Consider the following 922,746-nt stretch of genomic DNA (forward strand, 5'->3'; position numbering starts at 1 on the left):
TCTAGAGCCTCGGTATAGGCTTCGGTTTTAATCAAACGTAGAAACTTCTTCGAGCCGGTAACGTTGGTACGTTCACCAACGTTGACGAATAAGCTATCAGGCGTGATAGTAAATGGCTCAAGCCCAGACAGACGACAAGCAGGTGCGATTTCAGGAATCACGCGCGGTGGGTATTTTGCCACCATATTAGCGATTTGGCGGATATGCTCAGGCGTCGTACCACAGCAACCACCGACGATGTTTAAAATGCCCGCTTTAGCAAAGCCTTCAAGCAGGGCAGTGGTTTCCTTTGCCGTTTCGTCATATTCACCAAACTCATTCGGCAAGCCGGCGTTCGGATGCGCTGAAACATAAGTATTGGCAATATTAGATAACGTTTGGATATGTGGACGCAGTGCATCTGCCCCGAGTGCACAGTTGAAACCAACCGATAGCGGCTTGGCATGGCGAATCGAGTTATAAAACGCCTCAGCCGTTTGACCTGATAGCGTCCGACCAGAGGCATCAGTGATCGTACCCGAAATCATAATCGGTAATTCAAAACCAATATCGTCAAACACCCCAGTAATCGCAAATATCGCCGCTTTAGCGTTTAGCGTATCAAAAATGGTTTCAATCAATATAAGATCCACACCGCCTTCTATTAAAGCTAGTGTCGCTTCACGGTAATTTAGCACCAACTCATCAAAGGTAATGTTACGAAAGGCTGGGTCATTGACATCAGGTGATAGCGAGCAAGTTCGTGACGTTGGCCCAATGACTCCAGCGACGAAGCGCGGCTTCTCAGGGGTCTTGGCAGTAAATTCGTCAGCAGCTTCGCGCGCTAATTTAGCCGCAGTCTTGTTTAGCTCTGGCACCAGATATTCCATATCATAGTCAGACATCGATAGCCGCGTACCATTAAACGTATTGGTCTCGATGATATCTGCACCAGCAGCAAGATGGTCGCTATGAATCTCCTTAATCATCTGCGGTTGGGTGAGCACGAGCAGATCGTTATTACCACGTACGTCTTGGCTAATATCAGCAAAACGTTCTCCGCGATAATCAGCTTCCTCCAGCTTATAATTCTGAATATGCGTGCCCATCGCCCCATCTAACACCAAGATACGTGAGGCCATCTGTTCAGTTATGCGCGTACGTGCAGTCAGTTGCTGCTCCTTAAAAGGAAATACAGCAGGCGGCGTCAAGATAAAGTCATCGGCAGCATTTGAGTGAGTGGGCATAGTATTATCTTCAGAAGAAGTCATCGAGGTCATTTTTTGAGTCATAGGAACACTGCTTATATCGTTAATATCATAAAAAGGAGAAAAAAGAGAAAATTTACAAAACTATAAGAAATAAGAAAGCACAAATCTGCAATATTCTAGCATGAAAAATATAGCGTTTATCGGTATGTTTTTATTCATATTTAGCATCAAAGACAAGACCTTGAGCTTTTGAATATGTAAATTTACATAGCATTAAAGTCATACTCAAAGGCATATTATATGCTTTTATACGAATATATGGTCATTGCATTAGTTGCTCAGGATATGAAGGTTTTTCTTAAGCGATTAAAAAATAGACCATGTTACAAAGCAGACAAAACTTACAAGGATGTGACAAAAAATAGCGCAAACGCAAATAGTTAAAGTTGTAAGCCATGCTAATTTGGCTGCGTAAGGTTTGGTTGCTCGTAAGTATAGCTTATAAGCTCTTAGATAATAATAGTGAACTATTATCCCTAGGCAGTACGTATATCATCTGTGATAAGTCACTGTATATACTTATTAACTGCGACTGCCTAGATAGATAGTAAGTCACCATGTATAAGTTAATTTATTAAAACTTTACCTTCAAAAAGAACGACTCAATCATTAAATTCGCACTCAGGATAGACCTCAAAATCAAGGATATGAATATGAAATTTACTAAACTCGCTACTATCGGTACATTGGCTGTCTCAATTGTTGGCCTAAGTGCTTGTAACAACATCATGCCAGCTAAAAAAGCACCGATGCCAGCAAAACAAGCATCTGCACAAGCTCAGCAAGCACCTGCACAAAATGCAGCTATGGCTAAGATGAATGTGGTACAAGTGGCTCAAAGCAATCCTGAATTCTCAACGTTAGTTGAAGCAGTACAAGCTGCTGGTATAGCTGGTCCGTTAGCTAACCCTGATGCGAACTTCACTATCCTTGCACCAACCAATGCAGCTTTTGCCCAAGCCTTACAAGAAACTGGTATGAGTAAAGAGCAGCTATTTGCTAACAAACCCGTATTAACCAAGATTTTAGGGTATCACGTGATTAATGGTGCAGCTCCAGTTTATGCCAAAGATGTAAAACCAGGCAATATTATGATGCTTAGCAAAGATACCTTGATGGTAACACCTGAAGGCAAACTAATGGATGAAAGTGGCCGTACTGCCAGTATCTTGCAAACAGACATCGCAGCTACCAATGGTGTAGTACATGTTATCGATAAAGTATTGTTACCGCAATAAATGAACGGAACGCTGCTTTTTGACTTTATATAATGTAATGAATGCAAAACTACTTAATTAATATTCATAAGGATAGACCCATGTTAAAAAAGACTTTATTATCTTTAGCAATCGCCACAACGGCAATGACATTGGTAGCTTGTAACGATGCAGAAACGGTTGCTGAGCCGGCAGTTGAGCCTGAAGTAACGACTGAACCGATGGTTGAGCCGGAGCCAATGGCAGAGCCTGAAGTTATGGAAGAACCTGCTGCTATGTCTGAAGAGGCTACTGCTACACAAAATATCGCTGAAATCGCCGCTGAAAATAATGATTTAACGATCTTGACCGCAGCATTAAAAGCGGCTGGACTTGATCAAACATTAATGGCAACGGATACCAACTACACGGTATTTGCTCCAACAGATGCAGCATTCGCTGATGTGCTAACCAAGCTGGATGTTACTAAAGAAGAGCTGTTGGCTGACAAAGATATGTTAACCAAGGTGCTGTCGTATCATGTTATTCCAAGCATGATAGTAAAATCTGCTGATATCCCTTATGGTACTGACATCGAAACAGTGAACGGTCAAGCGTTCTCTATTAGTGATGCTAACGTGATCACAGATGCTAGTGGTGGTACTGCCAATATCACTCAGCCAGACATCATGGCGACTAATGGTGTCGTTCATGTAATTGACACAGTGTTAATGCCTAAATAACGTTGTTCTAAAAGTAACATAGCTAAATTAGTCAATATTTTTAAAAGAAAAACCCAGCACTTATTGCTGGGTTTTTTGTTTTGCTAAAAAGTTATCTATCTCTTGATCTGAGCGATGGCGACTATTATCAATTAAACATAATGTGTACTACACGAAAAAGCCCAAGACCATTGCCTCAGGCTTTTTTGATTTAATCGTTAGCTGCTACTTTTACATTCTTTAAAAAACGTTATTTATGCTCTTTATGTATTGGATTTTTTGCCAATCTTTCTTGCTCTTCTAGATGACGTGCTTCCCAATAAGGCGCATTTTTGATACCGAATTTTGCAGGATCAAAGGTATAGCGCTTCACACCAGCTTTACGCTGTGCTTCATAATCTTTAAGCATAGTGAGTGTTGGACGTGCAACAACAAAGATAACAAGAATACCAACGATATTGAGCCAAGCCATAAGACCAACACCGATATCACCAATAGCCCAGATATAGCCGGCTGAGTTAAGACCACCGTAAGCAACCATCACCATAATTAAGACTTTGACGAAAAAGAGACCTTTTTTATTGGCACCGCGACTAATAAAGCGAGTCAAATAAGCAACGTTTACTTCAGCGATATAGTAGTAAGCCAAGATAGTCGTAAAGGCAAAGAAGAATACGGCGACAGCGATAAAGGTATTACCGTAAGTACCATAAACAGATTCCATCGCCATTTGCGTAAAGGCAGGCGAGTTAATTTCCACACCAGTAGCTACGTTTTGGACGATGAACTGACCATCTGGAAGCTTACCTTGAATGTTATACATACCTGTAGATAAAATCATGAAGGCGGTAGCAGAACAGACTAGCAACGTATCTACATATACTGAGAATGCCTGTACTAAACCTTGCTGTGAGGGATGCTGAACCTCTGCAGCAGCAGCAGCGTGAGGGCCAGTACCCTGTCCGGCTTCGTTAGAGTAGATCCCACGTTTTACACCCCAACCAATAGCAGCACCAAAACCTGCTTGTGCCGTAAAGGCATCGCCAACGATCATACCGAAGACTTGTGGAACCATGTCAATGTTACTAAACATGATAATCAAAGCAAGGACAATATAGCCTAGTGCCATAAAAGGGACTGCAAACTCAGTAAAGGTCGCAATACGCTTAATACCACCAAAGATAATAATACCTAGGACCACTAGAATAATGCCTAGCGCTACTAAACGCATAGAGCCAACTTCTAAGCTGCCAATATTTACTATTGTTCCTTCACCCATCACCTGTGCAAAAGCACTGATAACACCGTTCGCCTGTACACCAGGTAAGAACATACCACAGGCTAAGATAGAGGCGATCGCAAAGAGGATACCATACCATTTTTGACCAAGTGCGCGTTCAAAATAGTAAGCTGGACCACCACGATATTCGCCAGTAATCACATCTTTTTCTTTATAAATCTGTGCGAGTGTAGACTCAACATAGGCTGTAGATGCGCCTAAGAAGGCTACAATCCACATCCAAAACACAGCACCTGGACCACCGAAGCCGATAGCAGCAGCTACCCCAGCGATGTTACCCATACCCACACGTCCCGCGAGTGAGACGGCAAGTGCCTGAAATGATGAAATACCATCTGTACTGGATTTACCAGTAAATAGTAATTTGATCATTTCACCGAATAGACGCACTTGTACAAAGCGCGTCATAATAGAATAAAACAGACCCGCGCCCAAACACAGGTAGATCAGTGCAGGGCTCCAGATAATTCCGTTTACTAAATTGACTAAACCTTCCATATTATGTCTTCCTCAAACGTCCTCAAAGTGGTAATGCTCGGTGTTAATTATCCCATTAAGATAAAAATTAACACCCTTTTAACCACTCAGGATGGATTGTAATTGTCTGTATTTATCCGCTTGGCTTATCATTAACACAACTAGTGTTAATACAATCTTAGCTGCGGTCGCAATTCCTTTTGCCTTTCTGGTTGTCGCAGTATTATGATGACATAACGCAGTAAGAATAGGTAGATAAAGAATAGACCAGCGGATAAAACAAGTAGTTATTGTCATTAAATACCAGTCAATATACTGACAGCATTCAACCTTTATTCAGCTGTTTTTGTTATCTCTACTTACTGATAGCTTTCAAATCCACAGTACATCAACTCTAACCACATGTTACTATTGAATAAATTAATAAATGTCGAAAAAGAATCAATGAGCAGTTCGCTCAACAGCTGTGGCATTTGCATTTAGCACAAGCAGGATATTCATCTTTTTGCGCTTAGCTAATACTAAATGAGTAACAACTCCACTACCGAATGTATGCAAACCATACGGTTAAGTAACTGCAATTTGCCACAATTTCTTTATAATTACTAGATTTTTTTTTGAATCTACTGTGTTTATATTTTGCAATTAACACTTAATAACCTAATACAAGTCTACTAAAGTTATTAATAGAATGCGCTAATTGCTGGCAAGCTTAGTACTTTATAACTTTTTAATATGTGATTATTAGCAACTATTAATAAAATCTGAATCAGCTAGTCATAGCAAGATGATAGATAGTAGGGCGATAGGTAGAATAGAGAGTTATTTGGTGATAAAAAAGTCAATTGTCTTGTTTTGCGGTTGTGTTTTGGTAACGATGAATTGTAAAAGAATAGCTATATCGCCATTATTAGCAGCATAATTAAAGGTAACCGTTTATTGACGATCACGATATTGTTTTCCAGCATAAATGGATAAACGGTAAGTTATCACTAAACGGTCAGCTATCACTATTAGGAGAATCAGATATGACGCGTAAATCTATTGTAAAACCCATGTTACTATCAGCGGTATTAGCTACTTCAACAGTTGGTTTAACAGGTTGTGGTTATAACAATCTACAATCACAAGATGAACAAGTGACAGCCGCTTGGTCAGAAGTAGTCAACCAGTATCAACGCCGTTCGGATTTGGTTCCAAACTTAGTAAAAGTCGTGCAGCAATATGCGGATCAGGAGCAAGAGGTCTTTACGCAAGTGGCAGAAGCGCGCTCGCGTGCAGGTAGCATTAATATAACCCCTGAAGTGCTCAATGACCCACAAGCGATGGAGCGTTATGCTGAAGCACAAGCACAGATGGGTGGCGCATTGTCACGTCTGATGGCAGTATCTGAGCGTTACCCTGAATTGAAATCAGATGCTTTATTTCAAGATTTACAGGCACAGTTAGAAGGTACTGAAAACCGTATTACCGTAGCGCGTAACCGCTATATCCAAGAAGTACAGGGTTACAACACGACAGTACGCCAGTTCCCCACTAATATCACCGCCAAAGTATTCGGTATGGATACCAAACCGAACTTTACGGTAGCTAACGAAGAAGAGATTTCTACTGCGCCAACCGTGGATTTCGGTGATGATGATGCCGCTACTGCTCAGTAAAGATTAGTAGATGAAAGTAAAAATAAAGCCATGCCAGAGTGTTTACGATTCTACTGCGTTAAGCCTATCTAATATAGGCGGCTTTACTTTTTATTTATCGTTGATAAGTATTAATAGAAGCATACATTTCATGGAAACGTACGGTAATACCGAACGCTTCGATATAGTACGTCACAATCCAGCTCAGCACGGATGTCATTCAAGGTGGTATAGATTAGATGAATAACTCAAAAGCGATCGTCTCTGCATTACTATTAACGCTTAGTGCTGGCAGTGCCACGCTGCTATATGCTGCACCGGATGATGCTAGTGCTACTAATAGTAGTGCCACCGATGCACAGTTGCAGAATCGTAGTGTTGAGGACTTGGTTGCTATTGCTAAAGCTGGTGAGGCTAATGAAGCTATCAATGATGCGGTACTCGGTAATGAAGCTATTAGTGGCACTATACTCGGTAATGATGCTATCAATCCCAACGCTGCTAATGACGAAGCTGTAGCACAGTCGCAGGCGACGACTAAGCCACCTATCCAATCAAGTGCTGCTAGTGTCGATGCTGATAAATTGATATTGAACGAACCAGTCGTTGATCAAGCCAACATCTTAAATCCTCAAGAAAAACAGCGCTTAGAGGCACAGCTGCGTAATATCTATCAGCAAGGTCTAGCACAAGCAGCGGTTGTCATTGTGCCAACCACTAATGGCTTGCCAATATTTGACTATGCTTTGCAAGTTGCCACTAAATGGGAGTTAGGGGATAAAGACATCGATGACGGTTTGCTAATTGTGGTAGCTGTCAATGATCGCGATATGTACATTTTGACTGGCTATGGGTTGGAAGGTGTCCTACCGGATGCTGCGGTCAATCGTATTATTCGTGAGGATATTACCCCATTGTTTAAACAAAATGACTATGGGGCAGGGATATTGGCAGGCGTTAGTGCCCTTGAAAATCGACTCAATGCTGACCCTGAAGTACTGGCCCGCGCTGATGCTCAAGCAGCGGAACGTACTGCTCAGCAAGGCTCGGATGAGCTACCAACTCCTATCTTCCTATTTATAATGGCAATGATTTTTGGTAAGTTTATTACTAGTATTTTTGGACGCGTATTTGGTTCTATCTTAACCGCAGGTGGTTTCTTCGCAGGTTCTCTAGCATTGGGTGGCGGATTTTTCATGACTGTCATTATGGCCATATTTATCTGGATGTTCTTGATTGCTCGAGGCTCAGGTGGCGGTGGTCGAGGAGGACGCGGCGGTGGCCGTAAAGGCGGTATGATATTCTTGCCTGGTCTTGGTGGTGGCAGCGGTGGCGGTTTTGGAGGTGGTGGCTTTGGCGGTGGCGGCGGTGGCTTTGGCGGTGGCGGTGCTGGAGGCTCGTGGTAGACTTTGTTGAATTTATTCACTTATCACCAATTTTATAATCGATTTCTAGTTTAAAGTCAGTTTCTAGCGTCGAAAATTGAAGAAGCTGCTTGTATAATCAGTCCTAAATAAAAGAAGTACAAAAATAATAACGCGCTACTGAGATAGTTTTTCCTTGCTTGCTGTGCCTACGCAGACAGAGGCTGCGCAAAATTTATCTCAGTAGCGCTATATTTATTTTATAGTGGATTGACTATATAGCATGTTTGAATACCTACTAGATAACAGTTAGCAATCGCCTACTTGAGGAAAAAATAATGGTACAAAATAACTTACCTTTATCAGAGGCAAGTTTTGCCCGTTGGTGGCGTCAAGTCTTGTTTGTCCCTATGCTGCATAGCAAATGGCTGACGGCAGAGGCCAAGGCACGACTGACAGCAAAAGTGACAGAAGCAGAGCAAGGTCATCGTGGCGAGGTGTTTTTGATTGTAGAAAATCATCTGCCTATTCAAGATGCTTATAGCACCAACTGCCGTGAGCGCGCTATTGATCTGTTTAGCGAATATCGAGTATGGGATACTGAAGAAAACACTGGTGTCTTAGTTTATGTCAATATCTGTGAGCACAAACTGGAAATCATCGCTGATCGTGGTATCAGTGCCCATGTTAGCCCAACAGTATGGCGAGCGATGTGTGATAAAGCAGTAACAGGCATTGCTAATAAGAAAATGGAAGAGAGCTTAAGCGATTTATTAGACGAGGTAGGACAGCTACTACGTCAATATTACCATTTGGAGCATGATCCAGCGGGCAATGAGCTATCTGATACAGTCGTATTTCTAAAATAGTGCTCTAAAAGGGTATATTTAGATAACAAAGACAATGGGATTACTATGATTGAATTAATAAGAAAACTACCGAAAGCTGAGCTGCACTTACATATTGAAGGCTCATTAGAGCCTGAGCTTATGTTCAGGTTGTCCAAAAAAAACAACATAGATATTCCTTATAAAGACATAGAAGATGTGCGCGATGCCTATAATTTCACCAATTTACAGACTTTTTTAGACATATATTATGCCGGTGCCAAAGTACTCATCACAAAAGACGATTTTTATGATCTGACTTGGGAGTACATTTTAAAGTGCGTTGAAGACAATGTTATTCATACTGAGATATTCTTTGATCCCCAGACGCATACCGCAAGGGGCATTGCTTTTGAAACGGTCATAACTGGAATAAAAGAAGCTTTGATGGATGCTAAGGAAAAATACGGCATTACCTCCTGTATTATCATGTGTTTTTTACGGCATTTATCACAACAAGATGCTTTTGATACTTTAGAAGAAGCTTTGGCATTTAAGGCTGACATTATTGGTGTCGGTCTTGATTCTTCAGAACTCGGAAATCCTCCATCGAAATTTACAGAGGTATTTAAGAAGGCCAAAGAAGAGGGGTTTAAATTAGTCGCGCATGCAGGTGAAGAAGGCGATTTCTCTTATATTTACGAAGCGCTAGATTTGCTAGGTATTAATAGAATAGATCATGGCGTGCAATCTATAAAAAGCGCTGAGCTTATGCAAAGACTAAAAGATGAGCAAATACCGCTTACTGTCTGCCCAAACTCAAACATTGAGCTAAAAGTATTTGAAACTTATAAAGAGCACAATATAAAAGAGCTTTTGGATTACGGCCTAAACGTAAGTGTTAATTCAGATGATCCAGCCTATTTTAAAGGATATATCAATCAGAACTTTATCAATTTATGCGAAAACCTACCATTATCAGAGGATGATATTATCACTTTGATAAAGAACTCTTTTAGATCCTCATTTATAGATGAAGAGTTAAAAGAAGTATATTTAGCTAAAGTTGATCGTGCACTACAATAATTTTGGTCAGGGTACGCCTAGTAGCTAAAGACCTAACCTTGTTTTTCGTATAGCCATTATGATAGCGCAATGACTTGCTGTAACAGTAAAGGCATTACTACTCCTGCTTTCACCGCTAATGTGATATCAACGATAGTGTTGGGTGTTGGATCAGGGTTTATCTCAATAAGTTTTGCACCATTCTGCTTTGCTAAATGTGCCAGCCCCGCAGCAGGGTAAACCAAACTTGACGTACCAACACTGATGAATACTTCACAATTGGCAGCCGCATCCTCGGCGGTTTGCCACGCCTGTCCAGGTAGCGCCTCACCAAACCAAACAATATCAGGTCTGATATAACCATCGCAATGCTGGCAAGTTACTAGTTCATCGTCAAAGTTAATAGCCTCTTTGCTACTATCCCAAGCTGCGACTTCATTTTGGAAAGGCGTACCACAGTCATGACAACGATTACGCCACAGGTGACCATGTAAGTGCGTCACGGTGCTACCAGCCTGTTCATGCAAGTCATCGACGTTTTGCGTAATTAAGGTGAAGCTCTGTTTATTTTTTTTGGCATCTTGTTGCCATTCGGCAAGAGCAAGATGGGCAGGGTTAGGGGTTTTATCATGGACCAATTGCCTGCGCCATTGATACCACGACCAGACTAGCTTTGGATCACGTTCGAAGGCGGTAGGAGTGGCCAAATCCTCGGCACGGTAGTGTTGCCAAAGGCCAGTCTGCTTATCTCGAAAAGTGGGAATGCCACTTTCGGCTGACACGCCTGCACCAGTTAAAACACAAATGCGTGATTTAGTAGCTAGTAATTTAGCAGCACGCTGCACTTCTGCTATTAATTTTGGCGACAATTCTGCTAACATGGCTAAACCCTTGCTAATAATGGATATATCTTCCTATGATAGACGGAATTTGGTGGCTTGTCATATTGCTAGCAGTCATTGCAGTGCTATGGTTTATAGCGCACCTACGCGGTACTAAAAGTAATTATAAAGATAAAAACCACAAGCTATCGGCTACAAAGTCACAAGCTAATGATAGTTTGCAGAAAACCGCCGTTTTAATTAAGCAGCACTTTCCTGACTACCGAACCAGTCGAAGAGCCAAGCATTTGCTTATCGTTAAAGAAGGTAAGAAGATTGCGATGATTACTATAGATAATAGTATAGCGGTAGGTCAGCGACGATTAGGAGATGTGCCTATTATTAATTATCATCGAGTACCGAGTCGGACGCAGCTGAGTACTGATTTGCAAGATGTCTATTGAGCTAAACATAGAAATACAAGCGCTGAGCTAGCAAAATAGCATTTGGCGTATAAGACTGTCTAAATGATTTTAACTCTGTGAGAAAAGCAGGAGACATACGGAGGTTAAAGCAAGTTGATCGTAACTTTTTCGTATTGAGAAAATAGCCTAGAAGTTAGGAAAAGTAATAAGGCTTAGGCGCCTAGCAAGTTAACAGCTAGTAGTCAGCGAATTACGATTAAACTTTCATTTTGAGTCGTATATTTTTATTGAACATCCACTCATAATGATTATATGAAGCTTTGTAACGGCTCTCGCGACATTGTTTAAATGGTTATGTTGCTGCATAGGTAAAAATGCTAGGTACCTATATTATTCTGACCATATCAAGATTTTGATATGGTTAAGCTCGATGTTACTCATCGTGTTGCCATTAACCAAACGACTACCATACCCCAAAATACAGATCCTACTGACAATGCAGCCATATAAAAAACACTCATTACGTCTCCTAGACTCAACTCATATAATATTAAAATTTACAAACTGCTAGCTTGTTTCAAGCATTTCTTAAATATGCAATTAACGAGCCAAACAAATATTTTTGTATTTAAGACTATATTTAGTTTCTAGAATATTGCGCTAATATTCGTTTATATACATATAGTTACATAAATACCTTAAGACGCAATAATACTCATATTGCTTTTGAAATGTAAGCAATATTTTTAATAAAGAAGTTTTTTTTGTAAAGATAGCTTGAGAGCTAGTTAAATAGTTGATTATATGCTGAAATTTACTTATTAAAGGCGTGATGAACAGAGTAGTATTTACGATTGTAGTGTTAGAAGAATAATTCAGTTAATAAAATGATGTTTACAAAAACTATATACATAGTATTACTGCTAAACGAAAGCAGATAAAAAGGCAAAATCAAACAAAAGGAGGGTTTAGAAAGTGGTTAATACAATGATTGGTGCGCTCGGCGGGAATCGAACCCACGACCCTCGGCTTCGGAGACCGATACTCTATCCAACTGAGCTACGAGCGCATAAAATGAATTGACTGCTATATTGAGTAACACGATTTCTAGACAAGCGTCTTTAGCAGTGCAACATGTCGAAAAATAAAGACCGCTTAGTCTAACAAATAAAAGGTGGAAAGCCAATGAATGAAGCCAGCTATTAAGATTTTTTGAGAAAAAATAAGATAGTCAGCAAACAGGCATGGCAATCTACCTGCCTTTTCCCTTATAATGTTAGGGAGAATTCATATTTATAATCACCGATTACAAGTACGCTTGCATACGGGATGGCTGTTTGCCATCGATAACTAGATGTTATCGAAGGAAGATAGACAGAATGTCCAAGTCGTGCCAACACTTGTATACGTAATAAGAGAACGTGACGAATGAGAAAAGTAGTTATGTTATCGGCAGCTGCCATTCTAGGAATCGCTAGTATCGCAGTGAGCCAAGCTGAAGATGTTGCAGACACTCCTGTAACCGTATCTGATGTAGCAGAAGCACAAGAGGTTGTAGAAAGTGCTCCTCAAAAGCTAGGTGACAAAACACAGGCTGCCGCTGATACTACCGATGGCACGGCTCCTGTTGCTGAAGCTGGGGATGCAGACGCTGCCACTGTTGCAGATGGAGATGCTACAGCAGAAGAAACCGTACAAGCTGCTCCTGCCGCTAATGAAGAGCCAATCCCTGAAGATACGCCACAAGTACAAAAGCTAATTGCGTTGTATCCTAACCTGATTGCTCGTATTCAGCCTGTTGCTAAAGTATGCTTTGAAGACGACGAAGTTTGTGATGTGACTGCTCGTTCATCTGGTCCATCAGCAGATGGTGAGCCACGTGATGGTAAAACAGTATATAACGCAGTATGTCAAACGTGTCATGCATCAGGCTTGCTTGGCTCACCTATGCTAGGTGATGCAGGCGCTTGGGGACCACGTATAGCAAAAGGTTCAGATACTTTATATACGCATGCTATCAATGGATTTAATGCTATGCCTGCAAAAGGTGGCGCTGATATTCCTGATGAAGAAGTTCAGAATGCTGTGGATTACATGGTTGGTGAGGCAAGCTAATTTATACTAGCGTTGTTACGCTATAGGTGCTTAATCTGTAACTAATGGCTTTATCTACATCATATGTAATTGTAAAACGTCTATTTCACTTAATGATATAGACGTTTTTTTATGGTTGATGATTGATGCAATCAATTATGTACTTATAGTATGCTGCAGTTGAAATCTATCTAAAGTAACCTCACATTAAGGCATTACATCACTCATTTCACAAATCTATAAAGAGGTATTCATGTCTGAGGTACCAGCGCTTTCTATCCAAAATCTATCCAAGACCTATGACAATGGGTTTTCGGCACTAAAAGATGTCAGCTTAACGGTGCCACAAGGCGGATTCTTTGCTTTGCTTGGCCCAAACGGTGCTGGTAAGTCAACGATGATTGGCATTATTAGCTCACTGTTTAAGCCGACAACTGGTAGCGTCAATATTTTCGGTGTCGACCTTTTGGCCAATCCTTCGATTGCCAAGCAATATCTTGGGGTAGTACCGCAAGAGTTTAACTTCAACATGTTTGAAAAAGTACAGGATATCCTAATTACTCAAGCCGGTTATTTTGGCATTCCGCCTAAAGAATCAAAACCGCGTGCTGAGCGCTTGCTTAAAGCGCTAGGACTATGGGACAAACGCGATACTATGTCACGTGAGCTATCAGGTGGTATGAAGCGACGTTTGATGATTGCACGAGCGTTGATTCATAAACCTAAGCTATTGATCCTAGATGAGCCAACCGCTGGGGTAGATATTGAGTTGCGCCGCTCTATGTGGGAGTTTATGCAACAAATTAATATTGAAGAGAACACCACTATTATCCTCACCACGCATTATCTAGAAGAAGCTGAGCAACTGTGTAAGCGCATTGCTATTTTAGACCATGGTGAAATACGTATTAATACGGATATGAAGGATTTGCTCGCTCAGCTATCGGTTGAGACTTTTGTATTTGATGTAACTACTCCGCTGACACATCAGATTGTATTGAACAATGTGACAGCAGTAGTGCAGCCCGATGATCTTACAATTGAAGTGACGTTGACTGAAGGTGAGTCGTTGAATGGCGTTTTCACTCAGCTGTCTAACCAAGGTATCACTATTGCCAGTATGCGTAACAAGTCCAATCGATTGGAAGAGTTGTTTATGCGCTTAGTTGACAAAAATATCCAGAGTGCAGACAGTATGAAGGAGGCAGGATTATGAACCAGAAGATAGTGGTAGACCCTAATGAAACGATGTCATGGGCTAAAAAATGGATTTCTTTTCGTACTATATTACTAAAAGAAGTTCGTCGAATTCTGCGTATTTGGCCACAGACGCTATTACCTCCGGTCATTACGATGAGTCTTTATTTTGTCATATTTGGTAAAATGATCGGGTCGCGTGTCGGGGAGATGGGCGGTGTTCCGTACATGCAGTTTATCGTCCCCGGCTTAATTATGATGGCGATTATCACCAATAGTTATTCAAACGTTGTATCGAGCTTTTTTAGTGCGAAGTTCACCTCCAGTATTGAAGAGCTGTTGGTATCGCCAGTCTCCAAGCACGCTATCTTGATGGGTTATGTCAGTGGTGGTGTCTTCCGTGGATTGACTGTCGGTTTTATCGTCTCTATCGTAGCGCTATTCTTTACTGATCTTGGTATTGAGCATTTATTCGTGACTTTGTTTACCGTGCTTGGAACATCTATTTTGTTCTCACTGGGTGGCTTTATTAACGCTGTGTTTGCGCGCTCATTTGATGATATTTCCATTATTCCAAGCTTTGTGCTTACTCCGCTTACCTATCTTGGCGGTGTGTTTTATTCGATGGAGAACTTGTCACCGTTTTGGCAAAATATCTCGCTACTGAATCCAATCGTCTATATGGTCAACTCGTTCCGCTACGGTATTCTGGGTTACTCTGATGTAAATGTTTGGTATTCAATGGCAGCGATTTTTACATTTTGTGTGGTGTTTTATGCTATTTCTTATCGCCTATTAAGTAATGGATCGCGTGTTCGATTGTAACAAGTATTTTGTAGATTACTAAAAACAGCGATAGGTATGGTTAGAAATAATCAAGTTCATAAGAATATATAGGATTAGGAAAAGTAAATGAGTATCCACGGTATTTTAGGTGAGCAAACCACCGACTATCCAACCGAGTATAGTCCAGAGACGCTATATCCCATTGCGCGTAGTATGGGACGTGATGCGATTGGCTGGCATGATGACAAGTTGGCAGTCGGTGTGGATTGGTGGCAAGCATTCGAGATATCATGGCTTAATCATCAAGGTATCTCGCAAGTCGCTATAGCACGTTTTAGTGTACCTGCCAGCTCGCCATTTATCGTAGAATCAAAGTCGCTTAAGTTGTACCTAAACAGTATTAACTTTACTGAATTTGTCAGCTGGGAAGAAGTGCAAACGCTGATTGCTAAAGATTTATCAGCATGTGTACAAGCAGAGGTGCAGGTTGAGTTATTTGGCCTAGATGATGACATGTCAGGGCTGTTAATTAATAAGCCTGATGGCGTCTGTATCGATAATGCATTGGCAGATAGCACAGATAAAATCGCTTTATGTGAGCATCCTGATGCGTCTTTGCTCAGTAGTGATAATAATTTAGACAGTGATAAGTTTTTGGAAAGTAACGTTACTCAGCCTTATACTTTTTATTCTAACTTGCTGCGTAGTAATTGTCCGGTGACCAATCAGCCCGATTGGGGTACATTGGCTGTTTCGATAACTAGTAATAAGACAATTAATGAAGCCAACATGTTGCGTTATATCTTAAGCTTTCGTCAGCACAATGGTTTTCATGAGCAATGCGTCGAGCAAATATTCGCTGATTTGAGCGAACACTATCAGCCAAGCGCCTTGATGGTTAGAGCTTGGTATACGCGTCGTGGTGGTATCGATATCAATCCATGCCGTGTGAGTGATATGAGCTTAATGCCAAAGCCAAGCCGTTTGATTCGTCAGTAGGTAAAAGAATTGGCTTTTCATCATTTAGCTCATACAGTCGATCTACTATAAAATAAATACAGCGATACTGAGATAAATTTTGCGCAGCCTCTGTCTGCGTAGGCACAGTAAGCAAGGAAAAATTATTTCAGTAGCGCGCTAAAATTTTTGTACTTTTTTTATTTGGGACTGACTATAAATAAAAAAGCGCCTATCTCATTAAATGAGATAGGCGCTTTTTATTGCACAATTTTTATTAAAAAACTATTTACCGCTTACTTTTGCCATTACTTCTTCACGGCTTAGCATTTGTTTTTCCGTCTCGCGACGATTAACGTACTCGTATTTATCTTCAGCAAGATTGCGATCTGAAACCACGATACGATGTGGAATACCAATCAATTCAAGATCGGCAAACTTGACACCTGGACGCTCGTTACGGTCATCAAGTATTACATTAACACCTTGTGCCTTTAACTCTTCATACAGAGCTGTTGCAGTCTGCATGACGGTCTCTTCTTTTGACTTCATCGGTATGATGGCTACTTCAAAAGGCGCAATTGAGTCATTAACCGTCGGCGTTTTTGGCCACATGATACCGTTTTCGTCGTTATTCTGCTCAATAGCAGCCGCGATAATACGGCTAACGCCAATACCGTAGCAACCCATCATCAGGGTAACTGGCTTACCGTCTTCACCAGATACAGTAGCATTCATCGCTTGCGAATACTTGTCACCCAATTGGAAGATATGGCCGACTTCGATACCGCGTTTGATTTTTAGCGTGCCTTTACCATCAGGAGAAGGGTCGCCTTCTTGTACGTTACGCACATCTACAATACGAGTAATACTCGCATCACGCGCCCAGTTCAGTCCAGTGGTATGCTTGTTGACTTTATTGGCACCGCTTACAAAGTCTGACAAATTGGCTGCCGAGCGATCGACAAATACAGGCATATCTAAGTCAACACCGATATAACCTTTGTGCAGACCAGCTGCTTTAAGCTCTTCATCAGATGCCATCGTCAACGGCACGTTGGCTTCTTCAATTTTCTCTGCTTTGATAGTGTTAAGCTGATGATCACCACGTAGCACGATAGCGATCAGCTGTGGTTCATCATTTTCGGTATGTCCATGTACAATCAAGGTTTTAACCGTGGTTGCTAATGGAATATCCAAGTGTTCAGCCACCATTTTACAAGTGGTCATCCCTTCCGTTAATACGTCTTCGCGCTCCATTTTGGGTGGCTGACGCTCAGCGGTACTCACAGATTCAGCAAGCTCTACGTTGGCCGCATAATCAGATGAATCTGAGAAAGCAATGTCATCTTCGCCACTATCTGCCAATACGTGGAACTCATGCGAGGCAAAACCACCGATAGATCCGGTATCTGCTTGTACCGCGCGGAAGTCTAAACCTAAGCGGGTAAAGATACGCGTATAAGCATCAAACATATCATCATAGGTTTTAGCCAAAGACGCTTGATCAACGTGGAACGAATAAGCATCTTTCATGGTAAATTCACGTGCGCGCATCACCCCAAAACGTGGGCGAATCTCATCACGGAACTTACCTTGAATTTGGAAGAAGGTAATAGGCAGCTGCTTGTAACTACGTAGCTCACCTTGGGCAAGATTGGTGATGACCTCTTCATGAGTAGGACCTAATACAAAGTCACGATCATGACGATCTTTAAAACGTAACAGCTCAGGACCATAATCGTCAAAGCGACCGGTCGTTTGCCATAATTCGGCTGGCTGGGTCATCGGCATAAGCACTTCTTGAGCGCCGATGTTTTGCATCTCTTCGCGAACGATACGCTCGACTTTTTGTAAGATGCGTAGGCCCATAGGCAGCCAAATATATAATCCAGAAGCGATTTTACGGATGAGACCGGCACGCACCATCAATTGGCTTGAGGCGATATCGGCATCACTTGGGGTCTCTTTTAGAGTAGCGAACAAAAATTGACTGGCTTTCATAAATAAAGCGGAACCTTATCAACGATAAAATAAATAATAAATAAGGCGCTGAGCACTTAGTAGTCGCTACAAGCCTGCCTTTATATATAACCTAGTGTAACTAATGATCTGATCGATGCGACAGTGTATAAATTGGCTGTTTATAGTCAAGCTTTCTGTTCACAAACTAGCTAATAGCAAACTAGTGTGAGATAGCCAATATACGTTGACATTTTATCGATGCAATCAGACTATGTTAGGTAAAGTTCGCCTAAGACGCAATGACTTTTTGTCTTTTGCAGCAGAACGATGCATAAACTTAAAAATACTATGAAAAATATAGTAATAATTTGATAATTCTAGCGCTTATTAGTCATAAAAGTCAGAGTAGCTTTAAGAGTCTAGTAGCTCTTAAAAATATGGAGTAAGCAATTGTGTAGCGGATTAGTAGTTAATACTTGAAGTCATTTTTAAAAGTGTCATTTATACTATATAGAAGTACTTATTTAGCACTCATAAATAGAGGTTTTTGAGTGCCGTTGACAATATAAAAGGTAGCGCATATGACAACTCCTGATAATCGTACACCTACTAATGCTAGCGACAATAATATTAGTAAGCGCCCTAAACCAAAACAGCCCATTGGAATGGCGACGTGGATATTGTTAATTATCAGTTTTACGGCCTTAGCTTTTGCTGTTTATACTATCCAAAACCGGATTGTAGAAGAACCGATTGAGACTATTACTCGTGAAGGGGTGGTGACGCAAATTCAGCAGTTAAATCGACTACAAACGGTGGCTTTTAGCGTGGATACGGTGATTACCAGTCAACGTCAGGGAAGCTGGATGAAACTTTGGCAAGATGAGCAAAAAGGATTGTTTATCGCTCGTGGTCGGGTAGATGCCGGTATAGATTTAAGCGCATTGACGCCTGAGATGGTACAAGTTGTACAGCCTGAACAGTCTAATGCTAATGTAGACGAAGCACAGATAGCTGATGCTAATACACTAGCCTCAATAATGCCACAGATTAATATTACCTTGCCGCCTTCAGAAGTTTTTTCAGTGTATCTCGATAATCTAGAGATTTATGATTGGCAAACAGGCGCTTTTGGTTTGATGCAGGTTGATCCTAAAATACTAGAACAAGCACAGACGATGGCGAAGAAAGAAGTCCTTGAACGCGCTTGCCGAGGTGATGTAATGAATATGGCGCTACAAAATGCACAAACTCAATTGCAGCAGTTGTTTGCAATGACTGGTGCCGTAGTTACGGTTACTACGCAAGGCGCAGGCGCGTGTCAATTGCCAGTTAAAGCGGCTTAATATTGCCTATCTAAACGCCATTCTCAACTTAACATAAACTGTTGTAGGCTGGTGCTTTTAGCCCAGCTAAACTCAGAAACCACATAATGCTGGGCTAAAGCCGCAGCCTACGCCTAGAAGTTGAGAGTAGCGTTATTTAATATAATAGATAGCGCTAGTCTTTTTTAAATTCAGCAATGGCTAATTGGCGAGCTGCTTTATGTTCGACCATCGGTACAGGGTAATCAATGTCAGCAAACTTACCACTCTTTGCCAGCTCTTTACGCATTTTGTCCTCGCTGTGCAAGATGCTACTAGGAATGTCTTTTAGCTCAGGTAGCCACGTCTTAATAAATTCGCCATTAGTATCATGCGTTTTGGCTTGGCTAAAGGGATTCATAATACGGAAGTAGGGGGCAGAGTCTGTACCTGTCGATGCGCTCCATTGCCAGCCGCCATTATTGGAAGCAAAGTCACCATCTATCAGCTGCTGCATAAAGTAGCGCTCGCCCATGCGCCAATCAATCAATAAATCCTTAGTTAAAAACATCGCGGTGACCATCCGTAAGCGATTGTGCATAAAGCCCGTCGCATTCAGACAGCGCATAGCGGCATCGACTAATGGCACGCCAGTCATACCGGTACACCATGCGTAAAAGTCATCATTGTCATATGACCAATTAATCTTGGTATCTGTCTCTTCTTTATAAGCCTTGTGACGAATAAGTGCTGGCTTATCTACTAAGACATGACGATAAAAATCTCGCCACGCCAACTCGCTTATCCAGCGATTAATGTCGTTGTTATCAGAGTTATCAGAGTTATCAGAGTCATTAAAGGTATCGCTATCATTACCATGCAATTTCTCTTGTGCTTTGCTCGCTTGTAGGTAGCAAAGTCTGGGACTAATTGAGCCAATGGTAAGGTAGGCTGAGAGCTGACTGGTTGCATGTAGACTGGGCACATCGCGACTGACATCATAATTATCAATATCATCAGCGATGAATGCCTCTAAACGCTGGCAAGCTGCATTTTCGCCAGCAGGATAAGCTGTTCGAGCATGGTCAAGCTGTGCGTCCATATCAATATGCTTTAATGAATCAATGCCTTGTGAACTGCCGTCTTGTAATATCTTTTGATAGTCATCAACGGTTCCTTTACTTAACTTTTCGATATCTTTGATAGTAGTTGCGCTAGCTTTCGAGGTTTTCAGCTTGGTCTTATTATTGCTATTTACGGCTGGTGCTTCATGCATTTGCATGGTGCTGACATCTAAGGTATGTCGCCATTTTTTATAAAACGGCGTAAATACTTTATACATGCTATCGCTATCGTTGGTGGTAATGCTTTGCGGCGGTAAGATACATTGGTCATGCCAGCGGATAAATTCGATATCGTTTTTTGCCAATTGCTTGGTTAATTGCTCATCGCGGTCAATCTCATTGCCTTCGTACTCATGATTGGCCATGACAAGGCTGATAGTATTCGCCTCGCATAAAGTGTTTAGCGCATCCACGCAATCAGCAAAACTGAGGCAGACTTGTACTGTTAAGGTGATATTCAATTGCGTTTGCAAATCTTGCGCAAGTATCGGTAAAGTGCGCGCAATATGATCAACTTGGGCAAGCGAGGTATCGTGCGCTTGCCACTGTTCAGGGGTGAGGAAGAATATAGCACTGACTGATGCATTGTCTGCGTTGGCTTGTTCACAAAGCGCAGCCAGTGCCGTATTGTCATGCAGCCGCAAATCACGACGAAACCACATCAAGTAATGCGGCATACTGACATTCTTATTATCATGATTTTCGTCATTTGCTGACGCTGTCTTAGACATTCAATTATTCCTATTTTAATCAATCGCAATCATAAACAAAACTATGAATAAAAGTATGCTAGGATAAGTTTTTGGATGCAATTGATTTGCCAATTGATTAACAAATCAGCATCATATTTAGGGATTAGAGTTTAGCGCGAACTTGTCAAATGACATCATACTCAATACTACATTTAACGTTTTAAGGTCATATAATGCACGTTAAGTTTTGCGGCTTTACCCAGCTTAATGATGTCAATGCCGCTGTCCAGCTAGGTGTTGATGCGGTCGGTTTGGTATTTTATCCGCCCAGTCCGCGTGCTGTCACGCTAGTACAAGCACAGACATTAAGCGCGGCCTTACCTGCATTTGTCAGTGTCGTGGCTTTGGTAGTCAATATGTCTCATGATGAGCTGATTGAGCTGGCAAACAACGTCTCTTTTGATATCATTCAATTCCATGGTGATGAAACACCTGAACAGTGTCAGCAGCTGGCAAGTGCCGTCAATAAACGCTGGATTAAAGCGTTGCGTATCAATGCTGAGCAGGACACGCTAGAAAGCGTAAGCGCACGTATTGATAGTTTTGCCGCAGTAGGCGCGAGCAGTATTTTGCTTGATGCTTATCATCAGCATAAATATGGCGGTACGGGCGCGCGCTTTGACTGGAATCTGATACCACAAGACAGTTCGCTACCGATTATCTTAGCGGGCGGACTGGATGCTGACAACGTCGCTGCCACTCTTGATTTGCCTATTTATGGCGTCGATGTCAGCGGTGGAATTGAAGTTGATAAAGGCAAAAAACACGCTGATAAGATGCGTGACTTTATGAAAGCAGTCAAGCGTGACCGATGGCAAAACGAGACGGTCACTGACGCTATCTAAGATAATTGCTGTATTTATGCTATTTATACTTATTTGATCGTTATTCCGATTTTTTGATTGAGCCTTATTTTTCGCTGTCTCAATAGTTGTCCCAATATTTATATTATTAATAATTACACTACCAATCCTTATATTAAAAGATACCACTTATCGTAGGAATTATCATGAGTCATGCCACGAACAAAGCACCACATGCTACTGCACAATCTATCAATACTTTTACCAATCCAACAGACGTTCAAGACTTTAACCAGTACCCTGACGCACGCGGACATTTTGGCGTTCACGGCGGTCGTTTTGTCTCTGAAACGCTGATGGCCGCCTTAGAAGAGCTAGAGGCGCTATATACCAAAGTAAAAGCTGACCCTGCATTTTGGGAAGAGTATCACAATGATTTGGTCAATTATGTCGGTCGTCCAACACCGCTTTATCATGCTAAACGTTTAAGTGATGAGATTGGCGGCGCACAGATTTACTTTAAGCGTGAAGACTTAAATCATACTGGTGCACATAAAGTGAATAACACCATCGGACAGGCACTGCTTGCCAAGATGTGTGGTAAAAAACGTATTATCGCTGAAACGGGCGCAGGTCAACATGGCGTCGCGACGGCAACGATTGCTGCGCGCCTAGGGCTAGAGTGTATCGTCTATATGGGTGCGGATGATGTCGAGCGCCAAAAGATGAACGTCTATCGTATGCGTTTGCTGGGTGCGACAGTCGTACCGGTAACGTCTGGCTCACGTACTCTCAAAGACGCGATGAATGAAGCCATGCGCGACTGGGTCACTAATGTAGATACTACTTATTACATTATTGGTACGGTTGCAGGGCCGCATCCATATCCGCTACTCGTGCGTGACTTTCAAGCGATTATCGGCAAAGAAGCGCGTATTCAGCATTTAGAAAGAACAGGCAAATTACCAGATGCCTTGGTCGCTTGTGTTGGCGGTGGCTCGAACGCGATTGGTTTATTCTTTGATTTCTTAAACGATACTGAAGTTAAAATGTATGGCGTTGAAGCGACAGGTGATGGTATTGAAACTGGTCGTCATTCAGCGCCATTGGCCGCTGGTCGTATCGGTGTGTTACATGGCAACCGTACCTACCTGATGGCTGACGATGAAGGCCAAATTCAAGAGACGCACTCTATCTCAGCGGGCCTTGATTATCCTGGTGTCGGTCCTGAGCACAGCTTCTTAAAAGATATGAAGCGCGTCGAATATGTTGGCTGTACCGATAAAGAATCGTTAGAAGGCTTTCATGAATCCACGCGTAAAGAAGGTATTATTCCTGCGCTCGAATCTGCCCATGCGGTTGCCTATGCGCTTAAGCTGGCTAAGACCATGACCCCTGATCAAACCATTATCGTCAATATGTCAGGTCGCGGTGATAAAGATTTGCATTCGGTAATGAAGGCGGAAGGGATTGAGTTGTAGTCGTTTATCTTATTTTGCGCTATGAATCCGCTTTTATAAAATAAATTAATGGGCTCTTTTATTAAATCGTAGAGAGCCAATATAGCCAGTTTAAATTAATTTTAGAGAACACTATGACCCGTATTGAAAGTACATTTGAAACCCTAAAAGCACAAAACAAAAAAGCCCTGATTCCTTATGTAATGGCAGGCGATCCTAATCCTGGTAACTTCGTCGGATTACTACATGACTTAGTCAAGCATGGCGCGGATATGATTGAAGTCGGCTTACCGTTCTCTGACCCCATGGCAGATGGTCCAACCGTTGCGCTAGCTGGTGAGCGTGCGTTAGCAGCGGGTACCAGTACGCGTGATGCATTAAACATGGTCGCAGAGTTCCGCAAACAAGACACGCAGACGCCAATTATCCTAATGGGTTACCTCAATCCCGTTGAAATCATCGGTTACGATAACTTTGTCGCTTTATGCGAGCAGTCAGGTGTTGATGGTATCTTGATGGTTGATTTACCGCCAGCAGAAGCGGGTAGCTTTACTCAGCATTTAACTGACCATTCGATGAATGAGATTTTCTTGTTATCGCCAACCACTTTACCTGAACGCCGTGAGCAAGTCCTAACACATTGTGGTGGTTATATTTATTATGTGTCGCTTAAAGGCGTGACGGGCTCGGCAACGCTAGATACTGATGATGTCGCCACCCAAGTGCAAGCGATTAAAGCTGAGACCGATTTGCCAATATGCGTGGGCTTTGGTATTCGTGATGCAGTGTCAGCCAAAGCGATTGGTGCTCATGCGGACGGTATCATTGTGGGTAGTGCGCTGGTGCAGAACTTTGCCGATATAGATGCTAAAGATCCAACTGCTGTTGCTAATGCTCAGCAAAAAATTATGGCTAAGATGGACGAGCTACGCGGCGCACTCGATAGTTTAAGCGCCTAATAGTCGGTCATTGTGGTTTGCGTCAAATAAGCTGTTATTAAGATAGCGACGTTGTTTTCAGAGTTAGTGTTTTTTCTAAATATTTCTGATAACAGTTTTTTAAATAGTAGCGTTTTCAGTGGCGATATTTTAGCGATAGTTTTTTATGTACAAGGCTAAATGACTTTGCTAAATTTAGTTTACGAGTGTAAACTAACATGACGTATAATTTGTTACAATTACGCGATTCGGTTTGCCTGCTATTTATCTTATGTATAGATAGTATTAGTGTGATGGACTGTCGCGTCAGTTATAACTGCTCATGTTATGGCTGTATTTGATTCTTAGACTAGACAACAATTAAATTCTTAAGGACAAGTGAATGAGCAAGCTTGCCGATAAGCCTTCAATAATGGCGAATATTATGACTGATACTATAAAAAAACCTGATACTCAAGACAATAGCAGTGCTGCTGATCCAACACGTCATTCTTGGTTTGATCGTCCAGTTCCAGGTATCAAGCAGCAATTGACACAGACGTTGACGGCAGTCGAGACCGAGCCGTCAACAGAATGTACCAGCTGTCATTCAATGATTACCAATACAGCGCTGATTTTTAACTGCTATGTCTGTCCGCATTGTGACCACCATTTACCGATGACGGCGCGTGAGCGTTTGAATTGGTTCTTAGGTCAAGTTGATGGTGAACTTGGCCAGCAGTTTACTGCGAAGGATCCTCTTGGATTTGTAGATAGTAAACCGTATCCACAGCGCATGACTGAAGCACAGACCAAGACTGGCGAGAGCGAAGCCTTAATTGTTTTGTATGGTAAATTGCGTAACCTTGAGGTGGTTGCTTGTGCTTTTGACTTCCGCTTTATGGGTGGATCAATGGGGTCGGTCGTTGGTGATCGGTTTGTAGAGGCCGCTGAAAAAGCGCTAAATGAGAAAAAGCCTTTGGTATGTTTTGCTGCCTCTGGTGGTGCACGTATGCAAGAAGGTCTGCTATCATTGATGCAGATGGCACGTACTGCGGCGGCGGTTGAGCGCTTAAGAATTGCTGGCGTACCTTATATCGTAGTACTGACCAATCCAGTTTATGGTGGCGTAACTGCCTCTCTTGCTATGCTTGGTGACATTCACTTAGCAGAGCCAAAAGCAATGATTGGATTTGCTGGTAAGCGCGTGATTGAGCAGACGGTACGTGAGACATTAGAAGAGCCGTTCCAACGTGCTGAGTTCTTGTTAGAGCATGGCGTGGTTGATGAAGTGGTGCATCGTCATCAGATGATTGATACGATTTATCGCTTGTTGGCTAAGTTGTGTCATCAGCCAAACGTCAATGCTTAGTCAATCATTGTCTGACTAAAGTATTTGGTTAAGTTATATAACTAAATATTGTCATCCGTTTTGGCATTGACCGGCATCTAGCATAACTAGACTTAGTCCAAAATACTTAGTCCAAAAGCTTTCTAATAGCATTTGTCGTTATTTAACGATAAGTGCTATTTTTGGTTTTTAGGTTTGGTTTTTGAGAGTGTTGTTATACACTGCTTTGAATTTCGATTTTAAATTCTTTTCAATTTGAGTTTTTTAATAGGTTTTTTATGTCTGCATCCTTATCTGATACGATTAATACCAATAGCCCAAATAGCCAGTCGAGTCTAACCGAATGGCTGGATTATATGCAACAGATACATGTGTCAGCGATAGATATGGGGCTATCACGTGTGCTGCCCGTCGCTGAGGCGCTAGGAGTGGTAAAGTCAGCGAAAGACGATGCTTATGTATTCACCGTGGCAGGTACTAATGGCAAAGGCTCGACGACGGCAGTTATTGCACAGATGTGTCAAGCTGGAGGCTACAAGACCGCCCTGTATCAATCTCCGCATTTAAGCGCTTTTAATGAGCGCGTGCGTATCAACGGTGAAATGGTTAGCGATCAGACTTTGATTGATGCTTTTAGCAAAGTAGAAGCAGCGCGACTCCAATGCAATTTAACATTGTCGTTTTTTGAGATGACAACACTTGCTGCATTGCTGATATTTGCCGAAGCCGATTGCGATGTTTGGGTGTTGGAAGTGGGGCTAGGTGGACGTTTAGATGTAGTTAATATTATTGACCCGGATTTGGCCGTCATCACCAATATCGGTATCGATCATGTGGATTGGTTGGGTGATAATGTCGAAGACATTGGTAGCGAGAAAGCCGGTATCCTGCGTGATGATATTACTTTGATATACGGTGCCACTGATATGCCAAACAGCGTGCAGCAACTTATTAATACGCATAATGCCAGCTGTTATCAAGTAGAGCATGATTTTAGCTACCGTGTAGTTGATGCGCAGACTTGGCAGTATAGTAATGCGGCTGTCACCCTAGAGCTGCCACGTCCCGCGTTGTCACTGACGAATACTGCTAACGCGCTGTCCGCGGTGCTAGCAAGCTCATTGACCGTAGATGCTAAGGCTATTGAACAGGCATTACGTACTGTCAAGCTAGCAGGACGTTTTGATTACCGTGAGGTAGCTGCGCGTCATTGGCTGTTTGATGTGGCACATAATGAGCAAGGAGTTGAGTTTTTGTTAGCGCAACTATTACCATTATGGCAGGAGCATGTTAGCCGTCAATCAAACTCACCATCTGCGACTATTAAGATGTTATTCTCTATGTTAGGCGATAAAGATATCGCTATGGTTGCACAGCGTTTAACTGATGCTGATTTGCCGATTACGGATTGGTACATTGCAGAGATTGATCATCCTCGTGCAGCAAGTATTGACGAGCTGCAAACGGCATTAGCTGCCCACGTGGGGGATACTGCTATACATGTTTATGCTGACTTACAACAGGCTACACAAGCCGTAATCAAAAACAGTGATCCACAAGATTTAATTGTAGTATGTGGCTCTTTTCATACGATTGGTGAAGCGCTTGCCACTCTTGATGTGAAGTAATATTTACTACCCTTTAAAATTGATTGGCGCGTAAATATTTTCTAAACATCATTTTAAGAGATGTGTGATAGCAGACAGCGCGAAAAATATGTTTTATAATCAAAGCGTTTTACAAAAACGATATAACTTTTGCAATGAGATGGCGACAAAGATTAGTCATGCCTAGCAATCAACCTTATTACCAACTAAGAGACGTAAACGGATGAATTTTTCGAGACAAGCCTTATTGGGCATTGGGATGATTATAGGCGGTAGCGTAATGCTATATGCTATGGTGCAACAGATTGGTACTAGTGATAAACCAGCAACGCCTGCTGCTATCGTCGAAAAATCATCAACTGAGCAAACCTCAACGGCGCCGTTGACCACAGATATCGATACTGAAAAACGTATTTTGGCTCAAAAGCAAAAAGAACGTGCTGCTCGTGTCGCTGAGCAAGAGAAACGTGCACAGCAGTTTTTGGCAGAGCAAGAGAGTGCAGAAGCACAAGCACTGGCTAAATCTCGTGCAGAAAACCAGCAGTATGTTGCCAACTCTCTTCCAGCAGAAAGTGATAGTACAGAGGTAGCAGAGGGTACTACAGTTGCGACACCGACTGTGCAACCGAGCAATGATACGACTACAAGTACGGCTAATGATAAGGCACAAAAAGCTCAAGCGGCTGAACAAGCTGCCAAGCAAGCTGAAGCGAAAAAGTTAGCAGATAATCAAAAGCAGGCTGAGGCGAAAAAGCAAGCTGAGGCAGAGGCGAAAAAAGAAGCTCAAGCTGCCGATAAGAAAAAAGCTGATGCCAAGAAAAAGGCTGAAGAACAGGCTGCAGCTAAGAAAGAAAGGCAAGCTGAAGAAAAAGCTGAGGCTGAAGCTGCTAAAACAGCACCACCAAAATCTCCAGCAGACTACACTGTAAAAAGAGGCGATGGCTTAATCAAACTAGCGCGTCAATATAATATGCCAGTTGAAGCTTTGGCTCAAGCTAATGACATCTCTTCATCGACTTCATTGCGAGTTGGACAAGAGTTAACGATTCCATCGCGTAAGCAAATTGAGCGTCTAGAACGTGAGGCTGCAGCAGCTAAGAAGTCTGCTGATGCCAAACGTGAAGCTCAACAAAAGCTGCGCGAAGCTCGTCAAGAAGTTAAAGAAACTGATGCCAAAGGTAGCTTTGGTGTGCAGGTAGCCTTGGCTAGTAATCAAGCTTCAGCTGACGATGTGGCCAAGAAATTTAAGTCCGCTGGTTATCAAGTTAAAACCAGTACTACTAGTCGCGGTGTGCGAGTTGTAGTCGGTCCAGAACGTGGAAAGGTTGCAGCATTGGCGCTCAAAGATAAGATCAATACTGACCCTCAGGTTGATACATCAGGTGCATGGGTGTTGTATTGGCGTTAGGTCATTAGTTTGTTAGACGTTATCTTTAAGACCCACTAATATCTTAAACTTTATTCTTATATCCAATTATGTATTATTCAAAACACGACATCTATTGTCGTGTTTTGTGGTTTATAAATTGTAGATACTTACTAGCTCGGATAGTATAAAAACAATTTGTTATTTACTTATTTTTCTCTGTATTACGTGTTAGCCAATAATGGTTGCCGCGTTGTGATTGATTGTTTAGAGAGTTCTAACATCAGTCATCCCAAAATTTTATAAGGTAGAATTATGTCATTTGGCGTTGTATTTTTGGTGTTAGCCGTAGGTTTTTTGGGGCTGATTACATTACCAAAGTTGTTGTCAAAACGTCAATCTAGTAAAAACATTGAGTCCGATCCACAACCTGTACGCGGTGATGATTTGGCTATTTGGCCATTTGCACCGATGCCTATCATGACTGATACTGAAGTCATATTTTTTCATAAGCTCAAAAACGCCTTGCCCGAATATCATATATTTGTGCAAGTTCAACTCTCTCGCATTATTGAAGCTAATAGTGACGAAACCTCCGAACGTAGCTTTTGGTTTAACCGTATCTGCCGTCAAAGTGTTGATTATGTCATTACCGATATAGACGCGCAGACGACATTAGTCGCTATTGAGCTTGATGACTGGACACATAGTAGTAAATCAAGACAAAAGGCGGATGACAAAAAAGACAAAGCGCTTGCTAGTGCAGGTATTCCGATTGTACGGTTTCATGCTGAACGTTTGCCAAGTGCAGATATGCTCAGATATGAGCTAATGCAGGTCATCGAGACTTATTGATTATTGAAACTTTCAATACCAATGCGTAATTTTACGTTCTATAAAACCATTGCAGCGTCAACTTTGATGACTACAGTAAGGTATAGTCACAGCCTGTAATTAGCTTCCTTATGTCGATATTATCGTGAATTGACTATCAATTACTTTTAGACTTTAGCTTACTTTTGAAACTTCAAATAAAGCCCAAAAACCTCTTAAAATTATAGAACTAAATAAAATCGTATTTATCTAAATAGCGTTCCTATCACTATATATATTAGCGAGAGTCTTCAGGTTCATCCTACTTATTATTTATTTATAAATTAGCAAGTTACAGTCATTATGATTGGTATTTTTTAATTATAAAATCCGTAAATCCTTTTTATTTTAATATTTGTGTAATATCTAAAATATAAATCATTACTGTATAGACTAAATCAATAAATGAATATATTATTCGCTTGTTGATTAGTGAACTTAAGTTTTGACTAAAAGTTTGATGGTGTTAGATCAGACAGATAATCATCATTTAATTATTTATTTAAGTATATCTACTACCGTAACTCGAAAGAGACCTCACAAATAAAGGATGATTTTATGAAGTTCTTCAAACTGACTGCATTAGCATTGGCCAGCACCTTAGCACTAGCAGGTTGCGGTAGTGATAGCGGTAAAACAACGGTTTCCAATAATAACGGTTCAGCCATTCCACCTAAGCCACCTGTAGACAACAGCCTGTCTGAGCTTGAGCAAGCTAAAAGTATTATTAATACTGCCAAGCAGTTCATTTTGGATAATAAAGCCATTGAAGATGCCTATGAAGGTGCTAGTGAAATTCTTACAGAAAGACAAGAGCAAAGAATTAGCGCTACGTTCGATGTGCCAACAGGTATTTTTTATTATATGGAAGAAAATAACCTAGCAAGATTAACATCAGCTGATATTATTGCCTTAGCTAATAATGCAAGTTTTAAATCAGCTTTGGGTGATACAACAATAAACCCAAGTAGTGATTTTATAGCGACACTTAGTACTGATGGTCAGTTCAAACTTTCAGGTACGACGTTACTTACGACTACAGAGTATGATTATAAATACAATTCCCAGACCATGAATTATGAAAAAACTGTTGTGAGTAAAGATGCATTTACTAATATCTATAAAGGTTATATAAATGCTTTAAGCTCGAACACTAGTACTAACAACTTCAAAGGTAGTTTTGGTTTCAATAGTGTAAATATTGGTTCAGGTGCAGAAGCTGTCGTTTTTAGTTCAACGTCACAAGGTGCAATGGTCAACGCCCAGTTCAGCGATAAAGTATTGGTAAATGATGAGTTTGATCTAAATGACATCAATAGAGAAGGTATTACCCTAGAAAAAGCAGTGATAAAACTGGGTAATGTAAAGCTTAAAGCTAACGATAGTACTATCGAAGCCCGTGATCTTGAGATGGCGTTCTTGGATATGAGTCGTAAGCTTGCCGATGGCACCTTAGTGGTCAGAACTTTACCATCGACTATTAAACTAACGGGTCAACTGCTTAAAGAGAAGCCTGCAACTGATGTAACTATTTCGCTAAATGCAGTGGCTAATGAAGCCGATATCAAAAATGTCATCAAAGTAACTCAGGATGGTAATATTGAAGAGGCTACTGGTAAGTTTGTTGGTATAGAGATAGTGATGTCTCTCAAGGGTAAGGTGGCAAGAAAGAATGCCAACTCCACTTCTACCTCTACTATACCGCTGGATATTCAGGCAAACTTGAAGCGTATGTCACGTGATGTTGTAGAGCTGCAAGGTTTGAATGCAAGTGTTGATGGCAAGAAGTTGTATGTGACTGGTAAAACTATTTTAGACACTGAATATAATGTCAGCTGTAAATGTACACAGCTTAATATTACCCAAAATAATGCAGCTGTTAATTTAAAATTCGATGTTGATAATAAGTTCATTATCCAAAATGCCAAGACTGGTAAGTTTGCTGATATTACGGTCAATGGTGAAGTCTTTGGTGAATTATTACAGAACAACGGTACAGTAAGTGCTAAGTTTAAAGACAATAGCTTTATTCCTTTAGGTTAATTATGAGTGCTTATCTCATCAGCCCAAAGTACGATATTTCAAACGTGATGATACGTATTTGAGATATCGATAATGTGTAAAAAAGAGACAGCTAGCCCTGTCTCTTTTTTATGCCTTTTAATTCATGGAAGAATTTTATGCTTTCCTCGCGCTCATCCACCTATATGCCATTTATAAAAACTTTACTCTCACCTCAATCTATTGAGTCTTCTCAGGTACGCTATCAAATGGTCTCTATCACACGCAATATATTGGTTATCATAAGTACAGGTATTTCAATCTCTGCTATGGCGCAAGAGTCACCGATGACTTATCAAGTTACTAATGATGCGTTAACTTCAGAGAGGAGTTTGACGACTTCTTTAGTATCTATGCCATCTATCGCATCTAAAAAACCAGCCACACAGATTGATTGGACGATGATGGCAACTGCTCATAGTCCAGCGCAGCCAATTGCTGCTTTTATTAAGGATTGGGATACGCCTTTAGATTCTGGCAAGCACGCCTACGCACAGGGGCGCGCGTCAATCAATGTGCGCCAAGCTGATAGTCCGCTTAGCTATGGTCTAGCGTGGCGTTATGATTATATGATGACATTTAATCAAGAAACCGCAGATTTGTATTGGCAGTATCAAAACAAGCAAATACCTAATCAGAACCAAACCTATGCGTTAGAGTTAGAAGCACAGCATAATGAACGTATCGGTGCGAATGTGGGTTTTACCCAGCAGATAGCTCCTAATTGGCAGCTAACAACTTATGCCAATATTTGGAAAGGACTACATGTACTTGAAGGTAATGCTATGGGAAATGTCACGTCACAAGCGTTTCCTGATGGTGAGATAGTTGGAAATATAGACCGTTTAAATAAAACGGAGACTTATGTAGATTACTACTATGATGAGCCAGCGCTTGGGGAAGAAGACCTGAATTGGTATCCTGAAAAACCCGCAGGTTATGGTTATTCGTTAGATGTAAGTCTGACAGGGAAGTTATCGGACAGTACTCAGTTGTCGATCCGTGGTTACGATCTCCTTGGACGTATGCACTGGAAAGACACGCCCAGTACTAAATATGTACTAGATTACGATGTAAATAGACGACCTATAGATATGACCGGAGGTCAGCTGGATACTGATGACGTCACGCAGACATTGCCATGGCGAGTTGAGGGTAGCCTTATGCATCAGCTAGACAACCAATGGCAGCTCGGTATGCATGGTCAAGTCAATGATATCCAAGACTTGTATCAGCTATCAGCAGGCTATCAAACCAGAAATGATACTTATCCTGTTACTATTACTGGTTTAATAGAGCCGCAGACGCAAGCATTGGGTTTGGCCGTAGACAGTCAATATGGCGGTATTAAACTGCTCACTGATAGTCTTGATTCAGAGAAAGCCCAGCGCAGCGAGATTAGCTTATACGGACGTTATTCTTGGTAATTTGATTGATTTATAAGTTAAAGAGAGAAAGTAACATTTTAGCGCGATAGTAGTTACTCTAAGTCATCAGTAGATTTATCGCGCTGCTTAGGATAAATGACGATCGGTCTGTCGCCTTCAAAGTATAGCCCTGTTGCAGGCAAAGTATTGTCTGGCCAAGATATTTGTGATTGACGCGATTGACGTAAGTCATAAAATCCGCGCCTAGTAAACCATTCGATATAATGTGCGTGCCTAAGGCTATTCATATCAATCGTAGCGAGATTATCTCTATCATTTTTATCGCACCATTTATGCATCGGAAAGCTGGGTGCTAGCCAAGTAGGCATATCTGAGTGGCTAAAATTAGCCATGTTCATTGGCAAAAAGAATCGCCCTTTTATGACGCCATAACGCTTATCAATTTTTACTTGTCCATGGTTTTCGGTATCGACCCACACCGTGCGAAACTGCTTAGTTTGCATATGCGTCATTTTGCGTTGTAGATTGTCATTAGAATTTATCCCTACCCAATTTACAGGTGCAAAAGGGGCTGATCCCATAAAAAACTTAATCGCTAATTCCCAATGTTCGGTGAGACTTTCCTCATGATTATGCAAAATCAAATCTAGTTCGCCAGTCGTCTGCTTGCCTTTATACAACTGTACGTTATTTGCGAGCGTTTCGTATGGATGCAACTTGCGCGCAAACCCATCCTCTAACCAAAATGACAACAGTCCCTCGAAATGAAAACCTAAGCGGTTAGGACTCGGGCGCGTCAGTAAATAGCGGGTCAGATCCTGATAAGCATTGGTAGTATCTAGCTCTTCTAAACGCTGCTCATACGCCTCAAACTGCCGCTGCCAAAAGCTTGCACTATGTACCGATACGATATGTGTATTCTGATGCGGTGCAAAGTCCAACCATTCTGTTAAGACGTTAGGGCACGCCAGCACATAAGCCAAATCGCGCACATACGGCCGCTGGTAAGCTTCCCAAGGCGCATAATTGGTATGAGTTGCGAGAGTGGCGGGGCGTAGCGTGCTAAGCTCAAACATAGGTTAAACCAGAGTAAACGTAAAGTATTTACCCTAGCTGCTCGTTTGCTAAAAGTCTATAGTCAATCGTACTATGTTAAGATTGAGACCATTTGGCAGCGCATGCTCTGTCGATTATGAAACATAAATCAAATAACAATGAGGATTAAACTATGAAATACCTTTTGCAAATCGACTTTCCTTATAGTGGCCCTTTTGGCAATGAGTTCTTTGAATCGATGAAAGAGCTCGCTGAAGACATCGCCACTGAAAATGGTCTGGTCTATAAGCTATGGACAGAAAATAAAGAGACGCAAGAAGCTGGCGGTATTTATGTGTTTGATAATTTAGAGGATGCTAACAGATACCTTGCCAAGCATACCGAGCGTTTAGAATCTTTTGGATTTACAGACATCAAATCGAAAACCTTTAAAATTAATGAAGAGTTAAGTGCAATTACTAAAGCGTCTGTGTAGTAATGGGTAAAGAGTAAAGAGTAAAGAGTAAAGAGTAATGAGTAATGAGCATAATAAAATCCAGTCATTGGTTTCAATGGCTGGATTTTTTATTGCGTATTCTATACTTAAAGAATGATATTAATCATATAAAAGTTAAGCTGAATATCTGGTGCATTTGATAATAAAGGTACTAGGATAATGATCAGAAATTTTAATATAGCGAATGACCGTTTGGGTGGTTTGTTGAATAGTTTTTGAATTGATAGTTTTGTGCTGGTTAAGATTTTAGCTTTTTCTAAGTGTGCCATTTTTATAGTTCCATATTTACCGCAACTTGATTGATGCGAGTTATGGTTGCTAGTTTACTGAGTAGATCGGTTCGATAGTTCTATATAGAAAGTGGCAGAGTTCTATAGAACGTTATCAGCCTTCTTTAACCATTTTGCAATAAAGTCTTTTTTAACTGATAGTCCTAACACTTCAGCTTTTGCTTGAATAAGTTTATTGAGTTCTCCAAATGGGTCAGCTAAGTCTTCTTTGTCATATTCTGCCATTTTAATTAATGTGGTTACTAAAGCTTGCATAGAACCTACGCTCTTATGGTGTGTTGGCTCGTCATCGGCATGTTGGTTTGGCTTAATCGCCTCGTCATCTGAATAATATCCATTTTTTTCAATCATGTTTATTAGATCCAAAACATAAAATTTAATATCGCTTTCACTAAAATACGGGTCTATAATCTCATCTTTTGGATTTTCATTAGACAATACAATAAGGTCAGTCACATACAAGGGCGTTCTCCTAAATATATCTCCTTTTGAGTTTGATCCTCGATTTGGTAAAGAGGAGTCAGGTATTATTTGATAACCTACTAGATTTTGGATAATGAAACGTCTGTGTGCTATTGGAATTTTAGAATTTATGATAGCTTCACCATGTAAGATATAAAAATACCCTTTGACATGATTTGATTGTGCTAAGTGTTCTATACCTTCTGACCATTCGTTCATATCTTCAAAATCTTCGGGGTATGGTGAATATAATTTGTTTCTCCATGTTGAGCCATAACCATCAAAATAAATTATAGGCTGTAGCTCTTTTTTTACTACAAGGTCAAATAAGTTACCTTTATTAAAAAAAGATACTTTCGTCACCTCTTTGATAAATTTAACAGTGTCTTCAGTATTTAAATAATCACTAAGACTTTTCATATTTCACACCTCTATACACTTAAAGAAAAATAAATAAAAGTCAGCTTAAAGGTGTGTGATCAGCTGATTTTATGTAATTGGACTTAGCCTTGCAAAATATTTGTTATTATTTGCTTAATGAATCATCACACAATTATCAGCCAAATTTAACACAAAAAAAGCCAACCATTGATAACAATGATTGGCTTTTCTCTTTAACTACTATGTTTGGTCGGAACGGCAGGATTTGAACCTGCGACCCCTACACCCCCAGTGTAGTGCGCTACCAGACTGCGCTACGCCCCGAATGACTGACTATTTTACGCAAAATCGCACGTATTGCAAGAGCTATTTATTTTGCTAATAGTTTACAACACAATTCTAAGTATCATAGTCAGCATAACTACTTTGCCGTTTACCTTAACCCAATAGTTCTTTTAGGATTTGGTTCACTTGCTGCGGGTTGGCACTACCGCGACTGGCTTTCATGACTTGACCCACCAGACCGTTAAAAGCTTTTTCCTTACCGCCGCGATACTCTTCCACCATCGGTTGGTTTTTCGCGATGACTTCTTCAACGATAGCTTTGATAGCGCCCGTATCCGTTTCTTGCTTAAGACCTTTTTCTTCGATGATTTTATCTGCTGCATCATCATCGTTGCCGCCTTCGCGCTCATACAGGGCGCTAAAGACCTTCTTAGCCAATTTGCCAGATAGCGTATCATCTTTGATACGTTCCAGCATGCCAGCCAATTGCTTGGCGCTGATAGGGGAGTCGATGATGTCTTTATCATCTTTATTCAGTGCACCCAGCAGATCGCCCATGACCCAGTTAGCCGCCATCTTCGCATCTTGTTGCCCCACTTCGGCAACGACATCTTCAAAGTAATCAGCAAGCTGACGGCTACCCGTTAAGATACGAGCGTCGTATTCTGACAGCCCAAGCGCTTCTTCAAAACGCGCACGTCGGGCAACAGGTAGTTCAGGCATGGCTGCTTTAATCGCATCAACGGTATGCTGCTCAATACGTACAGGGAGCAGGTCAGGATCAGGGAAATAGCGATAGTCGTTGGCGTCTTCCTTGGTACGCATGGTGCGAGTTTCATCGCGCTCTGGATCATAAAGCATCGTTGCTTGGATAACTTTACCGCCGTCTTCAATGATATCTATTTGACGCTCGATTTCACGATTGATGGCGCGTTCGATAAAGCGGAACGAGTTTAGGTTTTTGAGTTCAGTACGCGTACCCAATTCTGCGCCAGGCTTACGCACAGAGACGTTACAGTCGCAGCGGAATGACCCTTCTGCCATGACCGCATCTGAGATACCCAACCACGTGACCAGCTGATGAATGGCTTTGATATAGGCCAGTGCTTCGTGAGCAGAACGCATATCAGGCTCAGAGACGATTTCGATTAATGGCGTACCAGCACGGTTCAAATCCACACCAGTCATACCATCGACGGCATCATGAACTGACTTGCCAGCGTCTTCTTCTAAATGCGCGCGGGTGATGCCCATACGTTTAGGGTATTCGTTTTTCTCGCCTTCATTGACTATGACATCGATATAACCTTCGCCAACGATAGGGTTGGCCATTTGGGTAATTTGATAGCCTTTAGGCAAGTCAGGGTAGAAGTAGTTTTTACGGTCAAAGGTATTAAATAGACCCAGCTCAGCATTGACACCAATCCCGAATTTTAGCGCACGATCGACCACGCCAGCATTTAGAACTGGTAGTACACCGGGCAAGCCTAAATCTACGATACTGGCTTGGCTGTTTGGCTCATGACCGAAGTCAGTCGGTGCGCTGGAGAATATCTTACTCTCTGTATTCAGCTGGCAGTGGATTTCGATACCGATGACTACTTCATAACCATCGACGAATAGCTCTTTACGAACAGCGTGTTTGCGGACGGCATTGTTATCAGTAGTAGTTGCTGTGTTCATTATACCGTCTCCTTCGCGATGGTAGAGTGTTGCAAATGGTGATCTGTATGCTGCTGGAACAGATGCGCGGTGGCTAGCAGCTTACTTTCTTGCCAATATTGACCAATTAGTTGCAAGCCAACAGGTAAGCCTTCTGAGGTCAGACCAACTGGCTGGCTGAGCGCAGGTAGACCGGCTAAGTTAACCGCGATTGTATAAACATCGCCCAAATACATGGTTGCAGGGTCAAGATCTTCAGCAAGCTTGTAAGCAGCCGTTGGTGCAGTTGGACTGGCAATGACATCACAGTTGGCAAAAGCGTCTTCGAAGTCTTTAACGATTAAGCGGCGTATTTTTTGTGCTTTAGTATAATAAGCGTCAAAATAACCAGCAGACAGCGCATACGTACCTGTCAAGATACGGCGCTGTACTTCAGGACCAAAGCCTTCAGAGCGTGAGCGCGTGTATAAATCAATAAGATCGGTTGGGTTTTCACAGCGATAACCAAAACGCACGCCATCGAAGCGCGACAGGTTCGAAGACGCTTCTGCAGGCGCTAACATATAGTAAGTCGCAAGCGTGATATCAGGGTCAGTGATGTTCACTTCTACGATTGTCGCGCCTAGTTCTTCATACTTCTTCAGAGCAGCACGTACTGATTGTTCTACTTCAGCATCAAGCCCTTTACTAAAATATTCTTTAGCGACACCAATACGTAAACCATCAAACGGCTTATCGCCAGCAGCAGCTTCTGCATCATTAAGGTCTTGCACGTAGTCCGGCATATCATGTTTGATAGAGGTTGCATCGCGTGGATCGTGACCAATCATTGGTTGTAATAGATAGGCACAATCTTTAGCGCTACGACCCATGCTACCAGCTTGATCAAGACTTGAAGCGTAGGCAATCATACCAAAACGTGATACGCGGCCATAAGTAGGTTTGATGCCTGTTAAGCCGCAAAATGAAGCAGGCTGACGAATAGAGCCACCCGTATCACTACCGGTTGCGACTGGGATAAAACCTGCGGCGACCGCTGCGGCACTACCACCAGAAGAGCCACCTGGAACGCGTTCTAGATCCCAAGGGTTTTGTACGGTACCGTAATAAGAGCTGCTGTTGTCTGAGCCCATCGCAAACTCATCCATATTGAGCTTACCAAGGCTAATCATGCCCGCTTTATCAATGTTAGAGACAATAGTGGCGTTATAAGGTGAGACGAAGTTATGTAGCATTTTTGAGCCACAAGTCGTTAATACGCCTTGGGTACAAAAGATATCTTTATGCGCCATAGGCACGCCCAATAAGCGTCTTTTATCACCTTGTGCACGCATCTCGTCTGCTGCTTGCGCTTGCGCTCGGGCAGTCTCCGAGGTATGAGTAATAAAGCTGTTAATCTTGCTATCTAGCGCGTCTATGCGCTTGATGTAATGTTCGGTCAGCTCAAGGCTGCTGAATTGTTTGTCTTGCAAGCCCGTAATGAGTTGCTGGGTACTTAATAGATGAAGTTCAGACATAGGGTGTCGTCCGTCAAGATGTTAATAGCGTAAAATAGGATAAAATAAGCGCAAAAATAAGTAGAACAAATTACTCAATAACTTGTGGCACTAGATACAGGCCATCTTCTACAGCAGGCGCGACCGATTGATTACGTTCGCGGTTAATGTCGTGTTTGGCAACGTCAGCACGCAATTCTTGGCAAGCTTCATGGATATTCGATAATGGTTTGATATCAGTCGTATCAACGTTGCTAAGAGTATGCATCAGCTTTAATACTTTACTAATATCATCGGCATAGCTGCTCGCCGTATTTTCATCAACACCTAAACGTGCAAGGTTGGCAACTTCTAAGATTTCTTCACGGCTGACGTTGCTGTCAGACGTTGCTGGTTGCTGTGACATAATTTCTCCAGTGAAGGACAGTTTTTGTTAGAGTAAGTATTTATTAAGAGTAAGTATTTATTAATTGAACGATTAGCAATTAAGCGACTATTAGTCCATTAGAGGTTCACTTGTTCAGATTAAGAACACGCCCTAATATAAGTAAATAATAAAACTAAAATAGATAAGTGCTAAAGAATCTCATATAGAGTTGGCTTATTATAAAGCATCTGACCCAAGTTTACAGAGCAGGGCGCCTGATTGATGCATAATATCAACCAAGATAGAATGGTTTGTCAAACTGACCGTATAGTTAATGTTTCATTCCTAATTGCTCACCCATTGTGTTCTGAAATACGTTACAGTATGCACTTGCTATTGAGCAAAATTGTCAACTGTTGATAGAGCCTTGTTAGTTATTGAATTAAATGATGTTTCATTAAGTTGAATAGTATTTACTACTATTTCAAACTTTGTAACAACTTTTAGCGTTTCAAACTAAAATCCTGACTTTCTGATGCAAATATCTGTGTTTTTTTTGAGCTAAATCGGTATAATTTAGCTCACTTTTGGCTTTTAGTCATTATTGCTCGGATTCAACTTGTCGCAAAGATACGCTTTTGCTAATCTGAGCACCTGACTACAATCTACTCAATACCGACGAGCACCGCCTCAGTCATCTCATTCGCCTCATTTGTAAGCCGCTGGATATATTAATGAACCCGTTTGGATTTTTATCAAATAATATCGCTATCGACCTTGGTACTGCGAACACCTTAATCTTTATTCCTAATAAAGGTGTGGTGCTCGACGAGCCTACAGTGGTCGCTTTACGTAGCAACCGTACCCAAAACCCTACCGTCGCTGCTGTCGGTCTTGATGCCAAGCAAATGCTAGGGCGAACACCTGCCAATATTACGGCTATTCGTCCATTAAAAGACGGTGTCATTGCTGACTTTGAAGTGACGCAAAAGATGCTGAAGCATTTTATTGCCAAAGTAAAAGCCAAGCGTTTTATGGCACAGCCCAATGTAGTAGTTTGCGTACCTTGCAAATCTACTTTGGTTGAGCGCAAGGCTATTCGTGAAGCGGTATCATCAGCAGGCGCTAACAAGGTATTGTTATTAGAAGAGCCGATGGCAGCGGCTATTGGTGCGGGCATGCCGGTACACGAAGCCAGTGGCTCAATGGTTGTTGACATCGGCGGCGGTACTACTGAGATTGCTGTTATTGCGCTATCTGGTTGTGTGTATGCAGAGTCAATCCGGATTGGCGGTGATATGTTCGATGATGCCATCATTACCCACGTACGCCGTACACATGGTTGCGTGATTGGTGAAACCACAGCTGAGCGTATTAAACAAGAAGTAGGTTCAGCGCTTAACGAAGATAGCAATTTAGAAGTAGAGGTTCGCGGTCGTAGTATGGCAGAAGGCGTACCTAAGACGTTTACGATCAATTCAGAAGAGATTCAAAAAGCACTAAGCGATCCATTAAGTGGTATCGTGAGCGCAGTAAAAGCAGCACTTGAGCAGACTCCGCCTGAGTTATCATCAGATATTGCAGAACGTGGAATTGTCTTGACTGGTGGTGGCGCATTGCTACGTGATTTGGACAAGCTTATCTCAAAAGAGACTGGTCTACCAGTTACTGTCGCAGAAGATCCACTGACCTGTGTTAGCCGTGGCGGTGGCATCGCGCTTGATTTCATTAATAACAAAAGCTTGAATATGATTTTTGTATAAGCCTTTTTGATTATTAAAGCGCCTTTAGATACATTCTAGGTGATAAATCTAAGCCAAAGAAAATATCTACACAGAGGCGGTCAACGAGACTGCCTTTGTCACATTAATAACTAGCATATGTCGTCATCTCTTATGTGTGATGGCTTTATACCCCGCGCTGGGTACCGATCAAATTAGATGCCCTATGATCCCAAGTATTTTTGCCCGTCAACCACTCGCACTTCGTAGGACTGTTATTGTATTAATAGTGGCGCTAATAGTCATGTGGTTTGATAGCAAAAATCCAGAGTGGTTCAAGCCTGTTCGCAGTATCAGCCATGCAGCCATGCAGCCTATCTATGAGTTTTCTTTATTGCCAAGCTATGCTGAGCATTGGGTACGTGGTAGCGTGCAATCAAAAGAAGCGTTGCGCCGCGAAAACGTACAACTAAAGTCGCAACTTATTCATGCACAAGCAAAGCTCCAGCAGCAAGATTATGTCTTGGCACAAAACGCACGCTTGCAAGGCATTTTGTCAACTACCAAGCCTGACTTGTTTGATCTAAATTTAGCACAAGTAATCGGTACAGATACCAATTTGCTTAAGCAAATCGTTGTACTTAATAAGGGCGCTCAAGATGGTGTCCAAGTTGGGCAAACAGTTATTGATGAAAACGGTATTTTGGGACAAATTATTAATGTATATCCCAATACCAGTCGCTTGTTATTGATCACTGATGAACAGCAGTCAGTCGCAGTAACCATCAAGCGTACTGGTCAACGCGCAATCGTCACAGGTGCGGGTATCCCAACCTCACTAAGACTTAACTACGTATTCAAAACCTCAGACGTACGTATTGGCGATGAGTTAGTGTCTTCTGGTCTTGGCGGACGTATTCCAGCAGGTTATCGAGTAGGCCGTATTGCTCGTATTAAAGATACCCAAGCTGATAACTTTAGAAGCATCGAGGTATCACCTGCCGCCAATTTTGTTGATAATGCTTATGTACTAATCCTGCAAGATAAAATAGTGCACGTTGACACCCAATCATCAATACCTGCCAGTCGCTAAATAAACGTTAAGGCAAGCACTCATGGCGCTTTCGAACTCTGAGCATTCACCTAGTAAGATGCTGCTCGCAATCATACTAAGCTTTGTGGTTGCTTCGTCACCTAATGTCTATCCATTAAGCCCGACCATAGCAACCTTACGTCCCATGATCATGATTATGGTGCTGATATTTTGGTTATTATTTCAACCACGCTACGTTGGTATTTTTACAGCATTTACTGTTGGTATTGCTGCTGACTTACTAATGGATACTCACCTTGGTCAACAAGCATTCGCAGCGGTAGTGATGGTATTAGCACTTAGGGTATGTAGCATTCAGATAAAGCAATTAAATACGCTTAGTGCTTGGTTCTTAGCAGCGGTAGGGTTAATCGTTTTTCAACTAAGCTTATGGGTATTGCAGCTAATGACTCAAAACCTGTTTGTCGCACAATCGGGGTTATCTTTATTAATGAGTATCTTAAGCTGGCCAATCATACTATTAATATTACGTGGATTTACTCGCTAAAATTTGCACGTTACCTATGTCGAATACAATAAGTGCTTAGTGAGTTTCAGTGCCTCACTGATAGTTCTAAAATTGTAAAACATTATGACAATAAGAGAGTAGTGATGGATATCCTATTGGCTTCTGGTTCGCCGCGTCGTCAAGAGCTTCTTTCCAGTGCCCAGCTTGATTTGACTATTATGAGCGTTGATATTGATGAGACGCCATATGATAACGAATCTCCAAAAGACTATATTCTACGGATGATTGCTGCTAAAGCCGATGCCGCTATTGCCCAGTTAAACCTAGACTATCAATGTAATAGCTCTCAGCTATCTAAACCAATTACGCCATTTATAATTTTAACAGCCGACACTATTGGTGTGCTGCCTGATGGTAAGACCGTGCTAGTCAAGCCAGCAGATCGCGCTCATGCCTATAGTATGTGGCGGCAGATGTCTGATAACACTCATCAAGTATGGACTGCTGTACAAGCGACCTTAGTAGCATTGCTTCCTGCTAAGCCAACGACAGATGCTGATAAACAATTAAGTAATGAGCCGTTAAAAGTGGTATGGCAAAAGCAAATCATTGAGTCTACTGATGTCACTTTTATCCCGTTAACGCAAGATATGATGAGTGATTACTGGGATAGCGATGAGCCTGCTGATAAAGCTGGTGGTTACGCTATTCAGGGTCTAGCCGCTGCTTGGGTAACGAGTATTAATGGTAGCTACACTAACGTTGTAGGATTACCATTAGCACAAACGCTAGCATTAATTGATGAAGCAACTAAAAGCCATAATATCTACGGTTTATAAGCGTAGATGGTATTGAAGAGGCACATGCAAAAGTAATTAGTCACATAATGACACGGCAGGATGGTGGGCAGTACCCTAAGACGTTTGTTACACTACAAGTTCAGGAAGCTATATTTTTATTAAAGAGCTATTCATCACTATTTATAAGAACTGTTTATAAGAACTATAAGCAATAAGAGAAAAACAATATGTCTGAAGAGCTGCTGATTAATGTCAGTCCCATGGAATGCCGCGTGGCTGTCTTGGATAATGGTGTGCTCGGCGAGATTTACATAGAGCGCCATCATAAGTTAGGATTAGTAGGCAATATTTATCTGGGTACGGTGGTACGTGTATTACCAGGAATGCAGGCTGCCTTTGTAGATATTGGTCAGTCACGTACGGCTTTTTTACATGTCAATGATATGCAGCGTGAACCACGACCCACTTCAAAGAATAAAAACCAATCTGTACCAGAGGCCGTGGATTCGACGGACACTGGAGCAACATTAGCCGACAGTCTGGAGATAACGCCACCTGTTGTCAGCGCAAAGACCACTGAGATCGTAGCTGCACCTAGTAAGACACTTATCCAACATCGCCTGCATGAAAGTCAGCGTATTTTAGTACAAGTGACTAAAGATCAATTAGGTAGTAAAGGCGCACGTCTGACTACCAACGTCTCATTACCATCACGTTATCTAGTATATTTGCCATCAAGCGATCATGTTGGTATCTCCCAGCGTATTGATAGTGATGATGAACGCACGCGTCTCAAAACTGAGCTGACCAGTCTGATGCAGACAGTCAATTTAAAAGGTGGTTTGATTGCGCGTACGGCGGCTGAGCGCGTCCCTGTCGATAAGCTTGAAGAAGACATTTACTATCTTGTGCAGCTCTGGCGAACTATTTGTGCACGTCGACAAGAGATGAACCACCATCAAAGCTCAGAGCTTATTTATCAAGAGCTGTCTTTACCGCTACGCTCTATTCGTGATTTGGTACATGCAGACACCGAAAAAGTCATCGTTGACAATACGCAAATCTACGAGCAAGTACGGCATTTTGCTAAAGAGTTTGTGCCCTTTGTCTATGATCGCATTGTTCACTACACTGCTGAGCAATCACTGTTTGATGTGCATCGAGTTGAAGAAGACTTGCGCGATGCTTTAAAACGTCGTGTTGATTTAAAATCTGGTGGTTATCTGATTATTGATCAAACCGAAGCGATGACGACTATTGATGTCAATACGGGCTCATTCGTCGGCGGACGTTCATTAGAAGATACTGTCTATAAAACCAATCTTGAAGCCACACATGCAATCGCCCGTCAAATACGTCTGCGTAATTTGGGTGGCATCATTATTTTAGATTTCATCGATATGCTAGAGCAAGAACATAAAGATGATGTACTGACAAGCTTACAAGAACAGCTTACTCAAGATTATGCCAAGACCAATATCACCCAAGTCAGTGAGCTTGGTCTGGTAGAGATGACACGTAAACGGACACGTGAGTCGTTAGGGCAGCAACTATGCGAGCCTTGCTCGACATGCCAGGGTCGCGGCTTTGTCAAAACAGCCGAAACAGTCTGCTTTGAGATATTTCGTGAAATGATGCGCTGCGCTCGTACTTATAACTCTCCAAAGAAGTTTACAGTCGTGGCTCATGCTGCCGTTATTGACTTATTACTAACCTCAGAAGCGGATACAGTTGCAGATCTTGAATACTTATTAGGACGAGTTATTACTTTTGAAGTAGAAAACCTATATACCCAAGAGCAGTATGATATTGTATTAGACTAGACGGTAACTAGTCTTCGACCTTAGCGTTTTGAATGAAGCAATTAAAACGTTAAGTAGTCAATAGAGTTGTAATGACTCATTTTAGAAATTAGTCAAATATATATAACTAATAATAGATAGCGATTAACTTTGAAGTGAACTAATTTTAATAATGCTGTTGAGTGTTCTAGATATTGGTCTTGCAATCAGATAAATACTATGTATAATATACACCACTGAATTATATATGCGCGGCCAATAAAAAAGCTGGCGCTATGACAGCTAGAGCATCGTTTCTAGCACTATTTCATTATGCCTTTGCTGACATCCTATAATGGAAGGGTCGGCGGGGCTTTAAACTATTTTGCTTTTAGTACGCTATAAGTTCCGTTAACGAACTCATTCTGGTTAAGAACAGAAGGCCGCTTTAAGTGAATATTTAACCAAACGGCTTTTACTCATTTACTTGCAAAGCAAGAATGATAAAAGCACATATTAGGAGCTTGCTGGCATGGCTAACCAGAGAATCCGTATCCGTCTTAAGTCTTTTGATCATCGTCTGATTGATCAATCTGCACAAGAGATTGTTGATACTGCAAAGCGCACCGGTGCGCAAGTTTGTGGTCCTGTACCGTTGCCGACTCGCATTGAGCGCTTCAACGTTCTAACCTCGCCACACGTCAATAAAGACGCTCGTGATCAGTACGAAATCCGTACTCATAAGCGTATGGTTGATATCGTTCAACCTACTGACAAAACTGTGGACGCGTTAATGAAGTTAGATTTAGCGGCGGGCGTTGACGTTCAAATTGCTTTGGGTTAATGCACATTAAATGCCCAACCCATTAATATAAGATATAAAGAGGTCTAAAATGGCGATCGGTTTAGTCGGTAAAAAATGCGGCATGACCCGTGTCTTCACTGAGACAGGTGCCTCTATCCCTGTAACAGTGATTGAGGTCGATGCAAACCGCATTACTCAAGTAAAAAATACTGATGTAGATGGCTATCAAGCCATTCAAATCACCACAGGTACTCGTCGTGACAGCCGCGTAACAGCCGCACAGAAAGGTCACTTCGCAAAAGCTGGCGTTAAAGCTGGTCGTGGTGTTTGGGAATTTCGTGCCAATGAAAGCGATCTTGAAGGTCGTGAGATTGGTGGTGAAATTCTAGCTGACTTGTTCGAACAAGGTCAGATGGTTGATGTTACAGGAAATAGTAAAGGTAAAGGTTTCCAAGGTCCTGTAAAACGTCACAACTTTAGTATGCAAGATGCTACGCACGGTAACTCAGTATCTCATCGTGCACATGGTTCAACTGGTCAGAACCAGTCGCCAGGTAAAGTATTCAAAGGCAAAAAGATGGCGGGCCAAATGGGTAACAAACGTGTTACCGTTCAAGGCCTAGAAGTGGTCTCGGTTGATGCCGAAAAAGGGTTACTTGTCATCAAGGGTGCTATCCCAGGTGCCACCGGTGGCGACGTTATCGTACGTCCGTCAATCAAAGCCTAAGCAAGGGGATTAACGTGGATTTAAAAACAGTTACAGGTGCGGCGGTTGAGCTTTCTGATACGGCTTTCGGTCGTGAATTCAACGAAGCATTAGTGCATCAAGTCGTCACTGCATATCTTGCAGGTGCTCGTCAAGGTACACGTGCACAAAAAACCCGTGCCGAAGTTTCTGGCGGTGGCATTAAGCCATGGCGCCAAAAAGGTACTGGTCGCGCTCGTGCAGGCTCTATTCGTAGCCCAATCTGGCGTGGGGGCGGACGTGCATTCGCGGCCAAACCACAAGACTGGTCACAAAAAGTTAACCGCAAAATGTATCGCGGCGCTATGCAGTGCATCTTAGCCGAGTTAATACGTCAAGAACGTCTAATCTTGGTTGAAGAATTAACAATCTCTGCACCTAAGACCAAAGAGTTGATTGCAAAGTTAAGTGAATTAAATGCACCTCGTGCACTTATCGTCACAAAAGATGTTGACGAAAACTTATACTTAGCCGCCCGCAATATTCCACACGTCAATGTACTTGGTACAAACGAAGTGGATCCAGTGAGCTTGATCGCCTTTGATAAAGTGATCATGTCAGTTGAAGCTGCGAAACAATTTGAGGAAGCACTAGCATGAATAACGCAAGACTTTATCAGGTCTTAAGAGGACCTGTCTTCTCAGAGAAATCTCAAATGCTTGGTGACTCACTTGGCGTGCAAGTATTTAAAATTGATGCTAACGCTACTAAGTTAGAAGTCAAAAAAGCAGTTGAGCTAATGTTTGAAGGTGTTGAAGTTACTAAAGTGAACACTTTGAATGTTAAAGGTAAGACAAAGCGTTTTGGTAAGAGCATCGGCCGTCGTAATGACTATAAAAAAGCCTATGTTACCCTAAAAGCTGGTCACGATGTACAAATGGCTGATGCTGGTGAGGACGTAGTTGATACTACTACCTCTACTAGTGAAACAGCGAACAACGAATAAGGATAACACTCATGCCTATCGTAAAAGCAAAGCCAACATCACCAGGCCGTCGTTTTGTTGAAAAAGTGGTGCATCCACACCTTTACAAAGGTCGTCCTTATGCAGCGCTTCTCGAATCAAAAAGTAAGTCAGGTGGTCGTAATAATAATGGCCGTATAACTACTCGTCATATTGGCGGTGGTCATAAGCAACATTACCGTATTATTGATTTTAAACGCACCAAAGACAATATTCCAGCAACGGTAGAGCGTATTGAATACGATCCTAACCGTACTGCACATATTGCTTTACTTAAGTATGCTGATGGCGAACGTCGCTATATCATTGCTGCTAAAAAACAAGCAGTTGGCGATACAGTAATGTCAGGCGAAGCATCTCCAATTCGTCCAGGTAACTGTTTACCGCTTAAAAACATCCCATTGGGTACTGTGATCCATAATATCGAACTTAAAATCGGTAAAGGCGCACAGATGGCTCGTGCAGCGGGTGCAAGCGTTCAGTTATTAGGTCGTGACGGTATTTATGCGATTCTTCGTATGCGTTCAGGTGAAACTCGCCGTGTACATATCAACTGCCGTGCAGTTATTGGTGAAGTTTCTAATACTGAAAACAACTTGAAATCACTTGGTAAAGCCGGTGCTTCACGTTGGCGTGGTATTCGTCCTACCGTTCGCGGTGTAGCGATGAACCCAGTTGATCACCCACATGGTGGTGGTGAAGGTCGTAACAAAGGTCGCCATCCAACTAGCCCTTGGGGTCAGAAGTCTAAAGGACTTAAAACGCGTCATAATAAGCGTACTGACAATATGATCATCCGTCGCGCCAAGAAGAAGAAATAAGGAAGAATTTCATGCCTCGTTCATTGAAAAAAGGTCCATTCATAGACGCGCACTTGTTTGCTAAAGTTGAGAATGCATTAGAAACCAACTCACGCAAACCGATTAAAACTTGGTCGCGCCGCTCGATGATTTTGCCACAAATGGTTGGCCTAACTTTATCTGTTCACAACGGCCGTACTCATGTACCGGTTATCGTGAGCGAGCAGATGGTTGGTCATAAACTAGGTGAATTTGCCCCGACTCGTACGTATCGTGGTCATGGCATTGACAGAAAAGCTAAGAAATAAGGTGCTTACCATGGAAGTAACTGCAAAATTACGCGGTGCCGCCATCTCGGCACAAAAAGTTAGACTCGTTGCTGATGAAGTTCGTGGCAAATCTATCGAACGTGCTTTGGATATCCTAACGTATAGCAATAAAAAAGGCGCTGTGTTTGTTAAGAAATGTCTTAACTCAGCCATCGCCAATGCCGAACATAATCATGGATTAGATATCGACGACCTAAAAGTCGCTACTATCTATGTCGATGAAGGCATCACGCTAAAGCGTATCCTACCACGTGCTAAGGGTCGTGCTGATCGTATCAGTAAACGTACCTGTCACATCACTATAAAGGTAGGAGAATAAGTTATGGGTCAAAAAGTACATCCAATCGGAATTCGTCTTGGTGTTGTAAAAAAGCATAACGCAAACTGGTATGCTAACCCTAAACAATACTCAGAATACCTAATCAACGATATTCAAGTTCGTGAATATTTACGCAAAAAACTAGATAACGCTATGATCAGCAACATAATGATCGAGCGTCCTACTGGTGCTGCTAAGATTACCATCGCCACTGCGCGTCCTGGTATTGTTATCGGTAAAAAAGGCGAAGATATCGAAAGACTTCAAAAAGAATTGACCAAAATTATGGGCGTACCTGCTCAGGTCAACATTGAAGAAATCACGTCACCTGATCTTGACGCTCGTTTGGTAGCAGACGGTATTGCTAGTCAGCTTGAGCGTCGCGTTATGTTCCGTCGTGCGATGAAACGCGCTGTACAGAACAGTATGCGTTCTGGTGCTAAAGGTATTAAAGTTGAGTTGTCTGGCCGTCTTGGCGGTGCTGAGATTGCTCGTTCTGAATGGTACCGTGAAGGTCGTGTGCCATTGCATACACTACGCGCTGATATTGACTATGCGTCAGTACGTGCGGAAACAACTTACGGCACCATTGGTGTAAAAGTTTGGATTTTCCGTGGCGAAATCCTTGACGGCATGAATAGCGTATACAATCCCGTCAAAGAAGAGCAGACTCGTGCGCCAAAACGCCGTGGTCGTGGTGGAAACCGTCGAAACTCAGACAGAGGTTAAACTATGTTACAGCCAAAACGTACCAAGTTTCGTAAAATGCATAAAGGTCGTAACACTGGGCTAGCTCATCGTGGAAGCACCGTTGCATTCGGACAAATTGGTCTAAAATCTTTGACGCGTGGTCGTATGACAGCCCGTCAAATTGAAGCGGCACGTCGTACCATTACTCGTAAAATTAAGCGTGGTGGTAAGATTTGGATTCGTGTATTCCCAGACAAGCCAATTACCAACAAGCCATTAGAAGTACGTATGGGTAAAGGTAAAGGTCCAGTCGAATATTGGGTATGCGAAATCAAACCTGGTAAGGTGCTATATGAACTCGAAGGGGTTTCAGAAGAGCTTGCTCGCGAAGCTTTAACGCTTGCTGCAGCAAAACTGCCCTTTAAAACTACCATTGTTAAGCGGACGATAATGTAATGAAGATCAGTGAATTACGTGATAAATCATTAGAAGAACTGACTCAGTTACTTGATGAAAAGCAACTTGATGCTTTCCGTATTCGTATGGCTAAAGCAACTGGTCAGTTGGGTAATACCCATGAAGTCAGAGGCAATCGTCGCACGATTGCTCAGATTCAGACTTTGATTAACGAGAAACAACGAGGCGACTCATGAGCGATAACAATCAAACAGCTACCAATGCTAGCGTATTGACAGGACGAGTTGTCAGCGACAAGATGGACAAGTCCATCACGGTTTTGATTGAGCGTCTGGTTCGTCATCCTTTGTATGGCAAACAGCTTCGTCGTTCTACAAAAATTAAGGCCCATGATGAGAATAACGTTTGCCAACAAGGCGACCTTGTCCGCATCAAAGAAACGCGTCCAATCTCAAAAACTAAGTCTTGGACTTTAGTTGATGTGGTTGAAAAAGTAGAAAAAATCTAAGTAAATTGCATTAAAAGCCAGAAGCTGTTAAAATAGCCGCCTTTTTAAGGATGCTGATTGCGCCGAGCGTATATCACTCACATTAAGAGTAAGGTGCGGTTATTTACATTAAAATGCCGTCTACTCATACTGTGCTAGCGGCAGCAACTGGTTTTTTTGCTCATACGTGTGGAGTAACGCTATGATTCAGGTTGAGTCAATGCTGGAAGTTGCAGATAATAGCGGTGCAAGGCGAGTTCAGTGCATTAAAGTACTGGGTGGTTCTCATCGTCGTTATGCATCAGTTGGCGACATTATTAAAGTAACGGTTAAAGAAGCCATTCCTCGCGGTCGTGTTAAAAAAGGCGATGTGATGAATGCGGTAGTTGTACGTACCAAAAAAGGCGTTCGTCGTCCTGATGGTTCTGTTCTGCGTTTTGACGACAATGCTGCGGTATTGTTGAACCAAAATAAAGCACCGATTGCAACTCGTATTTTTGGACCGGTAACTCGTGAACTACGTGGTGATCAGTTTATGAAAATTGTATCACTAGCACCAGAAGTATTGTGAGGTAATCCATGTCAAAATTACGTAAAGGCGATACAGTTATCGTGATTGCTGGTAAAGATAAAGGCAAACAAGGTACTGTACAAGCTGTAAAAAATGATCGTATTAAAGTAGAAGGCATTAATATTGTTACTAAACATCAGAAGCCAAATCAGGCAACTGGCGTTGAAGGTGGCATTCTTAAGCAAGAAGCTTTTCTGCATATCTCAAATGTCGCAATCTTAAATGCGCAAACCCAAAAAGCAGACCGTATTACTTATCAATTCGGCGAAGACGGCAAGAAACAACGCGTCTATCGTTCGAACGGTGAAGTAGTGGCGACTGCGTAAGACACTAAGGGTGTAATGGTAATGGCAAGATTAAAATCTTTATATAACGATAAACTAAAGCAGCAAATCAAAGAAGAGCTTGGTTTAGACAATGTGATGCAAGTGCCTAAAATCACTAAAGTCACAATTAACATGGGTGTAGGCGGTGCGTCTCAAGACAAGAAATTGCTTGAAGGTGCAGTAGCTGACATGACAGCGATTGCTGGTCAAAAGCCTGTCGTCACCAAAGCGCGTAAATCAGTTGCTGGCTTTAAAATTCGTGAAGAATGGCCAATTGGCTGTAAAGTAACGCTACGCGGTGAGCAAATGTACGAATTTTTAGATCGTCTGATTGCCATTGCAATTCCTCGTATTCGCGATTTCCGTGGTTTTTCACCTAAAGCCTTTGACGGACGTGGTAACTATTCACTGGGTATCAAAGAACAAATCGTATTCCCAGAAGTAGATTTTGACAAGATTGATCGTATCCGTGGTATGGATGTGACAATCACCACGTCAGCTCAATCTGATGAAGAAGGTCGTGCGTTACTTAAAGCATTCGGCTTCCCATTTAAATAAGGTAAAGACGTTATGGCAAAAAAGAGCATGATTAACCGCGAATTAAAGCGCGAAAAAATGGTTGCTAAATATGCTGAAAAGCGTATTAAGCTAAAAGAAACCATCAGTGATATGACTGCAAGTGACGAAGAGCGTATGGACGCGATGTTAGAGCTACAAGCTCTACCACGTAATTCATCGCCAGTACGTCTGCGCAATCGTTGTGCTATCACCGGTCGTCCTCATGGCTACTTCCGTAAGTTTGGCTTATCACGCAATATGCTGCGTGAGCGAGTCATGCAAGGCGATGTGCCTGGTGTTCGTAAAGCAAGCTGGTAAGGGGTAACTATATGAGTATGCAAGATACCGTTGGGGATATGCTAACCCGTATTCGTAACGCACAAATGGCTAACAAAGTATCGGTAGCAATGCCGAGCTCTAAACTACGTAAATCAATCGCTGATCTATTAGTTAGCGAAGGTTATGTAGCTAATGCCGTTGTTACTGAAGAAGACAACAACAAAGCAACACTTACTATTGAACTAAAATACTTCGAAGGCAAAGCTGTCATCGAAACTATCCAACGTTTTAGCCGTCCTGGTTTACGCCAGCATCGCGGTAAAGACGCTATCCCTACTGTTAAGCAAGGTATGGGTGTTGCTATCGTATCAACTAGCCAAGGCATTATGAGTGATCGTGCTGCTCGCGCTGCTGGTATCGGTGGTGAAATCGTTGCATTTGTTGCTTAAGGCAGCACAACGATAAAGTCTATTTGAATCCTTTTAAGTTAGCTTCAATCTGATAAAGATTGTTCTAAACTTAAAGTAAATTAGACGTCTAGCGATTTCATAAAAATTCGTTAGTGTTTAATAGGATCAATTATGATAAACTAGCAGGCTTTTTAGCCTGTTAGTTTTTTCGCTAATATAAGTTTTAATTTTTCAAGGAATATTCCTATGTCTCGTGTGGCTAAAGCCCCAGTGACGCTACCCAATGGCGTGAGCGTTACTTTGAACGATCGGCAGGTCGAAGTTAAAGGCAAGAACGGCAATATGTCTTTACGCCTGCATGAATTGGTCGAGCTGAAACAGGAAGATGATGCAATCATTTTCTCACCTACAGTCGATTCAAAAGAAGCTATGATGCATACTGGCACCATGCGCGCCCTGCTTAACAATTATGTTACAGGCGTCAATGAAGGCTTTGAAAAACGTCTTCAACTAATTGGTGTTGGTTACCGTGCGCAAGCTACTGGCAATAAAGTAATCCTTAACGTTGGTTACTCGCATCCAGTAGAATATACGCTACCTGAAGGTGTGTCAGCTGAAACTCCAACGCAAACTGAAATTGTTTTAAAATCAAACAATAAACAGCAGCTTGGTCAAGCAGCGGCTAATATCCGTGGTTTCCGCCCACCAGAGCCTTATAAAGGCAAAGGTATTCGTTATAGCGACGAACATGTGGTTCGCAAAGAAGCTAAGAAAAAATAAGGTGAGTTGAAATGTTTGATAAAAAAGCAGCTCGTCTGCGTCGAGCTAAGAAAACCCGCGCGCATATCCGTTTTTTAGGCGTTCATCGTCTGACGGTTAACCGCACGCCGAAGCACATTTATGCCCAGATTATCTCTCCGAACGGTGGTGAAGTGATTGCTCAGGCATCTACCTTAGACGGCAGCTTGCGCTCAGGCGCGACTGGCAACGCTGATGCAGCGACGTCTGTAGGCCAAATGATCGCAGAACGCGCAAAAGCAGCTGGCATTACTAAAGTTGCCTTTGACCGTAGTGGTTTTAAATATCATGGTCGAGTTAAAGCTTTAGCTGAAGCAGCTCGCGAAAACGGATTGGAGTTTTAATCATGGCTAGAAATGATAAAAATGATAAAAATGAACAAACAGACGGTCTAGTAGAACGCCTTGTTACCGTTGATCGCGTTGCAAAAGTGGTCAAGGGCGGTCGTATCTTCTCTTTTACTGCGTTAACCGTAGTAGGTGATGGTAATGGTCGTGTCGGTTTTGGTCGTGGTAAAGCACGTGAAGTGCCAGCTGCTATTCAAAAAGCACTAGAAGCTGCAAAACGTAATATGATTACTGTTGAGCTTAATGATGCAACTTTGTATCATCCGATCAAAGCACGTCATGGTGCTAGTAAAGTCTATATGCAACCTGCATCTGAAGGTACTGGCGTAATCGCTGGTGGCGCAATGCGTGCTGTATTAGAAGTTGCTGGTGTCAAAGATGTTTTGACTAAATGTTATGGTTCTACCAATACTGCTAACGTTGTTCGTGCAACGTTTAACGGTTTACGTGATATGTCAACTCCAGAGAAGATGGCAGCGAAACGTGGTAAATCTGTAGACGAAATCTTGGGTTAACTTAGACTAGGTGAGTTACGATGAAAAAAATGAAAGTCACTCAATTTAAATCGGGTGCCCATCGCCTAAAGAGCCACAAAGCGAGCTTGAAAGGATTGGGTTTACGCCGTATTAATCATACTGTTGAAGTAGAAGATACTCCTTCAACACGTGGTATGGTTAATCGCGTCAACTACATGGTAAAAGTGGAGGAAGCGTAATGGGTCTTAGATTAAATGAATTATCACCAGGTGTTGGCGCAAAGAAAACTGCCCAACGTCGTGGTCGTGGTATCGGTTCAGGTCTTGGTAAGACTGGTGGTCGTGGTGTAAAAGGTCAGAAATCTCGTTCAGGTTCTAGCATTCGCTCAGGATTTGAAGGTGGTCAAATGCCTTTATATCGTCGTCTACCAAAATTTGGTTTTACCAGTAAAATGGCAATGACAACTGCTGAAGTTCGTCTGTCTGAACTGAATAAAATTGAAGGCGATGTGGTTAGCATTGAAACACTTAAAGCTGCTAACCTTATCCGTCATGACATGAAGCGTGCCCGTATTATGCTGTCAGGCGAAGTCACCAAAGCTTATACTTTTAAAGGTATTAAAGTGACTAAAGGTGCCAAGCAAGCAATCGAAGCTGCTGGTGGTAGCATCGAGGAGTAGTAACGTGTCCAAGCAATCAATGTCATCGGCTGGTATACCGCTAAATCCATTTGCATTCATACGTAAGTATGATGAACTATGGACGCGTTTATTATTCTTAATTGGCGCATTGATTGTTTATCGTTTAGGGTCACATATTCCAGTTCCGGGTATTAACCCGGTCAATTTGGCTGATCTGTTTTCGCGCAACGAAAACACCATTCTGAGTATGTTTAATATGTTCTCAGGTGGTGCACTAGAACGTATGTCCATTATGGCACTTGGTATTATGCCATATATTTCAGCATCTATTATTGTACAAATGATGTCTGCAGTATTACCATCGCTTGAAGCTCTCAAAAAAGAGGGTGAAGCGGGACGACGTAAGCTAAACAAGTATACCCGTCAGGGAACACTTGCTTTAGCACTAGTACAGTCATTAGGAATGTGTGCTGGCTTAATCAGTCAAAACTTGACATTGTCTACTGGTCTTACCTTTTACATTCCTGCTGTCACTTCATTGGTAGCAGGCGCTATGTTCTTAATGTGGCTCGGTGAGCAGATTACAGAGCGTGGCGTAGGTAATGGTATTTCAATGCTTATTTTTGCCAGTATTGTTGCTGGTACGCCTGGAATGATTTCGCAGTCTATTGAACAGGTCAATCAAGGTCAGATGAACTTGATTGTGCTATTTATTTTTGTATTATTAGGTGTCGCGGTTACTGCTGGTATCGTTTATATTGAGCGTGCCCAGCGCCGTGTTCCTGTGAACTATGCACAGAAACAACAGCAAGGCCGCAAAATTTATGCTCAACAGCAGTCACATTTGCCGTTGAAAATAAACATGGCAGGAGTTATCCCTGCCATTTTTGCTAGCTCGTTACTTTTGTTCCCAGCAAGTTTAGGGCAGTGGGTTGGTCATTCAACTGATCCTACTTTTACCCAAAAAATATTACAAAATATGGCATTAGTGTTGTCTCCAGGACAGCCATTATATTTAGTCCTGTTTGGTGCGATGATTATCTTCTTTTGCTATTTCTATACAGCATTGGTTTTTAGTCCACGTGAAGTTGCCGAAAACCTTAAACGTAGCGGTGCTTATATTCCAGGTATTCGCCCCGGACAACAAACTCAGCGTTACCTCGATCATGTATTAAACCGATTAACCTTTATTGGCGCGATATACATGACGGTTATTTGTTTAATGCCGATGGTCATCCAGTCATCATTTGGTGTGCCGTTCAATCTTGGTGGTACATCGTTACTGATTATGGTGGTTGTGGTAATGGACTTCATATCGCAAATTCAGGCGCATTTGATGACCCATCAATACCATGATCAGACGTTAATTCAGTCACCTACTCAACCCTAACGAGTAGTGTGATATCTCAAGGAGCATGCTATGAAAGTTCAAGCATCAGTTAAGAAGATTTGTGGTAGCTGTAAGGTTGTGCGCCGTAAAGGTCGTGTACATATCATTTGCACAGCAGAACCACGCCACAAGCAACGTCAAGGTTAATTGGTAGATAGAAGTTGGCCTTAAGCCAAATCTATATATTTAAATAATACTTGAATAATAACGGCGGATGCGATATCATCCGCCACTTGCCGTAGTTTATGCAAAAACTTTTATAATACTGTCAATGAATAGGCTTGTAACCAAGTTAAAGCAGCGATAATAATTATAAAAGCTTTAGTATTGACAGCAACAAATCTGAAAAATAAAGCCTTATTTATAAATAACGCTTATTTTTCTTTAATGGAGAGAAATCAATGGCTCGTATTGCCGGCGTAAACATTCCGGATAATAAGCATGCTGTTATTTCACTAACTTACATCTTTGGTGTAGGTCGTACCACTGCTCAGAAAATCTTAGAAGCAGTTGGCATTGCCCCTACTACTAAAGTCAGTCAGTTAGATGATACACAGTTAGATGCTATCCGTGCACAAATTGCAAATTACATGACTGAAGGTGACCTTCGTCGTGAAGTTTCAATGAATATTAAGCGTTTAGTTGATCTTGGTTGTTACCGTGGCATTCGCCATCGTCGTAACCTACCAGTTAGAGGTCAGAACACCAAGAACAACGCTCGTACTCGTAAGGGTCCGACACGTCCTCTCAAAAGATAATTAACTTAGGAAGCTAAAAGATGGCAAAAGACACTCGCAGTCGCAAAAAGGTGACTCGTCGTTCAGTATCGGAGGGCGTAGCCCATATCCATGCGTCTTTTAATAACACCATTGTTACGATTACCGATCGTCAAGGTAATGCATTGGCTTGGGCCACTTCAGGTGGACAAGGCTTCCGTGGTTCACGTAAATCTACACCATTTGCAGCTCAGGTTGCAGCTGAAGTCGCTGGTAAAGCGGCCCAAGAATATGGTGTTAAGAATATCGATGTTTTGGTCAAAGGACCAGGACCGGGTCGTGAGTCTGCGGTAAGAGCACTAGGTGCATTGGGTTATAAAGTTAACAGCATCTCTGATGTAACCCCAATCCCACACAATGGTTGCCGTGCGCCGAAAAAGCGCCGCGTCTAATATTAAAGACGAAGCTTTTTATCCCAAAAGCTTATAGGAGACATAAAGATGGCCCGCTATATTGGACCAAAACTTAAATTATCACGTCGTGAAGGTACAGACTTAGGCCTTAAGTCTGGTGTTAAACCATATGACGTAAAAACGAAAAAAGCTGGGCGTCCGCCTGGTCAACATGGCGTAAGCCGTAACAAGACTTCAGAGTATGCATTACAGCTGCGTGAAAAGCAGAAAGTTAAGCGTATTTATGGTGTTCTTGAGCGTCAGTTTGCTAATTACTATAAAGAAGCTGCTCGCAAGCGTGGTGCTACTGGTGAGAACTTGTTAGCTATGCTAGAGAGCCGTCTAGACAACGTGGTATATCGCATGGGCTTTGGCTCAACTCGCGCTGAAGCACGTCAACTAGTTAGCCATCGTACTGTTATGGTAAAAAAAGCTGGCCGTGATGAGTTTGTTCGTGTGAACATTCCTTCAATCCAGTTGCAAGATGGTGATGTCATCGCTATCCAAGAGAAGTCTCGCGAACAGCTACGTATTAAAAATGCTATCGAATTAGCAACACAACGTGGTATTCCAGAATGGCTTGATGTTGATCACAGCAAACTACAAGGCACGTTTAAACAAGCGCCTGATCGTATTGATCTACCTGCTGAAATCAACGAAAGCTTGATCGTTGAGCTATACTCTAAATAACTGACGTACTGCTCAATGTTATAAGAATAACATTGAGCAATTAACGTTAATTAAACCAGTTAAATAAATCGAGGTGACATCATGATGCTAAATGCAACTGAGTTTCTAACGCCGAACGCCATTAATGTGGATACGGTTAACGAAACGATTGCGAAAGTCACGCTCGAACCGTTAGAACGCGGCTTTGGGCATACCTTAGGGAATGCCTTACGTCGTATCTTGTTATCTTCGTTACCTGGTGCTGCAGTCATTGAAGCTGAGATTGATGGTGTTGACCATGAATACTCGACGCTTGAAGGACTACAGGAAGATGTGCTTGACTTGCTTTTGAACTTAAAAGGCTTGGCCATCACACTTCATGACCAAAATGAAGTATTTTTGACCTTGGATAAACAAGGTCCAGGCACTATTACTGCTGCAGACATCGCACTACCGCATAATGTCGACATTATCAATCCAGAGTTGGTTTTAGGTACATTAAGCGAGCGTGGTCATCTTAAGATGCGTTTGCGTGTAGTAATGGGTCGTGGATATGAGCCAGCAAATCAGCGCCGTGAAGATGGTGACACGAAAGCAATTGGACGCTTAAAGCTTGATGCAAGTTTTAGTCCAGTACTTCGTGTTGCTTATCAAGTTGAGAACGCACGTGTAGAACAGCGTACTGATCTTGATCGTCTTATCGTTGAGCTTGAAACTAATGGCACTATAGATCCAGAAGAAGCAATTCGTAAAGCAGCAACTATTTTGCAACAACAGATTTCTATCTTTGTTGACCTAGAAGCTGAAGAAGCGCCTGAGCCTGTGAAAGAAAAAGAAGAGGTCGATCCGGTGCTTTTACGCCCTGTGGATGATCTTGAACTAACGGTTCGCTCAGCCAACTGCTTGAAAGCTGAAAACATTTACTATATCGGTGATTTGGTACAACGTTCAGAGACTGAACTATTAAAAACCCCAAATCTTGGTAAGAAATCATTAACAGAAATCAAGGACGTACTAGCGTCTAAAGATTTAGAGCTTGGTATGCGCTTAGATAACTGGCCACCAGCTGATTTACGTGTTGATGATCGCTTTTCTTATCGTAGCCGTTAAACTTTAAGGATATTTGACTATGCGCCATCGTAAGAGTGGAGTCAAGCTGGGTCGTACCGGCAGTCATCGTAAGGCAATGTTTCAGAACATGACTAACTCATTATTTGAGCATGAACTGATCAAAACAACATTACCAAAAGCTAAAGAACTACGTCGCGTTGCCGAGCCGTTGATTACAATGGCTAAAGAAGACAGCGTTGCTAATCGTCGTTTAGCGTTTAGCCGTATGCGTAGCAAAGCTATGGTAGGCAAATTATTTGGCACGTTAGGTCCTCGTTACCAAACGCGTCCAGGTGGTTATTTGCGTATCGTAAAATGCGGTCATCGTGACGGTGATAATGCGCCAATGGCATATGTAGAACTAGTTGATCGTGACTAATTTTATATTGACGATATAATTCATAAAAAAAGGCTCCAATTCACTTGGAGCCTTTTTTTGCGTGTCGAATTCTCTATTAATTACAACAACAATGAATCGACATCGGCAGCACCTTGTCTGATAATTTCAGGCTGACCACTAGTCATATCTACAATGGTAGTCAGTTTGGTGGTTTTAATACCGGCATTGATTAGGCCATCAATTTGATTGCCCAGTAAGTCTTCGATCTCAAAAGGATCATCTAATATGTCATCTCGGTTTGGTAATATTAACGAGCTAGTCAGAATAGGCTCGTCCATCGCTTCCAAAAGTGCTTGAGCAATAGGATTGCTTGGCACGCGAATACCAATAGTTTTTTTCTTAGCGTGCGCCAGTTTTTTAGGCACATCTTTAGTAGCATTTAAAATAAAAGTGATAGGTGCAGGGGTATGTGCTTTTAGCTGTTTAAACTGCACATTGTCTACTGTGGCATAATTAGCAATTTCACTTAAATCACGGCATAACAGGGTAAATTGATGCTTATCATCAAGTTCACGAATTTGCTTAAGTTTTTCAAGTGCATCTTTTGCACCGAGACGACAACCAAAAGCATAACTGGTATCAGTAGGATAGATAAGTAGTTTATCAGCGCGTAGCAAGTCAGCAGCTTGTTCTATAAGGCGAGGTTGTGGATTGTCTGGATGAATGTAAAAAGTTTGCATAAAATTTCCTTATTTATATGGTTATAGGTAGTTTTACTGATTTTATAATATTTGAAGTATCACACTACAGATTCAGTATAGCGGCAAAGAAGTTAAGAGATATAGAGAGATGCCGTTAATAATCGTAGGAAAACGTTAAACATAGTTGATTAAACATTATACAGATATGCAAAGTAGCTATATAATTTTAAAGTACCTATATAATTTTAGTGGTATTGATTATTAATAACGTACGCAATAACGTCTTAGCATCATGCGGTAGACTTTGTGGTACAGCAATATACTGAACGACTTGTTGATAAACATCTCGAGAAAATGTACTAGCGCTGGTATCAAAGCTGGCGAATAAATTATCTTGCGAGACTTGAAACGGACGTCCGCAAGCAAGTGTGAATAAACACTCTAATGCCTGTGGCTTAACCTCTGCGCTTTCAAAAGCCTGCTGCTGCGCTGCTGTTCGTCCATCTGGTGCATACCAGTATCCAAAGTCGTTTAAGAGTCTACGTTCGCTACCAGCGATGCACCAATGGCTAATTTCGTGCAGAGCGCTGGCAAAAAAACCATGAGCGAATACAATACGTGCAGGTTTATCACCTTGAGCTGGGAAATACTCTGGTTCTTGCTCGCCGCGTATCAATTCTACTTGTTGTCCTAAGAATAGGACATTGAACAGTGATATCAGCCAATCCGTAAGAGCGTATTCGGAGTTTTTTTGTAAGCTCAAGGTATTGATAATTGTATTTTTAATTTTGTTATCTGTATTAACATCATTTAACCACTGCCACTGCTGTTGTGAAATTTTTAAGTAGCTGTCGAGCTTAGTTTTGGCTACAGCGTCTAATTTTTTATTACCGATGGTTAAGTTGGTATAATTCGAGCCCACATTAAAAGTATCTTCTAATTCTATTAGTCGATTTAATAAAGTGGTAGCATTAGTTGTAGTCAATACTGTAGAAAAATCAGGATGATCAGGTTGAGAATTCATAAATAGACAAGTCAAATAGGTAAATAATAAAAAAGTTATGAGGCTATTTTTATAGCAAGTTTTATCGTACGCGTTTTTAATAGATAGTAAGCAGCAAAAATCGTAACATACTAGCGCTGGCGTCATATCAGGCTTTCCGTTAGTATGGCAGGCAATATTATACACCGTTTTTGATGAATGAGGCCGCGCATGTCAAGCACCCCAATAAACAAGCCGTCAGCGCTTCAAGCTGATAAAGCATCAGCTCCTACGTCAGCTAACCTGCCAGAACATATCTCCTTAAGTAAATGGGAAGACAGTGGTTTTGAGTGGGTAGGGCAAGTAGCACCACGCTCTTTTGAGCGTCTTAATCCCCTATTAACGACTGAGCATCTGCAGTCAGATCTTCAGATGAAAGCCAATCTATATCGCCATAATAATGTGTTGCATCTATCTTTTACCTTAATTGGTGAAGTATGGTTAACCTGCCAGCGTTGTTTGCAACCCATTGCTATCGATTTGACCGATGATTATGATATCGCTCTACTCGATAATGAAAGCCAAGTGCGCTTGGTCGGTGAAGAACAGGACTATCTATTGCTTGATGAAATTATCACTGAGCCTGCACCAGAGCGTTTATTACCGCTTAAAAAATTGGTCGAAGATGAGATTTTACTGAAAACGCCAATGGCTCCAAAGCATGATGCTTGCGAGATGAGTGTTGAGCAGTTTGGTGAGATACCAGAAGAAGAAGAAACTGAAAATCCTTTTGCTGCTTTGGCGTCTTTGAAAGGTAATTTATAATGCTATAAACGGCATCTGTAAAAGATATTTTGGCAGATATTCTACTGTCTTTTTGGCGGCTTTATGCAGAAGAGTGAAAAGCAGGGCTTTATTAATCCGTTAAACATGCGTATAATGTCCCGTTTATTGCATTCTAGCAATCTGCTACTGGCAGAGAGAAGCTGAGCTTGCAAACTAATTATAGATTTTAGACGTAATCAACACTTTAATACGTGGCAATCTATTTAACTAATGATGCGTAAGACTTAGGTTGTTGTGATTATATAGCCTCTGTCAGTGTCGATTAAAGCTGAATTTCAAGCTTATCCCCTTTTAAGTATAGGAGCTATATCATGGCCGTTCAAAAAAGTCGTAAAAGTCGTTCTCGTCGTGACATGCGCCGTTCACACCATCGTATGGAAATCGCTGAGCTAAGCGTTGATGCTACTACTGGTGAAAAACATCGTCGTCATCACATGACTAAAGATGGTTTTTATCGTGGTCGTCAATTGTTTAAAGTTAGTCAAGAAGCTTAAGTTATTGTTCATTTGATAGTTTGCATCTGGCGATAGTAATGTTTTCACTCATCTACTATTGCCGCCTGCCACTATTCTTAGACAGTATATATTGAGCCAATAAAAGCCAAGTTATTTCGCTATCATATATTATGTAGCTGGATAACTTGGCTTTTTATTATTTATTATTTACTAGTATGTTTTATTTACGGCTCTCATTATCTGTATGATTCAATAGCTAAAATGCTTTATTTATAGCATCTGCTATGACTCGGTAAATACGTTGTATTACTATCAGCTTACTACTGGCTGTAATAATCGCACGCAGCAGTGTATAGTTTGTGAATAATTAGTAAATTAATTAAAGTCATATTTTATGACAATACCCAATTTATTTTAGGGACATCTCCAATCACTTAAGGAATATTGGCTATGGCATCTGCACCTGATACAGTAATAACCCAGCCACCTCGTGTTGCAGTAATCTTTCCTGGACAAGGCTCACAGGCAGTCGGAATGACTTCCGAGCTTGCAGAATTATACCCACAAATACATGATACTTTTGCTGAGGCAAGTACAGCTTTAGGTGAAGATCTGTGGGCAATCTGCCAAAACGAAGAACAGCTGAACCAGACCCAATACACTCAGCCTGCGTTATTGACTGCTAGCATCGCAATTTGGCGTATTATCCAAGATAAACTTGATAAAAAGCCTCTTTATCTAGCAGGTCATTCTTTAGGTGAATACAGTGCGCTTTGTGCCGCTGGTGTTATATCATTGACTGATGCAGTGAAATTAGTACATAAGCGTGGGCAATTGATGCAAGAGGCAGTGGTCGGTATTGATACTGCTATGGCTGCAGTATTAGGACTTGAAGACAGTCGTGTTGAGACTTTATGTGAGCAAGCGACTGAACATGTTGATAATGCTATTGTTGGAGCGGCTAATTTTAACAGCCCAGGGCAAGTCGTCATATCTGGAAATGCTGCTGGTGTTACCGCTGTTATTGATAAAGTACAAAATACAGGTAAAAAAGCAATTCCTCTAAAAGTTAGCGTACCTTCACATTGTGCATTAATGGAGCCGGCCAGTCAGGCATTAGCTGAAGAGTTAGCAACTATCAAATTTGACCAAGCCACTATTCCCGTCATTCAAAACCGTCATGCTCGTATTGAGACTAATGTGCAAAGTATTAAACAAGCATTGACAGAACAGCTTAGCGAACCTGTATTGTGGTCAAAAACTATGCAAGAGTTAGCAGACAAACAAATTAACATATTAATTGAGTGTGGCAGTGGTAATGTACTGAGTAACTTGGCTAAGCGTCAAGCACAGCCTATTGCAAGTTATCCAGTAGATAAGCCTGCTCGAATGGACAAACTGATGGAGGTGTTATCATGAGCCGAACGATTGTTTTAGTAAGTGGTGCAAGCCGCGGTATCGGTAAGGCAGTTGCCAAGCGCTTTGCTAAAGAAGGACATTTTGTCATTGGTACAGCAACTACAGAAAAGGGTGCTGCGCTTATAGATGATTATTTGCATGATTCTGGTGGTATCGGGCGTGTTTTAGATGTCCGTGATGGTGCACAAATTGATAAGTTGTTTGAAGAGATTGAAAGTGTATATGGCGCAGTGCAAGTATTGGTAAATAACGCAGGTATTACCCAAGATGGTCTGCTGATGCGCATGAAAGATGAAGATTGGGATAGTGTGGTTGATACCAACCTTACATCTGTTTACCGAATGAGTAAACGGGCAGTGCGTGGAATGATGAAAGCACGCCGAGGCCGTATTATTAACATTAGCTCAGTAGTTGCAAAAATGGGAAATGCGGGACAGTCCAATTATGCTGCTACAAAAGCGGGCGTGGAAGGCTTTAGTCGTACTTTGGCACGTGAGATTGGTTCACGCCAAGTAACTATTAACTGTGTGGCACCTGGCCTTATTGAGACAGATATGACAGATGAGCTTGATGAGCGCTTACTCAACTCTATGTTAGATGCTGTACCTATTGGACGTTTGGGACAGCCAGAAGATATCGCAGCAGCAGTATTGTTTTTAGCTGGCGATGAAGCGAGCTATATTACTGGTGCAGTTATACCTGTCAATGGCGGCATGTACATGTAATACCATGTATACGATAGAAAAATAGTTTACACTCGTATAATAAAAATCTGCGTGAACGAGTGTAAACTGTAATTAATGGTGTTATAATAACGGATACTTTTATGTCTAAGACCTGTATTATAATGAGGTCTCATAAGACATTGAATAAACCGAAACATTGGTAGTAGTGTGTTAGAGTCTTATAACTGACATAATTTACCGTATTCGATATAACATCATCAGCTTAAAAAAAGCTAGATGATAGTTTTTAAAAATTGATATATAAAAAGGAGCAGTTTATATGAGTAATGATACTGAGTTAAGAGTAAAATCTGCAGTAGCAGAGCAGTTGGGCATGAACGTCGAAGACATCAACAATGATGCTTCTTTCATGGAAGATTTAGGCGCAGACTCACTAGATTTAGTTGAGCTTGTTATGTCATTTGAAAGTGACTTTGGCATTACTATTCCTGATGAAGATTCAGCAGAGTTGACTACAGTACAAAAAGCAATCGATTACGTCCAAGCTCAACTATAAGTCATTATTGCTCTAAAGTTCTCTTATGATATGGCTATGTACCTTTTGGTTTAGCTAAATTATGGGTTAGCTACAGCAAGTTTTTTTAAGCCGTCTATCTTTACTGATAGGCGGTTTTTTTAGGCCTTAAAAAAGTGATTCTTGTCACTGGGCTTTCTAAAGTACTGGCGAGTTATATCATATTATTCAAATGAACTTCACTTAAATCATATAGAAAAAATCGTTAACACAAGTTATGTGGAAGTAACATTATCCAACATACTTTTACTATCTATGGCTATTCTAGATCTACAACTTTGTTATACTCGTTGCAATGACAAAGACAAATTTCCCCGTCATTATACATAGAGCTAAAAACTAAAAGAGACATGAAAAGTAACTAATAATAAATCATTAAGGAGCGTTTATATGGGTATGTTCAGTTTTGCAAAAGATATTGGTGATAAGATTTTTAACCGTGATGATGATAAACATGATGCAAAATCAGAAACTAAAGCAGATGCTAATACACCAGTAAAAACTACTGAGCCTTCTGCTCAATCAGTGGCTAATATCTTGTTGCGCCGTATTCAGCAGCAAAACCTTAGCATCGATAACTTGAAAGTTAAGTATAACGGTTCAACAGATACTGCTGAAATTAGCGGTAATGCTAAAACTCAAGCCGATCGTGAGAAAGCTATTATCGCTATTGGTAACGTACAGAATGTTGCGAAGGTAATTGATAATATTGACATCGAAGAAGATGCGCCTGAGTCAACTATGTACACCGTGAAGTCTGGTGACAGCTTATCTAAGATTGCAAAAGACGTATATGGTTCAACTGGTGATTATATGAAGATATTTGAAGCCAATAAGCCGATGCTATCTGACCCAGATAAGATTTATCCTGGTCAAGTACTACGCATACCTAAGCCATAACTAAAAGTAGTTAACAATGGTTTTACTAGTTAAAATAAAACGCCTTTTACATTAAAAGGCGTTTTTTATTGTCTGTCTTTTTGGTATGTTTTTTAATTTGCTACTGACACGTAATTATCTTATTCATCATTAGGATTTAGCTTTACACGCTGCTCTCTAATTGCCCAATTAATATGTTCGTCAAGCATGTCGTTATGTTGGCCTAATTTAGACTGGAGTTGTTCGATAATAACTAAGCTAGTGTTAGCGTTACCTAATCCGATTGCAATATTGCGCAAAAAATTAATATAACCTGTGCGCCTAATGGGGCTACCTTGTGTATATTGTAAAAACTCAGCCTCTTGCCACTGCCAAATCTCGAGGAGACTGATGTCATCAAGCCCATGTCTAGGAGCAAAGTCATCTACTGATGTCAGATTGGCATAACGGTTCCAAGGGCATATAAGCTGACAATCATCACAGCCAAAGACTCGATTGCCTATGGCACGGCGATATTTGATATCTATCGGCCCGTCATGCTCGATAGTTAAATAAGAGATGCAAGCAGCTGCATTAAGCTCATGAGGTGCGATAATTGCCTTTGTAGGGCAGATGTCTATACAAGCGCTACAACTGCCACAGTGTGCAGTAACAGGCTTATCATCGGGCAATTCAAGACTGATAAATAACTCACCTAGTACAAAAAATGAGCCAGCTTGTTTATTCAGTAATAAAGTATGTTTCCCAGTCCAGCCAAGACCTGCTGCATCAGCTATTGGTCGCTCAAATATAGGGGCAGAGTCACTAAATGGTCGAAAGACAAAATCGGTCTCGGCACTAATATTCAAATGCTGCCATTCAGGAAGCATGGTTTCAATCTTTAATGCTAATTGCTTCAAACGGCTACGCATGGTCTTGTGATAGTCACGGCCTCGCGCATAACGAGCAATAATGCCATTGTTTGGCTGATCATTATCGGCAACAGCGCGTGGCGTTGGCGTTTGGGTCAGATAATCCATGCGTACACTAATGATGGTTTTTGCACCTGCAACGAGTTTATCAGGATTCGCACGTAGTTCATGGTTATTGTGCATGAACTGCAATTGGCCTTCATAGCCTTTGTCTAACCATAGTTGCAACTGCTCAATCTGCTGAGCAAATAAAGGATGATGAACAGACAAAAAACCACAGTCAGCGAATCCTAAAGCTTGGGCTTCGATTTTAATCCAATGCTTCACATCTACTGCGGTAGCAAATACCGACGCATTGACGACAGAAATATTCTCTCTTGCTTGCATGCTAGAAGAGTGTGTTGATTGCTGTTTGGTCGGTGATTTTTGATTCATATTAGAGGATGCTAATTTGTTAAGTTATACGGTGATAGACATAAATAGTGATGTTATAGCGGCTATGATAGGCTAGATTATTAACGATGCAACTATAAAACTAAAATATATGGTTATTAGCATCAATACATAATTCCAGATGTGCTTTTGTTATATTTACATCCTAGCCGTTTATAAGCTCATAAAATAAGAATAAGGGAAATTATGCGATTACAAATGCAAATATCAGCGCAATGTTCTCAATCGTCAATGCCTATTGCTTTGTATATTAGCGAGCAAGTTTATGCTATGGAGCAAGCATGGTTTGCACAAGGATATGATAGTTTTGGTTTGATGCAACAAGCCGCTTGGCAGATGACGCAGCATATTATACAGCTTAATGAACGAGCTAAAGCGCAAGCGAAAAACAATGTTAAATATTTCAATCGTACAAGTCGTCAGCCCAGCGTTTGTGTTTGGGTAGGACAGGGTAATAATGGCGGCGACGGTTGGTTAATTTCTCATTATCTACAGCAATTGGGCTGGCAAGTACAAGTAATGACTGTTGGTCTACAAGCGCTTGAAAAGTTTGACGATGAAAAGGCCGAAAATCATAAAACATCGATGTCTGATGCAATAAAAGCCCAGCATATGGCTGTAGATGTATGTCACCAGCGCTTTGAAGACAGTCAGTATTATCAAAATGAAAACACTCAATTGGACATGACATTACAGGCCGATGTTTACATTGATGCACTATTCGGTATTGGTTTAGATCGCGCGCCTGAAGGCTTTTATAAGCAGGCAATTAGCACTTTTAATAGTTTGGCTCAACAGCATAATACCTTGGTAATTGCAGTCGATATCCCAAGTGGTCTAGTCGCCTCTACAGGACAGGTTTTTGAGCATTTAGCGATACAGGCAGATGTCACATTATGCTTGATTGCGCGCAAGTTTGGACTACATACCAAAGATGGGATGGATTATAGCGGAAAGCTCATTGACATACCGCTGATACCTTATGCATCGGTAGAACCCGTTGCTACATTGCTTACAAGCGCTCAAGGTCTAGCACCACGTCGACAGAATAGTTACAAGGGCAGCTACGGTCATGTATTGGCCATTGGAGGCAATCGTATTGATGGTTCTCAAGGTATGGGCGGCGCAGCAATACTGACCTCTGCTAGTGCAATGGCAACTGGAGCTGGCAAGATAACGGTTGCCTGTCATCAAGCCTTTCATGGAGCGCTATTGACCTCGTTACCTGATGCTATGACGATTAATTTACATCATCAAGATGGCGTTGAAAAGCTAATTGGGGATGCAAGTGTAGTTGCCATTGGTATGGGAATGGGGCGTGATAAGAAAGCAGAAAATTTATTTGTTCGTTATATTCAAGCAATAATGGCAAAAGGCATTTCTGTGGTCATTGATGCAGATGGCCTATACCATTTAGCAGCGCTGCAAGCTGATAAGCATGAAGTCGTTACCCAGCTAAGAGAATATAGTAAGACGCATAAGGTTTGCTTAACCCCGCATAGTGGTGAGGCGGCGAAGTTGTTAAATAAAGAAATTAACGAGGTGGAGAGTGATCGATTATCAGCTATACAGCACTGCGCTGATATCTATGGCGGTGATTGGGTATTAAAAGGCGCAGGATCGCTGGTGTTGGAGCATGGGGAAATATACGTTTGCGGTGCTGGTAATGCTGGAATGGCGACAGCTGGCATGGGAGATGTATTATCTGGAGTAACTGCCGGACTATTGGCTCAGCAAGATTTGGATAGTACGCAGAGTAGCTTACGTCAGGCGGTACTTATTCATGCATCAGCAGGAGATATATTGACAAGAGATGTCTTAGTTAATCAGCAGCTAGGTAGTTCTAGAACACGTGATTATGCAAATAATAATCAGCTATTGATTGGACAGCGCGGCTTGCAGGCACAGGATATGCCTGCAGCCATTCGTCATATTATGCAAAATCTAACTGACTAAATAAATATTGATATGGTTAAAAGTGCTTCAAATATTAGTGTTTGTTTGGAAACCAGTAGGTTTTTAAGTTTCAGTACCTTTACAATATTGTCCAATCGCTTGCTGTACACGCTCACGCTTAAGTTCAATTTCGCGGCCGTCTAGATATTGGCGTTTACCATTTGCATCCATCTCATAAATACGGCCGCCAACATTCAAATTGGTTAAATTATTACGTAATGACTGACAACGTTGTGCGTTTGCCTGAGCTTCTTGATCTTTGATACGAGCCTCTAATTGCGCCACTCTTTGCTCTTCTGCATTCTGAGCGCCACTGTTCTGATTAACATCTGTTTTGCCTGCCATCTGACCTGCGTTAGCTTGTCTACCGTCACTACGGAACTCAATCACCTCAATATTCCGAGCATTTTGCGGAGCATGCTGACTATATTTAACTTCGCCATGTGCACCAATGGACTTATAAACTTGAATGGCATGACTAGAGTTCATTGACAGAGCAAGCAGACAAGTGGTGGCAACCCCGATGAGCAGTTTATTAGCAGTGTTGATCATGAGTGAATATGCCATGCTAGCAATCCTTTTAACAAATAAAAAACAAGTATTCATATTTGAGCGCGATGGCACTGTTGTATAAATTACAATGACAATACAATAGAGATTGATTCTAGCAAAAAATAATAGTAAATGTATATTATTTAATAACTAATAGTTAAGGTTGGGTTTCACAAGTTTTTCTTGACAATAGCGGTCAAACCATCGAATATAATAGCAGTTGATTGGTCAGTGAGCGGCTTTTATGATATTGCCGTAGCACTTGGGAATAATTACTACTTGCTGCTTATCAGTAGCATTTGCAGATTTATTCTCTTTGTGACAGTAACGCAGTGTAATATGAGTAATGGTTGCCAAAACCTTTATTCTAAGCTGAACTTACTGTCTCCGGACTCATCGGTCTACAATGACTAAGATAAACTTATTATTTTTAGATGTTAAAAGTTAAGTACAGTATCTGCAACCTTCAATAATGCATTATGTAAGGTAAAGTGCGACCGTTCTGTCGGTATGTTGCTCATACTATTGCAATTTGTGTTGTCACTAGGTTTGGCATTTATCTGACTATATCTAATTACTTTAATGTTTTTACATTTTTTACTAATAATAAGCTTCTTTTATAAATGCTTTAATCAGCATCTTGTCACTGTATATCGGTAAACTCCTATCAAAAACTGACCAGATAAATTGCTATGTTTGGGTAACCTGCTGTCTTGTAATACAGCTGTGCTCTGACATGGTGATCACATATTATTGATAAGGTGATGACAGTGACGCAAACTACGCAAAGTCCGAACATGACCGGACATACCCAAACGGGTAATGCTGCCAAGAATTTCGATGAAAAACAACAGTTAATCGCTGAAGGTAGCGCTCAGCCTGTGATGTTATCCGGTGCTGAAATGCTGGTGCAATCACTAACCGATGAAGGTGTCGAATATATTTTTGGCTATCCAGGCGGTGCTGTTCTGCACATTTATGATGCTCTGTTCCAGCAAGACAATATCGAACATATTCTAGTTCGCCATGAGCAAGCGGCAGGCCATATGGCAGATGCTTATTCGCGAGTAACTGGCAATACTGGGGTGGTACTAGCGACATCAGGACCTGGTGCTACCAATACGGTTACTGCTATTGCTACAGCTTTTATGGACTCAATACCGATGGTTGTTATTGCAGGGCAAGTACCGAGTAGCTTGATCGGTGAAGATGCCTTCCAAGAAACAGATATGGTTGGTGTTTCGCGTCCTATCGTTAAGCATAGCTTTCAAGTACGCCATGCCAGTGAGATTCCAACGATTGTAAAAAAGGCATTCCATATCGCAAGGTCAGGCCGTCCAGGTCCTGTCGTCATTGACGTACCTAAAGATATGACTGCACCTAACGAAAAGTACGCTTATGAATATCCAAGTGAAGTATTCATGCGTTCTTACCAGCCATCTGTGAAAGGGCATAGTGGTCAGATCAAAAAAGCTATTGAAACTCTATTAGCTGCTAAGCGTCCAATCATATATTCGGGTGGTGGTGTGGTTCTGGGTGATGCCCATAAAGAACTAACAAGCTTGGCTCATAAGCTAAACTTGCCAGTGACTAATACTCTTATGGGTCTTGGTGGTTTTCCAGGCTCTGATCGTCAATTTTTAGGCATGTTAGGGATGCATGGTACGTACGAAGCAAACATGACTATGCACCATTCAGATGTTATCTTGGCAGTTGGTGCACGTTTCGATGACCGTGTGACCAATAACGTTAAAAAATTCTGTCCAAACGCTACTATTATTCATATTGATATTGATCCAACGTCAATCTCTAAAACGATTATGGCGCATATTCCGATTGTTGGTGACGTCAAGTCAGTACTTACTGAAATGTTAGCAATGGTTGGCGACGATAAAGAGCTGGATCAACATGCGTTATTAGATTGGTGGGCACAAATTAATGAATGGCGTACGCGTCATGGTTTACGTTATGACACCAGTACAGAGCATGGCATCAAGCCACAAAGTGTCGTACAGGCCTTGTGTAAAATCACTGATGGTAATGCGATCATTACAAGTGATGTTGGGCAACATCAAATGTTCGCTGCACTCTACTATACTTATAAAGAACCTCGTCAGTGGCTTAACTCAGGTGGACTTGGTACTATGGGTGTTGGCTTGCCTTATGCGATGGCAGCTAAGCTTGTTAACCCTGAGCGCGATGTGGTCTGCATCACAGGTGAAGGCTCTATTCAGATGAATATTCAAGAGTTATCAACTTGCTTACAGTATAATCTGCCAGTAAAAATACTGAACTTGAATAATGCACAGTTGGGTATGGTTAAACAGTGGCAGGATATGCTTTATGAAGGTCGTCATGCGCAGTCTTATATGAACTCGCTACCAGATTTTGTAAAATTGGCCGAAAGCTATGGTCACGTGGGTATCAAAATCACTGATCCTGACAAAATGGAAGAGCAGTTGGCTGAAGCGATGGCCATCAAAGATAAGCTAGTATTTATTGACGTTTACGTTGATCGTAATGAGCATGTATATCCAATGCAAATCGCTGGTCAGACGATGCGCGACATGTGGTTATCAAAAGGGGAGCGTACCTAATGCAACAACATCTGATTTCGGTATTAATGGAAAACGAAGCGGGGTCGTTGTCGCGGTTAGTCGGCTTATTCTCCCAGCGTGGTTATAATATTGAGACTCTAAACGTCGCACCGACAGAAGACCCCTCTATCTCACGCTTGACGCTGACAACTATCACGTCACCCGAAAAAATTGAACAAATTACCAAGCAGTTGCATAAGCTGATTGAAGTCATTAAAGTATTGAACTTATCTGATAATGTGCACGTTGAACGTGAACTGATGCTGATTAAGGTTCGTGCTACTGGCAGTATACGTGAAGAAATCAAACGCAGTGCTGACATCTTCCGTGCACAGATTGTTGATGTGAATTCGAACTTATATACTATCCAAATCGTTGGTGATACCGCTAAGCTGGACGGTTTCATTGATACTATCGGTCGTGAGCGTGTATTAGAAGTAGTACGCTCAGGCGTGATTGGTATTGCTCGCGGTGAAAAAACACTAAGCATATAATATTACCTTGTTTAAAATTAATCTATTAACATTTACTACTAAGCTTATATCGCTGACTATTCCAAGAAAGTATTTGTGAAAGGTAACTGCGATATAAGTAACTACTACCCATGGCTTTCCATGATTGAGGAAAAGGACTCTACCTATGAACGTTTTTTACGATAAAGATTGTGATCTATCTATCATCCAAGGCAAAAAAGTTGCCATTATTGGTTATGGTTCACAAGGGCACGCCCATGCATTGAACTTGCAAGAATCTGGTGTGGATGTGACTGTTGGTCTACGCGCCAACTCTGGTTCATGGAAAAAAGCTGAAAATGCTGGCTTAAAAGTTTCTGAAGTAGAAGATGCGGTTAAAGCCGCTGACGTAGTCATGATTCTGACGCCTGATGAGTTCCAAAGACAACTGTATAGCGACGTGATTGAGCCTAATATTAAAGAAGGCGCTACGCTAGCTTTTGCTCATGGTTTCGCTATTCATTACAACCAAGTTGTACCACGTAAAGATCTTGACGTTATTATGGTTGCACCTAAAGCACCAGGTCATACGGTACGCTCTGAGTTTGTGAAAGGCGGCGGTATCCCTGACCTTATCGCTATCTATCAAGATGCTTCAGGTCAAGCCAAGCAGTTAGCACTATCTTACGCTGCTGGTGTTGGTGGTGGTCGTTCAGGTATTATCGAAACGACTTTCAAAGATGAGACTGAAACTGACTTATTTGGTGAGCAAGCAGTATTGTGTGGCGGCGCTGTTGAGCTAGTTAAAATGGGCTTTGAGACCCTAACCGAAGCTGGTTATGCACCAGAAATGGCTTACTTTGAGTGTTTACATGAGCTCAAGCTTATCGTCGACTTAATGTACGAAGGCGGCATAGCTGATATGAACTATTCAATCAGTAATAACGCTGAATATGGCGAGTATGTGACTGGTACGGAAGTAATTAATGAACAGTCACGCGAAGCTATGCGCAATGCCCTAAAACGCATCCAATCTGGTGAGTACGCGAAGATGTTCATCAATGAAGGCGCAACCAACTATCCATCTATGACTGCCCGTCGTCGTAATAACGCTGAGCATGAAATTGAGAAAACTGGTGCCAAACTTCGTGGCATGATGCCTTGGATCGGTGGTAACAAAATCATTGATAAAGACAAAAACTAAAAAGCTATATTTTAACTATTAGATCAGTTATTAAATAACAAAATTCTGAAGTTAATATTGATAGTAATTAAAACCCATGTTATCACTAGATAGCATGGGTTTTTTAATAATGGGTAATTGAGATGCGTGCTTTTAACAAGCTTGGATAATAACAGTAGTGCTCTTCACCATATGCATTCGAAAGCAACAAAAAATCCCGCTTGAAAATCTACGATAGCTGCCCAATATAGACAGCTGGCAGGCCATTTATCTAAAAATTGTTTGCTGTGGCTTAACAAGCTTAAACATAGTGGCGTCCAAGTTATCTTTTTTCTTTTCATTTATATTATAGGTTGTGTGCTGTGCAAATATCTTTTCCAGACTGGCTGACACCGCAATTAGCATATATCTTTTTCAGTGCCGTAGTTGCCGTTCTGATTTGGGTAGAGGGTGAAATGCTTAAGCGCACCAATGGCAAACTACCCAAATCTCTATTTTTCCAATTTAGCTCACTATTAGATACGTCTTGGTTCTTTGTCTCTGTAGTGATGATGTATGTCATTGATTTGACACCATTAGCAACTACGTTGCCTGCAGCTTATGGACTTTATACAATATTTGGTTGGATTTATGGTACGCGTTTACTTAAGCTTCGTGGTATCCCAGATTCTCCAGAAGACTTAGTGATACCTTCTAAATATATTGCTTACAGTCAATCATTTTCATTGATATTCTTTGGATTGTGTTTGTTAGTCTTGGTCTCTCCTTGGTTACCTGTTTTAAATCAATAATTAAATCAGAATAGTTTTCATGTTTAATTACATAAGTTCATCAAATTACCAACTTTACATTTACAAAACCTGCTAATTTAACACACCATTGACAATAAAAACTGCTATACTACAACTGTACTCAGGGAACTTTAGACAGAAATGGTTGGATATCATTAAGATATAATGCTATTTAGTCTGAGCTTTAGCTCATGATTCGACTGAGTATTTGTCAATTAATCGGTGATGACACAAGTCTCGCCAACAGTTAAAGAGTTAGGAAAATTTATGTCAGATAAAGTTGAAGGCACTGTAAAGTGGTTTAATGAAGCTAAAGGTTTTGGTTTTATCGCTCAAGACAATGGCGGACAAGACGTATTCGCTCACTACAGCGCTATCCAAGGTAACGGTTTTAAAACTCTAGCCGAAGGTCAAAAAGTGTCTTTCATCTTAGGTGATGGCAAGAAAGGCCCACAAGCTGAGCAAATCGAAGCTATCTAATCTTACTTATTGTTAATTTTGACCGATTTATCAGTCATTGTTAATACTAAAAGATTCTATATAAGCCAAGATTAATTTGTTGTATAACAACAAACATATTGTTTAGACTGTATATTAAAAGCAACCTCTTATCAGGTTGCTTTTTTTTGTCAAAAAAACGAGTCCATAGCTTTGTTTAAAGTGCTTAATAATCTATTTAATAATAAATATTAAATCATTAACTATCAGTAAAATAGTGCAATAAGGTGATATTATGAAATGGGAAGCGTGGTTTTCAATTGATTGGCAACAAGTATTCGGCATCTCTTTATCTGCCATAGGTTTTTATGTTGGCCTAATGATATTTACGCGCTTTATGGGACTACGTAGTTTCTCTAAGTTGTCAAGCCATGACTTTGCAATGACGGTAGGTATTGGTAGTATTTTGGCATCAACAGTATTGTCTGATTCGCCATCATTACTACAAGGGTTGTTTGCAGTTGGCGTACTGTTTATCATTCAAGGGCTTGTCTCAATTATAAGGCGCAAAATTAAACCGTTAAAAGCATTGATTGATAATCAACCGATTATCCTAATGGCGCATGGTGAGTACTTTTGGGATAATCTGAAAGAAGCCAATTTGAGTACTAGCGATGTACAACAGGTATTGCGCAAAAATAGTGTCAAGTCAAAATCACAGGTCTTTGTGGTGATTATGGAAACGACTGGCGATATGAGCGTGATTAAAAACGATGATGTAAGACCTGATTGGTCATTATTTGACGACGTGCGTGATAGTGAGATGCTAATTAATCCTGCTAAAACTGCACCAATAAAAGATGCTTTGAACAATGTTTAGCTAAACTATGTAATAATAAAATTTCAATAGAATAAAAGCCTAGGAATGCTACAAAGGTAAGAACTATTGAATTTTGAACAATAAAATCATGATATTTCACTAAAAACGCTATGTTTTAAATGAATAGTGACAAATTTATGACGCATTATTCACGGCGTTGTCTTGACCTTATCGAGATGCTCACGCAAGATAGTTAGGTCTAATAATCTAAGCCTGATGAGTAGTGGCTAGCAAACTCAGTCATGACTTTTAAGTAAGATTTTGAACCAAAATAAATCAATGGTTGTTGATTTATATTTTTTAATTCATAACATTAATAAACGAGGAACGTATGAAAGCATTAGTCGCGGTCAAGCGTGTCATTGATTACAACGTAAAAGTTCGTGTAAAAGCTGATAACTCTGGTGTAGATCTATCGAACACCAAAATGTCTATCAACCCATTTGATGAGATTGCAGTAGAAGAAGCAGTTCGTCTAAAAGAAGCTGGCGTGATCGATGAGATTATTGTAGCTTCAATTGGTCCAAAAGAATCACAAGAGCAGATTCGTGCGGCTCTAGCATTGGGTGCTGACCGTGGTGTTTTGGTACAAACTGATGCCAAGCCATATCCACTACAAGTCGCTAAGATTTTGAAGAGTATTGCTGAGCAAGAGAGTACTGATATTATCTTGTTGGGTAAACAGGCTATTGATGACGACAATAACCAAACAGGTCAGATGCTTGCTGCACTAATGGGTATCGGTCAAGGTACGTTTGCTTCAGAAGTGAAAGTTGAAGGCGACAAAGTAAACGTTACTCGTGAAGTCGATGGCGGCTTGCAAACAGTTGCGCTTTCACTACCTGCAGTTATCACTACTGACTTACGTCTGAACGAACCACGCTATGCAAAACTGCCTAACATTATGAAAGCGAAGAAAAAGCCGCTTGATGAAAAAACTCCAGCAGATTTTGGCGTAGACATGACCTCTAAGCAAGAAATCACTAAAGTTATGCCACCTGCTGAGCGTAAAGCTGGTATTACAGTGGCCTCAGTTGATGAATTGGTCGATAAGCTAAAAAATGAAGCAAAAGTAATTTAATATTTGCGATGGTGTTTATAGGGTTTCGATGTCCTAAACGCCGTATTTAAACAGCTATCTGACGACATGAACCAATAAATAAAGGACAAAAAAATGGCAATTTTGGTATATGCAGAACATGACAATGCCAGTCTAAAAAAGGCAACTTTGAATACAATTGCAGCTGCTAAGCAAATGGGTGACGACATTCATGTGTTGGTCGCTGGTAGCGGTAATCAAGCAGTCGCTGACGAAGCGGCAAAAGTTGAAGGCGTAAGCAAAGTACTACTAGCAGACAATGCAGCTTATGAGCATCAAATGGCAGAAAATATCTCGCTATTGGTTGCAGATATCGCTGGAGATTACAGCCATATCATCGCTCCTGCTACGACAACAGGCAAGAACTTCATGCCACGTACAGCGGCTTTACTAGATGTAAGCATGCTGTCGGAAATCTCTGCTGTCATAGATGCACAAACTTTTGAGCGTCCTATTTATGCTGGCAACGCGACTGCTACTGTTAAGACAACGGAAGACAAAGTGGTATTGACAGTACGTACGACTGCTTTTGATCCAGTCGCTGCTGAAGGCGGTTCTGCAACTGTTGAGACAATCGACAATGTACAGGAATCTGGCAAATCAAGCTTCGTCAACGAAGAGATGGCTAAATCTGACCGTCCTGAATTAACGTCAGCTTCAATCGTCGTATCTGGTGGTCGCGCCTTAGCAAATGGTGAAAACTTCACTAAATATATTGAGCCATTAGCAGATAAATTAGGCGCTGCTGTTGGTGCATCACGTGCCGCTGTTGATGCTGGCTACGTACCTAACGATATGCAGGTTGGTCAAACGGGTAAAATCGTCGCACCAGATCTATATATCGCTGCTGGTATCTCCGGTGCTATTCAGCATTTGGCAGGTATGAAAGACTCTAAGGTTATCGTTGCAATCAATAATGACCCAGAATCTCCAATCGCCAGTGTTGCTGATTATTTCTTAGAAGCTGATTTATTTGAAGCATTACCTGAGCTAACTAGCAAAATCTAAGTTAGACAGATAATCTATAAAAAATCCCGCTATCATCGCATCGATAGCGGGATTTTTTATGTTTAAACGCTAAGCTAATATAGCTATTTCACTTTAACTATATGTGAACTTAGTTGTAACGGCGCTGACGTAGCGTCTCATAAAGACATAGCGCCCCTGCAATCGCAACATTGAGGCTCTCTTGTCCATTGGGCTGTGGTAATGCAATAGGGGTGGCACATTGCATAAGCTCCTCGCAAACGCCTTGACCTTCATGTCCCATAATCCAAGCAGTAGGAGCTGTCAGATCATGCTCATAAATCAAAGTGTCAGTATGTGAGCTGGTCGCAAGCAATGGAGTTTGCACATAGTCTAAAATATCTTGACTACTCAAACCCTCATAAATAGTTAGCGCAAACTGCGCACCCATTCCTGCTCGTAGCGTCTTGGGTGACCATGCTTGTGCAGTTGCGCTAGTGCATAACACTGTATCAATACCAACCGCCGCTGCAGTGCGTAATAGCGTACCAACATTACCACTATCTTGTACATCGTTCAGGATCAGGCAGTCATAATCTATCATCGTTAAGCTTGGTGCTGGTATATTGATAATCGCCATGATATCAATGCCTGTACCTAGACTTCTAATGCTTTCATAAAGTGCATCTGACAAAGTTAAGATACTAGTGTAAGTCGGTAGGCGCGTTAAGATTTGCTGAACCTCAGGATGCTTGTGCGCTGATTCGGCTAGTAGTATTTGGACGAACGGATAGTCGCTACGTAGGGCCGCGTCAATAAGATGCACACCTTCAAGTACCGTCTGACCTTGTTTTTTACGCTGACGTGCCTGAGACAAAAGTGCTTTTACGAGCTTAACGGAAGTGTTTTTGTCTGAAGTGATTAGCTCGGTAGGTTCTAATGTCATAGTTGACTGCTTAAGAATAAAGGTAAAATTAACAACACCAAAAATGAGCCAGTCTAAGTTGTTTTTTTAACATTGGTCTGGCTACTTTTGATGTATAGGGCAAAGTCATGAAAAGTAATAAAAAAGTATTACTTATTTATCGCCATGCTTTAGATGTAAGTCTTTAATGTAGTCGACTTCGTTTTTACTACCAAGTACTACAGGGACACGTTGGTGAATATCAGTTGGGGCTATATCTAAAATACGATTTGTCGCATCAGTTGCACTACCGCCAGCACGTTCAATGAGTAGGCTCATTGGATTGGCTTCATACATCAAACGTAATTTGCCAGCTTTATTGGCATATTTGGTGTCAAAAGGATAAGTGAATAGCCCACCGCGGCATAAGATACGGTGTACATCACCAACCATGGCTGCCACCCAGCGCATGTTGAAATCACGACCACGTACTCCGGTATCGCCAGCGATTAGCTCATCAATATACTGCTGCATGGGTGCACGCCAATAACGATAGTTTGAACTATTGATAGCATATTCGCTGGTATCGGCATCGATCTGTACATTGTCTTCGACTAGCACGTAATCATTGTTATCTGGATCTAAGCTGAACATAACCACGTTATCAGCTACCGTCAATGCCAGCATGGTAGACGTACCATATAATAAATAACCTGCTGCAAGCTGTGCATTACCAGCCTGTAGGAAATCACTGTTCTCACTAGTTTGCCCTTGGCGCTGGTAGGGTAGAATAGAAAAAATCGTCCCTACTGCCATATTGATATCGATGTTCGATGAGCCATCAAGGGGGTCAAATAATACGAGCAAGCTACCATCGGCATTGGCAGGAGTAGCATCATCTAGCTCTTCTGAAGCGACGCCAGCACAATGCTTGTTTTGTGCTAAAGCATCTAGAAGTAAGTCATTAGCCAATACATCAAGCTTCTTTTGCTCTTCACCTTGGACGTTTTGATTACCTGCTTCCCCTAAAATATCTGCCAGTGCTCCTTTTCTGAGCAGCTGTGAGATGGTTTTGCCGACTTCAGTAATAGTCGTAATTACATCGCCAACAGCGGAGTCGGTTTTTCGTTCTTTTAGATAGTGTGCTAAGGTCGTCATAATACTTCCTAATAAATGAGATGAGTGGTAAAAGGTAGAGAAATAATAAGTTTTAAAATACAGTAGATTAAGCTTGTCACTTGGGTCATTCTAAATAAGCTAAGTATTCATTTAAATGAGTAAATATGCAAATAGCAGACACGTTATCTTTGTCCTGACTGCAAAATCAGCTACACTATATCTATTATTATTGATAATTTAGTTAGACTTGCCGCTTACTACTTGCCGTTTATTATAAGAAACATTAGTCTTTTTATAAAAGCGAATAAGGCCATGTATGCCAATGCGGTAAAGTGTAGCAAATAAGTGCCAATATGTCCTTGTGTCTGTACACATGGTGATGATTATAAATGAATAAACCGATATGATTGACTCGATATAAACCCATAATAAAGACTTACCATTATGCCAACTTCCAAGAAAAATATGCCTATCAATACTATATCACCATCCAAATATGCCAAATTCGATCACGATACTATTCACCAAAGACTCAACACTTCGCTTAGCCGCCCACAGCTAAATGAAGACGGTAGTCTGCGTCATTTCCTAGGGGTTGAAGGATTAAATAAAGCACAGCTACAAGCAATTATTGCTAAAGCAGAGACTTTTTTTGATGAAAATGGTCTGTTGGTTAATCGGCCTGAGCTTGATGGTTGTACAGTAATGAACCTGTTCTTTGAGCCGTCAACTCGTACTCGTACTACCTTTGAAGTAGCAGAAAAGCGTCTTGGGGCCAATGTATTAAACATCGATATTGCCCGCTCTAGTACAAAAAAAGGCGAGAGTTTACGCGATACGCTATGGAATTTGGAGGCAATGACAGCTGATATTTTTGTTGTACGTCATTCAGCATCAGGGGCTGCACATTTTATGGCGACTGAAGTGACACCGGATATCGCTATTATTAATGGCGGTGATGGCTGGCACGCACATCCGACTCAAGGTATGCTCGATATGTTGACTATCCATCGTGAAGCGCCGCGTCCATTTGAAGAGCTATCGGTGGCTATTATCGGTGATATTAAGCATTCTAGAGTAGCGCGCTCAGATATTAGCGCCTTAAAAACCCTTGGGGTTAAAGATATTCGTGTGATTGCCCCACGTACTTTATTGCCTAAAGGGATTGAGCGTTTTGGTGTTCAAGTCTACGAAGATATGAATAGCTGTGTGACTGACTGTGATGTCATTATGGGACTTAGAATTCAAAATGAACGTATTGGCTCACCGCTACTGGCATCATCAAGTGAATATTACAAACACTATGGTATTACACCTGAACGGGTGGCATTGGCTAAGCCTGACGCCCTAGTTATGCATCCAGGGCCGATGAATCGTGGTATTGAGATTGCATCAAATGTGGCCGATGGCGCGCAGTCTGTTATTTTAAAGCAAGTAAGCAATGGCGTTGCGATTCGAATGGCGGTGCTCTCACTAGCCATGGAAGGCCAACGTGCCCACCAAGCGGCCAGAAATTCACAAAAAAACGAATAATCAGTAAAGGTAAAATTAACACTTTATGGTTTACGTTCGCCTGTTAAGCCTTTCTATTTTATTCATTTAATTATTATTTATATGGTAAAAAAGCTCATGACTAATCCCGTCGCTACTGATGCGCAGATGACAGATTTACTTCCTAATGCTTTCAAAAAATCGTTACCGAGTGAGGCGATTGCTAAACTAGCAAATCTTGAGGCTGGTCGAGAGACTTGGCTGCTACCACCACTGGTGGATTTGTGTGCGCGTCTGCGAGAGCCTGGTCAGCAGCAGCATGGCACCCTAATTTCAGAAGGCCGTGCTGCCCGCGCTAATGGATTTTTGCATGTTATTACGCCACCCGATACAAGTCCTATCCTAGAAAATGGCTCGCTACTTAAAGGTCTTCGCGAACGTGCATTGCTCGATGGTGGTATCCATTTACATATTTTAGGCGCTTTGACTGAAGGCTTGCGAGGAGAGAATCCCTCGAATATCGCAGGCCTAAAAAAAGGTGGCTGTATCGCAGTCTCTAACGCGCGTAGGCCTTTTAGCAATGATTTGGTACTGCTACGCACCTTGGAGTATGCAGCAACCTTTGGCATGAAGGTATTCTTCTATCCTGATGAGGCAAGTCTGTCTGGTGATGGGGTAGCGCATGAAGGTTATATCGCCTCTTATCACGGACTACAAGGTATTCCTTGGATTGCTGAGACGGTAGCATTGTCCACCCAGTTACTGATGGTAGAAGAGACAGGCATTGCTGCGCATTTTAGTCAATTATCATGTAAGTCTTCAGTTGAGCTAATGCGCTGGGCGAAAGATAAAGGCCTGCCCGTGACTTGTGATGTGGCTATGCATCAGCTATATCTAACGGATGACAATCTAGAAGGCTTCAACGCCCAAGCTTATGTGCTACCGCCGTTGCGTAGTAACACGGATCAGCAAGCACTGCTTCGCGGGCTTAAAGATGGGACTATTGATGCAATTTGTAGTCATCACGAGCCTTTAAATTCTACAGCAAAAAAAGCCCCCTTTGCTGAGAGTACGCCTGGTATTTCAAACTTTGATACGTTTATGGCGCTAGCCTGTCAGTTAGTGAAAGATGAGGTGTTAACGCTAGAGCAGCTGGTAGACAAGATTTGCATTAACCCGGCACAAATTGCTGGTATAAGTAACAAATATGAAAGCATGGGCGGTGCAATATTGGTTGACCCTAACCTTGAATGGCAAGTGACGACAGATACTATGTTATCGAATGGCAAAAATACGCCATTCTTTAATCAGTACTTGCAAGGTCGAGTCGTGGAGACCTTCTTTGGCTAATTCGCCTCAGCAGAATGGTAACTTGCCACCATCTTCAGCCAGCAAAAACCATAAGTCTCTAGGAGATGATGACAATCTGCCGAGTAAAATGGATAGTGAGTCTAGTGAATCAATTAAGGCGGTGGCAATCTACGAGATTGTCAAAGGTACTGGTGCGCTGTCAGGTGCTTTTGCATTATGGTTTTGGCATACTGATCTAGGGCATTGGTTAGCCACGGCAACGGACTCATGGCAATATTATTTTGGAAACCTGCTGACCCCGCAGATTGACAGTGTTGTGCAACTGGCTCAGCAAGCAAGCAAAAATTGGCCACTTTTCATGCTATTGATTTTCGCTTACGTTAGTCTGCGTTTCATTGAAGCTTATGGATTATGGCAAGATAAGACCTGGGCATATTGGTTTAGTGTCATCGGTTATGGAATATTTATCCCTATCGAGTTGTACTACTTGATCGTTAGCCCGTTTGATTGGTTCAAATTGGGTATTTTGGTGTTAAATATTATTATTGTGGTTGTGGTCTATCGCAATATGAAGCGAAAGGGGTTGATATAAAATGACACACGAACTTTATAATCGTCCTTTTGTAATCACCATAAATTATAGCTATCATAGAAATTCTAGTGTGAAAACCAAAGAGCCAGCATTAAAGATAATATCTAGTGCTGGCCCTTTGTTTACATAGCTTAGCCATAAGTTGATTAAGCTTATAATCGATTTTGTTGCACAGGCTGGATCATTTTGGCAACTTTACCGATGCTTAGTCCTTGCACTAAGATTGAGAATACTACCACAGCATAAGTCAGTGCCAATAGAATGTCGCGCTCTGTTCCGGACGGCAGCTGTAATACTAAGGCAACTGAAATACCGCCACGCAGCCCGCCCCATGTCAGTACTTTCCAAGCACCTTCTGGTAGCTTCAATTGGCGGCTAAAGGTTTTAGTAGTCATGCCTACGACAATAAGGCGAGCAAGTAGGGCAATAATAATGGTCAAGCCACCAGCGATAAATAAATTACCTGAGTAGGCAATAACGACTACTTCAAGACCGATCAAGACGAATAAAATCGCGTTTAAAATTTCATCAATTAATTCCCAAAATAAATCAATATAATGGCGAGTCTTGTCGCTCATCGCCAGCTCACGACCACGATTTCCGACCATTAAGCCCATCATCACCATCGCTAGTGGTCCTGACAAATGCCAATGGCTGGCTAGCGCGTAACCACCTATCACGCCTGCAAGCGTCAATAGCACTTCTTCTTGATAGCTATCAATACTTTTAATCATGTAGTACAAAATGGCCCCGAGTATCAAACCAAAGATGATACCGCCACCCGCTTCAACAGCTAGAGTATGTGCCACATAATTAGCCGTTGGAATATCACCACTGGATAAAATACCGAGCAATAAGACGAATATAACGACACCAATGCCATCGTTAAATAATGATTCGCCAGCGATGACAGTTTCAATGCTTTTTGGGGCACCTGCAGACGCTAAAATACCCATAACCGCAATAGGATCTGTAGGCGATATCAACGCGCCAAACAATAAGCACCAAATAAAAGGTAGCCCGAAGCCAAGTAACGGCAGCACAAAGTAAAGAGCAGTGGCGATAAGTACTGCTGACACTACGGTACCAATACAGGCAAGGATGCCAATCGGTAGTCTATAACGCTTCAAATCGCCAATATTTACGTGTAGAGCACCGGCAAATAAGAGCATGGAGAGCATGCCATCAAGCAATACTTCAGTGAAATCTAGCTGATCTAATAAACTAACCTCATAATCAATAAGCTGATCAAAGCCTAAAAAACCTAAAAATATCGCTACCATAGATAATACGATAGAGATGACCATCACACCGATAGTGGTTGGTAAACCAATAAAGCGGTGATTGATATAGGTCAATAAAGCGGTAATCGATAAAAAGATGGCGCTGATTTCGAGTATGGTTAGGCTGGTCGCAGATGCCATAAAAGAGGTCTCAAGTGAGTATAAAAATTGTCGTAAGGCTAAAGGTTATTAAGCCCAGATACCGTGCTGGTTTAGTTGCTTTAACCTTCACTTATATTCGTAACTAATATATAACTAAACCTGTGCTTATATATTCGACTACACCATAACTATCTACCTTGATTGTGTCTGCAAGGCTTTATAAATATGCGCATCGAACTCGCTAATATATTCAAAATGTTGATGTTGAGCATTATCATTATGAATAAACTGCCGTGCTTGTTGACACATAGCCAGCAAATCCTCTACTAGCTCCCTATAACTTAGGTTGGCTTGACCCGCGTGTTCAATCAAAGTCAGCTCACGTAATAATGTTTGCCGCTGTGCGCTATTTACTCGAGCATAATTTAGATCAGTTACTGCCTGACAAAGTGCCTTTAACACCATTAAATCAGTAGTAGCATAACGACGTATTTCACCCAGCGAGGTTTCGATAAAATCAGATATTTTTGGCGTTCGGGTAACGAGAGCCAGTATTGCTATTCGTGGCTGATTAACCGTAATATCAGATTCATCCTTATCTTTTGGTGGCGTATAAAAATGATAAGGGCTAGGTGGCTGCCGACGCATCATTAAGCTCAAGCAAATAGTTAAGGATTGCACACAGTTTACCGCTGTCTTGGGATCATTAATGCCGGGAGATAAGGCTCGTACAGCGATTTCAGTTATCTGTCCTAAGCTTGAGCCAATATCATTAGAATATGCCGACTGGCGTTCAAAATGAAGACAAGTAGCAAAGCGTTGCCAAAATATTCCATCAGGTGCATGTGGGGAGATTGCTAGCTGAGAGGTTGTAGTCTTTTCTAGATTGCTTATATGACCTGCTGGGCGCTGATAAAAATGCCCTATGACATTTTTATCAGTGACAAAATCACCGAGATTGGTATGTAATTGCACCATGCCACCATAGTCTTTTGCTAGGGTAATGAGTGACTCAAAATACATCTGTTGTAGATAGCCTGAGCTTGGTGCATAGATAGGAGTAGCGCGCCAAGAATGATAATGTTCAATGTCACTATCCGCTACATCTTGCTGATGCTGAATATCGCAGTTATCGCTATACCAGTAATGAATGTTTTTGATAGTGTCATTACTGGCTCCTTGAATGACACGTGACGCTTGAATAGCATGCACCATATGTTGTACAAAATAAACCAACAACAATGCGCAAACAATTGCCATAAAGATAGCAAAGGTTACTGATAGGTGCGGCACACCAAAATCCACATCATACTTATGAATAGATTTTAAAACCAACAAGCTATAGCTAAACGTACCGATGAAGGCACCAAGCACGAACTGATTTGATTTATCAGTCAGAAAGTTACGTAAGAGTCGTGGCCCAAACTGTGACGAGGCCATAGAAAGGACGGCAATGGTAATCGAAAAAGTGGTACCAGCTACGCCTAATACCGCTCCTGCAATCGTGGTCATAATAGATCTTGCAGAGGAATCATCACCTGTAAAAGCAAAACTAATATCCCTAACGGTTGCACGATCAAATTGTTGATCGATAGCGATGAACAAAGGTGCTAACAGTAATCCTGTCAGCACACAAGCAGTTGGAATGAACCAATAAGAGCCAATCAGCTGCTGCCATAGATTTCTTAAGCGATCAGGTAAGTCCGTTAGTGTCTGTAGCGACCATAACTGCGCAAACTGCTTTAGCCAATAGAGACTTGCCGTTAGTACACGTTTGAGCAGATTATCTTTTGTGTCGTCAGTCACTGCCATAGGCTCCAAAGGGTTTGTAATAGATTTTTTAATGTTTTCTAATGAACGTTATTTAACAGCGTTACCTAATAAGGTTATAGCGCTTATCTATTTGCTTGTGGATTATCCGCTTCAGTAATGATATTGCCGCTAGTGTTGGCACTATTATTAGTTGTACCTTTATCGTCTTCCATACTGTCATTCGGAATTAAAATCTCGTTATTATTGTTATCGCATATTACATCACTGTCTTTATCATAAGCGGCTGCTTCAAAACGTAGTGCATCTCTATTGTCATCAACATGATGATTGGAAGTTTGTTCAGATGATTCTTTTTTATAATCTACTGGTGTTTTTTTGCGTGGCTGACTGTGAGAGAAAATCGCGGACAATGGTAAGTTAAGTTGTTCTTGAGCACAGGCTTCGGTATTCACAAATCGACGTACCAATAAGCTCAACCATGGTTGTTGATTTTCACTCTTCATCTCATCAAGCTCATCCTTGATTGGTAATGGATAAGGTAGGGTACGATAGAAGTCCCATAGCGTCATTCTGCTAAGGTCTTTTTTAAGTACGTAATCATCATCTTCAGTCATCGTAATGAGTTTGCTGTCCTTTAAGTAATTGATATAGGTATACCATTTGGGTAATTCTTTACGACCCAATACGTTACGTAGGTCTTGCTCGCTAACGGCATCGCCTTTTAGATGACTGGTGTACACCAAATTCAGCATATCAAGCAAGCTTAATAGTGGATGGCGTGGATAAACTTCCTCAGTCTCAAAAATGGTTAAGGTATAGCTAATCTCAACGCCTAATAGGATTAAATTCCACGATAAATATATCCATAGCAAGAAAATTGGCAAAGCAGCAAACGCACCATATATAGCTTCATAGCTGGTAAAGTTGCTCATCACTGTGCCGAAGATATGCTTTAGTAGCTCAAATACTACTGCAACAAATATACCAGCAATGGCCGCATTTTTTACGGGTACGCGTGCTTTAGGAATGAACCAATACATACCAATAAATCCTGCAATCGTGACGCCGATAGAGACCATTTGTACCCAAAATGACCAGTCAATACCATAGCCGCCAATTTGTTGATTCAAAAAGCTAAGGCTCTGTACTGTACTAGAGGCAATGAATGCAGTACCCAGTACTAAAGGTCCCAAAGTGACGATAGTCCAATAGCGCAGCATACTCTTAATGCCGCCCGAACGGTCTTCCACTCGCCAGATCTGATTAAACGCACGTTCAATAGTCGTCAAGGTTACGATGGTCGTGACAAATAAAATCATTGCCCCGATAGCCGTCAAGTTGGACGATTTTTCAGCGAAGCTATTGATATATTCACTGACTTGCATGCTTGATTGCGGTAGCAAGTTACTATAAATCACTTCATATATCTGCGCTCTGACTGAAGCAAGTGCGGGAACTGAAGATAAAATCATCAATAGTACGGTCAACATGGGTACAATTGATAGCATAGTGGTATAGGTAAGAGAGGCCGCTTTCTGTTGGCAATTATCTTCAAAAAAATGCCGTATTAAAAATCGTAAGAATTGAAACCAGCGTTGATGTGTAAACGGGATTTTTTTTAATAAGTTTTCCATGACGACCATTTAGCGAGGATAAGAGTGACAATAGTGTAACAAAAATATGGCATCAGCATCTGCCACTTAATTGTGTCAAAATGCACACTAGCAACCGTTACAGGGTTTTATCTATACAATGTAGGGTATGCTTTGTTTGCATGTCAGTGAATGACTCGGGCATAATGTGCACGTCTATCAACAATGTTAAACACCCAATGCATGCGTAGCTTTTAATCTGGTAAATTCACAACAGGATAAAAAGCCCGCATGGTACGTAAGCTATTGCATATCATAATGTTAACGATTTTATAAGGAAGCTCTGCTAATGAGTCAAGCCAACCCATATATTTTGGTGCTCTATTACTCTAACCATGGTACGACTAAGACATTAGCATATGCTATCGCTCAAGGTATTGAAGAGGCTGGCATGACGGCACGTATTCGTACTGTGCCGACAGTTGCACCTGAGACGACAGCAAGTAAACCTGCTATTCCTGATGAAGGCGATCTTTATTGCACGATGGATGACTTAAAAGAATGTATGGGTCTTGCGCTCGGTAGCCCAACGCACTTTGGTAATATGGCCGCGCCCATGAAGTATTTTTGGGATAATACCGTCACTGTTTGGTTGGCTGGCAATCTACAAAACAAACCAGCTTCGGTATTTACGGCGACGGGCTCAATGCACGGCGGTCAAGAAACGACCTTACTTACCATGATGTTGCCATTAATTCATCACGGTATGATGATTATGGGTGTGCCATATGCAGAGCCAGCGTTGAACCGTACTCATCGTGGCGGCACACCTTATGGTGCAAGTCACGTCAGCGGTGCGTTACATGATCAACCTGTCTCTGATGATGAGCGCGAATTGGGTATCGCTCAAGGCCGTCGTCTGGCTATTAGTGCAACCGCATTAGCACAAGCCAACTGGAATCGCTAAGCTGCTCTGGTCTATTGCAGCACAATGCTCTAACTAGGAAATAAACGTATCTGATGGCTACTAACCGCTCCGATGGTAACAATCAGGCTAAAGTACCAGTAAAAAATTCTGGCAAGCCTGCTAAACCTAACAAACCTATTGCGCCTATCCGTCAACGCTTAATGCTTACTTGGCTAGTCTGGTTAATTTATAGATTGTTTGGGCTGCCTATTTTTATCAGTGCTCTTAATCCAAGCAGTCCTGATATTATTGGTGGTATTGCATGGCAAGCATTGTGGCTGGTGCCAGCGTTCATCTTAACGCCATGGGTAATGCGTGGTCGTTCACCCTATGCACTATTGGTAGGTAGTATGTTTACTTTGGTTTATTTAGGTGCGAGTGGCGTAGTGCTATTTACTCGTGCTTACGGAAGCAGCTCAGCTGAGATAGCCGTTTATTTAATCGATTTTATATTACTGCTAACCATCAACGTCTGGTTATTTATTTTGTTGAAACGTCTGCCCTCGATGAACAATGTAGTCAAGCAACCTCGCTAGCTACGCAGCCAGCTTCATATTTCCATATAAATTCAAAGCCATAAAAAAGCGGCACTCTGAATCAGAGTGCCGCTTTTTTTACGAGATGATTTCGACGTCAGTTAAGCTAGACCTCAGTTAAACTATAAGGTAGCTAATATAGCGCTTAATTAACCTTAGTCAATTCTAAGTCCATTTTCTTACCATCGTTAATTTGGCTCACTTTTACTGGTAAGTAATCTAAGCTTGGCGCTAACCAAAAACTGGTAGAGCGACTATTGTCGTCATGGACACGGTCGACACGGACAGTATCAAAAGTGCCTGCTGGTACGGTGATTTTGGTATTGCCAGATTTCTTAAATGGTGTCTTTTCAACCTTGTCTTTTTTTGCCATGTAATAGTTGCCAGAGAATTTACCATTCAATAAATCTTGGCGAATTTGCACCTCTAAGCTCAGATCATCAAAGGCTTGCTGCGCCATATTCATGGTTGTTGTCTTACCTTTATAATTACTAGTGACCTTTTTGCTACTTGGATTAAAATCTAGCTTATGTGTACGGCCGATACCTAGGAGCTTGTAAGTCGTACTGGCCTGAGTTGGGCTAACGTTATTACCATTAATTGTGAACGCGCTATTTTGTGAGGCGCTAGCAACACCGGCCACGCGAGCTTTTACATTGTACTTCCAAGTATCGCCAGATTTGCTCAATATACGATTTGCTGTACCTTTATACTTATCTTCAACCGTAAAGCTATAATCAGCATTTGATGGCTGAACGGTTTTTGCGCTGGCAAGGGTAGGTGCAGTCATACTTAAAGCTCCAATAGCAGCAATACTAGCACCTGTGGTTAAGGCTGCTAAAAACTTAGATTTATTGCGTTTGATGTTAGTAGAATCAGTAGTTGCTAATTTTTTATGTGTTGATAAAAAACTCATGAATATTCCTTAATTAGTATATGCTTAATATGTTGGCTTTTACTTATTGCTATTATTATTTTCTCAAGTCTTATAATGGTTATATATTGTTACATTTTCAAGGGTAGCAATAGTATTTGATGTTTGGCTCTTGTAGCTGATGTTGCCATCAATCTTCAAACTCTCATTACAAGTAACGCTTTGTGAGTAAGGTTACTGGTCAACGCGTGCTAATAACCCATTTACTCTAGGGCGTGTTGAACATTCATAATTTTAGCCAGATATAAGCACAAGCAAGAGCGACCGTATTCTCATAACTCTGTCTTAGCTTATCAAATCTGGTGGCAACCGCTCTATACTGTTTTAGCTTAGCGAAAGCATTTTCTACTAAATGTCGTGCTTTGTACAACTCCCAATCCATATGGTCGTTAGAGGACTTGGTGTTTCGTTTCCGAGGGATATTATTACAAGTTGCTGTTTGTTCAATATACTCTCGTAGTGTGTCAGAGTCATAGCCTTTATCTGCACATACAACGTCTGTCTTGCTCAAATCAACCTTATCTACTAAGTCAGATGCGACTTTAACATCGTGGGTTGTGCCATCTGACAGAATAAAGGTAATCGGATTGCCATGAGCATCGACCGCTAGATGAATTTTAGTGGCACGTCCTGCGACACTCTTACTAATGGCTTGAGCAGCTTCATGACGACCACTACTGTGCTGATGTGCCTTGATATGAGTACCATCTATAAATACCCACTCAAGGTCAGGCTCTCTGATAACTAAAGCAAATAGTCCAATGAGCTTATTACTGCGAAACCAGCGTTGATAAGCCTTGTAGACAGTATTGGGCTTTCCAAAGTAAGCCGGTAAATCGCGCCAAGGACAGCCGGTTCGCATACGATAAAGGATGCCCTCAATGGTCAGTCTCAGATTTCCTTTGTCATAGATATTAAGTTCTAGTAATATAGGTCTTAGTCTTGTCCAGTGTTCATTTTTGAGCATAGTACGAGGCATAGCGAACGAGATCTTTTTTGTGTGAGAACTTAAAGATTACCCGTTCGCTATTTTTTTTGCCAGAAATTTATACTCAATGTTCAACACGCCCTAGTATTATTGTAAATTTTTTTGGTTTACACTTGAAGCTATCTTCCATTGCCCCCACTTTTTGATACAAGCTCAAAGCTTATCTTAGGAATGCCATTTTTATACAGCGCTTCTGATAGATATTGGTATTGAGACTATTAATTCAAATAAACCCTTAAATTCAAATAACCAACTTTTGGAGTCATATCGATGAACATTCGTCCTTTACATGACCGTATCGTCGTCCGCCGCATAGAAGAAGAAACAAAAACTGCTGGCGGTATTTTATTGCCTGGTTCAGCACAAGAAAAGCCATCACAAGGTGAAGTGCTAGCAACTGGTAACGGTCAGATTCGTGACAACGGTGAAACTCGCGCGTTAGATGTAAAAGCTGGCGACAAAGTCTTGTTCGGTCAATATGCTGGTCAAACTGTAAAAGTTGACGGCGAAGAACTACTTATTATGAAAGAATCTGATGTATTAGGTGTGTTAGAAGGCTAGTCCTTTTTGAGTATTTTTGTACTCAGCACATTTTTGACAATTGGTTTTGTCAATACTAGATCGAATCATTCAATTGTATTCTCATACTTATAATAGTGGAGTAATTTAACATGGCAAAAGACGTAAAATTCGGCATAGATGCCCGTAAACAAATGATGGACGGTGTAAACGTTCTAGCAAACGCAGTACGAGTGACATTAGGTCCTAAAGGTCGTAACGTGGTAATCGATAAATCATTCGGCGCGCCTACCATCACCAAAGATGGTGTTTCGGTTGCTAAAGAAATCGAGCTTGAAAACAAGTTTGAAAATATGGGCGCACAATTGGTACGTGAAGTAGCTAGCCGCACAAACGATGTTGCTGGCGATGGTACGACTACTGCAACGGTATTGGCTCAGTCAATCTTGCAAGAAGGCATGAAATCAGTTGCTGCTGGCATGAACCCAATGGATCTGAAACGCGGTATCGATAAAGCCGTTCGTGCTGCTGTTGAGCAAATTCATTTACTATCAACGCCAGCTGACGATTCAAAAGCAATCGCTCAAGTCGGTTCTATCTCTGCCAACTCAGACACCAAAATTGGTGAATTGATTGCCCAAGCGATGGAAAAAGTTGGTAAGCAAGGCGTGATTACCGTTGAAGAAGGTTCAAGCTTTGAAGATACCTTAGAAGTTGTCGAAGGTATGCAGTTTGACCGTGGTTATATCAGCCCATACTTTGCTAATAAGCAAGACAGCTTAACCGCTGAGTTTGAAAACCCATACATCTTGCTTGTTGACAAAAAAATCAGCAACATCCGTGAGATCGTGCCATTACTTGAGCAAGTTATGCAGCAAAGCAAACCGTTGCTAATCATTGCTGAAGACGTAGAAAACGAAGCATTAGCAACTCTAGTTGTGAACAACATGCGTGGCGGCTTAAAAACTTGTGCCGTTAAAGCACCAGGTTTTGGCGATCGTCGTAAAGCAATGCTAGAAGATATCGCAACGCTAACTGGCGGTACGGTTATCTCTGAAGAGATTGGTCTGAGCCTTGAGACTGCTACTCTAGAGCAACTTGGTACTGCTAAGAAAGTTACTGTCGGTAAAGAGAACACTGTCATCGTTGATGGCGCTGGTAACAAAGCAGATATCGAAAATCGTGTTGAGTCTATCAACCGTCAAATCGAAGAGTCTACTTCTGACTACGATAAAGAAAAGCTACAAGAGCGTGTTGCAAAACTGGCAGGCGGCGTAGCAGTTATTAAAGTAGGCGCTGCGACTGAAACTGAAATGAAAGAGAAGAAAGATCGCGTTGATGATGCGCTACATGCCACTCGTGCCGCAGTTGAAGAAGGTGTTGTCCCTGGTGGCGGTGTTGCGCTAGTTCGTGCGCTTAATGCATTGTCTGAGCTACGTGGCGATAACGACGACCAAGACGCGGGTATTAATATCTTACGTCGCGCGATGGAAGCACCACTACGTCAAATCGTTACCAACTCTGGTGAAGAAGCCTCAGTTGTGGTTAACGAAGTGAAGAGCGGTAGCGGCAACTATGGTTACAACGCGGCGACTGGCGAGTATGGCGATATGCTTGATATGGGTATTCTTGACCCAGCTAAAGTTGCTCGTTCAGCACTAGAAAATGCAGCATCTGTTGCAGGCCTCATGCTAACGACCGAAGTCATGATTACTGATTTACCGCAAGGTGATGATGGTATGGCTGGCATGGGTGCTGGCGGTGGAATGGGCGGTATGGGTGGAATGGGCGGCATGATGTAACTTATGCCTCGACTAAATTTGTACGACGTTGTTAACCTCGTTCGATGTACTATAAGTACAATCTTCACTTGGTTGCCTAGTCGTACTGCTTTAGTCAAACCATAAAATGCTTTTCATTAGAGTTGAATATATTTTTTCAAAGCGTTTGAACTACCGAAAGCTCTGCTATCGTTAAGATAGCAGGGCTTTTTTAATGAAGGTCTTTAGTCCAGATTTTTCCAAATAAAACCCCGATAGGCTGAGCTTATCGGGGTTTTTCTATGCAAGTTTAGTATATCTTAGCTAATAATTACGAGTCCGCTTCATTTCTTCTAAACACCCACGTCTTATCATCAGACAGCTCATCGACATAATAATATCCCGCTAAGTCAAACTTCTTTAACTCCTCAGCCTTGGTCAATTTATTGTTAGCAGCATATTTCACCATCAATCCACGGGCTTTTTTGGCGTAAAAGCTAATTACCTTATATTGACCGTTTTTTTCATCTTCAAATCGTGGCGTGATGATTTCAGCATTCAACGCTTTCTTTTTTACAGATTTAAAATATTCATTAGAAGCCAAATTAATTAATACCTTGTCATCGCTATCAGCCATACGGGCATTGATAACGTCAGTCACTTCCTCACCCCAAAACTCATATAAGTTATCACCGCGCTCATTTTTCAGCTTAGTGCCCATCTCTAAGCGATACGGCTGAATCAAATCAAGTGGTTTCAGCACACCATAAAGACCTGACAAAATGCCTAGATGTTCATTAACGTAAATGGCCGTTTCCTTATCCATGTTATACATATCAAGCCCAGTATAGACGTCACCATCGAATAAATAACCAGCAGGTTTGGCTGCGTTACCAGAAGCAGCATCAGTAAATGGCTGATCTTTGCTCCAACACCATTGTTGATTGCGTTCAGTATTCAGTTGGGCCAAATCGTCAGAAATGCTCATCATCTCTTGCAAATCAATCGGTTCTTTCGACTTCAATATTTTCATTAATGCTTGTGAGTGTTCGATAAGCTCAGGCTGACTGTAATAATTGCCTAGGTTTACGGGAACATCATCTTTTTCATTCAAAGACTTGGCAGGGGAGAGTACAAAATACATAGTCATTCCTTGTGATTTATGAGGTCGAAAAAAATAAAAATTTCAAATATAGCAATAAAGATTATATAAATGGTATAAATACATAACTTTTTATTTACTTATGGGTCATCATTAGACAATGAAAGTTAGCAAACGATGTCTCTATAATAAAAACACATGATGGAAAACAGTTAGTCATTTATTATATTGATAATATTGGTTCAGCTCTCTAATGTAAGCGTTGACCAAAATTTTCGCCCTATGCATCTCATCATTTAAATAATCTGTGCATAGGTCAGTAATGTATTCAGAGTAAGGAGACGGTATGAAAATCGGTGTTATCAGTGCAGATATCGCACAAGAAAGCCGCGTAGCGCTAACCCCAGATGCAGTCAAAAAGCTGCGTAAGCTTGGGTTTGAAGTCGTTATCCAGTCAGGTGCAGGTCAAGCAGCTTATTATGCTGATGAGTTGTATCAGGCTGCTGGTGCCGATATTGCAAATAGTAGCGCTGAGGTAGTCAACCAGTCTCAGATTATTACCACGGTCAATGACTTACCTGCTACAACTACTGACAGCTTAAAATCTGGTCAGATTGTCATTGGTATGCTCGATCCTTATCGCAATACGCAGCTGGATACTTATGCTGCCAAAGGGGCAACGGCATTTGCCATGGAGCTGTTACCACGTACCTTATCACGTGCACAGAATATGGATGTCTTGTCATCACAAGCCAACCTTGCCGGTTATAAAGCCGTACTACTGGCGGCCAATGAGTATTCCCGTCCTTTCCCAATGTTTATGACCTCAGCTGGGACAGTCAAGCCCGCCAAAGTTGTCGTCTTAGGCGTAGGGGTCGCAGGTTTGCAAGCCATTGCTACTGCCAAGCGCTTAGGTGCAGTCGTTGAAGCCAGTGACTTACGTCCTGCAGCTAAAGAGCAAGTCGAATCCTTAGGCGGTAAATGGCTTGATGTACCGATGAGTGCAGACGAAGCGCAAAAAGCTAAAGCAACTGGTGGCTATGCGTGGACACCCTCAGAGCAGTATATCAAAGACCAAGCAGCTGTGGTGGACAAAGCCTTAAGCAATGCCGATATCGTCATTACCACTGCGCAAATTCCGGGTCGTCAAGCACCGCGCTTGGTACATCAAGCGACCCTTGCGAAGATGAAGGCAGGCTCAGTGCTGATTGATATGGCTGCTGGAACGGGCGGTAACGTAGAAGGTAGTGTGCCAGATGAAACCATTACCACTGCCAATGGCGTGCGTATCGTCGGTGCGGCCAACATTCCATCGATGCTAGCGGCGCAGTCTTCAGATTTATATGCCAATAACCTTGTCAATTTTATCACGACCTTAATTGCTCCTGAAGAAACCGCGGAAGCGACAGACAATGCTACATCAAACAAGCTGGCACTGAACTTAGATATGGAAGATGAGATTCAGGGCGCACTGGCAGTGACGCATGAGAGTCAGGTACGTCTTGCTAAACGCTAGTTTTGACTGCCTATCACTACACACTTTGTCATCATACATTTGCCAGTAATGAATAAAATTTTAGGAGGATAAGATGATTGCCACTGTTTTAGCTGCGGCGCCAGCCGGTGCGGCCATGAGTAGCACACCATTTGTAGCGATTTTCACTGTATTTGTACTCGCTATTTTTGTTGGATATTACGTCGTTTGGGGCGTTACGCCTGCATTACACACACCATTAATGGCCGTAACCAACGCCTTATCAAGTATTGTCATCGTCGGTGCGATGCTACAGACGGTCACGATTGATGGCTCGATATTTACACCAACCAGTTTGCTTGGTGCATTTGCGGTATTTTTAGCCAGTATTAATATTTTCGGTGGTTTTGCCGTGACTGAGCGTATGCTCGCGATGTTTAAACCAAAACCGAAAAAAGCGCCAGTGGTAACGACTGAAAATGGAGGCGATGCATGAGCGATTTAACAAATATGATTTCTGCGAATGCTGACTGGTTCTATCTAATCGGTGCCATTCTTTTCGTTTTAACCCTTCGAGGTTTATCTAGCCCAAAGACCGCTATTCGCGGTAACCGCTTTGGTATGGTTGCGATGGCAATTGCAGTAGCAACGACATTCTTCTTAGCAGAAGGCCCGGTGCTGTGGTTGATTATTGGTGCGATGATATTGGGTGCACTTGTCGGCATGTGGAAGGCAAAAACGGTTGCGATGACCCAAATGCCAGAAACGGTCGCTTTAATGCACTCATTCGTTGGTTTGGCAGCGGTAGCGATTGCGTTGGCAACGGTACTGCATACTGAACAACAGCATGGTACGGTTGCTCGTGTCGAATTATTCATCGGTTGTTTCATCGGTGCGATTACTTTTTCTGCCTCGGTCTTTGCTTTTGGTAAATTGGCGGCAAAGAGTTGGGCGAAGACCTTGGTTGGCGGCTGGGTTAAACCTGTCCAAGCGCTATTGTTCATTGCGATGATTGGTTTCGGTGGGGTGTATTTCGTTACTGATTCATTACCCGCTTTTTATGCGATGGCAGTGATTGCAGTCATCTTTGGTTGGATGTGGATTGCCCCAATCGGTGGCGGTGATATGCCAGTAGTTGTATCACTATTGAACTCATTCTCAGGTTGGGCAGCAGCAGGCATTGGTTTTACGCTTGGCAACTCGATGCTCATTATCGCAGGTTCGCTAGTTGGTTCATCAGGTGCGATCTTGTCTTACATCATGTGTAAAGCCATGAACCGCTCACTGCTTAATGTGCTATTTGGTGGTATGGGTACGGCAGCAGTGGCGGCAGGTGGTGATGATGGCGCGCCAAAGAACTACAAAGCGGGTTCAGCAGAAGATGCTGGCTTCTTGATGGCCAACGCAAGTAGTGTCGTTATTGTACCGGGTTATGGTATGGCGCAAGGCCGTGCACAGAATGCGGTCAAAGAGTTATATGAGCTATTAAAAGAAGAGGGCGTGAATGTTCGCTTTGCTATTCATCCAGTGGCAGGTCGTATGCCAGGACACATGAACGTGCTATTGGCTGAAGCTGATGTGCCTTATGATGATATCCTTGAAATGGATGAGATTAACTCAGACTTTGCTAGTACGGACGTGGTCTTAGTCATCGGTGCCAACGACGTTGTAAACCCATCTGCGAAAGATGATCCATCGTCGCCAATTTTCGGTATGCCTATCCTAGAAGTCACCAAAGCCCAAACGATTATGGTTATCAAGCGTTCGATGAGTACCGGTTACGCTGGCCTCGACAACAGCTTGTTCTATATGGATAAAACCATGATGATCTTTGGTGATGCGAAGAAGATGGTAGAAGAGATGGTACGTAGTATTAACGGCGCAGGTCATTAATCTCTAAAATCGGTTTTTAAATATAATTTTTAAATATAAGTTTGCAAATAAAAAAGTCACTGAGGTGACTTTTTTTGCGTTAGAGTAAGCTGCCTTTATCTTCCCATTATAATAATTGACTTCAAATAAAAGAGATAGGCGTATCACAAGATGCTACTGGTATAAATTTTTCTGGCTTGCTGTGCCTATGCCGACAGAGGCTGCAAAAAATTCATTCCAGTAGCATTGTATCTTTTTTGAATGGTATTAACGGTATATCCTATTGCATAACCGCTAATGATAAATAATATTAAATAAGAGAATGCTTTATGAACATGTTGATACGTTTTTTTATTATGGCCAGTTTGCTAAAACAGCAACTCAAAAAGCAGTCAGTCAGCGAGCGTCTTAGTGTGGAGACATTGACCGCCCCAACTGTCCGTCATTATCGAATATTACCGCATGACATGGGCTTTCGGGATCATCTGCCTAATTATCGCTATTTATCTTTTATTGAGCTCAATGTTACCCGCTGGCTAATGGCATGCTGTCATCAAAAAGGTATCCAGCCTTTAAACTGGGTTATCGCCATGCAAGAGATGATTTACCTCAAAGAGATTAAGTTTTTAGATAAGATGACGGTAAATAGTGTGTTGGCAGGTTGGGATAAAAAATACGTTTATTTTGAAACGCGATTTTTTGTAAAAAGCCAACTAATGGGGGTTGGTATGACCAAATTTGTCTTGATGGATAAAAAGGTTAAGTGCACGCCAGATATATTGGATATGACAGGCGAGGAGCTGACCGATGTCATTGACTCGTGGAATAAGCATCAAGTCGCTGTTAAGTCTGCTAAGTCGACTAAAACAATAGAGACAGCATAACGAACTTGGCTATAATCATCTGGCGAAGTTTGGTAGGATAGGGGCTATTAAATCGACAATCAAGTTGATAAGATTTTTTCCTAAAATTATAAAAGTTAAGGAGCCATCATGACCCCGCAAAAATTAAAATGGACAGACAGCTTAGATATCGCTATTGAGCTTTATGAAAAATTCCCAGAAACTGATCCGCAGTACATACGCTTTACTGATTTGCATCGATGGGTGACCGAGCTTGAAGGCTTTGATGATGACCCGCAGCGTTCAAATGAAGGCATCTTGGAAGCCATTCAGATGAACTGGATTGATGAAGCCGACTAGTTCGACTCTCCTAACTTAAGTAAAATCTCAAATATAAAATTGAATAAATAAACAGGATAGGAAGCACATGACTTCACAAATCAAAGAGCTATCCGAAGTGATAGTTTGTAAAGGTATCAGTGTTCATACCACTAATAACGCAGAAATCAGCCATGACACGGCTAAATTGGGTCGATTATGGCAAAAATTTTATCAGAACCATGTGGAGCATCTCTCTGAAGGTGAGGATATTTATGGTGTTTATCATAACTATGAGAGCGATGATTTAGTAGGCGCTTTTGATGTAGTAGCGAGCTGGAAGGTAAAAAGCGAGCCAGTAGAAGGGCAGGATAGTGACGAAGACAGTAATGAAGACAGCAACGTTCTTAGTGCTGCAAACATCCTTAGCGCTGCTCATTCTAGCGATGTCGTAACAGCCACTATTCCTGCTGGTAAATATATGGTGTTTACCGAAGAAGGTAGAATGCCTAATACGGTGATGAATGCTTGGGAGAAGGCTTGGACATATTTCAATGACCCAAGCTCTGAGCATACACGCACTTATAATGTCGATTTTGAGCATTATATTGGTGGTAATTTAGAGTATGGACAAGTAGATCTATATATTGGTATTGAGTAGAGCTATTAGTTCGATAAGCCAGCAAAGTATAGCTATCACTCAAAAATTAGTGTCGAAAAACATGATGATACATGGGTTAACACTGTAGGTTAGTGAGCAAATTAAGTTGCTTTCGACCAAGAATTAATAATAAAAAAGCGCCAAATCTAAATGAGATGGCGCTTTTTTGCTTTTATCACTTATGACTAATCTAGCAATAAATTCTCCAAAATCCCTTCATATATCTGTGCCAATTTACCTAAATCATCCACTTCTACTTTTTCATCAACCTGATGAATCGTGGCATTACGCACACCCAGCTCAACGACTTGCGCACCTGTTGGCGCGATAAAGCGTCCATCTGATGTACCGCCAGAGGTTGATAAGATAGTGTCGATATCAGTAACTGATTTAATCGCTCGCTGGCATGCCGAGACCAATTTGCCTTCTGGCGTTAAAAACGGCTGACCAGATAATTTCCAATGAATGTCATAACTGGCTTTGCTACTAGCGAAATGCTTGTCAAAGATATCATGGGTTTTTGCTTTTAGTTCTTCTTCATTCGTTTCCGTTGAAAAGCGGAAGTTAAAGATAACTTCAAGCGTCTCAGGAATGACGTTAGTGGCGCCTGTGCCACTATTAATATTTGAAATTTGTAGAGAAGTCGCAGGGAAGTAATCGTTACCAGCATCCCATGTCGCAGCCGTTAATTCAGCCAATGCTGATGTTGCCGCATGAATAGGATTAGACGCGAGGTGCGGATAGGCGACGTGACCTTGCTTGCCAGTGACGGTGAGTACCGCACCCAACGAGCCACGGCGACCATTTTTGATAATATCGCCAAGGGTATCGGTACTTGATGGCTCGCCGACTAAGCAATACGTAATTTTTTCGTTACGTGCTTCTAAGGCTTCAATAACTTTAACCGTGCCATTAATAGACGGACCTTCTTCATCTGAGGTGATTAAGAAGGCGATAGAACCATTATGCTCAGGATGGTTAGCGACGAAACGCTCGGCTGCGATAGTAAAGGCGGCAATCCCCGTTTTCATGTCAGCAGCACCGCGAGCCCATAGATAGCCATCAGCGATGGTTGGGGTAAATGGCGGATAGGTCCAATTATTGACATCACCTGTTGGCACGACATCGGTATGACCAGCAAAACAAATAACTGGATCAGCTGTGCCACGGCGCGCCCAGAGGTTTTTGACTTCCGCGTGCTCGCCAGTCTTATCTCTATCGCCAAAATACATAAACTCGCAATCAAAGCCAGCTTGTGATAATCGTTTTGACAATATATCTTGGCAGCCGTCATCATCTGGCGTGACCGAAGGGCGCTCAAGAAGTGCAATGCTTAAGTTCAATGTTGCTTGTTGATGGCTTTCTTGTTGATGCGTCATGTTTTGATTATGAGAGTCAGACATTGATAAACCTTTTATTCTCTAGTTGAATTATTAATCTACTTCAAACCATATGGCTTTATTGGCGTAGGCTGGGTTTTTAACCCAGCTTTAGAACTAAACAAGATATTGTATTTATAAACAGTGAGTAATGATTGTAGTAAGTGGCATTAATTAGATAGCAATTTAACTGCCTTCTTCAACAAAAGGTATTAAACCATCTCGGCGCATCCACGTCGCAATCGAATAGCGCTGACGATGGGCGATTTGCACTTGATGTTGTAAGTCACTGTCAAATATTACCAGTCGATTGGCAACAGGCATCACATTATGATGGACACCGTGTTTATCAACAACTTCTAATGCGCCGCCGTCACTGGTTGCCCATTCATCATTCAAGTAAAACACCGCTGAAATAACGCGTTCATCACGACCAGCGGGATTGTCACTGTGCCATTGATAGCCGAAGCCCACCGGATAGCAGGCGTAATGTGCTTCACTATGGCGAATACCGGCAAACAAACTGCGATTAAACAGCATGCCAAGCGCATTGATACTTTGTATATAAAAATAGCCTGCAAAGAAGTTCTCAGTGATCCAGCGGATGCGATCACCACGTATATCACTGATACGCACACCCGCCGTTAGCTCTGCATCACGATAGTCAATAAAACCGCTTTCCGCTTGTAAGGCTAATAATGCTGTATGCTCAAATATGTCATCGATAACTATCCAACCATCATCCACGAACTTATCAAGTTGCGTATCCGTCAGCTTATCTTCCCAGCTCACATCAAAGTCGGACATTTGCAAGACATGTTGGGTTGCCAACTTATTGCTCGTTTTATCGCTTCCCATATCAGCGCATGGCGCAAGTAATGGCGGATTATCAGGACCTATCGGATGATCAACCACCAGCTCTGTCACATTTAGGTTGCTAATAATCTTCGTCATTTCACCTCGTTCTTTTGTTAATAATGAATCAATCATCAAATAACTATCAATTAGTCATTAATCATTTGGTGTTTATAGCCTTTTTGTTGAAGCTACTTACCAAAACCACATTATCTTTTACTCTGCCTATGCTACCATAGATGCAATTTTTCTTATTTAAACTTTTGAGATTATGAACTATAAACACGCCTACCACGCTGGTAACTTTGCTGATGTGGTTAAACACATTTTATTAGTACAACTACTTAATCAACTGGGTCAAAAAGACAAGCCTTTTTATGTGCTTGACGCTTATGGCGGTCGAGGACTGTATTCGCTTAGCAGTGAAGAGGCGCGCAAGACAGGGGAAGCCAAAGGCGGTATTCAGGCTTTGTTAAAAGCGGATACCGAAAAAGCACCAGCTGCTGTCAAAGATTATATGGAAGGCATCAAGCAAGCCAAATTCACTTACGACAGTAAAGTCTATCCTGGTTCGCCTTGGTGGATTGCTCATCATATCGAAAAGAACTCAGATGCTGGCGTTCGTGGTGAAGCATTTGAGGCGAAAGCCAGTGAATATGATGCGCTTAACTATCAATTGCATAAACTGCCAATCGGTATCCAGCATCGTGATGCCTTTGAAGGTATTACGGCGGTTATTCCGCCAAAAGAAAAGCGTGGTCTTATTTTTCTTGATCCTCCTTATGAGCAAGAGCATAAAGACTTCACGCGCCTTATCAATCTGCTAGTCGCTGCTTATAACAAGTGGCCACAAGGCACTTACGCATTATGGTTCCCAATCAAGAATGTCGAAGCGGTAGAGCTGTTTTATAAGAAGCTGAAGCGTACTGAGATGAGACGTCAGCTGGTCTGTGAGCTTAATATCTATCCTAATGATGTTGCGGTTGGTCTTAATGGTACAGGTATGCTCATTATCAATCCGCCATGGCAGTTTGATAACCAAGCGCGTGAGATATTGCGTTTCCTACAGCCTGCTCTAAAAGTAGCTGATGCTCCAGACTTAACTCCTGATAGTGCGACCAGTGTACGCTGGCTAGTTGGCGAATAAGGATAGCGTTATGACGACTGAGCAACCACCCCATAAGAGCCTAAATGATAGCGCAGCTACTCAGCCGCCTTTTGTTGACGAGCATGAATTCAACATTCGCTTAGCGGATAATGACAATTATGATGGTTTGACTTTTGAGGTGATTGAAACAGAAGTTGCAGAAGGTAAACCTGTGGTCAGTCGCGGTGTCTATTTGGCACCCAATTTGATTACAACCTTATCGCTATTGTCTGGTTTTTACTCGATTCTAGCCAGTACCCAAGGCGAATTTTATAAGGCATCTTTAGCGATTTTCTTATCGGCTATCCTCGATGGCGCTGATGGTAGAGTCGCGCGTATGCTGAATGCGCAAAGCCCTTTTGGTGAGCAGTATGATTCTCTCGCTGATATGTTAGCCTTTGGCGTTGCACCGGCTATCTTGATTTATAGCTTCGCTTTAGAGCCTTTGGGTCGTATTGGACTTGGTTGCGCTTTTGTCTTTACCGCTTGTGCCGCTTTCCGCCTCGCACGTTTTAATGTTCAGGTTGGAATTGTCGATAAAAAGTACTTTGTAGGTTTGGCAAGCCCACTTGCTGCGATTTTGGTAACAGCTGCTGTGATGGTTGCCGTCGATCACAACGAGTGGGTCGGGCAGTATGATACGCAGGTCATGTTATTATTTGCTGCTTGGGTAGTCATTTGCGGCTTGTTAATGGTTAGTAATATAAAGTACTACAGCTTTAAAGAGTTCGATAAAAGAAAAGTCCCGTTTGTGGTTCTTATTGTAGGTGTATTAGTCATGAGCATCGTGCTGTATGACATACCCGTAGGTATTTTAGCGATTGGTATCATTTATGCTTTGTCGGGTGTATTTACCACTCTAAAGGCCAAAGCCGGACATTAATATGATTGGAAGATTCTGCTGTATCTCTTATAAGAGTTAAGAATGTAAGACATAGACTCAAAAAAACCGCTTATTTTTAATAGGCGGTTTTTTTGTGCGTTTTATTTGGTAAGAGGGGTTTTTATACATGGCTATAAGTTTTGGTCTTTTCGGCTCTCAATAAATCTGCTTTAAGCCATGTTTCAATTCATCATATCCCGCCTACCGTTTATCTGCAAAATGGTGTTTTATCTTTACATATAAATAGTATTTTTGATACATTGGAAATATAAGTTTACAAATGTATACATACCTATTTTTTTATCTATCTCATAGCCTTTCTCTTTTTTTTAAAATTAATATTGTTAGTTAGCATCTTGAAAACGGTTTTACTTAATTTTAACAGCACAATCCATCCGTTATTTATTTGGTACAACAAAACATAGCTCTCCTTTATACGAAAATCTAATCAACCATCTTACCAATAATGCTACATACACATAGGATACATCGATGTTAAACCATGTCTACCGCGTTGTCTTTAATCGTTCTACAGGTTGCTATACAGCCGTTAGTGAAATCAGCAAGTCAGGTGGAAAATCCAGCAATGGTTCAGGTCACATTGGTACAATAGGTGCGTTGCCATCCGCGACCTTAGGTACGTTACTACGTCGAAGTGCTATAGGTATTGCCATTGCTGGAGTGCTGGGACTGACGGCGATGAGTAGTCAGGCAGAAGTGTGTTGGACAGATGGTCCTGTAGCAGAGAGTAGTTCAGCTCCATTACCTGATTCTATAGCTTGTGGTTTTTTGAACAAAGCATCAGGCGACCGCAGTACTGCGATAGGCTTTAATAATACATCTTCAGGTTTTTCTAGCTCAGCAATGGGCCATAAAAACGAAGCATCAAATCTATATAGCTCAGCGGTAGGCAACACTAATACTGCTTCTGGTGAAAGCAGCTCAGCCATGGGTGCTGGCAATAGCGCCTTAGGTAATGCTAGTTCGGCTATAGGGTCGCAAAACACTGTTGATAAGTTAGGAAGTTCAGCATTGGGCATACTAAACCATGTGAACAATACTTATAGTACGGCAGTAGGTTCTAGTAATACAGTAAATGGGCAAATGGCTTTGGGAGCGGGGCATAATAACATAGCTTCTGGCCGATTCAGTTCAGCAATAGGTTACTTCAATACCTCTGCAGGTGATTATAGTTTAGCAATAGGTAGTGACAACTCAACTGCTCAGGAGCGTAGTACAGCAGTAGGTAGTCTAAACGTAGCCTCTAAGCTGCATAGCTCGGCAGTAGGTAGCGAAAATACAGCCTCTGGAGATCGTAGCTCAGCCATGGGTAATCAGAACACAGCATCAAACTCCTTTAGCAACGCATTAGGTATTGGCAGTCAAGCCACAGGCGCTGGTGCAACGGCGATAGGTAGCGGTAAAGCAAATGGTATGGTTGCCAGAGTTGGCACTACCATCCAACAAGCCTTTACAGAAGCAACCACGCAGATTGAAACAGACACTTATGGTCGTCGATTTAAAAAAGACGGTTCTGGTGTTGCAATCTATGAATTTGTACTTACAGACTATGAATCTCTAGGATTAGGGGCTACAGCAAGTGGTATCCGAGCTGTTGCTATTGGTGGAAGCAGTACAGCTTCAGGTAATTCAAGCTTAGCATTGGGTACTGGAAACAGAGCTTTAGGTAATGACAGCTCAGCAATGGGTCGTGCCAACTTCGCTTCAGGTGTTAACAGCTCAGCGTCAGGCTACCTTAACCAAGCTTCTGGTAACAACAGCTCAGCTGTAGGTTATAGCAATATAGCATCAGGCTATACCAGCTCAGCACTAGGTGGTTATAGTAGAGCCACTGCTAGTGGGGCTACTGCAATAGGTAGTGGCAGTACATTTGCAGTAGCTGCTGTTGAAAATGCCACTGTGCAAGCAGAATTTACGGCTGCAGCTGCACCGATTGAGACAGATGCTCGAGGCCATAGATTTAAAGCAGATGGCTCTGGTGGGGCAATCTATGAATTTGCACCCACAGACTATGAAGCATTAGGTATTGGTGCTACGGCAAGTGGCATTCGAGCAGTTGCGCTTGGTACTAATGCAGTGGCTGATAAGCGTGATAGCATCGCTTTGGGTAGTAAAAGTGTCACTACCGTTGGTGCTGGCGTGGCAGGTTATTCAGCTAATGGCGATACCAATCCCATTTGGCAATCTACTCTTGGTGCCGTTAGTGTTGGTGATACGAGCAATGCTAACTCTAGCCAATGGCAGACCCGTCAAATTACAGGCGTTGCTGCAGGTACATCCGATACTGACGCTGTCAACATTGCTCAGCTAAAGAAGGTCGAAACAACAGGTTTGTCTCATTTCAGTAGTGTAGCAACTGCTCTAGGTGGGGGTGCGCAGCTTAACGGTATGGGTGTATTTCAAGCACCTAAATATCGAATAAATAATGCAGACTACAGCAATGTGGGTGCAGCGTTTAATGCGGTTGACGGTAAGCTGACTGACTTGCAAACACAGATAGATACTATTGAATTAACACCCGGATCTAAAGGTGATCAGGGTGAGAAGGGAGAGACTGGTTCACAAGGCCCAGCAGGCCAAAACGGTACTGATGGTTTAAATGGTATCAACGGTACAGACGGAGCTGATGGTGCTCAAGGTCCAGTTGGTCTACAAGGTCAAGTTGGTCCGCAAGGCTCGGCAGGTCAGGACGGTACAGACGGTTTAAACGGTTTAAACGGTTTAAACGGTTTAAACGGTTTAAACGGTACTGATGGTTTAAATGGTACTGATGGTGCTAAGGGAGACAAAGGTGATTCAGGTATCAGCGAAGAAGCTAGAGTTGAATTAGAAAACAAAATTGAAGAAAGCAAAGAGCGCTTTGTCAGTATCAACACTTCTGGTACTAAGATAGAAGTTGACTACAATAATGAAGGAGCTACAGGCAACGGTTCAATAGCAGTTGGTGTCAATGCCAAATCTGCTGGTCAGGATAGTATTGCAGTTGGTACAGATTCTAAGGTAACAGGCAATCAGTCTCTTAGTGTTGGCGTAGGTAATATCGTTTCAGGCGACAAGTCAGGTGCAATTGGTGATCCAAGTATTATCGGTGGCGATAGCAGTTATTCATTGGGCAACGACAATATTATTGGCGATACTTCTAACAACGTTTCTGTAATAGGTAGCAACATAAAAGTAGGTGCAACATCTGCTAGTATCGTAGATGGCAATCCAGTCTTCACTGGAGTAACTGATGCTTCAAACTCTGTCGCTATCGGTGAGTCAGTGAACGTTCAAGCCACAGACGCAGTAGCTATCGGTGCTAATAGCAGTGTAACTCATAGCAATGCCGTTGCATTAGGAGCAAACTCACAATCAACAGCAGACAATACGGTATCGGTAGGCAATGCAAACACTCAACGCCGAATCACCAATGTCGCCGCTGGTATCAACCCAAATGATGCGGTGAATGTATCTCAGCTCAACCAAAATCGTGCTGAAGCAATGGGCTATACAGACAGAAGAATAAATGATCTCGAAGGAGAGACTCATTCAGCAGTTGCAGGTGCACTCGCATTCGGTGCTCTACGTTATCCTAATGTTCCTGGCAAAGTTAGCGTAGGTCTTGGTGGAGGCACGTGGGAAGGCGAAACAGGATATGCTCTAGGCGTAGGCTACACCACATCAAACGGACTTTTCTCTATCAGTAGTGCTTTCGGTGGTAGCGGCAGTCAACAAGGTGGAAATGTCGGAGTAAGCTATACCTTTGATTAAAGCCAGTTTTTAATTGAGTATGCATATATTTGAGCCTACCTTCTTTATGATGGTAGGCTTTATCAATTGGTGTCATTGGCTAATGGTATTTGAAGAATAAAAAATAATTTTTAATATTAAGCTATTGATAAATATAGAGGTATTTCTTTAATGTTAATTGTGTAAAAATAAACTCATCAACCCCCTTGACCCCCATCTTAAACCGCGTATAATGCGTCCCAGTCGGAAGGGAAGGCAGTTTAATAAGTGGTTCACCACTTATTGAGAACGCTTCTAGGTAAATTACTTTTAATTCAGTTTAAAATAAAATAATTTACTGCTTGACACTTCGTTAAAAGGGTCTATAATACGCCCCTCAATGAGACAAACGGCAATGATTGCAGTGTATTATTACACAACAATAACCCAATTAACTTATTGAAACGAAACGAAATAAAAGCTTGACAAATCAAATCATTATGATATGATAGTCAGCTCGCTTCAAGGCATAACCCATATGGTTTAAGTTGATGAAGTGGAAAGCAATACCCTATATATCAACTACTGGACGACAGTAGATTGACACTATTTAAAAGCATAACTAAAGAACAACTTGTGTGGATTTTTGCTGATTCAGAATGCTAAAAAATAAAGTTGACTATCTTTTCTTTTCGGGAAGATTATTAACTATAAAAATTATCATTTAAGACAGCAGAAAAACTCAAAGTTAATTCATTACGAACATAATTTTTAGCGATTTGCCAGATTAAATGAGCCAAGTTTAGAAGTCTCTTTAAAGGACTTCATAGCAAGATTAAACTGAAGAGTTTGATCATGGCTCAGATTGAACGCTGGCGGCAGGCTTAACACATGCAAGTCGAGCGGTAACATTTCTAGCTTGCTAGAAGATGACGAGCGGCGGACGGGTGAGTAATACTTAGGAATCTACCTAGTAGTGGGGGATAGCTCGGGGAAACTCGAATTAATACCGCATACGACCTACGGGAGAAAGGGGGCAGTTTACTGCTCTCGCTATTAGATGAGCCTAAGTCGGATTAGCTAGATGGTGGGGTAAAGGCCTACCATGGCGACGATCTGTAGCTGGTCTGAGAGGATGATCAGCCACACCGGAACTGAGACACGGTCCGGACTCCTACGGGAGGCAGCAGTGGGGAATATTGGACAATGGGGGCAACCCTGATCCAGCCATGCCGCGTGTGTGAAGAAGGCCTTTTGGTTGTAAAGCACTTTAAGCAGTGAAGAAGACTCCGTGGTTAATACCCACGGACGATGACATTAGCTGCAGAATAAGCACCGGCTAACTCTGTGCCAGCAGCCGCGGTAATACAGAGGGTGCAAGCGTTAATCGGAATTACTGGGCGTAAAGCGAGCGTAGGTGGCTTGATAAGTCAGATGTGAAATCCCCGGGCTTAACCTGGGAACTGCATCTGATACTGTTAGGCTAGAGTAGGTGAGAGGAAGGTAGAATTCCAGGTGTAGCGGTGAAATGCGTAGAGATCTGGAGGAATACCGATGGCGAAGGCAGCCTTCTGGCATCATACTGACACTGAGGCTCGAAAGCGTGGGTAGCAAACAGGATTAGATACCCTGGTAGTCCACGCCGTAAACGATGTCTACTAGTCGTTGGGTCCCTTGAGGACTTAGTGACGCAGCTAACGCAATAAGTAGACCGCCTGGGGAGTACGGCCGCAAGGTTAAAACTCAAATGAATTGACGGGGGCCCGCACAAGCGGTGGAGCATGTGGTTTAATTCGATGCAACGCGAAGAACCTTACCTGGTCTTGACATATCTAGAATCCTGCAGAGATGCGGGAGTGCCTTCGGGAATTAGAATACAGGTGCTGCATGGCTGTCGTCAGCTCGTGTCGTGAGATGTTGGGTTAAGTCCCGCAACGAGCGCAACCCTTTTCCTTAGTTACCAGCGGGTTATGCCGGGAACTCTAAGGATACTGCCAGTGACAAACTGGAGGAAGGCGGGGACGACGTCAAGTCATCATGGCCCTTACGACCAGGGCTACACACGTGCTACAATGGTAGGTACAGAGGGCAGCTACACAGCGATGTGATGCGAATCTCAAAAAGCCTATCGTAGTCCAGATTGGAGTCTGCAACTCGACTCCATGAAGTAGGAATCGCTAGTAATCGCGGATCAGAATGCCGCGGTGAATACGTTCCCGGGCCTTGTACACACCGCCCGTCACACCATGGGAGTTGATTGCACCAGAAGTGGATAGCTTAACCTTCGGGGAGGCGTTCACCACGGTGTGGTTGATGACTGGGGTGAAGTCGTAACAAGGTAGCCGTAGGGGAACCTGCGGCTGGATCACCTCCTTATAGATGGCATTCGGTCAGCAAGAATTCACAACAAGTTGTTCTTTAGTTTAAGCTAGTTTATTAAAGCCTAGGCGTGATATATATGCGCTCTATAGGCCTGTAGCTCAGCTGGTTAGAGCACCGTGTTGATAACGCGGGGGTCGGCAGTTCAAGTCTGCCCAGGCCTACCATTATTTCAGGGGCCATAGCTCAGTTGGTAGAGCGCCTGCCTTGCACGCAGGAGGTCAACGGTTCGACTCCGTTTGGCTCCACCATATAATAAACTATTCTTTAGTATGCAAATAAATAAGTAGATGTATAAATAGAAACAAGTGATTCAGCCAATAGGCATTGATTACTTCTTTCTGTTTTATACAGAATCTGTGACTCGACGAGAGCACAGAGACTATTTAAAAACATAGATATGAGTCTGGGTTAGGAACACGTGTTCACGCGTTGTTTCTAACCTTAATAATCGACCTCTTAACGACATCAGTTGTTATCCCAGGGGTTGATTATTAAAAAAGTAAAGAGAACTGAATCAAGCGTATAAACATAGGTGATATCGTTATCATAATTAGATTGTAGAACACTTAGGAATCTAACTCTATTTATAGAGAAAGACTACTTGGGGTTGTATGGTCAAGTAATGAAGCGCACATGGTGGATGCCTTGGCAGTCAGAGGCGATGAAAGACGTGACAGCCTGCGATAAGCTTCGGGGAGGCGGCAATATCCTGTGATCCGGAGATTTCTGAATGGGGAAACCCACTTACCATAAGGTAGGTATCTTGTACTTGTACAAGAAGCGAACGAGGGGAAGTGAAACATCTCAGTACCCTTAGGAATAGACATCAAATGAGATTCCCCAAGTAGCGGCGAGCGAACGGGGAGAAGCCGATTAGTGCTAATGTAGAAGAACAGCGTGGGAAAGCTGACCGTAGTAGGTGATAGTCCTGTATTCGAAACATTAGCGTTAACATATTAAGTAGAGCGGGACACGAGAAATCCTGTTTGAAGATGGGGGGACCATCCTCCAAGGCTAAATACTCCTGACTGACCGATAGTGAACCAGTACCGTGAGGGAAAGGCGAAAAGAACCCCTGTGAGGGGAGTGAAATAGAACCTGAAACCGTGTGCGTACAAGCAGTGGGAGCCTTAATTTATTAGGGTGACCGCGTACCTTTTGTATAATGGGTCAGCGACTTATGTTCTGTAGCAAGGTTAACCGTTTAGGGGAGCCGTAGGGAAACCGAGTCTTAATAGGGCGTTTAGTTGCAGGGCATAGACCCGAAACCGAGTGATCTATCCATGAGCAGGTTGAAAGTGCCGTAACAGGCACCGGAGGACCGAACCCACTGTCGTTGAAAAGCCAGGGGATGACTTGTGGATAGGGGTGAAAGGCTAATCAAACTCGGTGATAGCTGGTTCTCCCCGAAAGCTATTTAGGTAGCGCCTCGGACGAACACCATTGGGGGTAGAGCACTGTTTCGGCTAGGGGGTCATACCGACTTACCAAACCGATGCAAACTCCGAATACCGATGAGTGATATCCGGGAGACACACAGTGGGTGCTAACGTCCATTGTGGAGAGGGAAACAACCCAGACCGCCAGCTAAGGCCCCAAATTCCTAGTTAAGTGGGAAACGAGGTGGGAAGGCATAGACAGCTAGGAGGTTGGCTTAGAAGCAGCCATCCTTTAAAGAAAGCGTAATAGCTCACTAGTCGAGTCGGCCCGCGCGGAAGATGTAACGGGGCTCAAACTAGGAGCCGAAGCTGCGGATTTGAATTTGTTTTCAAGTGGTAGGGGAGCGTTGTGTAAGCCTGTGAAGGTGTATCGTAAGGTATGCTGGAGGTATCACAAGAGCGAATGCTGACGTGAGTAACGATAATGCGAGTGAAAAGCTCGCACGCCGGAAGATCAAGGGTTCCAGTCCAACGTTAATCGGGGCTGGGTGAGTCGACCCCTAAGGCGAGGCCGAAAGGCGTAGTCGATGGGAAATCGGTTAATATTCCGATACTTGTTTATAATGCGATGGAGGGACGGAGAAGGTTATGTCAGCCTGGCGTTGGTTGTCCAGGTGAAAGGATGTAGGTTTATAGCTTAGGTAAATCCGGGCTATTTTATACCGAGATCTGATAGCAAGCTGTACTTGTACAGCGAAGTGGCAAATACCATGCTTCCAGGAAAAGCTTCTAAGCAATAGTTATAAACGAATCGTACCCTAAACCGACACAGGTGATCAGGTAGAGAATACCAAGGCGCTTGAGAGAACTCTGCTGAAGGAACTAGGCAAAATGGTACCGTAACTTCGGGAGAAGGTACGCTGTTGATGGTGATAGGACTTGCTCCTTGAGCTGTTGGCAGTCGCAGATACCAGGCTGCTGCAACTGTTTATTAAAAACACAGCACTCTGCAAACACGAAAGTGGACGTATAGGGTGTGATGCCTGCCCGGTGCTGGAAGGTTAATTGATGGGGTTAGCGTAAGCGAAGCTCTTGATCGAAGCCCCAGTAAACGGCGGCCGTAACTATAACGGTCCTAAGGTAGCGAAATTCCTTGTCGGGTAAGTTCCGACCTGCACGAATGGCATAATGATGGCAGCGCTGTCTCCAGCAGAGACTCAGTGAAATCGAAATCGCAGTGAAGATGCTGTGTACCCGCGGCTAGACGGAAAGACCCCGTGAACCTTTACTACAGCTTTACATTGAACTTTGACCTGACTTGTGCAGGATAGGTGGGAGGCTTTGAAGCCGAGACGCTAGTCTCGGTGGAGCCAATCTTGAAATACCACCCTGGTCATGTTGGGGTTCTAACTCAGGTATAACAATACCGAGGACAATGTATGGTGGGTAGTTTGACTGGGGCGGTCTCCTCCTAAAGAGTAACGGAGGAGTACGAAGGTGCGCTCAGACCGGTCGGAAATCGGTCGTAGAGTATAAAGGCAAAAGCGCGCTTAACTGCGAGACCCACAAGTCGAGCAGGTACGAAAGTAGGTCTTAGTGATCCGGTGGTTCTGTATGGAAGGGCCATCGCTCAACGGATAAAAGGTACTCTGGGGATAACAGGCTGATACCGCCCAAGAGTTCATATCGACGGCGGTGTTTGGCACCTCGATGTCGGCTCATCTCATCCTAGGGCTGAAGCAGGTCCTAAGGGTATGGCTGTTCGCCATTTAAAGAGGTACGCGAGCTGGGTTTAGAACGTCGTGAGACAGTTCGGTCCCTATCTACCGTGGGCGTTGGAAATTTGAGAGGATCTGCTCCTAGTACGAGAGGACCAGAGTGGACGAACCTCTGGTGTTCGGGTTGTCACGCCAGTGGCATTGCCCGGTAGCTACGTTCGGATGGGATAACCGCTGAAAGCATCTAAGCGGGAAGCCCACCTCAAGATTAGATTTCCCTAAAGAGCCGTTCAAGACTAGGACGTTGATAGGCAGGGTGTGGAAGCACAGCGATGTGTGTAGCTAACCTGTACTAATTGCTCGTTTGGCTTGACCATACAACACCCAAGTGGTTTGTATACAAGTCTAATTAATCTATCTTGTATGAGCTGTAGTGGCTTATAAAGTAAGAATATTTCGATATCACCTTAAACCTTGATTCAGTTAGGTTTATGTTGACAGGCCTCAAGTAATATTGAAGTCATAAGAACAACAACAGACTCATATCTAACCCCCTTTGCTGACGACAATAGCACGATGGCCCCACCTGATCCCTTCCCGAACTCAGAAGTGAAACATCGTTGCGCCAATGGTAGTGTGGGTCCGCCCATGTGAGAGTAGGTCATCGTCAGCTCTCTATTCCTGAAACCCCCCCAACGTTAATTCGTTGGGGGGTTTTCTTTGTGGGTGATTATCTGAGTTTTTAGCTACATCTATATGTTTAATACTTTACCTTTAACTCTATTCCGCTATTTCATCATCTACAGGTTCGAAAGAGTGCATGGTGCGACTTTTATTGTTATATTATTGTTCTGAGATAATGGTATAAATTTTAAGATAAAAAATTATTATATTTTCGGGAGAAATCATGGACAAAATGAAGCGATACGAACTAATTAACCAATTACTTATTCTAGAAAAGCTTTATCCAGAAGATACTGATTATTACGTTAAAAATAGAAAGGCGCTTGAAAATGGATATGAGCTTCATTATTCTTGGTTAACTGAGAACATCAGTGATGGTCTTTCTAAAGAACAGTGTAAGGAAGTTCTTGATATTCTCGACATGTACAGATCTTTCACTTTCTCTTGGCAAAGATTGCATGAGAATGAGAAGATACCTGATAAGTTGAAATTCATAGGGTTTGATGGTAACTACGAGACGGAGCTAATGGGGTACGTCCAATACTTTATAATCGAACTAGAAAGGTTTAATGAACTAACATATGGAAAAGAACATCCTTATTTTAATAGTCATACGCCAATGCTTGAAAAATATAGAAGAATGCTTGCTCTTTGGAAGCAATATGACTTCGATCTAACTGAAGATCAGATCGGCTTAATTTTGGAGGCGTAAATGGAAGTGGCAATGGCAATATTATCAATTGTTGGAACACTTGCTTCCTTTTACGGTGCGTGGATAGCATGGAAGCAAGCTGGAATATCAAAGTCAGCAGCTGAATTGGCTAGTAAGATAAAGAAGCAATTAATAAATCATAGAAGAACTTCAGAGCTTTCTGAATTGCAGGTTCATATAGAGTCAACAAAAAGAACGTTTTTAAAATATGGTTCAGCTGAGCCATCAAGCCTTACTGGTATAAAGCATAGTGCTGATGCTGAAGTCGCTTTGGAGTTCATTCATAATCTTAAATCATTACGAGAATATTTTTCTGCTTCAGAAGGAAATGCTGCAGATGATGCGTTCGATGAAATAAATGCAGAGCTAGGTAAATTTAAGTCGGCTAGAACTTCAAAAGACATATCAGATATTGGTGAATCTATTTTAAATAAAGTAGTTATGTTTTCGCCAATACTCAGAAAAGAGCTCACAGAGCAAAAGGAAAGCTCTGTTGAATAAATACAAGCAGGTAACACTGCTGTGTAGTCTTCACTGGGCTCTGAACTTAACTTATATATATATTTATTTATCTGAAATATTGAGTACATAAATGAGTGAGATTACAAAGTTAATTCGAATGGATTTCATGCAAAATGTAAAAGATAAAGTTGACAGGCAACATGAGAAAATTAAACCATCATTTACTGATTTGGAACTTTCAAAATTAATTTATAGAGAGCAACTAAACCCAAATAATGAGAAACTAATTGCTGCTCATATACAATCAATTAAAAGGCAGTTAGATAGACTTTATACCGAAGATTACTTCAAAACAGATGAAATATTTCTTGAGTTTGCAAAAAGTATTACCCTATTTAATCAATTTACTAAAACGCTTCAAATCGATGGCGGTACATATGGCGATAACTTTATTACCAGCCAAGATTTTTATCTAGATGCTGTTAGATCTTGCAAAAAACATGTGCCTAATTTTTATCAAGGAAGTATTGATTTTGCTTGTATCCCTTTGAAAATAAGGCTTTCAATAGAAATTTATTTTAAAAATATGATTGGCTATTTATCCTCTTCACAGAAGCTTCTAACTGGTAAGAGAAAGGGAGAAGTAACCTTATACCCTCTTTCAATTTCTAGTTTATTACTTTTTTTTTCGGACGAAAAATATAAGAAATACTGCAAGCTACCAATTGATATAGAAATTTTAAAAGATATAAATTTTTGGTCAAATAGCCTTGTTCATACTGGGGTCATTAGCTTTGCTTGGCAAAACTTAGAAGCCGTAGAAATTTTAAATTCATTATTCTATACTAAGCATGAAAATGGTAATATTAATCTTGAAGGTTTCAATTATCTATCACCAAATTATAGTCAAAATAGCTTAGAAAAAGATCTAAATAATTTTTTATCTGATAGAAAAAAAGAAGTTAGTGTTAAGCTATATCCATTTTCTGAAAAACCAATTGAAGGTGCTTTTTATTATCCTAGAAAAATAAAAATTTTATCTAAATGATGCTTATTGCTTATCCAATTAAGGCATCTAGCATGAAATCTTTTTTAAAAACTTCTAAGAATAAAGTCTAAATTTTGAGTAACTAGTCTGAATTATATATTATCTATCATTGAGATATTTAAAATATTTTGATAATTCTAATCCAATAACAATAACTAATAGAGAGAAAACAATGACAACTTCAAAAGTAACTTACCAAGGTGACCTGCGTACTACAGCTATTCATTTGCAGTCAAACAATGAAATTATCACTGATGCGCAAACAGTGATGCCTTTTTATCAACGGATCTATTAGCGACTATTTCAGTAAGTTGCATGCTGATGATTATTGGTATCAAAGCTCGTGATATCGATATTGCAGGCACTACTGCCTAGGTTACCAAAGTCGTGGCAGCTGAACCAAGAAGTGTCAGTGAGGTGCATGCAGTTAGTATTGAGGCAGCTTGTGATGTTTAAAACAAGCTTTGCCGTCAGCCTGTTTTAATTAGTTATATCTCACTTTTTTAAAGAGCTTTATGTTTGGTTTAATAGGCGGGATAGAGCTAGCTGAAAACAATAAAGCTTGCCAAAACTGAATTCTGGTAAGCTTTATTGCTGTTAAAATGACCTTCACATATGAGATGCTTCTATATATAAGATACTTTAAAAATCAATTAGCTAGACATAAAGCCTAAATCCCAATTATTGAACTTGTGTAGGTTAGGCGCTACCATTGTCAGATTGTTATCTGAGACGCCAAACCATTTAGCCAAAGTCGCTGAATACTGATCAATAGATGTCGTAGGTAACCATGCGCCTTCACCGACATCAATGGCTGTATCTAGACCTATCTCTGGTGCTTCACCATAAAAATCTCTGCCTTTCACTGCGCCACCCATAATGAAATGGTGGCCTCCCCAGCCATGCTCTGATCCGTCACCATGGCTATTAAAAGTTCGACCGAACTCTGACATAGTGAAAGTAGTGACATTCTGAGAAACTCCCAATTCCTCAGTGGCTTCATAAAAACTTCCTAATGCATCGTCAAGTAGACGCATCAACGTACTATGTCGTCCAAGTAGATCATTATGGGTATCGAATCCTTTAAGCTTTACAAAGAATATCTGACGTTTGACACCCAGCGTATCTCGTGCTTTGATAAGTGATGCTACTGTTTTTAGCTGTTGCGCTAATGCATTTTCAGTGGCAAATTCAGTTGAAATAGTTTTTGCGTCTTCTATAGCTGATAACATCATTGATTCGTTAGTAGAATCGGTAACTGCATTGTCGTCAGATGAAGTGAATAAATTACTCAGTGCTTCTGAAAAGCTCATTGCATCAGATCCCTGGGATCCTTCTTTATTACTCCCAGTACCTTTGATACCATAAGGAGTAACTTTCAATGGATTGGTATTTTCGCCTGTCAGAAATAAAGTATCATTATCGGTACCAACACAAGAAAATGCTCCATGCGAATTTTGTTTTAGTATTGCATCACCAATTTTTCCACCCCAGCCTTCTCTAAAAGAGTCCGAAGCTGTGCTTTGCCAATTTTGCTTTTGAGTAAAGTGAGAAAACAAACCTCTGGGTAACGCTACTGACCGATTTTTATACTGATCTAATGAAGTAGGCTGTACTAAAGACCCTACATTCTGTAAGACTGCCAATTTTCTTAGGTGAAATAAGCTGTTTAAACGCTTGAGATTGGGATTAAAACCCCATTTCAGACCGCCAGCTAGATTAGTTGCAGGTATTAAAGGTAATAAAGTGGATTGATCCAAAGCGATATCTTGACGTATCTTACGGTAAGTTGCATAGTTGGATGTGTCGATGGGAATCAAAGTGTTGGCTTGATCGTTACCTCCGTCTAATAGAACACAGACCAAGGCTTTATAATCTGAGTCTGTCGTTGCCGCTGTTGCTTTGTTCATAGCTGATAAGTTGATAGCCATAGGAGTAACAACACCAGCACCCGCTAAATAGCCTAAACGCTGTAAAAAGGCTCTTCTTGATAATTCATTCATGATAACTTTCCTATAATCTTTATTACTTTATGACTTGTTAAAACATTGACCTGCGATACTACTAAAGAAAGATATCATCAACTAACATTACTATTGCCTAATACATTTTCGACATTGATATTAGTTGAAGAGTTAATATTGAAATTTGTAATTTCATCGCCAACTTTAGTATCAATATTTCTGACAACACAATCTTTGCCAAGGGTAATTAGCCAGCTAAAAGCCTTTATAGTATCTAGTGTAATATTCTCAAACGTACAGTCTTCAAGTATCTTCTCATACTCTGATGTCATAATGACGCGGTTATTATATGTACCACCTTCAACATTAATACCTCTAAATACTTTCTGATCAGACTTTGATTTCAGACTGATGTACGGGGCATCTCCATTATGATTACCTTCCTTGATCATAAGACAGTTACGAACAGTAATATCAAAGTAATTGCGATTGTCACGATTGTTATCTTGTACTATGACCCGTCGGCCTCCAGATGAGTCGCTAGCATTGATAAACTCAATGTCTTCATATAGTACATTGCCCCATTGATGAGAAGAGGTAGGTGGTTCAATATCAGCAAGGTATAAACCGCCATAGGTCGGTTCAGAATCACTTCCTCTAGGGTTTGTAGAATAGACATACGCATCTTTTTCGAATCGAACGATGCCGTTCTTAAGTGTTATACCAAGGCCTGATGCGATAGTTAAACAGTTTCTGTTAGATGGACCTATTCTGAAATCACTAGCTTCGAAGTTCATTTCACCGTCGCCACGTATGTATAAGCTATCGTATATCGCTCCTTCAGACGTAAAGTTACTAAACTTACAATTTTTGCCCCATATCCACATGCAATAGATAGAGGTGGCCAGTGGGCTGTTAGTGTCAGAATGCTTTATGGTTTGGCCTCTAAAATGAACGCCAGTAGCTTGAAAGCCATTACCTTCTTCACGGACTTCAAGCACTGCTGATCTAGATTTAGCATAAAAGTAGGTTTCACCCGTACCGAACAGCCGAATATTGGGCACTCTAGGTTCTAGCGCTACCTCATATTTACCATCTGGGAATATAATATTGGCACCTCCGCGCTTAGCTGCATCCTCAAGCGCTTCTTCAGGCGTATTATAATTATTCTTATAATAGATGGTATCTTGATTAGGGTCAGGGTATACGCCCTCAAGATCTTGATAAGGCAGTACTTCGCCACCCTTTACAAACGTACGATTATGCTCGTAGGCATGGCCACCATTCATATTGAGGCGCGCATAGTAAGCATCTCTAGGGGTAATAATAGTTATACTTTCTGAATATCTGTCTATTGCGGATACCCGTTTGATAAACCTCTTGTTTCCATCGTAATAGGCAATACTATTAAACGTATCAAGACCTCTGCGTTGTTCGCTAAAGATGGTATATGCAGCATTTGGCTCTACTTTAATAAAGTCGGATACATCATAACTAGAAGTACTAATAATGCTACCATCGCTTTTGATAACCTTACCTTCTGTGACCGTATCTAAATTTAACAAATTCTGGCTAACACTCATAAACATTCCATTCATTAAGATAATTTCGTTTTGCATAAATTCGTTTTACATATGTTGAGGAATTAATGCTTAATTTTGACTGTAGTATCGGGATTGTGAGTATAGACTAGCTTTCTTTCTATAAAACCCATAACAACTAGGAAATTGTAGCAATCAAGTTTTGATAACCATACTTATTTGCATAAGTCTTATACCACTGTAAGATAGTGTAATGAGATCATTCTATATAAGCACTGCCACTAGCAGGTATAACAATTAAGACAAACAACTAGCAAAGAGAACCCTATGACAACCTCAAAAGTAACTTACCAAGGCGATCTACGAACCCAAGCTATTCACTTGCAATCAAATGATGAAATCATAACCGACGCGCCAACTGACAATCAGGGTAAAGGTGAAGCGTTTTCGCCAACGGATCTGCTAGCGACCAGTTTGGCCAGTTGTATGTTGACGATTATTGGTATCAAAGCTCGTGATATGGAGATTGATATTGCAGGCACTATCGCCGAAGTTACTAAGGTTATGGCAGCTGACCCAAGACGAGTCAGTGAAGTACATATTGCTATTAATTTTAACCAAGAGTTAGATGATAAAACGCGAAAAATATTCTATAACACCGCGCTAACTTGTCCGGTTGCTAAAAGCATCCATTCTGATATTATTCAGAAAGTGACTATTAATTCCAAAAACTAGTAACCTCTATAATGGTGATTAATATGGCTACCAAAACTTTACTTATCATTGCGCATGCACCGTCGCCCAATACCAAAAAATTGGCGCAAGCTGCCTACGACGGTGCTAATCATCCTGATATAGATATTAATGTCATCCTAAAATCGCCACAGGACACCCAGCCTGAAGATGTGTTGGCAGCAGATGCATTATTATTAGGAACGACTGAGAATCTAGCTTATATGGCAGGGCTGACCAAAGACTTCTTTGATCGATGTTATTACCCTGTACTAGAAGAAAAGCAAGGCATGCCATTTGCGTTATATATTCGAGCTGGACAGGATGGTACGGGTACCAAGCTTGCTATGAAGACGATTACCACTGGACTGCGTTGGGAATGGATTCAAGAGGCGCTAATCTTAAAAGGTGATTGGCAAGACGGCTTCACTGAGCAAGTAGAAGAGCTGGCGATGACGCTTGCAGCTGGAGTAGAAGCGGGTATTTATTAGTTTTAAAGCGTTTAGCTACTATTTGTGAATGTTCAACACGCTCTAATATCGCGATATCAATAGTATAAAAATTAGGATGTTAATAATGGATAATAATATTAATACTGATTCTATGTCTGCTGCTGCACTGCCATACTCTCAAGCTTGTGAGAATAACAAGCATCCAATTTTATCTGTTTTGCAAAAAGAGTTAAAAGACTCTTTGAATGTGCTGGAGATTGGCTCAGGTACTGGTCAACATAGTGTTTATTTTGCACCAAGATTAGCGCATCTAACATGGCAAACCAGTGATGTTGTCAATAATCATGTAAGTATCAAAGCTTGGCATGCTGAATATCCTGCGGCTAACTTATATGCACCTCTTGCTTTTAATTTAGCTCATGACTTAGTGCCAGTTAATAATGCTATTGATACGCCTTACGATGCAGTATTTACTGCTAACACCCTGCATATCATTGCTTGGTCTTTAGTTGAGCAGTTATTTACTTTGGTCGGAAATATACTACCTGCACACGGAAAGCTGATTGTATATGGACCATTCAACGAAAATGGACACTACACCAGTGCCAGTAATCAGCAGTTTGATATCAGCTTACGGCAGCGTGACGCACAGAGTGGCATTCGCAATTTAGAAGATATAACAGATTTAGCAGAACAAAATCATTTAACATTAAATGAGAAGTATGCGATGCCTGCGAATAACCAGCTATTGGTCTTTCAGAAAACAAGCTAAGACAAGGGTTGTATAGGAAGTTATGTTGCACCCGAAAAGTTGAAAAGGCATCAAGATAAAATCATTTAATTCTATCTTGATACTCTACATATGATAGATATCTTGTTGTTTGGACTGACACAATTTATTCTAATTATTTATATTCTTCTGCTAAAAAATCTAAATAACGCTTCCAAGAGCGTTCATCGGCACGTTTATCATATCTATCACTCCCGAATACACTAAAGGCATGTGGCGCACCACTATAAGTTACCATCTCATGTGGTACCTTAGCAGTCTCTAACGTCTTACCCAAAGTGGCAAAGCTCTCAAGGGATACAGATTCATCAGCAGAGCCGTGGAAAACTAAGATTTCTCCAGTGGTATTATCATAACTTTGTCCCGTTGGAATATCAAAAGCACCATGGAATGGTACAAACGCTTTTTGCGGGAAGCCTGAGCGTGCTAGCTCTAAAGCAACCGTACCGCCAAAACAATACCCCATTGTAGTGCCTTTACGCACATCGTTACCTTGTAGTCGTCCGGCATTCAGTGCACCTTGTAGCAAGCGGCGCATCTTGCTACGATCGTCATATAATGCTCCGGTTAAGCGTTTGTTTTCTTCAATAGAAGTAGGGTGAATGCCTTGCCCAAACATGTCTGCTGCCAACACGTTATAGCCTTCAGTTGCTAACATATCAGCGCGTTTACGCTCATAGTCTGTCAACCCATCCCAATCATGAATGAGTAAAATAAAAGGCGCATTAGGTTTATCGGCTTTAGCGTAATAACCTTCATATACTTGGTCATCAACCTTATAGGTAACGTTTTTGGTAGTAATGGCTGCAGCTGTTTGGCTAAAAGTGAGCGCCATCAAACCTAATGAAGTTCCCAGCATTAATGAGCGATAGAGGTTCTTAGAAGAAGAGTCAGATGTGGTTGATGATGTTGGTAACGGTGACATAATAGGTAGCCTCATAATTTGATAAGAGAGAGATAAATATGTGGCTAAGAATAATGTCCATTTATTTATCATCGGTGTGTAATCCTTCATAAAATCATACCTTAAAGAAGATCTACATTACAAGAATCGATTTCTAAGACGTAGGCTAAAGAAATAAGGTCTTTCTATTTAAAATGCATAAACTTTAACTAAATATCAACAAGGTTCACTATATACACCACTTAGTTTTTGGGTAATATAACTCGTAAGCTTATTATTTCTTTATCTTTTTAATAATCGGCAGTGCTAAAACACAGACAACTAATAGACATATGAAGTCAAAATTATCTCCAAGGATACTAAACCTGTGTAAGCACTTTATTAATGATTTCAAAAGAGGTCATTTTACTCATTAGCTAGGATATATTATGAATAAGAATCTAGATCATACCGACCCCGCTAAGAATATGAATACTGAACGTGGTACCGGGGGTGAGACTCATCAGCGCGCAGGTGATGACACTAAAGTTTTAACGACCCAGCAGGGCGTCGCTATTTCTGATAACCAAAATTCTCTAAAAGCAGGCGCTCGCGGGCCGACTCTATTAGAAGATTTTGTACTGCGTGAAAAGATTCATCATTTTGACCATGAGCGTATTCCTGAGCGTATTGTCCATGCGCGCGGTAGTGCAGCGCACGGTTATTTTGAACTAACAGAGTCATTAGAAGAATATACTACGGCGAAAATTTTAACTGAAACTGGTAAACAGACGCCATTGTTTACGCGCTTTTCTACGGTTGCTGGTAATAAGGGTTCAAAAGATACACCACGTGATGTACGTGGTTTTGCAGTGAAGATCTATACCGAAGAAGGTAACTGGGATATCGTTGGTAACAACATGCCAATCTTCTTTATTCAAGATGCGATGAAATTCCCAGACCTAATCCATGCGGTAAAACCAGAGCCTGATCGCGGTTTCCCGCAAGCGGCATCTGCCCATGATACGTTTTGGGACTTTGTGTCGTTAAGTCCTGAGACTATGCATAATCTAATTTGGCTGATGAGTGATCGTGCTTTACCGCGTAGCTTACGCATGATGGAAGGCTTTGGTATTCATAGCTATCGTTTGATTAACAAAGATGGTAAGAGTACCTTTGTGCGTTTTCATTGGAAGCCAGTACTTGGTGTACAGTCGACCACGTGGGATGAAGCAGTGAAAATTTCAGGTGCTGATCCTGATTATCATCGTCGTGATCTGTTTGAATCAATTAATAACAGCGACTATCCTGAGTGGGAGTTTGGTGTACAGCTATTTACCGAAGAAGAAGCCAATGAATTCCCATTTGACCATTTAGATGCTACCAAGCTGATTCCAGAAGAAATGGTGCCAGTTAAGGTAGTGGGTAAAATGGTACTTAATCGTTATCCGGATAATTTCTTTGCGGAAACGGAGCAAGTCGCATTCTGTCCATCACACTTGCCACCTGGTATCGATTTTAGTAATGACCCATTATTACAAGGTCGTCTATTTAGTTATTTAGATACCCAGCTCTCACGGTTAGGCTCACCAAACTTTGCACAAATTCCTATCAATGCGCCAAAATGTCCGTTTGCTAATAATCAACAAGACGGTCATATGCAAATGCAAGTACCTAAAACTCGCGTCCTTTATGAACCTCAGAGTTTAGATCCAACCAGACCGCGTGAAAGCGTTAAGCGTGGTTTTGAATCATTCCATGAGCAGTTGGATGATGGGGTGAAAGGTCGTGTACGTGCAGAGAGCTTCGCGGATCATTATAGTCAACCGCGTATGTTCTATCGCAGTCAAACGCCAGCTGAGCAAGCACATATTGCTTCTGCTTACGCGTTTGAGCTTGGTAAGGTAGATACGGCGCATGTACGTACTCGTACGCTTAGTCATCTCATTCATATCGATGAAGACTTGGCAAATCGTGTGGCAAAAGCGCTTGGTATGGAATTGCCAGAACCAGCCGACGCAGCAGCACCAGTACAAGATATGGCGACTTCCGACGCAGTACAAACGATTGGTCTTACTCCTAAGAGTTTAAAAGGACGTTTGATCGGTATCTTGGTCGCTGATGGCTCCAAACATAGTGAAATCCAAAAGTTTGAAGATGCGGCAAAAGAGCAGGGCGCTAGCGTAAAAATCGTTGCGCCCAACAAAGAAGTTGTGTTGGATGACGATACACGCATCCAAGCTGACGAGCGTCTCGCTGGCGGTCCTTCAGTGATGTTTGATGCAGTGGTTAGTATCATTATGCCTGATCAAGCTAAAAAGCTTGCCAAAGACAGCTCAGCATTAGATTGGTTCAACGATGCTTATGGGCATTGCAAAGCGATTGCTTATTGTGGTGCGACCGATGAATTTATCTTAAGTAAGCTACCTATCGAAAAAGATAGCTTTGTCACGCCATTGGCTGAGTTAGATACCTTTATCGAAAATGCCAAATCACGTCTGTGGGAACGTGAGCCCAAGGTTCGTGATCTTGCCTAGTTAAATCAGTAAAGGCTAGCTTAGCAAAGATCAATTTTGTTTAAACAACGCTAACTGCAATTTCAATTATTAAATGCTTTATCTTAAACTCAGCCTATGTGCTGAGTTTTTGCTTTTCTGATGACAAATTTATAAGTTTTTTGTTCAAGCGTTATTCAATATTAACTATTTATAGTCACAAGCGTTCACTCAAAGTCATTTATTTAAAAATGACGAACGCTATACTAAAGATTATTGCTTACACTGAAAGGAAGCCTCATAACAAGAATGACTAATGAGGCAGGGAATATAAATGAGTTTATGTGAAATTGTACGCTTAGATGGATATATTCAAAGTACGTATCTTGCGATATATCCATCTAAAATTATGCTATTAGATGGTGGCTGCCGCCCTGATATAGCGATGGTGTTAGACTATATTAGAGCGACTTTGCAGCGCCCGATAACGGATTTGAAAGTAGTGATAGTCACTCACATGCATCCAGATCATGCCGGCGGGGCACACAAATTCAGAGAAGCGACAGGCTGTGTTATTGTATCTGCGGATAAGAATAGCCAGTGGTATAGCGGTATCGGTGGGCGAACCATGCATTTTGTAGATATGGGTCTGGCTAATTATGTGGCGAGACGTCAAGGGCGCTCACCTAAAAACTTGTATTATCCAGCGCACCTTAAGCCTGATATTGTCGTTAAAGATGGAGATTGTGTGCCGGGGTTTGATGAATGGCAAGTCCTAGAGACGCCAGGCCATACAGATCGTGATTTATCTTTGTTCCATGTGCCAAGTAGGCAGGTATATACAGCTGATTTGATTATTAAGCTACGTCATAAATTCGTTGCACCTTTTCCCATTTATGATCCTAAAGTTTATATCCAGTCATTACAAAGAATAAAAGATTTAAAGCCATCAATAGTCATGATGGCGCATGGACGTGAGTTAGCTATAGATGAAGCGACTTTTGATATGTTAATAAAGCAAGCGCCTAAGCACCCACGTACGATTAAAGATACTATCAAGCATAAACTGCTGTGGCGAAAAGATGCTGACTTCAGTATTTTTAAAGGTAACCGTAAGAAATAAAGAAAAGCTTCAGACGAAAAAAAGCCCAGTCACTATATCGTATAGTGACTGGGCTTTTAGGAATATGGTGGGCCGTCCGCGATTCGAACGCGGGACCAATTGATTAAAAGTCAACTGCTCTACCAACTGAGCTAACGGCCCTGAGAAGCGTATAAAAAAAGCACTGCTTTTTTAGCTTCGCAAGAGAAAATCCTTTAAATAGGATTATCTAATACTTATGCATATAATCAATATATCTGATTGTATGCAAGAATAATTTCCTTAAAGGGAAATTATATAAAACTTGAAACCTAAATAAGGTCTTTCAAACTAATTTATTAAACAACTACCGGATAGGGCAGAACGCTTAATAAGGATTAAACTAAAAATGGTGGGCCGTCCGCGATTCGAACGCGGGACCAATTGATTAAAAGTCAACTGCTCTACCAACTGAGCTAACGGCCCTGAGAAGCGTATAAAAAGAGCACTGCTTTTTTAGCTTCGCAAGAGAAAATCCTTTAAATAGGATTTTCTAATACTTATGCATATAATCAATGTATCTGATTGTATGCAAGAATAATTTCCTTAAAAGGAGATTATTTCAAACTTAATTTCTTTATATATCGACTTATCAATATCAACAGAGACATCAAGTTTGTTCTCTCGTTTAAAGAATTTGTATCCCTAAACGTGAGAGCACATTATATATATTATTATGACAATTACAACCCCGCATTTTAAAAAAAGTGCAAATCTCACATAAAAATTTAGATTTCTTTCTTTTTTTACTGTTTTATCTATTCTTAACCCTTTATATCTTATATGTTGCTTCATAAATCATTAGCTAATCTCTAGAAAGTGCTTCAACGGGATCAAGTTTGGCGGCATTTCGTGCTGGCAAAAATCCGAAAACAACCCCAATCAGCGTTGAGCAAACAAAAGCAGCAATAATAGAAGTTGGCGAGTAAATAACTTTGAAGCTATCGCCGCCAACACGGTTGATTAATTCACCAATGGCGAATGCCAACCCAATACCCAGTAGACCACCTAAAATACAGACCAACACAGCCTCAATCAAAAACTGTTGCATAATGTCATTTTGACGCGCACCAACTGCCATACGCACCCCAATCTCGTTGGTACGCTCGGTAACTGATACCAACATAATATTCATCACGCCAATACCGCCAACTATCAGTGAGATAACGGCAACTGATGAGATTAGTAGCGTCAAAGCGCCTGTTGTTGACTCGATAGTTTGACGTATAGAGTCTGAGTTGCGAATTTGGAAATCCTCTTCACCATGACGGCTCTCTATTAAGTCAGAGATTGCAGACTCAGCCACACTGGAGGAGACATCATCACTTACCAAGGCCACAAATCGATCGATATTGGTACTGCCTCTAATACGTGACATTACGGTGGTATAAGGCATGTATATGGTAGGCGTAGTAAGATCTGCGCCAAAACCGCCATCATTTTCTTCAAGCACACCAATGATTCGCCCTGGAACGCTGCCAATTAATATTACCTCGCCAATAGGATTGTCATTATCTGCAAAAAAGGTTTGCTTGGCATTGTCATCTATAATGATATCTTGGCTACGCAAGTTAATACTTTGCTCGTCGAAACCTTGGCCGAGTGCTAAGGTCTCACCAGTGACTTGTAGGTAGTCTTTACCGACACCATTGACGGTAGATTCCTCTTGTATGTTGCGATAGCGAACACTGGAGTTGGCATTAACCTGCGGACTAACACTGGTAATATAGGGCTGATTACCAACCGCTTGTGCATCCTCTGGGGTCAGGTTGTCATCATTGTAACGACGTCTTGGATCGCCCCTAGGGTAACCATCACTAACGGTAATGGTGTTAGTACCCAGTGAGCTGATATTGGCAAGAATCTGCTGCTGGGAGCCTTGACCAAGACCTACAATAGAGACGACAGCAGCAATACCGATAATAATACCCAGCATGGTTAGCAAGGTGCGCATCTTATGGGCTCGCATAGCAAGCAAAGACATCTTAAATGCTTCGAACAGACGATCAATAAAACTAGCAAACGCGCTTTTGCGGTGATTGTCTAAAATGGGTTCGGGTTTAGCATCAGTTTGTTGATAATTGTCATTTTTATAATCAGCAATGACATAGCCGTCTTTGAGCTCAATTACTCGTTCAGCTTGTGCAGCAAGGTTTGGGTCATGAGTAACCATGATGATGGTATGACCTTTTGCATTTAGGTCGTGTAATATTGCCATCACATCTTCGCCAGACTTACTATCAAGCGCACCAGTTGGCTCATCGGCTAAGATGACATCACCACCATTCATCAAGGCCCTAGCGACAGAGACACGTTGTTGTTGTCCGCCTGAAAGCTGATTGGGGCGATTACCGACTTTATCCCCAAGCCCTAAGTCGGTAAGTAACTTTTCGGCACGGTTAATCCGAGCTTCCGTATCCATGCCAGCATATACGGCAGGGACAGCAACATTGTCTCTTGCACTGATATCACCAAGCAAATGATAGCGCTGAAAGATAAAGCCAAAGTGCTCACGGCGTAGCTTGGCAAGCTCATCAGCGTCTAACTTACGTGCTGACTTACCATAGATTTTATATTCACCAGCTGTTGCTTGATCGAGGCAGCCTAAGATATTCATCAAGGTGGACTTGCCAGAGCCGGATTGCCCGATGATAGCGACCATTTCGCCTTGATTAATAGTTAAATTAATATCGTGCAAGACGCGAATGGTTTGCTCACCTGCAGGAAACTCTCGAATAATACCAGACAGTTGCATGATAGGCTTGTCAGCTGCCGATTGAGTATGATTCTGTGAGTCAGGTTTTCTAGTGGCGTTAGCACTGTTGGCAGACGCTTGTTGCTCTAAGCCTTGGCTGGCTTCACTGTTAGACGATGGTTTAGAAGATTGAGATATAGTCATAGCAATGTCTTTAATCAAGGATGATGAACGTCGCTGCAGTAGGGCTATCGTGCTTAAGCCCCATTGCAACCAACATATACAAAGAGCAAGTTACATTCCTGGTGGGCCGCCACGCATACGACCGCTACCAGAACCTTTGGCACTACCTTCACTGATAATGACTTGTTCACCTTCTTTTAGACCACTTAGAACTTGTGCATTTACTCGGTTATCAATCCCTACAGTTACTGCGCGTTCTTCTACTGTTTCATCGTCATTTAATACACGTATGAATTTACTGGTTTTAGCTTTTTTATCGGCTTTATTTTTAGATGGTTTTTCTTGCACTGCAGCTGATGGTACGAGCAACGCGTCTTTGGCTTGGTCGATAACAATATAAATTTGCGCAGTCATATCAATGCGAAACAATCTGTCAAGGTTTGGCACTTCCACATAGCCCACATAGTAGATAGCAGAGTCCGTTGAACTGGTCTCACTAATTTTCTCAGGTGCTGGTTCAATAGCAGTCAACACTGCATCATATTGCTGGTCGGGATTACCAATGATATTGAAATAGGCGGGCATACCAGCTTCGACATTGATAACATCGGCCTCAGAGATTTGTGCATTGATACGAACCGTTGATAAATCCGCTAAAGTGACCAGTGTCGGTGCGGTTTGATTGGCATTAACGGTCGTCCCTTGCTCGGTAGTAATAGAAACGACGGTACCTGATATAGGTGCGCGGATGGTGGTATAACTGAGATCTTCCTCTGCCGTACTCACATTAGTTTGCGCTTTACGTAATGCTGCCTGTTGGCCATTAATATTAGCCTGCGTAGTGGCAATAGCAGCCTTAGCAGTATCTATAGCAGCGCGCGCATTAGCAACCGCGGCTTTTGCTGTTTCAACGCTAGTCGCTTGAGTGTCATACTCTTGCTGCGAAATCGCATCGATAGCGACTAAGTCTTGCAAACGTGCGAAGTCTGACTTTGCTTGCTTAAGCTCAGACTGGCGGCTGGCAAGATCAGCATAGGCACTTTTTAGACCAGCTTGACGGCTTAATGCTTCTGCGCGTGCACTTTGTAATGCGGCCTCACTTTGCTCAAGGCTAGCTTGCTCATTGCTTAAGTTATTATTTTGAGTTACTTGATCGATTTGAGCAATAAGATCGCCTTCTTGTACTTCATCACCAACCTCAACGTAGAGACGTTTTACTTCACCAGATACCTGTGCACCGACATCAACGGTATTGAGGGCTTTGACTTTCCCTGAGGCCATGACATTGTTTTCGATATCACCAATCTCAGCAGTCGCTGTCAGATAGTTGGGTTTTTCTTCTTCTGGTTTTAGAGTAGTGTAAGCTAACGCCGCCAATGCTACGACAATCAGGACAATGACACCCCATTTAATAGCAGACTTTTTGCTCATTTTACGCATAACAACAATCCAATCACAGTGAACTCAAGTGTATGTATAGTAGAGACTTCATAGGTAAAAGGGAATGGCAATTAGTTTAAGAAAGGTTAAGGGAGTTTTGAAAAAACAAGAGTGTGGAAGGTAAGTTTAGCCTGAGTATAGATTATCTAGAGTGGGCTATATAAGGATCAGTCGAAAATAAGAAGGCTAATGGTAGTGATTGTTGATTTAATTGGTTTTACAATAATGATTATAGAGAGCGGGTAAAACATATTTCTAATACTTATTGCATAGCGAACAACCTTCGCCCTGATAGCTCTAACGCTGCTTGCAACAGTAATTCCCAAGCTGGCTGACGAACCAGTCCTTTGATCGCTTGGTCACAGCGATAAAGCAGGGCAGGCCATTCGGCAGTATAGGCTTTTGACTGACGGCGGCAAGCTTGTTGATATAAGCCTTGTTTGCTGCGCCATATGCCAAGAGCTTGTGGGTCTTGCCCATCCATCAATTGCATAATCTGACGCATGTCCTTGCTAATCGCCCAGAGCACTAAGGTCGTTGGCTCATCAGTGGCTTTAAGCTGAAAGATGATTTTTGCCACTTGTGGACTATTACCAGCAAGCATTGCATCCGATAAATCAAACACGCTAAATTGGGCATCACTGACTAAGGCGGCTTGTAAATCTTTTATATCCAAGGCGACATTGGTAGCAGGCTTTGCAGAATTTGTAGCAAGCTTTGCAGAATTTGTAGCAAGCTTTGCAGATGTACCATGCTCTTGACTGGCATCATCACCATTCGCCATTAGTTGTGGCGCAAACAGATAAGAGAGTCGCCACAGTGTTTGATAGGCACTTAACAGATGGTGCTCAGTATGTGACATAAGCAGTTGCCAAGCCTCTTGAGACAGCTTTAAGCCAAACTGTTGAGCTTGTATTTGCAATAGCTGTTGACGTTGTTGTTCGTTGTATAAGTTGCAATCAATAACGTGACCATATTGAGCAAACGGTGTAAACCATTTACTGCTTTGGGCACGCTTGTCTTGTTTGGATGTTAACCATAATAAACTATGACTATGTGCACCTGTTTGCGCGTCCTGAGCGAAGCGTTCTAGCTCAGCGATAACTCCCTTATCTGGCTTATGGTTGCCAGTCACGATGAGCGCACTTGCATCGTCAAATAAAGACTGGCTACCCAGCTCCGACAATACTTCTTGCCAGCTTTTCACCGATATCAGCTCGATACGCTTGATGGCATAGTTTTGCGCGCGCCAATGTGGGCGCATGGCATCGATAAGCCATTGACTCAGTAACGGCTCATCACCATGTGCCAGCCACAAGCCTGCCACTGCAACTGAAGGTTGTAGTAATTTTGGGTAAGCCTGTATAAAGGTATCTTGCATAACTATTGAGCTATAACCTTTTAGAATTAAAATAACACCAAAAGATGCTAATAATAAGCGTTAAGAGCTTGGCACAATTACAGCGGTCTTCTCTGGACTTTTAAGCGTTTGAGAAGACTTATTGGCACTAGCAGGCGCAACTTTAGGCAGAGAAATAGCGACGTATTGATCAGTAATACGGCGCGCTAAAGTATCATAAAGCCAGTCACGAATCTGATTGCCTTGCTGATCATCGGTACTGACAGATGCCTCATTATATTGATAGCTGCGCTCAACTTGAATAGGATTGCTTAGCGTCACAGGTTTGCCATTCTCTATGGTTTGGTAGCTAACATCTGCTGATAATACTAAACGAATCTCTGTTAATACACCGACTAATTCATAACGTTTAAAGCGTATGTTATTTACCGTAATAGCAGCAATGGGGTCAGCGCCCACATTGTTGCTGTTGTTAGCGATGTCAGACAAGGTCATGTTATCGATTACGTCGAGACCTAGAGCTTCTAAGCGTCGTGTTAATGGCAACTTGAGTGGAAATGCAGTGCGATTGTCTTCAATAATTACCGCTGTTTTGGCAATATCAAAAAGCATTGGTGTATCATAACCACGTAGCTGAAACCCGCAACCACTAAGACCTGCTGTCGCACTAAGCACCGTAAGCATTGGCAAAGTAGCGAGTAGTACTTTCGCTAGTTTTTGTCTGCTTGATTTCTTTTGATGTGACTGCACAGCTTGATGCTTATCTAACATAATCGCTATCCTTATTTTGATAAAAAGGCTTAAGGCACTAAGTGTTAAAAGGTTTAGCCTGCAACCACAATATTAACCAGTTTATTAGGCACGACGATCTCTTTTTTAATCTCACCGGTAAGGAATTTTGCCACACTTTCCATTGTCCGTGCTTGTACTTTTAGCTGCTCTGGATCGCTGTTAGGGGCTACATCCATCTTACCGCGCATTTTACCATTGACCTGCACCACCATCGTGATCATATCCTGCACAAGGGCACTTTCGTCAACCACTGGATAGTTTAGTGTTACTGTATCAAGCCCTAGCTGCTCAAGTAAGTGCTCACCGACGTGCGGTGCATATACTGATAACATGATAAGCAAATCAATCAGTGCTTCATGCTGTACTTGCAGATCTTGCTCACTATTGGCACTGAAGCTAGCAAGTTCGTTGGCAAGCTCCATAAGGCTTGATACTGGTGTATTTAATGCTAAACGATCACCCAAGTCACTATCAATCTTGGCTATCGTTGCATGAGTCTTACGGCGCAAACCTTTGGCAGCTTTACTTAAGTCGTTAGTGTTCAGGGCTTCTTTGTTTAGCGTATCAAGGTCTAAGTTCGCTGCAGTGAGTGCTTGCATGTGCTCGGTCGCAATACGCCACACTTTTTTAACGAAATTATAAGGACCTTTTAGCGCATCATCTGACCATTCTAGTGTTTGATCAGCAGGAGCGGTAAATAGCGTGTATAGACGAACCGTATCAGCACCGTATTTATCAATGGTTATCTGCGGGTCAACACCGTTATTTTTTGACTTAGACATTTTTTCAATTTTGCCAATTGTTACAGGCTGTCCATCTGATTTTAGGATAGCTTTAATCGGTTGTCCGCGCTCGTTATAATCAATGTCAATGTCTTCAGTGAAGTAATAAGTTGTACTACCATCCGCATTAACGCGATAGAAAGTGCCAGCAAGTACCATACCTTGAGTCATAAGGTTAGCAAATGGCTCATCGCCTGATACCAGTGACTCATCGCGCATTAGCTTGTGGAAGAAGCGTGCATAAAGCAGATGCATAACGGCGTGCTCTACACCGCCAACGTATTGATCGACAGGCAACCATTTGTTAGCAGCAGACTTATTGACCATGTTTTGCGAGTCGTTCGGGCTAGCAAAGCGCGCATAGTACCAGCTTGATTCAACGAAAGTATCAAAGGTATCGGTTTCACGCTCAGCAGGATTGCCACACTTAGGGCAAGTAGTATTAACAAATTCTGGAATGTTTTTAAGGGGATTACCACGTCCATCAGGTACGACATCAGTCGGTAAGACGACTGGTAAATCTTGCTCTTCAACAGGTACCGTGCCGCAATGCTCGCAGTTGACCATTGGAATAGGGCAGCCCCAATAGCGCTGGCGAGATACACCCCAATCACGCAGGCGATACTGAATCTTTTTATTAGCGAGACCTTGCGGTTCAAGCTTAGTTAGCATTGCTTCAAACGCTTGCTCAAAATCCATACCGTCAAATTCATCTGAATTGACTAGGGTATTGCGCTCAGTATAAGCAAGGTTTGGCTCAGAACCATCTGTTTTGGCTTCGGCGATAACGGACTCAGCATAACCATCAGGGGACTTGATAACTTGCTTGATAGGTAAGTTGTATTTAATAGCAAACTCGTAGTCGCGCTCATCATGCGCTGGCACTGCCATGACCGCACCTGAGCCATAGCTCATTAATACGTAGTTAGCAACCCAAACAGATACTTTTTCGCCTGTTAATGGATGGGTAACGGTTAGCCCAGTATCCATACCGATTTTTTCAGCTTTAGCTAGATCGGCTTCAGCAACTGAGCCTTTTTTACAAAGTGCACAAAATTCAGCAATCGCTTCACTATGTTCAGCAGCGTATTGCGCTAGCGGATGTTCAGCGGCGACCGCTACATAAGTGACGCCCATTAAGGTATCAGGGCGAGTAGTGAACACGTCTAAAGTGTTGTCTTCACCAGCAAGTTCATAAGGAAAATGCACTTCCATACCTGCACTACGACCAATCCAATTGCGCTGCATGGTTAGTACTTCAGATGGCCAATGACCCTCTAACTGATCTAAATCATCAAGCAACTCATCGGCATAATCGGTGATGTTAAAGTAATACATTGGGATGTCGCGTTTTTCGACCGCAGCGCCACTACGCCAACCTTTACCATCGATAACTTGCTCATTGGCTAAGACGGTATTATCAATCGGATCCCAGTTGACGGTAGCAAGCTTCTTATAAACCAAACCTTTTTTGTATAACTGTAAAAATAACCACTGCTCCCATTGATAATACTCAGGGCTACAGGTAGCAAATTCACGTGACCAATCAATGGATAAACCAAGCAGTTTAAGCTGCGCGCGCATGTTATCGATATTGGCAAACGTCCATTCGGCAGGTGGTGTTTGGTTAGCAATCGCTGCGTTTTCAGCTGGCAAGCCAAAACCATCCCAGCCCATTGGCTGCATGACTTCATAGCCTTTTAGGCGATAATAGCGGCTTAATACATCAGAGATCGTATAGTTACGCACGTGACCCATATGTAGCTTACCACTTGGGTAAGGGAACATAGACAGCATATAACGACTTGGCTTATCACTTGGCTCATTACTTACTTCAAAGCGCTTGTCGCTCGCCCACTTGGCCTGCTGCGCTGCTTCAATCAGCTGCGGCTGATATTGGGTGCTGTCAGTAGCAATATTATTAACGTTATTAGCGTTGGCATTAGCATTGTTAGTATTAGATTGGTCTGCTGTCACGGCGTTGCTCATAGTCGGCTCGGAATTGGTTAATACAGATAAAAATAGGTGAAATTTTACAATGCCATAGCATAGCGTAATTTGGTGAAAATTGCGATGATATGATGGTTTGCTTGCGTGATATGTTTGGCGTTTAAAAACTGATTATAGCTAAGGTTGCGGTCTACAACTAGCCAGTCTTGGGTATAATAAAGAGAATAACGATAATTAACTTGGAGTTCCAATGACCATCACTATTTACGGTATCAAATCTTGTAGCACGATGAAAAAAGCATTTACTAAGCTTGATGAGCTGAATGTAAGCTATGATTTTCACGATTATAAAAAGCAAGGTGCTGATAAAAAAGGTATTGATAAACAAAGCGTCCAGCGTTGGGTAGATGCGCTTGGTATTGATAAAGTATTGAATAAGCGCGGGACGACATGGCGCAAATTAGATGATGAGCAAAAGCAAGCAGCTGATGCCAATGTAGACAAGGCTATTGAATTGCTAGTAGAAAATACCAGCATGATTAAACGTCCAATCTTAGAAGGTAAGCTGGCAGATAAAAATAAAGGTCGACCGATATTGCTTTGCGGCTTTGATGAAGAAACGTTTGACATGACTTTTTCATAAAAAGGCTATTCTAAAGGTGATGATCGCATTAATGTTGCTTATGTCTCAGGGCCAAATGGTCGTTTAGATGGTGACCGTTATGACAATGAGACCTCATACTTTACTGAGCGTAAAGGTAATCACCGCATGAAAGTGTATGGTAATAGCAGTCATAGCTCCGTAGAGTTTTGCGCTTATTAAGAAATTAGCATTTTTAGGTAAAAAGAGGTAGCAAAACCTGAGCTTAGAATAATCTAAGTTCAGGTTTTATAACACCCAAGATAAACCAGATTAGGCTAGCTACCCAAATAATTAGCACGTACATCCGAATCTGTTCAGCATTCCAGTCAAGTGCAAACCATTCAATAAGAAAAAACGATTTCCAACCTTCTATCCATTTTGCGCCGCCGTAACCAATTATCCACCAGCAATATAGACTCTCTAAAATAAAAAGCAGACACCATAGCCACAATGCCATTACTTGCTCCTAGTCTCAGCTCATCGATGAACCCAAATCACGACTAATTAACGTGCCGACACCTTCGTTGGTGAAAATCTCTAATAGCGTGGCATGCGGGACGCGACCATCAACGATAACTGCACTTTTCACGCCGCTACGTACTGCATCAAGCGCACATTGAATCTTAGGAATCATACCGCCTGAAATCGTACCATCTTCAATTAAGCTATCGACTTTCTGTGGCGTTAAGCCAGTGACTACTTCACCGTCACGACCTAGTACCCCTTTAATATTGGTCAGCAGCATCAGTTTTTCCGCTTGTAAAAACTCTGCAACCTTACCCGCAACCAAATCTGCATTGATGTTATAAGTATTACCTTCTTCATCGACCCCAAGCGGTGCAATGACGGGGATGAAGTTAGAAGCAATAAGCATATTAATCACATCTTTATTGACGCTGACCACATCGCCGACATAGCCTAAGTCTACAGGTACCGCAATACCGTCTTCACCGATTTTTTCTACTAGTAGTTTTTTGGCTTGAATAAGATTGGCATCTTTACCAGTCAGTCCAATAGCGCTGCCACCATGCTTATTAATAAGGCTAACGATAGATTTGTTAACACTGCCACCAAGTACCATTTCAACGATATCCATGGTGCGCTTATCTGTCACGCGCATACCGTCAATACGATCAGACTGGCGACCAAGCTCTTTTAACAAATTATCGACTTGTGGACCGCCGCCATGGACGACTACTGGATGTAGGCCGACAGTCTTTAGAAGTACGATATCACGTGCAAATGAGCTTTCAAGTGCAGGATCGGTCATCGCGTTACCACCGTATTTGACGACAATCAATTTACCGACGAAGCGTTGAATATAAGGCAGCGCCGTGGTCAACACTTCAGCGGTGTTTTTTGCATCATCTAAATTAAGCGACATCATACTCTCCTAAAATACAATTATAAAACGGTCGTTACCCACGCATTTTTATACTAATTTTTATGCCAGTAATGGCAAAGAATTTATGTTTAAAGCTATTGTTAAATAAATATTGTTTTGAATGATTATTCGTTGCTGTTGCTGCTTTTACTCAGCAGAAATAGCGGCAATTTGCTCAGCTATTTGTGTATCAAAGGCCTCACACAATGTCACAAAGCGCGCTTGCACGTCTTTCATGTCGACCAAGTTGTCTCCTGCGAAACGTACTGTAAGGCTATGACTGGTATTTGATTGACGCAGTACACCAAAGCCATGAGAAAAGTCTAAACGTACACCATCGATGAAAGATAACAGCGTGCCTTTTGGTAAGAGCTGTTTAGCCTGTGTAGATGTTATCTGCTGTACATTATCGAAGCAACGACATGATGGCAAGGTCACTAAACCCTTTGTTTTTATACTGTCTGCTTGGAAGGTCGCTGCATCCATAACAGAAGACTCAACGTTAGTTTCTTCAACCAAGTGCTGTAGATAATGACAAAACGTAGTCAGATGCTTTACGATTGAACAATGATTAGAAGCATCATCCGACAGTGGTAAATAGTTGTCAGCAGTACTCACAAGTTTTGGCAAATATTGCGTAATATCAGTCAGCCGATACGGTAGGGTTGCTCTTCTAGGCGCGCCCCATTCATCATAATTTGGAGGCAGATTGCGGGTAGAGGTCTTAGTATCGATACCTCGCAGTGCGGTAATGTCAGATTTGACAACGGTCGATGCTAGCCAGTGTAGCAAGCGCAGTCCAGCATACATAGCATCATCATAAACAATAAAATAGTCGTCGTTAAAGATAAAGTGCCCTGATAATTCACCGGCAAATATAGCTTGGCTATTATGAGACTGGAGCTGTTGGCGCAGTAAGCTACTACCCGTTTTACTCATCACTGGTATCGCATCGAGCTGATCAAGTAAGCGTGGCAAATGATGAGAGCACTTTACATCAAACAGAACCTGCGGGGCGTTTGGTTTTTTGTTGAGCGTAGGACGTTCTATGATTGCCACTCGTGCTAATAAATACAGTAAATGATCAGGGGTGACGACCTTACCGCTATTATCAACGATCATCAATCTATCACCGTCACCATCAAAGGCCAGACCTATATCTGCCTCATTGATGATAACAGTTTGCTGGAGCTCAGCCAGACGGTTTGGTTCAGTAGGGTCAGGATTGCCTGTTGGAAAATTACCGTCAGGAATATCATTAAGCACAATAACTTGCTTACAAAAGCGTTCAAATAAAGGTTGAGCAATCCTACTGGTTGCACCATTTAGGCAATCAAGAACGATCTTTAAGTCCAGTTTGGTTGCAGTACCACGATTATGAGAGGGGGATTGATTAGTTTGTTTTTCGATACGAGCAAATACTTGCTCGATAGCACTTATATAAGTGGAGGCGACAGTATTAGTAGGCAAGCTAATAAGGTTGCTGGCAAGAATATTTGCATTACAGGCACTAGATGTATTTACTTGAAATTTGTTGTCTTGCTGGTTATTTTTGTTATGTTGAAAGCTAGAGTCATTTAAGGAATTATCACTCGTTAGGCTTTGGTGAATTACTTGAATGTCAGCGTCACTAGGGGAGGCATTATTTACCAGCCACTTTATCCCTAGGATGTTCTTTTCAGAATGGCTGGCGGTGACTATAATGCCATGCCCATCATATTGCTGCGCCCAAAATGCCATCATTGGAGTCGTGATAAGCCCCAACTGGATAACCGTTAATCCATGCTGACTTAAACTGCTGGTAAGCATGTGAGCTATGGTATCGCTATCACAGCGCACATCATAACCTATGACCACAGTATTAGTTTGAAAGTTGGCTTGAGGATTCGCTTTATTGATTTGATGATGTTTGCGCGCTGAATGCTTTTCCGCTGCGTGAATGTTTTTTGTATTGCAGTTTTCTAAATGGTTGTTTTTTGAGTGATTGCATTCTAGATCACTACTTTTTGAACGAAAAACTTGCGCTTTATATAGCTGCGCGAAAACCTCACCCAATGCCGCTATAAATTCAGTAGTAAAATACTGGCGCGCCCCGCGAATATCGTAAGCACGAAATAGGGGGAGCTGTGCGGCAAAAGTCGTCATGACTACAAACTCCTTATATCCCTATTAATAGTAAGATGGTGAACCTAGTTAAAAGTACACCGCCGCTGTATATATTTAAACGTTATATAGTCAGTTCAAAATAAAAAAGGTACAAAATTTTGGCATGCTACTGGTATAAATTTTCCTTGCGTGCTGTTTACACAGAGGCTGCGCAAAGTTCATCCCAGTAGCACTGTATTCTTTTCAAATTTAATCGACTATATCTATTTTAATTTAAACGTTTTATTTTAAGTACTGTAAGTTTAATGACGACCCGAATGCCCAAAGCCACCTGCGCCGCGAAGACTTTCATCACTAAAATCTGACACCACTTCGAATTCTGGGCGGGCAACTGGTACTACAATATATTGTGCCATACGCTCAGCAGGATTAAGTACGAAGTCTTCAGTGCTACGATTCCAAACACTGACCATCAGCTCACCTTGATAGTCTGCATCGATAAGACCCACCAAGTTGCCCAATACAATGCCATGCTTATGACCGAGTCCTGAACGCGGCAAAATCATTCCGGCATAATTAGGGTCTTGAATATAGACCGCTAAGCCAGTACCTACCAAATGCGTCGCATCGGCTTTGATGGTCAAAGGCTCATCAAGGCAAGCGCGTAAATCGATACCTGCTGATCCATCTGTTGCACGCGTTGGCATTGGAAAGTCAGGATGCGTACCAATTTTTGGATTTATGATTTTGACTTGTACAGCTTGCATAACACACTCACTTAAGTTTTTTGTAATTTTCATCATACTATTGTATTTGTAAGGCTAATATTAATAGCCATTTATAAACAGATAGCGATTATAGAGAACAACTACTCTCTGTCACGTTGTAATTTTGGACTGAAATTTTTGCTCGCACCTTGCAAAGAGTAACAACTACAGCAGCAACACACTTGCCAGCCCTAAAAATGACATAAAGCCGACAATATCAGTCACTGTCGTCAGAATAACTGAGGCTGATAGCGCAGGATCGATATTCATGCGCTTAAGCATCAGCGGAATACTAATGCCGGATACATTGGCAGCAGTCATATTAATGGCGATAGCAAAGCCAATCACTGCACTAATCTTAACATCATGAAACCACATTTGTGCAATAATCGCCATGATAATTGCCCAAATAAGTCCATTTATTGCTCCAACCCATAACTCTTTATTAAAAAGCCATAAACGGTTGGAACCACCGATTTGACCCATGGCCATACCGCGAATGACAATGGTTAGCGTCTGCGAGCCAGCTATACCGCCCATACTTGCCACTACTGGCATGAGTATCGCCAGCGCTACTACTTTTGCAAGTACCGCTTCAAACTGTCCAATAACTGCAGCGGCGAGTAGTGCAGTACATAAGTTAATTCCTAGCCAGATGCTACGACTTTTGGCACTGGTCAAGATAGGCGCAAATAGTTCCTCATCTTGACTAACACCAGCAAGGTTTTTCATGGTGCTATCGACATCATCTTGGATAATTTCCATGATATCTTCGCCATTTAACTGCCCAACCAACTCGCCATGGCTATTGATAACAGGTGCAAAGCGAATATCTTCCGAACGAAAAATCGCCGCGGCATCTTGAATATCTAAACGGTCGTTGATGGTAATGGCGTTGTCTGTAAAGCTTGAAACCAGTGATTTTTGATTATGTTTAATCAGATCAACCAGACTTAACAGCCCTAATAACTGCTGACTTTGATCGACCACTAATAACTCTTGGCTTTGATCATCAAGCAGATCCTCGTTTTCTCGTAGCCACTCTTGCACTTGTCCCAAACTAATATCATCTTGAACCTGAATAGTATCAGGATCCATATAGCTGCCAACTTCCCAATCTGCATAGGTATCGAGTTTGTTCACCTGAATGCGAACGTCTTCGTCCAAAGTTGCCATTACTGAGGTACGCACGGTTTCAGTAACCGTCTCTAAAATCTCTGAGATGTCTTGCGCATCAAGATCTTGGGTAAATAATGAGATCTCTTTTGAGGAGATGTTTTCCATCAATGGTTGACGCGTATCAACCTCTAGCTCAGCAAGAACCTCACCTTTGAGATGGTCAGGAACTTGTGCCCAGATAATCTGTCGATCTTGATTGGGGAACGATTCCAGTAGGTTAGCAATTTCATACTCAGACTGCTGCGCTAAGAATTCAGTAATCGCTGCATACGCATTATCAGCCACCAAACCTTGCAAATATAATAGTTTATATTCAGCGTTATATTCTAACGGATTATATTCTGCCTGCGGTTTGGCTGGTTGTTCTGAATTGGGCGTAGGGGCGGGCATAGGCGTTCCAAAAGATCAAAAATAAATGATAAAAGTAATAAAAATGCCAGCCAATGCTTATTAATAAACAAACATTAAACGCTATTGGCAGATCTTTAACTATAAGCATAGTTAATATTAAAAATAAACGTTAAAGCCAGTGTTAGCGATTACCAAGCAATGCACGAATATTAGCCAAGTATTCATCGGCCACTGCTTCTGGATCTTTAGTGGCTTTTTTCTTTTTCGCTTTGGCTGGCCAGTCAATATGATCCTCAGGCAACTCATCTAAGAATCTTGATTCTGAAGTGACACGCATCTGTCCACCGGCGCGGCGCTGGGTAGCCAAAGTCAGTGTCAGCTCGCGACGAGCCCGGGTTATACCCACATACATCAAACGCCGTTCTTCTTCGACTGTTTCACTCATGATAGAGTTGCGATGCGGTAGCATTTCTTCCTCAAGTCCCATGATATACACAAAATCAAATTCCAAGCCTTTTGCCGCATGCAAGGTCATCAAGTTTACTTTGTTAGTATTTTCTTCTTCTTGCTGCTGCTCAAGCATATCGAGCAAAACGAGCTTACGAATGATGGTATCAATTGTCCGATCTTCATCTTCTTCGGCACGATTAATTAAAGACTGAATGCTGGTGTAAAGCATGTCGATATTATCGATACGATTCTTTTCTTGTTGCGGCGTTTTGGCATCACTGCGTACAAAGTCAATATAACCAGTTTCATCGATCATTTGGCGTACGATTGGCACAGGGTCAGGATGTTGATCCAGCTCACGAGTATAATGCTCGATGAATTCACCAAACTCTTTTATCGTCCCATAAGCCTTAGACGGCAAGACATGAGCAAGACCGGCGTGAGTACAAGAGGCTAATAACGATATGCTATGCTCTTGCGAAAACAGACCAAGTTTTTCGAGGGTCGCAGGTCCCATGCCGCGTTTGGGCGTATTGATAATACGCAAAAATGCGCTGTCATCTTCAGGGTTTAGGATAAGACGCAGATAACCCATGATGTCTTTAATTTCACTACGGGCGAAGAACGACTGACCGCCGGATAATTTATAAGGAACTTGCAGCTGACGTAACTGTGCTTCTAACATCCGCGCCTGAAAGTTACTGCGATAAAGAACAGCGTACTGCTCCCACTCATTACCAAAGCGTAATTTATGAGTGACAATCTCTTTTGCCACGCGCTCGGACTCATCATCGTCATTACGGCAGTTGATAATACGGATTTTTTCGCCTTGACCTTTATCTGACCACAGCTTTTTTTCAAATAAATGCTCATTGTTGGTAATGACTGCGTTGGCAGAAGTCAAAATACGCGTGGTCGAACGATAGTTTTGTTCAAGCATAACGATTTTAAGCTTAGGGAAATCTTCTTTGAGCAGCGCCATGTTTTCAGGCTTGGCACCGCGCCATGCATAGATAGATTGGTCATCATCACCAACGACAGTAAAGCGCCCTTGCGGTCCTACCAGATATTTAATCATCTCATACTGTGCAGTATTGGTATCTTGATATTCATCGACCAATAGATAGCGAATACGGTTTTGCCATTTATCACGCAGCTCCCTATTTTCACGTAATATTTTAGTCGGCAGTACAATTAGATCATCAAAATCAACCGCATTATAAGCGCGCAAATTACGCTCATATAATGCATATAGGGTGGCAAAAATCATATCTTCTGGATCGTCTAAGGTTTCCATCGCCTTGTCAGGATCAATTAGATCGTTCTTCCAGTCAGAGATAAATTTGATGGCTTTACCAACCAGCTCGCGACTTTCAGCCCCGCTTAAATTGTCGCGCATCATAAGCTCCATGAGCAGGCGCTTACTGTCATCGCTGTCCATGATAGAGAAGTTGCCCTTTAGAGGCGTATGAATCAGCTCATAACGTAAAAACTGTAAGCCAAATTGGTGAAAGGTCGATACTGTCAGTCCACGCGTCTTTTCACTAGGCAGCAGTTTACTTACCCGAGCTTTCATCTCACGGGCGGCTTTATTGGTAAAGGTCACCGCTGTGATGCGTTCGGCTGGCATGTTGCATTCTTCAATAAGGTATGCAATTTTGCGCGTAATAACCGAAGTCTTACCGGAGCCGGCACCTGCTAGCACAAGCAATGGGCCGGATACGTAGAGCATAGCTTCTTGTTGTTTGGGATTAAGTTGACTCATAACGTGACCTGTAAGACAAAAGCAAAAAAGGGTAGGCGCTGATGTGCCCTAGCAAAAAAACGAGGCAGCGGGCGCAATAACGGCAATAAAATGTAGAGGTTAGCGTTGAGACGCCATGAAAATCAGGTGGGTTATTATAAAGCAAAAGCGTGGCTTTTTGGGAGGAGATGGATAAAGCGTTAAAGCGTATTATCCTTAAAACCTAACTACCTTATAGTTGTAGCGAAGAAGATACTAATCGCAGCAATAAAATCGCGCCAACAGGCATAGAGCTGTAGGCGCGAATAGAAGGTTTTAAAAAATCGAGATAAAATTATGCGTTATTCAACTGACGTGCTGCTTCCAATGCAAAATAAGTCAAGATACCGTCGGCACCGGCTCGGCGGAAACCAATTAGCGACTCTAGAATAACCGCGTCACTGAGCCAGCCGTTTTGAATGGCCGCCATATGCATAGCGTATTCACCAGAGACTTGATAGGCAAACGTCGGTATGCCAAAGGTGTTTTTGACTTCACGAATCAGATCAAGGTAGGGCTGACCCGGTTTAATCATAACCATATCTGCGCCTTCATTGATGTCCATGGCAACTTCGTGCAAAGCTTCCGCGCGGTTACCAAAATCCATCTGATATTGCTTTTTATGGCCACCTTTTAAGTTGCCTGCACTACCGACTGCATCGCGGAATGGCCCATAATAAGCAGAGGCATATTTTGCAGAGTAGGCCATGATAGCCGTATTCACAAAACCTTCTGCTTCAAAGGCGTCACGCATGGCTTTGATGCGACCATCCATCATGTCGCTAGGAGAGATGATATCGGCCCCAGCGCGAGCATGAACTAGCGCTTGTTTGACTAACACTTCGATGGTTGCATCATTGATAACATAACCGCTGTCATCGAGCAAACCGTCTTGACCATGTGAGGTATAAGGGTCCAAAGCCACATCTGTCATGACGACCATTTCTGGTACAGCATCTTTTACCGCAGCTACCGCACGCGCCGCAAGACCATTTGCGTCATAGGCCGCTTTGCCATCTGGCGTTTTTAATGAATTATCAATGACAGGAAAGATATCGATAGTCGTAACACCCTCCGCTAATAATTCTTTCGCATAATTAATGAGCAAATCAATTGATAAGCGTTCGACACCCGGCATACTAGCAATAGCCTCACGTTGATTTTCACCTTCTAGTACGAATACTGGCGCAATAAAATGCTTAGGATGTAGCTCAACTTCACGAATCATTGCCCGTACATTATCGTTGTAGCGTAAGCGGCGCAAACGAGTTTCAGGGTATTGGCGGTTAAAGGTATAAGACATAATCGTTCCTTATTATATTTTCAATAATTATCGTTTCAACAGCTTTTCTTTCATTAAAATCAGTTTTATTAAAGCGTGTCATTCTTTATAAAGTTGGTTTGTATAAAACGGTGTTAAATATGGTGAGACTACTATAACCAAAAGCAGCCTATGAAAGCAAAAAGCCCCACCAAGGCGGCAGGGCTAATTGTAAGGTAATCTGTCTACCTCTCACATTACAGCTATTTAAGGCTCAATAATCTGCGTTACCGGTACTTGCTCAACAGGTGTCTCTTGGGTCACGACACCGACGGCAGCATCATTTCTACCATCGTTATTAACATCGACGACAGCAGTAGGCTTAAAGGTAGATGTCGCTGGCGTTTTAGATTGTTTGATTGCCAGTGCTTCTTGTGGAGATGCGACGCGAGCTGAGCTTGCAGCATCTATGGCATAAGCAGCTTTAGCTTTGGCACTGTTCGCAGGCAGACTAGCGATTTGAGCTACGTTAGTATACTGCGGCACAGGAATAGCCGTTGGTATATCTAGATTAGCACCGCCGCCAAGCGCTTGGTATAGCTCGATTTGGCTAACGATTTTTTGTAGCTCTAAATCTAAAATACCTTGCTGGGTTGAGAACAATGAACGCTGAGCATCAAGGACATCTAGATAGTTTGAGATACCTGCTTTGAAGCGTGCATCTGCTATCTGATAGGTTTGTTCAAAGTTATCTTGCAGACGATATTGCGCTGCAAGTTGCTCACCTAGTGTGGCGCGTGTTGCCAGCACATCAGAGACTTCACGGAAGGCTGTCTGAATAGATTTCTCATAACTTGCAAGCGTCTGTTCACGTTCGATTTTAGCCACGTCATAATTAGCATCCAAGCGTCCTGCATCAAAGATAGGCACGCTAACGCTTGGACCAAATGACCATCCAACTGAACCACTCTTGAACAGATCGTCTAAGCTACCGCTACTTACACCGATGCTACTAGCAAGGCTGATAGAAGGGAAATAAGAGGCACGCGCTACTTCGATATTAGCACCAGCTGCTTTTAGATTATATTCCGCTTGCAGAACATCTGGACGGTAACGCAATAGCTCACTTGGTAAACCAGCACTAAAGATTTCATGCGTAGTGATGTTGCTGACCGCAGGCGTTGGAATAAGCTGGCTCGGAATAGGCGTACCAACTAAAAACTGCAAGGCATTACGTGATTTTAAAATACTGCTTTGCGCACGTAATACAGCAAGTTTGGCATTTTCAAGTGCCGCCGAAGACTGTAATGAAGGTAACTTAGGATCGATACCTGCCTCAAAACGTTTGCTAGCAATAAACAGTGAACGCTCACGACTTTCTACCGTTGCTTCTGCTAGTTTAAGTTGCGCTAGGCTATAGCTTAAATTGGCATAGCTTTGAGCAATATTACTAACAAGGCTAATCTGAGTAGAGTCTTTTGCCGCCGTTGTCGCTAAGAAATTCTGCAACGCTTGATCTTTTAGACTAGAAATCTTACCCCAAAAGTCTAGCTCATAATTAGCCAGACCCAGATTTACGTTATAGCTATCGCTTGTTGTACTTCTTTGGCGTTGGCGAGAATAGCCTGCACTACCATCAATCGTTGGTAGGTCACGAATATCAGTAATTTGATATTGCGCCCGTGCTTTTTCAATCGCTAAACGTGCACTTTCAAAGTCTTTGTTGTTTTCAAGACCTAACGCAATCAGCCCTTTTAGGCGCTCATCACTATAGAAGTTCTGCCAGCGTTGACTAGCGAGACTAGGCTGCTCAGCATTGCTAACCGTCTCACGATCGAAAGCACCATAGCTTTGTCCAACAGGTATATTGGGCTCAGCGAGCACAGGGCGCATATCAGCTTTTGGGATCGTGTTGCAGGCAGCCATGCTCATCGCTAGTACGGTTAAACCTATTAAACGACCGCTTTTTCTGCGCACCTGTGAAATAACCGGTCTCACAAATTTAGCAACTGACGCTGCTTGTTTGTTTGTCATTGGGCGCACATTAGCAGCAGTATTGACTACTGCTGTTGAGTTGGTTATTAAAGGTTGTGAACTCATTGTGTATTATCTCCAAAGCTTGCAGGCTGATAACTCTCTGAGGGAGTTGGGTTCTGCGGAGTAGGCGTACCATTGCCGCCATCGCCTTTATCATTTGGCTGATTGTTGTCATATTTGTATGGGAACACACTGCGTACCCAAATATAGAACATCGGGATAAAGAATATGCCTAAGAGAGTCGCCGTGACTACACCGCCTACAACACTAGTACCAATGGCATTTTGACTGCCTGAACCCGGACCAGTCGCCAAGAATAATGGCACAACACCTAGACCAAAGGCAAGTGAGGTCATGATAATTGGACGCAAACGTTGACGAGCTGCGGTCATGACAGCCTCTTTCAGACTATAACCTTCCTCTTGATGGTCTTTTGCAAACTCAATAATCAAGATGGCATTTTTGGCCGATAGACCAACCACCGTGAGTAGACCTACTTGCAAGTAAATATCGTTGGCAAAACCTCGTAGCCAAGTAAATATGACTGCCCCTAGAACCCCAAGTGGAATGACCAATAGTACGGAGAAAGGAATAGACCAGCTTTCATATAGGGCTGCTAAGCATAAGAAGACGACTAAGATTGAAAGCGCATAAAGCATTGGCGCTTGTGCACCTGATTTTTGCTCTTCCAATGACATACCTGTCCACTCATAACCAATACCTTCAGGTAGCTGTTCTATCATCGCTTCCATCGAGCTCATTGCTTCACCAGTACTCAAACCGGGTGCTGCACTACCTTGGATGTTCATCGAGGGCAAGCTGTTGTAACGGGTCAGACGCGGTGAGCCAGACTGCCACTCGCTGGATGAAAATGCATCGAATGAAATCATATCATTCATATCATTTCGCACATACCATTTGCCAATATCATCAGGATTGGTACGGCTACTTGCTTCACCTTGAACAAAGACACGTTTGATACGACCACGATCAATGAAGTCATTAACATAGCTTGAACCCCAAGCCGTTGAGATGACACTATTGATATTACTTAATGACAAGCCATAAGCGGCAGCTTGCTCTTGGTTGATGTTCACCTTAAGCTGCGGTGAATCTTCTTGACCGTTGGGACGTACACCAGCGACTTGGTCATTTTGTGCTGCCATACCTAAGAGCATATTACGTGCTTCAAGTAGCCCATCGTGTCCAAGGTTACCATTATCTTGAATCATTAAATCAAAACCACTGGCATTACCAAGTTCAGTAATCGCTGGAGGTACAATCGCAAAAACCTGCGCTTCATTTAATTGAGTGAAGAAGTAACCCATCGCACGACCAGCAACAGCCTGTGCAGTATTTTCATCGCCGGAACGCGACTCCCAATCAGACAAGCGAACGAATGCCAGTCCCATGTTTTGCCCTTGACCAGCAAAACTAAAGCCTGCAATGGTAAAGACAGAGGCAATGTTATCCGTCTCTTGAGTATCGTAATAGTTTCTTACTTTATCGAGGACATCTTGTGTCTCATCAAGCGTAGAGCCAGCAGGAAGCTGAACCAAGGTAAACATAATACCTTGATCTTCTTCTGGTAAAAATGAGCCAGGAATACGTAAGAAGACCACTGCCATGATGCCGATAATAGCCGCGTAGCCAATCAAATATAACCATTTAAAACGAATACTCTTACCCACAAAATTTTCGTAAGAGCGGCTAAGCTTGAAGAAACCACGGTTGAACCAGCCAAAAAAGCCTTTTTGCTTTTCGGTGCTACCTTTTTCATGGCTCTTACCACGTTTGAGTAAAGTGACACATAGAGCAGGGGTGAAGATAAGCGCAACCAGTGCTGAGAGTACCATAGCGGTAATCAGAGTAATGGAAAACTGACGATAAATTACGCCTGTTGAACCACCGAAGAAGGCCATCGGTACGAATACTGCTGATAGAATCAAAGCAATACCGATAACAATCTTACTAATTTCACCCATCGATTGAACGGTCGCGTCTTTAATAGAAATGTGAGGATCTTCTTCTAAGATACGTTCAACGTTCTCTACCACAACGATAGCATCATCGACCAGTAGACCGATGGAAAGTACCATCGCAAACATGGTCAGCACGTTGATACTAAAGCCCGCTACATAAAGCACTGCAAACGTGCCCAGTAATACAACAGGTACGGCAAGCGTCGGGATAATAGTTGCACGCCAGTTCTGTAAGAAAATGAACATGACAATAAATACCAACACAATCGCCTCAATGAGGGTCATGACGACTTGTTCAATAGATAAGCGTACAAAAGGCGTGGTGTCGTATGGTACGACCGAGATTAAACCAGCTGGGAAGTTTCTTTCCAGTTCAGCCATACGCGCGCCAACGGCTTCACGAGTCTCAAGCGCGTTAGCACCACCAGCGAGTGAAATACCCAACCCAGCAGCTTCTTGACCATTATATAAAGAAACAACGCTATAGTTCTCACTGCCAATTTCGACATCTGCAACATCACCTAAGCGGACTTGAGCGCCAGAGGTATCAGTTTTCAGCAGAATGTTTTGGAATTCTTCAGGCGTTTGTAAATAGCTTTGTACAGTGACCGTCGCGTTAATAACCTGTTGGTCTGTATCAGCAGGTGCTTGACCTAATTGTCCGGCAGATACCTGAGTGTTCTGTGCTCGTATGGCATTGACGACATCAGACGGTACCATGTTATAGCTACGGAGACGTGAAGGATCAAGCCAAACACGCATCGCATAGGTGGACCCGAAAACTTGAACTTCACCCACACCTTCAACACGGCTAAGCGAATCGACGACATTGGAGTTAATATAATCGGCAATATCAGCTCGATCCATAGAGTCATCTTCGGAAATAAAAGCTTGCACCATCAAAAAGCTGCTAGACGATTTATTAACGTTGACGCCTTGACGCTGAACAGACTCAGGTAGCGAGCTCATCGCCGCTTGAAGTTTGTTCTGCACCTGTACCTGAGCGGTATCAGAATCAGTACCATTTTCAAAGGTGAGTGTTACTGACGCGCTACCGTTTGAAGAGCTTGATGATGACATATACATCAAACCATCAAGGCCTTTCATACGTTGCTCAATGATCTGCACAACTGAGTTTTCGACGGTTTGTGCGTTAGCACCAGGATAGCTTGCACTGACCGAAATGGTCGGTGGCGCAATACGTGGATACTGTTCGATCGGTAAATTAATGACCGATATCACCCCGATGAGCATGACTAAAATAGCCATAACCCATGCAAAAATAGGGCGATTAATAAAAAAACGTGACATAGTATATCCCTAAGTCTTCCTATCTTTGAATGGAATTAGTTAGCAGCGGCTTCTGTAGGTTTTTTAGCGGAAGCAGGTTTATCCGCTTCTTTAGCAGCCTGCTGCGGTGTTTTAGCAGTAGGCGCACCTTGAGCGGATGGAGCAGGGTTTGGATTTTCTAACGGCTTGACGATGACCTCTTGTTCAGGCTTAACTTTCGCGCCACCGATGATAACGACCTGATCTCCTGCTTGTAGACCTTTAGTGACTACCCACTGTCCATCATAAGTACCATTAATAGTGACAGGACGTGCTTGAATCTTATTATTTTGATCAACGATATATACCTGCGTCTCACTCTTAGGTGTACGCATAACCGCACTCTGCGGTACTAAAGCCGCATTGGTAATAACGCTTTGAGTCAGACGTGCAGTTACGTACATGCCAGGCAATAAGATATTATTGCTATTAGGGAATATAGCCCGCAGGGTAACCGCGCCTGTTGATTCATCAACCTTTGCTTCAGATAAAGCAAGCTTACCGCGTACAGGATAGACTGAGCCGTCCTCTAACACCAATTCAACAGAATTCATCCCTGCCTGTGCTTTGCCTTCAGCTATTTGCTGACGCAACTTTAGCAGCTCAGAGGATGATTGACTGATATCGACATAGATAGGGTCTAAGCGCGAAATAGTAACTAATGGATCGGGCTGACCAGCGCTGACTAGCGTACCAGCGGTAACGCTAGAGCGATCAGTACGACCAGTCAACGGTGCGCGCACGATAGTACGGTTAAGATCTAAAGTACTAGCATTTAAGCCCGCTTTTGAGGTTTGAATGCCAGCTTTTGCGCTTTCAATACCTGCTTGTGTTTGCCCAACGGCGGCAGCGGCACTCTGAACAGCAGCTTGTGCCGTACGAACTTGTGTTTGAGCCTGCTCATATTGTTGCTTAGAGATAGCATCTATATCAACAAGTCCACGTAGACGTTGCAAGTCGTTTTGCGCTTGCGCAAGTGATGCTTGACGACTAGCGAGCTCAGCTTTGGCATTGGCATTATTTGCTAAAGCCGTTTGATAGTTGGCCTGTGCTTGCTGTACCGCAGCTTCACCGCTGGCAACAGAGGAGGTATAGTTATCAGTGTTAATGCGATAGAGAGGCTGACCTTGTTTGACGTTACCACCTTCACGGAATAGGATTTCTTCAATAACCCCATTCACCTGTGGACGGACGTCTGCAGTCTGATAAGCTGCAGTGCGTCCAGAAAAAGTCTGTACTTGGGGTACGCTATCAAAGGTCACGGTCTGGACGTTGACGACGGCTGGCGGCATCTGCTGCTGTGCGGCGGCATCAGCGGAGTCCTCGTTTTTGTCACAGCCAACCAGTACAGCTCCAGATAGTACAGATGCTATTACAAGCGCAAGATAAGAATGCTTCATCAATGTCCTCGTCAATAATGTAGATACGATATAAATAAAATTTTAGTAATAAACTTCAACGTTATATAGGTTCTAACGTCACAGATATGACTATCAACTGGTTCTTTAAGCCATCATAATGATTGATATATAGTAAATCTATAATCTAAATCCTGCCGCACAAAAAGCCGAACCAACTCATATTCTAAGTGGTTAGACCTAATCAGTATCTTATCAATTAAATAGTGAAATCATTCAGCGAGGTTTTAGTATTAAAAACAACCAAATGGTAAAGGTTGGTAAGTAAATTTAGTAGAGTATTATAAACTATAGGGTATACCCTACAGTCAAGCACAGAAAAACAGCTTTTACTTGTTGTAGAAGTTCTATTCTTTCTACAAGTTGGTAAAAACGTTGGAAATAAAAGCGTTACACTAAAAACCTGTAGAAGACTCTGTCTCAACTTGATAAGTAAAAAATTGTTAATTTTTGTTTTTTATACAAGATTAAGACGGATAAAGTAGACAATATCATGAATAAGAACAAGAAAATGAGGCTGTGATGAAAACGGCAACATTAGCAATGAGTAATTGCGATTGAACTGTAAAAGGTTGTTGTTAAACGATGGACAGTGGTAAAAAATACGATGACATAGGCTAGAAATTAAACATAAACTTTAGTAATTTATCAAAATTTGGTGTTGACGCTTATTAAGGTAGCTGGTGAGTTAGAGCTCCAGCATACCTTATGTGCCTATTGTTCTTATGTTTTTACAGTAGTTATTTTTCTATTATTTGCCAAATACAGTATGATGAACGAAGCTTTTTCAATACGATATAACGTTTATAGCAAACGTGCACTGGCAAGCTCAGTCAATTGATATAACCCTTGACGATAGCGATTGTCAGGTAGGGTGCTTAGTGCTTGTTGTGCTAGTTTAGTTTCTTCTAGGGCGCGCTTAGTACAGTAGGCGAGAGACCCAGAGTTTCTTACCAATTCAATAAGTTGCTCAGCATTCGGCGTTTTACCCGTCTGTACCGCAATACGTAGCTTCTCATAGCTGTCTTTATCGTTATCCTTAAGCAATTCAAGTGCTTTGATAGTGGGTAAAGTCGGTTTGCCTTCTGCGAGATCATCACCAAGATTCTTACCCATCAGCTCACTATCACCGCTGTAATCAAGTACATCATCAATAATCTGAAACGCATTACCAAAGTGTTGACCAAAGTCTGCCAATGCTGACAAATACTGGGTTTGCTCTTGCAAGATAGCTGCCCCTTGAGTCGCCATCATAAATAACCGTGACGTCTTACCGTCAATAATGCTTAGATAGTCTTCTTCAGTTGCCGCAGGGTTATGTTGATGCTGGAGCTGTAATACTTCCCCTTCAGCAATATCGCAAGTACCGTCTGAGAAAACTTGTAATAATGGCAAGCTTTGGAATCCGACCAATAAGTTAAAGGCGCGGGCAATCAAATAATCACCGACCAATACCGCCGTGGCATTGTCCCAAGTGGCATTCGCCGTTGGCTTACCTCGGCGCTGTCCTGACTCATCAATTACATCATCATGGACTAGAGTTGCTGTATGCAACATTTCGGTAATGGCCGCCAAATGCATAGCCTGTTGTGATGGCTCGTCATTGAGCATACGCGCACACAACAAAGTAATTAATGGACGCATACGTTTGCCACCCGCATTAATCACATGCTGAGAGACACTCATAACGAGTTGTACTTTCGAGTTAAGACTGCCAAAAACTTGCTTATCCATAATGTCAAAGTCATCAGCAACGATACTTTGAATATCGGCATAACTTGGCGTAGATACAGACGGGGTAGAAGCGTTCGATAAAGTGGTCGTCATAGTAAATAGTCGTATTAATAAAAGGTAGAAAGAATCGTCTAATAGTGGTCTCTTACGAGACTATTAGTGTGCTTATAGTAGCATAGCTACACTATCAAATCGGTGATTAAAGTAAAGTAGGTATTGATATCGCATTGTAAGCTACTGATTGCATGAGTTATAATAACTGCACTTAAGCTTAAATTAACAGCTATTATTATCGTCAAGCTCGCTCCATGGTTTACTTCGCAGAAAGTTTGCTTATATACTTGGTCAGTTAGATGTTAGAGTAAATAGTATTAATATATTAGGTAAGTATCACCAACTTTCAAAAACAAGAGGCGCGGCTTGCTTTTATGAGCAAAAAGCCGTAAAATCTTGCCTTTAATTTTTCCCTGTCGTGTTCGTCGTAAAAGCGTTGGTATGATATCAGCCACGGCACACGGGTTAAACGGAGTCATACAATGTACGCAGTAATCAAAACTGGTGGTAAACAGCACCGTGTAGTCGTCGATGAGCTTTTAAAAGTTGAATTACTAAAAGCAGAAACAGGCGAAACAATCAAATTTGAAGACGTGTTGATGGTTGTTGACGGCGATAACGTCAAAATCGGTCAGCCTGTCGTTGATGGCGCTAGCGTAGAAGTTGAAGTGGTTAAGCACGGTCGTGGTGACAAAATCCGTATCATCAAGCACAACCGTCGTAAGCATTATCACAAAGAACAAGGTCACCGCCAATGGTACACCTTGTTAAAAATCAAAGCCATTAATGCCTAATTGCCCATTTAGCAATTATTGCTAAAATAGCGCACTAAATGCTTAAGAGTTATCGCATCAGCGATAAGTCACATTAACAAGGAGATTTTCTCATGGCACATAAAAAAGCTGCCGGTTCGAGCCGTAACGGTCGTGATTCAAACCCAAAAATGCTAGGCGTTAAAATCTTTGGTGGCCAAGCTATCACAGCTGGTAACATCATCGTTCGTCAACGTGGTACAGAATTCCACGCAGGCGAAGGCGTTGGCATGGGTCGTGACCATACTTTATTTGCACTAAATGACGGTGTGGTAAAGTTTGCGACCAAAGGTAAATTTAACCGTCGTTATGTTATGGTTGAAGGCGAGTAGTTATCGCTTTTAAGCACAAGCTGCTTTATGTTATGTAATTAAAGCAGCTTGCTACATACTAAAGTCCCTATTACCGATTGGTGATAGGGACTTTTTTTATGACTAATACTATAATTAACTCTCTAATTATTGTTGATGATACAAAAATTTCAGAATGAAATATTGTAACTACTGTCGTTACAAGTGTGTATGGCAGGCGTAGTATTGATTGCAATTGAAGACTAGGCGCGTAATAAAAAAACTGGCACACTGTGGTCATTGGTTAATAGCACTATATTTGTTGAGAGTTAATTGAAATACTTTTAATAGATAAGCAGCTAACGACTAATGGTTAGATCAAAATAAGGAGTTTATATCTTTATCGCGATAACTCACAATGCACGTGATTTTATTTAGTGCAATAGATGAACACAACAAAAACGCAGTGATCTAACTTTTATAACCATTGATTGAAATTTTATTTTTATTACGAGAGGAAGAATTATGACTTTATCTACTACAGTAAAACAAAAAATGATGAGTGGCGCCTTGGCTGGTGTATTGATGACTACCCTTGGTGTTGCAGCGCCAATGATAGCGTTGACCCAATCGGCGACTGCTGCACCTGCTGATAATTTGGTAGCAGCCAAACGCTTGAACAAACTATTAACCAACACTAAAAGTATGACCGCCAACTTTACTCAAACTACTAAAGGCGCAACCAATGGTACTTTTAAGGGTTCGATGAGCGTTCAGCGTCCGAATAACTTTCGCTGGGAAACTAAGTCGCCATCAGAACAATTGATTGTGGCAAATGGTGACTCAATGTGGATTTACGATAAGGATTTGGAGCAAGCGACCAAACAAGGTGTGGATAGCCAAGTAGGCAACACGCCAGCACTATTACTATCAGGTGATCCAAGTAAAATCGACAAAAACTTTAAGATCACTCAGCCATATGAAAATAAAAACTACTATGTGCTGTATCCTAAATCAGGTGACGCCAGCTTTAAGAATCTATCGGTAAGTTTTAGTGGTGGTAAGCCAGTAATGATGGTACTTAATGATACATTGGGACAAACTACTTCAATTAAGTTCAACGGCATCAAACTTAATCCAAGTATCAGTAGTAATCAGTTCAAATTCACGCCACCAAAAGGTGTGGATGTGATTAATCAGTAATTAGTTGATAAATAACGAGTCAGTAAAATACAGTATAGTTTACTGATTAGCAGTCTCATGATTGACAAAAGGGCAGACCAATATTTGGATCTGCCCTTTTTTATGAGCTAAAATAAGTGACTAAAAGCTGCTGTACCTAGTAATATTTACTTAAAGTAGAATTAGGGATAGGTTGCAATTAGACATATTTGGTTTACAATATCCGCAGTCTTGCTATGCATGTTAAATGCTCCATCATATAATGCTAATATCTTGAAATAAGCCTACTAAAAATTTGATGTTTGACTCAATTGCTTGATATTTTTTAGTATAAATATCGAGCCGTTAATCAAATTGTCTATTTTATTGTGGTTTTGCCAATGTGTAGCACATTTTTCTTGATGAGATACATATTTTGTAGCATATAAAGTGACCACTCAATGCAGTTAAAAACTGGCTTTTGATTGGTGATATGCGTATAGTGAGCAAACAGTTTATGCCAGTTGTCACGCCATTGTTGATCACGCGTAATGAGTTATTAAATCAATTAAATGTCTAAATATGATATTGATTTAATAAATTTATCTTGCGTCTTTATTAGATGGATTTGATGACCAGCCTTTATCTAGGTATGCCACAGTTTTTACTGATAGGATAGCTGGAGATTGCCAGTCTTTCTGCTCTAGACTTTGTCGTCAGAGTTTAGTGGATTGTCTTAGTCATTCTCAGCACTTAGATAAATTTACGGTTGGTATCATCTTATACCGTCGTCAATAATCTTGATAATTGGTCGTTACCAGCACAGCCTTTGTGTTTTCGTCTGCGTCAAGTACTGTCATTCCATTTTGCTCTATATAGTAATGGTCTGCAGTACTTATGACACTAGATTGGGTGAGGAGCACGTATTATCATGTCTGCCTATAATTGGTCAGCAGTTGCCTTTATTCTAGCCGCTATTGGGCTAGTTATTTTTATGCTGGCTGTTCCGCGCTTACTGGGCGGTCGCTCTCAGGGCTTACAAAAAGAAGAGATATTTGAAGCGGGTGTTGTCGGATCTGGCAACGCCCGTATTCGTTTGTCTGCTAAATTCTATTTAGTGGCTATCTTTTTCGTTATTTTTGATTTAGAAGCGCTGTATTTGTATGCTTACGCGGTTTCAGTTCGTGAGGCTGGCTGGCTTGGATTTGCAGCGGCTACGGTCTTTATTACTGTCTTAATCATTGGCTTGATATATGAGCTAAGTTTAGGCGCTATGAACTGGGCACCTGCTGATAAGCTGCGTAAAAGACCACGTCTCTATGCTGCACCAGCTGGCTTTAATTTAGCTGATATCACCAAGTTCGATGGCGTTGATGAGCTAATGGTGGACCCTACTGGCAAAATACCGGCGCAGTCTTCAGGTCAGATTAATGTCTCAAATAATATTGAGGCCAATCGTCGTCATTTACAAAGCATTGATCATATTAATACTACAGGTAATATTACCTCTGTGGATTTTGCGACGTCTGCACAACCGCCTAACATTGAACGTTAACCGTTTTTGCTCATAGCTATCTTTGCTTAGAAAGATCTGTAAATTGTTGATAGCAACGATATATATAATGACAATGTCAGTATGTTTATATTAATGGTCAATTATTAATCATAAAAGTTATGGCGATAGTGATAACAAGACAATTGCCACGCTTTGCTTAATAGAAAGGTTGTATGTTATGAAATACACATTAACAAAAGCCAATCCTGATGCAGATGTCTATCCTGCACAGTCTCGCCAAACGGTCAATGATCCTATTGAAGATGAAGTCAATAAAAACGTCTTTATGGGCCGTCTCGAAGACCTCGTTCATTCGACAGCAAACTGGGGGCGTAAGCACTCACTATGGCCATTCAACTTTGGTACTTCTTGCTGTTATGTTGAATATGCCACCACTTTAACTGCGGTTCATGATTTATCACGTTTTGGTGCAGAAGTTATTCGTGCTTCGCCTCGTCAGGCGGACGTGATGATTGTCGCCGGTACTTGCTTTGTCAAAATGGCCCCCGTTATTCAGCGCTTATATGAGCAAATGCTTGAGCCAAAATGGGTCATCTCAATGGGTGCTTGTGCCAACTCGGGCGGCATGTATGATATCTATTCGGTCGTGCAAGGCGTGGATAAAATTATTCCTGTCGATGTCTATGTACCAGGTTGTCCCCCGCGTCCAGAAGCGTTGATCCAAGGGCTTATGTTATTGCAAGAATCTATCACTAAAGAGCGTCGTCCGTTAGGTATTCATATGAATGATCAAGGTATTTATCAGCCACAAATGACGCCTGAGCGTGACCGTAAACAAGCAGATCGTATCGCTGTGAAAAACTTGCGTAGCCCAGATAGTATTTAGTCTGGATAGTGTTTAGTTTGGTAGCTTGGCTCAATAATTAGTAGTCTGTAAAAGTATGCATACGCTCATCATAGTTCAGTTATGATTAATATAGTTCGGTTATGATTAACATAGTTTAGTTATGATTAATGAAGGAATACATCATTCATGGTCACGGTAGTCGAAAACATAGATCCTAAGATTAAGCCTGTCCCAGCAGTTATTAAAGAGCTGGAACATAATTATGCCGGTAAGTTCGTCGTGCAGCAGACCGTTGATGATATTCCAACCGTTTGGGTGGCACGTGCTGATTTGCTCGATGTACTGTTATTTCTGCGTAAGCTACCAAAGCCTTATGTCATGTTATTTGACTTATCAGCGATAGATGAGCGCTTACGCCAACATCGCGAAGGCTTACCAGCCAGCGACTTTACGGTGTTTTATCATTTGATGTCACTCGAGCGTAATAGCGATGTGCGTATTAAAGTGGCACTGAGTGAAGATGATTTAAATGTACCTAGTGCTACCAATATTTGGCCAAATGCCAACTGGTATGAGCGCGAAGTGTGGGATATGTTCGGCATTGTCTTCAGCGGCCATCCGCACCTAACCCGTATCTTACTACCTAAATATTGGGAAGGTCATCCATTACGTAAAGAGTATCATGCGCGTGCGACTGAATTTACCCCTTATTTCTTGAATACTGCTAAACAGCAGTATGAGCAAGAAAATCTGCGCTTTGTCCCCGAAGAATGGGGCATGAAACGTTCAGGGCGCGATGAAGACTTTATGTTTTTGAACATCGGTCCCAACCATCCATCTGCTCACGGTGCTTTCCGTTTGGTGCTACAGCTTGATGGCGAAGAGGTGATTGACTGTATTCCAGATATTGGTTATCACCATCGTGGCGCAGAAAAAATGGCTGAGCGTCAGACATGGCACTCATTCATTCCTTATACCGACCGTATTGATTATCTCGGCGGGGTAATGAATGAGCTACCATACATCATGTCGGTCGAAAAGCTTGCCGGTATCACCATACCAGATCGCGCGCAAACCATTCGCGTGATGATGAGCGAGTTTTTCCGTATTACTAATAACTTACTATTTGTTGGTACCTTTATTCAGGATGCGGGCGGTATGACCCCTGTATTTTATATGTTTACCGATCGCCAAAAAGCGTATGACGTCATCGAAGCCGTGACTGGCTATCGTATGCATCCAGCTTGGTTCCGTATTGGCGGTACTGCTGCTGACCTGCCACGTGGCTGGCAGCGTTTGGTTCGTGAATTTTTAGACTGGATGCCTAAACGCTTGGATGAATATGTCAAAGCAGCGCTACAAAACAGCGTGCTTAAGGGCCGTACCCAAGGCGTTGCGCAATATAATGCCAAGCAAGCACTTGCTTGGGGTGTGACTGGTGCAGGTTTGCGTGCGACAGGCGTGGATTTTGATCTACGTAAAGCACGTCCATACATGGGCTATGAGAACTACGACTTTGAAGTTCCTGTCGGCTATAACGGTGACGCTTACGACCGTTGTATGATTAAAGTCGAAGAGATGCGTCAGTCATTACGAATTATTCGTCAGTGTATGGATCATATGCCGCAAGGCCCTTATAAAGCTGATCATCCGCTAGCTGTACCACCACCAAAAGACCGTACCTTAAACGATATTGAGACTTTGATTAATCACTTTATCTCAGTATCTTGGGGTCCTGTGATGCCAGCGGGGGAATGCACCACAATCGTCGAGGCGACCAAAGGTCTGAACAGCTATTACATAACCTCAGATAAAGCGACGATGAGCTATCGCACGCGTATTCGTACCCCGACATTTGCACATTTACAGCAGATGCCTTCGGTGATTAATGGCTCACTGGTGTCTGATGCCATTATGTATTTGGCATCGATTGATATTGTGATGGCAGATTGTGATCGCTAATGCTTTAATCTAAGAATTGTAGTTTTAGAAAAAGATACGTTAATCAATATATTATTGCCAAGTGGCACACCAAAATGCTGTCATATTTCTATATAACGATAGTCGCAATAAGGCTATCAGTAATGTGATAAAGCGTGATGAGTGAGGAAAGATAGAAGATGATGAAAATTGTTTCCGATAAAATGCCAAAAGTAGATGTGGCAAGTATCCTCACCGCTGAGGAAATTGCTGCCATTCATGAGTTTATGCATCATTACCCACAGGCACGTGCCGCCTCACTAGATGCGTTAAAAATTGTGCAAAAGCGTAATGGTTGGGTTGATGATGCGCAAGTGAATGCCATTGCCAATATTTTAGATATTCCGATGACAGATATGGATGGGGTTGCCACTTTCTTTAACCGTATTTATCGTCAACCTGTTGGCCGTCATGTGATTCTTATTTGTGATTCAGTCGCCTGTTATCTGACGGGCTATGAGGCGTTATCTGCTGAGCTACGCTCACAGTTAGGTATTGAATACGGTCAGACGACAACCGATGGTCGCTTTACGCTATTACCAATTTGCTGCTTAGGTAATTGTGATAAAGGTCCTGCCGTGTTGATTGACGAAGACACCTACGGTCCTGTCCAGCCTGAAGAAGTTGCCCAACTATTGGAGCTATACGCATGAGATTAACACTTTCAGAGCAGATCGCTCGTCGCGGTCAAGGCAAAGCACCAAGCCAGTTGAATGATCAGCGCGTTCCAATTTATGGTGACAAGGCAACAGCGACTAGCGAAACCAAACCTTTAACTTGGCGTTTGGCTCATCATGATGCAGTGCTTGACTTGGCAACTTATGAATCTCTAAAAGGCTTTACTGGTTTAAAAGAAGCGTTATCAAAGTCGCCTAAAGATGTCGGCAATATGATTAAAGCGGCCAACGTTAGAGGTCGCGGCGGTGCAGGCTTTAATGCCGGCCTTAAATGGTCCTTTATGTCACCTCCTGATGGCTTGCCACGTTACCTAATCTGTAATGCTGATGAGATGGAGCCGGGTACTTTCAAAGACCGTTTATTAATGGAGCGTCTACCGTTTCAGCTCATTGAAGGTATGCTCATCACTGCCCATGCTATCGGTGCGACTGATGGATATATCTTTATTCGCGGGGAGTATATTTTAGCCGCAGAGCGTTTGGTCACTGCTATTGAAGAATGTCTAGCCAATAACTTAATGGGCGACAACATCCTCGGCTCAGATTTTAGCTTCAATCTACATGTGCACACGGGCGCTGGGCGTTATATTTGTGGTGAAGAGACGGCATTGATTAACTGCTTGGAAGGTCGTCGAGCTAATCCACGTACCAAACCACCTTTTCCACAAATCTCTGGTGCATGGGGCAGACCTACCGTGGTCAATAACGTCGAGACCTTGTGTAATATGCCAGCCATCTTAAATCATGGCGTAGAATGGTATCAGTCACTGTCTGAGATTAAAGGCAAAAGTAAAACCCCAGGCACGAAACTGTTTGGTTGTTCAGGCTTAGTCAATGATCCCGGTCTGTGGGAGCTACCATTTGGCTATACCGCTCGTGAAATCATCGAAGATTTGGCGGGTGGTATGAAAGACGGCAAAAAGCTTAAAGCATGGTTGCCGGGCGGTGCATCGACCGACTTTTTGACGGCTGATCATTTAGATGTGGTCGTTGATTTTGACACGATTCAAGAAGCCGGTAGCCGTATGGGTACTGGGCTGATTATGGTTGTGGACGAAGAACAAGATATGGTGCCACTGCTTCGTAATCTTGAGATTTTCTTTCAGCGTGAATCATGCGGTTGGTGTACGCCATGCCGTGATGGTCTACCGTGGGGTGTTAAATTGCTCACCGCCATTAACGATGGTGAAGGGCAAGTCGGCGATGTGGAAAAACTAGAGGGCCTCACGCGTGACTTATGGATTGGTAAAACATTCTGTGCGCATGCGCCGGGTGCGATGGAACCACTGATGAGTGCGATTAAATATTTCCGTCCAGAGTTTGATCAAAAAATCGCGCAGGCGGTTGGTGTAGATGTTATTGATGCTGCAGCCAATCAACAGCCAGAAGTGAAATAAGGAGAGCGGCATGGCAGTCATACATATTGATGGGACCACCGTCGAGGTAGATAGCGCAGATAACTTGCTACAAGCCTGCTTATCACTCGGCATTGATGTGCCGTATTTTTGTTATCATCCAGCCCTTGGCTCAGTAGGCTCGTGCCGTCAGTGCGCGGTCAAGCAATTCCAAAACAAAGAAGATATGGAAGCGGGTCGCGGTCGTCTCGTGATGTCATGTATGGTTGCCCCTGGCGACGATATGTACATCTCGGTCACTGACGATGAAGCCAAAGCATTTCGTAAGTCGATGGTTGAGCTACTGATGACCAACCATCCGCATGACTGCCCAACCTGTGAAGAGGGCGGACATTGTCACTTGCAAGACATGACATATATGTCAGGCCACAGCCGTCGTCGCTATCGCTTTACCAAACGCACCCATCATAACCAAGAGCTTGGTCCATTTATCGCCCATGAGATGAACCGTTGTATCGCTTGCTATCGCTGTGTACGCTTCTATAAAGACTATGCGGGTGGCGAAGATTTGGGTGTTTATGGCTCAAATAACCGCGTTTATTTTGGCCGTGATAAAGATGGCCAGTTTGAAAGTGAGTTTTCAGGAAACTTAACCGAAGTTTGCCCAACCGGTGTATTTACCGATAAGACGCATTCTGAACGTTATAACCGTAAATGGGATATGCAGTATGCGCCAAGCATCTGTCATGGCTGCTCCGCAGGTTGTAACATCTCACCAGGTGAGCGTTATGGCGAATTGCGCCGTATTGAAAACCGCTATAATGGTGAAGTAAACCGTTACTTCCTATGTGACCGTGGTCGCTTTGGTTATGGCTATGTCAACCGTGCTGATCGTCCAACGCAAGCGCTTGAGCGTATCAATGACAAGCACGTCAAAATTAATATTGACTATGCATTAGATGAAACCATCAAACGTATTAAAGATAAAAAAGTCATTGGTATCGGCTCACCACGGGCCAGTTTAGAGACCAATTTTGCCCTAAAAAACCTCGTTGGCTTTGATAATTTCTCAACCGGTCTCAATCATCAGCAGCAAGCACTGGTCAATAAATGTATTGAAGTACTCAGCACCGAGGGTATTTATAACCCAGGCATGACGGATATTGAAAGCCACGATGCAGTATTAGTCTTGGGTGAAGATATTACCCAAACTTCGTCACGCGTCGCATTGTCAGTACGCCAAGCAGCAAAAAACGAAGGCCTAAAAATGGCGGCGGCATTACAGACGCAGCCTTGGCTTGCCGAACCTGTTAAACGTATCGCTCAAGATGCGTTAAGCCCAGTCTACGTCATTGATGTCATCCAAACTAAGCTAGAAGACATCAGTAAAGTGAGCGTGGTCGCAACGCCTGAAGATATTACTAAGCTTGGTTTTAAAGTGGCTGATGAGATTGCTAATTTTGCGGATGATTTATCAGAAATAACAGATCCACAAACAGTAGAACAAAATGATGATGTGGACGCTATGCAAGCGCTTGCTCAGCAAATCGCTTATGACTTAATACAAGCCGATAAGCCGCTAGTCATCTCAGGCAGCAGCTTATCATCTACTGCCTTGATAGAAGCGGCTGCACAAATTACCCAAGCACTAAGCCAAAAGCGTGCGGCGATTAAAGCCACTGAACAGCATCAGGTTGAAACGCATAATGCTATGGTTCGTGATAAACAGCTTCGCGCCGCTGAAAAACAAGCAGCAACCGCTCAGCAAAGTGAAGATAAAGATCTGTCTGCCAAACCGAATAAACCTGAAACAGGCGTTGATACAGAAGCACAAGACGATGTAGAGCGCGAGCCTGCAACTAAACTTGAGCTAAAAGAAGTGAATGACAGCTATCATGTGCAAGCTGGTATTTATTTAGCAGTTCCTGATGCTAACAGCATTGGCGTCTGTATGCTTGGCGGTCAATCAGTCGAAGAATTACTGGCGACTGATTTTGATGTGGTGATAGTTGCTGAAAATCAGCTCACTGATGCTATTGATGCCAATAAGTTAACCCAGCTGTTAGCAGATAAAACCGTCATTGCACTAGATCATCAGCTACTTGATTGGCATAAAGACGTCGACATTGTATTGCCAGCAGCAAGCTTTGCTGAAGCGGATGGTACTTTGGTATCTGCTGAAGGCCGTGCTCAGCGCTTCTTCCAAGTTTATGATAATAACTACTATCATCCGATGAGCAGTATCAAAGAAGGCTGGCGCTGGTTGCACGCGGTACATAGCAGCATTGAAGGTAGAGATGTCGATTGGACACAGCTAGATGACGTGATTAATGCCTTAATAGCGACACATCCTAAACTTGCTGGTATTAAAGGCGCTGCACCTGATGCCGATTACCGTATTACAGGTCTAAAAATTGCTCGTCAGCCGCGCCGTTATTCAGGTCGTACCGCTATGCGTGCCCCGATATCCGTACATGAGCCAATGCAGCCCAAAGATTGGGATACGGGCTTAACTTTTTCAATGGAAGGCTATAGTGGTAAACAAACACCAAGCTCGATGATTCCTTTTGCCAATGCGGCAGGCTGGAACTCACCGCAAGCATGGAACAAGTATCAAGATAAAGTGGGTGGTAGTCTCAAAAACGGTGATCCGGGTGTACGCTTATTCGATCAGTTAGAACGTCTAGCCACACGTCAGTATGTTGCACCAGAAGCCATGTCTGCGACCACGACTGACATGCAGCAAGGACAAGCGAAACTAGTGCCTATTTACAATATATATGCCAGCTCAATGATGGCTTCACGTAGCCCAATCGTTGCTGAGCAATTGCCTGTCGCGGCATGGCGTATTGGTATTGACGATGCCAAAGACTGGAATATTACTGCTGGCGATTACTTAGCCATTGAGATTGATAAACAACAAATTACCTTGCCCGTTCAGCTCGTCGGCTATTTAGCGGAAGGCTGTATTGGTTATCCCGTTGGGCAAGTGAGTATTATTCATCCGTCAATGCCAGCTTCGGTACGCAAAGTAGATGCACCAGTTACGATGATGGGTAGTATGGCTGATGATAGCTCTTTAACACGTAACAATGCTGGTGACGGTATTGATGACCATGGTGCAACTGTAGCTACTACAGCGCCGACCACCACACAGGAGATGTAATATGCAAGTTACCCGTATTATTCCTGATGTGCCAAGCTTTTTGGCCGGTAGCATGACCTTTGATACTTGGTCCATTCTATTTATGGTCGCACAGTCGCTGGTTATTTTTTTAGTAGTGGTTATGGTTGCCGCTATGATGATTGTCTATGAGCGCCGCATGTTGGCCTTATGGCAAGATCGTTACGGTCCAAACCGTGTCGGACCTTTTGGCTCTTTGCAGCTGGTGGCCGACATGCTCAAAATCTTCTTTAAAGAAGATTGGACACCAAACTTTACCGATAAGTTTATGTTCACTTTGGCGCCTGCGGTAGCGATGTTTACTGCATTGGCCTCATTTGCCATCATTCCTATCTCACCAACGCTTGGCGTAGCTGATTGGGATATCGGTATCTTGTTCTTCTTTGCAATGGCAGGTATTGCTGTCTATGCAGTGATGTTCGGTGGTTGGGCATCTGCAAACAAGTTCTCCCTATTAGGTGGCTTACGTTCAGCGGCACAAACGATCAGTTATGAAGTGTTCTTAGGTTTATCGTTGATGGGTGTTGTTGCGCTGACAGGTTCTTTTAATTTACGTGAGATTGTTGAGTCACAAATTGATGGCTGGTATATAATTCCGCAGTTTTTCGGATTTTTAACTTTTGTAGTGGCCGGTGTGGCGGTAACCCATAGACATCCTTTTGACCAGCCAGAAGCGGAGCAAGAGCTTGCCGAAGGTTACCATGTTGAATATTCGGGTATGAAGTTCGGTATGTTCTTCATTGGAGAGTATGTCAACGTTGTATTAATCTCTGCGCTAATGACCTGTCTATTCTTTGGTGGTTGGCTTGCGCCCTTTAATTTAGATATTCCATTTATTCCACCAGCTTTTTGGTTCATGATTAAGACGCTGTTCTTTATGACCATGTTTATTTTGGCTCGAGGCTCCCTCATGCGTCCGCGTTATGATCAGGTGATGAATTTCGGTTGGAAAGTCTGTCTGCCGGTTACTTTGATCAATTTGCTGATTACTGCTGCGGTTATTTTGATTTTTTCTCCAACGCTGTAATTTCGGTAATGATCTGAAGTAATGCTGATAAGGATAATAATCCCATGTTTACTACGATAAAAAAGACTGTCATTGGTATATTTACCATTGTCCGCAGCATGTGGATGGTTAATAGCCATGCGATCAGGCCACGCGATACAATATTATATCCTGAAGTGCCAGTGCCAGTACCGCCACGCTTTCGTGGGCGTATCATATTATCCCGCGACCCTGATGGTGATGAACGCTGCGTCGCTTGTAACTTGTGCGCTGTGGCATGTCCAGTCGGTTGCATCTCTCTACAAAAAGCTGAGCGTGAAGATGGACGCTGGTATCCAGAGTTTTTTCGGATTAACTTCTCACGCTGTATTTTTTGTGGTCTATGTGAAGAAGCTTGTCCAACGACAGCGATTCAAATGACCCCTGATTTTGAGATGGGTGAGTATGTGCGTCAAGACTTGGTCTACGAAAAAGAGCATTTGCTTATCTCAGGACCAGGTAAATACCCTGATTATAACTATTATCGCGTATCTGGTATGGCGGTGGCAGATAAACCAAAAGGGGCGGCGCAAAATGAAGCTGCACCTATTGATCTTAGGAGCTTGCTGCCATGATGAATATCTTAAATAACCCTGAATTGGCAGGATTCTATTCGCTCGCAGCGGTGGCTATCTTTGCTAGTCTACGAGTAATTACGAATGCCAATCCAGTACATGCTATTTTATCAATGATTGTATCGTTGCTAGCAATAGCAGGTATCTTTTTCGTACTAGGTGCTCCCTTTGCAGGGGCACTTGAGATTGTCGTATACGCTGGCGCAATTATGGTTCTTTTCGTCTTTGTGATTATGATGCTCAATCTTGGTATGGCTAATGATGCACGTGAAGAGCGCTGGCTTGATGCAAAGACATGGGCGGTACCTACTGGATTGACTGTCATTGTCGCGGTTGTGCTTTATGCGATGATTGGGCTTAATCATGACGAGGCCGCGGTAATTGGTGGCACCACTATTTCAGCCAAAGCAGTGGGTACGGCATTATTTACTAAATATATCATGCTGGTTGAAGTGGCGGCGTTGCTATTATTAGCTGCCTTGGTTGCTGCTTATCATTTAGGCAAAGAGTCTATAGATGATGAGATTATCGGCAACGATAGCCAAGACTTTCGCCCAAGCGTTGGTAGCATCATAGAATATGAGAATGATGGCAGCGATACAGTTGGCGATGCCGTTAAAATGGCTAAACCATACGAATATAAAGAAGTAGATCCACATGATTATGTGGGTATGCAGGTTGGTACGCAAAAAGCTACGCGCAAGGAGTCAGACTGATGGTACTAGCAGCGAGCGTGGCACAAGACGTGTCAAACGTGCCGTTCGCCCATGAGGTAGCAGGCTTTGTACAGCCTGTTGCTGAGGCACAGGGTGTATTGGGTATGATACCCATGAGCCACGGATTAATCCTAGCGGGTATTTTGTTCGCTATTGGTCTATGCGGTGTGATGGTTCGGCGCAATTTTTTGTTTATGCTAATGAGCCTTGAGATCATGATGAATGCAGCAGCACTAGCGTTTGTAGTGGCGGGTAGCCGTTGGGTTGATCCAGATGGACAAATTATGTTTATCTTTATTTTGACATTAGCAGCAGCTGAGGCAGCCATCGGTTTGGCAATATTACTACAGTTTTATCATAAGCGTGGGCATCTCGATGTCGATAGCGCCAATGAGATGAAAGGATGATGTCATGAGTTTATTACCATTAACCTTTATATTCCCGCTCATTGGCTTTTTAATTTTAGCCTTTATGCGTGACAAATTAAGCGAACAGGCAGCAGCGTTCGTCGGTGTCGGTAGTATGTTGCTATCAGCACTATGTACACTGGTTGCCAGTTATACTTTTTTGACGGCTAATCCAGCAGGTACGGTAGTCCAGATACCGCTGTGGACATGGTTTCAAGTTGGCGATTTTGCGCCAAGCTTTGGTCTTAGTTTTGATGGTTTGGCACTGACGATGACTGGAGTTATTACAGGCATCGGCTTTTTGATTCATCTGTTTGCCGCTTGGTATATGAAAGGTGATAAAGGCTTTGCACGTTTCTTTAGTTATATGAACTTGTTCGTGGCTAGTATGTTATTGCTGGTATTAGCAGACGACTTATTGTTGCTATATCTTGGTTGGGAAGGTGTGGGTATCTGCTCATACTTGCTTATTGGTTTTTACTTTGAAGATCGTGCCAATGGCCGCGCTGCAATGAAAGCCTTTACGGTGACACGTGTCGGTGATGTGTTTTTGGCATTTGGGCTGTTTTTACTATTTCGTGAATTTGGTACGCTTAATATTCAAGAGATTATCACTCGCGCTCCTGAAGTATTCGATGTTAATAATCCAACGATGATTTTGACAACGATGATGTTGGTTGGCGGTGCAATGGGTAAATCAGCACAGTTGCCGTTACATACATGGCTTGCTGATGCAATGGCAGGTCCGACACCGGTATCTGCATTGATTCACGCAGCAACGATGGTAACCGCGGGTGTCTATTTAATTGCCCGTATGCATCCGCTATTTATTTTGACCCCTGGCGTTTTATTGTATTGGGTTGGAGCAGTAGGTGCGTTGACACTGGTGGTCGCTGGACTTTGTGCACTGGTACAAACAGATATTAAGCGTATCTTAGCGTATTCGACCATGAGCCAAATCGGTTATATGTTTTTAGCGCTTGGCGTTGGTGCATGGCAAGGTGCAATTTTCCATTTGATGACGCATGCTTTCTTCAAAGCTCTGTTGTTCCTATCTTCAGGTGCGGTCATTTTAGCGGTTCATCATGAGCAAAATATCTTTAAGATGGGCGGCTTACGTAAAAAAATACCATTAGTATTTTGGTGCTATATTGTTGGTGGTGGTGCGCTCGCAGCCATACCTTGGGTAACGGTTGGTTTCTATTCAAAAGAAGCAATTCTGTGGGAAGCTTTTGCAACCGGTCATCAAGTCTTATTCTATATGGGTGTATTCGGTGCTTTCTTAACCGCGATTTATACTTTCCGTATGATTTGGATAATCTTTTTTGGCGAAGAAAAAACGCCAGCGCATAAACTATCTGGTGTGTCGTATTGGTTGCCACTCAGCGTGTTGTTAGTGCTATCAACTGCAGTTGGTGCATGGATAACGCCACCGTTACAAGGTGTGTTACCAGAGAGTGTTGGGCATTTATTAGAGGTCGCTAATCAAGCCGAAGGTAAACATACAGCAGAATATATTGCCATGGGTGCGATGCTTGCAGGACTGATATTAGCAGCACTATTATATGTGGTTGATAAAGGTCGCCTGCTTACGCGCTTTAAGCAATCAAGTATTGGTGGCGCGCTGTATTATTGGTGCTATAACGGTATGGGCTTTGATGCGCTATACGATTTAGTGTTTGTAAAACCCTTTTTATTCATTGGCCGCTTATTTAAAGCCGATCCTATTGATAAATCGTGGACGATATTACCTATGCTGGCATCAGCAGGTAACAAAGCTATGTCTGCAACGCAAACAGGGTCACTTCGAGGCTATGCTGCAAGCTTCGGCTTGGGCATGGCTGTGCTGTTGGTGCTGGTAATGATGACGGTGGTATAAAATGATAGAGTTACAACAAACGTGGATGCTACCAGCATTGATCGCAATTCCATTTATTGCAGGATTATTATGTTGGTTGGTTGAGCGGGTAAATAAGCGTCTGCCGCGCTGGATTGCCTTAATCGGGATGATGCTAACCTTTGGTTTGTCACTCGTATTATGGCAGTATGGCGACTTTTCGGGCATGAGTAAGCAAGTAATTGCGCCGCAGTCTGCAGTACCATGGGTTGCCGAATATAGTGTGCCATGGATACCAAGCTTTGGTATTAGCTTTCACTTGGCGATAGATGGTATGTCGCTGTTGATGATTGCATTGACAGGATTACTCGGTGTTGCGGCTGTTGCCTGTTCGTGGAATGAGATTCAACGCCGTGTCGGCTTCTTCCATCTAAACTTGTTATGGAGTTTAGGCGGTGTCATTGGTGTGTTCTTAGCGATTGATATGTTCCTGTTTTTCTTCTTTTGGGAGATGATGCTGGTTCCTATCTATTTCTTGATTGCCATTTGGGGTCATGACGTCGCTGGTGGTAAGACCAAAGAATATGCAGCAACCAAGTTCTTTATCTATACCCAAGCTTCTGGGCTTATCATGCTCATTGGTATTTTATTATTAGTACTATTTAGCTACGCCAATAGCGGTGTGGTTAGCTTTAACTATAATGACTTGCTCGGTACGCCACTTGGCGGCTGGGAATATCCGATCATGCTTTGCTTCTTTATCGGCTTTGCAGTCAAGCTACCTATTATTCCATTCCATGGCTGGTTACCTGATGCCCATGCGCAAGCGCCAACAGCAGGTTCGGTGGATTTGGCAGGGGTACTGATTAAGACCGCGGCTTATGGTCTGATCCGTTTTGTATTACCGTTATTTCCAGCAGCCTCGCAAGAGTTTGCGCCGATTGCCATTACATTAGGTACGATTGGTATCTTTTACGGGGCATGGCTTGCCTTTATGCAAACTGATATGAAGCGTTTGCTCGCTTATACCAGTATCTCGCATATGGGCTTTGTGGTCTTGGCGATTTATGCAGGTACGTTGCTCAGCTTACAAGGCTTAATGATTCAAATGCTTGCGCACGGTCTTAGCTCGGCAGCTCTATTCATCATGGCAGGCCAGCTCTATGAGCGCTTGCATACTCGTGATTTGACCTTGATGGGTGGTATGTGGGGACAATTCCGTTACTATGCACCGATATTGATGTTCTTTAGTGCTGCACTTCTCGGTATTCCTGGTACCGGTAACTTTATCGGTGAATTCATGATTCTGTTTGGCGCATTTGCGCAGTATCCAGTGTTTGTGGTACTAGCAACCTTTAGCTTAGTATTAGCAGGTCTATACTCATTAATCTTGATTTACCGCGCGCTATTTGGTGTCAATAATATCGAAGAGTTGGCGTTACATGAAACCAAATCACATGGTTTACCTGCTCGCAAGTTAAAAGATTTGGGCAAGCGTGAGCTGTCGTTATTACTTATGTTAGCAGCTGGATTGGTATGGCTCGGACTGTATCCGCAGCCAATACTTGATACATCAAGTCACGCTATGCAGTGGATTAACAATGCATATATCTATAGTGAGATTACTCAAGTAGATATGTCACAGTTACTTGATGCAATGGAGGCACGTTAAGTCATGAATGAATTTACGATGAATGATTTGATGGGGCTAATGCCTTATGCACCAATCATTGCAGTAGCAGTTACATCACTGTTAGTCATGATTGCGATTACTGTCAAGCGCTCGCATGTGGTCACCGGTACTATTACTGTAATCGGTCTAAACGTTGGCCTATTTACCTTACTTGCGCAAATAGGCGGCGTGATAAGTAGAAGGGGTGCACTACCAAACGCTGAGCAGCTGTTTGTAATTGATAACTTTGCTCAGTTTAATATGGTCATTATCTTTATTTGTGCATTGGCTTGCTGTACGTTAGCGTATGCGTATCTTGCCAATCTGAAAGACAATAAGGATGAGCTGTATTTGCTGATGCTAGTATCGACCACCGGTGCGCTATTGATGGTATCTGCGCAGCATATGGCCGCTTTCTTTATGAGCTTAGAGCTGCTTTCAATACCGCTATATGGTCTATTGTCTTATACTTTTTTACGTAACCGCTCGCTTGAGTCAGGGCTTAAGTATTTGGTGTTATCAGCGACAGCGTCTGCAACCTTACTGATGGGTATGGCCTTTATTTATGCGCAAGTTGGCTCGTTAGCCTTTAAGCCAATCAGTTTGGTACTAGGTGATATGTTTGAGTCACCGCTGCTGATATTAGGCGCAGCGCTAATGATGTTTGGTATTGCTTTTAAACTATCAGCAGCACCTTTTCATATATGGACACCCGATGTCTATGAAGGTGCACCAGCTCCTATTGCCACTTATCTGGCATCCGTATCTAAAGTTGCTATGATGGCACTTGCTGTTCGCTTTTTAATTGATACGGCTTTATTGGCATTGCCTTCAGTACAGATGTTATTAATGGTAATGGCCACACTATCTATCTTAGTTGGTAACCTATTGGCAGTACGTCAAACCAATCTGAAACGTCTGCTGGGTTATTCTTCTATTGCTCATATGGGTTATGTGCTGATTGTGATTGTTAGTATTGGTAGTGCGGCTGATAGCATATCTAGTATGTATATGGCCGCCTATGCCTTCACCTCTATTGGGGCCTTTGGTGTGGTGACATTAATGTCTAGCCCTTATCGGTTATCTGGTGAAGCTGACGAGTTGGTACATTATCAAGGACTGTTCTGGCGTCGTCCAGTGCTTACTGCGGTCATGACTATTATGATGTTATCGTTGGCCGGTATTCCACTGACCGCGGGCTTTATTACCAAGCTATTTGCGATACTGGCAGCTGTTCAAGGTGCTAATTGGTTCTTGGCTGCAATGATTATCTTAGGTAGTGCTATTGGTCTGTTCTATTACTTACGCGTCATGCTGACACTATTTAAACGTCCAAAACAGTTTATTGAGTTTGATGTAGCAGGGCAATGGGGTATCCGTATGGGCGGACTGATGGTTATTGGTGTTACCGTGGTAGTTATTTTCTTCGGTATATTACCAAACAGTATGATTGTGTGGTCAGGTATGGCGAGTATTTGGTAATCTAAGTTTAACGTGTGGCCTGTCAAATACAGGCTAAGTCGTTGCAATCCTTTACTGTTAGTCTGCCGTTACTGTTAGAAAACCAAGATGCGCCAAGTCTATGATAAGCTTGGCGCATCTTTTTTATTTGTTCGTTTTAATAAGCTTTATAAAAATAAATATTAATAAATTGTGAGTGACTAATTATTATGAGTGAAAATAATATTCAAACCGTTAAAGTGCTTAGCAAAACTACATGGACACCAAGTTTATTTAGTTTTACAGTCACCCGTCCAGATAGCTTTAAATTTACTGCAGGACAGTTTGTACGTTTGGGAGTTAACCCCAGCAAACTACAATACTACAAGCAGCAAAACGAAGAGTCTGATGCAGCATTGAATGAAGATATCTTTCGTGCCTATTCTATAGTATCTTCACCGTTTGATGAGGTACTGGAGTTTTTCTCCATTGTGATTCCTGATGGGGCATTTACCTCGCAGCTGCAGCACTTGCAAGTAGGAGATGAGCTCCTACTCAATACCATGCCATTTGGATTTTTGACCTTGGCACGTTATCAAAAACCGTTACCAAAAGACTTATGGCTGCTGGCAACAGGTACTGGTCTGGCACCCTTTTTATCTATGCTACAAGACCTGCAAACATGGCAAGACTACGATCATATCGTATTGGCTTATAGTGCGCGCTCGCAAGAGGAATTGGCTTACGTTGAGCAAATAAGACAGCTACAGGCAGACTTTGGCTCGTTGGTTGATAATCCTGCTGATTTAATATTTGTGCCGATCGTGACTCGTGAGCCAATGGAAGGAGCATTATCTGAGCGTCTGCCGAAACTATTGCTCAATGGAGAACTAGAGGAGCGCGCAGGTATAAAGCTGGACATCGATAATGCACATGTGATGCTATGTGGTAATCCAGAGATGGTAGAGGATACTAAGGAGACCTTGAAAGATATGGGTCTGGTCATGAATCGACGTGGTGAGGGTAATATTGCGGTAGAGAATTATTGGTAAGCCCATTAAGTCGTTAATTGCTTTAAGTTATTGACAAAAAAACGCCGCAATCTAATGATACGTGGCGTTTTTTATTAGTTAGCCAAAGCAGTAACGGTCTGTAAGAATTACTCTGTGATGCAAAAGCTACTCTGTGCTTGGTTCAGTGGCATCATCTATGGGATTAATAGGACCTTGCATTAACTCGGGTTCATCATCATCACTGATGATATCCTCACCACTACTACCGCCTAATAGGTCGCGATAGTTAATCTGTGCCTTTAGAATTAGCTGATCTTCTTCGACTTCACCGTAGTTCACCTGTACCTTATGTAAGGTACTCATGATTTTTTGGTTCTTTTTTAGCCAGCGATTAATATCGAGATAAATAATATCTTCTTTCGCGCGGGCGATATTGATATAAGTCAGGATAACGCCTAACGGGTCTTTCTTGAGCACACTATGATAGAACCAGATGGCAAGTTTGATACCTTGAAGCTTCAAAAATGACTCACAGCGTAAGTTGAGGACGTCTGTATAAGTCAGCTGGCCAAATACAAAGCGCTGTACATTGCGGTCAAGCTGGGCATGTACAAGGCTAAAGTTACTAGCTACTTCAGCGTAAACACCAGCGGCATTAACCGTACAATATAAACGAAACCAGTCATCATGCAGCTCAACTCGTAACTCTAAGATAGCTTTGACATTGTCTGTGACAAACTTTTGCAGGGCATCATTGACGTATTTTTGCGCAACGGGCAAAGCCAATTCATCATCAAGCTTATCAGCAGTTTTGTTGTACATATTTTTGATATTTTGGGTTAAGCTCTCCCAACCATCACTAAATGACTCGTTAAAACGATAGCCAAGATTATCAGAGAAGTCATCAAAGTTATCGAAGTTACTCAAACTTGTTATCCTTATGATTATAGTAGGATTATTTTAACCGTATAATTGGTTGTCAGCTGCTAATTGATATAATAAGTAATTGATAGACATGACCAGTAGCAATATGACAAGTGAAAATAGTATATAGCAAAATAGCATGGTACAAAACTTAAGGCCTTGTATTGTAGCAAATAACTTAAGAAATATAACGAAGATAGGCAGGCGTGCCTAAATAGCTTCTTCCTCAGCTCTTAAGCTTTATGGCTATTTTGAATAGCGATAAAATGACAGAATAGCGATATAATTGCTGCTCATGTTATGATAGCGCGGATATTATTATTGGTAGGCATAGTTATTGCTTGTATGATGGCTGCAAAAACATTACTGATGCAAAATAATCGTATCAATACGGTTATTACTGTTTTTATTCTTATAATTTGAGACTTACTGTGGCACATATTAAAGATTCTCAAAGCTATCATTTTTCTACTCAAGCTCCAACACGCAACTTTAGCTTACCGATAGCTATTACTATTGCGTTGTTGGTACATGGTGTTATTATCTTTGGTGTCAGCTTTTCTATGGGGCAAGATCCTGCGGCGCTGATGCAAGATGTGGCAAAGGCTTTGACAGACAATATGCAGCCGAATGAGGATGCTCACTATATCGCTAATGCTTCACAAGAAGGTGGAGGCTCGGTACGCCAGCAAGTACGGCAAGAAAGCGCGCAAACTAGCCCACTGAGCTCAGAGCAGATAAGCGAGACTCAAGATGTCATCAATCTGCAACGCCAAGTGCGTCAACAGCATTATCAAGAGAGCTATCTGCGCACGACTTTGAGTTGGCGTAAGGCTGATGTAGAAGCTGACAACGACAGTAAGCAAGCGCAAGATGATATGATGGCACAAGAGGAGCGTTTACGTAAACAGATTGCGACTTTAGAGGCACAGCTGTCTCAGCGTCAACAAGTCTATGCAACCAAGTCCAAAGTCGTAACCGTCGATAGCAACTCTACTACTCGCGGCGCTGCGGCAGATTATATCGAAACCTTCCGTGAGCATGTTGAGCGTGTTGGTAACTTGTATTATCCGGTGCAAGCGCGTGCGCAAGGTATCACTGGTGAAGTACGTCTCATGGTGATTATCAGTAATGATGGCAATATTAAAGCTATTCGTTTACTTGAAAGCTCAGGCTCGACGATATTGGATGAAGCGGCCAAGCAATCAGTACGGCAAGCGGCACCCTTTGGTAAGTTTACCGCAGATATGAGCGATATTGTAGAGCTACGTTTGATTCGTACTTATCGTTATAGTGATAAAGTAGAAGTAACTTATTAAAACGGAAAAATCTAAAACGTAAACTTTCAAAAAGTAATCTGTTAAAAAATACGGTATTCAAAAACCATTGGTTAAAATTACAAACAAACTGTAATTATGAATGGGTTAAAATAAATAATGAATTAGAATGAGTGCCAGTATCTGATTCTATTTTAATATGTCCTAATAAACAAACGAAGCTATAGAGTAAAGAGTCAGTATGGAATTTTTAGGTTTTACTATCGATGTTGCCACGTTAACGAGTAACGCACTAAGCTTAGCGCTTAAAGTCGTCTTAGCGATATTAATATTTGTAGTAGGGCGTTGGCTCGCCAAAAAAGCGGTTACCTTTGCTCATAGTATTATGCTGCGTAGCCGTTTAGATGATACCGTGGCTAGTTTTTTAGGTCGTCTAATATATGGCGTGTTGCTGGTTGTGGTTGCTCTAGCAGCCCTTAGCAAAGTTGGCGTACAGACTACATCAGTCGTTGCCATATTGGGTGGTGCCGCAGTAGCCATTGGTTTGTCATTAAAAGATCAGCTGTCAAACTTTGCGGCTGGTATTATGATTGTGACTTTTCGCCCGTTTGTACGTGGTGATTATGTGCAGATTAGTAGTTACACCGGTACAGTGACTGAAATTACTTTGGTCAATACCCATCTAACGACGATTAATAATCACGATATCATTATACCTAATAGCGATATTACCACTTCAGCGGTTATCAACTATACCGCGCTGCCCAACCGCCGTGTCGATATCACAGTAGGGATTGGCTATGATGCCGATATCAAAACTGCCAAAAATGTGATGCTGAGCTTAGCGAAAAACAATGCGATGGCCTTTACTGATCCTGAGCCTATTGTGCGTGTGACCAATCTTGGCGACAATTCAGTTGACCTCACTTTAAACGTTTGGACAACCAATGCTGATTGGTGGACAATGCAATGCGATTTGCTTGAACAGTTTAAACATGCGTTAGATGATGAGAAAATCGAGATTCCATTCCCGCAGCGCAGTGTCCATGTCAAAGGCTTAGATCAGATGATTAACCAAATGGGTCAATCACAAAAACTACCGATGACAAAAGACTAGCCGAGTTAAATTTATGAGTTTGGAGTTTATGAGTTTGGAGTTTATGAGTTTGAGAGGTTTGACGATTAAGGATTTGAAACATAAGGGTTTGGTAGGTTCAAACCTGCTAAAATCTCAATCTCAAAACGTTCCATCTCATCCTGCTCAGCTTGACCGAGCTCATGATCGAAGCCTAATAGATGCAACACGCCATGTACCAATAAGTGGCTAATGTGCTGTACTAGCGTTTTGTCTTGCTCTGTGGCTTCACGTATCATTACTTCATGACAGATAATTAGCTCACCAAGTGGCAATGTTGGCATCAGCTCAATAATATTAGCTGGCATCTCGCTTGGGTAAGACAGTATGTTGGTCGCATAATCCTTGTCACGCGCTTCTAGATTCAATTCACGACCTTCAGTCTCGTCAGTAATATATATATCTAATGCTTTAGGTTTCTGCTGCCACATCTCAATACTGATATCTGTAAAGTAGGGTAGCATCAGCCCATTCTGCTTACGCTTATCTATATAATCTAAAGTTGCCATCATGACTGGCAACAGGCTATCTTCACTATAGAAGCTATCAATCAAATTATCATCAATACTATCAATAGCGCTGACATTTAGCTCAGCACTGGTTAGACTATTTGACTCTATTTCATTCACATTATTATCATTAAATTGGTTCATTGTTCTATCCTATTAACAAATAGCACGCTTATTAATTATTACTATTTCAAACATTTTAACTGTTCCATAATGCTGCTATATAGACGGTTCCTTTGAAGCCGCTACGGCGTTGACCTCATTTACTGTACTAATATAGATGGTACTCAGTTTCGTAATATCGATATGCTTATCGACCTCAACTATGGACTGACTATAGCAGGTGAGGCAATATTAAGGTTAAACCTATTAAGTAATCAATTCATTAGGTACCTAATAAAAAACCGGAATACTATCTTTAGTAATCCGGTTTTTTATTTTAAGGCTAGGCGTGTCCTCATTTTGATAATGATAATAAAAATGAGGACACGCCCTAGATATTTAACAAGCTGAGTTATAATTTAGATGCCGCGTTGGCTATTACCTGTCTGCGCTCTTGCTCAGCAATACGCTCTTGTTTACGTTTTTCTTCCAATATTAACTGCTCACTGTCAAAGACATCATAAGCTTCAACGATTTGCTGTACCAATTGATGACGTACCACATCTTTTGAGTCAAACTTAGTGATATGAATCTCTTCAATACCGCTTAGGATTTCTAGCGCTTGCGTTAGTCCTGATTTAGTACCACGCGGCAAGTCGACCTGCGTAATATCACCAGTGATGACCGCACGTGAGCCAAAGCCTAAGCGTGTCAAAAACATTTTCATTTGCTCAGGTGTGGTGTTTTGTGCCTCATCCAAGATGACAAACGAGTTATTCAAGGTCCGGCCACGCATATAGGCAAGTGGAGCAACTTCAATAATCTGGCGCTCAATCATTTTGCCGACTTTTTCAAAGCCAAGCATTTCATATAAAGCGTCATATAACGGGCGTAAATACGGGTCAATTTTTTGCGCCAAGTCACCAGGTAAAAAGCCTAACTTTTCGCCTGCTTCTACGGCTGGACGTACGAGCAAAATGCGCTCAATCTCATTACGCTCTATCATATCGACTGCGCAAGCGACCGCCAGATAAGTCTTACCCGTACCGGCAGGGCCAATACCAAACGACACATCAGAGCTAAGCACGTTTTTTACATAACGCTGCTGGTTGCCACCGCGTGGAATGATTTTACCTTTACGTGTGCGCAGACTAATGGGTGTAAAGTCATTTGGCGAATCCAAATCGTTTTTATCTTCTTCGCTATCAGTGACTTGCTCATCATCTTCCGTATCTTGATCGCGTGAGATACTAGATTGGATGATGAGATGTAACTCTTCTGCACTGATATCTTTTGTGTTTTGAGCTTCATCGACTAGCTTATATATAATACGTTCGCCGCGCTCGACACCTGTGACATCGCCGCTCAGACAGAAGTCGCCTTGGCGTTGGCTGATTTTGATGTCGAGGCGGTCTTGAAGATATTTCATATGGTTGTTGTATTCGCCAAGCACGGTTTTAAGCTGTGCTGGGGTCAATGACTCAAACTTTATACGGCGGCTCATGGAATCAGTCAAGCGATTATCCTTATATTAGTTACCCGATACTATTGTTAATTCTCAATAGATTGATGGGCTTAATAGATAAAACAGTAGTAGGGTTTTATTACTTGTAGATAGTAGAAAAAATGACGGTAAAGTTATTATTGTTTATATGTATGGTAAGTGAAAGTCCTGTCTTCATTATGGTTGATAGTTTTTAAATTTCAAGCATTGTGTAGCAATGGACTGGGCTGTTTTTGTATGGTGATTGCAACCACTGCATATATCGACAAATTTTTGCTATGCTCATAAGCTTAGAAGTAGCTACTCAGCGTTAAGCATACCGGGAAGGACACAGAGATTTGGGCAATTTGTGGTAATCTATGAGTTGTCTAAAAATCGTTTGGTCATGACGCTTAAAACCATAAAATGCTGATAAATAACTCTTTATAATTAAGTATAAAAAGTCTTCCTAATCGTATATAACCGCTTTATCCAACAGATTCCAATAGGGATAACAATGATACAAAATACTCATTCAGATATGCCAACGATATCAAATTCTGCGCCATCGAACACTGTTAATAAGACATCTAATATGAAAAATAATAAAACGGCAATGACCGAGCAACAGGTGCTCATCGCTGGCGGCGGTCATGTGGGTTTATCCTTTGCATTGCTATTAGCACATCATGGTATTGCTAGTACTTTGCTAGAAAAAAACAGCTACCCAACTATTAGCCCAAAGGATGACAGTACGCGCAGTCATTATTTAGACAGCCGCAATACGGCATTATCTCGGCGCACCGTACAGATTTACCAAGAGATAGAGTTGTGGGACGAGCTACAAAGTCATGCTTGCCGCATTGATGCCGTGCAAATCAGTGAGCAGGGTAGCTTTGGACGTGCGCAATTAAATAAAGCTGAAGAGCAGGTAGAATCGTTCGGACAAGTCATGGAAAACGCTTGGCTTGGACGTAAGTTATTACTGGCTGCTCAGCAAGAACCGCTAATTACTTTGATTGATAATGCTAATGTCATCGCTGTGGAACAACAGAGCGACGCTGTGACGCTAAGCTTTAGCTATTATGGTGAAGAGGAGCATGAGCAGCAATTGCAAGCCAGCGTCTTAGTCGCTTGTGATGGTCGCGACTCTACGGTACGTCAGCTTTTAGATATTGGTACAACGACTTATGATTATCAGCAAACTGCTATCGTCGGTGTGGTAGAGACAGATAAGCCACATGCGCACGTTGCGATTGAACGTTTTAGTCCGGCAGGCCCACTCGCTGTGTTGCCATTGACCGATCCAGCAGGTGACGGCAATGATGAATATCAAAAGGGCTATAGACGCTCAGTAGTCTGGGTATGTCCAAACGGTGAAGAGCATAAATACCTAGAAGATGATGCGCATTTTCTGGCGACTTTACAGCAGGCATTTGGTCAGCGTGCTGGCAAGTTCATCGCTGCTGGTCGCCGCGGTGCCTATCCGTTGACACGCGTGCTAGCGGACAAACAAGCAGAGGGCCGCTGCGTCATCATGGGTAATGCTGCGCATACCTTGCATCCTGTGGCGGGTCAGGGCTTTAACCTTTGTATGCGTGATGCGCATGTACTGGCGCAAATGATGAGTGCGCAAGTCCTCAAAGGCGCAGATATCGGTGACCCAACACTACTCAAACGCTATGAAAAAGCCCGCCAGACCGACCAAAAACGAGTTATTCGTTTCTGTGATGCCGTTGTACATGGCTTTACTCATCCTAACCCAGCAGTGAAGCTGGCGCGTAATGTGGCCTTGGTTGCCTTTGACAAGCTGCCGAATATTAAACCACTAATTGCTAATTATGCGATGGGCTTAAAATCATAGTCTTATAATAAGCGTTCTAACATTGAGAGATAACTTATGAAAAATAACCATACGCTGATTATAGGCAGCGGTATCGTCGGTGCGACATTGGCGCTAAAGCTTGCGCAAGCCAAAATGCCAGTGACCTTGATTGATGCACGTCCTGCGCGTGATGAGTCAGATTGGCAAGAAGTATTGAGCGCGCGCGATGCACGTGTCTATGCGCTTAGCTTAGCTAGTATTAACTTACTCAAAGATGTTGGCGCTTGGCAAAAGACTGCCCTATCTGGGCGTAAGGCGGATTACTCGCAGATGCAGGTATGGCAACTGAACGGTATGGGCGAGTTATTATTTGGTGATAGCGAAAGCAGTGCGCCAAAACTACTGGGAAGTATGGTTGAGCCTGCCGTTATTGAGCACGCATTATGGCAGCGTTTATCTGAGGATGATGTCAGTGACTATCTGACCGTCATCGCTGGACATAAAGTCGTGGCAATGGATTGGTTAGGCGCACAGCAAGGCTACCGTGTGACTTTGGATAACGATACAGCTATCGATGCTCAACTGTTGATTGGTGCTGATGGTCGCGGCTCGTTTGTGCGTAAGCAAGCAGGAATTGAGCTGGATATGCTTGATTATAATCAAACCGCGATTTGCTGTGCGATTCAAACGACCAAGCCTCATCAAGCGACTGCTCGCCAAGCTATGCTACCCACTGGAACGCTGGCATTATTGCCGTTAGCGGATATCACTGATGCTGATAAGGCCAATCCGCAACACTGGCAGTCGATAGTTTGGACACTGCCACGCAATCAGGCATTGGCATTGATAGAGGAAGACGCGCGCGTGATTGCCGATAAGCTGGCTGCTGCAAGTAATTATGAGCTTGGTGCTATTAGTCAGATTGAATCAATCGCTAGCTTTCCACTGACCGCGCAACAAGCAAAGAGTTATGTCGCTGATAATTTAGTCTTGATAGGAGACGCTGCGCATGGCGTGCATCCACTTGCTGGACAAGGGCTTAATTTAGGCATGCTCGATGTACAGGCGTTAAGTGAACAGCTAATGCATGATTTTGCACGTAGTGGTGGCACGCTTTGGGGCAGCAATCAAACCCTGCGTACTTACGAGCGTCTGCGTCGTCCACATAATATTCTGATGATGCATAGCTTCTCGGCACTAAACTGGCTATTTGCAGGGTCACTTGCACAGATGCGTCCTATTCAACAAATCCGTAGCGAAGGTATGTACCGCGTGGGTAAGATGAAACCGCTTATGCGATTGTTTGCGAAGCAGGCGAGTGGGGTTTAGTGTTTTAACTTAAGGAAGAGTAGAGTATGAACGTTAAATTATGGACAATAGCGCCGATGATGATAGGTGTATTAGCACTGACAGGTTGTCAAACAGCTGACTTGTCTAATCGAACAAGTCAAACTATCAACATGCCAACGGTTGTGGTTAATGTAGATAGTGACGGTGATGGAGTGCCTGATAAGTTAGATCAATGTCCAGGCACTCCCTATAACGTGGTGATAGATGAAAGGGGCTGTCCGCATTCTTTACTTTTTGGTGAAAACGAATTTAGGATGGAAGCTAGAGCCTATTATGATGAAAATAGCAGTGAGATAAAAAGTGAGTATTATGAACAGCTAGATAACGCAGGCAAAAAAATGCAAGATCATTTGGACGCTGTCATGCTTGTTGAAGGGCATATATCAAAGAATGAAGACAATAGCGTCAATCAAACATTATCAAGGTATCGCGTGGAAGGAATTAAAAATTATATGACCATGACATATAATATTGATCCTGATCGTATTAAGACTTTTTACTATGGGTCAGAACGTCCAATTGCGCCAAATAATACCGAAAGCAGTTGGCTCAACCAGCGTATTTATGCGCTTATTAGCAATGTTGAATAATATATTGAACGTTTCAAAAAAAATGAAGATGATGACAAATAAAGCTGTAAGTAACTCTAGATGAAGAGAATGATAATGACAATTAGAAACCATAGCACTTTATTGCTATTAACAGCATCTATAACTCTAGCTGGTTGTCAAACCACTACAATTGCGCCGTCTAAAGATGTAGCTCAACATGAAATCATCAGGACGATGCAAGCAGAGATTGATTCAGATAGTGACGGTGTGCTTGATGCCATAGATGAATGCCCTGAAACGCCATCTAACGTAGTGGTCGATGCTAAAGGCTGTCCAGTAGTGGTTTATACAGGTTCGCTAGAAATGCAGTTGCAAGGATTTTTTGAACCGATGAGCAGTCAATTATCTGACGATTATGATCAAGCATTTGCAATCATTGAAGAAAACCTTCATGAGCAACCAGATGCCAAGGTTTTTATTTTTGGTCATGTAGCATCAAACGAGCTTGCGATAACGCTTAATAAAAATAATTTATCACGTAACCGTGCCATTAATATCAGGAATAGGTTAGTAGAAAAGCATCACATTACCTCTGATCTTATCTCCACTTATGATTGCTCAGATAGATACCCGTTTATAGCTACAGACTTTAGCGAAATTGATCTTGCAGGTATAGAGTCAAAAGATAGAAGGGTAACTGTCAAAGCAAGTACGCAAGTCAAAGACCTAGCGAATATAGAAAACGCAAGTGATTGGAAAAACTATGAACCATACCTAAAGCGCTGCGAGATGTTTAAATCTGAATAATGACATCAAAAAAACGATTGGTTTTTAAAAAGCCGAAAACAACACCATCAGCACTGGCGAGACAATATTAATAATAAAGCCAAAGCTAATCGCTAGTGGCACAACTTTTAGACCACCTGACTGTTGAATAATCGGTAAAGTAAAATCTAAACTGGTCGCGCCGCCAAGCCCAACTGCCGCTGATGGATATTTACGCATAAAGACAGGAATAAATAATAACGCAAAAAACTCACGTATTAAGTCATTAAACAGCGCCACACTGCCCCAAATCGCCCCATAAGCATCGGTCATGATAATCGCTGACAGTGAATACCAACCAAACCCTGATGCCAGTGCCAAACCTTTCGTCCATGACACATCGCTAAACATCAGCGCAAAAACAAGCCCGCCAACCAATATCGATAGCGTAAAGATAATACTCATCTCAACGCCGCGTTTATTTAGTAGCACTTCTTTAAGGGTAATTCCTGAGCCTTTTAACCCAATGCCGACCAGTAAAATTAATATCATTAGCATGACGGTCATGGAGTTTTCAGGCGGCATATAATCTACTGGCAAGAAATAGCCAATCACCATGCCAATCACTACACAAATCACTTGCGCCAAGCTGCCACGAATACTGACGCGATGTTCTTTGGATTTGACGCTTGGCTTTTTGGCATGCCATGGACGCACACGATCGAATAGCATGAGCGCAAACAAACCACTGCCAATCGTCAAGATCGATAGGATAGTGACATATAGGGCGATTTCGCCTATTTGGCTACCCAGCCCTTCTACTTGTGACAGCTCAATACCGATAAGGGTTAAGATGACATAAACCAAGTACGACAAGCCTTTATCAGCAAGCTTAGTCATTTTGGGATTAGAGGGAATGGCAAAGCCAATAAACATTGGCATTAATACCAAAACAAGGGTAACTAGGCTTTGCATGATGATGTGCTCGCAGCTTTTTGAAGGCGTTTTTAGGAAGCTGGAGATTGTATCATATTAGGCTATAAATGCTGGAACGAGCGGACAAAAATTACCATATTCTTGCCAGTTTACAGGGTGCTAACGGCTGATCGCGAATGCTTATCTTGTTGGCTATATTTTTCACTGACTATAGCAAATTTATCAGATGCATAAATTTGGCTAGGCAGACTGTCCAATAAAGGTGCAATTACACTCACTTTAGATTTGCTCGCTAAGTTTGGATAATCTTTTCGGTAATGCCCGCCGCGACTCTCATGCCGCTGATAAGCCGACTGTATAATCAATGCCGCTAATTGCAACTGTCTTGCTAATTGAAAGTAGGGTAACTCATTCAGAACAGTGGCGTTATCTTTGTTACCGATATCCGTTTGATTGGAGTTATAACAGTTAAGTTGCTGTTGCCACTGCTGAATTTGTACCAGCGCTTGTGTTAATTGTTTAGCTTCACGGGTAATACCCATATGAGACGTCATTAAAGCTTTTAATTCTGCGGTTATTGCAGTGATGTCAGCATTCGTATTAATGTTGACGTTGTGATTGTCGTTAGAGTTGCTTTCACACTCAATAAACAATGGTACAGTAATGCACTGACAATCTCGAAGCGTTGGCAATGTCCAAATATCATGGATTGATTGATCTGAATTAGCATAAATCGACGTTGTATCTAGCTTTTCTATTGCTTTCAAATAGCGCGGCAAGTCAGCGGCGATATTCCGTCCAACCACCACACATTCCAATAGTGAATTACTTGCCAAGCGGTTTGCCCCATGCAGACCTGTATAAGCAACTTCACCTGCGGCATAAAGCCCTAGCACGTCAGTCAGGCCATTGGCAGACGTCACTACGCCACCGCAGCTATAATGAGCGGTAGGCGCGACTGGAATAGGGTCGGTAGTAATATCGATACCGAGGTCTAACAGCGTTTGATAAATCTGTGGGAAATGCTCGCGTAAAAATTCCGTTGGCAAGTGACTGACATCAAGATTGACGTAGCCAAATTCATTCATGCTAATTTGCTCCGCGATGGCACGGGCGACGATGTCTCTTGGTGCTAACTCTGCACGAGTATCGACGTCTAACATAAAGCGTTTACCAGTTTGCGGACAATATAACCGTCCACCTTCGCCGCGTAATGCCTCAGATATCAAAAAACTACTATCGCTAAATGCTAATCCGGTTGGATGAAATTGGATAAATTCTAGATTTGCTAAGCGACAGCCCGATTGCCATGCCATCATAACTCCATCACCGACACAGACATTGGGTGCGCTGGCACGTTTAAACAGCTGCCCTAGACCGCCACTCGCCATTACGACTGCGCGACTATGAAAAGTGAGTTTACGTTGACTGACGTGATCAAAAACAAGCGCACCTTGGCATTGATTATCATTATTTTTTAAAAGGCTGAGTGCTTCATGGTAAGGCAGAATAGTGATATTGGACGCAGCTTGCGCTTTTAAGGTCAAGGCTTCCATGATATGTCGACCAGTTGCATCATCAGCATGGGCAACTCGTCTACAGCCATGCCCACCTTCTTTGGTTAGGTGTAGTTGAGAGAGGTCGAAACCCGCTTTTATGTGACTTTTTGATTTTTGCTGGGGAATTTGAGTAAAGGGGACGCCTTGTTCGCATAGCCATTGTACGGCTTGTTGACCAGCATTTAGGATGTTAGTCGTATTATTAGCTTCACATAATCCTGCGCCAGCGATGAGCGTATCGGCGATATGATCAGCGACACAGTCATTTTTACCCAAACTAGCCGCGATACCGCCTTGGGCGTAATGGCTTGAGCAAACATCCATTGCTGCTTTGCTTAATACTGTAACAGTTAACGATTTTGGCAAAGCGAGAGCAGTACTTAGTCCCGCTAAGCCAGCACCAATGATAAGTACGTCTGTTTGCCTAACATCATTAACATCAGCAATAGCGTTATTGTTTGCTCTATCCAATACGCGCGCCTCACTCATATTAGGCAGCTCCAACGTTAGCAAATAGTGCACGGTCTTTGACAATATCACCGCTCGCTGCCACACGTTGATTTTGCGCTTCGGCAAAATCAAGCATACGTTGTAAAGGTTTTTTTGCAGATGCTGCCAGCTCAGGCGTCATCAATACTTCGCCGCTGCGCTGGGTTAAGCACTGTTCAATACCTTGCAAGCCATTCATCGCCATCCACGGGCAAAAAGCACAGCTTTTACAACTGGCGCTCTCACCAGCGGTAGGGGCAGCTAAGAAACGCTTATTTGGTGAGCGCTTTTGCATCTCGTGCAAGATGCCTAAATCGGTAGCAACGATAAAGGTATCGGCATCCATCTCATAAGTTGATTGTAATAGCTTGCTGGTTGAGCCAACCACATCGGCAAGCGCAACTACACTATCAGGTGATTCAGGATGCACCAATACTTTGGCGTCTGGGTGTTCTTCTTTTAATTGCATCAGTTCAGTCGCTTTAAACTCATTATGTACCAAGCACGACCCTTGCCAGAGCAGCATATCTGCGCCAGTCTCTTGTGCAATATATTTACCCAAATGACGGTCAGGCCCCCAAATGATTTTCTCACCTTGCTCATGCAAATGACGGATAATCTCGATACCAACGGACGAAGTCACGACCCAATCAGCTCGCGCTTTAACCGCAGCGCTGGTATTGGCATAGACCACCACCGTACGCTCAGGATGGGCATCACAAAATGCAGAAAACTCATCAGCAGGACAGCCCAAGTCAAGCGAACACTCAGCCTCCAAGTCTGGCATAAGTACCGTTTTTTCCATGCTTAGTATTTTTGCCGATTCGCCCATAAAGCGCACGCCAGCGACCACCAAAGTTTGTGCGCTATGGGCCTGTCCAAAGCGTGCCATCTCAAGCGAATCACCAACACACCCACCAGTTGCTAATGCCAAATCTTGAATAAAAGGATCAACATAATAGTGTGCGACCAATACCGCATTATGCTCTTTTAGCAACTGTTTAATATTATCTTCAACCGCGAGACGTTCTGCACGCGGTAAGTCTGTTGGAATTTTAGCTTTAGCATATTCAATGTTCATTTGAGTAGCAATACGATTATCAGTACTCATGATGGGTGCGTCATAAGGATAAGTTTTCATAAGTGCAAGCCTTTGGTGCGTTAACGACAAGCAATATGCCGTTAAAATAGGATCATTAAAAACAGCTAATAAATAGAACTATATTAATTATGCTCATTTTGAGCATAAAAACAAGATGTTTTTGTATGTTCTATAATTAAAATAATAAGTTTGGACTATATTACTGTTCTCATTAATCTTGAATTAAGCGGTATTCTCAGTTAATAATTACAACCGTTTTCTACGATAAATTGTGATTCACGCTATACTGAGTCCTATCTAAAGAAAATTGCACATCATCACTCATCAAGGATAATAATAAAGAACTATGACGTTGTCTTATTCACATGCGCATCAACAGGGTAGTGGCACTACAGAAGTAGTGGCTGTATTGATTGCTATTACCGACCATACAGCGCGGGTTTTGACGGTTGATCAAGGTAAGTTGTTGCCCAATGGTCCGCTCATGCCATTGCATCGTTCATTGCAAGCTGGTGTGCGCCAATGGGTTGAAGAACAGACACAGCAGCCACTCGGTTATCTAGAACAGCTATATACTTTTGTAGATACCAATAGGCGCAACATCGACGGTCATGCGTTGGTTTATGTTAGCTATTTAGGGTTGGTACAAGAGACGCAAACGCAAGAGTTACAGAGCCAAGCTTTGTGGCGAGATTGGTATGATTATTTCCCTTGGGAAAATCATTTGGATGGTGTACCAAGCATCATTATGGATTTTATTGTGCCAGCGCTATTGGAATGGGCCAATACTGCGGAAGATGGAGTCACCCAGCAGCGTCGACGTCAGCGTATTCGCTTATGTTGGGGGCTGAGTGAGAGGTTTTTAGCGCGTGAAGTGCTTACTAATGAAAACACTGACAATAAGGTAACTGCAGATATAGAGGATGAGAGTAGTGAGTGGGTAGCAGAGCATGCGCTCTTGCGTTATGAGATGCTCTATGAGACCGGGCTTATTCCTGAAGCACCCAATTATTTACCTAGCTATGAGCCTAGTAATTCAGCAACTAATAGATCACCTACTAATTGGACGAAAATGATGGGTGTCCCTATGTATTACGATCATCGTCGTGTGATTGCTACCGCCATCTCCAGACTGCGAGCCAAAATAGAATATCGCCCGTTGATTTTTGGTTTGATGCCTGAAGTATTCACATTGCTACAGTTGCAACAAAGTGTTGAGGCTTTATCAGGAGTACGGCTACATAAGCAAAACTTTCGCCGCTTGCTCGATTCACAGAACCTTGTAATGGAGACTGGGCAGAGTAGTAGTGCCCAGCGTGGTCGCCCTGCCAAGCTCTATCGCTTCCGTCATGATATTGAACTCCAAAGCTTACTGATGGATAGTAAGCTGCCTAAACGTAAATAGCTTGCAGATTTGATTTTTCATTTTGCATTAATGTTGAGCACTTACAGCGTTTCATTGAACTAACGAAAGTTACTACCTTGTCTTGCGAGCCTATTAATTTTAAGTTATATTTATGCTCATTTTGAGTTTAATTAAATTGATGTTATATCAACCACTGCGTATAAAAAGGACTAAAGATGACAGTCATAAAAGAACCAGCATTGGATGAGGTATTGCTTAAACCCTTAGTGGAAGCTGCTTTGACTGAAGATTTGGGTAGACGTGGCGATGTCACATCTCAAGCAACTATTCCAGCCGATATGCAAGCGCAATTACAGATTAAAGCGCGGCAAGCAGGTGTGATATGCGGGATGGATTTGGCACGACTGTCTTTTTTTCTAATTGACGCACAGATTGAGTTTACTGCTCAGGTCATTGATGGTGAGATGGTTGATGCTAATACGGTATTGGCAACTGTTCGCGGTAATGCGCGTCATCTACTGACTGCAGAGCGCACCGCATTGAATTTTATGACTCATCTAAGTGGTATTGCAACAGCAACACGGCAGATCGTTGATAGTGTGGCAGATTATCCAGCGCAAATTACTTGTACGCGTAAAACCATTCCAGGCTTACGTACTGTGCAGAAATATGCGGTACGCTGCGGTGGCGGGCGTAATCATCGCTTAGGATTAGATGATGCAATTTTAATCAAAGACAATCATATTGCCATTGCAGGTGATATAAAAACAGCGATTCAACAAGCACAAGATTTCGCTGGCCATCTGATTCCAATTGAAGTTGAAGTCGATACGTTAGACCAGTTAAAGCAAGCTTTGGACGCTGGTGTAACTTTAGTACTTTTAGATAATATGTCGCCTGAAATACTGTCACAGGCGGTAGCAATGTGTAACGGTCGTGCAAAAACGGAGGCGTCAGGCGGTATTACACCTGAAACCGTGCAAGCAGTAGCAGAAACAGGCGTTGATTTTATTGCGATGGGTTATTTGACTCACAGTACGACTGCGCTCGATATCGGGCTTGATTTTAGCGCTTAATTACCGCTCAATTAGTGATAATTTGCTCATTACTGGGGCGTGCAAGTATTAACCAAAGTTAATGATTTAATTAGGTTATCTGCCTATGCTACAATGCCGCTGCTAACCGACTATTGGGATATCGTTGCACTCGCACGATAGCCTTATCTTTTTGCCCGAGTTTTATCGATAGACAAGCGAGCGCTCAGTGAATACTGAAATTATCAAGATTATCTTAGCCTTTGTGGTATTGATTAATCCATTTAGTGCGTTGACACTGTTCTTAGATTTGACCCGTGGCTACTCGATGATCAATCGACGTAAAGTTGCACGAATTGCTTGTCTGACTATTTTTATCACCATAAGCTTTTTTACCGTAGCAGGTGAGACGTTACTTAAGTTGCTTGGAATTTCTATTGGCTCGTTTCAGCTGGCAGGTGGCATACTGGTATTTTTGATTGCCCTCAATATGATGAATGGTGATGGCAATCCAGTGAAGCCTGATCAAGAAAACTTCGATGTCGATCATGTACAGAGTTCACCACCCAGCACTGCCTCAGCTGTCGTACCACTTGCTATACCAATGATGATTGGGCCGGGTGGTATCTCAACAGTTATCATTTATTCTTCACAAATCTCAGGTATATTACGAGTCTCAGCGGTTCTAATCGCAGGCTTATTAATCAGTCTATTTTGTTACTTAGCATTAATGGCAGCCGGTCGTATTAGCCGTTTATTAGGTGATACTGGACTGAATATTATGAGCCGAATCATGGGAATGTTGCTTGCAGCGGTTTCTATTGAAATTATCGTTAGTGGCTTGCGCACCCTGTTCCCTGATTTGATATAGTCTTTTTATCCCTGTTATTTCTCTTATTTGTTGTTTTTCCTATCAATTATTGCTCCATAATATTAGCTGTTTAAACCCCAATTAGACCTTTAAACAGTTAAGTCCTGCAAGTCCCTACCTTTACTAAAAATCTTACCAAAAACTTTCTGTAGAACAGGTACAGTCATGAGTTCTTTTTGTCTCTTTCAAAAGTACTTTAAGGCTCTGATTAGTCTATTGATAACCAATGAACCCCTCTGATAAACGCCATTCATAAAAATATGTTATAGTAATTGCCCACTATTTCTAGCAGGAGTTAATCTTGAGTAAGACAAAAATTGCTATTTTAGGTGCAGGTCCAAGCGGTTTAGCGCAATTACGTGCTTTTGAAGCAGCTCGTTTAGCTGGTGCCACAGACTTACCTGAAATAGTTTGTTATGAGAAGCAAAATGCTATTGGCGGTATGTGGAACTACAGTTGGCGCACAGGTCTAGATAGAAACGGTGAACCCGTTCACGGTAGTATGTATCGCTATTTATGGTCAAATGGTCCCAAAGAATGCTTAGAGTTTGCAGATTATTCGTTTGACGAGCACTTTGGTGAAGCTATCCCATCATATCCACCACGTGAAGTCTTAAAAGACTACATCATGGGCCGTATTGATAAGCAAGATATTCAAAAATACATCCGCTTCGAGTGCCCAGTACGTTGGGTGTCATTTGATGATGAAACGCGAAAATTCACCGTGACGGTGATGAATCATAAAACCAATGAGCAAGAAGTTGAAGAGTTTGATTATGTCGTGGTTGCAACGGGTCATTTCTCCACACCAAACATGCCATACTTTGAAGGCTTAGAAGCATTCCCTGGTCGTATCCTACACGCCCATGACTTTCGCGATGCGTTAGAATTTAAAGATGAAGATATCTTACTCATTGGCAGTAGTTATTCTGCTGAAGACATTGGTACGCAGTGCTATAAGTATGGTACCAAATCAGTCACTATCAGCTATCGCACACAAGCGCTTGGTTATGACTGGCCGGATGGTATTAAAGAAGTGCCATTAGTGACTCACTTCGAAGATGATGTGGCACATTTTGCAGACGGTACTAGCCAAAGCTTTGATGCCATCATTATGTGTACAGGTTATTTATTCCACTTCCCATTCATGCCTGATGAGCTGCGTTTGCAAACGCATAACTGCTTATATCCAGCCAATCTGTACAAAGGTATCTTTTGGCAGCCCAATCCAAAGCTGATATACCTAGGTATGCAGGATCAATATTTTACCTTCAACATGTTTGATGCGCAAGCGTGGTATGCTCGCGACGTAATGATGGGTGATATCGAAGTGCCTGACTTGGTGACACGTGAAGCAGATGAGCAAAAGTGGCTGACAACTTACGATAAATGTACTACGGTCAGTGATTCAATCGACTTTCAAGCCGCTTATATCCGTGATTTGACCAATGCGACCGATTACCCAGAGTTCGCTGTAGAAAAGCAGGGTGAGATTTTAAAGCAATGGCAAGAAGATAAAGCTGAAAATATCATGACCTTTAGAGAAAAGGCCTATCGTTCTACGTTGACAGGTACGTTATCGCCTGAGTTGCCAGAGCCTTGGTTAGATGTTCTTGATGATTCGTTAGAGCACTTTTTGAATTTAACCTTTGTTAAGCCCAAGAAGCGCAAAAAAGCATCATAGATAGTAAATAATCGCCAATTATTCTGACCAAACATGCTTCACAAGCGTGTTTGGTTTTTTCGTTTTTGCCGCCTTCTTTTATAGTTGGATTTGCCCACTGTTGTAGCTGTGCTTTTTTAATTTTGATAGCATTTTTAACTTTGATATAGATGCAAAGCTAAGTACAGCATAAGTATGCCTACTAGAGCATCGAGTATATTCCATGCTTTTGGTTTGGCAAATAGTGGTCTGAGTAGCCGTGCGCCATATCCAAGTGCAAAGAAGAAAAAGAACGAGGCGCTTACTGCACCAGCTGCAAATACCAATTTGCTATTCGCACCGGTTGAAACCATACCAACTAGCACCAATGTATCTAGATAGACATGCGGATTGAGCCAAGTAAAACCAAAACATAGTAATAATGCTTTTTTTAAACTGGTGACGACTTGTCCGTCGACATTGAGAGCATGCGATAGACGCACACTGGCATATAAGCTTTGTAAACCATAGCCAAGTAAGAATACGACGCCAGCGAATTTTGCAATGTCTACGACTTGTGGATAGCGTGCTGTTACTGCCCCAAACCCTGCCACACCGGCAGATATTAAAATTGCATCGCTGACTGCACAAAATAAACAGACAAAAAATATGTGCTCGCGTTTAAGTCCTTGTTTTAGCACAAAGGCATTTTGTGAGCCAATGGCTATAATTAGTGATAATCCAAGCAAGAAGCCAGAAATATAATCGGGAGCATTCATAATGATTGACTTATTTTTAATGACCAAAATGTTGACGTTTGCTTACTGGCAGACTGACAAAAAGCTGTTAAGATAAGTCATTGAATGCAGCACAGTCAACCATAATAATAGTCATTTAAGCAAACCGAGTGCAAATGTATAAATCGTATTTTAATTAGGTTGGTGCTGCGGTTATTATTTTGTGGATAAGGTTTAATAATGAATGGGTGAGGGGCAAACTAGGTCATGGTCGTAAGTTTGACAAGAATGCTACAGTCATTTGGGCAAGCTCAAGATGATCTGCCGACATTAGCTGCTCAAAATGCTCAGCAAATGGTTGTCAGTCAGAGTACAAAGGTCAATGATAATAACGATCAAGGAAATAGTAGGCCCTCTGTTCTTACACCTCCTGAGCGTGCAGACCGTATCTGTGCTGCGTTAGCACAGGTTAATGATATTCGCTCGTCAACGCCATTGACTGATCGCTATTTGTCCAATCGCTCTCAGATGCGCCCGATTAATAGACCACCTTTTGATCCAGATAGTTTATGGTATCTCAAACATGGAAGCTGTCCGATTATGACTGAGCTTGTTGATGTGGTTGATGAAGCCACCCTAAACGCGATGCCTATTGAGGCTGTTGCGATACTAGACCGAATTAATGGTAAGCTTAAGCGCTATCGTGAATGGAGTAGTGAGCTCAACGAGCAACAACAGCAGCAACATAATGAGCGTCAGTTTGTCATCGATAAGCTCGTGTCAGAGAGTATTCCAGAAGCGCTACATCATTATGAGCAATTACAACGCTTTAGCCCGCATCGCACTAAGAATAATATGGTGCAAGGAAAAATGACTGCAGGTGACATGCTGACTGATCTATTCTTAGAGATTGATTACGAGCTTGATGAGCTACTAGATGAGTTGCATCAAATGGTTATGAATCGTCTTGCTTCAACGCACCGTTATGTTAAAAGCCGTACGCAAAGTTAATATCTATTTAGATGAGTTAGCATCATTAAACATAATCAGCTCAATACATAACAATATAAGGCTTCAATACAGCCTTATTTTTTTGTTTAATGTTTATTTATAATAATAAGAAGTTTCTAAATCATTCTGCTAAACAATGAGGACAATCCAATGACCCAAGTAACTGCGATGTTAGTCATGTTTATTTTATACGGTGTGCTACCAGCAGCTGGGTTATATCTAGGGTATCGTGGCATCAAAAAAGTCACTGCGCCTAAAATGCTGGAATATGAAGCGATGCCGCAGCTCGGTTATATTCCCGAAAAAAGCTTACCGCAAGACGTAAAAACAGCGCTTGCTCAAATTAATCAAAAAGGTGAAAAGCTGCGTGCTATCTATGGTGATACTAATAATGATGGCAAAATAGATGACAAAGATACCGTCAACGAAACATACATCATGATTCAAAATTTGATGGATAGACATGTTCCGCTAGCAGTAGCTGACTATCGCCGCTTGCATGACTTGGACGGTGCACTTGCTGAAAATACTAAGATTAAGCACTCTGATGTCACTGGTAAAGAGGCATTGCTTGAGGTACTTGAAACGATTAATACACAGTTTGATGATTTGCTCAATGCTTCATATCATCAGGACGGTCAAAAGCTGCTAGCGACCAATCGATATTTACAGAAGCGTTTTGATAATCCAAAGGTTGAATCAGCAAACGCTCAACAGCTTGATAAACTTGATAGTCTTGAAAACAAAGAAACTACGGTCAAAGTCATTGAAAACCCTAGTAGCGAAAGCCCTAAAGCTGAAGATATTAAACTGTAAATGATAGGTTATATATACTAAAAGGAAATTGCCTGACTGATATATAAAGAGTGAATGGATATGAGTATAGTATTGGGAGTTAGTATAGCAGTTACCACGATTACGACCATCTACTTAGGTAAAAAAGGTTGGCAAGCGCTGCATAACGCAGTTGGTATCACGCCAGGTGTACTTATTTATCAGGACTCTAACGCGCCATTGTCATTGTCTACTATAAGTTGGCAACAACTTAATTTAGACAACAATCATCTAAAATGTTTGTCCGATCACCAGTTACGCCAACTGCAACGTATTGATGAAAAGGTATTTGACTATCAAACCTACCAAAAAGAGTTACAAGCGCAGAAAATGACTTCTGTAGTCAATGAACAGCAGTTTGTGTTAAATAAGATGCTTCAAGTTAGGTTGCCTGAAATGCTAGCCAGTCATCACTTAGCGAATATTAGTACAAGCTCTAAAAATATAAATAGTGAAAAGAAAGCAGAGGCTAGTGAGTTATTGCAACAGGTGTTAAATAATATTGAGCAGCGTTTAGATGTATTGTTAGATGAAATGGAAGCGCAGCATTTGCAAGATTTACGAGTAATGAAGAACTATATCGATAGCCACGACAGCTAAATACCTAGACATCTGAACATCCAAGTTGGTAATCACGTTTTGACCAATCTGTATACAAACTGCATAAAAAAGCTGCCAATGATTATTCATCATTGGCAGCTTTTTTATGGTTTACTCCGAATCTATAGAAGATTCAAAGTGGCGTTACATTAACGCTTATCGTTGCGGTCACGAGTATTGCGTGAACCACGACTAGCAGGGCTAGCACTACTCTTAGGTTTTGCGCTGGTAGTGCGATTATCAGTACGACGCGCTTTAAGCGGTTTATTTTTGATACGTTCTTGCTTTTCTTTAGCAGCACCATGCAGACCAGTACCATAACGCGGGCGTAAGCTCACCAAATCGGTCAAAGTATTGATGTCTTTTTTATCTAGCTCTAAAAAGCGACCAGTACGCAGCTCTTTTGGTAGTGCAATCGTACCATAGCGAGTACGTAGTAGACGGCTAACCTTAAGACCTTGCGATTCAAACAAACGTCTTACTTCACGATTACGGCCTTCTGTTAGCCTGACGTGATACCACTTGTTAACGCCTTCACCGCCCCCTTCTTTGATATCTTCAAACTGTGCCATACCATCTTCTAGCATAACGCCAGCAGTAAGGTTGCGGGCAATGTCAGGGGTGACTTCACCCAGTACACGTACTGCATATTCGCGAGTAACTTCATTCGATGGATGCATCAAGCGATGTGCCATCTCGCCATCATTGGTAAATAATAATAGCCCAGTTGAATTGATATCTAGGCGTCCCACCATTACCCAGCGGTCATGAGTTAGCTTTGGTAAGCGTTCAAAGACCGTTGGACGACCTTCTGGATCTTTGGCAGAGCAAACTTCACCTTCAGGCTTATAATAAGCCAATACACGGCGACGCTTCTCATTTTCGGCAGTATATTTAATTTGACGACCATCAACGCGAATCTCATCACCTTGCTCAACGCGATCACCAATAGTTGCAGGTCCATTATTAACAGATACTCGACCTGCTTTAATAACTTCTTCCATTTGTCTACGTGAACCAAGACCCATACGGGCGAGGGCTTTTTGTAGTTTTTCATCTTTCATAATCGTGTCCTTGAGTCGGTTAGGTTACATTTCGCAATGTATCAACATCATTGAGTGAGTTTCACCGTGTATTCTACGCTATTTTAAAGTGTTTAGCGCGTAAATTGCTTTATTAACAATTCTTTAATTTCATAAAGACTATTTATAAATGCATTATTTATTGGCAATCATTCATACCTATAATGTTGCGTTCATACTTTGCTAATCAAGTTTGGCAAAAAATTTACCACCGTTTAGGCCGTTAAAAGTAATATAAATACCGTTCGTACTATTAAATGATATTTCTATTTCTCTTATGTTATGTCGGTTGTTACTATCTAAGTTGTAAGAGAAGAAAGTTGTAGAGTGGTAATACTCAACAATACTGCACGGCAATTGATTATTCTTCCATTACAAAAGTTTATAGAATATTGCGTTGTATTTAATTTGAGTGTATATTCAGCGATAATTAATCCGCTTTTTCGAATATATGTATTTTTTTAATCCGTTTTTGCGAATATATGTAACAAATATACTCGTTTTGAAGGATATAAGGTTGAGTAGACATCATGGTCAATAAGCATTCCACCCCTATGCATAACTCCTCAAAGTTGCTAAACGCATTCTATTTATCAGCTGCTGTGTTTCTAACTGGTTGTACAACCATTAATGCAGGGCTGCAATCTGGAGATTTGCCTCCTAACGGTACTTTTGTAGCAGAAAACGGTATTCGGTTTAATGTTCAGCCATTAAATTTGGCTACTCTACCGCCTAAACAAGTTGCTGTTCGTAATAATGATGTGTCTCGTCTGATTCAATCTTCTAGACCAGTAGATTATCGTATCGCTGATGGAGATATCTTAAGCATTGTATTGGTGGGTTATCCAGATATCGCCCCTTCCTCATCAGCTGGAAGCTCTAATCCTTACGCTGCAGGTTATCCTGTTGATCAACAAGGCTTTATTCAATTTCCTATGATAGGTCGTATTAAGGCGAGTGGTTTAAGTGTGCCTCAGTTTACGAACAACCTACGCGGAAGATTGCAAAAATATCTTAAATACTCGGATCCACAAGTCAAAGTGGTTAATTACCGTGGCAATAAGTTCTTTATCGATGGTGAAGTTAGACAGCCTGGTGAGTTTAATATTGAGGATGCGCCAGTATCGCTATATGGAGCTATTTCTATGGCAGGCGGAGCAACCACAATTGGTGATTCAAACAATATTATATTGAATCGTAAAGGTCAAAGCTATTCATTAGGTTTGCAGTCATTGCGCGAAATGGGTTCTTCAGCCAATCAGATATATTTGCAAGACGGTGATTCTGTACACGTCAACAGTCAGAGTCGTAACAGAGTCTTTGTTTTAGGTGAATTTGGAAGAATTGAGCCTATACCTATTTTGGAGCAAGGACTTAGCCTATCTAGCGTATTAGGAGAGTCAAGAGGCCTGAATGCTAGTACCGCTGATGCTGCCAAGATATACATCGTGCGTGATAATAAAGAAGCTCAATTTACCAATATCTATTATGTCGATATGCAGACCATTACTAGTTTTGCATTGGCCAATCGTTTTGAGATGCAGCCCAATGATATCGTCTATGTCGACCCAACTGGTCTAACTCGTTGGAACCGTGTTATCAGCGCATTGCTACCATCTACCTCTGCGGCCAGATTAATTTCAGGTATATAGAAAGAAGTATAGGTTATGGCGTTTGATAACATCTTAGTTGTTTGCGTAGGCAATATATGCCGTAGTCCGATGGCAGCTGCAATATTAGCTAAGCGTTATCCGCAAAAACATATTGACTCTGCTGGCCTATCAGCACTGATAGACCATCCTGCTGATACAAAAGCAATTGAAGTAATGGCAGTTGACGATATAGATATCAGCACACATGTCGCTAAGCAAATTAGTGAAGAGTTAGTAGGAAAAGCAGATTTAATTTTGACCATGTCAACAAGCCAGACCAAATGGATTGAAGAAAAATGGCCACATTGCCGAGGTAAAACGTTTCGGATTGGCCATTGGATTGATAAAGATATTACAGACCCTTATCGGTCTCCTAAATCGGTGTTTGAGGCTGCTAAAAGCAATATTGTTAAAAGTCTTGAACAATGGAATGAAAAAATCACTTAAGTAGCGGATATAAATATGAATACAGACTCAAAAAATCTATCAACATCCGTCAGTGATCGGGACAATGACGACATCACTCTGTCAAGCCTACTTGGCTCATTGTTACGTGGCTGGAAAACTTTGCTTTTTTTCACTCTATTAGGCTTGATAGCAGGCATATTGTATAGCCGCTACGTAATGCCTACTTATGAGTCAGATGCAGTGGTGCAAATTGATGCCAGTCCTCAAGGTGTCTCTGCGCTTGGTGAAAATATCTCTAATTTGGTTGGGTCAGAAGCTAGTATGGCTCAAGCGGAAGCAGAGCTAATAAAGTCGCGCATGATACTGGGGCCAGTCGCAGATTCATTACACTTACAAATTCGCTTGAGCAACCCTGAAATTGGGGTTATTGAGAGAATAACAAAAGATCGAATCAATACACCAATTCATTCCGAAGAGGGAGTGTCATTACAGACTGACAGCGGACAAGTCACAGTCAGTCAGTTCGACGTATCAAAAGATTATTTAGATCGCGGCTTCACTTTAGCGAGATCTGATACAGGTTTTGTACTCAGTAATGGTACTGATAGTTTTAAAGGTCAGTTAAACCAGCCGCATCAGTTTAAAGGGGTAGATGGTGATATCCAGATTACAGTAGAAGAGCTGCCTAACAATAATCAGCCTATCAATATCACTAAACAATCATTACAAATTACGACAGATACTATAAATGGCAATCTAACAGTAATGGAAGTGGGTGTATTGACCGGTATTATTCAGCTGTCTTTGACTGGACCTAACCAACAACAAACCACTTTAATCTTAAACGAAATTGTTCTGTCATATATAAATCAAAATAAATCTCGTAGTTCTGAAGAGACAACTAAAACTTTGGATTTCATGGAAACACAGATTCCTGTGTTGAAGCAAAAGCTTGAAGGCTCTGAGTCACTGTTTAATGATTTCCGTAAAAAATACGGCACTATTGATGTGGCCCAAGAAGCACAGCTACTGTTGGCAGAGGACTCTAGAATTGACGGTCAACTCAATGATCTAAAGCTTCAACAAGCTGAGTTGTCTACTTACTATACAAATGAGCATCCATTAGTTATTCAAATCAATGATCAGTTAAGAGTATTGAACAGCAGAAAGCAAGAGATTAGTAATACTATCGCAGGCTTACCTGAGATTCAAAGAGAGTTTTTGAAACTATCAGAAGATGTTGACATCAATAGAGAGATTTATCTCACTATGCTCACCAACTATGAGCAATTAAAAATCGTTAAAGCAGGTCAAATTGGTTATGCACGTATCGTTGACTTACCTGTTAGTACTTACAACGCTATTGAACCAAAAGAAAAGCTAATCATTCTGTTAGCAACCATTCTAGGAACAATAATAGGTACAGTATTAGTACTACTTAGAAGCTCAATGAGAAACGTCGTTCGAGACCCTGAAAACCTTGAATCTAAAATAGGCGTCCCTGTTATAGCGACGGTTCCTCGCTCAAAAGCATTGCAACGTCTGAGCAAGAACAGCCGTGCCACTAATCGACTGCTATCTTACGCTGATCACAATAGTCCAAGTTATGAGGCGATAAAGAGCTTAAGAACGTATCTAATGTTTGGTATGCCGAGCATTGCTAAGACCAATCAACGCGGTCGTGTAATAGTCGTCACTGGCGAAAGTCCAAATGTTGGCAAGTCTTTCATCGTCGCAAATTTGGCAGAAGTATTTGCCCAGCTAGATAAGAAAGTTCTAGTTATCGATGCAGATATGCGTTTAGGTAGTCTTCACAGCATATTTAACATGGAACAAGATGACGGTCTTGCAGACTTCTTTACGCAAGATCAAAGTACTGCTGTCAGTATTACTCATCCTACTAATATAGGTAACCTTGACTTTATTCCACGTGGTAATAATTCGCGTAACCCTTCTTCAATGCTAGCTGGTGAGAAGTTTGGTGGTTTGATGAATGAGCTAGCGGCTCATTATGATTACATCATTATTGATACACCACCTGTGCTAGCAGCGACAGATGCCGTAATACTTTCTAAATATGCTGACCAAGTAGTGATGGTGACTCGCCATAATGATTCATTAGAGGGTCAGTTAGCTTATGCTGTCAAGCAGATGAACAAAGCGAACATTCAGGTAGACGGCATTGTTATCAACGATATGCAGCAAGGAATTATGAGTAAGAATAGCTATCATCACACTTACACTTATGGCAACACCCAATAATAGCGGTAACACAACCAGTTGAGTCTTATGTCTATGAAGCCAGAGCCTAATAAAACGTATTCTGCAAATAACAACGCTGGTAACGGGTTATATGGTACTGCCCAGCGATTGTTAGAGATGCCACGCGTAGCAAAGCGCGGGTTCTTTCTGACCACAGATATGCTGATGTCAATGGTTTGTTTATTCCTTGCTTTGGCATTGCGATATGGTGATATCGATAACCATATTAGTCCTTTGTTACTGTTTCTTTATGCGCTGCCTCCTGTCATTGGTCTTTATTACATTGGCTTTTATAGAGGTGTTGCTCGTATATTTTCTGATAGGGTTATGCGCAACGTACTACAGCTATTTATCGTACTCATTATTGCCTACGAAGTCATGAATTTTTTCGAAATATTAACTGATATACCGCGTTCAGTTCCTATTTTGTACCTATTCTTATTCTTTGTTTGGTTGTGGAGCAGTCGTTTAAGTATACGAGAAATATTAGAGCGTAGCAGCGGTATCCAAAAGAATCATGTTAAAAATGAAGATACTCAGGAAAATGTCATCATTTATGGGGCAGGTGCAGCAGGTAGAGAGTTGTTTGATGCATTAGAACGATCTCATAAATATAGTACAGTTGCTTTTGTGGATGACAATCTGCAATTGGCAGGCGGGTACTTACTAGGTGTAAAAATACATGATGCTGCTGAAACGGTAGAACTTGTAGACAAGTTAGATGTCTCCCAAGTGTTCTTAGCAATGCCTTCGATTAGTCGCGCTCGTCGTAGACAGATTATTGAAGAGTTTGCAGAAGTATCAGTCAAAATTAAACAGCTACCAAGCTTGCATGAGATTGCTGATGGGCAAGTTACAGTCAGCACTATGCGTCCTGTTGATATTTTAGATGTATTAGATCGGCAGACGGTTGAGCCTGACGCCATGTTATTGAGCAAAAATATCGCAGGTAAAAACATTCTAGTCACTGGTGCTGGTGGATCTATCGGTAGTGAGCTGTGCCGACAGATAATCAAAAACAAACCTCAGTGCTTGATACTGTATGAGTTGTCCGAATATGCTTTATATAGCATTCATCAAGAGCTAAAAAACCAGCAAGTTCTTAATCCTGATTATAGTGATATTCAAATCATTGCCATGATTGGTAATGTGACCAATGAAGATAAGCTCATTAGAGTATTCAAAAAATATAGTATCCATACGGTATATCACGCAGCTGCATATAAGCATGTACCTATTGTTGAACATAATCCCTTTGAAGGCGTTATCAATAATTCTAAAGGTACTTACCATTGCGCTTACGCAGCCCTGCAGGCCAAAGTTGAAACTTTTGTACTTATCTCTACTGATAAAGCGGTAAGACCGACCAATATTATGGGCGCTTCTAAACGTTTGGCTGAGCTGGTATGTCAAGGGTTGAGCCAAGTAAATAGTAAAACTTGCTTTAGCATGGTGCGCTTTGGGAATGTACTTGGTTCATCAGGTTCGGTCATTCCTTTATTCACCAAACAAATCGAGCAGGGTGGTCCTATTACTGTAACGCACGAAGATGTTACACGCTATTTTATGACCATTCCAGAAGCAGCAAGCTTAGTCATACAAGCAGGTGCAATGGCAACAGGTGGTGAAGTATTTGTCTTAGATATGGGAGAGCCGGTCAAAATCGTAGATCTGGCCAAACGTATGATTTATCTAACAGGCTGTAAGCTTAAAGACAAGAATAATCCTGATGGCGACATGGAGATTGTCGTTAGTGGATTAAGACCAGGTGAGAAGCTCTACGAAGAGCTTATTATCGGCGACGATAATGTAGAGCCTACGCAACATCCACTAATTAGGCAGGCAATGGAACAAAGCTTCCCACTAATGGATATCGAAAACATGCTGTCTCAGCTAACACGTAGAGCCCAGCCACATGATGTTGAATGGCTAAAAGAAGAATTTAAATACTTTGTAGAGGGCTACCATGAAGGTTCAGCACCTTCGTAGACCTCTTTCACTATAGTGCTCATTAATTTGGGTTATCGAAAATACTTTATTTAGAAAGGAATGTTATGAGAGATATCAATAATATAAAGATAGCAGTTATCGGCCTTGGTTATGTGGGTCTACCTCTAGCTGTTGAGTTTGGTAAAAAAGTCTCTGTAATGGGCTTTGATATCAATGCTACTCGTATTGCCGACTTGCAAGCAGGTACGGATCATACATTAGAAGTTAGTGATGAGGAGTTATCTCAAGCGACGCATCTGAGCTATACCTCAGATATTCAAGCGCTTAAAGATTGTAACTTCTTTATCGTTACTGTACCGACACCAATTGATGATTTCAAACAGCCAGATCTAACTCCTTTAATCAAGGCGTCACAATCTATAGGCGGTATTCTCAAAAAAGATGATATCGTTGTTTATGAGTCTACCGTTTATCCAGGCGCTACAGAAGAAGTATGTATTCCTGTGCTTGAAGAAGTGTCTGGTCTAACTTTTAACCAAGACTTTTATGCAGGATATAGTCCTGAGCGTATTAACCCAGGTGATAAAGAGCACAGAGTAGTTAATATCTTGAAAGTCACTGCAGGCTCTACACCTGAAATAGCAGACTTTATTGATGATGTTTACAATCTAATCATTATCGCTGGCACGCATAAAGCGCCAAGTATCAAGGTCGCAGAAGCAGCTAAAGTTATTGAGAATACACAAAGAGATGTGAATATTGCTCTAATTAATGAATTGGCCGTTATTTTCAACAAAATGGATATCGATACCGAAGCGGTGCTAACAGCCGCAGGTACTAAATGGAACTTTTTACCATTCCGTCCAGGCCTAGTAGGTGGACATTGTATCGGTGTCGATCCTTACTATTTAACGCATAAGGCACAAGCCATTGGTTATAACCCTGAGATTATTCTTGCTGGTCGTCGTTTAAACGATGGTATGGGAGAGTATGTCACTACTCAGCTTATTAAGAACATGATCAAAAAACGTATTCAAGTAGAAGGCGCAAAAGTGCTCATACTTGGGCTGAGTTTTAAAGAAAACTGTCCTGATGTGCGTAATACTAAAGTTATCGATATCGTTCACGAATTGCAAGAATATAACATCGAAGTCGATATCTATGATCCTTGGGTAGATGCTAAAGAAGCTCATCGTGAGTATGGCATCACACCGATCAGTAAACCTCAAGCAGAGCAATACGACGGTATTATTTTAGCAGTTGCACACTCAGAATTTACAGATATGGGTGTCAGTAATATCAGAGAATTAGGTAAAGAGAAACACGTGCTTTATGACCTAAAATATGTATTTGCAAAAGAAGAAACTGATATTCGCCTGTAAATATAAGATATATAGCTAATAAGGACATACCATGACGCAATATGAACAGACAACGCAGACACTAGCAAACAATCCAAAGCAATGGCTGATTACTGGAGTAGCAGGCTTTATCGGCTCAAACTTACTTGAGACTTTGTTGAAGCTCGATCAAACCGTCGTAGGTTTAGATAACTTTGCGACAGGTCATCAAAAGAACTTAGATGAAGTACAGTCGTTAGTATCTGCAGATCAGTGGCAACGTTTCAGATTTATCGAAGGCGATATAAGAAAAGTAGATGATTGCCATCAAGCATGCAAAGGTGCAGATTATGTCTTGCATCAAGCTGCACTAGGCTCTGTACCTCGTTCTTTAGCAGATCCTATTGCTACCAATGAAACCAATATTTCAGGGTTTCTGAATATGTTAGTGGCTGCGCGTGATGCGGAAGTATCAAGCTTTACTTATGCAGCGAGTAGTTCAACATATGGTGACCATCCTGCATTACCTAAAGTCGAAGACGCTATCGGCAAGCCACTATCTCCATACGCCGTGACTAAATATGTCAACGAGTTGTATGCAGAAGTATTTGCACGCAGCTATGGTTTTGAATCTATCGGTCTTCGTTATTTCAATGTGTTTGGCAGACGTCAAGATCCAGACGGTGCTTATGCAGCAGTTATTCCAAAATGGACAGCTGCCATGATTGAGAACGATGATGTGTATATCAATGGTGATGGCGAAACCAGCCGTGATTTTTGTTATATCGACAATACGGTACAGGCAAATATATTGGCAGCGACAACTACCAATAACGATGCCAGAAATCAAGTCTATAACGTGGCAGTAGGTGACAGGACGACACTAAATGAGCTGTTTAATTCAATTAAATCAGCACTAGCAGACAATGAGGTTGTTTATAACAAGCAGCCTGTGTATCGCGAATTTAGAGAAGGCGATGTGAGACATTCTCAAGCAGACGTAAGCAAAGCAAACAACTTATTAGGATATGCGCCTCAGTTTGACATTGGTCAAGGTATCGATAAAGCAATGCCTTGGTATGTCACGTCATTAAACAGTAAATAGTAGAGTTTTATGATTAATAAAGTTCGCACCATGCTAAGTAACAAAGACACTAGCCAACTTTTAAAAAACTTTTTTTCATTAGCTCTCTTAAAATTAGTTAACTCTATTTTGCCTTTTGTTACGCTACCTTATTTAATCAAGGTATTGGGAATAGAGCAGTATGGTGCGATTGTATTAGGGCTAGCTTTGATCGCCTACTTTCAGGCAATAACAGACTATGGTTTCAATCTATCAGCCACGCGAGAAATTGCAAAACATCGGACAAACGCAAAGCAGTTGAGCTTTATTTATAGTAAGACAATAATTACCAAGGTCTGCTTACTGCTGTTCTGTTTAGCTATTTTGATACCGATAATTTTGTTTGTACCACAGTTTAAAGAAGATTTAGTTGTTTACTTATTGATGTGTTTGACATTTATAGGCCAAACCTTATTCCCTGAGTGGTTCTTTCGAGGAGTCGAAAAAATGGGGTATATAGCAGGTCTAAATTTTGTGGTCAAAATGTCATTCACTATCGGTGTCTTTACCCTAATTAAAGCGCCAGAAGACTATTGGCTTTACCCGTTTTTGTTAGGTGTAAGCTACATTATCGTATCGATTGTTTCACACTACATTATTGTGAAAAATTTTAAAGTGCATTTATTTTTCATTAATCCAGCTAGAATTAAAAAGACGTTAAAGATAGGCTACCCATTGTTTGTTAATCAATTTGTCCCGAATCTTTTTAATAATACAACCAACTTTCTTATAGGGATAATCTTAGGTAAGTCTTCTGCAGGTTATTTTAGTGCAACAAGAAAAGTGGTGCAAATATTATCAGTTTTTGATTCTGTGGTATCGAACGTGGCTTTTCCATATTTGATTAGGTACAAAGAGAAGTTTAGTATTTTTAGTAAATACTATTTGTTGTTCATTGGTGGCGTTTCAGTTTTTGTGGCTCTGTTACATCCGTACGTTTTTGATATCATTGGAATAGATTATCAGTATGACTCAGAAGTTTTTTATATTCTCTTACTGGGGTTTCTATCTATAGTTTTCTATAGTGTGTATTCTACTAACTACCTCATTTCTAGAGGACATGATAAGGTGGTGATGAGGCTTACTATAGTGACATCTGTACTAGGTTTTATATTGTCTTTCCCACTCATTTACCAATTTGGTCTACTTGGTGGTGCTTTAAATATATTTATAGCTCAGTTTATTTTAGGTTTTGGTTCTTACTTCTATTCTAAGAAAGTTAGTAAACAGGTGAATTATGCAAATTAAAAAATTAATAAGAAACAAGACCTCCGAAACTTGGAAGTTTTTATCAGTGTATTCTGCATTTTATAAGAGTCATAAAAAAATATACAATTCTCCTGACTTTAAAAAAATAAGTCTGACTAAAGAGGAGAAAAGAGAATATCGAGATTATTGGAAAACGATCTCACCGATCATGAGCTTTAAGACAGTAGAGATATCAAAGTCATTGTCAGGAATATTTAATAAGCACGTTATTCCTGAGGAGTTTTTTCCTCTATATGTAGAATACTCATTAAATACTGATAGGAGTACTAACTTTTTAACTAATAAAAGTATTTATAACAAATGGTTTGGTAAAGGGGTTTTTCCAAAGGATTTCTTTCACAAGTTTGATGATAGCTACTATACGTATGAATTCGGTATCATAGAAAATATTGAAGAGTTCGTTGATAAGACAATTAGTGAAGCTGATTTTCCTATCGTAATTAAACCCAATAAAGGTAGTTATGGTGGCAAAGATATATACTTCGTGAATAATAAAGAAGAGATTAAAAGTATTATTAAACAACATCCTAATTTAGTTGTTCAAGAAAAGATAGAGCAGTCTGAGTCGATTAATTTGTTCAATAAGGATAGTGTGAACACGGTTCGTGCCTGCTTATATAAAGACGATAATGGTGTCATGCATATGTTGAATGCCAGCCTACGTATGGGAAAAGATGGTAGTTTAGATAACATGACGGCTGGCGGAATTGTTTGTAGTATAAACTCAAAAGGAATGCTAAATAAGTACGCAAACGATATACGAGCAAAAAAATATTTAGAGCATCCTAATTCAGGTTTTGTCTTTGAAAATCACGAGTTTCCACTTTATCAGGATTTAGTCGAAGTGAGCAAAAGCGTCGCTAATGCTGTAATAGGAGCGCGCTTAATTAGTCTCGATATGGCTTTAGATTCTAATGAGAAATGGCGCTGTATAGAGTTAAACGTAAATGGTCAAACTATAGAATTTCCACAGAACGCAGGTGAAGCATTCTTGGGTGAGTACACTGACGAAGTTATGAATAAAATATCTAATCGAAATCATAAAATAGCCATTCGCTGACAGGTATGAGTCAACTCATGTAATTCAATTCAATATTAATCAATGTGTCAATAGAGCTATATTTTAGTATTTTGATTCCTCAACAAGCAAGTGATTAAGTTTATGATTAATAAATTTCGCACCATGCTACGTAATAAAGATACAAGTCAACTGTTTAAAAACTTTTTTTCTTTATCTCTATTAAAGCTTATTAATTCAATTTTACCTTTTGTTACTTTACCTTATTTAATTAAAGTATTGGGAATAGAACAGTATGGTGCGATCGTATTAGGAACAGCTTTAATTGCTTATTTTCAAGCAGTAACGGATTATGGTTTTAATTTATCAGCCACTAGGGAGATTGCAAAGAGTAGAAGCAGCCAGAAAAGTTTAAGTTACATATACAGTAAAACTATGGTAACCAAATTCTATTTATTGGTTCTTTCTTTAAGTATATTAATACCAGTAATTTTTATCGTACCACAGTTCAAAGAAGATTTAGTAATATATTTATTAATGTGTTTAATACTAATAGGTCATACACTATTTCCAGAATGGTTTTTCCGAGGTGTAGAAAAAATGGGCTATATAGCCATTTTAAATTTAATAGTTAAGATGTCGTTTACCATAGGTGTGTTCGCATTCATTAGAAAACCAGAAGATTACTGGCTATATCCATTTTTACTAGGTATTAGCTATATTATCGTAACCTGTATTTCGCATTATATATTAATAAGGGATTTCAAATTAAGAGTAGTGCCAATAAAATTTAAAAGAGTTAAGAAAACTTTAAAACTTGGTTTTCCTTTATTTGTCAACCAATTCCTTCCAAATCTTTATAATAATACTACCAACTTTTTAGTAGGCTTAATGCTGGGTAAGTCATTTGCAGGATATTTTGGAGCTACAAGACAAGTAGTCACGATATTGGGAGTTTTCAACTCTGTAGTGTCAGGTGTGGCTTTCCCATATCTAATTAGACACAAAGAAAAATTTAAAATGTATAGAAAGTATTACTTGATGTTGATTATTTCTATCATAGCTTTCCTTCTATTAATACATCAATTTATCTTTGATATTATCGGTATAGAGTATGCTAATGATTCGGAAGTTTATTATATTCTTATGTTAGGAATGTTATCTATCGTTATCTACAATATACATTCTACAAATTATCTAATTTCAAGAGGGTATGACAAAGTAGTAATGAAAATTACCATAATTACATCAATAATAGGGTTCGCATTATCTTTCCCTCTTATTCATAATTTTGGATTAATAGGTGGTGCTACAAATATATTTATCTCTCAGCTTATATTAGCAATTGGCGCTTACTACTTTTACAGGAAAATAGATAAACAAGTGCAAAATGCAAATTAAAAAAACTATAAGAAATACAAATTTCGAAAATTGAAAGTTTTTATCAATATAATTCGTTTTTTATAAGCACTGTAATTTAGTATGCAGATAATGTATTTTTAGGCAATCGTATAGACGAAATCATGAGATGTTCAATAATTATCAATAACTAGATATGTCAGTAAGTATTTCATTAAATTGAAGAATGCATTTATTAGAGCTATATTTAATATATTCTATTAGGCTATTTAAAAAAATGATGATGTTGACAAGATTTAAACCTTTAGCGACATGATTGGCTTTGAATTTTCTTTAAGAAAAACAAACTAGTGAGTAAGATATGGACACTAAAAAATTGATCAGAAACAAAGCCGCGGGAACTTGGAAGTTTTCTTCAGTGTACTCAGCGTTCTTTAAACGTAATAAAATTATATACAGTTCTCCACATTTCAAAAGATCGAAGTTAACAAGCGACGAGAAGAAGGAGTATCGTGACTATTGGAAGGTGTTATCACCAATCGTTAACCTTAAGACAGTTGAGATAACCAAGTCGGTATCAGGAGTCTTTGAAAAAAGAATCGTTCCTGAAGAGTTTTTATCTTTATATATTGAGTCTAGATTGAACTATGATAAAAAAATTCATTTTTTAGAAAATAAAAGTATCTATAACAAATGGTTTGGTATGGGAACTTTCCCTAAAGATTTTTTTCATAAGATGGATAATAGCTACTATACATATGATTTCAAAATTATTGAAGATATAGAGAAATTTATTGAAGATAATATAACTGAAACTGATTTCCCTATGGTTATTAAACCCAATAAAGATTCTTATGGTGGTAAAGACATATATTTTGTTAATAACAAAAATGAAATTAAGGATGTTATTAATCAATATGTAAATCTAGTAGTGCAAGAAAAGCTAGATCAATCTGATTTAATTAATATTTTTAATGAAGACAGTATCAATACTGTACGTGTATGTATATATAAAGATGATACAGGTGAATATCACATCATTAATACCAATATACGTATGGGAGTAGACGGAAGCTTGGACAACTTATCAGATGGTGGAATCGTTTGTAATATTAAATCGGATGGAATGCTAAACGATTATGCAAATGATAGATATGCCAAAAAATTCTTTAGTCATCCTAATTCAAATTTCGTCTTTAAAGGTAAAAAATTCCCACTGTACAATGACATGGTTGATACGAGTCTCAAAGTGGCAAAAGATATTGTAGGTGCTCGCCTAATCAGCCTTGATATGGCTTTAGACTCTACTGATAAATGGCGTTGTATAGAAGTAAACTTAAATGGACAAACTATGTTGTTTGCACAGTATGCAGGTGAGCCATTTTTAGGCGAATACACAGATGAAATCATAAACAACTTAAAAGCTTAAATATAAAAACTCCATTGTTTTGTAACAGATAATTAATGTATATATTCATATTTATTCATATATTTTACTAAAACAACCATTCGTACGAGTATTAATACCTTATATCTTGAATTAAGATAATAAAAAATTAATCGGTTATTATAATAGGTACCTATCGATATTAACGATTATATGAACAAACAATAGTTAATGAACGTTTGTGATTAACATGATATTCTTAATATTTATATAATGGAAATATGAATTACAGAAGGTTCAAGATATGAAGATATATATAGCAACTTTACCTAATGGTTTTTTTGGTAGTACAGGCCAAAGCTGGCGAAGCCTAGATGTCAATAAATTGGCTGCTCTGTTAAATTATGACACCGAAATAGTAACAATAAATGACCTAATGAGTATTAAGTTTCAAGAAACAGATACAGTGGTTTATACCTCAAGTGATGAAAAGCATATAAGATTTTATTTACAGGATATTATGTATTTTGTTAATAAAAAATGCAGAATTTTACCTAATTACGATATCCTTATGAGCCATGAGAACAAGGGTTTTCAAGAATTAATGAGAACTGAACTAGGCTTCGGTAATCTAAAGGGTAATTATTTTTTTGATATTGATGATTCGGCGCTTTCAATTCCAAAAGTTCTGAAGACGGTCAATGGTGCAGGCAGTAGTGGAGTATTCTTAGTAAAAGAAGAAAATGATTTACTAGACATAAGACAGAAACATTTCAGTAACTGTAATAGAAGAAAAGTAATAAAACTACAAAGAAGAATTAGATCAAAAGGTAACAAATTTTCAATCTATAACTATAGGCATAAGGGATTTAATAGATTTGTTGAACAGGATTTTATACCTAATTTGACCTACGATTTTAAAGTTTTGGTATTTGGTGATAGATATTACAGTCTGAAAAGAAATATAAGAAAGGGTGATTTTAGAGCTAGTGGAAGCAATCTTTTTGAACATGTTAAACCTTCAGTAGAGGTCTTAGATTATGCAAAAAGTATATTTAGTCAAATAAATAACCCTTATGCCTCATTGGATATTGCACAATCACCTAATGGTTGTCACTTAATAGAGTTTCAAGGGACCAATTTTTCACCAGGTACTTTACTGAAGGCTCCTAGCAGATATTTATGTATAGATGGAGAGTGGGTCAGAGAGGATAACGATAAAGACCTTGAAGCAAATTATGCTCATGCTTTGAATCTATTTATGAAAAGTAGTGAAATACCTTGTACATCAGTTCCATCTTGTACATCAGTTCCATTGAGTATAATGACTCAAAACGATTGCTCTAAAGTTATGTAACTAATTAATAAAATTGGATGAAGATGATATTTACTATTGCTTATGCTTTACTAAACAATCTTTAGAATAAGTGTCAAATATCATTTTAGGAATTTAATATGAAGATATATATCGCTACATTGCCAAATGGTTTTTTTGGCAGCGCTGGTTGTAGTTGGCAAAGTTTAGATGTTGATAAGCTATCCGCTCTTTTGGATTACGATGTTGAAATAATAACAATAAATGACTTAATGAATATTGAGTTTGATCCAGATGATACTGTTATTTACACCTCTAGTGATGAAGAAAATATTAGACTTTATCTAAGAGATGTTATGCATTTTATAAACAAGAAATGTAGGATACTCCCTAACTATAATATGCTTTTAGCTCATGAGAACAAGGGTTTTCAGGAATTGTTTAGAACCGAGTTAGGTTTTGGTAATTTGCGTGGTAACTATTTTTTCGACATTGATGACTCTAAACTCACAATGCCGAAGGTTTTAAAGACTATATCTGGTGCAGGAGGTAGTGGTGAATATCTAGCAAAAAATAAAAGCGATATTTCTACTATAAAAAATAAGTATTTTGAAGTTTCGAGTAAAAGAAAAATAATAAAATTACAAAGAAGGATTAAGTTAAAAAGCAGTGAGTTTTCAATCTATAGTTATAGGCACAAAGGATTTAGTCTTTTCGTTGAGCAAGAGTTTGTACCCAATTTATCGAATGATTTTAAAGTTCTGGTATTTGGTGATAGGTATTATGGATTGAAAAGGACGGTTGGGAAAAATGAATTTAGAGCTAGTGGTAGCGGTTTATTTGAATGTGTTAAGCCACCTAAAGAAGTTTTGGATTTTGCAAGAAGTGTAGTTGATAAAATAGATAATCCTTATGTTTCTTTGGATATTGCTCAATCAGATGATGGCTGCTATTTGATAGAGTTTCAGGGTACCAATTTTAGTCCACTTGCTTTATTGAAATGTTCTAGTAGATATGTTTATTTCAACAATAAATGGGTGGAAGAAGAAAATAATAAAGATCTTGAAGAAAACTTTGCTTACGCTTTGAATACATTCTTAAGCTATAATTGATTTACTATCTACCGATAAGCTTCGGTAGATATGACTTCTATACTTAACAGTTCCTGTTTTAATAAGAACGTAGATGGAAGAATAGACACAAGTTTATTTAAAAATTATTGGGGTTTTTAAGAGATATCTCAAATTCAATAATTCTAACTACTTCTTAAAGGGGAAATTATGAAAAGGAAAGTCTATTTAGCTTCACTACCAAACGGTTATTTTGGAAGTGCAAAGAATAGCTGGGGTACATTAAGCGTCGAGCGTTTGACAAGCTCATTTCCTACAGATGTCTACGATATCAACTTTATAAGTATCACTGATATACCTGAAATTGAGTTCAATTCAGATGATACTTTAATTTATACCTCTTTATATAATAATGAGGTAAGGTCATATTTAAAAGATATACTCTACTACGTAAAAGATCAATGTTTAATAATCCCTAGTTATGAGATATTGTTAGCTCATGAAAATAAAGGATTTCAGGAGGTAATGAGAAGTCAATTTAATAATGTGGATTTCTCTGGTCAATATGTTTTTGACTTAGATCAAATAAAAATACCTGTTCCTTTTGTATTAAAGACGGTAGATGGCTCAGGCAGTTCTGGCGTGCAATTAATTAAGACTGCAAAAGATTTGGCAACTGTCAAGAAAAACGCTAATCAATTGCCTCTTAAACGAGCCATGAAGAAAATCATACGTTCAAAACAATTATCAACTGAAAGTTATTCATTATATTCTTACTTTTATAAACCTTTCAAAAGATTTGTTGCACAACCTTTCCTTGAAAAGTTAAATTGCGATTATCGCGTGTTAGTCATAGAACAGCGTTTTTATGCCATGCGTAGAGATGTGAGAAAAGGTGATTTTAGAGCTAGCGGTAGCAAGAAATTCCATCACAATAAAGTACCTAGTGAATTACTAGACTATGCAAAAGAGATTTTCGAAGAGTTAGATAATCCTTTTATTTCGATGGACTTAGCTCTTAAAGATGGTAAGCCATATCTGATTGAGTTTCAGGGGACAAATTTTGGTTCTTCTGTTATAAGACGGTCTGTTGGCTATTACTGTAAAACCAATGAGGGTTGGGAGTTTCTAGAAAAAGAGTCATTGCATGAAGAAACTTTGTCTTATGGTCTGTTGAGTTATGTGGAACGTAAAAATGCCTAAGAGAGTAGTGCACGTTATTATTGGATTGAATGTAGGTGGTGCTGAGCTAATGCTTAAGCGTCTAGTACTTCATAGTCAAAAGACTGGTCAATTTGAACATTCTGTTATATCTCTAACTGATTTAGGGGTTATTGGTTCAGATTTACAGGATCAAGGAATAGAGGTATATAGTCTGGGTATGAAGTCTATAGCATCAGTACCTAAGGTTTTTTTACGACTCAAGAAACTACTTAAAGAGCTTAAACCTGATGTAGTGCAGACTTGGATGTATCATGCTGATTTTTTAGGTGGTTTAGCTGCAAGGAGTGTGGGTATTGATAATATTATTTGGGGTATCCGTACTACAGACGTATCGCAAGGTGCTTCTAAACAAACGGTTCATCTTAGTAAGTTATGTGCAAAATTGTCTTATTACATTCCCGATTCTATCGTTTGCGCGGCTCATGTATCTAAAGACTATCATGTAGGTATCGGCTACGATGAGTCCAAGATGATGGTTATCCCTAATGGTTTCGATTTGGAGGCGCTTTCTTCCACAGAAGAAGATGGACTCGATATTCGTAGGCAGTTTGACTTGTCACCCGATGATATTTTAATTGGATCGGTAGGAAGGTTTAATCCAGTCAAGAACCAAAAGCTTTTTGTGGAAGTTGCCTCTACGTTAATAAAAGATTTCCCAGATTTGAAGTTTATGCTAGTAGGTAGAGACAATGACTCAGAAAACAAAGAGCTAATGTCTTGGGTCAAACAGCACAACCTTGTAGATAATTTTAGATTGTTGGGTCAGAGGAATGATGTGCCTAAATGTCTAAAAGCTATGGATATTTTTTGTCTACACTCCAGAACGGAAGGGTTTCCGAATGTAGTTGGAGAAGCCGTGTTATCAGACACTACATGTGTAGCAGTAAATGTCGGTGATGTCGGTGTTTTATTAGATAAAGAGTCAATTTCATTAAGTAATGATGCGCTTGGAATCAGTAATGCTATAAAAAACTACCTTGCCTATCCAAAAGACAAGTTACTCAAGAAAGCTAATGAGAACAAAGACAATATTATTACTAAATACTCTATGGAAGTGATCATAGATAAGTTCCACAGTTTATATTAAAAAATAAAAATTAATAGACGATACTGTAGCGAATAATATGAATATAAAATCTCCTAATTTCATTAGTTTAAATTCCTTTGTATTGACCTCAATACTTGTAATTTTTATTGTAAGTTTTTCAGCTCTAGCTCCATTGAGAGCGCCTTTGATAGTTATACATTTTGCTTTATTTTATTTTCTTGTAATGTATAAGCATCAAATAGTAATAATGAATAAAAGTTTGATTGCTATATTCTCTCTTGTATTCTTTGTCGTTATACAAAGTATTATCTTCCAAGGTAGTATGTTGATCATAGTTCAGTCTATAGCTTTGGTCCTATTTTTATTTTTTACATCTCAGATAGCTTTAGCTGAAGGTAAGTCTTTCTATCATAAGGAACAATATAAAACACTATCTAAAATCTTACTTATATTGCTCCCTTTTTTCCTTGTAAGCTTTACGCGTTGGTCTGACTTTCGCCAACCTGGGTTATTTATGAACCCAAACATTACCAGCCATCTGGCAGTGATGTTATTACCTTTTATCTTATTGGGTTTGGATCGTAAGAAATACAAATTTCTAGCAGTAATGTTAGTAGCTGTAATCACCGTTATTACTGCGTCTAGAAGTGCAACGTTAGCATTCATATTGAGTTTGTTGTCTTATATCTTTGTCACAAAATTCCCGAGAAGTAATTTTTTCACGTTGTTTTTATTACTAGCAACAGTACTAGGTATATCTATTTATTCGGTCGAAATTGCAGATTGGGTAGCTGGTCATGTTTCTGGTTTAGCAAGTTCGTCTGATTCACGTCTATTGGACACTGGTTATAACGGGCGTGATGTATTAATGCAGTTAGCGCTCGAAAGGTTTCAAAGTCAACCTATAATAGGATTGGGTTTTGATGGTGTTAAATTTGATAGAGGTGGTGGACGTGAGCTTGGCACACACAACGGACTGATAGAAACTTTGATAAAGTTTGGAATTATTGGCACTGTTATTTTCGCTCTGTTTTGCTTGTCTTTAATATGGATGACATCCAAACATAATCCTAGATTCAAAGCTGTTACGGTAATGTCACTTGCAGCAATATTTTCTTTATCTACCAATAGTTCAACTTTCTTTGTACTTAATTACCTGTTTATTTATTCAGTTATCTTGGTTTATTTAGGTTATAGAGCACAAGATGAAAATGAGAAAGAGATTTCTGTCGAACACTAATATATTTTAATAGAGTTATTTATGAAATTTTTACTTGTAGCTAGTTTTGCCAGTTCTTTAATTGGTTTTCGCAAACCCCTTATAGTTGCGCTATTAGAGAGAGGGTTAGAAGTTCATGTGGCTGCTCCAGAACTATTAGATAATCAAGTGGTAATGACAGAGCTAACACGATTGGGCGTCATACCTCATAGTATTTCGATGCAACGAACAGGCATCAACCCTGTAGCAGATACACAAGCTTTGATTTCTCTCTATGCTTTGATGAGAAAAATCAAGCCAGACTATATGATGGGATACACTATCAAGCCTGTCATTTACGGAACGCTTGCAGCTTGGCTGGCTCGTGTGCCTAAGCGTTTTGCTCTAATTACAGGTTTAGGCTTTGCTTTTACCGGAGAGGATGATAATAAGCGCAAACGTGTACGTGCTGTCGCTCAAGGTTTATACCGTTCAGCGTTGCGTCATTGCCAAGTGGTATTCTTCCAAAATCACGATGACGAGGCTTTGTTTCGTCAGTTGAATATTGTGTCTTCAAAAACACGTACATGTGTAGTCAGTGGCTCAGGTGTAGATGTAGAGGAATTTGATGTTGTACCTTTTGATACGCAAAAGCCATTACGCTTTTTATTGATTGCTCGATTATTAGGCGATAAAGGGGTGCGAGAATACAATCAGGCCGCTCAACAAGTTAAAAAGCTATACCCTAAAGTGCAGTTTGATTTAGTCGGAGGCCTTGATGCTAATCCAACCAGCATTACCCAAGCTGAATTAGATGAATGGATTAAAGCGAATACGGTTAACTTCTTAGGTCGCTTAAACGATGTACGCCCAGCGATTCAAGCATCTTCAGTCTATGTGTTGCCGTCTTATCGTGAAGGCACACCACGTACAGTACTAGAAGCGATGGCAATGGGACGTGCAATTATCACTACTGATGCACCAGGCTGTCGTGAAACGGTTGTAGATGGTGACAACGGTTTCTTAGTTCCTGTAAAAGACGTAGATGCTTTAGCACAAGCGATGCTACGCTTTATTGAGCAGCCAGCATTGATTGCACAGATGGGCCGACGTGCACGCATAATAGCCGAAGAAAAGTACGATGTGCATAAAGTAAATGCCCATATGATTTCGGAAATGGAACTGGAGTAACAACACATGATAAAGCGAATCTTTGATATTACAGCCGCTACTACGGCGCTAGTGGTTTTATCTCCGGTATACGCGGTTATAGCATATAAAGTTAAGAAGAATCTCGGCTCGCCAGTATTGTTTCGACAGATACGTCCCGGTATTAATGGTGAGCCTTTTGAGATGGTTAAGTTCCGTTCTATGAAGGATGCTAAAGACGCTGACGGTAACCTTTTACCTAGCAACGAGAGACTGACACCATTCGGTAAAAAATTACGCGCTAGTAGTTTGGATGAATTGCCTGAACTCTGGAACGTAGTAAAAGGTGATATGAGCCTTGTTGGCCCTCGTCCTCTACTAATGGAATACTTGCCACTTTATAGTGAAGAGCAAGCCCGTCGCCACTTAGTTCGCCCTGGCGTTACTGGTTTTGCCCAAGTCAATGGCCGCAATTCAATTGCTTGGGATGAAAAATTCAATCTTGATACATGGTACGTCGATAATCAATCCCTATGGCTAGATATCAAGATTCTATTCAAAACAGTAAAAAAAGTACTGATAAAAGATGGGATTAATGCTGATGGTGAGAAAATCATGGGCAAATTTAAGGGCAATACTGGAGAGTAATGATGAACATTTTGATAACTTCTGCTGGACAGAGAGTTTCCCTCGTTAAATCCTTCCAAAAGGAGTTGACTGACATCGATGAGAAAGCAAAGGTCTTTACTGCTGATTTTAATCCAATGTTAGCACCAGCTTGCCATATTTCAGATGGGTTTTTTTCTGTACCGAAAGTGACTGATGAAGAATACATTAGTCAATTGCTAAAGAATTGCTTAGACAATGACATAAAGTTAATCATTCCGACCATCGATACTGAATTAAATATTCTTAGTACCAATATCTCAGAGTTTGAAAAAAATGATATTCAAGTAGTGGTTAGTGATGCTTCCTTTATAAAGAAATGCCGTGATAAAAGAAAAACCAATGAGCTGTTTGAAAAGTATGGAATAGATACGCCCACACAGTTTGATCAAGATAACCTTGAGTTTCCTGTATTCGTAAAACCATACGATGGAAGTCGAAGTGAAGGCATATTTACAGCTTTTGAACCGAGCGATATAAAAGATGAGCATATCGATAATAAAAAACTAATGTATATGGAATACATCTCGGATGAGGACTACGACGAATTTACCATAGATTGTTACTATGATAAAAATTCTACTTTGAAATGTGTGGTTCCACGTAAGCGTATCTTAGTGAGGGCAGGCGAGGTAAACAAAGGCGTTACTAAGAAAAATATTATCGTAGATGAGTTTACAAAGAAGCTTGCCAAATTAGAAGGCGCTAAAGGATGCTTAACCATTCAAGTATTTCTACATAAAACTAAAGATATTATGAAAGGTATTGAAATCAATCCAAGATTTGGTGGTGGTTATCCTTTGACTTATTTGTCAGGTGCGAACTATACGAAATGGGTGATTGAAGAATATCTACTGAATAAAGAAGTCACAGACTTTAGTGATTGGGAAGGTGATTTACTCATGCTACGTTATGACGCAGAAGTTTTGGTCAGTAATTACGATAAGTAGAGTAATAGTTTTGGTTTGTATAATCTCTAGTTGTATATGATTCAGCTAGAATGTTAATCGATTAAGTAAAAGATTTTTGACTTTTCGTTTAACACAAATAATAGAGTAGATTACAAATGGCTTTTACACCAGCTCATATGGCAGCAGCATTGCCGTTTTATCCTATTAGACGTTGGTTGCAATTTGAGGCATTACTCATTGGCACCATGATGCCAGATTTACATTATTATTTGAATATTCCTGACTCGTTTTCTCGTCAATCCCATGAGTGGGCAGGTTTACTTACGTATTGTTTACCATGGGGCTTATTGGTATTTGCACTATGGTATTGGTTATTGAAACCTGCTGCTTTTGCACTTATTCAACCGTTTATAAAAGGGTTTAGAGAAGACCCTTATGAGCAAAGATATGAAGAGCTAGGGACGAATTTATCTAGTAGGGAACGACAAATTACTGGTTATACTCCTAGATATTGGTCTTTTGCAGGACTAAAGAAGCGTACTAACCATTTGTTAAGCTCATTTTGGCCAACCGTAGTATTTGGGTTGATCTTAGGTGCAGCTACCCATCTAGTTTGGGATGGTATTACTCATGCCGATGGATTTATTGCACAGCGTATAGATTGGTTACAGTATCCTTTATATTTTTATCCCTTTAAAGGAACAACTATTTCTCGGCTGCTGCAGTACTTAAGTTCGATGGCAGGGTTGTTGGCACTGTTTTGGTTTGCCGTAGTACATTTTAAGTCTTGGCAGCGTAGTAATCATGGATTGAAGAGTAGTAATCAAGTCTTAGATAGACAAGCAGAAGATAGTGTAACAAAGCCAGTATTAGCAAGAAAGCATAGCCTATTAATAGTTAGTTCCATTGCCATTTTGTCAATACTATGGAATATGGATACTTTTTTAAGATGGTATCCGTCATTAACTAGTAGTCCATATACTTTCGCTGCAAAAGTATTGGTAAGTTTGCTTCAAGATGTCGCAATACTATGTATTGGTTACGCTGTGATTTATCATTTAATTTATTTATCTAGATACGCATTTCGGAAGAAATAAAAATTTGCTATAAAAAATGTTACTTCAGGTTTTTGCTATATTAAAAATTGGATAGAACTTTGTAAACAGCACTTTAACAAAAATGGCTGACTTATCTAGTTTTTGTGTGAATAGACTGAGTATTGAAAATTTTCTCAATACTTTATAATTCAATAGTCATTGTTAGAGCATTTAATATGTATTTGCTCTGATTTTAGTTGGCTTAGTTAATTTAATGTTTGATATGGCTAGAAGTTTGTATTATATTCGGATTAAAGAATATATAGAAAAATCCCACTAAATTATTTATATATCAACACTTGGAAATATCATGATTCTTATACACAATGCGCTTATTAATAATATCAAACGCTCTGAAGCGGCTTATAAGGTCTACCAACAGGGCTTGACCTATCATCAGGCTTTGCATATTTTTCATGCGAATGAAAAAATTTATGAAGAACTTAATTTTTTGTTGAACAATAACAATATAGATATGGCTATGAGTAAAAAAATATTTAATTATATTTTTTATCTCGAAGATTGGTTTTTACAGTTTTCAAAGCTTGAGAGTGAGATTGATGATATTGAAGATCGCTTTTCTTTTGTGTCATTAAAACATAGTATAGTTTATCCATCGAGCTTCTTAGATGATGTTATACAATAGGGTGTGTTATTAACTGGTCGTTATTGTTGTTTCGATATTAGCAATACTCTTGAAGGGTTTTTAACAATTACTATTTCTCGCACACTGCATATAAAATAACAAAGATAGAATAAAATCAAAAATTATTAATAATTAATTTCCAATACTACAATGAGGAAGTCACATGCTAAATTCACCTTTTTCACCTTGGCCAAGTTTTACCCAAGAAGAGGCTGATGCTGTCAGTAAAGTGCTACTGTCTAATAAAGTAAATTACTGGACAGGCCAAGAGTGTCGTCAATTTGAGCAAGAATTCGCTGATTGGTCAGATAGTAAGTATGCTATAGCGTTGGGCAATGGTACTTTAGCATTGGATGTGGCTTTACAAGCGCTAGAAATCGGCGTAGGTGATGAAGTTATTGTTACTCCGCGTACTTTTATTGCTAGTATTTCTAGTGTAGTAAATGCGGGCGCTACGCCTGTGTTTGCGGATGTTGATGAGTCTACTGGTAACATTACTCCAGAAACGATTGCTGCCGTTATAACAGGCAAAACCAAAGGTATCGTGTGCGTGCATCTAGCCGGCTGGCCATGCGATATGGATGGCATGATGGCGCTTGCAGACAAGCATAATCTATACGTCATTGAAGACTGTGCACAAGCGCATGGCGCTCACTATAAAGGCCGTAGTGTTGGTAGTATTGGTCATATTGGCGCATGGAGCTTTTGCCAAGATAAGATTATGACGACTGGTGGCGAAGGCGGGATGGTTACTACTAATGACGAAAATCTATGGCGTAAGATGTGGGCGTATAAAGATCATGGTAAGAGCTACGCTGCTGTATATGAAAAAGAGCACCCACCTGGCTATCGTTGGTTACATGAGAGCTTCGGTACTAACTGGCGAATGACTGAGATGCAAGCAGTAATAGGACGTATTCAGCTTGAGAGAATGTCGGATTGGACCGCTAAGCGTACTGCAAATGCGCAAGCAATTTTGCAAGCGTGTACCCAATGGGAAGATAAAGGTTATTTGCATGCGCCAAAGTTAGAAGAAACCCCAGCATTTGCAGATTCTAAGCATGCATACTATAAGCTATATGTTTATGTAAATGCTGATAACCTGCCTGAGGGTTGGTCACGGGACCGTATTATCGAGGAAATCAGTCAGCTAGAAGTGCCTTGTTTTTCTGGATCGGCATCTGAGGTTTATTTAGAAAAAGCATTCGATGGCACAGGGCTGCGTCCTGAGACTAGATTGCCTGTTGCAAAGGAGCTTGGAGAGACTAGCTTAATGTTCTTAGTACACCCAACACTTACCGAAGCCGAAATCGAAAAAACGGTTCAGGCAATAAATACGGTATTTGCTAAAATAGACAGCTCAATTCAAGCATAATATTTGCCATTGTATTAATTAGAACTTAAGATTCGCCACCAATAGCTGATATATCCGGCATTGGTGGCAACTCGTCTAAATTAGTCAGTCCAAATGCATCTAAGAATTGCGCTGTAGTATGTAACAATGCTGGACGACCCAACGTTTCTTTATAGCCATCTTCCTTTATCCAGCCTTTATCAAATAGCTGACGCAATATATTGCTAGATAGGGTCACACCGCGTACATATTCGATGTCGCTGCGTGTCACTGGTTGTTTGTAAGCAATGACGCTCAGAGTCTCAAGCAACGCTTGGCTCAGGCGTTCTTGACGTTGCGGAAAAACGCGTTGTATCAACGCACTATAACTATCTGCTATTTGTAGGCGATAACCGCTGGCAGTCTCATGCAATCTCATAACACCAGCGTCTAAGCGTAGCTGTAATAACTCTAAAGCTTGCTTTAACTCTTTATTAGATAAAGATAAATGCTTCTTGATGGCGTTCGTAGTGAGTGGTGCTTCTGACGCATGCAACAGTACTTCAATATGTTTGCTCAAATCTTCAAGATAATGATGATGCTCTTCAACAGAAGAAGGTAACATTGCCGATACCGGTTTTTGTCCTTTAGCACTGTGCTTTGTATCGTCAATATCTGTCATTAGAAAACGGCTCTTTTTGAAATTATAGTTCGTACAAATAAATAAGTAAAAAACGATTAAGCCAGCCACTGTAACGTTAACTGCCCGATTTGATTGTCTGTTGCAGAATGATTAACAACAGCCGTACTTGCTACGGTAGTATCTATGTCTGAATCTGCATTTACTACACCAACTAACTGACGCTTCATCAACTCTAACACCGCGACAAAGCTAACCACAATACCTATCTTACCCTGTGCTTTATCTAATAGCTCATAAAAGGAACGCATGCCATCAGTGCTTAATTGCCTACTAATACTGGCAATACGGTCAGCAAGTGGTACCGCATCGATCTTGATGGTATGCATTTGATAGTCTGGCTGTAGCTGCATTTTAAACAAGCTATCGATTAATAAGGTAGGTGAGTAGTTCGGTAATTCAGCATTCATAATGTCTTGGCTAGGCATACTCACCATCGCTAAAAACACATCGCGTTCAAGACGGACTAGATTGTCCAAGCGCTGGCTGGCTGCTTTTATTTGCGCATACTCTTCCAAACGCTCAATCAGCTCTGCTTTTGGATCACGCTCATCGCTAGGTGTTTCAGACGAAGGTAGCAGAAGCTCCGTTTTGATCGCAATCAATGTCGAGGCCATCAGTAGATAGTCACCCGCTAACTCAAAATGCTCTGTATCCAACTCACTAATATAAGCCAAGTACTGCTCTGTAATAGGCAATATCGGCATTTGCGTCAAGTCGACGTTGTTTTTTTTGACCAAATATAATAAAAAATCTAATGGCCCAGCAAACTGTTCTAGCCAAATAGCAAACGCTTGCGGTGGCACATAGAGATCTTCAGGCAGCTGCTGCACTGGTGTCTGATAAATGCGCAGAGACATGTCGTGGATAACTGAGCCATCATGTTCGTTGTCATCAGATAGTGACTCAGAGGCTCGATTCACGGCTGCAGACAAGACAGCTTTTGGCAAAGCCGATTGTTTGTTTTCTAGCTCAGTCTGCACGTTTAATATCCGCCTTGATTACGACAAGTTATGATAATCAAATGGTTGTTTGAGCCATATGACTATTCATACAAAATAATTGTTTATATTAAGCCACTATTTAAGTTTGGCAAGCGGACGGATACCAATGGCACGGCGAGTTTTGTCTAGTTGTTTACGGCTATGGCGACGAGCTTTGTCTGCGCCCATTTGTAAGATTTCTTCCAACTCTTTTGGATTGGCCATTAGTTCTTCATAACGAGCACGGAATGGCGCAATCTCGTTATTAATTTTGTCAAACAACACTTGCTTGGCATCACCCCAGCCGATACCTGCGGCATACTGCGCACGCATATCAGCAATCTCTTCAGAAGTAGCAAAGGCTTTGTAAATCTCAAAGATAGCAGAGTCATCAGGATCTTTTGGCTCGGAAGGAAGCTGTGAGTTGGTCACAATTTTCATAATAGCTTTATGCATCTGCTTTTCAGGACTGACTTGCGGATTAGGTTCACCAAATAGAGGAATAGTATTGCTATAGCTCTTACTCATTTTGCGACCATCAAGCCCTGTTAGTAGCGGGATGTCTTCATCAACGACCGCTGAGGGTAGCGTAAAGAGGGTTTTATAACGATGGTTAAAGGTACCGGCAATATCACGTGCCATCTCAATATGCTGTACTTGGTCGCGACCTACTGGCACATGGGTAGCATTAAACATCAAGATATCTGCTGCCATAAGGACGGGATAACCAAACAGGCCCATCGTAACCCCTTGATCTGGATCGACGTCTGCCTTTTCTGTATTGATATCGACTGCAGCCTTATAAGCATGCGCCCGGTTCATTAACCCTTTGGCACATGAGCAATTTAAAATCCAAGCTAACTCAGAAATCTCAGGTACATCTGACTGACGATAGAAAGTTACGCGCTCAGGATCAAGGCCACATGCAATCCAAGTCGCAGCAATCGCTTTGGTTGACTCATGAATGATAGCAGGGTCATAACAGCCGATAATACCATGATAATCTGCCAAAAAGAAAAATGCTTCATGATCACTATTTTGAATGGATTCAATTGCTGGACGAATCGCACCAACGTAATTACCCAAGTGTGGAATGCCCGTTGGTTTAATGCCCGTTAGAATACGTTTGGTTTCTTTTTTAGGTATATCTATAGGTGCGTCAGTTTGATTGCTCATGAAAAATCCGTTGTTGGTTTAATTTTTGGTTTATTCGATTATCGTTAATATGATATCAATCACTTGAGTAAACGACTCGATTTAATGGGGCAAAGTATAGCAAATTTTCCCAGTCATTTTCTTAGGAATAAAAGCCTACTTATAGATATCGGTACGACCTTCAGGGCTATTTTTAAAGCGACGGTGAAACCACATCCACTGAGTTGGATCAATACGAACTAATCCTTCTAGCACTTCATTGACGCGTGTAGCATCAGCGACCTCATCATTACTGGGATAGTTATCCAGTTCTGGTGTAATCGTGAGATGATAATGTGGCCTTTTACCGCTTGGTAGATTATCTGGCGTTTGCCGATAGGTATGCAGTGCCATTAGCGCTGGTGGATGCTGCTTGTCGCCTAACTTGGCCATACGCCGCGAAGCCGTGATAGTGGCTGCTGGCACGCCAAAAAATGGTGCCATCACGCCTTGCTTAAGACCGTAGTCTTGATCGGGAGAGTACCAAATCACATGTCCAGCTTTGATAGAACTGACTAAACTGCGCATATCACGACTGGAGATTTGCTTACCAAAAATATTGGTACGACCATTATAAATAAACCAATCGAGTAGAGGATTATTTTGTGTACGATACATACAGTCTAAGGGAAAAAATTGGGCACAAAACAAGCCACCTAAGTCGAGCATCGTATAATGTGCGCCCAATAAAATAACAGGACGATTTTCATTTTGAGCATTAACTAAATGCTGTAAGCCCGAAATAGAGACAGTGCGGGTAAAGACATTAGGGCGAAACCAAGCGCATAAGGTTTCAAATACACCAATACCTTGATTGACGAAGACTTGCTTGGCCATCAATTCACGCTCGGCTTCCGGCTTCTCTGGAAAAGCCAGCCTTAAGTTAATCAGCGTATCACGTCGCCGCGAGCCTGCAACTTTATAAATCAAAATACCGAGCTTACGACCTAACCAAAACTGCCAACGTAGCGGTAGATATATCATCGGTAAAAAAATAACCAATAATAACCAAATCCCCCAGTATTTAGGCAATAAAAATTGCCACTGAAACGGCTTTTTTTCTGCTTGCGCAGTACGTTTATGAGTTTGCGTAATTGTTGGCGTACCAATAGGTATTGCTGGCGATTTAGCAGACTGCTGCATGCTCTGCGGCGGCGTGCTACTCTTTAAGGATGGTTTACTCGGATCGTATTGTTCGGGCGCTTTCATAGTGTCCTTTTGCAGCACAGGTTTATAGCATCGGGGCTAATGATGAAAAGTTATTATTATGATGGGGTAGCGGTAGCCTGTTTGCAAGTTAGTTTTATCAAAGCGCATTTATAGAAAGGTAAATATTTAACAGCTTTTTCCAACACGCATAAAAAAACCTTATAAGCTGTGACCAGCTTATAAGGTTTTGCAAATCTATTCTTTTACTTGCTGCTGTTACTGTAACTCTGAGATAAAGACAATAATAGCAAGAAAATAAGAGATAGCTTTGATTAACGTTTTGAGAATTGTGGACGTTTACGTGCTTTACGTAGGCCCAATTTCTTACGTTCAACTTGACGTGAATCACGAGTAACAAAGCCAGCTGCTTTTAGCGCAGGCTTGTTAGTATCGTCAAGCTCGATTAGTGCACGAGTGATACCGTGGCGAATAGCGCCCGCTTGACCACTAATACCACCACCTTTAACAGTAATAAAAAAATCATATGCGTTAGAAGAATCAAGTAGCTCTAATGGCTGACGAACAACCATACGTGAAGTTTCACGGCTAAAATATTCATCAAGTGGCTTGCCGTTAACGACAATGCTACCAGTACCTTTCGCTAAAAAGACACGAGCAGTAGACGTCTTGCGGCGACCAGTTCCGTAATTGCGTTCCATAAGTGACTCCTTAGATGTCTAGTTCTTTAGGTTGCTGTGCAGTATGTGGATGTTCAGTACCTGCATATAGCTTTAGCTTCTTAATCATCGCATAGCCAAGAGGACCTTTTGGAAGCATACCCTTAACTGCTTTGTGTAGAACATCTTCAGGCTTATGTGCAATCAGCTTTGTGAAGTTGGTTTCTTTAATACCGCCTGGGTAGCCACTGTGACGATAATACTTTTTATCTTGTGCTTTTTTACCCGTTACCGCGATTTTTTCTGCGTTGATGACAACAATAAAGTCACCAGTATCTACGTGCGGAGTATAAGAAGTCTTATGCTTGCCACGTAAGCGAGTAGCAATTTGAGTGGCTAAGCGACCAAGGGTTTTGCCGTCAGCATCTACGACATACCAGTCATGGGTCACTTCAGCTGGTTTTGCACTAAGTGTTTTCATGATAAAACCTTAAAATTAGAATTCGTTGAGAGTTTAGCTGGGAACGGGGCTCTCAAAAAACAGACTGCACATTATAAGCAGTAGCGCCTACGCTTGCAAGCTGCATTGGGGTTTATTTTCGCCTTATATACATTAAACTGCAGCGTTGGCCAGTTTTTTAGCGGTTTTAAACATTTGTAAAATTTGTTAATCGTTTTTATTAACCAGACAATTATGACGATGATAGACGATAAAGTCCAGCGACAACTTGTCCGACTTTGGTCTGCTTGAGACATTCAAACCTTTTCAAGCCTTGCATTGCAGGTAATAAGCTAAGAGACTCGATCAATTCAGCTAATTGTTTATTTAAATCTTTATCAGCTTCTAAATAAATCAGCGTTTCTGTCGTAATTAATAACTGTTCAATTAAGGCAGTTAAAATGGGTTGCCATAAATCCTTTGCATAGGGTGGGTCAATAAAAACGATATCGAACGGATGCTTGAAATTACTATTCTGAGATAAGACCTGCTCAGCGTTACCGTGAAAAACTTGATAGCTATCAGTATCGATGTTCAACTGCTGCGCGCTTTGCAGTAGCATTTGGTATTGGGCTTGATTGGTTTCAATGAAGGTGCAATGCGCCGCGCCGCGAGATAACGCCTCAAAGCCCAACACCCCGCTACCTGCACAGCTATCTAGTACACGTGCGCCATGCATGTCGGCAAGTAGCCAGTTAAACAGCGTCTCCCGCAAGCGATCTGGGGTCGGTCGCAAGCCATCAGCATCGATAAAATTTATGCTACGACGTTTAAACTGCCCGCCGATAATACGCACATTACCAGCAGAAACTGGTTTTTTATGAGTCGCATTACGCTTGGTGCTACGCGATGCTGATGCTTTTGTCGTTGTTTTTTTCATAATTGTTATTCTTTATTCGGTCGCTGTAGTGGTTGCTGCTTCCGCTTCTGTCTGTTCTTTTAATTTTTCTGCCCGTGCTTGTTCTTGGTCGCGGATGGCATCACGAGCGGCTTTGTCCAATGCCTTTTGGCGTTTAATAGCTTTTAACTCATCAGGAGTTGGTGGCAAGATGGGGTCGCTTTTGCGCTGTAATACCCAATAATCGAATAGAGCACGTCCGATGGGAGCCGCTACTGCGCTACCGCCGCCACCATTCTCAACCAATACAGCGAGAGCGATTTGTGGGTCTTCAACAGGGGCAAAACCATTAAACCAAGCATGATCCCAATGGCGCTTGTCTATCGCAGATTTATCGTAGCGTTTACCTTGAGCGATAGATTTAACCTGTGCCGTACCAGTCTTGCCAGCGATACGGTAGCGCGGCGTGTAAATACCGCGAGCAGTACCAGCTTTGACCGTCTCTTCCATCGCATCATGCATACGCGTCCAGTCAGAGGGCTTGCCATTATAATCAATTTTACCATCGGGCTTGGTAATGACGTTGACCTCTGCTGCACCATCACTGTCTTTTAACAAATGCGGCGTTATGTGATTGCCCTTGTTAGCCGTCATAGCAGTCGCATTAGCAATCTGTAGCGGTGTGACTAGAAAGTAACCTTGTCCAATACTGACAGAGATAGTCTCGCCTGGTAGCCAGCCTTTATCGTAGGTGTCTTTTTTCCACTTCGGTGAGGGCATAATGCCAGACTTCTCATTGGGCAAATCAATTCCCGTCTCTTCACCAAAACCAAAGCGCACCATCCAATCATGTAAACGCTGGATACCCATCTCATAAGCGAGTTTATAATAATAAGTATCGACTGACATGACGATAGATTTCTTTAAATCTACCGAGCCATGACCGCCACGTTTCCAATCACGAAAACGATGCGAGTCACCAGGTAAGCTAAAATAACCGGGATCATAGATAGTCGTATTCCAATCTCGCAATCCATAGTGTAGCGCACCTAAACCTTCAAATGGTTTAATGGTAGAGGCAGGTGGGTACATACCTTGTAGAGCGCGATTATAGAGGGGCTGATCAAGATCATCTTGTAGCGCCCCATAATCTTTAAAGGAAATGCCAGAAATAAAAGGGTTGGGGTCGTAACTTGGATTACTCACGAATGCGAGTACGTCACCGTTTTTTGGATCTATCGCTACAATGGCACCGCGGCGACCGTCAAGCTGCTGCTGGGCGATCGTTTGCAAGCCATAATCTAAGCTCAAGGTAATATCGTTACCAGAAACTGGCGGCTTGGTATCTAATTGACGCAGAATATTACCATGGACATCGGTTTCTACCGATTGGTAGCCCGGTTGGCCAAGCAAGATATCTTCATAAAAGTCTTCAATACCAATTTTGCCGATAAGGTCAGTACCAGCATAACGATCTTTATCGATACGCTTAGTTTCTTTGTCGTTGATACGCCCAACATAGCCGATAACGTGTGCGAATAGCTCATCGTAGGGGTAGGAGCGGGTCAGTTTACTCTGAATGGTAACGCCACGGAAAAACGGTTTACGCTCACTAAACTGTGCCAGTTGCTTATCTGTTAAATCAATCTTGACGGTCACCGGATCATTTTTGCTTTTACTCAACCGCGCCAAAATATCAGTAATATCAGTATCCGTTAAGTCAAAAATAGGGGCAAGCAAGTTTAAAGTACGCTCTGGGTCTTCTACTTCATCGGGGCTGAGCATGGCAGTGAATACAGGCTGATTGTCAGCGAGCAAAATACCATTACGATCATAGATATAGCCACGGCTTGGCGGTGCAGATATGAGCTTGATACGATTATTGTCTGCCTGAGTCTTGTATTTGTCATGCGCATACACTTGCAGGTATCCATAACGCAGTAATAACACACACATACCCAAAAAAATTAACAAACCAAAAATGAGAATACGGCGCGTAAAAATGCGGTTAACATTTTCGGCATCTGGGATAAGCGATTTATTCATGTAAAGTTAGTACCAATGAGCGCAGTGGATAAAGAAGGAATTACCCTAATAGAGAGAATAATGTTACCAGTCATTAGGTCAAGTGCTAGTCATATAAAAATGATAAAATCAACAATTTCAATTACATAGCATAGGTAGTCTGACAATAATTAAGCATAAGTTTGAGTATATATTGACGTTGTCACTATAGGACAAATTATAACAGAATGAAATAAGTTACGCTGAATTTGCCAACTTATTTCTTATGTGCTTCTTACATGCTAGTGACAGCATTGCTCATAGGCCATTGTATGCACTCGATAATTGGTATCAGACACAAATTGGACAGATGATATTGTCATCTCTAGTCACAACTTGACTAGGGTGGATATGTGCTAATAAATGGCAAGTATGCTAAAATCAGGCGATTTATTTTATAGTGTTTAATTGTCATTAAAGCGCTATTTTTATCAGGATCTGTTGCACATTCAAATGTGGTACTGGCAGTCCTAATACTTGAATGTGTAACAGACCCTAAGCGTTTCTTAATAACTCTAACAAAAGACAACAGATTAACGATAATCGTTACGTCAGAGGTAAAAAGAGTCATGGTCGCAACCTCAATATGGCAGACGCTCGCTGAGCATCCAGAATTTTTTGCCATGCTGACCATTCCACCAGTGACCGCATTTGTCACATGGTTGCATGTATGGATGGCATTGAAAATGCTGTTTTACCCCATTAAGTTTTGGGGTATTCGTATACCTAATTTCCCTTTTTTTGGGTTACCTGGAATTGGCTGGCAAGGTATTGTCCCGCGTAAAGCTGGCAAGATATCTGGGGTTATCGTTGATCAGACGCTCTCAAAGCTTGGCTCACTAGACGAGTTTGTTCAAGCGATGGAACCTGAGCAAATGGCTGTTTTTATTACTGATACAGTAGATAAAAATATTGAGCCGCTCATCGACGAGATTATGCTCGAGCATTCAGGGGCGCTATGGGGCAACCTGCCTTATGCTCTAAAGCGCCGTATTTATGCCCAAGCGCATCAAGAGCTGCCAGAGATTATGCAGTCGTTGGTGACTGATTTGACTTACCATGTCGAAGATTTGGTCGATATGCGTCAGATGATCGTCAATAAGATGGAAAGCGATCGACGTTTAATGGTCAATATGTTTTTAAAGGTTGGCCAACGTGAGATCAACTTTATTTGGCATATCAGTGCTTTGATCGGGTTGATTTTTGGCATTATTCAGATGTTTATTTTCTTAGTTGTACCGCAGCATTGGACGGTACCGTTTTTCGCGGCTGTTTGGGGCTTGTTGACTAACTGGATTGCAATTTGGATGGTATTTAATCCAGTAGAGCCGCATTTTATCCCTTATATAAAGGTTTTTGAACGTTGTGCTGGTTTTCCGTTTATTAAGCCAAGGCTGCCACATATCGCTCAGTTCCGTTTCCAAGGCGGCTTTATGAAGCGTCAAGAAGAAGTGTCTGAGGTTTTCGCTGAGATTGTTGTTACTGATTTAGTGACTCTAGAGAACATTATGAATGAGATGATGTATGGTGATCGTGCTGCGCAAACGCGTGAGCTGATGAAGTCGCATCTTTATCAAGTGTTAGAGTCGCCAGTGGTCAGAACGACCTTGCGTATGGGGCTGGGTCGCCGTGAATATGGTCAATTAAAGAATACGATCATTGATAAGTCGATTACTGCTACCATGGTGCCGCTACGAGATCCTGAACTTAATGAGAGTCGTGCCAGTAAAATATTCGGTCTGTTTCGCGATCGTATCAGAGCCTTGTCACCTTATGAGTTTCAAAACTTATTACGTCCAGCGTTTCGTGAAGATGAGATGACACTAATTGTATTAGGCGGCTTGACTGGATTTTTGGCAGGTTGGTTACACCTTGTTTTGGTGTTCTTTCCGGCTGTGCAATAGCAGATAACTTGATAATAATAAAAGAGAAAGAGAAAAATAATAAAAAAGATATCAAGAGAAAATATGCTTTACAATTATAGACTTAGAATAATATAAGACTTGAACTAACATGAAAAAAAACAGCATTAAGTTATAAAACAATATTAAGTTATATAGTCAATCCAAGATAATGTCGTTACAAGGAAGCTGAGCGCAAGCCATACATTGTTGTGGTTAGCGAGGTTACCGTTGTAGCGATTTTTAATGGGCAGGCTATAGGTGCTTTTAAACCAATAAAAAGCCCAATCCGCCACAGTAAACTATGACCGTATTAGGGTAAACAGGGTTAGATTGTATGTTAATCACAGAATTGGGTTATTTTGCCTTACTGGCCGCCTTTGTGTTGGCTATTTTACAGGTAGTATTACCAACTATTGGCGTTATGCGCAACCAAGTCGCTTGGCAGCGTCTGGCCCCAAGTTTGGCTTGGGCGCAGTTTGCCGCGATGATAGTATCGTTTTCAGCGTTGATGGCAGGCTTTTATTATAATGATTTTAGCCTTGTCTATGTCGCGCAGCACTCCAACACTTTGTTGCCTTGGTATTACAAATTATCGGCAACTTGGGGCGGGCATGAAGGGTCTCTACTGCTGTGGATGACCATCATGGCGACATGGTGCGCGCTAGTATCTTACTTTAGCCGCGGTTTGCCGTTATCGATGCGAGCACGAGTATTAGTCATCTTGGCAGCGGTACAGATGATGATGCTAGCGATGTTGATTTTTACCTCATCACCATTTAATCGTACCTTACCGAACATACCTGTTGATGGTGCAGATCTAAACCCTGTGCTGCAAGATTTTGGTCTGATTATTCATCCGCCTATGCTGTATATGGGCTATGTGGGCATGGTCGTGCCGTTTGCCTTTTGTATGGCAGCATTGTGGGAAGGGCGCTTGGATGCGGTGTGGACACGTTGGTCACGTCCGTGGGCACTAGCTGCTTGGGGGTTTTTAACCATCGGTATCGCCTTAGGCTCATGGTGGGCTTATTATGAGCTTGGCTGGGGCGGTTGGTGGTTTTGGGATCCAGTAGAGAACGCATCATTGATGCCGTGGCTCGCTGGTACTGCGCTGCTACATTCGTTAGCGGTTACTGAAAAGCGCGGTGTATTCAAAGCATGGACGATCATGCTAGCGATTTTCGCTTTTGCGCTGAGTTTACTAGGAACGTTTTTGGTACGTTCAGGGGTCATTACTTCGGTGCATTCGTTCGCCGCCGATCCGACACGTGGTTTAGTCATTCTAGTCATCCTTGGCATTATCGTGGGTGGTGGTCTATTAATGTTTGCAATACGTGGTTGGCGCTTGACGGTTGAGAGTCAATATCAGCTGATTTCACGTGAGTCATTTTTGGTTATCAATAACGCCATTATTTTAATTGCCACATTAGTCGTGCTGCTTGGTACTCTCTATCCGATCATTGCAGACGCTTTCAATTTAGGTCAGGTATCAGTCGGCCCTCCTTACTTTAATGCATTATTTGTACCTCTGACTTGGTTGCTACTAGTCGCAATGGGTATGGGCTCTAATATTCGCTGGAAAAAAGACAAGCGTCCATTGTTGGGCGTCGGTATGGTTATCGCAGTCAGCAGTCTGGTATTAGCAGCGATTATTGCTTATTTTGTCCATCCATCATCTATGCTTAATATCGGCGTAACCTTAGCTGTAAGCTTTTGGGTACTACTATGGATGATTATCGATTTTAGAGATAAGACTAAGAATGCGCCAAATGTAATGAATGGTCTACGTCAATTACGTCTTAGCTATTGGGGCCAGCAAACTGCTCATATTGGGGTTTTAATCGCAGTAATTGGGGTTGCCTTTACCAGTAGCTTAAGTATCGAGCGTGATGTGGCATTAGGGCCAAATGATACCGTCAACGTCCAAGGTTATGATTTTACCGTGAGAGACTTCCGTGAGGTCAAAGGTAGCAACTTTGATGCTATTCAAGCCGAGGTTGAGATAACTAAAGACGGACGTGCTGTCACGACTTTATATCCTGAAAAACGTACCTATATCATTAGTATGATGCCGATGACTGAAGCGGCCATTGATGCCAGTCTCATGCGCGATTTATATGTAGCGCTTGGTGAGCCGATCGCTGAAGATAGTAATCAATGGGCTGTACGTATCTACGTGAAACCTTTGATTCGCTGGATATGGCTAGGTTCGATTATCATGGCTTTAGGTGCACTGATCAGCATGTTTGATAAACGCTATCGCATTAAAAAAGCCAAATCACCGCATCAAGTTGCTGATGATACTGTAGTTAGTACGGCGACACCTGTTGCAACGCTTGGGGAGAAGTAAGATGAATGAATCAGACAACACCACTAATCCCAATAAGCAGAATGACAATGAACGCCGTCATAAAACTATCAAAAAAAAGCAATTAAAAGTATGGTTTCTGATTCCACTTATCGTGTTTTTAGGACTGATGGTAATGCTTTATATGCGTTTAGGTAAGCCTACCGATATTGTAGCGAATATGGCTCTTGAGCGTCCTGTTCCTACTTTTGAGCTGCCATTATTAGCAGATACTAGCCGTATCATGACTAATGATAATTTACCTGATGAGCCGTTTTTGATGAACATTTGGGGCTCTTGGTGTCCAACTTGTATCATTGAGCATCCGTTTCTTATGCAGCTAGAGGAGCGTGGTGTTAATTTGGTAGGTATTAATTATAAAGATGATATTGGTGATGCATTCAGCTATTTGAACCGAGGTGGCGATCCTTTTTCAATGTCTATTCAAGATCTGTCAGGTCAGTTTGCTTTAGACTTAGGTCTGACAGGCGCACCTGAAACTTTTACAGTCGATGGGGACGGCATCATCCGTCAGCATATCATTGGTGAAGTTAATGAAGCCAATTGGCAAGAACGCATTAAGCCTTGTTTGACAGTACTCAATGAGGCTAACAAAAATGGTAATCGTCCAGATCCAAGTCAGGTTGGGGAGGCATGCAAATGAAGGCTGCTCAGATAAGAACCGCTACAGTGTTAAGGCTAGTAAGCTTTGTACTGGCATGTCTACTCAGCATGACCGCTTATGCGGCAATCGATGTTTATGACTTTGACTCAGTGCAGCAAGAAGCTCAGTATCGTGGTCTCATCGAGGAGCTGCGTTGCCCTAAATGTCAAAACCAGAACCTTGCAGGGTCTGATGCACCTATTGCGCAGGACTTAAAGCAAAAAGTTTACGATTCTGTTAAAGATGGGCGCAGTGATGCTGAAATACGCAGCTATATGCAAGAGCGTTACGGTGATTTTATTACCTATAAGCCACCTGTACGTCCGTCAACATGGATATTATGGTTTTTTCCGCCACTATTATTGATCGTTTTGATTACTGGCTGGTTTTGGCAGAGCAAACGTCGACAGCTGGTTGCAAGTGGTGATAGCGGTACGATAGTAGATAGTACTGTCGCTGCTTTAACCCCTGCAGAAAAGGCTGAACTGGATCGTCTATTATCACGTACTAATAGCACTGATTATGACATCACAAGCACAGAGGACAAAAAATGACCGTATTTTCTACTGCTGGCTTATTTATTGCCCTAAGCTTACTCATCGCATTGATACTTGCTGTCATCGTTATTACACCATGGCTACGCGCTACGCGCATAAAAAATAAGCCCGTAGATAACCAACTATTAGATATTAACGTGGCAGTATTCCGTGAACGTTTAGCGGAGCTTAAAACCGACAAAGACAGCGGCACCATTGATGATAACCATTACCAAAACCAAAAGCTTGAGCTTGAGCGCCAGCTATTAGATGCCCAGCGTGAAGCAGCTCCGATGGTGAACCCTGGTATCAAAAGCCGTTTAATAATTACTATCTGGGTACCCGTATTGGCAGCGATGGCGTATTTATTGATTAGCGATCGCACACCAGTATTTGAGCTATGGCAAGCAGAAGATAAAGTTGGCCAAGTAGCTGACGACTTATTGACTGGTAAGATTGATCAGCCACCAGAGTGGGCTATTGAAGATGGCCGTCAGCTGATTACAGCTATGCAGACCAACGTCCATCGTCATGCTGATGACCCTAATCGCTGGATGCGCTTGTCAGAGCTGTTTTTATCGCTTGAAGTGACTGACTCTGCATTAGAAGCTTTATCTAGGGCATATCGTCTATCTCCTGATAATGAAGAGATTGCGACCACTTATGCGCAGATTAGCTTTTTTGCGAACGAAGGCCAGCTAGATGCTACTAGTCGTCGCGTACTACAAGATGTATTAGCCAACAACCCACAGCATGAGGGCGCACAGATGCTGATGGCAATGGGTGAAGCACGTGCTAGTAACTTTGAGCAGGCAGAAGGCTGGATTCAGAGATTACGTGCTAGTATTGCTGCCAAGCCGGGTGATCATACAAAAGCGTTGACCAGCCTAGATGAGCTAAGTGCCAATGTGAAAGCACAGCAGCAACAAGCGGCTGAGGGTGTTAATGTAACGGTGAAGGTCAATTCTAGCTTATTACCATTAGTCAAAGGCGATGACGTACTATTTGTTGCCATTCGTGATGTTAATGGCGGCCCACCATTTGCAGCCAAGCGTTTGCCTATTAGTGTGATTCAGCAAGGTGAGGCCAGTATTAGCTTAAGTGATCTTGATGCTATGATGCCTGAGCGGACGATACAATCGGCACGTGCGGCAAAAACTCAACTGGCTGTTATTGCTCGTATTAGCCATAGTGGTAATGCAAGTGCAGAGTCAGGGGACTTATCTGGCAACCCAGTCGTGATTAGTGCCGATCAAAAACAAGTTAACGTTGAAATAAATCAGCAGATACCGTAACTTTTGAAAAGCCTCATGACATAAGCGCTGTAGCGTATTACTGCGGCGCGCAATTGCGTTACATGAACAGATAAGTCATATCTACAGGCGACACTAGTACTAAAAATACTTGAGCTTTATAAAGCCACAAGGTAAGGTATATCCGGCATTCACGCAATTAACCAATCCCCAAATCCCATCCATCAAGGAGAGACGTATTATGATGCGTATTATTTTGCTAGGTCCACCTGGCGCCGGTAAAGGCACCCAAGCACAGTTTATCTCTAAAGAATTTGATATCCCGCAAATCTCGACTGGCGATATGCTACGTGCAGCGATTAAAGAAGGTAGCGAGCTTGGTAAACAAGCTGAAGGCATTATGAATGCAGGTGGACTGGTCTCTGATGATCTTATCATCAACCTAGTAAAAGAGCGTATCTCTAAGCCTGATTGTGCTAATGGCTGCATTCTTGATGGTTTCCCGCGTACCATTCCCCAAGCTCAAGCGCTTGCAGACGCTGATGTTGCCATCGATCATGTAGTTGAGATCAGTGTACCTGATGATGAGATCGTAAAGCGCCTATCTGGTCGTCGCCAGCATCCAGGTTCAGGCCGTGTATATCATGTCGATCATAATCCACCGAAGCAAAATGGTATCGACGATGTGACCGGTGAAGTACTTATCCAACGTGAAGATGACAAAGAATCTACTATTCGTGAGCGCCTTGCAACTTATCATCAGCAGACGTCAACCTTGGTTGGTTTTTATCAAGATAAAGCCAAAGAGGGCGAGAATGCGCCTAAATATGACAAGTTCGATGGCACGCAAGCTATTGATGATGTTAAGCAGCAGATATTGTCAGCGTTAAAAGGTTAATTCGTTTTAGGGATATTCTGTATACTGAATTATACTAACGAAGACCCTGCTTATTGGCAGGGTTTTTTAATGTCTTGTAGTAGATATAAATAGTAGCTATAAAAATCCAACTACAATAAATAATGTCATTAGAAAAATGATAGGAATTTATTAAAAGCAATACATAAAAAAGCCATCTACCTAAGTTAGGAGATGGCTTTTTTAAAATATAAACTTTATTTTAAAGTTTAAGCATTACCTTCAGCATCAATTTGCGCTTGCTGTTGGCTCTGTGCATATGCTTGGTCAAAGTTGACTGGAGCAAGCAGTAATTGCGGGAAGCTACCACGAGTCACGATGTCGCTGATGACTTCACGAGCGTAAGGGAACAAAACGTTAGGGCAATAAGCACCTAAAATTTGCCCGATTTGATCTTCAGGAATATTTTTTAGTAAGAAAATACCAGCTTGATGAACTTCAGCAATAAAAGCAGGTTCTTCAGCATTTTTAGCGGTAACGCTCACAGTCAAGATTACTTGATAATGATCGTCATCTAGCTTTTCGGCATTGCTTGATAGGTTAATATCAAGCTCAGGGTTCCACTCTTTGGTGAATACGCCAGCGCCCGGCACTTCAAGTGACATGTCTTTTACGTAGATACGTTCTAGTGCTAATTGTGGTTGTGCTTGTTCTTCAGCCATGATAATTCCTCAAATAAGTAATGCAATGTGTCGTTGATGTCCTGGTAGCAAGGTTAAGTTGCAAGCTACATTATTACAAGCTAGTGCAGGAATGACAATAGCCAGCTATCGATTGGTCAATATCATATTTATATTAACTAGGGCCAGCTAATGTCACTATTATATAAGCTGCTTAATGTAGCAGATTAACCAGCTAATAGCTCGTCAAGCTTGCCTTGCTGGTTCATTTGATTGAGCTCGTCAAAACCACCAACGAAAGTATCACCGACGAAAATTTGTGGCACAGTGCGATAGTTATTGGTTTTTTGCATCAATGCGCGGCGCTCATCGCTACTCATATCATGCATACCAATTTCTTCATACTCAATGCCTTTATTTTTTAGTAATTGTTTAGCGTTTGAGCAGTAAGGGCAGATAGGCGTAGTATAAACTTTAACTGAGGCAGTCATAAGATATCCTTAATTGATTTTATGTCGTGTAGTTTGTCTATTATCCTGATTTAGATAGGTTAATGACTAGTGTGTATTTGATTATGCTCATTATAAAGTGGGGATGAGGGTGATAAATTCAAGCTAGTTCGCTGCAAAAGGTTATATAAGTTCTTAAGTGACTTATTATCAATTAAGAGTTTTCCATAAAAAAAGACACAACTGAGAGTCATGTCTTTTTATTAATAATGCATTTTATTAAGGCGTGTTGATGTAGAACTATTTGTGCAAGCTAGGTTTTGCTTTGCCCTTGTTCTTAGGCTTAGCATCTTTTAATCCTACTAATGGCATGCCAGCACCTTGCCAGCCACCAACACCGCCTTCTAGACGATAAACACTGTCTTTACCAATCATCTGAATAGCCGCGCCTGCTTGTACACCCATATCACAAATGATAATCACAGGCTGTTCAATTGCACGAATTTCATCTAAATGATCTTTGAGCTCTGTAAAAGGGATGTTACGACTGCCTTGGATATAGCCGGTGGTAAACTTCTTTTTGGCGCGAATATCGATAAGCTGCGCGTTTTGAGAGTTGACCATCATGCCGAGGGTATTGGGCGACACTTTTTTGCCGCTACGTTTATTTTCAATGGCAAAGAACAGTACGGCAAGTACTGCTAAGATACCAAATAAAAACGGGTGGTTGCCCACAAATTCAAGCGCACGATCCAAACCAAACCTCCAAAAAATTAGTGTTCCACTAAACTGCGAATACAGCCCAGCATTACCGAACAAGGCGCTATTATACCGATTAGGACATCCATAGTAAACGTGCGATGGCTAACCTAAGTTTTAATAGTAAGCAATACCTAGTAAGGCTTGGTATCAGCCTCTATTCGTAACGTGATGAGGTTTTCAACACGGCGCTGCAGTACTTCACCGTCAGCAACGGCTCTCCATAACGCACAGCCTTTACTGTTATGAGTATGACGACAATCACGGAATTGGCAATCACCAGCCAGTGGCGCAAGTTCAACGAAGCCTGAAATCACATCATCAGGGGTCAAATGCCAAATACCATATTCACGAATACCAGGGGTATCGACAATACCGCCTTGGGTAAGATCATCTGGATTAAATGGCAATAGGCGGCTGGTCGTCGTGGTATGCTGACCAAGTTTTGAGTTTTCAGAAATAATATTTACGCTCTGTGCCGATTCTGGTAGCAGGGCGTTAATTAAGCTACTTTTACCGACACCAGACTGACCCGCAAAGATAACCAGTTTTTTATCTATGTAACGCTTTAACTCGCCAAGCCCTTGCTGCTCAGTACTATCAGCGATATTCTCAGGACAGTCGACCGAAGTAAGTACGCTTTCATAACCAAGAGCAGCATACTGTACGAGCAAGTCATTGGTGTCTGCATAACTCTCTTGTACCAACAAATCCGCCTTATTCAATACTAATAAGGGCTTCACGCCAGCATGATGGCAAACGACCAAATAGCGATCGATGAGTGTCGGCGCAGCAGCAGGTAGCGGCGCAAATACAATGGCCAAAATATCGACATTGGCTGCAACAGGCTTAAGCTTATGGTAACGATCTGGACGCGAGACAAGAGAAGTGCGTGGTTGTACGGACTCAATACGACCAAAGCCAGTATTGGGATCGGCACTCCAGCGCACGTGATCACCAGTTGATAGCATTGGCAAGTTAGTGCGCACATGACAACGCCATATATCCCCTAAAGCAAGCGTTTGCCAAAATGGCTCAGGGTCATCGGGTGCGACTTCAGGCTGCACTGGTATGTCGGCTGGCAAGCTGGTCACCTGTACCTCTAATTGCTTGCCATAATGCGCCATGACCACGCCATCCATCAAGCTATCATCTATGCTGTCTTGACTTGCCAGCTGTTGTTTGTCAATGCGACGAATCTGTTGTTTAGTCAGCTTGCGTTGCCGGATTAATGCCATGGGTTTTGAACCTATTAAAAAAATATCTCTAAGTGTAGCGTGAAAATTTGCTAACATACAGCCTAAAGCGCCTGTACCAGACAGTGGTTTTGTAATGTTTTGGTTTTTTTAGACATTATGAATGACTAAGCGCAAAAAAATTATTTAAGCATGACCATTTATATGTCATTTATTTAGTTAACATTGCTCCAAAGTTGTTTCAAACTTTATTGACCATAGGACAAAATATGAGTACCGATGACCATCCCAATAAGATTAGAATCAGAAACCAAGGCAAAAAAGGGCTGGTATGGATTGACCTAGAAATGACCGGACTTGATACTTTAAACGATGAGATTATCGAGATTGCTACTGTCGTTACTGATGAAGATTTAAATGTCCTTGCCGAAGGGCCAGTGTTTGCTATCAAAGTATCGGATCAAACCTTAAATAAAATGGATGACTGGAATACCAAGCAACATGGCCAGTCAGGATTGGTTGATCGTGTACGCCGTAGCACAGTGACATTGGCAGAGGCCGAAGCTGAAACTATTAAGTTTTTGAACAAGTGGGTCGATAGTGGCAAATCACCAATGTGTGGCAACTCAATTTGCCAAGATCGCCGTTTTATGGCGCGTCAAATGCCCGAACTGGAAAAGTTCTTTCATTATCGCAACCTTGATGTGTCATCAATCAAAGAGCTATGCTTCCGCTGGCGCCCTGATATCTTAAAGAACTTTGAAAAAGGTGGCAGTCACTTAGCGTTAGACGATATTCGCGACTCTATTCGTGAGCTAAAGCATTATCGTCAGCATTTCTTTAAATTAATCCCTTAGAATCAAGTGATTTTAGATAGTCAAAAAAAGGGTCTGTTATTTTAACAGACCCTTTTTTTATCGTAAATAAGAGACGTTCACATAGATATCATGAAATTAGAAATTTAAATTCAATCAAGTTAAATTTATCATTATCTGAGTTTTCATCTGTGGTTACTGCGCCAATCACCGCGCTGACTTTTGGCTGGCGTGTATCGCCATCTAGCAGTCGCCAGTCACCCAGCACGTAGCGTTTTTTATTACTGGTCGCTTGATGAATATCTGGACGGTGAGTATGACCATGTAGTAAAGCATCGCTATCAGCCACTGCATGTATCACTGCATCTTTATTGACATCCATGATGTAAGCAGCTTTATTGGCATTATTCTGCTGGCTTTTTTTGCGCATTTTATCTGCGATAGCCAAGCGTTTTTCTAATGATTTATTCAGCAAGTACCACTGGGTTAACCGATTGCGCATGATTTTGCGAAAAAACTGATATTTCTTATCATCAATGCATAACGCATCGCCGTGTTCTAAGCGATAATTCTGCTGTCCAACGGTTAAAGTGTATGGCTCATAAATAAGCTCACCACCGAATAAATTGCAAAATGGCTGACCTAACAAAAAATCACGATTCCCATGCATGACCAAAATCTCACAGCCAGCTACCCGTAGCTTTTTTAATTTAACGATAAGCGGAGTTAGCCAATGGGTTTGGCGCTCATCTTCTGATAACGATAAGTAAACATCGTCACCTAGCCATACTTCAAACCAATCACCTAGGATAAATAAGCGCTTTAGCGCAGGCAAGGCAAGGCAATCATCAAGCAGCGCCAAAAAAGCCTGCACTAAGGCAGGCTCTTCAGGCGATAAATGCAAATCGCTAATCAATACTTGCCGCACCTCATGAGGGCGGGTGGTAATTAGATGGTCAAAACTTTGCATTTATCCTTATCCTCGTAATTTTAAACAGTAACGACTCATAAGTTTTTACTGACTCATCGCTACTGAGTAATAACTATTGAATAATGATTACTGAGAAACAGTTATTGAGTAATAATTACTTAGTGATAATAGTCGCTGAGTTGATAACGACTGGCTCTTTAGGCACATCAGCATGCATGCCGAAACGACCTGTTGGTACACCGCGCATTTTTTCGATGACGTCCATACCGCTGGTTACTTTACCAAATACCGTGTAACCCCAACCCTGCATGTTTTTGCCAGAATGGTTTAGAAAGTCGTTATCTTTTACGTTAACGAAAAACTGGCTGGTTGCTGAATGCGGGTCTTGCGTACGTGCCATCGCAATCGTACCTTTGTCATTCTTTAGACCGTTATCAGCTTCGTTCTCAACTGGAGCATTGGTCGCTTTTTCATTCATTTCAGCGTCCATTCCGCCGCCTTGAATCATAAAGCCGTCAATGATGCGATGGAAAATCGTACCGTCATAATGACCAGATTTTACATAGTTTAAAAAGTTTTCTACCGTTTTTGGCGCTTTTTCTTCATTGAGTTCGATAACGATCGCACCCATACTGGTGTCAAGTTCTACTACTGGTGGCATGTCTACCATGTGATATTCCTTTTTGATTGCAGCGCCTTAATTAGCACTGTCGTGAGTGATTGATAAAAAGTCATGGCTAGTCTAACGGCTTTTTTATCTCGTGTCATGTATCAGGCTGTTAATGCGTTTATGAAACCTGATAGAATAACGCAACTTTAACTTTTTATTATAATTTTTGATAACCTATTTTTTTTTAATGGTTTGGTTTGAATTTTCCATGATGCGTGATGGCACGTAGCATGAAATGACAATTTGCGTTAGGAGCAATGCCCGATGAGTGAGCACTCAAGCAACAATGCACAAAAAGACGAACAAAAAAACGATTTTATTCGTAATATCATTCGTGATGATGTCAATGCGCAAAAATACCCACAAATTGTGACACGCTTTCCGCCTGAGCCAAATGGTTACTTGCATCTTGGTCATGTCAAATCCATTTGCCTAAACTTTGGCGTGGCCAAAGAGTTTGGCGGTGTGTGTAACTTGCGTTTTGATGACACCAACCCAACCGCAGAAAAGCAAGATTTCATTGATAACATCGAGAACGATGTCAGATGGCTTGGATTTGAGTGGGCAGGGGACGCGCACCATGCGTCAGGTTACTTCGACCAATTACATGCGTGGGCCGTGCAGTTGATTGAGCAGGGTGATGCCTATGTAGACTTGCAGTCGCCTGAGCAGATTAAAGAAAACCGTGGCTCATTTAATGAGGCTGGCACGCCATCACCACATCGTGATGCCAGTGTTGAAGAAAACTTAACGCTCTTTAATGATATGAAAGAGGGCAAGTTTGCTGAGGGTAAAGCGGTTTTGCGTGCCAAGATTGATATGGCAAGCCCAAATATGAATATGCGCGACCCTGTTATTTACCGCGTCATGCATCAAGCGCATCATCAAACGGGTGATAAATGGTGTATCTATCCCATGTATGATTTTGCCCATCCGCTTTCTGATGCACTCGAAGGTATTACTCATTCATTATGTACGCTAGAGTTTGAAGATCACCGTCCATTTTATGATTGGGCGGTTGAAAAAGTCGGTTTTGATGTACCGCCACATCAGTACGAGTTCAGCCGCTTGAATGTTGACCATACTATGACCAGTAAGCGTAAACTCAAGCAATTGGTTGATGAAGGTATTGTCAGTGGTTGGGATGATCCGCGTATGCCGACTATCGCTGGCATGCGTCGTCGTGGTTATACGCCAGAGGGCTTACGTGACTTCTGTGAACGTGTTGGCGTGACTAAAGTGGACAGTGTTGTTGATTTTCGTTTATTAGAATTTAGCATTCGTCAATCATTGGAAACCACCACTGCACGTGGTATGGCAGTGCTAAAGCCATTAAAAGTGACCATTACTAACTTTGCGGAAGCAGTTAGTAGTTGGGAAGCGCAAAAAGCTGATAGTGTCAATGCGCGCTTTGACGATGCCACGCAAACTTTATGGCTAACTCAACCGAACCATCCTAACGTCGATATGGGTGAGCGTGAAATTCCGTTTACTGAAACTTTGTATATCGATCAAGGCGATTACGAGATTGAGCCGCCAGCAGGCTATAAGCGCTTATCACCAGAAAAGCCAGAAATTCGTCTGCGCAATACCTATGTATTGGCAGTGACTGAGCATATTACTGATGATAGTGGCAACGTCGTTGAGCTAAAAGCAACGATTGATCCGGCAACGCTAGGCAACAACCCTGAAGGTCGTAAGGTTAAAGGCGTCATTCATTGGGTATCGGCCAGCCAAGGCGTTCCAGCAACGGTACGCATGTATGAGCAGTTATTTAGTGTCGAAGACCCAAGTAGCGTCGCTGATGTACATCAAGTATTGAATCCGGACTCGTTGACTGAACTTAATGCGGTAGTTGAGCCATCATTGGCTAATGCTGAAGCTGGTACGCGTTTCCAGTTTGAGCGTGAAGGTTACTTTATCGCGGATAGCGAAGAACATACTAGTGATAAGCCTATATTTAATCAAATCGTCAGCTTACGTGATAGTTATAAACCGGCTTAGTTACTGTCTGCCAAACTCTTGAAGATGCAATGCTCAGATTAGAGTTACCAGCTAATATTGAGCAATTGCATCGCGCTGATACTTTATCAGTATCGAATTTAGGCGGGCTGCTATTGGCTGCTGAACGCGCAACAAATAATTATTAGTTGGCTTTATCTATCAGAAAACCAGACAGGCAAGCTCAACGATACATCTAAGGGAGTGTAAAGAGATTATGGTTAAAAAATCGATCAATCTAGCACTGCAAGGTGGCGGTTCTCATGGCGCCTTTACCTGGGGCGTACTGGACTACTTCATGGAAGATGGTCGGGTCAGTGTAGAAGGTATTACTGGGACGAGTGCTGGTGCTATGAATGCAGCAGTATTAGCACAAGGCTATATGGATGGTGGCGCAGATGGTGCACGTGAGGCGCTTGAGCAGTTTTGGCGCCAAGTGGCATACATGGGCAGGATGAGCCCTATTAAGCGCAGCCCTTTGAGTATTCTGACAGGTAGATGGGATGTGGATGACTCACCGGCTTACCTAATGCTTGATCTATTTAGTCGAGTTGCTTCGCCTTATGACACCAACCCGCTGAATATTAACCCATTACGTGATTTGGTTGAGTCTACTATTGACTTTGAAAAGGTCAGAGCATGTAATGAGTTAAAACTGTTTGTTGCGGCAACCAACGTGCATACGGGCAAAATAAAAGTATTCAACCGTGAAGAGCTAACCGCAGACATGATCTTAGCTTCGGCATGTTTACCGTCTTATTTCCAAGCCGTTGAAATTGATGGCGTACCCTATTGGGACGGTGGTTATGTTGGCAACCCACCTCTGTATCCCTTGTTTCGCACCACTAAGTCCAAGGATATTGCCATCGTTCAAATTAACCCAGTTGAACGCAATGAAACCCCGAAAAGTGCCATAGAAATACAGAATCGCATTAATGAGATTTCGTTCAATTCATCTTTGCTAAGAGAGTTGCGAGCTATCGAGTTTGTGACCCGTCAGTTACGTGAGAACAATCTGGATAGAGAACATTATTCTGAAGTATTCGTGCACCGTATTGAAGCTACTGAGCAAATCAATCCATTGTCAGCGTCTAGTAAAATAAATTCCGAATGGGCATTTTTAACCCACCTGCGCGATATTGGTCGTGAGTCTGCTAAGGCATTCCTTGATAAGCACTATGCAACTCTAGGTGAAGAATCTACTCTAGATTTGCGTAATGAATTTTTATAAACGAATGATGTATAAGCTAGAGCTCTAATATTATAGATTAAACTCAACAATAGTAGTTTGCAATTGTGCCCGTTTCTAGTACGCTAGAGATGGGCTTTTTTATGAATAAATATGAATTTTAATAGTAGATGTTGAGGGCATTAGAATGGCAAAGTTTTTAAACAGTAGTGGTACAACCTATCATTTAGAAGAATTGATTAAAAATGCTTCTGATAGATTGATTATTATTAGCCCGTATTTAAAGCTTAATGAGCGTATTAAAGAGCTACTAGAGGACCGTAACCGTCTCAAAATCGATATTAGAATTGTTTATGGCAAAAATGACTTACACCCTGAAGAGATAAATTGGCTCAAAAATCTAACCTTTATTCGTACCAGCTTTTGTAAAAACTTACATGCTAAGTGCTATCTCAATGAAAACGAATGCATTATTACCAGTTTGAACCTTTATGAGTTTAGCCAAGTAAATAATAATGAAATGGGGGTACTGATTTACCGTAACGAAGACACTAAGCTCTATGCCGATACTTACGAGGAAGCCCAACGCATCATTCGTATCAGTGATGAAGTGCGGATGTCACTTGAAAAGGTGACCGAATCGGATGGTGGGGTTGATAGTACAGCCACTACTAATAATACAACGGTTGGCACTAATGCAACTGCAAAATCCATTACGGAATCAGCGCAGCCTACTTACTCTAAGCTGACGACTGCGAAACTTGCTAAAGAGCTAGGTTTTAAGACTCAAGAATTAAATGATAAGTTGCTGGCAGTTGGGTATTTACAAGAACAAGAAGGTGAATTGGTATTAACAGACACTGGGCGTGCCGCTGGCGGTACAAGCAAACGCGGTAAGTTTGGCGAGTTTTGCTTGTGGGATTCAGGAATGGTTGTTTAACCATTGCATAAATTGATACTAAATTATCATTAGGACAATAATAATGCTCAATCTAATTATGGGTCAAAAAGCCAAGTTCACTGAGGTTGGTGTTATGCAGCAATTTACATTGATTGCAGAGCTATCAGCAGGCGCTACCGTTATTGATGTGGCTTGCTTTGGTTTGAGTGGGCAGCAGAAGTTAATAAATGATGATTATATGACCTTTTATAACCAGCCAAGAACGCCTTGTGGCGCTATCAGTTGGCAGTCAACAGCGACTCAACAGCGCTTCGATATTGATCTCAGTAAACTACCAGATTCCGTAGATTATTTGGTATTGACGGCAACAATCGATGGTCAAGCGACCATGCGTGAGCTTGGTGCTAGTAGCGTGACGTTAGAGCAAGCAGGGCAGATATTAGCAACTTATCAATTTGACGGTAGTGCATTTGATAGTGAGCGCGCCATGATGTTGTTTCAAGTCTATCGTAAAAATAATATTTGGCGTATTAACGCCATTGGACAAGGTTTTAACGGTGGTTTAGATGCATTGGTGACCCATTTCGGTGGGGATGTCGCAGATGAGCCTACTGATCAATTATCTACTATAAATACTACCTCTGCCGCACCGTTGGTTAATGCGACAAAAACAGAGCAGCCAACGGCTGTTAGTCTGAAAAAGGTCATCTTAGACAAACCTGGTAGTGAACATCGAATTAACCTCACGAAAGGCAGTCATGACTATCTAACAGTAGAAGCCATATGGATAGACAATGGTGATGCTAGTGCCGATAACGATGATTTAGATTTGCGTGTTGGAATATTGGCTCAGAGCAGTAAAGACATGAGCTATGTCCATGCTCCCAAGCAAATAGGCAACTTAAATAGCATGCCTTATGTGCATCATCAAGGTGATGTACAAGTCGCTAGTGCTAATGAGCCTGGAAAAGAGACGGTGTTGGTCAATCCTGCTATTGCTGAATATTATGGTGGTAAAGTTGCCTTGGTCTTTTCAGTATATTCTGCAGTTTCGAATGGTGTGGTGTCCATTGCTTCTTTACAGCCAAAAATGCGTATGCAGTATCAGGACCAAATTGTAGAATGTACCTTTAATATAAAGGCCTCACCCAAAGCCAAAAGTCGTTTTGTTTATACTTATGTGATTGGTATTGCCATTATTGATGAACAAGGTATTACCTTGCGGCACTCAGGCGAGACGAGCAAGCGCATGAGTGAGGCGACCCCTAAACTCACATGGAAAGCCGATACCGTTCAATTGAAAATGGATGGTGCCGCTATGTTTAAATCTTAACAACCATTAAGCTCTCTACTTAGTGATAAATGGAATAATCGAATTACAATCCGTCACAAGACATTCGTAACCAGTTTGTTAATATAAAATAGGATTCTTACTGACGTTAGCCGAGTTATTAGTTAATAGCTGAGCGCGTCAATGATAATAACAGAGCGCAAGGATACTTTTTAGTGTTAGCGCTCATCAATATAAACAAGGAATTAGGTATGGCACATTTACGTCTAGGTGATACTGCACCAAACTTTGACGCGAGCACCACAGAAGGCGATATAAATTTCCACGAGTGGGCAGGGGATGGCTGGGTTGTTTTCTTCTCACATCCTGCAGACTATACTCCAGTATGTACGACTGAGCTTGGACGCACCGCAGCATTAGGTGGTGAGTTCCAAAAACGTAATGTCAAACCTATCGCATTGTCGGTTGATGGCTTAGAAGATCATAAAGGTTGGGTGAGTGATATCGAAGAAACCCAAGGCACTGCTGTCAACTTCCCTATCATTGCTGATCCTGATCGCAAAGTCGCGAATCTTTACGACATGATTCATCCAAATGCTGATAATACGGCAACGGTCAGAAGTGTGTTTATTATCGATCCTAACAAAAAAGTACGCTTAACGCTTACTTATCCTGCCAGCTGTGGACGTAACTTTGATGAGATTGTTCGTGTTATTGATGCGATGCAATTGTCTGATGAGTATAACGTTGCAACACCTGTTGACTGGCAAGAAGGCGACGACGTTATCATTCCGCCAAGCGTGAAAAACGAAGATATCGCTGCTAATTATCCTAAAGGTCATACCGAAATTAAGCCTTATTTGCGTACGACACCTGCGCCTAATAAATAAATAGCATGTTTATAGATAAGTAAGATTAATTAAAGCCTCATAACTTAAAGTTATGGGGCTTTTTATTATTCTTTTGACAAGCACTAATAAGGCTTTGCTATGATGACTGGAGTAGGCTATAACTATTGTACAGATTATCGATAAAAATGATCTGTATACATGAATGTAACAACCACAATAAAGCGTATCAGCGCTGAGCCGCTGCTTGATTATCCTTACAGGGAGTTTGCCATGAAAAAATTATATGTAACCCGTACTGCCCCTAACCCGCGTAAAGCCCTTATTTTGTTAGCATCAAAAGGTATTGATGTTGATGATATGGACGATATCGATGTAATAGATATCGACTTTGCCGCTAATGAACAGATGTCAGATGCTTTTACCCAAATGAACCCGATGCAAACAGTCCCGGTATTAACGTTGGATGATGGTACGGTACTCAATGACTCACAAGCAGTGTGTGAGTATCTAGATCGAGTATATGGTGAGCGCTCAGTAATGGGTAACGATGTGGTACAACGTGCGCAAGTCTGTTCTATGCGCCGTATTGCTGAATTTGAAGTATTGTACAACTTAATGTTGGCATTTCAGCACAGTCATCCCTTAAAGGCTCAGCGTGTTGAGCAAGTACCAGAATTTGTAGCGCCTTCTATCGCGCGTGCGGTTAAAGCGTTACCTTATTTTGAAAAAGCGTTGGAAGGCCATGACTATTTAGTAGGCGATCAACTTAGCTTTGCTGATATCGTATTATACTTGGGGTTAGATTTTGGCAAAATACTCAAGGTTAATCCTAATGAGCAAGGAGAAAACCTAGCGCGTTTTTATCAGATGATGAATGAGCGTTTTAGTATCAAAAAAATTGCTAAGGCGAAATCTACACAAGCTAGCGATTAGATAAAGGTTTTTTACAGGTATTGAACTCATCCGATATTTAGTGAGGGACAGTTGAGAAATCAGCTGTCCATCATTTTTTTGAAAATATGAAGTATTAACAAACTACTGTCTAGCGGACTTCAAAGGTTTCATGCAATAAAACTAAACATTTTATTACATAAGACAATATGGTCAAGTCTATAGTAGTTATACTAATTTTATATTCGCCATACCGACTTGAATACTAGAAATACTCACCATCTAAGACAGAAAAACTTAATTAAAGGAATGTTTATTGCAAGACTACTTCGATAAAGCAGAGCTAGTATTTTGAATGGTCGTAAACAAGCTGTCTATAAATTAGATTGAGCAATCGAAACGCTATATTAATATGGCAATCTCGTTAAAAAAATACATTGAAGAAAGAAATTTTAGGTGAGTGCCCTAAGAGAGATGTAACATGGTAAGTGCAAATTTAAAACCAATTCTAAAAACATTATTATTGCCAAGCCTACTAATAGCTAGTTCGGCTTTAGTGGCATGTAATAATGCTTCAACTAGTAATGAGCCTAATGCAGAGGGTACGACTATCAATACTACTGTCCAATCGTCATCTGCCCCTGAAATTTTGAGCACCGAAGACAAGTTAATTGCTAATCTTGCCCGCTATCGTTGGACATTGGTAACTGCAACCGATGAAAGTAACCAACCAGTAACGTCGTTAATGGACATAAATGAGCAAGTTGTTCTGAGCTTCAGCAAGTATCAAGGTCAGAACAGTATTAGCTATAGTGTTGGTTGTAATACAATAAATGCTGCTTATCAACTGCAAGATAACATGTTGATGACCGAAGATGGTATGAGTACCAAAATGCTATGTGATGATTTAAATATAGCTGAAAATGAACTAAATGAGCTTATGCAGGGAGAGAGTCAGATAAGCTTGGCAGATGGCACACCGCCGACCCTTACTCAGGTTGCTAGCAATAATACAACTTTGGTTTGGAGAGGTAAAATGACGGCGCAGGCAAAATATAATAGCAAAGGTGAAACTATATTTTGGGCAGTGAGTGCAAAAACTACACCTTGTGCTGATGATAGTACACAAGCTTGTTTACAAATAAAACCCATCACTTACGATGATCAAGGTATAAAGACTGACGAGGGTGAATGGACGGATTTCATGGGTAGTATTGATGGTTATGAACATGATGGTAAGCATAATGAAATACTACGTTTACAGCGTCATAAGCTCAAGGCTGACGACGCTTCAAATGCAGAATACGCTTATGTACTAGATATGGTTATCGAAAGTTCAGTTGTTAACTAAATAGCAGTGTGCTAAAAGAGAAACACTTCAATAAAAAAACACGCGCCATTTGGACACGTGTTTTTTATGGTCATGTATTTTAACGTAAATTGCCTAAATCTTCTTCCGTTAGGCGCCAACGGCCTTTTTTCTTAGAACCGCCGCGTCCACGCATCGAGCTGTTGAGTAGTAGTTTATTCATAGAGTGACTTGAATGCGCATGACAGATAGCGCAGGCAAGCCCATCAGCAGCATCTTGTTGTGGTACCACATCTAAAGACAATATGCGGCAGACCATCTCTTGCACTTGCTCTTTGGCAGCAGCACCATAACCACATACGGCTTGTTTGATCTGACGTGCCGTATATTCTGACACCTCTAAGTCTAATGCCACCATTGCTGCAATGGCTGCACCTCGTGCTTGCCCAAGTTTAAGCGCAGAATCAGGGTTTTCTGCCATAAATACTTGCTCAATAGCAGTATAAATAGGCTCATCAGCATACTTTAGGTGATGCTGAGTAATACGAGTCAAGCCGTTGAAAATACGTTTAAGGCGTTCAGGCATCTCTTTGGTGTCAGTACGAATGGTGCCTGCATCAATATAGGTTAACTTATCGCCTGTTTGTTGAACGATGCCATAACCCGTCATACGTGAGCCAGGATCAATTCCTATAATAATTGCCATAGTATTCCGTCTTACTTTCATTTTATTTTATGGCTTAAAAATCAGCCTTAAGTTTGATAGTATAGCAATCAATCCCCATATACATCATATGTTAGCCATTTTAATTTCATGGCGCTCAATTTTTTAGTTTTTATTTGATAGGACGACGCCTTATGGGTCAGATAGTTGGTATTGCCATCGTTTGGTTTATTATCGAGATGCTCTTGTGGTATTTGCTTGCTCAATTTATGAGTGGCTGGGTAGTATTTATGTGGTTCATTATTGCCGCTGTCATTGGTATCTCTCTGATTCGTAAGGGTATGGTTGCCCTTAATCCAATGGCGCAGCAAATGAAAGCTGGGGGCATGATGAATCCCGCGATGCGTCCGCAAGAATCTACTATGCTAAAGAGTGTCGCTATGGCAGCGGCCGGTATTTTGCTATTGATTCCAGGAGTTATTAGCGATCTATTGGCATTGCTTGTGGTGTTGCCACCAGTACAAAAGAAGCTTAAAGATATGGCTAATAACTATGTCATGAATAATCAGCAAAAAATGATGGAGATGATGGCCAAACAAATGGGTGGGCAAATGGGCGGAGGTCAAAATCCGTTTGGTAGTATGGGTGGTCAAAACCCGTTTGGCGGTGCAGGAGGCATGAATGGGCAAAACCCATTCGGGCAACAACAGCAAAATCCGTTCGGTGACACCTTTAAACAACATACCACGGTTGATGGTACTGCAAAAACCATTCCGAAAGATGTGAAGAAAATTACTAAATCTGCCAACGATGAATAATAGATGGTTTGATAGTCGAACATAAAAAAGCCCCTTTCGTCGATGACAAAAGGGGCTTTTAATGGTCGTAACCGAATATAACAACCAGAGTGCCGCCGTAAAATGGTGACCCATGAACCGTGAAGTTCAGGGCGGATGCGTCATTACCTCGGCAGGTTTCCTGATACACCGCAAGCGGTGCAGGCATACACAATGAAGCAATAGATAGCACATCCAGGTAAAGCATTATCGGCTCAGGGAATAAACATCTACTAGCCAACACTCTAGAATAATTTTATCTTAACCAATGGAATAACTGATTGCAAGTCTGATTTACAGATTAATACTTTGCATCAATAATTGTTTTACTTATTAAGGATGCCATATTGGAAAAAATGGCTTAGAAATTGTGTAAATTAGTTAAAAAATGTCGAGTTTTCAGCTATTTTGAGATATGTGTTAATATAGAGTGCTTTCAACACCCTAATACAAAATTATAGGCGTTCATTCACTTGAGGAGCGGTAATATATGACCAGTAACCAGCAGCCATTAGAATCTATTGATGACAATCAGGCGCAGCTTAATAGTAAGCAAGGCAGCGTGCAAAATAAAAAAACACCGCACGTTTTGATGATATTGGATGGCTTTGGGCATCGTGAAGATGAGAAAGATAATGCTATTGCTGCCGCAAACATGCCGAACCTTGATAAGATTTATCAGCAGTATCCGCATGGGTTGATATCGGCTTCGGGAGAAGATGTTGGGTTACCAGACGGTCAATTTGGTAATTCAGAAGTAGGGCATATGAACCTAGGTGCTGGTCGTGTCCTTTACCAAGATTCAACTCGGATCTCAAATGAGCTTGCCAACCGCGAATTTTATAAAAATGAAGCGTTAGTTGACGCTGTAAAAGCTGCAAACGAGCTTGGCGGTAATGTACACATTATGGGATTGTTATCTGATGGTGGCGTGCATTCGAATCAAGATCATATCGAAGCGATGTGCCACTCTGCACTGGTTCATGGGGCCAAAAATGTCTTTGTCCATTGTTTTTTAGATGGTCGTGACACACCTCCTAAATCTGCTGACAAATATATCAATCGTCTACGCGATCATATTAATAAACTGAATGCTCACTATGAGGGTGGCCGAGTACAAATTGCTAGTATCATCGGGCGCTATTATGCGATGGATCGTGATAATCGTTGGGATCGTGTCCAAAAAGCCTATGAGCTAATCACTGAGGGTAAGGCTGATCGTCTAGCAACGCGTGCAGATGGTGCAGTGCAGGCAGCTTATAAAGCACGTGAGACCGATGAGTTTATCAGCCCGACGACTGTGATTGGACGTGATGAGGTGCCATATACGGTCGAAGATAATGATGCGCTAATCTTTATGAATTTCCGTGCTGACCGCGCTCGCGAACTTGCGCAAGCATTTGTACTACCAGATCATGAGTTCTCGGGTTTTGCTCGTCATAAGCAACCAAGACTTGCTGCTTTTGTGATGTTGACTAAATATTCAGATATCTTGGCAGATAATGCAAAAACCAGTATTGCTTATTATCCGACGTCATTGACCAATACATTAGGCGAGTATTTACAGGATCAAGGCAAAACTCAGCTACGTATCGCCGAGACTGAAAAATATGCACATGTTACTTTCTTTTTTAGTGGTGGCCGTGAAGCAGAATACGAAGGTGAAGAACGTATTTTAGTGCCATCGCCAGATGTAGCCACTTATGACTTGCAGCCTGAAATGAGCGCTCCTGAGGTGACTGATAAGCTGGTAGCTGCTATTGAGTCAGGTAAATATGATGTGCTCGTAGTAAATTATGCTAATGGTGACATGGTCGGCCATACTGGTATTTTTGATGCTGCCGTACAAGCCGTAGAAGCACTCGATGTATGCGTTGGTCGTATTGAATCAGCGGTACGTGCAGCTGGTGGTGATATGCTAATCACTGCAGATCATGGTAACTGCGAGCAGATGCAAGACTACGAAAGCGGACAGGTACATACTCAACATACTACAGAACATGTGCCTCTAATTTATGTTGGTGAGCAAAACGTACGAGTACGTAATGGCGGTAAACTTAGTGATGTAGCACCTACCATCTTGGCATTAATGGATATTGAGCTACCAGCTGAGATGACAGGTAAAAGTTTGTTGATTCCTACATTATAGTTTTAAACAGTCACTATAGGTTCAATGATTAGGTTCGATAATTTTTATTAGCTGGCAAAAGGGGAGAGATAGCGCTTATCTTTCCCTTTTTATTTGCAATAATATCCTATTTTTCAGTAGGGTCTTAATGCTATCTTATAGTCCTCTAGCTCGTTTATATCAGTTAACTATTTTGTAATCAAACGACAATAATAAAGTTGTATGTACTTTTTATTTTATGTGAGTCCTCTTATGCTTTTATCAGCCTCAAAACTATCGGTCGAACCAGTTAAATTAGGATGGACACAACGTGCTATCTTCAAGCCTGTGCTTAAGATTGGCTTGCTTGGGCTACTAGGGATAGGCAGTATCAATCTACACGCACAAGCAGCTAATGTGGAGCCTACTGGTAAAAGTGCGACCAATGGTAATAGCCTTACAGCAGGCTTGCAACTTATTAGCTTAAATGTTGATGATGACCTAATAGATAATGAAGCATCAGAATCAGGAATGCTGAGGGTCGCAGATGAAACAGATAGCCGGACAGATGATGATATAGATGCGTTAGGAGACAATGCCGTAGCGGATTTAACGGATGATAACTTGACTGATATACCAGCCGAAGTCGCGCAAGTATCGTTAAATGCAATCTCTCCTGAAACCTTAAAAACTTTTGTCGCAGTAGTAGACTTAGTGCGCCGTCAATATGTTGATCCTGTCAATGATGAAGAGTTATTTGACAATGCGATGAGTGGTATGTTGACCAAGCTTGATAGTCATGCTGAGTTTTTGGATGCTGAAGCGTACGAGAATCTACGCGCATTTACCGAAGGCGATGTGGGAAATGTCGGTTTAAAGGCGGAGTATCAACCGGCCGAAGGGTATTGGGTTGTAACTGATATTGTAGATGAGTCGCCTGCCGATAAAAAAGGAATTACCGTTGGTGATTATATCCATCAAATCGGCCAGTTTAAAATTGATGGTGATAGACAGTCTAATGATGTTGAACAGCTGCTTAATGGCATTGCAGGTACGCAAGTCGATGTCACAGTGTCTAAAGCTGGCCGGCGCAAGCGTGTCATCACATTACAACGTAATAATACTCATCTGCAAACCATCGAGACGCGGCTTGTTGATGGAATTGCTGTTATTAAATTACCGGCTTTTCAAAACAATACACGTGAACGAATCCTGCAAAGCTTAACCAATCTTGATGCGCCTGTTACTGGAATACTGCTTGATTTACGTGATAATCCAGGTGGTGTATTAATCTCAGCGGTCAAAGTAGCCAGTTTGTTTATGAGTGATACTGATGTAGTACAGGTAAAGAGTAGACAAAGTAAGTTGCGTACCTTGTCCACGCAAGAGGCTGCACTACTTAAGCCTTTACCAGTAGTCATCTTGCAAAACCGCTATTCTGCTTCGGCAGCAGAAGTGTTGGCAAGCAGTCTACAGACACAGCAACGCGCAACCATCGTCGGCGAAGTAAGCTATGGCAAAGGTTCAGTACAATCGGTTATACCACTCAATAATGAGCAAGCAGTCAAGTTAACGGTAGCTCACTACTTGACAGCAACAGGAAAGAAGATTGATAAGATAGGCGTGCAGCCTGATGTGTCTTTATCTGGTAATGAGCGTACGTGGGAGCAGCAAGCACTTGATGTGTTGCGACAGCAAGTACGCTCTTCAGGGCTTCGCTTTGTAAAAAAAGATAATGTTGATAGTGTTGCTGATAACGATAAAGAAAGTATCTAAAAAATATGAGGTACAAGCTTAGGGCATGTCCTCAATCTGAACGAGTGGACCTCTAATGGGCTAAAAATGGCTATATTTCCGTCACTCTTTGAAAATTTCTAGACAATATGTCCATATTCTCTGCAAAATTTCCTTTGACCGACAAAAATCTATCTCATTTTTATTACCATTATCAAAATGAGGACAGGCCCTAGTTAGTTCTAATCAGTAACTTTTAAGAGAACTAATCACTATCAGCTTTATTCACCCTAGTAGTATCGAGCTATTCTAAGTTATCGTCCTGATCTTCATCGATTTCAAGCTTTTTCATGCGATAGCGTAGAGAGCGGAAGGTAGTACCCAATAATTCAGCTGCCTGAGTCTTGTTCCAATCTGTCTGCTTAAGCGCTTTAATAATCAAGCGCTTTTCTTGATCTTGAAGATAGGCCTCTAGCCCTTTTTGGGGTAATTCAGCCTCAGAAACACTAACTATTGAGGGCTGAGTATTTATATCATCAACAAATTGCTCTGGTTTACGTCGGTCTTGATTATATACAGATGAAGTGCCGATATTATTAGATTTAGGAGTAGACATGCGGATAGCAGAGGAATAATTTTGGCTGTGAGTGCGATACGGATGTAAGTTATTAATTACCATTCTGCTATTAACATTCCTGCCACTCTGTTTAGGAGAGTCTTTTGTCTGTAGAGGCATAGGTTTATCATTTACAGCGGATACAGCAGTCATATCTTCGTTACTGGTCATATCTTTAGGATTGGCTTCATCATAATAATTATCAGTGAGCTTAGGTAATCCCAAATGATCATCGTCTATGATTGTGGTATCTGCTAACGTGACTGCGCGCTCCAGTATATTGCGAAGCTCACGAACATTACCAGCAAATTCATGATGTTGGAGTCGATCACAGGCATTCTCAGTCAGCTGTGCTGGAGTATCTAGTTGCCACTCTTCAGATATCAATGCTAAAAAATGCTTAGCGAGTAAAGGTATGTCATCGCGTCGCGTTTTAAGCGTGGGTAATTTAAGTTCGATAACGTTAATTCGATAATACAAATCTTGCCGAAAATCGCTATCTTTTACCAATTGATTCAAGTCTTTATGAGTGGCTGATAAAATACGAATGTCAACGGGAATCTCTTTGGTATCACCAATAGCACGTACTGTTTTTTCTTGAATAGCGCGTAATAGCTTAACTTGCATAGCGAGCGGTAAATCCGCAACTTCATCCAAAAATAGCGTACCACCGCTGGCTTGTTGAAACAAACCCTGCTTGTCTGCAACTGCACCGGTAAAACTGCCTTTCTTATGCCCAAAAAACTCTGATTCCATCAGCTCAGATGGAATTGCGCCACAGTTGACTGGTACAAAGCTACCATCACGGCGCGGACTTAAGTCATGAATGAGTCTGGCAACGACTTCTTTACCTGTACCAGAGTCACCGGATAAGAACACTGGCGCCTGTGAACGCGCTAGTTTGACAATGGTGGTTTTCAAGGTTTGCATCACGGCAGAATTACCTATTAGACGACTATCTAATAGCTGCTGCTCCGGCGTAATCTCATTGGTTGCTTGTGTGCTTTCGTCTTGATGGATGACTTTAAGTGCATTTTCGACCAGCTGTCGTAAACGAGGTAACTCAAGCGGCTTATTTACAAAGTCAAAAGCACCCATTTTAAGCGCTTCAATAGCCAGATCCATGCTGCCGTGTGCCGTAATCACAGCAACCGGCGTATTGGAGCTGCTACTAATCTGCTTCACCAGTTCTAGTCCTGAGCCATCGGGTAGCTGTAGATCAGTTAGACAAAAATCATAGTGGTTATTTTCCAGATAAGATTTTGCTTGTGACAGGCTATAGGCGACATCACTTCTGATGCCCATTTTTGTTAGCGTGATTTGCATAAGTCGGCATAAATCTACTTCATCATCGACGACTAGCGCGATTGCTGTCATACATAACCTCATGTTTGTTCAATTGGTACAAGTTACTAAATAAACGCTCATATAAAGGGTTATCATCAATAAATAGAGAACCTTTAACCTTTTTTATCTTTATTAACTGTACAGGTTAACTATCTTGATCGATTATGGAAATCAATATTTTATCAGTGTGGGCGTTATTGAAAACTATTAATAATAGTCTTAAACATCCCAAGCATCTTCTGGGCAGGAGCCCAATGGTATAATCAATCGAAAACAGGTTTTTTCATGTTCAGCTACATACAGTAGCCGTGCATGATTGGCTTCGCTAAATGCTTGTGATAAATATAATCCCAGTCCGGTACCTGCTTTATCAGTAGTAAAAAATGGATCAAATAGGTGCTCTACATCAGTTTCAGCAACCTTATCACCTTCGTTTAAAACATCGATTATAACATCGTTCTGCACACAATATATCTCGACCTCAGCATAAGCGTGTGGATGCACAAGACCACAATAGCGCAAACCGTTGTTGATTAAATTAATGAGTATTTGCTCTAATTGATGGTTATCAAACTGTACCACGGGATGTGAATCATCACGTAAAAAAATATCATTACCGCGAAAATAGTTTTCTAAAAATTGTGGCATCCATGTCGCAAGTTCTATTGTCTGCTTATTGGAACGTTGCTGACGTGATAACTTTAATACGTCTTCAATAATACGATTAACACGCTTAGTCTGTGCAAATATCATCTTGTACAGCTCATTATTGCCATGTGTGTCGATGGCAGCTTGGTTCTTTATCAGTGAGGATGTGTTTTCGCCTACGTCACGGTTATCGTCTATATCTTCTAGCAATAGCTGACTGGCCTGTGAGATAGCAGCAAGTGGATTACGAATCTCGTGAGCGATACTGGCCGTTAGCTGTCCTAAAGAAGCCAGTTTTAGCTGTTGAGCGTTGGCTTGTTCGCGACGCAAATCTTCAAACAATACCAGCTGGCTACTATCCTCTAAGGGAATGATTTGTACGCGCAGCTTGTTTGTAACAGAAGCGCTAGCTGCCTCAGGTAACTCATAAATAAAGTTTCTTGATTGATTGGCGGGAACAGAGAGGCAGCTATTGAGTAGGGCTCTATGTTGATGAGCCAAAGCCTGCTGAAAAGCATACAATGGATTATGATGATTCTTAAAATTACGCTGTTGTTGTCTGAGAGTAGACTTTGTATTATCGTTATTAGGGGGTGCTTTTCTAAATGGCGATGCTGGTATCTCAGAAATACCTAGAAGCTGGTAAGTTGCATGATTGGCTAAAACAATATGCTGCTGATCGATAACCATCACGCCATTAAGCATTTGGCTAATAACTTCTTGATTGATTGTATTAAGACGTTCTACTTCTTCTGCTTGCCGTGCTATAAATCGTTCGACATGTACTAAGCGCTGCGAGATCGACCAGCTCAAAAAACCAACGGCTAAAAAACTGGCTGACATTAATAAGGCGTCACCTAGGTTGGCTAGACTCATACTATTGACAATCGCATGGAAAAATTGCTGATAAATGACGAATAAAATTGCTAGTAAAGTGATAATCAGGGCTTGTGAGCTGCGTAACAACATAAAGCTCGCTGCTACGACGACCATATATAGCATAGTCAATTGTAAGTCTGGCGCACCATTGGTATACAACAGCAAACTTAAAACGATTATATCAATACCCAAACCAAATACTAACTGGCGTTGCAGCTGCTTAGTTGCCACCAAAAATAAACTCAGTAAAATCAGACTAAGAATGACATAAAACCCAAGGGCAGTTTGCTGCAATAAGCTTGGTAATAGCAGATTGGTATCTGCTTTGATATTGGCGTACACCATTAACAATAGAAACGCACTGACTACTAAACGATAACTATTATAAATTAGCCCAAGCTTGCGTAACTGTGATGCAGGTAGGGTATTGTCCTGCTTTAGAGATCGGACAACAGCGTTAATAGTTCTAGAAGCAGGTTTCATAAATGGACCGAAGCGAAGGAATAGATATAAATATATTAGTTAAAGAAGCAGACTAACCCTGAAATTAAGGTTGAATCAACCCATGACGAATGGCTAGATGAGTCAATTTAACATCACTATCAACACCGACTTTTTCATAGATACGGTAGCGATAGGTATTAATGGTTTTTACGCTTACGAATAATTGATCGGCAATTTGCTGTGGGCTTTGACAGTTGACTACCATCATGGCGACTTGTTTTTCACGATCGCTAAGCAAATCGAAAGGTGAGGAGGCATTATCTGATAATAATACTTCGGCCAACTGCTCTGCAACGTCATGGCTAAAATAACGCCCACCTTGGTATATTTTTTTGATACCACGTATCATCTCATCGAGTGGCGTACCCTTAGTAATGTAACCATTAACTCCAGCTTTGAGGAGCATTGATGGATACGGCTGCGCTGACATACTACTCACTGCCAATATTTTGATACCCATGTCCAATTGTACCAAACGCTTAGTCGCTTCAAGACCACCGATATTTGGCATGTTTACATCTAGTAGAACCACATCTGGACTGAGCTGCTTAGCCATTTTTAATGCCATATCACCGCTATCAGCTTCACCTACTACTTCAATATCTGCACTGTCAGACAGCATACGACTGATGCCCATTCGTACTAAATCGTGATCATCTACTACTAATACTCGAATCATAGTTATACTCTTTACTATTTAATAGATTGAGGCGAATTAGGGATAGCCTAACATTGGTTAAGATTGGCTATGCTATAAATATATTACTTAACAGTGACTTATCCAATACAATACAAGTACTTTATTTTATATCGATGTTGCTATTTATAATAATCTTGCTTTATAGTTACTTATCTATAGAATTACTTTGCAGTAATAATAAAACAAATATTTCTCTAATGTTAATCAATATTACATGAACCCAAAGCAACTGTAGTAATCTTCGTACATGTACAAAAAAATCTCATGAAGTCAGGCCGATACATTAAACTTAAATGCAAACCATGATACACTAAAAGTACAAAAACTCTATACGAGTGTCTACAAACACAATCAGAAACGCTACGTTTATCAATTGCATATGATAATCTGCAATTGACGCGATACCAACAGCAGGGGGAATAATGAAACATTTACCATTAACCAAACAGCAATTAGTCGCTGCCATGATTTCGTTAAGCTTAGGCAGTGCTGCACAAGCTGCGCTTAGTATTAATGGTAGCCCTGAGTCTAGCGCACGCGTCAGTTGGGGTGGGGCGGATAGCTTATCAGAAGCCCGCAACATTATGTATAGCTCTAAAAGCTCTACTACTCCTATCAAAAAAGTGGATAACGGCTACGGCACTACTAATATTACTAATGCTAACAGTTATGGCAGTAGCAGTAATAGCTATAACAATACTTATAACACTACCTACCGTGGCGGTTTTGGTAGCAGCGATATGCTACCAATCAGCACAGACTCGCGTAGTGTCGCAGTCATAGATGTCGAGACTGGAAAGTCTATATACGAAAAAGATGCAGATATCGCGCGTCCTATGGCAAGTATTACTAAAGTAATGACAGCCATGGTTGTCTTAGATGCTGGTCTTGATATGCGTGAAGAAATTACACTTGATCCAGAAGACTTTGTAGGTCCTAAGCGTGCAAGCTCACGTTTGAAATCAGGCGATCGCATGAATCGCGCTGAGATGCTACTCATGGCTTTGATGAAATCTGAAAATCCTGCTGCTAAAAGCCTAGCACGTAACTATCCAGGTGGCTATGATGCCTTTATGCGGGCGATGAACCGTAAAGCTCAAGAGTTGGGTATGACCACAGCATACTTTGGAGATCCAACAGGTCTTGATAAGCGTAATGTTGCCTCATCAAATGACTTAGTAAAAATGGTACGTGCTGCGGGTAACTATGATGTTATTCGTCGTTTTTCTACTACCAAAAGCTACGACTTTTACGTTGCCAACTATTCAAGTGGTAACCGCACCTATAAAGCCAGCAATACGAGCAGCCTTGTGCGCTCAGGAGATTATCCAATTGGTATCTCTAAAACAGGTTTTATTAACGAAGCTGGTCGTTGTGTAGTTATGGAGACTCGTGTCAACAACCGCCCTGCTATTATCGTGATTTTAGGTGCTAACAGCTCCGCAACTCGTTGGGGTGATGCTAAAAATATTCTAACCAGTTTAGCCACGCGCCGTACAGTATAAAATACTTATTTAAACTGCTGTAAACCATAGTTTGTAGACAAAAAAGGCTGTTATTTAATATAACAGTCTTTTTTTTGGCTTAATTAAGCTTAAGGATGATTTATGACTGAACAATCAACTGTAACTTCAGAGCGAGCAGCGCCTATGCTGTATCTGCTTACTAATGATGATGAATTTGATTTGCTTTATGCTAAGTTAGAGGTAGCTCTAGCGACAGGCGTAATAGGGTTGCTACAAATCAGACGCAAGCAAGTATTGGCTCAGACTCATGGTCAAAAAAAGTTATATGACGAGGCGCTAAAGATAGTAGCACTAGCAAATCTATACGAAGTACCAGTAGTTATAAATGATGATATCGCTTTAGCAGTCAAGCTTGGAGTAGGGGTGCATCTTGGACAACAAGATGGTGCTATTAGTGAGGCTAAACAGCAATTGGAGTCTAATCAGATTATTGGCCGCACTTGTCATGGAGATGTAGCGTTAGTAGAAGAAGCAAGGTCTGCAGGCGCAACTTATGCGGCAATGGGTGCTATATTTGCATCATCTACTAAACCTAATGCCGACACTATCTCTCGTCAACAGCTTATAGATGGCTGCCAACAGACTATTCATAACGACATTGAACTTTGTGTCATTGGTGGTTTGACAGTCGAAAATATTGTTCAACTAAAAGGGTTGCCCATCGCTTATATTGCGGTAGTTGGTGACATTTTAGACTTGCCAGTAGATTCAATTGCGCAGCGCTGTCAAGAGTGGCAACAGGCGCTTACCGATTGGTAAATACCTGCCCATAAGATTGATGATTTATGATGTATGGAGAAAAGTTTTACACAGCATGATCCATACACAAGGTAGCGTAAGGCAAGGCTTCTAAGCGCTTTTCTTCTATTGGTTTACCGCAAACTTCACATTCACCATAAGTGCCGTTCTCGATACGACTCAGGGCATTCTCGACATAAACAAGACTTTGCCGTGCTTCAGCCATCAAATTTTTACGCATATCATTTTGACGATATGATATTGCCTGATCATCCCAATGTTCGTTCAAATCATCTTGTGGATGCTGGATATGATCTTCTATTTTATCAATGCGAGTTTCATACTCTTCTTTTAATTTTAGTAAATTTTGTTTGGCAACATCAAAGTCAATGCTCATTATAATCTCCTAATAGGTTATTGTTATTTTCTACCGAGTTATCATTTATCAAGTGATCGAAAGTCAGATAGTGCTTTATAGTAAAATGAACCGTTACTAAGTGCCACCACGAAATGTTAATGGGCTTCTAAAAAATGTCTCTAAATTATGATGGTATCCTGAATAGCAGGCGCCAAATATTATGCATCTGAGATTTTTATTAAAAATTTACTGTAATACTTGTTTCTTGCCTAGAATGAGCAAGCTCTATTGTATAAACTACGGCTCATATGATATTGGCGGTTAATTTAACTTCATAAAACGATAGACAAAATAATCCATATAGCCTAGGAGCGGTAATGAATTTTTTACGTATGAGTGAGCTGACGTTAACGGACAAAGTAGTATTGATTCGTGAAGACCTAAATGTTCCTATCAAAGATGGTAAAGTGACAAGCGATGCACGTCTGCAGGCCAGCATGCCAACTATCAAAATGGCGTTAGATAAAGGGGCGGCAGTAATTGTATGCTCACATCTAGGACGTCCAACAGAAGGTGAACCTGAGTCCAAGTATTCTCTCGCTCCAGTTGCTGATTACTTGACAGACAAGCTGGCTGGGCAGATAAAAAAGCCTGTAATGCTTAATAATAATTATCTTGGTAAAGGCGTCACTATTAAAGCTGGTGAAGTGGTTTTATTGGAAAATGTCCGTTTCAATAAAGGTGAAAAAAAGAATGATGCTGGGCTGGCAGAAGCTTATGCAAGCTTGTGTGACGTGTTTGTGATGGACGCATTTGGTACTGCTCACCGTGCACAAGCCTCCACTGAAGGGGTGACTAAAGCAATGCGCCAAGCAGGTAAGACTGTGTGCGCTGGACCATTGCTCGCAGCTGAACTCGATGCATTGAGTCTAGCCCTTGAGACTCCAGCACAACCGATGTTAGCGATTGTTGGTGGCTCAAAAGTATCTACTAAACTTGAAGTTCTTCATAGCTTAGCAGAAGTTTGTACCCAAATCATCGTTGGTGGAGGTATTGCCAATACTTTCTTGGCCGCACAAGGTCATAGTGTAGGTGCATCGCTACATGAAGCTGACTTGGTCGATACTGCTCGTCAAATTATGACCAAGACTGATATTCTGCTGCCTGAATTTGTAGTCGTCGCTGATAAAAACGATATTGATTTTGATGACTTTGTAGGCTCATTGCAACAAGCGAAAGCTACTGTTAAAGCGGTAGATAATATTGGTGCCGATGATATGATATTGGACATTGCGCCGCAAAGTGCTAAACAATTAGCCAAGGCTATTATTGATGCTAAAACTATCCTTTGGAACGGTCCAGTTGGAGTGTTTGAAGTGGATGCTTTTGGTGCTGGTACTGAAATTTTGGCAACAGCAGTACAAGTTAGTAACGGGTTTTCGATAGCTGGCGGTGGTGATACTCTAGCTGCAATTGATAAATACCAAGTTGCTGATGGCGTAAGCTACATGTCTACAGGCGGCGGTGCATTTTTAGAATTTGTCGAAGGTAAAGTTTTGCCTGCGGTAGCTGCATTACAGGTTGAAGAAAAAAAATAGTTATTCGAACAAAACAACAGTTCTGAAAAGTAACAGGATTATTACAGGTTAATAACTAATTATTAATATAAGTAACAACAATAGTAACATTACGCGTACAAATGAAATTCAACATTTAGGGTAGGCTGTAGGGATATTGTCAGCTTAGGGTATACCAATGAGTATGCAGCACTGACGATTGAGGATTTTTATTAAGCAGTTATTATTTGTTAATATACTGAAAATTGTTATTGCATGTCTTATTTGCTATCTATAAAATAGCGCAATCATGTATTCTGACATGCACCATTTACAAGAGGTTTATTATGTTAAAACGTCATTTGTTACTTGCTAGCGTACTTGCTGGTACTTTTGCAGTCACTGCATGTAGCCAACAAACTGAAGACCAAACCGAAGCTGCTGTTGAGTCTGCTGGCGACGATGCCGCTGCTAATACTGAAGCTGCTGCTCAAGAAGCTGAAGTTGCTGCTCAAGAAGCTGGTACTGAAGTTGCTGAGAGTGCTGAAACTGCTGGTGCTGCCGCTACAAATGCGCTAGAAAATACCGGTGATGCTATCGCTGAAGGTACTAACAAAGCTGTTGAAGGTACTGCTTCAGCTGTTGCTGATGGTGCTAACGCTGTTGCTGATGGCGCGAACGACATTGCTGTTGATGCAGAGCAACAATACTAAGCAAATTAGCAGCTAGTTTATTGATGGATTATTCATTGATAAGTAAGCCATTAAACTAGTAATTGCTTTATAAGCCTCCAGAATATTAAAAAGCCTTGATAATAATCAGGGCTTTTTTGCGTTTGCTATTTTAATTGTATCTTGCACAGTAGCTTAGCGTGGACGTTAACTGCTTATAGAACCTGCCAGACAGATAAATACTAATGCAACCGCTACGAGATGTAGGTAAATTTTGCTATAATCACCCCGCTATGATTTTGATTGCTATACATAGTTGTCATGATCTATACGCAAAGTCTATGTTTAATGCTAAATAACCATTAAGTCGACATTCACTTTTCGAAGCTAAATCTATTTTGTGACCTGCACATGCTTTTAGTAGCATGATGTTTTTGACAGTATTCAATAATAGTATCATTTTTTAAAAACCAACCAGAGAGCGTTTTATGGCCTTAATTTCGTTACGTCAACTTTTAGATCATGCTGCTGAGCACAACTATGGTGTTCCCGCATTTAACGTAAATAACTTAGAGCAGATGCGAGCGATTATGATGGCGGCGGATGCTTGTGATTCACCTGTCATTGTACAAGCCAGTGCCGGTGCACGCAGTTATGCAGGGTCAGCTTTTCTACGTCATTTAATTATTGCTGCTATTGAAGAGTGGCCACATATCCCAGTTGTCATGCACCAAGATCATGGTATGTCACCAGCTATTTGCCAACGCTCAATCCAGCTTGGATTTTCATCAGTAATGATGGACGGCTCTTTAGGTGAAGATGGTAAAACGCCAATGGACTATGACTATAATGCTAGCGTTACGCGCGAAGTAGTCAAACTTGCACATGCTTGTGGTGTGTCTGTAGAAGGGGAAATTGGTTGCCTGGGCAGTCTCGAGACAGGTATGGCTGGTGAAGAAGACGGTTCTGGTGCAGAGGGAATTCTCGATCATGAGCAGCTGCTGACCAGTGCTGACGAAGCTGAGCATTTCGTAAAAGACACCAATGTCGATGCTTTGGCGATTGCGATTGGTACCAGTCATGGTGCTTATAAATTCACGCGTCCACCAACAGGCGATATCTTATCTATTGAGCGGGTGAAAGAGATTCACGCGCGTATTCCTAATACGCATCTTGTCATGCATGGTTCTTCATCAGTACCCCAAGAGTGGCTAAAAGTCATTAATGAGCATGGTGGTGATATTGGCGAAACTTATGGTGTACCAGTTGAGCAAATCGTTGAAGCGATTAAGCATGGTGTACGCAAAGTAAACATCGATACTGATCTGCGTTTGGCATCAACAGGAGCTATCCGTCAATTTTTAGCAGAGAATCCTAGCGAGTTTGATCCACGTAAATATTTCAAAGCTTCTATGGTGGCGATGTCAGATATCTGTACCAATCGCTTTGAAGCCTTCGGTTCTGCTGGACAAGCGCATAAGATTCGTCCGATTAGCCTTGAAGGCATGGTTGATTTTTATCAGTAAGCGAACCTAATAAATAGTTTGGCTTAGGCTTCGTTTAAAGGGCATTAGGAATACTGTTTAGAATAATGCCTTTTGAGCGAAAGTCGCTTATTCGATTGTTAATGACAGGTGATGGATTATGATTGGACTGATTACTGGACAGGTACAATATTTAATGGCACCAACAGCTTGTATCATGACCACCTCCGGTGTAGGTTATGATATTGAGCTACCATTGCCATCATTTTGTCAGCTGCAGGTAGAGCAGCAAGCAAGTATTTGGACGCATTTTCATGTGCGTGAAGATGCTCAGCTGCTGTACGGGTTTATAGATCGTAAAGAGCGTGATGTCTTTCGGCAACTCATTAAAATTAATGGTGTTGGTGCTAAAATGGCGCTAGCGATGCTATCTGCTATGTCAGCGGCTGAGTTAAAAATGCATGTCGAGCAGGACTCGGAGGCAGCACTTACTCGTATACCGGGTATCGGCAAAAAAACAGCACAACGCTTATTAATTGAGCTTAAAGATAAGCTGAAAAATATCGAAGTCGATAATAGTAATTTAGAGTTTGCTATTCAGCCAGTTGCTGTATCTCACGAAGGCAGTATCATTGCCGAAGTGGAAGGCGCATTGATAAGCTTGGGTTATAAAGAAAAAGAAGCTCAGCAAGCGATTAAAGCTGCTAAAAGTAATGGTGATGTTTTTGCTGACACGCAAGGCTTATTAAAGGCGACCCTGCAGCAATTATCTGGTTTCTAAGCTAATTTGTTCAGATTTAATATTATTATAGTTAATCTATAAACACTTTTAAGTAAGCGACACTAGTTGTCGCTTACTTTTGTTTTAATGCTTAGTTTAAGACGTTTTGCATGACTTATCCGCTAGGTTTGGTTATGCTGTTTATTGGGGCGTGTTGAACATTCGACCGTGGCACTGACAGAGACTATTTTTTAGTCGATTCTAGATTAAAAATATCTAGTTTAGTCATTCTAAGCGGATCTTTTTAATGACGAATTGGCAAAAAAGAGTCCTGTCCTTACAGGCTGATGCCAAAATTGCTCCATACTGTGTTGCAAATCTAGCTAAGGCACCTGCATTATCTTCGATTTGCGCCTTGTCTGAAACAATTTTAGCTATCAGCAGTGCCGACTTGCGAATGTTCAACACGCCCTGATTTTACATTGTTTATTTCCTTAATATAATGATAAAACCTATGATGCAAGACCGCTTAATTAATCCGCTACAAGGAGCCGATGATGCTCCGGATAGCAATATTCGCCCTGCATTGCTGTCTGAATATATTGGTCAGCCAGTGGTGCGTGAGCAGATGGAAGTTTTTATTGGTGCAGCGCGAGGTCGTGATGAGGCGCTGGATCACACTTTAATTTTTGGTCCACCCGGCTTGGGTAAGACTACGCTTGCCAATATTATTGCTCGCGAAATGGGCGGTAATCTACGTTCAACATCAGGGCCTGTGCTTGAGCGTCCAGGTGATTTGGCGGCCATGCTGACTAATTTAGAAGCGGGTGATGTGTTATTTATCGATGAAATTCACCGCTTGAGTTCGGTCATCGAAGAGATACTTTATCCAGCAATGGAAGATTTTCAGCTCGATATTATGATTGGCGAAGGGCCCGCAGCGCGTTCCATTAAGCTTGATTTGCCACCGTTCACTTTGGTTGCGGCAACCACGCGAGCAGGATTATTGACCTCGCCACTGCGGGATCGTTTTGGTATCGTCCAGCGTCTTGAGTTCTATAATATTGCTGATTTGACGACCATTGTTACGAGAGCAGCGCGTCTAATGCGAGTGCCAATGAGTGGAGATGGCGCTATCGAGATTGCTCGCCGGGCTCGAGGTACACCAAGGATTGCTAACCGTTTGCTACGCCGAGTCCGTGACTATGCTGAAGTTAGAGGGGATGGAAGTATAGATGGGATGATTGCTGCCAGTGCACTTGATATGCTGGCAGTCGATAGACGCGGCCTAGATCATCTTGATAGACGTTATATTGAAATCTTGCATGAACGTTTTGATGGTGGTCCAGCTGGCGTTGAAGCGATAGCGGCAGCGATGGCCGAAGATCGTGGCACACTTGAAGATGTGATTGAGCCATATTTGATTCAGCAAGGCTATGTATTACGCACAGCGCGTGGTCGCGTATTAACGCAAATGGCGATTGATCAGATGTAATGTTTAATTAGATGTAATATAGTTAATTTGGCTTGCTCAGTTAAAAATGCGCCTACTTTATCAATTTAAAGTAGGCGCATTTTTTTGTCCTAGTTTATTTATGCTTCTACTACTTCTTGTGTTTCTACTATTAAAGGCTGAGGCCATATTTTACCGGGATTTAGGATGTTATTGGGATCAAGAGCGGATTTTATGGCTTGCATTAGCGGTATGGCGTTGCCGTGTTCTTGATCCATATATTTCTGCTTACCTTGCCCGATTCCATGCTCACCAGTGCAGGTGCCATCCATCTCGATAGCACGCGTGGCTAGACGTCCGATAATATCTTCAGCCTTTGCAACTTCTACTGGATCATCGGCATTAACCAATAATAAGACATGGAAATTGCCATCACCGACATGACCGACCATAGGGCCAATCATCCCAGCGTCTTCAATATCTTTTGCGGTGGCGCTGACGCATTCAGCTAAGCGTGAAATAGGGACACAGGCATCAGTAGACAGAGCTTTGGCTTCTGGGCGTAAAGCTGAGCTGGCATGATAGGCGTTATGACGCGCTTGCCACAGACGTTTGCGCTCAGCTTCATTGGTATCCCAAACAAAGTCCGTACCACCGAACTCTTCGATAATATCGTTAAAGGTTTGTGCTTGTTCGCGTACGCCCGCTTCAGTACCATGGAACTCTACAAATAGCGTTGGCGTCTCAAGCAGATCAAGATTTGCATATTGATTACAGGCTTTTATCTGCAAGGCATCAAGTAATTCAATCCGAGCGATAGGCAAGCACATCTGGATGGTGAGCATCACGGCCTGACAGGCGTCTTCAATCGTGGGAAAATGACAGAGTCCGCTACCGATACTTTCACTAAGCCCAAACAATTTGAGCGTGACTTCAGTGACGATACCAAGTGTACCTTCAGAGCCTATCATCAAGCGTGTCAAGTCATAACCTGCGGCAGATTTTTTAGCACGCGTGCCTGTTCGAACAATCTCTCCAGTCGCCGTAACGACTTCAAGCGCGAGCACTACATCTTTCATCGTGCCATAGCGTACTGCGTTAGTACCTGAGGCGCGGGTCGCCACCATACCACCAATACTAGCATTGGCACCTGGATCTATAGGAAAAAACAAACCTGTATCACGCAAATAATGATTCAGCTGCTCACGCGTGACCCCAGGCTGTACAGTAACGGTCAAATCTTCATTATTGACTTGCAAGATAGCATCCAGCGCATGCATATCGATGGAGAGTCCGCCATAAGGAGCGTTTAATTGACCCTCAAGTGAAGATCCAATACCAAAAGCGATTACTGGCATTTTATGTTGATTGCAAATCGCTACTGCTTTGGCAACGTCGTGCTTATCTTGTGCTGTTAGCACGGCATCTGGTGGCTGATTAGCAAGCCATGTCATCGTATGACCATGTTGTTCACGCACAGTCAGATTGACGCTAAGCTGCTCACCAAACTGAGCTTGTAGCTCAGCAATAGCCGCGCTGTGATCCGGTTTAGTCGGTATGGTATTAACTTGAGAGTGGGGCATAGATAATCCCTATCAATAGAGCAGATTGAATTAAATAAGGTTTTGAATAAAAGATGTGAAAATCAGCTAAGCAAGCCATCTAAGCAAATAAGCTAAGACGAATGCTCAATAGCTGAGTAACTGCATACTCATGCTATAAGCATACGTCTAATTAACTGTGGTTGTATAGGGTAATATTTTTTTAATAGCTTTAGCTAAGATGCATAGCTTTAAGCTAGGATGCGCCAAACGACTGCTAGCATTGCTAAAATATAAAAGACAGGTGACAACCAGCCGACTACTTGCGTTGCAATAGCGATAAATAGGCCAAATCCTGCTAATGCTAGCCAGTCACGGCGGCGATCATTGAGCATATCTGCACGTATCTGCTGAATCTCACGCAATTGACTGTCTTGACGTGAGCCTTGTGAAGCCAGACTTTGCAAGCCTTGATCTAGTAGTTTTGGAATATCAGTACTGGATAATAAAATCTCTGGTAGCTGGGCGCGGAGCTGTTGGAAGTTGCGCATGGGATCAAGCTGTTCTTTAATCCAGCTGCTCAGGATAGGCTTAGCCAGTGACCAAATATCCAAATCTGGATACAAATCACGACCAAGGCCTTCAACGTGAACTAACGTTTTTAGAAGGAGCATGAGCTGAGGCGGGATGCTCATATGATGGCGGCGGGCGATATCTAAAATTTGCATCAAGACGCCAGCAAAATCGATCTCATTGATAGACTTTTGCAGCATTGGGCCAACGGTGCGCTTCATGTCACGCATCAAGGCGTGTTTATCAGTATTTGGAGGGATCCATCCAGCACGGCTGACGATGTCCACCATAGCAGTGAAGTTGTTATTCATCACTGCTAACAGCATGCGCGCTACAATTAGTTGATCATCTTTTGATAAAGTGCCCATAATGGCGCAATCAAGACCAATATAGCGGGGCTCATGGCCGAGATTGACCGCTTGCGTATGACTGCCTAGCGTCTTAACAGGCGGGGTCTCTACGAATACATTACCCGGATGCATATCGGCATGAAAGAAGTTATCACGAAAGACTTGGGTGAAAAATATCGTGAGGCCTTTTTCTGCTAATGCTGCTCGATCATAGCCTAGCTGATCAAATATATGAATTTGTGAGATCGGTACGCCTTGAATGCGCTCCATGACCATGACGTTTTTGGCCGCGTCATAGACCTCAGGCACATACATCAATGCAGAACCCAAAAAGTTGTTACGCATTTGGGTGGTATTATCTGCCTCTAAAGTTAAATCCAGCTCGTTGAGCATGACTTGCCGATAGTCTTCAACGATATCGATGATATGTATCGCACGTGCCGCTTCAATTCGTGCCGATGCCCAATTAGCAAGTTCACGCAGCAGCTCAAAGTCTGAAATGATAGTAGTGCGGATATCAGGGCGGACGACCTTTACCACGACTTCACGGCCATCTGTCAGTGCAGCGGTATGCACTTGAGCAATGGAGGCAGCAGCTAAGGGCTTGACATCAAAGCGCGCAAATAGCGCCTCAATAGACTGACCAAGACCATGTTTTGTATCTTGAATTTGAGCGATGGCAGTATCAGCGTCAAAGGGTTTTACTTTATCTTGCAATTGAACAAGTTGTTCGATAATTTCAGGTGGCACTAAATCGCGACGAGTAGAGAGGAGCTGACCGAGTTTTAAAAATAGCGTACCCATATCCTCTAGCGCATATTTCACCGCATTTGGCTGGTGCTTTTTGCCCCAAGCAGCTGGATGCATACGAATTAAGCGCACAAGAGGCTGTAATTGCGGAGACTCTTCAACGGTAAAATGAGTATCTATGCGGTAGCTTGCAGCGATACGCCAAAGCTCAAGTAAACGGGCGCGATGAGATAATAGCATGGGTGATAATTACTCTAAATAGTTACTCTAAATAATCAGGCTAGATAAGGATACTGATGGATAAATGAGGCAAGATAAATCATGCTCATCTATTGGTTAAGCGTGCTTGTTCAGCTTTAATCGCTGCTAGCCGTGCCTCTTCGCGCTCGACATCAGCACGCAGCTTAAGGATTTGCTGCTTAAGACTATCTGCTTCTGCTTTTTCAGCAAGGTCAGGGGCGCTATTGCCCGCCACATCATTTGCCCAATCACTTACATCATCAAAGGCACGCTTGGCAGTATGGCGAAAGCTGCCTTTAAGATGAGATATAAGTAGCTGTAACTGGCTGGCCATTGGTTTGCCAATGAAAGGCTCGAGCTGACCGGCGATATCAGGATCAAATCCAGCAACCAGTTGTTTGAGCTGCATCAAAACCTTGTAGTCGCCATCAATGGGCAGATTGCCTTCAGCGCCGCGCATCAAGTTGAGTAGTTGTGCAGGATTTTCAACGTTGATAGTGCAGTCTGGGCTACTATGACCAATACGCCTCATATGTATATCTGCTTGCTGACGCTCGTCAGAATTTCTGCCAACGCTTTGTCCACGTGGTTCAAACACACTATTAGCAGTAATAGGTTCAAAACGCAGATGCTCATGGTTGAATAGAATATCTAATTGTATCTTAGGCATCACCATATTTAACCGCAGCACTTTACCATCAAGCGGTACAAGACCAGCTTGAGTAATCTCATCGCTAGCAATAGCCATATTAATGAGCTTTTCGGCACTTGCCAAAAGTAATACCGTTAGCATAATACTCTCACATATTTAAAATGATTATAGTCATGTTGCAGCATTGTCAGCACTGGTTTTAGTGTTGAGTTCTATTGAATAGCATTTGCTATGCCTTGAAACCTCTATGCACAGCAACGATACCGGCCGTTAAATTGTGGTAATCACAATTTTCAAAGCCAGCTTGTTCCATCATCTGCTTTAAGGTTTGCTGGTCAGGATGCATACGAATTGACTCTGCTAAGTACTGATAGCTTTCAGCATCGTTAGCCACAAGCTTGCCCATAAGAGGTAAGGCAGTAAAAGAGTACAAATCATAAGCTTTAGATAATGGCTCAAAGATAGGCTTTGAGAACTCTAAAATTAATAAACGACCGCCTGGCTTTAGGACACGGTACATTGAACGTAATGCCGCATCTTTATCGGTGACATTGCGTAGACCGAAGCTGATCGTCAATAAATCAAAGCTCTCATCTTCGAATGGAGCAAGCGTCTCGGCATTGGCAAGGACGAAGTCAACGTTGTTGCAACCAGCGTTAATTAAGCGCTCACGACCAACTTCAAGCATGGCTGCGTTGATATCTGATAAGACCACATGACCATTACGACCGACTTCGCGGCTAAAGACTTTGGCCAAATCACCAGTACCACCAGCAATATCGAGTACATGCTGACCAGCACGTACGCCAGACAAGCTAATGGCAAAGCGCTTCCAAAGACGATGAATACCAAAAGACATCAAATCGTTCATGATGTCGTATTTTTTGGCAACCGAAGTGAACACGTCAGCCACGCGCGCTTGTTTTTCAGCTTTATTAACAGTTTTATAACCGAAGTGAGTCTCTTCTGCACCATCGGTATCAGGCGTGTGTGGGTTATTAATATCATCACGTTGGTTAAAGGCAGCTTGCTTTGCCGCTTGTGTATTTGAGGACTGCGCTGAAGTTTTACTCATTTCATTATTGTTTGGCATAGTAGTTTGCTGACCTTGCGGCGTTCCTGTCGGTAAATCTTGTACTTGCGTGAAGTCGCTATTATTGGTATTTGCTGTGACTGTACTATTTGATACTGAATTAATAATCGATGTATTGTGAGTAGGGTTCTGGCGAGCTTGAGCCTTCGAGCTAATGTTTTTAGTATGAGCAATACTATCTTTAACTAATTTATCTTGGATATGGCCGTTTGTAGTGAACTTGTGATTGGTCTTTTTTAAGGTGTCGGTCATAGAATTATCCTGTGGCTTATTTTTATGTCTATTTGGTAGTGACAATTATTTAATAATAATTATTATCTTTCCAAATGTAAAAGCATTTTGCTAGCACTTAAATGATCAATAGTTATTGACCAATATTGTGCGCGCAAAATGCCCAATTCAGTGCCTATTTTAGCCTATGATACAGCAAATACGTCAACGTTGCCGTCACTATCAGCATTGTGAACTTGATCGATAATTTTCAGTTCGCGCTCGCAGAATGGTTCAATAAAACTAGCCACACTTTTGAGAGGTTTCATCGCTGTAAAACCTGCATCGATAAAGTCGTATAACGGCTGATAGCCACGACTATATGCCGTGCCTTTAGCAAAAGAAAAAGCCTTACGTAACATAAATGAGTTGAGATATTTGTCGGTACGGTAACAGACTTCTTTAAGATTGTTAATCTGAACACGGCGTTCATCTGCTTCATTAACAGCGCGGTAAGCTTTAAGCATATTCTCTTCATTGACTGGTAGATCTTGCTCTAGCAACCATTGCGCCAAGTGCATATCCAGCTCAATCGCCAAAATAGCTGCCTGTACCGCCATAGTACCAGTCTCTAAGACGGACTCTTTGGCAAGTCGCTCAAGCTTTTTCGCTTTTGGAAGAATACGCTCTAGTTGTTTGGCCAATAGCTTAAACTCCTCACCCCCATATAGTTTAGTGAGAAAATAGCTTGCCATTGGCTTGTTGTTTGGCTGCTCAAATAGCTCTGAATGGGTGCGTTGAATACGCGCGCGTTGCCATGCTTGTACGTCATTAAGCTTAGCATGTAATGCTTCATCATCGTGATAAGGTAATGCCCAATAGCGCGTTAAATGCTGTTGTAATTCAGATAAAGCAGACATAGCAATCCGTCCTGTATAGGTAAATGTGTATTTTTTAAATGGAAATGGCTTTTATTTTAAAGTTATAAATAGTCGTAAATAGCATCGCTAACGTAATATATTACCTTAAAAGAAATTAACACAGAATACAAATGTCAAACTGTTACATAGCACTGTTATTTCCTGCTCAAACGGATGCTATTATTATTAAACAGTAATAATTAATAAAAGCGCTTATAAAGATAAAATGGAATTAAGATATGTCTAATAATAAACAAGATCCTGTTCAGCATAAAGAGCAATCTAAAGATCAGAAGCTAAAAACGGTAAACAATCAAATGAGCAAGCAAGTGATAGATCAGCGTTTGACTCTCAATCCCCTGAGTCAGTTTTCGATGGATAAGGATGCGCTTAGGTTGGCATTGGTGACTGCACAATATGCCTTGCGAGCGACCCGACAACAAACGCCGCCAACCGTCAATAAACCAACCGGGCTTCTGGTGCTGGTCAATGGGATGGAGCAGGCAGGCAAGGGCACTGCTGTCAAGCAATTGCGCCAGTGGGTCGATCCGCGATTATTGAAAGTAGAAGCAACGATTGGTCACCCGCCTCTCAAATACCAACCTATTTGGCAAGCTCATACAAAGGCCATGCCGCGTCATGGTGATGTCATGGTTTATTTTGGCAACTGGTATGCTGACCTGCTATATAACGTGATGCATATGGCAACCGTAGCCATTCAGGATGAGGATTGTAAAAAATCAAAGCGTAATAAAAGTAAACATTCCAAAGATAAGTGCTCTAAGCATAAAGCTATTAACTACAATGATTCAGATAAACATCAAATGCTACCTATTGCTAAATGGCAAGATTATTTGCAGCAGCAGCTGATTAAGTTGCAGATATTTGAGCGTGATTTAGCGGCGAACCAAACCAAGATACTGAAGTGCTGGTTTCATGTTGATGTGGATACCTTGCAGGCACGTCTAAAGGATAAAGAGGCCGACCCACAATTTTTATATCAAATTGATTGGAGTGATACCGAGATATTAGCGCAGTTTAATCATGTTGCAGCGGCGTTATTAAGGCAACAAGATGACTGGGTAATTATTGATGGTAGTGATAAGTCGCAGGCCGCGACTGAATTTTGTCATGAAGTATTGCAAGCTATGCAGATGGCGCTTGCGAGTAACGTGCCTGCAGATGATGACAAGGCTACTGACGAAATTACCGATGGAATGGCTGATAAAGCCACTAATGCTAGCGAAAACAACACTAATAACATTAATAACAATAGCGATAACAGCAATCAGAACTTTGCATCTAAAAACCCTGAATCTAGGAATTTTGTACCTGTAAAGATACCTGAGAAGCTTATAGAGATTGATGCTCCAGATGTAGATAAGTCAGATTATAATAAGCAACTTGCGAAGAAGCAGGCCAAGCTTGCAGAGTTACTACGTGCACGCAAGGGTCGTCATGTGGTATTTGCCTTTGAAGGAATGGATGCTGCTGGCAAGGGCGGTGCTATTAAACGGCTTGTCGCACCACTCGATCCACGTGAGTACCAAGTTTATAATATTGGCGCACCGATGTTATATGAGTTGCAGCACCCATATTTGTGGCGATTTTGGACGAGTCTGCCAAATGAGCAGACTGATCGTATAAGCCGTATCGCTATCTTTGATCGTACTTGGTATGGACGAGTATTGGTGGAGCGTGTCGAGGCGTTAACAGACAAGGCAGTTTGGCAGCGCGCCTATGATGAAATCAATCGTTTTGAAGCAGATCTAACAGCAGCAGGAACGATTGTTATAAAGTACTGGCTTGCTATCGATAAAAAAGAGCAGTTAAAACGTTTTGAAGATCGCCGCGAGACCCCGCATAAGCAATTTAAACTAACTGATGATGATTGGCGCAACCGTGATAAATGGCCAGACTATGTGCAAGCAGCGGCTGATATGCTGGCACGTACTGATACAATCGATACACCGTGGTGCGTAATTGCAACTAACGAAAAGCGTCGTGCACGTTTAGAGGTACTAGACCATGCTATTGCACAACTAAAATTCCGCTCATAGATATTACATTAAGTACGATAGCATTATTACAAAGCAACTGAAAAGAGATTGGGTTTAAAACGTCTTGATATTAATACCTTATATGTTTTCTTTGACAATTCGCCGTGAATATTGATAATAGGGCCAACAATAACTAAAGGTTCTATATATATACTTATTTAGCCTAAGCAAAAGTAAGCAGTATAAAGACAGCTGATGCAGATATCTTCAGTTACAAATCTTATAGTATCATTATGCATTATGTTCAATTATTTAATATAATAGGCACGTGCTCGCAATGGCTGAATAAGCAATCTGCTAATTTCAGCGCAAAGTTATATTACAAATGGGTTATTAGCCTTATTTAATAGCAATAATTGAGTTGTTAAAATTGACAGTATCATGAACATAGCTATCATGAGTGAATATTTAAGCCGCAAGATGCTTTAATCAAATGATTTAGCGTTATACCTTGCGGCTTAGTAGTATGTTAGACGCTCTAATTTCTATCGCACGTTTATAACGTGAAAAAGTCAATATAATGACAAAAAATCGATAAAAATCTACAAGCCAATAAATTTCTAAAAAAGTACTTAAAGCAGTGCTTTAAAACAGTATTCAAAAGAACCATGTCGCGCATATGATGTCATGATTTTAATCCTCCTCTGACATAGATAGTGTTATGCGTTGCAATGTTATCAATCGCAAGTATTTTCAATCAGCTTACGCAAGGCGTATTAATTTATGGGTATTAGCAGCAGTTCTACAGAGCCGACCAAACCAGTTGGCAATATGAGAATCAATCTATTTTTTGCTATTTTACTGATTGCGATGACCAGCTATTTTTTATGGTGGGGATTCGATTACACCCTGCGTCAACAGACAACGCTATTCATTGTTGCGACGGCTTTTGGTGTCTTCATGGCATTCAATATCGGTGGTAATGATGTCGCCAACTCTTTTGGTACCTCAGTAGGTTCTGGCACCTTGACTATCCCGCAAGCGTTATGTGTGGCAGCGATATTTGAAGTGTCGGGGGCAGTACTGGCTGGCGGTGAAGTGACCGATACTATTCGAAGCGGGATTGTCGATTTAGATGGTCTGAGTGTCACGCCCAATCAGTTCATCTATGTCATGCTTTCAGCTTTGATTGCTGCTGCATTTTGGCTGTTGTTTGCTACGCGTAAAGGCTTACCAGTTTCAACGACGCACTCCATTATCGGTGGGGTTGTTGGTAGTTCCATTGTCCTTGGCATCACTCTGGGCGGTACTGAGATGGCGCTATCAACGGTAGATTGGGGAACCGTTGGAACTATTGCTATCTCTTGGGTATTGTCGCCGCTACTAGGTGGTGTTCTGTCCTACCTCCTATATGGACGGATTAAGAAAAACATCATTGAATATAATGATAAAACAGAGGCGCACATTGCGACACTCAAAGGCAACAAAAAAACCTTAAAGCAAAATCATAAAGAGTTTTTAGACGCTCTAACAGAGTCAGAGCAACTCGCTTATACTTCAGCGATGTTACGTGACCAAGAAATCTACAAAGATGATGATTGTATCGTTGAAGAATTAGAAACCGATTATTATAAACGGCTTTATGAAATTGAAAACGAGCGCAGTAACCTTGACACGCTAAAAGCACTCAAACAATGGGTACCTATTATTGCCGCTGCAGGTGGCGCAGTAATGACTTCTCTAGTCGTCTTTAAAGGCTTGAAAAACGTCAATAACGGCTTGACGACCCTGCAGGGTTTTTTAATCATGGGGATGATAGCGGCGTTGGTGTGGCTCGCGACCTTTATCTATACCAAGAGTATCCGTGGTAAACATAAAGAAGACTTGACCAAAGCGACGTTTATTATGTTTAGCTGGATGCAGGTCTTTACCGCATCAGCCTTTGCATTTAGTCATGGTTCAAATGATATCGCTAACGCTGTCGGTCCATTTGCAGCGATCATGGATGTGATTCGTACTAATAGCATTTCCACAGAAGCTGCGGTACCACCTGCTGTGATGCTGACCTTTGGTGTTGCACTTATTGTTGGTCTTTGGTTCATTGGTAAAGAAGTTATCCAAACAGTGGGTACAAATTTGGCAAAAATGCATCCTGCTTCTGGTTTCTCAGCTGAATTGGCTGCCGCTGCTGTGGTTATGGGTGCATCGACGATGGGTCTGCCAGTATCGAGCACCCATACCTTAGTAGGTGCGGTACTGGGTATTGGTATTGTTAATAGAGATACCAACTGGAAACTCATGAAGCCAATTGGTCTGGCTTGGATCGTTACTCTTCCTGCAGCGGCTTCAATGTCTGCAATCAGTTATATCGTATTGGTCAACATCTTTTAATGCTAAGGTTGTAAAGTTGGTAAATCAGACTTTATGAGTTAGGTAAACACAATAAAAAACGCTTATCCGTATTTTGCAGATAAGCGTTTTTTTGTATTCAAGTTAAAGCTGAGTATTTAGAGCGTGACATCAATTAGCCATTTTAAGCCTCACGATCTAGATGATGACATACCCTAGATTTAAGCAGTACCGAATTGCTGGCGTTTTTTGGCAAAGAAGCGATCTAAGCGATCCATAGCGTCTTCTAAATCATGCAGGTTGGGCAAGAACACCACGCGGAAATGATCAGGTGCATCCCAGTTAAAGCCAGTACCTTGCACCATTAATACTTTTTCCTCTAGTAGCAGCTCCATCATAAACTGCATGTCATCCTCTATAGGATAAACGGCAGGATCCATCTTTGGAAAGCAGTAAAATGCGCCTTGAGGCATGGTGCAAGAAATGCCTTTGATAGCATTAAGACGTGAAACAGCCATTTCGCGTTGCTTATGTAAACGTCCTTTTTCTGAAGTTAATTCTTTCATACTTTGATAGCCACCCATCGCGGTCTGAATTGCATACTGTCCTGTGACGTTTGAGCATAGGCGCATGGACGCAAGCATGTCCAAGCCTTCAATAAAATCGCTGGCATGTTGTTTTTTACCAGAAACCATCATCCAGCCAGCGCGAAAGCCTGCAATCCGATGCGATTTAGATAGTCCGTTATACGATAAAATAAGAACCTCATCAGACAAGGTGCTCATTGGCGTATGCACCATGTCGTCATAAAGCACGCGATCATAAATCTCATCTGCCATAATGACCAAGTCATGCTCAATGGCAACTTCAATGATTTGTTTGAGGACTTCATCTGAATAAAGCGCACCCGTAGGGTTATTAGGATTGATGACGACAATGCCTTTGGTCTTGCTAGTAATCTTTGATTTGATATCTTCAATATCAGGATGCCAGTTGTCTTCTTCATTACAGCGATAATGCACTGCTGTACCGCCAGCGAGATTGGTTGCTGCTGTCCATAATGGATAATCTGGCATCGGAATCAAAACCTCATCACCATCATTCATCAACGCCTGCATAGTCATGACGATCAGCTCAGAAACGCCATTACCTAAATAGACATCACGCACGTCTACGGCAGATAGCAGGCCTTTTGATTGGTAATATTGCAGTACAGCTTTACGTGCCGAAAAAATACCTTGCGAGTCTGAATATCCAGTGGCTTCAGGCAAGTTCATTGCTACATCACGCAGGATTTCATGTGGTGCGCTAAGTCCGAATGGAGCAGGGTTACCAATGTTTAGTTTTAAAATACGCTGACCTTCTGCTTCCATCTTAGTCGCTGTTTGTAGCAATGGCCCACGGATGTCGTAGCAAACGTTTTGTAATTTAGTAGATTTTTTTAGTGATGTCATAGTATTACTACCTGTAGTTATTTTATTTTTTGAGTCTGCTTGCTGGTCTGTTGATTGTATTGCGCTGTTAGCTTGCTTACTGACAGTTTTTTCTTGGGAATTATAAGATGGCTGATGAATGGCTTGAGTATCTGATGGGCTAGCTAGTCTATCGTTGTTAATAGCGTCTTGATTCTTGTCGTCACTCTTTAGGTCGCCACGAAGTAAGTAACCTTCGCTACATCCCAAGATACGTGCGAGAGTTGGCAGTTTGGATGAGACGATACCGTTAGTACCACGCTCCCAATTGGAGATCGCGCCGCGACTAACTTTTGCACCAGCTTCAGTCATCGCTTGAGCCAATTGCTCAGCAGTAAGACCCTTATCTCGACGCAACTGTACTAAACGTTCGGCTTGTGTCAGCTTGTCCTTAGTATCACTCATAATCGTCCCAGCCTTCTATTTCGTTAGAGCTGTTTTAATGACTCTAATTAGGTGTTTTTAATAAATTAAGATTTTAATTGGTATGGAATTATATTTTCACTGTGTCTATTGCAAGATATTATTGCATTATTTACATGGATGCAAGTTTTTTAACAATTGATAATGCAAGTTATTCTTGCATTAAGTTAAGTGATAATGTAATGGTAGTTTCAATAAGATTATAAATATCATCATAGCTGACATAAGAATTAGTAATCTGCATTAAATAAACTGGAAATGACACAGGTTCTAATCGTCACATAGTGTTGTTATATTCTTTATAATCATGATGTTATTAAAGTCTTAACTAGCTTATTAGTGTTTACCTCACAGCTCGCATTTTTACGTGTAGATTTGGTAAATGTAGAGAAGGATTTATTGTGTAATCATGGTGAATTGCTATATCTTATTTATCTACTATGCTGAGTACTACATACATTCATTAACAAATACGGGCAGCGGGTTTTAGATACTGGCCTTGAATAACTGGCTTATAACCAAAAGATAAAGAACGTTAGATTAGTCTCTTAAAGTGTTCGCAATAGTACTTTATTAACAGGCTAGGTAATAATTGGCAGACTAGATAATAAATACTCAAATTAAGGATAGACCATGCAAGACAATCAACTTAGCAAAGAAGAGATCAGCCAGTTAACTGAAGCTGACTGGAAAGAACGCCTGAGCGCCGATGAATATCACGTAATGCGCGAGAAGGGCACAGAACGTCCATTTACTGGTATTTACAATGATACTGAGGATAAGGGTATCTATCGTTGTAAAGGCTGCGGTGCCAATTTGTTTGACTCTGCGAGCAAGTTTGATGCTAGCTGCGGTTGGCCAAGTTTCGATCAAGGGATCGATAACAGTGCTATTGAAGAGCATGTTGATAATTCATTGGGCATGACTCGTACAGAAGTCACATGTAGCAACTGCGGTGCACATTTAGGTCACGTATTCCCAGATGGGCCAAGTGAAACGACAGGCATGCGCTATTGCATCAACTCAGTTGCTATCGATTTGGACGAAGCAGACAAGTAGAATAAGTACTGTTAAGACGACTACATTTTGCACTATTCAAGTAAGTGATTAAAACAAGGATAGCTGATGAGCACTATTTATGATTTTACGGCTGAGCGTGTAGATGGTACGCAGCAAGCGTTTTCTGACTACCAAGGTAAAGTGCTGCTGCTGGTTAATACTGCTAGCAAGTGTGGCTTTACGCCTCAATTTGAGGGTTTAGAAGCACTTTACCAGCAGTATAAAGATCAGGGGTTAATGATCATCGGTTTTCCTTGTAATCAATTTGGTAGTCAAGATCCAGGCACTAATGACGAAATTGGTGCGTTCTGTCAAAAGAACTATGGCGTGACCTTCCCTATGATGGCCAAAATCGTTGTCAATGGTGACAATGCTCATCCTATTTTTGAATGGCTAAAAGAGCAAAAGGGCGGGGTACTCACAGATGGTATCAAATGGAACTTTACTAAGTTTTTAATCGGTCATAACGGACAAGTAATTGATCGCTATGCACCAACGACCAAGCCTGAAGCAATGAAAACCGATATTGAGCGTGCATTAGTAGCCGCTAAATAGTTTGAATAACTAAAATAGCTTTATATTGCTAAAAATATAAAGCTAATTAAAACAATTGCTTGTCGAATTATTAAGTAATAATGCAAAAAATATGGAATAAAAGGTCAAATAGTATTTGACAGGCAGTTGTAAATCTATATAATACACACCCACAGCAAGGGGCTTTAATTAATAAGTTCTGAGTTGTTAGAAATTATCGTTAAGGTATTTCGATATTAACTAGAGCGTGACTACTTTAGTTAATAAAAGCTTTAGAAAATTCTATTTAAAGAATTTTCTCTTGTAGTAAGATATAGGAAACGAGTTTTATAGAATTTTCAGATACGAAAATTCTCTTGCGCTCGGATGAAGCAGTGCTTCATTTATTCCTCGCTCAGGGTGATTAGCTCAGTTGGTAGAGCGTCTGCCTTACACGCAGAATGTCGGCGGTTCGAATCCGTCATCACCCACCACTTATTAGCAAGTGGACCTGTAGAAAGGTTAAATGCTAAAACGACCTAAGCAGCGGTAGTTCAGTTGGTTAGAATACCGGCCTGTCACGCCGGGGGTCGCGGGTTCGAGTCCCGTCCGCTGCGCCATATTTAAAACGAATTTAGACTCTCGAGTTTATCCAAGTTTTGCCCCAAGTATTCATTTACTTGGGGTTTTTTTGTGCTTGATTACTTTGTATAAAATATTGATTTATAAGATTATTTTTTTTATAACTTAATACTTGTCAAAAACTTCTCTCTTGTTATATTCAGTATGTTTTCTCGAAAATTATTTTGTTGTTTTTTATCTTATTAGAGGATTATATTGGCAGATTATGTAATAAAAGATGGTGAAATATTGATATGTATTTATTAACTAAATGTTTTTAGTTATAGCTTATATCGAAAAATTCAGCTTGCGTCGTCTTTGCAAGAAGGTTACTGTTATAGATAATTTATGTATGCCGTTGCTAATTTTCATCTAAATATATCCATATATGCGGATATATTTATCAGATTGTAATAATTGTTCCTCATGCGTCTGACAAAAGTATTTTAGTCAACTGAGCTTATAATAATAATTTTAAATCCAGTGTCGGATTTATTCGGCAGTGAACCAATGATCCATGCTTTTGCAATGTGTAAAAAAACAATTGTACTAAACATCTAAATGGAGAAATTGAAATGATTGAGAATAACAAACCTACCTCAGACAAGAAGTATCCCAAATCCACAGAATATAAAGGACGGAAAATTAAGTTTTCTGATCTGCCAAGCTCTGACTTACCAAGCTCTGACCTAAAGGACAAGGCGGCACTTGAAGTCGAGAAACGCATCGATAAAAGCCAAAAGCACTTACGAAAATTAAAGGTTGAAATCGATGACAAAGCATTTGAAGTCGTAGAGTTAAATGAAGGGATATTTGAGTCCGGTTTACTGCCGTATTCTTCGTACTCATCGCCGGTTGAGTTGGCACAAGACGTGATTGACTACATAACAGAATTTAAAAAATAAACTCTCTTAAAAATACAGTTTATCCAAATTCACACTGCCTGGACCTTTGCTTCAAGCATCTAATTCCAAGCATCTAATTCCAAGCATCTTATAAAGGAATTTTCACTCATGACTTGTAGAAAAAATGTGAATGCTCTGACGACAGAGGAAAAGGCAGCTTTCATCACCGCTATTAAACTTATGAAGGCCGAGGAGTACGTGTACGTCGACAACCCAAACGATGAACCACACGTACGTGCCAGATATCCTAATATAACCAACACCTATGACAAGTATGTACTCGACCATCATATCGCTATGTATACAGGGACCCCAGGAGGGTGGGGGAATGGTTTTTTGACTCGCAATGCAGTGTACCGTGGTCCAGCGTTTTTGCCATGGCAACGTGAGTTTATACGCCGTTTCGAGCTGGACTTGGACAGATTGGTGCCCGGGGTGACTTTGCCATATTGGGACTGGGCGTCAGATGCGGCGGACCCTATGAATGCGGTGGTCTGGACGAATGACCTTATGGGCGGTAACGGATCTGGCGCGAGTAGAGTGGTTCGAAGTGGTCCATTTGCTTATGATGATGCAGATCCGGATAACAGTTGGGTTATTATTAATTATCTTGGACTACCGGACGGCGGATTGGTTCGGAATTTTGGCTCGCGCCGTAACACTCCGAACTTGCCCACTCAAGCGGACATTGACGAAATACAGCAGATTTCCACATATGATAGCGGTAATTTTGATACTAGTAGCGTGGGTTATCGCGGCGCGAACGAAGGACGCATACCTGTCAATGGAAAAACACCTCCGCCTAGTAATACCCATGCTCTCGTACATGAATGGATAGCTGGCTCTATGATGCTTGGCACGTCGCCCAATGACCCGGTGTTTTTTCTGCATCATTGCTTTGTGGATAAATTGTGGGCTGATTGGCAAGCGCTGCATCCAACAGTACCTTATGTACCGGGCAACACGGCAAGCAATAATCTTAACGGTCACCGCTTGAATGACGAGCTTGTTGGTTTGGGTACGCTGATATCTGCAACGTTGGATCACCATGCTATGGGGTACTCATATGATACGGATACGCCGCCTATAGTGACCCCGGTCAACACGACGTTAGTATTTAACGACACCCCTGTGGGTAGCACCGCTGTGCAGGCTGTAACTTTTAACATTAGCACTCCAACTCCTGATAACAGTTTTTGTAGAGATTTGATATTCACTATCACAGCCGGCCCGACAGGCACGGGGTTCGGAACTCCTAACGGCGATAGGGTCGTCGTTAATAGAGACAATACGAATACGGCGCAGGTTTGGTTTTCTTACACGGCTACCAGTGACACTGATCCAGTTACGGGAGAAGCAGAAATTACCAGTGTGCAAACAGGGCAGACGTGGCACATTAGTTTGTCTGCCACTACTATCACCAAACCAACGGTCGCCACCGTTTTGGTGCTGGATAAATCTGGTAGCATGGCCTGGGACGCAGGCGATGGTCGGTCGCGTATTGAAGTGCTCAAGGATAGCGCGCCTATATTCGTCGATCTATTGGGCGACGATGACGGTATTGGTGTGGTGTATTTCGACAGTAATGCAACGCCGGGGACTCCGATCGCGGTTGCGGGCGCTGCTGGGACTGGCTCTGGGCGTATAGCTGCAAATGAAGCAATCACGAACCAACCATCACCTCCTGGCGGTTCAACGTCTATTGGTAGTGGGATTGAGTTGGCCAGTAGCGAGTTAGATGATTTGACATCTGGCAGCTATAATCATACTGCCATGGTGGTACTCACGGATGGTCGTGAAAACCGAACGCCTTACATTAGCCAACTTATAGATGATGGCATCATCAATGACAGCGTCTTTGCTATTGGCTTGGGAACGACACAGCAGATCCGCCCTGCTGCTTTGGAAGCATTGACTGGTAGTACAAATGGTTACGTCTTAATGACCGGCACATTGGACTCCAATGATTACTTTACGCTTCAAAAGTACTTCTTGCAGATATTGTCAGGAGTTAAAAATACGGAGGTAGTGATGGATCCTGAGGGTTGGATTCAACCTGACCGTGAGATACGTATTCCGTTTGATCTTAACGAAGCAGATATCACAGCGGATGCAATCTTGTTGACGGGAGACGTTCTACCAGATGTTTTTGACTATGTGCTTGAAACTCCGAGTGGCAAAATTATCGACCCAAGCATTGCCAACGCTTCTGTTGAGTTAGTGTTTTCAGCAAACGAACATATGCAGTTTTATCGCATGACTTTGCCGACCGCTGTTGCAGGTTTCGAAGAACGTGAAGGTCAATGGCATGCAGTCCTTAATCTGAATGAAAAAGTATTCGCTAAATACTTAGCCAGCCTTGAAAATGACCGTAAAAAATACGATGAGGTCAAAACACATGGGCTACGCTATTCTTTTAATGTGCATTCTAGTTCTGATCTACGCCTTAGAGCGCAGCTTGAGCAGGCTACCCGAGAACCAGGTGGCATGATAACGTTATCAGCACAATTAACCCAATACGAGCGCCCCTTGGACAATGGTGCGTCTGTCCGAGTGGAGTTGGAAAGACCTAACGGCACTAAAGCAAACCTAACCCTATCGGAGGTGGAACCTGGTGTTTTCAATGTCACATTCAATGCTGGGTCAGCCGGTGTCTATAAGGTGCGGGTTTTGGCTAAAGGTCAGTCAATACAAAACAACCCTTTCACAAGGGAGCAGCTCTTAAGTGCTTCTGTCTGGATAGGCGGTGATGATCCGTTGCCAAGCAGCAGCACGGATGGAGGTGAACAGCAACTCTGCCACCTGCTCATGTGTTTGCTAGAGAAAGATAGTATTCGCAGCTTTCTCAAACGACAAAAAATCGAGCCTGAAGAAGTGAGCGAATGCCTTAAAAAAGTTTGTGAAGATGACGATAAACCAGAGTTTTGATCTGACATCGCCAGAAATAAACAATTGGTCAACATCTTACTCGCGTTTGCTAAGACCCCAAGCCTCATAGCAAAGTTGCTTAAAGCTGCGAAAAATATGTCGTAGTTTTATGGACATATGAAAAGCCAAAGGGATGAAATAATTTTTCCCTTTGGTTTTTAATTTAACGTATAAATGATCTTTAGAAACTTCTATTCATAGAAACCTCTATAACATTATTTAGATAATTAGCTGATACAACTAATTCGGTCTCAAGTATTCGTTTATTCGGGTTTTTTTGTGTGCCCTTAATTTGTAACATTGAAATGTTAGATTAAAGACACGTTTACATAATAGTTATTAGCTTATAGAACCTGATTTCTGATAGAGTAAGATCTGCAGGTTTTTACTCTTCATTAGTTTATTAATGATAATCGGTCCTCATTTGGTATTAAACCCTTACAAATAACAATGATTTATTACCAACATAGGATAACTATCACGAGATAACTATGTTATATTCTGAAAAAAGAATACAGCTGTACACTAATTATTCATTAACGAACAAGGAAGTTTTTTATGCCAAAATCAAATATGTCAGATAAAAAAGTTGCTTTAGTAACCGGCGCGCTTGGTGGCATCGGTACGGCTATTTGTGAAAAGTTAGTGGCTAGTGGCTACCATGTTATTGCAACTTTAAGTAAAGACGATCCAGAACGTACGAAGAAGTGGTGCGATGACAATGGATTTGACTCGAGTAACTTTGAGTTTCTGGCTGTTGATGTGAGTAATCACGAAACCGCGATGGCAGCGATTCAACAGACAATTGATAAGTATGACAGTATTTACGCCTTGATAAATGGGGCAGGTATTACTCGTGATAGTAGCTTCAAAAAAATGAGCTTTGCGCAGTGGAAGGAGGTAATTGATACCAACTTGACGTCTCTTTATACCATTGTTCATCCAGTTTTTGTAAAAATGCTAGAACAAAAAACAGGCCGCATTGTCAATATCAGCTCGATAAATGGTTTACGTGGTCAGTATGGACAGACGAACTATTCGGCCGCTAAAGCAGGTATTATTGGATTTACTAAGGCTCTAGCATATGAAGGTGCTACTTCTTCAGTTACCGCCAATGTCGTCGCTCCCGGTTATACATATACGCCCATGGTAGAAAGTGTACCTGAACATATCATGGATAAAATCAAAGAAACTATACCAATGAATCGTTTAGCTAGTGCAAATGAAATCGCTGCTGCTTGTATGTATCTTATTAGTGATGACGCAATATTCGTCACAGGTGAAACCATATCAGTTAATGGTGGTCAATATATGTCTTAACTCTAATGTTAAATAAATTATATTTGTTACATTACTAAATAATGTCACAAACTTAATAACATTATAATGTTTTCTTAACAACCAACACGCATAATTCTTTTAGCCATCAATCCCCGGAGTAGTAATATGTCACAGCAAACCCCTCAAGATTATATGAATCAGTTTAACGAGAGCGCAAAAAAAATGTTCGAGCCTTGGACAAAGCTAAATCAATCATTCGATACACGGAGTAATAATATGTCACAACAGACCCCGCAAGATTACGTGAACCAGTTCAATGAGAGTACACAGAAAATGTTCGAGCCTTGGACAAAGCTAAACCAAGCTTTTTTGAAAAATGCTGAAATGATGACCGAGTTTTCACTTAATACTATTAAGACCTACGCAGAAATGGGTCTAGAGAATATGCGTCAAGTTTCAGAAATAGACTCTCCAGAAGCTGCCAAAGACTTTAGCAGCAAGCAAGCAGAAATGCTTAATACAATTAGTCAAAAAATGCTATCAGATGCTCAGCGCATGACAGAGCTTGGCAGTAATATGCATGATGACGTTATGAAAGTTTTGGGTGAAGTTCAGGGTCAAACCAGTGAAAAAATGCAGGAAAATATGCAAAAAACTGCTGACCAAGCAACCAAGACAGGTCAAGAATACGCAGCAAATATGAATAAGATGGCTGAGCAGTTTAGTGAGCAAGCCACAAAGGCTGCAAAAACTGCTACCGGCACAAATACACAAGCAGATACCAAAGCCGATACTAAAGCTGATGCTAAAGCTGATGCTAAAGCTGATGCTAATACAAATTCCAATGCTAAGACAAATGCAAAGACTGGTACTAGTAATACTAGCAGCACTGGAAAATCAACAAATAAGTAATTGTAATTACTAATGAATTTAATTATCTTATTAGTAGTTAATAATGAGATATCATGTAATTATCACACCTAAAAGGTGGGTTAGATAGCTCTATCCCATCTTTTTTCTATTGTGTTAGCAGTGTAAAGTTATTGTGCTTGCACTTTCGTACAAATTAGATGTAGTTTATAGCTAGATATCGTTTATAAACAGGAACATGGGTAAAGATATGGATAATCAGCAGTCCGATAGGGATAACCAGCAGTCCGATGAACAATCAAACAAGTCATCGCACGAGTCAAATACACAAGATAATCAAAATAACCAAGACAACACTAATGATGCCTTTAATTTTAGTGGCTTTGGTCAACAATATTTAGATCAGTTAAACCAAGTTAGTCAATTCAACCAATCTTTATTTAATCAATCTGGTCAAACTTCAAATCCATTTGAAGCCAATATGAAGCTATGGCAAGATTCAATGAAGAGTTTTGGCAACTTTATGATGCCGAATGCCACTGGAAACGCGGGTTCTCAGAAATCAGACTCATGGCAAAATGATCAAAATACTGACAACGATGCGGGTGACTTTAACGAATCGACCCAAAAGTTATTTAGCGAAATGTTAAAACGAGTCGGTCAGGACGATAATATAAGCCAGTCCCTAATGCTTAATTTGATAGACGGATGGCAGCAGTTCAATACTGGCGTCACAGACAAAAGCCCCACTGCGTTAATTGAACAGCAAACAAATCTGTGGAAACAGCAGTTCCAACTGTATCAAAACACCCTAATGAAGGGATCAGAAAATCAACCACAACCTCTCGTTACCCCAGAAAAAGGCGATAGACGCTTTGAAGATGATGAATGGACCAACAATCCTGTTTTTGACTTGCTAAAACAAAGTTATCTGCTAACGGTTAACGGCATGATGGACACCATTGATAATACTGAAGGTGTTGATGAAAAAACTCGCCAGCGTTTATCCTTTTTTACTCGTCAATGGCTAAATGCAATGGCACCAAGTAACTTCTTATGGAGTAATCCTGAAATACTGCGATTGACCATGGAGTCAAAGGGACAGAATCTAGTAAGGGGACTCAAGCAGCTAACAGAAGACATGGAAAAAAGCTCTAAAATGCTGAGCATTCGCATGACTGATAATGATGCTTTTAAGCTGGGTGAAAACATCGCTACAACGACGGGCAAAGTGGTGTTCCGCAATCGGTTGTTTGAGTTGATACAATATAATCCAACTACAGCCAAAGTTAATAAACGCCCTTTATTGATTGTACCGCCATGGATTAATAAGTTTTATATCATGGATTTAAAGGAGAAAAACTCATATATCCGTTGGGCACTTAATGAAGGTCATAGTGTATTTGTTATGTCGTGGGCCAATCCAACGCGGGCTTATAAAGACGTCGATATGAAAGACTATATGCACGAAGGGTTGCTGACTGCTTTAGATGTCATTAAAGAGATTACTGATGAGCCGGATGCCAACGTCATCGGTTATTGCATCGGTGGTATGTTACTGGCGTTGACCCTGTCTTGGTTAACTGAAAATGAGCAGGCAGATCGCATCGCCAGTGCGACTTTCTGGGCCACGATATTTGACTTTAGCGATCCTGGGGATTTAGGCGTATTTATTGATGAACGTACGGTGAGTGCTCTTGAACAAGAAGGAGATCAACAAGGTGTATTCGACGGACGATTAATGGGCGCCGCCTTTAGTCTGTTACGTGAAAACAGCCTTTATTGGAATTATTATGTGCAAAATTACCTAAAAGGTGAGCGTCCTATTCCTTTTGATCTCTTATATTGGAACTCTGATGCCACCAACGTGACGGCCGCATTGCACAGTTTTGTACTACGTGAGCTGTACCTAGCTAATAAGATGATTAAAAAAGGCGAACTAGAATATGACGGTGTGAAGATTGATTTGTCAAAAGTGACTATCCCAACCTATGTCGTGGCAACATTGCAAGATCATATCGCCAAATGGAAAGGGAGCTACGCGTCTACACAAGTGCTCGGTGGAGATGTTACTTTTGTACTCGGTGAGTCAGGACATATCGCTGGCATTATTAACCCGCCAACGGGAAAATACGGCTTTTATATACATGAAGATTATGTCGCCGATCCTGATGAATGGTATGCCAAAGCAGAAAAACAGGATAAGAGCTGGTGGCTGCATTGGGGAGAGTGGATCAAGAAGCACAGCGCAGGCGAAGTAGATAGCAGACAACCGGGTGTGAAGCACACAGGTAAAGAGTGGCAGGTAATATGTGATGCTCCGGGAGAATATGTACACGTTAGAGCGGATGAAGCTTTACGCCCGATTAACACCTAATTGACAGTTCTTATATTTTGGTTAATAGCTAACTTTACCGGATAGTAAATAGGGGCGGTATACAGCTCCTATTGAACTTAAGACTTAGTATCAAGATTTCAGTATCGAGATTCAGTATTAAAATCAATATATACAATGTATGAAAAAACATGATCGTTAACTCAAAATTGGAACCAGCTATGTCAGACATTATTGAAGAAAATATTGAAAATCCAGACAAAGCCGAAGTATGGTTAAGTCGTAGCAACCCACATCATAGAGCTACAGGTTTGATACCAAACTTTCAAGATATGGTAAACCATCAATTTTACAAAAATGAAAGTACCTTAGACGAACTCAACCTACAAAATCACTATAGGACAGATAGTGCTGGTTTGCTAATAGAAGTTACTTGTAAACATCTACAACAAAATCATCAACAAATTCAAGAAAACATACGGACACTGAGTCAAGACAAGAATGCCATCATGAACAGTTGGCAAAAGACGTATACCCCAAAAAGGCTATGGCAAGAATGGTTAAGCTACAGCACTGACAGTAGTAAACGATTTTTACAAACGGTCGATGTACTCAAGGAGCGTGGCGATATTTTTCTTGAGCATGAGCTGGCTGGCTGTCCACCGGTTTTAGATTATGATTATCAAGTAATCATGGATGCAAGCAAGTTTGAACGCCCGTGCAACTATGTCTTACTGAGAATAGAGCCGCCTGAAGGGATTGTCACCAATGACAATGAACGCCCTTATATTATTATCGATCCTAGAGCTGGGCATGGTGCTGGTATCGGCGGCTTTAAACATGAGAGTCAAGTCGGTGTCGCACTTAATCAGGGGCATCCTGTATATTTTGTGGCGTTTAAGCGTCTTCCAGAGCCGACACAAACCATTGCCGATATTACTTATGCAGAAGGAAAGTTTGTCCGTGAGGTAGAAAAGAGACATCCAAATGCAGAGTCACCAGTAATCATTGGTAACTGTCAGGGTGGATGGGCAGCGCTCATTTTAGCTGCAACCAATTCAGATATTAAAGGCCCTATCGTCTTAAATGGTGCGCCTATCTCAGCTTGGAGCGGAGAGGTTGGGATCAATCCAATGCGTTACAAAGCAGGTGTCAACGGTGGCACTTGGCTATCCATGCTTAGTGCTGATATGAATAACGGGGTGTTCGATGGGGCAGCACTGGTCGATAATTTTGAAAAAATGACCCCCTATCGCAACTATGTGGGAAAATATTACGACTTATACAAAAACCCACAGGCTAATCGTCAGCGCTTTCTTGATTTTGAACGCTGGTGGGGTGGATTTTTCTTGATGAATGATAAAGAAATTCAGTGGATTGTAGAAAATATCTTTATTGGTAATCGTCTTGCTCGCAATACCGCACAGCTAGAAAAAGGGACAAATATTGACCTGCGTAATGTCAAAGCACCGATTATAGCTTTTGCCTCACGTGGTGATGATATTACTCCTCCACAACAGGCATTAACGTGGATTTTGGATGCTTATAGTGATGAGAGAGATGTTGAAGTATGCGGTCAACGTATCATCTATATGATTCATGAACAAGTAGGTCATTTGGGTATCTTTGTGAGCTCAAAAATAGCCAACCATGAACATACAGGTATTGCCTCGATAATGGATATGATCGAAGTTTTACCTCCTGGACTCTATGAGTTGGATATTGACCGTATTGAAGGATCTGGGCAAGAAAAAACGTTTACCGTTGATTTGAAGCGTCGTACTTTTGAAGATTTAAGTCAGGCGATAGGGGATAATCGAACGGATGAAGAGTTATTTAAGGCAGTACATCGCTATTCGATGACTCAAACCCAAGCTTATGAGCATAATTTGCGCCCACTAGTGAAGGCTATGAGCAATGAGACTTCTGCTCAATTTATGCGTACTATGCACCCACTGAGACTGCAAAGAAGCATATGGAGTAGTAAAAATCCGCTAGCAGTAGCTGCCTGTAATTTGAGTAAAGCAATTACTACTACAACCGATCATCAACAAAGTGAAGACTTCGTTCCTACACAAAAAACGCAAAAAACGCATCAGCCTTCTGATGTTTATGCCAGAGTAAAACTGCCAGCTATTGAATCTATGCAGCAGGATAACCTTTTCTTGCAAGTAGAAAAAATGTTTATGGATAGTGTTAGAGTGACGCTAGACTTTTGGAGAGATTGGCAAGGTAGGTATACAGAGAGTATGTTCTTTGGCATTTGGTCAATGCCTTGGTTTCGTGAGTATGGAGAATCAGTAGGCTCACGCCGTCTTTTGAATAAAGACGAATTGCATGAATTGCCAAAGGTAGAGGAGGCACTGACCAAAATCGCTGAAGGTGGTTTTAATGAGGCGGTTGTGCGTATGATGATCTTATGCAATATTGTTGCTGATAATAACATAGACCGTGACCAGCTGATGCGTTTGACCGAAGTGCTTACTGAGCAAGAACCTTTTACTCACTTGTCGCACACTGATTTGGCGGCTATGATACATACTCAGACGCTTATCGTTCGTTTTGCTGAAGATGCCTCTATCAAGTCATTAAGCACACTAATAAGAACCAAGCCAGAACGCATCGACGCCTTCAAATTGGTTTATTATGTGGTTGGCGATAAATCAGAAGACAAGAACCCTGATACCTTGTCAATGATGAATGATATTAAAACAGTATTAGATTTGACGGATGCTGATATCAAGTAGTAGTTTTCACAAGCACAAAAACCTCAAGTATTCGTTTACTTGGGGTTTTTTTGTCTGTTAATTTATTTAATAACACCAAGAGTTTTATGAATAAGTCGTTAATATGCCAAATATCTAGGCAAGATTTAAAAATAGCTTCTTTTACTACTTTTGGTAGTGTGCTATTAATATAAGTTAAATAACAACCTATGAATAACTATTATCAATGGATAAGGTTTAACATCATCCATAATTTTCTTATTATAAAATGGACAAAACATGGAATATAACAATATAGCTAGACAGTCGCTAGGGTTTTTCCCAACACCATTAATTGAACTCACCAGATTAAGCAAAGAGCTTGCTGGCCCTAAGATTTTCATGAAAAGAGATGACAATACAGGACTAGCACTAGGCGGTAACAAAACCCGCAAGCTTGAGTTTATCATCGGTGATGCGCTTGCCAAAGGCGCAGATACGATTATTACCGCAGGTGCTGCACAATCAAACCATTGTCGCCAAACGGCAGCCGCTGCAGCGAGCTTGGGTCTTGAATGTCACTTAGTGTTAGGAGGAGAAGAGCCTGAGCAAGTAAGTGGCAATCTGTTGCTGGATAAAATATTCGGTTGTCATATTCATTGGGCAGGAGCCAACCGTAAAGGTGAAGACATTCCTAAAATCGTTGAGCAATTAACCAAAGCAGGCAGGAATGTCTATGTGGTGCCTTATGGTGGCTCAAGCGAGCTAGGTACTTTAGCATTTGTAGAAGCCTTTAAAGAGCTAGAGTCGCAACGTGAAAGCATCAACGAAACATTTACTCATATCGTCTTTGCCTCCAGCTCTGGTGGCACACAAGCAGGCTTAATGCTTGGTAATAGAATATTCAACTCGCCTTATAAGATAGTAGGTATCAACATTGATAAAGGCGAAACCGATAAAGTGCCATTTGATCAATATACTATCTCTCTTGCTAACAGTACGGCAAAACTCATCAATGCAGATTACGAGTTTTCAGAGTCTGATTTAATTCTTAATTCTGATTATGTTGGCGAGGGTTATGGAGTGGTTGGCACACTCGAAAATGAAGCCATTGAGTTGACGGCGCAAACAGAGGGAATATTATTAGATCCTGTTTATACGGGTCGTGCGATGGGCGGGCTCATAGATATGATTCGTACGGGAAAAATTAAGAAAACCGACCGTGTTTTATTTTGGCATACTGGCGGTGCGCCTGCCTTATTTGCCTATTCAAGTGATTTGGATGTCACTCAAAGACACTAATAAAACTACGTTTAAACTTTAAAAAAAGAGGCTGTCCATGATTATGAGAATAATCTTAGGCAGCCTTTTTAGTATGCGAATGCTCATCTATTTACTATAGTCGATACTAAATAAAATGGATACGTTATTTGATAACACGAAACTGGTATAAATTTTTCTGGCTTGCTGTGCCTACGCAGATAGATGCTGCTAAAAATTCATACCAGTAGTCCTGTATCTTGTTATCATCGCTTGTCTATTTATGATAACTGCTCGCGACCATGTGGCGTATTAAAGTCAATATAAGGACCGACAGGTACGATGCCAGTTGGATTAATATTGGCATGACTGGTGTAATAATGGCCCTTGATATGATCCATATTTACGGTCTCGGCTATACCCAGTACTTGGTATAAGTCTCGCAGGTAGCCCCAAAGGCTAGGGTAGTCGACGATACGGCGCAGGTTACATTTAAAATGACCTACATAAACGGCATCGAAACGCACAAGCGTGGTAAAAAAACGCCAATCAGCTTCAGTAATGGTATTACCGACCAAATAACGCTGGTCTTTCAAACGCTTCTCTAGTACATCTAGCGCATCAAATAGCTCATTAACGGCTTCTTCGTAAGCTTCTTGCGTGGTTGCAAAGCCAGATTTGTAAACCCCATTATTGACAGCAGAATATACAAATTCATTAATCTCGTCGATCTGCGCTAATAGCTCTGACGGTATAAAGTTACCTGATAGCGCACCAACCTCATCGAAGGCTGAATTGAACATACGAATGATTTCGGATGACTCATTACTGACGATAGTGTTGGTTTTTTTGTCCCATAGGATAGGAACGGTGACGCGTCCTGTATAATCTGATTTTGCCCTAGTGTATATCTCATAAGCGTAGTTAGCGTGCGAGATAGGGTCAGCAATTACTCCAGCGCCATCTGCAAACGTCCAGCCGTGATCACCCATATAAGGATGAACGACAGATAGTGAAATCATATCTTCCAAACCTTTGAGCTTACGATAAATGGTCGTACGATGTGCCCAAGGGCAGGCCAAAGACACATATAAATGATAGCGATTAGGCTCGGCTTTGAAGCCGCCTACACCTGTTGGTCCTGCGCTACCATCTTTAGTAATCCAATTTCTAAAGCCTGACTCTTCACGTTTAAAATGACCACCACTAGCGTCGGTATCGTACCATTTGTCCTGCCATTTGCCATCGACTAATAAGCCCATACCGATCTCCCATTTATTTTGATTTAAGTATTAATTTTTAATTTAAGTTCGAATTAAAAACGACTATAACGAGGATTGATAAAGATAGGTGATAGTTCAGCTTGAGTATCTATTAAAAAAGGTATGCAAAGAGGGACTGTATTCTTATGATTTTGTAGTTATGGCAAAGCGTTCGTCTCTATCTTAATTAATCTTACCGTTATCAATCTTACCGTTATACTGTCATTACAGTTTATTAGTTATTTAGAAGTAGATAAATAGCCATAATCACAAATCAAAGTTCTTATTTGAAGAACAATGATGAAACGGATAAATTGTTTTCATTTTTACGCTATGTAAGCCATTTAGTGAGGCTTACAGTGAGTCGAAGGCGTATCTTTGGGCGGGAAGCCGAAGTGTTTTTTGTAGATACGCGAGAAATAACTTTGATCGGTAAAGCCAACCTGATAGCCAACTTCTGCAACAGAGCTACAATTAGCTTTAGTCAATAGCTTGTTGGCGGCTAGCAGTCTGGTTAGTTTGACCCATTCCGAAAACGAGTAAGGCAGGTCTTGAAATAAAAGATGTATATAGCGCTCAGAGATATGACAGGATTGTGAAACTAGCTTGGGAGAAATCTGGGGGTTGGCCAAGTTAAAATGTATAAAATTTTCGATACGTTGCAAGTGAGCTGCTTTTATCGTTGAGACTTGGCTGTCTGCTAGAGATAGGGTAGGACGGTGCAAAGTATGTATGATTAAATCTAGTAGTTGTTGCTCTAATAATTGCGACTCTACAGATGATAATTCAAAATTAGTGGCTAAGTGCAGGGCATGATTGATTTGATGATTAAGTAGTCTGCCAGAGCCTTTTTCAGTAGTGATAGGCTGGGCAAAATATTGCTCTATTAAACGCTGGTGGTTTTCTAACTTGGCGATAGGCACTTTGAGGACTTGTAGCTTTACAGTTTCAGAATGGTAAAATTGATAAGGTTCGTGAGACAGCTCGATAAAGAATTGACCTGGGTGACAAGTTAACTGCCGTTTTTGTTGTTGGAAACATACTGAGCCATTGAGTGGAAACGTCAGCAAAATACTATCGCTGGCCTTGGATAAATCCTGACCACTACGCTGATAATGGACAGAATCAGCAACATAGTCTGAGATACCCATTTGATCCAAAACTGCTTGTTGAATTTGTCCAGTGAACTGATTGGGTCTTTTGACTTGTACTTTTAAGTCAAAATAGGTTTCATTAACAACACGTTGCCAACCGTTTGCATTGAGCAGCGGTTTACTTTCTGATTGAAGCCCCTGAGTGCTACTAATTTTCTCAAAACCAGTGTGCTCATCGTGTTCTTTGTTTATTACTTGACTAGGTTCCATTTGCATTCATCCTTAAATGCTTGGCAATGAATTTACAGCTCTTTATTCTTTCTCCACTTGTTTTTCAAATTTATCTTGTTTTTCATGTTTGTCTTAATAAAAACGATAAATACCCTTCTCCCATAAAGAGAGAAAGGCGAAGGTTTAACTAATACCTATAAAGAGTATTATATTCACATTATTAAATTTTACTCAACTTATATGTTCCAGATTGATGCAAATCAGCTTGCCAATTAGGTTTAATCACAATAGTTGTGGTTGGCTCTTCAATCAAAGCTGGACCAGTAACGACTGCTCCTGCGCCCAATTTGTTGCCATCATAAATAGGCGTTTGAATCCACTGGTAAGTATGATCATGTATCATCTGGCGCTCATCCACTTTAGCACTTTCTACAGATCCAACTTGAGCATCTAGCGTCGGTAGCTCAGGTTTAACCACTTTACCAATGATTGAAACTTCTACATTGACAAGCTCTACAGCACTGTCTCGTTCATCATAAGTATATAATTCTTTATGACGCTTATGAAAGGCTTGTAGGATATCTGCGGCAGCATTACTATCTATGTTGCCGTTTGGCACGATGACATTGCATTCATGGACTTGTCCAACATAGCGCATCTCCATAGCGCGTTCAACTTCTATATCGTCGTCACTAAATCCGTCCTCTTTAAGCTTTTCAATACCATCTTTCTCTAGCCTTGTAAGAGTGGCATTCAAAGATTCAAGGTTAGCATCTGCAGACATAATCATAATCTGAGTGGCTAGATATGAGTATTTGACATCAGAGATAATCTGGCCAAAAGCACATAGGCAAGAGGCTGACTTGGGCACAAGTATGGTATTGATGCCCATCTCTTCTGCTAAAGGAATAATGTGCATACCAGCAGCACCGCCTGCACAGACTAAGGCAAAGTCGCGAGGGTCATAGCCTTTTTCGATAGTGATGCGGCGAATACCATTGGCCATATTTTGATTGACAATAGTGCTGATGCCATAAGCCGCATGCGGCAAATCAATATCTAATGGGCGAGCGATATGCTCTTCGATAGCAGCCCTTGCTTTGTCTTCATCTAAGGTGACAATACCGCCTAATACCGCGCCAGGACGCAGATAACCCAGAATCAAGTTGGCATCGGTGACCGTCGGTAGCGTGCCACCTTTACCATAACACGCAGGACCTGGGGTCGCGCCTGCACTTTGTGGTCCTACCTCTAGCATGCCAAAGGTATTGATATGGCCGATAGAGCCACCACCTGCACCTAAGGTTTCGACATGAATCATAGGTACGCCAATACGATTTCGTAAAAAATCAATATCACGATTCAGACTGGTTTTGCCGTCTTTTGCTAACGTAATATCAAACGAGGTACCACCCATATCGACAGTAATCACATTATTGATACCGAAAGGTTCAGCGATATACAATCCAGCTTGCGGGGCAGAAGCAGGTCCTGAGTTAATGGCGTTAACCGCACGCTCCTTCATCACTTCGCCCAATGCAAGACCGCCATTAGATTGGAAGTAACGTACCGGTTGATCAGCGCCCAGCTGTTTGAAGTAGTCATCAATCTTATAGACATAAGATGACATGATCGGACTCAAATAAGCATTAACTAGGGTCGTCGAGGTACGCGTATATTCTTTAATCTGCGGATAGACCTCACTGCCGCAGCATACAAATGCATCAGGCATGTGCTGCTGTACCAGCTCTTTTGCGCGCTGTTCGTGCTTAGTATCGCGTATTGACCACACAAAAGAGATGGCCACACTTTTGATATTTTGGCGTTTAAGCTCTTCTATGGCTGCTAGAATATCGTCTTCATTAAGCTCTTCACGCTCTGTCCCATCGGCAAGTATCCGTCCGCGAATAGGGAAGCGCAAATCTCGCGGTGCTATCTGCGGCGCTGGGGGATAGCTGGCATCATAACGGTGGCCTTCTTCTTTATGACCCAAACGAATTTCGATACTGTCTTCATGTCCCTTAGTACAGAGTAATCCTACCTTCACGCCTTTCATTTGAATCAGAGCATTTAGGGCGACAGTGGTACCGTTAATACATAAGTCACAAGCTTGGATAATATCTGTGATTGAGCGATTAAACTTCTCTGAAATTTGTTGCAGTCCGTTAGCAATCGCTTTAGTACCATCTTCTGGGGTAGAAGGGGCTTTAAACAGATGTATGTCTCCGCCTTTTTCAGCCAACACGAAATCGGTAAAAGTACCACCAGCATCTACGCCTAAACGAAATTCATAACTCATAAGTCATCCTTAAACTTCTTTATATTATATGTAGAGTCAATACATCCCTGTACTAACTAAGCCGCTTCTGCACGTAAGGCTTTAGTGGCTTTTTCATCTAGTTGCAAGGTCTCGCTATCGATAACGACACCGTACTCCTTGGCAGCAGCATTTATAGAGACAATGCCTTCTATAACGTCACGTAGCACCGCTTCAGGCTCACGCTCAAAGGAGCTGCCAAAACCACCGCCACCAGGATTGGTATTACGCGCGCGTTCTCCAGCCTTTATCTCAATCACAGTATTATGAAGATGTAAATCAGTCTGGCCGCCTTCACGGAACACTTCTAGCTTACCTAATTTGAGCTCTGGTGAGATTTGCTCAGCACCGCCTGCACCCATGGTTGGGATATGACGTCCTTCACCGAAGGCAACAACCGTCATGGTATGATCGAGTGGTTCAACTTCCCAGACCGTACCGCAGCCGCCCCGCAATCGCCCCGCACCGCCACTGTCTTCTGCCAATCCATACTTATGAATGACGATAGGGTATTGGTATTCTAATAACTCGATATCGCCTGAACTTAATGCGCCAAAGCAACATAAAGGCCCGCAAGCATGCCAGCCATCCATTTGTTGAGTCGCTCCTGCACCTGAAATAATTGACGCGAGTACCATGGTGACATATTGCTCACCCGTTTTTGGATCAATACCGGCGATGTTGACTCCTGATGAATGTCCCCACGATGCCGTTACGCGCTCAGGTGCGGCGTCCTCTAACGCTTTACGAACTGCATCTGTCAGTGTCTCCATTGGTGTGGTGGTACAATTCACATGAGGCGCGGGTTCCTTTGCATTACATAGCGTGCCATGCTCGCCTAAATCTACCGTGACGCAGCGATACAGACCTTCGTTATAAGGAGGGTCTACTTGTGCGAACATCATGAGGCCGAGTAGGACGCCTGACATTGAGTTGCCGGCATAAGAGTTGATAAAATAAGGCACTTGTGGCGGGCTATCTATCTTGATATGTACATCGCTACCCTTGATAGTAATGTCTGCACTGATAGTCAAATCGCCAAGACCATGCCCTGAATCTTCCAGAACGGCCTCGCCATGATACTCACCATCATTCAGCGATTCGATGAGCGAGCGCATATGCTTATCAGCCATGTTTTTCAGCTCTTCGATCGCTGCACGAACCGTCTCTACGCCATATTTGTCTAGCAACGCAATCATGTTGCGCTCACCAACCGCGCAAGCACCGTACTGGGCATTCAAATCGCCTTCTTGATTTCGACGTGAACGCATATTGCTATGAATCAGGTTAATAACGTCATCACGTCTAACGCCTTTTTCCCATATTTTGATGGGTGGAATGCGTAAGCCTTCGGCATAAATCTCTTTAGCGTCTGGATTATAACCAGCAGGGACAGGGCCACCAATATCGGTGACATGACCTTTACATACCGTCCAAAATACTAGCTCACCTTCATAAAATACGGGCTTATACATACAGCAATCTAAAATATGACTGCCCATGACGACAGGATCATTATGATAAATAATATCGCCTTCGTGAATGTCGTCACCATAAAATCCTGCCACCGCTTTCATGGCTGGCATCAATGAGCCTAAATGAATAGGGATATCTTGACCTTGCAGTATCATCTCAGGTAGATGATCAAACAGCGCGTTACTATAATCATGCGCTAGGTTAAACACACTAGAGCGTGCTGTTTTTTCTAAGGTAAGTGTCATCTCGCGCTGCGCGGTTTCTAATGCGCCGCGGACAACAGATAAGGTGATAGGATCGAGGGTCGTAGTTGAAGCGGTGGTCGAGGTGTTTGTAGCTTGATTCATGATTCACTCCTTGTAATCTTATTATCGCACTGACTTTACTATAGCAACGCGCACTGTAAATAAATGGATTGTGCAGGTACAGTATTTGACTGTGAGCGCACTTTTTATCTCATTTATTTAGCCAGTCGTTGTTTTTGGTGAGAGTTGCAAAACGTGTTGCTGAGTTTTGGGCATCAATATCGCGTACAGGACAGTCGCTGTAATAAAGGTCAAGGTCGCATACCAATTGACCCAGCTACCACCTAAATTCATAAGCACGATTCCGACGATTGAGGCTGCTATCCAAGCGACTAATCCTGACTTATCAAATGCTGGCAAGCGCTGCGGGTCGATGACGGGAACAGCACCAAAGATATCTTCACGTTTAGGATAGAGAATGTGGGTAAGGGCAATAGCCACCCAAGCCACCACAAACACGCCTTGATAAGCAAGCGCTTGTAACAGATAGGCAAATACATCGAGTAGCATGAGAACGAAAATAAAAGTACCAATCAACAATGCACCAACAAATTTTGGAATTTGAATATTGATGGTATCTTTAAGGAAGGCTTGTAAATTGGTCGTTGCTAATAAGTAGTTAGCGGTATTAATACGAGTTTGAGTAATGACCACAAAGATGAGGCCGAACACACCCATTAATTTTACCAGTCCTAAAGTGATGGACACTTCCGATAACGCGCCTTCTAATGGAATAGTGCTCACTAAATAAATCCCTGCTAATCCGCTTAAGAAAAAAGCGACGAGATAGAAGGGGATACCGAAATTGAACCAAGATAAGAATTTACTGTCTTCTTGCTTGCCATAACGCGCATAATCAAAGGTATACATCATCAATACCCATATGCCCATGTAATATACGGCAACGTTCCACCAGCCAAAAGGCAGTGCTTCTTTAGGTCCTAAAGACAGCCAAGCACTACTATAACCATACTCATTGGTCGCCATAACGACTGCTGCGATGAGTCCGATAATGTAAAACGGCAAGAGCACACCATTTAGTTTGTCTAGCCAGTTTTGTACACTGCCCATAATCATAGGCACACTATAAGCCACCACGATTAAAGCGGCGATCCAGTAAGGGATAGAGGGGTAAGTTTGGCTAAAGGTGACGGCAATGACAGAGCCTTCAAATACCGCATAATACATAGCCGTGGCAAAAAATATGAGTGTCGCTAAAGCTGCGCCTTTATGACCGAATAATACGCGAGAAAACAAAGCCACTGACATGCCTGTACGAATGGCATAACGAGTGATGATTCCATTGATGATTCCGTAAGCGACGCAGCTTATCAATAAGCCAATAATCGCGTTTTTGGTCCCATAATTCTCTGCCATCGCAATACCAATGACCAGATAGAACATGGCGCTACAAACGCCCCACCACGCCATAGTTAAAGAGCCTTTGGTAGCTCGATCTTCGTTTGACACCAACTCTTGGTTAGGATCAGAAGGGGTGGCAGAAATGTCATGCCCTTTATTCTTTGGTTGTATTACACCCGCCATATCACACTCCTTATGATAGTCTATTGGTTGTACCGTCGTCATAATCGCCTATCGGCTAAACATAGTTAGCGGCAAAGACTTTTGCTTCGTTGACAGTACTCACACCATGCCTTTTATGTCCTGTAAAAAGCCGTTATTCCTACAATATCTCTATAGCTAAAAAGATAAATATAGTCATTTAACTATAGACAATACTTTAAGAAATAAAATGACTGGAGATGCAGTATTTTTGATTGAGGGTGCAGGTTTGTTAGAATTTGTCGGTTGGTGGTTTTTGAGACTTACTAATTCTGAGACTGGCTAATAATGCTTGTTTGGCCTGCAGAAAATGGCATCATCGTTTCATAGCTAAATATACGGTAGCCATTCCTGCTTTTCGCTGCTATCTTGACTGTCCACAGGAGCAGGCACTAAAGCCTGAGCCGTTCCTGCTCGGCGATAATGCCTCAGTCTAAGTGCCTGCAATCCTGTGATGAGCCAAGGATATCCGCTACACTCAGGGCTAGCGGTAAGATCAGATAGTTGCAGAGGGTGGTCGTAGTCAAGGCTGTTACATTAGGCAATAATTAAAGGTTTATCTTGAACTCAACTCTCTAAGTTTTAGTTACTTATTATCCTACTAAGAACAGAAAAACCAACCGGAGGTGGTTAAATCAAATAGCAAACTTATATAGCGTTGAATAAAAGTGACATAGCTGCTGTCCGACGGACTACCGAGCAGAGTGTATGGCTTGGTTTGAGGGGTCTTGTTTTCTTGTTCTGAGACGATATTTTCTAGCTGCGTCTTAATCGCTTTATGGTCTTTTGTATTACGACCAAGTCCCGTTGCCAGTTGGGTTTCTTCAGCATAGCTAATATTGTTTTATGAACGATAAAAACCACCCGAAGGTGGCGCGAATAAAAGAGTAGACTAAATCATCCTTTGTTACCATCAAACTGCCAGATTACCTCGCCCCATTGGTTGTTAGGGTAATCAGGCATAATATCACCTTGTTTAAAGTAAGCTCGGCTATTCTCTTTAGCTAAGGTAAACCAGTAGCCTGATTTAGGGCAGGGCTGATTTGCTGGACAACGTCCTCGAGCTTGACTGGTCATTTCAGGTTTAGCTGTAGGCTGGTTCTCGTAGTAAGGCGCCATGTCTTCGCCAGCTTCCTGACGCTTTATAAACTCTTCGTAAGTTATTTTGTAGGGGTCGATGGATACAAACTTACCAGTGTCGATACCTGTCTTCTCTAACACAAGGGGTAGGGTGTAGTCGGGCTGATCTTGTTGTATATCTAATCCTATTTCTAAAGCTTCAGTTTCTGATTGTAACCTGCCTAGCGGTAAATCTGGATAAGCCTTTGTAAAGAGTGATTCCATAGTATCGTTTGGATTATCATAACTGATATAACTATTAATATAATTTTCTTCAGAGCTAAAATCTAAGCTGACCATATATGCGTAATTGTTAATCTCTTCTTCAAAGTTGTATTGCATAGTAATATCTAAGAACACATCAGTACCATGTCGCAGATCCCAAAATTGCAAGCTAGGTAGTTTTTTGAACTGATCAAAACTTAATGGGTATTGATAGTTAAGAAAGCTAGATAAGACATTCTCACTAGTGCCATAAGCATAACTATCTTGGACAGATATACGAGCATTAGTGACACGGCGATCGTTTTGCCAACCTTGCTCTTCTAACTGTTTAAATAATTTTTGCATGGCGAGATACGCATCATTCTGAGTGACACCATAACTGCCTTGCGTATTTTCAATGAAAAAGCGGATAGCAGTAGATTGTATTCCTCTTTCTGCTTTATCGTGATCGAAGTAGCCTGAGGTGCTACTAACATTCTCAATGGTAAGCGACGGAATATTAGGGTAAGTAAAAGTGACAGTAGCATAGTTGTCACTAGGGAATCTTAGTTTATAAAAAGTAACCCCTAGGCTGCCAATATTGAGTGGATTATCGTCAAAACTCCAATACTGTTTGATATCCTCATTATTCTTTTTAAAAGATTCAGGACTTTCTTCTACTGAAACATAAGCATGAGGCGGCATAGTATTTCCTTTATTATTTTCACTACAGGTTACTGTAGAGAGTGATAATGAAATTGCTAATAATACTGTTTTGATAAGTTGACGTCTAAACATAGCTATTCCTAAGTTTTATTAATCCATCCTGCTATTTTCACTATTTCTCCTTCAACTTTACCTCTTTTCTCACCGTTCATAAGTTCAATAAATTGTTCAGCAACATCTTCAATCCAATCCATCCTCTTTGTAATATCAGCTAGTTTAATGTCATCAGGAGCGATATTTTTTAAATCTGGATCATCAGTATCTACTTCAGAGGTATATATCATTTGAAGTTCGGGAATAGACATTTTTCCTCTTCCAATTTCAGCCAACGCTAATCCTGCTTTAAAATTACTTTTTTGATAAATTATCTTTTGTAGTACTTCACGTTGCTCATGGTTAGCAAGTTGCATAAGATTTATTTTTTGCTGTACTTTTCTTTCATTTTTCTTAGTAGAACCAAGCTTCTCAAATTTTTTAGTCGCGTTAAAAGCAGGTCTAATATACTGACTTGCACCAAGATTGCGTATTTTGGGCAACACATCGTATGCGCCATGTGAATCATAGACCATAGACTTTACTTCTTTGATATAATTATTTGAATTACGTTGTGTAATACATTCAAAGAAGTTTGGACTACATTGATTGTATTCAAAATGCCACCCACCGATGTCTTGATATAACCAAAAGTTGCCGAGTTTAAAGTTATACTCAACACCAAATACCCCACCATCTGCTGAAGTAGACCAATGACTTAGAGCATCAGCCACGGTTTTACTGGCAAAAGCACCAAGTCCCATCCAAAAATGACGTCCCTTGTAATCTTTATTAGTACTACCATTTACATCGCTATGTTCCAAATAAAATTTGGCATATACCGCTGCGATCCGTCTGGCTCTTGCTTCACCGTCTTGTACTACTCGTAAATGGATTGTAGAGGAGGTTTTGTCTGAGCTTGTCGTTAGCTTTTCAAAACATTGGTACTGAGCAATAGACCATGTAAAACTGCAATCCATCGTTTGGTTAGCACAGCTGTTTTTTACAGTATTCGTATCAAAATTGAGTTTTGCCATCTCATACTCGCTATATTTCTTTTAAACCTTCAATAGGCTTAAATATTATTTTAGTTTCTAGCTTTTCTGATTCTGTGTCAGTATCTGCTCTTACTGTTTTACCTTCATCATCTACTCTTCCTTTGATACGTAACTTTCTACCCAACAATTCATAATCAATATTCTTTATAGGTATTCCTGCTGCATTCAAAAACTGAACCTGCTCATCAAAGAACTCTTTTTCAATAAACTTATCGAAAGGTAAACGCGATAAATAACTACTATCAACCCCACCCCCAGCCTTACCATGCTTACCGCCTTTCTCGACCACCTCTTTTGCCGCAATCGTAATATCAGCACCATCAAGGGTGATACTCGCACCTCCTGCGGTTATCGTCACTTTATTGGTTGCGACAACTTCAACCTCTTTGGTTGAGGAAGCGATGTTCACATCTTGCTTGGCCGTCGCTTCCAGCTTCCCCGTATGGGCGGAGAGGGTAATGTTATCTTTAGCGTTGGTCATACTAAATTGACCATCGGCGACTATATTGAGTGACTCGCTGCTGATCTGGTTATGAGTCTTGCCACTACTGATCATCATATCTTCTTGCGTAGTGCTGATCATCTCGCCCATAGAGCGTTGGATAAGGGTATCGCTACTCACATAGCTGCTATCTGCTGCGCTATCGATCAGGGTGAATGGCGTCTGTTGGTGAGTCTTAGTTTGTTGTTCTTTAGCGATCGTCTCAAGCTGAGTCTTAATCACTTTATGATCATTTACATTACGTCCCAGTCCCAGTCCCGTTGCTAATTGCGTGAGGCGTTCTGCTAAGTGCTGACCACCTAGTGCGGTTTGGGTCAAAGTAGGGGTATGATGTTGGTAATTGTGCTTTTGGACTTGCGCATTGGTTTGTGGCTGGGTTGAGAGCACCAGCGCTTCGCCTGATTTAATGCTTATTTGGGCATTGGTTGTCGCATTGATACCTTGACGTTTGGCTGTGTCTGATGGATTGATAATGCCCATTTTTAGACTGGCGGAAATGTCTCCTGCATCGACGTTAAGTTGTGAATAGGCTTGCTCACTTCTATGATCGCTGATCCATTCGGATAAACCGTTATCCGTGTTGCGATAGCCGCTCTCGACCGCTTGCTCATTATTTGTGGCAAACAGGCTAGGGCGACTTGATGATAATAAGCTACCGGTATTAATCAGATGCTCACCATCACCGATAGCTTGCATCAGAGTTTGATCACCTTCTCTATGGGTAAAGTGGCTGCCATAGTTAGCGCCTGCTTGGGCTTCTAATCGATTGATAGATTGAGTAGGGCTATCTAATAAATAGTTGCGTGTCGGCGTCATATGATTGCGACTGTCCGCATCGCTTTGAGCGTCTGTGATCCCTGTCATCGGAGGGAGTACTTGTCTGCTATACAAAGGACCGACCCAAGGGGTGTCGGTGGTGATTAGTCTGAGCTGGGTTAAATGAATACCTGCTTCTAGACTGGAGGCATGACGCTCGTGATGACGACGACTATTGGTCAACCCTGTTACATGAGTGAGGCTATTGCGTGCTAAATGCACGATATGAGTGGCACGGTAATGCTGATTAAGATGGCTATGACCCACTAGGGTAAAGGTGTCCGCAACGTTTAAATCAGTGCAGTGAGCAAGCGCATGGTAAACGCTGTAGCGGCTGTGATGACTGTTTGCCATGATAATAGCGTCATCGATAGACTCAGTATTTGTCACAGGAGCAAATGCGGCTGGAGTGTCTAAGGTTAGGGCGTTTTGTCCTGCTTCACTACTATCACCGCCAATAGCAATCTCTGCTGACTGAGTTGGGTGCGCCACGCTAGCGCTATTAAAACGCTGCATTGTAATCGTGTTTGGTTGGCTATTGATCTGCTCACTGAGGGCTAGGATAGGGGCGTCGACACGGTCATGTAGGACTTGACCGAAGCATAGGGCACCAATATTAGAGCTAATACCGTCCTCAATGCTTGGATAGGCTGAGGTGATGATAAGCTTGGGCGGGGCATGCTCCTCAGTTTGAGCATGACGCAGGTAAGCGGTGAGTCCTTGTCTTGAAAGGCGCTCACAGATATGACTCCAGTCACTGCTTTGCCACTGGGTCATGCGTGCTGGGGTCCAACTGGCGTTTTCCTCACTACTGCCATCAGTGCCACTGTCATCGACCACGTCTATCTCTTGCATGGCGACGCGTTCTGATACCATGGCTTGTACCGACAGGTCAGTATCTATCTGGCTGCGTAGATGCTGATGCAAGCGATAAGTGACGGGCTGTGCGATGAGTCGATAGTAGCCATAGCTACCATCATGATCTAATTGTCGCGTTGCAGTGATATATAGATGACGATAGGTAAGCCCACTTGGGGTATCAAAGCTTAGGGTTAAGGGGCGACCAATCAAGGGGGTCAGTGGCGTAAAAGAAGGGTGATTGAGCTCATGGATATAGACGTGTAGCACGTAGGTGTCGATGCCGTGCTGGTGCTGCTCTGACGATGACGGACTACTTGGGTTGAGCTGGGCGATGATATCAGCTTCACAGGATCCATGGATCAGCTTATGTAGCCATACTTGATGCGCACTAATATCTTGATGGCTACTGGCATAGGATGCTTGAGTGCTGCACACGCTAGCATAGAGCCTATCAGGATGCATGGGGAGCACGGTATTGGTCAAGCGTAGCATAATAAATATCCCTATTGTTAAGCAATGGCATCATAAACATGGTCATTTATCTGCTGTCATCGTCATGGACAGCAACGTTATTCGCCGAGGGTGAACTCGATACGGCGATTACGGGTGCGACCCTCGGAAGTGTCATTGCTGGCGATAGGATCAGCGTCACCTTTGCCGGCAGTACTTAGACGAGCAGCATCTATGTTACGACCGATTAGATATTGCTTGACCGCTTCTGCACGCTCATTTGATAAAGCCAAGTTGGAAGCAGGGTTACCCACATTATCGGTATGACCGATGATAATTACTGGCTTATCACCTACACTTTGAATGACACCTGCCATGTCGTCTAAGATACCAAGACCTAATGAGGTAAGGTTGGCACTGCCTGATTCAAACTCAACGATACGATCCCCTAAGGTATCATCTATTAGACGTTGTTCGCCTTCTATTACGACTAGCTGGTTCTCCAATTGATAGAGGTCGGTCAAACGCGTATGAATACGGTTTTGAATCGCTTGCTTTTGTTCAAGGCTGCTGACCTTGCCGTGTAAGCTAATGGTAGTACCATGAATATCAATACGACCTTGGCGAATATTGGAGATATCGCTATCGATAATGGCCGTTGCTATCTGCTGCCAATTGGTCGGTATACTGATATTTGAGCGGACTTCAATCTCGTCTCTTACCTGCTTATCAGGGTATTGTGCTTTCAGTTTTTCGAGGAGTTGCTGCTTATCTGAGCTGGTAGCGACGACACCTTTGATAACGACAGGCACATTTTGCGAGCCATTTGTAACATGGGTGTCATTGTGCTCTGCAAAGACAACTGCACTCATAGAAAGTGTCATAGCAGCAGCCAATATTAGACCTTTTTTGCGATGTGTTAGCTTAGGTATTGTCATTATTGAGAGGACTTTCATTAAAGTACCTTTTTTAATATTAAACATAGTCATTAATGCTATTGAGCTAAGAAAGTTTTTTTGAACAGCTGTCTAGTGTCGTACAGATAAATATTGTCTTGTAATAACACTTTATTAAAGCGAGTCAGACCGATATCTTCTTCGATGTAACCTTCCGTCCAGTCACTATTAGCGATCCAGACCCAGTCATCAGGTTTTGTATCTCCGCTACTTGTTAGTTGGCTAAGTACGCGTCCGTCAGGTTTGGTAAAGCTCAACAACAAACGATAATGATTAGATGTACGGTATAGATAAGTGTTAAGACAGATTTGATGTGGCTGGTAAAAGCCACTTATCAAGTCATGCCAAAAAGTCGCCATATGTATAGCGCTGGCTTTATCGGAAGTTAGTGTCCAGCATATGGATTTATTGAGACCGTTGAAGCCTTTAGTGAAAGTAGGTAAAAATAACAAGCCTATTGCAATAATCTGCTGTACCAGTTGCTGCTTATTGATACCCATTAATACCGAAATGTCTTGTAGAGTCATGGTATTAATAAAATCATAATAGTGTGTGCTGGCGTTGTTATCGATAGTCAGCAGGCAGTCGTTTAAATTATCAGTCACTTGTGTATTATCGCTCTGAGCCTTCGCCGCACTCAACGTTGCATAAATATCATCCCAAAGTGTAAGCGATTTGATAGGAAGGTAGTTCGTCCAGCTTTTGGGTTTATCCAAATGGATGACACCAAAGCCGATAAGAGGATACTTTCTATCACTACTATCATGACTGGGTATAAGCACTCCAGTAATGATTTGATTCGTAGCAGTATCGACATGACTAAAATTTAAAAAGTCTGGCTCTTGAAAGGATTCATCACTTACTGCCGACTCGTTCAATATAGAGCTTGAGGTAGTCAGCGCTTGACTTACCCATTGGTCAATGATGTTGGTTTCGTTGATATGAGTGCGCGCACGCACGAAGTCTCCGCGAGCAGGCAGCTTGCCAAAATAAACTAAAGGTAGTGTTTCAGGTATCATGGCGTTTGCTCCTGCTGCTCAGATGCTGCAGAAGTATTGGTAGTAGTAAGCGTGTTATCTTGCGTACTATTATTAGTATCATCATTGGTACTGGGGGTTAAATTTGAAGCGTTTACCGGTTGTGAGCTGGTTGTACTACCTTGTTCACTATTCTGATTGGTTGAATTAGCTGCCGAATCGTTAGCAGCAGTAGAAGGACTATTATGGTTAGCGTTGACATCAGTAACTGGCTTTGCAGTACGCGTAACCCCAAGTGCGATAATATCGTCAGGTAACTTCATACCAGTGAATGGATTGTTGGAGCGACCTTGAGTGGCATTATTACTATTGCCACTGATGACTCTAAAGCGCACAGAGATAGTTGTGCCATCACCTGACCATGCCATCTCAAAAATATCGTCGCCAAGCTCGGTTCGGCGCGCACTATTGATGAGGCGTTCTACCCCGAAGCTTCCGGCTTCCTCAAAGACAGTAAAGTCTCTGCCATCATAGTCCTTGGCTCTAATACTAGCGCCAGGCTGACTGCTCGGGTTTGGCCATACAAAAGTCGTCCATGCTTGAGTGCCCATACGATAACGCAGCTGCTGGCCGTCGACTACGATTGTATACTCTGTCAAGCCGCTCACTGGTAATGGCATAATCTGGAACGTTGTTTGATTGGAAGCGCCACTAGCACCAGCTGCACCGGAAGGGCTCGTACTATTGCTACCAGTATAGTTGACAAAGTAACGACCAAAGTCAGCGACAAACTGTGGGTTCAAACCCAAACCTGCACCATTCCAAATCTTACTTGAGATTTGATCACCGCGACGAATGATAAAGGGTGACAAGGTCTCGTTCACGAATCTTGCCACGTAGCCATCTTCCCCAAAGAATTGACCAATCTCTGCTGGTGTCGCCTCTAAATTAGCATTAGAAGTAAATGGGTATTTTTTCTCTAAATTATCGATGAAAGGTTTGCGTACTTGCGCTTTCCAGACTTTATTAATCTCCGCCTTAGTAGGCGTCAGCAACATATTGAAGGAGCGAGTCAGCGGCTCACTTAATAATGGGCGAACAAGCTGTTTTATCTCCGAATTGGCTTGACTCAATATCTGCTCATCGAGAATCTGTAGAGACTTGGTTAGCTCTGAGCCATCAGGACTGAGGGTCTGCGAAGCAAACAATAAAGCATCAGGACCGATATCGTCACTACGCGCAATATTATTAAAACGCGTTCTAATGTTTCCTAAGCTTGCTAGGTAATTGTCTAATAGCGATAGGTCTTGATTGTCCTCTCTTGGTGTAACTAAGACATGTATAGAGGAGAACTCTTGGGCGATCACACCTGAATTGGCTTGTGGAGCGGGGGTTGTATCACTAGAGCTACTACCATTGTTCATTGCGGCTTCTGCTTGACGAAGCTCAGCTGGACTTTGACGTAATATAGTTTGCTTAAACCAATTTACAAATGAGCGTCGAGACTGGCTACCATTGCCAGAGGCTTGATTAGCCGCTTGGTTGTCCCACTGGGTCTGGCGATCAACCGTCTCAAATAAAGTTTTTAACGGTGACTCTGTCGCATTAGACAGCTGATTTAATAAGACAGCATGGTCATCGAAGCCTTCACTATCACGAACGTAAATTTGTGATAAAAAGCGTTTCCATTCAGCGATGTACTCTTGCTTATAGCGATTGACCAGATATTGTCGTATTTGTTCAGGACTACCAGTCAAAGTGAGATCATCTTGGCTATTGGTTGCTAGCACCCAGTCATCTGCTACTACTCTAGTAGTGGCGGCTTTATCAATCTCATCACTGACAAAAGAGTCCCATGCTTGCTTGGTAAAAGTGCCTGAGATCACATAGCTGCCAAGTAGCGCCTCATTAGTATTGTTTTGGATAATCTGTGCGACTGTAATAGAAGGAAAGCGGGCAGATGAGCGCATTTTAATTTCAGAGTAGACGCGTTCACGAGCAGGCTGACCTTTGCTAACTTTAGATAGATTGCTGCGAGTTTCATCTATCAACCCTAAGTCGTTTTGGATAAGCGGGAAAGCAGGGTCATCGACATGAGCCAGCGTAAAGCTCAAAATACGCTCAGCTTGGCGAATCATTTTATCACGCGGCATATCTGCACGATTGGCTTCAAGCCAGTTACGCCAAAATCGCGTCATTTGATCACTTAAATGGCTGGTTTCTAGATTGTCACGATTGCCAAGCATGAGATAAGCTTTTAACGCATTATAAGCATCTTCAACGTCGGTAGGATCAGACTGAATATAGGCATCATTAGTTGCGGTCTCAGCCGTATCTTCAGTTAGAGCTTCCTCTGTGCGTACTTCTAACTGTGCCGCGTTAGTATTTACTTCTGTCAGGAACTTTTCTATATTTTGTTTTGTAGGCGCCAAGACAATGATGCCGATACCGTTATAGTATTCTGTCAGCAGTTTTTGTTTGAGCTTGTCACCTTGATAGAGACCAAAGCTTAAAGACAGTGGTTTATCTTCTTCGTAGCCCTCAAGCTGCTTTATCCGGCTTTGCAAGATGCTAAGCGATTCAAGCTGAGACTGCAGATCACCATTAGAATTTTTTTGTAGCTCGGTGACTTGTTGTAAATCGGCTACTACGCGTTCAATTAATTGTTTATTATTGGTATATGACCATGTCCAAAGACCGACAGCCGCGCACAAAGCTATGACAGCAGCCAATGTCGCCAGAGCGCGATGACTGCGTTTGTTACGGTTTTTGTGTTGTTTGACCAAATGCTTGTCTTTTAGGATAACTTTAGAGAATAAATCTTGTAAGAAATATGGCTTGTCTGCGGCTTCTTGCTGGGCATTTAGTGGTACAGCTGGCGGATGCAAGTCGTAGTTTTGCACCATTTGCAAAGTCATCTGACTGCTAACCTGTCCGTCTTGTAAAGCACTAGTGAAGTAAAATCCGCGCAATATGGGCTTAAATTGAAAAGGGTTGTCCTCAAATAAAGCGTGCATGAGCGTCCTTATCATCGGACGTAGCGACTGGAATTCCATAGGAAAAGTCATCAGACTGGGAGATACAGTACGCTGATGACGCAAAGACAATTTAGTCGTACTCAAATCCTTTAGACCGTTGACCAATACGCCAAAATGATCTTCGAATACGTCGGTAATATTGATATTTTCAGGATCTTCAGGGTAGGGAATGGTTGCGCCCCATACTTGACTGCGCTCTTCTTGTTCATAATCATTAAAGAAATCACGAAAGCCTGAGACCAAATCCATCTTAGTAAAGACCACGTAGACAGGTGCATAGACTTCTAACTGTTCGGTCAAATCTTGGACGCGGCTGCGTAAGTTTTTGGCTAAGTCTAATGCATAGTTTGGATCGTTTTTGGTAAGTTCTGCAATACTGACAGCGATGATAATGCCGTTAATTGGTGCTTTAGGTCGGTTCTTTTTGAGCAGGTTTAAAAAGGATAGCCATTCTGAGCGATCTTCTTCATAGACAGAGTAACGTCCCGCAGTATCGAGTAAAATACCTTCGGTTGAAAAGAACCAATCACAGTTACGCGTACCGCCAATCCCTTTTACCGATAGCTTATTGGTTTTTTCCATAAATGGAAACTTTAACCCAGAGTGCAGTACTGCTGAGCTTTTACCTGCTGCTGGATTACCAATAACCATATACCAAGGTAGCTCGTATAACGCTGCCTTACCGGTTTGATCGCCAATCTTTGATTTGCGTATGGTTTTAATAGCATCTTGCATTTGTTGACGTAGGGCTTGGACTTCTTGGGCATTTTCATCTTTTGCTACGTGAGCGTCATCATCTAAGCTTTCATTATTATCTTCAACCAAGTCGGCTAGTTCATTTGAAGCCTTCTTGCGCTTTTTCCACAGATAATAGCCAAACACTCCCAACACCGTGCTTATTATTAAAATGCCAATAATGATGGTAAAGGTTTTGATTGTCACATAGTCGTATAACAAGACTAGAGCGACTATGATACCCAAAACTAATAATACTCTTGGGTTGTAGATAAGATGAAAAAACCTTGAAAACATGCGTGCTACCTAATGTGATCTTAAGATAATAAAATGAGTATTTACAACAATGAAGCATTATCGTGTGATCAAAAGATTTGATCAAGGCGTTTGGTCGTAGTCTGCCAACCAAAGCATAGAGCATTGCTTATGTTGGGTAATTAAAAATATACTATCTGACTCTTGTTGGCCTTCAGAAGCTAAGTTAATCAATAGAGATAGGCTGATAAATGGCTTTAACCAAGTACTTAATGGCATATAATGCCCTAAATGGCGTTCATTTACTAGAGCGCCATGCGCTATAAATGCATCAATGAAGTTCATGAGTAACGACATATCATAGGGCTGATTTAATGGATTAATGTCTGAAAGTACAGTAATACTGATATCAGATGGCAAAACTTTAGTTGTGAAATATTTACTAGCTGTATCTGTTATAACGGCAGTCGTTTTTTTTGTGGCTTGTAACTCTGTTTTGTTTGTCGGTGCTAGTGAAAGCGAGTTATCAATTAATAGGTTTTTGATCACTGTTAAATTATTAAGATAACTACGTTTATTAGTGAGACTATTATTGAAATTGCTATTGGCATTGACATCGTTGTTTTCTGCCATACTTTTTTTGGAAATACTGTCTTTAGGGTCACTGTTTTTGACATCCTCGTCTTTGACATTAGGCGTGCAAATTTCAGTTAACAAAAAGCTAGCGTTGGTATCGATATCGAGTACGTCTTGAGCAGCTTGATTGCAGAATACTAGTAGCACACCTGCTTCAGTAGGGATGACGTTGGAAGTATTACTTGAGTGCAGCTGCGATTCTAGCCACGCATCATTAATCTGTGAGTCTACGATAATCAATAAACAAAGCTCAGGGGACGCCGATTGAGACAATGGCATCACATGTTCATTGATAAAATTAATAGGGTCATAAATTTCGTGATTATTAGCATTATCGTCTGCTGCATCAGTATCATTAGTAATAATAGGTGTTATAGAGATCAATGATTCAGAGATACCATAGGTCGCCAACTGCTCTTTTATAGCAACAATAAGTAAGGATGAGTCTGCGCCATCAGGTATGCATAAATAGATGGGCAACTTAGAGAGTGAAGCATCAGGGAAGGTAGTGGTGGGTTCGTCATTATTTTCGTTGTCTGCACTAATGAGGTAATGCTGTTGCCACTCAGGATGAATATTAATAGCTGAGTTAGGCCCTTGACTGTCTGGCTGATAGTGACTGTTGAAGTGTTCAGCAATGCTAGACAAGATCTCATCGCTTAAAGATAGCTGTTCATGAATTAATGAGCACAAACGCAAAGTGATGCTGTTTAGATCTGTTACACGTCTCGTATGAGACTCCTCATCAAATGTTTCATTGTCAAAGGCTTGATTTAAACTATCATCGTCAAAATCTGAGTCTTCTAGGAAATCTGAGTTTTCTAGTGAATTTTCTAGATAGACATCATGCATATATTCATATGGTAAAGATGCAGCATCAGCTAACTTTGTAATAGGCTTTATCAGTATCGGCAACCCATCAAAATCTGTCAGATCTTCACTTAATAAGGTAAGGTCTGCATCATTATCAATCACCTCAGACCAGCTATCCCCTTCAGGCAAACAAACACTGCTATACATAAACAATCTATAAGAATTAGGCAGTTTAGTATTCTCTTGTTCAACAGCAATGTCTGGTATGTTGCCAGTTTTATTTTCCATTTTTTTCTGCATCCATCGAATCGCCATAATAGAGCCAAGTAGCATCAATGGGACAACGACAAACCAGAGTAATAAGTTGGACGAGGTAAGCTGTAGCGCATTGTCTTTAAAGTACATCCAGACCAGTATGAGATAAACCACTAAGAGCATCACTAAAATATAGCGACTGTATGACATTATTTTTGTTGCACTCACTTACCTAAACTCCCTCTTTGTTGACCAGTAATTATTTTTTTAGCATATTATTATGTTTTATAAGCGATATTTTATGGTATTAACATCATTCTTGCTAATTATTTCATTACTTTATTTCACTAATATATTTTTAGTTTAAAAATAAAAACTGTATCTTAAGGGTTGCGTTTTTTCAAGCAGTTAAAGAAAATACCAGATATAAAGAGGTTAAGATGGATTATTTTGATAAAAATATTATTTTATATAAGAGGTTAGCTATAAAGGTTTTAATAAATTAGCTTAATTAAGTCAGCTTTATTTTAAAGATAGGAGGTTTGCCTATATAATACCTAGAAAATAATAATCATCAACGCCTGTTTGCTATTTTCTTGTGATAACTTATTGCTTATGATTTATGTGACTGTCTCTATATTTACGCTCATCTCCGTCATCATGATCATTATGCTTTTTGATCGTCAGCTATGTGGGCGACTGTTAGATAAGCTAAAAAACAGTGTCCAGCAATTATTTAGCTTTAAACTTAATCTTCTGTTAATCAGAGCACAAGTAAAGCCAATTCGTTTAAAGCCAATTCGTTCTCATGTTAGGGATTTTGGTAGCTTTACTTCGCGTATAGATATTGCTCGAATTCCTGTTATATCTGCCCTGTCAGTATTGATTATTACGGCTACCGCTGGGTTGTGTTATGCCCTTATTACAAATAACTCTCTTGAGGTTTATCATGCTCAAGATGCTATGCCCAGCAAGGCTAATTCACAAATCAATCAATTACTTGTAGGTGAGCGTCTGCGACCGCCACCGCCGCCGCCAGAGGAGTTGTTCGCTGAGCTTGAAGCTGAGATTGCAAGTTATCAAGCCACACAGACTGAAAAGGGTTATTGGCCCGACACAGAGATAGTAACGCCTCAAGCTGAAAGACCACTGATGCTACCTGAGCCTGACTTATCAGATCTAGATGCTCAAGATCTTACTACTGGCTATTCAGGAGATATATTGGCTTCGCATCTACACAATGGCCATATAAATATCAAAAACGCTGACCGTAATTGGAAAAAAATGAATTCAGAGTTTGTTCAACGTCTGTTGACTGTGTATAAGGTAATGAGTGACCAGTATGGCTATGATATGGTGCTTCTAGAAGGCTATCGTAGCCCTGCAAGACAAGCGAGACTGCTCAAAAAAGGCACTCACGTGACTAAGGCAGGATCATACAAGAGCTATCATCAGTTTGGTTTGGCAGGAGATAGTGCTTTTATTAGAAATGGTAAGATTGTTATAACTGAAAAGGATCCTTGGGCAATGCGAGGCTATAAAATATATGGTAAAGTAGCCAAATCAGCCGGACTTGTGTGGGGTGGTGACTGGCGAATGATGGATCTTGGACATGTTGAGCTGCGTAAAAAAGGGGTGCTTGGTCGCCCAGAAATGGCAGAGATTTTGACCAGTCAATAATGACAATAATATTTCAGGGTAAGTTGAAAATATGAACAGATGTATGACGTTACCGATAGCATTGATAGCGACTGGTTGTTTGCTCAGTAGCGTGCTAGCAGGATGTAGCACTGATAAATTAAGCAAACCAAATAACAGAGTCTCTGCGCTGGCAGGTGAGTCTACTATTACTGATAATATAAAAAGTATTATTGATGATGGTAAAAGTAGTGTAAATAACAATGACGATTTACAAAATCTAAAAGCTCAGCTGGAAAAGCAGCAACAGCAGCTTGAAAGTATGAACACCGAGCAGCAGGCCTTGCAAGAGCAACTAAAACGGCAACAGGTTACGCTAAATATTAAACCTATGGTCAACGCTAATGCTGGACGTGCCAAGCAAGGTACTGCGAGTATCGCTTATATTGCGTTTTTGGAAGAAGAAAGTCAGTTCACTGAAGTTGAGGAGCTGGCTGCTAAAGAAGTCAGTGTTATCCCTAATCGTGAGACTAATCTGACTCTAAGTATTCCGCAAAATGCACGCTTTATGGCGGTCAAGGTGGGACTAAGGTATACCAAAAAACGCTCACAGCTTCTTATTCCGCTTGATAGTCTCAATTTTGATAAGCCATTTGCTCTTAATATAGGCGCATGTGATGTGAATATTGCAGAGGGTATCAATCCAGAGCTGACGCCTACATTTACTACCAAACTTAAATATTATCAGCAGCCATTAGTGAGCTGTTCGTAGGAGATTGTCTTGAGTAAAAACAGAGTACTATGGGGAGAGGGGTTGTTTTTAAGACCTCAGCATTTTCAGATTCAAGACACCTATCATAACTCGCAGCGAGCATTGAGTATGATGCTAATGCATCCTTATGCCTATGGGATATCTGATGTTCAGATAGATAAACAGCTTTTGGAAAGTAATTTATTAAGTTTTCAAAGTATTCATGGTGTATTGCCAGATAGTACGATATATCAGGCACCTCGTACAGATGTATTGCCTAAGGCCATCGCGCTAGATACTCAAGATAATGGCGATGAGGTTTTTGTATTTTTAAGCTTAGAGATTGTCCATAATGGCGGCAGTAATATACAGACAGACCATAGTGATAATCCAGCACGTTATGTAAGGGGCGCTATTGAAGCCCACGATTTATATAGTCAGGCAGCTGAAGCAGTCATTGATGTTATCAAACTGTCACCGAGCTTGCAGCTGAGCCATTCTGCGCAAGCGCCTAGTCAAGATACGGTGTCTCTGTTGGTTGCCAAACTGGTGCGTACAACCCAAGGCGTCTACCAAGTGGATGAAGATTACATCGTACCTAGTGTGCATATTACGAGTAACTCTGCGCTCGTTGGTCAAGTCTATCGTTTGATGACCATGATTAATACCAAGTCGACTTCACTGTATGATCATCATCGTCAGTCTAATAATGACCTACTAGAGTTTCGCTCATCAGACATCGCTTCTTTTTGGCTGTTGCATACTCTCAATACCGCATACTCTCAGTTAAGTCACTTATATAACAACGCTAAACTACATCCAGAGCGCCTTTATGAGGCACTATTAAATGTAGCCAGTCAGTTGGCCACTTTTAGCTCATTATACAAGGTGGGTGATTTGCCTTCTTATCATCATGATAATGCTAATGAGTCGTTTGTTAATATTATTCTGATTATTCGTGAGCTACTCAATACCGTCATTGCGAGTAACTTTATCTCGATTCCATTACGTCAGAATAAATCATCTTACTATACAGGCGAGCTGAGTAGTGACAAGATTACGCGGAGCTCACAGCTATATCTATCTATTAGCTCCTCATTGCCAATGCATGAATTAATCGATATTGTCCCACGCCGCTTTAAAGTTGCTACCCCTGACTCCGTAGAGAAGCGTGTATTGTCAGCGCTACCAGGATCACCTGTCTCACATGTTACTCAAGTACCCAGTGCGATACCTGTGCGACCAGGATTTAGTTATTTCACCATTGAGCCTGTAGGTGAGTTGTACGATGAGATGATAAAGTCAGAATCTATTTGCATCTACGTGCCAAATGGCTTTGACGACTTAAAAATAGAGCTGATGGCTATCGTACAGTAGCTGTTTTCAGAAGCTGATCTCAGTAGTTATTGTAAAGTTGACGTTATAAAGCTCACCGTTGAATGAAGCTTATATCAAGCAGTTTTACCAATCGCTGCTTATGCATAAATTTTAATTGAACACTGTCATTAATCAGTATTTCAAAAATCAGTATTTCCAAAAATCAAGCATTAGGAACAGTCATGTCAGGGAATAATTCAATTGGTTCTGCGCCCTCATTATTAGATTCAGGTGAGGTAGCCTCAAAGGTCTCAGCAATCGGTCTTGATAAACGCATCAGCAGCCAATCGCTGGTTGATATCATGTATGACGGCTTTTATTTAGTGTTCTTACTACGCAACCACTACTTTAGTACCGAACCAAGTAAGTTTCGTCAAAAGATATATGACTTCCTAGACAAGTTCGAAGTTAATGCGCGCAAAAAAGGCTTTTTGTCAGAAGATATTCATGAAGCTAAGTACGCTTACTGTGCGCTGATTGATGAGACTATCATGACCTCGCAGGAGCCAGAGTTTCAAACGCTAAAAGACGCGTGGGAAATGAACCCTTTGCAACTGGATTTATTTGGTTCGCAAATCGCTGGTAATGAATTTTTTGAACGCTTAGATGGCTTACGTGAGCAAGGGGAGAAGCGTTTAGCTGCTCTAGAAGTCTATCACTATGCAATGTTGCTTGGCTTTCAAGGGAAGTATCGCCTTGAAGCACCGGAAAAGATTCGCTATCTAATCTCGCGCTTAGGCGATGAGATTGAACACCTTCGCGGTAATAAAAACGAATTTTCACCGTTTTGGGCGATTCCTGATCAGATTAAGCATACTCTCACTAGCGAAACACCGCTGTGGGTTATTCTCGCGGTAATGGCGGTATTATTGACTGCAATATTTGCAACCATGTGGCAGTTTACGAATAGCTTCTCTGACAATCAGCTCTCAGCGTATGACAATGTAATTCAAGAAAACAAAGAGCAAGCACATATTTCAATTTTCTTACCGTAAATGCTATCTAAATATATAGTATTGAGCCTATAGAGTTCATGCTTCATTCAGTCTAATGAGAAAACAAGCTGTTTCATTTGTACAATGGAATGGCTTTTTTATTGCACGGATTTATTGCCTGAAAATTGACATATTATATAGCTATTAAGAACACTCAGCTCTGTCGTTCATAGCTCGTCAATGTTACGTTTTTAACTTCACCAAGCCATATCTGTTATAGTTATTTATAGTAATATCAGTGAATATATTTAACTCAATTTTCATAACCAACACCATCATAATAATTATTAAAAATAGGGCTTAAAAAGATGGATACCTTAAATATCCTATACTTAGTAGGGGCATTGTTAATTTTCGCCAGTATCATGGCAAGTACGCTATCAGCACGCTTGGGTGTTCCATTATTGTTGTTGTTTTTAGCAGTAGGCATGTTGGCGGGCGAGCAGGGTATCTTGGGGATTGAGTTTTCACAATATAACATTGCCAACTTCGTCGGGCAGGCAGCCTTAGCCTGTATCCTGCTAGACGGCGGATTACGTACCTCTTTTAAGTCATTTCGAGTCGGTCTAAAGCCTGCGGTCACTTTAGCAACTTGGGGCGTACTTGCTACCGTCATGGTGCTAGGGGTCTTTGTTACTTGGTTGCTCGATGTTGATTGGCGCTTTGGTTTGCTAATGGCAGCGATCGTTGGTTCGACCGATGCGGCAGCGGTATTTTCTCTATTACGTAATGGCGGCGTCAAGCTCAATGATCGCGTTCAAGCCACGCTTGAGTTGGAATCTGGTGCTAACGATCCTTTGGCTATTCTGTTGGTTACTGGTTTAATCGCTCTAAATGTTGATCCTACTGGGCAGACGGTATTCGGATTTTTAGGTTTACTATTACAGCAGTTAAGCTTTGGCCTAGGAATGGGCTTACTCTTTGGTTATCTACTATCTAGGCTACTACCCAAAGTTCTTTTGGCAGAGGGCATGTATGCAATTTTGATACTATCTGCTGGCTTGTCAGTCTTTGCGGCAACTAATTTAATTGGCGGTAGTGGCTTTTTGGCCGTCTACCTCACTGGTGTGCTAATCGGCAACCATAAGGTACGCTCAACTGAGCATGTCATGCGAGTGATGGATAGCTTTGCATGGTTATCCCAAGCGGTGCTTTTCGTCGTTTTAGGACTATTAGTCACCCCATCTAACGTCATCAATGTCTGGCATTATTCAGTGGCAATTGCAGCCTTTATGATTTTGGTTGCCCGTCCTATTGCCGTCTATACCAGTGTTAAGCCTTTTAAGTTTAAAGACAGAGAAATCGGTTTTATCTCTTGGGTTGGTTTGCGCGGTGCTGTCCCTATTACCCTTGCTATTTTGCCAGTCATGGCGGGGATAGATGGTGCCTTTATGCTGTTCGATATTGCATTTGGGGTGGTGGTCTTATCGTTGATTTTACAAGGAACGACCATTCCTATTATGGCGAATTTATTTAAGGTGCGTATTCCGACTAATAAAGACCCAAAAGAGGAGCATGAAGTTTGGGTGTCAGACAAAGCAAGCATCACTTTGTACGAGTTCGAAGTTCAATCAGGGGCGTTTGCTATCGGTCGTCATCCTAAAGGTATCTCTAACCGGGTGAGTCCTGATGAAATTAGTATTTTTGCGCTAGTGCGCGGACAACAAATCGTCATTGTCGATGAAAATACCAAGCTAAAATTTGGTGATAGTGTCTGGTACGCCATGAGGGGCAACCATGCCAGTAAAATTGCTAAGATTTTTAATGACACAACGTTAGACCGTAAAGCAATTGATGACTTCTACGGAGATTGGTTATTATCACCCAGTGTAAAGCTTGGAGATTTACCGTTTTTTACCGGTGTTATGGCGTCCGAAACGCTCGCAGATAAGCTCAAGTCTAAAGCTGACGACCCATCAGTAAACATGTGGCAGCAGACCGTGGCTGAGTATGTAAAAGAAAGTTTGGACATGGCTCCAGTGTCGGGTGATACTGTTGCGATAAACGACGAATGGTCGTTGGTTATTAAAGAGGTCGATGACAAAGGAGCGTTGAGAACCATTGGCTTAAAACATAAAGAGTTGCCAACGGTGGTCTAATACGATAGTGAAGCTTTGATACTGTTAAAAAACCAAGCTATGAAAAATCAGGCCATATCTGATAAAGAGTAATGCTCCTGAACGTACTTGATACACAACTCATAAAAGGCTTGCGCTGATGGTGAGATAGTTTTATTCGCCAGCTTAAAAATACCAATTTGTCTATCCAAAGATGGCTCAAGTAAGTCAATCCAAACCAGCTCTGGCTCATTAGAGGGGAAGGCGAGCTTGGGCAAAGTCGTGATACCCAAATCATTGCGCAGTAGTGAAAATAAGGACGTGATGTTTTCGACCGTGTAGCGTGCATTGCGATTGAGCACCTCAGCTGGCGTGTTTTCAAGCAAGCGGCAAGTCCCGTTATAAATGAAAGGCTGCGTGATTAGCTGTTGCCATTTAAGCCCTTTTTTCCGTTGATTTTTTAGCTGGCTATTTAATTGGTTTAACGAATTGCTCTTTAAGCAAACGACGCCTATTGGGTCCGAGATGAGCGGGGTAAAATCTATATCCGCCTGATCCATACTGGTACAGTTACCCAATGCTAAATCTACTTCACCTGCCAATAGTCGATTGGCTACACCAACAGAATTATCATCTATTAATACAATTTCGATATCAGGATATTTTTTCGAGTACTCAACCAACACGCTAGGCAACAGCTTGGTCACTAGCGATGGCACGCTGGCAATTCTTATTTTACCTTTGTCGCCAGACGCAGATGCTTTGAGATCATCTTCTAGTGCCTTATAAATTGTGAGGAACTGCTCAATCTTCGGCAAACAGGTTTCGCCAAAAGAAGTGAGCGTGGCCTTGTTACCACTTTCAAACAAACGCTGACCGAGCGTCTTTTCTAATTCTTTGATGGATGCTGACAACGCGGCTTGCGACCGATTGGCTCGATCAGCTGCGGCACGAAAGCCACCTTCTTCTACCACAAATAAAAAATGCCGTAATTGCTGTAATTTCATATTTTCTCCTGCCTGAGTTTATTGATAGATGAAATAAACTCTACGATAGATTAAATCTATCGTTATTAATATTTAATTAGTTAGATTTGTCACTATTAACAAGGTAGCATGGATGCAACATAGCAATACAGGCTATCAAGTAAATAATTGATGCCACCATCTATTTAAGGGATATCACTACATGACGACTCACACCGCCAAGCAACCCGTTAAAACCTCACTTTACGCTTCTAAGTCACCGTTAGAGTGGGCAATCACTAATAATGGCACGCTGTATACCGCGCAGATTCCTATCGATGAGAACGGTGAAGTGGTTGCAGGTGGTATTGAGGCGCAAACTCGGCAAACGCTAGATAATCTAAAACATACTTTGGAATGTGCCAATGTTGGCATGGATTCGGTATTGCAGGTACTTATCTATGTGACCGATCGCGAGTACTTAAAAACCGTTAACCAAGTCTACGCTGAATATTTCGCAGCACCTTATCCAAATCGTGCAGCGCTGGTGATATCAGGACTTGCTCGTGAAGAGATGCTGGTTGAGCTGGTTGTTTATGCCGCTGTGCCTTAAGCTTCTCATAGATTCTCTAATAAATAATCATTGTACGTTTTCAGTATTTTAATTATTCAAATAAATTTTCTAAGCATTTGATTTTAATCGTTTTACTAAGGATGTTCTTATGTCAGCCCAAACCACACAAAAAGTATTGCAACAAGACCCAACCAAATCACTTTATATCAATGGTGAATGGCAAGCGGGCGCTGATACCATTGCCAATATCAACCCATCTGATACCAGCGAAACCATTGGTGAGTTCGCACAAGCAAGTAAAGACCAAGTAAAAGATGCCATTGCCGCTGCTCGTCAGGCGCAGCCAAAGTGGGAAGCAACGCCACTTGAAAAGAAGCAGTCTATCCTGCAAGCGATTGGTGATGAGATGATTGCCCGCTGTGATGAACTAGGTACTTTGTTGTCACGTGAAGAAGGCAAACCTTTTGCTGAAGGTCGCGGTGAGATTTATCGTGCTGGTCAGTTCTTTCATTATTATGCCGCTGAAGTCTTACGTCAAATGGGCGACCTTGCTGACTCTGTACGCCCTGGGGTCAAAGTCGAAGTCACCCGTGAAGCTGTCGGTGTGGTCGCGATTATTTCGCCTTGGAACTTCCCAACGGCCACTGCCGTATGGAAAATCGCGCCAGCTTTAGCATTTGGTAACAGTGTCATTTGGAAGCCTGCGAATTTAACGCCTGCCAGTGCGGTCGCGTTAGCGGAAATTATTCACCGTCAAGGTATGCCTGAAGGTACGTTTAACCTGCTATTAGGTGGCGGCTCTAGCGTAGGTGATGCGCTTATCAATTCTAAAGACATCGATGCAGTCAGCTTTACAGGTTCTGTACCAACAGGGCGCAAAGTTGCTGCTGCTACGGCACCGAATTTCATCCGCTGCCAGCTTGAGATGGGTAGTAAAAACGCCTTGGTCATCGCTGATGATGCCGATTTACAAGTCGCTATTGATGCGGCGGTTGCTGGTGCGTTTGGTGGTTCAGGACAAAAATGTACCGCGTCTTCACGCTTAATCGTTATGGACAGTATCCATGATGCTTTCGTCGAAGGTGTGGTCGCAAAAATGAAAACTTTAAAAGTCGGTCATGCGCTTGATGACGGTATCTTTATGGGTCCTGTGGTCGATGATAAGCAACTGGCGTCAAACATGGATTGGATCGAAAAAGCCAAGCAAGCGGGCGCCAATTTAGCCTACGGTGGTGAGCGTTTAGAAATGCCACATGATGGCTACTATATGTCGCCGACCTTGTTTACTGAAACCGATAACAGCTGGGACATCAATCAAGAAGAGGTATTTGCTCCGCTCGCTTGTGTCATGCGCGTCAAGGACTTGGAAGAGGCGATTGCCATGACCAATGACACCCGCTTTGGTTTGACTGGCGGCATCATCACCCAAAGTCTGCGTAGTAGTGCGATGTTTAAAGAGCAAGTACAAGCGGGCTGCGTGATGGTGAACTTAGCGACAGCGGGTACCGATTATCATGTGCCGTTCGGTGGTCGTAAAGAGTCGAGCTTTGGCCCACGCGAGCAAGGTCAGTATGCCAAAGAGTTCTATACCATCGTCAAGACTGCTTATCAAAAAGCGTATTAACTTGTATTAAAAATCGTATTTGTAAAAGCATAAAAAGGGAATGGATATGTATCAAGATCATATCGTCATTGACGGATTACAGTATAGCCATTGGGATCGTGACTACTTCAAGATGCTAAAAGATAGTGGTATCAATGCGGTACATGCCACCTTGGTCTATCACGAAGATGCGCGTCAGACCATGACCCGCTTCGCTGAATGGCACACGCGCTTTGAACAAAACAGCGATTTGATTATGCCCGTGTATTCGACCAGTGATATCAAAACCGCAAAAGAGCAGGGTAAAGTCAGTATCTTTTTTGGCGCGCAAAACTGCTCACCAATTGATGACGAAATCGGCCTGATTAGCGTCATGCGCCGCTTGGGTCTACTGATTATGCAGCTGACTTATAACAACCAAAGCTTGCTTGCGACTGGCTGTTATGAGCAGAACGATAGCGGTGTTACGCGCTTTGGTCAGCAGGCGATAGCTGAGATGAATCGCGTCGGGATGATTATCGACATGTCACACAGCGCTGAGCAGTCTACGCTTGAGGCGATAGAAGTCTCCTCACGTCCGATATGTATCAGTCACGCCAACCCGACCACGGCTCATGATGCTCTGCGTAATAAGTCAGATACGGTCATCAGCGCCTTAACCAAAGCGGGTGGGCTATTAGGCTTTAGTTTATATCCGTTCCATTTGCCCAATGGTAGCGCATGTACGCTTGATGACTTCTGCACCATGATCGCCAATTGTGCTGATAAATATGGCGTCGAGCATTTAGCGATTGGTAGTGACTTATGTCTCAACCAGCCGCAATCGGTGCTTGAGTGGATGCGTAATGGGCGTTGGTCAAAAGCGATGGATTATGGTGAAGGCAATGCCAATAATTCAGGTTGGCCAGATACTTTGCCGTGGTTCGCTGGCAAGGACGGTATGGAAAATATCTATAACGGTCTGCTAAAGCATGGCTTTAATGAGACTGATGCTGGAAAGATCATCGGTCAAAACTGGTTTGATTTTCTTGAGATTGGCTTGAAGCCTTTGGCTTAGTGATTAATGCTTTAAAGCTCAGTTTCAAAATCTTATTTTAGAAGTTTAGGTTTGCAAGCTCTCACTCGAAAGCGCTATAAGACAAACGATGTTTTATAGCGTTAAACCCCTTCAATTTTTTATAGTGGATTGACTATATACCCTTGATTTAAATAACGCAACGTTAGCATATGGAGCCACATCATGGCCGATTTAAAGGGATTTAACAACGATGAGCAAGGACGCTCAAACGCCAATAAAACCGTGGGTAACTTGACTCATGTAGAGGGGCCTTCCGATACTTTAGGACTTAAAAACCCAGCGTTTTGGTACAGTGGCGGTTTTCTAGTTGCCTTTGTTTTGATGGCTATCTTTGCAGAAGAGCGCTTGGCAAAAATAGTTGAAGTGGGCTTTGCTTGGTCGGTCAACATCTTTGGTCCTTTTTGGCAAATACTGCTATTGGCGACCTTTGTGATTGCTTTAGCTGTTGGTGCTGGTCGCACGGGACGTGTCATTTTAGGTAATTTACCAGTGCCTGAGATGGATAGTTTTAAATGGATGGCCATTCTTTTCTGTACGCTACTTGCTGGCGGTGGGGTATTTTGGGCAGCCGCTGAACCTATTGCACATTTCGTTTCAGCCCCGCCTTTATATGGTGAGTCACCAGACTTGCAACAACGCGCGTTTAACGCTTTGTCACAATCCTTTATGCATTGGGGCTTTTTGGCATGGGCTATTGTGGGCAGCTTGACGGCTATCGTTGTGATGCATTTGCACTATGACAAAGGTTTACCACTTAAACCACGTACGCTACTTTACCCTATGTTTGGCGAGCGTGTGCTCACTGGTCAAACAGGCGCAATCATTGATGCTTGTTGTATCGTCGCGGTTGCTGCTGGCACGATCGGCCCTATCGGCTTTTTGGGTTTACAAACCAGCTATGCTCTTAATGTCTTGTTCGGCATTCCTGATACTTTTACCACCCAGCTGATTATTATCCTATTTGCAATTGCACTTTATACCATTTCAGCGATTAGTGGACTGACCCGCGGTATGCAACTGCTTAGCCGCTTTAACGTCATGCTGGCTTTTGCGCTGATGGTCTTTATTTTAATTTTTGGACCGACCAATTTTATTATCAATGGCTATATTCAAGGTGTCGGTAGTTTGGTTGATAACTTCATTCCGATGGCAACTTATCGCGGTGATGAAGGCTGGCTGAGCTGGTGGACGGTGTTCTTTTGGGGTTGGTTCTTAGGTTACGGCCCGATGATGGCTATCTTTATTGCCCGTATTTCACGTGGCCGTACGATTCGCCAATTAATCACCACCGTTTGTATTATTGCGCCATTGGTTACCTGTTTTTGGTTCACCGTCGTTGGTGGTTCAGGGCTGGCGTTTGAGATTGCCAATCCCGGTAGTGTTAGTAGCGCTTTTGAAGGTTTTAACTTACCTGGCGCGCTATTGGCGGTCACGCAGCAATTGCCGTTTCCATTGATTACCTCGATACTGTTTTTGATTTTGACCACGGTCTTTATCGTGACGACAGGGGATTCGATGACTTATACCATCAGTGTCGTTATCAGTGGCGAGCATGAGCCAAATGCTATGATTCGTACATTTTGGGGCGTTATGATGGGGGTTACCGCTATCGTATTAATCTCGCTTGGTTCAGGCGGGGTAACGGCGTTGCAATCATTCATCGTGATTACCGCTGTTCCGGTTTCGTTTGTTTTATTGCCGTCACTATGGAACGGACCACAAATCGCACAGCAAATGGCACGCGATCAAGATTTGTATCGTCCGAATCGAGTTGAAGTCAACCATCGAATGGCGGAAGAAAAACTCGCTAAAGAAAGGTTTATTAAAGAAAATAAATAGTTGGTGAATTATCGTCATTGGTAAATCATTAGTGAGTAGCTTATTAAGCCTAGTCTAGTAGTCTAATTGAATGGTTCGTTAAAGTTGTTCGTTGAAATTGTTAGCCAGTTAATTGGTCTGACACATTATGTAAGGTAGTGGAATTATGAATTTGGTTCACGCAAGCAATGAGAGCATTGACGTAGCGACACTGTCTTTACGCAGCCCCGATGTGGTTATGAATGCTGAAAGATTGGGCGCCATGCACCAGACGCGTATCAGCTTTGTGCGCACATTATTGCGTAAAATTGATAGAGAAAAATGGACGCTAAGCAGGCATCTTTGGGATTTAGATGACAATGGTTATGGACAAGTCATTTATCGCCTGCAAACACCAGAGCACAAGTATCATCTGGTTGTATTCTGTAATGAGCTGGCGGATGACGAGCGTAATGATCGGGTGATAGCACAAAAGTGGGATGTCACCTTTGGTCTCGTTTTTGGGGAGATTGGTCAGGAGCTGCTCGATAATCTCAAAGCCAATGTGCCATTACAAGAGGCAGGTCGCAACTCCAATATGGTGATGGTGCTGGCACGTGCTAATAAAAGCGTGCGGGTCTTTGATCATATCGTCAGTGCGCTAGCTGATGGCAAGCAGCCAGACCTTGATGTACTAGCACAAGTAGGTTATATCCTGCGTACCACGGCAGTCTATGGCAATGGCAAATTTGGTATTTATGACTTTAAGCCATTAGATCATAGTGAAGACTTTAATCAGTCGTTTCGTGCGCAGATGTGTGCAGTTTATTTGCTACGCGAATTTAGCCTTGATTGGGTTGATTTTTTAGCTAAGAAAAAGGGCGGTAGCAAAGCGGTCGCGCTCCATCCAGAGATTAAGCATTATCTCGGTATCGGTAATGCGACTGGTCTGGGTATGGCGCCATATCTCATCAATCATCCTTGCATTGTTGATCAGTGGCTCACCACTCGTGAAGAAGCCGTACAAGCGACTTTGGTCTGCGATATTGAAGCTGAAAAGACTGAGTACTTTGAAAGCTTACTTAAGCGTGCCATTCAGCACTTTACCGAAATCGTTACCATCAATGAGCAGCAAGCTACATTAAATGCGACCGTGGTTGCAGAGTTGACAACATTACAAAGTAATTTGATGACAATTATTCAAGATTACACGACATGGGCAGAGTTCCTGCAAGCTCATGATCATTTAAGTTTTGAGAGCCAAGAAGTTATCATTTCTTGCTTGATGGAGCTATATCCTGAACGTGTGGATTCGTTTCAAGAAAAGGTCAACGCCGATGAAAACTTAATATTACCTAAAGGCAAAGTGATTCAAGATTTGCTTAACGTATTAGAATCATGTTATCAATGGGCGATTACTATTGATTTTAATGAGCCTGAAAATAGCTATTGGTTTTGGTATCGCTCAGTGGATAAAGAAGAACCACGCATGGGCGTACGCGGACAAGAGCCTGGCGACGATCGAGAGCTGACATTAGACATCGCACGGCAAGCGAAAAATCTGTACTTGGCATTACAGCAAGCCGATCCACAGCAGCTCATATCCGAGTTTATGTTAAGCAAACCTAAGTACCGCTCTATCGCGCGCCGTGTATGGACCATGGGCCATAAAAAAATGGGCGATATCCAGATGAATGTCTTACATAAGAACGCACCGCCGATGCATCTGCTACGGTGTAAGCTATCGATGTTTGGCGCGACTAAGTTTGATCCCAGATCTGATCGCTGGGTGCGAATCACTTTGTTCCAAGGTGCGCCTTTATTTAGCGAGGTGCATAGTGATGAATGGCTGTTTCCTTTATTGCCCAATTTGTCAAAAGAAGAGTCGTCAATAAAAGAGTCATCCACACAGTAGGGAGGTTTAGACATGATTGTATCGCATAATGAAATCGTAGCAATGGTGTATAAAGCCTTTACTGGTATGCACCGTGAAGTAGGCGAAGCTGATATGATCGCCTCTATGGTGGCTGAGCTAGAGATGGCGGGATTGGACGGTGTTCGTCACTTCAATAATGCCAGTCCATATATCTTAACTGAGCAAGATACGCCCATTGATATCGTTCATCAAGAAACGGGCGCAATACGTTTAGATTTGCATGGCAGCAGTTTGATTTGTCACTTGCCTGCTATCATGGACTATGCACTAGAAAAGATGGGCGATTTGGATCATTTTCAGATTTACTTAATGAACTGTCATAATCGCTGGTTGGCTTATAGTGAGCTGGTCAAACTTGCTGATAATGGCATTGCTTGTCTGGCAAAATGGGATAATGGCACGGTGCCCAAGCATACCTTGTTAACCTTAAACCAAGGCTTTGTCTATCCTGATTTATACTTTTTTAATGAACCACAAGACAATTACAATACCAACGATATGATCATTGAGCTGGCTACTGCTAACTTCGACATTGAGCAAGAAATCGAGCATTTCGATCATAAAATATCGACGGATGAGCTATTTGCAATGCATCAGCGCTCATGGAAGGAAGGTATCCATGTCGATGATGAACAGTGGGCAATACTCAAAAAAACAGCGGGCGCTATACTGGTAGAAAATAGCGAGGCGTCAAGCAAAAAAGGCGCGGGCGGGGTGTAGATTTTATAGCCTTTAACACTTTTAAAACTTAGGTTCTAAAGTTTGAGCCTCTTGTACACACCCTATCTAAAAACTAAGATTGCGTTAATCAGTTTTACCCTAAGTATTTGTTTACTTAGGGTTTTTTTATGTTTAATGCTTTTATGAATGTTAGGTAGGTTTGTTAGTATAAATACTTTTTTGGGACACAGTACAAAGGCTATTAATTGTACTAAAACTGTAATAAGCTAATTTTTCCCTTATAAATATAAATATTTGTAAATATATTAATGCTTAGACTGACTAATATTATAATTTCAAAATTGAGTTTAAATCTCTAATAGATTTTAGTAAAGTCAATAGAGACATGCCTATCGACGGTCTCAACTGGTTCTTTGATCACGCCGAGACAATCTCACAACGCAATATTGATCGTATTGCGGAGCTTGGCGGTGGTATTGCGGTACAGCATCGTATGGCCTATCAAGGTGAGTATTTCGCTGAGCGTTATGGTACAGCTGCTGCTGCAAACACGCCACCGGTTAAGCAAATGCTCGATAGCGGCGTCAACGTATCTGCCGGTACCGATGCGACGCGTGTTGCGTCTTACAATCCATGGGTGTCTTTAGCATGGCTTATCACTGGCAAAACTGTTGGCGGTATGAAGCTGTATGATCAAGACAATCTGGTCGATCGCGAAACCGCGCTACGGATGTGGACTGAAAAAGTCGCTTGGTTCTCTAACCAAGTAGGCGAACGTGGTCGCATTGAAGTGGGACATTTGGCTGACTTTATTGTGCCAAGTAAAGACTTCTTTAGCGTCGCAGAAAATGAAATTCCATATTTGACGTCGAATATGACGGTGGTTGGCGGAAAAGTCGTCTATGCTGATGGTGAGTTCTCTGATTATGATACGCCGCTACCGCCTGCTATGCCAGATTGGTCACCAGTCAATCAATATGGGGGCTACGGCGCATGGGGCGAGCCTGAGGGTGCGGGTAAAAATTCACTAGAGCCATTGATGAATCAAGCAGCGATGGCTTGTGGTTGTGCCAGCGCTTGTACGCTGCACGGTCATAACCATGCCAAAGCTTGGACTTCGAAAGCGCCGGTGTCTAACTTTAAAGACTTCTTCGGTGCCTTTGGTTGCTCTTGTTGGGCAGTGTAAGCTAACTTATTTTGTAGCCTGTTAGTTGATAACCTGACTTGTTTATTGACATTAGAAACCCGCTAAATTATTTTTAGCGGGTTTTTTGCTGTGTGTTGTATTACCAATTACAAATAAAAAAATGCGTTAAAAATAATGTTCTGCTGGTATAAATTTTCCTCACTTACTGTACGCTTTGCACTTTTCGATGCTTCGATAAATTTACCCAAATGACATTATGTTCTTTTTAAATTAAATCGCCTTTATATTGCTAGAAATTAGATTATCAAAAGCTCTAAGTCATCACTTATCAAAACTTCTGTTTTATTATCTATTGAATTATTTCAATATGTCTGTATTATTGGACATATGGAAATAACAAATGCTATCGCAAGCTTTGCTGCGCTCTCTCAAGATACTCGTCTTAAAGCTTTTAGGTTACTTGTCAGTCAAGAGCCCGAGGGTTTACCTGCGGGTGAAATAGCCCGTCAGCTGTCTGTGCCGCATAACACTATGTCGGCGCATTTATCAGTGCTGGCACGAGCAGGGTGGGTGGTGTCAAAACGCCAAAGTCGGCAGATAATCTATCGCGCTTCGTTGTTGCATATGGAGGCCGTTGTTCAGTTTTTATTGCAAGATTGCTGTGCGGGCCATCCAGAATTGTGTGCCTCGCTCATGGACAGTTTGAGCGGATGTGAGAGTGCTAAACCTAATAAACAAGACAGTCTTTAAAGCAAGCGCTAAGCCGATAGCTGATTCAATAACTATTTCTTAATAAACGTCTTCTTAACAAATATATTCTTAATAAATATACTTATAAAATAGGTGAGATTGCTATGAAACCATTAATTTTTCATAATCCTAACTGCGGTACTTCTCGTAATACGTTAGCCATCATGAAGGCATCAGGTGAGCAGCCAGAAGTAGTGGAGTATCTAAAAAATCCTCCAACCCGTGATTACTTGGTTGAGCTATTGGCAAAAATGAACCTCTCGCCAAGAGAGTTGCTACGCAGTAAAGAAGCCATTAATGATGAGTTGGGCTTAGATAATCCTGAGCTATCTGATGATGAGATTATCGATGCCATGATTGCCCATCCTATCTTAATCAACCGTCCTATTGTGGTCACAAATAAAGGCGCAGCCTTGTGCCGACCTTCAGAGCGAGTGTTTGAATTGTTAGAAAATCCAGTGAGCAGCTTTACTAAAGAAGATGGAGAGGTTCTATATCATGGTCAAGGTTAATACATGTCAACCTGATGTAGATGACTTAGCCAATCTAGATGACTTGCCTAATATTGATGCCAGTAAATTACAACCGATTGATATTGAGTCATTGATTGCGCCAAATGACCCACGTCATCCGCCTAAGATACTAGTGCTATATGGGTCGTTACGTGAGCGCTCATTTTCACGGCTGGCAAGTGAGGAGGCAAGTCGGCTATTGCGTTGGTATGGCTGCGAGGTACGGATTTTTAATCCATCGGGGTTGCCACTGCCTGATGATGCTGATGTCGATCACCCTAAAGTGCAAGAGTTACGCGAGCTGGCGCAGTGGTCAGAGGGCATGCTGTGGGTGAGTCCAGAGCGTCATGGCAGCATCACCAGTATTATGAAAGCACAAATCGATTGGATTCCATTATCACTGGGCGGCGTACGTCCAACCCAAGGCAAAACCTTAGCGGTGATGCAAGTGAGCGGTGGCAGCCAAAGCTTTAATACCGTCAATCAGCTGCGTATTCTTGGACGTTGGATGCGCATGATTACTATCCCGAATCAATCGTCTATCCCTAAAGCCTTTTTAGAGTTTAACGACGATAACCGCATGGACAAGTCGCCCCTATATCTGCGCCTCGTTGATGTCTGTGAGGAATTAGTAAAGTTCACTTGGCTTACTCGTGGACGCTCAGCCTATCTGACTAATCGCTATTCAGAACGTGTTGAAAACGCTGAAGCAGTATCGCAACGTGTCAATCAAAAATCGCTCTAATCTTTTATATATTAAGTCGGCTAAACCAAACCAGCTAAATAAAATCGATTAAACTAATTCGGTTAAAACAAGCCGGTTAAAACAAGCCGGTTAAAACAAGCCAGCTCAAATAAGGTTGCTCCATGCTCGCATTAATTATCTTTATCGTGACTTTAGTTTTGGTGATATGGCAGCCTAAAGGATTGGGCATTGGTTGGAGCGCGATGGGCGGTGCATTGGTCGCCTTAGCTTTTGGTGTGGTGCATTTATCTGATGTTGGTATCGTCTGGGACATTGTTTGGGATGCAACCTTTACTTTTGTGGCGCTTATCATCATCTCAATTATATTAGATAAAGCGGGATTCTTTGGTTGGGCGGCCCTACATGTGGCTAGACTTGGCAATGGGCAAGGACGGTTGTTGTTTCCTATGATTGTGATATTGGGCGCGTTTATCTCCGCGTTTTTTGCCAATGATGGCGCTGCATTACTTCTGACACCGATTGTCATCGCTATCTTGCTACGGCTTAATTTCTCACCGCCATCGGCATTGGCTTTTATCATCGCCACGGGCTTTATCGCTGATACTGCCAGTCTGCCGTTAGTGACTTCTAATCTGGTCAATATCGTCAGCGCCAATTATTTTGATATTGGCTTTGGACGTTATGCGGCAGTCATGGTGCCGGTAAATATCGTTTCTGTCATCGCGACATTAGCAGTGCTATGGGTGGTCTATGCGCGCCAAATTCCAAAACACTATTCCATCGCCAATCTTAGCGCACCTGTATCCGCTATTGAAGATTCGCTGGTTTTTAAGGCAGCTTTTCCGCTATTAGCATTATTACTTGTTGCTTATTTTGCGACTGAATCACTAGGTATTCCTATTTCCCTCGTCACTGGCGCTGCTGCGCTGGTGCTGATGGCTATTGCAGGGCGCTGGTGGCAGGGTGGTCGGGGAGCTGTTGTTTCTGTATCTGATGTTGTACGTAAAGCACCTTGGCAAATTGTATTGTTTTCAATCGGTATGTACTTGGTCGTTTATGGGTTGGGTAATGCAGGGTTAACGGCTTATGGTGCTCAAATACTGAATTGGTTAGGACAGCAGGGCAATATCATCGCTACAGTAGGGACTGGATTCCTTTCGGCGATAGTGGCTTCTATCATGAACAACATGCCATCCACCTTAGTAGGTGCACTGGCTATTGATAGCGCGCAAGTACCCGCAGCGACTCGCGAGCTGATGATATATGCTAATGTGATTGGCAATGATTTGGGGCCAAAGTTTACGCCCATCGGTAGCCTTGCAACCTTGTTATGGCTACATGTATTGGCAGAAAAGGATTATAAAATCAGTTGGGGGCAGTATATGAAAATCGGGCTGCTCATCACGCCGCCAGTATTATTAGCCACGCTGTTGGCCTTGGTGTTTTGGTTGCCGATGCTACCGAGTTATTGAAATTAGTTTTAATTATCCGTTGACTCTTATCTATATATCGGGATATTATGATTTATGAATATTGAAAATGTAATCTCCGCCCTTAACAACCCTATGCGGCGTAAAATTCTTGAATGGTTGAAAGATAGGTCGAACTTTCCGCCTTCGCTACCAGAGCATGCTGATTTGGACGGTGTTTGTGTTGCGTACATTCAAGAAAAAGCAGGGTTGTCACAATCGACAATCTCAACCTATATGAGTCTTTTAAAGCAGGCTGGTTTGGTCATTGCTGAGCGTCATGGACAATGGACCTTTTATCGACGCAATGAGGTCAATATCCAAGCGTTCATTGATGAGGTTGAGAAAGAGTTGTTAAAGCCTTAATCATTAACATAAGTAATTAGCATATAGGTAAATCACTTTAAAACCGATACAGCGCTACTGGGATGAATTTTTCGCAGCCTCTGTGTTAGCAGCAAGCAATGAAAGTTTATACCAGTAACACGTGGTTATTAACGTCTCGATTCTATTTCGTACTGATAAAACTAAAGACAATGCATTTAACAGAACCACAGCATTTAACAAAAACTCAATATCTAAATATTTCGATATAACGATGGAGAAAGTCGATGACACAATTACAGACTAAGCATGAACTTTCAAGTTCAGCCAATGTATTAGCCGCTTCACTTGAACTGCCATGTGGTGTGGCGCTCAAAAACCGATTAGCAAAGGCCGCAATGTCAGACTCACTTGGTGATGGAAAAGGCAACGCCACTACAGCACAGTCACGTCTCTATGAGCGCTGGGCGGAAGGCGGTACAGCCTTGTCCCTGATTGGCGAAGTACAGGGCGATCCTCGACATCCTGAAAAACCTGGCAATCTAGTATTAGGACCAACTACTGATCAAAACGCATTGCAATCTTTGGCACGTCGAGGATCTAACGATGGAGCGCATATTTGGCCGCAACTCGGACATGCTGGAGCGTTATCCTATTTGCCTGTCAGTCGGCCTAAGGGTCCATCTGCGTTAGACCTTGAAGGATTGAAGTGTGAGAGCATGTCAGTCGAAGATATTAAGGAGTTACCAAGTATCTACGCAAAGGCTGCGTTAATTGCCAAGGATGCAGGATTTGGTGGTGTGCAGATTCATGCTGGACATGGCTTCCTTTTGAGCCAGTTTTTATCTCCGTTATTCAATCGACGTACGGATGAATATGGCGGATCAATCAAGTCGAGATTTCGCATTGTTCAAGAGATTATAGATACGGTTCGGCAAGCTGTTGGAGACGCGTTTCCGATTGGTATTAAAATCAATTCAACCGATAAGTTGGAAGGTGGATTGACGGAAGACGACGCTATGGAGATGGTTCGATTGCTTGATCAGACGTCTATTGATCTAATCGATATCAGTGGCGGAACTTATTTTCCAGGGGCAGTTGCAAGCTCAGACAGTAATTCAGGTGTTGGGCCTTATTTCCTTGATTTTGCAAGCCGTGCGAAAAAAATAACTGTGATTCCAATCATGGCGACTGGTGGCTTTAAGACACGTCAGCAAGCAATTGATGCTGTCGAAAGCGGTGCTGTAGACATGGTAAGTATAGGACGTGCTATGGCGCTTAATCCACATCTTGCACATGATTGGCTAAGTATTGATGGGGGCGATCCAGAGTTTCCAAGATTCGATACCAATCCTCCAGGCGGTGTGACTGCTTGGTATTCGATGCGACTGACAGCACTTGCAGAAGATAAGGAGGATGAATTCAATTTGAATCTCGAATCTGCTATGAGCATATATGACAAGCGTGATGCAGAACGCTGTGAGGGCTGGTGTAAAACCTTTGATTACTTAAGAGAATAAACTTGGAACCTCTAACTTTGAGTGCTACAAAACCACCTCAACTTGGAAGTAATTATCATCTTTGATAGTAATGCTGACTTTGCCGTTATGGGCGTTGACGATAGCTTGCACAATGGATAATCCCAGACCTGATCCTGCATGCATAGTTGTCGTTCTATGATGACGATGGAAGCGCTCAAATAATTTGTTCGCCTCAGTTTGAGTCAAGGGTTCGTCCAAGCGATTGGTGATGGTTATTTTTAAAGGTGATGGTTTAGAGGTTTGTTTTATTGTTTGCCCTAGATTTTGGATGTCATTATTTTTTACATTGCTTGCTACATTGCTTGCTACATTGCTTGCTACATTGACTTTTGCGCTATTTACCACGTGATGAGAGGCAATAGAAGTAGTGGCAATCGCAGATGCTGCAATAGTAATGACGCTATCACTAGCCGCATAATAGATGGCATTTGACATTAGATTGGCAAACAATCTTTGCAACAAGCCTTCATCGCCTAATACTGCGCCAAAGTTGCCCGTTTTTTCAAAAGCTATCTCACGATCTTCCGCTATCATTTCATAGTAGGAGATAAGCTTTGTGATTAGTGACTCGGTATCGACAACGTTGAGTTGAGAGTCATAAAGCCCTTTTTGAGTTTTAGCTAGCAGGAGCATGTTATTAATCAGCGCAGATAACTGCTCAAGCGTGTCATGCTGATGATGCAATTGCTCGATATATTCATTCGTATTCCTAGTCTTGCTAAGCATGACCTGAGTCTGAGTGCCAAGAGTTGCCAGCGGGGTACGCAGCTCATGCGCGATGTTATCCGAGAAGCGCGATAGTGATTCAAAGTTACCCTCAAGCTTACTCATCATTAAGTTATAAGACTCAGCAAGCGGTCGTAGCTCGCGCGGCATATCACTAACGATGACTCGTTCATCCAGCTTTTCAGGGTTAATTCCTTTCATCTTTTGTACAATAGTAGATAAAGGCGCAAAACCCCAATAGACACTCAATGCAGCGACTGACACCAATAGCAGGGTAATCGCTATCAATATCATACTGAGCTGCCGATTAAACTGTAATAAATACTGATGATGGACATCAATAGGCAACGCGATAAGTGCGAGCATTTGATTGTCTTGAATGATAACGGCTCGATAACTTCTATTATTTATCTCGACGATAAACTGCTGTTCATGATTGACTTGCCATAAAGACAATAGATTAAAATCTGCGGGCAACTCAGCGGAAAAACTACTAGGAGCACTAGACAATAAGCGTCCGTTTTTATCAGCTACGAGCGTCTTTAAATCGTAATCAAGCCAAGAGGAATGCAGATGGTCAGCTCCAATTGGTGCTGGCGCTTGTGCTGGTAAAGTGGACGAGTTCAGCGAAGTTGGTGAAGATATTGAAGAAGGTGAAGTCGATGAAGCCGTTTCTTCATCGAGATGAGTTACTCGCTTGCGCAAATTAAAGGCGGCATGAGTAATAATCTCTGAGTCCATTTGCTCAAAGTGACCGTTCACAGAGCGCTGAACCCAGATATAAATAACGACTTGAGAGATAACAACGAATATCGTCAGTAAAAAAACCGTCCGCCATAGTAGGGGCAAGCGTCGATTTTCAAAGTTATATTTCATTTTATTTGGCTTCAGCACTATTGATTACACTATCAATTACATTGCTATTGATTGTCGCGCTATCAGCACTCGTGTCCGAAGTATTTAAAGCATCTAATCGATAACCCATTCCACGCACAGTATGAATCAGTTTTACATCAAATTCATCATCAATTTTTAGTCGCAGACGCCTTATAGCGACGTCAATGACATTGGTATCACTATCAAAATTCATATCCCATACTTGCGATGCGATGACTGAGCGCGGTAGTACCTCACCTTGGCGCTCTAACAAAAACTGCAATAAAGAGAACTCTTTTGCAGTCAGTTTAATAGCGTTATCACCTCTATATACGGTGCGTTTGGCCATGTCCATTTTTAAATCCGCTATCTGCATGATGGTACTTTTATAATCTGTTTGATTGGCACGGCGCAACAGGCTTTTTATTCTGACTATCAGCTCAGCAAAGGCAAAAGGCTTAGTCAGATAATCATCTCCACCAATTTCAATGCCTTTGATTTTATCACTCAAATCATCTTTTGCAGTCAGAAATAAGACGGGCGTATGCTTCCCAGCAGCGCGGTAATTGCGTACCAACTCAAAGCCACTGACATCAGGTAGCATCACATCCATTAATACCACGCTGAACTCATCTGTCATCAAAGCATGATAGCCATCTAGACCAGTCGTATGGTGATCAACGATGAAGCCAGCTTCGGTTAGCCCCTTTTTTATATACTCTCCAAGCTTTATCTCATCTTCTACTAGTAATACTTTCATAGCCTATCCTTTTTAATAGCACTTCTTATATTAAGAGCATTTTTTACCGAACTTTAATGATTGATAGCTTAACAGAAGATACTTGATATAACTGCGCGGGCAAAAGAGCCTAGATGCCGCCATTGGTTTTAGCATTTGGTCTTATTGGAGAGTATGACAAGATTGATTTATTTCTAACAAACATGTCATGTCTTCGTCATTAAGCTGTCAGTGTCAATTTAGTATTCTAAATCAACGCTACATAGAAGACCTCTTTTAATAAAGATGACCTCTATAAACGGCTTTACCAATCATCATTCTATTTGAATGTCCAATTATTTATTTTTGAGAGTATTATATGAAAAATTACGGTCTAAAAAATGCAGCTCTATTATCACTGTCGATGCTTATTGGCATGTCAGCAGCAAATGCTCATACTACCAACCTAAGTACTTCGATTATCGAAAACTGCGATGCGGTTACTGAATTTGCAAAAAACGCTGATCATAATGATGCAAAGATATCTGATGCTCAAATGAAAAACTATATCGATGCTAGAGTGGCTTGCGAAGTTCAGCATCAAGATCAACATCTACAATCTGAAAAGCATTTTGTGAACAAATATGGTAGTGGTAAGTGATATTAGCTTTGATGCAATACTAAAGGATTACGCTCAGCATTAAAATCTATAGATACGAAGATGACAGAATTGTCATCTTGGTGTCATCTATCAGTCAGAATGAGTAAGTTATCATTTATACTGATTTAATAGCCTTAGTCTTTGACAACTTTGAGTGGCAATATATTCTTTAAGTTTCAATACATTAAAGCTGAATTCAACCCAAACCTACGCTCTATTAGCTGTTAATCAAATAAGGAATTATTATGTCATTATTCAAATCAATGCCTAAATCAATCATTATTACTGCTGTTGCTCTAGTCGTTTCAACGTCGGCTATGGCTCATGATCCTAAAATGCATGCTGAAAAAGACCAAATGAACTGTGAAAAAATGGAAAAGCATGTGCAAATGATGGGAAAAATGGACCATAGCAAAATGGATATGAACGACCCTGCCATGAAAGCAATGATGGCTAATATGGGAAAAATGAAGCAGATGTATCAAAAACACTGTGTGAGCAGTGACAGTAAGTCTTAAGAGTTTCAAATCTAGTCCTGTTAAATATACATCACTATTATGCAGTTTTACTGAATAAGCAGCTATATTAAACAAGCAGTTTAGTTAAATGATAGTGATGTATTAACAAAAATGGATTTTTAGGATAAGTATATGAAATTCTTACTGGGGATACTTTTTACCGTTGTTGTAGCAATTGCAGGTATCTTCGCTGTTGTTATGAGTGGCATCTCAAATGTTGGGGCTGATCAAGAGCATAGTCCAATGATGTATAGTTTCTTAGAAACCGCTCGCAATCGTTCAATAGAAAATGCCAGTCAAGATATCGTTGTTCCAGATTTAGAACAAGTAGATATGATTAGCACTGGTGGTGCAGACTACAAAGATATGTGTGCAGGCTGTCATTTGTCTCCTGGGGTAGAAAAGACTGATTTCAGTGAAAGTTTATATCCTAAACCGCCTAACTTTACCAAGACTGATGTTGTTGAACGTTATAAAACGAAAGCAGGTGCACAGCAAAGTTTTTGGGCGATTAAACATGGCATCATGGCATCTGGAATGCCAGCATGGGGCGCTTCTCATGATGATGAGAGGATGTGGGCAATGGTTGCTTTTATCAGATCATTACCTGAATTAAATGAAAATCAATACACCATGCTAACGACTAGGTTAGACGACGATATGTTGGATATGTCATTTGATGGTGATATGGATATGGATATGTCGGGTGACGAATCTGGAATGCAGCATTAATTATTTTTAATATCATGGTTTTTAACACATAATTTTCAAGGTCAAGAACGCAGTACTGAATAGTGCTGCGCTTAACATTTTATATTAAACGTATGGTAGTTTAGATGTAAGATAAAGTTTTAGAATATCGAATACGTAAATAAACGCTTAGGAGTGGCTTTATGAGACGCTATACCAATATATTTTCTAGTGAACACAACCGGTTATCTGGTCGTGTTCTTTTAGTGATGGTGACATCTTCACTATTATTAGCGGCTTGTAGCCAATCAAATACGAGCGCTTCTGATTCAAAGCCTGTACAACCTGAGCCAACGGTTGCTACACAAACGGCTCAGGTAGTAGAACCACAAGCTGAGCTTACAGCGGTGACGGCTCCTTTGATAAACCAATCAGAGGTTCTTAAAAACGTTTCTGCCACTGTTTATAAAGATGCCAATTGTGGCTGTTGTAAAGAATGGGTAGGTTATGCAGAAGATAATGGTCTAAACGCAACGGCGAACGATGTTGCAGACTTGTCTTTATTCAAAGAGCGTTATGGCGTACCGCCGCAAATGCAGTCTTGCCATACCGCAGTCACCACCGATGGTTATGTCTTTGAAGGCCATGTCCCCGCCAAGCACATGGCCCAATTCTTAAAAAATCCGCCTAGCGATGCTATCGGTCTTGCCGTACCCGGTATGCCAGTAGGTAGCCCTGGTATGGAGTATCAAAACCAATTTATGCCGTATCAAATTATGCAAATCAATAAAGACGGTACGACAAGCGTTTATGCTGACGTTGAGTCGCCGCAGCAGCAATTGTAGTTTTGGTTTGAATAGAGTTAACCACCATCTCGCAGATTAAGTTAGGTCATCATTATGAATAATAAAAACATGCTTAACCGTCGACGTTTTTTGACAGGGTCATCTACGCTACTTGGCGCGTCTATGTTATCGACGTTACCAACCATTGCCAATAGTGCGTTGGGTGCAAATCAAAAAAACGCCGTCATTAACAGTGATAAACCCGAGCATAAAGTACCCATACTGACAGGCAAAGAGTTTGATCTTTATGTCAGCAAAAAACCCATTATTGTTAATGGAAAATCGAGCACGGCGACACTCATTAATGACTCATTACCAGCGCCGACGCTAAAAATGCGCGAGGGTGATACGGTAGTGATACGCGTCCATAACCAGATGAATGAGTCAACCTCCATTCATTGGCATGGTCTGCTAGTGCCATTCGAGATGGATGGCGTGCCAGGTATTAGTTTTGATGGTATCCCAGCGAATAGCACCTTTACGTATAAATTTACGCTAAAACAATCTGGCACTTATTGGTATCACTCGCACACTGGATTCCAAGAACAAACTGGTATGCGCGGGGCCATTGTCATTGAGCCAAAAGGACGCGAACGTCATCCTATCGAGGAAGACCATGTCATTTTACTCAGTGATTGGACGCACCGCGATCCGCATAACTTACTGAAACTATTAAAGCAACGCGCCGACTTTGATAATTATCATTTACCAGATTTCAAAAAGCTACTGTCCGATATTGCCGCAACAGATCTAGAAGCAGCTTTTGATAAGCGCAAAATGTGGAATCAGATGCGGATGATGCCGACAGATTTTACTGATCTGTCCGGTGAAAAGACCTTTACCTATTTGATGAATGGTAAAACGACAGCGGCTAACTGGACGCAACTTGTCAAGGCTGGACAGCCGGTCAAACTACGTTTTATTAATGGTTCAGCGCAGACAATATTTGATGTACGCATCCCCGGTCTCAAAATGAAAGTCGTCGCGACGGATGGGATTGATGTCAGTCCTGTCGATATCGATGATTTCCGTATTGGGGTGGCCGAGACTTATGATGTCATCGTGACGCCGATTAAAGATGCGCATACCATATTTGCCCAAAACATTGACCGGTCAGGCTATGTTGCGACAACGCTTGCGACTAAAAAAGGCGCTCGTCCTGCGATACCTGCTATGGACAAAATCGAATGGCTGACGATGGCCGACATGATGGGTGCTATGGGCGCTGATGGCTATAAAGCCAAGCATGCTAAGACAGAATATGACTTTAAGTCCGATATGCGCGTTGATAGTCCGCGTATGAACCTTGATGACCCTGGTATTAATCTACGTAACATTGATAGAAAGGTTTTGAATTATAGTCAGTTGCGCTCTGTCGGTGATGAGATAATGGCAGAGCAGCGCAAACCTACCAGAGAGATTGAAATACATCTGACGGGAAACATGGAGCGCTATATTTGGGCTCTAGACGGGGTTATGTTCAAAGATGCCGCACCGGTCAATATTAAGCCCAACGAGCGCGTACGTATTACCTTAGTCAATGACACCATGATGAATCATCCCATGCATTTGCATGGTATGTGGAGCGATCTGCGGATGCCTTCAGGTGAGTTTCAAGTACGTAAGCATACGATAATGGTACAGCCTGCACAAAAGATAAGCTTTGATGTCACCGGAGAAGCTGGCAGATGGGCATGGCATTGCCACTTGCTCTATCACATGGAAGCAGGGATGTTTAGAGAAGTTGCCGTTGTTTAATAAACCTTCGAATATGAGCCTTATTATGAAAATATATAAAGTAGGTCTACCGTTTATTGGCATGTCATCTTTGATGTTATTAATGTCACCTTTAGCAAATGCTGCTGAGATGTCGCACATGGATCATGGCAGTATGGACATGTCTGGTATGGATATGTCTGGTATGGATCACAGCAGCATGGATATGTCGGGCAATATGTCAGATATGGACCATAGTAGTATGGATATGTCAGGCGATATGTCAGATATGGATCATAGCGGCACGGATATGTCGGGCGATATGTCAGATATGGATCACAGTGGCATGGATATGTCAGGCGATATGTCTGATATGGATCACAGTGGCATGGATATGTCGGGCGATATGTCAGGTATGGATCATAGTGGCATGGATATGTCGGGCATGGATCATGGCAGTATGGACATGTCAGGGATGCAAGGTGGGGAAGCACCAGCCGATGCTCGAAGCCCTGACTACTCGAACGGTGTTCCCTATGGTCGCTTTGGTAAGCCTGTGATGATGGGTAGCTTACCGTTATGGGGCGTATCAGTAGACGATCTGGGCTATCAATTTGACGATGATCAAATCAATTATGAGTTTGATACGTGGTACGGTACAGACAGCAACCGCGTAACGCTACGTAGCGAAGGTAGTATCCAAACTAAAGACGATAAAGAAATTGATAGTTTAACCTCACTCGCTTACTGGAAGCCGCTTAGCATTTTTTGGAATGGGGAAGCCGGTGTTGCTTATGATACCGAAAATGATAAATCTGCCGTGATGGCTGGTATCACAGGCACTGCGCCATACTTCATCGAGACCGATGCTAGAGCTTATTTATATACTGATGGGCAAGTTCGTCTAGATCTAGGTGCGGAGTACGAGTGGCGCTTAGATCAGCATTGGGTAGTGATTCCAGAAGTAGAGCTGACGGCATTTAGCAAAGATGATACGGATAACCATATTACTAAAGGCTTTAATGAGTTTGGGGCTGACGTTAGGCTTACTTACGAGATGTTAAGTCGTCAGCTCGCGCCTTATGTGGGTATCAGCTATGAGACCGCTTTAGGCAACGCAAGAGATTTGCGACGTCAAGAAGACGAAGCTGTTGATTCTAGTAGCGTTACAGCTGGTGTGAAATTTTGGTTCTAGTGTTAACCATGTAAGCAAAAAACAGTTTATAACACTAGCTCCAAAAAAAGGCACCTCTTCATTTAGGTGCCTTTTTTACTAAATTAAGGACAAGAATATGAATAACCATATGGATAATAAACAGAAGCAAATGAACCCTTATGTAAAGTTCACAATCATGATTTTAACATCGACAGTGGTGATGTTTATCATGATGTATTTTAATACTTATCAATGGGATCACGTTTATTTTAGCGAAACTAGAGCTTATATGGCGTTATATATGGGCGCTATGATGGCTATTATCATGCTCGCCTTTATGACCAATATGTATAAAAAGACCAAGGTCAACCTAATGGTTTATGGGATTAGTGTCGTGCTATTTGCCTTTGGTTTATGGGGCGTTAGATCACAACAAACGGTCGATCAAGTGGATTGGATGCAAGCGATGATACCGCATCACTCGATTGCTATTTTGACCAGTTCGCGTGCTGATATCGAAGATCCGCGTGTACGCCAGCTTGCTGATGACATTATCGAAGCACAAAAGCGTGAAATCGGTGAGATGCAAGCGCTTATTGATGAGTTGGAATAGACAGTCACAAATTTTGAGCACTTTGTATTAGGTGTCATTAAGTAAGCAGCCTATTGAAAGGTATACGTTCACACGCCAGTACTATATCATTACTTATACTAAGGAAATAACAAATAAGGAGTACTTATAATGGTTATTATGATGCACGGTATGATGAATGGGCCTATGGGTGGCATGATGAATGGATCGATGATGCATGGTATGAGCTGGGGAATGATGGTTGTCTGTTTAGTATTTGCCCTACTGTTTTTTGCCATATTAGTATTAATAATTATGTCGCTGCTCAAATATCTGCGTAAACGAGATTGAGTCTTACGCTTAACTAAGTTGTTAAGCGTGTAAAGCAAGAGTAGAAACAACGGCTATCAGCGGTTGATATAACTGATTCAAGATCTCTACTCATGGTCTTCAAGGAGTGGTTTTATGAAACATATTGACGATACAAAGTCTATAGAAGGTGGACAGTACGATAAAGTACCTGCTGGCTATAGTGGCACAATCTATACCTGCCCAATGCATCCCGAAGTCCGAGATATTGAGGATAGTGGCTGTCCAATATGCAACATGGCACTCAAACCTGAAGACCAAGTTGTTAAAGAGGTCGCTGATTCCAAAGACAATGAAGACAGTCATGCGCATTGTCATGGTACGGATACTACTGATAATAGTGCTGAGGTAAAGTCTATCAAAGGCAGCAAGTACGACAAAGTACCCGAAAATTATAACGGTACGGTCTATATTTGTCCTATGCATCCAGAAGTTAGAGATGTTGAAAAGAGCGACTGTCCGATATGCGGTATGTTCCTTAAACCTGAAGACCAAATTGTTAAAGAGGTCGCTGATTCCAAAGACAATGAAGACAGTCATGCGCATTGTCATGGCACAAAAACTACTACTAACAGCACCGATGTAAAATCTATCAAAGGCGGGAAATACGACAAAGTACCAGACGATTATAAGGGTACAGTCTATATCTGCCCGATGCATCCCGAAGTCCGAGACGTTGAAAATAGTGGCTGTCCAATATGCGGCATGGCACTTGAACCAGAAACGGTTACTATTGGCGAAGAAGATACGTCTGAGCTTGACGATATGACCCGTCGATTTTGGGTTTGTACCGTACTCACCATACCGCTATTTTTATACGCGATGAGCGATATGTTCGGGATAAACTTAGATAATATTGGTCAATATGATATCTCAGGCCCCGTCTCGCAGTGGTTGCAATTAGTGCTTGCTACTCCCGTTGTACTGTGGGGCGCCGCGCCGTTCTTCGTTCGAGGCTGGCAGTCTATAAAAAGCCGCAATCTAAATATGTTTACTTTGATTGCGATAGGCGTAGGCGCTGCTTATATTTTTAGTATTATCGCGACCTTTTTCCCGCATATTTTTCCAGACAGTTTCAGAGATAGCGCTGGTCAAGTCGGTGTGTATTATGAAGCGGCAGCTGTCATCGTAACCTTGGTGCTACTTGGTCAAGTGCTGGAGCTAAAAGCCAGAAGTCAGACCTCGGGCGCAATCCGTGCTTTACTTGAGCTCGCACCGCCGACTGCAAGACGTGTCGATGAAAACGGCAACGAAGTCGAAGTCTCACTTGATGAAGTCATCAGTGGTGACCAGCTAAGAGTTAGACCTGGAGAGAAGCTGCCAGTAGACGGTACTGTGCTCGATGGTAATAGCAATGTTGACGAATCAATGGTTACGGGCGAACCCATTCCTGTCTCAAAAGTGCAAGGTGATACGGTCACCGGCGGTACGGTGAACGGCACTGGCACGCTATTGGTCGAAGCGGTCAATGTCGGAGCAGATTCGGTATTATCCAAAATTGTGCAAATGGTCGCCGAAGCCCAGCGCAGCCGTGCCCCTATCCAGCGCCTAGTAGACCAAGTAGCGGGTTGGTTTGTGCCCATTGTCATTGTCAGCTCTATCATAACCTTTATTGTATGGGCGACATTCGGACCTGAGCCGGCTATGGCCTATGCACTGGTCAACGCTATCGCGGTACTCATTATCGCTTGTCCTTGTGCGCTCGGACTTGCAACGCCGATGTCAATCATGGTCGGTACGGGAAAAGGCGCACAAAATGGCGTACTGATCAAAAACGCCGAAGCACTAGAGACGATGGAAAAGGTTGACACTATTGTCATTGATAAGACTGGAACGCTCACCGCTGGTAAGCCCGAGCTTACCGCAATTGATGCGCTCGCAGGTCAAGATGAAGACGAGTTCCTCGCACTGGTAGCGGCAGTAGAAAGCGCGAGCGAGCATCCTTTAGCAGAAGCTATCGTGAGAGCCGCGCAAGATAGATCACTCATTATTCCTAAAGCTACTGACTTTAATTCGACCACCGGTGAGGGCGTACAAGCCGTAGTCAATGGTAAAAAAGTCGCTATTGGTAACTCAAAGCTTATGGAGAGTTTAAACAGCTTCGATCAGGATTTATCTACTAAAGCCGACGTCCGTAGAAAGGACGGTGAAACAGTAATGTTCGTGGCGATAGATAGTAAAGCTGCTGGTATTATTTCAGTTGCTGATCCTATTAAACTAAGCACCAAAGAAGCTATTTCACTGCTTCATGACGCGGGACTAAAAGTCGTTATGCTAACGGGCGATAACGAAAAAACCGCGCAGGCAGTCGCCAATAAATTAGGTATCGATGAAGTCCATGCCGACGTCTCGCCAGAGGACAAAAACCGCATCGTTAAAGAGATGCAAGACAGCGGTAAATTGGTGGCGATGGCAGGTGACGGTATTAACGACGCGCCCGCACTAGCGCAAGCGAATGTTGGTATCGCTATGGGTACCGGCACTGATGTAGCAATGGAGAGTGCAGGGATTACCCTACTAAAAGGTGATTTGATGGGTATTGCAAAAGCCTATAAGCTTAGCCACGCAACTATGCGCAATATCAGACAGAACCTGTTCTTCGCCTTCATTTACAATGCGCTTGGTGTTCCAATTGCCGCAGGTGTGCTCTATCCCGTATTTGGGCTTCTTCTTAGTCCTATGATAGCAGCGGCAGCTATGAGCTTATCGTCAGTTTCGGTGATTGGTAACGCGCTGAGATTGCGTCGTTTGGAGCTGTGATAGGCGCTCATACTAAAGCTTGGTCATAGACCTGTTTAAGCTCACTAAATTTAGCGGCTTGTTCTAGGTGGTTTAAGGTAGTGAGCTTTATTGATTCTGTAAAAGAAACGCCCGAAACATCATGGATGATATCTTTTAGAGTTAATGGCTTACCCAGCTCAAATAAGTAATAAAGGTCAACTGAATCCGATGATTTGCCTGACTGTTCTTCATTAATGGCACGTCTCGATTTAAGAGTCACGTTTTTGATAGGCCAAAGCATGGTAATTTGCTTGCTATTGGTATTTTGCTCAGATGTGATTGCCAATGCCAAATAGCGTATTTCATTCACAATGTGTTGTTTGTATTTACCTAAAAATGTACTTTGAGGCAGATGATACCAAGTAGCCAATCCATTTTTAAAATTATCAAAATAGGCCGAATGGCGTCCTTTTCCCCCTCCCAAAGCAATAGTCATAATCAGATCAGGATATAGCACTTGCTCCATACCTGAATAGGGAATACGTGCAGCATCTTGTAGATAAAGACTCTCTTCAAGATTATGGGTATGTTGTATTAGTTTATCTGCGTGAGAGTCGTAGTCGTTTACTCGGTAAGCTACAGCGGTACTATTTACAGCACTGCTATTTTTGATTTCGCTGCTATTTTTGCCACTATTATACGTTGGGTTAGTAGCAAGGTTATTCCCCAATTGCTGACGCAAAAAACTCAATAGCCACTGATGCCCATTATTACTATTTGAATCTGTTTTAAAGGGGTTTGGCAGTAATGCGAATGCACCAATCCCGACCTCGTTGATCTCATCAAGATAAGGATTCGTAGTAACTGCTTGATTAAAGTAACCGGGATATAAAGCAAAAGCACCGAATACTGGACGGCTTTTTTGGAATTCAGTCGTATCTTTGCTTTCTTTATCCTTTGTCAGACGAATTAAAGCATCACGGTAACGGTGCATCTGATTTATCGCATCATCTGGCACGTAGTCGGTAGTATCGATATTTATATCAGTATCATCGTAGCGATTTTTAATGGTCTTAATACGGTACTTAGCGTCAAATAGCCAAATAAAGCGCTTGTTGCTAGGTTTAGGTAGCGTTATCTCTAATACAATATCAGGCTTCTGGCTGATGAGATATGAGCGAATATCTGCCCCTGCTTTAGTGAAAATTGGCTCGTGAGCGAGCCTTGCTGTAACCCCATCGCTACGCTTAAATTCAAATGCACCAGCGAAGCCATCCTTTAACTGATATTCAAAAAAGTCATTCAACTTTAGTGACTGTTTTTCAGTAGTTATTTCTTCAAAGCCAAGCTCATCTAGCAAGATGTTTCTGAGGGTTAAAAAACACCACACCTCATAAATTTCAGCGACCGACTTCATAGAGATATTAGATTGATTGTCAAAGACATCTAGGTAAAATTTTAACTCTTGCCAAATTCGATATACCGAGCTGTAGCCGACCTTTTGCTGCAATACCAATGACTCGTGGTTACGTCCATTATAAGCACCGACATCAGTCATAAAGCCTTGTTTCAGGGTTTTCTGTAGAGGCTGTTGCCAGTGGTGTAGCTCATCTAAAAACGTGTTAGACAGCCGTTGTTTATCCGGTGCTGCGTTGTTTCGTCTAAGCTTATGTTCAAAGTCAGCCAGTCGCTTCTTGGAGGTAGAGACCACCATCTTAACAAAGCGGTTCTCTGGAGTATCTACGCTCAGCTGTTTTTTGGTGACTTGATAGCGCTTTTCATACAGACCATTAGCAAAATCTTCTTTTATTTTTGCACCCAGTCGCGCTGGTAGCTTACCTTTTAGCCGTGATGCTTTATTATAAGAGGTATGTGCTTGTAGGCGGCTATGCGGTGCTTGGTTTATGACTTTAAGACCTTGCTCAAGTTGGCTACGCAGATGGCTAAAATTAGCTAACCATAACAATGGAAAGTAGTTACGCTGTTGGCTGTTCGCGGCATCCTGCTCGGTTTTTTCTACTAAGCTAAAGCGCCATAGCGGAAAGACGCTATCAATCGACCGATACATCGCTGGCAAGTCATCGTGCAAGCTCATCTTGGTGGGCAGCACTTCAAAGGCAATATGGCTTTGATGGGTTTGACCGTTTGTGACATATTCGAGAGGAAGGCGCATCCAGCCGACATGGTTAGAGGTATTAATAGATCCTGTCAAACGTGCTGGTATTGAGCGATGTGCTTCAACGAATCGAAAGCTTTCATTCACTAAATGACTGCGATGGGTTAAATAAGCGTTTTCAGTTTTCGCTTGTTCATCAAAGCCCTTTTTATCAAAAAATACCCATTCAAATTGATATTGGATATTTTCAAAGAAGATAGGCTCATTAATCTCAATTTGGTTAAGCAGAGTAGACTGGTTAATTGCATCATCTATGTCGATTCGCTGACCCATAAAGGTAGCATCAATGATAGATAATGGCGGAGAAAAGCGGATAACGGGTATCTGGTAATGAGTAAGGTCATTAGGCGCATGGCGTTTTTCTACAGTTGCCTGATAAGCAGCTTGCCGTTTGCTAATATCGCTACACCAAATGGACAGCTCAAAATCAGGAGTTTGTATCCGTAACAGTTCTGGCATTATTGCTCCATTAATTTTGCTGTATCAGTGCTAAATGCCAAAGGCTAAGAGCAGCTACTCAGTTTAGATGTGCTTACGCATTTTAGCGATTAAGGCCAGAAACTGGTGAATCCTGAACGCTCTAAACGTCCTTTCATCCATGCCAGTTTAGCTCTACTGCGACAAGTGATACGCAATACTTTATCATCCTCTTTTGCTACTAACTTCTCGCGATATAAGTCAGGACGAGCATTAGAAGAATTCTTTGATTCATGCCAAATATCAGTAAGCTCTCGTGCTAATACGAGCGATAGCTCATCAAACAATGAATCGTTGTTAGTAGTACTATTATGAATAGTCAGTTTATCGTGATCACCTTCGATACGTGGTAATACCTTACACATCAAGAAGTCATCCCATACCGCTTTTAGCTGCTGCTCATCTGTAGGTTGGGTACTAATCACTGCTAGCAATAGCTCGTTGAGTGCTCTAAAAGCCAGTTGGAATGGAGTATTGTCCAATACCTGATTAATTGCCTTTAAAAACTCGATACTTTTGCGACCGTCACTATCTATCACTGGTAGATCGTCAACAGTGGCGTGAGAATAAATAGGATAGCTAAGGATGTTATGAGTGACCTCTGACTTAAAGAAATGATCAAAGTCATTGGGGAAAAACTCACCAAAATCAAAACTTAAGGCACGATCGATAACTTTGCGTGAGAAGCCATGGGTAGTCTCATCCATATTTACCGTACCAGCGACGATTAGATTAAAGGGTAGGCTTAAACCATGCTCACAAAACAATTCCCACTCTCTATCGTATTTACTATCTATAAAACCCAAATCGCTACGCAGTTTGTTTGTGTCCGCTAATTGTTTAATAGTTGCTGATTTCAAAAGAGGATCACAGCAATAATCAAATTGCTCAGCATCCCATTGCCATACGCGTGTCTCTAACACTGATAAATAATCAGCAAAATACTGCTCAACAGGCGCTAAGTTCATCTCATCTAAGCATAGCCAATAGGGCAGTACTCTATCTAATTGAGCTTTATCGCCAGTCACAGTGAGCCTTGTATCAAGGCCGTTAGAGTCACTGACGCTTAGCTTAAGCCCAGCATCGATAATCGCCCGCCACGACTTAGCAATGAATTGCAGCACATCAGTGGTGATATATTCAGCGTTACCATCTCCACCCAAGCGTGATATATAACCCAATATGTCACTAGGCTCATGCCAATCAGGGCGTACGGAAGTTAGGCAGTAAGTATCGCTAAGGCTGCCTGTGGCTTTGGCTTGCTCACGGACAAAGCGAGTTTTACCAGTGCCAGAGATACCAGCTAGGAGTAGGAAGGGTTTGGATAGGGGAGTTACATCATCAGGGAGAGATTTTTGCTTTTTTTGGAGAGGTTTAGTTCTTTCTTCTGGCTTATTCATAGTAAATTTCTGCAACTCTACTTCAATATCTAAGGTTTCTATCTTCCGATAATAAAACAATAGCTTTCGTAGATCTTGCTTTAAAGATTCACTGTCTAGCTCTATATCTAGGCTATAGTACTTAGCAACGATATTTGCAGTCTCATAAGACTTACCTAATGGTGTATTCGCATTTAAATCTATTCTTTGCTCGCCCCAGTCTTTTAATTCAGGAAACTTTTCAAGTATATACTTCTTAATAAGCTCTGCCCTGATATCAGCTTTAACTTTACCTAGCTCTTCCTTAGGTGTTGTTGTACCTTGGTTTAAAGATAAGTAAAAACCTAAGCCATCGGTACTGAATAAGTACACAGGGTATATACCATCTTGGATTGCTGTCGTTATTTTGGGATTAAGTATTGCAAGCCATGGAATATTAGCCCAATTTCCAGCTCCCACGCTAGCTTTTATTAAATAGTTATTATCAAAATCTTTAACGATAGCTGCTATTTCTTCTTTTAAGTCGTTTCTCAAAAAGTTGGCGGTTGGATGGTTTGTAAAAGACTCATTAGTTGCTTGAACCCAACTAGAAGTAAATTTCTTTAATTTTTCTGCAAGGTTCATGTCAGCCATTTATTCATCCAAAAGGTCAGCTTAAGTTTGTTGATTAGTGTACACAATACTAATAAGTTAGGCCAGACAAGGTAATAGATTCTGTATCGTGAGAATATAAAAACTATTGATCTCAGTTATTTTTCTAATCTATATAGTCTAAGCAATTAACCAAACATTAATATTTCTCAGAGTTTGTGCTGGGCTAAAGCCTCAGCCTACGGACGAATCGCTTATAAAATAGCCTTCTGCTAAAGTAGGCTGTATATCTAAAAGTTACTGAATAAGGGATAATACCCGTCATGGATTCTGCGACACTATAATAGCTAAAATGAGCCGAAACTTATAGCCGTAGACATTCAATACCGCAAACTCATATAACAAGGCAGTTCTGAATGACCAACAATAACCCATATAATCTTGTGCCCCTGCAACCTACCGGCAGAAACGAAGAAGACAACGTAAACACCTATTCTCCTGATGACATGATAACCATATACGAGCAACAGTTTCTCACGCAAGTACCCGAAGACAAACTAACCGAGTTTTTACCAGCTCTAAAAGCCTTTTATGATATCGATGATAATACTTTAGATATCAGCGCGGTTATTTTTGACGCCATCGCTGATTTTTGTATTATCTATAATCACAAGGTAAAAGTAGGTGATTATCAGATATTAGGAAGCTTAGTAGAAGAGCAGATTGAAGTAGATGCAGACAATGCAAACGATGAAAGTAGTGATAGCCAAGCCTACACGATAGACTGTATGCGTACTTTCTTCATTAATGATGTAGAGTTGCCTTATCACTTTAATCTATTCATCCAAGGCGAGGGTTATTCTACTTTAACTGAAAAAGATACGTTATTAGAAAAAATATATTGGTTCGTCCATGCTGGATTTGACGAGCACCTATTAGGTAATCCTGAGGATGCCGTCAGCTTAGAGTCTATCAACGAAGAGCTAGCTAGTTTGGGTATCAGAGAGCTGGATCTGACCACCATCTATGAATTAGTCGATTATGTTGAAGACAGTATCATAGATGATGACATGGTAGATACGCTAAATAAGCTAATAGATGACGCTGAGTAGGGTCTGGTTTTAGTCGTAGGGTACATTACACATACTCTACGAGCTAGGGCCAATATATTAGAACGAATATATTGTAGGTTTTTAAAAGCATTTTATAAACTAACACGCAAAAAAATACCGCTAACAATAAATCGTTAGCGGTATTTTAGTATTGGTACCGGTGGTCGGACTTGAACCGACACGCTTTTAAAGGCAACGGATTTTGAATCCGTCATGTCTACCAATTCCATCACACCGGCGTGTTAGGTGATAAAGTCTGTTTAAAAACTAAACATTATCGAATTGGGCTACAGGGTTAACTGTATAGGCTGCGTATTATAACAGCCTATTTTTAGCCGTCAAGAATTATTTATGATAATTGCGTATTAATTAACTCAGTACTAATTAACTTACCCGACAAAGGCACGTTCAACCGCATAATCTGCCTGTACGCCCATGCGTGGTGAGACAGTAAGACCGAAGTCATCTAAAATCGCTGAAACTTCCGCATTGAATGGCATGCTACCGCAAATCATCACACGGTCATCTTCTTTATTCATCGGTGGTAAACCAATATCTTCAAACAGTTTGCCTGATTTCATCAAATCAGTGACACGCCCAGTATTTCTAAACTCTTCACGCGTGACAGTCGGATAGTAGATGAACTTTTCGCGGTACCATTCGCCAAAGATTTCATCATTTGGCAGCTCATTTTCGAACATATCTTGATAAGCCAAATCATCGATGTAACGTACGCCATGTACCAAAATGATTTTATCAAAGCGCTCATAAACTTCAGGGTCACGCGCTAATGCTAAGAACGGCGCAAGTCCAGTACCAGTTGATAGCATATAAAGGTGTTTACCTGGCAATAAATCGTCAAGCACTAATGTACCTGTCGGTTTTTTACTGACCAATAGCTCGTCACCAACTTTGATATGCTGCAAGCGTGAAGTTAATGGGCCGTCTTGAACCTTGATAGAAAAGAATTCTAGATGCTCTTCATAGTTAGGGCTAGCAATCGAGTAAGCGCGTAGTAATGGTCTGCCATCGATAGCGAGACCAATCATCGCAAACTCACCATTACGAAAACGTAAACCGTCATCGCGTGTGGTTTTGATGCTGAATAGAGCGTCATTCCAGTGATGAACCTCTGTGACCGTTTCGGTGCGAAGTTTTGACATAAAGTCCTCGTTAATAGATTACTGACTACATTATTAGGTTTAAATGAGTGTTAAATTAAAATTTTCAACGGTGAATCCAATATTCTAAAAGTACCTGCTGTTTTCAATCATTATCAAAATTATGATAAAGACAGTTATAAAAACAGCTATCGCAACTGCTCATGATCCAAAATATTAAACTTATTAAGCTTTGAGGATATGAGTTCAATATAAACTGTTGTTTTAACATTATTATAAGCGTTATAAGGGGCTGGGAATGCCTGCAAAGTCTATGTATAGAGACGCTAGCATATGAATGCAAGCGATTCTCAACAAATTCACCGCTCATAATACCAAACTTTAAAATAAAAATCCGCTAAGTGGCTCTGAGCGGGCATGATAAAATAGAATATCGTTAGTAAATAATTTTGTATGATTGGATGAGACCGTTTTATAGTCAGTCTGTTTTATTGTATAAATCTGTTTTGAATAGATAGATTGTCACTAGTGGAAAGTTTTTTGGAGAGTTTTTATGTCAGGTGACAATGCGTTAGAGGGCGATAAGTCAAAGGGCAATGCGTTAGAGGACAATGTGTCAGAAAGCTATGCGTCAGAGGGCTTTCACCATGCGCCAATTATTGGCTATCATCGTGCGCCACTATCACAGAAGTTTGGGGCGCCAAGACAGCCAAATTTGGTGGCACTGACTAGCGTGATTGAAATGCTAGCGCCTTACGATACACCAGCGGCATTTGTCGGATTAGAAGCGTTTAGTCATATTTGGCTTAGCTGGCAGTTTCATCATAACTATATAAATAAAAACGGCCATGTAAATAAAGCGGATAGCAATTTTCGTGCGCAAGTACGACCACCACGGCTAGGCGGTAATGAGAAGATAGGCGTGTTTGCCAGTCGTAGTATGTATCGACCTTCAGGTTTAGGGCTGTCTGTGGTTAAACTTGAACGGGTTGAGGTAGTAGAAGGTCGCGTATTACTTATCATTAGCGGTGCTGATATGATTGATGGTACGCCAATTATCGATATCAAACCCTATGTGGCTTATAGCGATGCTGTTGATGATGCAGAGAGTGGCTTTGCGCCAACTGCACCAACACTGCTGGATGTGACAATGACTGAATCTGCTTACAAGCAGTTTATGACTCTGATTAATGTAGAGCAGGTTAATGTAGAGCAATCTGATAAAGCTAATAATAAAAATAATAACACAAATAGTGGTACGGAAAATGCTGCATTACTTTTTATAAATTCAATGAATTTAACAAACTTAACAAATTCGCTAAACTCAAGAGATGGGCTTGTCCACAAGGTGCAAAAGCAATTGCTGGAATCTGATATCGACTCTATAAAAGCCTTAATCGCGCAAGATCCACGTCCAGCCTATCGCCGTACGGAGATAAATACACCTTTTATCATGCGCTATAAGTCTGTGGATGTGAGTTTTCAGCTGATAGAATCAGGGCAGCTACAAATAATGGCAGTTGTAGAAGTGAATGAGACCTTGTAGGGTGCTTTTTAAGCACCACTTACCGATAATAAAAGAAGAAAAATATGTCCGCTCAGCAGTATTCGATAGTGATTGATTTACGTTGGTGTCTTGATGAACTATTGGCAGATAGGGTGATTGACCAGCGTGGCTATAATTTGGTGATTACCAGTCGCCGTGATAAGGCGCAGCATCCGCTACTGACGATTAGTGAGTTCGGCTTGCCTAATGGTCATGCGCTTGATAATAAGCCTGAGAATAAATTAACGCTAGCATGGCTCAACCAATGGCTGGCAGCCAAAGCAGATATGCCAATCGTGCGTATTGATCCGTTAAAGGTTGATGTGCCGGCAGTGACGCAGCTGATGTCTTTTGAGTATGCGCGCTCGCAGCATATTTTGCCAATTGAAGTGACGCTTGATGAGGTGGTCATCGGTACCGATCAGCCGTTTTATACGGATTGGCACTCAAATATCGAAAAAATCATCAAATCTAAAAGCTATCGTACGGTCTATATTAATCCTGAGCAGATTAATCGTTATCGGCAAGAGTTCTATCAAGTCACGCAAGCGATTGCCGGGGCGAATAGTATCCATAAGCGTGCGGCAGCTGATGTTACCAATGTTGAAGCCTTATTACAACTGGGCGACAATACCAATCCAGATGCCAACGATCAACATATCGTCAAAGTCGTCGATTGGTTGCTGCAGTATGCCTTTGAGCAGCGCGCGAGTGATATTCATTTAGAGCCGCGCCGTGAGACGGGCAAAGTACGCTTTCGAATTGATGGCGTATTGCATACTGTTTATGAGATGCCACTCGCGATTATAGTAGCGGTGACCGCACGTATTAAAATTTTAGGACGTCTTAATGTTGCAGAAAAGCGCAAACCGCAAGATGGTCGCCTAAAAACGCGTACGCATAATGGGATGGAAACCGAGCTGCGTCTTTCTACCATGCCGACTGCCTTTGGCGAAAAGCTGGTCATGCGGGTATTCGACCCTGAAGTGCTGGTACGCTCGTTTGCTCAGCTTGGCTTGTCGGGTAAACAGCTTGAGACTTGGCATGAGCTGACGGCGCATCCAAATGGCATTATTTTGGTCACCGGTCCGACGGGTTCTGGTAAAACTACCACCTTATATAGTACGCTCAAGCAGCTAGCAACTGAGCAAGTCAATGTCTGTACTATTGAAGATCCTATCGAGATGATTGAGCCAGCCTTTAACCAAATGCAGGTCAATGCGGGCGTGGATTTGCACTTCGCTGATGGTATCCGCTCCTTGATGCGTCAAGACCCAGACATCATTATGGTTGGTGAGATTCGTGATGCTGAAACCGCCAATATGGCAGTGCAGGCATCCTTAACTGGACACTTGGTGCTCTCGACGTTGCATACCAATGATGCGCCCAGCTCAATCACTCGCTTGCACGATTTAGGAATTCAGCCGTTTTTGACTTCGGCAACTATCTTGGGCGTGATGGCGCAGCGCTTGTTACGTACATTATGTCCGCATTGCAAGCAGGCAGCTGATGTTACGCCAGATAGCGAGATAGCTATCCAGTGGCAGGAGTTGGTACAGCCTTGGCGCGCTACTGTGCCAGCACAAATTTATACGGCGCAGGGCTGTGAGCACTGTCGCCATACAGGTTATCAAGGCCGTGTCGGTCTGTACGAGATCATGCCATTGTCGAATGAACTAAAAAAGCTGGTAGCCGCCGATGCCAATTTGGATACGCTCAAACAGCAAGCATACCGCGAAGGCGTGCAACCACTGCGTCTATCTGGGGCAAAGCGTATCAGTGAAGGGGTGACAACTATAGAAGAGGTGATGCGCGTGGTGCCGTTGCATTGATTACATTAAAAATCAGCTTTGATCAGTACGTGTCTAAAGCACACTTGAAAAATACTCTTTTCACTGCAATTAACACTAGTACAACTTGAATGCTTTATCCGAATATTTTTTGTCTGCAAAATTACTATAACTTATCTAAAAAATTACTATAACGAGATTGTTTATGTTTACTGATAGTCACTGCCATCTAAACCGTCTGGATTTAACAAAGTATGATGGTCAATTATCCGGCGCGATAGCTGCTATGAAAGAGGCCAATGTCACCCGTGCGATGGCAATTATGTGTGATTTTGCTGAATATGATGAGATTGCCAATATCGTCAGTACCTACAGTGATGAGACCTTAAATTTAGGCATGAGCGTCGGTATCCATCCTTGCGAAGATATTGGCGTATTGCAATCAGCGACGGTCGAGCGTTTGATAGAGACCGCTGACGCTGAGCACGTATGGGCAATAGGCGAGACGGGGCTGGACTATTACTGGTCAACAGAAAATAAAAAAGAGCAACAAGCCAGCCTTGCGCGTCATATTCATGCCAGTCAAAGTTTGAAGAAACCGCTGGTCGTACATATGCGTGATGCCAAAGAGGACACTATCGATATCTTAAAAGCGGAAGGTGCAGAACATGGCATTATTCACTGCTTTACCGAAGATTGGGACACGGCAAAACGTGCGCTGGATTTAGGGTTTTATATCTCATTCTCAGGTATTGTTAGCTTTAAGAGCGCGCAAAATATTAAAGAGGCTGCGCAAAATATGCCTAGGGATAGAATACTTATCGAAACTGATAGTCCGTATCTAGCTCCTGTGCCAAAACGTGGCCGACCTAATGAGCCAGCATATGTTCCTTATGTCGCTAGCTGTATTGCCGATATGTATGGCTGTAGTAGCGATGAAGTCGGTGCACTGACTGCAAAAAACTTTGAAAATTTACTGGCACAGTATCATTAAAATCGTTATGCTATGACCAGTCAGTCATTAATTGTATAGTCCTATTACTGCGTAAAGAGCTATTAAGCTCTAAAACGTAAGCGTATGATTATCAATGACTATTAAGCAAACGTAAGCAATGTAAGCATAGCCACTATTTATATCATAGTCCCTTATAGCCCTTTATAGTCTTCGTGCAGTTCTCATACCGTCATTGCCGACTCACTATCTATCGCACTGTCATAGCAATAGGGTCATATGCTTAGTCTTGTCAGGTTTTAGGAGAGGTTATGAGTCGTCAACATCAGTTTAAAGCTCGCGAAGAGAATATCTTAGCGATGGCTGAACAATTATTACTTGAGTCAGGCGACGGTGATATCACTTTAGACAGTTTGGCCGATCAATTGGATTTGGCAAAAGGTACGCTATATAAGCATTTTTCGAGTAAAGATGAGCTTTATTTACGTATTATCATTCGTTATGAAGAGCAACTTTTTGAGATAAATCGTATTGATGATTGCCCGTCAGCAGGGATTGCGCGAATGATATTTCAGCAACTGTTCAATCCCCAAAAAGCCATGCTGCTCAATCAAATAGAGGAACGTTTGGCTGCTTCGGTGACCGGTCTCAACCGTCTATTCGGTGAGCTATACGATATTCGCCGCCAGCGTATGAAGCGTTTGCTCGATATAATCAGTATTTATCTAAAAGATGAGCGTAGCAGCTTAAGCACCCGTGATTATCTGTCCTCCATTTGGGCGATGGGTCAAGGTGGAGCAGGACTGTTGAATTCCAGTTTCTATCAGCGTTATTTAGGTCATCGTGATACTTTACGTTATGTTTTTGTGCAGCAAATGCTTGAATTGCCCAGTCATTACCCAGCTGATGAGATAGATCAACATGCATTGGATGAGGACATGCAAGAGTTGGTTGAGCAAATTGAAACTGAATCAGAAGAACATCGTAATGCGACTTACTGATAGGGTGTACTTTTACTGATAGCATAGATTAAGATTGGTAGGTTGTAAGAATTGCTTTTATAATTTTTAAAAGTAACTTGCCAATTTTTAATCATGTTGATTTGATCTTTTTATGATTATGCTGAAAAATGACCTAGGTTTATAATAATTACTTCTTACTCCCATTCTACGTATTATATTGTTGATAGTAGGTACACCATGCCGATCACTGCCAAGACTCAGTCCAGCTCAGTGGTCGAGCACGCTTTTTGCCCCACAAAAAGTAAGCTAACTAATCTAAATAATGACACAGCTATAAAATTCAGTCATCGCTGTTGTCAGACTCCTAAGCATTTTCAAGAAAGCTGTTCGCAAAAAAAACAGCTCCAAGAAAACCATCACCGAGCACTTTCTAATCGAGTAATACCTAGTCGAATACTTCCCACAAAGTTCGCATTATCAAACTTACCACGTTCGCAGACAGGCTTTACCTTGGTTGAAATCATGGTGGTCATGGTTATTTTGTCTATATTCGCTGGCATGATTGCTGTGTCAGTCGGTAGTAGCGAGTCCAGAAAAAACCGCGCCTTTTACGAGCATCTTACTGACTCATTAAGCTATGTCAGACTACTGGCAGCTGAGCGTATGCAGCCGATGGGATTAAGCTTGCAAGCAGACAAGCAAGGTCAAGTAACGCCCGTCATTATGAGTTTATCAAACCCTTATATTAGCTATCAGACCCAATCAGTAACGCCAAGTAACGGTGATAGTACGCCCAAAAACTCAATGGAGTTGTCTGCAGACTTGTCCGGTATGTCAGGGGCTAATGGAGAAAGTCAACCAACTCCTAGCTGGGAGCTGGAATCGGAAGTCACGTTGCCAGAAATGCCAGCTGGGGTCAGCTTAAGCATTCAAAGTCTGCAGGCGAATAATGCGTCAGGGCTAGAGTCTACCCAAACTTTACAACCTTGGTTTAATGGGCAAGCAGTGCCGCAAGTATTGTGGTTTGGTACTGGGCAGGCAACTCCTGTCACAATTGAGGTGCGCCATCAGTCGCGATTAGTCGGAGAAGTCATCACTATTATGCCGGATGGCAGTATGACGATAGGGCAGGGGCTGTAGCAGATGACGAAGAAATATAAGCCAACAACGCATATTACAAATCGTAGCGCATGCCAAACCACACTATCAAAGCGTGAGGGTGGGTTTACACTGATTGAAGTGATGGTGGCACTCGCCATATTAGCAGTGGTCGCCGTTGCCGCTAGTCGTGCCAGCAGTGCATATCTGAACTCGGTTGAGGTATTACGTACGCGTACACTTGCACACTTTGTGGCACAAAACGCCGCGGCTGATTTGCGGATTCAAGAGTCGTGGTTGACGGCCAATAGCACGCAAACGATGGATGCCCAAGGTCGCGCGTGGCAAGTAGCCATGACCGTCAATAGTACTTTGACGCCAGCGTTAAAAGAGGTAAATATCAGTGTTGCCCCTATTATTGATGGGCAAGTGCGCTCAGCGGTGACGGATATCAATGTGATCCTAGGCAATGCAGAGCAAGACGTCGGTAGTTTAGATTTGAGTAGCTTAAATCCAAGTGGAGGCAACCCGTGAGGCAGCAGCACGGCTTTACCTTACTTGAGCTCATGGTGGCGATGGCGATATTTGCGATGCTTGCGGTCGCAGGGTGGCAAGTGTTTGATGGAGTCAACCGTGCTCGCGAACGGGCGCAGTTCCATGCCGATCAGCTGGCGGTCTTACAGTATGCGTATTTGCAATTGCAACAAGATATGGGTCAAGTCCTTGCTTATCAAGCACCTTCTACGCAAAATAGTAGCGCGAACGGCTCCAACCTGAACGCCAATACCAATGGCAACACTAATGGCAATGATACTAATAGCGCTCAAGACTCTATAGCTGCTGAACCCTTTATGAGCTTAGATGGTGAGCAGCTTAGCTTTGTGCGTTTTGCTGATCCTGATCCACGCTACCAAACCAGTCCAAGCTTGCAGCGTGTTGACTATATCTTTGCAGATGAGCGTCTTATCCGTCGACAATACAACAGTATCCAAGGTGGGGCTGATAGCGTCAGCTTAGATACGGTGCTTCTTAACGGTGTTACAGCAGGGCGCTGGCAGGCCTACCTACCTGAGGTGAGTAATAATTTCCCTAGCGCAGATAACCAATTTGGTAATAATGAGAACAATAATAACGATAACTCTGCTATTGACGAGACGGAGACTATCTTACTTCCTAAAGGAGTAGGGATGAGTTTTACTTATCAAGATATGCCGATTACATGGCAATGGGCGCTTGCGCCGCAACCTCTACCAAATAATAGCAATAGCGCTGCTGGTAATGAGAATAACAACGGCAATAATGAAAATAACTCTGATAACATGACAAATGGTCAATAATAGGAGGCGCTTATGACAATGACAGCAGACTCCCAGCGCGGTGTGGCACTATTGACCATTTTACTTTTGGTTGTCAGTATTACAGTAGTAGCAGGTGCAATGCTTGCTAGTCAGAAAATCGCCATTCGCCGCAGTGGCTTATTGTTTAATCAAGATCAACTACTACAAGACATCGAGGCCGGTCAGCAGTTAGCAATTACCATTATTCGCGCTGATGATAAGCTGAATGATACCGATAGCGCACAAGATATTTGGGCACAGCCGATGCCGCCTTATACTTTAGGGGTGCATAGCATCACTATGGAGCTACGTGATGAGGCTAGCCGCTTTAACATCAATAATCTTTATCATGATGGCACAGCCGATACCAATGCATTAGCGGTGTTTCAGCGTTTATTGACACAGTTAAATCTAGAGCCTGAAATTGCTATTGCGGTGCTTGATTGGCAAGATGCAGACAACGAAGTCTATAACGATGGCGGTGATGAGAGTGTCTTATATAGCCAGTCAGCAAGTAGCAGTGCCAATAAAACTCTGCCCAATCAGCCATTGGTTAGTATAGACCAGCTCCAAGAAGTACGCGGGGTCAGCGCTGAGACCTTGGCAATCTTACGACCGTATATTACCGCAGTGCCTTACTTTTTACCTATCAATGTCAATACGGCAAGCCCTGTATTGCTCGCTGCGCTGATGGATGAGGTGACCCCAAAACAAATGCAAACGCTGACAGATCTGCGTGCACAACAAGTATTAGCATCTGTTGATGATCTATGGCAATTGCCACCGTTTATTAGTATGGGCACTGAAGAGCGTAAAGGAATGGAATCATTATTAGCGGTGGATACTCGAGCATTCAGAGCTCTTATCACCGCCACTGATAGCACCGGTGTAGGTGCAGCACGGCAACGTTTTGCGACAGTATTAATTAGCAAAACGAGCGCTAGCAGCGACGATGATAGGGATGATAATAACAATGGCAACAATAACAATGCTAGTGAAAGCAATAATAATGAGGCTAAGACAGTAGAAGTAATATCACAGCGCTTATGGACATTCCGTCCTAGCTTTTAATGACTAATACCATTAATGAGAAGCAGCTAATGCATTATCAATCATTTAATGCACTATCAATCATTAAGCTGAGTTTCTTCGCTCGATTTCCAGTTATAAGCACCATAAAATAGCATTTGTGCTTGACGGGTACAATTGTGTAGCATCAGCTGTTTTTTATCTTCAATTTCTGCTGAATCAACTTCATCGTCATGCTCTTCAGAATAAGTCAGCTCTAACCAATCGATAATCCAAGAGAAAAACATATTAACCCCCGCCTCAGCGAGCAACCGGCGGTCATAAGCATTGATATGAGTAAAAGCAGGCTGTAAAGCTAGATCTTCTCCTAGTATTTTCCCATGCATCTTTATCAGATCGCTAATAGCTTTACGGACAGCTTCTGAGCCACCAAAGCGTTCACTGACCAAAAACTGCCAATAACGTGGCTGCGCGCTCACGGTTTGTAAAAATAGCTGAATACTCTTTGCAATTTGACGATCAAAACTGCGTTTGCGGCCAATCTGTAGGCCATCACGCAACGTAGCAAGCGTACCACCTAATTCTTCAACAACTAATGCCTCGCCCAATGATTCCATACCATCAAAATGGCGATAAAATGCGGTCGGCACCACGCCAACCTCACGAGTTACTTGTCTAAGACTGATAGAGCTAAAAGATTGCCCAGTAATACATAAGTCTAGCACTGCATTAAAAAATGCGCGCCGAGTTTGAAGCTTTTTTTGTTCGCGACTGCTCATAATATTTCAAAATTACCTAATAGATGTTTATCATACTCATTTCAACGCAAAAATACGAATGAAATCCCTAGTTATGATGGATAAGATGGGTATTGGATGGTGAATTTACTAGACCATCGTACCCCAATGACCTTGCAACTCCTGCGCCAACCTATAAGCTTCATGATCGTTCATGCCAGTAATAAAATCTAAAATATTTAGAATGTTATGATAAATATTATCGGATAGTACCCGCCGATGCTCATCAAGATGCGGCTGTAGCAAGCTTAAGAGGCGCTGCTGCTCAAACGGTTTTGGTGCGTCCGCAAGGGCTGTCCAAGCCAGTGGCATAAATGCATCAAGGAGACGATGCAAGCATTGATTGGCCATCAGCTCCATACGTACTTTACTGGGATGATTAAATATTTGTTCGCGGGCCAACTGCTTGGCTTGGGTAATGCCATTTTGTACAGTGGGCTCGCAATGATTAAATAAGCTACCTGTGAGTGTGCCAGCAAGCATAGCACTAGAGTTGGCAACAAAGGCATCGGTTACCGTATTAACCAAGCGCATCATGGCCCGAGCACGTAGAGCTGCTAGCTGTTGTCTGACGGAAACTTGCGGTGGCAAAGCGATAGGCAATGCAATGGTATCAGAGCGTTCACCGATCAGCTCATAAAGGATGGCTGCTACATCGCTATAACTCAGCATGTTTAGATGAATACCATCCTCTAAGTCTATCAATGCATAGCAAATATCGTCTGCCGCTTCGAGTAGATAAGCGAGTGGATGACGCGCAAAGCCATCATGCTGCTGCGAGCGCGGCAAATGCAAACAGTCCGCCAATTGCTCCAACTGCGCAGCTTCACTATAAAAGCAGCCAAATTTTTGCACTTTGGTCGTCGATAAGTTTTTATTAACGTCCTCGTTCTTCTGGTCGCTGTTTATTGAATTGCTATGCGTTGCTAGCCACGGATACTTCATAAACGCGCCCAAAGTCGCGCAGGTCAGACGCATACCGCCCTTATCTGGATGATGCTCATTACGCGCTAGCAGTCGAAACCCTTGTGCATTACCTTCGTAAGCCAGCAAGTCTAATTGCTCATTGCTGCTCAAACGCTGCAAGATTGGTTGACGATTAGGATAAGTAAACCAATCACGGATAGCATACTCACCAGCGTGACCGAAAGGCGGGTTGCCGATATCATGCGCGAGGCATGCTGCTTGTACAATTACCCCGACATCAGCTGGTGACACGCCTGCTGGTAGTCCGTTATCCAGTTTGTCATGAAGCTTTTCTGCTGCCATTATTCCCAGAGAGCGCCCAATACAAGAAACCTCCAGTGAATGAGTCAAGCGTGTATGGATACCCAATTGATTGGTTAGTGGATGAACTTGGGTTTTTTGATTCAGCTGACGAAAAGAATGTGAGAACACCAAGCGATCATAGTCCTTATGAAAGGAGGAGCGAGCACTATCTTGGATAGGTGCTTTTTTTACACTGCCTAAACGCTGTGCGGTAAATAATTGCGCCCAATGATCGGCTGGAGTCTGTGGCTTCTTAAAATGAGCGACCATAATCTATAATCCATTATTTATTATCGTTTTTGAAATATGCATTGTAAAAATGTGTGATATTTTTCAGCGCTGGTTAAATCAGTATAATAAAAAAAGCCAGCACAAAGGCTGACTTTTGGTTGTTCTATGCTAAGACTATGTAAGCAAGGTATCAAGTAAGCGAAATACTTAAACCATCAGAAGGCTTATACGTTAAAGCGGAAATGCATCACATCGCCATCTTGTACAATATAAGTCTTACCTTCTAGACGTGATTTGCCTGCAGCAGCTGCGCCTTTTTCACCGTTATATTCGATAAAGTCATCATAAGCGATTACTTCAGCGCGAATAAAACCACGCTCAAAGTCTGTATGAATCACGCCAGCTGCTTGAGGAGCTGTAGCGCCCACTTCAACGGTCCAAGCGCGTACTTCTTTAACGCCAGCGGTGAAGTAAGTCTGCATATCAAGCAAGTCATAACCACCGCGAATCACTTGATCTAAACCAGCCTCTTCCATATTCATCTCGGCCAGAAAGTCTTTTTTATCATCTTCATCAAGCTGTGCGATTTCAGATTCAATTTGGTTGCATAGAGCGATAACGATAGAATCTTCGCCAGTGGCATAGTTGCGCACGGCATCTAGATAAGGATTGTTCTCAAAACCATCTTCGCTGACATTAGCGATATACATAGTTGGTTTCAAGGTAATTAAACCATAACTTCTAATAAGCTTTTGCTCATCTCTGTCAAGATTGGCGGCGCGCGCGGCTTTACCTTCTGCTAATAATGGTTCGATTTTTTTGAACACATCAAGCATGGCCCCAGCATCTTTATCACCACCTTTGGCTTTTTTGGTTAAGTTAAATACCGCGCGCTCAACGGCTTCGAGATCAGCAAGTGCCAATTCAGTATTGATGGTTTCGATATCATCAATAGGGCTGACGCGACCATCGACGTGTACGACGTTGTCATCATCGAAACAACGTACCACGTGAGCAATCGCATCGGTCTCACGGATATTGGCTAGGAACTGGTTGCCCATGCCTTCGCCTTTTGAAGCACCAGCGACCAGACCAGCGATATCGACAAACTCCATCGTCGTTGGCAATACACGTTCAGGATTGACGATGTCAGCCAATTTCTTTAGGCGTGGATCTGGTACTGGCACGATACCAGTGTTGGGATCTTTGGTACAAAATGGAAAGTTTTCAGCGGCGATTCCCGCTTTAGTTAAGGCATTAAATAAAGTGGACTTACCCACGTTTGGTAGGCCGACGATGCCGCAGTTAAAACCCATAGTAGTTTCTCAATATAGTAATAAGACTGAATCCAACTCTTAAGCTAGTTTAGGCTATGGTTTTAGCCCAGCATTTTGCTTTCGCAAAGATTTAAGCTGAGCTAAAACGGTAGCCTATGATAATGATAGCTAGAAAGCTAAGAGTCAGATAGTTAATTGGTTTAATATGAAATAAAAATTGGCGCTATTGTAGCAAAAATTACCTGCCAACGGGCGTATAGATGTGCTAATTTTACTTCAACTCAACCACTCCAATCATGACACCCATCTCTTTTTTATCGTGTTTATCGATACTGGGTGCATATAATGCCGAAGCAATCCCGCCATCTAAAAATAGTGCATTCGGACAGCTTAAGTCATTTTTAAACAGCGATGCAAACTGATAAAACGTCACAGGCTCATTACTATTAACGAGACGTATACTGCCATCACTGCAAACACCTGCACCATTACGAAACTTGATTGAGTTGCTATCAAGGTTAAACTGCGGGTGTATCTCATCGTTGATGACTAGCATCGGCCCTGATTGCGTGGCATACCAAGGCTTAGCTTCGTCATTCTTAATCTGTTCATCTAAAGCATTGCTTTCGGTAATTTGTACATTTCCAGATTTATCCCACCACATGACTCCATTAGGCAGTAAATGGAAATTGCCACCACCTTCGTTTAGGTTTAAGGCGCGAATCTCTTTACCTTTAATGACTGTATAACCAATCGGCGCGTAACTTTCGTTATACATGCCTGCATTCATAGCAAAATTAAGCGTTTGGTTAGTTGGTAATGTCGCTAATAAGTTATCAAAAGTAAGCAATGGCTGCGTATCGCCGGGCTGTTGCCAAAAAAGCTGTAGTGAATAACGTTCGCTATTTAACGCGTCAGCGTTAACGCTACAAATACTATAAGTAAATGGCGTATCTTGCGACTGACATGACCAGTTTTCTGTGTCGCTGTCAGACGCATCAGCGCCTATTGGTTGGCAAGCACTGACGCTTAACGCTAGCAGTGCTAATGATAAGGGTAAGGCAAAAACGAAACTTGGCATCAATTACTTATCTTTTGTAATATGGATATAATTTATAGACTTTTATTGCTGAGCACTTTTTAGCTACTGTTCAATCGCTAGTAGATGGAAATTCGCGAAAAGTATTGTTGACGTTGCCGATTAACTGTCCACCGCCAGTGATGCTAGCAAAGTTCCCAAGGCTCTGTTCCGTTGATGTGGTGGTTTCTCTACCTTTATCTCGTGAATCTTTATTATAAGCAATTAGGGCATCGTTATTTGCTAAAAAGCTATCAGGATTTGCCATGACCCACATCTGATTAAACACGTCCGCGCGGGCGCTACTATTAAGTAGGGCGCCTCTATCAGTGAAATAAAAGAATTTCGATAAAAGTTTTATCTGCCCGTCATCTAGACGACGCGCAATATGATAAGGCTGCAACTGACTCGGATGTTGTAGACCAACGGCACCGACGATATTAGAAAGTGATTTGAGCGTATTCTTATGAAAGCTTGCGACGCGCTCAGCTTTACTAGGCACATCGAGCGCCTTTTGACGATAGGGGTCTTGGGTCGCAACGCCTGTCGGGCAGGTGTTGGTATGACAAGAGCGCGACTGAATACAGCCAACGGCAAACATAAAGCCACGTGCTGAGTTACACCAATCTGCACCCAGTGCGATTAGGCGAGCAATGTCGAAGCCGGATACGATCTTACCACTGACGCCAAGCTTGATTTTGTCACGGATGCCAGCGCCAACTAAGGTGTTGTGTACCAATAAAAACCCTTCAACCATTGGCATGCCAACGTTATCCATAAATTCAACTGGTGCTGCGCCTGTGCCGCCTTCTGCGCCATCAATGACAATAAAGTCAGGATAGTTATCAGCTTCTATCATGGCTTTGACAATCGCCATAAACTGCCAAGGCTGTCCAATACATAGCTTAAAGCCGACTGGTTTGCCGCCCGACAACTCACGTAGCTGCTGCCAAAAAGTAACTAGCTCGCGCGGAGTGCTAAATGCCGTATGGGAAGAGGGCGAGACGCAATCTTGACCAGTAGGCACTTGACGCGTATCAGCAATCTCTTGGGTGATTTTCTCCGCTGGAAGCACGCCACCTTTACCAGGCTTCGCCCCTTGAGATAGCTTAATCTCAATCATTTTTACTTGAGGGTCGACGGCTTTTTCGGCAAAAGACTGTGGATCAAAATTGCCATCATCATCACGGCAACCAAAATAACCGGTACCCAACTCCCAAATCAAATCACCACCGAATTTACGGTGATAGGGGCTAATCGCACCTTCACCGGTATCATGGGTGAATCCGCCCATCTTAGCGCCTTGATTAAGCGCCATAATGGCGTTGGCAGATAAGCTCCCAAAGCTCATCGCTGAGATATTGAATACTGACATATCATGCGGCTGCTGACAACGTTCGCCACCGACCATGATGCGAAAATCTTGGTTTTCTAGAGGCTGGCTGACCGCCGACTGCAAAAACCATTCTTTACCGGGCGTATATAAATTATCCAACGTACCAAAGGCATTGGTATCACTGACGTTCTTGGCGCGTTGATAAACAAGGGCGCGCTGCTGGCGTGAAAACGGCACTTGCTCTTTATCGTTTTCTAACAAATACTGACGAATCTCAGGACGAAAGTCTTCAAGTACGTAGCGAATATGCCCCGCCACTGGATAGTTTCTCAAGATGGCATGCTTTGACTGTATGACGTCATAAATCCCCAAACATACCCCAAACCCGCCAAGAATAATCAGCCACCAGTTCATCAATAATAGCCCTGCTAAAAACAGCAAGACAGCAGCGGCAAAAGTGCTGTAACGTAACAGCACACCGACTAAATAAGGCGAATTGGTTTTGGGTTCTGGGTTTAGATTGGTACGAGATTGGGGCATAACGACGCTCAACAGTAATATGTAAAGATTAAAAAGGCGAAGATGATTGAAAGAGAAAGTAGGTCAAAAATCCACTCTTTCATCATAATTATCAAACGCAGATAACGCGCTCAGATTTATCGCCTACATCATACACATATGATATCACTGCATAGCGGTATTTGAGTAACAATGTGCTAATGTTGGTATTCTGACATTGATGCTACTAGGTAGTTTCAACAGACGACCTGCACCAGTATTTTATCGTCATCAATAGCATTAAACTTAATTTCAACGGGCAAAAATTGTTCAATCAACCACGCTTGCGTCTTAGTATGCCCGCTAATCACGCGCGCTGTAAATTCGCCGCCACCTGACAAGGCTAAAGGTAATAGTAGCTGATCGGTTAAGTATTCATCGACCAGCGCATCCGTTTGAAATAGATAACGTTTCACCAGTCCTGCTAAGCGGCTACCCACATTTTCCGCTGAGCTGCGTTTCTCTCCTAACAACGTAAAAGCTTCTTGGTGCAACTGCTCATAATTATCTGGAGAATCAGCTTTGTGAGTGGTTTTATGAGTGACGAGTGCATAGCAAGTATTGCCTTCACCGATTCCATGTAGCTTATTGCCTTGACTCTTGATAAGCGCTTCATCAATGCATGACTCAATGAGCGCGGTTCTTGCGCTGGCAAGCTCGCGTTTGCAGATATCGTATTCTAGATTTAGCGTACTGGCGACCAGCTCTATGCCGATAAGGTCTCCACGCTTTGTTAGCTGTAATGGTTTTGAATCAGCACGGCGCATAAATGGTGTGATAGTTGCTTGAATCACGCCGCCACCAATAGGTGCAAAGCCTGCTTGTTGCAGTTCAATATCAACTTGCATGTCCAGCTTCGCCAGTGCAGGTATAAAGGCCTGCTGTAAGAAGTCCGTGGTCGGTGCCATCGGATTATGTGTACCGCCTTTAAAAGTGACAGTAGATTTTGAACTGACATCAGTATTAGCAAATAGTAGGGCAGGGAGCAGGGTTTGTAGCACTAGACTGGTACTGCCTGCCGAGCCAATATCAAAGCTATAGTCACCAGACTTAATAGCATGGGGCGAAAAGCTAAAAGCCGTACTGCCTAAATAAGCGCCTGATACGGTGGCATCTGATATCTGTTGCGAGGCTTGCAAGCAGACTAAATGTTGGCGCATGAGTCCGGGTTTCGCACGCCCCGCGCGAATGTTGATGATCTCAACAGGGATGCCTGTTAGCATCGATAAGGACAAAGCGGTACGGATGATTTGTCCGCCGCCTTCGCCTGTGCTACCGTCTATTTTTAGGGGTTTGGTTTTTGGCATAGGGTTTTCTTTTTAGCGGATGAGTAGGGCTTCGGCAAGTTTAATTTTGGTTCTCTCTTATTTGCTAATTTTATTTTTTAAGTATATTTCTTTCGCTCGATAAACTTGTCCTGAATTAAAATATTAGGAATATTTTCAAGAGCTTCTTTCTCAGCTTTGATCCTAGCTGCAAAGACGAAAGAGAAAATAGCTGAACGCGTCAATTGCAAAACATGCTCTGCGCTTTCAACAAATTCGGACTCAGAAATAAAAACTGGTTCTTCATAATAGGTTAACGAGGCTTCAATGCTTTCAGGTTTTTCATTCTCGTAAACAAATACGAAGCTATGTTCCAAGGCGTTTCGCCACTGCTTGTAAAAACTAAGCTCGCCTTCTAACTTATGGTTTAAATCACAAGCTATACTATATAAACCAATCAAACCTTCATTATCATAAGCTTCGAACTTTTGAAGTCTTTCTTCATTTTCAAGTTCCCAGAAAGTATGAAAATATGAAGGTCTGACTTTACCTTTACTGTTTTTGAGTTGTAAATCAAACAACAAGGCTACAGCATTACCTATCTTATCTAATATACCAAAGCAAATTCTAAAAGCAGTACGGAGCTTTTCGATATTTGTTCCTAGCAACTCGTTGTCATATAGCTCTGCATAGCAAGCATCGTCGTCGATATCGTTATCGCTCTTAGCAACTTTGTATTCATACAGCATCAATCTAGCAAGTCCGAATTCCGATTTAAGCCTATTTAGTACCTTTTCCATTGGCAATATGAAATCCCTAGATATAGCTCTAGTAGTTAAAGGAATAGTTAAATTATCACGGGCACTTCCATAGCATTTACAATATAAGCCATGTTCACTAAGGCTTAAGAAGCTATCTAAGCACCACTTCCGATACTCTGAAAAAGATTGATATTCCTGCTCATCTAAATGGCTGTCATCTTCTATAGCTATTCCCATATCCAAGCATTTTTTTTCGATATCACTATCTATTCTCTCAGCTCTTAGGAGATAGTGTTTTGCCCAGTCAGGAGGTATGCACTTTGATGCACTTGCTTTTCTGTAACCTAAAGCTATTTCTTTACCCTGCTGAACAGTATGCATTTTAGTAATGCTATTCAGTAAAATTAAACATTCACTACGGTTTACCCAAGCTTGAGCGATATCCAAATTCATTGCGATAACTTGATCGTATAGAGCTAATGCCTCGGAAAATCTGTATTGTTGTTTAAGGTTATTTCCTAGATTCACTAAGTATTGTGGTTGAGCTTCTATTTCTTGTTCTCTACAATTTAAAATAGCTTTAAGGAAAAGTGAATTAACTTTTGACAACTCTGGAATAGATTTGATATCTGAAGCTAAAGAATTGCCATATTTATGCTGAATTATATTTCGGTTAGCATTTGCTAAACAGTAATAATAACTATCACGAGTTAAACAGTTTTCAAAGCTATCAGATTCCATTATTTCTAAGCCTATATAGGTGGCTTCTGCCTTAGAAGCCATATGACCTATATCGACAAATATACCAGCGAGTCTAAAAAGTGCTAAAGATAAACTTGGTTCATTAATATCATTAACCTCTTCTAGAAGCTCCTTCAAATATAAGCATAACTTATAGCTTTCCTCAAACTGTCCTTCATCAATCATTTCAGATGCATTGTCTAGCTGCAAGTTTGTATATAGAACCCTAGATTGAATAGAATCTTCCATAAAATTTTTCCTGTTTGTTATAAAATTGCAGTTCCTATTTAGCCTTTAACACAAACCACTTGCCGCAAAGTATGTACCACTTCCACCAAGTCGCTCTGCGCTTTCATTACATCATCAATATCCTTGTACGCTGCTGGAATCTCATCGATAACCGCGGCATCTTTGCGGCATTCCACGCCCTCAGTCTGCGCGATTTGATCATCTACCGTAAAGGTCTTTTTGGCTTCAGTACGTGACATGATGCGACCTGCGCCATGCGAGCAAGAGTGAAACGACTCTGCGTTACCTTTTCCGCGCACGATAAAGGATTTTGCGCCCATTGACCCTGGAATAATACCGTATTCACCGACACGCGCACGTACCGCGCCTTTGCGAGTGACGAATACTTCCTCGCCGTAGTGCTCTTCTTTATCCACGTAGTTATGGTGACAGTTCACCGCTTTCATTTTGGCATCAAAGGGCTTGGTGATAATATTACGTAGTGCCTTAATTGCGTTCTCCATCATGATTTCACGGTTTTTAAAAGCAAAACGCTGTGCCCAACCGACCGCAAACCAATAGTCGTCAAAATGCTCAGTCCCTTCAGCAAAGTACGCCAAATCTTTATCCGGCAAATTAATAAACCACTTACGCATATCCTCACGTGCAAGCTCGATAAAGTAGCGACCGATGGCATTACCCACGCCGCGAGATCCTGAATGCAGCATAATCCACACCTGATTGGTCTCATCCAAGCACACTTCTACAAAGTGGTTGCCGGTACCAAGCGTTCCCAAGTGCTTAAGGTTATTGGTGTTTTTAAGCTTAGGGTGCTTTTGGGTTATATAATTAAAATCATCAACCAGCGTTGTCCAGCCGTCTTTAACCGTGTCATCAGGATTTGACCATGCGCCGACATCACGGTTTGAGCCGCGGCCACGAGACTTACTGCGACCATGAGGAATCACTTTTTCTAGCTCGCTGCGCAGACCGCGCAAGTTGTCGGGCAAATCATCAGCCGTCAGGGTAGTTTGTACCGCCATCATGCCGCAGCCGATATCGACGCCAACGGCGGCAGGGATGATCGCTTCTTTGGTCGGCAGTACCGTGCCGATAGTCGCGCCAATCCCAACATGCACGTCAGGCATTACCGCGAGCCACTTATATATAAACGGCATCTGCGAGGCTTTGATTAGCTGATCGTGCGCTTTTGGATCGACAGGGACGCCCTTTGTCCAAAGTCTGATCGGGGTTCCACCGTCTTGAATGATATTATGGGTCATCGGTTGCATAGTTATTTTCCTTAATTGCTGTAAAGCATAATTTGTTATTCAATGATTTGTCGTTTTTCTTATTAACTACGATGCCAAGAGTGTGCCAATTTTTTATACTCTATCAGATATATGGGTTAAGTTATTGATAATTATAAATAAAGTAATAAATTAAAAATGATTAGGGATATCAGCTATAATCTAACAATGATTGTTGAGTATAATATTTTCTAAAAATATAGAAAATAAACTATGAATAAATATTGTAAGGTCAATAGGATGGATAAAAGATATCAAGTTTTTGTAAGTTCTACATTCGCAGATTTAAAGAATGAGCGCAGCAATGTCATCCAGACACTTATGGAAATGGACTGTATACCAGCTGGGATGGAATTATTTCCTGCTTTAGATGAAGAACAGTTTGAGTTCATAAAGAAAGTCATTGACGATAGTGATTACTACCTACTTATTATTGGTGGTCGATATGGAAGTTTGTCTGATGAAGGTATCAGCTATACGGAGATGGAGTACGACTATGCAATTGGTAAAGGTATTAAAGTCATTGCGTTAGTTCACGGTAGCCCTGAAAAGTTAGCGGTCGAAAAAGTAGAGTTAGATTCTGAAGCACAGCGAAAACTACAATCATTCAGACAAAAAGTAACAACAAATCGCTTAGTGAAATTTTGGGATGATGCAAAAGAGTTATCTGGTTTAGTCGCACTTAGCTTACCCAAAACAATCAAAACTTATCCAGCTGTAGGCTGGATAAGAGGAAATGAAGCAACTGAAAATACTGAATTATTAAAGCAGCTAAATGAACTTAGACAAGAAAACAATAAGCTTGAAAAACAGATTCAAGAGTTTCAGAAAAATCAAAACAATATGTCGGATTTGGCTCAAGGTGATGACGAGGTTTCAATACTAGTGAACTGTAAGGTTACAGAAGGTGGGCAAGAAAAACTTAAATCTTGGGAACAAGAGGTAACTTGGAATAATCTATTCAAATGTATTGGTCCAAAAATACTTAAGAAACAGGGAGAAAATATAGTTTTTAACACTTTGAGCAACTATGTAGTTTCGAGAAAATATGAAAGCTTTAAATCATCACAAATAGATTTTACTGATTTTGAGAAAATAAAAATTCAATTTTTAACTTTAGGTTATATTGAATTCACTGGAGTAGGTCTTACTAACTATTGGGAAATAACACCCGAAGGACAAAAGTATCTACTGGAAATAATGTCAATTAGACGTGAGATTGATGAAACAGACGATTAACAAAACAGCAGTCATCGGCTTACTTGGTACTACCTTAGATAACGGCTTAAACGATAAACGTTGGCAGCGCTGGCGACCCACGGTGAGTCTATGTCTACATGATGAATTAATAGTCGATGAGCTGCATATCTTATATAGCAAACGCGATAAAAGGCTGTTTAAAATAATCGTCGATGACGTGGCGCAGGTCAGCCCGGAGACGCAAGTGATTGGCCATCATGTAACATTATCTAGTCCTTGGGACTTCGCTGACGTTTATGCCGAGCTGTATGACTTTGCCGCAGGGTTTGATTTTCAAGATAATATCGACTACTTGCTGCATTTGACCACGGGTACGCACGTGGCGCAAATTTGCTGGTTTTTATTGGTAGAGGCGGGCTTTATTCCTGCTGATTTGATTCAAACCTCGCCTTGCCCGAGACCTGGTCAAACCGATCCGCAAGGTCGCTATCAAGTGATTGATTTAGATGTTTCGCGTTATGATGGTTTACGTGAGCGTTTTGAGGCCGAAAAACAGCAACATTGGCAAACCTTGCAAGCCAATCTAGTCACCCAAAACGCCGCTTATCAAAAACTCATTTCAGATATCGAAAAGGTCGCCACTCGCTCAACTGCACCCATACTACTGATGGGTGCAACAGGAGCGGGCAAGTCGCAACTGGCCAGCCAAATCTATGCGCTGAAAAGAGCCAAAGCCAGTAGCAGCGTTCAAAGCAAATATACTCTCGATAAATTCGTTGAAGTTAACTGTGCCACCTTACGCGGTGATACCGCTATGAGTGTATTGTTTGGTCATGTCAAAGGCGCATTTACGGGCGCAGCTTCCAATCGTGATGGACTGCTAAAATCAGTCGATGGTGGTTTGCTATTCTTAGATGAGATAGGCGAGCTGGGACTTGATGAGCAAGCGATGTTATTGACCGCACTTGAGGAACAGCGCTTTTATCCGCTCGGTAGTGATACGCCAATTAACGTTTCGTTTCAGCTGATGGCAGGAACCAATAAGGACCTGCGTAAGGCGGTTGTGGATGGTGAGTTTCGCGCTGATTTATTTGCACGGCTCAATACGTGGACGTTTTTTTTGCCGTCACTCAAAGATAGGTTGGAGGATTTGCCTGCCAATATTGACTATGAGCTGGCACGTTTGGGTAGCGAGCAACAGCAGCACTATCGCTTTGAGCCAAGCGCAAGGCAGACTTATGAAGACTTTGCCACTAGCGCTGATGCGACATGGCAGGGTAACTTTCGCGATTTGACCGCCAGTATGACACGCCTAACGACTTTGGCTGAAAGTAAAGTCATTCGGACAGCCGATGTGCAAGCGGAGATTGAGCGTTTGATGCATCTTTGGGGATTGGTAGATGGTTTGCATGGCTCAAATAATTTAAAACATAACATGCCTAAAAATAGCCTAAGTAATGATAATATTCAAGCAAGTTTTAACAGTGAGTTAGTCGAGCAAGGTAGCCATGACCTTTTAGCTAACTATATTGACAAAGAAACCTTTGCGACTATTGATCCGTTTGATGCGGTGCAATTGGCATATGTGATTAAGATTTGTATGAGGCATAAAAACCAGGCGTCGGCGGGGCGTTATCTTTATGCGAACTCTAGGGATAAGCTTAAAAGCCCCAATGATAGCGATAGATTGCGTAAGTATTTGCTGAAGTTTAATTTGAAGTTTGATGAGTTGGGTATTTGAGCTGAGAAATTTTTGTGTTCTTTATATCTCGTATATTCCGATTTAGGAGCAGCCTTCCCCTAACCTTAATGCAGACTCGAGGCCGATACTGATGCTAGTTACGATGCCATTATCAACTTGATATTTAGTGCCAACTCTTTGCTCACTGCTTTGATCATTATCTTCATACCAATAGTAGAGAATAATATTCTCGTTTGGATTGCCGTAAGGGCTGTCTTCGACTTCAGGTTGTTGAGCTTGATGCTTATCGTATAGTTGCTCTAAACTGTTGCCTACCATAACGCCATAGGCAGATAAAATGTCTGTACTTGATGTACCTATTTCAACCACAGTGTTGTCTATGATCATATAACCAGCAGCAGGATGAGCGGTGCTTTGCGCGCCAAAGCAGCCGTCTAAGTCTTCGGTATTTTGAGTTAGTAATTTCGAGTCAAATTCAGAACCGAGCTTTATATTGTCGAAGCTGTTTTTAGTAAACGAACCAGAAGGTGTGATATCAGTAGTCGTGCGGTCATCGACTTTAACTTTGGTATCTATATCAGTGGTAGTATCTGGCTGTGGCGCACAGCTGGTTAAACCTAGGAGTAGAGCGGTCATCACTACTATCATTCGGTGCGAGCTAGCATATAGAGTCATCGTTATATCCTTATTCACTAACATCAGTCACTAATATCAGTTACCAACGTCATATTCTGTAATCATAGTCAGATCTGTAGTGACATCAATTTGATAATTATAAGTATGTTTTTCACATTAATAATACCATTAGTAACGCTATCTGACTGAGCAGTAAAGTAGTAGCGTAATAGTTAAAAAGTGTTGAACACAGGCTCATATTTTTTATCAGTGATTTCTTATATTCTAAGCACCATTTCCAATCCGCTCAGCCAATTCCTGCAACTTAGGCACAATTACCGCTGCATAGTCGTCGCTTTGCCAATTAGCACTCGGAACGCTGGCATTGAGTGAATAGGCATACTGTCCAGTGGCAACATCAAATACCCCAACGGCTACTGCTAATATATCACTAGAAAACTCGCCGTCAGACAACGTATAACTGTACTTCTTATAATATTCTGCTGACTGATTTAACGCTGTTTGCGCATGGCTGTAATCTGTGTCAGATAAATTATTTTGCAAGTGAGAGCTAATGACCGCTTGTCTGGTTGGTAAGCTTGCCGCATAGAACGCACGTCCAATAGCGGTTCGTGCGACGGGGACCGCTGAGCCTACTTGTAGATTCACGGATAGGCGAGCAGGGCTACGGCAGCAAGCTAAGTAGCGCATTTCACCTTCGATTTCTGTCGCCAAGTTTACTGAGACTTCATTTTGGGCAGCAAACTGACGGAGTAATGGCTCGGCAAATGCGACCACATCATGACGACTCCATGCCGTCGCACTTAGTCGTACCGCGCTACTACCCAATTCATACTGACCGTGTATCGTCGTACGCAAAAACCCAAGCGTAGTTAAGGTATAAATTAAGCGTGTAACGGTCGCCTTTGGTAATGCTGTCATTTGACATAATTGCTGGTGACTTAGCTGATCTTGATGTTCAAATGCAGCAAGTAGGGTTAAGCCACGGCCAAGGGCAGTGACGAATTGCCGATCATCATCTTCTTTGCTTTGAATAAGGGTCGCACCCATTCGATCTAGTAAAGGCATAGTTGCTAGTGATTTTCTTATCATTTTTTGACCATATATATTTAAAAGGGTTTACAAGAAGAATAAATTTTGCTTAAATGGTTTATATTATGAAACTAAGTTTCGCATAGCGGAACATGTAAGTCAATTACTAGTTGCATTAACCAAATCAATCATTATCGTCGGTCAGGATGACTGACACCAAGGAGATCCACATGGCAACATCTACTCGCCCAAGTTTTGATTGGGAAGATCCTTTTTTATTACGTGGTCAGTTAACCGATGAAGAGCGTATGGTCAATGACAGCTCACGTCAGTTTTTTCAAAAAGAGCTAATGCCTGGCATTATTGAAGCCAATCGCCATGAGAACTTTGATCGCAACATTATGCGCCAAATGGGCGAGATGGGCTTGCTTGGTGTGACGATCGAGGGTTACGGCTGTGCTGGCTTGTCAAGCGTGGCTTATGGTTTGATTGCCAAAGAAGTTGAAGCAGTAGATTCTGGTTATCGTTCAGCGATGAGTGTGCAGTCAAGTTTGGTTATGCATCCTATCCATGCCTACGGTACTGAAGAGCAAAGAGAGAAGTACCTACCTAAGCTTGCAACTGGCGAGTATGTCGGTTGCTTTGGTCTGACCGAGCCAGACTCAGGTTCAGATCCTGCGTCAATGTCGACTCGTGCGCGCGCTGTCGATGGCGGTTATGAGCTGACTGGTAATAAAATGTGGATTACTAACAGTCCTATCGCTGATGTGTTTGTCGTTTGGGCAAAAGATGATGCAGGCGACATTCGTGGCTTTATCTTAGATAAAGGTATGAAAGGCTTATCAGCACCGAAGATCGAAGGTAAGTTCTCACTTCGTGCTTCAGTCACTGGTGAAATCGTCATGGATAAAGTATTTGTCCCTGAAGCCAATGCTTTCCCAGATATCCGTGGTCTTAAAGGTCCGTTTGGCTGTTTAAACAAAGCCCGTTATGGTATCGCATGGGGTGCAATGGGCGCAGCTGAGTTTTGCTGGAAAGGCGCACGTCAGTACACGCTAGATCGTAAGCAGTTTGGACGTCCACTAGCAGCAACGCAGTTGGTACAGTTAAAGCTTGCTAATATGCAAACTGAGATTGCTCTTGGTTTACAAGCGGCACTACGTGTGGGTCGTTTGATGGACGAAGACAATGCAGCGCCTGAGATGATTTCACTAATTAAGCGTAATAACTGCGGCAAGGCATTAGATATCGCTCGTGTTTCTCGTGATATGCACGGTGGTAATGGTATCTCTGATGAGTTTCATATCATTCGCCATGTTATGAACTTAGAAGCGGTCAATACTTATGAGGGTACGCATGATATCCATGCCCTTATACTAGGTCGTTCGCAGACTGGCATTCAAGCGTTTTATTAATCTAAAGCATTCAATAGTTTTTGATTAAAGTACAACTCAGTATAGATTTTCAACGACTAACGTACGTTACTGTTTAGCCTTTAATATAGCGCTTAACATTAGCGTGCGTTTTTTTATAAGTTGAAATAATGGTATATGAGCAAGCTTAAAATAATAGATATCTCAATGTTTCTAAAAGGTAAGGGAATATCATGAGTACAACATTACAACCTTCTAATGCACAAGTCGATATCGATAATGCACCTCAGGCAGCATTACAGGGTATCAAGGTATTAGATTTATCGAGAGTATTGGCAGGTCCATCTTGTACGCAAGTTTTAGCAGATCTTGGGGCGGAAGTTATCAAGGTTGAACGTCCTGGCATCGGCGATGAAACTCGCCACTGGGCCCCGCCAAAATTCAGCGATGACACTTCTGCCTATTATGCGACTATTAACCGCAATAAAAAATCGCTCACCGTTGATATTACTAAACCTGCAGGACAAGTCATTATCAAGCAGTTAATCGCTGATAGCGATATCGTGGTGGAAAACTTTAAGGTTGGCGGTCTTAAGAAATATGGCTTGGACTACGATAGCTTGAAACAAGACAATCCGCGCCTGATTTATGCGTCATTGACAGGTTTTGGACAAACGGGACCAGATGCTAAGCGTCCAGGTTACGATTATATTATTCAGGGCTTATCAGGACTGATGAGTATCACTGGTCCTAGTGATGGTGAACCGCATAAGGTTGGCGTTGCTGTTGTCGATTTATTTGCAGGCTTGCAGCTCACGATTGGTATCCAAGCGGCACTATTAGCGCGTCAACATAACGGACTTGGGCAGCACGTTGATGTGGCGCTACTCGATAGTGCGCTGGCCATGTTAGCCAATGTCGGTATGAATCATTTAGCGTCAGGAACTGTACCGCCAAGACTGGGTAACCAGCATCCTAATATCGTGCCTTATCAAGTGTTTGCAGGTCAGAGTGAAGAGCATTTCATTTTAGCATGTGGTAATGACAGTCAATTTGCCAAACTTTGTGAAGTGCTAGGAGTCGATTGGCATACCGATATTCGTTTTATGACCAATCCTGCACGAGTTGCAGAGCGTAAATTGCTATGTGATGAGTTAGCTAAAAAGTTTGCCGAGCATCCGCGTGCGTATTGGTTGGAGGTTTTAGATCAGGTAGGTATTCCGTGCGGTGCTATTCATAATATCGCCGAAGCACTAGCGATGCCGCAAGCGCAAGCACGTGAGATGATTGTTGATTTCGCTGTGCAAGGCAGCCCTGTAAAAGCACTTGGTAGTCCTATTAAGCTTTCAGGGTCTCCCGTCACTTATCGTACACCACCACCAAAATTAAGCGAGCATACTGACAGCACGCTTGCAGATCTTGGTTATGATAGTGAGATGATAGCGAAGCTTAAAGCTGATGGAATTGTTTAGTCAAAATAGTAAACAGGAAGTTGCTGGATACTATTTTAAGGGTTCTGTTTTTGGGGCATTTTTAGTTTAAAAGCTTATAAACCAAGGCCTTTAGGTAAAAGCTGTTGGAAAAACTAGGCTGAATGCGAAGGTATAAAGCCTAAGCGCTGTTCAATTTGTTTAGCTAATTCAATAAGGACGGCACTAACTTCGGCACGCTTAGATTCATACTCTACCTGCAAAAAGCTGACCGCCATGCCAGCGACTGCAGTGCCAGATGCGTTGCGAATATAAGTACCCAAGCAATACATACCCTCGCGTAGTTGCCCATCATCCAATGAGATACGACTGCTATGAATAGCGGTCAGCTCGTCAGATAGACTAGCAAAATTATCTACACCATTTGGGGTTATTGGTTTAGGAAAGTCGCCTTCGTATAGTGTCTCGATGGTGTCCATAGATAAGGTTGAGAGCATAGCCTTGCCGGTCGCTGAAAATACCGCTGGTACGCGCACCCCAGCACGGAAGGTAAAACCGAGTGGGGCAGGCGCTTCATGACAGGCCAAGAATACGACTTCGCCTAAGTCTAGCTTGGATAGGGTGACAGTATGTTGTAGGAGCGCCGGATATTGTACGATTAGATCTTTAAATAACTGTATGACTCCCTGCTGCTGCTCATATTTGCCCGCCCAATACATTAAGTATGATCCTAGATGAAAGCGATTCTCAGTATCTTTATAAATGACATGCTTGGTCAGTAGACTTTGTAGAATATTATGAGTTGAGCTACGAGGAAGCTCTAGTTCTTTAGCGATATGTGCTGCTGTTAAAGGCTGAGAGCTGGCCGTAATCAAGTCTAAAATCTGGAAGGTTTTATCTAATGCAGGAACGGCGGTCGAGCTCATAAGTAACCTATAAAAGTAAGTAGAAGTAAAAGGATATAAAAATAAAGCTTTAAATAGTCAGGAAAATGATAATAGGGGTTGCAAAGTGTATCCTATCATTCTTATAATGATGTCTCATATATAGAATTTATGTTCAGTATATTGAACAACGTAACAGTTATCAATAATTATTTATAGATAGAAAGTCGTATCCAAACGATGCCTTTATTTATTATTACAAACACGCAATCAGCCTAATCGACAAGGAGTGTCAACATGTCACAACTGCCGCAGTCTACGCTAAAGCTATCAAACCCAGACCTACTCAAACAGCAGTGCTTCATTAAAGATGGCTGGCATATCGCTAGTGACGAAGCGACTCTTGATGTGAGCAATCCTTTTAGCGGAGACATTATTGGTACCGTGCCAAGCCTGACGACCGATGATGTCAACGATGCGGTTGCTGCTTCTCATGAAGCGCAAATCACTTGGGCGGCCAAAACCCCAAAAGAGCGTGCTGAGCTACTACAAAAGTGGGCCGACCTCATCGATGCCAATAAAGAAGATTTGGCTATCATTATGACCGCCGAGCAAGGCAAGCCTTTAAACGAATCACGCGGTGAAGTTGGCTATGCCAATAGCTTTATCCGCTGGTTTGCCGAAGAAGGCAAGCGTGTTTACGGCGATGTTATCCCTGCCAATCAATCACAACTGCGCCATGTCATCTTAAAACAGCCCGTTGGTGTCTGCGCGGCTATCACGCCTTGGAACTTTCCAGCGGCGATGATTACTCGTAAAGCAGCGCCTGCATTAGCGGCAGGCTGTACGATGATTATTAAACCTGCGACCGAAACCCCATTTTCTGCGTTAGCGCTTGGCGCTTTGGCGGAGCAAGCTGGTATTCCGGTAGGCGTTATCCAAGTGGTCACTGGTAAATCATCTGTCATCGGCGACATCCTAACCGGTGATGCTCGCATTCATAAGCTATCGTTCACAGGCTCTACCGAAGTCGGTCGTACTTTGATGGCTCAATGTGCGCCAACTATCAAAAAACTGTCATTAGAGCTAGGTGGTAATGCGCCCTTCATCGTCTTTGATGATGCCGATCTTGAAAAAGCCGCTGAAGGCTTGATTGCTTCTAAATATCGTAACGCTGGTCAAACCTGTGTTTGCGCCAACCGTGTCTATGTTCAAGACAGTATCAAAGATGCATTTTTAGATGTATTCGTCAAAAAAGTGGCTGAGTTGAAAGTGGGTAACGGCTTGGAAGAGGGCGTTGATATTGGCCCTCTGATTAACAAAAAAGCGTTAGAAAAAGTGCAAGCACTACTCAAAGATGCATTAGATAAAGGCGCGACGCTCATTGCTGGAGGCAGCACTAACAGCGCATCGGAGCTGACCTACAATCCAACGGTCATCACTGATCTTAGTAGTGATATGGATATTGCTCACGAAGAAATCTTTGGTCCTATCGCAACTATCTTTACCTTTAAAGATGAAGAAGACGTCATTCGTAAGGCCAACGACACTATCTACGGCTTGGCCGCTTACTTCTATAGTGGCGACTATGCACGCTCATGGCGTGTGACTGAAGGCCTTGAGTACGGCATCATCGGCCATAATACGGGTTTAATTTCTACCGAAGTCGCACCATTTGGTGGCGTCAAGCAATCTGGATTTGGTCGTGAAGGATCAAAATATGGCATCGAAGAATATGTTGTAACCAAATACTGGTGCTCTGATATTAGCTAATAGCCTAGCTAATTGGTTCAATATTTAGTTTTAAGCCTTCAGTTGATCAAATAAGTTGTTCGACTGAAGGTTAATTAGATAAATCACTACTCAATAACCGCCACTTAATAACTGGCACTTATGTTAAAAATAAAGAAAAGGACATTTCTATGACTACTACCAATCAATCATTGTTTGAGCGCCGTAAAACTGTTTTACCAACAGGGCTTGGGGTTGCGTTTCCTATTTTTGCAGAAAAAGCAAAGAACTCAGAAGTTTGGGACGTTGAAGGCAATCGTTATATCGACTTCGTTGGTGGTATTTCAGTATTGAATACTGGTCACAGCCATCCAAAAATCACTCAGCGTGTGCATGAGCAACTAGATAAGTTCACCCATACTGCGGCGCAAATGATCAACTACGAATGCTACGTGGATCTTGCTGAAAAACTTTGTGAAAAAGCCCCTATCAGCGGTGAGAAAAAAGCTTTCTTCTTAACCACTGGTGCTGAAGCGGTTGAAAACTGTATCAAGATTGCACGTGCTAAGACGCGTCGTCCAGGTGTGATTTCTTTCGTTGGCGGTTGGCATGGTCGCACCTTAATGTGCATGAGCCTAACGGGTAAAGTATTGCCATACAAAAAGAACTTTGGTCCTATGCCAGGTCCTGTGTTTCATGCGCTATTCCCTGCTGAAGAGCTAAATGTTACAGAAGCTCAAGCATTGCATAGCCTTGAGATGATCTTCCAAGCGGATATTGATCCTAGTGAAGTGGCTGCGATGATTATCGAGCCAGTACAAGGCGAGGGTGGCTTCCATCAAGTGACGCCTTCATTTGCTAAATCTTTACGCGACATCTGTGATGAGCACGGCATCGTCCTAATTTTTGATGAAGTACAGTGTGGTTTTGCTAGAACAGGTACTTTATTTGCAAGTGAGCAGTTAGGCGTTGAGCCTGATTTGATGACCAGTGCCAAGAGCTTGGCTGGTGGTTATCCTATCTCTGCGGTCATTGGTCGTGCTGATATTATGGATGCCCCGCAAGTAGGCGGCTTGGGTGGTACTTATGCTGGTAACCCACTTGCTTGTGTAGCAGCGTTAGCGGTTATGGAAGTGATTGAAGAAGAAAACTTACTTGAGCGTAGTGTGGAGATTGGCGACAAAATTGAAGCATTCTTAAAGGGCTTAAACCTTAGCAGTATTGGTCATATCCGCCATAAAGGCGCGATGCTAGCTTTTGAGCTAATCGACAGCGAAGGCAAGCCTGATACTGATGCAACGGCTAACCTAAAAACCAAATCTTTCGAGCAAGGATTATTATTAGCATCTTGTGGAATGCACGGCAACGCCATTCGTGTGATGGTACCGCTAACAGTTGAAGATGAAGTCCTACAAGAAGGTCTTGATATTATTAAGGGTATTCTAACTGCTTAATTTTTATTAAGTCTTAGCTATTTTACATTAGACAATATATTATGCGTTGTAGCACTATTAATTAGACTTATTAGTTTGATTAAAATTTAAGATGTCAATGTAGTAGTCAAGGTCTACCTCGACTTCGGAGCACTAGCTCTGAGTATAAGCTCTGCAACGGCGTCTTGTAAATCAAGACGCCGTTGCTGTTTTTGAGGTTTGAGAAACTTCAATAATCAAAAATGTTTGTTGGAGACGGTACTCAATAAGTACGTTGTTTGAATAGAATAATAGGTAGGTTTAACCTATAAATCAAAGTCAGCTTAACCCTAAAAAGGTTAACACGGATGACACACGGACAAGGAGTAAATTATGTCTGGATTAAAGAAATCGTTGGGGACGTTCGATATTATTGCCCTAGCATTTGGTGCTATGGTAGGTTGGGGCTGGGTCGTCTTAGCTGGTGGCTGGATTTTATCTGCGGGCACATGGGGCGCTATGCTAGCGTTCTTAATTGGCGGTATAGCAGTGATACTGATTGGCGTTACTTACGCTGAGCTGGCATCATCAATGCCGATTACAGGCGGTGAGCATACTTATACCCACCGAGCATTGGGGGTCAATGTCTCTTTTATTTGCTCGTGGAGTATTTTGTTTGGTTACTTCTCAGTAGTCGCATTTGAGGCAGTAGCCCTACCAACAGTCGTTGAATACTTTATACCCAATTATAACCAAGGTTACCTATGGACCATTGCCGGTTGGGAAGTTTATGCCACGTGGGTAGGCGTCGGTATGCTAGGGTCGGTCGTTGTAACTTGGCTTAATATTCGTGGTATGGAAGTCAGTGCTTGGTTCCAGAAGACAGCAGTATTAGGTATCTTGTTTGTTGGTACGCTGCTAATTATCGGTGCAATACTATACAATCCTGAGACTTCAAATGCAGTGCAATCGCCAGCCTTTATCGGTGGAGTCGGTGGCATGATGGCGGTTATCGTGATGGTACCGTTTATGTTTGTAGGCTTTGACGTTATTCCGCAAGCGGCAGAAGAGATTGATCTGACACGTCCTAATATTGGTAAGTTTTTGATTGTCTCTATCGTCGTTGCTGTGATGTGGTATGTGGGCATCGCATGGAGCGTTGGTACGACATTGCCACTTTTGCAAGCGGAAAACTCAACGCTTGCTACTGCTGATGCAATGACTAACGCATGGCAAGGCAAATGGGCAGGTATCTTACTAGTTATTGGCGGTGTACTCGGTATTCTATCTAGCTGGAATGCGTTCCTAATCGGTGGCAGTCGTCTACTATATGCCATGTCAAAAGCGCATATGTTGCCAGCATTCTTAGGTAAATTACATCCAAAATACAACACACCTGTTAATGCGATTTTACTGATTGGTGGTCTTGCAACGCTAGCGCCATTGTTCGGTCGCAAGATGCTGGTGTGGATCGTTGATGCAGGTGGTTTTGGTATTGTTATCGCTTATACCTGTGTTGCTATCTCGTTCTTAGTGCTACGCTACCGCGAGCCTGATATGGTACGCCCGTTTAGAGTACCAGCTGGAAAGCTGGTAGGCATAATCACAATTGTTTTATGTTTTGGCCTACTTATTCTATATATGCCAGGTATGCCTTCGGCGCTTATAGGTGTTGAGTGGTGGATCTTCCTTGGTTGGACAGTGTTAGGTATTGCATTGTATGGCTATGCATCAGTTAAATATCCAGGTCAAAGTGAAGCAATCATGTCAGAAGAATTACGTCAATTGAAGATTGTGAATCAGTTGTGGTTAAAAGACAATCCGCCCAAAAGATAATATTTTAGATAAAATATTATCTTCCAATAAAAAAGCCTAACATTGAATGTTAGGCTTTTTTTCTAAAAAATTAATTAATTAATTACGATTTATCACGAATTAACTTATAGTTTAAAAATTCAGTGATACCAAGGGTACCAAGCTCGCGACCAAAACCTGAGCGTTTGACGCCGCCGAATGGGGTATTGGCTTCAGAACCAGAAGGTGAGTTGATCGTAACCATACCGACTTCCAATTGCTCAGCGATCTCTGCTGCTAATGCTGAGTCTTGAGTCTGAATAGAAGCACCAAGACCAAATGGGACATCGTTGGCAATCTTGATAGCATGTGCAACATCACGCGCCTTGTAGATGACTGCGACAGGACCAAATAGCTCTTGGCTATAGACATCCATTGAATCATCAACGTCTGCAAGTACGGCAGGAGCAAACCAAGCACCGGGCTTGTCTTTGACAATGCCGCCTTCAACCAATACAGTTGCGCCCGCTTTAATAGCACCGTCTAATTGCTCTTGCAAATTCTCCGCTGCACTCTGTGATGACATCGGTCCAATAAACGTTTTCTGATCTAACGGATCAGACAAAGTCATTCCACGTACGGCATCGGTGAAGCCTTTTACAAACTGGTCGTACACGCTTTCGACGATGATTAAGCGTTTAGCAGCATTACAAGCTTGTCCCGTGTTACCAAAGCGACCTTCGATTGCACCTTTAACGGCTTGTTCAATATCAGCATCTGCTGCAACGATAAAGGCATCTGAGCCACCAAGCTCTAAAACGACCTTTTTAAGAGCGCCGCCCGCTATTTTGGCAACCGCTTGTCCTGCACGCTCAGAACCCGTCAACGATACACCTTGCACTCTGCTGTCTTCAATAATAGTCGCTGCTTGATCGTTGGTAGCAAAGATATTGTTATAAACGCCATCGGGTAAACCGGCGTCTTTTAGGATCTCAACGACGACTTCTGCGGTATTAGGACACTGCGGTGCATGTTTTAGGATAATGGTATTACCCGCTACCACGTTTGGTGCCACAAAGCGTGCTACCTGATAATGCGGGTAGTTCCATGGCATAATGCCAAATAATACGCCAACTGGTAGCTTTTCTACCGAGGCTGAGCCTTGATCTACATCAATGGTATTTGGTGCTAATAGCTGCTCAGCATTGTCCGCATAATAGCGATAAATTTCAGCAACTAGGCCAATTTCACCCTTTGCTTGGGCAACTGGCTTGCCCATTTCTGTAGCAACCCTATCTGCCAGCTCATCCTGACGATCAATATAGATGTCAGCGACTTTATTTAATATTGCACTACGTTCGCTAAGAGACGTTTTTTGCCAGTCTTGATAAGCCGTATCAGCTTGCTCAATAGCATTCTGAATATCTTGTTCGTTTGCAGTAGGGTAAGTGGCTTCAACTTCGCCAGTAGCTGGGTTGGTTACTTGATATTCGCTCATAAATATTCCTTAGGTTCAAAATCCATTTCTGGTTGTTATTTAAAAAGGTGCTTACTCTGTTAAATTAATTTAAATCTTAGAATAAAGTCTTAAACTAAACAGCCCTTAACAGGTTTGTTGTTAATTAATCACAATTTGGCTGCTGGTTGCTGCTGGGTAATACAATGTATATTACCGCCGCCAAAGACAATCTCTTTCGTCCGTACTCCCACTACCTGATGGCTAGGAAAGACTTTTTCAAGCTGCGCAATTGCTAAACTGTCATTAATATCATCATATTGCGGTACGATAATGGCATCATTACAGATTAAAAAATTGGCATACGAGGCGATGCATACATCACCTGTACGACGTGCTTTAGCATCATCAGACTGCTCAACGTCGTAATGTTCAGGCAAAGTTACGGGGTCTTTAGTACAACAAAGCTTATGAACTTTCAAACGTCTACCTTTAGCATCTGTCATAGCAGATAACTGCTGATATGCTTTTTGCGTAGCGTCAAAAAACGGATGACTAGGATCATCAGTGAATAAGCAAACCACTTCACCGGGGCGCGCAAAACAAGCGATATCATCAATATGCCCCGTTGTCTCATCAGGATCAATACCATCATCGATCCATAATACTTTTTGGACATTAAGATAAGCTTTAAGCTGGTCTTCAATTTGGCGCTCGGTAAGATGCGGATTACGCCCAGGACTGAGCAGACACATACGCGTAGTCAATACTGTGCCTTCACCATCGACATGAAACGCGCCACCTTCCATCACAAAACTTTCAGTACGGTAGCGTTTAATGTCTAAATAATCGCACAGGCGTGCAGCCAACTTATCATCGTCATCCCAAGGCGCATAGAGACCGTCATAGTCTCCGCCCCACGCATTGAAAGTCCAATCACAGCCGCGTAGCTCACCTGCATCATTGATTAAAAAGGTTGGAACGATGTCACGCGCCCATGCATCATTGCTCGGCATAGAGATGACTTCGATCTCATCAGGTAGGCTATCACGACATTGTTGATAGTCGTTAGGGTTGACTAAGACTGCGACCTCACAAAAGCGTCTGATAGCCATAGCTACCGCCGCGTAAGCTGCTTTGGCAGGTATCGCTTGCTGACGCCAGTTATCCGCTCGATAGGGCCATACCATCCATACTTTCTGTAATGGCTCAAATTCCGCTGGCATATAAAAGCCGTCATCGGACGGAGTTGAGTCTTGAATGAGTTCAGACATATGAGTCACCTTGTTAGCAGTATTATTTTAAGAAACGATTTTGTATGGCCTATATCAGTCACAGTTTGACATTATTTGCAGTTTAGCCATGGGTAAGCAAAGTGCCATACATAGATGGACGACGATCGCGGAAAACACCCCACTGATGACGCTCACTGGCAAGCTTATCCAAATCAAAGGTTGCGCTAATCACTTCAGTTTTATCTGCTGAGGCTTCTTCGATAATCTCACCTCTTCCATCAGTGATAAATGAGCTACCGTAGAACGCCATAACGCTATCAACGCCGTTCTGCGTTATCGTCTCGGAGCCGATACGATTAGACGCCACCACTGGCATTAGGTTGGCTGCTGCATGACCTTGCATACAACGCTGCCAATGGCCTTTTGAATTGATACCCAATGTTGGCTCATCACCAATCGCTGTCGGGTAAAATAATATCTCAGCACCCATAAGTGCCATACTACGCGCGCATTCAGGGAACCACTGATCCCAGCAGATACCTACACCAATCTTGGCATATTTGGTTTCCCAAACCTTGAATCCAGTATCGCCTGGGGTAAAATAAAACTTTTCGGCGTAAGGAATACCATCTGGTATGTGGGTTTTACGATAAGTGCCCAGTATTTCGCCATCGGCATCAATCACGGTGACACTATTAAAAAAAGTATTACCTGATTTTTCATAAAAGCTAATCGGTAGTACCACTGCTAGCTCTTTGGCCAAGTTTCTAAAGTGTTTGATAGCAGCGTTGTCTGCTACTGAGGTAGCAAGCTTAAAATAATCGAAGTCATGAACTTGGCAAAAGTAGGGGGTCTCAAACAACTCTTGTAGCAAGATAATATTGGCGCCAGCCTTGGCAGCTTTAGTGACTAAATCAGTAGCGATATCAATATTTTGTTGTTTATCCCAGCTACAAGCCATCTGAGTGGTAGCAACGGTTACAGTGCGCATAATCTAATTCCTTTTATAGGCGGATAAGTAATGTCGGACAAAAAGATGATGTTGGACAGTTAATAATGGGCAACTACCAATCAGTAATTGCCCATGGTTTAACGGTTAATAATAACGCTAATCAATACTTAAGCCATCATATAACCTAAGCCTAAGAAGGTTACGACGGACAATACTGCACCAAGCATCGCATAGGGGAACTGCGTAAAGGCATGCTGCATCGGTGAACAGCCAGCTCCTTGTGCTGCTAGTAATGATGAATCACTAAAGAAACAAGCATGGCTACCAAATGAAGAGGCAGATAATAATGCGCCGATCATCAATGGTGTACTAACACCTAATGCTAATGAGATTGGAAATACAATTGGCATTGCTAGAACGTATAGACCCCAGCTTGATGAAGTCGCGAATGTTAAGAAAGCCATGACAGCAAAAATAACTGCTGGGAAAATGATAATAGTCATATAAGGCGTGATGGATTCGATCACATACATGGTCATACCAAGCTCATCATTGATTGCTTTTAGGAAAAAGCCACCAATTACGGTTGAGAGTGGGTATAACATCACTTTAAAGCCTTTAAAGATAGCTTCAACTTGAGTCTCAAAGCTTAAGATACCCTGTACCCAGTATACAAGAACGGTTACAAAACAAGTGAGTAACGCGCCTCTTAATAGATCGATTTCAAAGTAAATAGTTGAAACGATCAATAGGATCATAGGGAAAGCAAAGTTAAGGATATTGGCTTTAAATGATAACTTACGTTTAGCTTTAACGTTTGAAACCAACTGTTCTTCTACAAATGCTTCAGGGACTGGGTTACCTGCCTTTGCACGTGCTTCTGCTCTTTTCATAGGGCCCCAGTCACCGAATATTCCCATTGCGACCAAGAATACAATAATAAGGGCAAACCAAGCATAGGCCATATAAGGGATAGCACTAATATAAAGTCCTAGACCAGCGCCATCTCCTGCGACGTTATTCTCTTCTAGCAAACCTGCAAAATAGACGGCCCAAGTAGAAATAGGAACAATCACACACATAGGTGCTGCGGTTGAGTCAACGATATAAGCAAGCTTTTCACGTGACACGCCATAAGTGTCAGTTAGTTTTTTGACAGACGTTGAGACTGCTAAACAGTTTAGATAGTCATCAATGAAAACCACAACGCCCAAAGCAAATGTAGCCAATAGTGACTGTCTACGCGACTTGATTATTTTTTGTAGCCATTCGCTAAAGCCGTCTAGACAACCGCTAATCTCGAGCAATTGAATAAGACCACCCATTAGGCCACAAACTAAAACAATCCAGATAATAGTCTCATTACCTAGAACCATAGAAATATTGTCAGCAAAAGGTGAGACCAAATTAAAGGGGTTGAGCATCACTAGACCAGCGACACAGCCCGCTATCATCGACTCAAATGGACGTCTAGAGATAATAGCAGTGACTAATACTAGTAGCGTTGGTAATAATGATAAAGCGCCCCATGATTCAGATGCATCACGAGTGGTTGAGAGCCAAACAAAAGCAAGATAAATGGCTATACCCACTACCAGTGTTAGAAAAACTCGCTTGTTATGATACTGTCCTTCAACAGCATCATTGAGCTTCATATTCATATTTACACTCCTTGTAAAACCTCATTGTTTTTGTAGAACAAAATTCGTTCTTTAATTAGTTCTTAATAGGAGTGGCGAATCGACTTCCTATCAAGCCCATCACAACACTCCATTGTTATGATGGTGTAATGTAACAACGATCCTCAAAATAAAGCTTTTAAAACTGGACTATTATCTATTAATAAACCTAGCCAGTCTACATTCCAGTACTATCTTTTAGGGCGTACCACCATGATCCCATCATAGAATAAGGAACCCTTAATGCACGGCCACCTGGGAAAGGTATCCACGGAATCTTGGTAAAAGTATCGAACTCTGTGGTCTTCCCATTAATAGCATCAGCTAGTATCTGTCCAAATAAATGTGATCCTGTTATACCATGACCACTATAGCCATGAGCAAAAAATACTCGATCATGTAGCTTACCTAGTTGTGGCACACGAGAAAAAGACAAGGCAAAATTACCACTCCATGCATAGTCTATTTTGACATCACGCAACTCTGGAAAGATTTTATTCATATTAGGTCTGATCTTGGCAGTGATGTCGGCTGGGTCTTGACCACCGTAAACAGTACCACCACCGAATAACATACGTTTGTCGGCAGAAAGACGGTAGTAATCAAGAATATAGCGTACATCTTCAACACAGACATCAGTTGGAAGTAGTTGGTCTGCTAGATCCCCTAGAGGTTCGGTGGCGATGATCTGAGTGGATACTGGCATCACACGGTCAGTCAGTTTTGGAATGACTTTATTTAAATAAGCATTGCCACAAATAACCGCTTGCTTACAAGTAACCGTGCCAAACTCGGTAATGATTTTGATAGAGTCATCAGCATACTCAATATCAACCATGAGCGTATTTTCATAAATGATACCGCCGCCTTGTTCAACAGCAACAGCTTCACCAAGCGCAAGATTTAACGGGTGAAAATGCCCACCCGAGTGATCAATGACTCCGCCTACATAAGCATCTGTTTTTATATGCTCTTGAATACCATGCTTGTCTAACATCTCTCGATCATGCATACCATGGCTTTCCCACAGTGCATGCGTTTCTTGTAAATCTTTTAATTGACCGTTATTTAAAGCGGCAAAGATATTTTTTTCTTTTAGGTCACAGTCAATATTGTAGTCGCTGATGAAACGGCGAATGATTTTGCCACCGCGAGTCACTAGCTGACCGACAAAGTCTGCATTCTGTTGACCATAAGACTTTTTAATCTTTTGTAGACTAGCGTTGAGTCCGTTGACAATCTGACCGCCATTACGTCCTGATGCGCCCCAGCCAATCTGTGCCCCTTCAAGAACGACGACCTCGTGATCAGTCTCAACAAGATGTAATGCTGTTGATAAGCCACTATAGCCGCCACCAACCACACAAATCTCAGTTTGAATGTCGTTTTTCAAAGCAGGTCTGTCGGGCTTAGGATTACGACTGGCAGCATAATAACTATCAGGGTATTGACCTTTGTCTGAATAATGCGGGATATTGCGCTTGTTATTAGACTGAAGGTTTTGATCCATAGGCGGAGTAGCATTGCTATTTGACATATTAGACATCCTGTAAATAGGTGAGGTATTCAAGGTTAGTGACTTGCTGAGCAAAGCGCTTGGCTTCTTGCTTTTTGACTGCGATTAACAGCTCAATCATCTCGCTTGGGAATAAAGAGTCAATTAAATCGCTGCTTTCAAACTTACGGATGGCTGAGAGCCAATCTAAAGGCAAGGTTTTAAGCTCAGCTTCGTTATAAGTAATGCTGTTAATTGGTTCTGGAGCTTCAAGCTTGTTTTCGATGCCATATAACATGCCTGCTAAAACTGCGCTACAGACTAGATATGGGTTAGCATCTGCACCAGATACACGGTGCTCAATGCGGCGTGCTCTAGAATCGCCACCAGGGATACGAACTGCCGCTGTACGATTCTCATAACCCCATGAAATGTTGTTTGGTGCCAGTGTACCAGGGGTAAAACGGCGATAAGAGTTAACATGTGGGGCAAATAATAAGGTGCAATCTGACATAGTCTTTAGCAGACCTGCGACCGCATGACGTAACATGTCTGAGCCTTCATCTGACCCATCATCAAACACATTATTGCCGTCTTTATCAAGCAAGCTACAGTGGACATGAAAGCCATTGCCCGACTGTAGACCAAAAGGTTTTGCCATAAAGGTGGCAGTTAACTTGCGACGTGCAGCGACAGCTTTAACAACTTGTTTGAACAAAATAGCATCATCAGCTGCTTTTAACGGATCGTCAACGTGTAATAAATTAATCTCAAACTGACCGCAACCGTTCTCAGCTAAAGCTGCATCAACGGGAATATCAAGTTTTTCGCATTGAGCATAGACTTCATCTAAAAATTCATCGAATTGTAGCAAGTCATTGATACTTAAAATTGAAGTTTTATTTAATCTCAAACCGCTTTTTGGACGGATAGGTGGTTTTGGAGTTTCACCTTCAATGTAGTCAACCAGATAAAACTCAAGTTCAGTTGCCATCACTGGCGTGAGTCCAAGCGCTTTGAATTTTTTACTGATGTAATCTAAAACGTGTCTAGCATCACCGTAATAAGGCTCATTGTCTTCGGTATATAGCCAAACGGGTAGCAAGGATGATGGTGCACTAGTGTTAAGAAGTGGATATGCTGCGCGGCCTGTAGGACGGGCAATGGCATCTATATCACCATTACATTGAGATGACTCGATGACATCAGCGCCCCAAATATCGACTCCTAAGATTGACAAAGGTAATCGTATCGCACCGTTTTCTGCTTTTTCCATCTGATTAAAAGGGATGCGCTTACCACGAAGTAAGCCATTAATATCACCTGCTGCAACATATACATATTCGGTGTTGTTTGCAGATTCGACCATTCCATTGGTTGTCGTCATGTCTATAATTCCTATTAATTTTGATGATTTCTTGGGTTGTTGTTACTACGTTTTTAATAGCTGTCATTTATAACCTTTTAGTAGAGGTTATAAATGGTTTTAAATAAAACAGTGGCTATAAGTGATGCAAAAGATAAGAGCTGATTTACTTGCTACGAGTCATTATCAACGTTAATTAATTTATTTTTTACAATAATATTAACTACTTAACGTTATTTCATAACCACATTTATCAATTTGTTTAATGTATAAAATGTGTCTTTTGTCTTACTGATGTCCTCCAATATATGACTGAAATTTATATATGTCAATTTTTATTTAAAACTATTGAAAAGTAATTTATTACATTCATATTTATTAATGGATATTAATAATGAAGTTTATAGTTTACATTTTAGGAGTGAATATGTTAAATTTTAGTCCATGAGAAGCTCATACTAGGCTTTTAGGTTTAGATGTCACATTCAGGGAAGACTAACATGCATACTTTCAGACCAATTATCGCTATTGTCTCTTGTCACAAAATGGTTGATGGTCAGCCAGCACAAGCGGTTTATCAAAAATATATCGATGCAGTAAACTTCTATGGCGGTAATCCCATATTGCTGCCAAACACTGCTGCTGATAGTGAAAATTTTGATGCACTGCTAGAAATTGCTGATGGCATATTATTAACTGGCAGCTATAGTAACGTCGCACCGACACGCTATGGAGCAACGCATATTGAAGAAAAGCAAGATTTGGGTCGTGACGATCTCAGTTTTAAGTTATTGGCATATGCTGATAAAACTGGCACGCCCTTATTAGCGGTTTGCCGAGGTTTACAAGAGATGAATGTCCATTTTGATGGAACGTTGCATCCGGATTGGCGTGACATAGATGGATTTTATGAGCCGCATTTAGAAGACAATACACAACCACTTGAAGTGCAGTATCAGCCAGTACATGACGTTATCATTCAGCCGAAGGGAAGGTTAGCGGCGTTTGGCAAAGAGTGGCATGTTAACTCGCTACACAAGCAAGCTATCAGTGAAGTAGGCGAGCGCTTATTTGTTGAAGCAATGGCCCCTGATGGGCTAGTAGAAGCTATAAGCTTAGTACAACATCCATTTATGATTGGTGTACAATGGCATCCTGAGTTAAATTATGCGCAAGATAACTTGTCCAAATTTCTATTCACGGAATTCATTCAATATGCCAGCAAAAAACTCTCTAGATAATATTACTGATACTGATACTGATACTGATACTGATACTGATACTGATACTGATACTGATACTGATACTGATACTGATATCGACGATGAATTGATACTTGACAAAGTGTCGGCAGTGCTCGAAACAGATGAACAACCAGAAGAAGATATTGGCAAAAAGATTAATCAGCTGCGCCTTGCTAAAAGTTACTCACAACGTAAACTAGCAAGGATGGCAGGACTGACCAATACTTCAATTAGTGCTATTGAACGCAATAAAGTTAGTCCAGCAGTCAATACATTAAAAGCAATATTAGAGGTGTTAGGTTCTGATCTCACCACCTTTTTTAGTGATGAATGGAAAGAGCCTAAGGCGAGAGTAGTGGTTACCCCTAAGGATTTGATTGAGCTCAGTGAATCTAATAGTAGAGTTTCACTCAAGCAGGTATATAACTGCAGCACAACAAAGAATCTAGGATTCCTGATTGAGACTTATCAACCGAATAGCTCTACTGAAGAGAAGATCGCTCATGAAGGAGAAGAGATTGGCACGGTCATCGAAGGCAAAATTCTTATCCGCATCGAAGAGACCACGTATTTGCTAAATCAGGGTGATAGCTATGTGATTGATACTATGAAGCCGCATACTTTTATCAATCCTAGCGATACTGTCACTCGTATCGTTAGTGCGCATACACCAACGACTTATTAAATTAGAATCTTAGTAAATCTTGTTTAGTAGTATGTTATAGAGTGATATGTCGATAAATTTCGCTGTCTATTTTTATCGATTATTATCAACTTCCTTCTTATTCGTGTTGTCTGTCTTTTTGATAACTACCTTAGAGTCGCCCATCGCTTTTGGCGACTTTTTTAATAGCTCAACCTTAGTACCTTCTGGCCTTTTGTGAATGGATTCGATAACAGGTTTGTTAATAGCTTTCAGATGCTTTTTAGATCTCTTTAATGAGTGAGCCTTCAATAGTGCTTGTTCTTCCGCTTGTAGCTCGTCATATAGACTTTGATAGACCTCAATCGTCTCTTTAATCATCTCACGCATGGTGAATTTATCTGTCATCTCAGGACGAGTGACGCTCTCTAGTTGACTTTTAACGACTTTGCACAGTGCTTGAGCACTGTATTTTTTGACCAATCCTTGCGGGTATAGAGGTTGCAAAATTTCACTAAATGCGGCTTGATCCCAACCTACTACTGGTGTGCCCAAATGAATCGCTTGTAGTGCATTAATACCAATAGATTCAGGCTCATTAGCAAGTGCCATCACGATATTTGCTGCTGATAACCACTCACGCATATCATTACGCTTACTGCCAACATAGGTGATGCGGTCCGCAAGCTCAAGAGCGTGAGTACGTTGCCGAAAATCCTCGTGTGCTACATCGCCATCTCTATGATCTTCGTCCATTATAATCGCGTGGATATTGGGAAATTGTTCCTGCAAATTTCCCAAAATATCAATCAGCCATTCTTGACCATACTCATTACCGATTACCGTTGGGAATACCAGCCACTTTTTATGTTCAAGCTCAGGGTATTCTGCAAAAGTCCGTCGTAACCAGTATACGGATGGGTTATGGCGATAGGGATAACGACGCGTATCAACACCGCGGTAAATGCGTTTGATTGCTTTAGAGTCGATATCTTCGCGTTGTAGTCCTTTTCTTAAATAATTCGTCACACTGTCTGATACCGTAATAATGGTATCGACATCGAGTAACGCTTGTGAGTATTTATTAATAGAATAAAAGCCATACATGGTTGAGACTAATTTTGGCCGACGTTTTACGCGTGCGCGACGTAAGGCTAAATGTAATATCCAAGCAGGCGTGCGTGAATGCACATGGATAATATCAGGATTGTATTGTTCAATAAGATGACGTAACGGTGCGACTTGTAATAAGGATAACCACGACTTTTTATACATATGTAGCTGATGGTATATATTGCCATCACGCTCTAAACGTTTGACCAAATCGTTATCATCATTAGCGCTAGAGATAATAATGGAGGTATGTCCATTTTTGACCAAGGCACGCCCAAGATGAAAAATACCGCGTTCGGATTCATCATGCTTTAAAGACGACAGTAAGCGCATAACTTTCATAATAGCGTTGGTCACCAGTTAAAATATCAAGCTGCTATTGTCAGTTAAAAGCGCTAAAAACTCAACCATGAAGGCTAATTAGAGGTTACAAATAATTTTGGCAGTTATCTTTTTATAATAAATGCAATTATAGAATGTTTGATCCAAAGTCAGCGCCGTTTTTGCAGGTGCTCAGCATTAGGCAATATTTGTTTTTCACTTAAATATTTCCAGTAGCGCTGCGGTAAATATTGCTTATGCAGACGCGGGTTTTTACGCTCTTTGATATTGACGTTGGTAAAGTAACCTTGCCAAAATTTCTGATAGCGCTGTTCATCCTCACTATGAATACTGGCAGGATTACGTAGTACGGCATCATCAAGGTCAGTAATAGTCTGCAAGGCTGCAGGGCGCGAAGGTGTACTTTGGCTCTTGTCATAATAAATACCATAACCACGGGCCAAATCATAAATCGCCCAGTGTTGGTCTTGATAGCGCTGACGAAAATGCTCACCAATCAATGGCAAAACATTAAAATCAGGCTCAACGCGGGCAAAGTAGATGTCATCATTTGTATGCTCAAAGCGCACAAAGGCTTCCATACGATGCTTCTCACGACCGACAGACTTTACCGTCTGTACCAGCTCCAGCACATCTAAATTACCCAAATCTTCCATAATATGGCGGCTAGGGTAGTCAATGGCGTACTTCACCACTTGAAATAAAGTAGTGCCTATGTTGTCTTTCTCAGACAAAAATCCCCATAAGATATTGCGCATACCTGAACGACCTAATAGCTTATTTAGTTTTATCAGTACGCGTTCGGCTTTATCTTCATCAATACTAACACTCGTCGCCTCAGCTATTAGTGAGGGTACGTAACAGTCCTGAGCGGTCAGTTGTAGCGAGTCGTCGTCTTGTAATCGGTTGGCATATACGTAAAATACGGCGCTTAGCCAACCCTCAAAACTTGGCTCATAAAGCACAATACTGGGCGTTAATTGACCGATAGCGTACGTTGTGTGTTGCGCAAGTTGCGACATCGTCTATCCTAAGATAACTCTAAAATGTTATAGATAATTTAAAGATGGTTTTTCTAAACATCTCATCTAAAACGTTGGTGTAAAAAGGTTTTAAAATAATGCCAACTGCCCACTGCGCTGATCTTTAAACTTGGTCTGCGTCTGTGCAAGTACATATTGACGGAAGTTGTCACGAGTTAGATGCGCCAGGTGCTCATTCTTGCCTGTCGTAGCGATAAAATATTTGGCACGGTTGACCGCAGCGCCCATTTTTTTTAAATGATATAAGGTTAATTGATTAAATTTACGCGCTTTCACTATCTTTTTAGCCGTCTTAGTACCGATACCGGGAATACGTACAATCATCTCGTAGCTCGCCGTTTGAATATTGACCGGAAAATGCTCACGATGACGAATGGCCCAAGCTAATTTTGGGTCACAGTCCAAATCCAAAAAGGGTGATTCAGGTTCAACAATTTCATGTGCGCCAAAACCATAAAAACGCATCAGCCAATCGGCTTGATATAGGCGGTTTTCACGTACCATCGGTACTGGTGTGCCAATCGCTGGCAGGCGACTATCGGATAGCATTGGTACGTAACCAGAATAGTAAACGCGCTTAAGGTCATACTGTTTATAAAAATGACTCGATAACTGGATCACCTGTAAGTCGGTTTCGTTACTAGCACCGACTATCATCTGGCTGGTTTGACCAGCAGGTACAAACTTAGGGGCTTTTTTATGAGTTTTACGGCTTTCACGAATAGTGATGATTTCTTCTTTTACCGTTTCCATCGGTGCTTTTAATTGCTCGTGCGACTTCTCTGGTGCGAGCAAAGCTAGACCAGACTTGGTGGGAATCTCGATATTAACGCTGAGACGGTCTGCATATAATCCAGCTTCTAACAGTAATTCTTTTGAAGCACCCGGAATGGTTTTTAAGTGAATATAACCGTTAAAGCGCTCACGGGTACGTAATATCTTAGCGACTTCTACCAAGCGCTCCATCGTATGGTCGCCACTTTTAAAGATACCTGAGCTAAGAAACAGCCCTTCGATATAATTACGACGATAAAACTGCATGGTTAGATCAACGACTTCCTCGACACTAAAAGCCGCGCGCGGGGTGTCATTGCTTTTGCGGGAGGTGCAGTACGCGCAATCATAGATACAGTGATTGGTCAGCAGAATTTTAAGCAAGCTGACACAGCGACCATCTTCGGTATAGCTGTGACAGATACCTGTTGCTGAGGCGTCACCGAGACCACCGCCTTGGTTTTTGCGAGTGCCAGCGGATGAGGAGCAAGAGACATCATACTTAGCGGCATCCGCTAAAATGTTGAGCTTACCTTGCAGTCGTTCATAATTGATGGTTGCCATAAGTGGTAGTTACCAATGAATTAATGAAAGACTATTTTATCAAATTTGTAATTAAGTCATTGTATTTATAGGATTATTTATAAAACAACACGACAGGTAGTGTCGTACTGCAAATAAATGATATTACTGGTAAAAACTGCTCAAATGATTGTATGAAAAATTAATTAAAAAATTTCACCAACTAAAAAAGGCCTTGCCAACTAGAAAACTAGCCCACAAGACCTTTTATCAATTTTAATATCTATTAAATAACAATACTCTAGAATCTAACTTTTATTGTACCTTGGCGCGTATAACCACGGTTTGTGGAGTATTAGCATCAAGATTGACCAAATTCCATTTTAGACCAGAATAGTTCTCTTTAATAACAACAGTGTTGCCAACTTGTTGAATGGTTTGATAGCTGTCACCGCCAGTAGTAGCGAGCGTCGGTAGTGGGCTATTTAGCGATACTAATTTGACGCCAGTTGGTAATGAAACCATGGCATTAATATCATTCACCGGTTGTGCAGTAGTATTAGTATAAGTGGTGTGATATTCAATGACATCACCGGGTGCAACATGATTAGCAGGCACCGCAAGCTCACGACCATCACTGTTTTTTAGAATTTTCATAATTTTGGTTTGCGCGCCAACGATATCAGGCGTACTAAAAGTCGGTTGTAATTGCAAGGTATCCAAAGATGTCGTTGCAGAGACTATTTGGCTGGTCATCGGTTGGCTGCTAATCACTTGGTTCGTTGCTGTTTGATTGATAACAGGCAGCGATACATTGGTAGCGACAGGCAGCACTTGGGCCACTGTATTTACAGGAGTGGTCAACACACCTGCTCGGGTAACTTGGTTGGTCACCGGTATGGTATTGAGGGGTATGGTATTAACTGGGACTGTAGTGATAGTTGTACTGCCCTGAGTAGTGCCTTGATGAATAGTATAACGTGGCACATTAGAGATTTGAGTGACTGCAAACGGTAGGCCGTCTTGCATCGTAATACTATTAGGCGTGGCAGTGATGGTAGCGGTTTTGCCATCAGAGTACTGCTCAACGACGGTAGTACTACCAGTCGTAGGCTGGCTAATCACAATTTCAGGAGCAGCATTTGCTGTAGAAGTAGCAAGAATACAACCAGTAAGAACACCAATAATAGCAGTGCTAATGCACACCGGTTGAGTTTTGTTAAGTATTTTTGGCATATTAAGATTGATGGTCATAACAGAGTCCTTTCAGATAATGATAAATGAAGCTAAGATAATTAAACACATAGATATAAAAAACCCTCGTGGGTTGACAATCTAAATCATGTCAACCCACGAGGGTAGGAACCTTAATGGAAACCAGCAATTCGACCGACACCATTTACAAGATACGTATTAATTTAAACCCAAACAATTATGCACTAAAAAAATTATATTAGAAAAGCACAATTGTGTAATTTATAAAATATTAAGTAGCTGTAAGAAGGTTCTATAGTCAGTAGCTATAAATATCTATACTAACCGTAGATGATTTTCATCACTTCATACTCAACCACACCTTTTGGTGTTTCAATACGGGCTTCATCACCTTCAAACTTACCGATGAGACCACGAGCGATAGGCGAGTTGACAGAGATTTTGCCTGCTTTAAAGTCAGCCTCGTCATCACCAACGATCTGGTAATGTTTTTCTTCTTCAGTTTCCATGTTTTCAATAACGACAGTAACGCCAAATACTACACGACCTTCTTGTTTTAAAGTCGCAGTATCAATCACTTGTGCTCCGCCAAGTTTTGCTTCGATATCACGAATACGTGCTTCACAAAACCCTTGCTGCTCACGGGCGGCATGGTATTCAGCGTTCTCTTTTAGGTCACCGTGTTCGCGAGCTTCAGCAATAGAAGCAGTGATGCGCGGACGGTCGATACTTTTTAACTGTTTTAATTCGGCTTCTAAAGCCGCATGTCCTTGCGGAGTCATGGGATAACGTTGCATGTTTTTTTCCTTAAACCAATAACATCACACCACCTCATAAGAGATGGTGTCAGCGTTATTGCAATGAATGTGAATATAAAAAAGGCGGTGTTTGCGTTATGTGATCTTTAGATCGTCAATAATTTATTGGTTTGTTCAGTAGCTCACGATAAGCTTACGTAATAAAAAGCATAGTCGCAGGTAGGCCACTATGCTTTTCAAAATGATTACGACATTAAGGTTACGACTATAATTCTAAACACTGTAATTTTGAACTAAGAACTATGTGTTAAGTCGTCATTACTATTATGCTTAATCTACTGAAGTTATTCAACCAAGTCAATAGACTTTGCTTGCTCATGCAAATCTTGTAGCTTATACACATCAAACGGTAAGTCGATAGCATAAGATTTACAGACTGCATCTGCTGCACCTAAGGTAGTAACGTAGAATACTTTACCTTGTAGCGCACTACGGCGAATAGAGAATGAATCCTCTTGCGCCTGTTTGCCTTCGGTCGTATTGATAATAAGGTCGATTTTGCCGTTTTTCAAGGCATCAACGATATGCGGGCGACCTTCAGTGACTTTGTTGATTTTCTTACATTCAATACCGTTATCGCTCAGTACTTTTTGCGTACCAGTGGTAGCGACAATGTTAAAGCCAAAATCGACCAATTGACGAGCGATGGGAGTAACTTGTTCTTTATCGCTATCACGTACTGAGATAAAGACCGTTTTGGTTTCGCCTTCAGTTGGTAAGCCAGGCAAGCGCTCATTGCTACCGATAACCGCTTTATAGAAGGCTTCGCCAAAGGTTTTGCCAACGCCCATGACTTCACCAGTTGATTTCATCTCAGGGCTCAAGATTGGATCGACGCCAGGGAATTTAGCAAATGGGAATACCGCTTCTTTTACGGCATAAAATGCAGGAACAATCTCTTTAGTAAAGCCTTGATCTTTTAGCGAGGTTCCAGCCATACAGCGCGCCGCAATTTGTGCTAATGACGTACCGATACATTTGGAGACAAAAGGCACGGTACGGGCAGCACGAGGGTTGACCTCAAGAATATAAACCGTTTTACCTTTTACCGCGAACTGTACGTTCATCAGACCGATAACGCCAAGCTCTTTTGCCATGGCAACGGTTTGAGCGCGCATCACATCACATAATTCTTTAGATAGTGAGTAAGGTGGTAATGAACACGCTGAGTCACCAGAGTGGACGCCTGCCTGTTCAATATGCTGCATGATACCGCCAATCACAACGTCAGTACCATCGCAGACACAGTCAACATCGACTTCGATGGCATCATCCAAAAAGCGATCAAGGAGTACTGGCGCTTCGTTTGAAGCTTGTACCGCTGTGCGCAAGTAATGTCTGAGCTCGTCTTCGTTATAGACGATTTCCATCGCACGGCCACCTAAGACGTATGATGGGCGCACTACCAATGGATAACCAACGTCTTTTGCTTTAACCAAGCCGTCTTCCAAACTAGTTGCTAGAGCGTTTGAAGGTTGAATTAGGTCTAATTGATGAATCATATGCTGGAAGCGTTCGCGGTCTTCAGCACGGTCAATCGCATCTGGGCTAGTACCGATGATTTTAACGCCGGCAGCTTCAAGCGCGCGCGCCAGTTTCAATGGCGTTTGACCACCGAACTGTACAATCACACCATCAGGATTTTCGATACGGACAATCTCTAATACGTCTTCTAAGGTGATTGGCTCAAAGTAGAGACGGTCAGAAGTATCATAATCGGTAGAAACCGTTTCAGGGTTACAGTTAACCATGATGGTCTCGTAGCCATCTTCGCGCATGGCAAGAGCTGCGTGTACGCAGCAATAGTCAAACTCAATACCTTGACCGATACGGTTAGGACCACCGCCGATAACCATGATTTTCTTATTATCGGTAGGATTGGCTTCACATTCGCTGTCGTACGTTGAGTACATATAAGCGGTGCTGGTGGCAAACTCTGCGGCACAGGTATCGACGCGTTTATAGACTGGATAAACGTTTAAATCCCAACGCTTGGTGCGTAGCTGCTTCTGTGAGACACCAAGCAGTTTCGCCAAACGTAAATCTGACAAACCTTTACGCTTAAAGCTGCGTAAATTATGCTCAGTTAAGCCGCCAAAGCCTAACGCTTTAACTTGTGCTTCGGTTTTGACGATATCTTCGATTTGTACCAAGAACCATGGGTCGATTTTGGTTAAGTTAAACACTTCATCGACGCTCATACCGATACGGAAAGCATCGGCAATATAATAAATGCGTTCAGGGGTTGGAATGGTTAAGCGATTGTTAATCTCGCTACGGGCTTTTTCAATACTTACTTTTGATAAGTCGATTTGCTCATCAAAACCATCATTGCCAGTTTCCATACCGCGTAATGCTTTTTGCATCGACTCTTGGAAGTTACGACCGATTGCCATCACTTCGCCAACCGATTTCATCTGCGTTGATAAAACATTATCGGCTTGCGGGAATTTTTCAAAGTTAAAACGAGGGATTTTCGTCACAACATAATCAAGCGCAGGCTCAAAGCTCGCTGGGGTTTTGCCACCAGTGATATCATTTTGCAATTCATCTAGCGTATAACCAATCGCTAATTTTGCTGCGATTTTAGCAATCGGAAAGCCAGTGGCTTTTGATGCCAATGCTGATGAGCGTGATACGCGTGGGTTCATCTCGATGACGACCATACGACCAGTCTCAGGGTTGATACCGAACTGCACGTTTGAGCCGCCCGTTTCAACGCCGATTTCACGCAGTACTGCTAATGAAGCATTACGCATGATTTGGTATTCTTTATCGGTCAGCGTTTGCGCTGGGGCGACTGTGATTGAGTCGCCAGTATGCACACCCATTGGGTCAAAGTTCTCAATCGCACAGATGATGATACAGTTGTCGTTTTTGTCACGGACCACTTCCATCTCATATTCTTTCCAACCGATTAATGATTCATCGATAAGTAATTGATGGTTTGGTGATAAGTCAAAACCGCGCTCACAGATTTCGATAAACTCATCACGGTTATAAGCGATACCGCCGCCTGAACCACCCATGGTAAATGATGGGCGAATGATACAGGGATAGCCCATTTTCTCTTGGGTCGCAAATGCTTCTTCCATGGTCTCAGCAGTTTCAGCGCGTGGACATTCAAGGCCGATGCGCTTCATGGCTTTATCAAACAAGTTGCGATCTTCTGCCATCTCGATTGAGTCTTTGGTCGCGCCAATCAATTCGCAGTTGTACTTGGTCAAGACGCCGTGTTTGTCTAGGTCTAAAGCACAGTTTAGCGCCGTCTGTCCGCCCATCGTTGGCAAAATGGCATCAGGACGTTCTTTGGCAATGATTTGCTCAACCGTCTGCCACGTAATCGGCTCGATATAGGTCGCATCAGCCATGACAGGGTCAGTCATGATGGTTGCAGGGTTTGAGTTGACCAAGATGACGCGGTAGCCTTCTTCTTTTAGCGCTTTACACGCCTGCGCGCCTGAGTAGTCAAACTCACATGCTTGGCCGATGACGATAGGGCCTGCGCCAATGATAAGAATGCTTTTTATGTCGGTACGTTTTGGCATAGTTAGGGCTACCTTCGTTTGGGTGATATTTTGAGTAATCTGTATTTTAACGATATGTTCAATAACGCTTATAATATTTGGTATGCTGCAGCTTGAACCACCGCTAGTGATTCAAGCTTTATATTGATTATTTGCTTGCGGTTAATCATGGATAACTTAAGCTTTCACTGCTGCCATCATTTCTGCAAACTTATCAAATAATGGCGCAGCATCATGCGGGCCAGGGCTGGCTTCTGGGTGACCTTGGAAGCTAAAGACGGGCTTATTGGTCAGCTCAATCCCTTGGTTAGTACCATCGAACAATGAACGATGGGTAGATTTAACGTTGTCAGGCAGTGTGTCTTCGTCAACTGCAAAACCATGGTTTTGACTGGTAATCATGACCGTACCAGTGGCTAAATCTTGTACTGGATGGTTAGCACCATGATGTCCAGTTTTCATTTTAATGGTGTTTGCACCGCTGGCAAGACCAATCAGCTGATGACCTAGGCAAATACCAAAAGTTGGAATCTCTGTTTGTTCAATGATATGACGTACCGCGTCGATAGCGTAATCACAGGCAGCAGGGTCACCAGGGCCATTTGATAAGAAAATACCGTCTGGGTTCATCGCGAGCACGTCTGCGATAGGCGTTTGCGCTGGGACAACGGTCACATGACAGCCACGGTCTACTAGCATACGCAAGATATTGGTCTTGCTACCAAAGTCGTAGGCAACAACGTTAAATTTTGCTTCGACATGCGTACCTAAGTGCTTAAAGAAGCCGCCCGTGCCGCTATCATGGCTTCCTGGTATATCACGGTTAAGTAGGGTGTCTGATAAATCCCAGCTGCCCACTGTCCATTCAAACGTCGTCGGCGTACAGCATTCTTTTGCCAAGTCCATGCCTTCAATACCAGCAAATTCTTGCGCCAATTTAATCGCTTGCTGCTCGTCGTCGCTGCTAATCGTTGCGCCGTTAGAGGCCGTCATGATACAACCGTTTTGAGCGCCTTTATCACGTAATAGGCGGGTCAACTGGCGCGTATCAATCTCAGCGATGGCAACGGTATCGTGGTTCTGTAGGTAATCGCTTAATGATTCAGAGTTGCGGAAGTTTGAAGTAACCAGCGTTGCATCACGAATGATAAGGCCTTCTGCCCATACTTGATGTCCATTACCAGACTCAGTATCTTCAGCGTTGGTACCGGTATTGCCAATGTGCGGATAGGTTAGAGTCACTAGCTGGCGGGCGTAGCTTGGGTCGGTCAGGATTTCTTGATACCCTGTCATGGCTGTATTAAAGACCACCTCACCGACACGATGACCTTCACTACCGATACTAACACCGCGAAAAATCGTACCGTCTGCTAGTGCCAAAATTGCTTGTATTTCTGCCGATGAATTCAAGGGTTGCCTCCGCTATTATTTGTGAGTGCCACGATAATGTGATGGTTCAAATATTGACCTATAATCGCCATCTATACTGTTATAACTGCCGTCAAAACCAGAATAAAAAAGGCTAAAGCCAAAATTTTTCCACAAAAAAGCGAGAAGACATTATTGATGGAAACTACAAAACTCACTAGGTAGTGAATAGGTAACTTGCATCATGTCCGCTCGCTTAGGCACAGATTTTGCGCATTATATACAATATACGCCGATATAGCCAGCCGATTTTCTAGGTTAATGACTACACTATAAATTAACTACTAAAACGGCTGGATTTTAATATATAGCTTTGCAACAATGGATGGCACTCAATTATATCTACTAAATAATAAAGTTAACACGTACAACTAAAACAAGGATTCGTTATGATTTATCAATATTTAGACAAAGTGCCTGAGTTTGCTAGTCCTTTTAACGGGTGGGTCGCAGATTCAGCGCGCGTCATCGGTGATGTTTATTTGGGTCATCAAGCCAGCGTTTGGTTTGGTGCTGTGCTGCGCGGTGACAATGAGCGCATTCATATTGGTGATTACAGCAACGTGCAAGAAAACAGCGTCATTCATACCGATGAAGGCATTGATGTCAAAATCGGTAATCATGTCACTATTGGTCATTTAGCCATGTTACATGGCTGCGAAGTGGGTGATAATAGTCTCATTGGCATTGGCGCCGTTATTTTAAATAATGCCAAAATTGGTAAAAATTGCATCATTGGTGCTAAAGCCTTAGTCACTGAAGGCAAAGAGATTCCAGATAATTCGCTCGTGATGGGCGCACCGGCAAAAGTGGTCAAAACTCTGACTGATGAGCAAGCGGCTATGATAAAAGAGTCTGCTATGCATTATGCGGCGCGTTGCCAGAAGTTTAAAACTGGTCTAAAAGAGATTAAGCAGCCAGAATAAGATAACTTTAACAACACTGAGTTAATAGCGATAAAAAGCATAGTGAGTTCAATATAAAAAAGATACAGCGGGACTGGGATGCTTAGTTTTTAATGTTGGTTTTTGCATCCTCTGTCGGCGTCGGCACAGTAAGCCAGAAAAACTTATACCAGTCCCGCGTCATAACCTAACGTATCCATTTTATTTAGTATCGGCTATATCAACCAATTCAACGATATAAAAATATCTTAACCAACACTTATTTTCAATGAGTAATTTAATATGAGCACCATAAACATCGACACTGCTTCCGTAGCACGTACCCTAGCGTTATTTGACTTAGACCATACTTTACTCGATGTCGATAGCGATTACCTATGGGGCGAATATATCGTCAAGCATGACCTCGTCGATGAAGCCGAATATCGTACTGCCAACCAAAAGTTTTATCAAGACTATATCGAAGGCACACTTGATGCGACGGAGTATAATGAATTTGTCGCGCAGTTTTTGAGCAGCTTACCGATGGATAGACTGCATGAATTGCGAGAAGATTATATTAAAAGTGAAATCGAGCCTCATATCCGCCCCAAAGCGATGGAAGTACTGTGTCAGCATATTGAACAGGGTCATGATGTCGTAATTATTTCTGCGACCAATGACTTTGTAGTGTCTGCTATTGCTAAGCGGTTTGGCATTACAGAGGCCAATGTGCTTGCTACACCGCTTGAAATTAAAGATGAACGTTATACTGGCAAGTTGACTGATAAGCCAAACTTCCAAGCGGGTAAGATTTATCATCTTGATAAGTGGCTCGATAAGCAGCAAGTAGCAGGGGTTAAGTTTGAGAAAACTTACGCGTATTCAGACTCAAAAAATGATATACCACTATTAAATTGGGCAGATGTGGCTATCTGTGTGTCGCCTGATGATGCACTGCATGCGCATGCGCTTGCCCATCGCTGGGCAGTAGAGGATTGGTCGATTTAATAGCATCTCTAATCTATTCAGACATGCGTCATATATAGACGATTGGCTCTAAAATGAATACAGTATGGCTAGGATGAATTTTTCAAAGCATCTGTCTGGCTTGCGCACAGCAAGCTAGAAACATTTATTCCAGTTATGCATGAATAATATTAAGCGTAAACATTATCGTTTATTAACTTAGCTTTTATTAACTTAGGAAAACCTATGGAAATCAATCCGTATCAAGAACAAATCAAAGATCTATCTGAGCGTGGGCATGACTTGCGGAGGTATCTTTGACTTCGATGGTAAGCAAGAACGCTTAGAAGAAGTCAATTTAGAATTAGAAAACCCCGAGCTATGGAATGATCCAGAGCGTGCAACAAAGATTAATAAAGAAAAAAGCCAACTTGATGGGGTCATCGATGTAGTCGTCTCACTTGAGACCACTTTAGAAGATGCGTCTGCCATGCTGGAGCTGGCGGTAGAGGCAGAAGACGAATCGTTGCTTGCTGATGTACAAGCCGAGCTCGACGATGCGGAAAAGCGCGTTGCGGACTTAGAGTTTCGTCGCATGTTTAGCGGTGAGATGGATCCAAATAACTGCTACTTGGATATTCAATCGGGCAGCGGCGGCACAGAAGCGCAAGATTGGGCAGAAATGCTGCTGCGTATGTATACGCGCTGGGCAGAAGCGCATGGTTTCAAAGTTGAAGTGATTGAAGTATCATCAGGTAGCGTCGCTGGTATCAAATCGGCCACGATTGAGATTAAGGGTGACTATGCTTTTGGCTGGTTACGTACCGAAATTGGTGTGCATCGCCTAGTCCGTAAATCGCCATTTGATAGTAATAATGGCCGTCATACCTCATTTGCGGCCGTTTTTGTCTCGCCTGAAATTGATGATAATATTGAGATTGATATCAATCCAGCGGATTTGCGTATCGATACTTATCGCTCATCGGGCGCAGGTGGTCAGCACGTTAACACCACCGATTCTGCCGTACGTATCACCCACGAACCAAGTGGCGTGGTAGTGACTTGTCAGAACGAGCGTAGCCAACATGGTAACAAAGCGACCGCGATGAAAATGCTACGTGCCAAGCTCTACGAGCTTGAGATGCAAAAACGTATGGAATCCCAGCAAGCGGTTGAAGATGGTAAATCTGATGTCGGTTGGGGCAGTCAAATCCGCTCTTATGTACTCGATGATTCACGTATCAAAGACTTACGTACCGGCGTTGAGACCTTTAACACGGGTGCGGTGCTAGATGGTGATCTCGATCAATTTATCGAGGCAAGCCTAAAAGCGGGACTGTAGGGGTGCTTTTAAGAATAAATCCCTACTCTTAATTCTTCAATCTTTTTGAAGTAGGCTGTGGTTTTAGCCCAGCTTAAACCTTTGCCGAAGCAAAATGCTGGGCTAAAGCCACAGCCTACAGTAGTCCATAAGGTTGATAGTTGGGTAACAAAGCAAAAATTACTTAAGGAAAAATTATGCTAAGCGTGAATAATTATTTTGATGATAAAGTGACCTCAATTGCCTTTCAAACGGCGACTAAGCCAGCTACTGTCGGTGTCATGAGCATTGGTGAATATGAGTTTGGTACCAGCGAATTTGAAACCATGACAGTCGTTAGTGGGGCATTAACTGTCAAGCTACCAGAAAGTGATGAATGGCAAACCTTTAATGCTGGCGAGCAATTTACTATTGAAGCCAATAAGAAGTTTAATGTCAAAGTTGAAGTAGAAACCGCTTATTTATGTACTTATGGTAAATAGTGGCTTTTAGATTAGTATTAGAACGATTAACGCCAAGTGTTTAACGCTTGGCGTTTTTTTATGGGTGTTCAATAAGCTAGATTTTACACAGCATTACACTTTATCTGTGGCAAGTAAACAGCAAAAATAATCACAGTTAATTATGCTAAAACAATAACTTTCAATAGGCGTACTGTTTTATGGCAAAGGCAAACCAGCAAGCAATTACGGAAGATACGCGTCATGATTACGAGCATTTAGCGCGCTGTGCTAATCTGCGTTATGTAAACGACGATGAACCTGGATTTACACGTAGACGTTGGGGGCGCGGGTTTACTTACCGTGATGCAACTGGCAATACTGTGAAAGATAAAGCTTTGCGCAAGCGTTTTGATGCTTTGGTTATTCCACCGATGTGGTCAGAGGTTTGGATATGCCAAGATGACAAAGGCCACTTGCAGTCGACGGGTCGCGATGACAAAGCACGTAAGCAGTATTTGTATCATCCATCATGGAACAATATCCGTGATCAGGCTAAGTTTGATGCCATGATAGGTTTTGCAGAAGCGCTACCAAACCTACGCGCACAAGTCGAAAAAGATTTAGAAGCTGAGCCATTGTCACGCGCCAATGTATTGGCTGCAGTTGTTAAACTGCTTGAGACGACCTTGATTCGTATTGGTAACAGCCGCTATGCTAAACTCAATAAAAGCTACGGCCTTAGCACTTTAAGAAGCAAACATGTCAGCGAAACAGACAACGGTTTGGCTTTTGATTTTGTCGGTAAAAGTGCGAAAGCGCATCATATAGAATTGCAAGACGAGCGTTTAATTGACATTGTGCAGGCATGTAGTGAGCTGCCCGGTTATCAGATTTTCAAATATTTGGATGAAAATGGCGATAAGCAAGTTATTGATAGTGCAAATATTAATGACTATTTGCGGACGCATACTTGCGGCAACGATTGCGAGAGCAAGATGTATAGTGCAAAGGATTTTCGTACATGGATGGCGAGTGTGCTGGCGGCCAGCTACCTTTATGATGAATTGCAAACGTCAGCAGGGCAGCAAGTGCTGGCGAGTGCACCTGACAGCGATGAGCGCCAGCAATTGGTCGCGGATATGGTCAAAGAAGTGGCAAATGATCTGGGCAATACACCTGCCGTGTGCCGAGCCTCCTATATTCACCCCGTTATTATTGAGAAGTTCTTAGTAGGTGAGTTTTTTGAGCCTTACAAACAAGCACGTCGTGGACGTACTAAAGAATATCAACGCTGTGAAGAGAAAGCGTTACTTGGGTTTTTAAGCACATTAGAATGAGTTTATAGCTATTAGAAGATTTGCATTTAACTATAAAAATGATACGTTATGTATTGAAATAAATATGGAAATGCGTTACTAATAGATTATCTTAAATATAAGAATCTTAAACGGTCTATAGGATATGACTGTTTTGCTATTAAAACTAACACATATCCGACTTGAGCCGTTGCTCTCTATTTATAAATTGCTAAAGGATTAGCTCATGACTATCTCATCTTCAAATACCAACTTATCTCAAAACACCACGCAAACTGCTTCCGATAATTCAAATACTCTAACAAGCTATGCCGATTACTATAATAATTTCGATATGGATGCATTGTTAACAGAGATCTTTGGTGCGCATTTAGATGATCGCCTTAACGCTTATATGGCTTGCTGTGGCCGTCATGTGCGTGATGGTCGTGCTGATAATATCGCACTGGTACACGAAGATACTGCGGGCAATGTAACGCGTATGAGTTTTGGTGAATTAGATAAAGCCAGCGCACAGGTAGCCAGGTTATTACAGTCTTATGGTGTAAAAGTCGGTGACCAAGTAGCGACCATGCTACCGCGTACACCTGAGTTATTAATAGTTGTGTTAGCAACGTGGCGATTAGGGGCAGTTTATCAACCGTTATTTACCGCTTTTGGCTATGATTCAATCAAGTACCGAATGGATAAAGCCAATACCAAAGTCGTTTTTACCAATAAAGAGAATCGTAGCAAGTTTGAAGATTTGGCCGAGCAAACCAAAATGGTCTTAATTGGTAGTGCAGTTGATAGTAGGGCTTGGGGTGACGACAATTATGACGATATGATAGCAACACAGCCGCAGACTATAGAGCCCGTCTTGTTAGATACGGATGCGTCATTTTTGCAAATGTTTACCTCAGGAACGGTTGGCAAGTCAAAAGGCGTCAGTGTTCCATTAGCTGCGTTGCCAGCTTTTTATCTATATATGCGCTATGCAATTGATCTACGCCAGAGTGATAATTATTGGAATATGGCAGATCCAGGCTGGGCGTACGGTTTGTATTATGCGATTACCGGACCTCTATTATTAGGTGTCACGACTTATTTTAATGAAGCGGGGTTTGATGCTCCCAATACGCGCGACTTTATGGTGCGTCATAAGATTACCAATTTGGCTTCTTCGCCAACGGCATTTCGCATGATGAAATCCAGCGGTGTCTTTGAAGAAATCTCCGAAAATAACTCTTCAAAATTATCATTGCGCTGTGCTAATTCAGCAGGTGAAACTTTGAATACTGAAGTAGTAAGCTGGATTGAAAGTCACTTAGGTTGCAAAGTCTGTGATCAGTATGGACAGACAGAGACCGGAATGACCTGCTGTGAGCATCATGCGTTAGAACATGAATGTCCCGTCGGCTCGATGGGCATGGCGTTACCAGGGCACACCCTCGTCGTATTGGGTGATGATATGCAAGTATTGCCTGATGGCGAGCAAGGCCAGCTGGCAGTTGTAGTCAATCAATCGCCAGCGTTTTATTTCCGTGGTTATAGCTGGAACGAAAAACAGGCTTTCTTTGAAGATTATTATCTGACAGGAGATGTGGTTGAGCGCCATAGTGACGGCAGTTATTGGTTCTCAGGTCGTGATGATGACATCATTACTACGGCAGGTTACCGTGTCGGTCCAACTGATGTTGAAAACACTGTATTAGAACATGAGGCTGTTGCTGAATCGGCTGCCGTCGGTGTCCCTGACGAGGTGCGCGGACATAATATCAAATCTTATGTGGTGCTAAAAGATGGCATCGAAGGCAGTGACGAGATTGCCCAGCAAATTAAAGACTTGGTACGTAAGCGTTTATCGACCCATGCTTATCCACGCGAGATTGAGTTTGTTGCAGCATTACCAAAGACGCCAAGTGGCAAGATTCAACGCTTTTTATTACGAAGTCTGACTGCTGAATAAATAAGCTTGATTGTCAAAATTTTTAATGCTTTCAACTAAAAATTTTCCAACATTTTAACTAAAAATACTAAATCTTAAATGGTTAAGGAATAATCATGCAAATTCAACAACACAGCTTTTTGGTTACCGGTGGTGCATCAGGATTGGGTGAGTCAGTCGTTCGTGCCATCGTTAGTGAAGGCGGCAAAGTCGTCATCGCTGATTTGAATGAGTCAACTGGACAAGCATTGGTCGATGAACTGGGTGACAATGCTCGCTTTGTACGCTGTGATGTTACCAGTGGCGAAGAGGTACAAGCGGCTGTTGATAAGGCCGAAAAAGAGTTTGGCGGTTTGCAAGGTTCAATTAACTGCGCAGGCATCGCTGTCGTACAAAAGCTACTCGATCGCGAAAACAATCCAGCGGACCTTGATGCCTTTAGTCGCGGGGTTAATATCAATCTCGTTGGTTCTTTTAACGTAGCGCGTTTGGTCGCAGCTTCCATAGCTAAACGAGTTGCTAATGACAGTAATACAGAGAGCGCCGCAGAGAAGAACGCTGATAATGGTGTCATTATTAACACTGCTTCTATCGCTGCTTTTGATGGGCAAGTAGGACAGGGAAGCTATGCATCGTCCAAAGCTGGCGTGGTCGGTCTCACTTTGCCACTAGCGCGTGAGCTGGCACGTCATGGTATACGCGTCATGACTATCGCACCTGGGGTGTTTGCTACTCCAATGATGGAGACTATCCCTGAAAAAGCTCGTGAGCAGTTAGAGGCTAGCGTTCCTTATCCTAAGCGTTTGGGCAATCCTGATGAATTTGCCAAATTGGTGACTCAGATTATTGATAATGCCTACTTAAATGGAGAAGTCATTCGCCTAGATGGTGCCATTCGTATGGTCTAACTTATACCAGCTAGTTGGAAAATATCTTTAACAATTGAGTCTTATTCATAAAATTCTCACAAAATTTGGCATAGCGCTTTGATACATTAGGCAGATTCATTATCAGATTGGTACATTGTGGTTCAGTTCTCCAATAGCCAATCATAAGGATCAAGGCCTATGTCGTTTTCTCCCATGAATATCAGCAAACATTGGCTAATTATTTCTATTGGACTTGCGATTGCTGTCGTTAGTACAAGTGCGATAGCTCATATAAAAAAAGTATCGGTCGATACGCAAGCTCTCTTTCATAACCCCAAAGCCATTCCTAATACGGTAATTATTGATAAAGTCTTTGTCGATAAATCTGCGCGCACCCTACAATTACTCAGCAATAACGAAGTGATTAAATCCTATCGTATTGCGCTAGGAGATAGTCCAGTAGGTCATAAGCAGCAAGAAGGCGATCAGCGTACGCCAGTAGGCATCTATAATCTAGATTGTAGGAATGAAAATTCTATCGCCCATCGTTCTATCCATATTAGTTATCCTAATGCCGCTAATAAGGCTCAAGCTGAAGCGCTCGGCGTGAATCCTGGTGGGGATATTATGATTCATGGGCAAATGAATGGCTTTGGTCATCTAGCGTGGATTAATCAAAAAAGCGACTGGACCGATGGTTGTATCGCTGTCGCCAACGATGAGATGGATGAAATTATGGATACCGTTGCGCTTGGTATTCCGATTGAAATAGTAGAGTAATGAGCACTTTTCTTTTCTGTTGCATTAATAATGAACGTTAATTATAATTTTTCACTCTCAAGCACTAGGGCGTGTCCTCAATTTGAAGGAACCTCTTTACCTATAAAAAGTGAATTGAATATTATTACTAGGTTATAACAACACCGTATATCGTGGTTATAAGACCGTATATCAATTATGTTTTATGTTGCTAGTTTTCTTTTAATATTTCTATGCTATTGTCTATAATCGCTTATACGAATGTAAGGGGAAAATTGTGTTTGATAAATATACTCACCATGAGTATAGAAATGACATCCAAGGATTAAGAGCGGTAGGCGCCATTATTATTATGGTTTTCCATATATGGTTCAATAAGGTATCAGGCGGGGTTGATGTCTTTTTCGTCGTTTCTGGGTTTTTGATGGCTTCAATTGTATTGAAGGGTTATTTTTTAAACGGTACATTTAGCCCATTTCCTTTCTGGGGAGGGGTGATAAAGAGAGTGGCACCATCAGCATATATCGTGCTTGCAGCCACATTAATTGCTAGCTACTTTATTTCATCTCCAGTCCTTATATATACTGTGCTACATGAGATAATTGCCAGCGCCTTACATCTTGAAAATATACAACTGATCAGACTTTCTGTCGATTATTTATCTTCTGGTAGTCCGCCTAGTCCTGTACAACAGTTTTGGGCGCTATCTATCCAGATGCAGTTTTATGTGGTTTTCCCGCTAATTCTAATTCCTCTAGCTTATATTGCTAAGAAAAAACAAACCTCAGCGCCTTTATTTTTAGGAGTAATTTTCGTCATATTGGCGTCTTTTGCATATGCTACGGTGTTGGTTAAAGACGATCCAGCGATGAGTTACTTTAATCCGCTATCAAGGATTTGGGAGTTTTTCTTTGGATCACTCGCATTTCTTTTAATCTCAAATGCTAAAAAAATAAAATATAGACAAGCATTGGGGATTGTAGGTATTGCTCTGATTGTTGGTGGAGCTATATTGATTCCTAGAGGGGCAAGTTTTTCAGGTCCTGTATCATTGATTCCGGTACTTGGTGCAGTTTTTATTATCATGTCTGGCGTTGGTGGTAAGGGCGTAGTAAACAACCTATTATCAAATAAATTCTTAGTGTTTTTAGGCGGTATATCTTTTACTATTTACCTTTGGCACTGGCCTATCTTAGTATTTTATAAAGAATATTTTGGTTATGAATCTGTTAGTCTGTTGCAAGGACTAATGATTATGATTGCCTCTACAGTTTTGGCATACTTCACCAGTAAAAAAATAGAATCTCCTTTTAGAAAAATACCAAGAGAAAAAGTACTTGTTAACTTCTCAATCGGAGTCCTGTTTTTCTTACCGGTGATGGTAGCGGCTTTCGCATTTAGACATGAAGTAGTATCTACCACCGAAAGTGCAAAGACAGCGTTGGAAAGTAAGTCTGTTGAACCCTTTAAGGGCGACAGTATCTACGTAGAAGATCAAGCCTTCAAGCCAGATCGCGATCGGCTGCTTACGATAAAACAAAGAGTTCCTGCTGCCTATGCTCCTGGCTGTAATCAATCTATGGATGGAGAGGAGGTCACTACTTGCGAATTTGGAGACCTGAGTTCTGATAAAGAAATTGTACTAGCAGGAGGATCTCATGCCGTACAATGGATTACAGCGCTAGATACCATTGGACAAGATAATAATTTTAAAGTTATCAATATGACTAAGGCCGGATGCCCTTTAGGAGCACTTGAAGAGTCGAATGAATCTTGTCATAAATGGAACGAAGCTGCTATTGAAAAAATTATAGATATAAACCCTTATGCAGTCATTACAAACTCTACTAGAGTGAACTTAGAGAAAGGCGAATTTATTCCTACATCATACGTTGATAGCTGGAAAGTGCTTGCTGATAACAAAATCGATGTTATCGGTATAAGAGATAATCCACGTTTCGACTTTGATGTACCGGACTGTCTACATAGGAATAGAAACGGGTCAGACGCAGATGCTTGTACCATAGATCGTGCAGATGCTTTACTACCGACTGATCCTACTTTAGAGTATCAAGACATTATTACGGGCATTGATATGTCAGATATGTTCTGTACCGCCGAAAAATGTCTGACTACTTTTTCTGAAAAAATAATGTACCGTGATGCTGAACATATCAGCATAGAGTATGCTCATTTTATAAAAGATAAATTTGAGGATAAGCTAAAAGGCGCATTATCCACTCTCAGTTAAATAGAGTTTATAGTCGTATATAAGCAAATCAAGATAGCACCAAAATTAGGAAGTAGGGTAATGGATATACGACAAGTATAACTGTTAGCCTACTTCCTTTTTTGCTTAAAAATATTGTCTTTTGTCTTGAGATTTTGCACTTGAAATATATTCTAAAAATACCAATTAATAGTCAATATTAATATCAATACTAGTGGTAAGGTTTAATCTTTGCAGAGGTTGTAATCAGTCTGTCTTATGTATATACCAGAAAGTCATTATCTATTATTGACACGGTATACTTTTTAGTTGAAATACAATTCAACATACCGCATATATATAACAGTTGAACAAAAGGGTTACACTATAAATCCACTACAAAGACTATTGATAAATACTAATTATAAAAGGTGAGAATATGAGGTTTGAAAAATTTACGCAGAAGCTACAGGCCGCCATTCAAGAGGCGCAAAGTCTAGCGCTAGGTCGTGATAATACTGGGATTGATCCGGTGCATTTACTGGCAGTTTTATTACAGGATGAGTCTAACTTGTCTATCTGTCAGCAAGCAGGTGCATCTATTCCAGCATTAAAGAATGGCGTGGCGAAGGCATTGGACAATCAAGCTAAGATTGCTGAACCTACCGGTGATGTAAATCTAAATCCAAACGCAGTTAAAATTCTAAATTTGGCCGATCGCCAAGCGCAAAAAGCTGGTGATGATTTTATTGCAACAGAATGGGTCATATTGGCACTGGCTGAACAAGGCGAGACCAAAAAAATATTTGAAAGTGCAGGAGTGACTGCTGCTAAGTTAAAAGTAGTAATCGAGCAGCTACGTGGTAATGAGAAGGTAGACAATCAAAACGCTGAAGATCAGCGTGATGCACTGAATAAGTATACGATTAACTTAACTGAGCAAGCAGAACTCGGTAAGCTTGATCCAGTCATTGGCCGTGATGAAGAGATTCGCCGTACCATTCAGGTACTGTCACGTCGTACTAAGAATAACCCAGTACTAATTGGTGAGCCGGGTGTTGGTAAGACTGCTATTGTCGAAGGCTTGGCGCAAAAAATTATCAACGGTGATGTACCAGAAGGTCTACGCCGCAAAGAAGTTCTATCGCTAGATTTAGGTGCATTGATTGCCGGTGCAAAATTCCGTGGCGAGTTTGAAGAGCGTCTCAAAAGTGTGCTTAGTGATTTAGCCAAGCAAGAAGGTAATGTCATCTTATTCATTGATGAGCTGCATACCATGGTTGGGGCGGGTAAATCGGAAGGTGCGATGGATGCAGGTAACATGTTAAAACCTGCGCTGGCACGTGGTGAGCTACATTGCGTCGGTGCCACTACTTTGGATGAGTATCGTCAGTATATCGAAAAGGATGCGGCGCTTGAGCGTCGTTTCCAAAAAGTCTTGGTCGATGAGCCGACAGTTGAAGATACTATTGCTATTCTGCGTGGTCTCAAAGACCGTTATGAGCTGCATCATGGGGTCGTTATTCAAGATAGCGCTATCATTGCGGCTGCGCGTATGAGTCATCGCTATATTACTGATCGTAAACTGCCGGATAAGGCGATTGATCTCATTGACGAAGCAGCCAGTCGTCTGCGGATGGAGATGGACAGTAAGCCTGAGGCATTAGGTAAGCTCGATAGCCGTCTGATTCAGTTAAAAATGCAGCGCGAAGTGTTGAAAAACGAAGAAGATGCGGGTGCGAAAGCAGAGCTCAAAATACTAGATACACAGATTGAAGAAGTTGAAAAAGAGTCTGCTGACCTCAATGAGATTTGGCAGGCTGAAAAGGCTTTAGTTGAAGGTAGTAAACAACATAAAGAAAACTTGGATAAAGCACGTATTCAGCTAGAAAAAGCCTCGCGTGATGGCGATTATGCAGAAATGTCTCGATTACAATATGGTGTGATACCCGAACTTGAAAAACAAATTGCCGAGATTGATTTGGCTGAGCAAAAGGAGCAAGCAGGCGAGCCAATATCCGTCAAATTATTGCGGAATAAAGTAACTGATAATGAGGTTGCTGAAGTAGTCGCAGCGGCAACCGGTATTCCTGTCAGTAAAATGATGCAAGGTGAGCGCGATAAGATGCTGGCAATGGAAGACAAGCTCCACGAACGCGTCATTGGTCAAGATGAAGCAGTTGAGTCGGTTGCCAATGCGGTGCGCCGTAGTCGTGCAGGCTTATCTGACCCGAATCGTCCTTCTGGCTCGTTCTTATTTCTAGGGCCAACAGGTGTAGGTAAGACTGAGCTGACCAAATCTTTGGCAAACTTCTTGTTTGATAGTGAAGATGCGATGGTGCGTATCGACATGAGTGAGTTCATGGAAAAGCACAGTGTCAGTCGCTTGGTAGGTGCGCCTCCTGGTTATGTCGGCTACGAAGAGGGTGGTACATTGACAGAAGCGGTACGTCGCAAACCTTATAGTGTCGTGCTGTTCGATGAGGTAGAAAAAGCACACCCTGATGTGTTCAATATCTTGTTGCAAGTATTGGACGATGGGCGCTTGACTGACTCGCAAGGTCGCGTAGTAGACTTTAAGAATACCGTTATCATCATGACCAGTAACTTGGGTTCACATAAAATCCAAGAAATGGTTGGCGAAGATTACAAAGACATCAAAGCGGCAGTGATGGATTCAGTTGGCGAGCATTTCCGTCCTGAGTTTGTGAACCGTATTGATGAGATTGTGGTGTTCCATGCGTTGGGTCAAGAACAAATGGCTGGTATTGCTGATATTCAGCTGGAGCGTCTGCGCCATCGCTTGCAAGAGCGTGAGCTAGACATTACGCTCTCTGATGAAGCAATGAGTCAGCTGGTCGCAGTTGGTTATGATCCTGTATACGGTGCGCGTCCGCTCAAACGTGCTATCCAACAAGAGATTGAAAACCCACTATCAATGAAATTGCTGGCAGGTGACTTTGTCGCGGGTGACATCATTAAAGTCGATGTTGGTCTAGATGATAAGCTGACTTTCGATAAACTTAGAATGAGCTAATAAAGTCAATTCAATGATCCTACATTAGGATATTAGTTTGACAATAAACCAACCCCTTATTTGCAATAGCAGGTAAGGGGTTTTTCTATACAAAAACATAATCTGTACCAGAGCGTGCGTTATGCTTGTTATATTAGAGGAAAGCGGACTTAAAGGAATAATATTATGATAACGAATACTAAGTGTATAAAAGTACCTTTGACCATAATAGCGTTATTATTTAGCGCCTCTGCTTGCTCCAATCCATCTACAGTGAATAATGACACAGCCACTGTGCAATCAGAAGCGTCCGACAGCTCTGCTACCGAAATAAAAGCCGATGGCGACAAACCTGAATTCACGACTAAGACTCTAACCAGCTTTGATGAGCCATGGGCGATGACAGCGCTACCTAAAAGCGATAATGAGTCACGTAAACTACTAGTGACTCAAAAAGCAGGTGAGCTGTTCATTGTCGATACCGCAACAGGGAACAAGACAAAAGTAAGCGGTGTACCCAAGGTCGCTTATGGCGGGCAGGGCGGACTCGGTGATTTAATTCTTGCGCCAGACTTTGCTACTACCAACATGGTATATCTTAGCTACGTTGAAGCAGGAAGTGGCGCAGATAGCAATCAATTTGGGGCTAAGGTTATCAAAGCCAAACTTTCAGGATTAGATACTGATGCGCCAAGCTTGCAAGAGATTACGCCAATTTGGCAGCAAACGCCAAAAGTTAAAGGTCAAGGCCATTATAGCCATCGTTTACTATTCTCTCCTGATGGACAGTACTTATATATCAGCTCAGGTGAACGTCAGAAAAAAGACCCTGCACAAGATATGACGGTCAATTTGGGCAAGATAATACGGCTAAACGCTGATGGCTCTGTACCAAAAGACAATCCATTTGTAGGCAATGCTAACGATATCGCCTCGCAGTTTTGGACGATAGGTCATCGTAACGTACTCGGTATGACGTTTGATGATAGTGGTAGACTCTGGGCGCACGAGATGGGTCCAAAAGGCGGTGATGAATTTAACCTGATTAAAAGAGGCAATAATTATGGTTGGCCTATCGTCTCTAATGGGCGTAACTATTCAGGCACTGATATTCCTGATCATAATACTCGTCATGAATTTGAAGCGCCTAAAATCACTTGGACACCAGTGATATCACCGTCGTCTATGAGTATATATTCTTCTGGTACTCAAAACGATTTTCCAGCATGGCAAAGCAGTGCACTTATCAGTGGTCTATCATCCAAAGCATTAATAGTGGTAAGTTTGGATGAAAATGACGCAGCTCATGAACGTTACCGTTATGATATGGGTGAGCGTATTCGTAGCGTGCTGGCAGTAGATGGAGAAGTATGGCTACTAGAAGATGGTGATAATGGTAAGTTGCTAAAATTGCTACCTTAATAGGGTGATTACATTAGACAGCATTGATAGATGACTTGATTAATTATTCTATATCTCAACCTCACATTTGTACGAAATGTGAGGTTTTTTAACATTTGACTATTAAGAATATTGAGTAAAAATATTGGTTTTTTTAGATCAATTTGGATTAGAGCGAGTGGTTTATCTAACGATACATTGGCATTAAGACAAACTTAGTAGTAGTTAAACACAGAGATAACAGCAGTATTTTTATTGAGTTTTATTTTGTAATTAATTGATAATTAAGGATTAGTTTGTTAAGGTGACATTCCTTAGATTACGAGATTTTAACCCATGAACGAAGTAAAAGTAGAAAGATTGGGTCCATTCCCAAGGGTTAATAAGCCTGTTTTTATTACCTCAGGTGTTTTAATTGTTGGTTTCATTATTTTTGGTGCTTTTTTCACTGAAACTGCATCCGCACTTTTTAGTTTTTTACAAAGTTTTATTGCTGATAAGTTTGGCTGGCTGTTCATTATATTAATGAACGTGGCATTAGTCTTTTGTATCTATCTAGCAGCGAGTCGCTACGGTGACATTCGTTTAGGTAAACAGACAGAGCGACCACAATATAGCCTTGTCTCTTGGATAGGTATGCTGTTCTCAGCAGGTATTGGTATTGGGCTGGTATACTGGGGCACAGCGGAGCCTTTGTACCATTTCATGGCACCACCAATGGGTGAACCAGAAACAGTAGAAGCCGCCAAACAAGCGATGAATATCTCATTTGTACATTGGGGATTGCATGCTTGGGCAATTTATACCATCGTAGCACTCTCCTTAGCTTATTTTCATTTTCGCCGTGGTCTGCCTCTATCCATTCGCTCAACACTGTATCCATTATTGGGTCAAAGAATTTATGGCGGCTGGGGACATACTGTCGATATTTTGGCGGTATTTGGTACGATGTTTGGCGTCGTAACTTCGCTAGGTTTGGGGGTTATGCAGATCAACTCAGGCCTTGAGGGTTTGTTTGGCATACCAAACAGCTTACCTGTACAGTTTCTCATTATTGCCTTTGTGACTGCCTTAGCCTGCGTATCTCTTATGTTGGGTCTTGATAAAGGTATCAAGCGCTTAAGTGATATCAATATGGGCCTTACTGGTGTGCTGTTAGCCTTTATAGTGATTTTAGGTCCAACATTATTTATTTTTGATAGTTTCATTGAAAATATTGGTAACTATCTAATGTCTGTTATTCCATTAGGTTTTTGGGGTGAGGCTTACAGTAATACCGATTGGCAGTCGTCATGGACAATTTTCTATTGGGCATGGTGGGTAAGTTGGGCGCCATTTGTAGGTGTATTTATTGCCCGTATTAGCCGTGGTCGTACCATCCGTGAGTTTGTATTGGGTGTACTATTAATTCCAATGACCATTTTATTCTTCTGGTTTACTGCCTTCGGTGGCGTTGCTATTCATATGGAGCTGTTGGCAGCTCTTGATCCAGCCTTGGTTAGTCCAGGATTGGTCGAAGCCGTACAAGCAGATACTGGTAGCGCAATCTTTAAATTGGTCGAGTACTATCCACTTACCAAACCTATTACTTTGTTAATCGTCATTATGATTGTACTTTGGTTTGTGACCTCATCAGACTCCGCAAGCTTTGTTATCGATATGTTGACGGCTGGTGGTGATACCAATCCACCAAAGATTCAGCGTTTATTTTGGGCAACGATGGAGGGTCTGATTGCGGCTATATTATTAGCAGCAGGTGGCTTAGGTGCACTGCAAGCAGCAGCTATTGTGGCAGGGCTACCGTTTGCCTTAGTGATATTTGTAATGATGTATGCACTTTTACGTGGTCTGGGTCGAGATCGTTTGATACTTTATCGCGCTCAACAACAATTTATTACTGATGAATCTGCGGATCATAACTCAGCCAATGAATTTATTGATGAAAAACTGCTAAAGGGACCACCTAAAATTGTAAAAGGTGACTAATTTTTAGTGTTTAAGTTCTAGTGTTTAAGTTCTATAAGAAAGCCCAACTCTGTATGAGTTGGGCTTTTTTTGAGAGCGAGTTTGTAATGATAAAGGCTTAACGATATATGTACGCTGAAGGTAGCTGTTTAATCATTCATATTTAAAATCAATACGTTACTTAAGCAAAAAATAAACTATAACTTAAATCAATAACTCCTTTTTTATTGCAAACTTTTTTTACAATAAAATCCCATTAAATTGATAATTGGGTAACATCTTGTTATGGTAGCAACCCCTTAGATTTTGGAAAGCATAATGAGCGAACTCAAAATTGGCCGTTTAGGGCCTTTTCCACGAGTAAACAAACCTGTATTTATTGCTTCAGCAGTACTGATCTTAGGTTTTATTATATTTGGTGCTTTGTTTCAAGAGCTGGCAAGCACTCTATTTAGTACCATGCAGACTTTTATTACCCAACGTTTTGGCTGGCTATTTGTCATACTGATGAACGTTGCCGTATTTTTATGTTTGTATTTAATATTTAGTAAATACGGCGATATCCGTTTAGGTCATCAAACCGAAACGCCGCAATACAGTTTGCCCTCTTGGATTGGCATGTTGTTTTCAGCCGGTATTGGTATTGGCATTATGTATTGGGGTACAGCTGAGCCTGTTTATCACTTTATGTCACCGCCATTGGGCGAAGCGGAAACAGTAGAAGCTGCCAAACAAGCGATGAATATCTCCTTTTTACATTATGGGATTCACGCTTGGGCAATTTATGCTGTGGTTGCATTGTCATTAGCCTATTTTCATTTTCGCCGTGGCTTACCTCTCGCTATTCGTTCTAGCCTATATCCGATATTAGGTCAGAAGATTTATGGCAAATGGGGACATACTGTTGATACGTTGGCAGTATTTGGTACGATGTTTGGTGTGGTGACCACGTTAGGTTTTGGCGTGTTGCAGATTAACTCTGGATTAGAAGGGTTGTTTGGACTGCCTAATACAGTAACGATGCAAGTTATCTTAATCGCTTTGATTACTATGCTTGCGTGTGGCTCATTAATGATGGGTTTAGATAAAGGTATCAAGCGCTTAAGTGATACTAATATTATTTTGACATTTGTGTTGTTGGGCTTTGCCTTTATCATGGGTCCTACTCAATACATCATGGATAGTTTGGTAGAAAATACTGGTAACTATCTACAAAACCTTGTCCAGCTTGGTTTTTGGAGTGAGGCTTATAGCAAAGGTGATTGGCAGTCATCATGGACGATATTTTACTGGGCATGGTGGGTCAGTTGGTCACCATTTGTAGGCGTATTCATCGCCCGCATTAGCCGTGGTCGTACTATCCGTGAATTTTTGCTAGGTGTTTTATTTGTACCTATGATTATTCTGTTTTTCTGGTTCACGACCTTTGGTGGTGTGGCAGTAAATATGGAATTAATTGGTAATCCTGGATTTATCGAAGTAGTACAGAATGATTATGGTAGTGCTATCTTTAAGTTGATGGAATTCTATCCATTTACCAAAGCGACTACGATGTTGATTGTCATTATGATTGTACTATGGTTTGTGACTTCATCAGATTCAGCCAGTTTTGTTATCGATATGTTGACGTCTGGCGGTGAAACCAACCCACCTAAAATTCAGCGTTTATTTTGGGCTATTCTGCAGGGTCTTGTTGCAGCTATCTTGTTGGCGGCTGGTGGCTTAGGTGCTCTACAGGCGGCAGCTATCGTCGCTGGATTTCCATTCGCTATCGTTGTCTTCGTCATGCTATACGCTATGTTGCGAGGGTTTAGTCGTGATGAGCTGATACTGTATCGAGCAGAACAACGATTTATCACTGATGAGTCAGTTCAGCATAATACGGCTAATGAATTCACTGATGAAGAGTTTTTAGAAGGCCCACCTGAAGTTGCCAAAGGTGACTAAAAAACAGCGTTAAATCTATGGTTGATAAAAGAAACCCCAGTCTCTTCGTAGACTGGGGTTTTACTTATTAAGCTAATTAATAAAGTAACGAATGTAAAAAAGCTATTCCAAAGAAGTACTTATAAACAAAAAATAATCCCAAAATTTTTAGGTTCGTTTCTTATATTAGAGTTAAGCATAACGACTTTATATTTGATAATTGATTGATATCTTGATATTGTGACGCTATTTTGTCTCTAGGAAGCTCTATGGATCATGTCAAAGTTGGCAGAGTGGGCCCTTTTCCACGGGTAAGTAAACCGGTTTTTTTAACCTCGGTAATTTTGATTACCTTATTTATTATCTTTGGCGCTTTTTTTAATGAACAAGCAGAAATAGTATTTGGCCAAGCAAAAGAATTTGTTTCTTTGCGCTTTGGCTGGTTCTTTATTGTGGTTATTAATGCCACCGTGATGATGAGTATCTATATGATATTTAGTCGTTACGGCGATATCAGGCTTGGTCATCAGACAGAAAAACCTGAATACAAATTGCTTTCTTGGATTGGTATGCTGTTCTCCGCTGGTATCGGTATCGGACTACTGTACTGGGGAACGGCTGAGCCGCTTTATCACTATATGGCACCGCCACTTGGTGAGGGAGAGACTGTCGCATCTGCTAAGCTTGCGATGAACATCTCATTCTTGCATTATGGTTTTCATGTGTGGGCATTGTATGGCATGGTGGCTTTGGCTTTGGCCTACTTTCACTATCGCCGTGGTTTACCACTAGCTATTCGCTCAACGCTATATCCCATATTAGGTAAAAAGATATACGGTGGTTGGGGTCATACGGTCGATACGCTAGCGGTATTTGGTACGATGTTTGGGGTGGTGACCACCTTAGGTCTTGGGGTGTTACAGATTAACTCTGGTCTTGAGAGTGTATTTGGTATCCCTAACAATATTACCGTGCAGATTATCTTGATTGCATTTATCACTGTGCTGGCAGGATTATCGTTGTTTATGGGACTAGATAAAGGTATCAAGCGCTTAAGCGATATCAATATCTTTCTGACTATTGTGCTATTGAGCTTTGTGATTATTTTGGGCCCTACGCAGTTTATTTTTAATAGCTTTGTAGAAAACATTGGTAATTATCTACATCAAGTGATTCCTTTAGGTACGTGGACAGAGTCTTATGAAGGTCAAGAAAACTGGCAGTCATCGTGGACTATTTTCTATTGGGCATGGTGGATTAGCTGGTCACCATTCGTTGGGGTATTCGTGGCCCGTATCTCTCGTGGTCGTACCATTCGTGAGTTCACGTTAGGGGTGTTATTAATCCCTATTACGATTTTGTTCTTATGGTTTACTGCTTTTGGTGGCTCAGCGGTACATATGGAGCTAATGGCTGCGGCTGATCCTAATATGGCAAGTCCTGGGCTGGTTGAGGCCGTTAGGGCAGATACTGGTAGTGCTATCTTTAAGCTGATGGAGTCTTATCCATTAACGACCGTATTCAACTTGCTGATTGTGCTGATGATTGTGCTTTGGTTCGTCACCTCATCAGATTCTGCAAGCTTTGTTATTGATATGCTGACCTCAGGTGGCGATACTGATCCACCAAAGATTCAGCGTCTATTCTGGGCAGGAACTGAAGGCGTCATTGCTGCAGTACTATTAGCAGCAGGCGGGTTAGGGGCATTGCAGGCAGCTTCTATTGTGTCGGGCTTTCCCTTCGCTGTTGTGATACTAGTGATGATGTATTCACTATTACGAGGTTTGAGTCGAGATCACTTGATTCTTTACCGTCAGCAGCAGTGGTTTACGACTGAAGAGTCAGCAGAGCATAACTCAGCAAACGAGTTCCGCGATGAGGATCTGTTAGAGGGTCCGCCTGATATCGTTGTAAAACCTAACAAGTAAAAACCTAGTAAGTAAATAGACAGAATATCTTTAAAAAGCAATATTGATAAAAACCCCAACTGATATCAAGTTGGGGTTTTTTATTATTAGGATATTAAATGTTTTTGGTTCGAGCTATTGAAAGATTAGATACATTTGCCTGGTACATAACCTATTGCTGCAGTGGTGCCACAGGCTGAGCAGGCATTACCCGCCGTACGATAACTCACTACCGAACCAACTTTAGTAGTAACGCAAACAGGGTCATATTGCATAGTACACATGTTTTGCTCTGGGTTGTGAGGTGGGCACTTAGTAAACAAATTATCACTGGGTGCTGGTTGATTAGTGGCTGGTGTGTGAATCGGAGTGGTATCAGGCTCGGTACCACTCGGTATATTACTACAGCCTGCTAACGTCATTGCTACGGATATTCCTAGTAACGACAAGCATGAACGCCAAGATGTCCAAAAATTATTGTTAAACATAAGATGTCCTTATCTATTAGAGTCACGATTTATGAAGGTCGCAATTTATGAAAACTATAACGTCCTATTGTAGGGGATGAGCTAATAATCGGTTGCGTAGCAGACTCTTCTGCTATATCTGCTTTTATAAGTTAATGATAGCCTAAGCTCGAAGAGCTTGAATTTCTTTTAATATCAATCTAATTGTAGTCAGTCATCTGCTAAAAAGATAGCCAATAAAAAACCCCAGTCTATGAATAGGCTGAGGTTTTGTTTTAAGACTGAATAATAAAGCACTTATTTAGCCGGTTTATCATCTTGATTAAGCTGAACATATTTATCGAAGTTCTGTGCATAATCGGTTAAATTGTCACTCAGCATCTGACGGTACTGCTTAACGTAAAACTCTACGATATCGTCTTTTTCTTTTGCAAAGTCATCACCCTTTATGAAGCCAATAGAGGCAACCGAAGCGCTATAACGAGCTGCAGCATAAAGTAGTGAAGCACCGACTTGCCCTGAATGAGCATCAGGACCTAGTTGGCTGTTAGCGACACCAATGATAGCATCGGCACGCTGATAAAACGCCTGCATTTCAGGGGTGATTTCAGCCATTGCTTCAGTATTGTCGTTGTCATTTACATTGGCGTTAACATTGTTATCGATATTGTCTTGAGACATAAGCTACTCCTATTGAGTGTATTTGAATATAGATTTATAGACCTGCATCTGCTTTTAAAATCTCAGCTTTGTCTGTTTTTTCCCAAGTAAAGGCAGTTTCAGAACCTTCGCGACCAAAGTGTCCAAAGGTCGCCGTTCGTTGATACATAGGCTGGAGTAAGTTTAGCATTTGCGTAATGCCATAAGGACGCAAATCGAAATGAGTGCGAATCAGGCGAATGATTTCTTCAGAGCTGATTTTACTCGTACCAAAAGTATTGACCGAAATAGAGGTTGGTTCAGCGACCCCAATTGCGTAGCTAACTTGCACTTCACAGCGCTCAGCCAATCCAGCTGCGACGATATTTTTGGCGACATAACGTACCGCGTAAGCAGCGCTACGGTCAACTTTTGAGGGATCTTTACCACTGAATGCGCCGCCACCATGACGAGCCATACCGCCGTAAGTGTCAACGATGATTTTACGTCCGGTTAAGCCTGCATCACCAACGGGACCACCAATGACGAACTTGCCAGTTGGGTTGATGTGGTAGCGAGTACCAGCATGTAACAGATCGGCCGGCAGTACTTCTTTAATGATAGATTCCATAATCGCTTCTTGCAGATCTTTCTGCGAGATACTTGGATCATGCTGAGTAGAGAGCACCACTGCATCAATCGCAGTTGGACGATTGCCATCATATCTTAGTGTCACTTGCGCTTTGGCATCTGGACGTAACCAAGGTAGATCGCCTGCACGGCGCAGCTCAGATTGGCGCTCCATAAGACGATGTGCAAACTCGATAGGGGCAGGCATTAAGACTTCTGTCTCATTACTAGCATAGCCAAACATCAATCCTTGGTCACCAGCGCCTTGTTCTTCTGGGCTACTGCGATCAACGCCTTGAGCAATCTCAGGTGATTGTTTGCCAAGCATATTAATAACCGCGCAAGTCTCGCCATCAAAGCCAAGATCTGAATGATGATAGCCGATACCGTTGACTGTATCACGTACGATGCGTTCTACGTCGATGTTAGCAGTAGTTGTCACTTCGCCTGCTAGTATGACTGCACCAGTTTTAACCAGCGTTTCACACGCTACACGTGCTTGTAGGTCTTCACGTAAGATGGCATCAAGGATAGCGTCTGAGATTTGGTCAGCCATTTTATCAGGATGGCCTTCGCTCACGGATTCAGATGTAAATAAGTTGTATTCACGCATAGTTGGATCGCTTAATTGCAAGGACTGTTATTAATAAAATCAGTCATAATTGAATGTTAACGGAAAATAAGAGGCAAAAGTGAATCAAAAAATTAGCACATTTTACCGTGAATCGAGTTAAAACTCTAGTGTCAGCTATTGTTGCTAACAATCGTAGAAATCATCAAGCTGGCTATCTTCTTGCCAGCGATACTCTGTATAGTTAGCGATTTGTCGCACAGTAGCAATATCATGTCTATCAGCAATAAAACCAAGCGTCATATCTATTCCAGCACTGACGCCTGAGGAAGTATAGAACTTGCCGTCTACTACCCAGCGTGCTTGCTGTACCCAATTAACTTTGTCTGATTGCTCAATAACCCATTGCCAAGAAAGCTTATTAGAAGTGGCGCGCTTACCATCCAAGATATTAGCCTTGGCTAATAACGCACTGCCAGTACAGACGCTGAGCACCCAGTCGGCGTTATCAGAGAGTTTGGTAAGAGTCTGCAAAAACTGGCTGTCCTCGATTACTTGACGCGTACCTTTACCGCCGACAATTAATAAAATATTAGTTTGATGCTCTAACTCTGCTACTGCAACAGTTTGCAACGCGACACCATGATGATTATGAATAATACCACCTGCTATAGAAGCAAATTGGATACTATAATGCTCAGGTAGGCAGCCGAACATCTCTATTGGTCCAAACAGGTCTAGCGTCTCAAAATTATCAAATACTAGGGCAGTGAGCGTTTGCATTATTTTTCCTTGAGTTGAGACAGCTATAATCAGATAGCTATTAAGGTAGCTATAAAAGGTCGTGCTAACTGTATAGAATTTTTAAATCTCTACAAACGCTGCTTTATCTTTAAACATGCATTCTTCATAGACTGGACAGGCACCGCATTTGGGGGTGCGCGCTTGACAAGTATAGCGCCCATGCAAAATTAGATAGTGATGAGCGTCAACTAAGAGATCTTCTGGAATACGCTCGACCAAATTTTTTTCTACTATTAATACGTTCTTACCAGTGGCCAGCCCCGTGCGATTGCCTACACGGAAGATATGCGTATCAACAGCCATTGTTGGTTGTCCAAAGGCAGTGTTCAAGACCACATTAGCGGTTTTGCGTCCGACCCCAGCGAGCGACTCTAAGTCTTTACGGTTATCGGGTACGATGCTATCAAACTTTTCTATTAAGTCGCGACAGGTTTTGATTACATTTTTGGCTTTGGCATTATATAAGCCAATATTTTTGATATAGGATTTCAGCCCTTCTTCACCCAATGCCAATATAGCCTCAGGGGTGTTCGCGACTGGATACAGCTGCTGAGTGGCAATGTTGACGCTCACATCAGTCGCTTGTGCCGAGAGTATTACTGCAATAAGCAGCTCAAAGTTACTACTATAGTTTAATTCAGTGACAGGCTCGTCAATAGTAGCAGCCAGCTTTTCAAAGAACGGTCGCACGTCACGATTGGGCATGCGTCTTGATGGTGGCGTATTGGCAGTTTTATGTTTAACAGTTTTACTCATGGTATTCAGGTAATCATTATTATCTGTTGATGTTAATAAGAGTGGATATTGAGTTAGATTGAATCAAACAGTGAAGCATTCTCTAAAACTATATCTGAGACAGTTGTGCTTGTAATGCGGCTAACTCAGCGCTTTTTTCTGGATTAGGACGGACGCTTAGCTGTTTTTCTAGCTTTTTAATTTTACTACGTAGTTTGGCGGCAGCAATAGTATCTTTTGCTTGTTGCTCATTGATGTCAATAGTTTGGGTGCTGGCATTATTCAGCTTGGCTTCTACCATACTCACGACAGGTCTGCTATTGCTGCTATCTGCTAGCTGTTCAGTGACCCGTCTAAGGTGAGTATGATAACGCTGGCGTAGCTCGTTTTGCTCTTGAACGCGCTCAGCGGCTGACAGTTCACGCTCAATAGGAACAAGATCAATGCAATCAACAGGGCAAGGCGCAATGCATAGCTCACAACCTGTACATAGGTCGGTAAAAATCGTATGCATATGCTTGCCCGTACCGACGATGGCATCGACTGGGCAGGCTGGGATACATTTTGTGCAACCAATACAATCATCTTCCCGAATAATAGCACGTACTTCATGCGGACGTTCGGTCACAGGGTCTATCGACCACTTTGATGGTACGGCAATCAACCCTCCATGATCATTACTGGATGCTATACTTTCTGAGAAAACATTATCTAAAGTGACATTATCTGCGCTCAAAATAAGGGCAATCGCATCACTGACAGGTTGACCACCAGGCACACACTTATTATACGGCTCACCGTCTACAACGATAGCAGTGGCGTAGGGTAAACAACCATCTGGATGCTCGCAGAGACCACATTGAGTCTGAGGCAGGCACGAATCGACATATGCAATCCGCTGTTGTATATCAGCAGATTGCGTCTCTAAGGTTAACGTATCAAATAGTATAGGCAGATTCGTTAAACGGGCATGGGTAAGGGAATGGACATTACTGGGCATTTAATTCATGGCCTTAAAACTGGCTTAAAAATTGGAGATAAATAATAGTCGGTGTAAAAAGTTATATATAGCGGAAAACTATACTTTAAACGTTAACATATCATATAAAGCTAAAGTATTATGCCTTGCTCATGAGCAATCTGTGCGATTAAATCGTAAGCAATACTGCCTTTAAAAGGTATCTTCGGTAAGTTTGAGATATCAAAAAAGTCAGCGTGTGATAACTCATCTTCTTGTATGACTATCTCGCCGCTTGCATAAGAGGCTCGAAATCCTAACATCAAATTAGAGGGAAATGGCCATGGCTGACTACTAACATAGCGAATATCAGTCAAACGAATACCGACTTCCTCTTCTACTTCACGCACTACCGCATGCTCCAAGCTTTCACCTACTTCTACAAAGCCTGCAATCAGTCCATATAGTAGCTGCGTGCTTGGCTGACCATAGCGATGGTGATGCGCTAATAGTATTTGCATCTCACCTGTTTGCGGGTTTGGGCGGGTGATCGCTGTGATGACACAAGGTTGCACACGTGGATATTGACGCAAACGGCAGACCGGACAGACCATCGCTCGCTCACCGAATTTAGCAGTGGTCACTGATGCACTGCAACGACTACAAAACTGAGTATCTGCCTGCCAGCGCAGCAATTGAATAGCTTGGCTCAGCTGCGTGGAGAGGGCAGCAGGAAGTTGTGTTATAAGCTGTCGATAAGTGATGAAATCAACGTTTTCAGTATGTTCGGATGATGAAAGTAACGTGGCTAACTCATGAGAGTTTTTAGTCAACTCAGGGGTAGCAATGCCATGAGTTTGTGCATAATGATAAGTGATAGCATTGTTAACTGGTACATCATCATTGTTTGTAGGCTCCTGATTGGTAGCAAATGCTTGCGACTCATCAGGCTTCCAATGGCTTGCTGCTAAGCTTGCCAGCAACTTAACACGTCCGACTTGATACATATCATCTGATAAGTCTTCTTCCGCTACGCCTTGCTCAACTATATTATTTTCAATAGCTGGAAGGGAGACTTGTAAGGGCCACCAGCCCTTTGCTGTATAGCGGCAGAGTATCGTTTCATTATCAAGTACAAACGCGGTGGTCATAAATGGCTATCCAAAGCAGCAATAAGCTTGCTTAAAAGTTGTTTATATTAATCTTATTTAAGCGGCAATTAATTGACTTAGACTATGTTGACCGGCATCAAGTGACTGTTTGCTTACAGGGTGATTATTCTCAAAACCCTCTAAGCGATAGTCTACTGCCATTAACACATCAGCAATATGAGCAAGCGTACGATCATCTATATTTCGACCACTTGCAAGGCGCTCTTGCATATTAGTAGTCAATTGGCTAAGCATATTGGCAGCGGTAGGTAATTGTAAAAAACGGACTGCCCCAGCGACTTGGTGCATCATATCAGGTATGTTCTGAATATTGAGTAGGTCGCGCTTGTCATCTGCTAAATAGTCGTTAATCGCTTGCTCTGCACTCGATATCGCCATACGGCTTTCTTGTACTAAAGTGTTGTAGGCAGTATCAATTTGGTGTAGCGAGATATGTTGACTATGCGCAGATAGATGAATGGCACCTGGGGTATGCATTTTTGCCATCGCAATTGAAGCGTTCTCTGCATGCATAAGTGCTAATAATAGACTATCGAATTCTTCAGGTGTTGGGGTCTGCCAAGTCAATACGGCATTTGCTGCAGTTTTTAATGACGCTGCAGCATCCGTTAAGCATAATAACCGTAATACTGAGCTAAGTTCTGTGAGGTCAGCGGCTATTGAGCTCACTTGCAGAGCAGTAGAGCTAAGCGTATCACCACGTGCATAACTATCGACTTTTTCTTTAATTGTGCTAATTTGATTTTGAATAATATCGTTTAGAGTATCAGTAATGGCGCGGTTTGGACCAAATAAGAAGCGTTGCATTTGTTCGCGTTGTGGCGAATCTATCTGATTGCTCGCATATTGGATGCGTAGCTTTTGCGCTTGTTCGTTATCACGCTGGCAGGCAAAACTCACTAAGTCAGCAAAACGTGCATCCATCACTGGAAGGTAGCTATGGAACTGCTGTTCTAAGTAAATAAGGGTATGCTTTTGACTAAGGCTCAATGGCAAAATAGTTTGGATATCTGTAACAGCGGCGGTTGCTGCTTGCCAAAATAGGCTACTAGTATGCGCGGCAATCATCGCACAGGCAGCACTCATAGCATCAAGCTTCTGCTGATCATCTGCTGTTAGTGGGGCATTTTGTTGGGTAAGTACCACACTCAGACCACTACGGTAAGCATTGGTCAGTAACTTACTATCCAGATTTAACTCACTTAATGGCTGAAAGTTTTGTTCAGGATTAGCGATAATCACGCTGCTGCTACCAAAATCGGAGAAGTAACTGGCATCGATTGCATCTTGCTGACTATAAGCATGCAGTTTATTAATGATTGGCAGTAGCAGTGTAGGCTCTACCGTCTCAGTTAATAGTACGAATTCAATATAGCGATCAAGGGTCATGATTGCTTCTGATAAATCCATAATCAGCGCTGTATCATTATTATTGCTATCATCATGAAGCTGTTGTAAGCCTTGTGCGATAGCGGCGCTCAATAATTGGCCACCAGCCAATGCAATTAGCTCAAAAATACGAGACAGTTGGGTCAAGACGCTGATGGAATCTAATAATAAAGGTGCTTGCTCTTTATCGTCGTTGAATTCACTCAGATGGTTTTCAGTATCTTTGAGAATAACAGTGATTTCATTATGAAGCAGATGCAAAGAAGGTAGTTTAAAGTTAGTAATACTAAGGGTAGGGGTGGTTAACGTTGTTTGCTCAGATTGGCTCATAGTTATTTTTCCATAAATAAAGTATTGATAGAGTCGACTCTAACAGCAGATATTGATTTATAAAAGTTGGTATTTTAATATATTGTTAGACTTTTCAATGTATTACACTAAGTTAAGTCAACTTAGTTATACACTTTAATGTGTTTTACCACTGCGATAGTCTGGTTTTCAAATCAGGATAATCTTCTGCTAAACCTGCGAACCAATTTTGATTGGCTTGGTTATCTACGGTTGACTCTAGCAATAAAGATGCCAAATTAGCAAAATTAGCATGAGCGGTATGCCCGCCATCTGCTTGGCTGTCCTCTTCGATCGCTAGCGTTACCTGTCCACCGGTCATTGCCAGATAAACTTCCGCTAAGATCTCCGAATCTAGTAATGCTCCGTGAAAAGTACGATCTTGTTTACCGACATCTAATCGGCGAACCAAAGCATCCAAGGTATTCTTTTGCCCAGGATATTGCTGCTTTGCCATTACTAATGAGTCGGTGACTTGAACACGTTCCGCAAAGTCTGTCATACCAACTTTGCTAAATTCCATATTTAAAAAGTTCATATCAAACGTGGCGTTGTGAGCGATGATTTCTGCACCATCCATGAACTCATATAGCGACTGAGCAACCTGATCAAAGGTAGGTTTGTCTGTCAAAAAAGCTTCAGAGATACCGTGAATACGGATGACTTCTTCATCCATGCCGCGCTGCGGGTTGATATAAACGTGCAGCTTTTCACCGGTGAATTTACGACCGATCATCTCAACGATACCGACTTCAATGATTCGATCGCCTTTTAGTGGATCAAGTCCTGTAGTCTCCGTATCCATAATCAGCTGGCGATTAGGTTCATGCCGATGGATAGGCTTGGGTAGCAGAGGACGAAAGTGCGGGTTCGCACGACTGGTATCGCCATCGAATTTTGGTAATTCCGTAGATGCGTCTAGTGTATTGCTGTCTGCCGTCGTCTCGTTTACTGTCATGTCATCTGATATCATGGCATTGGTACTCATAGGGTGTGTAGCATTATTCGGTTTGCTGCTGACTTGAATAGGAATTGAATCATCATTATTTGGCGTTTCATCTAAATCGCTTTCATCTAATAACTCTTCATCCAATGACTCTTCATCGAAATCTTCATCCATCATGTTAAAGCCTAATGGATCGTCATTTAGCCAGTCATTAGCGGCTATTTTATCTTTTTTTTTAGCAATATCAGTGTTAATAGTGGCAGGACTATCTACAGAGTTAGATGCAGATAGATGCTCGCTACTAGAGGTCACGCCTAGATTGGCCAGCTCATCAGCTTTTTCGTTGCCTGCGTGCCCAGCATGACCTTTAACCCAATGCCAATCAACGTCGCGTGCTTGACGAAGCTCATCCAACTGTTGCCATAAGTCTTGATTGGCAACAGGCTTTTTACTGGCAGTTTTCCAGCCACGTTTTTTCCAATTGGCAATCCATTCGGTAATGCCGTTTTTAACGTAGCTGGAGTCAGTCCAAATCTCAAGCTTCAAGTCGCGTGGACTGTACTCTAGGGCTTTTATTGCGCCCATTAGCTCCATACGATTATTGGTGGTTTCTTTATCACCACCGTACAAATCTTGCGTACGTCCATCACTAAAGATAAGGTGGGCGCCCCAACCACCAGCGCCAGGATTACCTTTACAAGCACCATCAGTATAAGCGACGGTAGTATTTGCTTTCACTGCTAGCGGATCAGCCGCATTTTGCTGACTTGCGCCAAAAACGTTTGCAGTTGTGCCAACAGATGCACTAGAAGTATGGAACGATAGAGCAGGGTTGTCTGACATAAAAATCTAATAGCCTAATAGATAGTTAACGTACGATAAACAGATATATTGTTCGCCTCACAAGCTCATTTCTGTAGAGCCTCTGCGCTATTTATTTATATCTATACTATCGAGCTTGACTATAGTGTAACTGAAAGTGTAACTGGAATTAATGCGCTTGATTATAGCAAATCCATTGGCAACATGCGCCATCGCTAAGCACAAAACTGTAAAACTAAATATCAAAACAGAAAGGGGATTGTTTTCTGTTAAAATGAGCCTGATGAGAGCACAGCTTTTCAGGTGAAGCTGATTTTCACATGCCTCAGTCCCTTTTAACGCAGGATGACATTATCATGCTCAAGCGCTCAGACGTTATTTGCAAAAGACTTACCTTGTTAGCAGTTAGCGGTATCACTTGTAGTGCGCTATTGCTAGCAGGTTGTAACGATAACAGTACGACCGCGGTAGAAGATGTGGCGAAGACCGAGACGGATTTATCCATATTTGAAGGTTGCTATACGGTTAGTAATGACGAGCCTGCGCAGATCAAAGTTAGTCAGCAGGCAGGTAAGTGGGTCATGCAGATGAAAGAGCCTGCAAGTGCCAAGCGTGTCTGGGACACTGCTGAGCCATTAGAAGTGCTTGATAACAGTGAGATACCCAAGTTTTTCTCTATCAATCCTGACAATGTCGATGCAGTTATTGGACGTCCTGATAGAGTGCTGGTCATGGCGCATGTCAAACCTGTTTACGCCAATATCGATCCACTACTCGATAGTGAGTATTTGTCTTATATCTATAAAGGCGCAAATACTATTTATCGGGTAGAGTGTGATGAGGTCAATACTGATATTTTGGCCAATCCACATGCCAGTATTATTATTGATAATGTTGGGCCGAGTAATGAAAGTCTTTAATGGCAAACAGTATTTATTATAGATTTATTAGGTAGCAGCATATTTTGTCAGTCATTTAGTAATAGAGTCAGATAATATGAATTTTTTGAGTTATGTCGTGTTAGGCGGATTATCCTATGCAGCTGGTTGGGCCATACGTATGTACGTGCTCGACAAGCAACCTGCACCAGAGCAACCTTATAACTTAAAGCATCCTGCCATCCTAGGATATTTAGGCGCATTTTTCATTATTATGCTCATTATCTCATGGCTGATTGGACGCTATTTACTTGGACACGTGGCTATTGATTTACCGTTTATTATCATTAACAGTGTCGTTGCGACCTTTGTCTACTCATTCGGTCTGAACCCAGAAAAAGCGCGTTATGATGTGCCTGATTGATTGCTAGTTATCATTTACTAATGATGGTTTACTAATTTTGAGCTTAATACGCACAAAAACACGGTCAATGATGAACTCATTGACCGTGTTTTTGTGCGATTAAAGACATCATTAATCACTATTTCAATAATAGGGATTTTTTCTTAGCCTTTGCATTTTTACTTTCAGTATCAGAAGCTTTATCTTCAGACTTTGCATCATCTTTAGACGTTGACTGCTCGTTTTTCCAAGTTTTATATTTGTTTAAGTCTTTCTCCATCAGTTTTAAGCAAAATCCTAGTACCAAGGCATCATCAACTTGACCAATAAAAGGTATAAAATCTGGAATAATATCAATAGGGTTTAGTACGTACAACAACCCAACCACTGCCGCTGAAATGGTTTTGTAAGGTATATTGCGATAATTACCTTGGTAATAATCTTTTACCAAACTCATAAGCAACATCAAGTCTTTAGCGTAACGCTCAAGACCGCGATCCTTGTCGACTTGATTCTTTATTCTGTCTTCTTTGCTTAAGATGAGTTTGATATTGTCTAGAAGAGACTTATCATCTTTTTCTTTATCAGCCATACTAGCGTTCCTTTCATTATTAGTGAATCATTCATTACTATTTACTATAACAAGAGTAATGGTAAGTACCAAACATGGTTGTTTAACAATTTGTTGTCGTTGTAATAAGCAATAGTTATAAGGTTATGCAATCATTATTGAACCGCCCCGGGATTGTCGGAGACTCAACATTCTGAGAGAATACGACAATGAAAAAACAAACCTACACTCCTGAGATTAAAGAACGCGCCGTTCGCATGCTGATAGAAGCGTTGGGCGACTATCCCTCCACATGGTCAGCGATTCAAGCCATTGCCCCTAAGATTGGCTGTACGCCTGAAACCCTGCGGTCGTGGCATAAAAAACACATCGATCAAACTATTCCTGCATCGGTGCAAGCGCAAAGTGATAAAGAGCGCATCAAGGAGCTTGAACGCGAATGCAGAGAGCTCAAGCAAGCCAATGAGATCATACGTAAGGCTGCCGCTTTTTTCGCCCAGGCGGAGCTCGACCGCTGACTAAAATCATGATTCAATTCATCGACGATCATAAGAATAATTATGGGGTCGAGCTGATCTGTAGAGTATTACCGATTGCCCCATCAACCTATCACCGTGCTAAAGACTTGGAGAGCTACCCTGAAAAACGCTCACTGCGCAGTCAGCATGACGACTACTATCTCAGCGAGATTAAACGCATCTGGCAGGACAGCAAATGCCGTTACGGTGCGCGTAAAGTATGGCAGCAGATGAAAGCTGACGGGTTAAAGGTTGCTCGGTGTACCGTAGAGCGATTAATGAAGCAGTATGGCCTACAAGGCGTCTGGCGTGGCAAAGGCAAGATTACCACCAACAGCCGTGACGACCAAAAGCGCGCTGATGACTTAGTCAATCGTAACTTTAGCGCTTATCGTCCTAACCAGCTGTGGGTTGCAGATTTTACCTATATCAAGACGACAAGCGGCTGGGTCTATACCGCTTTTATTATTGATGTGTTTGCCCGTGCTATCGTTGGTTGGAAGGTATCTAATCGTATGAACACCGATATGGTGATGGCGGCTTTAAATCAAGCAATAGCAGATAGAAACCATCCCAAAGATGTCATTCATCACAGTGATCGAGGGGTTCAGTACTTATCCATTCGCTATACTGATAAAATGACGGATTCTGGCGTGATTGCCTCTGTTGGTACAACAGGCGACTCTTATGACAACGCATTGGCTGAAACGGTCAATGGGCTTTATAAGTCTGAGGTGATTCATTATTTAAAGCAAAACTGGACTGGTGTGAACGATGTTGAACTGGCAACCCTTGAGTGGGTGGACTGGTTTAATAAAACACGACTGCATAGTACGATTGGTTATGTGTCACCTTTTGATTTTGAAAAGCGGTATTATGATAATTTAACCCTGTCAGGCATCGCTGCCTGACTCAAGTAAATCACTCTCCGATAAAGTCGGGGCGGTTCATTATCGTAATAGAAGGCGAAACACTGTGATGTCTCTATCAAACTACGATGCTTGTATAAAGTTAATGTTAAAAACGTTGATAATTAAATCATTATTCTAAAATAAGTTTTGAGGTAATAGTTCAGTATGCTTACAAAAAATCCGACTCTTTTACAACAAGCTGATATAACCACCGCGACTAATAAGGAACTTAATCGTCGCCAATTCTTATGTCGATTAGGGGTGAGTACAGGTGCTGGACTACTTGCGACTCAAGGTATCGCTCAAGGCTTGACGGTCAAAACGAACGATAAAACGAGCGATAAAAATGACAGCATGCAGCTGACCAAAGATGATTTACCAACGGCGCTGCCAGATGTTAATCAGTCAATAGCGTCCAAATCACGTTGTATCAATCCTACTATTGAGACACGTCTATTTGCCAGCTCCAACGTTGGCGGTAGTAACGAGCGTAACCAATTGGCATTAGAGCGTATGGCTTGCGCAGGTTTTGAAGTGCACAATCCTGCTATCACCGAGCGACAATACTTGCGCTTTGCAGGTACGGACACGCAGCGGGCGAGTGATCTACAAAATATCGCGACTGGGGCGATTGCTGCACCCAAACTGCTCATGGGTGTACGCGGTGGCTACGGCGCAATGCGTCTGCTGCCGCTGATTGATTGGCAAACGCTGGGACGCATTATGAAAGAGCGGGGCACGATATTGACAGGCTTTAGTGACGTCACTGCCATTCAATGTGCACTGCTGGCGAAAGGGCAAATGAGTTCGCTCGCTGGCCCCATGCTCTATAGCGAATTTGGTAAAACGACCCCTGATGAGATTAGTTGTAGGCAGTTTGCAGAAGCGCTTACTAACCCTAATTTGAGCATTACTGTTCAAAATGCCGATTTGACTAGTAAGCAATTACCAGCGATTCTAGCGACTAATAAGACTCAAACAGTTACGGGAACGATTTGGGGCGGTAATCTGAGTGTGGTATCGGCGCTGGCAGGTAGCGAGTATCTGCCGCGTATTGATGGTGGCATTGTATTTTTAGAAGACGTGGGTGAGCAGGCTTATCGTATTGAGCGCATGCTTTATGATTTATATTTGGCAGGTGTGTTCAAGCGTCAGCAAGCGATTGTGTTTGGCTCATTATCTGGCACGGGTGAAGATAGCTACGATAAGCGTTACGATGTCGCGATGGTCATTCGCCAATTGCATAAGCTGACTGGATTACCTATCTATAATGGCATGAGCTTTGGGCATATCAGTAAAAAACATAGCTTTCCACTGGGTGCGACCTGTCAGATTACACCAGCCAGTAATGCAACAGGCGGCTATACATTGAACTTTACGGACTATCCGACTATTGAGGCAAATAAGATTAATGTCGAAGGGTTGTGGCAGGCATAATGTAGGTTAATTAAAATGCTTTAAGCTATTGAATTAACAATTAAATTACGGAAGATATAATTAATATCTGCCAAGATTGATTCTTAATCGTTCTATCATGAATAAGGATTTATTATGATGTTGACCTCTAAAAAAACGAAATTATCATTACCTTCCATTCATTATAATTCTAGCTGCAGCTGCAAGAAATGTGGATGTACGAGCCCTTCCACTTGTAAAAAATGTGACATGTGCTCAAAGTGTTGCCAATGCAATTAAACTTAATAAGACCAAGCTTAATAAACAGCTGCTAGTTAATTAATAGTTACTTAAAAGAAGTCTTCTAAATTTTTCTAGAAGGCTTCTTTTTTGGTTCTGATATATCGATGCGCGTTTAATACATTGGTCTCAGTAATTTTGATAGTACCTTCCTCATTATTAGATCGTGACTTATCAAGTAGTTGAGCATTATTCCCATAATAATTTTTTGCATAGCAAGTATGCTTATAAACATGGTGCTGAAGGCGCGAATATTAACTTTAATGAAGATGGTTCACTGATGTTCATTATGGACTCAGGGTGGATTGAACAAACGCTATATGCAGTAGCGAAAGCCACTGGTCAAAAGATGCCTCGCTATATCAAACCCAACGCCAATAATAACTTTAGTGAGAAAGCCAGTAATAATCCTACGGTTTAACATTGAGTTTATGTTATTTTAAAATCAATTCAGACAAACTCAAAGGTTTGTCTGAATTGATAATTCTTATTATTCACAGCCGTAGCAGGTGCTTGGCATTCAATGATACTTTAAATAAGAATAATCTTACTTTTAAATAAATACAGGGAATGTATTATGTTAGGAAAAATGATGTATCAGCCCTTGCTGATTAGTAGCCTCATCGAGCATGCTGCTCGCTATCATGGCGACACCGCTGTGTTGTCTAAAGAAGTCGATGGACAAATCACCCATAGTGACTGGCTTACCATCTCTAACAATTCAAAACGTTTGGCAAATGCATTAGCATCTCTAGGTTTAAAATCATCAGAGCGTATAGCTACATTGGCTTGGAATAACCGTCGCCATCTAGAAGCTTGGTATGCTATTTCAGGCAGTGGCATGATTTGCCATACCATCAATCCGCGTTTGTTTCCTGAACAGCTCAGCTACATTATTAATGATGCTGACGATCGAGTATTATTTTTTGATGTGACCTTCCTACCACTGATTATGGCGATTAAAGATCAAATCGATAATATTAAGCATTTCATCTGTTTGGGCGCTCGAGAAGATAAAGTACTAGAACAACTGCCTGAGGTTTTGTTCTTTGATGAATTACTAGCAGATCATTCTACTGATTTTGAATGGCCTCAATTTGATGAAACGACGGCCAGCTCCTTATGCTATACCTCGGGCACGACAGGCAACCCCAAAGGAATTTTATACACTCATCGTTCCTCTGTGCTTCATGCTATTGCATTATCCATGCCTGACATCTCAGCACTATCCGCAAAAGACGTTTTGCTACCTGTAGTGCCTATGTTCCATGTCAATGCGTGGGGTACGCCCTATGCTGCTGCCCTGACAGGTTGCTCTTTGATATTACCTGGCCCTAATCTTGATGGTGACAGCTTAGTGTCTTTAATTGATGATTATAAGGTCACTGTTGCTTTAGGTGTTCCTACGATTTGGCAAAGCTTGCTAACGGCTGCCAAAGCTCGTGGCAGTAAACTTGAGAGCATGACTCGAACCATTGTCGGTGGCGCTGCTTGTCCGCCATCGGTGATCAAAACCTTTAGAGAGGATTTTGATTGCGATGCGATACACGGTTGGGGTATGACGGAGACCAGTCCGCTTGGCACGATGAATCAGATCAAAGCCAAGCACAAATCGCTTAGCAAGGACGAGATTAACGAATTGCGCAAATCTCAAGGTCGTCCACCTTACGGCGTTGAGATACGGCTTATGGACACCGATCAACCACTGGAGCCAGTTGAAGAGGATGGGGTATCTCAGGGACGTCTACAAATTCGGGGTCACTGGATTATTAACGACTATTACAATCATAATCCTGACGCTATTACTGAAGACGGTTGGTTTGATACCGGTGATATAGCCACCATCGATTCAGATGGCTATATGAATATTCGTGATCGCTCAAAAGACTTGATTAAATCTGGCGGCGAATGGATATCTTCAGTGGAGCTTGAGAATATTGCCGCCGCGCATCCACAGATAAAAATGGCAGCTGCCATTGCTGCAGCCCATAAGAAATGGGGCGAGCGCCCAGTGTTGATTGTGGTTAAAGAGCAAAATTCAGAACTGACTGAGGCACAAGTGCTTGCATTTTACGAAGAGAAAATTGCCAGTTGGCAAATACCTGATAAAGTTATTTTTGTAGAAAGTATCTTGTTAAATGGGGCGGGGAAAATGGTGAAAAAGGATTTACGTGATGAATATGGCGATGTGCTGCTGAGTGCCTGATATTATATTTGAAAATGAGTACCACACCTTACTTAAAGCAAGCAAAAGCAAACAGCATCCTAGGGCGTGTCCTCAATCTGACCATTAAACTTTTAATGGGCTAAAAATGGCTAAATCTTTGCCAAACTGCGTCAAATAGCTTGGTAATATCTCGATATTAACTGTACTATTTTCCTTGTTTGGCTGCAATTTATCTCATTTTTATCACCATTCTCAAAATGAGGACACGCCCTAGATTGGTACTGATATCTTCCATGGCTGGATTAATGGGGTGCTACGGATACGCAGGATATTGTGCTTCCAAGTTTGGTGTTGTTGGTTTAGCAGATGTACTTGGGATAGATAGAACAGGACAGAATATGAGACATAAAAAAACCGCAAATCATTATGATTTGCGGTTTTTCGTACTACTGTAATGGTACCCGGAGCCGGAACGGTTAATTGTTGTTAAGTGTTTGATGTATATAGATAAATATTTAAATATATATTTTAGTACACTTGTGAGTATACTTTAGATTTGTTTTTCAGTTTTATAATTTAATAGTAACTAAATATTATCGCTTGACTAGTTTTTAGTATAACAGAAGCTATAAACGTAATCTGGAAAGGCAGAAGCCGTTGCTAGACTTACAACAAGTGTGAGGTTAACCTGAAGCATCGTCCTTATCTACGAGACCATCCCAGATTCTGTGTAACTGCCATTTAGATTAAATGCTTACTAATACGATCATCAAACATAATCATAAAGCGATTAAGAGCAGACGTCCAGTTACGGATCGGCATTGACCACTTTTTGGATGCCTGCTGGGTGGCTAAGTACACCACCTTGAATGCCGCCTGATCAGACGGGAACACCTTACGCTTATTCACCGCCGTTCGAATCACACTGTTTAGCGACTCTATCGCATTGGTGGTATAAATCACTTTTCTGATGTCTTTCGGGTACTCAAAGAACACCGTTAAGCCCTCCCAGTTATTGCGCCAAGACTTGATGACATGCGGGTACTCTTTGCCCCATACTTCATCAAAGTGCTCAAGGTTGGCCTCTGCCATATCAAGCGTATCAGCGCCGTAGATGGCCTTTAAATCAGCCGCTACAGCCTTTTTATCCGTCCACGGCACAAACTTCATTGAGTAACGCACCATGTGTACGATACACAGCTGAACCTGAGCATTGGGATAAACGGTGTTAATGGCATCAGGGAAGCCCTTTAGGCCGTCTACACAGGCAATGAGTATGTCTTGTACGCCGCGGTTTTGTAGTTCAGTGAGAACACCCAGCCAGAACTTAGCGCCTTCATTCTCTGAGAGCCACATACCAAGCAGCTCTTTTTTACCGTCAAGCCCCACGCCTAGCGCCAGATAGATAGCCTTGTTGATGATCTGCTTATCTTGACGTACCTTAACGACAATGCAGTCCAGATAGACGATAGGATAGACGCTGCTCAGTGGCCGGTTCTGCCAAGCGGTGATGTCATCCAAGATGTTGTCAGTGACTCTGGAAACCAAGCTGCTTGAGATGTCGACGTCGTAGATGTCCTTGATGGTTTCGACAATCTCAGTAGTGGTTTGACCTTTGGCGTATGAGCGAGGATCAGCAAGTGTCTGGGAGACACTTGCCCGAAGCGCAAGACGTAAGGCTATGCCTGTAGTGAAATATGATTTTGTCATCAAGACCTGAAATACGGGTTTGATGCTTACTGACAAGTACAGGCTCAAAGCTACTGTCGCGGTCTCTGGGGGTGGAGATCTCAAGCTCGCCTGTGTCGCTACGGACTCTCTTTTTAGTGTGCCCATTGCGCTTATTAGGCCTGTCTGCCTTTTCATGCTTGGGGTAGCCGAGATGCTCTTCCATTTCTGCTTCTAGGGCAGTGTCGATGAAGGACTGCATGAGCTGCTTTTGAAAGTCTTTGATGTCATCGAAGCTTTTCATGCTGCTGGCCATTTGCTCAGCCAGTTTCTTGATGTCAGATTGGTTAGTCATTGCTTATTCTCCTGTTAGTGGATTATAAGCAGTTACACAAAGTTTGGGAAACTCTCATGGAAAATTGCCTTTTGAGTTTGAAGCAATGTACAATGATAAGATTAACCCGTTAGGTCAGGTGGCCTAACTTAAATAAAAAGTCTCCGACAAACCCGGTACGGTTCACTATCTATTGTTATTCTTACCTGAAATTGATGTGAGCTTATAGAGACAAGGTAAATTTGCAAAAGTGCCGGCTATTCAGTGTTCATTGAATGTTTAATTTAATTTATTAAGCTTGACCTTGGAGTGGCTCTAAGCCTTATACTTGGTACAAATTTTTCGGTTGTTATGATGATGCGTTCTACTACATGGATTACAGTCTTGGTTGGATTGTTCATGTTCCAAAGCTTTTGGAATGTGGCGGCGGCCTTTTGTGTCCATGAACAACAGCCTCAATCACAGCAGAGTTATCATTTTGGTCATCACCAAAATACCTTGTGTGCCAGCGATAGTCGTCAACACGATCATAATGGACAGTCAGAAAACATAAAAACATTCAGTAGCGATTTAGAAATCGGTGAAGATCATCAAGATCATCTACCATCGATGATGCATTTGATTGTACAAAATGAAAAAGTAGATGTGTTTCATCCAAGCTCTGAAGTTAAAGTGAATCCACAATTTCATTGGAAAAACAGCTATCAGGCTCCTGACCTGTTTCAACAAAGCCCACCTCCCGAATTTTCCCCGCTCATGGTGGGGTAGCCTAAAACATTCCCACCACTTTTATTATTTAAATAAGTGGGAAAAATCATGTCTTCACAATCAATTATACTCTTGCGTCATAGCTTGGTTGCTTGTATATGTGCAGCGGCTATGCAATATAGCTATGCTGAAAACGTTACCAGCTTTGAATCCGCTTTAGCAAAAGTACAAAGTTACCAGACTCAAGACAAGCCGTGGCAACAAGTTCAGCAAATATCTGAATTGAATATTCAGCAAAGTCGGTTATGGCAGAATCCAAGTATAAGTTTAGAACAGTCTGGCTTTGGCTCAGGTCAAGAACAGGAATTCAATGTTGGCGTTAGTCAACCTCTAGATCTATTTGGTCAGCGTAAGCTGAACCGGGTGATTGCCAATACCTCGAATCAACAAATCCAATTGCAACAGCAATTATGGAAGGCACAAAGCCAACTGATTGTTAAATTTGCATGGTCGCAATTTGCACTTGCTGAGGTTGAGCAGTCTGCTTATTCAGTACAGTTAAAAACAAGTAAAGTCAATCTGGACAGTGCCCAGAAACGCTATCAGGCAGGCAGTATTGCCCTGGTTGATTTTGAGCGTGCCCAAATTGAAGCGCTAGAAATCCAACGACTTTATCAGCAAGCGATGCTGAATAAACAAGCTGCCGGTCGTCAGCTGTCTAATTTGTGGGGGGGAGAAACATCTTCACATCTTCAATTGAATAAAACCGCTATCCCTTGGCCAGAGCAAAGTCTCCAAACTGTGCAACGGTATATTGCTGAAGGGTGGCTAGAAAAATTCTATGCCTTGAACATTCAGCAATCGGATCATCAAATTGAAAATTTAAGAATTCAGGCACGTCCCAATCCGACTTTAAATGTAGGCATGAAACGTAGCAAAACCCCTAATGAAAGCAACGATACGACTTTAGCAATCGGCGTGGCTATTCCACTGAATATTTTCAATCGCCAGCAATATGCGATCCCGATGGTCCAGCAACAGCAAATATTGCTGAACCAACAGCAGCAGCGTGAGCTGAAGCAACAAATACTCGATATTGCCAACAGCATGCATCAGCTCAAAGGTTTACGTAGCCAGTTCGATGCCACAACAGCACAAGTTACTTTGGCGACCAAAGTTCAGAGCCGTACTTTACTAGGGTTTCAGGCAGGGAAACTGTCCATTACCGACGTTCAGCAAGCAACCACCCAACTGCAGAATCTTCGATTGGGTCAATTACAAACTCTACGTCAAGCTTGGCAAACTGCCCTAGCAGCTGAGGCACTCAGTATTGGCACAAGTTATGAAGAAATTAGCCGTTCGGATGCCTATACACAACTGAATAAAAAGGCAGTCGAAGCATCGCAAAATTTAATCAATGGGGGAGCACGATAAAATGAACGCCAAGCAAAACGGAAAAATATCCCAGTCTCTCATGATTGCAATTTTGATTCTGATTACGGTCTTGGTCAGTCTGGCTATTTGGTTAAGTTCAAAAAAAACTGAATCTGAGGGGCGTGGTTATGATGAGGGAAATGCCGAATATTCTGATGAAGATAGTTCTGAAGAAGGACATGCTGAAGAAGGCGAAATACAACTGACCAGCCAACAAATGGTTGAACAAGGTTTAAAAGTTGCTGTTGCATCCACAGGATTGGTTGAAAAGCTGACAACCCTGCCAGGTAAATTGGTGGTGAATACCGATCAACAAGCGCATATATCGCCTAATTTTAGTGGTTATGTCGAGCAGATCAATGTGGCTTTAGGACAGAGCGTGCAAAAAGGACAAACGCTGGCTGTACTAACCGTGCCTGAACTGATCGACCAACAGGCAAATCTGCGTATGGCACAGGTGAATCTGGATTTGGCCCGTAAAGATTACCAGCGCGAACAGCAACTCTGGTCACAGGGGGTTTCTGCCAAACAGGATTACCAGCGTGCCGAAAATGCCTACCGTCAAGCGCAGATTACTGTCCAGTCCTCACAAGCACGTTTAAATGCATTAGGTGCAAGTGGCAATAACAATGGGCGTTTTCTGATTAAAGCACCGATCTCTGGGGTGATCAGTCAAAAAGATATTGTGGTCGGTGAAAATGTGCAACTGGCTAATCAGCTCTTTGTCATTGAACAGCTGAAAGATTTATGGCTTGAGTTTAATTTGCCGAATCAATTCTCAGGTCAACTGCAAGCCGGGCAAAAAATTGACTTTAAAGTGAATGATTCAGATCAAAGCTATAAAGCTACTGTACAAAGCTTAACCTCTCAGGCAGATGTACAAACAGGGCGTCTGGTGGTGCGCGCAAAACTCGATGCGCAAGCTACTGAGTTGCGTTCTAATGTGTTAGTGAGAGTGTTGATTCCGGAAGCTACAGCAAAATCAGCCCTTCGGATTCAAAAGTCTGCGCTGCAAAGTATTGAAGGTGAAGACAGTATTTTCATCGTAGATTCAGAACAAAAAGGTCAAGTCCACTTAAAAGCACAGAAAGTGCAATTGGGGCAGGCTTCAAGTGATGGACAATGGCTTGAAGTGATTTCTGGGCTGACTGAAGGGCAGAAGTATATCGCTCAAGGCAGTTTCTTGTTGAAATCTGAATTAGAAAAAGACGAGGCAGGCCATGGACATTAATTCTGATCTACCAAAACCAGAAGGTTTATTCGAACGAATCATTCAGTTTTCCATACAAAATGCGATTTGGGTGTTGCTCTTTGTCTGTACCTGGATTGCGGTCGGGGTGTATAGCTATCAGAAACTCCCGATTGATGCTGTACCCGATATTACCAATACCCAAGTCCAGATTAATACTCAAGCCAAGGGTTTTACTGCGCTTGAAGTCGAACAGCTGATTACCTATCCCATTGAAAATGCCATGGCTGGCATTCCGGATCTGGAGCTTACCCGTTCCATATCCCGTTATGGACTCTCTCAAGTCACCATTATCTTTAAAGATGGGACTGATATTTATTGGGCCCGTCAGCAGATTAACCAACGGATACAGGAGGCGCAATCTGAGTTGCCTGCACAAATCGCACCGACGATGTCCCCCGTTTCTACGGGTCTCGGTGAGATTTATCAATGGGTACTGAAGGCAGATCCGAATGCGAAAAAGCCGGATGGAACTGCATACACGCCGATGGATTTGCGTGAGATTCAGGACTGGATTGTGCGTCCTCAACTGCAACGTGTTAAGGGAGTTGCAGAGGTCAACAGTATTGGTGGTTTTGAAAAAACCTATGTGGTCTCTCCCGATTTAAACCGGATGCAGCAACTGAATATCTCATTAGAACAACTGCAACAGGCTTTAGCGCAAAATAATGAGAACCGAGGTGCAGGTTATATTGAAGACAATGGTCAGCAACTGACGGTACGTGTACCGGGTGCATTCAATGGGCTTTCTGATATTGAGAACACCATGCTGGGTAGCCCAAATGGCAGCCCAATTCGGGTTGGTGATATTGCGCAAGTCTCTATTGGGCATGATTTAAGAACCGGTGGGGCAACCTATAACGGCAAAGAAACCGTTTTAGGGATTGTCATGATGGCGATGGGTGGAAATAGCCAGACTGTTTCTAAAGCTGTGGATGCCAAGCTTCAAGATATTCAGAATAGTTTGCCTAAAGGGGTAGTGATTGAAACGGTGTACGACCGTACTATCTTGGTTGAGAAGGCGATTAAAACCGTTCAGAAAAACTTGGTAGAGGGAGCAATCCTGGTCATCATCATTCTGTTCCTGTTTTTAGGGAATATCCGTGCTGCCTTGATTACTGCCTGTGTCATTCCACTCTCTATGCTGTTTACCTTAACCGGGATGGCACAGCAAAATATCAGTGCCAATCTGATGAGTTTAGGTGCACTCGATTTCGGCATCATTGTCGATGGTGCTGTGGTGATTGTCGAAAACTGTATCCGGCGTTTAGCCCATACACAGCAACTGTTAAAACGACCTCTCACACAAAGTGAACGCTTTAAGGAAGTTTTTCTGGCTGCCCGCCAAGCACGTCGTCCTCTTATTTTTGGTCAGCTTATTATTTTGGTGGTGTATTTGCCGATTTTTGCTTTAAGTGGTGTGGAAGCAAAAATGTTCCATCCGATGGCATTGGCAGTGGTACTCGCCCTTGTTGCAGCCATTATTTTATCGATCACCTTTGTGCCTGCTGCTGTGGCATTGTGGGTCAAAGGCGATATTCAAGAAAAAGAAAGTCGTTGGATGTTATGGCTAAAAGCTAAATATCAGCAAACTCTTGATATTTCGTATCAATACAAAGCAGTTGTGCTGACTTTTGCACTGTGTTTATTAGTGATTACGGGATTTATCAGTACCAAACTCGGCAGTGAATTTGCACCACAGCTCAGTGAAGGAGACTTTGCGATACAACAGTTACGTTCACCAAGTACAGGCTTAGAAGAGTCTTTACGTATTCAGGAGAATACTGAAAAACTTCTTTTAAAGAGTTTCCCTGAAATTAAGGCAGTATTTGCCAGAACGGGTACAGCCGAGGTTGCAACAGATGTCATGCCACCCAATATTTCAGATGGCTATATCATGTTAAAGCCTCGTTCAGAATGGCCAAATCCTAAAGAAAGTTTAGATGAATTACGTGGCCGTATGGTGACGTATTTAGCCACGATTCCAGGCAATAATAGTGAATTTTCACAACCGATTGAACTCCGATTTAATGAATTGATCTCAGGTGTGCGTAGTGATGTTGGTGTGAAAATCTTCGGTGATGATATGAATGTCCTCAATACTGAGGCGACTAAAATCTCCAAAATCATTCAGCAAATATCGGGTAGCAGTGCCGTGAAAGTTGAGCAGACCTCAGGTTTGCCATTACTGAATGTCGAGGTAAATAAAACTTTGGCTGCACAATATGGTTTGAGTGTGCGTTCAATTCAAGACCTTGTGGCAACCAGTATTGGTGGACAAAGCGTGGGAGAGATTTTAGAAGGCGATCGTCGTTTTGATTTTGTTATCCGTCTTGGAGAGCAAGACCGTAGTGTCGCATCTGTTTCCCAGTTACCTATTCAGCTTCCAAATGGTGGCAGTATTTTATTGTCGGATGTCGCGCAAGTCTCGACCATTGAAGGAATCAACCAAGTCAGTCGAGAAAATGGTAAACGCCGAGTTGTGGTTACAACGAATGTTGAAGGGCGTGATTTAGGGTCTTTTGTTTCTGATGTACAGACACAGCTCAAAGCATACACTTTGCCAAGTGGTTATTGGATAGAATATGGCGGTCAGTTTGAAAATTTGGCTTCAGCCAAAGCACGGATGCAAATCGTGATTCCACTGACTTTAATCACTATCTTTATTTTACTGATGGCGGTCTTTCACAATGTCAAAGAAAGTCTATTGGTCTTTACCGGGATACCCTTTGCCTTGACCGGTGGTGTGCTGTTCCTTTGGCTAAGGGATATTCCATTATCGATGTCAGCTGGAATTGGCTTTATTGCCTTATCTGGTGTTGCAGTCCTCAATGGACTGGTAATGCTGACCTTTATTAAGGAATTAAGGGACAAATATCCAGTGCATAAAGCCGTGTGGCAAGGGGCTATTTTGCGCTTAAGACCAGTGTTGATGACAGCTTGTGTGGCTTCACTGGGTTTTGTACCAATGGCGCTGTCAACCGGAACAGGGGCTGAGGTTCAACGGCCACTGGCAACCGTAGTGATTGGCGGGATTATCTCTTCAACATTACTAACTTTGGTGCTGTTACCCGTGCTTTATCGTTGGATAAATGAAAAAAAAGTTTCTTAATCCAATAGATTAGTCGATTTACAGCAGAGATATTGGCTGTTATCCAATATCTCTGCTCATCATAAATAGAATAAGGAAAATATTTTATGTCAGAACATCATGATCATAGCCATGCGGTTGTTACTGAAGAAAATAGTAAGAAGTTAATGGTTGCCTTAGGTTTAACGACTACTTTTTTAATAGTAGAAGTTGTCGCTGCTTTTGAGACCATCCCGAATTCTGTGTAACTGCCGTTTAGATTAAATGCTTGCTGATACGGTCATCAAACATAATCATAAAACGATTAAGAGCAGACGTCCAGTTACGGATCGGCATTGACCACTTTTTGGATGCCTGCTGGGTTGCTAAGTACACCACTTTGAATGCTGCCTGATCAGATGGGAACACCTTACGCTTATTCACCGCTGTCCGAATCACGCTGTTTAGCGACTCTATCGCATTGGTGGTATAGATCACTCTTCTGATGTCTTTAGGATACTCGAAGAACACCGTTAAGCCCTCCCAGTTATTGCGCCAAGACTTGATGACATGCGGGTACTCTTTGCCCCATACTTCATCAAAGTGCTCAAGGTTGGCCTCTGCTATCTCAAGCGTATCAGCGCCGTAGATGGCCTTTAAATCAGCCGCTATTGCCTTCTTATCTGTCCAAGGTACAAACTTCATCGAATAGCGCACCATATGCACGATACACAGCTGAACCTGAGCGTTAGGGTAGACCGTATTGATGGCATCAGGGAAGCCTTTTAGGCCGTCTACACAGGCAATAAGAATATCTTGAACCCCGCGGTTTTGTAGCTCAGTGAGAACACCAAGCCAGAATTTAGCGCCCTCGTTCTCTGACAGCCACATACCAAGCAGCTCTTTTCTACCATCAAGAGCAACGCCTAAGGCCAGATAGATAGCTTTGTTGATGATCTGCTTGTCCTGACGAACTTTGACGACAATGCAGTCTAAGTAGACGATAGGATAGACGCTGCTCAGTGGCCGGTTCTGCCAAGCGGTGATGTCATCCAAGATGTTGTCAGTGACTCTGGAAACCAAGCTGCTTGAGATGTCGACGTCGTAGATGTCCTTGATGGTTTCGACAATCTCAGTAGTGGTTTGACCTTTGGCGTATGAGCGAGGATCAGCAAGTGTCTGGGAGACACTTGCCCGAAGCGCAAGACGTAAGGCTATGCCTGTAGTGAAATATGATTTTGTCATCAAGACCTGAAATACGGGTTTGATGCTTACTGACAAGTACAGGCTCAAAGCTACTGTCGCGGTCTCTGGGGGTGGAGATCTCAAGCTCGCCTGTGTCGCTACGGACTCTCTTTTTAGTGTGCCCATTGCGCTTATTAGGCCTGTCTGCCTTTTCATGCTTGGGGTAGCCGAGATGCTCTTCCATTTCTGCTTCTAGGGCAGTGTCGATGAAGGACTGCATGAGCTGCTTTTGAAAGTCTTTGATGTCATCGAAGCTTTTCATGCTGCTGGCCATTTGCTCAGCCAGTTTCTTGATGTCAGATTGGTTAGTCATTGCTTATTCTCCTGTTAGTGGATTATAAGCAGTTACACACTTTTTAGGAAAGGCTCTTATCTACTGCTTCAGTATCATCTTTAATAAGCTGATCATACATCTGTTCGATAGAATTGTTTATCATTTTCTGAGCGGTAAAGCCACTAAAGGCTATAAGTTTTTCTAACTTAGTCTGATTTTTCTTATATATTTTTATAATGCCATCGCCTTCTTCGTTTTTAGAGCTATAATTTTTTCGACCATCCCAAGCTTTTCTCATTTTGTATAACATATAGCTACGCTCAGAGTAACCTTTATTCTTTTCAGTTCCTATGTTAGGGCTTTCAATGTTTGATAGTGTGTCTAAATGGGCTAGTACCAGCTCATATTTCTCTTCAAAAGTCTCTGGGAAAAATACATCCTTGAGGATTATAGGCTGATCCTTGTCATTATCTATATAGCTATATACCCATTCAATTTGATTATGGTTAGCAACATCAAGCCATTTTAATTCTTTATCAGGTGTACGGCCTTTCAAATACGTGGATTTTATCGAGAGTAAATTCGAAACTTTCCAATCATCTATTATCTGTACTCTATTGAAATAACCAAATTCGTTATTTACATGGCTATTAAAATAAATAATGTTATATGGCAAAAAACTTGTAATTGCTGTTATTAGCTCATCCTTACCTTTAAAAGCTGAGTTTTTAAAAACATTATAGATAAGATTGGTGATAAAAAGTGAGCATCGTAGATCATTTTTAAACCAGTCAAGATAACTTTTTGGTAAAACCTTCGTTGCTCTAACATCCAATAACTCATTAAATTTATCAATGGGTGAACTCCAGGTTTTAAGCTCTTTGATCAATAAGTTTTTATAATCATCATTGTCATAATTTATATTTTCCCAACTTTTATTAAGTAAAATATTATACGTATATAGTAGGGATTTTGCATCCGTAACACTCATTTTATCTAATTCTTTGAAGTAATCTTCAATACGCTTAGTCCCAGATCTTATACTTTTTATGTACAAGTCTGACATAGTTCTCAAGTATTGAGAATTATGATACTCCATTGATCCTTGATCAAATGGATAGTGCTGGTTGTCAGGAAGCCTAGTTAATTGTCCATCCACCATGTCATTTCCTCATAAAAGATTATAGAAAAACACAATACAAAAACTAGTTTTTATAAGGTTTTACATTGTTTTTTTTATAGTTTATTTCTAGCAATAAATACATGCAGGCCTTGTTATTAGGCGATATAATTTACCTATAGTTAATATATACCAGCTTACAGTAAGAGTCTATATTTTTATTACGTATTAAACGATGGGCTGATTAGCTAAAGCGATGGATGTCGCGAGTCTATACTAAACTGGCGTAGACGAAGCCAAGCAACTATTGAGTTAGGATTTGCTAGAGATAATGATGAGCAGCTTTAATCGGAAGTGGTAGTTTAATAGCGAAAATATGCTTATCAAACCTAGTTCTAAGTCAGAGTAGATAGCTTTAAAAATTTGTGATATCCACCTGTTTCTAAAATATTATAGCGAAAAATTGTTCAGACTAATTGGTAGTGCCGTTCAGCTAACTCCACTTTAACCATTTGTCTTTAAAGTCCTATAATCCACTGCTACCTATCACCATAATTTCTAGAGCTCGCCTACACAAAGCTGCACTACGGCAGCTCGTCCTTAGTGGGTTATTTATATTATTATCTAAACACAGCAGCTACTTGTTCTACTGCTGAGGGCATAACTCTCAGCGACCATCATTATAAAAATACGGACTGATCCCACCCTATGAAACTAACTTCATAGGAATACCATAATGTCTTACTCACACCTAAACCAACCGCTAGCTGCTGCAAACGTCCATAGTCTTGTTACAGATATACTAGCGAACACTATCTGTTTTAATGAGGTCTTAAATAAACTGAACGGATTTTATTATCCGTTCATGACTCACTTCGATAGTGAGCTATTTTATTCACGGCCAGTCTTATCATTTTTTAGTAGCACTCAAGCGATCGTTGGTGATACTTATCCAGAAAACGTGATTTGGGATCATGATAAAACTCAGCGTTTTATCGACATGCTGCCATGCTATAAAAATGATATTGAAAATGAACGTAATGCGTTCATTTACCAAGAATCTCAAAATAAAAATAAACTAGGGTGCTATATTAATAATCTAATCAGGCATTATTCAAGACTGCTCTTTATACGTATCGACCTAAAATACGCAAAAGAAACCAGCCACCATGTGACCATTGAAGACTTCAATTATCACATGAGCAAGTTTCGAGAGCTTATCGGTAAAGCAAAAAACTGCAAGCCAAAGAGTTGCTTTGAGCATTTGCAAGGCAATGCTTGGGCTATTGAGCAAGGTGGGGAAGAAGGTGGGCTGCACTGTCATTTACTGCTTATGTATGATGGTTCAGAGCGACAGAATGATTGGTATATTGCTAAAGAGGTGGGTGAGAAATGGAAGGAGGTAACCGCTGGTCTAGGCGAATATTATAGCTACCATGATAAAGAACGTAAGCAGCAGTATAAGCAACATGACAAACTAGGTATCGGCATGATACATCAAAATAATCCTATTGAAGTTGAAAATGCTCTAGCTTCAGCTCTATACCTAACGAAGCCAAGCAAGAATGAGCAGCAACTTAAACTTTGGTTACCAAACATGCGTACCTTTGGTCATGGTATTTATCGTACAAAAAAACGTAGAGGCTTGCCTGAATAACAAAATATTTTTAGATATATAGTATTCCTATGAGATCAGTCAGGAAGCATCGCTCTCCTGACTGTTTAACCCCAAACTATCCTAATTAAAGGTCTGCTTAATCGCAGGCCTTTTTTATGCGCAATCGAAAAAGGAGCTATTCATGAGACCCATCTGCCCACACTGTCATTCAGCGAACGTCAGAAGCACTGCCGATACTGACAGTCCCTTTAATCTCTTCGAGCAACTGTGTTCACAATCTGCCCTATCAGGTCTTGGTGTAAGCATCTGTAGGTACTACAAAATCAATTCAGCAATCGGTGTAGTGGTAGGTACTGCACTGGCTTCTGCGATTAGCTTGGCTAAAGACAAGCTACAACAGCCACCCTTACTCGTTTTAGCAGCAAAGCCCAGTTATACCTGCAATACCTGCTCAAGAACTTTCAGCATTTAACCTATCTACATAACCCATAATTCTAATCAAATCTAAAAGGACAATGATCATGGCACATTTAATAGACACAATGGCATACGTTGGCGAAACCCCTTGGCATGGCTTAGGTAATGAGCTGGCTCCCAAGCAGCCTATCGAGATCTGGGCAAAGCAAGCGGGTATGGATTGGCGTATAGAATCCTCAGACGTTAGCTACATGGCAAACAATGACAAAGGTCACAATCTGATCCTGCCCTTTGCTGAGCAAAAGGTGTTGTACCGCTCTGATAACTTCGAGCCGTTATCGGTGGTCAGTCAACGCTATCAGGAAGTACAGCCGCGTGAGATTCTAGAGTTCTATCGTGATCTTACGGAACAGTCTGACTTTGAGCTTGAAACGGCAGGCATCTTAAAGGGCGGTCGTAAGCTATGGGCATTGGCTCGTACAGGCCAGTCAGCAACGCTCAAGGGTAAAGATGTCAGTAATGGCTACTTACTGCTTGCAACCGCTTGTGACGGCACGTTAGCGACTACTGCTCAGTTCACATCGATCCGTGTGGTCTGCAATAACACGCTAGCAATTAGCTTAGCGAATGGTTCAGGAGGCGTAGTAAAAGTACCGCACTCCACCTCCTTTGATGCCGATAAGGTTAAGCAGCAATTGGGCGTGTCGGTGAAACAATGGGATGAGCATAGCTATGAGATGAAGCAGTTATCAGAGCGCCGTGTGACCCAAGCAGAAGCAGCCAACTATCTTAGCCGTGTATTTAATGATCAGGACAATGACATCATTCTGTTTAACAGTGCTAAAAAAGAGAAAGACGCGGTGCCCAATGCCAAGGCGATGAATCAGGTGATGAACATGTTTAACGGTCAAGGTCGCGGAGCCGATCTTGATGCTGCCAAAGATACCGCTTACGGCTTGCTATGTAGTATCACTGAATACGTCGATCATGAACGCAGGGCGATGTCGAGAGACCATCGATTAGATGGCGCTTGGTTTGGCTCTGGCGCTAAGCTTAAACAAAAGGGTTTAGAAGAATCGCTACTGATGCTGGCTTAACCAGCCACATTTAAAACCTGAAAATACAATCAACCACGCCTTCGAGCGTGGTTTTTTATGCCGCTTATTTCATTTAATACCAATAATCAATTTATCGAAGGAGTTTGTCATGAACATGATCGCACTAAACAGCACGACTCAGCCGAGACAAACCAAACGTGCAACCGTTAGGCTTAAACCATCAGTAGTGAAAACCAAGCAAAATGATACTGCTGATAAACCTGCCCAATCTAATACTTCAAAGACTGCCAAGCGTTTAATTAATACTAAAGATTTAAGCCGTGAGGACTGGCTACAAGTACGCAAGCAAGGCATTGGCAGCTCTGACGCAGCAGCTGCTTGTGGTATTCATCCGTATCTCTCTATGCTGGAATTATGGATGATTAAGACAGGACGCATGAGCTCCGACATCGATGAGAGCATTGAGGGTTATTCACCCCTCTATTGGGGCAATACCTTAGAGCCGATGGTCGCTAAATACTATCAAGAACATACCGGCAATAAGGTACGCCGCGTGAATGCTATCTTACAGCATCCTGAGCAGCCATTCATGCTAGCAAATTTAGACTATGCCATTACTGGTAGTGGTGAGGTACAGATTTTAGAGTGCAAAACCGCTGGTGAACATGGTGCCAAGCTCTGGAAGCATGGCGTGCCGTTATACGTCACCTGCCAAGTGCAGCATCAGCTGGCGGTCACTGGTAAAACTGCGGCGCATATCTGTGTGCTACTTTGTGGACATGAAGCCAAGATATACAAGGTTGAGCGTGATGAGCGCTTGATTGAGTCCATCATGGAGCATGAGCGTCAGTTCTGGCAATACGTGCAGACCGACACCCCACCAACGCCTGATCATAGCGAGTCAGCTGCCAAAGCCTTAAAGCTGCTTTATCCAACGCCTAAGCCGTCAAGCAAGGTTGATCTACGAGATGACGATGGTGCCAATAAGTTATTTGAGCAACTGCTGAGTTATCGTGATTACATGCAAGAGCTAGAGCAGCGCCATGATCAGGTAAAGCATCAGCTGCAAACACTGATTGCAGCTAATGAAGTCGCTGTGTTTGAAAAAGGCACTATTTCTTGGAAACGCTCGAAAGATAGTATCGGTCTTGATAGCAAGGCCGTTATCAAAGCGCATCCTGAGCTGTTGGCTAAATTTAGTAAAACCAAGCAAGGTAGTCGCCGCTTCGTCATTTTGAACGATTAAGCAGAAACCTACTACACTTAACCAAAACAAGCGCATAACTGCCCACCCTAATCGGTGGGCTTTTTTATGGCTAAACACATTTTATTAAAACTATAAGGAATATCATCATGATTAAAGGTCTAACCATAACCCCACCAGTTCTAGGTCGTATCAGTATTGGACGTGTCATTCAAAAAGATGGTAAGCGTTTGCCTGCTAAAGACGATCAATTCACCATTACCAGTCAAGTGCAGAACAAGGATGGCTGGATCAATCATCCACTAGATGAAAAGCTACGCGAGCACAGTAACGGTAAGCTGAGACACATACCGGTACGCATGTTGTTTAACGATCCTGAGCTAAACCTGCGAGCTGAGTACACCTTGTTCGATAGACAAACCGGACGGCCACTATGCGTGGGTGACGGTGAGCAGTGTCAACGCCGTACAAACAATGGCGTGGAAACACTGCCTTGCCCATCACCTGATCGTTGCCCATTAGCGCAAGGCGGTGCTTGTAAACCATATGGTCGCTTGTACGTTAATCTCAGTGAAGACGACGAGTTAGGCACGTTTATCTTTCGCACCACAGGCTTTAATAGTATTCGCACGCTTGCCGCACGGCTGAGCTACTTTGCTGCGGTATCAGGCAATAAGCTGTCCTGCTTACCACTGCAATTAACCCTAAGAGGCAAAAGCACCACGCAAAGCTATCGTACGCCGATTTACTTTGTGGATTTGACACTACGTGATGGGGTGACACTAAAGCAAGCAGTGCAAGATGCGCAGGCAATTGATGCGGAGCTTAGCGAACACGGCTTTGATCAAGCAGCGCTAGAAGAGGCTGCAAAACAGGGTTACGTCAATTCATCCTTTGAAATTGATAACGATGGCTTACTTGATGTGGCTGAGGAGTTTTATCCCATGGAGACAGATGACGTAAGCAATAGCCAGCAGGGGAATTATCAGAACGGGTTAGCCACTCATAACGTGACTAGCATCGAGCAAGGGCTACGGCAAAGTGTAACAGCGGTAAGCTAAAGCAATCAAGTGAGGTATACGGCATAAATTAGTTAGGTTGAAACAAGCGACCTAGAGTCGCTTGTTTTACTTTTTATCGGTTTATTTTTAGTGGCTTAATACCTGAATTAAGTTTTACAATGTGCTAGTTCTTCATAGCAGCATATTAAAAATAGATTATTATTCTTTAACGTAAGGGTAGCTAAAATGGATTTAGAAAAGATAATGGCATTAAGTATTTCAGTACAACTGTCTAAGAAAATATCTAAAAGAATTACCAATCAAACTCAACGTTATTTACAGAGATCTAGTGAGTCTACAGTAACAACAAAACCTCTTGAAAATGTATGGGACGATATTTGCTATAAGTTCCAAACAGAAGGATTTTGCGGCAAGGTTTACGAGCTCATGGTTGTAGAATATGTTGGTTCACTGGTCGATGCTTTAGAAGACTATGAATTTAATGCTCTCTACCTTCAAATTGAAAGCCTGCGTACGATCCTAGCTGATTCAGCTAAGAGTACGCCATCAGATATAGATGAACAAAGTTCTATTAGGATGCGTTTATTCAAAGATCGAGTTATTTTATATCTCATTGAAGAGTATGTTTATAAATGGGCTAAAGGTTACACAAACAAAAGGCTTAGACAAGCTCTAAATAGTTAAGATAGTCATGTATGAAACTTATTATTAAAAGTGTTTTTGACACAAAAAAAGGAGCTGAATCATCAGCTCCTTTTTATTACTCTATGTTATTACTCTATGCATAAGGTCTATCGGACGATATAAGTCTCATAAAAAAATACAGGACTCCCTGACTGTATGAGAACAGATGTTCCCATACAATAATTCGGAGATAATCATGGAAAATTTAAACGCAGCACAGCCAGTAATCGAGCAATGTAATCACATACCACAACTACTGAGTATTAAAGATGTTGGTAGCTATACTGGTCTTAGTCGTTCTACGATTTATGAGATGGTTAATGAAAATTCTGATCGTTATGACCCAACATTCCCTAAGAAGGTACAACTGACACAGGTAAGAGTAGTGTGGGTAGCAAGCGAGATTGCAGAATGGATTAATACGAAGATTGCAGAACGTTCAGTATAGATTTATCTGACCGCCCTAACTTTAAAAGTAGGGCGGTTTATTTTTTTGTATTATGAGAGGTTTCTTAATCTAATACACTAAGTAATATACTTTAGGCAGAAGAAAAGGCCTCAGCCACTTTGTGTTTACAATTAAAGTTTTATCGCAATTAAAAGGCTATTTCATGCGCAAAATCTTGTTAGGAAAAAATTGTGTAGGGTGGTACTTGGCGTTCATAGAAATAGGCAAATAGTCTTTCGAATAAAAGACTATTTAAACAGGCTAAAAGACTATTTAAAGATTCTTCAAAGACTATTTTTCACTATTAAACATATATAAAACAAGGGTTTAAGGGTCTCTCTAGAGAGGTGATAAAAATATTTATCTTATTAATAATCATCTATCACTATCTTGATCAAAAGCAGCCGCTAGTAGGGCGCTGTAAGGGGTCGCCTCATTCTCATGCATATAGATTTAATAGGATGACGATGAATGGCTACTTCTTAGGTGTGCCGAGTTATTGAATGCACATAAACTAAGCTATTTACGTATATCTTACTTCAATAAAAAAGCCACCTTAGCATTACGCAAGGTGGCTTGGTTTTTTACTAGGTCATGGATACTTTATCCAACCAGCTTTAATAACTCATCAAAGCTGTCAATCACACCATACTTTACAGCTTGACCTGCAAGGCTGTTGTCCTCACTGGCTTTTAAATTTAATGCATCAAAGAAACATTTAGCACTCTCTATCCGATACTTTTCTTTTTCACGCAAGTCTGCATCGACCATTGAACCTTTAGTTTCAGCGACAAAATAAATATGCCGCACTTTGCCTTCGTTGAAAGCAATGGCCCAGTCAGGATTATAGTCGCCTACAGGAGTCGGAATTTTAAATCTATCAGGCAGCTTAGCGTATACAGCAACATCCTCAATCGCACCTTCTAGCTCCTGAGCAAAGCGTTGTTCGATGCTCGAGTCAGTCGCTACATAGTCAAAGACATGTCGGCTAACTTTTAGTGAGTCACTAGGAACTTTTTGATTGGACACAAAAATCTCATTAAGTGGGTAGGTCTGGTCGATCGTATAATAAGTCAGTCCTTGAATGACCATCCTGATACGTGCTTCGTTAACAAGGCGCGCCACTTCACGTATAAAGGCTTCAGGGTTATTTTTAAACTGCGCAAAAATAGCGTTATTAATGCCTTTCAAAATAGCCACGATACTACGACGGGTAAGATCCGTCTGTTCACTGAGTGAGCCTATCAAGTCATATTTCACTTGTGAACGTATAGAAATATCTGCTGATTCAGTTGAGGTAGTAGGGCTATCAAATGACTGCCTAGCGGTCAATTCTTCATGAGAGATAGTATCGCGCTGAGTAGATTGAGCGAGCTTATAGCTAAGTGATTCTACAAAGTTATTATTCCTTTGCTTTGCTGCTGCTTCAACGGATTGAATGCTCTGCGCTATAAGTTTTGCACTATCTATCTTAATCTCAAATACTGCCTTGTGATTAATACGATTCCATAACTCTAAGAATTCTTTTCTCTTAAAATTATTCTCATTGATAGGATTGGGTGTTGTCTTGTTATCATTTTCGGTCATACCTTCAAGGTCTTTGGGATTAAAGATACCGCCGATTAGTTTTACTATTTGATTTGTTAAAGGTACAAGTGCCTCTGGTAGCGGTGCTAAGCTATCGTTGTTAACGGCTTCATGATAGCTATCCGTGATATGTTTATCAAAATCTATGTAATCATTTTTAATAAGATAATGGACAATCATATCAGCGTCACGATCGCTTACCTCATGCTTGCTACCATCATCTAGCGTTAGTACTTTATTATAAAAATAGTCTTTTGTGGCTTTAGTAGGTCGGCTAGACAAAGCTGCTGCCAGCTCTTTTTGCAAGTTAGTCACAAAGTCGGTGTAGCTTTCATTGGTGACTACAGTAAGGTTGTTTATAAGATGAATATCACCTTTGGACAAGTGATTGGCATCCATACGCATACCGTCTTTGCGTACTGCCAAACGCAAGCCTCGTCCTACTTCTTGTCGGCGAGAAATGGTGTTTTCAGAATGCTTTAGGGTACATATAACAAACACGTTTGGATTATCCCAGCCTTCTCTTAGAGCAGAATGTGAGAAGATAAAGCGAACGTTTTTCTTATGGCGTGTCTCTTCTGAGTCATGTGGCTCAGGGAATGAGAGTAGGGTCTCTTTATCCTTTAGAATAAGGTCATAAGCATCGATATCATCGGCTAAATTGACTTTACCGCCCAGCTCTTCGTCATCGAACTTCTTGGTTTTAGGGTCAATCATCTGTTGGCTTTTTTTATCGACTGAGAAATAGCCATTATGAGTATGATCGACATCAATATTGCGTAGGTAGTCGATGTAAGGATCATTGTCTATATTTAGCCCTATCATATCCTCAACGATTTGATTGTACTGTTCAACGAAGATTTGAGCATACTCACCATCTGTGCGATTGCCCTTATCGTCGTATTGACGGTACTTAGCCACTTCATCAATAAAAAATAAGCTCAATACCTTCAATCCTTGATTGAACAGCACTCGTTCTTTTTCTAGATGGGCGCGAATGGTCTCTCGTATCTGAATAGTACGCATAAGCGTTTCATCGATTTGACCGAGTGCTTGACCAACATAAATCTTGATACCATTAGTAAAGGTCAATGATTGCTCACGTGCATCAATCTCAGCGACCACATAACGGTCTTTATACTGCTCAGCTTGCTTGGACAGTGCGTAGAGGTCGTCACCTTTTTTGACACGGCGGATACGGCGTTTGACGCCTGATTTGGTCTTCTCTTCTATATCAAGTCTGGCAGTAGGGTCGGATGAAGACACTTCTATATCTTGCAGATATAAGTAGCCATGAGCACCTGACAAACCTTTAACTTCAACCCCTTTGACGGTAATCTTTTTGACCAGCTTTTGATTGTAGGCGTCTAACGCATCTAAGCGATAAACAAGATTGTAGTCTCGCTTATGTGTTGCTGAGTAGCGCATGATGAACAATGGATTAAAATAACTCAGACTCTCTAAGGTATTCTTAGACTGCATCTTCTGAGGTTCATCAAGAATAAGAATAGGGCTGTTGCGGCGTATCACATCGATAGGACGACGTGAGCCAAAGTCATCCATTTCAGCATAAATCTTACGGGCAGCTTTATTGTTAGCGCCTTGCTTTATAGTGTTAAAAGCTTGCACGTTAATAATCATTGCCCAAACATCTGAGCTTGAGCTAAACACTTCAAGATCATGTAGATTATCGGAATTATAAACAAAATGCCGAGGCCTTTTTTTGTATCTATCTAACTGTTGAAAGTGCGTAGCGGTCATCTCAAAGGTCTTTGCCACGCCTTCACGGATAGCAATACTTGGTACGACGATAATGAATTTTGACCAACCGTAGCGCTTATTTAGCTCCATCATAGAGCGGATATAGCAGTACGTTTTACCCGTACCAGTCTCCATCTCAATGTTCAGATTAATAGGGCTGGACGTTAGATTCTCACCCTTACCGCTTTTTTTGGAACTATCATCAGTTACTAACTCATTCGACTGAGTTAAGCCTTGGCTTGCCTGCACACTTTGAATATTTTGTAATACCGCTGATAAGTCGTTAATCGGGGCATTGGCATAGCCGATATGTAGCTCATCGAATAATGAAGATTGCCCAGTGTTAGCCAGCTCGTCATTGGTGAATAAGGATAAGTTTTCGCCTTTTGGTTTAGCTGGTACTTTCTGTTTACCTTGGTCAATAGTATATCGTTGAGCGACTTCTTTCGGTTGCCCCTTGAAGCAATCTGCAACGGCGTTGACGGCGTCTAGCTGATACTGGAGCTCTTTGAATTTAATTTCCATGTTTTAGCCCCTTAGATGAACTTCACTTGCGTGTCAGGTGACAACTGCGCAAAACGTGCTTTGATATTGGTCTTGTCTTGATCATGGGCTATCGCCAGCTCACTTGAGACAAATTTAAGCGGCTTATCCCTTGATATCTCATCTATTAAGTCAGTCGTTAGCGTATCAAAACAAGCGACTAAGCTATCGATGCCTACGTAATAGACCGAGCTGCCTTGAATCTTTTTGACTTCAATAGGCAAGGATAAAGGCACGCCCCAATCAAGCATGACTTGGAACAACAAGTCTTCGCCAGTGCGATCTTCTTTAATATGTGACTCTAGGCTACCAAGGTCTGCTTGCAAGTATTCATCGGGCGTATAGTAGACGTCTTTCATATTGGTACTGTCAATTTTTAGCACGCGAAAACCAATGTCTAGGTTTTCTATACCGTCTTTGTCTTTATTATCGGCTAAGATTTTTTGACCAGCACGGCGAATACGTTCTTTAGATATCTCAGAAATGTTCGTAGGTAGATTGTGGGACATACAAAAAAATCTAGCGTTCTGAATAGTTTTTTTAGCTTCTGATGAACCTGCATTTTTAATATCTAAAATCTCAGGAATCTGCACCATGATGAATTTACGATTGCCAGAATCTTGGGCGTTTAGTTGAAGTATCGCATGAGCAGTAGTAGAGCTACCTGCAAAAAAATCTAAAATTAAGCAATCTTTTTCAGGCAGTAGTGTAATAAGGAGATTTAGCATTCCAATGTTTTTAGGAGCATTAAATATACTCTTATCAGTTTTGAAAAGACTTTTAACTTGAGAGCCAGCTCCTGTGGTAGTAAGCTCAAGACTAAAATTTTCCTTTTTTCCTTTTATAATCGCTTCATACTCTCGGTTAGTTACCAAGCTTTTTATCCTAATAGTATCATTAAAGTTTTTTTCATAAATCTTTCCATTGGAAAAATCTAAAGCTTTATTGTTAAACAATTCAATGAGCTTTTTCAAAGAATAAGTATTTTCAACGATCTCATTACCATCATATGAATAATATTTTTGGTAACCTGATTTTATTAAATTTTCATCACTTTCTCCAAACAATTCTCTTTTTGTAATTGTTTTTTCTTTATTTTTATGATGGTATACTGAGTAGTTTTTATCTGAATTAAAATTAGTTACCTTAGGGTTAAATTTATTCTCACCCACTAAAACTCTTTTTCCGCTATTATGTACAAAATTACCATCTTTGTCTTTAGTCATATCTTTAGAGTTTTTTGGTATATTTTCAATAAAATGTGATTGTTTTTTATCTTTAGCAAAAACGAGGATATACTCACTGCTAACTGAAATAAACTTTGAATTTTTTCTGCCTTTTGGGTTGTTTTCAATGCTCAAAGTACCAATGAAGTTATCATTACCAAAGACTTCATCACAAATTTTCTTAAGATTATCTTTTTCATTATCATCGATAGAAATAAAAATAACTCCATCGTCTTTAAGCATATTTCTAGCCAACTTTAAGCGACTATACATCATCGTTAGCCAATCAGAATGAAAGCGCCCATTACTTTCGGTATTGGTGACTAATCGGTTACCTTCTTCATCAACTTGCTCTGAGCGCTCTAAAAAGCTTGTAGTATCTTCTGCAAAGTCATCTTCATAGATAAAATCATTACCCGTGTTGTATGGCGGGTCAATATAAATCATCTTGACCTGCCCTAGATAGCTCTCTTGCAATAGCTTTAACGCATCTAGGTTATCGCCTTCTATGAATAGGTTTTCAGTGGTATCAAAGTTGACGCTCTCCTCACGCGCAGGACGTAGCGTCTTAGCAATAGGTGAGTTGGCCTCTAGTATTGCCTGACGTTTACCTGGCCAGTCTAAGCGGTAGCGCTCTTGACCGCCTTCGACTAATGACTGTGACAGCTCTTGACGTAGTAAGTCAAAATCTACGGCTTTTTTTAGATTGCCACTTTCATCTTTTGACTCAGTAATACAGTTGGGAAACAGCGCCATGATCTTTTGGACATTATCATCGACTAAATTAGGGCTGTGCATGTCAAGATAGTCGCTTGCGTCAGTAGCTTGTTGGTTTGATTGAGCTGAGTTAGTCATTCAAGTATTCCTAAATTTATTAAAGATGGATCAATTGTGATGATTACTTACATTAATTATTTATCGATAAGCAGATCAAGCTCATCTTTGAGCTTGTGCAAGCGCATGTTTAGTTCAACTTTACGGTTGAATTGAGTCTCTTTTTTAACCTTTTTTTGTAGCTTTTCAACCTGCTTCGTTAGGCTCTCTATTTGTTGAACATGCTTAAGCTTCGCTTCTATATCTACTGCTGTATTTATAGAAGCGGAGGCCGTAGGATTTAGCTCTGCCTTTGCCACTATACTTACAGCAGTAGAAGGAGTATTAGCGTCGATGGCTTTTGGGTGAATAGCTTGACTAGGAGGCTTTAGCTGGTCTAAAGGCACATAGTTAGTAATACTAGGTAGCAACTGCTCGATCAAATGAGTATATAAGTCAGATAGATTGAGCACAAAGGGTAGAGGCTCACGCTGATCATCAGCGAGCCACTCTGAGCTATAGTATTTATTTAGCACGATTTTTGACTTATCTGCTTGGCTCACACGTTTATAGGTGGCAACGACCTGAACTTTATCATTATAAACAACCTCAAAAATAACGGGTGTCGGTATGAGCTTATCAATGTATTTTATGATTTTGGTATCGATGTCAGCGGTGCGTGCGACAATCCTAAATATCTGCACTTCTTGAAATAAAGTATCAGTTTGAATGTTTAGTGTGCCAGCCGATAGTTTATACGCCCATGTAATTTTTGCCACTTCATCGATAAACTTCTGCTTAAGCTTACTATTAGCAGCACCCTGTTCATAGAGCTTTTTTTTAGGTATAGGTCTATCGACGATAGCTGATTGAGGGTATTGGTATAAAATCATAATTCGCTAGTTGTGTTGGTCTGTTGAACGTTGGATGAAGTAAGCTCTTCTACTACGATAAAACCAATGAGCTCAAAATCATTCAGCTCATTTAAGTCGTTTTTTAAAGCGGTAGTCGTCATGCCACTAAATAGACTGTCGATGTCTTTATCCGCTTTAACGTTCTTTATCGCTTCAATGGTTAAGTCGAGGAGCAAACTATAATGGCTCATATCTTGACCGTCAGCGGTGCGCTGATTGAAGGTCTCGCATACTGCTAGTATAGGCTCAGGCTGTCCACGGCATGCTTGCCGCGCTGAACTCAGTAGATGCTTCGCTTGTGTATAGTCAGCTATTATATTGCCGTCATTATCGATATACATCAGATAATAAGGATAGAGCTGGTTGGTTTTTTCACCATCGGTTTTATTATTGGTGCGTCCACTAACTTGAGCAAGCTCACGTGCTTTTAGGGCAAAAATGACACCAGCAGGTAGTCCTAATCTGTCATTAGCAGGAACGACGGCATGTAGTCCATTAGGCAGTCGCTTTAAGTTAGGATTGGCTTCTATGTAGCTCAATAAATCCATACGAAAGTCATTAAGGCCTAAGTCTGTAATAGACACACCAGTATTAGCGTCTTCTAAATCAAGCACTTCAGTCTGCATACGTTTTAGCTGTTCGTGACGATACGCAATGTCATTGGCCTTAGAACTCAGTACGTTATCATCGCCTGTGCTAGACATGTCTACGATAACCATACGGTTTTCGACTCGCTCTCGTAAATTAATATACTCATCTAGACTGATATCTGGCCAGTAGTTCACCAGTTGAATCTGATCATTGGTAGAGCCGATACGGTCTATTCGCCCAAAACGCTGGATGATACGTACGGGATTCCAGTGAATATCATAGTTGATAAGATAATCACAGTCTTGTAAGTTTTGACCTTCAGAAATACAGTCTGTTGCTATCAAGATATCAATCTCTCTAGTTTCGTCAGGAAAGATATCATTCTTTTGTTTAGATCTAGGCGAGAAAAGTGTCAATAACCCTTGCATGTCGTAGCCCTTACGGCTGCTTACCATGCTCTTTATCGTGGTATGGTTTTCGCTACCCGTAATCTTAGCGGTGTGTAAACTGAAATCATGCAATAGCTCTGGCGCTATATGCTCGTATAAATAATTAGCAGTATCCGCAAAAGCAGTGAATATCAGTACCTTTTGGTTACCAGGATTTATAGGGTTGTTAATCTTATCGATCAAATGTTTTTTGAGGTGTTGGAGCTTATGGTCACGCTCTGGCGTAACTGTACTAATAGTACTTATTAATCGTCTAACGACAGCGTAGTCCGCCTCTAAATCTGTGTGCCACTTTAATATATCCATGTCATCAAGATGAACTTTGAGTTTACCGCCTACCCAATCGTTAGGGCTAGTCGGTCCATCTAGCCCTTCGTCATAGGCATCATCATCGTATCCTGTGCCAATATCGATAGATAGCAGGTCATTACTTTTTCGAGCCTGATACTCAGCTATGCTAGATAAGGCTTGTTCTAAACGGTTCTTTAGATTATGCAATGTTAAACGGAAGGCATGAACAGAGCTTTCTAGTCGTTTAAGTAAATTCACTGTCATCAATGCTTGTAGGCTTTTTTCTCGATCTTGTTGTTTGAATCGTCCTTTGCCTTCGACCTCAGTGTCATATAGGTCTTCGTATTTCTCTAAAGCGCTAGGAAATATGTATGTAAGCGGTGCATACACAACCATTCTAATGGATGCCAACTCTTTATAAATCTGATTAAAGGTAATGCTTTCATCTGCTGTAATAGAGCAGCGGTATGATAGCGGTCTTAAGCGTGTAGGAAACTGTCCAACCTCTTTGGTATCATAAAATCGCTGAATATGCTTGCGTGAGCGTGCAATAGTAACGCTATCTAATAGCTTGAAAAAGTCAAAATCTAACATATCCAATATGGCTTTAGTGGTTCGATTCTCTACGGGCAGTTTTGACCAGTTGTTGAAACTAGCCTGAGCATTTCGGAAGATAGTGTCAATGTCTCGCTTAGTATCGAGCTTATCATCTAGGTTCTTACTATCTCCTTCGTATGCTAGCGCCAGCTGATTTTTTAGATCATTAAAGCGGTTGTTCACAGGCGTTGCTGAAAGCATCAGCACTTTGGTTTTTACACCTTGTTGTATGACTTGCTCCATTAATCGATCATAGCGAGTTTTCTTATCCTTGAAGTTATCGCGATTACGAAAGTTGTGTGATTCATCGATAACCACTAAGTCGTAATTACCCCAGTTTATTTTTGCTAAGTCTATTCCAAGGGTTTCACCACTATTTCTAGATAGATCAGTATGAAAGAGGACGTCGTAATTGAAACGATCTTTAGCAAAAATATTGGTCGTCAAGTTGGCATTATAGTTAGTCCAGTTAGCACCGAGCTTTTTAGGACAAAGTACTAAGACACTTTTGTTGCGTAGCTCATAATACTTAACGACCGCAAGAGCAGTGAATGTTTTACCTAAACCTACGCTATCCGCTAGGATACAACCGTTATAGGTCTCAAGTTTATTAATAATGCCGACCGCTGCATCTGTTTGGAAGTTGTAAAGCTTCTGCCAAATAAGCGTGTCATGATAGCCTGTCAAATCGTTAGGCATGACATCTTCGTTCAGATCTTCAAGAAACTCTTTAAAAATATTGTAGAGTATTAAAAAGTAAATACGTTCAGGATCGTTCTCTTGGTAGACCGATTCAATATGACGAACAATCTCGTCAGTGATATCAGTGACCTTTTGCTGATCTTGCCATATTTGATTAAACAGGTTCAAGTAGGGCAGCGCATAGTCTGAATCAAATCGATTAACCATGTTTGAGACGGCATCACCTTTCTCATAGCCAAGCCCAACAGGGGTAAAGCCTTGGATAGGCATATAAGTAAGTAGTGATGTTTTGTCCTTAACACACACAAACTCTTGCATTGGTGCGTTAGTAGTATTTGACTTAAAGACAGCTTTATTACGTATCCATTCAGCACATTCTTTAGCGATGGCTTTCTGAGTCAGTTTGTTTCTAAGATGTATCTCAAACTCAGTACCATATAGGCTGTCCTCTCTATTGAGCTGGGGTATGACGAACTCACGCTTTTCTTTTTTAAACTTATCAGTAACATCATTAGCTACAAAGGTGGGAGAGGTGAATAAAAATTGCATTCCATCGATATTCTTAAGCTCCTGCTTTAAAGCAGCATAAGCATAGATAGAGAAAAAGGAGGCTGCTATCTGTAGCTTAGAGCCAGCATGTAGGTTTTCTTTTATGTCATCGCCAAATCTGTGATTTAAGTTGTCTATAAGTTTCATAATTCAGCTTTTAATTGTGTGATAAATTGGTAGGATAAGAGCTATAACTGTTTTATAAGTAAAACTAAGTTTTTAATAGATACTATATTACTCAATATTATTTCAAATTTCAGTCTCAGGATTTACTCTTAAGCATTTCAAGCACTTTATCTTCTCCCAGCTGATCAATCAATATTTGCAGTTGCGCGTTAGAGTCAGCTTTGGTTTGCGCATCTGCTTTAAACTCTGCTGTATCTCTACCTTCTCTCAAAGCATCTAAATAGTCAGCCCATTTTTGCATCATTTCCGCACGATCATCAATGTACTCAAATCGACCGTAAGCCGTTCCATTAGGATCTTTCGTTGTATGACCCAGTGCCATCTCTACAAGCACTAGAGGGTACTTCAACTGCTCTTGCAGTATGGTCTTAGCCGTCGCTCTAAAGCCATGAGCACAATGTATATCTTTATAACCTAAATCCTTTAGACGCTTATTAGCAGTCGCATCAGAGATAATCTGATGCTTTTTTGCCGTCTGGCTAAAAAAGACATATTCAGTATGGCCATTAATCTTTTGCTGTTCGCGCAATATAGCCACAGCTTGACGAGGTAGGGGAACCACCATGTCCTTGACCATATTTACCTTGCCTTGACCCTTCAATGGCTTTAATTGCCACCTACCAGCCTCTAGGTCTAGATCTGCCCAGCGCATGCGCCTTAGGTCACCGTTACGCACAAAGAGTAAAGCTAATAGCCTAAGGGAATTTATGGTGTTTGGGTCACCTTCTATTGTCTCGATAGCTTTAAGTAATTTAGCCAAGTCCTTCGGTTTAGTAACCGCAGGACGATGACCGTAATTTGACTTAGCCAACTGGCTCTTAATGAGCGCCGCAGGATCGCTCGTACAGAAGCCTCGTGCTCCAGCATAGACAAACACATCACTGGCAATGCCAGCACAGCGTTCAGCCTTGTCTGTGGGCTTACCATCCTTGTTCAATGAGTTTGCTTGAATGTCTAACAGCACTTCAAGCATTTTAGGTGAGGTGATATCGCTGATTGGCTCGTCACCAATATATTTGCATATAAGCTCAAGACGACCTTTCTTACGAATGAGGGTATTGCTCTTCTGAGTCTGATCTAGACTGTCAAAATACTCCCAAGCAAAATGATTAAAAGAGTTTTTAGTTTTACTAATAATACTTTTCTTAATTTCTTCACGATGGAGTTTTGGGTCAATACCTTTGCTCAACAGATTTTCATACTCACGCCAAACTTCACAGGCACGAGCATACGAGATATTTGGATATATACCGATGGAGATAATGCTTTGTTTAGGATTGGAAGGTGGGTAGTATCGATACATCCATGACTTAGTCTCAGTAGGACGTACCATTAGGAAGAGTTTAGGATGATTTTTGACAGCAACGAAGTACTTTCTATCTTCAGGCTTATGGCTGCTGATGCTTCTGTCTGAACTGATCGCTTTTCTTTCCATATCCTAGATCTCCATGAGTAGACTCAAAACTCGGTATACTTGACAGTATACTCAAAGTGCATGGATTAGGATAGATTCATAGGACAGTATGGAACGTCAGATACAACAAAGCCCCTGATATCAGGGGCTTTAGCGACTTCAAAAAGAAGTATAGAACTATATAATGGTACCCGGAGCCGGACTTGAACCGGCACGCTATTGCTAGCGAGGGATTTTAAATCCCTTGTGTCTACCAATTTCACCACCCGGGCAAAACTTGTAATATCTATTCAGTAAGCTTTCTACTTCTTAGATAAGTGGTCGCATTATAAACGGTTGTACTAATAATGCAAGCCAAAATTAACATAAAGTTAATAAATAATTGGAGGCTGGAGTCGGAATCGAACCGGCGTTAACGGAGTTGCAGTCCGCTGCATGACCACTCTGCCATCCAGCCAATCAAGGAGGACTATATTAGCAAAAATATTTTAAATTACAAGACATTTTTTAACCAAACTGATTTTAATTCATTTAATGATGGTGTTTTACAAGATTTGGCTGAGTATGTAGGCGTAAAATCATTAAGCCCTACCTATTATTAAGCCTGATTTATAGAGTCATCGCTGATCTTATTTGATGACAATAAAAAAGCCACACCGTTTTTACTAAGTGCGGCCTTTCATTAATGATATCACCATCAAGACTAAGCTTAATGATGACAATTATTTAAAATTAGATAATTGAACGGAAAGTTTATACGATATCTTTGTTATTACGGCGTGATTTTTTCAGATCGCGATAAGTCGCAGTACAGATCAGTACGAGCACTGCAAGGGTAATCACGGGCCAAATTAAAATATATAAGCCGTAGATAAATGTATTGTCCATAATAGCTCCTTAAAGTAATTATTAAGTCGTGTACTTAAGCGTCTGTTACCGGTTTTACGTTTACTTTAGGCTTGTCATAATCACCAACTCGTTGTTTGATTAAATCAAAGTCAAAGTGTTCATTGCCCATCAAGCTAATCGCTATACAGACCACAGTACTCACACCGTAAGCCGTTAATGAAGCGACCAATATCATATATTGACGTAGGAAGCCTGTTGCATATATAAGCATCAGTATGAGCGTAATAACGGCAGCACCCATACCCATCTTACGGCCTAAGAAACCAAAGACCATAAGACCGATCACCACTGCACCCCCGACACTTGCCATCACTTCAAAGAAGAGCGCAGTCACGCCAGTAATCGGTATTAGCTCAAAGCGCGCAATACAGAAGAAAATAAGCGCGGCAATGACAGAAGTGGTGAAGGCAACATTAGTCACGCGATTCCAGAACACACTGGCAATCACAGGGAATACTATCGCACCCCATAGCGCCCCAACGAAGACGAGCATCACGAGGATATCAAGCTTAAAGCTGGCAAAGATAAGTCCTGCTGCCGTGGCAACAATCATCGTCGAACGACCAACAAGCATCATTGTTTTTGGCTTTACGCGACCTTTGGCGATATTCTTTGCATAAATATCGGCCATCATAATAGTCGATAACGCTGACAAATCAGAATCGGCAGTCGAGGACAATGCGCCAATAACCAAAATGAAGAACAGTGCAATAAATACTGGATGCAGATACATACTAACCATCTGCGGAATTAAGTTATTCATGTTGCCATCTAATGGCTCAACACCAACGGTTAGCGCCATAAGTCCAATCATACCCAGACCAATGACAATACCGGCATAACCAACAGTGGCAGTAATAAAGGTCGCTTTAATCTTAGTCTTATCAATTGCAAATAGCCGCTGAGTAATCGTTTGATTACCAATGGCATAAGCTAACACTGCTACAAAATAAGGCGCACCTTGCTGAAAAAACGCTTCAGATGAAAATATATCTTGCTGCTGTAAAGTCAGGTTTGATAATCCGCTGACCATTGCCTCGGGCCCACCCATTGAAAATAGTATCGCAGGAATAATAACGACACCAATCGCCATTAACGCGATTAATTGGGCAAAATCAGTAAAGACCGATGCTCGAAACCCTGAGGTTAAAGTGTAGCTTAGGACACCGACACCAGCGATCATTACACCTGTCTGAAAGGACAGTGGTGACAATACTGATACTAATGCACCGGCTGCCGTGAAGTTGACCATCAAGCTAATTAAGCTGCCCATAAGGTTAGATATGGCTAAAATTAATTGGCTTGATGCGCCATGACGGGCATTAATAAGCTCGCCTAAAGTGTGTCCATTGGGCGCCAGTTCACGAAAGCGCATACCAAAGGGGTAGATGAACAAAATCATTAATGCGCCCCAAAAGCCATAATGTAGTGGCCCTGATATGCCATATTTATAGCCGGATGTAGCAGCGGCATAAAACGATGCCGCCCAAATCCACGTGGCGGTCATACTTGCCGCGCCCATCCCGAAGCCAACACCGTGGCCTGCAACCATAAATCCTGTGGTAGATTCTTTGTCTTTCTTAATCAACAAAGACAGCAGATACGTACCACCATAAAACGCCACCAATAATAAAATGATGGTAAGTGCCGAAAATTGGAACAATGACTCAGTTTTCAAATTCATACCTCGCAATTGTTTTAGATAAAAAAAAGTTGGTACTATAATTTATAGTCCCAACTATGATGAATTTAATAAGCAGCCCAACAACATTCGTGCTATTGATACATAGGGCCGTTGCTTTATTAACAGTCGGTCAGCAGAACATACTACGAAAGCGTTATATACGAAGAGTAGAGGCGTAACTCATGACTTGCGTCTGATAATGGAATCACGCTAATAGCGTATCAACTTGCATTTCTTAGTAGTTACTACGAATAAGTATTTATTAGATAAGCACTTATTATTTGTGATAGGCAAGTTGGTAGCATAGAAATACTAACCAATTGCATGTGATACATAGAAAATAGTAGAGTTGTTATTTAGCGTAACGTATGTTTTACATGCATATGCATCATAGTATTGATAAATAAAACTACATCTAAGTTAAGGATAATTAACATTTCCGTGTCAACAGAGTAACACTATTAAGTATTGAATCCCAAATTTTCGAGAGATTTAACAATTAAAAGTCGATAATTAACTGTTTTTAATCGCTAATATTAATAGTGTTTACATTAGTTTTTTTATAAAAAAATCTTTAGATTTTGTATTAATTTTGACCTAAGTTATGTTGGTGGCTGGGCTTTTGGTCGCGAAATAGGTACAATGCCCAGCTTAATACAGTCGCTATTTTTTGATATGTTTATCAGCATGATTATCACCTCAATATTGTATAAAGCGTGAGACACATATGCTTACAGTTTGCGAGCGCTAATCTACGGTTACCGAGCAAAATAGTGGCCGACGCTGTTATCATCTTCCTTATTGCTTTATCTATTGGAGTTACTATGTCAAATGCCTCGCCAACTGAAACGACGATGACGTCTGATCACGAGTCTGCCATATTATTAGACGGCAAAGCACTTGCTAAACAAATAGAGCAAGAACTGCGTACTCGTGTCGATGCTATTAAAGAAAAGACTGGGCGTACGCCAAGCTTAGCGACGATATTGGTCGGTGATGATCCTGCTTCTGCCACTTACGTGCGCATGAAAGGCAATGCCTGTAAGCGTGTTGGCATGGATTCTATCCGAGTAGAGATGCCAAGTGTGACTACCACATCTCAGCTTATGGCTAAGATAGACGAGCTCAATAGCAACCCAGATGTACATGGCATCTTACTGCAACATCCTGTACCTAGCCATATTGATGAGCGTGCATGTTTTGAGCAGATAGATCTTGCGAAGGATGTGGATGGGGTGACATGTCTTGGCTTTGGACGTATGAGTATGCAAGAGTCAGCCTATGGCTCATGTACACCGCAAGGTATCATGCACTTGTTAAGCCATTATGATATTGAGCTTGCAGGCAAAGAAGCGGTGGTAGTAGGGCGTAGTGCTATCTTGGGTAAGCCGATGGCGATGATGCTATTGAATGCCAACTGTACGGTGACTATTTGCCATTCAAAGACAGAAAATCTAGCTGCTCATATTAATCGTGCTGATATTGTCGTTGGCGCAGTAGGCGTGCCTGAGCTGATCAAAGCGGAATGGATAAAGAAGGGTGCTGTTGTAATTGATGCAGGCTTTCATCCCACTGACAATGGCGGCGTAGGGGATATCGAGATGCACGGCGTCGAGAATATTGCTAGTGCTTATACGCCAGTACCGGGTGGTGTTGGTCCGATGACTATCAATACGCTCATCCGTCAAACAGTCGATGCTGCTGAAAAGTCAGCTGGTTTAGTATCAGCTGATGCGTGAATCTTCCGAGCCACAACCGTCATTAAGCAAAGATCCTGAACCTAAAATGGCGAAGACGAATGTAGATATTCATGAGCGTCTGCAATATATCGGTAGAGAGTTTGTTGATATTTGCCACTACATTATCCTATTTTTAATCAGTGTGGTGGTAGTTTGGACGGCTGGTAAAGAGTTCTTGGTGATTGTGCAAAAAGGCTCAGCAGATTTAAAAGATATCTTGATGCTGTTTATCTATCTTGAACTACTGGCGATGATTGGTATTTATTTTAAGACTCATCGTCTGCCAGTACAGTTTTTGATATTTATTGCCATTACCGCGCTGTCACGACATTTGGTCGTTGATGTACAGGCGGTATCAGACTATTTTCATCTATGGTTATTGGCGACTATTTCTGTCGCTATCATGGTTTTAAGTGCCTCTGTTGTTATCCTTACTTGGACGGCAAAAATGTTTGGTCGTCCTGAAGATTATTTAGATGATCATCAGAGCACCAGTACCGAGCATCACTTGCCTAGTGTTGAGAGTGCAAAAAATCGTCGTAAATAGTCATTGATAGATGATTCATCAATAAAAAAAGGCTAACCTCGTTAGCCCTTTTTTATGCTTAAAATTCTTGTGCCTGCCATTCGTGTACTTGGCAGTGCAAGCTATAACCATTTTAATCTTTTAAAGTTATAGTATAGATAACTACATAATGACAGGATAAATAGCATAATTATTAAATAAGAGTACTGCCAGTGTAGCTCAGGCATAAAGTCAAAGTTCATCCCATATATACCAGCGATTGCCGTTGGTACTGCCAAAATACCTGCCCATGCAGCAAGCTTACGTACGACCTCGTTCTGTCCCATATTGACCATAGCTAAATAGGTGTTCATCACTACATTAAGCATCTCGTTCAGACCGTTGATGGCATCTAAAGAGTGTAATAAATGGTCATTAACGTCGCGGAAATAGGGTTTAGCCGCTTGAGAAAATGCTGAAACTAAATCGCTTTTTTTATGATTAATAAAGAAGCTACAGATATCTTGTACTGGCAAAATAACTGCACGCATATGGACCAGTTGCGACTTAAGCTCATATAGGTTTTTTAGGGTGCTTTTATTAAATTCATAGGTAAATACATAGCGTTCTTGCTCACGCAAATAACTGCCTAAGCGATCAGTGACCGGCATATAGTTATCAACGATAAAATCGAGGACAGCATGGAGTACAAATATGGGTCCCATCCGTAGCTTTTCAGGCCGACGGTTACAGTGTTCACGTACCGGCGCATAAGAATTAGAAGGGCCGTTACGAATGGTAATCAGATAGTTTTTGCCCATGAATATTGCTGTAGTGCCGTAGCGAATAATATTGTTTTCAAGTTTAGCCGTACGTAGCACTACAAAGATCATATCGTTATCGTAGTTTTCGACTTTGGCGCGCTGATGGTCTGCAAAGGCATCTTCAATCGCCAACTCATGCAAGTCAAAGGCATTTTGGACTTTTACCATGGTTTCTAAGCTTGGATCATAAAGACCAAGCCAAATAAACTGACCACTGTTACTCAGGGATTTATTGACATCATTAAGTGCTACCTGATCAAGCTGCTCGCCCGTTTTACGAGAATAGGCATAGCAATTGACTACCTCGTCAGCACTAGATAAATCTATATCCTCATAGCGTTCAGAGTCAGGATCGTAAACAGTCATCGTTTCAATAGTATCTTCGGCAGTCGCATCGACATCACCGTAGATATAGCTGTCATAACTATTTAGATAAGGATGCTCGTCGCTGACATCAGAATAAATACGGCTGACATTAGAGTCAGGTGTGATACGAGTATTCGTCCTGACTAGTAGATCGTCATTGCGGTTCATACACCCTCCCTTAATATCGTCATAAGAACCCAGTAGAAAATTAACAATAAAGACTATGTTTATAAAACGCTTATAAAATTTTCATAACAATATCTTGATTAAAGAATGTCTAGAATATGACGTAACGACGTAAATTAGTCGGCCTAAACAAACTTAATCAGTCTCAATAGATAATGTTGAATTTATAGTGCGTAGCGTTTTAAGGTTTCAATATCGACTAGGGTCAATAGACTTTCATGACAGCCTTCTAGTTTTAATTTTGGCGCGATATCAAAATCTAATGCCTCAACCCAACGTAGCGCACAGATACACCAGTAATCACCAGGTTTTAGGCCAGGAAAATTATACTCTGGTAGAGGCGTAATCAAGTCATTGCCCCGACTCGAGGAAAAGTTAAGAAATTCACTGGTCATTTTGGCACAAACAGTATGCTGACCGACATCATGATTGCCAGTATGACAAAATCCATTACGATAGTAGCCAGTAATAGGGTCAAAGCAGCAGCTGGCGAGGGCAGTACCTAATACATTGGTTTGATTAATAGCAGGGTTAGGATGGTAGTCAGATGACATAAGGTCTCCGAAATTAAGTGGTTTTATAGGGGTTGGTAAATTGCTTTTTTGCAATGAGTTGCTTGTGCAGTTGGTTATTCATTGCAAAAATACTTTATAAAGTGGCCTTTTATTGATAACCAATTATATATAGCGTATTGCCAAATCGTAGTAATGCTATCAGTGGCTGTTATTCATGAATAAACTGTAGTATTACAATGCTTACTGACAGCATCGAACATGCGCCAGTGTAACATGAGTCTATCAAGAAGACGTCAATCAAATAACCCGTATAATGACGTGTAGAGCATAGATGATAACTTTTTCTTACTATTTATCAGTAGCGGAAACCATAAAAAATGACGACTATAGCTTAGAGTAAATGGTATCGAGACTACCAGATATTTATGACCATTCAGAACACATTGATTTGAATTGTGACTAGGCGAACCCTAGCTGCTATGATAAACTAAAACATAAAGTGCCCTGATGATTTATCATATTTTATTAGCGCACAAAGATACTCGTCTTATCATCCTAACTAATACTTATTACTCACCCTTTTTGCGGTTACCTAGTTTGTTTATAAATAATTGGGTCAATGATGTTGCGCGTTAAAAAACTGTCAAAAATTTACAGTATTCATCGTTGATATGTTCGTAAATATAACCTTATCATGCCGCGTTTTTTGGTAAGCGATACGCCAAACAAGGATTTATTGTGTCTGCCAGTTCTGATTCAGCTGTACCCGTCCAATCACGCCCTGAAAATAATGCCACTACTCAGCATGCTGATAACAGTAGCGTACCCAATCATCTACCTTATCTAAGTAATTTTACTGCAGAAGTCGCCAATAGCTGGCTGCTACCTGACGGTGTGGTTGATGTGTTATTTGAGGATGCACAAAAGCAAGAAGTGCTTCGCCATCAACTAACCCAGCAGCTCATCACTCATGGCTATCAGCTCGTATGTCCGCCGATGATTGAGTTCACTGAGTCACTACTTAGTGATGCATCAGAAGATCTGAAGCGCCAGACGTTTAAGATTATCGACCAGCTCACAGGTCGTTTGATGGGAGTACGTGCGGATATCACGCCGCAGATTTTGCGTATTGATGCGCATCATGGTGGCAACGGTATTGCGCGTTATTGTTATGCAGGCGATGTCATCCATACGTTGCCATCAGGACTATTTGGGTCGCGTACGCCATTACAATTAGGTGCTGAGATATTTGGTTGTGCCTCACTCAGTGCAGATTTTGAGCTGATAGACGTTCTGTTTACGATGATTAATGATTTAAACATGAGTGCAGCCTTGCATATTGATTTAGGTCATGTAGCCATATTTAAACGTTTAGCCGTATTAGCAGATCTGCCAGAGAATGATACCAAGCAGCTGATGGACCTATATGCAAATAAGAATTTGCCAGAGCTCAAGCGCGTCTGCCAAGCACTGCCAATGGGTAGTGACTTTTATGCATTAGCGCGCTTTGGTCATGATATGACACAGCTATTGGCTAAGCTTTCAGATACCGCTCAACAAGATGTTGATATTGCTACGGCGGTCGATGAGCTTCAACGCTTAAAAACACATCTGCAAGAGCAATGGAATTGCGATGTCAGTATCGATGTCACTGAACTTTCAGGCTATCATTATCATACAGGTATCGTATTCAACGGCTACATCAATAGTGAAACCCAACCATTAGTACGCGGTGGGCGTTTTGATGGTATGCAGAGCGGTGATCACTTAACAGGTAGCCAGCTGCGCGAAGCCACTGGCTTTAGTATGGATGTCAGCCGCTTATTAGCACATGTTCAACTAGACGCTCCGATGGTCGTTATCGTTGATTATGATACCGTCAGTAATACGGACAGCGCACAAAAACAGACACTACAACAGCAAGTTGATAGCTTGCGTCAGCAGGGTTATCGCGTGACTGTACCGCTAGATGCGCACGATTGTCCTCAGGGTATCACGCATCGCTTAAGCATCGTTAATAACCAATGGCAATTAACCGCTATTTAATTAAGCTGTTCGTCAAAAAATAATTTTATCAAAAGATAATGTTGTCAAAAAAAGCACTACTTTTCGCTTAGTTTTTTAAATTGTTACCGTATAGCTGTTCGATAATAGACAGGCTATGCATCTAATAAATCATTGTAAGGATTAATCATGGGTCAGAATGTCGTAGTTTTAGGTAGCCAATGGGGCGATGAAGGTAAGGGTAAAATCGTTGATTTACTTACTGAAAAAGCCTCAGCAGTAGCGCGTTTTCAAGGTGGCCACAATGCAGGTCATACCTTGGTTGTCGATGGCAAAACCACTATCTTGCACTTGATTCCATCAGGTATCCTACGCGAAGGTGTCACTTGCTTTATTGGTAATGGCGTAGTGCTAGCACCTGATGCTTTGCTAAAAGAGATGAAAGAGCTTGAGAGTAATGGCGTACCTGTACGTGAACGTCTGCGTATCTCACCGAATTGCCCACTAATCATGCCTTACCATGTGGCTCTAGATCAAGCTCGTGAAGCCAAGCGCGGCACGGGTAAAATCGGTACTACTGGTCGTGGTATCGGTCCTGCTTACGAAGATAAAGTGGCACGTCGTGCTATTAAGCTTGCTGACTTATTCCGTGATGACCTAGAAGAGAAACTACGTAACTTAATCGAATATCATAACTTCCAATTGACTCAATATTATAAAGTTGATGCGATTGATTTTGATGAGACGTTCAAGCTTTGCCAAGAGTGGAAAGAAGAGATTAGAGGTATGGTTACTGATGTGACCGAAGACCTTAATCAATTGCGTTTGGCTGGCAAAAACTTAATGTTTGAAGGTGCACAAGGTACGCTACTTGATATCGACCATGGTACTTATCCGTTCGTGACCAGCTCAAGCGTCACGGCAGGCGGCGTATCTACTGGTACGGGTATCGGTCCATTATATTTAGATTATGTACTTGGTATCACTAAAGCCTACACCACACGTGTTGGTAGCGGTCCGTTCCCAACCGAACTTTTTGATGATGTTGGTGCCCACTTAGCCAAAGTTGGTCATGAGTTTGGCGCAACCACTGGTCGTGCGCGTCGCTGTGGTTGGTTCGATGCAGAAGCGCTACGCCGTGCTGTCGTACTGAACTCTATGTCAGGTATTTGCTTGACCAAGCTTGACGTATTAGACGGTTTAGAAGAGCTATTAATTGGTGTGGGTTATAACTTACCTGAGACTGAATGTGCAGGCGCGCATGATGCTGAATTCTACGAGTCAGTCACGCCTAAGTACGAAACCCTACAAGGTTGGAGTGAGTCAACGGTTGGTATTACTAACTATGACGACTTACCAGAGAACGCTAAAAAATACATCAAGCGTATCGAAGCATTAATTGACTGTCCTATCGATATTATCTCAACCGGTCCTGACCGAGAAGAGACTATCGTATTACGTGATCCGTATGATGCGTAGATAAATAGACTGAATTATTGAACAATAAAACCCTGATGCATAAGTGTTGGGGTTTTTTATTTATAAGAAATTAAAGATATAGGTAAATTTTTGGCACACCATGCAAGTGTTAACGTTTAATGAATGCTAAGTTTACGTTTAAGTAAGCTGCATTCATCAATTGCCCCTATCATTTATAGCGTCAATCATTATAATAGTTAGCAATCCTGTGTTGACGCTTGTGTTTTTGTATTGATAAACCATGAGTAATCTAAGTCAGACCAAGTCAACGTTGTGATCAAAGAATAAATTAATTGCGATTTCATTTTTATTTAACTTATCATTTATTAGGAGCTTTTCATGGCTAACGAACGTACTTTATCTATCATCAAACCTGACGCTGTTGCTGGCAACCACATCGGCGCTATCTATGACCGTTTTGAACAAGCTGGTCTAAAAATTGTTGCTGCTAAAATGATGCAACTTGATGATGAAAAAGCAGGCGGTTTCTACGCTGAGCATGCTGAGCGTCCATTTTACAATGATCTAAAATCTTTCATGATGTCAGGTCCAGTATTGGTATCAGTACTAGAAGGCGAAAATGCTATCGCTAAACATCGTGAAATCATGGGTGCAACTAACCCAAAAGATGCAGACAAAGGTACTATCCGTGCTGATTTTGCTAGCAGCATCGATGAAAACGCGGTTCATGGTTCAGATTCAGCTGAATCAGCAGCACGTGAAATCAGCTATTTTTTCAATGATAATGAAGTTTGTGCACGTACGCGTTAATATAGTAAACCAACTATAAACTGCTACGTTGTCAGACTCGCTTAATGTACTAAATGTACAATTTGCTCTCGTCTTTCTAGTGTCAGTCTTATATTAGATTCACTATAGCTGTGATTGTTAAGCTGTAAGCTATTAACAATGAGCATTATTAACTAGTAGTGTAGCAAAGCGGCTTATACTCAATAGGGTATAAGCCGTTTCATCTATTATCAATAATTTAGATATTTTATTAACTGCGCTGTTATTTATCGAAGCATTATTAAGCTTATCGGTTGTTTTTATTGAAATTTATCACTATGTCCCTCATTATTGATACTTAATCATTTAATTAGCGTTATCAATCCCTTATCAGCACATTGTCGCTATAGATAATTATTTGCATTCTATATAGGACAGGTTTTGCGCTCATAACGGATTGCTCAATGCATCATTTAATTGTAAAACTACGCTCATGGCTTATGCCAAAAGGTTACCTATTATGTCAACGATTCAAACACCCACTCAGCATGTGCCCAACAAGCTTACTGGTAGCATCAAGCTAGTAGATGAAGCGCAGGCAAGAACCAATTTATTGGGAATGACGCAAGCCCAACTTGCTGATTATTTTAAGAGCATCGGTGAAAAGCCTTTCCGTGCCACTCAAGTGGTTAAGTGGATATATCAGCAAGGTGTTACTGACTTTGAGCAGATGACTAATCTGAGTAAATCATTGCGCGATAAGCTGTCTATGCATGCCTGTGTGACCCCACCAAAAGTTATTCATCGTCAATATAGTGAGGATGGTACGCGTAAATGGGTCTTTGAAGTGACAGGTGGCTCATTGGTTGAGACGGTGCTAATTCCAGCGGATGATAGCAAGGTAAATGGGCGCAAGACTTTATGTGTATCTTCACAAGTGGGCTGCGCACTTGACTGTAGCTTTTGTAGTACCGGTAAACAGGGCTTTGAGCGTGATTTAAGCGCTGCTGAGATTATCGGACAGCTATGGGTGGCCAATGCTTCTTATATGACTGATGACAATGATAGTTTAGAAAATGTTGACCATAGCTTGTGGGAAAACAACGTGACCAACGTAGTCATGATGGGCATGGGTGAGCCATTATTAAATTATAAACCAGTGGTTAGCTCAATGGAGCTAATGCTCAGCGACCACGCTTATGGTTTATCAAAACGTCGAGTGACTTTGTCAACCTCAGGCGTGGTACCTAAAATGTACCAATTAGCACAAGATATTGACGTAGCACTGGCTATCTCGTTACATGCGCCAAATGATGAGCTGCGTAATGAGCTTGTGCCAATCAATAAAAAGTATCCTTTGAGTGAGCTAATCGCTGCTGCAAAAAACTATGTTTATGATGTTAATCCGCGTCATAAAAAACACGTGACCATCGAATACGTCATGTTAGATGGTGTTAACGATAGCAATGAGCACGCTGAGCAAATGGTTAAGCTATTAGAAGGCTTGCCAAGTAAGATTAATCTTATTCCGTTCAATCCGTTCCCGCATGCGCCTTATGATAAATCTAGTAACAATCGCATTCATGCTTTTAGCAATATTCTTAGCGAAGCGGGTTTTGTCTGTACTATTCGCCAGACGCGTGGTGATGATATTGATGCGGCCTGTGGTCAGTTAGTGGGACAAGTGGCAGATCGAACTAGACGCTCGGCAGCATGGCAGCAAAGTATTAAAGATCGCGGTATTAAAGACGATGCAACTGTTTGATAAATAGCAGATATATGGCGAATGAAGGCTTAACCGCAGATAAGGGCTAAGCTTTCTTTTCATTTTATAGATCGTATTAGATAGCCTTCATAGCAATAAAAATGTAGTCATAGTAACTAAATTGTACTTAAGGGGTCTAAATCCATTAAACTAATGGCTGTTTGAAACCCTAGTGCTAAACTCACAGTACTGAAACTTAGTTTTATGATGGCGGCTATGATGATTTCTAAATACTCTTGTCAACTCAAGACTCAGCGCAAAATTCCTTTATCAATGAATGAGTCCGCAACAGTGATCACGTATCAAGAAACACTTCATACTGCGCTTAGCAGACCAAAATGTCTGCTAGTTGCTAGTGCCGTTATTACGTTATTGCTAGCAGGTTGCCAAAGTACGCCAACAAATGGTTTGAGTGGCAGTACCCGTTATCAAACTTCAACGCAGCCAAGTGATAACCGCAATCTTGATAAGCAAGAGATTGCTCGCGTGCGCACTTCACTTGCCGCACAATATATTCGTAAAAATGAGCTTGATACTGCTCAGCGTCAACTTGAAAAAGCTTTTGCTGCTGATAGCCGATATGCGCCAGCCTATGATATGATGGGCGTTTTGTTGCAGCAAGAAGGCAGCCGCCTTAACCTTGAAAAAGCCGATCAATACTTCAAAAAAGCGATTGCGCTTGATAAAGATTTTGATCAAGTGCGTAATAACTATGGCGTATATCTATCACAGATGAAGCGTTATACTGAGGCCGCAGAACAGTTTGAAATTGCAGGTGCAGCACTTGGTTATGAAGGGCGTATTGGCGCACTTGAGAACCTAGGACGTACTTACTTACAGCTTAATAATAATCCAGCCGCAGCCAAAGCATTTTTACGTGCCTTAGATGGTAATCGTAATAGCTTGATTGCTCATATTGAGCTGGTTGACTTATTGCTTGAGCAGCAACGTGTGCAGCAAGCACAAAGACTCTATGATGAGACTTTATTGCTTGTGCAAGGCCAAGGTATTAGCCCGCGTTTGTTATTGCAAGGCATCAAACTTGCTGCCGCTCAAAATGACAGAACCACGCGCCAACAATTGGCACAGCAGCTGCTATCCGCTTATCCATTAAGTGATGAAGCAAAACAACTTAAGACTTGGCTTAACAATCCAGAGGCACCATGGAAATGAACAACCCATCATCAAATCATCAATCTAACGCTCAGGGATCATTTGGTGCCATGTTGCAGCAAGCCCGTAAAGCTAAGCAAATTAGTTTAAAAGAAGTAGCAAGTGAGTTGTTCATCTTAGAGCGTCATCTGCAAGCGCTAGAAGACGAAAACTTTGCCGCTTTACCACAGGTGACTTTTGCACGTGGTTTTGCAATCAACTATGCAAAATTTTTAGATCTAGACCCTACAAAAATTGCGACAAGTTTTGATGCTTCTTATCCAAACGACCTTAAAGCCCGATCGGTCAATAATATTGATACTCCATTGCGCCCAATGGGAACGTTGCAGCGTGATAGTCGTAGCCGTATTCGCTTTAACCCATTACTTATTCTTGCAGTAATAGGTCTTATTATCTTAGCGGTATTTTTATTCCGCATGGTGACCAATGCCAGCCAAGATAACCGCACGCCTGTGACGGAAGTTGAGGACTTATCTGCATCGGAACAAGCGCAAGGGGCAGCGGTTAATAGCCAGTTCGATAGTACTGGTCTAGATGATGTCGGGGCGTCAGGTTCAGCACTTAATTTAGATAGTGCTAATGATATGAGTAAAGTCTCATTAGACGTTGACATCACAGATGATGCTAATGTAACCATTACTGATGCGTCTGGGAACAGTCTCATGACAGGTAGCCAAGCTCGTGGCAATTATAAGCTGCTAGGTACACCGCCATTCAATATTCAAATTGATAACACTGATAATGTAAGCTTATTACTTAATCAAGAATCTGTTGCGTTAAATGAATATGCCACTAACAAGCAAGCAAGTTTTGCACTGTCGCCTTAATAGGTGACTTACTATCAGTTTTTAGCGCTATTATTAGTTTTTTATAACAAGTTTATTAAAAGTTTAGACTGCTAATATTCTCTTATCTTTTGCTCTGATTGAAGGATTTTATATGTCAACGTCATCGCCTATTACTCGCCGTCCTACCAAAAAGATTTATGTCGGTGATGTCGCGATTGGCGGCGATGCACCGATTAGTGTGCAAAGCATGACCAATACTGACACTTGTGATGTAGCAGCGACAGTCGCACAGATTGAGCGCTGTGTTGAGGCAGGCGCCGATTTTATGCGGGTATCTACTCCGACGATGGAGACGGTCGAAGCATTTGGTAAGATTCGCAAGCTAGTTAGCGTACCATTGGTCGCTGATGTGCATTTTGATCATAAGATTGCACTTGCGGTTGCTGAAGCTGGCGCAGATTGTCTGCGTATCAATCCGGGTAATATCGGTAGTGATGCTAAAGTGCGCGAAGTGGTAGCCTGTGCTAAGCATCATAATATTCCTATTCGTATTGGGGTCAATGCAGGTTCTTTAGAGAAAGATATTCAGCGCAAATATACTGAACCAACTGGTGCGGCGATGCTTGAATCTGCCATGCGTCATATTGACATATTAGAGCGTTTAAACTTCGACCAATATAAAGTATCAGTCAAAGCGAGCAATGTGTTTTTAACTTTAGATGCCTATCGCTTAATATCAGCACAAATTGATAATCCGCTACATTTGGGTGTGACTGAAGCTGGTGTATACCGTACTGGCGCAGTCAAATCTGCTATTGCGCTTGGTGGTTTATTATTAGACGGCATTGGCGATACTATTCGTATCTCCTTGGCAGCAGAGCCAGAAGAAGAGATTAAAATCGGCTTTGATATCTTAAAGTCGCTTAATATTCGCTCGAATGGCGTAAACTTTATTGCTTGTCCAAGCTGCTCACGTCAAGAGTTTGATGTGATTAGAGTAATGACTGCTTTAGAAGCGCGTTTAGAAGATGTACGCGAGCCGATGAATTTGTCAGTAATTGGCTGTAAAGTGAATGGTCCAGGAGAGGCAAAAGAGTCTGATATTGGTATCGTCGGCGCATCACCAAAGTCATTAGTATACCGCATGGGTCAAAAGAGCCATCTTATCGATACCGACAATCTCGTTGATGAAATAGAAAGCATGGTACGCGCTCATGCAAGAGAGCTTGAGAAATCGCGTGAGAATGAGATTATTAGAGTAAAGTAAGGCGAAGCGTAAAATACTTACTATTGTAAATGGCGGTAAATAGTAACGACAAGAATAACAATAAAGACAATTGTTGTAATATTTAAGGATATAACCGAATCATGATCAAAGCTATTAAAGGTTTTAATGATATTCTGCCGGAACAGGCAGCAAAATGGCTTCAATTAGAAGCAGTGTTGGCAAACGTGTTGGCTAGATACGGTTACGAGAATATTCGATTACCTATCGTTGAACAGACTGATTTATTTGCTCGTGCTATTGGCGGTGCTACGGATATCGTCGAAAAAGAGATGTATAGCTTTGCTGATAAGTCCGAGCCACCAACACCTTTGACCTTGCGCCCAGAAGGTACAGCGGGTGCAGTACGTGCAGTCATTGAACACAATTTGCTGCGCGGTGATACACCAAAGCTTTGGTATATCGGTCCTATGTTTCGCTATGAGCGCCCGCAAAAAGGTCGCTACCGTCAGTTTCATCAGATAGGGGTCGAGAGCTTTGGCAGTGCATTACCAGATGCTGATGCTGAGCTGATTGCGATGACGCAGCTGATGTGGCAAGAGCTGGGTCTTAAAGATGAGATGCGCTTGCAGCTAAATAGTTTGGGTGAGATTGATGAGCGTCACGCTTATCGCGATGCTCTGGTTGCTTATTTAACAGACAAGCAAGATCAGCTTGATGATGATAGTAAGCGCCGCTTGACCACCAATCCGCTACGAATTTTAGATAGTAAAGAAGCAAGCACACAGGCGCTGCTCACTGACGCACCCAAACTTGCTGATTTTTTGGGAGCTGAGAGTAAAGCGCACTTTGAGCAGGTTCAAGCTTATTTGACGACGCTAGGCATAGATTATGAAATCAATCCGCATTTAGTACGCGGTCTCGATTACTATAACAAAACAGTTTTTGAATGGGTGACTGATAAGCTTGGTAGTCAAGCGACTGTCTGTGCAGGTGGACGTTATGACGGCTTAGTCGGTCAGCTAAAATCAATAGATGCTCGTGATGACAAGGATAATAAAAAACCTGTTAAATCTGAACCTGCTGTTGGTTTTGCGATGGGGCTTGAGCGCTTATTGCTACTCATTGATGCTGTTAACCCTATGCCACCTACATCAGCATGCGATGTTTTTGTCGTTGCCCATCCAGAAGTATATAGCTCGGGTCTCAGTTATGCACAAGACTTACGCCATAGCCGTCCAGATTTACGAGTTAAGATGGCGAGTGCGACCAGTATGAAAGCACAAATGAAAAAGGCTGATAAGTCAGGTGCAGCATTGACTGTTATTATTGCGCAGCAGGAGCTTGACGATAATACGATTAGCATTAAAAATATGCAGACCGGTGATCAGCAATCAGTGGCACAGGATTGGCTGGCAATAACAGAGAATTTTACGCGTCTGTAATAGTTTCAATAATAAAGTGCAGCGATGTAATAGACAACCACTTGCTGTTATGCAATTAGATTTTAGCAACTAGATTTTAGCAACTAGATTTTATCAGGTAAATAAACATGGCTCAGAATACCCAGTCGCCAAATACAGACAACTCGATGCAAGCGCTTAAGCAATATGGTAGCTATATCTTCACAGCTATATTATTAGCATTAGCAGGCTATTTTGGCTGGACATACTGGCAAGATAACCATGCACGGGTAGATACCGTTGCCGCTGATCATTATGCGGATATTCAAAGGCTCAATGAAGAAGTTAGTCTAGCAGCACAAAACCCAGATTTAGAGGCTGAGGCATTGACTGCACTTGCTGCTAGTCGTACCCAGCTCAATAAAGATATCGATGCACTAGTTAGCACGCATGGGGACTCAGTCTATGCTTGGCAAGCATTAATGATTAAAGCTCGTCAGCAGGTCGATAGCGATGATTTTACTGGTGCTACCGAAACTTTGAAAAAAGCTCTAGCAATAGATTTGGGTGATGCAGGCTTAAGTGCAATTACACGTCTGCGTTATGCAGAGACGCTATTATCTGCAGGTGATGCAGATGCAGCTTTAGCAGAAGCTAATAATGATATGCCAAGCTCCTTTGAGGCCAGCCAACAAGAGTTGCTAGGTGATATTTACTTAGCAAAAAATGATGAAGATGCTGCTATCAAAGCTTATACTAATGCTTGGAATCTCATCAGTAAACGTCAAGAAACTCGAGCAGTATTGGCATTAAAGATGGAGAGTCTTGGTATTGTTCCTGAGCCAATTAGCGAGCCAGCTAGTCTTATTCAAGCAGCTGCTATACCTGAGACAGCAACACAAAATCCTAATGTTAACGTTAATGATAGCGTTAACAATAGTAACGTTTCTGACCAAGCAGCGCAGTAAATCAGCAGTATAATAAATAGTAATGTATATTACAGACAATTATGGTGCTATTTATTCGCAGCTTCTCAATTTATAGCCCGTTTATCGATAGTTAATTTATTCGTAGTGAGAACATACAATGACCCGATCTATTCGCTTCAGCAAAACGATAAAAAATAAGACTATAAAGTCGACTGTCATGAATGTGGCAGTCTTGGCGCTGATGACGACTGCTGTCGTTGGGTGTAACCGTGGTATCAAGCCAGTGGTACATGATCCAGTCAAACTGGTGCAAATTGCACAACCTGTTAGTGTGCTTCAGCCTGTATTTAGCGTTGATGTTGGTAATAAAAAAGCCAATAAAAAAGACCCTCTTGCTCTACAAGTTGGCTATAGCAATGCACAGATTATCACGGCATCACGTGGTGGTGAGGTGACAGGTTTTGATAGTACTGGTCAGCGTTTATGGTCAATGAATGTTGGCAATCAAATCACGGGCGGTGTGGCACTAGATCCATTAAGTCAAACTGCTATTGTTAGTACACGTAATGGTTTAGTAATGGCGTTCGATAGCGCTACGGGTGCTAAGCGCTGGGAGCATCAATTATCGGGTTCTGTGCTCACGCCTGCACTGATTAGTAATAACCGTGTGGTATTATCTGCTAATGATGGCTTTTTACATGGCTTATCTTTACAGACTGGTCAATCGATATGGCAGTTTGCGACTCAAGTCCCAGCTATTAGTGTCCGCGGTAGCGCAGCGCCAACCTTATTGGATGACAAAACGGCATTACTGGCTACTGCTGATGGCCGCCTGCACGCTATCACGACCGATAGTGGTTTACCACAGTGGTCAAGACGTGTCGGTGTAGGTACTGGTAGTAGTGAAGTTGAACGTATGAGCGATGTCGATGGCATGCCTATCGTTGATAATAATCAGTTATATGCAATTAGCTATAGTGGTCAGTTGCTTGGGATTGATTTAGCGTCACGTCAGGTCATGTTTGTTAACGAACTTGCTAGCCTAAAAGCACTTGCTGTGAATAACAAACAAGTCATTGCAACCAGCTTAGAAGGTAAGGTCGTTGCATACGATCGTATTAATGGTAACGTATTATGGGAAAGTGAAGCCCTTGCTTATCGCGATTTGACCAACCCTGTCATGATTGGAAACTATATCGCTGTTGGTGACCTTGAAGGGGTAGTGCATTTATTTAATCCTGCAACTGGCGATATTGTTAGCCGAGTACAGACTAAAGGTGCGTTAACTAACTTGCAAGTACAGGGTAGTCGTTTAATGACTCAAAGTGTCTCTGGTCAAGTAGCAATATGGCAGTTAGCACGTTAAATACTTAAATCTATTGTTGTTTTAACTTATTGTTTGTGAATTATTAGATTGCGTTACTCGGTTATTTTTCTTAGTAAGAGTATTTAATAATAGCTTTATATAATTTGAACGCTGCCTTGTCAGCGTTTAATGCCTTGTATAGACAGTACGTTTCGCGTAATCTATGCGCCCTTATATAGGTGCAGTTATTTATAACTAGCGGACTGTCTCATACGATTAATGCATTATCTATCCAATCACAGACTGTTATCCCTTATTATTATTTTTTATCTTTATCATTCATTTAAGTTTGCGGTAATATGACACGTATTTGTTGTCATTATTGTCCGTCATTGAGAGTAACGCATGAGTATCAAGCCCGTGGTCGCCCTAATTGGCCGTCCCAATGTAGGTAAATCTACTTTATTTAATCAATTTACCAAGAGTCGTCAGGCTTTGGTTGCCGACCTATCAGGTCTGACTCGTGATCGCCAGTATGGTGATGCTGCCTATGAAGGCAAGTCATTTATCGTTGTGGACACTGGTGGTATCGGTGAAGCAGACGATGGAAGAGGTGATATTGATGACTATATGTCTGAGCAGTCACATACCGCGATCCATGAAGCTGACATTATTGTCTTTGTAGTTGATGCGCGCGTAGGCATGATTGGTGCCGATGCAGAAATCGGTAAGTTCTTGCATAGCTTAGGCAAGCCTGTATATGTTGTCGCCAATAAAGTCGATGGCGCTCATGATGCTGCGCCTGCAGAATTTTATGCACTAGGATTGGGTGAACCTTATCCAATGGCTGCCAGCCATGGTCGCGGTGTCGGCAATCTTTTAGAAGTAATTACTGCTGATATGCCTGAAGACGTAGATGCTAGAGAGCCAGATGGTCTAAAGCTCGCTATTATTGGTCGTCCAAATGTAGGTAAATCTACGCTTGTGAATCGTCTATTAGGTGAGGATCGGGTCGTTGTATTCGATATGCCTGGTACCACGCGAGATAGTATCTATATTCCTTATAAGCGCGATGGTAAAAACTACGTATTGATTGATACTGCTGGTGTACGTCGCCGTGGCCGTATTGATGAAAAAGTAGAAAAATTCTCTGTTATTAAAACCTTACAAGCTATCGAAGACTCTAACGTTACTGTCATCGTTATCGATGCGCAAGAAGGTATCGTGGATCAAGATCTGCATATGATTGGTTATGCACTTGATGCAGGCCGAGCATTAGTAGTCGCCATTAATAAGTGGGATGGTTTAACTCATGATCAAAGAGACTATATAAAAATTGAGATGGATCGTCGTTTTAATTTCATACCGTATGTAAAAGTGCATTTGATATCAGCATTGCATGGTACGGGTGTGGGTAATCTTTATCCATCCATTTTACGTGCTTATCAGTCTTCTATGTTTGAAGTGTCTACCAATCGTTTGACGCAGATTTTAGAAGATGCTGTTACTGCGAACCCGCCACCAACCGTTGCAGGCCGCCGTATTAAACTGCGTTATGCTCATATTGGTGGCCATAATCCACCGGTAATTGTTATTCATGGTAATCAAACTGGCTCGTTACCTAAGAGTTATCAGCGCTACCTCGAAAACCAATTCCGTGAAGTGTTTAAACTTGAAGGTACACCGCTTAACGTGGTCTTTAAGCTCAACGAAAATCCATATGCTAATAAGAGTGATACGCCAACCAAGGCTAAAGCACAACAATTGCTTCAGCGCCAGCGTAATCGCAAGCAAAAGTATTCAAAGAATAATAAAAGCACTGATAAAAAACGATAAGAAATACGTTTAGAGACCTCTGCAATAGAGGTCTTTAGGCCAAATAAATTGAGAAGATGGTACTAGTATAAGTACTTTCTATCCTTACCACGCATCCTAAAACAAACGATCCATACACTTATGAGGTACTATAAGTAATAGCCGCCATGAGTTGATTGATTAACATGAGTACAAGTCTTCCTACAAACATACCCACGATTATACGTCGTTCCGTATTGCAAGCTATCATTGTGGCAGTTTTGGCAGGATTCTTATTGTCTTTCGTCTATGCCTTTGTTTATAGCTATCAACAAAAACGTCTCCATGTTCAGCAATTGGGTGAGATGCTTGCAAATAGTGCTTCAATCCCTGATGGTGCTAATCTTGTTGCCAGACAAGTAAGTACATTGTTAGATAGTGACCCGACTCTACAAAGTATTCTGTTTTATTCGACTGATGATCCTATTGATTCCTTGGGTCAAGATGATATCGATAGCGTGAGCAACAATTGGTATAACGCCTTGATTGCTGATACGGTCAGCTTTAACTATCCAGTTACTAGTCGCTACCTTAGTGGCAATAGTATTCAGCGTGCTAACTCCAGTCAACAACTTGCTAGTACATTATCTGTTGAAGCTGAAGATACAACTATGTCAACGACTCAACTGGCAGCTCGTAATACCTTAGTTGGCTATATCAATATTACCTTAGATATCAATAAGCTGCGTTGGTACTGGATACGCATTAATCTGTTATCGTGGTTTGCGACCATTGTTCTGGCTATCTCTATTGTTTGGTTTGTCTTGCGTAAACTTAATTGGCCGACCAAAGATATTATTGAGCTGGCAAAAGTATGCGAAACGGCAGCCAACAACCCTGAGCTTGAACAACTACCAACTATTCAACAGCGTTTTGGATTTGAAGAGCTGATACGCATAAAAAAAGCCTTTATTATTTTATTTGATCGACTAAGAGCCGCACAGCAAGACTACCGCGACCTTGCAGATTTTGAGCAGCAGTTACATAACAAGGATTTGTCTCTTGATATGCAGCGCTCCAATTTTCAAAACATGATTACTCATGAGCTAAAGACGTCACTGAATGCTATTACAGGTGGTTTACAGTTATTGGATAATCAATATCTCAACGATGAACAAAAAGACACCTTAGCCATCATTCATAAAGGAAGTCATCACTTAGAGTTAACGCTTGAGCAGATTATCCAGCTAAATAGGATAGAAAAAGGCCAAATGATCGTCAGTTTAAGTGAGTTTAATCCATTACAAATGATTGCCGACTTAATAGAAAAATTCGAGCCCGCAGCGAGGCAAAAAGATCTAGAGTTAATTAGCCGTATTCATCACGTAGAATATACCCTTGAAGGGGACGTGACTAAGATTCAGCAAATCTTAACCACTTTGATAGACAATGCGATTAAATTTACTTATACAGGCCAAGTTGTTATTGATTCTCAGCTGACACATTTTAATGAGAGTATTCGCTGGCAAATTAAAGTTACTGATACAGGTATTGGTATTGATAAAACTTACTTAGAAGATATTTTCACTCCATTTTTCCAAGTTGATTCGTCAGATACTCGTGAGCATGAAGGGGTAGGAATAGGGCTGTCAGTTATCAAGCAAATTATCCAACTACTTGGTGCAGAAATTGAAGTTGATAGTGAGCTCGGTACAGGTAGTAAGTTCATTGTTACCATGCCCCTGCGTTATAGAAGTCAGACTCAACACCAGAATCTCTTAAAAGGAATGGATATTGTTTACTACCATCACGATGAAGCGGGCTTTACGGTACAAACGTTGAAGCAGCTTGGGGCTAACGTCAAATCCCAGCGTAACGGACAATCGATGATGGATTATATTTTGAAAGCAAAAGTAAATACGATCATGTTTGCAGAAGAGGTATTACCCGAACAGGTCGCTCAATTAGCCAAGTGTATTCGTGAACGGGAAACTACTTGTCGCTCACTATTAATTTATTGGTATCCGCCACATAAAGAGCGTTATGTAGAAAGTTTTGAATACGATTTAAAAGCCGCAGGGGTAGATTACTGTCATAGTACGGTACAAGATCCTAAAGTATTAACTATTTTATTGAAAAAATGGTTAGCCTAGTTTTTAACTATTAACTATCAAGTTTTGCAGTAACAAGTTTGATATCTAGAATAAAAAAAGACGCTTGATTAGAAGCGTCTTTTTTATGTTTATAAGCTTATCAAAAATAATTGACTGGCTATTATTCTAATAAACTTAGAACAAGTTCTGTGCCCAGCGTACCACATGCTGCCACATCCGGCTCATAAAGCCTGATTGTTCGACATCATTGGTCGCTACGATAGGCACTGAAGCTACTGCTTTACCATCAATTACTGCCAACATTTTACCGATTTGTTGACCCTTTTTGATAGGTGCTTCTATGCTGTCAGGAATATCAACAACAGTAGTGATTTTGTTTTTTTGAGTTTTGCTGGTTAGAATTTGTAGAGTATCGCCTGTTGCCAACTCTACCTCATCTGCCTCTCCAAACCATACTGGTAGCTTGCTAACAAACTGACCAGACGGTGCTTTAGTCACGGTAGTAAAGTGTCCAAAACCCCAGTTAAGCAGCTCTCGCGACTGATCAGCACGCGCTTGCTGGCTTTCTGTACCCATAATGACAGAAATCAGACGCATATCATCACGGTTACTTGAGGCAACCAGACAGTAGCCTGCTGCATCAGTATGACCCGTTTTTAAACCATCTACGGTAGGATCGGTGGCAAGTAAAGCATTACGATTGCCTTGAGTGATACCATTGTAGGTGAATTCTTTTTCAGCATAGATGTCATAGTACTCACCGCTATTTTTAATGATAGCGCGCGCAAGCTTTGCTAAATCAAGTGCTGATGCTTGGTGACCTTCATCAGGCATGCCCGTTGCATTCACAAAGTGCGTATTATCCATTCCAAGCTTTTTGGCTTGTTCATTCATTAATATTGCAAATGACGCTTCGCTACCTGCAATATGCTCAGCCATTGCTTTTGATGCGTCATTACCTGACTGAATGATGATACCGCGTAGCATGTCGATGACACTGGCGGTTTTGTTCACTGGCACATACATACAAGACTGGCTACTGCTACCGCGACACCACGCGTTTTTGCTCATCAGTACTTGCTCATCTTCGGTCAAGTCGCCTGAGCTTAAACGCTGCTCGATGATATAACTGGTCATCATTTTGGTTAATGAGGCTGGTGGTAGAGGCTGGTTAGCGTTTTTTTGCGCTAGTATTTCACCAGTATTATAGTCCATCAATACATAGGCGGTATTATCCATCTCCGGTGGTTGAATGGCGGCATTTGCCATTACTGCACTTAAAGATAAGCTAACACCAACTACCAGCTGTACGAGCTGTTGTTTTACAAGCTTTACTGTCATAGATTGTTACACCACATCATGAAACCCAATGCGTCTACCGCCAACTATACTGATACAAGCATTTGAAGCTGACGGTGGACATAAAATTAAGGCCTTATCTTAGCAAAATGCTACCCGATGGGGAAACAATAAATACGATAAAATAAGACGTCGACAATGTGGGCAAGAATAGTCTAAAAAACAGTCTACAGCAACAGCTATGATGACTATCATTTAGATTTAATTTGTTAAAAGATGCGAGAAACTATTTAGGATAGTGATGGCTTTACTATACGCAGGTTATATAGAGGTTTTAAACTTGTACAAATGTCTTATAAAGGTTTAATACAAAAAAGCTTGCTACCCTTTACTCTTAGCTTTCAGAGTGAGGGGTAGCAAGCTCAGTTTGGGTTAAAGCGATTATGCAGTGAGTTATTATGTATAAAAAAGCTCTTATAATTGTTTTATTAGTAGCTTACTTATAGCTAAATTACCATTAAAACTTGTTTTTGCTAGGTTGGCAGTATGCCAGTCATTAGTACTCTGCGTTCGCTAAGTCTTCACAAAGCGCTTTGTTGTCTTGTTTGGAGAATCCAAGAGTCCAACTACGAATGCTTTGTAGAATTTGACGATAATCTTGCTGCGTTGACAAATACTGTATAGCCGCTTTAGGGTCTTCTAAAGAAGGCATAAGTTCATGTAGCTGTGTATTATAAGATTTGTAAAACCGTTGTTTTTGTCTTTTGTTTAGCATCGGTGGGCAAATCTCAGACAGTACCTGCATAACAGCAATCTCATGTTTAGTAATACTAACACCAGACATATCAAGAGGAATGGTAGAGACATTACCATTAGCTGCATTAGACGTTTGTGCTAACATGGCAACAGAGGCTATCAATCCAACAAGGCCAACTTTTGAGGCTATTTTCGAAACTGTTTTTGTCGTTATAGAAATCATAGCTAATATCGATTGATTCTTCATTCGGTATCACACTCGCTTTGCGTTATTTAATGGTGTTATGGTAATCGGAAAAAAAATAAAAGTCACATAAAATATTGGCTTATGTGTAGATGTCTTGTGACCTGATGGCGATTCGTAGCAACATATCAGTAGCATCTGCCCATAAGTTACATCAGCCTTAATAGATAATTGTCTATTGTTGTTCGTTGTTGCCTATTGTAACGAAAAAATACGCTAAATGGTGACCAATCAGTATCAGTATATACATCCACAAAGGTGGATTTTGTAATGTTAAAGGAGTCATCAAGCATTCGTAGGTACAATTGCAACTGATTGATTATACTTGACTTTAAGGTAATAAGTTAAGCGTTAGTTTATGAATGTCCACTATTAAGTTATAATCGCTTTCAAGGTTATATAGTAGTTCTATATATCAAGTGATTCTATGCACATAGACTCGCTATTGACTTACTTATCTATGAATAGGTATTCATTAAAGTATAACTATTATTACGCTGACAACTGTATTTCAAATGACATTGTATTTATACGACGTTTTTATTTTTTACTTTTTTATATCTATATTTATCTGCTGCGCTTTAGCTCACAAAAACTATCTTTTACATCAAAGCATTGCTACATTGTGCTGTCTATATTGATAAGTCATATGAACAGTAGCAATGAAACTATAGTAAGCGAGTAAGCGGCTAGAAAATAATAAGCAGCCAGAAAATAAGATATGATTATATTGAGCTGATATGAAGTTTTTAATTAGTAACGATGATGGGATACATGCGCCAGGATTATTAGCGTTATATCAAGCACTCTCTAAAGTAGGAGAGGTAATGGTCGTTGCACCAAATGCAGAAGAGAGCGGTAGCGCAAGCTCGCTCCATATCTCACAGCCATTATATACCCACAAGCTGCCATCAGGGTTTATTGCCGTTAATGGCTCACCTGCAGATTGTGTTTATCTTGCGTTACATCAGCTTTATTCAGATGTTCAGTTTGACTGTGTGATTACAGGTATTAATTCTGGAGACAATTTAGGGCAAAAGGTATTTTTTTCAGGTACTTTTGGTGCGGCGTTGACTGCCCAACTCTTTGGCGTACCAGCGATTGCAACCTCGTTAGTAGGCGGTAAAATCAAGGGTAACGGAGAGGATAAAATCAGTCATTATCAAATGGCAGCAGAAGAAATCGTTAAACTATTGACTGAAACCCCTATATTGGAAGAAATCACGCGTTTGCCCTATCATGTACTAAACGTCAATATTCCTAATGTAGACACGGCTGAGGCTATTAAGGGACGTAAGGTCACGACTCTAGAACATAGTCTACTGGCAAACCCTGTACATCAGATAGTGGATCCACGTGGCCGTGATGCCTATTGGTTGTGTTTAAAAAACTGCCAAAATCCGCAAACCGAAGAGTATAGCGGCGCTTCTATCGATACGTTTAATGATGATTCTATAAATGGATATAAGCCTCTAGGTATAAACAGCCTTGAGCTTAAAAATCAATCGATAACAGATAATAACGATAGCGTAGTTGTCTATACTGATGCTCAAGCCGTCGCAGCAGGCTACATTAGCTTATCACCTGTTCGTCTGCATCATACGCCGACTTATGCGCTTGATCGACTCTCGACCTTAGCTTTGTAAGGCGCTCATATATTGATATTTAATATTAGAAGTACTGTTTTTATAAATAGAGTCAAATTCTATAAATAGAGCCATATTATGGTTATAATAGCGGCGGTATAACTCTATAAACTGTAAAGATAACAACACGATAATCGTGAGTAATATAAAGAATAGGAAACCTTGTATGAAAAAGCTTATTTCTAAGTCGCAGCTGGCGACTGCTGCTTTAGTCGGAACTCTAGCGGTTGCGATGACAGGCTGTGCGACTAAGCCTACTTATCAAAATTCTGCACAATCAGGTCCTAAAATCATCACCAATAGCCAAGGTGTACCTAACTATCATCTTGTCAGACGTGGCGATACTGTTAGTCAAATTGCTTCACGTTATCGCTTAAATTATCGTCAAATCGGTGCACTTAACGGTCTTGATAGTAAATATACTATCTATAGTGGTCAATGGCTCAAGCTTTGGCACGGTGAGCAAAGCGCGTCTGTACGTCCTACTAGTAACAACAACTATAACGTTGCTGCTACACCATCGACTCCGCAGCCGCAGTACACACCACCGCCTACGACTGGCTCAACTCCTGCTTATGAGGTAACTGCTAACTCGACAGCAGGTTACGAGTATCCTAGCCGTAACCAAGTAATCCGCAATTTTGATGCCTCATCTGGCAACATGGGCATGTGGTTTGCTGGTAAAGAAGGTGATCCAGTACTTGCTAGCCAAAGTGGAACGGTACTGTATTCTGGCGATGGGCTAACAGAATATGGCAATCTTATTATGATTCGTCATAGTGGCAATTACATTACCGCTTATGCGCACAACAGCCAGCTACTCGTCAAAGAAGGCGAAGCAGTACAGCTCGGTCAACGTATTGCCAGTATGGGTAGCAGCGGCCAGACCAACCAAGTAGCACTGCAATTCCAAGTGCGCTTGAATGGTAATCCTATCGATCCGCGTGCAGTCTTAGGTCGTTAAATATTGCTTAACTTAGGTGTCATTTAGTCTAAGCTGAGTAATAGGAGCTCAAAGCCTATTGCATATCTATAACCTGTCACTACTTTTCATATCGTTGCAAAGCCTTATGAAAAATAGTGACAGGTTTTTTTATAGGTCGTTAAAAGTGACTTAATATACAACCTATTAACGAAGTACCATTTTTAATTCAATAATTTTAAATAGACAGTTTTTACCCAAAATTAAAGGCAATATCCTGCAATGACTACCACGATTTTTGATACTCACCGCTATAATTATCCGCAGAACTTTATGGAGATTAAGCCTAAGCTTACGCGTCTTGAAAAGGCGATAAAGAAGCTCGAGGCCAATCTAATCGACGCTGATAACGATGCAAATATCGAGCTGCTGAAGCAAAGATTGAATGGTGAATTAGGGTTAAAAGTAGACTATGCCAGTGAGCTAAATCCTGACCAATTGTTAGCAGCCACTACTATCGATGGCAAGGTATTGGTCATCGCAGGTGCTGGCTCTGGTAAGACCAAAACGTTGACTTATCGCACCAGCTATTTGTTAGAAAATGGGGTGACACCCAAAAGCATTTTGCTACTAACCTTTACTCGTAAAGCGGCGAATGAGATTAAGAGTCGCGCTAAGACGCTGCTAAATAATACTTTGTCTGATGATGAATTATCAGAAGATATACTACCGACCAGCAAAGCGTTAAACGATATCACCAGTGGAACCTTTCACTCATTCTGCAATATGCTATTGCGCCAGTATTCAGGGCTGCTTGGTATTAATCCAAGATTTACTATCTTGGATACAGGCGATAGCGAGGATGCGATCGATTTAATTCATAAAGAAAAAAAGTATCCTGCGCAAACCAAAAGCCAAGCCTTTCCGCGTAAAAAGACCTTGCAAAATATCATCTCTACTTCTAGAAATAGACGCATTCATATCCGCGACTTAATCGAAAGTAATTATCCTGATATCGCCGTACATATTCCCATTATCGAGCAGTTAGCAATTGATTTTCATGAGTATAAGCGCGCCAATCATCTTTACGACTTTGACGATATTATTAGCCAAGTCGTGCGCCATTTAAAGACCAATGACACATTTAGACAATTACTACAAAATCAATATTGCTACATCATGGTTGATGAATATCAAGACACCAATATCCCGCAAAAGCAGCTGATAGATTTGATTTGTGAGCCTAAATCGGTATCACTGATGGTGGTCGGTGATGACAATCAAAGTATTTATGCTTTTCGCGGCGCAAACTACGAAAATATTCTACTGTTCGGTGAGACCTATCCTGAGGCGAGTCTCATTAAGCTGGAGCAAAACTATCGCAGTACGCCTGCTGTTTTAAATTATATCAATGCCTTGTCCGCACAAATCACCTTGGGGTATCAAAAACAGCTCTATTCAAACGCTACTATAACGGGCGAAAAGCCGATATTTAGCCGCCTGAGTGATGAAACAAAAGAAGCTAAGTTTATTGCCGATAAGATTATCGAATTAAAGCCAGATCAGGATTACAATGATTTTGCGGTACTGTGCCGTACGTCTTTTCAGTCCAATTATGTACAGTTAGAATTTATGGAGCGTCATATTCCATTTATCGTGGTAGGGGGTATTAAGTTCGTTGAGCGCCGTCATATCAAGGATGTGTTGGCCTTTATTAAAATTCTTTATAATCCCAATGATACGATTGCATGGCACCGAATTTTGACCTTGTTCCAAGGAGTTGGGGCAGTCACTGCGACGCGTTTGACTCAAGCAATTAATGCTGATAATAATTCTTTTGAGCCATTGCTGACGGCAAAGTTTGCCAAAAAAAGTGAGCAACTTGAGCTTTTGTATCATACTCTGACTAAGGCAAGTCAGGAAGAATCAGTCGAGACTATTATTGAGCGTATTTTAGAGTTTTATATTCCTGTTTTAAAAACGATTGAAGAGAACTGGCGTGAGCGTAGCGAGGACTTTCGCGTTCTCAAAAACTTGGTAACAGAGCATAGCAGTCTTGATAATTTCTTAGAAAATTTGGCATTAGATCCTCCCAATGACTCAGTGGCAACGACCAGTCAGCCTGAGGAAAACGATAAAGACAAAGTCACTATCTCGACCATTCATAGTGCCAAAGGGCTAGAGTGGCCAGTGGTGTTTGTCAATTCATTAGTCGATGGTATCACGCCGCATCATCGCTCTTTAGATGACTTTGAGGAATTAGAAGAGGAGCGAAAATTATTCTATGTCGCCTGTAGCCGTGCTAAGAGCAGACTGTATCTAACCGCGCCAGATTATTTTGCCAGTTATTCAGGGTATTTTGACAAGCCCTCACGATTTATCGCTGAGTTGTCTGCAGATGAAGTTGAGGTTAAGCGCTCTAGGAAGTCCTTAGAGATGCTGGCGAGTGATGATCCGGTGTGGTGGTGACTGTTTAAGGTTATACAGCCACCATTTTTAATATTTTAACTAAGCATCAGCTTCGATATCAATGATTGGTTCTTCAACAGTAGTGACGACTCTAGATTCAACATATGAGCTACTATATAAAGAATCAGTAGCGATTGGATAAATCTCTAAACGCTCCAACTCTGCTAATAAGTCTTGTATGACTTCATCTTTACGGGTTACAAAAGTGGAAGCAAAGCAGCGCCAAAATTTCCAGCCAGCACGTTCAAGAATACGCTGACGCTGCATATCACTATCCCATTTATCAGGCCCATGATATCTATCACCATCACATTCGATAGCTAAGCTATTGTCGTTTTCGCCTTCGACAACCATATCAATTCGGTAAGCACCTGCTTTAACCTGAGGAACCACTCGATAGCCTCTTTCAACCAGAAGGTCAAAGACTTCTGTTTCAAAAGGCGACTCACACTTATCGCGCAAATCAACGACTTCTTCTTCATGTTGCATAAATGGTGCTTGAAAGTGTTTGATGAGTTCTGCTCGATAATGATCAGCTTGGCTAAGCTCATCCAACTCAATACTGCGTACCAAATACATTCTATCGCGCGCCCTCGATGCAGCAACATTCATCCGCTGGGCAAAAGTGTCTCTCGTTTGTGCATGGGCAGCTCCGGGTGCCACTACCAACGACAAAAACATGATATCGCGCTCTTTACCCTGAAAGGTTCTCGCATCACCGCAGGCAATATCAAAAGTGGTCATGAGAGTCTCATCCAATTCTTTATTGAGTATCTCCATAATACTATGCGCTTGCTTATTGCCTAATAATGAGACGACGCCGATGGTTTTACCTTTGTAAGCTGGGTCAGAAACGATGGTTTTGATTTCATCGAAAATAAACCTGACTTCTGAAGGGTTGATATTAGAGCCTTCAATGCGATAGCCGTCGGTAACGTATACATCAATCAGTGGTGGATCTAAGCGCTCTGAAGGTTTGGCTTTACGTAACGGTATCAGATCATGATTATAAAATTCACGCTTTGAGAACTCAATAATAGGCGCAACACTACGAAAGTGCTCTTTTAGCATGACGCTGCTATCAGCAAAAACGACTTTAAATAAATCATATATTGAACGATCAGGTGACATCTGTGAGCGATAGACAGGGACTTGATTGCTCAAATACTGTGCCATCAAATTACGAATTTTTTCGATATCGAGACCAACGCCTTCTGGTGACACTTGCTTATCGTCACCAACGATTAGAACTTTCTTCGCTCTCATGATGGCTGGTAACGCTGTTAAATCAGATTGGGACGCTTCATCAATGATAACCAAGTCAAAACTTCCGAACTCTGCTGGCAAGGATTCAGAAATACGATAATGCGGCATAATCCAACATGGAATAGCAGCACTTGCTCCCGCAGAGGCTTCTCGCGCTTCACGGCGATAATAATGTGCGCCTTTGCCTGTCCCTTTACCAATACGCATAATGGCAGAGCGGTATTTCTCTAAAGACGCCCTAACGTTTGGCGTCGCATTCTCAGCGACTTTTAGCCATGCTCTTTTGGTGATTGCTTCTTGATAGAGTCTTGCCAAATCTGACTCTAAGTGGCTACGAGTTTTGGTGAGATCAACCAACTCTTTGCGACCATCTATACTGTCTATAAAGCCCATCAATCGGCTAAGACGCCAAATCTGCTGCCAGTTATCAGGCAGCAAGTCATCAGATGACAGTGTATCAAATGACAACGTATCTTGAGAATTAAGACAAGGCTCATGGCGTAATTGATTTGCCCAGAGTAGCGCGCCACTGTCGTCGATAAGCTGAGTAACGGCAGTGACCGTCTGTAAGTCTGTTGCAAGATTATTTACTCGCTGTAGCTCATTGAGTAGCTCTTCCCACTCCGTACTTAAGGCCTCATCTGACAACGACAAATTACCGATTTTCTGATTTAAAAAGAGCGTTATTTGTTCACTAATGACGCCATTACAGTCAGCAAGCTTATTAAGTAAATTTTCTTTTAGCGTGAGACTTTCTGCTAAACCATGTCTCTTCAAATGTTGTTTAAGAATACCTTCAATTTTAACTAAAACATCCTTATTATAAGGTGCGGTAGAAATAATATCCCAGTCCAAGAAAATAGCATGTAACGCTTGTTTAATAATGTGTTGTAGGTTGTTGCTATCGACAATGTCTCTATATAAATGAACGGCTGAATTTAAATTAGACAAGTTATCAGGTGCTACATCGAATATTGGTAGGGGTAGGTCATTCGATAATGCATTCCAACGAATAATGAGCGCCTGAGATTTTTTTCTAAAGTCTATATAGCTAGATATATATTGCCAGTCTTCTACAGTTGAGGGTTGCGAAGAGACAATCGTGATAGCTTCAAGGATTTTCTTCTCAGCAGACTTACCAAAAATCCCAGCGATACCAAATGGTTTCTTGCCTTCGGATAAGTTTTTGACCGCGTCAACAAGCTCTGGATTTTTATCAAAACTATCAGCCATCGTGATAGGTTTGGTTAAATAAATGGTTCTCTCATTAAAAAGCGACTTAATCTCATCGTTGAGTACAGTTAGATGAGCGATGATGTCTTGCTTAGTCTCATCAGCTAAGTGCTGCTGAATATGAGTCGTCCAATCCTGCCCAGCCGTTACAATCTTTTGAAGAAGATCAATTAAACGAGAGGTATTAGAAGCAGCATCGTGAGCCATGCTGATAGTGCTATCGTTTTCGTTTGCTAAGCTTGGTAGCGCTCCTTGCTTTTCAGCCTCCTGCGACTCATTGAGATAACTCAAATCCTTGTGCAGTTGTTTTATGGTATTGATAGAAGGGAAGTCTGCAACAGCAGGTGTTTTTTTATCAAGATAATCCAAATCGCTTCCGAGCTTTATTCTTATTTTTCTTAGTTCAGTCATATCGGCATGAGTAAATCTAGGCCTAAACGTCTCTTCTATGCCTAATGTATCTAGAAAGCTTTCGATAAGCTGCCTGTTTTGAGCAACCTCAGTCGCTGCATCTATTGGCTTGATGGTTTCGCTATCTATAACGATATCATCAAGATTTAACCGCGCCCAAGCCGTAATCTTATTGTCAGTACTGGCCAGTTGCGCATGAATGGTATCGATTTGGTTATCAAGCATGACGATTTCTTTTTTGTAGGCATCTCGATTGATACTAGATACTTCACTTGATATTTTTTTAATCGTATATTCGAACTGCTTTAAACCTTCGTTTTCACTGGTCAGTAGACTAACCGCTAGTGGGCGAATGGATTCAGGCAGTTTTTCTTGCAGCACCTTTAATGCAGGATCTTTCATCGACGTGACTAACACGCGTTTACCCAGCGCTAAGTAATGACAAATAACGTTGGCAATGGTATGAGTCTTGCCTGTGCCAGGAGGACCTTGAACGACAACGCCGTCATGGACATTTAGTTGCTGTACGATTTGTACTTGTTCATCATTGAATGCTTTAGGAAAATATAGCTCAGCTGGCGTGCCTGTATAATTTTCACTGCCGCTGACCATAGATAAACCACGATAAGCAGGTAGTATAATTTCTTTATTTTCTGTAGCAGGTTCGGTCAACATTGCTATAAGCGCACTTGGTAAAGGAAGGTCATCGCTATTTTCAAGCTGAATGGCAAACTTGTCTAAATCTTGCAAAAATATATTATTGCTTCTAGGACGCGCCATAATGACCCATGTATCAGTGACGATAAGGTGATTTTGCGCCTTAGGTATTTTTCGCTCATCTGCAATGGTATGGTCAGGCCAATAAACGCCGGAAGCATCAAGCAAGGTCACTGCTGATTTTAAAATAGGCTCATAGCTACTTGGCAAAAACGGATTTAGTAAAACATCCTCTGATTCATAAAACGCTTTACTGTCTTTTAATAGATTGGCCAAACCTTGGTTCTCATCAATAGAAAAAGGTTCAGTCTCAAGCGTAGAAGGAGAGGGGTTGGGCTTTATAAGTAGAGCCATTGTCTTTTGATCTAAGTCGATTTCAACAGATTGTGTTAATAATGGATACTTTATTTGCCCGCTATTCTGCTCATTATTAGCGTTTTGTCTTACAGCAACACCGACACCCCAAACCAGCTCAAGCGATTCATCAGCTAGGTTGCCTTGTAGCATTTGATTGAGCTTAAATAACTTTGCATATAAAGCAATACTTTGGCGTACAAGCTTCTCTTGCACTAGCCAAGGCTTCCAAATATTTTTGAGATAATCGTTAAATTCATTTTTTAAAGATTCTCTTTCAGGAAAATCTTTTAGATAAACTTCTTTTTCTGATAATTTTTCTTCTACCTCTAATGTCTTATCCTGATGGCTATCCTCGACTTCAAACGGGGTGAATACTTCTTCATAAGCGATAACACCATCATCTATTAAATTTTGTACATTGATTTTTTCTTTCAATAAAGGCTGATCGCTAAATTTGATTGGAAATGTTAACCAATGTGCTAATAGTGAGCTGTTGGGTTTAGGTGCTGAGTTTTCACGCAATCGCTCTAAACGCAACCAAACATCATCGGAGGTATCGTCGGTGATGTTCAGACTGATACCTGGCAAACCTATTATTTGTTCTTCAGTACAAGTGAAATCACTGTGTTTAGCAAAATCTTGAGTAGGCGCTTTTTTCATTAAAGCACACTGTTTAATGAATTCAATTTGAGAGGCCAGTCTTTGTGCGTAAATACTCATTTATTAAATCTTCCAAATCATCAAAAATATTAGCGATTACTTCACTGAAAACACAAAGACCAAACTATAGCATAGAAATTAAAATCAAACTTTTATGTCCTAATAAGTGTGTCCATAGTTACTAATACTTGACAATATTTCAATAAACCCTATAATTTTCTTATAGGATAGTTTAGTAACTTTTGTTGGTAATCTATCGGTTTTGCTTTTAATGTCGTAATGATGAGAATCCCTTTTATGCCCTCACAAACTGCCCGTCTACACCAACTCAGCGTTGGCAGTGACATTTTAGCAACTACCTCCCTTTATCCAAGTGCCTTTTTCTGGACAAGTAGCCTCAATCAAAGCTCCTTTAGTCACATACTAGTGTTCAGTTATGATTTCTCAGATATCGACGCATGTTTATCTTTAATCAGCACACCTGTCTGCTTAACCACGCTATCTGTAGATCGGATGCCTACTTGTCGGACAGGCGTCATTCAGGCAATTCGTTATCAGCATTCTGATGGGGCCATGCACTTTTACACCCTTGATATCGTCACCCCTGACTGGCAATTGACCCAGTCCATTCATACCCGCAGCTTTACCCGTCAATCTACCTTGGATATCCTCACCAGCATCCTTAGCGATTACGACTTTGACTGGCAGCTCTCAGAGCAACTACTCTCATCAGAGCAATTAACCACACAGCTTGCTATGCGTATGCAGTCTGATGTCAGCGATTATGACTTTATTACCGGCTTGCTTGCCGACATCGGGGTCTCTACATTATGGGTATCAGGTGACTCTGTGGATGAGCTTGGCTATTGGTCTTTAGTCAGTGCGCTAGACGAGAATGAGTTATCACCACTTGACTATAGCTACGAGAAGTCTTCAGTACAGTCTGGTACAGACTCTGTTGACGAGCTACAGATGATCGCCAAGCAATTAGGCACTCGCACAGTGGTGGTACGTGCCGATGGACTCGCCACTGATACTATCTATGAAGGCGTGGCAGATGACGACTCTCAGCTGGCACTAGATGATACTGCTGTCTTATTAGGGGCACCATCTCGGGTATATAGCGACGAATCTGCCAGCCGCTTAGCTGAGCAATGGGTACGCGCCAATGGTTGCAATAGAGAATACTATAGCGCCACAGGTGCCATGCGTGGCCTAAGTATCGGTAGCCGGGTTAGCATCAATAACCTACCTTCTATTAGTCGTTTATCTACATACTGTACCAGCATGACCATCGTCGGTATCGAACCTAACAGTGATAGCGTCTCTTACCACAACCAAGCGCTGATAAAAGACTGGCTTACGCACAGTGCAACGCAAACAGCACTTAGCGCCATACCCGAGCACGGCTACGACATCGCTCGAGACACCGGCATCTGGGTAACCGCCACGCTATTAGACTCCGCTATTCCTTACTGTCCCTATCCAAGCCAGCAGTCCTTTGTCAGCAGTAGCTACACAGGTCTGACCCAAGCTCGTACCGGCGATATCAGCACTTCATCCTCGCCAAGTTACGACTCTAGTGTCACAGATGACGGTCTACAACAAACCATCACCACCCCTGTCTGGGCAGGTATCAGCCCACATGACGATGGGCTAACACCGCCGCTACGCTCATTACAACTGTCCTCAGGCGCCACTCACGGCTGGCAGTTCGCCCCTAGGCTTGGACAGTTCGTCCTTTTAAACCATTGGTATGGCGACATCGACAGTCCCGTGATTAGCCGCGCCCTCTATGACGGGATCGGCATGGGCGACACCGATGATAAAGACGTCACTACCCGTGATGCCGGACTATCCAACAGATATAACCTACAAGGGGGATCCTCGCCAAGATGGCATGGTGGTGGTCTGGGTCACTCGCAAATCCGTGAGGATGATACTCATAGTGGCTGGCTATCAGGAATAGCTCAATACGGACTGACTTCTGACTCTGAGGTTGCACTAAGCTTTGATGACACCCCAAATAAGATTGGCCTGCAGTGGTCGGTCAATACCGCTAGTCGTGCCAATGCGCAAAACCCAACGATAACAGACAAAGCGACCTTTGCTCCTGATGAGCATGTGCTTGAATTAGGCGTATTGCGTCATCGCTATAGCAACCATCAATCGACAACCAGCGGACAGGGTATTAACCTTGGCAGTGATCATGGTTTGCAAGCAACAGCAGACGAAGGGGTTCTACTTTCCACCTTTGGTATCCGGCACACACAGTCTGAGCACGAGTCGGCTTGGGTTAATGACGTGGGGCAACGACAGCTGAAACTGGGATCTGAGCTAACCGAGACCCTAGCAGAGGCTAAGCACGTGCATCTGCAGTCGACGAAAGCTATGAAGACTGCTAATCAATCGATAGACGCTTTTAAAACAGCAGCACAAGTCATCGATGACACGCTACAAACCGAAGTAATTGGTGCGCCCGATGTGATGCTGGTCAGTAAAGACAGCATCCTTGCCTCCGCAAGCAATACCCTATGGACAGCAAAGACGATCATACGGCAATCAGGCAGCACGCAGTCGGATGTGGTGGCAGGTAACTATAATCTGAGCGCAGACAGTATCGAGTCATTAGCAGGAGTTGGTGGTCAAGCTCAACTATCGGGTTTACATATCAGTGCCAATACAGGGCCTGTGGCAATACAGGCACAAGGTGGTGAGTTGCAATTGCACAGTCAGCAGTCGATGACGATTGGTAGTGAGTCAGGTCAGGTAAATATCTCAAGTCCTAAGCGCATTAAGTTTCAGACCTCTGCAGGAGCGTCACTGACCATTGATGAGAGTGGTATTAAGCTGGTGTGTCCTGGGACGATTAAGATTCAGGCGGTGAAGAAGGCGCTCGTCTCTGGAGCAAGGGCTAATTACTCTGTACCTATGATGCCGGAGACCGTTCCGCTGTTTAGTAACAAGCTGGATGTTTATGATTTGTTTTATCAGCACAACTTTAAGGACATTGAGTTTCAAATGCTACGTCCTGATGGGCAATTGATAGAAGGAGTGTTAGACGCGCATGGACGTACTGCTCCTGTAATTAGCGATAAAGAAGAAGAGGTTAAGGTTTTAATCGGCTTTAAAGATGCAGAGTGGGGAGTTAAATTTGAACCTGATGAAGAGGATGGAATAGAAGAGCCCAATAAAGACGATAACAACGGATCAGACTATCTTCTAAATCAAAACGCTTATCAGGAGAATAATGATGAGTCAACCTAAAAGCATTCTATTTCAACTCCGCTTTGTTGATTTAATGAATAGACCTTTATCTAATCTGTACCATGAAATTAGAGAGCTAAGACAGCTTATTAGTAGTGCTCGCTCTGATAGTGATGGTCTTGGTACTTGGATAAGCCGATCGTCTGGTACGGTACTAAATATCAGTATCCGTCATCCGCTGACTAATGAGATGGTTGATATTCAACGTTCTATTCCTGTACCTACTCGAAAAGGTAATATCAGAATTCAAGCGCCCTTTTCTATTCAAACGATTAAACTTCGAGAACTTGCAGAAACTGGTGGTTCATATACCAGAAAACCTCATAAAGTGTTGCCCGGTGAGACGCTATATAGTATTGCTAAGCAGTACGATACGACATGGCAAATACTGCTTAATTTAAATAAAGACAAAATAGATAACGCCGACGAGATACTCCCTGATCAATGGATAAAAATTCCACCAGAAAACAGCGGTTTACGTGGACGTACCAATGACGAGCCTGACTCTTTAAAATCTCAAACCGACTATACGGTAAAAAGAGGTGAAACGCTCTTAGGCATATCACAAAGAAGTGGCGTATCGGTCGAAGAGCTACAACGTATAAATGGTATTACTGATCCTACTAAGTTACAGATAGGACAAACGATTAGGCTACGGGGTAGTGATTCACAGACAGTGCAACCTACATCTAGACCCACGGTAACCCCGCCGCTTGAGGATGATGAAAGACTATTTGATAGATTCCAAGATACAGTGATGGATGCTGTTGATACTGTAGAAGATGCTGCAAAAAGTACCATTGATTGGATCAATGAAGTAGCTAGAGAAGGGTTTGAAGATTTAAATGATGCTGTACGTAGAGATCATGAGGCTACTGAGCAAACGCCTAAAACTAGTGATAGTTCAAATAATAATGATTTGTCTGCAAGTGAATCTTCTGAAGCAAGTAGAAATAAAAACCGTGTTGATACAGAACAAAAATCAAATGCAGGAGATGATGGATCGCCAAAAGAGGTAACTACTAAACTAGGTGATTGTAGTTGTAATAGAGAGCTAACTCTTAGTGAATTAGAAGACATATTCCAGGCGCTACATGGACAAAATAATACAGCGTTATTTGCGCATAGTAAATGTGTGTTGAATCCAGCTGAACGAAACTTTGAAAGTTTTACTTTATATTTAAACCAGATATTGGAAAAGTATGATATTAATACATGTATAAGACGCATTCATTTCTTAGCACAAGCACATCATGAATCAGCTTATTTTACAACAACAACAGAGTTTTCAGATGGAACCAAATATAACCCTGGCAAACATAAAGATGCGATTAAAAACGGCAATACTATAATGGGTGATGGTCCAAAATATAAAGGTCGTGGACTAATACAATTGACTTGGAAGAACAACTATAAGCTATATAAAAGTTATTCTGGTTTAGATGTGATATCTGATCCTAGTCTCGTTGACGAATCTTTAGAAGTGTCGTGTGATGTTTCAGGCTGGTTTTGGAAACAAGGCAAAGTATTAAGTAACTCTTCAAGATGGACAGGACCGTCAGGTGGAAGGCCTGCAAGTATAGAGGACGAGGATATAGACTACCCAAAAACTGAAACCATAGAAGGTAGCGTTACATATGGAACTGTAGATATGAATCTTGTAGCAGATAATGATAAAGTTAATTTGCTGACATATCTAATCAATGGTTGGGAAAATGGTATAGAACATCGAAGAACAAATGTTAGACTTCTAAAAGAGTTATTTAACTATCCTTCTAAATGCGTAAGTACTGGAGTACACAGGCCAGAGGTAGAACAAACGAATATTGAAATTGCTCCATGGATGGAAATAGCTATTCGTGAAGGAAAGCAGTGGATTGATACACCTGAACATAGAATTGATGACACAGATAATTATTTTAAACTTATTAATTTTACACCCTCTGGCTATAATACAATGAACACAAGTAGCCAAGCTTGGTGTGCTGTATTTATTAATTACTGTTTGCAAGAAACGAATTTTACAAAGGTTAGTGGCACGGGCGATTCATATGATGTTGTAAGAGCAGATGGGTTTAGAAGGGATACAGTAAACTTTACAGAAATTGATAAACCTATATATGGAGCTATCGCTTGTTATATGAGTAGATCAAATCATTCAAGTCATGTGGCTTTGGTCATTGCAACTCATCCCAATGGAACCCATTTTTATAGGCTTGGTGGTAATCAGAGCAATCATCTAAGTATTGATGTTCGTCCAATCAGTCAATATGAATTCTATGTTCCAACAGCATATTCACCTATTGCAAACACTCAAAAAAACGCACCTCAGAAAAGTGAGGCTAATATGGAAGCACTAGGGATCACTTGGCATGGATGGGCACAAGGATCAACTAGATAGTTAAACATCATTTATTTTTTAGAGTATCAACTTATGAGCCGTCTTATAAAGTGTTTTTTATTAATAGTACCGATTTTTATGGTTAGTTGTAATGCACAATCATTCTCTCCAGAATCTCAACAAAGTAATGAAGAAACTATAAATACGGCTGATGTACATAGTATTAATAATAACAGCAACGGCAAAAAAAAGATCATCTTGTATATGGGTGTTCACGATCTATGGGGTCTTGAAAAATCTTCTAAGTCTGATGCGTACTATTATCGAGTTCTCATTAAAGAGCTACCGAATGACAGTTATTTAGTGCAAGACTTTTTTATCTCAGGAGTCAAATTTACTGATCCGTACATTTTGACAGATGGCCATCTTGAGTATACCGATAACGAGGACGTCGCTCATCCTGATAATTATTATCCAAGAGAGGGGGCGAGAACCGTATGGTTTGAGTCTGGCAATAAAAAAATAGAATCACACTATAAAGATAATATGCCGATAGGGATTTGGATGGAGTATTTTGAAAATGGACAGAAAAGAAGCGAAGATCCTTATTCTAATGGAGTTTTGCACGGTATAACTAAGAGTTGGAATGAGCAGGGTGATCTGACAGGCGAATGCACTTATAGCCACGGCGTCGAAAATGGTCGTTGTTATGTTAAATATTCGTTACATCCTAATATTTATATCTATGATATTACATATAAGAACGGTAAAAAAATTGGTATTTCTAAATCGTGGAATATAGATGGCACAATTGAAGAATTCACCTTTAATGGATCGCTATCTTTACAGGAAATCAAAAAGGGCTTGGCAGAAGATCAGTTTGAAATATTTACTTTCGATGTTAATGCAGATGGTATGGACGACTTGATCATTAGTCGTATTAATGATGCTAGCAATGATTTAAACCTACATCAAGGTGATGAACTTTTCGTTCTGATTGGAGATAAAAATGGTAAATATAAGTTAAGTCTGAATACATCAAACTATACCGACGATGGAGGTTGGTTTTTTTATGATATATATCCTCGTACCAACCGTTCTGGATTTATATTAAAGAATTATTTCTCTAACCGTGGAAACGCTAATCGATCATACTATTTTAACCGTATAGACAATAAATGGATAATCTCAAAATATGTCTCTGACGGTACACTTATCACAGGAGAAGATTACTACTGTGTCGAGAATAATAAACTTGCTCTATCTGAATTTAAATATGGCAAGTCATCAAACTACTCTCAAGCACAGTTTAAAGAGAAGTGTCCTCCGTTACCAATAAAATATCACGTTAAAACAGACAGAGCTGAAATACTGTCCAAGAGCTTTAAATCAATGTCTCCACCAAACTATTATATCAAAGGTGATTCGATCGAAGCTTTTGATCAAAATGAAGACTGGGTAAAAGTCTCTTATAAAAACGGCACTAAATTTGGTTGGATCGATAAGCGTAATTTGAGTCCAGTTTTAAACTAATTTTCTATTCTAAGAATGTCTATATCCGCGCTTCTGGCTTGGCTATAGTCGAGGCACTCTAAAACGGTAGAGTGTTGCAAGGATAAATTTTGCGTAAGCTCTGTGAAGTATACACAAGCAGCCAGCAAGGAAAATTTATACCAGTAGCACGTTGAAATACATATAACAGTTTTATTTCCAGCTGACTATATATAGATTATGTCTTGCTCAACCATTGGTATGGTGATAAAGACAGTCCGGTGATTAGCCGCGCCCTCTATGACGGTATCGGCATGGGTGATCTAGATGACAAAGACATCACCACCCGTGACGCCGGACTACCCAACAGACATAACCTACAAGGGGGATCATCGTCAAGATGACATGGCGGCGGTCTGGGACACTCTCAAATCAACGCAAATGACATTCACAGTGGCTGGATCTCTGGTGTCACTCAATATGGAATGACCTCTGATACCGAGGAAGTAATAAGAAAGGCGCAATTAGTTAACTAACTTCATAGTTTGAAAGTCTAATTCCGTATTAAATGTTCTTTTAATGTCCCTATTATTCCTACCAATTTACCTCTTATTAGATGCCTATAACCAAAAGTATCTGATAACGAAAAAATCCGTCAGATATGGGTTTATTAATTGTCAGGTTCGCGTTATTATCACCCCCTATTAAGCAAGACTCTACTACCTATCAGGAAAGGATATTCTATGCGCTATGAGGTTATTGTTATTGGTGCTGGTATGGTTGGCACATCGATTGCGTGGCATCTACAAAATAACGGTTCGCAGGTGTTGTTGTTAGATAAAAAACTACCAGGGTCAGAGACCTCATATGGTAATGCTGGCTTGATCCAGCGCGAAGCAATTCATACGCATCCTTTCCCGCGCCAAATTACTGAAATGATTAGAGTATTGCCTAATCAAGGTACTGATATTCGCTATCGTATACCAGCAATTTTGCGTTATCATCAAGCGCTATTACAGTATTGGAAGTACTCTGCGCCTGCGACTGTTAAGCAGATCGAAGCAGAGTGGCAAACGCTGATTGCGCATTGTACCAGTGAGCATCAGAACATGATTACAGCGTCTGGCGCTGATGAGCTTATCACTCGTGATGGTTGGTTGCAGCTGCATCGTTCTGAAGACACCTTTAAAGAAGCTATTGCTTCAGCTATCGCTGCACGTGAGCAAGGCGTTGAGCATAATGTATTGAACGTTGAAGAGCTAAAAGCGATGGAACCTAGCGCTAATTTTGATGGTTTCGTCGGTGCGATTCATTGGTTAAACTCGTGGCAAGTATCAAACCCAAGCGCCTTGGTAAAAGCATATGCAAAAAACTTCCAAGATATGCAGGGTACGATCAAAGAGAGCGATGTAAAAGAAATCGTGCAAGATGGAGAAGGCTGGAAAGTCATCACGGATAACGATACTTATTATAGTGACAAGCTGGTCATCGCTGCCGGACCTTGGTCTAATGATTTGATCAGACCACTTGGCTATAATTTGCCGTTGTTCCCGATGCGCGGCTATCATCAGCACTTTAAAGTAACTGATAAAAATAATATCAATCACAGTATGTTTGATATGGATAAAGGCTTTGTCATGGGGCCAATGCAGCAAGGTATCCGTATTACCACTGGTGCTGAGATGACGACGATGGATGCGCCAAAGAATTTTGGACAATTAAAAACAGTACTAAAATTTGCTAGAAAAATTCTACCATTAGAAGATGCGGTAGAGAGTGAAGCGTGGGCAGGATCACGTCCTTGTATGCCTGATATGAAGCCGGTCATTGGGCCTGCACATAAACATGAAAAACTATGGTTTGCATTTGGTCACAGTCATCAAGGCTTCACTCTAGGGCCTATGACGGGGCGTATCGTTGAAGAGCTGATACATAACAAACCTGTCGTGGTTGATGTTGAGCCGTTTAGCGCCCAGCGTTTTTCTAACTAAGCTATTGTTTCTTAACTGAGTCATCACTGATTCAAATATTTTAATAAATTAAGGATTAAATACGATGAAAAAGCTACATAGCAATCAACGTATGAGTAAAATTGTTGTTCATAACCAGACTGTTTATTTATGCGGTCAAGTGGGCAATGCGGAAGATGATATCAAAGCGCAAACACTGACTTGTTTAGAGAAAATACAAACACTGTTAGAAGAGGTGGGCAGTGATAAATCAAAGTTACTATCAGTGACGGTCTGGATAAAAGATATGTCAGACTTTGCCGCGATGAATGAAGTATGGGATAAATGGTTTGAAGGCATACAGCCACCAGCTCGTGCTTGTGGTGAGTCCGCATTGGCACGTCCTGAGCTATTGGTTGAGATGATAGCCATCGCAGCTGAATAATTGACTGGTTATGAAGTTTGTATAAAAAAAGGAGATGATAATAATATCGTCTCCTTTTTCTATGGGCTTTTATGCGTCAAGTTTTTATAAAACGATAGGTTTATCGAAGGAGTTTTAACGAAAGCGAGCTCACTAAACTAATGTGTTTGCTCAGTTAATAGCCTAAGCATTTGTTCCAGAAAATCAGCCACGTGTTTATGCAGGTTTTCTCGATAGGCCCAGTGATGCTTAACTTCGTAACTTGCTTCATCGGGCAGTAATATTCTCATCAGGCCCATCTCTTCATAGCGCATTGCTAGATCACGAGGCAAGTAGCCAACATGATGACCTGCAAGGATAAGCTGCGCAGTCGCTTCCATTTGATAGGTAGTAGCGCTTAATATTTTTGGGCGAATATGATTGATACTGACATCGGTAATATATCCTCTTTTAATCCATGGGTAGTTTTGTTCTAAAGACTTGAAAGTCAGGCCCTCTGATTCATGAAATAATATATGCTCGCGTCCACAGCAGACTACTTGCTCTTCAATAAAGGCATGTTTAAAAGTTAATAAAGGCGGAAAACTGCCAAAATAGCCCACGCCAATATCACTTTCATTACCCAAGAGCTTTTCTAACATGCTCTCAGGGCTTTGTACATCGATAGAGAAGTGTATCAATGGATTATCACGATAGCTGGCAGCGAGACACTGGCGTAAGGCGTCATAAAAAATCGTTGGCATCTGATCTATCAAACATAAGCGAATATGGCCACCACGAACGGAATCTAATTGACGAATATAATGCAATTGATGTTGGAAGCTGGCAACTGCTTCAGTAAAGCTCAAGCACGCCTCGTAGACGGCAATACCATCTTCTGTAAGCTTAAATCCAGCACGGCCACGATGACAGAGTTTCATCTCCAGTCTGTCTTCTAGATGTGCCAAGTGACCGCTAATAACAGAGGGGGTAACGTTTAACCGTGATTGAGCGGCCGTCACACCCTGACACTCTACGATAGCCATAAAGCTACGTAGGGTTTTTATGTCTATTTTTATAAGTTCATCGAGCATTTATATTCACGCTATATAAAAATTAAGTGTATAGGAATGGGAGTATTTTAAAGGTCAGGTAGTTTTCGAACACCTATTACATATTACTGTTGCTCACTGCACATTAACGAATAAATGGTATTCTTATCAAATGTTTAGATTTTATTATCGTTTTTAAAAGTAATTTTATATTCACCAAACTTCTAATAATAACGGTTAAATCTTCTTTACTACGAAATTTTAGAAGTTTACTTCTGAATTTTACCATGGTCTACGCTGCTATATTTAGGTATTGTCGAAGCATATAAAAAATTGCCTATTCTAAACAAACTGAAACAAGGATGTGATTTATGAAATTCAATCAACCACTAAGTGGCAATGATATGCCAAGATTTGGCGGCTTTGCTTCTATGATGCGCCTGCCGACTCAAGCTGATGCTGAAGGGCTGGATGTGGCTTTTGTTGGGGTGCCTTTAGACATTGGCGCATCAAACCGCAGCGGTGCAAGATTAGGTCCTAGACAAATTCGTGATGAATCACGCATGATTCGCCCTTATAATGTTGCCACTCGCGCTGCTCCTTTTGAATCTTTGCAAGTCGCTGACATTGGCGATGTGCCTATCAACACCTTTAACCTGCTAAAAAGCGTCGATATTATCGAAAAGTTCTATACAGAAAAAGTGGTGAATCATGGCGCTATTCCATTAACCTTGGGCGGCGATCATACGATTGCACTGCCTATTTTACGTGCGCTTGCCAAAAAACATGGCCCTGTCGGTATGGTGCATATCGATGCTCATGCTGATATCAATGATGATATGTTTGGCGAAAAAATTGCTCATGGTACACCGTTCCGCCGTGCTGTTGAGGAAAACTTAATCGATGGCAACCGTGTGGTACAGATTGGCTTGCGAGGTACTGGCTATAGTGCCGAAGAGTTCGACTGGTCAACCCAACAAGGCTTTCGTGTTGTGCCTGCTGAAGAATGCTGGTATAAGTCGCTGACGCCATTGATGGCAGAAGTGCGTGAAAAATTGGGTGATGGTCCTGTCTACTTAAGTTTCGATATCGATGGTATTGACCCAGCATTTGCGCCTGGTACGGGAACGGCTGAAATCGGTGGTCTGACATCAACTCAAGGTATCGAGATTATTCGGGGTATGCGTGGTCTTGATGTGGTTGGTGGAGATTTAGTAGAAGTATCACCACCATATGATCCGTTTGGTAACACCTCTGTATTAGCAGCGAACTTGTTATTCGAGATGTTATGTATCCTGCCGGGCGTGCGTTATGATGACAAAGTCAAAGCAGTCTATTAATCGCAACTCAAGATATAGATAATAAATCACCCTTTATGAGAATAAAGGGGAGTTTTGCTATGCCGCTGAACGACTTATTTAACTGCTATTGAACTTTTTTAGGATGATCTACTCATGACGCAATCAACGCAAGCGCCTTCTTCATTGCCAATCACTTCGCCTCTGACCTGCGGTGAGCTACTGGTGCAATGGCTAGAGTATTATGGAGTTGAGACCGTATTTGGTATTCCAGGTGTACACACGGTAGAGTTATATCGTGGTCTGCCTAATACCAATATTCGCCACGTGACACCGCGTCACGAGCAAGGTGCAGGTTTTATGGCCGACGGCTATTACCGTGCCTCTGGTAAAGTCGGGGTGTGCTTTATTATTACCGGCCCTGGTATGACCAACATCATGACTGCTATGGCGCAAGCGTTAGCAGATTCTATACCGATGCTAGTAATATCTAGTGTCAATAAAGTTAAAGATACGGGTAGCGGTGAAGGGCACTTGCATGAATTGCACGACCAACAAGGTATGGTTAGCAAGGTTGCGCTCATGAGTAAAACTATTTGGCAACCTGAAGCGTTACCTAAGGTCATTGCCGAAGCCTTTGCGTTATTTAATGGCGCGCGTCCGGGACCAGTTCATATTCAGCTGCCTATCGATATCATTACCGCTGATGCTAGCCATGTCGCTAAGCCGTCTGATTTAACCTCTAATTTTAACAGCACCAAAAATTTAAATGACACTGCAAAAAGCCAAGCTGATGATGGTTTAGCACTACCGCAAGTCATGAGACCGCTGCCTAATCCTGCGCAGCTTGATTTGATTGTTGAGCAGCTAAAAAGTGCAAAAAATCCAGTTGTATTGTACGGTGGCGGCTGCGTTGATGTTGATCATGAGGCGCAAAAATTGGCAGAGCTTATCGATGCACCGACATTTTTGACCATTAATGCCAAAGGTTTATTGCCACCTGGTCATCCTTTGAGTTTGGGTAGCAATCAGTCATTAGACGCCGGTCGCGCCGTTATTAGCGAGGCGGACTTGGTATTGGCGATTGGTACTGAGCTTGGTGAGACCGATTACGATGTCTTCTTTAATGGCGAGTTCCAAATCAACGGCACACTCATTCGTATTGACTGCGATGCTCAGCAGCTGCAACGTCCTTTTAGAGCGGATATCGCTGTATTATCTGATGCGCAAATGGCTATTAGCGGTCTTTGTACGCGTTTAGAAAGTCATCAGCTTAATCATCAAGCAGCGTCACGAGTAGCTGAGGCAAAGCAGGCGTTAATAGAAGCTATGACGCCAGACTTTGCTGGACAAAATGCACTGCTTCAACTAATTAGAGATGAAGTAAAAGACGTCATCTTCGTTGGTGATTCGACCCAACCGGTCTATAGTGGCAATCTTGGCTTTGAGGCGCTGGCGACCCGTAAGTGGTTTAACTCATCGACTGGGTTTGGCACGTTAGGTTATGGCTTGCCTGCCGCGATTGGCGCAATGATTGGATCGAAGCTTCCTGTCATTAGCCTAATCGGCGATGGTGGTATTCAATTTACCATTGCAGAACTCATCTGCGCGGCTGAGCTTGAGCTACCGTTGATTGTCTTATTATGGAACAACCAAGGTTATGGGGAGATTCGCCGCTATATGGAAGAAGGCGGTTTGCCATTGATTGGGGTGAATATTAAGACACCTAACTTCGAGCCGCTAGCAGCAGGATTTGGCGCTGGCTATCGTAGAATTACCGATAAGCAGCAGCTACTAGATGCATTGCAAACGGACATAAAAGGTAAACAACCGATTATTTATGAAGTTGATGAAGCCGATGAATTTCTGCTTGAAATGGGCAAGAGCTTTACTTGTTTTAGTTAGCAGGACGCTGAAGCTGGATATAGTTAAAGCTAGTCGCTCAAGGAAGAACGTCTATGGTGTCACATTCTAACCGCTTGTCTGGTAAATTGTCTGAGCTGTTAGATAGTTTATTAGCTGATTTGACGGCTGTTGTTGGGGCGACTAATGTACTGACCAAGCCCAGCCAGCAGCAAGCCTACGTGCACGGAGCGATTAAGTCTGTTGCTTCTACTACAGTAGCAGTAGTGACACCGGATTCTTTAATCGCACTATGGCGTGTCATCAACCTTTGCGCGGCGGCAGATGTCATTATTATTGCTCAAGCTGCTAATACCGGACTGACTGGAGGATCAACGCCATACGGTGAGTATGATCGGCCTGTGGTAGTGATTTCGATGCAGTCGCTCAGTGGTATTTATCTACTCAATGATGCGACGGAGGTTATTGCCTTACCAGCTGCGACCCTTCAACAACTGGAGTCTAATCTTGCACCGTTAGGGCGTGAACCACATTCAGTATTAGGCTCTAGCTGTGTTGGTGCTTCGGTCATCGGCGGTATTTGTAATAGTTCTGGTGGGATGTTGGTGCAGCGTGGCCCTGCTTATACTGAGATGGCACTGTTTGCTAAACGCAATGCCTTAGATGAGTTTGAGTTAATCAATCACTTAGGCGTTGATTTAGGCACGCATCCAGAAGAGATGCTTAATAATTTACAAGCTGGCACGTTCGATAAAAATATGGTTAATGCTAGCATTAACAAAGCATGCGCAAACCATCAGTATCAAACCAAAGTACGCGATTGTGAGGCTAAGACGCCTGCTAGGTTTAACAATGATCCTAATGGATTATATGAAGCGTCAGGTTCAGCAGGTAAAGTAATTGTATTTGCTGTAAGAGTAGCGACTTATCCTAAACCTAAGCAAGAGCAAGCGTTTTATATCTCGACCGATGATGCTGATACCTTGACCACGCTGAGACAGCATTGGCTTAAAAGTGAATTACATCTGCCCATCTTGGCAGAGTATATGCATAAAGATTATAATGACATCACGCTACGCTACGGCCGTGATACTTGTTTAAGTATGCAAAAGTTGCCTGCTAGTAAGATAGGAGCGTTGTATCGACTACAAGCAAAGATTGGCTATTATCTGGATAAATGGCGATTGCCAAAAACTTTGCCAGATCGCGTGCTACAGATAGCATCTACCTTTATGCCAGCATCATTACCGAAAGTTTTAGCCGAGCAAGCAGTATCATACCGTTATCATTTAGTTATAAAAGTAGCGAATGTTTGTGCAAGTGACAGTCATATCGCATCTGCTCAAGAATTTTTGCAGTCTCATATGCAGCAGCATCAAGGTGTACTACATACATGCACAGAAGAAGAAGCACAGGCATTATTAGTATTTCGCAGTGCGGCAACGGCTGCTATGTTTCGTTATCACAATCTAAATCATAGTGAATTTGGCGAGCTAGTATCTACAGATATCGCCTTGCCAAGGAACGCTGTAGATTGGGATGAATCGCTACCTCTTAACTTGCAAAGACAAGTAAGCAAAACCTTTTATTTGGGACATTTTTTTTGTTATGTCATGCATCAAGACTACTTACTAAATCCTACTATTGACTCAAAAACGTTCAAGGATGAATTGTTGGCATTTTATGATCAGCGTCATATTGAATATCCCGCTGAACACAATGTGGGTCATGTTTATACCGCTAAGTCTGAATTACATTCGTTTTATAAAAAACTAGACCCGACTAATTCGCTAAATCCGGGAATTGGTCAGACAGCGAAATGGAAAAATTGGCGATTGTCGCCCATCATGGAGGAATTAAATGACGGTTAATATAAATAAGTCGCAGCAGCCTGTTCTAGGCAACAATGCTGTCGATCCAAAAACGCCGCAAGGAGAGCAATGGCGCGCGTCATTGTGGAAATTTTTATTATTTTCAGCGCTTGGTATTGCGCTATTTATCATTCCATTTCAATGGGATGGTAAAGTTACTATTTTACTTGGCGTATTAACCGATGCTTTGCAAGCCATTTTAGGTGGTTACGTCGCTTATATTACACTGGCGATAGTTACGACCTCTTTTATCGGGGCACTGGCAGTAAAAGTGTTGCGACCTGACTTGCATGCAGACTCTTTATTAAGAAAACTATTCGATGTCGATTGGTTTTGGCTCGCTGCACGTTTTTTAGGCGCCTTGTTCATTTGGATGATTTTTTTACAGATAGGCCCTGAGTTTATTATCAACCGTAATACTGGCGGCGTTATTTTTGAAGATCTTATCCCAATTCTGATTCCTTTGTTTTTCTTTGCCATCTTGTCCTTACCATTTTTGACTGATTTTGGCTTGATGGAATTTTTGGGAACGTTAGCCAGTAAAGTATTTATCAAACTATTTAAACTCCCAGGACGCTCGGCAGTAGATGCCATGTCCTCTTGGTTTGGTGCGGCTTCCATTGGCCTGCTAGTCACTATGCAAGAGTACGATAAAAGTTATTATAGCCAGCGTGAAGCGGCGATTATTGCCACAACCTTTTCGGTAACTTCAATCGCTTTTACTTACGTCGTCGCCAAGACTATTGGCGTAGACAATAACTTTGTTTTCTTTTATTTGACCATCGCTTTGACGGGTTTTATAGCTGCTATTATTATGCCGCGTATACCACCGTTGTCATTGAAGCCTGATACTTACCATTCTGGCAAATGTATGTTAGATGAAGAAATTCCTGCTCAATATAGTATGCCGCAGTGGGCACTGAACCGTGCTGTGACTCGTGCGCATTCTATGCCGAGCTTGGGTAGCGTGTTTAAGCATAGCGTCAAGAATTTATTTGATATCTATCTTGGACTCATTCCGGTTATTTTTGCTATCGGCACCATTGGTCTTGGCTTAGCAGAGTACACGCCAGTATTTGATTGGCTTGCAACCCCACTGGTGCCAGTGCTTGAGTTATTACAGATTCCAGAAGCCGCAAAGGCTGCTCCTGCTATGATTATGGGCTTTGCTGATATGTATCTACCAGCGTTGGTCGGTAAGAGTATTGAAAGTGAGATGACGCGCTTTATCGTCGGTGCTGCATCTATTACCCAGATTATTTATATGTCTGAAGTTGGTGCACTAATTTTGAAGTCAAATATTAAGCTCAACGTTTTAGAGCTGTTTATGATCTTCATTATTCGCACACTTATTAGCTTAGTGGTTATCACGTCAGTAGCACATTTGCTGTATTAGCAGTCTACTTATAGCATCAATAAAGCCGATTTGATTTAAAGTCAGGTCGGCTTTTTGTTTTCTGCTCTTTGTTAAGCCCTCATATAATCGGTCCTGAAAAAATAAGTGCAAACACTATAACGCGCTACTGGGATAAATCTTTCTTGCTTGCTTGCTGTGCCTACGCAGACAGAGGCTGCGCAAAATTTACCCCAGTAGCGCTGTATTTATTTTCTAGTAGATCGACTATACAAAAGTACTATTAAGAAACATTACTAAATCGCCAACCGCGAAAACTTATCTTGATATTCTTTCGGTGTCAGCTCGGTGGCGCGCTTAAACAAACGTGTGAATGACGAGATATCCTCGTAGCCGACTTGCTCGGCCAGCGATTTTATCGTCACATCTCCTGATTCTAATAGACGCTTTGCTTGTTCAATTCTAACCGCTTGAATATACTCAATCGGACGCATCGCGACGCAGGATTGAAAACGTCTATTTAGAGTGCGTGGAGTGATATTGACCATGGCAGCCAAACGGCTGATTTGGATAGGTTGCTTAAAGTTTTCCTCGATAAACTCTTGTACTTGCTTAACCAGCTGGTCTGAATGCGGCTTATGCAAAGTCACATTGGTATAGCTATTTTGATTACCCCGTTTACTATCAATAATCTGGGTTTTCGCCACTTGGGTAGAAATCTCGCGCCCACAAAATCGCTCTATCAATAATAATCCCAAGTCATAAAACGCGCTACCGCCCGCTGCACAAAATATATCGCCCGATTTGTGTGCTAAATCACTTTCCGACTGGTTTTTTGATTGAATCTTTGATTGAGTGACAAACTGGTTCTCTTGCAAATCAACCAGTGGAAAATCTGCCTTAAACTTACTGGCATAGCCCCAATGGGTTGTCGCTACTTTGCCATCGAGCAAGCCCGCCTTTGCTAAAAAGAAAGCCCCGCTACAGTTGCTTGCAATATCCGCTTTAGTATTCGCCAGTCGCTGTAAATGCGGAATTAAATTACTATTTTGACTCAACACTTTATCGATTGAATCGCCAATCGTTGGAATTAATAGTAAGTCGCACTCAATCACGTCTTGAATGTCGCAATGCGCTTGCATGATTAAGCGATTGCTACATCTGATATCGACGCCGCCTAGACTGGCAATCTGTACATTAAACCTTGGCTCAACGCGCTCATCCAAAAAGCGTTGCCAACTGACCCCAGTAAACGAAAACAAATCTAGCGCCCCAGCTAGCACGCTGCCGAGCACACCATCGAAACCAACAATAATGACTTTAAAAGGTTTGGAGTAGGGCAAAATTTAGCTCCCTTTAGGTGTATGAGAATGTATATTTGATGTTTACGTGCAGCTGGTAAAGATTTTCTTGCGTGCTGTGCGCTTCGCCAGACAGAGGCTGCAAAAATCTACACCAGCTGCACTATGCGTAATTTGAAGTTCACTCAGCATAGGTTAGAGGAAATGTCTTGTTTGACCATAATTATGTCATAAATGACAATACGGCAAGACGTTAAATTAGATTAATATCAATTGATTACCAAATTTAATGAGTTAACGAGAATACTATGGCAGCAGATACGCTTATCAACGACTTTGAATTACCATTCCAATTATATGATGTATTGGGCACTGAAACGCTAACCGAGCATCCAAAATTTGCAGAGCACAGCCGCGAAACCTTCAATGCGGTATTAGACACCGCCAATAAAATCGCGACTCAGTTGTTCTTGCCCCACAACCATTTAGCAGATAAAAACGAGCCGCAGTTTGACGGCAAAAAAGTCAGCATGATAGACGATGTCAAAGTCGCTTTTGATGCGTTTCGTGAGTCAGGCTTTATCGCGGGTCGTTATAGCTTTGACGATGGCGGTATGCAATTGCCTGAAACAGTGATGACAGCTGTGGCAGGCTATTTTATGGCTGCCAATCCCTCAACCACGGCTTATCCATTTTTAACCACTGCCGCGATTAATGTTATCTCACATTTCGCCAGTGATGAGATTAAAGATGCCTTTATGCCGCGTATGCTGACCGGTGAATTTACTGGCACCATGGCCCTAACTGAGCCACATGCAGGTTCGTCGCTTGCCGACATTAAAACCATTGCAATAAAGCAGGACGACGGCAGCTATCGTGTCAAAGGTAGCAAAATTTATATCTCAGCAGGCGATCACGAATTGTCTGATAACATCGTGCATTTGGTATTGGCCAAAGTGCCGGGCGGTCCTGGTGGCGTCAAAGGCATCTCGTTATTTGCCGTGCCCAAGTATCGACTCAATGACGATTTATCAGTAGGCGAGCGTAATGATGTTCATTTAACCGGACTCATTCATAAGTTGGGTTATCGAGGTGCGACTTCTACCGCATTAAGCTTTGGCGATGAGGGCGAGTGTTATGGCTATCTTATAGGCGAAGAGCATTTTGGTCTGCGCTACATGTTTAAAATGATGAATGAGGCGCGTATCGCGGTTGGTTTTGGCGCAGCGATGATTGGATATCGCGGTTATCAGTATTCGCTCGATTATGCCAAAGACAGAACGCAGGGCAGAATCGCACCGAATAATAAACCTGAAGATGCAGCAACGGCTATTATCAATCATGGTGATGTGAAGCGTATGCTACTTGCGCAAAAAGCTTATAGCGAGGGCGGCATATCACTGTGCTTATATGGCTCAAACCTGATTGACCGTATCAATACGTGTGAAGATACAACACTGAAAAACGAGCTATCAGAATTATTGGATTTACTAACGCCAGTGTTAAAAGCATGGCCGTCTGAATATGGTCCAAAGGCCAATGACTTGGGTATTCAAGTATTGGGCGGTGCGGGTTATACGCGTGAGTATCAGGCCGAACAGTTTTGGCGTGACAACCGTCTCAATCCCATTCATGAAGGCACAAATGGCGTGCAAGCGTTAGATTTGTCATTCCGAAAGTTATGGCAAAATAAAGGGCTTGGTATTCAAATTCTAAAACGTGAAATCACCAAAGATTTAGAGAATATCAATACACCAGAAACCGCCAAACTTGCGGGTAAATTGATGCCTTATATGGGTCATTTGCATGAAGTGTTGGTGCATTTAAGCAAAATCCTGCAAACGGAAAAAGCCATCACGTTGACTGGCAATGCACAAGCATTGATGAATATCTTTGCCTCTATCGTGGTCAGTTGGATTTGGATTCGCCAAGCCAGCAAAGCTGAGCAATTATTAAGTGAGACCATGGACAGTAATTCACAAGATACGGAAAAACAAAACTTCTATCACGGTAAACTGCAAGCAGCAAAATATTTTATCGATTGGGAATTGCCCTTAATCAATCGTGATATCGAGCTGTTAAATAACGACAATGCTGTATGTACCGATATGCAAGCAGAATGGTTCTAACCAATGAGAAGTTAGTCGCATCGTGTTGAAAAAACTTGCACCATATAAAATAAAACTCTTTTAAAGGAATAAAGTATGACGTTAAACACAAATGGAGTTGCATCAGACGTAACTGGTAAACGCATTTTAATCACCGGCGGGGCGTCTGGTATTGGAGCCGCAAGTGCGTTATTGCTAGCCAGTCGCGGGGCCAAAGTAGTGATTGGCGATTTGGCAGAAGAGATGGGCGCAGCCGTTGCTAAGCAAGCACAAGACGCTGGCAATAGTATCGTCTTTAAAAAGGTCGATGTCACCAGCGGTGATGATGTACGTGCGCTATTTGCTTTTGCCATGGAGACGCTTGGTGGTCTTGATGTGGTAATAAATAATGCCGGCATCGATCACAATCCAGCACCCATGCATGAGCTGAGCGATGAAGATTTCGATCGTAATATCGCCGTCAATCTAAAAGGCGTCTGGCATTGTATGAGGGCCGCTATCACTTGTATGGCGACCAATGGCGGTGGACATGTAATCAATGTGGCGTCTATCGCAGGCCTGCGTTCTGCGCCGCTATTATCAGCTTATAGCGCTGCTAAGCATGGGGTAATGGGATTGACTAAATCTGCTGCTCACGAGTATGCGCGCGTTAATATTCGTTTTAACGCGGTATGTCCGAGCTTTATCGATACGCCGATGGTGCGTAATACCATGGCAAACATGGACGAGCGTGCCCAACAAGCAACCATCAAAGCCGGCCCAATGCGCCGTTTAGGTGACGTCGATGAAGTGTCTGGTGCGATTGCATGGCTGGCTAGTGATGAAAGCAGCTTTATGAATGGCCATGCTTTTACCCTTGATGGTGGCATGTTAGCTTAATGGTTTTATACCAATCCCAAAAATATGATTAGCGGTGTCAAACTCGCTTAGTCTACTAATTGTAGTATTTGCACTCGTCTTCCTTGCTGCTCAAATTTTTGGAGATGGTATTAAGTTTCGCAGAGATGATAAAAATTTAAAAATAATATATTTAAAATATAAGGAATAATGATGAAAGATTTATTTGATTTAACCGGTAAGATTGCTTTAGTTACTGGTGCCAGCCGCGGTATTGGTGAGTCTATCGCTCGTCTATTGGCATCTAGAGGCGCACATGTGATTGTCTCTAGCCGTAAGATTGATGCTTGCCAAGCTGTAGCCGATAGCATCGTCGCTGATGGTCACAAAGCCAGTGCCTTTGCCTGTCATGTGGGCGAGATGGAGCAGATTGAGGCGATCTTTGAGCATATCAAAAGCGAATTTGGTCAAATTGATATCTTAGTGAATAACGCCGCAGCAAACCCTTACTATGGGCATATCTTAGATACAGATTTGGCAGCTTTTGATAAAACCGTAGAGGTCAATATTCGCGGTTATTTCTTTATGTCGACAGCGGCGGGAAAAATGATGCGCGAGCAGGGCGGCGGGGTGATTTTAAATACTGCGTCGGTTAATGGCTTGGTCGCGGGTGACAAGCAAGGCATCTATTCAATCACCAAAGCTGCAGTTATTAGCATGACCAAAGCCTTTGCCAAAGAATGTGGCCCATTAAACATTCGTGTCAATGCATTATTGCCGGGTCTGACCGATACTAAGTTTGCCTCAGCATTGACCACCAATGATAAAGTTTTAAAGATGGCACTACATGCGATTCCACTAGGGCGTGTAGCTGACCCTGACGAGATGGCAGGTACGGTATTGTACCTAGTGTCTGATGCGTCAAGCTATACGACAGGCGCGACGGTCGTTGTCGATGGCGGTATGCTTGCTTAGTAATGAATGATTGTTTTTAAAAATACAGGCAGTAATTAAAGTAGAGAAACCGTGTGATGCTAATATCATGCGGTTTTTTTGTATTTGCTTTCTGCTATAAGCTCATATTATCTACACTAAAAAATAAATTCACTTTGAAGTATATTTAATAAAAATAAAAAAATAGAAGGGTCGTTGTCGTGTAATATAACTATTGTGATAGTAAATGATGGTTGTATCAAAAGTGATATATAGTCAATCTTTTATAAAAGAACTACAGCGTTAACCTTGCTTGAAGTATTACATATACATCTGCACTCGGTTTCCTTGATCCTCTTTTAAATTGAATCGTCTATAGAGTATGTACTACGTTTTTTACTATCTATCTGTCACAACCAAGCACGAAATGGAATTCATCACATAGTTAGCATACGCTATCTCTACGCCTCAATACGATAAGGAAATCGTCTATGATACATTCTCATATCACTATTTATAATAAGCAAAAATCCAATAATAAAATTAACCAAAAGTCCACTACTAGTAGGATACTGAAGTCAACTCTTACCGCCTTAGTGGCTAGTCTAACGCTTGTATATAGCGCGCAGACATTTGCTCATGGCGGCAAAGTAAATATGGTTCCGATAGAAGAAGCGATGACCACAGCAGGGGCAGATGTCAAATACGATAGCTACGCTAATATGTATACCATTACCAAGAATTCCACACGGGTACAAATCAAACCCAATAGCAAAACAGCCATGGTTAACGGGAAGTCTCTTGCAATTACGAGTCCCCTAGTCATGAAAGATGGTCAAGCTTTAGTGCCTGATTCGTTAGCAAATGAGATTTTGCAATCAGGTTTAGATCAGACTTTTAAGATAGAGCAAAGCCCGCATCCACTCAATGTTTTAAGTAGTAAGGAGATTGAGCAAACGTTGGCTATTATTAAGAAAGCCAAACCTACCGAGACTAATTTACGGTTTTCTGATATACGCTTAAAACAACCTGATAAAGATGCAGTATGGCGTAATGTCACTGAAAACAAGCCTTATAAAGGTGATCGTGTAGCAACTTTTAGTATTTTGAAAGGCAATACGGTCATTGAAGGCGAGGCAAATTTAAATAAAAATTCCTTGACCAGTTGGGATGCGATAGAAAATACCTTTGGTATGGTGCTGGTAGATGATTTTTTTGCCATACAGGACATCATTCAAAACAGCCCAGAATATAAAGTAGCGTTAAAAAAGCATGGTATCGATGATGTGACTAAAGTCGTAGGCACACCATTAACGGTTGGCTATTTTGGTGATCAGGACAATTTAGATCAGCAGCTACGAGTCCTTAAGATCGTCTCTTATCTAGACGTAGGCGATGGCAATTATTGGGCACATCCCATCGAAAATTTGGTAGCAGTTGTTGATCTAGATAAGCAAAAAATTATTAAAATTGAAGAGGGCAGTGTTATTCCGGTACCGATGACTCCGCGCCCGATTGATGGTCGTGATAAAAAAGTCGTCAATAGCAAGCCGTTGAATATTATTGAACCAGAAGGAAAGAATTATACCATCACTGGCCGAGACGTTGAGTGGAACAATTGGAAGTTCCATATTGGTTTAGATAGTCGTACTGGCTTGCAACTCAGTACCGTTACCTTTAACGATAAAGGTGTTGATCGCAAAATCATGTATCAAGGCAATTTAGGTGGTATGGTTGTTCCTTATGGTGATCCTGATATGGGTTGGTACTTTAAGTCTTATTTAGATGCTGGTGAATACGGCATGGGAACTTTAACCTCTCCGCTAGAAAAAAATATCGACGCACCAGAAAATGCTGTACTCCTTGACGCTGTTCTTCCAGATTATCAAGGCAAACCTTATACCATTCCGAATGCTATCGCAGTATTTGAGCGTTATGCAGGCCCTGAGTTTAAGCATCAAGAAATGGGACAAAAGAACGTCAGTACTGAGCGCCGTGAGCTGGTAGTACGCTGGATAAGTACAATAGGCAACTATGATTATATTTTTGACTGGGTATTTCAGCCAAACGGAACGATTGGTATTGACGCTGGAGCCACTGGTATCGAGGCCGTCAAAGGTGTCCTTGCAAAAACCATGCATGATCCGACGGCTAAAGAAGACACTCGCTTTGGTACGTTGATTGATCATAATATCGTCGGCACAACTCATCAGCATATCTATAATTTCCGCTTGGATATGGATGTCGATGGCGAAACTAATCATATTAAACGCATAGATCCAGTTGTAGCTGACAATACACGAGGCGGCCCGCGTACCAGTACCATGGAGACTCGCGAAACTACAGTGGTGACAGAGATGGCCGCCAAAGAAAACTTTGATCCCGCATCTGTGCGTCTAATCAGTAATGCTAGCAAAGAGAACCGTATGGGAAATCCAGTATCTTATCAAATGATTCCGTTTGCAGGCGGCACTCATCCTATTGCAAAAGGAGCCAACTTTGCAGATGATGAGTGGATATACAATCGTCTTAATTTTATGGATAAGCAGATTTGGGTGACCAATTATGATGCAAATGAGTTATATCCAGAAGGCAAATACCCTAATCGCTCTGACAAAGATACAGGCTTAGGGCAGTTTACGAAAAACAATGAAAACATCCACAATAAAGATTTGGTAGTGTGGCTAACGACGGGCACAACCCATATTGCACGAGCTGAGGAATGGCCTATCATGCCGACAGAATGGGTAAATGTCCTATTGAAGCCATGGAATTTCTTTGACGAGACACCTTCGTTAAACATGAATCAGAGTGAAAGCGAGAGCAAATAAGCATCTGTAAAATATGAGATTATTAATGTGGCAATTGTATTGTCGCATTAATATCAATTATTGCTAATCAGACTGACGCTCTAGCTGATTTGATTTTATGGCTCGGTTTCAGTATTTTCATTTAATCCTATAGGTAATAATCCTAATAATAAGAGTTAAGAAAATGAGAGAATTTAATTTAATTATCAACGGCAATAGCGTTGGCACTGCTGACTATTTTGACGTTATCAATCCAGCTGACAAATCTATCATTGCTCGCTGTCCAAAAGCGAGTGTCGAGCAGTTGAATGACGCGGTAGCTGCTGCTAAAACAGCATTCCCTGCTTGGTCAGCGCTGACTTATGAGCAGCGCCGAGATCATTTGATGCAGCTTGCTGATGCCGTCGAAGACCATGGTGAGGAGCTGATGACGCTACTGACCAAAGAGCAAGGTAAGCCTACTAAAGGTTTTGCTGATCTAGGCGCAGGCTTTGAGTTTGGCGGTACATTGGCTTGGATACGTGCTACAGCCAGCATGGATTTAGAACCAGAAACTATTCAGGATAATGATATAGCGCGTATAGAACTGCATCGCAAGCCGCTTGGGGTTGTAGGTTCGATTACTCCGTGGAATTACCCCTTATTGATAGGTATTTGGCACATTATTCCTGCTCTATTGACAGGTAATACAGTCGTCATGAAACCCTCCGAGATGACGCCATTAACCGTATTGCGTTTTGGTGAAATCGCCAAAGATATTTTGCCAGATGGTGTCTTGAATGTAGTAACTGGTGAAGGTGATATTGGTGCGGCGATGACCTCACACAAAGATATTCAAAAAATCGTATTTACAGGCTCAACGCCCACTGGCAAAGCCATTATGAAAAGTGCAGCTGACAATCTAACCCGCTTAACGTTAGAGCTTGGTGGTAATGATGCTGGTATTGTCTTAGCGGATGCCGATATTGCAGCTTGTGCGCCAAAGATATTTGCAACCTCTTTTATTAATAATGGACAAACTTGTGCTGCGTTAAAACGGCTTTATGTCCATGAGTCGGTGCATGACGAGCTTTGTGAAGCACTAACTAACATGGCCAAAAGCATGAAAACCGGCAATGGCTTCGATGAAGATACAGACTTTGGACCACTACAGAATCAAAAACAGCTAGATATCGTCAAAGCACTTGCCGAAGATGCGAAAGATCGGGGTGCGAATTTCTTATGCGGTGGCGAAGTCACTGATGAGAGTGGTTATTTTTACCCTATTACGCTTGTGAGCAACATTAACGATGGCGCAAGGTTAGTCGATGAAGAGCAGTTTGGGCCTATTTTACCTATTATTAAATTTAGCGATGTGGAAGAAGCAATTGCTAGCGCAAATCGTTTGCAAGTTGGACTAGGTGGTTCGGTCTGGTCGCAAGATATTAAAGAGGCGCAAAGTATTGCTTCTCGTTTAGAGTGCGGTACGGTCTGGATAAATAACCATGCTATGGTTCAGCCTGATGCCCCATTTGGCGGTGTGAAAGATTCAGGGTTTGGGGTGGAGTTTGGAGAAGCGGGCCTGAAAGAATTCACCTTTATTCAAACCGTACAAATTTTTAAGTCTTAATACCTGCTGTTATTTATAGAAAGATTTATTAAAGAGTCTGTGATGCAAGAAAGACTGCAACGCAGACTCTTTATTGACATCTGATAACTGGTTATATCATTTGACTCTGACTAGGCACTGGCATATATTCAATGGTTGCTATCAGCAAGTATTGTACGTTTGACTATGGTTTCGAGCTGTATTCAAAGCTGTAATAGTTGCATTATAGAAAATGGAATGCGCCACAACCAATGGAGTGTACAGAGTGAAAATATATAGTCATGAAAACCTAAGTCTGCATAGACCACTGCCTTACTTTTCTTATGGAAAGATGCATGAGCCGTTAGAGATACCGGAGCGTATGGTTGAGATGTTAAAAGCACCAGCGGCATTAGGGCTAAAGGTTACGAATGCTAAAGAAATCGGAATCGGGCCTATCTTAGCGGTACACGACTTTGGTTATGTTGAGTTTTTAAAGCATGGCTATGACGAATGGATGGCGGTAGATGAGGACCTAGGAGCGCAAGTACAGACGGGGATTTTTGTGCCGTATGACAATCCTGGACTGGGCATCATGGCAAAAGCGGCAAAATATCAGGCGGATGATAGCGCGCCAATCAGTGAGCATTCGTGGACATCAATCTATTGGTCAGCGCAAACGGCGCTTAATGCTGCTGAAGCCCTACTCAACGATGACAGTGGCGACAGCAATGTACAACTCTGCTTTTCACGACCTCCTGGTCATCATGCACGCAAGAGCGCCGCAGGTGGTTTTTGTTATCTAAACAATGCTGCCATCATCGCTGAACATTTAAGGAAAAAATACGCAAAAATAGCGATCATAGATACGGATATGCATCATGGTCAAGGTATTCAAGAGATATTCTACGACCGTAAAGATGTCCTTTATACCTCGGTACACGGTGACCCTGTTAATTTTTATCCTGCTGTTACCGGTCATAAATTTGAGAAAGGTGAGGGCGAAGGTTATGGCTATAACGTCAACTTCCCAATGCCGCATGGGACTGATGAAGAAGGGTTTTTTGATTACGTCGACCAATCAATCGAGACCATGAAGACATTTGATGCTGATGTCATCGTCCATGTCTTAGGTTTCGATGTCTATCAAGATGATCCAGAAGCAAGATGTAAAGTCAGCACAGAAGGCTTTAAGGTATTAGCGCAAAAGATGAAGGCGTTAAATAAACCTTTGATTGTGCTAGTAGAGGGTGGCTATTACATCCAAAAACTCAATGATAACTTGCAGGCGTTTTTATCGGGATTGATAGAAGAAGATAGTTAAATAGGTATTTGATAGATAGTTATTTAATCGAAAAATTGACTTAAAAATGAAAAGGACACGATATCAGTTATCGTGTCCTTTAATGTACTATTTAAGCTGTAACCTACACACTAGTTATACTTTCTACGATACAAATGCTAAGCACCCGTCATAACTCTTATCCAGTACGCCAATTTAAGCTATAATCATCAGCAATTTTCCAATTCAGTCGCATAAAAAGGCCACGAGTAATGATTAATACCAAAATATATAAATCCATTTATGTTTTAGCTGAAAAGCTATTAGAAGCTGATAGTAAAAACGATCAAAAAACATTTGATTTGCTTTATGGGCAGCTAAAAGATCTTTGCATTGAAAATGAAAAGAGTGATAAAGACCACCCAGAACAGTGGGAGACACTTGCTGACTTCACTGAGGATTTGGATGCAGCGCTAGTCATTTATGAGAAAGCGCTCAAAAAAGCCACGGCAATTAATTCAAAAGATCACATGTCATCGATTGCCTTTTCTATGGCAGTATTGCAAATTGAATTGGGTCAAAAAGACGCTGCTATCAACAATCTACAGAATGCCAAAATCAGCGCTAATAAAATTGAAGATAAAGAGTTTAAAGTCGAGATAGACGAACTACTTGCCACATTATTGGCAGAATAAATTTAACAAGCATTGATTCATTATAAGCTGCATTGGTTCTATCAAATTGAATATACTTAGGCTCATCTACTTGCCTTTTGTAGAAAAATTGTCCAAAATGCTGCAACGAAATCGTATTAACGGATTCGTTGCAAGTTTACCTCATTGTAGTGTTCGTTTTAGTATTCATTGTATTGAGGTCTGATTTTAATAGGGAAGTTAATAGGAAGAATGTTATGGGTTCAATTAACCACGAAGAGCGCGTTCAACATGAAGGCTTGCGTGAAAAAATCATGTCTGCTGAACAAGCAGCTTCATTTGTACAAAACGGAATGACGCTTGGTGTTGCAGGGTTTACGGGTGCAGGCTACCCAAAATTCGTACCAACGGCTATCGCTAATCGTGCTAAAGATGCTCACGCTCGTGGCGAAAAATTCGGCATCGGTATGTTAACGGGTGCGTCAACCGCTCATGATTGTGATGGTGTGTTGGCAGAAGCCAACTGTATTAATTTCCGTGCGCCATTCCAATCTGATCCTGCCATGCGTAACCACATCAATGCTGGTAACACTCACTACGTTGATATGCACTTATCACACTTTGAGCAGCAAGTTCGTTTTGGCTTCTATGGCGATATGGATATTGCATTGATTGAAGCGACTGGCATCACGCCAGAAGGTAAAATCATTCCTTCGATGGGTATTGGTACCAATAACCAGTGGCTAAAAACTGCCAAAAAAGTCATCATCGAAGTAAACTCGCGTCAGAGCATGATGTTAGAAGGCATGCATGATATCCCAGCAGACCTTGGTGAGCCGCCGTTCCGTCAGCCTATTCCTATTGTCAAACCAGATGACCGCATCGGTACGCCGTACCTAGAGTGTGATCTCGATAAGATCATCGGTATCGTTATGACCGATGCACCAGATCGTAATAGCAAGTTTGCTGATCCAGATGATAACTCTAAAACGATTGCTTCACAGATCATTGAATTCTTAGATCATGAAGTCAAAAAAGGCCGTTTGCCAAAAAACCTATTACCACTACAGTCTGGTGTGGGTAACGTTGCAAACGCAGTATTAATGGGTCTACAAGATAGCCCGTTTGATGATTTGATGGGGTACACCGAAGTCTTGCAGGACGGTATGCTTGATCTGGTACTTAGCGGCAAAATGAAGTCAGCGTCGGCAACGGCATTGTCGTTTAGCCCAGATGCGCTACAGCGTTTCAATGATAACATCGAGTTTTTGAGTGACAAACTCGTCCTACGCCCGCAAGAATTCACCAACCATCCAGAGGTTATCCGTCGTCTTGGTATTATCGCTATGAATGCGATGATCGAAGCCGATATTTACGGTAACGTCAACTCAACCCATATTATGGGTACCAAAATGATGAACGGTATTGGTGGTTCAGGCGACTTCACTCGTAACTCACATTTCTCGTTCTTTGTCAGCCCATCAACAGCGAAAGGTGGGGCTATCTCTACTATCGTGCCGATGGTATCGCATCACGACCACTCTGAGCATGATGTGATGTTCTTGGTGACTGAGCAAGGATTTGCAGATTTGCGTGGTAAGTCGCCGCGTCAACGCGCCAAGCTTATCATCGATAACTGTGCGCACCCAGACTATCGCCCAATGCTGCAAGATTACTATGACCGTGCTGCTAAGGCCAGTGGCCTACAAACGCCGCATCTCTTAAATGAAGCATTGTCATGGCATCAGCGTTTTGTTGAGACGGGAGATATGCGCATAAATAAGATGCGTATAGCTGTATAGGCGACTCGTAGCAGTAACACAAAACCAGTAATACATTAGTCATAAAACAGTATTAACGCCTCTTATCTGTCATCAGGTAAGAGGCGTTTTTTTATATCTAAAAATAGTTTCTAAACTGCTAGTCTTCAAACTGCTATAGTCAGTTCACAATAAAAGAGATACGTTCAAAACAGCGTTCTGCTGGTATAAACTTTCCTCGCTTGCTGTACGCTTTGCACCCCAGAGGCTTCGAAAAATTTATCCCAGCAGCCCTATGCTATTTTTGAATTGAACCTACTATATGATACGTTCTACGCACTGGTATTTATGTCAGTGGTGCTTGAAAAGCTGTCATCAGATAAGAGGCTTTTTCTTATGTTCAAAATTAGCTTTCAGGCTCCTATTCTTCAAAATCAGCTAACATCTTGGTGATGCGCTCATCTTTTTGTCGCCATATCTGCTCAACCCAGTCGAACATTCTCGCTTTGACGGCAGCATCATCTTCATAACCGCCATTTTGAACAGCCACAGACAAACCATCCGGTATGTCAATATAGCGGACATCGACGCCTAAGCGCTTGATATTGCCTTTCCACAAGTCACTATAGCTCGGTACGCCATCAGGATAGACAATCGTCATATCCAATATGCCGTCTACCTCTGCACCCAAGGCGTTGATAGCCAGCGCCAAACCGCCTGCTCGTGGCTTGAGCAGATGCGTGTAGGGCGACTGCTGCTTGTCGCGTTTGACAGGTGTAAAACGCGTTCCTTCTAGATAATTGAGCAAGGTGAAAGGCTTGTCTTTGAGCAGTGCGCAGGCCCGTTGTGCTTCTTTAAGATCTTGACCCTTTAAGGCAGGGTTTTTGGCAATATCAGCTCTAGAATGCCGACGCATCATAGGAAAGTCTAAAAAGTAAAAGGTTTGACCCACGATAGGAATGTATATCAATTCAAACTTGGTAAAAAAGCGCGTCAAAGGCAAGCGATCTTGGCTAATATACTGGACAATACTGGTGTCAACCCATGATTGATGATTGCTAATCAGTAGATATTTGCCGTCTGTATACACGTCATCAGGTAGGCTAATTCGCCAGTCCTTTTGCGGTAAGACCATGTCAATCACAGCGTTATTACTATTAATCCAATGATTGGCGATTTTAATCACAGCCTTGTCAGCGATAGCTGCGCCAGTAATCATTTTGGTCGCACCCATAAGCCACACAGGGATGCTACCAGCAAAGCTATTTCCTACAATGACGCCCGTAGCCGTTGCTAGTGATACTGCTTTGGCAAGTTTGGGCTTACGGTCGTGCATTTTTTGAAAAACTGATGCCAAGCGCATGTTAAATCCCTTCCGTTTGTCTATTATTAATTGTTATTAGCGTTATGGCATAATTTTAGCAGATATAAATATTTGTGCACCAATAGTGGTGTGACTGGTCATTACATATAACGAATATATCAGTAGAAGGTGAATTGGGACGCGTTATAGTTGCATTTCAACTGTTATCATAATCAAGTGTTAGAATTACTGTATGAAGTAAAAAACTATTTTGAGTGAAATACTATTTTAGGAGCGTTACTTGGAAATTATAGGAATTATTTTATTTATTATCGGTGTCATCATCTCTTTTATCTATGGGATTAAGCTAATTATTATTGCCTTTCAAGAATCCATACTTTGGGGTCTGTTATATTTGTTTCTTCCATTTGCCAACTTATATTTTATTATTACGCGCTGGGAAAAATGCAGAGATTCCGTTTTTAAAATACTGATGTCAATTCCGTTTTTATTGATAGGCGCTATGCTTGGTTCAATGCAATAAGTTGTTAGGTGATAGTTTGCTTCTAAAACACTGCATAGTTTAAAATACGAAGTAGTTTTGTAGAAAGTAGTTTTGTAGAAAGTAGTTTTGTAGATAATAGGATGCGTAGAATTCACCCTAAGCCTATAACTCTCTATTTATAAATGCTTAACCACGCCCCATATAGAAGAGAACCATTTAAAAGCCAATTATTTAAAAGAAATAAAAGACAACTATGATTTTTATAAGTAATACCATTAGCCTAAGCGATAGTGAGGTAGAGATTAGCGCCATCCGCGCGCAAGGGGCAGGCGGGCAAAACGTCAATAAAGTCTCCTCCGCTATCCATCTGCGCTTTGATATCAACGCCTCAAGTCTGAGTGACGTGCAAAAGCAGCGCTTGCTTGACAGCAAGGACAGCCGTATCACTAAAGAGGGGATATTCGTCCTCAAAGCTCAGCAATTCCGTACCCAAGAGCGCAACAAGATTGACGCTTTTGAACGTCTTAAAGCTTTTATCTTGCAATCTACCCAAGTCGCTAAAGCTCGCAGAGTTACTAAGCCGAGCAGGAATGCTAAGCGCAAACGTGTCGATCAAAAGACACAGCGCGGCAAAACCAAGGCATTACGCGGTAAGGTTGATTATTAAGCTGGCTACTCTCAAACCGAATTTGGACAATATCCCATGCTAATTAATGCAGATTTTTCACGTCGTGCTGAGCTAACGGCTGAGCAACATCAATGGATTAAATCACCGCAGAATGGCGTCGAGCGCGTCATGCTTGATCGCGTAGGTGCAGAAAAGGCACGAGCGACTAGCCTTGTGCGTTATGCGCCTAACTCGCATTTTCCGCATCATCAGCATCCGGGTGGCGAGGAGATTTTGGTATTGTCAGGTACTTTTTCTGCTGATGATAAGCATTATCCAGCTGGCTGGTATTTACGCAACCCGCCAGCATCAGGCCATACGCCTTATAGCGATGAAGGTGCGGTTATCTTTGTTAAGCTGCGACAGATGTCACCGTCCGAAGAGCGTCATGTCGCTATCGATACGCACGATAGCGCCAACTGGCAACTAGTCGGCAACCGTGAGGTTTGTACTTTGTTTTCGGACGATAGCGAACAGGTAAGCTTACAGCGTCTGAGCGCAGGTGATGCATTATTCACAGAAGATCTTATGACTCAAACAGTGGCAGGTGGCGCAGAGCTGTTAGTAGTAGAAGGCACTCTGATAGAAGGCGATCAAACCTATAAACAAGGTAGCTGGCTACGCTTGCCCGTAGGTGCGCAGCCACAGTTAAAATCAGGCGAGGAAGGCGCTACCGTCTACCTTAAGACCGGACATCTTGCTCAAATCATTGGCGCGGATGTTGAAGCTCTAGACGTTTAATTAGCTAGGCGCAGTTATCCATAATTTAAGATTAAGATGTTAAGCGCTTTCAACGCACCATAAAAAGAAAAATCCTATGCAAAAAGTAGATATAACAAGTGTACCCGTAGCAATTATCGGTGGTGGTTTAAGCGGTCTGTATGCGGCTTATTTATTAGAGCAAAAAGGCATTGATTATATATTGCTAGAAGCGCGTGATAGTTTGGGCGGTCGCATTCTCGCTAGTAATTTTTCAAAAGATTCAGCATTAGAGCAACCGATTTCACAACATCTTGGCTCTGATAGTGTACAAGAGGTAGATAGCTTTGATTTAGGACCTTCTTGGTTTTGGCCTGATTATCAGCCGCAGTTGGGCGATCTGGTCAATGAATTGCAGCTAGAGACTTTTGCACAGTTTGAAGAGGGCGATATGATGGTTGAGCGCGTTCCTAACGAGCCTGCTGTGCGTATGCAAGGCTATAAAAGCTCGCCACCTTCGATGCGTCTAGTCGGTGGTATGGCTGCATTAATTGATGCTTTATATCGTCGTCTTGATTCCTCACGTGTTTTTAACAGTCAAATTGTTCATCGCTTGCATAAAGTAGATGAGCACATAGAGATAACTAGCGAAGACACGTCTGGGCAATTCACCACTTGGCGAGCGCAGCATGTATTGCTGGCGCTACCGCCTCGGTTGGTGGAAGACAGTATAACGTTTGAGCCGATTTTACCGTCCGATATGATAACCCAATGGCGCAACACAGCGACTTGGATGGCGCCTCATGCCAAGTATTTTGCAGTTTACGATACGCCTTTTTGGCGCGAGCAAGGTCTCTCAGGAGCCGCGCGTAGCTCGCAAGGGCCAATGGTTGAGATTCATGATGCCTCTAGCATGGGTGGCAGGGGTGCGTTGTTTGGCTTTATAGGAGTACCTGCCTCAGTACGCCAAAGCGTCTCTGACGGAGTGTTAAAAGCACATTGCCGTGCACAATTGGTACGTCTATTTGGTGAGCAGGCAGACACGCCCAAAGCTGAGTACCTGAAAGACTGGTCACAAGATAAGTTCACCGCAACGACTGCCGACGCAAGTAGTGATGGTCAGCATGCAGTGGCACCTGTTTCTAAGGCAACATCAGGTGTATGGAGTGATTGCCTAATGGGGATAGGCAGTGAGTGGTCGCCACAGTTTTCTGGTTATATTGCTGGTGCTATTGAAGCGGCAAGCCTTGCGGTAAAAAGCTTGCCTGAAAATATGTAGTTTTTTAATTTAATTAATAGTATTGTTTTTAAGTAGTGTTCTTCTAAATAGTGGAGCTATTAACGCCCCGTCCATACTGCGTGGCGCTTTTCGATAAAGGCGTCAATGCCCTCGCTGACATCGTCTGCCATCATATTACAGGTCATCACTTTACCAGCATATTCATAAGCATCCGCTAAGTCCATGTCCAACTGTTTATAGAACATATCTTTGCCCGTTTTAACCGCGACAGAGGATTTAGCGGTAATGGCATCGATTAAAGACTGTAGCGTTGCATCCAACTGATCCGCTGGCGCGACACGATTAATCAGTCCTTGTTGTAGGGCCATATTTGCATCGATAAACTCACCCGTGATAAGCATCTCAAATGCTTGCTTGCGAGATAGATTGCGGCTGACTGCAACGGCAGGTGTCGAGCAAAACAATCCAACATTGATCCCAGAAGTCGCAAACTTAGCGTCATCAGAGGCCACTGCTAAGTCGCAGGCTGCGACCAATTGACAGCCAGCGGCGGTAGCGATGCCTTGTACTTTGGCAATCACAACTTGCGGCATTTGATTGATGGTTAGCATCATTTGACTACATTGTTTGAATAATGCGCTGTGGAATGCCTCGTCTGAGTTTGCGCGCATCTCTTTTAGGTTGTGACCTGCACAAAATGCCTTGCCATTCGCGGCAATGACGACCACGCGAATACTGCTATCTTGGGCGATCTTGTCTAGCTCTGTTTGCATAGCGGATAGCATATCTACTGATAGAGCGTTGAATTGTTTAGGGCGGTTTAAATTAAGAGTGACGACGCCGCTTGCATCTTTACTGTCTTCTCTGATGACTAATGGTTCGCTGGTGTCAGTAGTAGGGGCGTCTGTATTTGTAGTATGCATTTATCATCCTTGATATAGTTGATTCACTCTAGAAACGGTATAGTGCTGCTGGGGTAAATTTTGTGCAGCCTCTGTCGGCGTAGGCACAGCAAGCAAGTAAAATTTATACCAGTAGCACGTGACTATCAATAATGTATCGTAATAATGTATCGGTTTTATTTAGTATTAACTATAGTTGGTGTTCTGTTCATTCACTTAAATGATAGCACGGCATGCAAGTTATACAATAGAGTGCTGATATTGAAATTGCACATATGAAAATAGCGCACTCATATTATGAGTGCGCTATTGGTATCTTTATTAAGAATAAATCGACATGTAGAGATAAGTCCGATTTTTTAACTTTCATAACGAAGCGTTATTTTACTCTTAAGCGCTACACCTAATACGCGCCTTCACTATAAATAAGCTCATAGCTGTGGCTGTATATTTCAACGATATTGCCAAACGGGTCTTCCATATAAATCATACGGTAAGGTTTTTCGCCAGGGTAGTAATAACGTGGTTTTTCCATACGCTTTTTCCCGCCAGCCGCGACGATACGTTCAGCGAGTTCTTCAACATTTGGATCTTGAACACAGAAGTGAAAAATACCTGTTTTCCAGTATTCAAAGTTGTTTTCAGGATTTTCTTGATTTTTGAATTCAAAGATTTCAACACCGATACGGTCACCAGTAGAGAGATGAGCGATACGGAAACTACCCCAACCTGAGCCAAAGACTTCAGTACACATCTCACCAATAGGGCTGTTATCTTCAACGATTTCGGTCGGCTCCATGATGGTGTACCAACCCATCACTTCAGTATAGAATTTTACTGCTGCTTCTAAGTCAGGAACGGAAAGACCAATGTGCGAAAAGCTTCTTGGATAAACGTTATTCATAATTCGTACTCCTGTTTTGATATGGGAGTAGTTTACAAAGTTAAGTCTATTACGTAAAATTATCATCTATTATAAAGTTAAGTATGTATTGTAATGATAAATATCACGTGGCTACGTACATTCTGTACCCTTGTTGAAGTAGGGCATTTTACTCGCACTGCCGAGCGCCTACATATGACTCAGTCAGGTGTGAGTCAACACATACGCAAGCTTGAAAGTCAGTTAGATGTTGACTTACTCATCCGTCAAGGTAAACAGTTTTCATTGACGGATGCAGGCGAGGAGCTGTATAGGGAAGCGGGTGATATCTTGCAGCGCTTAGCAAATCTAGAACAGCGTATCGGTGAGGATCCCGCTTATGCAGGGCTAGTGCGATTGATGTCTCCTGGCAGCGTGGGCTTAAAGTTGTATCCGCAGCTTTTGACCTTACAACAGCAGTATCCGCAACTAGTGATTGATTATCGCTTTGCGCCAAATTCTGATATAGAGCGGGCGCTTGCGAATCACGACATTGATATTGGGTTTATGACTGATGTCTCAGATGATGAGGGAATAAGTTGCCAGTCAATAGCTCAAGAAGCGTTAATACTGGTGACGCCTGCGACTACTAATGAACCAAGCTGGGAGACACTCATAGCGCTTGGGTTTATCGATCATCCTGACGGTGCCCATCATGCCAGTATGCTGCTGAGCGCCAATTATAGCGAGTTCCAACATATCAATGACTTTAAGAAAAAGGGCTTTTCTAATCAAATTGGCTTGATTTTAGAGCCTGTCAGTAGGGGGCTAGGCTTTACCGTATTACCAGCACACGCGGTTGCAGCGTACGCAAACCCTGAGCTTATTAGCAGTCATCGCTTGCCAACGGCAGTGAGTGAAACGCTATATCTTGCCGTACGGCGGCAGCAAGCCCTACCTAATAGAGTGCAAACGGTCATTAATAAGGTAAAGAAGTGGTTATAAGTGCTTGTTAAAACTTTATAAAATAGCTGTTTTGTAAAGTAATTGTCTTATAGTTAGTCCTAAATAAAAGAAGTACAAAAGTTATAATGCGCTACTGAGATGATTTTTCCTTGCTTGCTGTGCCTACGCAGACAGAGGCTGCGCAAAATTTATCTCAGTAGCGCTATATTTATTTTATAGTGGATCGAATATATAAAGTAACCAGTTTCGAAAAGGATTTGAAGTTACACACTTAAAAATTGCACATACAAAAATAGCGCATTCATAATATGAGAGCGCTATTTTTATTTATCAACCTGTTAATCAATATCAATCTATTAAACAATGCCAGCCTGTTAATCAATACCAGCCAAATCACTATTTAACCGCTATAACGGCTATTAAGTTGATACTGGTGCATCTAAAGTCACTGGTGCTACGTTACTTTTTTTACCATCAACTGCGGCGCTTAGGTTCACTAAGAAGATAGCGACGGCGGCGATAATACCAGGTATGGCGATAAACAAGAAGTTCGTTTGGTGGCTTAGCTCAAGCGTGAGTAGCGCCCCAGTCAAGATAGGACCTACGATAGCACCAATGCGACCGATACCCGATGCCCAGCCCATAGCGGTCGTACGTACAGCAGTCGGATAATACTGAGCGACAAAGGTGTAGAGCAGTATCTGTGAGCCAATAGTAGTCGCACCTGCAATTGCGATAAGGGTATAGAGCACTACTTGAGGGCTGTTGTAGCCGAGTAATATCAATGCAGCAGCACCAGCGACAAACATAATGGTTAATACTGGTTTTAGATGGAATCTATCAGCTAGCACACCGCCACCAATAGCACCAATCATCCCGCCAATATTAAGAGCAAATAAAAACAGCATACTAGCGCCTAGCGAGTAGCCTGCTTGAATCATAAGCTTCGGCAACCAGCTGGCGAGAGCATATACCATCAACAAGCACATAAAGAAGGCTACCCAAAACATAATAGTAGTAAAGCCACGATTTTTTAGGAATAACGCTTTAATAGGAGCGTCATCGCCTTTGGTTGGTTCATCTAATATTAAGGTAGTAGAGGCGGTGACAGTTTCTTGTGGTGCAAGTCTGCGGACGATTTTTTTGGCGTCGTCATGTCTTTTTTCTTTGACGAGATACATCAAAGACTCAGGCAGCATTTTCCAAATGATGGGTAATAGCAAGGTAGGAATGCCTGCGATATAAAACATAATCTCCCAACCATAATCTACCACCAAAAATGATCCCAGCAATGCAGATGCCATTCCGCCTATCGCGTAACCACTAAACATAATGGCGACTAGAGTACTACGCATACGTTTTGGGGCGTATTCAGAGGTCAGCGCCACACAGATGGGCATTACGCCACCGATACCAAGACCAGCAATAAAGCGTAAAGCAGCAAACTGCATCGGACCATTAGCAAAAGCGCCAAAAAAGGTAAAGCTACTGAATAAGCCGACACAGATCATGATGGTCTTTTTTCGGCCGATCTTGTCAGACAAAGTACCAAAGATCATGGCACCAAACATCATGCCAAAAAGTGCTGCGCTGGCAAGAAAGCCTGCTTGTACCGCGGTCAATGACCACTCTTCCATGAGTAACGGTAGCGCCACGCCATAAATGATGAGATCATAACCATCAAAAATAATGATCAGTAAACACCAAAACAGCACCTTCCAATGAAAGGGCGCAAACTTGGCTTCATCAATAACTTTATTGATGTTTAAGGTTGGTGATTCCATTCGTGTTTCTCCATGGGTAATATCCTTATAAGTATCTAACAAGTTATTGTTTTCTGATGATCAAGTCAAAAACTATCTAAGTATAAAGATATACCTATAAAGTATGGGTTTTGATTTTATAGAGTATGAAAAAGTATAAGTGCGTGTAGATAACTTAAGTAAAACCAGTGGAGGTTTTCTAAAATGATATCTAAACAATTCGTAAGGCTATGAATATCCATGATATTTATTTTTTTGAAGAAAGTTATGTGCTTATTAATAATAGATATTATTTCTTAAAAGACGGATAAAAAAACAGCTCATATATCTTTTAAATATATGAGCTGTTTTGATTTTTATCAAAATATGTCGGCTATAAAATACTAATTAACGGCGAAAATTGTGGAGCATTTATCTTTAAGTATTTATTTCTAAACACTTATCTTTAAGTACGAATTTAATCCATTACTTATACCAACAGGTACCGTTCGCTTAGAGAGTTATTTTTTCATAGCTAAATAATCTATTGCTAGCTGGCTAAGCGCTTTAGTACCCACCTTAAATGATGCTTCGTCTACAGAGAAGTAGGGAGAGTGGTTATAGGGTGCCTTACTTGCGTCTTGCCCTACGGGTGTACCGCCTAAAAAGAAAAATAAACTAGGTACTTCTTGGGCATAAAACGAGAAATCTTCAGATGCCGTTAGCTTAGGCACCTCAAGTACATTGTCTTTACCTGCTACGTTCTTAATCGTCGGTAACATTTGCGCGGTGAGCGCTGGGTTGTTAATCGTAACTGGATAACCTTTATTAATTTTGACGTCAGCTTTCGCACCTGATGCCATTGCTATATGAGTCGCTGTCGTCTTTATATTACTAAAAATTTGGTCGCGATTATTCATATCAAAGTTACGGATAGTGCCAATCATATTGACACTATCTGGAATAATGTTATCGCGTACACCGCCGTCTATTTTACCAAAGGAGACAATGGCAGGCTCTTTAGTGATATCAATTTGACGGCTCACTATATGATTAACTCCGGTAACGATTTGCGCCGCAGCTGAGATAGGATCGACCCCATTCCAAGGTGCTGAGCCATGAGTTTGCTTACCGTTTACTGTTATGTCAAAGGTATCAGCACTAGCCATAATAGGGCCGCTTCGGTAGCCAATTTGACCACTATTTAAGCTCGACATAACATGTAGCCCAAACGCAACCTCGGGCTTATACTTTTTAAATATGCCCTCTTTTAACATAAGCTCAGCACCGCCTTCTTCACCTTCAGGGGCACCTTCTTCAGCAGGCTGAAACACAAACATAATATTGCCGTGCAATTCATTTTTAACCGCAGCTAGTACTTCAGCCGTGCCCATAAGCATAGCGACATGAGTATCGTGCCCGCAGGCATGCATTACGCCAACTTCTTCACCCATGTACTTAGTCACAATAGTAGATTTAAAAGGTACGTCCGCCTTTTCGGTAACGGGTAGGGCATCCATGTCTGCGCGTAGCATCACTGTAGGGCCAGGTTTCGCACCCTTCAAAAATCCAACAACGCCTGTATGTGCGATATCAGTTTCGACCTGCATACCTAGTGATTTTAGGTGCTTGGCAACAATAGCGGCAGTACGGGTTTCTCTATTGCCCAGCTCAGGATGCTTGTGAATATCCCGACGCCATTCAATCACTTTGTTTTCAACACTTTTGACTTCTTTATCGATGTTGATGTTGGCATGAGCGCTAAAGGTGCTGCAGGCTATAATACCGACAGCCAGTGATAATAATGATCGTTTCATAGTCTCTTCCTTGAATGATGGTTTCTTAGTTAGTGTGTCTTCCTTGTTATTACTTTCCTATTCTATTCTCACATCTCGCGTTTTATAGAGAGTTTTAATGAGCAATAGAATTATTGATCATGAAGATACTGCCTTACTAGCTGATTAAAGGCGTCAGGCTGTTCAATATTTGAGATATGTGAGGCATCGATAGTCGCAAGCGTAGCGTTGGGGATATGCTCGACCATGTATTGACCATCGGCAACCGTCGTCACTGGATCCTCGATACCTGCTAGCACTGTGACAGGTACGCGAATATTTTTTAGCTGTTCGCGAGTATCAGCGACAGATAATGCCTCGCAGCAGCTGGCATAACCCTCGCTACTGCCAGCCGCAAGCGTGCTAGACAATGCTGCGACTACATCAGGATAACTATCGATAAAATCCGCTGTGAACCAACGCGGAGCAGCGGTAGCCGCGATAGGAGCTAGACCCTGCTCACGTACCAATTGCGCGCGATCTCTCCATGCCGCCTCATTACCAATCTTTGCAGCGGTATTGCATAACATCAAGTGATGGAAGCGGTCGGGGTAATTGATAGCTAGCCATTGACCAGTCATCCCGCCCATAGAGATGCCACAAAAAAACGCTTTATCGATACTTAGATGATCTAACAAATCAATGACGTCTTGCCCAAGCTGATCCAAACGATAAGGACCTGTTGGTGCGGAGGATTTACCATGACCACGGGTGTCGTAGCAGATAATAAAGTAATCGGTTTGCAAGACATCGATTTGCGGCTGCCACATATGATAGCTGGTACCCAAAGAGTTGGAGAATAGTAGAGCAGGGTTGCTGCTATCGCCAAAAGTGGCATAGTTTAGCGTTATGTCTTTATTTTTGAATACTGGCATAAATAGTTACCTCGCTTATTTATAATTATAAGGTTAAAAAACACTGCAAGCGTTATTCACTATCCACACGCTCAATGATCATCGCGATACCTTGTCCAACGCCAATACACATCGAGCATATAGCATAACGCTTACCTGTTTTTTCCAGTTGATTAAGGGCGGTTAAGATCAAACGTGCACCTGATGCGCCGAGTGGATGACCAAGGGCAATCGCACCGCCGTTAGGATTGACGCGCTCGCTATCATCAGCTAACCCTAAGTCACGTGTGCAAGCTAGAGCTTGGGCGGCAAAGGCTTCGTTTAATTCAATGACATCCATCTCATCGAGAGACAGTCCGGTTTGCTTAAGCAGTTTTTTCATTGCGGGTGCTGGGGCAAAACCCATGATACGCGGCTCAACGCCTACCGTAGTTGAGGCCACAATACGTGCACGCGGCTTTAGATTGAACTCTTTAACCGCTTGCTCTGACGCTACTAGGAAGGCTGCTGCGCCATCATTGATCCCAGAGGCATTACCAGCAGTCACCGTACCATCTGCGGTAACGATAGGACGCAGTTTGGTCAACTTCTCAAGGGTGGTGTCAGCACGAGGATGCTCATCGTTATCGACGGTGACAGGCTCGCCTTTACGCTGCGGAATGACGACAGGGGTAATCTCGTCTTTAAAGAATTCTGACGCTTGCGCCGCTGCGGTACGTTGTTGGCTACGTAGCGCAAATGCATCTTGGTCGGCACGGTTGATATCGAATTGCTCTGCGACATTTTCGGCGGTTTGCGGCATGGTCTCCGTGCCATATAGCTCATCAAGCTTTGGATTGATAAAGCGCCAACCCATAGTAGTATCTTCCAGCTTTTGACTACGACCAAATGCCTGACCTGATTTGCCCATCACAAATGGCGCACGGCTCATGCTCTCAACACCACCTGCGATAATTAAATTGGCTTCACCAGCTTTAATCGCACGCGCCGCTATCGCTAACGCATCCATTGACGAGCCGCACAAGCGATTAACCGTGGTCGCAGGCACTTGATAAGGTAGGCCAGCTAGCAATGATGACATGCGACCGACGTTGCGATTATCTTCACCGCTTTGGTTGGCACAGCCATAGATGACGTCATCTACTTTTACCCAATCGACATTAGCATTACGTTCCATTAATGCCTTGATAGGGATAGCGCCTAAGTCATCTGCACGTACGGGTGCCAGACCGCCGCCATAGCGACCAAAAGGGGTGCGAATGGCATCGATAATATAAGCATTATTTAAATTAGTGGTTGCATCAGTCATAGTGATTATCCTGAGTTTTGATTATCTTAAATTCTGATTAAGAGGGTTTTTTATTTAGTAGCGTCAATTAACGTTGCGCCAGTCAATGCTTGCAAGTCCGCAAAGCTCATGCCATCGACCATTTCAGTGACGGCTAAGCCTTTATCAGTGACATCAATGACACATAGATCAGTATAAATTCGATCAACGCAGTTTTTGCCAGTCACAGGGTAGGTAAGCTCGCTGACGATTTTAGGGTCGCCAGTCTTGGTGGTGTGATTGGTCATGACAAAGACTTTTTTGGCACCGACGGCTAAGTCCATCGCGCCGCCAACGGCAGGTATTGCATCCTCTGCACCGGTACTCCAGTTGGCTAAGTCGCCATTGGCCGCCACTTGAAATGCGCCCAATACGCAAATATCGATATGACCACCGCGCATCATCGCAAAAGAGTCGCCATGATGAAAAAAGCTACCGCCATCGAGCATGGTGACGTACTCTTTTCCAGCATTAATCAGCTCGGGATCCTCCTCGCCTTTAACAGGTGGTGGTCCAAAAGCTAGTAAGCCGTTTTCTGAATGCAAAAATACATCTTTATCATCCGGTAAGTATTGGGCAATTTTGGTCGGTAGTCCGATGCCTAAATTGACATAGGCACCATCTGGAATATCTTGTGCAGCGCGCTCGGCGATTTGATCGCGGGTCAAAACAGTGTAGGAAGTATGGCTCATGATGACGCTCCTTATAATTGGCAGTATTAAGCGGTGGCTGTCGTTGCTGTGCTAGCAGATTCATCACTAGCAGGTTCAGTACTAGCAGGCTGAATTTGTACCACATGCTGCACAAAGATACCCGGTGTAATAACGTGCTCAGGATCAAGCTCCCCAAGATCCACCGTTGCAGAGACTTGAGCAATAGTTACGTCAGCTGCCATTGCCATGATTGGACCGAAATTACGTGCAGACTTGCGATAGACCAGGTTGCCCCAGCGATCGCCTTTAGACGCTTTAATTAAAGCAAAATCAGCCTTGAGCGGATATTCTAAGACATAGTCTTTGCCATCGATATGACGAGTCTCTTTACCTTCTGCGAGCAAAGTACCAAAGCCTGTTGGCGTATATACCGCGCCGAGTCCCATACCTGCTGCTTGAATACGACAAGCCAAATTACCTTGTGGTACTAGCTCCAGCTCAATCTTGCCAGCATGATAAAGCTCATCAAATACCCAAGAGTCCGATTGACGCGGGAAAGAGCAAATTATCTTACGCACAGCACCCGTTTTTAAGAGCTTGGCAAGGCCATGGTCGCCGTTACCAGCATTATTATTAATGATGACCAAATCCTTTACGCCCAAATTAATCAGCCCATCAATGAGTTCAGCTGGTTGCCCTGCGGTACCGAAGCCACCAATCATGATGGTGGCTCCGTCTTTAATTTGGCTGAGTACGTCAGTTATACTTTTATCCGCTTTATTAATCATATTCATATCCTATGAAAAGTAATATTAGAGATCGTTTCTGCTGTGATATTTATTAGTGCTTTAATGGTTGAAATGCTTTAGAAATTGAAATAGTTTAGATTGCTTGTGGGTAATTGTTTTAAACCATAAAGACTTTACAATCAGGCTTATTAGGCAAATGACAATAAACGTTTTTTATTTAAAACATAATGAGCAATCATGCCGATAAGAATACCCCAGAATACAGAGCTAAGACCCAAAAAGCTCATGCCGGATGCCGTCGCCAAAAAGGTAATTAATGCGGCGTCTCTTTGCTCATCGTTTTTCATAGCAATGGTGATATTGGCAGAAATAGCCCCGATAAGTGCGAGTCCAGCTAAGGCGGCGACCAATTCCTTTGGTAGTAAGCTGAACACCATCACAATACTACCAGCAAACAAGCCACCTAATAGATAAAAAATACCATTGGCTACTCCGGCGATATAGCGCTTTTCCTTCAGCTCGTGCGCATCTTTGCCCGTACATAGGGCAGCGGTGATGGCTGCTAGCACAATGGTAATACCACCAACACATGCGACTGCTAATGAGGCGAGGCTTGCGACACTCACAATAGGCTTGGCTGGCGTGTCATAACCGCTGAGATTTAAGATAGCCATACCGGGTAAAAATTGTCCGGTTAAGCTGACAAGGATAAGAGGGATAGCAAGGTTAAAGGTGGCGTTCCATGACCATTCAGGCCAAATAAGCGTAGGTATGGTGATGGCCAAATTCATGTCGACGGGGTTCATCTTGCCGAAGATAACACTTAAAATGACCCCGCAGAACAGTACCCAAATCATGGTATAACGCGGCGAAAAGCGTTTGGCTAATAAGTAGCAACCAAGCATGCTAAAGACGATAAATGGCATGGTATCAGTTGCAACAAATAACTCTAAGCCAAATTGAAACAAAATGCCAGCCATCATGCCAGCAGCAATGCCGTTCGGAATCCATTTTAAAATCTTATCAAATGAGCCCGTTGCACCGACCAAAAATATAACAATCGCTGAGATAATATAAGCGGATATAGCCTCATTAATACTCATCTCTGGAAACACGGTCACTAGTAGAGCCGTACCGGGTGCTGACCAAGCGGTGATGATAGGGGTTTTGTATTTAATAGATAGGAAGATACCAGATACGGCTGCCCCAATTGAGACGCCCCAAATCCAAGAGGCCATCATCGCATCTGAGACTTGCGCCGCTTGTGCTGCCTGAAAAAAGATAATCAAAGGCCCAGCATAAGAGATAAGGACGGCTAGAAACCCTGCAACGGACGCGGAGAGCGACCAGTCTTCTTTCAAGGTTTGAATTACAGTTGCCATATTGCTTCCTTGCAAATCAGCACTAGTCAGATAACATAGTCTGTTCAAAAAAAAGAGATACGTTTACTGCTGGTATAAATTTTCCTCGCTTGCTGTGCGCTTTGCCAGACAGAGGCTTCGTAAAATTCATCCCAGCAGCTTTTTGCTCTTCTTAAATTTAATTAACTATAGTAGCTTAAACGCTGTGTTGCCTAACTTAAAAGCTCAATTGATATGGTTAGCCTTCGTCACCGCCGCCCACAGGAATGGTACTCCCAGTGATATATGACGATTCATCTGATGCTAAAAATGCAATGGCATTGACTTGCTCATCTATCGTACCGTAGCGTTTCATAAAGGTGCGGTCAATGGTCTGGTCAACGACTGCATTCATCCATGATTTTTCATCATCAGTTAAAGGCTTTGCATTACGTGGAATCTTTCTAGGCGGCGCTTCAGTGCCACCAGTCGCTACTGCATTTACTCGGATACCATCGTTTGCGTACTCAAAAGCGAGCGATGCGGTCATGGCATTGACGCCGCCTTTCGCTGTCGAGTAGGGTATGCGGTTGATACCGCGTGTGGCGATAGAAGATACATTAACGATAGTACCAGATCGCTGCTCAATCATCGTTGGTAATACCGCACGGCAACACCACAATGTCGGAAATAATGAGCGACTGACTTCTTTATTAATCTCTTCTTCTGAGAAATTGACAAAAGGCTTCATCCATATCGCGCCGCCAACATTATTGACCAGCACATCAATACGCTCATAAGTATCAAGCGCTTTATTAATAGCCTCTTGTGCACCTTGATAGGTCTCAAGATCAGCTTGGATAGTCGTCGCGTGCCCGCCATTTGCAATGATTTCTGCTAACACATCTTCTACCAAAGGTGAGAAATCTGCCATCACTATCTTGCCGCCTTCACTTGCTAAGCGTAATGCGACCCCGCGACCGATACCTTGTGCGGCACCAGTTACGATACATACTTTATTATCAAAGCGCTTACTCATTGCTATTCCTTAAAAACGAAACTGTATTTCTAGAGCATATCTGTATGTATTTAATTCAAATTAAATATACTAATTAGCAGGTGTTACTGGCAAAAACTTTCTTGCTTGCTGTGCCTATCCAGACAGAGGCTGCAAAAATTTGTTGCCAGTAACACTTTGTCGGTTTCAATACTAATTGGCAGTACTATCAATTTCTACTAGTATTGGCTAATAATCTACTACTGCTCACTAGGGGTGAATTTTTCATAATAAAAATTGCTAGGTTTTAGGCTGCTCGTATCTAACCAGTTACTAACGGCATCGACCATTGCTAGAGGACCACATAGATAGACATCAACATCGCCATCATTTAACCAATCAGCTTCGACATGGCTGGTCACATAGCCTTTGCGCTCGTGGCCACTTTCCTCACTTGCTACACAGGTATAATAGTCAAACCAAGCGTGGTTTTTCTTCACCTCTTCCAGTTTTTCAATCTCTATCAAATCAGCGTAATTAGTAACACCGTAGACCATCTTGACAGGATGATGAGCGCCCGATACTTCTAAGCTTTTTAGCATCGATAAGAAAGGTGCGATACCTGTACCACCCGCTAAAAACAAGGTAGGGCGTACAAGGGGGCGCAAATAAAAACTACCAAATGGCCCTTCAAAATCAATATCTTGACCTATCTGCGCAATATCGGATAAAAAGGTGCTCATTTTGCCATTAGGAATGTTGCGGACGACGAATTCGGCCTGCTTAGCACTAGGTATAGAGCTAAACGAGTAGGAGCGTGTCTCGTCAGAGTCAGGAATGCTGATATTGACATACTGTCCTGGCAAAAATACCAATGCATCTGGATTGTCGACTTCGACGCCAAAGTGAATGGTAGACTCCGAAAGCACATTTAACTGTTGTAGCTTGCCTTTGAACACAGACTTGCTAACTTTGCAGGCTTCAGAGGAGGTTGGTACTTTGATAACGCAGTCGCTTTCAGGAATCATCTGACAGGTCAAAACGTAGCCTTCTTTGGCCTCAGCTTCAGTCAGCGCTTCTTCGATATACATGTCAGGGTGCATATCGTAGCTGCCTGATTCACAATGACAGCGGCAAGTACCGCAAGCACCATCGAGACAGTCAACAGGAATGTTATATTTTTGGCGATAGGCTGCTTCGGCGACGGTTTCGTCTGCTTCACATTTGATGAATCCTGTGACACCGTCTTCGAACTGTAGAGCAATGTTATATTCCATGAGAAATATCCCTTTTCAACATATGGTTACCAACTAATCTAGCTGTATTTTTAATCAACTCATTGATAACGATAGGTTGATAATGGCTGCGCTATCAATGAGTTAGTATCAGAAATTTAACTGTGCATATTGGCTGTTACGCATAACTAGAAACACGCAGAATTTAGACGTGATATACATCCATAATTTGATGCACATAATCATCTTTTAACACGACATATTTATCCAAAATCTTTGGGCTGTCTTGAGTCATGTCTATTTTGTACTTGGAGAATCCCCAATAAGTATTGGTCTCCTGATAACGATAGGATTTATTAATCCAGTTAAAGCGGACGCTAATGATACCGTCGTTATCTTCAAGCAATTCAATATTAGATAAATTGTGCGTGGTACGGGTATCAGGAATGGTCGCAGAAGAACGTTCAGTCTCGACACGGAAAATGCGGTCTTCAAGGCCACGACGATCAGGGTAATAGATAAGTGAGATTTCTCGTTGCGGGTCGCTGATCAGCTCGCCATCATCATCCCAGCTGGGCATCCAAAACGGACAGTCTTCGTCATAACAAGCCAACCATTCTTCCCATCTTTTTTCATCAAGCAGTCGTGCTTCACGGTACAGAAACTGCCGCACATCTTCGATGTTAACCGTTGCATTTTTCATTAGCGATATCCTTTTATATTTGTTAGTCCTGCAATAACCAGCAAGTGAGGGGCTTCAGTATTTAGGGGCAATATTTAAATTGAATAATTGCCCTAAATACTTAGCTAATATTAGCCTGCGCCATGTAGTTGCTGCTCTTGCTCTAGGGCTTTTTTCATCTCTTCATGCCAGTAGCGATGCTGTACGGTGTACAAGCCTTCATCTTCGGTCTTGACCCCACTTAATAACGGTTTAAGGTCAATGGCTTTTGCACCTTCGTCAGCGCCTTCTATCCAATGCTCAGAACCGCGGCACATATCGTTCCATTCAAGCTTGATACCGTTATAACCTTGCTGGCACGAGCGAAATTCTTCTAAGTCATCTGGCGTTGCCATGCCGGTCACGTTAAAGAAGTCTTCGTACTGGCGGATACGGCGAGTACGTGCTTCATCGCTTTCGCCCTTCGGAGCGATACACCAGATGGTGACTTCGGTTTTATCAACGGCTAGGGGACGTAACATGCGAATCTGTGAGCTGAATTGATCCATGATATAGACGTTTGGATAGAGGCATAAGTTGCGCGAGCGTCCAATCATCCAGTCGGCCATTGCTTCACCATATTGGGCAACATAATCATCGCGATAGGCAAAGTTAGGACGATCTTGCGGATTTTCCCATTGGGTCCACAGCAGTAGGTGACCATTTTCAAAGGAATAGAATCCGCCACCTTGACGACCCCATTTACCAGCGTTCATGGCTTTAATATTGTCTTCTTTCACGGCTTCTTGCTCTTTACGGCGTGCCGTCGTAGCAGCATAGTTCCAATGTACGGCTGAGACGTGGTAACCATCAGCGCCATTTTCAGCTTGCAGCTTCCAGTTACCATCAAAGGTATAAGTTGAAGTGCCGCGTAATACTTCTAGGCCTTCTGGTGATTGGTTGACAATCATGTCAAGGATTTTGGTTGAGCCACCAAGCCAGTCTTCAATTGGTTCGACATCATCATTAAGGCTAGCAAATAAGAAGCCTTTATAATTGGCAAGTTTGACTTGCTTTAAGTCATGCGAGCCATCTTTATTAAAGGCGTCAGGATAACCAGCACCGCGTGGGTCTTTAACTTTAAGCAGCTTACCTGAGTTGTTATAAGTCCAACCATGGAAGGGGCAAGTATAAGTGGCTTTGTTGCCTTTTTTATGACGGCACAACTGGGCACCGCGATGAGAACAGGCATTAATCATACAATGCAGCTCACCTTCTTTATTACGGGCAACGATGACCGGCTGACGGCCGATGTATGTTGTATAGTAGTCGTTGTTATCAGGGATTTGAGTCTCATGAGCCAGATAAACCCAGTTGCCTTCAAAGATATGCTTCATCTCAAGCTCAAACAGCTCTTCGTTGGTAAAGGCACTGCGATGTAGGCGATAAATCCCTTTTTCTGCATTCTCTTCTAAAAAATCGTCAATGGCGATATCTGATCCTTCAGGTACTAGATTAATGCGCTCGCTCATGGCTGTCTTCCTTGTAAATAACGGTGTTAAACGATGTTAGGGTATGACGCTTGATACGACAACTGAGTGCATATCAAGCGAAAATCTATAATATTTAGTGGTTGCTAACAGTAGCTAGCGATACTCAATAATTAAGCTTGAGCACGGCGACGTTCAACTTCACTGCCTTGTACTGGCTTATCAATGTCTTTCACTAAATGAAAGTCAAAATCGATACTGGCATACGGCGCGTCCAGCCCTTTTTCTTGTAGCTTGTCAGCATCTTCAACCATCGTCACTTCTGGTACCAAGCCTTCACGGCTAGCAAAGGCAAAGTCATCCCACAGATACTCATCACCATCGATGTTAATCTGCGTGGTCAATTTGCGATGACCGTTAGCACTCGCGAAGAAGTGAATATGAGCTGGGCGATGACCATGACGTCCTAGCGCGCCCAATATTTTTTGGGTCATACCTTCTGGCGGCACTGAGTAACCTAATGGGACGATACTGCGAAAAGCATAATGGCCGTTTTCATCAGTGATAATGCTACGACGCAAGTTAAAGTGCGACTGCGACTCATCAAAGAAAGAGTAATTGCCTAAGCTATTGGCATGCCATACTTCAACCTTGGCATTTGGCAATGGCTTGTCATCTTCGCCATAAACGGTCCCTTGCATGAATAGCACGGTGCCATTGTCAAGATCAGTGCCATCATCTAGACGCGCAAAGCCTTTTTCTTCTGGCGCACCAGCGACATAGAGTGGACCTTCGATGGTACGTACAGTGCCACCGTCAAGACCAGCTGCTTTTAAGTCTTCTTCAATCATTAAATCCATAAAGTGATCAAAACCTAGACCCGGTGATAGTAGACCGGCTTCTTTGCCTAGATCGCCGATATATTCAACCCCCGCCCAATATTCATCTGCGCTGATTTTTAAATCATTAATGGTTTGCATCAGGTCGGTCACGATGCGTAGGACAATTTCTTGTACGCGTGGATTGACTTGATCTGGAAAGTCAATCTTGCCTTTGATGAACTGGTTGGCTAGCGCTTCAATTTGAGTACGTTCCATGTCTCTCTCCTAGTTGAGGAATTATTTAGATAACTATGTAGATAATTAAGATGGTATCAAGCAACCTTGCTCAATATGTTGGTACATTTAAAAAGTAGTCTTACGGGTTTAGATATTATTACTTCTTAACTGTCATCACTACGCACAGAAGAGGGATGACGCAACAATGGCGTGACCTCAACCTTCATATACGGATAAAGGGGTAGCGACATCATGATATCGTGTAGCTCTTCGTTGCTGTCCACATCAAAGATACTAAAGTTGGAATACTCTCCAGCCAAACGCCAAATATGACGCCATTTGCCTTGCTCTTGTAGCTTTTGCGAGAGGGCTTTTTCAGTGGCTTTTAGTTCGTTAACCTTATCAGCATCCATATCTGTGGGTATTAAAACATCCATTCTCACGTGATATAACATTGCTATTTCCTTATTAATTGTTAGGGGCTGTATTTAAGATTCAGCAGTATATTTCTTTGACTCTGAAAGCTTGGGTAAGGCGATGCCACCCTGTTCAGCATAGTGATAAACCTTGTCTTTATCTACTTCGATACCAAGTCCAGGGCCTGTCGGAACAGTTAAGCCAAAGTTTTGATAATCCAGTGGCTGCGCTAGCACATCATCCGTCAGTAAGAGTGGGCCAAAGAGTTCTGTATCAAAATTTAAGCTAGGATAAGTCGAAAACACATGCGCCGATGCAGCGGTACCGATAGGACCTTCTAACATCGTGCCACCATACAGCTCAATACCGGCTAGATGTGCCATTTGACCGATAAGACAAGCTGCTTTGAGTCCGCCTGCTTGATTGATCTTTACGGCAAAGACATCAGCACAGTGATTGGCTGCTAAATGAAAAGCGTTCTGTGGATCATGGACAATTTCATCTGCCATAATAGCCACATCAAAGCGCTCTTTTAAACGTTTTAAACCCGCTTGATTGCGCATAGAGATAGGTTGTTCTATCAAATCAACACCGCCCGCTTGCAATAGGCTAATACCTTGCATCGCGTCAAGCTCCGTCCATGCCTGATTGACATCGACGGTAATACGGCAATTAGGTAGGGCTTTCTTAATAGCCAATACATGCGCAACATCATCAAGGATAGGATTGCTACCGATTTTTAATTTAAAGATGCGGTGTTTCTTTTGCTCGACCATTTGCTTGGCCTCGCTGATATCAGTTGCGGTATTACCACTGGCCAATGTCCAAGCCACTTCAATGCGATCACGTACACGTCCACCGATGAGCTCACTAACCGGTAGGTTTAGGCGTTTGCCTTCAATGTCGAGTAGGGCGGTTTCAATGGCACATTTTGCAAAGCGGTTGCCACTGATGTGTAGGCTGAGCAGCTGCATGGCTTTTGCCGTGCTCGCTGGCTGCTCTTTTAACAGAAGGGGAGTAAAGTAGGTATCGATATTAGTCTTGATACTGTGAGGGCTTTCTTCAGCGTAGCTTAGACCACCGATAGTGGTGGCTTCGCCCCAGCCTTCATAGCCATCTTCTGTTTGAATATGCACTAAGACTAATACTTGCTCTCTCATGACCGTACAAGCGAGCTTATGCTCTCGAATAGTCGGTATCGGTACTAGCAAGGTGTTAATTGAGCGAATCATAGTTGTCCTTAACATAAGAGTTATCTTTAATTTATCAGTCGTACTTCCTTATGCTTAATAAGAACTATAGATGCTAAATAAAGCCATGTCTAAGACCTATTTAGTTCATTTTTAATACCTTTTAGGTATTTTGTTGTTTAACCTTTATCATGTTATGTTCCTATAGGTATAAAGCTTAGGTATAAAGTTCACCCACTATCATTAACTTTTAAAATGTTTAGTTGAAACACGTTTATCGCCCAATCAAGGAAGAGAAAAAATGGAACTTAGGCATTTACGCTACTTTGTGGCAGTAGCAGAAGAAAAAAGTTTCAATAAGGCAGCCCAACGTTTATTTATTTCACAACCTCCACTTAGTCGGCAGATAAAACAATTGGAAGAAGAGATAGGAGTGACGCTCATTGATAGAGAAAATCGACCTTTGAAGCTTACTGAAGCGGGGGAGTTTTTTTACGATCATGCTATTCAAATATTGACGAAAGCAGACAACCTGCGTGCTATGACGATGCGTAAAGGCAATTTTGATAGCTCATTATCTATAGGCTTTGTATCATCAATACTATATGGCATATTACCAAAAGTGATTGCACGCTTTCGCGAGATTTACCCAAATATAAATATTAAGTTATATGAGCTGAATTCTTGGCAGCAAACACAAGCGCTGACAGATGGCAAAATAGATGTGGGTTTTGGTCGGCTTTTATTTGAAGATGCCTCTATAAGAAGGTTGTTATTAAGAGAAGAAAGCTTGGTCGTCGCCGTTCCTTCTGGCCATCGTTTGGCACAAGAACGACAAGCTAGCGTTCGCCTAATGGATTTAACAAACGAAAATTTATTACTATATCCAACCGCGCCGCGTCCTAGTTTTATTGATTATGTGCTGGAGTTGTTTGAAGCGCGTAATTTAAAGGCGAATTATTTCACCGAAGTCCGTGAGTTACATATCGCTTTAGGTCTAGTAGCGGCAGGAGAAGGGCTGACGATCGTACCAAAGACGCTTGAGCATCTGCGTAGTCAGGAGGTAACTTATATTCCATTTGAAGATGGGCTGTTAACCTCACCGATTGTGATGAGTGTGAGGCACTTTGATAAATCAGAGCTATTAAAAACCTTATTAGCAGTGACTTACCAAATCTATGATGCTGAAGGCTTCAATTATAAACGTGAAGAGATATAAGAGTTAAGAATAGTTATTTCATGCTTTGCCCTAGCCTAATGGCAGCAGCAATATTGACCGCGGTAGTCTCAATATTTTTATAAGCATTGCTTAATACGTTATCAAGGGTGTCCAGCTTTTGGATACTAGGCATGACGACGTCAAATTGAGTGGTCTGAGCAGGATTTAAGCCGTCAACGCTACCGCAAATAGCGATCACAGGCTTGTGACTGGCTTTGGCAAGTTGACTGATACCGCCAGCGACTTTACCCATTAAGGTTTGTGCATCAAGCTTGCCTTCACCAGTAATCACCAAGTCAGCGCTAGCAATGTGCTCTTCTAGACTGACAGCCTCAGCGACGGTATCAAAACCTGATTTGAGCGTAGCATCGCAAAAGGTCATTAAGGCATAGCCGAGCCCGCCTGCTGCACCTGCGCCTGCTATATTTTGGTAATCCTGATAGCCTTGCTGTCCAGATACCATCGCAAAGTGACTCAAGGCTTTGTCTAATAGTGCGACTTGCTCGGGACTGGCACCTTTTTGTGGTCCATAGATAGCACTAGCTCCTGATGATCCGCATAATGGATTGGTCACATCACACGCCACTTCAAAGACTGTGTCTCGCAGCTTTGGATAAAGCTTTGCGCCTTCTATCTGTTTTAAGTTGGCAAGCTCACTTCCGCCTTGAGCTAAAGGCTTGCCTTCATCGTCATAAAAAATCATTCCTAAGGCCGTCAACATACCAAGACCAGCATCGTTAGTGGCACTACCGCCCAGACCGATAATGATACGTTTAACGCCTTCGTCCAAAGCATCTGCAATAAGCTCTCCGACACCGTAGCTACTCGTAATTAACGGGTTTCTTTCTTCACTCGTCAATAAATGCAGACCGCAGGCTTGAGCGATTTCAATCACGGCCGTCTCATTTTCTAGTAGCAGATACTTGGCATTAATTGGTCGCATCAATGGATCATTTACAATCGCGTTTTTCCAGCGTCCGCCTAGCACATAAGATAATACGGCTGATGTGCCTTCGCCGCCATCTGCCATGGGCAATAATGTATAGTCTGCATCAGGAAAAACCTGATTAAATCCAGATTGGATGGCGCGACAAACCTCTATCGCTTCTAAGCTTTCTTTAAACGAGTCGGGGGCGATTAAAATTTTCATGAAGTGCTCTTATAATTATGCAAGTTTGGGTCGTGCAATTAGGCTAATCATATCATTATAAATTGGATAATCTGCTACCATAGTCTCCTGTTTCATTTATAACCTTTAGGATGCTTCCCTTGACCACTTTTACCGCACCAACCATTGCCAATATAGAAAATAATGATCTACGTCAGCAGCTGCAACAAATTATAGACCTGAAGACCAAACCACTTGGTGCACTTGGTCGCTTAGAGACACTGGCACTGCAATTGGGCATGATTCAAGGGACGCTCACACCGCATATTAATCAGCCACAGATTCGAGTATTTGCTGCCGATCATGGTTTAACCAAACATGGCACCTCAGCGTATCCGAGTGCAGTCACTGCGCAAATGGTTTATAACTTCTTGCAAGGTGGCGCTGCTATCAATGTCTTGGCACGCCAGCACAATATCGAGCTAAAAGTAGTCGACGCTGGTGTGAATGCAGACTTTGCCAATTCTCCTTTTAAAGACCATCCACAATTGCTCGATTATAAAGTTCGTCATGGTAGCCGAGACGCGCTAGCAGAACCTGCTATGACTGAAGCAGAATGCTTAGCAGCGCTAGAGAACGGTATGAAAGTGGTTGAGAACTTAACGGGTAATTTGCTTATCGTCGGTGAGATGGGCATTGGTAATACATCAGCGGCGAGTCTTTTGCTGGCGAGATTAGGTGGTGTGCCGATTGCTGATTGTATTGGTCGTGGTACGGGGCTTGATGATGCAGGGCTACAGCATAAGACGGATATTTTAACGCAAGTATCGCAGCGTCATAGCGAGGCACAGTCTCCACTGGACGTGCTTGCTGCATTAGGCGGGCTTGAGATAGCCATGATGGCAGGTGCGCTGATTCAGGCCGCCAGTGAACGCCGTATTTTATTAATCGACGGCTTTATTGCCAGCAGTGCTTTACTGGTTGCGGAGCGATTAACGCCAGGTGTCGCTCAATACGCTATATTCGCCCATCATTCAGTTGAGCCGGGGCACGCGCATTTATTAAAATTACTTAATGCTGAGCCATTACTCGATATGGGTATGCGCTTGGGTGAGGGTAGCGGCGCGGCGCTTGCTTACCCGCTATTGCAGTCAGCTTGTGCCATTATCAATGAGATGGCAAGCTTTAGTGATGCTGGAATCAGTGAGCAAAACAGCTAATGTCACAGTTATCAAAAAAGCCATCAAAGCAATTATCAAAACAGGCGTTAAATCAGCCAGAGCCGTTACAGCAGTCTTCGTCTAAACTAAGTGTTGGGCAATTTATAAAGAATGAATGGATATTGTTACTGGTCGCTGTTCAATTTTTGACCCGATTGCCAGTCCCGCCATTCAAAAATTATAATCCACAATGGCTACACCAGAGCAGCCGTCATTTTCCCGCAGTCGGTTTGCTGGTTGGACTACTTTGCGCTGGCGTGTTTTGGCTCGGCAGTATTTTATTTACGCCCTTAGTGGCTGCAGTGCTGAGTACGGTATTCGGGATTAAGCTTACGGGCGCTTTTCACGAAGATGGTCTTGCGGATAGTTGCGATGGTTTGGGCGGCGGTCTGACTCGCGAGCGTACCTTAACCATTATGAAAGACTCGCGCTTAGGAACATACGGCGTGTTAGGGTTAGTCTCTGCGCTATTGCTAAAGATTTCCTTGTTAGCCACCATGCCGTTATCGGTATCTATTGTCGCGCTGATTATTGGCCATACTGCTTCGCGCTTGCTGTGTATTAGCCTACTTGCTCTGCTGCCTTATGGCGGTGAGATAGAACACGCTAAAGCCAAACCCATGGCGCAGCAGCTGACACCGTTACAAGGATTGTTCAGTAGTGGCTGGTTGCTAGTAGCAGGAGTTTTAGTGATGATTATATTTCCTAATGCCATACAGCAGATTAGCATCGGTCAGTGGTTAATGGCTTTGATACTGGCGTTAATTGCCACTGAATATATGCGGCGCTTATTACGTAGGCGTCTTGATGGCTATACGGGTGATGGACTAGGAGCGACACAGCAGCTTAGTGAAGTTGCGATATATGCTGGAATTGCTGCCTCTATACCTTTTATCTAAAGTGTATAGTCAGTCCCAAATGAAATGAGTACAAGTATTATAACGCGCTACTGGTATAAATTTTCTTTGCTTGCTGTGCCTGCGCAGACAGAGGCTACGAAAAATTTATCCCAGTAGCATTGTGTTTATTTTATAGTGAATTGACTATAGAAAAATAGGAGGCTAATCAATCAATGACTCTTTACATTTGGCGCCATCCTAAACCTATTGCTGCTGAGGGTATCTGTATTGGGCAAACGGACATAGGAGTAGATAGACGTAAGTTAAAACGTCTTGCCAATCAGATCGAGCGCTTTGTGCGTCTGTACCAATTGCCTAAAGTCATTTGTGTAAGTCCATTACAACGCTCATTGAAAGTCGGACAGATACTGGCGCACCGTGGCTTTCAATGGCGAGTCGCACCTGAGCTTGCTGAGATTGATTTTGGCGAATGGGATGGTCGCCCTTGGGAGCAAATCGCTAAGCAAGAGATTGATGACTGGTGTGATAACTTTGCGCACTTTGCACCCAATAATGGGGAAAGTTTACAGCAGCTATTTGACCGTGTTGAGGGTTGGTTGAATAAGGTTTTGGCTGAACAAGACAACACCCCAATACTAGCAATTGGTCATGCTGGCTGGATTAATGCTGCCAAGATGATTGATGCTGGGCAAGATGTACCGAAGATAGCAGCTGATTGGCCCTCTTCAGTTGCATATGGGGAATGTAGTTGTTTGGAGCTTTCAGGAATCTAGCTATCGCTCATTTACTTTTAAACGGCATTACGAGCAATCCCCATAGTGAGGCGTTTTGCTTGGGTGATGGATATTCTTTTAAGCCAATATCTAGCTCGTTATCAGACTTCTGCGCAGCGCCTTTATAACTACCAAAAATCCAATCCCACCAAATGACGCTAAAACCATAGTTTGAGTTAGTCTCACTGACGCGTTGGCTGTGGTGAATACGGTGCAAAATCTGCGTCATTAATATTAAGCGCAGTGGCTTTTCAACTGCAGGCGGCAGACGAATATTGGCATGGTTAAACATCGCTAAGCCATTTAGCGCAATCTCAAAAATCAGTACTGCGATGGCAGGGACGCCCAATAAGCTGACGGCAACGAGCTTCACTAGAATGCTTAAGACAATTTCAATCGGATGAAACCTAAGCCCTGTACTGGCATCAACATGCGCATCAGCGTGATGGACTTTATGCAGACGCCATAGAATAGGCACACGATGGAATAATCGATGTTGCCAGTAAATAATGATATCGAGCAATATTAAGCTTAATATGATGACAACAATGCTTGGCAAGTCGATAATATTAAATAAACCAATCCCATGCTGCTGATTATAAAGCGCTACAGCCGTTAGACCGACAGGCACCGCTAGACGAGCAATAACGGATGACGCAAACACCAAGCCAAAGTTAGCGAACCAGCGTTTACGGCTTTTGATCGGCGCTTTACGGGCAGGCATGCGCCATTCAATCAGCATCATAATCACTAAAATGCTCAAAAAGAACCCAAGCCGCCACCATATTTCATTAGTCATTGCTTACCTCTTGAGGGTTTAAACCAGCAGGATATTGTGACCATTTTCTTTTATTTTGAACCGACTATAGCATCAGCCTCTAACTGTCTAAGGGTATGATAACCGCCATGGATACGGGTAAAAATCGTAATCGCGCAGGCAGTTGCAAAAATGCTAGCGAGTAGTACAAAGTGCTGTGGCCAAATGCAAAAGGCAACAAACAGCGCAATGGTTTCGGTGCCTTCCGTCAAGCCGTTTAAATAATAAAAGCTTTTATATTTGAACTGTGGTTTATCCAGTTTAAACTTTTCCGCCGCGATGGCAAACGCTAAAAAGCTAGAGCCTGTACCAATAAAAGCGGCGAGCAATAAAGCACCTGCAATGGCATTCTGTTCAGGATTTGCCAAGATAAATCCCAGCGGAACTGCTGCATAAAATAAAAAGTCGAGCGTAATATCTAAGTAGCCGCCTGCGCTTGAACTTTGCTGTGCATGGCGAGCTAGAGCGCCATCAAGACCATCAAAAATGCGATTCAGCGCAATCGCTGCAAGTGCACTATACCAAAGCTCAAACGCCAGTAATGGCAACGCTAACATGCCGATTAAAAAGCCCGCTACCGTGAGTTGATCAGCCGTGATGCCGCGTTTGTGCAATATAATTACCACAGGGGCTAGCATCGGCTTAATCATGGGCGTAAGAAATTTGTCTAGCATGCGCTTGCCTTTTGTATTTCGCTTCAATGTTTAAGGTTATAATTCTAAGACTACAGGTCTAAATGAATAACTTTACCCTTTGCGGCCTCAGCATCGCTATGATCGTGTGTGACCATGATGGCGGGGAGTTTATGAGTGCGAATTTGCTCAAATACCAGTTGGCGTGTATCTACTCTTAGCTGGGTATCGAGCTTGCTAAAAGGCTCGTCTAGTAGTATCGCTTTTGGCTCGCTGAGCAAGGTTCGTAGGAGCGCCACTCGTGCTTGTTGTCCGCCCGATAAATTGTCAGGATGGCGACTTCCCATGCCTGCTAATCCCACTTGTGCCAGCGCCTGTTCTATTTTTTCACTACGCTGTTTTCTATCTCCCGTCTTATTGCTTTTAGGCATCGCAAAAGCAATATTACCCGCTACCGATAAATGTGAGAACAGTAGGGCTTCTTGATACAGTACTCCAATGTGACGCAGGTGCGTAGGTAAGTGGCTTACATTTTCATCATTCAACCAGACCTCACCAGTAGCGGTGAAACCATTTGGTAAGGTACCTGTCAGCCAATTCAATAAGCTCGATTTACCACTGCCAGATGGGCCCATGACAGTCAATATTTCACCACCAGCAATCTGCTCGTCTAGGCTGAGTAGTAGCTTGCGTTGTCGATATAACTGTAAGTTTTTTATCTGTAAAGATGGTTGCATCAAGGACCCTTTAGTTACTTTTAAAATAAGTTGATAGATGTTATTCCTAACGAGTGCCACTTTTAAAGAAATATTTGGGCAATACCCACGCCAATATAAAGCCAATTAACGGCAGTGCCATTTGGATGATGGCATACACCGCACTGGTGCGCCTACTGGCACCATTTGCGAGAGTCACAGCTTCGGTAGTGATAGTGGCTATACGTCCGCCGCCTGCTAACAACGTCGGCAAGTATTGACCAAAGCTAATAGCCAAACCAAGGGCGATAGCAATTAACAGCGGCGCAAATAATTGCGGTAATTTCACCTGCAAAAATACTTTAGCAGGAGTTGCACCAAGGCTCGCGGCTACATGAGCAAAACGAGGGTCTAGACGCCTGTAACTACTGGCAAGCGATAAAAACACATAAGGCAGTACAAAAAGCAAATGGGTAAACGCCACATTAAAAAACGCCGTTTGGTTATTCACCAGTTGCTGTAGCCACACCAAACCAAATAAAAAGGCAATACTGGGTACTAACAGCGGCAAATAGATAATTAAACTGGTAAATTTTGAGAGTGGTTTTTTACTTAATTGTTCAGCTTCCAAACATAATAAAGTCAGCACAATGGCAAATATGGTACTCACGATACCGATAGCAAGAGTATTAAATAATGGCGTACCCATTTGCGTAAAGGCACTTTGAAAATGTAATAACACCAATTGCTCTGGCAATACGGCGGGAAAGCGCCAAAAACCAGCTACTGACCACATTACCAGACCAACGAGCGCCAGCAAGATAAAGCCAATCACCACAGTGGTCAACGCGGCGGTGATTTTTTGCCATAATGCATCGGCATAGTGGCGCTTGCCATTTATCAACGTGCCATTAAAACAAGTTTTTATCGTTCTCTCGCTACCAAGCCACAAGGCGATTAAACCACCCGTCAAAACTAGCTGTAATAATGCACCCGCCGAGGCTTTTATACGTAAGTTCAAATCCACATCGTTAAACCATTGCATGATAGTAACCGCCAGCGTTGGCGGCGTGTTTGGACCCAATATCAATGGCATCTCTACGCTGGCACTGGCATAGGCCAGCACGGCTAAGATAGGCAAACGTAAAAAAGGATAGAGGATAGGGAGCACGGCTTTAAAAAAGGCAGTAATGGGGTAATAGCCGAGATTTAGCGCGACTTTATATTGTTGACGCAGCTTTCTACCAAGCTCTGGTTGAGCCAAAGCGCCTAATGCCATGAGTAATAGAAACGGCAGCTCTTTTAAGGTTAAACCCAAAATGATACTGATGCCGTATGGGTCATGTGGAAACATACCGCCTGGTGCCAACTCCCAGCCGCTTAGCCACGGTGAGATAAGGCGTGAAAACATACCAGAAGGCGCAATTAAAAAACCAACCGCGATAGCTGCTGCTGCATGAGGAATGACCAAGATTGGACTCAACAAACGCTCAATACGGGTCAGCCAAATGCTATTAAAAAATGCCGCCAATATCATTAAGGTCATGACAAAAGCGAATAGCGTGCTGATTAATCCAGTAGCGATGCTTAATGCTACCATTTGGGTAAGACCGGGCGTCTGCCAAAGATCGTTAAAGCCTTGTAGACCAAAAGTTGTTTGCTCAAGTGCAGGCACCCAGCTAAAGGCAGGTAACAGCACGCTGAGTAAACCACCGAGTACCGGTAATATCAACAGTAGCAGTAAAAATTTCGGACTCAAGGATACAATGTGCGTAAATAGGTCTGTTTTATAAGGATCTATCGTTCTAGTGCTTGCATCAGCCGTTTTATTATTAGAATCTTTACTCATGGGCTGACCCCATAACGTGTTTGCCAGCCTTGCATAATGGCATCAACCCAGCTCGGATGTGGTTCATTCACGGTCCGTTTTATAGCGTCAACAGGTAGGGCGCTCGGATGGGGTTTGTTAGTCTTGAATAGCGCTTGTTGCTCAGGGTCGAGCGTTGATTGGACGAGTACGGTTTTATCACCCCACACAGCAGGCGTTTGCTTTTTAGCCTGTGCTTCTGGACTCATCAGAAAGTTTGCCACCAACTGCGCGGCTTGCGGATGGCTGGCGTTATAAGGAATGGCCACAAAATGGGTGTTACTTAAGCTGCCATCGCTCATGGCATAGCTACGAATGCTCTTGGGTAAGTCATAACGCTGCACGGCCGCAGGAATTTCGGGAGCGGAAAAGCTAAATGCCAAGCTAAGCTCGGTATCATCGACCAAACGGCGCATGTGCGCGCCCGTTTGCACAAATTGCTCACCCTTACGCCATAAGGTGGGATGAAAGTCATCGAGAAACGTCCATAAATGGGCTAATATAATATCTGTATTTTGCTCAGTGGCTGGCAGGTTGAGCTGTGCTTTGATATTTTCGCCTGTTTTAGCATCTTGCTTTTCGTGCAGCATGACTAAAGCGTATTTTAAAAAGCTCATTCCTAAAAAGTCAGGCGGCTTTGGATAACTAAAACGCCCGGGGTTTTGCGCCGTCCAATTGACCAGCTCATTTAAAGTGGTTGGTGGCTTGTCAGTTGATAAGCTGTCGTAATAAAAGGTCAGCGAGGCTTGTCCCCATGGCGCTTCCATACCATCGGTTGGCACACCAAAATCAAAGTTAACGGCAGGATTATTCTCTGGATCGGTCAGCGCGAAGTTAGGCAGCTTGTTCGCCCATTGTTTCAGTAATAATGAATTCTCACTCATGGTGGCAAAGTTGGCGCCATTTATCCAGATGAGATCAACGCTACCTTCATCATTATTGTTGGCAGATTTTTCTGCAAGTACACGGCTAACGGCTTCACTGGTATTGCTCAATTTGACATGAACCAAATTGATATCATATTTATCATCCACTTCTTCGGCGGCCCACTGTAGATAGGCATTTATTTGCGGGTCACCGCCCCATGCATAAAAGTAAACGTCTTGGTTTTTACCTTGGGCTTCTATCTGCTGCCAAGATGATAAATTTTGATTAAGGTTACTGATAGTGGGTGAGGCAGTGCTTGCTGATATACCAATACAAACGCTAAGCGCCATAGCATAGGCGCTATAGCGGCTTAGATTTTTTAACATTGTCAAAGCTGGTAAAGATTTAATAACGTACATTTATGTTCTCGTTATAACCTGTATTAAATGTCATTCAATCATAGATTCTGAAGCGTGTTGTTGGTACAAATTTTCTTCGCTTGCTGTGTGACTTCGTCACTCCAGAGGCTTCAAAAAAATTATCCCAACAGCACTTATTTCTAAAAAAATCGATCGTCTAAAAGACGATGAAATTAATGAATTGCAACAGCATCGAGTTTCACTGGAAGGCTAATTAACCTCGACGCCATGTTTGATATTTCTCAAGCCAGTTTAATACCGTTTCAGGTGCATGATTGCGTTTCCATTCACCAGCCGCGTATTTATTACCCTCCGCCCACGTTGGATACATATGAATGGTGCCGAGTATTTTATTCAGCCCTAAGCCATGTTTCATTGCTAATATAAATTCCGGCATTAAATCACCAGCATGCTCAGCGACGATGGTCACGCCGAGTATTTTATCTTTACCTTTTGGCGTAATGACTTTGATAAAGCCATAGTTGGCGCTTTCCGTCACCGCACGATCTAAGTCTTTAAAGTCGTAACGGGTAATTTCAAAATCGATGCCTTTTTCAATAGCCTCTTGCTCATTTAAGCCAACGCGTGCGATTTCTGGATCAATAAAAGTCGTCCACGGAATCACGCGGTAATCTACTTTAAACTTCTTTAGATGCCCAAACAAACCATTTACGGCTGCGTACCATGCCTGATGGGAGGCCACATGAGTAAATTGATAAGGACCAACGACATCACCAGCAGCGTAAATATTGGGGTAGAGGGTTTCTAAATAGTCATCGGTCTCGATGGTACGTTCAGTTTCAATCCCTAATGTTTCTAAGCCATAGCCTTCTAAGCGCGCACTGCGTCCAACGGCACAAAGCAATTCGTCATATTCAATAGCGATTTCTTGTTTGTTTTGACTGTCTTGCTTATCGGTACTGCTTTGCTTATCGGTACTGTCGCCTTGCGGTTCAACGATAATGAACTTTTTACCATCGCGAGCTTCACAGCGAATTGCTTGATGCGAGGTTAAGACATTTACGCCACTCTCGACGAGTACTTTGTGTGCAAATTCAGAGACTTCCACGTCTTCTTTTTTCATGAGACGCGCGCCTCTTTCGATTTGGGTCACATTTGAGCCTAAGCGTGCAAAAGCTTGTGCCAGCTCAGAGCCGATTGGCCCGCCGCCAAGGACGACCAGTTTTTTCGGCGCTTCTTCTAATTCGGTAAACTTATTCCATATGGTATCGCTGGTCACATAGCCGGTTTCTTCCAAGCCTGGCAAGTCTGGTACAAATGGACGCGCGCCAGTAGCGATAACAATGGAACGTGCGGTTAGTGTTTGCGTGCCACCATCGTTTAGCGCAATCTCTACCGTCCACGGGTCGATGAATTTAGCGTAGCCTTTTAACACTTCGACACCCAAGTCCGTATAACGCTCGACGCTGTCATTTGGCGCGATATCAGCGATGACTTTATGGATGCGTATCATAACGTTTTTGAATGAAAACTCTAGTGGTGTGTTTTCCAAGCCATAACGCTCACCATTGCGCATTTGTTCTGCGACTTTCGCGCTTTTAATCAAAGCTTTGCTGGGTACACAGCCATAGTTTAAGCAGTCGCCACCCATCTCACCCGCTTCGATTAATGTTACTTTTGCTCGGACGGTCGCCGCGATATAGCTGGTGACTAGCCCGCCAGCACCTGCGCCAATCACAATCATATTACGGTCGAATTTTTTAGGTTTGCTATAGTTTTTATAGACGCGGCGTTTTTTTAGCATATTTAATATCCCTTTTGCTATTAATGGGAAAAAACCTAACAACGCAAATGAGACAATCAAATTAAACGATAAAATCCCTGACAAACTGTCAATTTGCGCCAGTTGCGTACCGGCATTAACGAATACAAAAGTACCCGCGAGCATACCAACTTGGCTTACCCAGTAGAATGTCCTCGCTTTAATCGCGGTGACGCCCATGAGTAAATTAATCAAAAAGAACGGAAATATCGGCACTAAGCGCAGGGTAAATAAGTAAAATCCGCCTTCTTTTTCAACGCCAGCATCAATGGCTGCTAAGCGTTCAGGAAAACGCTGCTTAATCGTATCACGCAGTAAATAACGTGAGGTTAAAAACGCTAGTGTCGCACCAATACTAGAGGCAAACGAGGCAACCAATAAGCCTTGCCATAAGCCAAATAGCGCCCCAGCTGCCAAGGTCAAAATAGCAGCTCCCGGTAAGGATAGAGCGGTGACGACCACATAAAGTAAAAAGAACCCACCGATAATCAATAGCGGTGATTGCGCTTTGTAGTCGTTAAATTGCGCCATCGACCCTTTTAAGCCGTCAAGCGTCAATAATTGATTTAGGTCAAAATAAAAAAAGCTTGCCGCTAATATCAATATTAACAGTATTAAAAATATTCTTTTAATCATGAAATGTCCGGCTAAATAGTGGGGCAAAGGTTAAAAATCACAGTGATTTTTTTGGTTGAGCATCTTCATTGTTTTAATAGCAGCAGCCATTCCATTGAATGGTTCGAATGGTCTATTAGTTTATCTACTATAAAATAGCTAACTTATCAGTATTAACAGTATATAGCCTGTGTTCTGCTGACTGGCATTTTTATTACCATTATCAAAATGAGGATAGGCTCTAGTCTAACAGTAGGCACGATTTAATAAGCCCTATTGAATAGGCACTATCTGATTTTGCGTAAAAGAGGTTCTTTTGCCTAATGTTAACGTGTCCCAATCTCGCATTAAGAATAACGCGACACAGGCAGCCAACATTGGCCATGCGGCAAAAAACAGTAAGTTATCAAAAGGCGTTAGGTAGAGACCAAAGGTTGCAAAAGTAGAGGCTGCGTGTAGCAATAAAATGATGCCGTATGTCCACTTTTTGAACAAACCTGCCACAAACAAAAAGATGAGTATAATTTGCAAGCTACCAACAACGTAAACAATGCTGGTGCCTAAATTTTCTAGTGCATAAAATTTAGCAAACACACTTGCAGCATGTTCAGGGTTTACAAATTTGTCGAGTGTCCAAAAGAAGAACACAATGAAGATACCAAGTCGAAGCAATAATAGTGAAAGTGGTAAATGTTTTGGCATAACTTTTTGCATAAGTTTTCGCTTTTGAAAAGTTTTAAAAATGGGTTCAAAAAATTAATGAATGAAATGAGTATCGATACTTTCTATCATTATAAAATAAACATAAAGAAAAATATTTACCATATTGAGTGATTGCTCAAAAATGAATACAATATTGCTGCTAGATGCTATAAAGAAACTTATTGTAGTTGTTCTTGAATGATTGTTCAAGTTCGTATTGTCTTGTATATTATGGTTACAAGAATTCGTTACACTCTTTCAATAAATCAGCAATGCTAGCTTAAAGGTGATTGTTTTATATACAATCGACGTTGTATATGATTAGCTTTTTGAGCAGCACATATCGTAATGGGAAATGTTTTTCCTAAATATTTTCAGAAGAATGCATTTTTAAGTAGGAGCGGGTAGAATAAATAGACAAATAAAAAAGGCTGAGTCAATGCTCAACCTTTTTATCAAAATAGCTTTGTTAAAGACTTTTTAAATGATTAGTTCTTTAATACTTCAACCATCGCATTAGCAACATAGTCGATATTACTACTGTTTAAGCCCGCGACGCACATACGTGAGTTAGATACCATATAGATACCAAATTTGCTTTGTAGCTGCTCAACTTGTTCAGGGGTTAATCCTGTAAAGCTAAACATGCCGTTTTGAGCAGTTAGGTAGTCAAAGCTACGACCAGGGACTTTAGCTTCTAGCACAGATTTTAGCTTCATGCGCATAGCTTTGATACGATCACGCATCGTATAAACTTCGCCAACCCATTGCTCGTGCAAGGCTTCATCATTCATAACAATATCGACGACGCGTCCGCCATGTGATGGTGGGCTTGAGTAGATACGACGTACCGTAGAGGTCAGCTGACCGAATACACGCTCAGTCTCATCGGTAGTTGGGCAAACGACTGATAGGCCGCCGACACGCTCACCGTATAGTGATAGGTTTTTGGAGAATGAGTTGCTCACAAACAATGGCAGACCCATATCGACCGCTTTACGAATAGGATAAGCGTCGCTGTCCATGTCTTCGCCAAAACCTTGATAAGCGATATCCATAAACGGAATCAGCTCGCGCTCTTGAACAACGTTTAATACTTTATCCCACTGCTCTTTAGTCAAATCCACACCCGTTGGGTTATGACAGCAAGGGTGTAATAACAGCACATCATCTTTATTCAACGTTTCAAAAAACGCAATCATCTCATCAAATTTGATGCCGCCAGTGGCCTTATCGTAGTACGGGTATTTGCCAACTTCGACATCAGACCCTTCAAAAATAGCAATGTGATTGCCCCATGTAGGGTCACTCACGTAGCATTTAGATTGCGGGAACCATTGATTGATAAACTCAGCGCCTACTTTCAACGCGCCAGAGCCACCAATAGTGGCAATAGTCGCAACCAGACCGTCTTTCAATACTTGAGCATCTTTGCCAAATAACAGTTCTTGACAGCCTTTACGGTGTCCAGGCAACCCTGCCATTGGTAGGTATGGACGAGGAGAAATTGGGTCTGCAATGCGCTGTTCAGCAGTTTTTACACACTCAAGTACTGGCATTTTGCCGTCTTCGTCGTAATAAACACCCACGCCCAAATTCACTTTATCGGGATTGCTATCTTCTGCAAACTTGTCCATCAAACCTAAGATTGGATCACCAGCATAATAGTCGATACGTTCAAACATTTTTTTTCCTTACTAGAATAGAAACAAAGCCGCCAAAAAGCATAAACTAGATTGGCTATTAACTCAACGAGAGATTCATCGATATTGATTAATTAACTGATTAGATGAGCTATTTGATAATCCAAATGCTTTTTAAGCTGATTAGACTATTAATAACCATTTAGAATATAGCATTTAAGAACAGCTATAGAATAGTACCTACTTACTCTAGCTACTCTGCAAGTCGTTGAAGTGAGAGGCAAAATAAGTCTGCAAAAACTGTTTAAAGGCAATGCTGGCAGGCGACAGTGCTCTTGAGGAGCGTTGATAAATAAAGAATCTACGCATCTTAACAGGCTGTGCGAGCGACCGCATTTGTAAGCCATTGGCACTCACCCAATCAATGACCTCAGGCATATAAGGCAGACATAAGGTAATACCGAAGCCTTGGCGCGTCATCTCAAGCGCTGTGGACATAAAGTTCACTTTGTAGCGCGCTTGCTGGATATGAGTGGCAACGGTCTCATCCAGCTCAGCGGTCACTTGCTCAATAAAAGGCCCTTGTAAGGTAATGAGCGGGATATCTATCAAATCCTGCCACGTTACCTCAGTTTTTTGAGCCAGCGCATGGTTATCTGGCATCACTACACAAAACGGTAACTCATATAACAAATCAGCGCTAATGTCGTCTTCACTTTCCATAAAACCAAGCTCGGTACCAACGCCCAAATCTACTTCGATATCCTGAATGTGTTGCAGGACGTTTTCTGCAGAGCAATCTAACAAAGACACGCTGATATCAGGATAGTCTTTTGAAAATTGGGCGATGACTGCAGGCATGGAGGAGGCGGCAAACTGCGATACTGCTAGTCGCACTTGACCTTGCGCTAAGCTCATCAGACTGCTCGCTTCGTTTTCAAATAACTGCATCTCATTAAGCACTCGGCGCGCTTGTGGCAATAAATGTCTGCCTACTACCGACAAAGATAGCTGGCGGGTGGTACGGTCAAATAAGACGATACCAAGACTTGACTCCAATTCTTTTATCAGTCCACTGACGGCAGATTGGGTTAAATGCATCTGGTCGCTAGCACGGGTAAAGCTACCGTTGTCAGCGACTTTGATAAAAGCGGTCAATTGGCGAATGCTGATATTCATAAGTAAACCTGATAAATAAATCAAAAAATACGATTAGTCTTATAAATCAAGCTAATCTAAGATGAATACATCGTCAACAATATTTATTGTTATATACAACTTTTTACACTGATTTATACCACCAATTGAAATTAAGGATGATTATAATGGCAGATTTATTCGAAAACCCAATAGGATTGCAAGGGTTTGATTTTGTTGAATTCGCCTCGCCTGAACCGAAAGCGGTAGAAGCACTTTTTGAGCAGCTTGGTTTTACCCATGTTGCCAATCACCGATCAAAAGATGTCTCTTTATACCGTCAAGGTGACATCAACCTCATATTGAACCGTGAACCAAAAAGCCAAGCCAGCTACTTTGTGGAAGAGCATGGAGCAGGGGTCTGTAGCATGGGCTTTCGTGTTAAAGATTCCAAAAAAGCCTACGAGCTTGCGATTGAAAACGGCGCACAGCCAGTAGAGGTGCCGACAGGGGTAATGGAGCTGAGACTTCCTGCTATTAAAGGTATCGGCGGCTCATTGATTTATCTGATTGACCGTTTTAAAGACGGTGAATCTATCTATGATGTCGACTTTGAGTTCTTCCCAGATGTAGATAAGTATCCTGTTGGACATGGCTTCAAAGTTATTGACCATCTTACCCATAACGTCTACCGTGGTCGCATGGCTTACTGGGCAAACTTCTATGAGCGCATCTTTAACTTCCGTGAAATTCGCTATTTCGATATCAAAGGCGAATACACTGGGCTGACCAGTAAAGCCATGACCGCGCCTGATGGCAAAATCCGTATTCCTTTAAATGAAGAATCTAAGCAGGGCGGCGGACAAATCGAAGAGTATCTAATGAGCTTCAATGGTGAAGGCATTCAACATATTGCTTTAGCCAGTGATGACTTATTGGCCAGTATCGATAAACTAAAAGAGGCGGGTATACCACTCATGACAGCGCCAACCGCTGCTTATTACGAAATGCTGAGTGAGCGCTTACCAAATCATGGCGAAAACGTCTCTGAATTGCAGACTCGTGGCATCTTATTAGATGGCACCACGGAAGGCGGCACACCGCGTCTGCTATTACAAATTTTCTCTGAAACTATCTTAGGTAGCCCCGTATTTTTTGAATTCATCCAACGTAAAGGCGATTACGATGAAGGCTTTGGTGAAGGTAACTTTAAAGCGCTATTCGAATCAATAGAGCGCGATCAAGTGCGACGCGGCGCTATCGGACAATCTGAAACAGAGACAGAAACAGAGTAAATTTATTAATAAGTTAAACAAACATGGCAGGACAAAAAGGAATTTGTCTTGCTATTATTAATACTATAATGATTGATATAGTAAATCTGAAATACTGGTCCAAATAGAATGGACTAATGGCAAAAGGAATACCGGCATGGAACGCCAAAGCAAACAACCTTATCTTTCGCATCAACCTGATGCCAATGGTCATATTCATTATAGTGATAATGAGAATGCCATGTGGCAAGCGCTTCTTGAGCGTCAAGCCAAGCAAATACCCAATCGTGCCTGCTCGGCATATCTAGATGGGCTCAAAAAGCTAAATCTACCGCCAGATCGTATTCCGCAATTACATGATATCGATGAAGTGCTGCAAGCGACCACAGGTTGGCAAACAGCTGCGGTGCCAGCTTTAATTAGCTTTGGTAAATTCTTTAAGCTGTTGGCCAATAAATCCTTCCCCGTTGCGACCTTTATCCGCCGCTTTGATGACATGGATTACATCGAAGAGCCTGATATCTTTCATGAGATTGTCGGACACTGTCCGCTACTGACTCATCCTGCCTTTGCTACCTTTAATGAGACTTACGGCAAGCTTGGTCTTAATGCCAGTAAAGAAGAAAGGTTATTTTTAGCACGGCTGTATTGGTTTACCATCGAGTTTGGTTTGGTCGGGCAAACGAAAGATACTCGCCGAATTTATGGTGGTGGCATCTTAAGCTCACCTTCTGAAACTATTTATGCACTCAATGATGAGACTCAAAATCAATCGCACGATCAATCAAATCATCAGTCACATCATCAACCTAAACATCGGGCCTTCGATTTGCTAGATGTGTTACGTACCCCTTATCGAATTGATCATATTCAGCCTATCTATTATGTCATTGATAATTTAGATACGCTGTTTGACATCGTGAATAGCGACATCATGGGGGTGGTCAAGCAAGCGATGTCACTCGGAATGTTTGAGCCAACCTATAAAGTTGAAACCAGTTGATTGCTTAATCAATTGACTGTTTAATCAACTGATCATTAAAGCAAGTGATAGCTTAATTAAGAACACTTAAACATTGGCTGCTTAAATAGACAATCACGTCAACATGGACGTACATTTAATAAAAACTCAATAGTTAAAATAAAAGGAATTTACTATGACTGAGCATTTACAAACCCTATCTCAAGCCAGCTGCGAAGCCTGCCGTGTCGGCGCGCCAAAAGTCGACGATACTGAGGCACGCGAGCTGTTACAACAACTTCCTAACTGGTCGCTTATCGAAGTCGACGGCATCAATCAATTACAACGTCAATATAAGTTTAAAAACTTCGTCACCGCTATGGCGTTTGCTAATCGGCTTGCAGATATCGCGGAAGAGGAAGGGCATCATCCCGGCATATTGGTAGAGTGGGGCAAAGCGACAGTGACATGGTGGTCGCACAGCATCAAAGGTCTGCATCGTAATGATTTTATTATGGCAGCAAAGACTGATAGTCTATTCAGTAAGTAATGAAGGTAGCTATAATTAAAGCAACTCATTAAACTTGCCATACTCAAAGCCAACCCTAAACCAAAATTCACTGGTCATCTAAGGATGTGTGATGCCTCCAAAAATACTAACCCAGTTCTCACCCAAACTGGCATTTATTATTGCTACCACTGTCATCGCCATTATGGGTGTCACCATGATTGGCCTTGGCTGGGTGCCACATTTATCATTGATACTCGCTATCTGCGTGTTATTGGCTATCGGTCTATTTAAGGGCCTTAGCTTTAATGATATGCAAGCGCAAATGGCCTCTGGAGTGATGAGCGGTATCGGTGCGATTTACTTATTCTTCTTTATTGGCTTGATGGTTGCCGCTCTAATGATGTCGGGAGCTATACCGACACTGATGTATTTTGGCTTCGAGCTAATATCACCGGAGTTTTATTACATATCAGCCTTTGTACTTACTTCGATTATTGGTATTGCATTGGGCAGTAGTTTGACTACCGCGGCGACCTTGGGCGTAGCTTTTATTGGTATGAGTAATGCGTTTGATGCCAATGTCGCTATCGCTGCTGGCGCTGTCGTATCGGGTGCGTTTTTCGGTGATAAAATGTCGCCATTATCTGATACTTGTACCATTGCTTCATCGGTCGTGGGTATTGATTTATTTGAGCATATTCGCAATATGATGTACACCACGGTGCCTGCGTGGATACTGACTGTCATACTTTTTTGGTTCTTCTCTGGACAGACTGTTAGTGGTGACTTAAGTCAAGTAACTGTTTTACAAGGTCAGTTGATTGAAAGTGGTTTGGTACATAGTTATGCAGTATTGCCTTTTGTAGTGCTTATTGGACTGGCTGTATTTCGAGTCAACGCCATCTATACTATTATCTGTACCATTATTACCGCTCTGATTGTCACCTACTTGCATAGCTCGCCAAGCTTTGGACAATTGGGTGGGTATTTCTTTGCAGGTTATGCGCCCGCTGAATCGCTAGATCTTGGGGAAGTAGGCGGTATGCTCTCGCGCGGTGGCGTACAAAGCATGTTCTTTACTCAAATGATTGTGATATTGGCACTTAGCCTTGGTGGATTGCTGAGCGCTTTAGGTATTTTGCCAGCGTTGCTATCAGGGATAAGAGATACTCTAACCAGTCCAGGACGCGCAATATTCGCAACTGCCATGTCAGCACTAAGTATTAACGTGCTTATCGGTGAGCAGTATTTGAGTATCTTACTGTCAGGCACAGCGTTTCGTCCGATATTTGAGCGCTTAAACTTACATCCAAAAAACTTATCTCGTACCATTGAAGATGCAGGAACGGTAATCAATCCGCTCGTACCTTGGAGTGTGTGCGGGGTGTTTATTAGTCAAGCCTTAGGCGTGCCAGTACTGGATTATCTGCCTTATGCGTTCTTCTGTTATCTGTCATTATTATTAACGATACTATTTGGCTTTACAGGACTGACAATTAGTCGTAAAGATGGAACTAAAGTATCAGCTCGATAGTTAGGTTAGACTTAAGTTACGATTCTCTATTTTTATAAATATCGCATAAAGTAAAGCCGTCACGATTCATGCGTGACGGCTTTTTTAATTTCATTATCTAACAATCCCGCTATCCAAGGCCTTCGCCCAACTTTCACATTCACAGCGTACGCATTGCTGATCTGGCTTCGCAATATAATCGACATAGCCGCAATGCATACAAGCATAGCAATGCTTTGGATTTATCTCTTTAACTGGCTGATACTGCTTGGGAAAAAGTGGCAAACCATAACGCGTTTCATCAGGTGGAAATAGCAATAAGCTAAATGAGCCATCCGTCTCTAATAAGCCCACACGTACTTGACCCAAGTGTTCAACACCTTGTTGGCGCATTTCAGCAAAAAACTCATCATGCGACATCTTGCCTCTTTTAATCTTATCTATTACTAAGGCGCCGTCTTCTACAATATAAATCGACTTTCCTTCCAAAAGATCTTCAAAGGGCTGGTATTTCATCATTACCCAAGTGCAGAGCCGATACATGATAATCACGATACTCATGATGAGTACCGCTTGTATAATCGGTAAATCCTCGGTGAACATCGGATCACCAGCGATAGAACCCAGTGACAAAATAATGGTCAGCTCAAAAATAGACAGCTGCCGGACGCCGCGTTTACCAGTGAAACGTAAAAATATGATAATCATGCTAAACATAACAATCACGCGTATGACGATTTCGGCAGCAAACGCCCAAGTTGTGTCATGAATAAAGATACTTGCCAAATCCATGTATGTCTTTCCTTTTAAAGTGTGGCTATCAAAACACGTTATAGCTATTTCTATTGTGGTTAATACAGGCACTTACTTTGCGTGAAATGTCAGATATTAGATGTTAAGCAATGGGGCTTGTGCCGAGTCGCTGCCGAATTTCTCCATTGCTGCAGCATTATAAATTAATAAATTCATTACCTTACAAAACAAATCAAAATTGAGACTAAAATAGGAAGCAGTAAACCACAAAATAGCTTTTATACCTTATTAAATTACTCAGTAATCGCTTGCAATGTAAATTGATATAAATTACATTATATGTAAGATGTTAATCTATACGTAATTTACTATTTTTTATAAACTGTTTTCCATAAAACTATATTCATAAGACTCATTGACCAGCAAGGAGCTAACCATGTCAACGATTGACACAAACCTCTCTTCATTTCTCGATATCGCTAGCGACTCTGATTTTTCTATTCACAATTTGCCTTATGGCATCTTTAGTGAAACTGCCGATGGCAAGCGCCGCGCTGGTGTCGCCATTGGTGAACACGTTTTGGACTTAGCGGTACTTGAAACCGAAGGTCTAATTAAATTAGAAGGTGGTCGCTATTTTGACCAGCCGACACTTAATGCCTTTATTGATTCTGGTCGAGATAATTGGACTACCGCGCGTAGCACTATTCAAACACTGTTAGCTGCCGACACTGACACTCTACGTGATAACCAAGACTTGCAAGGTAAGGCGTTATTTAAGCAAGCAGATGTCACGATGCATCTACCTGTCCATGTCCCTGGTTATACTGACTTTTATTCGTCGAAAGAGCATGCTACTAACGTCGGTACGCTATTCCGTGATCCTGCTAATGCGCTATTGCCGAACTGGAAGGAAATGCCAGTCGGTTATAACGGCCGTGCCAGTACGGTCTTTGTGACGGGCTCCACAGATATCATTCGTCCGTCAGGTCAGCTAAAACCCAATCCAGATGAGCGTCCTATTTTTGCGCCTTGTAAGCGTCTTGATTTTGAGCTTGAAACTGCATTTATCGTAGGTCAACCTAATAAAATCGGAGAGCCAATTTCTATCAAAAACGCATGGGATCATATTTTTGGTATGGTGCTGTTCAACGATTGGTCAGCTCGTGATATTCAAAAATGGGAATACGTTCCTTTAGGCCCTTTTAATGCTAAAACTTTTGCTTCTGAGATATCTCCTTGGATTGTCACTTTAGATGCGCTAGAACCTTTTAAAACCTCAATCCCAACTCAGGATCCGGAGCCACTGGCTTATCTACGTGAGAAAAAATCCGATAACAGCTTTGATATTAATTTGTCAGTGGAATTGCTTCCAGAAAATGCTGATAGCGCTACCGTCATCTCTGAAACCAATTTTAAATACATGTACTGGTCGATGGCTCAGCAATTGACGCATCACACTATTACTGGCTGTAAAGTCGAAGTCGGCGATATGATGGGCTCGGGTACCATCTCAGGGCCAACGCCAGACTCTTATGGCTCAATGCTCGAGATCGCTTGGAACGCGACCAAACCTGTTGAGCTTAAAGGCGGGGGCACACGTACTTTTATCGACGACGGTGATACCGTTATCATGAAAGGCTATAGCGAAAAAGGTGGCATTCGTGTTGGGTTTGGTGAAGTGCGCGGTAAAGTATTGCCTGCTTTAAACTTTGATTTTGACGCATAAACTTTTATAAAGAACAGGCGTAAAACAATCGATTGGCATTATTAAGATTAGGAGCTATACGACTTAGGTTAGATCGACACAAAAACCTTATAGCGGTAGCAACCTCAGGTTTTACGCCTTATCAAAAGGATATTGATATGAGTTTTAAAATAGAACAAATTCATCATGTGGCTTATCGCTGCAAAGATGCTAAAGAAACCGTAGAGTGGTACAAAAAACACTTGAATATGGATTTCATTTTAGCTTTTGCCGAAGACCACGTACCTTCTACTAAAGCCTTTGATCCCTACATGCATATCTTTTTGGATGCAGGTAACGGTAATGTGTTGGCGTTTTTTGAATTACCCAATCAACCTGAAATGGGTTCTGATCCTAATACGCCAGACTGGGTACAGCATCTGGCAATGAAAGTAAAAGATCGCGATACTTTAATGGCTGCGAAGAAGCATTTAGAGGATGGCGGGATTGACGTCATTGGTGTGACCAATCACGGTATTTTCCATTCTATCTACTTCTTCGATCCTAATGGTCATCGTATGGAACTCACTTACGATGATATTACCTCAGAAGAAAAAGTCTCGATGATTACTGAAGAGATAAAACACGACATGTTAGAAGAATGGTCACGTACTAAACGTGCGCCCGCTCATACACATTTTTTGCATGCCGAAGAATTGAAAGAAGCTAAAGAACAGGTGCCTGTAGGGGAGTAGGCATTGCTTCATGCTAAGCTTTAATAGTGAGAACTCAATCATCAAGAAAGGACTCTACGATGAAAACCAAACTATCTACTGGAATCGCTCTGGCTACCGTACTTGCAATGTCTGGGCTAGCATTATCTGGCTGCTCTGATAATAATCAAGCTACATCTGCTAATGGCGACTCAGACGATGTGACAACGCTTAGATTCTCACATTTTATGACGGCTAATGACAATATGAATACTGAAGGCTTTGAGCCTTGGGCGCAAAAAATTGAAGAAGACTCGAATGGACGCCTAAAGATTGAGATTTATCCTTCCGCTACTCTAAGCAAACCAGGCGCCACTTATGATGCTGCGGCAAAAGGCACTGTAGATATTGGTATGCAAGTGCAAGGCTATACCGCTGGGCGCTTTCCTCTAACCCAAGTGGTAGAGCTACCGGGTATATCCAATACCGCAGAGCAACAGACCTGCATACTATATAAGCTCTATGACGATGGGGTTATTTCAGATGAATATGAGGACACCCATCTGCTCGCTTTGATGGGTTCAGGACAGGGGGCGCTGCATACCGTTGATAAGCCCATTCGTACGCCAGCAGATATGAAGGGTATGCGAATTCGTCAACCATCTGTAGTTGCCAGCCACATTATTGAAGCTACTGGTGCTGCTCCCGTGGGGATGCCTGCTAGTGATACTTATACTTCGCTACAGCGCGGCGTCATCGATGGTCTAGCGTTTACTTGGCAGCCTATTCAAGCGTTCCGTCTCGATGAGCTACTTAGCGCGCACACCAACATACCTTTTTATAACTCTACCTTTGTGGTCACTATGAACAAGGATAAATATAATAGTCTGCCTGATGATCTCAAAAAAGTTATTGATGATAATTCAGGGCTAGTTATGTCAGATCGTATCGCTAAAATATTTGATAGAAGTAATGATGAAGCAATGGCTGCCGCTCGTGCCAAAGGCGATACGATGATCGACATTCCAGACCCTCTAAATGACCCTGATTGGCAAGGCCCGTTACTTGAGGGTACGCAGAGATATCTGGATGAGTTAGCGGCTAAAGGCTTGGATGGTCAAACCGTCTATGAAAAAACCAAAGCGGCCAGCGCAGCCTGTCTGTAAGGTTTAAATTATTTAACAGGTTAGATGAGCGTTTTGTGCAAAATAAACTAGTTAATAAGACAGCTAATAAAATAGCTAGGCAATCTGATAACGCTTAGCTATTGATAGTATTTTATCCATTACTTGCTGGTTATCCAGCGGCAGTTGTTCAGCAGTACCGATAATGGTGAGCGCGTATTCTAATAGCCCACCCTTAGCAGATGCACTGATATCGTTAACGTCTTTAGACTGCGGTAAAATAACGGGTATGCTAATAGCATTAATCCCCATTAGCATATCTCCGGTAACCGTGGCATATCCTTGCGCCCGGATACCAGTTTGCAGCTTTGTAAACGCTTGCCATTTAACGGATAGCTCGGCTTTATCGGCTTTAGCAGTAGAGGTGGATGTAGGAGCTGAGGACAAAATATCAATATCTCCTTGCCACTCTGCAAGCACTAAAGGTTTGATAATAGTATCAGGTTGATAGCTGGCAAACAGCCTACCTGTTGCAGAAGACGTCAAAGGCATGCGTGAGCCTATACGAGTAATGATACTAATTGGACTGTCCGGCTCAAATGAATGAATAACGATGGGCCCTTCACTAAACCACTTGGCGATTTGCACCCCGCAATTAACGGCATTTTTAATTTCAGTAGCAGCATTAGTAAGTCGCTGCAAAATATTGTTTTGATCGAAACTGGTGTGACCTAGTGCATTGACTCGAGCACCTAATCCGTAGCGCCCATCGCTCAGCTTGCGCGCATAATCTTTACGAATGAGACTGACCAAATAACGATGTACTTTTGCAGGGTGCATTTGTATTGCTTGAGCAATATCTTTTAGCATCATAGGTTCGTGATACTCTATAAGTACATCTAATACAGAGAGACCAATCTCAAGTGACTGTATGCCACCTTGGTTTTTATTTGCTGTTGTTTCTGTTGATGACATTGATAGTCCGGTTGAATAAAAAGAACAATTTGACGGTTATGTTTGATAGCTATATTCGATAGTTCGAATTTAGCAGGTTTATCACTGTGACTAATTATATAGGTAATAATGAGCGTTTGATATATATAGAAAAACTCCCTTTAACGGCTAATATGATTATAAGCTTGACCTAGTTTTTTGAATGGAATCACCTATGGCTTAGTATTTATAACGAAGCATTCATAACTAAGTGTTTACAACTAAGCACTTATAACTAAGCACCTATAACAAGATATGCAGGAGAAAAACTATGATGAAACTTTATGGCTACTTTCGTAGTGGTACGTCACACCGTACTCGTATCGCGTTGAATCTAAAGGGCTTAGATTATGATGCTATCTCTATCAATTTGGCACAGGATGAGCAGTCTGAGCCATCATTTAAAGCCATTAATCCGCAAGGTTTAGTACCCGCGTTGCAGACGGACGATTTACTGCTTTATCAAAGCCCAGCTATCCTAGAATGGTTGGAAGAGGTTTATCCCCATAACCAACTATTGCCCAAAGACGCTGCTGGTCGTATGCAAGTGCGAGCGCTAAGCGCGATGATTGGTTGTGACATTCATCCGATTAATAACCGCCGTATCCTACAATATTTACGCAATGAGTTGTCAGTCGATGAAGATGAGGTTTTGGCATGGTGTCAACGCTGGATAGAGGAAGGCTTTGCTGCGTTAGAGACGTTACTAGCAAAAGATGAGTCACGCGGCAAATTTTGCTACGGTAATAGTCCGACTTTTGCAGATTGCTATTTAATCCCGCAAGTCTATTCAGCTCGCCGCTTCAAAGTGGATTTGACGCCTTATCCAAACATTATGGCCATTGATGAGCATTGTCGTACGCTTCAAGAATTTTTTGATGCGGATCCTATGAATCAACCTGATGCACCGCATTAAAAAGGCAATAATGTTCAAATAAGTTAACCGCTTATTTAACTGTTACTTCCTTCACTGTCACTCAATTTACTAAGCCGATAGCTATTTTGCTATCGGCTTTTTGGTGTCGTTTTATGACTGATAGAATGTTTTTTGAAGTAATACTTTTGATTAGACTATCAAAGAGAGTGAATCATTAGGCTTAATATCAGTACCTGCTGTCCAGTACCTCAATTTGAGATATAATCCTAATACTTGAACAAATGCTTTTATTAATAAGACTATCAGTACAGCGTTACTAACGTCTAAACAATCTCCCAGTTTTGATAAACTAGCTACTATCAGCAGTGCCTATTTGTAAATATTTAACACGCCCTACATGAGATAATAAATATAAATGATGAAAACCGAAACCAATAAGCCTCTTGCGTTTAGAAGATATCCATCGACGACTGCCTTGCAGTGCTTTGAGACGGCTGCGCGCCATCTGAGTTTTACCAATGCCGCGCAAGAGATGCATATGACGCAAAGCGCCATCAGTAAGCAGGTCGCTCAGTTAGAAGAGATGTTAAACATTTCGCTCTTTTATCGTACGCCGCACCGGATTTCATTGACGCCAGCTGGCAAGACTTATTATCTTGAAGTGTTGGAAATTCTCAAACACATCGAGGTAGCGACCACTAGTTTGATGTCACACAGTGACAATACAGAAGTGCTGAAGATTGCTTCACACCCGACTTTTTGTTCACGCTGGCTGATCCCTGCGCTAAGTGGCTTTAGTCAAGCTCATCCATTGATTAATTTAGATATAAAAGAGCAAGTTGGGCCATTTTTTACTGAAGACCAAAATGTCGATATTGCCTTTTTATATGGCGATGGTATTTGGGGCGGAATGGAGGCGATTAAGCTGTTTGATGAGTATTGCGTGGCGGTCTGCCAGCCTGAGTATTTAAGGGATAAAAACCCCTGTACGAGCAATGTAGATAACTGTACGTTACTACAGTTGAGCTCACGTCCAAGTGCTTGGTATGAGTATTTTAAGCAACAAGGCATCAGTATTGATGGGACGTTTGTAGGCCCGCGCTTCGATACTTTTCATGCTTGTATTTCTGCCGCCTTGCTCGGCTATGGTATCGCACTCGTACCCCTGCGTTTGGTCGCTCCTGAGCTGCAGTCAGGGACGCTGGTGACAGCATGGAATTATGCGTCAAAAGGGCGGGGCTCTTACTATATAACTTACCCCTTGTCCTTGGGCCGATCGCATAAGGTAAAAGTCATTTTAGAATGGGTCTCAGCGTATCTTGAAACCTCTAATCAGCATGAGGATGCGATAGATTTTGTTTTCTAAATCTCAAATTGGTTCCAGTATTTAAGTTCATCAATAAGTCTGTGCCGGACTTCATTTAAAGACCATTTTTTATCCAAAATCTATTCTTAATCTAAAACCCATTGCTGAATCTAAAACCCATTTTTAAACATATATTTCTTGGCAAATAGAGCTATCTTCTATTTTGCTAAGTCATTTTTAAGTCTGTTGTTCTAATGGCAATGACAAAAAGGAATGAGCGCACAACTATTATTCGTTTGCTGAGTAGGCAGGGTTTTGCTGAAATGAGAGCCACACTCAAGGAAGATGAGAGACGCTCAATGGATATGCACTATAACGTCACGGATGCTTTTACGATGGTGCATCCTGTGACTCTTACCAAAGGCAAAAACGCAAAAGTTTGGGACAGTGATGACCGCTGCTACATCGACTTTGTCGGTGGTATCGGTGTCTTAAATTTTGGTCATTGTCATCCTCATATCGTCTCCGCGATTATCAATCAAGCACAATCTCTTATTCATTATGCCTACAATGCGGCCGCCCATCAGCCGTATCAAACCCTTATGCCACGGCTTTGTGAGCTGATTCCAATCAGTGGTGAGCTATCAGGCATGCTGACTAATTGCGGTGCAGAAGCTACCGAAAATGCTATAAAAATCGCCCGCCTAAAGACAGGTCGTCTGGGTGTGATTGCCTTTGATGGTGGTTTTCATGGGCGCACGCTGGCTGCGGTAAATCTAAACGGTAAAGTCGCTCCTTATAAGCGCGGGCTCGGGCCTTTGGCAGGTGGCGTTTACCATATTCCTTTCCCTAGCCCAGATAATGAAGTGAGCAATCAGCAGGCTATCGATGCGCTTGAACGTCTATTTGCGGTAGAGACCGATGTCGATAATATCGGCGCCATCATCGTAGAGCCAGTACAAGGCGAGGGTGGATTTCAGATAATGTCGGCCACATTCGCCAAATATTTGCGCGCCTTTTGTGATGAGCAGGGCATTTTGCTCATTATGGACGAAATTCAATCCGGCTATGGTCGTACGGGTACACCTTTTGCCTTTACACATTTAGGGATTGAGCCTGACATGATATTGCTAGGCAAAAGCATCGCAGGTGGTTTGCCGTTAGGGGCGGTGATAGGCAAAGCGAGCGTCATGAATGGCTTGCCTAAAGGTAGCCTCGGCGGCACTTACTCAGGTAATCCCGTCGCGTGTGCCGCCGCCAATGCCACGTTAGATATTATGCAAGAAGATGCGGTATGGGAATCTGCCAGACATTATGCCCACACCATTGAGCAGACGGTGAACCAATGGCAGCAAGAGGGCGTATCGCCTTGGCTGTTTGGCCTTACTGGTATCGGTGCGATGCGTGGTATCGAGCTTCGCTATCCTGAACATGATGTCGATCCAAGCGTGATGACATATGTGTTAACGCAAGCGCGGGAGCGTGGTCTGCTATTGATGCCTAGCGGTAAATATCGCCATATTATTCGCCTGCTACCGCCTCTAACGATCGAGCCTGAAACCCTGCAAGCTGGCCTTGATATTCTGAAAGAAGTTTTAAGTACTATTCCTGATGAAATAGCAGTGAATAAAAATTCTACTATTGAAAATTCAGCGAATCAAGTGTCAGCAACCAAAGCGTCAGCGTTTCAAACATCAATGACTCAAGCACCAGCAAATTATTTTTCTGCCACGTAACTCTCTGTGTATAACGCTTTGCCATATAGTTTTTATGGTTATTTGCCGTACTAGTATATTTAATTAGCAACTTGTATTTAACAACTTAGTATTAATAAAAATTTTCGAGATTTTAACAAGGATATCTATCTGTGAATCATACGTTTATAAGTAGCGATGCTATTCGCCATGAGTTCTCTATGGCAATGTCAGCCATGTACCAAACCGAAGTCCCGCTATACGGTGACTTACTCGATCTAGTTACTGAAGTGAATACTGAGGTGTTAACCAAACATCCTGAGATTAAGGAGCAATTGGAGCACACCGGAGAGATTGATAGACTCAGTATGGAGCGCCATGGCGCGATTAGATTGGGCACAGCGGACGAGCTTAGCATGATGCGTCGGCTTTTTGCCGTAATGGGTATGCATCCTGTTGGCTATTATGATTTAGCACCCGCTGGCGTGCCCGTTCACTCTACGGCTTTTCGAGCCATTGATGCGCAAGCATTAAATCAAAGCCCATTTCGAGTTTTCACCTCTTTATTGCGTCTAGATTTAATTGGTGATGAAGTATTAAAACAAGAAGCGTCAAACGCATTGTTCAACCGTAATATCTTTACCGATAATGTCGTCAGCCTGATTAAGCGCTTTGAAGAGCAGGGTGGTTTGACGTCAGAGGAAGGTGAGCAGTTTATAAAAGAGGCTTTAGAGACCTTTCGCTGGCATGATAAAACGCCAGTCTCAAAAGAGCTATATCAGCGCTTATTAGAGCAGCACGGCCTCATAGCTGACGTGGTTGGCTTTAAAGGCCCGCATATCAATCATTTGACCCCTAGAACGCTGGATATAGATACCGTACAGCAAGGCATGCAGGAAAAAGGCATCCCACCAAAAGCTATTATCGAAGGGCCGCCAAAACGGGATTGTCCTATTTTATTAAGGCAAACGAGCTTTAAGGCATTAGAGGAAGCCGTTAGTTTTAAAAATCCAAATGGTGAGTATGAACAGGGGCATCATACTGCGCGGTTTGGTGAGATTGAGCAGCGCGGTGTGGCATTAACGCCAAAGGGTAGAGCATTATATGATCAACTACTTAGTCAAGCACGCAATCAATTAGGCGCAACTCCGAATGAAGACAATGCTTCACAGTATTATCAAATTTTAGAGAGTGCATTTGAAGCGTTCCCCGATGATTATCATGCGATGCATAATGAGGAGCTCGCTTACTTTTATTATCAACCAGTCGATAATGCTGCAGATATAAGTAGTGCTATGCTTGGTTTGGAAAGAGTTGATGTACAAACGGTTGATTCAAAACAAGTAGTAAATGCTTTGATTGAGAAAGGCGCTATCCGGATTGAGCCTATCGTTTATGAAGATTTCCTGCCCGTTAGTGCCGCTGGTATTTTTCAATCCAATCTTCAGCAAGATAAGCAGAGCAACTATGATGGCAATTCAAATAAACATGAATTTGAGCAAGCACTTGGTGCTAGTATTCATGATGAGCTCGCTTTATATAAAGATATACAAGCTCAAAGCTTAGAGAAATGCCTGATGTCTTTAGGCAATTATGTATAGAAAATTAATTATGTATAAAAATGCACATAGCCGTTTTATTTATACACTATTCCAAAATGGAATGACCGTAAGAAATTTATTATTTTGCAACTTAACTGGTTGCAAGGTAGCTTAAAGGTCTATTAAGGACGTTATAAATTAATATACAAGGGATTGAATATGATTAAGCAATACATGTCTGCCATGGGTGTCAAAGAAGAACAATATCAACATGGCGATTTTGAAGTCAATACGCCTATAGACGGTACAGTTATTGGCAAGATAACCTTAGATAGCGTTGATGAAGTCAATAATAAAATCCAAAACGCCAAAAAAGCGTTTAAGGAATGGCGCGTCGTTCCTGCCCCCAAGCGTGGTGAGTTGATTCGTCTGCTGGGTGAAGTGCTGCGCGAGCATAAAGAAGATTTGGGCATGCTGGTGTCGTTTGAGGCAGGCAAGATCAAAGAAGAGGGCCTAGGTGAAGTTCAAGAAATGATCGATATCTGTGACTTCGCTGTCGGCGTTTCGCGTCAGCTTTATGGCTTGACGATTGCCTCAGAGCGCCCAGGTCACCATATGCGTGAGACATGGCATCCGCTTGGTGTTATCGGTGTCATCTCTGCTTTCAACTTCCCTGTAGCAGTGTGGTCTTGGAATACAGCGCTGGCCATCGTTTGTGGTAACCCCGTAGTTTGGAAACCGTCAGAGAAGGCGCCTTTGGTTGCTTTGGCCTGTCAGGCCATGTTCGAAAAAGCCTTAGCAAAGTTTGGTGATGCACCAGATCATTTGTCTCAAGTGATATTGGGTAAGACAGATATCGGTAATGCCCTAGTTGAAAACAAAGACGTAGCTTTGGTGAGCGCGACTGGAAGCACGCGCATGGGTAGAGCTGTCGGGCCAAAAGTTGCAGATCGTTTCGGTAAATGCTTGCTTGAGCTTGGTGGTAATAACGCTATGATCTTGGCGCCAACGGCTGACTTAGATCTTGCGCTACGTGGCATTATATTTTCAGCAGTTGGTACAGCGGGTCAGCGTTGCACCACCTTGCGCCGTCTTTTCGTCCATGAATCTATCAAAGACGATATTTTACCACGCGTAAAATCAGCTTATGAGACTGTCAGTATTGGTCATCCGCTAGAAGGCAATTTGGTCGGCCCACTGATTGATGAAGACAGCTTTAACAACATGCAAACAGCGTTAGAAAAGGCTCGGGAAGCGGGCGGTACAGTAACAGGTGGCGAGCGCGTATTAGCAGACAAATACCCTGATGCCTATTATGTAACACCTGCTATTGTAGAGTTTGATGAGCAAAACGACGTTGCTAGAAGTGAGACTTTTGCGCCTATTTTATATGTCATGACCTATAAAGACTTTGATGATGCAATTGAGATGCAAAACGATGTTCCGCAAGGGCTCTCGTCATGTATCTTTACCAATGACTTACGTGAAGCTGAAACTTTCCTCAGCGATCGTGGTAGTGATTGTGGCATCGCTAACGTCAATATCGGTACTAGTGGCGCTGAAATTGGCGGTGCATTTGGTGGCGAAAAAGAAACTGGCGGTGGACGTGAGTCAGGATCAGACGCATGGAAAGCCTATATGCGTCGTCAAACCAACACCATCAACTATTCAACAGAGCTACCACTTGCACAAGGTATTAGCTTCGGTTAATACCATTCTGTTTAAGCGCTTGATGTTTGAGCATTTGGTTTTTTAGCTTTTAATTCGATTTGTATTTAGTAAGCATAAATCGCTGAGTACAAATTACTGAGTACAAATTGTTGGACATAAACTACCAAGCATACTCTGCGTATGCTTGGTAGGCTAATAATTATAAGCAATCAAGGATTGGTTGCAATACCCATTGACGGCTACTAAGGAAGGTAGAATTATCATGATCGATGACAAACCGCATGACCCCGCTAATGATGGCTATGGTCCATCTTCTAGCTTCTTACTTGATATTGCCCCTCTAGTATTGACTGCCATGATTCTCATGGTGCAGTTTTTCGTATTTAAAGACTTTACTCCGCATATACCGTTGGCCTGTGGCATATTAATCACTGGCTTATTTATGAAGATGCGTGGCCGTGACTGGCAGGGTATGGAGGAGCGGTTCTTAAAGGTTATTAAAATAGGCCTGCCAGCGATGATTATTCTAATGGGCGTCGGTATGCTCATTGGCTCATGGATTATTGCAGGGACAGTTCCGACCATTCTTTATTACGGTTTTAGTATTTTTTCTCCTTCCTCATTTTTATTTTCAGTTTGTATTATTTGCGCCATTATTTCTGTCGCAACTGGCACTTCTTGGGGCACAGTTGGTACGGTTGGACTCGCGATGATGGGCATCGGCATGGGGCTTGGTATTCCAGCCCACTTTACAGGCGGTGCTATCGTCTCCGGTGCTTTTTTTGGAGACAAAATGTCGCCATTGTCGGATACTACCAACCTAACTCCTGCTGCTGCAGGCGTTGAGCTTTGGGATCATATTAGGGGTATGCTGCCGACGACCGTCCCAGCAATGGTTACCGCCTTAGCACTCTATGCATGGATTGGCATGGGTTATGGCGATGACAGTATTGATTTATCTTCTATCCGAGCCTTACAAACAAGCCTAGCTGACAACTACAACTTAAGCATTATTACCTTATTACCTGCGCTTGTGGTTGTTATCGCGGCTGTTATGAAAATGCCAGCGATACCGACTGTCTTAGGCGGCGTTGTCGTGGCATCAGTTATTGCGTTTTTTCTACAAGGCGTTGGGGTCAGTGATATTTTTAACGTTTTACAAAACGGCTTTGTCAGCGAAACGGGTTTTGAGGTGGTTGATAAATTGTTATCAAAAGGCGGCGTCATGTCAATGACATGGGTTATTACCTTGACCATCTTTGCACTCGCTTTTGTTGGCTCACTTGAGCATTACGGTACACTGAAAGCCATCATGGCGAAAATAGATAAGGCCGTAAAGTCGCGTATTGGTTTAATTCTAACGACTTATGCCAGTGTCCTTGGCGTGGGTACTCTGATCGGCGACGTTTATACCACTTTGGTATTGCCAGGACGTTTATTAAAAGAGAAATATAAAGAGATGGGCTATAAGCGTACGACGCTAACGCGCTCTATCGAAGACAGTGGTACGCTATTGTCACCGCTTATTCCTTGGAACATGGGCGGTAGCTTTGTCGCAGCGACACTGGGCATAGCAACACTGACTTATGCACCTTTTGCTTTTGCGTGTTGGTTGTCGCCTTTATTTGGCTTGTTATGGGCGTTCCTTGACAAGTTTATACCGCGTGAAGAGCCCACTGTAGAAAAGCTCGACACAGCTACTTCAACTTCAATTAGTGACGTGTGATACGAAGGGAGTATGAGATGTTGCAAGAGCAATGTTTGTGGAACATAACTGCGCCCAATATTGACACCTACAGCCAGATGAGTAGCGATACTCAAGCGACTATTTGTATCATTGGAGGCGGTTATACAGGGTTATCGGCTGCGATTCATCTGGCCGAAAAAGGCGTCAAGGTTATCTTGCTAGAGAGTCAAACGATCGGTAGTGGCGGCTCAGGGAAAAGCGTAGGGCTAGTCAATGCAGGAACTTGGGCACGGCCTGATGACTTGAATATTGCTTTAGGTGAAGCGGCAGGTGAGCGTCTGACAGAAGCCCTTGGACAAGCGCCAAGCTTAGTATTTGACTTAATCAAGCGTTATAATATTGATGCACAAGCCACTCAAGCCGGTAATATCCACATGGCACATAATGCCAAAGGTGAAGTCGATGTCGATATCAGATACGAGCAACTAAGCCGTCGCGGTGCGAATATTGAGGTATTGACCGGAAGCAAATGCCATGAATATTGCGGTACCAAAAGTATCAATAAAGCACTACTAGATCATCGTGCTGGTACCATAAACCCGTTGGCTTATGTCAGAGGACTCGCAAAAGTAGCAACCAGTCTTGGTGTCACTATCTACGAGCATTCAGCTGTTGAAGCACTAGAAAAAGTAGATGGCCATTGGTACACAAGGACTGCTAAAGCCCGCGTAAAGTCTGAGCGTGTCATTATTGCGACTAATGCCTATACCGAAGGCGAATGGACAGAAATTACCAAGACGTTTTATCTGGTTTATTACTATCAGATTGCGTCTGAGCCACTCAGCGGAGAGGCTGCAGATCGTATTTTGCCATACAGAACAGGTGCATGGGATACGCGCTTAGCATTATCTAGCTTTCGTCGTGATGACGATGATCGCCTGTTATTAGGAACGGTCGGTGGTACGCAGCTTAAACCAAAATCCTTTTACCAATCATGGGCCAACGCTGTACAAAAGAGCTATTATCCAGATTTGCCAGCATTTAAATGGCAGTATGAATGGACTGGTAGCTTTGGCTTTACGCAAGATCATATCTTTCGAGTAATGGAGCCCGATGAAGGCTTACTGACAGCAACAGCTTATAACGGACGCGGTATTACCACAGGCACGCTAATGGGCAAGTGCTTTGCAGACTATATACTGACGGGCAATAGAGACAGTATTCCATTACCATTTAAGACTTTAGAAGAAGCAAAAGTCTCTTTTGGAGGACTCAAATCTGGATTTACTGAAGTAGGATTGACGCTGTATCATGCGGGACAATGTTTAAAAATCATCAGATAAATTGATGAGCATTCTTGCAAGCTATATAAATCAGTAAAGTATTGATTAATAACCGTATTACTATTATGGTTAAAGCCAGACAGCATTTATGTTGTCTGGCTTTTTTCTTCTATTTTCATCACTCAGAAGACAATTATATTTAAAAAAATGGACACTAACATGCAAGCACCTAGCAATAAAAATTTCACTCATATGGCTAACGTGGCAAATACCAAGACATGGTTATTCGTCCCAGCGACTCGAATAGATAGAGTAAGCAAAGCCTTTGCCAGTGGTGCAGATGCAGTGATTGTTGATTTAGAGGATGCAGTTGCTCAAGCAGATAAGGCACAAGCCCGCGACAGTTTAAAAAATTATCATGATAGTGCCGATTACCAAGGCGTTTGGGTGCGCATAAACAAAGCAGGGAGTGATGAGTTTGCCAAAGACGTGCAGCTTTGTCAGCAGCTGCCCAATCTGGCAGGCGTGATACTGTCTAAAGCCGAGCAAGCCGCAGATATTGAACAGTTTTATGAGCGTACAGGTTTGCCAGTGATTGCATTAATAGAAAATGCCATAGGTTTGCATCAAGTCGATGCTATGGCAAAAGCATCAGGACTAATCGCGTTCAGTTATGGCTTTCTAGATTTATGCAATGATCTGGGAGTCCAAGTAGGGACGCCTGCGGCAGATATCATCGCCAATCAGATTCGCTATCAATTAATCCTTACTTCAAAAATCAATCAGCTATTGCCGCCTATTGATACCGTGTATCCCGATTTTAATGACACTGAGGGATTAAGCGCTCGCGTACAGCTGTGGTCACAAATGGGAATGTCCGGCATGCTCTGTATTCATCCTAAGCAAGTGGCTATTGTGCAAAATGCGCTGCAACCGACAGATGTTGAAATTGAGTTTGCTAGGCGTGTGGTAGAAGAATATGAGCGCAGTGGACAAGCTGTATTTAAAGTAGATGGTGAAATGGTCGATGCACCAGTGATTCAGCGCTATGTGCAGCTGTTAGCTAAGTAGGTTAAGAAGAAAATTTGCGTTTTGACACACTTGTTATGTACAAAATTAGATTTACAATGTTTATGTATAAGCTACTTTGCCTATCGATATAACCACTTTTAATTTGAACTGGAGAAACCTATTGCGCGCTGTCAACTATAAGTATGTGATTGTTATCGTACTGCTGATACTTGCCGTTGGTTTTGTGATATTCCGTTGGTGGCGAGGGCCGTTGTTGCCTAGTTACAGCGTCTCATCCATGCCACTGGTACAGACGGTGGTAGCAAGCGGACGTGTAGTGACTACGTCACGTACTCAAGTGGGCAGTGAAGTAACTGGTGTGGTACTTGAGCGCTTGGTACAAGAAGGTGACCAAGTTGCAAAAGGAGATCTATTACTGGTATTAAGTTCAGATGGCGTTGCTGCTCAAGTGCGTCAAGCTGAAGCTGAGCTGGCTGAACTTGTGACTAGTACACGACCACAAGCCGTAGTGGATCTGTCCAAAGCAGAAGTGCAGCTAGCACAAGCTCGTCGTAACGTAGCACGTCGCCGCGAGCTGGCAGCGATTTCGGCAATTTCAGATGAAGAAATGGAGCAAGCAGAGCAAGCGGAGGATCAGGCTCGTAATGATCTCGAAGTAGCACGTTTGCGAGCAGAAGCATTAGCATCTGGCGGCGTTGAGGAGGTTTTACTACGTGAGCGAATAGCGGCCTTGCAGGCGCAACTTGATAAAACTGAAGTACGTAGCGAGGTATCAGGGACGGTATTGACCCGTGATGTAGAGCCTGGTGATTTGGTGCAGCCTGGTCGAACTTTATTTACCATTGCGCTCGATGGAAGTACGGAGATTGAGGTGCCGCTTGATGAGCGCAACTTGTCACGGCTAGCATTGCAGCAAAGTGCGATAGGCGTCACTGATGCTTATCCAGACAAACCTTTTGCTGCTCGTATCAACTTCATTGCACCAAGCATTGACTCACAGCGCGGTACAGTCGAGGTTAGATTAAACGTTGATCCAGTGCCTCAATTCTTGCGCCAAGACATGACGGTATCGGTAAACATCGAAACAGGTCGCCGCGAGCAAGCGCTAGTGATTCCAAACGATGCTTTAGCGAATGTCCAAGAAGATAATGCCCAAGTACTGCTATTGCATAATGGCAAAGTACAACGGCAGAAGGTAACTTTAGGCCTGCGTGGCTTGGCAATGTCCGAAGTTATCGAGGGTTTAAACGTTGGCGATCAAGTATTAGTTGATGCAACTTCATCATTGGCTGATGGCGCGCGAGTACGCACTGAAGTACAAGCAATGCCATTCTCTGAAAGTAGCAATTATTTAAATAGCATTGACTCAAATAGCAGTGCTCCAACTGACAATGATAATTCAGCTACCCGTAATGAACCAGCGGTGAAATTAAATTGAAAAATTTCTTCGGGCGACTATGGATTGAAGCAACCATTGCGATGAGTTTTTTGCGCGAGGGGCGTGCGCAGTCGTTAATGATTACCGTAGGCGTAGCAGTGGGTGTGGCTGTTATCATCTTTATTACGGCTCTGGTTCAAGGGTTACAGTCTAATCTTATCGAAAACACCTTGGGCACTCAGGCGCATATCCATTTGTTGTCACCGGATGAAGTCAATCGGGTGATTCCGCCTAAAGCTGGTACTGTACAGCTGGTACAAGAAGATAAACGCCCACAGCGACTACGATCAATCAATAACTGGCAGCAGGTAACGACGACTTTGGATCAGCTGCCATTATTGACGGCAGTATCACCGACGGTATCAGGGCCAGCATTTGTCCGTCGCGGTGATGCATTAGAGTCGGTAGCACTTGTTGGTACCGACCTTGAACGTTACCAGAAGATCATTCCGCTGGAAGATTATCTCATTAGTGGCGAGCTGCGAGTAGGCGCTGATGATGTGCTGATTGGCAGTGAATTGGCAAAAAACCTAGGGGTACAAGTAGGTAGTAAGCTGCGCATAGAAACTGGACAGCAGAATAGTGCAGTGGTAAATATCGTCGGTATATTTGACTTAGGTGTACGTGAGTTAGATGCACGCCATGTCTACTTAGATCTGAAGCAGGCACAATCACTACTCAGTCTCCCAGGCGGGATCACCGTAATTGATTTAACCGTCGCAGATATTTTTGCGGCAGAAGACATCGCAGCGCAGGTAGGTCGCTTGACCTCATTGCAAGCAGAGAGCTGGATTGAGACCAACTCGCAACTGATGAATGCGCTTTCCGCACAAAGCCTATCTACCAATATGATTATTGTCTTCGTTGCTATCTCGGTAGCCTTTGGCATTGCGAGTGTGCTGTCCGTCAGCGTTGTGCAGCGTACTCGAGAGATCGGTATTTTACGTGCAACTGGCGCTACCCGTCAGCAAATCTTACGAATTTTTCTGATTCAGGGTGCAGTCTTTGGTTTACTTGGATCAATGCTAGGTAGCGTGGCCAGTTACGCTCTAGTATGGGTGTTTAATACTTTTGGGCCAGGTTTATTTTATATTCCAGTGTCTGCAAATTTGATCATGCTAGCCATGTTACTAGCGACGCTCACTGGTGTTCTGGCTGCTGCGATACCATCACGCCGAGCCGCTGCTCTGGATCCAGTAGTGGCTATTCGCTATGTTTAATCACATGCCCAATCATGAGCCTAATACTATGTCTAACAATACATCTAATAACTTTCATAATTCTCCTAACATTCATAACTCTGATAACCCTCATGAAGTCCTGCGTTTAGAGGCGTTGAAAAAATCTTATAATATTGGTCAGGCTAACGAGATTGAGGTATTACATGGTATTGACTTGCGCATTGATAAACATGACTTTGCTGCGCTGATTGGTCCCTCTGGTTCAGGGAAAAGTACGTTGCTAAACGTGCTTGGTTTGCTCGATAAGCCGACCAGTGGCGAGATCTATCTGTTAGGACAGGCCACTAGTAATATGGATGATGCTGGACGTACTGCTTTGCGAGGCCATAGTATTGGTTTTGTCTTTCAGTTTCATCACCTTATTCAGGCATTTACAGCGTTAGACAATGTATTGATACCATTAATGCTGACTCAAGGTCGCCCAGATAAACTGGCGATACAAAAAGCACGTGACTTACTGGCTGCGATTGGGCTGGAGAAGTTTGCTGATACTAAGCCGAATGAGCTCTCAGGTGGTCAACAACAGCGAGTGGCCATTGCTCGGGCGCTTATCACTGACCCTGCATTACTATTAGCGGATGAACCGACTGGCAATTTGGATACAGTGACGGCTGCTGAAGTGTTTGAGCTGTTCCGTAAGGTCAATCGTGAGCGCGACTGTGGTGTGCTTTTGGTCACACATGATCCACGATTGTCAGCTTCCTGTGATCGCACCATCAATCTGGTAGATGGACTGATTGAAAGTGATGCTTTGAATGGATAAACGCTAAATAAGATTAGTGGATATATTATTAGAAAATACCTTATTAAAGAATACCTTCAAATATACCATCAATGTACTTTTCTACCGCATCCGTATCACTGCTGACTTGCGCATAAGTTCTTAAACCCATTACCTGAATTTGAAAGTAGCGAGCCAGTTCAGCTGGATCTTTATTACTACTAATTTCACCATTATCAATGGCTTGTTGAAAAGTCTTAACAAAAGAGGATTCAACACGTTCCAAAATGCTTGTTGCGTGATTAAGCAAATCTGGACTATCGTTTTGTGTGAGCTCACCGATAGTTTTGACCACCATACACATGCCGCTAGGTGCAGTGCCTTTACTACAGACAGTGACGCTATGAATGAAGCGCTTTAGGCCAGCAAGCACTGTTTTTTCTTGGGCAATACTATTGGCGAGATTCGCAGCACCTTCTTCCGCATATCGATTTAATGCCTCTTTAAACAAATTGTCTTTATTACCAAAAGCGGCATAGATACTACCGGGGCGCATATCAACGACATCTTGCAGATTTCTCATAGAGGTAGCGTGATAGCCCTTTTCCCAATAGAGGTTTTTGGCTTTTTCGATGACATCATCACGATTAAACTTCGCTTGTGCACTCATAATTTTCACCTTAAAAGCTAGTATCTTATTAAAGATATGAGCTTATTAAAAATATGTTCTTAAAATCTGGAAATCTAAGCTAAAGTATTGTTATTGGCAGAGTTAATACTAAACAACAAAAGCATAACCATTATAACGTGCTGTTAGGATAATTTTTTCTTGCGTGCTGTAGCTAGTCGCTGCAAAAAACTTATCCTAGCAGCCCTGTATTGGTGAGAACCAGTTACTCTGGTTTTAGTGCCAACACTTTATCGATATCTGTCGCACTATGGCGATTTTCCAACTGTTCCCATTCTTCACCGTGAGTACGGTTAACAATACGGCCACGTTGTACGGCTGGTCGCGCTAAGATGGCTTTTGCCCAACGCTGCACATGGGTGTAGTCATCGACTTGCAAAAAGTCCTTTGCATCATACTGATTACCCAACACCAAATTGCCATACCAAGGCCAAGTGGCAATATCAGCAATACTATACTCATCACCAGCAATAAATTCATTTTTTGCTAATTGCTTATCGAGTACGTCCAACTGACGCTTGGTTTCCATTGTAAAGCGATTGATGGCATATTCAAACTTTTCGGGTGCATAAGCGTAAAAATGCCCGAATCCGCCACCTAAGTACGGCGCAGAACCATGTAACCAAAATAACCAATTAAAGACTTGGGTACGTTTGCTGCCTTTTTCAGGCAGTAGTACGTCAAACTTTTCAGCAAGATAAACTAAAATAGAAGCAGATTCAAATACCGCTTCAGGCTCAGTGCTAGAGTAATCAACGAAAGCTGGAATTTTAGAGTTAGGATTGATATCTACAAAGCCTGATGAAAACTGATCGCCTTCGCCAATATTAATCATATGGGCGTCATATTCTGCGTCTTTGCCTAATGCTAATAACTCTTCTAGCATGATAGTGACTTTTTGACCGTTAGGCGTGCCCATTGAGTACAGTTGCAAAGCATGTTTGCCTACTGGTAATTCTTTCTCATGGGTAGCACCTGAAACGGGGCGATTCACACTGGCCCACTTACCGCCACTCTCTGCATCATGCGTCCAAATTTTTGGGGGTACATATTGGTTTTCCATTATTATTCCTATTTTTATGTTCGGGGTTATTGCTGTAGTTAGGTCTCTTAAAAGAGATGCAGCGAGACTGGAATAAATTTTTCGCAGCCTCTGTCGGCATAGGCACAGCACGCAAGAAAAATTTGTACCAGTATCGCGTATTCTTCCAGTGTATCTATTTTATTTATTAACTATTATATTCAGTTTTTTTCGCAAAGTTTTGTGGATAGAGGGCGCGTGCAGCTGCGTCATCAAAATCAGATTTGAACGCAATATCCTTAGCAATATTGCGTGCCTTATTTACCGCAGGACGAGCATTGATACTAGCAAACCAACGTTTGAGGTTTGGATAATTATCTAATCCTTCTTCGCCCAATACAAACGTTGCCTTATCGACCCAGCCCCAAGCGGAGATATCCGCAATAGAATAGTCGTTACCAACCACATATTCACGGCCTTCCATGTGCTTATCTAGCACTTCGTAATGACGCTCAGCCTCACGAAGATAGCGATTGATCGCATAAGGTATTTTTTCGGGCACTTTATGTCTAAAGTGCACGGATTGACCGGAAAATGGGCCTAAGCCGGTCGCGACAAACATTAGCCATGAGAGCATTTCACCTCGATCTTCGGCCTTTCCTGCAAGCTGGCCTGTTTTTTCAGCTAAGTACATCAAAATAGCCGTCGAATCAAAGACACGGTTTCCATCATCTTCGATAGCTGGGGTTTTACCATTTGGGTTAATCGCACGATATTCAGGCGTATGTTGCTCACCTTTCATCGTATCTATTGGTATTAATTCGTACGCTAAACCCGTCTCCATTAAGTAAAGAGCCACTTTCATAGGGTTTGGGGTTTGGTGAAAATAAAACTTAAGCATGTTGGTATCCTTAAAGGGCTCAAAAGGTTTAGGTGTTAATCTTACAACCACTATAAACAAAAATGAACGACCGTTCAAGTATAGTTTGAGTAGTTGTTTATATCATTGAAGTCAAATACAAAAGGACTCTTACTAAGCAGACTAAGCAGATTTTTGTGGCTTTAATAATAAAGCAAGTCCAATCGCTATAAAGGCTGCGATGCCAGACACCATATAACTGATGCTAAAGTCTCCAGTAATTTCTGCAAGATAGCCTGCTGCCACTGGCCCAAGAGCCTGTCCGCCTGAAAAGGCAAAAGTCAGCGCCGCAAGTGCACTTGCCGCCGCTGCAGGTCCAAAGTAATCGCCAGCGGAGGCAGCCATAATGACAGGAACGCTCCAAACTACTAAGCCAAACAGGATAATGGACAAATACAGACCTAAAGTCCAATCGGTCAGTCCGACCAGAAGATAAGCAATAGCAAGGAAGAAAAAAGCCAGCGCGAGCCCAAGGCGTCTGCCAATATGGTCAGAAATCCAGCCAAAGAGCATGCCTGAAAAGACACTAAGCAGACCAATCCACGCCCAAATACCACCCGCAGTCGCTTCACTTAGTTGATACGATCCAACCATGCTAGTCACGATAAAGGTCACGTAAACCATATAAGTGGCGCCATAAATGGCAAAAATGATACCCAAATGTACGAGCAGTTTGACGTTACTACGTTCTAGCTTTTTCTTATTTTTTACAGGTGAGGTGGGTACACGTCCAAAAGGGTTTTGATTGACATCGTCTGGATGATTGCGAATCAAAGTGAAAGTAAGCCAAGCTACCACGATATTGATAACGGCAAAAATCAGCCAACCCGTTTGCCAAGATAGTAGACCGGAGGTGGGTAAGAGTTTTGGAACCACAAAGCCCGATAGAATAATGCCAAAGCCAGGGCCTGCCATGACCAGTCCTAAGGCGAGCCCACGATGTGAAGGGAAGAACCAATGTGACATCACGCTCATCATCGGTAAGACCACGCCGCCGCTACCAATACCAGTCAATACGTAAAGTGCGCAGAGTAGGGGAAAGCTTGTGGTAAAAGCCATACCAAGCATAGAGACAGCGATTAAGAGAAGACTGGCCGTCGCCGTAGCTCGAGTACCAAATCGAGGTATAATGAGCGGGCTTAGAAGAACGGCAACGAGATATCCTATCAAGTTAGTGAATCCCAATATTCCGCTTTGAGTGTAATTTAATCCCAAAGAAGAAGACATCGACGGTAGCAACATACCAAATGCAAATCGTCCTAAGCCAAGTCCACAGAACATCGCTATAGAGCCTGTAGCGGCTACAATCCAAGCATAATTTAACCCGCCTAGTCTGAGAGGAGGAGTGCTATCTTGGTCTTTTCGTTGAGTAATTTCATCATGCATCACGAATCTCCGACAAGTCGAAGAATTCGAAAGTTCATGATGCCTATAATAATTGTATTTAGACCTAAGAAAAATACTTCCCTGTTTTGAATCTTATCCATTTTACACTCATCCTTTTGTGCTTAATTCTTATAGGTCTTTCATCGACTGTTGCATGATATTGACATAAATAGCTTTCGCTCCTTGCTTAGTTACTTATGTCAGTTAGGCTATTCCAATCAGCTTTTTTGATATGGCAATCGATTATATTTCTATCCAATAGAAACGAGTATAACTTTACCTGAACGTTCGTTCAACCCGTATCTAAGTAATAAGTAAATAGTATTTAGGTAGATATAGTCAGTTCAATATAAAAACGATACAGCGGGACTGGTATAAGTTTTTCTTGCTTGCTGTGCCTATGCAGACAGAGGCTACAAAAAATTGTACCAGTCCTGTATCATAACCTAACGTCTCTATTTTATTTGATATCAACTATAGTTGAAGTGATTTTATAAGCAGGTCTATTAAAGAAAATGCCAGCCCATCTAAGTGGCTGGCATTTTGACTGTTACTTTTTAACATCGTCTTTTTATCTAGCCGAGTCTTCTACTTAACTCAGGAAAGCGTTTTATCATAAATAGCATCAGTAATAAGGCCATAACAGCAATAGCTGCCCCAACATATCCTACGCTTGATAGCGAGAGGTGCGTCACCGCATAACCTCCAAATAGAGCACCCGTACCAATCCCTAAATTGATAATACCTGAAAACATCGACATCAGCATGTCTTGCGCATTAACATCGACCATGATGACTTTAGCCTGCATGGAGATAATAAGCAGCATAAGTGCAGCTCCCCAGAGTAACGCATTCATACTGAGCGCCCATATCGACGTTACTACAAGCGACAAAGTGAGCATAGACAGTAGCATCAGTATCGTCGATATCAGCATTAGCCTAGTATTAAATCTATCACCCCAACGACTGAATATCACACTACCTGCAATCCCTGCGACACCGAATAAGAGCAGGACAAAAGTAGCCGAGTTTTCACTGACTGAACCGACCTGACGCATGAAAGGCTCAATATAAGAGTAGGCGGTATAATGCGCTGTAAAGACCAGTAGGATGAGTAAATACAGGCAGACCAATAACGGGTTTTTAAGTAGTTCTGGAATTTTTCTAAAAGAGCCTTCAAACATACTAGGCAATGTTGGCAACAGTCTCATTTGCAGCACAAATACTATAAAGGCGATACCACCAATACCGCCAAATGTCGCGCGCCAGCCAAACCATTGACCGACCAAACGTCCCAAAGGCACACCTAGCACCATCGCTAATGAGGTACCCGTCGCAAGTACGCTAAGTGCCAGTGCTTTTTTGCCTTCAGGTGCCACACGTATGGCAATCGCCGCCGTGATGGACCAAAATATCGCATGTGATAGTGCAATCCCAACTCGGCTAATGAGCAGCACATCAAAGCTCCATGCAAATACGGACAATACATGACTGGCAATAAATACCGCAAACAAGCCTAAGAGTAAGCTTTTACGCTCAAAGCGACTGGTCAGCAGCATCAGTGGCAATGACATGGCAGCGACGATCCAAGCATACAGCGTCAACATCCAGCCAGTCTCAGCTGTAGTAATAGAAAAGTCTTGAGCAATGTCGCTTAATAAGGCGACAGGGACAAATTCTGTGGTATTCATGATAAAGGCACTGACGCCCATCAAAAACACTTGAAAATACTGAGTCCGGCGAGCATTTGAGCTCGCCTTAAGGTTGTGTTTCATAAGATCCAATACAAAAAAGGTATTAATATAAAAGGAGGGTTAGCCAATAGTAGGGTCAAACATATTTGGTAATAAAAGTCTTTAACGATATAAGAGTGGCGAGGCAAGATACCAAGTCAAGGGCATTAGTGAAAGGGCTTTTTTGATAATGATTGTTAATAAGTGGTTTAGCGTTAGATGGTCAGTTCGAAATAAAATTGATACATCAATAATGTCGTGCTACTGGTATAAATTTTACTTGCTTGCTATGTCGTTGCAGCCAGAGGCTGCGCAAAATATATCCCAGCAGCACTGTATCGGTTTTAAAGCAAATCGGCTATATGTTACGGACTAACAATAATTCTAAAAAAGAAGCACACATATTAGTATTTATTTACTCTCATCTGATATGCTATCATCATTCAACAAACTATCGTGGGTTTAACAGCTTTGTCATTGCCAACCGCTATTGCAAGTTATCATAATTGCAATTAATGGTGACGTACAAACCTTGCAACTTCCAGCACGATATAAAACAATCCTGGTAAAGCGCATGAGCCTGTACTCCGACATCCTCATTTGTGCCTGATTTTATACTTTTTTGTCGGAGTTATAGGAATCTAAGGTGTTCAATATCATGAGCCACTCTACTAATCAATCCAAATATACTCGCCGTTATCATCCGCGTCATCCTTTAGCACAATATGCTATTACTCAAATAGACACGCTTGAACTGCGTGCGCAAGATATTGTAAAAATTATGGGTTACCCTCTAAAGCATACCATACCCGCCTGTGAGCGCCTGCGTCATGTATTGTCGAATAAACATCTTGGGCTTGATGGTAGTTATATTGATAAATGCTTTACGGCTGAGGAGTTTCTAGTAAAGCTTTTCTTAATACTTGATATACCTTATGAGCCATTCGTAGAAGATATCGCCCAGATTAAATATCAGTTGGCGCATTTACCTAATTATTCACCCAAATATAGCTTACCGTCAGACGTTGGTTTTAGGTTTAATAGTGTACATTGGATGTCTCGTGATGCTACTAAGGATTATAAGTTGATTGTTGAGCAGAAGAGTGCGGAGATTGATAAAGTGGAGCGTAAACTGGCAAAAGCCAGCGGTGCTTAAGAAGAAGTACTTAAAGTTTTTTTAGTCGTAAACAGCGAATTTTTAAACATATCAACATAGCATAGCCTCACTATTATAGTGGGGCTTTTTTTTACCAACTGCTTTCTAATATATTATGATTAATGGCTTACTACTAGCTTGGCTTCGGGTCTTCGATTGCAATTTACTAGAGCTTAACCTGTTAGAGTTTGGATAGAGCAAAGGAGTTCTAACATGGGGGTAATATAATCATCATTGAAGGCAAGTGTTCGCGTTGTTATCATGAGCAGTAAAGGTGTTGTCTCTATGATTTAGCATAGAATATGGTAAATAGTAAGATAATAGCCTTCATTTCTGACGTCACTCATCTCGATTCAACTGAGAAAAACATCTATGACTGCTTCATTACCTCTTTTGTACTCTTTTCGCCGCTGCCCATACGCCATACGTGCTAGGCTTGGCATCTTGTTTGCTGAGCAGCAAGTAGAGCTGCGGGAGATAGTACTAAAGAACAAGCCATCACAGATGGTAGCGATTAGCCCAAAAGGTACTGTACCTGTTCTACAGCTTACTGATGGTAAAGTGATTGAAGAAAGTAGAGAGATAATGGAGTGGGCACTTGAACAAAAAGATCCGCAAGGATTGCTTGATGCTGAGATTTTATCTCAGGCCAATGCGCTGATCGATAAAAATGATAATGACTTTAAGCATTGGCTGGATCGTTATAAATATGCAGACCGTCATCTTGAGATGACTCAAGAAGAGTATCGGCTACAGGGTGAAGAGTTTTTACAGATTTTAGAGAAACTGCTAACTAAAAATTTCTACTTACTTGGGGACACTATAACCATTGCTGATATAGCTATCATGCCTTTTGTGCGTCAATTCGCTCATGTGGATCGCGATGTTTTTTACAGTCTGTCTTACCCAAATTTGCAGCGTTGGCTACAACACTGGCTGGAGCATCCACTCTTTTTGCAAGCGATGTCCAAGTTTCAACCTTGGCAAGAAGAAGATGAGGAAGTGGTTTTTTCAGCTTAGCAATTAGCGCTTAAACCTTAGTAGTCCTTATTATGATTTAGTATCGCATTGAGTGTACTATTCCAAGCCTTAGTCAGATTATAATGTATTTAAATCACTGCTTATTTAAACGCTATTTATGTAAGATCCGCTATCAAAGAACATTTATATAAAACTATTGATATAATGCCCATCGCTATGAAATAAAGACTATAAATTATGGAACAAAGTAAAAACGCTGTAGAGCAAAAACCCGTATTTATGCCTAGAGTCAACAGTGACAATCTGGTAAAAACGGACATGGTTAGGTTTGAGCGGCATGTGGGGTTTGCAAGTCGCCAAAAGAAAAAGTCCATTAATGACCTACATCAAGTCATTCGCAAAAAGTATGGATTTAATAATGTCTTGGAGCTATCTAGTAAGTCTGGCAATAAGTTAAGCTTTTTGCTGAGTCCACTCAGCTTACAGCTCACTGATGAGCATAGCGGCGGGCAGTATAGTGTCGAAAACATCTTTCAGGCCAGTAAGGTTTTTGAACAGGGTGGTCCCTATACTGACTTGCTAACGGCGCCGCCAAGACAAGCCAAAAAAGATGAGCGCTTACACGACTCAGGTCAGCTTGTTGGCTACAATGATTTTGGTGTAGAGTGGGGTCTTGAGCCACTAACCGCGTTTTATGATTGGCTTTATATCAATGCACTAAAGCAAAACTCTCAGCTACATGAGGAGGTTATGCAATATCAAGCCTTTACCGATATTGAGTTTAATCCAAAAAAGTCTATCCATTGTGCGGCTTATTCGCTGGCGATGTTTGTGGCACTCAATAAACGAGAGTTGCTCGGTAATGTTGAAGATCCAGGAACGTTTTACGATCTACATACTGAGTTTAAACTGAGTAATACAGAGCATCTTTTGGAGCAGGGTTGGTTTTGATAGTGAACCGTCCCAGGATTGTCGAAGACGAAACATTCTGAGTTAATACGAAAATATTGGGGCGGTTCAAATTGAAAGCTCTGCTTTCACCGCCGTTTTTCGATTAGAGAGTGGCTTCGTTTGTCCGTCCTACGTCTTTTAATTCGTATAAGCTTTTTGATCTTTTAACATCATGAAGAAGCTCTTTCAACGCCATCTCGATTTATACGATTCTGGATACATTTCTAGGTTTTTGCCCATCTCTCCTGAAATAGGTATTGAATCTCCTATATAATGTGAGCCATCTCGTTGTTAATTATCCATTCAATTTAGGCTTTTTTCTTAGCAAGAAAGGCTTTTTATTAAGTAAAAACGGTGCTTTATGTTTAATGCTTCCTCGACTCGTTTAAATAAATACATCAGCGAAAGCGGTATTTGCTCTCGAAGAGACGCTGACCGCTTTATTGAACAAGGTAATGTGTATGTCAATGGCAAGCGTGCTTCAGTGGGCGATCAGGTGGTTGCTGGAGATACGGTAAAAGTCAACGGGCAGCTCATTGAGCCGAAAGAAGCTGATGACTTTGTTTTTATTGTATTAAATAAGCCAGTCGGCATTGTAAGCACCACGGAAAGCTCCGAGAAAAATAACATTGTTGATTTTGTCAGACATAGCGTACGTATTTTCCCGATTGGCCGTTTGGATAAAGATTCTCAGGGTTTAATCTTTTTGACCAGTAATGGCGATCTGGTTAATAAGGTATTACGTGCTGGCAATAACCATGAAAAAGAATATTTGGTGACGGTGAATAAGCCGATAACGGATAGTTTTATTGAAGGTTTAGCCGGTGGCGTGCCAATGCTTGGCAAGATGACGAAAAAGTGCCCGGTTACTAAGGTGGCGCCTAACGTATTTAACATCACGCTAGTACAAGGTTTGAATCGTCAAATTCGTCGCATGTGTGAGCATTTTGGCTATGAAGTCGTGAAGCTTGAGCGTACGCGGATTATGAATGTGAATCTTAAGGGTCTTCCAGTTGGAGATTGGCGAGATTTAACCCCAAAAGAGTTGTCTGTACTACTTAAATCTATAGAAGATTCTTCTGCCAATGCTAGTGCTCCGGCCAAGAAATCTCGTAATGCGCCACGAAAAAAACCTCGCATTGATACCTCTTCAAAGTCAAAGGCGTCTTCAAAACCAAGGGGCGCAGCAAAGGGGAATAGTAAACACCCTAAAGACGGTGCTGGAAAACCAGCGGGTTCTAAAGGTGGGCGTCCTTCTGGTTATGGTAAGAAGGCTGGGGGCAATGGCAAACCTGCTGCAAATGGCAAGCGCCCTGCAAAAGGTCGAGGTTCTCAGCGGTCTTCAAAACGATAGATTGATATGTAGTGCTCAGTTAATTAGGACGCCTGATTAGAGACGCTGTATAAAAATCCAGACAACTTAAGCTATCTTAGGTTTGGGATGATTACATTCGATGCGGGATAAAATAGAGTCTAGTATTAGACGCGTAAGTGGTACAAAAAACCTATCTTATTATCCACTGCAAAAATTTAAAGTGTGATTGCTTTGTTCATTTTTGAAATGGCAATAAGCTAAATAACTTCAACCTTGACGAGATAATATTATATTTAAAATAAAAGTAGAACGTATTGTCAAAAAACCGATTGACGATGTCTTTGAAGCACTAAACGACCATGCCAGTTATGCGTTATTTAAATCTGTAGGTGTTGCTGAGTTGTTGACTGAAGGTGATGAAGAGCGCAATGGCACTGGCGCTTTACGAACAGTACAAACCGGAGCCTTTAAAGTATGGGAGCCAATTACTGCGTTTGAGCGTCCTATTCATATGCAATATCAAATCGAAAAAGCCAAGCCTATAAAAATGGAACACTACAAAGGCATTATTGATTTAAAAGATTTAGGGGATGGAACCACACACGTGACTTGGGTGTCTGAAGGCCGACTGGTTGTGCCACTGATCGGAAGGGTTTTTGATCGTAAAATGCAGAAACAAGGCATGATAGTTTTTAATAGTATGCTTAAATCTTTAGAAAGCCGCTAAGTTAGCGGCAATGTTTACTTTCTATCTCAGTCTTTTAGTAGTGACTTTTATGGTTTGATCTAAGCATAGCTCGTGGAGTGCGGGCAACTACTGTTATTCTTGATCAGTCTTGTTCTTGGCAGCTTCAATTTCATTAAAGCGCGCTAATTGCTCCGGTGTGGCTTGTTGTTGATACTTCTCTTTCCACTCAGAATAAGGCATACCATAAACAAGTTCGCGCGCATCTTCATAGTCGATTTCGATACCACGCTCTTCACCAGCCGCTTTATACCATTTGGATAAACAGTTACGACAAAAGTCTGCAAGGTTCATCAGATCAATATTTTGTACATCTTTGCGCTCGTCTAAGTGAGCTAATAAGCGACGAAATGCCGCGGCTTCTAATTCGATGTTTGATTCTAATTTTGCCATAAATTTTGCCTCAGCGTTAATGCGTGTTTGTGGTTATGTATGATGTCTTAAAAGCAATGGTAACCTATATACTGGTTGCCCGCCTATTACAGATGTAATAATATCAGATGATTCTCTTCTATATTTACAGTTTATCTATACTTACAACTTACTCTTCTAAGGGCTGCCCACGGGTTTGAGAGGCCATTCTTTTAAAAACCATAAAAAAACTGCGTAGCCTTTATCTTTAAAGACGACGCAGTTCTACAGTTTTTGAATATCAGTATTTGAGCATCTATAGATGCCTGATAACACTTAATAACAACAGTCAAGCGTCAATGTGGTTAAGCATTACTTTTCAAATACTCTAACATGGTGTCTGCATCTGATACTTCAAAGGGGTCTATTGGGCAGTTGTCGCCAAAATCAGGTTCCTTAAACACTTTTTTGATGGCTTTATTGTCGATATACATCGAATAACGCCATGAGCGCATACCAAAGCCAAGATTACTCTTATCAACAAGCATACCCATTTTACGAGTGAACTCACCATTACCATCGGGAAGCAAAAAAACGTTTTCACGGTTTTGTTTTAGGCCCCATTGGTACATGACGAACGCATCATTGACAGAAATGCAAACTATTTCATCTATACCTAACGCCTTAAACTCATCATAAAGCTCTTCGTAACGAGGGAGATGGCTGGTCGAACAAGTTGGCGTAAAGGCACCTGGTAGTGAGAATACGACCACTTTTTTATTGGCAAATAACTCATCCGTGGTTAGGTCATACCATGTGAATGGGTTGTCTCCTCCGATAGATTCATCACGAACACGAGTTTTAAAAGTTACATCAGGTACATGGGTAATCATTATTTACTCCGATTTAGGTTATTGTCTTTTTGTTTTCAAAATCCAGCATTTATATGATAATAGTTATAGTAGTTCATAAGCAAATCTTTAAGCTGATATTCACTATATAAGCTATCAAAATATATGGGAAGAGAAGCCAAAGAGTGGTTTATCCTAAAGGACTGATCTTTATTGACGATATGATCTATCTCACAGGCTTTAATTCTACTGATGACCATATTTATAATGGGATAATACTATAGGGCGCTTCACACTACTTTTTTTTATCTGGTTTTATTGCTATGTATCAAAATTAAGAGTAGTTGAGCACAGTAATAAAACCAAGGTAAGCCATATCTCTACATAGCTTGGACTATCAGTGACTGATAAAGGTTTAGAAAGATTAATGGAAGGCTTGTTAAAAAAACTAGGAAAGCGGAAAGCGCTCATAAGACTCAGTAACTGAGTATGAGAAAAAGTATTGAGAAGTATAAAGTTCGGAAGCGATTGACTAGAAGTAGTCATAAAGAAATCTCCTGTTGCTCTGTCTGTGCCAAATTGAAACGACACAGTCACCTTACAGAGCTTACAGAGCGAAAAGGAGTTGTGCGTTTTACCAGTCTTTGTTTTTCATCGCGCTGGAAGTAGCCTTAAACCCACGATGTTTTTTTATCATAACAAGCTGTTTATAATTTGTCAAAAGTGACATTGAGCTATGCTGAAGAAGCCGTACAATTGAAATTGGTAAACTAATGACTCTATGAGGAGCTTATCATGACCAAGAAAAATCAACGCTACAGTGCAGCTTTTAAAGCTGAAACCGTGAACTAGATAGCAGATAACAACGGTAAAGTTTCAGCGACTGCAAAGCAGCTAGGTATAGCCATGCAGACATTATCTAACTAACAAAATACAGCGAATGGAGGTTGTCGTATTCTCTCAGCATATTGAGTCTCCGACAGTACTGGGGTGCCGATGCGATTCACTTTGAAGTAATGAGTTGCATCAGCATTATAAAGCCTATGGTGTAGTGTCAGCGACACTCAAAAGGCACCGATTCTCCTCCAAAGAGTAGCGCTTGTGTAGATAATGGTTTTTAATAAAGTAGAGTATATGAATGAGTTTAGCAACCAAGGTAAGTAGTGATATAATGCCCCGATAATCGATATTTTATAAAAGGTTTATATTATGGCTCGTACAGCTAGCGCATTACATATTTTAGTAAAAGATAAAGAACTGGCTGAGGACATTATTAGTAAGCTTAAAAAAGGCGCCCAGTTTGATGTGTTGGCCAAGAAACACTCAACCTGCCCATCAGGTAAAAAAGGTGGTAACTTAGGTGAGTTTAAACAAGGCGACATGGTACCGGCATTTGATAAAGTCTGCTTCAACGGCGAACTATTTACCCCACATTTAGTAAAAACCAAATTTGGCTGGCATGTGATTAAAGTGCTTTACAGGACATAAGAGTTAGAGTCTGTAGGGGCATAAGAGCTTTGAACTGTTTTTAATAGATGATGCACACAACAAAGCCAGACAATTAAGCTGTCTGGCTTAGCAAAAAACTATCAATCTATTTTAGGACGGGACATAGGTGGCCAAAATCACCGTACCACTACAGTTAGGAAACCCCAACCTTGGCAATGTTAACTGATCGATTTTCATTGGAATGTGTAATTCTACATTAACCTGTATATACTGATATGTAAGGGATTAGGTTTGGTAAATGAATTATAGCTTTAAGGGTGGATTAAGTAAACGTATTTTTTAGTCTGAAGATGGTCACCCCAATATTAGGGTATTTTGACTACTTACCCCTACTCGAGGGGTAAGCGAAATTTGCTGCAATATTAGTTATATCTGATGACTTGATTAGTCTTTCTCTAAAAAGTAGTGAGTCTTTGATTTCTTTTACCTGCCATTTCTGTCCTTAATTGCATCGAAATATATTTAATATATAACGGTTATACAAATATACTCCTGTCTAACTGAGTATCACATGGCTGTATACCTACCATATTTTCCCATGGAATAGTTATCAGGCCTCATCATCTACTATCATAAAAAGATGTACTAAAAACCTCAGCAAGCCAGAAAAGGCTTTGCCATTTGATATTTGATCGTCAGCAATACAAATGCCAAATCTGATAGTGCTAGAGTTGTAAGGTTTGAAGATTGCTTTTGATGCCTCTGGTTTTTTATCAGTAGTTCTATAGGTATCATTCAGAGTAGCTTTTATATCTTTATTACCTGCAATCATCCACGACTGTGCAGGTAAAAGTCTTAAGCTAATCTGTGCAAACCTTAGAAACTCATCTATATCTTTTACCGGAAATGAAAGATAGGCATTATTAATAGTGATTTTTTGTCTAACTATCTGTAGAAACCATAGGTAGTCCGTATGTTGTTGATCACGTAAGATCCAAACTGATTTTAGTATGATGGGTAGGAGCTCATAATTTTCTCTACTTTTCATACTTTTTGGTTGTCGTTGATTCGTTGTTTCAATAAAGCGATATTTTCCCTGGTTAGTAGTAATCTGTGCTATTTTCTCAGCGCGCTCAGCGAATACTTGTGCATCCTCGAGCTTTATGAATGAATGGTTTGCCGATAGTCTGACATCGCCGCTTTCCTCTAAAAGCTGTAAGAATTTGATGAGTTGGTTGATACCATAGCGGTGAACTCTATCGTCTGCCACATTAGCAGTGAACACCTCACTTTCCTTGAACTGATTAGCAATATCAATAGTAAGGTTTACTGGAATATCTCGACTTTGATTTAAGGTTAGTTTTTTTGTCAACTTGCGCGTATCGGAGATAGATATCTTGTTATCGATAATTGGGATGCTATTGGACTTGAGCCTGTCTTTACTAATATCAGTAATGTTTTTAAAGATAACGTAATCTAACTGCATTTCTGTATTGGCAATAGCGTATGTAGTCATAAGCATTGCTGAATGAATATAATACTCAAAGCTTCGGTTAGGAGACACATGCCCAGCTATTCCTGAAATGGCATACCATTTATCTTGAGCATCATGATTAACTCCTAACAGCCCAGTTTTTATCTTGGCAATATGTTGATCACTGTAACCAGTTAATGTTTTCACAAGCTGATCGTCAGCATTCAAAATCAGTGATAAATTGGTAATTGCTGTATGTCTAAATGCATGAAATGTATAGTCCTTCGCTTCGAATAAGCACAGTATTCTTCTCAGTACTGCAAGAGGTTCGGTGTCATCAATTGGATATTTGTCATATGAGGGACTAAATATATAATCTGTCTTATGAAGCTCATTCAACTGTACATATTGATTAAAAAAATTCAATTCCTCGTCAGATAGTAGTGAAAAAGCTGCTACTCGGCGGATACTACCTTGAGTTTTTGTGCTGCGGTAAATATTTGGACGAATAACTAGCGACGGTTCGCCAAGGGTGAATCCCTCAATATCTGCATACCTTAATCCAAGCAATTCTTTCTTCCGCATGCCTGTACGATATGCGAGAACAAACAACAGCTTGTACATATCGACTTCGAGTGAATCAACAAGCTTTGGTATGTTTAACAGGATTGCTTGATAAGCTAGCGGTGAAATCCATTCGCTACGTACCACTCTTTGTGTTTGAGCTTCTTTAATACTTACTTTAGGGAAATGATAGTACTTAACCCCTATGTCATGTAGACGCTGCAGCAGCTTTGCTGAGTATTGAGTATCTTTGTTATTACGATAGACAGATTTATGCTCTAAAATCTCTTCGTAGCATTCTTCAAAATCCTCACTACTATAAGTATTTAAAGGCTGTCCTGATAAGAAATAAAGCCATTCATAAGCTACCGAGCTCAAATAGCCTTGAATAGTTTCTTTTTTGGGACGAGGCGTTGCATTAGATCTAGATAATACAAACTTTATTAAAATATTTTCAGCAATATCACGTTCTTCATTTAACATGTTCGTTAAAGAGTAGTTGATATCATATTCGTTGTCTTTGATTCTTTCTTTTTGCTTACGAGTGCTGTAATGATTGTCTAATTCTTTATAAATACGTTTAACGATATCTATCTTGCGGACTTCGGCCAGCTCAGCATACCTTACGGTATTTTTGCTGACTTTGGATAGAGGTGCCTCGACTGATAAAGATGGTTTGTTAGTTTTATACTCTTTATTTATCAAGGTGGAAAAATCATCTGTGAGTAGACCTGTGGTTTTACGCTTGCCTTGTGCAACTCCTATTAGTGCTTGATCAACAAAGACATTGGGCATCATTTCCCAATGATAACTTGCATAACTTAGCAACCATGGTAGAGAAGGAACCTTGTTTTTAGATACTTGCAAAACCTCACTTAAATGGTTCCTTATTAATCTTTCAATATCCGTGCTTGTCCTAAACTGATAAGGCTCGTTAAATTTTCTACATCGGTATAACCAGCATTGGCTGATGACGTCTAGAGAGACTTGCTGAGTAATGTATAAAGAACTCTTTTTTACATTAGTAGATTCTACTCTTTCATTACCATAATTTTTTGTAGGGTAACGTACAGAAACAATGACATGATGATCATTGAAAGCAGTTAAGACTGGTTGATCTAACAGAGTATTGACTAAAGCAGCCAGTAGTTCTTTATCGTTAATCCCGCCAAAAGCTATTAGTGAAAACACAAGCGAAACTAAGGACTGATTTTGATCTTTACTTGCCGCTGCCCAGTCTGCCATCACCGCTTTAGTTATTTTATTAAAAAGCTTGCCATTTTTTACCCAGTTTTCATCAATTGAAAGTGGACTCTCTTTTACTAAAACAGGCTCGCTAGGTAAAGGGTAGTGATACTCTGATTGCATATAAAACGTATTGTAGTAGCTGACAAATTTAGACAAAACCTCCCAAGCATATCGAAATTGAGCCATTGAAGTATAAATTTTAGAACAGACTTGATGAATCAGCTTGTGTGCTTGTTTTAAAAAACCTTCGAAATACTGTTCATCAAGTGGGTATGTCATTAATGCTAATTGTTCTAAATAATCAGTATAAGTTACTTCCCATTGCTTTAGTTTGATATCGTTAGTTGGCTTAGGATGTTTTTCTAGGTAGATCTTTTTGTATTTCTCTGTTGAAAGTATCTTGTATTCGTAAAATCTTTTGTCTACATCTGCTTGATTGACTAAAGCCTGAAAGTCTTGGAATGCTTGTTTTTGAATATCTTCCCATAGAGTTTGAAATATATTCAGCAACTCGTACTTTTGATAGGTACGTATTGATACGTCATTCTGGTTTACATTCAAGGCGTTTCTATCACCTTTTTTTTCGGTGAAGCCAGCAATGATTTTAGGTGGAAAAATATTTTTATTTACGATTGACGGATTAATAGGATGTTTTTTTACCTCACGAGCCTTACCTTTTTTCTTGCGTTTAGATTTTTGAGTTTGATGCGGCTTTGCTAGTTCTTTACGCGACTGATTGCTATCGTTATTCGATTTATTTTTTGATGGTTTCATTTGCTATCACATTTTTAGATTCATTTGTTGTGCGATTTCTTCAAAGGTATCACGCACTTGCCAAATTTGTTGCTTATTTACTGATGAGAACTGTCCCAATGCCTCTTGTCGGTTTTTCTCATGCCCAATCACTGTATTGATCAAGATCATTGAAACGCCAAGCTTTTCAAGCTGGGTACGTAAGAAGTGCCGTGTCCAATAAGAATCATCAAAAGGCATGTAGTCTGCTAATAATTTTGAGATATGGCTTCGCTTGATTTGAATAAGTTTATCGTAACTATCTGATAGCATATTAAGTAGGGTTAGCTCATCTTGTTCTTGTTTGATCTGATGAATCATTTTATCGACCTTGGCAGTCGCATAAGGCTGATAATCGACAAGAAATAATTGGTACTTTTTTAAAATTGCCAAAAGAGTAGGGCACAACGGGATTAGTCGATGGTTTTTGACAGCCTTATTAGGTTTATCTGCCACTTCGTACCAACCCACCTCTAAGTCAATATCTTTAACATTAGTCAGTCCATTATTTGGACGAGTACCAGTCAACAAACAAAACTGGATCCAAACAAGAGCGCTATACCTGTTGAAGTGCTCCTCTCTATTGTCGTCATTATCAACCCACACCGATAGATCCTGTAAGAAAATATTGACGTATTCTAATGTCAATGCAAATCCAGAGCCTGTAGTAAAATCTGTTCTAGTACTTGGTTTGCTAATAAAACTATCGTCTAATTGGTTGTCATAGTTAAGCAGCTCTATTGCTTGATGATAACGCTTAATAAGAAATTCGTTATTATGACTGCTGTAGTAAGTAGAGGGTGCAAGAGATGCTGGTATTCGGCAAATCAGATCGGCAATATGTTGGTTACCACCTTGAATATATCTGTGTAAAATAATATGCAAAGCGGTTTCAATACGTACTACTGATAGATAGGGCAGGTCTATCTCTTCTTTTATAGTGCGAATATAGTCTAGAATATCCTCTTTATTTGGTAAGTTTCTTTCATGAGAAAGGAATTTTATTAACCTCATTGGCATGGGTAGACGTATGATACGCTTTTGATTTTCGTGAATATTTGCATCATATTCATGCTTACGATCAGTGATTTGTAGTTGATACTGCAAATATGCAGCATCTCCCAAAACGGTGAATAACCCAGAGTTTGAAATGAAACCAGTTGTCATTAAAAACTCTACAGGAACGGCTGTTATCATTGATAGGAGTAAGATAAGAGAGGCTTTATTGTGTTTATAGTCGTGTTGATGTGAATCTATCGCTAATCTGCCAAAAACCTGTTTTAAGCCTGCTACAGAAAGCGTTCTGACATTAGAGTTAAGCTCTAACTCTCTCTGGCTAATATAGCTGTGATGAACGTTTTTTTCTATCCTATGTAACGGTTGCATGTAACGAACTTTCTTATCAGGCAAATCTAAACTGACAATCAGTGGACGTTCTAAAGTATCCATGTACTCTTCAATATTTTTGGGCTTTCTGGAGTTTGGTGAATACAGTTCATAATCAAAATCTGGTATTGCAGGATACTGGTAGTATAAATGCGGAGCATCGCTCTCAATATCATATTTATTTTGATTCCAATAGCTATTTTCTACCCAAGTTGAACCATCCACAAAATCAGCCAATTGTTCGGTGGCTTCACTTTCAAAAGGATCCAAGTATTTATCTTTCTTTTTGCGCTGGCGAGTGATTTTCTTGTTAGGATAGTAGGCTTGCTCAAAGCATTTAACAATCGCGTTAAGCTGTTTAAATTTTTTACTGCGGAACTTGAGGGTTGCTTCACTTTCCTCAGTGTTTATTAGCAGTTCTATTCGTGCTTCTTGTTCGTACGCTACTATTCCTAACTGTTCTACAAAGAATACATAGATGAAATCCACTGTATTTGATAACTCTTCTAGGTCGTCAAGTCTTGGTAAAACTTTCCAAATCCATCGGTTATTTTTAGAGTTAGAGAATACAGGCAATTTAAATCGGTTAATTATATTCGTTAAATGCGTCTTTGCTTTTTTATGATGAGATAATAATAAGTACGTATGAATGGATATACATAGCCATATTATTTCTTTATGCTCATCATCGGTTAAGTTAGCTAACAAGAAAAGTGGTTGTATAATCGGAGGTAATACATTAAGTGTCTTCTTACTGACATCTTCTTGAAAAAATAAACCGTTTTTTATAGCTATTAACTGTTCTATTGAAGGTGGCGATTGTTGTTGAATACCTAAATTAATTGAAGTGGCAATTTCCTCTAGTGCAGCTATCCAGTTCTTACTGTAGTTATATGGATATTCAACACTTAAAAGATCAACTTGTTCAATAAGTTGGTCATCAGTCAACAGAACAATTTGATCACTATCATCAGGCATTATATTTCTCGCGATTTTTTGACTTATTCCGTGCGTTATCGTATGTATTTTGATGGATGTTCATATGTGAGCAAAAGAGTATTATGGGATAATTGTTAAGACCAAATAAGTGTTGGCATTGCTTTTCAGTTAGAGCTTTTTTTAGATCTTGATGGACTTTATAATAATTTAAATTTTCTTGACTACGAATGGCTCTATTGAGAAAGTTAATAAGTTCATAAAAAATAGTTTCCAGCCTATTAAATTTAAGGGATTCGTTGTTATTAACACAGATACATTCTAATTGCTTATCTATAGCCTGATTTATATATTTTTTACAAAAAAATGCCAAAATATAGTTGTTTAAAAAGATGAAATCTTGATCTATGATTGTGATCAGTGTAGTAGCCGCTAGAGCTCTTTCGATCTCTATCTCAAGAAAATCATTTTCTAGTTTTGATGATACTTCATGAGTAATTATATAGAGTTGCTTAAACTCGTCGTGGTAATTAATAAACTGTTGGGAGATATAACTGAGGGAGTATTGTTTAAGTTTCACTTTATAATCCATAATCTGATAGTGTTTCAGGATACATGCCAAGTAATTAAGATAAGGGTACAGTCGAAGCAAGATTTTATATTTGAAGCCATCAAATATTTAATGGTCAATGTATTCCTTTTAAAAAGGCTTACAGCATAAGCGTGGTAGCTTCATAGAGGCTGGCATCGGTAAGGCTAAACTATCACTATAGTAAGAAGATAAAACTTGTCTCATATGTTGGATCTGGTTGTTATATTTCTTTGCATGAATTATGGCTTCATGTTCACTGCGCAGTTTCACAATATAGAATACTGAGTTATCTTTCTTCTTTCGAAAACATAAGGCATAAATAGTTTCCTGAAAAAGTCTTTTGTTTTTAATGCCATCATCAATTTTTTCATATAGTACTGGGTTTTTTAGAAAATCCTTAATATTTATTTCAAAATCATCTAAATAGAAATCTATCGATGTTTTAAATAAGGTTTTGCGTTTAGTTGTTAAGTGTTCACTAATATAAAGTGCTTGGACCCATATTTTATAGTCACGTTTAGTTGTAGTTACTGTACGATAGTGATTTGATGGTTGGCTTTTTTTGTCAAATAGAGGTCTATTATCCTCTGCTTTTTTCATAGACTTTCTTACTAAAGCCAACTCTGAGCATCGTTCATAGCGTTCTTTAGCTAATAAACATTGTTCAGGAGTGATTTTCCATGCTGAATTTTTATGATAAGCAGGAGGTAGGATAGTAATAATTTTGCCATTACGTTCATCTTGGATAGCCACATAATAGAATTTATCTTCTGGACTAAAAAATAGTAAATGACGACGATATGAACCTGAGCTTTGCCCGATGTTTACACACGCTCCATTATCAAGAAGCTTCATTAACTCTAAACTATCCATCGATGTACGCTGGAAGATACGTTTAGCGGCATGAGAAGATGGGTAGGCAAAACGTTGTTCGCGGAAACTAAATTCTTTTAGTTCTTTACTGCTCATAACCTCACCCCCGCTATAAGAATACTAAACACATACCTTGTCGAGCGTAACTTGTAATACCTTTAGCTCTCAGAAATTATAGTCGATTCAATTTAAAAGTAGTACAAGGCAACCGAGTGTAGACGTATATTAAATACTTCAAGCGAGGTCAACGTAGTAATATTTTCATAGTGGAATGACTATAGTAATTTATTTTGTATTTCTGAAACAGGTTGGAGTTTTTCATCTAATATATTCTTAAAATCAGAGTAATTAATATTTTTATATGTTTCTATATCTCCGATTAACTCACCGAAGCTACTGAAGAAGTCTTTATGTGGTTTAGACTTGAGTATATTTTTGTTAGAATCACCAAACTGTTTAGTGAACTCTGCAATAAATTTCTTGATAAAAGGACTAGCATTTTTTCTATTTTCAGGACTGAGTTCTGAGTATATTTTTAAAGCTAAATTCTTTATCTTATCTGATTCTGATTGGGTCACTTTCTCTAAGTCATTCTCATCATCAGACTTGCTATCGATTACTGATTCAGTAGTAGCTCCATATTTATCTGAACTATCTATTGGATTTTTTTTGTCAGAGGGGTCAAGTTGTGTATCTAAAGAAAGTTCCAAGTTGTCATTATGTTCATTAAAGTCTTTATTTTTAGTAGCAATCCTACTGATAATATACTCAGACTCTTCTGAGTTAACTAATTTTTCAGCATCTGAAAGAGGCTGAATAGAGTCGTCATTGGTTGTATTGTTAGGAGTATCTAACTCTTCAGTCGGAGGAATGTTATTAGTTTTAATATTGTCGTTGTCTTTCATTGGTTTTTGAGACTGGGTAGGTTGATTTGAATCGCCATCTCTTTCTTCTATAGCGTCGGACCCTAATGCAGAGTCCTGTTCGTTACTTGCTTCTTTACTATAAGCGAGCTGTATCTCTTCAACTTTAAGATTCACCTGATTGATCATATCTTGAAGCTGAGCTTGATCGATATTACATAACTTAAGCTCTTTGTTTTTCAGATTTGAGAAAAAATTAGGATTAAACATACCTGGCTTTTTTTGATCAATGTTTTTTGCTATATATAAATGGTTTAAATAAACTTCATTTAGTCTTTTGCCAATGAAGTAGGCGATGAGTTGAGGTATATTATTTTTAGAATATACTTCACCTAAAAAGGCTAGGTCAGTTTCTAAAAATTGAAGATTAATCTCATAGTCATTGTCTAATAAATTATAATAATGAACCAAGAAAGAGGTTGCTAAAAGATAATCTCTTTGTTCATACATACCTTCAAAGAATATCTTTTCAGCTATGAGAGAGTGTTGATCTACTAAGCATTCATCATCAGTTGCAAGATACTTTGACATTTTCTCATTATATATAGCGCTTAATTCACTACTATTGCGCCACTTCTTATACTGGTTATATATACTCTTATCTACGATTTCACTAAATTTATAATTACTCACAAGCCAAGAAAAAACATTCTTTTTATTATGCTTTTGGAGTTCTTGGGGTAGCTCTCTACGATTATAATTCTTCAGTAATTTACTAAATAGAGTATTATTATCAAGTTCTGGCTCAACTTCAAATCTTGGATATCCCAGTATCTCAAGAAATTTATTGCCTTTGTCGTGACTTCTTAGCTTAAGTTGATTATTTTTCCATTCACTCCATAGGTTTTCAATTTTACTATCATAATTTAGGATAGAGTGAGATTGTTCTGCCTCATATTCTAGAAGGTCACGACCTTTGATACTTAAGGAGTAAAATCCTTGCACAGCTTGGATGGTGATATAGTCTGAAAAAGGAGTGCGTTTTACGTGGAGATCTTTACTACTATATTCATCAACTAAAGAGGCTAATAAGTAAGCATCCTCTTCATCAAGTGCATTATCGACACTATAGCTCATTAATATTTCGAAACTAGATTCAGAGCCATCAAAATAGCTAATGCGTGACGTTGAGACGCGCAAGTATCCAAAAGCTAACCAATTAAGCCATTCTTTGTGGGTAATAATTATACAGTTACTATTTTCCATTAGAATACATCCCAGTCGTCATTTTCGTCATCATCTACTAAGTGAGGATTCTCAATTTTTTCATAACTACCATTCGGCAAGTCACTTATAAACTTATGCGGGTGTTTACCGCTATACGTTAAGAATAAGTCCTTGCGACTACGTGTTACTGCTACAAACAAAAGTCTTTGATCAAGCTCTGGATATTTTTCTAGAACATACTTGAAAACAATTTGCTTACTTGAATTTAGTTGAGGGACATATACAGTATCAAAATCTAAGCCTTTAGAACTATGGTATGTCATGATATAAACAATTGGCTGTCTATCACTCTCATTCAACTCACCATCGTTATTACCTAGATATCTATATGGTAGTTTATGATATTTAAAATAGCCGTTTACTTGTTTATAATCTAATCTAGCAGAGAAGTCCTTGAGGTCTATATTTTCAAAGGGACCAGGTGGTGATATGTTGTTAGATATATAGATTTGATAAAAAAAACTCTTGATGTTTGAGTGATGAGTGAAAAGTATACAACTGGGACTTCCTGGAGCTGCTCTCTGATGAGCGTTTTCTGCTACCCAGTTTAATTCGGAGGCTTCATTATCAAACTCAATAATCAAAGGCGTATTATCTCCATATGTGTTTTCTGGAGAACCTTCATTAATTTTACTATTGGGTAATATATTTTTTGCTAAATCTCTCATGGATTTAGTTAGTCTTAAAATCTCAGTAAAAAAGAGCTTATTGGGTTTAAAAATGTTGTCTATCTGATGTTCTTTAGCACTTCCTTCATAAATACTTTGCTCACAATCTCCTGCTATAAATAAGAATTTTGAAAGACTTTTAATTCTATTTAGGTCGTTAGGACTAATATCTTGTACCTCATCAAGAAATACAAAGTCATAAATAAGATTGTCTCTTAAAAACTTGGTATGTGTTTGAATGTTTATAAAACCTTTATTCTCAGCCACAAAGGTCTTTTTGATGAGTTCTTTCATGGCATTTGTATAGGTAATAAAGCAATAACGTTCTTGAACGCCTAGAGATTTTCTGTCAGCTCTTAGCTTGACAGCCAAGTTAGCTAGAACTGTTGTTTTGCCAGTTCCTGCAAAGCCTTGAACCCAGTAAACTGTCTTATTATCCTCTCGAACAGATTTTAGCATTTCGTTAATATAACGAGTTTGTCTGTCTCTAAGTTTGTTAAACGGTATCCACCAAGCCATAAACGCCTCTATTCTTTATTAAGTAGATTGTTATTATTTTTTGTTTGGACTAGGTTTGTATCAGAATATACCGAAGACTTTTCTTTACTACTGATTTCTTCAATCAAACCTTTTGCTTTACGCTTTGTAACTTCATCATCTAACATATCTGCAATACTTAAAAGGTCTTGAGCGTCACTATTATCAGTAACTCCAAACTCATAGTCAGACATTATATTACTCTTAGCTCTTTCAAGTAGCTGACTTCCCTCTTTATCATTTCTAAAGTAAAGAATACGACCAAGCGCCATCAAAGCTTTCGTATAAAAAGAATCGTGCTCAAGAGCCAATCTTAGGTATTTTTCTTGTTTTTCACCTGAGTGTTTGCATGATAAGTTGTAGGCATTAATTGCATTAGGTTTTCGTTTATATGCTAAGTCTCCCCATTCATTAGAAAGCTTTGATCTACCAGCTCTAGAATATGCATAGCATATTTGTGTTGAGTAATCATAGCTATCATCCATTCTCTCAATACCTTGGTATAGCTCTGCGGCTAGCTCGTACGCGCCAGCTTCTAATGCCGCATCAGCATATTTTTTTACGACATGTATTCTTGGTCTACCTTTGTAATCTAGTAAATCTTGATTGAATACTTGCTTAGCCTTTAATAGCTTAGACTCGGTTTCGGTAAGCTCTTCGTTTGAAAGGGGGTTTAGAATACTTGATGAAACAGTTTTTCCAGCAACTTGAGCAGTAATACTTAAAAGTTTTTCTTGGTTTATAGAAGCTTTAACTTGAACTTCATCACCTATATTGAAATACTTACTATCAGAATCAATCGTTATGATTCCAAGAAGTTTATTTTTATTTCCAACGCAAATAGGCAGATCAATACTAGATTGCTCTCTGTTAGCAACAATTAAAGTCGTTTCAAAAGCTGATGGATTTGGTACTGGTGAAGACGATGGTATGATAGTTTCTAGAATTTCATTTTTAGTAATAATATAAATAGTCTCTGATGTAATAGGTTGGATAAAGTCCACATCTAAACCGTGATAACTAAAACTATGTATTGCAGCACCTAAGGATACATGAGAACGTAGGTCACTAGGGATAATTGCCTGAGCGTTAACACTATATTCGTTTACATAATCCATCACACATTCTTGAACTAGGGGGTTTTGCGAGCTTCCACCAATAAATAACACCGCATCAACATCTGCTCTGTGTAGCTTTGATTTATCTAGTGCATCGGCGACAGGCGATACTATATGAAGGGGGGTATGTAATCCATCATAGTCCCCAACAAAATCTTCCATAATATTTCTAAATGCTTTGATTTTGAGACTCGGCTCATCTAGGTATAAGTTGTGTTTCTTTTTTATCGTGATCGAGTTTAATGGCAAATCTGTAAATTCAATATCTGAATAATTGCTAAGTTCATTCAATGAGTTGATCTGATTTTCTACCATCCATTTAATGACATAAATTTTTAGTCTTTCAGCTGTAGCTTGCAAACTTGGTATTAATGTTTCTTCTTTATCTCTTAGACTAGGATCGTATTCTGGGCAAGAGCGCAGCAGTTGAGGCATTAAGACATGTTCGGCAATAGCTCTATCTATATTATCTCCACCCAGTGCTGTAAATTTGGAAATCGCCAAATTTCTAGATTGAAAGCTATCTTCAGTTAAGCCAACTTTAAGTATGGAAATGTCACAGGTGCCAGCGCCAAAATCATAAACCAGAATATTAGCATCATCAGACTTTAGTTTTCTTAAAAAATCAGGTTCTTGTTTCTTATGTGTGCATTCATATAAAAAGCTTAAAAAAGCAGCGTTAGGCTCATCGATAAGGCATAGCTGATTTTCAGAAATATTATTTGCTTCGAGGCTTTGAACTAAATCACGGCGTTGATTAGCTTCAAATGAGGCGGGAACTGTAAATGTAAATCTATAATTACTTAAGTCTTTTGCTTTAAGTTCATCTGTTAAGCCAGCTAAGACCCCTTTGAAAAACTCTCTAGTGGCATCTTCAGCAGTTTCAATGGTGGGTGTATTTTCACGAGAGGAAGCCAGAGATGTTCTAGGGTAGGTCGGTCCAATGGCGAGACCCAACTTCATTTTAAAAGAAGAAAAAACATTAACTCCTTCATGAAGTGTGGGTTTTAAGCGGTAAGCATCTTGCCCCCAGATTAGTTTTTTGTTTTTCCAAGCAAGAACGCTATTAATTAAGTAATGTTTTATAAATCCACCTAACTCTTTGGGTTGCGTAATGGGTACTTCAGAAATATTCACTCTGCCTTCTTCAAGGTGTGCTTGACTAATCACGGTAGTAGAAGTTCCAAAATCAATACCCACATAAATATTGTTATCAGTAGAGAGATTATTATTAGTATCAATATTGGTTGATACTATCCAATCCTTATTATTAGGCATTAAACGTTATTCCTTCAAGTTAAAAGCGTTCTTTAGAAAATTCATTGATTTATATGAAAAATGCTTAGTTTTGTTCTAACAGATCTCTATTTATTTGATATGATTTTTATTGCTAATCAAGATTCTAGAGCAGCTTATACGATGAAGGCTAAGTCCAATGACGTTAAGCGTTTTATAATTTATAAGTAAATCTGTATGAACAGGAGTATTAGGCTTTGCATTATCTTTAAGAGGAACTAAGGTTATGATACATGCTTAGACTTCAAGCTTGCAATTAATACTATAATTTAGTTGACTAATCTAGTGATAATACCGTTAAAACTATAGTTTTTAAGATAGATAAGTGGGCAGATGAAATATTTAAATAGTCTTACGTTTACCCTAACATCAACCTAAAAGACTAAATATACTCTAATTTTATGTCTACGGATTTGACGAAAGGGTCAAAAACGTTAGAAAAGATATGATTGGACTATTATCGTTGGGCTGTATCAATGCTACCTCCTAGGTTAATTCCTATAGGGTTGCCAGTAGAAGTCATTACCTACACTGCACATTGAATTGAACATAAGGCACAATCAGATAATGACTACTCTCATTGCCATAATAACCAGCTCTTTCATACCAAGAGATATCCTGCTGATAAAACAGGGTAGTTGTAAAGCCAGCCATCAATAGATGTTGATTACCTTGCCCTTGAGAGGAATATTCTTTAGAAAAAGCTGTTGAAAACTGAGCAATTTGTTGACCTTTAGCCGAGTAAAAGCCATCGCTTTTCCTATCTTGTTTATAGCAAGCGACATCAAATAATTCTAGAATATCATCTCGTGTTTTCGTCCAGCTATCATGGCAAAACGTCTGTTCTACAAACTTGCGACCTGAGTCGTTGACCAGTGCGCGCGGCGTCAATACCAGCTCATCCAAACGCATAAATCGATGAAAAGTTAGCATTGAAGGTGGACTAACTGCAGGTAAATCAATTTGCTCAGCATGAGTAAGCAATATGTTAGCTAAGGTAGGGTGATGCGTTTTATGATGAAGTAGTAAGCTCAACGTTTGCTTCGATCGCGTCAGTGCTACATATAACGGTCTATCATGACTATGATCTGCCTGAGCGTTTGAAGATGAGTTTGAGAGTTGATCATCAATGACATAAACATGATCAAACTCCATCCCTTTCGCACTATGATAAGTGATTAATATAACCTGTGTTTTATCATCGTATAGAATAGACTCTATCGCTTGTAATACCTGCTCATAAGTCACGTTTTCCATATCTTGAGTGCAACTGATAATTGCATCCCAAGCTTTATCTAAATGGTTTAAGCCTTGCTTGACCCGCCAGTACTCCAAAAATTCAGCAACATTACCCTCAATAAAGTCTAAACGTTTCGCGCTCAAATCTTTAAATAGCGCTTGTCCTATAAAACTATTGATGGGAGTAACTTGCTCATTTTCATTATACCGCTGACTACTGATATTTAGAGCTTCAAGGTAATGCTGTATGGCATCGAAATATGACCATTTAGGAGCGAGCACTGCTATGGTTTCTGGCGGTCCATTTTTTTGTTCATTACCTGCTAAGTGCTGTTCAATATCAGACGCAACCCATGCTGCCATGTCAACGCCTTTGGTCTGCTGGTAGTACCCATAGCGAATAGGACTACTAGGATAGGGTTTAGTCGCCTTGATGCTATGCTCAGCCTGCTTTAGACGCTCACTACTTGGCAATGTAGTAGCTATAAATTCATTGGCAAGCTCGACTATATTATTAGCACTACGATAGTTATTGAGCAGATAGTATTTTTGCTCAGTATTAACATGGTAGTTATCTGCAAACTGCTGGATATATTGAATGCTAGCGCCACGAAAGGCGTATAGGTTCTGGTCGTCGTCACCAACCACCATCAAATAGCCGCGCTGCTCAAAGTTATCATCAGTAGCATCACTATCAGCGTCTATGGCAATGTAGCTATCATTGGTGTCGCTATTATTGTCATCTTGTGTTTGTAGATCTGCTAATAGTCCAATCATTTGATACTGATATTCATCGATATCTTGAAACTCATCGACCATAATGTACTGAAAGTGTTGCGGCCGCTCTTGTAGTTGACTGATGGCCTGCTCAATCATCCACTGATAGCGAGCATTATCACGGCGCTTTTGTAAGTTTTTCTCTTGGTTTAAATGCTCAATGCGCGTGGCAATCTCATCAAGCGCGGCATCGGGTGCGTCTTTTTCACTCAGTCCTGTGATTTGCCGTGCCAGCCCATGGAATGTCTGAATGGTAACATTGATCGCATGATAACCAATCAAAGCCAGTAAGCGCGATCTTAGTTCGGCTACTGCCAAACGGTTATAAGCCAATATCAAAATTTTCTCAGGTTTGATTTCTTCTATCATTAATAGATAAGCGACTCTATGTACCACCACGGTGGTTTTTCCAGATCCTGGACCAGCCAGTACCATGGCCGCACGGCTTGTTTCTTTGATAATTTGTACTTGAGTGTCACTAAAATATTTAGGCAAAATCTCTTTTTCATAATCTTTGATATAAGGTTTATGCACATCGATATCGTTGTTAATATAGGTTTTGATGACTTCCGATAGAGGCTTAGTAAAGTAGTCCTCAATCAACGCTTTTTGGACATCAGTATCTGCCTGTAGCCAAAAGCTCAGCATATGAATACGAGCGCAGCGGTCCTGATAATGGCTTTGTAAATACTGATAGGCGTTTTCATGATACTTTGAAGTGGATTTTCGGTGTTTACCAATAAAGAAAATAGCATCTTGCGTATCGTCTAAGCGGCTAAGCTCAATCAGCTCTAAGCGCTGTAACTGCTCAAGTTGGGTCAAGATAGTATCAGGATCACGCTGTAGCTTCTGGGCTAAAGTATCTAGATTAAATTCTTTACCATCACCATCTTTTTTATCAGGTAGGGCAGGTAGCAGATGCTCTTCATATAAAGGTGTCAAATTTGCTACGAGCAATTTTGCATAGCGAACCCAGCTCTCCCAATTGTCTGGCAGATCCTCATCAATTTGCCATAACTTAGTCCTATTTGTAGAGGAGACAAACACTTGGGTTGTACCATGATTGCGCGTTTTTAAGATACCTAATGCTCGAAACATAGGTAGAATATGACGTTTACTAGATAAATTATGGCGCTGCTGAATCAGCCAGTTGTCGAGTGCTTTGGTATTGAGCTGGGTGGTGCCTTGCATTTCTATCGCGTCAGTGCCACTTAGCGCGCCATAACTGCTATTTAGACATTCCTCTAGAGCAGTAATAATACGGCTTAAGCGATTAAATTCACCTTTTAAATAGCGGTGTGTATATTTTAGTCGTATACGCACCACAATTTGCCACTGAGCATGACCTTGATTGACTAACTCACGTAGCCCTTTTAATAGTGACTTAACAGAATAGCCAAGCGCCAGTGCCAATTCAGGCAAATGATAGCGAGTCAGACCAGTATTGTTATCGTTGTTAGAGCCTTCGTCACTACTATTCTTAGCATTAACTATATTTGTTATCACCGTGTTTAAGGTGTCATCCGCAAGCTGCTGTAATTGAGCATAGAGCTTAGACATATTAGTATGTTGGCTAGCAGGCGGTTGGCTTGAGAGTTTGATACTGATCCAAGCCGGTTGCTGGTCTTTTTCAGTCAGCAATCCGTAACGCTCGAGTGCCAATAAAGCTACTCTTACTTGGGTATTAAGTTGTTCATTCTCGTCATCTGGTGCAAGTATGGGCGCTAGTACACTGCTAGGGAACCATTGATCTTGCATGGGTTTACTGAGAGCTGGACGTATGGCTGTCCAACAGTCTCTCAAGGTATTTGTATTTGGTATGCGTGACTCACGCTCTTGGAAAAACAAAGCTTCAATATCTCTTTGACCCCATAGCATATATGCTGCGCCGACCTCGTACGACTTACGTGCTGCACGGCCAATCTCTTGAATATAAGACTCAAGGTTATTCGGCGGCCCGCTATGGATAACGGTATGGATGCCCTCTTTATCAATGCCCATGCCAAAAGCATTGGTACAGACCACTACGTCTAGTTCATCATTTTTAAATTTTTCAAGTACACTCTTTTTCTGCCCCTCATTTAATTTAGAATGATAGGCGGCGGACATTAAGCCTTTTTGGGCGAAATCGTCAGCATATTGATCACAGCCTTTACGGTTACGCAGATAAACTATAGCCACGCCTTTTTCAGGATGTTCTGGATATTGGTTTTCGTACCAAACTTTGCGCTCATTTATAATGTTATAGATATGTGCTTCACGCTCGTCCTTGGTTGCTTCTATAAAATGCGCAGTAATATCGTCACGCCGAATCTTAAGGCTTTCGATAGGGGTGCCATACTGTACCAAAGGTTTATTGTCAGTTAAGGCAGTAAGCTTATTTACCAGCTCACTCTCTAAATCATCTTTGACACGTGTGGAGGCTGTGGCGGTCACTAAGCTTATGGTGGGTGGTAAGAATTCCGACGCGTTACTGCTAATATTTGTTCTAGATGCGTTAGTATTGTCCTGATCAGATATCACTTCTAACATATCAAGCTGAAGTTTACCCTCTTTAATGTCTTTTTGGCGCTCAAGCTGCTTTGTAAAGTGTTCTCGAAGCTCGTCGCTATAACACGCCATCATGTGATCGGCGATACGCAAAAAGTCTGGCCGAAAATCAGTGCCCCATTGGCTAAGCGTATGCGCCTCATCTAACACCCAAAATGCTGGTGGGCGATTTTTGAGTAGTTGACGAATACTATGTGTACGTAGCCGCTCTGGACTCATATAAATAATATCAATATCGCCTTGCCAAATACCGTCTAAGATGTCTTTTTGGGTTTCTATGGACTGCCCTGAAGTCAGATAAGCAATACGGTTGGCGTAGTCTGGCAAATCAGTATGCAAGTTGACAACTTGGTCTTCGATTAATGCCTTTAAAGGCGATATCACTACGGTCAGCTGACGTTGGTACCTACTTAATATCAGTGCAGGTAGCTGGAAGGTCAAGCTTTTACCGCCACCTGTTGGTAATATGCCAAGAGGAATGTCTTTATTCATCAGCACTGCTTTGACAATAGACATCTGTCCTTCGCGCAAATGCTCAAATCCAAAAAAGTGATGACACTGTTGATTAATCCAATCTTCACTCGGCTCATGCAAATGCCAAAAAGTATTTTCAGCTTGGCTAAAACTATGTCTGTGGAAAGGATGCTTGATAAGCCATACTGGACGGCGTGCTTGTGGCTTATCAAAATATCTTAGCCAGTTAATAAAGGTGGCTAAACCAAGATGTTGCCATAGTGTTGAGTGCGCTTTGTCATTATTGCTCACATGATTATTGCCCATACAACCCTCTAATAGGTTGATAAGATCAGTTCGATTTCCTGCGGGCAAGTTGTCAAAGATAGCCTCTATATCAAAGATATTGTCTTCATCTATAGCAAAGTAGTTTTGACGGCTGAGCGTATGCAAATGCAAAAGCTGTGGTAATAGCTTGTGCAGTAGTATTTGCATATTGGTAGGTAGGATTTGCCACGCTTGTGTGCAAAGCCCAAATACACAGCGACTTTCTAAGCAGTCAAGGACTGGGTTATTATAATCGACATTGGCTTTGTAGAGCTTAGCTAAGGCGTGGCTAGGCTGGTGCGGAATAAATAGGCAGCTCAGTATCAGTGTATCCCAAGCTTTCGCTTGCCAGCCACGCAGTTTGTCAGAACCGTCAAGCTGGTTTGTTGATAATGTATGTTTATAGCTAGTGGTCGATAATGCGTCGTTTAATAGCGAATATAGGTGAGGTAAATCAAACTCAATTAGATGATGGCCACCTAAAAAATCAGCTTTATTTAATAGCTCATAAACGACATCTGACTGCTGTCGAAATTGCTGAGCATTAAAGTGCCAATAGTAGTCGTTGATTAAGAAAGCACCATCTATTAATGTCTCATTTTCGGGGTTGATTTCCAAATCAAGCCAGAGAGTTTGTTGTGGGTTCAACTTTGAGAGTAGTTCAGAGGCACTCTGAACGGCTGTCAAATCCTCTATATACTTCGTTGCATTGAGACGTAGAAACTCCGGTAGGCTGTTTGGCTTTGATGTTTGTATATCTACCGGAGATGGAAGTGCGCTATTGATGGGATCAGAGATATTGTTATGACTGTTTTGAGGACTCATCTGCCCAAATATTTTAGAAGGTGAAAAAGAAGTAGGCTGGATAAAATCTGGTAGGTCTGACATGCTTTCAGCTTCTAAGTAGTAGGTAAATAAACGAACTATAGTATACAATTTTCTTTATCTTAGCCAGAGTCATAGTGGGCGAGCACTTGCAAGTATTACCATCTTCTTAATAAACCCTAACATTGATAACAGCAACTAAGTAAAAACCAAAGCACTAAATATAGTACTAGTACTATATAGGGTTAGTTCTATATTTTTTCGGTTATTAAAAATATACTTACTATTAATGCTTAATCCGAGAGTCCGAGCGTTAGCTGCGCCTCTAAATAAGCTTTTTGATAAGAAATTATTGCGTTCAAACTTACATAGGTATCCATCAATGAGATATGTAAAACTATCAATTTTAGTTTATTATTATTCATAACTTATATATTACATACCATTTGCACAAGGACAGATGATGAATTTTGTGGCTATCGATGTAGAAACTGCCAACTCAGACGTTGGCTCTATTTGTCAAATAGGTATGGCGAAATACATAAAAGGTAAGCTGATAGATACCTACTGTAGTTTTATAAGACCACAGTCTAGCTTTAGTAGAATGAATATAGATATTCATGGTATTGATAATAACCAAGTGAAAGATGCACCTACCATATTTGATATCTATGGAAATATTATTCAATTTATCGGTAATAATGTTGTGGTCAGTTATACCGATTTTGATCAAAGAGCGATAACGAAGTGTTTATTAGATCATGACTTGCCACTACCGTCTTGGCAATGGGCAGATGCCTCTGTCATGGTACGCGATACCTGCCAGCGGTTTAGTACATCAGGATATAATCTTGCCAATGTATGTAAAGAATGGCGGTATGCGTTTGATCATCATGATGCACTAGAAGACGCCAAAGCGTGTGGATTTGTGACGACCACCATTCTTAGAGAAAATAATGCTTCAATCACAAAATGGTTAAATGCTCAGCCATCTCTTCCAAGAAATAGCAATAATCGGACACAGCGCTTCACTCAAAACCGATCTATAGAAGGTAATGAGCAAGGGCGGTTTTTCGGATTAAACATTTGCTTTACAGGCGAGCTGTCTATAAAACGCGCAGAAATTGCTGATATCGCAGCAAGGCAAGGCTTTCATGTTAAAGCTGGTGTATCTAAAAAGCTCAATTATTTAGTTGTAGGTACACCAGATTTAACATTATTGAATGGACATGATAAAAGCAGTAAACAACGTAAGTCAGAGACGCTGATTGCAGAAGGTATCGACATCGATATTATTACAGAACATGATTTTCTTAAAATGCTCAAACTCTAATCTTGCTGTACAGCTTTTTTAGCTAATTCTCTTGGAATGGGTTTTATAGATAATGAAAAACTTTATCGAAAATGTATTGGCGCTATTTAGAGAGAAATATGACGACAAAAAAGATGAGGCGAAAACTCATTTTATAGATTTGCCGCCTGATATAAAGCCGTCTAAAATTGTTGTAGAGACCGAAGTTGATTCAGACGTTGCAAACCATAATAACTTTACTAATCCTAGCACCCAAAATCGTTATGCGAAACAAAGCCAGACGAGTAGGTATCGTGATGAGCATTTAGATGATGTGGGTGAGCTGGCAACCTTTGTTATCTCGTCAAATAAGCAAAAACATGATACTACTTCATCAAATCGCAAACTAGGGCGCTGGGTATCAAGGTATGAGTCTCTAAAGATACAGGGACGTATCATTGATAAGGGCTTTTTTTATTTTGGTGGTAAGCTTGAAACTTTGATTGGGTACGGTACTGAGCCTTCGTTAATAAATGATAGCTTATCGGTCGGATCGCCAAAAGTTATTTATAACACCTCACACATCTATAGTGATGAGTCACTTGGTTACTGGCCAAGTTATGCAGCTCTATCACCCTCGTGCCGCGGGGCTTATTTGGATTGGTTGGCCTCGGATCGGGCGAATCCCAATACACCAATTGGATATGTTTTCATTTACTTTGGTGGGTTTGAACGTAGAGTGATTGAAGGTATTAATGACGATAGCGTGTCTGATGATGAGTTCGTTAACATTTATAATGAGGTGTTACGACTGCATGATATTTATGGCAAACAGTCCTCATTCAGTAACTACTCAGCGAATTTTTTAGAGTTTATGACGCTAGTACGCTCGCCACTATTTGAAGAAAAAATACAAACAGCACAGCTTTTGCCGCCGCCAGCCAGTAGTCAAAACCTAACCTTTAAAATGCAATTAGCAAAAATGGCAACCTTAAAGTTACCTATTCCTGCTACCTTAGCATGGGAATGGCTCATTTTTTCTAATGAATATAATTTCAAAACACCTGCAAGGCGCTGTGAATCAGAGTTTAGAGATCTGTTTGAGATTCTATATCAAAAAGCTTATCCAAATGGATTTATCGTCCCTCCTAATAAAACCAAATTAAAAATTAGCTATCATGCTGCAAGCCAATCAATTGTGAGTGTTGACCTTACCCTTGATGATTTGCAAGACCCAAGCGCCTTAAGATCGCCTATCAAAAAACTGATCGCTATTGCCGAACAATGTAATGAGGCTTTGGATGCTTACAGTCGTTATCTAGGTAGAGAAGGTAACTCTGCAACAGGCATAGACGCTATTATGTTACTGCCAAAAGTACTGATTCAGCAGCAGGCGTATCGAGAAAAATATCCAGTCATACAAAACTTTAAGGCATGGGCAGAATCTGTTACTCAAAATGATGAAGGGCTGACAACGGTTAAAGAGCTATGGGGGTATTTAGTTGAGCCGTCATCTCAGTCGTCACATGATATGCCTAAGTCATTTGCTAAAAAACATAGTGAGATGATTACTAATTTAGCTGAGTTGGCTAGCTTCGGTGTTGTACCAGATCAGCGTTATCATCAGACCAGTCTTAAACCGGATGGATATGTGGTTTTATTTGATGGTGGTCATGGTCAAGACTTTGAGCCGAGTACGTCATTTTACCAAATCAGTTTGGCGCTTAGATTGGGTGCCATGGTGGCAACCATTAATGGCTATGTCGATAAAAGAGAAGTAGATACGCTACTGACGATCATTGAGCAAGACCCTCAGCTTACTGCTATTGAAAAGGCGTCGCTAAAGGCTTATCTGTTATGGCGCTTAAATAGTCCTTCTAATATGGCGGGTCTAAAGGCAAAGCTAGCAGTACTTGATGAAAAGTACATTAGCTTTATCAGTCGTTTTATCATCTCAGTTGCCTTGGCTAATGGTAATATCGAACCCAGTCAAATTAAACAAATTGAAAAGTTGTACCAGGCTCTAGGTCTTGATAAAAACTCAGTAGTTAGTGATATTCATCATTTAACCAGTACTAAAAAGAGCATGACAACGTTTAGTGATGCAACACAGCAAAAGACGACCAATGACAATAGTATTGGAGCTAATGCTAATATCTCAGATCGTAATAGTAAGCCGTTTATTTTTAATGCGGAATTATTAGCTGCGTATGAAAGTGAGGCAGGCGACGCTAAAGCAATGCTGGCAAGTATATTTGCAGCAGATGATGACGATATGGAAGTGGATAATGAGTCACTATCAGGTGAGCAAGTGAATAATGAAGCTGAAGCTGATAGGGCTAAAGAATCTGTTGCTAAAGGTTTAGATACTATTCATAGTAAGCTGTATCAGCAGCTTATTAGTAAAGAGGTATGGCAACGAGAAGAAGCTGAAGTGTTATGTGAGTCCTTAAATTTAATGATAAATGGGGCTATCGAGACTATCAATGATTGGTCGTATGATAATGTCGATGCCCCAGTGTTGGAAGCTGAGGATGATATAGTGATTGACTATGAGATTGTCGAAGAGTTAAAAGTATTGGACTAAATATAAGAATCAGTAAGGATGAATAATGACCAGTAAAAAAATTAGAGCAAAAGAGCGTGATGCTATTATTCAATCATTGAAGGCGGGAGTCACGCCCAAGGTAGGGATTCAGCATATCCAAGTGGGGCGTATGAATGAGCTCAAAGCGCTCATAAGCGATATTGAGCGCGTCGCTGATGGCGGTTCGGCGTTTCGTCTTATTATTGGTGAATATGGTTCAGGCAAGACCTTTTTTTTGAGTGTGGTAAGGGCGATTGCGCTTGAGCGTAAACTGGTCACTGTTAATGCTGATTTGTCACCTGACAGGCGTATCCAAGCATCGTCAGGACAAGCAAGAAATTTATATTCTGAGCTCATGCGTAATTTGTCTACTCGTAATAAACCAGATGGTAATGGTTTGGCCAGTGTAGTAGAGCGTTTCATTACAGAAGCACGCAAACAAGCTGACAGTACTGATGAGGCTATTAACGAGGTTATCCAGCACAAGCTGGCTGAATTAACAGAATTGGTTGGCGGCTATGATTTTGCCAAGGTTATTGAAGCTTATTGGCAAGGTCACGAAGAAGGTAATGATGAGCTGAAAGTCAATGCGATTAGATGGTTACGTGCAGAGTACTCAACAAAGACCGACGCTAGACGTGATTTAGGCGTGCGTACTATCATATCTGATGCCTCTTTTTATGATGCGCTTAAAATAATGAGTTTATTCGTACGGCAAGCAGGCTATCAAGGATTGTTAGTCAATCTTGATGAGATGGTCAACTTGTATAAGCTTAATAGTACACAAGCACGCCAAGCCAATTATGAGCAGATTCTACGTATACTAAATGACTGTTTACAAGGTACCGCTGAGCATCTAGGGTTTTTATTAGGCGGTACGCCAGAGTTTTTACTCGATCCGCGTAAAGGGTTGTATAGCTATGATGCCTTGCAAACGCGATTAGCAGATAATAGCTTTGCCAAGCGGGCAGGTGTCATTGACTATTCCTCACCTGCATTGCATTTGGCGAGCCTCACACCAGAAGAGTTATATATCTTACTTAAAAACCTACGTCATGTTTATGCAGGTGGTGATGAAGCTGAGTATCTGGTACCTGATGAATCCTTACAAGCTTTTTTACAGCATTGTAGTCAAACGATAGGTGATGCTTACTTTAGAACGCCTCGTAATACCATTAAAGCGTTTTTGGATATGTTAGCTGTCATTGACCAAAACCCAGATATTTCATGGGATCAACTTATTGAGTCAGTAACTATTGAATCTGAAATGCCATCCGATATGGATATTGACATGAGTGGTATGGATGAAGAAGACGAGCTTACTGATTTTAGGTTATAGGTCACTAATAATATTAATAAAAAATATGAGAAACTACCTTTGAGAGACGCTCATCTCCAGCTTGACTTCCGTATACAGCGTTGGATATTTAACCAAGGTTGGAGTGGATTGCGCGAAGTACAGGCTAAGGCGATCGCGCCAATTTTGTCTGGAAAAACTGATGTGCTTATTAGTGCGGCAACTGCTGCTGGTAAAACAGAAGCGTTCTTTTTGCCAGCATGTAGCGCCCTTGTCAAGTCATATGATGGCCAAAATGTAGACAGGTATGAAAAAGATGGTCAAGGTAACGGAGTAGGCATTCTATATATAAGCCCACTAAAAGCGCTAATTAATGATCAATATCGAAGGCTTGAGAGTTTAGCAGACCTGCTCGATATGCAAGTGACGCCATGGCATGGCGATAGTCCACAGAGTAAAAAGAATAAACAAAAGAAGTCGCCATCCGGAATTATTTTGATCACGCCTGAGTCGCTTGAATCTTTATTGGTTCGGGATGCGGGTTGGGTCAAACAAGCTTTTAGTAATCTAAAATATATTGTGATTGATGAGTTTCATGCTTTTTTAGGTAGTGAGCGTGGTCAGCATTTACTATCACTTTTGACTCGGCTTGAACATGTTACTGAACGTTTAAATTCACCTATCCCAAGAGTAGCGTTGAGTGCAACGTTGGGAGAACTTAAAAGCGTACCGCAGTCACTAAGACCTAATCAGGCACTGCCTTGCGTCATTATTGAAGAGGACGAGGCAACAGCTAGCATTAAGGTGCAAATAAAAGGTTATATAGAGCCTAGTCAGTTAGCGCTTAGATCAAATGATGAAAACGTTAATTCTGAAAGTCTTGGCTCTAAAAATTCTCTTTCTAAAGATACTGACTCTGAAAACATGGGTATTCAGCATCCTTATACTGCCGAAGCACAAGTCTGTGCTGACTTATACCGTTTATGTCGTGGCGGTAGCCATCTGGTATTTGCTAATAGCCGCAATCGTACAGAAATGATTGCTACAGAGCTGAGCGAGCTATGTGAGCGTAACATCGTGCCCAATGAGTTTTTCCCTCATCATGGCTCACTCTCAAAAGAGCTTAGAGAAAGCTTGGAAACACGACTACAGAAAGAAGCGCTACCAACCACTGCCATATGTACCATGACCTTAGAGCTAGGAATTGATATCGGTAAGGTTGATACGGTGGTACAAGTGACAGCTCCGCATTCTGTAGCCAGTCTTAGGCAGCGGCTAGGGCGCTCGGGTAGGCGTGGTGGTTCAGCCATACTTAGAATGCTCATTACCGAAAAAGAAATCAGTAAAGATACCAGTCTCATTGATGATCTACGTCTTGAGCTAATACAGTCACTCGCGATGATAAGACTGTTGATTGTCGATAAGTGGTTTGAACCGGCGGACACTTCGTTATATCACTTCTCAACGCTATTGCATCAAGTACTAGCTACTATCGGTCAATGGGGCGGTATTCGTGCTGACCAGCTTTATATCCTGTTATGCAAGCAAGGACCTTTCCAAAAAATACAACCGATTCATTTTAAGTCGCTGCTTAGCCAAATGGGGAGTACTCAACTGCTTACCCAACTTGGTAATAATCAATTAGTGTTAGGTATTGTTGGTGAGCGTATTGTTGGTCATTACACTTTTTATGCAGTATTCAAAACCCCAGAAGAATATCGTATTGTGGCGGGTAATAGGACGCTTGGAACGCTACCAATCGAGACTATGTTGCTACCTGAGCAGTACATCATTTTTGGAGGTAGACGCTGGCAAGTTAAAGATGTTGATATAGACAAAAAAGTAGTGGATGTTATCTCTGTTAAAGGCGGTGGTAAGCCTCCAGCTTTTGGTGACAGTAGTATGTCTATACATGACCGAGTACGCCGAGAAATGTATGAGATATTGAACAACGGCGATTATCGTATTGCAGTTGGCAAGCAATATCTAGATTTTGCTGATACGACGGCCAGACACTTATTTTTAGAAAGTATTGATACTTTTAACAGGTACGATTTAAGCAATCGACCGGTTATAGATAAAGATGGTCATAGCTACATATTTATGTGGCGTGGCGATAAGATAGTGAACACTTTAAAAATGCTGCTTATACGAGATGACTTTGTCGTTGAAGATTATGCAGGTGTCATCCGTATTCATAAAGTAGATTCGATTCAGGTTTCTCAATTTTTAAAAAGGCTTTCCAATCAGACTTTGCCCACCGCCACTGAGCTTGCAGAAACTGTACCTAACAAAATGATCGAAAAATTCGATGAATATTTACCTGATGATTTGCTCAATATTGGTTACGGTGCCCAAATGTTTGATATCGTTGGATTGAAAGAGTGGTTGGAGCATTTTAAAAATAAACTCAGCTTTTCAGTATGACTCAGAAGTTAAGCTAAAAACTAATCATTTAAAAATGTTTGTCCTGAAGGGTCTAAGTATGGATATAAAGACTATAGAAAAAAAGCTACAGAAGTTTTCTCATGAAAGAGAGTGGAATAAGTTCCATTCGCCAAAGAACATCTCAATGGCGATGTCAGTAGAGGTTGCTGAGTTGGTTGAAATATTCCAGTGGCTTAGTGAAGATGAATCACGTGACTTAGATAGTGATCAAATTCGATGCGTAAAGGAAGAGATAGCTGATATCTCTATATACATACTCACAATGTGTATGAAGCTGGATATAGACTTGGAGGAAGCTATTTTGAGTAAAATACAGCTCAATGAAAAAAAGCATCCTTCCTTTGGTAATAAAAAAAAGTGAGCTGAGTAAATGTTTGACCATGCCATCGGAGTTTTTCAAGCTAGTTGTCACCATCAAGCCCAATTAAGCAGCTTGTAATCTCATCTTTTCTGGCTCTTTTGCAGGATTCAATGTCGTCGGACCCACAGGCTCGCAATCTCTCACCTCTTGACTGCCCCAACGTATTGGATTTTGAGCTTTAGCTTGCTGCATCGTCAGCTTACGTTTTGCCAGTATTTCCTTATCCTCACCCGTATGGCGCTGACTCGGCGTCACAAAGTTCAGCTGACTGTGTTTGTGCTCATTATTGTACCAGCGCGTGAAGCTCAGCACCCAGTCACGAGCCGCCTCTAAGCTTTTAAAGCCTTGGGTGGGCCAACTAGGACGATACTTGCACGTCTTAAACAAAGACTCTGCAAAGGGGTTGTCATTACTCACACGCGGTCTGCTATATGACGTCACAACGCCTAATTCATAGGCCTTCATCCTCATAGTTTGCGCCTTCATCGGTGCCCCATTGTCTGAGTGTAATACCACACCGCTATGTAGCGCCTTTTCACGGATGAGGGTACGCTCAAGCAGCTGAGCTGCTAATACTCCTGACTCACAATCATACACCTCCTGACCGACAATCTTACGGCTATAGACATCCTCTATCATGTACAGGTAATAGAACTGCCCCCGTACGGGACTTGGCAAATAAGTGATGTCCCAGCACAGCACCTGACCTGGAGCGGTCGCAGTAAAGGTTTGTGGTGCCTTTGATGCGCTAGGGGCTAAGCGACGACCTCGATGGTTGAGCTGATTATGCTGCTTAAGTAGTCGGTAAAAGGTAGACTCTGAGCCATGATATATGCCTTCATCAAGTAAGGTGGGTACGATTTGGGTGGGCGGTAGACTGGCAAAGCGGGGCTGATTGCAGACGGCTATAATGGCGGCTTGTTCCGCTACGCTCATCTTGTTAGCCGGTACAGGGCGGATAGCTTCAGCACGCTTATCTTGCTGCACTTGAGAATCTTTATACCAGCGCCGATAGGTACGCACGCTGATGCCAACCTCACAACAGGCAGGGTTGAGCCTAGCGCCTGCTTGGGTGGCGTCTTGTATCCATTCTATATATTGGATGCGCTCTGGGAGTGAGGTTAGTCGTCCTCGGGTTCGGTCTCCCAAAACGCATCCAGCTTTTTTCTGAGCACCAGTAAGGCGGCGGTCTCAGCCAAGGCTTTTTCTTTTCGAGCAAGCTCTCGGGTGAGTTGCTTAATCTGCTTGCGGTCTGTCTGCTGTTGACGCTTGTCTTTAAGGCTCTGTTGTTTGCTGCTGCTAAAGCCCTTAAGAGCGTCAGTGCGCCACGCTTTTATTTGCTCAACATAGAGACCTTTACTACGGCAGTATTCGCTAAGCTCGGTCTCGGATAAGCCGCCTGTTTCGATGACGGTGGCAAGTTTGGTCTCGCTTGACCAGTTATCAGGAGTACGTTTATTTGTCGGCATGGGCTGACCTTGTTCTCTGGCGTGATTGCGCCAATTATACAGGGTCTGAAGACCGATGCCTTCCTCTCTTGATACTTGAGCCACGCTTAGGTTTAATGGGGGTTGCAGTTTGCTGAGTATGGCTTGTTTACGTTCATTACTATATCTTGGCATGATTGGTCCTTGTGCCCCCCATTTGGATTAATATTTAGGGGTGACAACTATCCTGCCATAGGGGGCCATGAAAGATTTCCCATTCTCTATTAAAGACTTTCCTTTTGATTACAGTACCGTCAGCTCAATACGAAAAAAAGCACCAGTCAGTTATGACTATCCTGCGGTCTACATCATTTACAGTAAAAAATCTAAAAAAGCTTATGTTGGTGAGACGACTAATATTACTAGTCGAATTAGTCAGCACTTAGCGAACGAAGAAAAAAGAGAGCTACAGAGTATTAGAGTAGTGTTTAGTGGTTATTTTAATAAGTCTACCGTATTAGATATTGAGTCCAATCTTATACAGTATATGCAAGCAGATAAGCAGTTCAAACTACTAAACGGCAATGCTGGCATCTCTAACCATAAGTACTATCAAAAACATCTATATCATAAAACATTCGAAGCTATTTGGGATGAACTGAAAAGCGAAAAAATAGTAAAAAGTGATTTACTGGATATTCAAAACTCTGATCTCTTTAAGTTTTCTCCATACAAGTCTCTGTCAGAAGATCAGATGAATGCTATAGAGCAGTATCTGCATATAATAGGCAAAGAAGACATTCCTAAAAGTACTGTCTTTGTCCAAGGTAGTGCTGGTACTGGCAAGACAATACTGGCTGTTTATCTTATAAAGCTATTGTTATCACAAGTTAGCGCAGATGACTTATCAGAGTATGCTAACAATAAGCATTTGATTGACTTAGCAGATAAAGTGAAGAGTAAGATTAAAACTACTGGCACTTTAAAGGTAGATATGAAGATAGCTTTGGTCGTGCCTATGACATCTCTCAGAGATACCTTAAAAAAGGTTTTTAGAAGCATACATGGTTTATCAGCGAATATGGTTATTGGCCCTAACGAAGCAGCGAAAAGCCACTTTGATTTGCTAATCATTGATGAAGCACATCGATTAAGAAGAAGGAAAAATATTTCTGGTTATGGTGCTTTTGATCAAACCTGTAGGGATCTCAAATTGGATATCAATAGTAAAAACAGTGATGAGCTTGAGTGGATAATGCGCTCGAGTGATAATCAACTGTTCTTCTATGATGAGGACCAGTCTGTTAGACCCTCTGATATTGAAAAAGAGCGCTTTTTATCAATAAAAAGCACTTCTACCGTCCTTGAGCTTAAGTCGCAAATGAGAGTAGCAGGTGGCGATGATTATATTGATTTTGTTGATCGTTTATTAAAGGCAGATAAAAGCTTGCAGCCTTGGAAGTCAAATAACTATGACTTAGAGGTTTTTACAGATATGCCTGCCTTTATTCAGGCGCTTAAGATCAAGGAAAATAAGTTTGGTTTATGTAGAGTTATTTCAGGCTACTCATGGGAATGGGTGTCCAGAAAGGGCACTGAGCCTGATGCTGAAATCGATGGGGTAGAGTTATATTGGAATAGAACCAATAAAGACTGGGTTAATTCAACGACAGATATGACTGAAATGGGCTGCATTCACACCACGCAAGGCTATGATCTTAACTACGCAGGAATAATATTTGGAAGTGATATTATCTATAACAAAGAACTTCAAAAAATCGAAGTCGTCAAAGGTAATTATTACGATAGGAATGGTAGAGTAGGGATTACGGATGACCAACTACATGATTATATTATTAATATCTATAAAACCATTATGTATAGAGGGATAAAGGGGACTTATATTTACTGTTACGATGAAAATCTTCGGGAATACTTTCGAGGCTTTATTGGCTAGCTATTAGAAAAAATTATGAGTAATTTCAAAAACTAATTAAATAATTTGAGGGAGTAGCTGTATGGATATAACAAAAATAGATAGTGATTTAGTATCGAAGATTATTGAGTTAAGCCAAGACGATGCGATTACAAGTAGACCAGAAGGCGTTGAAGAGCTTTATGAAGAGTTTTTAAGCAAGTTTCCAAAAAATAAAACAACGGAATTAACTCAGGAGCAATACTGCTTAGGTCATGGATCTATCACAGATAATTATTGTCGATGGATAGAGCGCGGGCTACAGCCTATATTTGGTCGTTATATGCCGGGCACTGCAAAAGGGCATCTACTTTATCTACAAAAAGATGGAACACTATATAAACATCAAAGCTTGAGCGACCTAAGTGACGATGATGCATTAAGTTATGTTCTTAAGATACATCAAGTGATAATCGATGCTGACGTAAACACTGATATCACTTGGATTGATCAAGATAATGAGGTATATGATCGCGCAGGTGTAGAGCCTAGATGTGTTATGGGAGCAGGGCGTCGTGCTCGTTTAGTATCTATATACAATCCAAACATTATCCTACCTATTTCCTCTACTGTTCATATCAAACATTTTATGAAAGCGTTCGGTCTTCCAGAATCGGAAATACCTCCTTACAAAAATGTGATCCAACGCTTATTAATGCTCACTGATATATATCAATCTATCAAAAAACACCATGATTTGGAGATAACACCGCATCAGTTTATGTCAGTTCTTTATAGTGATAAGTTGGGCATTAAACCAAAGAAAGTGACGATTGAGGCTAGTTCCAATGATGAATTAAATGATAGGTTGATCACAAATATTTCTAATTATAGTTCTCCTAATCAGATTCTTTACGGACCACCAGGTACAGGTAAAACCTACTCAACCACATGGCGAGCTGTCAGCTTAGCAGATCCCGAATGGTATTTTGAGCTGGAAGAACAAGATTTAGATCCTGACGATCAGAGGAACGTTATTAAGGAAAGGTACGATGAGCTCGTATCAGAACAGCGTATAGCTTTTACTACCTTTCATCAAAGCTTTGCTTACGAGGACTTCGTTGAGGGAATTAGAGCAAAAACCGATGATGACACAAAGCAAATTTCCTATGATATAGAAGACGGGATATTCAAACAGATTGCAGACCGTGCGGCTAACATAGTTACTAGAAATAAAATAGAAGGATTAGCAGAAAAACCAAAATTTTGGAAGATATCGTTAGGTGATGTATGGCAGAAAGAGCTACGTGAGTATTGTTTTGATAATGATGAAGCTCGTATAGGTTGGGGGTATACGGGTGATTTAAGTACTAATTTATCAGAGCGTAGTCAACAAGAGAAAGACTATTTAAAAGGTATGGGTAGTAATGACAGGTCTTCTATTAAAGATTTTTCTGAAAATATTGAAATTGGAGATGTGTTGCTTTGCCTTAAGGATCAGAAAACCATACGAGCTGTTGGTATCGTCACGTCAGACTATGTCTTTGATACAAGCTTCAAGGGTCTCGCAGAGTTTCACCATACTCGCAAGGTGAACTGGATTCTACGAGACATTAATTTTGATATATATACCTTAAATAACAATACAAACTTAACTCAGAAAACTTGTTATAAAATTAATAGATTTACGTGGGATGATTTAGCTAAAGGTTTGGAGCATCAAGGTTACTCACTAGATAGTCAGTCTATAAGTAACTCGCCAAAAGCTTCAAAAAATCACGTACTGATTATTGACGAAATCAACCGCGGTAACATATCTCGTATCTTCGGTGAGCTTATTACATTACTTGAGCCTGATAAGCGTAAAGACGGTACAGATGCGCGCGAAGTCATACTGCCTTATTCTAAAGAGAAATTCTCAGTGCCCTCAAATCTTTACGTACTAGGAACTATGAATACCGCTGATAAATCTCTTGCACAGCTAGATTTAGCATTAAGGCGTCGATTTGATTTTATTGAGCTATTACCTAAGCCTGAACTATTAGATGGCATAACAGTTCATGGCATTGCTGTATCTGAAGTATTAACAGTAATAAATCAGCGTATTGAAGTGCTGTTAGATCGTGAGCACACCATAGGGCAATCATATTTCTGGTCTTTGAAAGACTTGGATTCAGACGAAGAACAGGAAAAGGAACTAGGTAATATTTTCAAGAGACGGATTATCCCGTTACTGCAGGAGTATTTCTTTTCAGATTGGGAGCGTATTGGCTGGGTGTTGAATGATCCTAGTAAACATACATCAGAACAGTTTGTTCAAACTGGGGAGATAACTCCGACCGTTAGCGAGTTATTCCATAGTAGTATCAAAGGTCTAAAAGATCGTCGTTACCTTATCAATGAGACTGCTTTTAACAACCCTGAATCCTATAGGAAGATTCTAAATCAGACTCAGCCTGAATCTTCGGATGTCAAAGCATGATTCAAGTCAGAGAATATGCTCAGCTGACTACCGATCAGACAGCATTATCTAGCTTAGATTTAGCTATTATCAAGCAAGAAACATTTGATTGGTTAGTGGAATTGAGTGCAAAAGAGAATTATGGGCGGTTTATTACTTATAAGCGTTCACAATACTTACAGCTGCACTCTTATGTAGGTTATTTAGAAAGTCCTTGTGGTGAAGGTATTGAGATCCTACCAAAGACAGGTTTAGGTGCTCAGGAATCAGATAAGAGCAGAGCTGTCTTATGCAAAATACTAAGCTCCTTCTTAAACTTATCTCATAAAGAAGCCCAATCCGCCAATCTCAATCGAATGAATCTACCTATTAACGAATGGATATACTCACAGTTTTTATATCTGTTAAAGGATTTGGTAGCATCTGGACTCAGATTTGACTATCAAAGAATCGAAGAAGAAAGTAGATTTATTCGTGGCCAGCTTGATATTGCAGTTCAACAAAGACAAACGGTTGGTAGAGCTCATCTTTTTCATATTCGTCACGATGTCTATCATCCCAATCGGCTTGAGAACCAATTAATTAAAACGGCATTGGATTACGTAAAGCAGCACTGTAGGAGTTCTGAGAACTGGCGACTGGCTAATGAGCTATCACACATCTTAGAGCCTATAACGAGTCTTAGAGAGCCTCTAAACTCAATGCATAAATGGTCAGACATTAAAATATTGCAATCTTACCGCGCTGTAAAGCCATGGTGCCAACTAATACTTGAAAAGCTTAATCCAAACTTTCAAAAGGGAGAGCACCGAGGTATTGCACTGTTATTCCCAATGGAAATTTTGTTCGAAAAGTATGTAGCAAGCTGCCTACGAAGAGATATCGAAGCTCCTTGGCAACTAACAACACAAGCTTCTGATAAGCATATGGTGAATGACCAAGAAAATTTAAAATCGCGCTTTCAATTAAGGCCTGATCTAGTAATCAGTAAAGAAAGGAAAAATTACCATGTACTCGATACCAAATGGAAGTTAATAAGCTTCAATGACAGTGATAACAATTTCAATATCAGTCAGTCGGATATTTATCAGTTATTTGCTTATGGTCATAAATATTTGAACGGGTATGGGGACATGATGCTTATTTATCCTAAGCATCATCAGTTCGAAACACCTTTGGAATGCTTTTATTTAGCAGAAGAGTTGAGACTGTGGGCCATACCATTTTGTATTGAAACTGATAAAGTCATCACGGGTAAATGGATAGAAAGGTTCCCGTCTTTATCTCAAGTTTGAAATTGTAGTTCATACTGATTTCCTTCATAAATCTGCTTAAGTCGTTTTTAGCATCTTTTCCCACGCTGCTAAAAGAATAATAAATGATGACTGACTTCGAACCACCAACATGCTGTATGCAAGGTATCAGCTCCACCAACTGAGCTAATTAAATATTACTATAAGCGCTGTTATGTATAAGAAGAATAATTTAGGACAGGCATCTCCAAAAACTATTGTTTGATAAGGTTCTATCAATTTGATATAAAAATTTTTGATAGCATAAGTACTAATTTTATTAGAATGAGCTACTGTGTTTTAGAGGATTATTATAGTGCCCACGGCAGAATTCCAGCTCAGCTTTTTAAGACGTATTCAGTGGCTGCTTGAATCTAGCTCCTATACCTCGACCTATAAATTTGCCTTATTAATGGCAATGGTTAATATGTCTATAGAGTCTGGAATTAATGATGACAGTGAGCACAGTATTTCTTATGAGCAGTTAGCAGAGCAGTTTATACAGCTTTATTGGACACAAGCATTACCATACTCGGATCAAAGTAGTGATTCTGTACTCAGACAAAGCAGTACAACAGGGCAGGCTAGTGTTATTAATAGCATCCTAGATTTGCAGTATAAAACTAAAACAAACAGTCTAGCTATAGCCCGCACACAAAACATCAAACTATGGCAATCGACTATAAAAGATATCGCTTCAACTATCAAAAAGTACCCTGCAAGATATCTGCAAAGTGCGGAGGACAAAGTTAGTCGTGAGTTCTTATATGTTTATGACTCAAAATTAAAGGTAGTAACTTTAAAGCCTGGCATTACATACTGTTTTACACGCTTTAGTAAAATAATTAACAAGCTGTGCCAGCAATACTGGACAGAGTTCGTACGTAAGAACAGTCGTAACCAAATACATTTTAGTGATGATATTGATTTGCAGCAGTTCTTGTTCAATCAATCGCGCCAAAGTCTAAAAGTATTAATACCTATACTGGTGGATACTCAACAGGGACAGTGCTTCTATTGTCATAAACCCTTGAGAAACAATATCGAAGTTGATCATTTTATTCCTTGGTCAAAATATCCTATTGATACGACTCATAACTTCGTACTTACGGATCATAGCTGCAATAATAGTAAGCGTGATTATCTGGCTGAAGAGCTATTTTATGAAAAGTGGCTAGAACGCAATCAACAACACGGCCATATGATTGAACAGGAAGCAAAAATTATTGGTTTTACGACCAATCAACTTCGCTCTGAAACAATCAGCCAGTGGGCTTATCAAATAGCAGTGGAACATGAGGACCTAGTCTGGTCACCAGAACCAAGTATAAAACTACGAACTATTAACTCTAGTTTACTGCCTAGGCTTAGGGGCTAGTAAGTAAACTTATTATTATCTACTGGACTAAAATGAAGACTATAGAAGTTGTTGCCGCCGTTATTTTTAATGATGGGGAAATACTGTGTGCTCAACGTGGCAAAAATAAGCTGGATTATCTTTCTGAGAAATTTGAGTTCCCGGGAGGTAAGTTGGAAAGTGATGAAACGCTAGAACAAGCATTAGCTCGTGAGATAAGGGAAGAGCTTAATATGTCGATCAGCGTTGATCGCCTATTACTAACAGTTGAGCATGTGTATCCAGACTTTAAAATTATTATGCACAGCTTTATTTGTTATACGCAAAGCCGTGCTTTGTTGTTGAATGAACATTTACAAGTGCTTTGGCTAGGTGTGAACGAGCTTGATTCGCTGGATTGGGCTGTTGCTGATCTTCCAATTGTAGACCAGCTTATTAAGGAATTAGAGAGATGAATGAGGTATGTTTACTTAATCAAAGTTTGAGACAAAGCTTTATAGATAAAGAACACAGTTCTAGTACGAACTATCAAGCCACTTTACTAATTAATGACAAACTGGAAGGCAAGGAATTTCTTTCTACTTTACTAAAAGAATTAAATAACTGTAATGAGTTTTTTATTTGTGTTGCGTTTGTTACAAACAGTGGTATAGCGACAATCATTAACTGTCTGGAACATCTTGAAAAAAATAACATTAAAGGTAAAGTTCTTGTTTCGCAATATCTTAATTTTACTCAGCCAGACGCATTAAGAAAGTTGTTAAAGTTCCAAAATATCGATTTGAAGATTGCTTCTAATAATCTTCATTCGAAAGGCTATTTATTTAAAAGTAAATATACTAATAATATAATTATTGGTAGCAGCAACCTTACTGCGAGTGCATTGCGTTCCAACAAAGAATGGAACTTAAAAGTTTCCACCACTGAGAATGGATTGCTTTGTGAGCAAGTTATTAATGAGTTTGATAAAGAGCTCTTTAATGCAACGTCTGTTACAACCGAGTTTATTAATGCATATTCAGAAGTTTGGAATAAGACTAAGTCACTCAGAAGCCAAATTTGTAAAATTGAAAATGCTTTAGATGACAATATTGAACCAAATAAAATGCAAGGTGAAGCTTTAAAGAGTCTAAGTGATTTACGACGAAGTGGGAGAAACAAGGCATTAGTTATATCTGCTACTGGAACTGGAAAAACTTACTTATCAGCTTTTGACGTTCAAATTTATAAACCTAAAAGGTTCTTATTTATAGTCCACAGACGAACTATTGCAGAAAAGGCTTTGGAAACCTTTAGTAAACTATTAGATCCTAATATATCTATGGGCTTATTTTCTGGTCAGAAAAAAGAGCTGAATTGTGATTATTTATTTTGTACTATTCAAACTTTATCTAAACGAAATAATCTTGATTTATTTGACCAAAATTACTTTGATTATATAGTGATAGATGAAACGCACAGAGCCGCCGCACAATCTTATAAGACCATATTAGATTATTTTACGCCTGGTTTTTTATTGGGAATGACAGCTACGCCTGAGCGTACAGATGGTACTAATATTTTTGAGTTGTTTGATTATAACTTAGCTTATGAAATTAGACTGCATCGCGCTTTAGATGAAGGTATGTTGTCGCCATTTCATTATTATGGCGTGACAGATATCACAGTCAACAATGAAATGATTGATGAATATTCAGATTTTAATAAACTAACTAGCGATGAGAGAGTTAATCATATAATTGCTAAATCTAACTTTTATGGTACTGACTCTGGAGAAGTTAGAGGTTTGGTGTTTTGTGCTTCCAATAAAATATCTTCACAGCTATCTTACGAGTTTAATAAAAGAGGTTGCAAATCTATAGCTTTATCAGGTGCAAGTTCTGAAGAAGTAAGATTAGAGACTATTAGAAAATTAGAGAGTCATGAAGATGAAAAAATTGACTATATTTTTACAGTAGATATTTTTAATGAAGGTATCGATATACCAAGCGTCAATCAAATCATAATGCTCAGACCCACGCAGTCGGCAATCATTTTCGTTCAACAGCTAGGTAGGGGCTTAAGAAAGGCAGAAGGTAAAGAGTATGTAACCATTATAGACTTTATAGGTAACTACAATAACAATTATCTTGTGCCTATAGCCTTATATGGTGACAGGTCCTTTAATAAAGATACTATTAGAAAGCTCATGAGAAGTGGTAGCAATCTTATACCTGGTACCTCTACAGTAAATTTTGATGAAGTCGCGCGTGAAAAAATTTTTGAATCTATTAAGAACACCAGTATGCATAAGCTGGCGGACTTAAAGAAGGATTATGAAGGTTTAAAGCGTAAGATTGGTAAAGTTCCGATGATGATGGATTTTATTAAGTATGGCTCGAGAGATCCTTGGTTGTTCGTATCGAACCAAAAGTCTTATTTAAACTTTATTAATAAGGTAGAAAATAATTATAGAGATACGATTTCACCAGATTTATTGGAGCTTTTAGAGCTGTTTACACTCAATGTTAATAACGGTAAGAGAGTTGATGAGAGTTTACTACTGCAACAATTACTGGAGACAAGTAGCTTAAATAAAAATGATTTTATAGAAAAAATGAAAAGTAATTATAACTACTGGATTAATGAGGAGGCTATTCAATCTCTACTGATTAACATAAACTTTAATTTTATCAAAAAAGAATGCGATAATATCAGACTGGAGAATGATACCTTTGTATTAGGAAAAAAATTAAGAGATGCGTTAGAAAATGATACATTCAATACGTTTTTTGCTGATTCAGTTGACTATTCTATTACTACTTTTGATGAATGCTTCTCAGAAGAGAAGTATATAGATGGTTTAATAAGATATAAAAAATATAGTAGAAAGGATGTTTGCAGACTATTAAACTGGGATCAGGACATCAGTAGTACTGTTTATGGCTATAGAACAAGAAATAATGTTACCCCTTGCTTTGTTACTTATCATAAGTCTGACGAATTAGAAGGTGACATTAACTATAATGATTACTTTATTAGTTCTTCTGAGTTTGCATGGGATTCAAGGTCAAATCGTAAAATAAATAGTAAAGAGATAGAAAATATAATTAACTCTAAGCGAATTCTTTTATTTGTGAAAAAAGAAGATGGTGAAGGGTTTGATTTTTATTATTTAGGTGATGTTATGATAATACCTGACTCAGTAGAACAAGGCACTACTGATAAAGGTTCACCAGTAGTGCATTTTAGATTCTTACTGGATAAGCCTGTTGAAGATACCCTTTACGACTATTTAATTCAGGAATAAATCTTGAGAATATCTAAAGTCCTGTGTAACTATCAATTATGTTATATGCCTATGCTGTTTACAGCGTAGCTCAATATAGACGTCATTTTATATTAAAATAATAGCTAAAATTAACTAAATAATATGAGTAAAAATATGCTTAAACTATTGGTAGCCACCCTAATAGCCTTAACAGCTGCCAATACAATGGCAGGCAATATGTATATATACAAAGATAAAGAAGGAAAAACACTACTTGTTAATGTCAATCCAAGTGAAAAAAATAAAAGAAGCAAAGATACTTATATTCCAGTAGCTCAAAAATCTACTAATAGTAGCGTGCAGTCAGAATTTGAAGTGCCTTATGAATATAGGCTGCCAACTAAGGCTGATAATGTTGGTGATTGGAAGCGATTCAAAGGACCTAATCATTTAAAAGCTGATTTTAACGGTGATGGTATTAAAGATGAGGCTTACATTCTTCCTAAAAAAGGTTCAAAGTTAGGTTATGGTGTGTTTGTCTCGATTAATAAGGCAAATGGTGGCATACAGACTGGACGTAAGTTTCAGATGTTTAAGCTTACTTCGCGCGATGATATGCAACCACAGTCATTCGCTATCGAACTAGAAAATCCTTCTAATGAAATATGGGAAACTGCTTGCGGAAAAGGCTATTGGGAATGTGAGATCGGAGAACCAGCTGAATTCCAAATCAAGAACCCGTCAATAATGTTTTGTTATATTGAGTCTGCTTGCACAATGTATATGTGGGATAGTGATAAGTTATCCTTTAAAGAAATACAGTTCAGTGATTAGTGGAAATATGTATATTTAGGAACAGCATTTTCTACTGAAATAGTAGCTAAATTCAATCAACTGAAAGTGAGTGTAAATAATGATAAGACTACTAGTAGGAGCTGTATTAGCCTTAACAACTGTTAATGTAATAGCTGGTAATATGTATATTTATAAAGACAAAGGTGGGCAGGTACTGCTTACTAATGTTAATCCAAGCGGTAATTTTGATAAATTTACTAAGACAGTAAAAGTGACTTATCCCGTAGACCAAAATAACGAAGACAACAAATCCAATAAAAAACAAATAAGCTCAGAAATGCAAAATGTTTCATATGGTACAAGTTCAGATATTAACGGTGCTAGTTATTCAAACTCCGCTTATGACGCACTCAGATAAATAAGTGTATCCCATATTTCGTGTAAGTATCGACATAAGATAAACAGCGTTTGGATGGTCTTGGTTTTTCATGACTTAGGTTTGGTATTTTAATAAATTCTAATTATTATTATTTGTAGGGATAATATTATCTTGAGCAGGTCCCAATTTTTCTAGGAATCTAAAAATCATAAAGTTCATTGTTAAGGTGATGGTAAATAAATGGTAAATGATATGCTTGATAAATTAGCAAAAATTATTTTGCGTATCTTTGCTTGGATGTTTGGTACTATTTTCATGCTAAGCGCTATCATTTCATTGTTTAGTGGTAACTTTTTATTTGCTGTTTTTCTAGCAATAGGCGCTATATTAATTTTGCCTCCATTTAAGAAGCGGATCGTACAAAGACTGCCTAAGACTAATGGGGTGATGCTTACAACAATTGGTTGTGTCATCGTTTTCTTCTCTTTTATAATATTTCCTTCTCCACCTAGTACTGAAAGTACTATAGTAGAAAACAGTAACGAGCAAATTATTGAGCAAGTAGATAACGATAGTGAAACAGCATGGGACAAACCAATTGTTCCAGTAGAAGAATTATATACAGAAACATCTGAATTCACTGGTGTACTAGATGATGAGTCAGAAAATTTATTTGAGAATGACACTGAATCGAATGATGTTGAAAAGCAAAAACTTATAGTAAAATCTATTCCAGAGCCAGAGCCAGAGCCAGAGCCAGAGCCAGAGCCAGAGCCAGAGCCAGAGCCAGAGCCAGAGCCAGAGCCTACAAGAATAGCAGAGATATCAGATGATAACGATTGTTCAGGAATGTATAAGACGTGTAGTCAAATGGTGAATTGTGCTGAAGCACAAAGGGCTTTAGCATGTGGTAATGGCAGATTGGATAGAGATAATGACGGCATACCATGTGAAAGTATTTGCCAGTAGCTTTGAGAGGACATCCTATATTATAACAGTCTATTTTGAGTGGTCTATTAATAGGTTTAAAGGGCGAAATAACTGCTTCCGCTACGGTATACGCTATTCATACAAGATGATTCGACAAAGAAGCCCCTATATAAACAATATCAGTTTATATAGGGGCTTTTTATTTTAGTAAATATAAACTATAGCCTTTTGGATCAATAAATTTTTTTACTTGAGTTACATACCTGCATAGTTTTTTAAAGCCAACCATCTATCGCTACACCCTTCATAGCTTCATTTTCTAAGAATTCTTTTAATAAAGAATATATCTGTTTGCTTGATAGCTTAGGCAACTCTATTTCTTCGTGTTCACTTTCCATTTCTACATCAATAGCTTCAGGCTCAATATTTGTACTTTCTATACTCGTTTTTGATTTATTACCCTTGTACCTTGATAAGGCGGCTAGGGCTAGAGGTGTTGCTACACTTGCTATTCCCATACTCAATAATGCTGCCGGCGCTACTGCTAATATTGCAGCGACTCCTGCTGCTCCGGCACCTAGCGACAATAAAGAGTTATCAGTGTCTACGACCACTGTATGTTCTTTAATTTTTAAAGTTTCAGATTCAGATTTCTCTAAATATATAAAAACTTTTTCTTTCTGTAGTTCCAATACAGCTAGTTCAACAACTTGAGCAAAATCTCTCAATGATATCTTATAAGTACCGCACAGTATAAAAATATGTTCTATCGTTATATTTGCAGAACCAGATTCTAGCTTAGAGATAGTTGAAGCGGGCAGATTGGATATTTTTGCAGCAGTAGCTTGGTCCATATCATTTATGTGTCTAAAGTGCTTAAAAATACAGCCGGCTGTCATATTAAGGGATGCTGACCAAATATAAGAAGCCATTTCCTCTCCAAAATTATTGTTTATGGCTAGAATATAAACCAAAATGGAATATTTGTCAAATTTTATGTGTAATCAATTTAATGTATAAATTCAATATTTGACTTATTTTCAAAAAAAGAATATATTGTCGTTATTGCATCAGCGGTCGCTGGGCAAATACCACCCTAATACTAAAAAGAGATGCTGTTATGGAAAAAATTTTACACGCAATCATCAAAGCTGTTGTTACCGAATTGGCTAAAGTCGTCGTTACACGCTTAAATAACTTTTTATCCAGCTACTTTGCAAGAGATAAAGGGCAAACAGCATGAAAGTACTAATTTCTGCTGAGGCTAATGTAACTACGGGAGCTCTAGCAAAATATATCAGGAAGGGGCCAACACCATGAATTATTCTACCAACCTGAAATCTACAACACATCTGGACAAAAGAATGAATGTCCGCGGTATAAGCAAAGCCATGATTGAATTCGCAGTAAAGTATGGCGAATTACATTCAGATAAACTGATGGTAAATAGAAAATTGCTAAGACAGATGGTTGAATCTATAAATGTTCAAGCTATCAGACTTGGCCGTCTAAGAAAAAAGTTCGGAGAGTTTGGTGTTATTAGATTGATTGATAAGGCATTGAACAAACTGAAGGAGCAGAAAAAAATTGCTCTTAAGATTGTAGCTAAAGGGGGGATCGTAGTTGTAGTTGCTAATAATACTCTAATCACAACCTATGATTTAGATAGCTATCGAAAATATTAAGTTACACTAAACTGAGGATAATACCTTGCAAAATTTAGCGATTGGCTCACATATCAAAACGTCTCGGACAGGCTACTCACACCATGGAATTTACTGTGGAAGTGGTCAAGTAGTTCACTATAGTGGATTTGCTCAGGCTCTCAAAAAAGGAGCGCTTGAAATTACTACCCTACAGAGGTTTTTAGGTAGTGAAACTCAATACGATATAGTCAATTACCCTTATGATAAGGTAATGTTTTCTTCTGAAGAAATTGTTAAACGAGCATTGAGCCGTGTTGGTGAGGATAGTTACAACCTTGTATTCAACAACTGCGAGCATTTTGCGGCCTGGTGCGTGACGGGCAAAAGTGAAAGCAAACAAGTTAAAGCCGTTTTATCGCTTACCACCACCACCGCTGTGGTCTACAGATCGATTAGTACAGCATCATCAGCGACACAAATAATTGGACTCACTGCAGGTTCTGCAAATATTTTCACAGGGACTACAGCAACGTCTAGCTTAGCTGTTGGTAAATTAACTGGTTGCGCTACTGGCGCATTGGGTGGAGCAGCACTAGGTACATCAAGTGTTTTAGTTGGAAGTGCTGCAATAGGTTCATCTGGCATGCTAGTCGGCTCATCAACGGCACTAGGTTTGTCAGCAGCGCTAGGTGGAGGTGCTCTTACCGTAGCAGCAGCCCCTGTTATTGTTCCTGTTGCATTAGCAGCAGGTACTTGTGCAATTGTAGGCGGATTGTTGGGCGGTTTCTTTGACTAAGTGCCAAAAACTCATATCAGCCACCGTTTATGGTGAGTGTATATCATTGATAGATATGCATTCACTATTGGTTCGCTAATCATATGAAGACATACTTTAAGGGTGGTTATGGACAACAGAACTAAAGATCAGAAGGAACTGGTAGTAAATTGGCATATTACGGAAGCTTGTAATTATCATTGTAACTACTGCTTTGCGAAGTGGGACAAACAAAAGAACGAGCTGATAAACGATGATAAAGCCATTAGTAAGCTGATGGACGAAATCCAAAAACTACCGTCAATTTTAAATGATAAATATCTGACCGATTTTGAGAGTATTCGCCTAAACCTAGTCGGGGGCGAAACCTTTCTAAATATTAGAAAGGTTTTAAGGATTACTCATCAGGCAAAACAGCGACAATTTAGCTTATCTGCAATCACGAATGGTAGTCGGCTAAATAATGAGTTAGTAACACTCATAGCAAGTAACTTCGATAGTATCGGCTTCAGTGTCGATTCATTAGATAGTTCTACCAATATAAAAATCGGTAGGACAGAAAAAACTGGGGTAATGGATACCGACAAAGTATTGAGGGACATCAGCCTGATTAAAGAGCTTAATCCAAGCATCGATATAAAGATAAATACTGTAGTCAGCAGTTTGAATCGATTAGAAGATTTGTCAGCATTCATTGATCAAGTGGCTCCTAGAAAATGGAAAATCTTCAAAGTATTACCAGTCATAACTCGAGAAAATGAGGTGTCTCAAGACGACTTTATTGAGTTCTTAGAGCGCCATAGCAGTTTCGGAAATATTATTTCCTCTGAGGATAATGACGAGATGACCGATTCTTATCTAATGATTGACCCTATAGGAAGGTTTTTTCAGAACTCTATCCTTGGCAGTGGATATAGCTATAGCGCTCCAATTGTAGACACCAGTATCAAGGAAGCGCTCAATGAAATTAATTTTGAACCTCAAAAGTTTCATGGGCGTTATAAAACCAACCTAATTACCATGCAAGAAGTTTTCTAGAGCAGTATATATTCTATTAATTTAAGCAAGAAAAATCTCTTTTTAATCAACAACTAGGAACAAGAGTTATGAGCATATTTACTGATTTTCTAACTGATGTTGTATATCTAGTAGAAGATGCAGCCGATTTCGTAATAGATAATCCTGTTAAGGTAACAGCAGTTGTAGCTACAACCGTAGCTACGGGTGGCTTATCTTTGGTAGCTGCGCCTGCGATAGCTGCTGCAGCTGGCAGTGCAGGCTTATTAGGGGCAACTAGCACAGGTGTAGCGATTAGTGGTTTATCAGGTGCTGCTTTAACTAATGCATCTCTGGCCGCATTAGGTGGAGGCGCAATAGCTGCTGGTGGTGCTGGTGTAGCTGGGGGTACGGCTGCAGTTACTGCGGCTGGAGCTACAGCCGGAGCTATTGTTGGTGGTGTTGGAGTAGCGGCAACTAAATAGCAGCAACTATTAGAACAGATAAACTATATAGGCGAAAGTTGCCACCTCTACAAAGCCTTCGCCTGTATCTTTTATAAAATAAAGATTCCATTGAAATACTTTGATATTACAGATATGGTTGGATATTATTCCCATCACGAACTTATATCTGCCATTGGCGAAAGAATATGGTTTGACTGAATTTGCGTTTTTTCTTATCGATGATGATTGGGATGCGCAATCACTGATTGACCTAAAAAACACAACAGGAGCATCGTTCTTATTCGGCTTGCAAACTACTAGAAAGCGTATTGATAAGCTAGATGTGATAGACGGTATTATTGTTTGCCAACCTGATGAAGCCTAAAAAGTAATGAAAGTATTTGAGGTTGCATCTAATAGACGTGGAAAACTGCTTACCACAGATTCTAATGATCTTAAAAAAGCACTTCAATTCACAAGGCCTGCTCATTTTATACAGGCAACTGTAATATCTACAGATCGAGCAGAAAGAGCGATTAACCAAACCCTCAATCAGATTCCCAAAGATATTAATGTGGATGTTCTTATACTTAGGATCAAAACTGACAACAATGTATCGCTCGAAGAGTACTTTGTTATAAGTAGCGCTATAGAGGACAGAGTCAGTAAAGACATAAGTCTTTGGTAAGGTAACGAGGTTGCTGATGTGTCTAATTACCTTTGTATAGAAGCTATATATGGTTGAGTAGAACATCACCCTGAACCGCCCCGGGATTGTCGGAGACTCAACATTCTGAGAGAATACGACAATGAAAAAACAAACCTACACTCCTGAGATTAAAGAACGCGCCGTTCGCATGCTGATAGAAGCGTTGGGCGACTATCCCTCCACATGGTCAGCGATTCAAGCCATTGCCCCTAAGATTGGCTGTACGCCTGAAACCCTGCGGTCGTGGCATAAAAAACACATCGATCAAACTATTCCTGCATCGGTGCAAGCGCAAAGTGATAAAGAGCGCATCAAGGAGCTTGAACGCGAATGCAGAGAGCTCAAGCAAGCCAATGAGATCATACGTAAGGCTGCCGCTTTTTTCGCCCAGGCGGAGCTCGACCGCTGACTAAAATCATGATTCAATTCATCGACGATCATAAGAATAATTATGGGGTCGAGCTGATCTGTAGAGTATTACCGATTGCCCCATCAACCTATCACCGTGCTAAAGACTTGGAGAGCTACCCTGAAAAACGCTCACTGCGCAGTCAGCATGACGACTACTATCTCAGCGAGATTAAACGCATCTGGCAGGACAGCAAATGCCGTTACGGTGCGCGTAAAGTATGGCAGCAGATGAAAGCTGACGGGTTAAAGGTTGCTCGGTGTACCGTAGAGCGATTAATGAAGCAGTATGGCCTACAAGGCGTCTGGCGTGGCAAAGGCAAGATTACCACCAACAGCCGTGACGACCAAAAGCGCGCTGATGACTTAGTCAATCGTAACTTTAGCGCTTATCGTCCTAACCAGCTGTGGGTTGCAGATTTTACCTATATCAAGACGACAAGCGGCTGGGTCTATACCGCTTTTATTATTGATGTGTTTGCCCGTGCTATCGTTGGTTGGAAGGTATCTAATCGTATGAACACCGATATGGTGATGGCGGCTTTAAATCAAGCAATAGCAGATAGAAACCATCCCAAAGATGTCATTCATCACAGTGATCGAGGGGTTCAGTACTTATCCATTCGCTATACTGATAAAATGACGGATTCTGGCGTGATTGCCTCTGTTGGTACAACAGGCGACTCTTATGACAACGCATTGGCTGAAACGGTCAATGGGCTTTATAAGTCTGAGGTGATTCATTATTTAAAGCAAAACTGGACTGGTGTGAACGATGTTGAACTGGCAACCCTTGAGTGGGTGGACTGGTTTAATAAAACACGACTGCATAGTACGATTGGTTATGTGTCACCTTTTGATTTTGAAAAGCGGTATTATGATAATTTAACCCTGTCAGGCATCGCTGCCTGACTCAAGTAAATCACTCTCCGATAAAGTCGGGGCGGTTCACCCTGAAGTTATCTTTTTCTCTTAGAATACTGAGTCTCTTGACGATCCTGAAGCAGTTCAGCTTTCTAGCGTGACACAGTCTTTAAAAGATTAATACTATCTACACTATACCGACTTTAAATTGGTTCAACCATACAGATTTTCGATCAATTTCTTATCTTTTTTAAATAAAAAATAAGAAATAAAAAAAAATAATTAAATCAAGTACTTGTAAAATAAAGAAAAATTAGTAGTGCTTCTATCCATTGATTAGCATACAATTATATTTTCTGTATTATAAAACAAAGAAGTTAACTTGAGAGGCCCTACAATGCAAGTTGTCAAAAAGCAAGTTTCCATGAAAACCCCTAGTTCTCCTGTGTTAAATAGTGCTGTTCTTGAAAGGCTGATTAAAGAAGTGAAGCAAGTAAACTCAGTGCAAGGCAGTTACGATCGCGTCCACAATCGTCATAATCGTTAGTTAGTATATTTTGAATAAACTCGATACTATCCTAATTAAGGTAGCAAGCCGATGCAATCTCGACTGTAGCTATTGCTATGTTTATAACGGTCAAGACACCAGTTGGATGGACCAGCCTAAACTTATAAGTACAGAAACAGTCAATAACTTATGCAGAGAGTTAAGTATAGTATCGAACCGTCAACCAAGCGGTTTCGCTATTGTTTTACACGGTGGGGAGCCATTTCTGTTAGGAGAGGTTAAGCTTTCTAACCTCTTAGCCCATCTTAGAGACGTATTACCTAATCATGAGCAATACCCTATAGCTATACAAACAAATGCAATATTATTGAATAATAAGATACTCGATATTTGTCACAAATATCGAGTATCTGTTTCAGCTAGTGTGGACGGAATTAGAGAAGCGAATGATATAGGTAGGTTTACTCATAAGGGTAAAAGTTCGTTTGACAAAACAGTGGATGGAATAAAGCTACTAGTATCTCATGATCAAAGTGATTTTCTATTCTCGGGGACTTTGTCAGTAATACAACCTACAACTAATCCTATTGATAATTACAACTACCTAAAGCGTTTAGGAAGTAAAAGCATTGACATTCTTCTACAGGATGGTAACCATACCTTTCTTCCCGCAGGAAAAGCGAGTTTTAATAGTACCGAATATGGAGATTGGCTAGTAGAGTTATTCCAATACTATGTGAATGATCCTGATCCAGTACCTATAAGGTTTTTTGATGATATTATAAAAATAGCTTTAGGTGGTAATCCAGAAAAAGAAGGTAAAGGCGAACAAGGGTTTGGGATAATTGTTATTGAAACGGATGGTGAAATAAGAAAAAATGACACCTTAAGGGCGACATTTGAAGGCGTTGACTACTTTGATGGAAGACCTAATATAAAGAGTGAATACTCCTTGTTTAATGTACTAAAGTCGAAAGAATTTGCAGAAGCTTCTAGTGTTCAACATCCTACTTCTAAAGAATGTCAAGCATGTGAAATAGGCCATATATGTGGTGGTGGTATGCCACTGTCAAGATGGAGCCAAGAGAAAGGGTTTGATAATCCGTCCATATATTGCAAAGACCACAAGCTATACATTGGCAAAATGCTAGAAACTCTAAGAAGGTATGCTTTATGATTTACTTGCCTGAAGAAGTTTCTTTAGAAAAAGATCCTTATAAGCATTTTTTTTCAGAATATATTGTAGATGATGTTCTGCATCAACGAATGATAAATTGGTTAAGAGCAGACGCTCCATGGAAATTAGTTGAAGCAGACTTTTACACACAGTTTGAATTCAGCTTAAAGCATACCGTCTTACCCTATTTCATGAATTTTCTGGTTAAAGAGAGCTATTTAAACTATCTAAAAAAATACATGGAATCTATGTATGAGACTAGATTGTTGAGCAAGTTCGATGTAGTCGGGCATTTATTAACTGAAGGACATATCATAAAAATACACAACGACTATATCCACGAAACTACTAGTCAAGTTCGTGAAAGTCATCGTTTACTAATGCATTTTAATGAAAATTGGGATGTAGAGAACGGTGGGTTATGTATGGTATTTACAGATTCTGATTCTTCAAGTATCTCAAATATAGTTATACCCAATGATAAGCTCCTAAACGGCTTCGAGATATCACAAGACTCTTATCATGCTGTAAGTCAAGTTCATTCGGGAAATCGTATAACATTGATATTTACCTTTTACTCTGAAGACAAATCTAATGTTTGAGTATTATCCTAGAAGTAGTTGGTCTGAAGAAGATATACAAAATCTCGTAAAAGATTCTCAAGTTTATCCAACATATAGCACTATAAACTATCTTATAAATCGATATTTTAATGATATTGAAACTATTATTGATACAGAAGATTCAATATTACAAAAGCTGCCTCCCGCAGTTTCTGCTCTATGGGAAGATATCGGTTTAACTTTAGACTATACATACAATGCAGATGTAGCTTTAAAACAATTAAATCTTGTTTTGCAATATATTAAGGATTTCGATCCAAATTCACTTTATAAGTCAGTTAAAACTTTAGTGAAGTCTATACATCTTTTAGAAACCGACGATATTGACACTGACACTAGCGGAGTTTTTCAAGCTAGTTGTCACCATCAAGCCCAATTAAGCAGCTTGTAATCTCATCTTTTCTGGCTCTTTTGCAGGATTCAATGTCGTCGGACCCACAGGCTCGCAATCTCTCACCTCTTGACTGCCCCAACGTATTGGATTTTGAGCTTTAGCTTGCTGCATCGTCAGCTTACGTTTTGCCAGTATTTCCTTATCCTCACCCGTATGGCGCTGACTCGGCGTCACAAAGTTCAGCTGACTGTGTTTGTGCTCATTATTGTACCAGCGCGTGAAGCTCAGCACCCAGTCACGAGCCGCCTCTAAGCTTTTAAAGCCTTGGGTGGGCCAACTAGGACGATACTTGCACGTCTTAAACAAAGACTCTGCAAAGGGGTTGTCATTACTCACACGCGGTCTGCTATATGACGTCACAACGCCTAATTCATAGGCCTTCATCCTCATAGTTTGCGCCTTCATCGGTGCCCCATTGTCTGAGTGTAATACCACACCGCTATGTAGCGCCTTTTCACGGATGAGGGTACGCTCAAGCAGCTGAGCTGCTAATACTCCTGACTCACAATCATACACCTCCTGACCGACAATCTTACGGCTATAGACATCCTCTATCATGTACAGGTAATAGAACTGCCCCCGTACGGGACTTGGCAAATAAGTGATGTCCCAGCACAGCACCTGACCTGGAGCGGTCGCAGTAAAGGTTTGTGGTGCCTTTGATGCGCTAGGGGCTAAGCGACGACCTCGATGGTTGAGCTGATTATGCTGCTTAAGTAGTCGGTAAAAGGTAGACTCTGAGCCATGATATATGCCTTCATCAAGTAAGGTGGGTACGATTTGGGTGGGCGGTAGACTGGCAAAGCGGGGCTGATTGCAGACGGCTATAATGGCGGCTTGTTCCGCTACGCTCATCTTGTTAGCCGGTACAGGGCGGATAGCTTCAGCACGCTTATCTTGCTGCACTTGAGAATCTTTATACCAGCGCCGATAGGTACGCACGCTGATGCCAACCTCACAACAGGCAGGGTTGAGCCTAGCGCCTGCTTGGGTGGCGTCTTGTATCCATTCTATATATTGGATGCGCTCTGGGAGTGAGGTTAGTCGTCCTCGGGTTCGGTCTCCCAAAACGCATCCAGCTTTTTTCTGAGCACCAGTAAGGCGGCGGTCTCAGCCAAGGCTTTTTCTTTTCGAGCAAGCTCTCGGGTGAGTTGCTTAATCTGCTTGCGGTCTGTCTGCTGTTGACGCTTGTCTTTAAGGCTCTGTTGTTTGCTGCTGCTAAAGCCCTTAAGAGCGTCAGTGCGCCACGCTTTTATTTGCTCAACATAGAGACCTTTACTACGGCAGTATTCGCTAAGCTCGGTCTCGGATAAGCCGCCTGTTTCGATGACGGTGGCAAGTTTGGTCTCGCTTGACCAGTTATCAGGAGTACGTTTATTTGTCGGCATGGGCTGACCTTGTTCTCTGGCGTGATTGCGCCAATTATACAGGGTCTGAAGACCGATGCCTTCCTCTCTTGATACTTGAGCCACGCTTAGGTTTAATGGGGGTTGCAGTTTGCTGAGTATGGCTTGTTTACGTTCATTACTATATCTTGGCATGATTGGTCCTTGTGCCCCCCATTTGGATTAATATTTAGGGGTGACAACTATCCTGCCATAGGGGGCTAGTTATACTGATCCTGACTTACCTTTTACAATATTTATAAACGTACCTCTTTATGAGCATGAAAACTGGCTAGAAAGAACAGTTGAAAATGTAGTTCATGAAACAATGCATTTGCAACTCTCTCTAATTGAGAAAAAACATAAACTATATTCAGATAGCTCTCATAAAGCTTACTCACCATGGAAGGATGAATTTAGAGATAGTAAAGGATTACTACATGCCTTATATGTCTTCGCAAACCTACAACATTTTTGGCAAGGAGTTTATAATAAGAAAAAATGTATGTTTGCTGCTGCAAGGATAAAAGACATTGAAATAAAAAAATGCCTTATTGATTACGAATTGATTGAACCGCTCTATACTCAAAAAGGTGTAAAACTACTTAGATCATGTCTCATACTAGAATAGAAATCTAATAAATATAAATTTCGTTGTAGCGCTTGACATCGATCTTCTAGAATACTAAATACCTTCTACTCCAAAAGAACCGCCCTCAAATAGGAGTGACAAAAACCCAGCTGCTATTAGCAGTTGGGTTTTTCGTTTAGATCCACATATTGAACGGCAACTGCTTCGACAACGCACCTATAGAGAGCTTCTAAATCGTGTTAAAGAATAGACCCCTTGCAAAAGTAGCAGAGGATTTTATAATAACTAATACACTCACAACTGGCTAGGAACCATGCCAAACATAGATAAGCTATCTCAAGCACCAGTTATAGAATATATCTCCATTGATATTTTTCTCGAAGTAATCAAGTGCAAATAATGCTTTTCCGTATAGGGCACCAATGACGTTGGTACGTTTTTTACCTTGCCAATTGTAGCGATCGATACAAGGTTTACCTATCGGTGCATAGTGTAGTGGCATACTAAATTTGGACTGTGTTTAATAGAGGGTAGGCGGTACGCAAAAAGCCAGACAACCTAAGCTGTCTAGCTTTAAAATTTTGAACAACTTATCTATGATTATGTTCCCGCCATACGGCATGCTCACATACCTCACAGCACCAACTCTCTTTTGAGCGCATATAAGGGATATCTGCTGGTATCTGTAAAGGGCACACATAACCACAGTACTCACAAAGTACATCATCTAAATAAGCAAAACACTCACCGATTGTCTCGAATAGTACTTGTGCGCTAATCTCATACTTCTCACAGATGGTTTGTACATGTGCGATATAATCACTTTCGTCATCATATGACCAGTAATCCTCACAGATCTTTAGATCTTGTGCGTTCTGCATCATATTCGGCTGAAGCTTCACACTCATCATATTCTCCTTAATAGCCAGAGTGCGGTAATAGCTCATAAAGCTCGCTCTGAAGCTGATAACGCATATCGTCAATCACATAGTCAAGAATCGCATCCAAGCGCTTCTGCACCCACACACGCATCGCCATATCATTATTAAAACACCGTTTCACTCCTAAGAAGCGTGCTAGGTTATGACCAGATGAAATATACAACTCACGCATCAATGCATTGGCGATAACATTCGCGTCTTCACTGATCGCACCGTCAGGTTTAAACTCACCAAACAGCTCCTCATAATTGATGATTTTCATTGCGACGTCTCCTTTTCAGTTAGTGCATTAGAGCTATTCGATGCACTGGTTAGCTTCTCCTTGCTAGCCAGTAGCAAGTTATCCATCGCTGAGCCATCTTGACGTGTGATATCAGGCACATAACGGCTATATACTCGAAACAGCATTTCTGTACTGCTGTGACCCATTTGCCGGGCTATCCACTCAGGATTCTCACCAGCAGCGAGCCAAAGCGTTGCTGCGGTATGCCGAGTCTGATAAGCACGCCGGTGTTTTAGACCGAGTAGGGCAAGCGTGGGTTTCCATACCCGTCTATTCACATTACGGTACTCCATCGGATTGCCCTGTGAGTTGCAAAATACAAACTCTGACTTGCCATAAGTGCGTACCTTCTGCTCCAGTAGGGCGTCATATACTAACTGTGACATAGCAATATCACGTTGTGAGCCTAGTGTCTTCGTTGGACCCATCTCACCATTAACTAATGCACCTTTGATACTGATCTCACGACGATCAAAGTTAATGCACTCCCACTTAAGCCCATCAATCTCACTGGTACGCATCCCTGTAAAAAAGCGAATGGTGTAGTATGGCTTATAGTCAGGTCGAACATGCTTTAAAATCAGCCATACCTCAGCCAGCGTAAAGGGATTTACATCCGGACGAGCTTGTTTAAGATTCTTAATATTTTTATAAGGCATCTCAAACTCATGGCGATCTGACGCTTCTTCTAGTATCATACGAAGTAGTATCATAATCTGATTGATTCGTGCTACTGACAGACTTGACTGACCATCTTTACCGTAACGAACTTTGGCGAGGGAGCTACGGAAGGTCAGCAAGTCTGATTTTTTTATGGCATGTACCGCTTTACCACCAAACTCAGGTAATAAGTACTTATCAAGAATAATCTTTATCTTTTGCCGATAGCTCGGTCGCCATTCAATCTTCTTCTCATCATACCAAATATCGACAAACTGCTTAAAGGTCGGGTTACGACTGATACAAGCTTCGGCTCTATCAGCTAGCGCCATCATTTCCTGTGCTCGTTCACTCTTTGGGAAGTAAGCAGCATAGTCGAAAATACCTAGAGTGATTTCTGCTTCCATTTTTTCGATAATTTTAGCCAGCTTCTTTCGATTAGCTGGAGTGTCTGTGAGATTAGTCGTCTCACGGCAACGCATATTCATATATCGAAAATCTACGAATAGCTTGCCACGTCTCGATCTTATTGAGGCCATTGCTTAGCTCCTTGTTCATGTGAAATTTACTGTAAAGCCATACCGTTGATGGCACTCATAACCGGCTTGCACATATCCTCTTCGATACGTTCCCATACGTACAAAATCTTGCGACCGCCAAAAGGGCGTATGTAGTGAATGTTTTCAATCAAAACAGTGTCCTTAAGTTGGTTACGGATAGTACGTGCGTCATACTTGATACGTTCGGCTAATTCTTGAGTAGTGAGATAAGTTTGTGACATAATAGTTCTCCATATGAAATAAATTTACTATTAGTGAATGATTAATTATCACTAATGAGTACATATTATCTATAAATATTATCACTTGCAAGCACTTTTTTATCACTTTGGGGATTTTATGTATGATTAAGCTCAATTTACCTGTTTTATTTGCACAAAGAGGCATCCGTGTAGCTGATGCTGACAGGATGTCTAAACTAGGAAGATCTACTTTGTATCGAATGTACAATAATGAAGTCACTAGAATAGACTTTGATTCATTAAATGAGCTTTGTAAGCTTTTGGATTGCACACCTGGCGATATTATCCTCTATGAAGAAGATGAAGTTTGCGAGGGAAGGGGTTCAGAAGGAAGTTAGAATGTTTAATAGAATGGCTCTTTGAGGTGTCTTGAAAATCATCAAGCTTAGCGCCGATAAATATTCTACTCGTGCTAATTGTTTTCAGATATTAGGTTGTGGTTATGACTGTTTAAACGACAATTAATTTTAGATGTTATAAAACTAAAATGCATTTCAGAAAAATTAGACCTCTGAGAAACACGTTTTTTGCTGAATTGAGGTTGGGTTCAAAAATTAGCATAGGGCTAAATTTACTAGGTTAGGTGTCATGATGATTTTTGAACCAAAAATAGCTAGGTTGTGGTCAGTTATGTATGTGATGTTTTAGGGCAGGGCACAGTTTGGGCACCACATGGGCACCGGCATGAAAATGGGTTTTTTGTTTGAGTAGTTAGACTTAACTATATTCAAAAAAGATATGTCGAGAATTTCTCTATAGGCCCCGAAAATTGGACAAAAAAAAGCCTCACTGTTAAGTGAGGCTTTTTAAGTATTTGGAGCGGGAAAAGAGATTCGAACTCTCGACCCCAACCTTGGCAAGGTTATGCTCTACCACTGAGCTATTCCCGCTGAATCATCGTTTAAGTAACATCAGATGATGAAGGCGTATTATACGCAGTTTTTTTGGTCTGTCAATAACCATCATCAAAAAAATCAAAATTTAGCAAAATAGGCATGTCATCATGCTATGAATGTATGATATAACAGATTTTTATAATATGTATTCCAAAAGCTTTATGTTTTATAAATAAGCTAGATATACAACTTTATAATTATCTCCAACCATTTGAAAAACCATTATGACTTACACAGATAATTCTTAAGGATAAGAGCTATGAGCCAACAATACACCATCGCTGACTATTTGTTTGATCGCATTGCTGAAGCAGGGGCGACCGAGATATTTGGCGTACCAGGTGATTTTAATTTAACCTTTTTAGACAATATTATCGATTCTGATAAATTGCGTTGGGTAGGCAATACTAACGAGCTCAATGCAGGCTACGCAGCCGACGGTTATGCACGTGAGCGTGGGTTTGCAGCGATGGTGACGACTTTTGGTGTAGGGGAGCTGTCGGCAATCAATGCCACCGCAGGCTCCTATGCTGAGTATGCGCCTGTATTGCATGTCGTCGGCGCGCCTAGTACCGCTCTGCAAGATTCCAAACGCCGCATCCACCATACGCTTGGTGATGGCGTGTTTAACCACTTTATTAAGATGGTAGAGCCAGTAACGGTAGCACGTGCGCAGCTTACCGCTGAAAATGCTGCTTCCGAGATTGATAGAGTCATTCGTGTGACCCTCAAAAAACATCGCCCAGGCTACTTGTTGCTATCGCCAGATGTCGCACGTCAGCCCATTTATCCACCTTCTACTAAGCTTGTCGATAGTGCAGAGAATATAACCAGCCAAGCAGCATTGGTCGATTTTAAGAAAGCGCTGATAGAGTTTTTACCGAATAAGACTACCACTTTAATGGCAGATTTGATGGTGCATCGCTTGGGACTACAAGACCAGCTCAAAGCATTAATTGCTGATACTGAAATTCCTTATACGACTTTATCATGGGGTAAAACCCTTCTAGATGAACAAAGCGAGCGCTGGGCAGGCACTTATGCAGGTGTGGCATCACGTCCAGTAGTGAAAGATGCAGTAGAAAACTGTGAATGCCTAATTAAAATTGGAGTGCAGTATACCGATACGACGACGGCAGGATTCAGCCAAGATATTGATGAAAAAGTCGTTGTTGACTTGCATTATGAGCGTGCGACTATTAGCGGTAAGAATTTTGCTCCTATCGCATTAGAAGATGCCTTACAAGCGTTGCATGAAGTAATGACTTCGGGTATCAATATTGTACCCAAGCCTTTTTGTAAAGAGATCAAGCCGCATGAGCAACATGGTACTGATGAAGAAGCTATCCGTCAAGATGACTTGTGGCATGTCATCGCAGATCATTTAGACCATAATAATCTGGTGTTTGCTGACCAAGGAACCGCTTACTTTGGTATCAGTGATGTGCGTCTGCCAGAGGGCGTGACCTGCTACGGTCAGCCAATGTGGGGTTCAATCGGCTATACCTTGCCAGCAAGTTTAGGTGCTGCCATTGCATCGCCTGATAAGCGTAGTGTCTTACTCATTGGTGATGGCTCAGCATTATTGACCATTCAAGAAATAGCAGTGATGATCCAAGAGCGTATCAATCCAGTTATTGTGTTGGTTAACAATGACGGCTATACCGTTGAGCGCGCAATTCATGGTGAAAATCAACGCTACAATGATATTCCTAAGTGCAACTGGCACTTAATGCCGCAGGCTTTTGGTGCTGATGAGCATAATAGCTTGGTACTCAAAGCAGAAACGATGGGAGAATTAAAATCTGCTCTCAAGACAGCCGCAGCAACGACAGATAAAATGGTATTTTTAGAGGTGATGACTGACAAGCATGATATTCCGCCTTTGTTAGCAGATATCAGCGCGGCGCTTAAGCCAAAGGCAGACTAAGTTTAATTAGCTTTTGAGCAACTGGGCTTAATAGATGTCAGCAATCCCGTTTAGTATGGTTACTAAATGGGATTGTTTTTTTAAGCCGTTAAGCTTTTTCATTATTTTAAAATACCGCAATACCATCTTAGAAAAATAGAAGATAGTAATTACATTCAAAGGAGATTTTAATATGACACGTGAAGTGATTAATCCAAGCTCTATATATGACAGTTTGCAATATGGCTTTTCTCACGCCGTTAAATCACAGGGGAAAACAGATATCCACTGTGCAGGGCAATTGGCATGGGATGAAAGCGGAAACTTAGTCGGCGCTGACGACTTGGCCAAACAGACACAGCAAGTATTTAAGAATCTGACAACGGTACTGCGTGAAGCCGGGGCGAGACCAGCGGATGTGGTGAGAATGAGAACGTATATAGTGAACTTGAAGCCGCAAGATTTAGAAGTTATCGGTCATGCCATTGCTGAATTTTATGGAGATGTATTACCTGCAGCCAATACATTAATTGGCGTTCAATCTCTTGCACAACCGGATTTACTGATTGAGATTGAAGTTACTGCTACTATTGAATAGATAACTATGGACAACTCAGTAATTTAAAAATACTAAATAACCATTATGCATGAATAAGCCCCTTTCATATACTAATGTTGAAAGGGGCTTGTTAACTTTTGATCAATTATTATGCAAACTCACAACTATTTACTTAAAAATGAAATTTCACTAGAGCACTAGGTACGCTCTGATTCACTCCATCAACACCAAACTTGTTTTTCCAATAGCTGTATTCCATACCGACTTCGATGCTGTTATCAATACCAAGCAATTCTTGCAAGTTGTACTTAATCTGCGGGTTAATATGCAACTGATTTGCCTTATCATCGTTATTAAAAGAATAATCAACATAGCCGTCAACGACGAAGTTATTTTTCTCCCAACCATAAGTCAAAGTAATTTGTTGATCATCAGCGTCACTGAAAGTGTCATCGTTAAAAGCATGATATAAAGTAGCTGAAGCATACTTCATACCATCAATAGGTATATTTAAATCAGCACCAATACCTACTAAGAAGTTATCTTGCTCAAAACCGCTACTATTCGAGCCGAACTCATAAGTACCAGCTAAGTTTACCTGCTTAATAAAGCCATTATTGTAGTCTGAAATCTTGAACTTTGGAGACAGCTCGCCATAAATATCTTTGGCTCGGCTACCTTCAGCATTACTGACGCCTTGCAAACGATCAACGAAGAAGAATATGCCACCCCAACTATGAGCGGACGCATGCTCTAAGGTAACTGTCGTCAGCTCTCCATCTTCTGCTAGTTCATAATCAGTACCGTAAAGTACAGAAACGCTCGTATCAGTAAAAAAAGTCTTAGCTTGAGCAGAGGTTAGACTGCCTAAAGCACCGATAGTAGCTGCTGCTATAAACAATGGTTTTAGATAGTAGAGCCTGTTTTTAGCTGAATGGATATGAGTTGTTGCTATTAAGTTTAAACGCACAGTATTACTCCCTTAAGTACAGTCGTTAATTTCCCTTAAAAGCGCAATTATAGGACCATGCAAAGTCCGGTTTTAACATCCTATCCAAACGCGCTGTTATCTCTAAGGAAAGACAATTTTTAACATAGTTGACCATTTGGTCAGGATTTATATTACTATAAAGAAATTAAAATAAGTAGTATTAATTACTCAGGAATTAACGAGAGAGTTTTAAAGATGTTAAGTATTTATGAATGCCATCTTACTGTGGGAATGGTGGCTGACTCTTTTTTATTGCAGGGCTTATATATCTGACCATGATTTGTGGTATAACAATAATTTGTAATGTTCGAAACGTGAAGAACTCTGTGTCTGTTCTAAGTTATTTTGAAAACTGACTACTAAAAGTTGGATATAAAAAAAGGCTTACAATTTAATGTAAGCCTTTTATGCCTTAAAGAGTGCAGTTTTACTATCGACTATATTTCATTTACATACACATAGTAGTTAGGCATATTCTAAAATCAACTGGTTATATACCAATGATAAGCTTCAATAATTCTTAGTCAGCTTTCATTCAGATATTGCAGTTAAATCTCTCGTCTAAATATAGCAGTTAAATACAGTATCTAGATATAGTAGGCTTGGATTTTTGCTGCACAATCACGTAGTATTGGTAAAAACTGTTCGATTAATACGTCATGAGAGATACGAAGTGCATTGGTACTAATATTAATAGCACCAATAAGTTCATTATTTGCTTTATAGACTGGCAGTGCTAGCGATAGAAGGCCTGTATCCAACTCTTGATTTACAACGACGTACTGCTGATCTTTAGCTTCTTTGAGCGCCTGACTAAGCTGATTACGATCAGTAATACTGTATGGCGTATGAGCGCATAGTTCAACGTTATTAATATAATCTTTAAGCTGTTCATCAGGAAGGCTGGCAAGAATCGCACGACCCATAGAGGTATAAGCTGCAGGTAGTCTCGTGCCAATCGCTAAGGTAATAGACATCAAGCGATGTTCAGCCGCAGAGCGAGCGATATATACCACTTCATCATCATCTAATACTGCAAACGAGCAAGATTCACCTGTTTTTTCAGTGACGCGTTCTAAATAAAACTGAATAATATCGTGATGGTGGACGCCACTTAAATAACTGGCGCCAAGGCTTAGCGTTTTCGGGGTCAAACTAAACTGACGCTTACTTTTATGAACGTAACCGAGGGCATGCAAGGTTAATAAATAACGTCTAGCCTTTGCTCTATCTATCTTGGCGCGCTCGGCTACTTCGCTCAACGTCATACTAGAGTGGTTTTCATCAAAAGTCAGTAATACGCTCATCCCTGCCGCAAGCGATGCAACAAAATCTGGACTATCTACAGGTATTTTCTCATCTTGTTCTTTATACATGCTATTCAATGATTACCAAAATTAGAGATTTTAAATGAAAATTACTCAATTAATCAATCAGCCTTTTATCCATTCTGATATTGCAAAGAGCTTTTCTGATCGTTTGTTTGTGCAGGCCATGTTAGATTTTGAACTGGCCATCATAGCAGTCAGAGAGCATCATAGCCTTATTCCTTCAGGCATTCTACAGCAAACTAAAGAAGCGTTAGCGATAGATTTGTTTGATATTGATAAGATTGGGGCGCAAACTTACCTTGGTGGCAACGCGGCTATTCCTTTCATAGCACAAGCCAAAGCCTTATTACCTCAAGAAATAAAACCGTATTTTCATCAGACCGTTACCAGTCAAGATGTCATTGATACAGCGATGATGATGATGCTCAAGCCAGCTCTAAAACTTATCAATAATGACTTGTTTGATGTGCTTCAAGCTTGCGCTATATTAATTGAGAGTCATCGTACAACACCGATGGCAGGTAGAACATTGTTGCAACAAGCTTTACCGATTACTTTTGGAGTAAAGGCCTCGCAATGGGCAGCATCGCTAATCGCTGTTATGCAAAATTTAACGCAATTAGAGCATTCTCGCTTTTATTTACAATGGGGTGGTCCTGTTGGAGTTAGTAATGAAGAGAATGAACGTTATGAGTTGCCTCAGCAGGTGGCGACATTACTCGGACTATCGTTGCCATTGCTGCCTTGGCATACGAATAGACAACCTATTCACGCGCTCGCTTCTGGATTGGATGCTTGTGCTGGCGCTATGGAAAATATCGTTGAAGATATAGCCTTGATGTGTCAGTCTGAATTGGGAGAGTTGGCTGAACCTACTATTGAAGGGATGGGCGGCTCATCATCGATGCCGCATAAACGTAACCCTGTGTTGTGTGCTTTAATTAAGACCGCTACGTTAAGAATGCACGGGCATCTAAGTGTGATTAGCAACACAACCGCTCAGCCTTTTGAGCGTGCGTTGGGCCAGTGGCATGCGAGCTGGATGCCTTTAATGGAAGGCGTCGCTTTGGTCGCTGGTGCCGCAGATTATCTAAAGACTTTATTACAAGGGTTGCAAGTGTATCCCGAGCGCATGGCGGCCAATCTTGATTTAAATAGTGATGCGTATCTCGTTGAACCTTTAAAACGTCATTTTCTAGACCGTCAAGAGCGAATCTATCCTTTAATAGAACAAGCTAGCCAGCAAGCACATAGAGAGCATAAAGGCTTTGTGCAAACTTTCTTTGAGATAACAACAGAGTTTGAGTTCACAACAGAGTTATTGGTAGATGATAGCGATAATGACTCAAATGAGCTTGCAATACTTCTATCTCCTTTGACTTACTGCGGTGCAGCAGATAGACAATGTCAGCTCACATTACGAGCAATCGAAACAATAGTTTTAAATTCATCCAGCAAAAACAAATAACCACATTGACAGAAGCTTAGAAAAGGGTTACGTTAATTCACTATACGAACAAGAATTCTTATATAGAACAAATTATAAAGATTTTATTAGGATTATTTTAGACCATCAAAAAAAGGAATTTATGATGAAGAAAACCCTCCCTACTAGTATGGCGTTTAGTATGGCATTGGCAGCCTTAATTGGTTTTACTGGCTGCTCACAATCAAACGATACCGCTAATGATGCGGCTAACGGCGATGCTGCAAGTTCTAAAGAGACGACGACATTACGTTTCGCGCATTTTTGGCCAGCGACTTCAGCGACGCATACCGATGTTTTTGAGCCTTGGGCAAAAAAGGTTGAAGAAGAGTCAAATGGACGATTGAAAGTTGAAATCTTTCCTTCTGCAACACTCACCAAGGCTGATGCTGCCTATGACGCAGCTGCTAAAGGCACTGTCGATATCGGATCTCAACTTCAAGGTTATACCAACGGCCGCTTCCCATTAACTCAAATCACAGAGCTTCCCGGTCTCTCCAATTCAGCCACTCAAATGAACTGCATGCTCCAGACATTGTATGATGATGGGGTGATTTCGAGCGAATATGAAGATACGCATTTGCTATTTATGATGGGTACTGGTCCTGGAGGCATTCATACTATTGATAAGCCTATTCGCAAACCAGAGGATTTAAAAGGTTTACGTATTCGTCGTCCTTCAGCCATCGCGGGTGACATTATTGAAGCGGCAGGAGGAACGCCTGTCGGCTTACCAGCTCCTGATCTTTATACTTCGCTGCAACGCGGTGTACTGGACGGCTTAAGTCTGCCATGGGATGCGACTGGCTCATTTAAACTTATCGAGCTTGTAAACACCCATACCAATATGCCTTTTTATAGTTCCGCTATTATGGTTACTATGAATAAAGACAAGTATGAAAGCCTGCCTGATGATCTCAAAAAAATCATCGATGACAATTCTGGTAAGGCGATGGCTGCTATTGCCGGTGAAGTGTTTGACGGTGAGGACGCCAAATTTATGGCTGAGGCAAAAGCCAAAGGCGACGTTATGATAGACATTCCTGATCCATTGAATGATCCTGCATGGAAAGCACCGTTAGAAGCAGGGACGCAAAAGTACTTAAAAGACACTGAAGCGCTGGGATTAGATGCTCAAACAGTCTATCAAAAAGCAAAAGAAGCCAGTGCGGCTTGTCAGTCTTAATTCGTACGCTAACATTGCCTCTTACAGATGATATGTTTTGTGATTTATAAATATTGTGATTTCAATTTTGAACTATGCTAATTATATAGTTAATGGTAATGATTTCTAATTTATCTACAAGGAAGAGATAAAGATGTTTATTAAAATTAAAAGAAGCGCCATCCCTTTATCTGTAGTAATGGCATTGAGTATGTCAGGTTGCTCCAATCAATCTGAGCAGGATGTCGATACTAATTCAGCCGCAAAAGATGTAACGACGCAGGAAGTTACGACACTAAGGTTCTCACACTTTTGGCCATCTACAGCAGCTTTGCATACCGATGTTTTTGAGCCTTGGGCAAAACAGATTGAAGCCGACTCAGACGGCAGAATTAAAGTTGAGATTTACCCCTCAGCCACTCTAAGTAAACCTGATATCACTTATGATTCGACTGCTAAGGGTACTGTTGATATAGGGGCGCAAGTTCAGGGCTATATCAGTGGCCGTTTTCCATTGACTGAGATTACCCAGCTACCCGGTCTTTCAAGCTCAGGTGCTCAATTAAGCTGTATGCTACAAACCTTGTATAATGATGATGTGATAGCAAGTGAGTATGAGGATACCCATCCGCTATTTATGATGGCTTCAGGACCTGGCGTTTTTCATACTATTGATAAACCTATTCGCAAACCAGAAGACCTCAAAGGCATGCGTATTCGCCGCCCGTTAGAGATAGCGGCTAATATTATCGAAGCGGCAGGAGGTACCCCTGTTGGTATGCCAGCATCTGATCAATATACTTCCTTGCAACGCGGTGTAATAGATGGAGTGAGCACGCCTTGGGATGCGGCAGGCGCCTTTAAGTTAGCGGAATTGACTAATACGCATACGACCATGCCTTTATACAGCTCAGCATTATTAGTGACCATGAATAAAGATAAGTATGAGAGCTTGCCTGATGATCTCAAAAAAGTCATCGATGACAATTCAGGTATGGATATGGCAAAGATTGCTGGCGGTTTATTCGATAGTGAAGATGTTAGAGTTAAAGCTGAGTCCAAAGCTCGCGGCGATACGATGATAGAGATTCCTGACCCATTAAATGACCCTGCTTGGAGCGGTATACTTAAGACAGAAATTGAAAAATATCTTAATGATGTGGAAGCGCTTGGATTAGATGCACAAGGCGTTTATAAAAAAGCCCAAGAAGCTGGCGTTGCTTGTAAATCTTAGCTTATAGATAGATGTTGCACCAGAGTAAACTGTGCATATTAGATAATAAGTGCTAAGTAATCATACTTTTAATTTATCTACAAGGAAGAGATAAATATGTCTATCAGAGTTAAAGCGAGTGTTCTGCCATTATTAATAACAGTAGCAATGGGCATGTCAGCTTGTTCCCAGTCTGGACAAACTGAGCAACCTGAACAAGTTACGAATACGAAATCTTCAGCAGCGGATGCTACGATTTTACGATTCTCACATTTTTGGCCGGCAACTTCTGCCATGCAGACTGAAGTGTTTGAGCCATGGGCTAAAAAGCTTGAGACAGAGTCAAATGGTCTGCTAAAAGTTGAGATTTATCCTTCAGCCACCTTAAGTAAGCCCGATGTGACTTACGATTCTGCTGCTAAAGGTACTATTGATATCGGAGCACAAGCTCACGGATATACTGCTGGACGTTTTCCATTAACTCAAATCGCAGAATTACCAGGCTTATCCAATTCAGCTGTGCAAATGAGCTGTATGCTACAAACTCTGTATGATAATGGCACTATTGCTAGCGAATACGAAGATACTCATCTATTGTTTTTGATGGGTGCAGGCCCTTCGGCTCTACATACCGTTGATAAAGTTATTCGCGTGCCAGAAGATATGAAAGGGATGCGTATACGCCGTCCTTCAGCAATTGCAGGGGATATTATTGAAGCTTCCGGCGGCTCTCCGGTAGGCTTGCCTGCTCCTGATATTTATACATCGTTACAACGAGGAGTGATTGATGGGCTAAGCTTCCCTTGGCAGCCTACTGGTGATTTTAGAATTACAGAATTAACAAATGCCCATACTAATATCCCATTTTACAACTCAGCATTATTAGTCACGATGAATAAAGATAGGTATGAAGCTTTGTCTGATGATTTGAAGAAAATAATCGACGACAATTCAGGTAGAGTGATGGCCGACATCGCAGGCGAGATGACTGATAGAGAAGACTCCAAGTTTATGGAAGAGGCTCGTGCAAAAGGAGATGTGATGGTCGATATACCTGATCCACTTAACGATCCTGATTGGAAAGGCCCTTTGACAGAGGGTACACAGAAGTATCTTAGTGACGTTAGAGCTTTAGGTTTAGATGCTGATAGTGTCTATGAAAAAGTTAAAGTCGCCAGTGCTGCCTGTAAAGTGTAGTTTTTATAAAGAATAGGTTTTTACAAATGCATACGTTTTACAAATGCGTAGGTCATTTAGAAAAACCTGCTCTAAAGATATATAGTCGATACTAAATAAATTGGATACGTTATTTGATAACGCGAAACTGGCATAAATTTTCCTTGCTTGCTGTACTGGCATAAATTTTCCTTGCTTGCTGTGCCTACGCAGACAGAGGCTGCGCAAAATTTATCTCATTAGCGTTGTATTTGTTTATCGCGAATCAACTATGTTAATTTTAGAATTGGTAAATTTATTAAATTAACGTTTTCAGTTTTCAGTTGATGTAGTAAAACTCAATCTTAATAATTTTTAAGGGATTAAAAATGGTTAATAGCGTTCACCCCACAGGACTTTTTGATAATAGTGCAAAAGATTATCAGCATATTACTGCCCATCCTTTAGCGTCAGCTATGGGAGCAGAAATCAGAGGCGTAGATTTAAGCAATGTCAGTAATGATACTATGGCTGAAATCGAAGATGCTCTCTATCGACATAAAATGATTTTTTTTAGAGATCAGGAAATATCTTTTACTGATCATGAAAACTTAATCCTTCAGCTTGGCGAGTTCGGAACGGATGCTTATACGACTGGAGTTCCTGGTCATCCAAATATTCAACCACTCATTAAAGAAGCGAGTGTCGCCACCAAAAGCGTGTTTGGCAGTGGCTGGCACGTGGATTCAGCTTTTTTAGAATGCCCACCTTCTATTGCTATTAATTATGGTGTAGATATACCGCCATATGGTGGCGATACGATGTTCGCCAATGCTGTATTGGCTTATAACTCTTTAAGCCCAGCGATGCAGGAGATGATAGCGCCGCTAAAAGTATGGATGAGTGGTAAAAACGTCCTTGCCAATATGCAAGCAGAAAAGCAATCTCAAGAATCAGGAAAAGTAGGAGCTATCGGTAATATCGAGCTTGATTTAAATACCCAGCAGATGCTAGAAGGCTTTTATCATCCAATGGTCAGAACCCATCCTGTCTCAGGTGAGAAGTCACTGTATGTCGACAAGATTTATGCTTGCGGGATAGAAGGCATGACGGACGATGAGGCGCGACCTTTGCTTGATTTTTTATCGAGCCTTGCCACTCAAGAGTCTTTTACCTGCCGATTAAGATGGGAAAATAATACCGTTATTATGTGGGATAACAGGATTTGCTTGCATCAAGCGTTTAACGACTATGATGGTTATAGACGTGAGATGTATCGTGCGATTGTCATGGGCGAGAGACCAGTATAATAGAATTATAGTAATAGGATTGTATTATGGAAGATATTTTTGCATCTACAGTAACCCCGCCAGGCTATAGTGACGTTGAGTGGCAAGCTCGAGTCGACTTGGCGCTGTGTTATAGAATGGTTGATTACTACGGCTGGACGACTCAAGTCTATAATCATATCTCCTATAGGATACCCGGCACCGAGCATTTACTCATCAATGCTTTTGGACTCTTATATAGTGAAATAAAACCTTCAAATTTAGTAAAAATCGACTTTGATGGTAATAAGGTCGACGACTCGCCTTATCCTATCAATCAAGCAGGCAATGTGATTCATACTGCTCTTCATAAGGGTAGGCCAGATGTACACTGCGTCATGCATACTCATAATACTGATATCCAAGCGGTCAGCGCTTTAAAGTGCGGATTTATTCCTTTATACCAAGAAGCGTTTATGTTCTACGATCGCATTGGATATCATAATTTTGAAGGTATTGTATTAGATGAGAGCGAACAGCAACGATTGATAGCTTCACTTGGACCGACCAATCATACTTTAATGCTGAATAATCATGGGGTTATCACGACTGGCCCTGACGTATCTTGGGCTTTTATGAGGATGTATCAAATCATCCAAGGCTGTCAAGTGCAGCTCAAGGCTATGGCGTCAGGAGGAGAGTTGATTAAAGTAAGTGATGATGCGATGAGAAAAACAAGAGAGCAATTTGAAGGTGGTGATGCTCAAGCTGGTGCCGAAGTGAGACTGCCTGAATGGCCCGCTTACTATCGCTTAATGAATAGATTGGATCCAAATTGGGATAAGTAATCGCTCTTTGAAAGTTACACGCGCAGGAGAACAAGCATGGCATTTTTTGCAACCGACGTACATCTTATTGCTTATCAAGATAGTGGTGAGGCTTATCTACCAGCATTATTCATGGCGCATCCACTAGGGATGAGTCGTGACGTTTGGGATAAGATCTGTGACCAATTACATGGGTATTATCGTTGTATCCGCTGGGACTTACCGGGGCACGGTAGTAGTGGGGTCGCAGCAGATGGTGTCTCAGCAGAAATGCTGGCTCACGATGTACTTGCCTTAGCCGATACTCTAGAGATTGAGAGCTTTAATTTTATCGGTACGTCGATTGGCGGTGTCATCGGTCAAAGCTTATGTCAGATAGCGCCTGAGCGTTTAGAGCAAATGTGGCTTACCAATACTGGAGCTGTAATCGGTACCAAAGCAGCATGGGCAGAACGCGCTGAAAATGTCCGTCATTTAGGCTTAGCTGAGATGGCTGAAGGCATTGTGCAGCGTTGGTTTTCACCGACTTTTGTTAAACAGAACCCTGAGACATTACAAGGCTGGCAAGTACAATTGTCACGCAGCGATGATGAGAGCTATGCCAAGCTTTGTGAAGCTTTAGCACAAGTCGATAACCGCGACAAACTAGCAAGCTATGCTAGAAACGTTGCCTTACTTGCTGGATCGGACGATGTGTCTACACCTCCTGCTACTTTAGAAGCATTGCAGTCAGCTTTTTCTGATGCACACTTGACCGTATTTGCAGGAGTGGGTCATGTCCCATCGATTGAAACACCGAATCAGTTGGTGGACTATATTCAAACGAATGCTGCTCGTGCGACTGTCGGTCAAGCAGGTATCAGCTATGAGCAAGGGCTTGTACAGCGTAAGCGGATTCTTGGTGACGCGCATGTTGAAAAAGCGTCTAAAAACGCGACAACATTAGACAGTCCGTTCCAGCAGTTTATTACTCGTAATGCTTGGGGCGAGCTATGGGGAGATCCTAGTTTGACCTTCCAGCAGCGCAGTATGATTACGACCGCTATATTGGCAGCACTGGGGCGTGATGGTGAGTTAGGATTGCATTTGCGCACCGCGCAGCGTTTGGGCATCAACGAAGCTCAGCTGCGTCAAGTACTGATGCATGTGTCTATCTATGCTGGGGTGCCAGCGGCCAATCATGCATTTTCTTTAGCTAAGGAGAATGGCTGGGGTGATGCAATTTCTTAATATTAAAGTATTGAATGCTCTAAGCCTTTTATAAAAATGGAGATACTCCTAATGAATCAGAACATCAGCAAAATGAGTCAAAATTATCCTTATTTTGTCGCTCGTGATCGTGCGTGGCAACCTGCACAGTATACGCCGGGTTATAAAACTTCAGTTTCTCGTTCACCGCGTCAAGCATTAGTCAGTATTCAAAATGCTAGCCCTTCAGAGCGCAGTGGCCCTGTCTTTCATAATTTAGACATGGGCCAACATGATAATGATTTATTGATGAACTTTCGCACTGAAGGCTCGCAGGCAGGTTTACCTATTGGTGAGCGCATTGTGGTGCATGGCCGTGTGATTGATCAGTTTGGCAAACCAGTCCCCAATACACTAGTTGAGATGTGGCAAGCCAATGCTGGGGGCCGTTATCGTCATAAAAAAGACAGCTATCTTGCGCCTCTTGATCCAAACTTCGGTGGGGTCGGTCGTTGTATGACGGATGCTGATGGTCGTTATCGTTTTCGCACCGTGCGCCCAGGTCCTTATCCTTGGCCAAATGGTATTAATACGTGGCGTCCTGCGCATATTCACGTCTCAGTCATGGGCCCCTCGATCTCAACACGTTTAATCACCCAGATGTACTTTGAAGGTGATCCACTGGTTCCGCTGTGTCCAATCGTGCAGGTATTAAAAGATCCAGAAGCGGTTGAAACGATGATTGCTCGCTTAGATATGTCTATGAGCAAACCCATGGATTATTTAGCATATCGTTTCGATGTGGTCGTTCGCGGCGCATTACAAACCTATTTTGAGGAGTAAAACATGTATAGCCAATACAAATTACAAGACGAGACGGGTCTATTACGCGAAACAGCCTCACAAACGGCAGGGCCTTTTGTCCATATCGGTTTAGCATTGGAAATAGCTGGCTTTGAGTCAAGATCAGATGAAATATGGCAGGATTTGGCTAAGGAAAATGCCGAAGGTGAGCATATTGAACTGGTCGGCTCTGTCTATGACGGCAATGATGACTTAGTCCACGATGCCTTAATTGAGATTTGGCAAGCCGATAGTCACGGTAACTATATTGCTGATTTCGATAATAAAAAACCCTTTAGCGGTTTTGGTCGTAGTGCCTGCGCAATGGATGGTGACTTTTATTTTAAGACGATTAAACCTGGGCAAGTAGATTTTGATGGTAAATCAATGGCGCCTCATATCAATATTGTCATCTTTGCACGTGGTATCAATCTTCATTTGCAAACTAGAGCGTACTTTGATGATGAGCAGGACGCCAATGAAAATTGCCCAGTCTTAAATAAAGTTCCGTCACCCGTGCGCCGTAAAACATTGATAGCAGTAAAAGAAGCAGGTGCTGGAAAACCGCGATATCGGTTTGATATACGCTTACAAGGTGACGATGAAACGGTCTTTTTTGACTTTTAATTTGACTCTTAACATTGGGGTGGCATAGAACTCTAAACGGACTTTATTAAATATAGAGAGGGATTTCATGACTAAGACTCAGGCAACTTCAAATGCACAAGTAACGACCAAAACCCAAGTTGCCATCATTGGTGCAGGTCCATCTGGCTTATTACTCGGACAGTTATTAACCAAAGCTGGTATCGACAATATTATTTTAGAACGCCAGACAGGTGAGTATGTGTTAGGCCGGATTCGTGCTGGTGTATTAGAGCAAGGCACGGCAGACTTAATCCGTGAAGCGGGTGCTGGCACGCGTATGGATGAAGAGGGCTTAATTCATACTCACACAGACTTTAGTTTTCAAGGTGAGCATTATCAGTTAGACCTCGAAAAATACAGCGGTGGCAAACATGTGATTGTGTATGGTCAAACAGAAGTTACTCGCGATTTGATGGCTGAACGTGAAAAAGCGGGCGCTATTACAGTGTATCAAGCGGATAACGTCAAGCTACACGATATTGAATCAGACAGCCCTTATGTGACTTACCAGCATAAAGATGAAATATTTCGTATAGATTGCGATTATATTGCTGGGTGTGATGGCTTTCACGGAGTTTCACGCAAATCTATTCCTGCTAATAAATTAGAGGAATACGAAAAAACCTATCCATTTGGTTGGTTGGGTTTGATGAGTGATACGCCGCCAGTCAATGACGAATTGGTTTATTGCGCCCATGAGCGCGGCTTTGCACTGTGTTCAATGCGTTCCCCAACCAGAAGTCGTTATTATATCCAAGTACCTGATACGGATAAAATCGAGAACTGGAATGAAGAAAAATTCTGGGAGGAGTTAAAGCGCCGTATACCACCAGAAATGGCTGAGCGCTTAGTTACTGGCCCAGCATTAGAGATGAGTATCGCTCCATTGCGCTCTTACGTATGTGAAACCATGCAATATGGCAAAGTGTTTCTGTTGGGAGATGCCGCGCACATCGTACCTCCGACCGGTGCGAAAGGCTTGAACCTTGCTGCCAGTGATGTAGAAACCGCGTTCCGTCTGTTTGTAAAAATCTACGAAGAGGGGCGTACTGATCTGATTCCACGCTATCAAGAGATATGCTTGGCACGGGTCTGGAAAGCAGTGCGTTTCTCATGGTGGATGACTATGTTATTGCATCGCTTTCAAAGTGCAGGCCGTTTTGATTTCCGTGTACAGCAGGCTGAGTTTGACTACTTTATTAACTCAGAAGCTGGCAAGACGACCATTGCGGAGAATTATGTGGGCTTGCCATGTGAGGCATTGGAATAGTAGATAAATACTGAATTATAATTAAAACGAAAAGGCCTTTAATGCTATGTTTATTATAGTATTAAAGGCCTTTTTGTTATTTAAAAACTCATATGTTTTCTCAAGATCTTATAACACATAACTGCTACGATTGAGTACAGCGGTTGTGCTACGGTTAAACGTAATCATTCAATATATTCAAATAAAGTAATGGTGTTCTTTTCACTCTAATGGACTAGATAATAATATGAATATTAATTTCCCTGACCTCGAAAAGCTGATAAAGATAGCTGAACGCTCTAACATAAATTCCTTAGAAATAACGGATGGTGACGCGCGTATCTCTATAATATGCCGATCTGATGGCAACGAGGGTATCAGTGATAACAACAATAACAACAATAACAACAATAACAACAAGCGCGATCTTGCTAGCACCTCCGGCTCAAAACAGCGAGCGAATATAAGCGCTGAGAGTAATCAAAACGATGTTGATAATAACGATGCAATTCTCAATGAAAAAGAGGCAAGTGAAGATACCCAAAAACAAGTAACAGCACCCATGCTAGGTACTTTTTATCGACGCTCAGATCCTACTGCTGACGAGTTTGTTAAAGTAGGGGATAAAGTGGATAAGGGACAGACGCTATGTATTATTGAGGCTATGAAAATGATGCACGAGGTCAAAGCCGAGTTTCCATGCACTATCAAAGAGACATTAGTGGATGAAGGTGAGGTCGTAGAATATGGACAACCCTTGCTTGTCATTGAACCTGCCAGCTAAGATTAGCTTAGATTGCTCACTTATTGTAATTTTAAGAAGACCAGCTTAGGAAGACCGACATGTTCTCAAAAATCTTAATTGCTAACCGTGGCGAGATTGCCTTACGCATTGTTCGAGCTTGTAAACAGTTGGGTATACAATCAGTCATAGCCCATTCGGAGTCGGATAGAGACTCGCTACCAGTACGTTTAGCTGATGAGAGAATATGTATTGGCCCTGCTAATGCGACACACAGCTATCTTAACCAAAGAGCGATTGTTTCCGCGGCAAAAATGACCAACGCCGACGCCATCCACCCAGGCTATGGGTTTTTATCCGAAAATGCAGAATTTGCGGATTTAATTGAAAAGTCTGGTCTCGTTTTTATCGGGCCGACCGCAGATAATATCAGACAAATGGGAGACAAGGTCGCTGCCAAAAAACAGATGATTGCCGCGAGTGTGCCTTGTGTACCTGGCTCCGAAGGTGCTTTGCCCGCAGATAGCGCTCAGATAATCAAGATTGCAAGTGATGTTGGCTATCCTGTCATTATCAAAGCTGCGAGTGGTGGCGGTGGCCGCGGTATGCGAGTCGTGGAACAAGAGGTTGATTTATTATCCGCTATTTCTATGACGCAGACAGAAGCTAAAGCCAATTTTGGTAGTGCTATCGTTTATCTTGAAAAATATCTACAAGCCCCGCGCCATATCGAAATCCAAGTGCTGTCTGATACCCACGGCAATGCTATCTATCTAGGTGAGCGCGATTGCTCTATGCAGCGCCGCCACCAAAAAGTAATAGAGGAAGCGCCAGCACCAGGTATTACGGATGAACAAAGACAGCGGATAGGTCAAGCTTGCGCGACTGCCTGCCAGCAAATGAAATATAGAGGGGCGGGCACGTTTGAGTTTTTATATGAAAATGGTGAGTTCTTTTTTATCGAGATGAATACTCGCATTCAGGTTGAGCATCCTATTACCGAGATGGTCACTGGGGTCGATATCGTTCAAGAACAAATACGAGTAGCCGCAGGGCTCAAGCTTGCGCATAAACAAAGTGATATTGTTATCACTGGACACGCTTTTGAGTGCCGTATTAATGCTGAAAATCCGGATACCTTTCTGCCTAATGCAGGCCGTATAGACTACTGTCATATGCCGGCAGGGCTTGGTATTCGAGTTGATAGCCATATCGAATCAAACTATATCGTTCCGCCCTCTTATGACAGTTTGATAGCGAAAATATGCGTGCATGACCATTCAAGGGAAGCGGCGATTAAGAAGATGCAAGCAGCCTTATCAGAAGCGCAAATTACAGGCATTGATACCAATATTAGCCTTCACGAGCGACTGTTTAAAGATGAAGCGTTTTGTCAGGGTCAAGTAAGTATTCATTATCTGACCGAATGGATAAAAGAGAATATCTAAGTTAAGTTTTAATATCTAAAAATAGATCTGAAGCCGACATGAAAGACAAAGATAACGGAGCGTGTGCTAATGGAATTACAATGGCAGCTATGCAGTGAGACCAATCTAACTTTGTTTTTTCCTAAACCTATAACGTTAGAGAAGCAGCAACAGTGCTGGGCGCTCGCCGACAGCATACAGCAAATGCCAGAAGTCTTAGAAGTCGTCATCGGCATGAACACGCTAAGTGTATTTACCGTCTCCTTAACATGGGTCGAGCTTGAAACGCTTAAAGATAACCTATCAGCTCTGCTTGATGACATTCCTTCAAAAACCATAAACGGTAAGCATGTTGAAATCCCCGTACATTATGGCGGCAAATATGGCCCTGATTTAAAAACACTGGCCACTGAATTGGGTCTCTCTGTTGAAACGGTTGTTAATTTACACACCGAGGCGACTTATACGGTTTATTTCATTGGTTTTCAGCCCGGATTTCCTTATCTTGGCGGCTTATCTGAATCCTTATATTTTCCAAGACATGCGACACCCAGAACGAAAGTGCCTGCAGGTTCGGTCGGTATTGGGGGTGAACAAACCGGTGTCTATCCCTTTGAATCTCCAGGTGGTTGGCAGCTATTAGGCCAAACTGATATACCTTTATTTGATTTAACAAAAGCGTCTCCTACTTTGCTTAACGCAGGCGATACCCTGAAATTTACCGCTATTGATATTTATGAATAAAACACCTTTAAATCAGGTATCTGCTAATACCAATAAATAAGGGCTATCAATGAAGATTTTAACCACTAGTGCGCTTGCTAGCATCCAAGACTCGGGACGATTCGGCTACCGAAGCATGGGCGTGGATAGAAGCGGGGTAATGGATAGCTGGGCTTTGCAAGCGGGAAATGCGTTGCTAAAGAATGATCTTAACGAGCCTGCTATTGAAATAGCTGTCGGTAGTCTCACGATACAGTTTGAAGAAGACGTCAGTTTTTGCTTAACGGGTGCGCTGTACGAGGCATATATAGATGATAAACGCATTCCTTGCTATTGGCGTATTAATGCACAGGCGGGGCAAACGCTCAAACTACTGCGTCCATTACAAGGTATGTATAGCTATCTGTGTGTACATGGCGGTTTTGATATCGAACCGGTACTGCAATCGTCCAGCACCAATCTAAAAGCCAGTTTTGGCGGTTTTAAAGGTAGATATCTTAAAGCAGATGACATTCTAAAAGTTAGAATAGCCTCAAGCTTACCCGTTATAGGGGTGGCTCGCCTTGAGCCAACCAATATGATTAGAGTGATAAAAAACAGTGAGTACGAGTATTTTACCTCTGCCTCAAAAGCAGCGTTTGAATCACAGCAATGGCAACTACAAAGCAGTAGCAACCGTATGGGTTATCGCTTGGATGGTACCGCACTTGAGTTTAATGAAGCTACGCAAATGAGCTCGCACGGTGTCGATATCGGCATGATTCAAGTACCGCCACAAGGACAGCCGATTGTTCTGATGGCTGATGCGCAAACGACGGGTGGCTATCCTAAGATTGCGACGGTGATTAACGCTGATATAGGGTTAATGGCGCAAATTCGGTTTGGTAAAACTTGTCAATTTGTCGTCGTAGAGGTAGAGCAAGCATTACATGAACAGCAAAAAAGACAACACTATATCGAGCAAATTAAGGAGTACGCCCATGAAAGTTGATTTAAATGCCGACGTTGCTGAAGGCTGCGGACAAGACGATAAACTATTGACCATAATAAGCTCGGCTAACGTGTGCTGTGGTTTACACGCCGGTTCTTATGCCGAGATGCTAAAGACATTACAGTTGGCAAAGAAAAATAACGTCAGGGTAGGGGCTCATCCTAGTCTAGACGATAGAGAGAACTTTGGTCGTACCGATCAAGTTTTGGACGAAGAGGGCTATCGTGCCTTAATGCGGTATCAGTTGGGAGCGACCAAAGCGCTTTGTGACTTGGTTGGTGTGCCTTTAGAGTATGTGAAACCGCATGGCGCTCTATACAACCAAGCCGCTGCCAATGAATCATTAGCAGATATTCTGGTCAGTGAAATTAAGAATTTTGATTCCAATTTAAAAGTGATGGGTTTGTCAGGTGGCTATCTGGTCAAGTCAGCAAAAAATCATGGTCTAGAGGCGATATCTGAAGTATTCGCTGATAGAAACTATGAGAAAGATGGTTCTCTGGTCTCGCGTAGCAAAGACAATGCCCTAATAACGGACACGGATGAAGCGACCAATCATGTCATGCAAATGATTACTGAAGGCTCTGTTACCAGCGTATGCGGTGAAAAGGTGCCGGTAGATGCCCAAAGCGTCTGCTTACATGGCGACGGCGAACATGCCATTCTTTTTGCTCGTGAAATAAAAAAACAGTTAGAACTGAAAGGTATTGAGATATCAGCTTAATATTAGATTAATAATAGTTTGAACGACCTACTCTGTATAAAACAAGGATGTTTATGAGTACCTTAAAAAAACACAATACAGCTATTTTAGGTGCCGCTTTTTTGATGGCAACCTCAGCAGTAGGGCCAGGGTTTTTGACACAAACCGCCACTTTTACCGAAAGCTTGATGGCAAGTTTCGGTTTTGTTATTTTAATCTCTATTGTCATGGATATTGGCGTCCAGCTTAACGTTTGGCGAGTAGTAGCAGTATCCAAAAAGCGCGCGCAGGAAATTGCTAATTTAGTGTTTCCTGGTGTTGGTTATTTGCTCGCTTTTTTGATCATTGCTGGAGGCTTAGCATTTAATATCGGTAATATTGGCGGCGCTGGTCTTGGTATGCAGTCGATGTTCAATATCTCGCCCATTACTGGCGCACTGATCAGTGGGGTAATCGCTGTTGCTATATTTCTAGGCCGCGAAACCGGGCCTATCATGGATAAGTTCACTCAGCTAATGGGTTTTATTTTAATTGTGTTAATTATCTATGTAATGTTTAAGTCTGATCCACCATTAGCCGAAGCAGTTACCAAAACCATTATGCCAGATAAGATTGATGCGGTAGCTATTGTGACTTTAGTGGGCGGTACGGTTGGTGGTTATATTACTTTCTCCGGTGCTCATCGATTGTTAGAAGCAGGCGTAAGCGGGGAAGAAAACCTAGACTCTGTGACCAAAAGCTCGGTCTCTGGTATTTTGATTGCCTCTGTTATTCGCGTCTTTTTATTCCTTGCCGTCTTGGGCGTGGTCTCCAAAGGTATTGCGTTAGACCCATCAAATCCAGCAATGTCGCCTTTTCAGTATATCCTAGGCAATACTGGTAAAGTTGTTTTTGGTATGGTGATTTGGGCGGCCTCTGTCACTTCAGTGATTGGTGCCGCTTATACGTCGGTATCCTTTATGACGAATTTTCATCCCTTCATTGAGAGACACAAGCGCTATTTTATTATTGGTTTTATTGTCATCTCGACATTCGTCTTTGCCACTATCGGCAAGCCAGCTCAGGTACTCGTATTAGTCGGAACGTTAAATGGCTTAGTATTACCTATTGCTATGGTGATTATACTTATTGCCGCTTATAGAAAAAATATCGTTGGCAATTACAAGCACCCTATTTGGATCGCTGTCTTTGGTTGGATAATTGCCATTGCGATGAGTATCCTAAGTGTGATGACTATCGCTCAATATCTCGGCATCAGTTAAGGAGTTTATTATGGATATAGAACAAGTGGCACGGGTGGTTAAACTCGTTGAAAGCAGCCAATTATATAAAGTAACGATTGAAAATAACGGGCAGTCAGTTACAGTAGTGAATAACGTAAACCAGCATGAGATTGCCAGCCCTGTAAAATCAAAGACTATTCAAAATGGCGCAGATAGAAATAGTGTAGACATCGACAGTGCTCTATCGCAGGTGCGCGCGACTCATGTTGGTCAGGTTTATTTAAGTAAAGATGGCGCAACAGATCGTTTAGTTAGCAAAGGTGACCACATCGAAAAAGGTCAAACGATTTGCTTTATTGAAGAGTTGACTCGACTGCTACCTGTGGTCAGTGACAAAGAAGGGGTTGTGAGCGATATATTAGTTGAGGATGGACAAAGTGTCGAATACGGGCAGCCTATTTTAGCTTTGGAAGTGTAAAAAAATTAAAGTGAGAAAATAGTCTTTATTAAGGCTATTTTTTATATGTGGCTTAACTCTTTTTGTTGGGCTGCTTGATAGGAAATATTCTAAGTTATGTAGTACATTTTGAGCTAGGGGATTAAAATCTCTTAAGTTTAAATGTGTGGATTTGACAGTAAGGATCCATCACGGAGGCAGGTAGTATTATGTATAGTTGATATACATAAGTGTCATAGTTTTTACCCTGTTAGTTTTATAAGGTGGATGACGGATTTATCAATAGTATCTAAAACAGGGATGTATGACATCATGGAAAACGAAACGATATCAGATGTAAAAGGAGTGGTAACCCAACAAGAATGGGATATGCGAGTCAACCTTGCCGCTTGCTATCGACTGATTGCCTTATATAGTTGGGATGATTTGGTCTTCACACACATCTCAGCGCGAGTGCCAGATACCGAGGATGAGTTTTTAATCAACCCTTATGGTTTATTATTTGAAGAGATTACTGCCTCAAACCTTGTCAAAGTGAATCAAGCTGGCGAAAAGATATTATCATCAGCCTACGATATCAATCCAGCAGGATTCACCATTCATAGTGCGGTACATGATGCTCGCGCCGATGCTCACTGTGTCATTCATCTACATACCAGTGATGGGGTCGCCGTTTCTACTCAAGTGCAGGGCTTACTGCCTATTTCTCAGCAATCATTATTTCCGTTATCTAACTTGGCCTATCATGATTATGAAGGGATAGCACTAAACCCTGCAGAAAAAGTGCGACTAGTCGATGACCTTGGCGATGCCAACTTTATGATTTTGCGTAATCATGGCCTGCTAACTTGTGCGAGCACCGTTGCCGATGCGTTTTTATTCATGTACATCATGCAAAGAGCGTGCGAAGTACAAATCAAAGCCCAAAGCGGCGGCAGCGAGTTGACACATATACCACCGCAAATACTAGCTGGTATTCAAGCGGCATCAAAAGCAGTCACTAAAGAGGCTAATGGTGATATCGCTTGGCCCGCGTTATTAAGGAAACTACGCCGTACCGATCCATCATTTGAGGAGTAATGATTGATGATCACTCTGAATGAATGGCAGCAGCAGGGACAGCTTGAATCTATCAATGGTCAGCAAATCTTTACTCGACAGGGTGGGGATAAAAGTGCGCCGGTATTATTATTGATTCACGGCTATCCTAGTGCGAGCTGGGATTGGGAAGGTATGTGGGAGGCTCTAACTGAGTGTTATTATGTTATCACCCTCGATATGTTGGGCTTTGGTTTATCGGCTAAGCCCAAAAATGCATGCTATCTTATTACTGAGCAAGCAGATATTTTTCAGAGTTATTTAAATAAGCTAAAGGTCAGCGACTATCATATTTTGGCTCATGATTATGGTGATACAGTCGCTCAAGAGCTGCTGGCAAGACAGGTCAACAGCAATGACGGTAGTGGTAGTCACGAGCCGCGTATTGCTAGTGTCTGTTTTCTAAATGGTGGCTTATTTCCTGAAACTCATAAACCGGTATTAATCCAAAAGTTACTACTATCACCACTAGGACCTTTAGTAGCCAAACTTATCAATAAGCAGAAGTTCGCGGACAATTTACAACGAATATTTGGGCCAGAAACCCCGCCAACTCAAGAGGTGGTTGATACGCTATGGCCGCTACTAAACCATAATAATGGTCTAGCAGTGATGCAGAAATTGATAGATTATATTCCTCAGCGCAAGCAGCATCGTGAACGCTGGGTAGGAGCTGTTATCAATAGTGATGTTCCGATAAAATTAATCGACGGCGCTAAAGATCCTATCTCAGGTCAGCATATGATCTGAGCTATGCTGAAGAAACCGTACAACTAAACTTGGTAAACTAAGCGTATTGACAGGAGTTTACCATGACCAAGAAAGTAAGAACCTACAGTGACGAATTTAAAGCAGAAGCTGTTAAAAAGATAGCAGACAATAACGGTAATGTTTCAGCCACAGCCAAGCAACTTGGCATAGCGATGCAAACGTTATCTAACTGGCAGAACAAAGCCAATCAAGGCAAGCTTATCGGCACAGAACAATATGATCCCGATCTTATGAGTGCTCTTCAAGAAATAAAGCAGCTCAAGCGGCAGCTTAAAGTAGCCGAAGAGGAGCGCGAAATTCTAAAAAAGGCGACGGCGTACTTTGCAAGGCACAGCTAGTCAGGTACGCCTTCATCAAAGATAACCAGCACCTCTTTCGCATCACCACTATGTGCCGCGTGCTAAGTGTTAAGTTATCAAGCTATTACGACTGGCTGGGTCGTGATCTCAGCGACCAACAGATACATCGCAATCAGTGTGAACTACTGGTTAAAGTCGCTCATACTCAGACCAAGCAGTGCTATGGCGTAGATCGACTGCATGCCCACCTAAGAGCGCAAGGGTACGATATCAGCCAATATATGGTTAGAAGCATCAAAGAAGAATACGGCATTAAATGCCGTCGTCACAAGCGCTTTAAAGTCACCACTGACTCCGATCATAACAAGCTGGTTTATCCAAACGTGCTGGATCAGAAGTTTGATGCAAACCGTCCTAATGATGCATGGGTAAGCGATATTACTTATATCTGGACTGCTGAGGGCTGGTTGTATTTGGCAGGCGTTAAAGATTTATATACCAAAGAGCTTGTCGGCTATGCTATCAACAAACGCATGACTGCTGACTTGGTTTGCCGTGCACTCAATATGGCAATCAAAAACAAACGACCTAATAAAGGATTAATTGTGCATTCAGACAGAGGCAGTCAGTACTGTAGCCATGCCTACCACAAAATCATTAAGCAGCATCACTTTATAGGCTCTATGAGTGGTCGTGGCAATTGTTATGACAATGCGCCAATAGAAAGCTTCTGGGGCATATTAAAGAATGAGCTAATATATCATAAGGACTATAAAACACGATTCACAGCCATTACTGACATCATCAAATATATCGAGCTGTATTACAATCAGACTAGGATTCAAAAGGGTTTGGGCTATAAATCGCCAAGACAGGTGTGGTTTGACTTTTATCGTCAGGCTGCGTAACTAAAATCTCCCAAGTTTAGTTCTACGGGATTGACAGCAGGGGTCAATCGATCGTTATCGCGAATTAATTCCCAATGCCGATGTGACTGAAATGCCAGATCTAGGCCACTATCCACAGATTGAGGATGCTGATGCTATTACTGCTGCGTATCTACAATTTAGAGAGCATATTAGCTAAAGAGTTATATAAAAAAAGGGTGCAGAATATAATGAGATGGTATGTAAGACTAGGTTTTGAAGAGAGGTATAATGGCGTCAAATTATAAAGATAATATTGGATATTTTTTATAGTATATTTTCTAGAATTTAAGCAATAAAAACAATAATAGTCTTCAATAGATTGGCTCAGATTAGGCTTGTTATGCATGTTGATTTGGCGCAATATACAATTTGACTTGTATCATTATTCATTATTCATTGCTCAGTAAGGTATGGGCTATAGACCCCACCACTGTTTTTAGTGTCAATCAGGGCGACAAGGCATTACTTATATTTTGTAGCTATTACTCGATTTATCACTCTAATCAAACTATAAACATAGTTACTTTTAATGGGTTATCTTATAAATTATTATGATATCGAATCCATTTACTCGCCTTATCAATGTTTGGATTGCTATTCTTGTTATAGTATTACATGGTGTTACTGTATGGGCTATGGTATCTATGGATAGTCCTGAACGTCCTATGATAAATGCTCCCGAGCCTAAGACAATTCAATTAGAGTTAATAACATTATCAGCACTATCCAACGAAAAACCTGACGTAAGACCAAAACTCAAGTCCGTTTCTCAACCTCAAAAATCATTGCCACCAGTACAAGAAGTAACTGAGCAAACTGAAAACATCAAACTTACCAAATCTGCCAAGCTAGCACCAATATTAGAATCTGAACCAAAAGCAGAACTATCAAATCCAGTAGAAGACTCTGTAATAGCTATAGAAGAACCTCAGTTAAATCAAGAGACCAAGGATTCTTCATCAGAGCAAAAACTAGTAATAACAGAATCAAGAAAAATATCGAATGCCACAGATGAGGCAGAGTCAGATCTATCCGCGATGATTCTGGCCGTGACAAAACAGTTCAATCGCGAACAAGCTATGCAGCAGCAATCCGTTCAAAGTCAGTCTAATAGGAAACGTATCGAACAAGATAAATTACAGCTGCAAGCTGTTAATGATGCCGTCGCCAAAGTGTTAGCAGCAGACCAAGCGAACGAAAAAAAACCTGAACAACCAGCTCTAGAGGATAAGATTGATGAGAGTAGTGAAGTAGTACCGTTTTTGGAAGAGCAAGCCAATTGGCTTGACGAATACCAACCTAATACAAGCCTTCCGCTGCTAGTATGGCGCAATACTACTGCCCGATCGGGTGATATCTTTAATGTATTATTGGAGCTATATGTCGATAAAAATGGTCACATTACTGAGGTGCAACTGCTCCAGTCATCCGGTAATGTAATCATCGATGCGGTAGCAATGATCCAAATAAGAGAAGGACAGTTCAATCCATTTCAAAAAAACGGTGTGCCAGTAAATGCTACTGTACCTATGCAATTAAGTTATGAGATGCCTTAGCAATAAAGAATATTCTGCTTTAGACATTTTTATAAATGGCTCTTTTTAGTTGAGATAATTAAGCTCTAACACTTGAGCGCTACACTGATAAGTTGGTAGCGCCAATAACTAGTAGCGCCTATAAGTTTTAGAACCCGATTAAAATGCCCGCTGAAAAAACCACCATAATGCAATTAAAATACTAGCTAGCGAACCTGCATAAAATATGACTGTTTTATAAAAACGTGTATGACGTAGTAACAGCGCTATCGGGAATACTAAGGCGATAAATACAAGTTGGCCTAGCTCTATCCCTATATTGAAACTCAATAATGCTAGTACGCGCTCGCTTGTAGCTAGTGGCAAATCTACGAGTACATTAGCAAAACCAAAACCGTGAATCAGTCCAAAAACGAATGCCAGATAGACGGCGCGTACGCGTAGCAGGGGCACTAAATTGTTTAATGCTGCGAATGCTATGGATAGAGCAATTAAGGATTCGATGAAGCGGGCAGGTATACTGACAATTTGAAGCGCTGCTAAACTCAAGGTAATTGAATGCGCTAACGTGAATGAAGTTGCAATCCAAAAGACTTCAAGTAATGCCGCTTGCGGTTTAGTGACGGCAATCAAGGCTTTTTGCTTACGTAAGTATACTGCAGGGATCAGCAGTACAAATAAGAATAATAGATGATCCCAACCAATCAACAAGTGATGTATGCCACTTTTCAAAAAATTCGTTGCCGTGAATAGCCAGCCAGATTCAGTCCCCGAACCTAAAGGGGTTTCTCCTACAGCCAGCACTTGAAGAGGTGTTTCATCACTAGCCCCCGTTAGGATCAAGCGATGATTGGCATCGATACCTGCTAAGATCTGATAGTTAAGATTATCGATTGGGGTCGCACAGTTTATCTCAAAGTTTGTGTATAGGTAGTTAAACCCACCGCGTGTATTAATCGCCAATGGTGCAAAGCTTGTTATATCACAGGTTTGAGTACCAGCTTCTAACTTTACTTGGGATTCGATTAGCTGCTTTATGAGTGGCGTTTGCGATTTTACCTCTAGCCAACTTACTTTATGATCTTGGTTTGAATCTATATCTATTAGCAAAGCAAGGTCGCGTAGTGACAACTCATATTTAGCATTATAATTAATATTTGCTGTGTCTGTGGAATCGCTCGTCTGAAGGTTCAAGTAAGCTGTGCTAGATTCGTGCGCCTGTAGTGCCGTGCTAGTCATCGCTAGTAAAAGCAGCGTCAAGTAACGATAACTATGACTCCAAATGCGTCTGCTAAGTGCGCTCATAAAGGCTTATCCTTGCTTGAAGTTTGCATGCCTGAGGTTGGGCAGTTCAAACAGTCACTAATTTTACCCAAACGTAGATCGCGCTCAAGTGCTGGATATTCAAACTGAGTGTCTTTGATGAATTGGCGTATAACTTCAATGTCTTTTTGGCTGCCAGCTCGGATAGCTGTTTTTGTATAAATCTCAATATCAGCTGTTTCGCGTTGCTGTTGCCAGTTGTTTCGAACCAACTGTAGTGCCGAGTCGATTTGATTAGCAAGCATGGCGTAAGTAGCTTGTTCACGCATATGTGCATTTTCTTTGCGTATTTGCCATACCTCAATACGTTCTTCCATGAGCGCTAAGTTTTGTTTAGATTTAGGGTCACGCAGTTTGATTTGAGCCGTGATGAGTCGCAACAACAACGCATCTTTATCAGTATGAGTTTTAAGCAGTTGAATTACTTCTTGATACTCTCCGTTACTCAATAACCAGTCAGCGCGAGCCATGAGTGCAGGTACAGTTTGAGCATCTATAACGCTAAAAACTTCATCAGCAAGAGCAGTATCTTGGCTTCTTAATGCCGCGTCCGCTTGAATGAGATATATCCAGCGTGCTGTAGATGCATCAAGTTGAGGGGCAATAGCAGCTAGATTATTTAGAGTTTGTTTTGCCTGTGTGATCTGACCAGTCATGCTCTGTATTTGAGCCTCGCATGCTGCACGGTAGACACTGAGTGATGAATCATTAAGCTTTTTGCAGTAACCCATGGCTTCCTCAAACTGACCTTGAACAACTAACAGAGAGGAGAGAGTCAAAAGGGCATCTGGATTAGCAGTATCTTTACTTAGTATCTGTTTTAACAATTCTTTTGCTTCAGAGAACTTATGATCTGATTGTAAAGCCCGCGCTCGTAGCATGAGTGTCTCTATGCTTTGATCTGTTGTTTGATCAAGTTGCGCTCTTGCTTGGCCTAGTGCGCGTGGGTCGCCTTGCAAGTAAGCACGTTCTAATAGCTGGCTAGTCTGTTCAGGATCATTTGTATTTTTGCTAGACGAAAAATCGTCTGAGCTGAGATAGCGTGCAGGCGGTGAATCTGAAGGTAAGGTTTCAAGAATCTGTTGGTCATCTTTAGGAATAAAAGGGGTGGCATAAAGTAATTGGCTGCTTATGATTAATAAACATAGTAATCCGATAAGTTGCTTAATCCATTGCATAAATTCTGTCCGTTCAAAACATAAAGAAACACCTGAACAGTAGCCTGATCAGGTGCTCGATTTACCTCATATCAGACTACAGTGAGGCGTTGGCGCCCGTCACAGCGACAGGTTCTGCCAAGTTGGCTTCGGGAAGTATAATCCGATCGATGTCTTGCGGCTCATCGGTGTTTACATCTCTACTGACGTCAATTACGGTAGATGTCCTGCTAACCGCCAATTTTGCCTTAGCTTGATCTATCGCTACTTTGCTATCAGTCCGATCCTGTGAGTTAGAGTTGTTATTATCGTTAAAGCAACCAGAAAGAGCGGCCGATCCGGTGACTAATACTGCTAAAAGTACATAGCGCATCGTATTTCTCCTTGAGTTAGATTCAACTTATCGGCTACCTGGATTAGGGGTGGTTAGATAAGGAAAGACTGAGTCAAACTCGGTAGCGGGTTTAAGTGCACCATCAGTAAATAGAGCTTTTCCGGCCTTGGCATCAGCAGGGACACAGGTAACATCTGCTGGTAAGCCTGCGTGACATAATGCACCCATAGATACTCTTAAGGCGATATCGGTCACATCATCTCCAGGTCTTCTGCCATTCGGAAATCCTGCAACATCTTTGCTATTGGCACTAGGTCGACCATCGTTTTGACCAGGAATGATACTAATGACACCTAAGTCGTTTTGATTAGCAGCTGCTACTGCAGGTGTGCTGGTATTCAAACGCAACATATCCGCTGGTACAACTTTGGCAGGTTTATTGATAGTCGGAACACCTGTCAAAAAGGCAGTGACTAAATCTTGACGTGGAAAATTAGTTGGCGCTGGTGCTTGTGGGTACAAAGTCTGAATCAATGCAGGAAGCGTAGGATAAAAGACATAAGGCGCAAACTTAGCCACATCATCTTTTGGTTCTGAGGCATTAAATTTGTCTTTGTCCTTAAGACCGATTACAACTTCGTTGACCAGTGGCATACCGAGTCTTGAAACCTGAGTCCATGCACCGCCTTTTTTTGCTGTGGTACTAATACCAGATTCAGGAGAAGGATTTACTAAAGTCGCCTGACGGACACTAGCGGTCGTCCAAGCTCCAATTACTGGATCGTTACCAGCTGAGTTGACTAAGCACGCTTTAGGAACTTCCAACGCAATTGAGGTAATGTTTTTACCTGCCAACACATTCGTACCGGCATTACGTGCACCCAATGGGTTTAGGTTAATCAGATCAAACACCTTACCTAAATCGATAGCAAAGCTTTCAGCACGTTGACCGACGAACACTTTACCTTGCCCACAGCTACCCATGTTCAAAGTTTTGATAAAGCCTTTTGCATACGTTGGGTAGTCTGCAAAAGATTTAGTACCGATATAGTCAAATGGCTTGTTAAAATTCCCCAGCGAAGTACGCGAGCCGCTGCGGCGATCGCCTTTAACCATCGTCACTTCGTAACTCTCGCTAGTTTGTACATTAGCGGGGTTTGAAGCATCACCAGCATTAGACAAAGGAATCGCAACGTTTGGCGTTGATGGGTTACCGTCTGAGTCAATTTCAATGCTATTTAACTTTTGGTTAAAGTCAAACTGGAATGTGAGATCTTCGACCGCATCGCCATTGTTGTCGATATGAATCTCATACAGTGCATCGGCGTCTAGGGCGAAGTAATTGGGTCCGCCGTAAGCGTCTTGAAGTGGTAAGTAGTTAGCAATAATCGTGACATAATCTGCACGATTATTCTCATAACTATTAGGGCGTGTTGAACATTGAGTATAAATTTCTGGCAAAAAAAATAGCGAACGGGTAATCTTTAAGTTCTCACACAAAAAAGATCTCGTTCGCTATGCCTCGTACTATGCTCAAAAATGAACACTGGACAAGACTAAGACCTATATTACTAGAACTTAATATCTATGACAAAGGAAATCTGAGACTGACCATTGAGGGCATCCTTTATCGTATGCGAACCGGCTGTCCTTGGCGCGATTTACCGGCTTACTTTGGAAAGCCCAATACTGTCTACAAGGCTTATCAACGCTGGTTTCGCAGTAATAAGCTCATTGGACTATTTGCTTTAGTTATCAGAGAGCCTGACCTTGAGTGGGTATTTATAGATGGTACTCATATCAAGGCACATCAGCACAGTAGTGGTCGTCATGAAGCTGCTCAAGCCATTAGTAAGAGTGTCGCAGGACGTGCCACTAAAATTCATCTAGCGGTCGATGCTCATGGCAATCCGATTACCTTTATTCTGTCAGATGGCACAACCCACGATGTTAAAGTCGCATCTGACTTAGTAGATAAGGTTGATTTGAGCAAGACAGACGTTGTATGTGCAGATAAAGGCTATGACTCTGACACACTACGAGAGTATATTGAACAAACAGCAACTTGTAATAATATCCCTCGGAAACGAAACACCAAGTCCTCTAACGACCATATGGATTGGGAGTTGTACAAAGCACGACATTTAGTAGAAAATGCTTTCGCTAAGCTAAAACAGTATAGAGCGGTTGCCACCAGATTTGATAAGCTAAGACAGAGTTATGAGAATACGGTCGCTCTTGCTTGTGCTTATATCTGGCTAAAATTATGAATGTTCAACACGCCCTAAACATATAAAAGTCAGTGGCATCGACTTTAGGAGTTTTAGTGATAGAAGGGGCTTCACGGTGGCTAGATGCCACAGCGCTTGCGCTAATGCACAATGCCATCGCTGCTATTAGAGCCTTAGTAGTATGTTTCATACGAAATCCTTGTAGAGAAACTTGAGGGGTACTGGCTGCTAAAATAACTTAGTATTACGTATAATTTATAAGTAACTTAAACTAAACTATTCTTACGACAAATTAAACTAAACTATACGTATAAGCAAGATTTTAGTTAGGAGGGTGTGTACAAGATAATTAAGAATAACAGCCGAAAAAACACTCGTTACATTGTAATTTGTTCATCATAATCCAAAAATATATGCTCTTTACGATCTATAGATTTCTCAGAAGTTAATAATAAAAAATTTTCTGATCCTATAAAAATTAGGGGATGGTAGATTTTTACAGATAGTAGAGTTTAATCAATACTTTAATTTTAATAATAAGTCCAATATAAATAATTCGTTATTAATGAAACGTTTAGTATCTTCTATATTGTTGTTTAAAGTGAATTTTATTCAATTATTTTTATATAACATGAAAAATTAAACCGATGATAAGCGCTAATTTATCATCAATTTGTTCTCAGTTTTGATTGAAAGAGGTAAGGATGTACACAAGTACTATCATTAACCGTCTAGTAGATTAATAACAGTATGGAATAATAGGTATTGTTCTTTTATTAGATCTTAACAAGTTGATAAGTAGAAATTACTGAAGGATTGATCTTTCAAAAATATCACATGTAAATTGATGAGCTATGCTGTCAAATCCGTAAATATTAACTTAGGAGATTTTGATTAAGCAGCCTGACGATAAGAGTCAAACCACATTTGTCTTGGCACTTTATAGCTTAGAACCTTTTGGACCTTAGTACCACTGCGAGCATAGCCCGCATTTTGCGTTGGGGCAAAGCAATGCCTCGCTTTATCCCTCCTCATTTAATATCTCTCGTTCCTCTTCAGCTATTTTTAATTGCGGTTTAAGTTACTTGATTCCTTCAAGAGCTGCCATAACTTCAGTATAATGTGGTTCTATACTATATCTCTGGATTTTCTTAGTCATGGTAAACTACTCGTCGAGTGGTCAGTTTACCAGGTTCATCTTTACGATTTTTTCAGCATGGCTCAATCTCTAAGTGATTAAAAATTACTTATTTAATTAAGCAAACACAATAAAGCAGCCATTTCATTAACTTTGTACCACCATACGCCTTTAATAAGAAGAGTTTATTATGCCAAACCAACGTCCGTTGTATATTCCCTTTGCAGGTCCTGCACTGTTAGAAACCCCTTTACTAAATAAGGGTAGCGCTTTTTCATCAGAAGAACGTGACAGCTTTAATTTAACAGGTTTATTACCTCACAACATTGAGACGATTGAAGAACAATCATTACGTGCTTATCATCAACTTCGCTCATTTACTAGTGATATGGATAAGCATATTTACTTGCGTAATATACAAGATACCAATGAAACCTTATTTCATCATTTGATTGAGCAGCATATTGAGGAAGTTATGCCGCTCATATATACACCAACGGTTGGGCAAGCTTGCGAAAAATTCTCACAAATTTATCGCCGTAAACGTGGTTTGTTTATCTCTTATCCTGAGCGCCATAAAATCGATGACATGCTGCAAAATGCCACCAAACAAAAAGTAAAAGTGATTGTTGTCACTGATGGTGAACGTATCTTGGGCTTAGGAGATCAAGGCATTGGAGGAATGGGCATTCCAATTGGCAAACTGTCGTTATATACGGCCTGTGGTGGTATTAGCCCGGCATATTGTCTACCAATTTTGTTAGACGTAGGTACTAATAATCAACAGTTACTTGACGACCCTATGTACATGGGTTGGAGAAATCCACGCATCTCTGGTGATGAATATAATGAATTTGTAGACTTATTTATTCAAGCGGTTAAACGTCGTTGGCCAGAGGTATTATTACAATTTGAAGATTTTGCTCAGGAAAATGCGACACCATTATTGAATAAATATCGTGATCAGCTATGTTGCTTCAATGATGATATTCAAGGGACCGCTGCTGTTTCAGTCGGTACATTGATTGCAGCGTGCTTGAATAAAGGTCAGAAACTTAGTCAACAAAAAATAGCATTCTTAGGTGCAGGATCGGCAGGTTGCGGTATCGCCGAACACATTATTCGCCAAATGCAGCGTGAAGGATTAACGGAAGAACAAGCCCGCAGCCAAGTATTTATGGTTGACCGTTATGGCCTGCTCACTGATAGCATGACAGAGCTACAAAAATTCCAAGAACCGTTGGTACAAAAAGAATCAGATATTGAAAGTTGGGATAAAAGTAAGAAACTCGGTTTAGCGCAAGTGGTTAAACAAGCAAAAATAACGGTATTATTCGGCGTAAGTGGACAAAAAGGTTTGTTTACCCAAGAGGTGATCGAAACGTTATGTGCTAATACTGAACATCCAATTGTATTACCGCTTTCAAACCCAACGTCTCGTGTTGAAGCAACACCGCAAGAAGTCACTAATTGGAGCAAAGGTAAGGCAATTGTTGCAACCGGTAGTCCTTTTCCTCATACAACTTTTGAAGGTCAGACTTTCGAGGTCTCACAGTGTAATAACAGCTATATTTTCCCCGGTATTGGCCTAGGTGTTTTGGCATCGCGTGCGACGGGCATCAGCGATAATATGTTAATGGCTGCAAGCCAAGCACTTGCAGATATATCGATGGAATATGAAAAAGCACCAGGTGCAGTATTACCTCCAATTAAAGTAATTAGAGAGATAAGTGAAAAAATAGCCTATGCAGTCGCACGACAAGCGATTGAAGATAAGTTAGCATTACCTGTCACGGCAGAAAACCTAGAGCGTCGATTAAAAGCTAATTTTTGGTTACCTAAATACCGTAACTATCGTCGTACCTCTTTCTAGCGGTTAAAAAGTAACTGCTAGAAAGCACATAAAAGAAGTACCTATAAAAAAGCCGAATGTTATTGAAAATAGCATTCGGTTTTTTAGTACTTATATTAGTATTAATCTTTAGATAATAAAAAACCCTTACAAGCCAATGACTGTAAGGGTTTGAATTTGGTGGGCCCAGTAGGACTTGAACCTACGACCAAAGGATTATGAGTCCTCTGCTCTAACCAACTGAGCTATGGGCCCTAACGTTAGACGCACAATGATACCTGATTTTTTTAATTTTTCAAGTAAAAGATAACAACTAAACGATATTATTTAGCTATCGTCACTTGCTTACTAAATATTACCACCAGCTAGGGTCAAACTACGACCACCATCTACGTTAATAATCTCTCCTGTGACATAGCTGGCCTTTGCCAAATACAACACGCTTTGGGCAATATCATCTGGCGTACCAATCCGCTGCATAGGAATAGAGTCGATGATACTGTGCTGCTGTGTGTCATCAAGTGCTTGGTCGCTATCGGCATCAGGCAATACGTTTACCCCAGGTGCAACGCCATTAACGCGAACATAAGGCGCCATATCTAGCGCAAGAGACTGTACCATCATCCGGTGTGCTGCCTTTGCCATATTATAGACAGTGTAGTGCTTAAACGGCTTATTATGAGCGTGAATATCAAGTAAGCTAATGATGCATCCATGCTGCTTTTGTAAGTAAGGTAAAAAAGCTTGGCTAAGTAATAATGGCGCTTTGGCATTGGTCAAAAACAGCTCATCCCATTGGTTATTGTTAATATCACTGAACGGAGTAGGATAAAACCTTGATGCGTTATGTACTAGCACATCAAGCTGTCCAAAATTATCTATAACGGATTGGACGAACTGAGTTAATAAACTGCCATCGTTGACAACTGCTAAATCTGCAACGATAACCGTAGCGCTATTATTACGGATTTCATTAAGCTGAGCTGCTAGGGTCTTTGCTTCTTGTTTACTACGATGACAATGAATAACGACACGATAGCCTTGATGATGCGCTGCTCGAATAATAGCTGCGCCAATACGCTTGGCGCTACCAGTAACGAGCATTACAGGGCCACCATCATCAGATCTTACTGTAGATTCAACTGTCATAAAATAAAGTTTCCATCATCTAATCGTATTTCGTTTAATCAAAACGGTTGTGAGCTATGATTATTAGATTGCTCTATAGTAACCAAATGCGCAACACGTGCCTCATTTAATGCTCTGCCAATTGCAGCGCCTTTAATATCTGGAGCAATGGCTTCCATACCGATGGCATGAAAGCTGTTTAATGCGAGCATCATTTGGCGGTGCTGACAGGCTAACTGCAATACGTGACTGGTTACCAATAGCTGTGAGAGCTTATTAGGTTCTTTGTGGGCGCTACAGGCTTGGATAAGGTCGATTTTCTCAGCTGCAGTCAAGCCATCTATGGTGTTCAGTTTGCTGGCTTGTTGAATGAATAGGGTTGCAAACTGAGTGGGTGCTTTAGGTACTTTGGCGCTGTTACCTATAGAAGTAATGGCTGTTAGAGCAGCTTTTTTCTCATCATCCGTAACACTAATATTTAGATGAGATGATGGAGTTTTAGGGTCAGGTTTGGAATCGAATAACGATAGATTAAGGCTAGCCATCAATAGCGCCCAACGCTGGGATAAGTTCAATTGCATTTGACCAGCAAAGTACAGCGCCGTCTGCACTGTTTCTCGTATATGTACATTGCTCCAAGCATGATGTAATGGCGCAAAGTACTCAGCTAAAGCACCGATTGCATACAGCTGCTCCCAATAAACCTGAGGAGAGCTCTGCATCGTTGCACGGCTTGATTCTTGCCAAATGCGTTCAGCACTTAAATGCGCAAGCTCACCTGAATCGACCAATTGGCGCATGAGTGTGATGGTTTCCTCAGCAACCTGAAAACCTAAGCTGTAATAACGTCCATAAAAGCGCGCGACTCGCAGCACCCGTAGTGGATCTTCGCTAAAAGCCTCCGATATATGACGTAAGGTCTTGCTTTGGATATCATCGAGTCCTCCGTGATAATCGATCACTGCACCTGTGAGAGGCGTGTCGTCGGTTAAACTGGTGACTTCAATTGCCATCGCATTGATAGTTAAGTCGCGGCGCTGCAAGTCTTCCTCTAAGCTGACATCAGGGCTGGCATGCACACTAAAACCTTGATAGCCATGACCAAGTTTGCGCTCAGTACGTGCTAATGCATACTCTTCCTGAGTAGTTGGATGCAGAAATACCGGAAAGTCTGCACCTACTTGCTGAAAGCCCGCTGTTAGCATCTCGTTGACAGTTGTACCAACCACCACAAAGTCTTTATCTATAATAGGACGACCTAACAGCTGATCACGAACTGCACCACCGACGAGATAGACTTGCATTGGAGCCTCTTTTATTTGCTAGATAAATTTTAATAACATGAATTTTGACAATGTTTTTATTGGATCAAAAAAAACCAGTCAATACCATTTATTACAACGGCATTGACTGGTTTTAGTATAGCAGACTGCTACTAATGATGATTAATAGTAGTAAGCCGGCTTTAGCGATATTATTACAGTTATCGACCGTTTTCTAAGTCTTGAGCTTCGGTTACAGCAAGGGCTGTCATATTTACCACACGGCGAGCAGTCACTGATGGAGTCAGGATATGTACAGGCTTGTTAGCACCTAACAAGATAGGACCAATAGAAGCACTGCTTGTTGCTGTTTTGAGCAAGTTAAAGGCAATATTTGCTGCATCAAGCGTTGGCAAGATGAGCAAGTTGGCAGCGCCTTTTAGAGGGCTTGATGGCATATCTTCTAAGCGGATATGCTCGTTAAGAGCGGCATCACCTTGCATTTCACCATCAAAGTCAAAGTCTACATTCATCTCACTCAGTAGCTCATAAACTTTGCGCATTTTAACAGCACTGGCACGATTAGAGGTACCGAAGTTTGAATGTGAAACTAAAGCAACACGAGGTGTAATACCGAAACGGCGTAATTGATCAGCAGCCAACACTGTCATTTCAGCTAATTGATCGGCAGTAGGATCTTCATGGATATAAGTATCAGCAATAAAGATATTGCGGTCTTGCATTAAGACAGCATTCATCGCATAAAAGTCTTTAACGCCTTCTTTTTTACCGATAACGTTTTGAACATACTCTAAATGCAGTTGATAGTGGCTAAACGTACCACAAATCATACCTTCAGCATCACCATTTTCAACTAACAATGAGCCAATTAAAGTGGTTTTGCGACGGACATCGCGACGTGCAAGCTCGATACTAACACCGCGGCGTTTGTTTTTCTCGTAATAGCCCTGCCAGTAGTCTTTATAGCGCGGATCATCATCTTGGTTGATAATAGTCATGTTTACGCCATCTTGTAGACGTAAGCCAAGCCTTTTGATATTGGCTTCGATCACTGAAGGACGTCCGACCAAGATAGGTTTTGCCAGCTTCTCATCGACGACGACCTGTACGGCAAGAAGGACATTATTGTCTTCACCTTCACAGTAAACAATACGTTTTGGATCTGATTTGGCGCGAGAGAAGATAGGCTTCATTACAAACGCTGAGTTATAAACAAACTCAGATAAGCGCTGACGGTAAGCATCAAGATCATCAATCGGTAGAGTCGCAACACCTGAGTCCATAGCAGCTTTGGCTACTGCAGAGGCAATCTCAATGATTAAGTTTGGCTCTAGCGGTCCTGGAATGAGGTATTCACGACCGAAGCTTCTCATGCTTTCGATGTCTCTGACGTTTTTAGTTGGTGTCGCTTCGACATGTGCCATCGCTGCAATTGCACGTACGCAAGCGATTTTCATCTCTTCGTTAACAGTCGTTGCACCTACATCTAATGCACCGCGGAAGATATAAGGGAAGCATAACGCGTTGTTAACTTGGTTTGGATAATCTGAGCGTCCGGTTGCCATGATGACATCTGGACGTACTGAATGCGCCAATTCTGGCATAATTTCAGGCGTTGGGTTGGCTAGGGCAAAGATGATAGGGTCTTTGGCCATACGGCGAACCATATCGGTGCTCAAGATACCAGGCATTGACAAGCCTATGAACATGTCCACATTGTCCATCACATCATCAATGCTACTGGCGTCAGTGTCACGAGCATAACGTTGTTTTGACTCGTCAAGGTTTTCGCGACTAGTGGTAATAATTCCGCGTGAGTCAGAGACAAATATATTGTTCTGATCCACACCAAGTGCACAGATAATGTCTAAGCAAGAGATTGCTGCAGCACCAGCGCCTGAACAGACAATTTTGATCTCTTCAATCTTTTTGCCAGTCAGAATTAATGCGTTAAGCATGGCAGCCGCAACAATAATTGAAGTACCGTGTTGATCATCATGGAAGACCGGAATGTTCATACGCTTGCGCAATTCGCGCTCGATTTTGAAACACTCAGGCGCCTTAATGTCTTCTAAGTTGATACCACCAAACGTTGGCTCAAGAGAGGCAACTGCTTCGATAAATTTGTCAGGATCATTTTGATCAATCTCAAGATCGAAAACATCAATACCAGCGAATTTTTTGAATAATACCCCTTTACCTTCCATCACTGGTTTTGAAGCCAATGGACCGATATTACCTAAACCCAGTACAGCAGTACCGTTGGTAATAACACCAACCAAATTGCTACGTGCAGTATATCTAGCGGCTGCTGTTGGGTCTTTTTGAATTTCAAGGCAAGGAACTGCAACACCTGGCGAATAGGCCAAAGCTAGGTCGCGCTGATTAGCGAGCTGCTTGATAGGAGTTACCGAAATTTTACCAGGTCTTGGAAATTCATGATAATGCAAAGCAGCTTGTTCGAACTGCTCTTGATCTGTATTGGGATTATCCATATTCAAATTGGTATCGTCATTCATAATAATGGCCATTGTTGGAATAAATTGAAATAAAACAAAGTGTGATAAACAAAATAAGTTAACGCTTGACCCTAAAAAAATCGTTGAATATGAGCTCCAGCAATTACTAGATTGAGGAACTACTAACAAATTATTAAAAGGCGATGCACAGTCGAAAGAGCGTTAATCTGTGATTAGATGGCATCGTAAAATAGAAAGCTAGTAAACATAGCTATTCTAGCATTATTGACAATTAGCTGCCTAGGGCGTGCCCTCAATCTGAACGAACGAACTTTTAATGGGCTAAAAATGGCTATATTTTCGTCAATCTTTGAAAATTTCTAGACAATATGTTCATATTCTCTGCAAAACTTCCTTTGATTGACAAAAATCTATCTCATTTTTATCACCATTATCAAAATGAGGACACGCCCTAGTCAACCATAGCGAAATGCATAACTTATATAATAAATTGATAACGAACATTTAGCCAGTTGATAGTGATAAATAAAGTAAAATTTACAATATATATGCAAGATTGTGACTATTGTTTTTCAAAACCAGTTTGGTTGTTGATTATTAACCAAACTGGCTATGATTATTGGCTTTAAATTTATCAAAAAAATATGATTATTTATGACGAACAGCTAATTGGCATTTGCGGCGCATGAGGCGCAGGGGGACTGCTATCAAGTGCTGTCGCGATATCCTGTACGGTATAAGGGCTGGCGAGCAGGTCATATAACCGCGCTACCTCCCCAAACTGGCCTTGTTCAGCAGCAGTAATAGCCCGCTGAGCCATACTATTACGTAATACATAAACTGGATTAGTCGTTTGCATCTCATTAACAACTTGTTCAGTAGACAGTGCTTGCGATTGCTCTAAATAGCGCGCAGACCAGTCTTGCCAAACTTGTAATGCTTCACCTTGCAATTCATGCGTCAAGGTAGCTAATAATTGCTTCTCATAAGGGTGATTCTCTGGAGATACTAAACCTAAGAGTGCACGGAAGCTATTGGTATAATCAAGTAAGTTGTCCTCTAACAAGGTTAGCCACTCAAAAGCTAAGCTTAAACTTTCTTTTTGATGCGCTAAGCCTAACTTGCGGCATAATCCTTGTTGATAGTGCTGCATAAAAGTGGCTTCATAAGGTGCTAAGCAATCTGATAAAGCCTCACGCGTCACTCCTTCTAATCGCATAAAGTGTGGCAACCAGATGTTGAGGTTCCAATGTCCAATAGCGGGCTGGTTTTGATAGGCGTAGCGTCCGGTATGGTCAGAGTGATTGTTAATCCAAGCAGGATCAAAACGTTCCATAAAGCCAAATGGCCCAAAGTCTAAGGTGCTACCAGTGATGGATAAGTTATCAGTATTCATCACCCCGTGAGCAAAACCAATCAGCTGCCAGTCAGCTATCATACGTGCGGTACGCTCAACGACGGCTTGCAAAAATGCTAGCACTGGCGTTTCGCTATCACGGCATTTTGGATAATAAGTATCAATCATATAATCGGTAAATTCACCGAGCAAATCAGGGGCAAAGCTTGCAATCCATTCTATGTGACCTAAGCGAATATGACTATCCGCTACCCGCATCAAGGCAGCACCTGCTTCCATACGTTCGCGGCGTACAGGCGTATCGGATACGACAAAGCCCAGCGCATTAGAGGAGGGGATACTGATCTGGTTGAGGGCATGACCACATAAATACTCACGAATAGTACTGCGTAAGACTGCACGTCCATCACCCATCCGTGAATAAGGTGTCAGACCAGAGCCTTTAAGGTGCAAGTCTTGCAATTGGTTATCATTGTCTAGTACTTGTGCCACGAGCAAGCCGCGTCCATCACCCAATTGACCTGCCCATTGTCCAAACTGATGACCTGCGTAGGCCATTGCTAAAGGCTGAAACTGAGCAGGTACATACCGACCCCCGAGAATCTCAACCCAGCGTGCCATTAAATCTTTGTCATCTATCCAACCAAGCTGCTCTGCCACTTGGGTATTAAAATGCCCAGCACGCGGATTTTCTAGCGCTGTTGGTGGCTGCTTGTGATATAAACGTGGGTCTAAATTGACATAGGTATTTTGATAGCGCATACGTGCTTTTCCTATTGAGACTGACTAAATATGAATAATAATGGTGATATAAAAAAACAATAAATCTACTATAACATAGCCCTAGTGCTACACCTGTGCACTCTGTCCATGTCTTGTAATTTATCTTGAATTAATCACTGTTATAGAATGGCAAATTACTTTGATGATTTGCAATTGTAGCTTTTGCTTAAAATCCAATTTCCAATAAAATATTTGACTCGCTGTACTCATATTGAATAAGTCTATATTGGCTGAGCTTATATCAAATTTTGATAAAAATTCACAAAAAAATCCCCCTATCTTTTGCAGAGAGGGGGATGAGGTAGCATTATCATGAATACGCTAATTAATAATTAGCTAGCCCATTTTAGGCGGCTTTTTTATTATATCCAATCGAGCGAAAGGCAATCTTCAAGTTGTCATTATGCTCATGGATTTTCTGTTCAATCTTAGCATACTCAAGTTTGAGCTTGTCATCGACTTCATGCAAGCGATCTGCAAATTCAGTCTTTTTCATCTCAACGGCTTTGGCCTTTAGTGCCTGCCATTCTTCTACAGTTTGCGTAAAGGCATCGTATTCAAACTTGATGCGATCTTGGAAGCTTTGCATGACATGCGGAATATCAATGCCGCTTGCACTTACTGTATCGATCTGCTGTTGAGCTTGTTTAAACTGCATTTGAACTTCAGCGTGCTTAATCGTCGTATCATCAACTGTACGAAGCTCAGTCGTCAGACCAAATTTAGATAAGCCAGCAATCAACCATTTAGTAGGGTCATACTGCCACCATTTCACACCGTTACGATAATCGTATTGGAAGAAGTGATGATAGTTGTGATAACCCTCACCCCACGTAAAGATAGCTAAAATGAAGTTATCACGAGCAGTGTTGGTATCAGTATAAGGACGCGAACCAAACATATGGCATAACGAGTTGATAAAGAAAGTAAAGTGATGAGTCAATACTAAGCGTAGCAAACCTGCTAGTACTAAAGTCCCCCAAACATCACCCAATAACCAACCAACAGCTGCTACTAAACCGACGTTCGTCGCTAGCACCCAAAGACCATAATATTTATGCTGAATTTGAAGTACTTTATCTTTGGTCAAATCTGGAATGTTTTTGTAGTCAAACTTACCGCTTGGATAGTTACGTAGCATCCAACCGATATGACTAAACCAAAAACCACGCTTAGGTGAGTACGGATCTTCCATACGGTCATCAACATGGCGATGATGGCTACGGTGACCAGAAACCCAATCAAATGCAGAACCCTGTACTGCCAATGTCGAACCAAGCAATAAGAAATTTTTGACTACTGGATGTGCTTTATAGGCACGATGCGAGAGTAGACGATGATAACCTGCAGTGATACTGATACCTGTCCATACCATAAAGGCACCAAACACCCCCCAAACAGGTGCACTGACTTGATGGGTAAACAAGTACCATGGAGTAATGATAGCAGCAGCAATAGGCGTTGCTACTAGTATGGTCGCCGGTATCCAGTTGATTGGCGCCTTTTTAAACTCAAGTTCACGTAAATCGATGGTTTGGTCATTCATGGAGACATCGCTTTGCTCAGCAACGTTTGAATAGTTGCGTTTAGCGGTAGGCTGCTCATCGAGCGCAGCTTTTGCTTTAGCATTATCAAACCAAGTCTTAAAACGCGTCACCTGCGTGGTTGCGTTATCCAAAATGCTGTCACCAGATTTGATAGCGAAACGTAAGCCTTTAAGCGGTAAGCCCATTGCTTTTTTTGCAATCATATAATATTCCTAGCGGTATTAGTTTCAGCCCCTATATTAACCTAAAAAGAGACGAAAGTGAACGATTATGCACTAGAAAAATCTTAATAAATAACAATAACTTGTATGAGTTATTAGATATTATATTGTAAATACCCTGCTAACTATCAGGAATTAGGTGAAAGTGTAAGTTCTGCTAAGATTATGTTAAGTCGCTATATGGCATAGAGTTATATCAGTAAGTGTAAAGAGTGGTTTTTGATAGCTTTATATCAATTATGTTGGCATGTCATAGCAATTGTGTTGGAATATCTGTGATAATCACATCAACCTGCCATTTTATAAGTTGCTTCGCTACTTCAATGTCATTTACTGTCCATGCACTCACTGGTAAACCGTGCCGATGAGAGTTTTGGATAACCGACTGCGTAATGAGCGGATAATATATACCAAGCCGGGTACAGCCCAATTGCAAGGCAGTATTAGGTGCTGATGCAAGTAATTGTGGCATACGTACTAATAAGCCCCGCGGGATATGTGCGAGTGATTTATTACGTTGAAGCTGGGCGAGAAGTTGGACATCAAAGGTGGTTAGAACGATAGGTAAACTGGCAAGTGGCGTATCTACTAGATAACGTGTCAGTGCCTGTATTAATTTGGAATAATTTGTGCGGTCATGGGTTTTAATCTCTAGCTCAATATGAGTAAATTGAGTCAAAGTAGGGATGAGTATTTTGGGCTTTTGAGTAACAGGTATTAAATACTTAGATAAACTTGATTGAAAAAGAACAGCTTTAGAGGGATAAATCATTGATTGAGCTAACATATCTAAAGTAATGATTTTATGACCTGATTGTAGTTGGCGTTGAATCTCAACCAAACTGAGCTGATCTACTCGTGACTGCAAGCCACATAATCGTTGTAACGTTTCATCATGAAATATTATCAAATGACCATCTGCAGTCAGCTGTACGTCAAACTCTACCCCTGCCAAGCCACGTGGCTGTAAACCATACGCATGCTCAAAACCATGTAGTGTATTTTCTAATGCTTCACTACGTGCGCCTCGATGACCTAAAAGCAGCGTATTATCAAGTTTTATCATAAATGCCTGTTATCAATTATTTCTTAGATCAATAATATGATGCCTCGTAAAATTTTGCCAAAAAATATAAAAACTGTGTGGTACGAATTTAAACAGTTCAATTTTAGAGGGCTTAGCAAAAATAGCAATTATCATCAACTCAGTTAAGATAATAAGCCAGTTAAGCTATGAATATCTTAATGAATGTTTGTTGCGTTTTTGCAACTAAAAACGTCTTTTATGGTCCTTGATAGATTTTATTTGTATATCAATGGTCTACATTACTGACCAACCGCTGTAAACCTCGTATAATGGCCTGATTTTAATATTGGTCTTACATAGCTATCATGGCTGTATGACAATCTAGATAGCAATACTGTCCATCGTTGACGGTGCAAATGAGTAAATCGGGAGCAAAATAGATATGAGCGTAGCGAATAAAAAATGGATGAAATGGCAGAAAGCTGCTGGTATTAGTGTGATATGTGGTTTAGCTATTGCTGGGTGTGATCGTTCGGATAAAGAAGACGATACTGCCGAGACAGCAGAGGTGACAACTGAGCAACCGGCAGCCAATGATGGCACAGTTGTTCCTGCTATTAGCTGTGATAACCCAATGGTACAAGATCGTTTGAAAATCTCCCTAAAAAATATGCTCAATCAGCAGGCACAGACATTGGCTGCTAATTATGCAAACGATGCAGAAGTAAGTGTAAACACTGGTGCTATCAGTGATAAGGTTAACAGTATTTTAATTGATGTACAAAATGCTGCAATTTTACAAGAAGCCAATGCTAATGGTATGACGACCTGTCAAGCAAGTGTCAGCATGACGTTGCCAAGTGAGGATTTATATCAAGCTAGCCAAATGCGTGCTGCTAATAACCAGCCAAGTTTGCAGACTAGTCTCGCGCAAGACAATATTCGCATTAATAATAATATGCTAGTCGATGATACGTTTACTTATGTCGTTGGTGCTCAAAGTGGTCAGATACAAGTACGTATCGCCGGACAGCCAGCCTTAATTACCGTAGTATCTGATGTGATGGCAGGCTCTGTCTTAAAATCAGTTGTGGATGAGCAAATAGCTAAGCGTCAAGCACAAGAAGCTGCTCGTCGCCGTGAAGCTGCGCGCAAAAACAGTGAAAACCAAGTAAATCGCCAGCCTAAAGCTGTAACCCCAGTTGAGCCAGTGCGTCCAGCTAAACCTGCTACGCCACCTAAACCTGCTACGCCGCCTACTATTAATCAAGGTAATAGCCAAAGTAGTGCTCAAGCAGTAGAGCTACCTAGTGTTGACGCTAAAGCACCAGTAACGCCAGAAGTACCAAAGATCGTTCCTAAAGATGAAAGCATTGATATGGTTATCGTTGAAGATGAAAACGCTACTTATTAACAGTTAGCACTACTTTTGAGCTAGATGATAATTATTTCAAAGTTAGTTATTTAAAAGCTTAGATAAGAAAACGCCCGCAACCATGATAAGTTGCGGGCGTTTTACGTATTGAAGAGTAGTGATGAAACGAAATGAAGTTAGATGATTAAACAAATTATATGCTAGCCATCATTATTCTAGCTGTTTTGTTTCTAGTTATCGTTCTATCCATTAGTTTACTTATTGTTAGTTGTAAAAGCCTCTAGTACCTTACTATTCCATAGTACCTCAGAGACTTGTTCGGGGTCAGTGCAGAAGCGTGCGGCGACAAACAGCCAATCAGATAAGCGATTGATAAAGCTCACCGCAGTACCACGAATTGCTTGTGAACGCTCTTGCTGTAATAGCACTGCTTGACGCTCAGCACGGCGACAAACCGTACGCGCTACATGCAGTTGGCTGACCAAAACCGAACCTGTCGGTAAAATAAAATCTTTTAACGGTGGCAGGGTGGTATTCATCGCATCAATCTGTTGTTCTAACCATTCAATATGGGTTGCACTCACACCTTCATATTCTGGCATGGCAAGCTCGCCACCGATATTGAATAATAAATGTTGAATAATGATTAAGGCTTGTACAAAGCCCAACTCTTTTTGTTGCAAACGCTCAGGTAACTGTTGTTTATTTGGCGTCTCGTTATCAGTTATCGCTTGTGTGAGATGTGCCCGTACTAGGCCGATATGTGAGTTAAGCTCATCGATATCGCCCATTACGCTAAATAGGTTATCAGCTTTACTAGCGCGACTACCATCTGCCATGCCAGTACTGCCGTCATCTCCAGTACGTGTATATATTTTGCTTAAGCGATTACCCATGTTTAAATCCTTAGATGTTTTTATCGTTGAATACGGTTAGTTATGCGCTCATTGTAGTATTTTACAGTCGTTTTCGCTAAGATAATGGGTTAAGTTTTATATTGTAGTAATTTTTGGAATGATAAGCGGAATTTCAGGCTTGCTAATAAGCTTAATACTGCCAATATGTTCCTTTTATCTCAATTTATCTATCTTGTTTTAATTAAAAGGCTTTTATACCATGAACACACCACTTGCCGACGCTATGTCTCAGCTTGCCATTTATGATTCACTGACTGGCGGTAAACGCCAGTTTGAACCACTCAAAGCCGGGCAGGTAGGCATGTATGTATGCGGTATGACTGTTTATGACTATTGTCATATTGGTCATGCCCGAGTGATGGTTGGTTTTGATATGGCGGTACGCTGGCTTAAGCAATTGGGTTATGACGTTAATTATGTACGCAATATTACCGATATTGATAACAAAATCATCGCTCGCGCTAACGAGAACGGTGAAGATATTAGTGTACTGACTCAGCGCTTTATCGAAGCGATGCACGAGGATGCGACTGCTCTTGGCTGTGAGATGCCAGATTCCGAGCCACGTGCCACTGACCATATTGATGAGATGCAGCAAATGATTGAGACGCTGGTCACGGGCGACTATGCTTATGCTGGCGATAATGGTGATGTTTATTATGCGGTGGATAGCTTCGCAGATTATGGCAAATTATCGAAGCGTAATCTTGATGATATGCAGGCAGGCTCGCGAGTCGATGTCGAAAATGATAAGCGTAATCCGTTTGATTTTGTACTTTGGAAAGCGGCAAAACCTGATGAGCCGCAGTGGGCATCACCATGGGGCCAAGGGCGTCCAGGTTGGCACATTGAGTGCTCGGCGATGTCGACCAAATGCCTAGGCAATACCTTTGATATTCATGGTGGTGGTCATGACTTACAGTTTCCACATCATGAAAACGAGATAGCCCAGTCTGAAGCAGCGACTGGATGCGAGTATGCGCGTAACTGGATGCACGTTGGTTTTATCAATGTCGATGGCGAAAAAATGTCTAAGTCATTAGGTAACTTCTTTACCATTCGTGATGTAACCGCGCAGTATTTGCCTGAAACGGTGCGCTTCTTTTTATTATCGAGCCATTATCGTAGCCAAGTGAACTTCTCTGATAGTGCCTTAGATGAGTCGCACAATAGCCTAAGCAGATTATACAATGCGTTAAAGCTAGCCGAGCAGCAAAAAGGGCAGGCTTTGACAGTCACTGACGAGTTGATAAATGATGCTTACAGGAGCACTGCTGGGCAAGATTTCATTAAAGCGATGAATGATGACTTTAATAGCTCAACGGCGATTAGCGTATTATTTGGGCTGGCACGTGATATTAATAAAGCTGTGAAAGCTGAAGAGGTAGATACTGCATGGCAGTTAGCGCAGCAGCTAAAAGCGTTGGCACAGGTGCTGAACATTTTACAGCAGCCAGTCCAGCAGTTTTTGCAAGCAGTGATTGGCGAACAAGCGGATGACGGATTGATCGATACTGCTATTGATAGGTTAATCATTGAGCGTGCAGATGCCAAAACCAATAAAAACTTTGCTCGTGCTGATGAAATACGTGAGCAGCTCAAAGAGGCGGGTATTGAGCTTGAAGACAGCCGTGCTGGTACGACATGGCGCCGTGCTTAACCTAAAATCTAGCTTTCGTATATACGTATACTAACAAATTAAGTCAGCTTTACGCTGGCTTTTTTTTGCCGCCTGCATTAGCTTATTATCAATCCAAAGCCAAGATTGTTTTGTATGCAAACTCCTTATAACCAACGATTTTTTAAAAATATGAATACTCTTAGAAGTGATGATGTTAAAGGTAATAAAACTGCAAATCGTCTTAAGGGCTCTCACTCTTATGAAGCTACGCGGTGCACTGTGCTTCAATTGATATTTGGTTTTCTAGTCATTGCACTGAGTACTATTTACACTCCTGTTTATGCTGCAACCAGTGATAATGAAGCTAGCACTAGTGAACAGAGCGCTGGTATTCAAGATAATTCAAAATCACAGGTGGCGACCAAAGCAGAGAACTTGGTCGATTATGCTGCCCAAAAGATTGAAACAATCAAGAAGGAAGGTGTCAGCGTCTCCGGTGTAGCAGAAGAGATTTTTGATCCTACTGAACGCAATGCAGTACAACAAGCTGGAAACTTACAAGGCGATACGGGACTTAAGGGAGAGTATAACGAAGGCTACTATCTTTTAGACAAAATCAACACTGGTCTACCTCCATTGTCTGAGCCACCAAACCTATCAACACCGTTGGCTACTTTAGAGTTTTTCCAATCAGCAGTGATGAAGCAGCAATTTGACTTGGCAGCCTATGCGCTTAATATGAACCTGATTGATAGTGAGGTTCAGCGTAGTCGTTCACTTGAATTGGCCAAACGTCTTGATTTTTTGTTATCTGAAAGAGAGCTCTACTTATTTGATGACCTGCCAGATCGTCCTGATGGTTTAATCGAGCCTCCACTTGGTAATACCAGTAGTATAATGGGTATTCCGCGACGCTCTATTCAACTCGGTTACATCGAGTACCGTGAACGCCGTGTACCTGTCTATCTGGAGCGAGTACAAGTTGATGACAAGGCCCCAATTTGGGTGTTCTCAGCGCAAACGGTTGGCAATATTGACAATCTTTATGAGCAATATCATCCAGCAGAGTTTGAACGCTATCTACCTACATGGATGAAAATACAGTTTTTTAACATTGCTTTATGGGAGTTTTTAGCATTATTTTCATTTTTCTTAGTGACTATGGGAGTAGGTTGGCTACTTAGTAAGGGTACTGAAAAAATTATCAGCCATTATATTGATGATGATCAAAAGTACAGCTCTTACGTCGGCAGTACTAACGGTATGGCAGACTTGGTTAGCAAGCTAACCGTACCGCTAACCTTTAGCATTAGCTTTTTATTAGTCTTTACTTTAGTGTCAGGTGGTTTTCCTTATTTGGATGCAGTAGCATCATCGACTCGTCCAATCATTTGGATTGGGTTAGTGTTTAGTACCATGTGGTTGGGTATACGCGTTATTAACTTTTTTGCCAATCGCTATCAAGACATGCAAATTGAGAATTTGGCTGAAGAGCACTTTGATAAGGAGCGTCGCCGCCGCACTTATGTGTCGGTATTTCGTCGCGTTTTTATCTTTGCCATGATTCTCGGCAGTATTTGGATTGGTCTTAGTGAATTCACTAATATGGAAGGCCTTGGCACGACGTTATTAACATCGGCTGGTATTGCTGGTGTGGTCATTGGTATTGCCGCCCAACCTATACTAGGTAATATTATTGCTGGTGTACAGGTGGCCGTCACTCAGCCAGTACGTATCGGCGATACAGTGATGATGGAAGGTGATTGGACAACGATTGAGGATTTACGTTATACCTATGCGGTGCTAAAAACATGGGATGAACGCCGCTTGATTGTACCGATGCGTAGACTAATTACTGAAATTGTAGAAAACTGGTCACATACGGAAGTTCATCAAACTTGTGTGGTTTACCTATATGTTGACTACGGCGCAGATATTAAAGCTATTAGAGAGAAATTTGTGGAACTAGTGAAAGCGAATGAGTTGTGGGACGGCGAAACTGAACCTGAGCTGCTCACTGTATCACTAAGCGAAAACACGATTAAATTACGTGGAAGTTTGGCTTCTGACGGTCCTATGAGTGCTTTCGACTTGGAATGTCAGGTACGTGAACAGATGCTCAATTATCTGTACCATGAACAAAAAGAACATCTACCAGCTGAACGCTTGATATTCAAGGATAGAGATGAATAAGTAGTCATAGGTTAAGTCTTTTACCCATAAAAAAGTGATGAACATAATTAGACAGATATCAGTAAAATAATCTGATAAATATAGCATGCGATTTGCACGCTTATTTGTTATAATATGGCGTTATTTTTAAGGGATAACTGAGCTATTAAGAGTAAGACTGCGCTATATTTGCGCTAACTTACAACTGATAAATCAATTGCAATTTTCGAGTGTCTCCATTTGTTTAATGACAAATAACTACTGGTTTATTGCTAATTATCTAAAGCTCTATGATTGTAAGTCTTTGCCACATAAGACTTAAATGTCGTAAGGTCATACCGGTATCTTGGTTCATTGTCTTAATATGAAAATCCCACCCATCAAAATAACCACCACTAGGGGTCTGTATGTTGCGAATTGTCGATGAAGCCTTAACCTTTGATGACGTCTTGTTGTTACCAGCCTATTCTGAAGTCCTGCCAAAAACTGCCAATCTGTCTACTCGTTTGACCAAAAATATCACTCTGAATCTGCCGCTAATTTCTGCTGCTATGGATACTGTGACTGAGTCAGAGATGGCTATTACTATGGCACAGCTGGGCGGCATGGGTATTTTGCATAAGAGTATGGATATCGTTAAACAAGCCATGCAAGTACGCCGCGTCAAAAAGTTTGAAGCAGGTACGGTCGTTGATCCTATTACGGTACATCCAGAGATGACGATCGGTAACTTATTACAGCTAACTCAAGATAATAATATTTCAGGTGTGCCTGTAGTAGAGAAGGGTACAGATAAAGTCGTTGGTATCGTTACCCATCGTGATTGGCGCTTTGAGACCAATTTATCGTTACCAGTTAGCCATATCATGACGCCAAAAGAGCAGTTAGTCACCGTTCATGAAGGCGAAAGTAACGAAAATATCAAAAAATTGCTGCATGAGCACCGTATTGAAAAAGTCATCGTCATTGATGATGATTTCCGTCTGCGCGGCCTGATTACAGTTAATGACTTTGCCAAAGCTGAAAACAACCCTAATGCTTGTAAAGATGAGCATGGTCGTCTGCGTGTTGGCGCTGCTGTTGGTACGGGTGCAGATACACAAGCGCGCGTTGAGGCTTTGATTGAGGCTGACGTGGATATTATTGTAGTCGATACAGCTCATGGTCACTCAAAGGGTGTCATTGATAAAGTCTCTTGGATTAAGAAAAAACACCCAAATGTGCAAGTTATTGGTGGTAACATTGCGACAGGCGACGCTGCTAAAGCCTTACGTGATGCGGGTGCTGATGCGGTAAAAGTCGGTATTGGCCCTGGGTCTATTTGTACCACGCGTATTGTCGCTGGTATTGGTGTACCACAAATCTCCGCTATCGATAATGTTGCCAGTGCATTGAAAGACAGCATTCCATTGATTGCAGATGGCGGTATTCGCTATTCAGGCGATATAGCAAAAGCAATCGCTGCTGGTGCGTCATGCATCATGGTAGGTTCGCTCATGGCTGGTACTGAAGAAGCACCGGGTGAAGTTGAATTGTTCCAAGGTCGTTACTATAAAGCCTACCGCGGTATGGGTAGCTTAGGCGCGATGTCAGGTTCGAACGGTTCATCAGACCGCTACTTCCAAGATGCCAAAGATGGTGTAGAAAAACTCGTACCAGAAGGTATCGAAGGTCGCGTTCCTTATAAAGGACCAGTTGCTGGTATTGTTAACCAATTGGTTGGCGGTTTGCGCTCATCAATGGGCTATACCGGTTGTGCTACTATCGAAGATATGCGTAGCAAACCACAGTTTATCAAAGTCACATCAGCAGGCATGAAAGAATCTCATGTCCATGATGTACAAATTACCAAAGAAGCACCGAACTATCGTGTGGACTAAACGAAAGCGTTAACTAAATTATCGCTTTAAATATTCATTCTTTGATATATAATGTCTTTAAGATACAAACAGTCAACAATGCTCGTGTGTTGTTGGCTTTTTTTATAAACGATGCAGTAGATAGACTGTGATGTCTGATGGCATTATCTAGTCTTTTACTTTTAGCACCTAGCATAAGGATATAATCATAATGAGCTATTTTGGCACCGATGGTATACGTGGAAAATTTGGTCAACTACCTATTACCCCCGATTTTATTTTAAAACTAGGTTATGTAACGGGGCGAGTGCTCATAGAAAATAATGATAATTCTAATCGCAAACCGAGTGTCGTAATTGGTAAAGATACACGCCTATCAGGCTATGTAATTGAAGGAGCGTTGCAGGCAGGTTTTAATGCCGCAGGGGTAGATGTTCATATGCTTGGCCCATTACCGACACCAGCTATTGCACATATTACTCGTAGTTTCCATGCAGATGCTGGCGTTGTTATTTCAGCTTCGCATAACCCTTATTATGATAACGGTATCAAATTATTCTCAGGTAATGGCAAAAAGCTGACCGATGAGATGCAAAATGCCATTAATGATAAGTTACAAGCGATGATGAATGCATCTCATAGTGATAATGATTTACTCATGCCTATTGTAGATCCAGCGCAGTTGGGTAAGCATACTAGAATTGATGATGCTATAGGTCGCTACATTGAATTCTGTAAAGGTAGCTTTCCTTATCAGTATGATTTAGGCCATCTGACGGTAGTAGTAGATTGCGCGAATGGTGCAGGCTATAGTGTAGCGCCAAGAGTCATGCGTGAGCTTGGTGCTACGGTAATTGCTATCAATAATAAACCTGATGGTATTAATATTAATGCTAACTGTGGTTCGACGCATCCCGAAGGTCTGCAAAAGGCTGTATTAGAGCACAATGCAGATGTTGGTATTGCTTTAGATGGTGATGGCGACCGTATCGTGATGGTTGATGAGAAAGGCGAGCTGGTCGATGGTGATGGCATCTTATATGTACTTGCTACCCAAGGTCAGACGCGTGCTGAAGGGGTGGTTGGTACGCTCATGAGTAATATGGGTTTAGAGCTGGCACTACAAAACGAAGGCATTGAATTTACCCGTGCAAAAGTTGGCGATCGTTATGTGATGCAAGAGCTTGAAGCCAATGACTGGATACTAGGCGGAGAGCCATCGGGACATATTTTATGTTTAGATAAGAGCCGTACTGGGGATGCTATCATTGCAAGCTTGCAAGTACTTGCAGTTATGCAATCACAAGGTAAAGCGTTAAGTGAGTTGACGGAAGGCTTTGAAATTTTACCGCAAAAGCTTGTCAATGTCCGTTTGAATCAAATGCAGGACCCTTACGAGTATGAGGAATTGGTGACAGCTTTTGATAAAGCACAGACTACTTTAGAAGGTCGTGGTCGTTTGCTTATCCGTCAATCAGGCACAGAACCGATGATTCGAGTTATGGTCGAGTCAGATGACGAAATTGAATGTGATGTAATGGCCAATGATTTAGCCAACCACATTAAAACCGTATTGGGCTAATGGTGTTTGATATGATAATAATATTAAAATAAGGAAACACAATGAGCATGGACTTTACTGATCAGCGTTTATCATATGAAAAAGGTAGTCTTGATCAGCAGTCGGTACCAGCATCACCGTTTGAGCTGTTAAAAGGCTGGATGAGTGAGGCGATAGAGCAGCAAGTGCAAGAGCCGTATGCTATGAGCTTAGCGACTTGCGGCGCGGACAATAAGCCTAGTGTCCGTATCGTTCTTATGCGCGAAATCACTGAGAATGGCGTAGTATTTTATACTAACTACGAAAGCGCTAAAGGTCAGGATATCGCAGAAAATCCAAATGCTGAGGTACTGTTCTTTTGGCATGAGCTTGAGCGTCAAATTCGCATTAGTGGCAGCATTGCTAAAATAAATGCTGATAAATCTGCAGCTTATTTTCAAAAGCGTCCACATGATAGTCAAGTAGGCGCGTGGGTCAGTCAACCACAAAGCGGTGAAGTGGCTAATCGCGAAGTAATGGAGCAAACCTTTACCGAGCTGCAAGCTGATTACCCAGAGAATTCACAAGTACCAACGCCGGAGTTTTGGGGTGGTTATGAGATTACCATTAATGAGATTGAGTTTTGGCAAGGGCGCGCTAGTCGCATGCATGATCGTATTGTCTATACTCGTGATAGCAGTAATGTGAATAAAGATGATGCTAGCTGGTCTACCAAGCGCTTATTGCCATAAGCTTCTCATTCTTTATTGCAAATAAAAAGGAGCCCAATTTAATTGGACTCCTTTTTTTAGTTATCATTATTTATAGTGGCTAAAATGACAAACAAGACATTTATGTTTGTCTAGATTCATCATACTCGGCTTCAAGGCGCATAGCGTTTTGATAGCTCTCAATGCCAGCAAGCTGCAATGCATATTGCTTAATGTTAGGATAATCTTCAAGCTTTTGACGCTTAGCAAGAATAATTAAATCAAACGAAAGCATAAAGTCGGCACCACTCAGTTTATCACCTACAATAAACGACTTATTTTCGACTGATTTATCCAGATATTTGAACAATCTGGTTTTTTCTGTCTCGATATAACCGTTTAAAAACGCATTGTCATCAATGCCTGCTTTACTAGTAAACAGTTCAAGCATTAATGGCAACATGAGTGAGCTTTCTGCAAAATCAATCCATTGCAGATAATAGCCATAATCTGAGCTATCTGTTGCAGGACGCAGACGATCTGGCGCAAATCGTTCAATCAACAACTCAGTAATAGCACCTGACTCAGCATAGATTTGTCCATCCATCTCGATAACCGGAGACTTACCGAGTGGATGTACCGCCTTTAGTGAATCTGGTGCTAAATGAGTCTTGGCATCGCGTTGATGACTGACAACTTCATAAGGCACACCCAGCTCTTCTAATAGCCAAAGCGTACGTAGCGAGCGCGATTGATTAAGATGATGTAAGCGAATCATAATATTGGCCTTTTTTGATTGGTCTGTTGTGTTAGTCATCGATCGAATGCTATTAGCCTTTAAGCTTAGCAATCAAACGTTTAGCAGCTTCTTCTGATGAGGCTGGATTCTGACCAGTAATCAACAAACCGTCTTCGACCACAAACGACTCCCAATCAGCGGCTTTTTCATAGTTACCGCCATTAGCTATCAGCGCATCTTCTACCAAGAATGGCACCACATCGGTAAGGCCAACTGCTTCTTCTTCTGTGTTAGTAAAGCCAGTAACGGTCTTACCTTTTACTAAGTATTCACCGTCAATCTTAACGTTTTTGAGTGCTGCAGGAGAATGACAAACAAAGGCAACAGGCTTGTCTTGCTTCACAAAAGTCTCAATCAAATTGATAGAGTTTTCATCGACTGCCAAATCCCATAATGGACCATGACCACCAGGATAGAATACTGAATCAAAATCTTCCGCTTTCATATCAGCAAGTTTTTTGGTATTGGCAAGATGCTTTTGAGCATCGCTGTCTTCTTTAAAACGCTTGGTATCTTTCGTTTGCGCATCTTCAGTATCGCTACTAGGATCAAGTGGTGGCTGACCACCAGCAGGAGAGGCGAGGGTCACATTGACGCCAGCATCAAGAAAAGCATAGTAAGGGGCTGCAAATTCTTCTAGCCAAAAGCCAGTTTTTTTACCAGTATCGCCTAATTTGTCGTGTGAAGTTAGTACCATTAAAATATTCATATTTGTCCTTTTTTATTAAAGTGATTTTTAAATTATTGATTGTTAGCAGTCATGCTTAATTCATAATACCTAGTAAATATTGGCATTAACGATGACTGCTAGCCGTATTCATGTAACAGTATTCATTGTAAAGATGTCATTTTCAGTAGTTGTCTTAACAAATTATGTTGTTAAGTCGTTATTTAACTGTCCAGTGAGCATCGGTTATTTAACAAGAATTATTTAACGTCAGCTACTTTAATGACTGTTTTACCGAAGTTATCGCCATTTAGCATACGAACAAAGGCATTTGGTGCATCGTCTAAACCTTCAGCGATGGATTCTTTAGTTTTCACATCACCTGACTCTACCCATTTGCTCATGGTTTTTAGGAACTCTGGGAAATGATCACCATACTCTTCAAAGATGATAAAGCCTTTGATGGTTAGACGGTTGGCCAATACTTGACCCATTAGCATACCTAAACGATCTTTGCCATCAGGCAGTTCAGTCGCGTTGTATTGAGAGACCAGACCGCACACTGGGATACGTGCATGAGCATTTAATAATGGCATGACCGCGTCAAATACTTTACCGCCGACGTTTTCGTAATAGATATCGATACCATCTGGGCAAGCGGCTTTTAATTGTTCAGCGAAATCATCGGCTTTATGGTCAATACAGACATCAAAGCCAAGCTCATTCACTGCAAAGTCACATTTCTCTTTACCGCCTGCGATACCAACGGTGCGTACGCCATATTGATTACCAACTTGACCAACTGTTGCGCCAACGGGACCGGTTGCAGCAGCGACGACCAGCGTCTCCCCTTTTTTTGGTTTACCGATATCAGTCAACCCCATATAACCGGTAAAGCCAGGCATCCCCAATACGCCTAAACCATAAGAAGGATTTGGCATATCTTTATCGAGTTTCAGCACGCCTTCGCCATCACTGAGGCTATAATCCTGCCAGCCTGAATTTGATACCACCAAATCACCAACGGCAAACTTATCAAGATTAGATTCAACGACTTGAGCAACCGTTGCACCCATCATCACATCACCAACTTCTAACGGATCGGCATAGCTTTTTGCATCGCTCATACGTCCACGCATGTACGGGTCTAGTGATAAATAGACAGTACGTAATAGCATTTCGTTGTCATTTGGCGTTGGGATATCGCTGGTTGTCATGTCAAAGTTTTCAGCTTTTGGCGCGCCATGAGGGCGACTGGCCAATTTAATTTGACGGTTTATTTTTTGATTTTGTTGTTTATCAAAGCTCATTTTAATAATCCTTATTTTATTTATTGGTTTATAGTTTTAAAGTATGGTGTTAGGTTTTAAAGTTAGCAGCCACTCAACAGTGAATGGCTACTAATAATAAAAACAATACGCAAAGCTGCTGTTTTATATAAAGTTATTATTTTTATTGGCTTATATTCTCAGATTACAGCTTCTAAAAGACTTTACGACTATTAAGCCACACTGGTTAACGAACGTTCTAAGATACGACGTGATACTTCTAAGTCATTGTTACCGTGTTCGCCCAGTTTTACCATGTTATGCGCTTCAAGCTGCTTGATAATCGGGTCAATCGCTGACTCATCTAATTCAGCATCTGCTAAGCTGACTGGTAGGCCTAGGCTACGGAAGAAGTTCTCGGTCTTAACAATAGCAGTCTCGATGATGCTGTCGTCGTCTTGTTTTGTATCAGTATTGCTATCGATAGCCCAAACGTTACGGGCATATTGAAGTAACTTGTCTTTTTTGCTTTCTTTTAGCTCGCGCAGTACCGATGGCAATAGAATGGTAAGGGTGCGGGCATGGTCAATGCTATGTAATGATGTTAATTCATGACCAACCATGTGTGTCGTCCAATCTTGTGGTACACCAGTGCCAATCAAGCCGTTAAGCGCCATGGTAGCTGTCCACATAATATTCTTACGTGTCTCTAGGTTTTCTGGATCTACTTTAACCGCTGCGCCTTCCTCAATCAAAATCTTAAGTAAGCTCTCAGCAAAGGCATCTTGCACTTTCGCATTGACTGGATAAGTCAGGTATTGTTCCATCACATGGACAAAGGCATCAGCAACACCGTTCATTACTTGACGTTCAGGTAATGTCAGCGTCTTGGTTGGGTCTAGAATTGAGAATTTAGGGAAGACAAGTGGACTACGGAAAGGTAGTTTTGCTTGACGTTCACTATGGTTAACCACACCGCCGTTATTCATCTCAGAACCAGTCGCTGGAATAGTCAATACGGCACCCAAATCGATAGCAGTATCTATGTTTGCACAACCATTAAGAAGTGCATCCCATGCTTTTTCACGTGAGACAGTGCTGTCATCTTCGTTAAGTGAAGACACGAGCGCGACAAACTTACTACCATCAATGACTGAACCACCGCCAACTGCTAATAGAAAGTCAATGTTATGTTCATTAACCATATCAGCTGCTTTAAGCAGAGTATTGAATTCTGGGTTTGGCTCGATGCCGCCAAACTCAAAGACTTCGCGATTTCCGCTCGCTGATAACGCTTTTCTGACTTCGTCTAGAGTACCTGTGCGTTCAGCCGAGCCGCCACCATAAGTGATAAGTACTTTTGCATCATTAGGCACTAGATCTGATAGTTGTTCGATTTGGCCTTCGCCGAAGACGATACGTACTGGGTTGTAATATTGAAAGTTATTCATAAGGTTCCTGAAATTCATTTAGTATTGGTTGAGTGTATGGTTTGTAGAAGTTTATGGTTTGCAAAAACAGACTAGAAAATTATCTAATCCGTTTTTGCGTATGTGGGCATTGTACAGTAATTAGACCGGTCGTCTATAGGTTTTTACAAAACTCTCGTATATCTATCATTTATAAGAAACTGGATATGAAAATGAGAATGCAAAATCTTTGAGCAGAACTTAAAGTGCAAGCTTAGTAACCCATATGCTGTTAAGCGCTGCTTAGATCATCTTGAGAGTAAAGTAGTTAGGATGAAACTGATAGATAAAGAGGCTTGTCTAATATAGCTCATAGGCTAGACGTAATAGGTCTTGGAAATAGTTTTTACAAACTTAAAGCTAGATATAAAAGGGATACAGAGCAAAGAGCCGCTATTAGCGGCCCATCTCTGTAGTGGTCATCTGCCATACTTCGGCAAGTGGTGTATTGGTTTGACTAATTTTAGCAATCAAGCTAGCACCAAGCCATGCAAAGTACCAACGCTTCGCCACACTTTCTGCAGCGATATTATCGAGTTGTGGTACAGAGTTATCTGCCCAGCCAGCTTTGATTTGTTCGGCAAGCCAACTGATGGTTTGCTGGTAACCGGCGTAAAGTACTTTACGCATGGGCTCTGACATATCGGCAACCTCGGCGCTAAGCTTAACGACCAAACATTTTTCGTGATCACAGCCGTTTTGCTGAGTGTCATACCAGCTTTGAAAATAGTCATAAAGCTTTTGCTGCGCGCTAATATCTTGGGCGCCAATAGTCTCAAGGCGATTCTTATACTTGGTAAAGTAATGATTGATAATAGCTTCACCAAACGCTTCTTTCGAAGCAAAGTAATGATAGAAAGAACCTTTAGGGACGCCTGCCGTGTCTAGTATCTGCTTGATACCGACTGCAGTGAAGCCCTTCTGCGCAATCAGTTGGTAACCTATCGCTAGTAGGTGGGCCCTTGTATCTGATGGGGTGATATTCGATGGAGCAATATCTGAAGGTGCAATATTTGATGTTGTAGCAGTTTTAATAATAGACATAAGAGCTCTGTTCTCCTTAGAACAATGTTTTTTAGTTTTATAATTATATTAGTGTAAGAGTTTCAAACTAAGGCATCAGGTTATAACGCTTAAAAACATTGCGTAGTGCTGTGTAGTGCTATATTACATAAGTATAATTTTATAGAAGTTACGTTTTATCAACAATGTTTAACGCCGAAGCAGTCTTGTTTTATCTACCGTCTATGTTACCATTAGACCAGTCGTCTAGCAAGCTTGGTTTTTGACTTAATAGCTTTATCGTCTATATAAGGTATATAGTCTAGAATCTTGCTAGCGCTTTTTTATGATTTTCGCAAAATATTTTATAAAGAATAATTTTAATTAACATCACACTAATAATTATCACAACTAATTAAGGACAGTAGTTATGACAACCAATAATACTGATAGCAATAACAACGCCTATAGCGACTTTCATTTGCAGTATATTGCAGGTGAGTGGCAGAGCGGACAAGATGACAGCATTAATACTAATGTCAACCCATATAATGGCGACACGCTGGTCGAGATTAAACAGGCTACCAGTAAGCAGCTTGATGAAGCCTATCAGGCAGCAAATGCGGCACAAAAAGAATGGGCGCAAAAGACGCCAGCTGAACGCGCCAGTTTAATGTATAACGTCGTCAATGTCTTAGATCAGCGTCAAGACGAGATTGTCGATTGGCTCATCAAAGAGTCGGGCAGTACGCGTATCAAAGCAATGGTAGAGTTCGGTAGTGCGCGTGCGATTACGCTTGAGGCCGCAAGCTTTCCTAACCGCGTCCATGGTGAGATTCGTGCATCGAATACACCTGGCAAAGAAAACTTCGTCTACCGTGAGCCAATCGGTGTCGTAGCCGTCATTAGCCCATGGAACTTTCCGCTACATCTTACCCAGCGTTCTATCGCGCCTGCATTAGCACTTGGTAATGCGGTTGTACTCAAGCCTGCAAGTGACACACCTATTACAGGTGGTTTACTGCTAGCAAAAGTATTCGAAGAAGCGGGTCTGCCAAAAGGATTACTCAACGTCGTCGTCGGTGCTGGTAGTGAGATTGGTGATGCCATCGTCACTCATGATATTCCAAGCTTTGTCTCATTTACTGGTTCAACCTCAGTGGGTAAACATATTGGCGAATTGGCCAATGGTGGCGACTACATCAAGCAAGTTGCGCTTGAGCTCGGCGGTAATAGCCCATTTGTGGTATTAAAAGACGCGGATATTGAGCAAGCGGTAAAAGCCGCAGCCTTTGGTAAGTTCCTGCATCAAGGTCAAATCTGTCTCGCTATCAACCGTATTATCGTTGAAGACGAGATTTATGATGATTTTGTTGAGCGATTCTTAGCTCATGTTAAAACCTTAAACGTCGGTGATCCGAACAAGCAAGATACGGCAGTCGGTCCAATCATTAATGAAAAACAAGTCAAATCACTGAAAGAAAAAATTGCTAAAGCACAGGAAGAAGGTGCAAAAATGATTTTGAGTGGTGAGATAAAAGGTCAGGTAGTACCACCGCATATCTTTACTGAAGTCACTCGTGAGATGGATTTGTCACGTAATGAGGTGTTCGGACCATTGGTCGGTATCATCCGTGCCAAAGATGAGGATGATGCGTTATCGATAGCCAATGACTCCATGTATGGTCTATCTAGTGCGGTATTTACAGCAGATATGCAAAAAGGTCTGCGCTTTGCGCGTGGTATCAGAGCAGGCATGACCCATATTAATGATATCTCAGTGAACGATGAGAGCAATATGCCATTTGGCGGCGAGAAAAACTCAGGTATTGGTCGCTTTAATGGTGAGTGGATACTGGAAGAGTTTACCAGAACGCATTGGATATCAATGCAAAACGAACCGCGTCAATATCCGTTCTAATTTAGCCGTTTTAATAATACTAAACTTAATTAACACATATGAAAAAGACCGCTTTTATAGCGGTCTTTTTTTGTGTGAGTATTGGTCGTTCTATCTAAGAATTTTCTATCTAAGGTTGTGCTATCGAGAATGAAAACCTAGCAAGGCTTCAATTTCTTCAATACTCATATTTCTAACAAGCGCTTGCTCTTCTACCGACAAACGATTGGTATGTTCTTTTATCATCGTATGGATGCTACGAGAGATCTCAGAGGTCGTTGCATAATACATTTGCGGCTGTTCTTTGGTAAGCGTCATCAAAAATTTATTGACGATTTTGCGCTTTTCTTCCGGTGCATTTTCTTCAGTCATAGTATTCTCCTAGAAGTGAACCATTTAAGCAGCGAAGGTCTTAACAGTCAATGAGGCGAGTGTAATGTAAAAGATGAAGGAGAGATAATGTTTACGGTTATCCATTGTATAGCTTATAACATTCATTTAAAATGAATTTTAATATCTATTTTCTAAAATTACCCTAAGAAGACGGTCATGCAATCTATCAACTTACCTAGCAAGCCACCAAGCTCTCCGCATCCTATTCTTAATTTGAGCTTTCGCATATTTTTTAGTGCATCGGCAGTATTTGCGGTGGTGATGATGGTGCTGTGGTCATTTGTATTTACTGGACATACTGATATCGATGCACAGGTTTTAAATCCGTTGTACTGGCACGGCCATGAGATGATTTATGGTTATGCCTTGGCAGTGGTCGCAGGATTCTTGCTGACAGCGGTAAAAACCTGGACAGGAGTAATGATGCCGCATGGCTATAAGTTGCTGGGTATCTTTAGCTGCTGGTTGCTGGCACGTATTAGCTGGTTCGCTTTTGGGCTTGGCATGACGATTGCGGGTAGTAGTATATCGTTGTTATATGCTGCCGCAGTATTTGATTTATTGTTCATCGGCTTAATGGCTTTTGTAATATTTCGAGCAGTATTGCAAGTAAAGCAGTATAAGCAGATGGGTATTTTAGCGAAGCTGGCGCTATTAACGTTGGGCAACGGATTGTGTTACTGGGGGATTATCAACGCAGACATGAGTACGACCAGAGTAGGTATCTACTTGGGTTTTTACTTAATTATCGGCTTGGTATTGACCATTGGCAGGCGCGTGGTGCCATTCTTTATTGAACGGGGTCTTAGCGTGACCAACGCTGAAGGCGTCAAAGAAACCGTCACCTTACGTAATAGCAAAGTGCAAGATATCGCCAGCCTAGTGTTCTTTTTAGCCTTTTTTATCGTGGATTTGTTTTACCCTAATAAGTACTTACTTACCGTTACCGCGCTTGGCGTGGCAGTGGTCAATATCGTGCGCCTAAAAGGTTGGTATCACCGCGGTATTTGGCAAAAACCATTGTTATGGTCACTATATATCGCGTTTTTAGGTATGTGTTTGAGCTTCTTGTTGTATGCGCTACAGCCATGGTTAGGGTACGCGCATAGTATTGCTATGCATGGGTTAGCGATTGCAGGTGTTGGGATGATGACGGTGGCGATGATGACGCGTGTATCACTTGGGCATACGGGACGCAGTATTCATCAGCCACCCAAGAGCGTGAATGTAATGTATATTTTGATGGTGCTGGTATTTGTTAGTCGGGTATTATTACCACTCGTTGATATGAGTCATTATCTATTATGGATTATGATTGCTCAAAGCGCATGGATTGCCTGCTTTGTGCTATTTTGCATGAGTTATCTGCCGATGCTCGCACGTCCTAGACCCGATGGTTTATTTGGGTAATGACTTATAGTTTATAGATTTTTGGTAATTAGGTTTGAATGGATAAATTTTTAAGTAATTTGAATTAAATAGGAGCGCAAATTTATGCGACTGACCAATTATAGTGATTATGCACTGCGCTCATTAATTTATTTAGCAGTGAAGCCAGAGCCAGAAACACTGGCAAATATCAGTGATATCGCTAGCAGCTATAATATATCCAAAAGTCATTTGACCAAGATTATTCATCAATTAGGTCAGCTTGGTTATATAGAAAGTGTGCGCGGTAAGAATGGTGGTATTCGGCTAGCTTATGCGCCTAAAGACATCAATTTGGGTGTATTGATTAAACAGATAGAGCCTGATTTTGACTTGGTCGAGTGCTTTGCCACGCCAGTCAGCAGTGATGATAGAAAGCCACGCTCGACAGGTTTGCCAATCACCCTTATCAATGAAGATGTCAATAAAACTGTAGGCTGTGTAATTATGCCAGTATGTCAACTTAAAGGCGTGTTTTTTGAAGCGTTAACGGCGTTTATTACCGTCCTTGAAAAATATACCTTGGCAGATATTATTAAAAATGAAGACGAGTTGAGTCAGTTTTTGTTCTCCCAAAAGATGTAAAAAGGCTCAACATCAGCGATATAGTAAATCCACTATATTGCTGGTTTTGAGCCTAGATTTTTATCATTCAAGTTTAGTAGTACTCAAACAATAGACTTTCTGAATACCCCCCTATGGCAGGATAGTTGTCACCCCTAAATATTAATCCAAATGGGGGGCACAAGGACCAATCATGCCAAGATATAGTAATGAACGTAAACAAGCCATACTCAGCAAACTGCAACCCCCATTAAACCTAAGCGTGGCTCAAGTATCAAGAGAGGAAGGCATCGGTCTTCAGACCCTGTATAATTGGCGCAATCACGCCAGAGAACAAGGTCAGCCCATGCCGACAAATAAACGTACTCCTGATAACTGGTCAAGCGAGACCAAACTTGCCACCGTCATCGAAACAGGCGGCTTATCCGAGACCGAGCTTAGCGAATACTGCCGTAGTAAAGGTCTCTATGTTGAGCAAATAAAAGCGTGGCGCACTGACGCTCTTAAGGGCTTTAGCAGCAGCAAACAACAGAGCCTTAAAGACAAGCGTCAACAGCAGACAGACCGCAAGCAGATTAAGCAACTCACCCGAGAGCTTGCTCGAAAAGAAAAAGCCTTGGCTGAGACCGCCGCCTTACTGGTGCTCAGAAAAAAGCTGGATGCGTTTTGGGAGACCGAACCCGAGGACGACTAACCTCACTCCCAGAGCGCATCCAATATATAGAATGGATACAAGACGCCACCCAAGCAGGCGCTAGGCTCAACCCTGCCTGTTGTGAGGTTGGCATCAGCGTGCGTACCTATCGGCGCTGGTATAAAGATTCTCAAGTGCAGCAAGATAAGCGTGCTGAAGCTATCCGCCCTGTACCGGCTAACAAGATGAGCGTAGCGGAACAAGCCGCCATTATAGCCGTCTGCAATCAGCCCCGCTTTGCCAGTCTACCGCCCACCCAAATCGTACCCACCTTACTTGATGAAGGCATATATCATGGCTCAGAGTCTACCTTTTACCGACTACTTAAGCAGCATAATCAGCTCAACCATCGAGGTCGTCGCTTAGCCCCTAGCGCATCAAAGGCACCACAAACCTTTACTGCGACCGCTCCAGGTCAGGTGCTGTGCTGGGACATCACTTATTTGCCAAGTCCCGTACGGGGGCAGTTCTATTACCTGTACATGATAGAGGATGTCTATAGCCGTAAGATTGTCGGTCAGGAGGTGTATGATTGTGAGTCAGGAGTATTAGCAGCTCAGCTGCTTGAGCGTACCCTCATCCGTGAAAAGGCGCTACATAGCGGTGTGGTATTACACTCAGACAATGGGGCACCGATGAAGGCGCAAACTATGAGGATGAAGGCCTATGAATTAGGCGTTGTGACGTCATATAGCAGACCGCGTGTGAGTAATGACAACCCCTTTGCAGAGTCTTTGTTTAAGACGTGCAAGTATCGTCCTAGTTGGCCCACCCAAGGCTTTAAAAGCTTAGAGGCGGCTCGTGACTGGGTGCTGAGCTTCACGCGCTGGTACAATAATGAGCACAAACACAGTCAGCTGAACTTTGTGACGCCGAGTCAGCGCCATACGGGTGAGGATAAGGAAATACTGGCAAAACGTAAGCTGACGATGCAGCAAGCTAAAGCTCAAAATCCAATACGTTGGGGCAGTCAAGAGGTGAGAGATTGCGAGCCTGTGGGTCCGACGACATTGAATCCTGCAAAAGAGCCAGAAAAGATGAGATTACAAGCTGCTTAATTGGGCTTGATGGTGACAACTAGCTTGAAAAACTCCGATACTACTAATACTTGTTATTGGCTATTAGTTGCTAAGCTGCTCTACCTTACGCGAGCCTTGTGGCTGAATAGGGCGGTTATTACCTTCGTACAGATCAGACATAATAGCAAACTGATCGCTAGCAAGGGTCAGAGGTTGCTTACTGACATACCATTGGACTTGTTCTGAACAAGGTGGTGTCGTTAGCGAGCCACTATAATGATAGAAAGTAGGCATTACAGGTGCTAAAGCAGACAAATCAACTTTATCGGCTGTGAATTCATCATCGTTTAAGGTAGTGATTTTAGTGCCGTTTAGCAATACGCGTAGCACATCATTGGCTTCACCAATTTGCAGCATAATACCCATTACAGCAAGATTGCCTTCACTATTGGCATGAACAAAATGAATTTCGCCTGGATAGTTCTGACTACCGAATTGATGCTCGCTTGGGGTATGGTAATGGAATTGCTTGAGCACATAGCGCTCATTGTCTAACTGAATTGTATTGTCTTCGGTCGTTGGTGTGTAGACGACAGTATGACCATTATCATGAATGCGGACATCGGTAGATTGGTTATAGTTAATGACAGGAGCGGCTGCACTACTGGCGGTAACGTTTGTAATATTGATAGGCGATTGCTGTTTGCCAATTTTGCAAGCGTTAGCACCTTCGACGTCACCCCAATATTCGGGGCCTGTATTGCCTACATATGACCATTTAGGATGATGGACGCTATTATTATCTTGCGCTGCCACTACGGTCGCATTGGCATCAGTAGGCTGATCTTTCAAAGCTTGCTGATTAGAGGTACAGGCAGAAAAACCTAGGGTGCTTACTGCCAAGATAGCAGTCGCTAAATAATGACGATTCATATTACAGTCCTTAATATGGTTAAAACGATAGTGTTATAGTTCGTTCAAAATAAAATCGATACGGCTTCTGTCAGCCTCGCGCGCAGATAAAACACATCACACTTTTATTTGATATGGACTATAGCTTGCACTTAGTTTATTTATATCAACATTATTATCAATTGGCTATAAAACAGATTTATTAAAATATGGTTAAATGAATAATTAATAAATTTAACACTATTCGTTAATAAGAATATATTTGTCAGAAGGGTTTATAACAGAACGGTATTTATTTAGCAAATTACGATTACAGAAAAATATTAATGTGTAATAAACAGTTTTTGGAAAATTTTAAGAGATTTTCTCTTTAAAAGATGAACTTACGCAGTTATTTCTCAGAGTAGTAAAATCAAAGAAGTCACCAAGATGGCAGCTTCTTTTCTAGCTTTATCTTTTAACTTTTAAAGAATTACGCTTTTTCAAGCTTAGGGCGCGCTTTTTCAATAGCTTTTAATAGTGCTTTTTCAAATCCACCAATTTCAAACTTAATCAAGCTTGAATGGGCAGCACAGAAGTTATGAGTTTCGCGCCATTGATGCGCAAGCTCGGTTGCCCAGTTGCAATACTGTTTACCTGCATCTGGCTCATCTTTAAGCGCTTGCTTGGTAGTAGGATGTAATAGTAGCTCAGGTAAGACTGCTTCAAGAAGCTTTGCCGGTGGACTCATAAAAGTATCGTCAACGTGTAAGCTTCTGCTAGCAGGATGATAAGCCAATAGCGAACCTGCATGAATTTTTTCATTAGGCGAGATATAGTAGACCCCCTGAGATAAGGAGAATTCAAGCTCCGGATAACGCTTGGCGACTGCATCGCTTTCGACCAAATCATCTGCCCATGGTATCTCAGGTATTTGTTCATGATGACGGCTACTGCCGTAAAATTCGGCTTGCGGAAAGTCTTTTGCCATTTGGACGCAATGCACCGTATGGAAAGGATGAAGATTTAACACGGCCTCTACATCTTGACCGTCATTGGTCAATGCCATGACTTTATCTCGGACATCATCCGTCAGCTTATAGCTATCTAAAAAAATAAACTTGCCTGACTCTAATTGCACGAGCGAGCATTGAGTGCCTATATCAAGCACCCCTCCCAATCGGAATGACCCGCGTATATTCCAAAATCCTGCCCCTAAATCATAAATTTTATCTGCCATTAGCAATATTCCTTAATAATGGATAATTTGTAAAAATAGTAAATTAAAAATTTGAATCGAAAAGTTGAGTAGTTAAAGCATACTATGCTTCAAGCTCAGGACGCGCTCTATCGATGGCAGAGAGCAGAGCTGCCTCAAATCTGCCTTCTTCAAACTCGACCAAACCTGAATGCGCGCCACAAAAATTGCGTACCTCACGCCACTTATGCGCCAGCTGAGTTGTCCAATCGCAATACTCTTTACCCGCATTAGGCTCATCTTTAAGTGCTTTTAAAGTTGTTGGGTGTAAGCCTAAGTCAGCTTGTACATTATTAATTAACTTCGAAGGTGGAATCTCAAAAGTATCATCAACATAGATGCTCAGACTGGCTGGATGGAATACCAGAAGTGAGCTGGCATGAACACTCTCATCAGGTGCGATGTAATAAATACCTTTGGGTAAAGAAAATTCAAGCTCAGGATAACGTTTAGCGACAGCGTCACTTTCAACCAAATCGTTACTCCATTGCACGTTAGGAGCCTGCTTGGGATGGCGACGGCTACCGTAAAAGGTCGCTTGCGGAAAGTCTTTTGCCATCTGCTCACAATGAACAGTATGAAAGGGATGAACGTTCAACACCGCTTCGACATCTTGACCGTCATTGGTTAGTGCCATTACTTGCTCGCGCACGTCATCCGTCAGAGTGTAGCTGTCTAAGAAAATAAAACGACCAGATGACAGTTTTACTAAGGCACATTGAACACCTATGTCTAGTATGCCATTTTTAATAAATGAGCCTCTGATACTCCAAAATCCTGACCCTAAGTCATAAATCTTATCTTCCATAGTTGTTATTTCCTGTTGATTAATACTTGATCAAATAGTTGTTTAAAACTGGAGACTATAACTGCTGTCACAGTTGTTTTTGAAAATTATGAACTGCGAATTTATTAAAGTCTGTTATAAAAGCGATGTGGAATGTATAGATAGTTTAAGCTGATGCTGATTGGGCAACTAAAACAGAACATAATACGGTTCTAACAATGGATAAGTGATTTCAATGAAAGGGCAATAATGTATCAAAACATTTAATAGGCAATGCTTGACAGTATGCATCTGTAATTGTTATAAAGCATCTACCTAAACGAATATAGTTAAACAAATGCCTATATCATCAGATTCAAATCTTAGAAAGATATATATTAGAGATTATAAGTCACCTCAAGCTGCTGTAGACTATGCTAAGTCCATCGGCGGCGCTCGGATTATATTCCCAAATGGAGATTATCCATGTAGTTTGGTGATTAATAGTCCCAATATCGAGCTGTTTAGTGACGGTAATACCATACTACGTGCCGCAGGCTCCTCTACTGTCGTTGATGTAAAGGCAGGTGGAATCAACTTTGTGTTGGACGGATTCGACGTACGTGGTCAAACATCACGTAATGAATCTAAATCTAACGTTAATGGTAACAAAAGCAATACTGATGCCTTGCACTGCATTCGTATTCAAGAACGTGGTGCTCGTCTACGCAATTTTAAAACAAGAGGGGCACGTTACGATGGAATCTATCTTAAATATAATGGACAGATAGATTTTGAGGCAGAGGACTTCTTATGCGATTCTACTGCCCGTAATCCGGTATCTATTATTGCAGGACAAGGTTTTAAATTTACACGTGGTAGAGTACGTTTAGATAATAACTTTACTGCGGGACAAGGTAAATTAAGAAGCGGTATATATTTATTTGATTGTGAGCCAAATACTACCAGCGATAGGTACCGAGATATTGTCTTTAAAGAGGTAGTTTTTGAAAATGCTGGTAAACGTTATGGCAATAACCAAGTTATATTTCAAGATACCAATATAGGCAATTCAAATGATTTGGGTGTGCACTTTGAAGACTGTGATTTTATTAAGTCTGGTACAGCTACTGGATCTGCCTATGTACGCCTTAAAGCTGATGGAAAATTGAAAGAGTTTAGTAATATTCACTTTGAAAGAACCTATCATCAAAACAGAGCCATGGCAATTGCTAGCGGTCGCGAGCTATTACTTAAAAATTCATCCTTTAACGATGTTGTTATTGATGATCGAAACCTAACATTTGCTATTAGATTATCTTCTGGCACGGTCGTTAACAATGTGCGCACAACAGCTGATAAATCATCGGCTAAATCTAAAGCCCCAACTGCCCGTACATCCTTAAATAAGCCCGTAAATTTGCTTTTAGATAAGAAAAGCAATGTAAAAGTTATCGATGTTCCAGGGTACTAAAATTATAGTTCTAATCAATATGAGCCGCCTTAAGCGGCTTTTTTTGTGTTTTAAGATAAGCAAGCTGTGCAGTGTTTTTTATCTCAAAAATTCGAATGTAGACCTGAATTCTTGAAATTATATTTAAAGAATTTCCCTTGTGCAACTAAAATTGTCATGCAATTTTTTGATAGTTCTCATAAGTCTTCTATACGGTAATAAAGGTTTTTTATCTGATTTTGGTGGCTTATCATAATCTGAAATACAATATAATCAATTTTATGCAAGATTGTCTTTATATAATTAATTTATTGCCTCAAAAATTATTTTTATGCACAATGAGGACTCTGTAACTGATTGAGCTATCCTTATGTACAAGAATATAGTAGAGCCAGTAGGTGGGTTGTGGCTAATAAGGTATGCCGATGTCAAGCCAGTAGCACCTTTATACGTCGTTAGCAGTATAGGTGGACGCCGAGAAACCATCAAGGAAGATGACTTTCGGCATAATATTTATCAAGACACGATGCGACCAGACGACACGCTTATCGCACATTTGCAGTTCCATCTGCGTCATGAAGTGGTGCATTTTGAGCTGCTGTACCGCGTGTTTCAAAAAGTAGGCGGCAGTGATATCCAGGCATGGGTCAATACTGAACCTACGGGACAATACGCGCGTCGCTGCGCCTTTTTATATGAGTGGCTGACAAACGATAAGCTCATGGTACCCAAAAACATTGGCGGCAATTATGCTAACGCCCTTGATGCAAAGAAGCTAGTCACCTCAGACCCAGCGCAGATCATAAAAAACACCCGTTGGCGTATCAATGATAATGTCGCAGGAACGCCTGATCTATGCCCTATGCTGGTCAAAACAGACAAATTCAATCACGCTATTGATATAAACATTAGTGATATGCTCAACGAGCTCAATCGTGAGTTTGGCGAAGACTTACTGATGCGCGCCTCAGTATGGATGACCCTTAGAGAGAGCCGCGCCAGCTTTGCTATAGAAGGTGAAGGCCAAGCAGTCAAACGCATTGAGCGTTTCGCCGATGTAATGGCAAGACGGACTGGGCAAGATGAGATACCGCTGACAGCAGAGTCGTTGGCCGAGCTACAACAACAGATATTGGGTGACAAGAGCATCATTGAGCACTACGGCGTCCGTCAGTCTCCAGTATTCGTTGGGCAAACCGAGATTCGCGGACTCAAAGAGGTGGTGCATTATATAGCCCCACCAGCTGATGATGTCATACCCAAGCTTGATGGGCTTATGGCATTTATGACCAAAACAGGTGCCCAGTCATCGGTGATGCGCAGTGCGGTCGCCTCGTTCGCTTTTATTTATATTCATCCCTTGGCAGATGGTAATGGTCGGGTGCATCGGTTTTTGATCAATGATATTTTGCGACGTGATGGCGTTATGAGCGAGCCTATTATCCTACCCATATCGCAAGCTATTGCCGAACATGCCTCAGACCGTCACGCTTATGACAACATACTTGATAATCTATCAAAGCCACTAATGCAAGCTCTACGAGGTCATTATAGCTTTAATGAAAATCCGATTCGTTATCTTGATGGTATTTATTCAAACTTAAATTTTACAGCGACGGAGATGGCGCAGCCTGTATGGCGATTCATGGATTTGACCCCGCATGTCCAGTATCTATCGAAGATTATTCATCATGTCATCGTGCATGATATGCACCAAGAGTCTTCTTATCTGAAGCAGCATGATCATGCTAGATCGCAGATAAAAGAAGTGATTGAGATGCCTAACGACTATGCGGATAGAATCATTCGTAGCGTCTTAAATAACAAAGGCGATAAGAGTAATAAATTGCTAAAAGAATTTACGTTCTTAGCAGATGATGACGTTTGGCAACAGATAAGAGACATTGTAGTGACTACATTTGTAGATGAAATTAATTCTTAAAAATGATGGTCTTCGCAAGGCTAAGAATTAGCATGCAATTTTTTAACGGTTCTCATAAGTCAGCTTTTGCATGACTCGGCAATGCGATAGGTAGTAGATATTGGCACGTTTGAACATTTACGTTGCTCCTGCCTAAGTACCAAACTCACATAACATTTTGCATCTTAAGCCCAACTTCCATTGTGATACCATTATGCCCTTGTCATCATGACTGTAAATTTAGGCTCTTATATTTATATATTTACAGCCTGTTCCTACCACCCACGCCGATATCACTCGCGTATAACATAGTCAGTAACTTTGTGAATCACACACCAGATAACGCCTCAATTAATAGCACGTCACAAGATAACGCAAATTCAACTATCTCTGCAAAATCATTGACTACCTATGCTCCTCAATCTAATTCACCTTCATGGGTTTTAAAGCTAACCATCGGCCTGATTGGTATGTTTGCTTTTTTGCAGGTGTATTCAATCCAAGCAGTCTTACCTGTACTGATGGTAGACTTTGCTGCAACCGAAGTACAAGCAGGCATGGTCGTTGGCGCGACAGTGATGGCGATTGCTATCATGTCACCATTTTTAGGAATGTTGTCCGATGCAGTAGGGCGCAAATCATTTATCGTCGGAGCGTTATTATTTTTAGCGATACCGACAGCGCTCATTGCGCAAAGTCCGAGTATTGGCTGGATGGGTCTGTGGCGCTTTATGCAGGGCTTGTCCGTGCCCGGTATTACCGTAGTGACAATTGCTTATATTGGTGAAGAGTTTGAGGGACGGGCAGTTACTGAACTGATGTCATTTTACGTTTCAGGTTCAGTACTTGGTGGCTTTTTAGGACGCTTTCTGCTTGGGCATTTGCATGAGCTTATCGGCTGGCGTTATGGTTATTATGTGATGGCGGCGATGACGCTGATAGGTGCAGTATGGGTAGGTAAAATGCTGCCAACCTCACGTTGTTTTGAAGCCAATCCAAACTTTCGATCCGCTATGCAGACGTTGGGCGAGCATCTGACGAACCGTTATGTGGTTACGGCTTGCTTGCTCGGTGCTTGCGTACTGTTTTCTTTGGTGGGCTGCTTTACCTTTATCAATTTACATCTGGCCAAGACTCCGTATGATCTAGGTACTGGACAACTTGCCAATATCTTTGCTGTGTATTTAATAGGCGTAGTCATTACCCCATTATCGACGACACTATTGCGCCGATTTGGCGCAGCGCGTACGGTACGAGTGGCCGTAATGGTATCGATGGTAGGGGTACTATTGACCCTAGTGACGCCATTATGGGGTGTGATTGTTGGGCTAGCGATCATGTCATCTGGGGTCTTTATCACCCAAGCTGCGACCATTAGTTATATTGCAGTCAACGTCAAAAAGGGGCGCTCATTGGCCTCTGGTTTATACTATATGGGCTATTACGCAGGCGGGACAATGGGTGCATGGCTATGCGGAATTGCCTATGCACGTGGGGCGTGGACGCTGACAGTATGGCTGTTGTTAATTGTGCAGGTTTTAGCGTTATTGGTAGCAAGTTTTGGCATGATTAAAACCAAAGCTCGTACTGCTTAAGTTAAGTCTCATACTATTCAAGATAAATATCAGCTAACACAATGTGGTAAGTAGTGGAATCATTATCCTCGAATGCTGAGTGTTGTCACGCTTACGTGCGCGCGCTTTACATAGGACTGGTTTTTTCTTACTATCAATAAGCACCCTGTTAAAAGGCAACTTATAGTCAATCTACTATAAAAGAGTTGCGGCGTTAACCTCGCTTATTAAAATAATGGCTTGCTTCTAAGTAAAAACAAAATTATTAAAAATTTAATTGCCTATGCCTTATTTATATTTATTCATAATTTACAAAAATGAGAATTCACAAAAACGACAAACAAGGAAGTCCGATACATGTCAAATATTTATAACAGCGCCCCGTCAGCCTACGAGTTTCCACTACTGATCAAACAACTATTAAACCGCGCCAAAACAGTATCATTAGATCAAGAAATTATTTATGCGGACAAAAAACGCTTAACTTATAAAGATTTATTTACCCGCATTAACCGTTTAGCCAATGTCTTAGCGGGCTTAAATCTCGATGCTGGGGATGTGGTAGCAGTGATGGATTGGGATAGTCATCGTTACCTTGAATCGTACTTTGCTGTGCCTATGTCGCAGTATATTTTGCAGACGGTCAATATTCGCCTGTCGCCTGAAAAGGTGCTTTACACTATTAATCATGCTAAGCCAAAAGTATTAATGCTGAACTCTGAGTTCGCAGCTTTGGTTAAAGATTATCAGTTTGAGAACTCAAGTATTGAGCATATTATTTGGCTTGATGATAATGGCATGACGGTTGAAGGCGTTTTTGGTGGTAACCAAGGTCGCGTTATCGGTGAGTATGAAGCGTTATTAGAAGCAGCTAACACGAACTTTGATTTTCCGGATTTTGATGAAAACACTATTGCCACAACCTTCTATACTTCAGGAACGACAGGTGATCCAAAAGGCGTGTTCTTTAGCCATCGCCAATTGGTGTTACATAGCTTAGCAGAAGCAGCGTCACTAGGTATGCTACCTAACAAACAAGGCGTCAGCTACGGTGATGTCTATATGCCGATGACCCCGATGTTTCATGTTCATGCATGGGGCTTTCCGTTTACGGCTACTATGATTGGCTTAAAACAAGTCTACCCAGGTCGCTACGCCCCTGATACTTTGCTGGATTTAATTATTAATGAAAAGGTAAGTATCACCCACTGCGTGCCAACGATATTGCAAATGGTGCTCAAAGAAGCACAAGATCGTGATGTCAGCTTTAATGGTTTAAAAATGATCATTGGTGGTTCAAGATTGACGGAAGGCTTGGCTAAATCGGCATTGGCACAAGATATTGAGGTGTATACAGGTTACGGAATGTCAGAAACCGCGCCATTGATTAGCTTAACTGACTTTAGTGTCGATGAGCCTGAGATGACTGAAGATGAAGATATTAGCCGTCGCTGTATGACAGGTAAGCCAGTATTGATGGTCGATGCGCAGGTCTGGAGCACAGATAATGAGTCGGTAGGCGTCGGTAAAGAGAACACTGGTGAGTTGGTACTGCGTGCCCCATGGTTGACCCAAAGCTATCTAAAAAATGATGATGCGGGTAAAGAGCTATGGGAAAACGGCTATATGCATACTCAAGATATTGCCTATATTAGACCTGACGGTTATATCAAAATTACCGATCGTCTCAAAGACGTTATCAAGTCTGGCGGCGAATGGATCTCATCATTAGAGATTGAGACTATTTTATCGTTGCATCCAGCGGTAGCGGACGTGTCAGTAATTGGTGTCCATGATAAACAGTGGGGTGAGCGCCCATTAGCACTAGTGGTACTAAAGCCAAATAAACAAGACACCAGCGCTGAAGATATTATTGCCATTGCAGAGCAGGCAGTCAGTAAAGGTATTATCCCCAAATATGGTGTACCAAGTGATTTTAAGTTTGTTGATGAGCTGCCTAAAACCTCTGTTGGCAAGCATGATAAAAAGGTAATGCGAGAGATGTATGCTAATCAGACGCAAGTGTAATTAATCTTCACTGTAATCATATTGCAGTTTATGTGCTAAACGGTTGACCTTTATTACTAGCTCTGCTACATTTTAAACCGATACATAACGTATCGGTTTTTTTATTCTAGCAGGGATAGCCAGAGCAACAATACTTAAGCTATTATATAAATTTGCTGTATTGTACTTATAATATATAAAGCGACTATTCAAACTTCATTTGCTATTTCATATAGTATATATAGTCGTATTGCATCACATTTCGTTTACGCTAAGGATAGCCATTATGAGCGAGCAAGCCAACAATTTAGCTTCTAACCAAGCTTCCAAAGACACCGTCACCTCTACGAAGAATGCCATCTTTGCTGATATCTATAACGCTTCAATCAATGATCGAGAGCAGTTTTGGGCAGAGCAAGCAAAGCGTATCTACTGGCATAAAGAGCCTGAGCAAATCCTTGACGATACTAATCTGCCTTTTGCTAGATGGTTCGTTGGTGGTGAAACTAACCTTTGTTATAATTGTGTAGATCGTCATCTTCCAGAACGTGCTGAGCAAGATGCTTTTATTTGGCTCTCATCAGAGATCAATCAAGAGTTAACAGAGACTTATCCAGCAGTGATTGACGCGTTTAAAGATTTGGGCAATAACGTTGAGTTTTATACTGACTATACCAAACGTCGCCTAACCTATAACGACTTATATAAAGAAGTTAATTACTTTGCAGATGTGCTGCAGCGTCATGGTATCGAGAAGGGCGATCGCGTTATCATTTACATGCCGATGATTTTAGAGGCCGCTTATGCCATGCTGGCCTGCGCTCGTATCGGTGCGGTACATTCGGTCGTATTTGGTGGTTTTGCCGCGCACAACTTAGCTATTCGCATGGATGATGCCGAGGCAAAAATGGTCATCACAGTCGATGCTGGCCTGCGCGGTGGCAAGGTGGTTAATTATAAAAACCTTGTGAATCAAGGGGTCGAGCAGGCGAGCGTAAAACCTGAACACGTGCTAGTAGTCAATCGCGGCGTGTTGCCGTTTGAGCCGCAAGCTATTGATGTGGATTATGCGACTCAGCGCCGCATCAGCTGCGAGGCCAATGCTGTGGTAGAGCCAGTTTGGCTTGAGTCAAACACGCCATCGTATCTGCTCTATACTTCTGGTACTACGGGTACGCCAAAAGGCGTGCAACGTGATACGGGCGGTCATGCAGTAGCACTCACTACCTCGATGGATTATATCTACGATGGCAAGGCAGGCGAGACCTTTTGGGCGATATCGGATATTGGCTGGGCCGTCGGACACTCTTATACTATTTATGCGCCATTACTGGCTGGCATGACGAGCGTGATGTATGAAGGCTTACCACATCGACCAAACCCAGGTATCTGGTGGCGTATCGTAGAAGCCAACAAAGTTAATATTTTATTTACTGCGCCGACCGGTGTGCGTATGCTCAAAAAGCAAGATGAGACTTGGATGACCCGCTACGATGTATCAAGCGTGAAGTCGTTCTTTTTAGCAGGCGAACCACTTGATGAATCAACGGCCAATTGGCTTACTCAGCATTTAGGTGTGCCAATTTTAGATCATTACTGGCAAACAGAATCTGGCTGGCCGATTCTAAGCAACACGCCAAAGTTTAATCATAAACCACATAAGCAAGGTTCGCCCGGTTATCCAATGTATGGCTATGATGCGCGCGTCATCAATGAAGAAACAGGGGAGCCTTGCGCTGCTGGTGAAAAAGGGCTATTAGCCATTAGCGCGCCATTACCACCGGGTTGTCTCACCACGGTATGGCGTAATGATGAGCGCTTTATCAGTAGCTATTTTGGGCTGTTCGATGGTAAGCAATACTCAACTTCAGACTATGCTGTGACCGATGAAGATGGGTATTTCTATATTCTTGGCCGTACGGATGATGTGATTAATGTGGCTGGGCACAGACTTGGTACTCAAGAGATTGAAGAAGCTATTAGTACTCATCCAGAGATGGCAGAGTGTGCCGTTGTGGGTATTCAGGATGAATTAAAAGGCGAATTGCCCATCGCTTTTTGTGTGCTAAAAGATCATGAGCAAGTAGCGACGACCGAAAACCGCTTCCGTCTTGAGCAGCAAGTAATAGGTGCCGTTGTGAAGTCCCTTGGTGGTATCGCCAGACCTGCGGCAATTTATTTTCCGCAATCGCTACCAAAGACTCGCTCTGGCAAAATTCTACGCCGTGCTATTCGCGCATTAGCAGAGAACAAGCCTACCGGTGATATGTCAACGCTTGACAATCCAACTGCGATTGATGCCATTAAGCAGTCTATGAAAGATTATTGATTAATATGAAAGGTTAATCCGTACTCGCTAGTTGTGAATAGCTATCTTAATATTGCACAAACTTAATATTGTACAAAAGCTCATGAATCGTCATGGGCTTTTTTATTTACTCAACTGGTCTATATATCAACGCTGTTAGTTAACGTTACCAAAATTTCAACAAAGCACTTGACCCTAAAATTGATTTATTGTTATAGTCAATAACGATACGAAATAAATCATTTTAAAATAAAGTTTCATTAATATTAAAACATCGATTTTGACACTCTTAATAAATACAGACGCTGCTTAACGGCAGTCTCGCAAACAAGATAAGGATATCTTATGCACCACGTCCAGCAGCTCATCAATGGTCAATTTACCAAATCAACGACTAGCGAATGGCTCGATATCACTGATCCAGCCACGCAAGAAGTCATCGCTAAAGTCCCGCAAACCACTGACGATGAGATCAATCAAGCCGTCGCTGCCGCCCAGACGGCTTTTCAAACATGGCGCAAGACCCCAATTACCACGCGTGCGCGAATCTTTTTAAGATATCAAGCGCTCATACGTGAGCATATGGATGAGCTAGCAGGAATCTTAACTGCTGAACAAGGCAAAACCATTGCTGATGCTCGCGGGGATGTATTCCGTGGTTTAGAAGTGGTCGAGCATGCAGCGGGTATCGCTAACTTACAGATTGGTGATTTCGTTGAAAACGTCGCCTCAGGCGTTGATACTTACAGTATCTGGCAGCCACTAGGTGTGTGCGCAGGTATTACCCCGTTTAACTTCCCAGCGATGATTCCGCTATGGATGTTCCCAATGGCGATTGCTACGGGTAACACTTTTATCTTAAAGCCTTCTGAACAAGACCCAATGGTTACCATGCGTTTGGTTGAGTTGGCAGTCGAAGCTGGCGTGCCTGAAGGTGTACTCAACGTGGTTCATGGCGGCAAGGCGACGGTTGATGCCATTTGTGATCACCCAGATATCAAAGCGGTTTCATTTGTCGGCTCTACCGCCGTTGGTAAGCATGTCTACGAGCGCGCTAGTAAATCTGGCAAACGTGCCCAGTGCATGATGGGTGCAAAAAACCATGGCGTTATCTTGCCTGATGCCAACAAAGAACAAACGCTCAATCAGCTAGCAGGTGCTGCATTTGGTGCTGCCGGTCAACGTTGTATGGCGCTGTCAGTCGTGGTGCTAGTCGGTGCAGCAGGGGAATGGATTGATGATATTAAAGCTAAAGCAACAGGATTAGTCGTATCAGCAGGTAAGCATGATAAAGACTTAGGCCCACTGATTTCTCCGGCTGCAAAAGCCCGTGTTGAGCATTTGATTGATACTGGTGTAGAAGAAGGCGCTAGCTTGATTCTTGATGGTCGCGGTATCACTGTCGAAGGCTATGAGAAAGGCAACTTCGTAGGACCGACTATCTTTGATAATGTCACAAGTGATATGCAAATTTATCAGCAAGAAATCTTTGGCCCAGTACTTTGTATTATGCGTGCAGCCAGCCTTGATGAGGCAATTGAGATGCTTAATGCCAATCCACATGGTAATGGCACGGCTATTTTTACTCAGTCGGGAGCGGCCGCGCATAAATTCCAACAAGATATTCAGGTCGGTCAAATCGGTATTAACTTGCCAATTCCTGTGCCACTACCGATGTTCTCATTCTCAGGTTCACGTGCTAGTAAGCTTGGCGATCTCGGTCCTTATGGTAAGCAGGCAGTACAGTTCTATACTCAGACTAAAACGGTGACTGCACGCTGGTTTGATGATGAAGCAAGTCGCGGAGTCAACACCACTATTTCAATTTAATCGTTCATTCACTATGTCTGCGATATAGCGTCAATCTTACTTAATATGTGCTTTACTAGTAGAGCATAATTTTGTGAATGTCGTTATGTCGCTGCTATACTGTATAAACGATGTTGGATTGATGACTTACCAAACTTTCTTCACCATATTTGCTTTGCAAGCACAAGGATGATCTTATGGATTTCTCATTAACGGAAGACCAAATTGCTTTTCGCCAAACCGCTCGGCAATTTGCCCAAAAAGAGCTAAAGCCGAACGCGGCTGAGTGGGATCGTACCTCACATTTCCCAATCAATGTCATCAAAAAATCAGGCGAGCTTGGGTTTTTAGGGTTATATACCAATCCAGAATATGATGGTTTAGGGCTACCACGCTTAGACTCTGCCATGGTGTTTGAAGAGCTGGCATGGGGTGATACGGCAGTCGCCGCGTATATGAGTATTCATAACATGGCGGGCTGGATGATCGGTGAGTATGGTAGTGATGCCTTGTGCAAAAAGTATTTACCCAATATGGTCAGTGGTGAATGGCTTGGCAGCTATTGCTTAACTGAGCCAAACGCCGGTTCTGATGCGGCTTCATTACGCACCAAAGCCGATAAGCAAGGCGACCATTATGTACTCAATGGCGAAAAAACCTTTATCTCGGGCGCAGGCTCGACTGACGTCTTAGTGGTCATGGCACGTACAGGCGGTGCAGGGCCAAAAGGGGTTTCAGCATTTGTGGTAGACGCTGACAGCGCTGGTATTGAGTATGGTAAAAACGAGCATAAAATGGGTTGGAAAGCGCAGCCGACGCGTGCTATTAGCTTTAAAGACGTCAAAGTACCCGCTGAAAATCTCATCGGCGAGGAAGGCCAAGGTTTTCGCATTGCGATGAAAGGCTTAGATGGTGGTCGTATCAATATTGGTATCTGTGCGGTAGGTACGGCGCAATCAGCGCTAGAGACAGCGACCAATTACGTCCAAGAGCGTAGCCAATTTGGTAGCCCGATTGCCAGTTTGCAGTCAGTACAGTTTAAGCTTGCTGATATGCTCACACAAACCATTACTGCGCGACAAATGCTGTATCTAGCGGCTAATAAAGTCGATAACAATGATGGGCAAGCTTCTACCTACTGTGCGATGGCAAAGCGTCTCTCAACTGATCTTTGTTTCGATGTTGCCAATGAAGCCTTACAGCTGCATGGCGGTTATGGCTATCTGAATGAGTATCCGCTTGAGCGCCATGTACGAGACTTGCGTGTCCATCAGATTTTAGAAGGCACTAATGAGATTATGCGAGTGATTGTCTCGCGCCAGCTTATGCAAGATGATGCATTGAGTCAATTACGTTAATCGTAGTACGCAGCTATTTATAGTGCTCTATGATCTTCTAGGGCTCTTTTACCTAGCGTCTCACCAATAAATCGTACCAAATTCAGATAAAATAAAGGATTATTTATGACGGATTATACCAATCTCAAGTTATCAATTGACGGTCACATTGCCACCGTAACACTGAACAACCCACCAGCCCATACGTGGACGATGGACAGTCTGCCAGCGCTCAAGCAGCTGGTTACTGACCTCAATGCCAATGATGATGTTTACGCATTAATTATCCATGGCGATGGCGAGAAGTTCTTTTCAGCAGGTGCGGATTTAAATAATTTCTCAGACGGTGATAAAGGCCAAGCAATCAGCATGGCCATCGCTTTTGGTGAAGCGTTTGAAGCGCTATCAGCGTATCGCGGTGTCAGTATCGCGGTTATCAATGGTTATGCGATGGGCGGTGGACTTGAATGCGCGCTGGCCTGTGATATCCGTATCGCAGAAGCGCATGCACAGATGGCCTTACCAGAGACCGGCGTGGGCTTATTGCCATGCGCGGGCGGTACGCAGAATCTACCTTTACTGGTTGGTGAAGGTTGGGCGAAACGTATGATATTGTGCGGCGAGCGCGTCGATGCCGAGACCGCATTACGCATTGGCTTAGTCGAAGAAGTCACGGCAAAAGGTGGCGGTTTATTAGCAGCGCAAGCGCTAGCGCAAAAAGTCGCTAAGCAATCTCCTGTTGCCGTCAGTTACTCTAAACAGCTTATCCAAGCCGCAAGAAATACCCCGCCTGCACAAAACCTTATCCATGAGCGCGAAGCTTTTGTTAAGTTATTCGACACCAAAGATCAGCGCGAAGGTGTGCAAGCGTTCTTAGAAAAGCGTAAACCCAATTGGCAAAATAAATAGGCCAAATTAAATCAGACTTAGCGCTAATATTTTTCCTTTTAATTTTTAGGTTACTTTTATGACAGCAGCTACGACAGCGACGGACGATACTAAGAATCAAAATTCTGTAGAAAACATCACACAAGAAGCGCCAGTATTGTTCAATACTGAGCCGACAGATTGTGGCCATCTAATTGGAATAATGACACTAAATACACCAAAATCTCTCAATGCGCTCAGTGTTGAGATGTGTCAGTTATTAGCTCAGCAGCTAGAGCAGTGGCAAAATGACGATCAGATAGTGGCATTGGTGTTAAAAGGGGCAGGTGATAAGGCATTTTGTGCCGGCGGCGATATTCGTAAGCTGTATGACAGTATGTCTACCAGTGCGCCGCTACCGAACCCTTATGCGACAGAGTTTTTCGGTCATGAGTATCGTCTTTATCGGCAGATGCATTTTTATCCAAAGCCGTTAATCCTCTGGGGCGATGGCATTATTATGGGTGGCGGCATGGGTTTGATGGCTGGCTGTAGTCATCGTTTGGTCACTGAGCGCACCCGCTTTGCCATGCCAGAAGTGACTATTGGACTGTTCCCTGATGCCTCTGGCAGTTGGTTCTTGCAGCGCATGCCAGCTAAAACAGGTTTATTTTTAGGGCTAACAGGTGCGATGTGTAACGGCAATGATGCCCTATTAGCCAATCTTGCAGAGTATGCCGTTGCCAGTAGTGATTATGATGCCGTCATACAAAGTTTAAAACAGAGCGATTGGCAAGTGGCAGCAGGTAGCACCGATGAATGTCACAACAATAGCGCTCATAGTATCGTTAGCCGTGCACTAGCAGCACAGCCTGTTGCTGAGTTGCCTGCTAGCAAACTGTCGACATATTGGAAACCTATCCATCAGTTGATGAACAGCGGCGGATTGGGAGATATTGATGCACTTCTACAGAGCGATGAAGCGCTAGCAAAGCTAGATACAGACTTTGCTGAAGATAGCTGGACGCAGCGGGCAGTAGACACTTATCGTCAAGGCTGCCCAGTTACCGTCGCTTTAACCTACGCGCTTTATCATAAAGTCACGGACTTATCGTTAGAGCAGGTTCTGTATTTAGAAGCCAACGTAGCGGTGCATTGTGCGGCCAATCCTGACTTTAAAGAAGGCGTACGTGCGCTACTGATTGACAAAGATCGCAACCCACAATGGTCACGTTCATTAGCAGACTGTCTCAGTACCGAAGGGCAGGCATACATAAATCAGCACTTTGTGAATCCTTATGCTAAAGGCGAGCATCCGTTAGGCGATTGGTTGGGTGATGAAGCGTTAGGCAGTCAGTTTGTGCGCTAAGAGCTTGTAAGCTCATTATAAGAATCAGGTATAAATTAAAAAACGTAAAACCATATTTAGCATTGTCTGCATATATGTAAATAATAAGCAATCATCAAGGAGCGATGAGATGGGTACAAAGGATTCAGGTTTAAGCAATACAGCTACGACCGATAATAATACTGCTAAGCCAAATATAGCCTTCATTGGGCTTGGCAATATGGGCGCACCGATGGCAGAGAACTTATTAAAGGCAGGTTATACGCTCTCTGTCTATGACTTGTCTGAGGAGGCGACCCAGCGCTTGCAGCAAGCAGGTGCCAGTGTAGCTAATAGCCCTAAAGATGCTGCGAGCAATGCACAAGTCATTATTAGCATGTTGCCTGCGGGCAAGCACGTTCATTCTGTCTATCTAGGTGAAAATGAGGCTGATGGCTTACTAGCAGAATTACCCAAAGATACATTGGTCATTGATAGCAGTACTATTGCGGCAGCTGATGCTAGGACGGTGGCAGAGGCTGCAAGTAAGCTTGGTATAGACTTCTTAGATGCGCCAGTCTCTGGCGGTACGGGCGGTGCTATCGCTGGTAGTTTAACCTTTATCGTCGGTGGCAGCGCTAATGCGTTCGCTAAAGCCGAGCCAATACTAGCCGTTATGGGCAAAAACATCTTTCATGCAGGCGACCATGGTGCCGGACAAGTCGCGAAAATCTGTAATAACATGCTGTTAGGTATTCTAATGGCGGGAACGGCAGAGGCGATTAACTTGGGTGTCAAAAATGGTCTCGACCCTAAAGTGCTATCAGATATTATGCTACAAAGCTCAGGTCGTAATTGGACATTAGAAGTCTATAACCCTTATCCGCAAGTGATGGAGAACGTCCCATCTAGTAATGGCTATAAAGGCGGCTTTATGAGTAAGCTGATGCAAAAAGATTTAAATCTTGCGATGCAAACCGCTAAAGATACGGATGTTGAAACTCCAATGGGAGCCAAAGCGACAGAGCTTTATGAAGCACATACAGTAGAAAATGGCGATAAAGACTTTTCTAGTATTATGGCGCGTCATGATAGTTCGGTATTGTTTTAAGGCTCTAAGTGCTTAAAATTCATGATGCTCAAAGTTCTTAACACTTAAGGTTCTTAATCAGTTTTAAATAGAGTACTTTTGCTAGTTGTCATAGCACTAGCAAAAATAAAGTATAAAAAAGGTCTGCGCTATAAAAATAGCGCAGACCTTTTTTGTATTCGGTCATATTTTTTCTTAATGATACAGACTCTAGTTTTGTAGCTCATACACCAACGCTTGAATGTCTTGCGCTGCTGCTTGCAATCTTGGTACATGTGTCAGTAGATCATCTAAAGATACGCGTATGGTAGGTGCATGCAAATACAAAGATGCTAGATAACGCGATTTCTTGTCCAATATTGGCACCGATACCGCGACCATTTCAGAGATGAATTCTTCATTATCTACGCCAACCCCTGTCTTGGCAATATGGTCAAGTTCAGCATTTAGGGCATCAATGTCTACAATGGTGTTTTTAGTAAATTTATTTAAAGGCAAGTTACTTAGCATCTTACGGCGACTTGCGGGTGAGAGCTGACTTAGATACAGTTTGCCAGTTGCCGTACACCACATAGGAGATTTAGCCCCAACAGGTAAGTATATCTGTAGTGGCAATGATGTTGTGACGCGATTGGTATAGATCATATCCATATGATAAGGGATACCAATACCGCAAGTTTCTTGAATATCATCTACTAGCTTTTGCAAAATAACTTGGCGTTCATTAAAGAACTGCCGCTGTTGCCATAAAGCCACACTTAGATTGCGTACGCGCTTACCAGGGATAATACCACCACCAATATCAATCGCTACAAATCCTTCATCGACTAAATTTTGAATCAAACGATGAATGGTTGGTTTTGGGATATCAAGCTCTTGTGAAAGCTCAAGCGGAGAGATAGGTTTAGGCGCATAGGATATCGTTTCGATAATCTCTAATACACGGGTAATCGAAGAAACTTTCGGCATATAGATAGCTCAGTAATGATGAATGATAAGTAACGTCGGGCGTTATAGTATTAGTCACATCGACAAATTAAAGAGACTAAAGTTAAAGAGACTATAGCCAGATAAACACTATATATAGATTATAAAATAAAATAAGACTGAAAGGTGAGCAGTATCATAAACTTTTTTTGAGAGCAACTATTGATACATCATCTGACAAATCACAACAAACAGTAGTAATAAACTATATAACCCTTATTGAGTTATTTTAGAGGATACGACATCATAGTTACATACTTTGCAGTACTGTTGCGCAAGCTTTTACTATTTAAGGTATATATATTTATACTGATTAGTTACTTTGAGAGTATCGTGTAACGGCAGGGCGATTTTTTACAGGTTCGTGTAGTAATTATTACAATTTCTATGCAATCTTTACATAATGGCAAATAAAAAGCTCCTTTGTAGGGGTGACTTTTGAAGCCAAAATTGTTTTAATCTGCTCAACAAAACGATTGTTTAAAATAGAACAGAAATAATCGTTTTTTTGGGCTAGTTATTTCATACTTTAGGAGAACAACCATGAAACTTATTAAATTAACTGCAATCTCTGCTGCTGTTTTAGCATCAACTGCTGCTTTAGCAGCTGAGCCTGTAATCGTTGTTGATAACAATGATGCAGTAGTATACGAAGCTGAGCCTGTAGCTGTTGCGTATGAAGCTGAGCCTGTAGCCGTTGCATATGAAGCTGAAGTAGCTCCTGCTGCTTATAATAATGATGCAGGTGTTATTCGTAACACTACTGGTGCTATTTTCGGTGGTACTAAGACTTTATTTAACACAGCTATTAACCCAGCATCTGTTAGTGCTGAAGTTGGTACTTTAGGTTATGGTGCTAACATTGGTTGGTCACTAAATGAGAAAACTGAATTACAAGCCGGTTGGGCTGGTGGTGATGTAGCTGACCTTTTTGGCGGTGACTTTGATGCTGACGACGTAAACTACGAAGTCGATGCTGATTTTAGCAACCCGTACCTAGGCGTACAATTACGTCCTGCTGGTAACTGGTTCACTATGGGTGCTGGTATTATTGTTCCTGACAACGATATCGACGTAACTGCTAATGCTGAAGGTGATTTCTTCAAGCTTGATGGTATTCAATATAATGCTACTCAGACTGGTAATTTAGAAGGTACTTTGGAACATCGTAACAAGTTAGCTCCTTATGGCACTATCGGTTTCCGTCCAAACATCGGCAACAATTGGGGTGTATTTGGTGAAATCGGTGCAGCATACATGGGCAAAACAGATGCTACTGTTCGTTCAACTAATCCAGATGCGGATGTCAACTACACTGACGCACAGGGTGTGACTCAAACTATCAAAGGTAGCCAAGTTGCAAATATTGCTGAGCAAGAACTTGAAGATAAAGATTGGTTAGAGTGGTTCCCAATCGTTAAGCTTGGTGCAACTTACCGCTTCTAATCTAATCACAGTTTAAGTACTGTCATTAGAAGAAGAGTAAAAGCATAAAAAATGACCCTTTTTAGGGTCATTTTTTTATGTCTGCTCCAAAGTACTAAATAGTCGTAAAGAGATAAGGTTGACAAAATTATGCTAAAAAATAACTACTGTCTGGTGAGAAAGTAACAATGTAATCTGATAGCCTGACTCATTATCTTCAATAATAGTTAGAAGCGAATTATTTTGTTCAAAGTTGATGACAATATTAGGAATCAAGTGTTCATAGTTCATTCCTAATCCTTGCGCCAACTTATAATGGTGAATCTTAATAAAGCTCTCTTTTATCTGCCAAAGTAACTTAGCAGTGGTTTCACGTTGAGTAGTGGGCAATGTTTGTAGCAGAGCAATCTCGTTAGAGTGATAAAAACGCTGTGCCACATGCCAATCAACTTTATTGGTTTCTATATCAATACCCACAGTGCGCTGACGACTGATAATTACAGCAACCTTATTATTTGCATAACTATCACTTGAATGACTAAAGCACACGTAGTATTTGCTATTAATGAGTCGATAAGGGTATTGGGTTTCGTCTAACGCATCCTCTATTTCTAACTTGGTCAGTAACTCTTGCAGCAATAACCGAACGCCTAGACGTTGTTGTTGACGATGATTCAGAGCGTTTTTGCGTGCTGATAAATATGTTTCAGCAGTATAGTATTGCCAGTTAAAATCAGTAAAATTAATAGGATGAGCGCGTAGAGTGTTAGACACTAATGATAGAGGTGGCTTATTCCGTAAGCTTAGATGTAAAGGTGCGCCCACATCGGCAACTGCGCACCATGTCATAGGATCAAGTTGAGTATATTCGATGTTAAAAAGATGTGGGATTGGCATAATTTTTTTATATCAAAAGTTAAAAACGATTATAAAGAAATATAAAAAGTTAATTAATAAATAGCAACTATATATAAACCTTGAGAAAGTAACCATTATTATTATCTTAATTTAACATCATTTTAGCTGAACTAAAAAGCCCAACAATATTAATATTGCTGGGCTTTTTTTGATGCTAAATAAAGTCTATCAACTACATATAATAGCTCTTAGTAGGAAAGCTCGGCACGACGGTTCTGTGCATAAGCTTCTTCAGTAGTACCAGCCGCTGCAGGACGCTCTTCGCCATAACTGATGACGCGGATGTTATTTACAGAAACACCTTGAGCAGCAAGATAATCACGTGCTGCCTGTGCACGGCGCTCGCCTAGAGCAACGTTGTATTCACGGCTACCGCGTTCATCAGTGTGACCTGCAATCACGACACCAGCTGCTGGATTTGAGCTTAATAGGTTAGCATGTTGGTTCAAGATGCTAGCAGATTGTGAAGTAATTTCACTACTGTCAAAGGCGAAATATACAACGGCTTGAAGATTTTCAGCACCAGTAAGAATAGCATTTGAATTGTCTACAACCACAGCGCCAGTGTAACCGACTTGACCACCTGGGATACCTAGAGGGGCAACGACGACTTCAGAAGTAGCGCGCTTAGTAGCACAACCAGTTGTGATTGCGACAGCACCTGATAATAGGGCAAGCGCAGCGATTTTAGCAAAACGGCTATTGGATATAGGGTTAGACAACGTAGAGTTAATTGACATGATGAGCTCCTAAATTTTTAATAAAATTTGTTTTTTTTGAACTGCTTATAGTAAAACCTAGGCAATTACTGCCCATAGTAGAATCAATGTTACGTTATGTAAATAACATTACTGTAAATCATGTCAAAATTTGTCAGCTATTACAATATACATTTGGCAACTTTTAGTGAGAATCAGTGGTCTGATAAGTCATAAAGCTATTACCAGCGATGTTTGTTCCAGTTTTCAGGGTTGGCCCAATAATCAGCATTCAGCCAATTTGGTAGCTTTTTATAATCATATAAATTAAATTGCCATAGCGTTAACGATGCTGACAAGTTTGATGATGATTGAGGCAATGGAGTTTTACCTAAAAGATCAAGAGGTGTAAAGCCATAAGCTCGCAGATCTAAAGTACTATCAAGAGCAATAACTAAATGTGCAGCATAGAGGTCACGGTAGCGCATTAGCAATGGAATGTAGGGTTGCAGCATGTCTAATGATAAGTTGGGTAGCCAAAAGCACGCAAGTTGGTAGCGCTGCGGTATGGATTGCGTCGTAAGCTCTGATAATGTGGAGAAGTCTGCTATTTTTTTCGTAGCGGCATTTATACTAGCAGGAGTGCTGACAGTTTTTTCATCATTAGCCCCTTCATTTTTGAGACCCAACTGCGATCTTAACTCAGCAAGCATTTTCTGATTTTCAACTGTCCATAATAGCTGAGGGATATTATTCGACTTTATATTATTCGATGTTTTATTGACGGTGTTTTTATTATCTGAAATCGATGCATTATCCTCAATATTAGATGGTGATATTGAATCGTTGAGGGTGGGTAGTAGTGCCTCTATATAATCATCCAATATATTTAGGGTAATCGTACTATTCGTTGTATTTGCCGATGAGTCAGTCATAGAGTATTGCCAGCTGATTAAAAAATGAGTCATATTTTATTATAGAGGATAAATAAAAAGTTTGGTGACCGAGCTTAAAACTTGCTCGCCCTTGAAATCTAGCAGACTGAGCCAATGTAGCAATAGAAATGAGTATCATATAGTCTATCGCTTATATACAAAAATACTGTAGAAAATATATCGCTTTGTTTTACCTCACAACTATGCTTATTTGCTCATTATAATGATAATTATTGGCTCAAGCATATTCATCTTAAATAATAGGAATTTCTATGTCTATCTCTGAAACTGATGCTCAAATCATTAACCCTGATATGCCTGACGTGCCACCACATGCACCTAGAAAAATTCATCTGACTGATTATCAGCTGCCAAGTTTTGATGTGGATACCGTAGATTTAGATATCAAGATTTTCGATGATTATGCAACGGTTGATAGCAAGCTAGTCATGAACCGCCAAGCGGTAGGTGATTTGGTGCTATACGGTGAAGATGTTGAGCTCGTTACTATTAAGGTTGATGGTGAGCCTCTTAGCTCTGAGCAGTATAGCCAAGCAGATGGCAAACTCACGATTGCTGATGCTCCTGATAATTTAACGTTAGAGTTGCAGGTTCGCATTCATCCGCAGACCAACACTGCGCTAGAAGGTTTGTATATGGCAGGCACTGGTAGCGATACCATGTTTGTCACCCAGTGTGAGCCAGAAGGCTTTCGCAAGATTACTTTTTATCCAGACCGTCCCGATGTACTAGCGATATTTACCACGCGCGTTGAAGCAGATAAGCGTTATCCGACACTGCTCGCCAATGGTAATTTGGTGGAGCAAGGTGAAGTTGCAGATGCGCCAGACCGTCATTATGCTATTTGGCATGATCCGACCAATAAGCCAAGTTATCTGTTTGCCTGTGTTGCTGCTGATTTAGATGTGCTTACCGATCATTATACAACCAGTGAAGGTCGCGAAGTCACGCTTGAAGTGTATGCTAAATCTACGGATATTGATAAATGCCATGTCGGTATGCAAGCATTGAAAGACGCGATGGAGTGGGATGAAGTTAATTACGGCCGTGCGTATGATTTGGATCGCTACATGATAGTCGCGGTCAGTCAATTTAATATGGGCGCAATGGAAAATAAAGGCCTAAACATCTTTAATACCGCCTGCGTATTGTCTAGTCCTGAGACCACGACCGATGCGCGTAGCTTTAATGTCAAAGCAGTCATCGCTCATGAATACTTCCATAACTGGACGGGTAACCGTATTACCTGCCGTGACTGGTTCCAATTATGTTTAAAAGAAGGTTTTACGGTTTATCGTGATCAATCCTTTTCAGCGGATCAGCAGTCGAGTGCGGTGCAGCGTATCGATGATGTAGCGACATTACGTGCGCATCAGTTTGCGGAAGATGCAGGACCACTTGCGCATCCAGTACGTCCTGAAAGCTTCGTTGAGATTAATAATTTTTATACCACTACTATTTATGAAAAAGGCGCTGAAATCGTGCGCATGCTGGCCAATACATTGGGGCCGGATAATTTCCGTAAAGGCACTGACGAATATTTTCGTCGTTACGATGGTCAAGCAGTCACAGTTGAGGACTTTTTATCAGCACTAAGCATTACTGACGATAAAATCGAGGACTTCATCGATTGGTACCGTCAACCAGGTACGCCAATGCTGTCTGGTCATCAAGACTATGATAGCGAGACGCAAACGTTGACTATTACTTTGAGTCAGCAAACGCGCCATGTGAGCGGATTTGAAGCTCCTAAACCTTTACCGATTCCAGTAGCGACAGCGCTATTCGATAAAGCGTCTGGTGATATAGTCGCCGAGCGTATGTTGTTGTTAGATCAGGCTGAGCAAACCTTTAGCTTTAATAATATTGACAGTGAGCCTGTGGTTTCATTACTCCGTGATTTCAGTGCGCCAGTACAGCTCAACTATGACTATCAAGATGAAGACTTGGCATTTTTACTCAAACATGAGACCAATGGTTTTAACCGCTGGCAAGTGACGCAGATGCTAGTAAATCGTATTTTACTGCAAGGTCAGGGCTCTAAAAGCAGTCCTGAGGTATATCTGCAAGCATTGGCACAGACCTTACCAACCTTGGCTACTGACGATGCTATGTTGGCTGCACGCTTGCTTGATATTCCATCAGCGCAAGAGTTGGCCTCTGCTATTCACAAAAACTACGATCCGATATTGATTAAAGAGCAGCGTGAAGGCTTGTATCGTCAAGTGGCAGAGTCACTAGCGGGGCAGTGGACAGCGCTATACGAACAACTGCCGTTACAGGCTTATGAGGATAGCTCTGAGGCTCGCGGGAAGCGTGCCTTGCGTAACGTAGTATTGGATATGGCATTGACTGCCAAAGTTGCAGGTACGGCTGAATTGGCACAGCAGCAGTACGATAATGCCAGCTGTATGACCGAACGCTTTGGTGCATTAAAGGCGATGGTCAACCATCAGGTCGCAAATGCTGATGAGTATTTGGCAGATTTTTATAATCGCTTTCAAGCCGATGACTTAGTAATTGACTTATGGTTTAGTGTGCAAGCCGCTGCTGACAATGTGAGTACTAATAAAATTAAAGATCTGCTGAATCATGCAGATTTCGATTGGAACACGCCCAATCGTGTACGCTCAGTAATCAGCGCTTTTACCTCGCAGCCGACTATACTTTGGACGACAGAAGGATTGGACATCTATACCGATGTGATTCAAAGGTTGGATGATGCCAATCCTGTCTTGGCCTCGCGCTTACTGCAAGTGCTGGCACGCTGGTACACATTGGTTGAACCACGTCGTCAAATGGCGCATGAGCAGCTTATCAGTTTGCAGGAAAAAGCATCTTCTAAGCATGTACTTGAGAGCTTAGATAGTGTGCTAGGCGCGGCAGCGGATTAATAATTTGCTTTAACAAGTAAAATAAAAGGCTAAACTAAAATATCAGTTTAGCCTTTTGACGTTATGAGTTAGGCTATTTGAAGATCTAAATTCTCGGCTTGGGCGCAGGTTCTCTATCTGAATCACCAGAATTTGGCTCGCCTTTTGGTTCGATTAGTAAAACCTTCACTTCATGCTCTGCGCGTGGTCGATGGCTCACACCTTTGGGTACGATAAACAATTCCCCAGCTTTGACAAGACGAGAATGTTCACCTTCTATATCCATAAACATCTCGCCCTCTAACACATAGAAAAAGTCGTCCGTTTCTTCATGTTTATGAAAGGGATACTCTCCTTGAAATTTTACTACCATCACTTCGTTTTGATTATAATCAGCAATGACATGTGGATCCCAGTGGCTTGAAAACATGCTTAGTTTGTCCGAGAGTTTAATGGTATTCATGGTTTTTCCTTTTCATATAAAGCTTATTTGTCCCACAATAAACTAAAAGCTTATTGTTTTAATTTGATTAGGCAATAAAAAGCCCACCTACGCATAGATGGGCTTTTTCTCAATTAATATTTAGGTAGTTAGCTATTAGCGATTAGGTAAAATGTCTTTCACCGTATCACGTAGATTATGTATAGCAGTCACGGTACTATCCCAATCGAGACAACCATCGGTGATAGATTTACCATACTCGAGCTGGCTCAAATCTTCAGTAAGCTTTTGGCTGCCACCTTTTAAATGGCTTTCAATCATCATGCCGATAATTGATTTATTACCGTTTTGAATCTGCTCAGCGACGTTTTGGATGACCATCGGTTGTAAGTAAGGATCTTTACCTGAGTTTGCATGACTTGAGTCAATCATAATCTTACTACTGGTTTTTCCTTTAGCCAGCTCGTTTTCAACTTGGGCGACAGCGGTTTCGTCATAGTTAGGTTTGCCATTACCACCGCGCAGTACGACGTGTGCGTAAGGGTTGCCTTTAGACTTGATGATAGATACTTTGCCATCTTCTGATAGACCTAAGAAGCTATGACCAGCTTTTACTGCTTGCATAGCGTTGACTGCGACAGTCATGCCACCGTCAGTACCATTTTTAAAGCCTACTGGGCACGATAAGCCTGAGCTCATCTCACGGTGTGTTTGGCTCTCAGTGGTACGTGCGCCAATCGCTGACCAGCTGATCAAGTCCTGCATGTACTGCGGGGTATTTGGATCTAAAGCTTCAGTCGCACAAGGCAAACCCTTCTCATTTAAATCAAGCAGTAGCTTACGAGCGGTACGTAGACCTTTTTCGATATCGAAGCTGTCATTCATATCAGGGTCGTTAATCATGCCCTTCCAACCAACAGTAGTACGTGGCTTTTCAAAATAGACACGCATAACGACAAAGATAGTGTCTTCGACTTCTTTTGCCAATACGGCTAAGCGGTCAGCATATTCGTGCGCCGCCTTGATATCATGGATAGAGCAAGGACCGATGACTATAAACAGGCGCTTATCTTTACCATCCAAAATATCTTGAATAGTATGGCGACCTTTTAGAACGGTTTTATAAGCTTCGTTCGAAAGGGGCAGCTCAGCTTTTAGCTCAGCGGGAGTGATCAAAGGAATGAATTTTTCAATGTTCACGTCATCAATATCTGCATTATGGGTAGCTGGTGTTGTCATGATTACACTTCGTCTAGCTAATTTATAGGGATATTCATTATGCGGTCAAAATTGCATGTTGACAAGGGCAGTCGTTCAGTTAATTGACTGATAACTGGAATGTTAAAACCAAAATTTTGTTATACTTGCCCATTATCGGGGTGCGCAGGGTGCACTTTTACTATATGTAGCTCATTTATGGTCTACAGTTTTACGCATTAATGTACTTAATATGTTTAATAAAAAATCAAAATCATAGGTTAAAGCACATAGTTTCATACTTTACTACATAGACAAGCCCTGATTATTTTGTTTGTACTAATTGTTTTAGACGTCTGATTTTAGGCGCTTCCCCATCTGATTCTTATGGCATACGCTTTGCTGTATTTTTTAATTGTTCATTATTGCATTGTTAATGTTGAGACCTGTCATGACTGATTCTGCCACGCCCTTTCAAACTACTGAAGAATCTGCCGATTCATTTGGTATGATGAATGATAATCACCAGTTGCCAAATAAACCGCTGGTGATTGGTATTGTTGCAGGTGAAGTATCTGGTGATAGTTTGGGTGCAGATTTTATGCAGCAGATGAATAATCTGCGTGATGATATCGTTTGGGTAGGGGTCGGCGGGTCAAAAATGCAGGCGCAAGGGTTACACAGTATTTTCCCATTAGCACGCCTAGCGGTGATGGGTTTGGTGGAAGTATTATCGCAGTTGCCTGATTTGCTCAAAGCACGACGTGAGCTGTTAGCAGCTTTTCAAGTTGCCAATATTGACTGGTTTGTCGGTATTGATGCGCCTGACTTTAATCTACGGGTTGCAAAGAAGCTCAAGCCAAAAGGGGTGTTCTGTGTGCAGTATGTTAGTCCATCAATTTGGGCATGGCGTGAGTCGCGTATTCATGGCATCAAGGCAGCGACCGATTTAGTTCTATGCTTATTTCCGTTTGAGCTACCGGTATATGAGCGTCATAACCATCCTGCGATATGCGTTGGTCATCCGCTATTGCGAACTCTAAATCAAGACTTGGTAGATACTCCGACCAATCAGCTACGAAGTGAGCTGGTCTGGCACAATGATGGCTTGCAGCAGTTCTTTATTGAGCGTTTCGATGATGTTAGTCAGTTGATTTGTGTAATGCCGGGATCAAGGCGTGGTGAGATAACCGCTATCTTGCCACTCATGCTAGACGGTATTCAGAAGTTATTATTAGTAGATCCTAAACTGTGCTTTATCATACCAACTGTTGATCAAAACCATCAATACATCGTACAAGATGTGATTGATCAACGCTCAGAGCAATTGCGTGCTGCTATTGTTGTAGTCTATGACGAAAGCCAGCCAGCCTTTAGTCAACAGGCCATGGCAGCCTCTGATATTATTATGCTGGCATCGGGTACGGCAACGCTTGAAGCCATGCTCCTTGAACGCCCGATGGTCGTTATTTATCAATTAAATCAGCTTACTTATCAGATTGCTAAGCGTCTGGTAAAAGTACCCTATGTCGCATTACCTAATATATTAGCAGGAAGAACTATCGTAACTGAGCTTATACAAGAGCAGGCGAGTGGGGAAAATATCTGCCGAACGGTCACAAAATTATTGCAGCCTCGCGCCTATGCTGAACAGTTACAGGCCTTGCTCGAGACCAAACAGACATTACAGCAGCAAAGCAATCATGAGCCCGCTAATAGTGTGATTGCACAGTGGTTTGCTCAAGGTAATCGTTAAATTATTAATTGATTGGTTTAATTGTTATTGATCGAAGCATTATTGATTGAAATATTATTAATTAAAACATTGTTAAAAAATAAATAAAAAGTCTGATAATTATGGATATTGAAACCTGTTTAGATAGTCGTATTATTCATATTAAAAGCGATATTGAGCTCATAGATGTTAAAGGACAGTTTATTAGTTTAGCTGCTCCGATTCGCTTAACTGGTCAATTACGGCTTACTGACGATTTACGTCAGATACTTGCGTGTATAGACAATGAAGTAGAAAAATTAACGCTACAGATTGGGGTTGATGAAGCAGGGCGCGGCCCTTTGCTAGGCAGTGTGAACGTGGCTGCCGCCATACTACCAAGCGCGTGGTCAGGTTTGATTGAGATGCAAACATTAGTGAATACGCCGTTATCTATACTGACGGACTCCAAGCAATTAAGCGAAAAAAAACGCGATAAGCTTTATCCATTGGTGCAACAAAACGCTTTAGGTTATGTGGTTGCAGAGATTCCAGCAGCGGTCATTGATCAGATAAATATTCTGCAAGCAACGATGCTTGGTATGCGCTTATGTACAGAGGCGCTATTAGTTGCGGTAGCAGAACAAATTGCAAATGATACAAGTAGCACGTCATACAATCTGCAGGCTCAGGTATTGTTCGATGGAAATCGCTGTCCAGAGTTAGATTATCTGAAACTCTCATCTTTTGGTATATCTGAGTCAAGCATTGATTGCCAAGCTTGGGTAAAGGGTGATGCACGTCACACTAGTATTGCAGCTGCTAGTATCTTAGCAAAAGTCAGCCGCGACCAGACTATGTATCATTTAGATTCGTTGCATCCACAGTATAGTATCGCTAAGCACAAAGGTTATCCCACTCGTGTTCATATGGAAGCCATTAAGATGTATGGCGTATTGCCTGAACATCGTCGTAGTTTTGCGCCAGTAAGGCGAGTACTTGAGAATAAATGACGAATTAAATCTAGAAGAACTACTTATTCTACAAGGTGATTGAAAGCTAAATAGCCTAAGCAAATAATCTTACAGCTTTCACATTAATCCTAAATTTATTATTCAAACTCCTCTCCAAATTACCTTTCAAATCAACTCCTAAAATTCACGTTATATCAAACCGTCTCCTACAGACGGTTTTTTTATTGTCATAGACGGTTCTATTTACTATGAATTGGCATGCTTATTGCTCATTTTGACTATGGTCACTCAATATGCTCACTTCATGCTTTTATAGGATAAACGATGAATTTTATTACCTCAGAAAAAAGTCTCGTCATTGCTCTTTCTTCAGCTCTGCTTTTAACTGCTTGTGGCGGTGGTGGCAGTGAGAGTTCCGATAATAGTACTAGTACTAATTCAAGCAACTCGAACTCACCTGAAGCGATTAGTCCGTCAAATCCTACTGATACTTCTAAGCCATCAGAGCCTAACACTTCTCCTGAACCGTTAAAACCGACTACTTCTCCTGAAACATCAGCGCCTGAGGCTACATCGCCAGTATTAAAAGTTGAAGTCGATATGAAAGATGTGGAGAGTAAGAGCTATGATGGGGCTGCGCAGGTTGGCTCAAAGCTATTAAACTCACAAAGACAAGCTTGTGCGCTTGGTGGGTTAGCACAGAATAACGAGCTAACCAAAATAGCAACCCAGCACGCGCAGTACATCCAGCATGTGTTCGCAAATAGTAGCCCAACGATGTTTAATGCGCACGATGAAAGAGAGATCGAAGATATAAAGACATGGACAGGAAAGAACAATCCATTCTTTACAGGTATTAGCTTCAAAGATCGTCTACTTAAAGCTGGATATTCAAACTTGGCTCATGGTGTTGTAGAAAACATATCGAGAATAACGTATTACAGCTCAGCTGGTAGAGTCGCGTCACCAGAGTATGCTGCGCATTCAATGACTAAGTCTCTACTAGCTGCACCTTATCATATGCGTCTATTAGTAACTCCTAACCTTAGTCAAACAGGCTCAGGTATGATAGCTTACAAGCCTTATGGTAAGGCTACTGATAAAAGTCAGGGCTATGTTTTTGTCAACGCATCATCAGCTGATCGAAATACAGAAAATCGTTCGGTTGAGGGACTGTTTACTTATCCTTGTACTGATGTAGCAGATACAAATACTGCGCTTTACAATGAGTTTCCAAGCCCAGTGGCAGGGACAGGACGTGACCTAGGTACTGATCCTATCGGCCAGCCTATCTATATCAACATGCCATCGGCTAAAAACATTAAAATTAGTAATATTAAGTTTCGTGATATCCAGCGTAATATAGACGTGCCTGTAGACCTGCTAGATTATAGCAATGACCCTCATAAGAGAACCGCCTACGAATTACCGCAAAACGAAGCTTTTATTCTGCCGATTACTGATAGTTTGCAAAGCTGTGAAACTGGTCGTAGAGTAGGTAAAAACTGTGGTCTTTATGGCAATAGTAAATACCAAGTCAGCTTTGATGTTCTAGTAGATAATAAGACGCTAGAAACTAAGCAGTTTACCTTTACAACAGGTGAAGTTAACTATTAAACCAGTGTGCACGTTAGCGTATAAGTCTTGCGCTAACGTGCACACAGTTAATCAAAACGACGAGTCCGGCTGCTTTAGAAATGTTTTTTCTTCAGCAGTCGATTCTCTATCTAAAACCTCATTACGATGCGGATAACGGCCAAACTGACCAATGATGTCTTTGTGGCGATGTTCAAAGTCCAAGGTGTTCGCATGATCTAATTGCTCAAACAGTGGTAAATAGCGCTCATGGATCATCGCTGACTCAGAGTGCATAAATGGCATGATAATAAATTTGCGCCATTCCATCGGCAAACTATTAAAATGTGGCTGCCCAATAGCTTCTTGAGCCAATACCAGTGCCATGCCATCCTGCGCAAAAGCACAAGCCTGTCCGCGACATAGATTGCGTGAAAACTGATCTAAAACAATAATTTCTGCTAAGCGTCCCGCCAAAGCCGTGGTTGAGCTGTTACTATCTGTTGATGTTTCTGCGGTTCGCCAAATCACGCATTCACCTTGTTTTGCGGCTTGCCAAATTTTGCCAAACTTATCATTTATTTGCTTATCAAAACCATCGTTTTGGTCAAACCAGTATTGCTCATTATCTTTGTCGAACCAAAAATCTAACACTGCACGCGCATCAGGATTAAGATGGGTCATATCGATATTCTTTGGATCGAGTTGAGATAAGTTAGCTTGGCTGGTAGAAGTGGAATAATCGGTCGAAAGCGACATAAGATATTCTAATTATGATGAATTTAGTCTACTATAGCGCAAATATTTATATCTGTCATAACCCTATCAAAAGCCATTAGGTTATCTCTTATGAACTCGATAAAAACTTTAAAACCAGTTGCCGTACCAACACCTTATTATTTGCTTGATGAAGCTGCAATAGTCGCTAATATGCAGATTATTGCACGTCTGTGCGAGCTGTCTGGTGCTAAGGCATTACTGGCACTCAAATGCTTTGCCACATGGGGTGTCTTTGACGTCATGCAGCCTTATTTACATGGCACAACCTCGTCTTCACTAAATGAAGTGCGTTTAGGCTATGAAACCTTCGGCAATAATAGCAATGGCAATAGCGAAGATAAAAAAGAGACTCATGCCTATAGCGTGGCCTATAGTAGCGATGAGATATCTGAAGTGCTTAGCTATGCGGATAAGATTATCTTTAACTCTATCTCGCAATTGAATGCTTTTAAAGACCAAGCCCGTGCACAAAATATTCCAGTAGGGCTGCGCTTGAATCCAAAGACCAGCAATTCATCATTTATCATTGCAGATCCCGCACGGCCTTTTAGTCGTCTTGGTGAGCATGATAAAGATAAGATTGCAGCGGTACTCAGTGATATAACTGGGGTGATGATTCATAACAACTGTGAGAACGACAGCTTTGAAGCCTTTAGTGCTAGCTTGGCTGATATCGAAGATAGGTTTGGTGACGTTTTAGCACAGCTCGAATGGGTCAGCTTGGGCGGTGGCATTCATTTTATCGCCCCTGATTATCCACTAGAAAAACTCGCTGAAAGGTTAAAAGGCTTTAGCGAAAAGTATGACGTACAAGTCTATCTAGAACCTGGCGAGGCAAGTATCCATGGCGCAGGGTCATTGGTTACGACGGTATTAGATACCATGCATAATGAAAAAAACTTAGCCGTCGTCGATGCTTCTATCGAAGCACACATGCTTGATTTGCTGATCTATCAGGAGTCAGCGTCTATTGCCTCTATTAATGATGAGTCGGTTGATGTTGTGCCCGCTAGCACTGATCAAAAATATGACGCGCCTGACAATACGATTATCTATGGTCGTTCTTGCTTAGCAGGCGATATCTTTGGCGAGTATGCATTACCTAACCATTTAAAAGTAGGTGATAAGATTGCATTTGGTAATGCCGCAGGTTATACCATGGTGAAGAAAAACTGGTTTAATGGGGTCAACATGCCAGCGATTGTTATTCGTCGTTTGGATGGCAGTATTGACGTACAGCGTGAATTTGACTATCAAGACTATAAAGCGAGTTTGTCCTAACTTCATTGAGCTAATGATTGGCATAACCTTTAAACAATGGTTCAAGAATCATTATGCATTCTGAAGTTTTTAAGTTATGTTGTAATTTTTGCCGAAAAGCGAATAAAAATTGTTATAATTGCCGCTGGCAAAGGTAGCAATATTTGTCTAACGGGTGCGTGGGTTTTCCTCGGTCTTCCTTTTTAATTCACGCATATCATTCACTCGTTTCTGTTTTGCATAGCCAATATCAATGGTATCGACAGGGACACAAAGGAGGATTGTTCATTGAACACAAATCAACAAGCTAAGTCCAACAAAAAAGATGTACTCATCATCGGAGCAGGCGGCGTCGCTCAAGTAGTTGCTCATAAATGTGCAATGCATAATGACGTACTCGGCGACATTCACATTGCCTCGCGTACTCAGGATAAATGTGATGCGATTGCTCAGAGTGTGAAAGATAAAGGTAGCTTTAAGCAAGCTGCCGTTTTACATACCCATCAAATCGATGCGATGGATGGTCAAGCGCTTGTAAAGCTGATACATGATACGGGCATCCAGATCGTCATTAATGTCGGGTCGCCTTTTCTTAATATGAGCGTGCTTGAAGCCTGTATCGAGACAGGTGTCGCTTACATTGATACTGCTATTCACGAAGATCCACGCAAGATTTGTGAGACGCCACCATGGTATGAAAACTATGAATGGAAACGTCGTCAGCGTTGTGAAGACAATAACATCACTGCTATTTTAGGTGCAGGATTTGATCCTGGCATGGTTAACGCCTACGCGCGTCTTGGCTATGACATGATGGACGCAGGTTCGGTCACTGACATCGATATCATCGATATCAACGCAGGTAGCCACGGCAAATACTTTGCGACCAACTTTGATCCTGAGATTAATTTCCGTGAATTCACAGGTACGGTTTATTCTTGGCAAGATAGCAAATGGCAATCTAACAAGATGTTCGAAGTGAAGCGCACCGATGATCTGCCAGTCGTTGGCGTGCAAAATAGCTATTTAAGTGGTCATGATGAGATTCACTCTTTATCAGCCAATTTAGATGTGCCGAATATTCGTTTTTGGATGGGTTTTGGTGAGCACTATATTAATGTTTTCACCGTGCTACAAAATCTAGGTCTATTGTCGGAGCAGCCAGTGATGACTGCTGAAGGACAAGAAGTTATTCCGCTAAAAGTCGTTAAAGCTGTGCTACCAGATCCAAGCTCACTAGCATCCAATTATACGGGTAAAACTTGTATCGGCGATAAGGTTAAGGGCAAAGTTGACGGGGTTGATACTGAGATGTTTATCTATAACGTCTCAGATCACAAAGAAGCTTATGAGGCCATGGGCAGTCAAGGTATCTCTTATACCGCAGGCGTGCCACCTGTTGCTGCTGCTATGCTAGTCGCTACTGGTGAATGGGATGCTGGCAAGATGGTCAACGTCGAAGAACTTGATGCCAAGCCATACATTAATCTGTTAAACAAGATTGGCTTACCAACTCGTATTCAAGACAGTAAAGGTGATAGAGCGTTAGAGTTTGATATCTAGTTAGAGATTTTGATTTAATAAAAAAGCTTATCTTTTATAGATAAGCTTTTTTTATGTTTGATTGTAGTGTGACTTTACGGAGAAGTAGGGAAGCCAATCCTGCCATCCGCTATTATCTACTCAAATGGGGCGGGGCTTTGGCATGGTTTGGCGCATTCCTGCTAAACACGAGACTACGCTAAAACCTAGCCACCGCAACCTACTGAATTGAGTAGGATAACCGTTCCAGTCAGGTCTAGCGGTGACATCAAGTTCTTGCTACTATCTATTGTGGTTTGAGCGTTTTTTTTGTTATAAACAAGGTATGCGCACCTTACGGCGCTAATATGTAAAACATAGACTATCAAATATTAAGGAGAATCATATAGAGACTTTATACATTATCTTAGGCTGGTTTCTAGGGTTACTAAGTCCTACAATAATTAATATTATTAAAGATCGCTATGATAATAAAAAATTCCTTATCGCTGCAAAGTCTGAGCTATTACATTTGCAGTTTCATGTCTGCTTAGCAGGATATCTTATAGCTCAGAGATACGGAAGTTTTAACCGAGAATATCTTAGCGAGGCAAAAAGTTTTCTCATTCAATATGAAGGTGAAGATGCATCGGATAATATTATCAATAGTATAGAATCATTGCTTCAAGCCAATGATACAGACTTTAATGAAATAGTTACTTATTTTAGAAACCAAAGTTCAAGTCTTAATTTGAAGGGGCATTCAACTATATTACTTGATAGCAATTCAGTACAAATTTCTCGTCTACCAATAGAGCTACAAAGTAAGATTTATGAATTTAAAACTGCTTTAAATATTTATAACCAAGAAGTGTCAAATGCTAGAGAGGGTTCAAAACTTACATTTGACTCAAGCTTATCTGATATTAATCATCAGCGTATAACTGAAAATCTCTTAAATACTTATTCGAATTTACAAGAGGTTTGCTCAAGAGTTTGTCGAAAGGCGCAAGTAATTATAGATTTTAAATTATAAAAAATCATGACTATGCTAAATGCTATGTTTAATTATCAGTTAATTAACAATCCGCCACACTTACTCAAATACAAAGCCACAACAAGTAGGGCAATTGCCGCAATTAAAATTCCAGTAAGGTGCACTCATCAAACCTAACTAGGATTATACTTCCTCAACGCCACAATACGATCATCAAGCGTTGGGTGTGAGCGGAAAAGGTTAGCGATACTAAAGCCCGTAGATTGTCCTGATGAGATAGCAAACGCTTTCATACTCTCTGGCATTTGATCTGGACGTTGTGCAGAAGGGCGCAAGGCATCAAGCGCACTAATCATTTTGTCTTTGCTGGCAAGCTTTGCACCCATCTCATCAGCACGGAATTCACGCAGACGTGAGAACCACATGACGATGGCAGACGCCAAGAATCCAAGTAGAATATCCATTACGATACTAGTGACAAAGTAACCAATACCGGGTCTATCGCTGGTGTTTTTAAAGACAGTGCGGTCAACGAAGCTACCAATAATACGCGCGAAGAACATCACAAAGGCATTTATCACGCCTTGAATGAGCGCAAGGGTTACCATATCACCGTTTGCCACGTGACCAATCTCATGCGCGAGCACCGCTTCTACTTCATCTTGATTCATGTTCTGCAATAGACCAGATGAAACAGCGACTAAAGCTTTGTTTTTATTCCAGCCCGTTGCAAAGGCGTTTGGCTGGGAATTATTAAAAATACCTACTTCTGGCATCCCAATATTTACCGCTCGAGCTTGTTTAGCGACGGTATCCACCAGCCATTGTTCAGTAGCATTGCTTGGCGACTCAATAACAACCGTCCCTGTCGATCTTTTCGCCATCCATTTTGAGATAAATAGTGATACCATCGAACCAACCATGCCATATATACCGCACATAATGGCAAGGCTGGTGTAATTTAATCCACCTGCAGTGTGTACACCACCAATCCCAAAAAATCTGGATAAGATACCAAACACGATGCTAAATACCACAATCACAGCTAAGTTGGTCAATAAAAACAATCCAATACGCATCATTACGTTAACTTCCCAATTAAAATTTAAATGCAACTTTAAGACCTAATTTCATAATTGAGATATTATTGCTTTATATATGTTTTTATATATTATAGCTCTTCATAAATGGCGTTGTCTTGATAAATAACAATCTCAGTTAACCGTCCACACACACCGAAATCGCCAAAAGAACGAAAGCATAAGAATTAAAAACAGTCAGCTCATCTAATAGACAGTCAACTGTTCAGATATATCATTTAATCATGCATAAGGTCTAATAATGAACGCTCTAGAGCTAAAAGTACCACCTGTAGCCCAGGTCACCATTACCGCAGCTGCCATGTATAGCGTAGCTAAAATCATGCCAAGCTTGCAGTTCTCTTTTAATGGCTCAACTGCACTAGCGATTTGTTTGGGTGTTATAGGATTGGGCAGTGGTATTATGGGAGTGGCTGAATTTAAAAAAGCACAAACTACCGTTAATCCACATACTCCCGAAAAATCTACGAATCTAGTGACACGCGGTATTTATCAATACACTCGCAATCCTATGTATGTGGGATTGGTACTTATCTTATTATGCTGGGCATTATATTTGTCTCACTTTCTTGCGTTTGTGTTAGTGCCAGTTTTTATGCTTTATATGACTCGTTTTCAGATTCAGCCAGAAGAGCGGATGATGGAACAAAAATTTGGCAAGCGTTATCAAACGTATCTAAAGAAGGTGCGGCGTTGGATTTGAGGTATAGTAGGTAAAATGTTTTATTATTAATTAACGATTAAATCAGGGAGATAATGTTATGGAAATGAAAAATATACCTTTTGGGATTACTGACTGGACGGAAGTAGAAGCAGTAGAAATCAAAGGTGAGACTGGCACAGGGTATTGGAAGACTTGCGAATTTAACAATATCAATGTGCATATGGTTGAGTATTCTGCAGGCTACCTTGCGGATCACTGGTGCTATAAAGGGCACATTTTGTTCTGTGTTGAAGGAGAATTAAACACGGAATTAAAGGACGGTCGTACTTTTACCTTGACACCGGGTATGACTTATCAAGTAGCGGACGATACAATCGCGCATTGCTCGTCAACGAAGATAGGCGCTAAGCTGTTTATTGTGGATTAATGATGCTCGTAAAAGTATTATAAATGTGACTAAAAATGAGAATATAAAAGGCGGGATTCTGGATTGTGTCGTTACGGGCGATAGAGTGTTTATTTCTAGCAATGCCGTGCAGTATTTGACCGGATTTATCACCGTTTAGGAGTAGTGGTTTTGACTGAATTGAAAACCGTTGGGCTGTTTGTGCTGACAGCATTGGCTGAAATTGTGGGTTGCTATCTGCCTTATCTATGGCTGCGAGAAGGTAAGTCAATTTGGCTACTTATCCCCGGTGTGCTTAGTCTGGCAGCCTTTGTATGGTTGCTGACCTTACATCCAACCGCTGTAGGTCGAGTTTATGCGGCTTACGGTGGGGTGTATGTTGCAATGGCAATTATTTGGCTATGGACTATCAACGGCATTCGACCAACCACATGGGATATATTAGGTTCTGCGGTCGCGCTGCTGGGAATGGCGATTATTATGTTTGCGCCACGCAGCACCTAATACAAAAGCAGCGCCTAGCATAAAAAATGCCAATCAAACCGTGAGATTCAAGTGGCACAGCTTTAATATTATAGTTCAGATTAATATAGGTTCAATTAGCATATTGATGTACTTAATATTAATGTTTGCCTAAGATACTACCATTATCTTCTTTTTTAGATTTTTTGGCGGCTTTTTTCTCTTTTGCTGTTAACAGCGGTTTCTTTTTTACATTCTTCTTACTATCTTGACCTTTACTCATGGTTCTTTCCTTTTTAAGATAACTTATACTGCCTTCTGATTAAGTCAAATGGGGCTGACTATCGGGCGGTATTGATACAATTGCCGCAGACGCTGCGTTCTGAATTAAGTATAGCCCTAAGCCTCCGCAATAGATAGCGATAGCACAATTTCCCTACGCTCCACTCAATTCATCCTTTTGAGCTCGGTTATATTCAACTTTGCTTTTATATTGAAATTAAGCGTATTCAAATTGAGTTTTTGGCTAGAGTCGCGCTCGAATGATGTGTAAAACAATAATAGTATTAATAAGTGCTTACTTACGGATACATGCCGATTTGCTATAATAAGCGTTAAGCCAATGATTAGGTTTGGCAAACTCTTACTTATTAATATCTAGCACAATAGTGCTTACTGTTTTGGTCAAAATTATTATGCGTATTCGTAAACTATTTAAATTTGAAAATGCTCATATTGTTCGTAACTGTAGCTCTGAACGCTGCAAACACTCTATCCATGGTCATAGTTATCAGATTGAGCTTATCTTAGAGGCCACTCGTCTAGATCATGGGCAAATGGTCTATGATTTTGGCTTATTAAAGTCTTCGATCAAAGACATCATCGATAGCTTTGATCATGCGATTTGTTTTTGGAATAAAGACGATCCTGAGTATATCGCTGCCTGTAAGAAGTTCAGTGCACGCTGGATTAGTTTGCCAGTGTCACCTTCAGCAGAGCAGTTCTCACGAGTTATCTTCTTTTGGGCACAAGAAATCCTAAAACAAACCCAAATGCAAAATGGTGAGTCTGATGTCAGCGTCTACTCGGTAATTGCACACGAAACCGCAACTGGTTATGCCCAGTGTTTTGCTGATGATGTGGCTAATGAGCAAATGGGCAAGCTGGTATTAGAGGATTTTGAATTTAGCGAGCAAGTCTGTAGTGAGTGGCATGATCCTGAATTATATGCCAAGCTGATACGCGGTGAGAATTTTGTAAATCCTTCTGTAACGATGCAGGTTCACGAACAACAAGCAGGTACAGTCTGATGTCTAATCATAATGATACGCCTTTTACTGATAAACAGTTGCGAATATTAACTCTATATTCAGAAGCAGATACCGAAAGCTTAGCCGAGCAGCTTGCCGCCTTGTTAGTGTCAGGTAGCGTTTGGCTGGCAGGTGATTTGGGCGCAGGTAAAACCACGCTGACACGCTATTGGTTGCAAGCACTTGGGCATAAAGGTGCGGTAAAAAGCCCGACTTATACTTTGGTCGAGCCTTATAGTATTGAGCAAGGCAATGGCGTAACTAAGCTGGTTTATCATACTGATTTATATCGTATACAAGACCCTGAAGAGTTGTCTCTTATTGGTTTTGATGAGTACCTTGATGATAAAGATGCGCTGGTTATTATCGAATGGCCAAGCCGTGCTGATAATTATCTACCACCGCCGACACTGTTCATTGATATGACTCAAAGCGTTGATGAGTCACGTCAGGTGGAGATACGATTATCAAAGATAGGGGAAGCGCAAGGCTTAGACTTATCAGTTTTGAAAATTTAGCTCAAAAAATGCCTGCAATCCAAAATATATGACCCTCACTAATGCTAGATAATCACTCTAATACACGAATCAAAAAACTATCACCGCTACTAATCAATCAATTAGCAGCAGGTGAGGTTGTGACGCGTCCATCAGCTGTGGTTAAAGAGTTGCTTGAAAATGCTATCGATGCTGGTGCCAGTAATATTGAAGTGCATATTACTCAAGGCGGCATGGGTATGATTGAAGTGGTGGACAATGGTGTTGGTATTCATCCTGATGATATGGTCATGGCGATTACTCGTCACGCGACCAGTAAAGTTGCTGATGTCGCAAATTTACATGGTATTACTACTTTGGGTTTTCGCGGGGAGGCATTGGCAGCAACGGCGGCAGTTTCACGATTGACGCTAACCAGTAGTCATGATGACAGTGGTATCGGACGTCAGTTGCAGGTCACTGGTATCTTAGATGATCTGCCGAAACTGATACCTGTTGTGCACAATCGCGGTACGACAATCACGGTAAAGGACTTATACTTTAACGTGCCAGCACGCCGCGGTAATTTGAAATCTATTTCGACCGAGTTTAACCATATTGAAACGATTGTGCGTGAAGTAGCTTTGGCACGCGCTGATGTGGCGCTTAGTCTCTTTCACGACAATAAAAAACGGCTGTCGCTGTCAAGTGCATTGTCTTCAAGTTCGTTATCGATAAATGTTAACGGAAAAAACAATAACGCTAGTCGTCTGCCGTTATCGCGTCTTGAACAAGCGACGGGTAGGCCATTGACGGATAACGCGCTAGAAGTAGCAATTGATTTATCGAGTCTAATGCAGCAGCCTATAGGGTATGCTGATAATCATTACTCAGGTAATCAGGTAAGTATCAGTGGTTGGTTATGGCCTAGCACTGATTCACAGGACGCCTTGCCAAAGCTGCTATATGTGAATGGTCGTTTGGTAAAAGAGCCGCTCGTTAGCAATCAGTTGCGCCAACTTGCTCACAGTGCTGGACTTAGTAGCATCGGTTACGCCCTTTATTTTGATCTACCAACCGAGTGGCTCAATATCAATGTGCATCCATCCAAACAGCGGATCAAAATCAGCCCGTTAAATAATATCATGGCACATTTAAGCCATGCAGTTCGTTTGAAACTTAAAACGGTTAGTACAACGGAGACGGTAGCAACTACCGATTACGATAAACAGACGCTAGACAGAAATACCTCTCCAAGCACATCTTTTAATGCGTCATTGCCTAAGACATTTGCTACTAGTAACTTAGCGCAAAACAATCAAGTACATACTCCTAAATATCCGTATCAACTGTCAGCAAGCAAACAGTTCTCTAAAAACGTAGCGGAATTCTGTTCAGCAAAATCTTATGTTGACGAATCGTCTGATAAGAATGTTAAACCTTCAAGTGCAACTTCCGCTGATAGCCTTAATATTTTGAATAGCTCATTTATAAAGACAGGGCATTTACCAGTTTGCTTGGATGTTATTAATAGCTTAAATGGTTTAGTAAGTGAATCTTCTAACCCTAAAGACATCGATGATAAATCGCTGCCTTGGTTATTGTTTTACAACCAAGGACAGCTTTCACTTATTAGTGCAGCAGATTGGCACTCAAAGCTTCGTCTATTATTTGAGTCACATGTACTTAGCAGTAATATATTTAAAAAAGATGAAATGCTAAATAGCGCAGCATGTGTCAATCAGCAACTTGCTATTGTAAGCGCGCAAATGACTGCGCAAGATTTGACGATTTTTATAGTAGATGTTGAAGAGTTGCTAACTAACAATGCAATAAAAGTCATAGATCGCAATCAATTAGTTTCGTTGATGCTATTATCTGCCTCCGAACAAACTACATTCAGTTAATCTGAGCCTGAACAATAAATACTAGCTTTTATATAGCTATCCTCTGTTCTATCTATTCAAACTACAACCAGTAAAGGCATCCCTATGCGATATTCGTCTGATAGCTCATCCCGTAGCTTGAGTCCCAATTTAGCGGATAATAGCGTGGTTTGCTTGATGGCACCAACCGCGAGCGGTAAGACTGCACTGGCTTATGAGTTGTACGATACAGGTCGTTATGAGCTAATCTCAGTAGATTCGGCTCTAATATATCGTGATATGAATATCGGTACAGCCAAACCAACGACTGCTGAGCTGGCGCGCTATCCACATCATTTAGTTGATATTATTGATCCTATGCAGAGCTATAGTGTCGCTGAGTTCGTCAGCGATGTCGCCCGTTTGATTGATAGCTGTCACGAGAACGGCAAGATACCCTTACTAGTCGGCGGCACCATGATGTATTACATGGCGCTACTGGATGGGCTATCTCCAGTACCTGATAGCGATGATAGTGTTCGCGTACGCGTAGAGCAGTGGCGACAGGAAGAGGGCATTAGTGAGCTATATGACTATCTGGGTGAGGTTGATCCGATAAGTTATCAGCGTCTTAATGCCACTGATACTCAACGTATTACTCGCGCTATTGAGGTATATCTGCAAACAGACATTCCTATCAGTGAGTGGCAGCATAAGCCTAAGCAAGCATTGGCGCACAATCCCAATCAGCAGTGGCATGCATTAGCAGTGATGCCTGATCGCCCATGGTTACATGAGCGCATCGCACAGCGTTTAGATATCATGTGGAATGAGGGGCTAGTAACTGAAGTAGTTAGCTTGCTTGAGCAGTATCCACTGACACCAAATCTGCCTTCTATGCGCTGCGTTGGCTATCGTCAAGTATTAGAATACCTAGTACATACTAATCATCCAATATTTGAGCAACCGCATTTGGATAAAGCTCAGTTCAATGATGCCTTTGGTGAACCCGAAGAATTAGCCAATCAAAACATGAAACAGAATATCGCGTTTCAGTCGCAAGCACAGTCATCAATGCTTAATAGTCAGGCTGAGGCGCTTGCTTGTTATCAAATGCAAAATAAGGCATTATATGCTACAAGGCAATTGGCAAAGCGTCAATACACTTGGCTTCGTAAGTTAACTCAATTACCGATTATTAATACTGATTCAACAGGTGATGATAAAAATAACAAAATCGTCATACCATCATTTACGACCATGGCGCAAGCTGGTGAATATCTACGTTGATTATTAATTAATACTAATCGTTGATACTATCTGAAAAACGGTACATGACATTAAGTACATATGCTATCAGTAGTAAACAACATGCTTTATAAGTTGATATCGACAATAAAAATAAATCACAATAAGTTTCAAAGTGTAGTCTAGATAGCTGTTATAATTTGGTAACCTACCATTTATAGGCAGGTTATGTTGACTATTGCTAATTGGTTGTTACATTAAAGTGTTTTTTTCTAATAAAAACTACCATAGAAACAACTGGTTACTTAATTATTTACAATAATGTGGCATTCAAGATAAAGTAGAATTACTCAAGAAAAATTAGTGCTTATTTAGATACGTTTTATTAGTAAAACTTATTATTGTATCTTCCTCTAACCATTATAATTAAACAAGCACTTATAATATAATTATATAATATTTAGGAGAGTTTTTATGTCAAAAGGACAAACATTACAAGATCCGTTCTTAAACTCACTACGTAAAGACCGCATTCCGGTGTCTATTTTTTTGGTCAACGGCATTAAATTGCAAGGCCAGATTGAATCATTTGACCAATATGTTGTTTTACTTAAGAATACTGTCAGTCAAATGGTTTATAAGCATGCTATCTCAACTGTAGTGCCAGCTCGTAATCCACGAGGCACGAGTACAACGGCGACTACAGGTAGTAGCATGCAGACTCAAGGTGCCGCTGGATATCAAGGTGGTAGTACCAGTAGCGGATTTGAGCGTGGTAGCACTGCAGGTGCAGCTAGCGGTTTTGAAGAACGCGGTTTTGCTTCTAATCGTAGCGGTTTTAATCGTGGTGGCTTCAGCCAAGGTCAAGATCGTGGGTTTGAACGTGGCGGTTTAGGTCAAGGTCAGGATCGCGGGTTTGAGCGTGGTGGTTTTGGTCAAGATCGTGGATTTGAAAATCCAGCAGAAAGCACTGACACTGAAGATAAACCAAATGATGATATTGATAACAATAACAACAATTAATCGAAGATACATATGAAGGCGTATAGTATCGTTAGTATTCGCCTTTATTAATAAAAAAGACCTGCTATTGAGTGGGTCTTTTTTGTATAAATCAGATGAGTATTATACAAACCATAGCGATACTACTGCCACTATCGCTATTCTGTTATTAATCTGGCGCACTATTAAACTTTTCTAGGCTGTATTATTAATATTACTCTCAATATAGTAAAATACGGTATCCATTATAAGTATCGAGTCAAATCATGAGCAATTGCGCAAAAAACCTTACCCATGCCCAATTTATAACCACTGCTATTGATGCCATCAATACTGAAATGGCAGCACTGGCATTGTTAACTGAGCAAATAGACGATAGGTTTGCGCAAGCTTGTGATATTATTTTGGCTTGTAAGGGTCGAGTAGTCGTGACTGGTATGGGCAAATCGGGGTTGATTGGACGCAAAATAGCAGCGACGTTTGCCTCGACTGGAACGCCAGCGTTTTTTATGCATCCTGGCGAAGCGGGTCATGGTGATTTAGGGATGCTTGTAAAAGGCGATGTGCTACTTGCCATCTCTAACTCTGGTGAATCTGATGAGATTAAGACGCTATTGCCAGTGGTGAAACGTTTGGGTATTCCGCTGATTAGTATTAGCCGAGATAAACGTGGCATGCTACCGCGTGCAGCTGATATTGTATTAACGCTTGGTAAGTCACAAGAGGCTTGCCCGCTTAATCTGGCTCCTACTTCTAGTACTACGGCCACTTTAGCGCTGGGAGATGCATTAGCTGTCGCTTTAGTGCACGCTCGCAACTTTACCTCAGAAGATTTTGCGTTGTCACATCCAGCAGGCGCACTTGGTCGACAGCTCTTAACACGGGTGGAGGACTTAATGCATAGTAACGTAGAAAGTTTGCCTCTCATCAATCAAAAAGCACCATTACAAGATGCGCTGTTTATCATGTCGGCAGGCCGTTTAGGTATGACAGTGGTGACCGACGATGAGAAAAAAGTCGTTGGTGTATTTACAGATGGGGATTTGCGCCGTGGCTTAGAAAAGGGTATCGATCTTGCTATCCCAATACATGATGTGATGAGTACTAATCCACGTCAAGTGAGCAAAACAATGCGCGCATCGGATGCGTTAAGTGTAATGAACGAAAATGCGATCAGTCAGTTGTTGGTGATAGATGAGGAAGGACGTTTAGAAGCCATTATCACGGTGCATGACTTGCTACAAGCAGGTGTCAAGTAATAACTTAAACTGAATAGATTTTGAAATTAAATAAAAAACTTCATAAGAGATAAATTATGCAAGACTTAATCAAAAAAGCCGGACAAGTTAAGATGCTTGTGATGGATGTTGATGGTATCTTATCGAATGGTCAGATTATCTATGATGCTAACGGCATTGAGACCAAAGCATTCTCAGTTCAAGATGGCGTTGGGGTTAAGTCTTTGGCACGTTATGGTGTTTTAACCGCTATTATTACTGGTCGTAGTAGTGCTATGGTTAATAAACGCGCTGCTGAGATGGGCGTTGACTATGTGGTTCAAGGCCGTGACGATAAGCTTATCGCCTTAACAGAGCTGCTTTCGACACTAGATCCAGCGCTAAATATTACCGCTGCCGATTGTGCCTATATGGGTGATGACTTACCTGATATTAAAGCCATGCAAACGGTTGGCTTTGCTGCGACAGTGCCTAATGCACATGCCGAAGTGATCAATCGCAGTGATATGGTGACTACGCGCGCAGGTGGTACAGGGGCGGTACGTGAAGTATGTGATCTTATTTTAAAAGGTCATGGACATTATCAAGACTTTATCGCGTACTATACGCTTGATGAGGCACAAGCGCAGGACAACTTGTCGTGAATACTCGTGTTTTAATTATCTTAGCGTTAATCATTGCCGGTATCGCTGGTTGGTTTTTTCAGCAACAAGGTAAGATTACGCCACCAGTAAATATAGAAGCTTCTGAAGTTGATTATGAAGCGACCGATATCAAAGCGGTACAAACGAATGAACAAGGCGAGACTGAATACGAGCTCAATGCTGACTCACTGACACATAATCCAGTGACCAATCAAGATGAGATGTCAGGTATCACCATGAATTGGGAGCCATCTGATGAGCAGCGTTATAAGATTCAAGCCGGCAGTGCTACTATTAATCAACAAACAGGCGAGCTGCGTTTATCTGGTGGCTTTACCTTGGTTAGTGAAGACAAAGCTGGTGTGGCATCAGATATTGAACCTATCAAAGTCACAGGTCAGACGCTCAAAGGTAATACTAAATCACGCCAAGTCTATAGCGATGAGTCAGTCAAAGTTGAGCAGGGTATGAATCGTTTTGAGGCTTCAAGTATGAAAGCCAATCTTGAGACTGGTGAATATGAATTTGGGCAAGTGGCTGTGACCTTTACGCCAGCTGAGCGTCAAGATCAGGCATTATTTTAATATCTTGTATAGTACGTATGATAGCCTCAGATAGTTTAAAATAGAGGGTAAAGGTAATCGTAATAAACTGCCTAATAAGTGACTCACTTATTACTACTCGATATTTAACTTTATTAATTTAGTTTAGTTACCTAACGGCTTTTGCTTTTCTACTACTCATTACCTCCCAATTATAAAAGAGTAACTGCTTATGAAACCTAAATTTTTGCCTGCTATTCGTTGCAATCAAGTGCCACAATTCTTACGTATTTTACCGATAACCATGCTATTAGCATTACCGCTATATAGTCATGCGTTACCATCAGATGCCAATCAATCCATCAAGTTATTGGCAGATAAAGCAACCTATAGTGAGCGTACTGGTGTCACTAGTTACTCGGGTAATGTCATTATTACTCAAGGTACACTAAAGCTTACCGCTGATGATATAACCGTAAATTTATCTCAACAGCGTAGCATTAATTCGGCAGTGGCAACTGGACGTCCAGCAACGATGCAACAAGTCATCACTCAAGAAAAAGGGCTAGCAAAAGGTCAAGCAAACAAGATTGATTATAATGCGGTGAGCGGTATTATTACCTTAACTGGTAATGCAAGACTGGTTCAAAATGGGGCTAGCTTTGCTGGTAATGTGATTCGTTATAGCCTGAAAGCCGGAGATGTGGAAGCGACAGCTGGTGGCAATCAGCGTGTTGAACTGGTACTTCCACCCAGTAATAATACCAACCAAAGCGGTATACGCTAGGATGGTTTTTTCAGTTTTTATAAGCGCCTAAATTTTGCATTAGTATGAGTATCGTATGAGTGATAGCAGCAGTTTTAACAGCAGTCTTGATAGTCAGAATACGTCTGTAATAAACAGTACAACTATGCCTGTAGTCGAGCGTCTGACGATGCAAAATTTAGGTAAGCGCTATGGTAAGCGCTGGGTAGTTAAAGATGTCTCATTCTCTGTTGAGCAAGGACAAGTCGTTGGCTTGCTAGGGCCTAACGGTGCGGGTAAGACAACCAGCTTTTATATGGTAGTCGGTTTGGTCAATATGGATAAGGGCCGCGTTACCTTAGGAAAAATGGACCTATCTAAGTATGCTATGCATGAGCGAGCTCGTGCTGGTATCGGCTACTTACCACAAGAAGCTTCTATTTTTCGTAAGCTAACCATCGAAGATAATATCTTGGCTATTTTGCAAACTCGTAAAGAGTTATCAGCCGCCGAACAGCGACAAGAGCTTGAAAAATTAATCGGTGAGTTCCATTTGGAGCATGTACGTAAATCCCTAGGGATGAGTGTCTCAGGCGGTGAGCGTCGCCGTTGTGAGATTGCACGCGCTTTAGCAGCTGACCCTAAGTTTATCTTATTAGATGAGCCTTTTGCTGGGGTTGATCCTATCTCTGTTGGTGATATCAAAGACGTTATTCTGGCGTTAAAAAATCGCGGTATTGGCGTACTAATCACCGATCATAACGTTCGTGATACCTTAGCCATTTGTGATAAAGCTTATATTGTTTCAGAAGGTGCCATTATCGCTGAAGGCACATCGTGTGAAGTATTAGATAATGAGCTAGTAAAATCAGTCTATTTAGGTAAAGACTTTCAAGTATAGGTAATCCTGTGCGTAGCCGCTCATCTATAACTCATAAATAAGAACTATAGATGAGCGGTTAAAAATATTTTTATAGTATTCGATACATCTTGAGTTTTTATTTACTAACCCAATTTAACTATTATAATTAATTCATCTAACTCTGCACTTTCACGTCTGCATTACCAACCTTCATTCTTTTTTATCGAAGCGGTTATTGGTTTATCATAATTTATGATGACTTATCCTATATAAATAAAACTATCTTAATCTCTCTCTATTTCGCAACCTAAACAGGGCGCATACACGATGGCAAAAAATAAAAGTAGCTATGTCTGTCAGCACTGCGGTGCACATTTTGGTAAATGGTCGGGACAGTGCTCTGATTGCGGCGAATGGAACAGTTTAATAGAAGCCCCAAATGTTAGTATGCCGCATCATAATAAAAATACCTCTAAACCCGCAGCCAATAGAGCAACGCCGCGTGGCGCAAATGGTGGTGCTCCAACAGGAAATTATTCAGGAACGCATAGTGCTGTCATGCCTCTTAATGCCGTTAGTGTAGGGTTAGACACACGTCTGCCAACAGGTATTAGCGAGTTTGACCGAGTATTAGGTGGTGGGTTGGTTGCCGGTTCTGTGGTGCTGATAGGTGGTGATCCTGGTATTGGAAAATCTACTATTTTGCTGCAAACGGCGACCAATATGGCACGTGCAGATTCGTTAGCGGGTAGTGCGCTCTATGTAACTGGTGAAGAGTCATTGGCACAGGTGGCGATGCGAGCCAAACGTTTAGATTTACCTGCTGATCGTTTGCGAGTTCTGGCTGAAACCAATGTAGAGACCATTTGCGCCGCACTAACTCAAGAGCAGCCTGCTATTGCAATTATTGATTCGATTCAGACCATTTATACGGATGCGATTAATTCAGCTCCTGGCGGTGTCAGCCAAATTCGAGAGTCGGCAGCTATTTTGACTCGCTATGCCAAACAGACTGGGACTGCTTTGTTTCTAGTGGGTCATGTGACCAAAGAAGGTACATTGGCAGGTCCAAGAGTACTTGAGCACATGGTGGACACAGTTTTATACTTTGAAGGACAGTCTGACTCACGATTTCGTATGATTCGTGCCGTCAAAAACCGCTTTGGCGCCGTTAATGAGCTGGGTATCTTTGGTATGACTGACATGGGTCTCAAAGAAGTCGCCAATCCATCGGCCATATTTTTGAGCCGCTATGATAAGCCAGTTGCTGGCTCAGTGGTTATGGTTAGCCGTGAGGGCACACGTCCACTATTGGTTGAGGTGCAAGCACTGGTTGATGACTCTCAAGGACAGCCAAGACGTATGGCTTTGGGGCTTGATTTTCAGCGTCTATCAATGCTGCTCGCGGTTATGCACCGTCATGGTGGTATTCACACTAGCGGACAAGACGTTTATGTCAACGTGGTTGGCGGGGTTAAAGTGATAGAGACGGGTTCGGATTTGGCAGTGCTATTAGCTTGTGCCTCTAGTATTAGAGAAAAGCCTTTGCCGTCATCATTGGCAGTATTCGGTGAGGTGGGCTTGTCGGGAGAGATTCGACCCGTACCGAACGGTCAAGAACGCCTAAAAGAGGCCATGAAACATGGATTTACTCATGCTATCATTCCTAAATCAAATGCACCTGCCAGCAACTCGCCGCAGTTCAAAGGTATTACTGTACACGCTGTAGAGCGTTTGGATGATGCTATAGAGATAGCCTTCGAGATTTAGTCTTCATCTGAGTAAAACTTTCTTAATAATAGCATCCATAAAAAAAGTTCCAGACTCACTTGAGTTTGGAACTTTTTTATATTTTTAATATGCTTTATATATTTTGAATTGCTAGTTTTTCTAAGTCTGTAACTTTAATTGAGTATTTAAAACTATAACCTAAAAAACTATGGACCTGAAACACGTTCAATTGAAACGTTGCCAACACCTTTACTAGTGATACCTAAACGTTTAGCTGCACCATAAGACAAATCTAGAACGCGATTACCATGGAATGGACCACGATCATTTACCTTTACTACTACGCTTTTGCCATTAGTTTTATTGGTTACTTTTACATAGCAGTTTAGTGGCAAAGAACGATGAGCAGCTGTCAGACCATTCATATCAAAAGTATCGCCACTGGCAGTTTTACGGCCATGGAACTTACGACCATACCAAGAGGCGAGACCAGTTTGTTTGAACTTGCTGACAGAATTAGAGGCCACAGCAGTCAGTCGCTCTAATACATCTTCATCATCAGTGACTTGACTAGTATCATTGGCCAATAGAGAGCTGTTAATAGCTAACGATGCTGGCTGACGTGCAGATTTTACTAAGCTTGAAGCATTATCATGTTGGCGAGTAAGCTCACCAAGTACACGATCAATATGGGAGGCGTTATCTTGAGACAAGGTCGCAAGGGATGTTTTTGCTTCTACGGCATTGGCATTAGATGCTATTGCAGAGCCAGCAAACAAACACACTGACATTGTAAGTAAACCAGATAGACGCTTATTCATAGATACCTCTATAACTTATATATTAAGACATAGTATCCAAAACCTAGGGTTGAGCACAACAGAATAAAGTAATTCTGATAACGCTACAGATCATGCATGCTCGTCATCTATGTAAGTACCATAGGATATGAGCAATGGCTGGATAAGTCTCAAAACATGGGTAATTTTCATTTCGCAAATTTTCAATGTAAAGCTACTAATTAAGAATTCAAAGTTTTACTATCTTATTTTGTTATGAATACGTTAACTTAAGTAGTGCCTTTGAAAAGCTAGATGCTCACTATACGGAGCAGCTACGACCGAAATATAATTGAATGCAAAGTTTATTAGCAACTCTGTACATGTTATGTATCAAAGAGTAGTAAAAAGAGAGTAACGCAAATTTTTGTAAAAAACAAGGATTAAAGTTTAATGATGATTGTTATTAATGACAAATGTATTAAAGATATAAACAGGTAACTTTCTACATATTTCTGTAACAATAACAGCGTCTTAGATAACATTATTTTTTATGATAATAGTGTGATTTTTATAAGGAATATTTTTATTTACTAAATAAATATTTTTTATAAATGTTTGTTTTTTGAATTGATGTTATTTATATCGGATACTCATAATACTTTTTAATATATGCTTTATTTTGAATATAAACAATCTAATATAAATTGTTATCTGTATTTTTACTTCTTTATATTTATAATTCTGGTTCTTTTAACCATTAGATTGCAATTTTTATAATCTTAAAGCCAATATTTATATAAGACATATTTTTTGAACTATAGTTAATTATTAATTCATACTCACACTATATTATTTAGCTTAAGTAAAAAATACTGCTACATAAGCTTATGAGCAGGGCGGAGTATGGTTTTGATATATTAGCTATCAGGACAATTTGACTAATCAGCTTTGTGAGTATGAATGGACATCAAAAGTCCAAACCCGCCCATTAAGGTTACAATTGCAGTACCACCGTAACTAACGAAAGGTAAGGGAACGCCAACAACAGGTAGAATGCCTCCAACCATGCCAACATTCACAAATACATAGACAAAAAACGACATCGCAATAGCACCTGCTAATAGGCGGCTATAGGTATCAGGGTGGGTAAAAGCAATATATAGTGCACGTATTAATAGGCAAGCATATATCAGCATAAGTAGTATCACACCGAATAGGCCAAATTCTTCTGAGAAAGCAGCAATGATAAAGTCAGTGTGACCTTCAGGCAAAAAGTGCAGTTGTGATTGTGTACCGTCTAGATAACCTTTACCTGATAGTCCTCCAGAACCGATGGCAGTTTTAGACTGAATAATATTCCAACCCGCTCCCTGTACGTCATCTTCAGGATTAAAAAGGGTTAACACTCGCGTACGCTGGTAATCGTGTAATAAAAAATACCATGCAAAGGTTACAAAGGGTATGGCTAACGCTAGCGCTGCTGAAATCATCCACCATGAAAGACCTGCCAAAAACAGGACAAAGAGCCCACTTGCTGCAACGAGTAGTGAAGTACCAAGATCTGGCTCTTTTGCGATCAGTATTACCGGTACAATGATAATGCCCAAAGTTATTATTACACTTGAAAATGATGGCGGTAGTTCACGTTTGGATAAGAACCATGCACACATCATTGGCATACCCAGTTTCATAAACTCTGATGGCTGTACGCTGCCAAAACCTGGCAAATTAATCCAGCGCTGTGCTCCCATCCTTACTTCGCCAATAATATCAACCAATACCAGTAGTATCAGTCCTAACACATAAAAAACAGGAGTAAAGGTGCGATAGATGCTAGGTGGCACTTGCGCCATAATAAACATGACTGTAAAAGCCACTCCATAGCTTACCATTTGTCGGACAACCATACTAACGTCTTGGGTTGAAGCACTATATAAGATAGTCAGGCCAATACAGCAAATCAGCAATAACAGTACAGTCAGCCATGGGTCTATATGAATACGCTGCCACAGCGTTCGTTCATGACGTTGGCCGAAATGATGGCTTTGGCGTGAAAAGCGATATTGTGGATTAGAAGACATAGGCAAAAGTGACTGTAATAAAAGGAAGTATATTAAAAGAGACAGTTTAAGAATGCTTTTTATTAACTATTATCATAAATCTGAACACTAACTATAAAAAAGCAATCAAAAATAAGGTATGGTAAATATAATAATTCTACTAAAAGTATCTTTGATGTAGCAAGATACCTAGTTTTAAGACATTATTATCGTATAGCTATCGTAGAAAATAACAACAATAGGGTGACTTGATAGTAATAGAGTAACGTGATTATAAAAAATGATGATGATAAATGTTAATAACAAAATTATTAGCTATTATCAGGGGCGATAGTTTAGCCTGCTTGCGTAAAATTTGATAGTATCGATAAAATATTTATTAGTGATAACTGCTCACATGACCCATGTAAATAATAGTATTCATAGGTTTTCCTATAAGCCTAAATGTAAACAGGCCAATTTTTCTATTTACCCGAAAGATATTTACCCTTCTATAAATCTGAAATTTCATATGACATCAATTATAAAACCTTTAGTTGCCTTTATCGTTTGTAGTAGCAGCGTTATTGGACATGCTGCTATTTTAAATGACAGTAGCGAGCGTCGTATTCAAGTGCGTCATGCTAGTGATAGCAGTAGTAATGCCTATATCGCGCCTTCTGCTAGCGTTAACCATAAATCGCCTGTGTTAAGTGGCGATAGTATGCAAGGTTTGATTAACCAAAAACAACGCGAATATGAGTCCGATTCTAAGGTATCAATAGAAGAGAATAAACGTGTGAGCGTGAATACTCGCAGTCCAAATTATAGTACTTCTGACTTTAAACGTGTGACTTACAATCCTAAGTACAACACAGCCAGTAATACTTATAACAGTATGGTTGATATGGACTTCAATGGTTGGTTAAACAGCAACAGCTTTCGTGCTCAAGAAGTGGCAAATTTTCAACGTTATTTAAGCTCACAGATTGGTGCCCGAAACGTTCCACCACTTGAAGAGCTTCTTACTACTGCACGTAGCTGGGACAAGTGTGGTTATGAGCCTTATCAGCTGCCCCCACAAGAATTGTGGTCAAATATAGTACCTACTTTGCGGCTTTATAGTAATTTAAAGAACCAAGGTATCCTGCCTGCAAGTAGTAAAATACGTTCAGCATATCGTAGCCCAGGATTGAATGGTTGTGCGGGTGGTGCGAATAGCAGCAAACATATGACCGCAGGGGCAATAGATATTTGGGTGCCTGAATACGATGATAATTTTTGGCTACTGAGTAACTTGCAAGACGGTCTATGTCAATTTTGGCAATATCAAGGTCAGTCTCATAATTTTGGCTTAGGATTGTACTCAACGGGCGCAATACATCTAGATACGCAAGGTTATCGAAAGTGGGGTTTTAATCATGCCAGTAGTAGCTCCTCATGTCGCTATTAAATTTAAACAGCGCCATAATTTAAAAAACTAAGCCTAACTACTGGAGTCTTTGATATTGAGCTGATCAAATATGATTGAGAGCGGTTGATAGATCCCATATAGCTATTTGGTTAGACCTATAAGTCATTAAAAACTAGTAATATTGTCCCAAACTATGTTCTAATAATCACAAATAATTGTCTACATTTTATACAAGTTCCTTGTTTCATAAACAAGGTTCAAGAGTTTGATACAAGCGGGATTTATGAAGGGTTTTCGGTCGATAATATCAGGCGCACGTAGGTTTAATTTGAGCAATACACTTAATTCTCAATCAAACACTTTACGTCTTATGTTGGTTGTTGTTGCTATCTTGTTGGTACTACTTAGCAACTCTTGTAGTCCAGAAATGCCTACGGATAGTCAAGCAGATGCATCACTGGCGCAGCAAAAACAGTTAGAAGTTGCCAATATTGAGGATAATATTACCAACTCGTATGCAAGGTTAGCTGCAAATCGTGCAGATATTTGTCCCAAACTATTGCAAAAAGACATGGGTAACAACGATATTAAGCGTGTTGCCGAAGTGATGGTTAATGACTATTGTGACTATTTTTTATATTTAGAGGCTGGACAGCGCATTGATGTCGATGTCGATAATGGACAAATAGAAGCCCTACTGATTGTGCCCACTATGCATAACTTCGCTAATGGCGAGTATCAAGTAAAGTCTTATGATAAGCATGTAATCCGATTAGCCTATAATGGCGCTACATACAAGCCTGAACGCTTAAGCTACGACGTTGCGATAACAGTTACGGATTAAGTATCCGTAACCTTGTTTTCTTAACTTATATCAAAAGCGCCTGCTAAAAAATTACTCAGATTTGATCGTTTTGGTTTGCCAAGGATCGTCCTGTCCAACTGTCACAATCAAGAATTTATCTGGATTAAGAGTATCGCGCATAGTCTGATTCACTCCTGATAGTTTAACGTTCTCAATACGTGCCATATAATCCGTCAGATAATTATCTGGCAGTTGATAGAAGTTCATCATTCCCAGCAAACCATTAATTCCCGCATTACTTGCAAAGCTCATCGGAAAGCTATTCTTCATATTGTCCGTGGTTAGACGCATCTCATCATTGTTAATCCCGTTATCTAACGTATCATTAATGACCGTTAAGCTGGCATCAATAGCATCGCGAGCCTTGTCATTGCGGGTTGAAAAACCTATCTGGTAAGGGCCACGAGTTAGCATTGGACTCATAGAGCCTGATATACCATAGGTATAACCTAGATTTTGACGTATCTCAGTCATCAGCCGCGCATTAAAATTACCGCCTGCTAATACCTCATTGCCAATAGCAAAATTGGTTTGTTGCTGTTGCGCTTGAGGGTCGGTAGCACGCTTACTACCTAGTTGTCCCATTAGTACTGTGGTTTGGCTGCTAGGAAAGGGGATGTGAATATTCTTTGCTTGGGTGAGTGGTTTTGGCTCGGGTAAAGCATTGGCGGCCTTGCCTATAGGTAAATTAGTAGTAATGTCTTCAGCGATTTTTTTGGCTTGAGCGAGCGTCAAGTTGCCAGTCATTGCTAATGAAGCATTAGCAGCGACAAGGTAGCGATTTTGAAAGTCAGTTAGGTCTTTTTTCTCGATACTGGGTACTGTTTCAAGCGTACCTGACGAAGGATGGGCATAAGGATGGCTGCCATATAGAGCGTTATCAAAAGCCAGACTGGCAAGGCTATTAGGATCTTGTTTCTGCTGTTGCAGACCGACTAATAGACGTGCTTTGTTACGCGCTAAAATTGATTGATCAAAGTTGGACTGTGTCAGCATTTGCGTCATCAAATCGATGGCTGGTAGTAGATGAGCATCATCAGATAAGCTACGTAGCGAGACGATAAACATATCCTTATACGCACTACTATTTAAATCAATCCCTAATGTTTCAACCGCTCGCGTAAAGTCATCTTCGTTCAAGCTCTCAGTGCCTTGCGTGAGCATCGTAGCGGTCATATTAGCAATGCCAAAGCCATTCGCACGTATATTACCATCGCGTGCACTACCAGCATTAAAACGTAAATCAATATCTACGATAGGTAACGTGGTTGCTCGTACAAAAGATACGGGCACGCCGGCTGTCGTTTTAAAGTGTTCGATAGTTGGTACTGTTACTTGTAAAGGTTTAACGTTGTTAAGACTGGTAAGCTTAGCCAATGCTGCAATGGGCGCGTTTACATCGACCGCAGCAGCGGGCTCACGATATTCTTCAGCACCGACTGAGTCTGCATAAGCGGGAGCAATAAACGCTGTTAAGCCTAGTAGAATGCTAGCACTAAGATGAGACTTGCAAATAGATTGAGACCGGGTTGAGTCTGGATGTGGTAGCGTTCTTTTGATCATGAATATAAAAGTTTTCTGAGTCATATCTTTCTTCTTATAGATGTTCTTAAACTATAGGCTTCTTAGGAAAGAAGGATGGCGCAAAACTATAACGAACATTAGCAATTTATTCTAAGTACTAAGTTTTAAATACCGAATTTCAAGCATTGATTATTAATTGCTTGTTGGTGCCTTGCTTGTTTTAGTTTCATCTGTCTTTTGTTTAGGCGGTACGATATGCATCACGGTCAGATTATCGTTTACAAGATACTTTTTACTAGCAGCCTGAATATCAGCGATGCTCACACCATCAAGCTTGGCAGGTAAGCTTGCAAGCAATCTGTCATCCAGCCCTATAGATTGTAGCGAGCCTATCATCCGTGCTTGGCCTTCCATACTGTCTTGCGCATATACCAAACCTGTAACGGTATTGGTCTTAGCACGACTGATTTCATCAGCATTAATAGGATCAGTAGTAAGCTTATTGATTTCAGCTGTGATAGCTTCTTGTGCTTGGGTTAAGCTTACGCCTTCACGCGGCGTTGCTTGTATTAAAAACAGTCCATCACCGCGATCAAGTAAGTCGTAAGAAGTACCGACTGTGGTCAGCAAACCTTGCTCGCGTATGAGTCGACTCTCTAAACGCGCTGATAGACCACCATCTAACACATCTTGGGCAAGTGATAGCGCATAAGCTTGCTTTTCATTGTTCGCGCCAACAGTCGATAGGCTAGGGACGTTGTAACCCATCAACAATACAGGCACTTGTACCGCTTGCTCAGAGTCAACTTTTTGATAACCACGGAAGCCTTGCTGTTTGACCGCAGGGCGTGTGGGTAATTTGCTGGCAGGCAGATCACCGAAGTAGCGTTTGACTTGTGCTAAGACCTCTTTTGGCTCAACGTCGCCGACGATAACTAAGGTTGCATTATTGGGTGCATACCAAGTCTTATACCAATCTTTTAATTCTGTCAGTTTAATGGATTCAAGCTCGCTCATTGGCCCGATGACAGATTCACCTTTAGGACTATCAGGTAAAGCCAACAGGCGAAACGACTCATAAGCTTTGGCAAGTGGATTGTCATCAGTACGTTGACGACGTTCCTCCATGACTACTTGATGCTCTTTAGTAAAAGCTTTTTCATCAAAAACTAAGTTTTTCATGCGATCCGCTTCTAATTCCAAAGCTAAAGCCATTCTATTAGCGGGAAAAAGCTCGTAGTAGCCAGTGTAATCGTAGCTGGTGAAAGCGTTATTAACGCCGCCAAACTTTGCAATCAAGCGCTCATAATCATCGCTTGAAACGTCAGCTGTCCCTTTAAACATCATATGTTCGAGCAAATGCGAGATGCCACCTTTATTTAACGGCTCATCCGCAGAGCCAACCCGATACCAGATCTGCGTCATCGCTACTGGCGCCCGATGGTCTTCTTTGATAATTATCTTGAGCCCATTTTCTAACTGATATTCATGTCGACCTGACATATCGATAGTCAGATCCGAACTCATGGATGGCTTAGCAGTTACTGTGTCAGGCTCAGCTGTTTGTTTCAGACCACTGGTTTGACATGCAGTTAGAGTAGTGGCGAGTGCTAAGGCGCAGGCCATACGTAACGATATAATAGGTAATGGTGAAGACAAGGGCATGGTATGTTCCACTTATAAAAAATGACGCCTTATCAAAGACGATGACTTATTAAAAACTATAAAATAATATTGTTGTCTTAAAGATAACAATCGCAAGCGTTATAAAGATTTATGTCCACCAACAATCACACTGGCTGTTGGTTTGAATTCTTGTGTCGTACTACAGCCTACGATTGATAATAATAGGATGGAAATAACCATAGCGATTCCAATATTTATAACAAGTTTCAAATGAGAAACCGTTGGTACAGGTTTATAATTGGTTTTCTGAGTTGGTATTATCGATGACATAAGTATTCCTGATTTTAGAAGACAGTTTTAGAAAAAGAGCTTTCTTAAGCTCACCTTTAGAGGTAAGACCACCAAATGTATAGATATCCTAATTGATGACACACCATAGACTGGCAATGAAAATTATTACAAAATCTTTTTTAAGTCATTAATTAAATCAGCTGTTGGCTCTAGTGCTTGCAAAGTAGCACAACCTACAGTTGAAAAAGACAGGGCTGCTATAAGAAGCAACAGGCTGAGCGCATTAGCCTTTCTATAAATAAAATGCCTCTTAGGAATAGGCTTAATATCAGATCTTATGCCGTTTGATGGATATTGTCGCTTTGGCAAGTGTATATGCTTTAAAAAGCAAGTTTGTTTTAGAGGAGGCATGGCTATTCCTATTCAGTGAATAAAAAGACCGAACGGCTAATTGATTGCTCAGAGCAGGCAGGTATTAAATAGACTGTAGCGAAATTTGACCTTACCAAAGTCAGATTTTTGTGTCTGAACCTTAACCAAGCTTTCTTACAAATCGGCTATTACTTTATCATTCGCTATCACGGACAGCGCTGAGCGACACTTGAATTATGCTAAACTAGCACAAAAACCAGCTTTCGTTTTAATGATATTAAATATAATGATATTCATTGCACAATAAATAAATTACTGACATTGATAACTTTTAGGGCAAGCTTATGAATAATCCGAATAATGCCAACCGTGTGGTCATCAATCTTGATGGCAGCCTTGATGATTTAGATGACGATGATATTACCTTACCGAGTCTACCGACGCAATCAGTCCCCATTATTGATGATTTTGGTGTCGATGAAGTTGAAACAGCAATTAAGGCTGATGAGCAAGGTAATGGTGTTAGTCATACAGCAAATACGGATGTATCAAGTGCAGATGCTGCAGAACAGATAGCTTTAGGTGCGCCAATCGTCATGCCTGCAGGACAGCATACGAGCGAAGATACAGTGGTGAGTAACGATAAGATCGACAATAAGACTAATCGTACTGCTGTACCAAAAATGCCGCTACAAGATCAGTGGAGCGACAATTCCAGCAATAAATCTCGAGCCGCTAACCCTCAATCTGGCAGTACTGGAAATATCAATCCTGACAGTGCAAGTCAAGCTAGCGTTTCTGAATCTAGTGTACCTGAATCTAGCGTTCCTATGAGACAAGCTGCACCCAGTATGCCTCAAGACGAGCAAGAAAATGAAACCCAAGGTCGTCAAAAAGGCAGCTGGTTCAACCGCATGAAGTCAGGGCTGAGTAAGTCACGTAAGAATTTAGCGGAAGGTATGGTCAGTATTCTTATCGGTGGTAAAGAGATCGACGATGAGCTGTTAGAAGAAGTCGAAGATCAACTGTTGGTCGCTGACATTGGTGTAAACGCAACCAACCGCATTATTAAGAGTCTAACCGAGCAGACAGCACGTGGGGACTTAATCTATGCACATTCATTGTATAAAGCGTTGCAAAGTGAGTTGGTCGATATCTTAACACCAAAAGTTGCGCCACTGGTCATCGACACCAGCAAAAAACCTTTTGTTATTTTAGTTGTAGGCGTTAATGGTGTTGGCAAAACGACGACTATTGGAAAACTTGCCAAACGTCTACAAGGTGAGGGCAAATCGGTCATGCTGGCTGCGGGTGATACGTTCCGTGCGGCCGCGACCGAGCAGCTGCAAATTTGGGGTGAGCGTAATAGTATTCCAGTCGTAGCGCAAGGTCACGGCTCAGACAGCGCCTCTGTTATCTTTGATGCCATGCAGTCTGCTAAGGCTAAAAATATCGATGTGTTAATTGCTGATACTGCTGGTCGCTTGCAGAATAAAACGCATCTAATGGCGGAGCTTGAAAAAGTCGTGCGCGTCATGCGTAAAGCCGATCCAAGCGCGCCGCATGAAGGTATGATTGTTCTGGATGCTGGTACAGGACAAAATGCTATCAATCAAGTTGAGCTATTTAATAAAGTCGTGCCTTTGACAGGTATTACTATTACCAAATTAGATGGTACTGCCAAAGGCGGGGTCGTGTTTAATATTGCTGAAACTACTGATGTGCCTATCCGCTACATTGGTGTTGGCGAGTCCATTGATGATCTACGTGCCTTTAGCCCTAAGCAGTTCGTTGCAGCATTGTTCGATACGGATGAAAGTTAAGATTTTTCATAAATTGAGTATCATTTCATTAGAGCTAGGTTGGAGGTAACTATGATAGTCACTACAACGAGTTTTGGTCAACATCGACTAATTTTAATGGCAAGCGCTAATGAGAATGATATTGCTCAGCTTGCTGAAGTTAATTGGCTATTAAAAGGCCAGTCATGGCGTCACTCTAAATCATTTACTAAGCTCAAAAAGCACTATAAGCTTAGCGAGGATGATTTTATATTTATAGATGAAGATGAATTAAATAGTAAAGATGCCTCTCAATCTTTACTATTAGCTGCCATCGGCCAGCTTAATGAGTATGCTGATGGTAGACGTGACGCTTTTGATTTGTCATTAGATATATCTTTAGGCACTGAGTTTCAGCAAAAAGTATGGCGAGCATTACAAGATATTGCGCATGGCGAAACGATAAGTTATGCAACGCTTGCTCAGCGTGTTGGTAACCCTAAAGGATTCCGAGCAGTGGCAAACGCTAACGGCAAAAACCCTTTTAGTATCGTCATTCCCTGTCATCGAGTGATTGCCAGCGATGGTAAGCTGGGTGGCTATACTGGCGGGCTGGACAAAAAAGAGTATTTATTAGCGCTTGAAGGTGTAAAGGATAAAACCTAGTTTAAGAGATTTTAGATGAACGGTTATTGGATGTATTGTTAGATGCATTGTTAAAACGCATTAAAAAAGAGCCAAACGCTAAAAACGTTTGGCTCTTTTTATGAGTGATCGATCATTTATTACTGGTAAGTTATTGCTGGACAGAAACTATTGCTCAAGTTGTGCCATCACGTCAGCAGAGAAGTTCACATTGCTATAAACCTCTTGTACATCATCTATGTCTTCTAGCATGTCAATCATCTTCATGACTTTTTCGGCATCATCGATATTATCAATCTCAGCACTGGTCGATGGTGACATAGTCACTTCAGCATTATCAGATACCAGACCTGCAGCATTGAGAGCATCTTTGACTTGACCGAAACTTTCCCACTCAGTGATGACAAGCAGGCTTTCACCATCATTTTCAATATCAAGTGCGCCTGCATCTAATGCAGCAAGCATAACTTCATCTTCTAAGCTTACATCATTAAAAGTGATTTCGCCGCGCTTATTAAAAAGGTAAGCGACTGAACCTGAAGTACCAAGATTGCCATCGTACTTGGTAAAGGCATGGCGCACTTCACTGACAGTGCGATTAACATTGTCGGTCATGGTTTCGACCAGTACTGCGACGCCACCGATACCATAGCCTTCATAGCTGATCTCATCCATGTTTTCAGTATCACCGCCACCAGTACCGCGATCAACAGCACGATTGATGGTGTCTCTGGTCATATTGACTGATAAGGCTTTTTCAATAACGGCCCGTAAACGTGGGTTTTTGTCAGGGTCAGGATCACCTTGCTTAGCAGCTGAAACAATTTCACGAATAATCTTGGTAAATACTTTACCTTTTACTGCATCCTGACGGGCTTTACGGTGTTTAATATTTGCCCATTTTGAATGACCTGCCATATTATATCCTTAAGTGCTATATACTTTTTAGTATGAGCTCAATGTGAGTCATACCTATTACAAATACTTTTTTATACCAATGTTTGAATGTTTTTGGAGCTTATAAATTTCACACTAACTAGCGCTTTTAATGTACTGTTGTAAGGTTATAAGCTTACGTTAACGTTAGCAATTTGTATGTTGCTAAGAGCTATTTTTTGCTACACTGTGGCAACTTATATGTTGTGATAACTGCTATAAGTGACCAATATTATAAACCAATTTTGCGTATTTTGAATAACTTGCGCTTATCCATCACACTTTAAATCATTGGATGCTATCAAGCCACTGATTTTATGAAGCCACTGATTCTATGAAGCAACCAACCGCTGAAGCCATTACTCATTTACGCAACCGCATTCACATTACTATTGAAGGCACAGATACCCGTTTGGGTAAGCTTTTTGATATTGTACTATTGATTGCCATTTTGACCAGTGTGGCTATCGTAATGCTTGATAGTGTTCTATACATGCGTTTGCAATATGGCACACTGTTTTTTTACGCTGAATGGTTTTTTACGATTTTATTTACGATTGAGTACGCTCTAAGGTTATTCTCAGCACCCAATCGTATTCGTTATGTTTTTAGTTTTTTTGGAATAGTGGATTTATTATCCGTATTACCAAGCTATTTAAGTCTAATGTTTGTGGGTGTGCAGTACTTACTCGTGATACGTATTTTACGTATTTTACGTATTTTCCGCGTTCTCAAGCTCAAAGCGTATATGCAACAAGCTGGATTTTTGGCTTCTGCGCTTAGAACCAGTCAGCAAAAGATTACGGTATTTTTCTTATCGCTCGTCTTATTAGTAACGATCTTTGGCTCGGTTATCTATGTTGTGGAAGGTCCAGAAAATGGCTTTACCAGTATTCCATTATCTATCTATTGGGCGATAGTAACCATGACTACAGTGGGATATGGTGATATATCACCAAAAACGCCACTAGGGCAAGCAATTGCATCTATGGTCATGATTACTGGTTACTCGATCATTGCAGTGCCAACAGGGATTTTTACCTCTGAGCTGGCACGTAATATGCGACCACAGCTCAATCCAATCACTTGTCCCAACTGTGGGAAGTTTGGTCATGCAGTTGGTGCGACATTCTGTGATCGCTGTGGCCATGCGCTACATGTTTAACGGTCGCTAGTATTGATTTTTTAGGTCTCTATGTATTCATTAGTTAGCAATGATAAGTCAATTTCCACCCCGAGGTTAACTAAGTTCCAGTACTGTCCTGATACGGTACGATCAAGCATCATGGTAGTGGCGGAAGGCTGAAATTGAGCAAAGTATTTTAAAGACGTACGCATTTGAGCAATAACTTCGTGGTGCACTTGACTACTAGAAAAATCAAAATGGCCATCTTGATGAGGCTTAATAGATAAAGGCTTCAAGCCAATAGCGAGCCATTGCTGGTAAAACTCGCCTGGAATATTGGTATCATCATTCCGGCGTATTCCCAGTGCAATCAGATCTTGTTCAAGTGCCGTCACATCGCCTTTGATAGCATGTTTAGCAAACCTACGAAACAATTGCACCTCACTATCACTATAGCTGCGAATACCGCCAAAGTCGTAAGCTACTACGCTACCATCAGTGCGGAAGGCAAAGTTACCGGGATGAGGATCACAGTGCATCCGGTATAAGCCAAATAGCTGGCCTGCTGTAAAATGAAACAGGCGCTCTGCTATTTTTTGCTTAACATCATTATCCCATGTCGCCGCTACTGTTAGCGTCTCTCCCATCTCTTCTGTCAAAGTCAAAATTCGTTTAGAAGAGTGGCTACCAATGACCTTAGGTATGATAAGACCGTTGTCCTCAGCATGAAATGCCCCAAATACCCGTAAGTTATGGGCCTCTTTAGTATAATCAAGCTCATCATGTAAGCTTTGACGTATCTCGTCAAATAGCTGATTTTGCAGGTCACGACTCATGTTAAGAACGCCAGCAATCTTTAAGGCCATGCGTACTTGCTTTAGATCACTGTCGCAATTCTCATCAACATCTGGATATTGCACCTTGACTACGACCTTTTGGCCAGAGGGCAGAGTAGCCTTATGTACTTGACCAATGGAGGCTGCCGCAAAAGGTACTTCTTCGAATTCTGCAAACAGCTCATTAATAGATGCCTTAAGCTCACGTTCTACCTGTGTGCGTATCTGTACATATGGCATGGGTGGCGCATCTTTTTGTAGCTTTTCAAGCGCCGTTGCAACCTCTGGTGGAAACACATCTTTATATTGCGAGGCGATTTGCCCCACTTTCATGACAGCGCCCTTCATCTCACCAAGCGTTTCAGCGATTTGAACACCTACATCTTGCATTAACTCTGAGCGTGCCTGTAAGCGTTTTTCTTCGTCACTAGAGAGGTGCTTTAGCGAGTTCTTAGCAGCTTTACCTGCAATACTTGCAGTCATGCCAGCAAGTTTCATAAAGCGTTTTCCGGACGATTTAGCCATTCATATCACCGTATATTGAATTTTTTTGTTTTTTGCTTATAAATTAATGATTGATTAAAAAACGAGTCATATTTGATGCAATATTTCAGCCAATAAAACCCTTCATTTCAAAAGCGTGCTAGGGTTTTTCTAAAGACTGTATTAAGGCATGCGATAATGCCACTTAACTGTCATTGTCCAAGTCAATGCGGTACGAATTAACCAGCCAATAATCGAGTGCCATCTGATAGCCTAAATGGCCTAAACCGCATATTACTCCAACTGCCACATCACTTAAGTAAGAATGTTGCCGAAAAGGTTCACGTGCATGAACATTAGATAGATGCACCTCTATGAATGGCTTTTGAGTGGCTAGTAGAGCATCGCGAATAGCGACTGACGTATGGGTAAATGCAGCTGGATTAATGATGATAGCATCCACTTGTGATACAGCATCAGCTAACAAACCATGATGCTGAATAGCATCAACGAGCTGTCCTTCGTGATTGGATTGAATACAAATAAGTTCAATGCCATGCTTTGCTGCTCTTATTGTTAAATGTTTTTCGATATCAGTAAGGGTTGTATGACCATAAATTTCTGGCTCGCGCTTACCTAATAAGTTGAGGTTTGCCCCATTAATGAGTAGTATTTTGCGTGTCTGTAGATTGTCTGTTTCTGAACCAGTTGCGTCTGCTACTGTTGTTTTTGAAGCTGATGCTGACGGAGAAGAGTTGCTCATAAGTTTCTCTACAGATTTAGGTGAATGTAATATTAGGTCTAATAGGGTTTGTAATTATAACTCATCTATAGTTTACTAATAAATCTTTAGCATCATGTCACAGGCATGGTTTTATGGTGATTGCATATGCTTTGGCAATGCATTAGTGAGAGATGCCTTTGTAGACCTTACCTTTGCGTTAATACTCTTGTAAACGAAATATTCATTGAAATAACGGATAAGTAAGAGATTAAACTGTTACGCTAGATATGGGACTTTATCATAATAGCTCAATTGTTAGTTTATAAAAAATTACATAGATAGCTTACCTAAACATCAAAAATCATGTTAAATGACTTTGTGTTGCTAAAAACCCATGCTATGATATTTTTAAGTAGTGAATCTTGCGATTTTGTTGCTGCTACTTTTTGGAACAATTATGAGTAGCAATCATCCTTAAGTGATGATGCAACATCGCTAGTAAGTGCGTTAAGGCGCGATTATTTCATCTAAGAAGAAATTCTTATTATTTGATGAAAATGAATGTCCTTATATATTCTAAACGCAACTTTTAAATGATGGTATTTAAATCGTTATTGATTAAATAATTGATTTAAATTCTGATTTCATAATCTTAGACCCCGTTTATATGCAATTTCGCAAAGGAAGTTGGGGCTAGGCGTAATTTTAGGAAGCAATGTTATGTCAGATCGTGAGCAAGGTATCGTTAAGTGGTTTAATGACTCAAAAGGCTTTGGTTTTATTCAACGTAATAGCGGTGAAGACATTTTTGTCCATTTTCGCGCTATTCAAGGTGATGGTTATCGCTCTTTAAAAGATGGCGAAAAAGTTGAGTTTAACGTAGTGGAAGGCCAAAAAGGTCTACAAGCTGAAGAGGTTAGAAAAGTAGAAGACTGATCAATTCAGTCATTATAGTGGTTTAGCTATAATGATTTTACTAACTGCTGATATACTACTGAGTCAAGCCTGTCTATTCTTATCGATATTGGGTTTATTACAACATCGATAAGAATAGACATTAGGCTTGGCTTTTTTACGCTCCTATATTTCATAGGCCGTTAATTATTAGTTGCAGTTATCTATCCGCATTCATCTGCATTCATATACCAGCAGCTTTATCTAAATCTAAAAGCTACGTTAAGGTTTGCTGTGAGTCTGCTACTGTCAATACATAAGGATGATTTTTTGAGTAATTTTACGACATTTACTGATTTGCCACTTTCAGCGCCAACATTACGAGCAATCAGTGATTTGGGTTTTACCGAGTTAACGCCTATCCAAGCTCAGATATTACCACATACATTAGCGCATCAAGACGCGATTGGACAGGCGCAAACGGGAACAGGCAAGACTGCGACTTTCTTGATTACTATTATGGAAGCTTTACTTAAGCGTCCTTTTGGTCAGGAAGAAGAGCGTCATTTAGGTGAGCCTCGCGCCGTGATAATGGCACCAACACGCGAGCTTGCGCAGCAGATTTTTGATGATTGTGTGGCATTGACCAAATATACCGAGCTACATAGTGTCTGTATTATGGGTGGTACTAATTATGAGACTCAACAGCATGAGCTTGAGCGCCAATATGTAGATATTTTGGTGGCTACACCTGGACGTTTGATTGATCTTATGCATAAAGGTATGGTCTATTTGGATCGTGTAGAAGTACTTGTGTTAGATGAAGCTGACCGTATGCTTGATATGGGTTTTATCCCCGATATTAAACGTTTGGTTGGACGCATGCCAGCTAACACTGATCGTCAAAGCCTGCTGTTTTCAGCTACCTTTAATCAAGATGTTATGAACCTTGCTTATCGCTGGTTACATGAGCCCCAGTTTGTTGAAATTGAGCCTGAACACAAAACTAGTGAGCTAGTAGACCAGCATTTTTATTTACTAACAGAAGATCAAAAGTTAGAAGCGTTGCAGCGTATTATTACTGATAGCGCTGTAGAAAAAGTCATTGTCTTTGCCAATCGTAAGGATCAGGTGAAGCGTCTGTATCACAAGCTTCGTCAAGCGCATAAAATTGTTATGCTATCAGGTGACGTGATTCAGCAGAAGCGTGAAAAATACTTACAGCGTTTTAAAGACGGTCACGCCTCTATATTAGTCGCAACTGACGTAGCTGGGCGCGGTATTCATGTTGACGATATCAGTCATGTGGTTAACTATACCTTGCCGGACCAGCCAGATGACTATGTACATCGTATTGGTCGTACAGGGCGCGCTGGGCAAACAGGTATCAGTATTAGCTTTGTGAGTGAAGATGATGCTTTTAATCTACCTGCATTAGAGAAACACTTAGATACTAAGTTTAGCCTTGAGCAATGGCAACAGTAGTTATATCAATACTAAAAGCTTAAGTGTTGTCAGAAAAAGCCCGCAGCGATATTAACGTTGCGGGCTTTTTTTCGACATGCTTATAAGATATTGGCTTTTGGTATTTTCTGAGCTCAACTATTGAGAATGGTTCATGGTTTCGGAGTCAGCATCTATATAATGCATATTAGAATCCATTTGGCTCATATCATGATGGGTAGAGTCGCCTGCTTCAGAGGTCATAGCAGAAGAGCTACCATGATTCATTTGTGCGCCACTATCATGTCCACCATGCATATTAGTCATTATGATAGGCACAAACGCCACAGCCATTCCCGATAGTACCATCACTACACCATTTAGCTGGCGCAAGCGAAAGCGACCAATTTTGTCACGCATCCAGCTGACTGTTTTATGAGTAGCAACTAACATTGGCACTGTACCTAGACCAAAGACAAACATCAGTGCTGCGCCTCCTAAAGGATTATGAGCGACAACTGCAATAAGTAGGGCGCCATACACAAGTCCACAAGGTAGAAACCCCCATAGCAGACCAGCAGTTAAAGCACGTGGAAAGGTAGTGAGTGGAAATACCTTTTGGCGTAGTGGTCCAAGGATTTGCCAAAAACGCATACCAAAGCGCTCAAGCTTGGTTAAAAATGGCGCGCCCAACATTGTGACGCCAACAAGTACTAGCACTAAACCCAATAGAATACGCGGCATACTATTGCCTTTCATCAATGGCTCTAATACGGTTGTGCCAATTAATCCTGCCATCAAACCTAAAAAAGAATAGCTAAGTAAACGTCCAAGATGATAGGTAGCAACCAAACCACGGCGCTTGGCAGGACTAGCATCCTTCATTGATAGTCCAAATGCGCTCACCAGTCCGCCACACATGCCTAAGCAATGCGGTGAACCAAAAAATCCCATTAGTAATGCTGCAACTAATAATGTTGTGGTCATGAGCAGCAACTCCTAGAGTAAATAATAAGGTGAGAAAATGTTTATTCTATTGAAAATAAAAGCAGTAGATCGTTAACTAGATTAGAAGTTTTTAAAAATTTAATGCTATTTTTTATTATTAAGATCTGTATTGCTACCAGTTGTTATGTCATCTTCGTCCAAAATTACACTTTTAACAGTAGTTTTAGTGGATATTGTATCCGTTTTTTGAACAGTGTCGCTTGGCTCATGCGATTGGATAACCTGACGACGCTCTTGTCGATCATCCAAGATAATACGCTGCGAGGCATTATCTAAATCCTCAAACTGATTGGATTTTACGGCATAACGTACTGCCCAAATAGCGACCACAAACAGCATTAAGCTTAATGGAATCAATAAAAATATACTGAGCATGGCAAACCTCTTAAATAGCAGTTTATTCTATTATTATACACTTATTGCAAGTGTAATAAATTGAGCTATGCAGGCGAAATCTGGGCAACTAAATTGGCACAAATTCATGAAGTATTTGTATTATTCATCAAAGGTTTTGACTGCATTACCTCTAGGCGTTAATAACTGCTGAGTGCTGACTTCTTCTGCAAGGCGACAGTCTGATTGCGGGCGCAGAACATCACGTAAATAAGCGGCTATTTCATAAACAGCACGTCTTGAATGGCTTAGGTTTTGTGCAGGCTCCATCCAATCAAGTTGAACGGGTAGTGGCGCGTTGATAGGAGTGCTATTAATCCCGTTTAGGGCAAATTGCCTGCGTGCCCGCGCCATATGATAGCTATCAGTGACAAGGTAAACATGATATAGAGGAACACGTTTGGCCGTAAACCGTGCATTTTCGCAAGTATTCATACTGGCGTTTTCGCTAATTGGTTCATCAATGCCGTGCTCGATGAGCCATTGACTCATCCAAGGCGCTTCAGCACCACTTAAAATAATAGGTAGCGGAAAATCATGATAGGCAATAGCGGCAGTACGGATACGGTTGAGACTATAACCATTAAGGATAGTTTGATTATTATTATCATTAGTGAGACCACCACCAAGGACCACATAAGCAGTAGGCGGCGAACTCATGGCACTAGCCGATATCGTAGGTAGCGGTAGATGCTCGAATACATAAGTAACCGTACGAGAAAACAGCGGTGTGAACAAACTAACAAGAATCAAAATAATCGCAGTCGAGCCCAGCAAAAAAGTCATATTAATAATACGAAACAATTTAATCATGCGTTCAGCTGAGCGCAGGTAATGCCCTGACAGCTTATGAGACCATGAACGCTTAGACCCCATGCTCACCATATCCAACTGTGCCATTAGTATTAACCCAAACTGGCTCACGGGCTAAAGTGATAGCAAATTTTTCATAAATACAGCTTATGATATGGTTCTGGGCTATTGCCACATCATCTTGGGTGGCTTGGTAAGGACGGTGATTAGTCAGTACTAATGCTTGTTTTTTATGAGTTACGATTGGTTCGATACCGCCGCCTTTTAGACCTGCTTGCTCTATTAACCAACCTGCTGCGACTTTGACCATTGAATCTGGCATTGGGTAGCCCACAATATCAGAATAATTACTCTGTAATGATATGAACTGGTTTTGACTGATAATAGGGTTTTGAAAAAAACTACCACAATTAGGGAGCTGTTTAGGATCAGGAAGTTTTTGTTGTCGAATATCGATGATAGCATGCATCACGTCCGCAGGAGCTGGTTGCATACGTCCTTGTTGCTCAGCATAACGTTGCGCCACTGTCTGGACATCACCATAACTGGCTAATACCTTTGTCTCATCAGTATGCAAGCGAAAACCCACACGGCTGATTAGCCAAGTGTTAGGCGTACGCTTAAAGATACTATCGCGGTAGCCAAACTCACAGTCAGTAGCGGTAAGAGAGTGCCAAGTTTTGGTCGGTAAGTGATAAGCGCGCACATACTGCAAATAGTCTTCTAACTGAACGCCATATGCTCCGATGTTCTGCACAGGCGCTGCACCAGTTAGCCCAGGAATCAAAGCCAAGTTTTCTAACCCGTACCAGCCTTGATTGACCGTATGAATAACCAAGTCATGCCAGTTTTCGCCTGCCATGACTTCAATATCAACATAATCTTGAGTCTGATCGGTGAGAGTAATGCCATGCATTTGCGGTCGTAGCACGATAGCTTGCAACTGCGTAGGTAACAGCACATTACTACCACCAGATAACACAAACAACGGCAGATTATGCCCAGTATTTTTTACATAACTTGTCATGAAGCTATCTAGCTGCGCCTCATCTTGTAAAGTCACTACTGTATCAGCTACACAAGCGAGCGCCATTGTATTGGTATGAGAAAGATCATGCGAACAATCATATTGGGCACTAGGAGCATGATGCAAATCTGTAGTCATAAAGCGACCTATTAGGCAAATAAATGGGGGCTGTTAAAGTAATGCTTAAATTTTAAGTAGGCCTTAATACGCTCGTTATTATAAGGGATACGCGGTACAAAAGCAGATAAAATACTTAGGTTTTAGTATCCAACCAATGTTATTTAGCCATCATTACATTTGTATGCCTAAAGTTTCCTTACATGGCTTTCCAGCTTTCAATCCATGCTTGTGCGCTAGATTCAATACGTTCAATAACGTTTTCAAAAGCTTCTCCATCACCCTGAAAAGGATCTGGCACATCATCGCCGCCATAGGTAGGATCTTCTTCGCTAAACAAAGCTAATTTAGCCAGAGGTTTTTGCGACGTACCTTCAATACTGTCTTTTAATGCTTGCAAATCAGCTAGGTTCTGACCGTCCATTGCAAGGATTAGATCAAATTTACGAAAATCATCAGCACTTATCTGACGTGCCACTAATTTGCTAATATTGTAACCATGACTCTTAGCATAGCGCTGTGAGCGTACGTCAGGGGTATGACCAATATGCCAATCGCTCGTACCTGCTGAGTCTATTTTCATTGAAAGCCCTGCAATAGCAGCTTGCTGACGGAAAATTTCCTCAGCAGTTGGTGACCGACAGATATTGCCTAGACAAACCAATAATACAGATGATGGTGCAGAAGCTTTAATCAGCATAATATGACCCTTTGTGACAATAAAAAAACATGCTATAGGAAACCAACATTAATAATGTGGTTTGTTAGCATGTTAATGGATAAATAAATCAGCGCCAATTTAGAGCAAAATGATAGACAGTTATCTTTGCTTAATTTAATAACGTCTACTTGTAATCTATTATCATCTAGCGCGACTTGTTAAGCGTAACGGTTAATGTGGGGAATAACAAGAGCACAGGCAAAACAATAGAAATATTTTAGTCTTGCTGATGTTTGAAGCGTTGTAAATCACGGCGCTCCTTCTTATTAGGCTTGTTATCAGGTCGAGCAAGGTTGGCAAGTTTACGCTGCTCAGCATAGTACGCGCGGCGCTCTTCACTTTCCTCAGTCTCTGAATACAACACTTGAGCATCGGTAGCATTGCCACGTTGTGCAGTTAATGCTTCGACGACGACTGTCTTTTCGGTCATGGCAGTGGCTGAGCCTTGTCGGATGCTCAATTCATCTCCGACTGCAATCTCTTTGCTGGTTTTGACACGGCTACCTGCATAATGCACGCGCCCACTTTCGATGGCTTCTTTGGCAAGAGTGCGAGTGCGATAAAATCGTGCTGCCCATAACCATTTATCGAGCCGCATACGCACAGCATCAGGTTTACTGTGGCTGGGTTGATTATGGTTTTTATTGTGTTTACTCATCAAAACCTCATAGATATCAATAAACTAAGATAATAATGGTGTTTCTTTTACGAATTAAAAGAGTAATAGCCTATTAAAGTAACAGATGATTTAAATGTTTGTCTGTATTTAAAACAAGATAGCATCAACGGAGACTAGGGCGGCTTGATGCCAAAACAACGGTATATGACAAGCTTCAATCCCGTCAGCGGTTTGAGCAATCAAGGTTGCCAGCGGATTAGCCGTAAGAAGATCGATAATACTGTCAAAATCGTCTTCGGAAAAGTTTGAAGGAACATGCATGGTGTTCTCAATCTAAGCTTTAATTAACATCATTTACACCATTGTTTTTCACACGGTATACCATCATTGTTACCGTCCATTTTCGTATCTGGGCAGTTATTTGTGAAGTAAGTTGCCTCTGCACACGAGGTCATCTGAGAGCAGTGCTTTCTACCATCGCATGAGAAGCTTGATGCTACTGGCAGTAAATCTAATACAGGATTTACTGCCGAGACCGATATCGAAGTTGAGTCTGAATCAACGTATGTTGGTGGTATATCATCAAAGTCAGTAGATGTGAAAGCAACGCCAGTTGACGTATTAGTCGCAACATTAGAATTACTTGTAAAGTTTTTGAGTTGAAGGGTTTTATAACCGACAAGTGCTAAAGTCAGCAATACAACGATTATCAATATTTTTTTTATCACTGCTTGACACCTATCAATAATATTTACAAACGAATAATCACTATTGATTCATCTATGGCAATTTTTTAATTAATTAAAAAACTGCCGCGGTAGATGATAGTTTGCGTCTATTTTTACTACTTTAGAAACAGCTGATAGCCAATATTGTCATTGAGCATGGTGCAGTCATAGCCAATATCAAGTAGGGCGTCTTGTAATTGACGTGAATTACTCTCAGAGGCTTGCAGACCAACTAACACCCGACCTTCAGCAGCACCATGATTGCGATAATGGAAAAGCGTAATGTTAAAATCATCACCAAGTTTTTCTAGGAATGTTAGCAGTGCACCTGGGCGCTCAGGGAAGGTGATTTTTAATAATTGCTCGTTCTCGACATGAGCATGTCCACCAATTAAATGACGAATATGTGATTTAGCGATATCATCATCAGTTAAGTCATGCGCCGTGTAGCCATCAGCTGCTAATTGGTTACTAATCGTTTCACGTTCTTTATCACCTTCTTTTAGCGCAATACCGACAAAGATTGATGCAGGCTCCATAGAGTCTGGCGACTTTTTGCTATCAGCACGGTAATTGAACTCAGTGATATTACGTCCATGCAGGCTGCGGCAAAAATTTAAGAACGCACCGGTCTGCTCAGGGATAGTCACGCCAAAGATGGCTTCTTTTTTCTCACCGATTTCAGTACGCTCAGCGATATAACGTAGGCGGTCAAAGTTCATATTGGCACCGCAAATGATGCCGACGCAGTTTTTACCTTGTAAATCATTAGCTTCAATATATTTTTTCATACCAGCGACTGACAATGCGCCAGCAGGTTCAACGATACTACGATTTTCTTCAAAGATATCTTTGATAGCCGCGCAGACTTCATCATTGGTACAGGTCACGACCTCAGGCTCAACGATTGGCCCTGAATTATCGCTTTTTTGCGTACGTACGACGTCAAAAGGTAGCTCACCAATTTGGGCAACTGCCACACCATCGACGAATAAACCTACTTGCTCAAGCTTCACGCGTTCACCAGTCTCAAGCGCCGCTTTTAAGCAGGCTGATTGTTCAGCTTCTACGGCGATGACTTTGACATGCGGAGCCACTTCACCTAAGAATGCCGCGACACCAGAAATCAAACCGCCACCGCCAACCGCAACGAAAACATAATCCATGTTGCGCCACTGCTGGGTCAGCTCAAGTCCAATAGTACCTTGTCCAGCAATGACCAATTCATCATCGTAAGGGGGGATGAAGGTTAAACCTTCACGCTCAGCGCGATCAATAGCATAACGGTTGGCCTGATCGAAGCTATCGCCATGCAAGTCGACATTACCACCAAGCGCTCTCACCGCATCGACTTTAATGTCAGGTGTCGTCGTGGGCATTACTATAATGTTTTTAAGATTAAGGGTACGGGCAGAGTAAGCAACCCCTTGCGCATGGTTGCCCGCTGAAGCACAAATCACTCCGCGCGCTTTTTGCTCATCATTCAGTTGGCTAATACGGTTATAAGCACCACGCAATTTAAAAGATTTGACTGGTTGCAGGTCTTCGCGCTTAAGTCGAATATCATTGGTAAAACGCTGGGTCAGCTTAGGTGCGGCCTCAAGTGGCGTTTGAATAGCAACGTCATAGACAGTGGCTTGCAAGATGGCTCGTACCCAATGTGATAGCATAATGATCCCTAAACAAATGATATATGATGATAAAAATGAAATAGATTAGCCTATGCTGATTTTAACTATCTTGCAAGACACAATTGCAAGTTTTGCTTAGAATTTGATGCTTTGATGGATATGAAAGGTTTGTTTATAGCAAGTAGCACAGCTAAACAAAGATTAAATTAGAGTGGTCATTACCCTAACATCCATCAAATTCATCGGTTATAATAGCCGCGCATTTTGATATTATTCTCACGTTGCCAAGGATTTATGATGAGCGATCAGCAAGCACAGAAACAAGCCGCAGCCAAAGCTGCTCTAAGCTATATCGAAGATGATATGATACTTGGGGTAGGGACGGGCAGTACGGTCAACTGTTTAATTGAGTTGTTACCTACATTGAGGCTTGCTGGCGCCGTTGCTAGCTCACAAGTCACCGAAGATAAGCTTCGCGCGCTTGGTATCGAGATAGTTGATCTAAACTTTGCAGGTCAGCTTGACATCTACATTGATGGTGCTGACGAAGTTAACGCGCAGTTGCAATTAATTAAGGGCGGCGGCGGCGCACTCACTCGTGAAAAAATCGTCGCAGCGGCGTCTAACAAGTTTATATGCATGGTTGATGAGAGTAAGAGTGTCGAGATACTAGGACGCGCGTTCCCAGTACCAATTGAAGTGTTGCCGCAAGCACGCTCATACGTAGCTCGCCAGTTAGCCCTTCTAGGCGGTGAACCCGTTTACCGTGAAGACTTTGTCACAGATTATGGCAATGTGATCTTAGATACTTATGATTTGGATGTTAGTAATCCAATAGCGCTTGAGAAAGAGTTGAACAATATCGTAGGCGTGGTATGTAATGGTATTTTTGCCGCCAATCAAGCAGATATACTGTTAAAGGCGGGTAGTAATGGGGTGACGACACTCACTCGTTAAAAACGGCTCTTTAGACGGCTCGTCAACTAGTTGCTAATTTCTAATCGAAAGCTAAAAAGGCAGAACACTATAAATGTGATCTGCCTTTTTTATGCGTAATACTCTATGCGTAGTATTTTATAAATAGTTTGCTTAGTTATCTATGCAGGTAGCTTAATCTTGTCTTTTAATAAAAATTCCATCAAAGCTTTTTGTGCGTGTAAGCGGTTTTCTGCTTCATCCCACACGACAGAGCGTGGATCATCTAGCATATCATGAGAGATTTCTTCGCCGCGATGGGCAGGTAGACAGTGCATAAAGACGACGTCAGGATCTGCTTTATCTAATAGCGATGGCGTCACTTGATAAGGCGCAAAACGACGCGCACGGGTATTTTGCTCTGACTCTTGTCCCATACTTGCCCATACGTCGGTGACAATGAGATTAGAGTCTTTGGCAGCGTCTTGTACGTTTTCAACGAGACTGACACAATGCGAGAAGCGTTCCATCAGTTTTGGGTCAGGCTCAAAGCCATAAGGAGCCGCTACACGTAGCTCAAAACCAAACTGATTGGCTGCTTGCATAAATGATGAGCACATGTTGTTGCCATCACCCACCCACGTCACGATTTTGTTTTCAATACTGCCGCGATGCTCGTAGTAAGTTTGCATATCAGCAAGCAGCTGGCAAGGATGGAATTCATCAGTTAAGGCATTAATAATTGGCACACTTGAATACTTAGCAAAGGTCTCGACCTTTTCGTGGCCAAAGGTACGAATCATAATAATGTCGACCATGCTGGAGATAACGCGAGCTGAGTCTTCTAACGGCTCGCCGCGACCAAGTTGCGTATCATTTGGTGATAAAAAAATCGCACTACCGCCAAACTGCCCCATACCAGTCTCAAAAGAGATGCGTGTACGGGTGGATGACTTCTCAAAGATCATGCCAAGCGTACGACCAACAAACGGCTGATATATCTCGCCTGCGTGTTGCATCTTGCGCAATTCGCTGGCGCGTTTGATAAGATTTTCTAGTTCTTGTTTGGTTAAATCAGATAAGGTCAAAAAATGGCGCAAACTCATAGCAATCCTAGCAGTCGATCACAGTCAATGAAACGTTATCAGCCGTCAATGGCGACAGGCAACTGCCTTGGCCGTGGTGACAACAAACTTTTAGTATAGCGTAATTACTTTCAATGTAAATGCCAATTTTTGGTATCTGAGCCAGTATGATGACTGACCTATAGTAAGTAAATTAAATAGAAATACAGTTGCACTTATGCACGTTTGGGACGAGCACTTAATCTACATAGTAGCTCGTAGCCAATGGTACCTGCATGACTAGCGACTTCGTCAACGTGCGGCATAGCGCCCCATAGCACGACTTTACTATCAAGCGCGATATCTACCGGAGCTGCACTCAGATCGATGACAATCATATCCATGGCGACTCGTCCACGGATCGGACATGGATAGCTTGTATCAGTTTCCGCATCGATAATACAAACGTAAGCATCGTCGCTGATGACGCGTGGATAGCCATCACCGTAGCCAATACTAACAAGAGCGGTCATGGTATCTTGCTGCGCAGTCCAGCGGCTGCCGTAGCCGATTGCATCGCCAGCATTGACTACTTGCTTAGCCATGATATGCGCACTGAACTCCATTGCAGGCTGTAGGTTTAAGTCGTTAGCTGATTGATCGATGACAGGTGAGCTACCGTATAACATGATACCTGGACGTATCCAGTCAAAATGGTTATCAGAGAAATTTACTATTCCTGCTGAATTACACAATGAGCCTTCAATAGCTGGGCTTATCTGTTGTTGCAAATAGCTCAACATCTCAGAGAAGCGCTGTATTTGAATGGCATTTAGCGGATGGTCACGATTATCAGCGTTCGCAAAGTGCGTTGTGAGAATAAGCTGGTAACCAGCATCGTGTAAACGCTGTGCTGCTTCTACGACAGTCTTTTCATTAAAGCCTAAACGATTCATGCCAGTATTGTATTTTAGCCAAACTTGCCGCGCTGGGCTGTCAGCTGCTGGGACGTTCTCTAAAGCCCAGTCTAACTGCGGTGCATGATGAATCACACAGCTGCAAGCGTTATCGATAGCTTGCTGCCACTCTTTGGCGCTAAACACCCCTTCAACCAAACCAATCGCTTTATCCCAGCCCAGTTGCCGCGCCTCCATTGCTTCGGCAAACGTTGCAACGCCAACACCATCTGCTTGCTGCAATGCTGGCAACACGGCAGCCACGCCATGACCATAAGCGTTGGCTTTTACCATTGCCAGCACTTTAGCATTGGGCGCGCGTTTTTTGACTTGATTCAAATTGTGAGTAAGAGCAGCAGGATTAATAGTAATGGTAGCAGTGCGCATAATTAAATTCTTTATTAGCAATTGGTTGTTAGAAAGTAGTTATAAGTCGTCAATCATTAAATTGACGTTATTCATCATTCATCGTCAAAAGTCACACCTTGATAGTACTCAGGCGTCAGGTTGATAAAGCGGGTAAATTGACCTTCAAAACCTAAACGTATGGTACCGATAGGACCGTTACGCTGCTTACCGATAATGATTTCAGCCACCCCTTTATGGTCTGAGTTTTCATTATAAACCTCATCACGATAGATAAACATAATCAAATCGGCATCCTGCTCAATTGCACCGGACTCACGTAAATCTGACATGATTGGACGCTTGTTAGGTCGGTTTTCCAAGCTTCGGTTCAGCTGCGATAGGGCAATGACTGGACATTCAAGCTCACGTGCTAGAGCTTTTAGACTACGAGAGATTTCCGAGATTTCTCCAACACGGTTACCATCGAGGCCAGGGACTTTCATCAACTGTAAATAATCGACAATGATAGCGCCAAGCTTTCCATCATGGTTTTTAGCGATACGGCGACAGCGTGAGCGCAGCTCTGATGGTGGCAATGCAGTACTATCATCAATGTATAAATGCTTAGACTGCAAATGCTGAATCGCGTTCATCATTTTTGCCCACTCATCTTCATTCATTTGTCCTGAACGCAAATGAGTCTGATTAATGGCGCCCCAAGAAGATAGTAGACGCATCACAATAGATTCTGCTGGCATCTCCATAGAAAACACAACGACAGGCAAATCTTCATTAAACAACACGCCTTCTGCTAAGTTCATAGCAAAAGTAGTCTTACCCATAGAAGGACGTGCGGCGACAATCACTAAATCGCCTGCTTGTAGACCTTGGGTTTTATTATTCAGCTCAGCAAATGGTGTCTGTAAGCCGATCATACCGTCAGGATTTGATTTGAGCTCCTGAATTTTATCAATTACGTTGGTCAATACTGAGGTAATACCGACAGGGCCGCGCTGCTCAGCACGCTTATTGTGTTGCTCGTTGATGCTAAATATCTTGGCCTCAACGTTATCTAAAATATCGCTGACCGTTTGATCTTTAGGATTATAAGCAAGGGTCAGCATATCGTTGCCAGTGGTAATCAGCTGGCGTAGGGTTGATAATTCTCGTACACGCTGAGCGTAGGCGGTCAGGTTAAATAAAGTTGCAGGGCTTTGACTCAAAATATCTGCCAAGTAGCTGTCGCCGCCAGCGGTTTTGAGCAGTTTTTGCGCCTCTAGCCAATCATGTACCATGACAGTATCGTAGGGTTCGTTAACCGCTGCCAAGTGAGCGATAGCATCAAATATGTGTTGATGACGTCCCGCATAGAAGTCGTCTTTGGTGACGATATCTGCAATCTTGTCATATGCCTCTTCGATACTCATCAAAGAAGCCAGTAGCGCCTTTTCAATATCTATATTGTGCGGGGGCTGCTGATTGAGTAGGTCGTCAGTTTTGCTAGTGTCTGCCATGAGTGCCTAAGTATTTATAAGTGAATTATTTATAAGTCAGTACTTCTAAAATCGCTACAAGTATAGCGCTAATTGTAAGCGCTATATCATAAAATGGCGCATCCAGCACCTACGATAAGTACCACAAAAACAAGCCTCAATTGATGCTACAATTAAAAGCGAAAGTCTATCACATTATGATTGTTAAGAGGCTGACAATAGATAGTTTCTCTAATTCTGTTAGTCAGTTTATTGTCAAAAATAGCGACTGTCATAACCGTATAAATGACGATTTCTTTTATAAAAAATATAATAATATCTGGTATTTAAGACAAAAATAAGGATAAATTCATGAGTCAAAAACAACCGTTGTTAATCACTACAGGTGAGCCTGCCGGTATCGGTATGGATGTAGTATTGTTATTAGCAGAAGCAGGGAAATTACAGGATTTTGCGCGGCCAATCTGGGTGACAGCCGATGCCAAAGCAATGCAAACGCGTGCAGACCAACTAATCGCTGCTGGTGTACTAAAAAACTGTCCTACTTGGCAGAGTGTCGCGCTCACTTCATCGTTAATAACTGATATTGATAGTATGGACTTTAATACGGCAAACAATGCATTTCTATTATTGGACATACCTTGTGCAGAGCCTGTGCTGGCAGGTCATATAGATATTAAGAACGCAGCAATGGTCGCCAAGCAGTTAGAAATCGCTCATCAACTCGCAGCAGATAATACCGTAGCCGCTATCGTCACTGGACCTTTACAGAAGTCTGCGTTAATTGATGCAGATATTAAACTATTAGATGGCACTATGTTTAGCGGTCACACGGAATTTTTTATGCAGCAAAGTGGCTGTGAAAAAGTGGTAATGATGCTGGCCAATCAAGTGATGAAAGTTGCTTTAGTTACGACTCATCTAGCTTTAAGAGATGTACCTGCTGCTATCACTGTAGATAATGTTCGCCAAACCGTGCAAATCGTACTTGATGATATGCAGTCGAAGTTTGGCATAGCAAATCCGCGTATATTAGTTTGCGGTCTTAATCCGCATGCAGGTGAAGGTGGACATTTAGGCATGGAAGAAATTGAGATTATCAACCCCGTACTGCAAGAGTTTATTGCCGCTGGCGTAAACGTATCAGAAGCGATGCCAGCCGATACGTTATTCACCTCTAGGCATTTAAATAACTGTGACGCGGTGATTGCAATGTATCATGACCAAGGACTTCCTGTGCTAAAATCGCACGGCTTTGGTGATACGGTTAACCTAACCTTAGGATTGCCTTATATTCGTACGTCAGTCGATCATGGCACAGCGCTTGATTTGGCAGGGGGCGGCGGTGCAAGTGCTACTAGCTTGTATCAGGCATTAGTTATGGCAAATGAGATGGCTAACAAGTCATTATCTAGATAGTTAACGTATGCAGAATGAAGCATGATGCTAAAATACAGCCAGATTATAAGCTGTGGTATAATTTTGACCCAATACAATGCTATAAAATACAATGCTGCAAAATTATCTTTCAGCATCGTCCTATATTGTTGATGTCTATTAATAAGCTATTCTGTAGCTTTGTAATCTCATTTTATTATTTCGTTTCTCATTAATTAAGAATCTTTTATGTCCACAAACTCGTTTGATGCTAATACATTAGCTGCTAGCTTGCGAACTGCCAAACACCAACCGCGTAAACGCTTTGGTCAAAACTTTTTACATGACAGCAGTATTATTCGCCAAATTGTTGATAGTATTCGTCTAGACCGCGATGACAACTTGATAGAAATTGGCCCTGGTATGGGTGCTTTGACTGAGCCTTTATTGGCAGAAGTTGATGCCATGACCGTGGTTGAGCTGGATCGTGATTTAGCAGATAGCTTACGCATTCGTATCGGCGCAAACAGCCATCCTAACTTTACGATTGTTAAAGAAAATGCCATGAATGTGGACTATCGTGAATTTTATAGCACCGATCGTGGCAAGCTACGTGTGGTGGGCAACCTGCCTTATAATATCTCAACGCCAATACTGTTTCATTTGCTTGGCTATTCTGATGTCATTCAAGACATGCATTTTATGCTGCAAAAAGAAGTGGTCGAGCGTATCACTGCTGATGTCGGTAGCAAAACTTATGGTCGTCTGTCAGTTATTATGCAATATCACTGCGAGACTGACTATCTGCTGACTGTTCCTAGAGGCGCGTTTAATCCACCGCCTAAAGTGACCAGTGCTGTGTTTCGTCTGACACCGCATATTGATAAACCAGTCGTCGCAGAGGATGAACAGTATTTTGCCATCGTGGTGCGTGAAACCTTTAACCATCGCCGCAAAACTTTACGTGCTATCTTCAAAAAATCAACGCTATTACCGACCTTGAGTGAAGATGACTTTGCAGCTTGTGGTATTGATCCTCAAGCACGTCCAGAAACACTCAGTGTGAGCGACTTTGTGGCGTTAAGTAATCAAGCCAAGAGTGTAGAAGAATAAGCTCTACCTGGATTCAACAACTAATAGTTCAATTGCAATAGTCAGTCGTTGTACTTTCACACGTGTACAGCGCTATTATCATTAGTACTTAGGGTGTATCCTCATTTTGATAATGGTAATAAAAATGAGATAGATTTTTGTCAATCAAAGGAAATTTTGCAGAGAATATGAGTATATTGTCTAGAAATTTTCAAAGAGTGACGGAAATATAGCCATTTTTAGCCCATTAGAGGTTTACTCGTTCAGATTGAGGACACGCCCTAGCTATTTAAAAGAATCATTTAGATAATCATCGAGGGATTATGAGTTTTCGCCACCAATATGTCATCGGTGATTTACAAGGTTGCTATGCTGCGTATCAAAAACTACTCGAGACCTTAGATTTTGATCCTACACAAGATAAATTATGGTTCGCGGGTGACTTAGTCGCACGTGGAGAGGATTCGTTAAATACTTTGCGCCATGTGAAAGCACTATGCGAGCAGGGTGCGGCGGCGACTGTCCTTGGTAACCATGATTTAAATTTACTTGCAGTATGGCGGGGCGCAACTAAGATTAGGAAAAAAGATAAAACCGCGCCGATTTTTGCCGCCGAGGACAGTGAAGAATTATTGCAGTGGTTAAGGCGTCAACCGATTCTAGCGTATCCTGATGAGCGCACAGTATTGGTACATGCAGGTATACCACCGCATTGGACGATCGATGTAGCTGCACAATATGCCCAGCAGTTAGAGGCGCAATTGAAAGGTAGTTTGCAACAACTGGATCGACTATTACCGCACTTGTATAGTAAGAACGCTGATGATTGGCATGATAATATTAATGGCTTTACCAAGATGCGTGCAATATCTAATTATTTTACCCGTATGCGCTTGTGCAAGCAGGATGGGACGCTTGAATTTAGTTTTACTTCTAGTCTAGATCAGCATATGCCTGATGATTTTATGCCATGGTTTGAATGGCAAGTACCACGTGCTCGCAAAATATTATTTGGTCATTGGGCAGCCTTAAAGGGTGAAGTGGACTTGCCACATGCGCGCGCGCTTGATGGTGGCTGTGTTTGGGGTAACTCTCTACTAGCTTACCGACTCAGTGATGGCAAAGTGATAACGTCAAATGAGCAGTGTCCAAACTCTTAATGATCGCTTATCTAACCTTGATATACAAGGCTAGATAAGCGGTCTGTTTTAAGTAGTTCTGTTATAGCAGTCTACTTTGAGTGGTCTATTAATAGATTTTATCAGTGTAATAGACTGGTTTCATTGGGGTATACCTAAAATATAGATCCTCTAAACGATAACTCATCTATCAGTAGTTGAGGCGGTTCAGAAAACTGATTTTACATCCATAGGTCGAGTCGTATGGCGTTTTGCCATATATTTGCCCAGTAAGGGTAAGCAAAATGCTGGTAATTGAAAAGCACCCAGTAACGGTAAAAACACCGTACCCATGAAGGGTGCAGTTATGGTGTAAGCAAGTAATACATTGCGTCCACCACACACCAACGCAGCGATAATGGCATTTTCATAGCCAAAACGCCGATATATTATATAAGCGGTAAAATAAAATACCAATGCCAATGCAGAACTTAGCACCAGTAATGACAACGCTTGCCACGGATTATGATCAAAGGTGGTACGAAACCCTGCCATCAGTCCCAGTGGAAACAACATCAGCAGTAAAATATTAAACTGTGCAATTTTGGGATAATAACGTGACAAAATAGGCGGTGAAACGAACCGACGCACCGCCACAGCTAGCACTATTGGCATAACAATATAAACTAACAAGCGATTAACATATATGCCAACGTCTATATGCGCATTGTCATCGCCTAATAGCCACAATACGCCTAATAATGTACATGGCATAACGAACGTAGCAGCGATAGTTTTTGCCGTCGCCAGTTGTGCATCAAATCCCACCGCATTGACCAACGCACCACTACCGAACAATGGGGCAGTGGCACCAAGACCTGCAATCGCCAATAGCCAATCGCCACGTACACCGAGTGCATAAGCAGTTACTATTAAAACTAGACTCATACCCCCGCTTTGTAACAAGGCAAAAACCCATACATAGCTTGTCGCTATACGCTTTAAAAGCGCATATTGGTCAATGCCTAGTAAAGTAAAAAACATCAAGAAGAACAATATTTGGGGTAAATATACCAAGACTGTATTGGATAAGTTTGGAAAAACAAAGCCCACAATTGCACAAACTGGCATAATTAATGTGCTATGGCGCGCAATAAAACGAAGAAGCATGACCTTTCCTAATAAAAAATATTCGTAAAAAAGCGGGTATTACTTCCCTTTTTTACCATCCGTTATGCAAATAATCCCCACATGATACTATTTTAATTACATAATCGTGCCACTGTTACGGTTTACTGCCTTTTAATGCTGTGCCATTTTTTACTAAAAAGACGCCGCATATTTCATGGTTTATACTGGTGTTTGCAGTGAGCTTTTTATGCTCTCTAGGTTTGCGACATTATCGATATCACTATTGGGCAGATAAATACCATAAAAGTATCTCTTTGATGCGTATGGGTATGCTGAACCACGCTGGGATTGTTTAAGATCCAATGATCTTAGAGAGTAGGAAAATTTCGAGTTGTCTCAATTCATAGATACAGGTAGTAGGTTATTAAATAGCCATAATATGACTAATATTATATTTTTAGACGAAGCTAAAAGAATTATATTTGAGACTGAAGATATGAGGTTTAGTATTACAGTCGTTATGGTAAATGGCTAAATCTAGTAACTTTGAATATTTATGTGATGAATATCAATGAGGTATCAAAAAAATATTGTTAGACATGTTATCAGCCGTTGACCAAGTATAAAGCTACCAAAACTGTCCTATTAATTAGGCAGTTTTGGTGGTTTTTTAGGTTTCGGTAATGGCGTTTTTGCATCGCCGGCTGCTTTATTATTGGGGTTTTCATTATCAGCACTACTGTTTTCGCTACTATTAATGGCATCAAGCGTTTTGGTCGCTTTATCGTATTGAATATCACTAGAATAAGGCACGCTATTAAGTTCTTCATCTACTAAACCATCATCTAGGTCAACAACCTTTTTTACTAAGGCTTTTGGTGAAGAGATGTGTGTTGTTTGCCCAGAACTTTTCAGTGAATTTGAATCTATGAGGTTATCGTGCTCGTTGTTTTGAGGCTGATTATCATAGTAGATATCTGTCGTCATCTGCTCACCTTGTGCATTAGCAGCTACAGATTTAGGTAATATTTTGACGTCAGATAAACGTCGCACTACATAATTGCTAGGTAACGGCTTGCCACCTTTTTGTCCAGCAGTATCATCAAATATCATATGTCCTTGACTATCGATACGTGCGTATTTCATTGGCTTATCTCGGGGCCAAAAAAAGTCAGATGGGTGACTGATGATATGCCCAAAAACCAGTTTTGTTAGTCGGCTCCATTCAAAGAATTGTACCTCTTTTGAGCGCAATGCGACGAAGAGTGCCAGTGAAAAGCTGACCATTAGGTTGACCATACCGATCAGTGCAACACCAAGAATAGAGATTAAAATAACATCCCAACTGATTTGTGCCGATGACATATTGAATAGTCCATGAGCCAAATTGGCAGATGCAAAGGCAATATGGCGAATATCAATGGGTAAGCCAAATAAGAAGCCAATGGTAGCGGTACTACCTAAGAATACACCGAATAAAAAATTTCCCATAATAGCGCCCAGATTGGCTTCCACAAAGCCACCCAAACGCTGAAGCCATGTTTCAGGGAGTAAACGCTGGAGCAACCAATGCCTGCGAATACGAGCGCCAATCTGATTATAGACAGCCAAGTTATCATAGTAACCAGCAATAAGGCCGGACAGGAATAGATATACGCCGGCAATGGCAGCGTGGGGTAGTGCTAAAGATCGAAAGGGGTCAAGATCATGAAGTAAATGTCCTGCTTTATCGGTGTCAATCATCGGTGCGCCTGTATACTGTAACCAAGCAAAAGAGATGATTAATGCTACTGGTATAGCTAGCATAATGTTACCCATGATGGCGATAAACTGGGTGCGCAAGATATCCACTACTAGCTCTGATAACTTAGTAAGCTGATGAGATTTTTTTCCAGAGCCTTCCGATATGGTCGAAGCAATGGCAGCGGCAGTCATTGCTGGCTGCTTAGTCGCAACCGTACCATGCACGATATGAATAAAAACAAAGCCTAAACCATAAATCATACTGTTGATAAATGCTCGCCCCATCGGTGCAAGCGCCAAGTGATAAGCCAATATTTTAGTAGTGGCCATAAAGGCAATAATAAAGCCACCAATGGACGCTTTTTTGAACATGTTTTGATAGCCAGCTCTATCTGTGCTGATATAGTGCTCACCAACGCGGCTAGCATTTTCAGTGACTTTGCGTGACAGCAGCTTAGTATTATTATCAATCAAATAGCCAATACTGTAACGACGGTTAGCAGTCGTAATAAGGGTCTGAATCAGATCAATCACGGCTTTGTCGCGATTGTGACCGCTATCAGCAACCAGTTCGGTCAAAATGCGCATACGCTGTAAGCTTTGATCAAGGCGTAACATCATATTGGTCAAGCGAATAGAGATACCAGTCTTATAGATACGTTTACGTACTGTTGCCACGATATCTTCACACTGTTCAAGCATGACAAGTAGGGGTGCAGGATTGACCGCATGTTCGGGAGTAATATCCGTTAACGTGTCGAGCTCGTGCGCCTGCCGATATTGATTAACGAACAATACTGCTTCTTGGTTTTGTGCGACAAAGGATGCTGAGTAGTTCAAAATTTGCGGATAAGCTTCCATTAAATCGGGGTGCAGACCGATACCGCTAATACGGTAAGACAAAATAACAATCGCATTTAGAATACTGTTTTTGGCCGTAGCTACTAGAGGTAAATGCTCGTCTTTGACTTTGAGAAGATCGACGAGAGCATCCCATTTATCTTTTTCGATATGAGCGAGCCAGCGTTCATCCTGACGTTTATGAAACAAATAGCCGACCAGCTCAACGACTGAATCATCCTGAGGTAGTAGCGGTAAAAACCGATGACCGATCAAGCGGCGTAAACTACTAAAAAAACCTTCATCTGACATAATGCCAGTGTCGGTATATAGGGCAATTTGACGGTATTGAATGATTAGCTTTAATACAAAGCTGGCAAGACCATCGCTATATTCTGGATGTTGGCGCAAGATGTCGATAAGGGTTTGGATATTTTGATTAGCAAGTGCAGGCTCTTTCTCATTGACTCGCAGCTCATTAATCAAGCGCTTAAGTACAGACGGCTCTGGCACGTCACTCAAGGCAGTAATCTGTTGTAAAATACGTTTTATCTCTGACACAGCGTACCCTTTATCGTTATTATTTTGATAGTCAATATTTTGATATTTATAATGTCATATCATTTATAGCTATAGCTATAGCTATAGCTATCTATAGAGAAATTAGAGGTTATTAGGTGTTTATTAAGCGTTTAGATGCAAATATTTCTGATAGTCTAAGAGTGAATGCAAGTTATTTGGAGTTATTTTAATCGCAAGCACATTACAATGCTGAATTATTTTGTTAGCAATTAATTTTGGCAAAAAAAAGGACAGTAATCATACTGTCCTTTTTTGTTGGTAACTTTTTATTAATAAATAAATAGCTATTAGTTTTTGAAGGCTAATTAGCTGGCAGGTACATTAAAATAATCCAAGTCAAAATTCATCATTGGATCGCTACCAGCTTTGACCATCTGCGCATGAGCATCAATGCGCGGCAAGACGCGACCAACAAAGTAATCAGCAAGCTTGGCTTTATTGGTATAAAACTCGCCATCTTTACCGTTAGCTGCTTCAACCATCAGGGCAAACATATATGAGTAGCATAGATAGCCGACTGCATGCATATAATCAACTGCGCAGCCATTGATCTCATTTTTGCGAGAACCGATATTGGTCAAGACTGTTTTAGTCAACTCTTCGACAGTATCAGCGGCATTTAATGTCGCTTGCTTAATACCATGATCAGCTTGCATAGCGCTAACATAATCACGTATCTCACCTAAGAAATGGGTGATATATTTGCCGTCGTTGCGGGCAACTTTACGGCCTAATAAGTCAAGTGCTTGAATACCGTTTGCACCTTCATAAATCTGAGCAATACGCGTATCACGTACGATTTGCTCCATGCCCCATTCGCGCACATAGCCATGACCACCAAAGACTTGCTGGCAATCGATAGTTGCTTCTAACGCTTTATCAGTTAAGAACGCTTTTGCAATAGGTGTCAGTAGGGCAACACGTGCAGCAGCGGCTTGAGCTGCTTCAGGGTCAGTGCTGAACTTTTCAGTATCTAGTTGTTTGGCGACATACATAGCAAAGCAGCGTGACGCTTCAGCGTTAGCTTTAGCATTCAATAGCATACGGCGTACATCAGCATGGTGAACGATAGCATCAGCTGGTTTCTCTGGGCTTTGTAGCTGAGTATCACTACGACCTTGACCACGCTCATACGCATAAAGTGCAGCGTTTTGATAAGCAAGCTCAGTACCGCCAAGTCCTTGCAGACCCATCGTTACGCGCTCATAGTTCATCATAATGAACATTGAAGATAGGCCAGTATTCTCAGCACCTACCATCCAACCTTTTGCGTCATCAAAATTCATGACACAAGTCGCTGAGGCTTTGATACCCATTTTATGTTCGATAGAGCCAGCTGATAAGGTATTACGTTCGCCTACGCTGCCATCAACATTGACCAAGAATTTCGGTACAACAAACAGAGAGATACCTTTTGAGCCTTCTGGAGCATCTGGCGTTTTAGCTAATACGAGATGAATAATATTGTCGGTTAAGTCGTGCTCACCGCCAGTAATAAAGATTTTGGTACCAGAGATGTTATAGCTACCATCATCATTTGGTATGGCTTTGGTTTTGATAATACCTAAGTCGGTACCAGCGTGCGGTTCAGTTAAGCACATGGTACCTGACCATTCGCCTGAGTACATTTTTTCTAAATACGTTTGCTTTTGTTCTTCTGAACCAGCTGCGTTGAGACACAAGGTCGCGCCAACCGTTAGGTTAGGGTAGAGTGTAAATGATTGGTTGGTAGTAAAGAGCATCTCTTCGGTTAGCATGGTGACCATTTTTGGAAAACCTTGTCCACCATACTCAGGGTTACCGCCAAGTCCAACCCAACCTGATTCAGCATATTGCTGATAAGCTTCTTTAAATCCTTTAGGCGTAGTAACGACGCCATCGCCTTGATAAGTCGCACCTTCTTCATCGCCGCTACGATTAATAGGTAGCAAGACGTTTTTACTTAATTTGGCCATTTCTTCTAAAATCATATCGACTGTTTCCATGTCGACATGAGATAAATTGTCATTATTTTGCCAAAATTCATGAGCTTTAAAGACATCCGTTAAAATGAAGCGCATGTCAGTCAGAGGGGCATTATAAACAGCCATAAACATTCCTTTGGTTTAAAATTAATAAAATTTAATTCGCATAGTATTTGAAACTATAATTTTACATTGTTAATTGTGAAGCTATATACAGTGTTTGCTTATATTTATCATGATGTTCTTAAGGAGCAACGGTAAATACTGCAACGGTTATTAACAGATTTAGACTGGTGACAATAAGTAAAGTTTAGCAAATTAGTAGATGAGCTTGTGTATCTCTTAGTGAATAGTGCGTACACTAAAAGTTCGCATGCACTCTTGCAGCGCGCAAATAACATATTTGAAGGTTCAACAGACCTTAATCTAAACAAAATAAATCGGCAACATACTGAAGTACGCTGCCGATAATAAGCCATTTAAATCACTATACTAACGTCCAAATGCAGTTTTTGATTATATATCTAACTGCATATCTAACTGCATATCTAACTGCTTAATTCAAAAGAAAATGTATAAACGTTTATGCTCATGTGTCGCTTAATACCACTACTGATTTAGCTTTGAGGTGCAAAGAGTGCAGCTTAAAATCTTTGTATAAATCACGTTGAAAATTAGAGATTTAAGAAAAACCGCAGCATCTCCTTTGAAGCATCTGGACCCTTGGGATCAGTGTAAGACCCTGCGCTACTGCCGCCTGCCCAGCTATGCCCAGCCCCGTGAATCTTCCAATATTCCAACTGACTAACCCCTTTACTATTACGAATCTCTAGTTGAGTACTGCGACAATTTTGCTCAGAGCATTGCTTATGCTGATGGGTCGTTAAACCAGTTTCTTGCGCTTGTAAGTGCTGCTCTGCCTGCTCAAAGATCTGCCCGCCATTACGGATACTCACCGTATGATCCTGATCACCATGAAACACAATCGTCGGGACAAACTTACTACTCCCTGTACGTTTTGGAGTAGCTGCGCCACCCTGACGCATTGTCATTAATGCAGACGGCAGATCAGTGGCACTGCGATAAGCTAACCCTGAATGCACGCCAATCGCTGCATATAGTTCTGGATAAGCCTCTGCCATAATTACTGCCATAGCAGCGCCTGCGGATAGCCCTGCAATGTATACACGTGATGAGTCCACTGCGTAATCTTTAATAATAGATTGAGTCAATGCCGCAAGCCATGCAGGCTCACCTTGACCTTGCCGTTGATCAGTAGGTTTAAACCAGTTCCAACAGCGATTTTGATTAGCAGAAGCTGGCTGAGAAGGATAGACGATCAGGCAACGGTGTTCTTCTGCCAACTCATTCATACGTGTACCCGCTGCAAAATCTTCCGGTGATTGAGTACAACCATGCAGCATGACTATTAGAGGTAAATGTAAACCTTCTTCCACTGCTTTTGTGTAGTTTGAGGGAATATATAACCGGTAGTCATGATTTCCTTGAGATGACTTAAGGGTGCCTTTAAGAAATTGCGCATTGTCAGGAATAGTCGGCTCATTATGCGTATTGAACCCAGTACGCAGGGTACTCACATTCATAACCGTTGGTAAGTCCAGCTTAAAATTCTTCATTTTATCTGTAAGATCTTGCAAGTGATTAGGCAGTTTACTGGACAGCTTATCAGTGCTTGTAGGCTTGTCCGTCGGGGTCGGGGTCAAACGATCTTGTAGCGTTGGCACATCAGATGCTATATCAGGCGTCACATCCTTGATAGTCTTCTCATCAGTATGGCTGGCTGGTGCTGCGCCGCTCAAGTTCTTTTGAATTAAGTTAGTGGCCTCTTGTAGCTGGCCTGATTTCATCAGTTTCATCGCTTCTTCAAGATGCGGTGGTATCATGCTAAATTTTGAAAAACTCATTTGTTATTTCCCGTTACATTCATACAAATTTTAAGAGTGATCGTAAAAGAAAATGCTTAAATCATTTTGTTAACCAATACGGCTTTTATCTCTGGGCTTGCCTGCAGCACGCCTAATACCGTAATACTTTCAATAGTAGCTTCCACCAGTTCTGGGGTTACGTCTGCCGCGATGGTCGCCAGACCCAATACTTGAATATGTAATTTTTCATTACGCTCTTGAACGTCTTCAAGATCGGCGCGGGTGTAATGACGTAGGCCTAACTCTAAGGTTTTACGAGCAACGGTTTGACGCACCACGTCAGCATGCGTGGTTAGCTGATTGCGTATCGCAGTACGAATAAAGTCAGTGCGATTAGAATAGAAACCTTCCTGCACCATCAAGTCGACTTGTCCAAGATCAACGTAGCCTAAATTAATAGTGACCTTTTCTGTATCACCTGCTCTAGTACGAATAGGCGTTATATTGTTGCTTGCCATCGTGTCTTCCTTTGAGTAAAAACTGCTTGATGCGGTAATTATACTCCATATGGAATCCAATTGGAGTATAAATTTAATATTTTAATAAAAATTAACAAGCAAAGTTCTTAAAGTACTTTTAAATCTATACTCATACCATGCCTAAAAATTTAAAGATTAAAGCAACGCGGAAAACTTATACAAGTAACATATCTGATCTAAATTTCAAATTAGTATGAGCTATCGTAGGCTATGGCACTTAAACTACTTATCAAACTGCACACTATCAATAAGCCAATACCAAAAAATCGGCAACATATCTAAGTATGTTGCCGATCCTTATACCGCTTCTAAATTCTTCATCGATCGAAATTTGTAGCATCTAACTATAATAGAATTTATCTAGGCTTGATTCTAAAAAGCAAATTGATCAACGTCCATGCTCATGTACGGCTCAACACCAGTACTGATACGTTGTACATGCGTAGTAGTGCGCGGTAACAACTTAGCAAAATAGAACTGTGCTGTTTTAACCTTGGCGTCATAGAAGGCATGTTCACTGTTGCCGTTTGCAATCTCAGTTTGAGCAACCAATGCCATACGTGCCCATAAATAGGCAAGGGTAACATATCCACTGAAATACATGTAATCAACGGCAGCACCGCCAACGGCATCTGGGTTTTCAGTTGCTTGCATGCCAATACGTGCAGTCAAATCGCCCCATTCTTTTAAATGCTTGGCAAGTGGACGGATGAACTGGCCCATCTCATCGTTGTCTTTATTATCTTCGCAGAAATTTTGAATGATATTGACAAAGTTTGCAAGCAATTTGCCTTGTGAGCCTAAGACTTTACGACCAAGTAGATCAAGCGCTTGAATCTCAGTAGTACCTTCGTACAAGCAGGCGATACGCGTATCACGGACGTTTTGCTCCATGCCCCATTCGCTAATAAAGCCATGACCACCGTAGACTTGCACGCCATGATTAGCGGCTTCTAGACCAGTTTCAGTTAAGAACGCTTTTGCAATTGGCGTCAGTAATGACAGCATTTGATCCGCAAACTTAAGGTCATCGCCTTCGCCTTTTGCGACAGTATCTGCAAAATGAGAGAGATAGTATACTAGTGCGCGGCCACCTTCAGCGAAGGCTTTTTCAGTCAATAGCATATTACGGACAGCTGGATGCACGATGATAGGATCAGCGACTTTATCTGGCGCTTTAGGACCTGATAGTGAACGCATTGCTAAACGATCTTTGGCATAAGTAAGTGAGCCTTGGAACGCATACTCTGCAGCAGTTAGACCTTGAACAGCAGTACCGATACGTGCCACGTTCATAAAAGTAAACATGCACTGTAGGCCACGGTTTTCAGGGCCAATCAAATAACCGGTTGCACCATCAAAGTTCATGACACAAGTGGCTGAGGCTTTGATACCCATTTTGTGCTCGATAGAGCCGCAGACAACGTTATTGTGCTCGCCTAAGCTATTGTCTTCATTAACCATTATCTTTGGTACGATAAATAATGAGATGCCTTTAGTGCCAGCAGGTGCGCCGGGCAAACGCGCTAAGCAGATATGAATAATGTTCTCAGCCAAGTCATGCTCGCCAGCTGAAATAAAAATCTTTTGACCAGTAATGCTATAGCTGCCATCGTCATTCGGCTGAGCTTTGGTACGGATAATACCCAAGTCAGAGCCTGCATGTGCTTCAGTAAGACACATAGTACCTGACCATTCGCCAGTGACCATTTTTTCTAAATACGTTTCTTTTTGGCTATCAGTACCGTGATGCTCAATGGTTTGGATAGCGCCATGTGATAAACCTGGGTACATAGAGAATGACCAGTTAGCCGTACCTACCATCTCATTGATGACCGTAGATAATGAAAATGGCATGTTTTGACCACCAAACTCTTCTTCAGCAGAGAGTGCAGGGAAGCCAAGCTCACAATACTGCTTATAAGCTTCTTTAAAGCCTTTAGGCGTTGTAACCTTGCCATTATCAAACTGGCAGCCCTCAGCATCGCCACTTTGATTTAGCGGTGACAATTCATTTTCAGCAAAACTTGCAGCCATCTCAAACAGGCTGTCCATTAGTTCACGGTCAGCTTCTTGAAATTTTGGTAAGCGTTTATAGTGGCTTTCGCTATCAAGTAACTCATGCATGACGAATTGAATATCACGTAAAGGGGCTTTGTACTGCATAACTTCCTGTCCTTTTTTTGGGTATGACCGACAGCGAATGAACGACTCTATTTATTGATATCTTAGCTGTTAGTATGTTACTGGTATCAGACTTGCCTACACTAATGACTAGAAGCAACGACACCGGTCATATAAAATAACGTTGAAAAATGATAAAAGAATTATGACTGTATTAGTAAATTCACCACAAAAGATAGGCGTTCACTGGGAATTATACAAGTTTGGTTGTAATACTGATAAGTCATCAACCCATCTTGCATCCTTTATATAATCAACGTTAGCGAACAAAAAAACAGGGCTAAAACAGGGCTAACTATGGTGCGAAGAGGTGCGAGAAAAAGCTATATAAGCCAATCTATATAGTAGTAACGATTGTCTAAACTAATTGAGATCTGTATTCGGAAGAGACGAATGCCTCAACATTTTGGTTGCTATATCAGCGCAGATGGGCCGACCAAACCAGTAACCTTGTCCATACTTACAGCCCATTTGTAATAACAAATCGCGCTGTTGTTCGGTCTCGATTCCTTCAGCGATAGCGCTCATATCTAAAGCAATAGCCAAATCTAATATAGCTTTAACTATAGCGGACTGCGTACGGTTATCAACGATTTTATCAATGAAGCTTTTATCAATTTTAATAAAATCAAAAGGGTATTCTTGCAAATAACTGAGCGAGGCGTAGCCAGTACCAAAATCATCGAGTGCTAAACAGACCCCCAGTGCTTTTAGAGCAATAAGCTGTTGCTTAACACTAGCGTGCCGTAGCATCAGAGAAGATTCAGTGACCTCAATATGCAACTGGTGAGGTTGAATAGAGTATTGAGTAAAGAGATTGCTTACAAAGTCAAAAAACTCAGGATGGCTAAATTCAGCAGCATCCGCATTAATACAGACATGTTGGGTAAAGTTCATTGACTCCCAAGTGCATAGCTGCTCAGCAATTTGAAAAGCCATTTGGCGAAATAAATCAAATGACAGTTTATGTTTAATAATAGCTTCAATAAAGTCCTTTGGTTGTAGTAGCCCGCGTGTAGGATGTTGCCAGCGTACCAATGCCTCAAAACCAGTAATAACCCCAGTATCTAGAGCTACTTTAGGCTGATAATATGCTATGAACTGCTTAGCAACTATCGCTTCACGCAGCTCGGTCTCTAACTGCATACTATCAATTGATGGACAGTTTAGCTCATCGTTATACCACCAAACATCATCGCCTCCATGCTCCTTAGCATACTGTAAAGCCTTTTCAGCCTTGTTTAGTAAGCTGCTCAATTGATTACCGTCTTTAGGGTAATAGCTGACGCCGACGGAGATTTGCAAATAGATACTAGTGCTGTTTAAGACAAACGGTCGCTCACACATATGCATCAGGCTATCGAGCTCATGGCGTACCATATGGGCATCTGTAAACTCGAATAACAACCCAAAATCATCGCCACCTAAGTGTGAAAAGCACAGTAGTTGATTAAGCTCAAGGCCATTGATTCTAGCGACAAATTCTTTGATAAGGGCATCGACGTTGTCTTGTCCGAGATTGTTAATCAAAATACGATAACGGTCGATATTTACTCGAATAATAACCACTTCTTGGAAGCTATCCATCAATACATCATTGGTCTGACTCAAAAACACTTTGCGATTGGGTAGACCTGTCAGCTGATTGTGATTAAGTAGATGGGCGACTTGTTGTTGGTCTTCTACGACTGAGGAGATATCGCGCACCATTCCTACATAATAAACGGTTTCATCGACATAGATCCTACGGTAAGATATATGGCAGTTAAGTGTTCGACCGTAGCGGTTTAATAGGGAAAAATTATTTTCATAAAAACCATCGTCATCCAGTCGATTAGATATATCTTGTAATATAGAACGCTCTTTCTCTGATAGGAATTCAGCGGCATATATACCAAGTGGTCGACCAATCATAAATGGCTCTTCAAAACCAATCATTGCTTCATAAGCAGCATTAACTGACATATAGCGTAGATTTGCATCTAGGATAAATACGGCATCTTCCAAGCGCTCACACAGCTCCAATAATAATTGCTGCTTAATCGATGGTGAGATGGGAACAAAGGTAGTCATAATTGAGACTCAATAGTCAATCAAGGTGGTAGTCATGCACATTTTCATAAGCTTAGCGAGTAAGATAGTCATTAGGCATTCACTCACTGGATTTTATTTTTAATAATAAATGAGTATGTTTGTTTATTAATGTTGATGATAAAGCGCATTTAATGTGGCTAGAGCGACTACAGGTGCCGTCTCTGTACGGAGTACTCGATTACCGATTTGCCAAGGGGAAAAGTGAGCTTTTTCTGCTTGCGCACGCTCATCGTCACTCAGTCCACCTTCAGGGCCAATCAATAGCTTGATATAGGGTGATTCGCGTTTCAGTACTGCTAACAAGGACTCAGGCATAGCGGGTTGTCCTGCTGCTGGCACACTCATTTGTAAGCGTAAGTCTGCTGGCTGCTGTAATATCTGATAGTAAGCATCTTGGCTTAGTGCCGCGACAATAGGGCTGACGGGCAGGCCGTTAATATTTTTCTCAGTATTCTCATTTATACTGTTAGCAGTAACTTTGCTCACAGCGTTAATAGCTGTATCTGCTTTCAACCATTGGTCAATAGACTGAGGTGCAAGAATAAGCGGCGGTCGATTTAATCCGCACTGCTCGCATGCGGCGATAGCTACTTGCTGCCAGTGTAAAAGCTTTTTGTCTACTTGCGCAGGTTTTAAATTAACTTCACCATGATGGCTGCTTAACAACTGAATAGCGGTCACGCCTAGCTCAGTGGCTTTCTGAATTGCATAGTCCATACGTTCGCCACGACTCATCACTAAGCCGATTTTGCTGATGACAAGCGCACTACGATCATCATCTAAATGTGCTAATAAGGTGACGGTTGCGTGCTTTTTACTAATCTCTTGTAGCTGTACACGATATTCACCACCAAAACCATCGAACAGAATACCTTGGTCACCAACATTTGCACGTAATACGCGGCACCAGTGATGTACGATACCTTCTGTTAATGCAAGCTCTGAGCCAACAGATAAAGTACTCAGTTTAGGGTAATTGATATCGATGTTGCTACTGGCATCGCGTTCATCACTTATAGCATAAAAAAAACGTCGCACAATCACTTAGTCCTGTATTTCAAACAATAATCTTTCTCAATATCTTAGCAGAATATTGTTTAGGTAAAAGTATCTCTATAGTAAATAGAGCTTAGTATAAGAGTAAATTTTTTAACCATCTAATTGATATGCAAAATTAATGAACAGCATAAAAAAGCTGGCATTCCAAAGAATGCCAGCCATTAGAAGAATTTGCGTTAAATCTGGGAAGTAAGACCTAAAGCTTCAACTAAGCGCTTGTTGGGCTCAACTTTATTCATGCTATAAAAATGCATGGCAGGTACGCCCTCGCTGATTAAGCGCTCACACAGACGATAGACGACATCAAAGCCAAACTCGCGAATAGCTTTACGATCATCACCGAAATCAGTCAATCGCTTGCGCACGTAACGTGGAATATCAGCACCACAGCTATCAGCAAAGCGCATTAGGTTACTAGAGTTAGTAATAGGCATAATACCAGCCACCAATGGCTGTACTACTGTATCGATACCGCGCTTCTCTAAAGTATCACGCAGATACAAATAGCTATCAGCGTTATAAAAGAACTGGGTGATCGAAGCATTGGCGCCAGCTTGGTATTTATTGACCAAGTTGTCAATATCAAACTCAAAGCTACGTGCTTGTGGATGCATTTCAGGATACGCAGCCACTTCGATATGGAAGTGATCGCCTGAATGTTCACGAATAAACTTAACTAAGTCTAATGCAAACGGCAGCTCACCCATGCCGACCTGACCTGAGGGTAAATCACCACGCAGGGCTACCAAACGCTTGATACCTAAGCTTTTATAATGCGTTAAGAGTTCGGCTATTTCAGTCTTGTCATCGCCAATACAAGACATGTGCGGCGCAATATCTGTCTCACCGCGTGCACATAATGCTTGTACGATATCTAAGGTGCGGCTACGAGTTGAACCGCCAGCACCATACGTTACCGAAAAGTAGGTCGGTGATAGCTTATTCAACTCATCGTAAGTGCTAAGTAGCTTTTCGTGGCCTTGCTCTGTCTTAGCAGGGAAAAACTCAAAGGAGAAAGCAGGCTTACTCACAGGCTAGCTCCTTTTAGTATTTATAAGCGTCAGGCTTGAACGGACCTTCGACAGGCACACCCAAATACTCCGCTTGCTTTTCAGTCAGCTTGGTTAGCGTACCGTTAAAACCTGCAACCATCGCAGCAGCGACTTCTTCGTCGAGTTTTTTAGGCAATACTCTGACGTATAAGTTGTCAGTGCGCTCATCAACTGGCAAGTCAGCGAACTTTTCTTCGAACAGATACATTTGTGCCAATACTTGGTTGGCAAATGAGCCGTCCATCACACGTGATGGGTGACCGGTTGCGTTACCTAGGTTTACTAGACGACCTTCAGCAAGCAAAATCAAATAATCGTTTTCATCGTCTGAGCGGAAGATTTGATGCACTTGTGGCTTGATCTCAACCCAGCGCCAGTTGTCACGCATAAATTGCGTGTCGATTTCGGTGTCAAAGTGACCGATGTTGCAGACCACGGCGCCCGGCTTCAATGCGGCTAGCATGTGTCTATCACAAACATGGTAGTTGCCAGTAGTGGTGACAATCATGTCGGTATCTTCGAGCAAGCGCTTGTTGATATTTTCTGCGCCGCCAGTGTTATCGCCATTGATGTAAGGTGATAATACTTCAAAGCCATCCATACATGCCTGCATGGCACAGATAGGATCGACTTCTGAGACACGTACAATCATGCCTTCTTGACGTAGACTTTGCGTAGAGCCTTTACCCACATCACCATAACCAATAACTAGAGCGCGGCGACCAGCAAGGAACATGTCAGTAGCACGTTTGATGGCGTCATTTAAGCTATGACGGCAGCCGTATTTGTTGTCATTTTTAGATTTAGTAACCGCGTCGTTGACGTTGATCGCTGGTACTTTTAGCGTGCCTTTATTGAGCATCTCAACCAAGCGATGCACACCTGTAGTAGTCTCTTCTGAGATACCATGGATGCTATCAAGCATTTGGGCATAATCATTGTGAATCAACGCGGTTAAATCACCGCCATCATCCAAAATTAAGTTTGCATCCCAAAGCTGACCTGATTCTTCACCGCCAACATGGATTTGTTGACGTAAGCACCACTCATACTCTTCTTCGGTTTCGCCTTTCCAAGCATAAACAGAGATACCAGCAGCCGCAATAGCCGCAGCAGCATGATCTTGAGTTGAGAAGATGTTACATGAAGTCCAGCGTACTTCAGCACCTAACGCGACTAGTGTCTCGATAAGGACAGCAGTCTGGATGGTCATGTGAATACAGCCGGCGATTTTTGCGCCTTTGAGCGGTTGGTCAGCTTCATAGCGACGACGCAAACCCATTAGGGCAGGCATTTCGGCTTCAGCAAGGGAGATTTCACGGCGACCGTAGTCAGCTAAGCTGATGTCAGCAACTTTATAGTCAGTAAAAGAGGGATTGATCGTATGGGCAGATGGTATGTTAGACACTGCGTCCATAATATGCTCCTATCAGTTAATAGATAAAAAGAATAAAAACGCAGGTGCCGTTGTTTGCGCTGTCAGTATCCAAAATGATGGACACTCAACAGTTAACCGAGCCTAACATAGTTTATGATTTGTATGGCTCTATAGCCTGAATACAAAGATCAATAATTATGGTGCAACACCTCTCGGAGGTCGTTATTGTAATAGATGAGTCTGCGATTGTCACCTACTGGATAACATAAATGTTAGGTAATAAAGGTATATATAGTTTTGCAGTTTTAATAGACCTAAAAAAGGCCATCGATTGATGACCTTTTCGTATTTAAACAAATACTGGCTTTTTATACCTTTAAATAAACTTAGAACCAGTTATAAGTTAGTGAGGTGAAATAACTAGTGCCTTCTGTGGCGTACTCATTACCGAATTGGCTCGCAATGGTATAATACTCATCAGTAATATTATCTACACGCAAGTTAGCGCGAAGATTAGGATTAATGTAAACAGCTCCGCTTAAATTAAGCAACGTGTAGTTATCAAGTTCATTGTTTTCGGCAGTATATCTATCATCAGTATGTTTGGCTTCGAGACGAACATCAAACATAGGTTGCTGATAACCAATATAAATCAAACCGCTATTTTTAGGACGGTAGGCAAGTTGTTGATCATAGTTGACACTATTTGAGGTTTTGTCCTTCGCATCTAAGTAGTCATAACCAAGACCAAATATAAATGCATTCATGCTCCAATCTGAGGTTAAGCTTAACCCTTTGATTTTCGCTTCATTGATGTTTGTAGCATTAGCAATGAGGTCTTCTGCATCTGTATAATAGCCTGTCAATCGTGAAGTCTGAGCGTCATTTGTATATTCAACGAATACTTCAGTGTTTTCAGTCCTTTCAGGCTTCAGATTTGGGTTGCTGAAACCAGGCCAGTATAAATCGTTAAAAGTAGGTGCACGAAAACCAGTTGCATAGTTTGCACCAATTCTCATACCTGCTAATGGATGTATAGCTGCTCCCAAATTGTAGGTACTCTCATTACCATACTGAGAGTTGTCATCTACACGATAGTTGGCTTGCAGGTCGTAATAAGACTCTGACAATTGATAGCCAATGAAAGCACTTTTGACCGTTCTGTCGTCAGGGTCATAAGCGGTTTGAATAGCAGGGGCAGGAAAGCCTGAAAAATCTAAAACATCTGACGCATCTAATTTCTGCGATAACCATTCTGCACCCATGATAACTGTACCAGGTTGCGCATTAATGCTGGTCTCTAAACGTGCCTGCTCTTGAGTCGTATCAAACTGGCTACCTTCTTGATAATTAATAGAGTTGGCATCATGAGAGGTGGATTTGTCGATACTTTGTCCGTAGCTAAGTTTGCTGACAGTTAAAGGCGTTTTGTATTGAAGAAACGCATTCGCACTGCCGTTTTTTTGATCTGAATACGAATTAGGAAAAACGTTTCCTGCCGAGTCAATATCAGTGGTAGAGTCAGAGTACAATGCACTGAGTCCAGCACTTAAGGAATCTGAAAGCCTGTGCTGTAGTGCCAAACTTGCATTGGTAGATTCAAAACCATCGTCATCTGCGTTGTAATCATAAGTACTAGGGTTAGCAATCGCGTTAAAACCATCTGTTTCATTACGACTGACGCCTAAGCTCAATGATGAAGTATCGTTTTTGAGCTGACCTGTTACGCCGACTTGATAGTGATTGTTGCTGCCGTAACCAACAGTAGTAGAAACATTGGATTGTTTTACACTATTGCCCTTAGTGAAAATTTGAATGACACCGCCCATGGCATCAGAACCGTAAATACTAGAACCTGAGGCGCCGTATAAAATTTCAATGCGATCAATTTGGTCTGCTGATAGCAAGTTCAGTGATGGGCTGCCTAAAGAGATAGAACCATATCGTATACCGTCGATAAGCACCAATACTTGCTTACTATCAAAGCCACGCATATAAAAATTGCTGGCTGTGCCCATGCCGCCACTTTGCGTAATGTTGATACCAGGCTGATTCTTCAATATATCAGTGACTGTTTGACCTTGATAGCGTTGTAAGTCTTCTTTATCAATCACCCGAGTCTGAGCAATCACATTGCTAGTCTTAGTCGGTGTACGTGTGGCTGTGACGACGATTTTATCAAGCTCAACTTGTGGCAATTCGCTATCGTTGATTTCAGGTGTCGCTGCTATCGCTGTGTTGACTGCAAGAAGACCAAGCGCGCTTAAAATGCTCAAACGAAGATAAGTAGTCGAAGTTGAACGTAAAAAAGTCATAATTAATCCAAAAGTTATCGAGCCAAAATTACCAAAAATGTCATAAGGTGACAGCTGTGCTCATTATCTATAAAAGTTACTGCTTTATAAACAACTTTAACCTAATGTTTCTTCACGGTAAGCTGAATGGATTTCATGATGAGCTGCTATTTATTCATCTAAAGATTATCACAATCAATTTGTGAGTCGTTTTATAAGGAATATTAGCAAAGTAGCGCCACGGAATAAGAAATAAATTACTAACGTAGGTTACGATAAAACGCGCAATCAAAAGTACTGATGTTGCAAATAATTGCTATCATAGCGGCAGGTTTTTTCTGTTTTTTGTTGTGCTATTCATAAATCTAAGAGGTTTGTTTTGTCTATTAAGTGTTATCTAAACTCTGCTATTGCATCAATCTCATTAAGCAAAACATCTTTAATGATAGTGTCACTTTTGATTGCTTTGATATTGAGTATGGTATTGCCGAATACCGCTATTGCTGCTGAAGCGGGAGCTGGTGCGCTTGGTGTAGGTGGTAGTAGTGAAGAGACTGTACGCGAACCGTTGCCAGATTCGTTTGGACGTGATACACCACGCCATACGGTACAAGGGTTTATCAGTGCGCTAGGTGAAAATGACTACTTACTAGCAAGCAACTATCTTAATTTATCCAAATCTGACAATCCAACGACAGCTGTGCGGGAGTTCAAACAGGCGCTTGACGCTGGTGGTCGCTTTCAGGCTGACTTGCAGCTCAATAATACGCCTGAGGGTAATTTAACTGACCAGCTGCCGCCAAGCCAAGAAAATGTAGGTAGTATTAATATTGGTGAAAAAAGTGTGCCGCTGTTGCTTGAGAGGGTCGTGTCCAAGCAAGGTGAGCAGTACTGGCAATTCTCCACTGATACGCTTAATTCAATACCAGAAGTTTTAGAAAATACCAATCCTACTTTAGTCTCGCGTTATACGATTGACTCGCTTGAAGGCAAAAAAATATTTGGCTATCAGCTGACGGATCTGGTCGCTGCACTAACTATGATTATCAGTAGCTTTGTACTGACTTATATCATGGTTTGGATACTGTATCATTTGCTAAAAATTGCCTACCCACGAGTACGCGATGTGCCACTGCCTGTGCCTGACAAGGTTATACTGCCACTGGCTGTCGTGATTATGGCACTCATCTTATCTGAAGTGATGGTTTATGCTGGCGTGTCAGTAACACTGCGTGAGCCAGTCAATCGTTTTACTGATATCGCTTCTTGGCTCGCTATAACTTGGTTACTACTACGAGTAATCGATGCGATTTTTACTCGTGCTGTCAACTTAAGCTATAAGAAAAACTATACTGAACGTGTCTCCATTTTGGGTCTACTGCGTAAAGTTGTCAAAGCGCTGTTATTAATATTCGCTGTTATTGTCATATTTGGTAATTTGGGCTTCGATTTGACGACTGGTATCGCTGCTTTAGGTGTGGGTGGTTTAGCCTTAGCGCTTGGTGCACAAAAGACGATTGAGAACCTTGTTGGTAGTGTCGTAGTGGTAGCAGATTCGCCAGTTCGGATAGGTGACTATTGCAAGTTTGGTACTTATGAAGGTACGGTAGTTGATATTGGTATTCGCTCATCACGTGTCCGTACGCTATCTCGTACAATTGTTACTGTACCGAATGGTGACTTCTCGTCTATGCAAATTGAGAACTTTACCTCTCGCGATATGTTCCGGTTTTTTCATCAGTTATATCTAAAGCGTACTGCTGATATCGAAGTTGTCTTTAAAATGGTAAAAGACTTGGATGAATTTTTAAATGAGCATTACTTGACCAACCAAGAATGGAACCAAGTCAATATTTTAGAGCTGCGTCAAGATTGTTATGTCATTCAATTACAGGCCTACATCAATGCTAATGATGTAATGGAATTTTATGATAAGCAAAACGTAGTATTCGTTGATGTATTAACTCAAGTGAAAAAATATAAAGTCGAACACGCATTGCCAACGCAGCAATTGATCGTTAACCAAGCTGAGCTTGAACAGCATATGGAAAACGATATTGAAAATAGTGATGATGGAAAAAATCATAGTGAAAACAGCGATAGTCAAAATAATACAGCTGAACTATTAGCAGATTCAGAAAATGGAAGTAATACCAGTACGGATACGGATGGCAAGCAAGATAATGCTGTTGATTTAAACAAAGATGTCGACAGTACTAAAAAGGATAAAGCAGCTAATAAGAAACAAGAAAGAATTAGAAAGGCTGATGGAAAAAAATCCCATAAAGGGAGTAATTATGCTTTAGCAAAACGTAAGTTCAGGCACGCCAAAAAGAACTTCAGCCTTTCTATATGGAATCAGCCTTAGAGGGTCATTTAAGGAAGTCACTTAACGTTTTGTTAGTTATGCGTTTATAAAGGCACTGCAGTTTTCTTACGTAAGAGGCCGTAGTGCGCCCATAGTAGTAAACTTGCGGCGCTAAGATGCGGTGACCATACTTCGATCAGAATTTTCAATTGTTTTGGGGTTGGACGTTCTGTGAGATCTAACAACTGCATTGCTGCAACTTTAATCGCCAAATCATCGACTGCAAGCACATCTGCTCGTTTCAAAGAAAACAATAAATACATCTCAGCAGTCCAACGTCCGATGCCCGTAACAGCGGTTAAGGTTTTAGTCACGTCCTCATTCGTCATAGTTTCCAATGCTACAAAATCTATATCATGATCTACTAAAGATCGAGTATAACGAATTTTCTGTTTAGATAAACCTTGTGTCCGTAAGGTCTCGTCTGTTGCCTCAGTAATCGCTTGTGGATTGGTCAAATCAGCATCAACCAAGCGTTGCCAAATACTTGCAGCAGCTGCCACAGATAACTGTTGACCGACCATCGCTCTCATCAATTGTTTAAACCCACCTGCATTGTGCCTAAGGCTAGGCACACCAACTTGCTCATAGACAAGCGCAAATCTTGGTTCAATGGCAATTAATTTAATGATGTGTTCTTCTAGCTCTTGAGGGCTCTCAATAATCTGTGTGCTCATAATGGATTCACTCTAATAAAAAACGTGCCTAAAAATAGTCTAGATGTTTATCTAAAGCTTGCTGTTAAAGAAATATAGGATTTATTTATACAAAAAAGGACTGCCATTTGCAGTCCTTTTCATCTCTTTTACTGATCTAACACTAAAAGCTATTCGCCATCTGTTTTAGATTTTTTGAGTAGTACCAGTACTGCACCGTTACCGCCATCTTTTGGCGGGGCAGAGCAAAAAGCTAATACTTCTGGTAACTGACGTAGCCAACCATTTACACAGGTTTTCAGAATAGCTTCGCTACCTTTGCCATGGACAATTTTCACCATAGTCTCATTGTTCTGCTTGGCTTGGCTTAGCAATTGAGTCATAGCAGCACGTGCTTCCTCAATAGTACAGCCATGAATATCTACGGCGTCATACCAACGTAGCTTGCCTTGTTTCAGCTGAGTAAAGATCTTATTTTGCAGCGTAGGCTGTTTATATGATAAGTAAGCTTCAGCTGCCACAGGGTTAAGTAGCGCTTGCATATCTGATAAACCTGCACCCAAATCGCTACTTTTACCACCTTGAGCAGCTGCACGTTTTGAGAGAGTAGCTGCATCAGGTTTGCGTGCTTTTGATGCGTTGGCTGGTGAACGAACGTTCTTATCATCAAGTTGATTTACGCCGTGCATCGCTTGCATAAACAGAACTTTATCATCATCGATATGTTCACTGTCTAACTGTTTGACTGTTTTCTTTACTTGCTTTTGAGTTAGCAATGAAACAGGTTCTGTTGGCTTTTGATCTACGCCATCAGGTGAAGTAGTATCATGACCTTTGCTCAGTTGCCCTTTGAGCTCTTTGAGCTGATCTTGCATTTCTTTTGAAAATAGAGAGTTTGCCATAAAAGTTAACGTATCGTTGGTTAATGAATGAGTGATTTGTTTATTAGCCCTTTAAAAGCTATCTAATCTTAAATTAAGCTATTTCAGTTACTTTACTCGTCTGCTGCGACGCCCGCAAGTAAGGATTGTAACGCTTGTCCAGGGTGATCGGTCTTCATGAACCGCTCACCAATTAAAAAATGCTGAATATCGTGGTCTAACATCAAACGAATATCATCGCTACTATGAATACCACTTTCGGTAACGATAAGTGGTTTCTGCGCTGTACTATCAGCGTCAGTAGCCAAAGCTTCGATTAAAATATTTTTTAAATCGAGAGTAGTTTGCAAATTGACATCGAAAGTATTTAAATCACGATTATTAATGCCGTAAATATTGTGTTCTGAACGTGGCAGCTGGAGTGCGCGCTCAAGCTCAGCTTTGGTATGTACTTCAATCAATACATCCATACCTAATTCGATACTCAGCGCATGTAGCTCTTGTAACTGGGTATCGTCAAGGCAAGCCATGATTAACAGAACACAATCTGCACCCATCAAATAAGATTGATAAATTTGATAAACATCAATCATAAAATCTTTGCGCAATATAGGCAGGCTTGTAGCGTTAGAAGCTTGGATAAGATAGCTGTCATCACCCTGAAAATAATCACGATCAGTCAATACAGATAAGCAACTGGCACCAGCTTGCTCATATTGCTGAGCAAACAAAGCGGGCGCAAAGTTATGATTAATGATGCCCTTAGATGGTGATGCTTTTTTAATTTCAGCGATGATGCCGATACCGTTGTTTTTGTTACTGGCAGCTCGTAGGGCTGCTGCAAAGCCACGGCGTGATTTATTATCAGCGGCTACTTTTGCTTGGAGATTTTCAAGAGATAGCGCCTCACGAGCCGCTTTTACCTCGATCTGCTTAGTCGCGACAATATGCTGTAACACTGAGGGAATATCTGTATTGGTTGTGGTCATACTGTTATCCGAATATCGTTGAATGTAAATACACAGTGATTACTAGGTTTGTATCTTTTAACAATGTTGTATAAGTTAAGCATTAGCTATTAGCTGCTGTGTATACTTGGCTAATGATTCAAGCTTAGTCAAAGCATCGCCATTTTGAATAACTTTTTGCGCTCGGCTCACACCATTCGAGTAGTTGCTGGCAAGTCCTGCGGTGTATATCGCCGCTCCTGCATTTAGTGCAATCATATCACGCGCTTTGAGCACAGCACGATCATGGGTGTCCTCACCCGATAAAGCAGCGCGTATCAGCTCAAGACTTTGCTCAGGAGAGTCGACATCGAGACCGATAAGGGTTTGTGATTCGATGCCAGCATCTTCTGGCATCATCTCATAGACTGATATTTCACCGTCTTTTAACTCAGCGACCGTGGTCGAAGTTGCAAGGCTGATTTCATCCAAACCGTCTTTTGCGCCGACAACCATGACATGACGTGCGCCTAAATTTTTCATGACTTTAGCGATAGGCTCACACAGCTGGGCAGTAAATACACCAATGACTAAATTAGGTGTCCCAGCTGGGTTGGTCAAAGGCCCTAAGATGTTAAAAATGGTCCGTGCTTTAAGCTCACGGCGTACCGGATTGGCATAACGCATGGCACTATGGTGGTTGGGTGCAAATAAAAAGCCAATACCTTCATTTTCGATACAGTCTTTCGCTTGTTCAGGCGTAAGTGCCAAACTGATACCCGCTTGCTCAAGTAAGTCGGAACTACCAGACTTAGTCGATACTCCGCGGTTGCCATGCTTAGCAACTTGCGCACCAGCTGCAGCGACAACGAAGGCTGACGCAGTAGATACGTTGAATAAATTAGCGCCATCGCCGCCTGTGCCGACGATATCAACTAAATAATCACAGTTCTTTGGTGCAATATTGGCAGCCAACGCGCGCATGGCACTAGCCGACGCAGTAATTTCATCAATTGATTCACCTTTCATACGCAGACCAGCCAAAATAGCACCCATCATGGCATTGCTACATCTGCCCTGCATAATAATGAGCATGACTTGATACATCTCGTCGAAAGTTAAATCAATATGCTGAAAAATTCTACCCAAGGCAGTGGTCAATAACTGATGAACGCCTTCATCAGAAAGCTGAGCAATATCATCTGGTATATGAGCAGCTGGTTTATAGTTTTCCTGTAAATTAGCAGTGGTCATTAAGGTCTCACTTCTTATTATTTTTTACATTGGTTTTAATTAGATGTTTGGATTGGTTTTGTCGGTTTAGACTTTAAATCCAGTTTTAATAGTCAGCTAGCCCACTTGCGGCAACTCATCTGCAGATAATACTGCCAGATTATGGGTCCGCAAAAAATTATTAAGCAGCTGATATCCTGCTTCACTTAAGATGGATTCGGGATGGAATTGAACACCTTCGATTGCGAAAACTTTATGACGTATGCCCATAATCTCTTCAATGCTACCATCCTTGTTTTGTGTCCACGCAGTCATCTCTAAACAATCCGGTAAGCTAGTTTTATCAATCACGAGGGAATGATAACGCGTCACTTGTGATGGGTTAGGTAGGTCGGTAAAAACGCCTTGACCAGTATGATAAACAGCTGATAAGCGTCCGTGCATGACTTCACCGGCTTTGACCACTTGTCCGCCAAATGCTTGCCCAATCGCTTGATGACCCAAGCATATCCCCAAGATAGGGACAACGCCTTTAAAGGTATCAATCACTTCTAAGGAAATACCCGCACGATCTGGATCACAAGGGCCAGGGCCAATGACGATGACATCGGGAGCAAGGGTTTTAATCTGTTCGATTGTGACTTGATCGTTACGCCAGACGGTGATGTCCTGCTGTAATTCACCGAAGTACTGTACAATATTGTACGTAAAGCTGTCGTAGTTATCGATCATCAGAATCATTATGCTCTCAATCTATTGGTATGGTTATAATTTATAAACGCTCTACTATTATGCTCGTATTTATCAGGCAAAATTTTATAGAAGCTTGATATCTTACCACTATTTTAGTGGGTATCAAACGGGACACCTATCTATCCAGCTGTTCTTAGAGGTTTTATTTTTTATTACAAGCGTATTTTACTAAATACTAACCTTATTGTAGAAAAATAAAGATTTTTTGCGCACCAATTTAAACCAAAAAAATACTTGAGCACTAATTTAGTGCATTTTTCATATCATTAACGCCTATTATTGTGCAGGTGATAGAGTTGGCATATATATAGTTTTGATGCTGAATTTAGACTTATCCTATACCTACCATGGTTTATCATACAAAATTAACTTTAGGTCGTGATTGCTAAATAAATTTGGCATAGGGTTTGCACCCTTATATTACAATTAGGATGCTAATATAAATTCATCTCGTACCATTCATTATTATAAGTTTAAGGTTAAAATCTAGCAGATGAGTTGGTTGAGATGTTATAACTGTTCAGCATTATTGATCAGATATTGCTAAAATAGCGCCAGCATCGTGTAAGCTTATAAGCGGTAGAGGAAAGTGATTGATCGATATCACAATCATGAGTCTGAGCTAATACCTAAATATAACAGTGAGCACAGCTCTTTAAAACGTAACAACATGATAACCACAAGGGAGACTATTCATGTCTAATAAATTATTGGATCTTATTAAATCATCTAGCGCAAAATGGGTTGATTTTCGCTTTACCGATACTCGTGGTAAAGAACAACATATTAGCTTTCCAGCTTCTACTATCGACGAAGAAGTAATGGAAGATGGCAAAATGTTTGATGGCTCATCTATCGCTGGTTGGAAGGGTATTGAAGCTTCAGATATGATTTTGCGTCCTGATCCAGATACTGCTTTTCTTGACCCTTTCTTTGATGCAGTCACCGTTGTAGTCACGTGCGATATCATTGAGCCAACGACTTTGCAAGGCTATGACCGCGACCCGCGTTCTATCGCTCGCCGTGCTGAAGAATACTTAAAATCGACTGGTATTGGTGATACTGCATACTTTGGTCCTGAGCCTGAGTTTTTTGTATTTGATGAAGTAAAATGGTCGATTGAGATGTCAGGCGTCAGCCATAAGATCGTTGCTGAAGAAGCAGCATGGTCGACTAACAACGATTATGAGTGGGGTAACATGGGACACCGTCCACGTGTTAAGGGCGCTTATTTCCCAGTACCACCAATCGATAGCTCACAGGACATGCGTTCTGTCATGTGTGAGCGTCTAGAAGAAATCATCGGTGAAGGCTGTATCGAAGTCCATCATCATGAAGTTGCGCCTTGTCAGTCAGAGATTGGTGTCGCATTCAACACTTTAGTACGTAAAGCTGACGAAGTGCAGCAGTTAAAGTACGTCGTTCATAACGTTGCCCATCAGTTTGGCAAAACGGCAACTTTCATGCCAAAACCTGTGGTCGGTGATAACGGCTCTGGTATGCATGTACATATGTCTATCTCAAAAGACGGTGTAAACACTTTCTCTGGTGATGAATATGCTGGTCTGTCTGAGACAGCACTATATTTCATTGGGGGCATCATTCATCATGCCCGCGCTCTGAATGCTATTACCAACCCTTCGACTAACAGTTATAAACGCCTAGTGCCACATTACGAAGCGCCTATCAAACTGGCATATTCTGCTTCTAACCGCTCAGCGTCTATCCGCATTCCACATGTTAGTAGCCCAAAAGCCGTTCGTGTTGAAGCACGCTTCCCTGATCCAGCAGCTAACCCGTACTTAACTTTTGCAGCGCTACTGATGGCTGGCCTTGATGGTATTCAAAATAAGATGCACCCAGGTGATGCCGCTGATAAAAACTTGTATGATTTGCCTCCAGAAGAAGAAGCGCAAATCCCAACGGTTGCTGAAAGCTTAGAGGTCGCGCTACAAGCGTTACGTGATGATCATGAGTTTTTATTAAAAGGTGATGTATTCACTGAAGAGATGCTAGAAGCATTTATCGCGCTAAAAGAAGAAGAAGTACAGCGTGTCAATGTTACTGTGCATCCAGTTGAATTTGATTTATATTACAGCTGCTAGTTAACAGTTAAAGCGCTCAGATAATTTGAGTAATAAAAGCCAGCTAAGTAAATCTTAGCTGGTTTTTTCTTTTTTAAAAGAACTTGTAAAACTAAATAATAAGCTTCCTAAAAATCACTACTGATTTAGCGTTAAAAATCCCGCATAATAGTATTAATCATATATTAATAATAAGCACTTATTAGGTTGGCTAACTATGTATACGCATTCGAAAAATAAAATGAAAAAACAAGACAGTTCACAGTTTAGAAATATCAAGCTAACTGGGTTGTTAGCAGGTGTGTTCATTGGTACAGTCAGCCTTTATGCACCGATGATTAATGCCGCGCCCATCTATAAAGTGGTAGATGAAAAAACTGGACACGTAACTTTTACTGATCGTCCGCAAAGCTGTGAAAATCAGGCCAATAAACAAGTCAGCCAAACCGATGTTGTTACTAATGTTACTGCTAATAATACTGCTAACGATAATAATGTTAGTAACAGCTTAGGTGCTGGTTCTAATGGCAGAGCTATCACATCATCTCAAACGACAAATTCTCCAGCAGTCTCACAACAGACTGCATCTCCTGCTACCAAATCTGCACGAGTGAGATATCAGCTGACCATGATAGAGCCGAGCGAAGCACGTGCTTATCGCCGTCCTGCACAGAGTATCGATGTCAAACTACAACTAAAGCCTGTGCTACAAGCTGGCGATCAAGTAATAATTTATCTTGATGATAATGAAGTGGCGCAAGGCCTGAGTGCATCTATCGCAACGGTAGATATTTTACCGGGTACGCATAGTATTCGAGCCGTTATCAAAAATGAAGCAGGGCAAACGCTTAGCCAAATTGAGCGTATTATTTACGTAATACAAAATACGGTAATCTTGCAGAATAAAAAGAAAATTGCCGCGCAAATGCTTGCTTATCAGCGTCTACCATGGCATCAAAAAGTAATGTTAAAATTGCGTCAAAAGGAAATCAATCTGCAAAAAGCACAGAATAGCCAACCTATAACTAACGATGCTTTTACTAACATATCTAGGCAATAGCTAGGTAAAGTAGCCAAATAAAACATCAGTGCTCAAAGGTTTATCAGTGCTGAATGGTTTAATGGTCAATGTAGCTTAACAATTTGTATAAAGGGGCAATCACTATCAATAGTGATTGCCCCTTATTTTTGCTTGGAAAATACTGTAATCAAACTAAACTTTAATTAGCTGATGTTTTGCCCACTTAGTTCAATTATTTGGTAAGCTCAATTGTACCGTTAGCGGTGACCGATATTGTACTGTTACCAGACTCAAAGCTCTGACTCGGAACTGATGCATCTGCTGCCTCAGCTTTCATATTCATGCTGCTATACATTGGACGAGGATAGTTGCTACCAGTGTTTAAGCTAACATTCACTACACGATAGCCACGAGCATCCCAAGCGCGTGTTAGATTTTTAGCTTGCTTTTGAAAAGAACGAGAAGCATCAGTCATTAACTTTTGCTCTAGCGCGTCTTTTTTATCATCTGAGACCCCAAAATTTAGATTATCCATCACTAAGGTCTCTTGCAAATCAGCAATAAGCTGGCTAGTCGCTGCAAAATCTGTGCTTTTAAGATCTATATTTGCCTGTCCTGTCCAGCCAATAATTTTGTCGTTTTTATCGTAGCGTGGATAAGTGCGTTGCTGGCCGGTGCTGACTGTCACACTAGGGTAGCGTTTAGCAATTTTCATAGCGTTATTGATTGAAGTGTTGAGAGTCGTGGCCAGTGCTTTAGCATTCGTAGCTTGAGCTTTTTTATACATGCTGGCACGCACTTCATCATTTTGGACTTCTTCTTTAACTTCCGTTTGGAAGCTAAGTTGATCATAACCAGTTGGTTCTGCATGCGCACTGCCCATCATAGCGGTTAGTAGGCAAGCGGTACCAGTAGTAAGAGCTACTTTATTAAGTAAAGTGCTTCTCATAATTATCTCCTAAGTAAAATTAATGATATTGACACAGATCATGTTCAAATAGGAATTGCGATCTATATTAGAAGCTATAGGCATTCATTTTATTTTGTTAGGCATTAGCTTCACTAATTAAAATAGCAAAATTTAGACGAGTCCTTGTGAGAATTTTGTCACTAAATATCGCAATTGTTTGCTATGGTAATTAAACAGTTTTGAGATAGGGGTTGTAATACTGAAAAATTCTTGTATAATCTGCAACTGGTGGCTCCATTGGTAGCCTCGCAACATTGTTCTATGAATCCCGCCAGGACCGGAAGGTAGCAACGGTAATAGTTATGATGTGTGCCGAGGATGTGCTTTTGGAGTCGCTTTTTTTTGCTTAAAATTTGATAACTGCTTTGATAAACCATTTAAAAAGTTTATATGATGTACTAAGCCCTTCATTGCAAAGGGCTTTTTTTGTGCCTGCATTTCGTCTGATTCTGGCGTTTCATTGATTAAGATAGGTTAAAATAATATGTATTAACTTTTATCAACGCTGATATTAATACTGAAAGATTTGAGGCTCATTTATGAAAATATTCGTTTGGCTATTTATTATTATTGTGGTGCTAGTCGTTGTTTTTGGTGTATCGATATTTAACAAGTTGGTACGGGCGCGCAACCAAGCGAAGAATGGCTTTGCACAGATAGATGTGCAGCTAAAGCGCCGTCATGATTTGATTCCAAACTTAGTAGAGACTGCTAAGCGTTATTTAACCCACGAAGAAGAGACACTCAGCCGCGTGATTAGCGCACGTAACCATGCCCAAAGCTTGCAAGACTCTAATAAGCATCAACCAGACTCACTTGAGCATATGGCATTATTTGCTAAAGCAGAAGGTATGCTTTCCAAAGCATTGGGGCAATTCTCAGCTGTCGTGGAAGCGTATCCGGAATTAAAAGCGGACAGTATGATTAAAGAGTTGATGGGTGAGCTCACCAATACAGAGAACCGTATTGGCTTTGCGCGTCAGCATTATAACGATAGCGTGATGTTCTACAACAATGACCGCGAAGTGTTTCCAAACAATCTTATCAGCAGCACCTTTGGATTTCGTCCACTTAGTCCTTTAGTGTTTGAAGACAGAAAGGCCATTGCTCAAGCACCTGTCGTCAATATGGGCTGATGTTTCATTATATTCAGATGCGTTTAGCTATCTTTAAGTCAGGCATATAGATGGATTTTTTTGGTGAACAGCGGACACGTACTCAGCGCAGCCTGTTGCTCTACGGGCTGTTTTTTCTCATAGTATTTGCACATATAGCAGTGGCGCTTGGGGTAATGACGCTGCTGCTTACCCTATTTACTGGTGGTGTGTACTATTGGGCACTGGTACTAGTCATTGTTTGGACGTTGGCTAGCTTTATTGGTGGTAGCTTTTTAGAGTACCGTCGTTTAAAGGCTGGTGGCCGTGCTATTGCCCAGCGCGTGGGTGCCGTGCGTTTGTTTATCGATAACAGCCAGAACACTTGGGAACATAGCAGCGGGGTCGCCCATCAGCATGAGACGGTTGCCAAGGTTCGCTTTAGTGACCGTCATATAGCGGTACGTGATGAGCGTGATTTTCCACCTGTTTATCGGCGTTATTATGAGACTGCCCAGCAGTTGGCTATTGCTTCCGGTCTAAGTATGCCGATTCTCTATGTGCTGCCTGATGAGCAAGGCATCAATGGTTTCGTTGCGGGTCGCCATAGTCAGGATATGGTGTTAGTCGTCACCCAAGGTGCGCTAGATAAACTGTCTGATGATGGGCTATACGGGCTTATAGGGCATGAATATGGTCATATCTTGCATGGCGATGCGACGTTCAATTTGCAGCTGATGGTAGTATTAGCAGGTTTGCAGATAGTCTATGACTGGAGTGATCCTATCAGTAATAACGCCTCTAGTTATAGTCGGCAAGGCAGTTATTTCGATAGCTCGATTAATAGCTCTTTTAATAGTGCTGTTAATCGAGACATGCCTTTGCCACAAAGCGCAATCGATAGTCGTGCGCGCAGCACTGAAGCGCAGACAGAAAGCTTTACTACCCATAGCGATTGGGTATCTTACTGGCAAACCCAATCGAACAGTCATCAGTCATCAGCAAAAAGTCAGTCTAGATGGCTACAAAATAGACCTGTGATTGATCGGCAAGCACCGCGCAGTGTTTGGACATTGTTGTTACATGGGTTGAGTTTTTCGAGTATGGCAAGTGCCCAGCTGATTAAGCATAGCTTTAACCGTCAGCGTGAATTGCTCGCGGATGCGACCAGCGTGCAGCTGACTCGCTCGCCTGCGATTATGGAAACCTTAAAAGCCATTCATCAAGATTCGCTTGGTTCGCGTTTATCAAATATCGCTGACATCAACGGGCTGAGTCATTTCTTTTTCGCCAGCAGTGGGGCGGATCTGGGTGAAGTCTCGTGGTTTGCTACGCATCCTAGCTTAGCTGAGCGCATGAGTGCTATCAATGCAAATGCTTATCATGACTTTGCCATACAAGTTGCACGAGAAAAACGCCTAAATCAGCAAAAGATAAAAAAGATATATGAACAGCGTCGTCTTGGTGATTGGGGAGCAATAAAAGAAAATAGCCTAAGCAGTAATAAGAAAGAAGTTACGCACCAATCTCATATACCTACACCTCAACCAGCATCTGTTGATAATAGTATCATCAATAGTCCTAATGATATCGCTGACAATGAAGCTTCAGCTTTTTCTACTGATGAACCTAGCAGTAAATTGGAAACAGATGTAGGTCTTGAGTTTGTCGTAGAGGAAGATGTGGTTGTTGATGGGCGTTTGCAGGTACATGCAAAAGACATAGGTACTTATCAGCTGTTAAAGCCATGGCAAGCAGAAACTGACAGCGATTTGCCATCAGCAACTTTAATTAGTATTGACGATATAAAAAAGGTCTCGTTACCACAATATGTTCTCAATCACAGTTATCATCCGTTAGGGGCTCAAGCTCTGATTGAGGCCGTCATGCTGTGCCATCAAGGACAGACACTATCTATGACTGGCTTGCATGATTTAAAAGATATTTGGATTGGGCTTTCAAATGATAGTGTGTCTGCTGCTGACACCGATGCTAACACTAAGAATTTCAGTAACCCTCAAATTTTAGCGCATACGCTAGACCATAAATTATTAAAAATAGTGGCGAGTCTTGACCGGCGTTTAGACAGTGCTTTGATTACATTCGCTGTGAAGCAAATCAGTCAGCATAACTTATCAGAAAGCACTATTGATCAATTACGTCTCAAAAGTGAACGCAGTCATAGTAACCAAGCCCATCAACACTATGTAAAGCAGCAAAAGTGCCGTACGATGCTGTTGCGCTATCAACAAGGCCTGCTTGAGTTGTTTGGAAAACAGCTATCAGCTGATCTGACTAAAAGTTTCGCTCATAACGTATCAGCTAAAAAAGATTTAATGGTTAACGAACAGCCAGTACCGACTCATGTAAAAAGTACCTTGATCTCAACTCCAGCGCAGCAAGCTTCACCAATTCTATCGCTATGGCAAGCACTGCATTTACAGCAGTTACGGCCGATATTTTCTGAAGTTTTAAATGATACTGATGTAGATACACAGAGTGAATGGCAACCGCTATTACAGAGGGGTATGAGTGATATATGCGCTCAGCTTGACCCTTCAGGACAGGTGTTTAACGGTCTTAATGTGGTTAAGAGGGCTATATTGACGTTGCTTGCATATCGGCTATCGAAAGATGTCAAAGGTCAAATGATATTGACGTTAGATAGCTCAGTACCTATTTCAGAGTTCGGCTATAATAATGACAGTGTTGCGCACTATATTGTGGATTTACATCGCCATACACGCTTGATTGATATTGATTTAACCACGGTCAGTGATGCAAATTTGCAATGGCTGCTATTAACCGCACAAAATTTAAATAGCATTCAGTTACTGGCCATTATTGACGCTGTTCCTATCTTTCAAACAACTACTTCTAGGGCACCTATAGCAGATACTCAGTCTAAGAATAATTATCGAGAGGGACAACAGGATAGCCATCAAATAGATTATAATGAGTATCGGCAATGGCTAAGTACGTTGCATACGGTGATGTTACACGATACGATAATTAGTCAGGATGAGTACGACTGCTTGATGGTACTCGCAGAGCACTGGTTAGGCGTTCGTCAAATTTTTTGATAAATGTCATTGATTGAAGCTGGGTGAGTGTTTCGCTAGCAAGAAGCTAAATATTTTAGATCGTTTCTCAACATCATTTTTGGCATTGTTTTTGACATTAAAATCTTGTAAACCCATTTTAGATAAGTAGGATAGTAGAGTCGTATGAGTGATATCCAAGAACCGCTAATTGTATTGCAGCGCCGCATGCAGCAACGCCAAATTCTAGCGATGATGGGTATCAATCAGTGGGTGCAGCCGAATTCAGAAACCCTAAATATTGCAGATATTTCTGCGCCTGTTTTACCTGACCCTACTATAATTAATAGCGCCATTCAGTCTACTTCTGCCGATACAACTATTCAACAGCCAAGCATTAGCCGTCCAAATATAGAACATCCAAGTATTGACGCTGCAAACGTTGATCATTCAAATATAGAGTCTGCGGAATCTATATCAGGCATAGTAGATGATGAATCTATTAACCATTATCATGATGACGTTAATGAGCCAAATTTAAGCTATCCTGACGAACAAAGCCCCGTTACCTATAGTTTTGACACGACTGTCCCTGATACCTCTAAGACAGTCGTTACATCCCTTGTAGATTCTGTCGTTCAGCAAGCCGCTATTGCTGACACAAATAGCGCTGAGAATTTTAAGGAAGATAGTTTTAAAGAGGACAGCTTTAAAAAAGTAGCACCATTTGATTTACAAGGTGGTCGCTATGGCGATTGGGTGGTTTTGGTTGATATCCAAGCACTTAATAACAACAGTCAAAAACTGTGGCAAAATATCACGCAAGCACTGTCAATCAGCTGTGAGACAACATCATTTCCTATCTGTGAGGGGATGGATACGGCTGAGCTTGCCAATGCTAGCCTTGCTGGATATGTGTTTAAAATTGGACGCAGCGAAGAGATAAAAGTTGCTGCATTGACTGCGTTGCCTGACGGCCTTGTGCATCCTACTCTGACTACTGTGCCCACATTGGATGAGATGCTCGCTGATAGTAGCCTTAAGCGTCAGCTTTGGGAGCAGTTGTCGAGACAGAGTTAAAGACTTACAGTCTGCTGCAATAGCTATTGAACATAGTGATTAAGAATAAAAATAGAGACAAGACTTACCTTAAGAGGTTTTAAAGCAGCAGTTTGAAGCCTTAGCTTTTAAAACTTATATAACAACGATGATTTCATCATATTTAGGATAATGATTATGACTACCAAAGCCGCTCCTAACCGTGTACCTAATTTTTCAGCGGGACCCGCCACCATACCGACCGCAGTGCTAGAACGTGCGCAAAGTGAGCTACTTGATTGGCAAGGGCGCGGTATGTCAGTCATGGAAGTGAGCCACCGTAGCAAAGAGTACATCGCAATTACCGAAAAAGCCGAAGCTAAATTGCGCTCATTGATGGACATTCCAGACAATTATAAAGTGCTGTTTTTGCAAGGTGGTGCAAGCTTACAATTTTCAGCGATACCATTGAACTTATTAAATGGTGGGCGCGGTGACTACCTGACTACGGGTGCATGGTCAGGTAAAGCCATCAAAGAAGCACAGCGTTATGCCAATCTAGGTCTTGGTGAGATTAATCTAGTGGCAACTGGTAAAGATAGTAACTTTACTGACGTGCCAGCCCAAAGCGATTGGAATATAAGCGAAGATGCTGCGTACTTCCACTACTGCGCCAATGAGACTATTCATGGTTTGCAAATATTTGAGCCACCACAAGTTGATGCACCTCTAATTGCTGATATGTCATCTTCTATCTTGTCACAGCCAATCGATGTCTCTAAGTTTGGGATGATATATGCTGGTGCGCAAAAAAACATTGGTCCAGCAGGATTAATCATTGTGATTATTCGTGAAGACTTATTGGGACAGGCGAGTGAGTGGTGCCCGCTACTAATGAACTACGAGCATCAAGCTGAAAAAGAATCCATGTCAAACACGCCAGCGACGTATTCTTGGTACTTGGCAGGGTTGGTATTTGATTGGTTAGAAGAGCAAGGCGGCGTTGCTGCTATCGGCAAAATTAACCAGCAAAAAGCAGATTTGCTCTACAAAACGATTGATGATAGCAACTTATATAGTAATCCAGTTGATCCTAAGTATCGCTCTATCATGAATGTACCGTTTACGTTAGCAGACAGCAGCCTTGATAAAGTGTTTTTAGAAGAGTCAGAGGCAGCAGGTTTGATGCATTTAAAAGGTCACCGCGATGTGGGTGGTATGCGTGCCAGTATTTACAATGCAGTGTCGCTAGACTGGGTGCAGCAATTGGTTGACTTTATGATAGCATTTGAAAAAAAGCACGCTTAAGTTAGCATAAGCTTTAGAACAAAGGGCGCAGCTTTTATGAGTTGCGTCTTTTTTTATCAAAAATCAACCTTCTTTTTGGATGAGTAGGGCGTTATACCGCAACCGTAACACTGCAAACCATTAGGTTAAAAAACCTAAATTTGTTATGATGAAATTTTGCAGCAATTATGAGAGCTTATGTTGCGCCGTATGTTCTTTTAATTGTCATTTAAGCTGCAATGAATTTTCAGTCATTAAGTAAATTCTGCATAAATCCATTTGGTTTGGTAGAGGGGTTTGTTATAACTTTATTATGATAAAAAATACCATGCTAAAAACTGTCCTGTTAGTGGCAATTGTGAGTTGGATACCAGCCAGTATCGCAGTTCCAATTACCACGACTGCGCTTGGTCATAATAGTACCACTGAGTATATTGATGCGCCCTTTATGCCCTATGCCAATCCAAATGCACCGACAGGGGGTACATTATCGCTTGATGCGCGTGGCACCTTTAATGCTGCCAACAAATGGATGACAACTGGTGTGGCAATGATTGGCACCGATTATCTATATGATACCTTGATGACTGGCTCACTAAATGAAGCTTTTACCATGTATCCGCAGCTGGCAAGCAAGGTGACTTACGACCCTGATGACACCAGCTGGATTATCTATCATATTAACCCTGCCGCACGCTTTTGGGATGGGTCTCCTGTGACCAGTAGCGATGTCAAAGCTACTTATGACGCGATACTGAACAAAGGGCCGATGTATATCCGCAGTTATTTAGGCGATATTAAAGCCATTGAAATTATCGATAAGCAACAAGTAAAGTTTGTCTTTGCCTCAGATAATAATAAAGAGATTTTATTAACAGTCGGGCAGTTTCCTATTTTTGCCAAATCCTCTATTGATGCTAACTTTGAAAAAATCAGCTTAACGCCATTGATGGGCAGCGGTCCTTATAAGTTAGGTCGTGTCGATGCGGGGCGCGCGGTTAGTTATATACGTGATCCCAATTATTGGGGTCGTGATTTGATGGTTAATCGCGGTCGTTATAACTTTGATATGATTAAGTTTGTGTATTATCAAAGTGATGAGATTGCCTTTGAGGGTTTTAAATCTGGGCAATATCGCTTCCGCCCTGAAAACAAAGCCTCTAATTGGGCAACGGGTTACAATTTCCCAGCCGTCAAAGCAGGTATGATTAATAAAGAAACCATAAGTAGTGAAAACCCAGTACCGATGCAGGGTCTAGTGATGAATGTGCGTCGGCCACTTTTTCAAGATATTCGCGTTCGCCAAGCATTGACGGCTGCTTATGATTTTGAGTGGATGAATAAAACCTTGTTTCATGGGCAGTATGAACGCTTGCAAAGCTTCTTTCATGGCTCTGAGCTTGCCGCTACTGGTACGCCATCTGCTGCTGAGATGCAGGTGCTAACACCTTTGTTATCTAAGCTTGAACCAATACAGCGTCAAGCCGTATTAGCAAAGTGGCAACTGCCGACTAGTGATGGTAGCGGCTTTAATCGCAAAGCGTTATTAAAGGCGCGGCAGCTGTTGCTAGATGCTGGCTTTTATTATGACGATATGAAGCTATATCAACCTGATGGTAAGCTTGCTCAGATCGAAATTTTGATGACGGGCGAGACTATGGGACGTGTATTGTTGCCTTATATTCGTAATTTAAAGCGGTTAGGATTTGATGCCACCCTACGTCAAGTGGATGGTCCGCAATATTACGAGCGTGTGCGCCGTTTTGATTATGATATGGTGGTTGATGTATTCGCCCAAAGTTTATCGCCTGGTGCTGAGCAAGCGGCTTTTTGGGGTAGCGCGGCTGCCGATGAGCCTGGTAATAGAAATACAATCGGTATTAAAAACCCAGTTATCGATGAGATAACAGCTGCACTTGCAAATGCTAAGAGCCGTGAAGAGATTGTTTTATATACTAAAACACTCGATCGCCTGCTACGAGCTGGTCATTATTTAGTACCTCTATATGGCAAATCTGCAACCAATGTTGCCTACTGGAATCAATATCGTCATACTGAAAAGCTGCCGACCAACGCTGTAGGCATTGATTATTGGTGGTCAGATAAAGAAGCAGAAGCACGCGTTGATAAATATTTAAGACAATAAGTGACAATGTTTTTAAAGTAACGGTTTTTAGTGATGGACCTTTTTAAAATAACAGCAATTTAAGATATTGATAAGGTTATAAACTAAAAGTATTGGCTATCGTTATTTAACACAGACAAAGTGGTTTAGCCGTTCATGGATAACTAGTAATAGAAATAACTATTGGTAAGGATTTAATATGAGTATTCGTATTCACCCAATTAAAGCGTTCAATGATAATTATATTTGGACATTAATCAATGAAAGTAATAAACAGGCGATTGTCATTGATCCAGGTCAAGCCGAGCCGGTTGTTGCCTATCTAGAAGAGAACCAGTTAGAACTCACCTCGATTTGGACTACGCATCATCACCACGATCACATTGGCGGCGTAGCAACACTGCAAGAGTCTTATCCTATGACGCATTTGGTCGCACACAGCGAGCATACGGTAGACGAAGATCAGACCATTAAAGATGGTAGTACGGTAAGTGCGTGGGGCTGTTCTGCACAAGTATGGGATGTCTCAGGTCATACTGCCAGTCACATGGCTTATATATTAGATATCGACGGCAGTAAGCATTGCTTCTGTGGTGACACCCTGTTTAGTGCTGGTTGCGGACGCGTTTTTACTGGGACGATTGAGCAATTGCATGACAGCTTTAAGCGCTTAAATGAGCTGCCTGCTGAGACGTTACTGTATCCAGCCCACGAATATACTGCTAGCAATCTACGTTTTGGCCTATCTATTGAGCCTGACAATGAGGCGATGAAGCAAGCACTGGCGCAAGCAGAAGAAAAAACCGCACAAGGCATTCCAACTTTACCCGTAACCTTAGAGCATGAGCGTGCAATAAATGTGTTTTTACGGACGCAAGAGCCGAGTGTGATAACAGGCGTAAAGTCTAAAGTAAATATCGAAGATGATAAGTCTTTGACCGTATTTGCAGCTTTACGTGAACTTAAAAACAACTTCTAAATGCTAAGTTGTCATATCTGTTTATTCTAGGAAACCGCCATTATGGGTCGTTATATCTTAAAAAGATTGTTACTGATATTACCGACGCTATTTTTGATATTGCTGGCGAACTTTGTGATTGTACAAGCGGCTCCTGGCGGTCCTGTAGAGCAGCAGCTAGCGCTTATCGAGCAGGGCGCAAAAGACAATGCACTCGGTGGTAATATCGGCGCGGGCAGTGCGGGCGGTAATAACAGTACCTATCAAGGGACTCGTGGTTTATCAGAAGAAATGGTTGCAGCGATTAATGCCCAATACGGCTTTGATAAATCGGCACCTGAGCGCTTTTGGCTGATGTTAAAGAACTATGCTCAGCTGGACTTTGGTGAGTCTTTTTTTAAAGGCCAATCAGTGACCGATCTCATCATAGAGAAGCTACCAGTATCAATCTCGCTTGGGCTTTGGAGTACGTTACTGATTTATATGATAGCCATTCCACTGGGTGTTTATAAAGCCATGCATCATGGCTCGGGGATTGATAAAGCCACCGCTATGCTACTTGCCATTGGGCATGCGATACCTGTATTTGTGTTTGCAGTCATACTACTGGTGTTTTTTGCGGGTGGTAGCTACTGGAATATTTTTCCACTGCAAGGACTAACCTCTGAGAATTTCGATCAATTAAGCGCATTTGGTAAAGTGAAAGATTACTTTTGGCATCTTGCATTGCCACTGCTGGCAAGTACCGTTGGCGGTTTTGCAGGCTTAACCTATTTGACCAAGTTTAGCTTTCTAGAAGAGCTGGGTAAGCAATACGTGCTCACCGCCCGTGCGAAAGGCTTGGGTGAGCGTCAAGTTTTATACGGTCATGTTTTTCGTAATGCGATGCTGATTATTATTGCCGGTATTCCAGCGGCTATCGTTGGAATTTTCTTTGCTGGTAACTTCCTCATTGAAATCATCTTTAAGCTTGATGGTTTGGGGTTGTTAGGTTTCGAAGCCATTCAGCAGCGCGACTATCCAGTGATATTTGGCACGTTATTTATTTTTACCTTGATGGGACTGTTATTACAGTTAATCAGTGATTTAAGTTATCACTTGATTGATCCTCGTATTGATTTTGAGGGGCGCTAATGTCAAGTCATCCATTACCTTCAACGTCCTCAAGCACGTCTGCTATTTCACTAGAAAAAAAACGTCGCCTAAATCCTATTTGGCAGGCACGCCTAAACCGTTTTCGCCATAATCGTCTTGGCGTTATATCGCTGTTTATTTTTTCGGTGATATTTGTTATTTGTATGGCAGCCAATGTGATTGCCAATGACAAGCCGCTGCTGGTGCAGTATCAAGGCGATTACTATTTTCCAGTGTTGAAAGCCTATCCTGAAACAACTTTTGGCGGTGTATTTGAGACCGAAACCAATTACAAAGATCCTGCGGTGCAAACGCTGATTAATGATCAGGGTTATTATGTGATGTCGCTCATTCCATTTGCCGATCAGACGCCAAACGTTGAGCTAGGCATTCCATATCCGGCCGCACCCAATAGTCAGAATTGGCTTGGTACTGATGATATGGGTCGTGATGTGCTAGCGCGGATACTTTATGGCATGCGGGTATCGCTGTTGTTTGGTCTGGCACTGACCCTAGCGGGCGCGTTAATTGGCGTCATCGTCGGTTCGATACAAGGTTATTATGGTGGCTGGGTAGATTTGGCAGGGCAGCGCTTTATGGAAGTGTGGGGCGGTATGCCGCAGCTGTTTATGATTATTATTTTGGTCAGCTTGTTTAGCCCTAGTATTACTATGCTATTTGCGATGATGCTGTTATTCGGTTGGATGGGATTGGTCGGTTTGGTACGGGCAGAGTTTTTACGGGCGCGTAATTTTGATTATGTCCGTGCTGCTCGTAACCTTGGCGTTTCGGACAGTCAAATCATGCTCAGACATATCCTGCCCAATGCTTTAGCGTCAAGCTTGTCGCAGCTGCCTTTTATCCTAACGGCTAATATTATTGCTTTAACAGCGCTAGACTTCTTAGGATATGGCTTACCGCCCGGATCACCGTCACTTGGTGAGCTGATGGTACAAGGAAAAAACAACCTTGATGCGCCTTGGCTGGCCTTATCTGGATTTTTCAGTTTAACCTTTATTTTATCATTGCTAATCTTCGTTGGCGAAGCGCTACGTGATGCCTTTGATCCGAGGCGCTCCTGATATGACAACTGATAAGATGATAAACGCTAATATGATAACTGCTACTAAGCAAAACAACCGTTTAAATAACAGTCATAGCAATGTACAAAACAAGCTCATGCTGGCAGTGGATGAGCTTAGTATTGCCACCAATGCAGGTACTGCTTTAGTCGATAAGCTAACTTATGAGCTTAGGCAAGGGCAAACGCTAGCCATCGTTGGTGAGTCGGGCTCTGGTAAGTCTATTGCCAGTCTTGCGCTGTTGGGCTTGTTACCGGACAGTTTGACCGTTACCGGTGAGGTGCAATTAGCAGATGCAACAGGAATGACTACGTTGCCGATAAGCAATCACAAAACACGTGATGCTGCGCTACGCTCTATCCGTGGTCAACGCATCGGCATGGTATTTCAAGAGCCGATGACGGCGCTTAATCCATTACATACGGTTGCTAAGCAAATCGCAGAGTCTCTGCGTCTCAGCGGTGTACCCAAAAAGCAATGGCGCGAAAGAAGCATCGCTTTGCTAGACGATGTCAATATTAGCGACCCTGCTGATAAGCTGAAACGCTATCCGCATGAGCTATCGGGTGGTCAACGTCAGCGGGTAATGATTGCCATGGCATTGGCACAACAGCCAGATATTTTAATCGCTGATGAGCCAACCACTGCGCTTGATGTGACCTTGCAACATGAAATTCTCGCCCTATTAGATGATCTTAAGAGACAGCATAATATGGCGATGATATTAATCAGCCATGATCTCAATTTGGTCAGGCGCTACAGCGATGAAGTCATCGTCATGCGTCAAGGGCAGACTATTGAGCAGGGGAAAACCGCAGCGGTATTCAGTCAGCCTAAGGCAGAATATACCCGCTCGCTTATCAAACAAGACTTTGGACAAGCGCTGAATTTATTTGAGGATGAAAGTCAGCAACCAACCGTATTGCAGGTCAGCAATTTACAAGTACAGTTTCCAATTGAGAAAAGCTTGTTTGGCAGTACTAAACGTTGGTTCGATGCGGTAAAAGATGTCGATATGATCCTGCAAAAAGGGCAGGCATTAGGTATCGTTGGTGAGTCAGGCTCTGGGAAAACAACAATTGCACTTGCGTTAAGTCAGTTACTCAGCAATCAAACGCGTGTCGGTGGTCGGATACTGGTTAATGGACAGGATATTTCAGCATTGTCCAAGAGCGAGCTGCGTAAGTTCCGCTCACAGATTCAAATGGTATTTCAAGACCCCTTTGCTAGTATCAATCCTCGCATGACGGTCATGCAGATAGTCGAAGAAGGATTATTAGTACAAGGTGTTGATAAAATATCCCGCCAGCAGGCAGTGATGGAGAGTCTTGCTACCGTGCATTTACCGTTAGAGTTTGTGCAACGTTATCCGCATGAGCTATCGGGCGGTCAGCGTCAACGGGTGGCGCTTGCACGCGCACTAATTATGCAGCCAAGTTTATTGATACTGGACGAGCCAACTTCTGCGCTTGATAGTACCACGCAAGTCACTGTGGTCAACTTGCTACGAGAGATTCAGGAAAAACTGCAAATCAGTTATATATTTATCAGCCATGATTTAAAAGTAGTACGCGCGTTATGTCAGCATATTATGGTGCTAAAAGAAGGCATGTGCATAGAGTCCGGACCTACCGAAGATATTTTTAATAATCCAAAACATCCGTATGCGAAGCAGTTATTGCAGGCAAGTATGCTATAGCCTAAGCAGTCAGAATGGAATAGCTATATGAATTTAGATAAATCGGAACACTCTACATGATTGGCAGGCTCAAAATAAAACCCATCCAAGCCCGAGATCCTAATGAGCCAAATCGACCATCAACCACGCTTGAGCTTTTGTTTGATTTAGTCTATGTCATCGCCGTTGCTGCTGCTGCAAACGGTTTCTATGACCGCTTGAGTGAACATGATCTTTCAGGGTTTTTAACCTTTATCGTGGCATTTTTTATCCTGTGGAATGCATGGACCAGCTTTACTTGGTTTGCGTCAGGATATGATCCTGACGACTGGTTTTATCGCATATCAGTGATGTTTCAGATGTTTGGCTCGCTTATGATAGCAGCCAATATCCATCAGTTTTATGAGCAAGGGCTGACATGGATTGGGGTAATGGGCTATGCCATTATGCGGCTGGCGAGTTGTAGTCAGTGGTGGCGTGTCTATCGACAAGTACCAGGACATAAAAAGGTCGCTGGGCGTAGTATAGTCGGTTTATTAACCTTGCAAGCACTCTGGATAATTTGGCTGTTTCTACCCGCATCATTACAAACGCCTGCATTGTTCTTATTTATCGTAGCAGAGTTACTCATGCCTGTATGGGCACGCTCGGAGCAGTTCAACAATTGGCATCCTGGACACATTGCAGAGCGTTATGGCCTGTTGACCATTATCGTATTAGGCGAGGGTGTGGTAGGGGTTAGCAATACGATTCAATATTTTTTAGCCAATTCTTCTTCCGCTGCAAGCTCTATTATGTTTCTAGGCTCAAGCTTAGTAGCATTGGTGTTTTCTTTATGGTGGTTATATTTCATCGTCCCTTTCGATACGATCCTAAACAAAGAACGCCGTCGCCATGATTTGTTTTTATTTGGCTATGGTCATTTCTTTATCTTTGCCTCAATAGCAGGTTTAGGCAGTATGCTTAATTTGGTTACCGAGTCCGTAGCGGGCGATACCAGTGATGGCGCAAATCAAGTCATCTCACAGACGTACGCGATGGGTATGTTGATGGGCATGTTAAGTGTGTTTTTATTGACGCTAACGATACTGCGAGAGTTAATGTGCCGCAAGTCGAGTAACAATATTGTTGCGATGGTCATTGCTTTAATCATTATTGGGCTGAGTTATATTGCTGTGGCGCAAGGTTTGAATATTACTTATGGTATTTGGCTGAGTATTTTAGCGCCTGTAATGATGATTTGGTATTTTGGTCAAGATAATGAGCAATGGTTAGTTAAAGAGAGTAGTTAATAACGATTGAGAACACATCAGTTCACAATAATAGCTGTATTTTAAAAGCTACAGTGTCAAAATGAGATCAAACAGTAGTTAGCTATTATAGCTACTTACACACTTCTTAGCATTTCCGTTTAAAGGATTTTTCATGCCCACAAAAAAAACAAGTATTTCTAAGCTCATTAATACTGATGGTTTGCAGTATGCAGGTTACCTAGCGGTTGCCAAAACTCGAGCTAAGATATTAAATGCCTTCTCACATTTAATGACAATACCAAGGCCTCTATTGTTTGTAGGCGAAGAAGCGTGTGATGAGCTGTGTGACATGATTATCAATGAAGGTGGCCGCAATGTATTCATTGTCACTGATGCTGTGCTAAACAAGCTAGGTGTACCAGCCAAAGTTACTGACTATCTACAAAAAAATAATATTGGCTATCATGTCTATGACTGCATTACACCAGACCCTACTTTTAAAGTGATTGAAGAAGGTTTACGTCAATCTGTGAATGCTAATTGCGATGTCGTATTAGCTATCGGTGGTGGTTCGGTGATTGACGCGGCCAAAATGATTGCTATGTGCCAAAGCAACAACTACAAGCCAAAACAGCTCATTGGACTTTTTAAAGCCAAAAAACCTTGCATGCCACTTTATTGTATTCCGAGTACCGCGGGTACCGGTTCAGAAGCCACTATTGGTGCAGTTGTCTCAGACGATAAAACCCATCAAAAGGCGATCTCTATCGATCCAAAAATGGTGCCATTAGCAGCGGCTATTGACTCGACCATTATGCAAGGTATGCCCGCGCATATTACAGCCGATACCGGTATTGATGTCCTCACCCATGCCTTAGAGGCGTGGATGAGTATAAACGCTAGCGCTGAGACCGATTACTACGCTGCTTCTGCTGTCAAATCAGTTATGCAGTATCTACCGATAGCCTATACAAATGGGGACGATCTCAAAGCCAGAGAAGAGATGGGGATTGCAGCTCATTATGGTGGTATTGCTTTAAATAAAGCAGGTCTTGGTTATGTTCATGCCATCGCTCACCAGTTAGGGGCGTATTATAATGTCCCGCATGGTCGCGCTAATGCGATCGTGCTACCTTATGTACTTGAGCTAAACCGTAAGGCGAGTGAAAAAAGATTGGCAATATTGGCAAGAAAGACTGGTATTATAAAAAGTGGTCAAGCTGATAACGGTGATAACGATGTGGCAGACCATCTTATTGCCCAAGTGCGAGACTTGCTCGAAACAGTAGGTATCAACCCTACTGTTGAAGGTATAAAAACTAGTGATTTTGATAGTATCGCCAAAGCGGCTGCCAAAGAAGTCAGCGATACTTATGCGGTCCCTACTTATATGCAAGCATCAGAGATTAAAGATATCCTAACGAGAATTAAAACAGCGAGTGATGATCGTACCAATAAGGATAAAAATAGCGATAGAGCTGCCTAGTAAACAAAGTTTTATAACGCAAGACATTACTAAATTTGTATACTAGATGCTCTTTATCGGTTGAAAATCTATCAAAAGCTCTTCATATACAACGATATGGGAATCTTTTGGTACTGCCTATCTTTTGGTACTTCCTAAGGGTTCTATAGTTTTATAACGTTACTCTTAGGAACTTCTATGAATCGTAAATTAAAGACAAGCGCTATTATCATAAGTATGGCCGCCAGCAGTATTTTTTACGTCGGCTGTGCTTCTACTGAGAATACTGCCACCGTAAAAAACACCTCCATTGACAACCCTTATGCACCTACTGATCCAAACTTGGCAGTGGCTACGCTAGCTGGCGGTTGCTTTTGGTGCGTAGAAGCGGGTTATGAGAAAATCCCTGGCGTTGTAGAAGTGGTCTCAGGTTATGCAGGCGGCCAGACTGAAAATCCAACTTATAGCACGGTATCGGCAGGTGGTACTGGTCATACTGAAGCGGCGCAAGTATATTATGATCCGACAAAGATTACCTACAATGGTATCGTTCAAGCGCTATGGCGAATTGCTGATCCTACTGATGACAAAGGTCAGTTTGTAGATAGAGGTACTCAGTATCGTCCGGCCATTTTTTATAGCAATGACCAAGAAAAGCAGATAGCAGAAGCTGCTAAGCAATCATTACAAGCTTCTGGTGTTTATAGCAAGCCAGTAGTGATCGAAATTGTTCCTGCTAGCAAATTTTATCCAGCAGAAGAGTATCATCAAGATTATTATAAGAAGAACCCACTACGCTATAAGGCCTATACTTTCAATTCTGGTCGCTACCAGTTTATTGAAAGCGTATATGGTAAGAATTACCAGTTGGATTTCAGTAAGTTTAAACCTACTGCGGCCAGCGCAAAGCCAGAAATGACAAGCAAGGCTGTAAACGGCAAAACAGGCGCTGGTTTTAATCCAGAGACGTTTGTGAAGCCGACACAAGCTGAGCTTAAAAAATCACTAAGTGACATTCAATATAAAGTCACGCAAAAAGACGATACCGAGCGCGCCTTTGATAATGCCTATTGGGATAACAAAGAGCCTGGACTGTATGTAGACGTGGTGTCAGGTGAGCCATTGTATTCGTCTCGTGATCAATACAAGTCTGGCACAGGCTGGCCGAGCTTTACCCGTCCACTGAATGCTAGTCTGGTGGTGGAAAAAGCAGATCGAGGAATATTTGGAACTCGTACCGAGATTCGCAGTCGTTATGCAGATTCACATGTAGGTCATGTCTTTGACGATGGTCCAGCACCTACAGGTAAACGCTATTGCATGAACTCAGCAGCTATGCGCTTTATTCCGTTAGCTCAAATGGAAGAGGCCGGTTACGGCGACTTGATTGCTCAAGTAAAAGCAGTTAGTTAAGGCTGTTTGCTCAGAATTAGAAATCGCTCACTATTGTCTAAATGACATGGTGGGCGATTTTTTTGTAAGAGCTTAGCGATTGTGAATACATCAATTACAGCGACAGCGTATATTAGAAATATTGAAACTGGCACAAAAAAAGGATACTCATGTATCCTTTTTTATTCTTTAGCATTTTGAAAAGACTTAAAACGCCGGTTGACGCTTAGGTACTGCGCCTAAGAACTCATTACGTGCTTGATTATCATGCACGTATTCACCAAGCATCGCTGTACTGCGTGTGGTTGAATGCTGCTTACTAACTCCGCGCATCATCATACACATATGCGATGCATCCATTACTACTGCCACACCGCGACAGCCAGTCACATCCATAATGGTTTGTGCCACTTGTTCACTTAAGTTTTCTTGAATTTGCAAACGACGGGCGAACATATCGACGATCCGAGCAAATTTTGACAAACCTAATACGTGTCCATTAGGCAAATAGCCAATGTGTGCAACGCCGTGAAAGGGCAACATATGATGCTCGCATAGCGAATAAAATTCAATGTTCTGTACTAATACCAACTCACGGTTGGTCGATGGGAATACTGCGTCATTGACAACTTCATCCAAACTTTGATGATAGCCTTGGGTCAAATGAGCAAAGGCTTTTGCCGCGCGCACGGGCGTATCTTCAAGACCAGGACGTGATAAATCTTCGCCTGTTGAGCCAATCAACTGACGATAGGATTCGATACTTTCTTGATATTCTGAGGTTATTATTGGGGTGTTACTCATAAGTTTGGCAGCCATCCAAAATGTAGGTGTAGCTTAACGCTAAATCCTTGGTTATAAACAACGCTTATAAAGGATTTTTATAAAAAGTGTGCAAGCTGGGAAGGGCTGTGATTATACTTGAAATCAGCCCAACTTAATACCGTTATGGACAATGCTTAACGGTTTAATAAATAAGTGCAAAAAATAAGGTGTTATTAGTTTACGACTGTTTACTTAATTTGATTCGTGTATAATAAGCTATCTTTTCTGACATCTTTTTGCTACTTATCTTATAGTAGCTTTACTGATGATATTGAATCACCTTAATTTTAAATCGTCTTAATCGGTCAACAAGGAAACATTATGCTACTGCAAGGACAACGTTTTGTCGTAACTGGCATCGCAAGCAAACTCTCTATCGCATGGGCTATCGCAGAAGCGCTACATCGTGAAGGGGCGTCATTGATCCTAACGTATCCAAACGATAAAATTAAAAAGCGTGTCGATATGGCAGCCGAAAAGTTCGAAGCTGATTTAGTGCTTGAATGCGATGTGGCATCAGACGACTCCATTGCCGCTTGTTTTGAGCAAGTCGCTGCCCATTGGGGTGATGGTATAGATGGTGTTGTCCATGCAATTGGCTTTGCACCGATGGATCAACTTGATGGTGACTTTGTCAGCGCTACCACTCGTGAAGGCAGTCATATTGCTCATGATATCTCAAGCTATAGCTTTGTTGCATTAGCCAAAGCCGCTCGCGAATTGCTGGCTATGCGCCATGGTTCTATGTTGACCTTGACTTATGAAGGTAGTATTTCAGTACTGCCAAACTACAATGTCATGGGTATGGCTAAGGCCAGTCTTGAAGCCAGTGTTCGCTATTTGGCGACCTCTATGGGCGGTGAAGGTATCCGTGTTAACGCCATCTCAGCAGGACCTATTCGTACTCTTGCAGCTAGTGGCATCAAATCTTTCCGTAAAATGCTCGATATCAGTGAGAAGATTGCACCGTTACAACGCAATGTTAATCAGATGGAAGTGGGTAATGCAGCATTATTTTTGCTATCGCCTTGGGCATCTGGTATTACTGGCGAGATTATGTTCGTTGATGCAGGTTTCAATACGGTTGCCATCAGTGAACAATTAATGATGCTTGATGAAGAATCTAAGTAATCACGTTTAACTATTTAACTATAAGCTATAAACTTTATAATTTGAAATGTATAGAAGGCAGCCAATCGGCTGTCTTTTTTGGTTATACTATGCACTTTTTTGCTAATAAGCCTTTAGGCGATAGATATGATAACCAAACTACCAAATTGGATATTGTGGGGCGGGGCGGTATTAGCGTTTAGTGCCGGTTGTGTTAATACCTCAGCACTCATGGGCTTTGCCGGGTTGTCTGTCTCTCATGTCACTGGCAACGTTAGCTTATTTGCAGCGGCTATTGCCTATTTAGACGCTCGCAGCATCTTATATATCGGTGCGTTACTACTGTCTTTTTTGGCAGGGGCGATATTAAGTGGTTTTGTTATTGGTCAGACTTCTTTGAAGTTAGGCAGACGTTATGGGCGCGCGCTATACATTGAAGCGGCGTTATTATTGCTTAGTTACTGGTTATATCAACAACATGATTATTTAGGACAGTTGGCTGCGGCAATGGCTTGCGGATTACAAAATGCGATGGTAGCTACTTATAGTGGGGCGGTCATTCGTACCACACATTTGACAGGCTTGACATCAGATATGGGTGCAGCGATTGGCAACTGGCTGGCTGGACGACCGATTAGTAAGCCAACACTCGGTTTTCAAGCCATTATTTGGTATTGCTTTTGCGGTGGCAGTGTTGTGGGGGCGTTTCTATATGCCAAAATTGGTTATGGTGCGCTATTTGTACCAATAGCTATCGTGTTGACAGCAGCGTTTGTCTACAACCGTGCTTCAGATCGTCTGCCAGAAATCAGGCAACCTAGACAAAAAAGACACCCATCTAATTGATAGGTGTCTTCGTATTTGTAAACCGAATTATATCGTTATAAAAACTATAGAGCTAAGTTTTATTTTTCTTCGTCTTCATCATGATTTTCATGCTCATGCAAGCCTTGCATCATATCAAGAACGCAATCATCAGTGCGTTGTTGGTCTTCTTTGGCAAGGTCATCTTGGTTGATATCTGTTGGTGCCATTTTAGTCGTTGCGTCAGCTTTGTCACGGTTTGCGTCTGTTTTATCATGGTCTGCCATGAGATGCTCCTATTTGTTTCTATATTCCAATTTTTTATATCGTAATCGCCTTTTATATCACAACTACGACATTCCACAAGAATCACTAATATCAATTAGATAAGTTTCATGGATTTACCTATTGAGTATGAGATATCATTGCTTGCTTGTACAGGGTTAGACTGAGCCAATTTAGTGATGATGTGTAACGATGTGATTGTTTCTACAAGTCGCTTATTACACTATGCTTTATTTAGTAATTTGAATAAAGTGCTGATTATAATGATGACTAGCACATCAAACAAAGAGCGCTAGTGGCTGCTATCTACGGTCGATAACTTGATGAAAAAACGTTATTTATAAGGTTTGTGTAAGGTTTTTTTTGTAATTATAAAAAAATATTGGAAGCGAAGTTCTTTTACGATGGTGGCGTATTTTAGTAGGTAAGCGATGAGGTAACTGCTGACCATTAAAATACGCTTTTATTTTTATGACTTTTAATAATGTCTCTGGGCGCAATAAGGACACTTTATGTCAGAGCAAAAACTAGACAGCCATCTTCCGGATGATGGCAATGAATATTTATTTACCGACACCTTTCCAAAAGGGACAGGTAAAGGGCTTATAGTTGTCGCAATCGCTGCAATCGTTAGTATGATTATCTACAATGTATTACCATTTGAGATCAATGCTAATAAAGGCCTTGCCATGCTGTTTTTTATTGGCGTATTATGGCTGACTGAAGCGGTACATGTGACGATCACCGCGCTCTTAGTAGTAGTGGTAGGTGCGCTAATTGGTATACCAGAATTCGATGCCAAGATAGGTTTGCAGAGTTTTGCAAGCCCAATTATTTATCTGTTTTTCGGTGGTTTTGCTTTAGCGGCAGCTCTACATGTACAGCAATTGGATAGAAAGATTGCGCTGAAGATACTATCAATGTCTGGTGGTAATCTTGGCACAGCGGTCTTTTTGATATTTGGTGTGACAGCATTTTTATCGATGTGGATATCAAATACAGCGACTGCAGCGATGATGTTACCACTGGCTCTTGGTATCTTAACGCAGGTCGATCGAGAAAAAGATCGCGGCACCTTTGTGTTTGTATTATTGGGTATCGCTTATTCTGCCAGCTTAGGTGGTCTAGGTACTATCGTTGGTTCACCCCCTAATGCTATCGCTGCTAAAGCACTAGATATCGCTTTTGTCGATTGGATGAAGTTTGGTGTACCAATGATGTTGGTGCTGCTACCGTTATTGTTAGGGGCAATGTATTTCGTGCTTAAACCTAACCTCAATCGCAAGGTCACTGTTACACAAGAAGCGCCTATTGAGTGGAATAAGCCTCGTGTATTAACGATTATCGTCTTCATCGTAACAGCATTCAGTTGGATATTTTCCAAAAAAATCGGTGCAGCACTCGATATTACGGATACCGATTCTATTATTGCGCTGTCAGCAGCAGCAGCGGTAGTCAGCTTGGGACTAGTGTCTTGGAAACAAGTATCAGACAATACTGATTGGGGCGTGCTCATGCTATTCGGTGGCGGTATCGCGCTATCGACAGTATTGAAAGTCTCTGGTGCATCTTTAGTGCTTGGTGAGACAGTCGCCAATGCATTATCTACTGCACCTATTATCTTGGTCATGATTGCAGTTTCAGCATTTATTATTTTCTTGACAGAATTTGCTTCTAATACAGCGTCGGCAGCGCTATTAGTGCCAGTATTTGCCGCTATCGCTGAGCAAATGGGATTACCACATGAAGTGCTAGTGTTGGTCATTGGTATTGGTGCATCGTGTGCCTTTATGCTACCGGTAGCCACACCGCCGAATGCTATTGTCTTCGGTACAGGTCTAATAAAACAGTCAGAAATGATACGCACGGGCGTGGTATTAAATATCATTGCCACATTCGTAGTCGGGCTGTGGGCTTACTTTTTCCTAATTTAATTTTTTCCTGATTTAATAATGCGTTAACCAACAAAAAACCGATATCTGATTATTTAGATATCGGTTTTTTTATGCTTGTGTGAAGTTGATTTTGTATGAGCTGACTAGAGCATGTCCTAAAAATTATTCAGGATAATCAATCCAGACCCAGCCATTCTCCAGCCATTCGCTCAAATCGTCTGAATCGACATTCTTGACGTCTTGACTGTATAAATGCTCACCATTGGCTAAACGTACAAGGACAGCCTTTGTCGAATCATCCAGACCATCGATACCCTGACCATTGGCATACAGCGTGATGCCATCATTGGTTTGGCTATAGAGTAGGCGATTGCTATAGTCGGCTTGCAGCGTTGCACCTTCTGATAAGGCTTGCATTAGCTCATCAGTATCTACCGTTTCTTCGGGTACCAGCGCATCATATTGACGTTTGCTCACGACTTCCGATACTGCTTGACGAATGATATCGTCGCCACGCTCAGATTGCAGCATTTGCAATAACTGGTCTTTAATCGCATCAATACTATCTGCTTGCAATTCACCTGACGCTTGCATCGTTTGTGGCAATAACATTGGGATAAATAAATCGCTGTCATTGGTGGCGATATCAGCTAGGCTATCAATAATTTGCATTAAGTTTGGACGACGACAGCCAAAAGAGAAGGTCAGGCAATCATCTTGAGCAACGCCAAAATGCGAGAGTTTCGGCGGTACATAGAGCACATCACCGGCTTCTAGTATCTCATCAAAGATAATCTTGCCCATATCATCAAACAATCGAATCGGCTCATCTGCGACAAACTCAGTGCTCTTATCACAGAATTTGCCGAGCTGCCAACGCCGGGACCCAAACCCTTGCGCTAAAAACACATCATAATCGTCATAGTGCTTGCCCACCGAGCCGCCTTTGGGCGCATATGAGACCATAATGTCGTCACGCTGCCATTGCGGAATAAAGTCAAACGCCTGCCATAACTGTCCAAGCTCAGGTGACCACTGTTCCATATTCTGAACCAGCACGGTCCATTGTTCTGGCAAGTTATCAAAATCTGCTTCGGACAATGGGCTCTTTTTGAGTTGCCATTGTGGCAATCCTTCTTGCTTGCTCGCGGCTTGGGTTAACAAGCGCGCCGAAACGTCTTCTTCAACGGCAAGCCCAAGCATGTCTTCTGGGTCGAACATGCCGACTAATTGTGGTAAACCTTGCTTAATAAGTAATGGTTTTTTTTGCCAATACTCGTTCAAAAATTGCTCAGGAGTAATAGAATCGGGTAAACAAAGTGGAATTGAGGTCATTGATAAATCCATATCTAAAAATGGGTATAAGATTAATAGTGAGGAATGCTTTATAGGAAGGTTTTAATAGTTTATGATTATCGCCTATCTGATAGCGAGCATTACAGTATAAATATCAATATCTACTGTCAGAACATCCCATCAATCGTAGGAAGTTTATGAAAAAATTACATTTTATCGTCATTATCGCTAGCGTGTTTTTATTACAAGCCTGTGTCCATAAGATTGTGACCGTACCTGCTAAAGTCGCTTATAAAACCACCAAAGGCGTGGTAAAAGGCACAGTCGCTGTCGGTAAAGCTATCATACCGGGCGATAGTGATGACGACAAAAAAGACGATTAATTTATTCTTTAGCAGCCATTTTGTGTCTGTTTTAAAAGGCTGTTATTTAACGGTTATTGTTAAAAATATGAGTTTGAATAGAAGCTTGAAATAAAAGAATGCCTGCCGCAATCAGCCCACCGAGGAGTGCTAACGCCATATCCTTGTGGGCATCCCAAATATCACCTTGCTGACCGTTATAAGCTTCTGCTGCCTCTGGCGACAAGGTCGTTGCAATACCCCATTCCAGCAGCTCATAAAGCAAGCTTGATGACATATTAATCATGAGGGCAATAGCGATTAAAAGCTTGATTGATTGAATCTTAGAGATGGACTTTGAGATCTCAACCATCGCACCAAATAGCAAAAGCCCATAGCTAAAATGCACCAGCCTGTCATACATATTGCGCTGCAAACCAAACCACTCATTCAAGCGGACACCGAATAGCTGCTCTGTCCAATCATCGTAGGGCACATACGAATATAGATAGCGCGCACCTATAATGTGGATAATTAAAAATATTGCAGCGAGCACATAAGAGCGCGAGCTAATATGCCAGTAGCGGTATGCTAATGTCATTAATCCCAAAAACAGCAACGTGCCTAATTGATGGAATAGGTAGCTTGACCACTTTAGAGGCTCAATACTTGCCAGTACCATGACGATAAATACCGCAACAGTACTGACAATGACAGAGTTAAACTTTCGATGCATTTGCACGCTTTTTTTGTTAGCTGTTATCGATAGCTAATGATTAAAGCTTAGCAATCCATTCTTTAATCGTACGTGCTTGCTCAGCCGCATTACCGATATAGGTCGCTGGAGTCATCTCACGTAGACGTGCTTTATCGCTATCTGAAACAGCTGCCAGCTCGTCACTTTCAACGAATGTCAACATCGCTTCGCGAGTCATGGCATTACCACGAGTTAAGGCTTTAAGCTTCTCATAAGGGTTCTCAACACGGTAGCGACGCATGACCGTTTGAATCGGCTCAGCCAATACTTCTTGTGCTTGGTCAAGGTCGTCATTCAAGCGCTGTGCGTTCAGCTCTAACTTACCAACGCCTTTTAAACAAGCATCAAATGCAATCATGCTTTGTGCCAGACCAACACCGATATTACGTAGTACGGTTGAGTCTGATAAATCACGCTGCATACGTGAGATTGGAAGCTTCTCACCCAAATGTGCCAACATCGCATTGGCAACGCCCAAGTTACCTTCTGAGTTTTCAAAATCAATCGGATTGACTTTATGAGGCATCGTTGATGAACCAACCTCACCATCTTTTAGACGCTGCTTGAAATAGCCTAAGCTAATATACTGCCAAATATCACGGTTAAAATCGATCAAGATGGTATTGAATCGTCTTACCACATCAAATAATTCAGCGATGTAATCATGCGGCTCAATTTGCGTGGTATAAGGGTTAAAGGTCAGCTCTAAACGCTCATTAATGAATTGCTCAGCATGGGTCTGCCAATCAACATCAGGGTAGGCTGAGAAGTGAGCGTTGTAGTTACCAACAGCACCATTGATTTTACCCAGTAGTTCAACTTGACCGATTTGCTTGATTTGACGGGCTAGGCGATAAGCCACGTTTGCCATCTCTTTACCAAGCGTGGTTGGACTGGCAGTTTGACCATGCGTACGTGACAACATCGGTTGGTCAGCATGAGTAATCGCCAAGTCAACGATGCTATCGGTTACTTGCTGCATTTTGGCAACCACAATCTCGCGGCTGTCTTTTAACATCAACGCATATGACAAGTTATTGATATCTTCACTGGTACAGGCAAAGTGAATAAATTCTAGTGAGTCAACTAAAGCATCCTGACCACGGAATTTGTCTTTAATAAAGTACTCGACCGCTTTTACATCGTGATTGGTTGTCGCTTCGATATCTTTAATCGCTTGCGCATCCGCTTCGCTAAAGTCGTCAACAATGCTGTTTAAAAAGGCATTGGTATCTGCATCAAATGCTGCTAATTCACCAATTGCACTATTATCTGCCAAAGATTGTAACCAACGGATCTCAACGGTGACGCGAGCTTTAATTAGACCGAACTCAGACAAGTAAGGGCGTAAGCTGTCAGCTTTAGATGCGTAACGGCCATCAATTGGGGATAGTGCGGTAAGTGGAGTCATAGTCATGCCTCGATAGTTATGGAGATTAAAAGTTATGAGAAACTGCAAAAGTCTAGCCAAGAAAAATCGTCATAAAAAAGCGTGGTTGAAATAATTGAGCGTAATATAGCAGAAATACGGGTTTAAAAAACCCGCCTATTCATATAACTTCATATTTAAGGTGTATTGGCTGTATCAGATTGTGTCGTGCCATACTTAGTATTAAAGTAAAAACTACGTTCCGTTCTTGGATCTAAAATTAAACTTATCGTTTTGACAGTACCGTTATCACCGATAGCTACACTGTCTGTGGCGTAGTCGCTTGCTTGATAACTTGGATTTGCAAGTTTTGACGTCACTATAGCGTTATTTACATTTTTTTCTTGCAAGACATCTTGTAGAACAAAGTTATTGATACTGAGGTTGGCACGATTAGTGGCGGTAATTTTGTAGGCAATACATTTTCCAGGCTCAATATTATCAATAGATTTGGTGCTAAAGCCACTATTAGGATCATCGGCAGGGGTGTTACTAATATTGGTGTAATCAAGAGTCGGCGGACAGTTATTTACATGCTGATATTTTGTAAGTACTAACGCTACATTTTGGTCAATGACTCTACCGAAGTCGTTACTTGGATAGTTATAGGTACTCGCTGCCAATGAGACAGTCTTTTTCTCACTACTAGTACGGATAGGATAGCTGGTATTGGGACGTGTTTCGATAATGCATACTGAACTTCTATTACCAATAGTACTCGCAAGTATATTAAATTGATATTTGCCAATTTGATTGGCATCCGTTGATGTCAAGGTTTGGGATGCGTATTCTATAGTAGGGTTAGCACAATCATTTACCAGTCTTATAGTACTGCCTGTAATCCCTTTCTCAGTTGTATTAAATATTCCGTTGAAGTAATCCGCATTATTATACATACCACCGATAGTACTAGCATTTGCGTTATTATCGTCTATACCGCCATTATCATTAAATACTGTACCTGAAAAGGTATATAAAGGTTCGCTCTCTACTCCAAAGCTAATCCATTCGTTATAAGTCTCACCCACCACGTCAGCTTCAAGTGCACTATTGCCTCTCATGATGCCTTCGTACGTTAAAGTTACCGACTCTGCATTCCTGACTGCGATTACATAATTGCTTTTTGAGTTTTCAACACCATAGCTGACGTAGCTACCGTTATTAGGGATAACGGTGCTGGTATTGAGAGAAGCGTATGTGTTTTGGTTATTGGGGTTGGTAGAGGTTTCTTTTAGAATATTGGTAAAGGTAGGCGTAGGGGGCAAGGTACCTCTTTTTTGACCAGATGCAAAAGATACTTGTCCATTAGCATTGGTAGTAGGCGTAAACGAGCTGCTATTGCCGCTACCGTTAAGCGCAGTGATTCCGTAATAATATAAACCACTATCCCCACCATTTGAGCTATCGAAGCGTAGCTGTGGCCGACTTAGCGTATTATTAGAACTAAAGCTATTTCCTGCCAGTTTTTTACCCATAAAGTAATCACCCATGGCACCAAAAAAGTAGCCAACATCGGGGTTTTCTCTAACCGTCGCTTGTACAGGCAGATTGATCTGAGTGTTTCTAGTAAAACTTAGTGTTTGGCGGGCAATTTCAGAGTTACCACCTGTGGTATAGCTGGTTTGACCAATTTTTATGGTATGTAAAGATGTGATGTCATCAGGCGTAATAGTTATCGTATAGGTAAACTTATCTTTGTCAGTAGTAGTATTTGCATCACTCTTAATCTCAACACCATTACCTCCAACTGTAACACTAGAGCCGTTATAACCGTTTGACGGTCCTGCGGTAACCTTAAACTTACCAGTAGCATTTGCTGCTGTTCTGTAAGTACCTGAAGCAATACTGCCTGCGATTGTATTTGTGTCGCGAGTAAATGTTCCAAAACCTGTAGGGTTAGCTTGTGCAATTAAAGGTGTAGTAGTAATAACGACGACAGCAAGGACATGTTTTTTCCATATTGAATAAGGTTTTACAATATTAAAAACAGAAATGAAACGGCCAGTCATGAAATATCCTACAAGCATATCTAAAAAATATTAGTTGATAACGAACGTTGATAAGTAATTATTAGTCTTAAAACCCACAAGGCGCATCAAAACCCACAAGGCGCATCAATGGATGCAATCACGCCGCCGCCTAAGCATACCTCGTCAATATAGAATACTACTGATTGACCTGGAGTGACTGCACGTTGCAGTTCGTCAAATACGACTCGGACTTCACTGCCGTCTGTATTGGTTGCAAATACATAGCAGGCTTGATCTGGTTGACGATAGCGTGATTTTGCCATGCAACGTAAGCCTTCAGCGCCAAATATATCCGTAGGGGGTAGACCATCAATCCAGTCGAGCTTATAAGCTTGCAGCTCATTACTCATGAGCATCGGGTGCTCATGTCCTTGACCGACGATTAAACGGTTTTTGTTCAAGTCTTTAGCTAGTACAAACCATGGCTCTTCTGGACGGTCTTTAACACCGCCGATACCGATACCGCCACGCTGACCTAACGTGTAATACATCAACCCATCATGAGTACCAATCACTATATTGTCGTCAGTGATAATGTCGCCTTTTTGGGCAGGCAAGTACTGCTGTAAAAAGTCTTTAAAACGACGCTCACCGATAAAGCAAATACCCGTAGAGTCTTTCTTTTTAGCGGTAGCTAGATCATGTTCTTCAGCGATTTGACGTACGACTGGTTTTTCAAGCTCACCAACTGGGAACAAGGTCTTGGCAATTTTGTCGCCGCCAACCGCATGTAAAAAGTAGCTTTGGTCTTTGTTGTTATCTAGGCCACGCAATAGCTGTGCAACTTCTACGCCATCATCATTTTTGTAGTTCACACTGCGGCGGGTATAGTGACCGGTGGCAATATAATCGGCGCCAAGGGTCAAGGCATAGTCTAAAAACGCTTTGAATTTAATCTCTTTATTGCATAAAATGTCAGGATTGGGCGTGCGTCCAGCTTTATATTCCGCTAAAAAATGCTCAAAAACCCGATCCCAGTATTCCATGGCAAAGTTGGCCGTGTGCAGCTTCATACCAATTTTGTCACATACGGCTTGCGCGTCTGCTAAATCGTCCATTGCGGTACAGTATTCGGTGCCGTCATCTTCTTCCCAATTTTTCATAAATAGACCTTCCACCTTAAAGCCTGCTTGCTGGAGCAAAACGGCAGACACGGAAGAGTCGACCCCACCTGACATACCAACAATCACATGCTTGCTGCTAGGATTGTCGATATCGGCAAGCGTCAAAGGGCGCTGGGCGCTGAAAGAATCAGAAACTGGTATGCTTGATGTATTTGGCATGACTGACATAGAACGGCTCAACTTTTTATACCTTGACCAAATTTGAAATACTACTGAAATCAATACAACACCCGAGGTTAATAGGCTTAGTAAGTTGACAGGGTCATCTCATCTTTTGGACTTATCGCTTAGACTAGGTATTATGATAAAATAAGCGTCATATTATACCAGCTAATTGAAACTGGTGGCGAGCTATGGCATCTTAGAGTCGACAAAACCGCTTTGAAAATTCAGATAGTAGTTTTGAATTATTTTAATCATCTTTAATTTGGAATAATAATGATAAAAATTGGTCAAGGTATTGACGTGCATGCTTTTCATAATAATGGTCAGCAGCAGCAATATGTTATATTAGCAGGCGTGCCTATCGAGCATAGCCATAGTCTCCTAGCCCACTCTGATGGTGATGTAGTACTGCACGCGCTCGCGGATGCACTGCTTGGCGCATTAGCGCTTGGCGATATTGGCCAGCATTTCCCTGATACTGACGCGGCACATGCGGGTATGGACTCGCGAGTATTGCTACGCTATGTCTATAGCAAGGTACAAGAGGCAGGCTACATGCTGGGTAACGCTGACATTACCGTGATGTGTGAACGTCCAAAACTTGCACCACATAGCCAAGCGATGCGCGAAAACATTGCTAGTGATTTGCAAACAGCAGTCAATAATGTCAGCATCAAAGCCACCACAACTGAAAAATTAGGCTTTACCGGTCGCCAAGAGGGTATCATGGCCAATGCCGTGGTATTATTAGTCCCTAATGTCGTCGATCCTAAATAACGATTGTTGAACCAATATATAGATTTTGCTTGTAATACAGTGGCAATCGCCCCATGTATCAACCATATCTTCATATAACTATTTTGTAATATAAATAATCATTTTCAATGAACCGCTTTATCAATAGGAGCTTTTATGAGTGAGCAAACCCCAAATACCGCTGCAAACGATGTTGAACAACTGATTCGTGATCAAATTAAAGATAATAAAGTTATCTTATATATGAAAGGTACGCCGCAATTCCCGCAGTGTGGTTTTTCAGCACGCTCTATCGAAGTGTTGACCCAAATCGGTCGTCCATTTGCGTTTGTAAATATTTTAGAAAATCCAGAAATCCGTGCTACTTTACCGAAAATCGCCAATTGGCCAACTTTCCCGCAATTATGGATTGATGGTGAGTTGATGGGCGGGTCAGATATCATTTTAGAGATGTATCAATCAGGCGAGCTTAAGCCGTTGGTTGAAGCAAACAGCCCTGCTGCTTAATGTTTGAGCGCTTGTATTGGACTGTATTAATGTCTAAATAAACGCCCCACAATATTGAAGCCAAGCAAACCCGAGTAGCCTTTCCTAATAAATTGGAATGGTTACTCGGGTTTTTTATTGTCTTGGTAATTGGTTGTTTTTATAGGTTTTAGCCCCATATAGTGTTCAAGATAAATCCAGTTTAAATAATAAGAGATACTTATGAATAATCAATTAAATAATAGTGAATTAACCGAACAGCAAGCCATTGACCAAAAAAACGATCAGCAAAATGAGCAACAAGAAGCGCTCGAGCAAGCTGCTATCGAGAAGCGCCGTGAACACCTAAAAAATGAATCTACGCGTATTATTGATATTGCGGGCAATGAGCCGGATTCAGCACTCAAATGTATCCATCAGCTTAGTGTGGCAGGTGGTGCGACTGAGAGTACATATGTCGCTATCGAACAACGTGTCATTGCGGATCAAGATACGGCGGGTGCTTATCACCTAGCATTGATGGCGCAAAATACACCAGATTTGCCGATTGATGCGCGTCAGCTAATTGAGTTGGTCGTCAATAAAGGCGATAACGATCAGCGCTTGGCATTACTCAAAAACTTACCACTGCCACCAGTTGAACTGATTAAAGATCAAATTTTAGCCAGTGATGACGGTGATGCGATCGGGCAGATGAATGCCTACTTGCAGATTAATCCAGAGGGTTATGGTAGTCAGCATATGCTAGGTAGTGGTCACGCAGATCGTATTGTGCCGCTGAGTCCTGGTAATAATTTAAGCTAAACCAAAATGATAATGATAATAACAATGACAATTAAACCTTAATTAGATGGCTCTTATGGCCTAACTTTTACTGCCACAGGTTAATTTTAATAGTTTTTACCGTAACGTTTTTTAAGCAGCGAAAAATTGTTATAATTGCCAGTTATCTATTTAGTTTCTTTTGCTTTTAAAGGTTTCTAACAACTTATCTTATCCGTTCTTAAAATACGATTGACGCCCCTTTATCACGCGACAAGTTATATTCAGTAATTGGTAACTTGTCGCTATAAACATCGTCATTCAAGCGAGGCATGCATGCAATATCCAAAACATTACGACGTGGTAGTCATCGGTGGCGGTCACGCCGGTACCGAAGCTGCTCTGGCAGCCGCACGTATGGGCGCGCAGACCTTGCTGTTGACGCATAATATTGAGACGCTCGGTCAGATGAGCTGTAATCCGGCGATTGGCGGTATCGGCAAATCACATTTAGTACGTGAGATTGATGCGTTGGGTGGTGCTATGGCATTGGCAACCGACAAGGCAGGTATCCAGTTTCGCGTATTGAATAGTCGCAAGGGTGCGGCAGTACGTGCCACCCGTGCGCAAGCGGATCGTATTTTGTACAAAGCCGCCATTCGTGAGACGCTTGAAAATCAGCCCAACCTTGATTTATTCCAACAAGGTGCTGATGATATTTTGGTAGAAAATGGTCGCGCGACGGCGGTTGTCACCTCCACTGGCATTATCTTTAAGACCGAAACTGTGGTTTTGACTTCAGGAACATTCTTGGGCGGTGTCATTCACATCGGTCTTGAGAACTCAAAAGGCGGACGCGCAGGAGATCAACCTTCCATTAAATTGGCAGACCGTTTGCGTGAGCTAAAGCTGCCAGTTGGACGTCTAAAGACAGGCACGCCCGCGCGTATCGATGCGCGTAGCGTTGACTTTAGTGTGATGACAGTACAGCCGGGTGATACACCGTTGCCAGTAATGAGCTATATGGGTGATGTATCCATGCACCCTGAGCAGGTCAATTGTTATATCACGCATACTAATGCGCGTACTCATGACATTATCCGTGAGAATTTAGATCGCTCACCGATGTTCTCTGGAAAAATCGAAGGCGTGGGTCCACGTTATTGCCCATCGATTGAAGATAAAATTCACCGCTTTGCTGATAAAGATAGTCATCAAATCTTTATTGAGCCAGAAGGTCTGACCACGCATGAGCTGTATCCAAATGGTATCTCAACCAGCTTACCATTTGATGTGCAATTAGACTTTATTCATAGTATGAAAGGACTCGAAAACGCGCACATTACCCGTCCCGGTTATGCGATTGAATACGATTACTTTGATCCACAGAACCTCAGGCCAACGCTTGAGACCAAATCTATTGATCGCTTGTACTTCGCGGGTCAAATCAACGGTACGACTGGCTATGAAGAAGCGGGCGTGCAGGGTTTGTTAGCAGGGACGAATGCGGCGTTAGTGACCACTAATAATAGTGAGTTTGAGACCTGGACACCGCGCCGTGATGAAGCTTATCTTGGCGTGCTTGTCGATGATCTTATCACTCATGGCACAACTGAGCCGTATCGTATGTTTACTAGCCGTGCAGAATATCGTTTGCTCTTGCGTGAAGACAATGCGGATCAACGCTTGACTGAGACGGGCCGTAAGCTTGGCTTGGTTGATGACGTGCGCTGGCAGGCTTATGAACAAAAAATGGAATCTATCGCTACTGAGTCTGCTCGTCTAAAAGATATGTGGGCAACCCCTGCGAATGCTCTAGGACAAAAAGTCACTGAGCAAACAGGCGAAGTACTTAGCAAAGAAGCGACCGCTTTTGATTTGCTGAAGCGTCCGCAGATTCATTTTGCTGATATCGCTGCTATTACTAATTCGCAAGTCGCTGCACAGGTGGGTGAGCAGATTGAAATCTCTGTCAAGTACGCAGGCTACATTGATCGTCAGCAAGAAGATATTGATCAAATGAAGCGCTTAGAGAATACGGCACTGCCAATCGATTTTGACTATAGTATAGTGTCAGGGCTATCAAATGAGATTGTGCAAAAGCTAACGCAAGTACGTCCTGCCACGCTTGCCCAAGCTGGGCGCGTGAGTGGTGTGACTCCTGCGGCTATTCAATTATTAGCCATGACAGTCAAAAAGCACAAAAAAGTCGCAGCAGCTTTGAATTTGTCGTAAAACATCACTAAAAAAAGAACACTGAGTAAAGAATCTTAAAAAGAGCTCATAACGTTGTTTCGTTATGGGTTCTTTTTATGGTCAAGCGCATAACAGTGCTCTTAACAATTTAAAAACAGCATAATACTGCTCTATTCTGTTTTGAGAACAAATAATAGGTAGAATAGGATTGTTAAAGATAATGGCGTTAGTCGATTACAGACAAGGAATGCTTTTATGCCTTATGACAAATTATCAGACTTACCGGATGCGGTAAAAGACAACTTACCCAAACACGCACAAGAAATCTTTCGTGCGGCGTTCAATAGTGCGAGTAAACAGTATGATGAGGAGTCACGTTGGTTTGCTACCGCATGGGCAGCCGTTGAGAATGTCTATGAAAAAAATTCTGACGGTAAATGGGTAAAAAAACCAGATCATAAATAGATATGCACTACACTGTAATGTCTCATTCTATAATGCAGCACTCTATAACATTTTAATCTTCCAATATTTAGGGCGTGTTGAACATTCACAAATACACCCTAATCCGACCTATAACAAGTATATGCTCATGGCTTTGAAAACATAGCTTTGAGCATATTGCTGATCCGAGCTTATCTATGATCGAAGCCATTGTTTTTGCGATTACTATTGTACTGCCCAACCTTGCTTTAATGGGATTGGGCTTTTTTATGCAAAGACGCGGCGAGGCGAGTCAGACCTTTATCGATCAGTCCTCAAGCTTCGTATTTAATTACTGTTTGCCATGTTTGCTTTTCTTTAGTGTGGTCGATAGTGAGGTTGATTATGGCAAACAAATCACGCTGATAGTTGCTGGTATTTTAGTGACCTTTATTTTATTTATCGGTGCAGAAGTTTATGCCAAGCGTTTTGTCAGTCGTCCAGCGGATCAAGGGGTGTTTGTACAAGGTATATTTCGCAGCAATATGGCTATTATCGGACTGGCGACAGTTGCTAACGCCTATGGAGAGCGAGGCTTAAGTATCGGTGCTGTATATATGGGCGTGGTGACAATATTATTTAATATCTTAGCCGTTATTACCCTCAGTCGTGTGTCCAAAAGCGTCGATGATACGTGGGCTAGTCGCAGCACCATGATCATTAAAAAACTATTTACCAATCCACTAATAATCGCCTTACTAGCCGCCTTTGCTTATAAGGCGTTGCCGCTACCACCGATAACTGGTGTTATTCATACGACTGGCGACTTACTAGCAGCTGTAGCATTGCCATTAGCACTGATTTGCGCCGGTGCTAGTATTGATTTAAAGTCGATGCTGCATCCTTCAGGATTGTCCATGCAAGCCAGTATTGGTCGCATTGTTGTGGCGCCAATAATTGCTATCGCAGTAGGGTTGGGCTTTGGGCTGACGGGTGTACATATGGGCGTGTTGTTTTTGATGGCAGCATCACCGACCGCTGCTGCTAGCTATGTAATGGCAAAGGCCATGGGGGGCAATGACGTGTTAGCAGCTAATATTTTAGCGTTTACTACGGTAGTAGGGATGTTTGGTATGGCGATTGGCGCGGCGATGTTACGTGCTTTAGGGTGGATGTAGTAACCATATATTATGGCAATCTAGAGAAGCTACCTTAAGTCGCATTTTTTAATTTACCTAAAAAAACTGATAAGATTCTTATTTTGAAGTTTTTTTAATAATATAGTATTTACTGGGTAATTTTTCAACTTATAGTCGGTTCAATCTAAAAGTGGTACAAGGCAACCGAGTGAAGATGTATATGTAATACTTCAATCGAGGTTAACGATGTAACACTTTTATAGTGGATTGACTATAGTATTAAAGTGTTATCGTTGTGGCTATTGCCTTGCCTGATAAATAAAGGCATGATGAGACGTATATAAGTATTGAATAGATGGAAGTAACAATAACTCCATAATAAATACGATTGTAAATTCACAAATTTAACAAGCAAGGAACGCTCACAGTGCAGTTATTAAACAAAACGGTAGTGACCGAACATCTTAATATGCAAGCAGCTATTGATGCTATTGAAGAATTATTACATCAGCAAGCGGCGAATCCTAATTGGATTAAAGCGCCTGAACGTCTAGTCATTGAAACCTTTAGTGAAGATAAGAAGCATAGCTCAGGCTCGCATTTATCAATGCCAGCAACTATTTATGATGGTGAAAAAGAGTACACCGCCGTAAAGCTCGTCACTATTTGCCCTGATAATCCTAGTCGTGATATGCCAACGACCACTGCTATTATCACCGTATCAAACAATGATACCGGTGAGATATTAGCGATTATGGATGGCATTTATATTACGCAGGTGCGGACGGCAGCTTTATCAGGTATCGCTACTAAGTATATGGCAAAGTCTGATTGCCAAAGTGTCGCTGTTATCGGTTGTGGTGGTATGGCCTATGAGCAGTTAAACGCCGTATTAACAGTACGCCCTGAAATTAAAACAGTGTATTTATGGAATAGAAATCATAAAGGTGCAGAGCAATTTAAAACGAGTTTTGCCCGTGATTATACTCAGTGGGACGTTGAACTTAAGGTTTGTGAAGAGTTAAGTGATGCTGTCCGTGATGCAGATATTATTAATGTAGCGACCCGAGCGACCGAAGGTTTATTTAGTATTGATCAAATTAAAACTGATGCACATATCAATGCGGTAGGCGCTTATCAACCGACTATGAAAGAAATAGGCAACGACGTTGTTGCAAGCAGTAGCATGGTCGTCGTTGACGACTTGGCTGGTAGCCGTCACGAAGCGGGCGATTTAATCCAAGCGCATGATAACTCTGATTGTGCATGGACATGGGGTGATCTCAGCGGTGACTTGCAAGCGTTAGTAACGGGGGCGCTAAAAGAAGAGGCCACTAAGTCTGATGGAGTCACTTTGTTTAAGTCGGTAGGTGCGGCAAGTTTTGATGCGGCAGTTGCTTTATATGTCGCAAAACAAGCTGAACAAAAAAATCTTGGATCATCAGTTGATTGGTAAGGCTATTTAAAAACACTTTGTATTCTACTACTTAAGATAGTTATTTAAACCGTAAAAAAGCCATCTTCTCAAATAAGAGAAGGTGGCTTTTTTAACATTAATTTAAAGTACATTAATTTAGGTTATCTCTATCGCGCTTATCTTTTAGCTGCCGTTTCCGTTTTGCAGTAGTATGATACGTCAGATAACCACCCAGTACCATCACTGCGATAAATGCGACAATGTATAAAAATATTGATGAACCGATAAAAGTAGATGATTCCATGACCGCAATCTCATTAGAGTTCATCATTAATTATGCAAGCGTCTTATCTTGTTGTAAAGTAAACAAATTTAGCTCAGGTGTAAGTTCAAGTGAACGTAAACGCGCTGCTTGGTCATAAACGTTTGCCGTTACAATCAGCTCATCCGGCTCACATTTCGCAAGGAACTCAGCAAGCTTCGGTTTAACGGTCTCAACAGAGCCAATGAACGATATCGATAGCGCACTGTCTACCATCATCTTTTCTGCTGGACTCCAGATGCTATCCATATCATGAGTCGGTTTTGGCATTTGACCCGTTTCACCGCGGCGCAAGCGCACAAAACTCTGCTGCGCTGAGGTAAAGTGATAATGTGCGGTCGCATCGTCATCAGCAAGTAGTAAGTTCGCTGCTACCATGACATAAGGCTTGTCTAAATTAGCCGAAGGCTGGAATTGCTCACGATACGTAGTAATAGCCTGATTGAGCATTTGCGGTGCAAAATGAGAAGCAAACACATAAGGTAGTCCTAGATGTGCAGCTAGGGTAGCACCAAATAACGATGAGCCTAAAATCCAAATAGGAACGTTTGATTTGGCTCCAGGGAATGCCTGTACAGGACTATTATCTGTGCCATCACCCAAGAAGTACATCAACTCTTGTACATCTTGCGGAAAGCGCTCAGCATCTTTCATTTGCCTACGTAAGGCCTGAAAAGTCGCACCATCTGTACCAGGGGCGCGGCCCAAACCTAAATCAATACGGTCGCCATATAGCGCTTGCAAGGTGCCGAATTGCTCAGCGATGACAAGTGGGGCATGATTGGGAAGCATAACTCCGCCTGCGCCAATACGGATGCGCTTAGTTTGACTACCAATATGCGATAGTAGCACCGAGGTCGCTGCACTAGCGATACCGGGCATATTGTGGTGCTCAGCCATCCAGTAACGGTTGAAGCCGACTTCTTCTGCTTGTTGTGCTGTCTCAACGGTCTGGGCGATACCTTCAGCGATGGTTTTACCTTCAGGAACGGGAGCTAAATCTAAAAAGGATAAAGGAATTGTGTTACTCATAAATCACCTATTTTTTTATGATGCCGCATCTCAACGACATTATTATATTTGTATTCAATTATAGTTATAGAAGGCACTAGTTTGACGTGACTGCCTACTGGTTGTTCAATACCTCATATGATGGGGCAGTTATAATGAATATAAAGGTCAAGACTCAAGGTGATAACAAATCTTAATAATGTGCTAAGCGTACAAGATACAATGTAGACTTTTAGCAAAAATAGCAGTATGAAAAGCAAACGGCACCGCTATCTATTGATAACGATGCCGTTGAATTTTTATAAACACAAGTGTTAATTAGCTATGCTTATAGTAGTTACTATTTAAAAAGCTACTGGCTAAACTGCTTTTGACACAGCTCCATAAAAGCACGGCCATATTGGCGAATTTCTGCATCATCACGTACCGCCATCCAGCTGGTAAAGCGTCCAAAATGATCCACTGGAATGGCAGTTAAGTTCTGATAATGGCTCGGCTCAAATGCCATTTCAGCGATAATACCAATTCCTAAACCAAGACCGACATAGGTGCTTATCACATCAGCATCGAGCGCTGCTAAGACAATGTCAGGCTCTAACCCTGCAGCCTCAAAGGTTTTATCAATAGCGCTGCGTCCCGTAAAACCCCCGTGATAGGTTACTATCGGATAGCTGGCGAGAGTAGGTAGGTCGATGGATTCTTGTCCGGCAAGCTCGTGATCACTCGGTACAATAATACGGTGTGTCCAATCGTAATAGCGATAACAGCGTAGATAATTGTTATGGAGCAACGACTCGGTTGCAATACCGATATCGGCCTGCCCACGAATAACCATCTGCGCGATAGTCTCAGGGTCAGCCTGTTGCAGGATTAAATTAACTTTAGGAAAACGCTCTTTAAATTCTTTAACCACTTGTGGCAATACATAACGTGCTTGCGTATGAGTGGTGGCAATCGTTAACGTACCAATATTTGGATTATTAAAATCAAGACTAAGGTTCTCAATCGTACGAATTTCAGCAAAGATAGACTCAATATGCGGCATCAGCGCGGTGCCCATGGTCGTAAGACCAGTTAAGCGTTTGCCTTGACGGACGAACACTTCGGTTTTGAGTTGGTTCTCAAGTGCAGCAATATGCTTTGATAAGCTTGACTGACTGGTATGCAATACCGTCGCTGCTTGACTTAGGTTATAGCCATTAATCACCGTATGCCACACCGTCTCCAACTGTTTGAGTTGGATTTGTAGATGCCGCTGATTGACCACTACGTCGATTGCCATAACTTAATCCTATTGTATAAATATACAAACCCTGTCTGTATATAAAAATAAAAACGTATAAATATGCAGTAAGCGACCAGTGTAAATCAAATCTATTATTCTTGTATATAATAAATAGCTATCAATTTATAATAATTAGGAATATAGAGGGGTTGCTTTGTACAATGTGAAGCAATGAGCCTAAATGAGACCAATATCATAAACAAAAAAACAGCTATCTTCTAGAAGGTAGCTGTTTGTGAAATAAGGGTTATTACGTTAGTGTTAGAAAAATTTTATTCTATATCTAATTATTGCGATTAATCTAGATAAACAAAATCCTTATGCGATATCAAAACGATCCGCGTTCATGACCTTGCTCCAAGCGCGGACGAAATCATTGACGAATTTTTCTAAATTATCGTCTTGCGCATATAGCTCAGCATAAGCACGTAGTATTGAGTTTGAACCAAACACCAAATCTACACGGCTTGCTTGCCATTTTGTTTTTCCGGTACCACGCTCGCGTACTTCATAAAGATTAGAGGTATGAGGTGTATCGTTGCTTGTCTTGACTGGATGCCACGTATAGTTCATATCAGTTAGATTAACAAAGAAATCATTAGTAAGCACACCAGGTCTCTCAGTAAAAACGCCCTGTTGACTCTGACCATGGTTGGTATCTAAAACACGCATACCACCGATTAATACCACCATCTCAGGAGCAGTTAATCCCATTAATTGAGTGCGATCAAGCAGCATTTCTTCAGGCGCTACGGCATAGTTGCCTTGTACCCAATTACGATAACCGTCGTGCAATGGCTCTAAATCTGCGAAAGATTCAGTATCGGTCATTGCTTCTTCAGCATCACCGCGTCCTGCTTTAGATGGCACATTAATATCTACGCCAGCATCAACTGCAGCCTGTTCAATCGCAGCATTACCAGCTAGAACAATGAGGTCAGCTAAGCTAACATCTTTTTCAAACTCAGCTTGAATACGTGTCAATGTTTCAAGCACGCGTTGTAGTTGTGCTGGCTCATTACCGATCCAGTCTTTTTGCGGCGCAAGACGAATGCGCGCACCGTTAGCACCGCCGCGATAGTCTGAGACACGGAAAGTACGAGCGCTATCCCAAGCAGTGATAATCAACTCTCGGCGGCTCAAATCGCTGTCTAATATTTGCGATTTTAAAGTCGCCATATCATCAATCGTCAATTCAGTATTGCCTGTCGGAATAGGATCTTGCCATACAAAGTCTTCGCTTGGCACATCTGACCCTAAGTAGCGAGCTTTTGGTCCTAAGTCACGATGCGTCAGTTTAAACCAAGCCTTAGCAAATACTTCATCGAAGTACTCTGGATTTTGATGGAATTTTTCTGAAATCTCACGATAGATAGGGTCTTTTTTCAGTGCCATATCAGCATCGGTCATGATCGGATTACGGCGTACACTTGGGTCATGCGCATCTAATGGGCGATCTTCTTCACGAATATCGGTAGGCTCCCATTGCCATGCGCCTGCTGGGCTTTTGGTTAATTCCCAGTTATGACCTAAGAGTAGCTCAAAATAACCATGATCCCATTGGGTTGGGTTGGTAGTCCATGCGCCTTCAATACCACTCGAAACCGTATCGCCTGCATTGCCTTTACCTTTAGGATTACGCCAGCCTAAGCCTTGTTCAGCCATATCCGCAGCTTCTGGCTCATCTTCTAGTATCGTTGCATCGCCATTACCATGACACTTACCAACGGTATGACCACCAGCAGTCAATGCTACCGTTTCTTCGTCATTCATCGACATTCGGGCGAAGGTTGTGCGCATATCTTGAGCTGTTTTTAGTGGATCAGGGTTGCCATCGACCCCTTCAGGATTGACATAGATCAAACCCATTTGTACCGCTGCGAGTGGGTTTTCGAGTGATGTACGCTCTTGGTCACTCTCGTAGCGATTTTCAGTTGCAGCAAGCCATTCACGCTCAGAGCCCCAGTAGATATCTTTTTCTGGATGCCAAATGTCAGCACGACCACCAGCGAAACCTAAGGTTTTAAATCCCATTGACTCATAGGCCATGTTACCAGCTAAAATCATTAAATCAGCCCATGATAATTTATTGCCATACTTTTTCTTTATAGGCCATAATAAGCGACGTGCTTTGTCTAAGTTAACATTGTCAGGCCAGCTGTTCAGTGGTGCAAAGCGTTGATTGCCTGTATTAGAGCCGCCACGACCATCAGCACTACGATAAGTACCAGCCGAATGCCAAGCCATACGAATCATCAGACCACCATAATGACCCCAATCTGCTGGCCACCATTCTTGTGATTCAGTCATCAAAGCTTTCAAGTCTTGTTTGACAGCTTCTAAATCTAGCTGTTTAAATGCTTCAGCATAGTCAAAGTCAGCACCCATTGGATTAGTTTTTTGGTCTTGCTGATGTAAGATATCTAAATTCAAGCTATTCGGCCACCAGTCGGTTGCTGCAGAAGCAGTGGTGGTGTGCGCTTGATGCATGACAGGGCAGCCGCCCATGCTAGGACGTTGCGGTGCATGTGATTGGTCTACGTTTTCACTATGGATAGTTGGACCTTTATCATCGCCTTGATCGTAGGTCGTGTTAGTTGCGACATTATTGTGAGCATCGTCACTACCGTGTTCAACTGGGCAACGTCCAGTTTCTAGTGGTGCATTTTTGTCAGTTGGGGTCGAGTTGGACATCGTATAACTCCTAGGCTCTTGTGGTAAATAAGATAACTGGCTAATTACGATAATTATCGGTCATACATAAAGCATATATAAAGACTGTTTATTTATAAAACTCATATATAAGAATTATAAGTTTTATATAACTCATCGTAATTCAATCGTCATAAAAAATTTTAGGTTTATTTTTTTTCATTCTACTGCTGTATTTTTATTATATTGCGGTAGAAAGCTATAACGTTACATTAATCCTTAATGATAGTAATGAAAAATTGTGTAATAAATAGCTATAAATTAATATTTCTGCAAGCTAATGCTACATAGATTTACTATGTAAATTGACATATGGTTGTTGAGATAGGTCTCAAGCGTTTTAATGCAAAAATATCGTTAGAATGTCTAGTCAAGGTAGGCGTTCTGAAGTACCATAATTCAATTTTGCTGCAAGTGTGGCTTTCTTTATGCAACTCTAAGCAACTTTTATCGATTTTTAGTATCAATTATTGCTGCTAACGATTGATAAAAGTTGTGCATAGTTGTGTTCTTTGTCTCAAGTTTTGGTGAGTTGTTATGTCTGCTGTCCAACCTGTGCCCCCAAATCCTCCAGTCGCCAAAAAGTCATGGGGAGACGCGGCCAAAGCCTATCTCGACCGGCGCGCTATTATCATGCTGTTCTTAGGGTTTGTTGCTGGTATTCCCATTTTGCTTATATTTTCAAGTCTTTCATTATGGTTGCGTGAGGCAGGTATTGATCGCGGCGTAGTAACGATGTTTAGTTGGGCAGCGCTTGGTTATTCGTTCAAATTTATTTGGGCGCCATTAGTCGATGCAGTACCACTTCCCATATTAACCAAACTACTAGGTCGACGTCGTAGCTGGATATTAGTCGCTCAGTTGATGATTATTTTGGCGATTTGCCTCATGGCTAGTGTCAACCCAACCAATGAAGGCAGCCTTGTTTATATGGCAATTGGCGCAGTATTGCTTGGTTTTTCTTCTGCTACCCAAGATATTGTCATTGATGCATACCGTATTGAGCTTGCGCCACCAAGCCTCCAGTCAGTGTTATCGGCGATGTATACGGCTGGTTATCGTTTAGGGATGATTGTCGCAGGGGCAGGCGCGCTATATTTAGCAGATTATTTTGGCTCAACTGAAACGTTTTATAGTTATGAGGCGTGGCGTAATACTTACTGGGTCATGGCAGGGGTTATGGGAATTGGTGTAGCGACCACTTTGATCATTCATGAACCAGTCAGTAATCAGGTGCGTGTTGAACGTAAAACCTCGGACTATTCGCGTTTAGTATTGGTATTTGCATTATCGGTCGTAGGCTTTGTATTCATATTTGCTAATTTGGGATCGTTATTGCCCGAAACAGAAAGTGCACTTTTAGGGTTTCTGTATGAATTAGTACGTATGGTATTGAGCTTAATAGTTGCCTTGATTATTGGTTATGGGTTAGTGAAGGTCAATCTTGTAGAAGCAGAAGTCGCCAAAACAACTTGGGTTGAGCCTATTGCTGACTTTTTCCGTCGTTATGGCAAAAAAGCATTATTGCTCCTAGCACTTATTGGTTTATATCGTATTTCAGACATTGTCGCAGGTGTGATTTCCAACGTTTTCTATCAGGATATGGGTTTTACTAAGACTGATATTGCAAATGCTGTCAAATTGGTCGGCGTCATTATGGTGATTGCTGGCGGCTTTTTAGGTGGGTTATTGGCACAAAAACTGCGTATGATGCAGGCAATGATGGTCGGGGCAATATTGGCTTGTACCACCAACTTGTTGTTCGTATTGTTGACATATCATCCAGGTAGCATGCCTTACATGTATCTAGCTGTGATCTTTGATAACCTTGCTGCAGGTCTTGCTAGTGCTGTATTCATTGCTTTCTTGTCTGCACTGACCTCTATTCGCTTTACCGCTGTACAGTATGCGATATTTTCATCACTCATGACCTTATTGCCAAAGGTACTGGGTGGTTATTCTGGTACCATCGTTGATAGCACCAGTTATCCGTTCTTCTTTATCTTTACCTTCGCTATTGGTATTCCTATTTTGGCATTAATTTATTTTGTCGATAAGCATATTGTCATTGGTGATAATGACGACATTTATGGCGACGATGACACTAATAATGATGGTGATAATAATGGTAAACCGATACTAACGAAGGCGAACCCTAATTTGACAAATACCAATGAGCCACCACGGGCTACCGATTAAGCCTGAGATAAGCAAATAAACGATTTTTAAGAGTCAGTAATGATACTACCTAAAGTACAGAACATGACAGTAAAGCAAATCAAGCGGCAAAGCCATCAACCAATGGAAAATGTAGCGGCAGCTGGGGTTTCAGTAAATGAGATGCCTAAGTTTTGGATAACAGACTGGCTACTACATGTGTTGGATAAGCCTGCCATATTCTTAATCACTGATGAAAGCTATGAGCTGACTGAGTCTGAGTATGAGCAGTTCTATGCAGGTGTGGTTCAGATGCAAACAGGTACACCGCTCGCTTATTTAACGGGACAGCAAGAGTTTTGGTCGCTCAACTTTACCGTCAATGAGCATACGTTAATTCCTAGACCTGACACTGAAATTTTGGTCGAACAAGTTTTAAATTGGATACATTCTCAGCTAAAAAATGTAGGTGATGATAATAAACCAAAGCGCTTGTTAGATTTGGGTACTGGATCAGGATGTATTGCCATTAGCTTGGCACATGAGTTAAAACACAAATCGAAACATGGTAATTGGCAAACGGTAGCAGTTGATTTATCGCTAGAAGCGTTGAAAGTTGCTAAACATAATGGCGTTATCAATGATGTCGCCAATATTGAGTTTGTACAAAGCAGCTGGTATGACGAGCTGTCTACTCAGGACGAGAGTTTATTCGATGTGATTGTCTCAAATCCGCCTTATATTGATGAGTTGGACGAGCATTTAACTTGTTTGCAGGCTGAGCCTATTAGTGCTTTGAGTGCACCTAATCATGGATTGGCCGATATAGAACATATTGTCCAGCAAGCACCGCAATATTTACGTATAGGTGGACTGTTGGCGATTGAACATGGTTTTGATCAAGGTGAAGCAGTACGTCAAATATTGTCAGATAATGACTTTACAGCGGTACAAACGGTGCAGGATTTTGGCGGCAATGATCGGGTTACGTTGGGGCAGCTTTGATAATTGTATTTTTTATGCAGTAATCTAAGTAATAATTTTGGTGATAAATATGACTTATTCAGCAGAGACAGTTGCGCTATCAGATGATGAGTTGATGCGTTATGCGCGGCAGGTATTGCTCGAGGGCTGGGATATCGATGCGCAGCTACGTTTAAAAGTATCGCGAGTGGTCATGATAGGCGCAGGCGGCTTAGGTTGTCCGGCTTCTGAGACCTTAGTACGTGCAGGACTTGGGCAAATTCATCTGATTGATGATGATGAGATTGAGGCAAGCAATTTACAGCGGCAAACGCTATTCTTACCTGAAGATATCGGTAAGCCCAAGGCGTTGACCGCTGCCGAGATGTTAGAGAGGATTAATCCTTTAATAACTGCTCGTGGTACGGTTGCACGGCTGAGTGAAGACAATGCTTATGATTTGCTTGATATGGCGACAGGTAAGCCTGATCTTTTATTAGATTGTACCGATAACTTTGCGACGCGTGACATCATTAATCGCATTAGTGTGCGCTACCAGATCCCTTTATTATCTGCCTCAGCGATAGCCATGCAGGGACAATTAGCGTTGTATGAGCCGCATCTTAATACAGGCTGCTATCATTGCGTGTTTGGCTCAGTAGCAGTTGATGCAGAGGCTGATGAACGTACCTGTGCCAATTCAGGGGTGCTCGCCAGCACGACAGCCATCATGGGTAATTTGCAGGCCAATGCTGCGTTGCAGTATTTGGGATTAACCAAAAATCCACTGACAAACAAACTGCTAATATGGGATGGTAGCCAGATGCAGCAACGGTTGATGGGCTACCGACAAGATGTTCATTGTCCGGTTTGTGCCAATTTTTCCCAATGATTTTTAAGCAGACCATTAGCAAGCGTTCAACTCGTTCATATTTTACTTTACTTATTCTTATCCCTTCTTTTTATTACCATAGTTGTTTCTTATGAAAATTCATCGCCCTCATTTACTAAAGCATTCGTTCAATGTGGTTAACCGTATGCGTCAGACGGTCAGTGTCGCTGGCTTATCTGCGCTAAGAGTCGCAAAAGGCGAGAAGCCTGATGCAAGATTATTAAAGGATACCTTTGAGCAGCTTGGTACTACTTATATTAAAATCGGCCAGTTTATAGCCAGTACGCCATCTTTATTCCCGCGTGAATATGTAGAAGCGTTTCAAGATTGTTTGGATCAAACGACCCCATTATCCTACGCTTACATCAAGCAGGTATTGACGGCTGAGCTGGCAGTCGATGGGCAAACGCTGTCTGATAAGTTTGCATTTATTGACGAAAAACCATTAGCATCAGCCTCCATCGCCCAAGTGCATGCCGCGCGTTTGCATAATGGTGATGAAGTGGTATTAAAGGTGCAAAAGCCTGAAGTCGAAACCATCATGCAAACCGATTTGGGAGTGTTGCATGGGGTCACCAAACTGATTGAGCTGCTAATGCCTTCAATGAGGTTTGCTAGTATCGCACCGATTATCGATGAGATTCGTTTGCGCATGCTTGCTGAGACCGACTTTATTGCTGAAGCCCAAAACATTCGTGATTTTCAGCAGTTTTTGGCTGTATCAGGGAATACCAAGGTGGTTGCGCCGCAAGTCTATGATGAGCTGACTACTAAGCGCGTGCTGACTATGAGTCGGTTACATGGCGTCTCCATGATTGATGAGACGGCAATGCGCCAGTATTGTGATGACCCAGCCCAAGTGATGGCAGATACGTTGAATACGTGGTTTGCAAGCCTTATGTTCTGCAATAGTTTCCACGCTGACCTGCATGCAGGCAACTTAATGCTCTTAACCGATGGCCGAATTGGCTTTTTGGATTTCGGTATTGTGGGCAAACTAAAGGCCGAAAGTTGGCGTGCCTGTATGGGCATGATGCAGGCCTTGCAAGATAATAACTATCAAGCAATGGCACAGCATATGATCGATATGGAGATGACCCGTGGTCGTAGTAATGTCGATGAGCTTGATTTAGCAAATGATTTACAACGCATGATGAAAACCATCATGGCAGAAGATATTACGTTTACAAGCGGTGTGCCTTTTAACAGTAAAGAGCAGGCTGATGAGCTGAATCAAATGATGCTTGAAATCGTTGAAGTGGGTAAACGTCATGGTATTCATTTCCCACGTGATTTCGCTTTACTGACCAAGCAGCTGTTATATTTTGATCGGTTTATGCGTACTTTAGCCCCTGATATGGATATGTTTAGCGACCAACGGGTACAGATATTAGGGCAGACCGATACAGAGCAACCTTCAACGCCCGCACTTAACGTTTCGTAGTTTTTAAGTAGCTTTTATTCGGTTTTTATAGTGTATTTCCGATTTTAAGTATTATCTGTAGATTTTTAACACAAAGGATTGTGTGCCTATTACCACAAATTGGCTCTGTCATGATGACTGCTCTCAAAAGCCGCATTCTTCCTATTATTACCAATGAAATTACCATCGCTTGGACAGGTCTTTATTGTCTAGCGGTGGTGATGGGTTATGGGCGCTTTTTATTTACGGCTACCTTGCCTGATATCATGATTCAGTTGTCGTTATCGACGGCCATTGCTGGATGGCTAGCCTCAGTTAATTATATTGGCTACTTTATCGGTGCGCTTATTGCCATGTTTGTTCCGCAGCGTCTCACGTGGCAAATGCTAATACTATGGACGATTGTTAGTGTGTTCACGACTATGCTGCTCGTCGTGCCGGAGATGTCATTAAACCTATGGTATGTTATTCGTTTGCTAGCAGGTATCGCGAGTGGAGTGGCGATGATTTTAAGCTCATCGTTGGTGATTCAAAGCTTTAGCAATGAGCGCCGCTCTGTGCTTTCGGCACTGCATTATGCAGGGATAGGAGTGGGTATTAGCCTTTCAGCCGTATTGACATGGTGGTTATTAATACTCGGCTATCATTTCGGTATTATCTGGCTGGTAGCAGGCGTGAGTAGCTTGCCACTGCTCTGGCTACTCTATGGCATACGACCAATAAATGCAGATACAAATACAACTGTATCTGGCGAGACACGGCTGGCAAACTCATCGTCCAATGCTGCGCACCGATCCATACGCCAAACCTATATTAATTTTAAACGTTCATTATACGAAGCAGTCACCGGACATACCAAAGCAATTATGCTGTTGTCAGCAAGCTATGTGCTGGCAGGTTTTGGTTATATTACATCAGCGACCTTTTTGCCAGTAATGGCAGCACAGCGGCTTACGACCCAAAGTTATGCTGGGCTGCTTATTTGGTTGCTAGTTGGTATTTTTGCGATGCTGTCCAATCCTCTGTGGGGCGCGCTTGCTAAACGTATTGGTGAGACCAAAACCTTGATGGGTTTAACCTTATTACAAGCATTTGGGATGCTTTTACCTTTATGGTCCAAGGGTGCATTTGGCTTATACGCGAATGCGGTAATTTTAGGATCAACCTTTGTTGGTATGGTTTCAATGACCTTGAATATTATCAAAAATATCAATCCAGCCTACTCTAATTTGCTGATAGGATTAGCAACTTTGGCCTATGCGCTAGGTCAGTTTATTGGACCATTAGTGACGGTCGCATTAGCGGGGCAGGATAATAATTTTAATGCTGGCCTATTGGTCGCTGCTATCGGGCTATTGGTTGGACTTTTTCTAATAATTCTATTTAGTCGGCAGCGTAATAGTTATTATTAAAAGTAGTTTTTTAGACAATGCTGCGGCTAAAAACTTCTCGTAACTCAAAGCTCGTATGTACTTGTGCAACGCCTTCAATACGATTTAGACGATGTAATAAAAACTCTTCATAGTGTGCCATATCACGTACTCGTACTTTAATTAAGTAGTCTTCAGAACGGCCTGTAACGATGCTGCAACTGATAACCTCATCGAAGCTTTGCACCTTTTTTTCAAACTGCTCAAAACGCTCAGCTGTGTGGCGATCCATACTAATAGCGATAAATATAGCGAGCGGATAGCCAAGCTTTTCTGCGTCTGTCTGAGTATGATAACCAGTGATAATGCCTGCGTCTTCTAGACGTTTGATACGGCGTGCGCAGGGAGTAGCTGATAGGTTAACGTTTTCAGCCAGCTCAGTAATGCTCATCCGTGCGTCAGTCTGTAATAGACGTAAAAGACGCTTGTCAATATCGTCAATAGTATGTGTAATTTGATGGGCAAAGCGGCTATCAGTCATCGTTTTTACCTAGCATTAGTGGTTTGCACTGATTATATCTATAAAATTAGCGATAATCACTAATTATGATTATAAAATTGTTTAATAAAGCTGCTTTTCACTTCAAAATCTTTGCTATTATAATGACATAACTATTATCTCTTATGATAACGCCATTTAGTTAGATATATATCTAGCTCATCATATCGTCTAAAAGGATTGATTATGTCTGACCAAGCCACCCGCAATGCGACCACACGTACTGCAAAGATTACGCCCAAAAACGCTGCTTTCGATTTCCGTAAATATCGTCCATTTGCGTTTGCACCTTCATTGTCAGATCGAACATGGCCAAGTAAAACTATTGAAACATCGCCAATATGGGCGAGTGTTGATCTACGTGATGGCAATCAAGCTCTGATTGATCCGATGACTATTGAACAAAAAATGCGCTTTTTCAAAACCTTAGTTGAGGTGGGTTTTAAAGAGATTGAGATTGGTTTCCCATCAGCCGCTCAGGTTGAATTTGATTTTGCTCGTAAACTTATTGAAGAAAACCATGTACCTGAAGATGTGACGTTGCAGGTATTGGTACAAGCGCGTGAGCATTTGATTGCACGTACCTTTGAATCATTAAAAGGCGCGAAGCGAGCCATTGTCCATGTCTATAACTCAACTTGCCGCATACAGCGTGAAAAGGTCTATGGTAAAGATAAGTCTGAGATTAAAGAAATTGCGATTACTGGTGCCAAGCTATTACAGCAGTATGCGGCAAAATATCCAGAGACAGAATGGGTATTCCAGTATTCACCTGAAAGCTTTAGCCAAACTGAAACTGAATATGCGGTAGAAGTCTGTGATGCTGTGTGTGAAGTTTGGCAGCCACAACAAGGTCAAGAGGTTATTCTTAACTTACCAGCGACCGTTGAAGCTTCTATGCCTAATGTCTTTGCGGATCAAGTTGAATACTTCTGTCGTAATCTTGCGCAGCGTGAGCATGTCATTATTAGTCTACACACTCACAATGACCGAGGCTGTGCGGTTGCTGCTGCGGAGCTTGGTGTACTTGCTGGTGCAGATCGTATCGAAGGCACCTTGCTTGGTAACGGTGAGCGTACTGGTAACATGGATATCATGGTCATGGCGATGAACTTATTCAGCCAAGGTATCGATCCTGATCTTGATTTTAGTAATATGAGTGAGATTGTGCAGGTGGTTAGCGAGTGTAATAATTTACCGCTACATCCACGTCATCCGTATGTGGGTGAGCTAGTATTTACCGCCTTTAGTGGCTCGCATCAAGACGCCATCAAGAAGTCTCTCGATTATAATGAGAAGCATCAAGATCAAACTGATAATGTATGGGATGTCGCTTATCTACCCATTGATCCTGCACATATTGGTCGTAGCTACCAAGATGTAGTACGTATCAATAGTCAGTCTGGTAAAGGCGGCGTCGCTTATATCTTGCAACGCAACTATGGATTTAACTTGCCGCGCTGGATGCAAATTGACTTTAGCGGTGTGGTACAAAAGCAAGCTGAAGCTGCTGCCCGTGAATTACAGAACGATGAAATCTTACAGACCTTTGAAGATACATATTTGCAGCAAGGCAACTTTGAGTTACTAGACTATAGTGTCAATAATAAGGGCGGTGAAGTTTACTTTAATGGTCAAGTACAGATGAATAGCGATACTATTACGATTGATGGAACAGGTAATGGTCCATTGTCATCGTTCATTGACGGACTTGCGCAGCACACTGGTAAATCAATACACGTTATCAATTACGCTGAGCATGCTATCAATCCGCAGCATAATAGTGGTAATGGTATCGATGATGACAATAACAGCGATAACAAAACCAATGCTAATGCGGCAGCTTATATTCAGCTTAATGTTGACGGAGCAGTTTACTCTGGTATCGGCACTTGTAGCAGCACGGTATCGGCGATGTTAAAAGGCGCACTATCTGCATTTGCTCAAGCGCCAAGCATGACGGCAGCTTAAGTTTAAATAGTTAGACTTGAATTAAAGTACCGCCATATCTTTTAAAGGGACATGGCGGTATTTTTTACGGTTAATAAATATTAACTATGAACATCAACTATAAATAACAACTGTGTTTTTTGTTACTTTTTCAATATATAGATATATTAATGTAAACGTCATTGGATGACTTATTGGTTGTACATCCGACTACCTATAGCATAATGTTACTTGTGTGTTTGGTATCTAGGACTTACACTAATGTATGTACATAACTCATTATTATAAGTATAAGGTTAATTATGGAACCTATTTCGTTTGCTTCATTTACGTTAGCAGCTGTTTTAGCCTCACTACCTTCGAATAGCGAGCCTATTAGTCAGTCGGTAATTACAACGCATATTAGTCCTGCCATCGCTGGTCAATGGGAGATAGATTTAGATAGTGATGTTACCATGACCAAAGAAGCTGCAGCGAAGCAAATAGCGTCGGGTAATATTCAAAATATAGAAAGTAACGAGCCTGAGGTATCGGCTGGGGCAGTAGATGGTGTTTTGGGTCAAAGTGAACGCCGTGTCTTTAAGGTCGCACCCAATACAGCGACCAGCACTAATGTAAAAACAAAAAAATCTACTCAGTGCCGAGAGTTGTATAACTTTGGCTCAGACAATGAGATGTGGGCTGTGAGTGGTAAAGAATGGACTTACGGTCGCTATTTGGTGACGCATCGTGAAGAAGGTTTACCTATTATTGCTATCAAAACTGTCTATGATAATAATGAAGTAGATTGCTCAGGTAATAAAATTGATCAGACTGACGAGGCACTAATTGCTTACTTGAACCATGATGGTAATCAAATGCAGTGGTGTGCTGATCCTGATGGTAAGGAATGCTTTATGAATTTCCATAGAGTACTGCCCTAAATAGTTTGTTTTATATTTAAAACCCTCTAATAATTTATTTATAACGCATAAAAAACCCGCTTTCTTATCAGAAAGCGGGTTTTTTATGTTTGCCACAATACCGATAAAAAGTTTTGGCTATTTCGCTGTTTTAGTTTTTTGCGATTTGAGCAGCTCTTCTTCAAGGTAATGTATATTTTGAGCCTCATTGACAAAATCTTCATCAGCTAAGATTACATCACGATGCATGGGGATATTGGTCTTAATCCCTTCAATGACAAGCTCATCAAGCGCATGCAACGTCTTTGCAATCGCTTGTTGACGCGTTTGTCCATGACAAATAAGCTTACCAATCAGTGAGTCATAATAGCTAGGAATGTCATATCCAGGGTATAGATGGGAGTCAAAGCGAACACCAGCCCCACTAGGAGTATATAGCTGAGTGACCTTACCCGGTGATGGCATAAAAGTTACTGGGTCTTCAGCATTAATACGACACTCTATCGCATGACCTTGGACTTCAATTTCGCTTTGACGATACGATAAACCGTACCCTGCTGCAATTTTGAGCTGCTCAACGACCACATCAATACCAGTAATCATCTCGGTGATAGTATGCTCAACTTGCACCCGTGTATTCATCTCGATAAAGAAGAATTCGTTGTTTTCGAATAAGAACTCAAAGGTTCCAGCGCCACGATAATTAACCAGTTTACAAGCTTTGACACAAGCTTGTAAAATAGGTTCGCGCACATCATCAGGGATATCAGGAGCAGGAGCTTCTTCTAATACCTTTTGATGACGACGTTGTAGTGAGCAATCACGATCATACAGATGAATAGCATTACCATTACCATCGCCAAGTACTTGAATTTCAACGTGACGTGGGTTTTGTAGGTAGCGTTCCATATAGACTGTATCATCACCAAACCAAAGCTCAGCTTCTTGTCTCGCTGCTTGTACCTGACCGATAAGGTCATCGAAACGCTCAACGACACGCATACCACGACCGCCACCACCGGAAGCCGCTTTAACTATTAGCGGAAAGCCAATATTACGTGCTTGCTCTTCAGCATTGTGCATCGTAACGGCGCCAACTGAACCGGGTACAGTCGGTACGCCTGCTTTTTTCATCGCATTGATAGCAGAAACCTTATTGCCCATCAGACGAATATGATCTGCAGTAGGACCTACGAAGGTTAAGCCAGCTTCTTCAATACGTTCAGCAAATTCAGCATTTTCAGCCAAAAAACCATAACCAGGATGAATGGCGTCAGCACCAGAGATTTCAGCAGCCGTCAAAATAGTATTGATATTTAAGTAGCTTTCGCTAGCATTTGGTTTGCCAATACAGATGGCTTCATCAACGAAGCGTAGATGCATGAGGTTTTCATCAGCGGTGGAGTAGACACCGACAGTCTCGATACCAAGTGCTTTACACGCACGTACGATACGTAGAGCAATCTCACCTCGGTTGGCGATGAGCAGTTTTTTTATCATAGGGTCATCCTTGTCAAAGCGGCGTTGATCAATTCAATCGTTATGGATTATTCATATAGTATGAATATTAACGAGATATTGAGCGTAACAAAGTAAGGTATAGCAGTACAATTAGGCTTTATAGCGTATAACTGGCTGGCCAAACTGTACAACCTCAGAGTTGTCCACTAAGATTTCATCGATGACACCACTTTGAGTGGCCTCAAGCGGATTCATAATCTTCATCGCTTCGATAATACCAAGCGTATCGCCAGCCTGTACTTTTTGGCCAACTTTGGCAAACGGTGGATCGTTAGGGCTAGGAGCAGAATAGAATACTCCAACCATTGGTGAAGTCTCAACGCTACCGGCTTTGACAGCTGCTTTGGCTTCAGTAGCGATAGGTGCTGCACCAACAGTAGGCGCTGCCATCATCGTTGGGGCTGGCGCATCGTAGTGACGGGTTAAACTGATATGCTCATCGTCTGAACTAACTTCTAGATTGACTAGTTCGTTTTCTTCCATGAGGGCGATTAGCGTGCGTATTTTTTCGATATCCATAATTTTAATGATGCCTTTTTCTAAAATTGAAGAAAGAAATAGTGTAACAAAATATTGTGTAATTGATTGCTAATGATACCTATATTCGGCGCAATGAGCAATCAATGTACAGTTGTTAACTGGAATTTTTACATATTTTTGACTTTAAGGCGAGTATTAGTAACATGCGTCTTATTTTTATCGAGCTTTTTTTGACAACATTGAGCTTCTCTTAACAGTCTTTTGATTACTGTTTACGTACTAGATATAGCGTTAAAAGGAAGATCCATTTTATAAAAGGTACGTTGTTCATCATAATCGATGTCGCTAATGAGCGCTAGCATTGGTTACTAGAAGCTACGATAGAAAATTATGCTAGAAAGCTGAAAACCACTCTTAATGTTATCTTAAAAAGCAGTCATTAGCTTGTTATCAAAATAAACAAAACGAATTGTTTAAGCCCACATTGCCGTTAAGCGTTTTTGTTGGTAGCGTAAGCGCAGGGTGAGTAGAATGGAAGATAGGAATAAACCAGTAATCAATGCCATCCAAAACCCTTGTGCACCAACATCTGTAAAACGCACTAGGTAAACCCCCAGTGGCAAAGCGACTACCCAATAGCAGAAAAGCGTTACCCACATCGGTATCGTTGTATCTTGCATTCCGCGTAATATACCGGCTACGTTGACCTGCCAGCCGTCAAACAGCTGATAAGCCAGCGCAAAAATTAACAGGTGCATGGCTTGTGCGCGCAGCTCAAGATTGTCCGTAAACGCTGCAGCCAGTTGTGGTCTGAACAACCATATCCCAAGCATGCAGACAAGAGCAATGAGCACTGTCCAGATAAGTCCCGTTGCTTGTACGTGGCGTAAAGCCAGCAAATTCTTTTCGCCAAAGCGATTAGAGACCATAATAGTCAATGCCATTGCAACCGATATAGGAATCATGAATAGCTGCGAGGTCACCGATAAAGCGACTTGATGTGACGCTGTGGCTAATTCACCTAATGGGCTGATAACCAATGCGCCTAAGCTAAATAAGCTGGCCTCAAAGAAGATGGAGAGACCAATTGGAATACCAAGCTTAAGTAGCTTAGTTATTTGCTCACGATTGGGAGCCGTAAAGCTATAGAAGAAACGCGTGCTAGCAAATTGCTGACGTTTAGAAAAGGTAGTATAAGCGCCTAAAAGCAATACGTTAATCCATAATACTAATGCCGTTGCAACCCCGCAACCGGCACCGCCCATCTCTGGCATACCAAATAGCCCGTGGATAAAAATATAGTTGAGCGGAATATCTGCTAATAGCCCGATGATACTAATAACTGTGACTGGTTCAGGTCGACCGAGCGCCTCGCAGTAACTACGCAACACAGCATAAATGGCAAGGGCAGGGAAGCCAAAAGAAACGCCATGCAGATATTGAGTGGCTATCGGTTGGATATTTTCGGGGACGCCCATTATACTTAGGACATTTGGCATCAAATTGACGATAATAAAACCGCAAAGACCGATAACACTAGCCGTCCATATCGACTGTTGAGTGATATGTGGGACTTGGCTGTGTTTGTTTTGCCCTATCGCTTCCCCAATTAGAGGAGTGGTGGCGATTAAAATACCTGTTGCCAATAAGAACAGCGGTAGCCAAATACCAGCGCCAACAGCGACAGCAGCCAAATCGAGCGCTGAGACGCGTCCCGCCATAATGGAGTCAACGACACCCAGTGCGGCTTGGCAAAATTGGGTAATCAAAATCGGTAGCGCCAGAACGCCTAAACGTAAGCTGTAGCTTTTAAAATCTATAAAGGATAATGGCAAAACCATAGTTAGCAACTTTTCATTATTCACGTTGGTTATTGTTAATATTCAAGTACTGCGATCAGTAAATCGTTAGCGAGGCAGTAACATAGGAATCGTGTCGATGATAATACTCCGATAAATAATATGAGCAAGTCTATATAAGCAGAGTATGAAAGAAATGCAGATGCTAAAACAAAAATAACCCGTCAATCTACGAGATGCATTGACAGGTCAAAAGTAGATAGGATAATAAAGAGCTAGGGTATGATATCAACGCTTAAGAAGCGTCTGACATTTTTTAGAATAATTATAAATTTAACACTATGTTTATACTTCTAAAACCAAGGTCTATAACGATTCAGGTAAATCTTGCACCACTGCTTGATAACCAATCAGTTTATTATTCGCGTCAAATGCTTGCACGACAATAGCGTAATTAGTCGAAATATTTGGAATCACAGGCGTAAACAGGGTTTCGTTGTTGGTTAAGACAACATTCTGTACGTAACCGTTAGCACCAGACTCTGCTTTATTGACATTGATTTGACTGACCAATACCTGTTTGGTATTACTTGGATTCTGCCAAGTAACGATTTTTTGGCTACCATTACCAGTGATGTCGAGCATCATAGTACCCAGCTTATAATCAAGCGCATAGGTGGTAAAGTTAGAACGATCACTGAGGGTATAAGTCACTTTACAGTTATCTTCAGCAGCTGAGAGGGTAGTGCCACCTAGACTATCTTGATACTCAAAGCTACCGCGCCATGGTTTACCTGTTTGCTTATCTTCAAAACTACCTGCAAATGTAGTCATTAAGTTTGGCGTTTCAAGATTTAAATCATTGATATATTTTATATCTAAAAATTCTGCTGTATCGAGGCTACCAGTTACCTTACCTGTAATATAATTATCTACTTTAAAACCAGTATTAACATCGAGTGTGCGGTTTTGTTGGCAAATCTGCTGTTGATAACTAATGCGCCCATCAACACTGCCCGCGCCGTCGTTACTAATATCGAAATATATCGCCCCGATATCAATATCGCTATTATCACCATCATTGAGCTCGACGAAGTGACCGACATAGAGACCGCCACGACCACCCTCTGGTGTTAATTTATCTAAGAAATTATCCAATGATTCCTCTGGTAAAAATACAGACTCCAGAATCTTAGCCATACTTTTTTCATCATCAGTCAGCTTGTCTTCGACTTCTTTGACTTTATCTTCCACACGATCGTATTCGTTTTTAACTTGGTCTTCGATACGGTCGTACTCTTCTTTGACTTTATCACCATCGCTGCCACAGGCGCTTAGCGTAAGCCCCAATATACTGACAGTTAATACAGATAGTACGAGTTTGGGTGCGCTCATAAATGAGTCCTAGAATGTGAAAATAGTTTAGACAAAAGAACTAAGGCGTAAATCTAGGGCGTAAATATAGCAAACTTTGATAAGATAGTGATAGAAAAACCTTAAAGTGGTTTTATCTCATATAACTACGTAAAAAACTTATTTGTTTTTTATATATGCAAATTATATATTGTCGATACAAGCGTTCATTACTCGCACTCATTACTATCTGGCACTAGCTCCAGTATCTCCGCCATATCTATAATAGCCTGCCAGTGTTTGGGCTCAAGCGGTATAACTGTCAATTGCTCGCAGCCCTTTCTAAGTAGTAATGAATCCTCAAGTGTAGGGATAAATTTCAGTTCAGATAGTGGTAAGGTTTCTTTAAAAGCTTGTTCAAAAGTCACATCGACCATATACCAGCGTGGTTCTTCTTCGGTTGCGATGGGGTCGTAATGCCGGTGTTCAGGATGAAACTGGGTAGGATCAGGGTAACCAGCTTGGCTTACAGTCATGATGCCAGCGACGCCAGATGGTTTTGCGCTTGAATGATAAAAAAACACTTTATCACCTACCTTCATATCGTCACGCATAAAGTTACGAGCGCGGTAGTTACGTACGCCGTCCCAACATTCTGTGCCCAAACGTTGTAGGTCTTCAATTCCAAAAAAGCTTGGATTAGACTTCATTAGCCAATATGCCATATCGTGTATCCTAATATTTGTCATGTGATATTAAAGCTGTTACGTAGGTTGTTATAAGAATGTTTGTACGATTTTCTATAACCTGCGCCTTATAAGTAAAGTTTATATATTTTGCCTGTCAGATGGCATTGTTGATAGTAACGTTTGTTGATACAAGCGTTTATGAATAGTTATAGTTAGTTCAATATAAAAAAGACACGTTAATAGACTAAATTAGTAAAGACAGTGCTTTTCTTTCATGTACGTAGCCGTTATCCTAGCCGTATTTTTTGCGGTTTGCCGCCGCTTTTTATTGAATAAGTTTACGTTATGTCCATATCTGAGTTTGATAATATTACAACGCCATCTAATGCTACGAGTACTTCTTGTATAGAAGCAATAGTCATACCGTTGGCGCTATACATTCATATTCCTTGGTGTGTGAAAAAATGCCCTTATTGTGATTTTAACTCGCACGAGTTGGGCGCTGATGTACAGTTATCAATGTATGATGAGTACGTAGATACGCTCTTGCTAGATGCGCAGATGCAGCAGCCTCTAACTCAAGGACGCCAGATTAGCTCAATATTTATTGGTGGTGGTACACCGTCATTATTGCCGATTGTACAGTATCAACGTTTATTTGCCGGTTTAAGAGCCTGCTTTGAATTTGCGGATGATATTGAAGTTACCATGGAGGCGAATCCTGGAACTTTGGAACATGCGCCATTCGCTGAGTATCTAAAAGTAGGTATTAATCGCTTATCTATTGGGGTACAGAGCTTCGCTGCTGATAAGTTGCAAACACTTGGACGTATTCACGATCCTAAGCAGGCAACAGCAGCTATTCATGCTGCGCGCGCTGCTGGTTTTGAGCGGGTAAATGTAGACCTAATGCATGGTTTGCCGCAGCAGTCACTCAGCGAGGCATTATATGATATCCAAACAGCGCACGATGCTGGCGCAACGCACATCTCTTGGTATCAGCTGACAATTGAGCCAAATACCGTATTCTATCGCAGTCAGCCTATCTTACCTGATGAAGATAGCTTGGCTGATATTGAGGATGCAGGGCAGGCGCTGCTACAGCGTCTGGGTTATGATAACTATGAAGTATCAGCATGGGCAGGTGAGTCAGATAAGCCATGTCGACATAATGTCAATTACTGGCAGTTTGGCGATTATTTAGCAATTGGTGCTGGCGCGCACGGTAAAATAACCATAAATGATGGTTCGTTAGATAACAGTGTGTCAGGTTTATCAAAAGATAATGAGACGCTCTTAGAAGCAGGTATTTACCGTTTTAGCAAATCACGCTCTCCGAAAGACTATATGACTTATCAAGATATCCCAAAAATGGTCAATTGGCTGCCAATTGCTGATGATGAGTTGGTCAGTGAGTTTATGCTTAATGCGCTACGTTTATACGATGGAGTGACATGGTCGCTATTTGAATCGAGAACAGGACTGAGCTATGAGAGCATAGCGCTGCAAGTGAATAAGCTAGTCGAGCAAGGCTTATTAATGAATAATACTGAGCTGTTACAACCAACTTTATTAGGTCGTCGCTATTTAAATCAGATATTGCACGCATTTTTATAAGGCTTACATGCTTAACATTTTATATATGTGCTTATAGTGACAGTGATTCATCAATTACTGTTATTAAGAATCAAAAAAAGGCTTACCAAATGGCAAGCCCTTCAAACATTTAATCTAAAATGTGAAACTTAGATTTTGTTTTGAACTTCTTGAGCACTACCACTAACAGCGTTACCAGCACTTGATACGTCTTGGCCTAGACCTTTGAAAGTGTTGCAACCAGTTAATACAAACATAGCGGTCAATGATGCGATAATTACTTTTTTCATAATAATGTCCTCAAAGTGAATAGATTCATACGATGGAAGTAGTAACACTAAGCATTTTGGCTAAGTATTACTAACTAGATACAGGATAAAACTGCAAAATCATGATATCAGCCAAACATTGATATAAATGCTGTTCTGATGTCATCAAACTGTCTTGATATCCATTGCAGCCATGATAATCAAAGTTAAAATCTGTGCACAGTATCAAAATGTAATTATTGACAATAAACTGTAACTTTTAATTACGAAAGGTAGCAATCTATTTTACCTATCTGTTATTTGATAAGAGCTAATGAAACATAATTTAAGCGGGTAATAGCCTGTAGATGTCGTGAATAAAATCAATCTTCTCTAACCCTATTTATGGAAAATCTATGACCATTCATATTGTGCTAGTAGCGCCCAAAATGCCTAGCAATACTGGCAATATTATTCGTTTATGTGCCAATAGTGGCGCACAGCTGCATTTAGTGCAGCCATTGGGCTTTGAGCTGGATGATAAAAAGTTGCGACGTGCTGGATTGGATTATCATGAATACGCACACCTGCAAGTACACGCTGATTGGTCGGCAGCGAAGCAGGCGTTACTTGAGTCAGGTTGTCAAGCAATCACAGCGTTGACGACTAAACTTAGTAAACCATTTTATGATTATAATTTCATGGCGCAAACAAATACTAATACCGACAATACACCAGCGGTAGCGCCTAGCGTAGCACTGGTTTTTGGTTCTGAAACTGCAGGTCTAGCGGATGATATACGTGAAGATATTGGTGTTGATAACTGGTTAAGATTGCCGATGTTGCCCGACTCCCGCAGTCTTAACTTGTCTAATAGTGTGGCAATATGCCTCTATGAGGTATGGCGGCAGCAAGGCTTTAATGGCGATGAAGGTCGCAGTATTGGCTATGAGACCCTCACTGTCTATGATCCAAAATAGTACTTTATAAAGAAGTGGTTTTTATAAACAGTTAGGCGGCTTTGGTAGGCCAGCCAAGCGATTGACATGACGGGCGACTAAACCAGTATGAAATAATTGCTGCAGTTTTTGGTTGCTGATATCGTGATCAGGCAAAGTCTTCTGCAACCATTTAATTAATGGACGGGTAGCTGGCGAGTGATTGAACTTAGCAAAAAAAGCACGTACTTGTTGTAGGATGGCTAGGTGCTCGTCGTTTAGCCTTACATCTAATGTATCTGCCAATTGTTGAGCGATATCAGGTGTCCAAATACTATGGTCACAAAGATGGCCGTCTTGATCTAGAGCGATGTTAGATATAGTAATATTAGATACAGTCATAAGGCGATTGTCACTACTTTATCAAACTGTGGGTCTTGGGTCATGGTTACCCAATCATCATCAGTTAAAACACCAGTTAGCTTGGCGTTTAAGTTTAGCTTGGCAGTCGTGTTGTTACTAAGCTGTGCGACATCATCAGCTAGAGCATAAATGCCAGCGATACCTTCTATATCACTATCACTATCACTTAAATAGGCATGAAGCCATTCAATAAAAGCGACAGTCGCGCCTAACAAGATAATGCTGTCACCAGCGCGCCATGTTAGTGCCATTTCTTCTGTGCTGCGCCTGAGTCTATCCATTGTGCTGTGTAATTGGTATAAAGTTGCCATATTAATTTTCCGAATGATTGCAGATAGCAAGTTAGTATCTAGAGAGAGATATCGTTAAAAAGCTAGGATCTGCTCAAAATCTTGTGAGTTAACGACTTCTGGTATTAGCGTAAGCTGCGAGGCCAAGTCACTTGGTGCCATTCCTGTAAGCCAACCGCTAAATACATCCTCAGGTAGCCAAGCTGGTGGCATGTCATATAGTTCAAGAGATTGAATCATACCGTGCAAACGAGACTTCGGCTGCATTAATAATCCAAAGACAGGGGCGTCTAAATAAAGCTGTACCTCATGACCGAAAGTTGCAAGCGTCAAGGCGAGGGCACAGCCTTCATAACTTGCCATCTCCGTTGCAGTGCGCAGCTGAATGAGTAATTTCATAGGTTACTTCTCATTATTCATGATTAATATTCGTGCTCAATTGGCACTTAAAACTGTATTAGACGGCAGTTGCCTTGCATCATCATCGCAAGCTCGCTAAGTCCAACTAAATGAAAGCCATCGGCGATATTTTCACCATTCAGCTGATGGCGTGCGCTGTTATCGTTATCACTAATACCGCGACTAAGCGCGGTGCTGACGCATACAGGTAGCGAGAGCTGGTATTGCTTAGCAAGCGCTTGCCATTCTTGAGTTAAGTCGATCTGGTCGGCTGACTGCCAGCGTAAACGATTGGCCATATGCGCCGCGTCAGCATAAAAAAAGACATTTAACGACTGCGTATCGTTTTCAACGACTTCCTGCTCATTATTCTTATCAGCAGGTTGTATTTGTTGCAGCTTTACTTGTTCTAAAAGGGCACGGGCATAACGCAGCGCCAACTGAGCAAGCGGCTGGCTCGGATCAGTAGTAAGTAGGAGTAGCGGGGTAGGTTTGTTAATTGTAGGCATGGTCATATACGTAGTATCGCCAGTTATCGGTTATTATTAATATTGAAAGAAAGATGGTTGAATATAAATAACGAGATTTTATCTCTATTCAGCTTTGCATTTATGTTGATTATCATGCATTTTAGTTGTCTATCTAGTATTCTTCAACATCTTACTATCAAAAGAGTTGTCCCTAGTTTAAGTTTTAAGTATTCATGCTACCATAAAGTTGACCCAGTCAAATGCTGTATGTATTTTAATAAGCAAACTTATAAAAATACAACGACTTATCTAGTGTGACCATCTCGTAAGAAAAAACTATGAACAATCATGCTTGGTTCAGGTAGTCTTATAGTCCTATGCTGTACGGAGCTCTTATCATTATGTCACCAGCTATGCCATCTAATAAATCTAATAACCAAGGTTATCAGCCCACACCCGAACAGATACAAGTCTTAAGCACTGCAAGTGCTTTTGCCTATCAGAT

Annotated in this window: 750 protein-coding genes, 13 tRNA genes, 3 rRNA genes, 2 other RNA genes, 6 pseudogenes and 2 other annotated features (2 of these 776 only partly in view); of the genes and pseudogenes, 477 read left to right on the forward strand and 297 right to left on the reverse strand. The window is 41.6% G+C overall.

Annotated elements, in window-relative coordinates:
• A protein-coding gene (gene metH, locus AK825_RS02660; RefSeq protein WP_203226506.1) for a methionine synthase crosses the window boundary here: on the reverse strand, positions 1-1,151 show its beginning. The gene continues 2,524 nt to the left of window position 1, outside the view; only the first 1,151 of its 3,675 coding nucleotides appear in the window; its start codon is at positions 1,149-1,151; the stop codon falls past the left edge of the window.
• Positions 1,152-1,903: 752 nt separating this feature from the next.
• Between metH and AK825_RS02665 the strand changes: the two genes are divergently transcribed.
• Positions 1,904-2,488 (forward strand): fasciclin domain-containing protein, encoded by a 585-nt coding sequence (locus AK825_RS02665; protein WP_068034530.1) that lies wholly within the window; start codon positions 1,904-1,906, stop codon positions 2,486-2,488.
• Between the two features lie 80 nt (positions 2,489-2,568).
• Entirely contained in the window at positions 2,569-3,189 is a 621-nt protein-coding gene (locus tag AK825_RS02670; protein ID WP_068034531.1) for a fasciclin domain-containing protein, read from the forward strand.
• 229 nt (positions 3,190-3,418) lie between these two features.
• Here the strand turns inward: AK825_RS02670 and AK825_RS02675 are convergent, their stop codons facing one another.
• Entirely contained in the window at positions 3,419-4,966 is a 1,548-nt protein-coding gene (locus AK825_RS02675) for an alanine/glycine:cation symporter family protein (protein ID WP_068034533.1), read from the reverse strand.
• Positions 4,967-5,973: 1,007 nt separating this feature from the next.
• On the opposite strand from AK825_RS02675, the gene AK825_RS02680 reads away from it, so the two are divergent.
• The 4 genes from AK825_RS02680 to AK825_RS02695 all read left to right on the forward strand — a co-directional run bounded on the left by AK825_RS02680 (position 5,974) and on the right by AK825_RS02695 (position 9,862).
• Positions 5,974-6,606: a LemA family protein gene (locus AK825_RS02680; protein WP_068034535.1), complete on the forward strand. Its 633-nt coding sequence runs from the start codon at positions 5,974-5,976 to the stop codon at positions 6,604-6,606.
• Between the two features lie 218 nt (positions 6,607-6,824).
• Entirely contained in the window at positions 6,825-7,991 is a 1,167-nt protein-coding gene (locus tag AK825_RS02685; protein ID WP_068034536.1) for a TPM domain-containing protein, read from the forward strand.
• A gap of 296 nt (positions 7,992-8,287) precedes the next feature.
• Positions 8,288-8,818, forward strand: a complete 531-nt coding sequence (locus AK825_RS02690) for a TPM domain-containing protein (RefSeq protein WP_068034538.1) — start codon at positions 8,288-8,290, stop codon at positions 8,816-8,818.
• Between the two features lie 45 nt (positions 8,819-8,863).
• Positions 8,864-9,862 carry an adenosine deaminase gene (locus AK825_RS02695; RefSeq protein ID WP_068034540.1) on the forward strand — a complete coding sequence of 333 codons (999 nt, stop codon included), beginning with the start codon at positions 8,864-8,866 and terminating at the stop codon, positions 9,860-9,862.
• Positions 9,863-9,918: 56 nt separating this feature from the next.
• On the opposite strand, the gene AK825_RS02700 is transcribed toward AK825_RS02695, so the two are convergent.
• Complete coding sequence (locus tag AK825_RS02700; RefSeq protein ID WP_068034542.1) at positions 9,919-10,722, reverse strand: NAD-dependent deacylase; 804 nt, start codon at positions 10,720-10,722, stop codon at positions 9,919-9,921.
• 35 nt (positions 10,723-10,757) lie between these two features.
• Here AK825_RS02700 and AK825_RS02705 point away from each other — a divergent pair, with 35 nt between their 5' ends.
• Positions 10,758-11,126 carry a hypothetical protein gene (locus AK825_RS02705; protein ID WP_068034545.1) on the forward strand — a complete coding sequence of 123 codons (369 nt, stop codon included), beginning with the start codon at positions 10,758-10,760 and terminating at the stop codon, positions 11,124-11,126.
• Between the two features lie 953 nt (positions 11,127-12,079).
• On the opposite strand, the gene AK825_RS02710 is transcribed toward AK825_RS02705, so the two are convergent.
• Positions 12,080-12,156 (reverse strand) — tRNA-Arg (locus AK825_RS02710).
• A 359-nt stretch (positions 12,157-12,515) separates the two neighbouring features.
• Between AK825_RS02710 and AK825_RS02715 the strand changes: the two genes are divergently transcribed.
• The 4 genes from AK825_RS02715 to queF all read left to right on the forward strand — a co-directional run bounded on the left by AK825_RS02715 (position 12,516) and on the right by queF (position 16,163).
• Positions 12,516-13,202, forward strand: a complete 687-nt coding sequence (locus tag AK825_RS02715; RefSeq protein WP_068034547.1) for a c-type cytochrome — start codon at positions 12,516-12,518, stop codon at positions 13,200-13,202.
• A 232-nt stretch (positions 13,203-13,434) separates the two neighbouring features.
• Positions 13,435-14,397, forward strand: coding sequence for an ABC transporter ATP-binding protein (locus AK825_RS02720; RefSeq protein WP_068034549.1), 963 nt, complete (start codon positions 13,435-13,437; stop codon positions 14,395-14,397).
• Positions 14,398-14,429: 32 nt separating this feature from the next.
• Positions 14,430-15,203 (forward strand): ABC transporter permease, encoded by a 774-nt coding sequence (locus tag AK825_RS02725; protein ID WP_068038942.1) that lies wholly within the window; start codon positions 14,430-14,432, stop codon positions 15,201-15,203.
• 87 nt (positions 15,204-15,290) lie between these two features.
• Positions 15,291-16,163, forward strand: a complete 873-nt coding sequence (queF, locus tag AK825_RS02730; RefSeq protein WP_068034551.1) for an NADPH-dependent 7-cyano-7-deazaguanine reductase QueF — start codon at positions 15,291-15,293, stop codon at positions 16,161-16,163.
• A 243-nt stretch (positions 16,164-16,406) separates the two neighbouring features.
• Here the strand turns inward: queF and AK825_RS02735 are convergent, their stop codons facing one another.
• Complete coding sequence (locus AK825_RS02735; protein WP_068034552.1) at positions 16,407-18,125, reverse strand: proline--tRNA ligase; 1,719 nt, start codon at positions 18,123-18,125, stop codon at positions 16,407-16,409.
• Between the two features lie 542 nt (positions 18,126-18,667).
• Between AK825_RS02735 and AK825_RS02740 the strand changes: the two genes are divergently transcribed.
• Positions 18,668-19,432, forward strand: a complete 765-nt coding sequence (locus AK825_RS02740) for a DUF4230 domain-containing protein (protein WP_068034554.1) — start codon at positions 18,668-18,670, stop codon at positions 19,430-19,432.
• Between the two features lie 154 nt (positions 19,433-19,586).
• Here AK825_RS02740 and AK825_RS02745 read toward each other — a convergent pair whose 3' ends face one another.
• Positions 19,587-21,245 carry an FAD-binding domain-containing protein gene (locus tag AK825_RS02745; protein WP_068034556.1) on the reverse strand — a complete coding sequence of 553 codons (1,659 nt, stop codon included), beginning with the start codon at positions 21,243-21,245 and terminating at the stop codon, positions 19,587-19,589.
• A gap of 194 nt (positions 21,246-21,439) precedes the next feature.
• Between AK825_RS02745 and AK825_RS02750 the strand changes: the two genes are divergently transcribed.
• The 9 genes from AK825_RS02750 to AK825_RS02790 all read left to right on the forward strand — a co-directional run bounded on the left by AK825_RS02750 (position 21,440) and on the right by AK825_RS02790 (position 33,131).
• Positions 21,440-22,111, forward strand: a complete 672-nt coding sequence (locus AK825_RS02750; protein ID WP_068034558.1) for a phosphoribosylanthranilate isomerase — start codon at positions 21,440-21,442, stop codon at positions 22,109-22,111.
• A gap of 164 nt (positions 22,112-22,275) precedes the next feature.
• Positions 22,276-23,550, forward strand: coding sequence for a tryptophan synthase subunit beta (gene trpB, locus AK825_RS02755; protein WP_227514105.1), 1,275 nt, complete (start codon positions 22,276-22,278; stop codon positions 23,548-23,550).
• Between the two features lie 113 nt (positions 23,551-23,663).
• Positions 23,664-24,488, forward strand: coding sequence for a tryptophan synthase subunit alpha (gene trpA, locus AK825_RS02760; RefSeq protein ID WP_068034560.1), 825 nt, complete (start codon positions 23,664-23,666; stop codon positions 24,486-24,488).
• 391 nt (positions 24,489-24,879) lie between these two features.
• The gene (gene accD, locus AK825_RS02765; protein WP_082785745.1) at positions 24,880-25,818 is read left to right on the forward strand and encodes an acetyl-CoA carboxylase, carboxyltransferase subunit beta; all 939 of its coding nucleotides are present in this window, start codon (positions 24,880-24,882) and stop codon (positions 25,816-25,818) included.
• Between the two features lie 257 nt (positions 25,819-26,075).
• On the forward strand, positions 26,076-27,425 hold the full coding sequence (folC, locus tag AK825_RS02770; RefSeq protein ID WP_068034562.1) for a bifunctional tetrahydrofolate synthase/dihydrofolate synthase: 1,350 nt from the start codon (positions 26,076-26,078) through the stop codon (positions 27,423-27,425).
• A gap of 202 nt (positions 27,426-27,627) precedes the next feature.
• Positions 27,628-28,812, forward strand: coding sequence for a LysM peptidoglycan-binding domain-containing protein (locus tag AK825_RS02775; RefSeq protein WP_068034564.1), 1,185 nt, complete (start codon positions 27,628-27,630; stop codon positions 28,810-28,812).
• A gap of 273 nt (positions 28,813-29,085) precedes the next feature.
• Complete coding sequence (locus AK825_RS02780) at positions 29,086-29,625, forward strand: DUF2726 domain-containing protein (RefSeq protein ID WP_068034566.1); 540 nt, start codon at positions 29,086-29,088, stop codon at positions 29,623-29,625.
• Between the two features lie 576 nt (positions 29,626-30,201).
• Positions 30,202-31,686, forward strand: coding sequence for a hypothetical protein (locus AK825_RS02785; protein WP_068034568.1), 1,485 nt, complete (start codon positions 30,202-30,204; stop codon positions 31,684-31,686).
• Between the two features lie 137 nt (positions 31,687-31,823).
• Positions 31,824-33,131 carry a hypothetical protein gene (locus AK825_RS02790; RefSeq protein WP_068034570.1) on the forward strand — a complete coding sequence of 436 codons (1,308 nt, stop codon included), beginning with the start codon at positions 31,824-31,826 and terminating at the stop codon, positions 33,129-33,131.
• 53 nt (positions 33,132-33,184) lie between these two features.
• On the opposite strand, the gene AK825_RS02795 is transcribed toward AK825_RS02790, so the two are convergent.
• Positions 33,185-34,168, reverse strand: coding sequence for a DUF1853 family protein (locus AK825_RS02795; RefSeq protein WP_068034571.1), 984 nt, complete (start codon positions 34,166-34,168; stop codon positions 33,185-33,187).
• Between the two features lie 152 nt (positions 34,169-34,320).
• Here AK825_RS02795 and AK825_RS02800 point away from each other — a divergent pair, with 152 nt between their 5' ends.
• On the forward strand, positions 34,321-34,623 hold the full coding sequence (locus AK825_RS02800) for a monooxygenase (RefSeq protein ID WP_068034573.1): 303 nt from the start codon (positions 34,321-34,323) through the stop codon (positions 34,621-34,623).
• 392 nt (positions 34,624-35,015) lie between these two features.
• Here the strand turns inward: AK825_RS02800 and AK825_RS02810 are convergent, their stop codons facing one another.
• The 5 genes from AK825_RS02810 to gatC all read right to left on the reverse strand — a co-directional run bounded on the left by AK825_RS02810 (position 35,016) and on the right by gatC (position 39,626).
• Positions 35,016-35,816 carry a hypothetical protein gene (locus AK825_RS02810; RefSeq protein WP_068034577.1) on the reverse strand — a complete coding sequence of 267 codons (801 nt, stop codon included), beginning with the start codon at positions 35,814-35,816 and terminating at the stop codon, positions 35,016-35,018.
• A gap of 208 nt (positions 35,817-36,024) precedes the next feature.
• Positions 36,025-36,101 (reverse strand) — tRNA-Pro (locus AK825_RS02815).
• A 114-nt stretch (positions 36,102-36,215) separates the two neighbouring features.
• Positions 36,216-37,745, reverse strand: coding sequence for an Asp-tRNA(Asn)/Glu-tRNA(Gln) amidotransferase subunit GatB (gatB, locus tag AK825_RS02820; RefSeq protein ID WP_068034579.1), 1,530 nt, complete (start codon positions 37,743-37,745; stop codon positions 36,216-36,218).
• A complete protein-coding gene (gene gatA / locus AK825_RS02825; protein WP_068034581.1) occupies positions 37,745-39,241 on the reverse strand; it encodes an Asp-tRNA(Asn)/Glu-tRNA(Gln) amidotransferase subunit GatA in 1,497 nt (498 codons plus the stop codon). Before gatA ends, gatB begins: the two co-directional genes overlap by 1 nt.
• Positions 39,242-39,311: 70 nt before the next feature.
• Positions 39,312-39,626: an Asp-tRNA(Asn)/Glu-tRNA(Gln) amidotransferase subunit GatC gene (gene gatC, locus AK825_RS02830; RefSeq protein ID WP_068034583.1), complete on the reverse strand. Its 315-nt coding sequence runs from the start codon at positions 39,624-39,626 to the stop codon at positions 39,312-39,314.
• Between the two features lie 695 nt (positions 39,627-40,321).
• Between gatC and AK825_RS02835 the strand changes: the two genes are divergently transcribed.
• The 33 genes from AK825_RS02835 to rplQ all read left to right on the forward strand — a co-directional run bounded on the left by AK825_RS02835 (position 40,322) and on the right by rplQ (position 60,128).
• A complete protein-coding gene (locus tag AK825_RS02835) occupies positions 40,322-41,350 on the forward strand; it encodes a rod shape-determining protein (protein ID WP_068034585.1) in 1,029 nt (342 codons plus the stop codon).
• A gap of 184 nt (positions 41,351-41,534) precedes the next feature.
• Positions 41,535-42,401: a rod shape-determining protein MreC gene (mreC, locus tag AK825_RS02840; protein ID WP_068034586.1), complete on the forward strand. Its 867-nt coding sequence runs from the start codon at positions 41,535-41,537 to the stop codon at positions 42,399-42,401.
• Positions 42,402-42,423: 22 nt separating this feature from the next.
• Entirely contained in the window at positions 42,424-42,909 is a 486-nt protein-coding gene (mreD, locus tag AK825_RS02845) for a rod shape-determining protein MreD (protein ID WP_068034589.1), read from the forward strand.
• 104 nt (positions 42,910-43,013) lie between these two features.
• The gene (locus AK825_RS02850) at positions 43,014-43,709 is read left to right on the forward strand and encodes a Maf family protein (RefSeq protein WP_068034591.1); all 696 of its coding nucleotides are present in this window, start codon (positions 43,014-43,016) and stop codon (positions 43,707-43,709) included.
• 188 nt (positions 43,710-43,897) lie between these two features.
• Complete coding sequence (locus AK825_RS02855; protein WP_068034594.1) at positions 43,898-45,493, forward strand: Rne/Rng family ribonuclease; 1,596 nt, start codon at positions 43,898-43,900, stop codon at positions 45,491-45,493.
• A 490-nt stretch (positions 45,494-45,983) separates the two neighbouring features.
• Positions 45,984-46,295, forward strand: coding sequence for a 30S ribosomal protein S10 (gene rpsJ / locus AK825_RS02860; protein ID WP_010196670.1), 312 nt, complete (start codon positions 45,984-45,986; stop codon positions 46,293-46,295).
• Between the two features lie 49 nt (positions 46,296-46,344).
• Positions 46,345-46,983: a 50S ribosomal protein L3 gene (gene rplC / locus AK825_RS02865; RefSeq protein ID WP_068034596.1), complete on the forward strand. Its 639-nt coding sequence runs from the start codon at positions 46,345-46,347 to the stop codon at positions 46,981-46,983.
• Between the two features lie 14 nt (positions 46,984-46,997).
• Positions 46,998-47,600 (forward strand): 50S ribosomal protein L4, encoded by a 603-nt coding sequence (rplD, locus tag AK825_RS02870; RefSeq protein ID WP_068034598.1) that lies wholly within the window; start codon positions 46,998-47,000, stop codon positions 47,598-47,600.
• Positions 47,597-47,947 carry a 50S ribosomal protein L23 gene (gene rplW, locus AK825_RS02875; protein WP_068034600.1) on the forward strand — a complete coding sequence of 117 codons (351 nt, stop codon included), beginning with the start codon at positions 47,597-47,599 and terminating at the stop codon, positions 47,945-47,947. Before rplD ends, rplW begins: the two co-directional genes overlap by 4 nt.
• Positions 47,948-47,958: 11 nt before the next feature.
• Complete coding sequence (gene rplB, locus AK825_RS02880) at positions 47,959-48,786, forward strand: 50S ribosomal protein L2 (RefSeq protein WP_068034602.1); 828 nt, start codon at positions 47,959-47,961, stop codon at positions 48,784-48,786.
• Positions 48,787-48,797: 11 nt separating this feature from the next.
• A complete protein-coding gene (gene rpsS, locus AK825_RS02885) occupies positions 48,798-49,073 on the forward strand; it encodes a 30S ribosomal protein S19 (protein WP_068034604.1) in 276 nt (91 codons plus the stop codon).
• A 10-nt stretch (positions 49,074-49,083) separates the two neighbouring features.
• The gene (gene rplV, locus AK825_RS02890; protein ID WP_021813373.1) at positions 49,084-49,413 is read left to right on the forward strand and encodes a 50S ribosomal protein L22; all 330 of its coding nucleotides are present in this window, start codon (positions 49,084-49,086) and stop codon (positions 49,411-49,413) included.
• A 3-nt stretch (positions 49,414-49,416) separates the two neighbouring features.
• Entirely contained in the window at positions 49,417-50,142 is a 726-nt protein-coding gene (gene rpsC / locus AK825_RS02895) for a 30S ribosomal protein S3 (RefSeq protein ID WP_068034605.1), read from the forward strand.
• 3 nt (positions 50,143-50,145) lie between these two features.
• Positions 50,146-50,559: a 50S ribosomal protein L16 gene (gene rplP, locus AK825_RS02900; protein WP_068034608.1), complete on the forward strand. Its 414-nt coding sequence runs from the start codon at positions 50,146-50,148 to the stop codon at positions 50,557-50,559.
• Positions 50,559-50,756 carry a 50S ribosomal protein L29 gene (rpmC, locus tag AK825_RS02905; protein ID WP_010196696.1) on the forward strand — a complete coding sequence of 66 codons (198 nt, stop codon included), beginning with the start codon at positions 50,559-50,561 and terminating at the stop codon, positions 50,754-50,756. The genes rplP and rpmC overlap by 1 nt, the downstream gene beginning before the upstream one ends.
• Complete coding sequence (gene rpsQ, locus AK825_RS02910; RefSeq protein WP_021813375.1) at positions 50,753-51,028, forward strand: 30S ribosomal protein S17; 276 nt, start codon at positions 50,753-50,755, stop codon at positions 51,026-51,028. The genes rpmC and rpsQ overlap by 4 nt, the downstream gene beginning before the upstream one ends.
• 181 nt (positions 51,029-51,209) lie before the next feature.
• On the forward strand, positions 51,210-51,578 hold the full coding sequence (gene rplN, locus AK825_RS02915) for a 50S ribosomal protein L14 (protein WP_010196702.1): 369 nt from the start codon (positions 51,210-51,212) through the stop codon (positions 51,576-51,578).
• Positions 51,579-51,586: 8 nt separating this feature from the next.
• Positions 51,587-51,904, forward strand: coding sequence for a 50S ribosomal protein L24 (gene rplX / locus AK825_RS02920; RefSeq protein ID WP_011279796.1), 318 nt, complete (start codon positions 51,587-51,589; stop codon positions 51,902-51,904).
• 21 nt (positions 51,905-51,925) lie between these two features.
• Complete coding sequence (gene rplE, locus AK825_RS02925) at positions 51,926-52,462, forward strand: 50S ribosomal protein L5 (RefSeq protein WP_068034610.1); 537 nt, start codon at positions 51,926-51,928, stop codon at positions 52,460-52,462.
• Between the two features lie 12 nt (positions 52,463-52,474).
• Complete coding sequence (rpsN, locus tag AK825_RS02930) at positions 52,475-52,780, forward strand: 30S ribosomal protein S14 (protein ID WP_068034613.1); 306 nt, start codon at positions 52,475-52,477, stop codon at positions 52,778-52,780.
• A gap of 11 nt (positions 52,781-52,791) precedes the next feature.
• Positions 52,792-53,190, forward strand: coding sequence for a 30S ribosomal protein S8 (gene rpsH / locus AK825_RS02935; protein WP_068034616.1), 399 nt, complete (start codon positions 52,792-52,794; stop codon positions 53,188-53,190).
• A 207-nt stretch (positions 53,191-53,397) separates the two neighbouring features.
• Positions 53,398-53,931, forward strand: a complete 534-nt coding sequence (gene rplF / locus AK825_RS02940; protein WP_068034617.1) for a 50S ribosomal protein L6 — start codon at positions 53,398-53,400, stop codon at positions 53,929-53,931.
• Positions 53,932-53,942: 11 nt separating this feature from the next.
• The gene (rplR, locus tag AK825_RS02945) at positions 53,943-54,293 is read left to right on the forward strand and encodes a 50S ribosomal protein L18 (protein WP_068034619.1); all 351 of its coding nucleotides are present in this window, start codon (positions 53,943-53,945) and stop codon (positions 54,291-54,293) included.
• Positions 54,294-54,295: 2 nt separating this feature from the next.
• Complete coding sequence (gene rpsE / locus AK825_RS02950) at positions 54,296-54,811, forward strand: 30S ribosomal protein S5 (RefSeq protein WP_010196711.1); 516 nt, start codon at positions 54,296-54,298, stop codon at positions 54,809-54,811.
• A gap of 20 nt (positions 54,812-54,831) precedes the next feature.
• Complete coding sequence (gene rpmD / locus AK825_RS02955) at positions 54,832-55,011, forward strand: 50S ribosomal protein L30 (RefSeq protein ID WP_010196714.1); 180 nt, start codon at positions 54,832-54,834, stop codon at positions 55,009-55,011.
• Positions 55,011-55,451: a 50S ribosomal protein L15 gene (gene rplO / locus AK825_RS02960; RefSeq protein ID WP_068034621.1), complete on the forward strand. Its 441-nt coding sequence runs from the start codon at positions 55,011-55,013 to the stop codon at positions 55,449-55,451. The genes rpmD and rplO overlap by 1 nt, the downstream gene beginning before the upstream one ends.
• A gap of 19 nt (positions 55,452-55,470) precedes the next feature.
• Positions 55,471-56,802, forward strand: a complete 1,332-nt coding sequence (gene secY / locus AK825_RS02965) for a preprotein translocase subunit SecY (RefSeq protein ID WP_203226507.1) — start codon at positions 55,471-55,473, stop codon at positions 56,800-56,802.
• 30 nt (positions 56,803-56,832) lie between these two features.
• Positions 56,833-56,949, forward strand: a complete 117-nt coding sequence (rpmJ, locus tag AK825_RS02970; RefSeq protein ID WP_010196721.1) for a 50S ribosomal protein L36 — start codon at positions 56,833-56,835, stop codon at positions 56,947-56,949.
• A 254-nt stretch (positions 56,950-57,203) separates the two neighbouring features.
• Entirely contained in the window at positions 57,204-57,560 is a 357-nt protein-coding gene (rpsM, locus tag AK825_RS02975; RefSeq protein ID WP_010196723.1) for a 30S ribosomal protein S13, read from the forward strand.
• Positions 57,561-57,580: 20 nt separating this feature from the next.
• Entirely contained in the window at positions 57,581-57,970 is a 390-nt protein-coding gene (gene rpsK, locus AK825_RS02980) for a 30S ribosomal protein S11 (RefSeq protein ID WP_058368279.1), read from the forward strand.
• Positions 57,971-58,018: 48 nt separating this feature from the next.
• Positions 58,019-58,660, forward strand: coding sequence for a 30S ribosomal protein S4 (gene rpsD, locus AK825_RS02985; protein WP_010196731.1), 642 nt, complete (start codon positions 58,019-58,021; stop codon positions 58,658-58,660).
• A gap of 81 nt (positions 58,661-58,741) precedes the next feature.
• Positions 58,742-59,749 carry a DNA-directed RNA polymerase subunit alpha gene (gene rpoA, locus AK825_RS02990; protein WP_058368281.1) on the forward strand — a complete coding sequence of 336 codons (1,008 nt, stop codon included), beginning with the start codon at positions 58,742-58,744 and terminating at the stop codon, positions 59,747-59,749.
• A gap of 19 nt (positions 59,750-59,768) precedes the next feature.
• Positions 59,769-60,128 (forward strand): 50S ribosomal protein L17, encoded by a 360-nt coding sequence (gene rplQ, locus AK825_RS02995; RefSeq protein ID WP_010196736.1) that lies wholly within the window; start codon positions 59,769-59,771, stop codon positions 60,126-60,128.
• A gap of 80 nt (positions 60,129-60,208) precedes the next feature.
• Here rplQ and AK825_RS03000 read toward each other — a convergent pair whose 3' ends face one another.
• Together AK825_RS03000 and AK825_RS15010 are read right to left on the reverse strand one after the other, a co-directional pair.
• On the reverse strand, positions 60,209-60,829 hold the full coding sequence (locus AK825_RS03000; protein ID WP_068034625.1) for an L-threonylcarbamoyladenylate synthase: 621 nt from the start codon (positions 60,827-60,829) through the stop codon (positions 60,209-60,211).
• Positions 60,830-61,025: 196 nt separating this feature from the next.
• Complete coding sequence (locus tag AK825_RS15010; RefSeq protein WP_068038950.1) at positions 61,026-61,814, reverse strand: elongation factor P hydroxylase; 789 nt, start codon at positions 61,812-61,814, stop codon at positions 61,026-61,028.
• Between the two features lie 189 nt (positions 61,815-62,003).
• Between AK825_RS15010 and AK825_RS03010 the strand changes: the two genes are divergently transcribed.
• The 6 genes from AK825_RS03010 to lysM all read left to right on the forward strand — a co-directional run bounded on the left by AK825_RS03010 (position 62,004) and on the right by lysM (position 66,652).
• Positions 62,004-62,597, forward strand: a complete 594-nt coding sequence (locus AK825_RS03010; protein WP_068034626.1) for a DUF177 domain-containing protein — start codon at positions 62,004-62,006, stop codon at positions 62,595-62,597.
• A 332-nt stretch (positions 62,598-62,929) separates the two neighbouring features.
• Positions 62,930-63,112 (forward strand): 50S ribosomal protein L32, encoded by a 183-nt coding sequence (gene rpmF, locus AK825_RS03015; protein ID WP_068034628.1) that lies wholly within the window; start codon positions 62,930-62,932, stop codon positions 63,110-63,112.
• Between the two features lie 411 nt (positions 63,113-63,523).
• Positions 63,524-64,492: an ACP S-malonyltransferase gene (fabD, locus tag AK825_RS03020; protein ID WP_068034630.1), complete on the forward strand. Its 969-nt coding sequence runs from the start codon at positions 63,524-63,526 to the stop codon at positions 64,490-64,492.
• The gene (gene fabG, locus AK825_RS03025; RefSeq protein WP_068034633.1) at positions 64,489-65,217 is read left to right on the forward strand and encodes a 3-oxoacyl-ACP reductase FabG; all 729 of its coding nucleotides are present in this window, start codon (positions 64,489-64,491) and stop codon (positions 65,215-65,217) included. Before fabD ends, fabG begins: the two co-directional genes overlap by 4 nt.
• Before the next feature lie 280 nt (positions 65,218-65,497).
• Positions 65,498-65,734 (forward strand): acyl carrier protein, encoded by a 237-nt coding sequence (acpP, locus tag AK825_RS03030; protein WP_068034635.1) that lies wholly within the window; start codon positions 65,498-65,500, stop codon positions 65,732-65,734.
• Between the two features lie 408 nt (positions 65,735-66,142).
• Positions 66,143-66,652 (forward strand): peptidoglycan-binding protein LysM, encoded by a 510-nt coding sequence (gene lysM, locus AK825_RS03035; RefSeq protein WP_068034637.1) that lies wholly within the window; start codon positions 66,143-66,145, stop codon positions 66,650-66,652.
• Positions 66,653-66,771: 119 nt separating this feature from the next.
• On the opposite strand, the gene queG is transcribed toward lysM, so the two are convergent.
• Positions 66,772-67,929 carry a tRNA epoxyqueuosine(34) reductase QueG gene (gene queG / locus AK825_RS03040; protein WP_068038954.1) on the reverse strand — a complete coding sequence of 386 codons (1,158 nt, stop codon included), beginning with the start codon at positions 67,927-67,929 and terminating at the stop codon, positions 66,772-66,774.
• Positions 67,930-68,181: 252 nt separating this feature from the next.
• On the opposite strand from queG, the gene AK825_RS03045 reads away from it, so the two are divergent.
• The gene (locus tag AK825_RS03045) at positions 68,182-69,951 is read left to right on the forward strand and encodes an NAD(P)H-hydrate dehydratase (protein ID WP_227514106.1); all 1,770 of its coding nucleotides are present in this window, start codon (positions 68,182-68,184) and stop codon (positions 69,949-69,951) included.
• 63 nt (positions 69,952-70,014) lie between these two features.
• Here AK825_RS03045 and AK825_RS03050 read toward each other — a convergent pair whose 3' ends face one another.
• Positions 70,015-70,518 (reverse strand): DUF4124 domain-containing protein, encoded by a 504-nt coding sequence (locus tag AK825_RS03050; protein WP_068034639.1) that lies wholly within the window; start codon positions 70,516-70,518, stop codon positions 70,015-70,017.
• Positions 70,519-71,387: 869 nt separating this feature from the next.
• Here AK825_RS03050 and AK825_RS03055 point away from each other — a divergent pair.
• The 8 genes from AK825_RS03055 to AK825_RS03090 all read left to right on the forward strand — a co-directional run bounded on the left by AK825_RS03055 (position 71,388) and on the right by AK825_RS03090 (position 78,951).
• A complete protein-coding gene (locus AK825_RS03055) occupies positions 71,388-73,100 on the forward strand; it encodes an acetolactate synthase 3 large subunit (protein WP_068038961.1) in 1,713 nt (570 codons plus the stop codon).
• A complete protein-coding gene (gene ilvN / locus AK825_RS03060; RefSeq protein WP_068034641.1) occupies positions 73,100-73,594 on the forward strand; it encodes an acetolactate synthase small subunit in 495 nt (164 codons plus the stop codon). The genes AK825_RS03055 and ilvN overlap by 1 nt, the downstream gene beginning before the upstream one ends.
• 145 nt (positions 73,595-73,739) lie before the next feature.
• Complete coding sequence (gene ilvC, locus AK825_RS03065) at positions 73,740-74,756, forward strand: ketol-acid reductoisomerase (protein WP_068034643.1); 1,017 nt, start codon at positions 73,740-73,742, stop codon at positions 74,754-74,756.
• Between the two features lie 341 nt (positions 74,757-75,097).
• Positions 75,098-75,526 (forward strand): hypothetical protein, encoded by a 429-nt coding sequence (locus tag AK825_RS03070; protein WP_068034645.1) that lies wholly within the window; start codon positions 75,098-75,100, stop codon positions 75,524-75,526.
• Positions 75,527-75,793: 267 nt separating this feature from the next.
• Positions 75,794-76,006, forward strand: coding sequence for a cold-shock protein (locus AK825_RS03075; protein ID WP_057758834.1), 213 nt, complete (start codon positions 75,794-75,796; stop codon positions 76,004-76,006).
• Between the two features lie 253 nt (positions 76,007-76,259).
• On the forward strand, positions 76,260-76,844 hold the full coding sequence (locus AK825_RS03080) for a YetF domain-containing protein (RefSeq protein WP_068034647.1): 585 nt from the start codon (positions 76,260-76,262) through the stop codon (positions 76,842-76,844).
• A 331-nt stretch (positions 76,845-77,175) separates the two neighbouring features.
• On the forward strand, positions 77,176-77,925 hold the full coding sequence (locus AK825_RS03085; RefSeq protein ID WP_068034649.1) for an electron transfer flavoprotein subunit beta/FixA family protein: 750 nt from the start codon (positions 77,176-77,178) through the stop codon (positions 77,923-77,925).
• A 93-nt stretch (positions 77,926-78,018) separates the two neighbouring features.
• Positions 78,019-78,951, forward strand: coding sequence for an FAD-binding protein (locus tag AK825_RS03090; protein ID WP_068034651.1), 933 nt, complete (start codon positions 78,019-78,021; stop codon positions 78,949-78,951).
• A 109-nt stretch (positions 78,952-79,060) separates the two neighbouring features.
• Here the strand turns inward: AK825_RS03090 and AK825_RS03095 are convergent, their stop codons facing one another.
• On the reverse strand, positions 79,061-79,855 hold the full coding sequence (locus tag AK825_RS03095; protein WP_068034653.1) for an RNA methyltransferase: 795 nt from the start codon (positions 79,853-79,855) through the stop codon (positions 79,061-79,063).
• Between the two features lie 132 nt (positions 79,856-79,987).
• Complete coding sequence (locus AK825_RS03100) at positions 79,988-80,971, reverse strand: class 1 fructose-bisphosphatase (RefSeq protein WP_068034655.1); 984 nt, start codon at positions 80,969-80,971, stop codon at positions 79,988-79,990.
• 405 nt (positions 80,972-81,376) lie between these two features.
• Between AK825_RS03100 and AK825_RS03105 the strand changes: the two genes are divergently transcribed.
• From AK825_RS03105 to AK825_RS03115, 3 genes are all read left to right on the forward strand, one after another.
• Complete coding sequence (locus tag AK825_RS03105) at positions 81,377-82,465, forward strand: aspartate carbamoyltransferase catalytic subunit (RefSeq protein ID WP_068034657.1); 1,089 nt, start codon at positions 81,377-81,379, stop codon at positions 82,463-82,465.
• A 126-nt stretch (positions 82,466-82,591) separates the two neighbouring features.
• Complete coding sequence (locus AK825_RS03110) at positions 82,592-83,773, forward strand: dihydroorotase (RefSeq protein WP_068038965.1); 1,182 nt, start codon at positions 82,592-82,594, stop codon at positions 83,771-83,773.
• Complete coding sequence (locus AK825_RS03115; RefSeq protein ID WP_068034659.1) at positions 83,766-84,326, forward strand: DUF2127 domain-containing protein; 561 nt, start codon at positions 83,766-83,768, stop codon at positions 84,324-84,326. Before AK825_RS03110 ends, AK825_RS03115 begins: the two co-directional genes overlap by 8 nt.
• A 152-nt stretch (positions 84,327-84,478) precedes the next feature.
• Here the strand turns inward: AK825_RS03115 and AK825_RS03120 are convergent, their stop codons facing one another.
• The 3 genes from AK825_RS03120 to AK825_RS03130 all read right to left on the reverse strand — a co-directional run bounded on the left by AK825_RS03120 (position 84,479) and on the right by AK825_RS03130 (position 89,118).
• Positions 84,479-85,750 (reverse strand): sodium:proton antiporter, encoded by a 1,272-nt coding sequence (locus AK825_RS03120; protein WP_068034661.1) that lies wholly within the window; start codon positions 85,748-85,750, stop codon positions 84,479-84,481.
• Between the two features lie 153 nt (positions 85,751-85,903).
• A complete protein-coding gene (locus AK825_RS03125; RefSeq protein WP_068034664.1) occupies positions 85,904-87,523 on the reverse strand; it encodes a DUF2254 domain-containing protein in 1,620 nt (539 codons plus the stop codon).
• Between the two features lie 83 nt (positions 87,524-87,606).
• The gene (locus AK825_RS03130) at positions 87,607-89,118 is read right to left on the reverse strand and encodes a YihY family inner membrane protein (protein ID WP_068034665.1); all 1,512 of its coding nucleotides are present in this window, start codon (positions 89,116-89,118) and stop codon (positions 87,607-87,609) included.
• A 307-nt stretch (positions 89,119-89,425) separates the two neighbouring features.
• Between AK825_RS03130 and wrbA the strand changes: the two genes are divergently transcribed.
• Positions 89,426-90,043, forward strand: a complete 618-nt coding sequence (wrbA, locus tag AK825_RS03135; RefSeq protein WP_068034667.1) for an NAD(P)H:quinone oxidoreductase — start codon at positions 89,426-89,428, stop codon at positions 90,041-90,043.
• 53 nt (positions 90,044-90,096) lie between these two features.
• A complete protein-coding gene (locus AK825_RS03140; RefSeq protein WP_068034668.1) occupies positions 90,097-90,579 on the forward strand; it encodes a hypothetical protein in 483 nt (160 codons plus the stop codon).
• 145 nt (positions 90,580-90,724) lie between these two features.
• Here the strand turns inward: AK825_RS03140 and AK825_RS03145 are convergent, their stop codons facing one another.
• The gene (locus AK825_RS03145; RefSeq protein ID WP_068034670.1) at positions 90,725-91,495 is read right to left on the reverse strand and encodes a DUF3108 domain-containing protein; all 771 of its coding nucleotides are present in this window, start codon (positions 91,493-91,495) and stop codon (positions 90,725-90,727) included.
• Positions 91,496-91,739: 244 nt separating this feature from the next.
• Entirely contained in the window at positions 91,740-92,492 is a 753-nt protein-coding gene (locus AK825_RS03150) for an IS5 family transposase (protein WP_068034672.1), read from the reverse strand.
• Between the two features lie 279 nt (positions 92,493-92,771).
• Here AK825_RS03150 and AK825_RS03155 point away from each other — a divergent pair, with 279 nt between their 5' ends.
• Both AK825_RS03155 and groL read left to right on the forward strand, forming a co-directional pair.
• A complete protein-coding gene (locus AK825_RS03155) occupies positions 92,772-93,062 on the forward strand; it encodes a co-chaperone GroES (protein ID WP_010196840.1) in 291 nt (96 codons plus the stop codon).
• A 110-nt stretch (positions 93,063-93,172) separates the two neighbouring features.
• Positions 93,173-94,822, forward strand: a complete 1,650-nt coding sequence (gene groL, locus AK825_RS03160) for a chaperonin GroEL (RefSeq protein WP_068034675.1) — start codon at positions 93,173-93,175, stop codon at positions 94,820-94,822.
• Between the two features lie 289 nt (positions 94,823-95,111).
• On the opposite strand, the gene yaaA is transcribed toward groL, so the two are convergent.
• Positions 95,112-95,924, reverse strand: coding sequence for a peroxide stress protein YaaA (gene yaaA, locus AK825_RS03165; protein ID WP_068034678.1), 813 nt, complete (start codon positions 95,922-95,924; stop codon positions 95,112-95,114).
• Positions 95,925-96,228: 304 nt separating this feature from the next.
• On the opposite strand from yaaA, the gene AK825_RS03170 reads away from it, so the two are divergent.
• From AK825_RS03170 to AK825_RS03195, 6 genes are all read left to right on the forward strand, one after another.
• Positions 96,229-97,398, forward strand: coding sequence for an NAD(P)(+) transhydrogenase (Re/Si-specific) subunit alpha (locus AK825_RS03170; RefSeq protein ID WP_068034679.1), 1,170 nt, complete (start codon positions 96,229-96,231; stop codon positions 97,396-97,398).
• A 115-nt stretch (positions 97,399-97,513) separates the two neighbouring features.
• Positions 97,514-97,852 carry a proton-translocating transhydrogenase family protein gene (locus AK825_RS03175; protein ID WP_203226508.1) on the forward strand — a complete coding sequence of 113 codons (339 nt, stop codon included), beginning with the start codon at positions 97,514-97,516 and terminating at the stop codon, positions 97,850-97,852.
• A gap of 14 nt (positions 97,853-97,866) precedes the next feature.
• Complete coding sequence (locus tag AK825_RS03180; protein WP_203226509.1) at positions 97,867-99,249, forward strand: NAD(P)(+) transhydrogenase (Re/Si-specific) subunit beta; 1,383 nt, start codon at positions 97,867-97,869, stop codon at positions 99,247-99,249.
• 308 nt (positions 99,250-99,557) lie between these two features.
• Positions 99,558-100,112: an acyl-CoA thioesterase gene (locus tag AK825_RS03185; protein WP_068034685.1), complete on the forward strand. Its 555-nt coding sequence runs from the start codon at positions 99,558-99,560 to the stop codon at positions 100,110-100,112.
• A gap of 108 nt (positions 100,113-100,220) precedes the next feature.
• Positions 100,221-100,430 carry a Fe-S cluster assembly protein IscX gene (gene iscX, locus AK825_RS03190; protein WP_011279849.1) on the forward strand — a complete coding sequence of 70 codons (210 nt, stop codon included), beginning with the start codon at positions 100,221-100,223 and terminating at the stop codon, positions 100,428-100,430.
• A 67-nt stretch (positions 100,431-100,497) separates the two neighbouring features.
• Positions 100,498-101,049 (forward strand): GyrI-like domain-containing protein, encoded by a 552-nt coding sequence (locus AK825_RS03195; RefSeq protein ID WP_068034686.1) that lies wholly within the window; start codon positions 100,498-100,500, stop codon positions 101,047-101,049.
• 185 nt (positions 101,050-101,234) lie between these two features.
• On the opposite strand, the gene dapE is transcribed toward AK825_RS03195, so the two are convergent.
• The gene (dapE, locus tag AK825_RS03200; protein WP_149038745.1) at positions 101,235-102,452 is read right to left on the reverse strand and encodes a succinyl-diaminopimelate desuccinylase; all 1,218 of its coding nucleotides are present in this window, start codon (positions 102,450-102,452) and stop codon (positions 101,235-101,237) included.
• 162 nt (positions 102,453-102,614) lie between these two features.
• A complete protein-coding gene (locus AK825_RS03205) occupies positions 102,615-103,382 on the reverse strand; it encodes a 2OG-Fe(II) oxygenase (protein ID WP_068038970.1) in 768 nt (255 codons plus the stop codon).
• Between the two features lie 172 nt (positions 103,383-103,554).
• Between AK825_RS03205 and rlmJ the strand changes: the two genes are divergently transcribed.
• From rlmJ to AK825_RS14955, 12 genes are all read left to right on the forward strand, one after another.
• Positions 103,555-104,430 (forward strand): 23S rRNA (adenine(2030)-N(6))-methyltransferase RlmJ, encoded by an 876-nt coding sequence (gene rlmJ / locus AK825_RS03210; RefSeq protein WP_068034688.1) that lies wholly within the window; start codon positions 103,555-103,557, stop codon positions 104,428-104,430.
• Positions 104,431-104,440: 10 nt separating this feature from the next.
• Positions 104,441-105,313 (forward strand): CDP-diacylglycerol--serine O-phosphatidyltransferase, encoded by an 873-nt coding sequence (pssA, locus tag AK825_RS03215; protein WP_227514107.1) that lies wholly within the window; start codon positions 104,441-104,443, stop codon positions 105,311-105,313.
• A gap of 492 nt (positions 105,314-105,805) precedes the next feature.
• Positions 105,806-109,087 (forward strand): ESPR-type extended signal peptide-containing protein, encoded by a 3,282-nt coding sequence (locus tag AK825_RS03220; RefSeq protein ID WP_068034690.1) that lies wholly within the window; start codon positions 105,806-105,808, stop codon positions 109,085-109,087.
• 795 nt (positions 109,088-109,882) lie between these two features.
• A 16S ribosomal RNA gene (locus AK825_RS03225) occupies positions 109,883-111,421 on the forward strand.
• Positions 111,422-111,514: 93 nt separating this feature from the next.
• Positions 111,515-111,591 (forward strand) — tRNA-Ile (locus AK825_RS03230).
• Positions 111,592-111,599: 8 nt separating this feature from the next.
• A tRNA-Ala gene (locus AK825_RS03235) sits at positions 111,600-111,675 on the forward strand.
• 365 nt (positions 111,676-112,040) lie between these two features.
• Positions 112,041-114,901: ribosomal RNA gene (locus AK825_RS03240) — 23S ribosomal RNA — on the forward strand.
• Positions 114,902-115,082: 181 nt separating this feature from the next.
• A 5S ribosomal RNA gene (gene rrf / locus AK825_RS03245) occupies positions 115,083-115,197 on the forward strand.
• The 16S, 23S and 5S rRNA genes sit together here with 2 tRNA genes alongside, the layout of an rRNA operon.
• A 234-nt stretch (positions 115,198-115,431) precedes the next feature.
• On the forward strand, positions 115,432-115,920 hold the full coding sequence (locus tag AK825_RS03250; protein ID WP_068034692.1) for a YfbU family protein: 489 nt from the start codon (positions 115,432-115,434) through the stop codon (positions 115,918-115,920).
• Entirely contained in the window at positions 115,921-116,421 is a 501-nt protein-coding gene (locus AK825_RS03255; protein WP_068034695.1) for a hypothetical protein, read from the forward strand. It abuts the gene before it with no gap.
• 91 nt (positions 116,422-116,512) lie between these two features.
• On the forward strand, positions 116,513-117,430 hold the full coding sequence (locus AK825_RS03260; protein ID WP_068034697.1) for a hypothetical protein: 918 nt from the start codon (positions 116,513-116,515) through the stop codon (positions 117,428-117,430).
• Positions 117,431-117,602: 172 nt separating this feature from the next.
• Positions 117,603-117,725 (forward strand): hypothetical protein, encoded by a 123-nt coding sequence (locus tag AK825_RS14955; protein WP_264753637.1) that lies wholly within the window; start codon positions 117,603-117,605, stop codon positions 117,723-117,725.
• A gap of 358 nt (positions 117,726-118,083) precedes the next feature.
• Here AK825_RS14955 and AK825_RS03270 read toward each other — a convergent pair whose 3' ends face one another.
• Entirely contained in the window at positions 118,084-119,433 is a 1,350-nt protein-coding gene (locus AK825_RS03270) for a DUF1501 domain-containing protein (RefSeq protein ID WP_068034699.1), read from the reverse strand.
• Positions 119,434-119,510: 77 nt separating this feature from the next.
• Positions 119,511-120,977, reverse strand: coding sequence for a hypothetical protein (locus AK825_RS03275; RefSeq protein ID WP_068034701.1), 1,467 nt, complete (start codon positions 120,975-120,977; stop codon positions 119,511-119,513).
• 285 nt (positions 120,978-121,262) lie between these two features.
• Between AK825_RS03275 and AK825_RS03280 the strand changes: the two genes are divergently transcribed.
• The 3 genes from AK825_RS03280 (at position 121,263) to AK825_RS03290 (ending at position 122,891) form a co-directional block, all read left to right on the forward strand.
• Positions 121,263-121,670: an OsmC family protein gene (locus tag AK825_RS03280; RefSeq protein ID WP_068034703.1), complete on the forward strand. Its 408-nt coding sequence runs from the start codon at positions 121,263-121,265 to the stop codon at positions 121,668-121,670.
• 23 nt (positions 121,671-121,693) lie between these two features.
• Complete coding sequence (locus AK825_RS03285; RefSeq protein WP_068034705.1) at positions 121,694-122,158, forward strand: flavodoxin; 465 nt, start codon at positions 121,694-121,696, stop codon at positions 122,156-122,158.
• Positions 122,159-122,234: 76 nt separating this feature from the next.
• A complete protein-coding gene (locus AK825_RS03290) occupies positions 122,235-122,891 on the forward strand; it encodes a DUF938 domain-containing protein (protein WP_203226487.1) in 657 nt (218 codons plus the stop codon).
• Between the two features lie 133 nt (positions 122,892-123,024).
• Here the strand turns inward: AK825_RS03290 and AK825_RS03295 are convergent, their stop codons facing one another.
• A complete protein-coding gene (locus AK825_RS03295; protein WP_203226488.1) occupies positions 123,025-123,834 on the reverse strand; it encodes a dienelactone hydrolase family protein in 810 nt (269 codons plus the stop codon).
• A 407-nt stretch (positions 123,835-124,241) separates the two neighbouring features.
• On the opposite strand from AK825_RS03295, the gene AK825_RS03300 reads away from it, so the two are divergent.
• Together AK825_RS03300 and AK825_RS03305 are read left to right on the forward strand one after the other, a co-directional pair.
• Complete coding sequence (locus AK825_RS03300) at positions 124,242-126,329, forward strand: catalase (RefSeq protein WP_068034707.1); 2,088 nt, start codon at positions 124,242-124,244, stop codon at positions 126,327-126,329.
• Between the two features lie 292 nt (positions 126,330-126,621).
• The gene (locus AK825_RS03305; protein ID WP_068034709.1) at positions 126,622-127,410 is read left to right on the forward strand and encodes an MBL fold metallo-hydrolase; all 789 of its coding nucleotides are present in this window, start codon (positions 126,622-126,624) and stop codon (positions 127,408-127,410) included.
• Positions 127,411-127,475: 65 nt separating this feature from the next.
• Here the strand turns inward: AK825_RS03305 and AK825_RS03310 are convergent.
• The 7 genes from AK825_RS03310 to leuS all read right to left on the reverse strand — a co-directional run bounded on the left by AK825_RS03310 (position 127,476) and on the right by leuS (position 136,669).
• Positions 127,476-127,551, reverse strand: a tRNA-Lys gene (locus AK825_RS03310).
• A gap of 227 nt (positions 127,552-127,778) precedes the next feature.
• Positions 127,779-127,854 (reverse strand) — tRNA-Lys (locus AK825_RS03315).
• A 379-nt stretch (positions 127,855-128,233) separates the two neighbouring features.
• Positions 128,234-130,183, reverse strand: coding sequence for a MacB family efflux pump subunit (locus AK825_RS03320; RefSeq protein WP_068038983.1), 1,950 nt, complete (start codon positions 130,181-130,183; stop codon positions 128,234-128,236).
• Positions 130,184-130,417: 234 nt separating this feature from the next.
• Positions 130,418-131,746 (reverse strand): efflux RND transporter periplasmic adaptor subunit, encoded by a 1,329-nt coding sequence (locus tag AK825_RS03325; RefSeq protein WP_068034711.1) that lies wholly within the window; start codon positions 131,744-131,746, stop codon positions 130,418-130,420.
• Positions 131,747-132,008: 262 nt separating this feature from the next.
• A complete protein-coding gene (locus AK825_RS03330; RefSeq protein ID WP_068034713.1) occupies positions 132,009-133,127 on the reverse strand; it encodes a DNA polymerase III subunit delta in 1,119 nt (372 codons plus the stop codon).
• 60 nt (positions 133,128-133,187) lie between these two features.
• Positions 133,188-133,877, reverse strand: a complete 690-nt coding sequence (locus tag AK825_RS03335; RefSeq protein ID WP_068034715.1) for a hypothetical protein — start codon at positions 133,875-133,877, stop codon at positions 133,188-133,190.
• A 53-nt stretch (positions 133,878-133,930) separates the two neighbouring features.
• Positions 133,931-136,669, reverse strand: coding sequence for a leucine--tRNA ligase (leuS, locus tag AK825_RS03340; RefSeq protein ID WP_082787152.1), 2,739 nt, complete (start codon positions 136,667-136,669; stop codon positions 133,931-133,933).
• A gap of 211 nt (positions 136,670-136,880) precedes the next feature.
• Here leuS and AK825_RS03345 point away from each other — a divergent pair, with 211 nt between their 5' ends.
• On the forward strand, positions 136,881-137,273 hold the full coding sequence (locus tag AK825_RS03345) for a Spx/MgsR family RNA polymerase-binding regulatory protein (RefSeq protein WP_068034717.1): 393 nt from the start codon (positions 136,881-136,883) through the stop codon (positions 137,271-137,273).
• Positions 137,274-137,496: 223 nt separating this feature from the next.
• Here the strand turns inward: AK825_RS03345 and AK825_RS03350 are convergent, their stop codons facing one another.
• The 11 genes from AK825_RS03350 to AK825_RS03400 form a co-directional block, all read right to left on the reverse strand.
• Entirely contained in the window at positions 137,497-137,730 is a 234-nt protein-coding gene (locus AK825_RS03350; RefSeq protein ID WP_068034718.1) for a hypothetical protein, read from the reverse strand.
• Between the two features lie 15 nt (positions 137,731-137,745).
• On the reverse strand, positions 137,746-138,657 hold the full coding sequence (argB, locus tag AK825_RS03355; protein WP_068034720.1) for an acetylglutamate kinase: 912 nt from the start codon (positions 138,655-138,657) through the stop codon (positions 137,746-137,748).
• A gap of 147 nt (positions 138,658-138,804) precedes the next feature.
• Positions 138,805-140,802, reverse strand: a complete 1,998-nt coding sequence (locus tag AK825_RS03360) for a phosphomannomutase (protein ID WP_068034722.1) — start codon at positions 140,800-140,802, stop codon at positions 138,805-138,807.
• Positions 140,803-141,065: 263 nt separating this feature from the next.
• On the reverse strand, positions 141,066-141,530 hold the full coding sequence (dut, locus tag AK825_RS03365) for a dUTP diphosphatase (RefSeq protein ID WP_068034725.1): 465 nt from the start codon (positions 141,528-141,530) through the stop codon (positions 141,066-141,068).
• Positions 141,531-141,695: 165 nt separating this feature from the next.
• A complete protein-coding gene (gene mgtE / locus AK825_RS03370; protein WP_068034727.1) occupies positions 141,696-143,099 on the reverse strand; it encodes a magnesium transporter in 1,404 nt (467 codons plus the stop codon).
• Between the two features lie 142 nt (positions 143,100-143,241).
• Positions 143,242-145,275 (reverse strand): UvrD-helicase domain-containing protein, encoded by a 2,034-nt coding sequence (locus AK825_RS03375; RefSeq protein ID WP_068034729.1) that lies wholly within the window; start codon positions 145,273-145,275, stop codon positions 143,242-143,244.
• Between the two features lie 313 nt (positions 145,276-145,588).
• Positions 145,589-146,596 (reverse strand): porphobilinogen synthase, encoded by a 1,008-nt coding sequence (gene hemB, locus AK825_RS03380; RefSeq protein ID WP_068034731.1) that lies wholly within the window; start codon positions 146,594-146,596, stop codon positions 145,589-145,591.
• Between the two features lie 225 nt (positions 146,597-146,821).
• Positions 146,822-148,654 (reverse strand): efflux transporter outer membrane subunit, encoded by a 1,833-nt coding sequence (locus AK825_RS03385; RefSeq protein WP_068034733.1) that lies wholly within the window; start codon positions 148,652-148,654, stop codon positions 146,822-146,824.
• Positions 148,651-151,884 carry an efflux RND transporter permease subunit gene (locus tag AK825_RS03390; protein WP_068034735.1) on the reverse strand — a complete coding sequence of 1,078 codons (3,234 nt, stop codon included), beginning with the start codon at positions 151,882-151,884 and terminating at the stop codon, positions 148,651-148,653. The genes AK825_RS03385 and AK825_RS03390 overlap by 4 nt, the downstream gene beginning before the upstream one ends.
• Before the next feature lie 35 nt (positions 151,885-151,919).
• Complete coding sequence (locus tag AK825_RS03395) at positions 151,920-153,302, reverse strand: efflux RND transporter periplasmic adaptor subunit (RefSeq protein ID WP_068034738.1); 1,383 nt, start codon at positions 153,300-153,302, stop codon at positions 151,920-151,922.
• Positions 153,303-154,124: 822 nt separating this feature from the next.
• Positions 154,125-155,147, reverse strand: coding sequence for a polyprenyl synthetase family protein (locus tag AK825_RS03400; protein ID WP_068034740.1), 1,023 nt, complete (start codon positions 155,145-155,147; stop codon positions 154,125-154,127).
• A gap of 443 nt (positions 155,148-155,590) precedes the next feature.
• Here AK825_RS03400 and rplU point away from each other — a divergent pair, with 443 nt between their 5' ends.
• The 17 genes from rplU (at position 155,591) to AK825_RS03485 (ending at position 175,674) form a co-directional block, all read left to right on the forward strand.
• Entirely contained in the window at positions 155,591-155,902 is a 312-nt protein-coding gene (gene rplU / locus AK825_RS03405; RefSeq protein ID WP_068034742.1) for a 50S ribosomal protein L21, read from the forward strand.
• Positions 155,903-155,994: 92 nt separating this feature from the next.
• Positions 155,995-156,252 (forward strand): 50S ribosomal protein L27, encoded by a 258-nt coding sequence (rpmA, locus tag AK825_RS03410; RefSeq protein ID WP_068034744.1) that lies wholly within the window; start codon positions 155,995-155,997, stop codon positions 156,250-156,252.
• A gap of 483 nt (positions 156,253-156,735) precedes the next feature.
• Entirely contained in the window at positions 156,736-157,413 is a 678-nt protein-coding gene (gene lolA, locus AK825_RS03415; RefSeq protein ID WP_068034746.1) for an outer membrane lipoprotein chaperone LolA, read from the forward strand.
• Between the two features lie 889 nt (positions 157,414-158,302).
• Positions 158,303-158,926 carry an NADH-quinone oxidoreductase subunit A gene (gene ndhC / locus AK825_RS03420; RefSeq protein ID WP_068034748.1) on the forward strand — a complete coding sequence of 208 codons (624 nt, stop codon included), beginning with the start codon at positions 158,303-158,305 and terminating at the stop codon, positions 158,924-158,926.
• A 178-nt stretch (positions 158,927-159,104) separates the two neighbouring features.
• A complete protein-coding gene (locus tag AK825_RS03425) occupies positions 159,105-159,773 on the forward strand; it encodes an NADH-quinone oxidoreductase subunit B (protein ID WP_068034750.1) in 669 nt (222 codons plus the stop codon).
• 147 nt (positions 159,774-159,920) lie between these two features.
• The gene (gene nuoC, locus AK825_RS03430; protein ID WP_068034753.1) at positions 159,921-161,696 is read left to right on the forward strand and encodes an NADH-quinone oxidoreductase subunit C/D; all 1,776 of its coding nucleotides are present in this window, start codon (positions 159,921-159,923) and stop codon (positions 161,694-161,696) included.
• 161 nt (positions 161,697-161,857) lie between these two features.
• Positions 161,858-162,367, forward strand: a complete 510-nt coding sequence (nuoE, locus tag AK825_RS03435; protein WP_068038989.1) for an NADH-quinone oxidoreductase subunit NuoE — start codon at positions 161,858-161,860, stop codon at positions 162,365-162,367.
• A complete protein-coding gene (gene nuoF / locus AK825_RS03440; protein ID WP_068034755.1) occupies positions 162,364-163,788 on the forward strand; it encodes an NADH-quinone oxidoreductase subunit NuoF in 1,425 nt (474 codons plus the stop codon). Before nuoE ends, nuoF begins: the two co-directional genes overlap by 4 nt.
• A 10-nt stretch (positions 163,789-163,798) precedes the next feature.
• Positions 163,799-166,912 carry an NADH-quinone oxidoreductase subunit NuoG gene (nuoG, locus tag AK825_RS03445; RefSeq protein WP_068034757.1) on the forward strand — a complete coding sequence of 1,038 codons (3,114 nt, stop codon included), beginning with the start codon at positions 163,799-163,801 and terminating at the stop codon, positions 166,910-166,912.
• 52 nt (positions 166,913-166,964) lie between these two features.
• Entirely contained in the window at positions 166,965-167,957 is a 993-nt protein-coding gene (nuoH, locus tag AK825_RS03450) for an NADH-quinone oxidoreductase subunit NuoH (protein ID WP_203226510.1), read from the forward strand.
• A 44-nt stretch (positions 167,958-168,001) separates the two neighbouring features.
• Positions 168,002-168,550: an NADH-quinone oxidoreductase subunit NuoI gene (nuoI, locus tag AK825_RS03455; RefSeq protein WP_068034761.1), complete on the forward strand. Its 549-nt coding sequence runs from the start codon at positions 168,002-168,004 to the stop codon at positions 168,548-168,550.
• A complete protein-coding gene (nuoJ, locus tag AK825_RS03460) occupies positions 168,547-169,266 on the forward strand; it encodes an NADH-quinone oxidoreductase subunit J (RefSeq protein WP_068034763.1) in 720 nt (239 codons plus the stop codon). Before nuoI ends, nuoJ begins: the two co-directional genes overlap by 4 nt.
• A gap of 98 nt (positions 169,267-169,364) precedes the next feature.
• On the forward strand, positions 169,365-169,673 hold the full coding sequence (gene nuoK, locus AK825_RS03465) for an NADH-quinone oxidoreductase subunit NuoK (RefSeq protein ID WP_058368358.1): 309 nt from the start codon (positions 169,365-169,367) through the stop codon (positions 169,671-169,673).
• Between the two features lie 4 nt (positions 169,674-169,677).
• Entirely contained in the window at positions 169,678-171,552 is a 1,875-nt protein-coding gene (nuoL, locus tag AK825_RS03470; RefSeq protein ID WP_068034765.1) for an NADH-quinone oxidoreductase subunit L, read from the forward strand.
• A 1-nt stretch (position 171,553) separates the two neighbouring features.
• Positions 171,554-173,182 (forward strand): NADH-quinone oxidoreductase subunit M, encoded by a 1,629-nt coding sequence (gene nuoM, locus AK825_RS03475; protein ID WP_068034767.1) that lies wholly within the window; start codon positions 171,554-171,556, stop codon positions 173,180-173,182.
• A 3-nt stretch (positions 173,183-173,185) separates the two neighbouring features.
• The gene (locus AK825_RS03480) at positions 173,186-174,664 is read left to right on the forward strand and encodes an NADH-quinone oxidoreductase subunit N (RefSeq protein WP_068034769.1); all 1,479 of its coding nucleotides are present in this window, start codon (positions 173,186-173,188) and stop codon (positions 174,662-174,664) included.
• Between the two features lie 188 nt (positions 174,665-174,852).
• Complete coding sequence (locus tag AK825_RS03485) at positions 174,853-175,674, forward strand: ferredoxin--NADP reductase (RefSeq protein ID WP_068034771.1); 822 nt, start codon at positions 174,853-174,855, stop codon at positions 175,672-175,674.
• A gap of 126 nt (positions 175,675-175,800) precedes the next feature.
• Here the strand turns inward: AK825_RS03485 and AK825_RS03490 are convergent, their stop codons facing one another.
• Positions 175,801-176,562, reverse strand: coding sequence for a hypothetical protein (locus tag AK825_RS03490; RefSeq protein WP_227514109.1), 762 nt, complete (start codon positions 176,560-176,562; stop codon positions 175,801-175,803).
• 428 nt (positions 176,563-176,990) lie between these two features.
• Here AK825_RS03490 and AK825_RS03495 point away from each other — a divergent pair, with 428 nt between their 5' ends.
• Together AK825_RS03495 and AK825_RS03500 are read left to right on the forward strand one after the other, a co-directional pair.
• Positions 176,991-177,878, forward strand: coding sequence for an energy transducer TonB (locus AK825_RS03495; protein ID WP_068034775.1), 888 nt, complete (start codon positions 176,991-176,993; stop codon positions 177,876-177,878).
• A gap of 199 nt (positions 177,879-178,077) precedes the next feature.
• Positions 178,078-178,953, forward strand: coding sequence for a mechanosensitive ion channel domain-containing protein (locus tag AK825_RS03500; protein WP_068034776.1), 876 nt, complete (start codon positions 178,078-178,080; stop codon positions 178,951-178,953).
• A 65-nt stretch (positions 178,954-179,018) separates the two neighbouring features.
• Here AK825_RS03500 and ybeY read toward each other — a convergent pair whose 3' ends face one another.
• Complete coding sequence (ybeY, locus tag AK825_RS03505; RefSeq protein ID WP_068034777.1) at positions 179,019-179,624, reverse strand: rRNA maturation RNase YbeY; 606 nt, start codon at positions 179,622-179,624, stop codon at positions 179,019-179,021.
• A gap of 370 nt (positions 179,625-179,994) precedes the next feature.
• Positions 179,995-181,086, reverse strand: a complete 1,092-nt coding sequence (locus tag AK825_RS03510; protein ID WP_068034778.1) for a PhoH family protein — start codon at positions 181,084-181,086, stop codon at positions 179,995-179,997.
• 595 nt (positions 181,087-181,681) lie between these two features.
• Between AK825_RS03510 and AK825_RS03515 the strand changes: the two genes are divergently transcribed.
• From AK825_RS03515 to AK825_RS03530, 4 genes are all read left to right on the forward strand, one after another.
• Complete coding sequence (locus tag AK825_RS03515) at positions 181,682-182,929, forward strand: FAD-dependent monooxygenase (protein WP_264753649.1); 1,248 nt, start codon at positions 181,682-181,684, stop codon at positions 182,927-182,929.
• Between the two features lie 36 nt (positions 182,930-182,965).
• The gene (locus tag AK825_RS03520; RefSeq protein ID WP_068034780.1) at positions 182,966-184,219 is read left to right on the forward strand and encodes an FAD-dependent monooxygenase; all 1,254 of its coding nucleotides are present in this window, start codon (positions 182,966-182,968) and stop codon (positions 184,217-184,219) included.
• Positions 184,220-184,245: 26 nt separating this feature from the next.
• The gene (locus AK825_RS03525; RefSeq protein ID WP_068034781.1) at positions 184,246-184,830 is read left to right on the forward strand and encodes an OmpA family protein; all 585 of its coding nucleotides are present in this window, start codon (positions 184,246-184,248) and stop codon (positions 184,828-184,830) included.
• A gap of 75 nt (positions 184,831-184,905) precedes the next feature.
• On the forward strand, positions 184,906-185,598 hold the full coding sequence (locus AK825_RS03530; protein ID WP_068034782.1) for an OmpA family protein: 693 nt from the start codon (positions 184,906-184,908) through the stop codon (positions 185,596-185,598).
• A 24-nt stretch (positions 185,599-185,622) separates the two neighbouring features.
• On the opposite strand, the gene AK825_RS03535 is transcribed toward AK825_RS03530, so the two are convergent.
• The 3 genes from AK825_RS03535 to nadA all read right to left on the reverse strand — a co-directional run bounded on the left by AK825_RS03535 (position 185,623) and on the right by nadA (position 189,681).
• Positions 185,623-186,531: a lysine exporter LysO family protein gene (locus AK825_RS03535; RefSeq protein ID WP_068034783.1), complete on the reverse strand. Its 909-nt coding sequence runs from the start codon at positions 186,529-186,531 to the stop codon at positions 185,623-185,625.
• A 110-nt stretch (positions 186,532-186,641) separates the two neighbouring features.
• Positions 186,642-188,540 (reverse strand): L-aspartate oxidase, encoded by a 1,899-nt coding sequence (nadB, locus tag AK825_RS03540; protein WP_082787154.1) that lies wholly within the window; start codon positions 188,538-188,540, stop codon positions 186,642-186,644.
• 1 nt (position 188,541) lies between these two features.
• Positions 188,542-189,681, reverse strand: coding sequence for a quinolinate synthase NadA (nadA, locus tag AK825_RS03545; RefSeq protein ID WP_068034784.1), 1,140 nt, complete (start codon positions 189,679-189,681; stop codon positions 188,542-188,544).
• A gap of 307 nt (positions 189,682-189,988) precedes the next feature.
• Between nadA and AK825_RS03550 the strand changes: the two genes are divergently transcribed.
• The 4 genes from AK825_RS03550 to AK825_RS03565 all read left to right on the forward strand — a co-directional run bounded on the left by AK825_RS03550 (position 189,989) and on the right by AK825_RS03565 (position 194,597).
• On the forward strand, positions 189,989-191,047 hold the full coding sequence (locus AK825_RS03550) for a hypothetical protein (protein WP_068034785.1): 1,059 nt from the start codon (positions 189,989-189,991) through the stop codon (positions 191,045-191,047).
• Positions 191,048-191,223: 176 nt separating this feature from the next.
• Positions 191,224-192,084 carry a carboxylating nicotinate-nucleotide diphosphorylase gene (nadC, locus tag AK825_RS03555; protein ID WP_068034786.1) on the forward strand — a complete coding sequence of 287 codons (861 nt, stop codon included), beginning with the start codon at positions 191,224-191,226 and terminating at the stop codon, positions 192,082-192,084.
• 187 nt (positions 192,085-192,271) lie between these two features.
• On the forward strand, positions 192,272-192,913 hold the full coding sequence (locus tag AK825_RS03560) for a MarC family protein (RefSeq protein WP_082785626.1): 642 nt from the start codon (positions 192,272-192,274) through the stop codon (positions 192,911-192,913).
• A gap of 301 nt (positions 192,914-193,214) precedes the next feature.
• Positions 193,215-194,597: an NAD(P)/FAD-dependent oxidoreductase gene (locus AK825_RS03565; RefSeq protein WP_068034787.1), complete on the forward strand. Its 1,383-nt coding sequence runs from the start codon at positions 193,215-193,217 to the stop codon at positions 194,595-194,597.
• A 134-nt stretch (positions 194,598-194,731) separates the two neighbouring features.
• Here AK825_RS03565 and AK825_RS03570 read toward each other — a convergent pair whose 3' ends face one another.
• Complete coding sequence (locus AK825_RS03570; RefSeq protein WP_068034788.1) at positions 194,732-195,334, reverse strand: LysE/ArgO family amino acid transporter; 603 nt, start codon at positions 195,332-195,334, stop codon at positions 194,732-194,734.
• A 246-nt stretch (positions 195,335-195,580) separates the two neighbouring features.
• Here AK825_RS03570 and AK825_RS03575 point away from each other — a divergent pair, with 246 nt between their 5' ends.
• From AK825_RS03575 to AK825_RS03585, 3 genes are all read left to right on the forward strand, one after another.
• A complete protein-coding gene (locus AK825_RS03575) occupies positions 195,581-196,303 on the forward strand; it encodes a hypothetical protein (protein ID WP_068034789.1) in 723 nt (240 codons plus the stop codon).
• 150 nt (positions 196,304-196,453) lie between these two features.
• Positions 196,454-197,119, forward strand: a complete 666-nt coding sequence (locus AK825_RS03580) for a hypothetical protein (protein WP_068034790.1) — start codon at positions 196,454-196,456, stop codon at positions 197,117-197,119.
• 60 nt (positions 197,120-197,179) lie between these two features.
• Positions 197,180-197,737: a hypothetical protein gene (locus AK825_RS03585; protein WP_068038993.1), complete on the forward strand. Its 558-nt coding sequence runs from the start codon at positions 197,180-197,182 to the stop codon at positions 197,735-197,737.
• Between the two features lie 149 nt (positions 197,738-197,886).
• Here AK825_RS03585 and rluB read toward each other — a convergent pair whose 3' ends face one another.
• The gene (gene rluB, locus AK825_RS03590; protein ID WP_068034791.1) at positions 197,887-198,801 is read right to left on the reverse strand and encodes a 23S rRNA pseudouridine(2605) synthase RluB; all 915 of its coding nucleotides are present in this window, start codon (positions 198,799-198,801) and stop codon (positions 197,887-197,889) included.
• 572 nt (positions 198,802-199,373) lie between these two features.
• Here rluB and AK825_RS03595 point away from each other — a divergent pair.
• From AK825_RS03595 to AK825_RS03695, 21 genes are all read left to right on the forward strand, one after another.
• Positions 199,374-200,471: a polysaccharide biosynthesis/export family protein gene (locus tag AK825_RS03595; RefSeq protein WP_068038995.1), complete on the forward strand. Its 1,098-nt coding sequence runs from the start codon at positions 199,374-199,376 to the stop codon at positions 200,469-200,471.
• Positions 200,472-200,486: 15 nt separating this feature from the next.
• The gene (locus tag AK825_RS03600; RefSeq protein ID WP_068034792.1) at positions 200,487-200,918 is read left to right on the forward strand and encodes a low molecular weight protein-tyrosine-phosphatase; all 432 of its coding nucleotides are present in this window, start codon (positions 200,487-200,489) and stop codon (positions 200,916-200,918) included.
• A gap of 15 nt (positions 200,919-200,933) precedes the next feature.
• Entirely contained in the window at positions 200,934-203,141 is a 2,208-nt protein-coding gene (locus AK825_RS03605) for a polysaccharide biosynthesis tyrosine autokinase (protein WP_068034793.1), read from the forward strand.
• 27 nt (positions 203,142-203,168) lie between these two features.
• On the forward strand, positions 203,169-205,130 hold the full coding sequence (locus AK825_RS03610) for a nucleoside-diphosphate sugar epimerase/dehydratase (protein ID WP_068034794.1): 1,962 nt from the start codon (positions 203,169-203,171) through the stop codon (positions 205,128-205,130).
• A 65-nt stretch (positions 205,131-205,195) separates the two neighbouring features.
• Positions 205,196-206,473, forward strand: a complete 1,278-nt coding sequence (gene tviB / locus AK825_RS03615) for a Vi polysaccharide biosynthesis UDP-N-acetylglucosamine C-6 dehydrogenase TviB (RefSeq protein ID WP_068034795.1) — start codon at positions 205,196-205,198, stop codon at positions 206,471-206,473.
• A gap of 31 nt (positions 206,474-206,504) precedes the next feature.
• A complete protein-coding gene (locus AK825_RS03620) occupies positions 206,505-207,536 on the forward strand; it encodes an NAD-dependent epimerase/dehydratase family protein (RefSeq protein ID WP_068034796.1) in 1,032 nt (343 codons plus the stop codon).
• 9 nt (positions 207,537-207,545) lie between these two features.
• A complete protein-coding gene (locus tag AK825_RS03625) occupies positions 207,546-208,802 on the forward strand; it encodes an oligosaccharide flippase family protein (protein WP_068034797.1) in 1,257 nt (418 codons plus the stop codon).
• Positions 208,792-209,883, forward strand: a complete 1,092-nt coding sequence (locus AK825_RS03630) for a sugar-transfer associated ATP-grasp domain-containing protein (protein ID WP_068034798.1) — start codon at positions 208,792-208,794, stop codon at positions 209,881-209,883. The genes AK825_RS03625 and AK825_RS03630 overlap by 11 nt, the downstream gene beginning before the upstream one ends.
• A gap of 102 nt (positions 209,884-209,985) precedes the next feature.
• The gene (locus AK825_RS03635; RefSeq protein WP_068034799.1) at positions 209,986-211,242 is read left to right on the forward strand and encodes a flippase; all 1,257 of its coding nucleotides are present in this window, start codon (positions 209,986-209,988) and stop codon (positions 211,240-211,242) included.
• Positions 211,243-211,561: 319 nt separating this feature from the next.
• Entirely contained in the window at positions 211,562-212,629 is a 1,068-nt protein-coding gene (locus AK825_RS03640) for a sugar-transfer associated ATP-grasp domain-containing protein (RefSeq protein WP_082787155.1), read from the forward strand.
• A gap of 262 nt (positions 212,630-212,891) precedes the next feature.
• Positions 212,892-213,944 carry a hypothetical protein gene (locus tag AK825_RS03645; RefSeq protein WP_068034801.1) on the forward strand — a complete coding sequence of 351 codons (1,053 nt, stop codon included), beginning with the start codon at positions 212,892-212,894 and terminating at the stop codon, positions 213,942-213,944.
• Between the two features lie 98 nt (positions 213,945-214,042).
• Positions 214,043-215,014, forward strand: a complete 972-nt coding sequence (locus AK825_RS03650) for a hypothetical protein (protein WP_068034802.1) — start codon at positions 214,043-214,045, stop codon at positions 215,012-215,014.
• A 168-nt stretch (positions 215,015-215,182) separates the two neighbouring features.
• Positions 215,183-216,175: a hypothetical protein gene (locus AK825_RS03655; RefSeq protein ID WP_068034803.1), complete on the forward strand. Its 993-nt coding sequence runs from the start codon at positions 215,183-215,185 to the stop codon at positions 216,173-216,175.
• Positions 216,168-217,283 (forward strand): glycosyltransferase, encoded by a 1,116-nt coding sequence (locus tag AK825_RS03660; RefSeq protein ID WP_068034804.1) that lies wholly within the window; start codon positions 216,168-216,170, stop codon positions 217,281-217,283. The genes AK825_RS03655 and AK825_RS03660 overlap by 8 nt, the downstream gene beginning before the upstream one ends.
• Positions 217,284-217,320: 37 nt before the next feature.
• Positions 217,321-218,484 carry an O-antigen ligase family protein gene (locus AK825_RS03665; RefSeq protein ID WP_068034805.1) on the forward strand — a complete coding sequence of 388 codons (1,164 nt, stop codon included), beginning with the start codon at positions 217,321-217,323 and terminating at the stop codon, positions 218,482-218,484.
• Positions 218,485-218,505: 21 nt separating this feature from the next.
• Positions 218,506-219,633 carry a glycosyltransferase family 4 protein gene (locus AK825_RS03670; protein ID WP_068034806.1) on the forward strand — a complete coding sequence of 376 codons (1,128 nt, stop codon included), beginning with the start codon at positions 218,506-218,508 and terminating at the stop codon, positions 219,631-219,633.
• 6 nt (positions 219,634-219,639) lie between these two features.
• Entirely contained in the window at positions 219,640-220,239 is a 600-nt protein-coding gene (locus AK825_RS03675) for a sugar transferase (protein ID WP_068034807.1), read from the forward strand.
• 2 nt (positions 220,240-220,241) lie between these two features.
• The gene (locus AK825_RS03680) at positions 220,242-221,207 is read left to right on the forward strand and encodes an ATP-grasp domain-containing protein (protein WP_068034808.1); all 966 of its coding nucleotides are present in this window, start codon (positions 220,242-220,244) and stop codon (positions 221,205-221,207) included.
• 116 nt (positions 221,208-221,323) lie between these two features.
• Complete coding sequence (locus tag AK825_RS03685) at positions 221,324-222,265, forward strand: DUF4184 family protein (protein WP_068034809.1); 942 nt, start codon at positions 221,324-221,326, stop codon at positions 222,263-222,265.
• 310 nt (positions 222,266-222,575) lie between these two features.
• Complete coding sequence (locus AK825_RS03690) at positions 222,576-222,911, forward strand: hypothetical protein (protein WP_068034810.1); 336 nt, start codon at positions 222,576-222,578, stop codon at positions 222,909-222,911.
• Positions 222,912-223,074: 163 nt separating this feature from the next.
• Positions 223,075-224,286 (forward strand): DegT/DnrJ/EryC1/StrS aminotransferase family protein, encoded by a 1,212-nt coding sequence (locus AK825_RS03695; protein ID WP_068034811.1) that lies wholly within the window; start codon positions 223,075-223,077, stop codon positions 224,284-224,286.
• 25 nt (positions 224,287-224,311) lie between these two features.
• Here AK825_RS03695 and scpB read toward each other — a convergent pair whose 3' ends face one another.
• The 8 genes from scpB to mrdA form a co-directional block, all read right to left on the reverse strand.
• Complete coding sequence (gene scpB, locus AK825_RS03700) at positions 224,312-224,869, reverse strand: SMC-Scp complex subunit ScpB (RefSeq protein WP_068039000.1); 558 nt, start codon at positions 224,867-224,869, stop codon at positions 224,312-224,314.
• A gap of 113 nt (positions 224,870-224,982) precedes the next feature.
• Complete coding sequence (locus AK825_RS03705) at positions 224,983-225,804, reverse strand: segregation/condensation protein A (protein WP_068039003.1); 822 nt, start codon at positions 225,802-225,804, stop codon at positions 224,983-224,985.
• A 219-nt stretch (positions 225,805-226,023) separates the two neighbouring features.
• On the reverse strand, positions 226,024-227,103 hold the full coding sequence (locus AK825_RS03710; protein ID WP_068034812.1) for a tryptophan--tRNA ligase: 1,080 nt from the start codon (positions 227,101-227,103) through the stop codon (positions 226,024-226,026).
• Positions 227,104-227,238: 135 nt separating this feature from the next.
• Positions 227,239-228,330 carry a lysophospholipid acyltransferase family protein gene (locus tag AK825_RS03715; protein ID WP_068034813.1) on the reverse strand — a complete coding sequence of 364 codons (1,092 nt, stop codon included), beginning with the start codon at positions 228,328-228,330 and terminating at the stop codon, positions 227,239-227,241.
• Between the two features lie 272 nt (positions 228,331-228,602).
• Complete coding sequence (rpsI, locus tag AK825_RS03720; protein ID WP_068034814.1) at positions 228,603-228,989, reverse strand: 30S ribosomal protein S9; 387 nt, start codon at positions 228,987-228,989, stop codon at positions 228,603-228,605.
• Between the two features lie 10 nt (positions 228,990-228,999).
• Positions 229,000-229,428, reverse strand: coding sequence for a 50S ribosomal protein L13 (rplM, locus tag AK825_RS03725; RefSeq protein ID WP_068034815.1), 429 nt, complete (start codon positions 229,426-229,428; stop codon positions 229,000-229,002).
• Positions 229,429-229,639: 211 nt separating this feature from the next.
• The gene (gene rsmD, locus AK825_RS03730; RefSeq protein ID WP_068034816.1) at positions 229,640-230,326 is read right to left on the reverse strand and encodes a 16S rRNA (guanine(966)-N(2))-methyltransferase RsmD; all 687 of its coding nucleotides are present in this window, start codon (positions 230,324-230,326) and stop codon (positions 229,640-229,642) included.
• 12 nt (positions 230,327-230,338) lie between these two features.
• Positions 230,339-232,330 (reverse strand): penicillin-binding protein 2, encoded by a 1,992-nt coding sequence (mrdA, locus tag AK825_RS03735; protein WP_068034817.1) that lies wholly within the window; start codon positions 232,328-232,330, stop codon positions 230,339-230,341.
• 587 nt (positions 232,331-232,917) lie between these two features.
• Here mrdA and AK825_RS03740 point away from each other — a divergent pair.
• The 6 genes from AK825_RS03740 to adk all read left to right on the forward strand — a co-directional run bounded on the left by AK825_RS03740 (position 232,918) and on the right by adk (position 239,950).
• Entirely contained in the window at positions 232,918-234,252 is a 1,335-nt protein-coding gene (locus AK825_RS03740) for a hypothetical protein (RefSeq protein ID WP_068034818.1), read from the forward strand.
• 334 nt (positions 234,253-234,586) lie between these two features.
• Positions 234,587-236,602: a heme lyase CcmF/NrfE family subunit gene (locus AK825_RS03745; protein ID WP_068034819.1), complete on the forward strand. Its 2,016-nt coding sequence runs from the start codon at positions 234,587-234,589 to the stop codon at positions 236,600-236,602.
• Between the two features lies 1 nt (position 236,603).
• Positions 236,604-237,263, forward strand: coding sequence for a DsbE family thiol:disulfide interchange protein (locus AK825_RS03750; protein WP_082785627.1), 660 nt, complete (start codon positions 236,604-236,606; stop codon positions 237,261-237,263).
• A complete protein-coding gene (locus AK825_RS03755; RefSeq protein WP_068034820.1) occupies positions 237,260-237,817 on the forward strand; it encodes a cytochrome c-type biogenesis protein in 558 nt (185 codons plus the stop codon). The genes AK825_RS03750 and AK825_RS03755 overlap by 4 nt, the downstream gene beginning before the upstream one ends.
• On the forward strand, positions 237,814-239,094 hold the full coding sequence (gene ccmI / locus AK825_RS03760; protein ID WP_068034821.1) for a c-type cytochrome biogenesis protein CcmI: 1,281 nt from the start codon (positions 237,814-237,816) through the stop codon (positions 239,092-239,094). The genes AK825_RS03755 and ccmI overlap by 4 nt, the downstream gene beginning before the upstream one ends.
• Positions 239,095-239,293: 199 nt before the next feature.
• Positions 239,294-239,950, forward strand: coding sequence for an adenylate kinase (adk, locus tag AK825_RS03765; RefSeq protein WP_068034822.1), 657 nt, complete (start codon positions 239,294-239,296; stop codon positions 239,948-239,950).
• Between the two features lie 227 nt (positions 239,951-240,177).
• On the opposite strand, the gene secB is transcribed toward adk, so the two are convergent.
• From secB to rsgA, 4 genes are all read right to left on the reverse strand, one after another.
• Positions 240,178-240,630, reverse strand: a complete 453-nt coding sequence (gene secB / locus AK825_RS03770) for a protein-export chaperone SecB (RefSeq protein ID WP_068034823.1) — start codon at positions 240,628-240,630, stop codon at positions 240,178-240,180.
• A 185-nt stretch (positions 240,631-240,815) separates the two neighbouring features.
• Positions 240,816-241,079, reverse strand: coding sequence for a glutaredoxin 3 (grxC, locus tag AK825_RS03775; RefSeq protein ID WP_068034824.1), 264 nt, complete (start codon positions 241,077-241,079; stop codon positions 240,816-240,818).
• A 258-nt stretch (positions 241,080-241,337) separates the two neighbouring features.
• Positions 241,338-241,793, reverse strand: a complete 456-nt coding sequence (locus AK825_RS03780; protein ID WP_068034825.1) for a rhodanese-like domain-containing protein — start codon at positions 241,791-241,793, stop codon at positions 241,338-241,340.
• A 137-nt stretch (positions 241,794-241,930) separates the two neighbouring features.
• Positions 241,931-243,034, reverse strand: coding sequence for a ribosome small subunit-dependent GTPase A (gene rsgA / locus AK825_RS03785; protein ID WP_068034826.1), 1,104 nt, complete (start codon positions 243,032-243,034; stop codon positions 241,931-241,933).
• Positions 243,035-243,261: 227 nt separating this feature from the next.
• Here rsgA and orn point away from each other — a divergent pair, with 227 nt between their 5' ends.
• Positions 243,262-243,849 (forward strand): oligoribonuclease, encoded by a 588-nt coding sequence (gene orn, locus AK825_RS03790; RefSeq protein WP_068034827.1) that lies wholly within the window; start codon positions 243,262-243,264, stop codon positions 243,847-243,849.
• 88 nt (positions 243,850-243,937) lie between these two features.
• On the opposite strand, the gene AK825_RS03795 is transcribed toward orn, so the two are convergent.
• Positions 243,938-244,777, reverse strand: a complete 840-nt coding sequence (locus tag AK825_RS03795; protein WP_068034828.1) for a UDP-2,3-diacylglucosamine diphosphatase — start codon at positions 244,775-244,777, stop codon at positions 243,938-243,940.
• A 115-nt stretch (positions 244,778-244,892) separates the two neighbouring features.
• The gene (locus AK825_RS03800; protein WP_068034829.1) at positions 244,893-245,408 is read right to left on the reverse strand and encodes a peptidylprolyl isomerase; all 516 of its coding nucleotides are present in this window, start codon (positions 245,406-245,408) and stop codon (positions 244,893-244,895) included.
• Positions 245,409-245,672: 264 nt separating this feature from the next.
• Between AK825_RS03800 and AK825_RS03805 the strand changes: the two genes are divergently transcribed.
• The 7 genes from AK825_RS03805 to AK825_RS03835 all read left to right on the forward strand — a co-directional run bounded on the left by AK825_RS03805 (position 245,673) and on the right by AK825_RS03835 (position 253,883).
• Positions 245,673-247,412 carry a glutamine--tRNA ligase/YqeY domain fusion protein gene (locus AK825_RS03805; protein ID WP_068034830.1) on the forward strand — a complete coding sequence of 580 codons (1,740 nt, stop codon included), beginning with the start codon at positions 245,673-245,675 and terminating at the stop codon, positions 247,410-247,412.
• Between the two features lie 214 nt (positions 247,413-247,626).
• Complete coding sequence (locus AK825_RS03810) at positions 247,627-248,640, forward strand: patatin-like phospholipase family protein (RefSeq protein ID WP_068034831.1); 1,014 nt, start codon at positions 247,627-247,629, stop codon at positions 248,638-248,640.
• Positions 248,641-248,785: 145 nt separating this feature from the next.
• Positions 248,786-249,538 (forward strand): phospholipase D family protein, encoded by a 753-nt coding sequence (locus tag AK825_RS03815; RefSeq protein WP_068034832.1) that lies wholly within the window; start codon positions 248,786-248,788, stop codon positions 249,536-249,538.
• Between the two features lie 43 nt (positions 249,539-249,581).
• A complete protein-coding gene (locus AK825_RS03820) occupies positions 249,582-250,832 on the forward strand; it encodes a TerD family protein (protein WP_082787156.1) in 1,251 nt (416 codons plus the stop codon).
• Between the two features lie 209 nt (positions 250,833-251,041).
• Positions 251,042-251,680, forward strand: a complete 639-nt coding sequence (locus tag AK825_RS03825) for a peroxiredoxin (RefSeq protein ID WP_068034833.1) — start codon at positions 251,042-251,044, stop codon at positions 251,678-251,680.
• Positions 251,681-251,911: 231 nt separating this feature from the next.
• A complete protein-coding gene (locus AK825_RS03830) occupies positions 251,912-252,574 on the forward strand; it encodes a glutathione S-transferase family protein (protein ID WP_068039011.1) in 663 nt (220 codons plus the stop codon).
• Positions 252,575-253,013: 439 nt separating this feature from the next.
• Positions 253,014-253,883, forward strand: coding sequence for a DUF4377 domain-containing protein (locus AK825_RS03835; protein WP_068034834.1), 870 nt, complete (start codon positions 253,014-253,016; stop codon positions 253,881-253,883).
• Positions 253,884-253,962: 79 nt separating this feature from the next.
• On the opposite strand, the gene ruvC is transcribed toward AK825_RS03835, so the two are convergent.
• The gene (ruvC, locus tag AK825_RS03840) at positions 253,963-254,547 is read right to left on the reverse strand and encodes a crossover junction endodeoxyribonuclease RuvC (protein ID WP_068034835.1); all 585 of its coding nucleotides are present in this window, start codon (positions 254,545-254,547) and stop codon (positions 253,963-253,965) included.
• Positions 254,548-254,699: 152 nt separating this feature from the next.
• On the opposite strand from ruvC, the gene AK825_RS03845 reads away from it, so the two are divergent.
• On the forward strand, positions 254,700-255,323 hold the full coding sequence (locus tag AK825_RS03845; RefSeq protein WP_068034836.1) for an FxsA family protein: 624 nt from the start codon (positions 254,700-254,702) through the stop codon (positions 255,321-255,323).
• Positions 255,324-255,400: 77 nt separating this feature from the next.
• On the opposite strand, the gene ssrS is transcribed toward AK825_RS03845, so the two are convergent.
• A non-coding RNA gene (ssrS, locus tag AK825_RS03850) (6S RNA) lies at positions 255,401-255,596 on the reverse strand.
• A gap of 235 nt (positions 255,597-255,831) precedes the next feature.
• Between ssrS and gpmI the strand changes: the two genes are divergently transcribed.
• Both gpmI and AK825_RS03860 read left to right on the forward strand, forming a co-directional pair.
• Entirely contained in the window at positions 255,832-257,490 is a 1,659-nt protein-coding gene (gene gpmI / locus AK825_RS03855; protein ID WP_068034837.1) for a 2,3-bisphosphoglycerate-independent phosphoglycerate mutase, read from the forward strand.
• Positions 257,491-257,721: 231 nt separating this feature from the next.
• The gene (locus AK825_RS03860; protein WP_149038746.1) at positions 257,722-259,224 is read left to right on the forward strand and encodes a S41 family peptidase; all 1,503 of its coding nucleotides are present in this window, start codon (positions 257,722-257,724) and stop codon (positions 259,222-259,224) included.
• 262 nt (positions 259,225-259,486) lie between these two features.
• On the opposite strand, the gene AK825_RS03865 is transcribed toward AK825_RS03860, so the two are convergent.
• The 3 genes from AK825_RS03865 to AK825_RS03875 all read right to left on the reverse strand — a co-directional run bounded on the left by AK825_RS03865 (position 259,487) and on the right by AK825_RS03875 (position 263,855).
• The gene (locus AK825_RS03865) at positions 259,487-261,175 is read right to left on the reverse strand and encodes a sigma-54 dependent transcriptional regulator (RefSeq protein WP_068034839.1); all 1,689 of its coding nucleotides are present in this window, start codon (positions 261,173-261,175) and stop codon (positions 259,487-259,489) included.
• Positions 261,176-261,364: 189 nt separating this feature from the next.
• Positions 261,365-263,155, reverse strand: a complete 1,791-nt coding sequence (locus AK825_RS03870) for a HAMP domain-containing sensor histidine kinase (RefSeq protein ID WP_068034840.1) — start codon at positions 263,153-263,155, stop codon at positions 261,365-261,367.
• 64 nt (positions 263,156-263,219) lie between these two features.
• Positions 263,220-263,855, reverse strand: coding sequence for a response regulator (locus AK825_RS03875; RefSeq protein WP_068034841.1), 636 nt, complete (start codon positions 263,853-263,855; stop codon positions 263,220-263,222).
• Positions 263,856-264,298: 443 nt separating this feature from the next.
• Here AK825_RS03875 and AK825_RS03880 point away from each other — a divergent pair, with 443 nt between their 5' ends.
• Complete coding sequence (locus tag AK825_RS03880) at positions 264,299-265,381, forward strand: serine hydrolase (protein WP_068034842.1); 1,083 nt, start codon at positions 264,299-264,301, stop codon at positions 265,379-265,381.
• A gap of 102 nt (positions 265,382-265,483) precedes the next feature.
• Positions 265,484-266,161, forward strand: a complete 678-nt coding sequence (locus tag AK825_RS03885; protein ID WP_068034843.1) for a thiamine phosphate synthase — start codon at positions 265,484-265,486, stop codon at positions 266,159-266,161.
• Between the two features lie 46 nt (positions 266,162-266,207).
• Here AK825_RS03885 and AK825_RS03890 read toward each other — a convergent pair whose 3' ends face one another.
• Positions 266,208-266,537 carry a TraR/DksA C4-type zinc finger protein gene (locus AK825_RS03890; protein ID WP_068034844.1) on the reverse strand — a complete coding sequence of 110 codons (330 nt, stop codon included), beginning with the start codon at positions 266,535-266,537 and terminating at the stop codon, positions 266,208-266,210.
• Positions 266,538-266,875: 338 nt separating this feature from the next.
• On the opposite strand from AK825_RS03890, the gene AK825_RS03895 reads away from it, so the two are divergent.
• The 5 genes from AK825_RS03895 (at position 266,876) to ruvB (ending at position 272,425) form a co-directional block, all read left to right on the forward strand.
• On the forward strand, positions 266,876-268,096 hold the full coding sequence (locus AK825_RS03895; RefSeq protein ID WP_068034845.1) for a phosphoglycerate kinase: 1,221 nt from the start codon (positions 266,876-266,878) through the stop codon (positions 268,094-268,096).
• Positions 268,097-268,401: 305 nt separating this feature from the next.
• Entirely contained in the window at positions 268,402-268,767 is a 366-nt protein-coding gene (locus AK825_RS03900; protein WP_068034846.1) for a hypothetical protein, read from the forward strand.
• A gap of 446 nt (positions 268,768-269,213) precedes the next feature.
• Positions 269,214-270,251: a class II fructose-bisphosphate aldolase gene (gene fba / locus AK825_RS03905; RefSeq protein WP_068034847.1), complete on the forward strand. Its 1,038-nt coding sequence runs from the start codon at positions 269,214-269,216 to the stop codon at positions 270,249-270,251.
• 118 nt (positions 270,252-270,369) lie between these two features.
• Complete coding sequence (ruvA, locus tag AK825_RS03910; protein ID WP_068034848.1) at positions 270,370-270,990, forward strand: Holliday junction branch migration protein RuvA; 621 nt, start codon at positions 270,370-270,372, stop codon at positions 270,988-270,990.
• Positions 270,991-271,447: 457 nt separating this feature from the next.
• Entirely contained in the window at positions 271,448-272,425 is a 978-nt protein-coding gene (ruvB, locus tag AK825_RS03920; protein ID WP_068039014.1) for a Holliday junction branch migration DNA helicase RuvB, read from the forward strand.
• A 98-nt stretch (positions 272,426-272,523) separates the two neighbouring features.
• Here the strand turns inward: ruvB and AK825_RS03925 are convergent, their stop codons facing one another.
• From AK825_RS03925 to AK825_RS03945, 5 genes are all read right to left on the reverse strand, one after another.
• Positions 272,524-273,966 carry an FAD-linked oxidase C-terminal domain-containing protein gene (locus AK825_RS03925; RefSeq protein ID WP_068034850.1) on the reverse strand — a complete coding sequence of 481 codons (1,443 nt, stop codon included), beginning with the start codon at positions 273,964-273,966 and terminating at the stop codon, positions 272,524-272,526.
• Positions 273,967-274,175: 209 nt separating this feature from the next.
• The gene (locus tag AK825_RS03930; RefSeq protein WP_068034851.1) at positions 274,176-275,837 is read right to left on the reverse strand and encodes an AarF/UbiB family protein; all 1,662 of its coding nucleotides are present in this window, start codon (positions 275,835-275,837) and stop codon (positions 274,176-274,178) included.
• An 85-nt stretch (positions 275,838-275,922) separates the two neighbouring features.
• On the reverse strand, positions 275,923-276,630 hold the full coding sequence (locus AK825_RS03935; RefSeq protein ID WP_068034852.1) for a hypothetical protein: 708 nt from the start codon (positions 276,628-276,630) through the stop codon (positions 275,923-275,925).
• An 88-nt stretch (positions 276,631-276,718) separates the two neighbouring features.
• Entirely contained in the window at positions 276,719-277,834 is a 1,116-nt protein-coding gene (gene ubiE, locus AK825_RS03940; protein ID WP_068034853.1) for a bifunctional demethylmenaquinone methyltransferase/2-methoxy-6-polyprenyl-1,4-benzoquinol methylase UbiE, read from the reverse strand.
• A gap of 164 nt (positions 277,835-277,998) precedes the next feature.
• A complete protein-coding gene (locus tag AK825_RS03945; protein WP_068034854.1) occupies positions 277,999-278,712 on the reverse strand; it encodes a hypothetical protein in 714 nt (237 codons plus the stop codon).
• A gap of 317 nt (positions 278,713-279,029) precedes the next feature.
• Between AK825_RS03945 and AK825_RS03950 the strand changes: the two genes are divergently transcribed.
• Positions 279,030-280,772, forward strand: coding sequence for an ATPase (locus AK825_RS03950; protein ID WP_149038780.1), 1,743 nt, complete (start codon positions 279,030-279,032; stop codon positions 280,770-280,772).
• A gap of 723 nt (positions 280,773-281,495) precedes the next feature.
• The gene (locus AK825_RS03955) at positions 281,496-283,103 is read left to right on the forward strand and encodes an inorganic phosphate transporter (RefSeq protein ID WP_068034856.1); all 1,608 of its coding nucleotides are present in this window, start codon (positions 281,496-281,498) and stop codon (positions 283,101-283,103) included.
• A gap of 179 nt (positions 283,104-283,282) precedes the next feature.
• Here AK825_RS03955 and AK825_RS03960 read toward each other — a convergent pair whose 3' ends face one another.
• Positions 283,283-284,938, reverse strand: coding sequence for an aminotransferase class I/II-fold pyridoxal phosphate-dependent enzyme (locus AK825_RS03960; protein WP_227514110.1), 1,656 nt, complete (start codon positions 284,936-284,938; stop codon positions 283,283-283,285).
• Between the two features lie 651 nt (positions 284,939-285,589).
• Between AK825_RS03960 and msrB the strand changes: the two genes are divergently transcribed.
• The 11 genes from msrB to AK825_RS04015 all read left to right on the forward strand — a co-directional run bounded on the left by msrB (position 285,590) and on the right by AK825_RS04015 (position 299,475).
• Positions 285,590-286,015, forward strand: coding sequence for a peptide-methionine (R)-S-oxide reductase MsrB (gene msrB, locus AK825_RS03965; protein ID WP_068034858.1), 426 nt, complete (start codon positions 285,590-285,592; stop codon positions 286,013-286,015).
• Positions 286,016-286,081: 66 nt separating this feature from the next.
• Positions 286,082-286,570, forward strand: coding sequence for a glutathione peroxidase (locus tag AK825_RS03970; protein ID WP_068034859.1), 489 nt, complete (start codon positions 286,082-286,084; stop codon positions 286,568-286,570).
• A 376-nt stretch (positions 286,571-286,946) separates the two neighbouring features.
• Positions 286,947-287,022, forward strand: a tRNA-Val gene (locus AK825_RS03975).
• 49 nt (positions 287,023-287,071) lie between these two features.
• A tRNA-Asp gene (locus AK825_RS03980) sits at positions 287,072-287,148 on the forward strand.
• 576 nt (positions 287,149-287,724) lie between these two features.
• Complete coding sequence (locus tag AK825_RS03985) at positions 287,725-288,054, forward strand: hypothetical protein (protein ID WP_068034860.1); 330 nt, start codon at positions 287,725-287,727, stop codon at positions 288,052-288,054.
• 108 nt (positions 288,055-288,162) lie between these two features.
• Positions 288,163-290,982 carry a tyrosinase family protein gene (locus AK825_RS03990; protein ID WP_068034861.1) on the forward strand — a complete coding sequence of 940 codons (2,820 nt, stop codon included), beginning with the start codon at positions 288,163-288,165 and terminating at the stop codon, positions 290,980-290,982.
• 573 nt (positions 290,983-291,555) lie between these two features.
• Entirely contained in the window at positions 291,556-292,302 is a 747-nt protein-coding gene (gene phbB, locus AK825_RS03995; protein WP_068039019.1) for an acetoacetyl-CoA reductase, read from the forward strand.
• A 237-nt stretch (positions 292,303-292,539) separates the two neighbouring features.
• Positions 292,540-293,175 carry a phasin family protein gene (locus AK825_RS04000; RefSeq protein WP_158511262.1) on the forward strand — a complete coding sequence of 212 codons (636 nt, stop codon included), beginning with the start codon at positions 292,540-292,542 and terminating at the stop codon, positions 293,173-293,175.
• Between the two features lie 208 nt (positions 293,176-293,383).
• On the forward strand, positions 293,384-295,510 hold the full coding sequence (gene phaC / locus AK825_RS04005) for a class I poly(R)-hydroxyalkanoic acid synthase (protein WP_158511263.1): 2,127 nt from the start codon (positions 293,384-293,386) through the stop codon (positions 295,508-295,510).
• A gap of 179 nt (positions 295,511-295,689) precedes the next feature.
• Entirely contained in the window at positions 295,690-298,215 is a 2,526-nt protein-coding gene (locus AK825_RS04010; protein WP_158511264.1) for a DUF3141 domain-containing protein, read from the forward strand.
• A 258-nt stretch (positions 298,216-298,473) separates the two neighbouring features.
• Positions 298,474-299,475: a D-cysteine desulfhydrase family protein gene (locus tag AK825_RS04015; protein WP_068034865.1), complete on the forward strand. Its 1,002-nt coding sequence runs from the start codon at positions 298,474-298,476 to the stop codon at positions 299,473-299,475.
• A 239-nt stretch (positions 299,476-299,714) separates the two neighbouring features.
• Here the strand turns inward: AK825_RS04015 and AK825_RS04020 are convergent, their stop codons facing one another.
• The 12 genes from AK825_RS04020 to AK825_RS04075 form a co-directional block, all read right to left on the reverse strand.
• Entirely contained in the window at positions 299,715-300,695 is a 981-nt protein-coding gene (locus AK825_RS04020; protein ID WP_068034866.1) for a glutathione S-transferase family protein, read from the reverse strand.
• Positions 300,696-301,039: 344 nt separating this feature from the next.
• Positions 301,040-302,059, reverse strand: coding sequence for an AraC family transcriptional regulator (locus AK825_RS04025; protein WP_068034867.1), 1,020 nt, complete (start codon positions 302,057-302,059; stop codon positions 301,040-301,042).
• 181 nt (positions 302,060-302,240) lie between these two features.
• A complete protein-coding gene (locus AK825_RS04030) occupies positions 302,241-304,319 on the reverse strand; it encodes a hydantoinase/oxoprolinase family protein (RefSeq protein ID WP_068034868.1) in 2,079 nt (692 codons plus the stop codon).
• A gap of 56 nt (positions 304,320-304,375) precedes the next feature.
• The gene (locus AK825_RS04035; protein WP_068034869.1) at positions 304,376-306,160 is read right to left on the reverse strand and encodes a hydantoinase B/oxoprolinase family protein; all 1,785 of its coding nucleotides are present in this window, start codon (positions 306,158-306,160) and stop codon (positions 304,376-304,378) included.
• Positions 306,161-306,277: 117 nt separating this feature from the next.
• Positions 306,278-307,663: an allantoin permease gene (locus tag AK825_RS04040; protein WP_068034870.1), complete on the reverse strand. Its 1,386-nt coding sequence runs from the start codon at positions 307,661-307,663 to the stop codon at positions 306,278-306,280.
• A gap of 915 nt (positions 307,664-308,578) precedes the next feature.
• Positions 308,579-309,802 (reverse strand): hypothetical protein, encoded by a 1,224-nt coding sequence (locus AK825_RS04045; protein WP_068034871.1) that lies wholly within the window; start codon positions 309,800-309,802, stop codon positions 308,579-308,581.
• An 8-nt stretch (positions 309,803-309,810) separates the two neighbouring features.
• On the reverse strand, positions 309,811-310,800 hold the full coding sequence (locus AK825_RS04050) for a hypothetical protein (protein WP_068034872.1): 990 nt from the start codon (positions 310,798-310,800) through the stop codon (positions 309,811-309,813).
• 10 nt (positions 310,801-310,810) lie between these two features.
• Positions 310,811-313,492 carry a DUF2345 domain-containing protein gene (locus tag AK825_RS04055; RefSeq protein ID WP_068034873.1) on the reverse strand — a complete coding sequence of 894 codons (2,682 nt, stop codon included), beginning with the start codon at positions 313,490-313,492 and terminating at the stop codon, positions 310,811-310,813.
• A gap of 77 nt (positions 313,493-313,569) precedes the next feature.
• Positions 313,570-314,334, reverse strand: a complete 765-nt coding sequence (locus AK825_RS04060; protein WP_158511265.1) for an OmpA family protein — start codon at positions 314,332-314,334, stop codon at positions 313,570-313,572.
• A 110-nt stretch (positions 314,335-314,444) separates the two neighbouring features.
• Positions 314,445-315,425 (reverse strand): type VI secretion system-associated protein TagF, encoded by a 981-nt coding sequence (tagF, locus tag AK825_RS04065; protein ID WP_068034875.1) that lies wholly within the window; start codon positions 315,423-315,425, stop codon positions 314,445-314,447.
• On the reverse strand, positions 315,422-319,453 hold the full coding sequence (gene tssM, locus AK825_RS04070) for a type VI secretion system membrane subunit TssM (RefSeq protein WP_068034876.1): 4,032 nt from the start codon (positions 319,451-319,453) through the stop codon (positions 315,422-315,424). The genes tagF and tssM overlap by 4 nt, the downstream gene beginning before the upstream one ends.
• 81 nt (positions 319,454-319,534) lie before the next feature.
• Positions 319,535-321,343: a hypothetical protein gene (locus AK825_RS04075; protein ID WP_149038747.1), complete on the reverse strand. Its 1,809-nt coding sequence runs from the start codon at positions 321,341-321,343 to the stop codon at positions 319,535-319,537.
• 396 nt (positions 321,344-321,739) lie between these two features.
• Between AK825_RS04075 and AK825_RS14530 the strand changes: the two genes are divergently transcribed.
• The 5 genes from AK825_RS14530 to AK825_RS04100 all read left to right on the forward strand — a co-directional run bounded on the left by AK825_RS14530 (position 321,740) and on the right by AK825_RS04100 (position 327,975).
• Positions 321,740-322,795: a M15 family metallopeptidase gene (locus tag AK825_RS14530; RefSeq protein ID WP_227514111.1), complete on the forward strand. Its 1,056-nt coding sequence runs from the start codon at positions 321,740-321,742 to the stop codon at positions 322,793-322,795.
• A gap of 43 nt (positions 322,796-322,838) precedes the next feature.
• The gene (locus tag AK825_RS04085; RefSeq protein ID WP_068034878.1) at positions 322,839-323,525 is read left to right on the forward strand and encodes a hypothetical protein; all 687 of its coding nucleotides are present in this window, start codon (positions 322,839-322,841) and stop codon (positions 323,523-323,525) included.
• A gap of 9 nt (positions 323,526-323,534) precedes the next feature.
• Positions 323,535-324,881: a type VI secretion system baseplate subunit TssK gene (gene tssK, locus AK825_RS04090; RefSeq protein ID WP_068034879.1), complete on the forward strand. Its 1,347-nt coding sequence runs from the start codon at positions 323,535-323,537 to the stop codon at positions 324,879-324,881.
• Positions 324,882-325,063: 182 nt separating this feature from the next.
• Entirely contained in the window at positions 325,064-325,876 is an 813-nt protein-coding gene (gene icmH, locus AK825_RS04095) for a type IVB secretion system protein IcmH/DotU (protein WP_068034880.1), read from the forward strand.
• A gap of 308 nt (positions 325,877-326,184) precedes the next feature.
• Positions 326,185-327,975: a potassium/proton antiporter gene (locus AK825_RS04100; protein ID WP_068034881.1), complete on the forward strand. Its 1,791-nt coding sequence runs from the start codon at positions 326,185-326,187 to the stop codon at positions 327,973-327,975.
• Positions 327,976-328,022: 47 nt separating this feature from the next.
• Here AK825_RS04100 and AK825_RS04105 read toward each other — a convergent pair whose 3' ends face one another.
• Complete coding sequence (locus AK825_RS04105; protein WP_068034882.1) at positions 328,023-328,940, reverse strand: LysR family transcriptional regulator; 918 nt, start codon at positions 328,938-328,940, stop codon at positions 328,023-328,025.
• A gap of 181 nt (positions 328,941-329,121) precedes the next feature.
• Here AK825_RS04105 and AK825_RS04110 point away from each other — a divergent pair, with 181 nt between their 5' ends.
• The 13 genes from AK825_RS04110 to AK825_RS04170 all read left to right on the forward strand — a co-directional run bounded on the left by AK825_RS04110 (position 329,122) and on the right by AK825_RS04170 (position 342,995).
• Positions 329,122-329,511: a RidA family protein gene (locus AK825_RS04110; protein WP_068034883.1), complete on the forward strand. Its 390-nt coding sequence runs from the start codon at positions 329,122-329,124 to the stop codon at positions 329,509-329,511.
• Between the two features lie 109 nt (positions 329,512-329,620).
• On the forward strand, positions 329,621-331,096 hold the full coding sequence (locus AK825_RS04115) for an aldehyde dehydrogenase family protein (protein WP_068034884.1): 1,476 nt from the start codon (positions 329,621-329,623) through the stop codon (positions 331,094-331,096).
• A gap of 46 nt (positions 331,097-331,142) precedes the next feature.
• Positions 331,143-332,132, forward strand: a complete 990-nt coding sequence (locus AK825_RS04120) for a membrane dipeptidase (protein WP_068034885.1) — start codon at positions 331,143-331,145, stop codon at positions 332,130-332,132.
• 183 nt (positions 332,133-332,315) lie between these two features.
• The gene (locus tag AK825_RS04125; protein WP_068034886.1) at positions 332,316-333,992 is read left to right on the forward strand and encodes a BCCT family transporter; all 1,677 of its coding nucleotides are present in this window, start codon (positions 332,316-332,318) and stop codon (positions 333,990-333,992) included.
• Positions 333,993-334,137: 145 nt separating this feature from the next.
• Complete coding sequence (locus AK825_RS04130) at positions 334,138-335,865, forward strand: hypothetical protein (RefSeq protein ID WP_068034887.1); 1,728 nt, start codon at positions 334,138-334,140, stop codon at positions 335,863-335,865.
• Between the two features lie 12 nt (positions 335,866-335,877).
• Positions 335,878-336,606 (forward strand): DUF3726 domain-containing protein, encoded by a 729-nt coding sequence (locus AK825_RS04135; RefSeq protein WP_068034888.1) that lies wholly within the window; start codon positions 335,878-335,880, stop codon positions 336,604-336,606.
• Positions 336,607-336,925: 319 nt separating this feature from the next.
• Positions 336,926-337,753, forward strand: coding sequence for an amidohydrolase family protein (locus AK825_RS04140; protein ID WP_264753650.1), 828 nt, complete (start codon positions 336,926-336,928; stop codon positions 337,751-337,753).
• Between the two features lie 348 nt (positions 337,754-338,101).
• The gene (locus AK825_RS04145; protein ID WP_068034889.1) at positions 338,102-338,464 is read left to right on the forward strand and encodes a helix-turn-helix transcriptional regulator; all 363 of its coding nucleotides are present in this window, start codon (positions 338,102-338,104) and stop codon (positions 338,462-338,464) included.
• A 104-nt stretch (positions 338,465-338,568) separates the two neighbouring features.
• The gene (arsC, locus tag AK825_RS04150) at positions 338,569-338,976 is read left to right on the forward strand and encodes an arsenate reductase (glutaredoxin) (protein ID WP_068034890.1); all 408 of its coding nucleotides are present in this window, start codon (positions 338,569-338,571) and stop codon (positions 338,974-338,976) included.
• The gene (gene arsH, locus AK825_RS04155; RefSeq protein ID WP_068034891.1) at positions 338,963-339,721 is read left to right on the forward strand and encodes an arsenical resistance protein ArsH; all 759 of its coding nucleotides are present in this window, start codon (positions 338,963-338,965) and stop codon (positions 339,719-339,721) included. Before arsC ends, arsH begins: the two co-directional genes overlap by 14 nt.
• Before the next feature lie 122 nt (positions 339,722-339,843).
• Positions 339,844-341,154, forward strand: a complete 1,311-nt coding sequence (locus AK825_RS04160) for an arsenic transporter (RefSeq protein ID WP_068034892.1) — start codon at positions 339,844-339,846, stop codon at positions 341,152-341,154.
• A gap of 54 nt (positions 341,155-341,208) precedes the next feature.
• The gene (locus AK825_RS04165; RefSeq protein ID WP_068034893.1) at positions 341,209-341,517 is read left to right on the forward strand and encodes a metalloregulator ArsR/SmtB family transcription factor; all 309 of its coding nucleotides are present in this window, start codon (positions 341,209-341,211) and stop codon (positions 341,515-341,517) included.
• 245 nt (positions 341,518-341,762) lie between these two features.
• Positions 341,763-342,995, forward strand: a complete 1,233-nt coding sequence (locus AK825_RS04170) for an NADH:flavin oxidoreductase/NADH oxidase family protein (protein ID WP_068034894.1) — start codon at positions 341,763-341,765, stop codon at positions 342,993-342,995.
• A 24-nt stretch (positions 342,996-343,019) separates the two neighbouring features.
• Here the strand turns inward: AK825_RS04170 and AK825_RS04175 are convergent, their stop codons facing one another.
• Together AK825_RS04175 and AK825_RS04180 are read right to left on the reverse strand one after the other, a co-directional pair.
• A complete protein-coding gene (locus AK825_RS04175; protein ID WP_068034895.1) occupies positions 343,020-344,618 on the reverse strand; it encodes an ATP-binding protein in 1,599 nt (532 codons plus the stop codon).
• A gap of 1 nt (position 344,619) precedes the next feature.
• Positions 344,620-345,378 carry a heavy metal response regulator transcription factor gene (locus AK825_RS04180; protein ID WP_068034896.1) on the reverse strand — a complete coding sequence of 253 codons (759 nt, stop codon included), beginning with the start codon at positions 345,376-345,378 and terminating at the stop codon, positions 344,620-344,622.
• Positions 345,379-345,715: 337 nt separating this feature from the next.
• On the opposite strand from AK825_RS04180, the gene AK825_RS04185 reads away from it, so the two are divergent.
• The 9 genes from AK825_RS04185 (at position 345,716) to AK825_RS04225 (ending at position 354,622) form a co-directional block, all read left to right on the forward strand.
• Complete coding sequence (locus AK825_RS04185) at positions 345,716-345,997, forward strand: hypothetical protein (RefSeq protein WP_068034897.1); 282 nt, start codon at positions 345,716-345,718, stop codon at positions 345,995-345,997.
• Positions 345,998-346,242: 245 nt separating this feature from the next.
• Positions 346,243-346,515: a hypothetical protein gene (locus tag AK825_RS04190; protein ID WP_068034898.1), complete on the forward strand. Its 273-nt coding sequence runs from the start codon at positions 346,243-346,245 to the stop codon at positions 346,513-346,515.
• Positions 346,516-346,647: 132 nt separating this feature from the next.
• Positions 346,648-347,247 carry a cytochrome c gene (locus AK825_RS04195; protein ID WP_068034899.1) on the forward strand — a complete coding sequence of 200 codons (600 nt, stop codon included), beginning with the start codon at positions 346,648-346,650 and terminating at the stop codon, positions 347,245-347,247.
• A 161-nt stretch (positions 347,248-347,408) separates the two neighbouring features.
• Positions 347,409-348,050, forward strand: a complete 642-nt coding sequence (locus AK825_RS04200) for a DUF411 domain-containing protein (RefSeq protein WP_068034900.1) — start codon at positions 347,409-347,411, stop codon at positions 348,048-348,050.
• A gap of 54 nt (positions 348,051-348,104) precedes the next feature.
• Positions 348,105-349,808 (forward strand): copper resistance system multicopper oxidase, encoded by a 1,704-nt coding sequence (locus AK825_RS04205; RefSeq protein ID WP_068034901.1) that lies wholly within the window; start codon positions 348,105-348,107, stop codon positions 349,806-349,808.
• Between the two features lie 25 nt (positions 349,809-349,833).
• Positions 349,834-350,961, forward strand: a complete 1,128-nt coding sequence (locus AK825_RS04210) for a copper resistance protein B (RefSeq protein WP_068034902.1) — start codon at positions 349,834-349,836, stop codon at positions 350,959-350,961.
• Between the two features lie 97 nt (positions 350,962-351,058).
• Positions 351,059-351,535 (forward strand): DUF305 domain-containing protein, encoded by a 477-nt coding sequence (locus AK825_RS04215; RefSeq protein WP_037059145.1) that lies wholly within the window; start codon positions 351,059-351,061, stop codon positions 351,533-351,535.
• A 129-nt stretch (positions 351,536-351,664) separates the two neighbouring features.
• Positions 351,665-351,844: a hypothetical protein gene (locus AK825_RS04220; protein ID WP_068034903.1), complete on the forward strand. Its 180-nt coding sequence runs from the start codon at positions 351,665-351,667 to the stop codon at positions 351,842-351,844.
• A 114-nt stretch (positions 351,845-351,958) separates the two neighbouring features.
• Entirely contained in the window at positions 351,959-354,622 is a 2,664-nt protein-coding gene (locus AK825_RS04225) for a copper-translocating P-type ATPase (protein WP_068034904.1), read from the forward strand.
• A 7-nt stretch (positions 354,623-354,629) separates the two neighbouring features.
• Here the strand turns inward: AK825_RS04225 and AK825_RS04230 are convergent, their stop codons facing one another.
• A complete protein-coding gene (locus AK825_RS04230; protein WP_068034905.1) occupies positions 354,630-357,218 on the reverse strand; it encodes a restriction endonuclease-like protein in 2,589 nt (862 codons plus the stop codon).
• Between the two features lie 89 nt (positions 357,219-357,307).
• Positions 357,308-359,248: a DUF3578 domain-containing protein gene (locus AK825_RS04235; protein WP_203226489.1), complete on the reverse strand. Its 1,941-nt coding sequence runs from the start codon at positions 359,246-359,248 to the stop codon at positions 357,308-357,310.
• A 374-nt stretch (positions 359,249-359,622) separates the two neighbouring features.
• Here AK825_RS04235 and AK825_RS04240 point away from each other — a divergent pair, with 374 nt between their 5' ends.
• A complete protein-coding gene (locus tag AK825_RS04240; RefSeq protein ID WP_068034906.1) occupies positions 359,623-360,318 on the forward strand; it encodes a hypothetical protein in 696 nt (231 codons plus the stop codon).
• A 152-nt stretch (positions 360,319-360,470) separates the two neighbouring features.
• On the opposite strand, the gene AK825_RS04245 is transcribed toward AK825_RS04240, so the two are convergent.
• Positions 360,471-360,557, reverse strand: a tRNA-Leu gene (locus AK825_RS04245).
• Positions 360,558-360,707: 150 nt separating this feature from the next.
• Complete coding sequence (locus tag AK825_RS04250; protein ID WP_068034907.1) at positions 360,708-361,481, reverse strand: ferredoxin--NADP reductase; 774 nt, start codon at positions 361,479-361,481, stop codon at positions 360,708-360,710.
• A gap of 571 nt (positions 361,482-362,052) precedes the next feature.
• Here AK825_RS04250 and tsaA point away from each other — a divergent pair.
• From tsaA to gspK, 8 genes are all read left to right on the forward strand, one after another.
• Entirely contained in the window at positions 362,053-362,985 is a 933-nt protein-coding gene (tsaA, locus tag AK825_RS04255) for a tRNA (N6-threonylcarbamoyladenosine(37)-N6)-methyltransferase TrmO (RefSeq protein WP_068039024.1), read from the forward strand.
• A 44-nt stretch (positions 362,986-363,029) separates the two neighbouring features.
• Positions 363,030-364,817 (forward strand): GspE/PulE family protein, encoded by a 1,788-nt coding sequence (locus AK825_RS04260; RefSeq protein WP_068034908.1) that lies wholly within the window; start codon positions 363,030-363,032, stop codon positions 364,815-364,817.
• Positions 364,818-364,980: 163 nt separating this feature from the next.
• On the forward strand, positions 364,981-365,769 hold the full coding sequence (locus AK825_RS04265; protein ID WP_068034909.1) for a TatD family hydrolase: 789 nt from the start codon (positions 364,981-364,983) through the stop codon (positions 365,767-365,769).
• A gap of 269 nt (positions 365,770-366,038) precedes the next feature.
• Positions 366,039-366,728 carry a TetR/AcrR family transcriptional regulator gene (locus AK825_RS04270; protein ID WP_068034910.1) on the forward strand — a complete coding sequence of 230 codons (690 nt, stop codon included), beginning with the start codon at positions 366,039-366,041 and terminating at the stop codon, positions 366,726-366,728.
• 198 nt (positions 366,729-366,926) lie between these two features.
• Positions 366,927-367,829 carry a prepilin-type N-terminal cleavage/methylation domain-containing protein gene (locus tag AK825_RS04275; RefSeq protein ID WP_082787161.1) on the forward strand — a complete coding sequence of 301 codons (903 nt, stop codon included), beginning with the start codon at positions 366,927-366,929 and terminating at the stop codon, positions 367,827-367,829.
• Positions 367,830-367,832: 3 nt separating this feature from the next.
• The gene (gspI, locus tag AK825_RS04280; protein ID WP_068034911.1) at positions 367,833-368,321 is read left to right on the forward strand and encodes a type II secretion system minor pseudopilin GspI; all 489 of its coding nucleotides are present in this window, start codon (positions 367,833-367,835) and stop codon (positions 368,319-368,321) included.
• Positions 368,318-369,124: a type II secretion system minor pseudopilin GspJ gene (gene gspJ, locus AK825_RS04285; RefSeq protein ID WP_068034912.1), complete on the forward strand. Its 807-nt coding sequence runs from the start codon at positions 368,318-368,320 to the stop codon at positions 369,122-369,124. Before gspI ends, gspJ begins: the two co-directional genes overlap by 4 nt.
• A gap of 12 nt (positions 369,125-369,136) precedes the next feature.
• On the forward strand, positions 369,137-370,195 hold the full coding sequence (gspK, locus tag AK825_RS04290) for a type II secretion system minor pseudopilin GspK (protein WP_227514112.1): 1,059 nt from the start codon (positions 369,137-369,139) through the stop codon (positions 370,193-370,195).
• Positions 370,196-370,251: 56 nt separating this feature from the next.
• On the opposite strand, the gene AK825_RS04295 is transcribed toward gspK, so the two are convergent.
• The 8 genes from AK825_RS04295 to AK825_RS04330 all read right to left on the reverse strand — a co-directional run bounded on the left by AK825_RS04295 (position 370,252) and on the right by AK825_RS04330 (position 380,986).
• The gene (locus tag AK825_RS04295) at positions 370,252-370,932 is read right to left on the reverse strand and encodes a TetR family transcriptional regulator (protein ID WP_068034913.1); all 681 of its coding nucleotides are present in this window, start codon (positions 370,930-370,932) and stop codon (positions 370,252-370,254) included.
• 108 nt (positions 370,933-371,040) lie between these two features.
• Complete coding sequence (locus AK825_RS04300) at positions 371,041-372,489, reverse strand: deoxyguanosinetriphosphate triphosphohydrolase (protein WP_068034914.1); 1,449 nt, start codon at positions 372,487-372,489, stop codon at positions 371,041-371,043.
• 185 nt (positions 372,490-372,674) lie between these two features.
• On the reverse strand, positions 372,675-373,766 hold the full coding sequence (gene ychF / locus AK825_RS04305) for a redox-regulated ATPase YchF (protein WP_068034915.1): 1,092 nt from the start codon (positions 373,764-373,766) through the stop codon (positions 372,675-372,677).
• Positions 373,767-373,998: 232 nt separating this feature from the next.
• Positions 373,999-374,808, reverse strand: a complete 810-nt coding sequence (locus AK825_RS04310) for a phosphodiester glycosidase family protein (protein ID WP_068034916.1) — start codon at positions 374,806-374,808, stop codon at positions 373,999-374,001.
• 70 nt (positions 374,809-374,878) lie between these two features.
• The gene (locus tag AK825_RS04315) at positions 374,879-376,681 is read right to left on the reverse strand and encodes an FMN-binding glutamate synthase family protein (protein ID WP_068034917.1); all 1,803 of its coding nucleotides are present in this window, start codon (positions 376,679-376,681) and stop codon (positions 374,879-374,881) included.
• A gap of 215 nt (positions 376,682-376,896) precedes the next feature.
• Positions 376,897-378,006: an RNA 3'-terminal phosphate cyclase gene (rtcA, locus tag AK825_RS04320; RefSeq protein ID WP_068034918.1), complete on the reverse strand. Its 1,110-nt coding sequence runs from the start codon at positions 378,004-378,006 to the stop codon at positions 376,897-376,899.
• Between the two features lie 77 nt (positions 378,007-378,083).
• Positions 378,084-379,715 (reverse strand): LA2681 family HEPN domain-containing protein, encoded by a 1,632-nt coding sequence (locus AK825_RS04325; RefSeq protein WP_068034919.1) that lies wholly within the window; start codon positions 379,713-379,715, stop codon positions 378,084-378,086.
• Positions 379,716-379,753: 38 nt separating this feature from the next.
• A complete protein-coding gene (locus AK825_RS04330; protein ID WP_068034920.1) occupies positions 379,754-380,986 on the reverse strand; it encodes an RtcB family protein in 1,233 nt (410 codons plus the stop codon).
• A gap of 258 nt (positions 380,987-381,244) precedes the next feature.
• Here AK825_RS04330 and AK825_RS04335 point away from each other — a divergent pair, with 258 nt between their 5' ends.
• Together AK825_RS04335 and rtcR are read left to right on the forward strand one after the other, a co-directional pair.
• Positions 381,245-382,243, forward strand: coding sequence for a DUF4062 domain-containing protein (locus tag AK825_RS04335; protein WP_068034921.1), 999 nt, complete (start codon positions 381,245-381,247; stop codon positions 382,241-382,243).
• Positions 382,227-383,945 carry an RNA repair transcriptional activator RtcR gene (rtcR, locus tag AK825_RS04340; protein ID WP_068034922.1) on the forward strand — a complete coding sequence of 573 codons (1,719 nt, stop codon included), beginning with the start codon at positions 382,227-382,229 and terminating at the stop codon, positions 383,943-383,945. The genes AK825_RS04335 and rtcR overlap by 17 nt, the downstream gene beginning before the upstream one ends.
• 42 nt (positions 383,946-383,987) lie before the next feature.
• On the opposite strand, the gene AK825_RS04345 is transcribed toward rtcR, so the two are convergent.
• Both AK825_RS04345 and AK825_RS04350 read right to left on the reverse strand, forming a co-directional pair.
• Entirely contained in the window at positions 383,988-384,581 is a 594-nt protein-coding gene (locus AK825_RS04345; RefSeq protein WP_068034923.1) for a hypothetical protein, read from the reverse strand.
• Between the two features lie 225 nt (positions 384,582-384,806).
• Positions 384,807-385,634 carry a helix-turn-helix domain-containing protein gene (locus AK825_RS04350; protein ID WP_068034924.1) on the reverse strand — a complete coding sequence of 276 codons (828 nt, stop codon included), beginning with the start codon at positions 385,632-385,634 and terminating at the stop codon, positions 384,807-384,809.
• A gap of 170 nt (positions 385,635-385,804) precedes the next feature.
• On the opposite strand from AK825_RS04350, the gene AK825_RS04355 reads away from it, so the two are divergent.
• Both AK825_RS04355 and AK825_RS04360 read left to right on the forward strand, forming a co-directional pair.
• Positions 385,805-386,989, forward strand: coding sequence for an acyl-CoA dehydrogenase (locus AK825_RS04355; protein WP_068034925.1), 1,185 nt, complete (start codon positions 385,805-385,807; stop codon positions 386,987-386,989).
• Between the two features lie 191 nt (positions 386,990-387,180).
• Entirely contained in the window at positions 387,181-388,419 is a 1,239-nt protein-coding gene (locus AK825_RS04360; protein ID WP_068034926.1) for a CaiB/BaiF CoA-transferase family protein, read from the forward strand.
• Between the two features lie 113 nt (positions 388,420-388,532).
• Here the strand turns inward: AK825_RS04360 and AK825_RS04365 are convergent, their stop codons facing one another.
• The gene (locus AK825_RS04365) at positions 388,533-389,303 is read right to left on the reverse strand and encodes an IclR family transcriptional regulator (RefSeq protein WP_068034927.1); all 771 of its coding nucleotides are present in this window, start codon (positions 389,301-389,303) and stop codon (positions 388,533-388,535) included.
• A gap of 255 nt (positions 389,304-389,558) precedes the next feature.
• On the opposite strand from AK825_RS04365, the gene AK825_RS04370 reads away from it, so the two are divergent.
• From AK825_RS04370 to AK825_RS04380, 3 genes are all read left to right on the forward strand, one after another.
• Positions 389,559-391,034: an NAD-dependent succinate-semialdehyde dehydrogenase gene (locus AK825_RS04370; RefSeq protein WP_068034928.1), complete on the forward strand. Its 1,476-nt coding sequence runs from the start codon at positions 389,559-389,561 to the stop codon at positions 391,032-391,034.
• A gap of 149 nt (positions 391,035-391,183) precedes the next feature.
• Positions 391,184-392,446, forward strand: coding sequence for a 4-aminobutyrate--2-oxoglutarate transaminase (gene gabT / locus AK825_RS04375; RefSeq protein WP_068034929.1), 1,263 nt, complete (start codon positions 391,184-391,186; stop codon positions 392,444-392,446).
• Between the two features lie 351 nt (positions 392,447-392,797).
• Entirely contained in the window at positions 392,798-394,240 is a 1,443-nt protein-coding gene (locus tag AK825_RS04380; protein ID WP_068034930.1) for an APC family permease, read from the forward strand.
• A gap of 82 nt (positions 394,241-394,322) precedes the next feature.
• Here AK825_RS04380 and AK825_RS04385 read toward each other — a convergent pair whose 3' ends face one another.
• The 6 genes from AK825_RS04385 to AK825_RS04410 form a co-directional block, all read right to left on the reverse strand.
• Entirely contained in the window at positions 394,323-395,696 is a 1,374-nt protein-coding gene (locus tag AK825_RS04385) for an NAD-dependent succinate-semialdehyde dehydrogenase (RefSeq protein ID WP_068034931.1), read from the reverse strand.
• Between the two features lie 128 nt (positions 395,697-395,824).
• Positions 395,825-396,928 carry an agmatine deiminase gene (gene aguA, locus AK825_RS04390; protein ID WP_068034932.1) on the reverse strand — a complete coding sequence of 368 codons (1,104 nt, stop codon included), beginning with the start codon at positions 396,926-396,928 and terminating at the stop codon, positions 395,825-395,827.
• Between the two features lie 82 nt (positions 396,929-397,010).
• Positions 397,011-397,883, reverse strand: a complete 873-nt coding sequence (aguB, locus tag AK825_RS04395) for an N-carbamoylputrescine amidase (RefSeq protein ID WP_203226516.1) — start codon at positions 397,881-397,883, stop codon at positions 397,011-397,013.
• 125 nt (positions 397,884-398,008) lie between these two features.
• Positions 398,009-399,502, reverse strand: coding sequence for a Na+/H+ antiporter NhaC family protein (locus tag AK825_RS04400; protein ID WP_068034934.1), 1,494 nt, complete (start codon positions 399,500-399,502; stop codon positions 398,009-398,011).
• A 196-nt stretch (positions 399,503-399,698) separates the two neighbouring features.
• Positions 399,699-401,057 carry an FAD-binding oxidoreductase gene (locus tag AK825_RS04405; RefSeq protein WP_227514113.1) on the reverse strand — a complete coding sequence of 453 codons (1,359 nt, stop codon included), beginning with the start codon at positions 401,055-401,057 and terminating at the stop codon, positions 399,699-399,701.
• Position 401,058: 1 nt separating this feature from the next.
• Complete coding sequence (locus AK825_RS04410) at positions 401,059-402,402, reverse strand: glutamine synthetase family protein (protein ID WP_068034935.1); 1,344 nt, start codon at positions 402,400-402,402, stop codon at positions 401,059-401,061.
• 479 nt (positions 402,403-402,881) lie between these two features.
• On the opposite strand from AK825_RS04410, the gene AK825_RS04415 reads away from it, so the two are divergent.
• Together AK825_RS04415 and AK825_RS04420 are read left to right on the forward strand one after the other, a co-directional pair.
• Positions 402,882-403,622 (forward strand): gamma-glutamyl-gamma-aminobutyrate hydrolase family protein, encoded by a 741-nt coding sequence (locus AK825_RS04415; RefSeq protein WP_068034936.1) that lies wholly within the window; start codon positions 402,882-402,884, stop codon positions 403,620-403,622.
• Positions 403,597-404,310 (forward strand): cupin domain-containing protein, encoded by a 714-nt coding sequence (locus AK825_RS04420; protein WP_068034937.1) that lies wholly within the window; start codon positions 403,597-403,599, stop codon positions 404,308-404,310. The genes AK825_RS04415 and AK825_RS04420 overlap by 26 nt, the downstream gene beginning before the upstream one ends.
• Before the next feature lie 72 nt (positions 404,311-404,382).
• On the opposite strand, the gene AK825_RS04425 is transcribed toward AK825_RS04420, so the two are convergent.
• The 7 genes from AK825_RS04425 to carA all read right to left on the reverse strand — a co-directional run bounded on the left by AK825_RS04425 (position 404,383) and on the right by carA (position 415,032).
• Complete coding sequence (locus AK825_RS04425; RefSeq protein ID WP_082785634.1) at positions 404,383-405,723, reverse strand: glycosyltransferase family 4 protein; 1,341 nt, start codon at positions 405,721-405,723, stop codon at positions 404,383-404,385.
• Between the two features lie 149 nt (positions 405,724-405,872).
• Positions 405,873-406,745: a TIGR03915 family putative DNA repair protein gene (locus AK825_RS04430; RefSeq protein ID WP_068034939.1), complete on the reverse strand. Its 873-nt coding sequence runs from the start codon at positions 406,743-406,745 to the stop codon at positions 405,873-405,875.
• A gap of 90 nt (positions 406,746-406,835) precedes the next feature.
• Complete coding sequence (locus AK825_RS04435; protein ID WP_068034940.1) at positions 406,836-408,104, reverse strand: putative DNA modification/repair radical SAM protein; 1,269 nt, start codon at positions 408,102-408,104, stop codon at positions 406,836-406,838.
• A gap of 273 nt (positions 408,105-408,377) precedes the next feature.
• Complete coding sequence (locus AK825_RS04440; protein WP_068034941.1) at positions 408,378-409,316, reverse strand: hypothetical protein; 939 nt, start codon at positions 409,314-409,316, stop codon at positions 408,378-408,380.
• Positions 409,317-409,597: 281 nt separating this feature from the next.
• Complete coding sequence (gene greA / locus AK825_RS04445) at positions 409,598-410,074, reverse strand: transcription elongation factor GreA (protein ID WP_068034942.1); 477 nt, start codon at positions 410,072-410,074, stop codon at positions 409,598-409,600.
• 305 nt (positions 410,075-410,379) lie between these two features.
• Positions 410,380-413,643 carry a carbamoyl-phosphate synthase large subunit gene (carB, locus tag AK825_RS04450; RefSeq protein ID WP_068034943.1) on the reverse strand — a complete coding sequence of 1,088 codons (3,264 nt, stop codon included), beginning with the start codon at positions 413,641-413,643 and terminating at the stop codon, positions 410,380-410,382.
• Between the two features lie 156 nt (positions 413,644-413,799).
• A complete protein-coding gene (carA, locus tag AK825_RS04455; RefSeq protein ID WP_068034944.1) occupies positions 413,800-415,032 on the reverse strand; it encodes a glutamine-hydrolyzing carbamoyl-phosphate synthase small subunit in 1,233 nt (410 codons plus the stop codon).
• 407 nt (positions 415,033-415,439) lie between these two features.
• Here carA and AK825_RS04460 point away from each other — a divergent pair, with 407 nt between their 5' ends.
• The 14 genes from AK825_RS04460 (at position 415,440) to AK825_RS04525 (ending at position 435,983) form a co-directional block, all read left to right on the forward strand.
• Entirely contained in the window at positions 415,440-415,976 is a 537-nt protein-coding gene (locus AK825_RS04460; RefSeq protein WP_068034945.1) for a gamma carbonic anhydrase family protein, read from the forward strand.
• 261 nt (positions 415,977-416,237) lie between these two features.
• On the forward strand, positions 416,238-416,945 hold the full coding sequence (locus AK825_RS04465) for an HAD family hydrolase (RefSeq protein WP_068034946.1): 708 nt from the start codon (positions 416,238-416,240) through the stop codon (positions 416,943-416,945).
• 204 nt (positions 416,946-417,149) lie between these two features.
• A protein-coding gene (gene prfB / locus AK825_RS04470) for a peptide chain release factor 2 (protein ID WP_149038748.1) occupies positions 417,150-418,245 on the forward strand; the annotation gives its coding sequence in 2 pieces (ribosomal slippage) (positions 417,150-417,221 and positions 417,223-418,245; 1,095 coding nt in all).
• Between the two features lie 176 nt (positions 418,246-418,421).
• Positions 418,422-418,706 carry a pyrimidine/purine nucleoside phosphorylase gene (locus AK825_RS04475; RefSeq protein WP_068034947.1) on the forward strand — a complete coding sequence of 95 codons (285 nt, stop codon included), beginning with the start codon at positions 418,422-418,424 and terminating at the stop codon, positions 418,704-418,706.
• 179 nt (positions 418,707-418,885) lie between these two features.
• On the forward strand, positions 418,886-420,004 hold the full coding sequence (locus AK825_RS04480; protein ID WP_068034948.1) for a DNA topoisomerase IB: 1,119 nt from the start codon (positions 418,886-418,888) through the stop codon (positions 420,002-420,004).
• A 205-nt stretch (positions 420,005-420,209) separates the two neighbouring features.
• Positions 420,210-421,931, forward strand: coding sequence for an AMP-binding protein (locus AK825_RS04485; RefSeq protein WP_068034949.1), 1,722 nt, complete (start codon positions 420,210-420,212; stop codon positions 421,929-421,931).
• A gap of 95 nt (positions 421,932-422,026) precedes the next feature.
• Positions 422,027-422,818, forward strand: coding sequence for an SDR family NAD(P)-dependent oxidoreductase (locus tag AK825_RS04490; RefSeq protein ID WP_068034950.1), 792 nt, complete (start codon positions 422,027-422,029; stop codon positions 422,816-422,818).
• A gap of 159 nt (positions 422,819-422,977) precedes the next feature.
• The gene (locus tag AK825_RS04495) at positions 422,978-423,559 is read left to right on the forward strand and encodes a L,D-transpeptidase family protein (protein WP_068034951.1); all 582 of its coding nucleotides are present in this window, start codon (positions 422,978-422,980) and stop codon (positions 423,557-423,559) included.
• Between the two features lie 256 nt (positions 423,560-423,815).
• On the forward strand, positions 423,816-425,789 hold the full coding sequence (locus AK825_RS04500; protein WP_068034952.1) for an acyltransferase family protein: 1,974 nt from the start codon (positions 423,816-423,818) through the stop codon (positions 425,787-425,789).
• A gap of 397 nt (positions 425,790-426,186) precedes the next feature.
• Complete coding sequence (gene clpB / locus AK825_RS04505) at positions 426,187-428,784, forward strand: ATP-dependent chaperone ClpB (RefSeq protein ID WP_068034953.1); 2,598 nt, start codon at positions 426,187-426,189, stop codon at positions 428,782-428,784.
• A 165-nt stretch (positions 428,785-428,949) separates the two neighbouring features.
• Entirely contained in the window at positions 428,950-430,185 is a 1,236-nt protein-coding gene (locus tag AK825_RS04510; RefSeq protein WP_082787162.1) for a PQQ-dependent sugar dehydrogenase, read from the forward strand.
• A gap of 315 nt (positions 430,186-430,500) precedes the next feature.
• The gene (locus tag AK825_RS04515) at positions 430,501-432,150 is read left to right on the forward strand and encodes a BCCT family transporter (RefSeq protein ID WP_068034954.1); all 1,650 of its coding nucleotides are present in this window, start codon (positions 430,501-430,503) and stop codon (positions 432,148-432,150) included.
• A gap of 297 nt (positions 432,151-432,447) precedes the next feature.
• Positions 432,448-434,076 carry a BCCT family transporter gene (locus tag AK825_RS04520; protein ID WP_068034955.1) on the forward strand — a complete coding sequence of 543 codons (1,629 nt, stop codon included), beginning with the start codon at positions 432,448-432,450 and terminating at the stop codon, positions 434,074-434,076.
• A 248-nt stretch (positions 434,077-434,324) separates the two neighbouring features.
• Entirely contained in the window at positions 434,325-435,983 is a 1,659-nt protein-coding gene (locus AK825_RS04525; protein ID WP_068034956.1) for a BCCT family transporter, read from the forward strand.
• Positions 435,984-436,108: 125 nt separating this feature from the next.
• Here AK825_RS04525 and AK825_RS04530 read toward each other — a convergent pair whose 3' ends face one another.
• The 9 genes from AK825_RS04530 to dnaQ form a co-directional block, all read right to left on the reverse strand.
• On the reverse strand, positions 436,109-436,450 hold the full coding sequence (locus AK825_RS04530; protein ID WP_068034957.1) for a hypothetical protein: 342 nt from the start codon (positions 436,448-436,450) through the stop codon (positions 436,109-436,111).
• A 276-nt stretch (positions 436,451-436,726) separates the two neighbouring features.
• Positions 436,727-437,044, reverse strand: a complete 318-nt coding sequence (locus AK825_RS04535; protein ID WP_149038782.1) for a DUF3144 domain-containing protein — start codon at positions 437,042-437,044, stop codon at positions 436,727-436,729.
• Between the two features lie 100 nt (positions 437,045-437,144).
• On the reverse strand, positions 437,145-438,311 hold the full coding sequence (gene metK, locus AK825_RS04540; protein ID WP_068034959.1) for a methionine adenosyltransferase: 1,167 nt from the start codon (positions 438,309-438,311) through the stop codon (positions 437,145-437,147).
• A 144-nt stretch (positions 438,312-438,455) separates the two neighbouring features.
• A complete protein-coding gene (locus tag AK825_RS04545) occupies positions 438,456-439,052 on the reverse strand; it encodes a DJ-1/PfpI family protein (protein WP_068034960.1) in 597 nt (198 codons plus the stop codon).
• A gap of 81 nt (positions 439,053-439,133) precedes the next feature.
• On the reverse strand, positions 439,134-439,829 hold the full coding sequence (gene nth / locus AK825_RS04550; protein WP_068034961.1) for an endonuclease III: 696 nt from the start codon (positions 439,827-439,829) through the stop codon (positions 439,134-439,136).
• Between the two features lie 88 nt (positions 439,830-439,917).
• Positions 439,918-440,808 carry an RnfABCDGE type electron transport complex subunit B gene (locus AK825_RS04555; protein ID WP_068034962.1) on the reverse strand — a complete coding sequence of 297 codons (891 nt, stop codon included), beginning with the start codon at positions 440,806-440,808 and terminating at the stop codon, positions 439,918-439,920.
• Positions 440,809-440,918: 110 nt separating this feature from the next.
• Positions 440,919-441,917, reverse strand: a complete 999-nt coding sequence (gene nudC, locus AK825_RS04560) for an NAD(+) diphosphatase (RefSeq protein ID WP_068034963.1) — start codon at positions 441,915-441,917, stop codon at positions 440,919-440,921.
• Between the two features lie 57 nt (positions 441,918-441,974).
• Positions 441,975-443,657 carry a hypothetical protein gene (locus AK825_RS04565; protein WP_068034964.1) on the reverse strand — a complete coding sequence of 561 codons (1,683 nt, stop codon included), beginning with the start codon at positions 443,655-443,657 and terminating at the stop codon, positions 441,975-441,977.
• 145 nt (positions 443,658-443,802) lie between these two features.
• Positions 443,803-445,464 (reverse strand): DNA polymerase III subunit epsilon, encoded by a 1,662-nt coding sequence (gene dnaQ, locus AK825_RS04570; RefSeq protein ID WP_082787163.1) that lies wholly within the window; start codon positions 445,462-445,464, stop codon positions 443,803-443,805.
• Positions 445,465-445,763: 299 nt separating this feature from the next.
• Between dnaQ and AK825_RS04575 the strand changes: the two genes are divergently transcribed.
• A complete protein-coding gene (locus AK825_RS04575) occupies positions 445,764-446,363 on the forward strand; it encodes a hypothetical protein (protein ID WP_227514114.1) in 600 nt (199 codons plus the stop codon).
• Positions 446,364-446,439: 76 nt separating this feature from the next.
• Positions 446,440-446,745 carry a hypothetical protein gene (locus tag AK825_RS04580; protein ID WP_068034966.1) on the forward strand — a complete coding sequence of 102 codons (306 nt, stop codon included), beginning with the start codon at positions 446,440-446,442 and terminating at the stop codon, positions 446,743-446,745.
• Positions 446,746-446,863: 118 nt separating this feature from the next.
• Here AK825_RS04580 and AK825_RS04585 read toward each other — a convergent pair whose 3' ends face one another.
• Entirely contained in the window at positions 446,864-447,316 is a 453-nt protein-coding gene (locus tag AK825_RS04585) for a YkvA family protein (RefSeq protein WP_068034967.1), read from the reverse strand.
• A gap of 188 nt (positions 447,317-447,504) precedes the next feature.
• Between AK825_RS04585 and AK825_RS04595 the strand changes: the two genes are divergently transcribed.
• The 5 genes from AK825_RS04595 (at position 447,505) to AK825_RS14535 (ending at position 453,041) form a co-directional block, all read left to right on the forward strand.
• A protein-coding gene (locus tag AK825_RS04595) for an IS3 family transposase (protein WP_149038742.1) occupies positions 447,505-448,724 on the forward strand; the annotation gives its coding sequence in 2 pieces (ribosomal slippage) (positions 447,505-447,790 and positions 447,790-448,724; 1,221 coding nt in all).
• Positions 447,780-447,896 (forward strand) — a sequence feature (AL1L pseudoknot). Its footprint overlaps the gene before it by 117 nt.
• A 165-nt stretch (positions 448,725-448,889) precedes the next feature.
• Positions 448,890-450,161, forward strand: a complete 1,272-nt coding sequence (locus AK825_RS04600) for an LD-carboxypeptidase (protein ID WP_082787164.1) — start codon at positions 448,890-448,892, stop codon at positions 450,159-450,161.
• A 424-nt stretch (positions 450,162-450,585) separates the two neighbouring features.
• Positions 450,586-450,840: a hypothetical protein gene (locus AK825_RS04605; RefSeq protein ID WP_068034968.1), complete on the forward strand. Its 255-nt coding sequence runs from the start codon at positions 450,586-450,588 to the stop codon at positions 450,838-450,840.
• 156 nt (positions 450,841-450,996) lie between these two features.
• The gene (locus AK825_RS04610; RefSeq protein ID WP_068034969.1) at positions 450,997-452,625 is read left to right on the forward strand and encodes a long-chain-fatty-acid--CoA ligase; all 1,629 of its coding nucleotides are present in this window, start codon (positions 450,997-450,999) and stop codon (positions 452,623-452,625) included.
• Between the two features lie 266 nt (positions 452,626-452,891).
• Complete coding sequence (locus AK825_RS14535) at positions 452,892-453,041, forward strand: hypothetical protein (RefSeq protein WP_264753651.1); 150 nt, start codon at positions 452,892-452,894, stop codon at positions 453,039-453,041.
• A gap of 286 nt (positions 453,042-453,327) precedes the next feature.
• Here AK825_RS14535 and AK825_RS14540 read toward each other — a convergent pair.
• A pseudogene (locus tag AK825_RS14540) lies at positions 453,328-454,609 on the reverse strand (IS256 family transposase).
• 333 nt (positions 454,610-454,942) lie between these two features.
• On the opposite strand from AK825_RS14540, the gene AK825_RS04625 reads away from it, so the two are divergent.
• The 5 genes and pseudogenes from AK825_RS04625 to AK825_RS14795 all read left to right on the forward strand — a co-directional run.
• Positions 454,943-455,356, forward strand: coding sequence for a cation efflux protein, CzcI-like (locus AK825_RS04625; protein WP_227514115.1), 414 nt, complete (start codon positions 454,943-454,945; stop codon positions 455,354-455,356).
• A 48-nt stretch (positions 455,357-455,404) separates the two neighbouring features.
• The gene (locus AK825_RS04630) at positions 455,405-456,730 is read left to right on the forward strand and encodes a TolC family protein (protein WP_068034973.1); all 1,326 of its coding nucleotides are present in this window, start codon (positions 455,405-455,407) and stop codon (positions 456,728-456,730) included.
• A 1-nt stretch (position 456,731) separates the two neighbouring features.
• The gene (locus AK825_RS04635) at positions 456,732-457,961 is read left to right on the forward strand and encodes an efflux RND transporter periplasmic adaptor subunit (protein ID WP_068034974.1); all 1,230 of its coding nucleotides are present in this window, start codon (positions 456,732-456,734) and stop codon (positions 457,959-457,961) included.
• Positions 457,951-461,091 (forward strand): CusA/CzcA family heavy metal efflux RND transporter, encoded by a 3,141-nt coding sequence (locus AK825_RS04640; RefSeq protein ID WP_068034975.1) that lies wholly within the window; start codon positions 457,951-457,953, stop codon positions 461,089-461,091. The genes AK825_RS04635 and AK825_RS04640 overlap by 11 nt, the downstream gene beginning before the upstream one ends.
• Before the next feature lie 86 nt (positions 461,092-461,177).
• A pseudogene (locus tag AK825_RS14795) lies at positions 461,178-461,288 on the forward strand (cation transporter); the annotation flags it as partial.
• 37 nt (positions 461,289-461,325) lie between these two features.
• Here the strand turns inward: AK825_RS14795 and AK825_RS14545 are convergent.
• Positions 461,326-462,607 (reverse strand): annotated as a pseudogene (locus tag AK825_RS14545) (IS256 family transposase).
• A gap of 43 nt (positions 462,608-462,650) precedes the next feature.
• Complete coding sequence (locus AK825_RS04655) at positions 462,651-463,730, reverse strand: hypothetical protein (protein ID WP_068034977.1); 1,080 nt, start codon at positions 463,728-463,730, stop codon at positions 462,651-462,653.
• A 694-nt stretch (positions 463,731-464,424) separates the two neighbouring features.
• Between AK825_RS04655 and AK825_RS04660 the strand changes: the two genes are divergently transcribed.
• From AK825_RS04660 to AK825_RS04685, 7 genes are all read left to right on the forward strand, one after another.
• The gene (locus AK825_RS04660; RefSeq protein ID WP_068034978.1) at positions 464,425-465,345 is read left to right on the forward strand and encodes an inovirus-type Gp2 protein; all 921 of its coding nucleotides are present in this window, start codon (positions 464,425-464,427) and stop codon (positions 465,343-465,345) included.
• A gap of 142 nt (positions 465,346-465,487) precedes the next feature.
• Positions 465,488-465,778 (forward strand): hypothetical protein, encoded by a 291-nt coding sequence (locus AK825_RS14550; protein WP_082787166.1) that lies wholly within the window; start codon positions 465,488-465,490, stop codon positions 465,776-465,778.
• 49 nt (positions 465,779-465,827) lie between these two features.
• Positions 465,828-466,820: a DUF932 domain-containing protein gene (locus tag AK825_RS04665; RefSeq protein WP_068034979.1), complete on the forward strand. Its 993-nt coding sequence runs from the start codon at positions 465,828-465,830 to the stop codon at positions 466,818-466,820.
• Between the two features lie 109 nt (positions 466,821-466,929).
• A complete protein-coding gene (locus AK825_RS04670) occupies positions 466,930-468,027 on the forward strand; it encodes a lambda-exonuclease family protein (RefSeq protein ID WP_068034980.1) in 1,098 nt (365 codons plus the stop codon).
• Positions 468,028-468,134: 107 nt separating this feature from the next.
• The gene (locus AK825_RS04675; RefSeq protein ID WP_068034981.1) at positions 468,135-469,046 is read left to right on the forward strand and encodes a hydrolase or metal-binding protein; all 912 of its coding nucleotides are present in this window, start codon (positions 468,135-468,137) and stop codon (positions 469,044-469,046) included.
• A gap of 186 nt (positions 469,047-469,232) precedes the next feature.
• Positions 469,233-469,691, forward strand: a complete 459-nt coding sequence (locus AK825_RS04680) for a hypothetical protein (protein ID WP_068034982.1) — start codon at positions 469,233-469,235, stop codon at positions 469,689-469,691.
• Positions 469,692-469,887: 196 nt separating this feature from the next.
• On the forward strand, positions 469,888-470,139 hold the full coding sequence (locus tag AK825_RS04685; RefSeq protein ID WP_068034983.1) for an AlpA family phage regulatory protein: 252 nt from the start codon (positions 469,888-469,890) through the stop codon (positions 470,137-470,139).
• A gap of 603 nt (positions 470,140-470,742) precedes the next feature.
• Here the strand turns inward: AK825_RS04685 and AK825_RS04690 are convergent.
• The 9 genes from AK825_RS04690 to AK825_RS04725 form a co-directional block, all read right to left on the reverse strand.
• Positions 470,743-474,012 carry a DEAD/DEAH box helicase family protein gene (locus AK825_RS04690; RefSeq protein WP_068034984.1) on the reverse strand — a complete coding sequence of 1,090 codons (3,270 nt, stop codon included), beginning with the start codon at positions 474,010-474,012 and terminating at the stop codon, positions 470,743-470,745.
• Positions 474,013-474,023: 11 nt separating this feature from the next.
• Positions 474,024-476,111, reverse strand: coding sequence for a site-specific DNA-methyltransferase (locus tag AK825_RS04695; RefSeq protein ID WP_264753639.1), 2,088 nt, complete (start codon positions 476,109-476,111; stop codon positions 474,024-474,026).
• A gap of 56 nt (positions 476,112-476,167) precedes the next feature.
• A complete protein-coding gene (locus tag AK825_RS04700) occupies positions 476,168-476,962 on the reverse strand; it encodes a DUF4391 domain-containing protein (RefSeq protein WP_068034985.1) in 795 nt (264 codons plus the stop codon).
• On the reverse strand, positions 476,959-480,309 hold the full coding sequence (locus AK825_RS04705; protein ID WP_068034986.1) for a helicase-related protein: 3,351 nt from the start codon (positions 480,307-480,309) through the stop codon (positions 476,959-476,961). Before AK825_RS04705 ends, AK825_RS04700 begins: the two co-directional genes overlap by 4 nt.
• Before the next feature lie 115 nt (positions 480,310-480,424).
• A complete protein-coding gene (locus AK825_RS04710) occupies positions 480,425-481,783 on the reverse strand; it encodes a tyrosine-type recombinase/integrase (RefSeq protein ID WP_068034987.1) in 1,359 nt (452 codons plus the stop codon).
• 164 nt (positions 481,784-481,947) lie between these two features.
• Positions 481,948-482,034 (reverse strand) — tRNA-Leu (locus AK825_RS04715).
• Between the two features lie 111 nt (positions 482,035-482,145).
• Positions 482,146-482,219: transfer RNA gene (locus AK825_RS04720), tRNA-Cys, on the reverse strand.
• Between the two features lie 296 nt (positions 482,220-482,515).
• Positions 482,516-482,650, reverse strand: a complete 135-nt coding sequence (locus AK825_RS14860) for a putative transporter small subunit (protein ID WP_227514116.1) — start codon at positions 482,648-482,650, stop codon at positions 482,516-482,518.
• A 34-nt stretch (positions 482,651-482,684) separates the two neighbouring features.
• Positions 482,685-484,355 carry a sodium:solute symporter family protein gene (locus AK825_RS04725; protein WP_068034988.1) on the reverse strand — a complete coding sequence of 557 codons (1,671 nt, stop codon included), beginning with the start codon at positions 484,353-484,355 and terminating at the stop codon, positions 482,685-482,687.
• Between the two features lie 854 nt (positions 484,356-485,209).
• Between AK825_RS04725 and folD the strand changes: the two genes are divergently transcribed.
• Together folD and AK825_RS04735 are read left to right on the forward strand one after the other, a co-directional pair.
• Complete coding sequence (gene folD / locus AK825_RS04730) at positions 485,210-486,094, forward strand: bifunctional methylenetetrahydrofolate dehydrogenase/methenyltetrahydrofolate cyclohydrolase FolD (RefSeq protein ID WP_149038783.1); 885 nt, start codon at positions 485,210-485,212, stop codon at positions 486,092-486,094.
• Positions 486,087-486,641: a phosphate-starvation-inducible PsiE family protein gene (locus AK825_RS04735; RefSeq protein ID WP_227514117.1), complete on the forward strand. Its 555-nt coding sequence runs from the start codon at positions 486,087-486,089 to the stop codon at positions 486,639-486,641. The genes folD and AK825_RS04735 overlap by 8 nt, the downstream gene beginning before the upstream one ends.
• Positions 486,642-486,742: 101 nt before the next feature.
• Here AK825_RS04735 and corA read toward each other — a convergent pair whose 3' ends face one another.
• Together corA and AK825_RS04745 are read right to left on the reverse strand one after the other, a co-directional pair.
• Complete coding sequence (gene corA / locus AK825_RS04740) at positions 486,743-487,957, reverse strand: magnesium/cobalt transporter CorA (RefSeq protein WP_068034990.1); 1,215 nt, start codon at positions 487,955-487,957, stop codon at positions 486,743-486,745.
• 182 nt (positions 487,958-488,139) lie between these two features.
• Complete coding sequence (locus AK825_RS04745; protein ID WP_068034991.1) at positions 488,140-488,529, reverse strand: DUF2237 domain-containing protein; 390 nt, start codon at positions 488,527-488,529, stop codon at positions 488,140-488,142.
• Between the two features lie 699 nt (positions 488,530-489,228).
• On the opposite strand from AK825_RS04745, the gene AK825_RS04750 reads away from it, so the two are divergent.
• The 12 genes from AK825_RS04750 to AK825_RS04805 all read left to right on the forward strand — a co-directional run bounded on the left by AK825_RS04750 (position 489,229) and on the right by AK825_RS04805 (position 505,238).
• Positions 489,229-490,536: an ATP phosphoribosyltransferase regulatory subunit gene (locus AK825_RS04750; RefSeq protein ID WP_068034992.1), complete on the forward strand. Its 1,308-nt coding sequence runs from the start codon at positions 489,229-489,231 to the stop codon at positions 490,534-490,536.
• Between the two features lie 147 nt (positions 490,537-490,683).
• Complete coding sequence (locus AK825_RS04755; RefSeq protein ID WP_068034993.1) at positions 490,684-491,973, forward strand: adenylosuccinate synthase; 1,290 nt, start codon at positions 490,684-490,686, stop codon at positions 491,971-491,973.
• Between the two features lie 339 nt (positions 491,974-492,312).
• On the forward strand, positions 492,313-492,744 hold the full coding sequence (gene ndk, locus AK825_RS04760) for a nucleoside-diphosphate kinase (RefSeq protein WP_068034994.1): 432 nt from the start codon (positions 492,313-492,315) through the stop codon (positions 492,742-492,744).
• Positions 492,745-493,222: 478 nt separating this feature from the next.
• A complete protein-coding gene (gene rlmN, locus AK825_RS04765; RefSeq protein WP_068034995.1) occupies positions 493,223-494,467 on the forward strand; it encodes a 23S rRNA (adenine(2503)-C(2))-methyltransferase RlmN in 1,245 nt (414 codons plus the stop codon).
• Positions 494,468-494,683: 216 nt separating this feature from the next.
• A complete protein-coding gene (gene pilW / locus AK825_RS04770; protein ID WP_227514118.1) occupies positions 494,684-495,640 on the forward strand; it encodes a type IV pilus biogenesis/stability protein PilW in 957 nt (318 codons plus the stop codon).
• Complete coding sequence (locus AK825_RS04775) at positions 495,637-496,467, forward strand: helix-turn-helix domain-containing protein (RefSeq protein ID WP_068034997.1); 831 nt, start codon at positions 495,637-495,639, stop codon at positions 496,465-496,467. Before pilW ends, AK825_RS04775 begins: the two co-directional genes overlap by 4 nt.
• Before the next feature lie 112 nt (positions 496,468-496,579).
• On the forward strand, positions 496,580-497,695 hold the full coding sequence (gene ispG, locus AK825_RS04780) for a flavodoxin-dependent (E)-4-hydroxy-3-methylbut-2-enyl-diphosphate synthase (protein ID WP_068034998.1): 1,116 nt from the start codon (positions 496,580-496,582) through the stop codon (positions 497,693-497,695).
• Between the two features lie 101 nt (positions 497,696-497,796).
• Positions 497,797-499,098: a histidine--tRNA ligase gene (gene hisS / locus AK825_RS04785; RefSeq protein WP_068034999.1), complete on the forward strand. Its 1,302-nt coding sequence runs from the start codon at positions 497,797-497,799 to the stop codon at positions 499,096-499,098.
• A gap of 107 nt (positions 499,099-499,205) precedes the next feature.
• Entirely contained in the window at positions 499,206-500,024 is an 819-nt protein-coding gene (locus AK825_RS04790) for a tetratricopeptide repeat protein (protein WP_082787168.1), read from the forward strand.
• A 178-nt stretch (positions 500,025-500,202) separates the two neighbouring features.
• Positions 500,203-501,351 (forward strand): outer membrane protein assembly factor BamB, encoded by a 1,149-nt coding sequence (gene bamB, locus AK825_RS04795; RefSeq protein WP_227514119.1) that lies wholly within the window; start codon positions 500,203-500,205, stop codon positions 501,349-501,351.
• A 345-nt stretch (positions 501,352-501,696) separates the two neighbouring features.
• Positions 501,697-503,127, forward strand: a complete 1,431-nt coding sequence (gene der / locus AK825_RS04800; protein ID WP_068035001.1) for a ribosome biogenesis GTPase Der — start codon at positions 501,697-501,699, stop codon at positions 503,125-503,127.
• Between the two features lie 164 nt (positions 503,128-503,291).
• Complete coding sequence (locus AK825_RS04805; RefSeq protein WP_068035002.1) at positions 503,292-505,238, forward strand: HAMP domain-containing sensor histidine kinase; 1,947 nt, start codon at positions 503,292-503,294, stop codon at positions 505,236-505,238.
• Positions 505,239-505,373: 135 nt separating this feature from the next.
• Here AK825_RS04805 and AK825_RS04810 read toward each other — a convergent pair whose 3' ends face one another.
• A complete protein-coding gene (locus AK825_RS04810) occupies positions 505,374-506,540 on the reverse strand; it encodes a D-alanyl-D-alanine carboxypeptidase family protein (RefSeq protein WP_068035003.1) in 1,167 nt (388 codons plus the stop codon).
• Positions 506,541-507,054: 514 nt separating this feature from the next.
• Positions 507,055-507,399: a hypothetical protein gene (locus AK825_RS04815; protein WP_227514120.1), complete on the reverse strand. Its 345-nt coding sequence runs from the start codon at positions 507,397-507,399 to the stop codon at positions 507,055-507,057.
• Between the two features lie 839 nt (positions 507,400-508,238).
• Between AK825_RS04815 and surE the strand changes: the two genes are divergently transcribed.
• From surE to AK825_RS04830, 3 genes are all read left to right on the forward strand, one after another.
• Positions 508,239-509,144, forward strand: coding sequence for a 5'/3'-nucleotidase SurE (gene surE / locus AK825_RS04820; RefSeq protein WP_068035005.1), 906 nt, complete (start codon positions 508,239-508,241; stop codon positions 509,142-509,144).
• A gap of 166 nt (positions 509,145-509,310) precedes the next feature.
• Entirely contained in the window at positions 509,311-510,108 is a 798-nt protein-coding gene (locus AK825_RS04825; protein WP_068035006.1) for a M23 family metallopeptidase, read from the forward strand.
• A 240-nt stretch (positions 510,109-510,348) separates the two neighbouring features.
• Positions 510,349-512,535: a UvrD-helicase domain-containing protein gene (locus AK825_RS04830; RefSeq protein ID WP_068035007.1), complete on the forward strand. Its 2,187-nt coding sequence runs from the start codon at positions 510,349-510,351 to the stop codon at positions 512,533-512,535.
• Positions 512,536-512,574: 39 nt separating this feature from the next.
• Here the strand turns inward: AK825_RS04830 and AK825_RS04835 are convergent, their stop codons facing one another.
• A complete protein-coding gene (locus tag AK825_RS04835; protein ID WP_068035010.1) occupies positions 512,575-517,239 on the reverse strand; it encodes an AAA domain-containing protein in 4,665 nt (1,554 codons plus the stop codon).
• A 237-nt stretch (positions 517,240-517,476) separates the two neighbouring features.
• Between AK825_RS04835 and AK825_RS04840 the strand changes: the two genes are divergently transcribed.
• The 6 genes from AK825_RS04840 (at position 517,477) to AK825_RS04860 (ending at position 526,672) form a co-directional block, all read left to right on the forward strand.
• Positions 517,477-520,446 (forward strand): contractile injection system protein, VgrG/Pvc8 family, encoded by a 2,970-nt coding sequence (locus AK825_RS04840; RefSeq protein WP_068035012.1) that lies wholly within the window; start codon positions 517,477-517,479, stop codon positions 520,444-520,446.
• Positions 520,433-522,847: a LysM peptidoglycan-binding domain-containing protein gene (locus AK825_RS04845; protein WP_068035013.1), complete on the forward strand. Its 2,415-nt coding sequence runs from the start codon at positions 520,433-520,435 to the stop codon at positions 522,845-522,847. The genes AK825_RS04840 and AK825_RS04845 overlap by 14 nt, the downstream gene beginning before the upstream one ends.
• Positions 522,848-522,880: 33 nt before the next feature.
• A complete protein-coding gene (locus AK825_RS04850; RefSeq protein ID WP_068035014.1) occupies positions 522,881-524,320 on the forward strand; it encodes a GW dipeptide domain-containing protein in 1,440 nt (479 codons plus the stop codon).
• A 203-nt stretch (positions 524,321-524,523) separates the two neighbouring features.
• Positions 524,524-524,682 carry a hypothetical protein gene (locus tag AK825_RS14750; protein WP_158511266.1) on the forward strand — a complete coding sequence of 53 codons (159 nt, stop codon included), beginning with the start codon at positions 524,524-524,526 and terminating at the stop codon, positions 524,680-524,682.
• 339 nt (positions 524,683-525,021) lie between these two features.
• Positions 525,022-526,269: an FAD-dependent oxidoreductase gene (locus AK825_RS04855; RefSeq protein ID WP_068035016.1), complete on the forward strand. Its 1,248-nt coding sequence runs from the start codon at positions 525,022-525,024 to the stop codon at positions 526,267-526,269.
• Between the two features lie 64 nt (positions 526,270-526,333).
• Positions 526,334-526,672, forward strand: a complete 339-nt coding sequence (locus AK825_RS04860) for a RidA family protein (protein ID WP_068035018.1) — start codon at positions 526,334-526,336, stop codon at positions 526,670-526,672.
• Positions 526,673-526,809: 137 nt separating this feature from the next.
• On the opposite strand, the gene AK825_RS04865 is transcribed toward AK825_RS04860, so the two are convergent.
• Complete coding sequence (locus AK825_RS04865) at positions 526,810-527,724, reverse strand: LysR family transcriptional regulator (protein ID WP_068035021.1); 915 nt, start codon at positions 527,722-527,724, stop codon at positions 526,810-526,812.
• Positions 527,725-528,053: 329 nt separating this feature from the next.
• On the opposite strand from AK825_RS04865, the gene speB reads away from it, so the two are divergent.
• The 4 genes from speB (at position 528,054) to AK825_RS04885 (ending at position 534,110) form a co-directional block, all read left to right on the forward strand.
• The gene (gene speB / locus AK825_RS04870; protein WP_068035022.1) at positions 528,054-529,022 is read left to right on the forward strand and encodes an agmatinase; all 969 of its coding nucleotides are present in this window, start codon (positions 528,054-528,056) and stop codon (positions 529,020-529,022) included.
• Positions 529,023-529,136: 114 nt separating this feature from the next.
• The gene (locus AK825_RS04875; protein WP_068035024.1) at positions 529,137-530,885 is read left to right on the forward strand and encodes a 5-guanidino-2-oxopentanoate decarboxylase; all 1,749 of its coding nucleotides are present in this window, start codon (positions 529,137-529,139) and stop codon (positions 530,883-530,885) included.
• A 53-nt stretch (positions 530,886-530,938) separates the two neighbouring features.
• Positions 530,939-532,714, forward strand: coding sequence for a D-lactate dehydrogenase (gene dld, locus AK825_RS04880; RefSeq protein WP_068035026.1), 1,776 nt, complete (start codon positions 530,939-530,941; stop codon positions 532,712-532,714).
• The gene (locus AK825_RS04885; protein ID WP_068035027.1) at positions 532,704-534,110 is read left to right on the forward strand and encodes a YjiH family protein; all 1,407 of its coding nucleotides are present in this window, start codon (positions 532,704-532,706) and stop codon (positions 534,108-534,110) included. The genes dld and AK825_RS04885 overlap by 11 nt, the downstream gene beginning before the upstream one ends.
• 254 nt (positions 534,111-534,364) lie before the next feature.
• Here the strand turns inward: AK825_RS04885 and AK825_RS04890 are convergent, their stop codons facing one another.
• On the reverse strand, positions 534,365-535,411 hold the full coding sequence (locus tag AK825_RS04890) for a helix-turn-helix domain-containing protein (protein WP_068035028.1): 1,047 nt from the start codon (positions 535,409-535,411) through the stop codon (positions 534,365-534,367).
• 266 nt (positions 535,412-535,677) lie between these two features.
• Here AK825_RS04890 and AK825_RS04895 point away from each other — a divergent pair, with 266 nt between their 5' ends.
• From AK825_RS04895 to AK825_RS04930, 8 genes are all read left to right on the forward strand, one after another.
• On the forward strand, positions 535,678-537,498 hold the full coding sequence (locus AK825_RS04895) for an acyl-CoA dehydrogenase (protein WP_068035029.1): 1,821 nt from the start codon (positions 535,678-535,680) through the stop codon (positions 537,496-537,498).
• A 75-nt stretch (positions 537,499-537,573) separates the two neighbouring features.
• Positions 537,574-538,356, forward strand: coding sequence for an SDR family NAD(P)-dependent oxidoreductase (locus tag AK825_RS04900; protein WP_068035030.1), 783 nt, complete (start codon positions 537,574-537,576; stop codon positions 538,354-538,356).
• 168 nt (positions 538,357-538,524) lie between these two features.
• Entirely contained in the window at positions 538,525-539,289 is a 765-nt protein-coding gene (locus AK825_RS04905; RefSeq protein WP_264753640.1) for an SDR family oxidoreductase, read from the forward strand.
• Positions 539,290-539,738: 449 nt separating this feature from the next.
• Positions 539,739-542,078 (forward strand): primary-amine oxidase, encoded by a 2,340-nt coding sequence (tynA, locus tag AK825_RS04910; RefSeq protein ID WP_082787171.1) that lies wholly within the window; start codon positions 539,739-539,741, stop codon positions 542,076-542,078.
• A gap of 163 nt (positions 542,079-542,241) precedes the next feature.
• Entirely contained in the window at positions 542,242-543,666 is a 1,425-nt protein-coding gene (locus tag AK825_RS04915) for an aldehyde dehydrogenase family protein (protein WP_068035034.1), read from the forward strand.
• A gap of 244 nt (positions 543,667-543,910) precedes the next feature.
• Positions 543,911-544,948, forward strand: a complete 1,038-nt coding sequence (locus tag AK825_RS04920) for a histone deacetylase family protein (RefSeq protein ID WP_068035036.1) — start codon at positions 543,911-543,913, stop codon at positions 544,946-544,948.
• Between the two features lie 230 nt (positions 544,949-545,178).
• On the forward strand, positions 545,179-545,601 hold the full coding sequence (locus AK825_RS04925) for a Replicative DNA helicase (protein ID WP_068035038.1): 423 nt from the start codon (positions 545,179-545,181) through the stop codon (positions 545,599-545,601).
• A 215-nt stretch (positions 545,602-545,816) separates the two neighbouring features.
• Positions 545,817-547,361, forward strand: coding sequence for an acetyl-CoA hydrolase/transferase family protein (locus AK825_RS04930; RefSeq protein ID WP_068035040.1), 1,545 nt, complete (start codon positions 545,817-545,819; stop codon positions 547,359-547,361).
• A gap of 379 nt (positions 547,362-547,740) precedes the next feature.
• On the opposite strand, the gene AK825_RS04935 is transcribed toward AK825_RS04930, so the two are convergent.
• Positions 547,741-548,682, reverse strand: a complete 942-nt coding sequence (locus AK825_RS04935) for an acyltransferase (RefSeq protein ID WP_068035042.1) — start codon at positions 548,680-548,682, stop codon at positions 547,741-547,743.
• A 241-nt stretch (positions 548,683-548,923) separates the two neighbouring features.
• On the opposite strand from AK825_RS04935, the gene AK825_RS04940 reads away from it, so the two are divergent.
• The 4 genes from AK825_RS04940 (at position 548,924) to AK825_RS04955 (ending at position 551,772) form a co-directional block, all read left to right on the forward strand.
• Positions 548,924-549,166: a hypothetical protein gene (locus tag AK825_RS04940; protein WP_068035044.1), complete on the forward strand. Its 243-nt coding sequence runs from the start codon at positions 548,924-548,926 to the stop codon at positions 549,164-549,166.
• A gap of 214 nt (positions 549,167-549,380) precedes the next feature.
• Entirely contained in the window at positions 549,381-549,794 is a 414-nt protein-coding gene (arfB, locus tag AK825_RS04945) for an alternative ribosome rescue aminoacyl-tRNA hydrolase ArfB (protein WP_068035045.1), read from the forward strand.
• A gap of 36 nt (positions 549,795-549,830) precedes the next feature.
• A complete protein-coding gene (locus AK825_RS04950; RefSeq protein ID WP_068035046.1) occupies positions 549,831-550,535 on the forward strand; it encodes a cupin domain-containing protein in 705 nt (234 codons plus the stop codon).
• Positions 550,536-550,611: 76 nt separating this feature from the next.
• A complete protein-coding gene (locus AK825_RS04955) occupies positions 550,612-551,772 on the forward strand; it encodes an FAD-dependent oxidoreductase (protein ID WP_068035047.1) in 1,161 nt (386 codons plus the stop codon).
• Positions 551,773-551,831: 59 nt separating this feature from the next.
• Here AK825_RS04955 and AK825_RS04960 read toward each other — a convergent pair whose 3' ends face one another.
• Together AK825_RS04960 and AK825_RS04965 are read right to left on the reverse strand one after the other, a co-directional pair.
• Positions 551,832-552,656, reverse strand: coding sequence for an enoyl-CoA hydratase (locus tag AK825_RS04960; RefSeq protein WP_068035049.1), 825 nt, complete (start codon positions 552,654-552,656; stop codon positions 551,832-551,834).
• A gap of 382 nt (positions 552,657-553,038) precedes the next feature.
• Positions 553,039-553,539, reverse strand: a complete 501-nt coding sequence (locus AK825_RS04965; RefSeq protein ID WP_055124259.1) for a lactoylglutathione lyase family protein — start codon at positions 553,537-553,539, stop codon at positions 553,039-553,041.
• 93 nt (positions 553,540-553,632) lie between these two features.
• On the opposite strand from AK825_RS04965, the gene AK825_RS04970 reads away from it, so the two are divergent.
• On the forward strand, positions 553,633-554,502 hold the full coding sequence (locus AK825_RS04970) for a LysR family transcriptional regulator (protein WP_068035051.1): 870 nt from the start codon (positions 553,633-553,635) through the stop codon (positions 554,500-554,502).
• A gap of 380 nt (positions 554,503-554,882) precedes the next feature.
• Here the strand turns inward: AK825_RS04970 and AK825_RS04975 are convergent, their stop codons facing one another.
• The 14 genes from AK825_RS04975 to AK825_RS05040 form a co-directional block, all read right to left on the reverse strand.
• Positions 554,883-556,247, reverse strand: a complete 1,365-nt coding sequence (locus AK825_RS04975; protein ID WP_068035052.1) for an MFS transporter — start codon at positions 556,245-556,247, stop codon at positions 554,883-554,885.
• 479 nt (positions 556,248-556,726) lie between these two features.
• The gene (locus tag AK825_RS04980; RefSeq protein WP_068035055.1) at positions 556,727-558,022 is read right to left on the reverse strand and encodes a M20 family metallopeptidase; all 1,296 of its coding nucleotides are present in this window, start codon (positions 558,020-558,022) and stop codon (positions 556,727-556,729) included.
• A gap of 110 nt (positions 558,023-558,132) precedes the next feature.
• Positions 558,133-558,915 carry a 3-oxoadipate enol-lactonase gene (gene pcaD / locus AK825_RS04985; RefSeq protein ID WP_068035057.1) on the reverse strand — a complete coding sequence of 261 codons (783 nt, stop codon included), beginning with the start codon at positions 558,913-558,915 and terminating at the stop codon, positions 558,133-558,135.
• Positions 558,916-558,967: 52 nt separating this feature from the next.
• Complete coding sequence (gene pcaF / locus AK825_RS04990; RefSeq protein ID WP_068035061.1) at positions 558,968-560,203, reverse strand: 3-oxoadipyl-CoA thiolase; 1,236 nt, start codon at positions 560,201-560,203, stop codon at positions 558,968-558,970.
• 50 nt (positions 560,204-560,253) lie between these two features.
• On the reverse strand, positions 560,254-560,913 hold the full coding sequence (locus AK825_RS04995; protein ID WP_068035062.1) for a 3-oxoacid CoA-transferase subunit B: 660 nt from the start codon (positions 560,911-560,913) through the stop codon (positions 560,254-560,256).
• 26 nt (positions 560,914-560,939) lie between these two features.
• Positions 560,940-561,662: a 3-oxoacid CoA-transferase subunit A gene (locus AK825_RS05000; protein WP_068035063.1), complete on the reverse strand. Its 723-nt coding sequence runs from the start codon at positions 561,660-561,662 to the stop codon at positions 560,940-560,942.
• A 149-nt stretch (positions 561,663-561,811) separates the two neighbouring features.
• Positions 561,812-563,005, reverse strand: coding sequence for a benzoate/H(+) symporter BenE (benE, locus tag AK825_RS05005; protein ID WP_068035065.1), 1,194 nt, complete (start codon positions 563,003-563,005; stop codon positions 561,812-561,814).
• 217 nt (positions 563,006-563,222) lie between these two features.
• Positions 563,223-564,008 (reverse strand): 1,6-dihydroxycyclohexa-2,4-diene-1-carboxylate dehydrogenase, encoded by a 786-nt coding sequence (locus AK825_RS05010; RefSeq protein ID WP_203226519.1) that lies wholly within the window; start codon positions 564,006-564,008, stop codon positions 563,223-563,225.
• Between the two features lie 212 nt (positions 564,009-564,220).
• Entirely contained in the window at positions 564,221-565,237 is a 1,017-nt protein-coding gene (benC, locus tag AK825_RS05015; protein WP_068035067.1) for a benzoate 1,2-dioxygenase electron transfer component BenC, read from the reverse strand.
• 163 nt (positions 565,238-565,400) lie between these two features.
• Positions 565,401-565,898 (reverse strand): benzoate 1,2-dioxygenase small subunit, encoded by a 498-nt coding sequence (benB, locus tag AK825_RS05020; protein ID WP_068035068.1) that lies wholly within the window; start codon positions 565,896-565,898, stop codon positions 565,401-565,403.
• Between the two features lie 110 nt (positions 565,899-566,008).
• The gene (gene benA, locus AK825_RS05025) at positions 566,009-567,388 is read right to left on the reverse strand and encodes a benzoate 1,2-dioxygenase large subunit (RefSeq protein ID WP_068035069.1); all 1,380 of its coding nucleotides are present in this window, start codon (positions 567,386-567,388) and stop codon (positions 566,009-566,011) included.
• 131 nt (positions 567,389-567,519) lie between these two features.
• Entirely contained in the window at positions 567,520-568,443 is a 924-nt protein-coding gene (gene catA, locus AK825_RS05030) for a catechol 1,2-dioxygenase (RefSeq protein WP_068035070.1), read from the reverse strand.
• A 125-nt stretch (positions 568,444-568,568) separates the two neighbouring features.
• Positions 568,569-568,859: a muconolactone Delta-isomerase gene (catC, locus tag AK825_RS05035; protein ID WP_068035072.1), complete on the reverse strand. Its 291-nt coding sequence runs from the start codon at positions 568,857-568,859 to the stop codon at positions 568,569-568,571.
• Between the two features lie 33 nt (positions 568,860-568,892).
• Positions 568,893-570,053, reverse strand: a complete 1,161-nt coding sequence (locus AK825_RS05040) for a muconate/chloromuconate family cycloisomerase (protein WP_068035074.1) — start codon at positions 570,051-570,053, stop codon at positions 568,893-568,895.
• Between the two features lie 259 nt (positions 570,054-570,312).
• Between AK825_RS05040 and AK825_RS05045 the strand changes: the two genes are divergently transcribed.
• A complete protein-coding gene (locus AK825_RS05045) occupies positions 570,313-571,230 on the forward strand; it encodes a LysR family transcriptional regulator (RefSeq protein ID WP_068035076.1) in 918 nt (305 codons plus the stop codon).
• Between the two features lie 13 nt (positions 571,231-571,243).
• On the opposite strand, the gene AK825_RS05050 is transcribed toward AK825_RS05045, so the two are convergent.
• Positions 571,244-572,380, reverse strand: a complete 1,137-nt coding sequence (locus tag AK825_RS05050) for a glycerate kinase (RefSeq protein WP_068035078.1) — start codon at positions 572,378-572,380, stop codon at positions 571,244-571,246.
• 110 nt (positions 572,381-572,490) lie between these two features.
• Between AK825_RS05050 and cobT the strand changes: the two genes are divergently transcribed.
• The 3 genes from cobT to AK825_RS05065 all read left to right on the forward strand — a co-directional run bounded on the left by cobT (position 572,491) and on the right by AK825_RS05065 (position 575,191).
• Positions 572,491-573,558, forward strand: coding sequence for a nicotinate-nucleotide--dimethylbenzimidazole phosphoribosyltransferase (cobT, locus tag AK825_RS05055; RefSeq protein WP_068035080.1), 1,068 nt, complete (start codon positions 572,491-572,493; stop codon positions 573,556-573,558).
• Positions 573,558-574,457: an adenosylcobinamide-GDP ribazoletransferase gene (gene cobS, locus AK825_RS05060; protein WP_082787172.1), complete on the forward strand. Its 900-nt coding sequence runs from the start codon at positions 573,558-573,560 to the stop codon at positions 574,455-574,457. Before cobT ends, cobS begins: the two co-directional genes overlap by 1 nt.
• Positions 574,458-574,630: 173 nt before the next feature.
• The gene (locus AK825_RS05065; protein ID WP_068035082.1) at positions 574,631-575,191 is read left to right on the forward strand and encodes a histidine phosphatase family protein; all 561 of its coding nucleotides are present in this window, start codon (positions 574,631-574,633) and stop codon (positions 575,189-575,191) included.
• A gap of 7 nt (positions 575,192-575,198) precedes the next feature.
• Here the strand turns inward: AK825_RS05065 and AK825_RS05070 are convergent, their stop codons facing one another.
• The 9 genes from AK825_RS05070 to AK825_RS05110 form a co-directional block, all read right to left on the reverse strand.
• Entirely contained in the window at positions 575,199-575,990 is a 792-nt protein-coding gene (locus tag AK825_RS05070) for a sterol desaturase family protein (protein WP_068035084.1), read from the reverse strand.
• 50 nt (positions 575,991-576,040) lie between these two features.
• A complete protein-coding gene (locus AK825_RS05075; protein ID WP_068035086.1) occupies positions 576,041-576,682 on the reverse strand; it encodes a CDP-alcohol phosphatidyltransferase family protein in 642 nt (213 codons plus the stop codon).
• Positions 576,683-576,732: 50 nt separating this feature from the next.
• Positions 576,733-577,377, reverse strand: coding sequence for an ATP-binding cassette domain-containing protein (locus tag AK825_RS05080; protein WP_068035088.1), 645 nt, complete (start codon positions 577,375-577,377; stop codon positions 576,733-576,735).
• 46 nt (positions 577,378-577,423) lie between these two features.
• Positions 577,424-579,184, reverse strand: coding sequence for an ABC transporter permease subunit (locus AK825_RS05085; RefSeq protein WP_068035090.1), 1,761 nt, complete (start codon positions 579,182-579,184; stop codon positions 577,424-577,426).
• Entirely contained in the window at positions 579,181-580,488 is a 1,308-nt protein-coding gene (locus AK825_RS05090) for an ABC transporter substrate-binding protein (protein ID WP_068035091.1), read from the reverse strand. Before AK825_RS05090 ends, AK825_RS05085 begins: the two co-directional genes overlap by 4 nt.
• Positions 580,489-580,702: 214 nt before the next feature.
• Positions 580,703-582,907: a bifunctional TVP38/TMEM64 family protein/FAD-dependent oxidoreductase gene (locus AK825_RS05095; protein ID WP_068035093.1), complete on the reverse strand. Its 2,205-nt coding sequence runs from the start codon at positions 582,905-582,907 to the stop codon at positions 580,703-580,705.
• Between the two features lie 252 nt (positions 582,908-583,159).
• A complete protein-coding gene (locus AK825_RS05100; RefSeq protein WP_203226491.1) occupies positions 583,160-583,588 on the reverse strand; it encodes a hypothetical protein in 429 nt (142 codons plus the stop codon).
• 488 nt (positions 583,589-584,076) lie between these two features.
• Positions 584,077-585,273, reverse strand: a complete 1,197-nt coding sequence (locus tag AK825_RS05105) for an amino acid aminotransferase (protein ID WP_068035097.1) — start codon at positions 585,271-585,273, stop codon at positions 584,077-584,079.
• A 207-nt stretch (positions 585,274-585,480) separates the two neighbouring features.
• Entirely contained in the window at positions 585,481-586,410 is a 930-nt protein-coding gene (locus AK825_RS05110) for a LysR family transcriptional regulator (RefSeq protein ID WP_068035100.1), read from the reverse strand.
• A gap of 146 nt (positions 586,411-586,556) precedes the next feature.
• On the opposite strand from AK825_RS05110, the gene hppD reads away from it, so the two are divergent.
• The 4 genes from hppD (at position 586,557) to nhaC (AK825_RS05130) (ending at position 590,648) form a co-directional block, all read left to right on the forward strand.
• Positions 586,557-587,663, forward strand: a complete 1,107-nt coding sequence (hppD, locus tag AK825_RS05115) for a 4-hydroxyphenylpyruvate dioxygenase (RefSeq protein ID WP_068035102.1) — start codon at positions 586,557-586,559, stop codon at positions 587,661-587,663.
• 136 nt (positions 587,664-587,799) lie between these two features.
• Positions 587,800-588,645, forward strand: coding sequence for a phenylalanine 4-monooxygenase (gene phhA, locus AK825_RS05120; protein WP_068035103.1), 846 nt, complete (start codon positions 587,800-587,802; stop codon positions 588,643-588,645).
• A gap of 154 nt (positions 588,646-588,799) precedes the next feature.
• Entirely contained in the window at positions 588,800-589,153 is a 354-nt protein-coding gene (locus AK825_RS05125; protein WP_068035105.1) for a 4a-hydroxytetrahydrobiopterin dehydratase, read from the forward strand.
• A 91-nt stretch (positions 589,154-589,244) separates the two neighbouring features.
• On the forward strand, positions 589,245-590,648 hold the full coding sequence (gene nhaC / locus AK825_RS05130) for a Na+/H+ antiporter NhaC (protein WP_068035107.1): 1,404 nt from the start codon (positions 589,245-589,247) through the stop codon (positions 590,646-590,648).
• Positions 590,649-590,741: 93 nt separating this feature from the next.
• Here the strand turns inward: nhaC (AK825_RS05130) and AK825_RS05135 are convergent, their stop codons facing one another.
• Positions 590,742-591,419 (reverse strand): YetF domain-containing protein, encoded by a 678-nt coding sequence (locus AK825_RS05135; protein ID WP_068035114.1) that lies wholly within the window; start codon positions 591,417-591,419, stop codon positions 590,742-590,744.
• A 406-nt stretch (positions 591,420-591,825) separates the two neighbouring features.
• Between AK825_RS05135 and fahA the strand changes: the two genes are divergently transcribed.
• From fahA to AK825_RS05150, 3 genes are all read left to right on the forward strand, one after another.
• Positions 591,826-593,109, forward strand: coding sequence for a fumarylacetoacetase (fahA, locus tag AK825_RS05140; RefSeq protein WP_203226520.1), 1,284 nt, complete (start codon positions 591,826-591,828; stop codon positions 593,107-593,109).
• 137 nt (positions 593,110-593,246) lie between these two features.
• The gene (locus tag AK825_RS05145; RefSeq protein ID WP_068035116.1) at positions 593,247-593,822 is read left to right on the forward strand and encodes a VOC family protein; all 576 of its coding nucleotides are present in this window, start codon (positions 593,247-593,249) and stop codon (positions 593,820-593,822) included.
• A gap of 59 nt (positions 593,823-593,881) precedes the next feature.
• The gene (locus AK825_RS05150) at positions 593,882-594,946 is read left to right on the forward strand and encodes a TRAP transporter substrate-binding protein (RefSeq protein WP_082787173.1); all 1,065 of its coding nucleotides are present in this window, start codon (positions 593,882-593,884) and stop codon (positions 594,944-594,946) included.
• Positions 594,947-595,021: 75 nt separating this feature from the next.
• Here AK825_RS05150 and AK825_RS05155 read toward each other — a convergent pair whose 3' ends face one another.
• Positions 595,022-595,879, reverse strand: a complete 858-nt coding sequence (locus tag AK825_RS05155) for an IclR family transcriptional regulator (RefSeq protein ID WP_068035117.1) — start codon at positions 595,877-595,879, stop codon at positions 595,022-595,024.
• Positions 595,880-596,171: 292 nt separating this feature from the next.
• Between AK825_RS05155 and maiA the strand changes: the two genes are divergently transcribed.
• The 11 genes from maiA to AK825_RS05210 all read left to right on the forward strand — a co-directional run bounded on the left by maiA (position 596,172) and on the right by AK825_RS05210 (position 610,430).
• Positions 596,172-596,813, forward strand: coding sequence for a maleylacetoacetate isomerase (maiA, locus tag AK825_RS05160; RefSeq protein WP_203226521.1), 642 nt, complete (start codon positions 596,172-596,174; stop codon positions 596,811-596,813).
• 376 nt (positions 596,814-597,189) lie between these two features.
• Positions 597,190-598,140 carry a LysR substrate-binding domain-containing protein gene (locus AK825_RS05165; RefSeq protein ID WP_228138918.1) on the forward strand — a complete coding sequence of 317 codons (951 nt, stop codon included), beginning with the start codon at positions 597,190-597,192 and terminating at the stop codon, positions 598,138-598,140.
• A 299-nt stretch (positions 598,141-598,439) separates the two neighbouring features.
• The gene (locus tag AK825_RS05170; protein ID WP_227514141.1) at positions 598,440-599,816 is read left to right on the forward strand and encodes an aspartate aminotransferase family protein; all 1,377 of its coding nucleotides are present in this window, start codon (positions 598,440-598,442) and stop codon (positions 599,814-599,816) included.
• A gap of 131 nt (positions 599,817-599,947) precedes the next feature.
• Entirely contained in the window at positions 599,948-601,375 is a 1,428-nt protein-coding gene (locus AK825_RS05175) for a VOC family protein (protein WP_082787174.1), read from the forward strand.
• Positions 601,376-601,534: 159 nt separating this feature from the next.
• Complete coding sequence (locus tag AK825_RS05180) at positions 601,535-603,025, forward strand: aldehyde dehydrogenase family protein (protein ID WP_068035119.1); 1,491 nt, start codon at positions 601,535-601,537, stop codon at positions 603,023-603,025.
• A gap of 223 nt (positions 603,026-603,248) precedes the next feature.
• Positions 603,249-604,712, forward strand: coding sequence for a Na+/H+ antiporter NhaC (gene nhaC / locus AK825_RS05185; protein WP_068035120.1), 1,464 nt, complete (start codon positions 603,249-603,251; stop codon positions 604,710-604,712).
• Positions 604,713-604,729: 17 nt separating this feature from the next.
• The gene (locus AK825_RS05190; protein ID WP_068035121.1) at positions 604,730-606,016 is read left to right on the forward strand and encodes an FAD-binding oxidoreductase; all 1,287 of its coding nucleotides are present in this window, start codon (positions 604,730-604,732) and stop codon (positions 606,014-606,016) included.
• Between the two features lie 159 nt (positions 606,017-606,175).
• Positions 606,176-607,027, forward strand: a complete 852-nt coding sequence (locus tag AK825_RS05195; RefSeq protein ID WP_068035122.1) for a CoA ester lyase — start codon at positions 606,176-606,178, stop codon at positions 607,025-607,027.
• Positions 607,028-607,148: 121 nt separating this feature from the next.
• Positions 607,149-608,426: an efflux RND transporter periplasmic adaptor subunit gene (locus AK825_RS05200; RefSeq protein WP_082787175.1), complete on the forward strand. Its 1,278-nt coding sequence runs from the start codon at positions 607,149-607,151 to the stop codon at positions 608,424-608,426.
• Entirely contained in the window at positions 608,423-609,646 is a 1,224-nt protein-coding gene (locus AK825_RS05205; RefSeq protein WP_082787176.1) for an FtsX-like permease family protein, read from the forward strand. The genes AK825_RS05200 and AK825_RS05205 overlap by 4 nt, the downstream gene beginning before the upstream one ends.
• A 28-nt stretch (positions 609,647-609,674) precedes the next feature.
• Positions 609,675-610,430: an ABC transporter ATP-binding protein gene (locus tag AK825_RS05210; protein WP_068039071.1), complete on the forward strand. Its 756-nt coding sequence runs from the start codon at positions 609,675-609,677 to the stop codon at positions 610,428-610,430.
• Positions 610,431-610,473: 43 nt separating this feature from the next.
• On the opposite strand, the gene AK825_RS05215 is transcribed toward AK825_RS05210, so the two are convergent.
• The 5 genes from AK825_RS05215 to AK825_RS05235 form a co-directional block, all read right to left on the reverse strand.
• Positions 610,474-611,058, reverse strand: coding sequence for a TetR/AcrR family transcriptional regulator (locus AK825_RS05215; RefSeq protein ID WP_068035129.1), 585 nt, complete (start codon positions 611,056-611,058; stop codon positions 610,474-610,476).
• Between the two features lie 223 nt (positions 611,059-611,281).
• A complete protein-coding gene (yghU, locus tag AK825_RS05220) occupies positions 611,282-612,142 on the reverse strand; it encodes a glutathione-dependent disulfide-bond oxidoreductase (protein WP_264753652.1) in 861 nt (286 codons plus the stop codon).
• A gap of 163 nt (positions 612,143-612,305) precedes the next feature.
• A complete protein-coding gene (locus AK825_RS05225) occupies positions 612,306-612,998 on the reverse strand; it encodes a glutathione S-transferase N-terminal domain-containing protein (RefSeq protein ID WP_068035133.1) in 693 nt (230 codons plus the stop codon).
• Positions 612,999-613,139: 141 nt separating this feature from the next.
• Positions 613,140-614,402: an MFS transporter gene (locus tag AK825_RS05230; protein ID WP_068035137.1), complete on the reverse strand. Its 1,263-nt coding sequence runs from the start codon at positions 614,400-614,402 to the stop codon at positions 613,140-613,142.
• Positions 614,403-614,977: 575 nt separating this feature from the next.
• Positions 614,978-616,177, reverse strand: a complete 1,200-nt coding sequence (locus tag AK825_RS05235; protein ID WP_068035138.1) for a sugar transporter — start codon at positions 616,175-616,177, stop codon at positions 614,978-614,980.
• A gap of 616 nt (positions 616,178-616,793) precedes the next feature.
• Between AK825_RS05235 and AK825_RS14800 the strand changes: the two genes are divergently transcribed.
• The 5 genes from AK825_RS14800 to AK825_RS05260 all read left to right on the forward strand — a co-directional run bounded on the left by AK825_RS14800 (position 616,794) and on the right by AK825_RS05260 (position 621,265).
• On the forward strand, positions 616,794-617,291 hold the full coding sequence (locus tag AK825_RS14800; protein ID WP_203226492.1) for a hypothetical protein: 498 nt from the start codon (positions 616,794-616,796) through the stop codon (positions 617,289-617,291).
• A gap of 372 nt (positions 617,292-617,663) precedes the next feature.
• On the forward strand, positions 617,664-618,311 hold the full coding sequence (locus AK825_RS05245) for a glutathione S-transferase (protein ID WP_082787177.1): 648 nt from the start codon (positions 617,664-617,666) through the stop codon (positions 618,309-618,311).
• 198 nt (positions 618,312-618,509) lie between these two features.
• Positions 618,510-619,223: a hypothetical protein gene (locus tag AK825_RS05250; RefSeq protein ID WP_068035142.1), complete on the forward strand. Its 714-nt coding sequence runs from the start codon at positions 618,510-618,512 to the stop codon at positions 619,221-619,223.
• Positions 619,224-619,584: 361 nt separating this feature from the next.
• Positions 619,585-620,577, forward strand: a complete 993-nt coding sequence (rluF, locus tag AK825_RS05255) for a 23S rRNA pseudouridine(2604) synthase RluF (RefSeq protein WP_068035144.1) — start codon at positions 619,585-619,587, stop codon at positions 620,575-620,577.
• 259 nt (positions 620,578-620,836) lie between these two features.
• Positions 620,837-621,265, forward strand: a complete 429-nt coding sequence (locus tag AK825_RS05260) for an SRPBCC family protein (RefSeq protein WP_227514142.1) — start codon at positions 620,837-620,839, stop codon at positions 621,263-621,265.
• A 93-nt stretch (positions 621,266-621,358) separates the two neighbouring features.
• On the opposite strand, the gene AK825_RS05265 is transcribed toward AK825_RS05260, so the two are convergent.
• Positions 621,359-621,676 (reverse strand): DUF1244 domain-containing protein, encoded by a 318-nt coding sequence (locus AK825_RS05265; RefSeq protein WP_068035152.1) that lies wholly within the window; start codon positions 621,674-621,676, stop codon positions 621,359-621,361.
• Positions 621,677-621,999: 323 nt separating this feature from the next.
• Positions 622,000-622,527 carry a peroxiredoxin gene (locus AK825_RS05270; protein ID WP_068035154.1) on the reverse strand — a complete coding sequence of 176 codons (528 nt, stop codon included), beginning with the start codon at positions 622,525-622,527 and terminating at the stop codon, positions 622,000-622,002.
• 753 nt (positions 622,528-623,280) lie between these two features.
• Here AK825_RS05270 and AK825_RS14665 point away from each other — a divergent pair.
• Both AK825_RS14665 and ppiC read left to right on the forward strand, forming a co-directional pair.
• Positions 623,281-623,409 (forward strand): annotated as a pseudogene (locus AK825_RS14665) (transposase); the annotation flags it as partial.
• 285 nt (positions 623,410-623,694) lie between these two features.
• On the forward strand, positions 623,695-623,973 hold the full coding sequence (ppiC, locus tag AK825_RS05275) for a peptidylprolyl isomerase PpiC (protein ID WP_068035156.1): 279 nt from the start codon (positions 623,695-623,697) through the stop codon (positions 623,971-623,973).
• A gap of 571 nt (positions 623,974-624,544) precedes the next feature.
• Here ppiC and AK825_RS05280 read toward each other — a convergent pair.
• The 7 genes from AK825_RS05280 to AK825_RS05315 all read right to left on the reverse strand — a co-directional run bounded on the left by AK825_RS05280 (position 624,545) and on the right by AK825_RS05315 (position 643,802).
• On the reverse strand, positions 624,545-627,994 hold the full coding sequence (locus AK825_RS05280) for a site-specific integrase (RefSeq protein ID WP_068035158.1): 3,450 nt from the start codon (positions 627,992-627,994) through the stop codon (positions 624,545-624,547).
• A 6-nt stretch (positions 627,995-628,000) separates the two neighbouring features.
• Positions 628,001-630,376, reverse strand: a complete 2,376-nt coding sequence (locus AK825_RS05285) for a hypothetical protein (protein WP_068035160.1) — start codon at positions 630,374-630,376, stop codon at positions 628,001-628,003.
• Positions 630,377-631,034: 658 nt separating this feature from the next.
• Positions 631,035-631,895, reverse strand: coding sequence for a hypothetical protein (locus tag AK825_RS05295; protein ID WP_068035163.1), 861 nt, complete (start codon positions 631,893-631,895; stop codon positions 631,035-631,037).
• A gap of 179 nt (positions 631,896-632,074) precedes the next feature.
• Positions 632,075-633,928, reverse strand: coding sequence for a hypothetical protein (locus tag AK825_RS05300; protein WP_068035167.1), 1,854 nt, complete (start codon positions 633,926-633,928; stop codon positions 632,075-632,077).
• The gene (locus AK825_RS05305) at positions 633,928-635,136 is read right to left on the reverse strand and encodes a 3'-5' exonuclease (protein ID WP_068035168.1); all 1,209 of its coding nucleotides are present in this window, start codon (positions 635,134-635,136) and stop codon (positions 633,928-633,930) included. Before AK825_RS05305 ends, AK825_RS05300 begins: the two co-directional genes overlap by 1 nt.
• 8 nt (positions 635,137-635,144) lie before the next feature.
• Complete coding sequence (locus tag AK825_RS05310) at positions 635,145-637,550, reverse strand: Hsp70 family protein (protein WP_068035169.1); 2,406 nt, start codon at positions 637,548-637,550, stop codon at positions 635,145-635,147.
• Positions 637,551-638,090: 540 nt separating this feature from the next.
• Entirely contained in the window at positions 638,091-643,802 is a 5,712-nt protein-coding gene (locus AK825_RS05315; protein WP_068035170.1) for a UvrD-helicase domain-containing protein, read from the reverse strand.
• A gap of 400 nt (positions 643,803-644,202) precedes the next feature.
• Between AK825_RS05315 and AK825_RS05320 the strand changes: the two genes are divergently transcribed.
• The 5 genes from AK825_RS05320 to AK825_RS05340 are packed head-to-tail and all read left to right on the forward strand — an operon-like array spanning position 644,203 to position 651,723.
• On the forward strand, positions 644,203-645,072 hold the full coding sequence (locus AK825_RS05320) for an exonuclease domain-containing protein (protein ID WP_068035182.1): 870 nt from the start codon (positions 644,203-644,205) through the stop codon (positions 645,070-645,072).
• Between the two features lie 52 nt (positions 645,073-645,124).
• Positions 645,125-647,617 carry a TerB N-terminal domain-containing protein gene (locus AK825_RS05325; RefSeq protein ID WP_068035184.1) on the forward strand — a complete coding sequence of 831 codons (2,493 nt, stop codon included), beginning with the start codon at positions 645,125-645,127 and terminating at the stop codon, positions 647,615-647,617.
• A gap of 25 nt (positions 647,618-647,642) precedes the next feature.
• Positions 647,643-648,956, forward strand: a complete 1,314-nt coding sequence (locus tag AK825_RS05330) for an ATP-binding protein (RefSeq protein WP_068035185.1) — start codon at positions 647,643-647,645, stop codon at positions 648,954-648,956.
• A gap of 39 nt (positions 648,957-648,995) precedes the next feature.
• Positions 648,996-651,341 (forward strand): DEAD/DEAH box helicase, encoded by a 2,346-nt coding sequence (locus tag AK825_RS05335; RefSeq protein WP_068035187.1) that lies wholly within the window; start codon positions 648,996-648,998, stop codon positions 651,339-651,341.
• 58 nt (positions 651,342-651,399) lie between these two features.
• Positions 651,400-651,723 carry a nucleotide pyrophosphohydrolase gene (locus tag AK825_RS05340; RefSeq protein ID WP_068035188.1) on the forward strand — a complete coding sequence of 108 codons (324 nt, stop codon included), beginning with the start codon at positions 651,400-651,402 and terminating at the stop codon, positions 651,721-651,723.
• 63 nt (positions 651,724-651,786) lie between these two features.
• Here AK825_RS05340 and AK825_RS05345 read toward each other — a convergent pair.
• A protein-coding gene (locus AK825_RS05345) for an IS3 family transposase (protein WP_149038738.1) occupies positions 651,787-653,345 on the reverse strand; the annotation gives its coding sequence in 2 pieces (ribosomal slippage) (positions 651,787-652,880 and positions 652,880-653,345; 1,560 coding nt in all).
• 67 nt (positions 653,346-653,412) lie between these two features.
• On the opposite strand from AK825_RS05345, the gene AK825_RS05355 reads away from it, so the two are divergent.
• The 9 genes and pseudogenes from AK825_RS05355 to AK825_RS14865 all read left to right on the forward strand — a co-directional run bounded on the left by AK825_RS05355 (position 653,413) and on the right by AK825_RS14865 (position 665,568).
• Positions 653,413-655,107 (forward strand): DUF2075 domain-containing protein, encoded by a 1,695-nt coding sequence (locus tag AK825_RS05355; RefSeq protein ID WP_068035190.1) that lies wholly within the window; start codon positions 653,413-653,415, stop codon positions 655,105-655,107.
• Between the two features lie 61 nt (positions 655,108-655,168).
• Positions 655,169-657,547, forward strand: a complete 2,379-nt coding sequence (locus AK825_RS05360) for an AAA family ATPase (RefSeq protein WP_068035192.1) — start codon at positions 655,169-655,171, stop codon at positions 657,545-657,547.
• Entirely contained in the window at positions 657,544-658,821 is a 1,278-nt protein-coding gene (locus AK825_RS05365) for an McrC family protein (RefSeq protein WP_068035194.1), read from the forward strand. The genes AK825_RS05360 and AK825_RS05365 overlap by 4 nt, the downstream gene beginning before the upstream one ends.
• A 313-nt stretch (positions 658,822-659,134) precedes the next feature.
• A complete protein-coding gene (locus AK825_RS05370; protein WP_068035195.1) occupies positions 659,135-660,196 on the forward strand; it encodes an HNH endonuclease in 1,062 nt (353 codons plus the stop codon).
• Between the two features lie 32 nt (positions 660,197-660,228).
• The gene (locus AK825_RS05375; RefSeq protein WP_068035197.1) at positions 660,229-660,630 is read left to right on the forward strand and encodes a (deoxy)nucleoside triphosphate pyrophosphohydrolase; all 402 of its coding nucleotides are present in this window, start codon (positions 660,229-660,231) and stop codon (positions 660,628-660,630) included.
• Entirely contained in the window at positions 660,627-663,464 is a 2,838-nt protein-coding gene (locus AK825_RS05380; RefSeq protein WP_068035198.1) for a DEAD/DEAH box helicase, read from the forward strand. The genes AK825_RS05375 and AK825_RS05380 overlap by 4 nt, the downstream gene beginning before the upstream one ends.
• Before the next feature lie 123 nt (positions 663,465-663,587).
• Entirely contained in the window at positions 663,588-664,259 is a 672-nt protein-coding gene (locus AK825_RS05385; RefSeq protein WP_149038750.1) for a hypothetical protein, read from the forward strand.
• A gap of 79 nt (positions 664,260-664,338) precedes the next feature.
• Positions 664,339-664,500 (forward strand): annotated as a pseudogene (locus tag AK825_RS14670) (lytic transglycosylase domain-containing protein); the annotation flags it as partial.
• Between the two features lie 339 nt (positions 664,501-664,839).
• Positions 664,840-665,568: an excalibur calcium-binding domain-containing protein gene (locus AK825_RS14865; protein WP_068035201.1), complete on the forward strand. Its 729-nt coding sequence runs from the start codon at positions 664,840-664,842 to the stop codon at positions 665,566-665,568.
• A 236-nt stretch (positions 665,569-665,804) separates the two neighbouring features.
• Here the strand turns inward: AK825_RS14865 and AK825_RS05400 are convergent, their stop codons facing one another.
• Positions 665,805-666,461, reverse strand: a complete 657-nt coding sequence (locus tag AK825_RS05400) for a helix-turn-helix transcriptional regulator (protein WP_068035203.1) — start codon at positions 666,459-666,461, stop codon at positions 665,805-665,807.
• A gap of 188 nt (positions 666,462-666,649) precedes the next feature.
• Between AK825_RS05400 and AK825_RS14960 the strand changes: the two genes are divergently transcribed.
• The 11 genes from AK825_RS14960 (at position 666,650) to AK825_RS05455 (ending at position 674,072) form a co-directional block, all read left to right on the forward strand.
• A complete protein-coding gene (locus AK825_RS14960; RefSeq protein WP_264753642.1) occupies positions 666,650-666,772 on the forward strand; it encodes a hypothetical protein in 123 nt (40 codons plus the stop codon).
• 73 nt (positions 666,773-666,845) lie between these two features.
• Positions 666,846-667,214 (forward strand): hypothetical protein, encoded by a 369-nt coding sequence (locus AK825_RS05405; protein ID WP_068035207.1) that lies wholly within the window; start codon positions 666,846-666,848, stop codon positions 667,212-667,214.
• A 25-nt stretch (positions 667,215-667,239) separates the two neighbouring features.
• Positions 667,240-667,971, forward strand: a complete 732-nt coding sequence (locus tag AK825_RS05410) for a lecithin retinol acyltransferase family protein (protein ID WP_082787179.1) — start codon at positions 667,240-667,242, stop codon at positions 667,969-667,971.
• Between the two features lie 108 nt (positions 667,972-668,079).
• Positions 668,080-668,988, forward strand: coding sequence for a viperin family antiviral radical SAM protein (locus tag AK825_RS05415; protein WP_068035211.1), 909 nt, complete (start codon positions 668,080-668,082; stop codon positions 668,986-668,988).
• A 68-nt stretch (positions 668,989-669,056) separates the two neighbouring features.
• Positions 669,057-669,431 (forward strand): hypothetical protein, encoded by a 375-nt coding sequence (locus AK825_RS05420; protein WP_068035213.1) that lies wholly within the window; start codon positions 669,057-669,059, stop codon positions 669,429-669,431.
• Between the two features lie 100 nt (positions 669,432-669,531).
• Entirely contained in the window at positions 669,532-669,777 is a 246-nt protein-coding gene (locus AK825_RS05425) for a hypothetical protein (protein ID WP_149038751.1), read from the forward strand.
• A 424-nt stretch (positions 669,778-670,201) separates the two neighbouring features.
• Positions 670,202-671,421, forward strand: a protein-coding gene (locus tag AK825_RS05440) for an IS3 family transposase (RefSeq protein ID WP_149038742.1) whose coding sequence is annotated in 2 segments (ribosomal slippage) — positions 670,202-670,487 and positions 670,487-671,421 — 1,221 coding nt in all. Because the reading frame shifts where the segments join, the coding sequence is not laid out codon by codon here.
• Positions 670,477-670,593: a sequence feature (AL1L pseudoknot), on the forward strand. (Overlaps the previous gene by 117 nt.)
• A 376-nt stretch (positions 671,422-671,797) precedes the next feature.
• Entirely contained in the window at positions 671,798-671,920 is a 123-nt protein-coding gene (yhhA, locus tag AK825_RS14965) for a YhhA family cyclophane-containing RiPP (RefSeq protein ID WP_264753643.1), read from the forward strand.
• 10 nt (positions 671,921-671,930) lie between these two features.
• A complete protein-coding gene (gene yhhB, locus AK825_RS05445; RefSeq protein WP_227514122.1) occupies positions 671,931-673,058 on the forward strand; it encodes a cyclophane-forming radical SAM/SPASM peptide maturase YhhB in 1,128 nt (375 codons plus the stop codon).
• Entirely contained in the window at positions 673,055-673,660 is a 606-nt protein-coding gene (gene yhhC, locus AK825_RS05450; protein WP_068035224.1) for a cyclophane-containing peptide 2OG-Fe(II) oxygenase YhhC, read from the forward strand. The genes yhhB and yhhC overlap by 4 nt, the downstream gene beginning before the upstream one ends.
• Complete coding sequence (locus AK825_RS05455; protein WP_068035225.1) at positions 673,653-674,072, forward strand: hypothetical protein; 420 nt, start codon at positions 673,653-673,655, stop codon at positions 674,070-674,072. The genes yhhC and AK825_RS05455 overlap by 8 nt, the downstream gene beginning before the upstream one ends.
• Here AK825_RS05455 and AK825_RS05460 read toward each other — a convergent pair.
• The 6 genes from AK825_RS05460 to AK825_RS05490 all read right to left on the reverse strand — a co-directional run bounded on the left by AK825_RS05460 (position 674,058) and on the right by AK825_RS05490 (position 678,717).
• A protein-coding gene (locus tag AK825_RS05460; protein WP_149038738.1) for an IS3 family transposase occupies positions 674,058-675,616 on the reverse strand; the annotation gives its coding sequence in 2 pieces (ribosomal slippage) (positions 674,058-675,151 and positions 675,151-675,616; 1,560 coding nt in all). The genes AK825_RS05455 and AK825_RS05460 overlap by 15 nt on opposite strands.
• 767 nt (positions 675,617-676,383) lie before the next feature.
• Positions 676,384-676,554, reverse strand: coding sequence for a transposase (locus AK825_RS14560; RefSeq protein WP_227514123.1), 171 nt, complete (start codon positions 676,552-676,554; stop codon positions 676,384-676,386).
• An 88-nt stretch (positions 676,555-676,642) separates the two neighbouring features.
• Entirely contained in the window at positions 676,643-676,960 is a 318-nt protein-coding gene (locus AK825_RS05475; RefSeq protein ID WP_068035227.1) for a hypothetical protein, read from the reverse strand.
• A 10-nt stretch (positions 676,961-676,970) separates the two neighbouring features.
• Positions 676,971-677,255, reverse strand: coding sequence for a hypothetical protein (locus tag AK825_RS05480; protein WP_068035229.1), 285 nt, complete (start codon positions 677,253-677,255; stop codon positions 676,971-676,973).
• A complete protein-coding gene (locus AK825_RS05485; protein WP_068035231.1) occupies positions 677,252-678,475 on the reverse strand; it encodes a DUF3596 domain-containing protein in 1,224 nt (407 codons plus the stop codon). Before AK825_RS05485 ends, AK825_RS05480 begins: the two co-directional genes overlap by 4 nt.
• A 26-nt stretch (positions 678,476-678,501) precedes the next feature.
• Positions 678,502-678,717 (reverse strand): hypothetical protein, encoded by a 216-nt coding sequence (locus AK825_RS05490; RefSeq protein WP_045456309.1) that lies wholly within the window; start codon positions 678,715-678,717, stop codon positions 678,502-678,504.
• A gap of 122 nt (positions 678,718-678,839) precedes the next feature.
• Here AK825_RS05490 and AK825_RS05495 point away from each other — a divergent pair, with 122 nt between their 5' ends.
• On the forward strand, positions 678,840-679,076 hold the full coding sequence (locus AK825_RS05495) for a helix-turn-helix transcriptional regulator (protein WP_068035233.1): 237 nt from the start codon (positions 678,840-678,842) through the stop codon (positions 679,074-679,076).
• Between the two features lie 477 nt (positions 679,077-679,553).
• Here the strand turns inward: AK825_RS05495 and AK825_RS05500 are convergent.
• Positions 679,554-679,628: transfer RNA gene (locus AK825_RS05500), tRNA-Gly, on the reverse strand.
• Positions 679,629-679,893: 265 nt separating this feature from the next.
• On the opposite strand from AK825_RS05500, the gene AK825_RS05505 reads away from it, so the two are divergent.
• The gene (locus AK825_RS05505) at positions 679,894-681,564 is read left to right on the forward strand and encodes a thiamine pyrophosphate-binding protein (protein WP_068035234.1); all 1,671 of its coding nucleotides are present in this window, start codon (positions 679,894-679,896) and stop codon (positions 681,562-681,564) included.
• 172 nt (positions 681,565-681,736) lie between these two features.
• Positions 681,737-682,141 (forward strand): RidA family protein, encoded by a 405-nt coding sequence (locus AK825_RS05510; protein ID WP_068035237.1) that lies wholly within the window; start codon positions 681,737-681,739, stop codon positions 682,139-682,141.
• 133 nt (positions 682,142-682,274) lie between these two features.
• Here AK825_RS05510 and AK825_RS05515 read toward each other — a convergent pair whose 3' ends face one another.
• On the reverse strand, positions 682,275-683,072 hold the full coding sequence (locus AK825_RS05515; RefSeq protein ID WP_227514124.1) for a DUF5020 family protein: 798 nt from the start codon (positions 683,070-683,072) through the stop codon (positions 682,275-682,277).
• Between the two features lie 608 nt (positions 683,073-683,680).
• Complete coding sequence (locus AK825_RS05520; RefSeq protein ID WP_068035238.1) at positions 683,681-684,469, reverse strand: IclR family transcriptional regulator C-terminal domain-containing protein; 789 nt, start codon at positions 684,467-684,469, stop codon at positions 683,681-683,683.
• Between the two features lie 34 nt (positions 684,470-684,503).
• Between AK825_RS05520 and AK825_RS05525 the strand changes: the two genes are divergently transcribed.
• The 21 genes from AK825_RS05525 (at position 684,504) to AK825_RS05630 (ending at position 706,385) form a co-directional block, all read left to right on the forward strand.
• On the forward strand, positions 684,504-685,892 hold the full coding sequence (locus AK825_RS05525) for a lyase family protein (protein ID WP_068035241.1): 1,389 nt from the start codon (positions 684,504-684,506) through the stop codon (positions 685,890-685,892).
• 148 nt (positions 685,893-686,040) lie between these two features.
• On the forward strand, positions 686,041-687,096 hold the full coding sequence (locus AK825_RS05530) for a TRAP transporter substrate-binding protein (protein ID WP_068039079.1): 1,056 nt from the start codon (positions 686,041-686,043) through the stop codon (positions 687,094-687,096).
• A gap of 133 nt (positions 687,097-687,229) precedes the next feature.
• On the forward strand, positions 687,230-688,309 hold the full coding sequence (locus AK825_RS05535; RefSeq protein WP_068035243.1) for a TRAP transporter substrate-binding protein: 1,080 nt from the start codon (positions 687,230-687,232) through the stop codon (positions 688,307-688,309).
• A 96-nt stretch (positions 688,310-688,405) separates the two neighbouring features.
• On the forward strand, positions 688,406-689,485 hold the full coding sequence (locus AK825_RS05540; RefSeq protein WP_068035245.1) for a TRAP transporter substrate-binding protein: 1,080 nt from the start codon (positions 688,406-688,408) through the stop codon (positions 689,483-689,485).
• A gap of 347 nt (positions 689,486-689,832) precedes the next feature.
• The gene (locus tag AK825_RS05545; protein WP_068035248.1) at positions 689,833-690,753 is read left to right on the forward strand and encodes a TauD/TfdA family dioxygenase; all 921 of its coding nucleotides are present in this window, start codon (positions 689,833-689,835) and stop codon (positions 690,751-690,753) included.
• Between the two features lie 26 nt (positions 690,754-690,779).
• Positions 690,780-691,559 (forward strand): class II aldolase/adducin family protein, encoded by a 780-nt coding sequence (locus AK825_RS05550; RefSeq protein ID WP_068035249.1) that lies wholly within the window; start codon positions 690,780-690,782, stop codon positions 691,557-691,559.
• A gap of 36 nt (positions 691,560-691,595) precedes the next feature.
• Positions 691,596-692,768 (forward strand): alpha/beta fold hydrolase, encoded by a 1,173-nt coding sequence (locus AK825_RS05555; protein ID WP_068035250.1) that lies wholly within the window; start codon positions 691,596-691,598, stop codon positions 692,766-692,768.
• Between the two features lie 72 nt (positions 692,769-692,840).
• Positions 692,841-693,569 carry a protocatechuate 3,4-dioxygenase subunit beta gene (pcaH, locus tag AK825_RS05560; protein WP_068039081.1) on the forward strand — a complete coding sequence of 243 codons (729 nt, stop codon included), beginning with the start codon at positions 692,841-692,843 and terminating at the stop codon, positions 693,567-693,569.
• A gap of 3 nt (positions 693,570-693,572) precedes the next feature.
• Positions 693,573-694,196: a protocatechuate 3,4-dioxygenase subunit alpha gene (gene pcaG, locus AK825_RS05565; protein WP_068035252.1), complete on the forward strand. Its 624-nt coding sequence runs from the start codon at positions 693,573-693,575 to the stop codon at positions 694,194-694,196.
• A 67-nt stretch (positions 694,197-694,263) separates the two neighbouring features.
• Positions 694,264-695,487, forward strand: a complete 1,224-nt coding sequence (gene pobA / locus AK825_RS05570; RefSeq protein ID WP_068035254.1) for a 4-hydroxybenzoate 3-monooxygenase — start codon at positions 694,264-694,266, stop codon at positions 695,485-695,487.
• A gap of 226 nt (positions 695,488-695,713) precedes the next feature.
• On the forward strand, positions 695,714-696,250 hold the full coding sequence (accB, locus tag AK825_RS05575) for an acetyl-CoA carboxylase biotin carboxyl carrier protein (protein WP_068035257.1): 537 nt from the start codon (positions 695,714-695,716) through the stop codon (positions 696,248-696,250).
• A 59-nt stretch (positions 696,251-696,309) separates the two neighbouring features.
• The gene (gene accC / locus AK825_RS05580; protein WP_068035259.1) at positions 696,310-697,656 is read left to right on the forward strand and encodes an acetyl-CoA carboxylase biotin carboxylase subunit; all 1,347 of its coding nucleotides are present in this window, start codon (positions 696,310-696,312) and stop codon (positions 697,654-697,656) included.
• Positions 697,657-697,725: 69 nt separating this feature from the next.
• Complete coding sequence (gene pxpB / locus AK825_RS05585) at positions 697,726-698,379, forward strand: 5-oxoprolinase subunit PxpB (protein WP_068035261.1); 654 nt, start codon at positions 697,726-697,728, stop codon at positions 698,377-698,379.
• A 49-nt stretch (positions 698,380-698,428) separates the two neighbouring features.
• Positions 698,429-699,349, forward strand: a complete 921-nt coding sequence (locus AK825_RS05590; RefSeq protein ID WP_068035264.1) for a biotin-dependent carboxyltransferase family protein — start codon at positions 698,429-698,431, stop codon at positions 699,347-699,349.
• Positions 699,339-700,073, forward strand: coding sequence for a 5-oxoprolinase subunit PxpA (pxpA, locus tag AK825_RS05595; RefSeq protein WP_068035266.1), 735 nt, complete (start codon positions 699,339-699,341; stop codon positions 700,071-700,073). Before AK825_RS05590 ends, pxpA begins: the two co-directional genes overlap by 11 nt.
• Before the next feature lie 53 nt (positions 700,074-700,126).
• Positions 700,127-701,314: an NRAMP family divalent metal transporter gene (locus AK825_RS05600; protein ID WP_068035268.1), complete on the forward strand. Its 1,188-nt coding sequence runs from the start codon at positions 700,127-700,129 to the stop codon at positions 701,312-701,314.
• A gap of 10 nt (positions 701,315-701,324) precedes the next feature.
• Positions 701,325-701,753 carry a biotin/lipoyl-containing protein gene (locus AK825_RS05605; RefSeq protein WP_068035270.1) on the forward strand — a complete coding sequence of 143 codons (429 nt, stop codon included), beginning with the start codon at positions 701,325-701,327 and terminating at the stop codon, positions 701,751-701,753.
• Between the two features lie 291 nt (positions 701,754-702,044).
• Positions 702,045-702,812: a class II aldolase/adducin family protein gene (locus AK825_RS05610; protein ID WP_082787181.1), complete on the forward strand. Its 768-nt coding sequence runs from the start codon at positions 702,045-702,047 to the stop codon at positions 702,810-702,812.
• Positions 702,813-702,818: 6 nt separating this feature from the next.
• Positions 702,819-703,580 (forward strand): alpha/beta hydrolase, encoded by a 762-nt coding sequence (locus tag AK825_RS05615; RefSeq protein ID WP_082787182.1) that lies wholly within the window; start codon positions 702,819-702,821, stop codon positions 703,578-703,580.
• A gap of 62 nt (positions 703,581-703,642) precedes the next feature.
• A protein-coding gene (locus tag AK825_RS05625) for an IS3 family transposase (RefSeq protein WP_149038736.1) occupies positions 703,643-704,808 on the forward strand; the annotation gives its coding sequence in 2 pieces (ribosomal slippage) (positions 703,643-703,901 and positions 703,901-704,808; 1,167 coding nt in all).
• A 665-nt stretch (positions 704,809-705,473) separates the two neighbouring features.
• Positions 705,474-706,385 (forward strand): TonB family protein, encoded by a 912-nt coding sequence (locus tag AK825_RS05630; protein WP_068035273.1) that lies wholly within the window; start codon positions 705,474-705,476, stop codon positions 706,383-706,385.
• A 138-nt stretch (positions 706,386-706,523) separates the two neighbouring features.
• Here the strand turns inward: AK825_RS05630 and AK825_RS05635 are convergent, their stop codons facing one another.
• The 4 genes from AK825_RS05635 to AK825_RS05650 all read right to left on the reverse strand — a co-directional run bounded on the left by AK825_RS05635 (position 706,524) and on the right by AK825_RS05650 (position 710,660).
• Entirely contained in the window at positions 706,524-707,669 is a 1,146-nt protein-coding gene (locus AK825_RS05635) for a HupE/UreJ family protein (protein WP_068035275.1), read from the reverse strand.
• Entirely contained in the window at positions 707,666-708,865 is a 1,200-nt protein-coding gene (locus AK825_RS05640; protein WP_068035277.1) for a tetratricopeptide repeat protein, read from the reverse strand. Before AK825_RS05640 ends, AK825_RS05635 begins: the two co-directional genes overlap by 4 nt.
• Positions 708,866-708,941: 76 nt before the next feature.
• Positions 708,942-709,217 carry a hypothetical protein gene (locus AK825_RS05645; RefSeq protein ID WP_068035280.1) on the reverse strand — a complete coding sequence of 92 codons (276 nt, stop codon included), beginning with the start codon at positions 709,215-709,217 and terminating at the stop codon, positions 708,942-708,944.
• 27 nt (positions 709,218-709,244) lie between these two features.
• A complete protein-coding gene (locus tag AK825_RS05650) occupies positions 709,245-710,660 on the reverse strand; it encodes a DUF4331 domain-containing protein (RefSeq protein ID WP_227514144.1) in 1,416 nt (471 codons plus the stop codon).
• Between the two features lie 35 nt (positions 710,661-710,695).
• Here AK825_RS05650 and AK825_RS05655 point away from each other — a divergent pair, with 35 nt between their 5' ends.
• Entirely contained in the window at positions 710,696-711,448 is a 753-nt protein-coding gene (locus AK825_RS05655) for an IS5 family transposase (RefSeq protein WP_068034672.1), read from the forward strand.
• A 4-nt stretch (positions 711,449-711,452) separates the two neighbouring features.
• Here the strand turns inward: AK825_RS05655 and AK825_RS14680 are convergent, their stop codons facing one another.
• Positions 711,453-711,599 carry a DUF4331 family protein gene (locus tag AK825_RS14680; RefSeq protein ID WP_149038752.1) on the reverse strand — a complete coding sequence of 49 codons (147 nt, stop codon included), beginning with the start codon at positions 711,597-711,599 and terminating at the stop codon, positions 711,453-711,455.
• Positions 711,600-712,737: 1,138 nt separating this feature from the next.
• Here AK825_RS14680 and AK825_RS05660 point away from each other — a divergent pair.
• The gene (locus AK825_RS05660; RefSeq protein WP_068035282.1) at positions 712,738-714,420 is read left to right on the forward strand and encodes an NAD-dependent malic enzyme; all 1,683 of its coding nucleotides are present in this window, start codon (positions 712,738-712,740) and stop codon (positions 714,418-714,420) included.
• Between the two features lie 157 nt (positions 714,421-714,577).
• Here AK825_RS05660 and AK825_RS05665 read toward each other — a convergent pair.
• The 7 genes from AK825_RS05665 to AK825_RS05695 form a co-directional block, all read right to left on the reverse strand.
• Positions 714,578-714,654: transfer RNA gene (locus AK825_RS05665), tRNA-Ile, on the reverse strand.
• Positions 714,655-714,747: 93 nt separating this feature from the next.
• Positions 714,748-715,548: a pteridine reductase gene (locus tag AK825_RS05670; RefSeq protein ID WP_082787184.1), complete on the reverse strand. Its 801-nt coding sequence runs from the start codon at positions 715,546-715,548 to the stop codon at positions 714,748-714,750.
• 38 nt (positions 715,549-715,586) lie between these two features.
• Entirely contained in the window at positions 715,587-716,831 is a 1,245-nt protein-coding gene (locus AK825_RS05675) for a tRNA nucleotidyltransferase (RefSeq protein WP_068035284.1), read from the reverse strand.
• Between the two features lie 179 nt (positions 716,832-717,010).
• Complete coding sequence (locus AK825_RS05680; RefSeq protein ID WP_068035286.1) at positions 717,011-719,329, reverse strand: NADP-dependent malic enzyme; 2,319 nt, start codon at positions 719,327-719,329, stop codon at positions 717,011-717,013.
• A gap of 613 nt (positions 719,330-719,942) precedes the next feature.
• A complete protein-coding gene (locus AK825_RS05685) occupies positions 719,943-721,409 on the reverse strand; it encodes a protein adenylyltransferase SelO family protein (protein WP_068035288.1) in 1,467 nt (488 codons plus the stop codon).
• A gap of 367 nt (positions 721,410-721,776) precedes the next feature.
• A complete protein-coding gene (locus AK825_RS05690; protein ID WP_203226524.1) occupies positions 721,777-722,976 on the reverse strand; it encodes a fatty acid desaturase in 1,200 nt (399 codons plus the stop codon).
• Positions 722,977-723,448: 472 nt separating this feature from the next.
• Entirely contained in the window at positions 723,449-724,264 is an 816-nt protein-coding gene (locus AK825_RS05695; RefSeq protein ID WP_068035292.1) for a glycerophosphodiester phosphodiesterase, read from the reverse strand.
• A gap of 403 nt (positions 724,265-724,667) precedes the next feature.
• Here AK825_RS05695 and AK825_RS05700 point away from each other — a divergent pair, with 403 nt between their 5' ends.
• Positions 724,668-725,639: a hypothetical protein gene (locus AK825_RS05700; protein WP_068035294.1), complete on the forward strand. Its 972-nt coding sequence runs from the start codon at positions 724,668-724,670 to the stop codon at positions 725,637-725,639.
• Positions 725,640-725,854: 215 nt separating this feature from the next.
• On the opposite strand, the gene AK825_RS05705 is transcribed toward AK825_RS05700, so the two are convergent.
• On the reverse strand, positions 725,855-726,496 hold the full coding sequence (locus tag AK825_RS05705) for a cob(I)yrinic acid a,c-diamide adenosyltransferase (protein WP_068035297.1): 642 nt from the start codon (positions 726,494-726,496) through the stop codon (positions 725,855-725,857).
• A gap of 220 nt (positions 726,497-726,716) precedes the next feature.
• Between AK825_RS05705 and cysS the strand changes: the two genes are divergently transcribed.
• The 5 genes from cysS to pdxH all read left to right on the forward strand — a co-directional run bounded on the left by cysS (position 726,717) and on the right by pdxH (position 734,461).
• Positions 726,717-728,177, forward strand: a complete 1,461-nt coding sequence (gene cysS, locus AK825_RS05710; RefSeq protein ID WP_068035299.1) for a cysteine--tRNA ligase — start codon at positions 726,717-726,719, stop codon at positions 728,175-728,177.
• A 150-nt stretch (positions 728,178-728,327) separates the two neighbouring features.
• The gene (locus tag AK825_RS05715; protein WP_082787272.1) at positions 728,328-730,331 is read left to right on the forward strand and encodes a mechanosensitive ion channel family protein; all 2,004 of its coding nucleotides are present in this window, start codon (positions 728,328-728,330) and stop codon (positions 730,329-730,331) included.
• Between the two features lie 386 nt (positions 730,332-730,717).
• The gene (gene guaB / locus AK825_RS05720; RefSeq protein ID WP_068035301.1) at positions 730,718-732,190 is read left to right on the forward strand and encodes an IMP dehydrogenase; all 1,473 of its coding nucleotides are present in this window, start codon (positions 730,718-730,720) and stop codon (positions 732,188-732,190) included.
• Positions 732,191-732,380: 190 nt separating this feature from the next.
• On the forward strand, positions 732,381-733,751 hold the full coding sequence (gene glmM, locus AK825_RS05725; RefSeq protein ID WP_068035304.1) for a phosphoglucosamine mutase: 1,371 nt from the start codon (positions 732,381-732,383) through the stop codon (positions 733,749-733,751).
• 47 nt (positions 733,752-733,798) lie between these two features.
• Entirely contained in the window at positions 733,799-734,461 is a 663-nt protein-coding gene (gene pdxH / locus AK825_RS05730; protein ID WP_068039093.1) for a pyridoxamine 5'-phosphate oxidase, read from the forward strand.
• A gap of 100 nt (positions 734,462-734,561) precedes the next feature.
• Here the strand turns inward: pdxH and AK825_RS05735 are convergent, their stop codons facing one another.
• The 5 genes from AK825_RS05735 to AK825_RS05755 form a co-directional block, all read right to left on the reverse strand.
• Positions 734,562-735,197 carry a glutathione S-transferase gene (locus tag AK825_RS05735; RefSeq protein WP_068035307.1) on the reverse strand — a complete coding sequence of 212 codons (636 nt, stop codon included), beginning with the start codon at positions 735,195-735,197 and terminating at the stop codon, positions 734,562-734,564.
• A 52-nt stretch (positions 735,198-735,249) separates the two neighbouring features.
• Positions 735,250-735,927 (reverse strand): type 1 glutamine amidotransferase domain-containing protein, encoded by a 678-nt coding sequence (locus tag AK825_RS05740; protein ID WP_068035309.1) that lies wholly within the window; start codon positions 735,925-735,927, stop codon positions 735,250-735,252.
• A gap of 218 nt (positions 735,928-736,145) precedes the next feature.
• The gene (locus AK825_RS05745; protein WP_068035311.1) at positions 736,146-737,195 is read right to left on the reverse strand and encodes an NADP-dependent oxidoreductase; all 1,050 of its coding nucleotides are present in this window, start codon (positions 737,193-737,195) and stop codon (positions 736,146-736,148) included.
• Positions 737,196-737,386: 191 nt separating this feature from the next.
• Positions 737,387-738,604 carry an iron-containing alcohol dehydrogenase gene (locus AK825_RS05750; RefSeq protein WP_068035313.1) on the reverse strand — a complete coding sequence of 406 codons (1,218 nt, stop codon included), beginning with the start codon at positions 738,602-738,604 and terminating at the stop codon, positions 737,387-737,389.
• Positions 738,605-739,018: 414 nt separating this feature from the next.
• Positions 739,019-739,666, reverse strand: coding sequence for a TetR/AcrR family transcriptional regulator (locus AK825_RS05755; RefSeq protein ID WP_068035315.1), 648 nt, complete (start codon positions 739,664-739,666; stop codon positions 739,019-739,021).
• A 388-nt stretch (positions 739,667-740,054) separates the two neighbouring features.
• On the opposite strand from AK825_RS05755, the gene AK825_RS05760 reads away from it, so the two are divergent.
• Entirely contained in the window at positions 740,055-741,545 is a 1,491-nt protein-coding gene (locus tag AK825_RS05760; RefSeq protein ID WP_068035317.1) for an aldehyde dehydrogenase family protein, read from the forward strand.
• A 120-nt stretch (positions 741,546-741,665) separates the two neighbouring features.
• Here the strand turns inward: AK825_RS05760 and AK825_RS05765 are convergent, their stop codons facing one another.
• Complete coding sequence (locus tag AK825_RS05765; RefSeq protein WP_068035319.1) at positions 741,666-741,896, reverse strand: hypothetical protein; 231 nt, start codon at positions 741,894-741,896, stop codon at positions 741,666-741,668.
• Between the two features lie 177 nt (positions 741,897-742,073).
• On the opposite strand from AK825_RS05765, the gene AK825_RS05770 reads away from it, so the two are divergent.
• The 3 genes from AK825_RS05770 to AK825_RS05785 all read left to right on the forward strand — a co-directional run bounded on the left by AK825_RS05770 (position 742,074) and on the right by AK825_RS05785 (position 745,661).
• Complete coding sequence (locus AK825_RS05770; RefSeq protein ID WP_068035321.1) at positions 742,074-743,327, forward strand: NnrS family protein; 1,254 nt, start codon at positions 742,074-742,076, stop codon at positions 743,325-743,327.
• 84 nt (positions 743,328-743,411) lie between these two features.
• On the forward strand, positions 743,412-743,930 hold the full coding sequence (locus tag AK825_RS05775; RefSeq protein WP_068035323.1) for an Rrf2 family transcriptional regulator: 519 nt from the start codon (positions 743,412-743,414) through the stop codon (positions 743,928-743,930).
• A 172-nt stretch (positions 743,931-744,102) separates the two neighbouring features.
• Positions 744,103-745,661 (forward strand): IS3 family transposase gene (locus AK825_RS05785; protein WP_149038738.1). Its coding sequence is split into 2 segments (ribosomal slippage): positions 744,103-744,568 and positions 744,568-745,661, totalling 1,560 coding nucleotides; the frame shifts between segments, so codons are not numbered across the junction.
• Positions 745,662-745,724: 63 nt separating this feature from the next.
• Here AK825_RS05785 and AK825_RS05790 read toward each other — a convergent pair.
• The 3 genes from AK825_RS05790 to AK825_RS05800 form a co-directional block, all read right to left on the reverse strand.
• Positions 745,725-746,555 (reverse strand): carbonic anhydrase family protein, encoded by an 831-nt coding sequence (locus AK825_RS05790; RefSeq protein ID WP_068035325.1) that lies wholly within the window; start codon positions 746,553-746,555, stop codon positions 745,725-745,727.
• A gap of 451 nt (positions 746,556-747,006) precedes the next feature.
• Positions 747,007-747,753 (reverse strand): hypothetical protein, encoded by a 747-nt coding sequence (locus AK825_RS05795; RefSeq protein ID WP_068035327.1) that lies wholly within the window; start codon positions 747,751-747,753, stop codon positions 747,007-747,009.
• Positions 747,754-747,835: 82 nt separating this feature from the next.
• Positions 747,836-748,579, reverse strand: coding sequence for a hypothetical protein (locus AK825_RS05800; RefSeq protein ID WP_068035329.1), 744 nt, complete (start codon positions 748,577-748,579; stop codon positions 747,836-747,838).
• A 316-nt stretch (positions 748,580-748,895) separates the two neighbouring features.
• Here AK825_RS05800 and AK825_RS05805 point away from each other — a divergent pair, with 316 nt between their 5' ends.
• The 10 genes from AK825_RS05805 to mmsB all read left to right on the forward strand — a co-directional run bounded on the left by AK825_RS05805 (position 748,896) and on the right by mmsB (position 764,251).
• Complete coding sequence (locus AK825_RS05805; protein ID WP_068035330.1) at positions 748,896-750,011, forward strand: hypothetical protein; 1,116 nt, start codon at positions 748,896-748,898, stop codon at positions 750,009-750,011.
• Between the two features lie 349 nt (positions 750,012-750,360).
• Positions 750,361-751,932 carry a Fic family protein gene (locus tag AK825_RS05810; protein ID WP_068035332.1) on the forward strand — a complete coding sequence of 524 codons (1,572 nt, stop codon included), beginning with the start codon at positions 750,361-750,363 and terminating at the stop codon, positions 751,930-751,932.
• A 380-nt stretch (positions 751,933-752,312) separates the two neighbouring features.
• Entirely contained in the window at positions 752,313-753,506 is a 1,194-nt protein-coding gene (locus AK825_RS05815; protein ID WP_203226525.1) for an MFS transporter, read from the forward strand.
• Positions 753,507-753,842: 336 nt separating this feature from the next.
• Complete coding sequence (locus AK825_RS05820; RefSeq protein ID WP_068035334.1) at positions 753,843-755,513, forward strand: fatty acid--CoA ligase; 1,671 nt, start codon at positions 753,843-753,845, stop codon at positions 755,511-755,513.
• 265 nt (positions 755,514-755,778) lie between these two features.
• Complete coding sequence (locus AK825_RS05825) at positions 755,779-757,821, forward strand: propionate--CoA ligase (RefSeq protein ID WP_068035336.1); 2,043 nt, start codon at positions 755,779-755,781, stop codon at positions 757,819-757,821.
• A gap of 324 nt (positions 757,822-758,145) precedes the next feature.
• Positions 758,146-759,630, forward strand: coding sequence for a CoA-acylating methylmalonate-semialdehyde dehydrogenase (locus AK825_RS05830; RefSeq protein WP_068035338.1), 1,485 nt, complete (start codon positions 758,146-758,148; stop codon positions 759,628-759,630).
• A 176-nt stretch (positions 759,631-759,806) separates the two neighbouring features.
• Complete coding sequence (locus AK825_RS05835; RefSeq protein WP_068035340.1) at positions 759,807-760,967, forward strand: acyl-CoA dehydrogenase family protein; 1,161 nt, start codon at positions 759,807-759,809, stop codon at positions 760,965-760,967.
• Positions 760,968-761,072: 105 nt separating this feature from the next.
• The gene (locus AK825_RS05840) at positions 761,073-761,855 is read left to right on the forward strand and encodes an enoyl-CoA hydratase (RefSeq protein WP_068035342.1); all 783 of its coding nucleotides are present in this window, start codon (positions 761,073-761,075) and stop codon (positions 761,853-761,855) included.
• A 58-nt stretch (positions 761,856-761,913) separates the two neighbouring features.
• Positions 761,914-763,182, forward strand: coding sequence for an enoyl-CoA hydratase/isomerase family protein (locus AK825_RS05845; protein WP_068035344.1), 1,269 nt, complete (start codon positions 761,914-761,916; stop codon positions 763,180-763,182).
• Between the two features lie 109 nt (positions 763,183-763,291).
• Positions 763,292-764,251 carry a 3-hydroxyisobutyrate dehydrogenase gene (mmsB, locus tag AK825_RS05850; protein ID WP_068035346.1) on the forward strand — a complete coding sequence of 320 codons (960 nt, stop codon included), beginning with the start codon at positions 763,292-763,294 and terminating at the stop codon, positions 764,249-764,251.
• A 189-nt stretch (positions 764,252-764,440) separates the two neighbouring features.
• On the opposite strand, the gene AK825_RS05855 is transcribed toward mmsB, so the two are convergent.
• Complete coding sequence (locus tag AK825_RS05855) at positions 764,441-765,199, reverse strand: IclR family transcriptional regulator (RefSeq protein WP_068035348.1); 759 nt, start codon at positions 765,197-765,199, stop codon at positions 764,441-764,443.
• A 561-nt stretch (positions 765,200-765,760) separates the two neighbouring features.
• On the opposite strand from AK825_RS05855, the gene AK825_RS05860 reads away from it, so the two are divergent.
• On the forward strand, positions 765,761-766,663 hold the full coding sequence (locus AK825_RS05860; RefSeq protein WP_068035350.1) for a hypothetical protein: 903 nt from the start codon (positions 765,761-765,763) through the stop codon (positions 766,661-766,663).
• A 132-nt stretch (positions 766,664-766,795) separates the two neighbouring features.
• Here AK825_RS05860 and AK825_RS05865 read toward each other — a convergent pair whose 3' ends face one another.
• The 3 genes from AK825_RS05865 to AK825_RS05875 all read right to left on the reverse strand — a co-directional run bounded on the left by AK825_RS05865 (position 766,796) and on the right by AK825_RS05875 (position 769,193).
• On the reverse strand, positions 766,796-767,539 hold the full coding sequence (locus tag AK825_RS05865) for a 4'-phosphopantetheinyl transferase superfamily protein (protein WP_068035352.1): 744 nt from the start codon (positions 767,537-767,539) through the stop codon (positions 766,796-766,798).
• 209 nt (positions 767,540-767,748) lie between these two features.
• Positions 767,749-768,300: a peptidoglycan-associated lipoprotein Pal gene (gene pal / locus AK825_RS05870; protein ID WP_068035354.1), complete on the reverse strand. Its 552-nt coding sequence runs from the start codon at positions 768,298-768,300 to the stop codon at positions 767,749-767,751.
• Positions 768,301-768,500: 200 nt separating this feature from the next.
• Complete coding sequence (locus tag AK825_RS05875; protein ID WP_068035356.1) at positions 768,501-769,193, reverse strand: DUF6231 family protein; 693 nt, start codon at positions 769,191-769,193, stop codon at positions 768,501-768,503.
• Between the two features lie 314 nt (positions 769,194-769,507).
• Here AK825_RS05875 and pepN point away from each other — a divergent pair, with 314 nt between their 5' ends.
• Entirely contained in the window at positions 769,508-772,108 is a 2,601-nt protein-coding gene (gene pepN / locus AK825_RS05880; protein WP_068039099.1) for an aminopeptidase N, read from the forward strand.
• An 85-nt stretch (positions 772,109-772,193) separates the two neighbouring features.
• On the opposite strand, the gene AK825_RS05885 is transcribed toward pepN, so the two are convergent.
• Positions 772,194-772,517 carry a cupin domain-containing protein gene (locus AK825_RS05885; protein ID WP_203226493.1) on the reverse strand — a complete coding sequence of 108 codons (324 nt, stop codon included), beginning with the start codon at positions 772,515-772,517 and terminating at the stop codon, positions 772,194-772,196.
• 168 nt (positions 772,518-772,685) lie between these two features.
• Positions 772,686-773,768: a 3-deoxy-7-phosphoheptulonate synthase gene (locus AK825_RS05890; RefSeq protein WP_068035360.1), complete on the reverse strand. Its 1,083-nt coding sequence runs from the start codon at positions 773,766-773,768 to the stop codon at positions 772,686-772,688.
• A gap of 466 nt (positions 773,769-774,234) precedes the next feature.
• Between AK825_RS05890 and lpxB the strand changes: the two genes are divergently transcribed.
• The 3 genes from lpxB to AK825_RS05905 all read left to right on the forward strand — a co-directional run bounded on the left by lpxB (position 774,235) and on the right by AK825_RS05905 (position 778,031).
• A complete protein-coding gene (gene lpxB, locus AK825_RS05895; RefSeq protein ID WP_149038789.1) occupies positions 774,235-775,482 on the forward strand; it encodes a lipid-A-disaccharide synthase in 1,248 nt (415 codons plus the stop codon).
• A 101-nt stretch (positions 775,483-775,583) separates the two neighbouring features.
• Positions 775,584-776,453, forward strand: a complete 870-nt coding sequence (locus tag AK825_RS05900; protein WP_082787186.1) for a ribonuclease HII — start codon at positions 775,584-775,586, stop codon at positions 776,451-776,453.
• Positions 776,454-776,738: 285 nt separating this feature from the next.
• Entirely contained in the window at positions 776,739-778,031 is a 1,293-nt protein-coding gene (locus AK825_RS05905; protein WP_068035364.1) for a CAP domain-containing protein, read from the forward strand.
• Between the two features lie 51 nt (positions 778,032-778,082).
• Here the strand turns inward: AK825_RS05905 and AK825_RS05910 are convergent, their stop codons facing one another.
• Entirely contained in the window at positions 778,083-778,673 is a 591-nt protein-coding gene (locus AK825_RS05910) for a DUF924 family protein (protein WP_264753653.1), read from the reverse strand.
• A 165-nt stretch (positions 778,674-778,838) separates the two neighbouring features.
• Between AK825_RS05910 and nspC the strand changes: the two genes are divergently transcribed.
• The 3 genes from nspC to AK825_RS05925 all read left to right on the forward strand — a co-directional run bounded on the left by nspC (position 778,839) and on the right by AK825_RS05925 (position 782,586).
• Positions 778,839-780,050 carry a carboxynorspermidine decarboxylase gene (gene nspC, locus AK825_RS05915; RefSeq protein ID WP_068035368.1) on the forward strand — a complete coding sequence of 404 codons (1,212 nt, stop codon included), beginning with the start codon at positions 778,839-778,841 and terminating at the stop codon, positions 780,048-780,050.
• Positions 780,051-780,317: 267 nt separating this feature from the next.
• The gene (locus AK825_RS05920) at positions 780,318-781,592 is read left to right on the forward strand and encodes a saccharopine dehydrogenase family protein (RefSeq protein WP_068035370.1); all 1,275 of its coding nucleotides are present in this window, start codon (positions 780,318-780,320) and stop codon (positions 781,590-781,592) included.
• Positions 781,593-782,082: 490 nt separating this feature from the next.
• Positions 782,083-782,586 carry a hypothetical protein gene (locus AK825_RS05925; protein ID WP_068035373.1) on the forward strand — a complete coding sequence of 168 codons (504 nt, stop codon included), beginning with the start codon at positions 782,083-782,085 and terminating at the stop codon, positions 782,584-782,586.
• Positions 782,587-782,720: 134 nt separating this feature from the next.
• On the opposite strand, the gene htpX is transcribed toward AK825_RS05925, so the two are convergent.
• A complete protein-coding gene (gene htpX, locus AK825_RS05930; RefSeq protein WP_068035375.1) occupies positions 782,721-783,629 on the reverse strand; it encodes a protease HtpX in 909 nt (302 codons plus the stop codon).
• A gap of 259 nt (positions 783,630-783,888) precedes the next feature.
• On the opposite strand from htpX, the gene AK825_RS05935 reads away from it, so the two are divergent.
• The 3 genes from AK825_RS05935 to AK825_RS05945 all read left to right on the forward strand — a co-directional run bounded on the left by AK825_RS05935 (position 783,889) and on the right by AK825_RS05945 (position 785,221).
• On the forward strand, positions 783,889-784,350 hold the full coding sequence (locus AK825_RS05935; protein WP_068035377.1) for an isoprenylcysteine carboxylmethyltransferase family protein: 462 nt from the start codon (positions 783,889-783,891) through the stop codon (positions 784,348-784,350).
• 58 nt (positions 784,351-784,408) lie between these two features.
• Entirely contained in the window at positions 784,409-784,738 is a 330-nt protein-coding gene (locus AK825_RS05940) for a DHCW motif cupin fold protein (protein ID WP_068035379.1), read from the forward strand.
• 150 nt (positions 784,739-784,888) lie between these two features.
• Positions 784,889-785,221 carry a YnfA family protein gene (locus AK825_RS05945; RefSeq protein ID WP_068035381.1) on the forward strand — a complete coding sequence of 111 codons (333 nt, stop codon included), beginning with the start codon at positions 784,889-784,891 and terminating at the stop codon, positions 785,219-785,221.
• Positions 785,222-785,339: 118 nt separating this feature from the next.
• Here the strand turns inward: AK825_RS05945 and AK825_RS14970 are convergent, their stop codons facing one another.
• Positions 785,340-785,462, reverse strand: a complete 123-nt coding sequence (locus AK825_RS14970) for a hypothetical protein (RefSeq protein WP_264753646.1) — start codon at positions 785,460-785,462, stop codon at positions 785,340-785,342.
• A 412-nt stretch (positions 785,463-785,874) separates the two neighbouring features.
• Here AK825_RS14970 and AK825_RS05950 point away from each other — a divergent pair, with 412 nt between their 5' ends.
• The 11 genes from AK825_RS05950 to radA all read left to right on the forward strand — a co-directional run bounded on the left by AK825_RS05950 (position 785,875) and on the right by radA (position 796,881).
• Positions 785,875-786,489 (forward strand): 6-carboxytetrahydropterin synthase, encoded by a 615-nt coding sequence (locus AK825_RS05950; RefSeq protein WP_068035383.1) that lies wholly within the window; start codon positions 785,875-785,877, stop codon positions 786,487-786,489.
• Positions 786,489-787,007, forward strand: a complete 519-nt coding sequence (tsaE, locus tag AK825_RS05955; RefSeq protein ID WP_068035385.1) for a tRNA (adenosine(37)-N6)-threonylcarbamoyltransferase complex ATPase subunit type 1 TsaE — start codon at positions 786,489-786,491, stop codon at positions 787,005-787,007. Before AK825_RS05950 ends, tsaE begins: the two co-directional genes overlap by 1 nt.
• Positions 787,008-787,048: 41 nt before the next feature.
• Positions 787,049-788,872, forward strand: a complete 1,824-nt coding sequence (mutL, locus tag AK825_RS05960; RefSeq protein ID WP_068035387.1) for a DNA mismatch repair endonuclease MutL — start codon at positions 787,049-787,051, stop codon at positions 788,870-788,872.
• An 84-nt stretch (positions 788,873-788,956) separates the two neighbouring features.
• Positions 788,957-790,120 carry a tRNA (adenosine(37)-N6)-dimethylallyltransferase MiaA gene (miaA, locus tag AK825_RS05965; protein ID WP_068035389.1) on the forward strand — a complete coding sequence of 388 codons (1,164 nt, stop codon included), beginning with the start codon at positions 788,957-788,959 and terminating at the stop codon, positions 790,118-790,120.
• Between the two features lie 432 nt (positions 790,121-790,552).
• Positions 790,553-791,101 (forward strand): RNA chaperone Hfq, encoded by a 549-nt coding sequence (hfq, locus tag AK825_RS05970; RefSeq protein WP_068035391.1) that lies wholly within the window; start codon positions 790,553-790,555, stop codon positions 791,099-791,101.
• Positions 791,102-791,346: 245 nt separating this feature from the next.
• On the forward strand, positions 791,347-792,339 hold the full coding sequence (locus AK825_RS05975; RefSeq protein ID WP_068035393.1) for a KpsF/GutQ family sugar-phosphate isomerase: 993 nt from the start codon (positions 791,347-791,349) through the stop codon (positions 792,337-792,339).
• Between the two features lie 56 nt (positions 792,340-792,395).
• Positions 792,396-792,962, forward strand: a complete 567-nt coding sequence (locus AK825_RS05980) for an HAD hydrolase family protein (protein WP_068035395.1) — start codon at positions 792,396-792,398, stop codon at positions 792,960-792,962.
• Entirely contained in the window at positions 792,959-793,546 is a 588-nt protein-coding gene (gene lptC, locus AK825_RS05985; protein ID WP_068035397.1) for an LPS export ABC transporter periplasmic protein LptC, read from the forward strand. The genes AK825_RS05980 and lptC overlap by 4 nt, the downstream gene beginning before the upstream one ends.
• 190 nt (positions 793,547-793,736) lie before the next feature.
• On the forward strand, positions 793,737-794,291 hold the full coding sequence (lptA, locus tag AK825_RS05990; RefSeq protein WP_068035400.1) for a lipopolysaccharide transport periplasmic protein LptA: 555 nt from the start codon (positions 793,737-793,739) through the stop codon (positions 794,289-794,291).
• Between the two features lie 124 nt (positions 794,292-794,415).
• Positions 794,416-795,150, forward strand: a complete 735-nt coding sequence (gene lptB, locus AK825_RS05995; RefSeq protein ID WP_203226527.1) for an LPS export ABC transporter ATP-binding protein — start codon at positions 794,416-794,418, stop codon at positions 795,148-795,150.
• A 288-nt stretch (positions 795,151-795,438) separates the two neighbouring features.
• A complete protein-coding gene (radA, locus tag AK825_RS06000) occupies positions 795,439-796,881 on the forward strand; it encodes a DNA repair protein RadA (RefSeq protein ID WP_068035404.1) in 1,443 nt (480 codons plus the stop codon).
• A gap of 167 nt (positions 796,882-797,048) precedes the next feature.
• Here radA and AK825_RS06005 read toward each other — a convergent pair whose 3' ends face one another.
• Together AK825_RS06005 and rodA are read right to left on the reverse strand one after the other, a co-directional pair.
• Entirely contained in the window at positions 797,049-797,663 is a 615-nt protein-coding gene (locus tag AK825_RS06005; RefSeq protein WP_068035406.1) for a septal ring lytic transglycosylase RlpA family protein, read from the reverse strand.
• Between the two features lie 899 nt (positions 797,664-798,562).
• Entirely contained in the window at positions 798,563-799,705 is a 1,143-nt protein-coding gene (gene rodA / locus AK825_RS06010; RefSeq protein ID WP_068035408.1) for a rod shape-determining protein RodA, read from the reverse strand.
• 490 nt (positions 799,706-800,195) lie between these two features.
• On the opposite strand from rodA, the gene AK825_RS06015 reads away from it, so the two are divergent.
• Positions 800,196-801,116, forward strand: a complete 921-nt coding sequence (locus AK825_RS06015; RefSeq protein WP_068035410.1) for a D-Ala-D-Ala carboxypeptidase family metallohydrolase — start codon at positions 800,196-800,198, stop codon at positions 801,114-801,116.
• Between the two features lie 289 nt (positions 801,117-801,405).
• Positions 801,406-801,921: a hypothetical protein gene (locus AK825_RS06020; RefSeq protein WP_068035412.1), complete on the forward strand. Its 516-nt coding sequence runs from the start codon at positions 801,406-801,408 to the stop codon at positions 801,919-801,921.
• Between the two features lie 51 nt (positions 801,922-801,972).
• On the opposite strand, the gene AK825_RS06025 is transcribed toward AK825_RS06020, so the two are convergent.
• The 3 genes from AK825_RS06025 to AK825_RS06035 form a co-directional block, all read right to left on the reverse strand.
• On the reverse strand, positions 801,973-803,529 hold the full coding sequence (locus AK825_RS06025; protein ID WP_082787187.1) for a pitrilysin family protein: 1,557 nt from the start codon (positions 803,527-803,529) through the stop codon (positions 801,973-801,975).
• Positions 803,530-803,658: 129 nt separating this feature from the next.
• Complete coding sequence (locus tag AK825_RS06030; protein ID WP_149031846.1) at positions 803,659-805,131, reverse strand: pitrilysin family protein; 1,473 nt, start codon at positions 805,129-805,131, stop codon at positions 803,659-803,661.
• Between the two features lie 417 nt (positions 805,132-805,548).
• Positions 805,549-805,794 (reverse strand): hypothetical protein, encoded by a 246-nt coding sequence (locus AK825_RS06035; RefSeq protein WP_068035413.1) that lies wholly within the window; start codon positions 805,792-805,794, stop codon positions 805,549-805,551.
• 812 nt (positions 805,795-806,606) lie between these two features.
• On the opposite strand from AK825_RS06035, the gene ftsY reads away from it, so the two are divergent.
• Positions 806,607-807,578: a signal recognition particle-docking protein FtsY gene (gene ftsY, locus AK825_RS06040; protein ID WP_227514145.1), complete on the forward strand. Its 972-nt coding sequence runs from the start codon at positions 806,607-806,609 to the stop codon at positions 807,576-807,578.
• Positions 807,579-807,629: 51 nt separating this feature from the next.
• Positions 807,630-808,202, forward strand: a complete 573-nt coding sequence (locus AK825_RS06045; RefSeq protein WP_068035418.1) for a methylated-DNA--[protein]-cysteine S-methyltransferase — start codon at positions 807,630-807,632, stop codon at positions 808,200-808,202.
• Between the two features lie 147 nt (positions 808,203-808,349).
• Here the strand turns inward: AK825_RS06045 and AK825_RS06050 are convergent, their stop codons facing one another.
• Positions 808,350-809,099 carry a YebC/PmpR family DNA-binding transcriptional regulator gene (locus AK825_RS06050; protein WP_068035420.1) on the reverse strand — a complete coding sequence of 250 codons (750 nt, stop codon included), beginning with the start codon at positions 809,097-809,099 and terminating at the stop codon, positions 808,350-808,352.
• A 352-nt stretch (positions 809,100-809,451) separates the two neighbouring features.
• On the opposite strand from AK825_RS06050, the gene AK825_RS06055 reads away from it, so the two are divergent.
• Positions 809,452-810,282 (forward strand): ion transporter, encoded by an 831-nt coding sequence (locus AK825_RS06055; protein WP_068035423.1) that lies wholly within the window; start codon positions 809,452-809,454, stop codon positions 810,280-810,282.
• A 20-nt stretch (positions 810,283-810,302) separates the two neighbouring features.
• Here AK825_RS06055 and AK825_RS06060 read toward each other — a convergent pair whose 3' ends face one another.
• On the reverse strand, positions 810,303-811,604 hold the full coding sequence (locus tag AK825_RS06060; RefSeq protein ID WP_068035425.1) for an AarF/ABC1/UbiB kinase family protein: 1,302 nt from the start codon (positions 811,602-811,604) through the stop codon (positions 810,303-810,305).
• Between the two features lie 163 nt (positions 811,605-811,767).
• The gene (gene aroQ / locus AK825_RS06065; RefSeq protein WP_068035427.1) at positions 811,768-812,325 is read right to left on the reverse strand and encodes a type II 3-dehydroquinate dehydratase; all 558 of its coding nucleotides are present in this window, start codon (positions 812,323-812,325) and stop codon (positions 811,768-811,770) included.
• 681 nt (positions 812,326-813,006) lie between these two features.
• On the opposite strand from aroQ, the gene AK825_RS06070 reads away from it, so the two are divergent.
• Positions 813,007-813,222 (forward strand): cold-shock protein, encoded by a 216-nt coding sequence (locus AK825_RS06070; protein ID WP_068035429.1) that lies wholly within the window; start codon positions 813,007-813,009, stop codon positions 813,220-813,222.
• 288 nt (positions 813,223-813,510) lie between these two features.
• A complete protein-coding gene (locus AK825_RS06075) occupies positions 813,511-814,665 on the forward strand; it encodes a DEAD/DEAH box helicase (protein ID WP_068035431.1) in 1,155 nt (384 codons plus the stop codon).
• 117 nt (positions 814,666-814,782) lie between these two features.
• On the opposite strand, the gene AK825_RS06080 is transcribed toward AK825_RS06075, so the two are convergent.
• The 9 genes and pseudogenes from AK825_RS06080 to ilvA form a co-directional block, all read right to left on the reverse strand.
• Positions 814,783-815,610: a sulfite exporter TauE/SafE family protein gene (locus tag AK825_RS06080; RefSeq protein ID WP_068035433.1), complete on the reverse strand. Its 828-nt coding sequence runs from the start codon at positions 815,608-815,610 to the stop codon at positions 814,783-814,785.
• Positions 815,611-815,715: 105 nt separating this feature from the next.
• Positions 815,716-816,006 carry a cbb3-type cytochrome oxidase assembly protein CcoS gene (gene ccoS, locus AK825_RS06085; protein WP_068035435.1) on the reverse strand — a complete coding sequence of 97 codons (291 nt, stop codon included), beginning with the start codon at positions 816,004-816,006 and terminating at the stop codon, positions 815,716-815,718.
• A 120-nt stretch (positions 816,007-816,126) separates the two neighbouring features.
• Positions 816,127-816,900: a YdcF family protein gene (locus AK825_RS06090; RefSeq protein ID WP_068035436.1), complete on the reverse strand. Its 774-nt coding sequence runs from the start codon at positions 816,898-816,900 to the stop codon at positions 816,127-816,129.
• A complete protein-coding gene (gene murB, locus AK825_RS06095) occupies positions 816,890-818,002 on the reverse strand; it encodes a UDP-N-acetylmuramate dehydrogenase (protein WP_068035439.1) in 1,113 nt (370 codons plus the stop codon). Before murB ends, AK825_RS06090 begins: the two co-directional genes overlap by 11 nt.
• 178 nt (positions 818,003-818,180) lie before the next feature.
• Positions 818,181-818,681, reverse strand: a complete 501-nt coding sequence (locus AK825_RS06100; protein WP_068035441.1) for a low molecular weight protein-tyrosine-phosphatase — start codon at positions 818,679-818,681, stop codon at positions 818,181-818,183.
• Between the two features lie 238 nt (positions 818,682-818,919).
• Positions 818,920-819,360 carry a S4 domain-containing protein gene (locus tag AK825_RS06105; RefSeq protein WP_068035443.1) on the reverse strand — a complete coding sequence of 147 codons (441 nt, stop codon included), beginning with the start codon at positions 819,358-819,360 and terminating at the stop codon, positions 818,920-818,922.
• Between the two features lie 108 nt (positions 819,361-819,468).
• On the reverse strand, positions 819,469-819,642 hold the full coding sequence (locus AK825_RS14565) for an FMN-binding negative transcriptional regulator (RefSeq protein ID WP_082787188.1): 174 nt from the start codon (positions 819,640-819,642) through the stop codon (positions 819,469-819,471).
• A 29-nt stretch (positions 819,643-819,671) separates the two neighbouring features.
• A pseudogene (locus AK825_RS14975) lies at positions 819,672-819,815 on the reverse strand (excalibur calcium-binding domain-containing protein); the annotation flags it as partial.
• Positions 819,816-820,165: 350 nt separating this feature from the next.
• Positions 820,166-821,719 carry a threonine ammonia-lyase, biosynthetic gene (ilvA, locus tag AK825_RS06115; RefSeq protein WP_068035445.1) on the reverse strand — a complete coding sequence of 518 codons (1,554 nt, stop codon included), beginning with the start codon at positions 821,717-821,719 and terminating at the stop codon, positions 820,166-820,168.
• Between the two features lie 258 nt (positions 821,720-821,977).
• Here ilvA and rpiA point away from each other — a divergent pair, with 258 nt between their 5' ends.
• Positions 821,978-822,637: a ribose-5-phosphate isomerase RpiA gene (gene rpiA, locus AK825_RS06120; RefSeq protein WP_068035447.1), complete on the forward strand. Its 660-nt coding sequence runs from the start codon at positions 821,978-821,980 to the stop codon at positions 822,635-822,637.
• A 140-nt stretch (positions 822,638-822,777) separates the two neighbouring features.
• On the opposite strand, the gene argF is transcribed toward rpiA, so the two are convergent.
• The 3 genes from argF to dnaB all read right to left on the reverse strand — a co-directional run bounded on the left by argF (position 822,778) and on the right by dnaB (position 826,477).
• Positions 822,778-823,701 carry an ornithine carbamoyltransferase gene (argF, locus tag AK825_RS06125; RefSeq protein WP_068035449.1) on the reverse strand — a complete coding sequence of 308 codons (924 nt, stop codon included), beginning with the start codon at positions 823,699-823,701 and terminating at the stop codon, positions 822,778-822,780.
• Positions 823,702-823,895: 194 nt separating this feature from the next.
• Positions 823,896-825,002 (reverse strand): alanine racemase, encoded by a 1,107-nt coding sequence (gene alr / locus AK825_RS06130; RefSeq protein ID WP_068035451.1) that lies wholly within the window; start codon positions 825,000-825,002, stop codon positions 823,896-823,898.
• 74 nt (positions 825,003-825,076) lie between these two features.
• The gene (dnaB, locus tag AK825_RS06135) at positions 825,077-826,477 is read right to left on the reverse strand and encodes a replicative DNA helicase (protein WP_068035453.1); all 1,401 of its coding nucleotides are present in this window, start codon (positions 826,475-826,477) and stop codon (positions 825,077-825,079) included.
• 330 nt (positions 826,478-826,807) lie between these two features.
• Here dnaB and pdxA point away from each other — a divergent pair, with 330 nt between their 5' ends.
• From pdxA to AK825_RS06150, 3 genes are all read left to right on the forward strand, one after another.
• Entirely contained in the window at positions 826,808-827,875 is a 1,068-nt protein-coding gene (pdxA, locus tag AK825_RS06140) for a 4-hydroxythreonine-4-phosphate dehydrogenase PdxA (RefSeq protein WP_068035455.1), read from the forward strand.
• Positions 827,876-828,082: 207 nt separating this feature from the next.
• The gene (gene rsmA, locus AK825_RS06145; protein ID WP_068035457.1) at positions 828,083-828,946 is read left to right on the forward strand and encodes a 16S rRNA (adenine(1518)-N(6)/adenine(1519)-N(6))-dimethyltransferase RsmA; all 864 of its coding nucleotides are present in this window, start codon (positions 828,083-828,085) and stop codon (positions 828,944-828,946) included.
• A 302-nt stretch (positions 828,947-829,248) separates the two neighbouring features.
• Positions 829,249-830,085, forward strand: coding sequence for a symmetrical bis(5'-nucleosyl)-tetraphosphatase (locus AK825_RS06150; protein WP_068035459.1), 837 nt, complete (start codon positions 829,249-829,251; stop codon positions 830,083-830,085).
• Between the two features lie 186 nt (positions 830,086-830,271).
• Here AK825_RS06150 and AK825_RS06155 read toward each other — a convergent pair whose 3' ends face one another.
• The 11 genes from AK825_RS06155 to AK825_RS06205 all read right to left on the reverse strand — a co-directional run bounded on the left by AK825_RS06155 (position 830,272) and on the right by AK825_RS06205 (position 848,810).
• On the reverse strand, positions 830,272-831,213 hold the full coding sequence (locus AK825_RS06155; protein ID WP_068035461.1) for a lantibiotic ABC transporter permease: 942 nt from the start codon (positions 831,211-831,213) through the stop codon (positions 830,272-830,274).
• A gap of 606 nt (positions 831,214-831,819) precedes the next feature.
• Entirely contained in the window at positions 831,820-834,318 is a 2,499-nt protein-coding gene (locus tag AK825_RS06160) for a site-specific recombinase (RefSeq protein WP_068035463.1), read from the reverse strand.
• Positions 834,319-834,644: 326 nt separating this feature from the next.
• Positions 834,645-836,429, reverse strand: a complete 1,785-nt coding sequence (locus AK825_RS06165) for an acyl-CoA dehydrogenase C-terminal domain-containing protein (RefSeq protein ID WP_068035465.1) — start codon at positions 836,427-836,429, stop codon at positions 834,645-834,647.
• 548 nt (positions 836,430-836,977) lie between these two features.
• The gene (locus tag AK825_RS06170) at positions 836,978-838,228 is read right to left on the reverse strand and encodes a PHB depolymerase family esterase (RefSeq protein ID WP_068035467.1); all 1,251 of its coding nucleotides are present in this window, start codon (positions 838,226-838,228) and stop codon (positions 836,978-836,980) included.
• Positions 838,229-838,284: 56 nt separating this feature from the next.
• Complete coding sequence (locus tag AK825_RS06175) at positions 838,285-838,707, reverse strand: CopG family transcriptional regulator (RefSeq protein WP_068035469.1); 423 nt, start codon at positions 838,705-838,707, stop codon at positions 838,285-838,287.
• 393 nt (positions 838,708-839,100) lie between these two features.
• Entirely contained in the window at positions 839,101-840,894 is a 1,794-nt protein-coding gene (locus tag AK825_RS06180; protein WP_068035471.1) for an acyl-CoA dehydrogenase C-terminal domain-containing protein, read from the reverse strand.
• A 381-nt stretch (positions 840,895-841,275) separates the two neighbouring features.
• Positions 841,276-842,985 carry a GGDEF domain-containing phosphodiesterase gene (locus AK825_RS06185; RefSeq protein ID WP_068035473.1) on the reverse strand — a complete coding sequence of 570 codons (1,710 nt, stop codon included), beginning with the start codon at positions 842,983-842,985 and terminating at the stop codon, positions 841,276-841,278.
• Between the two features lie 126 nt (positions 842,986-843,111).
• Positions 843,112-844,044 (reverse strand): 16S rRNA (uracil(1498)-N(3))-methyltransferase, encoded by a 933-nt coding sequence (locus tag AK825_RS06190; protein WP_068035475.1) that lies wholly within the window; start codon positions 844,042-844,044, stop codon positions 843,112-843,114.
• A gap of 197 nt (positions 844,045-844,241) precedes the next feature.
• Complete coding sequence (locus AK825_RS06195) at positions 844,242-845,096, reverse strand: methylenetetrahydrofolate reductase (protein ID WP_068035478.1); 855 nt, start codon at positions 845,094-845,096, stop codon at positions 844,242-844,244.
• Positions 845,097-845,109: 13 nt separating this feature from the next.
• Positions 845,110-846,534: an adenosylhomocysteinase gene (ahcY, locus tag AK825_RS06200; RefSeq protein WP_068035481.1), complete on the reverse strand. Its 1,425-nt coding sequence runs from the start codon at positions 846,532-846,534 to the stop codon at positions 845,110-845,112.
• A 347-nt stretch (positions 846,535-846,881) separates the two neighbouring features.
• A complete protein-coding gene (locus AK825_RS06205; protein ID WP_068035483.1) occupies positions 846,882-848,810 on the reverse strand; it encodes a TonB-dependent receptor in 1,929 nt (642 codons plus the stop codon).
• A gap of 421 nt (positions 848,811-849,231) precedes the next feature.
• Here AK825_RS06205 and AK825_RS06210 point away from each other — a divergent pair, with 421 nt between their 5' ends.
• Positions 849,232-851,157 carry a mechanosensitive ion channel family protein gene (locus tag AK825_RS06210; protein ID WP_203226495.1) on the forward strand — a complete coding sequence of 642 codons (1,926 nt, stop codon included), beginning with the start codon at positions 849,232-849,234 and terminating at the stop codon, positions 851,155-851,157.
• Positions 851,158-851,201: 44 nt separating this feature from the next.
• Here AK825_RS06210 and AK825_RS06215 read toward each other — a convergent pair whose 3' ends face one another.
• The 5 genes from AK825_RS06215 to AK825_RS06235 form a co-directional block, all read right to left on the reverse strand.
• Complete coding sequence (locus tag AK825_RS06215) at positions 851,202-851,834, reverse strand: DNA-3-methyladenine glycosylase (protein ID WP_068035487.1); 633 nt, start codon at positions 851,832-851,834, stop codon at positions 851,202-851,204.
• A 149-nt stretch (positions 851,835-851,983) separates the two neighbouring features.
• Entirely contained in the window at positions 851,984-852,715 is a 732-nt protein-coding gene (locus tag AK825_RS06220) for a Smr/MutS family protein (RefSeq protein WP_068035489.1), read from the reverse strand.
• Positions 852,716-852,807: 92 nt separating this feature from the next.
• Positions 852,808-853,683 carry an indole-3-glycerol phosphate synthase TrpC gene (gene trpC, locus AK825_RS06225; RefSeq protein ID WP_068035491.1) on the reverse strand — a complete coding sequence of 292 codons (876 nt, stop codon included), beginning with the start codon at positions 853,681-853,683 and terminating at the stop codon, positions 852,808-852,810.
• 75 nt (positions 853,684-853,758) lie between these two features.
• Entirely contained in the window at positions 853,759-854,895 is a 1,137-nt protein-coding gene (gene trpD / locus AK825_RS06230; RefSeq protein WP_068035493.1) for an anthranilate phosphoribosyltransferase, read from the reverse strand.
• A 96-nt stretch (positions 854,896-854,991) separates the two neighbouring features.
• Positions 854,992-855,615 carry an aminodeoxychorismate/anthranilate synthase component II gene (locus AK825_RS06235; RefSeq protein WP_068035495.1) on the reverse strand — a complete coding sequence of 208 codons (624 nt, stop codon included), beginning with the start codon at positions 855,613-855,615 and terminating at the stop codon, positions 854,992-854,994.
• Between the two features lie 707 nt (positions 855,616-856,322).
• On the opposite strand from AK825_RS06235, the gene glnA reads away from it, so the two are divergent.
• Together glnA and AK825_RS06245 are read left to right on the forward strand one after the other, a co-directional pair.
• On the forward strand, positions 856,323-857,732 hold the full coding sequence (gene glnA, locus AK825_RS06240) for a type I glutamate--ammonia ligase (RefSeq protein WP_068035497.1): 1,410 nt from the start codon (positions 856,323-856,325) through the stop codon (positions 857,730-857,732).
• Positions 857,733-857,928: 196 nt separating this feature from the next.
• Positions 857,929-858,771, forward strand: a complete 843-nt coding sequence (locus AK825_RS06245) for a DUF4124 domain-containing protein (protein ID WP_227514125.1) — start codon at positions 857,929-857,931, stop codon at positions 858,769-858,771.
• Between the two features lie 193 nt (positions 858,772-858,964).
• Here AK825_RS06245 and AK825_RS06250 read toward each other — a convergent pair whose 3' ends face one another.
• The gene (locus tag AK825_RS06250) at positions 858,965-859,681 is read right to left on the reverse strand and encodes an SIMPL domain-containing protein (protein ID WP_068035498.1); all 717 of its coding nucleotides are present in this window, start codon (positions 859,679-859,681) and stop codon (positions 858,965-858,967) included.
• A gap of 256 nt (positions 859,682-859,937) precedes the next feature.
• On the opposite strand from AK825_RS06250, the gene ffs reads away from it, so the two are divergent.
• The 13 genes from ffs (at position 859,938) to msrA (ending at position 877,270) form a co-directional block, all read left to right on the forward strand.
• An RNA gene (gene ffs / locus AK825_RS06255) (signal recognition particle sRNA small type) lies at positions 859,938-860,034 on the forward strand.
• 207 nt (positions 860,035-860,241) lie between these two features.
• Positions 860,242-860,838, forward strand: coding sequence for a LemA family protein (locus AK825_RS06260; protein ID WP_068035500.1), 597 nt, complete (start codon positions 860,242-860,244; stop codon positions 860,836-860,838).
• A gap of 50 nt (positions 860,839-860,888) precedes the next feature.
• Entirely contained in the window at positions 860,889-863,879 is a 2,991-nt protein-coding gene (locus AK825_RS06265; RefSeq protein WP_068035501.1) for a M48 family metalloprotease, read from the forward strand.
• Positions 863,880-864,023: 144 nt separating this feature from the next.
• Positions 864,024-864,917: a hypothetical protein gene (locus tag AK825_RS06270; protein ID WP_068035503.1), complete on the forward strand. Its 894-nt coding sequence runs from the start codon at positions 864,024-864,026 to the stop codon at positions 864,915-864,917.
• 156 nt (positions 864,918-865,073) lie between these two features.
• Positions 865,074-866,183, forward strand: coding sequence for a 3-phosphoserine/phosphohydroxythreonine transaminase (gene serC, locus AK825_RS06275; protein ID WP_068035505.1), 1,110 nt, complete (start codon positions 865,074-865,076; stop codon positions 866,181-866,183).
• Between the two features lie 292 nt (positions 866,184-866,475).
• On the forward strand, positions 866,476-868,308 hold the full coding sequence (locus AK825_RS06280) for an extracellular solute-binding protein (protein ID WP_068035507.1): 1,833 nt from the start codon (positions 866,476-866,478) through the stop codon (positions 868,306-868,308).
• A gap of 178 nt (positions 868,309-868,486) precedes the next feature.
• Complete coding sequence (gloB, locus tag AK825_RS06285; RefSeq protein ID WP_068035509.1) at positions 868,487-869,266, forward strand: hydroxyacylglutathione hydrolase; 780 nt, start codon at positions 868,487-868,489, stop codon at positions 869,264-869,266.
• A 42-nt stretch (positions 869,267-869,308) separates the two neighbouring features.
• The gene (gene yejB / locus AK825_RS06290; protein ID WP_068035511.1) at positions 869,309-870,379 is read left to right on the forward strand and encodes a microcin C ABC transporter permease YejB; all 1,071 of its coding nucleotides are present in this window, start codon (positions 869,309-869,311) and stop codon (positions 870,377-870,379) included.
• The gene (locus AK825_RS06295) at positions 870,379-871,461 is read left to right on the forward strand and encodes an ABC transporter permease (protein ID WP_068035513.1); all 1,083 of its coding nucleotides are present in this window, start codon (positions 870,379-870,381) and stop codon (positions 871,459-871,461) included. Before yejB ends, AK825_RS06295 begins: the two co-directional genes overlap by 1 nt.
• Position 871,462: 1 nt before the next feature.
• The gene (locus AK825_RS06300; RefSeq protein ID WP_227514126.1) at positions 871,463-873,160 is read left to right on the forward strand and encodes a dipeptide ABC transporter ATP-binding protein; all 1,698 of its coding nucleotides are present in this window, start codon (positions 871,463-871,465) and stop codon (positions 873,158-873,160) included.
• Between the two features lie 56 nt (positions 873,161-873,216).
• Positions 873,217-874,431, forward strand: a complete 1,215-nt coding sequence (locus tag AK825_RS06305; protein ID WP_068035515.1) for a low temperature requirement protein A — start codon at positions 873,217-873,219, stop codon at positions 874,429-874,431.
• A gap of 133 nt (positions 874,432-874,564) precedes the next feature.
• Entirely contained in the window at positions 874,565-875,878 is a 1,314-nt protein-coding gene (locus AK825_RS06310) for an iron-containing alcohol dehydrogenase (protein ID WP_068035517.1), read from the forward strand.
• Between the two features lie 177 nt (positions 875,879-876,055).
• Positions 876,056-877,270, forward strand: coding sequence for a peptide-methionine (S)-S-oxide reductase MsrA (msrA, locus tag AK825_RS06315; protein WP_068035519.1), 1,215 nt, complete (start codon positions 876,056-876,058; stop codon positions 877,268-877,270).
• Positions 877,271-877,456: 186 nt separating this feature from the next.
• Here the strand turns inward: msrA and folE are convergent, their stop codons facing one another.
• The gene (folE, locus tag AK825_RS06320) at positions 877,457-878,053 is read right to left on the reverse strand and encodes a GTP cyclohydrolase I FolE (RefSeq protein WP_227514127.1); all 597 of its coding nucleotides are present in this window, start codon (positions 878,051-878,053) and stop codon (positions 877,457-877,459) included.
• A gap of 342 nt (positions 878,054-878,395) precedes the next feature.
• On the opposite strand from folE, the gene AK825_RS06325 reads away from it, so the two are divergent.
• Together AK825_RS06325 and AK825_RS06330 are read left to right on the forward strand one after the other, a co-directional pair.
• Positions 878,396-879,205 carry an enoyl-ACP reductase gene (locus AK825_RS06325; protein ID WP_068035523.1) on the forward strand — a complete coding sequence of 270 codons (810 nt, stop codon included), beginning with the start codon at positions 878,396-878,398 and terminating at the stop codon, positions 879,203-879,205.
• 126 nt (positions 879,206-879,331) lie between these two features.
• Entirely contained in the window at positions 879,332-880,030 is a 699-nt protein-coding gene (locus AK825_RS06330) for a YoaK family protein (RefSeq protein WP_068035525.1), read from the forward strand.
• Between the two features lie 59 nt (positions 880,031-880,089).
• Here AK825_RS06330 and AK825_RS06335 read toward each other — a convergent pair whose 3' ends face one another.
• Complete coding sequence (locus AK825_RS06335; protein WP_068035527.1) at positions 880,090-880,275, reverse strand: hypothetical protein; 186 nt, start codon at positions 880,273-880,275, stop codon at positions 880,090-880,092.
• A gap of 510 nt (positions 880,276-880,785) precedes the next feature.
• Between AK825_RS06335 and AK825_RS06340 the strand changes: the two genes are divergently transcribed.
• Positions 880,786-882,207: a DASS family sodium-coupled anion symporter gene (locus AK825_RS06340; protein ID WP_068035529.1), complete on the forward strand. Its 1,422-nt coding sequence runs from the start codon at positions 880,786-880,788 to the stop codon at positions 882,205-882,207.
• 123 nt (positions 882,208-882,330) lie between these two features.
• On the opposite strand, the gene AK825_RS06345 is transcribed toward AK825_RS06340, so the two are convergent.
• Positions 882,331-883,503: a cupin domain-containing protein gene (locus AK825_RS06345; RefSeq protein ID WP_068035532.1), complete on the reverse strand. Its 1,173-nt coding sequence runs from the start codon at positions 883,501-883,503 to the stop codon at positions 882,331-882,333.
• A 158-nt stretch (positions 883,504-883,661) separates the two neighbouring features.
• Between AK825_RS06345 and AK825_RS06350 the strand changes: the two genes are divergently transcribed.
• On the forward strand, positions 883,662-883,847 hold the full coding sequence (locus AK825_RS06350) for an NF038104 family lipoprotein (protein WP_025653303.1): 186 nt from the start codon (positions 883,662-883,664) through the stop codon (positions 883,845-883,847).
• A gap of 46 nt (positions 883,848-883,893) precedes the next feature.
• Here the strand turns inward: AK825_RS06350 and AK825_RS06355 are convergent, their stop codons facing one another.
• The 4 genes from AK825_RS06355 to mnmA form a co-directional block, all read right to left on the reverse strand.
• Positions 883,894-884,541, reverse strand: a complete 648-nt coding sequence (locus AK825_RS06355) for a DUF2238 domain-containing protein (RefSeq protein ID WP_068035534.1) — start codon at positions 884,539-884,541, stop codon at positions 883,894-883,896.
• 40 nt (positions 884,542-884,581) lie between these two features.
• Entirely contained in the window at positions 884,582-885,973 is a 1,392-nt protein-coding gene (purB, locus tag AK825_RS06360; protein WP_068035536.1) for an adenylosuccinate lyase, read from the reverse strand.
• 155 nt (positions 885,974-886,128) lie between these two features.
• Positions 886,129-888,000 carry a hypothetical protein gene (locus AK825_RS06365; protein WP_068035537.1) on the reverse strand — a complete coding sequence of 624 codons (1,872 nt, stop codon included), beginning with the start codon at positions 887,998-888,000 and terminating at the stop codon, positions 886,129-886,131.
• A gap of 86 nt (positions 888,001-888,086) precedes the next feature.
• Complete coding sequence (gene mnmA / locus AK825_RS06370; protein ID WP_068035540.1) at positions 888,087-889,313, reverse strand: tRNA 2-thiouridine(34) synthase MnmA; 1,227 nt, start codon at positions 889,311-889,313, stop codon at positions 888,087-888,089.
• A 270-nt stretch (positions 889,314-889,583) separates the two neighbouring features.
• Between mnmA and ispF the strand changes: the two genes are divergently transcribed.
• The 7 genes from ispF to AK825_RS06405 all read left to right on the forward strand — a co-directional run bounded on the left by ispF (position 889,584) and on the right by AK825_RS06405 (position 896,528).
• On the forward strand, positions 889,584-890,087 hold the full coding sequence (gene ispF / locus AK825_RS06375) for a 2-C-methyl-D-erythritol 2,4-cyclodiphosphate synthase (RefSeq protein WP_068035542.1): 504 nt from the start codon (positions 889,584-889,586) through the stop codon (positions 890,085-890,087).
• Positions 890,088-890,222: 135 nt separating this feature from the next.
• Positions 890,223-890,573, forward strand: coding sequence for a Grx4 family monothiol glutaredoxin (gene grxD, locus AK825_RS06380; protein ID WP_068035543.1), 351 nt, complete (start codon positions 890,223-890,225; stop codon positions 890,571-890,573).
• 201 nt (positions 890,574-890,774) lie between these two features.
• Positions 890,775-891,356: a hypothetical protein gene (locus AK825_RS06385; protein WP_068035545.1), complete on the forward strand. Its 582-nt coding sequence runs from the start codon at positions 890,775-890,777 to the stop codon at positions 891,354-891,356.
• A 294-nt stretch (positions 891,357-891,650) separates the two neighbouring features.
• Positions 891,651-893,549 (forward strand): tRNA uridine-5-carboxymethylaminomethyl(34) synthesis enzyme MnmG, encoded by a 1,899-nt coding sequence (mnmG, locus tag AK825_RS06390; RefSeq protein WP_068035547.1) that lies wholly within the window; start codon positions 891,651-891,653, stop codon positions 893,547-893,549.
• Between the two features lie 216 nt (positions 893,550-893,765).
• Positions 893,766-893,975, forward strand: coding sequence for a ChaB family protein (locus AK825_RS06395; RefSeq protein ID WP_068035549.1), 210 nt, complete (start codon positions 893,766-893,768; stop codon positions 893,973-893,975).
• A gap of 176 nt (positions 893,976-894,151) precedes the next feature.
• On the forward strand, positions 894,152-895,111 hold the full coding sequence (locus tag AK825_RS06400) for an AEC family transporter (protein ID WP_068035551.1): 960 nt from the start codon (positions 894,152-894,154) through the stop codon (positions 895,109-895,111).
• 388 nt (positions 895,112-895,499) lie between these two features.
• Positions 895,500-896,528, forward strand: a complete 1,029-nt coding sequence (locus tag AK825_RS06405) for an ornithine cyclodeaminase family protein (RefSeq protein WP_068035553.1) — start codon at positions 895,500-895,502, stop codon at positions 896,526-896,528.
• Positions 896,529-896,640: 112 nt separating this feature from the next.
• Here AK825_RS06405 and AK825_RS06410 read toward each other — a convergent pair whose 3' ends face one another.
• From AK825_RS06410 to katG, 4 genes are all read right to left on the reverse strand, one after another.
• Positions 896,641-896,820, reverse strand: coding sequence for a hypothetical protein (locus AK825_RS06410; RefSeq protein ID WP_068035554.1), 180 nt, complete (start codon positions 896,818-896,820; stop codon positions 896,641-896,643).
• Between the two features lie 3 nt (positions 896,821-896,823).
• Positions 896,824-897,843: an LLM class flavin-dependent oxidoreductase gene (locus AK825_RS06415; protein ID WP_068035556.1), complete on the reverse strand. Its 1,020-nt coding sequence runs from the start codon at positions 897,841-897,843 to the stop codon at positions 896,824-896,826.
• 331 nt (positions 897,844-898,174) lie between these two features.
• Entirely contained in the window at positions 898,175-899,104 is a 930-nt protein-coding gene (locus AK825_RS06420) for a LysR substrate-binding domain-containing protein (RefSeq protein ID WP_068035558.1), read from the reverse strand.
• Positions 899,105-899,425: 321 nt separating this feature from the next.
• Entirely contained in the window at positions 899,426-901,615 is a 2,190-nt protein-coding gene (gene katG / locus AK825_RS06425) for a catalase/peroxidase HPI (protein WP_068039117.1), read from the reverse strand.
• Positions 901,616-902,356: 741 nt separating this feature from the next.
• Between katG and AK825_RS06430 the strand changes: the two genes are divergently transcribed.
• The 5 genes from AK825_RS06430 (at position 902,357) to AK825_RS06450 (ending at position 908,666) form a co-directional block, all read left to right on the forward strand.
• Positions 902,357-904,018, forward strand: a complete 1,662-nt coding sequence (locus AK825_RS06430; protein WP_068035559.1) for an MFS transporter — start codon at positions 902,357-902,359, stop codon at positions 904,016-904,018.
• 39 nt (positions 904,019-904,057) lie between these two features.
• On the forward strand, positions 904,058-904,981 hold the full coding sequence (prmC, locus tag AK825_RS06435; protein ID WP_068035561.1) for a peptide chain release factor N(5)-glutamine methyltransferase: 924 nt from the start codon (positions 904,058-904,060) through the stop codon (positions 904,979-904,981).
• Positions 904,982-905,030: 49 nt separating this feature from the next.
• Positions 905,031-905,831, forward strand: a complete 801-nt coding sequence (locus AK825_RS06440; protein ID WP_068035563.1) for a HesA/MoeB/ThiF family protein — start codon at positions 905,031-905,033, stop codon at positions 905,829-905,831.
• A 91-nt stretch (positions 905,832-905,922) separates the two neighbouring features.
• Positions 905,923-907,275 (forward strand): AarF/ABC1/UbiB kinase family protein, encoded by a 1,353-nt coding sequence (locus AK825_RS06445; RefSeq protein WP_068035565.1) that lies wholly within the window; start codon positions 905,923-905,925, stop codon positions 907,273-907,275.
• A 110-nt stretch (positions 907,276-907,385) separates the two neighbouring features.
• A complete protein-coding gene (locus AK825_RS06450; RefSeq protein ID WP_068035567.1) occupies positions 907,386-908,666 on the forward strand; it encodes a YbfB/YjiJ family MFS transporter in 1,281 nt (426 codons plus the stop codon).
• A gap of 10 nt (positions 908,667-908,676) precedes the next feature.
• Here the strand turns inward: AK825_RS06450 and AK825_RS06455 are convergent, their stop codons facing one another.
• A complete protein-coding gene (locus AK825_RS06455) occupies positions 908,677-909,165 on the reverse strand; it encodes an Lrp/AsnC family transcriptional regulator (RefSeq protein WP_068035569.1) in 489 nt (162 codons plus the stop codon).
• 204 nt (positions 909,166-909,369) lie between these two features.
• Between AK825_RS06455 and leuA the strand changes: the two genes are divergently transcribed.
• Together leuA and AK825_RS06465 are read left to right on the forward strand one after the other, a co-directional pair.
• Positions 909,370-911,154 (forward strand): 2-isopropylmalate synthase, encoded by a 1,785-nt coding sequence (gene leuA / locus AK825_RS06460; RefSeq protein ID WP_068035571.1) that lies wholly within the window; start codon positions 909,370-909,372, stop codon positions 911,152-911,154.
• 281 nt (positions 911,155-911,435) lie between these two features.
• Positions 911,436-912,056 carry a hypothetical protein gene (locus tag AK825_RS06465; protein WP_068035573.1) on the forward strand — a complete coding sequence of 207 codons (621 nt, stop codon included), beginning with the start codon at positions 911,436-911,438 and terminating at the stop codon, positions 912,054-912,056.
• A 117-nt stretch (positions 912,057-912,173) separates the two neighbouring features.
• Here the strand turns inward: AK825_RS06465 and accC (AK825_RS06470) are convergent, their stop codons facing one another.
• From accC (AK825_RS06470) to AK825_RS06490, 5 genes are all read right to left on the reverse strand, one after another.
• Positions 912,174-913,535, reverse strand: coding sequence for an acetyl-CoA carboxylase biotin carboxylase subunit (accC, locus tag AK825_RS06470; RefSeq protein WP_068035575.1), 1,362 nt, complete (start codon positions 913,533-913,535; stop codon positions 912,174-912,176).
• A gap of 111 nt (positions 913,536-913,646) precedes the next feature.
• Positions 913,647-914,075, reverse strand: a complete 429-nt coding sequence (gene accB / locus AK825_RS06475) for an acetyl-CoA carboxylase biotin carboxyl carrier protein (RefSeq protein ID WP_068035577.1) — start codon at positions 914,073-914,075, stop codon at positions 913,647-913,649.
• Positions 914,076-914,509: 434 nt separating this feature from the next.
• Positions 914,510-915,877 (reverse strand): MATE family efflux transporter, encoded by a 1,368-nt coding sequence (locus tag AK825_RS06480; protein ID WP_068035579.1) that lies wholly within the window; start codon positions 915,875-915,877, stop codon positions 914,510-914,512.
• 324 nt (positions 915,878-916,201) lie between these two features.
• On the reverse strand, positions 916,202-917,230 hold the full coding sequence (locus tag AK825_RS06485) for a hypothetical protein (RefSeq protein WP_068035581.1): 1,029 nt from the start codon (positions 917,228-917,230) through the stop codon (positions 916,202-916,204).
• A 188-nt stretch (positions 917,231-917,418) separates the two neighbouring features.
• Positions 917,419-917,913, reverse strand: a complete 495-nt coding sequence (locus AK825_RS06490) for an EVE domain-containing protein (protein ID WP_068035583.1) — start codon at positions 917,911-917,913, stop codon at positions 917,419-917,421.
• A gap of 309 nt (positions 917,914-918,222) precedes the next feature.
• Between AK825_RS06490 and hemW the strand changes: the two genes are divergently transcribed.
• Entirely contained in the window at positions 918,223-919,494 is a 1,272-nt protein-coding gene (hemW, locus tag AK825_RS06495) for a radical SAM family heme chaperone HemW (RefSeq protein WP_068035585.1), read from the forward strand.
• A 128-nt stretch (positions 919,495-919,622) separates the two neighbouring features.
• Here the strand turns inward: hemW and AK825_RS06500 are convergent, their stop codons facing one another.
• Positions 919,623-919,763, reverse strand: coding sequence for an entericidin A/B family lipoprotein (locus AK825_RS06500; protein WP_068035587.1), 141 nt, complete (start codon positions 919,761-919,763; stop codon positions 919,623-919,625).
• Positions 919,764-920,137: 374 nt separating this feature from the next.
• Between AK825_RS06500 and AK825_RS06505 the strand changes: the two genes are divergently transcribed.
• The gene (locus AK825_RS06505; protein ID WP_068035589.1) at positions 920,138-920,701 is read left to right on the forward strand and encodes a tRNA (cytidine(34)-2'-O)-methyltransferase; all 564 of its coding nucleotides are present in this window, start codon (positions 920,138-920,140) and stop codon (positions 920,699-920,701) included.
• Positions 920,702-920,722: 21 nt separating this feature from the next.
• Here the strand turns inward: AK825_RS06505 and AK825_RS06510 are convergent, their stop codons facing one another.
• Genes AK825_RS06510 through tusD form a run of 4 tightly spaced genes read right to left on the reverse strand, consistent with a single transcriptional unit; the run spans position 920,723 to position 922,286 of the window.
• Positions 920,723-921,061, reverse strand: coding sequence for a TusE/DsrC/DsvC family sulfur relay protein (locus tag AK825_RS06510; protein WP_068035591.1), 339 nt, complete (start codon positions 921,059-921,061; stop codon positions 920,723-920,725).
• The gene (locus tag AK825_RS06515) at positions 921,058-921,393 is read right to left on the reverse strand and encodes a hypothetical protein (RefSeq protein ID WP_068035593.1); all 336 of its coding nucleotides are present in this window, start codon (positions 921,391-921,393) and stop codon (positions 921,058-921,060) included. The genes AK825_RS06510 and AK825_RS06515 overlap by 4 nt, the downstream gene beginning before the upstream one ends.
• Before the next feature lie 54 nt (positions 921,394-921,447).
• Positions 921,448-921,771, reverse strand: coding sequence for a hypothetical protein (locus tag AK825_RS06520; RefSeq protein WP_068035595.1), 324 nt, complete (start codon positions 921,769-921,771; stop codon positions 921,448-921,450).
• Positions 921,772-921,818: 47 nt separating this feature from the next.
• Complete coding sequence (gene tusD / locus AK825_RS06525) at positions 921,819-922,286, reverse strand: sulfurtransferase complex subunit TusD (protein ID WP_346243087.1); 468 nt, start codon at positions 922,284-922,286, stop codon at positions 921,819-921,821.
• Between the two features lie 356 nt (positions 922,287-922,642).
• On the opposite strand from tusD, the gene glnE reads away from it, so the two are divergent.
• Positions 922,643-922,746 carry the beginning of a bifunctional [glutamate--ammonia ligase]-adenylyl-L-tyrosine phosphorylase/[glutamate--ammonia-ligase] adenylyltransferase gene (glnE, locus tag AK825_RS06530; protein WP_068035599.1) on the forward strand. It continues 2,764 nt past the right edge of the window, so only the first 104 of its 2,868 coding nucleotides appear in the window; it begins with the start codon at positions 922,643-922,645; its stop codon lies off the right edge, out of view.

Source organism: Psychrobacter sp. P11G5 (assembly GCF_001593305.1).
Taxonomy (GTDB): Bacteria; Pseudomonadota; Gammaproteobacteria; order Pseudomonadales; family Moraxellaceae; genus Psychrobacter.

What these genes read in the sequence shown, in the direction of transcription:
- AK825_RS02665 (WP_068034530.1), top strand. Translation starts at nt 1,904, where the DNA reads ATGAAATTTACTAAACTCGCTACTATCGGTACATTGGCTGTCTCAATT.
- AK825_RS02670 (WP_068034531.1), top strand. Translation starts at nt 2,569, where the DNA reads ATGTTAAAAAAGACTTTATTATCTTTAGCAATCGCCACAACGGCAATG.
- AK825_RS02675 (WP_068034533.1), bottom strand. Translation starts at nt 4,966, where the DNA reads ATGGAAGGTTTAGTCAATTTAGTAAACGGAATTATCTGGAGCCCTGCA.
- AK825_RS02680 (WP_068034535.1), top strand. Translation starts at nt 5,974, where the DNA reads ATGACGCGTAAATCTATTGTAAAACCCATGTTACTATCAGCGGTATTA.
- AK825_RS02685 (WP_068034536.1), top strand. Translation starts at nt 6,825, where the DNA reads ATGAATAACTCAAAAGCGATCGTCTCTGCATTACTATTAACGCTTAGT.
- AK825_RS02690 (WP_068034538.1), top strand. Translation starts at nt 8,288, where the DNA reads ATGGTACAAAATAACTTACCTTTATCAGAGGCAAGTTTTGCCCGTTGG.
- AK825_RS02695 (WP_068034540.1), top strand. Translation starts at nt 8,864, where the DNA reads ATGATTGAATTAATAAGAAAACTACCGAAAGCTGAGCTGCACTTACAT.
- AK825_RS02700 (WP_068034542.1), bottom strand. Translation starts at nt 10,722, where the DNA reads ATGTTAGCAGAATTGTCGCCAAAATTAATAGCAGAAGTGCAGCGTGCT.
- AK825_RS02705 (WP_068034545.1), top strand. Translation starts at nt 10,758, where the DNA reads ATGATAGACGGAATTTGGTGGCTTGTCATATTGCTAGCAGTCATTGCA.
- AK825_RS02715 (WP_068034547.1), top strand. Translation starts at nt 12,516, where the DNA reads ATGAGAAAAGTAGTTATGTTATCGGCAGCTGCCATTCTAGGAATCGCT.
- AK825_RS02720 (WP_068034549.1), top strand. Translation starts at nt 13,435, where the DNA reads ATGTCTGAGGTACCAGCGCTTTCTATCCAAAATCTATCCAAGACCTAT.
- AK825_RS02725 (WP_068038942.1), top strand. Translation starts at nt 14,430, where the DNA reads ATGTCATGGGCTAAAAAATGGATTTCTTTTCGTACTATATTACTAAAA.
- queF (WP_068034551.1), top strand. Translation starts at nt 15,291, where the DNA reads ATGAGTATCCACGGTATTTTAGGTGAGCAAACCACCGACTATCCAACC.
- AK825_RS02735 (WP_068034552.1), bottom strand. Translation starts at nt 18,125, where the DNA reads ATGAAAGCCAGTCAATTTTTGTTCGCTACTCTAAAAGAGACCCCAAGT.
- AK825_RS02740 (WP_068034554.1), top strand. Translation starts at nt 18,668, where the DNA reads ATGACAACTCCTGATAATCGTACACCTACTAATGCTAGCGACAATAAT.
- AK825_RS02745 (WP_068034556.1), bottom strand. Translation starts at nt 21,245, where the DNA reads ATGTCTAAGACAGCGTCAGCAAATGACGAAAATCATGATAATAAGAAT.
- AK825_RS02750 (WP_068034558.1), top strand. Translation starts at nt 21,440, where the DNA reads ATGCACGTTAAGTTTTGCGGCTTTACCCAGCTTAATGATGTCAATGCC.
- trpB (WP_227514105.1), top strand. Translation starts at nt 22,276, where the DNA reads ATGAGTCATGCCACGAACAAAGCACCACATGCTACTGCACAATCTATC.
- trpA (WP_068034560.1), top strand. Translation starts at nt 23,664, where the DNA reads ATGACCCGTATTGAAAGTACATTTGAAACCCTAAAAGCACAAAACAAA.
- accD (WP_082785745.1), top strand. Translation starts at nt 24,880, where the DNA reads ATGGCGAATATTATGACTGATACTATAAAAAAACCTGATACTCAAGAC.
- folC (WP_068034562.1), top strand. Translation starts at nt 26,076, where the DNA reads ATGTCTGCATCCTTATCTGATACGATTAATACCAATAGCCCAAATAGC.
- AK825_RS02775 (WP_068034564.1), top strand. Translation starts at nt 27,628, where the DNA reads ATGAATTTTTCGAGACAAGCCTTATTGGGCATTGGGATGATTATAGGC.
- AK825_RS02780 (WP_068034566.1), top strand. Translation starts at nt 29,086, where the DNA reads ATGTCATTTGGCGTTGTATTTTTGGTGTTAGCCGTAGGTTTTTTGGGG.
- AK825_RS02785 (WP_068034568.1), top strand. Translation starts at nt 30,202, where the DNA reads ATGAAGTTCTTCAAACTGACTGCATTAGCATTGGCCAGCACCTTAGCA.
- AK825_RS02790 (WP_068034570.1), top strand. Translation starts at nt 31,824, where the DNA reads ATGCTTTCCTCGCGCTCATCCACCTATATGCCATTTATAAAAACTTTA.
- AK825_RS02795 (WP_068034571.1), bottom strand. Translation starts at nt 34,168, where the DNA reads ATGTTTGAGCTTAGCACGCTACGCCCCGCCACTCTCGCAACTCATACC.
- AK825_RS02800 (WP_068034573.1), top strand. Translation starts at nt 34,321, where the DNA reads ATGAAATACCTTTTGCAAATCGACTTTCCTTATAGTGGCCCTTTTGGC.
- AK825_RS02810 (WP_068034577.1), bottom strand. Translation starts at nt 35,816, where the DNA reads ATGAAAAGTCTTAGTGATTATTTAAATACTGAAGACACTGTTAAATTT.
- gatB (WP_068034579.1), bottom strand. Translation starts at nt 37,745, where the DNA reads ATGAACACAGCAACTACTACTGATAACAATGCCGTCCGCAAACACGCT.
- gatA (WP_068034581.1), bottom strand. Translation starts at nt 39,241, where the DNA reads ATGTCTGAACTTCATCTATTAAGTACCCAGCAACTCATTACGGGCTTG.
- gatC (WP_068034583.1), bottom strand. Translation starts at nt 39,626, where the DNA reads ATGTCACAGCAACCAGCAACGTCTGACAGCAACGTCAGCCGTGAAGAA.
- AK825_RS02835 (WP_068034585.1), top strand. Translation starts at nt 40,322, where the DNA reads ATGAACCCGTTTGGATTTTTATCAAATAATATCGCTATCGACCTTGGT.
- mreC (WP_068034586.1), top strand. Translation starts at nt 41,535, where the DNA reads ATGATCCCAAGTATTTTTGCCCGTCAACCACTCGCACTTCGTAGGACT.
- mreD (WP_068034589.1), top strand. Translation starts at nt 42,424, where the DNA reads ATGGCGCTTTCGAACTCTGAGCATTCACCTAGTAAGATGCTGCTCGCA.
- AK825_RS02850 (WP_068034591.1), top strand. Translation starts at nt 43,014, where the DNA reads ATGGATATCCTATTGGCTTCTGGTTCGCCGCGTCGTCAAGAGCTTCTT.
- AK825_RS02855 (WP_068034594.1), top strand. Translation starts at nt 43,898, where the DNA reads ATGTCTGAAGAGCTGCTGATTAATGTCAGTCCCATGGAATGCCGCGTG.
- rpsJ (WP_010196670.1), top strand. Translation starts at nt 45,984, where the DNA reads ATGGCTAACCAGAGAATCCGTATCCGTCTTAAGTCTTTTGATCATCGT.
- rplC (WP_068034596.1), top strand. Translation starts at nt 46,345, where the DNA reads ATGGCGATCGGTTTAGTCGGTAAAAAATGCGGCATGACCCGTGTCTTC.
- rplW (WP_068034600.1), top strand. Translation starts at nt 47,597, where the DNA reads ATGAATAACGCAAGACTTTATCAGGTCTTAAGAGGACCTGTCTTCTCA.
- rplB (WP_068034602.1), top strand. Translation starts at nt 47,959, where the DNA reads ATGCCTATCGTAAAAGCAAAGCCAACATCACCAGGCCGTCGTTTTGTT.
- rpsS (WP_068034604.1), top strand. Translation starts at nt 48,798, where the DNA reads ATGCCTCGTTCATTGAAAAAAGGTCCATTCATAGACGCGCACTTGTTT.
- rplV (WP_021813373.1), top strand. Translation starts at nt 49,084, where the DNA reads ATGGAAGTAACTGCAAAATTACGCGGTGCCGCCATCTCGGCACAAAAA.
- rpsC (WP_068034605.1), top strand. Translation starts at nt 49,417, where the DNA reads ATGGGTCAAAAAGTACATCCAATCGGAATTCGTCTTGGTGTTGTAAAA.
- rplP (WP_068034608.1), top strand. Translation starts at nt 50,146, where the DNA reads ATGTTACAGCCAAAACGTACCAAGTTTCGTAAAATGCATAAAGGTCGT.
- rpmC (WP_010196696.1), top strand. Translation starts at nt 50,559, where the DNA reads ATGAAGATCAGTGAATTACGTGATAAATCATTAGAAGAACTGACTCAG.
- rpsQ (WP_021813375.1), top strand. Translation starts at nt 50,753, where the DNA reads ATGAGCGATAACAATCAAACAGCTACCAATGCTAGCGTATTGACAGGA.
- rplN (WP_010196702.1), top strand. Translation starts at nt 51,210, where the DNA reads ATGATTCAGGTTGAGTCAATGCTGGAAGTTGCAGATAATAGCGGTGCA.
- rplX (WP_011279796.1), top strand. Translation starts at nt 51,587, where the DNA reads ATGTCAAAATTACGTAAAGGCGATACAGTTATCGTGATTGCTGGTAAA.
- rplE (WP_068034610.1), top strand. Translation starts at nt 51,926, where the DNA reads ATGGCAAGATTAAAATCTTTATATAACGATAAACTAAAGCAGCAAATC.
- rpsN (WP_068034613.1), top strand. Translation starts at nt 52,475, where the DNA reads ATGGCAAAAAAGAGCATGATTAACCGCGAATTAAAGCGCGAAAAAATG.
- rpsH (WP_068034616.1), top strand. Translation starts at nt 52,792, where the DNA reads ATGAGTATGCAAGATACCGTTGGGGATATGCTAACCCGTATTCGTAAC.
- rplF (WP_068034617.1), top strand. Translation starts at nt 53,398, where the DNA reads ATGTCTCGTGTGGCTAAAGCCCCAGTGACGCTACCCAATGGCGTGAGC.
- rplR (WP_068034619.1), top strand. Translation starts at nt 53,943, where the DNA reads ATGTTTGATAAAAAAGCAGCTCGTCTGCGTCGAGCTAAGAAAACCCGC.
- rpsE (WP_010196711.1), top strand. Translation starts at nt 54,296, where the DNA reads ATGGCTAGAAATGATAAAAATGATAAAAATGAACAAACAGACGGTCTA.
- rpmD (WP_010196714.1), top strand. Translation starts at nt 54,832, where the DNA reads ATGAAAAAAATGAAAGTCACTCAATTTAAATCGGGTGCCCATCGCCTA.
- rplO (WP_068034621.1), top strand. Translation starts at nt 55,011, where the DNA reads ATGGGTCTTAGATTAAATGAATTATCACCAGGTGTTGGCGCAAAGAAA.
- secY (WP_203226507.1), top strand. Translation starts at nt 55,471, where the DNA reads ATGTCATCGGCTGGTATACCGCTAAATCCATTTGCATTCATACGTAAG.
- rpmJ (WP_010196721.1), top strand. Translation starts at nt 56,833, where the DNA reads ATGAAAGTTCAAGCATCAGTTAAGAAGATTTGTGGTAGCTGTAAGGTT.
- rpsM (WP_010196723.1), top strand. Translation starts at nt 57,204, where the DNA reads ATGGCTCGTATTGCCGGCGTAAACATTCCGGATAATAAGCATGCTGTT.
- rpsK (WP_058368279.1), top strand. Translation starts at nt 57,581, where the DNA reads ATGGCAAAAGACACTCGCAGTCGCAAAAAGGTGACTCGTCGTTCAGTA.
- rpsD (WP_010196731.1), top strand. Translation starts at nt 58,019, where the DNA reads ATGGCCCGCTATATTGGACCAAAACTTAAATTATCACGTCGTGAAGGT.
- rpoA (WP_058368281.1), top strand. Translation starts at nt 58,742, where the DNA reads ATGATGCTAAATGCAACTGAGTTTCTAACGCCGAACGCCATTAATGTG.
- rplQ (WP_010196736.1), top strand. Translation starts at nt 59,769, where the DNA reads ATGCGCCATCGTAAGAGTGGAGTCAAGCTGGGTCGTACCGGCAGTCAT.
- AK825_RS03000 (WP_068034625.1), bottom strand. Translation starts at nt 60,829, where the DNA reads ATGCAAACTTTTTACATTCATCCAGACAATCCACAACCTCGCCTTATA.
- AK825_RS15010 (WP_068038950.1), bottom strand. Translation starts at nt 61,814, where the DNA reads ATGAATTCTCAACCTGATCATCCTGATTTTTCTACAGTATTGACTACA.
- AK825_RS03010 (WP_068034626.1), top strand. Translation starts at nt 62,004, where the DNA reads ATGTCAAGCACCCCAATAAACAAGCCGTCAGCGCTTCAAGCTGATAAA.
- rpmF (WP_068034628.1), top strand. Translation starts at nt 62,930, where the DNA reads ATGGCCGTTCAAAAAAGTCGTAAAAGTCGTTCTCGTCGTGACATGCGC.
- fabD (WP_068034630.1), top strand. Translation starts at nt 63,524, where the DNA reads ATGGCATCTGCACCTGATACAGTAATAACCCAGCCACCTCGTGTTGCA.
- fabG (WP_068034633.1), top strand. Translation starts at nt 64,489, where the DNA reads ATGAGCCGAACGATTGTTTTAGTAAGTGGTGCAAGCCGCGGTATCGGT.
- acpP (WP_068034635.1), top strand. Translation starts at nt 65,498, where the DNA reads ATGAGTAATGATACTGAGTTAAGAGTAAAATCTGCAGTAGCAGAGCAG.
- lysM (WP_068034637.1), top strand. Translation starts at nt 66,143, where the DNA reads ATGGGTATGTTCAGTTTTGCAAAAGATATTGGTGATAAGATTTTTAAC.
- queG (WP_068038954.1), bottom strand. Translation starts at nt 67,929, where the DNA reads ATGCAAGCAAGAGAGAATATTTCTGTCGTCAATGCGTCGGTATTTGCT.
- AK825_RS03045 (WP_227514106.1), top strand. Translation starts at nt 68,182, where the DNA reads ATGCGATTACAAATGCAAATATCAGCGCAATGTTCTCAATCGTCAATG.
- AK825_RS03050 (WP_068034639.1), bottom strand. Translation starts at nt 70,518, where the DNA reads ATGGCATATTCACTCATGATCAACACTGCTAATAAACTGCTCATCGGG.
- AK825_RS03055 (WP_068038961.1), top strand. Translation starts at nt 71,388, where the DNA reads ATGTTATCCGGTGCTGAAATGCTGGTGCAATCACTAACCGATGAAGGT.
- ilvN (WP_068034641.1), top strand. Translation starts at nt 73,100, where the DNA reads ATGCAACAACATCTGATTTCGGTATTAATGGAAAACGAAGCGGGGTCG.
- ilvC (WP_068034643.1), top strand. Translation starts at nt 73,740, where the DNA reads ATGAACGTTTTTTACGATAAAGATTGTGATCTATCTATCATCCAAGGC.
- AK825_RS03075 (WP_057758834.1), top strand. Translation starts at nt 75,794, where the DNA reads ATGTCAGATAAAGTTGAAGGCACTGTAAAGTGGTTTAATGAAGCTAAA.
- AK825_RS03080 (WP_068034647.1), top strand. Translation starts at nt 76,260, where the DNA reads ATGAAATGGGAAGCGTGGTTTTCAATTGATTGGCAACAAGTATTCGGC.
- AK825_RS03085 (WP_068034649.1), top strand. Translation starts at nt 77,176, where the DNA reads ATGAAAGCATTAGTCGCGGTCAAGCGTGTCATTGATTACAACGTAAAA.
- AK825_RS03090 (WP_068034651.1), top strand. Translation starts at nt 78,019, where the DNA reads ATGGCAATTTTGGTATATGCAGAACATGACAATGCCAGTCTAAAAAAG.
- AK825_RS03095 (WP_068034653.1), bottom strand. Translation starts at nt 79,855, where the DNA reads ATGACATTAGAACCTACCGAGCTAATCACTTCAGACAAAAACACTTCC.
- AK825_RS03100 (WP_068034655.1), bottom strand. Translation starts at nt 80,971, where the DNA reads ATGACGACCTTAGCACACTATCTAAAAGAACGAAAAACCGACTCCGCT.
- AK825_RS03105 (WP_068034657.1), top strand. Translation starts at nt 81,377, where the DNA reads ATGCCAACTTCCAAGAAAAATATGCCTATCAATACTATATCACCATCC.
- AK825_RS03110 (WP_068038965.1), top strand. Translation starts at nt 82,592, where the DNA reads ATGACAGATTTACTTCCTAATGCTTTCAAAAAATCGTTACCGAGTGAG.
- AK825_RS03120 (WP_068034661.1), bottom strand. Translation starts at nt 85,750, where the DNA reads ATGGCATCTGCGACCAGCCTAACCATACTCGAAATCAGCGCCATCTTT.
- AK825_RS03125 (WP_068034664.1), bottom strand. Translation starts at nt 87,523, where the DNA reads ATGGCAGTGACTGACGACACAAAAGATAATCTGCTCAAACGTGTACTA.
- AK825_RS03130 (WP_068034665.1), bottom strand. Translation starts at nt 89,118, where the DNA reads ATGGAAAACTTATTAAAAAAAATCCCGTTTACACATCAACGCTGGTTT.
- wrbA (WP_068034667.1), top strand. Translation starts at nt 89,426, where the DNA reads ATGAGTCAAGCCAACCCATATATTTTGGTGCTCTATTACTCTAACCAT.
- AK825_RS03140 (WP_068034668.1), top strand. Translation starts at nt 90,097, where the DNA reads ATGGCTACTAACCGCTCCGATGGTAACAATCAGGCTAAAGTACCAGTA.
- AK825_RS03145 (WP_068034670.1), bottom strand. Translation starts at nt 91,495, where the DNA reads ATGAGTTTTTTATCAACACATAAAAAATTAGCAACTACTGATTCTACT.
- AK825_RS03150 (WP_068034672.1), bottom strand. Translation starts at nt 92,492, where the DNA reads ATGCCTCGTACTATGCTCAAAAATGAACACTGGACAAGACTAAGACCT.
- AK825_RS03155 (WP_010196840.1), top strand. Translation starts at nt 92,772, where the DNA reads ATGAACATTCGTCCTTTACATGACCGTATCGTCGTCCGCCGCATAGAA.
- groL (WP_068034675.1), top strand. Translation starts at nt 93,173, where the DNA reads ATGGCAAAAGACGTAAAATTCGGCATAGATGCCCGTAAACAAATGATG.
- yaaA (WP_068034678.1), bottom strand. Translation starts at nt 95,924, where the DNA reads ATGTATTTTGTACTCTCCCCTGCCAAGTCTTTGAATGAAAAAGATGAT.
- AK825_RS03170 (WP_068034679.1), top strand. Translation starts at nt 96,229, where the DNA reads ATGAAAATCGGTGTTATCAGTGCAGATATCGCACAAGAAAGCCGCGTA.
- AK825_RS03175 (WP_203226508.1), top strand. Translation starts at nt 97,514, where the DNA reads ATGAGTAGCACACCATTTGTAGCGATTTTCACTGTATTTGTACTCGCT.
- AK825_RS03180 (WP_203226509.1), top strand. Translation starts at nt 97,867, where the DNA reads ATGATTTCTGCGAATGCTGACTGGTTCTATCTAATCGGTGCCATTCTT.
- AK825_RS03185 (WP_068034685.1), top strand. Translation starts at nt 99,558, where the DNA reads ATGAACATGTTGATACGTTTTTTTATTATGGCCAGTTTGCTAAAACAG.
- iscX (WP_011279849.1), top strand. Translation starts at nt 100,221, where the DNA reads ATGACCCCGCAAAAATTAAAATGGACAGACAGCTTAGATATCGCTATT.
- AK825_RS03195 (WP_068034686.1), top strand. Translation starts at nt 100,498, where the DNA reads ATGACTTCACAAATCAAAGAGCTATCCGAAGTGATAGTTTGTAAAGGT.
- dapE (WP_149038745.1), bottom strand. Translation starts at nt 102,452, where the DNA reads ATGTCTGACTCTCATAATCAAAACATGACGCATCAACAAGAAAGCCAT.
- AK825_RS03205 (WP_068038970.1), bottom strand. Translation starts at nt 103,382, where the DNA reads ATGACGAAGATTATTAGCAACCTAAATGTGACAGAGCTGGTGGTTGAT.
- rlmJ (WP_068034688.1), top strand. Translation starts at nt 103,555, where the DNA reads ATGAACTATAAACACGCCTACCACGCTGGTAACTTTGCTGATGTGGTT.
- pssA (WP_227514107.1), top strand. Translation starts at nt 104,441, where the DNA reads ATGACGACTGAGCAACCACCCCATAAGAGCCTAAATGATAGCGCAGCT.
- AK825_RS03220 (WP_068034690.1), top strand. Translation starts at nt 105,806, where the DNA reads ATGTTAAACCATGTCTACCGCGTTGTCTTTAATCGTTCTACAGGTTGC.
- AK825_RS03250 (WP_068034692.1), top strand. Translation starts at nt 115,432, where the DNA reads ATGGACAAAATGAAGCGATACGAACTAATTAACCAATTACTTATTCTA.
- AK825_RS03255 (WP_068034695.1), top strand. Translation starts at nt 115,921, where the DNA reads ATGGAAGTGGCAATGGCAATATTATCAATTGTTGGAACACTTGCTTCC.
- AK825_RS03260 (WP_068034697.1), top strand. Translation starts at nt 116,513, where the DNA reads ATGAGTGAGATTACAAAGTTAATTCGAATGGATTTCATGCAAAATGTA.
- AK825_RS14955 (WP_264753637.1), top strand. Translation starts at nt 117,603, where the DNA reads ATGACAACTTCAAAAGTAACTTACCAAGGTGACCTGCGTACTACAGCT.
- AK825_RS03270 (WP_068034699.1), bottom strand. Translation starts at nt 119,433, where the DNA reads ATGAATGAATTATCAAGAAGAGCCTTTTTACAGCGTTTAGGCTATTTA.
- AK825_RS03275 (WP_068034701.1), bottom strand. Translation starts at nt 120,977, where the DNA reads ATGAGTGTTAGCCAGAATTTGTTAAATTTAGATACGGTCACAGAAGGT.
- AK825_RS03280 (WP_068034703.1), top strand. Translation starts at nt 121,263, where the DNA reads ATGACAACCTCAAAAGTAACTTACCAAGGCGATCTACGAACCCAAGCT.
- AK825_RS03285 (WP_068034705.1), top strand. Translation starts at nt 121,694, where the DNA reads ATGGCTACCAAAACTTTACTTATCATTGCGCATGCACCGTCGCCCAAT.
- AK825_RS03290 (WP_203226487.1), top strand. Translation starts at nt 122,235, where the DNA reads ATGTTAATAATGGATAATAATATTAATACTGATTCTATGTCTGCTGCT.
- AK825_RS03295 (WP_203226488.1), bottom strand. Translation starts at nt 123,834, where the DNA reads ATGTCACCGTTACCAACATCATCAACCACATCTGACTCTTCTTCTAAG.
- AK825_RS03300 (WP_068034707.1), top strand. Translation starts at nt 124,242, where the DNA reads ATGAATAAGAATCTAGATCATACCGACCCCGCTAAGAATATGAATACT.
- AK825_RS03305 (WP_068034709.1), top strand. Translation starts at nt 126,622, where the DNA reads ATGAGTTTATGTGAAATTGTACGCTTAGATGGATATATTCAAAGTACG.
- AK825_RS03320 (WP_068038983.1), bottom strand. Translation starts at nt 130,183, where the DNA reads ATGCAACTGTCTGGTATTATTCGAGAGTTTCCTGCAGGTGAGCAAACC.
- AK825_RS03325 (WP_068034711.1), bottom strand. Translation starts at nt 131,746, where the DNA reads ATGCGTAAAATGAGCAAAAAGTCTGCTATTAAATGGGGTGTCATTGTC.
- AK825_RS03330 (WP_068034713.1), bottom strand. Translation starts at nt 133,127, where the DNA reads ATGCAAGATACCTTTATACAGGCTTACCCAAAATTACTACAACCTTCA.
- AK825_RS03335 (WP_068034715.1), bottom strand. Translation starts at nt 133,877, where the DNA reads ATGTTAGATAAGCATCAAGCTGTGCAGTCACATCAAAAGAAATCAAGC.
- leuS (WP_082787152.1), bottom strand. Translation starts at nt 136,669, where the DNA reads ATGAGCAACGCCGTGACAGCAGACCAATCTAATACTAACAATGCTAAT.
- AK825_RS03345 (WP_068034717.1), top strand. Translation starts at nt 136,881, where the DNA reads ATGACCATCACTATTTACGGTATCAAATCTTGTAGCACGATGAAAAAA.
- AK825_RS03350 (WP_068034718.1), bottom strand. Translation starts at nt 137,730, where the DNA reads ATGGCATTGTGGCTATGGTGTCTGCTTTTTATTTTAGAGAGTCTATAT.
- argB (WP_068034720.1), bottom strand. Translation starts at nt 138,657, where the DNA reads ATGTCGCTTAATTTAGATGATGCAAAAAACACCGCTGAAGTGTTGACC.
- AK825_RS03360 (WP_068034722.1), bottom strand. Translation starts at nt 140,802, where the DNA reads ATGACGACTTTTGCCGCACAGCTCCCCCTATTTCGTGCTTACGATATT.
- dut (WP_068034725.1), bottom strand. Translation starts at nt 141,530, where the DNA reads ATGCAAGCTGTACAAGTCAAAATCATAAATCCAAAAATTGGTACGCAT.
- mgtE (WP_068034727.1), bottom strand. Translation starts at nt 143,099, where the DNA reads ATGCCCGCCCCTACGCCCAATTCAGAACAACCAGCCAAACCGCAGGCA.
- AK825_RS03375 (WP_068034729.1), bottom strand. Translation starts at nt 145,275, where the DNA reads ATGAGTCAACTTAATCCCAAACAACAAGAAGCTATGCTCTACGTATCC.
- hemB (WP_068034731.1), bottom strand. Translation starts at nt 146,596, where the DNA reads ATGTCTTATACCTTTAACCGCCAATACCCTGAAACTCGTTTGCGCCGC.
- AK825_RS03385 (WP_068034733.1), bottom strand. Translation starts at nt 148,654, where the DNA reads ATGAGTTCACAACCTTTAATAACCAACTCAACAGCAGTAGTCAATACT.
- AK825_RS03390 (WP_068034735.1), bottom strand. Translation starts at nt 151,884, where the DNA reads ATGTCACGTTTTTTTATTAATCGCCCTATTTTTGCATGGGTTATGGCT.
- AK825_RS03395 (WP_068034738.1), bottom strand. Translation starts at nt 153,302, where the DNA reads ATGAAGCATTCTTATCTTGCGCTTGTAATAGCATCTGTACTATCTGGA.
- AK825_RS03400 (WP_068034740.1), bottom strand. Translation starts at nt 155,147, where the DNA reads ATGACGACCACTTTATCGAACGCTTCTACCCCGTCTGTATCTACGCCA.
- rplU (WP_068034742.1), top strand. Translation starts at nt 155,591, where the DNA reads ATGTACGCAGTAATCAAAACTGGTGGTAAACAGCACCGTGTAGTCGTC.
- rpmA (WP_068034744.1), top strand. Translation starts at nt 155,995, where the DNA reads ATGGCACATAAAAAAGCTGCCGGTTCGAGCCGTAACGGTCGTGATTCA.
- lolA (WP_068034746.1), top strand. Translation starts at nt 156,736, where the DNA reads ATGACTTTATCTACTACAGTAAAACAAAAAATGATGAGTGGCGCCTTG.
- ndhC (WP_068034748.1), top strand. Translation starts at nt 158,303, where the DNA reads ATGTCTGCCTATAATTGGTCAGCAGTTGCCTTTATTCTAGCCGCTATT.
- AK825_RS03425 (WP_068034750.1), top strand. Translation starts at nt 159,105, where the DNA reads ATGAAATACACATTAACAAAAGCCAATCCTGATGCAGATGTCTATCCT.
- nuoC (WP_068034753.1), top strand. Translation starts at nt 159,921, where the DNA reads ATGGTCACGGTAGTCGAAAACATAGATCCTAAGATTAAGCCTGTCCCA.
- nuoE (WP_068038989.1), top strand. Translation starts at nt 161,858, where the DNA reads ATGAAAATTGTTTCCGATAAAATGCCAAAAGTAGATGTGGCAAGTATC.
- nuoF (WP_068034755.1), top strand. Translation starts at nt 162,364, where the DNA reads ATGAGATTAACACTTTCAGAGCAGATCGCTCGTCGCGGTCAAGGCAAA.
- nuoG (WP_068034757.1), top strand. Translation starts at nt 163,799, where the DNA reads ATGGCAGTCATACATATTGATGGGACCACCGTCGAGGTAGATAGCGCA.
- nuoH (WP_203226510.1), top strand. Translation starts at nt 166,965, where the DNA reads ATGACCTTTGATACTTGGTCCATTCTATTTATGGTCGCACAGTCGCTG.
- nuoI (WP_068034761.1), top strand. Translation starts at nt 168,002, where the DNA reads ATGTTTACTACGATAAAAAAGACTGTCATTGGTATATTTACCATTGTC.
- nuoJ (WP_068034763.1), top strand. Translation starts at nt 168,547, where the DNA reads ATGATGAATATCTTAAATAACCCTGAATTGGCAGGATTCTATTCGCTC.
- nuoL (WP_068034765.1), top strand. Translation starts at nt 169,678, where the DNA reads ATGAGTTTATTACCATTAACCTTTATATTCCCGCTCATTGGCTTTTTA.
- nuoM (WP_068034767.1), top strand. Translation starts at nt 171,554, where the DNA reads ATGATAGAGTTACAACAAACGTGGATGCTACCAGCATTGATCGCAATT.
- AK825_RS03480 (WP_068034769.1), top strand. Translation starts at nt 173,186, where the DNA reads ATGAATGAATTTACGATGAATGATTTGATGGGGCTAATGCCTTATGCA.
- AK825_RS03485 (WP_068034771.1), top strand. Translation starts at nt 174,853, where the DNA reads ATGAGTGAAAATAATATTCAAACCGTTAAAGTGCTTAGCAAAACTACA.
- AK825_RS03500 (WP_068034776.1), top strand. Translation starts at nt 178,078, where the DNA reads ATGGAATTTTTAGGTTTTACTATCGATGTTGCCACGTTAACGAGTAAC.
- ybeY (WP_068034777.1), bottom strand. Translation starts at nt 179,624, where the DNA reads ATGAACCAATTTAATGATAATAATGTGAATGAAATAGAGTCAAATAGT.
- AK825_RS03510 (WP_068034778.1), bottom strand. Translation starts at nt 181,086, where the DNA reads ATGAGCCGCCGTATAAAGTTTGAGTCATTGACCCCAGCACAGCTTAAA.
- AK825_RS03515 (WP_264753649.1), top strand. Translation starts at nt 181,682, where the DNA reads ATGACCGAGCAACAGGTGCTCATCGCTGGCGGCGGTCATGTGGGTTTA.
- AK825_RS03520 (WP_068034780.1), top strand. Translation starts at nt 182,966, where the DNA reads ATGAAAAATAACCATACGCTGATTATAGGCAGCGGTATCGTCGGTGCG.
- AK825_RS03525 (WP_068034781.1), top strand. Translation starts at nt 184,246, where the DNA reads ATGAACGTTAAATTATGGACAATAGCGCCGATGATGATAGGTGTATTA.
- AK825_RS03530 (WP_068034782.1), top strand. Translation starts at nt 184,906, where the DNA reads ATGACAATTAGAAACCATAGCACTTTATTGCTATTAACAGCATCTATA.
- AK825_RS03535 (WP_068034783.1), bottom strand. Translation starts at nt 186,531, where the DNA reads ATGCAAAGCCTAGTTACCCTTGTTTTGGTATTAATGCCAATGTTTATT.
- nadB (WP_082787154.1), bottom strand. Translation starts at nt 188,540, where the DNA reads ATGAGTGAGGCGCGCGTATTGGATAGAGCAAACAATAACGCTATTGCT.
- nadA (WP_068034784.1), bottom strand. Translation starts at nt 189,681, where the DNA reads ATGAAAACTTATCCTTATGACGCACCCATCATGAGTACTGATAATCGT.
- AK825_RS03550 (WP_068034785.1), top strand. Translation starts at nt 189,989, where the DNA reads ATGACGTTGTCTTATTCACATGCGCATCAACAGGGTAGTGGCACTACA.
- nadC (WP_068034786.1), top strand. Translation starts at nt 191,224, where the DNA reads ATGACAGTCATAAAAGAACCAGCATTGGATGAGGTATTGCTTAAACCC.
- AK825_RS03570 (WP_068034788.1), bottom strand. Translation starts at nt 195,334, where the DNA reads ATGAATGCTCCCGATTATATTTCTGGCTTCTTGCTTGGATTATCACTA.
- AK825_RS03575 (WP_068034789.1), top strand. Translation starts at nt 195,581, where the DNA reads ATGCTACAGTCATTTGGGCAAGCTCAAGATGATCTGCCGACATTAGCT.
- AK825_RS03580 (WP_068034790.1), top strand. Translation starts at nt 196,454, where the DNA reads ATGACCCAAGTAACTGCGATGTTAGTCATGTTTATTTTATACGGTGTG.
- AK825_RS03585 (WP_068038993.1), top strand. Translation starts at nt 197,180, where the DNA reads ATGAGTATAGTATTGGGAGTTAGTATAGCAGTTACCACGATTACGACC.
- rluB (WP_068034791.1), bottom strand. Translation starts at nt 198,801, where the DNA reads ATGAAAGATGAAAAACTACAAAAAGCCCTCGCCCGTATGGGTCTTGGT.
- AK825_RS03595 (WP_068038995.1), top strand. Translation starts at nt 199,374, where the DNA reads ATGCATAACTCCTCAAAGTTGCTAAACGCATTCTATTTATCAGCTGCT.
- AK825_RS03600 (WP_068034792.1), top strand. Translation starts at nt 200,487, where the DNA reads ATGGCGTTTGATAACATCTTAGTTGTTTGCGTAGGCAATATATGCCGT.
- AK825_RS03605 (WP_068034793.1), top strand. Translation starts at nt 200,934, where the DNA reads ATGAATACAGACTCAAAAAATCTATCAACATCCGTCAGTGATCGGGAC.
- AK825_RS03610 (WP_068034794.1), top strand. Translation starts at nt 203,169, where the DNA reads ATGTCTATGAAGCCAGAGCCTAATAAAACGTATTCTGCAAATAACAAC.
- tviB (WP_068034795.1), top strand. Translation starts at nt 205,196, where the DNA reads ATGAGAGATATCAATAATATAAAGATAGCAGTTATCGGCCTTGGTTAT.
- AK825_RS03620 (WP_068034796.1), top strand. Translation starts at nt 206,505, where the DNA reads ATGACGCAATATGAACAGACAACGCAGACACTAGCAAACAATCCAAAG.
- AK825_RS03625 (WP_068034797.1), top strand. Translation starts at nt 207,546, where the DNA reads ATGATTAATAAAGTTCGCACCATGCTAAGTAACAAAGACACTAGCCAA.
- AK825_RS03630 (WP_068034798.1), top strand. Translation starts at nt 208,792, where the DNA reads ATGCAAATTAAAAAATTAATAAGAAACAAGACCTCCGAAACTTGGAAG.
- AK825_RS03635 (WP_068034799.1), top strand. Translation starts at nt 209,986, where the DNA reads ATGATTAATAAATTTCGCACCATGCTACGTAATAAAGATACAAGTCAA.
- AK825_RS03640 (WP_082787155.1), top strand. Translation starts at nt 211,562, where the DNA reads ATGGACACTAAAAAATTGATCAGAAACAAAGCCGCGGGAACTTGGAAG.
- AK825_RS03645 (WP_068034801.1), top strand. Translation starts at nt 212,892, where the DNA reads ATGAAGATATATATAGCAACTTTACCTAATGGTTTTTTTGGTAGTACA.
- AK825_RS03650 (WP_068034802.1), top strand. Translation starts at nt 214,043, where the DNA reads ATGAAGATATATATCGCTACATTGCCAAATGGTTTTTTTGGCAGCGCT.
- AK825_RS03655 (WP_068034803.1), top strand. Translation starts at nt 215,183, where the DNA reads ATGAAAAGGAAAGTCTATTTAGCTTCACTACCAAACGGTTATTTTGGA.
- AK825_RS03660 (WP_068034804.1), top strand. Translation starts at nt 216,168, where the DNA reads ATGCCTAAGAGAGTAGTGCACGTTATTATTGGATTGAATGTAGGTGGT.
- AK825_RS03665 (WP_068034805.1), top strand. Translation starts at nt 217,321, where the DNA reads ATGAATATAAAATCTCCTAATTTCATTAGTTTAAATTCCTTTGTATTG.
- AK825_RS03670 (WP_068034806.1), top strand. Translation starts at nt 218,506, where the DNA reads ATGAAATTTTTACTTGTAGCTAGTTTTGCCAGTTCTTTAATTGGTTTT.
- AK825_RS03675 (WP_068034807.1), top strand. Translation starts at nt 219,640, where the DNA reads ATGATAAAGCGAATCTTTGATATTACAGCCGCTACTACGGCGCTAGTG.
- AK825_RS03680 (WP_068034808.1), top strand. Translation starts at nt 220,242, where the DNA reads ATGAACATTTTGATAACTTCTGCTGGACAGAGAGTTTCCCTCGTTAAA.
- AK825_RS03685 (WP_068034809.1), top strand. Translation starts at nt 221,324, where the DNA reads ATGGCTTTTACACCAGCTCATATGGCAGCAGCATTGCCGTTTTATCCT.
- AK825_RS03690 (WP_068034810.1), top strand. Translation starts at nt 222,576, where the DNA reads ATGATTCTTATACACAATGCGCTTATTAATAATATCAAACGCTCTGAA.
- AK825_RS03695 (WP_068034811.1), top strand. Translation starts at nt 223,075, where the DNA reads ATGCTAAATTCACCTTTTTCACCTTGGCCAAGTTTTACCCAAGAAGAG.
- scpB (WP_068039000.1), bottom strand. Translation starts at nt 224,869, where the DNA reads ATGTTACCTTCTTCTGTTGAAGAGCATCATCATTATCTTGAAGATTTG.
- AK825_RS03705 (WP_068039003.1), bottom strand. Translation starts at nt 225,804, where the DNA reads ATGTCTCTGCGCATTTATCAGACACCAGTGCAGCAGCTGCCTGAAGAT.
- AK825_RS03710 (WP_068034812.1), bottom strand. Translation starts at nt 227,103, where the DNA reads ATGAGCAATCAAACTGACGCACCTATAGATATACCTAAAAAAGAAACC.
- AK825_RS03715 (WP_068034813.1), bottom strand. Translation starts at nt 228,330, where the DNA reads ATGAAAGCGCCCGAACAATACGATCCGAGTAAACCATCCTTAAAGAGT.
- rpsI (WP_068034814.1), bottom strand. Translation starts at nt 228,989, where the DNA reads ATGGAACGCAATTACGGAACTGGTCGCCGCAAGACGTCTACTGCTCGT.
- rplM (WP_068034815.1), bottom strand. Translation starts at nt 229,428, where the DNA reads ATGAAAACACTTAGTGCAAAACCAGCTGAAGTGACCCATGACTGGTAT.
- rsmD (WP_068034816.1), bottom strand. Translation starts at nt 230,326, where the DNA reads ATGAAAAAAACAACGACAAAAGCATCAGCATCGCGTAGCACCAAGCGT.
- mrdA (WP_068034817.1), bottom strand. Translation starts at nt 232,330, where the DNA reads ATGAATAAATCGCTTATCCCAGATGCCGAAAATGTTAACCGCATTTTT.
- AK825_RS03740 (WP_068034818.1), top strand. Translation starts at nt 232,918, where the DNA reads ATGGTCGCAACCTCAATATGGCAGACGCTCGCTGAGCATCCAGAATTT.
- AK825_RS03745 (WP_068034819.1), top strand. Translation starts at nt 234,587, where the DNA reads ATGTTAATCACAGAATTGGGTTATTTTGCCTTACTGGCCGCCTTTGTG.
- AK825_RS03750 (WP_082785627.1), top strand. Translation starts at nt 236,604, where the DNA reads ATGAATGAATCAGACAACACCACTAATCCCAATAAGCAGAATGACAAT.
- AK825_RS03755 (WP_068034820.1), top strand. Translation starts at nt 237,260, where the DNA reads ATGAAGGCTGCTCAGATAAGAACCGCTACAGTGTTAAGGCTAGTAAGC.
- ccmI (WP_068034821.1), top strand. Translation starts at nt 237,814, where the DNA reads ATGACCGTATTTTCTACTGCTGGCTTATTTATTGCCCTAAGCTTACTC.
- adk (WP_068034822.1), top strand. Translation starts at nt 239,294, where the DNA reads ATGATGCGTATTATTTTGCTAGGTCCACCTGGCGCCGGTAAAGGCACC.
- secB (WP_068034823.1), bottom strand. Translation starts at nt 240,630, where the DNA reads ATGGCTGAAGAACAAGCACAACCACAATTAGCACTAGAACGTATCTAC.
- grxC (WP_068034824.1), bottom strand. Translation starts at nt 241,079, where the DNA reads ATGACTGCCTCAGTTAAAGTTTATACTACGCCTATCTGCCCTTACTGC.
- rsgA (WP_068034826.1), bottom strand. Translation starts at nt 243,034, where the DNA reads ATGGCATTAATCCGGCAACGCAAGCTGACTAAACAACAGATTCGTCGC.
- orn (WP_068034827.1), top strand. Translation starts at nt 243,262, where the DNA reads ATGAGTACCGATGACCATCCCAATAAGATTAGAATCAGAAACCAAGGC.
- AK825_RS03795 (WP_068034828.1), bottom strand. Translation starts at nt 244,777, where the DNA reads ATGCAAAGTTTTGACCATCTAATTACCACCCGCCCTCATGAGGTGCGG.
- AK825_RS03800 (WP_068034829.1), bottom strand. Translation starts at nt 245,408, where the DNA reads ATGGTAGACATGCCACCAGTAGTAGAACTTGACACCAGTATGGGTGCG.
- AK825_RS03805 (WP_068034830.1), top strand. Translation starts at nt 245,673, where the DNA reads ATGAGTGAGCACTCAAGCAACAATGCACAAAAAGACGAACAAAAAAAC.
- AK825_RS03810 (WP_068034831.1), top strand. Translation starts at nt 247,627, where the DNA reads ATGGTTAAAAAATCGATCAATCTAGCACTGCAAGGTGGCGGTTCTCAT.
- AK825_RS03815 (WP_068034832.1), top strand. Translation starts at nt 248,786, where the DNA reads ATGGCAAAGTTTTTAAACAGTAGTGGTACAACCTATCATTTAGAAGAA.
- AK825_RS03820 (WP_082787156.1), top strand. Translation starts at nt 249,582, where the DNA reads ATGCTCAATCTAATTATGGGTCAAAAAGCCAAGTTCACTGAGGTTGGT.
- AK825_RS03825 (WP_068034833.1), top strand. Translation starts at nt 251,042, where the DNA reads ATGGCACATTTACGTCTAGGTGATACTGCACCAAACTTTGACGCGAGC.
- AK825_RS03830 (WP_068039011.1), top strand. Translation starts at nt 251,912, where the DNA reads ATGAAAAAATTATATGTAACCCGTACTGCCCCTAACCCGCGTAAAGCC.
- AK825_RS03835 (WP_068034834.1), top strand. Translation starts at nt 253,014, where the DNA reads ATGGTAAGTGCAAATTTAAAACCAATTCTAAAAACATTATTATTGCCA.
- ruvC (WP_068034835.1), bottom strand. Translation starts at nt 254,547, where the DNA reads ATGGCAATTATTATAGGAATTGATCCTGGCTCACGTATGACGGGTTAT.
- AK825_RS03845 (WP_068034836.1), top strand. Translation starts at nt 254,700, where the DNA reads ATGGGTCAGATAGTTGGTATTGCCATCGTTTGGTTTATTATCGAGATG.
- gpmI (WP_068034837.1), top strand. Translation starts at nt 255,832, where the DNA reads ATGACCAGTAACCAGCAGCCATTAGAATCTATTGATGACAATCAGGCG.
- AK825_RS03860 (WP_149038746.1), top strand. Translation starts at nt 257,722, where the DNA reads ATGCTTTTATCAGCCTCAAAACTATCGGTCGAACCAGTTAAATTAGGA.
- AK825_RS03865 (WP_068034839.1), bottom strand. Translation starts at nt 261,175, where the DNA reads ATGACAGCAATCGCGCTAGTCGTCGATGATGAAGTAGATTTATGCCGA.
- AK825_RS03870 (WP_068034840.1), bottom strand. Translation starts at nt 263,155, where the DNA reads ATGAAACCTGCTTCTAGAACTATTAACGCTGTTGTCCGATCTCTAAAG.
- AK825_RS03875 (WP_068034841.1), bottom strand. Translation starts at nt 263,855, where the DNA reads ATGATTCGAGTATTAGTAGTAGATGATCACGATTTAGTACGAATGGGC.
- AK825_RS03880 (WP_068034842.1), top strand. Translation starts at nt 264,299, where the DNA reads ATGAAACATTTACCATTAACCAAACAGCAATTAGTCGCTGCCATGATT.
- AK825_RS03885 (WP_068034843.1), top strand. Translation starts at nt 265,484, where the DNA reads ATGACTGAACAATCAACTGTAACTTCAGAGCGAGCAGCGCCTATGCTG.
- AK825_RS03890 (WP_068034844.1), bottom strand. Translation starts at nt 266,537, where the DNA reads ATGAGCATTGACTTTGATGTTGCCAAACAAAATTTACTAAAATTAAAA.
- AK825_RS03895 (WP_068034845.1), top strand. Translation starts at nt 266,876, where the DNA reads ATGAATTTTTTACGTATGAGTGAGCTGACGTTAACGGACAAAGTAGTA.
- AK825_RS03900 (WP_068034846.1), top strand. Translation starts at nt 268,402, where the DNA reads ATGTTAAAACGTCATTTGTTACTTGCTAGCGTACTTGCTGGTACTTTT.
- fba (WP_068034847.1), top strand. Translation starts at nt 269,214, where the DNA reads ATGGCCTTAATTTCGTTACGTCAACTTTTAGATCATGCTGCTGAGCAC.
- ruvA (WP_068034848.1), top strand. Translation starts at nt 270,370, where the DNA reads ATGATTGGACTGATTACTGGACAGGTACAATATTTAATGGCACCAACA.
- ruvB (WP_068039014.1), top strand. Translation starts at nt 271,448, where the DNA reads ATGCAAGACCGCTTAATTAATCCGCTACAAGGAGCCGATGATGCTCCG.
- AK825_RS03925 (WP_068034850.1), bottom strand. Translation starts at nt 273,966, where the DNA reads ATGCCCCACTCTCAAGTTAATACCATACCGACTAAACCGGATCACAGC.
- AK825_RS03930 (WP_068034851.1), bottom strand. Translation starts at nt 275,837, where the DNA reads ATGCTATTATCTCATCGCGCCCGTTTACTTGAGCTTTGGCGTATCGCT.
- AK825_RS03935 (WP_068034852.1), bottom strand. Translation starts at nt 276,630, where the DNA reads ATGCTAACGGTATTACTTTTGGCAAGTGCCGAAAAGCTCATTAATATG.
- ubiE (WP_068034853.1), bottom strand. Translation starts at nt 277,834, where the DNA reads ATGACCGACACCTTAAAAAAGACCAATCACAAGTTCACTACAAACGGC.
- AK825_RS03945 (WP_068034854.1), bottom strand. Translation starts at nt 278,712, where the DNA reads ATGTCTGCTTTATCTGAATTACAACAGCATTTAACGCGCTATTGGGCA.
- AK825_RS03950 (WP_149038780.1), top strand. Translation starts at nt 279,030, where the DNA reads ATGAGCAAGCAAGTGATAGATCAGCGTTTGACTCTCAATCCCCTGAGT.
- AK825_RS03955 (WP_068034856.1), top strand. Translation starts at nt 281,496, where the DNA reads ATGGGTATTAGCAGCAGTTCTACAGAGCCGACCAAACCAGTTGGCAAT.
- AK825_RS03960 (WP_227514110.1), bottom strand. Translation starts at nt 284,938, where the DNA reads ATGAGTGATACTAAGGACAAGCTGACACAAGCCGAACGTTTAGTACAG.
- msrB (WP_068034858.1), top strand. Translation starts at nt 285,590, where the DNA reads ATGCAAGACAATCAACTTAGCAAAGAAGAGATCAGCCAGTTAACTGAA.
- AK825_RS03970 (WP_068034859.1), top strand. Translation starts at nt 286,082, where the DNA reads ATGAGCACTATTTATGATTTTACGGCTGAGCGTGTAGATGGTACGCAG.
- AK825_RS03985 (WP_068034860.1), top strand. Translation starts at nt 287,725, where the DNA reads ATGATTGAGAATAACAAACCTACCTCAGACAAGAAGTATCCCAAATCC.
- AK825_RS03990 (WP_068034861.1), top strand. Translation starts at nt 288,163, where the DNA reads ATGACTTGTAGAAAAAATGTGAATGCTCTGACGACAGAGGAAAAGGCA.
- phbB (WP_068039019.1), top strand. Translation starts at nt 291,556, where the DNA reads ATGTCAGATAAAAAAGTTGCTTTAGTAACCGGCGCGCTTGGTGGCATC.
- AK825_RS04000 (WP_158511262.1), top strand. Translation starts at nt 292,540, where the DNA reads ATGTCACAACAGACCCCGCAAGATTACGTGAACCAGTTCAATGAGAGT.
- phaC (WP_158511263.1), top strand. Translation starts at nt 293,384, where the DNA reads ATGGATAATCAGCAGTCCGATAGGGATAACCAGCAGTCCGATGAACAA.
- AK825_RS04010 (WP_158511264.1), top strand. Translation starts at nt 295,690, where the DNA reads ATGTCAGACATTATTGAAGAAAATATTGAAAATCCAGACAAAGCCGAA.
- AK825_RS04015 (WP_068034865.1), top strand. Translation starts at nt 298,474, where the DNA reads ATGGAATATAACAATATAGCTAGACAGTCGCTAGGGTTTTTCCCAACA.
- AK825_RS04020 (WP_068034866.1), bottom strand. Translation starts at nt 300,695, where the DNA reads ATGGGCTTATTAGTCGATGGCAAATGGCAGGACAAATGGTACGATACC.
- AK825_RS04025 (WP_068034867.1), bottom strand. Translation starts at nt 302,059, where the DNA reads ATGGAACCTAGTCAAGTAATAAACAAAGAACACGATGAGCACACTGGT.
- AK825_RS04030 (WP_068034868.1), bottom strand. Translation starts at nt 304,319, where the DNA reads ATGAGTTATGAATTTCGTTTAGGCGTAGATGCTGGTGGTACTTTTACC.
- AK825_RS04035 (WP_068034869.1), bottom strand. Translation starts at nt 306,160, where the DNA reads ATGAATCAAGCTACAAACACCTCGACCACCGCTTCAACTACGACCCTC.
- AK825_RS04040 (WP_068034870.1), bottom strand. Translation starts at nt 307,663, where the DNA reads ATGGCGGGTGTAATACAACCAAAGAATAAAGGGCATGACATTTCTGCC.
- AK825_RS04045 (WP_068034871.1), bottom strand. Translation starts at nt 309,802, where the DNA reads ATGTTTAGACGTCAACTTATCAAAACAGTATTATTAGCAATTTCATTA.
- AK825_RS04050 (WP_068034872.1), bottom strand. Translation starts at nt 310,800, where the DNA reads ATGGCAAAACTCAATTTTGATACGAATACTGTAAAAAACAGCTGTGCT.
- AK825_RS04055 (WP_068034873.1), bottom strand. Translation starts at nt 313,492, where the DNA reads ATGCTACGCTTGACCAATACCGTGCTCCCCATGCATCCTGATAGGCTC.
- AK825_RS04060 (WP_158511265.1), bottom strand. Translation starts at nt 314,334, where the DNA reads ATGACACTTTCTATGAGTGCAGTTGTCTTTGCAGAGCACAATGACACC.
- tagF (WP_068034875.1), bottom strand. Translation starts at nt 315,425, where the DNA reads ATGATACCTGAAACACTACCTTTAGTTTATTTTGGCAAGCTGCCTGCT.
- tssM (WP_068034876.1), bottom strand. Translation starts at nt 319,453, where the DNA reads ATGTTTTCAAGGTTTTTTCATCTTATCTACAACCCAAGAGTATTATTA.
- AK825_RS04085 (WP_068034878.1), top strand. Translation starts at nt 322,839, where the DNA reads ATGACGTTACCGATAGCATTGATAGCGACTGGTTGTTTGCTCAGTAGC.
- icmH (WP_068034880.1), top strand. Translation starts at nt 325,064, where the DNA reads ATGTCAGGGAATAATTCAATTGGTTCTGCGCCCTCATTATTAGATTCA.
- AK825_RS04100 (WP_068034881.1), top strand. Translation starts at nt 326,185, where the DNA reads ATGGATACCTTAAATATCCTATACTTAGTAGGGGCATTGTTAATTTTC.
- AK825_RS04105 (WP_068034882.1), bottom strand. Translation starts at nt 328,940, where the DNA reads ATGAAATTACAGCAATTACGGCATTTTTTATTTGTGGTAGAAGAAGGT.
- AK825_RS04110 (WP_068034883.1), top strand. Translation starts at nt 329,122, where the DNA reads ATGACGACTCACACCGCCAAGCAACCCGTTAAAACCTCACTTTACGCT.
- AK825_RS04115 (WP_068034884.1), top strand. Translation starts at nt 329,621, where the DNA reads ATGTCAGCCCAAACCACACAAAAAGTATTGCAACAAGACCCAACCAAA.
- AK825_RS04120 (WP_068034885.1), top strand. Translation starts at nt 331,143, where the DNA reads ATGTATCAAGATCATATCGTCATTGACGGATTACAGTATAGCCATTGG.
- AK825_RS04125 (WP_068034886.1), top strand. Translation starts at nt 332,316, where the DNA reads ATGGCCGATTTAAAGGGATTTAACAACGATGAGCAAGGACGCTCAAAC.
- AK825_RS04130 (WP_068034887.1), top strand. Translation starts at nt 334,138, where the DNA reads ATGAATTTGGTTCACGCAAGCAATGAGAGCATTGACGTAGCGACACTG.
- AK825_RS04135 (WP_068034888.1), top strand. Translation starts at nt 335,878, where the DNA reads ATGATTGTATCGCATAATGAAATCGTAGCAATGGTGTATAAAGCCTTT.
- AK825_RS04145 (WP_068034889.1), top strand. Translation starts at nt 338,102, where the DNA reads ATGGAAATAACAAATGCTATCGCAAGCTTTGCTGCGCTCTCTCAAGAT.
- arsC (WP_068034890.1), top strand. Translation starts at nt 338,569, where the DNA reads ATGAAACCATTAATTTTTCATAATCCTAACTGCGGTACTTCTCGTAAT.
- arsH (WP_068034891.1), top strand. Translation starts at nt 338,963, where the DNA reads ATGGTCAAGGTTAATACATGTCAACCTGATGTAGATGACTTAGCCAAT.
- AK825_RS04160 (WP_068034892.1), top strand. Translation starts at nt 339,844, where the DNA reads ATGCTCGCATTAATTATCTTTATCGTGACTTTAGTTTTGGTGATATGG.
- AK825_RS04165 (WP_068034893.1), top strand. Translation starts at nt 341,209, where the DNA reads ATGAATATTGAAAATGTAATCTCCGCCCTTAACAACCCTATGCGGCGT.
- AK825_RS04170 (WP_068034894.1), top strand. Translation starts at nt 341,763, where the DNA reads ATGACACAATTACAGACTAAGCATGAACTTTCAAGTTCAGCCAATGTA.
- AK825_RS04175 (WP_068034895.1), bottom strand. Translation starts at nt 344,618, where the DNA reads ATGAAATATAACTTTGAAAATCGACGCTTGCCCCTACTATGGCGGACG.
- AK825_RS04180 (WP_068034896.1), bottom strand. Translation starts at nt 345,378, where the DNA reads ATGAAAGTATTACTAGTAGAAGATGAGATAAAGCTTGGAGAGTATATA.
- AK825_RS04185 (WP_068034897.1), top strand. Translation starts at nt 345,716, where the DNA reads ATGAAAAATTACGGTCTAAAAAATGCAGCTCTATTATCACTGTCGATG.
- AK825_RS04190 (WP_068034898.1), top strand. Translation starts at nt 346,243, where the DNA reads ATGTCATTATTCAAATCAATGCCTAAATCAATCATTATTACTGCTGTT.
- AK825_RS04195 (WP_068034899.1), top strand. Translation starts at nt 346,648, where the DNA reads ATGAAATTCTTACTGGGGATACTTTTTACCGTTGTTGTAGCAATTGCA.
- AK825_RS04200 (WP_068034900.1), top strand. Translation starts at nt 347,409, where the DNA reads ATGAGACGCTATACCAATATATTTTCTAGTGAACACAACCGGTTATCT.
- AK825_RS04205 (WP_068034901.1), top strand. Translation starts at nt 348,105, where the DNA reads ATGAATAATAAAAACATGCTTAACCGTCGACGTTTTTTGACAGGGTCA.
- AK825_RS04210 (WP_068034902.1), top strand. Translation starts at nt 349,834, where the DNA reads ATGAAAATATATAAAGTAGGTCTACCGTTTATTGGCATGTCATCTTTG.
- AK825_RS04215 (WP_037059145.1), top strand. Translation starts at nt 351,059, where the DNA reads ATGAATAACCATATGGATAATAAACAGAAGCAAATGAACCCTTATGTA.
- AK825_RS04220 (WP_068034903.1), top strand. Translation starts at nt 351,665, where the DNA reads ATGGTTATTATGATGCACGGTATGATGAATGGGCCTATGGGTGGCATG.
- AK825_RS04225 (WP_068034904.1), top strand. Translation starts at nt 351,959, where the DNA reads ATGAAACATATTGACGATACAAAGTCTATAGAAGGTGGACAGTACGAT.
- AK825_RS04230 (WP_068034905.1), bottom strand. Translation starts at nt 357,218, where the DNA reads ATGCCAGAACTGTTACGGATACAAACTCCTGATTTTGAGCTGTCCATT.
- AK825_RS04235 (WP_203226489.1), bottom strand. Translation starts at nt 359,248, where the DNA reads ATGGCTGACATGAACCTTGCAGAAAAATTAAAGAAATTTACTTCTAGT.
- AK825_RS04240 (WP_068034906.1), top strand. Translation starts at nt 359,623, where the DNA reads ATGACCAACAATAACCCATATAATCTTGTGCCCCTGCAACCTACCGGC.
- AK825_RS04250 (WP_068034907.1), bottom strand. Translation starts at nt 361,481, where the DNA reads ATGTCAAAACTTCGCACCGAAACGGTCACAGAGGTTCATCACTGGAAT.
- AK825_RS04260 (WP_068034908.1), top strand. Translation starts at nt 363,030, where the DNA reads ATGTCCGCTCAGCAGTATTCGATAGTGATTGATTTACGTTGGTGTCTT.
- AK825_RS04265 (WP_068034909.1), top strand. Translation starts at nt 364,981, where the DNA reads ATGTTTACTGATAGTCACTGCCATCTAAACCGTCTGGATTTAACAAAG.
- AK825_RS04270 (WP_068034910.1), top strand. Translation starts at nt 366,039, where the DNA reads ATGAGTCGTCAACATCAGTTTAAAGCTCGCGAAGAGAATATCTTAGCG.
- AK825_RS04275 (WP_082787161.1), top strand. Translation starts at nt 366,927, where the DNA reads ATGCCGATCACTGCCAAGACTCAGTCCAGCTCAGTGGTCGAGCACGCT.
- gspI (WP_068034911.1), top strand. Translation starts at nt 367,833, where the DNA reads ATGACGAAGAAATATAAGCCAACAACGCATATTACAAATCGTAGCGCA.
- gspK (WP_227514112.1), top strand. Translation starts at nt 369,137, where the DNA reads ATGACAATGACAGCAGACTCCCAGCGCGGTGTGGCACTATTGACCATT.
- AK825_RS04295 (WP_068034913.1), bottom strand. Translation starts at nt 370,932, where the DNA reads ATGAGCAGTCGCGAACAAAAAAAGCTTCAAACTCGGCGCGCATTTTTT.
- AK825_RS04300 (WP_068034914.1), bottom strand. Translation starts at nt 372,489, where the DNA reads ATGGTCGCTCATTTTAAGAAGCCACAGACTCCAGCCGATCATTGGGCG.
- ychF (WP_068034915.1), bottom strand. Translation starts at nt 373,766, where the DNA reads ATGGGTTTTAACTGCGGCATCGTCGGCCTACCAAACGTGGGTAAGTCC.
- AK825_RS04310 (WP_068034916.1), bottom strand. Translation starts at nt 374,808, where the DNA reads ATGCCAAGTTTCGTTTTTGCCTTACCCTTATCATTAGCACTGCTAGCG.
- AK825_RS04315 (WP_068034917.1), bottom strand. Translation starts at nt 376,681, where the DNA reads ATGCCCCAATCTCGTACCAATCTAAACCCAGAACCCAAAACCAATTCG.
- rtcA (WP_068034918.1), bottom strand. Translation starts at nt 378,006, where the DNA reads ATGCCAAAAACCAAACCCCTAAAAATAGACGGTAGCACAGGCGAAGGC.
- AK825_RS04325 (WP_068034919.1), bottom strand. Translation starts at nt 379,715, where the DNA reads ATGGAAGATTCTATTCAATCTAGGGTTCTATATACAAACTTGCAGCTA.
- AK825_RS04330 (WP_068034920.1), bottom strand. Translation starts at nt 380,986, where the DNA reads ATGCAACCGATGACCCATAATATCATTCAAGACGGTGGAACCCCGATC.
- AK825_RS04335 (WP_068034921.1), top strand. Translation starts at nt 381,245, where the DNA reads ATGGATAAAAGATATCAAGTTTTTGTAAGTTCTACATTCGCAGATTTA.
- rtcR (WP_068034922.1), top strand. Translation starts at nt 382,227, where the DNA reads ATGAAACAGACGATTAACAAAACAGCAGTCATCGGCTTACTTGGTACT.
- AK825_RS04345 (WP_068034923.1), bottom strand. Translation starts at nt 384,581, where the DNA reads ATGACTCTATATGCTAGCTCGCACCGAATGATAGTAGTGATGACCGCT.
- AK825_RS04350 (WP_068034924.1), bottom strand. Translation starts at nt 385,634, where the DNA reads ATGATAAGAAAATCACTAGCAACTATGCCTTTACTAGATCGAATGGGT.
- AK825_RS04355 (WP_068034925.1), top strand. Translation starts at nt 385,805, where the DNA reads ATGGCAACATCTACTCGCCCAAGTTTTGATTGGGAAGATCCTTTTTTA.
- AK825_RS04360 (WP_068034926.1), top strand. Translation starts at nt 387,181, where the DNA reads ATGAGTACAACATTACAACCTTCTAATGCACAAGTCGATATCGATAAT.
- AK825_RS04365 (WP_068034927.1), bottom strand. Translation starts at nt 389,303, where the DNA reads ATGAGCTCGACCGCCGTTCCTGCATTAGATAAAACCTTCCAGATTTTA.
- AK825_RS04370 (WP_068034928.1), top strand. Translation starts at nt 389,559, where the DNA reads ATGTCACAACTGCCGCAGTCTACGCTAAAGCTATCAAACCCAGACCTA.
- gabT (WP_068034929.1), top strand. Translation starts at nt 391,184, where the DNA reads ATGACTACTACCAATCAATCATTGTTTGAGCGCCGTAAAACTGTTTTA.
- AK825_RS04380 (WP_068034930.1), top strand. Translation starts at nt 392,798, where the DNA reads ATGTCTGGATTAAAGAAATCGTTGGGGACGTTCGATATTATTGCCCTA.
- AK825_RS04385 (WP_068034931.1), bottom strand. Translation starts at nt 395,696, where the DNA reads ATGAGCGAATATCAAGTAACCAACCCAGCTACTGGCGAAGTTGAAGCC.
- aguA (WP_068034932.1), bottom strand. Translation starts at nt 396,928, where the DNA reads ATGTCTGAACTCATTCAAGACTCAACTCCGTCCGATGACGGCTTTTAT.
- AK825_RS04400 (WP_068034934.1), bottom strand. Translation starts at nt 399,502, where the DNA reads ATGAATATGAAGCTCAATGATGCTGTTGAAGGACAGTATCATAACAAG.
- AK825_RS04405 (WP_227514113.1), bottom strand. Translation starts at nt 401,057, where the DNA reads ATGTCAAATAGCAATGCTACTCCGCCTATGGATCAAAACCTTCAGTCT.
- AK825_RS04410 (WP_068034935.1), bottom strand. Translation starts at nt 402,402, where the DNA reads ATGACGACAACCAATGGAATGGTCGAATCTGCAAACAACACCGAATAT.
- AK825_RS04415 (WP_068034936.1), top strand. Translation starts at nt 402,882, where the DNA reads ATGCATACTTTCAGACCAATTATCGCTATTGTCTCTTGTCACAAAATG.
- AK825_RS04420 (WP_068034937.1), top strand. Translation starts at nt 403,597, where the DNA reads ATGCCAGCAAAAAACTCTCTAGATAATATTACTGATACTGATACTGAT.
- AK825_RS04425 (WP_082785634.1), bottom strand. Translation starts at nt 405,723, where the DNA reads ATGAAAGTTATGCGCTTACTGTCGTCTTTAAAGCATGATGAATCCGAA.
- AK825_RS04430 (WP_068034939.1), bottom strand. Translation starts at nt 406,745, where the DNA reads ATGTCGCAACTTGCGCAACACACAACGTACGCTATCGGTCAATTAACG.
- AK825_RS04435 (WP_068034940.1), bottom strand. Translation starts at nt 408,104, where the DNA reads ATGGCAACCATCAATTATGAACGACTGCAAGGTAAGCTCAACATTTTA.
- AK825_RS04440 (WP_068034941.1), bottom strand. Translation starts at nt 409,316, where the DNA reads ATGACCATCAATCTTAATATGCCAAAAATACTTAACAAAACTCAACCG.
- greA (WP_068034942.1), bottom strand. Translation starts at nt 410,074, where the DNA reads ATGCAACGTTATCCCATGACTCCGCAAGGACATGCGGCTTTAGAAGCC.
- carB (WP_068034943.1), bottom strand. Translation starts at nt 413,643, where the DNA reads ATGCCAAAACGTACCGACATAAAAAGCATTCTTATCATTGGCGCAGGC.
- AK825_RS04460 (WP_068034945.1), top strand. Translation starts at nt 415,440, where the DNA reads ATGATTTATCAATATTTAGACAAAGTGCCTGAGTTTGCTAGTCCTTTT.
- AK825_RS04465 (WP_068034946.1), top strand. Translation starts at nt 416,238, where the DNA reads ATGAGCACCATAAACATCGACACTGCTTCCGTAGCACGTACCCTAGCG.
- AK825_RS04475 (WP_068034947.1), top strand. Translation starts at nt 418,422, where the DNA reads ATGCTAAGCGTGAATAATTATTTTGATGATAAAGTGACCTCAATTGCC.
- AK825_RS04480 (WP_068034948.1), top strand. Translation starts at nt 418,886, where the DNA reads ATGGCAAAGGCAAACCAGCAAGCAATTACGGAAGATACGCGTCATGAT.
- AK825_RS04485 (WP_068034949.1), top strand. Translation starts at nt 420,210, where the DNA reads ATGACTATCTCATCTTCAAATACCAACTTATCTCAAAACACCACGCAA.
- AK825_RS04490 (WP_068034950.1), top strand. Translation starts at nt 422,027, where the DNA reads ATGCAAATTCAACAACACAGCTTTTTGGTTACCGGTGGTGCATCAGGA.
- AK825_RS04495 (WP_068034951.1), top strand. Translation starts at nt 422,978, where the DNA reads ATGTCGTTTTCTCCCATGAATATCAGCAAACATTGGCTAATTATTTCT.
- clpB (WP_068034953.1), top strand. Translation starts at nt 426,187, where the DNA reads ATGAGGTTTGAAAAATTTACGCAGAAGCTACAGGCCGCCATTCAAGAG.
- AK825_RS04510 (WP_082787162.1), top strand. Translation starts at nt 428,950, where the DNA reads ATGATAACGAATACTAAGTGTATAAAAGTACCTTTGACCATAATAGCG.
- AK825_RS04515 (WP_068034954.1), top strand. Translation starts at nt 430,501, where the DNA reads ATGAACGAAGTAAAAGTAGAAAGATTGGGTCCATTCCCAAGGGTTAAT.
- AK825_RS04520 (WP_068034955.1), top strand. Translation starts at nt 432,448, where the DNA reads ATGAGCGAACTCAAAATTGGCCGTTTAGGGCCTTTTCCACGAGTAAAC.
- AK825_RS04525 (WP_068034956.1), top strand. Translation starts at nt 434,325, where the DNA reads ATGGATCATGTCAAAGTTGGCAGAGTGGGCCCTTTTCCACGGGTAAGT.
- AK825_RS04530 (WP_068034957.1), bottom strand. Translation starts at nt 436,450, where the DNA reads ATGTTTAACAATAATTTTTGGACATCTTGGCGTTCATGCTTGTCGTTA.
- AK825_RS04535 (WP_149038782.1), bottom strand. Translation starts at nt 437,044, where the DNA reads ATGGCTGAAATCACCCCTGAAATGCAGGCGTTTTATCAGCGTGCCGAT.
- metK (WP_068034959.1), bottom strand. Translation starts at nt 438,311, where the DNA reads ATGCGTGAATACAACTTATTTACATCTGAATCCGTGAGCGAAGGCCAT.
- AK825_RS04545 (WP_068034960.1), bottom strand. Translation starts at nt 439,052, where the DNA reads ATGCAAACGCTCACTGCCCTAGTATTTGATAATTTTGAGACGCTAGAC.
- nth (WP_068034961.1), bottom strand. Translation starts at nt 439,829, where the DNA reads ATGAGTAAAACTGTTAAACATAAAACTGCCAATACGCCACCATCAAGA.
- AK825_RS04555 (WP_068034962.1), bottom strand. Translation starts at nt 440,808, where the DNA reads ATGCCCAGTAATGTCCATTCCCTTACCCATGCCCGTTTAACGAATCTG.
- nudC (WP_068034963.1), bottom strand. Translation starts at nt 441,917, where the DNA reads ATGACCACCGCGTTTGTACTTGATAATGAAACGATACTCTGCCGCTAT.
- AK825_RS04565 (WP_068034964.1), bottom strand. Translation starts at nt 443,657, where the DNA reads ATGAGCCAATCTGAGCAAACAACGTTAACCACCCCTACCCTTAGTATT.
- dnaQ (WP_082787163.1), bottom strand. Translation starts at nt 445,464, where the DNA reads ATGTCAGACAACCCTGCTCTATCGTTCCATACTTCTAGTGCATCTGTT.
- AK825_RS04575 (WP_227514114.1), top strand. Translation starts at nt 445,764, where the DNA reads ATGCCTCAGTCCCTTTTAACGCAGGATGACATTATCATGCTCAAGCGC.
- AK825_RS04580 (WP_068034966.1), top strand. Translation starts at nt 446,440, where the DNA reads ATGAATTTTTTGAGTTATGTCGTGTTAGGCGGATTATCCTATGCAGCT.
- AK825_RS04585 (WP_068034967.1), bottom strand. Translation starts at nt 447,316, where the DNA reads ATGGCTGATAAAGAAAAAGATGATAAGTCTCTTCTAGACAATATCAAA.
- AK825_RS04600 (WP_082787164.1), top strand. Translation starts at nt 448,890, where the DNA reads ATGCTTACAAAAAATCCGACTCTTTTACAACAAGCTGATATAACCACC.
- AK825_RS04610 (WP_068034969.1), top strand. Translation starts at nt 450,997, where the DNA reads ATGTTAGGAAAAATGATGTATCAGCCCTTGCTGATTAGTAGCCTCATC.
- AK825_RS14535 (WP_264753651.1), top strand. Translation starts at nt 452,892, where the DNA reads ATGGGGTGCTACGGATACGCAGGATATTGTGCTTCCAAGTTTGGTGTT.
- AK825_RS04625 (WP_227514115.1), top strand. Translation starts at nt 454,943, where the DNA reads ATGATGCGTTCTACTACATGGATTACAGTCTTGGTTGGATTGTTCATG.
- AK825_RS04630 (WP_068034973.1), top strand. Translation starts at nt 455,405, where the DNA reads ATGTCTTCACAATCAATTATACTCTTGCGTCATAGCTTGGTTGCTTGT.
- AK825_RS04635 (WP_068034974.1), top strand. Translation starts at nt 456,732, where the DNA reads ATGAACGCCAAGCAAAACGGAAAAATATCCCAGTCTCTCATGATTGCA.
- AK825_RS04640 (WP_068034975.1), top strand. Translation starts at nt 457,951, where the DNA reads ATGGACATTAATTCTGATCTACCAAAACCAGAAGGTTTATTCGAACGA.
- AK825_RS04655 (WP_068034977.1), bottom strand. Translation starts at nt 463,730, where the DNA reads ATGGTGGATGGACAATTAACTAGGCTTCCTGACAACCAGCACTATCCA.
- AK825_RS04660 (WP_068034978.1), top strand. Translation starts at nt 464,425, where the DNA reads ATGTCTTACTCACACCTAAACCAACCGCTAGCTGCTGCAAACGTCCAT.
- AK825_RS14550 (WP_082787166.1), top strand. Translation starts at nt 465,488, where the DNA reads ATGAGACCCATCTGCCCACACTGTCATTCAGCGAACGTCAGAAGCACT.
- AK825_RS04665 (WP_068034979.1), top strand. Translation starts at nt 465,828, where the DNA reads ATGGCACATTTAATAGACACAATGGCATACGTTGGCGAAACCCCTTGG.
- AK825_RS04670 (WP_068034980.1), top strand. Translation starts at nt 466,930, where the DNA reads ATGAACATGATCGCACTAAACAGCACGACTCAGCCGAGACAAACCAAA.
- AK825_RS04675 (WP_068034981.1), top strand. Translation starts at nt 468,135, where the DNA reads ATGATTAAAGGTCTAACCATAACCCCACCAGTTCTAGGTCGTATCAGT.
- AK825_RS04680 (WP_068034982.1), top strand. Translation starts at nt 469,233, where the DNA reads ATGGATTTAGAAAAGATAATGGCATTAAGTATTTCAGTACAACTGTCT.
- AK825_RS04685 (WP_068034983.1), top strand. Translation starts at nt 469,888, where the DNA reads ATGGAAAATTTAAACGCAGCACAGCCAGTAATCGAGCAATGTAATCAC.
- AK825_RS04690 (WP_068034984.1), bottom strand. Translation starts at nt 474,012, where the DNA reads ATGGAAATTAAATTCAAAGAGCTCCAGTATCAGCTAGACGCCGTCAAC.
- AK825_RS04695 (WP_264753639.1), bottom strand. Translation starts at nt 476,111, where the DNA reads ATGACTAACTCAGCTCAATCAAACCAACAAGCTACTGACGCAAGCGAC.
- AK825_RS04700 (WP_068034985.1), bottom strand. Translation starts at nt 476,962, where the DNA reads ATGATTTTATACCAATACCCTCAATCAGCTATCGTCGATAGACCTATA.
- AK825_RS04705 (WP_068034986.1), bottom strand. Translation starts at nt 480,309, where the DNA reads ATGAAACTTATAGACAACTTAAATCACAGATTTGGCGATGACATAAAA.
- AK825_RS04710 (WP_068034987.1), bottom strand. Translation starts at nt 481,783, where the DNA reads ATGGAAAGAAAAGCGATCAGTTCAGACAGAAGCATCAGCAGCCATAAG.
- AK825_RS14860 (WP_227514116.1), bottom strand. Translation starts at nt 482,650, where the DNA reads ATGGACAATACATTTATCTACGGCTTATATATTTTAATTTGGCCCGTG.
- AK825_RS04725 (WP_068034988.1), bottom strand. Translation starts at nt 484,355, where the DNA reads ATGAATTTGAAAACTGAGTCATTGTTCCAATTTTCGGCACTTACCATC.
- folD (WP_149038783.1), top strand. Translation starts at nt 485,210, where the DNA reads ATGACGTCTGATCACGAGTCTGCCATATTATTAGACGGCAAAGCACTT.
- AK825_RS04735 (WP_227514117.1), top strand. Translation starts at nt 486,087, where the DNA reads ATGCGTGAATCTTCCGAGCCACAACCGTCATTAAGCAAAGATCCTGAA.
- corA (WP_068034990.1), bottom strand. Translation starts at nt 487,957, where the DNA reads ATGAACCGCAATGACGATCTACTAGTCAGGACGAATACTCGTATCACA.
- AK825_RS04745 (WP_068034991.1), bottom strand. Translation starts at nt 488,529, where the DNA reads ATGTCATCTGACTACCATCCTAACCCTGCTATTAATCAAACCAATGTA.
- AK825_RS04755 (WP_068034993.1), top strand. Translation starts at nt 490,684, where the DNA reads ATGGGTCAGAATGTCGTAGTTTTAGGTAGCCAATGGGGCGATGAAGGT.
- ndk (WP_068034994.1), top strand. Translation starts at nt 492,313, where the DNA reads ATGGCTAACGAACGTACTTTATCTATCATCAAACCTGACGCTGTTGCT.
- rlmN (WP_068034995.1), top strand. Translation starts at nt 493,223, where the DNA reads ATGTCAACGATTCAAACACCCACTCAGCATGTGCCCAACAAGCTTACT.
- pilW (WP_227514118.1), top strand. Translation starts at nt 494,684, where the DNA reads ATGATGATTTCTAAATACTCTTGTCAACTCAAGACTCAGCGCAAAATT.
- AK825_RS04775 (WP_068034997.1), top strand. Translation starts at nt 495,637, where the DNA reads ATGAACAACCCATCATCAAATCATCAATCTAACGCTCAGGGATCATTT.
- ispG (WP_068034998.1), top strand. Translation starts at nt 496,580, where the DNA reads ATGTCAACGTCATCGCCTATTACTCGCCGTCCTACCAAAAAGATTTAT.
- hisS (WP_068034999.1), top strand. Translation starts at nt 497,797, where the DNA reads ATGATCAAAGCTATTAAAGGTTTTAATGATATTCTGCCGGAACAGGCA.
- AK825_RS04790 (WP_082787168.1), top strand. Translation starts at nt 499,206, where the DNA reads ATGGCTCAGAATACCCAGTCGCCAAATACAGACAACTCGATGCAAGCG.
- bamB (WP_227514119.1), top strand. Translation starts at nt 500,203, where the DNA reads ATGAATGTGGCAGTCTTGGCGCTGATGACGACTGCTGTCGTTGGGTGT.
- der (WP_068035001.1), top strand. Translation starts at nt 501,697, where the DNA reads ATGAGTATCAAGCCCGTGGTCGCCCTAATTGGCCGTCCCAATGTAGGT.
- AK825_RS04805 (WP_068035002.1), top strand. Translation starts at nt 503,292, where the DNA reads ATGAGTACAAGTCTTCCTACAAACATACCCACGATTATACGTCGTTCC.
- AK825_RS04810 (WP_068035003.1), bottom strand. Translation starts at nt 506,540, where the DNA reads ATGACAGTAAAGCTTGTAAAACAACAGCTCGTACAGCTGGTAGTTGGT.
- AK825_RS04815 (WP_227514120.1), bottom strand. Translation starts at nt 507,399, where the DNA reads ATGTTAGCACAAACGTCTAATGCAGCTAATGGTAATGTCTCTACCATT.
- surE (WP_068035005.1), top strand. Translation starts at nt 508,239, where the DNA reads ATGAAGTTTTTAATTAGTAACGATGATGGGATACATGCGCCAGGATTA.
- AK825_RS04825 (WP_068035006.1), top strand. Translation starts at nt 509,311, where the DNA reads ATGAAAAAGCTTATTTCTAAGTCGCAGCTGGCGACTGCTGCTTTAGTC.
- AK825_RS04830 (WP_068035007.1), top strand. Translation starts at nt 510,349, where the DNA reads ATGACTACCACGATTTTTGATACTCACCGCTATAATTATCCGCAGAAC.
- AK825_RS04835 (WP_068035010.1), bottom strand. Translation starts at nt 517,239, where the DNA reads ATGAGTATTTACGCACAAAGACTGGCCTCTCAAATTGAATTCATTAAA.
- AK825_RS04840 (WP_068035012.1), top strand. Translation starts at nt 517,477, where the DNA reads ATGCCCTCACAAACTGCCCGTCTACACCAACTCAGCGTTGGCAGTGAC.
- AK825_RS04845 (WP_068035013.1), top strand. Translation starts at nt 520,433, where the DNA reads ATGAGTCAACCTAAAAGCATTCTATTTCAACTCCGCTTTGTTGATTTA.
- AK825_RS04850 (WP_068035014.1), top strand. Translation starts at nt 522,881, where the DNA reads ATGAGCCGTCTTATAAAGTGTTTTTTATTAATAGTACCGATTTTTATG.
- AK825_RS04855 (WP_068035016.1), top strand. Translation starts at nt 525,022, where the DNA reads ATGCGCTATGAGGTTATTGTTATTGGTGCTGGTATGGTTGGCACATCG.
- AK825_RS04860 (WP_068035018.1), top strand. Translation starts at nt 526,334, where the DNA reads ATGAAAAAGCTACATAGCAATCAACGTATGAGTAAAATTGTTGTTCAT.
- AK825_RS04865 (WP_068035021.1), bottom strand. Translation starts at nt 527,724, where the DNA reads ATGCTCGATGAACTTATAAAAATAGACATAAAAACCCTACGTAGCTTT.
- speB (WP_068035022.1), top strand. Translation starts at nt 528,054, where the DNA reads ATGAAATTCAATCAACCACTAAGTGGCAATGATATGCCAAGATTTGGC.
- AK825_RS04875 (WP_068035024.1), top strand. Translation starts at nt 529,137, where the DNA reads ATGACGCAATCAACGCAAGCGCCTTCTTCATTGCCAATCACTTCGCCT.
- dld (WP_068035026.1), top strand. Translation starts at nt 530,939, where the DNA reads ATGGTGTCACATTCTAACCGCTTGTCTGGTAAATTGTCTGAGCTGTTA.
- AK825_RS04885 (WP_068035027.1), top strand. Translation starts at nt 532,704, where the DNA reads ATGACGGTTAATATAAATAAGTCGCAGCAGCCTGTTCTAGGCAACAAT.
- AK825_RS04895 (WP_068035029.1), top strand. Translation starts at nt 535,678, where the DNA reads ATGGCAGCAGATACGCTTATCAACGACTTTGAATTACCATTCCAATTA.
- AK825_RS04900 (WP_068035030.1), top strand. Translation starts at nt 537,574, where the DNA reads ATGACGTTAAACACAAATGGAGTTGCATCAGACGTAACTGGTAAACGC.
- AK825_RS04905 (WP_264753640.1), top strand. Translation starts at nt 538,525, where the DNA reads ATGATGAAAGATTTATTTGATTTAACCGGTAAGATTGCTTTAGTTACT.
- tynA (WP_082787171.1), top strand. Translation starts at nt 539,739, where the DNA reads ATGATACATTCTCATATCACTATTTATAATAAGCAAAAATCCAATAAT.
- AK825_RS04915 (WP_068035034.1), top strand. Translation starts at nt 542,242, where the DNA reads ATGAGAGAATTTAATTTAATTATCAACGGCAATAGCGTTGGCACTGCT.
- AK825_RS04925 (WP_068035038.1), top strand. Translation starts at nt 545,179, where the DNA reads ATGATTAATACCAAAATATATAAATCCATTTATGTTTTAGCTGAAAAG.
- AK825_RS04930 (WP_068035040.1), top strand. Translation starts at nt 545,817, where the DNA reads ATGGGTTCAATTAACCACGAAGAGCGCGTTCAACATGAAGGCTTGCGT.
- AK825_RS04935 (WP_068035042.1), bottom strand. Translation starts at nt 548,682, where the DNA reads ATGCGCTTGGCATCAGTTTTTCAAAAAATGCACGACCGTAAGCCCAAA.
- arfB (WP_068035045.1), top strand. Translation starts at nt 549,381, where the DNA reads ATGATTTTTATAAGTAATACCATTAGCCTAAGCGATAGTGAGGTAGAG.
- AK825_RS04950 (WP_068035046.1), top strand. Translation starts at nt 549,831, where the DNA reads ATGCTAATTAATGCAGATTTTTCACGTCGTGCTGAGCTAACGGCTGAG.
- AK825_RS04955 (WP_068035047.1), top strand. Translation starts at nt 550,612, where the DNA reads ATGCAAAAAGTAGATATAACAAGTGTACCCGTAGCAATTATCGGTGGT.
- AK825_RS04960 (WP_068035049.1), bottom strand. Translation starts at nt 552,656, where the DNA reads ATGCATACTACAAATACAGACGCCCCTACTACTGACACCAGCGAACCA.
- AK825_RS04965 (WP_055124259.1), bottom strand. Translation starts at nt 553,539, where the DNA reads ATGAATAACGTTTATCCAAGAAGCTTTTCGCACATTGGTCTTTCCGTT.
- AK825_RS04970 (WP_068035051.1), top strand. Translation starts at nt 553,633, where the DNA reads ATGATAAATATCACGTGGCTACGTACATTCTGTACCCTTGTTGAAGTA.
- AK825_RS04975 (WP_068035052.1), bottom strand. Translation starts at nt 556,247, where the DNA reads ATGGAATCACCAACCTTAAACATCAATAAAGTTATTGATGAAGCCAAG.
- AK825_RS04980 (WP_068035055.1), bottom strand. Translation starts at nt 558,022, where the DNA reads ATGAAACGATCATTATTATCACTGGCTGTCGGTATTATAGCCTGCAGC.
- pcaD (WP_068035057.1), bottom strand. Translation starts at nt 558,915, where the DNA reads ATGCCAGTATTCAAAAATAAAGACATAACGCTAAACTATGCCACTTTT.
- pcaF (WP_068035061.1), bottom strand. Translation starts at nt 560,203, where the DNA reads ATGACTGATGCAACCACTAATTTAAATAATGCTTATATTATCGATGCC.
- AK825_RS04995 (WP_068035062.1), bottom strand. Translation starts at nt 560,913, where the DNA reads ATGAGCCATACTTCCTACACTGTTTTGACCCGCGATCAAATCGCCGAG.
- AK825_RS05000 (WP_068035063.1), bottom strand. Translation starts at nt 561,662, where the DNA reads ATGATTAATAAAGCGGATAAAAGTATAACTGACGTACTCAGCCAAATT.
- benE (WP_068035065.1), bottom strand. Translation starts at nt 563,005, where the DNA reads ATGGCAACTGTAATTCAAACCTTGAAAGAAGACTGGTCGCTCTCCGCG.
- benC (WP_068035067.1), bottom strand. Translation starts at nt 565,237, where the DNA reads ATGGAATATAACATTGCTCTACAGTTCGAAGACGGTGTCACAGGATTC.
- benB (WP_068035068.1), bottom strand. Translation starts at nt 565,898, where the DNA reads ATGAAAAATGCAACGGTTAACATCGAAGATGTGCGGCAGTTTCTGTAC.
- benA (WP_068035069.1), bottom strand. Translation starts at nt 567,388, where the DNA reads ATGAGCGAGCGCATTAATCTAGTACCTGAAGGATCAGATATCGCCATT.
- catA (WP_068035070.1), bottom strand. Translation starts at nt 568,443, where the DNA reads ATGGAACGTACTCAAATTGAAGCGCTAGCCAACCAGTTCATCAAAGGC.
- catC (WP_068035072.1), bottom strand. Translation starts at nt 568,859, where the DNA reads ATGTTATATCACGTGAGAATGGATGTTTTAATACCCACAGATATGGAT.
- AK825_RS05040 (WP_068035074.1), bottom strand. Translation starts at nt 570,053, where the DNA reads ATGATTCGCTCAATTAACACCTTGCTAGTACCGATACCGACTATTCGA.
- AK825_RS05045 (WP_068035076.1), top strand. Translation starts at nt 570,313, where the DNA reads ATGGAACTTAGGCATTTACGCTACTTTGTGGCAGTAGCAGAAGAAAAA.
- AK825_RS05050 (WP_068035078.1), bottom strand. Translation starts at nt 572,380, where the DNA reads ATGAAAATTTTAATCGCCCCCGACTCGTTTAAAGAAAGCTTAGAAGCG.
- cobT (WP_068035080.1), top strand. Translation starts at nt 572,491, where the DNA reads ATGCTTCCCTTGACCACTTTTACCGCACCAACCATTGCCAATATAGAA.
- cobS (WP_082787172.1), top strand. Translation starts at nt 573,558, where the DNA reads ATGTCACAGTTATCAAAAAAGCCATCAAAGCAATTATCAAAACAGGCG.
- AK825_RS05065 (WP_068035082.1), top strand. Translation starts at nt 574,631, where the DNA reads ATGACTCTTTACATTTGGCGCCATCCTAAACCTATTGCTGCTGAGGGT.
- AK825_RS05070 (WP_068035084.1), bottom strand. Translation starts at nt 575,990, where the DNA reads ATGACTAATGAAATATGGTGGCGGCTTGGGTTCTTTTTGAGCATTTTA.
- AK825_RS05075 (WP_068035086.1), bottom strand. Translation starts at nt 576,682, where the DNA reads ATGCTAGACAAATTTCTTACGCCCATGATTAAGCCGATGCTAGCCCCT.
- AK825_RS05080 (WP_068035088.1), bottom strand. Translation starts at nt 577,377, where the DNA reads ATGCAACCATCTTTACAGATAAAAAACTTACAGTTATATCGACAACGC.
- AK825_RS05085 (WP_068035090.1), bottom strand. Translation starts at nt 579,184, where the DNA reads ATGAGTAAAGATTCTAATAATAAAACGGCTGATGCAAGCACTAGAACG.
- AK825_RS05090 (WP_068035091.1), bottom strand. Translation starts at nt 580,488, where the DNA reads ATGTACGTTATTAAATCTTTACCAGCTTTGACAATGTTAAAAAATCTA.
- AK825_RS05095 (WP_068035093.1), bottom strand. Translation starts at nt 582,907, where the DNA reads ATGATTAAAAGAATATTTTTAATACTGTTAATATTGATATTAGCGGCA.
- AK825_RS05100 (WP_203226491.1), bottom strand. Translation starts at nt 583,588, where the DNA reads ATGCCAAAACATTTACCACTTTCACTATTATTGCTTCGACTTGGTATC.
- AK825_RS05105 (WP_068035097.1), bottom strand. Translation starts at nt 585,273, where the DNA reads ATGTTTGAACGTATCGACTATTATGCTGGTGATCCAATCTTAGGTTTG.
- AK825_RS05110 (WP_068035100.1), bottom strand. Translation starts at nt 586,410, where the DNA reads ATGAATATCAGCATTCGCCAATTGACCGCTTTTATCAAAGTCGCTGAC.
- hppD (WP_068035102.1), top strand. Translation starts at nt 586,557, where the DNA reads ATGGCAGATTTATTCGAAAACCCAATAGGATTGCAAGGGTTTGATTTT.
- phhA (WP_068035103.1), top strand. Translation starts at nt 587,800, where the DNA reads ATGGAACGCCAAAGCAAACAACCTTATCTTTCGCATCAACCTGATGCC.
- AK825_RS05125 (WP_068035105.1), top strand. Translation starts at nt 588,800, where the DNA reads ATGACTGAGCATTTACAAACCCTATCTCAAGCCAGCTGCGAAGCCTGC.
- nhaC (WP_068035107.1), top strand. Translation starts at nt 589,245, where the DNA reads ATGCCTCCAAAAATACTAACCCAGTTCTCACCCAAACTGGCATTTATT.
- AK825_RS05135 (WP_068035114.1), bottom strand. Translation starts at nt 591,419, where the DNA reads ATGGATTTGGCAAGTATCTTTATTCATGACACAACTTGGGCGTTTGCT.
- AK825_RS05145 (WP_068035116.1), top strand. Translation starts at nt 593,247, where the DNA reads ATGAGTTTTAAAATAGAACAAATTCATCATGTGGCTTATCGCTGCAAA.
- AK825_RS05150 (WP_082787173.1), top strand. Translation starts at nt 593,882, where the DNA reads ATGAAAACCAAACTATCTACTGGAATCGCTCTGGCTACCGTACTTGCA.
- AK825_RS05155 (WP_068035117.1), bottom strand. Translation starts at nt 595,879, where the DNA reads ATGTCATCAACAGAAACAACAGCAAATAAAAACCAAGGTGGCATACAG.
- maiA (WP_203226521.1), top strand. Translation starts at nt 596,172, where the DNA reads ATGAAACTTTATGGCTACTTTCGTAGTGGTACGTCACACCGTACTCGT.
- AK825_RS05165 (WP_228138918.1), top strand. Translation starts at nt 597,190, where the DNA reads ATGATGAAAACCGAAACCAATAAGCCTCTTGCGTTTAGAAGATATCCA.
- AK825_RS05170 (WP_227514141.1), top strand. Translation starts at nt 598,440, where the DNA reads ATGGATATGCACTATAACGTCACGGATGCTTTTACGATGGTGCATCCT.
- AK825_RS05180 (WP_068035119.1), top strand. Translation starts at nt 601,535, where the DNA reads ATGATTAAGCAATACATGTCTGCCATGGGTGTCAAAGAAGAACAATAT.
- nhaC (WP_068035120.1), top strand. Translation starts at nt 603,249, where the DNA reads ATGATCGATGACAAACCGCATGACCCCGCTAATGATGGCTATGGTCCA.
- AK825_RS05190 (WP_068035121.1), top strand. Translation starts at nt 604,730, where the DNA reads ATGTTGCAAGAGCAATGTTTGTGGAACATAACTGCGCCCAATATTGAC.
- AK825_RS05195 (WP_068035122.1), top strand. Translation starts at nt 606,176, where the DNA reads ATGCAAGCACCTAGCAATAAAAATTTCACTCATATGGCTAACGTGGCA.
- AK825_RS05210 (WP_068039071.1), top strand. Translation starts at nt 609,675, where the DNA reads ATGTCTAACAATACATCTAATAACTTTCATAATTCTCCTAACATTCAT.
- AK825_RS05215 (WP_068035129.1), bottom strand. Translation starts at nt 611,058, where the DNA reads ATGAGTGCACAAGCGAAGTTTAATCGTGATGATGTCATCGAAAAAGCC.
- AK825_RS05225 (WP_068035133.1), bottom strand. Translation starts at nt 612,998, where the DNA reads ATGCTTAAGTTTTATTTTCACCAAACCCCAAACCCTATGAAAGTGGCT.
- AK825_RS05230 (WP_068035137.1), bottom strand. Translation starts at nt 614,402, where the DNA reads ATGCATGATGAAATTACTCAACGAAAAGACCAAGATAGCACTCCTCCT.
- AK825_RS05235 (WP_068035138.1), bottom strand. Translation starts at nt 616,177, where the DNA reads ATGAAACACAACCTTAAGGCGAGCTCAAATGCTCGCCGGACTCAGTAT.
- AK825_RS14800 (WP_203226492.1), top strand. Translation starts at nt 616,794, where the DNA reads ATGAGCCACTCTACTAATCAATCCAAATATACTCGCCGTTATCATCCG.
- AK825_RS05245 (WP_082787177.1), top strand. Translation starts at nt 617,664, where the DNA reads ATGACTGCTTCATTACCTCTTTTGTACTCTTTTCGCCGCTGCCCATAC.
- AK825_RS05250 (WP_068035142.1), top strand. Translation starts at nt 618,510, where the DNA reads ATGGAACAAAGTAAAAACGCTGTAGAGCAAAAACCCGTATTTATGCCT.
- rluF (WP_068035144.1), top strand. Translation starts at nt 619,585, where the DNA reads ATGTTTAATGCTTCCTCGACTCGTTTAAATAAATACATCAGCGAAAGC.
- AK825_RS05265 (WP_068035152.1), bottom strand. Translation starts at nt 621,676, where the DNA reads ATGGCAAAATTAGAATCAAACATCGAATTAGAAGCCGCGGCATTTCGT.
- AK825_RS05270 (WP_068035154.1), bottom strand. Translation starts at nt 622,527, where the DNA reads ATGATTACCCATGTACCTGATGTAACTTTTAAAACTCGTGTTCGTGAT.
- ppiC (WP_068035156.1), top strand. Translation starts at nt 623,695, where the DNA reads ATGGCTCGTACAGCTAGCGCATTACATATTTTAGTAAAAGATAAAGAA.
- AK825_RS05280 (WP_068035158.1), bottom strand. Translation starts at nt 627,994, where the DNA reads ATGAAACCATCAAAAAATAAATCGAATAACGATAGCAATCAGTCGCGT.
- AK825_RS05285 (WP_068035160.1), bottom strand. Translation starts at nt 630,376, where the DNA reads ATGCCTGATGATAGTGATCAAATTGTTCTGTTGACTGATGACCAACTT.
- AK825_RS05295 (WP_068035163.1), bottom strand. Translation starts at nt 631,895, where the DNA reads ATGAGCAGTAAAGAACTAAAAGAATTTAGTTTCCGCGAACAACGTTTT.
- AK825_RS05300 (WP_068035167.1), bottom strand. Translation starts at nt 633,928, where the DNA reads ATGGAAAATAGTAACTGTATAATTATTACCCACAAAGAATGGCTTAAT.
- AK825_RS05305 (WP_068035168.1), bottom strand. Translation starts at nt 635,136, where the DNA reads ATGGCTTGGTGGATACCGTTTAACAAACTTAGAGACAGACAAACTCGT.
- AK825_RS05310 (WP_068035169.1), bottom strand. Translation starts at nt 637,550, where the DNA reads ATGCCTAATAATAAGGATTGGATAGTATCAACCAATATTGATACTAAT.
- AK825_RS05315 (WP_068035170.1), bottom strand. Translation starts at nt 643,802, where the DNA reads ATGTCAGACCTACCAGATTTTATCCAGCCTACTTCTTTTTCACCTTCT.
- AK825_RS05320 (WP_068035182.1), top strand. Translation starts at nt 644,203, where the DNA reads ATGAATTTTGTGGCTATCGATGTAGAAACTGCCAACTCAGACGTTGGC.
- AK825_RS05325 (WP_068035184.1), top strand. Translation starts at nt 645,125, where the DNA reads ATGAAAAACTTTATCGAAAATGTATTGGCGCTATTTAGAGAGAAATAT.
- AK825_RS05330 (WP_068035185.1), top strand. Translation starts at nt 647,643, where the DNA reads ATGACCAGTAAAAAAATTAGAGCAAAAGAGCGTGATGCTATTATTCAA.
- AK825_RS05340 (WP_068035188.1), top strand. Translation starts at nt 651,400, where the DNA reads ATGGATATAAAGACTATAGAAAAAAAGCTACAGAAGTTTTCTCATGAA.
- AK825_RS05355 (WP_068035190.1), top strand. Translation starts at nt 653,413, where the DNA reads ATGAAAGATTTCCCATTCTCTATTAAAGACTTTCCTTTTGATTACAGT.
- AK825_RS05360 (WP_068035192.1), top strand. Translation starts at nt 655,169, where the DNA reads ATGGATATAACAAAAATAGATAGTGATTTAGTATCGAAGATTATTGAG.
- AK825_RS05365 (WP_068035194.1), top strand. Translation starts at nt 657,544, where the DNA reads ATGATTCAAGTCAGAGAATATGCTCAGCTGACTACCGATCAGACAGCA.
- AK825_RS05375 (WP_068035197.1), top strand. Translation starts at nt 660,229, where the DNA reads ATGAAGACTATAGAAGTTGTTGCCGCCGTTATTTTTAATGATGGGGAA.
- AK825_RS05380 (WP_068035198.1), top strand. Translation starts at nt 660,627, where the DNA reads ATGAATGAGGTATGTTTACTTAATCAAAGTTTGAGACAAAGCTTTATA.
- AK825_RS05385 (WP_149038750.1), top strand. Translation starts at nt 663,588, where the DNA reads ATGAGTAAAAATATGCTTAAACTATTGGTAGCCACCCTAATAGCCTTA.
- AK825_RS14865 (WP_068035201.1), top strand. Translation starts at nt 664,840, where the DNA reads ATGGTAAATGATATGCTTGATAAATTAGCAAAAATTATTTTGCGTATC.
- AK825_RS05400 (WP_068035203.1), bottom strand. Translation starts at nt 666,461, where the DNA reads ATGGCTTCTTATATTTGGTCAGCATCCCTTAATATGACAGCCGGCTGT.
- AK825_RS14960 (WP_264753642.1), top strand. Translation starts at nt 666,650, where the DNA reads ATGGAAAAAATTTTACACGCAATCATCAAAGCTGTTGTTACCGAATTG.
- AK825_RS05405 (WP_068035207.1), top strand. Translation starts at nt 666,846, where the DNA reads ATGAATTATTCTACCAACCTGAAATCTACAACACATCTGGACAAAAGA.
- AK825_RS05415 (WP_068035211.1), top strand. Translation starts at nt 668,080, where the DNA reads ATGGACAACAGAACTAAAGATCAGAAGGAACTGGTAGTAAATTGGCAT.
- AK825_RS05420 (WP_068035213.1), top strand. Translation starts at nt 669,057, where the DNA reads ATGAGCATATTTACTGATTTTCTAACTGATGTTGTATATCTAGTAGAA.
- yhhA (WP_264753643.1), top strand. Translation starts at nt 671,798, where the DNA reads ATGAAAACCCCTAGTTCTCCTGTGTTAAATAGTGCTGTTCTTGAAAGG.
- yhhC (WP_068035224.1), top strand. Translation starts at nt 673,055, where the DNA reads ATGATTTACTTGCCTGAAGAAGTTTCTTTAGAAAAAGATCCTTATAAG.
- AK825_RS05455 (WP_068035225.1), top strand. Translation starts at nt 673,653, where the DNA reads ATGTTTGAGTATTATCCTAGAAGTAGTTGGTCTGAAGAAGATATACAA.
- AK825_RS14560 (WP_227514123.1), bottom strand. Translation starts at nt 676,554, where the DNA reads ATGCCACTACACTATGCACCGATAGGTAAACCTTGTATCGATCGCTAC.
- AK825_RS05475 (WP_068035227.1), bottom strand. Translation starts at nt 676,960, where the DNA reads ATGAGTGTGAAGCTTCAGCCGAATATGATGCAGAACGCACAAGATCTA.
- AK825_RS05480 (WP_068035229.1), bottom strand. Translation starts at nt 677,255, where the DNA reads ATGAAAATCATCAATTATGAGGAGCTGTTTGGTGAGTTTAAACCTGAC.
- AK825_RS05485 (WP_068035231.1), bottom strand. Translation starts at nt 678,475, where the DNA reads ATGGCCTCAATAAGATCGAGACGTGGCAAGCTATTCGTAGATTTTCGA.
- AK825_RS05490 (WP_045456309.1), bottom strand. Translation starts at nt 678,717, where the DNA reads ATGTCACAAACTTATCTCACTACTCAAGAATTAGCCGAACGTATCAAG.
- AK825_RS05495 (WP_068035233.1), top strand. Translation starts at nt 678,840, where the DNA reads ATGATTAAGCTCAATTTACCTGTTTTATTTGCACAAAGAGGCATCCGT.
- AK825_RS05505 (WP_068035234.1), top strand. Translation starts at nt 679,894, where the DNA reads ATGAGCCAACAATACACCATCGCTGACTATTTGTTTGATCGCATTGCT.
- AK825_RS05510 (WP_068035237.1), top strand. Translation starts at nt 681,737, where the DNA reads ATGACACGTGAAGTGATTAATCCAAGCTCTATATATGACAGTTTGCAA.
- AK825_RS05520 (WP_068035238.1), bottom strand. Translation starts at nt 684,469, where the DNA reads ATGTATAAAGAACAAGATGAGAAAATACCTGTAGATAGTCCAGATTTT.
- AK825_RS05525 (WP_068035241.1), top strand. Translation starts at nt 684,504, where the DNA reads ATGAAAATTACTCAATTAATCAATCAGCCTTTTATCCATTCTGATATT.
- AK825_RS05530 (WP_068039079.1), top strand. Translation starts at nt 686,041, where the DNA reads ATGGCGTTTAGTATGGCATTGGCAGCCTTAATTGGTTTTACTGGCTGC.
- AK825_RS05535 (WP_068035243.1), top strand. Translation starts at nt 687,230, where the DNA reads ATGTTTATTAAAATTAAAAGAAGCGCCATCCCTTTATCTGTAGTAATG.
- AK825_RS05540 (WP_068035245.1), top strand. Translation starts at nt 688,406, where the DNA reads ATGTCTATCAGAGTTAAAGCGAGTGTTCTGCCATTATTAATAACAGTA.
- AK825_RS05545 (WP_068035248.1), top strand. Translation starts at nt 689,833, where the DNA reads ATGGTTAATAGCGTTCACCCCACAGGACTTTTTGATAATAGTGCAAAA.
- AK825_RS05550 (WP_068035249.1), top strand. Translation starts at nt 690,780, where the DNA reads ATGGAAGATATTTTTGCATCTACAGTAACCCCGCCAGGCTATAGTGAC.
- AK825_RS05555 (WP_068035250.1), top strand. Translation starts at nt 691,596, where the DNA reads ATGGCATTTTTTGCAACCGACGTACATCTTATTGCTTATCAAGATAGT.
- pcaH (WP_068039081.1), top strand. Translation starts at nt 692,841, where the DNA reads ATGAGTCAAAATTATCCTTATTTTGTCGCTCGTGATCGTGCGTGGCAA.
- pcaG (WP_068035252.1), top strand. Translation starts at nt 693,573, where the DNA reads ATGTATAGCCAATACAAATTACAAGACGAGACGGGTCTATTACGCGAA.
- pobA (WP_068035254.1), top strand. Translation starts at nt 694,264, where the DNA reads ATGACTAAGACTCAGGCAACTTCAAATGCACAAGTAACGACCAAAACC.
- accB (WP_068035257.1), top strand. Translation starts at nt 695,714, where the DNA reads ATGAATATTAATTTCCCTGACCTCGAAAAGCTGATAAAGATAGCTGAA.
- accC (WP_068035259.1), top strand. Translation starts at nt 696,310, where the DNA reads ATGTTCTCAAAAATCTTAATTGCTAACCGTGGCGAGATTGCCTTACGC.
- pxpB (WP_068035261.1), top strand. Translation starts at nt 697,726, where the DNA reads ATGGAATTACAATGGCAGCTATGCAGTGAGACCAATCTAACTTTGTTT.
- AK825_RS05590 (WP_068035264.1), top strand. Translation starts at nt 698,429, where the DNA reads ATGAAGATTTTAACCACTAGTGCGCTTGCTAGCATCCAAGACTCGGGA.
- pxpA (WP_068035266.1), top strand. Translation starts at nt 699,339, where the DNA reads ATGAAAGTTGATTTAAATGCCGACGTTGCTGAAGGCTGCGGACAAGAC.
- AK825_RS05600 (WP_068035268.1), top strand. Translation starts at nt 700,127, where the DNA reads ATGAGTACCTTAAAAAAACACAATACAGCTATTTTAGGTGCCGCTTTT.
- AK825_RS05605 (WP_068035270.1), top strand. Translation starts at nt 701,325, where the DNA reads ATGGATATAGAACAAGTGGCACGGGTGGTTAAACTCGTTGAAAGCAGC.
- AK825_RS05610 (WP_082787181.1), top strand. Translation starts at nt 702,045, where the DNA reads ATGGAAAACGAAACGATATCAGATGTAAAAGGAGTGGTAACCCAACAA.
- AK825_RS05615 (WP_082787182.1), top strand. Translation starts at nt 702,819, where the DNA reads ATGATCACTCTGAATGAATGGCAGCAGCAGGGACAGCTTGAATCTATC.
- AK825_RS05630 (WP_068035273.1), top strand. Translation starts at nt 705,474, where the DNA reads ATGGATAGTCCTGAACGTCCTATGATAAATGCTCCCGAGCCTAAGACA.
- AK825_RS05635 (WP_068035275.1), bottom strand. Translation starts at nt 707,669, where the DNA reads ATGAGCGCACTTAGCAGACGCATTTGGAGTCATAGTTATCGTTACTTG.
- AK825_RS05640 (WP_068035277.1), bottom strand. Translation starts at nt 708,865, where the DNA reads ATGCAATGGATTAAGCAACTTATCGGATTACTATGTTTATTAATCATA.
- AK825_RS05645 (WP_068035280.1), bottom strand. Translation starts at nt 709,217, where the DNA reads ATGCGCTATGTACTTTTAGCAGTATTAGTCACCGGATCGGCCGCTCTT.
- AK825_RS05655 (WP_068034672.1), top strand. Translation starts at nt 710,696, where the DNA reads ATGCCTCGTACTATGCTCAAAAATGAACACTGGACAAGACTAAGACCT.
- AK825_RS14680 (WP_149038752.1), bottom strand. Translation starts at nt 711,599, where the DNA reads ATGAAACATACTACTAAGGCTCTAATAGCAGCGATGGCATTGTGCATT.
- AK825_RS05660 (WP_068035282.1), top strand. Translation starts at nt 712,738, where the DNA reads ATGCCAAACCAACGTCCGTTGTATATTCCCTTTGCAGGTCCTGCACTG.
- AK825_RS05670 (WP_082787184.1), bottom strand. Translation starts at nt 715,548, where the DNA reads ATGACAGTTGAATCTACAGTAAGATCTGATGATGGTGGCCCTGTAATG.
- AK825_RS05675 (WP_068035284.1), bottom strand. Translation starts at nt 716,831, where the DNA reads ATGCAAGTCTATCTCGTCGGTGGTGCAGTTCGTGATCAGCTGTTAGGT.
- AK825_RS05680 (WP_068035286.1), bottom strand. Translation starts at nt 719,329, where the DNA reads ATGAATGACGATACCAATTTGAATATGGATAATCCCAATACAGATCAA.
- AK825_RS05685 (WP_068035288.1), bottom strand. Translation starts at nt 721,409, where the DNA reads ATGCGCTATCAAAATACCTATGTCAATTTAGACCCACGTTTATATCAC.
- AK825_RS05690 (WP_203226524.1), bottom strand. Translation starts at nt 722,976, where the DNA reads ATGAATGACCAAACCATCGATTTACGTGAACTTGAGTTTAAAAAGGCG.
- AK825_RS05695 (WP_068035292.1), bottom strand. Translation starts at nt 724,264, where the DNA reads ATGATAAAACTTGATAATACGCTGCTTTTAGGTCATCGAGGCGCACGT.
- AK825_RS05700 (WP_068035294.1), top strand. Translation starts at nt 724,668, where the DNA reads ATGAGCGTAGCGAATAAAAAATGGATGAAATGGCAGAAAGCTGCTGGT.
- AK825_RS05705 (WP_068035297.1), bottom strand. Translation starts at nt 726,496, where the DNA reads ATGGGTAATCGCTTAAGCAAAATATATACACGTACTGGAGATGACGGC.
- cysS (WP_068035299.1), top strand. Translation starts at nt 726,717, where the DNA reads ATGAACACACCACTTGCCGACGCTATGTCTCAGCTTGCCATTTATGAT.
- AK825_RS05715 (WP_082787272.1), top strand. Translation starts at nt 728,328, where the DNA reads ATGAATACTCTTAGAAGTGATGATGTTAAAGGTAATAAAACTGCAAAT.
- guaB (WP_068035301.1), top strand. Translation starts at nt 730,718, where the DNA reads ATGTTGCGAATTGTCGATGAAGCCTTAACCTTTGATGACGTCTTGTTG.
- glmM (WP_068035304.1), top strand. Translation starts at nt 732,381, where the DNA reads ATGAGCTATTTTGGCACCGATGGTATACGTGGAAAATTTGGTCAACTA.
- pdxH (WP_068039093.1), top strand. Translation starts at nt 733,799, where the DNA reads ATGGACTTTACTGATCAGCGTTTATCATATGAAAAAGGTAGTCTTGAT.
- AK825_RS05735 (WP_068035307.1), bottom strand. Translation starts at nt 735,197, where the DNA reads ATGATTCGCTTACATCATCTTAATCAATCGCGCTCGCTACGTACGCTT.
- AK825_RS05740 (WP_068035309.1), bottom strand. Translation starts at nt 735,927, where the DNA reads ATGAATATTTTAATGGTACTAACTTCACACGACAAATTAGGCGATACT.
- AK825_RS05745 (WP_068035311.1), bottom strand. Translation starts at nt 737,195, where the DNA reads ATGAGCTTTGATAAACAACAAAATCAAAAAATAAACCGTCAAATTAAA.
- AK825_RS05750 (WP_068035313.1), bottom strand. Translation starts at nt 738,604, where the DNA reads ATGAATAACTTTCAATATTACAACCCAGTACGTATCGTCTTCGGCGAA.
- AK825_RS05755 (WP_068035315.1), bottom strand. Translation starts at nt 739,666, where the DNA reads ATGTCTATTATTAAAACTGCTACAACATCAAATATTGCACCTTCAGAT.
- AK825_RS05760 (WP_068035317.1), top strand. Translation starts at nt 740,055, where the DNA reads ATGACAACCAATAATACTGATAGCAATAACAACGCCTATAGCGACTTT.
- AK825_RS05765 (WP_068035319.1), bottom strand. Translation starts at nt 741,896, where the DNA reads ATGACTGAAGAAAATGCACCGGAAGAAAAGCGCAAAATCGTCAATAAA.
- AK825_RS05770 (WP_068035321.1), top strand. Translation starts at nt 742,074, where the DNA reads ATGCAATCTATCAACTTACCTAGCAAGCCACCAAGCTCTCCGCATCCT.
- AK825_RS05775 (WP_068035323.1), top strand. Translation starts at nt 743,412, where the DNA reads ATGCGACTGACCAATTATAGTGATTATGCACTGCGCTCATTAATTTAT.
- AK825_RS05790 (WP_068035325.1), bottom strand. Translation starts at nt 746,555, where the DNA reads ATGAATCGTCATTATTTAGCGACTGCTATCTTGGCAGTAAGCACCCTA.
- AK825_RS05795 (WP_068035327.1), bottom strand. Translation starts at nt 747,753, where the DNA reads ATGGCAGATAAAATTTATGATTTAGGGGCAGGATTTTGGAATATACGC.
- AK825_RS05800 (WP_068035329.1), bottom strand. Translation starts at nt 748,579, where the DNA reads ATGGAAGATAAGATTTATGACTTAGGGTCAGGATTTTGGAGTATCAGA.
- AK825_RS05805 (WP_068035330.1), top strand. Translation starts at nt 748,896, where the DNA reads ATGCCTATATCATCAGATTCAAATCTTAGAAAGATATATATTAGAGAT.
- AK825_RS05810 (WP_068035332.1), top strand. Translation starts at nt 750,361, where the DNA reads ATGTACAAGAATATAGTAGAGCCAGTAGGTGGGTTGTGGCTAATAAGG.
- AK825_RS05820 (WP_068035334.1), top strand. Translation starts at nt 753,843, where the DNA reads ATGTCAAATATTTATAACAGCGCCCCGTCAGCCTACGAGTTTCCACTA.
- AK825_RS05825 (WP_068035336.1), top strand. Translation starts at nt 755,779, where the DNA reads ATGAGCGAGCAAGCCAACAATTTAGCTTCTAACCAAGCTTCCAAAGAC.
- AK825_RS05830 (WP_068035338.1), top strand. Translation starts at nt 758,146, where the DNA reads ATGCACCACGTCCAGCAGCTCATCAATGGTCAATTTACCAAATCAACG.
- AK825_RS05835 (WP_068035340.1), top strand. Translation starts at nt 759,807, where the DNA reads ATGGATTTCTCATTAACGGAAGACCAAATTGCTTTTCGCCAAACCGCT.
- AK825_RS05840 (WP_068035342.1), top strand. Translation starts at nt 761,073, where the DNA reads ATGACGGATTATACCAATCTCAAGTTATCAATTGACGGTCACATTGCC.
- AK825_RS05845 (WP_068035344.1), top strand. Translation starts at nt 761,914, where the DNA reads ATGACAGCAGCTACGACAGCGACGGACGATACTAAGAATCAAAATTCT.
- mmsB (WP_068035346.1), top strand. Translation starts at nt 763,292, where the DNA reads ATGGGTACAAAGGATTCAGGTTTAAGCAATACAGCTACGACCGATAAT.
- AK825_RS05855 (WP_068035348.1), bottom strand. Translation starts at nt 765,199, where the DNA reads ATGCCGAAAGTTTCTTCGATTACCCGTGTATTAGAGATTATCGAAACG.
- AK825_RS05860 (WP_068035350.1), top strand. Translation starts at nt 765,761, where the DNA reads ATGAAACTTATTAAATTAACTGCAATCTCTGCTGCTGTTTTAGCATCA.
- AK825_RS05865 (WP_068035352.1), bottom strand. Translation starts at nt 767,539, where the DNA reads ATGCCAATCCCACATCTTTTTAACATCGAATATACTCAACTTGATCCT.
- pal (WP_068035354.1), bottom strand. Translation starts at nt 768,300, where the DNA reads ATGTCAATTAACTCTACGTTGTCTAACCCTATATCCAATAGCCGTTTT.
- AK825_RS05875 (WP_068035356.1), bottom strand. Translation starts at nt 769,193, where the DNA reads ATGACTGACTCATCGGCAAATACAACGAATAGTACGATTACCCTAAAT.
- pepN (WP_068039099.1), top strand. Translation starts at nt 769,508, where the DNA reads ATGCCTGACGTGCCACCACATGCACCTAGAAAAATTCATCTGACTGAT.
- AK825_RS05885 (WP_203226493.1), bottom strand. Translation starts at nt 772,517, where the DNA reads ATGTTTTCAAGCCACTGGGATCCACATGTCATTGCTGATTATAATCAA.
- AK825_RS05890 (WP_068035360.1), bottom strand. Translation starts at nt 773,768, where the DNA reads ATGACAACACCAGCTACCCATAATGCAGATATTGATGACGTGAACATT.
- lpxB (WP_149038789.1), top strand. Translation starts at nt 774,235, where the DNA reads ATGATGAATGATAATCACCAGTTGCCAAATAAACCGCTGGTGATTGGT.
- AK825_RS05900 (WP_082787186.1), top strand. Translation starts at nt 775,584, where the DNA reads ATGGATATTGAAACCTGTTTAGATAGTCGTATTATTCATATTAAAAGC.
- AK825_RS05905 (WP_068035364.1), top strand. Translation starts at nt 776,739, where the DNA reads ATGAATTTTATTACCTCAGAAAAAAGTCTCGTCATTGCTCTTTCTTCA.
- AK825_RS05910 (WP_264753653.1), bottom strand. Translation starts at nt 778,673, where the DNA reads ATGACCCATCTTAATCCTGATGCGCGTGCAGTGTTAGATTTTTGGTTC.
- nspC (WP_068035368.1), top strand. Translation starts at nt 778,839, where the DNA reads ATGAACTCGATAAAAACTTTAAAACCAGTTGCCGTACCAACACCTTAT.
- htpX (WP_068035375.1), bottom strand. Translation starts at nt 783,629, where the DNA reads ATGATGCGTATTGGATTGTTTTTATTGACCAACTTAGCTGTGATTGTG.
- AK825_RS05935 (WP_068035377.1), top strand. Translation starts at nt 783,889, where the DNA reads ATGAACGCTCTAGAGCTAAAAGTACCACCTGTAGCCCAGGTCACCATT.
- AK825_RS05940 (WP_068035379.1), top strand. Translation starts at nt 784,409, where the DNA reads ATGGAAATGAAAAATATACCTTTTGGGATTACTGACTGGACGGAAGTA.
- AK825_RS14970 (WP_264753646.1), bottom strand. Translation starts at nt 785,462, where the DNA reads ATGAGTAAAGGTCAAGATAGTAAGAAGAATGTAAAAAAGAAACCGCTG.
- AK825_RS05950 (WP_068035383.1), top strand. Translation starts at nt 785,875, where the DNA reads ATGCGTATTCGTAAACTATTTAAATTTGAAAATGCTCATATTGTTCGT.
- tsaE (WP_068035385.1), top strand. Translation starts at nt 786,489, where the DNA reads ATGTCTAATCATAATGATACGCCTTTTACTGATAAACAGTTGCGAATA.
- mutL (WP_068035387.1), top strand. Translation starts at nt 787,049, where the DNA reads ATGCTAGATAATCACTCTAATACACGAATCAAAAAACTATCACCGCTA.
- miaA (WP_068035389.1), top strand. Translation starts at nt 788,957, where the DNA reads ATGCGATATTCGTCTGATAGCTCATCCCGTAGCTTGAGTCCCAATTTA.
- hfq (WP_068035391.1), top strand. Translation starts at nt 790,553, where the DNA reads ATGTCAAAAGGACAAACATTACAAGATCCGTTCTTAAACTCACTACGT.
- AK825_RS05975 (WP_068035393.1), top strand. Translation starts at nt 791,347, where the DNA reads ATGAGCAATTGCGCAAAAAACCTTACCCATGCCCAATTTATAACCACT.
- AK825_RS05980 (WP_068035395.1), top strand. Translation starts at nt 792,396, where the DNA reads ATGCAAGACTTAATCAAAAAAGCCGGACAAGTTAAGATGCTTGTGATG.
- lptA (WP_068035400.1), top strand. Translation starts at nt 793,737, where the DNA reads ATGAAACCTAAATTTTTGCCTGCTATTCGTTGCAATCAAGTGCCACAA.
- lptB (WP_203226527.1), top strand. Translation starts at nt 794,416, where the DNA reads ATGCCTGTAGTCGAGCGTCTGACGATGCAAAATTTAGGTAAGCGCTAT.
- radA (WP_068035404.1), top strand. Translation starts at nt 795,439, where the DNA reads ATGGCAAAAAATAAAAGTAGCTATGTCTGTCAGCACTGCGGTGCACAT.
- AK825_RS06005 (WP_068035406.1), bottom strand. Translation starts at nt 797,663, where the DNA reads ATGAATAAGCGTCTATCTGGTTTACTTACAATGTCAGTGTGTTTGTTT.
- rodA (WP_068035408.1), bottom strand. Translation starts at nt 799,705, where the DNA reads ATGTCTTCTAATCCACAATATCGCTTTTCACGCCAAAGCCATCATTTC.
- AK825_RS06015 (WP_068035410.1), top strand. Translation starts at nt 800,196, where the DNA reads ATGACATCAATTATAAAACCTTTAGTTGCCTTTATCGTTTGTAGTAGC.
- AK825_RS06025 (WP_082787187.1), bottom strand. Translation starts at nt 803,529, where the DNA reads ATGACTCAGAAAACTTTTATATTCATGATCAAAAGAACGCTACCACAT.
- AK825_RS06030 (WP_149031846.1), bottom strand. Translation starts at nt 805,131, where the DNA reads ATGCCCTTGTCTTCACCATTACCTATTATATCGTTACGTATGGCCTGC.
- AK825_RS06035 (WP_068035413.1), bottom strand. Translation starts at nt 805,794, where the DNA reads ATGCCTCCTCTAAAACAAACTTGCTTTTTAAAGCATATACACTTGCCA.
- ftsY (WP_227514145.1), top strand. Translation starts at nt 806,607, where the DNA reads ATGCCTCAAGACGAGCAAGAAAATGAAACCCAAGGTCGTCAAAAAGGC.
- AK825_RS06045 (WP_068035418.1), top strand. Translation starts at nt 807,630, where the DNA reads ATGATAGTCACTACAACGAGTTTTGGTCAACATCGACTAATTTTAATG.
- AK825_RS06050 (WP_068035420.1), bottom strand. Translation starts at nt 809,099, where the DNA reads ATGGCAGGTCATTCAAAATGGGCAAATATTAAACACCGTAAAGCCCGT.
- AK825_RS06055 (WP_068035423.1), top strand. Translation starts at nt 809,452, where the DNA reads ATGAAGCAACCAACCGCTGAAGCCATTACTCATTTACGCAACCGCATT.
- AK825_RS06060 (WP_068035425.1), bottom strand. Translation starts at nt 811,604, where the DNA reads ATGGCTAAATCGTCCGGAAAACGCTTTATGAAACTTGCTGGCATGACT.
- aroQ (WP_068035427.1), bottom strand. Translation starts at nt 812,325, where the DNA reads ATGAGCAACTCTTCTCCGTCAGCATCAGCTTCAAAAACAACAGTAGCA.
- AK825_RS06070 (WP_068035429.1), top strand. Translation starts at nt 813,007, where the DNA reads ATGTCAGATCGTGAGCAAGGTATCGTTAAGTGGTTTAATGACTCAAAA.
- AK825_RS06080 (WP_068035433.1), bottom strand. Translation starts at nt 815,610, where the DNA reads ATGACCACAACATTATTAGTTGCAGCATTACTAATGGGATTTTTTGGT.
- ccoS (WP_068035435.1), bottom strand. Translation starts at nt 816,006, where the DNA reads ATGCTCAGTATATTTTTATTGATTCCATTAAGCTTAATGCTGTTTGTG.
- AK825_RS06090 (WP_068035436.1), bottom strand. Translation starts at nt 816,900, where the DNA reads ATGGGGTCTAAGCGTTCATGGTCTCATAAGCTGTCAGGGCATTACCTG.
- murB (WP_068035439.1), bottom strand. Translation starts at nt 818,002, where the DNA reads ATGACTACAGATTTGCATCATGCTCCTAGTGCCCAATATGATTGTTCG.
- AK825_RS06100 (WP_068035441.1), bottom strand. Translation starts at nt 818,681, where the DNA reads ATGCTGATTAAAGCTTCTGCACCATCATCTGTATTATTGGTTTGTCTA.
- AK825_RS06105 (WP_068035443.1), bottom strand. Translation starts at nt 819,360, where the DNA reads ATGAGTAAACACAATAAAAACCATAATCAACCCAGCCACAGTAAACCT.
- AK825_RS14565 (WP_082787188.1), bottom strand. Translation starts at nt 819,642, where the DNA reads ATGCATGTTCCTTCAAACTTTTCCGAAGACGATTTTGACAGTATTATC.
- ilvA (WP_068035445.1), bottom strand. Translation starts at nt 821,719, where the DNA reads ATGCTATCACATTGGGTACGAGCCATCTTGCAAGCCACTGTCTATGAC.
- rpiA (WP_068035447.1), top strand. Translation starts at nt 821,978, where the DNA reads ATGAGCGATCAGCAAGCACAGAAACAAGCCGCAGCCAAAGCTGCTCTA.
- argF (WP_068035449.1), bottom strand. Translation starts at nt 823,701, where the DNA reads ATGAGTTTGCGCCATTTTTTGACCTTATCTGATTTAACCAAACAAGAA.
- alr (WP_068035451.1), bottom strand. Translation starts at nt 825,002, where the DNA reads ATGCGCACTGCTACCATTACTATTAATCCTGCTGCTCTTACTCACAAT.
- dnaB (WP_068035453.1), bottom strand. Translation starts at nt 826,477, where the DNA reads ATGGCAGACACTAGCAAAACTGACGACCTACTCAATCAGCAGCCCCCG.
- pdxA (WP_068035455.1), top strand. Translation starts at nt 826,808, where the DNA reads ATGAGTCAAAAACAACCGTTGTTAATCACTACAGGTGAGCCTGCCGGT.
- rsmA (WP_068035457.1), top strand. Translation starts at nt 828,083, where the DNA reads ATGTCCACAAACTCGTTTGATGCTAATACATTAGCTGCTAGCTTGCGA.
- AK825_RS06150 (WP_068035459.1), top strand. Translation starts at nt 829,249, where the DNA reads ATGAGTTTTCGCCACCAATATGTCATCGGTGATTTACAAGGTTGCTAT.
- AK825_RS06155 (WP_068035461.1), bottom strand. Translation starts at nt 831,213, where the DNA reads ATGCTTCTTCGTTTTATTGCGCGCCATAGCACATTAATTATGCCAGTT.
- AK825_RS06165 (WP_068035465.1), bottom strand. Translation starts at nt 836,429, where the DNA reads ATGGCTGTTTATAATGCCCCTCTGACTGACATGCGCTTCATTTTAACG.
- AK825_RS06170 (WP_068035467.1), bottom strand. Translation starts at nt 838,228, where the DNA reads ATGAGTTTTTCAAAATTTAGCATGATACCACCGCATCTTGAAGAAGCG.
- AK825_RS06175 (WP_068035469.1), bottom strand. Translation starts at nt 838,707, where the DNA reads ATGGCAAGCAACAATATAACGCCTATTCGTACTAGAGCAGGTGATACA.
- AK825_RS06180 (WP_068035471.1), bottom strand. Translation starts at nt 840,894, where the DNA reads ATGCAGTACAAAGCCCCTTTACGTGATATTCAATTCGTCATGCATGAG.
- AK825_RS06185 (WP_068035473.1), bottom strand. Translation starts at nt 842,985, where the DNA reads ATGACTACCTTTGTTCCCATCTCACCATCGATTAAGCAGCAATTATTA.
- ahcY (WP_068035481.1), bottom strand. Translation starts at nt 846,534, where the DNA reads ATGGACGCAGTGTCTAACATACCATCTGCCCATACGATCAATCCCTCT.
- AK825_RS06205 (WP_068035483.1), bottom strand. Translation starts at nt 848,810, where the DNA reads ATGACTTTTTTACGTTCAACTTCGACTACTTATCTTCGTTTGAGCATT.
- AK825_RS06210 (WP_203226495.1), top strand. Translation starts at nt 849,232, where the DNA reads ATGATAGTGTCACTTTTGATTGCTTTGATATTGAGTATGGTATTGCCG.
- AK825_RS06215 (WP_068035487.1), bottom strand. Translation starts at nt 851,834, where the DNA reads ATGAGCACACAGATTATTGAGAGCCCTCAAGAGCTAGAAGAACACATC.
- AK825_RS06220 (WP_068035489.1), bottom strand. Translation starts at nt 852,715, where the DNA reads ATGGCAAACTCTCTATTTTCAAAAGAAATGCAAGATCAGCTCAAAGAG.
- trpC (WP_068035491.1), bottom strand. Translation starts at nt 853,683, where the DNA reads ATGACCACAACCAATACAGATATTCCCTCAGTGTTACAGCATATTGTC.
- trpD (WP_068035493.1), bottom strand. Translation starts at nt 854,895, where the DNA reads ATGACCACTGCTAATTTACAGGAAAACTATAAACCAGCTGCTCATATA.
- AK825_RS06235 (WP_068035495.1), bottom strand. Translation starts at nt 855,615, where the DNA reads ATGATTCTGATGATCGATAACTACGACAGCTTTACGTACAATATTGTA.
- glnA (WP_068035497.1), top strand. Translation starts at nt 856,323, where the DNA reads ATGTCTAATAAATTATTGGATCTTATTAAATCATCTAGCGCAAAATGG.
- AK825_RS06245 (WP_227514125.1), top strand. Translation starts at nt 857,929, where the DNA reads ATGTATACGCATTCGAAAAATAAAATGAAAAAACAAGACAGTTCACAG.
- AK825_RS06250 (WP_068035498.1), bottom strand. Translation starts at nt 859,681, where the DNA reads ATGAGAAGCACTTTACTTAATAAAGTAGCTCTTACTACTGGTACCGCT.
- AK825_RS06260 (WP_068035500.1), top strand. Translation starts at nt 860,242, where the DNA reads ATGAAAATATTCGTTTGGCTATTTATTATTATTGTGGTGCTAGTCGTT.
- AK825_RS06265 (WP_068035501.1), top strand. Translation starts at nt 860,889, where the DNA reads ATGGATTTTTTTGGTGAACAGCGGACACGTACTCAGCGCAGCCTGTTG.
- AK825_RS06270 (WP_068035503.1), top strand. Translation starts at nt 864,024, where the DNA reads ATGAGTGATATCCAAGAACCGCTAATTGTATTGCAGCGCCGCATGCAG.
- serC (WP_068035505.1), top strand. Translation starts at nt 865,074, where the DNA reads ATGACTACCAAAGCCGCTCCTAACCGTGTACCTAATTTTTCAGCGGGA.
- AK825_RS06280 (WP_068035507.1), top strand. Translation starts at nt 866,476, where the DNA reads ATGATAAAAAATACCATGCTAAAAACTGTCCTGTTAGTGGCAATTGTG.
- gloB (WP_068035509.1), top strand. Translation starts at nt 868,487, where the DNA reads ATGAGTATTCGTATTCACCCAATTAAAGCGTTCAATGATAATTATATT.
- yejB (WP_068035511.1), top strand. Translation starts at nt 869,309, where the DNA reads ATGGGTCGTTATATCTTAAAAAGATTGTTACTGATATTACCGACGCTA.
- AK825_RS06295 (WP_068035513.1), top strand. Translation starts at nt 870,379, where the DNA reads ATGTCAAGTCATCCATTACCTTCAACGTCCTCAAGCACGTCTGCTATT.
- AK825_RS06300 (WP_227514126.1), top strand. Translation starts at nt 871,463, where the DNA reads ATGACAACTGATAAGATGATAAACGCTAATATGATAACTGCTACTAAG.
- AK825_RS06305 (WP_068035515.1), top strand. Translation starts at nt 873,217, where the DNA reads ATGATTGGCAGGCTCAAAATAAAACCCATCCAAGCCCGAGATCCTAAT.
- AK825_RS06310 (WP_068035517.1), top strand. Translation starts at nt 874,565, where the DNA reads ATGCCCACAAAAAAAACAAGTATTTCTAAGCTCATTAATACTGATGGT.
- msrA (WP_068035519.1), top strand. Translation starts at nt 876,056, where the DNA reads ATGAATCGTAAATTAAAGACAAGCGCTATTATCATAAGTATGGCCGCC.
- folE (WP_227514127.1), bottom strand. Translation starts at nt 878,053, where the DNA reads ATGAGTAACACCCCAATAATAACCTCAGAATATCAAGAAAGTATCGAA.
- AK825_RS06325 (WP_068035523.1), top strand. Translation starts at nt 878,396, where the DNA reads ATGCTACTGCAAGGACAACGTTTTGTCGTAACTGGCATCGCAAGCAAA.
- AK825_RS06330 (WP_068035525.1), top strand. Translation starts at nt 879,332, where the DNA reads ATGATAACCAAACTACCAAATTGGATATTGTGGGGCGGGGCGGTATTA.
- AK825_RS06335 (WP_068035527.1), bottom strand. Translation starts at nt 880,275, where the DNA reads ATGGCAGACCATGATAAAACAGACGCAAACCGTGACAAAGCTGACGCA.
- AK825_RS06340 (WP_068035529.1), top strand. Translation starts at nt 880,786, where the DNA reads ATGTCAGAGCAAAAACTAGACAGCCATCTTCCGGATGATGGCAATGAA.
- AK825_RS06345 (WP_068035532.1), bottom strand. Translation starts at nt 883,503, where the DNA reads ATGACCTCAATTCCACTTTGTTTACCCGATTCTATTACTCCTGAGCAA.
- AK825_RS06350 (WP_025653303.1), top strand. Translation starts at nt 883,662, where the DNA reads ATGAAAAAATTACATTTTATCGTCATTATCGCTAGCGTGTTTTTATTA.
- AK825_RS06355 (WP_068035534.1), bottom strand. Translation starts at nt 884,541, where the DNA reads ATGCATCGAAAGTTTAACTCTGTCATTGTCAGTACTGTTGCGGTATTT.
- purB (WP_068035536.1), bottom strand. Translation starts at nt 885,973, where the DNA reads ATGACTCCACTTACCGCACTATCCCCAATTGATGGCCGTTACGCATCT.
- AK825_RS06365 (WP_068035537.1), bottom strand. Translation starts at nt 888,000, where the DNA reads ATGACTGGCCGTTTCATTTCTGTTTTTAATATTGTAAAACCTTATTCA.
- mnmA (WP_068035540.1), bottom strand. Translation starts at nt 889,313, where the DNA reads ATGTCAGTCATGCCAAATACATCAAGCATACCAGTTTCTGATTCTTTC.
- ispF (WP_068035542.1), top strand. Translation starts at nt 889,584, where the DNA reads ATGATAAAAATTGGTCAAGGTATTGACGTGCATGCTTTTCATAATAAT.
- grxD (WP_068035543.1), top strand. Translation starts at nt 890,223, where the DNA reads ATGAGTGAGCAAACCCCAAATACCGCTGCAAACGATGTTGAACAACTG.
- AK825_RS06385 (WP_068035545.1), top strand. Translation starts at nt 890,775, where the DNA reads ATGAATAATCAATTAAATAATAGTGAATTAACCGAACAGCAAGCCATT.
- mnmG (WP_068035547.1), top strand. Translation starts at nt 891,651, where the DNA reads ATGCAATATCCAAAACATTACGACGTGGTAGTCATCGGTGGCGGTCAC.
- AK825_RS06395 (WP_068035549.1), top strand. Translation starts at nt 893,766, where the DNA reads ATGCCTTATGACAAATTATCAGACTTACCGGATGCGGTAAAAGACAAC.
- AK825_RS06400 (WP_068035551.1), top strand. Translation starts at nt 894,152, where the DNA reads ATGATCGAAGCCATTGTTTTTGCGATTACTATTGTACTGCCCAACCTT.
- AK825_RS06410 (WP_068035554.1), bottom strand. Translation starts at nt 896,820, where the DNA reads ATGATGAACTCTAATGAGATTGCGGTCATGGAATCATCTACTTTTATC.
- AK825_RS06415 (WP_068035556.1), bottom strand. Translation starts at nt 897,843, where the DNA reads ATGAGTAACACAATTCCTTTATCCTTTTTAGATTTAGCTCCCGTTCCT.
- AK825_RS06420 (WP_068035558.1), bottom strand. Translation starts at nt 899,104, where the DNA reads ATGGCAATCGACGTAGTGGTCAATCAGCGGCATCTACAAATCCAACTC.
- katG (WP_068039117.1), bottom strand. Translation starts at nt 901,615, where the DNA reads ATGGGCGGCTGCCCTGTCATGCATCAAGCGCACACCACCACTGCTTCT.
- AK825_RS06430 (WP_068035559.1), top strand. Translation starts at nt 902,357, where the DNA reads ATGTCTGCTGTCCAACCTGTGCCCCCAAATCCTCCAGTCGCCAAAAAG.
- prmC (WP_068035561.1), top strand. Translation starts at nt 904,058, where the DNA reads ATGATACTACCTAAAGTACAGAACATGACAGTAAAGCAAATCAAGCGG.
- AK825_RS06440 (WP_068035563.1), top strand. Translation starts at nt 905,031, where the DNA reads ATGACTTATTCAGCAGAGACAGTTGCGCTATCAGATGATGAGTTGATG.
- AK825_RS06445 (WP_068035565.1), top strand. Translation starts at nt 905,923, where the DNA reads ATGAAAATTCATCGCCCTCATTTACTAAAGCATTCGTTCAATGTGGTT.
- AK825_RS06450 (WP_068035567.1), top strand. Translation starts at nt 907,386, where the DNA reads ATGATGACTGCTCTCAAAAGCCGCATTCTTCCTATTATTACCAATGAA.
- AK825_RS06455 (WP_068035569.1), bottom strand. Translation starts at nt 909,165, where the DNA reads ATGACTGATAGCCGCTTTGCCCATCAAATTACACATACTATTGACGAT.
- leuA (WP_068035571.1), top strand. Translation starts at nt 909,370, where the DNA reads ATGTCTGACCAAGCCACCCGCAATGCGACCACACGTACTGCAAAGATT.
- AK825_RS06465 (WP_068035573.1), top strand. Translation starts at nt 911,436, where the DNA reads ATGGAACCTATTTCGTTTGCTTCATTTACGTTAGCAGCTGTTTTAGCC.
- accC (WP_068035575.1), bottom strand. Translation starts at nt 913,535, where the DNA reads ATGATAAAAAAACTGCTCATCGCCAACCGAGGTGAGATTGCTCTACGT.
- accB (WP_068035577.1), bottom strand. Translation starts at nt 914,075, where the DNA reads ATGGATATCGAAAAAATACGCACGCTAATCGCCCTCATGGAAGAAAAC.
- AK825_RS06480 (WP_068035579.1), bottom strand. Translation starts at nt 915,877, where the DNA reads ATGGTTTTGCCATTATCCTTTATAGATTTTAAAAGCTACAGCTTACGT.
- AK825_RS06485 (WP_068035581.1), bottom strand. Translation starts at nt 917,230, where the DNA reads ATGAGCGCACCCAAACTCGTACTATCTGTATTAACTGTCAGTATATTG.
- AK825_RS06490 (WP_068035583.1), bottom strand. Translation starts at nt 917,913, where the DNA reads ATGGCATATTGGCTAATGAAGTCTAATCCAAGCTTTTTTGGAATTGAA.
- hemW (WP_068035585.1), top strand. Translation starts at nt 918,223, where the DNA reads ATGTCCATATCTGAGTTTGATAATATTACAACGCCATCTAATGCTACG.
- AK825_RS06500 (WP_068035587.1), bottom strand. Translation starts at nt 919,763, where the DNA reads ATGAAAAAAGTAATTATCGCATCATTGACCGCTATGTTTGTATTAACT.
- AK825_RS06505 (WP_068035589.1), top strand. Translation starts at nt 920,138, where the DNA reads ATGACCATTCATATTGTGCTAGTAGCGCCCAAAATGCCTAGCAATACT.
- AK825_RS06510 (WP_068035591.1), bottom strand. Translation starts at nt 921,061, where the DNA reads ATGACTGTATCTAATATTACTATATCTAACATCGCTCTAGATCAAGAC.
- AK825_RS06515 (WP_068035593.1), bottom strand. Translation starts at nt 921,393, where the DNA reads ATGGCAACTTTATACCAATTACACAGCACAATGGATAGACTCAGGCGC.
- AK825_RS06520 (WP_068035595.1), bottom strand. Translation starts at nt 921,771, where the DNA reads ATGAAATTACTCATTCAGCTGCGCACTGCAACGGAGATGGCAAGTTAT.
- tusD (WP_346243087.1), bottom strand. Translation starts at nt 922,286, where the DNA reads ATGACCATGCCTACAATTAACAAACCTACCCCGCTACTCCTACTTACT.